At 50.7% G+C, this 655,359-nt stretch carries 556 protein-coding genes, 2 tRNA genes, 2 other RNA genes, 5 pseudogenes, 3 riboswitches and 4 other annotated features (1 of these 572 running past the window's edge); of the genes and pseudogenes, 109 read left to right on the forward strand and 456 right to left on the reverse strand.

Annotated features, from left to right (window positions below; genetic code table 11):
• The 50 genes from I2H39_RS02395 to allE all read right to left on the reverse strand — a co-directional run.
• A protein-coding gene (locus I2H39_RS02395) for a DNA translocase FtsK (RefSeq protein WP_138311131.1) crosses the window boundary here: on the reverse strand, positions 1 to 1,017 show its beginning. It extends 2,037 nt beyond the left edge of the window; 1,017 of the gene's 3,054 nt are visible here — the first part of the coding sequence; the start codon lies at positions 1,015 to 1,017; its stop codon lies off the left edge, out of view.
• 198 nt (positions 1,018 to 1,215) lie between these two features.
• Entirely contained in the window at positions 1,216 to 1,998 is a 783-nt protein-coding gene (locus I2H39_RS02400; RefSeq protein ID WP_138306215.1) for an ATP-dependent Clp protease proteolytic subunit, read from the reverse strand.
• Between the two features lie 195 nt (positions 1,999 to 2,193).
• The gene (locus tag I2H39_RS02405) at positions 2,194 to 3,816 is read right to left on the reverse strand and encodes a C40 family peptidase (RefSeq protein ID WP_171042527.1); all 1,623 of its coding nucleotides are present in this window, start codon (positions 3,814 to 3,816) and stop codon (positions 2,194 to 2,196) included.
• Positions 3,817 to 3,981: 165 nt separating this feature from the next.
• Positions 3,982 to 4,779, reverse strand: a complete 798-nt coding sequence (locus I2H39_RS02410; RefSeq protein ID WP_138306213.1) for an ABC transporter ATP-binding protein — start codon at positions 4,777 to 4,779, stop codon at positions 3,982 to 3,984.
• Positions 4,779 to 5,714 carry an ABC transporter permease gene (locus I2H39_RS02415; protein ID WP_195625722.1) on the reverse strand — a complete coding sequence of 312 codons (936 nt, stop codon included), beginning with the start codon at positions 5,712 to 5,714 and terminating at the stop codon, positions 4,779 to 4,781. Before I2H39_RS02415 ends, I2H39_RS02410 begins: the two co-directional genes overlap by 1 nt.
• Positions 5,715 to 5,941: 227 nt before the next feature.
• Positions 5,942 to 7,003 carry an ABC transporter substrate-binding protein gene (locus tag I2H39_RS02420; RefSeq protein WP_330640947.1) on the reverse strand — a complete coding sequence of 354 codons (1,062 nt, stop codon included), beginning with the start codon at positions 7,001 to 7,003 and terminating at the stop codon, positions 5,942 to 5,944.
• A gap of 153 nt (positions 7,004 to 7,156) precedes the next feature.
• On the reverse strand, positions 7,157 to 8,554 hold the full coding sequence (locus I2H39_RS02425; protein WP_138306211.1) for an ATP-binding protein: 1,398 nt from the start codon (positions 8,552 to 8,554) through the stop codon (positions 7,157 to 7,159).
• Between the two features lie 66 nt (positions 8,555 to 8,620).
• Entirely contained in the window at positions 8,621 to 9,301 is a 681-nt protein-coding gene (locus I2H39_RS02430; RefSeq protein WP_347563776.1) for a response regulator transcription factor, read from the reverse strand.
• A gap of 103 nt (positions 9,302 to 9,404) precedes the next feature.
• Positions 9,405 to 10,400, reverse strand: a complete 996-nt coding sequence (locus I2H39_RS02435) for a dipeptidase (protein WP_138306209.1) — start codon at positions 10,398 to 10,400, stop codon at positions 9,405 to 9,407.
• 110 nt (positions 10,401 to 10,510) lie between these two features.
• Positions 10,511 to 12,175, reverse strand: a complete 1,665-nt coding sequence (locus I2H39_RS02440) for a SulP family inorganic anion transporter (RefSeq protein WP_195625723.1) — start codon at positions 12,173 to 12,175, stop codon at positions 10,511 to 10,513.
• 141 nt (positions 12,176 to 12,316) lie between these two features.
• Entirely contained in the window at positions 12,317 to 13,495 is a 1,179-nt protein-coding gene (locus tag I2H39_RS02445) for an ABC transporter permease (protein ID WP_195625724.1), read from the reverse strand.
• The gene (locus I2H39_RS02450) at positions 13,479 to 14,201 is read right to left on the reverse strand and encodes an ABC transporter ATP-binding protein (protein WP_138306206.1); all 723 of its coding nucleotides are present in this window, start codon (positions 14,199 to 14,201) and stop codon (positions 13,479 to 13,481) included. The genes I2H39_RS02445 and I2H39_RS02450 overlap by 17 nt, the downstream gene beginning before the upstream one ends.
• 92 nt (positions 14,202 to 14,293) lie before the next feature.
• Complete coding sequence (locus tag I2H39_RS02455; protein ID WP_195625725.1) at positions 14,294 to 16,099, reverse strand: HlyD family efflux transporter periplasmic adaptor subunit; 1,806 nt, start codon at positions 16,097 to 16,099, stop codon at positions 14,294 to 14,296.
• A 14-nt stretch (positions 16,100 to 16,113) separates the two neighbouring features.
• Complete coding sequence (locus I2H39_RS02460; RefSeq protein WP_138306204.1) at positions 16,114 to 17,280, reverse strand: S-layer homology domain-containing protein; 1,167 nt, start codon at positions 17,278 to 17,280, stop codon at positions 16,114 to 16,116.
• Positions 17,281 to 17,453: 173 nt separating this feature from the next.
• Positions 17,454 to 19,004, reverse strand: a complete 1,551-nt coding sequence (gene cls, locus I2H39_RS02465; RefSeq protein WP_138306203.1) for a cardiolipin synthase — start codon at positions 19,002 to 19,004, stop codon at positions 17,454 to 17,456.
• Positions 19,005 to 19,177: 173 nt separating this feature from the next.
• Positions 19,178 to 19,615 carry an Rrf2 family transcriptional regulator gene (locus I2H39_RS02470; protein ID WP_138306202.1) on the reverse strand — a complete coding sequence of 146 codons (438 nt, stop codon included), beginning with the start codon at positions 19,613 to 19,615 and terminating at the stop codon, positions 19,178 to 19,180.
• A gap of 147 nt (positions 19,616 to 19,762) precedes the next feature.
• Positions 19,763 to 21,286 (reverse strand): VanW family protein, encoded by a 1,524-nt coding sequence (locus I2H39_RS02475; protein ID WP_195625726.1) that lies wholly within the window; start codon positions 21,284 to 21,286, stop codon positions 19,763 to 19,765.
• Between the two features lie 4 nt (positions 21,287 to 21,290).
• Positions 21,291 to 22,751 (reverse strand): cytochrome c biogenesis protein CcdA, encoded by a 1,461-nt coding sequence (locus I2H39_RS02480; RefSeq protein WP_195625727.1) that lies wholly within the window; start codon positions 22,749 to 22,751, stop codon positions 21,291 to 21,293.
• 64 nt (positions 22,752 to 22,815) lie between these two features.
• On the reverse strand, positions 22,816 to 24,204 hold the full coding sequence (locus I2H39_RS02485; RefSeq protein WP_138306199.1) for an FAD-dependent oxidoreductase: 1,389 nt from the start codon (positions 24,202 to 24,204) through the stop codon (positions 22,816 to 22,818).
• 329 nt (positions 24,205 to 24,533) lie between these two features.
• Positions 24,534 to 25,811 (reverse strand): aminotransferase class I/II-fold pyridoxal phosphate-dependent enzyme, encoded by a 1,278-nt coding sequence (locus I2H39_RS02490; RefSeq protein ID WP_195625728.1) that lies wholly within the window; start codon positions 25,809 to 25,811, stop codon positions 24,534 to 24,536.
• 41 nt (positions 25,812 to 25,852) lie between these two features.
• A complete protein-coding gene (locus tag I2H39_RS02495; RefSeq protein ID WP_138306197.1) occupies positions 25,853 to 26,956 on the reverse strand; it encodes a DUF362 domain-containing protein in 1,104 nt (367 codons plus the stop codon).
• 202 nt (positions 26,957 to 27,158) lie between these two features.
• A complete protein-coding gene (locus tag I2H39_RS02500) occupies positions 27,159 to 27,815 on the reverse strand; it encodes an SdpI family protein (RefSeq protein WP_195625729.1) in 657 nt (218 codons plus the stop codon).
• Complete coding sequence (locus I2H39_RS02505; RefSeq protein WP_138306195.1) at positions 27,802 to 28,083, reverse strand: autorepressor SdpR family transcription factor; 282 nt, start codon at positions 28,081 to 28,083, stop codon at positions 27,802 to 27,804. Before I2H39_RS02505 ends, I2H39_RS02500 begins: the two co-directional genes overlap by 14 nt.
• 259 nt (positions 28,084 to 28,342) lie before the next feature.
• Positions 28,343 to 29,488 carry a YARHG domain-containing protein gene (locus tag I2H39_RS02510; RefSeq protein WP_138306194.1) on the reverse strand — a complete coding sequence of 382 codons (1,146 nt, stop codon included), beginning with the start codon at positions 29,486 to 29,488 and terminating at the stop codon, positions 28,343 to 28,345.
• Positions 29,489 to 29,535: 47 nt separating this feature from the next.
• Entirely contained in the window at positions 29,536 to 31,449 is a 1,914-nt protein-coding gene (locus tag I2H39_RS02515; RefSeq protein ID WP_195625730.1) for a diguanylate cyclase, read from the reverse strand.
• A gap of 203 nt (positions 31,450 to 31,652) precedes the next feature.
• Complete coding sequence (gene nagE / locus I2H39_RS02520; protein WP_138306192.1) at positions 31,653 to 33,107, reverse strand: N-acetylglucosamine-specific PTS transporter subunit IIBC; 1,455 nt, start codon at positions 33,105 to 33,107, stop codon at positions 31,653 to 31,655.
• A 177-nt stretch (positions 33,108 to 33,284) separates the two neighbouring features.
• A complete protein-coding gene (locus I2H39_RS02525) occupies positions 33,285 to 33,542 on the reverse strand; it encodes an HPr family phosphocarrier protein (protein WP_138306191.1) in 258 nt (85 codons plus the stop codon).
• Positions 33,543 to 33,562: 20 nt separating this feature from the next.
• Positions 33,563 to 34,057 (reverse strand): PTS glucose transporter subunit IIA, encoded by a 495-nt coding sequence (locus I2H39_RS02530; RefSeq protein WP_138306190.1) that lies wholly within the window; start codon positions 34,055 to 34,057, stop codon positions 33,563 to 33,565.
• Between the two features lie 46 nt (positions 34,058 to 34,103).
• Positions 34,104 to 34,934 (reverse strand): PRD domain-containing protein, encoded by an 831-nt coding sequence (locus I2H39_RS02535; protein WP_138306189.1) that lies wholly within the window; start codon positions 34,932 to 34,934, stop codon positions 34,104 to 34,106.
• A 262-nt stretch (positions 34,935 to 35,196) separates the two neighbouring features.
• Positions 35,197 to 36,504: an O-antigen polymerase gene (locus tag I2H39_RS02540; RefSeq protein ID WP_195625731.1), complete on the reverse strand. Its 1,308-nt coding sequence runs from the start codon at positions 36,502 to 36,504 to the stop codon at positions 35,197 to 35,199.
• Entirely contained in the window at positions 36,504 to 38,225 is a 1,722-nt protein-coding gene (ptsP, locus tag I2H39_RS02545) for a phosphoenolpyruvate--protein phosphotransferase (protein WP_138306187.1), read from the reverse strand. The genes I2H39_RS02540 and ptsP overlap by 1 nt, the downstream gene beginning before the upstream one ends.
• A 59-nt stretch (positions 38,226 to 38,284) precedes the next feature.
• Positions 38,285 to 38,548 (reverse strand): HPr family phosphocarrier protein, encoded by a 264-nt coding sequence (locus I2H39_RS02550; RefSeq protein WP_002583469.1) that lies wholly within the window; start codon positions 38,546 to 38,548, stop codon positions 38,285 to 38,287.
• Positions 38,549 to 38,571: 23 nt separating this feature from the next.
• Positions 38,572 to 39,915, reverse strand: a complete 1,344-nt coding sequence (locus tag I2H39_RS02555; RefSeq protein ID WP_195625732.1) for a CdaR family protein — start codon at positions 39,913 to 39,915, stop codon at positions 38,572 to 38,574.
• Positions 39,896 to 40,765, reverse strand: coding sequence for a diadenylate cyclase CdaA (gene cdaA, locus I2H39_RS02560; protein ID WP_195625733.1), 870 nt, complete (start codon positions 40,763 to 40,765; stop codon positions 39,896 to 39,898). Before cdaA ends, I2H39_RS02555 begins: the two co-directional genes overlap by 20 nt.
• A gap of 31 nt (positions 40,766 to 40,796) precedes the next feature.
• Entirely contained in the window at positions 40,797 to 41,756 is a 960-nt protein-coding gene (locus I2H39_RS02565; protein ID WP_138306184.1) for an ABC transporter permease, read from the reverse strand.
• Entirely contained in the window at positions 41,753 to 42,187 is a 435-nt protein-coding gene (locus tag I2H39_RS02570; RefSeq protein ID WP_138306183.1) for a hypothetical protein, read from the reverse strand. Before I2H39_RS02570 ends, I2H39_RS02565 begins: the two co-directional genes overlap by 4 nt.
• Before the next feature lie 169 nt (positions 42,188 to 42,356).
• A complete protein-coding gene (locus tag I2H39_RS02575) occupies positions 42,357 to 44,387 on the reverse strand; it encodes an alpha-amylase family glycosyl hydrolase (protein WP_347563775.1) in 2,031 nt (676 codons plus the stop codon).
• A gap of 321 nt (positions 44,388 to 44,708) precedes the next feature.
• Positions 44,709 to 45,236, reverse strand: coding sequence for a nitroreductase family protein (locus I2H39_RS02580; protein WP_195625734.1), 528 nt, complete (start codon positions 45,234 to 45,236; stop codon positions 44,709 to 44,711).
• A gap of 39 nt (positions 45,237 to 45,275) precedes the next feature.
• The gene (locus I2H39_RS02585; RefSeq protein ID WP_195625735.1) at positions 45,276 to 46,259 is read right to left on the reverse strand and encodes an electron transfer flavoprotein subunit alpha/FixB family protein; all 984 of its coding nucleotides are present in this window, start codon (positions 46,257 to 46,259) and stop codon (positions 45,276 to 45,278) included.
• Positions 46,260 to 47,054 (reverse strand): electron transfer flavoprotein subunit beta/FixA family protein, encoded by a 795-nt coding sequence (locus I2H39_RS02590; RefSeq protein ID WP_195625736.1) that lies wholly within the window; start codon positions 47,052 to 47,054, stop codon positions 46,260 to 46,262.
• Between the two features lie 23 nt (positions 47,055 to 47,077).
• Entirely contained in the window at positions 47,078 to 48,238 is a 1,161-nt protein-coding gene (locus I2H39_RS02595) for an FAD-dependent oxidoreductase (protein ID WP_138306178.1), read from the reverse strand.
• Positions 48,239 to 48,285: 47 nt separating this feature from the next.
• Positions 48,286 to 49,521 (reverse strand): Zn-dependent hydrolase, encoded by a 1,236-nt coding sequence (locus I2H39_RS02600; RefSeq protein WP_138306177.1) that lies wholly within the window; start codon positions 49,519 to 49,521, stop codon positions 48,286 to 48,288.
• A 174-nt stretch (positions 49,522 to 49,695) separates the two neighbouring features.
• Positions 49,696 to 51,372, reverse strand: a complete 1,677-nt coding sequence (locus tag I2H39_RS02605; RefSeq protein ID WP_330640948.1) for a PucR family transcriptional regulator ligand-binding domain-containing protein — start codon at positions 51,370 to 51,372, stop codon at positions 49,696 to 49,698.
• 106 nt (positions 51,373 to 51,478) lie between these two features.
• The gene (locus I2H39_RS02610) at positions 51,479 to 52,720 is read right to left on the reverse strand and encodes a M20 family metallo-hydrolase (protein WP_138306175.1); all 1,242 of its coding nucleotides are present in this window, start codon (positions 52,718 to 52,720) and stop codon (positions 51,479 to 51,481) included.
• A 46-nt stretch (positions 52,721 to 52,766) separates the two neighbouring features.
• A complete protein-coding gene (locus I2H39_RS02615) occupies positions 52,767 to 52,979 on the reverse strand; it encodes a hypothetical protein (RefSeq protein ID WP_138306174.1) in 213 nt (70 codons plus the stop codon).
• 36 nt (positions 52,980 to 53,015) lie between these two features.
• A complete protein-coding gene (locus I2H39_RS02620; RefSeq protein ID WP_138306173.1) occupies positions 53,016 to 54,629 on the reverse strand; it encodes an L-lactate permease in 1,614 nt (537 codons plus the stop codon).
• A 14-nt stretch (positions 54,630 to 54,643) separates the two neighbouring features.
• Positions 54,644 to 55,579, reverse strand: coding sequence for a carbamate kinase (arcC, locus tag I2H39_RS02625; protein ID WP_138306172.1), 936 nt, complete (start codon positions 55,577 to 55,579; stop codon positions 54,644 to 54,646).
• Between the two features lie 27 nt (positions 55,580 to 55,606).
• Complete coding sequence (gene fdrA, locus I2H39_RS02630; protein WP_195625737.1) at positions 55,607 to 58,615, reverse strand: DUF1116 domain-containing protein; 3,009 nt, start codon at positions 58,613 to 58,615, stop codon at positions 55,607 to 55,609.
• A gap of 15 nt (positions 58,616 to 58,630) precedes the next feature.
• Positions 58,631 to 59,683, reverse strand: a complete 1,053-nt coding sequence (allD, locus tag I2H39_RS02635; protein WP_195625738.1) for an ureidoglycolate dehydrogenase — start codon at positions 59,681 to 59,683, stop codon at positions 58,631 to 58,633.
• A 29-nt stretch (positions 59,684 to 59,712) separates the two neighbouring features.
• Positions 59,713 to 60,501 (reverse strand): (S)-ureidoglycine aminohydrolase, encoded by a 789-nt coding sequence (gene allE, locus I2H39_RS02640; RefSeq protein WP_195625739.1) that lies wholly within the window; start codon positions 60,499 to 60,501, stop codon positions 59,713 to 59,715.
• Positions 60,502 to 60,728: 227 nt separating this feature from the next.
• On the opposite strand from allE, the gene I2H39_RS02645 reads away from it, so the two are divergent.
• Positions 60,729 to 61,598 (forward strand): alpha/beta hydrolase, encoded by an 870-nt coding sequence (locus I2H39_RS02645; RefSeq protein WP_195625740.1) that lies wholly within the window; start codon positions 60,729 to 60,731, stop codon positions 61,596 to 61,598.
• Here the strand turns inward: I2H39_RS02645 and I2H39_RS02650 are convergent.
• Genes I2H39_RS02650 through allB (I2H39_RS02665) form a run of 4 tightly spaced genes read right to left on the reverse strand, consistent with a single transcriptional unit; the run spans position 61,573 to position 67,166 of the window.
• Positions 61,573 to 62,937, reverse strand: coding sequence for an NCS1 family transporter (locus I2H39_RS02650; RefSeq protein WP_207746746.1), 1,365 nt, complete (start codon positions 62,935 to 62,937; stop codon positions 61,573 to 61,575). The two genes, I2H39_RS02645 and I2H39_RS02650, sit on opposite strands and share 26 nt — an antisense overlap.
• 37 nt (positions 62,938 to 62,974) lie before the next feature.
• Entirely contained in the window at positions 62,975 to 64,348 is a 1,374-nt protein-coding gene (allB, locus tag I2H39_RS02655; protein WP_195625741.1) for an allantoinase AllB, read from the reverse strand.
• 16 nt (positions 64,349 to 64,364) lie between these two features.
• A complete protein-coding gene (locus tag I2H39_RS02660) occupies positions 64,365 to 65,726 on the reverse strand; it encodes an NCS1 family transporter (RefSeq protein WP_195625742.1) in 1,362 nt (453 codons plus the stop codon).
• Positions 65,727 to 65,756: 30 nt separating this feature from the next.
• Positions 65,757 to 67,166 (reverse strand): allantoinase AllB, encoded by a 1,410-nt coding sequence (gene allB / locus I2H39_RS02665; RefSeq protein WP_195625743.1) that lies wholly within the window; start codon positions 67,164 to 67,166, stop codon positions 65,757 to 65,759.
• Positions 67,167 to 67,477: 311 nt separating this feature from the next.
• Between allB (I2H39_RS02665) and I2H39_RS02670 the strand changes: the two genes are divergently transcribed.
• Positions 67,478 to 68,359 (forward strand): DUF2877 domain-containing protein, encoded by an 882-nt coding sequence (locus I2H39_RS02670; protein WP_195625744.1) that lies wholly within the window; start codon positions 67,478 to 67,480, stop codon positions 68,357 to 68,359.
• Between the two features lie 22 nt (positions 68,360 to 68,381).
• Here I2H39_RS02670 and I2H39_RS02675 read toward each other — a convergent pair whose 3' ends face one another.
• From I2H39_RS02675 to I2H39_RS02755, 17 genes are all read right to left on the reverse strand, one after another.
• Complete coding sequence (locus I2H39_RS02675; protein WP_138306163.1) at positions 68,382 to 68,972, reverse strand: ATP-dependent Clp protease proteolytic subunit; 591 nt, start codon at positions 68,970 to 68,972, stop codon at positions 68,382 to 68,384.
• Positions 68,969 to 69,391 carry an AraC family transcriptional regulator gene (locus I2H39_RS02680; RefSeq protein WP_195625745.1) on the reverse strand — a complete coding sequence of 141 codons (423 nt, stop codon included), beginning with the start codon at positions 69,389 to 69,391 and terminating at the stop codon, positions 68,969 to 68,971. The genes I2H39_RS02675 and I2H39_RS02680 overlap by 4 nt, the downstream gene beginning before the upstream one ends.
• Before the next feature lie 154 nt (positions 69,392 to 69,545).
• Complete coding sequence (lysS, locus tag I2H39_RS02685) at positions 69,546 to 71,486, reverse strand: lysine--tRNA ligase (protein ID WP_195625746.1); 1,941 nt, start codon at positions 71,484 to 71,486, stop codon at positions 69,546 to 69,548.
• A gap of 24 nt (positions 71,487 to 71,510) precedes the next feature.
• The gene (greA, locus tag I2H39_RS02690; RefSeq protein WP_002574940.1) at positions 71,511 to 71,993 is read right to left on the reverse strand and encodes a transcription elongation factor GreA; all 483 of its coding nucleotides are present in this window, start codon (positions 71,991 to 71,993) and stop codon (positions 71,511 to 71,513) included.
• Positions 71,994 to 72,098: 105 nt separating this feature from the next.
• Positions 72,099 to 73,064: a tRNA dihydrouridine synthase DusB gene (gene dusB / locus I2H39_RS02695; protein ID WP_138306159.1), complete on the reverse strand. Its 966-nt coding sequence runs from the start codon at positions 73,062 to 73,064 to the stop codon at positions 72,099 to 72,101.
• Complete coding sequence (locus tag I2H39_RS02700; protein ID WP_002587783.1) at positions 73,065 to 73,415, reverse strand: DUF6145 family protein; 351 nt, start codon at positions 73,413 to 73,415, stop codon at positions 73,065 to 73,067. It lies immediately after the preceding gene.
• A gap of 83 nt (positions 73,416 to 73,498) precedes the next feature.
• On the reverse strand, positions 73,499 to 74,473 hold the full coding sequence (gene pfkA / locus I2H39_RS02705) for a 6-phosphofructokinase (RefSeq protein ID WP_138306158.1): 975 nt from the start codon (positions 74,471 to 74,473) through the stop codon (positions 73,499 to 73,501).
• A gap of 94 nt (positions 74,474 to 74,567) precedes the next feature.
• Complete coding sequence (locus I2H39_RS02710; RefSeq protein ID WP_195625747.1) at positions 74,568 to 78,053, reverse strand: DNA polymerase III subunit alpha; 3,486 nt, start codon at positions 78,051 to 78,053, stop codon at positions 74,568 to 74,570.
• A 139-nt stretch (positions 78,054 to 78,192) separates the two neighbouring features.
• A complete protein-coding gene (locus I2H39_RS02715; protein WP_002564619.1) occupies positions 78,193 to 78,447 on the reverse strand; it encodes an HPr family phosphocarrier protein in 255 nt (84 codons plus the stop codon).
• Between the two features lie 121 nt (positions 78,448 to 78,568).
• Positions 78,569 to 79,546: a DNA-binding protein WhiA gene (gene whiA / locus I2H39_RS02720; protein WP_138306156.1), complete on the reverse strand. Its 978-nt coding sequence runs from the start codon at positions 79,544 to 79,546 to the stop codon at positions 78,569 to 78,571.
• 5 nt (positions 79,547 to 79,551) lie between these two features.
• Complete coding sequence (rapZ, locus tag I2H39_RS02725; RefSeq protein ID WP_138306155.1) at positions 79,552 to 80,421, reverse strand: RNase adapter RapZ; 870 nt, start codon at positions 80,419 to 80,421, stop codon at positions 79,552 to 79,554.
• Positions 80,422 to 80,456: 35 nt separating this feature from the next.
• A complete protein-coding gene (gene murB / locus I2H39_RS02730) occupies positions 80,457 to 81,368 on the reverse strand; it encodes a UDP-N-acetylmuramate dehydrogenase (RefSeq protein WP_195625748.1) in 912 nt (303 codons plus the stop codon).
• Positions 81,369 to 81,389: 21 nt separating this feature from the next.
• Positions 81,390 to 82,322, reverse strand: coding sequence for an HPr(Ser) kinase/phosphatase (hprK, locus tag I2H39_RS02735; RefSeq protein ID WP_138306153.1), 933 nt, complete (start codon positions 82,320 to 82,322; stop codon positions 81,390 to 81,392).
• Positions 82,323 to 82,403: 81 nt separating this feature from the next.
• The gene (gene uvrC, locus I2H39_RS02740; RefSeq protein ID WP_195625749.1) at positions 82,404 to 84,386 is read right to left on the reverse strand and encodes an excinuclease ABC subunit UvrC; all 1,983 of its coding nucleotides are present in this window, start codon (positions 84,384 to 84,386) and stop codon (positions 82,404 to 82,406) included.
• A 28-nt stretch (positions 84,387 to 84,414) separates the two neighbouring features.
• Positions 84,415 to 85,773 carry a putative glycoside hydrolase gene (locus I2H39_RS02745; RefSeq protein WP_227146603.1) on the reverse strand — a complete coding sequence of 453 codons (1,359 nt, stop codon included), beginning with the start codon at positions 85,771 to 85,773 and terminating at the stop codon, positions 84,415 to 84,417.
• A 359-nt stretch (positions 85,774 to 86,132) separates the two neighbouring features.
• Positions 86,133 to 87,752, reverse strand: coding sequence for a mannitol dehydrogenase family protein (locus I2H39_RS02750; RefSeq protein WP_195625750.1), 1,620 nt, complete (start codon positions 87,750 to 87,752; stop codon positions 86,133 to 86,135).
• Positions 87,753 to 87,992: 240 nt separating this feature from the next.
• Positions 87,993 to 88,142 (reverse strand): hypothetical protein, encoded by a 150-nt coding sequence (locus I2H39_RS02755; protein WP_171042525.1) that lies wholly within the window; start codon positions 88,140 to 88,142, stop codon positions 87,993 to 87,995.
• 429 nt (positions 88,143 to 88,571) lie between these two features.
• Here I2H39_RS02755 and I2H39_RS02760 point away from each other — a divergent pair, with 429 nt between their 5' ends.
• Positions 88,572 to 88,790, forward strand: coding sequence for a helix-turn-helix transcriptional regulator (locus I2H39_RS02760; RefSeq protein WP_002587772.1), 219 nt, complete (start codon positions 88,572 to 88,574; stop codon positions 88,788 to 88,790).
• Between the two features lie 106 nt (positions 88,791 to 88,896).
• Here the strand turns inward: I2H39_RS02760 and I2H39_RS02765 are convergent, their stop codons facing one another.
• The 13 genes from I2H39_RS02765 to I2H39_RS02825 form a co-directional block, all read right to left on the reverse strand.
• A complete protein-coding gene (locus I2H39_RS02765; RefSeq protein WP_171042524.1) occupies positions 88,897 to 89,181 on the reverse strand; it encodes a putative quinol monooxygenase in 285 nt (94 codons plus the stop codon).
• 25 nt (positions 89,182 to 89,206) lie between these two features.
• Positions 89,207 to 90,157, reverse strand: a complete 951-nt coding sequence (locus I2H39_RS02770; protein ID WP_227146606.1) for an ABC transporter ATP-binding protein — start codon at positions 90,155 to 90,157, stop codon at positions 89,207 to 89,209.
• Complete coding sequence (locus I2H39_RS02775; protein ID WP_138306149.1) at positions 90,154 to 91,155, reverse strand: ABC transporter ATP-binding protein; 1,002 nt, start codon at positions 91,153 to 91,155, stop codon at positions 90,154 to 90,156. Before I2H39_RS02775 ends, I2H39_RS02770 begins: the two co-directional genes overlap by 4 nt.
• Positions 91,156 to 91,169: 14 nt before the next feature.
• Entirely contained in the window at positions 91,170 to 92,054 is an 885-nt protein-coding gene (locus I2H39_RS02780; protein WP_195625751.1) for an ABC transporter permease, read from the reverse strand.
• 13 nt (positions 92,055 to 92,067) lie between these two features.
• On the reverse strand, positions 92,068 to 93,000 hold the full coding sequence (locus I2H39_RS02785) for an ABC transporter permease (RefSeq protein ID WP_195625752.1): 933 nt from the start codon (positions 92,998 to 93,000) through the stop codon (positions 92,068 to 92,070).
• Positions 93,001 to 93,114: 114 nt separating this feature from the next.
• Positions 93,115 to 94,704, reverse strand: coding sequence for an ABC transporter substrate-binding protein (locus tag I2H39_RS02790; RefSeq protein ID WP_171042523.1), 1,590 nt, complete (start codon positions 94,702 to 94,704; stop codon positions 93,115 to 93,117).
• Positions 94,705 to 94,789: 85 nt separating this feature from the next.
• The gene (locus I2H39_RS02795; protein WP_138306145.1) at positions 94,790 to 95,077 is read right to left on the reverse strand and encodes a putative quinol monooxygenase; all 288 of its coding nucleotides are present in this window, start codon (positions 95,075 to 95,077) and stop codon (positions 94,790 to 94,792) included.
• The gene (locus I2H39_RS02800; RefSeq protein WP_138306144.1) at positions 95,074 to 96,066 is read right to left on the reverse strand and encodes a nitronate monooxygenase; all 993 of its coding nucleotides are present in this window, start codon (positions 96,064 to 96,066) and stop codon (positions 95,074 to 95,076) included. The genes I2H39_RS02795 and I2H39_RS02800 overlap by 4 nt, the downstream gene beginning before the upstream one ends.
• Before the next feature lies 1 nt (position 96,067).
• The gene (locus I2H39_RS02805; RefSeq protein ID WP_171042522.1) at positions 96,068 to 96,916 is read right to left on the reverse strand and encodes a phosphoenolpyruvate hydrolase family protein; all 849 of its coding nucleotides are present in this window, start codon (positions 96,914 to 96,916) and stop codon (positions 96,068 to 96,070) included.
• Positions 96,917 to 96,950: 34 nt separating this feature from the next.
• Positions 96,951 to 97,790: a phosphoenolpyruvate hydrolase family protein gene (locus I2H39_RS02810; RefSeq protein WP_195625753.1), complete on the reverse strand. Its 840-nt coding sequence runs from the start codon at positions 97,788 to 97,790 to the stop codon at positions 96,951 to 96,953.
• A gap of 11 nt (positions 97,791 to 97,801) precedes the next feature.
• On the reverse strand, positions 97,802 to 99,145 hold the full coding sequence (locus I2H39_RS02815; RefSeq protein WP_195625754.1) for a Tm-1-like ATP-binding domain-containing protein: 1,344 nt from the start codon (positions 99,143 to 99,145) through the stop codon (positions 97,802 to 97,804).
• Complete coding sequence (locus I2H39_RS02820; protein ID WP_195625755.1) at positions 99,142 to 99,990, reverse strand: phosphoenolpyruvate hydrolase family protein; 849 nt, start codon at positions 99,988 to 99,990, stop codon at positions 99,142 to 99,144. The genes I2H39_RS02815 and I2H39_RS02820 overlap by 4 nt, the downstream gene beginning before the upstream one ends.
• Positions 99,991 to 100,011: 21 nt before the next feature.
• Positions 100,012 to 101,292, reverse strand: a complete 1,281-nt coding sequence (locus tag I2H39_RS02825; RefSeq protein ID WP_227146609.1) for a RuBisCO large subunit C-terminal-like domain-containing protein — start codon at positions 101,290 to 101,292, stop codon at positions 100,012 to 100,014.
• A gap of 367 nt (positions 101,293 to 101,659) precedes the next feature.
• Here I2H39_RS02825 and I2H39_RS02830 point away from each other — a divergent pair, with 367 nt between their 5' ends.
• Positions 101,660 to 102,634 (forward strand): sugar-binding domain-containing protein, encoded by a 975-nt coding sequence (locus I2H39_RS02830; RefSeq protein WP_138306139.1) that lies wholly within the window; start codon positions 101,660 to 101,662, stop codon positions 102,632 to 102,634.
• Between the two features lie 102 nt (positions 102,635 to 102,736).
• Positions 102,737 to 104,158: a Na+/H+ antiporter NhaC family protein gene (locus tag I2H39_RS02835; RefSeq protein ID WP_138306138.1), complete on the forward strand. Its 1,422-nt coding sequence runs from the start codon at positions 102,737 to 102,739 to the stop codon at positions 104,156 to 104,158.
• A gap of 138 nt (positions 104,159 to 104,296) precedes the next feature.
• On the opposite strand, the gene I2H39_RS02840 is transcribed toward I2H39_RS02835, so the two are convergent.
• The 6 genes from I2H39_RS02840 to I2H39_RS02865 form a co-directional block, all read right to left on the reverse strand.
• A complete protein-coding gene (locus I2H39_RS02840) occupies positions 104,297 to 104,965 on the reverse strand; it encodes a hypothetical protein (RefSeq protein ID WP_195625756.1) in 669 nt (222 codons plus the stop codon).
• A gap of 188 nt (positions 104,966 to 105,153) precedes the next feature.
• Positions 105,154 to 106,602, reverse strand: a complete 1,449-nt coding sequence (locus tag I2H39_RS02845; protein WP_195625757.1) for a glycoside hydrolase family 32 protein — start codon at positions 106,600 to 106,602, stop codon at positions 105,154 to 105,156.
• Positions 106,603 to 106,629: 27 nt separating this feature from the next.
• The gene (locus tag I2H39_RS02850) at positions 106,630 to 108,588 is read right to left on the reverse strand and encodes a sucrose-specific PTS transporter subunit IIBC (RefSeq protein WP_195625758.1); all 1,959 of its coding nucleotides are present in this window, start codon (positions 108,586 to 108,588) and stop codon (positions 106,630 to 106,632) included.
• Between the two features lie 200 nt (positions 108,589 to 108,788).
• Complete coding sequence (locus I2H39_RS02855; RefSeq protein ID WP_195625759.1) at positions 108,789 to 109,775, reverse strand: LacI family DNA-binding transcriptional regulator; 987 nt, start codon at positions 109,773 to 109,775, stop codon at positions 108,789 to 108,791.
• Between the two features lie 193 nt (positions 109,776 to 109,968).
• Positions 109,969 to 110,328, reverse strand: coding sequence for a YccF domain-containing protein (locus I2H39_RS02860; RefSeq protein ID WP_138306245.1), 360 nt, complete (start codon positions 110,326 to 110,328; stop codon positions 109,969 to 109,971).
• Positions 110,329 to 110,333: 5 nt separating this feature from the next.
• Positions 110,334 to 110,786, reverse strand: coding sequence for a hypothetical protein (locus I2H39_RS02865; RefSeq protein ID WP_138306133.1), 453 nt, complete (start codon positions 110,784 to 110,786; stop codon positions 110,334 to 110,336).
• A 464-nt stretch (positions 110,787 to 111,250) separates the two neighbouring features.
• Here I2H39_RS02865 and I2H39_RS02870 point away from each other — a divergent pair, with 464 nt between their 5' ends.
• Positions 111,251 to 112,240, forward strand: coding sequence for a hypothetical protein (locus I2H39_RS02870; RefSeq protein ID WP_195625760.1), 990 nt, complete (start codon positions 111,251 to 111,253; stop codon positions 112,238 to 112,240).
• Positions 112,241 to 112,543: 303 nt separating this feature from the next.
• Here the strand turns inward: I2H39_RS02870 and I2H39_RS02875 are convergent, their stop codons facing one another.
• The 10 genes from I2H39_RS02875 to I2H39_RS02920 form a co-directional block, all read right to left on the reverse strand.
• A complete protein-coding gene (locus I2H39_RS02875) occupies positions 112,544 to 113,947 on the reverse strand; it encodes a cytosine permease (RefSeq protein WP_195625761.1) in 1,404 nt (467 codons plus the stop codon).
• Between the two features lie 39 nt (positions 113,948 to 113,986).
• A complete protein-coding gene (hydA, locus tag I2H39_RS02880; RefSeq protein WP_171042521.1) occupies positions 113,987 to 115,363 on the reverse strand; it encodes a dihydropyrimidinase in 1,377 nt (458 codons plus the stop codon).
• Positions 115,364 to 115,566: 203 nt separating this feature from the next.
• On the reverse strand, positions 115,567 to 116,289 hold the full coding sequence (locus tag I2H39_RS02885) for a GntR family transcriptional regulator (RefSeq protein ID WP_138306129.1): 723 nt from the start codon (positions 116,287 to 116,289) through the stop codon (positions 115,567 to 115,569).
• Positions 116,290 to 116,889: 600 nt separating this feature from the next.
• A tRNA-Ala gene (locus I2H39_RS02890) sits at positions 116,890 to 116,962 on the reverse strand.
• 331 nt (positions 116,963 to 117,293) lie between these two features.
• Positions 117,294 to 117,827, reverse strand: coding sequence for a DUF805 domain-containing protein (locus I2H39_RS02895; protein ID WP_138306128.1), 534 nt, complete (start codon positions 117,825 to 117,827; stop codon positions 117,294 to 117,296).
• A gap of 238 nt (positions 117,828 to 118,065) precedes the next feature.
• Positions 118,066 to 118,761, reverse strand: a complete 696-nt coding sequence (locus I2H39_RS02900; RefSeq protein WP_138306127.1) for a cell wall hydrolase — start codon at positions 118,759 to 118,761, stop codon at positions 118,066 to 118,068.
• 157 nt (positions 118,762 to 118,918) lie between these two features.
• Positions 118,919 to 119,713: an HD domain-containing protein gene (locus tag I2H39_RS02905; protein WP_138306126.1), complete on the reverse strand. Its 795-nt coding sequence runs from the start codon at positions 119,711 to 119,713 to the stop codon at positions 118,919 to 118,921.
• Positions 119,703 to 120,731: a nucleotidyltransferase domain-containing protein gene (locus tag I2H39_RS02910; RefSeq protein ID WP_138306125.1), complete on the reverse strand. Its 1,029-nt coding sequence runs from the start codon at positions 120,729 to 120,731 to the stop codon at positions 119,703 to 119,705. Before I2H39_RS02910 ends, I2H39_RS02905 begins: the two co-directional genes overlap by 11 nt.
• A 126-nt stretch (positions 120,732 to 120,857) precedes the next feature.
• Complete coding sequence (locus tag I2H39_RS02915; RefSeq protein WP_195625762.1) at positions 120,858 to 121,082, reverse strand: hypothetical protein; 225 nt, start codon at positions 121,080 to 121,082, stop codon at positions 120,858 to 120,860.
• A 148-nt stretch (positions 121,083 to 121,230) separates the two neighbouring features.
• The gene (locus I2H39_RS02920; protein WP_138306123.1) at positions 121,231 to 121,494 is read right to left on the reverse strand and encodes a hypothetical protein; all 264 of its coding nucleotides are present in this window, start codon (positions 121,492 to 121,494) and stop codon (positions 121,231 to 121,233) included.
• A gap of 215 nt (positions 121,495 to 121,709) precedes the next feature.
• On the opposite strand from I2H39_RS02920, the gene I2H39_RS02925 reads away from it, so the two are divergent.
• A complete protein-coding gene (locus I2H39_RS02925; RefSeq protein ID WP_138306122.1) occupies positions 121,710 to 122,351 on the forward strand; it encodes a DUF3298 and DUF4163 domain-containing protein in 642 nt (213 codons plus the stop codon).
• A 138-nt stretch (positions 122,352 to 122,489) separates the two neighbouring features.
• Positions 122,490 to 122,762 carry a GNAT family N-acetyltransferase gene (locus I2H39_RS02930; protein WP_138306121.1) on the forward strand — a complete coding sequence of 91 codons (273 nt, stop codon included), beginning with the start codon at positions 122,490 to 122,492 and terminating at the stop codon, positions 122,760 to 122,762.
• Between the two features lie 127 nt (positions 122,763 to 122,889).
• Here I2H39_RS02930 and I2H39_RS02935 read toward each other — a convergent pair whose 3' ends face one another.
• The 5 genes from I2H39_RS02935 to I2H39_RS02955 all read right to left on the reverse strand — a co-directional run bounded on the left by I2H39_RS02935 (position 122,890) and on the right by I2H39_RS02955 (position 130,591).
• A complete protein-coding gene (locus I2H39_RS02935; RefSeq protein WP_195625763.1) occupies positions 122,890 to 123,174 on the reverse strand; it encodes a DUF1653 domain-containing protein in 285 nt (94 codons plus the stop codon).
• A 20-nt stretch (positions 123,175 to 123,194) separates the two neighbouring features.
• A complete protein-coding gene (locus I2H39_RS02940; RefSeq protein ID WP_138306119.1) occupies positions 123,195 to 123,539 on the reverse strand; it encodes an MmcQ/YjbR family DNA-binding protein in 345 nt (114 codons plus the stop codon).
• A 148-nt stretch (positions 123,540 to 123,687) separates the two neighbouring features.
• Positions 123,688 to 124,866, reverse strand: a complete 1,179-nt coding sequence (locus I2H39_RS02945) for a cyclopropane-fatty-acyl-phospholipid synthase family protein (RefSeq protein ID WP_195625764.1) — start codon at positions 124,864 to 124,866, stop codon at positions 123,688 to 123,690.
• Positions 124,867 to 124,975: 109 nt separating this feature from the next.
• Complete coding sequence (gene nifJ / locus I2H39_RS02950; protein WP_138306117.1) at positions 124,976 to 128,512, reverse strand: pyruvate:ferredoxin (flavodoxin) oxidoreductase; 3,537 nt, start codon at positions 128,510 to 128,512, stop codon at positions 124,976 to 124,978.
• Between the two features lie 252 nt (positions 128,513 to 128,764).
• Positions 128,765 to 130,591: a VanW family protein gene (locus I2H39_RS02955; protein WP_138306116.1), complete on the reverse strand. Its 1,827-nt coding sequence runs from the start codon at positions 130,589 to 130,591 to the stop codon at positions 128,765 to 128,767.
• A gap of 215 nt (positions 130,592 to 130,806) precedes the next feature.
• On the opposite strand from I2H39_RS02955, the gene I2H39_RS02960 reads away from it, so the two are divergent.
• Positions 130,807 to 131,646 (forward strand): PHP domain-containing protein, encoded by an 840-nt coding sequence (locus tag I2H39_RS02960; RefSeq protein ID WP_195625765.1) that lies wholly within the window; start codon positions 130,807 to 130,809, stop codon positions 131,644 to 131,646.
• Positions 131,647 to 131,772: 126 nt separating this feature from the next.
• Complete coding sequence (locus I2H39_RS02965; protein WP_002587734.1) at positions 131,773 to 132,009, forward strand: hypothetical protein; 237 nt, start codon at positions 131,773 to 131,775, stop codon at positions 132,007 to 132,009.
• 154 nt (positions 132,010 to 132,163) lie between these two features.
• On the opposite strand, the gene I2H39_RS02970 is transcribed toward I2H39_RS02965, so the two are convergent.
• Together I2H39_RS02970 and I2H39_RS02975 are read right to left on the reverse strand one after the other, a co-directional pair.
• A complete protein-coding gene (locus tag I2H39_RS02970) occupies positions 132,164 to 133,357 on the reverse strand; it encodes an AI-2E family transporter (protein ID WP_195625766.1) in 1,194 nt (397 codons plus the stop codon).
• A gap of 11 nt (positions 133,358 to 133,368) precedes the next feature.
• Positions 133,369 to 134,541: a DHHA1 domain-containing protein gene (locus I2H39_RS02975; protein ID WP_195625767.1), complete on the reverse strand. Its 1,173-nt coding sequence runs from the start codon at positions 134,539 to 134,541 to the stop codon at positions 133,369 to 133,371.
• Positions 134,542 to 134,801: 260 nt separating this feature from the next.
• On the opposite strand from I2H39_RS02975, the gene I2H39_RS02980 reads away from it, so the two are divergent.
• The gene (locus tag I2H39_RS02980; protein WP_138306112.1) at positions 134,802 to 135,059 is read left to right on the forward strand and encodes a hypothetical protein; all 258 of its coding nucleotides are present in this window, start codon (positions 134,802 to 134,804) and stop codon (positions 135,057 to 135,059) included.
• Between the two features lie 89 nt (positions 135,060 to 135,148).
• Here I2H39_RS02980 and I2H39_RS02985 read toward each other — a convergent pair whose 3' ends face one another.
• Positions 135,149 to 135,301 (reverse strand): hypothetical protein, encoded by a 153-nt coding sequence (locus I2H39_RS02985; RefSeq protein ID WP_195625768.1) that lies wholly within the window; start codon positions 135,299 to 135,301, stop codon positions 135,149 to 135,151.
• A gap of 136 nt (positions 135,302 to 135,437) precedes the next feature.
• Here I2H39_RS02985 and I2H39_RS02990 point away from each other — a divergent pair, with 136 nt between their 5' ends.
• Positions 135,438 to 135,854 (forward strand): hypothetical protein, encoded by a 417-nt coding sequence (locus I2H39_RS02990; protein ID WP_138306110.1) that lies wholly within the window; start codon positions 135,438 to 135,440, stop codon positions 135,852 to 135,854.
• 44 nt (positions 135,855 to 135,898) lie between these two features.
• On the forward strand, positions 135,899 to 136,180 hold the full coding sequence (locus I2H39_RS02995; RefSeq protein ID WP_138306109.1) for a hypothetical protein: 282 nt from the start codon (positions 135,899 to 135,901) through the stop codon (positions 136,178 to 136,180).
• Positions 136,181 to 136,213: 33 nt separating this feature from the next.
• Here the strand turns inward: I2H39_RS02995 and I2H39_RS03000 are convergent, their stop codons facing one another.
• The 4 genes from I2H39_RS03000 to I2H39_RS03015 form a co-directional block, all read right to left on the reverse strand.
• Positions 136,214 to 137,080 (reverse strand): L,D-transpeptidase family protein, encoded by an 867-nt coding sequence (locus tag I2H39_RS03000; protein WP_195625769.1) that lies wholly within the window; start codon positions 137,078 to 137,080, stop codon positions 136,214 to 136,216.
• Between the two features lie 61 nt (positions 137,081 to 137,141).
• Positions 137,142 to 137,291, reverse strand: coding sequence for a hypothetical protein (locus I2H39_RS03005; protein ID WP_195625770.1), 150 nt, complete (start codon positions 137,289 to 137,291; stop codon positions 137,142 to 137,144).
• 32 nt (positions 137,292 to 137,323) lie between these two features.
• A complete protein-coding gene (gene leuS / locus I2H39_RS03010) occupies positions 137,324 to 139,738 on the reverse strand; it encodes a leucine--tRNA ligase (RefSeq protein WP_195625771.1) in 2,415 nt (804 codons plus the stop codon).
• Positions 139,739 to 139,846: 108 nt separating this feature from the next.
• Positions 139,847 to 140,102: a binding site (T-box leader), on the reverse strand.
• Between the two features lie 35 nt (positions 140,103 to 140,137).
• A complete protein-coding gene (locus I2H39_RS03015; RefSeq protein WP_138306106.1) occupies positions 140,138 to 140,503 on the reverse strand; it encodes a 4-fold beta flower protein in 366 nt (121 codons plus the stop codon).
• Between the two features lie 199 nt (positions 140,504 to 140,702).
• Between I2H39_RS03015 and I2H39_RS03020 the strand changes: the two genes are divergently transcribed.
• The 3 genes from I2H39_RS03020 (at position 140,703) to I2H39_RS03030 (ending at position 146,253) form a co-directional block, all read left to right on the forward strand.
• Positions 140,703 to 142,235 carry a DUF1538 domain-containing protein gene (locus tag I2H39_RS03020; protein WP_138306105.1) on the forward strand — a complete coding sequence of 511 codons (1,533 nt, stop codon included), beginning with the start codon at positions 140,703 to 140,705 and terminating at the stop codon, positions 142,233 to 142,235.
• On the forward strand, positions 142,225 to 142,923 hold the full coding sequence (locus I2H39_RS03025; RefSeq protein ID WP_195625772.1) for a hypothetical protein: 699 nt from the start codon (positions 142,225 to 142,227) through the stop codon (positions 142,921 to 142,923). The genes I2H39_RS03020 and I2H39_RS03025 overlap by 11 nt, the downstream gene beginning before the upstream one ends.
• Before the next feature lie 78 nt (positions 142,924 to 143,001).
• Entirely contained in the window at positions 143,002 to 146,253 is a 3,252-nt protein-coding gene (locus tag I2H39_RS03030; protein WP_195625773.1) for a UvrD-helicase domain-containing protein, read from the forward strand.
• Positions 146,254 to 146,366: 113 nt separating this feature from the next.
• Here the strand turns inward: I2H39_RS03030 and I2H39_RS03035 are convergent, their stop codons facing one another.
• The 3 genes from I2H39_RS03035 to I2H39_RS03045 form a co-directional block, all read right to left on the reverse strand.
• The gene (locus tag I2H39_RS03035) at positions 146,367 to 147,707 is read right to left on the reverse strand and encodes a citrate synthase (protein WP_138306102.1); all 1,341 of its coding nucleotides are present in this window, start codon (positions 147,705 to 147,707) and stop codon (positions 146,367 to 146,369) included.
• 30 nt (positions 147,708 to 147,737) lie between these two features.
• Positions 147,738 to 150,041, reverse strand: coding sequence for a hydratase (locus I2H39_RS03040; protein ID WP_195625774.1), 2,304 nt, complete (start codon positions 150,039 to 150,041; stop codon positions 147,738 to 147,740).
• 220 nt (positions 150,042 to 150,261) lie between these two features.
• A complete protein-coding gene (locus I2H39_RS03045) occupies positions 150,262 to 151,347 on the reverse strand; it encodes a type II CAAX endopeptidase family protein (protein ID WP_195625775.1) in 1,086 nt (361 codons plus the stop codon).
• 172 nt (positions 151,348 to 151,519) lie between these two features.
• On the opposite strand from I2H39_RS03045, the gene I2H39_RS03050 reads away from it, so the two are divergent.
• Positions 151,520 to 152,170 (forward strand): Crp/Fnr family transcriptional regulator, encoded by a 651-nt coding sequence (locus I2H39_RS03050; RefSeq protein ID WP_138306099.1) that lies wholly within the window; start codon positions 151,520 to 151,522, stop codon positions 152,168 to 152,170.
• On the opposite strand, the gene I2H39_RS03055 is transcribed toward I2H39_RS03050, so the two are convergent.
• The 5 genes from I2H39_RS03055 to I2H39_RS03075 form a co-directional block, all read right to left on the reverse strand.
• Complete coding sequence (locus tag I2H39_RS03055; protein ID WP_330640952.1) at positions 152,159 to 154,714, reverse strand: EAL domain-containing protein; 2,556 nt, start codon at positions 154,712 to 154,714, stop codon at positions 152,159 to 152,161. The genes I2H39_RS03050 and I2H39_RS03055 overlap by 12 nt on opposite strands.
• A 133-nt stretch (positions 154,715 to 154,847) precedes the next feature.
• Complete coding sequence (gene rd, locus I2H39_RS03060) at positions 154,848 to 155,012, reverse strand: rubredoxin (RefSeq protein WP_138306098.1); 165 nt, start codon at positions 155,010 to 155,012, stop codon at positions 154,848 to 154,850.
• 211 nt (positions 155,013 to 155,223) lie between these two features.
• Positions 155,224 to 157,320 (reverse strand): elongation factor G, encoded by a 2,097-nt coding sequence (locus I2H39_RS03065; RefSeq protein ID WP_138306097.1) that lies wholly within the window; start codon positions 157,318 to 157,320, stop codon positions 155,224 to 155,226.
• 162 nt (positions 157,321 to 157,482) lie between these two features.
• Complete coding sequence (gene rbr, locus I2H39_RS03070; protein WP_195625776.1) at positions 157,483 to 159,531, reverse strand: rubrerythrin; 2,049 nt, start codon at positions 159,529 to 159,531, stop codon at positions 157,483 to 157,485.
• Between the two features lie 107 nt (positions 159,532 to 159,638).
• A complete protein-coding gene (locus I2H39_RS03075) occupies positions 159,639 to 160,124 on the reverse strand; it encodes an amidase domain-containing protein (protein WP_138306095.1) in 486 nt (161 codons plus the stop codon).
• Between the two features lie 246 nt (positions 160,125 to 160,370).
• On the opposite strand from I2H39_RS03075, the gene aroF reads away from it, so the two are divergent.
• From aroF to aroA, 3 genes are all read left to right on the forward strand, one after another.
• Positions 160,371 to 161,393: a 3-deoxy-7-phosphoheptulonate synthase gene (gene aroF, locus I2H39_RS03080; RefSeq protein WP_138306094.1), complete on the forward strand. Its 1,023-nt coding sequence runs from the start codon at positions 160,371 to 160,373 to the stop codon at positions 161,391 to 161,393.
• A gap of 152 nt (positions 161,394 to 161,545) precedes the next feature.
• Positions 161,546 to 162,664, forward strand: a complete 1,119-nt coding sequence (locus I2H39_RS03085; protein WP_347708568.1) for a prephenate dehydrogenase — start codon at positions 161,546 to 161,548, stop codon at positions 162,662 to 162,664.
• A gap of 28 nt (positions 162,665 to 162,692) precedes the next feature.
• On the forward strand, positions 162,693 to 163,973 hold the full coding sequence (aroA, locus tag I2H39_RS03090; protein WP_195625778.1) for a 3-phosphoshikimate 1-carboxyvinyltransferase: 1,281 nt from the start codon (positions 162,693 to 162,695) through the stop codon (positions 163,971 to 163,973).
• A gap of 57 nt (positions 163,974 to 164,030) precedes the next feature.
• On the opposite strand, the gene I2H39_RS03095 is transcribed toward aroA, so the two are convergent.
• The 4 genes from I2H39_RS03095 to I2H39_RS03110 all read right to left on the reverse strand — a co-directional run bounded on the left by I2H39_RS03095 (position 164,031) and on the right by I2H39_RS03110 (position 166,969).
• Positions 164,031 to 164,555, reverse strand: a complete 525-nt coding sequence (locus I2H39_RS03095) for a hypothetical protein (RefSeq protein ID WP_227146613.1) — start codon at positions 164,553 to 164,555, stop codon at positions 164,031 to 164,033.
• A gap of 430 nt (positions 164,556 to 164,985) precedes the next feature.
• Positions 164,986 to 165,762, reverse strand: a complete 777-nt coding sequence (locus I2H39_RS03100) for a ZIP family metal transporter (RefSeq protein WP_195625779.1) — start codon at positions 165,760 to 165,762, stop codon at positions 164,986 to 164,988.
• A gap of 41 nt (positions 165,763 to 165,803) precedes the next feature.
• Positions 165,804 to 166,439, reverse strand: a complete 636-nt coding sequence (locus tag I2H39_RS03105) for a cytidylate kinase-like family protein (protein ID WP_138306090.1) — start codon at positions 166,437 to 166,439, stop codon at positions 165,804 to 165,806.
• Between the two features lie 17 nt (positions 166,440 to 166,456).
• Complete coding sequence (locus I2H39_RS03110; protein WP_195625780.1) at positions 166,457 to 166,969, reverse strand: isochorismatase family cysteine hydrolase; 513 nt, start codon at positions 166,967 to 166,969, stop codon at positions 166,457 to 166,459.
• 177 nt (positions 166,970 to 167,146) lie between these two features.
• Positions 167,147 to 167,387, forward strand: a binding site (T-box leader).
• Between the two features lie 130 nt (positions 167,388 to 167,517).
• On the opposite strand from I2H39_RS03110, the gene I2H39_RS03115 reads away from it, so the two are divergent.
• From I2H39_RS03115 to I2H39_RS03125, 3 genes are read left to right on the forward strand one after another with little or no spacing between them, the layout of a single operon-like run.
• Positions 167,518 to 168,654: an ABC transporter substrate-binding protein gene (locus tag I2H39_RS03115; protein WP_195625781.1), complete on the forward strand. Its 1,137-nt coding sequence runs from the start codon at positions 167,518 to 167,520 to the stop codon at positions 168,652 to 168,654.
• A 30-nt stretch (positions 168,655 to 168,684) separates the two neighbouring features.
• On the forward strand, positions 168,685 to 169,617 hold the full coding sequence (locus tag I2H39_RS03120) for an ABC transporter permease (RefSeq protein ID WP_138306087.1): 933 nt from the start codon (positions 168,685 to 168,687) through the stop codon (positions 169,615 to 169,617).
• On the forward strand, positions 169,610 to 170,383 hold the full coding sequence (locus I2H39_RS03125) for an ATP-binding cassette domain-containing protein (protein WP_195625782.1): 774 nt from the start codon (positions 169,610 to 169,612) through the stop codon (positions 170,381 to 170,383). The genes I2H39_RS03120 and I2H39_RS03125 overlap by 8 nt, the downstream gene beginning before the upstream one ends.
• A 214-nt stretch (positions 170,384 to 170,597) precedes the next feature.
• Here I2H39_RS03125 and tnpA (I2H39_RS03130) read toward each other — a convergent pair.
• The 4 genes and pseudogenes from tnpA (I2H39_RS03130) to I2H39_RS03145 all read right to left on the reverse strand — a co-directional run.
• Positions 170,598 to 171,044: pseudogene (gene tnpA / locus I2H39_RS03130) on the reverse strand (IS200/IS605 family transposase); the annotation flags it as partial.
• A gap of 564 nt (positions 171,045 to 171,608) precedes the next feature.
• Positions 171,609 to 172,037: a hypothetical protein gene (locus I2H39_RS03135; RefSeq protein ID WP_226870598.1), complete on the reverse strand. Its 429-nt coding sequence runs from the start codon at positions 172,035 to 172,037 to the stop codon at positions 171,609 to 171,611.
• A complete protein-coding gene (locus I2H39_RS03140; RefSeq protein WP_020225660.1) occupies positions 171,968 to 172,768 on the reverse strand; it encodes a helix-turn-helix transcriptional regulator in 801 nt (266 codons plus the stop codon). The genes I2H39_RS03135 and I2H39_RS03140 overlap by 70 nt, the downstream gene beginning before the upstream one ends.
• 34 nt (positions 172,769 to 172,802) lie before the next feature.
• Entirely contained in the window at positions 172,803 to 173,282 is a 480-nt protein-coding gene (locus I2H39_RS03145) for an imm68 putative immunity domain-containing protein (RefSeq protein ID WP_020225661.1), read from the reverse strand.
• Between the two features lie 377 nt (positions 173,283 to 173,659).
• Here I2H39_RS03145 and I2H39_RS03150 point away from each other — a divergent pair, with 377 nt between their 5' ends.
• The 5 genes from I2H39_RS03150 to I2H39_RS03170 all read left to right on the forward strand — a co-directional run bounded on the left by I2H39_RS03150 (position 173,660) and on the right by I2H39_RS03170 (position 177,571).
• Positions 173,660 to 174,073, forward strand: a complete 414-nt coding sequence (locus I2H39_RS03150) for a cysteine-rich VLP domain-containing protein (RefSeq protein ID WP_020225662.1) — start codon at positions 173,660 to 173,662, stop codon at positions 174,071 to 174,073.
• A 110-nt stretch (positions 174,074 to 174,183) separates the two neighbouring features.
• Complete coding sequence (locus tag I2H39_RS03155; protein ID WP_020225663.1) at positions 174,184 to 174,579, forward strand: replication initiator protein A; 396 nt, start codon at positions 174,184 to 174,186, stop codon at positions 174,577 to 174,579.
• Positions 174,580 to 174,762: 183 nt separating this feature from the next.
• The gene (mobV, locus tag I2H39_RS03160; RefSeq protein ID WP_040452192.1) at positions 174,763 to 175,704 is read left to right on the forward strand and encodes a MobV family relaxase; all 942 of its coding nucleotides are present in this window, start codon (positions 174,763 to 174,765) and stop codon (positions 175,702 to 175,704) included.
• Positions 175,705 to 175,773: 69 nt separating this feature from the next.
• A complete protein-coding gene (locus I2H39_RS03165) occupies positions 175,774 to 175,965 on the forward strand; it encodes a hypothetical protein (protein WP_020225665.1) in 192 nt (63 codons plus the stop codon).
• A gap of 94 nt (positions 175,966 to 176,059) precedes the next feature.
• The gene (locus I2H39_RS03170) at positions 176,060 to 177,571 is read left to right on the forward strand and encodes a recombinase family protein (RefSeq protein ID WP_020225666.1); all 1,512 of its coding nucleotides are present in this window, start codon (positions 176,060 to 176,062) and stop codon (positions 177,569 to 177,571) included.
• A gap of 295 nt (positions 177,572 to 177,866) precedes the next feature.
• Here the strand turns inward: I2H39_RS03170 and I2H39_RS03175 are convergent, their stop codons facing one another.
• From I2H39_RS03175 to I2H39_RS03200, 6 genes are all read right to left on the reverse strand, one after another.
• The gene (locus I2H39_RS03175; protein WP_330640953.1) at positions 177,867 to 178,583 is read right to left on the reverse strand and encodes a hypothetical protein; all 717 of its coding nucleotides are present in this window, start codon (positions 178,581 to 178,583) and stop codon (positions 177,867 to 177,869) included.
• 198 nt (positions 178,584 to 178,781) lie between these two features.
• Positions 178,782 to 179,816 (reverse strand): sugar kinase, encoded by a 1,035-nt coding sequence (locus tag I2H39_RS03180; RefSeq protein ID WP_138306085.1) that lies wholly within the window; start codon positions 179,814 to 179,816, stop codon positions 178,782 to 178,784.
• A gap of 110 nt (positions 179,817 to 179,926) precedes the next feature.
• The gene (locus tag I2H39_RS03185) at positions 179,927 to 180,958 is read right to left on the reverse strand and encodes a sugar kinase (RefSeq protein WP_002564686.1); all 1,032 of its coding nucleotides are present in this window, start codon (positions 180,956 to 180,958) and stop codon (positions 179,927 to 179,929) included.
• 72 nt (positions 180,959 to 181,030) lie between these two features.
• The gene (locus I2H39_RS03190) at positions 181,031 to 181,681 is read right to left on the reverse strand and encodes a bifunctional 2-keto-4-hydroxyglutarate aldolase/2-keto-3-deoxy-6-phosphogluconate aldolase (RefSeq protein ID WP_002593416.1); all 651 of its coding nucleotides are present in this window, start codon (positions 181,679 to 181,681) and stop codon (positions 181,031 to 181,033) included.
• A gap of 129 nt (positions 181,682 to 181,810) precedes the next feature.
• Complete coding sequence (locus tag I2H39_RS03195; RefSeq protein ID WP_138306084.1) at positions 181,811 to 182,572, reverse strand: IclR family transcriptional regulator; 762 nt, start codon at positions 182,570 to 182,572, stop codon at positions 181,811 to 181,813.
• Positions 182,573 to 182,720: 148 nt separating this feature from the next.
• The gene (locus I2H39_RS03200) at positions 182,721 to 184,202 is read right to left on the reverse strand and encodes an altronate dehydratase family protein (protein ID WP_330640954.1); all 1,482 of its coding nucleotides are present in this window, start codon (positions 184,200 to 184,202) and stop codon (positions 182,721 to 182,723) included.
• A gap of 212 nt (positions 184,203 to 184,414) precedes the next feature.
• On the opposite strand from I2H39_RS03200, the gene I2H39_RS03205 reads away from it, so the two are divergent.
• Positions 184,415 to 185,416 carry a LacI family DNA-binding transcriptional regulator gene (locus I2H39_RS03205; RefSeq protein WP_138306082.1) on the forward strand — a complete coding sequence of 334 codons (1,002 nt, stop codon included), beginning with the start codon at positions 184,415 to 184,417 and terminating at the stop codon, positions 185,414 to 185,416.
• Between the two features lie 22 nt (positions 185,417 to 185,438).
• A complete protein-coding gene (uxaC, locus tag I2H39_RS03210) occupies positions 185,439 to 186,854 on the forward strand; it encodes a glucuronate isomerase (RefSeq protein ID WP_195625784.1) in 1,416 nt (471 codons plus the stop codon).
• A gap of 77 nt (positions 186,855 to 186,931) precedes the next feature.
• Here the strand turns inward: uxaC (I2H39_RS03210) and I2H39_RS03215 are convergent, their stop codons facing one another.
• The 24 genes from I2H39_RS03215 to pheS form a co-directional block, all read right to left on the reverse strand.
• Positions 186,932 to 187,975: a lysylphosphatidylglycerol synthase transmembrane domain-containing protein gene (locus tag I2H39_RS03215; protein WP_138306080.1), complete on the reverse strand. Its 1,044-nt coding sequence runs from the start codon at positions 187,973 to 187,975 to the stop codon at positions 186,932 to 186,934.
• A 203-nt stretch (positions 187,976 to 188,178) separates the two neighbouring features.
• Positions 188,179 to 188,556, reverse strand: a complete 378-nt coding sequence (locus I2H39_RS03220; RefSeq protein ID WP_138306079.1) for a hypothetical protein — start codon at positions 188,554 to 188,556, stop codon at positions 188,179 to 188,181.
• A 243-nt stretch (positions 188,557 to 188,799) separates the two neighbouring features.
• Positions 188,800 to 189,157: RNase P RNA component class A (gene rnpB, locus I2H39_RS03225), an RNA gene on the reverse strand.
• A 9-nt stretch (positions 189,158 to 189,166) separates the two neighbouring features.
• On the reverse strand, positions 189,167 to 190,693 hold the full coding sequence (locus tag I2H39_RS03230) for a response regulator (RefSeq protein ID WP_138306078.1): 1,527 nt from the start codon (positions 190,691 to 190,693) through the stop codon (positions 189,167 to 189,169).
• Positions 190,674 to 192,536 (reverse strand): sensor histidine kinase, encoded by a 1,863-nt coding sequence (locus I2H39_RS03235; protein WP_195625975.1) that lies wholly within the window; start codon positions 192,534 to 192,536, stop codon positions 190,674 to 190,676. The genes I2H39_RS03230 and I2H39_RS03235 overlap by 20 nt, the downstream gene beginning before the upstream one ends.
• Positions 192,526 to 193,518: an ABC transporter substrate-binding protein gene (locus tag I2H39_RS03240; protein WP_138306077.1), complete on the reverse strand. Its 993-nt coding sequence runs from the start codon at positions 193,516 to 193,518 to the stop codon at positions 192,526 to 192,528. The genes I2H39_RS03235 and I2H39_RS03240 overlap by 11 nt, the downstream gene beginning before the upstream one ends.
• A gap of 155 nt (positions 193,519 to 193,673) precedes the next feature.
• Positions 193,674 to 194,966, reverse strand: coding sequence for a TRAP transporter large permease (locus tag I2H39_RS03245; protein ID WP_330640956.1), 1,293 nt, complete (start codon positions 194,964 to 194,966; stop codon positions 193,674 to 193,676).
• Positions 194,967 to 195,458: a TRAP transporter small permease gene (locus I2H39_RS03250; RefSeq protein WP_195625785.1), complete on the reverse strand. Its 492-nt coding sequence runs from the start codon at positions 195,456 to 195,458 to the stop codon at positions 194,967 to 194,969.
• A gap of 26 nt (positions 195,459 to 195,484) precedes the next feature.
• Positions 195,485 to 196,513, reverse strand: a complete 1,029-nt coding sequence (locus I2H39_RS03255) for a C4-dicarboxylate TRAP transporter substrate-binding protein (RefSeq protein ID WP_195625786.1) — start codon at positions 196,511 to 196,513, stop codon at positions 195,485 to 195,487.
• A 250-nt stretch (positions 196,514 to 196,763) separates the two neighbouring features.
• The gene (locus I2H39_RS03260; protein ID WP_195625787.1) at positions 196,764 to 198,416 is read right to left on the reverse strand and encodes a nucleoside kinase; all 1,653 of its coding nucleotides are present in this window, start codon (positions 198,414 to 198,416) and stop codon (positions 196,764 to 196,766) included.
• Positions 198,417 to 198,456: 40 nt separating this feature from the next.
• On the reverse strand, positions 198,457 to 199,266 hold the full coding sequence (locus tag I2H39_RS03265) for a Nif3-like dinuclear metal center hexameric protein (protein ID WP_195625788.1): 810 nt from the start codon (positions 199,264 to 199,266) through the stop codon (positions 198,457 to 198,459).
• Complete coding sequence (locus I2H39_RS03270; RefSeq protein WP_195625789.1) at positions 199,253 to 200,077, reverse strand: class I SAM-dependent methyltransferase; 825 nt, start codon at positions 200,075 to 200,077, stop codon at positions 199,253 to 199,255. Before I2H39_RS03270 ends, I2H39_RS03265 begins: the two co-directional genes overlap by 14 nt.
• On the reverse strand, positions 200,070 to 201,194 hold the full coding sequence (gene rpoD / locus I2H39_RS03275; RefSeq protein ID WP_138306071.1) for an RNA polymerase sigma factor RpoD: 1,125 nt from the start codon (positions 201,192 to 201,194) through the stop codon (positions 200,070 to 200,072). The genes I2H39_RS03270 and rpoD (I2H39_RS03275) overlap by 8 nt, the downstream gene beginning before the upstream one ends.
• A 30-nt stretch (positions 201,195 to 201,224) precedes the next feature.
• Positions 201,225 to 203,126, reverse strand: coding sequence for a DNA primase (dnaG, locus tag I2H39_RS03280; RefSeq protein WP_195625790.1), 1,902 nt, complete (start codon positions 203,124 to 203,126; stop codon positions 201,225 to 201,227).
• A gap of 98 nt (positions 203,127 to 203,224) precedes the next feature.
• A complete protein-coding gene (locus tag I2H39_RS03285) occupies positions 203,225 to 204,235 on the reverse strand; it encodes a deoxyguanosinetriphosphate triphosphohydrolase (protein ID WP_138306069.1) in 1,011 nt (336 codons plus the stop codon).
• A 177-nt stretch (positions 204,236 to 204,412) separates the two neighbouring features.
• Positions 204,413 to 206,164, reverse strand: a complete 1,752-nt coding sequence (locus tag I2H39_RS03290; protein ID WP_138306068.1) for a S8 family peptidase — start codon at positions 206,162 to 206,164, stop codon at positions 204,413 to 204,415.
• A 33-nt stretch (positions 206,165 to 206,197) separates the two neighbouring features.
• Positions 206,198 to 207,526: a sodium-dependent transporter gene (locus I2H39_RS03295; protein ID WP_138306067.1), complete on the reverse strand. Its 1,329-nt coding sequence runs from the start codon at positions 207,524 to 207,526 to the stop codon at positions 206,198 to 206,200.
• Positions 207,523 to 208,839 carry a Na+/H+ antiporter NhaC family protein gene (locus I2H39_RS03300; protein ID WP_347563773.1) on the reverse strand — a complete coding sequence of 439 codons (1,317 nt, stop codon included), beginning with the start codon at positions 208,837 to 208,839 and terminating at the stop codon, positions 207,523 to 207,525. The genes I2H39_RS03295 and I2H39_RS03300 overlap by 4 nt, the downstream gene beginning before the upstream one ends.
• 103 nt (positions 208,840 to 208,942) lie before the next feature.
• The gene (locus I2H39_RS03305; protein ID WP_138306066.1) at positions 208,943 to 209,863 is read right to left on the reverse strand and encodes a SufD family Fe-S cluster assembly protein; all 921 of its coding nucleotides are present in this window, start codon (positions 209,861 to 209,863) and stop codon (positions 208,943 to 208,945) included.
• A gap of 17 nt (positions 209,864 to 209,880) precedes the next feature.
• Positions 209,881 to 210,618: an ATP-binding cassette domain-containing protein gene (locus I2H39_RS03310; RefSeq protein ID WP_138306065.1), complete on the reverse strand. Its 738-nt coding sequence runs from the start codon at positions 210,616 to 210,618 to the stop codon at positions 209,881 to 209,883.
• A gap of 215 nt (positions 210,619 to 210,833) precedes the next feature.
• Positions 210,834 to 210,917: transfer RNA gene (locus I2H39_RS03315), tRNA-Leu, on the reverse strand.
• A 45-nt stretch (positions 210,918 to 210,962) separates the two neighbouring features.
• Positions 210,963 to 214,940: a diguanylate cyclase gene (locus I2H39_RS03320; protein ID WP_195625791.1), complete on the reverse strand. Its 3,978-nt coding sequence runs from the start codon at positions 214,938 to 214,940 to the stop codon at positions 210,963 to 210,965.
• 187 nt (positions 214,941 to 215,127) lie between these two features.
• On the reverse strand, positions 215,128 to 217,560 hold the full coding sequence (gene pheT, locus I2H39_RS03325; protein ID WP_195625792.1) for a phenylalanine--tRNA ligase subunit beta: 2,433 nt from the start codon (positions 217,558 to 217,560) through the stop codon (positions 215,128 to 215,130).
• Positions 217,561 to 217,608: 48 nt separating this feature from the next.
• Complete coding sequence (gene pheS / locus I2H39_RS03330) at positions 217,609 to 218,628, reverse strand: phenylalanine--tRNA ligase subunit alpha (RefSeq protein ID WP_138306062.1); 1,020 nt, start codon at positions 218,626 to 218,628, stop codon at positions 217,609 to 217,611.
• A 151-nt stretch (positions 218,629 to 218,779) separates the two neighbouring features.
• Positions 218,780 to 219,051: a binding site (T-box leader), on the reverse strand.
• Between the two features lie 165 nt (positions 219,052 to 219,216).
• Here pheS and I2H39_RS03335 point away from each other — a divergent pair.
• On the forward strand, positions 219,217 to 220,128 hold the full coding sequence (locus I2H39_RS03335) for a DNA-3-methyladenine glycosylase 2 (RefSeq protein ID WP_195625793.1): 912 nt from the start codon (positions 219,217 to 219,219) through the stop codon (positions 220,126 to 220,128).
• A gap of 84 nt (positions 220,129 to 220,212) precedes the next feature.
• Here the strand turns inward: I2H39_RS03335 and I2H39_RS03340 are convergent, their stop codons facing one another.
• The 8 genes from I2H39_RS03340 to hrcA all read right to left on the reverse strand — a co-directional run bounded on the left by I2H39_RS03340 (position 220,213) and on the right by hrcA (position 229,024).
• The gene (locus I2H39_RS03340; protein ID WP_138306060.1) at positions 220,213 to 220,824 is read right to left on the reverse strand and encodes a biotin transporter BioY; all 612 of its coding nucleotides are present in this window, start codon (positions 220,822 to 220,824) and stop codon (positions 220,213 to 220,215) included.
• A 45-nt stretch (positions 220,825 to 220,869) separates the two neighbouring features.
• Positions 220,870 to 221,460 (reverse strand): hypothetical protein, encoded by a 591-nt coding sequence (locus I2H39_RS03345; protein ID WP_195625794.1) that lies wholly within the window; start codon positions 221,458 to 221,460, stop codon positions 220,870 to 220,872.
• 23 nt (positions 221,461 to 221,483) lie between these two features.
• Positions 221,484 to 222,377, reverse strand: a complete 894-nt coding sequence (locus I2H39_RS03350) for a sugar nucleotide-binding protein (protein WP_347708561.1) — start codon at positions 222,375 to 222,377, stop codon at positions 221,484 to 221,486.
• A gap of 86 nt (positions 222,378 to 222,463) precedes the next feature.
• Positions 222,464 to 223,948 carry a transglutaminase-like domain-containing protein gene (locus I2H39_RS03355; protein WP_347708562.1) on the reverse strand — a complete coding sequence of 495 codons (1,485 nt, stop codon included), beginning with the start codon at positions 223,946 to 223,948 and terminating at the stop codon, positions 222,464 to 222,466.
• A 163-nt stretch (positions 223,949 to 224,111) separates the two neighbouring features.
• Positions 224,112 to 225,263, reverse strand: a complete 1,152-nt coding sequence (gene dnaJ / locus I2H39_RS03360) for a molecular chaperone DnaJ (protein WP_138306058.1) — start codon at positions 225,261 to 225,263, stop codon at positions 224,112 to 224,114.
• 151 nt (positions 225,264 to 225,414) lie between these two features.
• Entirely contained in the window at positions 225,415 to 227,280 is a 1,866-nt protein-coding gene (gene dnaK / locus I2H39_RS03365; RefSeq protein ID WP_138306057.1) for a molecular chaperone DnaK, read from the reverse strand.
• A 55-nt stretch (positions 227,281 to 227,335) separates the two neighbouring features.
• On the reverse strand, positions 227,336 to 227,965 hold the full coding sequence (gene grpE / locus I2H39_RS03370) for a nucleotide exchange factor GrpE (protein ID WP_347563764.1): 630 nt from the start codon (positions 227,963 to 227,965) through the stop codon (positions 227,336 to 227,338).
• A gap of 6 nt (positions 227,966 to 227,971) precedes the next feature.
• Positions 227,972 to 229,024 (reverse strand): heat-inducible transcriptional repressor HrcA, encoded by a 1,053-nt coding sequence (gene hrcA, locus I2H39_RS03375; protein WP_178331984.1) that lies wholly within the window; start codon positions 229,022 to 229,024, stop codon positions 227,972 to 227,974.
• A 375-nt stretch (positions 229,025 to 229,399) separates the two neighbouring features.
• Here hrcA and I2H39_RS03380 point away from each other — a divergent pair, with 375 nt between their 5' ends.
• Complete coding sequence (locus I2H39_RS03380; RefSeq protein ID WP_138306055.1) at positions 229,400 to 229,978, forward strand: 3D domain-containing protein; 579 nt, start codon at positions 229,400 to 229,402, stop codon at positions 229,976 to 229,978.
• A gap of 271 nt (positions 229,979 to 230,249) precedes the next feature.
• Positions 230,250 to 230,978 (forward strand): 3D domain-containing protein, encoded by a 729-nt coding sequence (locus I2H39_RS03385; RefSeq protein WP_138306054.1) that lies wholly within the window; start codon positions 230,250 to 230,252, stop codon positions 230,976 to 230,978.
• Positions 230,979 to 231,112: 134 nt separating this feature from the next.
• On the opposite strand, the gene I2H39_RS03390 is transcribed toward I2H39_RS03385, so the two are convergent.
• From I2H39_RS03390 to ybaK, 5 genes are all read right to left on the reverse strand, one after another.
• Entirely contained in the window at positions 231,113 to 233,389 is a 2,277-nt protein-coding gene (locus I2H39_RS03390; RefSeq protein WP_138306053.1) for a SpoIID/LytB domain-containing protein, read from the reverse strand.
• Positions 233,390 to 233,448: 59 nt separating this feature from the next.
• Positions 233,449 to 233,625, reverse strand: a non-coding RNA gene (gene ssrS / locus I2H39_RS03395) — 6S RNA.
• 74 nt (positions 233,626 to 233,699) lie between these two features.
• Positions 233,700 to 235,043 (reverse strand): pyrimidine-nucleoside phosphorylase, encoded by a 1,344-nt coding sequence (locus I2H39_RS03400; RefSeq protein ID WP_138306052.1) that lies wholly within the window; start codon positions 235,041 to 235,043, stop codon positions 233,700 to 233,702.
• 1 nt (position 235,044) lies between these two features.
• Positions 235,045 to 235,461, reverse strand: coding sequence for a cytidine deaminase (gene cdd / locus I2H39_RS03405; protein WP_138306051.1), 417 nt, complete (start codon positions 235,459 to 235,461; stop codon positions 235,045 to 235,047).
• A gap of 97 nt (positions 235,462 to 235,558) precedes the next feature.
• Entirely contained in the window at positions 235,559 to 236,026 is a 468-nt protein-coding gene (gene ybaK / locus I2H39_RS03410) for a Cys-tRNA(Pro) deacylase (RefSeq protein ID WP_138306050.1), read from the reverse strand.
• Positions 236,027 to 236,255: 229 nt separating this feature from the next.
• On the opposite strand from ybaK, the gene I2H39_RS03415 reads away from it, so the two are divergent.
• A complete protein-coding gene (locus I2H39_RS03415; RefSeq protein WP_138306049.1) occupies positions 236,256 to 237,350 on the forward strand; it encodes a DUF362 domain-containing protein in 1,095 nt (364 codons plus the stop codon).
• 29 nt (positions 237,351 to 237,379) lie between these two features.
• Here I2H39_RS03415 and I2H39_RS03420 read toward each other — a convergent pair whose 3' ends face one another.
• The 20 genes from I2H39_RS03420 to I2H39_RS03510 all read right to left on the reverse strand — a co-directional run bounded on the left by I2H39_RS03420 (position 237,380) and on the right by I2H39_RS03510 (position 259,321).
• A complete protein-coding gene (locus I2H39_RS03420) occupies positions 237,380 to 238,159 on the reverse strand; it encodes an alpha/beta hydrolase (RefSeq protein WP_138306048.1) in 780 nt (259 codons plus the stop codon).
• 91 nt (positions 238,160 to 238,250) lie between these two features.
• Positions 238,251 to 239,960 carry a DEAD/DEAH box helicase gene (locus I2H39_RS03425; RefSeq protein WP_138306047.1) on the reverse strand — a complete coding sequence of 570 codons (1,710 nt, stop codon included), beginning with the start codon at positions 239,958 to 239,960 and terminating at the stop codon, positions 238,251 to 238,253.
• 363 nt (positions 239,961 to 240,323) lie between these two features.
• Positions 240,324 to 241,190: a patatin-like phospholipase family protein gene (locus I2H39_RS03430; RefSeq protein ID WP_195625795.1), complete on the reverse strand. Its 867-nt coding sequence runs from the start codon at positions 241,188 to 241,190 to the stop codon at positions 240,324 to 240,326.
• Positions 241,191 to 241,297: 107 nt separating this feature from the next.
• Positions 241,298 to 241,753: a YhcH/YjgK/YiaL family protein gene (locus tag I2H39_RS03435; protein ID WP_138306045.1), complete on the reverse strand. Its 456-nt coding sequence runs from the start codon at positions 241,751 to 241,753 to the stop codon at positions 241,298 to 241,300.
• 1 nt (position 241,754) lies between these two features.
• On the reverse strand, positions 241,755 to 242,531 hold the full coding sequence (locus tag I2H39_RS03440) for a hypothetical protein (RefSeq protein ID WP_138306044.1): 777 nt from the start codon (positions 242,529 to 242,531) through the stop codon (positions 241,755 to 241,757).
• 34 nt (positions 242,532 to 242,565) lie between these two features.
• Positions 242,566 to 244,695, reverse strand: coding sequence for a hydantoinase/oxoprolinase family protein (locus I2H39_RS03445; protein ID WP_138306043.1), 2,130 nt, complete (start codon positions 244,693 to 244,695; stop codon positions 242,566 to 242,568).
• Positions 244,696 to 244,711: 16 nt separating this feature from the next.
• Complete coding sequence (locus I2H39_RS03450) at positions 244,712 to 246,055, reverse strand: citrate transporter (protein WP_138306042.1); 1,344 nt, start codon at positions 246,053 to 246,055, stop codon at positions 244,712 to 244,714.
• A 42-nt stretch (positions 246,056 to 246,097) separates the two neighbouring features.
• Positions 246,098 to 247,105, reverse strand: coding sequence for a 3-dehydro-L-gulonate 2-dehydrogenase (yiaK, locus tag I2H39_RS03455; protein ID WP_138306041.1), 1,008 nt, complete (start codon positions 247,103 to 247,105; stop codon positions 246,098 to 246,100).
• A gap of 408 nt (positions 247,106 to 247,513) precedes the next feature.
• The gene (locus I2H39_RS03460) at positions 247,514 to 248,512 is read right to left on the reverse strand and encodes a LacI family DNA-binding transcriptional regulator (protein WP_138306040.1); all 999 of its coding nucleotides are present in this window, start codon (positions 248,510 to 248,512) and stop codon (positions 247,514 to 247,516) included.
• Between the two features lie 275 nt (positions 248,513 to 248,787).
• On the reverse strand, positions 248,788 to 249,744 hold the full coding sequence (locus I2H39_RS03465) for a GTP-binding protein (protein WP_138306039.1): 957 nt from the start codon (positions 249,742 to 249,744) through the stop codon (positions 248,788 to 248,790).
• 20 nt (positions 249,745 to 249,764) lie between these two features.
• Complete coding sequence (locus I2H39_RS03470) at positions 249,765 to 250,973, reverse strand: CobW family GTP-binding protein (RefSeq protein WP_138306038.1); 1,209 nt, start codon at positions 250,971 to 250,973, stop codon at positions 249,765 to 249,767.
• A gap of 238 nt (positions 250,974 to 251,211) precedes the next feature.
• Positions 251,212 to 251,409, reverse strand: coding sequence for a hypothetical protein (locus I2H39_RS28780; protein WP_138306037.1), 198 nt, complete (start codon positions 251,407 to 251,409; stop codon positions 251,212 to 251,214).
• A 34-nt stretch (positions 251,410 to 251,443) separates the two neighbouring features.
• Positions 251,444 to 252,481, reverse strand: coding sequence for a dihydrodipicolinate reductase (locus I2H39_RS03475; protein WP_347563772.1), 1,038 nt, complete (start codon positions 252,479 to 252,481; stop codon positions 251,444 to 251,446).
• Positions 252,482 to 252,565: 84 nt separating this feature from the next.
• Complete coding sequence (locus I2H39_RS03480; RefSeq protein ID WP_138306035.1) at positions 252,566 to 253,408, reverse strand: MerR family transcriptional regulator; 843 nt, start codon at positions 253,406 to 253,408, stop codon at positions 252,566 to 252,568.
• A 281-nt stretch (positions 253,409 to 253,689) separates the two neighbouring features.
• Positions 253,690 to 254,355, reverse strand: coding sequence for a TrkA family potassium uptake protein (locus I2H39_RS03485; RefSeq protein WP_138306034.1), 666 nt, complete (start codon positions 254,353 to 254,355; stop codon positions 253,690 to 253,692).
• Positions 254,356 to 254,370: 15 nt separating this feature from the next.
• Entirely contained in the window at positions 254,371 to 255,744 is a 1,374-nt protein-coding gene (locus I2H39_RS03490; RefSeq protein WP_138306033.1) for a TrkH family potassium uptake protein, read from the reverse strand.
• Positions 255,745 to 255,922: 178 nt separating this feature from the next.
• Positions 255,923 to 256,744, reverse strand: coding sequence for a metal ABC transporter permease (locus I2H39_RS03495; RefSeq protein WP_138306032.1), 822 nt, complete (start codon positions 256,742 to 256,744; stop codon positions 255,923 to 255,925).
• Entirely contained in the window at positions 256,741 to 257,517 is a 777-nt protein-coding gene (locus I2H39_RS03500) for a metal ABC transporter ATP-binding protein (protein WP_138306031.1), read from the reverse strand. The genes I2H39_RS03495 and I2H39_RS03500 overlap by 4 nt, the downstream gene beginning before the upstream one ends.
• Positions 257,518 to 257,571: 54 nt before the next feature.
• Positions 257,572 to 258,645, reverse strand: a complete 1,074-nt coding sequence (locus tag I2H39_RS03505) for a metal ABC transporter substrate-binding protein (protein WP_195625796.1) — start codon at positions 258,643 to 258,645, stop codon at positions 257,572 to 257,574.
• Positions 258,632 to 259,321 (reverse strand): HAD family hydrolase, encoded by a 690-nt coding sequence (locus I2H39_RS03510; RefSeq protein ID WP_330640961.1) that lies wholly within the window; start codon positions 259,319 to 259,321, stop codon positions 258,632 to 258,634. Before I2H39_RS03510 ends, I2H39_RS03505 begins: the two co-directional genes overlap by 14 nt.
• Before the next feature lie 156 nt (positions 259,322 to 259,477).
• On the opposite strand from I2H39_RS03510, the gene I2H39_RS03515 reads away from it, so the two are divergent.
• Positions 259,478 to 260,368, forward strand: coding sequence for a DegV family protein (locus I2H39_RS03515; protein WP_138306028.1), 891 nt, complete (start codon positions 259,478 to 259,480; stop codon positions 260,366 to 260,368).
• A 33-nt stretch (positions 260,369 to 260,401) separates the two neighbouring features.
• Here the strand turns inward: I2H39_RS03515 and I2H39_RS03520 are convergent, their stop codons facing one another.
• Positions 260,402 to 261,220, reverse strand: a complete 819-nt coding sequence (locus tag I2H39_RS03520; protein ID WP_195625798.1) for a DUF368 domain-containing protein — start codon at positions 261,218 to 261,220, stop codon at positions 260,402 to 260,404.
• Positions 261,221 to 261,511: 291 nt separating this feature from the next.
• Complete coding sequence (locus I2H39_RS03525; RefSeq protein ID WP_240305514.1) at positions 261,512 to 261,709, reverse strand: hypothetical protein; 198 nt, start codon at positions 261,707 to 261,709, stop codon at positions 261,512 to 261,514.
• Positions 261,710 to 261,951: 242 nt separating this feature from the next.
• Here I2H39_RS03525 and I2H39_RS03530 point away from each other — a divergent pair, with 242 nt between their 5' ends.
• On the forward strand, positions 261,952 to 263,955 hold the full coding sequence (locus tag I2H39_RS03530) for a diguanylate cyclase (protein ID WP_138306025.1): 2,004 nt from the start codon (positions 261,952 to 261,954) through the stop codon (positions 263,953 to 263,955).
• 25 nt (positions 263,956 to 263,980) lie between these two features.
• On the opposite strand, the gene I2H39_RS03535 is transcribed toward I2H39_RS03530, so the two are convergent.
• The 6 genes from I2H39_RS03535 to ileS all read right to left on the reverse strand — a co-directional run bounded on the left by I2H39_RS03535 (position 263,981) and on the right by ileS (position 274,846).
• Positions 263,981 to 266,428 (reverse strand): homocysteine S-methyltransferase family protein, encoded by a 2,448-nt coding sequence (locus tag I2H39_RS03535; RefSeq protein WP_195625800.1) that lies wholly within the window; start codon positions 266,426 to 266,428, stop codon positions 263,981 to 263,983.
• Positions 266,429 to 266,449: 21 nt separating this feature from the next.
• On the reverse strand, positions 266,450 to 267,484 hold the full coding sequence (locus I2H39_RS03540; protein WP_195625801.1) for an aminotransferase class I/II-fold pyridoxal phosphate-dependent enzyme: 1,035 nt from the start codon (positions 267,482 to 267,484) through the stop codon (positions 266,450 to 266,452).
• Positions 267,485 to 267,506: 22 nt separating this feature from the next.
• The gene (locus tag I2H39_RS03545) at positions 267,507 to 268,178 is read right to left on the reverse strand and encodes a vitamin B12 dependent-methionine synthase activation domain-containing protein (protein WP_195625802.1); all 672 of its coding nucleotides are present in this window, start codon (positions 268,176 to 268,178) and stop codon (positions 267,507 to 267,509) included.
• 28 nt (positions 268,179 to 268,206) lie between these two features.
• On the reverse strand, positions 268,207 to 269,064 hold the full coding sequence (metF, locus tag I2H39_RS03550) for a methylenetetrahydrofolate reductase [NAD(P)H] (protein WP_138306236.1): 858 nt from the start codon (positions 269,062 to 269,064) through the stop codon (positions 268,207 to 268,209).
• Positions 269,065 to 269,141: 77 nt separating this feature from the next.
• Positions 269,142 to 271,595: a glycogen/starch/alpha-glucan phosphorylase gene (locus tag I2H39_RS03555; RefSeq protein ID WP_138306021.1), complete on the reverse strand. Its 2,454-nt coding sequence runs from the start codon at positions 271,593 to 271,595 to the stop codon at positions 269,142 to 269,144.
• Between the two features lie 116 nt (positions 271,596 to 271,711).
• A complete protein-coding gene (gene ileS / locus I2H39_RS03560; protein WP_195625803.1) occupies positions 271,712 to 274,846 on the reverse strand; it encodes an isoleucine--tRNA ligase in 3,135 nt (1,044 codons plus the stop codon).
• 564 nt (positions 274,847 to 275,410) lie between these two features.
• Here ileS and I2H39_RS03565 point away from each other — a divergent pair.
• Entirely contained in the window at positions 275,411 to 276,868 is a 1,458-nt protein-coding gene (locus I2H39_RS03565) for a nicotinate phosphoribosyltransferase (RefSeq protein ID WP_138306019.1), read from the forward strand.
• A 104-nt stretch (positions 276,869 to 276,972) separates the two neighbouring features.
• Here I2H39_RS03565 and I2H39_RS03570 read toward each other — a convergent pair whose 3' ends face one another.
• Together I2H39_RS03570 and I2H39_RS03575 are read right to left on the reverse strand one after the other, a co-directional pair.
• Positions 276,973 to 277,719, reverse strand: coding sequence for a Sir2 family NAD-dependent protein deacetylase (locus I2H39_RS03570; RefSeq protein WP_138306018.1), 747 nt, complete (start codon positions 277,717 to 277,719; stop codon positions 276,973 to 276,975).
• A gap of 169 nt (positions 277,720 to 277,888) precedes the next feature.
• A complete protein-coding gene (locus I2H39_RS03575; protein ID WP_138306017.1) occupies positions 277,889 to 279,181 on the reverse strand; it encodes a galactokinase family protein in 1,293 nt (430 codons plus the stop codon).
• 174 nt (positions 279,182 to 279,355) lie between these two features.
• On the opposite strand from I2H39_RS03575, the gene I2H39_RS03580 reads away from it, so the two are divergent.
• Complete coding sequence (locus I2H39_RS03580; RefSeq protein WP_195625804.1) at positions 279,356 to 280,357, forward strand: TIGR01212 family radical SAM protein; 1,002 nt, start codon at positions 279,356 to 279,358, stop codon at positions 280,355 to 280,357.
• On the opposite strand, the gene I2H39_RS03585 is transcribed toward I2H39_RS03580, so the two are convergent.
• From I2H39_RS03585 to I2H39_RS03680, 20 genes are all read right to left on the reverse strand, one after another.
• The gene (locus I2H39_RS03585) at positions 280,309 to 281,625 is read right to left on the reverse strand and encodes a CapA family protein (protein ID WP_138306015.1); all 1,317 of its coding nucleotides are present in this window, start codon (positions 281,623 to 281,625) and stop codon (positions 280,309 to 280,311) included. The two genes, I2H39_RS03580 and I2H39_RS03585, sit on opposite strands and share 49 nt — an antisense overlap.
• 20 nt (positions 281,626 to 281,645) lie before the next feature.
• Positions 281,646 to 282,506, reverse strand: coding sequence for a DegV family protein (locus tag I2H39_RS03590; protein ID WP_138306014.1), 861 nt, complete (start codon positions 282,504 to 282,506; stop codon positions 281,646 to 281,648).
• 579 nt (positions 282,507 to 283,085) lie between these two features.
• Positions 283,086 to 284,498 carry a hypothetical protein gene (locus I2H39_RS03595; protein ID WP_138306013.1) on the reverse strand — a complete coding sequence of 471 codons (1,413 nt, stop codon included), beginning with the start codon at positions 284,496 to 284,498 and terminating at the stop codon, positions 283,086 to 283,088.
• Between the two features lie 160 nt (positions 284,499 to 284,658).
• Positions 284,659 to 286,668 (reverse strand): molecular chaperone HtpG, encoded by a 2,010-nt coding sequence (gene htpG, locus I2H39_RS03600; protein ID WP_195625805.1) that lies wholly within the window; start codon positions 286,666 to 286,668, stop codon positions 284,659 to 284,661.
• Positions 286,669 to 286,819: 151 nt separating this feature from the next.
• A complete protein-coding gene (locus I2H39_RS03605) occupies positions 286,820 to 288,043 on the reverse strand; it encodes a sigma-70 family RNA polymerase sigma factor (RefSeq protein WP_195625806.1) in 1,224 nt (407 codons plus the stop codon).
• 117 nt (positions 288,044 to 288,160) lie between these two features.
• Positions 288,161 to 288,652, reverse strand: a complete 492-nt coding sequence (locus tag I2H39_RS03610) for a DUF5721 family protein (RefSeq protein WP_195625807.1) — start codon at positions 288,650 to 288,652, stop codon at positions 288,161 to 288,163.
• A gap of 714 nt (positions 288,653 to 289,366) precedes the next feature.
• Entirely contained in the window at positions 289,367 to 290,854 is a 1,488-nt protein-coding gene (locus I2H39_RS03615) for a glutamate synthase subunit beta (RefSeq protein ID WP_138306009.1), read from the reverse strand.
• A gap of 14 nt (positions 290,855 to 290,868) precedes the next feature.
• A complete protein-coding gene (gene gltB / locus I2H39_RS03620; protein WP_195625808.1) occupies positions 290,869 to 295,410 on the reverse strand; it encodes a glutamate synthase large subunit in 4,542 nt (1,513 codons plus the stop codon).
• Positions 295,411 to 295,549: 139 nt separating this feature from the next.
• Positions 295,550 to 295,816, reverse strand: a complete 267-nt coding sequence (locus I2H39_RS03625) for an HPr family phosphocarrier protein (protein ID WP_002564783.1) — start codon at positions 295,814 to 295,816, stop codon at positions 295,550 to 295,552.
• A gap of 137 nt (positions 295,817 to 295,953) precedes the next feature.
• The gene (locus I2H39_RS03630) at positions 295,954 to 296,601 is read right to left on the reverse strand and encodes an epoxyqueuosine reductase QueH (protein WP_195625978.1); all 648 of its coding nucleotides are present in this window, start codon (positions 296,599 to 296,601) and stop codon (positions 295,954 to 295,956) included.
• A gap of 166 nt (positions 296,602 to 296,767) precedes the next feature.
• The gene (gene rpoD, locus I2H39_RS03635; RefSeq protein WP_138306007.1) at positions 296,768 to 297,913 is read right to left on the reverse strand and encodes an RNA polymerase sigma factor RpoD; all 1,146 of its coding nucleotides are present in this window, start codon (positions 297,911 to 297,913) and stop codon (positions 296,768 to 296,770) included.
• A gap of 135 nt (positions 297,914 to 298,048) precedes the next feature.
• On the reverse strand, positions 298,049 to 298,954 hold the full coding sequence (locus I2H39_RS03640; protein ID WP_138306006.1) for a YegS/Rv2252/BmrU family lipid kinase: 906 nt from the start codon (positions 298,952 to 298,954) through the stop codon (positions 298,049 to 298,051).
• 40 nt (positions 298,955 to 298,994) lie between these two features.
• Positions 298,995 to 300,113 carry an A/G-specific adenine glycosylase gene (mutY, locus tag I2H39_RS03645; RefSeq protein WP_195625809.1) on the reverse strand — a complete coding sequence of 373 codons (1,119 nt, stop codon included), beginning with the start codon at positions 300,111 to 300,113 and terminating at the stop codon, positions 298,995 to 298,997.
• Entirely contained in the window at positions 300,100 to 301,080 is a 981-nt protein-coding gene (locus I2H39_RS03650; RefSeq protein WP_138306004.1) for a biotin--[acetyl-CoA-carboxylase] ligase, read from the reverse strand. The genes mutY and I2H39_RS03650 overlap by 14 nt, the downstream gene beginning before the upstream one ends.
• A gap of 11 nt (positions 301,081 to 301,091) precedes the next feature.
• The gene (locus tag I2H39_RS03655) at positions 301,092 to 301,394 is read right to left on the reverse strand and encodes a DUF6637 family protein (protein ID WP_002587606.1); all 303 of its coding nucleotides are present in this window, start codon (positions 301,392 to 301,394) and stop codon (positions 301,092 to 301,094) included.
• Between the two features lie 3 nt (positions 301,395 to 301,397).
• Entirely contained in the window at positions 301,398 to 302,390 is a 993-nt protein-coding gene (gene argF, locus I2H39_RS03660) for an ornithine carbamoyltransferase (RefSeq protein WP_138306003.1), read from the reverse strand.
• A 129-nt stretch (positions 302,391 to 302,519) separates the two neighbouring features.
• Positions 302,520 to 303,809 (reverse strand): patatin-like phospholipase family protein, encoded by a 1,290-nt coding sequence (locus I2H39_RS03665; protein WP_195625810.1) that lies wholly within the window; start codon positions 303,807 to 303,809, stop codon positions 302,520 to 302,522.
• Positions 303,796 to 304,038, reverse strand: a complete 243-nt coding sequence (locus I2H39_RS03670; RefSeq protein WP_138306001.1) for a hypothetical protein — start codon at positions 304,036 to 304,038, stop codon at positions 303,796 to 303,798. The genes I2H39_RS03665 and I2H39_RS03670 overlap by 14 nt, the downstream gene beginning before the upstream one ends.
• A gap of 39 nt (positions 304,039 to 304,077) precedes the next feature.
• The gene (locus I2H39_RS03675; protein WP_195625811.1) at positions 304,078 to 304,872 is read right to left on the reverse strand and encodes an RNA methyltransferase; all 795 of its coding nucleotides are present in this window, start codon (positions 304,870 to 304,872) and stop codon (positions 304,078 to 304,080) included.
• Between the two features lie 24 nt (positions 304,873 to 304,896).
• Positions 304,897 to 306,876, reverse strand: a complete 1,980-nt coding sequence (locus I2H39_RS03680; RefSeq protein WP_195625812.1) for an NAD(+) synthase — start codon at positions 306,874 to 306,876, stop codon at positions 304,897 to 304,899.
• A 197-nt stretch (positions 306,877 to 307,073) separates the two neighbouring features.
• Between I2H39_RS03680 and I2H39_RS03685 the strand changes: the two genes are divergently transcribed.
• The gene (locus I2H39_RS03685; protein WP_138305998.1) at positions 307,074 to 307,814 is read left to right on the forward strand and encodes a tRNA threonylcarbamoyladenosine dehydratase; all 741 of its coding nucleotides are present in this window, start codon (positions 307,074 to 307,076) and stop codon (positions 307,812 to 307,814) included.
• Positions 307,815 to 307,855: 41 nt separating this feature from the next.
• On the opposite strand, the gene I2H39_RS03690 is transcribed toward I2H39_RS03685, so the two are convergent.
• Together I2H39_RS03690 and I2H39_RS03695 are read right to left on the reverse strand one after the other, a co-directional pair.
• Positions 307,856 to 308,755, reverse strand: coding sequence for a YitT family protein (locus I2H39_RS03690; RefSeq protein WP_138305997.1), 900 nt, complete (start codon positions 308,753 to 308,755; stop codon positions 307,856 to 307,858).
• A 30-nt stretch (positions 308,756 to 308,785) separates the two neighbouring features.
• Positions 308,786 to 309,220 carry an RrF2 family transcriptional regulator gene (locus I2H39_RS03695; protein WP_138305996.1) on the reverse strand — a complete coding sequence of 145 codons (435 nt, stop codon included), beginning with the start codon at positions 309,218 to 309,220 and terminating at the stop codon, positions 308,786 to 308,788.
• 221 nt (positions 309,221 to 309,441) lie between these two features.
• On the opposite strand from I2H39_RS03695, the gene I2H39_RS03700 reads away from it, so the two are divergent.
• Together I2H39_RS03700 and I2H39_RS03705 are read left to right on the forward strand one after the other, a co-directional pair.
• A complete protein-coding gene (locus I2H39_RS03700) occupies positions 309,442 to 309,834 on the forward strand; it encodes a desulfoferrodoxin family protein (RefSeq protein ID WP_138305995.1) in 393 nt (130 codons plus the stop codon).
• A 492-nt stretch (positions 309,835 to 310,326) separates the two neighbouring features.
• Positions 310,327 to 311,736 (forward strand): spore germination protein, encoded by a 1,410-nt coding sequence (locus tag I2H39_RS03705; protein ID WP_138305994.1) that lies wholly within the window; start codon positions 310,327 to 310,329, stop codon positions 311,734 to 311,736.
• A 67-nt stretch (positions 311,737 to 311,803) separates the two neighbouring features.
• Here I2H39_RS03705 and I2H39_RS03710 read toward each other — a convergent pair whose 3' ends face one another.
• From I2H39_RS03710 to I2H39_RS03715, 3 genes are all read right to left on the reverse strand, one after another.
• Positions 311,804 to 312,865: an Rpn family recombination-promoting nuclease/putative transposase gene (locus I2H39_RS03710; protein WP_195625813.1), complete on the reverse strand. Its 1,062-nt coding sequence runs from the start codon at positions 312,863 to 312,865 to the stop codon at positions 311,804 to 311,806.
• Positions 312,859 to 313,086 carry a hypothetical protein gene (locus I2H39_RS28785; RefSeq protein WP_207746750.1) on the reverse strand — a complete coding sequence of 76 codons (228 nt, stop codon included), beginning with the start codon at positions 313,084 to 313,086 and terminating at the stop codon, positions 312,859 to 312,861. Before I2H39_RS28785 ends, I2H39_RS03710 begins: the two co-directional genes overlap by 7 nt.
• A 103-nt stretch (positions 313,087 to 313,189) precedes the next feature.
• The gene (locus I2H39_RS03715) at positions 313,190 to 314,854 is read right to left on the reverse strand and encodes a peptide ABC transporter substrate-binding protein (protein ID WP_195625814.1); all 1,665 of its coding nucleotides are present in this window, start codon (positions 314,852 to 314,854) and stop codon (positions 313,190 to 313,192) included.
• A gap of 343 nt (positions 314,855 to 315,197) precedes the next feature.
• Here I2H39_RS03715 and I2H39_RS03720 point away from each other — a divergent pair, with 343 nt between their 5' ends.
• Positions 315,198 to 315,917, forward strand: a complete 720-nt coding sequence (locus I2H39_RS03720; protein WP_195625815.1) for an AzlC family ABC transporter permease — start codon at positions 315,198 to 315,200, stop codon at positions 315,915 to 315,917.
• Positions 315,907 to 316,218 (forward strand): AzlD domain-containing protein, encoded by a 312-nt coding sequence (locus tag I2H39_RS03725; protein ID WP_138305990.1) that lies wholly within the window; start codon positions 315,907 to 315,909, stop codon positions 316,216 to 316,218. Before I2H39_RS03720 ends, I2H39_RS03725 begins: the two co-directional genes overlap by 11 nt.
• A gap of 7 nt (positions 316,219 to 316,225) precedes the next feature.
• Here the strand turns inward: I2H39_RS03725 and I2H39_RS03730 are convergent, their stop codons facing one another.
• The 17 genes from I2H39_RS03730 to I2H39_RS03810 form a co-directional block, all read right to left on the reverse strand.
• Complete coding sequence (locus I2H39_RS03730; protein ID WP_138305989.1) at positions 316,226 to 317,524, reverse strand: DUF1576 domain-containing protein; 1,299 nt, start codon at positions 317,522 to 317,524, stop codon at positions 316,226 to 316,228.
• A 150-nt stretch (positions 317,525 to 317,674) separates the two neighbouring features.
• Positions 317,675 to 318,043: a PqqD family protein gene (locus tag I2H39_RS03735; RefSeq protein ID WP_195625816.1), complete on the reverse strand. Its 369-nt coding sequence runs from the start codon at positions 318,041 to 318,043 to the stop codon at positions 317,675 to 317,677.
• 110 nt (positions 318,044 to 318,153) lie between these two features.
• The gene (locus I2H39_RS03740; protein ID WP_138305987.1) at positions 318,154 to 320,100 is read right to left on the reverse strand and encodes an oligopeptide transporter, OPT family; all 1,947 of its coding nucleotides are present in this window, start codon (positions 320,098 to 320,100) and stop codon (positions 318,154 to 318,156) included.
• 283 nt (positions 320,101 to 320,383) lie between these two features.
• Positions 320,384 to 321,364, reverse strand: a complete 981-nt coding sequence (locus tag I2H39_RS03745; RefSeq protein ID WP_195625817.1) for a Gfo/Idh/MocA family oxidoreductase — start codon at positions 321,362 to 321,364, stop codon at positions 320,384 to 320,386.
• A 64-nt stretch (positions 321,365 to 321,428) separates the two neighbouring features.
• Positions 321,429 to 323,387 carry a diguanylate cyclase gene (locus tag I2H39_RS03750; RefSeq protein WP_195625818.1) on the reverse strand — a complete coding sequence of 653 codons (1,959 nt, stop codon included), beginning with the start codon at positions 323,385 to 323,387 and terminating at the stop codon, positions 321,429 to 321,431.
• Positions 323,365 to 324,804 carry an extracellular solute-binding protein gene (locus tag I2H39_RS03755; protein WP_138305984.1) on the reverse strand — a complete coding sequence of 480 codons (1,440 nt, stop codon included), beginning with the start codon at positions 324,802 to 324,804 and terminating at the stop codon, positions 323,365 to 323,367. The genes I2H39_RS03750 and I2H39_RS03755 overlap by 23 nt, the downstream gene beginning before the upstream one ends.
• A gap of 242 nt (positions 324,805 to 325,046) precedes the next feature.
• The gene (locus I2H39_RS03760) at positions 325,047 to 325,310 is read right to left on the reverse strand and encodes an FMN-binding protein (RefSeq protein ID WP_227146192.1); all 264 of its coding nucleotides are present in this window, start codon (positions 325,308 to 325,310) and stop codon (positions 325,047 to 325,049) included.
• 66 nt (positions 325,311 to 325,376) lie between these two features.
• Positions 325,377 to 325,583, reverse strand: a complete 207-nt coding sequence (locus I2H39_RS03765; protein ID WP_002564818.1) for a DUF378 domain-containing protein — start codon at positions 325,581 to 325,583, stop codon at positions 325,377 to 325,379.
• Positions 325,584 to 325,775: 192 nt separating this feature from the next.
• Complete coding sequence (locus I2H39_RS03770) at positions 325,776 to 328,535, reverse strand: translation factor GTPase family protein (RefSeq protein WP_330640966.1); 2,760 nt, start codon at positions 328,533 to 328,535, stop codon at positions 325,776 to 325,778.
• A 32-nt stretch (positions 328,536 to 328,567) separates the two neighbouring features.
• On the reverse strand, positions 328,568 to 330,580 hold the full coding sequence (locus tag I2H39_RS03775) for a molybdopterin-dependent oxidoreductase (RefSeq protein ID WP_138305981.1): 2,013 nt from the start codon (positions 330,578 to 330,580) through the stop codon (positions 328,568 to 328,570).
• Positions 330,581 to 330,726: 146 nt separating this feature from the next.
• Entirely contained in the window at positions 330,727 to 331,695 is a 969-nt protein-coding gene (locus I2H39_RS03780) for a cation diffusion facilitator family transporter (protein WP_330640967.1), read from the reverse strand.
• A gap of 191 nt (positions 331,696 to 331,886) precedes the next feature.
• Positions 331,887 to 331,978, reverse strand: a riboswitch (NiCo riboswitch).
• A gap of 174 nt (positions 331,979 to 332,152) precedes the next feature.
• Positions 332,153 to 333,139, reverse strand: coding sequence for a diaminopimelate dehydrogenase (locus tag I2H39_RS03785; protein ID WP_138305980.1), 987 nt, complete (start codon positions 333,137 to 333,139; stop codon positions 332,153 to 332,155).
• 115 nt (positions 333,140 to 333,254) lie between these two features.
• Entirely contained in the window at positions 333,255 to 334,874 is a 1,620-nt protein-coding gene (locus tag I2H39_RS03790) for a hypothetical protein (protein ID WP_195625819.1), read from the reverse strand.
• A gap of 33 nt (positions 334,875 to 334,907) precedes the next feature.
• The gene (locus I2H39_RS03795; RefSeq protein WP_138305978.1) at positions 334,908 to 335,684 is read right to left on the reverse strand and encodes an inositol monophosphatase family protein; all 777 of its coding nucleotides are present in this window, start codon (positions 335,682 to 335,684) and stop codon (positions 334,908 to 334,910) included.
• Positions 335,685 to 335,750: 66 nt separating this feature from the next.
• Entirely contained in the window at positions 335,751 to 336,920 is a 1,170-nt protein-coding gene (locus I2H39_RS03800; RefSeq protein ID WP_195625820.1) for a glycosyl hydrolase family 18 protein, read from the reverse strand.
• 52 nt (positions 336,921 to 336,972) lie between these two features.
• The gene (locus I2H39_RS03805) at positions 336,973 to 338,328 is read right to left on the reverse strand and encodes an MATE family efflux transporter (protein WP_138305976.1); all 1,356 of its coding nucleotides are present in this window, start codon (positions 338,326 to 338,328) and stop codon (positions 336,973 to 336,975) included.
• Positions 338,309 to 338,755 (reverse strand): MarR family winged helix-turn-helix transcriptional regulator, encoded by a 447-nt coding sequence (locus tag I2H39_RS03810; RefSeq protein WP_138305975.1) that lies wholly within the window; start codon positions 338,753 to 338,755, stop codon positions 338,309 to 338,311. Before I2H39_RS03810 ends, I2H39_RS03805 begins: the two co-directional genes overlap by 20 nt.
• A gap of 237 nt (positions 338,756 to 338,992) precedes the next feature.
• Here I2H39_RS03810 and I2H39_RS03815 point away from each other — a divergent pair, with 237 nt between their 5' ends.
• The 4 genes from I2H39_RS03815 to I2H39_RS03830 all read left to right on the forward strand — a co-directional run bounded on the left by I2H39_RS03815 (position 338,993) and on the right by I2H39_RS03830 (position 341,954).
• The gene (locus I2H39_RS03815) at positions 338,993 to 339,859 is read left to right on the forward strand and encodes an EcsC family protein (RefSeq protein ID WP_138305974.1); all 867 of its coding nucleotides are present in this window, start codon (positions 338,993 to 338,995) and stop codon (positions 339,857 to 339,859) included.
• A gap of 110 nt (positions 339,860 to 339,969) precedes the next feature.
• Entirely contained in the window at positions 339,970 to 340,329 is a 360-nt protein-coding gene (locus tag I2H39_RS03820; protein WP_195625821.1) for a molecular chaperone Hsp90, read from the forward strand.
• Positions 340,330 to 340,524: 195 nt separating this feature from the next.
• Complete coding sequence (locus tag I2H39_RS03825) at positions 340,525 to 341,103, forward strand: TetR/AcrR family transcriptional regulator (protein WP_195625822.1); 579 nt, start codon at positions 340,525 to 340,527, stop codon at positions 341,101 to 341,103.
• 26 nt (positions 341,104 to 341,129) lie between these two features.
• Entirely contained in the window at positions 341,130 to 341,954 is an 825-nt protein-coding gene (locus I2H39_RS03830; protein WP_195625823.1) for an MBL fold metallo-hydrolase, read from the forward strand.
• Between the two features lie 36 nt (positions 341,955 to 341,990).
• On the opposite strand, the gene iadA is transcribed toward I2H39_RS03830, so the two are convergent.
• The 6 genes from iadA to dctP all read right to left on the reverse strand — a co-directional run bounded on the left by iadA (position 341,991) and on the right by dctP (position 348,641).
• Positions 341,991 to 343,148, reverse strand: coding sequence for a beta-aspartyl-peptidase (gene iadA, locus I2H39_RS03835; RefSeq protein WP_138305970.1), 1,158 nt, complete (start codon positions 343,146 to 343,148; stop codon positions 341,991 to 341,993).
• Positions 343,149 to 343,251: 103 nt separating this feature from the next.
• Positions 343,252 to 344,487, reverse strand: coding sequence for a rhamnogalacturonan acetylesterase (locus I2H39_RS03840; protein ID WP_195625824.1), 1,236 nt, complete (start codon positions 344,485 to 344,487; stop codon positions 343,252 to 343,254).
• A 79-nt stretch (positions 344,488 to 344,566) separates the two neighbouring features.
• Positions 344,567 to 345,631 carry a glycoside hydrolase family 88 protein gene (locus I2H39_RS03845; RefSeq protein ID WP_195625980.1) on the reverse strand — a complete coding sequence of 355 codons (1,065 nt, stop codon included), beginning with the start codon at positions 345,629 to 345,631 and terminating at the stop codon, positions 344,567 to 344,569.
• Positions 345,632 to 345,823: 192 nt separating this feature from the next.
• Positions 345,824 to 347,131, reverse strand: a complete 1,308-nt coding sequence (locus I2H39_RS03850) for a TRAP transporter large permease (RefSeq protein ID WP_195625825.1) — start codon at positions 347,129 to 347,131, stop codon at positions 345,824 to 345,826.
• A 1-nt stretch (position 347,132) separates the two neighbouring features.
• The gene (locus I2H39_RS03855) at positions 347,133 to 347,603 is read right to left on the reverse strand and encodes a TRAP transporter small permease (protein WP_195625826.1); all 471 of its coding nucleotides are present in this window, start codon (positions 347,601 to 347,603) and stop codon (positions 347,133 to 347,135) included.
• Positions 347,604 to 347,618: 15 nt separating this feature from the next.
• Positions 347,619 to 348,641: a TRAP transporter substrate-binding protein DctP gene (gene dctP, locus I2H39_RS03860; protein WP_138305966.1), complete on the reverse strand. Its 1,023-nt coding sequence runs from the start codon at positions 348,639 to 348,641 to the stop codon at positions 347,619 to 347,621.
• Positions 348,642 to 348,889: 248 nt separating this feature from the next.
• Between dctP and I2H39_RS03865 the strand changes: the two genes are divergently transcribed.
• A complete protein-coding gene (locus I2H39_RS03865; protein ID WP_138305965.1) occupies positions 348,890 to 349,813 on the forward strand; it encodes an AraC family transcriptional regulator in 924 nt (307 codons plus the stop codon).
• Positions 349,814 to 350,009: 196 nt separating this feature from the next.
• Here the strand turns inward: I2H39_RS03865 and rhaD are convergent, their stop codons facing one another.
• From rhaD to I2H39_RS03975, 22 genes are all read right to left on the reverse strand, one after another.
• Positions 350,010 to 350,837, reverse strand: a complete 828-nt coding sequence (gene rhaD, locus I2H39_RS03870; protein ID WP_195625827.1) for a rhamnulose-1-phosphate aldolase — start codon at positions 350,835 to 350,837, stop codon at positions 350,010 to 350,012.
• 35 nt (positions 350,838 to 350,872) lie between these two features.
• Positions 350,873 to 352,123 (reverse strand): L-rhamnose isomerase, encoded by a 1,251-nt coding sequence (locus tag I2H39_RS03875; RefSeq protein WP_138305963.1) that lies wholly within the window; start codon positions 352,121 to 352,123, stop codon positions 350,873 to 350,875.
• Positions 352,124 to 352,149: 26 nt separating this feature from the next.
• Positions 352,150 to 352,464: an L-rhamnose mutarotase gene (rhaM, locus tag I2H39_RS03880; RefSeq protein WP_138305962.1), complete on the reverse strand. Its 315-nt coding sequence runs from the start codon at positions 352,462 to 352,464 to the stop codon at positions 352,150 to 352,152.
• Positions 352,465 to 352,494: 30 nt separating this feature from the next.
• Positions 352,495 to 353,910: a rhamnulokinase gene (rhaB, locus tag I2H39_RS03885; RefSeq protein WP_207739814.1), complete on the reverse strand. Its 1,416-nt coding sequence runs from the start codon at positions 353,908 to 353,910 to the stop codon at positions 352,495 to 352,497.
• A 131-nt stretch (positions 353,911 to 354,041) separates the two neighbouring features.
• On the reverse strand, positions 354,042 to 355,034 hold the full coding sequence (locus I2H39_RS03890) for an AraC family transcriptional regulator (protein ID WP_330640970.1): 993 nt from the start codon (positions 355,032 to 355,034) through the stop codon (positions 354,042 to 354,044).
• Positions 355,031 to 355,663, reverse strand: coding sequence for a GntR family transcriptional regulator (locus I2H39_RS03895; protein WP_195625828.1), 633 nt, complete (start codon positions 355,661 to 355,663; stop codon positions 355,031 to 355,033). Before I2H39_RS03895 ends, I2H39_RS03890 begins: the two co-directional genes overlap by 4 nt.
• Positions 355,664 to 355,755: 92 nt before the next feature.
• Complete coding sequence (locus I2H39_RS03900; RefSeq protein WP_195625829.1) at positions 355,756 to 356,820, reverse strand: tartrate dehydrogenase; 1,065 nt, start codon at positions 356,818 to 356,820, stop codon at positions 355,756 to 355,758.
• 138 nt (positions 356,821 to 356,958) lie between these two features.
• Positions 356,959 to 357,462: an AEC family transporter gene (locus I2H39_RS03905; RefSeq protein WP_330640971.1), complete on the reverse strand. Its 504-nt coding sequence runs from the start codon at positions 357,460 to 357,462 to the stop codon at positions 356,959 to 356,961.
• Position 357,463: 1 nt separating this feature from the next.
• Complete coding sequence (gene citF / locus I2H39_RS03910) at positions 357,464 to 358,870, reverse strand: citrate lyase subunit alpha (RefSeq protein WP_195625830.1); 1,407 nt, start codon at positions 358,868 to 358,870, stop codon at positions 357,464 to 357,466.
• Positions 358,863 to 359,741 carry an aldolase/citrate lyase family protein gene (locus I2H39_RS03915; RefSeq protein ID WP_138305956.1) on the reverse strand — a complete coding sequence of 293 codons (879 nt, stop codon included), beginning with the start codon at positions 359,739 to 359,741 and terminating at the stop codon, positions 358,863 to 358,865. Before I2H39_RS03915 ends, citF begins: the two co-directional genes overlap by 8 nt.
• Positions 359,738 to 360,013, reverse strand: a complete 276-nt coding sequence (gene citD / locus I2H39_RS03920) for a citrate lyase acyl carrier protein (RefSeq protein ID WP_138305955.1) — start codon at positions 360,011 to 360,013, stop codon at positions 359,738 to 359,740. The genes I2H39_RS03915 and citD overlap by 4 nt, the downstream gene beginning before the upstream one ends.
• A 70-nt stretch (positions 360,014 to 360,083) precedes the next feature.
• Positions 360,084 to 360,983, reverse strand: coding sequence for a dihydrodipicolinate synthase family protein (locus I2H39_RS03925; RefSeq protein ID WP_138305954.1), 900 nt, complete (start codon positions 360,981 to 360,983; stop codon positions 360,084 to 360,086).
• 19 nt (positions 360,984 to 361,002) lie between these two features.
• Positions 361,003 to 361,614 (reverse strand): L(+)-tartrate dehydratase subunit beta, encoded by a 612-nt coding sequence (ttdB, locus tag I2H39_RS03930; protein WP_138305953.1) that lies wholly within the window; start codon positions 361,612 to 361,614, stop codon positions 361,003 to 361,005.
• Positions 361,614 to 362,516 (reverse strand): L(+)-tartrate dehydratase subunit alpha, encoded by a 903-nt coding sequence (ttdA, locus tag I2H39_RS03935; RefSeq protein ID WP_330640972.1) that lies wholly within the window; start codon positions 362,514 to 362,516, stop codon positions 361,614 to 361,616. The genes ttdB (I2H39_RS03930) and ttdA (I2H39_RS03935) overlap by 1 nt, the downstream gene beginning before the upstream one ends.
• A 14-nt stretch (positions 362,517 to 362,530) precedes the next feature.
• Positions 362,531 to 363,151, reverse strand: a complete 621-nt coding sequence (gene ttdB / locus I2H39_RS03940) for a L(+)-tartrate dehydratase subunit beta (protein WP_138305952.1) — start codon at positions 363,149 to 363,151, stop codon at positions 362,531 to 362,533.
• Positions 363,148 to 364,047 carry a L(+)-tartrate dehydratase subunit alpha gene (gene ttdA, locus I2H39_RS03945; RefSeq protein ID WP_138305951.1) on the reverse strand — a complete coding sequence of 300 codons (900 nt, stop codon included), beginning with the start codon at positions 364,045 to 364,047 and terminating at the stop codon, positions 363,148 to 363,150. The genes ttdB (I2H39_RS03940) and ttdA (I2H39_RS03945) overlap by 4 nt, the downstream gene beginning before the upstream one ends.
• 21 nt (positions 364,048 to 364,068) lie before the next feature.
• Entirely contained in the window at positions 364,069 to 365,346 is a 1,278-nt protein-coding gene (locus I2H39_RS03950; RefSeq protein ID WP_195625831.1) for a TRAP transporter large permease, read from the reverse strand.
• A complete protein-coding gene (locus I2H39_RS03955; RefSeq protein ID WP_138305949.1) occupies positions 365,343 to 365,837 on the reverse strand; it encodes a TRAP transporter small permease in 495 nt (164 codons plus the stop codon). The genes I2H39_RS03950 and I2H39_RS03955 overlap by 4 nt, the downstream gene beginning before the upstream one ends.
• A gap of 15 nt (positions 365,838 to 365,852) precedes the next feature.
• Positions 365,853 to 366,941 carry a TRAP transporter substrate-binding protein gene (locus tag I2H39_RS03960; protein ID WP_138305948.1) on the reverse strand — a complete coding sequence of 363 codons (1,089 nt, stop codon included), beginning with the start codon at positions 366,939 to 366,941 and terminating at the stop codon, positions 365,853 to 365,855.
• Positions 366,942 to 367,109: 168 nt separating this feature from the next.
• Positions 367,110 to 367,754, reverse strand: coding sequence for a GntR family transcriptional regulator (locus I2H39_RS03965; RefSeq protein WP_240305518.1), 645 nt, complete (start codon positions 367,752 to 367,754; stop codon positions 367,110 to 367,112).
• 128 nt (positions 367,755 to 367,882) lie between these two features.
• Positions 367,883 to 369,832: a bifunctional diguanylate cyclase/phosphodiesterase gene (locus I2H39_RS03970; RefSeq protein WP_330640973.1), complete on the reverse strand. Its 1,950-nt coding sequence runs from the start codon at positions 369,830 to 369,832 to the stop codon at positions 367,883 to 367,885.
• Between the two features lie 413 nt (positions 369,833 to 370,245).
• The gene (locus tag I2H39_RS03975) at positions 370,246 to 370,641 is read right to left on the reverse strand and encodes a pyridoxamine 5'-phosphate oxidase family protein (protein ID WP_138305945.1); all 396 of its coding nucleotides are present in this window, start codon (positions 370,639 to 370,641) and stop codon (positions 370,246 to 370,248) included.
• Between the two features lie 236 nt (positions 370,642 to 370,877).
• Between I2H39_RS03975 and I2H39_RS03980 the strand changes: the two genes are divergently transcribed.
• Positions 370,878 to 372,860, forward strand: a complete 1,983-nt coding sequence (locus I2H39_RS03980; RefSeq protein ID WP_195625833.1) for a sodium-translocating pyrophosphatase — start codon at positions 370,878 to 370,880, stop codon at positions 372,858 to 372,860.
• Positions 372,861 to 373,003: 143 nt separating this feature from the next.
• On the opposite strand, the gene thiC is transcribed toward I2H39_RS03980, so the two are convergent.
• The 4 genes from thiC to I2H39_RS04000 all read right to left on the reverse strand — a co-directional run bounded on the left by thiC (position 373,004) and on the right by I2H39_RS04000 (position 377,282).
• A complete protein-coding gene (thiC, locus tag I2H39_RS03985) occupies positions 373,004 to 374,311 on the reverse strand; it encodes a phosphomethylpyrimidine synthase ThiC (RefSeq protein WP_195625834.1) in 1,308 nt (435 codons plus the stop codon).
• A 232-nt stretch (positions 374,312 to 374,543) separates the two neighbouring features.
• Positions 374,544 to 374,653: riboswitch (TPP riboswitch) on the reverse strand.
• A gap of 188 nt (positions 374,654 to 374,841) precedes the next feature.
• On the reverse strand, positions 374,842 to 375,240 hold the full coding sequence (locus tag I2H39_RS03990) for a hypothetical protein (protein ID WP_195625835.1): 399 nt from the start codon (positions 375,238 to 375,240) through the stop codon (positions 374,842 to 374,844).
• On the reverse strand, positions 375,225 to 375,794 hold the full coding sequence (locus I2H39_RS03995) for a UbiX family flavin prenyltransferase (protein WP_195625836.1): 570 nt from the start codon (positions 375,792 to 375,794) through the stop codon (positions 375,225 to 375,227). Before I2H39_RS03995 ends, I2H39_RS03990 begins: the two co-directional genes overlap by 16 nt.
• Before the next feature lie 12 nt (positions 375,795 to 375,806).
• Complete coding sequence (locus I2H39_RS04000) at positions 375,807 to 377,282, reverse strand: UbiD family decarboxylase (protein WP_138305940.1); 1,476 nt, start codon at positions 377,280 to 377,282, stop codon at positions 375,807 to 375,809.
• A gap of 285 nt (positions 377,283 to 377,567) precedes the next feature.
• Between I2H39_RS04000 and I2H39_RS04005 the strand changes: the two genes are divergently transcribed.
• Positions 377,568 to 378,446 carry a LysR family transcriptional regulator gene (locus tag I2H39_RS04005; protein WP_138305939.1) on the forward strand — a complete coding sequence of 293 codons (879 nt, stop codon included), beginning with the start codon at positions 377,568 to 377,570 and terminating at the stop codon, positions 378,444 to 378,446.
• A 75-nt stretch (positions 378,447 to 378,521) separates the two neighbouring features.
• Here I2H39_RS04005 and I2H39_RS04010 read toward each other — a convergent pair whose 3' ends face one another.
• Both I2H39_RS04010 and I2H39_RS04015 read right to left on the reverse strand, forming a co-directional pair.
• Positions 378,522 to 379,274: a cyclase family protein gene (locus I2H39_RS04010; RefSeq protein WP_138305938.1), complete on the reverse strand. Its 753-nt coding sequence runs from the start codon at positions 379,272 to 379,274 to the stop codon at positions 378,522 to 378,524.
• A 125-nt stretch (positions 379,275 to 379,399) separates the two neighbouring features.
• The gene (locus I2H39_RS04015; RefSeq protein ID WP_195625837.1) at positions 379,400 to 380,914 is read right to left on the reverse strand and encodes a hypothetical protein; all 1,515 of its coding nucleotides are present in this window, start codon (positions 380,912 to 380,914) and stop codon (positions 379,400 to 379,402) included.
• 268 nt (positions 380,915 to 381,182) lie between these two features.
• Between I2H39_RS04015 and I2H39_RS04020 the strand changes: the two genes are divergently transcribed.
• Together I2H39_RS04020 and hydA (I2H39_RS04025) are read left to right on the forward strand one after the other, a co-directional pair.
• Positions 381,183 to 381,917 carry an isochorismatase family protein gene (locus tag I2H39_RS04020; RefSeq protein ID WP_138305936.1) on the forward strand — a complete coding sequence of 245 codons (735 nt, stop codon included), beginning with the start codon at positions 381,183 to 381,185 and terminating at the stop codon, positions 381,915 to 381,917.
• A 93-nt stretch (positions 381,918 to 382,010) separates the two neighbouring features.
• On the forward strand, positions 382,011 to 383,396 hold the full coding sequence (gene hydA, locus I2H39_RS04025) for a dihydropyrimidinase (protein ID WP_138305935.1): 1,386 nt from the start codon (positions 382,011 to 382,013) through the stop codon (positions 383,394 to 383,396).
• Between the two features lie 90 nt (positions 383,397 to 383,486).
• Here the strand turns inward: hydA (I2H39_RS04025) and I2H39_RS04030 are convergent, their stop codons facing one another.
• Positions 383,487 to 383,786: a hypothetical protein gene (locus I2H39_RS04030; protein ID WP_227146188.1), complete on the reverse strand. Its 300-nt coding sequence runs from the start codon at positions 383,784 to 383,786 to the stop codon at positions 383,487 to 383,489.
• A gap of 342 nt (positions 383,787 to 384,128) precedes the next feature.
• On the opposite strand from I2H39_RS04030, the gene I2H39_RS04035 reads away from it, so the two are divergent.
• From I2H39_RS04035 to I2H39_RS04045, 3 genes are read left to right on the forward strand one after another with little or no spacing between them, the layout of a single operon-like run.
• Entirely contained in the window at positions 384,129 to 385,154 is a 1,026-nt protein-coding gene (locus I2H39_RS04035; protein ID WP_138305933.1) for a TRAP transporter substrate-binding protein, read from the forward strand.
• A 3-nt stretch (positions 385,155 to 385,157) separates the two neighbouring features.
• A complete protein-coding gene (locus I2H39_RS04040; protein ID WP_138305932.1) occupies positions 385,158 to 385,661 on the forward strand; it encodes a TRAP transporter small permease in 504 nt (167 codons plus the stop codon).
• Positions 385,658 to 386,965: a TRAP transporter large permease gene (locus I2H39_RS04045; RefSeq protein ID WP_138305931.1), complete on the forward strand. Its 1,308-nt coding sequence runs from the start codon at positions 385,658 to 385,660 to the stop codon at positions 386,963 to 386,965. Before I2H39_RS04040 ends, I2H39_RS04045 begins: the two co-directional genes overlap by 4 nt.
• 85 nt (positions 386,966 to 387,050) lie before the next feature.
• Here I2H39_RS04045 and I2H39_RS04050 read toward each other — a convergent pair whose 3' ends face one another.
• Together I2H39_RS04050 and I2H39_RS04055 are read right to left on the reverse strand one after the other, a co-directional pair.
• Positions 387,051 to 388,259 (reverse strand): dicarboxylate/amino acid:cation symporter, encoded by a 1,209-nt coding sequence (locus I2H39_RS04050; RefSeq protein WP_138305930.1) that lies wholly within the window; start codon positions 388,257 to 388,259, stop codon positions 387,051 to 387,053.
• Positions 388,260 to 388,357: 98 nt separating this feature from the next.
• The gene (locus I2H39_RS04055; RefSeq protein WP_138305929.1) at positions 388,358 to 388,642 is read right to left on the reverse strand and encodes a YciI family protein; all 285 of its coding nucleotides are present in this window, start codon (positions 388,640 to 388,642) and stop codon (positions 388,358 to 388,360) included.
• Positions 388,643 to 388,908: 266 nt separating this feature from the next.
• On the opposite strand from I2H39_RS04055, the gene I2H39_RS04060 reads away from it, so the two are divergent.
• Together I2H39_RS04060 and I2H39_RS04065 are read left to right on the forward strand one after the other, a co-directional pair.
• The gene (locus I2H39_RS04060; RefSeq protein WP_138305928.1) at positions 388,909 to 389,184 is read left to right on the forward strand and encodes a CD3324 family protein; all 276 of its coding nucleotides are present in this window, start codon (positions 388,909 to 388,911) and stop codon (positions 389,182 to 389,184) included.
• A 188-nt stretch (positions 389,185 to 389,372) separates the two neighbouring features.
• Entirely contained in the window at positions 389,373 to 389,945 is a 573-nt protein-coding gene (locus tag I2H39_RS04065) for a DUF1062 domain-containing protein (RefSeq protein ID WP_195625838.1), read from the forward strand.
• On the opposite strand, the gene I2H39_RS04070 is transcribed toward I2H39_RS04065, so the two are convergent.
• From I2H39_RS04070 to I2H39_RS04095, 6 genes are all read right to left on the reverse strand, one after another.
• Positions 389,923 to 390,480: an NAD(P)H-dependent oxidoreductase subunit E gene (locus tag I2H39_RS04070; protein WP_330640975.1), complete on the reverse strand. Its 558-nt coding sequence runs from the start codon at positions 390,478 to 390,480 to the stop codon at positions 389,923 to 389,925. The two genes, I2H39_RS04065 and I2H39_RS04070, sit on opposite strands and share 23 nt — an antisense overlap.
• A gap of 85 nt (positions 390,481 to 390,565) precedes the next feature.
• On the reverse strand, positions 390,566 to 392,107 hold the full coding sequence (locus I2H39_RS04075; protein ID WP_227146186.1) for a DUF4454 domain-containing protein: 1,542 nt from the start codon (positions 392,105 to 392,107) through the stop codon (positions 390,566 to 390,568).
• Positions 392,108 to 392,125: 18 nt separating this feature from the next.
• Positions 392,126 to 394,543: an ATP-binding protein gene (locus I2H39_RS04080; RefSeq protein WP_195625839.1), complete on the reverse strand. Its 2,418-nt coding sequence runs from the start codon at positions 394,541 to 394,543 to the stop codon at positions 392,126 to 392,128.
• 20 nt (positions 394,544 to 394,563) lie between these two features.
• On the reverse strand, positions 394,564 to 394,932 hold the full coding sequence (locus tag I2H39_RS04085) for an Hpt domain-containing protein (RefSeq protein ID WP_138305925.1): 369 nt from the start codon (positions 394,930 to 394,932) through the stop codon (positions 394,564 to 394,566).
• A gap of 4 nt (positions 394,933 to 394,936) precedes the next feature.
• Complete coding sequence (locus I2H39_RS04090; protein WP_138305924.1) at positions 394,937 to 398,164, reverse strand: response regulator; 3,228 nt, start codon at positions 398,162 to 398,164, stop codon at positions 394,937 to 394,939.
• Complete coding sequence (locus I2H39_RS04095; protein WP_195625840.1) at positions 398,161 to 400,305, reverse strand: EAL domain-containing protein; 2,145 nt, start codon at positions 400,303 to 400,305, stop codon at positions 398,161 to 398,163. Before I2H39_RS04095 ends, I2H39_RS04090 begins: the two co-directional genes overlap by 4 nt.
• Positions 400,306 to 400,634: 329 nt before the next feature.
• A riboswitch (purine riboswitch) is annotated at positions 400,635 to 400,731 on the forward strand.
• A 67-nt stretch (positions 400,732 to 400,798) separates the two neighbouring features.
• Between I2H39_RS04095 and xdhA the strand changes: the two genes are divergently transcribed.
• The 6 genes from xdhA (at position 400,799) to glgD (ending at position 408,738) form a co-directional block, all read left to right on the forward strand.
• Positions 400,799 to 403,225 carry a xanthine dehydrogenase subunit XdhA gene (gene xdhA, locus I2H39_RS04100; RefSeq protein WP_195625841.1) on the forward strand — a complete coding sequence of 809 codons (2,427 nt, stop codon included), beginning with the start codon at positions 400,799 to 400,801 and terminating at the stop codon, positions 403,223 to 403,225.
• A gap of 10 nt (positions 403,226 to 403,235) precedes the next feature.
• Entirely contained in the window at positions 403,236 to 404,126 is an 891-nt protein-coding gene (gene xdhB / locus I2H39_RS04105; protein ID WP_138305921.1) for a xanthine dehydrogenase subunit XdhB, read from the forward strand.
• Positions 404,119 to 404,619, forward strand: a complete 501-nt coding sequence (gene xdhC, locus I2H39_RS04110) for a xanthine dehydrogenase subunit XdhC (RefSeq protein WP_138305920.1) — start codon at positions 404,119 to 404,121, stop codon at positions 404,617 to 404,619. Before xdhB ends, xdhC begins: the two co-directional genes overlap by 8 nt.
• A gap of 26 nt (positions 404,620 to 404,645) precedes the next feature.
• On the forward strand, positions 404,646 to 405,986 hold the full coding sequence (locus I2H39_RS04115; protein ID WP_138305919.1) for a nucleobase:cation symporter-2 family protein: 1,341 nt from the start codon (positions 404,646 to 404,648) through the stop codon (positions 405,984 to 405,986).
• 404 nt (positions 405,987 to 406,390) lie between these two features.
• A complete protein-coding gene (locus I2H39_RS04120) occupies positions 406,391 to 407,599 on the forward strand; it encodes a glucose-1-phosphate adenylyltransferase (RefSeq protein WP_138305918.1) in 1,209 nt (402 codons plus the stop codon).
• Positions 407,593 to 408,738, forward strand: a complete 1,146-nt coding sequence (gene glgD, locus I2H39_RS04125; RefSeq protein WP_138305917.1) for a glucose-1-phosphate adenylyltransferase subunit GlgD — start codon at positions 407,593 to 407,595, stop codon at positions 408,736 to 408,738. Before I2H39_RS04120 ends, glgD begins: the two co-directional genes overlap by 7 nt.
• A gap of 85 nt (positions 408,739 to 408,823) precedes the next feature.
• Here the strand turns inward: glgD and I2H39_RS29040 are convergent, their stop codons facing one another.
• The 7 genes from I2H39_RS29040 to I2H39_RS04165 all read right to left on the reverse strand — a co-directional run bounded on the left by I2H39_RS29040 (position 408,824) and on the right by I2H39_RS04165 (position 416,335).
• Positions 408,824 to 410,359 carry a Cof-type HAD-IIB family hydrolase gene (locus I2H39_RS29040; protein ID WP_227146183.1) on the reverse strand — a complete coding sequence of 512 codons (1,536 nt, stop codon included), beginning with the start codon at positions 410,357 to 410,359 and terminating at the stop codon, positions 408,824 to 408,826.
• A 44-nt stretch (positions 410,360 to 410,403) separates the two neighbouring features.
• Complete coding sequence (locus I2H39_RS04140) at positions 410,404 to 411,102, reverse strand: metallophosphoesterase (protein WP_138305916.1); 699 nt, start codon at positions 411,100 to 411,102, stop codon at positions 410,404 to 410,406.
• Positions 411,103 to 411,170: 68 nt separating this feature from the next.
• A complete protein-coding gene (locus tag I2H39_RS04145) occupies positions 411,171 to 411,842 on the reverse strand; it encodes a Crp/Fnr family transcriptional regulator (RefSeq protein WP_138305915.1) in 672 nt (223 codons plus the stop codon).
• Positions 411,843 to 411,905: 63 nt separating this feature from the next.
• A complete protein-coding gene (locus I2H39_RS04150; RefSeq protein WP_138305914.1) occupies positions 411,906 to 413,714 on the reverse strand; it encodes an aryl-sulfate sulfotransferase in 1,809 nt (602 codons plus the stop codon).
• A gap of 53 nt (positions 413,715 to 413,767) precedes the next feature.
• Positions 413,768 to 414,940 carry an FAD-dependent oxidoreductase gene (locus tag I2H39_RS04155; RefSeq protein ID WP_195625842.1) on the reverse strand — a complete coding sequence of 391 codons (1,173 nt, stop codon included), beginning with the start codon at positions 414,938 to 414,940 and terminating at the stop codon, positions 413,768 to 413,770.
• 97 nt (positions 414,941 to 415,037) lie between these two features.
• Positions 415,038 to 415,481: a threonine/serine exporter family protein gene (locus tag I2H39_RS04160; RefSeq protein ID WP_138305912.1), complete on the reverse strand. Its 444-nt coding sequence runs from the start codon at positions 415,479 to 415,481 to the stop codon at positions 415,038 to 415,040.
• The gene (locus I2H39_RS04165) at positions 415,478 to 416,335 is read right to left on the reverse strand and encodes a threonine/serine exporter family protein (RefSeq protein WP_195625843.1); all 858 of its coding nucleotides are present in this window, start codon (positions 416,333 to 416,335) and stop codon (positions 415,478 to 415,480) included. The genes I2H39_RS04160 and I2H39_RS04165 overlap by 4 nt, the downstream gene beginning before the upstream one ends.
• A 231-nt stretch (positions 416,336 to 416,566) precedes the next feature.
• Between I2H39_RS04165 and I2H39_RS04170 the strand changes: the two genes are divergently transcribed.
• On the forward strand, positions 416,567 to 416,773 hold the full coding sequence (locus tag I2H39_RS04170; protein ID WP_195625844.1) for a hypothetical protein: 207 nt from the start codon (positions 416,567 to 416,569) through the stop codon (positions 416,771 to 416,773).
• A 37-nt stretch (positions 416,774 to 416,810) separates the two neighbouring features.
• Here the strand turns inward: I2H39_RS04170 and I2H39_RS04175 are convergent, their stop codons facing one another.
• From I2H39_RS04175 to I2H39_RS04185, 3 genes are all read right to left on the reverse strand, one after another.
• Positions 416,811 to 417,209: a DUF2500 domain-containing protein gene (locus tag I2H39_RS04175; protein ID WP_138305909.1), complete on the reverse strand. Its 399-nt coding sequence runs from the start codon at positions 417,207 to 417,209 to the stop codon at positions 416,811 to 416,813.
• A 133-nt stretch (positions 417,210 to 417,342) separates the two neighbouring features.
• Positions 417,343 to 419,937, reverse strand: a complete 2,595-nt coding sequence (locus I2H39_RS04180) for an EAL domain-containing protein (protein WP_195625845.1) — start codon at positions 419,935 to 419,937, stop codon at positions 417,343 to 417,345.
• A 14-nt stretch (positions 419,938 to 419,951) separates the two neighbouring features.
• On the reverse strand, positions 419,952 to 421,535 hold the full coding sequence (locus tag I2H39_RS04185) for a diguanylate cyclase (RefSeq protein ID WP_195625846.1): 1,584 nt from the start codon (positions 421,533 to 421,535) through the stop codon (positions 419,952 to 419,954).
• A gap of 263 nt (positions 421,536 to 421,798) precedes the next feature.
• On the opposite strand from I2H39_RS04185, the gene I2H39_RS04190 reads away from it, so the two are divergent.
• The 3 genes from I2H39_RS04190 (at position 421,799) to I2H39_RS04200 (ending at position 424,712) form a co-directional block, all read left to right on the forward strand.
• A complete protein-coding gene (locus tag I2H39_RS04190; RefSeq protein WP_195625847.1) occupies positions 421,799 to 422,572 on the forward strand; it encodes an acyl-CoA dehydratase activase in 774 nt (257 codons plus the stop codon).
• A gap of 1 nt (position 422,573) precedes the next feature.
• Positions 422,574 to 423,722, forward strand: coding sequence for a double-cubane-cluster-containing anaerobic reductase (locus I2H39_RS04195; RefSeq protein WP_195625848.1), 1,149 nt, complete (start codon positions 422,574 to 422,576; stop codon positions 423,720 to 423,722).
• Positions 423,723 to 423,929: 207 nt separating this feature from the next.
• Positions 423,930 to 424,712, forward strand: a complete 783-nt coding sequence (locus tag I2H39_RS04200; protein WP_195625849.1) for a nitroreductase family protein — start codon at positions 423,930 to 423,932, stop codon at positions 424,710 to 424,712.
• Between the two features lie 15 nt (positions 424,713 to 424,727).
• Here I2H39_RS04200 and I2H39_RS04205 read toward each other — a convergent pair whose 3' ends face one another.
• From I2H39_RS04205 to I2H39_RS04215, 3 genes are all read right to left on the reverse strand, one after another.
• The gene (locus I2H39_RS04205) at positions 424,728 to 425,540 is read right to left on the reverse strand and encodes a sugar phosphate isomerase/epimerase family protein (RefSeq protein ID WP_195625850.1); all 813 of its coding nucleotides are present in this window, start codon (positions 425,538 to 425,540) and stop codon (positions 424,728 to 424,730) included.
• A 147-nt stretch (positions 425,541 to 425,687) separates the two neighbouring features.
• Positions 425,688 to 426,839: a metallophosphoesterase gene (locus I2H39_RS04210; protein ID WP_195625851.1), complete on the reverse strand. Its 1,152-nt coding sequence runs from the start codon at positions 426,837 to 426,839 to the stop codon at positions 425,688 to 425,690.
• 19 nt (positions 426,840 to 426,858) lie between these two features.
• Positions 426,859 to 427,764 carry a LysR family transcriptional regulator gene (locus tag I2H39_RS04215; RefSeq protein WP_195625852.1) on the reverse strand — a complete coding sequence of 302 codons (906 nt, stop codon included), beginning with the start codon at positions 427,762 to 427,764 and terminating at the stop codon, positions 426,859 to 426,861.
• A gap of 121 nt (positions 427,765 to 427,885) precedes the next feature.
• Here I2H39_RS04215 and I2H39_RS04220 point away from each other — a divergent pair, with 121 nt between their 5' ends.
• Positions 427,886 to 428,476, forward strand: coding sequence for a LysE family transporter (locus I2H39_RS04220; RefSeq protein ID WP_195625853.1), 591 nt, complete (start codon positions 427,886 to 427,888; stop codon positions 428,474 to 428,476).
• A gap of 133 nt (positions 428,477 to 428,609) precedes the next feature.
• Here I2H39_RS04220 and I2H39_RS04225 read toward each other — a convergent pair whose 3' ends face one another.
• Complete coding sequence (locus tag I2H39_RS04225) at positions 428,610 to 429,518, reverse strand: AraC family transcriptional regulator (protein ID WP_195625854.1); 909 nt, start codon at positions 429,516 to 429,518, stop codon at positions 428,610 to 428,612.
• Between the two features lie 136 nt (positions 429,519 to 429,654).
• Here I2H39_RS04225 and I2H39_RS04230 point away from each other — a divergent pair, with 136 nt between their 5' ends.
• Positions 429,655 to 430,074, forward strand: coding sequence for a VOC family protein (locus I2H39_RS04230; RefSeq protein ID WP_227146180.1), 420 nt, complete (start codon positions 429,655 to 429,657; stop codon positions 430,072 to 430,074).
• A gap of 125 nt (positions 430,075 to 430,199) precedes the next feature.
• Here I2H39_RS04230 and I2H39_RS29595 read toward each other — a convergent pair whose 3' ends face one another.
• The 22 genes and pseudogenes from I2H39_RS29595 to dapA all read right to left on the reverse strand — a co-directional run bounded on the left by I2H39_RS29595 (position 430,200) and on the right by dapA (position 450,863).
• Positions 430,200 to 430,364: a hypothetical protein gene (locus tag I2H39_RS29595; RefSeq protein ID WP_330640980.1), complete on the reverse strand. Its 165-nt coding sequence runs from the start codon at positions 430,362 to 430,364 to the stop codon at positions 430,200 to 430,202.
• Positions 430,365 to 430,375: 11 nt separating this feature from the next.
• The gene (gene dsdA / locus I2H39_RS04235) at positions 430,376 to 431,251 is read right to left on the reverse strand and encodes a D-serine ammonia-lyase (RefSeq protein WP_330640981.1); all 876 of its coding nucleotides are present in this window, start codon (positions 431,249 to 431,251) and stop codon (positions 430,376 to 430,378) included.
• 52 nt (positions 431,252 to 431,303) lie between these two features.
• Complete coding sequence (locus I2H39_RS04240; protein ID WP_334302989.1) at positions 431,304 to 431,549, reverse strand: alanine:cation symporter family protein; 246 nt, start codon at positions 431,547 to 431,549, stop codon at positions 431,304 to 431,306.
• Between the two features lie 22 nt (positions 431,550 to 431,571).
• Positions 431,572 to 432,129: pseudogene (locus I2H39_RS04245) on the reverse strand (MATE family efflux transporter); the annotation flags it as partial.
• A 62-nt stretch (positions 432,130 to 432,191) separates the two neighbouring features.
• Positions 432,192 to 433,520: a lactate racemase domain-containing protein gene (locus tag I2H39_RS04250; protein ID WP_195625855.1), complete on the reverse strand. Its 1,329-nt coding sequence runs from the start codon at positions 433,518 to 433,520 to the stop codon at positions 432,192 to 432,194.
• Between the two features lie 132 nt (positions 433,521 to 433,652).
• Positions 433,653 to 435,047, reverse strand: a complete 1,395-nt coding sequence (locus I2H39_RS04255; protein ID WP_195625856.1) for an FAD-binding oxidoreductase — start codon at positions 435,045 to 435,047, stop codon at positions 433,653 to 433,655.
• Positions 435,047 to 436,243 (reverse strand): electron transfer flavoprotein subunit alpha/FixB family protein, encoded by a 1,197-nt coding sequence (locus tag I2H39_RS04260; RefSeq protein WP_195625857.1) that lies wholly within the window; start codon positions 436,241 to 436,243, stop codon positions 435,047 to 435,049. Before I2H39_RS04260 ends, I2H39_RS04255 begins: the two co-directional genes overlap by 1 nt.
• A 24-nt stretch (positions 436,244 to 436,267) precedes the next feature.
• Complete coding sequence (locus I2H39_RS04265) at positions 436,268 to 437,056, reverse strand: electron transfer flavoprotein subunit beta/FixA family protein (protein ID WP_138305896.1); 789 nt, start codon at positions 437,054 to 437,056, stop codon at positions 436,268 to 436,270.
• A 9-nt stretch (positions 437,057 to 437,065) separates the two neighbouring features.
• Entirely contained in the window at positions 437,066 to 437,533 is a 468-nt protein-coding gene (locus I2H39_RS04270; RefSeq protein ID WP_138305895.1) for a hypothetical protein, read from the reverse strand.
• Positions 437,534 to 437,546: 13 nt separating this feature from the next.
• Entirely contained in the window at positions 437,547 to 438,269 is a 723-nt protein-coding gene (locus tag I2H39_RS04275) for an FCD domain-containing protein (RefSeq protein ID WP_171042515.1), read from the reverse strand.
• Positions 438,266 to 438,871, reverse strand: a complete 606-nt coding sequence (locus I2H39_RS04280; protein ID WP_227146174.1) for a membrane protein — start codon at positions 438,869 to 438,871, stop codon at positions 438,266 to 438,268. The genes I2H39_RS04275 and I2H39_RS04280 overlap by 4 nt, the downstream gene beginning before the upstream one ends.
• Before the next feature lie 29 nt (positions 438,872 to 438,900).
• On the reverse strand, positions 438,901 to 440,004 hold the full coding sequence (locus I2H39_RS04285) for an iron-containing alcohol dehydrogenase family protein (RefSeq protein ID WP_195625858.1): 1,104 nt from the start codon (positions 440,002 to 440,004) through the stop codon (positions 438,901 to 438,903).
• 18 nt (positions 440,005 to 440,022) lie between these two features.
• Positions 440,023 to 441,624, reverse strand: a complete 1,602-nt coding sequence (locus tag I2H39_RS04290) for an FGGY-family carbohydrate kinase (protein ID WP_195625859.1) — start codon at positions 441,622 to 441,624, stop codon at positions 440,023 to 440,025.
• A gap of 10 nt (positions 441,625 to 441,634) precedes the next feature.
• Positions 441,635 to 443,431, reverse strand: coding sequence for an L-fucose isomerase (locus I2H39_RS04295; protein WP_195625860.1), 1,797 nt, complete (start codon positions 443,429 to 443,431; stop codon positions 441,635 to 441,637).
• 13 nt (positions 443,432 to 443,444) lie between these two features.
• Complete coding sequence (locus tag I2H39_RS04300; RefSeq protein ID WP_195625861.1) at positions 443,445 to 444,395, reverse strand: phosphoglycerate dehydrogenase; 951 nt, start codon at positions 444,393 to 444,395, stop codon at positions 443,445 to 443,447.
• Positions 444,392 to 445,186 carry an SDR family NAD(P)-dependent oxidoreductase gene (locus I2H39_RS04305; protein ID WP_195625862.1) on the reverse strand — a complete coding sequence of 265 codons (795 nt, stop codon included), beginning with the start codon at positions 445,184 to 445,186 and terminating at the stop codon, positions 444,392 to 444,394. The genes I2H39_RS04300 and I2H39_RS04305 overlap by 4 nt, the downstream gene beginning before the upstream one ends.
• 11 nt (positions 445,187 to 445,197) lie before the next feature.
• Complete coding sequence (locus I2H39_RS04310; protein WP_138305887.1) at positions 445,198 to 445,908, reverse strand: ABC transporter ATP-binding protein; 711 nt, start codon at positions 445,906 to 445,908, stop codon at positions 445,198 to 445,200.
• Entirely contained in the window at positions 445,895 to 446,716 is an 822-nt protein-coding gene (locus I2H39_RS04315; RefSeq protein WP_330640983.1) for an ABC transporter ATP-binding protein, read from the reverse strand. Before I2H39_RS04315 ends, I2H39_RS04310 begins: the two co-directional genes overlap by 14 nt.
• Entirely contained in the window at positions 446,717 to 447,694 is a 978-nt protein-coding gene (locus I2H39_RS04320; protein ID WP_195625863.1) for a branched-chain amino acid ABC transporter permease, read from the reverse strand.
• A gap of 11 nt (positions 447,695 to 447,705) precedes the next feature.
• Positions 447,706 to 448,581: a branched-chain amino acid ABC transporter permease gene (locus tag I2H39_RS04325; RefSeq protein ID WP_138305885.1), complete on the reverse strand. Its 876-nt coding sequence runs from the start codon at positions 448,579 to 448,581 to the stop codon at positions 447,706 to 447,708.
• Positions 448,582 to 448,653: 72 nt separating this feature from the next.
• Positions 448,654 to 449,895: an ABC transporter substrate-binding protein gene (locus tag I2H39_RS04330; protein ID WP_138305884.1), complete on the reverse strand. Its 1,242-nt coding sequence runs from the start codon at positions 449,893 to 449,895 to the stop codon at positions 448,654 to 448,656.
• Between the two features lie 32 nt (positions 449,896 to 449,927).
• Positions 449,928 to 450,863, reverse strand: coding sequence for a 4-hydroxy-tetrahydrodipicolinate synthase (gene dapA / locus I2H39_RS04335; RefSeq protein WP_195625864.1), 936 nt, complete (start codon positions 450,861 to 450,863; stop codon positions 449,928 to 449,930).
• Positions 450,864 to 451,158: 295 nt separating this feature from the next.
• Between dapA and I2H39_RS04340 the strand changes: the two genes are divergently transcribed.
• Both I2H39_RS04340 and I2H39_RS04345 read left to right on the forward strand, forming a co-directional pair.
• A complete protein-coding gene (locus I2H39_RS04340; RefSeq protein ID WP_195625865.1) occupies positions 451,159 to 452,058 on the forward strand; it encodes a dihydrodipicolinate synthase family protein in 900 nt (299 codons plus the stop codon).
• Positions 452,059 to 452,171: 113 nt separating this feature from the next.
• Positions 452,172 to 452,885, forward strand: a complete 714-nt coding sequence (locus I2H39_RS04345; RefSeq protein ID WP_138305881.1) for an FCD domain-containing protein — start codon at positions 452,172 to 452,174, stop codon at positions 452,883 to 452,885.
• Positions 452,886 to 453,085: 200 nt separating this feature from the next.
• Here I2H39_RS04345 and I2H39_RS04350 read toward each other — a convergent pair whose 3' ends face one another.
• Positions 453,086 to 453,271, reverse strand: a complete 186-nt coding sequence (locus I2H39_RS04350) for a hypothetical protein (protein WP_138305880.1) — start codon at positions 453,269 to 453,271, stop codon at positions 453,086 to 453,088.
• A gap of 194 nt (positions 453,272 to 453,465) precedes the next feature.
• Between I2H39_RS04350 and I2H39_RS04355 the strand changes: the two genes are divergently transcribed.
• Positions 453,466 to 453,807, forward strand: a complete 342-nt coding sequence (locus I2H39_RS04355) for a sporulation initiation factor Spo0A C-terminal domain-containing protein (protein WP_178332119.1) — start codon at positions 453,466 to 453,468, stop codon at positions 453,805 to 453,807.
• Between the two features lie 36 nt (positions 453,808 to 453,843).
• Here the strand turns inward: I2H39_RS04355 and I2H39_RS04360 are convergent, their stop codons facing one another.
• Positions 453,844 to 454,566: a hypothetical protein gene (locus I2H39_RS04360; RefSeq protein ID WP_240305528.1), complete on the reverse strand. Its 723-nt coding sequence runs from the start codon at positions 454,564 to 454,566 to the stop codon at positions 453,844 to 453,846.
• Between the two features lie 39 nt (positions 454,567 to 454,605).
• Here I2H39_RS04360 and I2H39_RS29045 point away from each other — a divergent pair.
• From I2H39_RS29045 to yedF, 6 genes and pseudogenes are all read left to right on the forward strand, one after another.
• Positions 454,606 to 454,668: pseudogene (locus I2H39_RS29045) on the forward strand (hypothetical protein); the annotation flags it as partial.
• Between the two features lie 60 nt (positions 454,669 to 454,728).
• The gene (locus I2H39_RS04365) at positions 454,729 to 455,415 is read left to right on the forward strand and encodes a GIY-YIG nuclease family protein (protein WP_227146167.1); all 687 of its coding nucleotides are present in this window, start codon (positions 454,729 to 454,731) and stop codon (positions 455,413 to 455,415) included.
• A gap of 262 nt (positions 455,416 to 455,677) precedes the next feature.
• Positions 455,678 to 457,084 carry a tyrosine-type recombinase/integrase gene (locus I2H39_RS29050; protein WP_330640984.1) on the forward strand — a complete coding sequence of 469 codons (1,407 nt, stop codon included), beginning with the start codon at positions 455,678 to 455,680 and terminating at the stop codon, positions 457,082 to 457,084.
• A gap of 422 nt (positions 457,085 to 457,506) precedes the next feature.
• Positions 457,507 to 459,228: a Na/Pi cotransporter family protein gene (locus tag I2H39_RS04380; protein WP_138305876.1), complete on the forward strand. Its 1,722-nt coding sequence runs from the start codon at positions 457,507 to 457,509 to the stop codon at positions 459,226 to 459,228.
• Positions 459,229 to 459,538: 310 nt separating this feature from the next.
• Positions 459,539 to 460,663 (forward strand): LacI family DNA-binding transcriptional regulator, encoded by a 1,125-nt coding sequence (locus I2H39_RS04385; RefSeq protein ID WP_138305875.1) that lies wholly within the window; start codon positions 459,539 to 459,541, stop codon positions 460,661 to 460,663.
• Positions 460,664 to 460,992: 329 nt separating this feature from the next.
• Positions 460,993 to 461,625 carry a sulfurtransferase-like selenium metabolism protein YedF gene (yedF, locus tag I2H39_RS04390; RefSeq protein WP_138305874.1) on the forward strand — a complete coding sequence of 211 codons (633 nt, stop codon included), beginning with the start codon at positions 460,993 to 460,995 and terminating at the stop codon, positions 461,623 to 461,625.
• Between the two features lie 201 nt (positions 461,626 to 461,826).
• On the opposite strand, the gene I2H39_RS04395 is transcribed toward yedF, so the two are convergent.
• The 14 genes and pseudogenes from I2H39_RS04395 to I2H39_RS04460 all read right to left on the reverse strand — a co-directional run bounded on the left by I2H39_RS04395 (position 461,827) and on the right by I2H39_RS04460 (position 476,904).
• Complete coding sequence (locus tag I2H39_RS04395) at positions 461,827 to 462,783, reverse strand: nucleoside hydrolase (protein ID WP_195625866.1); 957 nt, start codon at positions 462,781 to 462,783, stop codon at positions 461,827 to 461,829.
• Positions 462,784 to 462,915: 132 nt separating this feature from the next.
• Positions 462,916 to 463,956: an ABC transporter ATP-binding protein gene (locus I2H39_RS04400; RefSeq protein ID WP_138305872.1), complete on the reverse strand. Its 1,041-nt coding sequence runs from the start codon at positions 463,954 to 463,956 to the stop codon at positions 462,916 to 462,918.
• Positions 463,946 to 464,761, reverse strand: a complete 816-nt coding sequence (locus I2H39_RS04405) for an ABC transporter permease subunit (protein ID WP_330640985.1) — start codon at positions 464,759 to 464,761, stop codon at positions 463,946 to 463,948. Before I2H39_RS04405 ends, I2H39_RS04400 begins: the two co-directional genes overlap by 11 nt.
• 33 nt (positions 464,762 to 464,794) lie before the next feature.
• Positions 464,795 to 465,661, reverse strand: coding sequence for an ABC transporter permease subunit (locus tag I2H39_RS04410; RefSeq protein ID WP_195625868.1), 867 nt, complete (start codon positions 465,659 to 465,661; stop codon positions 464,795 to 464,797).
• A 107-nt stretch (positions 465,662 to 465,768) separates the two neighbouring features.
• Entirely contained in the window at positions 465,769 to 467,031 is a 1,263-nt protein-coding gene (locus I2H39_RS04415) for an ABC transporter substrate-binding protein (RefSeq protein ID WP_195625869.1), read from the reverse strand.
• Between the two features lie 186 nt (positions 467,032 to 467,217).
• Positions 467,218 to 468,129, reverse strand: a complete 912-nt coding sequence (locus I2H39_RS04420) for a rhodanese-like domain-containing protein (RefSeq protein WP_195625870.1) — start codon at positions 468,127 to 468,129, stop codon at positions 467,218 to 467,220.
• Positions 468,126 to 468,371: pseudogene (locus tag I2H39_RS29600) on the reverse strand (VTT domain-containing protein); the annotation flags it as partial. The pseudogene I2H39_RS29600 and the gene I2H39_RS04420, both read right to left, overlap by 4 nt.
• 243 nt (positions 468,372 to 468,614) lie before the next feature.
• Positions 468,615 to 469,625 carry an aminoglycoside phosphotransferase family protein gene (locus I2H39_RS04430; protein ID WP_195625871.1) on the reverse strand — a complete coding sequence of 337 codons (1,011 nt, stop codon included), beginning with the start codon at positions 469,623 to 469,625 and terminating at the stop codon, positions 468,615 to 468,617.
• A 5-nt stretch (positions 469,626 to 469,630) separates the two neighbouring features.
• Positions 469,631 to 470,962: a TIGR04283 family arsenosugar biosynthesis glycosyltransferase gene (locus I2H39_RS04435; RefSeq protein WP_195625872.1), complete on the reverse strand. Its 1,332-nt coding sequence runs from the start codon at positions 470,960 to 470,962 to the stop codon at positions 469,631 to 469,633.
• 47 nt (positions 470,963 to 471,009) lie between these two features.
• Positions 471,010 to 471,993: a (Fe-S)-binding protein gene (locus tag I2H39_RS04440; RefSeq protein WP_195625873.1), complete on the reverse strand. Its 984-nt coding sequence runs from the start codon at positions 471,991 to 471,993 to the stop codon at positions 471,010 to 471,012.
• A gap of 141 nt (positions 471,994 to 472,134) precedes the next feature.
• Positions 472,135 to 472,572: a hypothetical protein gene (locus I2H39_RS04445; RefSeq protein WP_138305863.1), complete on the reverse strand. Its 438-nt coding sequence runs from the start codon at positions 472,570 to 472,572 to the stop codon at positions 472,135 to 472,137.
• Positions 472,573 to 472,642: 70 nt separating this feature from the next.
• The gene (locus tag I2H39_RS04450) at positions 472,643 to 473,809 is read right to left on the reverse strand and encodes a rhodanese-like domain-containing protein (protein ID WP_195625874.1); all 1,167 of its coding nucleotides are present in this window, start codon (positions 473,807 to 473,809) and stop codon (positions 472,643 to 472,645) included.
• 205 nt (positions 473,810 to 474,014) lie between these two features.
• Complete coding sequence (locus tag I2H39_RS04455) at positions 474,015 to 475,409, reverse strand: MATE family efflux transporter (protein ID WP_195625875.1); 1,395 nt, start codon at positions 475,407 to 475,409, stop codon at positions 474,015 to 474,017.
• 109 nt (positions 475,410 to 475,518) lie between these two features.
• Positions 475,519 to 476,904: an FAD-dependent oxidoreductase gene (locus tag I2H39_RS04460; protein ID WP_195625876.1), complete on the reverse strand. Its 1,386-nt coding sequence runs from the start codon at positions 476,902 to 476,904 to the stop codon at positions 475,519 to 475,521.
• 599 nt (positions 476,905 to 477,503) lie between these two features.
• On the opposite strand from I2H39_RS04460, the gene I2H39_RS04465 reads away from it, so the two are divergent.
• The 5 genes from I2H39_RS04465 to I2H39_RS04485 all read left to right on the forward strand — a co-directional run bounded on the left by I2H39_RS04465 (position 477,504) and on the right by I2H39_RS04485 (position 484,201).
• The gene (locus I2H39_RS04465) at positions 477,504 to 478,352 is read left to right on the forward strand and encodes a MerR family transcriptional regulator (RefSeq protein WP_178332118.1); all 849 of its coding nucleotides are present in this window, start codon (positions 477,504 to 477,506) and stop codon (positions 478,350 to 478,352) included.
• Positions 478,353 to 478,558: 206 nt separating this feature from the next.
• Positions 478,559 to 479,707, forward strand: a complete 1,149-nt coding sequence (locus I2H39_RS04470) for an ATP-NAD kinase family protein (RefSeq protein WP_207746751.1) — start codon at positions 478,559 to 478,561, stop codon at positions 479,705 to 479,707.
• Between the two features lie 34 nt (positions 479,708 to 479,741).
• Positions 479,742 to 481,148, forward strand: coding sequence for an aminomethyl-transferring glycine dehydrogenase subunit GcvPA (gene gcvPA, locus I2H39_RS04475; RefSeq protein ID WP_195625877.1), 1,407 nt, complete (start codon positions 479,742 to 479,744; stop codon positions 481,146 to 481,148).
• Between the two features lie 16 nt (positions 481,149 to 481,164).
• Positions 481,165 to 482,757, forward strand: a complete 1,593-nt coding sequence (gene gcvPB, locus I2H39_RS04480; RefSeq protein ID WP_138305857.1) for an aminomethyl-transferring glycine dehydrogenase subunit GcvPB — start codon at positions 481,165 to 481,167, stop codon at positions 482,755 to 482,757.
• A 31-nt stretch (positions 482,758 to 482,788) separates the two neighbouring features.
• A complete protein-coding gene (locus I2H39_RS04485) occupies positions 482,789 to 484,201 on the forward strand; it encodes an MFS transporter (RefSeq protein ID WP_138305856.1) in 1,413 nt (470 codons plus the stop codon).
• An 81-nt stretch (positions 484,202 to 484,282) separates the two neighbouring features.
• Here I2H39_RS04485 and I2H39_RS04490 read toward each other — a convergent pair whose 3' ends face one another.
• Complete coding sequence (locus I2H39_RS04490) at positions 484,283 to 485,479, reverse strand: malic enzyme-like NAD(P)-binding protein (protein ID WP_195625878.1); 1,197 nt, start codon at positions 485,477 to 485,479, stop codon at positions 484,283 to 484,285.
• A gap of 18 nt (positions 485,480 to 485,497) precedes the next feature.
• On the reverse strand, positions 485,498 to 486,940 hold the full coding sequence (locus I2H39_RS04495) for an aspartate ammonia-lyase (protein ID WP_138305854.1): 1,443 nt from the start codon (positions 486,938 to 486,940) through the stop codon (positions 485,498 to 485,500).
• A gap of 144 nt (positions 486,941 to 487,084) precedes the next feature.
• Here I2H39_RS04495 and I2H39_RS04500 point away from each other — a divergent pair, with 144 nt between their 5' ends.
• Positions 487,085 to 488,035, forward strand: coding sequence for a LysR family transcriptional regulator (locus I2H39_RS04500; RefSeq protein ID WP_138305853.1), 951 nt, complete (start codon positions 487,085 to 487,087; stop codon positions 488,033 to 488,035).
• A 32-nt stretch (positions 488,036 to 488,067) separates the two neighbouring features.
• Here I2H39_RS04500 and I2H39_RS04505 read toward each other — a convergent pair whose 3' ends face one another.
• From I2H39_RS04505 to I2H39_RS04525, 5 genes are read right to left on the reverse strand one after another with little or no spacing between them, the layout of a single operon-like run.
• Positions 488,068 to 488,907 (reverse strand): class II fructose-bisphosphate aldolase, encoded by an 840-nt coding sequence (locus tag I2H39_RS04505; RefSeq protein WP_195625879.1) that lies wholly within the window; start codon positions 488,905 to 488,907, stop codon positions 488,068 to 488,070.
• 18 nt (positions 488,908 to 488,925) lie between these two features.
• Positions 488,926 to 489,915 (reverse strand): sugar phosphate isomerase/epimerase family protein, encoded by a 990-nt coding sequence (locus tag I2H39_RS04510; protein ID WP_138305851.1) that lies wholly within the window; start codon positions 489,913 to 489,915, stop codon positions 488,926 to 488,928.
• A 13-nt stretch (positions 489,916 to 489,928) separates the two neighbouring features.
• The gene (locus I2H39_RS04515) at positions 489,929 to 491,077 is read right to left on the reverse strand and encodes a Gfo/Idh/MocA family oxidoreductase (RefSeq protein WP_195625880.1); all 1,149 of its coding nucleotides are present in this window, start codon (positions 491,075 to 491,077) and stop codon (positions 489,929 to 489,931) included.
• A 49-nt stretch (positions 491,078 to 491,126) separates the two neighbouring features.
• Positions 491,127 to 492,296, reverse strand: coding sequence for a carbohydrate kinase family protein (locus I2H39_RS04520; RefSeq protein WP_195625881.1), 1,170 nt, complete (start codon positions 492,294 to 492,296; stop codon positions 491,127 to 491,129).
• A 55-nt stretch (positions 492,297 to 492,351) separates the two neighbouring features.
• Positions 492,352 to 493,386 carry a TIM barrel protein gene (locus tag I2H39_RS04525; protein ID WP_138305848.1) on the reverse strand — a complete coding sequence of 345 codons (1,035 nt, stop codon included), beginning with the start codon at positions 493,384 to 493,386 and terminating at the stop codon, positions 492,352 to 492,354.
• Positions 493,387 to 493,555: 169 nt separating this feature from the next.
• Between I2H39_RS04525 and I2H39_RS04530 the strand changes: the two genes are divergently transcribed.
• Positions 493,556 to 494,497 (forward strand): AraC family transcriptional regulator, encoded by a 942-nt coding sequence (locus I2H39_RS04530; RefSeq protein ID WP_195625882.1) that lies wholly within the window; start codon positions 493,556 to 493,558, stop codon positions 494,495 to 494,497.
• Here the strand turns inward: I2H39_RS04530 and I2H39_RS04535 are convergent.
• Positions 494,472 to 495,476, reverse strand: coding sequence for an immunoglobulin-like domain-containing protein (locus I2H39_RS04535; RefSeq protein ID WP_195625883.1), 1,005 nt, complete (start codon positions 495,474 to 495,476; stop codon positions 494,472 to 494,474). The genes I2H39_RS04530 and I2H39_RS04535 overlap by 26 nt on opposite strands.
• 186 nt (positions 495,477 to 495,662) lie before the next feature.
• On the opposite strand from I2H39_RS04535, the gene I2H39_RS29605 reads away from it, so the two are divergent.
• Together I2H39_RS29605 and I2H39_RS04540 are read left to right on the forward strand one after the other, a co-directional pair.
• Positions 495,663 to 495,800: a hypothetical protein gene (locus I2H39_RS29605; protein ID WP_347563747.1), complete on the forward strand. Its 138-nt coding sequence runs from the start codon at positions 495,663 to 495,665 to the stop codon at positions 495,798 to 495,800.
• Complete coding sequence (locus I2H39_RS04540) at positions 495,754 to 496,098, forward strand: YdeI/OmpD-associated family protein (RefSeq protein WP_330640986.1); 345 nt, start codon at positions 495,754 to 495,756, stop codon at positions 496,096 to 496,098. Before I2H39_RS29605 ends, I2H39_RS04540 begins: the two co-directional genes overlap by 47 nt.
• Positions 496,099 to 496,183: 85 nt before the next feature.
• Here I2H39_RS04540 and tyrS read toward each other — a convergent pair whose 3' ends face one another.
• The 7 genes from tyrS to speB all read right to left on the reverse strand — a co-directional run bounded on the left by tyrS (position 496,184) and on the right by speB (position 506,376).
• Entirely contained in the window at positions 496,184 to 497,413 is a 1,230-nt protein-coding gene (tyrS, locus tag I2H39_RS04545; RefSeq protein WP_138305845.1) for a tyrosine--tRNA ligase, read from the reverse strand.
• Positions 497,414 to 497,458: 45 nt separating this feature from the next.
• Positions 497,459 to 497,729, reverse strand: a binding site (T-box leader).
• 50 nt (positions 497,730 to 497,779) lie between these two features.
• A complete protein-coding gene (locus I2H39_RS04550; RefSeq protein ID WP_227146164.1) occupies positions 497,780 to 498,340 on the reverse strand; it encodes a TetR family transcriptional regulator in 561 nt (186 codons plus the stop codon).
• Positions 498,341 to 498,383: 43 nt separating this feature from the next.
• Positions 498,384 to 500,669 (reverse strand): glycosyltransferase family 2 protein, encoded by a 2,286-nt coding sequence (locus tag I2H39_RS04555; RefSeq protein ID WP_195625884.1) that lies wholly within the window; start codon positions 500,667 to 500,669, stop codon positions 498,384 to 498,386.
• 161 nt (positions 500,670 to 500,830) lie between these two features.
• Positions 500,831 to 502,441: an aldehyde ferredoxin oxidoreductase N-terminal domain-containing protein gene (locus I2H39_RS04560; protein ID WP_195625885.1), complete on the reverse strand. Its 1,611-nt coding sequence runs from the start codon at positions 502,439 to 502,441 to the stop codon at positions 500,831 to 500,833.
• 353 nt (positions 502,442 to 502,794) lie between these two features.
• Positions 502,795 to 504,177, reverse strand: coding sequence for an amidohydrolase (locus I2H39_RS04565; protein WP_195625886.1), 1,383 nt, complete (start codon positions 504,175 to 504,177; stop codon positions 502,795 to 502,797).
• 14 nt (positions 504,178 to 504,191) lie between these two features.
• Positions 504,192 to 505,388 (reverse strand): DUF819 family protein, encoded by a 1,197-nt coding sequence (locus tag I2H39_RS04570; RefSeq protein ID WP_195625887.1) that lies wholly within the window; start codon positions 505,386 to 505,388, stop codon positions 504,192 to 504,194.
• Positions 505,389 to 505,431: 43 nt separating this feature from the next.
• Complete coding sequence (gene speB / locus I2H39_RS04575; protein ID WP_227146146.1) at positions 505,432 to 506,376, reverse strand: agmatinase; 945 nt, start codon at positions 506,374 to 506,376, stop codon at positions 505,432 to 505,434.
• 245 nt (positions 506,377 to 506,621) lie between these two features.
• On the opposite strand from speB, the gene I2H39_RS04580 reads away from it, so the two are divergent.
• From I2H39_RS04580 to I2H39_RS04590, 3 genes are all read left to right on the forward strand, one after another.
• Positions 506,622 to 507,098, forward strand: a complete 477-nt coding sequence (locus I2H39_RS04580) for a hypothetical protein (protein ID WP_195625888.1) — start codon at positions 506,622 to 506,624, stop codon at positions 507,096 to 507,098.
• Complete coding sequence (locus I2H39_RS04585; protein ID WP_195625889.1) at positions 507,058 to 508,596, forward strand: sigma 54-interacting transcriptional regulator; 1,539 nt, start codon at positions 507,058 to 507,060, stop codon at positions 508,594 to 508,596. The genes I2H39_RS04580 and I2H39_RS04585 overlap by 41 nt, the downstream gene beginning before the upstream one ends.
• A gap of 98 nt (positions 508,597 to 508,694) precedes the next feature.
• On the forward strand, positions 508,695 to 509,537 hold the full coding sequence (locus I2H39_RS04590; RefSeq protein ID WP_195625890.1) for a DegV family protein: 843 nt from the start codon (positions 508,695 to 508,697) through the stop codon (positions 509,535 to 509,537).
• A 53-nt stretch (positions 509,538 to 509,590) separates the two neighbouring features.
• On the opposite strand, the gene I2H39_RS04595 is transcribed toward I2H39_RS04590, so the two are convergent.
• The 4 genes from I2H39_RS04595 to I2H39_RS04610 form a co-directional block, all read right to left on the reverse strand.
• Positions 509,591 to 510,706, reverse strand: coding sequence for an aldo/keto reductase (locus I2H39_RS04595; protein WP_195625891.1), 1,116 nt, complete (start codon positions 510,704 to 510,706; stop codon positions 509,591 to 509,593).
• 17 nt (positions 510,707 to 510,723) lie between these two features.
• Positions 510,724 to 511,200 (reverse strand): flavodoxin, encoded by a 477-nt coding sequence (locus tag I2H39_RS04600; protein ID WP_195625892.1) that lies wholly within the window; start codon positions 511,198 to 511,200, stop codon positions 510,724 to 510,726.
• A complete protein-coding gene (locus tag I2H39_RS04605; RefSeq protein WP_138305836.1) occupies positions 511,193 to 511,588 on the reverse strand; it encodes a MerR family transcriptional regulator in 396 nt (131 codons plus the stop codon). Before I2H39_RS04605 ends, I2H39_RS04600 begins: the two co-directional genes overlap by 8 nt.
• 217 nt (positions 511,589 to 511,805) lie before the next feature.
• A complete protein-coding gene (locus I2H39_RS04610; RefSeq protein ID WP_195625893.1) occupies positions 511,806 to 514,241 on the reverse strand; it encodes a response regulator in 2,436 nt (811 codons plus the stop codon).
• A 234-nt stretch (positions 514,242 to 514,475) separates the two neighbouring features.
• Between I2H39_RS04610 and I2H39_RS04615 the strand changes: the two genes are divergently transcribed.
• On the forward strand, positions 514,476 to 515,948 hold the full coding sequence (locus I2H39_RS04615; RefSeq protein ID WP_195625894.1) for a GntR family transcriptional regulator: 1,473 nt from the start codon (positions 514,476 to 514,478) through the stop codon (positions 515,946 to 515,948).
• A 120-nt stretch (positions 515,949 to 516,068) separates the two neighbouring features.
• Here I2H39_RS04615 and I2H39_RS04620 read toward each other — a convergent pair whose 3' ends face one another.
• From I2H39_RS04620 to I2H39_RS04645, 6 genes are all read right to left on the reverse strand, one after another.
• The gene (locus tag I2H39_RS04620) at positions 516,069 to 516,893 is read right to left on the reverse strand and encodes an RNA methyltransferase (RefSeq protein ID WP_195625895.1); all 825 of its coding nucleotides are present in this window, start codon (positions 516,891 to 516,893) and stop codon (positions 516,069 to 516,071) included.
• A gap of 35 nt (positions 516,894 to 516,928) precedes the next feature.
• Positions 516,929 to 517,438: a hypothetical protein gene (locus I2H39_RS04625; protein WP_138305832.1), complete on the reverse strand. Its 510-nt coding sequence runs from the start codon at positions 517,436 to 517,438 to the stop codon at positions 516,929 to 516,931.
• A 12-nt stretch (positions 517,439 to 517,450) separates the two neighbouring features.
• Positions 517,451 to 517,696 carry a hypothetical protein gene (locus I2H39_RS04630; RefSeq protein WP_138305831.1) on the reverse strand — a complete coding sequence of 82 codons (246 nt, stop codon included), beginning with the start codon at positions 517,694 to 517,696 and terminating at the stop codon, positions 517,451 to 517,453.
• Positions 517,697 to 517,963: 267 nt separating this feature from the next.
• Positions 517,964 to 518,878 (reverse strand): tyrosine-type recombinase/integrase, encoded by a 915-nt coding sequence (locus I2H39_RS04635; protein ID WP_138305830.1) that lies wholly within the window; start codon positions 518,876 to 518,878, stop codon positions 517,964 to 517,966.
• A gap of 269 nt (positions 518,879 to 519,147) precedes the next feature.
• A complete protein-coding gene (locus tag I2H39_RS04640; RefSeq protein ID WP_195625896.1) occupies positions 519,148 to 520,419 on the reverse strand; it encodes an alkyl/aryl-sulfatase in 1,272 nt (423 codons plus the stop codon).
• A gap of 331 nt (positions 520,420 to 520,750) precedes the next feature.
• On the reverse strand, positions 520,751 to 521,488 hold the full coding sequence (locus tag I2H39_RS04645; protein ID WP_207746752.1) for a PD40 domain-containing protein: 738 nt from the start codon (positions 521,486 to 521,488) through the stop codon (positions 520,751 to 520,753).
• A 713-nt stretch (positions 521,489 to 522,201) separates the two neighbouring features.
• On the opposite strand from I2H39_RS04645, the gene I2H39_RS04650 reads away from it, so the two are divergent.
• Both I2H39_RS04650 and I2H39_RS04655 read left to right on the forward strand, forming a co-directional pair.
• Positions 522,202 to 522,483: a type II toxin-antitoxin system RelB/DinJ family antitoxin gene (locus I2H39_RS04650; protein WP_195625898.1), complete on the forward strand. Its 282-nt coding sequence runs from the start codon at positions 522,202 to 522,204 to the stop codon at positions 522,481 to 522,483.
• Positions 522,476 to 522,754 (forward strand): type II toxin-antitoxin system YafQ family toxin, encoded by a 279-nt coding sequence (locus tag I2H39_RS04655; protein ID WP_195625899.1) that lies wholly within the window; start codon positions 522,476 to 522,478, stop codon positions 522,752 to 522,754. The genes I2H39_RS04650 and I2H39_RS04655 overlap by 8 nt, the downstream gene beginning before the upstream one ends.
• Before the next feature lie 461 nt (positions 522,755 to 523,215).
• Here I2H39_RS04655 and I2H39_RS28790 read toward each other — a convergent pair whose 3' ends face one another.
• A complete protein-coding gene (locus I2H39_RS28790) occupies positions 523,216 to 523,443 on the reverse strand; it encodes a hypothetical protein (RefSeq protein ID WP_207746753.1) in 228 nt (75 codons plus the stop codon).
• A complete protein-coding gene (locus I2H39_RS04660) occupies positions 523,415 to 524,197 on the reverse strand; it encodes a hypothetical protein (RefSeq protein ID WP_138305819.1) in 783 nt (260 codons plus the stop codon). Before I2H39_RS04660 ends, I2H39_RS28790 begins: the two co-directional genes overlap by 29 nt.
• Before the next feature lie 187 nt (positions 524,198 to 524,384).
• Between I2H39_RS04660 and I2H39_RS04665 the strand changes: the two genes are divergently transcribed.
• Positions 524,385 to 524,765 carry a sporulation initiation factor Spo0A C-terminal domain-containing protein gene (locus I2H39_RS04665; protein WP_138305818.1) on the forward strand — a complete coding sequence of 127 codons (381 nt, stop codon included), beginning with the start codon at positions 524,385 to 524,387 and terminating at the stop codon, positions 524,763 to 524,765.
• Between the two features lie 176 nt (positions 524,766 to 524,941).
• Here the strand turns inward: I2H39_RS04665 and I2H39_RS04670 are convergent, their stop codons facing one another.
• From I2H39_RS04670 to I2H39_RS04725, 12 genes are all read right to left on the reverse strand, one after another.
• Entirely contained in the window at positions 524,942 to 525,703 is a 762-nt protein-coding gene (locus tag I2H39_RS04670) for a YoaP domain-containing protein (protein WP_138305817.1), read from the reverse strand.
• A 110-nt stretch (positions 525,704 to 525,813) separates the two neighbouring features.
• Entirely contained in the window at positions 525,814 to 526,788 is a 975-nt protein-coding gene (locus I2H39_RS04675) for a helix-turn-helix transcriptional regulator (RefSeq protein ID WP_195625900.1), read from the reverse strand.
• A 68-nt stretch (positions 526,789 to 526,856) separates the two neighbouring features.
• Positions 526,857 to 529,103: an excinuclease ABC subunit UvrA gene (locus I2H39_RS04680; RefSeq protein ID WP_138305815.1), complete on the reverse strand. Its 2,247-nt coding sequence runs from the start codon at positions 529,101 to 529,103 to the stop codon at positions 526,857 to 526,859.
• 122 nt (positions 529,104 to 529,225) lie between these two features.
• Positions 529,226 to 529,996 (reverse strand): hypothetical protein, encoded by a 771-nt coding sequence (locus I2H39_RS04685; RefSeq protein WP_195625901.1) that lies wholly within the window; start codon positions 529,994 to 529,996, stop codon positions 529,226 to 529,228.
• 12 nt (positions 529,997 to 530,008) lie between these two features.
• The gene (locus I2H39_RS04690; protein ID WP_138305813.1) at positions 530,009 to 530,665 is read right to left on the reverse strand and encodes a TetR/AcrR family transcriptional regulator; all 657 of its coding nucleotides are present in this window, start codon (positions 530,663 to 530,665) and stop codon (positions 530,009 to 530,011) included.
• Between the two features lie 69 nt (positions 530,666 to 530,734).
• A complete protein-coding gene (locus I2H39_RS04695; protein WP_240305531.1) occupies positions 530,735 to 532,501 on the reverse strand; it encodes an FUSC family protein in 1,767 nt (588 codons plus the stop codon).
• Positions 532,502 to 533,052: 551 nt separating this feature from the next.
• Positions 533,053 to 533,496: an FAD-dependent oxidoreductase gene (locus I2H39_RS04700; RefSeq protein WP_195625903.1), complete on the reverse strand. Its 444-nt coding sequence runs from the start codon at positions 533,494 to 533,496 to the stop codon at positions 533,053 to 533,055.
• Positions 533,497 to 533,590: 94 nt separating this feature from the next.
• Positions 533,591 to 534,982, reverse strand: a complete 1,392-nt coding sequence (locus I2H39_RS04705; RefSeq protein WP_138305810.1) for a GntR family transcriptional regulator — start codon at positions 534,980 to 534,982, stop codon at positions 533,591 to 533,593.
• A 63-nt stretch (positions 534,983 to 535,045) separates the two neighbouring features.
• Positions 535,046 to 537,286 (reverse strand): hybrid sensor histidine kinase/response regulator, encoded by a 2,241-nt coding sequence (locus I2H39_RS04710; RefSeq protein ID WP_195625904.1) that lies wholly within the window; start codon positions 537,284 to 537,286, stop codon positions 535,046 to 535,048.
• Complete coding sequence (locus I2H39_RS04715; protein ID WP_195625905.1) at positions 537,279 to 539,231, reverse strand: extracellular solute-binding protein; 1,953 nt, start codon at positions 539,229 to 539,231, stop codon at positions 537,279 to 537,281. Before I2H39_RS04715 ends, I2H39_RS04710 begins: the two co-directional genes overlap by 8 nt.
• Positions 539,232 to 539,499: 268 nt before the next feature.
• Positions 539,500 to 541,191, reverse strand: a complete 1,692-nt coding sequence (locus tag I2H39_RS04720) for a methyl-accepting chemotaxis protein (RefSeq protein WP_138305806.1) — start codon at positions 541,189 to 541,191, stop codon at positions 539,500 to 539,502.
• A 29-nt stretch (positions 541,192 to 541,220) separates the two neighbouring features.
• Complete coding sequence (locus tag I2H39_RS04725) at positions 541,221 to 543,449, reverse strand: response regulator (protein WP_138305805.1); 2,229 nt, start codon at positions 543,447 to 543,449, stop codon at positions 541,221 to 541,223.
• Between the two features lie 361 nt (positions 543,450 to 543,810).
• On the opposite strand from I2H39_RS04725, the gene I2H39_RS04730 reads away from it, so the two are divergent.
• Positions 543,811 to 544,188: a PH domain-containing protein gene (locus I2H39_RS04730; RefSeq protein ID WP_138305804.1), complete on the forward strand. Its 378-nt coding sequence runs from the start codon at positions 543,811 to 543,813 to the stop codon at positions 544,186 to 544,188.
• Between the two features lie 143 nt (positions 544,189 to 544,331).
• Here I2H39_RS04730 and I2H39_RS04735 read toward each other — a convergent pair whose 3' ends face one another.
• A complete protein-coding gene (locus I2H39_RS04735) occupies positions 544,332 to 545,864 on the reverse strand; it encodes a hypothetical protein (RefSeq protein ID WP_195625906.1) in 1,533 nt (510 codons plus the stop codon).
• Positions 545,865 to 546,233: 369 nt separating this feature from the next.
• Here I2H39_RS04735 and I2H39_RS29055 point away from each other — a divergent pair, with 369 nt between their 5' ends.
• The 3 genes from I2H39_RS29055 to I2H39_RS04745 are packed head-to-tail and all read left to right on the forward strand — an operon-like array spanning position 546,234 to position 547,261.
• Complete coding sequence (locus tag I2H39_RS29055; protein WP_227146139.1) at positions 546,234 to 546,581, forward strand: DUF1905 domain-containing protein; 348 nt, start codon at positions 546,234 to 546,236, stop codon at positions 546,579 to 546,581.
• Positions 546,488 to 546,826 (forward strand): nitroreductase family protein, encoded by a 339-nt coding sequence (locus I2H39_RS29060; protein ID WP_227146136.1) that lies wholly within the window; start codon positions 546,488 to 546,490, stop codon positions 546,824 to 546,826. The genes I2H39_RS29055 and I2H39_RS29060 overlap by 94 nt, the downstream gene beginning before the upstream one ends.
• A 33-nt stretch (positions 546,827 to 546,859) precedes the next feature.
• A complete protein-coding gene (locus I2H39_RS04745) occupies positions 546,860 to 547,261 on the forward strand; it encodes a DUF3788 domain-containing protein (protein ID WP_347708563.1) in 402 nt (133 codons plus the stop codon).
• A gap of 140 nt (positions 547,262 to 547,401) precedes the next feature.
• On the opposite strand, the gene I2H39_RS04750 is transcribed toward I2H39_RS04745, so the two are convergent.
• Together I2H39_RS04750 and I2H39_RS04755 are read right to left on the reverse strand one after the other, a co-directional pair.
• Positions 547,402 to 547,692: a DUF1989 domain-containing protein gene (locus I2H39_RS04750; RefSeq protein WP_138306222.1), complete on the reverse strand. Its 291-nt coding sequence runs from the start codon at positions 547,690 to 547,692 to the stop codon at positions 547,402 to 547,404.
• A complete protein-coding gene (locus I2H39_RS04755) occupies positions 547,668 to 549,146 on the reverse strand; it encodes a GntR family transcriptional regulator (RefSeq protein ID WP_195625907.1) in 1,479 nt (492 codons plus the stop codon). Before I2H39_RS04755 ends, I2H39_RS04750 begins: the two co-directional genes overlap by 25 nt.
• Before the next feature lie 193 nt (positions 549,147 to 549,339).
• Here I2H39_RS04755 and I2H39_RS04760 point away from each other — a divergent pair, with 193 nt between their 5' ends.
• Positions 549,340 to 551,520 (forward strand): ATP-binding protein, encoded by a 2,181-nt coding sequence (locus tag I2H39_RS04760; protein ID WP_330640987.1) that lies wholly within the window; start codon positions 549,340 to 549,342, stop codon positions 551,518 to 551,520.
• A gap of 203 nt (positions 551,521 to 551,723) precedes the next feature.
• Here I2H39_RS04760 and I2H39_RS04765 read toward each other — a convergent pair whose 3' ends face one another.
• The 5 genes from I2H39_RS04765 to I2H39_RS04785 all read right to left on the reverse strand — a co-directional run bounded on the left by I2H39_RS04765 (position 551,724) and on the right by I2H39_RS04785 (position 561,598).
• Complete coding sequence (locus tag I2H39_RS04765) at positions 551,724 to 553,607, reverse strand: extracellular solute-binding protein (protein ID WP_195625908.1); 1,884 nt, start codon at positions 553,605 to 553,607, stop codon at positions 551,724 to 551,726.
• 10 nt (positions 553,608 to 553,617) lie between these two features.
• Positions 553,618 to 555,741, reverse strand: a complete 2,124-nt coding sequence (locus tag I2H39_RS04770) for an ATP-binding protein (protein WP_138305799.1) — start codon at positions 555,739 to 555,741, stop codon at positions 553,618 to 553,620.
• 98 nt (positions 555,742 to 555,839) lie between these two features.
• Positions 555,840 to 559,085 (reverse strand): response regulator, encoded by a 3,246-nt coding sequence (locus I2H39_RS04775; RefSeq protein WP_207746754.1) that lies wholly within the window; start codon positions 559,083 to 559,085, stop codon positions 555,840 to 555,842.
• A complete protein-coding gene (locus I2H39_RS29065) occupies positions 559,082 to 559,627 on the reverse strand; it encodes a GGDEF domain-containing protein (protein WP_243281771.1) in 546 nt (181 codons plus the stop codon). The genes I2H39_RS04775 and I2H39_RS29065 overlap by 4 nt, the downstream gene beginning before the upstream one ends.
• A gap of 732 nt (positions 559,628 to 560,359) precedes the next feature.
• Positions 560,360 to 561,598, reverse strand: coding sequence for a GGDEF domain-containing protein (locus tag I2H39_RS04785; protein WP_240305534.1), 1,239 nt, complete (start codon positions 561,596 to 561,598; stop codon positions 560,360 to 560,362).
• A gap of 240 nt (positions 561,599 to 561,838) precedes the next feature.
• On the opposite strand from I2H39_RS04785, the gene I2H39_RS04790 reads away from it, so the two are divergent.
• Positions 561,839 to 563,254 carry a GntR family transcriptional regulator gene (locus I2H39_RS04790; RefSeq protein ID WP_195625911.1) on the forward strand — a complete coding sequence of 472 codons (1,416 nt, stop codon included), beginning with the start codon at positions 561,839 to 561,841 and terminating at the stop codon, positions 563,252 to 563,254.
• A gap of 154 nt (positions 563,255 to 563,408) precedes the next feature.
• Here I2H39_RS04790 and I2H39_RS04795 read toward each other — a convergent pair whose 3' ends face one another.
• Together I2H39_RS04795 and I2H39_RS04800 are read right to left on the reverse strand one after the other, a co-directional pair.
• Positions 563,409 to 563,921, reverse strand: coding sequence for a hypothetical protein (locus tag I2H39_RS04795; RefSeq protein ID WP_195625912.1), 513 nt, complete (start codon positions 563,919 to 563,921; stop codon positions 563,409 to 563,411).
• 316 nt (positions 563,922 to 564,237) lie between these two features.
• Positions 564,238 to 564,975: a hypothetical protein gene (locus tag I2H39_RS04800; protein ID WP_195625913.1), complete on the reverse strand. Its 738-nt coding sequence runs from the start codon at positions 564,973 to 564,975 to the stop codon at positions 564,238 to 564,240.
• Between the two features lie 797 nt (positions 564,976 to 565,772).
• On the opposite strand from I2H39_RS04800, the gene I2H39_RS04810 reads away from it, so the two are divergent.
• Positions 565,773 to 566,333 (forward strand): TetR/AcrR family transcriptional regulator, encoded by a 561-nt coding sequence (locus tag I2H39_RS04810; RefSeq protein ID WP_138305792.1) that lies wholly within the window; start codon positions 565,773 to 565,775, stop codon positions 566,331 to 566,333.
• Positions 566,320 to 568,398 (forward strand): DHA2 family efflux MFS transporter permease subunit, encoded by a 2,079-nt coding sequence (locus I2H39_RS04815; RefSeq protein WP_138305791.1) that lies wholly within the window; start codon positions 566,320 to 566,322, stop codon positions 568,396 to 568,398. Before I2H39_RS04810 ends, I2H39_RS04815 begins: the two co-directional genes overlap by 14 nt.
• Positions 568,399 to 568,699: 301 nt before the next feature.
• Here I2H39_RS04815 and I2H39_RS28795 read toward each other — a convergent pair whose 3' ends face one another.
• The 8 genes from I2H39_RS28795 to I2H39_RS04850 all read right to left on the reverse strand — a co-directional run bounded on the left by I2H39_RS28795 (position 568,700) and on the right by I2H39_RS04850 (position 574,657).
• Positions 568,700 to 568,918, reverse strand: a complete 219-nt coding sequence (locus I2H39_RS28795; protein ID WP_138305790.1) for a hypothetical protein — start codon at positions 568,916 to 568,918, stop codon at positions 568,700 to 568,702.
• 27 nt (positions 568,919 to 568,945) lie between these two features.
• Positions 568,946 to 569,251: a hypothetical protein gene (locus tag I2H39_RS04820; protein ID WP_195625915.1), complete on the reverse strand. Its 306-nt coding sequence runs from the start codon at positions 569,249 to 569,251 to the stop codon at positions 568,946 to 568,948.
• A gap of 213 nt (positions 569,252 to 569,464) precedes the next feature.
• The gene (purD, locus tag I2H39_RS04825) at positions 569,465 to 570,739 is read right to left on the reverse strand and encodes a phosphoribosylamine--glycine ligase (protein ID WP_195625916.1); all 1,275 of its coding nucleotides are present in this window, start codon (positions 570,737 to 570,739) and stop codon (positions 569,465 to 569,467) included.
• A gap of 65 nt (positions 570,740 to 570,804) precedes the next feature.
• Positions 570,805 to 571,395 (reverse strand): phosphoribosylglycinamide formyltransferase, encoded by a 591-nt coding sequence (purN, locus tag I2H39_RS04830; protein WP_138305787.1) that lies wholly within the window; start codon positions 571,393 to 571,395, stop codon positions 570,805 to 570,807.
• Positions 571,389 to 572,420 (reverse strand): phosphoribosylformylglycinamidine cyclo-ligase, encoded by a 1,032-nt coding sequence (gene purM / locus I2H39_RS04835; RefSeq protein WP_138306219.1) that lies wholly within the window; start codon positions 572,418 to 572,420, stop codon positions 571,389 to 571,391. The genes purN and purM overlap by 7 nt, the downstream gene beginning before the upstream one ends.
• A 45-nt stretch (positions 572,421 to 572,465) precedes the next feature.
• Complete coding sequence (gene purE / locus I2H39_RS04840; RefSeq protein ID WP_195625917.1) at positions 572,466 to 572,981, reverse strand: 5-(carboxyamino)imidazole ribonucleotide mutase; 516 nt, start codon at positions 572,979 to 572,981, stop codon at positions 572,466 to 572,468.
• Between the two features lie 551 nt (positions 572,982 to 573,532).
• Positions 573,533 to 574,417 carry a PepSY domain-containing protein gene (locus I2H39_RS04845; protein WP_195625918.1) on the reverse strand — a complete coding sequence of 295 codons (885 nt, stop codon included), beginning with the start codon at positions 574,415 to 574,417 and terminating at the stop codon, positions 573,533 to 573,535.
• Between the two features lie 102 nt (positions 574,418 to 574,519).
• Entirely contained in the window at positions 574,520 to 574,657 is a 138-nt protein-coding gene (locus I2H39_RS04850) for a hypothetical protein (RefSeq protein WP_195625919.1), read from the reverse strand.
• Between the two features lie 548 nt (positions 574,658 to 575,205).
• Between I2H39_RS04850 and I2H39_RS04855 the strand changes: the two genes are divergently transcribed.
• On the forward strand, positions 575,206 to 576,750 hold the full coding sequence (locus I2H39_RS04855) for an ABC-F family ATP-binding cassette domain-containing protein (RefSeq protein WP_195625920.1): 1,545 nt from the start codon (positions 575,206 to 575,208) through the stop codon (positions 576,748 to 576,750).
• Between the two features lie 194 nt (positions 576,751 to 576,944).
• Here I2H39_RS04855 and I2H39_RS04860 read toward each other — a convergent pair whose 3' ends face one another.
• The 24 genes from I2H39_RS04860 to I2H39_RS04970 form a co-directional block, all read right to left on the reverse strand.
• Entirely contained in the window at positions 576,945 to 578,111 is a 1,167-nt protein-coding gene (locus tag I2H39_RS04860; protein WP_195625921.1) for a hypothetical protein, read from the reverse strand.
• Positions 578,108 to 578,842, reverse strand: a complete 735-nt coding sequence (locus I2H39_RS04865; RefSeq protein WP_195625922.1) for a sigma-70 family RNA polymerase sigma factor — start codon at positions 578,840 to 578,842, stop codon at positions 578,108 to 578,110. Before I2H39_RS04865 ends, I2H39_RS04860 begins: the two co-directional genes overlap by 4 nt.
• A gap of 64 nt (positions 578,843 to 578,906) precedes the next feature.
• Positions 578,907 to 579,035, reverse strand: a complete 129-nt coding sequence (locus I2H39_RS29440) for a hypothetical protein (RefSeq protein WP_279325468.1) — start codon at positions 579,033 to 579,035, stop codon at positions 578,907 to 578,909.
• Positions 579,036 to 579,044: 9 nt separating this feature from the next.
• Entirely contained in the window at positions 579,045 to 581,264 is a 2,220-nt protein-coding gene (locus I2H39_RS04870) for an aminopeptidase (RefSeq protein WP_195625923.1), read from the reverse strand.
• Between the two features lie 16 nt (positions 581,265 to 581,280).
• Entirely contained in the window at positions 581,281 to 581,604 is a 324-nt protein-coding gene (locus I2H39_RS04875; RefSeq protein WP_195625924.1) for a hypothetical protein, read from the reverse strand.
• Positions 581,601 to 582,074, reverse strand: a complete 474-nt coding sequence (locus I2H39_RS04880; RefSeq protein ID WP_138305779.1) for a VanZ family protein — start codon at positions 582,072 to 582,074, stop codon at positions 581,601 to 581,603. Before I2H39_RS04880 ends, I2H39_RS04875 begins: the two co-directional genes overlap by 4 nt.
• A gap of 15 nt (positions 582,075 to 582,089) precedes the next feature.
• Positions 582,090 to 582,245, reverse strand: coding sequence for a hypothetical protein (locus I2H39_RS04885; RefSeq protein WP_166430226.1), 156 nt, complete (start codon positions 582,243 to 582,245; stop codon positions 582,090 to 582,092).
• Between the two features lie 23 nt (positions 582,246 to 582,268).
• Entirely contained in the window at positions 582,269 to 582,946 is a 678-nt protein-coding gene (pyrE, locus tag I2H39_RS04890; protein ID WP_195625925.1) for an orotate phosphoribosyltransferase, read from the reverse strand.
• Positions 582,947 to 583,038: 92 nt separating this feature from the next.
• A complete protein-coding gene (locus I2H39_RS04895) occupies positions 583,039 to 583,941 on the reverse strand; it encodes a dihydroorotate dehydrogenase (protein WP_195625926.1) in 903 nt (300 codons plus the stop codon).
• A 99-nt stretch (positions 583,942 to 584,040) separates the two neighbouring features.
• A complete protein-coding gene (locus I2H39_RS04900) occupies positions 584,041 to 584,835 on the reverse strand; it encodes a dihydroorotate dehydrogenase electron transfer subunit (protein WP_195625927.1) in 795 nt (264 codons plus the stop codon).
• Between the two features lie 19 nt (positions 584,836 to 584,854).
• A complete protein-coding gene (pyrF, locus tag I2H39_RS04905; RefSeq protein WP_138305774.1) occupies positions 584,855 to 585,772 on the reverse strand; it encodes an orotidine-5'-phosphate decarboxylase in 918 nt (305 codons plus the stop codon).
• Positions 585,773 to 586,011: 239 nt separating this feature from the next.
• A complete protein-coding gene (uxaC, locus tag I2H39_RS04910; protein ID WP_195625928.1) occupies positions 586,012 to 587,415 on the reverse strand; it encodes a glucuronate isomerase in 1,404 nt (467 codons plus the stop codon).
• Positions 587,405 to 588,175 (reverse strand): SDR family NAD(P)-dependent oxidoreductase, encoded by a 771-nt coding sequence (locus I2H39_RS04915; protein WP_195625929.1) that lies wholly within the window; start codon positions 588,173 to 588,175, stop codon positions 587,405 to 587,407. Before I2H39_RS04915 ends, uxaC (I2H39_RS04910) begins: the two co-directional genes overlap by 11 nt.
• Positions 588,168 to 589,400, reverse strand: a complete 1,233-nt coding sequence (locus tag I2H39_RS04920; protein ID WP_138305771.1) for a UxaA family hydrolase — start codon at positions 589,398 to 589,400, stop codon at positions 588,168 to 588,170. Before I2H39_RS04920 ends, I2H39_RS04915 begins: the two co-directional genes overlap by 8 nt.
• An 11-nt stretch (positions 589,401 to 589,411) precedes the next feature.
• Positions 589,412 to 589,759 (reverse strand): UxaA family hydrolase, encoded by a 348-nt coding sequence (locus I2H39_RS04925; protein WP_138305770.1) that lies wholly within the window; start codon positions 589,757 to 589,759, stop codon positions 589,412 to 589,414.
• Between the two features lie 20 nt (positions 589,760 to 589,779).
• On the reverse strand, positions 589,780 to 590,445 hold the full coding sequence (locus tag I2H39_RS04930; RefSeq protein WP_195625930.1) for an RraA family protein: 666 nt from the start codon (positions 590,443 to 590,445) through the stop codon (positions 589,780 to 589,782).
• An 83-nt stretch (positions 590,446 to 590,528) separates the two neighbouring features.
• Complete coding sequence (locus tag I2H39_RS04935; protein ID WP_195625931.1) at positions 590,529 to 591,272, reverse strand: SDR family oxidoreductase; 744 nt, start codon at positions 591,270 to 591,272, stop codon at positions 590,529 to 590,531.
• On the reverse strand, positions 591,269 to 592,390 hold the full coding sequence (locus I2H39_RS04940) for an enolase C-terminal domain-like protein (RefSeq protein WP_195625932.1): 1,122 nt from the start codon (positions 592,388 to 592,390) through the stop codon (positions 591,269 to 591,271). Before I2H39_RS04940 ends, I2H39_RS04935 begins: the two co-directional genes overlap by 4 nt.
• Before the next feature lie 10 nt (positions 592,391 to 592,400).
• Positions 592,401 to 593,240 carry a carbohydrate ABC transporter permease gene (locus I2H39_RS04945; protein WP_138305766.1) on the reverse strand — a complete coding sequence of 280 codons (840 nt, stop codon included), beginning with the start codon at positions 593,238 to 593,240 and terminating at the stop codon, positions 592,401 to 592,403.
• A complete protein-coding gene (locus I2H39_RS04950; RefSeq protein ID WP_195625933.1) occupies positions 593,237 to 594,184 on the reverse strand; it encodes a sugar ABC transporter permease in 948 nt (315 codons plus the stop codon). The genes I2H39_RS04945 and I2H39_RS04950 overlap by 4 nt, the downstream gene beginning before the upstream one ends.
• 85 nt (positions 594,185 to 594,269) lie before the next feature.
• Positions 594,270 to 595,598 (reverse strand): extracellular solute-binding protein, encoded by a 1,329-nt coding sequence (locus I2H39_RS04955; protein ID WP_195625934.1) that lies wholly within the window; start codon positions 595,596 to 595,598, stop codon positions 594,270 to 594,272.
• A gap of 334 nt (positions 595,599 to 595,932) precedes the next feature.
• Positions 595,933 to 597,015, reverse strand: a complete 1,083-nt coding sequence (locus I2H39_RS04960; protein ID WP_195625935.1) for a substrate-binding domain-containing protein — start codon at positions 597,013 to 597,015, stop codon at positions 595,933 to 595,935.
• 110 nt (positions 597,016 to 597,125) lie between these two features.
• Entirely contained in the window at positions 597,126 to 598,421 is a 1,296-nt protein-coding gene (locus I2H39_RS04965; protein ID WP_138305762.1) for a serpin family protein, read from the reverse strand.
• 366 nt (positions 598,422 to 598,787) lie between these two features.
• Positions 598,788 to 603,398 carry an N-acetylmuramoyl-L-alanine amidase family protein gene (locus I2H39_RS04970; protein ID WP_195625936.1) on the reverse strand — a complete coding sequence of 1,537 codons (4,611 nt, stop codon included), beginning with the start codon at positions 603,396 to 603,398 and terminating at the stop codon, positions 598,788 to 598,790.
• A gap of 331 nt (positions 603,399 to 603,729) precedes the next feature.
• Between I2H39_RS04970 and I2H39_RS04975 the strand changes: the two genes are divergently transcribed.
• Together I2H39_RS04975 and tnpA (I2H39_RS04980) are read left to right on the forward strand one after the other, a co-directional pair.
• Positions 603,730 to 604,173 (forward strand): Hsp20/alpha crystallin family protein, encoded by a 444-nt coding sequence (locus I2H39_RS04975; protein ID WP_138305760.1) that lies wholly within the window; start codon positions 603,730 to 603,732, stop codon positions 604,171 to 604,173.
• Positions 604,174 to 604,391: 218 nt separating this feature from the next.
• Positions 604,392 to 604,865, forward strand: a pseudogene (tnpA, locus tag I2H39_RS04980) (IS200/IS605 family transposase).
• Positions 604,866 to 605,135: 270 nt separating this feature from the next.
• On the opposite strand, the gene I2H39_RS04985 reads toward tnpA (I2H39_RS04980), so the two are convergent.
• Positions 605,136 to 606,767: an amidohydrolase gene (locus I2H39_RS04985; protein ID WP_195625937.1), complete on the reverse strand. Its 1,632-nt coding sequence runs from the start codon at positions 606,765 to 606,767 to the stop codon at positions 605,136 to 605,138.
• Positions 606,768 to 606,883: 116 nt separating this feature from the next.
• On the opposite strand from I2H39_RS04985, the gene I2H39_RS04990 reads away from it, so the two are divergent.
• Entirely contained in the window at positions 606,884 to 608,566 is a 1,683-nt protein-coding gene (locus I2H39_RS04990; protein WP_195625938.1) for a phospholipase D family protein, read from the forward strand.
• On the opposite strand, the gene I2H39_RS04995 is transcribed toward I2H39_RS04990, so the two are convergent.
• The 4 genes from I2H39_RS04995 to I2H39_RS05010 all read right to left on the reverse strand — a co-directional run bounded on the left by I2H39_RS04995 (position 608,559) and on the right by I2H39_RS05010 (position 612,927).
• Complete coding sequence (locus I2H39_RS04995) at positions 608,559 to 609,950, reverse strand: MATE family efflux transporter (RefSeq protein WP_195625939.1); 1,392 nt, start codon at positions 609,948 to 609,950, stop codon at positions 608,559 to 608,561. The two genes, I2H39_RS04990 and I2H39_RS04995, sit on opposite strands and share 8 nt — an antisense overlap.
• Positions 609,951 to 609,963: 13 nt before the next feature.
• Positions 609,964 to 611,760, reverse strand: a complete 1,797-nt coding sequence (pepF, locus tag I2H39_RS05000) for an oligoendopeptidase F (protein WP_138305756.1) — start codon at positions 611,758 to 611,760, stop codon at positions 609,964 to 609,966.
• Between the two features lie 98 nt (positions 611,761 to 611,858).
• Positions 611,859 to 612,563: an LrgB family protein gene (locus I2H39_RS05005; protein ID WP_138305755.1), complete on the reverse strand. Its 705-nt coding sequence runs from the start codon at positions 612,561 to 612,563 to the stop codon at positions 611,859 to 611,861.
• Position 612,564: 1 nt separating this feature from the next.
• Positions 612,565 to 612,927, reverse strand: coding sequence for a CidA/LrgA family protein (locus I2H39_RS05010; protein ID WP_138305754.1), 363 nt, complete (start codon positions 612,925 to 612,927; stop codon positions 612,565 to 612,567).
• 229 nt (positions 612,928 to 613,156) lie between these two features.
• Here I2H39_RS05010 and I2H39_RS05015 point away from each other — a divergent pair, with 229 nt between their 5' ends.
• Positions 613,157 to 613,990 (forward strand): GNAT family N-acetyltransferase, encoded by an 834-nt coding sequence (locus tag I2H39_RS05015; RefSeq protein ID WP_195625940.1) that lies wholly within the window; start codon positions 613,157 to 613,159, stop codon positions 613,988 to 613,990.
• Between the two features lie 59 nt (positions 613,991 to 614,049).
• On the opposite strand, the gene I2H39_RS05020 is transcribed toward I2H39_RS05015, so the two are convergent.
• From I2H39_RS05020 to I2H39_RS05175, 32 genes are all read right to left on the reverse strand, one after another.
• A complete protein-coding gene (locus I2H39_RS05020) occupies positions 614,050 to 614,763 on the reverse strand; it encodes a GTP pyrophosphokinase family protein (protein ID WP_138305752.1) in 714 nt (237 codons plus the stop codon).
• Positions 614,764 to 614,808: 45 nt separating this feature from the next.
• Entirely contained in the window at positions 614,809 to 615,645 is an 837-nt protein-coding gene (locus I2H39_RS05025) for an Mrp/NBP35 family ATP-binding protein (RefSeq protein ID WP_138305751.1), read from the reverse strand.
• 93 nt (positions 615,646 to 615,738) lie between these two features.
• On the reverse strand, positions 615,739 to 616,920 hold the full coding sequence (gene fliB, locus I2H39_RS05030; protein WP_195625941.1) for a flagellin lysine-N-methylase: 1,182 nt from the start codon (positions 616,918 to 616,920) through the stop codon (positions 615,739 to 615,741).
• Positions 616,921 to 616,930: 10 nt separating this feature from the next.
• Positions 616,931 to 617,353: a hypothetical protein gene (locus I2H39_RS05035; RefSeq protein WP_195625942.1), complete on the reverse strand. Its 423-nt coding sequence runs from the start codon at positions 617,351 to 617,353 to the stop codon at positions 616,931 to 616,933.
• A gap of 278 nt (positions 617,354 to 617,631) precedes the next feature.
• The gene (locus I2H39_RS05040) at positions 617,632 to 619,896 is read right to left on the reverse strand and encodes a molybdopterin cofactor-binding domain-containing protein (protein WP_138305748.1); all 2,265 of its coding nucleotides are present in this window, start codon (positions 619,894 to 619,896) and stop codon (positions 617,632 to 617,634) included.
• A 2-nt stretch (positions 619,897 to 619,898) separates the two neighbouring features.
• Positions 619,899 to 620,378 carry a (2Fe-2S)-binding protein gene (locus tag I2H39_RS05045; RefSeq protein ID WP_195625943.1) on the reverse strand — a complete coding sequence of 160 codons (480 nt, stop codon included), beginning with the start codon at positions 620,376 to 620,378 and terminating at the stop codon, positions 619,899 to 619,901.
• Between the two features lie 30 nt (positions 620,379 to 620,408).
• Positions 620,409 to 621,725, reverse strand: coding sequence for a solute carrier family 23 protein (locus tag I2H39_RS05050; RefSeq protein ID WP_138305746.1), 1,317 nt, complete (start codon positions 621,723 to 621,725; stop codon positions 620,409 to 620,411).
• Positions 621,726 to 621,791: 66 nt separating this feature from the next.
• Positions 621,792 to 622,412, reverse strand: a complete 621-nt coding sequence (locus I2H39_RS05055) for a flavodoxin family protein (RefSeq protein WP_138305745.1) — start codon at positions 622,410 to 622,412, stop codon at positions 621,792 to 621,794.
• 48 nt (positions 622,413 to 622,460) lie between these two features.
• Positions 622,461 to 624,725: a molybdopterin cofactor-binding domain-containing protein gene (locus I2H39_RS05060; RefSeq protein WP_195625944.1), complete on the reverse strand. Its 2,265-nt coding sequence runs from the start codon at positions 624,723 to 624,725 to the stop codon at positions 622,461 to 622,463.
• A complete protein-coding gene (locus tag I2H39_RS05065; RefSeq protein WP_138305743.1) occupies positions 624,715 to 625,197 on the reverse strand; it encodes a (2Fe-2S)-binding protein in 483 nt (160 codons plus the stop codon). Before I2H39_RS05065 ends, I2H39_RS05060 begins: the two co-directional genes overlap by 11 nt.
• A 21-nt stretch (positions 625,198 to 625,218) precedes the next feature.
• The gene (locus I2H39_RS05070) at positions 625,219 to 626,148 is read right to left on the reverse strand and encodes a membrane dipeptidase (protein WP_138305742.1); all 930 of its coding nucleotides are present in this window, start codon (positions 626,146 to 626,148) and stop codon (positions 625,219 to 625,221) included.
• 58 nt (positions 626,149 to 626,206) lie between these two features.
• The gene (locus tag I2H39_RS05075) at positions 626,207 to 626,500 is read right to left on the reverse strand and encodes a DUF6506 family protein (protein ID WP_243281773.1); all 294 of its coding nucleotides are present in this window, start codon (positions 626,498 to 626,500) and stop codon (positions 626,207 to 626,209) included.
• Between the two features lie 250 nt (positions 626,501 to 626,750).
• Complete coding sequence (locus tag I2H39_RS05080; protein WP_195625945.1) at positions 626,751 to 627,941, reverse strand: YgeY family selenium metabolism-linked hydrolase; 1,191 nt, start codon at positions 627,939 to 627,941, stop codon at positions 626,751 to 626,753.
• A gap of 73 nt (positions 627,942 to 628,014) precedes the next feature.
• A complete protein-coding gene (locus I2H39_RS05085; protein WP_195625946.1) occupies positions 628,015 to 629,214 on the reverse strand; it encodes a 4Fe-4S binding protein in 1,200 nt (399 codons plus the stop codon).
• 20 nt (positions 629,215 to 629,234) lie between these two features.
• Complete coding sequence (dpaL, locus tag I2H39_RS05090; RefSeq protein WP_138305738.1) at positions 629,235 to 630,431, reverse strand: diaminopropionate ammonia-lyase; 1,197 nt, start codon at positions 630,429 to 630,431, stop codon at positions 629,235 to 629,237.
• 64 nt (positions 630,432 to 630,495) lie between these two features.
• Complete coding sequence (locus I2H39_RS05095; RefSeq protein WP_207739811.1) at positions 630,496 to 630,978, reverse strand: (2Fe-2S)-binding protein; 483 nt, start codon at positions 630,976 to 630,978, stop codon at positions 630,496 to 630,498.
• Positions 630,979 to 630,989: 11 nt separating this feature from the next.
• A complete protein-coding gene (locus tag I2H39_RS05100; protein WP_138305736.1) occupies positions 630,990 to 631,865 on the reverse strand; it encodes a xanthine dehydrogenase family protein subunit M in 876 nt (291 codons plus the stop codon).
• Between the two features lie 16 nt (positions 631,866 to 631,881).
• On the reverse strand, positions 631,882 to 634,242 hold the full coding sequence (locus tag I2H39_RS05105; RefSeq protein WP_195625947.1) for a xanthine dehydrogenase family protein molybdopterin-binding subunit: 2,361 nt from the start codon (positions 634,240 to 634,242) through the stop codon (positions 631,882 to 631,884).
• Positions 634,233 to 635,579, reverse strand: a complete 1,347-nt coding sequence (locus tag I2H39_RS05110; RefSeq protein WP_195625948.1) for an amidohydrolase family protein — start codon at positions 635,577 to 635,579, stop codon at positions 634,233 to 634,235. Before I2H39_RS05110 ends, I2H39_RS05105 begins: the two co-directional genes overlap by 10 nt.
• A gap of 3 nt (positions 635,580 to 635,582) precedes the next feature.
• Positions 635,583 to 637,007, reverse strand: a complete 1,425-nt coding sequence (locus I2H39_RS05115) for an amidohydrolase (RefSeq protein WP_138305733.1) — start codon at positions 637,005 to 637,007, stop codon at positions 635,583 to 635,585.
• A gap of 33 nt (positions 637,008 to 637,040) precedes the next feature.
• The gene (locus tag I2H39_RS05120; protein ID WP_138305732.1) at positions 637,041 to 638,483 is read right to left on the reverse strand and encodes a solute carrier family 23 protein; all 1,443 of its coding nucleotides are present in this window, start codon (positions 638,481 to 638,483) and stop codon (positions 637,041 to 637,043) included.
• A gap of 166 nt (positions 638,484 to 638,649) precedes the next feature.
• Entirely contained in the window at positions 638,650 to 640,023 is a 1,374-nt protein-coding gene (gene hydA / locus I2H39_RS05125; protein WP_195625949.1) for a dihydropyrimidinase, read from the reverse strand.
• A 557-nt stretch (positions 640,024 to 640,580) separates the two neighbouring features.
• Positions 640,581 to 642,110 carry a rhamnulokinase family protein gene (locus I2H39_RS05130; protein WP_138305730.1) on the reverse strand — a complete coding sequence of 510 codons (1,530 nt, stop codon included), beginning with the start codon at positions 642,108 to 642,110 and terminating at the stop codon, positions 640,581 to 640,583.
• A gap of 15 nt (positions 642,111 to 642,125) precedes the next feature.
• On the reverse strand, positions 642,126 to 642,932 hold the full coding sequence (locus tag I2H39_RS05135; RefSeq protein ID WP_138305729.1) for a class II aldolase/adducin family protein: 807 nt from the start codon (positions 642,930 to 642,932) through the stop codon (positions 642,126 to 642,128).
• Between the two features lie 4 nt (positions 642,933 to 642,936).
• Positions 642,937 to 643,911: an ABC transporter permease gene (locus tag I2H39_RS05140; RefSeq protein WP_240305538.1), complete on the reverse strand. Its 975-nt coding sequence runs from the start codon at positions 643,909 to 643,911 to the stop codon at positions 642,937 to 642,939.
• Between the two features lie 38 nt (positions 643,912 to 643,949).
• On the reverse strand, positions 643,950 to 644,894 hold the full coding sequence (locus I2H39_RS05145; protein ID WP_138305727.1) for an ABC transporter permease: 945 nt from the start codon (positions 644,892 to 644,894) through the stop codon (positions 643,950 to 643,952).
• A 17-nt stretch (positions 644,895 to 644,911) separates the two neighbouring features.
• Positions 644,912 to 646,414 carry a sugar ABC transporter ATP-binding protein gene (locus tag I2H39_RS05150; RefSeq protein ID WP_138305726.1) on the reverse strand — a complete coding sequence of 501 codons (1,503 nt, stop codon included), beginning with the start codon at positions 646,412 to 646,414 and terminating at the stop codon, positions 644,912 to 644,914.
• Positions 646,415 to 646,523: 109 nt separating this feature from the next.
• Positions 646,524 to 647,624 carry an ABC transporter substrate-binding protein gene (locus I2H39_RS05155; RefSeq protein ID WP_138305725.1) on the reverse strand — a complete coding sequence of 367 codons (1,101 nt, stop codon included), beginning with the start codon at positions 647,622 to 647,624 and terminating at the stop codon, positions 646,524 to 646,526.
• 267 nt (positions 647,625 to 647,891) lie between these two features.
• Positions 647,892 to 649,631: a sensor histidine kinase gene (locus tag I2H39_RS05160; protein WP_195625950.1), complete on the reverse strand. Its 1,740-nt coding sequence runs from the start codon at positions 649,629 to 649,631 to the stop codon at positions 647,892 to 647,894.
• Positions 649,628 to 650,848: a response regulator gene (locus tag I2H39_RS05165; protein WP_195625951.1), complete on the reverse strand. Its 1,221-nt coding sequence runs from the start codon at positions 650,846 to 650,848 to the stop codon at positions 649,628 to 649,630. Before I2H39_RS05165 ends, I2H39_RS05160 begins: the two co-directional genes overlap by 4 nt.
• Before the next feature lie 136 nt (positions 650,849 to 650,984).
• Positions 650,985 to 651,530, reverse strand: a complete 546-nt coding sequence (locus tag I2H39_RS05170) for a hypothetical protein (RefSeq protein ID WP_138305722.1) — start codon at positions 651,528 to 651,530, stop codon at positions 650,985 to 650,987.
• Positions 651,527 to 652,462 (reverse strand): hypothetical protein, encoded by a 936-nt coding sequence (locus I2H39_RS05175; protein ID WP_195625952.1) that lies wholly within the window; start codon positions 652,460 to 652,462, stop codon positions 651,527 to 651,529. The genes I2H39_RS05170 and I2H39_RS05175 overlap by 4 nt, the downstream gene beginning before the upstream one ends.
• 258 nt (positions 652,463 to 652,720) lie before the next feature.
• On the opposite strand from I2H39_RS05175, the gene I2H39_RS05180 reads away from it, so the two are divergent.
• Positions 652,721 to 653,758 (forward strand): PfkB family carbohydrate kinase, encoded by a 1,038-nt coding sequence (locus I2H39_RS05180; RefSeq protein ID WP_195625953.1) that lies wholly within the window; start codon positions 652,721 to 652,723, stop codon positions 653,756 to 653,758.
• Positions 653,759 to 653,873: 115 nt separating this feature from the next.
• Entirely contained in the window at positions 653,874 to 655,235 is a 1,362-nt protein-coding gene (locus I2H39_RS05185; protein WP_275892409.1) for an N-acetylmuramoyl-L-alanine amidase family protein, read from the forward strand.
• Positions 655,236 to 655,359: the final 124 nt, after the last annotated feature.

The raw sequence follows: 655,359 nt of genomic DNA on the forward strand, positions 1-655,359 counted from the left end.
GCTGTGTCCCTCTATGGACCTGGCCAGGGCTCCCACATCGTCCGTGTCATAGGAGTCCCCGTCATCCATAGCCGCAGGCTCCAAAGGCGGGTCGAACCTGCCCACAAACTCATCCGGCGGAAGGATATCCTTTGCGCCGGCTGTCTGGGCCGTTCCCCAGTCCTCCTGGTATGTATCGGGCATTTCCGGCATTTTCTCCAAATCCGCGCCGAACTCCCGGTCAAATGCTTCCTCGTCGTAATCCTCTTCCTCAGGCGTCATCAGCCTTGTGGCATTCAGGTTCACGCCCCGCACCCTCTGTTCCTCGCGAATGCGCCTGCGTTCCTCCTCCCGTATGGCATGGAGCTCCCTGCGCCTGTCCATATCCTCCCTGGCATACTGATAGGCTTTGTCCCCTCCCCGCTTCACAGCAGACACAAAGGAGCGCTCCGTGATGCATACCATACAGATGATAAACAGGACCACCAGAATCAGGAATGCCCCCGGCTTTCCCAGTCCGATGGTGAGAAAGGAGGTAAGAACACCCCCAAGCCATCCTCCCCCCGTACCGGTCAGTGTGGACTGTTTGTAGTACTCCATCCACTTTGCGCCGGCAGGCACTGTTCCAAAAGCCAGCTGCAGCAGTCCGCAGACCGTAATCACAGCCCCCACCACGGCCGCCAGCTTCATGGCGGCATGGATGTTGCCCTGGTTGGACAGATGAAAACAGGTCCCCACAAATATCAGGATGGGAAACAGGTATCCCACCATTCCGAACACTCCCAGCTGCACACCGCGGAGCACATCGCCCACCACGCCGCACAGCTTAAAATTGCTGAGAAATAAAAGAATGGCAACAGCAAAAGAGCAGATGATGACCACTTCTGCTCTCATGAATTCCGTATTATCCTGTTCATAGGCCTTTTTCCCGGTTGTCCCACGGCTCTTGGCGGAAGTACTTGTCTTCTTGGACGTACTTCCCTTTGGCCTTCCCGGCTTTCTGTTCCCACTCTGCTGTCGTTTTGTTGTTTCAGCCACTTGATACAGCCTCCCGTCATTCTCTTACAAGTTATCGTACCGTAGCAGCCTCCCATTCCCACAGCAGGCTGTCTTATTTATACAGTTAACTTATATTATGCTATATTTGAGATCAAAATTCAAGTGGATTGTTCCAAAAGCCTCCAAAACCCATAGCGCATGTCTGCGAAAAAGGGCCTGAATACAGATTTTAAACGGTTATTTCTGCTGCCCGCGCTCCCGCCCGTCAATCATGGCATAGAGCTTTCCCAGTGCTTCCTTGATGCCGCCCACCTGGTTGATAAGGCCTGCCTCCACTGCCTGGGAACCAACCAGCACAGTGCCCAGGTCCCTGGTGAGCATCTTTGTATTATGCATCAGCTCCCTCAGCTGGTCATAGGCAATATCGGCATGGTTTGACACAAAGGTCAGGATGCGGTCCTGTATCATTTCGAAATATTCGTAGGTCTGGGAGGTGCCTATGACCATTCCTGTCATCCGCACCGGATGAATCATCATGGTCCCGGAGGGCACGATGAAGGAATAGTCCGTGGACACGGCCAGAGGAACTCCGATGGAATGGCTCCCCCCCAGCACCAGGGATACGGTGGGAAGGCTGAGGGACGCTATCATTTCCGCGATGGCAAGACCTGCGTCCACGTCCCCTCCCGATGTATTGAGCAGAACCAGAAGTCCGTCCACACTGTCATCATCCTCTATTTCGGCCAGCTTCGGCAGTATATGGTCGTATTTCGTGGTTTTGCTGCTGCCGGAGGAATTCTCATGTCCCTCCACCTCCCCAATAATGGTAATGAGATGGATTTTCCTCTGCCTGCGGTTGTCCTCCAGGATAACCTGGCCGTATTCTTCCAGCTTATTGTCTTCCTTTTCCTCTATTTCCTTTTCAAGCTTCTTGGCCTCGTCGTCCTGCTGGCGTACCTGGCCGTTTCCGTCCTCCACCTGATTGTCTCTCTTTTTTCTGTTATTTTTTCCTTGTCCCATAATCAAACCACCCTTTCGTGAACATTCTTCAATTAAGGATAGTCTGCTCCGGGAACCATAAAATATGCGCTGTCTTTCACATAGTTTCAGCGCAAAATAACCGGCCAGCATAGACTGCTGACCGGCTTTTTAAATAAATATAATGTTTTAAGTCCGACTGCCCGTAACATCCCCGGCCTGAAATCCGGTTTCGTCCTAGTCGCCCAGCACATTCCTGATAGCCACCGGCGACCTGTAATTCCAGGTGGAAATCTTGATGCCGCTCTTCCGGCTGGCTGCGTGGACTACCTGGCCGTTGCCGATGTAGATGGCCACATGGTTCACCTGCCCGCCGCTGCCTGCGTAGAATATCAAATCGCCCGGACGCATGTTGCCGGAGGTTACCGCCTTGCCCATCTTGGCCTGGGAGCCGGAATAATGGGGCAGGGATACGCCGAACTGCCTCATGACCTGCATGGTGAATCCGGAACAATCCACGCCCTTTGTCAGGCTGGTTCCGCCCCATACATACGGGTTGCCCACAAACTGAAGGGCATAGTTCACTACCTTGGAACGCCTGGAGGCAGCATTGTTGGCCGCCACTTCGGCAGGTGAGAACTTGATGGCCTCGTTCAGTGCATAGCGCACCTCCACGTTGTTGTCCCTGGTGGAAATAAATGCCTTGTCCACCTTGCTTCCGTCCTCTTCATCCACGGAATCCAAATCAATCTCCACCCAGCCGTCCAGCTGAGCCACAACCGGATAACGTTCATCCTTCACAATCTGGGTCCAAATCTTGGCATCGGTGTTGGGCTCTGTGCGGACGTTCAGCACATCCGTGTTGATAACCGCCTTAAGGGTGGCATTCTGCATGGCTATGTCCTTTGCCTCCTGGCCTGTGGCCGTGTACTGGGGGTCTGCGGAAATATAGCCGATAATGGGTCCTGATTTAATCTTATACCAGCCGTCCAGGGTCTCCAGTATCTCGCCCGCCGCCTTGCTGGTCATCTTACCGATAATCTTGCCGTCTGCCTTCGGCTCCTGGCGCACATTCAGGTAGTTGTTCACCTTGGATATGACCAGGTTGTCATACTGGTTAATAGCCATGGCCTTCATATCCAGCTTGCGTCCTTCGTTCAGGGAATAGGCCACCTCAGCATATTCAGAGGAAATATATCCCTCCTCAATCTGAATCCAGCCGTCCTCCAGTCCCTTGACCACGTAGCGCTCGCCCTTTAGTGCCTGTCCGATGACATTGCCCGGGTCCAGGGCAGGAGCCTGACGTATGTTCAGGTTGTCGGCCGTCACCGTCGCCCGCAGCTTCACAAGCTCCCTGGCCTTTTCCCTGGCTTCATCCCCGGTCAGAAGGTACTGGTTGCTGATATAACCCTCCACTCCGCCGGACGTAATGTGGGACCAGTCCCCCTCCGTGGCCAGAATCTCACAGGCTCCGTCCCCTGACAGCTTTCCTATAATCTTGCCGTCTGTGCTGGGAGCCTCCCTTATGTTCAGATAGCCGGACACCTGCACGATTCCCAGATTGCTGTAGGAATCAATTACATGGTCAATCTCCTGGGCTTCCTTACGGGCAGCTTCCTCCTCAGGAGAAACACTGGCCGGAACAGCCTGGGCCGGGGTGGCGTTTTGCGCCTGTCCCGTGGGGGCCGGTCCCGCTGCTCTGCCGGAAACCGGCTTTTTGACTGCCTTTACTCCGAACACGATGATTCCCACTGCCACAATGGCAGCCAGCAGGAGCACCAGGTATCTGGGGTCCAGCTGTTGATTCCGTTTTTTTCTGGCCTTATTCAGGCTCGATAGATAATCCTTATGTTCAAGCATGATTATAATAGTCTCCAACTCATTTTTCGCCATAAAAGCTCATATAGCGTAAAGTATATCATAAAAACAGACTCGAAAATGTGAAAAATTTCTTAAATTTTGCCGGTCCCCGAAGTATTTACGTGAAATGCCCCGGAAACCGGCAATTTAAGCGGCTTATACGGATTACTTTGAAAGCAGCATGCGGTCGTTGGCAAACTGTCCGCCGCTGGCCTCTGCAAACTTGGCAAGAAGGTCCTCTACGGTCAGATTCTGCTTATCCCTGCCGGACACATCATAGATAATATGGCCGTCATTCATCATGATAAGGCGGTTTCCTATCTGGATGGCATCCTTCATGTTATGGGTTACCATCAGGGCTGTCAGGTTCTGCTCCGTCACCATCTCATTGGTCAGGTCCAGCACCTTTTTGGCTGTCTGCGGGTCCAGAGCAGCCGTGTGCTCATCCAGCAGAAGCAGCTTTGGCTTTTGCAGGGTTGCCATGAGCAGGGTCAGCGCCTGTCTCTGACCGCCTGACAGCAGTCCCACCTTGCTGCTCATGCGGTTCTGAAGGCCCAGGCCCAGCCTGGTTAACAGGTCGTGGTAATAGTCCTTTTCATTGGCCCTGATTCCCCAGCCCAGCCCTCTTCTCTGGCCTCTTCTGAATGCCAGGGCCATGTTTTCCTGTATCTCCATGCCGGCTGCCGTGCCCTTCATGGGGTCCTGGAACACCCGGCCGATGTATTTGGCCCGCTTATATTCCGGCTGCCTGGATATGTTCACGCCGTCAATCTCAATCTTTCCGGAGTCAATGGGATACACGCCGGCTATCATGTTGAGCATGGTGGACTTGCCCGCGCCGTTTCCGCCGATTACCGTCACAAAATCCCCGTCGTTCAGGGTCAGGTCAATGCCGTTCAGCGCCTTTTTCTCATTGATGGTGCCCTTGTTGAACGTTTTTCGCACATTTGTCATTACCAGCATTATGCATTCCCTCCTTCCGAGTATTCTTTGTAGGTCTTCCATTTGTTGGCAGCCACCGGGATACAGAGGGCCAGTGTAACCACCACCGCAGACAAAAGCTTCATATAGTTGGGATTCATGCCCATCTTGATGACAAAGGCACGGATGACAAAATAGATAACGGAACCAATGACTGCCGCCGACAGCTTAAGGGCAAAATTGCGGAACCAGCCAAAGAGCACCTCACCGATAACAATGGCTGCCAGGCCAATGACAATGGCTCCGGTACCCATCTGGATATCCGCATATTTCTGGCCCTGGCATACCAGGGCGCCGGACATGCCCACCAGACCATTGCTGAGCATCAGCGCCAGCAGTTTTGTCCACTTGGTGTTGACGCCCAGGGCACGGACCATGTCCTCATTGTTTCCCGTGGCCCTCAGGGCGCTTCCAATCTCCGTTCCAAAGAACCAGTACATAACCGCCACCATCAGGATGGCTGCCCCGATTCCAATGACCTGGGATGCCTGGGCCTGGTTGAAACCGGTGGCAGATGAAACCATGGTTACCATGGACTTGGACTTGAGAAGGGGGATGTTGCTGCTTCCTCCCATAATCCAGAGGTTGATGGACCACAGGGATATCTGGGTCAGGATTCCCGCCAGAATGGACGGTATCTCAAAGACCGTGTGCAGGATGCCTGTAACAAAGCCGGCCAGCATTCCCGCCAGGGTGGCTATGGCCAGGGCCGCCACCGGGTTCATTCCCCTGTTCACAATCAGGGTGGCACAGACGCAGCCTCCCAGGGCAAAGCTTCCGTCCACAGTCAAATCCGCAATATCCAGAAGCTTGAAGGTGATGTACACCCCCAGCACCATGATTCCCCAGAGCACGCCCTGTCCCACTGCATCCAGCAGATTCGGACCCATGCCCTGCATCAGATTCGCAATATTCATATTTTATATTTACCTCCGTTCCTGTCTCTGTTCCTTTGTGTGATTCGATTTTGTAAATAGCTTGCCCAAACCGCCGTTCCTCCGGGCCTTACAGCTTGAGCAAACCATCTACCTGCCTGCGGGATACCATTTTATCCAATGACCGAAAAGAGGGTGCTGCAGGCCAGAACGGTTTCCGCCGTCTCTGCCCCGCAGCACCGCCTGTATGGTCTGAGCTGCCTGACTGATTATTTTAAGCCGGATACATCAATCCCAAGGGTCTGGGCTGTCTCCTCATTCACTGTCAGCTCGCACTTCTCAACCGGCAGGTACTCGATGGGCATATCGGCCGGTGACGCTCCCTCAGTAAGGATTTTTACTGCCTGCTGGCCGGTCATGTACCCTAGCTGGTAGTAATCAATTCCGTATGTAGCCAGTCCGCCGTTCTGTACCATGCCAGCCTCGCCGCAGATAACAGGCAGGTTGTTGTCTCCTGCCACCATTCCCACGGTAGCCATGCCTGCTGCAATTACATTGTCCGTAGGTGCGTACACTGCATCCACGGCGCCTACCATGGACTGCACCACGGTCTGAATCTCATTGGAGCTGGAAACCGTATATTCTTTGCTCTCCATGCCTGCTGCTGCAATGGCTTCCTTGGCCATGTCAGCCTGAATCTTGGAGTTGGACTCTGCGGAGCAGTAAAGCACGCCAATTGTCCTGGCATCCGGAACCAGCTGCTTAAGCAGGTCAATCTGCTCCTTCACAGGAGTCAGGTCAGAGGTTCCTGTTACATTGGCTCCCGGCTTTTCATTGGTGTCAACCAGGCCGGATTCAGCCGGGTCCGTCACTGCGGTCACCAGGACGGGCGTATCCTCCACAGCGCCCACCATGGCCTGTGCAGCCGGTGTTGCGATGGCCAGAATCAAATCCTTTTTCTCATTTGCAAACTTGGACGCCACTGTCTGGCATGCTGACTGGTCGCCGGAAGCATTCTGCTGGTCAACCTCGTAGGCGATTCCTGCGTCGTCCAGGGCTGCGATAAAGCCCTCGTTGGCAGCGTCCAGGGCTGTGTGCTGTACCAGCTGGAGCACGCCAATCTTATAGGTGGTTCCCTCTGCCTGTGCAGCGGTCCCGTCCTCTGTTCCCGCTGTTGTCTCCTCTGCCTGTGCAGCCGTATCTGCTGCTGTCTCCTGGGCCTGGGTGGCGGCTGCCGTTGTTTCAGCCGTATTGCCTCCGCAGGCAGTCATGGACAGAACCATGGCGCCCGCTATAACCAGGGACATGAGTTTCGATGTCTTTTTCATCATACTATCTCCTCTTTCCGCTTAAGAATTCGTCCCCTGCCGGGACTTTTCCTATCATACTACAAAAAAATTGCCTCGTCAATTTTATTACTTTAAATTTCTGTGATTTTAAAGTAATAAAGTGAAAAACTGCTATTTTTTACAGAAATTACCTTATTATTTTTTCATGTCAAGAGGAATGGCAACGGTAAACTCAGTGCCCTTGTCCAGTTCAGAGGTCACATGGATGGTCCCGTGGTAGAAACCCACAATATGCTTTACAATGGAAAGCCCCAGTCCCGTACCGCCCTGTTTCCGGCTGCGGCCCTTATCCACCCGGTAAAAGCGCTCGAATATGCGGTCCAGGCTCTCCTTGGGAATTCCCACACCATTGTCCTTTACCTTTACCACCATGTCTCCTCCCTGCTCACCCACCGTAATCCACACCTGGCCTCCGGGCCGGTTATACTTGATGGCATTGGTGGCCAGATTGGTAAACAGCTCCTTCATCTGCTGCAGGTTTGCCCGGATACACAGGGGCTTGCAGTCCACATGGAGAAATACCTGGCAGGAGGCGGCCAGGGGCTTTAAGCTGTCCATGATTTCCTGGAGAAGCACGCTGACTCTCACTTCGGAGAACACCACCTCGGCGTCCATGGATTCCAGCCGGGATATCATCAGGATATCGTTGATAAGCCCGGTCATTCCGGCTGCCTCCTTTTTGATTCTCTTTGCAAAATCCAGCTTCATGCCCTCATCCTGTATCATACCGCTCTCCAGCAGTTCCGCATAGCCCTGGATGGAGGTGATGGGAGTCTTGAGCTCATGGGATGCATTGCTGAAAAATTCCTGGCGTATCTGCTTTTCCTTTTCTATCTGGCTTAAATATTCCTTCACGTCCTTTGACATGTTCATAATGGTTTCGGCAATCACGTTGATTTCAGGGTACTGGCAGCTTTCAAACTGAAGCTCCGTGTAATCCCCCTTTACCTTCATCACTGCTTTTGAGATATTGCGCAGAGGCCTGGTGACCGATGACACAAAGCGCCGGGTGGTCACCACGGAGCAGGCCATGGCCATGAGGAAACTTAAAATGGCTGCCGGAAACAGCATGGGAAGGTATTCCTGCATGCCGGAGTAGGGAACGGCCAGCCGGAGTACCATGTCCGAATAATCAGACCGGCAGGCCACATAGAGCATGGTCTTTCTCAGAGTGGTGGAATAGCGCCTGGCATACCCCTCCCCGTGCTCCACGGCTGCCCGCACTTCCTCCCGTCCCAGGTGGTTGTCCAGGTACTCTGCGTCCGCGTCTGAATCCGTTACAACTGTACCGTCTGTCCTTATGAGGGTCACCCTGCTGGAATCCTGGTCCGTAAACGCCTCCAGCCGCTCCATCTGCTCCATCAGGTCCCTGTCATAATCCAGAATGCTGTCCACGGCCTTAATGGTGTAGGTCATATCATTTTTGGAATTTCTCAGCATCATCTCGCTGCTGGCAATATAAAAGATGACGCTGTTAATACACAGCGCCGCCAAAAGTACCAGGATAAATCGTTCCAATAATGCCTTACGCATATCTTCCTCCTTGGTTTCCTGTCATGTTGTCCCACCTTGTTTATTTCACCCGGCTGCCGCAGCCGGTCACTTCACCATACGGTAGCCCACGCCCCGGACTGTCTTGATACAGCCGCCTCCCTCTTCTCCCAGCTTCTGGCGAAGGGTGCGGATGTGCATGTCAAGGGTCCTGGTCTCTCCGTCGTACTCGTATCCCCATATGCGGTTGAGCAGTTCATCCCTGGTCACCACCCTGGACTGGTTTTCCAGCAGGTAGACCAGCAGTTCAAATTCCTTCAGGGTAAGCTCTGTCAGGCGGCCGCCGCTGGACACCTCCCTGGTCTTCCGGTTGACCTGGATGCTCTGGTAGGACAGCACATCCCGGTCTTCCTCCCGCTTCGTCCTGCGCAGCAGGCTGCGGATGCGGGCCGACAATTCCAGCACTCCAAAGGGCTTTACCATGTAATCATCTGCCCCGCAGTCCAGGCCCACCACCTTGTCAAGCTCCTTTTCCTTGGCGGTCAGAAGCATGATGGGCACATACTTAAGCTGCTCCGTATTCCTTACCTCCTTGATGGCCTCTGTCCCGTCCATCCCCGGAAGCATCCAGTCAAAGATTGCCAGGTCCGGCTTTTCCTCCCTCATTCTGGCCAGGCCTTCCTCTGCTGTCTCAAACCCCTCCGCTGCATAGCCAAAGCCCTCCAGGGCAATTTTCAACAGATTCCTGATGTTTTCGTCATCCTCTATAATATAAATCCGTTCCATTATCCAAATACCGCCTTTCCCGGCATACCAGCCTATGTAAACAGCATACCAGACAGAAGTAAAATCCACCTCATGGGAATGTAAAACTTGTGTAAAGCTTTTCCCGCTACAGGACTTCCTTATACACCCGCAGCACATTTTTATAGAACACAGCTTCTATTTCCGAGGCTGTAAAGCCCTCCTTTTCCATGGCATCCGCCAGCATGGGCAGTCTGCCGGCGTCCCTCATCTCCAGCGTTCCGCTGATTCCGTCAAAATCAGAGCCCAGTCCGATACAGCCAATGCCGCCAATATTCCTTATGTGCTTCATGTGCATAACCATGTCGGATATGCGGCTGACCGGTTCTTCCCCCGGTCCGAAATCCCGCAGGAAGGCGGTACAGTAATTGATGCCCATAACGCCTCCCCTCCCGGCCAGAGTACGTATCATGTGGTCTGTCAGATTCCTTGGATGGGAGGCAATGGCCCTGGCATTGGAATGGCTGGCCACAAGGGGCTTTCCGGTATGCCGGAACACATCCCATATGCCCGCGTCATTCAGGTGGGAGATATCAATCACCATCCCCAGGCGCTCCATTTCCTCCACAAAGGCGATTCCGGTATCCGTAAGACCATGCTCTGTATCCGGCGCCATCCTGAAGGTACCGTCCTCCCGGGTTATTCTGGCATTGGGATATGCCAGTTCGTTGGGATAGTTCCAGGTCAGTGTCATCATGCGCACCCCAAGCCGGTAAAAATCCCGCAGAAACGCGGTTTTGCCCTGGCAGGTTCCGCCTTCCTCCACCGTGATGAGGGCTGACATCTTTCCCTGCTCCCAGTTCCTGCGGATATCCTCATAGGACCTGACGATTCCTATGATATCCTCATGGGCCTCCATCTCCAGGTAAAAGGTGTCCAGAAGCTCCATGCAGTATTCAAAGGGCCTTCCCATGGCTTGTTCCAGATTGACATACAGGGCAAAATTCTGCAGCCCGTAATCCCCGGCCTGCATCTTTCTCAAATCCAGCATCAGCTGGTTTTCAAGTATGGATACCCTGCCTCCCTTCTTATGGTCCTTATAAATTTCCGCGATGGTATCGCAGTGCATATCCACAACCTTCATAACCCCTGTCCTCTTTCCTGTTCTTTTGTATTCCCAATTTATTCCCGCGCAGCCGGAAATATTCGGTTCCCCCACACTATGTTCCAGTCTATACTGATTGTCTGCTTCTGTCAATCGGCCGGATTTGCCCCTGAAAGGATTTCCCTTGCGCGGCTGATTGCATCGTCAATGCGGGGCGCTATGTTCTCCCTTCCGATTTCCCTGTCAAATCCCGCCTTCTCCATCACGGACATGGGCTGCTCGTTTACATGGGAGAGAATCATGGCAATGCGGGCCTTGCGGCACCTCTCATTCAGCTTCTTAAGGCTGTTCAGTGCAGTGGCATCCATGGCCGGAACACTCCTCATCCGCAGAATCAGCACCTTCTTGTCCGAATCCAGCGGAATCTGTCCGATTTTGTCCGCAGCGCCAAAGAACATGGGTCCGTTCACCTCAAACACCATGGCCTGTCTGGGCACCGGCTTCAGGTCAATGCGCTCCCCGTCCGTGCTCTCCTCGTAATCCTCTGCATATTTCCATCCGTATATGTCAGATACGTCCGCCATGCGTTTCATGAACAGCAGACAGGCAAGGGCCAGTCCCACGCCAATGGCCATGACCAGGTCAAACACAACGGTGAGGAAAAAGGTCAGCACCAGCACTGCGGTGTCGCTTTTGGGAGCAGTCCGCACCACATCGGCAAAGGAGCGCCACTCACTCATATTATAGGCCACCATAAACAGGATGGCTGCTATGGCAGGCATGGGTATCAGGGCGGCATAAGGCATGAGAAATACCAGAATCAGCATAAGCACAGCCGCATGGACCATGCCGGCCACCGGGCTGCGTCCGCCGTTCTTTATGTTGGCGGCTGTTCTCGCAATGGCGCCTGTGGCCGGAATGCCCCCAAAAAGCGCTGACGCCGCATTGCCCACTCCCTGGGCCACCAGCTCCATATTGGAATTATGCTTTCCGCCTATCATTCCGTCTGCCACCACGCAGGAAAGCAGGGACTCAATGGCTGCCAGCACAGCTATGGTAATGGCGTCCGGCATTACCTTCTGCACCAGACCAAAGCTGACAGCAGGCAGACGGAAGGCGGGCAGTCCGGAGGATATGGTATACAAATCCCCTATGGTGTTGACCTTAAGGTCCAATGCCTTTACAAGCACCGCTGCCGTGGCAACGGCAATCAGGGACGGCGGCACCTTTTTAAAGAACCTGGGCCACAGGATGAGAATCATCAAAGATACGGCTCCCACTGCCAGGGCCTGAGTGTTCAGGGTGCCTATGCAGGTGATGACCTGCATAAGCTTCTCCATGGTCTCCACCGGTGATTCCCGGAAGGTAAGTCCCAGAAAATCCTTAATCTGCCCGATGAAAATAGTCACTGCAATTCCGGTGGTAAATCCGGTGGTAATGGTATACGGAATGAACCGAATCAGGCTGCCCAGACACAGGAAGCCCATGATAATGAGAATGAGGCCTGCCAGGATGGTGGCCACTGCCAGCCCTTCCATTCCGTTCTTTATGACGATACCTGCCACAATGGTGGCAAAGGCCGCTGTGGGTCCTGCTATCTGCACCTTGCTGCCGCCTAAAAACGAGATGACAAACCCGGCTATGATGGCTGTATAAAGCCCCTGTTCCGGTGTGACCCCTGAAGCCAGGGCCAGGGCAATGGACAGGGGAAGTGCAATGATGGCCACAATAACTCCTGATACTGCGTCTTTTGTGAATTGTTCCTTTGTGTACTGTTTCATGGACAGAAACAGCTGGGGTGTAAGCGTCTTCATTTTAACTTTATCCTTTTCGTGTTTATAAAATGTTAATACTTTTTTAATATAGCGAAAGGACGGCCCCATATCAATTGTTTTCCGCCATGTTTCCAATCTAATACAAAAGCAGCTGCCGGATTCAGTCCCGGCAGCTGTTCATCATTCGCTTCTCAGTGCGTCTATTGGGTTCAGATTAGCCGCGCGGCTGGCCGGCATATATCCGAACAGCAGCCCGATTCCAACGGATACGCTGAAGGATATGATAACGGCTGATAAGGTGGGGGTGGCCGGCACTCCCACGGCAGCTCCCACCACGGTGGTGGCAACACAGCCCACCAGGATTCCGATAACGCCTCCCATGGAACTGGTCACCGCCGCCTCAATAACAAACTGCCGCATAATAGTTCCCTTATCCGCCCCCAGGGATTTGCGGATGCCGATTTCCCTTGTCCGTTCCGTCACTGATACCAGCATGATGTTCATGACGCCCACACCAGCCACCAGCAGGGAAATGCCCGCTATACCGCCTAACATGCCGCTCATCATGGCAATCTGCTCATTCAGGGAATCCAGCATCTCACTCATGGCCGTCACACGGTACAGGTCCTCATCCTTAAAGGTTTCGTACAGGAAATTCTTGATAACCGCAGTGCACTGGTCCGCCTTATTGGTGTCAAGAGCCGTGAATGTGTAGTTGTTAATGTTTGCATTTCTGGACATCTTCACAGCCACGCTGTAGGGAATCCACACAAAATCATCGGTTCCCCCGTCCTCCATGTTATCCTCGTCCTGTGCCTCCGCCACACCTATGATTTTAAAGGCGTAGCCGTCTATCTTAAGGGTCTGCCCAATGGCGTTCTGCGCACTGCCGTAAAGCTCATTTGCCACATACGCGCCTATGACGCACACCTTTTGCCGGGAGACAATATCCGAATAGGCGATGTTCCTGCCCGTCTCCAGGTCATAGGACTTGATTTCCAGATACTGTTCACTGCGGCCCGCCACGGATGTGGATGTCATGGATTCATCCCCGTATTTGATGGTGGAGGACAACGTCACATTGGGACTCAGTTCCCCGAACAGGTCTGTATGTTCCTCATAAAATGCATACATCCGGTCCACATCCAGGGAGCGGGAGGCCAGGTTGGTTACATTTACATTAATCTGGTTCACTCCCATACTGGCAAAGCTTTCCACCACGCTGCCCATATATCCGTTGACCAGACTTACCAGTATGATAACCGCGGCCACGCCGATGATGATTCCCAGCATGGTCAGGAATGAACGCATCTTGTTGCCCCAAATGCTTTTCAGGGCCAGCTTAAATGATTGCAGCATAGTCTTTTACATCTCCGTCAAAATTAATCTGCCCATCCTTTATCCTGACCACCCGCCTGGCTTCCATGGCAATGGCATTATCATGGGTAATCATCACAATGGTGTTTCCCTCCTCATTGAGCTGTTTGAGGAATCCCAGCACATCACGGCTGGTCTTGGAATCCAGGGCTCCGGTTGGTTCGTCAGCAAGTATCAGGGAAGGATTTCCGGCCAGGGCCCTGGCAATGGACACTCTCTGCTGCTGGCCGCCGGAGAGCTGGTTGGGCATGTTCTTCCATTTTTCCGTCAGCCCTACTTTTTCCAGGGAAGCCATGGCACGTTCCCTGCGCTCTGCATTCCCCACCCCTGCATACAGAAGAGGAAGCTCCACATTCTCCAGTATGTTAAGCTTGGGCAGCAGGTTGTACTGCTGAAAAATAAAACCAATCATCCTGTTGCGGATGCGCGCCAGCTGTTTGTCATCCATGATTCCCACATCCTCGCCTCCCAGAAGATATTCGCCGTCCGTGGGCACATCCAGGGCTCCTATGATGTTCATGAGGGTGGACTTGCCGCTTCCCGACTTGCCTACAATGGCCACAAACTCGCCCCGGTCTATCTTCAGGTTGATATCGTCGTTGGCCCGCACCTCTTCCCCTCCAAGATAATATATCTTATGGATATGTCTCAGCTCAATGAGAGCCTCTTCCTGACTGGTTTTGTCCATCTGCCACCAATTCCTCTCTGTCCTGTTCACGTCCCATTCAGGCCGGACTTACGTACGTAACGTTTTCTCCGCCTGACGGTTACCTGCCCGGTCTAACGGTTTCCTCCGCGGTTTCCTCCCCCGCCGGACCCGCTGCGGTTTCCGCCGCCCATGTTTCCGCCTCCGCCGGGCGGACCGCCCATGCCGCCGTCCATCATCATCATGACGCTGCTGGTGCTGTTTTTGCTGGATTCAGACACATATACCACGTCGCCTTCCGAAAGGCCGCTTATGATTTCCACATATGTATCGCTTGCCAGACCTGTCTCCACCTTGACGGAACGGAATCCGGCAGGCACAGGTCCCTGCTGTTCAGTCACTGTGTCGTCCTTCACATAGACCTGGTTGCCTCTCATCAGCGCATCCACCGGTATGGCCAGCACGTTATCCGCTTCCTCCAGGGTTATGACCCCGTCCACATTCATACCGGGCAGCAAATCCCCCATGTCATCCAGGGTAACGGTCACCGGATAGGTGCTTACCCCGTTGGAGTAGGTGCTCTCCAGGCTTACATTGGTCACTGTGCCTGAAAATGTCTGACCCTCAAAAGCGTCGGCCGCAACCTCCACCTTCTGGCCCACCTTTACCTTCTTGATATCCAGCTCATCTATGGACATCTCAAATGTCAGGCTGGACAAATCATAAATGGTGGCCAATACTATGGTGCTGGAGCTGTTCTTGGTTATATTGTCACCCACCTTAAAATTCTTTGTAATAACCTGACCGGAGATAGGCGCCTTTATGGTGTAATTATCATAGCTGTCCTGGGTGCTGTCCAACTTGTTCTGGGCCGACTCCACGCTCTCCTCCGCCTTGTCCAGCGCATCCTTGTAATTCTGAATCAGTTTATCCGCTGATTTATCTGTCATCTTAAATACAGGTGTTCCCCTGGTAACATAGTCGCCTACATTTACCAGAAGTGATTCCACCTCCACGCTGGCTGACAGGTCGGCATTCATGGTAGTGTCCACTGATGCCTCAAACACCCCATCCTCACTGCCTGTAAATTCCCCAATCCTGGCCGTGGCTTTCATGGATGTGGTCAAACCTCCGGGGTTCGGAACCAGTATGGTAACCACCCGCACCAGCCGTCCGCCTGTCAGGACGGTTTCCTGGTTTGCCACTGCCTTAACCGTTCCCGCCGCCTGTTCCCCCGTATCCGTCAGGGTGACTGCCGCAGGCATTCCGGCTCCTATAACAGCTGCTTCCCCGGATAAAAAAGGGATTCTTATTTCCATCACGTCATCGCTGTAAACGTCAGCCAGCTTGGTGTTGCCGCTCACCTTATCCCCGGGGCTGATATACAGTTCCTTGATATATCCTGTGTCGGTGGCTTTGTATGTGTTTCCGCTGTAATCACTCAGGGCGTCATTATAATCTTCCAGGGCATCCTCATAGGAGGACTGGGACCTGGCCAGGGAATTAACTGAGCTGGTCAGCTGGGACTCCATGCTGGACTTGTCAATTTCATAGAGCACCTGGTCCTTCTCCACCTGGTCTCCCTCTTCAAAGCCGGCGGACAATACCTCTCCTTCCACCATGGAAGTAATGCTGTATGTGTCTTTGGCCTTAAGGGTTCCCGATGAGGACAGTTCCGAGGTAATATCCCTGCGTTCCACCGCAGCCGTATTATGGGACTGTGCCTGGGCAGTGGCTGCCTTTGCCTTCATGCCTCTTAAGGTCATGGCCCCGGCGGCCCCGGCTCCCAGTATCAGCAGGAACACAACGGGCTTTACCCATTTTTTCTTTCCGTTTCCGCCCTTCCTTACCTGGGCAGCGGCTCCAGGCGCTGTATCTTTCTGAATTTTGCCCGGAGAGGGCTTTAAAAAGCGCAGGATGCCTTTCTTCTTCTCTTCCATACCGCACCTCACCCTTAATATTCTATGGCGTCAACTGCTGTGTAGCTGCTGCCGCTCTTATTGCATACCATGACCACTTCGTCTCCTACCTCTATGCTGCCATAGATGGAAAACAGGTATTGAAGCTCCGAGGAATTCAGGCTGATGGTGAGATATCCGTCCTCGTCAATTCCATCCTCCCCAAAATCACCGTCCGAATTGTCGTCATCAATCTCCAGGCGGATGGATGTGGGGGTCATCACGTCCGTGGACTTATAATAAATGTTCTTAACCTCGCCCTTTAACAGCACATAGGCGTTGTTGCCCTCCAGGTCATCGTCATCCCACCCCCTGGTGGTGTAGGCCCATATGGTCCTGGACTTTACATTGTAGTAGACAACGGCAAAGCCTGCATCCTGCTGGGATGTCTTCACTGCCTCCAGTGTGCTGGCTGTTCCGTTTAAAAACACATTGGCGTTTTCCGAACCGAAGGGCACGGACTGAATTACGCTGAAGCCCTTGCGCACCAGGATGGGTCCCTTGCGCTCATCATCCAGGATGGTAATGGGATTGATTTCCCCGTCAGAGTTAAGCTCGCAGTCCAGAACAGTCCCGTATATCTCGCTGCTGCCCTTTTTCTTAGTCTTCAGCAGGTTGTAGAATATGTTCATGCAGTCTGTCTGGTTCAGCACTTCCTCCGGCTGGCGGTTCACCTCCTCGTTCAGTTCCAGATAGTTGAATCTGGAAATGCGCGAGGATGCCAGGTCTCCGGTGAAATCCTCGTCTGAATAGCCCAGCATGGTCAGCAATGCCTTCACCGCGTCCTTATATGTAATGTATTCCTCCGGCTTAAAGAGCCCTCCCAGGAAACCGGTCATCCAGCCCTGGGACGCCGCTATGCGGATATAGACGGCATCCGGATGGGTGCCCGGCACATCCGCAAATACGGACACGCTGGAGGCAGGAAGGTTTTCCCGGTAGCTGGAGGCATTTACCAGCATCCTGGCAAAATCACCTCGGGTCACCTGTCCCGTGTAGTCCGTCACATTCAGAATGCCGGTCAGGTTCACCACCTGTTTTCTCATATCAAAGTTTGCGGATGATGTATTGGCCATAACGGTCATAGGCAGAGCTGAGGTCACTGCAGTAACAGCTGCCAGGGAACCGCATATGTAACGGCAGGCTGCATATGGTCTTTTCATTGCTTTTGCTCCTCTCAAATCAATGGTGTTATCCTTTATTTTTTAATACTCTATCACAGTAATGTGTTCATTTTGTGATAAGGGAACAAAATCAGCAACTAAAAAATGCCTGTGAACGCACAGATGAATTCCGGCTTTCCACAGACATATTTTCTGGTTTTCGTCATTGACAACTACATTAACGGGGCAATAAGGCGCATAAGACGTCCCAGCTTCTTCCCCATCCAACTGTAATTTTTGCAGTCCTCCATGGTGATAAGACTGCATTTTTTAAGTGTTTCCTCGAAATCCCGCTCCACGTCAAAAACCACCGGATTCCGGTAAATGTAGGCCGCGCATTCAAAATGCAGGTACAGGCTTCTGAAATCCAGATTAATGGTGCCAACCACCGCCTTCTCATCATCGCTGACAAATACCTTTGCATGGACAAATCCCGGGGTGTATTCGTAGATTTTCACGCCGGCCCGCGTCAAATCGGGATAATAGGTCCTGGCCAGCATGTAGGCATACTTCTTATCCGGTATATGGGGCATAATCAGCTTTACGTCAATGCCCCGCTTGGCAGCATAACTCAGGGCATTGACCATCTCATCGTCCAGAATCAGGTAGGGCGTCATAATATGGACATAATTCCTGGCCTGGTTCAGGATATCCAGATAGACCCGCTCTCCCACCTGCTCACGGTCCATGGGACTGTCCCCATAGGGCAGCACAAAGCCGGAATGGTCCGCGGCCAGGGGATGCTCATAGTCTGCGGGAACAGCGTATTTCCCATAATTCTCCGGCTGTTTTTCCGTCACGTTCCACATCTGCAGAAACATCATGGTAAAGCTCTGGACCGCATCTCCCTTCAGCATGATGGCCGTATCCTTCCAGTGGCCGAACCGCACCTTGCGGTTAATGTACTCGTCCGCCAGGTTCACCCCGCCTGTAAAGGCCGTATGTCCGTCTATGACCACAATCTTCCTGTGGTCCCTGTTATTCTGATAGGTAGATAAGGTGGGCTTAATGGGCGAGAACATCTTGCAGCGGATGCCCTTTTTCTCCAGCACCCTGGGATAATGGTACGGCAGGAGCATAAGGCAGCACATGCCGTCATACATGACCCTGACCTCCACTCCCTCCCTAACCTTCTCCTCCAGCACCTCCAGGATACTGTCCCACATGTATCCCCGCTCCACAATAAAATATTCCATGAAAATAAAGTGCCGGGCCCCCTTAAGCTCCCTCATGAGCGCCTCAAACTTATCCTCTCCCAGAGGAAAGTATTCCACATGGGTGTTGCCGTAGGCGGGATACCCTGCATGGTCCTTCATGTAGTCAATGAGGTGGCTGCTTCTCTTGCTGGCCTCCCTGATTCGCTCCTGGACCGCCTCATCCTGCCTGAGATAGGGAGCTGTGTCCCCTATGGTTTTCTTCAGGCGGCGGGCCAGAAGCTTTGTCTGGAACTGCATCTGCACAAAGATGTACAGCAGGACGCCAAACACTGGAATCACCAGAACCGGCACAATCCAGGCCAGCTTAAAGCTGGAGTTAATGGGTTCATTGAAAATATAGATGATGACAGCCGCACTCAGAAGGATGGATATGGCGTATACAATGTGCATGTACTCTTCCAGCCACCGGAAGGCTCCAAACAGAATTCCCACCTGTATGGCCATGAACAGAACCACAAAGGCCGTCCTTCCAAATATAATCCGGAATAATCCCCTTAGTTTCTTCATCCTGTCCCTTTTCTCCTCTCGCGTCGCTTAAAAACCCCTGGCAAAAAACCGGCCTCGGCCGGTGTGACTCACGAAAGCGTGTCAGAAAATTGCGTTCCGCCAGCTGTGCGTCCCACTTTGTGGGAAACGCCGGGAATGAATTTTCAAACACGCTCGGGGGTAATCCTTTGTCTTTATACGGCCGTTTCAGCCCTTTGTGTACCGGTGAAAATCTTACTGTCCAAATCAGCAATGGTCACTTTCTCTAAATATGCCTGACAGCACTGGTTCAGCTCTCCATAGAGCTCATCCATAATTCCTGCCATGCCTGACGATATGAGACAGGCCATGTGAGGATTGCCGCTTTTCCAGGAAGCAGCCACAAAGGGCGTATCCAGGGCCTCAGCCACCATGGACAGATTCACGTCCCTGCTGTCACGGTGGAACAGATAACCGCCGTCCACCCCTTCCTTTGTCTTCACAAGGTCCGCCTTCTTAAGCTTTGCCATGACCTTACGTATCCTGGCAGCATTGGTACAGACATTCTCTGCAAGTCCTTCGCTGGAATACACAGTCCCCTTGTGATTCAAAAAAACCAGCGCATGCACCGCAATGGTAAATTCACTTGTCACTTTTCCGATTCCCCTTTCCTACCTGTAACAGCCTGCTGCTGTCTCACCCTAAATCATACCATTTTTCACAGGAAAATGCACTTGTTTTTTCATATCATACATTATATCACAGCCTGTGCAGCGTCAACTCCCGCTGACCAGACCCAATCATGAGCCAAACGGAATGATTGCCTCCCCGACCGTTCCTTCCGTTGTTCCCGCTGTCTGTCCTTCCTGATTGTTTTCTCCTGCATCTGCCTGGGGCTGGTCCCCTGCAGACGGCAGGGCAGCTGAATTATGCTGTATCTTAGCGGGCTTTGCTTTGTAGGTACTGGTGTAAAGAAAGGTTTCTTCCTCCACCTGACCGTCTTTTGTGAGAATGCGGTATGATTTCCAGACCGAGCCCGGCTGGGCCTGCTCCACTATCTTCTCTTCCCCGTATGCCAGTTCCGGGTTTTCCTCATAAACAGGCTCCGGCGGTTCCAGGTCCCTGACCTTTTCTGAACGCATGGAAATGCGTTCATTCTCTTCCAGCAAGGGCAGACCGACAATGGAAAGCTTCAGCTGTTTTCCGTCAAAGGACGCCCTAAGGCCAATGGCAGTGTCCTGGGTATTGACAAATTTAAGGTCGGGTCCTGCATAGCCGTCAAAACTAACCATGGCATCCTGTCCCCTATCAATATAACTGGGCGCAAAGCTGTGGAAATTCCGCTCCGTTGTCTTGTATCCTGAATTGATGATGGCATGGTACAGCGTGGTGGAAACCTGGCACACGCCGCCGCCCGGTTCCTCTATCAGGACACCATTCCTGTAGGCACCGGCGGGCTGGTAGCCCTTTTCGCTGGTGCGGTTGCCTGTGGCCAGGTTAAAGGAGAATTCCTCCCCGGGCTTTAACACCACACCGTCTATGGCATCTGATGCAAGACGGATGTTCTGGTTCCTGTTCTTATTATCCGTTGTGGTGGTGGTAAAGGTACCAATTACCTTGTACTGGTCCCTGGCCTGGGCAGCCGTCCGTTTGGGCGCTATGGAATCAAAGGCCGCCTGGATTTCCGTCCGGAACTCACCCTTTCTGGCTGCCTCCATCAGTTCCTCCACCAGCTGCTCCTGCTTCAGGCTGCGTCCATACTGTTCCTGGGTATAGCGGTAGGTCTTTGCGTCCTTGTCAAAGGATTCCATCTGGGAATCCGCCGCCCCCCTGTCCCATTTTTGGGCCAGCTCCGCTGCCTGTCCCGCAAATGCCTGTTCCAGACGGTCATAATCCAGCTCATAGCTCTGGGGCTTATCCCTATCCGCGTGTTCTATGGTTTCAAGTATTTTATCCAGCTGGGGACCTGTGAGGTCTTCCAGGGCAATGCTCTCTTCCCCATCCCGGACCTTCATATCCCAGCGGTATGCCTCCCTTATCTTGGATGCAGCCTGTTCCATGGTCAGTCCGTCCAGCTTTATATTTCCAACCGATACGTTTCCCAGACGTCCTGAATCCAAAGCTCCTGTCATTTCCGTGCTGCCCGGTGTTTCTATGCTTACCTGGGCTCCTTTGGCCTCCCGTCCCCTTTCCCTGATTCGTGCTGCTGCTCCGTAGATTATGACAGCCGCAGCCAGAGCTGACAGGAGCCATGCCTTACGGACCGTTACTCTTGTCCTTCTATGGTATTTTCTTCTTATGGCTCTGGCTCTGCTTCTGTTCATCTTTCTATCTCCGTTTTCCTTCCATTGTCTGTTCTATGATATTTTTCATCATGTCCTCGTTCAGCTGTCCGCTGGCGTATCCGAATACGTTTCCGTCCCTGTCAATCATAAACGTGGTGGGATAAGAATAGATGCCGTATGCGCTGAACAGCTCGCCCGTGGTATCCATGAGCACCGGATATGTGTATCCGTTTTCCTCCAGGAATTCTTTGATTCCCTCTTCTGATTTTTCATTGCCATATCCCGGTCCGGCCACCCCCAGTACAATAAGGGCGTCATCCCCTTCCGTATCATAGGTTTCGTATATTTTCTGTATATCCGGCATCTCTGCCCGGCAGGGCGGACACCATGTGGCCCAGAAATTTAAGAATATGGTCTTTCCCTTGTAATCTGACAGGGAATGGGTATTGCCGTACTGGTCCTTAAGCGTAAAATCAACGGCTGGAAGCACATCCTGTTCTCCGGCGCCGGACTGGTCCGTCCCATTTTCTTCCCCTGCATTTCCGTCTGCTGCATTGGCTTTATTTGTATCCGGTGTGTCAGACGGATTCACTGCACCTGCGGTCTTTTCTTCAGCGGTATCTGCTTCTTCTGCCCCATCTGCGGTTTTGGTTTGAGCCTTAATACCTTCTGTTTCAGATTCGCTGTCACCGGATTCGGACTCCGTATCAGCAGCCGCCGGGGTTTTGCCGCCCTTTCCCGGCTCCTGGCTGCCCTGGACCGAAGACTGGGACTGGAACCTGGAAAGGTATCCTGTCACTGCATTCATTCTTCCGGTAAACATCAGAAGGCCCATGAAAATCATCAGGATTCCTCCCACCTTCACCGTGTATTTCACCACATTGCCATGGGTCTTAAAGAATTCCAGCAGAGAAGTGGTGAACAATCCCACTGCAAGGAACGGCAGTACAAATCCCAGTGTATAAACTCCAATCAGGCCAAAGGCCAATGCCTTTGTACTGGCAGATGCCGCCATGAGAAGAACGCTTGCAAGGGCCGGTCCCACACAGGGCGTCCATGCAAAACTGAAGGTAAAGCCCATAACCAGGGCAGTCACCGGCGACATGGCCAGCATATCCAGCTTGAAAGGCAGCCTGTGCTCCTTTCCCATGGCTCCGCTCTTACCAAAAAATCCCAGTTGATAAAATCCAAAGAGCACCACCAGGATTCCTCCCACCCTGGCAAAGAAAAGCTGGTTGCTCTTAAAGAAGGTTCCCAGGGTGGAGAATCCCAGTCCCAGCAGGAAGAAGGCAAAGCTGACGCCGATGACAAAACAGAGCGTGTGAAGCATTACCTTGCTCCGTTCATAATGCATGCGGCCGTCCTCACCGCGCTTCCCGGTACCGCCGGAGAGATACCCGATGTATAAGGGTATGAGGGGCAGGACGCAGGGAGAGAAAAAGCTGACCAGTCCCTGTATGAATACCGTCAGAGCCGGTACGCTGATATCGAATGAAAATCCCATAGGTGTGTCTCCTTTTTATGTGTGATGTTTTGTGTCATATATTCTATCTTTTTTTGTGACATTGTCATACTGCAAATAAATCATTAAAGGCCTCGCTCATGGTCGGATGGGTGTAGATGGTATCCCTCAGCACCTGATATGGCACCTTTGCATCCATGGCAAGCTTAATCAGATTAATCATCTCATAGGATTCCTGGCAGAACAGGTGGGCTCCCAGAATTAGTCCTGTCTCCTCATCTATCACTGCCTTAAGCAGCCCGGCCGGCTGTTCCAGCACCTGGGCCTTTGGAATGGCTGCCGCCGCCAGTCTGGCTATCTTTACCTTATAACCCTTTTCCACTGCCTCTTTTTCACTTAATCCCACTCTGGAGAAAGGCGGAATCAGGAAAACACTGTAAGGCACAGCGCCTCTTTTCTTCAATGTGTAGCTTCCATCTCCCAGAACCTTGGACTTCACGATTCTGAAATCATCCAGGGAAATGTATGTAAACTGCAGTCCGCCCCTCACATCGCCCATGGCATAGATATGAGGCGCTGTGGTGGTCAGGGAATCATCCGTTACAATCCCGCCTCTGGGTCCTACCTGGACACCGGCTGCTTCCAGATTAAGTCCGGCTGTATTTGGCCTGCGCCCTGTGGCTACCAGGACAGCCTCGGCCTCCAGCTTCTGAACTTCCTTTCCTGTATCCACAACCACCAGGGCCCTTCCTTCGGCCTGTTCCAGCGCCTTTACCCTGACCCCGGTCATGACATGGATGCCTCTGGACTCCAGGGACTCCCTGACAGCTCCTGCAATTTCCTCATCCTCCCTAGGAAGGAATACATCTCCATCCTGAAGTATGGTCACTTTTGAGCCAAAACTTGCATATATGGAAGAAAATTCTACGCCTATGTAGCCGCCGCCGATGATAACCAGCCTGGCCGGCAGCCGGGTCAGGTTCAGAAGGCCTTCGCTGGTGTAAACATAGGGATTTCCTTTCAGTCCCTCGATGGGAGGTATGAAAGCGGATGAGCCTGTATTAATAAATATCTGCTCTCCCTCCACCTGGAAGGTCCTTCCGTCTTTCTCCACTTCCACCACATGAGGTGACTGGAAACTGGCGGTTCCATCAATCACTGTAATGTTGGGGCTGCTGTCCAGTTTCTGGTAATTCTTTCCCCGAAGCCGCGCTGTCAGGTCTTCCTTCTGCTCCATGGCTGCTTTATAGGCTGCGGCCTTCTCCTCAAAGGATCCGCCCTTGGCCGCTGCCAGCCCTGCCCTGTACACCAGTGATTTGGTAGGAATACAGCCCACATTAATACAGGTACCGCCATACATTTTTGAAGACCGCTCTATAAGCGCCACCTTTTTCCCGGCCGCCCCAAGAGCTCCTGCCATGGTCTTTCCGCCTTTTCCAAAGCCGATTATAACTGCATCGTATTTTGTCCTGTTCTCCTTCATATTCTCCTTCATCGCTATTCTCCTTATCTATATGTAATATCGTTTGTTACAGTTCATACTGTAACTATACATGATACAGTTATCTTTGTCAAGCATTTTATTTGACTTATTATCGGTTCATGTTACGGCTGATTGTATCCGGCAAAAAGTACTGGCCATCAGTAAACATCAACCTGCCGTTAAGCCATCCTCTTCTTGAAAAATGCAGACACAATATCCCAACTGCCAAAGGAGCTGTCCGCTTACATCGTTACTGCAAGCGGACAGCTCCCTTTCTGTCTGTCACATATGTTAGCCACACAAGGTTTTAAACCCTGACGGACTCTGCTTTCTCAAACCTCTTAATCTTCCAACGCCTGGCGGATATCCTCAATAATATCATCGGCAGACTCCAGTCCAACGCTGAAACGAATCATGGACGGGTCCACGCCCGCCTCCACCAGCTGTTCATCCGTAAGCTGACGGTGGGTATGGCTGGCCGGATGAAGCACAGCTGTCCTGGAATCAGCCACATGGGTTTCAATGGAGCACAGCTTCAGCTTATCCATAAACACGGAAGCCGCCTGACGCCCGCCCTTTAAACCAAAGGAAATAACGCCGCAGGTGCCCTTCGGCATGTATTTTTGGGCCAGCTCATAATACTTATCCCCCGGAAGTCCCGGATATTTCACCCAGGCCACATCCTCCCTGGACTGAAGATAGGAAGCCACCTTAAATGCGCTCTCACAGTGTCTTGGCATCCTTAAATGAAGGGTTTCCAGGCCAATATTGATGAGAAATGCATTCTGCGGGGACTGGATGGAACCCAAATCCCTCATAAGCTGGGCTGTGGCCTTCTGGATATAGGCCAGCCTGCCAAATTTCCGGGTATACACAATGCCGTGATAAGACTCGTCAGGCTCTGTCAGACCTTTGAATTTGTCATGATGGGCCTCCCAGTCAAAGTCGCCGCTGTCCACAATACATCCGCCCACCGTAGCTGCATGGCCGTCGATGTATTTTGTGGTACTGTGCGTGACAATATCCGCCCCCCACTCAAAGGGACGGCAGTTAATGGGGGTTGCAAAGGTATTATCCACAATCAGAGGCACCCCATGACTGTGGGCAAGACGTGCAAACTTTTCAAAATCCAGCACGGTCAGGGCGGGGTTGGCAATGCTCTCCGCAAATACCACCTTAGTGTTTGGCCTGAATGCCTTTGCCAGTTCCTCCTCGTCTGCATCCGGATTCACCAGGGTGCACTCCACTCCCATTTTGGGGAAGGTAACAGTGAACAGATTGGTGGAACCGCCGTATATGGTGGAGGAGCTGATTACATGGTCTCCTGCCTGGCAGATATTAAGGATTGCATAAAATGTGGCTGCCTGACCTGAGGAAGTGAGCATGGCTCCCACGCCGCCCTCCAGCTGGCAGATTTTTGATGCCACTGCGTCATTGGTGGGGTTCGCCAGCCTGGTATAGAAATAACCGTTCTCCTCCAGGTCAAAAAGACGGCCCATCTGCTCGCTGGTTGTATACTTAAAAGTTGTGCTCTGGTAGATAGGAAGCTGTCTGGGCTCGCCGTTCTTCGGCTCCCATCCTCCCTGTAAACAGATTGTGTCTAATGATTGTCTGCTCATATTTCCTGTATCCTCCTTATGGTCAGGTTCTGAATGGTAATTTAGATGGTAATGAGATTGTATTCCTTATTGCCAAGTCCCAGCTTCACAGCGTGGTCAATGCAGGTCTCCCAGTTTGTATCCGGATGTGTATTGATGAAATGGTCATGGCTGTGATGGTCCTGTTCCGCCAGGAAACTTCCGGCAAGCACGGGCTGGCGGTTTACCGCATCCACGCAGGCCATGTCCAGGGCTACCGGGTCAAATGAGGCAAACATACCCACGTTAGGCACAATGGGGGCATCATTTTCCGAATGGCAGTCACAGTTGGGGGATACGTCCACCACCAGGCTCACATGGAAATTAGGGCGTCCCTTCAGCACTGCCAGGGAATATTCGGCAATCTTCCGGTTCAGGATATCATTGGCCTCATCACACATGGAGTCCACTGCGTCTACGGGACAGGCGCCGATGCAGCGTCCGCATCCAACGCACTTGTTTGTGTCAATGGAAGCCTTGCGTTCCCGGACCGTGATGGCGCCGTGGGCGCAGTTTCTCTGACAGGCGCCGCATCCAATACATGTATCCGTATGTACAAACGGCTTGCCGGCATTGTGCATTTCCATCTTACCGGCTCGGGAGCCGCTGCCCATGCCCAGGTTCTTAAGGGTTCCGCCGAACCCGGTGGCCTCATGGCCCTTAAAATGGGTCATGGAAATGACGATATCCGCATCCATGATGGCCCGGCCAATCTTTGCTTCCTTTACATACTCTCCGTCAATGGGAACCAGGGCTTCATCCGTTCCCTTAAGGCCGTCGGCAATGATAATATGACATCCCGTGGTAAAGGGATTATAGCCATTTTCATAAGCAGCGTCCAGGTGGTCCAATGCATTCTTTCTCCGCCCTACGTAGAGGGTATTGCAGTCGGTCAGAAATACCCTGCCCTTCTGGGACCGGATTAAATCCACCAGAACCTTGGAATAGTTGGCACGCAGATAAGCCAGGTTTCCAGGTTCACCAAAGTGAATCTTGATTGCAGTGTATTTGTTGTTAAAGTCAATATCCATCATGCCGGCCTTTTTCACCAGTCTCTCCAGCTTCTGCAGGAGATTTTCCGTAAGTGTGGTCCTCATGTTGGTGTAATATACATTTGATACTGCCATGATGTCCTCCTTCTGATTCATTATCCCGTTTATTATACTTCAAACCCTCCATTTATTCAATCCTGTATGTGACGGCACCATGCCTAAATTTTCCTCAGCCAGCATTTCCTCCCGGTATTACAGATATTCTGCACATTACAAAAGACCCTGCACAAAGCAGGGCCGTTTATATGATTCCATGAATTTTAAATAACGTAACCGTCTAAATCCCTTTCTGCTTCCTGCGGTAAATCAGATAGGAGTACACACTTGGAATCAGGACCATTGCCATGAAAACAAGAAAGAACAGAGACGCCAGATGAAAAAAGCCCATAACCAGCATCAGTATGCCCCCTGCCGTCCATACATACCCTGCCAGGCGGTGGGTTCTGTTCCAGTTATCTTCATCTGCCAGAGTCCATGGAAGCTTGATGCCCATAGTATAATTCTGCCTGCATTTGGGCAAATAATTGCCTGCCGCCACAAACATCAGTGCTATGGGGATGCTTACCAGACTGCCCACGTCAATGTCCATACCGATTCCGGACAGGACAATCACAAACTGGACCATTACGGCCAGCAGAACCACGAACCACCGCGAAATCTGCTTTAATTCCATGGAACGGTTGATATTCTCCCGTTTGGGGTCAATCCGGTAAATTACATTTACCATGGCTGCCATGAGAAGCATAAAGGCAGGTATGCCAAACGCCGCCATGTTGCGGCTGGAATAACCGTTGACCACATTGTCCGAACCCCAGTGGGTGGGAACCTGCTCCGGCAGGCGGTTATAAAACAGCAGGGAAATAAGAAAGGGCACAAAGGCCAGCATCCAGTATAATATATCCCACTTGGATATTTTTCTGTTAATCTTCTTCATGTTTGTCTTCCTCCATTAATGAATGCAGCCAGGAAAGGACTTCCTGGAATACGGTGGTATTCAGCTCATAATAAATATATTTTCCTGATTTCCGGTCCTCTATGAGACCTGCCTGCCTGAGTATGTTCAGGTGGTGGGAAATGGTGGCACCGGTTGTGTCAAAATGCTCCACAATCTGCCCCGCGGTCATGCTTCCCTGCTTTAACAGATTGAGTATCTCCCGGCGGGTGGGGTCGGACAGGGCCTTAAATGTATCACCAAAGGACATGGACGGCATGCCTCCTTTCGCTTTGCCTGATTTTGTACAGGGTAACTTGCTTATACAGAGTAACTTGCGGCACCGGCTCTTTATCTGGTGTATCATCATTTAGATATTTTTCTAAATATCTAAATGTATTATACCAAACCTTCTGATATATGTCAAGAAGGAGGAAAACATAATGCGTTCCGGTTATATATCCCGGGCATATGTTTTCCTCCCACGCTGTCAGCCCCAGCTGATAATCCAATGGATACAGGCTTTTGGGTTACTCTGTCTGGTTTTCCATCTCAACCGCCAGTTTCAGATTGGCTTTCTCATATTCATTAAAAAGGGTTGTATCAAAGGTATCGGCAGGACACTCACCTGAATACCATGTAAATGTACTGAAAAATTCATTCCAGAATTCATTCTTAAAAATATATCCATGACGGGCGTAAATTTCATTGCGGAACACCGGTATCAGCTCCGGCCTCCAGCTTATCTGCTGCATTTCTTCCATGGAATAATATCTGGTGCCGGAATCAAAGACAGGAGAATCATAGTTACCGGGAACTTCTCCCACAGGATATATGCCGGCTCCGCCTTGCTCCACTTCCTTTTTATAGGCCGATATAACATAATGCAGGGCCTCTGGCGTAGGGGCCTTGGCATCCGCCTTGCAGATACCAAGATAATCCCATATGATTTCGTTGGACAGGAACTGGTATCCCGACGATACCTTTTTCAGGGTCACAATGCTTTCCAGATTAAACTGGCTGTATCCGTCTGAAAGGCACCATATTCTGTATTTTCCGCTATCCGTCTCACCTCTGGCGCAAAAGAAGCTTCTCATGTTGGTATCGCCGTGTTCGGCATAATACCGGTCATACCGGGGCAGATAAACCCACTGAAGACCTGTTTTCATACGGTCAAGCGTCAGGCCGGTCTTCTCTGCCAGGAACGCGTCAATCTGTTCTGTTTCCAGCCTCACCATGTCCGTATAGAGCTCTGGCTGTCCAACGGTTTCCAGATACATATCCCGTTCATCCTCTGTAAGCTGGGGCTGTTCCAGGCCGGCGCCTGAATAAAACACTTCATCCAGGTTAATATATTCCGGACTCCGGTAATCAGACAAAAGAAATCCATAGTTGTCAGCCCGGTTCAGATATTCCTCAAAGCCGCGCAGCTCCTCTTGCGTCAGAGGACGCTTTGGCACGTCCGCCGCGGTCTGGTCCGCAGCACTGTCCGGCGGGCGGGAGTCTTCCTGGCTGACAGAGCCGGCCGTATGATTGTTTCCTGATGCTTCTGTATTATCCATGTCCCCGGTTTCTGTGCGGCATGCCGCCAGACCCAGCATGGCGGACAGCACGGTCAGGGCCAGCATACCCCTTAGACACCTGGCTGCCATGCATTTCTTTTTATTATATTTCATGTAAACCTGTCCTCCTCACTGTCTGAATCAGCGTCAGCCTGCCCCTGCTATTCCCTGACCCACGCCGCCTTGCAGGCCCGTTTTGCCTCATACATGGCATCATCCGCCTTCTTTAACAAAATGGCCGTCTCCATGCCGTCCTCCGGATAAAAAACGTATCCGGCTGAAAAACGAACCGGGATATGCTCCTTGTTTCCCAACTCCACCGTACATGTTTCCATGGCTTTTATGAGACTTAATTCGTATTCCATTAATTCCTCTTTTGAGGTGCATCCGTAAAGGAACAGGGCAAACTCATCCCCGCTGAGACGGGCAGCAATGCACTGACGGCTGCCGCAGCTTTTTAACAGGGCTGCTATGGCTGCCAGATACCGGTCTCCGTTTTCATGGCCGTACCTGTCATTGACCTGCTTCAGGTTGTCTGCATCGGCCATTAGCATCATGCCGCGGCCCAGTTTTTCCGGTTCCTCAAACAACTGTTCCATACGGCGGTAAAATGCCCTTCTGTTGTACATGCCTGTTAGAAGGTCAATGTCCCGTTCCCTCTCTATCTTTTTCTTTTCCCTGATGTCATCCGTGACATCCACTATCATGCCCAGCACGCTGTTCTCCCGTTCAAAGGATTCCAGACGGATATAACCCGGGGCAGTGCCCTCCAATTGATATATCCCGTTCTCCCGGTCCAGGGGATGATTCCTGAGTTCGCCCAGCTTCTCCTCAAACAGATGATGGTCTGCCAGAAGTTCTTCTGCTTCCTGCTCCTTTAGCCGGAGGATATCCGCCAGACGGGTAGTTGCCATAACACGCTTCATGTCGCGGTTGTATTCGTATACACCTATGGGTACTTTGGCCATTTCCAGAATGCGGGATATTTTGTTGGTGGTATCCAGCAGACTTTCCACCATTTTGTTTATCTGGAAGCTCAGTTCCCTGAATTCGGGCGTACTGTCCACCTCCACACGGGTGTCCAGGTTTCCTCCGGTTATTTTCCCCAGTTTCTTTTGGATGGAGGATATCCCTGTTAAGATATAATGGTCCATGTCCCTGGATATAAACAGAATCATCAGCAGCGATATGCCCATAAGGTATGCTGCTACCATCAGGGTGCTGCGGTTTACTTCCCGGTACAGGGATGCACTGGTTGACGACAGGCCCAGTATGGCGGAGCTGCTCCGTCCGAAGACGCAGTAGCTGTCTTCGCTGTTTATGACTGCCCTGACTCCCCGGTCGGTAATGGATAGCTGTTCTGGGTGAAGCCCGATTTCCTGGATTTGTTTTCCCACCAGGCTTTCGTCCGTGGACCCCAGGATGACGCTGCTTTCCGGGTCTATGGCGTATATGGTGGAATCCTTTTCTGAGGTCACCAGGGAAAATATGTAGGAAAGCTCGGTCCGCTTCATGGAATCTAAAACCGTTGTGGGCTCTAACCCTACCTGGATAATGCCCTTCCGGTCTTCACGCCAGACCGCTGCATACTGCATCAGCTTTCCTTCTGCCGTGTTGGGGGTTATATCCTGGCACATCTGAAGATGATAGTCCTTCAGCATGGGCAGGAAAAACTGCATCTGCTGGCCGGAGCTGAAATTTAGGCCAAAGTATTTGGGCTCGGAACCAGCGTAGAGATTTCCCTGGGTGTCAAACAGGTGAAACTCGTCTACCTGCAGCAGGCGGGCTATCTTTTGCATCTCCTGCTGGTCTTTTGTAACCTGGGGACGGTCCTGTAGGATGTAGGCAATGGCTTTGGCGCGGATAAAGCATTGCTCTTTTAGGTTTTCTCTTTCTTTTTCCGCCTCGTTTTCGTTTTGGTCCAGGATTTGGCCAACCTGCCAGAACATTTCCCGGGCGCTGGTATACATTTCGTTTCGGGCGTTGTGGATTTCTACATAATAGTTGATAAGGAGAGTGATTAACATGGCTGTCAGGATTACCATACACAGACGCTTGCGGATAATTTGCTTCATTTACCGGCACCCTCCTTTTTCTTTGGGTTGATGGGTACATTATATTATGCCTTAAATTATAGGATAGCATATTTGGGGCGGGGGAACAAGAGGGTGGACAGGGATAATATAGGGATAATAAGCATACGGCAAAAAAAGGCCCCGGGAAAGAGAAAGGTCTCTTCCCCGGGGCTTTTTCGGCCGTATATCTGCCCGGCTCATTGCTATAGCATTTTTTGCATCTCGTCCGCTACGAATTGTACTTTGGTTCCTACTATTACCTGTACAGAGGTCTTGCTTGGCCTCATGACGCCTGCTACGCCTGCGGATTTTATCTTTTTCTCATCTACTAATGTGTAATCTTTTATCTCTAATCTCAGTCTTGTAATGCAGTTATCCAATGATACGATATTTCCCTTGCCGCCTAATCCTTCTAATACAATGGCAGCCACCTTGGTGAAATCGTCGTTTGCCAGTACAGCTGACATTTCCGCATCTAAATCTTCTTTCTCACGTCCCGGTGTCGGAAGGTCGAATTTGGTGATAACAGCGCGGAATACTACGTAGTAAATAACTGCGAATACAACGCCCTGTACCAACAGCATGAATGGCTGGTTGGCCATTGGCAGCCTGCAGCTGAAGATGAAGTCAGTGACGCCTGCGCTGAAGCAGAAGCCTGCAGTCCAGTGGAATGCGGCTGCTACTGCTACGGAGATACCGGTCAGGACAGCGTGTACAAGGTACAGTCCGGGAGCCAGGAACATGAAGGAGAATTCCAGGGGCTCGGTTACGCCGGATACAAAGGATGCAACTGCGCCTGCAATCAGGATACCTGCTGCATACTGCTTCTTCTCCGGCTTTGCTGTCTGGTACATTGCAAATGCTGCAGCAGGAAGACCGAACATCATAACCGGGAAGAAACCTGCCTGGTACATACCGGTTACGCCCTTGATTCCGCCTTCTGCGAAGCCCCAGAACTTGTTGATGTCGGCAATGCCGGCAATATCAAACCAGAATACTGCGTTCAGTGCATGATGCAGTCCGGTGGGAATCAGGAGACGGTTTGCAAATGCATAGATACCAGCGCCTACAGGGCCAAGTCCCATGATGTGCTCGCCAACCCACACAAGGGCATTGAACAGTGCCGGCCATACAAAGTACAGGATGGCGGACTCTGCAACCATTACAAAGGAGGTAACGATGGGCACACAGCGCTTTCCTGAGAAGAAAGCCAGTGCGGTGGGCAGCTTTGCGCTGCTGAACTTATTGTAGCAGACAGATGCCGTGATACCGGAAATAATACCGATAAAAGCATTGTCAATCTTGGAGAAGGCCAGAGGTGCTTCCTCAACTCCCATCATAGTGGCAACAACGCCGCTGTTAAGTACAGTGGTAACGGTCAGGAAGGCAACCAGACCTGCAAGACCTGCTGCACCGTGCTGGTCCTTTGATAAACCGATTGCCACACCAACTGCAAACAGCATGGGCAGCTTGTCGATTACGGCGCTTCCAATCTTCACCAACGCAAAACCAATTACCTGGATAATACCGGTTACGTCACCGCCCTGCATGGTGGAAGGACACATGGCATAGCCGATACCCATCATAATAGCTGCAACCGGCAGAACGGCAACAGGAAGCATGATGGCCTTACCTAGTTTCTGCAAATACTTCATCATAACATAAATCCCCTTTCTTTTTTAGAGCCTCCTTCTATACTTTTCCCGTAGGAGTACTCTGAATTACATTTTGATAAATACTCTATTCAAACCCGTTCCCGGGTTTAAATCACTGTTGTTTGTTTCCCGGACCAGCCTACCGGCTGGTCCGCACCCGCATATCCAACGGACAGGACATCAGGCATCTGCGGACAGGACAGCCTCCACTTCCTTCATGGCGTCCTCTTCGTCCGGTCCTTCTATACGGAAGATGACCTCATCTCCAGCCACTGTATTCATGGCCATGATGCTCATGACATCCTTTCCGTCCGCCCTGCGGTCCCCGCAGATGATTTCCACGGAGGAGCTAACGCGCAGCATCCTGACCATAAGCATGGCGGCCGGTCTTGCGTGAAGCCCCATTTCGTCTTTTAAGATAAAGCTCCGCTCAATCAACTCATACCCACCTTTATTCGTTACAGTTTGATGATGGCGGTCTCCCCTGCCTTTGCTTCCATCCCGGACACACATTCCATCTTCGGGAACTGGGGCGTATTGCAGATGATGACCGGTGTGGTTACATCATAGCCGGCTTCCTTAATTTTATCTATATCAAAGTCCAGAAGAAGGTCGCCCTGCTTTACCTTATCTCCCGCAGCCACATGGGCCTCAAAATACTGTCCCTTAAGCTGTACCGTGTCCAGTCCGATATGGATAATCAGCTCTGCGCCGTTGTCCGTCTGCATGCTGATGGCGTGTTTTGTGTCAAATACCATGGTCACCAGTCCGTCTGCCGGCGCAACCACCCTGCCGTCTGCCGGCACGATTGCTGTTCCCTTGCCCAGAATCTCCTGGCTGAAGGTGGGGTCGGCTACCTGGCTCATGGGAATGGCTGTTCCGTTCACAGGCGCTGCAATTATCTTCTCTTCCTTTTCTTCTCCCCCGAATAACTTCTTAAATGTTCCAAACATCCTTACTGCTCTCCTTTCATGTCCACTCAGGGACCCTGCAAAAAAATTATTTAGTCCTGATACGTTTGATGTGCAGGGCCAGGTAAGCCACTTCCTCCTCTGTCACCTGATGCCCGTACTGCAGCTTGATGAGCGCCTGTATCTTCTGGCTGCAGGCATATTCCTCCGGATAGAGACGGTCGATGACCTCCTGGAATTCCAGGTTATCCAGATTCATATGCTCCCCTGTAAATACCCGCTGTGCCAGAAAGCGCAGATGAGTGATGAACCTCTCATAGCTGAGGGACTGCTCATCCAGCTCTATATTGAAATACTCCCTGACCACCTCCGATACCTGCTGTATCAGATTGGTGATTTTAATTGTATCACCCATGGGCGCATCATACTCTGCATTGACGATGTGCAGGGCAATGGAAGCTGCCTCGTCCACCGGGAGCTTTACTCCCAGGTCCCTTTCAATCATGGCAATGGCATATTCGCCAATCAGGTATTCCGCGTGGTAAAAGCTGCGGACCTCCCTGATTAAGGGATTGGAAAACATCATCTTTTGTTTGTAACGTTCCAGTGCAAAATTTATATGGTCCGTAAGGGTGATATACACATTTGGGTTAATGGGTCTGTTGAGGACCTCTTTGGCATAACTGATGATTTCTGCTGAAATCTGTACATGCTCCATGGGAAGATTCACAAGCAGTTCCTTAAACCTATCCATGGTGTTCTGACTCTCCAGGCGGAATATCTTCTCCACCTTCTCCTCATCAATAGGACTGCCTTCCTTTGCCTTAAAGCCAACGCCTCTTCCCATGACGATAATTTCCCTGCCCTCTTCATCGCAGGTACTCACTACATTATTATTAATTATTTTCGCTATTTTCATAATTGCTCCTGATGAAAACAAAAAAACCAACTTTGTTAAAGAGACCCATCTACGCGTACACGCGGGTACTCATCATCCCCTTAACAAACTTGGTTTTGCCTGCCGAACAGTAACAATCCTTATTAATTATTTAATTGTAACTTCCAAAGATTTACTTCACTAACAGCATCATAGCAAATCTTAAGATAAAAGTCAACAATATTTTATATAATTTTTATATTTACCCCCACTCCCCTTGTCACAATTCCCCACACAACCCTTGTCAGGACTTGACATACATGTAAATAATACCTGTGACAGCCAGATAAAACCAGGTGGCCGGGTTGGAAAACCAGGTGGTGAAAAAAGACAGCATCATATACATGGCAATCTGTGCATAAATCACATGGCCCGCAGGACATGTCATCTTCCGCCTGCGCCTTACCAGCCAATAGCATGCAGCCCCCAAAAGCCCGCCAAAAAGCACCATGCCAAAGACGCCGAAATCATAGTAGGCGTCATAGAACAGGGTAAGGGTGGTCAGCTCCTTTTTGGTCACAAAAAGCGGAAAGCTCACCAGGACCGGAAACAGGAACTTAAGGCCTGTCAGGGCCCAGACCGGAAACAGCATGCGGAGCCCAAAGCTGTGGGAGGCCAGCTGCTCCACCAGACAGTTGAAATTATCGTAGTTATTGGCAATATACATATAGGGCTGTGTAATAAAAATGGGCATGCGGCTGTTCTTCATCTCAAAAATGCCGTTCAGGTATTCCACGCTGTGGCTGCGCATAATGGTCAGCAACAGGTAGGCCGGAATCATGCAGGCCATCAGAACGCCCACATAGACCAGGCTGAAGGTGCCGCTCATGGAAATATAGGTAAACGCAGCCATGCCCACTGCCAGTATCAGCTGGAACCTGGACACGCAGAGCACCGGCACGGCCAGGGACAGCACCACCAGAAGCAGTCCCAGCCAGAAGCCCTGGTCCCTGGTCAGTCCCCTTCCCCTGCGGGATATCATAAGGCTGTAAACCACAAACAGGCTGGGCACCAGCACACAGGACACCGTAAAATAGTGTACTCCGCTGACATGAAAATAGGAATAGGCATGGGGCACACCGTATGAAAACAGCGGCACAAAGCCCAGCTTCCACGCCTCAAAGAAAAAGGCGAGGAAGGACACGGCCACCAGCCCTGCCATGGAATGAAGCAGCCTCTTAGCCTGCAGCGGCGATTCAGCCGAGGCGTAAAAGCGGTAGACAGACTGCATGTCCGCAGCGCTCCAGCCGTCATATATCCGGTGCAGCACCTCAAAGGCAATCCAGAAAGCAGCCACAGCCAGGCCCAGGCAGACCCATGTCATGACGCTCCAATCCGTCTGAAGCCGGCTGAGCTTAAAGCAGGAAATGCCCTGTCCGCCCACAAAAAAGAGGCAGAAAAGCCCCCTCAAATGAATCAGGTTGCCTGTCTCCCTGTAATCCTTGCCATGCAGCCACAAGGCTGCTGTAATTAAAACCAGCCCAGACAGCATATAAAAATGCTGCCGGGCCAATATAAAGCTTATGATATAACAAACCAGATAAACTGCCATTAATCCGTAACCTTCTCCACAAAATCTCTCATGTATTGTTCTATTTCTGCTGCTGTGGCAAAGCTCATGGCCTTGTCAGCCACTGCCTGGAGTTCCTCTGCACTGTACTGTGTAACCATCTTTCTGGCCTTCAGGATGGCGGACGCGCTCATGCTGAACTCGTTAAGTCCGAATGCCAGAAGCAGCGGAATCATCATTGGGTCGCTTGCTGCCTCGCCGCACATGCCTACCATTATGCCGGCCTCACGGCCGCAGGCAATGATATGCCGTATGCTTCTGAGCACTGCCGGGTTAAAGGTGGAATACAGATAGGACACCTTTTTATTGCCCCTGTCAACCGACATGGTGTACTGGGTCAAATCATTGGTGCCGATACTGAAAAAGTCCACTTCCTTTGCAAAGATATCTGCAATCAGGGAAGCTGCTGCTGTCTCCACCATGATGCCCACCTGGATGTCTTTGTTGTATGCAATGCCCTTTTCATCCAGTTCCTTCTTGATTTCCTCCACAAGAGCCTTAGCCTGACGGTACTCCTCAATACAGGTCACTAAGGGAACCATAATCCGGATGTTGCCGAATGCGCTTGCCCTTAAAAGCGCCCTCAGCTGCGGCTTATACACATCCTCCCTGCGATCCAGGCAGAAACGGATGGCCCGGTAGCCCAGGAATGGATTCTCGTCCTTTTCCAGGCCCATGTATGGAATCTCCTTGTCGCCTCCGATATCCAGTGTGCGGATGATGACAGGCTTGCCGTTCATGGCAGCAGCCACCTTCTTATAGGCCTCAAACTGTTCTTCCTCCGTAGGCATGGCACTCCGGTCCATGAACAGGAACTCAGTGCGGAACAGTCCGATACCCTCGCCGTCATACTGCAGTACCTTGTCCACGTCCTCAGGCTTTCCGATGTTAGCCACGATTTCCACCTGCACGCCGTCCTTGGTGACGGACGGTTTGCCGATATACTGCTCCAGCTCCTTCTTTTCCACCAGGAACTGCCTTCTCTTTTCCTCGTAATCAGCCATCACAGTCTGGTCCGGGTTCACATACACCTCACCGGTGCTGCCGTCCAGCACCACCTGGTCCCCGTCCTTCACGCCGTCCAGAAAGCCGGTGACAGCTACCACGGCCGGAATCTCCAGAGCCCTTGCCAGGATTGCGCTGTGGGAGGTCTTGCCGCCCAGCTCCGTGACAATACCGGTCACATTGGCCGGATTAATTCCGGCTGTCATGGACGGAGTCAGGTCCTTCGCAACAATAATACTACCCCCGGGCAGGGATGAGATGTCCACGGACTGGATTCCCATAAGCATCTGCTGCATACGTGTCTTGATGTCGCGCATGTCCGTTGCCCTCTGCTGCATCAGTTCGTCTCCCATGGAGGCAAACATATCCGCATACATATTGCACACATTCTCAATGGCAAACTCGGCGTTCACATTGTCGTTCCTTATGGAGTTCTCAATCTCGCCTGTCAGCATAGGGTCTGCCAGAAGCATCATATGCCCCTGCATGATTTCAGCTTCCTTCTCTCCCACTCTGGTTGCCAGGTCCTCAGCCAGCTTTTCCGTGGCTTTCATGGTTTCATCCAGCGCTCCCTTAAAACGCTGCACTTCCCCTTCCACATCGCTTACGGTCTGTCTGGCAATCACCAGTTCGGCCTCCTCCACAATCACTGCTTTTCCAATCCCGATTCCAGCAGAAGCGCTTGTTCCCTTGTACATACTCTTGTACCTCCTTATTAAAAATTCATTTATACTCACAACCTTTGGTTGCCGTCAATCTACTCTCCTAACCCGGCCTCCACAATACCAACCATGGCCTCCAGTGCTTCCTTCTCATCTGGCCCCTCGCAGACGAATTCAATCTCGTCTCCAGATTTCACGCAAGCTCCAAGGACGCTTAATACACTCTTGGCATTGGCCGTGGTGGTGCGCACCTTGAAGGATATTTTTGATTTATAGCGCAATGCCTCCTTGCAGAGGACTCCCGCCGGCCTCAGATGCAGGCCGGACGGATTCTTGATTACTGTTGTTTTGCTTACCATTATACCTCTCTCCTTGCTTTTTGTTACTGACCGGGTTCTGCCTTGGACGTGCTGGCAGGACCTTCTGATGTCTCACGTTCCGTCTCATCCCGGCTCTCATCCCCGCTGGCCGTGGTACTGTCGGCAGACGGTCCTTTTTCCGTCACCGTCACCTGGATGCGGTCGTAGCTGACCAGTTCATAGGCATCTCCCAGCTGGAAGGTAATCTCCCCGCTGTTCTCTCCCGGAACCATGTCCTCCACATCCATCTCAGCGCCTAATGCGGTAACCGAAAGCTGGTCCAGGTCTTCCTTCAGGCCTCTGATAACCAGGTTCACAGAATCCCTGTCATACTGATATTCATAATCGCTGTGGGCTCCCACCCGCTTAATCTGGCTGGTCCTAAGCTCAAATGTCCTGCTTTCCAGAGCCTCCACCTTGATGACAACCTTCACCTCATTGGATGACTCGTCCGAAAGGGAAACACCCTCCGGCAGGTACTGGCTGATGTCGATGGTAACTTCCTTATCCCCTGTGGCTCCGTCCATATTCAGCTCAGAGCTTGGAATCGTAATGGAATTAATGCTGGCCAGGTCGGATTTCAGTCCGTTGACAGCCACTGAATTGCGGCTGCTCTCAATCCCCGTATACCGGTATCCGTCCGCAACCCTGCCCTCTGTCTCAAAATTCAGGACAAGGCTCTTGCGTTTCAGAATAGGCATTGTATAATCCACACTGGAACGGCTGAATGTGACGCGCTCATCGGTTGGTATCTCATTCCCATTGGCGTCAAAGCACACCACAGGAGCGCTGTCTGCCAGGTTGGAGTCTGCTCCGTCCACATCAATCACGATTCCCACCGCGCTGATTTGGCCCACCACAGACATGGGGCCGCTGACATAGATATAATTGGGTGAAACAGAAGGAATGCCCTTGTCGTATCCCTCGGCCACCTCCCCTACCACCTTTGGCGTGAGTTCAAAGGGCTTGCGCTGCAAATCCTCTGTCTTAACGCGGATAACCCCCGGCTTTGCCACCGGTGTCTCCAAAAGCCGCTTGTTGTTCTTGACCTCTATCTTCACCGGCACTGCGCCTGTGGGCTCATATATATCAGCCAGGTCAATATAGGCCCTGAAGTCAGATGAGCTGATGCCCGCCTTATCCAGTGTCCTTACACGGTAGCTGACCGTAACAGTCTCCTTATCCGTCAAAAGTTCATATGTCTTGCCGTTGGAGGTCAGGATGCCCTCGTTGACAATATCCAGCGGAACTTCCTTTGAATCCGAGTCTTCCGGGTTGTTGATGTTCACCACTGCCAGCCAGACAAAAAATGCCAGGAAGACAGAAAGTACTTTAAGCCCAATATTGTTAGACAGCTTTTTTTCCATTCTTCAGCCTTCCCTTCCATATTTTAAATCGGTTCAATGAAACAGTCTCCTCTTTGACATTGGAAAGTACCTTTTTGAGGCTTTCTGCATCTGGTATCCTGGCCAGCATTCCTCCTTCTGCTACCGATACCCTTCCGGTTTCCTCCGACACCACGATGGTAATGCTGTCCGTGGCCTCGCTTACGCCCACAGCCGCCCTGTGGCGCGTGCCCAGGTCCTTGCTGATGCTCATGTTATCGGTCAGCGGCAGATAGCAGGTGGCAGCCGTGATGCGGTTGCCCCGTATAACCACCGCCCCGTCATGAAGGGGCGTGTTGTGTTCAAAAATATTAATAAGCAGCTGGCTGGTCACCAGCCCGTTAATCTCGATTCCCGTCCTCTCTATCTCCTTCAGGGAAGAACCCCGTTCAATCACCATCAGGGCGCCGGTCTTTACCTTGGCCATCTCAAAGGTGGCCCGGACCAGCTCGTTGATGGTCTTGTCGTTAAAACCCTGGTTATCCTTGCCCTCGTCAAAGGAAAAGAGATAGGACATATAATTGCGGCTTCCCAGCTGTTCCAGGGCCTTTCGCAGCTCAGGCTGGAATATGACCAGAAGGGCTGTCACCGCAATGGTGGTGGTATTCTCCAGAATCCACAATATGGTGGTCAGATGAAGCACGGCGGCAAACAGCACAAACACCAGGATAACCAGAAGTCCCTTTAACAGGTTCCAGGCCCTGGTGTTCTTAATCCACACCAGAAGTTCATAGACCAGAAAGGAAATAATCACGATTTCCAGAATATTTCCCACTGATATCCTTGGCAGCAGCGACAGCCAGGATGTCACCTTTACCAGCAGTTCCGCCATACTCTCACCTCCTTACGTTCACTTTTTTTCATTAATACGAGTTTCTCTCCCTTGTGCCGCGTTTATGGGTACTGATTTTCTGTACCTTCACATCCGGGGTGCTCACGGTCATCTTGGGCACCGCCTTCACATAATAATAATAGTCGTCGTCCTCAAACTGCACATATTCGGTCCTGGTATAATCCACGGACAGGACAAAAAAATTGAATACAGCCGCTATGGCTGCCGATAAAACCAGTCCCAGAATCATCTGTCCCACGGGAACAGATACCCCGAACACAAAATCCCCCACAAAAATGGCCAGAAGCTCCGCCACAGAGCCCGCCACAATGGCAACCACCCATGCATAATCCATGGACAGCCTGCGTATAAGGTACACCACGATGATGCCCACCGCACAGGTGGCAATCATAACCATCATGGTCTGGTTAAAGAGAACAGATTTGAGAATCTGGCTGTACTTCTGAACAATGTCCACAGAGCCGTCGCTGGCAGCCAGGATGCCTGCATTCTGCTTCACATATATGAGCAGGTAGTACAGGAACACGCCGCAGCCAACGGGAATCACGGAAGCCAGGCTTCCCCCCAGTCCCACCAGCAGGGGGACCACATAGGGAATCTTAAACAGGAAGGCAAGGGGCGTTAAAACCATCAGGTAACTGTCCCCGGGCTTGAATCCGTAATAGAGGATGGCAATGGTCAGTATCAGCACAATGGCAATCAGGGCCATCTCCAGCGAAACCGCGTATACATGGGCAATCATCAGACAGCCCGCCAGGAACACAATGGCTCCGTAGGGCAGAAATGCGCTGACCAGACAGACCGGAAGAATAACCAGAGGGCTTTTTAGCTTTGCCATATATCCGATATTCGTATTAAGGCTTATGACGGTGCAGAGCGCAAACAGGAAGCGCACCACCGGCTGTATTCCGTAACTGTAGCGGTTGTAAAATCGTTTCAGATGTTCTTTCCATAGCAGAAGACTTGTCATCGAACCCTTCCTCCTCTGTTGTCCTTGGTCCTGTCGGTCCTGTCTTTGTTGTCATATTTCTTGACCAGGTGTCTCAGTCTGGATGCATACATGGTCTGGGAACGCGACGCATAGTCGTATCTTCTGGAATATACAATCCAGGTCACCAACAGGTAAAATACCAGTCCCCCCACATAAAGGATTCCCCAGTTCCTGCCGCACTCCAGCAATTCTTCTATGCTCATGCCGCCCAGCAGCACGTCCAGTTTGTAGAGTATCCACAGAAGCAGAACCAGCAGATAGCAGAAGGTATAACCGAAAAAGGAGCGGAACATCTGTCCGCCGACATAATCCTTTTTAAAATAACGGTTAATGGGAAATATCTTCCTGCCCTCATTCTTTTCAAATATGGCCAGACCAGTCATATATCTGACCTTTTCTTCGTTCAGCATACAGGTACCTCTTACGCTTTTTCATAACATATCAATTTAGTATACCACAACTTTTTCAGATTTGCGACACTATAAATCAATTTTTATGATTTTGTAAGGAACTGGAATTCAGCTTAAGAAACCAGGGGAACCGGCGCCATCATACGCCCCCTTCCCCTGGGCGGCACTCCTATTTTCCCACCAGCACCATCACGGTCCTGGGACGAATCCTGAATCCTCCGCCCTCCAGGGGACCTGGAGCCGGCAGCTCCTCCCAGGTATCCGCGGCCACCTCCCATGCCATTGCGCCGGGAAGGGCCGGCAGCTCCACGTCCAGGGCCTCCCAGTATGCATTGGAAGCAATGTACACGGTCTGCGGGCCTTTTCCTTCCTCCTGTCCGGCAAACATGACTCCCACATATCGCTCATACTCCGCAAAGGAGCTGCACCAGGGCTTTACCCCGTGAAAGCTCACATCCGGAAAGCCGCAGGCCCCGCCGCTCACATTGGCCCGTACCAGACGGTGGGTCCTGCGGAACCGTATCATATATTGGAAAAACCGGAATATATCCTTATATTGCCCCAGCCTTCCCCAATCCAGCCAGGAAATCTCATTGTCCTGGCAATATGCATTGTTATTGCCGAACTGGGTGTTGCAGAACTCATCTCCTGCCAGGAACATGGGCGTTCCCCGGCTGCACATGAGAAGGGCGCACGCATTGCGCACCATGCGCCGTCTCAGTTTTTCCACCTGAGAATCCTCTGTCTCCCCTTCTGCGCCGCAGTTCCAGCTGTTGTTGTCATTGGCACCGTCCGTATTGTTCCATCCGTTTGGCTCATTGTGCTTTACATTATAGGAGAACAGGTCGTAAAGGGTAAATCCGTCATGGCAGGTAATAAAATTCACGGAAGCGTTCTTCCTGTCACGGTCCGCATAGATATCCCGGGAACCGGCGATGCGCAGGGCGGCTGCCTGGGCCATGCCCCCGTCTCCCTTGATATGGCGGCGCATGTCGTCCCTGTACCTGCCGTTCCACTCCGCCCACCGGTTCCAGGACGGGAAGGTGCCCACCTGGTAAAGTCCGTCTGCATCCCAGGCCTCGGCTATGAGCTTTACATCGCCCAGAATGGGGTCAAAGGCAAGGGCCTCAAGCAGGGGAGGCTTGCTCATGGGAGCGCCGTCCTGGCTGCGTCCCATAATGGAAGCCAGGTCAAAACGGAACCCGTCAATCCGGTAGGCCGTGACCCAGTAGCGCAGGCAGTTGACAATCATCTGCTGTACAATGGGGTGATTGCAGTTCATGGTATTGCCGCAGCCGCTGAAATTGTAGTAATATCCCTCAGGGGTCAGCAGATAATATATATTGTTGTCAAATCCCTTAAATGAGAAGAAAGGCCCGTCCTCATTCCCCTCCGCCGTGTGGTTGAACACCACGTCCAGGTAGACCTCAATCCCGTGCTGGTTGAACACCCGGATTAGTTTCTTAAGTTCATTCCCCTCCCGGTTGTACTCCGTTCCGGCAGTGTAGCTGGTGTTGGGCGAAAAGAAGCTTACTGTGTTGTATCCCCAGTAATTATAAAGCTTCCGGCCGTCCACCTCCCGGTAATCCTGCATCTCGTCGAATTCAAATACAGGCATCAGCTCCACCACGTTCACGCCCAGTTCCAGGAGATAAGGGAGCTTCTCCATCAATCCCTCAAAGGTTCCGGGATGAAGTACGGCCGAGGAGCCATGCATGGTAAATCCCCTGACATGCAGTTCGTAAATAATTAAATCCTCCATCGGGGTCAGGGGCTGTGCCATATCCGCCCAGTCAAAATCATCCCTGACCACCCTGGCCTTATAATGCTGGCAGCCCGGCAGCGGGTCCCCCCACCGGCTCTGTCCTGTCACCGCTTTGGCGTAGGGGTCCAGCAGATATCTGGTCTTGTCAAATATAAGCCCCTTTTCCGGTTCATAGGGGCCGTCCACCCGGTACGCATACTCAAATTCACCGATATCCAGCTGGAATACAATCATGGAATACACATTGCCGATGCGGTAATGCTTTGGAAAGGGAAGGACCGCGTAGGGCTCCTCCTCCGTCCGCCTGAACAGGAGCAGTTCAATGGACGTGGCCCCATGTGAGTACACCGTAAAGTTGACGCCTCCCGGTATGGCGGTAGCGCCGTTTATCTCATAGAACCCGGGCCTGACCGCATATCCTTCCACATAGTCCATGGGCACCAGGTGAACGGTGCGGGGCAGGGCCAGGTGGTCCAGGCAGTCCGGCCTTAAGGCCTTCTTATCCTTTTCCCTGCCCTTATCCTGTGTTTCGGTCTTTATACGGCTGGCCACATTCTTTCCCTTTTCCTCCATACATTCCTCCTATAAGCACCTGCTGTCAGACTGTTTCAGGCATTGTATTAACAATATACAACATCCCCGCCCATATTACAAGACTTGGAAAAGCCGCCGGACCCAATCTGGCCCGGCGGCTTTTCCCCTCCTGTCATTTTCTCCTCTGCGGAGTGCTGCCTCTGACAGTATTCCTTCTTAAATTTAATTCTGATACCTCTCCCATTTTATCTTTTCCATGGGCAGTTCATCCAGTTGATACGCAGGCGCCTCTGCCGCCGGCATTCCAAGGGCCAGGATGGCCTCCAGCCTGTAATGTTCCGGAAATCCCAGGCATTCCCTTACGTATTCCTCCGTGGTCTTTCCGTCCGCGTCCCTCAGCCTTCCCTGGACCCAGCAGCTGCCAATCCCCAGGCTGGATGCCATCAGATGCATGTTTGCCATGGCCACGGAACAATCCTCAATCCACACGTCCTGCTCCTTTTCATCGCCAATGACAACTATGGCGCACTGGGCCTGCCTGAGCATGCTCACGCCTCCTGCCCTGCATCCGGAGAGAGTGTCCAGGGTCTGCCTGCTGCGCACGGCGATAAACTCCCAGGGACGTTTTGCCTTGCCAGACGCAGATAAAAGGCCTGCCTGCAGCACTTTTTTAAGGTCTTCCTCCGGAATCGCCTCATTGCTGTAGTTCCTGATGCTGCGCCTCTTCCTCATAATCTCTAATAAGTCCATGGTCCCTTCCTTTCTGCCGGTGCATACCGCGGCTCCGGCTTACAGCTTCATGTAAGCTTCCAGCACATCCTTCATATCGCAGACCATGCCGTAATCCGCAATATTGAATATCGGCGCGCTTTCATCCTGGTTGATTGCCACAAACAGCTTGGTGTCTTTTATGCCTTCCGTGTGCTGGATGGCTCCGGATACGCCCAGGGAGATGCAGACCTTGGGCCGTATGGTGAATCCGGTCTGTCCAATCTGGTGCTCAAATGGAATGAATCCGGTATCTGCCAGCGGCCTGGTGCCTCCGATTGCAGCTTCCAGCTTTTCGGCAAACTTTTTTAAGAGCGTAAAGTTTTCCTCGCTCTCAGCGCCGCGTCCGCCGACCACCACAACCTCTGCTGCCAGGATGCTGTCCGTATCGCTTAATGCAGGCGCGCTCGACACTACCTGAATCCCGGATTCCGGGAGGGCGATGTCTTTATAATATACAACATCCGCCCTTCTGCCCTCCTCCGCCTCATAGGGAGTGTACACGCCGGGCCTTACTGTCATCATCTGGGGATAGACCCCTTTCTTTGTCACAATGGTGACAAATACATTTTCCCCAAAGGAGGGCTTGTTCTGCTTGATGTAAAAGCTGCCGTCCTCCCTGGTGTCCACGGCTAATTCCGTGCAGTCCGCCGTCATACCGCAGCCCAGACGGGCAGCCACTCTGGAAAAGACGGAGCGGCCTGTGGGAGTGGCCGGAATCAGCACGCTGGAAGGTTCCATGCGTTTCAGCATTTCCGCCATCACCTGGCTAACCGCGTCATCCTGGAACAGGCAGTCCCTGTCTGTCTCCACCACATATATCTCATCAACCCCAAGCTGTTCCAGCTGGGCCACCAGGTTCTTACCGTCCCTGGCCAGGACAGCGGCCTGTATCTTTTCACCGGTGGTTTCCTTGATGCAATGGGCTGCGCGGACCAGTTCTGCCACAACGGGTTCTAAATTCCCATTATAATTTTCTGCAAAAACACAAATTCCGTTCGCCATCTATTCTTTTCCTTTCTCAATCTCAATCAGCTCCTTGAGTCTGGCCGCCAGCTCCTCCGGCGTGCCCGTAAGCATCCGGGCTTTTCTGGTGCTCTCAGGCTGGAATGAATCCGTTACCTCTGTGGGAGAGCCGGGAAGGCCAATCTCCTCCGCCTCCAGCTGAAGCTCTGCATTGGTATATACCTCCAGGGGCTTGTTCTTGGCCGCCCTCTTGGAGCGCAGGGTTGCCAGACGCGGCTCATTGCTTCCGAAGCATATGCTCACCAGGGCAGGCAGGGACGCCTTAATCTTCCACTCCATGCCCTGATACTTTTTCACAGCCGTGATACAGTCCTTGCCGCCCTCATCGTATAAGAGTCCCTGTACCTCAGCCACATGGGGGATGCCCATATATTCCGCCACCATGGCACCCACCTGTCCGGTGGCGCCGTCCGCAGACAGCGCACCGCTTAAGAGCAGGTCAAATGTTCCATATCTCTCAATGCTTTTTGCCAGCACCCTGGCCGTTGCAATGGTATCTCCTCCTGCAAGACACCGGTCCGTGATGAGGCAGCTCTCATCGCATCCCAGAGCCATGGCGTCCCGTAACGCCTTCTCAGCATCAGCCGGTCCCATGGTGAATACGGTCACCTTGCCGCCTGTCTGTTCCTTTAAAACCATGGCAGCCTCAATTGCGTTCAGGTCCGCAGGGTTAATCATGCCCTCTGAACTGGAACGAATCAGGGCATGGGTCACGGGGTCCACGGAAACATCATTGGAAACAGGAACCTGTTTTATAAGAACCGCTATATCCATATTTTCTCCTCTCCGCTGCCTTCTTATTTTAACAGACGCTCAAATGCCCAGTCTTCCAATAGCGGTGTCTTCTCCCCCCGCATAATGAATTTTGCAAGGTCCCTGCTGGCAGCCGGCGCCTCGATAACGCCGTTGCCGCCGTAACCGGTTGCCAGGATATAGCCCTCCACCGGCGTCTCGCCTAAAATGGGAAGGAAGTCCTTTGGCTCTGCACGGTATGACAGCCAGGATGATACCAGTCCGCTGTCCACAATGCCCGGCACCCTGCACTCCAGCTGGTCTAACAGGAAATCAATAAAGTAATCGTCGGTTCCGCCTGTGGCAGGAAGCTTGTCCGGATTCCACTGTCCCGCATGCATGGGATTGTTCAGGTCCATGGAAAGATGGGACTTGCAGATAAAGATATTGTCTCCTGCGCGGAGGGCGTAAAAGGCCGGATATTTCAGCACCGGGAAGGTATATCCTAATTTCTTTCCAGGAGGGCATAAAAAGAATGCTTCTGCCTTTGTATGCCAAATCGGCACGTCCATGCCCACCATCTCGCCGGTAAATTTGCTCCATGGACCGGTACAGTCCACCACATAGTCAAATTCGTATTCCTGGCCGTCGTTTGTCTTAAGGCCTTTAATCTTATTTCCTTCTTTCAGAACCTCCGTCACCTTCACGCCGGTCCTGATAACGCCGCCGTTCTTCTGCATCTTCTTTGCATAGGTATTGGAAATCATGGTTCCGTCAAAGTATCCGTCATCCTGTGTGTAGCCTGCGCCCAGGATATTGTCTGTGGAGATATCAGGAAGGATTTCCTTAATCCTGTCCTTGTCCGTTATGTACTCGCCTGTATAACCGGCTGCCTTTGCCAGCGCAATGCCGGTCTTAATGGTAGCCTCTACCTTCTCGTCGGTTGCAACCACCAGGGTTCCTGTCTTGTCAAACCCGGCAGAGCCCTTTTCCTCTGCTTCCATCTTCAGATATGACTCAAAACCATATAACCTTACGTCCCAGTATCTGTTTCTCAGCGAATCGTCAAAGAGACATACGGTTCCTGCGGACTTGGCCGTGGAAGCCCCGCCAATGGTATCCTTCTCAAATACAATGACCTCAGCATTGTCATAAAGGCTCAGATGATATCCGAGACATGTTCCTGAAATACCTCCGCCAATAATACCAATTCTTTTCTTTTCCATAACATTACCTGCCTTTCACATTTTATTTTTATTGTTTTTTACAGTGCTTATAGATTGTCTGCGCGAAGGACTGTCTCCAGCAGCACCCTGCATCCCAGTCCAATATCCTTTCCCTCTGTAAACTCATGTCTGGAATGGCTGATTCCGCCCACGCTCGGAACAAATATCATTCCTGTGGGGAAAACCGTTGTCATGAGCAGCGAATCATGGAAGGCCCCGCTTGGGACTTTGGCATACGGAATATCCAGTTTCCTGACAGACGCCTCAACGGCATCCCTTACCCATTCCGTCATCGGCGCAGGCTCATGGTAGGAGAACCGGTTGAAGCTGTACTCCTCCCCCATCTCCCGGCAGATTTCATCCAGGCATTCCCTCAGCTTCTGCTCTATGGTCTCCATAATTTTTTCATCCTGGTCACGTATCTCCAGGTGGAAGCCGGCCTCCCCAGGAATTACATTCACGGAGTTGGGCACCACCTTCATGGTTCCCACGGTGGCAACTGTAAACGGATTGCCGTACATGGCCACTATCTCCGGAACCTGGGCCACGAATCTGGCGGCAGCCACCAGCGCATCCTTTCTGTCCTCCATCACCGTGCTTCCCGCATGGTTGGCCTCTCCCGTGACTTTGATTTCAAACCGGCTCACCCCTGCAATGGATGTAACCACGCCCACGGGAATCCGGTTCTTGTAAAGGGAGGCCCCCTGTTCCACATGAAGCTCCAGGAAACAGTGTACTGATTCAGCGGACCTCCTGGCATTTCCCAGGTCCGCCACCTTTAATCCGCAGGCCTTAAGCACATCCTCTCTGGACTGGCCGTACATGTCCTGGTCTTCCCCGCTGACGTGCAGGTCCTGGCCGCACATGGCGCCGCTTCCCAGCATACCGCTTCCGAACCGGAAGCCTTCCTCATCCGTAAATACCACAACCTCCAGGGGATGGCGCAGCTTTCTGCCGCTCTCAAGCAGCGTCTGGCACACCTCCAGTCCGGCCACGCAGCCCAGGGCCCCGTCATACCTTCCGCCGTCCGGCACCGTGTCCAGATGGGAGCCTGTCATAATGGCCGGCAGGTCCGGGTCCTCTCCCTCCAGTCTGGCAATCAGGTTTCCGGCTGCATCCATTCTTGATTCGATTCCCAGTTCCCGGAAATATCCTATAAAAGTCTCCCGTCCTTTCCTGTCCTCCGGCGAATAGGCCATACGGGTGAATGTCCCGTCTTCCTGGGCCCCGCATTGGTACAGTTCTTCCAGCCGGTTAAGAATCCTGTCTAAATTGATATCCATTTAACCCCTCCTTGCTTCCGATTGTTGGCAATCTTGTACACGCCCTATATTTCTTTTCTGTACTTCTTATCTATATTGCACATTATAGATAATATTTTAACGGATTACATCGGAGCAAACAGATAAAAATAGAGAGATAATTTATCTAGTCTGGATAAACTATCTCTCCTGCCTCTATATGAAGTCCTTGTTGTAATTCTCTATCATTTTATACACCACCAGACCAATCCGCACAGCCAGCACCTCGTTGGCATTGTCAAAATCAATTCCGGTTATTTTTTCTATCTTTTCAATGCGGTAGACAGCGGTCTTATAGTGCACGTAAAGGTCCTGGGCTGTCTTGGAAAGGTTCAGGTTCCGGTCCAGGTACGCCCTCAGGGTAATAATCAGGTCATCCCTCTGGGGCTTTTTATAGTTATAAAGCTTCTGAAGTCCCTCCGGCACATACTCCAGCAGCATGGACGGGTCGCTTAACTGGCACAGCAGCTTAAATATACCCAGGTCCGCAAACAGCATAATCTGGGGGCTGCCGTCCTCCGGCGTCTCTCCCGCCACATCCACAAACATAAATGCCTCGTTAGCCTCTTTAAAGCTCTCCGGAAGATTGATGATGCCGTCCACCACTCTCCCTGCCCCTGCCTTAATCTTGAGATACTTGTTATATCTGGCCACATCCCCCTGGACCTGTTCCGCTATCTTTTTAATGTTTTTGCGGTATTCCTCCTGGGTCTGTTCCCGGTCCACCTCCTGTATCACTACAATCTTATCAAGGTCGTTATGTATTTTAGCTTTGGATATACGGCTCCGGATTAAATCGCTCAATACATCGATATCCTTTACCTTTGCCTTAAAGTCCCCTCTGGCCATGCTCTCGTTTGTCATTCCGAATACAATGACCCGGTAGCTGCCGTTGATGTCAACCCCCAGAAGGCTGGTATTCTTCTGAAGCTCTCCCATGGAATGTATTTTTCCGTTCAGAATATTGTGTATAATATCATTCTGGAACTTCTTCTCCAGTTCCGTCACCGCATACTGCCTGGAAAATTCAAACCGCAGGGCCGTGATGGCGCTCTCCGCGGCAATGCAGTCCATGGTCCCAAAGGGCTGGTTTAACTCTGTCACTACCAGGTATATCTTTTCCCGGAAACTCATCTTTACCTGAATCAGACATTGGGAAACCTCCCCTGTCTGTCTCATATAGGTGTAGTTTGAATAAGTGCCCGGCTCAAAAGGCACTGCGTCCCTGCTGACAGCAAATTCCCTGGACGCCTGGTCCGTGGCTGCCAGACAGGACAGGTTCTGGTTGAAAACCGCCACCGGATTGCGAATCAGCTTTGACAGCACATCCAGTATCTCATCCACCCCTTTTCCCGTGGAATCAGGCGCAATGGCCAGGGCGGCGAAATTGTCATGGGTGGTCTTAAAATACTTAAGCCTGGTTACCTCCTCGTTGAACAGCCGTTCCATAATCAGGCTCATGATATCCCTGAAGGAAACCTCAAAAGGAACCTCCAGAACCGGGATGTCATGTTCCTCTGCAAAGGCAAACAGCAGCTCAATCTTGGTGTCTGCATTGTCCACCTCTCTGCCCCGCTTTAACACAAGGGCGCTGACGCTCTTTCTTGTCAGCTCGTTAATATATGTGCGGAATTCTTCTACCGTACAGGACCGGAATGCATACAAACCAGTCAGCAGAACCTCGCCTCCGTCAATAAACTTTACAATGTCCGGCGCCTCGATGATTGTCACGCCTTTGATTTCCCTGTCCAGTCCCCTGCTGCCTCCAAGTACCTTTATTTCCTTCATTTCATCTGTCAAAAGAAGTTCTCTTACCGTTAATCCCATCTTCATCCCCACCGCCTTTATTTGCCCGGTCAACGTTACCATTCATTATAACACGAACAGACACAGACGCATACAAGTATTCTTGCGCCTGTGTCTTTTCTATATTTATATGTTATGCCAAAACCTTTTCTTTCGCCAGCCTTTCCATGACCACCGCTGCCTTGGCCAGGTCGCTGTATCTGGTAAACTCAACCGGACAATGACTCCGTCCGTCCTTGCTCGGAACAAACAGCATGACCGTGGGAAGCACCTGCCCGATTTCCAGGGCATCATGGCCTGCGCCGCTTAACATGCGCCTGCAGCTGTAGCCCCGGCTCCTGCACTCTTCCTCCATCACGTCCAGCATTTCCTTTGAAAGCTCCACCGGTGTAATGGTCAGCTTATTCTCCATGTCAAAGCTGCCGCCGTACTCCTTTACAGCCCGTTCCAGGGCTTTTCTTATCCTGGCTGCAATGTCGTTTATGTTGTCGTTATTCCTGGAACGGATATCCACGGTAAACTCCGCTGTATCCGCCACAATGTTCATTCCCCCCGGTATGGTATTCACATATCCCACGGTGGCAACGGTTCCGTCCGCCTTTTCCCTGGCCCAGTCCGCGATTCTGGAGATAACCTTTGAAGCTGCGTCCACAGGGTCCATCCTCATATCCATGGGAGTGGTTCCCGCATGGTCGGCCCTGCCGTGTACGGTCACCATGTACCGCTGGATGCCCACAATACAGTCTACCAGCCCTATCTCGGTTCCTTCCGTGTCCAGGACCGGTCCCTGCTCAATATGCGCTTCCAGGAAGCAGCCAATCCTGCCCTTCTCCCAGACAGCCTCCCCAATCCGCTCCGGGTCCATCCCGTATTCCTTCATGGCTTCATAGATGGATATGCCGTCCTTATCCCGGAATTTCTTGGTGTATTCCACGTCCCGGTGCCCCAGGATGGCTCCTGAACCAAAGTATCCTGTTCCGAACCGGGTTCCCTCTTCATCGCAGAACCCTGCCACCACAAAATCCCTTTTGGGCCTGATTCCCTCCTCTGTCAGGAGACGGGCCACCTCAATGGCGCATATAACGCCCGCTATTCCGTCGTAATCCCCTCCGTTGTACACAGAGTCATAGTGGGAGCCCATCATGACGCAGGGAGCGTCAGGGTCTTCGCCCTGCAGTACCCCAAACACATTGCCGGCAGCGTCCTCCCGCACCTGCAGCCCGCTCTCTGTCATCAGTTCCTTCAGATACTCCACGGCCTGTCTGGCTTCTTTTGTGAACGGAAGTCTGGTGCAGCCGTTCCCCGGTGTTGCAGTATACTGTTTTAAATGCTCCAAATCCCTGGCAATTCTGCCTGTTATATCCTCAATTACCATTCCTATACCCTCTCTGTTCTTTTTTGGGAACGCCCTTCCATTCCCTCTATTTTATTTCTTTTGACTTCTTTCTGTCTATCACATATACCTTAAACGGCGAGTACAGCATGGCCGCTACCAGCAGGATAAACCCGGACAGGCACGACCCGTCTCCCGGCATCCTAAGCTCTGTCAGAATCAGGGCGAACGCCGCCAGGATGGCTGCAAAGGCCACGGTCAGCCTGCCCCCCTTTGTCTTAAAAAACTTCTCTGTCTCCATACAGTATCCTCTCTTTCCCCCTGTGCTGCCTGCGTGTCATGAGACAGCCACTGTCAGAAACACAATTATACCGATTGCCAGCGTCATAATGGTGGTGAAGGGAATGATTCTCTTCAGCACCTGTCCCTCGCTGCCCAGGATCCCCGCCGTGGTGGTCCCCAGGATGATATTGCTGGGGCTGATGGCGCTTCCGATGGAACCGCCCGCTGTCTGTGCTCCCAGGATTGGCGCCTGGTTCAGATGAAGCAGGCCGGCAGTGGTTACCTGGAATTCCCCGAAGAGAATATTGGATGACATATTGCTTCCGGTCATGAAGGACCCCACCATTCCCACCAGGGGAGCCAATATGACGTAGGTCTTGCCAAGAACCCTTGCAATTCCGTCCGCCAGCACGCTGGTCTGCCCGGTTCCTCCCATGATTTTGGACATGATGACCAGACCGATGATGGCGATTCCCGAAGGCATGGACATGGTTACGGAGCGCACAAACACACGCTTAACCCCTCCCGGCCGAATCCATCCGTGCCTTCCAAAATATACCAGTCCCGCAATAGATGACAGGAACAGGAACATGCTTGCATGGGTGAAGGGCCGCAAAGGCGAAAAAAGTTCCGATGCCTGGTTCACAAATCCATACCCGGTGGATGTCTCCGGAAAGGAAAATCCAATGGACACCTGGTTCAGCAGATGATTCACCGGAGGTACCACCAGCACCACCATGGTGACCGCGGTCAGCAGGATATAGGGCACAAAGGCCTGCACCAGCGTCATGTCGGCCGGCGCCCCGTCCGATGTCCCGGCCGCGTTCCTGCGGTCCATCAGCCGGCTGTCTTCCACGCTCCACTCCTGCCTGTACATCTTCATCCTGCCTATCAGGAACAGGGCCACCAGGGATACGCAGGCCGGAAGAAAGCAGGCAATGGTTGTATTAACCCTGGTCAGAAGCAGTTCTCCCCCGCCCTGAATCAGGGACAGGATGAGAAGGGCTGGAAGCCCTTTCTTTACAGCCTTTCCTTTTCCGTAAAACCAGCAAATCACCAGGCCAATCACCACATTCCACATCCAGATGAACACCCCTGCCCAGAAGGCTGCCGCCAGATAATCCGGTGTTCCGGGCACAAGTCCCGTGGACATGGCAAGGGCATCCCAGGCAGCTGCCAGGGTTCCGAAGGTATTACCCCACGCCTGCCCCAATAAAGGTATGATGACCGCAAATACAGGGACCACGCCGATGCCCATGAGCAGGGGCGCTCCCACTGCCACCGGTACACCGAAGCCTGTGATTCCCTGGAGAAAGCTCTCCAGTATCCATCCCAGGGCCAGAACCATCAGAAGTTCGTTGGGCAGAAGCTTTCTCATCCCGTTGCGGATTACAAGAAAGGCACGGGCCTCATCCGCCACCTGGTACAGAAGAATGGCAGTCCATACAATCAGAAGGATAATCAGCGCGCTCCATATGCCTTTTGCGCTCTCGGCTGCCAGCAGCCTGATATCCGCTTTATAGAATACAATGCCGGTAACAATCGTGATGGCCAGTCCCACGGGGGCTGCTTCCGTAGCCCCCCACTGGAACCGGATCATTAACAGCAGCAGGACAATGATTGGCAGACATGCCATTATCCACATAAACAGATTTGTTGGTATGTTCATAATTTATCTCCCGCCTACTTATGTATTACTGTTCCTGTCCTTCCGGCAATTCCCTCCGCCGCCTTATCAAGCAGGGTTATCAGGGTACGCCTGCCTTCGCCTGACTGGGCAAAGCGGATGGCTGCCTCGATTTTTGGAAGCATGGACCCCTTGGCGAACTGTTCCTGGGCAATGTATTCCATTGCCTGGGCCACCGTAAGGTCGCTGAGCCACTCCTGGTTCTCCCTTCCGAAATTGATGGCCACCTTTTCCACGGCCGTCAGGATGATGAGGTAATCAGCCTCCAGCTCCGCTGCCAGCAGGCTGCTGGCATTGTCCTTGTCAATGACTGCGTTGACGCCTGAGAGCTTTCCGTTGTCATTGACCACCGGAATCCCTCCTCCTCCGCAGGTTATGACAATGTGGCCGGCATCCACCAGCGTCTCTATGGTTTTCAGCTCCCGGATTTTCATGGGCATGGGGGAAGCCACTGCAATGCGGTAGCCCCTTCCCGCGTCTTCCATGCAGGGAATCCCGTTTTCCATGTTCTTCTTTGCCTCTTCCTCAGTCAGGAACCGGCCGATTGGCTTGGTGGGATTGCGGAACGCTTCATCCTCCGGGTCCACCTCCACCTGGGACAGAATGGTGGATACCTTTACATCCATGTTTCTCTTGTACAGCTCGTATTTAATGGCATTCTGCAGGTCAATTCCGATATACCCCTGGCTCATGGCCACGCATGTAGGCAGCGGCGTTTCCTTATAATCCTCATAGCTGCAGGCCAGCCGGTCCATGGCATTCTGAATCATCCCCACCTGGGGACCGTTGCCATGGGTGATAATCAGGTCCATGCCCTGCTGCACCAGGTCCACGATTACCTCAGCCGTCTTTGCCACTGCCTGCTTCTGTTCTTCTATATCCCTGCCCAGGGCGTTGCCGCCCAGAGCAATCACAACCCGTTTTTTATCCATAAGCCCTCTCCCTTATTTAGTCCTGACTCAGTCCAAAGAAAACCCCAATTTCTTTGCATATGCCGCAACAGCCTTTTCAAAGCAGGCCACCGGCGGGTGCACGGTGCCGGCTCCTATCTGGCCGTAGCCGGCCACCTTGTGGGCAATCCCAGTGTTGATAACCGGTGTAATGCCTTTTTCCACCACCAGCCTGGCATCGATTCCAAGGCAGGTCCCCTGGAAATTCCAGTTAGGTATAATGAAGTTGGGATTCCTGTCAATGGTTATCTCCGTCATCTCTGTGCTGGTGCGCAGCGCGTCCTCGTACCCGCCGGCTCCCACAAACCTGGTAACGGCCGGGGCGGCAATCATGGCCATTCCGCCTACGCCGAAGGTTTCCGTGATGGCGCTGTCTCCCATATCAGGACAGGCGTCCTCCCCGTCATACCCGGTAAAGTAAAGTCCCTGGGGCGTGTTGACCGGAGCCGTGAACCACTCATCCCCCATGCCGCTGATACGGATACCGAATTCCACGCCGTTCCTGCACATGGCGGTGACAATGGTGCCGTCCGTAATCTGTCTTGCCGCGTCCATAACAGCCTTGCCTGTGGCCATCATGATATTTAAGAAGAACTGGTCTGTGTCGGCCAGGAATTTTATGACGTCATAGCGGTCCTTCTCATCCATATCCATCCTGGTGATTACCGGGCTCACCTCTTTCAGGAAGGCCAGGGAAGCCGCAATGTTCCTCTGATGGAATTCATCTCCCATGGCAATTGCCTTGGCCACAAGGGGATTCACATTCAATCCTCCCATGGAACGGATGGCCTTTCCAAGGGTTGGTCCCAGCACGTCCCGCATCCACAGCAGACGGTCAACCACTTCTTTGGAATAGGCTCCGAATCTCAGCACCTTTCCTATGCCCTCGTTCATGGTGCAGTAAGCCTCATTGCCGTGGGTCTGGTTCTCAACCACAAACACAGGCATGTTGGCGGAGGTAATACCGCCCATGGGGCCCACGGCCTTTACATGGTGGCAGGGAATAAAGGTCACTTCCCCGGATGCAAGCAGCTTTCTTGCCTCCTCCTCCGTGCCGGCCCATCCCTCAAAGAGGACTGCCCCCACGCAGGAGCCCTGTACCGGGTCCGGCATGTTTTCAAACCGGATGGGCGGCCCTGCATGGAGAATCACCTTGCCGTCATTCAGCTCCCGAATCACTGACCTGGCCGGCACCACATCCTTAATTACCGGCTGGCTGGCCACCACCCTGGCGATAACCGAGCGGTTGGCCTGGTCGATATCCGTCTCAGGACAGCTTCTAAGGAAATTCAGCATTTTTATAAGCTCCACATTGCCGCCTGCCGGAGGCGCCCAGTCATACTGAACCACGTCGCATCCAAAGTGTTCAATGACCTCAGCAAAGCTCTTAAGGCCCACATTGATGACCCTTGGCTTCTGAGACAAAAGCTCCAGCAGTTTCCCGGACGCCTCTGTCTTCTCAATCCCGGCCACTTTCCTGGGACGGACAGCCTTTTCCGGCTCGTCAAAATCCAGGCCAATGGCGCGGACAGCCGTATGTACAGCCAGCTTATTGTTTTCGCACACAATGACGCCCGCTTCCTTCAGCGTATCCACAGCCTTGTCATAGCCCTGGAAGTCCCTTCTTGTTCCGCAGACAGTTGCCACGAAGAACAGCTTCCGTCCTTCTTCCTTTGCCCTATCCCGCAGACGGGTGATTGCCGGAAGAAGGGCTCCCGCCATATCCTCATGGGAACCGTAGCCCAGCATGATATCCAGAAGAATCACGCCTGTGGACGGGTCGTCGATGGCTTCCTGCATGCACTCAATGCGTTTGGCAGGGTCAATCATGGGGTGCGGCTTGCCCTGGGTGTATACATCGTCTCCCAAATCCACCACAATATGTCCGTCCGTCTTCAGCATAAAGCCTTCCGCCTTCTGGGGCGGCACCTTAAGGTTCAGGGCATCCTTAATCAGCATGGCTGCTTCCCCTGCCAGGGTGCCTCCTGAGTAATAGGCCTTGATAGTTTTCTTTTCCTCTGCCTTAAAGAAGCAGGAGCTGTCCGTCTCCACGGTTCCTTCCCCGATTTCCTGTCCCCTCACCAGTCCCACAGCCAGACGGGCCGCTTCATCCAGGGTATAGGCATGGTAGAAGTTTTCCTCATGGTACTCCGGCTTTTCACCCAGGAACAGGGTGACCACCGGCTTCTTAAAGCTGCTCAGGCGGTCGGAAATCCGGTCCCGCACCGCCTTTGCAGGCGGCTTGGATATGATAATCAGCACCTTTACGCTGTCATCCTGCTCCATGGCCTCAATCATATCCATCATGGTGATTCCGCCCACCTCAGTGGACAGGTCCCTTCCTCCGGTGCCAATGGCGTTTTTTACGCCCTCGCCCAGACGGTCTATAATCGTGGTCAGCTCCTGGATGCCGGTTCCCGACGCACCGATGATTCCGATGGGCCCCGGAGCCACATGGTTGGTAAATGCAATGGGAACGCCCTGGATGATGCCTGTGCCGCAGTCCGGCCCCATAACCGCCAGACCTTTTTCATGGGCCTTCTTTTTTAACTGAATCTCATCCTCCAGCGTCACATTGTCGCTGAACATAAACACGTTCATGCCCTCGTCCAATGCCCGGTCCGCCTCCAGCGCAGCGTAAGCGCCTGGTATGGAGATAACCGCAAGATTGGCATCCGCAAGCCTGCCCAGAGCCTTTTCCCAGGACCGCACTGCCTCTGCTCCCTTTTTATCCGACTCTGCAGTGGACTGCTTCTTGAAGAAGGCTTCCACTTCCTCCATGATTCCGTCCAGCAGTCCCTCGTCCTCCACATCGGCAACCACCACCATATCATTGGCTGATGCCTCCTCCAGCTCGCCGGTGCTGAGACCGCTCTGTCTGTATATGTCTTTATTGGCAGGCGTCGCCATCATGATGGAAACCTTCTTTACACCTTCTATGGCGGAAATCTGGTTGGTCAAAAGCATGAGGACAACAGAATCATGGTAACTCCCCTTTTTTACTATGGTTTTTAACATACGCTTCCCTTCTCCTTATTCGGCAAACCTGTTTTTGTGGTCGTACTTGTCAAAGTGTATATCATCGCTCTTCAGATACTCATAAATCTCATCCACAATCTCCACGCCGCCTGTGGCATAGGCTTTATCCCGCCTCATGACAGCGCGTTCTCCCGGATAGTAGACCTTTCCAAAGCCCTGGGCGGCCGGCATTTCTCCCAGCTCGTCAAGGGACTGGGACATGGACGCTTTAAACGCATCCAGGCCCACAAACCTGGACGGGTCCATGACAATGAACATCTGTCCCAGTTCCCTGCCCTTGGACAGGTCATGGTACATGGAGCTTACGTGCTTGCCGAAGGGAACCCCCAGGAGCACGCCGCAGAAGATGTCTACCATCATCATAAGCCCGTATCCCTTGGCGCCCTCAATGGGAACCAGGGCATTCACAAGGTTGGGGTCCGTAACCGGCCGGCCTTTCTCATCCACTGCCCAGGTATCCGGAATGGCTTCATGCCGGGAACGTTTATCCAGTATCTTGCCCCATGCCTGGACCGTGGTTGCCATATCAAAGACAACGGTCCTGTCGTCCGCCGTTGGAGCTGCAAAGGAGATTGGATTGGTTCCGTAATAAGGCTCTGTCCCTCCGTAGGGCACCGCCATTGGGTCTGACTGGCAGAATGCAATGGCCACCATGTTTTTCCTGGCTGCCATCTCCGTATAGTAGCCAATGGAACCGCTGTGGGATATATTGCGGATGCCCACCACGGCAACCCCTGTCTTTCCAGCCATCTCTATGGCTTTTTCCATGGCCAGGACCGATGCCACATACCCGCAGCCATTGTCCCCTTCAAAGACAGCGGAGCACGGCCCGGTCTCCTTCCATTCAAATTTGGGCTCAACCGTAATTCCGCCCTTGGCTATCCTCTCAGCGTAATACTCCACCCGCACGGCGCCGTGGGAGTGATAGCCCCTTTCATCAGACCAGGTAAGAATCTCTGCCGTCTTATCCGCATGGTCTTCCTTAAGCCCTGCCTGCATCAGTTTATTTTTCATTAACCCCTTTAATTCATCATGGGAAAGCTTCATATCTACACCCCGTTTATTTTCATTTTTCTTTACAGCTGTACGTCTCTGTTGCAATCCTTGGAGTAAATGTACGCAAAATCCTCTTCGCGTCCCACTGCGTAGCATGCCTGGGGGCAGTATGCATCTAGGAACATGTAATCTCCTGCTTTTACCGGCACCCAGTCGCTGTCGGCCCTGTACATGCCCTTGCCTGACAGGAAATACATTCCGTGCTCCTGAATATGAGTCTCGATATAGCCGTGGGATGCGCCCAGCTTGAATTTCAGGATGTGCATGTTCATGTCAAACCCGAAGTTGCCTGCTGCGGGAAGGAAATCCTTGATGTGGCAGTTCTCCATGCCCTCATACTCCACCCATGGAAGGTCATTGGCATTTCCCACCACGGTAAATGCACTGTACCCTTCGATTCTCTCGTATCTGCGCTTGTATACATACAGCTTTGCTTCCTTGCCGCTCTTGTTATCAAAGGAAACCTTGTTGCTCTCCGGTGAGTAGATGTAACCGCCCTGGGTGAGGACTGCTTCCTTGTCTTCGTTCTTCACAGTCACTTCGCCGGACAGCACATAGAGGAATGTCTCCAGACCCTCGCCGCCGATTCCTGTGTTTTTTCCATTTTCCTTTACCGTAACCAGGTAATCCGCAAAGGTGGCTCCCATGGCCGGGGAGCCCAGAATGGTGACATCGCAGTTCTCATAACCGGGAATGCTGTTCTTAACCAGCCCGTCCGGCTCCAGCAGCACATAATTTTCCTTCTTGATTACGGAACGTGTTGTCAATAATTCCTCGCGGTATCCTATCTGTTCATTTAAATAACTCATTTCTACTTCCTCGCTTTCATTCTTTTTGGGCCGTTTCGGTCAGCTTTTTTATAATTACATTATTGCAAAACAGCCTCTTTATTTCAATTATCTAATTAGGCAAATCTTCCTATGATTTTTATCCATTTTATACCCTATTGCTAAATTTTTAACGCCCCTCTTTTTTGAGGTTCCGTGCTATAATATCTTTAGTTAAATTCAACTGTTGCCGAAAGGAGAAAACCATTATGCCGGAAAAGAAAGAGATAAGCCTGGACCATCCTTCTTATCCAAAGTATGCAACTATATATTCGGAAAGGGGCACGGAGGCAAAGGCCTCTGTCCTTTATTTCCACGGAGGCGGTCTGCTGTACGGACACCGGGAGGATTTGCCGGACCTCCACATCCGGACCCTGACCCATGCAGGATATATCATTATTTCCTACGATTATCCCCTTGCCCCCGCCGCAAAGCTGGATACCATAATAGGTGATGTATGTTCCTCCATCACCCATTACATCAATAATCCCGAACTGTACTGCGGCCAAAAGCTGCCCTTCTTCCTGTGGGGCCGGTCCGCCGGGGCATATCTCTGCCTTCTGGCCGCTGCCCGGGGAAACCTTCCCCAGGCTCCTGCGGGAATCCTCTCCTATTACGGATACGGATTCCTGTGTGATAACTGGTTTCAGACGCCCAGCGAATATTACAGGTCCCTTCCGGCTGTGGATGCCTCCTGCCTGGAACAGACAGGAGGCGTCCCTCACACCGCCGGAGCCCTGGACACCCACTACAGCATCTATGTATATGCAAGACAGACAGGCGCCTGGCGTTCCCTTCTGTATGAAGGCCGGGAAAAATATTTCTATCTGGACTACACCCTGCGCGCCTGCACTGCACTGCCCTGTCCTCTTTTCTGCGCCCACAGTACGGGGGACACCGATGTGCCTTATGCAGAATTCCTGGAACTGTCAAACCGTTTCCATCCGCGGCAGTTCATTGCCTCCTGCGGCAGCCACGACTTTGACCGGGATGAGGGCAGCCCCTTTACGAAGCAGCTGCTGGATGAGACTCTGGCATTCCTGCATTCGAACATCAGCTCTCCCGGCTCTGGAAAATAGTCCCTGTACAAAAGGGCTTTGCGCTCTTCATGGTCTTCATCAGGAAGTAATATACCAGTCCTGTGGGAAGGAGACTCACATACCAGGACAGCTGGACTATGACCAGAGAGCAGAGGGAGCCGATGATGATGGCAATGATGGCCGCCCAGTTGACTCCCTTAAACACGCCCTGTTTGTCATACATTTGATTGATGTCCAGCTTCTTCCTCCGGAGAATATAGTAATCCACCGCCATCACTGCAAAGATGGGCCCCAGGAACGCGGAGTAAAACTGGGTAAACAGGCTCAAACCTGCGGCGGAATCATCGGTTACCAGCTTCCACGGCATACAGCAGGCGGAAAGTATTCCCACCAGTACAGTGGCGTGGGACCATTTCATGTGGAATGACTCCATCAGCACATAGGATGGGGGAACAATGTTGTTCAGCACGTTGGTGGTAACCTGGGCAAATGCGATAAACAGCAGTGTCACCACAGTGAGGAACTTGCTTCCCATGGTTGTTGAGAACACCACAACCGGGTCGCTGTTGCCGGTTGCCGCTGTCACAAGAAGGCCGATAAGTCCCATGAACAGCGTTACAGGCAGAATGGCTATGGTGTAGATGCTTCCGGTAAAGGCGGGCCCCACTTTTTCCTGCAGGTTGCGGGAATAATCGGATGCATTGATAATCATGGTGGAATAGATTCCCAGGAAGGAGGTGGTGGCTGCCCAGAAAGGCATGCCCCAGGTCCCCTTGATTCCGGAAAATACATCGTCAATCTCAGTTGCAAACTGTGTCCTGACCACATACAGCATGTAGGCCAGAATAGCAATGATAAAGACACAGGAAATATTTTCCAGCCACTTGATGCCTTCAAATCCTTTGATGGCCAGGGCAACCTGCAGCATGGTGAACAGGGCATAGACCAGGGGAAGGTTGCTGAATCCGAACAGGATGCTCAGACAGCTGTTGATGGCTCCTGCTCCCACCCAGCTCTGGAACCCGAACCAGATAATGGCGGGAATGCCTCTCAGCAGTCCGGGCACCTTGACCCCGGTGGTGCCAAAACTGCTTCTGAGCTGTACGGTATAGGGAATGCCGTATTTATGTCCGCAGTTGCCGATAACCACCAGCGCAACCGCAATGACCAGACATCCGATAACCATGGCCAGAATGGCCTGACCCACTGTCAGTGCTCCAATCAGGCCGGCGCCCATGGAAAAGGTGCCGATGGACACGCACCCTCCCATAAAGCTGGCCGCATAGGAAACAGGCCCCATAATACGTTTTTTCGCAGGCTGAAGGTCCGGGTCCACATTCTTAACCAGTTCCGGATTCAGATTCATATTTTCTACCATATTGCTTATACCTCCTCCTTTTCCACATAACAGGAACTCACTGAAGTCTCCTGACCAGGGTTCCCACGCCTTTTTCTGCTGTAATCCTTCCGTCCTCAGCCACAAGATTGCCGCGGATAATGGTGCATACAGGCAGCCCCTTTCCCTTCATCCCCACAAACGCGGAAATCCTGTTTACGTAGAGAAGGGAATCACTTGTAATCTCCCACTCTTTTTCCGGGTCCAGAATCACCAGGTCCGCATCAAATCCAGGGCGTATATCCCCCTTTCTGCCGTATATGCCAAATGCTTTGGCCGGGTTCAGGGCCATGGCCCTTGCAAGCACAGCCGGACTCAGTCCCCGCTTTGCGCAGCCCTCGCTGAAGGCAACCTGGAATCCGCTCTGGATACCGCTGATGCCTCCCCAGACATCAAATACATTCTCAATCTTATTGCCCAGAATCTCCTTGAATTTTTCATCATAGGAGCAGGGCGAGTGGTCGCTGGCTATGCCGCTGAAGGTTCCGTCCTCCACATAGGCCCACAGGCGGTCCACGTCCTCCCTGGAGCGCAGGGGAGGCGCGCATTTAAACAGGGGACCCTTTTCCAGCACATCCCGGTCCGTAAGGCTCAGATAATGGGAGCATGTCTCCGCCGTCACATCATAGCCCTCCTGCTGGGCCTCCTTTATCTTCTGCGCCACATCAGGGCTGCTCACATGGCAGATATGTAATTTGCATCCGGTTGCTTTGGCCAGTTCAATCATATCCACGGTTGCAACCATCTCCGCAATCACCGGCCTGGAATCCAGAAATCCCTGCCAGTCCATGCACCCTTCCCGTTTCATCCTGGCCTCCTGCCATTTAATCATGGAAAAATCTTCGCAGTGAAAGCCGGCGCGGCCTCCGAATTGTTTGATTCGCTCCATGGCTTCATAGGCCTGCCCGTAGCTTAAGGAGCTGTAATCCGGCGACACAGGCCCTATGAATGACTTAAAGGCAACGCAGCCCTTCTCATGGAGTCCTTCCAGTTCGTCAAAATTATCAGGCACCAGACCGCCCCAGAAGCAGTAGTCCGCATACGCATTGCAGTCCACCTTTTCCACCTTCCGGTCAAAAATCTCCGCATTTGTCATGGCCGGCTCATTCTGCAGAGGCATGTCGATAACCGTGGTGTAACCGCCCACCGCAGCAGCGGCAGTGCCGTGTTCGTAATCCTCCCTCCACTCATAGCCCGGGTCGTTGAGATGGGCGTGGGTGTCAATGGCTCCCGGAAATACATAGTTTCCTTTTGCGTCCACTACCCTTGCCGCCTCCGGCTCCTGGTCCGCAGCGAGTATGGCTGCAATCCTGCCGTCCTTTACACCGATATTCCCCTCCTCCACTGTCTCCGGGGTGACAATCCTTCCATTTTTCACTAACAAATCATACATAAGCTTTGCCTCCTGTTTACTTCTCCAAAGAAGTTCCTTTCCTGAAACGGCAGCAGGACGGCATGTGCTTCATGCATAGATAGTACACCAGTCCCGTGGGTATGGTTGCCGTGAAAAAGGAAACATCCACATTGATAAGTCCAATGACCGCGCCCACTGCTGTTGCTATGATGGCAGCCCAGTTAATGCCTGCATGTTCTCCATTGTCAACGTAGAGGTCATCCAGCGCCTCCCCTTCCATCCGGCCCCTGTGCAGGATATAATAATCCGTAATCAGCACAGCGAAAATCGGGCCGAAGAAAGCGGTATAAATTTTAACGAACAAATCCAGCCCTGCCGCGGAACTGTCATTGGTCAGAATCCAGGGACAGGTGCATACGGCCAGGATACCCACCAGGATAACGGCTGTCCTGTGCTTCATCTTAAACGCATCCATAAATGCATAGGCCGGCGGCACCACGTTGCTGGCCAGGTTGGTTGTCATCTGGGCAAACAGGATGAATCCAAGGGTTGCCACCAGCAGGACCTTATTGTGCACCATCTGGGAAAAGGCATTGATGGGATTCGCTATCCCTGTTGCGGTGGAAGCCATTGCGCCGATAAGCCCCAGAAGAACCGTGGTGGGAACCATGGCGATAAAGTAGGCAACGCCGCGTTTCCCCACGGAATAGCCGCCTTTCAGCTCCCTGGAATAGTCTCCCGCATTGAGCATGACCGTGGTGCTGTTGCCGAAGAATGCAATGATGGCAGCTACAAATGGCATTCCCCAGGACCCCTTTCTGCTGACCAGCTTATCGCCAATCACGCCGCCGTACTGGGTCACGCACACAAACAGCATGTAGAGCATGGCGCTGACAATAACCACGCCCCCGATATTCTCCACCCATTTAATTCCATGAAACCCCTTTACGGATAATATTATCTGTATCACCTGGAACAGCAGGAAGTACAGCACCACATTGTCATATCCGAATATGGCAATGGATATCTGGTTGATGGCGGAGCCGCCCAGCCAGGTCTGGAAGCCATACCACACAATAGCCGGAAGCCCACGAATCATCACAGGCACAATGTTTCCCTTTGTACCGTATGCGCTCTTAAGCTGGACCGCATAGGGCGCGCCTGATTTGTAGCTGAAACGGTCATTTGCACAGATGCCGATAACCAGTATGGTGGAACCAATCAGCACTGCCATAAATACCTGCATCAGGTTCAGCCCCTTGTCTAACTGGGCGGAACCCATGGTCAGCGTGCCGATGGAGATACATCCTCCCAGCCACAGCATCAGGTAGGACCCCCACCCCATGATGCGGTCCTTGTCCTGAATCGGCGCCAATGAATCTGATTGCTGTTTTACCTCATTCTTTACATCACTCATAATGTCACCCTTTACTTTCTTCTCCCTTTGTTAACAGCCCTGTACCGGAGTCACGTATTTTCCATAGCCTGAAGCGTCTTCCCTGAAGGTTCCCCCGGCCGCAACCGTCCGGCCGCGGATGATGGTGCACACAGGAGCGCCTTTCCCTTCCAGACCGTCGAAGCAGGACACATGCCCCTTGGTCAGCAGCTCTCTCTGATTGCATTTCCAGGCCTTCTCCGGGTCAACAATAACAATATCCCCGTCAAATCCCAGCTCAAAGGCCCCCTTACGGCCGTAAAGGCCGAATACCCTGGCCGGATTGTAATCCATCACCCTGGCAATCAGGGTGGGGCTTAAGCCCTTCCGGTTCACCACCATGTCAAACATCATGGGCAGGAAAAACTGAATGGAATTAAGGCCGCCCCATGCATGCCAGATATCCTTTGTGGCATTGTCCTTTTCCTCATCCGCAGCCGGCGAGTGGTCGCTGCCCACGCAGGACAGGGTGCCGTCCAGAACATAATCCCACAGCCGCTCCATGTCCTCCTTCCTGCGCATGGGCGGCGTGCACTTGGCCGGAGCGCCCTTCTCAAAGACAAAGTCCTCTGTAAACCCAAGATAGTGGGGACAGGTCTCAGCCGTAATGGGGAGCCCTTCATGGATGGCATCCTTAACCGCCTGCGCCACCATGGGATGGCTCACATGGCAGATATGCACCCTTCCCCCTGTGGCCCTGGCCATATCAATGACATTTTTGGTGGCAACATACTCGGTCCAGACATCATGGGCATCCAGGAAATCCCTGATTTTTTCTTCCCTTGTCCTTCCGGTTCTGGCCTTGGCCTCCTTTTCACGCTCCAGAACCTGGCCGAACTCCTCACAGTGGAAGCCGCACAGGGCTCCGTATGGTTTTAGGATTTCCAGCGCCTTTCTCACATTTCCCATGTTTACAGTGGGGAACAAATCGCCGTTGGGACAGGTAAATCCCTTAAATGCAGCCACGCCGCAGCGATGTAAATCCACCAGGTCGGCCATGTTGTTCTTCACCGAACCGGGCTGGCTGTCATAGTCACCCACAATACCTCCCCACAGGGCAAAATCCACATAGGAGTGCTTGCTGATGCGTCCCATCTTCAGGTCAAATATCTCCTTGTTCATCAAAGACGGTTCATTGTTCAGAGGCATGTCTATCAGGCAGGTGCAGCCCGCTGCTGCCGCTGCCCTGGAGCCGGTTTCAAAATCTTCCCTGTATTCAAATCCCGGTTCATTTAAATGGGCATGACAGTCAATGATTCCCGGGTATACGTAGCATCCCTTTGCATCAACCACTTCCTTTGCCTCCGTCTTTTCCCCCGGTGCAAGAAACGCGGAATAGACTCCGTCTTTCACTGCAATATCAGCTTCATAAATCCTGTCGGGGGTTACCAGCCTTCCGTTTGTTACCACTAAATCGTACATTTTACCCTCCTTACAAACTGTAAACCGTTGACCGTTTCAATACTTACGTTGTATTTTATTTGATACACAGTCATAAAACAATGACGAGAAAACGGGGAAAAATCCTATTTTTTTGTCTACCATGTATAAAAATTTCATATTTTGAAATTTGTTTTTGTGTTTTTTATAATAATCTGGTAAAATCTATTGTTGAGGCATTGTTACAAATGCATTAAACAACAAAAATAGCGTTTCCGCCATGGAGCGGAAACGCCATTATGTTAAAACCATTCTATTTTATTGTATATCTATTTAACACTGGGAGAAACCTGATGAGCCATGCAGTCACAGCCATTACCACATACGTGGAACAGCAATTGAGCCTGTATCCTTCCTGGACCGTCCACTCGGTCTACAAAAAAACAGTAAATATCCGGTCCGGAGAACAGCTTTTGGCTCTCCAGGCAGCCTCTTCGCCCATGTCCCCCATCAGCATGATAACGGACATGGATGCACAATGCTTTGAGGAGCTTCCTGTTCAGCCGGGGCAGCCGGTGTCCTTTAGCGACAGCCGGCTTCTCATATCCTCACCGGAACGCCCTGTAACCTTTCTGTACCGGCCCGGAAAAGTCCTCTGCACCCAATTAACCTCCCCTCCCGGGGAATTTCCCTGCAGAGAGCTTCTCACGCGGGTCCGCCAGGCCGTCGCCGGTTCACAGGCAGGCATATTCCGGCTGCTGTTCAGCGATGTCCGGGACGGCGGCGGGATAAAGGCAGGGGAAGAAGGCCGCCTCATTCTGACTGCGGCCCAAAACCATATCCGCCAATGCAGCATATGCCTGGAACAGGACATGTACCAGGCAGCGGCCCAAAACCTGGCAGGGCTTATAGGACTTGGAATAGGGCTTACGCCAAGCGGAGATGATTTTTTATGCGGAGTCCTGGCGGGACTCATCTATTGCGGAGAGGAAAACCATCCCTTTGCCCTGTGTCTTTGCCAAGAGATAGCAGCCCGCCGGTTTGACACCAATGATATCAGCCGCGCTTTTTTGGACTGCTCCGTACAGCGTCACTTCAGTCCGGCTGTCAGCAGCCTGATTGGCCTTCCTTCTTCCGAAACAATTCTGAACGTATTTTCGGGCATCGGGCATTCCTCCGGTATCGACACCTTATGCGGGATTGCATATGGGCTTTCCATGGGGAACTGCATATAGGCCGCAGCCGCCTGTGCATGTATTACCGCCTTGTAAGGACAGAATCAATCAGGCCGTACTCCAACGCCTCACTGGCGCTCATGAAATTATCCCGTTCCGTATCCCTGGCGATTTCTTCCACGGAACGGCCTGTATTGGCCGCCAGGACCCGGTTCAGGCGCTGCCTGCTTTTCTGCATATAATCCGACATGATTTTGATGTCGCTGGCAGGGCCCTGGATTCCATTTCCATGGATGGCCGGCTGGTGTATCATGATTTCAGAATTAGGAAGGGCCATGCGCTTTCCATGGGTTCCGCCTGCCAGCAAAAAGGCCCCGAAGCTGGCTGCCAGCCCAAGGCAGATGGTTGACACATCGCATTTAATATACTGCATGGTGTCATAAACAGCCCAGCCCGCTGTCACGGAACCTCCCGGACTGTTGATATACAGCTGTATATCCTTGTCCGGGTCAGCGGATTCCAGAAACAGCATCTGGGCTATTATCAGGCTGGCCGACGTGTCATTCACATCCTCCCCCAGAAAAATAATCCGGTCCGACAGAAGCCTGGAATATATGTCATAGCTTCTCTCTCCTCTTCCCGTCTGTTCAATTACATAAGGTATGGTGCTCACGCCGCAATCCTCCCCAATAATTTTCCATACATTCCGGATACAAAAAAACAGGATATATTATGCATCTGTATCCGTTTCTTGGCAGGCACATGGATTCCCCGCTTTCTGTAGGTTCCCGGAGGACACCCATATACCTGCTTAAAAGCAAGGGAAAATGCCTGCTGGGACTGGTATCCCGCATCATAAGAAATCTGTGCAATGTCCATATCCGTATCCACCAGCTTCTCTGCCGCCAGGGTAAGCCTGCGCTCCTGCACATATTTATAAATCGTGCACCCGGTTTCTTCCATGAACATCCGGTTCAGATGGAACCTGGAATAACCTGCATGCTCTGCTATCTGCTCCAGGTTCAGTTCCTCCTTTAGATGTCCCTCAATATAATCAAGAACCTTTCCCACTATATCCTTTTGTTGTTTCATTATGCCACCTCCTGGTCTGGTTCATTTTATTATAGCAGGAGAAATCCGGGTTGTCTTAATAAAAAGTGCGTTTATGCTGCCTTTTTCCGTCAAAAAACCGGGGCAGGATTTTTAACTCCCGCCCCGGTCATTATCTGAAAACCATAGATTCAATTTAATACAGCTTTGCTCCCGCAGGAATCCTGTCATCCACCATCAGAAGATGCAGACGTTCCTGGCCCTCTTCATGATGAACCGCAGAAATCAGCATACCGCAGGAATCAATGCCCATCATTGGACGGGGAGGCAGGTTCGTAATAGCGATGGCTGTCTTTCCCACCAGTTCCTCGGGCTCATAATACTCATGGATTCCGCTTAAAATCACACGGTCCTCACCGCTTCCGTCGTCCAGCACAAACTTGAGAAGCTTCTTGCTCTTTGGCACTGCCGAGCACTCTTTTACCTTCACAGCCCTGTAGTCGGACTTTGCAAAGGTCTCAAAATCCACAAAATCCTTAAACAGTGGCTCTATCTCTACCTTTGAAAAATCAATATCCTTCACCGGCTCCACGGCCTGCGCAGCAGGTGCAGCCGCCTTTCCTTCCTTCTTGGAAGCATCGGAACCGCCCAGCGTCTTCATCGTGGGGAACAGCAGAACGTCCCTGATTGCCGGTGAATCCGTCAGCAGCATGACCATACGGTCAATACCGAATCCGATTCCTCCCGTAGGAGGCATACCTACCTCCAGGGCATTTAAGAAGTCCTCGTCCGTATGGTTGGCTTCCTCGTCCCCCTGGGCCAGAAGCTCTTCCTGGGCTTTGAACCGTTCTCTCTGGTCAATGGGGTCATTGATTTCAGAGTAAGCGTTTGCCATCTCCCAGCCGTTCATAAAGAACTCAAAGCGCTCCACATAATCCGGGTTGCCCGGCTTTTTCTTGGTCAGCGGGGAAATCTCCACCGGATGGTCCAGAACAAAGGTGGGCTGAACCAGGTGCTCCTCTGCAAACTCCTCAAAGAACAGGTTCAGGATATCGCCCTTCTTATGGCGTCCCTCGAACTCCACACCCTTTTCCTTGGCAGCGGCCCTTGCCTCCTCCAGGGTATGAATCTGGTCAAAATCAACTCCGGCATACTTCTTAACCGCATCCACCATGGTGATGCGGGCAAAGGGCTTGCCTAAATCCATCTCCACGCCCTTATAAGTAATGGTGGTGGTACCCAGTACCTCCTGAGCCACAAAACGGTACAGCTTCTCGGTCAGGTCCATCATCCCGTTGTAATCCGTATAAGCCTGATACAGCTCCATCAGGGTGAATTCCGGGTTATGTCTGGTGTCCAGACCTTCGTTGCGGAACACACGCCCAATCTCATATACCCTTTCAAGCCCGCCCACAATCAGCCTCTTCAGATAAAGCTCCAGGGATATGCGGAGCTTTAAATCCTCGTCCAGGGCATTGAAGTGAGTCTCGAACGGCCTGGCGGCAGCGCCGCCTGCATTGGATACCAGCATAGGGGTCTCCACTTCCATAAAGCCCTGGCCGCCCAGATATTTCCGGATGGCTGCCAGAATCCTGGAACGCTTGATAAAGGTATCCTTTACCTCCGCATTCATGATTAAGTCCACGTAGCGCTGGCGGTAACGCATATCCGTATCCGTCAGGCCATGGAACTTCTCAGGAAGCACCTGGAGGCTCTTGGAAAGAAGGGTTACCTCCGTTGCATGAATGGATATCTCGCCTGTCTTGGTGGTAAAAGCAGTTCCCTTTACGCCCACGATATCGCCGATATCCATTTTCTTGAAATCCTTGTAAGGCTCCTCACCCACGCTGTCCCTGGCCACATAGACCTGGATGTTGCCTTTTAAATCCTGTACATTACAGAAAGAAGCCTTGCCCATGACGCGTTTGAACATCATACGGCCTGCAATGGCTGCTTCCTTCCCCTCCCACTGCTCATAGTTATCCTTGATATCCATGCTGTGGGCAGTCACATCATATTTTGTAATCTGGAAAGGGTCCTTTCCAGCTGCCTGAAGCTCCGCCAGCTTATCCCTGCGCGCCTTCAGCACATGATTCAAATCTGTATCTGCCTGATTAACCTTCTGCTGTTCTCCCACGTCCTTAGCTCCTTTGTGTCAGATTTATGAAACCCTCTGGATTTCCAGCACCTTATACTGGATATCCCCTGCCTGGGTTTCCACGTCTACGCAGTCACCCACTACCTTGCCAATCAGGGCGCGGCCTACCGGTGACTCGTTGCTTATCTTATTCTGCAGGCTGTTGGCCTCAGTGGAACCAACGATATAGAACTCCATCTCCTCGTCATACTCCACATCCAGAAGCTTTACCTTACACCCGATATTAATCTTATCCAGGTCGATTTCATCCTCTACCACGACCTCTGCATTCTTAAGAAGCTTCTCCAGTTCCTCGATACGCAGTTCAATGTCCCTCTGCTCATCCTTGGCCGCATCATACTCTGCATTCTCGGACAAATCACCCTGCTCTCTTGCTTCCTTAATTTTCTGCGCAACTTCTTTTCTCTTGACAACTTTCAGATTCTGCAGTTCATCTTCGTACTGTTTGAGTCCGGCATATGTCAAAATATGTTTCTTATCTGCCATCTTACCCGCTTCCTTCCTTACATTCTTAATTTATGTTGATTTCACTTGAGTATCATTCTTAATGTCCACACATTCTGAGTATTATATAGGAAAATGTGTCCATTGTCAAGATTGGATTTTCCTGTCCAGAAGCTCTATGAATCCCTCCAATGTCTCCACCTGGTTGATTTCATTCCTGAGCGTTGCTGAGTGGGGCATTCCTTTTGTATACCAGGCCATATGGCCTCTCATCTCCCGCATGGCAACCCCCTCCCCCTTGAACCGGACCAGCATGCGCCCGTGCCTCAGAATCATGGCCTTTATCTCAGCCATGGACGGACCGGGCAGAACCTGGCCGGTATCCAGATAGTGGTTAATCCGGCCGAACAGCCAGGGATTTCCCTTGGCTCCCCTGGCCACCATGATGCCGTCGCACCCTGTCTCCTTAAGCATCCTTCCGGCGTCCTCCGGCGTAAAGATATCCCCGTTTCCGATAACAGGTATCCTTACAGCCTCCTTTACCCGGCGGATGATGTCCCAGTCCGCCTTTCCGGAGTAGTACTGCTCCCTGGTGCGCCCATGGACAGCCACCGCAGCAACGCCGCAGCTTTCCGCCATTTTCGCAAATTCCACTGCATTGACAGAGAGGTCGTTGAATCCCTTGCGGAACTTCACGGTCACAGGCTTTTTTACGGCCTTCACCATGGCAGTCAGCACCTCCTGGGCGCGCCTGGGATTTTTCATCAGAGCGGAGCCTTCGCCGTTGTTGACGATTTTCGGCACAGGGCACCCCATGTTTACATCAATATAATCATAGGGCCCTTCCTCCAGCCTGGCTGCAATCTCCGCCATAATATCCGGCTCCGACCCAAAGAGCTGCACTGCCGCCGGCCGCTCGGCCGGGTCTATCTGAAGCAGCTCCCTGGTATTCCTGTTGTTGTACAGTATCGCCTTTGCGCTGACCATCTCAGTCACCACGCATCCGGCTCCCTGTTCCCGGCACAGCACCCGGAAGGGCAGGTCCGTGACGCCTGCCATGGGCGCCAGTATTACATTATTCTCAAGAACCGTATTTCCAATCCTCAGTTTCATTTAATCTTCCCCGTCATCCTCTATATCTATGTCCTCGCCCAGGAAAAATGTCCTGTAATACAGTTCCAGCGCTTCCAGCATTTCTTTTTTCTCTTCCTGGTACTGCTTGATTTTAAGGACGCTTCCTATCTCGTCAAAGAGATAATCCGTTTCCTCTGAGGTCACCCTGAATTCCAGGTTTCCCTTTTCGTCAAATTCCATGGTCAGCACGCCGCCCACATCCTCTGTATAGAGCACGCACATGATTTGGAGCTCATCCCTTATGGACTGGGGCAGGGATTTAAAATCCTGGTTAAAATAATATTTCTGTTCATAGGAATTGGCTCCGCAGAGCACTGTCGTATCCTTCATCTCATCTCTCCACAAAAGTCCGCTGCCTGTGACAGGCGGCGGACTTTCCATTCTATCATTGTTTATGTTCTCACATTCCCGGATTAACGAATCAGCATCTTGGCTATCTCGTACTGCTCTTCCGGGATGTCCTTTGTCATGTTCAGGGCTTCCTGGATATCGAAATCCACAAACTCACCGTGCTTATAGGCTACCAGGCGGTTGCTCTTGCCTGCAGCCAGAAGCTCTGCTGCCTTGGCGCCCATGATGGAGGCGTATACCCTGTCCTTGCAGGTAGGCGTTCCGCCGCGCTGCATGTGGCCCAGGATGGTGGCCCTTGTCTCAATGCCCGTGGCAGCCTCAATACGCTTTGCCATGGAGCCGGAATGGCCGATTCCCTCTGCATTGATGATGATGTTATGTTTCTTGCCACGTCTGCGGTTGTCGATAATCCGGTTAATCAGGGCCTGCTCATTGCCGTCGTAGCGCTCCGGCAGAAGGATGTCCTCCGCACCGTTTCCGATGCCGCACCACAGTGCGATGTATCCGGCGTTGCGCCCCATAACCTCCACGATGCTGCACCGCTCATGGGATGTGGATGTATCACGAATCTTATCAATTGCTTCCATGGCCGTGTTGACAGCCGTATCAAAACCAATGGTGTAATCGGTACAGGCAATATCCAGGTCAATGGTTCCCGGAAGGCCGATTGTATTGATGCCCAGGGCGGACAGCTTTCCCGCGCCCCGGAAGGAACCGTCGCCTCCGATGACCACCATTCCGTCAATGCCATGCTTGCGGCAGATATCAGCGCCCTTCTGCTGGCCTTCCGCTGTGGTGAATTCCTTACATCTTGCCGTGTAAAGGATGGTACCGCCGCGGTTGATGATGTCAGACACGCTGGTGGACTCCATGTCCACGATTTCCTCCTCCAGCAGGCCTGCGTATCCACGCATGATGCCCTTTACCTTAAGGCCCTTATTGATAGCAGTCCTTACAACCGCGCGGATTGCCGCGTTCATTCCCGGCGCATCGCCTCCGCTGGTAAGTACTCCAATGGTTTTCACTGCCTTTGCCATAGCAATTTACCTCCTTGTATTAAGCACATGCAAATTCCGCCTGTGCTGACGTTGCTCTCAATCATTCATTCTCTCATCTATACCCAACGCTATTCTAATTCATTTTCCCCAGCTTTTCAAGACCTTTTTCTACGACTTTGACATTTTTTTCACCAAGTCCTTCTCCCAGGTCTTTCAAAAGTCCGGGCGTAACCTGGACATTCCAGTTGGCCGGAAGGACTTTCTTGGCCCTCTCCTTCTGGAGGTAAATGACCACCCGGTCCTTTCCCTCGCTGGACCGCAGGGAGGTAAGCAGACGCTGCTCCCCGGCCTGATACGTCTCCATATCCGGGAACTGGAGCCACAGCTCCTTAGATATGCTCTCAAAGGGAATCACCTGCTCGCACACCAGTTTTCCCACCGGGTCATCGCCAATGGATACCCTTCCTTTGATAAACAGCTTGGAGTCCTCGGTGAACAGTTCCCGGTTGGCCTCATAATCCCTTGGGAACACAATGACTTCCACAGGTCCCAGCAGGTCCTCCAGGGTGATAAATGCCATGAGCTGGTTGGTCCTGGTGGTCTTCACGGTCTTGCCTGCCACCAGCCCTCCTATCACTGCCCTGGATCCGTCCTCCACCCCGGCCTTGTCCGTCTCCTCATCCACAATAAACTGGGCGGAGGTGGCTGTTATATTCCTCCTCCATGTCTCCTCATAGTCGTCCAGAGGATGGCCGCTGATGTAAACTCCCAGTATTTCCTTCTCAAAAGCAAGAAGCTCATCCTTTGAGTATTCCCCCACATCGGGAAATGTAATCTGGAATTCATTCCTGTCTTCCTCACCAACAATGTCAAAAAGACTTAACTGACCCTCGAACATGGACTTTTTCTCCCTGGCCTTAACCTCCAGCATGGTGGGAGCCACGGCCATCTTCTGCCGTCTGGTGCCCGGCAGCGTATCCAGGGCGCCTGACTTGATGAAATTTTCCAGGGTCCTTTTGTTTACCTCCTTCATGCTCATACGCCCCACAAAATCCTCCATGGAACGGAAGGGACCGTTTTTCTCCCGCTCCGCCAGGATTACCTCTGTCACTGGTTTGCCCACGCTCTTGATGGCGGACAGGCCGTAGCGGATGGCGTCACCTGACACGGAGAAACCGCTTTCTCCCTCATTGATATCCGGCGGCAGCACGGGAATGCCCATCATCCGGCGGCAGGTCAGCACATACTCGGAAAATTTACTTACATTGTCCATGACCGATGTCATAAGGGCGGCCATGAATTCCCTGGGATAATAGTATTTCAGATAGGCCGTCTGGTAGGAAACCACTGCATAGGCGGCTGCGTGGGACTTGTTGAAGGCGTACTTTGCAAAGTCAATCATCTCGTCATAGATATGGTTTGCCGTCTGCTCGCTGATTCCATTGTCCACACAGCCCCTGACCCCTTCCTCCCGGTTGCCGTATACAAAGTTCCGGCGTTCCTTTTCCATGACAGACGTCTTTTTCTTGCTCATGGCGCGGCGCACCAGGTCGCTGCGTCCCATGGTGTATCCGGCCAAATCACGCACAATCTGCATAACCTGCTCCTGGTATACAATACAGCCGTAGGTGGGGCTTAATATGGGCTCCAGCTGAGGGCAGTCATAGGTGATGGAAGCCCTGTCGTTCTTTCCCTTCAGGTATTTGGGTATAAAGTCCATGGGGCCGGGACGGTACAGGGAGATGCCTGCTATGATATCCTCCAGGTTCTCCGCCTTAAGCTCCTTCATAAAGCTTTTCATCCCCGCGCTTTCCAGCTGGAACACGCCCTCGGTCCTGCCTGTTCCGATGGATTCAAGTACCTTTTTATCGTCAAAGTCAATGTGGTCAATGTCAATGGATATGCCGTAGTCCTTCTCGGCCAGCCTCACCGCGTTCTGTATGACGGTAAGGGTCCGCAGGCCCAGGAAATCCATTTTCAGAAGTCCCAGCTCCTCGATGGTGGTCATGGTAAACTGGGTGGTGATGGTACCGTCAGAGGCCCTGGAAAGGGGTACAAACTCGTCAATGGACCTGCTGCCAATCACCACCCCGGCCGCATGCATGGAGGTATGCCTGGGCAGTCCCTCCAGACGCCTGGACATGTCGATGAGATAATGGACCTGCTCATCCTCATTGTAGGCCTTCTTAAGGTCCGGGTTCATGGTCAGGGCCTTGTCCAGCGTCATGCCCAGGTCCCCGGGAATCATCTTGGCGATGGTGTCGCACAGGGAATAGGGCAGGTCCAACACACGCCCCACATCCCGGACAACGCCCTTTGCAGCCAGGGTACCAAAGGTTACAATCTGTACCACCTGGTCCTTGCCGTACTTGCGCACCACATAGTCGATTACCTCCTGACGCCGTTCGTAGCAGAAGTCAATGTCGATATCAGGCATGGACACACGCTCCGGGTTCAGGAAACGCTCAAAGAGAAGGTTGTAGCGCACCGGGTCTATGTTGGTGATTCCCAGCGTATAGGACACAATGCTTCCTGCTGCAGAGCCCCGCCCCGGCCCCACGATGATGTCCCGGGAGCGGGCGTAATTGATGAAATCCCACACAATCAGGAAGTAATCCACATATCCCATGGAACGGATAACTTCCAGCTCATAGTCCAGGCGGCTGCTCAGGGTGCCGTCATCATCCGGGTACCGCGTCTGAAAGCCCTCCCTGCACAGATGGTTTAAGTAGGTCCAGGAATCATAGCCCTCCGGAACTTCGTATTTCGGAAGCTTGGTAACCCCGAACTCAATCTCCACATTGCAGCGCTCCGCTATCATATGGGTATTTTCAATGGCCTCAGGCGCATAGGGAAACAGGGTCCGCATCTCGTCCTCTGATTTGCAGTAATACTGGCCTCCCTCATAGCGCATCCTGTCCTCATCCGCCACCTTCTTGCCGGTCTGGATGCACAGAAGGATGTCGTGGGCCTTCTCATCCTCGGCATAGGTGTAGTGGATATCGTTGGTTGCCACCAGCTTAAGGCCCGTATCCCTGCTCATGCGCATAAGGCCCTGGTTTACCAGCTTTTGGTCCGGCAGCCCGTGGTCCTGAAGCTCCAGGAAGAAATTGTCCTTTCCAAATATGTCCACATACCGGCCGGATGCCCTGACCGCCTCCTCATACATTCCCCTGGTCAGGTAGCGCTGCACCTCCCCTGCCAGACAGGCGCTGAGCGCAATGATTCCCTCGTGGTAGGTCCTTAAGACCTCGTAGTCCACCCTGGGTTTATAGTAAAATCCGTCCACAAATCCCTTGGACACAATTTTCATCAGGTTTTCATAGCCCCTGTTGTTCTCCGCCAGCAGCACAAGGTGGTAATACCGGTCCTCGCCGCTTACTGTCTCCCGGTCAAAGCGGGACCCCGGGGCCACATAGACCTCGCATCCCAGAATCGGCTTGATGCCGGCTTCCCTGGCTGCTTTATAAAAATCAATCACGCCATACATCACGCCATGGTCCGTGACAGCCATGCTGTCCATGCCAAGCTCCTTTGCCCTGGCTGTCAGCTCCTTGATTTTACAGGAGCCGTCCAGAAGGCTGTATTCCGTATGGACGTGCAAATGGGTAAATGCCATTCCCTATTCTCTCCTTATCGTTTCGGTATAAATTGCCGTTCGAGTAACAGTTTATCATAAATCCGGATAAAAGAAAAGAGAACCAGGCAAGTCCTGCCTGATTCCCATTATCTATCTCTCCAAACAAACGGACTGGTAGTTACTGGTTTTTCAGATACTTCTCAATTTCAGTTACAGCTGCCTCCTCATCCTTTCCGTCGGCTTCCACCAAGATGGATTCGCCCGCGGTCAGACAGAGAGTCATCATTCCCATGATGCTCTTGGCATTCACACGCTTTGCCTCTGCTTCCAGGTAAATCGCGCTTTCGTACTGACTGGCTACCTGCACCAACATAGCTGCCGGTCTTGCCTCAAGTCCTGATGCCAATTCAACTGTAATCAATTTCTTTACCATAATAATCCTCCTCATTCCTTTGAATGGTTCACAGCCCCTGATACGTTCCAATGGTCATGTTCCAATCTGGCCGCATCCTGACTGCCATTCCGGTGCCCGTACTGATTCGTACTTGATAAAACTATTGCAAACTTGATGTATTACGGTCCGGAAACTGCTGCCGCAGTTCTTCGGCCATAAGGCTTAACTTCCTCAAACGGTGGTTTACGCCTGATTTACCCACAGGCGGTTCCAGGGCCTCCCCCAATTCCTTTAAGGTTGCCTCCGGCCGTTCCAGCCGTATGCGGGCCATCTCCTGAAGGTTCTCAGGAAGACCCGAAAGACCGGCAACAGACTGGATGAAACGGATGTCCTCTATCTGTTTTACCGCAGCTGACACGGTCTTATTGATATTGGCAGTCTCGCAGTTGACCTGGCGGTTCACGCTGCCTCTCATCTCCTTGACAATGCGGATATTCTCCAGCTCCATAAGGGATACCGGGGCCTCCATCACGTTAAGGATGTCCACAATCTGGCTGCCCTCCTTGATATAGACTACATAATACTTCTTTCTCAGCACTATCTTGGCCTCGATATCAAAGGTGGCGATGATGTTCTTAAGCTGCTCCGCCTTAGGTTCAGTGGGACACACGATTTCAAAGTGGTAGAACTTCTCCGGGGCGCTGATGGAGCCGGCCGCCAAAAAGGCGCCACGTATGAAAGCCCGTCTGCAGCAGGCATTCTGAAGCACCACATTCCGAATCAGGGAAAGGTTTTCGCCGATTTCCCCCTGGGAATTGATGAGTTTCACTGCCTGCAGGACCTTGAGGGCTTCCTCATGTTCCCTGACTGCTACGATGTATGTCATGCTCCGCCCGGGGTTCCCCCCTCTGCGAATCGAGACATCAGTTCTTATATTAAATGTTTTTTTCAATAATGTAAAGTACTTTCTTGCAACTGCCACATTTTCCGTATGGATTTCAATCCAAAAATGGTCTGAAGCCGATATCTTTACCCTTCCGCACAGGCTCAGGATTGCTGCTGTCTCTGCTATCTGGCAGTGGCGCGCCCCAGGCATCTGCCTGGACAGCTCGTCTTTTACGTTGGAAGAAAATGACATGTCTGCTACTTCCTTTTATTGTCTTTGTCGATGTCCCTGTGTTCTATTTTAATTCCATATTCAGCCTTGGCAGCCAGATAACCGTAGAGGGCCTTGGCAACCGTCACGGAACGGTGCTTGCCGCCGGTGCAGCCGATTGCCACCACCAGCTGGTTCTTTCCTTCTTTAATATAACCCGGCAGGAGGAAATCCACCATATCATAGAGCTTGTCCAAAAACTGCGCGCAGGCGCCTCCCTGCATCACATAATCCCGGATGACCTGGTCCTCCCCTGTCAGGGGGCGCAGCTCCTCCACATAATAGGGATTGGGCAGAAAACGCACGTCAAAGACCAGGTCCGCATCCTCCGGAATGCCGTACTTAAAGCCAAAGGATAAAACCGTGACAAACATGTTGCTGTACTCCTGGTGTTTCAGGAATATCTTTTCCAGCTCCTGCCGCAGCTCCCTGGTAAGGAGCTTGCTGGTATCAATGATGAAATCCGCGTCCTTCTTAAGGAAGGCCAGCTTGGCCCGTTCCTTTTCAATTCCCTTGTCCAGCCTGCCTGTCCCGGCCAGGGGGTGGCTGCGGCGCGTCTCCTTGTACCGCTTAATCAGGACCCCGTCATTGGCGTCCAGGAACAGTATCCGGTAATCCATCCCCAGTTCCTTCCATCCCCTGAATATAGCATCCAGCTGGTTCAGTTCCTCGCCGCTGCGGATATCTATGCCCAGGGCGGCCTGGCTGATGTCGCTGCCGGCCGCTGCCAGCTGGGCAAATTTATCTACCAGGGATATGGGCAGGTTATCCACACAGTAGAACCCCAAATCCTCCAGCATTTTCAGTGCAATTGTCTTGCCTGCCCCGGACATTCCGGTTACAATTACAAGCTTCATCCATCCACCTCGGTTACGTATAATCGGCCTTGCGGTCAGAACTCGCCCCAGCGCTTGACTTCCATCTCAAGCTCCACGCCGGACTGTTCCATGACTGTTTTCCTGATATGCCCGCACAGGGCCATGACATCGGATGCAGTGGCGTTTCCGCCGTTGATTACAAAGCCGCAGTGCTTCTCCGATACCCTGGCTCCGCCCATGGCGTATCCCCTGAGACCGGCATCCTCTATGAGCTTTCCTGCAAAATATCCGCGGGGACGTTTGAAGGTGCTGCCTGCGCTGGGATATTCCAGGGGCTGTTTCTCCCTGCGCCTGTCTGCCAGTTCCTTCATCCGGGCCTCAATGTCTGCCCGGCTGCCCGGCTTCAGCTGAAAGGACGCCTCCAGCACCGTATATCCCCGGTCGGGAATACAGCTGGTGCGGTACCCCAGTTCCAGTTCATCCAGGGAGAGCTCCAGAACCTGTCCCTGATTCGTCATAACCCTGGCTGATTTGAGGATATCCTTCATCTCAGAGCCATAGGCCCCTGCGTTCATCACCAGGGCGCCGCCTACGCTGCCGGGTATGCCTGCTGCAAATTCCATACCGGTCAGGCAGTGGTCCAGGGCGGCCCGGGCCGCCCGGGCCAGCAGTTCCCCTGCCCCTGCATGGATGACAGTTCCCTCTGTTCTGGCATGGGACCAGTTTCCTTCCATGGCAATGACCACGCCCTTGATTCCCTTATCGCTGACCAGGAGGTTGCTGCCATTTCCCAGCACTCTCCAGGGAATACCATGCTCATTGCAAAGGCAGATGACCTTTCCCAGCTCCTCTTCATTGCCGGGGCATACATAGGCCTCAGCCGGTCCCCCGATGCGGAAGGTGGTGTGACTGCTCATGGGTTCCATGAAGCGGCACACCGCCCCCTCTGATACAAGCACCTCTTTCAACATATGTTCCAGATTCAAAATACATTCCTCGCTTAAGACTTAATTTTCCTGGCCCTTTCCAAGATTGGCCTGTACCCGGTTGTACAGCTCCTGGGCTGCGTTGTAGCCCATCTTCTTCTGGCGGTAGTTGACAGCCGCGGACTCCACGATAATAGCCAGATTACGTCCCGGACGGATGGGAATGGTATGGCAGACCACCTGGTTGCCCAGGAATTCCGTATACTGGTCTTCCAGGCCCAGCCTGTCGTATTCCTTGTCCTTGCTCCAGTCCTCCAGCTTGATAACCATGTCAATGGACTGGGTATCCTTAACACTCTCCACACCGAACAGGGTCTTCACATCAATGATGCCGATGCCCCGCAGTTCAATGAAATGCTTGGTGATGTCAGGCGCGCTTCCAATCAGGGTGTCATCGCTGACCCGGCGTATCTCCACCACATCATCCGTCACCAGACGGTGTCCCCTCTTAATCAGTTCCAGGGCAGCCTCGCTCTTGCCGATGCCGCTTTCGCCCATAATCAGGACGCCCTCGCCGAATACGTCAATCAGCACACCGTGAATGCTGATGCAGGGGGCCAGCTTCACATTGAGCCAGCGGATGATTTCTGCCATCAGGGCAGAGGTGGTCTTATCGGACACAAGGCAGGGAACGCCATAGTAGTTGCAGAATTCCAGCAGGTCCTCATCCGGCTCCTGGTCGCGGCTGAACACCAGACAGGGAATCTGGCTGGATGTGAGCTTATCGTACATCCGGCGCTTCTGTTCCTGGTCCATGGTATTAATATATGCCTGCTCCACGTATCCGATGATTTGAACCCGCTCTCTGTCAAAGTGGTCAAAAAATCCCGTAAGCTGCAGGGCCGGGCGGTTCACGTCCGGATGGGTCAGCACAATCTTGTCCGTGTCAATCTCCGGCGTGGTGTTTTTAAGCTTCATTTTCTCAATTAATTCCGATATGGTTACTCCATGCATGATGATACCCCCTTGACCTGGTTTTACTTCTCGTTTAACTTCTATCATACTATCATAATTTGATGCGGTTGTCATGTGTTTTTATCGCTGTCCTTCCAGATTCTGGAAGTCCGCTTCTGTCCCGTTCTCCGGGCCTGTGCTGGTGCCGGGCCGGTCATTATTCTGTGAAGGGGCCTGCCCGCTGGTCCGGGGGCTGCCCGTCTCCGGGTGGAAGAAGCGGTACACGGACTCAGCCGACCTGCGGTTCATCTGGGGCGTCTGCTCCAGGTCCTCCACGGAGGCGCTTCTCACTGCCTCTATATCCTTAAAATGGCGCATAAGGGCCTTGCGCCTGGCCGGTCCGATGCCGGGAATGTCATCCAGGATGGATTTCACCTGGCCCTTCCCCCTCAGGCTCCTGTGGTATTCAATGGCAAACCGGTGGGCCTCATCCTGGATTCTGGTGATAAGCCTGAATCCTTCGGAGTGACGGTCAATGGGCACCTCCACATTATTATAGTAGAGTCCCCTTGTTCTGTGGTTGTCATCCTTCACCATGCCGCACACAGGAATGGAAAGCCCCAGCTTATCAAGGACCTCCAGGGCTATGTTCACCTGGCCCCTGCCGCCGTCCATCATGATTAAATCCGGGAACCTGGTAAAGCTGCCAAGGCTTACGTCAGCCCCCTTTTCCTTCAGTTCCTCCGTCTCTCTCATGCCGTGGGAGAATCTGCGTGTCAGCACCTCATTCATGGATGCGTAGTCGTTGGGGCCCTGGACGGTCTTGATGCGGAATTTCCTGTAATCGCTGCGCTTGGGCCTGCCGTCCTCATATACCACCATGGAGCCCACGGATTCCACGCCGCTGGTATTGGAGATATCATATGCCTCCATGCGGCGGATTCCGCCAATGCCAATCAGCTCCCCAATCTGGTTCAGGGCTCCGATGGTGCGAAGTTCTTCTTTCTTAATCCGCTCCTTATCCTGGGACAGCACCAGGGCTGCATTCCTGGCCGCCAGCTCCACCAGCCGTTCCTTTTCTCCCTTTTTCGGAACCACCAGCCTGACCTTCTGCCCCCGTTTCGCAGACAGCCACTGGCTGATGACCTCCTCGTCCCCCAGAGGATGCTGGAGCCACAGTTCCCTTGGTATAAAGGGCGTACCCGCATAAAACTGCTTTACAAAGCTGTCCAGAATCTCGCCCTCATTTTCAGCCATGGCAGCCGATATATGGAAATGGTCCCTGCCTATCAGCTTGCCCTCCCGGATAAAGAACACCTGTACCACCGCGTCCTTCTCATCCCTGGCCATGGCTACAATATCCCGGTCCTCCATACCGCTGCTGGTAATCTTCTGTTTCTGCGCCACCTGCTTCACGCTGTTTAGCAGCTCCCTGTACTCAATGGCCCGCTCAAATTCCAGGCTGTCGGAGGCAGTCTGCATCTTTTCCTGAAGGCTCTTTATGAGAGGGTCGTATCTGCCATTCAAAAAGTCCAGGGCCTGGCCGAAATTGGACTGGTATTCCTCCCTGGAAATATATCCCTGGCAGGGGGCGTCGCACTGCTTGATGTGGTAATTGAGGCACGGACGCTCCTTTCCCGTATCCTTTGGCAGGTTCCGGTTGCAGGTCCTGATCCGGTACAGCTTGTGTATTAAATCCAGCGTATCCTTCACGGCCCCCGCGCTGGTATAGGGACCAAAATAACGGCTTCTGCCGTCCTTTTTCATATCCCTGGCAAACAGGAGGCGGGGGAAATCCTCACCCATGGTTGCCTTGATATAGGGGTAGCTTTTATCGTCCTTCAGCATGGTGTTGTACCGCGGCCTGTGCTCCTTAATCAGGTTGCACTCCAGCACCAGGGCTTCCAGCTCGGAATCCGTCAGGATGTATTCAAACCATGCAATGTGGGACACCATCTGTTCAATCTTTGCCGTCTTATTCCTGCTGCTCTGGAAATACTGCCTGACACGGTTTTTCAGGCTGATGGCCTTGCCCACGTATATAATCTCATCCCTGTCATTATGCATAAGATAAACTCCCGGGCTGGCCGGGAGTTTCTTCAGTTCTTCCTCTAAATCAAACAATACCTTTCACCATCCCTTTCATATGGCTTTATGCCCCGCTGTCCTCTGCTTCTGCATTCTCTGTGCCTGCCTGCTCTGCCGCCGCATCCCCGGCGCCTGCATTCTCCGCAGCAGCTCCGGCCTGTTCTGCGGCAGCCCTGGACTGGGCTATGTGCTCATCCTCTTTGGCGGCCGCCTCCGGGGTCAGCAGTCCTCCGTAGTGATAGCTGACCCCTGCGTCCCAGAGAATCCACTCATCGTAGCCTGCATCGTAAACAGCCTGTATCTGCTGTCTCACCTGTTCATCGCCATATTTAATATAATGCTCCAGATAGGAGGCTGTAAAGTCCTGAAGCCACGGCCTTACCACGGCCTGGGGCGCGTCTTCCTTTGCAGATGCAGCCAGAAGCTCCCTGGAACCATTCAGTGCATTTAATATTGTATCATAAGGCTGGGTATCCGGATACTCTATTCCAAAATTTCCCGGCCCGTAATGGGATGGATAAATCATGGGACATATATAATCCAGCTGCTCCGCCATGTCCTCGTATTCCTGGCCCACGGCAGCCGCATCCTCCTCGCTGCGCATGATGGTGCCAAACACATCAGCCGAAACAAAGAGTCCCTCCTTTGCCAGCTCATCATGTGCATAGCTTATGAATTCCGTTATTGCCTGGGTCTTATCACGCCCCTGTGTATCTGCATCGTCAAATACAACATCGTTCATGGTCCTGTCCACTGCAAACCGGATGTAATCGAACTGAATCTCATCAAATCCTGTTTCACCTGCTTTTTTCCCCACCTCGACCAGATAATCCCAGACTTCCCTCTTATAAGGATTTACCCATGCAAGGCCTTTATTATCCCGGTAAATCCTGCCATCCGCCACATGAAGGCTCCACTCCGGCTTCTGCTCCGCCAAATAGGGGTCCCTGAAAGCCACCACCCTGGCTATGGTATAGATTCCATGCTCCTTAAGCTTTGCCATGAGCGCCGGCATGTCCTGGATAAAAACCTGGCACGCCCCAATGTCATCCACGGTTGGGGAATCCATGGCATAGGTAATCCTTCCCTGGTCATCCTTTACATCAATGACCACTGCATTGAGCTCCGTCCTGTCTATCTCCTCTATGATTTTATCCATCATATCGCCGGTGCCGGCCACATAGGCGGACACATAGATGCCCTTTACCTTCACCGGGTTCCTGGGCGGATATGAAGAAATGGTGATGACGTCTGAATCGGCCGCCTCAGCCTCTTTCGTCTCCTGCCCTTCCTGTCCGGCCTGCTGCTGCGCTTCAGACTGGGCGGCCCCGTTCCGTGACCTGGTCATCTCCTTTGCCGGTTCATACCGGGAACATCCTGTCAATGCTAGGATTAATATGCCCGCTGCTATCCACCTTTTCATACGTAACCTCTGTCTTTCTCAATTATCTTATGATTCCTGGAAAATACCATTTCCATTCTTAATCTATATCAAAAAGGCAAATGCCTGTAAGTTCAGTGAATCAGACATAAACATCCGTTCGTTCCCACTATGATACCATATTCTTCCTGTTTTGTATATAAAATATGACTTTTTTGTTACAAATTCATTAATTTCTCCCACTTTTTGTAAATCTGTCCTATTCCTTCAGCCAATGAAAAACGCCCGGACAGCAGCTGTACGCCATTGTCCGGGCGCGCACCGGCCAGCAGCCGGAACGTATTTTACCGTAATCCATGAATCACTTTGCCATGAATCAATTTACCATGAACCAAATATGCCTAGGCCTCTGCCAGGTGTCTCTGAAGAGCAGCCCTTACAGCTCCCTTGCCGGCAATCAGCTCGGCAAAAATGCTCTCCACATATTCGCCCAGTCCTGCCTCGTACAGGTCCACTCCGAATATCCTGGCGTCGCTTAATATAGGCTGCAGCACCTGGTGTATATTGCAGGCTTCTCCTACCTTAACGCCCTGAAGCTTCTTTGCCAGTTCCTCATACATGGGGTCCGGGCTTACAGTAAAGGCATTGCCCTCATCATCCACTCCTAACAGATAACGGCACCATCCGGCCTGAACCATGGGGATGAATTTAAGGGACTTCACATCCAGCTCAGGTCTTGCCATATACTCCTTGATAGTCTCTCCGAAACGGATGGACAGCTTCTGGGAGGTATCGCAGGCAATTCTCTGGGGCGTATCAGGCATGAATGGATTTGGAACACGAATCTGTAAAACTTCGTCAATGAACTTCTCAGGAGAAAGGATGCCCGGATTCGTAACCACAGGAAGTCCTTCCTTATATCCAATGATTTCCACCAGCTTCACCAGGTCCGCGTCCTTCATCTCCTCGCTGATTTTGGTATAGCCCAGAAGGCAGCCATATACAGCCAGGGTGGTGTGAAGCGGATTCAGGCAGGTGCACACCTTCATGCGCTCCACCTTTTCAACCGTATCCCTGGTAGTGAACATAACGCCTGCCTTTTCAAGCTGCGGACGTCCGTTGGGGAACGCATCCTCAATAACCAGGTATTCGGCCTCCTCTGCATTTACAAAAGGAGCCACATATGTGTTCTTGCTGGTGACAATGCTCTCTGTATCCGTGAAGCCGGCCTCCTCCAGCATTTTCTTTACGCTGTCATCCGGACGTGGGGTGATTTTATCAATCATGCTCCATGGGAAGGAAACCTTGGCCGGATTCTCAATGTACTCCAGGAATCCCTTATCAGCCCTGCCGTTCTCCGTCCACGCCTTTGCATAGGCATCCACAGCCGCATACAGCTTATGGCCGTTGTGGGAGCAGTTATCCATGCTTACCAGTGCCAGAGGAGCCGCCCCATGGGTATATCTCCAGTAGCACAGGGCTGCCAGCTTGCCGATATAGCTGTCTGCCAGCTCCGGGCCAGCCTCAAAATCAGCTGCTACGTCCAGGCGGAAGGAGCCGTCTGCCGAAGTAATGCTGTAGCCTTTTTCCGTGATGGTAAAGCTGACCATCTGCAGGGTAGTGCTGGCAAAGATATCCTTCAGCCGGTTCCAGTCAGCCTTATCCTGACGGTCCACGGTCAGGGATTCCGCAAGGCTTCCAATCACGGTCTTCTCAATGGTGCCATTGGCTTTCAGCGTAACCAGGAGGCTTAAATCATCCTGAGGCCTGTATGCCTTCTTAATGATTTCATAGTCATATCCTTCAGCCACAATGATACCGGTTTTTTCCACCCCATCGTTCAGCAGCTTCTGCTGACGCGCTGCCGGAAATGCGCGGAAGATATTGCCTGCACCGAAATGCACCCACTGCGGGCATTCCCTGGTAGCTGCCTTCATGGCTTCCCTGTCAAATTTCGGAAGTTCTATTCCCGCTGCTTCCCACTCTTCCTTATTTCTCAGTTCACTGTCTAATAAATGCATAACCATTCCCTCCTGTGTTCGTTGATTTCATGATTTAATATTACCACCCTGAGGACGAATAATCCATATCCCTTTTTGTTCAATGCATTGCAAAACTTGCTGTCAGCATCGCCTGTTTTGTTAAAAACAATGGAGCCTGCATTTCACAGAGGGTTTCACACATTAAAAAAGACCAGCATCCGTGCCGGTCTCTCCTGATAATAACTGCTGAACTTCAAAAAATACTGCGTCGCTGCTGAATCACCGCTGATACTGTACCACCGCTGAAACATTGGAATTCTCTGTCTGGTCAAACAAATCATCCCCGTTAGCCGCCATTGCATTCACCAAAATCAGCGTCGCCGCAAGCATGGCCCATGCAAAGCCGCCCAGTACCTTCCTGACCTTCATTCTACTCTGCCTCCTGGATTCATAAGCCTGATAAATGAAAATTACATGCTTAGTTTCACTCCGTTATCCCATTATACAAACTTTCATGAAAAAAGCAAGTCCTTTTCCTCTTACACTGTCTTACATTTTCCTTAAAAGCCCTGTATTTCAACGTTCTTTCCTGCCTTAGAATTTTTTTCCAAAAGGGGGAAATAACCGGATTCCAGCGTTTATTAAATAGATTCTAAAGAAAATGAAGGGCAATGGGGCAATGGATTCTGTCCCTCTGATATCCATCCATCCCCTTCTCCCCTTACGGACAAATGGTATTTTTCACCTTTTTTGTAGGCATATTCTGCATATCCGGGAAATGAACCATTTTTTTAGGTAAACTAAAATTACCTTATTTTTCTAGTTACATAATATACACGTAAGAAAAGAGGATACACCGTGATTACATATGAACCCTTTTGGAACACGCTCAAGAATTCTGATGAATCCACCTACACCCTGATTTATAACCATAACCTGTCAAGCTCCACCATAGACAGGCTCCGGAAAAATAAACCTTTAAGCACCACGACGCTCAATGACCTCTGCCGCATCCTGGATTGCGATATCAATGACATCATATCCTATAAACGTTCTGAAAATGACCAGTTTCTTTAGAAGGGCTCCTTTCCCTTTTCTCCTTTTCACTGTGCGAGTCCCTTTTCAGGAAATACTCTGGACGGTATTATGAACCCATAGGAATTTCTGCTCCTGTTTATCACCCTTATTTTATAAACGGCTCCAAACGCTGTACCAGTACAGGTCCGCAAATCAATCCGTCCATTGCCTGCTCCGCTCTTAAAAAATATTCTGCAGACTTGTGACGTTCAAGGTCTTCCTCGCTTTCCCACCGTTCAATCCAGGCCGCAACACCGGATTCTTCCACACCAATCTCATAGCTGAGGCAGCCTGGCGCCCGGCGTGTCTCTTCCATCAATGCCAGAGCAATTTCCCGTAATTCGTTCATCTTACCGGCAGCAATACGGCAGCGGATGTGTAGACAAAACATAATCCTCCCTCCTTTATTCTTAATATTAAATACGGGCACAAGCAACAAAGTGATTCGGCGACACCTCACAAAGCGGAACATCGTATTTCATGCAGTCTTCACAGACATTGGGGCAGCGCGCAGCAAAACGGCATCCGGGCTTTGGATTGATGGGACTGGTCACCTCCCCTTTGATTACCCGTCTGAGTCTGTCCTCCGGCAGGATACTCGGTTTGGGGATAGAGCTTAACAATGCCTTTGTATAGGAATGCATAGGATTATCAAACAGTTCCTTTGACGGCGCCCGTTCCACGCATTGCCCCAGATACATTACCATAATGTCATCGGATATATGCCTGACCACGCTCAGGTCATGGGTAATAAACATATATGTGAAACCTCGTTCCTCTTGTAAATCCATTAATAGATTTAATATCTGAGCCTGAATTGATACATCCAGGGCAGAAACAGGTTCGTCACAAACAATGAATTCCGGATTAACCGCCAAAGCACGGGCTATACCGATGCGCTGTCTGCGGCCGCCGTCCAGCTCATGGGGATATGTATTCACCAGACGCTGCGCCAGCCCCACTACATCCATCAGCTCATGTACTCTGGAATCCCGTTCACTCTTCGTTTCACAGGTTTTACACACAAGAAGGGCTTCCGCAATCAGTTCACTGACCGTCATCCTGGGATTTAAGGAAGCATAGGGGTCCTGGAAAATCAGCTGCATGTTTAACCGCATCGCGTCCATTTTCCGCCTGCTCAGCTTCGTTATATCTGAACCCCCATATATAATCCGTCCGCTGGTAGGTTCCAGCAGACGCAGGACAGCTCTTCCCAATGTTGACTTGCCGCAGCCTGACTCTCCAACCACGCCCAGTGTCTTCCCCCTTTCCACCCGGAAACTTACATTATCAACCGCGTGTACCATTCCCTTAGGACTTTTAAAATACTTTTTCAACTCAATCGCTTCAATTAAAGGTTCAGTCACTGCTTTTCCTCCTTCATCTGGTCAAAATCCGGCGTGTCATACATATGGCACCGAATCATGTGGGAACCAATCCAAACCGGGACCGGGGCCTGTTTCCGGCATTTTTCCATACGCCTCTGACAACGGTCGGCAAATGCACAGCCCCGGTGAATCTGCGTCGGGTCCGGCATCATACCTGGAATTGGACAAAGCCTGGGGCTGTCGCAGTTGAGGTCCGGAATGGAGCCGAACAGGCCGCTGGTATATGGATGATGTGCCTTACCAACAAAAAGATTGGCAGTGGTGCCCATCTCCACAATTTCTCCGGCATAAATGACAGCTACCCTGTCGCATGTCTGAGCTACCACCCCCAAATCATGGGTGATAAGCATCATCGCAGTATTAAGCTTTTCCTTTAAATCACGCATCATCTCCAAAACCTGCGCCTGAATTGTCACATCCAGCGCCGTCGTAGGTTCATCCGCCAGAATCAGCTTAGGCCCGCAGACCAGAGCCATGGCGATGACCACACGCTGCTGCATTCCGCCAGAAAACTGGTGAGGGTATTCATGACGCCGCTCCGGACTGATTCCAACCATCTGAAGAACCTCATCCACCCGCTGATTCCGCTGCTCCTTTGACATTGAATCATCATGGATTTTCAAAACCTCTCCAATCTGCTCCCCAATACGGATCACCGGATTCAGGCTGGTCATCGAATCCTGAAATATCATGGCTATATCTTTTCCTCGTATTTGCCGCATTTCTGTCTGGGAGACTTTAGCCAGGTCTTTGCCCTCAAATAAAATCCTTCCCTGACAGATTTTCCCGATGCGCTCCGGCAGAAGACGCAGGATGCTCAGGGCCGCCGTTGTTTTCCCTGCTCCTGTCTCTCCCACAAGCCCAAACGTTTCGCCCCGGTTTACGCTGATGTCTAATCCCCTGACGGCGTGAACCACGCTCTCATCAGTGAAATAATCAACCGCCAGGTTTTGAATCTCAAGCAATTTGTCTTCCATAATCCCCTCTCCTCTCAGTTCTTTAATTTAGGGTCAAGCGCATCTCTAAGTCCGTCTCCCAGCAGATTGAGGGAGAGCACCGAAACAATAATCGCGCAGCCGGGAACCATAATAAGATAAGGATAATAGAGCATCAAATCCTTTGCCTCTGATAGCATTGCCCCCCATTCCGGTGTGGGAGACGGAACCCCCAATCCCAGATAGCTCAGAAAGGAGATATTTAGAATCGTTTTGGCCAGATTCAGCGTAGCCTGAACCACAATCGGTCCAAGAGCATTAGGAATAATATGTTTGACTATAATGCGCATATCCCTTGTTCCCAATGCCTTGCATGCTTCTATATACAGTGAATCCCGCTGTGTAATAATGGCGGAGCGGACAATTCTCGCAAACTGGGGCGTACTTGAAATCGCCATTGCGATTAAAAGATTCTGCGTCCCTGCCCCCAGAGCAGCCACAATAATCATCGCCATGAGAACGTGCGGTATAGCCAGGAATACATCCATAATCCTCATAATAAAGTTGTCTATTTTACCGCCGTAATAACCGGACACAGACCCCAATAAAATCCCTATTGTTACAGAAATAAAAATAGCCCCAAATCCAAGTGAAAGTGAAATGCGGGCACCATAGATAATCCGCGCGAAAAGGTCGCGTCCAAACTGGTCCGTGCCTAAAAGATGTCCGCTGCCAGGGGACAGCAGGCGCTCGGAGATGTTCTGTTCCAGGGCATCCACCTTATAATCCACCAGCAGAGGGGCGCAGAGTGCAATGAGAATAATAGCCGACAGTAAAAACAAGCCGAGCACAGCTGTTTTATTTTTGCGGAAGCGGTTCCATATCATCTGGATTTGACTTCTTTTTACAATCTGCTGCGCCGCAGTAATTTCGTTTGTCATATCAGTCTTCCTCTCAAGATTTTGCATACTGTGACCGGATTCTCGGGTCAATAAACGCATACAGTATATCTACCAACAAGTTCACAACACTGATTGAGATTGCAGCCAAAACCACAATGGTTACAACCGTCGGTGAATCTTTGCAGCGGACCGACGTAATCAGCAGGGTTCCCAATCCAGGTATTGAGAAAACGGACTCAGTAGCCATAGCTCCGCCCAGCATTCCTCCGAAGTCCAGGCCAATCAGCGTAATTACCGGAAGCAAGGCATTTCTCAGCGCATGGTTCATGATAACAGAGCCTTCACTGGCCCCCTTGGCCCGGGCGGTTCTGATATAATCAGAACGTATTACCTCCAGCATGTTAGAGCGTGTCATGCGCAGCAGAGATGCCGTCATTGCAATAGCCGAGGTAATTGCCGGAAGAATAAAGTGTTTCCATGAGCCGATGCCGATAGATGGAAGCAGGCCCAGTTTAAGAGCAAATACTACCATCAGCATAAGGCCCAGCCAGAAGGTCGGCATGGATGTCATCAGCATGGACAGAACCGTTATCACACGGTCCGGGATACTGTACTGCTTAACTGCGGATATGATGCCAATGGGCACTGCCACGCACACCATAATAATCATTGCCCAAAATGCCAGATTAATCGTAACAGGAATTCTCGGCCCAATCTCCAGCCATAAATCACTTTTCGTGCGGTAGGATATGCCGAAATCGCCTCGTACCGCCCCCTTTATATAACGGAAATACTGAACCAGTATACTGTCATTCAGTCCCAGTTCTTCCCGCAGCTCCGCAATTTCTTCCTGGGTAGCGCTGGCTCCCAGGGAAGCACTGGCCGCATCACCGGGAGTCAAATCCATAATCAAAAAAATCAGAAACGATATGCCAATGATAATCGGAATCATCATCAGAAGTCTTTTTCCAATGAATCTATACATAGGTGCCTCCTCTTTGAAAAATACCCCCTGTCTGTCTATTTCCGAAATATGCCAGCAGGGAGTATCCTTTTTAAATTTCAATGCTGCCGGACTGGATATCCGGTCCCGGGCGGCTTACTCCCAATACCAGTCAATGGAATACATGATGGACATGGAGTTAGCCGTTACCCCCTTTAGGCTGGAATTGGCCACCACGTTGGTGTAATTGGCATATAAAGGAATATAGGGGGCCTCGTCCCGGATAATCCCGGCAAATTCCCTATATGCATTCTCCATTTCCTCTGCGCTGGAGGCATCCCGAGCCGCCTCCAGAAGCCTGTCAACCTCAGGATTATTATATTCTGCATAGTTTGTCTGTGTCTGAATCTGCTCTGAATGACATAACTGAGGCATAAATGTTGCGTTATCCTGGGCCAGCAGGGAGTACATATTTATATTCATTTGATAATCGTGTTTGGTATTAACCGATTCAACCATGGTGGCATAATCCGTCACATTTAAGTCTACCGTGATGCCTGCTTTTGCCAGCTGACCCTGAAGAACCTGGGCAATATTGTAATAAATTGGCCGTTCCTGGGTCGTGTGCAGGCTTATAGTCAGACCATCCGGATATCCGGCCTCATTCAGAAGAGTCTTTGCCTTCTCAATATCGTATGCAGTATCCTGGAAATCAGAGGGGGTACCCTTGGCATTCCAGGCCAGAATGTTGGTGGAAACAGAGCCGTATCCCTGCTCACATGCCGTCAGAAGCTCCTCCTTGTTGATGGCATGGCTGATGGCCTGGCGGACGCGGATATCGGAGAGCACCTCATCAGTTGTATTCAGAGCCAGATAGTAGGTTCCGGCTATCAGCTCGGAATACAGTGACAGTTTGTCATTGGATTCAATGTTCGCACGATGTATCTCATCTACACTGTACACCAAATCAACCTCCCCTGTCTCCAGGGCAATAATAGCCGCATTGCTGTCATTTACGACCTTATACACCAAATCCTTAAAGGCAGGCTTATCGCCCCAGTAATTATCATATCGCTCCAATACTATCTTATCGCCGGTGGTACGGGAAACAAACTTAAACGGCCCCGTGCCAATGGGTGTTTCCAGTAAATCCACATTGGGGTCTTCCGCCGTTGTCTTGTCCAGAATCAGGGAACCCCGCGGACTGAACAGGCATTCAAGCGCCGCGCTGTTCGGCTGGGAATAATGCAGGGCAACTGTGTAATCGTCTATTACCTCCACATCAGTCATATATAAGTAATATTTGGACATCCGTTTATTGGCCGCATACCGGTTCAGAGTATATTCGACATCCTCCGCCGTAAAGGCTTCACCGTTATGGAAGGTCACACCTTCCCGCAGCTTGAAAACAATTGTCAGCTGGTCATCAGAAATCGTATACTCGGTTGCCAGGCAGGGCACATAGTTACCTTCGCTGTCAATCGTCATCAGATTGTCATAGATATTCACAAAAATCTGTTTTCCTGTCAAATCCGTGGATAAATCCGGTACCAGTTCACTGGGTTCCGTAATACCTACAATCACTAAATCGCGTTTTTCTGAAGTTTCTGCAGCAACAGACGGCTCAGAAACGGTATTGGCCGCCGTACTTCCCCCGGAAGCGGCAGCTCCGGTGCCATTCCCCCCGCACCCGGATACCATTCCCAATATCAGGACTATTGTCAATAACTTACTGCTTCTTCTCATATTTTGTTCCTCCTCCCAAACTTTCATATTTTCCGCCGCTCCAATCGGCTGCTTTTAACGGTGGAAACTCCCGGCTTCTCCGGCATCAAAATGGGGGTTCCATTTTAAATACTTCCACAGGACCATCCATCAGTTCACCTGCTGCTCTGTCAAAGGACTGAAAATAGGTCTGCGACTCATGAATATCCACGCTTTCCTGATTTTTCCAGCGCTCAAAAAAGATAAACGTATCCGTCTTTCCAAGCTCTGGTCCCATATCGTAGCTGATATTGCCCTTTTCCAGGCGTGTTTGTTCCACGGAAGTCCTGGCCAGTTCCAGAAATCTATCCCCGCATCCATGTTTTATATGGAACCGGACCAATGTACATATCATTGTTTTTTCTCCTCCCAACCGTAGATTTTCGTGCCTGCCAGCACCTTTTCACACCGCGCCATCATCTCATCAATAATCGCAGCCACCGGCTTGATGGAGTCAATCATCGCAACTCCCTGTCCCGCCAGAATCGCACCCTCATTCTCAATATCACCTCCCACAAAGGCTTTTTTTGAGGAACCACTGGTCATCTGGTCAACCAGCACAGCCGCATCCCTGGGCCTGTACTCCGCCTCAGCCTCCAAAACACGTTTTGCCAGATTGTTGTATATCTGACGGCAGGGTGTGGCTGTGGTGGAACCGGTAATCACCGTATCCATATCCCCGGCAGAGAGCAATGCCTGCTTTGCCTCACTGCTGATATCCGCCTCCTCTGACGCAAGAAAACGCGTACCCATTTCCACTGCCTCCGCTCCCAAGCAAAAGGCAGCCGCCATACCCCGGCCATCTACAATTCCGCCGGAAGCTATAACCGGCGTCTCAGTTGCGGAGACAGCCATGGGAACGAGAATCATGGTGGACTGCGCTGTGTTAATACCACCGCCTTCCCAGCCCTTCACAATAACGGCATCCGCACCGGCCAGGCTCACGGTTTCCACGTCCTGTCTGGTAAATACCTTGGCAATAATCTTTAATCCCAGCTCATGCCATATAGTAAAATATTTTTTGGCAAATTCAAAATCCACATCCTGCAATGCATCCAGATGGATTACCGGCGGCTTCTCCTCACGAATCAGCTGGGTCAGCGCGTCCAGATTCTGGTCCTTTGCCAAAATAGCGTTGAAGCCAAAGGGCCTGTCCGTCATAACTTTTACCATGCGAATCTGCCGGCGGATAAAATCATAATCAGCAAACGCAACACCCAGAACGCCCAGGCCTCCTGCCTTCGACACAGCTCCAACCAGAGGTGCCGTTGCAGCCCACGCCATAGGGCCCTGAATAACCGGCTTTTCAATTCCCAATACTTTGCAAATTCGGTTTTCTCTCATCTCACATATCCTTTCTGCTGTTAACCGTAATCTCTCGATAGCTTTGTGTGATTTCCGTTATAGCTCTTTCCGCCGGCAAACGCTCCCCGCTGGAGCCGGAGGCATACCCCACCGCGTCTGTCCGTTCAATGGACGCACCGGCGGTCGCTGCATTGTAGAACGGGTTTCCATGGCTCAATACCATCACCTGCGGGTTGACAGCATGAGCAGCCTCACAAATCTGCTGGACCTTCTCAACCGCCGCATTCAGTCTTTCCTCCGGAGAGACTCCCTGAAATTCAGGTCCGTCATCCAGAATCATGGCGCCCACAGAGTCCGCTCCGGCATCCGCCATAGCTGCCGCTTCACCGGGTGAAACTGCCCATCCCAGTGTAAACATGCCGCGTCCACGGGCCTTTGCAATCAATGCAAGCTCCCGTGAGAAACCCAAACCCGACTGCTCCAGGCGCTTTGCAAACGCGTCTCCATAGATACCGGCAAATGGTTCATTCATCACACCGCAGCAGTTTACTGACTGCACGGCATCCAGAAGCCGTTCCAAGTCAACTGACGGGTCATGGGCTCCTAACCCTAGAATAATTGGGGTATCGCGTACCAGAGGCGCAATCTGTTCTGCGGCCTCCAGCGTAATCGCATTCGCATCGTAATAGGGCAGGGTAAAAATCATCGAAGGCAATCCTCGCATTCTCAAAACAGCGGTAGAATACACGGCAATCAGGTCCGCCCCTCCCCGCTCTCCGCTGACAGCGCTCAGGCCGCTGCCGCTGCCCAGCATCAAAATACTCTGATTCTGCCTGATGCGCTCCTGCAGCCGCCGAATCACCTGTTCTCGTTTATAATTGATGGACAAACGAATCACCTTTCCTCTGATTGTTTATTTTATTTCAAGGAAGCGGGACTTCCTTTAATGCCTGAACTGCTTGGCGTATTGGTATTTCAATGGGAATCCGCTCTACGCTGGAAGCGCCAAGAAAGCCTACGGATTCCGTGTGATTGTATATATATTGGGTATCCTCAGGGCTGGATATGGGTCCTCCATGGGCAAACACAATCGTATCCGGACTTTTCTCCCGCAACGCGGCAGTCATAGCATTGACACGGTCGGCGGCAGCCTCAAGCGGGAAATCTTCCGCGGAACGGCAGCCGATGCTTCCGCCCTTAGTCAGTCCCAAATGGACAATCATCACATCCAAATCCGCCTCCCCAATCAGACGGGCTGTATCCTCGTCATAGCAATAGGCCAGAGTATAAAGACCTGCCTTCTTTGCCAGAGTCAGGGTTTCAATTTCTTTTTTCACCCCCATTCCGGCAGCCTCCAACTGTCTGCGCACAATGCCATCCAGGCAGCCAGTGCCGTGAAAGTTCATGACAGCAGAAAATCCATAGAATTTCAGCAGTTCCAGAAATGGACGCATCTCACGGGTGGGGTCACTGCCGGATATTCCTGCAATAACAGGGGCCCGTTCAATTCTGGGCATCACCCGGCCGGCCAGCTCCAGCACTGCGTCATTGGCATTGCACAGCGCAATATCGCCGGAAGAGGAGGAATTGCCGTCCATACGCAGCATTCCGGAATTATAAATTCCAATCATATCCGCCCCGCCCAGTTCAGCATAACATCCGGACATCCCGGTGCCCGCCGCTGTAATAAGTACCGGATGACCAGTTGCCAGTACATCGGAAACAAGTGCTTTAACATCTTCTCTGGTATAATATCTGGACATTTTTCATCCCCCTATTCCAATTTAGTTAATGTTTGACTGCGAAGGCTCCGGACATAGGCCAGATTCGTATGACTGCCCTTCTGCCATCTGCCGGCCAGCATCTCGGTCAGCAATTCCGCCATAAGCTGCGAAAATTCCCTGTCATTGATATGACGGTCCACTATAAGGACCTCCAGATTCTGGTTTTCTCTATCCTTCAGCGTATTCTCCAGGCCGCGGCAGAATGAAATGCTTCTGGCCGACACCTCCGGTCTCTTTTCATCCCCAAGCCAGAGCACCCCCGGCTTCCCCTCCCCGTTGTCCTTACAATCGTTGGCGCACCATCCACGCATGGGAATACACAGTACCGTCGGCGCACAGGCCGGATTAATGCGGCGGGCAAATTCACACCCAATCTCGTATGCCTCCTGAGTATTGATTCCATAGTTAACCACGGAAGCGTTATGAATATACTTCCCCCGGGTTCCCGCTTCCTCAATTAAGTGCCGCGGTACAGGTTCGTCATCCTCAAACAGAAAGAAGTCTGCCCCTCCCAGGGATATTACCTGAGGAATTTTACATTCCGCCGCACTGCGCAGCCTGGACGGCCCCGCGGTATCGCGTGTGCCATAGAGGTCGGAAACCACCTCATGTGTGGTAATGTCCAGCACTCCGCAGAGAAGCCCCTCCCGAATCATGTCCTCAAACGACCTTCCTCCGGAGCCGGTGGCATGATGAATGATTACATCGTATCCATTTTTTTCCATGTATTGGGCAGCATTTACCACACAGGGAGTGGTGACGCCGAACATCATGCAGCCCACCAACGGCTTATTTTCCTCTGGGTCCGGTAATGGAGCTCCCGCCATTCCTACAATAGCGCCAGCTGCATTGCTCAGGATTTTGCGGGTAACCCGATTCAGTCCGGCTTCCGCAACAGAGTACATTACACAGATATCTCTAGTTCCGGCATATGAACGCAGCTGGCCGTTGATTGTGCTAAGCATCATTTTAGGAACGCCTATAGGTAATGCCCGCATTGCCGTGGCTGCAATTGTCGCGCCCATAGAGCCCCCGAAAGCTATAATGCCGTCGCACAAGCCTTCCTGATTCAAACGTACTACTGTCCGTGAAGCGGCCTCCGCCAATGCCTGGGCGCGGTGACTGCGGTCCATCTGGTAAAACTGCTCCATTGGAAGGTCCACTGCCTTTAAAACCCGGGATAAACCGATATCAGCCCATCCAACCTCACCCCCCACACTCAATTCCAGAATGGCGGGACTGCCGCCGGCAGCCGCCACACGGCTTGCCAAATACTGTATCTCTCTGCCTTTGGTATCCAGAATTCCCGCTACAATAATATTCGGAGCTGTCATTGTGTTCCTCCGCTGCGAATTGTGGTCATTTTAAATCGCTGTGCAGCTTCCTTAATCGCTTCCTCCACCGGAAGCCGCTCAATGATGGAGCCGCCCAAAACTCCCACTGCCGGCGTTTCCTGGTAAAACCGCTTGGTGGAAGACGCAGATATCACCGGTCCTCCGTGGATAAGCACAAACATGGACTGTTCTTCCGCTTTAGCGGCCTTTGCCAATTCTTTAGTCAGTGTGATGGCCTCGTCTTCCGTATATGCAGATTCAATTCCGATGGTCCCGCCGGAGGTAACGCGGAAATCGCATACCAACACATCTGGTCCTGCCCGGCCAATCAGCCGTGCGCCGGCCGTATCATATGCATAGCCAACTGTAAAAAAGCCCATTTCCTGTGCCATATGCAGGACCTCTGCTTCCCGCATAACCCCCATCCCTGCATCCTCAAAGTCATTTCGTTCACGGTTGATGAAATATCCTGTAGAAGGGGAATTGGCCACCGCAGATACTCCCATCTGATGCAACGATTTCAGCAGGTAATGGGAATCAATTGTGGGGTCGCTTGCACTGATTCCTACACAAACGGGAATATTTTTTACATGAGGCATTATCTTTTTCGCCCTGGCCAGAACCTTCTCATTCGCATTGGCATAAGGCATAATCGCAGCAATAGAGGAAACAGCATCCACCCGAAACAGACCTGCCAAATCAATGCTAATCATATCCGCGCCGCCGGCTTCTGAAAATTTTGCTGTGATTCCCATTCCTACGTCCGCCACTACAATTGGCTGCTTCCGTTTTATACACTGCTCAAGATTCGCCCGGATTTTTGTTCTGCTAAACTGTACCGCCATCTCTTTTCTCCTTTTCTCTCGTTATTTTTCAGGATATCCAAAAGCTTTAAATGCCGCTCTGAGTTCCTGATACTGATTTGCTGCGTCCCCAGGTGACAGTCCGTCTACAACTGCCTGTACCGCCTGCCTCATGGCAGTCGCTCCTGCCGTGGGCCCCATCGGATGACCGTGTATTGCTCCTCCTGCCCCCAATATCATATCCATGCCGTTTTCCTGCACATAACGCCAGACAGTACCCGGATGGACACCGCCGCCAATGACCGGCATGCAGGGCCGTATACTGCGCAGCGGAAGCACCAGTTCATGAATCTGCCGTATATACTTTGAATATTCCAGAGGATATCCACCATAAGGAGTATTAACCACCTGCATATCAATACCGCTAAGACGCGGAAGACGCGCCGCCGCAATGGGACTGCTCATGCCGCTTTCTATTCCCTCATAAAACATTCCCGCACCTGCGCAATGTCCCAGTATAGGCACAGGACACTTTTCCGCAACCTCCTGGACAACGCTGTACCCTACAGCGGCAAAATTAATCATGATTGCCTGAGCCCCCGCATCCAGCACCGCATTCAGGTTATCCAACACTCTGCCGGCCCCATCGGTTATATTTACCGCATAGAGACTCTGTTTTCCGGTTTCCTCAAATGCGGCTTTGGAAGCTTTCTGATATGCTCTCACCCGGTCTGCCGGCCGGCTGAATACCGTGCTGCCCAACAATTCATCGTCTTTAATGATATCCAACCCACCCTTAGCCGCTTTATAGAATATCTCCGCCCCCTGTTTCGGTGTAATACCTGTACATGGCTTAATCATGCTGAGAAGCAGCGGTCTGCCATAAACTCCAGTTATACTTCGAATCCCCTCTATACCGAACTTGGGACCGCAAAAGGAATCCAGCATACGGTCCGTGAATTGCAGGTCAACCAGTTTAGCCTGGCTGGAAGTGGAGGCGTCATTGCCCAATAGCATTGTCAGCAGCCCAGGAAGCCCCTCACCGATGTTTTCACTCGGAAAGGCCAGTTGAATAAAATAACTGATTTCATCTTCCTTTCGCTGTGTGGAAAGCTCGCAGGGAGGGCAGTCCAGAATACGTATCACACGCCCCATATACCGTTCCTGCATCTCGTTCGTGATTCCAGGAATTTTAACCCAGGTACCAACAGTCTGGCCAACGGCAAATTTAGTCGCTTTACCCATCACATCTGTATCCCTTGACAGTTTCATGTAATAGGTTGCCAGAAGAAAATCCCTTAATTGTATTTCCTCCGGCAAACAAAATAACTGCATATCCAACATTAAATACCTCTGCTCCGAAACAATACCACGCTGTCCGGCCAAAGCACCGGCAGGCCGAAGCATGTTTCATCTTTTTTGTATCTGTCAATTTACTCCTTACAATTACAAGTTTACAAAATATCCAAAATATGTACAATATTGAAAAATTTTTCATTCACTTTATCCAAATTATCCATTCAAAATAACTTTTTATTTTATCTGCCATCATTTTTTTATCATCTGTATCCAACACAATTATTGTTATAATCTACCATGTAAAAACAACTGCAAAAAAGTTTCGTCTATGGAATAAAATGGAATTTAGGTATATTGACATATAGTCTAAATAACGACTATAATTTAACCAATAAAGGAAAGGGGTAATGCAATGGCGTCAAACTCATTTGAGCAATCACTGAATTTAATTATAAAAGCAGCTCATCTGCACTATATTCAATCGCTCTCCCAAAGTGAAATCGCAAAGCAATTGGATATCTCGGTTCCCACTGTATCCAGACTCATAAAAAAAGCCAAACAGCACGGTATAATAAAGTTCGTGATACCGGAAGCCTATTCCGAGTGCCTGATACTGGAAGATTTTCTCCGCAGCACACTGGACATTCGGGACGTTATTGTCTGCCCTGCACGGTCGGACACTGAAAACATAAAAAAGGATGTGGCTCTGGAAGGTGCCAGATATCTGCAGCGCCTAATCACAGAAAATGATACACTGGGCATCGCCTGGGGACGCACTATCCGGCTGCTTATCAATTATTTAAATCCATGCCTGAAAAAAAATGTCCCGTTTATTACTCTGCACGGAAGCATCACAGAAAGCGACGCAGAACTGGACCCGGCTGCGCTGTCAAATCGTATCGCCATGTCATTCGGAGGAGGCAGACATATGCTCTATTCAGAAGGACTGTTAAGTGATTGCACGGTTCTGGAAACACGCAAACAGGAGGTCCAGGTCAAAAAAGTCCTTGACTGTTTCAAAAAGTGCACAATCTCAGTCAGCGGGGCAGGCTCTTTTTATCCATTTCTGGATTCCCCAATTCCAAAAATGCTGACACCGGAGCAGATTAGTGAACTTGCATCCCTGGATGTTTACGGTGATTTGATGCTCCATTTCATCAACAAGGATGGAAATGAATGCAACAGTTCCCTGAAAAACAGCCATCTGGGAATTGATTTGGAAACCTACAAAAAAATCCCCACTAAAATCATCGTGGCCGCCGGAGCCTTTAAAGCCCGGACCATCAGAGCCTTTGTCAAAGGCGGATATGTAGATGTGCTGATTATCGACCAGACGCTGGCCCGGGAACTGACCCATCAGATTAAATCCGCAATAGACGCCGATTGAAAAATTTTTCTTTATTGTGTTCTCCCTTTTTTCCTCCTATAATGAGCTTGCATACAGCGCTGTATTACATACAATTTAAAGGATTTTAATGGGAGGTTCAAAATGGAAAACCAGAAACGGATTGTAGATGGTCCCAGCTTCGGTTACTCTCTGTTTGTCATGTCCGCCGTGTTTTTCAGCATTATGTACCCCGCACTGCGTTGGGGGGCAAAAATCAATGCGCTTTTCCTAATCGGCTGGGCTGTGGCCATACTGCTGTGTATCCCTGTGGGGGCTACCTATAGGGAACTGGAGGCCGGTCTGATTGTCAACTGTTCAAAGGCGATTGTACCAGCCATGATTGTGTTGTGTGTGGGTGCGCTGGTAGGAACCTGGAATGCAGCCGGAACCGTGCCTGTCATCATCAGTTTGGGGGTCCGGTCAATCTCACCACAATTTTTTCTTCCCACAGCATTTCTTCTATGCGTTATAACCACGCTAATCACCGGTACCTCCTGGGGAACCTTCGGTACTGCTGGTCTGGCGCTGGCTGGTATCGGTGTAAGTCTGAACATAGACCCGGTTGTTACGGCCGGCGCAGTCTGCGGGGGCTCATTTTTCGGGGATACAATCTCCCCTTTGTCTGACAGTCCAAACATAGCAGCCGCTGTGTCCGGTGTAAACCTTTTTACAGGTATCCGCCATCAGGCGAAGGTTACTATACCATCTGCTCTAATCTGCATGGCATTGTACTTTTTTGCCGGTTTTCAATACAGGGGCGGCGGCACGGACAATTCCCTGATTCGGACTGTTGTCTCCTGTATTGATGAAAATTTCAAAACCGGTATGGCTTCATTTCTTCCCATGCTTTTTGTCATTGTGCTTCTTGTTTTTAAAATGCCTTCCATACCTGCGATTTTAGGCGGCGGTATCTTTGGCGGGGTGGTAGCGTACCTGTATCAAGGCGTCTGCCCGGCAGATATTATCTCCTACTTTTGGAATGGTTATCGGATTGATACCGGTGTTGCATTTGTCGATACATTGCTCAATCGTGGCGGAATAACCAGCATGACCAACACGGCAATCATGTTCTTTTTTGCATTCGGCCTGTTCGGAATTCTGAATGCAGCCGGTATTGTAGATGCTTTTGTGAAACCGATTGTCAACCGCCTGCATTCCAAGCTTAGTCTGGTTGCTGCCACCGTGCTTATGTCTGTCTTAGGCACTCTGGTCGGAGCTTCAATGAATTTCGCCTATGCCTTTGCCGGAAATATCATGGCGCCAGTCTACGAAGCCCGCGGTCTGGAAAAAGAAAATTTGATGAGGGCACTGGGTGTGGGATGTACCGCTATGACAGTACTGATTCCCTGGAGCTTAAGCGCTGTTGTGGCCTCAGAATTTCTGGGTGTCACCACAACTCAGTTAATCCCTTATAATTTTTTTGTTTTTGTTACACCCGCTGTTCTGCTGCTGCGAACATGGTCTGGCAGCGATACAAAATGGACTTCTGAAACAATGGGAATTACACCTCATTCAGATAAATAATGCGGCAATTCCGTTTCCAGCCGTTCAAGCCTCAAAAAAAGCCCTGGAGGAAAATCCTCCAGGGCCGCCCGGCTTCACAGTTCCATAAAAAACCAATACCTCATATTTCCTCAATCAGTTCAATGCACACAGCATAACCTAACGGCTCCTTGACACAATGGCAGAAGCCATGTCCACCACCGCCTCCTTTTTCTCCCTGGCATCATCCTCCCAAAGTTCATAGAACACCCCTTCCTGTTCCCAGGAAATCAGTATACCGTGGATATCGGAATTTTCCACTGTCTTTCGTATCGTCAGTACCACCGGGCCATCCTCTCCTGCCAAAATCTCACGCTGTTCCATCCCCTGCTGGTCCAACACATAATTTTCCGAAGGTCCTCCTGCTGCCTCCAGGGAAGCCCACGCAATGGCATCAGACTGTGTGGTTTCATCATGAAACAGAATCTGTATGGTATTATCATCCTGCTGAATGAAGGATGGGTCACTGCATAACCCCTGGTCTTCCGGCAGTTCCAGGCGCAGAACAGGGCCTTCTGCATCTTTCTGGTTCCGGGCGCTTTCTGATTTAAGTGTATGTTCCGATATGGTCTCATCCTTTGTCCCGCCTTCTCCCGGCATCTCCTGTCCCGGCGCCTTGCTTACATCTGTCCCCTGTATGGATGATTGGACGCTCCCGGTTCCCTGACCTGATGACCGGAGCGCCGCAGTCCCCTGCTCTGCTCCTGTGCCGGATGAACATGCGCTGAGATTAATGCCTGCCGCGGCGGCTATCATTGTAACATACAAAATAAATTTCTTTTTTCTCATATTGCAGCTCCTTGCATCTTTTTATCCCGTTCACCTACAGGATACCATATTTTCGCATTTCATGCTTTACTTTTTTCGCCACAGCGGCAATCTCATTCCCCACTCTTCCGCCCCCGGAATCCCGATATTAAAAAGGCCGCCCGGAACCATTCCGGGCAAGCCCTGACATTCATCATACGAGCGCTGACTTATTCATATATAAAACCATTTAATCCATAGACAATCCCATTTCCGGAACAATCTCCTTCCATCCGCATCCCCGGATGGGAACCATATACCCTTGTGGTAAAGACCTCCCGGCCTTCGTTTACAAATAGTTCCAGTGAAGTGGTGTCTGAAAAAATATGCAAATCCGTAAGCCGCTCCAGCCGCACGCTCCGTCTGGTCCTGCCGCTTCCGCTGCCTCCCATATCCAGGGTCAGCAGGCCATTTTCATAGGATAAAATCACATCCTCTCTGACAGTCAGGCACATGTTATGGCAGGTTACAAAGGATATGCATCCTTCAAACACAAGCCCCGGCTCCACGCCCTTTGCAAGCTCCCCAAAATCGTAATCCCTTCTGTCCCTGCGAAGCTCCCGCATCTCCTCCAGAGGCTGCTGCAAAAGGCGCCCTTCCCTCATACGGAGCTGCCGCGGCATGGTAAGGGCATGCTGCCATCCGGCCTTCACCGTTGGATTGGTGTAATCCGCATCCGGAATCCCCATCCAGCCGATTAGAATGCGCCGCCCCCTTTCATCCAGAAAGGTCTGGGGCGCATAGAAGTCAAATCCCCTGTCCACCATTCCAGGCAGCTGGGATTTCAGTTTGCAGGTATTTTCCCTGAAATCATAGTCCAGGCAGAAGACCGTACACTGATGCACATTCTGGTACTCTGTACCCATCGGCTTCACGCCCTGGGGACAGCAGACCAGACAGAGCTGCCCGTCCAGGGAGAACAAATCCGGACATTCCCACATATAGCCAAAGTCTTCGTCCGTAGTAATTCTATTAAAATACTCCCATTTTTTTAAATCCTTTGACCGGTACAGGAGGACCATTCCCTTGCTGTGCACATCCCTTGCCCCCAGTACCATATAATAAAACTCCCCTTCTTTATACACTTTAGGGTCCCTTATGTGGCAGCTCATGTCAGCCGGGTAATCGTCATGATTCATCACCAGTTCCTTGGCAGAAAAATGATATCCGTCCCGGCTGGTAATATGAATGGTGTTGCTCACCCGGCCGCCCATGATATAATCGTAATCATCCCGGTCAAACAGCTTCACATTGCCTGTGTAAAAATAGTGAATGGTCTTGTCCTCCACATAAGCTGAACCGGAATATACGCCATGGGCGTCCATGTCCTGGTCCGGAAAAAGAACCGGCTCCTCCTGTTTATAATGGATGAAATCCCGGGTGGTATAGTGACCCCAGAGCTTAATCTCCCCTGTAGGCTCAAAGGGTGTATACTGATAATAAATATGGTACAGTCCCTGAAACTGGCAGAGACCATTGGGGTCGTTCAGCCAGCCGGTTTCAGGCATCAGGTGGTAGGCCAGGCGGCGGTCATCCGCCTTGACCCTTTCCCTGTACTCCCTGTTCTTCCGGTACCATGCTTCATAATCCTCCCTGCGGACCTTTTCATATTTTTTCAAGCTTCTTCCTCCTTACCGCTGCCATGTTTATTCTGTCTTCACTGCCTTTACCGCCACATCTCCGGCATCTGCCTGTTCACCCGGATATACGGTCACATCCAGATTCCCGCCCTCAGGCAGAATCATCATAGTCTGGGGATTCATTCCCTTTTCCCGAATCAAATCCAGGTCAGCGGCAATCAGTTTATCGCCTTTCTTAACCTTATCTCCCTGTGAGACAAAAGCCTCAAATCCCTGTCCATCCAGCTGCACTGTATTGATTCCGATATGGATGAGCACCTCCACACCTGTCTCAGATGTGATTCCCACTGCATGCTTTGTGGGAAACAGCAGGCTTACGGTACCATCGCACGGCGCACACACCATACCCTCCGCCGGGTTAATGGCCACGCCATTGCCCAGGGCCTTGGATGCAAAAACCGCATCCGCCGACTGCTCCACATCCAGGACCTGGCCTTTCATTGGAACGTAAAGCTCGGTAATGGTTTCCCGGCCCGCCGCTGCCGTCTGAACCGCTTCTCTTCCCTCAGCTTCTTTCCCTTCCGTTTCTCTTCCTTTTGTTTTACTTCCCGTCTTTTTCTCCGAACCGTCCTGCTGGTCAAGGGCAAACTTTTTCCAGAACACCATGGTAAGGGCAAAGGAAACGCCCATGGACAAAATGATTCCAATAGCAAAATTCATATAGTGGTCAGGCTTCATGGAGATAAACCCCGGAAGTCCTGCCGCGCCCAATGCCTGGGCCAGAGTCTTGGTGGCCGCCAGATAGGCGCTGCCTGCCGCTGAACCGGCCATGGCTGCATAAAATGGATACTTCAATTTCAATGTAACGCCGAACATGGCCGGTTCCGTGATGCCTAACAGGGCAGAAATACCGGAGGCGGAACAGATGGATTTCATCTTATCATTCTTTGTCATGAGCAGCACTGCCAGAACCGCTGCTCCCTGGGCCACATTGTTCATGCTTGCAGTTGAAAAAATGAAGCTGCCGCCCGTATGGGCGCTGTCAGCCAGAAGCTGGGTCTCAATGGCAATAAAGCTGTGGTGCATACCGGTCATGGTAATAGGGGCATACGCAAACCCAAAGAGAGCTCCGCCCACAGGCCCCAGTGTATTGTACAGCCATGTGATGCCGGCCGCCAGCAGATTGCCGGCCTCCCTGAGCACAGGTCCCACGCAGATAAAGGTCAGGAAAGAGGTTATCAGGATGGATAAAAGAGGTGTTGTCAGGTTATCCAGCCAGGATGGCGTCACCTTGTGCAGCCGCTTTTCAATATTGGCAAGTATCCATGAAACAGCCAGAACAGGAAGTACAGTTCCCTGATATCCGATGGCAGCTATCTGAAAGCCGAAGATATCCCATACCGGCGGCTGTGCCAGACCAATCTGGTATGCATTCAGCAAATCCGGGTGGACCATAATCATGCCCATAGCAGCACCCAGGAACGCATTTCCGCCAAACTTCTTAGTGGCGCTGAAGCCAATGAGTACCGGCAGGAACGTAAAGGGAGCGTTTGCAAAGGTATTGATGGCCGAAGCCAGTCCCTGCCACACGGGATACAGCTCAATAATGGACTGCCCGTTTATAAGCGGGGAGGTCAGCAGGTTGTTAAGTCCCATGAGAAGACCGCCTGCCACTATGGCCGGAATGATGGGCACGAAAATATCGCTGAGCATTTTAATAAAACGCTGGACCACATTCCCCTTTGCTTCTTCTTTTTCCTCCGGCTTTTCTTCCAATGCCCCCAGCTGCTTCTGTACTTCATCGCAGACCATATTCACCGTACCGGAACCAAATATAATCTGGAACTGGGATTGTGTGAGAAACACACCTTTTACCCCTTCCAGGTCGCTGATTGCCTCCTCGTCCCGCAGCTCATTGTCCCTGAGCTGGAAACGAAGTCTGGTGGCACAATGGGTAACTGACTTAATGTTGCTTTTTCCGCCTACGTACTGAATGACCAGGCTTGCTGTTTTTGCATAATCCATCCTATTACCTTCCCCTCTTCTCAACTATGTTTTCCTACACGTTTTGGTATCGGTTCCATACTTATATAATAAGACTTTCAGTCCCAAAAGTCAATATTTTGTTGGCACCGGTTCCATTATTCAATGTAAAAAAATAGATTCGAAATTTGTGCACTTTTCACAATTTCTCTTCTATTTCTTCCTATACACTCGAAACCCCTTTATTCTTTCACGCTCCCGCCTTCAATCATCCTGTAATCCACTATCTGTTTTTTTGGCACCGGTTCCTGATGTATCATCTTCAAAATGGTCTCCGCCCCCAGATAGCCCAGACCGTAGGAGTCAAATCGCAGGGTTGTCAGTTCAGGCTTTAACAGGGTACTCTCGTCATATCCCCCGAAGCCTGCCACGGAAACATCCTCAGGAATTCTCAGCCCCCGCTCTCCCAGAACATGGTATGCCCCAAAAGCCAGGCGGTCCGTGGCGCATATGATTGCATCCACCGGGCCCTGGTCCAGGATTTCCTCTGCCATACGGATTCCGCTGGCGTAGCTGTAATCCCCGGTGGCCGTTACCACATCTTCCACGCCGCATCCATTCAGACCGTCCAGCACACCCTGCTTACGGTTGATACCCACAGCCACATCCAGAACGGATACTCCCATGTATCCAACCCGTGCCGGGCCGGCCTTTCCCACACGGATTCCCATGGCTTTTCCCGCCCCGTAATCATCGTGGACAATGCAGATTCCCCCGTCATGGTCCTGGGCCAGCACCACCACAGGCACAGGACTTCCCTGAATCAGTTTTCTGTGCTCCTCTGTGATGGTAATGGCGCTCAGTATGATACCATCCACCTTCAGCGTAATCAGTCTCTGGATGTTCTTAAGTTCCAGGTCCACGCTGTGGTCTGAATCCTTAATCAGGGTTTCATATCCCTGCTCCCTCAGATAACGTCCAATGCTGGTCACCACCCGGCTGGAAACTTTGGAATTAAGGGTAGGAAGAACCACCCCAATCACATTGCTTTCCTTGGCCTTTAATCTGGCAAACGCATTGGGCTCATAGTTATACTCCCTTATGATTTCCTGAATCCGTTCCCTGGTGGATTCCTTTACACTGCCTCCGTTAAAATATCTGGATACCGTACTCTTGGTAACCCCTGCCATATTGGCGATATCATCCATGGTAATGTTTCTTGGTGACATTTCCATCCCTTCTCTTTCATTTGTTGTCAGTCCCGGGAATACGACAGACGCAGTCTCCCAGCATACCCTGTATATCGGGCATTCGGACAGCTGCGTCTGCTTACCTGCTATCTCTTAATTATTAGTATATCAAAATTGAGGCATTCTGTCCTCTGTTATCGCAAAAATACCCCGGTCTTTTTATATCGAACCTTTAAATAACCTGGCTTCCAAAGGGCATTAACGCCAGTTTCGCCAATTTGAACTGCTGAAGGCCAAAGGGTATGCCCACTATGGTAATGCAAAGCAGTACCCCGATAATGGCTGACTCAATGGCCAGCAAAAGACCGGAAACCAGCAGCCAGATAATATTAAGGAGCAGGGATGCCGCTCCCCCGCCGTAGACCACTTCCTTTCCAAAGGGAAAGAAGCTCAGACCTGCAAATTTAAAACACTGAAGCCCTACCGGTATTCCAATAATTGTTATACACCACAGGCAGCCTGTCAGCAGCCAGGATAAGCCGCTAATACATCCGCCGAATATAAACCACAATACATTTCCAAGGCATCCCATATACGTCACCTTCCCTCCTGTTCTGTTTCCAGGGTCTGCTGCATCTCCCGGAGACGTTTCCGTATGCCGCCCACCTGGCGTCTGGCCTCTCTTACCTGGTTCAGTGCATCCCCTATCTTGGACTGTACCATCCAGTCAGCTATGATACCGTCAAAAAAGTAATCGGCAAACGTCAGGAAACTCCCCACATCCATCTTCAAATCCCCGGTCAGGTTCACATCCAGCAGCTCTTTCTTTAGTCTGCGCAGATGTCCCCTTGCCACATTCATAGCTGCCTGGGCATCGTCCATACGGTTATGCTTGAACATGGTGCTAAAGAATCCTCCGCCCAGCATATCCCATATTCCCCAGCTGCTGGCCTTCTGCAGCTGCTCTTCCGCCTTTTGCAGGCTCATGGATGCCATATCCGCCGCCATTAAGGCCTCATTGATTTCTTCTTGTCTGCTTTTTCTCTCCATCCTGTTCTCCTTTCTGTGGTAAACAATACCTTGCATTTGTGCGGGGCAGGTATTACCGCCAGCTTTGCATCAGAGAAAAAAAGACCTTTACAGCGGCTGCCTGCCACAATAAAAGTCTTGCACATTTCATTTTATACGGGTGCCCATGGCACCGAGATGACGATTTAAAATCCACCTTCCGGTGGTTCGCTACTCCCTTTTATTGGGATAAATTATAGCATGCTGTATACTGAATGTCAAATAACATATGCTGAAGAATCTATTACGTTTTTCTTATCTGTATTTTCTTCCAGTCCGGACAGGAAGTCAGCGCCAGCTGGTTTTAATGTCTTGCCGAAACAGAATTCTGATTTTTTTGTGAATCACGGTACAGGAGCAGAATTTTAAGGTTTATTTCAGTTTCAGCTGTTAAGATGCAGGAAAGATGCAGGAACAGGAAATGCATTAAAAAAGGAGGTATGAATATGCATATGCTGAAAGGATTTTCCGCTTTTTTATCAGCCCTGCTGGTTCTGTCAGTGCCCACAACTTCGCTGGCTGCAACAGGAACAAAAATCAGCAATGTATCACTTAAGATTTCTTCTGAAATTGAAGCCGGGGACAGCGGCAGCGATGTGACTGTCACCTCAAGCTCCAGCAAATTCAGCGTGGAGGACGTAGAAGTGACCAATGAACCGGATGATGAATGGGAAGACGGCGACAAGCCCAAAATCAAGATTACACTGGAGGCCGGCGATGATTACTACTTTGCATCCGGCTTTTCCAAAAGCAATGTGTCCACCAGCGGCGACGGCGGCACAGTCACCTCGGTAAGCCGCAGCAGCGGCACTCTGATTGTATATGTGACCCTGGATGCGCTGGAGGACGAAGACAGTGATTACGACCTGGATGTGTATGAACTGGAATGGGATGAAAGCAGCGGCATTGCCAGCTGGGGCGAAAGCGGGGATGCCAATAAATATGAAGTCCGACTTTACAGAGGCAGCAGCTCCGTGACTTCAGTCCTGACCACCTCCAATACCAGCTATGATTTTTCCAGCTACATTACAAAAAGCGGATACTATACCTTCAAAGTACGCGGTGTCTACAATTCCTCCAACAAAGGCAGCTGGGAGGAATCCGGCTCCTGGTATGTATCATCCGATGAAGCCGGTAAAATCAGTTCCGGCAGCTCCGCCGCCAACGGCTCCGGCCCCAGCAGCAGCGGAAACGGAGCCTGGCTCAGGGACGGCACGGGCTGGTGGTACTGTAATGCCGATAAAAGTTATACGGTCAGCAACTGGCAGTATATTGATGATACCTGGTATTACTTCAATGAATACGGATATATGGTCACCGGATGGGTGTATTGGAACAGCCAGTGGTATTACTGCAGCACCAGCGGGGCCATGCTGACCAATGGTACAACTCCGGATGGTTATTATGTGGGCAGCGATGGGGCCTGGATACAGTAAAAAAACTCATTCACATAAGGTAAATGAGTTTATTAATGCCAGATATAAACCGGTATAACAGCCGCCGTGAAAATTTGGACCTGTTGGCAAACGTCTGTTAATTGAACATATTCTAATTAATGAAAGGACGGAAAAGGCTGGTAAAAGAAGGGAGACGTACTACGTTTACCAGCCTGCTCGTTTTTGTATCTTATTCCATTTTACGTTTCCATTTTAGAACGGTAAATATCTCCTTTACCCCATGTACAGTGCAATTGCATGACCCTAATGCAATCTGCAGTGCCCCAAAATCTGGAAATCTCCCTATTCGATATCATCCTGAGGATATTTTTTTAATATCCAGAACTTCATCAATATATAATATGTTATTCCGCCTACGCCAAGTGCAACAAAAAGCGCATAGTCAGAAAAAATCAATCCCAAAATTATTGAAGGGATAAAGACTATTAAAGCCGCCGGATTATAATTTTTGTAATAGGTATATTGTCCGCCCACCTTATATAGCTCTGTAACATTTATTTTTCTCTTCCGTATAAAATAATAATCACAGATTATAATACCGATTATCGGCCCTAACATACACGTTATAACCAAAAGAACTGTGTTGATTTGGTCTGCAAATACCCAGGGGCGGCAAACCAGACCAATTACGCCAGATATGATAACAGCCTTTGCAAATGTAAGTTTATGCGGGAAAATATTAAGCAGCACATAACCCGGAGGCAGGAGATTCTGCCCTGTATTTGATGATATCTGCGCAAACACAACAAATGATAAAAGAACTAATATCATGATAATAGGATTATCTGCGAAAACCGTTGTCATGACATTAATAGGATTCCATTCGCCAGTCGCAATTCCACTAACCATTCCAACAGCAGTAAATCCAACCATTGGAACAATTAATCCAATGAACTGAGACCACATACTGCCACTATTAAGTGACAAAAATGGAGTCTTATTTGTCACAGCGTTACCTACTGCTTTAGGACGTTTCATAAACCGGGTAAAGTCAGAAATATTAACTGCCATCGTAATCTGTACTCCAGCAAATGTCGTGATTGCAAGAAGCAAGCTCATACTGCCATTGCCAGGCTGATTAAAAATGTCCCAAGTAATATTATATTGGGTAATTAAATAATACAGAATATATCCTGTAGTAATAGTAAGTACCGGAGTTGCAACCCAATCAAACTTAGCAATTGCATTAATGCCTAAAGCCGTATTAAGAATTTGAGCTGCTCCAAAAAGGATAATGACGACAGTAAGATTATCAAAACCAAATAAATATTTTAAAATTGCATTGATAGCTGCACTCCCCATCCAAGTCTGGAAGCCAAACCAGTAAATAGCTGGTATTGCTCGCACAATACCTGGAAAGTAAGCGCCACGATATCCGAATGGTGCCCTCATATATACGGAATATGGAATTCCATGTCGAAGTCCAATGTCCCCAGTCAAAACCAAAAAAAGCCATACAACAAGATTACCTACAGTAACACATATTAGAATTGTCAAAGGTGAGAGTGTTGGAAACATTTGTGCACCTGATATGAAAGAAACCAACTGTACATAAAACCCAACACACATCATCAGAAATGTAACTGAAGTAACATCCCTTTTACTATCTGTTGATGGAGCTAGTTCAGGATTATCTAAGTATAAGTTAGCCTCTTGATTAATTGTATCCTCTGTATTAACTTTCATATAAGTTCCCCCTTTCGTCTGACTTAAACCAGCAAATGCTTAATCCAAAATCGGCGCATGCCTTATAATCTCTTTTCCTGCTATCATCCCACTGTATACTCCGTTTTCAATTACAGATTTACCTCCTACAATCACATCAGTAAACTTACCCTTCATTTTCATACCTTCAAAGGGCGTATAATCTGTCATCATATGTAATTCAGATGTCGTCATAACATATTCAACCGAAGGATTAATCAATACAATATCTGCATCTGCACCGGGTGCTATAATTCCCTTATTTGGATATATACCCATTAATTTTGCTGATTTGGAAGAACATAAACGGACAAATTCATTCGCACTTATTCTCCCTTTGGAAACACCTTCTGAAAACATAACAGGACCTCTTGTTTCAATACCGGGGAGTCCATTTGGCATTTTAGGAAAAAAGTCCTTATATACCAGCTTCTGCTCTTTCGTATAAGCACTGTGGTCACTACTCACAATATCAGCCAGGCCATCATTAATCATTCCCCACATTTTCCTCACATCTTCTTTGCTACGTAACGGCGGACTACATACGAAATCCTGTCCATTTTCTCTGGAATAGGCTTCATCTGTTAATGTAAGATAATGAGGGCATAATTCAGTAAACACTGGCAGCCCCCTATTCTTTGCATATTCGATACTATTTCGAACCATAGAAGTTGTCATATGAACAAATAAAGTAGTAGCCCCAGATAATTCAATCATTGGTAATAGATTAGATACCTCCATCGCCTCTGATAATGGCGGCCTGCTCATCATGTGGTCATATGGAGTTGTCTTTCCATGTGAAATTTTCTCATCAATCAGTGCATCAATATATGGTGCACTTTCGGAATGAATCAATGCAATGCCATTATGCTTTTGCACTTCATTCAATACGCGGTGTATACCTATGGAAGGCAGCATAACTGACGATTTATATATGGAGAACATTTTTACTGATGGTATTCCGTCAGACAGCATATCAGATATGTCATGTATGGACTGTTCATTTGCCCTGGTAATTGCAGCATGAAAAGAATAGTTAACAGCACAATGGTCCTTTGCGAGATTCCTGGTATTTTCCATCGCTGTAAGTGGACGTTCATCACCAACTGGTATTGCAAACATTATAATAGATGTGGTACCTCCAAAAGCAGACGCAACAGTGGCATTTTCCATGGTATCTGTTGTTTTGAATTCTCCCATTTCCATATTGATATGTACATGAGAATCAACAAGACCTGGCACTACAAGTTTGCCGGAGGCATCAATGGTCTTTATCGAATCCGCAAAGTAACTGCTGTCACCAATTGCTATGATTTTCCCATCTTTTATAGCGATATCTCCATTAATAGTTGCATCTTCGTTAACAATACTTCCATTTTTAATAATTAAATCAAGCATATATACCCCTCCTGTTATTTTTGTCGACCGTCGACCGTCTACATCTTTAGGGTACATTATATTTCAGGCAAATTCAATATACAAAAACATTAAAGTTTTAACTATTTTTTGTACAATTATACCAAGTCATGATACAAAAATAGAGAATATCCCAAGAACATGGAGTGGTCCTTGGATATTCTCTATTAAACTTCTTAAATCAATTATTCTTGTACCCTATTCTTGTACTGACTTTTATAAAATTCATAATCATGAATGGCATGTTGTCTCATGCATTCTTCAGCTTTATCACCATCATGCTCACACAATGCATTGTAAATTAATGTATGGTCACTTATGTAGCTATCATCTTGGTGATACAAATAAAACTCATTAATCCTTGCAAGCGTAATTAATGCCATATTATTCTCGATATATCGTTGAATATGATGATGCTTGCAGGCATATATAATCAGCGCATGAAATTTGGAATTCAACTCAATAATTTTCTGATAATTCTCTTTTGTATGTTTTCCTTTAAGTTTTTCTGTCTGAACCAAGCAATCCTTCAGATTTTCCAGAGTACTGCCATCAATACGTTCTGCTGCCAATCTTGTCGCAAAAGGGTCCATTACAATCCTGCATTCATATGCCTCAATTGTAGTCTGGTAATCCATTGGATTTACAATAATCCCCCCATTGCTGGGTATAAGCAGTTCATCTGCGCAAAGCATCCTAAGTGCCTCGCGAATAGGACTTCTACTTATATGCATTTCCTTGGCCAACTGACTTTCTATAATTTTAGTACCACATTTAACTTCACCAAATATAATCTTTCTTTTAATATAGTCATATACTTGTTGATGCAATGCCTGGCTTCGAACAATACCCTCATCTCTGAATTCAAACATATTTATTTGGAAATTGGAGAAGTCATATTTCTCCAAAATCTTTCCTCCTACACATAACTATTTCGTTATTATATCGTGCTTACTAATAAAAAGCAAATTTAAATGATATCATTAATAAAGAATACCGAAATTAACATCCCCCACCTATTCTACTGTATATAAATATACCACCTATTGGCATTATAATCAATTATTTAAATTATCTTGCAGATAAGTATTGACGCCGGAATAATCTAAAGCCTTCCGGACTGCTTGGGAATGCCTCAGACAAAAAGACATATATACCAAAAATGCAACAGCTTACGTCATATAGAATGCACCTAATCCTATGAGACATAAAGAGAATACTGCAAGAGGCAATTACCCATGATGCGGGCACACCGCTTGTAAACACCGTGTACCATGTATATATAATCAGTGCCATAGCAAAAATTTGATAGAAACCAGCAGACGCTTAACCATCAACCGTTGTCTATAACAGGGACTTTAAATTATATAAGAAAAAAGCAGCCTATTAGGCTACTTAAAAATCCAAAGCATTTTTATTTAATTATAATCGGGCAACTTTCCGGTAAGTTCTGGACAACTACAGTTAAGCGATATCCGAAAAAACCTTCTTGTTATATACTTAGTCAATGGAGCATACGGGATTCGAACCCGTGACCTCCACACTGCCAGTGTGGCGCGCTCCCAGCTGCGCTAATGCCCCAACACTCGTAAATAATACCATAAATCCAGATGAAAATCAAGTACTATTTTTCCAATTATTCATACTTTTTGAAAACTTCTTGAAAATTGACAACCGCATAATAAAATGTTAAATCTGTCTCTTTTAATCCTTAAGGAACTTTATTCTTAATTTAGTTTCTGCTCAAACTTTAGTCACAATTTCCATGTATACTCTTTTTCATAACAAGGAATTACTCCTTTTGACATAGATTTCTCTCATACTCAGCCGGCATAATTCTATTATGCCGGCCCCTCTCATATTACGGTATATTCTGTACCTCTTTCACCCTATTTTCCTCATCCTATTTTTCTCACCGGCAGTCCCGGACCGCCTTCGCATCAAACGGTATCCATTCTCCGTAAACATTGGTTCCGGGCTGAGAAGGCAGAGATAAAATGACGATATTGTATATACAGACCCCTAATATAATAAAGACATTTACAATCGCCACGATAAAAAGGAGAAAATGGCCTGACGGACCCTGTATCTCATTCAAACCGCCTCCGTTATACACGCTGAGAGCTCTCAGCGCCAATCCATTTAGAAATACAATAGCAACCACTATATTTACCACAGTTGACGCCATTGTTACAAATACTATGGCGGCAACCTGCTTTCCGCTTCTGCCCGTATCATGATATCTTCTTACAGATGCCGAAATAAATGGAATAACGGAAACCAAACCAAATATATCGTAAAATAACCGGTTTGGAATAAAGGCAAGGCACAGGGCAATGATTATATACCCCAGAACCGCCCACCAATATCCGGCTCTTGATAACCGTCCTCTGAACCTTAAACCATTGCGGTACAGATTGATTAATGCCAAAACAATACGTTTCATTTTTATGTATCACATCCTTCTTATTTTTCACAACTCCAAGCCTGGCTTTTCTTTTACCTCGGACTGACTGTTGCTACTTAAAGTATACGCCACCTGAAATTACAACGTCAATCTTTTTATGGCATTTTATGGATACTGTTTCCCGAATCTCCTCCGTGAATCCAATTTACCGGATAAAAAACAGAGCGCCCGCAAGCGCCCTGCATGATTTTATATGGAACATTATTCACAGCTCCAATCAATAACAATAACTGTGATATCGGGTCCTCAGGTATTCTCCCCTGCCCTGTCTGCCTCCTGACTGCCAGACCACGTTCCCCGGCAGGATACTTCCATTTTCCAGAAGCCACTTTGCATTGGCCCAATTGCTTGCCGTGGGTTCACGGTAGTAATTACCATCCCTGGTGCAGGAATACTGCCCCGGTGCAAATACAACTCCTTTGATGGTACCGGGAAACTGGGGATGATTCACCCGGTTCAATACCACGGAGCCCACCAGCAGCTGCTCCTCATCCGGGCAGTTCTGCGACTCTCCGCAGATTACATGAGCCAGTATATAAAGGTCCTCTTCTGAATAAGAAGGACGCCGTATCTCAATTCCTGACAGACATTTTGTTTCAATATATGCATGTCCTGCCTCTGTTGTTATCATTGACCAATCGCCGTATTCCCCCAAAACCTCAAAGGATGTATTCAGTAATGCCTGGTCCAAAACCACTGCCTCTGTGCTGGGTTCCTTATAAATATTGATTCCATCCTGATTAGCAAATTTGATTGTCTTATGGGCCGCATCCCGAAGGGCTGTCTTGAATTCATTCACCACACCCTGTGCGGCGAGTACCATATCTGTCCCCTTTTCTTCTGCCTGCGCTGTCATAGGCACTGCCAGTGATATGGTCAGGGCCATGGCTCCCAATATAACGATTCGTTTCATAATTTACTCCTTAAAATGTTTGAACTGCCCTGAGTCAGATACCCGCCAACTGCCCATGGTATTTATTCTCTATTATATTCTGTCCCAAATTTAGCAATCCAAACATATTTAAGGTAATGATTGGTAAAAAAAGACCGCCACATAGTGACGGCCCAGTTTATTCACGTATCAGCCACCGGCCTGCTTCCCGCAGTAATATATCCCTTTTGTTCTCCGTGACGCCTTCTGCCACCTGGTCTGCCAGCTTAGACAGCGTGTTTCCAATAGAGCTGTCCGGCGCATAACCAATCTGTATCAAATCACTTCCATCAATATCTAAATCCTTAATGTGAAACTGTCCGGCCTGCTCCATTGCCTCATCAAGAAGGGCCTCCAGACGGTTGATTCTGGCCAGCCGTTCAGACAGGCAGGCAGGATTCTGGCCGCTCACGTCACACCGGCGTACTTCAAGCAGCCGCCGGAACTGTTTTTCTCCCAACCGGTCCAGCCATGTCCTGATACTCCTTCGCTTTTCGTGAAGGTCAGCGTCATGGTATTTTACCAGTTCCACTACTGTATCAATGGTCTGCTCATCAAATTTCAGCCGTTTCATCACCAGATTGGTAATCCCGGCACTTACAGGTCCATGTCCGTAAAAATGCCCTCTTCCGTCTTCATCTTCCGTATAGCATTGGGGTTTTCCAATATCGTGAAACAATACGGTCAAGGCCACAATGGTGTCATCTCCTGCCGTTTTAAGCGCCTCTGCCGTATGCTTCCATACATCATATACATGGTAGGGATTATTCTGTTGAAATCCGCACATGGTTCTGAGTTCCGGTACCAGGGTAAACAGGATATCCTCCCAGTTATCCCCATTCAAAGTCTGGGCTTTTGTCAGCTCCCATCCTCTGTGTTCCAGTTCCCTTATGATGCAGGCCGCAGATACCGGCACATCATGATTACAATTCACCTTTTACCACCCTCTCATTTACGCTGGCTGCAAAATCATTGATTTTCCTGATATCCGGTTCTTCCGGCAAGGATGTGTTTTTCCGGGCATAATCCAGGCGCTTTTCATATTCATCCACCATCTCAAAAAACTCCGGCACAGGCTGCCTGTTTTCATCCAGATACCGGCCATTCCTTATATCCATAAGAAGGTCGTGTTCCTTTTCCCGATAAGTCACAATCTGTTCTTTCTCCAGGATATCCAGGCACATCATGTAAAGACGGATGAGATGCATCATATGCTTGCCCAGCTTACCATGGCCGATGGCATTCTGATTCCTCTTTCCCACCTTTGCATAGGATTTTACAATGCTTTGCATCTCTGACCACAGACATTTATAATCCCTCAGGGGATAATGCTTCAGCGTAATGTCCATAAATATCTCACTATCATATTCTTCCTGGACGGCTTTGTCAATATACAGCTTAATACTGTCCTCCGGCATATAAAAATACCGGTTCTTCCAGTCAAAGGAGGCATGCTCTATGGTTTTCAGTATGTGTCTCTCATTGTCCGCCTGTCCCACAAGGCGGGCAGCCTTGTTATCCAGCCTGCGCAGCTGTTGGTTTGCATATCCCCCAAAGGAATAGACCGCCCTTTTGGATAAGAATAAGTGGGCATGGTCCAAAAGCTCCCTGCCCACTGGCGATAGGTATAAATAATGTTCTTCTCTGCTGCCCAGCATTTCTATCGTATTCGGATTACAATTGGTCAGAAGGGGAATCAGCTTATGAAAGGCATAGATAGTGGTATCAGTATCCTGGTCTGTTACCTGCCCGAAATCCTCATGAATCAGGATTTCCCTCTTACTGTTCAGGGCGCACCCGCGAATATCAAGGTCGCTGGTATCTGTGCTGGTCCCGTAGGCATGGCTTCCTCCCAGTGTCAGCAGTATAACATGACGGCCCAGGTGCGCATCCGTTCTTAAAAAATCATATTCTTGGGTCTGCAGCCTCTCTTTTATTTGTCCTAAGGTCATACAATACTCCTTTTTAGTATCATTTATGCCATTATAGCAGGACTGGCGGATGAAAGCAAACCAATTACACCTATGGGACGGATGATATGTACTGACAGCAGCGAAATCACAGGTATCTGCTTGTTGTTAAAAGTGAAACGAGTACCCGCATCTGCACTCAATCTCACCTGTATTATAAATCTCACCCTTTAAGCGCTTTATATGGGCCTTTCTTCCACAGAGAGGACATACAAAATCCGCCTCACCGTATCCGTCTGTGTTCTGTAATGCCTGCAGGGATGCCCTTATGAAACAATATAGGTTTTCAATCGTCACCTCCTGTTCCAGGTTAATCCCGCAACCATTTTCCATTTGTATAAAACCACCTTTCTGTTTTATCATGATGTCAGGTATTCTTTGATACCCATTCTCTTATATAGCGGAAATCAGTCCGCCCTGGAATGGGTTTCTAATAACAGCCTTAAAAATCCTGTCTCTGAAAACTATGTCTGCAAAAAAGCTATGAGAACGCTTGCTGCAAGCCTGCCGGCACCGGCATCCCTTTCTTTGAAAAATCCAGGAAGGACACACTGTAAAATCCAATCTCTTCCTCGTCTGCCTCCCGGGCCTTATACCAGATATCCAGTGCCTTCTGAACCGTTATCTCTATATCATGGTAATAATAGAGGTTAGCACTGGTATGGGTCACAACATCTTCAATCAAAAGCCTGGCATCCTGGTTCTCAAATAACACTTCATTCAGATTGTCTTTTGTGATTTTCATATGGCTACCTCCTGTATTTTATGATTCTGCTTCAGAGATTGACTCCCTAAATTCCGTTTAAGAACATATGTTCTTTTATAATTCAATCATATCACAAACATATGTTCGTGTCAAGATTGAAAACAAAACTTAGGAATGTCCCACCGGAATCATGAATCAATCATACATGGCCAGCCATGCACATATATTGTAAAAACATAACATATGAGGCTTTTATGCAAACCATAACCCAACATATCCTGACAGACCAGATGGATTACCAGGATTCTATTGTGCTTAACTGTCAGATTCGTTACCCGCAATTTGATGCTTCCTGTAATCAGGAAGCCATACAGACCATAAACCAGTATTATGCCACACAGGCAGCCGAAAAAGGCAAATACTGCCGGACCGTATTGTATCCCCAGGCGGCCGAAGAAGCAAATTACAGCCGCGTCCGGAATTTTCCATTCTTTCCATATGAATTTAATGTAAGTTATGTGGTAACTTATAACCAGGACTGTATTTTCAGTCTTTATACAGAGCAGTATACATTTACAGGAGGAGCTCATGGCTCCACACTGCGGACATCTGAGACATGGGATGCTGAGTATGGAAAACAATTAACACTCAGCGACTTTTATCAAGACAATCCCTCCTATATCCAGGATATCCAGAATTGGATTCAGTTTGAGATTTCGGAAAGGCTGAAAGCCAACCCCAGCACCTATTTTGACAATTACCCTGAACTCCTTCGCAATTCCTTTCATCCGGAAAATTTTTATCTGACACCAAGGGGGATTGTCATTTACTACCAGCAGTACGATATTGCCCCCTATTCCAGCGGCATACCGGAATTCCTGCTGCCATTTTCTTAACAGCTTACGGATAATCTCCGGAGAACTTCCGGAAGCCATGGCAATTCCATCTGCCTGTTGCTTAACCAGGTCCCCAGTGCTATAATTACATGACAGCGGGACGTTCAGTCCCAAAATCACTATACAGGAGGACCTGCCATGAATTTCACTTATCATCCAAATCAGATTGCCCTATATGATGAACAGGATAAACTGCTGGCTGAGGTAACATTTCCGGACACTGCTGATGGCGCAGCAGATATCAACCACACCTTTGTGGACGACTCTCTCCGCGGCCAGGGAATCGCCGGCAAACTGATGGAAGCACTGGCAGAGCATCTGCGCTCCCAGGACAAGAAAGCTGTTCTGACCTGTTCCTATGCTGTCAGATGGTTTGAAAAGCATCCGGAATACAAGGATTTAATCAAATAGCCCTTCATCCCTGCTGCCCTCTCCCATAGGGGCACATCAAAATCAAGCAATTAAAAAAACGGCATTGTTTTTTGTCTCTGCCGTTTTTTGATTGCACGTTATTCTTTATCATGTTCAGAAGCCGTCTCTAACTGCTCACCGCCTCAAACCGCATGCGCTGCCTGATTTCCGGATACTTTACCCTGTCCACCTCAGAGAAAAACATTTCTGCCGGTCTGGCTAAGGTTCTGAACTCTCCGTACAGCGCCTGATAGATGACCAGAAGTTCTCCTGTCTCAGTATGGTGGGCCATATCCCTGACAACATAAAGGTAACGGTTGGTTTTCTTTTCCCCGGCAGATAAGGTCTCCCGCTTAAAATGCCTGACAATTGTGCCGGGGCCAATTCCTGTGTGTTCATTCTGCTTATTCATCCCTGTTCTCCTGTCATATATTATTGTTCTTTACTGCGGTCCCTTGTCAAATCATAGCTTTCTCCTATCATCCGCCTGATGTCCTCCTCCGGGACACTGCCATCCAGTATCACTGTATTCCAGTGCTTCTTATTCAAATGATATCCCGGACGCACACCGGAATATGCCTTGCGCCAGAACTCAATCCACTCAGGCGCGCATTTCAGATTAATGCAGACCTGACCCTCCCTTCTGTATATCCAGGCAAATACCCGCTTGTTGGACCGGTGGCGTATAACAGTCCACTCATGGTCCCGGAAGGGGTAGTCTTCATATACGTCTTTATAGGTAAGACAGTATGTAATCAAATCTTTTTTTGTTCTCATTTTCTCCTGCTCCTTAACCAATCATCCAGCCTCTCCCAGCCCTACATTCCTAAATTATATCAGATATAGCTCTATAAAACCATACTCTGAAACACGGAGCGCAGAAATGGCCTCCTTCCTCCATTTCCGCGCACCGCATGTCCCAATCCTAATACCACCGCACCATAGGCAGCTCATTGTTTGCGCCCTTGCTCACCAGTATCTGGTGAAGGTCAATGACTCCATTGTGGAAGGTAGCTGCGCAGGAGCACAGATACAAATCCCACATCCGGACAAATTCCTCATCAAACATGTCCTTTATTTCCGATTCATGTTCCTTGAAATTCTTTTCCCAGCACAGCAATGTCCTGTTGTAATGGTTTCTCAGGTTCTCCACATCCAGGATATGGAAATCATGTTCTGCCATCAGGGAAATAATTTCCCTGAGGCTGGGAATAACCCCGCCCGGAAAGATATATTTCTTAATCCAGGGGTCACCTGCATGTTCCTTCTGGCTGCTGATGAAATGAAGGAGAAATACGCCGCCCGGATTCAGCACCTTGTCCACGCAGTCCATAAACCTGCCGTAGTTTTCCCTGCCCACATGCTCCACCATTCCCACGCTGACCACGCGGTCAAATTTCATGCCGCTTTTCGGCAAATCCCTGTAATCCATGAGCTGCACATTTAGAAGATGCTCCAGTCCTTCCTCTTCTATGCGCTTTTTAAAGCCCTCATACTGCTCCGTACTCAGGGTGATGCCGGTTCCTCTGACTCCGTATTCCTTAGCGGCCCTGATTAGCAGAAATCCCCAGCCGCAGCCCACATCCAGAAGGCTCATGCCCTGTTTCAGCGCCAGCTTCTTCAGAATATAGTCCGTCTTGTTCACCTGGGCCTCATAGAGGGAATCATGTTCCGTCTTAAAATATCCGCAGGAATAATTCATGGTTTCGTCCAGCCACAGCTTATAAAAATCATTGCCGATATCATAGTGGGAAGAAACCTCCATCTGCTGGTTCTTCCTGGAATTAGAGGGATGAAGAAGTTTCCTCAGATGCAGGCTGTTCACGGAAAAACGGTCCATCTGCCCCAGGAAATGGTCCAGGGCCTCATACAGATTCCCCTCCACCTCCAGTTTGCCCTTCATATAGGCTTCTCCCAAGGCCAGGGAGGTGCTGTCCATCAGCTTCTTCACCGGTATGGTTTCCCTGATATCAACGGCAAACATGGGATTGCCGTGGCCTACCCGGTCTTCATGGTCCTTCCATTTTACCAAAAAGGGATAATCTGTAAATCGGTTCAGAAATTGAACCATTGCCTTCTCTTCTAACATACTGGTATCACACATCCTTTCTTCCAGTATTATCCCCTTCTGGAAACAGAATATACAAAACCCCGGGGAGCCTAAGCCCTCCGGGGTCCATATTTATCTATCAAATATTCAATTCTGACTTAGATTAGTCGTTGCCGTACAGTGTAACCAGCTTCTCTAAGTAAGCGTAGCGCTCCTTAGCTTCTGCCTCGTTACGTGCAAACAGCTCAGCTGCTCTCTCAGGATTCTTCATAGCCAGGGACATGTAACGAACCTCGCCCTTTAAGAAGTCCTGATAGGTCTCAAGCTTAGGAGCCTTGGAATCCAGACTGAACTTCTTCTCAGCTGCAGGATTGTAACGGAAGTTGTTCCAGTAACCGCACTCTACAGCCAGCTTCTCCTCTGTCTGAGCCTTGTCCATGCCCTTCTTGATACCATGGTTGATACATGGAGCGTATGCAATAATCAGGGATGGTCCCGGATAAGCCTCTGCCTCGGCAATTGCCTTAACAGTCTGAGCCATATCAGCGCCCATACAAATCTGTGCAACATACACATAACCATAGCTCATTGCAATGCTGGCCAGGTCTTTCTTCTTAACATCCTTGCCGCCTGCAGCGAACTGTGCAACAGCACCTGTCTTGGTAGCCTTGGAAGACTGGCCGCCTGTATTGGAGTAAACCTCAGTATCGTATACCATGATGTTGATGTCCTTACCGGATGCCAGCACGTGGTCTACACCGCCGAAGCCGATATCGTAAGCCCATCCGTCACCGCCGAATACCCACTGGGACTTCTTAGCCAGGAAATCTTTATTCTTAACAATATCTCTGCAGACATCGCAGTCAACGCCGTCCAGAACTGCAACCAGCTTATCGGTAGCAGTGCCGTTGAGAGCGCCGATGCCAAAGGTATCAAGCCATTCCTTGCAGGCAGCCTTCATCTCGTCGGTAGCCTTCTCGTTAGCCATTACGCTCTCAACCTTAGCCTTTAAGCCGTCTCTGATTGCGTTCTGAGCCAGTAACATACCGTAACCGAACTCAGCGTTATCCTCGAACAGGGAGTTGTCCCATGCAGGACCCTGGCCCTTGGCATTAACGGTGTAAGGTGTGGATGGTGAGGAGTTGCCCCAGATAGAGGAGCATCCTGTTGCGTTGGCAATATACATCCTGTCGCCGAACAGCTGGGTAATCAGTTTTGCATAAGGAGTCTCGCCGCATCCTGCGCAAGCGCCGGAGAATTCAAGCAGAGGCTGTCTGAACTGGCTGCCCTTAACGGTGTTCTCTTTGAACTTAGCCAGAACTTCTTCCTTGATAGGCAGGGACTGACCAAAGTCAAAGATAGCCTGCTCGCCAAGGTTAGCTTCAAGGCTTTCCATAACCAGAGCCTTGTTGCCCTTCATGCCTGGGCATACATTTGCACAGGAGCCGCATCCCGTACAATCCAGGGCAGAGATGGTCATGGCAAACTTGTAGCCGGCCATACCTGTCATATCCTTCATCTTCATGTCTGCAGGTGCCTTGGCAGCCTCGTCGGCAGTCATGGCAACCGGACGGATTACAGCGTGAGGACATACATATGCACAGAAGTTACACTGGATACAGTTGTCCGGATTCCATACAGGAACCTTAACAGCAATACCGCGCTTCTCGTATGCGGAGGAACCGGATGGTGTGGAACCGTCTGCGTACTCTGTAAATGCGGATACAGGCAGGGAATTTCCTTCCTGAGCGCTTACCTTTGTCTGAATGTTGTTAACAAAGTCAACTACATCCTTTCTTCCCTGGGTTACAACTGCATAGTCAAGACCCTCGTCTTCGCAGTTCTTCCAGCTGTCCGGAACCTCTACCTTGTGCATGCCCTTAGCGCCTGCATCGATAGCAGCCCAGTTCTTCTGAACAACATCCTCGCCCTTGCGGCCGTAGGTTGCCTTTGCAGCAGCCTTCATCAGCTCATTTGCCTTCTCAGCAGGGATGATGCCGGTCAGCTCGAAGAATGCGGACTGAAGAATGGTGTTGATACGTGTTGGGCCCATGCCGGTCTCAATACCAATCTTAACACCGTCGATGGTGTAGAAGTTGATGTTGTGGTCAGCGATGAACTTCTTAACCTGTCCTGGCAGATGCTTCTCAAGTCCTTCCATATCCCATGGGCAGTTCAACAGGAATGTACCGCCGTCAACCAGCTCCTGAACCATGTTGTACTTGCGTACATATGCAGGATTGTGGCAGGCAACGAAGTTAGCTGTACGGATTAAATAGGTGGACTTGATTGGGCTGTGTCCGAAACGCAGGTGGGACATGGTAACGCCGCCTGACTTCTTGGAGTCATAATCAAAGTATGCCTGTGCGTACATGTCTGTATTGTCACCGATAATCTTGATGGAGTTCTTGTTTGCACCAACCGTACCGTCAGCGCCCAGACCCCAGAACTTACAGTTTGTGGTTCCCTCAGGAGTGGTAACTAAAGGAGCGCCAATCTCTAAGGACAGGTTTGTAACGTCATCCACGATACCAACGGTAAACGGAGACTTGGTTGTGTTCTCGTAAACAGCTACAATCTGAGCAGGTGTGGTATCCTTGGAACCCAAGCCGTAACGTCCGGTCAGAATCTTAACCTGGTCAAACTTGCTTCCCTTAAGAGCAGCAACAACATCCAGGTACAGAGGCTCGCCGATGGCGCCTGGCTCTTTTGTTCTGTCTAATACGGAAATAACCTTAACGGTATCCGGAATAGCGTCAATCAGGGCCTGTACACAGAATGGCCTGTACAGACGAACCTTAACAACACCAACCTTCTGTCCCTGCTTTACCATGTAGTCAATGGTCTCCTCGATGGTGTCATTGACAGAACCCATGGAGATGATGATATGCTCAGCATCAGCAGCGCCGTAGTAGTTGAACAGCTTATAGTCAGTGCCAATCTTGGCATTAACCTTGTCCATATATTCCTGAACAATTGCAGGAAGAGCGTCATAGTATGGGTTGCAGGCTTCTCTTGCCTGGAAGAAGATGTCCGGATTCTGAGCGGAACCTCTCTGGCACGGATGATTTGGATTCAGTGCATGCTTGCGGAAAGCATCTACTGCGTCCATGTCAACCATTTCCTTTAAGTCCTCGTAATCCCAGGTCTCAATCTTCTGAATCTCATGGGATGTACGGAAACCGTCAAAGAAGTTGATGAATGGAACCTTGCCCTTGATGGATGCCATATGCGCAACAACAGTCAGGTCCATAACTTCCTGGACGCTGGACTCGCACAGCATGGCGCATCCGGTCTGGCGGCATGCGTAAACGTCGGAGTGGTCACCGAAAATAGATAATGCATGGCTTGCAAGAGCACGTGCAGATACATTGAATACGCCTGGCAGCTGCTCGCCTGCAATTTTATAAAGATTAGGAATCATCAGCAGAAGACCCTGTGATGCTGTGTAGGTGGTGGTCAGAGCACCTGCTGCCAGAGAACCATGTACAGCGCCTGCTGCACCAGCCTCAGACTGCATCTCTGTAATCTGCACTTCACGACCGAAGATATTGGTTCTTCCGTCAGTTGCCCATTCGTCTGTGGCTTCAGCCATAGGTGAGGATGGGGTAATCGGATAAATAGCCGCTACATCAGTAAATGCATATGACGCATGTGCTGCTGCATGGTTACCATCCATGGTTTTCATTTTTCTTGCCATTTTGATTTCCTCCTACAAATAGTGAATATGTAATGGTATACATGTAAGTCTGCCCCGGACCCTGGCATGTCATAAACACGCTTCGACCCTATGCAGACTGACCTGTCTACTATTATAGCAATTATTTAACAAATTGCAAATGCTTAATCGAAATTACGGCAAAAAATACAATGTCAATTTTCAAAAATATATAAAGTGCAACAAAAAAAGAGAAACCCTTGTTTAAGGTTCCTCTTCTTTTATCTGCTCATTTTATTCCGGTTTCAGCGGTGCAATCACCGGATTATCCCCGCCCGGCCCTGCTGCCGCAGTCTCGGAGGGCTGGGGCGCCTGGGTGGGATTAGGTGCTGCTGCAGGCGCCGTGGTGGGCGCTGCCGGCTGGGTCACTGTGCCTGGTCCGTTCTCCTGGGAACCGCTCCCGGAAGGTATGGCCGCCGTCTCATCTCCCGGAATATAGCCGTCCGGCATTCCGTCAATGATTGGCGTTGTGGTTTCTGTGGAAAGGGTGGTTTCCTCAGGCGCCAGCACCACGCCGGTGGTATTGCGGCGGATAACAGGGGCATGGCCCTTGTATGTGGTCTTATGGTCCTGCTCCCTGGAAATTTCCTTTCCGTCCTTATATACTACCTTGTAAGTAATCCACCTGCTTCCCTTGCTGCCTGCGCTCTTCTGAATCTCAACTCCCGGCTCAAGGGTCTGGTCCTCCTCATAGGTAGGCGCCGGCGGGTCCAACTCCTCCACTTTCTCGGATACCAAATCCAGCTTTGTTCCCTCCTCCAGAATGGGGATTCCGTAGATGGAAACCGTCATTTTCTGGTCAGCGTAGCTGGCCTTGATGCCGATAGAGGTACTGGATGTGTTCCTGAATCGGAAATCAGGCTGTTCCCAGCTCACCGTGGCATCCTGGCCCGGTGTGATATAGTTGGGTTCAAAGGTATGGGAACGCCGGAAGGTAATGCTCTCCTCTCCCAGGCCCGACCGGTAAACAGCATTGTACAGGGTGGTGGATACCTGGCATACGCCTCCGCCGATTTCCTGTACCACTTCCCCGTTGTTATAGGCTGCCGCTCCCTGGTACCCCTTTGCCTCTGTCCTCTGTCCCACTGCGCTGTTAAAGGAGAATTCCTCTCCCGGATGCACCACTGTGCCGTTCAGTGCCTCCGCAGCCAGCCTGATGTTGGTGTTTCGGGCCTTGTTGGCTGTTGTCTTGGTGGTAAAGGTGCTGATGGTTTTATACTTTTCCTTGGCAGCCGCCGCACTGATATCCGGCGCTGTCTCGCTTCCCGCAGCTGTGATGGAGGCATCGAACTTCTTGTCCTGCAGTGCTTTCAGTATGTCTGCCGCCAGCTTTTCCTGGTCAATGGCAAAACCATTCTCTTCCCCTGCAAACACAAAGGCGCCCTTTTCCTTGTCATAGCTGTCAATGGAACCGTTTTTGGCTTTTTTATTCCATTTGGCCGCGCAGCTTTCCGCCTCCTTGGCAGCAGCTTCCTCCAGCCCGTCCATGCTCAGTGTATAACTTTCAGCCGGTTCTCCGCTGTAGATTTCATCCAGCAGCGCATCCACCTTTTCCGCCGCAAGGTTCGTTACCTCGTATGTATCCCCGTCATAAGTAACCGTCATGCTCCATGGGTATTCCTTCAGGATTGCATTTCTGGCCTGGTTCTTGGACATACCGGTGATGGTGATTCCGTCTACCTTGACTTCCTTCATGATTTCCGTCTCAGTCGTTTCTTCCGTGGTATTATCCGGTTCGCTTCCCCCGGCTCCCCTGAACTTCATGGCCAGTGATACGCACGCAATTAAGATAATAAGGATGACGCCGGCTATGGCTATCTTCTTATAATCCGGCCCCTTCTTCCTTCTGTGAGGGCTGTTGCGTCTGGCTGTCTGGGCCGCATTCATCCTGCCGGCCTGTCCGGAACGGTAGGAATAAGAACTCCTTGAACCGCTTCCTGACGAACTGCTTCTGCCTGTGTTTCTGGACGTTCCCCGCCCCGTGCCTTTATCTGAACCCCTGCCCCGGCTTCTGCCTGCTGAGGAACTTCTTCTGCTCTGATTGTTCTCTAACTGATTCATTCTGTTCACCTGTCATCTCTGCCTATGGATTTATTCACAGATTGTAGTATAACATACTTTATGTAAAATGGAACCGTCTTTTTTGTTTTTTTCAGCCCAATTTTACTTATTGTGAATTTCATGTTACTATATATAAAGTAAGTATTATTAAATTATTAAAAATCAATTACAAGCCTTTTCAAGGTTTTTACATCCTATGATTCGGAGGTCACATCATGTCTTTTGTTGATTTACACGTCCACTCAAATGCATCCGACGGCACCCTGCCGCCGGAACAGGTGGCGCGCCTGGCCCATGAGGCCGGACTCTCTGCCATTGCGCTGACGGACCACGACACCACGGCCGGAGTTGCCAAAGCCATGGACGCAGGTAAGGAACTGGGGCTGGAAGTGGTGCCGGGCATCGAGGTGTCCAGCAGCTTTAGGGACCATGAAATCCATATTCTCGGACTTTTCGCGGACACGGCTTCCCCCTCCCTTCAGGCTGCCCTGAAGGACTTCCGCCTGCGCCGGGACCAGCGAAACCGGGAAATGCTGGAACGATTTGACGCCCACGGCATCCGCCTTACCGCCGAAGAACTGTGCGCAGGGAACCCCGACACGGTCATCACCAGGGCTCATGTGGCAAGGGCCCTTCTGGCAAAGGGTCTGGGCCCTGATTTGGACCATATTTTTAAAAAATATCTGAAATACGGAGGCCCCTACTGCCCTCCAAAGGAATTCCTTCCCCCGGAGGCAGTCATGGAAGCCCTGCTGGACAGCCATGCATTTGTGGCCCTTGCCCATCCCTTCCAATACAAACTGGGGGACAGGGCCACAGATGAACTTATCGCCTACCTGGCCGGTCTGGGCATGAAGGGCCTGGAGGTATACCATTCCTCCCACAACCGCCTGGAAAGCGCCAAACTCCAGGTAATGGCCGCACGGCACGGTCTGCTTCCCACAGGCGGTTCCGATTTTCATGGAAGCAATAAACCAGATATTTCCATAGGGACAGGCCGGGGCGGCCTGCGGGTATCCTCCCTGCTGTTAGATGCGATAAAAAACACCCTTTAAACCCTGTATTTTTATGAAAAATCATAATTGCCCTTCCCCCGCCCTTCTGTTATAATCATATATGTTAAAAAATTAACCAGCCTTTTCCATTTCAGGAAAAAGCATACAAACACAGGAGGATATGCCATGAAGATTCAGAATATCACAGACGTAGAAAAGTTTTTCTCTGTCATTGACCAGTGTAAGGGAACTGTGGAGCTTGTATCTCCGGAAGGCGACCGCATCAATCTGAAGTCCAAATTAGCCCAGTATCTGTCTATGGCCACCATCTTCTCCAACGGATATATCAAGGAATTAGACCTGGTTGCTCATGAGAAGGAAGACATCGAGCGTTTAATCAAATATATGTATCAGGGAGAATAAGCCTAAGACAAAAGCCTGGAATGACAGGCAGGCGTTACAGCCAAGAGCAAAGCCCGGAACCGCATGGCGGCAGGTTCCGGGCTGTTTTGTTTTTCTGTATTAATATTGTTTTCTGTGTTAATATTATCATCCGGTCCTCTGACCCTATCCGCTTTTAATCCCGCTTCTCCCGGTCCGCATCCTCCTCACAGGCAGGGCCGCATCCTGACTCACAGGCAGATATTTCCCCGCCCTTCTTACCAAGACGTCCGTTGACCCCGTCCCTCAAAAGGGCATACAGCACGGAGCACAGCGGAATAAATATAAGCATTCCCACAATCCCCATCATACTTCCGCCCACAGTCACGGCTACCAGCACCCATATGGACGGGAGCCCCACTGAATTTCCCACCACATAGGGGTATATCAGGTTTCCCTCAATCTGCTGCAGCACAAAGAAGGTAATGGTGAAAATCAGGGCGTCCATGGGATTTACCATAAGCATCAGAAATACGCCCACTGCCAGTCCCACAAACGCACCGAAAATAGGAATCAGGGCCGTAAAAGCAATGAGTACCCCAATCAGCAGACCATAAGGCAGACGTATGAGGGTCAGCGCCACAAAAAACATGGTTCCCAGTATCACAGCCTCCACACACTGTCCTGTAAGAAAATTGGAAAAGGTGCGCTCTGTAAGGGCCGTGATATCCAGAATCCGCCCCACAACCGGTTCCGGCAGAAATGCCTCCAGCACCTTCTTCATCTGCCTGCTCAGAGTTTCCTTCTGCAAAAGAATATAGATTGCAAAGATAAAACCAATCAGGAAGGAGGATACGCCGCTGACAATGGACACAGCTGCCGAAAAAGTGGTATTCAGCATGGTACCTGCCCCGTTCTTTAAAAATGCAACCATGTTCTGGAACACTTCCTGCCAGTCCACTTCCATCTGGTTCATATATTCCAGTATCTGGGGATTACTGGCAAAGATGCGTTCCGCCTCATCCCGTACCCCTGCAAAGAATACGGGGATGCTGCCCTGGAGATTCAAAAACGTCTTAACCAGCTGAGGCGCCACCACAAAAATGACCAGGAACAGGCCGCCAGTGACCAGTAAAATAGTCACCACCAGGCTGACAGGCCGCCTCAGCCTGCTGCCCTCTCCAAATACAGTCAGATGCCTCTCAATATTGCGCATGGGCACGTTTAAGATGAAGGCTATGGCCGCCCCCAGAATAAAAGGCCAGGCAATGTGCATCAATCCGGCTGCCACATCGAGCAGCCGCCTGTAATTGATACCCGCCACCACAACCACCACGGTAAAGACAATCAGTCCTCTGATTTTTTTAATTGTATCGCGATTTAATTCCATTATACCATCCTTTATATGTCTGTCTCTTCCAGGAACGCCGCCTCAATGGCTGCCCGCTCCGCCCGGAAGGTCCCCTGGGCCATAAGGCTGCTGCCTCCGCCCCTGCCGTTCAGACGGCTGTTCAGGGCTTTGCTGAGCGCCCGCATATCCATCCTGCTGCTGCCAAGGGCATAGTGATATTCCCCCTCCCTGTCGTTTCCGGAACAGACAGCAGCCACTCCCGCCTTGTTCTGTTCGTAGAGAAGGGTGGCATACTGACGGACCTGGACCGGGTTTAAATCCTCCTCAAATACAATCAGGGGGTCTGTGCTCTCCCGGAACTGCGCTGCCTTCAGCGCCATCAGGCTGCTTCCCAGCTTTCCAATCCGGAACTCCTTGTCCTGGCTGTCGTTTTTAAGCTTCTCCACTGCATCCGGCACCTGGACCAGCTTGGCTGACAGCAGGTTGGAAATCCTGATTTCATCCTTCAGCCTGTCCCTGTAATCCAGCAGGGCCCTACGGCCGCAAAGCATGGACAGGCGCACGCCGCCCTTGTAATGAATCATGGTCCTTATCTTAATGATGCCCACTTCTCCGGTGTTTTCTACATGTGTGCCGCAGCAGGCGCACACATCCCCGCCCGGCACCTCCACAATCCGCACCAGACCGGACAGCTCTTTCTTGCTTCTGTACTCCATGGTCCTGAGCTCGTCCCCAGTGGGATAAAGCACCTTTACAGGAACATTGGCATAAACCAGCTCATTGGCCTCGTCTTCCAGACGGTCCAGGTCCTCCGGCTCAAGAATGCCGTTAAAGTCCACTGTCACTTCCTCGGCTCCCATGTGGAAGCCTACATTATCGTAGCCAAAGCGCCTGTGCACCAGCCCGGACAGAATATGCTCCCCTGTGTGCAGCTGCATGTTGTCGTACCGGCGCTGCCAGTCGATTATCCCTTCTGCCAGGGTCCCCTCATCTATGGGCTGCGCCAGTTCATGAATCACCTGGTCCCCCTTTTCATGGACGGACAGAACGGGAATCCCGTTTAAGGTTCCTGTATCATAGGGCTGCCCCCCTCCCTCCGGATAAAAACCAGTCTGGTTCAGAGTCGCAAGCCAGGTTCCCTTCCCGCTTTCCTCACAGTGTTCCACGGTACACATAAACGATTTTACATAGGGTATCTGGTAATATAATCTGCTTTTGTCCATTCTCAAAGCCTCTTTTCATTTTCATCTGCTGTCCCGGCCCGTGTCTTCCTTCCCTTGTCCGGAACCGGCGCACGCAGTATCGCGTCCGCGGCACGGCCCCTGGCCTTATCATGCCTGCGTTGCAGCGCCTGCCGACATTATACTATATATACCATCCTTGTACCAACAAAAATTTTCTAAATTTTATCAAATTGTGGAAACATGAGCAAGCAGGGCCTCATATGATACAGTGTAATTAAACTTTATATGGAGGAACTAACATGAGTGATGTAGCAGCAACAAACTGCGGTTGTGACTGTGGATGTGGATGTGGAACAGGAGGCAGCGGATGCGGATGCAATATCATCTGGCTTATCCTGATTCTGTGCTGCTGTGGAGGCGGCGGTGGCTTCGGACATAGCGACTGCGGCGGCGGTTGTGGCTGTGGATGCAGCTGTGGAGGCGGATGCGGAGACTTTATCTGGCTCATCTTAATCCTGTGCTGCTGCGGCGGCGGTGGCGGCGGCTTCTGCTGCTAATTCCCACCTCTAAGAAATCCTTCACCAAAGAATCAAAGGAACAGGGAGTGCTTCATCACTCCCTGTTTTTTCTTGCAGGGAAGCCGGGCTTATTTGCCGGCCTCGCCTGCCTCCCCGTGTGAAAACGGACTTTTTGTGCCCCGGTTCTTTCCTCCATACCCCTTTCTTCCCTGTCTCTGTTTTAAGCACTCCTCATCTATTTCATATACTGCATTTCCATCTATAATCAAACGGCTGTACATGGATTTCACTCTCCTTCCATACTTATAATATATGCAGTGTCCATGCTTTGGCTCATTGCACCGGAAAATAAGTGGCATGTAACAGGCCCCTTCCGCATAAATTGGAATCAAAGAAAGAAAAGGCTGGTGGAAATACATGAATCCATCTGATGACTATAAACTGACCGACCTGGACTATCTCATAGGCGACCACCATCTGCAGATGATTAAGGCCTCCCTGCCCTACCTGGGTGTACCTGAGCAAAAGGCCATCTCCCTGTTTGTCAAGGCTCAGGAGCTGCGAAAGACAGTGGAACTCTTTGAGACAGAGGAGGTAGCGTCCATGGGCATCTGCTCCCTGGAGCGTCCTCAGGGAAACGGTTCCCTGCGGGACCTGCTGAAGGCCATCCGTCCATATGGAAATCCCATGGAACAGGATATGATTGACATGGCCGAAACCCTGATGGAAGGCCAGACTCCCATGGAACAGCTGCGCAGGTTCCTGACGCCGGAGCAGCAATCCCGTTTTGAAACCATGGAAATGATAGTCACTGCCATGCAGGCCATGGCCTAGTACGGCTCATCACTGAAACCCACTACAGAAAGGACTACATAATTATGGATAACAGCTGGAAACAGGACCCCAGGCTCAAGGCCATGAACAAAGATAAGCTGGCCATGCTCACTGAATTTGCGGAACGGATTGAGCACTCAGACAAAAGCAACATGATGGAGGCATTCATGGCCATCAACATGGAGGCCAGACAAAAAGGCGTACAGTTTAACGACAGGGAAACAGACTTATTAGTCAACATCCTCAGCGCCAGAATGCCTCCCTCTGAGAAAAAGAAAATTGATTTGTTGAAAATGCTTTCCAAAAAAATGGCAGGGCCGCGCTGATGCGCCCCTGCCTCTGCCTTATGGAAATTTCCATTATTTTAACCGTTCCATATCCGGGGCAATAACAATCTTAGTGCGCTCTGTGGCTGACTGTACCAGCTCCTTCGCCCTTTCCTGAGGCAGGCGGATACAGCCTGCGGAGCCGTTGTCCCGGGTCGCGGTAAAGCAATGAAGGAAAATAGCCGACCCCTTCCCTGGCTCGCAAGCTTCATTATAATCCAATGCCAGGGCATAATTATAGTAAGGGGAGGAAGCCGCCATGTTCTCTGCGGAATTCCAGTTCTTTGCAACCTGTGATGTATTGACCAGTTTGTTATAATACGGGCTGGCTGAATCATCCACCCAGTAATCGCCTTTCGTGATTTTATGGTAGGGAAGAGTGCTTCCCGGATTTTCCTTAAGACCAAAGGCCATGGTAAATCCGTATGTACCGGCAGGCGTGCTTCCATCTCCCTCCGCCTTCTGGTCTGTAATGCCGTTCCTGCCTGCGATACCGGCTTCCTTCCAGGCCATCTCCCAGTCTTCCCCTGACTTCTTATAATAATAGACATCTGCGCTGCATCCGCCGGTGCCCACTACCACCACCAGCTGGTCCGCATCCTTTGCCCCTTCCAGGTTCATGGGCTGTATGACTCCGTTCACTACTGCCGCCTTTGCCTCTGCTTCCTTTGTCTCCTCCGGCTCTGCTTCTGAAACAGCCTGTACTCCCGGCCCGCGGTCCGCCGGATTCAAAGCTGCCCCGGCTCCTGTGCCGCCCGCTGCAGCCAGGGCCGTAAGGCTGCCCGCAGCCGCCATAACTCCTGCCAATACCAGCGCTGCCGCAGCCCTGCCTGTCTTTCCGTATATTCCGTTCTTTCTATATTCCCTGCTGTCTCCGCCTATTCCGCTCCTATGTCCCATCACTGCACCTCAATCTCATGTTTTATCCATTTCCTATTATAACCTGCAATAACAGCAAATGTTATTTCTTTTTTCTTACATTTCCCGGAACAGACAGCTGAATGGCCGCTGCCGCTGCCCCCATATATCCCATGCTTAATCCATACACAGCCCATTCATAACCATGTGCAAAAACGCCTGCCCAGCCCATGGTGAATGGCTGTGCAGGCATTCTGTCATCCCCCGGAAATAAGGGAATCCTGTTTATTTACACACAATATTGATAATCTTTCCAGGCACATAGATTTCCTTTACCACATTGCCTGTCAGCTTTTCCTTAACAGCTTCCCTGCCTGCGGCAATGGCCTCTTCCCTGGAGCTGTCCGCACTGATGCTGATGACAGCGCGGGTCTTTCCGTTAATCTGGACAGCCACTTCAATCTCATCGTCCTTCATGGCTTCCTCATCGCATTCCGGCCACTGTGCATGGAACACGCTGTCGGTACCGCCTAACTGCTGCCACAGCTCCTCTCCGATATGGGGAGCAAACGGCGCCAGGAGAATCACGAATGTCTTAAGAGTCTCCCTGTCGATTCCGCCTTCCTTCCTGGCCAGCTCAATCAGCTTATTGTTGTACTCCATGAAACCGGAAATCACGGTGTTGAGACTGAACTGGTTGAAGCGGTATTCAATGTCATATACCAGCTTGTGGCGCAGCTTTATCATTTCCTTGGACGCCTTCACATCCTTGTCCCGGTTGTCCATTACCAGGTTCCAGAAACGGTTCAGAAAACGGGATACGCCCTCAATGCCCCGGTCATCCCACTCTGCATCCAGCTCCGGCGGTCCCACAAACAGCTCATAAAGACGCAGGGAGTCACAGCCGTAGTCTCTCACCAAATCATCGGGAGACACCACGTTGCCCTTGGATTTGCTCATCTTGATGCCGTTCTTTCCTGTAATCATGCCCTGGTTGAACAGCTTCTTGAAAGGCTCGTCAAAATCAATGGCGCCGATATCGCACAGGAACTTGGTGTAGAAACGTGAGTAAAGCAGATGGAGCACCGCGTGCTCCACGCCGCCGATATACATATCCACCGGAAGGTACTTGTCCGCCTTTTCCCTGGATACCAGCTCTTCCTTGTTGTGGCTGTCCACATAGCGCAGGAAGTACCAGGAAGAACCAGCCCACTGAGGCATGGTATTTGTCTCCCTCTTGGCCGGAGCGCCGCAGACCGGACAGGTGGTGTTTACCCATTCGTCAATACCGGCCAGAGGTGATTCGCCGGTTCCCGTAGGCTGATAGCTCTCCACCTCAGGAAGCCTTAAGGGCAGCTGGTCCTCAGGCACAGGCACGCAGCCGCACTTGGGGCAGTGAATGATGGGGATGGGCTCGCCCCAGTAACGCTGCCGTGAGAATACCCAGTCCCTCAGCTTATAATTGACTGTCTTGTGGCCAAATCCCTTTTCCTCTATCATGTGGGGTGCTTCCTTTTTAAGGACAGCTGACTCCATTCCGTTCCAGTCCCCGGAATTAATCATGATGCCGCTGGCCTCGGTATATGCCTCGGTCATGTTCTCGATTTCCCTGCCGTCCTTTGCAATTACCTGTACAATAGGCAGGCCGAACTTTTTGGCAAACTCAAAGTCCCTGTCATCGTGGGCGGGCACGCACATGATGGCGCCCGTACCGTAATCAGCCAGTACGTAATCGGACAGCCAGATAGGCGTCTTTGCACCATTCAGCGGGTTGATGGCATAGCTTCCGGTAAACACGCCGGTCTTATCCTTGGCCTGCATACGGTCCACATTGGAGCGCATGGAAGAATCGAAAATATATTTTTCCACTGCTTCCCTTGTCTCATCGGTTGCCAGACTCCTGGCCAGGGCGTGCTCCGGCGCCAGCACCATGAAGGTGGCACCGTAGAGGGTATCCGGCCTGGTGGTGTATACCGTAATCTTCTCATCACGTCCGTCAATAGGGAAATCCACCTCGGCTCCGTAGGATTTACCAATCCAGTCAGTCTGCATCTTCTTGACCTTCTCAGGCCAGTCCAGCTTATCCAGGTCATTTAACAGGCGCTCAGCGTAAGCAGTAATCTTAAGCATCCACTGGCGCAGGTTCTTCTTGGTAACCGTGGTGCCGCAGCGCTCGCAGCAGCCATTGACCACTTCCTCGTTTGCCAGACCGGTCTTACAGGAGGGACACCAGTTAATGGGGAATTCCTTCTCATAGGCCAGGCCTTTTTTAAACATCTGTACAAAAATCCACTGGGTCCACTTGTAAAAATCCGGGTCCGTGGTGTTCACTTCCATATCCCAGTCATAAATCGCAGCAATCTGCTTAATCTGACGCTTGATATTCTTAATGTTTGCCTCTGTGGACTTAGCCGGATGGACGCCCATCTTGATTGCATAATTCTCAGCAGGAAGGCCGAATGCATCCCATCCCATGGGGTGGATGACATATTTGCCCTTTAACAGCTGATACCGGCTCCAGACATCTGAAATCACATATCCTCTCCAGTGTCCTACGTGAAGGCCGCTGCCTGAAGGGTATGGAAACATATCCAGACAGTAATACTTTTCCTTCCTGCCATCGTTCACATTGATGGGCTTCTCTTCCCAGTTCTCACGCCACTTTTTCTCAATGGCGCTGTGGTTGTACTGTGTTGCCATAATCTCATTCCTCCATTGGTTATCTAAGGGGATGATTCCCCTTTATCCAGACAGCATACCGGCCCCGCATATTTTCCGGATAAAATACAAAAGCCCTGCGCCTCTACTGCTAGAGACGCAAGGCTATATATCCCCGCGCGGTACCACTCTGGTTCATGCTATCTGACGCATGCACTTAATCCTCTTATAACGGTAAGGTCTCCGTCCTGTCCTACTAGTCCCCGGACCCCGGTTTCCGGCGGTCCATCCCCGTTGGGGCAGGCTACTCCAGGGCCAGTTCAACAACCATCCGTCACCGGCTCACACCAGCCGCCGGCTCTCTGCATCCATCCGGTTATCTACTCTTCCCTATCTGCGTATTTGCACTGACTCTTAATTTAACATATTTCCCAGACAGTGTCAACTGTTACCAGACAAAAAATCCCCTGCCGCAATCTCTGACCAGGCGGCCTTATAGGCTGTCTTGGAACGCTTTGTCTCCCTGGAACGTCTGGTTGGCCTGGCTGCCCTGGCCCATTTGGCCGGCGTCTCACGGCGGGAGGGCTTTGCCGGTCCCCCGATTCGGGCCTGGTCCGTAAACATGACGCAGTATCCGTCCAGGTCCCTGACCCATCCCTTTTCAAACCATCCATACTGGGCGCCCTCAAATCCATATACCGCATCCTCGTAAAGATAGGCCGCCGGTCTGCCGTCAAACAGGTAGATATGTTCCCTGTCACTGTCAATATACGCGGCAGGCATCCCGTTTCTGTCATACAATGTCATACTTCCATTCTCCCTATTCATTTTCACTCACTGCACCTGTGTATGCTCACATTGGCTTCATTATACTACCGGGCTGTTTGAGATTCAATGTGTTTCTTAACGGAATTCTAACGGTCCCTTCTCTTGCCATTCCGTTTGTCCTTATGTTAAGCTAAAACATATGTGTTAACATAAATAACGGACAACAGGAGGTAATTTATTGAATCAGAAGCTAAAAGAAAAAATCACAGAATCCTTATCATCTGTGCTGCCCGTTACCTGCATTGTATTAATCCTTGGAATCACCATTGCACCCATTCCCCTGGACCCTCTGATGCTGTTTCTGGCGGGGGCTGCCTTCCTTATTATAGGCATGGGGTTCTTCACCCTTGGGGTGGACATGGCCATGATGCCCATTGGAGAAAAAGTAGGGGCGCAGCTGGCCAAGGCAAAGAAGCTTCCGGTCATCGTCATTGCATGCATCATCATCGGGGCCATGGTAACAGTGGCTGAACCGGACCTGCAGGTCCTGGCCAGACAGACACCGGCCGTGCCGGACATGACGCTCATCCTTGCAGTTGCCGCAGGAGTCGGTTTCTTCCTGGCACTTGCATTCCTTCGCTCCCTCTTCGGCTGGAGCCTTTCCCACATCCTTCTGGTCTGCTACATCATTCTCTTCATCCTGGCCTTCTATATTCCGGGTGATTTTCTGGCTGTAGCCTTTGATTCCGGCGGAGTGACAACAGGTCCCATAACGGTCCCCTTCATCATGGCTTTGGGTGTTGGTCTTTCATCTATCGGCCAGGGGAAAAATGCGGACAGCGACAGCTTTGGACTGGTATCCCTCTGTTCCATTGGTCCCATACTGTCCGTCATGATTCTGGGGCTTTTGTTCCAGTCATCTTCCGGCGCCTATGAGCCCATGACCATTCCTTCCATCAGCAATTCCCAGGACCTGTGGCTGGCCTTCCAGAGCGAACTGCCCGAATATGCAATGGAGGTATTTACGGCCCTGTTCCCCATCCTGGCATTTTTCCTGCTCTTTCAGGTGTTTTTCCTGAAAATGCGCAAACGCCAGGTAGTAAAGATTCTGGTGGGAATGCTGTATTCCTATATCGGGCTGACCCTGTTTCTCACAGGTGTAAACGTGGGCTTCATGCCCGCAGGAAGCTATCTTGGAAAACAGATGGCGTCCCTTCCCTATCGCTGGATACTGGTGCCTGTGGCCATGCTCATCGGTTTTTACATTGTCAAGGCAGAGCCTGCCGTACAGGTACTGAACAAGCAGGTGGCGGATGTAACCGGCGGTAGCATATCCGAGAAGACCATGATGACCGGACTGTCCATCGGCATGGCCCTGTCACTGGGGCTATCCCTGTTCCGGGTCATCACAGGGCTGCCTCTCATGGCCTTCCTTCTTCCCGGCTATGCCCTGGCCCTGGGTCTTTCCTTCGTGGTCCCCCCGGTCTTCACCTCCATTGCCTTTGACTCAGGAGGAGTTGCATCCGGTCCCATGACAGCCACCTTTCTTCTTCCCCTGTGCATGGGCGCCTGCGAAGCCCTGGGCGGCAATATCCTGACCGATGCCTTTGGCATCGTGGCCATGGTAGCCATGACACCTCTCATCATCATCCAGCTCATCGGCCTGTTTTATGAGCTGAAGACCCGCAGGGAAAAAGCTGTTTCCAGACATCCTGTGGTGGATATGAACCAGGAATTTATAAATTTAGAGGAGGAGCCTTATGAGCCATAACAGCATAAAGCTGGCAGCCGCCATCGTAAACCGGGGAGCCGGTAACAGGGCAGCTTCCATATTCCATACATACAACCATGAAATACTGCTGGCAGTCAGGGGACACGGTACAGCCAGCTCGGCCGTCATGGACTGTCTGGGGCTGGATGAGCCTGAAAAGGACCTGGTCCTGGGCCTGTCAACCCAGTCCGGCGCAGACCGTCTGCTCCATGCCCTTGGCAGGGAAATGGAATTCTACAAGCCTGGCCACGGCATCGCGTTCACCCTGTCCCTTACAGGCATCAGTCTCGCCGCCATGGACATCCTGAGCCGGCACAAAGACCAGGATGCCAAAAATAACGATACCGCAGAACACAAGGAGGATATCCCCATGGCAAATGCCCATTCCTATGAATTGATTGCTTCCGTTATCCACACCGACCTGGCCACGCCGGTCATGGAGGCTGCCAGAAAAGCAGGCTGCCAGGGCGGCACCCTGATAAAGGCCAGGGAAATAGGTACCGATGCCAGCAAAAAGCTGTTTGGCCTGACCCTTTCCCAGGAAAAAGCCATACTGCTGATTCTGACTCCCACCGACCTGAGACATCCCATACTAAAGGCCATATGTGAGACCGTGATGAAGGAAACCGGCGAACATGCAGTCGCAATTTCCCTGCCCGTGGATGCAGTGGAGGGACTGTCCAATTAATGATGGCAGAAAAAACCGCTTTCTTTTTAGGATGAATCCTTTATAATAATACTATCAAAGGAAAGCAGGTGCATCGCAATGTACATTGGTGATTTACATATCCACTCCCGCTACTCCAGGGCAACCAGCAAGGAACTTACGCCGGAGCACCTGGACTTATGGGCGGGTAAAAAGGGAATTAACATCCTGGGCACGGGAGACTTCACGCATCCGGCCTGGAGGGCGGAGCTGGCTGAAAAGCTGGAGCCTGCCGAGCCGGGACTTTATATACTTAAAAAGGAATATTCCTTACAGCGCCCGTCCATACCGGGCCAGAGCCGTCCCCGCTTTGTCATCAGCGGGGAAATCAGCTCCATTTACAAGAAAAACGGCCGTGTGCGCAAGGTACACAGCCTTATCCTCCTGCCCAGCCTGGAAGCGGCCGAAGTCCTTTCCAGGCGGCTGGAAGCCATCGGCAACATACATTCGGACGGACGCCCCATCCTTGGGCTGGACTGTCACGACCTTTTGGCCATAACACTGGAGGCATGCCCGGATGCCATCTATGTTCCGGCCCACATCTGGACCCCGCATTTTTCACTGTTCGGGGCATTTTCCGGTTTTGATACCATTGAAGAGTGCTATGAGGAGCTGACGCCCCAGATTCATGCCCTGGAGACAGGACTGTCCTCGGACCCGGCCATGAACTGGAGGCTGTCCGCCCTGGATTCCTTCCAGCTCATCTCCAACTCTGACGCCCACTCCCCTGCCAAGCTGGGCAGGGAGGCCAGCCTTTTTGACATTCCCATGTCCTATGCAGGGCTCTACGGCGCCATACAAAGGGGCGAGGGGCTTAAAGGCACCATTGAATTCTTCCCTGAAGAGGGAAAATATCACTTTGACGGCCACCGCAAATGCCATCTCTGCCTCAGTCCCTCCCAGGCCAGAGCATATAACGGCATATGCCCTGTCTGCGGCAGGAAGCTGACCACGGGAGTGCTGCACCGGATAGAGCAGCTGGCTGACCGGGACGAGGACTTTCTGCTGCCCCAGGGACGTCCCTTTGAGAACCTGGTGCCCCTTGGGGAGGTCATTGCCTCTTCCGTGGGTTCCTCTCCGTCCAGCGTAAAGGTTTCCAGGCAGTATGAGCACCTGCTGGAGGAGCTGGGCAATGAATTTTATATCCTGCGTCAGGCCCCCCTGGAGGACATCCGCCATGTGGCCGGTTCCCTGACAGCAGAGGGCATACGTCATCTCAGGGACGGCAGGGTCCAGTGGAGACCCGGCTATGACGGCGAATACGGGACCATGCGGCTGTTCCAGTCAGCCGAGCTTGACAATGTGGAGGGGCAGCTGTGTATGACCTTTGAGACAGCGGCTCCGGATTTACAGGAAACAGCGGGCCAAATCCAATCCGTTTCACCGGTCCAGAACCAACCCGGCGCAATAATCCGGGATTTGCAGGATGATATAAACGGACTGCCAAATGCAGACACAGCTTCCTCCCGTGAAACAGCCGTCTCAAGCATACTGACTGTTTCCGCGGCCGCCCCTGTGCTGAACCAGGACCAGCAGCAGGCAGTGGAATCCGTATCGCCGGTAACAGCCGTCATAGCCGGTCCCGGAGCCGGCAAGACAAAAACACTGGTATCGCGTATTGAACATCTCATTGGAGAGCGTGGTGTAAAGCCTTCTGAGATTACAGCCGTGACCTTTACCAACAAGGCAGCGCAGGAGCTGACCCAGAGAATCCGCCAGGCACTGCCCGGCAAGCGCAGCCTGAACCAGATGCAGGTGGGCACCTTCCATTCCCTCTGCTACCGGCTGCTGGCCCAGGCCGGGATGGAGCTGTCCCTGGCAGACCAGGGCCAGGCAGAGGAATGCGCAGAGGAAACCATAGCCAGCCTGGAACTGACCTGTACGTCCAGGCAGTTTCTCACAGCCATATCACTGCACAAGGCAGGGCTGTCCCCTGGGGAAGGCTCTGCTGGCATGCCGGAACATACAATACAGGAATCCGCCTTTACTCTGACGCCGGAAGCAGAGGCCAGGTACAAGGAGGCCCTGGACAGCCGGAAGCTTATGGACTTTGACGACCTGCTGCTCAACATGCTGCAGCTCCTTGAGCAGGAGCAGAAAGCAGAATACAGGAAACAGCATTTTTCCTACCTGCTGGTGGATGAATTCCAGGACATAAATCCGGTCCAGTACCGGCTTATCAAGGCGTGGAATAAGGGCGGACGGGAACTTTTTGTCATCGGCGACCCGGACCAGTCCATTTATGGTTTCCGCGGTTCCGACAGCCAGTGCTTTGACCTTCTGGAGCAGGATTTCCCGGGAACCAGCACCATACGGCTTTCCACGGGTTACCGTTCCACGCCGGAGATACTCTCTGCCGCCCTTCCCCTCATTTCCCGCAATCCGGGCGGTGAACGCAGACTTGGGTCTGTCCGCCCCCATGGCTGTCCGGTGCGGCTGGTGACAGCGGAAACCAGCCTGTCGGAGTCCATCTTCATTGCCAAGGAAATCAACCGCATGGTGGGCGGCATCGATATGCTGGACGCCCACAGCCAGACACCCGGCCCGGGGGACACAGCCAGAAGCTTTGCAGACATAGCCATCCTCTACCGCACCAATCATCAGGCCCGCCTGCTGGAACAATGCCTGCAAAAAGAAGGAATCCCTTACGTGGTGGCGGGAAGGGAAGATTATCTGGACAATCCGGCTGTCCAGGGCACCATCTCCTTTTTCAGCGCCCTGCTTAAGCCGTCCGGAATAGATGGCGATACGCTGCGGCTCTGCAGAAAACGCATTTCTCCTTCCGCTGATTACAGAGGTCTGGCAGAAGCTTTCATGCCCAGGCTAAAAAAGGACAGGCCCTGGAAGCTTCTGGAGGACTGGATTTCATGCCTGGGACTGGGCACAGACAAGTCCATGGACACCTTTGTGTGCATGTCCTATTTTCACAAGACCATGGAGGATATGCTTAACACACTGGTCTTCGGACAGGCACACGACCTGAGGCGGAGCGGCCAGGACTCCTGCCCCTCCGATGCAGTGACCCTTATGACCCTGCATGCCTCCAAGGGGCTGGAATTCCCGGTAATCTTCCTCTATGGCTTAAAACAGGGAATCCTTCCCCTGAAAACCGGCAAGGGAACAGTGGACCTGGAGGAGGAACGGCGCCTTATGTATGTGGGCATGACAAGGGCCAGGGACGAATTGCTTCTCACCACCTCCGAGGAACCCTCCCTGTTCCTGGAGGAGCTTCCCAAAGAGGCCTGCCGCAGTGAAAAGGCCCAGGTTCCCGGCAGCGGAATGAAGCAGCTGAGCCTCTTTGATTTCATGTAAGCGCTTCTTTTCCTTTAAGGCAAAAAGACCTGATACACGCCGCATAATGGCTGCATCAGGTCTTTTTACATATTCACATGTATCAGGAAACCGGAATGGCAGTACCGGGCATCCTATCTCTCCGACATAGGCACATAATCCATATTGTCGCCTACATACTTGGTTGCAGGACGCATGATACGGCCGTCATACAACTTGTTCTCTATATTGTGGGCCACCCAGCCCACAACGCGGCTGCACACAAACAAAGGGGTGTACAAATCCCTTGGAATCCGCAGCATGCCGTATGCAAACCCGCTGTAGAAATCCACATTGGTAGGAAGGGCCTTGCCCTTGATTTCTTCCATGACTTCCTTGGCAATACGCTCAAAACGCATGTAGAAATCCAGCTCTTTTGTATGCTTCTGCTCCTTGGCCACCTCCATGCAGCAGGCCCTCAAAACCTCTGCACGCGGGTCGGACACCGTGTAAACCGCATGTCCAAAGCCATATACAAGGCCGGAACGGTCATAGAGCTCCCCGGCCATCAGCTTCTCCACTGCCTGGCGGATTTTCTTGTCGTCTGCATCATAACCGCCGGTTTCCGCAAGCACGGCGTCCATCATCTCCGCCACCTTAATATTGGCGCCGCCGTGGCGCGGACCCTTAAGGGAACCGATACCGCCGCTTACAGTAGAATAAATGTCAGTGCCGGTGGATGCAATCACCACATTGGTAAAGGTGGAGTTGTTGCCGCCGCCGTGGTCCGCATGAAGCATGAGTATGGTATCCAAAAGGTTTGCTTCCTTGGACGTAAATTTCTGGTCCTTTCTCAGCAGGCTTAAGAAGTTCTCGGCTATGGAGTACTCCGGATTTGCGTAATGGATAAACAGGCTTTCCCTGTCATAATAATGTACCTTGCTCTGGTAAGCATAGCAGGCGATGGAAGGAAGTTTAGCCAAAAGATTGACGCCCTTGACCAGGGTCTGGTACACATCAATATTATCCGGGTCGTCGTCATAATTATACAGGGTAAGCACTGCATCCTGAAGCTTATTCATAAGGTTCTTTCCCGGAAGGCGCAGCAGGTTCATTTCCACGAACTCATCCGGAATGGTATAGCAGTGTCTCACCACATTGCAGAATTTCTCCAGTTCAGCCTTCTTTGGCAGATATCCGAACAGCAGAAGGAAACAGGTCTCCTCATATCCGAAATGGCTTTCCCCTTTTCCCTTTACCAGGTCCAGGACATCCACGCCCCGGTAGAGAAGCCGTCCGGGGATAGCCTTGATTCCGCCTTCTGCTTCCTCATATCCCACAACGTCGGCCACCCTGGTAAGGCCTATCCGCACACCGGTTCCGTCCTCATTCCTGAGGCCCTTCTTTACATTGTACTCTTTATACCATTTATTAGGGATATCCGTGTAATTCTGCGACTTCCCATAGAACTGTGCAAGAAAACTTTCCTTAACCATGTGCCTATACTCCTTTCTCAAACATCCCCATCAGTGTCTGCCCCTGTTATAATTAATCAGGCATCCGGCCTTAACGATTTCCCGTTCCTCAGCCGTCATATCCGCAATATATAAATCCAGGGTCCTTATGCTGCCGCCCTCTTTTCCCAGCACATAAGCCTTGATATTCTTTAAATCGCCGTCCAGGGCCTTCCTGATGCCCGGAACATAGATATAATCCCCCACCTCGAAGCAGGGCTCTTCCTCCATCTGGAAGGGAACCATGCCCCAGTTCATCACATTGGAACGGTAACGCTTGGTGGCGTACTCCCTGCAGATATTGGCCAGGCCGCCGATGACTCTCTGGCAGCTGGCTGCCTGCTCCCTGGCCGAGCCGTCGCCGGGCTTCACCGCGTAAATCATGCCGCCCACTTCCGTATCCTGGACCGTCACATTTTCATTTCCCTCAATGCCGTGAATGGCGTCAAACAGTTTTTCCAGAACAGGCTCCAGCTCCAGCTCCTTTGCCGCGCCTTCCTTTGTCCTGGCCTTTTCCAGTTTATCCACCTCCTTGGCCCTTCCCACATACTCCGGGTCCCTTCTGGACAGGGTGAATTCTGCCAGTCCCAGCGGGTTGGAACGGTAGGATGAGGTTTCGCCGGAAGGAATCAGCTCATCCGTGGTGGTCACAGGGTCCATGATTTTGGAACATACCTTCAGGAGGATATTGTCTGCCAGCGGACTCATCTCCGGCCAGTCCTTAATATTCGGTCCATAGACCAGTTCCTTTTCCCCGTCGCCTTTGTTGTATCCCATGTATACACGGTTCTTATAGGAAATGCCGTCGAATTCATACTCAGGCACACTGTCCCAGCCATCCAGCTCCCATGCGGAGGTAAGCTTTCCTCCGTTGGCCGCTGTGGCAGCAATGGAACGCGCATCCATCAGGGCAACAGCAGCCATCTGGCCGTTGCCTGGTTTGGAGCCTTCCCTGTTGGGGAAATTCCTGGTGGTATGGCGGATACTGAGACCGTTGTTGCACGGCGTATCGCCTGCGCCGAAGCAGGGTCCGCAGAAGGCAGTCCGTATGATGGCGCCTGCGTCCATCAGGTCGGACACAGCCCCCTTCTTCACCAGGTCAGCAAAAACAGGCTGTGAAGACGGATATACTGCCAGGGAGAATTCGTCGCAGCCGCAGTTCTTTCCCTTTAATACACGGGCTGCTTCCATCACGTTGGAATAGGTGCCTCCTGCACAGCCTGCAATGACTGCCTGCTGCACCATGAGCTGTCCCCCTTCAATCTTATCCCTCAGAGTAAAGGACGCCTTGCCGCCCGATACCTTGGCTGCTTCTGACTCCACCATGCCCAGTATGTCGTCCAGATTGGCCTTCAGGTCATCAATCTCGTATGTATTGCTGGGGTGGAAGGGAAGGGCTATCATGGGCTTTACCGTGGAAAGGTCCACATATACGCAGCCGTCATAGTAAGCCACATCCGCGGGAGCCAGCTCCTTATAATCGTCCTCCCTGTGGTGTTTGGCCAGATAGGCCCTGGTATCCTGGTCCGTCTTCCATATGGAGGAAAGGCAGGTGGTCTCCGTGGTCATAACATCCACGCCGTTGCGGTAATCCGTTGTCATGGAAGCCACGCCGGGGCCCACGAACTCCATTACCTTATTCTTTACATATCCGTTCTTAAACACAGCTCCAATGATAGCCAGGGCAATATCCTGGGGACCGGTTCCCGGCTGCGGGGCTCCGTCCAGATAAACTGCGATAACGCCCGGATATGCCACGTCATATGTATCCCTCAGAAGCTGCTTTACCAGCTCGCCGCCGCCTTCGCCTATGGCCATGGTTCCCAGGGCTCCGTAACGGGTATGGCTGTCGGAGCCAAGAATCATCCTGCCGCAGCCTGCCATCATCTCCCTCATGTACTGATGAATGACCGCAATATGTGGCGGAACATAGATTCCCCCGTATTTCTTCGCTGCGGACAGGCCGAACATGTGGTCATCCTCGTTGATGGTCCCGCCTACCGCACAAAGGGTGTTGTGGCAATTGGTCAATACATAAGGAATGGGGAACTTCTCCATGCCGGAAGCCTTGGCTGTCTGTACAATACCCACGAAGGTGATGTCGTGGGATGCCATGCTGTCAAACCGCAGCTTCAGATGTTCCATGTCACCGGATGTGTTGTGGGCCTCCAGAATGGAGTAGGCAATGGTCCCTTTCCTGGCAGATGCCTGGTCTGCATCCCTGCCGGTCAGTGCCTTTACCTTTCCGCTCTCTGATTCCGGTACAATTTCAGTGCCGTTAACCAGATAAATACCGCTGTCATACAATGATACCATTTCATTACCTCCTGGTGTCTGATTTTATGAAAAAGGGCTAGGCTGTGGATTTCCGCCTGCCCCCTTACATTCGTTGGTTATTACTATAAAACAAAATATTTGATTTGTCCAGCATTTTTATTGTAGTTGCCACAGCTTTTGTGTTGTGGTCTATGTTGACACTGCCATGTCCGCCGCTGTCACATGCTAATACTTTATCACATCAAAGCATCCGTGTAAATCACCAATTTAATATAAACAGGCCGATGCATATGATAAAATACACAATCATCCCTATATTGAGAAAGGCTGTCTTAAATGCCCTGCCCTTTCCCAGGGGCCATTGTCCCGGATGGAAGGTAATCTGCCGGCGGTACACAATGATAAGGGTGATGGCGGCAATAAGGCAGGCCAGCATAAAAAACAGATATGCAAGTATCAGGATGGAGGAGCCTGCCGTAACCAGCCACCCCATATCAACTCCCAGGATATGTTCTATCTGCCGTATCATCCACGGCCCTCTGGTCAGTCCCTGGGCTCCCTTTGACAGCTCCACCGTGATAACGCCGCCTAACAGGTTAAACAGCATATGGAACCCAATGGTGTATCCCACCTTTCCCGTCTTTGCATACACATAGGCCCATAGAAGCCCTATGCCAAAGGCATAAAAGAACTGTGAAAAATTGCCGTGGGCCATGCCGAACATAAGGCCGGACATGATGACGGCTGCCTTCTGGCCGTATCCCAGCAGACGGTCCATGACCATCTTCCTGAAAAAAAGCTCCTCCACCACAGGGGCCATAATAACCGTTGTCAGCAGATTGACCCATACGTTGGAATTGCGGATCAGCTGGTCCAGCTCTGCGGAATCCGGCCCTGAGGGCTGTAAAATCCCGACCAGCCTGCCCAGAATGTTTCCCGCCAGCCCGATTCCCATTGCAATGACAAAGAAAGCCGCAAATCTGCCGAATCCCCACTGTTCCTTCTGGGGCGAACCGCACTTCGGCACCAGCTGAAGCAGTCCGGCCACCGCCGGAAAGGCCACCAGGTACATGGGCAGGGACGACATAAGCATCCGCCCCGTAAATCCGTAAAAATCAATGAAATCCCCCAGCAGGGAATTAAGCAGCCCCACCAGAAGTATGGCCACCACCTGGGCGGCCAGGGTGAGCAGCATGAAAGCTGCCGCCGCCAGCCCCACATGTGAAAACTGCTTTCTCTGGCGCCGCTCCATAGCTGCTGCCTGCTGGGAATCCGGCCCGTAAGGGTCCTGTATTTGCGGGTCCGGCCCCCAGGCCTTTTCCCGGTTTTCGTTATCGTATATCATAGGCAATATCCAGTCTCCTTTATTGGAACTTATACAGCACTGCTCTGGTTCTGCCGCCATACTGTACTGTGCAGGAACTGCCGGGGACAGTCCTTTTTAGTGTTGCAATTGCAACAAAAAAGTATTATGATATTAAATATCATACCATAAAAGATAGCAGGGTAAAAGAAACATGACAGAATATTTTCAGAAAAACCTATTTAAAGACATTTCCATTGACGAATATAAAAAACTTCTCAGCTGCCTGGATGGAAGGACAAAACAGTTCAAGGCAGGGGAGACCATATGTGATTACGATGAAGGTTTCCATGAAATCGGCATCATAGGGAAGGGCAGCGCCTCGGTGGTCCGCTACGAATACAACGGAGCCAGGACCATTCTGGAACGCCTGGGCCCCCAGGACATCTTCGGCCACCTTCTGTCCTGCGAAGGCAGCGAACATGCAGGTATCAGCGTTGTCTGCGACACCCCCTGTGACATCCTTTTCATCCGCTACGCCACTATCAGCTCTCCCTGCACCAAGTCCTGCTCCCACCACCACCAGCTGACCCAGAATCTGCTGGACCTGATTTCGGAGCGGGCCCTAAACCTGAGCCGCAGGGTGGAAGTCCTGTCCCAGCGCACCATCCGGGAAAAACTCATATGCTACTTTATGCAGCTGGCCGCCCAGACCAAGGCCTCCTCCTTCAGTCTGCCCTTTACCATGGTGGACCTGGCCGATTACCTTTCCATTGACCGCAGTGCCATGACCAGGGAACTGAAACGTATGAAGGAGGAAGGCCTGATTGAGATGGACAAGCGCTGTGTCCGCCTATTCCTTTAATGTTTTTTCAATCTGCCGGGCGCTCATGGGGCGCCCAAAATAAAATCCCTGTATATACTCCATTCCCAGCTCCCTTACAGCCTCATACTCCTCTCTTGTCTCCACTCCCTCCAGACACACCTTCCTGCCCACATCGTGGCACAGGTCTGTGATGGAGCGGATAAATGTGGCATTAAAAAGGTCTGAGGTGATTCCCTTTACAAATCCTTTGTCAATCTTCACCACATCCACCGGGATGTTTTTTAATGAAAACAGGGAAGAATACCCCACTCCGAAATCATCCATGGCAATCTTTACCCCAAGTTCCTTCATCTGAGCAATCATGCGGAGGGTATCCTCCTCCGCCTTAGCCAGGTATGTTTCGGTCAGTTCCATGATAAGCCCGGACGGCGCCAGATTGATTTCCTTCAAAGCTGCGCTGAGGCAGGATATAAAATCCCCCTGGGTAAGCTGGATATAGGACAGATTCACACTGATATGGAAATCCGGCCTCAAACGGCTCCATTCCAGGCACTGGACCATGGCATGGCGCAGTATCCACTGTCCCAGAGGAATAATCAGGCCGCTCTGCTCCATCAATGGGATGAACTCACCCGGAGACACATCCCCGTACTTGGCGCAGTGCCATCTGGCCAGTGCCTCGGCCCCGCGGAGCCTGCCTGTCAGGGTTTCCACCTGGGGTTGATATTGGATGGAAAACCCGGCAAATCCACGCTCCACGCTCTCCCGCAGAAGCTCCATCAGCTCCAGGCGCCGTTCTCTGCTGGCCAGGATATCCCTGGAAAATACGGTCATCCGGTTCTTTCCCATAATCTTGGAATATTCCAGGGAATAGTTGGCGCGTTTAAAGAGTTCCAGATAATTGCTTCCATCCTCCGGATAAGAAGCATATCCGGCCGACAGGGTGCAGAAATACTTCCTTCCGCCATACTCCTGCTGCTTACAGAAATTCTGCTGCAGCTTGTCAAATATCTGCGACGCTGCCTTTGCATCCCCGCCCAGAAGGAGGATGCCGAACTCGTCACCGTCCAGCCGGTAGAGCATGGCATTGTGAGGCAGCATGGACGCCACCTTTTGGGCCGTAATCCGAAGAACCTCGTCCCCAAAAGACCGGTCATACAGGTCATTGATATTCTTAAAGGAATCCATGTCCAGAACCATAAGGCCAATGGTATCCATGCATTTGCGGTCTACCAGGTATTTCTTGATATTTCCCTCAAATTCGTATTTGTTGTAAAGGCCGGTCATATGGTCAATCTGGTTTTTCTTGCCCAGGTTGCTGATCATGCCTGCAAATAACTCCGGCTGCCCGTTCTCATCCCTGAGCATCTTGCCCCTGCACCGCAGCCATACCCATTCCTGCCTCACATTCCTGGCCCGGTACTCTATGTTATGATACTCTTCCCTTCCGTCTGCAATGCTCTGATTGCTCTCTAAAAAATATGCCTCATCGTGGGGATGAATCAGCTGTCCCCAAAAGGCAGCCGCCTCCCTGACCACCTGGCCCGGCAGGCCGAACTCCTCCACCATGGCCTGGGGATACCGGAACACCCCGGTCTTCATATTTCCCACAAAAATATAATCGTCCGTACTGGCGGACAGTGCTTCGCAAAGGCGTCCGCCGTCATATTCAAAGGTTTCATCCTTGTCCCCGGATTCCTCTGCAAGCCTGCGCTTCGCCCGTTTTATGTGGTAGCCCCTCTTTTGTATGTACATCTGCTCATCAGCCCTGGAAATAATATCCTCCACAGAGCCCATATCCCCGGGATAGACTTCCGTGATTCCATAGCTGAAGGAGACATCGTACGCCTGAGTCAGGTGGCTTCGTTCCTGCCTGGCCCTGTTCAGAAACCGCCTCATGCTTTCGTCCGCCGCCTTTATATCACGTCCGTAAAATACCATAACAAACTCGTCGCCGCTGAGACGGTACATAAAGTCCATCCTGCCAAGACACTCTTTGGCAATGGAGGCCACATACCGGAGCAGCCTGTCCCCTTCGCTGTGTCCGTATTTATCATTGACTGATTTCAAATCATTGATATCATACAGCACCACGGTCACTATCTGATTCTCACGGCCGCCCTGATTCAGCGCCTCTATGAGACGTTCGCTTCCTCCCCGCCGGTTTAACATCCGTGTCAGCTCATCGGTGCGGGCTGTCTCTGAAATCAGGTCATATTCCGTCATGTCCACAGAATTCTGGACATGATATACCTTTCCCTTCCACTGAATCAGGCTGTCATAATTCCTGTATTTCCTGCCGGTCAGGGAATTCGTCTCACGCCAGACGCAGACTTTATCATCCTCCATCTGTTCCAGCTGCCTGATTCTGCAGTAAGGGCATCTCTCATCCATGTCCTTTTGAAGTACCCTCCAGCAAATGCAGCCTTCAGGCGCCTTGAGTCCGAAGGTTTCCTTCATGGTCTTATTCATATAAAGGATTTCATCCGTTTCTGCATCCGTTATATAGAAATTGGTGTTCATCTGGTCCAAAACAGCTGCCAGGAATGTATCCTTAAATAAGTTTTGCTGTTCTTCCATCATTAAAAAATCCTCTTTACAGTATTTGAACGCTCTTCCCTTATTGTAAACTCTTTCCAGATGATACACAAGGGGTAAATCAAATAAAAGGCGCCTCTTCCCAGGTTTTATGAGGGAAGAAGCGCCGGCCTGCACCTTATTCTTCTATGACAGAAAACATATCTTTTCCAACTCCGCAGATAGGACAAACCCAGTCATCCGGAATATCCTCAAATGCAGTTCCAGGCTCAATCCCGCCGTCCGGGTCGCCTATCTCCGGGTCATAGATCCATCCGCATGGGTCGCATAAATATTTCTTCATTATCATTTCCTCCTTGAATTAACACATTATTTATCTCGGTTTTGAATCATTTCCTTTGATGTCATTACTATATCATAACTATTCCTGTTTTTCTGTGACATTTGCAACATTTCTAACTATTTTTGATATAATATTTAATTTGCCACATTTTCCAGGAAACATGCATGGAAACAGCTGCCCAAAATAACCCGGGCAGCTGTGATATTTAATTTTATTCGCCGTCCTTAGCCGCGGCCCTGGCTTCTATCTCACGCTTCTGCACATCACCGGGTGCCTGCTCATAGCGGCTGAATTCATAGGAATAATCGCCCAGACCGCCTGTCATGGAACGCAGGTCCGTATTATATCCAAAGAGCTCGGACATAGGGATATCAGCCTCAATGACCTGCTTGCCGTTGTGGTTGGAATTCATGCCCAGCACGCGGCCTCTTCTGCGGTTTAAATCGCCCATGACATCACCGGTAAACTTATCCGGAACAGTGACCTTAAGGGAGGCAATGGGTTCCAGAAGCACTGGATTGGCTTCCATGAAGCCCTGCTTGAAGGCAAGGATGGTAGCCATCTTAAATGCCATCTCCGAGGAATCCACCGGATGATAAGAACCATCTAAAAGTGTAGCCTTTAAGCCTACCACCGGATAACCTGCCACCGGGCCCTTTAAGACGCATTCCTGCAGTCCCTTTTCAACAGCAGGGAAATAGTTCCTGGGTACGGAACCGCCGAATACCTTTTCCTCAAATACATATGGCGTCTCCAAATCGCCGGATGGCTCAAACTCCATAATAACGTCACCATACTGTCCGTGACCGCCGGACTGTTTCTTGTGCTTGCCCTGTACCTTTACTTTCTTGCGCAGGGTCTCGCGGAATGCGAACTTAGGCTGGCTTAAGGTCACATCAACCTTATAGCGGCTCTGCAGCTTGCTGATTACCACATCCAGCTGCTGGTCGCCGATACCGTATAACAGGGCCTGACGGTTCTCAGCGTCATTGACCACCTTAAGAGTCAGGTCTTCTTCCATCATCTTGGCCAGTGCTGTGGATACCTTATCATCCTCGCCCTTGTTCACGGCCTTATATGCCATGTATGTGTATGGAGTGGAGGTCTGGGGCTTATGGTATACGATGGGTGCTGTGCGCACGGCCATGGTATCGCCTGTCTGGGTCACGGTCAGCTTTGCAACGGCACCGATATCGCCTGCCCTCAGCTCCTGAACCTCAATCTGGTCCTTGCCCCGCAGGATGTAGAGCTTGCCAATCTTTTCCTCAGCATCCTTGTTTACATTGTACACAACCGTGTCGCCCTTAAGGGTTCCGGTACAGATTTTCATCAGTGAATACTTGCCGATGAATGGGTCCACAATGGTCTTAAACACTCTTGCGGACAGGGATACATCGTCGTTGTACTTGGCTGTAAAGCGCTCGCCGGTGGAAACATCCACGCCGATACACTCAAAATGATCAGGTGACGGGAAGTATTTGTCAATGGCCTGCAGCAGAACCTTAAAGCCCTGGCAGTTAATGCCGGAACCCATCATGACAGGTACGATGTCCCCCTCAATTACATGGGTTCTAAGCGCTGTGGAAATCTCCTCCTGGGTAAACTCCTCTCCCAGGAAATAACGTTCCATATATTCTTCACTGGTCTCGGCAACAGCCTCGATAAGGGCATCCCTGGCAATAGTCAGGTTCTTCTGGACATAATCCGGAATCTCGCACTCTTCATAATCACTTAAATTAGTGAAACGGCGTCCGCCCATCTTTACCACGTTGACGAAACCTACGAACTTTTCATTCTCACGGATTGGCAGCTGGAACGGAGCAATCTTACGTCCGAACTTAGTTTCCAGCTTAACCACAAGCTCACGATAGCTGGCATGGTCATCGTCCATATTTGTGACGAAAATCAGCCTGGGCAGGTTGTACTTCTCGCACATCTCCCATGCCCTTTCTGTACCAGGTTCAATACCTGCCTTACAGTTGACAACAATAATGGCTGCATCGGCAACACTGATGGCCTCCTCAACCTCTCCTACAAAATCAAAAAATCCCGGCGTATCCAGAAGGTTAATCTTAATTGGCCCGTCCTCTCCCTCATATTCCAGAGGAATCAGGGTTGTGGAGATAGAAAACTGTCTCTTGATTTCTTCCTTGTCATAATCGCTGATGGTGTTTCCGTCCGGCACCTTGCCCATACGTTTTGTAACACCAGTCAGCAGCGCCAATGCTTCCGCAACGGTTGTCTTACCAGCGCCTCCATGTCCAAGTAATACAACGTTGCGGATTTGTTCAGTTCCATATACGTTCATAAACTTCCCTCCTGTTCATTAAATTTAAGCCTATGCGTATATTTTACTAAATTTTTCAGAATTTTTCAAGCATTTTATATGATTTGCACAACATTCTTTTGAGCTTTCCGGAGGAATATCTGCGTTTCCTTTTAAATAAAGGAATTCTGCCTGGTTTCCAAATCAATAATTCTCTTTTCTCAATTCAAAATAGCTCTGGGCGTATTTGCAGACCGGACATACCTCCGGCGCCTTCTTTCCTATTACCAGATGTCCGCAGATACGGCACTCCCACATGGTTTCCTCCGCTTTCTCAAAGACCTGCTGCATCTCCACGTTGTGAAGCAGCCGGCGGTAGCGCTCCTCATGGGACTTCTCAATGGCTCCCACTCTCCTGAAAAGCTCTGCCATCTCAGGAAATCCCTCCTCGTCTGCGTCCTTTGCAAAGCGGTCGTACATGTCAGTCCATTCGTAATTCTCTCCCTCTGCGGCTGCAAGCAGGTTCTGGGCCGTGGTGCCCATATGTCCCAGTGCCTCGAACCAGAGCCTTGCATGCTCCTGCTCATTTCTGGCTGTCTTTAAGAAGATTTCCGACAGCTGGTCATATCCTTCCCTCTGGGCAACCATTGCAAAATATGTATACTTGTTTCTGGCCTGGCTTTCCCCTGCAAATCCTTCCATCAGGTTTTTCTCTGTCTTTGTGCCTGCATATCTGCTGCCCGGATTCTCTGCCTTTTCCTCCAGCTTCTCAAATACGGAAGCCGGCTGACGGCATACGGGGCAGGTAAATCCTTCCGGAAGCTCTCCTTCGTGAATATATCCGCAGATTGTACAGCGGTATTTTACTGAACTGTTCATATTCTTTCCTCCTAAATCCTCACTTCTGTCTTTATATGCGGTGTGCAGCATCTGTTCCGCCAGACTGCTTAATGGTTTCTGGTAAAATTCTTTATAGAGTTCTATGATTTCCCGGTTTTCATGGCTTGTGCGGAGCTCCATCTCCCCATCCTTCCGGTAAAGGCCCTCAGTCCGTTTCCTGCGCAGCTCATCGCCCTTTAACAAGGTACCCTTTGGCTGTCCGCCTCCTCCGATGCATCCTCCGGGACAGGTCATCACTTCGATGAAATGATATTCTTTGTCCCCCTCCTTCATCCTGTCCAGGAACTTTGAGGCTGCCTTAGTGCCGTAGATGACCGCTATGTTTAGTACCAGTCCGTTTATGGTCAGCTGCGCCTCTTTCACATCCTCCATTCCCCGCACCGGTTCCAGCCGGAAAAGGGATGAGGGCGCTTTCTCCCCGGTGATGTATGCATAGGCGGTGCGCAGTGCCGCCTCCATGACACCCCCTGTATTGCCGAAGATAACCCCGGCCCCGCTGGCCTCGCCCATCAGACGGTCAAAGGAAGAATCCTCCAGTGCGGCAAAATCAATGTTTTCCTCCTTTGCCCACTTTGCCAGTTCTCTGGTGGTAATTACATAGTCCATGTCCCGCATGCCTTCAATGCCCAGATACCTGGCAGCTGCATTCATTTCTTCCCGCCGGATTTCAAATTTCTTGGCAGCGCAGGGAGTGACGGCCACATTCACGATACTGGCGGGGTCAATGCCCATCTTTTTGGCAAAATATGTTTTAATGGTAGGTCCCTGCATTCCAATGGGACTTTTGGCAGTGGACAGGTGGGGCGTCATGTCCGGATAGTAGGTCTCCACATACTTAACCCAGGACGGACAGCAGCTTGTAAACTGGGGTAGAGGCCTGTTTTTCTTTGTTATCCGCTCAATCAGCTCGCTGGCCTCCTCCACAATGGTCAAATCCGCTGCGAAATTGGTATCAAGCACATAGGAGGCTCCCAGCCTCCTGAGAAGCGCCACCATCTTTCCCTGGACAAAGCTTCCGTCCTCCATGTCAAATTCTTCTCCCAGTGCAACCCTTACAGAGGGAGAGGTGCTGAAAATCACAATCTTCTCCGGGTCGGAAACCGCTGCCTTTACATCCTGGTACTCATATGTTTCCGTAATGCTGGACACGGGACAGACATTGGCGCACTGGCCGCAGTTGATACAGACTGCCCGGCCTCCTGTCTGCTCCAGCATGTAGGTTTTGTGGACTCCTATATAGTCCGTACAGATATCCCTGCACTGGCCGCATTTAATACAAAGGCTTTCGTCCCTGCATATGGACGGATTGTTTTTCTCAATGGGTACGCGCACATTCATTGGTAAATGATTCATTTGAACCTCCTGAAGTAATAAAGCATAGTTTATTGATAACGATAATAATTACTATTTTTATTTTACCATATATTTCTATTCTGTCAAGAAGTTTTTCTGCCATTGATTTACCAATTGCGTACACCCTGTATATGTAGAAAGCGGACCTTTTCATAAATATAAGAATCCAGAGGCCGCATGTATGCATCGTAACTGTGGGCCGCAACCAGAATCTCATCCCCGGCCACGTCAACAATCACAGGGCTGTGGTAATATCCGTTCTTATTGCCCAGCTGCACAATGTCCCCCGGCTCCACGCCTCCTTTACCGGTCTCCGCCCCATAGGGGCCCACTGATTTATTTCCTGTGAGGAAATTGTAAAGATACCCGACCCCGGTCCAGCTGGGACTCCGGTTGGAACCGCTGCTGTAATACCACCCCATGGTCGGGGTATAGTTCATAACGCCGCTTCCGGCATAAATACACTGGGACGCAAAATTGGTGCAGTCCCCTCCCATATGTTCAAAATCCAAATACCGCGGATTCCTCCCCTTTGCCCACCGCTTTGCATACTGCAGCACGGCTTCGCGGTGATATCCCACTTCTTTTAGCATCTCATGATTCCTGTTCTGACTTTGTATTTGTTATCTATCATATGACAGCACCCGGTGGATTAAGCATCCTTTGTTGTTCAGGAATGATTCATCCGCACTTAAAAGCGTAAAAGTTTAACGTGATAAAGTATTGACATTTCCCACAGAGTCGCTTACACTATTACTGCATATGAATCATTCTGAAGAATTAAAACCATGGTCCATACAATTTTAGTATTTATAAATTCGCATAAGGAGTACTGAATTATGATTATCATCATGAAACCCAATGCTTCTGAGGAAGCAGTCAAAAAGGTAACAAGCCTCATTGAATCCAAGGGACTCACAGCCCATCTCTCCAAAGGTTCCCAGGTAACCATCGTAGGTGTCGTGGGCGACAAGACCAGGCTTTTGGACACCAACATTGAAATCAGCGAAGGCGTTGACAAGGTAGTCGCCGTCACGGAGTCCTATAAACTGGTCAATAAAAAATTCCATCCCGAGGACTCTGTGATTCCCGTGGGCAACACCCATATCGGCCCCGGCACCATGACGGTGATGGCAGGCCCCTGCGCCATTGAATCCCAGGACCAGCTGATGGAAACCGCATACGCCGTGAAAAAGGCAGGAGCCACCTTCCTGCGGGGCGGCGCCTACAAGCCCCGCACATCCCCCTACTCCTTCCAGGGCCTGGAGGAGGAAGGACTCAAATACATGAAGGCTGCCAGGGAAGCCACGGGACTGAATGTAATCTGCGAAGTCACCAGCGCCCATGCCATTGAATCGGCCGTGAACTATGTGGATATGCTCCAGATTGGGGCCAGGAACATGCAGAACTTCGAGCTGTTAAAGGAGGCTGGCAAATCCGGCATTCCCGTATTGTTAAAACGCGGATTGTGTGCTACCATTGACGAGTGGCTCAATGCAGCTGAGTACATTATCTCTGAGGGCAACCCCAACATCGTCCTGTGCGAACGGGGCATCCGCACTTACGAGACTTCCACCAGAAATACCCTGGACATCAGTGCTGTTCCTGTCATCCGCCGGAAGAGCCATCTGCCCATCATTGTGGACCCCAGCCACGCCACAGGCGTCAGGGCTTATGTGGAGCCTCTGGCAAAGGCAGCCATTGCAGTGGGTGCGGACGGCCTTATGATTGAAGTACACCCCTGCCCTGCCAAGGCGCTGTCTGATGGTCCCCAGTCCCTGACCTTTGACGCCTTTGAGCAGCTGATGAGGGATTTGGCTCCATATGCAGAGCTGTCCGGCCGGACCTTTGAGGCACGGTAACCAAACATTGCGGCACTCTCGTTTCAGGGAGTGCTTTTACATATGCCCGGTGCGCATCCCCTGCTTTCACGGCATCCTTTGATGATATATTAAATCCGGCGCATCCGGTCCCCGCATTTACAGGAGGAGATACCATTATGGAAAAAATGACCATGACTGATTCCACCATCGCATTCATCGGACTGGGGCTTATAGGCGGCTCCATTGCCCGGGCCATCAAGAAAACACGGCCGGATATCCGTATCATGGCCTATATGCGCTCCCGTTCCAGGCTGGAACAGGCCCGGGAAGAGGGAATCGTGGATGTGATTCTGGATGGGATTGATGAGAACCTGAGGGAATGTGACCTGATATTCCTCTGCACTCCGGTGGAGTACAATGCCGGCTATCTTTCCGCCATACGGCCTTACCTGAAGCAGGGAGCCCTGATTACGGACGTGGGCAGCACAAAATGCGGCATCCATGAGGAAATCAGGCGGCATGGTCTGGAATACTGCTTTGTGGGCGGTCATCCCATGGCCGGCTCGGAAAAGACCGGCTATGAAAACTCCACGGACCATCTGCTGGAAAATGCCTACTACATCGTCACTCCTCCCGAGGGGACGGACCCTTCCCGCAAGGAGGGACTGAGTCCCAATGCCGGACGTATCGTGGCGGTGGCGGAGACCATCGGAGCCATTCCCCTTGTCCTGGATTACAGGGAACACGACAAGGTGGTGGCCGCCATCAGCCATCTCCCGCATCTGGTGGCTTCCAGCCTTGTGAACCTGATTAAGGACCACGACACTGCTGACGGAACCATGAAGCAGGTGGCTGCAGGCGGTTTTAAGGATATCACCCGGATTGCCTCCTCCTCCCCTGAGATGTGGGAGCAAATCTGTATGACCAATGTTGCCCCCATATCAGACATCCTGGAAGCATACATTGCGTCCCTGAATAAGGTGCTGGAGGAAATCAGGGAACATAAGGGCCAGGATATCTACAGGCTCTTTGAAACCTCACGGGATTACCGCAATTCCATTACAGACAGGGCCAAAGGTTCTGTGGAGCCATCCTATGAATTCACGGTGGATGTAAGCGATGAGGTGGGCGCCATTTCCACCATATCCGTGATTCTGGCTGCCAAGGGCATCAGCATTAAGAATATCGGTATCAACAACAACCGCGAACGCGGCGAGGGCGCATTGAAAATTGCCTTCTATGACGAGGCATCCATGGAAGCCGCATGGCAGAGGCTGGACAAATACAAATACGAGATGTTCCGTATGTAATCCGGATAGAAAGGTTAGGTAACAGATTATGGAATTTAAAAGAGCATCCCATTTAAAGGGCGAAGTCAGGGTTCCGGGAGACAAATCCATCTCCCACCGGGCCGTCATGTTCGGCTCCATTGCGGACGGACTTACGGAGATACACAATTTTCTCCAGGGGGCGGACTGCCTGTCCACCATTGCATGTTTTGAAAAAATGGGCATTGCCATAGAAAATAAAGGCGGCCGGGTACTGGTCCGCGGCCGCGGTATGCACGGACTCAAGGGGCCGCAGGATATCCTGGACTGCGGGAACAGCGGCACCACCACCCGTCTCATATCCGGCATCCTCTGCGCCCAGGACTTTGACGTCACCCTGACTGGGGACGAGTCCATCTGCCGGCGTCCCATGAAGCGTATCATGGACCCTCTTTCCATGATGGGCGCCGACATCACCAGCGTAAGGGGCAATGGATGCGCTCCCCTGCTCATCAGAGGACGTCAGGTCCACGGCATCCGCTATGATTCCAGGGTGGCATCCGCCCAGGTCAAATCCGCCATTTTACTGGCTGGTTTATATGCAGACAGCCCCACCAGCGTAACTGAACCATATGTCTCCAGAAATCACTCAGAACTGATGCTGCGGCTCTTTGGCGCTGAGGTATCCACGGAAGGAACCACGGCTGTCATAAAGCCTGCCCGGGAGCTTCATGGCAATCAGGTCATGGTGCCGGGAGATATTTCCTCCGCTGCCTATTTCATCGCCGGAGGCCTTATGGTGCCCGGCTCGGAGATACTGATACGCAATGTGGGCATCAATCCCACCAGGGACGGAATTCTGCGTGTATGCCGTGATATGGGCGCGGATATTGAGTGTTTGAACGTCAGCAGGGGAACAGGGGAACCAACCGCTGATATCCTTGTACGCCACGGCAGTCTTCACGGAACCGTTATAGGCGGCGCCGTCATACCTGCCCTGATTGATGAACTGCCCGTCATTGCCGCCATGGCCTGCTTTGCAGAGGGAGAGACCGTTATCCGGGATGCAGGGGAGCTGAAGGTCAAGGAATCCAACCGGATTGCGGTCATGGTCCAGGGCCTGTCAGCCATGGGAGCCGATGTAACAGAGACAGAGGACGGTATGATTATCCGGGGCGGCCATCCTCTCCGCGGAGCTGTCATTGACAGCCGAGGGGACCACCGTATTGCCATGACCTTTGCAGTCACCGCACTGTGTGCAGAGGGCATTACAGAGATAAAGGACGCTGACTGTGTCAATATATCCTATCCCGGCTTTTACAGCGATTTAAAAAAGCTGACCCAGGAATAGGCAAAACCGCATCCATCCCGGAATGAAACAGGGATGGATGCGGTTTTTGTTCTTCTGTTACTTTGCCATCTCGCAAAACTTTGTGCTGTGGTCCGCCACCACGATTTTAAGGAGCTTGATGTCGTTCTCCATGGCGGCCTGCTTCTGTTCTGACTCCTGATACCTTTTGGCAGCAGGCACATAGTTCTCAGCCAGAAGCTTAATATTGGGTATGAGCTGGTTTTCAATGATTCCGGCTGTCTGCTCCTGCTTCTCCCTGATATCTGTCACGTCCGCTTCTACACGGTCCATTCTCTCTGTCAGCGAGAGAACCTGTTCCTTCAGTATAGTAAGGTCTGCACTGATTGGCGCCAGTTTTACATCCAGTTTTTCATCCAGTTTCTGGTCCAGTTTTTGCTCCAGCTTTTGCTCCAGCTTTTCTTCCAGCTTAATTTCCAGCTTCTTTTCCAGTTTTTCCAATTTTTCATCCAGTTTCTCATCCAGTTTCTTATTCAGCTTCGTTTCCAGCTTCTCTTCCAGCTTAGTCTCCAGCTTCTCATCCAGCATACAGGATATAGCTGATAATAACTCTTCATGATTCAACGATTTCAACCTCCCTCTTTCTTTTTATTATAATCATTTTCCAGGTCCGGTTCAATATGTATCTCTGTTCGCAGCCCCATTTGCAGCCTCATTGGCTCCGCTGCCATTGGCATCTTCTTATAGGCATCACCTGTCTCTCCTGTGTAATTCTGAACATACGTTTACATGTGATTTCATCAGCCGAAACGGCCGGATAGAATAGTAACTTTGGTCTGCATACCGGAATGCAGCAGATTGCCGGAATATCCGAATATATCCGGCAGAAGTAGACTTACTATAGCAAAAAAGGAAACCCATGTCAAGACAGGATTTCCTCTTCTGCATCTCCTATATGTTCCGTTCTTTCTCTCCCCGGAGTTTCATTTACTGCTGCCCAAAACCAGGCAAACAGTAAAACCCGCACCGGCCGTAAAGCACACTCTGACACGTCCTACCCCAGCGCCACATCCAGTATCATCATCACCACAAATCCAACGGCAAATCCAATGGTTGCCACATTGGAGTGTTCGCCCTCTGCGGACTCCGGAATCAACTCCTCCACTACCACATATATCATGGCGCCTGCTGCAAAGGACAGGAAATACGGAAGAACCGGGCCCAAAAACTCGGCCAGCACCAGCATAAGGACAGCGCCTATGGGCTCCACCACCCCTGACAGCATACCGTAGACAAAGGCCTTTCCTTTCCCGGCAGCCTCCTTAAGGGGCAGGGATATAATGGCTCCCTCCGGGAAATTCTGTATGGCGATACCCACGGACAAGGCCAGGGCCCCTGCCATGGTGATGGTGCCGTTCTGTGACAGAAGACCTGCAAATGCAACGCCCACTGCCATTCCCTCCGGTATATTGTGGAGAGTTACTGCCAGCACCAGCATGGTGCTCTTTTTCCAGCTGCTCGCTGGTCCCTCCGGCTGGTCTGTGTCAATATGCAGATGCGGTATGATTTCATCCAGAAGAAGCAGGAAAGCAATCCCCAGGAGAAAGCCCGCACCGGCCGGTATGAACGCCAGCTTGCCCATATGGCTGCTCATATCCATGGACGGAATCAGCAGGGACCAGACCGAAGCCGCCACCATAACCCCTGATGCAAATCCCAGAAATGCCTTCTGGACACTGGGCCTCAATGCATTTTTCAGAAAAAACACACAGGCCGCCCCTGCCGTTGTCCCGATAAAGGGAATCATGATTCCCGCAAATATACTGCTCATCTCAATACACCTCTGTCATTTCCTGAGTCCGGTCCTCCTTTTTACAGGAAGCCTTTGAGCTTCAGATAGTCTTTTATCAGCTGAATCATCTGGTCATAATCAATCCGGCTGGCATTGATGGGTAGGTCGTAATTCTCCATATCCATCCACTCCCTGCCGGTAAAATAGCGGTGATACTCTGTCCTCTCCTTGTCAATCCGCCTCATCCTGCGGAGGGCTTCCGCCTCATCCACCTTATCCACATCCATGACCCTGCGGATTCTGGTGACCGTATCCGCATACACAAAGATGCGCACCAGATTATCCATCTGGTCCTGGAGCACATAGTTGCCGCAGCGGCCTACGATGATGCAGGTTTCAGAGGCCGCCAGCCTGCGGATGACAGACGACTGGAAACGGAACAGGTTCTCCGGCGATGTGATGTTGGGGCCGGCCTTATCCGGCTCTGTCAGCTCCGGCTTCATACTGGTCACAATGCGGTACAGCAGGTTGTTTCCTGCCTTTTCGTCAGCCAGCCTGAAATACTGTTCGCCTATGGCGCTGGTCTCAGAGGTCATCTTAAGTATCTCTTCATCGTAAAAATGAATGCCCAGTTCCTCGGCCAGGCGTTTGCCTGTCAGCCGGCCGCCGCTGCCGTACTGGCGCTCAATGGTAATTACAAAATGCTTGTCATTCATAATGAATATCCCCCTTACTATACTATGTCTATATGGCACATCCCCATGGCGCTAAGGGCATTGTCGTGACTCCGGGGAGTCACCCCTGCACAGCAGGCCCTGTCCACCTGTATGGAGGTATCGGGAACCGCCGCCTTAATCAGCATGGCATTGGATATGACACAGATATCCGTACACAGGCCGATGAGTTCCACAAAGTCATACTTCCCCCGGGCCACATAATCCGCCAGTTCCCTGCTTCCAAAGGTATGCTTCTCAAAGCGGATGCCCGGTTCATCCTTAAGCCCCGGTACCAGCTCCCAGCCCGGCGAGCCCTTGACACAATGGACAACAGGAAGCTTCTTTCCTTCCATGGTATCCATATAATCTTCAAAATGTGTATCCAGGGTAAATACCACCTCTTCCCCTGCATCCCGGTATGCCCTTACCTTATCCAGCACATGAGGGACAATGGCCTGGGCCTCAGGGCTTCCCAAAGCCCCGTCTACAAAATCCTTCTGCATATCCACCACCACAAGTAACCGGCTCATGGAACGTTCCTCCTTGTTTTTGAATGCAAACCATTCCTTTTCACACCTACAGTCTACCACATTTCATCAATCAATAAAAGTTCTTTTACACTTTTGTGCGACATTACATGACTTTATATGAATTTTCAAAACACTCTTGACAAATCTATTTTATTGTATTAAGATACGGGTTAATAAAATAAACCGCAGAGAAAGAGGAGTAAGCTATCAAAGCGTTAACACAGAGAGCCGCAGGCGGTGGGATTGCGGTATAGGGCTGGCAGCTGAATGGACTTTTGAGGGCGGTCTTGAAGGATTACAGTATCTGTAGGGACCGACGGATTCCGCAACCGTTATACATGCGGCGCATATGTTGGTATGTGTAAAGTGGACTTTTTAGTCAATTTGAGTGGCACCGCGGATTTCATTCGTCTCAATCGTAGCATAAGCTATGATTGGGACTTTTTTTATTCCGTCCTTATTTAAACGGCAGCCCTATCAGGAAGTCCCTTATCCAACGGCTTTTTTATCATCCAAATAGAATGTTGAAAACAGGAGGAAACAAAATTATGAAAAAAACAATTGCAATGCTTTTAGCTGCAGCCTTAAGCGCATCCCTTTTAACAGGCTGTGTCACAACTTCCCAGAATACCACTGAGGCCCGGCCCTCAGAAACTGACGCCCAGGCCGGAACCGAAGGCAAGACCGCCCAGGACACACCGGCTGACGGTTCCTCCGCAGCTCCATCCTCCGCAGACCCATCCTCCGGCAGCACAGTCTCTTCTGACGGCTCCTCCTACACCATTGGCGTGGGACAGTTTGCTGAGCACGGCTCCCTGGACAACTGCCGGGAAGGCTTCATGGCCGGGCTGGCAGAGGAAGGAATCGAGGAGGGCAAAAACCTGATTGTGCTTTATGATAATCCCCAGGCAGACGGCGGTACGGCCAGCCAGATTGCAACAAATTTTGCCGGCAAGGGCGTGGACCTGATGTGCGGCATTGCCACCCCCATGGCACAGGCAGAATACGGCGTGGCCAAAAAATCCGGCATCCCGGTTATTTTCACCGCTGTAACCGACCCGGTGGCCGCAGAGCTGGCCAATGCAGACGGTACTCCGGTAGGCGAGATTACAGGCACCAGTGATAAGCTGCCTGTGGAAGCCCAGCTCAAGATGATTCGGGAGATTCTTCCGGAGGCCAAACATATCGGCATCATGTACACCACCAGCGAAGTGAATTCCGAATCCGCCATTGCAGAGTACAAAGCGCTGGCGCCCCAGTATGGTTTTGAAATCGTGGACACAGGCATCTCCTCTTCCGCCGACATTGCCCTGGCTGCCGATACCCTCATAAGCAAGGTGGACTGTATCACCAACCTGACCGACAACACGGTGGTTGCCTCTCTCCCCGTTATCCTGGATAAGGCAGCTGCCAAGAATATTCCTGTATTCGGCAGTGAGATTGAGCAGGTGAAGATTGGCTGTCTGGCCGCTATGGGACTGGACTACATTGAACTGGGCAAGCAGACAGGCAGGATGGCTGCCCAGGTGCTGCGGGGCGAGAAAAAAGCCAGTGAGATGAACTACGAAACCATCAAGGAAGCCGCCTTCTACGGCAATACGCAGGTAGCCGGGAATCTGGGCATCACTCTGCCGGAAGATTTGACAAAAAATGCAGCCGGGCTGTTCACTGAGATTGCCCAGTAAAGCCCTATCACCATTATCTGGAGGAATATCATGACAACGATTATTTTAGGTATCTTTGAAGAAGGCCTGGTGTACGCCATCATGGCCCTGGGCGTATACATCACCTACCGGATTCTGGATTTTCCGGACCTGTCCGTGGACGGGACCTTCCCTCTGGGAGCCGCCTTTACCGCTACCGGCATAGCAGGTGGTTTTATCCACCCGGCTGCAGCCCTTCCCCTCTCCTTTCTTTTGGGAGCCCTGGCCGGCTGCGTCACCGGACTCATCCATGTCAAGCTGAAGGTCCGCGACCTGCTGTCGGGAATCATTGTCATGACCGCCCTCTACTCCATTAACCTAAGGGTGGCGGGCAAATCCAACCTGCCTATTTTCAGCAAGGACACCATTTTCAGCAATCCCTGGCTGGAGCGCATTATTCCCCAGGCCCTTAAACCCTGCACCGTGACCATCATCCTTCTGGTAATTGTCCTCATCTGCAAGCTGCTCCTGGACGCTTACCTGAAAACCCGGTCCGGCTATCTTCTCCGGGCCGTGGGCGACAATGACCTGCTGGTCACCTCCCTGGCCAAGGACAAGGGCATGGTGAAAATCATCGGCCTGGCCATTGCCAATGGTTTTGCCGCCCTGGCAGGCAGCGTGTACTGCCAGCAGAAGGGATTTTTTGAAATTTCCACCGGCACCGGCACCATTGTCATCGGCCTGGCCAATGTCATCATAGGCACTCAGCTGTTCAAACGCTTCGGCTTTGTGAAGTCCACCACGGCCGTTATCATTGGTTCCATTATCTACAAGGCCTGTGTATCCCTGGCCCTGCTCCTGGGCGATTTAAGGCTTACCTTTGGAAGCATCACAGTGTCCTTCCCGGTGACAGCATCGGACTTAAAGCTGATTACATCCGTCCTGTTCCTTATCATCCTGGTGGCAAGCTCCTCCAGGGGAAAGAAGGTGAAGAGCCATGCTTGAGCTGAAGCATATCAATAAATATTACAATGCCGGTACAGTCAATGAAATGTGCCTGTTTGAGGATTTCAGCCTGACCATAAAGGACCATCAGTTCGTGTCCGTGGTGGGAAGCAACGGCTCCGGCAAGACATCCCTTTTAAACATTATCTGCGGCAGCATCCCCCTGGACGAGGGACGAATCATAATCGGAGGAAAGGATATCACCCGGATTCCTGAATACAAGCGTCAGCGCCGTATAGGACGCGTTTATCAGAATCCGGCCATGGGCACCTGTCCTACCATGACCATACTGGAGAACATGTCCCTGGCTGACAACAAGGGAAAGGCCTTCAACCTGAGACCGGGAACCAACCGGCAAAGGCTGGAATATTACCGCGAATCCCTCCGCTCCCTTGGGCTGGGCCTGGAGGATAAAATGGATGTGAAGGTGGGCGTCCTCTCCGGCGGGCAGCGCCAGGCCATGGCTCTTCTCATGTCCACCATGACTCCCATTGAGTTTCTGATTTTAGACGAGCACACTGCTGCCCTGGACCCCAAGACGGCTGAGACTATCATGGAACTGACCGGAAAGATTGTAAAGGAGAAGAAGCTGACCACCATCATGGTCACCCATAACCTGCGCTACGCCGTGGAGTATGGGGACCGCCTCCTGATGATGCATCAGGGCCGCGCCGTGGTAGACAAAGAAGATAAGGAAAAACAGGCGCTCTGTATTGACGACATTCTGGAAAAGTTCAATGAAATCAGCATTGAATGCGGAAATTAGACCGGAGTCAAGACCACCGGCTTAGCCGGTGGCTTGCTCTGCCCCTATAAGGGGCTGTTACCTGCTTGCGCCCGGAAGGCGCACTGAAAAGTCTGCCTGCTGCACCACATTCTTAGCTGCCCTTAAAAGGGCATGTTCAGTGCTTCCTTACTCCGGCTTTGCCCCAATAGGGGCTTACTGGTTTGCTTTGACTTCCTACTGACTCTTAAGAGTCCTACTTCTTGTTTTTCTTCACCGGCTCGCCCGTAAACGGGTCTATGTACTCTACTAACGACATCTGGTCATATTCCAAGTCCTCTTTTATCTGATTTTGGATGTATGCCTTTATTGCCGCCGTATTCTTTCCTACTGTGTCCACATAATATCCACGGCACCAAAAATGACGGTTTCCGTACTTATACTTTAGATTCGCATGCTTCTCGAATATCATGAGCGAACTTTTTCCCTTGAGATAACCCACCACCTCTGATACTGAATATTTGGGTGGAATGCTTACCAGCATATGAATATGATCTGGCATACATTGTGCCTCGATTATCTCAATCCCTTTTCTTCGACATAATGTCCCAAGGATTTGTCCTACATCTGCCTTGATATCTTTATAGATTACCTGTCTACGATATTTTGGTGCAAAAACCAGATGATACTTGCAATCCCATTTAGGTCAGTTTACAAGGAACTACACGCAGACCACGAAACGGGGGCTGCTGACAACAAATAAAGGCTGAATATCAAGCACCGGGAAAGTGCGAGATATTCAGCCTGTTTTGTTGTCAGGGGTTTCCAAAGGGGTTTGCCCCTTGGCACACGACTTTGCTCGCAAAGTGTAGTGTGTTATACGCTCTGTCGGCGTTGCTGCGAAAATGCGGTTGCCGCCGGGGAGGGCAAGGGCATTTTTACGGCAGGAAAACAGGGCTGTGATTGCGTGGCGTGGAGCCGCAAGCGCAGGACTGGTTTCATCAGCAGACAGGGCGTATATGAATGCCCCCGTCCCTCGTCCTACGCCGAACTATGGGACAAAGTGTCCCAGACGGATAGCCACACTTACGAAAAAGCAGACGGATTTTTCTCTCAAAATTGAAATGGGCGGGAAGCCATTTTAGGGCTTTCCCGCCTTGATTGCCCATTAGCAAAGACGGGCGGGGCTGTCAACGGCGGCGCATGAAATGCGCCGTTCATCTTGACCGTTGACTGGCTCGGCTGGCTTTGCTATCTCCCCAACAAGTTATTGTTTGTTGTTTTCCCAATTATCTAAACGGGCTTGCATAGTTTCTCGCCATTCTTCACTTGGACAAGCAGTAATCAATTTTCGATACTCTTCACTTGATGGCGCTTCTATCAAATAAGACTCTACCAATTTTAGCAAATCCCACTCTACTCCATACATTCCACCTTCGGGGAAAATGTCAATCAATACGCCTACTTCTTCTCTTGTCAATGGCGTTTTTACATTGGAGAGCAATTCGTCATACATGTTGATGGTTTCTTCTGTAGGGTCATCTTTCACTGCGTCTGGCATTTGACCGAGAAGTTTCAATTTTATAATTGCCTCCTGCACCTTTACTCCCTCCAATTTCTCGTTCTCTATTTTCTCCCCCGCTGCGGGTTTGGATTTTTCAGCAAGTCCGACTTCTGTGCAATCTTTTTCAGCCACTTCTTTTCTTCCTCGGACAGCTTTTTCAAATTCAGCTTGAGCCGCTTACAGATAAACGCCAAAGCCGCTTGCTCCGGGTCGCTGTCTGGACTGGCAGTTTCCTCGGCGGTCTGCAAGAAATCTTCCAGCGGATTGTCCTCCGGAACGCTGAAAAAATCGTCCTTATGGGCTTCCCGCAGGTCAAGGGCTATCTTGTTTATGTCTTGCTGTATCACATAGCGGCAAAAGCTGTCATCGTCAATATGGGCGGCGACAAGCTGCCTTAACTGCGGGTCGGACAAGCCGGGATTGTGCTGCTTCATAATGGTTGCGCTCATAATATCCACAATGGCATTTGCGCTCTGTACCTGCTTGACTGCCGTTCCGTTCACATAGATTTCAAGGTCAGCCATCAGCCGGGGGAAATCCGGGTGTACCGCCAGCTCACACAAGAGGGAAGTATCCACCCGCCCACTTTTCAATAGTTCAATCATATCATCACTCAAGCGCAGGTCTGCAAGATCGGCGTTTGGGTGATTTTTTGTTTTAGAGCGTCCCAGCAGGTAATCAACGGTCACGTCGTAAAACTTCGCCAGCTGGATAAGGGCATGGTGGCTGATGTCTTTGAGATTGTCTCCCTCATAACTGCCTAAAGCAGATTTGGAAAGGTGAGTTTCCTCCGCAAGCTGTTCCAGCGTCAGCCCTCGTTCCACACGCAGGTCTTTCAATCGTTCTTGTATGGATAGTTCCATGCACTCCCTCCTTGTCTGCTTGATAATTTGGAAGTTATTCGCACAATTCCTTACGGATATTTTCGCAGTCTTTCGCCATTTCCAGCATATCTTCATCATCTACCATTTCATGAAGATCATATTCGAGCGGAGAAGCACAGAACTCTGCTAAAGCCCGATTCATTGCTTGATCCTCCTCTGGCGTAGTTATGATTTTTACAAACCTATCTCGTTTTTCCCCATCAAACAGATTTTTTATATTGAACCCACCACTTTTCTTACTCTCAAGAATAAGTGCTGCCAAATCAGTTGCCAAATCAATAGCATAATAAAATTCGTGACATTGGCCCTCCGAATCAATGTATTCTAAATTGGGTGAGATATGGAAATTCCAGTTTAGTTTGCTAAGGCCAGTATCATTGAATATCTCACTCAGAGGTATTTCAGTTTTGCCTTTGTCATAGAGGTAGTCCACCAAGGTCAGGCTATCGTCTGTGCCACCGATATAGTTATACCAATATTTTTTAATATACATTTTATCTCCTCCTTATCACTTCCGCTTTGTCGTTCTGTTTTTTTATTATATCACAATTCCGAGAGCGTGGAAATAGGCAGTTTTTTGGGCGGATTTCCTACCTTTCGGATATACGGGACGGGCGATCATTTAGGTGTAGACTTAGGGTAGTTCATCGATGAGCTGCACCTTGAAAAATGAATGACCGTCCGAAAAGGAATACCCCGGCAGGGGAAGCACCGCAAGAAGCCAATTTCTGGACACTTTGTCCAGAGGTCACTTCGGGACAACTTGTCCCGAAGCTGTGGGGAGCGTGCCAACGCCGGAACACGCCGCAGGAATGGGGCAGGAAGCCTTTTCGGAGAGAGCGGCAACGGAAAGCAAAATGGAGGAAACACATGAGAGAGAACCCATATAAACGACTGCCGCCCATAGAGCGCAAGCAAGACGGTTCCCTTTACCGCATGACCCCAGCGCAGCGGAAACAGGCAAACGCCCTGATCCGCCGGGAGTGCTGCTGTTATGAGGACGGGAACTGTATGCCCCTTGACGATGGGGACACCTGCACCTGTCCGCAGACGGTTTCTTTCTCGGTCTGCTGTAAGTGGTTCCGCTGGGCGGTCTTGCCGCTGGACGGGACGCTGGAAGCGGAGATTTTCCGGGATAAGGACTTGAAACGCTGTGCGGTCTGCGGCGGTGTGTTCGTCCCTAAATCCAACCGGGCAAAATACTGCCCCGGCTGTGCCGCCAGAGTTCACAGGCGGCAGAAAACAGAAAGTGAACGGAAAAGGAGGTCTTGTGTGGACAGTTAGGGGCTGAAAAGTCCTTGATTTTCAAGGCTTTGCAAGCACAGAACAGGGGCAGGCAATAGAAACTACCGTCTGCCCCCGGAAACAGGCTTCTAACCGTCCACAAACACGATATGACAAACACCATTTATATCCATCAGCCGGAAAAATCGGTCAGCTTTACCCGGCTGCCCAATTTCCTTTTTGAAGCCCCCACATTCACACCCCTGTCCAATGAAGCGAAGATACTGTACGCCTTTATCCTGCGCCGGACGGAGTTGTCCCGTAAGAACGGCTGGGCGGACGAGTACGGGCGCATTTACCTGTACTATCCAATCTGCGAGGTAGTCGCCCTGCTCCACTGTGGGCGGCAGAAAGCCGTCAATACCCTACGGGAATTGCAGTATGCGGGGCTGGTGGAGATCCAGAAGCAGGGCTGTGGAAAACCCAACCGCATTTACCCAAAATCCTATGAAGCGGTTCCAAACACCGACTTCAAGAAATCCGGTTATGGAACGCCGGAGGACTGAAAACCATACCCATGAAGTATGGAAATCACTCCCCGGAAGTACGGAAACCGGACGGTATATAGAAATATAAAGATAAAAAGATTGATTTATATTCTATCCATTCCTATCCTATCAGAGATAGTTTCGGCGGGATTTTCCCTGTGGAAACCCGCTGGAAAAGAATGGAACGAGGAAAGGAGCAGAATGGCACAACACGCAATTTTGCGGTTTGAGAAACACAAGGGCAACCCGGCAAGGCCGCTGGAAGCCCATCACGAACGGCAGAAAGAGCAATACGCCAGCAACCCCGACATTGACACCAGCCGGAGCAAATACAACTTCCATATCGTCAAGCCGGAGGGCAGGTACTATCATTTTATTCAAAACCGTATCGAACAGGCCGGTTGCCGTACAAGGAAAGACAGCACCCGGTTTGTGGATACGCTCATTACCGCCAGCCCAGAGTTTTTCAAGAAGAAGTCGCCAAAGGAGATACAAGCGTTTTTCCAGAGGGCGGCAGACTTCCTCATCGGGCGGGTAGGCAGGGAAAATATCGTGTCGGCCGTGGTACACATGGACGAGAAAACACCCCACCTGCATTTGGTCTTTGTCCCTCTGACAGAGGACAACCGCTTGTGTGCAAAGGAGATTATCGGGAACAGAGCCAACCTCACAAAATGGCAGGACGATTTTCACGCTTATATGGTGGAGAAATATCCCGACTTGGAGCGTGGGGAAAGCGCCAGCAAGACAGGCAGGAAGCATATCCCCACCCGTCTGTTCAAGCAGGCGGTCAATCTCTCCAAACAGGCAAGAGCCATTGAAGCCACGCTGGGCGATATTACCCCGTTCAACGCCGGAAAGAAAAAAGAGGAAGCCCTCTCCATGCTGAAAAAGTGGTTCCCGCAGATGGAGAATTTCTCCGGGCAACTGAAAAAATACAAGGTCACAATCAATGACCTGTTAGCGGAAAATGAAAAGCTGGAAGCAAGGGCAAAAGCCAGTGAAAAAGGCAAGATGAAAGATACGATGGAACGGGCAAAGCTGAAAAGCGAACTGGACAATTTACAGCGGCTGGTTGACCGTATCCCGCCGGAAGTGCTGGCGGAGTTGAAGCGGCAACAGCGGCACACAAAGGAAAGGTGATTTTATAAGCAGATTTTTACGCCGTCCCTGTGCGGCATTGTACCTTGAAAATTGAATACAGGAGGTTCTATGGAGCATATCAGATACAAAAAAGAAACAGAGGTCGTGACTTTTCAGGGAAAAGAAATCACGCTGGAAAACCTCTCCCCGGTGTTCACGCCGGAACAGGAAGTGGCCAAACGCCGGGAACTGGAGCAGCAGCTTTATGAGGTGTTCCGCAAATATGCCGATAAGCGGCAGAAAGAGGAAGCCGGGGCGTAAGGTTTTCCGAAGCCATCGTTGATTTACGGGGCTGCTGGCGGTATAATAGAACTGTCAGCAGCTCCGTTTCTTTTTTAAGAAAAGGAGCGACAAAATGAATAACAGAATAGACGCAATCTATGCAAGGCAATCGGTAGACAAAAAGGACAGCATTTCCATTGAAAGCCAGATTGAGTTTTGCAAATACGAATTGAAAGGCGGGAACTGTAAGGAATACACAGACAAAGGGTACAGCGGCAAGAACACAGACCGTCCAAAGTTTCAAGAACTGGTGCGGGACATTAAGCGGGGCTTGATAGCAAAGGTCGTGGTTTACAAGCTCGACCGTATCAGCCGTTCCATTCTGGACTTTGCCAACATGATGGAGTTGTTCCAGCAATACAATGTGGAGTTTGTGTCCTCTACGGAAAAGTTTGATACCTCTACTCCGATGGGGCGGGCTATGCTGAATATCTGTATCGTGTTCGCCCAGCTTGAACGGGAAACGATACAGAAGCGGGTGACGGACGCTTATTATTCCCGCAGCCAGCGAGGGTTTAAGATGGGTGGAAAAGCCCCTTATGGCTTCCATACAGAGCCAATCAAGATGGACGGTATCAACACAAAGAAGCTGGTGGTAAACCCAGACGAAGCGGCAAATATCCGGCTGATGTTCGAGATGTACGCCCAGCCCACAACCTCCTACGGGGACATTACCCGGTACTTTGCCGAACAGGGAATTTTATTCAACGGCAAGGAACTAATACGCCCCACGCTGGCGCAGATGTTACGCAATCCTGTCTATGTGCGGGCAGACCTTGATGTGTACGAATTTTTCAAAAGTCAAGGGACAATCATTGTCAATGACGCTGCCGATTTTACCGGCATGAATGGCTGCTATCTGTATCAAGGGCGGGATGTGAAGCCCAGCAAAAAGAACGACTTGAAAGACCAAATGCTGGTGTTGGCTCCCCATGAGGGCATTGTCCCCTCCGACATCTGGCTGACCTGCCGCAAGAAGCTGATGAACAACATGAAAATCCAGTCTGCCCGGAAAGCAACCCATACATGGCTGGCGGGAAAAATCAAGTGCGGAAACTGCGGATATGCCCTTATGAGCATTAACAATCCTGTGGGAAAGCAATATCTCCGCTGCACAAAGCGGCTGGACAATAAAAGCTGTGCCGGGTGTGGGAAAATCATCACTTCGGAGCTGGAAGCGGTGGTTTACCAGCAGATGGTGAAAAAGCTGGAAAAGCACAAGACGCTGACGGGCAGGAAGAAAGCGGCAAAGGCAAACCCGAAAATCGCCGCCCTGCAAGTGGAACTTCTCCATGTGGACAGCGAGATTGAAAAGCTGGTGGACAGTCTGACGGGCGCAAACAATGTGCTGCTCTCCTATGTGAATGTGAAGATAGCGGAACTGGACGGGCGCAAGCAGGAACTTCTGGCGAGGATAGCGGAGTTGACAGTGGAAGCCATCAGCCCGGAACAGGTCAGCCAGATTTCCGGCTACCTCGACACTTGGGAGGATGTATCCTTTGACGACAAGCGGCGTGTGGTGGATTTGATGATTACCACCATAGCCGCCACAAGCGATAGTTTGAATATCACATGGAAAATCTGACGGGCGGAACCCCTCCCGTCAGATACCTACCCTGTGTAGTCCCTTGTAAACTGTACTTTTGTATGCGCTAAACTATTATTGTCCATTTTGGACCTCCTGTGCTTTTTTATTTGTGGTTTGCAGACCTACATCTAGTTTAGCACAGGAGTTGCTTTAATCTGAAGATATTCCCTCCACCTGCAGAGCAGGTGGTTTATTTTTACTGTGACACAATAAAAGGGCTGATGCCCGGCTTGATTCATATGCCGGGCGTCAGCCCTTTTCCTGTCCTGCCGCTGTTCCGGCGGGATTTTAATTATTCTGCAAATAACATAATCTTGGAAGCTGTGTTCTCATCATCTGACCAGACCACGCATTTCCTTCCCTGGGTCAGGTCATCCAGGGTCACGATGTTCCTGGTAAGATAGGGGAAAATGTTGCAGTCGTCCGCCAGGGTGTACTCGGTTCCGTCCGCTGCTGTCAGCACGGATTTGGACGTGGACGCGTCCGTAACCATGGACTTGACCTCCACATAATCAGGCGCCTTGGCATCTGCCGGGAGATTGGTGAAAATCATAGTGGCATTGGTCATGGGCGGAAGGCTCATGGTCATGGCCGGCCCTATGTAGGCGTAAATGGTATCCCCGTCCTTCATATCCTCCAGGGCTGCCGGGAATCCTGTCATGGCATCCAGGATATAGGTCATATCGTCAGCCACGTTGAGAATGATTTCACCGCTGGTGCTCATGCCGGACTGATTGTCAATGGAAAGCCTGCCATCCTCCAGCTTTGTCACTGGTCCGTATATCCGGATGGACTGTGGTATCTCAGGCTGGCTCTCCTCCATGCTCTCAATGGCTCCGGTGACTGATTCCACTACCGTGGTGTCATTCACAGTGGTTTCTTCCTTAGTCTCTTCAGCTGCCACGGAACTGCCGGTGGTTGTCTCGGCGTTGACGCTTGCCGAGCAGCCTGCTGCACCCAGGGCTATGGCTGCACAAATCCCTACTGCATATAAATGATATTTTCTCAATATAATCTTCTCCTTTTCATCGGCCCGCCGGAAGACGCCAGTCCGCCGGAAGGCACTTGTTATGTCTGTATGAGAAGTATATATCATTTACCGTCCATATCCAATAAAGGATTTCTTAATAATTCTGAATTTAGAATGAACCTTATGACGAATATTACAAAATGTTTACACAAATCCTTCTTAATCTTTGCCGGGTCTTTACCGAGCCATTTCACTCTGGGGGCCAGCCTGGTTGTGGGCCCGGATAATGGTTTCTATCTCTTCCAGGTTGGAGGACGGAAGGTCGCCGGGAATGGTATTTTTCACAGCAGCCGTGGCATTGCCGAAGGCTACTGCCCTGGCGCAGTCACCGCCCGAGCTGAGCAGTCCGTAAAGGGCCCCGGATATATAGGCGTCGCCGCTGCCAATCCGGTCCACCACCTCGATATCCCGGTATGGCTCCTCCTCAAAGTATTCATCCTTGGCAGCATCGTATATCAGGGAACCAAAGGTATGGCGCTTGGGACTGTGGACGATTCTCTGGGTGGAAGCCACGATGGAGATGGGGTATTCCTCGGTAAAGCTCTTCATCATCTCCCGGGCTGTTCCTGTCTTTAAGAAGGTAAGCCTGGCCGTGTCCTCGGAACAGAAGAAAATGTCCACATAGGGAAGGATTCGCAGGATACATTCCCTGGCCTGGTCCCCGGTCCACAGATTTCCCCTGAAATTCACGTCAAAGGATACCAGGGTGCCCGCTGCCTTGAACCGCTTAATCATCTCTATGGTAGTCTCGCGGATTTCTTCATTTAAAGCCAGGGTGATGCCTGTGGTATGGAAACATTTGGAAGCCGTGTAAACCTCCTCCGGTATCTCATCAATATCCAGCGAAAAAAAGGAGCTGTGGTTGCGGTCATAAATCACTTTTGGCTTTCTGGGATAAGCACCGTTCTCATAGTAGTAGATGCCAACCCTGGCTGCGGGGGACTGGTCATACATGAAGAAGTCGTCGCTGACCCCGAAGGAACGAATCTTGCCTTTCATAAAGCTGCCTATATCATGGGCCGGAAGTTTGGATATAACGCCTGTGTGAAGTCCCAGAAGGGCAGCCCCCACTGCCACGTTCAGTTCTGCCCCGCCCACCTGCTTGACAAAGGTGTCGCCTCTGGACAGACGCTCGTTATCCGGGGGTGAAAGCCTGAGAAGCACCTGTCCCAGTGTAAGAAGGTCGAAATTCCTGCCGTTTGTCTCTACCATATCATATCTCCTTTTCATATAAGAAACCATATAAGAAACCATATAAGAAACGGCTAATACCTCTGAAAAGGATTAGCCGTCTCTAATTGTCTGATTGTCAATATCCTGGTCTATCTCTGAACACGGCCTGAACCGTCGCCGCCGGCCAGATTCTCAACATCTGCCCTGGTCACCAGGTTGAAGTCTCCGGGAATGGTGTGCTTTAATGCGGATGCAGCTACTGCATACTCCAGGGCTGCCTTCATGTCCTTGCCGTCCACCAGGCCGCAGATTAAACCTGCTGCAAAGGAGTCGCCGCCGCCTACACGGTCAACGATTGGTGTAATGTGGTACTTTCTGGAGTGATAGAACTCACGTGTCTTTCCATCCATGATGCATGCGGACCAGCCGTTGTCGGAAGCGCTGTGGCTCTCGCGCAGGGAGCTGATGATGTACTTAAAGCCGAACTTGTCAGCCATCTGGTTGAAAATGTCAACATATCCGGCCAGCTCCAGCTCTCCGGAGGTAACATCGGTGTTGCCCGGCTTGAAGCCCAGAACCTTCTCTGCATCTTCTTCGTTGCCAATGCATACATCCACGTACTGCATCAGATTGGTCATGACCTTCTGTGCCTTTTCAGAGGACCACAGTTTCTTACGGAAGTTTAAGTCAACAGACACAGTCACATTGTGTGCCTTAGCTGCCTTTAATGCTGCCTCGGTGAGTTCGATGGCTGCATCGCTGACAGCTGGTGTGATTCCGGTAAAGTGGAACCAGTCAGCATCTGCAAAAATTTCATCAAAGTTAAACTGGTCAGCTGTTGCTGTGGAGATGGAGCTGTGGGCACGGTCGTAAACAACGTTGGAAGCCCTCATGGCAGAGCCTGTCTCCAGGAAGTAGATGCCCAGTCTCTCGCCGCTTCTGGCAATGTGCTTTGTACCCACATTATACTTTCTCAGTGCAGCCACTGCGCACTCTCCAATGGGGTTAGCCGGCACTGCGGTGATGAATTCAGCCTCATGGCCGTAGTTTGCAAGAGAAACTGCCACGTTTGCCTCGCCGCCGCCGTAATTGATGTCGAACTCGTCTGCCTGGATGAACTTCTCATTGTTTGGGGTGGATAATCTTAACATGATTTCGCCCATGGTAACAATCTTTGCCATTGTATGATTCTCCTTTAATCTCTAATCTCTTCTTACATGATATATGAAATGATGCTTACGGTACGGTTTAATCTATGCCCTTGCTGCTGCAACTGCTGCAACGAACTCCTGTGCCTTGGCTGTAACGGCTGCAAAGTCACCTGTCTTGGCGCCCTTTGTCAGGCTGCTTCCTGTTCCGACTGCGTAAGCGCCGGCCTTAATCCACTTGTCAACATTGTCAACGTCAACGCCGCCGGACGGCATGAACTCACCCTGAGGAAGGGGTCCCTTGAAGGAGCTGATAGCTGCCGGTCCCACAATGTTGCCTGGGAAAATCTTGATGATGTCACAGCCGGCTTCCATAGCGGTAATGGCCTCGGTTGGGGTCATGACGCCTGGCAGCATGGGAACTCTGTAGCGGTTGCACAGACGGATGGTATCTACGTTAAGGCCCGGGCTTACAATGTAGTTGGCGCCGGCCAGAATGCAGGCTCTTGCTGTCTCAGGATCCAGTACGGTACCTGCGCCGATTACAATCTTGTCATTGCCTTTATACTTCTCAGCCATCAGTTTGATGAAGCCAACCGGGTCTCCGTCATCCATGGTCATGGTAAGCTCGATGAAGTTGATTCCGCCTGCAATGATGGCGTCAACTACCTTCTCACCCTGCTCATAGTTCTTTGCGCGAACAACAGCAACCAGACAGTCTTCTTTCATTCTTGCTAAAACTTGTTCTTTCTTCATCTTCATTCTCCTTCTCTTTAAATTCGCATATGCGAATCAGTTTCATAATTACGATTTGTATACTTAAATTCTAATCGCTGTCTCATGATTTGTCAACAGCAAAACTGGTAAAAATATAAGTTTATTTTCCTATACATGCCTTATATATCCCAACAGCCGTGACAGCTGGGCGCCCTTGTCGCTTACCAGGCGTCCCAGGGCGTCATAATCCTCTGTGGGTTTATACAGACTGGAGACGCTGATGGCTCCCATTACATTACCATCCTGCCCAAATACGGGTGCTCCTACACATTCCATGTGTTCTTCCAGTTCCCTGGCATCAAAGGCGTATCCCTTTTCCCGCACAAACTCCAGCTCTTTCTCAAATGCTTCCCGGGTGCAGATTGTCCTGTCCGTGTGTTTCTTAAAGCTGATGCGGGACAATACACCGTCCCGGTCCTCTTCCTCGGTGTAGGCCATTATGGCCTTGCCCAGGGATGTGCAGTAAATGGGATTCTTGGTTCCCACGGTGGCCGTGGTAATGATGGGGTTCTCCGGTTCAAACTTGCAGATATATACAATGGAATCGTCGGAACGGACTCCAAAGAACACGGTTTTCCCCACCTCCCTGGCAAAGGCCTTGAGCACCGGGTCAATGGTGCTGATGAAATCCAGGTTGTTCGTATAATTGATTCCAATCCGGTAGGCTGTCAGGCCGATGGTATATCTCTGCTTCTGCTCCCTTGCCACATGAATCATGCCGGTCTGTACCAGGGTGGTCACAATATCGTAAGCGCTGGTCTTAGGCATGTCCAGCTTTGCGCATATCTCATCCAGGGTAATGCCGTCCGGTTTTTTTGACACCAGTTTCAGTATCTCCACGGTGCGCAGCGTGGTTCTGTTTAGTTTCATGGACACCTCCTGCTCAATCATTCGCATATACATCTCGTATCCGTATATACGATATCTAATACTCAGTATACCTCAGACCGGCAGGAGATGCAAGAAGAATTTACATGAAAAAAAGTACCATTTAATGGTCACATGCACACTGTTTTTCCTACAGAGTCACACCTTGTTTGAAAATAGCCATATCATGGAATCCGGCCTCCTCTGACTTGACCTTCCTGCCGGACGCAACAGCCAGCACATAGTTAAGCAGCTCCTCTGCCAGCTCTTCCTTGGTCATATCCTCCACCATGCGGCCTGCGTTAAAGTCAATCCAGTTATCCTTATGGCCGGCAAGTCTGGAGTTGCTGGATATCTTGACCGTAGGAACCGGTGATGCAAAGGGGGTTCCCCTTCCGGTTGTAAAGAGCACGATGTGGGCGCCTGACACAGCCAGTGCCGTGGAGGCCACCAGGTCATTGCCAGGGGCGCTTAAAAGGTTCAGACCCTTTACCTTCACCGGCTCGCCGTATTCCAGCACTCCCCTGACAAGGGCGCTTCCCGACTTCTGGGTACACCCCAGGGACTTGTCCTCCAGGGTGGAGATGCCTCCCTTTTTATTGCCTGGGGAAGGGTTTTCATAGATGGTCTGGTTGTGGCTGGTAAAATAATTCTTAAAATTATTAATCAGGTCAACGGTCTTCTCAAACAGCTCCGGAGTGGCGCAGCGGTTCATGAGAAGGGTTTCCGCACCGAACATCTCAGGCACCTCCGTCAGAATGGTGGTTCCGCCCTTGCTTACCAGCAAATCGGAAAACGCGCCTACCACGGGATTGGCCGTGATGCCGGACAGTCCGTCGGAGCCGCCGCACTTCATACCGATGATGAGCTCGCTGGCATCTATCTTTTCCCTGGAAAATGCGCCTGCATAGGCTGCCAGCTCCTTAAGAAGGCCCATGGCAGTCTCCATCTCATCCTCCACATCCTGACACTGAAGGAACTTCACGCGGTCCTCGTCGTACGCTCCGATATAGTCCATGAGCACTGGAATATTGCTGTTCTCGCACCCCAGTCCAAGCACCAGCACGCCGCCGGCGTTGGGATGGTGAATCATGTCCGCCAGCACCTTTCTGGTGTTCTCCTGGTCGTCCCCCATCTGGGAACATCCGTAGGGATGGGGAAATGCAATCACATCCTCCACATTGCCGCCCACCAGCTGTCTGGCCTGGCTCTCAAGAGCCTTGGCAATGGAGTTGACACAGCCTACCGTGGGGATAATCCATATCTCGTTGCGGATGCCTGCCTTTCCGTCCGGCCTGCGGTACCCCTCAAAATATGCGTGTTCCGTAGGAGCCACATCATTTTCCCGGGGATTATAATCATAAGTAAGCACGTCTCCCAGGGCCGTCTTCACATTGTGGACATGGACCCAGGCTCCTGCTTCTATGTCCTCTTTCGCGTAACCGATTCGGAAGCCGTACTTCACCACTTCCTCCCCGGCCTTTATGGGCCTTAAGGCAAACTTGTGTCCCTGGGGTATATCCTCCCGGAGGCAGACCTCTGCACCTGCCTTACCCATTGTCTCACCCTTTGCAAGGGGACGCAGCGCAACCGCCACATTGTCGTTTTCATGAATTTTTACAATATCCTGCATGGCCATTCATTCTCCTATCATCTTTGTTTTCTTTGATTCTGCGTGCCTGTTCTGGTATGCTGTTTCGTGGTTTATTTTTGTAAGTGCTTACAATTATTCTACTCATTTTCCGGTCAGAAGTCAATAAAAAAATAGAAAAGTATTGCATTATCTACGCGGAATATGTATAATGTACTTAGCTTGTAAGCGCTTACAGAATGTGAGGTTAGTTTATGAATATATATGATGTTTCTGAACATGCGGGGGTATCCATCGCCACTGTGTCCAGAGTACTCAATGGAAATCCCAATGTCAGTGAAAAGACCAGAGAAAAGGTCTTGAAAGTTATGGACGAGTTGGGTTATACTCCTAATGTGTTCGCCAGAGGCCTGGGACTGAATACCATGCAGACCATCGGAATCATGTGTTCCGATTCGTCGGACCCATACCTGGCGGGCGCCATTTACTATCTGGAACGCGGACTCCGCTCCCACGGTTACGACGCCATCCTCTGCTGCACCGGCTATGACCTGGACGCCAAGCAGAAGTATTTTGATTTGCTGCGTTCCAAGCGGGTGGATGCCATCATCCTGGCCGGTTCCAAGTTTGTGGAGATGCGGGCCAAGGATAACGCCTATATCATTGAGGCTGCTTCCGACCTTCCCATCATGCTGGTCAACGGCTTTCTGGAAGGTGAGAATATCTACAGCACGGTCTGCGACGACCGCGCGGCCGTGTACGGCGCTGTCAGCCAGCTGCTCTCCTCGGGACGCAGGCGTATCCTGTATGTGTACACCAGCTATTCCTACAGCGGAGTCAATAAACTGGAGGGATACAAGGACGCCCTGAAGGAAAAGGGTATTGCGCCCTGCAGCGAACTCATCCGCCAGTGTCCCAAGGATATAGAGGCCGCCAGGGACCTGCTGCTGTCCCTTCGTAACGAGGGATTGGAATTCGATGCAGTGGTCACCTCCGATGATTCCCTGGCCGTGGGCGCTGTGAAATATGCCCACACAGCCGGCATCTCCATTCCCGATGAGCTGAGCATTATCGGTTATAACAACTCCCTGCTGGCCCGGTGTACGGACCCGGAGATTACATCCATTGACAGCAAGGTGGAAGCACTCTGCACCACCACCATCAACACTCTTATGGGGGTTTTCAGCGGTGTTAATGTGCCCAGCAGGACCACAATCGCCTCTGATTTAATAAAAAGGAAAACCACAAATTTTTAATTCTTAAGGAGGAATATCACACATGAAACAATTTATGGACAAGGATTTCTTATTATCAACGGATATGGCCAGGACACTGTACCATGATTTTGCAGAGAATATGCCGATACTGGACTATCACTGTCACATCAATCCCCAGGAAATCTATGAGGACCGCAAGTTTGACACCATCACCCAGGTATGGCTGGGCGGCGACCATTACAAATGGCGTCAGATGCGTTCCAACGGCGTGGACGAAAAGTATGTAACCGGCGACAGCACGGACAGGGAAAAATTCCAGGCCTGGGCTGAGACCCTGCCAAAGCTCATCGGCAACCCGCTGTACCACTGGAGCCATCTGGAGCTGAGAAAGTATTTCGGATACCAGGGCTACTTAAACGGCGATACTGCGGAGGAGGTATGGAACCTGTGCAACTCCAGGCTGCAGGAGGATTCCATGACCGTCCGCAACCTGATAAAGCAGTCAGGCGTGACCCTGATTTGCACCACGGACGACCCGGTGGACTCCCTGGAATGGCATAAGAAGATTGCAGAGGATGACACCTTCGACGTACAGGTGCTTCCGGCCTGGAGACCTGACAAGGCTATGAACGTTGAGAAGCCAACCTTTGGCGCTTACATGGCGCAGCTCTCCCAGGTCAGCGGCGTCCAGATTACTGATTTTGCGTCCTTAAAGGAAGCCCTTAAGAAGCGCATGGCATTCTTTACATCCATGGGATGCTGCGTATCCGACCATGCTCTGGAGTACGTAATGTACGCGCCTGCCACTGACGCTGAGGTGGACGCCATCCTTGCCAAGGGGTTAAAGGGCGAGGCCGTATCCAAGGAAGAGGAGCTGAAGTTCAAGACAGCCTTTATGCTGTTCGTTGCCCGGGAGTACAATGCCATGGGATGGATTATGCAGATTCACTATGGCTGCAAGAGGGACAACAATGGCTACATGTTCGAGAAGCTGGGAGCTGATACCGGATTTGACTGTATCAACAACTATGCTCCAAGTGCGCAGATGGCTGATTTCTTAAATGCACTGAGCACCAACAACGAGATTCCAAAGACCATCCTGTACTCCCTGAATCCCAACGACAACGCTTCCATCGGAACCATTATCGGCTGCTTCCAGGAGAAATTCCCGGGCAAGATTCAGCAGGGCTCCGCATGGTGGTTCAATGACCACAAGATTGGCATGACCGAGCAGATGACATCCCTGGCCAACTTAGGATGCCTGGGCAACTTCATCGGTATGCTGACAGACTCCAGAAGTTTCCTGTCCTACACCAGGCATGAGTACTTCCGCCGCATCCTCTGCAGCCTGATTGGCGGCTGGGTAGAAAACGGCGAGTATCCCGCTGACATGACGGCCCTGGAGGAAATCATAAAGGGTATCTGCTACAACAACTCCGTGAAATATTTCGGATTTAAGCTGGATGAAGTGAACTAAATATTATCTTTGATAACAGCACAGGGAACTGCCCATGGTATCGGGCAGTCCCCTGTTTTTGATTTCCGCCTGTGTCTTCATACTGCGGAAGCAGCCTTTCCCCTTCTTGCAAACTGCAGAAAGGCAGTCACCAGACCGCTGACGCAGAGCATTGCGTAAAAGCTGATTCCACGGCTTAAGAGCATCACGGAAAAGCTCTGTCCTGCCCCCAAAAGGGTGCGGTACAGCGCAAGGAAACCGCCCTCTGAAGCCCCCACGGAGCCGGGAAGGGGAACTGCTGTTACCGCCAGGCTCAATATGGCCTGGAGAGCCAGGAATTGTTCTGCTGCCGCGGATATGCCCAGGGCCCGGCAGGCACAGTACGGCACCATATAAAGGGCAGTCAGCTGAAGGGCTCCATGTATGAACATCCTGACCACCACCAGGGGATACTGCCGCAGGTAGGCGCCTCCCCTGCTGTACTCGTCAATCAGGCCCTCCACCTTCTGCACCGCCCTCTTCCTGTTCTTAATGATTCCAGTCCTGCACAGCCCTCCCACCATAAACAGCATTGTTTTCTCCGCCAGAAGGCCGTTGAGGATGATTAACAGGATAAGGCCTGAACAGAATCCATTTACCAGCACCCCGAAAATCAGAAGCAGCCTTATGATTCTGCCCTGTCCCATGACAAAGGTCAGATTGGTTCCAATCATGATGCACCCGTAAACCAGCACCGTCATCTGATACGCCGCGGCCGTGGCCAGAAGGGAAAATGAACTGTGGGCAGCTCCAAAGCCGTCCCTCACCATATAGTAAAGCTGCATGGGCTGTCCCCCTGTGGCAGAAGGAGTAATGGCGCTGAAGTAAAAATCCGCAAATGCATAGGACAGGGACCGCCAGTAGGGAACCTTTTTCCGGAAGGTCCTCATTAAAAGCCTGATATTGGCCGCCTCACAATTGACAAAGAGGAACATGCAGGCAAAACCCAGGCATACAAACCGGATATCCGCCCTCATGAATGTACTGCCCAGGGTCTGGACGGAGTGACTGCCCAGCAGCACATGGAAGGTTAACCAGGCCAGGGCAGCCACCAGACAGAGCCCTATGGACATTTCCTTCCAGTTCATCTTTTTCTGCTCCATTCCCTGTTCCTCCTTTCCCATCATTCTCCCGGTATAAGCTGTGTCTATTATACCGTCCAATTCTTAAAAACTTATGATTATTTTCTGAATGTTTTTGTATTTTTTACCGCACTTGCGTATAAAGGACAAAAAGACCGCTGCACAACGGGATTCATCTCCCTCTGTACAACGGTCCTGCTTGCTCTTTCAGCCTGCCTCATCCTCTATTTGAGACGCACCACATGCTGACAGTATATATACATATTTTTGATTTTCTTGGCCTGCTGCCCATCATCTCCCAGTACAATGGGCTGCGTTCCCGTAGGGGTGATATAAAGCTTGAATGCAATGGCATCCTGCCCAATCTTCATGGACCTTACAGGCATGTATTGGAAATTGCCATGTTCGATTCCCAGATATTCATACATGCTGTGCTCCAAATCAGGATTAGCAAACACCCGCACCACATCTGATTCCCCTTTCATGTCGATGATTGCCCTGGCCTCCTCAAATTTAATGTTGGTAAAGCGGTAATCACCATTACCAATGATGTAGGCCAGCGTGCCGTTATCCAGTAACAGTAAAGGATCCGTCTGCGCCATCTAAAAACCCCCTTTTCAAAATGCCTTTTTATTTGTCTTATATTAATCATAATGCCTTATATGGGGAATGTCAATATAATCAGAAAATTATCAATATTGTTTGTCAATTAACTATCAATTAATCGGATTTTCCGAATACTGTTTCTATTCATTCGTTTCCTTTTCATAAAAACATATTCTAAATGCAAAAAAGATTACAGGATTCTCTCCCATAATCTTCTCTTTCCTCATGTCCAAACAATGTATGTGAGCAGGACGATAAGCCGGGTTATGTCATTGGATGGCCATCTATCTAGGACTGCCGTCGCCGGCAGCCTCAAGCAACCTACCCGGAAGCTGACGGGCAGCCATATGCTTCCTGTTCGGTCTTGCTTCGAGTGGGGTTTACATGTGCCCCGCCTGTTACCAGACGGGCGGTAGTCTCTTACACTGCCCTTCCACCCTTACCTTTTAGGCCGAAGCCTGAAAGGCGGTACATTTCTGTTGCACTGTCCCTGGAGTCGCCTCCGCCAGACGTTATCTGGCACCCTGCCCTGTGAAGCCCGGACTTTCCTCTCCCGCGGCCTTGCGGTATCGCGGCAGCGGCCATCTGTCCTACTCACAACGTGTATTAGTCTAACACAGAATCACGGGTTTGTCCAGAGGAACCCTGCTGCTTTTCCCTGTATTCCGACGGCGGGCAGCCTGTGTATTTCTTAAAGGCAGTGCTGAAATAGGGAATGTTGCTGTAACCGGTCATCATGGCAATCTCATAAATCTTGCGGTTGGGGTCCCGCATCAGCTCCTTTGCCTTTTCCATGCGCAGCTTCAGAAGGTAATCCGTAAAGGACACCCCTGTCTCGCTCTTAAAGGAGGTGCTGAACCTGGCGCTGCTCAGACCGGCGGCTGCGGCCGCATCCTCCAGGGACAGGGCGGGACTGCTGTAGCATTCCTCCATATAGCCCAGCGCCTTTACCACCGGCCTGGAATATGCGCCGGATTTCTGGCTGCCCGCATACTCGCAGATACGCCTCAGGTTCTCCCCCAGCACCCGGATGGCCTTTCCAATAGTCTCGCACCCAATCAGTTTCTTATACTCCTCCACCGGATTCTCAAACACCAGCTCCGGGCTTATGCCTGCATTTCCCAGTTCCTTAAGGACCGCGCTGTACAGGCTGCTGACCATGAACTGCATATAGATATAAGAATCCATCCCTGTCTGCATAAGCAGCGCCTCCAGCTCTCCCATGCGCTTTTCCAGCAGTTTCACATTGCCGCTTTTTACCGGGGTGATAAGGTCGATATCCAGTATGGGCGACGGGTCATTCTCCTTTCCCTCCCCTTTGATATCCTGAAAGCGCAGATTCTGGTTATCCCCTCTGATGTATTTTAATTTCAGGGCCTCATGCGCCTCCTGATAACATTGGTCCAGCAGCCGGATACCCCGCAGCACATTGCTCTGGGCACTGGTCAGGCTCAGGCCCTGCTCTGAAAACATCTGCCTGGTACGGCTTAGATAGAGACCTGCCCGCATTTCCACCGTCATCCTGGTGGGGGCAATCACTGCAATTTCACAGCGGTTCTCCCTCTGCATCAGAACATAGGCGCCCTGTTCCCTCATATGGCCTGCCGCTGCTGCCATGAGCCCGCCCTTGTCCTGGGATTCAAAGATAAGGACCATGCAGTGGTCATGCTCCATCTCCATTAACGGACCGCTGTCGCTTACCTCGTACATCAGCAGCTTGCGCAGTAAATCTTCCCTGTCCTCAAAGGAATCCTTTTTAGCCTCGTCATACCGCCTGACGCAGTCTGAGGCAAGATGGGTCAGCTCCTCCATGTTGATGGGCTTGGTGAGATAATCCTGGACTCCCAGCTTAAGGGCCCTTCTGGCATATTCAAAATCATCATAACCGCTGAACACGATTGCCATGAGGCCCGGATTCAGCCTCTTCCCTTCCTCTATGAGCTGCAGTCCGTCCACATGGGGCATTCGGATGTCTGTCATGAGAAGCTCCGGCCGCTGTTCCCTAAGCAGCGCCAGACCTTCCTTTCCGTTACCGGCTGTTCCCACCAGCTCTATGCCCAGGGATGCCCAGTCTATGACGCTGCACAAACCCTTTAATATAATCTCATCGTCATCACAGATAATCGCTCTCATCTGACGCCTCCCCCTTTTTCCCAATCCGCAGGGTCACCACGGTCCCCTCGCCCCTGGCTGACTCTATGGACACCCCATATTTCCTGCCGTATACTATCTTAATCTTGTCGTTCACATTGCGCACCCCATAGCCGGTGCCCTGCTGGTCCGAGGATATGGTATCCAGCTCCTGGTTCAGACGTCTGCAGGCGTCCTCATCCATGCCCAGGCCCGTATCCTGCACCTGTAATATGACATCCCCTTCCTGCGGGAAAATATGGATATAAATATACCCTTTCTCCTCCATGGGCTTGATTCCGTGGTAAATGGCATTCTCCACCACTGGCTGCAATATAAGCTTGGGCGTCCTGCATGACAGCACGGAGGGGTCCACATTGATGTCATAGTCGAATTTCTCCTGATACCGCCGGTGCTGGATGCTCAGATAGCTCTTTATGTGCTTTACCTCTTCCTCCACGGTGATGATGTCACGCCCCTTGCTGAGGCTTATCTTGAAAAAGTCTGTCAGGGCTGTCAGCATCTCAATGCTCTCCTCCACCTGCTGCATCCTCAGGGACCAGATAATGGAATCCAGGGTGTTGTACAGGAAGTGGGGATTAATCTGAGCCTGCAGGGCCTTTAGCTCCTCCCGCCTCAGCTTCTCCTGTTCCCGGTATATGGCGTCAATCAGGTTCTTCATCTCACCGGTCATATGGTTAAAGGAATCATACAGCACCCCGATTTCATCCCTCCGCTCTGTCTCAACCGATGTATCCAGGTTGCCGGAGCACACCTGTTCCATGGCTTTTACCAGCGTAAACAGGGGTCTGGTAACTGAATCAGCCACCCTCTCGGACAGTATCATGGATATGGCCGCTGCCAGGGCCAGAAGCATAATCATGAGCACCTTGATATATTCCACGGACCGGGTAATGGATGCCTTTGGTATGACGCCCACGATTTTCCAGTCCGTCTGGTTCAGGGTCTGGTAGACCACCAGCTGCCTCTTGTCCTTCAGCACATGGGACACGCCGTATTCCGGTATTTCACTTAAATTGTCCTCCACCATCCGGCGCGCCTTCTCAACTCCCTCCCGGTCCTTCCAGGGTCCTTCTCCTGCTGTCAGGTTCATAATCCGGTTCCGTTCATCCATCAGAAACACATCCCCTGTGCCGCTGACCGCCCTGGCTGCAATGTCTGACAGCTTGTCGGAGTCAATATCCGCCAGGACCACCCCCTTGGTCCGTCCCGTGGCCTTGTCAATGAATGGAATTCCCATGGATACATAGGATGTGTATGGCGTGCTGACCACATAGGAATTTTCATGGGGCGGAAACCACTGGGCCTGTCCCGTGGCATGGATGATGCGGTACCAGTCCGTGTCCCTGGGGTCCGACACCAGGAAGGATGATGAATTGCTCTTATAACGTCCCCCATTGTCCCCCAGCACATATACGCCGAAAATGTCCCGGTTATAGGAGGGAAGCACCATCAGTTCCATGCTTCCCTCCAAATCGTAGGAATACATCTCCTTTATGGAACGGAACTGGCGCCGTATAAGCTTCTGCATACTGATATTGTCGTTCATGGCGGAACAGACCTGATAGGTCTGGAGGAACAGTTCATTGATGTCCTGGCAGGCATTGCCCACCATCTGGACCGTGGTGGCCTCTGCCTCCTTAAGGATTCTGGATGAGGTCATGTAGTAGTGAAGGGCGCCGGTAAGAATGACAATGCCTGTGGAGGAAGCAGCAAAAGAAAGTATCATCTTCTCCTTTAACATAAGACGTACTCCCAGGTTCCGGCAGGCCCCAAAGCCTGTCCCTTTATTCAGATATGCCTTTATGGTTTCCCTAATACGCATCTTCAAACAATTCCTCCGCATTATCCACGGTGTATTCCCGGTGCTTTACCATGGTCTGGCGGTCCGGCTTTTCTCCCCTCCGGTGCCTGTTTATGATGTCAAATACCGCATCCCCGTATTCCGGACTGCTTTTTACCGTGGCCAGGTACTCCCGGGCAATAATGGCCTTAAACACATCCTGTATGCCGCCGATAGACACAATGACCACGTCCCTGCCCGGTTCCATGCCCGCCAGCTTAAGGGCCTGAAGGACCCCCAGACCGTCCTCATCGCTCTGGGCAAATACCGCATTAAAATCAATGTCCTGGTCGGCAATGACGGACTCCGTCACCTTCTGAGCCGTGAGCCGGTTGCCGCTGCTCTCCACACGTTTGGAAATATACAGGTTGGAGTGCTCCCTTATGCCGTGCATGAAGCCCATGTACCGTTCCCAATCCATGGCCGAGGTTTTTTCTCCCTGAATAACCATGGTATGGCAAGGCTCAATGCCGAAATGCCGGGCCAGTATATCCGCGCACAGCTCTCCCTCTGCATAGTAATCCGAAGCAACATAGCCCAGAACGTAATCTTCCCGGTCATACTCCGGCTCCATCTCCACGTCCTGCTCTGCCAGTATCACCGGCACTCCCCTCTGCCTGGCCTCCAGAAGCACCTGGTCATAGCCCTTCCTGGCGCTGGGAATCAGGATAAGGTAATCAATGCCCGAATCCAGAAGCCTGTATATATCCTCAATCTGCCACTCCAGGCTCTCCTCCTCCGGCGCATGGTAAATCAGCTGTGCCCCTCTCCGCCTGGCCGCCTCCTTAAAGCTCTTAATCTGAGCTGTCTTCCAGGGAGTAAGGGGCTCTGCCTGGGATAATCCCACCCGCAGGCCCTCATGCTCTGTCTCCTGTACAGCCGGAACAAACCATCTGTCCTTTACCAGCCATAAAAGGCATGCAAGCATCACTGCAAAGCACGCCGCAATCATTTTCTTTCTCATATATCACTGCCCCTGTCTCATTTGAATCCTATTATACCAGAAAAGTGTATGAATAGACAGCGAAGTTAATATGAAAGGCATCCATTCACCCGGATAAGACAAGGCTGCCGGAACATACTCTGTCCGGCAGCCTTCCCTGGATATGTAATCCTGTTTTAATAGAACAGATTCACCAGCCCGGTGGAGAACATTGGCACATAGGCCATCAGCAGCATGCAGATGAACAGCATGACATAGAAGGGAATGGACTCCTTGATGAACTCCTTTATCTTACACCTGGTGATGCCGCAGGTGACGAATATCAGAGCACCCATGGGCGGTGTCACGCCGCCGCAGGCCATTGTGAAGATGTAGACCATGGCAAAATGGATGGGGTCGATGCCGTAAGCCTCGGCCACCGGGGCCAGAAGGGGAACCAGCACAATGAGGGCTGCATTTCCCTCAATGAACATGCCCACCACGATGAGGAACAGGATAATGACAAAGAGGAACAGGTATTTATTGTGGATGGTTCCCAGCACCAGGGCCGTAAACTGCTGGGGAATCTGCTCCCTGGTGAGAATCCAGGCAAAGGCGGAGGCGCCGCCCACAATCAGCATGATGGACGCCGTGGTTGCCACGGTTTCCTTAAGGCCTGTGCGGATATCCTTAAGCTTCAGTTCCTTATACACCATCCCCAGAATCAGGGAATAGACAATGGCCACTGCTCCTGCCTCTGTAGGGGTAAAAATTCCCATACGGATGCCGCCGATGATGATAACAGGAAGGCACAGAGGGAGAAAGGCGCTGGCAATCTCAGGGGCTGCCTGCTTCATGGTCAGACGCTCGGTGCGCATGGGTACATAGCCCCTTTTCCTGGAAATGAAGTGCACCAGAATCATCATTGCAACGCACAGAAGCACGCCGGGACCGATTCCTGCAATAAACAGCTTGCCAATGGAAAGATTGGCAATGGAGCCGTAAAGAATCATGGCAATTCCCGGAGGAATCAAAGGCGTAATCATGGATGACATGGCTGTCACCACGGTTGAGAACTGCCTGGAATAGCCGTGATGCTCCATCTCAGGCACCAGCATCTTTGCCTCCATGGCTGCGTCTGCCAGATTGCTTCCCGACAGGCCGCCCATCAGAGTGGACAGAAGTACATTTACCTGGGCCAGACCGCCGGTCATGCGCCCGGTCATTACATTACAGAATCCCATAACACGCTTGGTCACGCCGGAGTAGTTCATGAACACCCCTGCACAGATAAAAAACGGGATAGCCAGAAGAGGAATACTCTCCACGCCTGCCAGGACCCTCTGGCCCAGTATCTTTGTAAAAGGGCCTCCTGTCAGGTAAAAATAAGCCATGGAACCGGAAAGGATGGAGATAAACACCGGAACCTTCAGAAACAGCAGCACCAGCAGAACTGCAGTCGATATCATGATAATACTTGTCTCCATCATTTACGCTTCCTCCCTTTTTCCGGTTAAGTCCCTGTATGTATTCAGGCATACCTGCACCGCCATGGTAAGGCACCCTATGGGCAGCGGCGCATAGATAAGGCTGTAGGGAATCTTCAGAATGTTGGTCACACGGTCATAGCGGACCATCTGCATAATATAGCGGACTCCCTGATATCCCACATAGCAGAGGATGATGACTGCTGCCGCTGCAATGAACACGCTCAGTATTTTCTGAAGCTTTTCCGGGAACATTTCCACTATCACGTCAATGGCAGCATGGTTCCCGCATACAAAGGCATACCTGCCTCCCAGGAACACCACCCAGATGATAAGGGCCAGCTGCACTTCCTCCTGCCATACAAATGGGTCTCCCAGGCAATAGCGCATTATGACCCCAAAGAAGGTGATTCCCACCAGAAGCACCAGGGCCCCGCAGGCTGCCAGCACATCCGCGTTGCAAAGCAGGTTCTTTATCTTATTATCTGATTTCATATTTACTTACCCCTTTCCCCGTACATTTAATCCTGCCTGCCAATAATGGCCTTCATTTCTTCAATCAGTCCCTCTGACCACATGGCCTTAATCTGCGGGTCCTCATAAAATGACTGGCCTGCTGCCTTAAAATCCTCTGGCGTCAGCTCGCTTACGGTCACACCTGCTGCCTTTAATGCTTCCAGCGCTTCCTCGTCCGCTTTCTCTAACTGTTCACTGTTGAATACTCCGGCCTGGTCGCCGCATTCCATCAGAATCTTCTGCTGTTCCTCTGTCAGCGTATGGAAGAAATCTGCTCCCATAATCCAGCAGGTCATGTCGTATGTGTGGGCATCCAGCACCAGGTTCTTGGCCACCTCCTGATAGGCGCCGTTTAAAATAACCGGAAGGGGATTTTCAGCCCCGTCTATGGTTCCCTGCTGCAGGGCCGTATAGATGTCGCTCATGGCCATGGGCGTGGGCGTTGCTCCCAGCGACTCAAATACCTTTATCAGTATGGTCTGGTTGGGTACGCGGATTTTCCTGCCTTTTAAATCGCTGACCGCGTTCACCGGCTTCTTAGTGATGGTATGGCGGATTCCGTATCTCCATGTGGTCAGTATCTTTAAGCCCACATTCTGCTCCAGCTCCTCTGCCTTGCCCGCAAACCAGCTGCTGTCCACCACCTTTTCCAGGTCCTCCCATCCCTCGAACAGGTAGGGAGCAAAGAGAACTCCAAAATCCTGGATTCCCCTGTCCTGGAAAAAAGGTCCGTTGGCCAGGGTGACCACACAGTCGCCGTTGACGGCCTGGTCAATGATATTGTCCTTGCTTCCCAGCTGGCTGGAAGGATACAGGTCCACCCTCATGGTTCCCCCGCTCCGTTCCTCCACCAGCTCCTTCCACTCATGGCAGGCCAGGTCAATGGGTTCCCCCGGATTGTTCTCATAGCCAATCATGATACGGACCTTTTTGCCGCTGCCGTCTGCCGTCTGGCTGCTGTCCGCCTGGCCGCCGCAGCCTGCCAGGGATAAGGCCAGTGTGCAGCTTACCAGTAATGCCAGTACCTTTTTCATTTCTTCCCCTCCTGATTCTTATCCTGGGTGGCACCGCCACCGGATGTTTGTTTCCTTGTCTTTTATGCCCTTATTATATACTTTGGACCAGTGTGTTGTACATTCACTCTCATTCCCTTTTCTTTTAAAATCTTTCCCTCATGAAATAAAAACAGAAAATACCGCAGAAATCAGCACAAAAAAAAGACCGTTTCCCATGCAGTACTGTAAGGAAACGGTCTGTCTCATCTCAATGCCGCCTGTGCGGCCATCATACGTTCAGACAGCTCCCGCCTATGAACTCCCTGAGGATGGAATTCTTGGGTATGTCCTCGCTGCTGACACCGATAAAATAGTCCAGGAATTTAAGGAGCCGTTTAGCCTCCAGCCATTCCTCACTGTCCTTAGGAATGGCAAAGAGCAGGGGCTGGGCGTACTGCTTCAGCACTGCCAGCTCATAGACCAGGGCGGAATTGAACATGGCGTCCGCCTCCTCCTGGAAGGGAAAGATGTTCTCCTCCTCGCCCTTGCGCACCGAGGGCCACATGCGTATGGTTTCCTGCGCCGAGGAACCTCTTGTCCTGGCGTCCCGCACCATCCGTCTCAGGAGACGTCCGTCGGTGGTGGGTATGCGGTTGTGTTCGTCGATGTTGAGCTGGGTCAGCGCGCTGATGTATATCTTGAATTTACTGTCGGCCGGAAGGGTGTAGGAGAGCCGGTCATTCAGGCAGTGGATTCCCTCTATAACCAGAATATCTCCCTCCCCCAGCTGAAGGAAGTTTCCCTTATACTCCCTGATTCCCTTTTTAAAGTTATAGTAGGGAAGCTCCACCCGCCTTCCTTCCAGCAGACCGGTCATGTCCCGGTTAAACAGCTCCACGTCCAGGCATTCCAGAATCTCATAGTTGTAATTGCCGTGTTCATCCCTTGGACTGTCCACCCGGTTTACAAAATAGTTATCCACTGCAATGGGATGGGGCTTTAGGCCAATGGCCTCCAGCTGGACCGACAGGCGGTGGGAAAATGTGGTTTTGCCGGATGATGAGGGTCCTGCTATCATCACAAAGCGGGCGTTCTTCCTGGCCGATATCTGGGCTGCTATCTCTGCAATCTTCTTCTCCTGAAGCGCTTCCTGTATCAGAATCAGGTGGGACATATCCCCCTTTGCAATCCTGTCGTTCAGGGCGCCCACCGTCTCCAGGTCCATGCGCCTGCCCCATTCAGTGGATTCAGCCAGGGTGGCAAACAGCTTATCGCTGGGCGTAAACCGGTGAAGAATGTCCGGCGTATTCCGGTCAGGCATTACCATCACAAATCCGTAGTGGTAAGGAATCAGGTCAAAATGCTTGATGTAGCCTGTATTCTGGACCATATACCCGTAGTAGTAGTCCTCAAACCCGTCAATGCTGTAGATATTGACCCTGGATACCATGCGGTAATGGAACAGCCTGGCCTTGTCATACATACCCAGCTTCTCAAACAGCTCAATGGCGTCATCTGTGGACACGCTGCGCTTCATGATGGGAATCTTCCGTTCCACATACTCCCTCATCTTGGCCTTTACCGCATCCAGGAATTCCTGGTCCAGAACAAAGTTTCCCCTGGCCTCCACGAAAAATCCCCTGCCGATGGAAAAGTCAATCATCAGCTTTTCCACATTGCCGGCGCCTGCAACGCTGTAGAACGCCTTCAGCATCATAAGGGACGCGCTCCTCTGATAGGCAGACATGCCCGGCTTATCCTTTGCAGTGACAAAGGAAAGCTCACAGTCCTTCACCTGCTTATGCAGCTCCTGGAGCTTTCCGTTTACCCGCACCAGCAGGATATCGTATTCATACTCCTTCTGGTGTTCCCGGGCCGCCTCCAGCCAGGTGGCGCCCTCCGGGTATTCCTTTGTGATGCCGTTTATCTTAACCAGTGCCATTCCATCTACCTCCCTCAATTTACAGAATCTGTTTCTCCGGTCACACAATCATGGCAGGCCATTGGGGCGGCGCCTGCTCCAGTTCCACCTGGTTCCCCAGATTCTTCCTGAGAAACTCTGCCATATAGGGGATAAAAATATGCTCCAGGCCGTAGTGGCCTCCGTCGATAATGGCCATGCCCCTGGCTGCCGCGTCTATCCCCTGGTGGTGGCTGATATCCCCTGTCACAAGGACCTGGGCCCCCCAGGCCAGAGCTCCCTCAATCTCGCTCCCCCCTGCGCCGGGGCATACGGATACACGGGAAATCCGCTGCTCCATTAGGCTTTCCCCGTATACAAGGGCAAAGGGAAGGCCGAACACATCCTTGACACGGGACGCCAGCTCCCTTACAGTCACTTCCTCCCTCAGGAATCCGTTCTTGCCGATGCCGTAAGAAACAGCGCCCTCCGGTCCATCCATTTCCCCCAGGTTCTCTAACGGTATGCAGTCCGTCAGGCCCAGCCGCTCTGCGGCCAAATCAGCCATACAGCCCGGAGCCGCATCAAAGTTGGTATGCATGGCATAACAGGAAATATCTGCCTGTATCAGCTTCACCAGCCTTCTGGTGATGAAGTTCTGGTCATTTACCTTTTTGATGGCCTTAAATATCAGGGGATGATGGGTCAGCAGCATGTCCGCACCCCAAGCCACGGCCTCCTCCACCACCTTGTCCGTTGCGTCCAGGGCAATGTATATCTTCTTTACATCCTTATCGCTCCTGCCCGCCAGAAGACCGGGATTATCCCAGTCACAGGCGCAGTCCTCGGGCGCCAGTTTCCTGCAAACCTCCATGATTTCACTGCATTTCATCTTGTGCCTCCTTAATCCAGGCCAGTTCCTCCTGCCTGCTTTTTCTGGCCCCTGCCCTGGCTTCTGTCTCGGAAATCCCATCTGTCTCCTGCAGGGATTCCAGGATTTTCTCAATCCTGGCCTTCTCCCTGCCCAGGTATTCCCTCAGGGTCCCGTCCTTTTTGCCAATCAGTATCCTGCCGTAAAGGTAATGGGCCTGGCTTTCATACTCCATAAAGCCCCTTTTCACGCTCATCACCGTATAATATTTTCCCTCGTCCTTTACCATGGCTTCGTCCTCAATGGCAAATCCATGGCCTTCCAGATAACGCCTTACCTTATCCAAATCCGACTGGGGCGAGAGAACGTAATGGTTTACGCTGTCCCACACATGGCGCCCCTGGTCCAGGATTTTCATTATCAGTTCCCCTCCCATGCCCGCTATGATAACCGTGTCAGCCTCTCCGGGCTTAAGCTCTTTCAGGCCGTCGCTGAGCCTTGTGCGGATAGGACAGACCGTCCGTGAGCCGCAGTCCTTCCTCTCCTGGTCCGTATTTTCTTTGCTCTTTCCCTGTTTCTGCGCCCAGGCTTCATATTCCCTTATATGGGCCCGGGCTCTCTCCAGGGGACCGGGTCTTACATCCATGGCCAGGGCAGAGGCAATCCGCCCTGTCTGTGCCAGGTACACGGGTATATATCCATGGTCCGTGCCCACATCGGCAATGGAGCTTCCCTGATGCACAAAGCCGGCAACGGTCAAAAGACGGGCCGACAGCTTCACGGTTCCCGCCTGTTCTTTTTTATCTCTTGTCTCTAACTTATCACTATTCATCCAGATAATCCTTTAACTTTTTACTTCTGCTGGGATGGCGCAGTTTGCGCAGGGCCTTTGCCTCTATCTGGCGTATACGCTCCCTGGTGACACTAAACTGCTTTCCCACCTCCTCCAGCGTCCTGGGACGTCCGTCGTCCAGGCCGAACCGAAGGCGCAGCACCTTCTGCTCCCGCTCCGTCAGGGTCAGCAGCACTTCCATCAGCTGTTCGTGAAGAAGGGTAAAGGCTGCCGCATCCTGGGGCACCAGCACATTGTCGTCCTGTATGAAATCTCCCAGATGGCTGTCCTCCTCCTCGCCGATAGGCGTCTCCAGGGACACAGGCTCCTGGGACATCTTCATAATTTCAGATACCCGTTCCACCGGCAGGTCCACTCTGGCTGCTATCTCCTCCGTGGTGGGCTCCCTGCCCAGCTCCTGCAGCAGCTGGCGTGAGGTGCGCACCAGACGGTTGATGGTCTCCACCATGTGGACCGGAATCCGTATGGTCCTGGCCTGGTCCGCAATGGCCCTGGTGATTGCCTGGCGAATCCACCAGGTGGCGTAGGTACTGAACTTATACCCCTTGGTATAGTCAAATTTCTCCACTGCCTTGATGAGCCCAAGGTTTCCTTCCTGAATCAGGTCTAAAAACTGCATTCCCCTGCCCACATACCGCTTGGCAATGCTGACCACCAGGCGCAGGTTGGACTCTGCCAGGCGCTTCCTGGCCTCCGGGTCGCCCAGCTCCATCTTCTTGGCCAGCTCCACCTCATCCTCCATGCCCAGAAGGGGAATCTTACCAATCTCCTTCAGATACATACGCACAGGGTCCTCCAGGCTGACGCCCTCGGGAACCGACAGATCCAGGTGCTCCACATCGATTTCTTCCTCTTCATCCAGCTCCATCTCCTCCTCGATGAAAAGGTCCGGGTCCAGCTCTTCCTCTATCCCCATGCGGATGACATCCACCTTATTCTGGTCCAGGAACTCAAACAGCCTGTCCAACTGCTGTGCTGCCGGCGGTTCCTGACCAAAATAATCCATGACCTCCTGGTATTCCAATACGTTTTTCTTTTTCTTGGCTTCCTCCAGAAGTCCTGCCAGTTTCTCCTCAAACACGTCCGTCCCTTCCATAACTTGGTCCATCCTTCCTATGAAATGCTGTTAATCCAGGGAGATGTGCAGCTGCTTCAGGGCTGCCTGCTGCCTTATAATCTCCTGTAACTGGGTTATATCCTTTGCATTGCGGCTGGCCACATCCAGGCTGTTCTTCCTGACCTTCATCACAGTCTCCGAAAATGCCTTCTTTTGTTCTTCATTGTTCAGGGATTCCTTTAAACTGGCATTAAACAGGGCCGCCACCTCCTTGTACTGGTCCTCATCATTGATAAACCGGCTGAGTATGGCTGCTGGGTTTAAATTTCCCTCCCTGTGTCCGTCAAATACCATCTGTGCCACCTGATGATACAAATCCTCCACAAAATCATCTGCTGTTATGATGCCCTCTATCTTCTCAAACAGGGCCGGTGTCTCTATGAGCCAGGTCAGAAGCAGTCTCTGGGAACGGCGGATTCCATCCTCCTTATCCGGCCGCCTGGGTTTGCGGCTGCCCGAAAGCCCGTTTCCGGAATATCCGCCTCCTGGGTATCCGTTTCCCCCGTCCTCCTGGTGTCCATGGCCGGCAAAACGGCCTGTCTCCTGGCTGTATCCCTCTTCCTCTGCATCCTTTGATACCACGCGGCCGGAATGGCTCAGGCTCTCGCCGGCCTTAAGGCCCATGGACATGCCCATGCGGTTTACCAGGCCTCGCAGCTCATCCGCCGGAATCATCTGCTCCCTGGCCACTGCCTGGAGATAGTTTTCCCTCTCCAGGGCCTCGCCAAACTGAAGCAGCTTCCTTGCCGTCTCCTGATAAAACCTGGTCTTCTGCTCCGGGTCATCCATCTCATATCCCCTCCGCAGCACATCCACCTCAAAGAGGAAGCTGTTCTTAGCCTCCTTAATCCTCTGGCGGAATGCATCCGCCCCCATGTTCTTGATAAACTCGTCCGGGTCCTTATAGGGCTTCATGTTCAGCACCTTGATGGACATCCCCACTTCCTTTAAAATGGGAATGGCTCTCAGCGCCGCCTTCACCCCGGCCCCGTCGCTGTCATAGGTAAGGATTACCTGGTCCGTATACCGTTTCAGCACATTGGCGTGCTGGCTGGTAAAGGCAGTGCCCAGGGACGCCACTGCATTGGTAAAGCCTGCCTGGTGCAGGGATATGACGTCCAGGTAGCCTTCGCAAATCAATAGATAGCCTTCCCTGGAAAGCCTGGCATAATTCAGGCCGTATAGGTTGCGGCTCTTGTCAAACAGCTTTGTCTCCGGGGAATTCAGGTATTTTGGCTCCCCGTCTCCCATGACGCGGCCCCCAAAGCCAATGACACGGTTGTTCACATCCATAATGGGGAACATGACGCGGTTCCAGAACTTGTCCCTTCCTCCCCGCTCCTCCAGCGTCACCAGGCCGGTGTCCTTGAGGAAACTGTCCTCGTAGCCCTTTCCTTTCAGGTAGCGGTACAAATCATCGCTGGTCTTATTGGAATATCCCAGTCCGAAGCGGACCATGGTTTCATCCGCCAAACCTCTTTTGAGGTGGAAATAATCATAGGCCGGCTTGCCCTGGGGCTGTTTCATCTGATAATAGAAATAGTTGGCAGCCAGCTTGTTCACCTCTAAAAGCCTGGCCCTCAGCTCCGCCTGCTCCCGTGCCTCGCGGCTGTACTCCATCTTTGGCAGGTTCACTCCGGACCTGTCCGCCAGGGACTGGAGCGCCTCCTGGAAGGTAAAATTTTCATATTCCATCAGAAAGGTGATGACATTCCCACCTGCCCCGCATCCAAAGCAGTAATACATCTGCTTCCCCGGCGATACGGAAAAGGACGGGGACTTCTCATTGTGGAAGGGGCACAGACCAAAGTAGTTGGCCCCCTTTTTCTGCAGTTTCACGTATCCTGAAATCACGTCCACGATGTCATTCTTCATTCTCACTTCTTCTATGACTTCATCGGGATAGTACATGCAATAATCTCCCTTCTGTATCTTTATAATGTGTATCTTTACGGCACAGGCTGTTTAACCCCAGCCCGCCGCGGCCCGGAACCGGCCGGTCCGGCCCGTCAGTACACGTTCCACCGCTTCGGAACAAATAATTCCTCAAACTGGTCAATGGCATAGATGTCGCTCATACCGGCAATGTAATCGCACACCACCCGGGACTTCTTCTCCCCCTTATTGACCATAAGAAGCACATACTCCACCGGCAGCTTATCCACATGCCCCATATAGTACTCATAGAGCTGGGTAATCATGTTCTGGGCCTTTCCCTCCTCTGCCTTGGGTATATCATTCTTGTACACATTGTCAAACATCCATTTGCGCAGGCCCTGCATGGCCTCCTCCATTCCCTCCGACATGGTGATGGCCGGTTTGTCCATGCTGTTCAGTATGATGTCGTGAATCATGTTGTTGAGCCGTTCCCGGACACTGTGGCCCAGCACATCGGTATACACCCTGGGCAGCTCATGCTCCGTGAACATCCTGGCGCGGATGGCGTCGTCTATGTCGTGGTTGATATAGGCAATCTTATCCGACAGCCGGACAATGGAGCCCTCCAGGGTGGATGGGTGGCCGGAGGTCCTGTGGTTGCGTATGCCGTCCCGTACCTCCCAGGTCAGGTTCAGTCCCTTCCCGTCCTTTTCCAGCACCTCCACAATGCGCACGCTCTGCTCATAGTGGGTAAAGCCGTCCTCGCATATCTGATTCAGTATGTATTCGCCGGAATGGCCAAAGGGCGTATGGCCCAGGTCATGGCCCAGGGCAATGGCCTCTGTCAGGCTTTCGTTGAGCCGCAGGGTCTTGGCAATGGTGCGGGCAATCTGGGACACCTCCAGGGTATGGGTAAGCCTGGTTCTGTAGTGGTCCCCCTCAGGCGCCAGGAACACCTGGGTCTTGTGCTTCAGCCGCCGGAATGCCTTGGAGTGCAGGATGCGGTCCCTGTCCCGCTGGTACTCAGGCCGCATATCGCACAGTTCCTCCGGCTTGTCCCGTCCCCTGGTCCTGCTGCTAAGGGACGCAAAGGGACTCATGTACGATTCTTCCAATGCCTCCAGTGACTCCCTGATATTCATCCATCCACTCCCTATCTCTATTATTATATTGTCGGATTCATGTTTTTACTACAAAAATTTCAAATATTGCGTAAGCAAAAGAGCATCAGGCCTGTAAACAGCTGCCTAATGCTCACATTATATCATAAATTCTAACTATTTCCTAGTGGATGTGTCACAGGTCATAGAAGCAATGCCCTACACCGGCAGACTGTCCCTCACGCACAGGGTGCCGTACCCCAGCCTTTCATTGGGCCACACATCATACCCCGGCAGATGCCTGGCGCCTCTGGTAAAATACGCCTTTACCTTCTCGCCGTAAAGAAAGGGGTCGTTTCCCTGCAGAATGCCCCACTGCATCAGCAGGGCCGCGCTGCCCGTGACAAAGGGGGCCGCAAAGGAGGTCCCTGTCACCGCCTCGTATCCGCCGCCCCTTCTGGCTGTGACAATATCCACTCCCGGAGCTGCCAAATCCGGCTTTACCTGCCCTGTCTGGCGGGTGAAGCCGCGTCCGGAAAAATCCGCATAGGCGCGGTAGGAGTCATCGTAGGCTCCCACGGATATCACATTGGCCGCAGTGGAGGGAATGGTCAGGGTGGTTTCCGGCACCGGCCTTAAGAAACGGGTGGACGGGTTCAGGATTCCCCTGGAAGGCAGCCACATATCGTACTGTCCGGTCACAATCCGCTCCGGCGTCAGGCGGAAGGTCCATATTCCGCTGTCCAGGTAATCCCTGACAGGCAGGAAATCAAAGTATACCTCCTGGGCCCGGCTGAAGGGACTGGGCTTACCATAATAAATCAGTATCTGTGTTCCGCCGTAACGCAGCGTCTGGGGCCCCAGGCGGCTGTCAATGGGCCCTATCATCTCCCCTGAGGGCGTAATCAGACGGATGGAAAACTGGTCCACATAGGACTTCCACAGCTGTACCCCCATCCCTGTCTCATAAGGTGCAATGGACAGCTCCGCATTTTCCTCCTGTCCCATAACCAGCCTGCCTGCCCTGTGCCCTGCCCCGGTTCCCTCATTTCCCGTGCCGGCCACAATGACGTTCCTCCCAATGTTTGACATGTCGTCAATAAATGTTTCCAGCAGACTGGTCCCGTCGTGGGAGCCGTAGGTATTTCCAAAGCTCAGATTTACGGCCAGGGGCCGGTTCATGTCCAGGGCCCGCCGTACCACCAAATCCAGGGCCTTCATCAGCTGGGTGGTCCGCGGAAAGCTGTCCGTCAGGGGCGTTCCCAATTTCACCACCATAATCTCGCTCTCATAGGCAACCCCCCGGTATACGCCGTTCCCCTCCCTGCCGTTGCCGGCCGCTATGGCCGCCACTGCTGTGCCGTGTCCGCTGGGGTCTGTGGAGGGAACCAGGGCCAGGGCAGAGGACCGGCTTCCGGTTTCCAGGGCTGCATTGATTTCCTCCCTGGTGTAAATACGGTCCCTGTCCTGGTCTGCCAGCAGGCCGATGCGGGTGGTCCCGTCCGGGTTCCTGAAATCCGGATGAAAGTAATCAATGCCGGAGTCAATAACCGCCACCAGCACACCCCTTCCCGTAAGGCCGGACTCCAGGCCGCTTATGACGCCTGCTCCCGCCCCGCCGGCCCCTGCCCCGGTGCTGGTCTGAATCGTACTCAGACAGGAGGCTGCCCTTGCCATGTTGCTGGCAAAGAACAGCCTCTTTGGTTTCTCAATGTATACAATTTCTTCCATGCTGCTGACCTGTTCCATAAGACTCTCCGGCACTACCAGGACCGCATATCCCGCCGCCAGTTCATCCACCCGTATGCCTGTGTCCCGGAGGGACGCAAGGGAACCATTGTACCTGACAATAAGCTCCCAGGTTTTCTCCTCAGGGTCATACCCCACATTCAGGTTCACTGATTTCAGCCGTTCCTCCTCCGTGGCATCCAGGGCCAGGTTCAGCAGATTTTCCCGTTTCTGATTCTCCATATGGGCGCACCTCCTCTACCCATATATGTATTCCTATCCGCGCACAATAGAATAAATACTGGCAAATCCAGTCAGGGTGACAACTGCCACCAGAATTGGGGTGAGGAACCGTATACAGAATATCCAAAGCTTTTTAAGCCTGAAGGTGACTCCGTTTTTCTCCACTTCATCCACCAGATACTGGGGATTCCATTTCCATCCAATGAAATAGCACATGGCCAGGCCCCCAAATGGAAGGAGGATGTTGTCCGTAACCATTCCCACAAAATCAAACACACTGTAATTCAGTACGGTCACATCCCCCAGAACACCGAAGGACAGGGCGCTGGGCACCCCTGTCAGGAAAATCAGGACACCCAGGATGACCGTAGCCTTTTTCCTGGTCCACTTAAGGCTGTCCACTGCGAAGGAAACCACCACCTCCAACAGGGCAATGGCGCTGGTCACAGCAGCAAACAGCACCAGTGCAAAAAACAGGATTGCAAAGAACGTCCCCCCTTTAATAGAGGAAAATACTTTGGGAAGCGTGCCGAATATAAGGCCGGGTCCCTGTCCCGGCTCCAGTCCAAAGGAAAACACGGCCGGAAATATGGCTATGCCTGCCATCACCGCAATGATGGTGTCAAGTCCCGCCACGCTGGCGCAGCTTCTGGGTATGTCTTCCTTATCCCCCAGATAGCTTCCGTAGGTAATGGTGATTCCCATACAAAGGCTCAGGGAGTAGAACACCTGCCCCAGGGCCGCGCTGACCGCCTTCATGTTAAAGGCCGCGCTGCTGGGAATGAAGATGAACTTAAGGCCCAGGGCAGCATCCGGCAGGGTTACGCTCCTCACAATAATTACAATCAGCAGCAGGAAAAGCAGGGGCATCATGATTCGGCTGACATTCTCAATGCCGCTGATGCCGTGATAACAGACAGCCGTTGTCATAAACAGGAACAGGAAATGCCAGAACACCGGCTCCACCGGGGCGCTGATAAACGCCGTAAAATCCTCCGGGGCGTGGAAGGTGGTTCCATAACTCACAATATACTTAATAATCCAGCCCCCGATAACGCTGTAATAGGACAGAATCAGAAAGGCTGCCGCCACTCCGAATACCCCGGCTATCCTGGCATTGGGATGGATATCCCCGTATGCCTGCACAGGGTCGTGCCGGGTCTTTCTGCCCAGGGACATCTCCAGCATCATCACCGGCACGCCCAGGATGCAGATGAAAAATAAGTATACCACCAGAAAGGAAGCCCCTCCGTTGCGTCCCATGAGATAGGGGAACTTCCACAGGTTCCCCAGTCCTATGGCAGCCCCGGCGGTTGCCATGATAAATCCAAGTTTACTTGCCCATTGATTTTTTGTCTTCATACCAGTACCTTTCCATGTCTCTTTTTAATGAATATGAATATCAGCCCGCTGACTCCCATGAGGATGGGATAAAAACAATAGGGAATGATTTCAAAGGGCGTCAGCCCTGTGAGGCTGGCTGCCGCCAGAAGCTGCGCGCCGTAAGGAATCAGTCCCTGTCCCATGGAGCTGAACATGTCCAGAAGGGAGGCGGAACGCCGGGGCGTCACGCCGAAATCATCGCTGATTTCCTTTGCTATGGGGCCTGCCATGACAATGGCCACCGTATTGTTGGCCGTGCACATATCCACCAGCAGGGCCAGGGCAGCGATTCCAAGCTCCCCTCCCCTTTCCCCGCTGATTCTCTTCCTGATGAACGAAAGGATAAAGGCAATGCCTCCGTACTCCTTTACCAGGGCAACGATGCAGGCCACAATCACAGATATCACCGTGATGTCATACATGCCTGTCACACCCAGGCCCACATGGGTGAACATTTCCCCCAGTCCAAAGGCTCCCGTGGCCACTCCTGCTATCAGGGACAGCACCGTGCCTGCCATGAGGACCAGAAATACGTTCACCCCTGCCAGCGCGCCAATGAGCACCACCAGATAGGGCACCACCCGGAACAGGTTGTAATCAAGGCTGCCCTGCATCTGAAACGAGGCATCCTTTCCCAGGACCAGGAACAAAAGAACCGTTACAATGGCGGCCGGCAGCACGATGAGGAAATTCTCCCTGAACTTATCCTTCATCTCGCATCCCTGTGTCTTTACCGCTGCTATGGTGGTATCGCTAATCATGGACAGGTTATCCCCGAACATGGCCCCGCCCACCACGGCCCCTGCACAGACAGCCATGGAAAACCCTGTTTTCTGGCTGATTCCCACTGCAATGGGCGCCAGGGCCGTGATGGTGCCAACGGATGTTCCCATGGAAATGGAGATAAAGCACCCAATCAGAAACAGCCCTGCCACTGCCACGTTGGAAGGCAGGATGGAAAGCCCCAGGTTAACCGTGGAATCCACGCCGCCCGCTGCCTTCACAGCTCCCGTAAAGGCGCCTGCCGCCAGGAATATAAGGCACATGGTAATGATATTTTCATCCCCTACCCCCTGGGCGGCCAGCCTTATCTTTTCCGAAAAGCCCAGCTCCCGGTTCTGCGCAAAGGCCGCTAAAAGTGCAATCAAAAAGGCCACAATGGCCGGCATGCTGTAAAAATCCCCGGTGATGAACCCGGAGCCCAAAAAAATCAGCAGAAATACCAGAATAGGCAGAAGGGCAGCAGCCCTTCCCTCACGATTTTCCCCCATGATTTTATCCCCCTGTATCATAATAATGCTGCTGTACCGCCCCATCATCTGCGCCGGTACATACGCAAGCTGCGGCCTGTTGGGCCGCAGCAGCTTCTCTTGCATGTTGGATTGTTCTGTCTGACTATTTCAAGAAGCCATTGACAATCTGGGCTTCCGCCTCTTCCTCCGTAAGGCCCAGGGTCATAAGCTTCACAATCTGCTCCCCTGCAATCTTGCCTATGGCTGCCTCATGAATCAGGGCAGCGTCAATGTTGTTGGCAATCAGTCCGGGAATTGCCAATATCCTGGCATCGTCCATGATGATGGCGTCGCACTCCGTATGTCCGCTGCACTTGGCATTGCCCACGATTTTGGAATTAAAGGTCTGCCTGGAGGTATCCTTTGCAACAGAACGGGACACCACATCCGCGCTGGAATCCTCCCCGTTCAGGTTTACAATGTAAGTACTCTCTGCATTCTGGCTGCCATGGGTCAGGAGACGCTCACGCACAATGAGCTTGGCTCCTGCCGCCAGCTCCGCGGAATTGGTCCTGTTGGTGGAGTCCACACCCTCAATCTGGACCATCTCCATCTCCATGTAGCTGTTTTCCTCCATGTAGACCTCTGTGCCCGGATTCAGGATGCGCCTGCCGTTGCCGTCGCCCTCTCCGTAGTGCTTTTCCACGTATTTGACCCTGGCGTTCTTTCCCACAAAAAAGCGGTGGATTCCGTCATGCTCTGAATCCTGGTCCCCGCAGTTATGGATACCGCAGCCCGCCACGATGACCACATCCGAATCCTCACCGATAAAGAAATCGTTATATACCATTTCCTTTAATCCGCTGGCGCTGACCACCACGGGAATGTGTATGCTCTCGTTCCTGGTGCCTGGTTTGATTCGTATGTCAATGCCCGGCTTATCTGTCTTTGTAACAATGTCTATATTGGCCGTTGTATTACGGCCGGCTGTCTGGCCGTTGGCCCTTATATTATAGGCCCCCTCCGGAACACCGTGAAGGTCGGCCACTTCCATTAATATTCTCTCCTGGATGCTGTCTGCCATATCGCTCACTCCTCCCCTCACTGCGCTGTCTCATAAAATTTACTGCAGGCATCCACCGCGGACGCAGTGCCCATGATTTGCGGCATAATTTCATCCCTGGTCCCCTGGTTCACTACCTTGCCGTCCGCAATCACCACAATCTCATCCGCAATGTTGAGAATCCGCTCCTGGTGGGATATAATCAGGATGGAGCCGTTGGTATTCTGCCTCATGCGCTCAAACACCTGAATCAGATTCTGGAAGCTCCACAAATCAATGCCTGCCTCCGGCTCGTCAAACACGGAAAGCCTGGAAGCCCTGGCAATGACAGTGGCAATCTCGATTCTCTTGAGCTCGCCGCCGGACAGGCTGGCATTGACCTCGCGGCTGATATAGTCCTTGGCGCAGAGCCCCACCTCGGACAGGTATTGACAGGCCTCCGATACCGTCAGCTTCTTCCTGGCTGCCAGGCGGAGCAAATCAATTACCTGCACGCCCTTAAAACGGACCGGCTGCTGGAACGCAAAGCTGATACCCAGGTTGGCCCTGTCCGTAATGCTCATATCTGTTATATCCTGCCCGTCAAAGAGGATGCGTCCTCCTGTGGGGCGTTCAATTCCCATGATTAATTTAGCCGTGGTGGACTTACCGCCGCCGTTGGGGCCTGTTATGACCACAAACTTACCGTCGTCCACTGTAAAGCTTATATCTTTGATGATTCCTATTTCTCCTTTTTCATCATTCACATCAAAGGAGAGATTCTCTAAAGTAAGCATGATGTTCCTTCCTCTCTTCTTTTCTTTCACACACTGTACTGCTTATTTTAAGCCACAACTTACAGTATATACCATTTCCTACTAAATTACTATCAAAACTTTACCTCTTATGGTGGAATTTGTCTGTTGCAAATGCATCATATTCAGTCATACTCCGAAAAGTAACGGAGAACGCAAAAACAGGAAGCCATTCAGCTTCCTGTTCCATGAACCAGTGCAGAAGATGGGAGTCGAACCCACAAGGTATTACTACCACACGGACCTGAACCGTGCGCGTCTGCCAATTCCGCCACTTCTGCGTTACGCTGCTCTCGCAAGCAACGTAGGTTATTATAAAGGATGATTTATGATTTGTCAATCATTTTTCGGCAAAATTTTTCAAAAAAGACATTCATTGGCAAAGGTCTTGAAAAATAATAGCCCTGGCCGGACTCGCAGCCCATTTCCTGCAGCATCTTAAGCTCCTCCTTTGTCTCAATTCCCTCGCACAAAGAAGTGAATCCCATCTTGTTGGTCATCTGGATGAGCTGGCCCAGGAACTCTCTCCCCCTGCCTGTCTTTGTGCAGGACTGGACAAAACCGCAGTCCAGCTTAATCACATCCGTGGGAATGTCAGCCATCATGTTCATGATGGAGTAACCTGACCCAAAGTCATCGATGGAGGTGGTGAATCCCTCATCCTGCAGGGTTTTCATCACATGGAAGGTGCGGGCGGAATCACTGAGAAAGGCTGTCTCCGTCAGTTCAAATTCCAGATATCTGTGGTCCAGGCCGTAAAACCGGGTAATCTCCAGAATCTGGGGTATCAGCTGCTCCGATGCAATGTCCACGCTTGATAGGTTGACGGATATGGGAAGGGGCTCCCCTCCCCCTTCCATCCATCGGCTCAGCTGGCAGCAGACCGTCTTAAATACATAGGTATCCACCTGGGTGATAAAACCATTCTTTTCAAACAAGGGAATGAAATCTCCCGGCGGGAAAATTCTTCCATCCTCATGCTGCCAGCGCACCAGGGCCTCTGCACCGATAAGCCCCAAATCATCCAGTCCCACCTTGGGCTGCAGATAAACCTTGAATTCCCCGTGCTTCAGCGCGTATTCCATGCGGTTGATGATTTCATTTTCCCGGTAGCTGCTGTCAAAGGGACCGTCGTTAAATACCACGGAGGTGGAGCGGATGATGTAGTCCACTGATTTTCTGGCAATGGTGGCCCTGTCCACCGCAGTCTCTATCTCCCGGCAGTCCTTTTCGATAAAATAAATGCCCGAACGAATCATCAGATTGATGTTGGAATAGATTTCATTCTCCATACGGCAGAATTCATTGTTCAGGCTCTGCACCAGTTTCACAAAGTCATTGCGTCCCCTCCTGCACGCGCCAAAGCTCAGGAACTGGTCTGCGCTGACGCGGGTGTAGCAGTTGGTCTCCAGACCGTTCTGGGTCAGCATGTCCCCAAACATGCGCAGGATATTATCGCCCTGGGTATAACCGATGGCCTCGTTGATAAACTTAAAGCCCTTGATATCGCTGGCCACCAGCACATACTCTTCTTTTCCTTCATCCATAAGCAGCTGGCATGACTCCTTGAACCGGTCATACCGCATCAGGCCCGTAAGGGCATCGTGATTCCTGTAATACTCTGCCTCCTGCTTTGCTTCGATTAACATGGATGTGTTCTTGATGCCCGAGGCAACGATGCGGGCCATCTCTGAGACAGCCGTGCACTCAGACTGGCTCCACTCCCTCTCCTTCTCCGTGTTCACCAGAAGTATCATGCCGCTGTACCTGCCCTCTATGAATATGCCTGCCGACAGCATGGTCTGAGCTCCGGCCCTGTCCAGAATCCGCTTCAGGCCCGTGTTGTACGTCCCATATTCCCTGCGCCTCAGGACAGCAATGCCGTTCCCGTCATATAGATGATAACAGATGTAAAATTCTTCCCTGCGGAAGCTGTCCGTAGGGTCATACAGGAATGCGGTCCTGCCGTCCGCCCACTGGTATGCGGATTGTTTCCCATGGGCTCCCTCCCCGTTCATGTACAGGACAATGCGGTTCAGCCGGAACCGGTTGCCCACAAATCCCATGAGTATATGGATGGACTCCTCAAAGGTGGCGGATTTTTCAAACACCTCCAGGGCCACGGCTGTAGTGGTCTTATCCTCCAGACTGCTCTGCTCCCGGCGCTTTGCCTCCCTGGCCTGCTTCAGGTAATCGTAAGAAATGCTGCTTTTCTCTTTGTCCTCCACAGCTTCGTAGAAAAGGATTCCTCCCTTTCCGGACGTCTTGACCTGGTGCAGGGCCTGGTCAGCCTTTACAATGATATCGGAAAAAGTTGTCTCGCCCTCTCCGGCCAGGCGTACGCCAATGCTGCAGCTGATTCGTTCCTGCCCACGGCCGGAATCCGCCAGTATGCTGCCTATTTCCCTTTGCATGGTGCTGCCCACCATGGCTGCATCTTCCCGGTCCGTATTTTTTAAAAGTACAAGGAACTCATCCCCTCCGAAGCGGGCAATCAAATCCCCCTCCCGGCAGGCCCGTTTCAGGCTGTTGGCCACATTCATCAGCACCACATTGCCAAAGAGCTTTCCTTTGTTCTCATTGATTTTCTTGAAATCATCCATGTCCAGGATGAACAGGGCTGTGGAGCCCGGCGCCGGCCCTGTCTCAAAATACTGCTCCGCCTTTTCCTGGAATGCTCCAGCTGTCAGCAGATTGGTCAGGGCGTCAAAGGCTCCCCTGCTGCTGCCCCTTACCTTTCCGGATGTCTCCTCCAGCACATTCTCCAGGGTTGTAAGCCGCTGCTTCAGGATTCTCTGTGCCCTGTCCTTTATGAGGAAAATCCCTATGACCCTGGCAACATAGGTCAGCACCTCAATCTGTTCCCGGCTCCACTGGCGGTTTTCCCTGCACTCGTCAAACCCCACAAAGCCCACCATCCGGCCGGAATCATAGATTCCGCACTGTAAAAGGGAACGGATGCCCTGCGGCTTTAACACCTCCCTCTGATTCCTGGGGAGATGGTCGATATCCATACAAAAGAACACTCCGTCCTCCCCGAAATTCTCCCTGTATCCAAAGGCGCTCCACTCGTAGGACATGTTCTGGAGCTTGTGAATCTGGGGCTCTATGCCCTCGTTGCACCATTCAAAGGTGTTATCCATGGCCAGACCGTCCGGACGGTCCTCAAAGATATAGGCCCTGCTGACATTGAACTGGAGTCCGATGATTCTCAGTATGGTGTTGATGGCCTCCCTCAGGTCTGTGGACTCGTACAATGCCTTGAACACATAGTGAATTACCTTGTTGGCCACAAAGTAGCGGCCGTTTTCAGAATCAATGACAGTGCCGTCCGTAAATCTTCCCTGGCCCTGTTTTCCGCCGTCCGCCGGCCTTAAGGAAGAATCGTAGACCACACAGCGGCCCTTGCCCCAGTTTTTTCCCGCATAAAGAGCCATGTCCGCCTTCATGAACAGCTGTTCGTAGGTGGCGCCGTCCTTTGGATACACAGCTGCCCCGATGCTGCAGCCCAGCCTGATTCCGCTTTTCTTCACAGAGGGGAGACATGCAATGTCCTCTATGAGCTGCCTCCCCCATTTCATGATTCCTTCCCTGCCTGAAAGCTGCTTTGAAAATACCACAAACTCGTCCCCGCCAATCCTGCCCACCGTGTCCTGGCTGTCAACGCTTCCCGCTATGCACCTGGCTGTCTCGGTCAGGATGCTGTCCCCGAAGAGATGCCCTTTTGTGTCGTTAATCTCTTTAAAATTATCCAGGTCAATGACCATCAGGGCTCCGTCCCTGGTTCCGCCCTGTCCCTGCATGTACTGGTTGACGGACTCTACAGCAGCCTCACGGTTGAACAGTCCTGTGAGGGAATCCCGCATGGACTTTTCCCAGTATTCCTGCTTCTGGTTTTGGGCCTCCGTATCATCCACCATCACGGCGTATATCCATGTATTGCCTTTCGCATCCTCCACCATGCGGCCGCGGCAGTCCACCCAGCAGATGCCTCTGTCTCTGGAACGGATCCTGAACTGTACCTTCATGATTTCCTTTTTCAGCAGCAGCTGTTCCAGACACGCCTCCAGAACCCTGTCGTAATCCCTGTCGTCCATCATTCCCCTCAGGGTCCCTCCGGTCAGCTCCTTCAGTTCTTTTGTGTCTGCACAGCCAAAAAGGCACAGAAGCTCATGGTTAACCATATCCACCCTTCTGTCCCCGTCCGCACGGCAGCGGAAAAAACCTGCAGGCATGGAATCCTTCAGCAGGGTCATCTGCTCATCCGTATGTATGTGTTCCATCGTTTGTTCCTCAGTTTTCATAGACCCATGCCTCCGCATCTGCGTGTTAAAATGTGTATGTTTTAATTATACTTCATTTTCCAAAGACTTACAATAAGAAGGACTCCTGGAAAGCCGGGGAAAAGCAGGCAAAAAACAGCTGCCGGCAGTTGCAATCCATCCTGCCGGCAGTTATCTTTCCATATCTTATTCTGTTTGATATGTCCTCTTAAGCCCTGAGTTCAATTCCCAGTCCCTTTAGACCGTTGAGTATCTTGTTCATCACAGCTGTAACTTCCTTTTCCTCCAGGGTGTGGTCCTTGGCCCGGAAGGTAATGGAATATGCCACTGACTTGTGGCCTGCCAGTACCTGGGCTCCCTCGTACACGTCAAAGAGCTTGTAGCTTTCCAGAACCTTTCCGCCTCTCTGCTCAATCACGTCCTCAATCTGTCCCACCAGGATATCCTTTGGCACCACCATGCTTAAGTCCCTGGTCACAGCCGGGAACCTGGCTATGCCGGTATACTTGCGGTCAAAGGTGGTGAAGTCCATGATGGACGGCATATCGATAACCGCAATGTAAGCCCTGTCGCCAATCTTATAGTTATCAGCCACATCCGGGTGCACCTCGCCCAGAAAGCCTACCACAGTGCCGTCATACAGGATATCGGCCTTTCTTCCGGGATGAAGGTAAGGATGTTCTGCATTGGGATTGTAATGGGGCTTTTTGTGCATTCCGGCCTTTTCAAAGAACTCTTCCACCACGCCCTTCATGGTGAAGAAGTCGCCGTCCCCATACATTCCCAGGGTAAACTGCATACGCTCGTCAGGAAGCTCGGTCAGAGGCAGGGACTTGGGACGGTACACATTGGCCAGCTCGTACAGACGCACGTCCTTGTTGCGGCGGTTGTAATTGGTGGACAGGGATGCCAGCATACCGTTTAAGGACGTGGTGCGCATGACGCTGAAATCCTCTCCCAGGGGGTTGGATATCTCCACCGTATTCCTCAGGGCGCTGTCCTCAGGAATCAGCATTTTGTCAAATACCCTGGGACTCTCAAAGGAATAGGTCATACCCTGCGAAAATCCGCAGAAGCTTGCTATCTCCCTGGCAACCTCCTCTATCTGAAGCTTGTAGGAGAGCTTTCCCGTGGTGGCTTCGCCGGACGGCAGTGTGGTGGGAATCTTGTCATAGCCATAGAATCTGGCCACTTCCTCCGCCAAATCAGCCATGCGCTCCAGGTCCTGGCGCCAGGTAGGTGCAATGACCTCCTTTGTCCCGGGGTCATAGCCCAGTTCAATGGTCTTAAAGTAGGAAAGCATGGTTTCCTCCGGGATGTCCGTGCCTAAAAGCCTGTTAATCTTAGCCGCGTCAAAGGGAATGCGCCTGCAGGTCCTCTTCTCAGGATACAGGTCAATGATGCCGCCCACAACCTCTCCTGCCCCCAGCTCCTCGATAAGCTGGCAGGCCCTGTTCACTGCTTCCTCCGCCGTGTTGGGGTCCAGTCCCTTCTCATACTTTCCGGATGCATCCGTGCGCAGCCCCACCTTCTTGGCCGACAGACGGATGTTGGTGCCGTTAAAGCAGGCTGACTCAAATACCATGGTCTGCACATTGTCCGTGATTTTTGAGTTCTCTCCGCCCATGATACCGGCAATGCCCACTTCCTTTTCCCCGTCATTTATCATGAGGATGGTGGAATCCAGCTTTCTCTCCTGGCCGTCCAGTGTCTGGAACACATCCCCGTCCCTGGCGCATTTCACTATGATTTCATGGCCGGCCAGCTGGTCATAGTCAAAGGCATGCATGGGCTGTCCATACTCTTCCATGACATAGTTGGTGATGTCCACAATATTGTTGATGGGCCGGATGCCACTGGCCGCCAGACGGCGCTGCATCCACTGCGGTGAGGGCGCAAGCTTTATATTCTTTACCATCCTGGCGCAGTAACGGGGACACAGCTCGCTGTTCTCCACCCGCACCTTCAGGAAGTCGCGGATGTCCTCGCTGTTGCCGGTGGGAGTGACCACCGGCGCTTTGAACGCTTTTCCAAAGGTGGCGGCAGCCTCCCTGGCTATGCCAATCACACTGTAGCAGTCCACGCGGTTGGAAGTGATTTCATACTCGAACACCACATCCCTGAGTCCCATGATTTCCACTGCGTCCGAGCCCGGTACGCTGTCCTTGGGCAGGATGTAAATTCCGCTCTCAGGGGCATCCGGGTACATATCCCTGCTGGTTCCCAGCTCCTCCACGGAACACATCATGCCGCAGGACTCCACGCCTCTTAACTTGCCCTGCTTAATCCTGATTCCTTCTTCAGGAAGGGCGCCTCCGTCGTGGCCCCCTGCCACGCGTCCGCCGTCCAGAACCACGGGCACCTTTTCACCTACGGATTCCTCCGTGATATTAGGGGCGCCTGTGACAATCTGCACCGGCTCTGCCGCACCCACATTGACCTGGCATACCACCAGTTTATCTGCATCCGGATGGCGCTTAACGTCAAGTATCTCTCCGGCAACGATTTTTTCCAGGTTCTTATCCAGACATGTATAACCTTCTACCTTGGTTCCTGTCAGGGTCATGGCATCCGTGTATTCCTGGGCCGTGACATCCAAATCAGGGACATATGCTTTTATCCATGATAATGCTGTGTTCATGTGTTCTCTCTCCTTCTATGCTTTGAATGTTTATCAGGACACGTGGTCTTAGAACTGCTTCAGGAAACGGATGTCGTTCTCATACAGCAGACGCATGTCGTCAATTTCATACTTAAGCAGGGCAATACGCTCCAGTCCCACGCCGAATGCAAATCCGGAATACTCGTCCGGGTCAATGCCGCACATCTCCAGCACATGGGGATGTACCATACCGCATCCAAGAATCTCTATCCAGCCCGACCCCTTACAGAACCGGCATCCTGAACCGCCGCATTTAAAGCAGGTCACATCCACCTCGGCGCTGGGCTCCGTAAACGGGAAATGATGGGGACGGAACTTTACCTTTGTGTCAGGCCCGAACAGCTCCCTGGCAAATTCCGCCAGAGTACCCTTAAGGTCTGAAAAGGTGATGTTCCTGTCAATCACAAGGCCCTCAATCTGATGGAAAGAAGGAGAGTGGGTGGCATCCACCTCGTCGGAACGGAACACCCGGCCCGGCGCAATCATGCGGATGGGAAGCCTGCCCTTTTCCATGGTACGCACCTGTACCGGGGATGTCTGGCTGCGCAGCAGGATATTTTCATTGATATAGAAGGTATCCTGCTCGTCCCTGGCCGGATGGCCCTTGGGAATGTTCAGCTTCTCAAAGTTGTACCTGTCGTACTCCACCTCAGGGCCTTCCACCACCTCATATCCCATGCCCACGAAAATGCGCTCCACCTCTTCCAGGGCAATGGTGTTGGGATGGCTGTGCCCCACATTGTTCTTCTTGGCCGGAAGGGTGACGTCGATAACCTCCCTTTTCAGCTGTTCCTCCCTGGCTTTCTTAGCCAGGGCAGTCCTGGCCTCCTCCAGTCTTCCCTCGATAAGTCCCCGGACATCATTGACCATCTGGCCCACCTTCGGCCTGTCCTCAGGGGCAACATCCTTCATGCTCTTTAACAGGTTCGTCAGCTCTCCCTTCTTACCCAGATAAGACACGCGGATGTCATTCAGTCTCTCCAGCGCTTCAGAAGATTCAATCTGCTTAAGCGCCTCTTCTTTGATTTTCTCTAACTGCTCTTTCATGGCTTCTCCTTTTCTTTGTAACAAGATAGAATCCTGCTCCCGGGATTGTCCGCCTGCAGCAGGCCCTCTTTCGGGCCGCAATCCCCGGGCAGCATTTTTGTTTCACCGGACCCATGTTCCGGGAAACAAAAAAGCCCCGTCTCTTCATCACTGAAGGGACGAGGCTGTAAACTCGCGGTACCACCCTGCTTCCTGTATCCTCCCAGGCTCTACGCCCGGACCATACAGACACTTGATGCACGTAACGTGTGCCTGCGTCACAGACTACCGGAATCCCTCCACTGATTGGTGAAAACATCCTTTTGCCTGTGCGGCTCCGGTGGGAATTTCAACCGTCTATCTGAACCCGGGCAGGCTTTCAGCCGGTGGCCTCCCCTCTCTGATGGAAAATAAACGTCTACTATGCACCTTCATCGCTTTTCTGATTATCAAATCTAACCTACATTCTAGTCACATTTTCTGAAAATGTCAAGCGGAAAGCCAGAAAATCACATTTGACTTTGAAAAAAAGAAGGGGTAAAGTTATATCAAGGGACCTTTTTACCCCAGGTCCCTCCAAAATCCCTTACAAAAGAAAGGCATACCCATATGATTCACCGTTATGAAACACCCTGCATGGACCTGCAGCAGATTCATCAGTCCGGCCAGTGCTTCCGCATGGTTCCTCTGCCGGAACATACATATCCTTCCGGCGCAGTGAACGGCTACCGGCTCACCAGCGGTCTCCGCGTCCTGCGCGCCTGGCAGGAAGAATCTTACACCTGCCTGGACTGCCCCCATGAGGACCTTTCCTTCTGGCTGTCCTATCTGGACATGGACCGGGACTACCAGGCTGTCATCGCTTCCATTGACAGGGAAAATACCTACCTTCTGGCAGCGGCCATGAGCGGGGCAGGCATCCGCATCCTGCGCCAGGACCCATGGGAAATGATTATCACCTTTGTGATTTCCCAGCAAAAGACAATTCCAAACATACGCCAGCTGGTGGAGGCCCTCAGCAGCCGGTACGGCACCCCTCTGGCGGAGGAAGATGCCCTTGGGACGCTTCTTTCCCCGGCCTTCTCCTTCCCAACTCCCAGTCAGCTCTCCCTTGCTTCCCTGGAGGATTTGATGGGGCTTAAGCTGGGCTACCGGGCAAAGTACATCCACAGGCTCTGCCAGGACGCGGTTTCAGGCAGGCTGGACCTTTCCCATCTGGCATCCCTGGACTATAAGGATGCCATGGAGTATCTCACAGGCTTTTACGGAATCGGCAAAAAGGTGGCCAACTGCGTATGCCTCTTCGGCCTCCACCATATAGATGCCTTTCCCGTGGACACATGGATTGAAAAAATCCTGACGGAACAGTATTTTGACCCCAAAAAATACCGCCGCATCCCCAAAAACCATCTCTGCGAAACAATCGTAAAGGATGTGTTCGGGCGATACAGCGGCTGTGCCGGCATCATGCAGCAGTATATTTTCTATTATGAACGCAGTGTCAGGCAGGGAAGGGAATAATCTGCGGACCTGTGCATTTGACCGGCATCATCCGGCCTGCGTTCCCCCGGCCTGCCTCAGCTGGCCGGCTTCATCCGGCCTGCGTCACTCCATAAGCCGTCCCATGGAAGGCCGCAGGCGTCCCGCCACCGTCACTGCCAGGATACAGAGTATATAGTCCGGAATCATGGTAGGCAGGCAGTAGACCGCAAAAATTGCTCCCCAGCCCACCGTGTTGGGGGTCACCACCACAAAGTGGGTGATGAAGTAAAAGTAAAGAATTCCCATCCCATAGTAAATCACATAGCCCACCGTGGCGGAGAACAGCCAGGCTCCCGGCTTTGAGGCGTGCATCCACTCGCACAGCTTTCCCATCGCATAGGCTGCCAGGGCAAATCCCAGCAGGAACCCAAAAGTGGGCCGTATCAGATAAGAGGGCCCGCCGCCCCGGGCAAAAACAGGGATTCCCACCAGCCCAATCAAAAGATAGGTGGCCACACTGAGGAAGGCCCTTCTGGAGCCCAGAAGCAGACCGGCCAGAAGCACGAAAAACCACTGAAGGGTAAAATTCATGGTATCCGCCCCCACCGGTATCACAATCTTGATAAAGGCCCCCACTGCTGTCAGTGCCGTGAACAGCCCGCAGACCGTCAGATCCCTTGCCATCCCGTGCCGCTGTACCATTGTATGGCTTCCTGTGCCGTTTCCCTGTCTCATGTATTCCACTCCTTCTGTCTTATAAAAATCTTCCTGTCAGGCAAATCACATCATGCCCAGGTCAAATATCTTCCATTTTTCCCGCAGTCCAGACTCCCTGCCCACTGCAAAATCCCTGGTAAATTCGCCGTCCCCCCATTGGGGACCTCTCTCCAGAGCCTTTGGTGACCATCTCTGGGCAAAGGAGACACGGACCACCTTGTACCCCTCATATCCGCAGGATGCCGCCAGCTGGTCATAATGTTCCTTCTGGTCCGCGTATGCCTCCTGAGGCAGTGTCTCAAATCCATGGACAATATATTCCTGTATATAATAACCGTCCTTAAAATCCATGTCCTCCTGGTCAAAATTCAGGGCCTCCAGCTGATTCTGGGGAAACAGCCTTTTACACATATCAAACTGTCCCAGACCCCTATACTTAAAATACCAGGCAGCTGTCATCTGGGGCATGTCCGACGGCATGGACTCAAACTTCACATGTCTTGGAAGTGTCTCATCCTGTACCGTATATTCACTTACCAGCTTTTCTCCGCCCTTTGCCTTGTTGGCCGCAGCCACCCCGAACATGATAACCAGACAGAGCAGGGTCAGACCGCAGATTCTGACAGCCTGGGGCGATATATTCCGTTTACTCATATCATGCGTCCTTTCATAGCCGTTCAGCACCGTGCCTGGGACATTTCCCTGTGTTCCATGCAGCACTTCCTGATTCCCTCTGAGGTATTGAAGAACCGGATACCGTGGGACCTTATCTTGTCCGTATTCATGGTCAGGTTCCTGGGACAGGAGGCAAACCGTTCTTCATTGCGCTTCAGTATGCTGCCGGAATCACTGCCCGCCAGTTCCCTGAGGAACAGTCTGGCCGTGTCAAAGGTGCTGTAACGGTTCTCACTGCCGAAGTTGTACACGCCTCCGGGCAGCTCCATGGCTTCCTCCATATGGCGCACCACTTCCCACACATAGGTGACTCCCCTGTAATCATGGACAGGAAACTCCACCTCCTGCCGTTCCTTCAGAGCATCCATCAGCTTCTGTAAAAGCCCCTGGCCTGCCACCCTTCCCCTGGACGGGGCGTCATACATCCATGTAAGCCTGAGGGCCACTGCATTGGGCAGATACGTAAACATGGAATCCTCCGCCCGCTTCTTGTCCCTTCCATACACATTTCCCGGCTTTCCTTCACTGCCCTCGCGGTTGGGCTCCAGGGAGTGGGATGTATTGTAAATCTGGTCGGAACTGGTAAATATCATCCGGCTGCCGGCATTCCTGCACGCCTTGGCCAGGTTGACGGTTCCCCGTACATTCACTTTTTCTGAGAGGATTGGATTTCTTTCACAGGCGCCTGTGTTGGAAATTGCCGCACAGTGCAGGACATAATCCGGCCGGATGGCCTTTACAAAGGCGGAAACAGCCACAAAATCCTCAATATCCAGCTCCCTGTGTGTCACCCCCACTGCCTCATATCCGTTTCTGCCACTAAAATATTCACAAATCCTGGAACCGAGAAATCCCCCGGCCCCGGTAATCAATAAGCGTCTTTTCATTCTGTCCATATACCTTTCTGCAGATATGATAACATTATAGCCTACTAATTCTTACAATTCTTTACGGATTTCTTAATATTTTATCGGGCTCTTTTTTAATATGGCAGATTCTCCTGGAAAATCATCTCATATTTTGTGTTGTATTCCTCTTCCAGAAGGCTTCTGTCCCCGTATTCCGCCTCCCCCATCTGGTTATCATAGGGGTCGTTCCTCAAATGGACCATGGGCGGTTCAAACTCATGTCCGAACTCCCTGGCTGCCGGAAGGCGGAAGGGGTCCAGATTGCCAAAGTAAAAATCCCACCTCTGCGTCTCCCCCTCCCGGTAAGCCGCCCCGCCGAAGGAACAGTCCGCATAGCGCCAGCCATGGGATTCTGTATAAAACTGCGCCCAGTCGTGGCAGCTGATTTCAAAGGGTGATGTATAAAGACCTGCCTGCCATCTGGCAGGAATACCAACCGCGCGGCACAGGGTGATGAACAGCAGCGCCTGCACTCCGCAGTCTCCCTTCATGGATGATGCAGCATACTGGGGGATGTCAGTCAGGGTAAAATAACTGCGCACATAGGAATACATCACATGGGTGGTAATATAGTCGTATATTCGTCTGGCCTTCCTCAAGGGGTCCTGTTCCTCACCCGCTATCCCGGCTGCCAGTTCCCGGATAAAAGGGGTGAAACGGATATGGGGCTGCTGCTGAACCAGCCAGGCCTCCGGCGTTTCAGCAGAACCATTTTTCCGACAGGACTCTGCGCCCCGTTCTGAGCCAGGTTCCGGCCCGCCATGTTTAAGGCTTTCACAGGAGAAATCCAGATACGTTTCCTGATTCTCAAAGGAAAACTCCACCGAATATTCCTGTCCCTTCCTGTGTTTTGTATGGAAGCAGATGGTACGCTGAAAGGCATCCGCCCGCGCAATGGTATATTCCCAATTTTCAGCTTCCCTTCCCCCGATTCTGACGCTGTGGACGTTCACGTTCTTTATCTGGGCATATTCAATGGGAAGCGGAAGATAGACCTTGATTTCCTCCCCTGCCCGCTCTGCCTCCTCCCGGATTGCAAGGGTCCCGCGTATGCGGAATCTGCATCCCGCGCCTCCCTGCTCTTTCATGGCGGCAATGGTCCTGTTAAGCAGCGCAAAGTTCTCTGCCTTGGAACGGACCAGTTCCCGGTCCAGGGCCCGGTTCTCATATTCCTTTCTGGTCTTTAACACATTTCTCAGGAAACTGCTTCGGAAGCGGACCTCTCCGTCCACGTAAATCCAATCCGCTGCATCCTCCTCCCACAGGGTTTCCAGCTCGCTGTCCTCAAAATCCCTTACATTATCCCGCAGCATGGCCAAAGCCTCACTCCATGTATAGGGGTATTGTTCCGGCATCCGCTTAAGAATCTCTCTTTCAATCATAAGCCGCTTTTTTAAGACCAATGGAATGTCTCTTTTCAGCCTGTTGTCTATAATCCTGGCAGCCCTGTCAAATTCCCCTCTCCACTTAAGCTTTTCTATGTCTTCCGGCAGCGGAACCGCCAGCGTCTCAAAATAACTGTTATCCATCTGATTCTCCCTCTCCTTTTTACCTGTCACGGCCATTTTCCCAGCCTCCCCCATCCTCCCTGCCGCAGCATTTCCCCTGCTGCAGCATCCTGTCTGTCATTACCCTTTTTTGTCCGTTGCACAATACCGGGCATGGACGTAAAAGCCCGGACAGACTCTGGTGCTGCCTGTCCGGGCTCATGGTAATACGTATCTATTTGAAAATACCCTTTTTCTTAGGTTTCTCTTCCTCCTGGGAAGCGACGCCGTTCATTGCGTCGTCAAACCGCCTTAAGGCTTCCTTCTGGGCCTGGGTCATACGCTCCGGAACCTGTACCACCAGGGTAACATAGTGGTCGCCCCTGACATTGCGGCTGCGCAGAGAAGGAACACCCTTGCCCTTTAGCCGCACCTTGGTATCTGTCTGGGTGCCGGGCCTTACATCGTACTCCACCTCGCCGTCCACGGTCTTTATGCGAATCGGGCCTCCCAGCGCTGCCCGCGCAAAGGATATAGGCACTGTGGAATAAATGCTGGTATCCTGGCGCTTGAAAATCGGATGCTGGGAGACAACCGCCTCCACCAGCAAATCCCCCCGCTCGCCGCCGCCTGTACCGGGCTCGCCGCCCCCTGCCAGACGCACGCACTGGCCGTTGTCAATGCCTGCGGGTATGGATACCTTGAATTTCTTGCGCACGGTCTTATATCCCGTACCGTAACAATCAGAACACTTTTCCTTGATGACCTGTCCGGTGCCGTTACAGTCCGGACATGTCTGTACATTCTGCACGGTCCCGAAAAAGGACTGCTGGGTGTACATGATTTTGCCCTTTCCATTACACTTTGCACAGGTCTGGGGGGAGGTTCCTGCCTTTGCGCCTGTGCCGTGACAGCTGGCGCAGGTTTCCTTGAAGTTAATCTCAATCTCTTTATCACAGCCAAATACGGCTTCCTCAAATGTAATCCTGACCGAAGTCTTTATGTTGGCGCCCCGTGAAGGCCCGCTTCTGGCCCTGGAGGACCTGCCGCCGCCGAAAATATCACCAAAGATATCGCCGAAGATATCACCCATATCCCCGCCAAAGTCAAAGCCGCCGAAGCCGCCGCCAAAGCCGCCTGCCCCAGCACCGCCCTGTTCAAATGCAGCATGGCCGAACTGGTCGTACTGCTGACGTTTCTGAGGGTCGCTTAACACGCTGTATGCCTCGGAAGCCTCTTTGAACTTGGCCTCTGCCTCCTTATCGCCTGGGTTGGCATCGGGGTGGTATTTCTTGGCAAGTTTCCTGTATGCTTTTTTCAATGCATCCTCATCTGCATCTTTGGGAACGCCCAGAACTTCATAGTAATCTCTCTTACTCTCTGCCATGTTGTTTACCTCTTAATCTATCTGAACGCCGCAAAACCAGCCCTGGCGGGCAGGTTTCAAAAGCACTCTTTATCAGCCACAAAGGGGGTAGTGGCCGGTTTCCCGGCTCCTAAGCCCCCTGTTTGTTTTATACGGATTTACTTCCTTACGCCTATACTTCCTTGAAATCAGCGTCTACAACGTCGTCTGCGCCTGCTGCACTGTTTCCTGCGCCGCCCATGTCAGGGCCTGCCTGGCCTGCTGCGCCGGATGCCTGAGCCTGCTCATATACCTTTGCAAACAGCTTCTGCGCGCTGTTCATCAGCTTCTCTCTGCCAGCCTTGATATCCTCTACCTGGGCATCAGTCATCTCTTCCAGCGGAGCGCGGTTGATGGCTTCCTTCAGGGCATTTAAGTCTGCTTCCACTTCTGCCTTGTCTCCTGGAGCAATCTTATCCCCAACCTCTTCCAGGGCCTTCTCGGTCTGGAATACCATGGAATCCGCATCGTTCCTTGCATCGATGGATTCCTTGCGCTTCTTATCCTGTGCCTCGTATTCAGCTGCTTCCTTTACTGCCTTATCAATATCGTCGTCTGACATGTTGGAGCCGGACGTGATGGTGATGTGCTGCTCCTTACCTGTTCCCAAATCCTTTGCGGAAACATTCACAATGCCGTTGGCATCAATATCAAAGGTAACCTCAATCTGCGGAATACCTCTTCTTGCAGGCGGGATTCCATCCAGACGGAACTGTCCCAGTGTCTTGTTATCCCTTGCGAACTGGCGCTCGCCCTGTACCACGTGGATATCCACTGCGGTCTGGTTGTCGGCTGCGGTTGAGAAAATCTGGCTCTTCTTGGTAGGAATGGTGGTATTCCTCTCAATCAGCCTGGTAGCCACGCCGCCCATAGTCTCGATGGACAGGGAAAGAGGCGTTACATCCAGAAGAAGGATGTCTCCTGCACCTGCATCGCCGGCCAGCTTGCCGCCCTGGATGGCAGCGCCGATAGCCACGCACTCATCCGGGTTCAGGGATTTGCTTGGTTCCTTGCCTGTCAGCTGTTTTACCTTTTCCTGTGCAGCTATCATACGTGTGGAACCGCCTACCAGCAGTACCTTGCCCAGCTCAGAAGCCGTGATGCCCGCATCCTTAAGTGCGTTCTGCACCGGGATGGCGGTACGCTCTACCAGGTCATGGGTCAGCTCATCAAACTTAGCCCTGGTCAGGTTCATATCCAGATGCTTCGGTCCCTCGGCAGTTGCAGTGATGAAGGGCAGGTTGATATTGGTGGTGGTAGCTGTGGACAGCTCCTTCTTAGCCTTCTCAGCAGCTTCCTTCAGTCTCTGAAGGGCCATCTTGTCGCCCGACAGGTCCACGCCCTCAGCCTTCTTAAACTCGGAAATCATCCAGTTTGTAATTGCATTGTCAAAATCATCGCCGCCCAGACGTGTGTCGCCGTTGGTGGACAGAACCTCGATGACGCCGTCGCCGATTTCAATGATAGAAACATCAAAGGTACCGCCGCCTAAGTCGTATACCATGATTTTCTGCTCTTTTTCATTGTCAAGTCCGTAAGCCAGGGCTGCTGCCGTAGGCTCGTTGATGATACGCTTTACGTCCAGGCCTGCAATCTTGCCTGCATCCTTGGTGGCCTGACGCTGCGCGTCGTTAAAGTATGCCGGAACCGTGATAACTGCCTCTGTCACAGTCTCTCCCAGATAGCTCTCTGCATCTGCTTTCAGCTTCTGCAGAATCATAGCGGAAATCTCCTGTGGTGTGTACTTCTTTCCGTCAATGTCTACCCTGTAGTCCGTGCCCATGTGACGCTTGATGGAAGAGATGGTCTTATCTGCGTTGGTAACAGCCTGACGCTTTGCAGGTTCGCCAATCAGCCTTTCTCCTGTCTTAGTGAATGCCACTACGGATGGTGTTGTCCTTACGCCCTCCGCATTGGCAATAACAGTTGGTTTTCCGCCTTCCATAACAGCCACACAGCTGTTTGTCGTACCTAAGTCAATACCGATAATCTTGCTCATAGTCTTTTCCTCCTGATTATTTTTAGTGGGGTATATTTATAATGATTGGGATATGTCAATTTGCCACTTTTACCATACTGTGTCTTACCACGCTGTCCCTGTACATGTAACCCTTCTGCAATTCCTCCGCCACAATGTTCTCTCCCAGGCTGTCGTCATCCACGTGCATCACTGCATTGTGGAAGTTAGGGTCAAACTCCCGGCCTACTGCTTCAATGGCTTTTACGCCTGCTTCCTCCAGCGTTTTGCTCAACTGCTTATATATCTTCTCCATGCCCTCTGCAAGGGGTGTTCCCTTTGCATCCTCAGGCACAGTTGCCAGGCCTCTCTCAAAATTGTCGATGACGGGAAGGATTCTCTCTATGATGTCCTTTGCCCCCATCTCATACATGGAGGACTTTTCCTTGTCCGTCCTCTTGCGGAAATTCTCAAATTCCGCCATCTGGCGCTTCACCCGGTCGGTGAGCTCTTCTATCTTCTCATCCCTGGGGTCCTTTTTCTTTTTAAAGAATCCCTTTTTTTCTTCCTTTTCACCAGCAGGCGCTTCCTCTGTACCTTCCTCTGTTTCCTCCGGGGTACAGCCTTCTGCCGGCTCTCCGGCATTAGGGGCATCTTCTGTTTCCTGCTCTGTCTTCAGGGCCTCATCTTCCTTTTTTAACTCTTCGTCCTTCATATCTTCACTCACAGCTTATCACCTTTCATCTTTTTTAAATGCTGTATCCAGCTGATTCATCAGATTGCGCAGTGTCCCAAGGACCTTTTCATAGTCCATACGCTTGGGTCCTATGATACCGATGGTTCCTCTCAGGCCTCCTCCCAAATCATAATTGGCAGTGACCACACTGCAGTCCTTCATGGACTGCACCGGGCTCTCATCACCGATATAAACCTGAATGCCCGCTTCTTCCTCTGTGCCGGAATTGACCTCCGCCACAAATTCCTGCAGCACTTCCTTATGTTCCAGTGTGTCAATGAGCTGGCTGGCCTTGCCGCCGTCCGAAAGTTCAGGGTACTTGAAAATGTTGGTGGCTCCGCTGGTATAAATCTGCAGGTCCTCTTCCCCTGCCTTGATGGCCTCCGCCACCTCATTCAGCACCAGGTCCACCACCTGGCTGTGGTTGCCTGCATCGCCCTTCAGCTTGCTGATAACATCCAGATTGATTTCCTCAATGGTCAGTCCGTTGAGGCTGCTGTTCAGCAGGATGTTCAGGTTCAGAAGCTCCTCATCACTCAGTTCGTCCGTGATATCAATCATGGTGTTCTTAATGATGTTGCCTTCCACCACCACGACCACCAGCAGCTTGTGCTTCTCCATTTTGGAAAGCTGGATGAACTTGAGCTTTGTCTTGTGATAACTGGGGCCGCTTATCATGGTGGCATAGTTGGTATTGGCAGCCAGCACCTGGGCCATCTTCTTAAGGACCAGCTCCAGCTTATCAACCTTCTGGACCATCATTTCCTTGAACTCAGTTACCTCGCTCTCCTTATCCAGCATAATCTGGTCCACATAGAACCGGTACCCTTTATCGGAAGGAATCCGCCCTGCCGAGGTATGGGGCTGTACAATATACCCCATCTCTTCCAGGTCTGACATCTCATTGCGGATGGTGGCAGAGCTGAGCTTCAAGTCTGAATACTTGGAAATGGTCCTGGAGCCAACGGGCTCCCCGGTTTCCAGATATGTCTTGATGATGGCCTTCAGTATAGTGACCTTCCTGTCGTCCAGGAGTGCATCCAATGGCATCTGCTCACCTTCCTTTCTGAAATTATTAGCACTCGACGTTTAGGAGTGCTAACATCTACATTCCATAATATATTCCTTCTGGCGCCATTTGTCAAGAGATAAAAGCAAATTCTTTTCATATTATTTGTGTCTTCCATTCTCCCCCCGGCACATCATGTGCCATTTCCTTTTCGTATCAACTAGATAATGGATTTCACCCTCCACTTTTTACATAAATATACCAATTTTGCGGCATATTCTCTCCACATTTTATACTCTTGTAACACTTGCTTAATTATTTTAACTTGACAAGTAACATTTTTGTAATATAATGAAGGTACAACTTTATAAGACATATAAAACCATAACAATGTCATAAGATTGCGAGGTAGTTGTATGCATTACATTAAGAAAACCCTTCTGGCAGCAGCCATGGCTGCATTCAGCCTCACGGTGGCTTTTCCGGCATTTGCCGATGAACCGGTGGGGACGGATGTAACCGTAGTGGATGCCGGTACATCAGATACGCCCGAGGACACAGCCCAGGATGTCCAGGAATCCCAGGAAACCTCCGGTTCACGGGAATCCAAAGGCCACAGGGCCGCTGTTGTGAATGAAGACGAATACATCGCCCAGGGACCGGGCGCCCAAAAGGAAGAGAAGGAAGAGGCTCCGGCTCCCAGTGAGACATCGCTGGGACGTTTCACCATCACTGGATACTGCGGCTGTGAACAGTGTTCCGGCGGTCATAACCTTACCTATTCTGGAGCGGTTCCAACTCCCAATCACACGATTTCTGCTGATTTGAACTATTTTCCTCTTGGCACTAAGCTGAAGATTGACGGCATTGTCTACACAGTGGAGGACAAAGGCTCTTCTGTGAACGGTAATATTCTGGATATTTTTTACGGCTCCCATGAGGAAGCCCTGGCCAAGGGTACATATACTGCAGAGGTATTCCTAGTGCAGGATTGATTCATAATGTGAGAATAATGATACCAGGCAAATGAGCCTGGTATTTTTTTTGCCCTTCTCCTTAAAAACAGATCCGGGCCAGAAATAATTACCAAAATACGGCTATATTTGCAGGAAATGGCCTTATTTCCATATTTTTCCTTGACAAGAGGAAAAAAATATGGTAAAAACTTGTTTATTGCTCATATATTACAAAAGTATTACATATTATTTATTAATGTGTTAAAAATCTTTTTCTAATTATTACTTGAGCAATAGGAGGTATTACACCATGAAATTAAGACACTTACTGACCGGAGCTATCCTTACTGTCAGCCTGCTTGCGGCCACCGCCATCACAGCCCTTGCAGCAGCGCCAAAAGGAAGGTTCGAAACAGTGAACAGCACCACCATCAGCGGCTGGGCTTACAACAGCAGTACCCCTGATGATGCGCTTAACGTACGGATATCCATCAAAGATAAGAATACAGGCGAGGAAGTTTTTTCCCAGAGGATGACGGCCGGGGAATACAGCGACGAGCTTTACGGCAGCGGCAAAGGCAACGGATGCCACGCCTTCAACCTTAACATGGACTGGAGCACCCTGCCCGACGGCGTCTATCTGGTAGAAGGCTATGTGGGAGACAGTGATTTTTCCAATCCCAGGACCTATACCAACGGCAATCCCGAAGCCAGGGAAGCAGCCCCTGCAGCCACAGCTCAGAACCTGGTTCCCCTGGGCGTGTTCAAGACAACAGGCTATTGTCCGTGCAGGGCCTGTTCCGAGGGCTGGGGACGCCATACCTGCACCGGTGCAGTGGCCACGGCAGGCCACACCATTGCAGTGGACCCCAGGGTGATTCCCTACGGCTCCAAGGTTATGATTAACGGCGTCGTCTATACGGCGGAGGACCGGGGCGGAGCTGTCAGAGGCAACCACATTGATATTTTCTTCAATACCCATGCCGAGACACGCCAGCACGGCACACAGAACGCAGAGGTCTATCTGGTGCAGTCATAAGGCATATGTTCCGGATTTTATTTTCCAACGAAGCAAAAAGAACACCCCGGCAAAGCCTTCAGGGCCCAGCCGGGTTGTTCTTTTTTATATTCTCTTTTATATTCTCTTTTCTGTTTCCGCTTAATCCGCCGGAATCACTGGTTTTCCGTGCACTCCCTCAATTCTGTTCCCTGGTAGAAAAAGTCCAGTATCTGTTTGTATCCCTTTCCTGTCTTTGCCATGCCCTGGGCGCCGTTCTGGCTCATGCCGACGCCGTGTCCGAAACCGCCCCCATATATATGGAAAGAAATACTCCCATCCTCCCCTGTTCTCTTTTCAATGGCAATGAATGCACTGGGCAGGGCGGCTGTTCCCGTCATGGTTCCCCCGTCCTTTTTGGTGATGGTCAGGGACGGATTTCCCAGCGCAGAACGGATGGCGGACTGCCCCTTGATGGTTACGGTACCGCCGGTGCCTGTGACGGTCAGCTCATCTGCTATGCCTCCCGGCCCCCGGTCCGTTATGGTCATGTCCTGTACCTGACCGGCTCCGCTAATCTGGGACGAAGCAATGTCAGCCGGAAGGTCTGTCTGCCAGCGGAACATGGGATAAGAAGTATCAAAGGCAATCACGTCCTCCCTCTTGATATAGGATTCAAAGCCCTGGTTGTCTTCCTTACCCAGGCTCCGCCCTCCCTCTTTCACTTCCACTGCCCTCAGGTAGGGATATTTCCCGCTGTCAGTCCCCCATACGCCTGCATCCGCAGTACGGCCGCAGGAGGTGGAAAAGTAGAACGCCTCAATAGGCTTATCCCCGTAGAACAGCATCTTTCCGTATGTCTCCTTCACAGCCTGGGTGGACTTATCGTCAGCCTTGGTATTATTGTAGACCTGGAAATTCGTACTGTCATCCACATGGGCGCCGTACTGGCTGTAGGTGTTGCCCTGTATCTGCCGGTAGGCATAGGTCCTGGCGCACACAGCCTGGGCTTTCAGCGCCTCCTTCTCATAGGACGGCGGCATCTCGCTGGGCACTACCTTTGTCAGATAATCCTCCAGATACAAATCATTGACCAGCACCAGGCCCTCCGGCGTCCCCTTGATTTCCAGACTTCCGCTGTAAACCGGCGTGCCCTGGCTCCGTTCAATGGAACGGATGGTAATGGCCTCCGGCTCATCCGGTGTGATAATCATGCGCCCATACTCCAGGTAAGGGCTGTCAGGGCCCACTGATAGCTGCGTGCCGGCCTCCAGGCGCTCTCCCACCATCTTTCCCTTGGCATTCTCATATTCCAAATCAGCACCGCATCCCAGCACCAAATCAGCAGAGGCATGGAACACACGTTTAAATCCAGTATCCATTAGGAGGACGCGGATGGTCTTGGCATCAAATTCCCGCTCCAGAAGGGCTGCGCACAGCTGTCCGTCCGCCGCCACAAATTCCTGCAGGTTATAGCCAACCAGTATGTCCGAAGCCTTCAGCACCTTAAAATCCCCATATACCTTATATACATGGAAATTGGGAGCCAGAGGAATCTCCCCATAGCCTTCTATCTCAATGGCGCCCTCTGTCACGGACAGGACCTTACCGCTCAGACGGTCCCTTTTCATGGTTATCCTGACCAGCTTGCCGTCCTCCATGTGGAGGTCAGCCAGGTTGCCGGCCATCTCCTCCTCCCCGCCAAGCTTGGCGCTCACCGGGAACTCGCGGTAGGCCGTGCCCAGATACGCCTTAAAATGCCGGCCGTCGCTTTCAGCCAGCCATACATTCTCATAGACCACGTTCCTGGACACCAGGCCCGAGGTAATCATCTCCCCGTTCCTGGCCAGAAACCGTATCTCACAGTCCAGGAACGCGTCCAGTGCAAGTCCCTGGAACCCGAAGTTGCCGGCCGTGGTATAGGCCGTCCAGCTCTCGGCCTGGTCAAGGTTGGACGGGGTGCCGTAGAGCACAGCCTCTATCTCCTCCACCTTTCCCTCCGGGTCCGTCTCCTTCAGGATGGAATCATACAGTTTCCACCAGTCCTCCTCGGGATATGCCTGGCCGCGGTTATTCCTGGTGGAGCCGGCCTGGAGCTTCAGCTTGCCGGACACCTGGCCGGCCATGTATGCAGCCTCTGCGTATGTAAGATATCCCTGGGCCGAGGACAGGGAAGCAGGCGTAAGCTCCGGGTCCAGACAGCCTTCATCATAGAGATAATCCATGTATTTGACAAACCAGTTGTCCTTTTCTTTTGCTGAAAAATGGGAGGTTCCCCGTTCCTTCGCCCTCTTCTCACACTCTTCCTTGTCCGTAAGGGCCAGAGCCATGGCCTTAAACGCCTGGGCCCTTATGATTCCGTCCCTGGGCGGCTCCATCTTCACGATTATCACCATCAGCGTGACCACTACCAGTATCACGCCGCTTACCCATGCAATCATTCTGTTCTTCATATTCGGTCCAACTCCTGTAAACGAAGTAAAGCAGCGGGGTAACCGCTGCTTTTATCATGTGTAACCCCAGAATGCCGTCTCTTACTTATTGACGCCTAGCAATGCTAGGTGGGCAACCTCACTTAAACATCTGCCTTCCACTCGACGGAGGCCTGACATCCGCTTAAAAATATTGGAATCCCTTTTGTCTAATGTAGGTTCAAAATTGGTAAGAGTATCGAACACCCCAGGAAATTACAGTTCCACTTCTTTTATCTGGTGTTATTATACCCCAAATACTTTCGTTTTTCAAGTTGATTTTTCTGAACATTTATGGAATTTTTTCCTCTATGGTCCCTCTTTCCACACCTGTGTCGGAAACCCTTGCAAATATAAGGGGCTCCGGCTCCGGCATCTGGTTTCCCAGGATGCAGGAGGCCAGGAATTTCTCTGCTGCCGGTCCAAAAAGTTCTTCGCGGGAAGCGTAAAGGACAGCCATGGTTTCTCCCGGCTCCACCCTGTCACCGTACTTTTTCCTCAGAAGGATGCCTGCGCTGTAGTCAATGGAATCCTCCTTTTTATTTCTGCCAGCTCCCAGCATCACGGATGCCACCCCGATTCCCTCAGTATCCATATGGGTGATATAACCGGACCCCGAAGCCTTTACCTCCCGGGACAGGGGAGCCTTTTCAAAAAGTCCCGGATTATCCACATACCTGCCATCTCCGCCCTGGCTCTCAACCATGGACCTAAGGCATGCAAGGGCGCTTCCGTCCTCCACGGACTGCCTGGCAAGCTGCCTGCACTGCCCCATATCACCCCTGCCTGCCATGTGAAGCATATTTGCAGCCAGTTCCAGACATACACCGGTCAAATCATCCGGCCCATGGCCCTTCAGGGTCTCAATGGCCTCCTCCATCTCCAGGGAGTTGCCGATGGCATGGCCCAGGGGCACATCCATGTTGGTTATGAGGGCGCAACAGCGCCGGCCGGCCAGGGTCCCGATGGAAACCATCTCCCGTGCCAGGCTGATGGAGTCCTCCAGGGTTTTCATAAAGGCGCCGCTTCCCGTCTTTACATCCAGAACAATGCAGTCGCTGCCGGCCGCCAGCTTCTTGCTCATAATGGACGAGGCAATCAGGGGAATGCTGTCCACAGTGGCGGTCACGTCCCTCAGGGCATAAAGCTTCTTGTCTGCCGGCACCAGATTTCCTGACTGGCCAATAAGGGCCAGTCCGTTTTCGTTGACAATGCGGAAGAACTCCTCCCTTGGTATGGCAGTCTTAAATCCCGGAATGCTCTCCAGCTTATCCACGGTACCGCCTGTGTGCCCCAGGCCGCGGCCGCTCATTTTAGCCACCTTGACGCCGCAGGCAGCCACAATAGGACCCGCCACCAGGGTGGTCTTATCCCCCACGCCGCCGGTGCTGTGCTTATCCGCCTTGATTCCCTCAATGGGCGACAAATCCACCATATCCCCGGAATGGGCCATCTCCAGGGTCAGGTCTGTTATCTCCCGGTCATCCATACCCTTAAAGTAAATAGCCATCAGCATAGCCGACATCTGATAATCGGGAATGTCCCCGGCCACGAATCCCTCCACCATATATGCAATTTCCTCTGCGGAAAGGGAACCGCCCCGTTTCTTTTTTTCTATCAGGTCATACATTCTCATATTATGCACCTCCCAGGTGGTCCGGTCCAAAGCTCTCCGGAAGCAGCTGGGCCAGGGTATATTCCCTGTACTCCTGCACGCTTTTAGCCAGGATGATACGGAATGCATCCGGATGGCAGAACTCACGCATCACCTGCCTGCAAACACCGCAGGGCGGACAGTAATCCTCCGCCTTCCCGCCGGGGCCTCCGCATATGACAATGGCTTCAAATTCCCGTTCCCCCTCGCTCACCGCCTTTGCAAAAGCGCACCGCTCCGCGCAGATGCCGGGGCTGTAGGCTGCATTCTCAATGTTGTTGCCCGTGTACACCTTCCCATCCCTGCACAGCAGGGCTGCCGATACATGGAAATGGGAATAAGGCGCATAGGAGCGCCCAAGACCGTCCAAGGCGGTCTGTATCAATACGTCTCTCTCCATATTACCCCTCCTCCTTCCGCCCGGGCCGGCCCCGGACGCTGCCGCGGTTTGGTCCCTGTACGGATGTTCTTCTTCCATTATAATATAAGCCTGACCCTTAAACAAGGGAAACAAACTGCCCCTCCACATAGCCTCTCAAATCCTCCGGAGACAGGGTGACCTGCACGCCTCTCTGTCCTGCGCTGACCATGATGGTGTCGAAAAGCTGGGCCATTTCTTCTATATAAGTAGGGAAATGCTTTTTCATGCCGATGGGGGAACACCCGCCGCGGATGTAGCCCGTGATTCCCAGCATATCCTTTACATGAATCATCTCCACCTTCTTCTCCCCTGCAGCCCTGGCCGCCTTCTTAAGGTCCAGTTCCTCGTCCACAGGAATACAGCACACCAGGTATCCCCTTTTTTCTCCCTTCAGCACCAGGGTCTTATACATCCGGTCGTGGTCCACCCCCATAAGGTCTGCGGCATGACTGCCGGAAAGGTCGTTCTCATCCACCTCATAGGTACCTGTATCATAAGCTATATTTGCCGCATCCAGAAGGCGCATCACATTTGTCTTAATCATATACAACACTCCTTTTCACCGGCCCGCTGTTTCACCCGGACCATATTCCAGGAATATCATACCCTTTTTTCCATTGTCCGTCAATCCGCCCCGGACAGGCGGCGTCACAGCAAACCTTCCCTCCTCCAAAGAGGAAGCCAAAGAATATATCATGGAGTATTCACAAATCAAAATTATGCGGTTATAATGGGAAATAAATACGCAGAGGACAGGAAAGGAAATCTCATATATGGAAAAGAATGATATCATTATCATACATGGAACCGATTACAAGAACATGGCCAGGCGTGTCCTGGAACAGGCGGACGTGGCGGCGGATATTGGCGATGTAAACAAAAAGGTGGCGTTAAAGCCCAATCTGGTAACTGCAAAGGCGCCCTCCAGCGGAGCCACCACCCACGGGGAGCTGCTGGCCGGCGTCATAGAATATCTCCAGGAGCACGGCTTTCAAAATATCACCATCATGGAGGGCTCCTGGGTGGGCGACCACACGGAGGACGCCTTCCAGGCCGCAGGATACCATCAGGTGTGCAGGCAGTATGGCGTGCCCTTCGTGGACCTGCAGCGGGATACCTGGAAGGAATACGATGCCGGAGGAATGAAAATCAAGCTGTGCGACAAGGCTGCGGCCGTTGATTACATGATTAACATGCCTGTGCTGAAGGGACACTGCCAGACCACGGTGACCTGTGCCCTGAAAAACAATAAGGGCGTGATTCCCAACTCGGAAAAACGCCGTTTCCACACCCTGGGGCTTCACAAACCCATTGCCCATCTCAGCACCATTGCCCGCAATGACTTTATCCTGGTAGACAATATCTGCGGTGACTTGGATTTTGAGGAAGGCGGCAATCCGGTGGTCATGAACCGTGTGCTGGGTTTTAAGGACCCGGTGCTCTGCGATGCCTTTGTATGCGACTGCATGGGGTACTCCGTGGACGATGTGCCTTACATAACCATGGCCAGGGACCTGGGCGTGGGCAGCACGGATACGGCCGGCGCCAACATGATTTACCTGAACAGGGCAACAGAGGCTGACAGCAAATTCCGCATGACAAGACGCGTACAGCACCTGGCTGCCTACACTGCCCCGGAAGATGCGTGCAGCGCATGCTACGGTTCCCTTATATACGCCCTGGACCGTCTGAATGACATGGGACGCCTGAGGAAGGGCCTGCCCCCCGTATGCATCGGCCAGGGCTACAAGGGACAGGAGGGCTCCATCGGCGTGGGACAGTGTACCTCCTGCTTTGCCAAAACCCTGGGCGGCTGCCCGCCAAAGGCAGCGGATATCGTGGACTTTCTGAACAGCCAGTGGAAATAGGAAGGACCTTTTTCCGGCTGTGTCCGGGTCTAAATCCCCCGTTCCCTGAGCCAGGCCATGATATGGGCCCCATATGCCTTTTCCCTCTTGAGAAGGGTAAAATGGTCCGCTCCCTTGACGAACACCACCTTTGAGTCGGGTATCTGCTCCCCCATCCACAGAGAATGGCGGGGACGGATCATATCCCTGCGGCCTGTCAGAATCAGGACAGGCGCCTGGATGCAGGACAGCTTATCCTTGTCCAGCCTGGGCCATCTGGCCATAAGGCCGAACAGCTGGCGGCTTTTCACCGCCTTTTCCCTGACGCCCCGGGGCATGGGTATCTTCTCCAGACCGTGCCACAGGGCGTATTTTAATTTCACCTCCATCAGGGAGGCAGCGCTCATACCTCCCGGCAGGGCATTGCCGCTGACCGCCACCACAGCCGATACACGTCCGGGATAACTGCTGGCTGTCTCCAGGGCCACGTTCGCCCCGTCGCTGAATCCCAGTATCACTGCCCTGGGCACATGGAGGAATTCCATGACCTGGACCACATCTGCGGCCATATCCGGTATGGTCAGCTCTCCTCTTACGGCATCCCCCTTCATCCGGGAGGCCCCATGGCCCCTGCTGTCCATGAGTATCACCCTGTAATACCGGCTCATGAGTTCAGACAGCCTGGAAAATATCTCATGGCTTTCCCCGTTGCCGTGGAGCATAATAAGGGGTACGCCCTGCCCCATTTCCTTATAATAAAGGGAGGCAAAACTGTTGTCCACATATCCTTCCTTCATTGGCTTTGTCTCCTTTCTGTTGACCTTCACCATATCACACCTCCGGTAAAATGTAAATACAGGCACAGCCCGGCAGATAAAAGTCCTGCCGGGCTGTGGTCATGCAGGTCCCTGGGACCTGCTCTTATCTTCTGTTAGTATTCGCTTTTTCCACGTGAATATTCTTTCCTTTAATCTTAGCGTGGGCCATGGCCTTCAGCACATCGTCCGCATAGCGTCCGGGCACATCCACAAAGGTATACCCGTCATACATGTCAATGCTTCCCACCATGCGTCCCGGAATACCGGACTCACCTGCAACTGCTCCCAGAATATCCCCTGGGGTGATTCTCTGGGCCTTGCCGATGTTGATGAACAGTCTTGCCATCTTCTCATCACCCTCGCCCAGCACGTAATCCACGGCAGCGCGGTCTGTGGCTCCCTTGCGGCGGTTTCCGTAGGAGCTGCGCTCACGGCCTCTGCCGCGGCTGCTGCCACGTCCAAAGCTGTCCAGCTCATCCAGGGAACGGGCGGTTTCAAAGCTGTCGATGATGTCTTCGCTCTCATCTCCCATGCTCATCTTGAGAAGGGCAGCAGCCAAATCCATGGAGGTATAATCCTCCTCCATAAGCTTCTTCTCAATGATGTTCACCATCTTGGTCAGGTCTGTGTCATTCAGCACATCCAGCACCTGGTCCAGAATCTTCTCCACCTTGATTTCCGTAATATCGTTTAGAGACGGAATGGCCTGGGGAATGATTTTTGTCTTGCAGTAGCGCTGGATGTCCCTGAGCTTATAAACCTCCTTGCCCATGACAAGGCTGAATGCCTTTCCTTCCCTTCCCGCCCTGCCGGTACGGCCGATGCGGTGCACATAGTACTCGTCGTCCTGGGGAATGTCATAATTAAACACGGCTTCCACATCCCCTACGTCTATACCTCTTGCAGCCACATCCGTGGCCACCAGAATGTCGGTGCGGCCGTTGCGGAAGCTGTCCATGACACGGTCACGCTGGACCTGCTTCAAATCTCCGTGAAGGCCCTCCGCAAAGTAGCCTCTTCCCTGAAGCTCCTGTACCAGGTCATCCACCTGGCGCTTTGTATTGCAGAACACAATGGAAAGCTTGGGCGCATACATATCCAGCAGACGGCTCATGACCTCCACCTTGTTCTTTGGTTTAACCTCATAGTAATACTGGGTTACCTTGGGCACGGTCAGTTCCTTCTTAATGACGCGGACCGTCACCGGGTCCTTCTGGAACTTCCTGGCAATCTCGGCAATGGCCTGGGGCATGGTGGCTGAAAACATCAGGGTCTGGCGCTCCTCTGGCAGCTGGCTTAAAATAGTCTCCATATCCTCCAGGAATCCCATGTTCAGCATCTCATCTGCTTCGTCCAGCACCACGGTGAGGACATGGTCCGCTTTTATGGTCTTTCTTCTCATATGGTCCATGACACGGCCCGGAGTTCCCACGATGACCTGGGTTCCGTCCTTTAAGGAGCGAATCTGCTTTACGATGTCCTGTCCGCCGTATATAGGCAGAACCTTCACTCCGTGCATGAACTTTGCAAAACGGCGCATCTCCTCCGCCACCTGGATGGCCAGCTCCCTGGTAGGAAGCAGGACAATGGCCTGAAGCTTCTTTACCTTCGGGTCCACTTTCTGAAGAAGAGGCAGACCGAAGGCGGCTGTTTTGCCTGTTCCGGTCTGTGCCTGGCCTATCATATCGCGGCCTTCCATGGCTACCGGAATGGCCTGAGCCTGAATCGGTGATGCCTCTTCAAATCCCATCTCTGTGATGGCGCGGATAATCCGCTCGTCTAATTGTAACTCGTCAAACTTAACTGTCTCCATATAATGTTAATATCCTTTCTTCCTCTGCCGTCCCATACAAAAGAGCCCTCGGCAGGCCGCCCTGTGCATATCCCATGCACCGCAATTTATTAGTTTCTTCGTGAAACGAAGTCCTCCACGCGAACAAAAAAACGAGGGGGTAAACAGGCACGTCTCGGGCCTTTCATCCTCTCGCTTCGTACGGTTATTAACTATAACAGATATAAAAGTTGGTGTCAATGGAGGGTGTATAGATTTTTATCCCAATTTCAGGGCTGGTTCCCGTGAAAATGCCGGAATAAAGTTTTTTTCATGGCCCAGTCCTGTTTTTTTCATGAATTTGCCAGATATACCGGGGTTAAAATCATGTATTTTCACACAATTTCACATCTGATTCAGGGCCTTGCGTATCTGAGGAAGCATTTTCCTGGTGTGTTCGTATCCCCGCTCCATGCATCCTCCCATCTGTTCAAAGGTCAGAAGCCCTGCCCCGGAGCTTAAGGGAGGCCTCAGCAAAAGCACCTCCCCGGTGGAGGCGCACTCCTTCAGACGGCTGCTCATAATGGAAAAGGAGTGTGAAGCCACCTCCATGACGGAACGGTCCGAAGGCGCCTCGTAGTCCCCTCCGATGTCCACCGCCAGCACATCCCGGATACCCGCGGCCTGCAGAAGATTCACCGGCAGATTGTCCGTCACGCCTCCGTCCACCAGAAGGTACCGTCCCATTTTCCTTGGAGCGAATATGGCGGGCACGCTGGCTCCGGCCATCATGGCTTCGCACAGATATCCGTCCCACTCCCATGTCACATGCTCCGCCTCCCGCACCTGGTCGCTGTTGGTAAAACAGATGGTATTCCCGCTGACCAGGTCCACTGCCGGTATAACCACTTTAAGCACAGCCTGGTCCATCTGCTTTTGTCCGGTCAGGCTGAAAAAATAATCCAGCAGCTTATCCCCCTTAATGAGGCCTGACAGGCTTACGCCCTTTCCCGCCAGCAGCTGAGGCACAAAACCCAGCAGGCCGCCGAAATCCGGGTCCAGATAATCCCCTCCGTGCTTCTCCAGATGAAGCACGGCCTGCTCCATCCGGGCGACCGGCATCCCGGAGGCAAAAAGACCTGCCACGATTCCGCCTGCGCTGGCGCCGGCCACCGCTTCAGGGCGCAGTCCTGCCTCATCCAGGGCTTTTAGCACCCCCACATGGGCTGCCCCCCTGGTCCCGCCGCCTGCCAGTGCCAATCCGTATCCCACAAAAAATCCCTCCATCCTATCCTGCAAAAACGCCGCGCTGTAATAGGTACATATGCGCCGCCATAACCGGATATGACAGAGGGAAATCACCTGGCCGGAGTCTGTTCTCAGACCCGGACCTTCAATACAATCTTACGCACCTTACAGGGGCTGCCCGCAATGCATCTGGGCTTGTGGGCATCCTCAGGAGCCACCACGGCGCAGTCACCGGCCTTCAGAAGGACGGAACCGCCCTGCTCCGGTTCCTGAAAGAACACGATATCGTCCGCTTCATTGTACGGCGTTTCCTCCTGGAGCCCTGCCCGCTTTGTGTAGCCGAACTGCTCCTGGCCCTCCACCACATACTGTATATCGAAATACAGATTGTGGGACTCGTACCTGCAGGTATCTGCCGGCATAGTGGTATACTCCTGCACCGAGGCAAACACCTCATCCCCGTCAATATCAACACGGCCCAGGGGCAGCGCCTTTAAATCCGTATTTCTCAGGAACTCATAGCCTTTTTTGAATTTTTCCTCCAGGTAATCGTATTTCTGGATTAAATCAATACTTGTAGTCAGCATGTCAACCTTCCTTTCCTTCGCCCTTTCCGGCAAACGCCGCGATTTCTTCGTAGAGGGCCGTGGCCGCCTCTTTGTCATAGCCGTACATCATCAGCACATCCAGGACATAGGGGGTGCAGGTGATTCCTGTCAGGCAGCGGGCAAACTCCATGCCTGCAATCTCTCCCAGGCACAATATCCGGGAACGGTTGGAAAATGGTTTCCTCCACAGCTCCACCTTTTCTGTCTGGGTAAATATGGAATCCTTTTTCCTGTACTCTGTCACATGGAACAGCTCATGGGCCAGCAGCACATCCTCCACTGCAATGTTACCCAAAATCCCTTCCAGCTTTTCTTCCTGAATCAGCTTCTGAGCCCGCCCGGCGCTGTCCATGAATATGGTAATGGAATCCGGTTCCTGATACTGGGCAAATATCACATGTCCGCCTCCCCCCGGCACCCTGGGCGCGGAAACCTTAAGGCCCATTTGCGAGGCAATGTCCCAGACATCTGTTCCTCCGGGAAGCAGCCGTGCCTCGCTGCGCCCGCACTGTGCCGCCCTGAAGCCGTATGCCAGCTTCTGTTCCCTGGAAAATTTCCCCTCCAGGGGGTCCCTGGACCAGGCATAGAGGTACCAGGCTGTCTCATCCAGTGACAACAGGTGTTCCACCATGGAATACAGGGACCGTTCCCTTGAGGGAGCCGCCATCTGCTCCGCCATAGCCCTTTGCTCCCCTGCCATTTCCCTGCTGTTTCCCAAAAATGCCCGAAACAGTTTTCTGCCGTCCTCTCTCTTCATGAAAAAACCTCCTCCGTGCCTGCCCCCTTCTATTCTACAACTGATTCTTCGCTCCGACAATCACAATATCTTCCGAGGGGTCCACCATCTGCATTTCCACGTCCATGAGCATGAGAATCTGCTCCAGCTCGCCGGTGCCGTTAAAGTCCATGACCCTGGCTCCCACACACAGATAATAGTCGGGCCGCAGGATGGCGTCCGCCTTGAAAATGGCCATCTCCTCCCACATCCTGGATACAATGCTCCGGTAGGAGGACGCTTTGGCAAGGACCACCTCCCCGTCCGTCCTCTGTACCTTGATGAAGCCCTTCTTATCCAGGATACGGAGGGGCTTGCGGCCCCTGCTGTCCATGTTATAGACATAGAAGTTAGGCGTCTGTCCCACCAGACTCAGTTTTCCCGGCTCAGCCCTTAAATCCTCTGCCGCCAGGTTCCTGGCCTCCTCCTCCGTGCACTCCTTAAGAAGGTCCGTTGTCTTGACCTCCGTGGAGCCCAGGGCAATGGCAGTGAGCTTGGAGGTCTGCGGGTCAATCTCAATATGGACCTCCACGGAGCCGGGGGCCGCCCCGCTCTCCACCGCCTTGTCAACCGCCTCCCGCTTGATGCTTCTGATATCTTCCGGCGTGGGGTTCGGAACCACCCGTTCCACCACGTCACGGACCATGGCCAGGGCCACTCCGATGGAGGAAATGACTTCTGCATTCTCAGGCACGCTGTATTTAATATTCATTTTGTTGGCGCAGAACCCTATGAGGGATGTAGCGCCGCCGCCCACTCCCACCAGAGATATCTGGTCGTGTTCCAGACGGTACTTGTCTGCCAGTTCCATGATGATGGGTTCTATCTTCTCATAGGCCCTGGTAAGTATCTGGGCAGCCACATCCTCCACCGTGGTGTGCAGGTAATCCGCAATGGGCTGCATGGCTTTCCTGGCTGCATTTACATTGCCGTAGGAAAAGTCCCTGGGCGTCACCAGCCCCAGCACATTGGCCGCGCAGCTGTTGGTGATGGTAACGCGCCTGCCGTTCTTTAAGCGGATAGCCACGTAATCCTCCGGGTCCCCTTCCTTCGGAGAAAAGAATTCCAGCTGTGGCTCCACGATTTCATCCTCATCCGTAAACACAGCGTAATCCAGTCCTGCAATATGGGCGGAACGGGGGCCCACATCGTGGACGCCGCTCTTGTTCACCCGAATCATGCTTCCGCCGGCAACCCCCAGCACCCGCACATCCAGGGAGCTGATGTAAGTCCTGTGTCCGCCCACCACGGAATAGTCAATGGCGGGACGTCCGTTCTTGATGACGCCGATATTGGTGGTGGTGCCTCCCACCTCAAAGTACACGCCATTGGATGCCCTTAAATACATGAGGGAGCCCATGACGCTGGCAGCCGGGCCGGAAAGCATGGTCAGCACCGGGCGCTTCTTCATCTCGTTGATTTCCATAACGCCGCCGTCCCCCCGCATAATCATAAGGGGCACTTCCACACCGGCTCCCCGCACACTCTCCTCCGTGGAGTTGGCTGTATTCAGCATTTTAGGCAGAATACTGGCATTGATGGCCGCTGTCCTGGTCCGCCTGGTCAGCCCGTAAAGCTTGGTGATATCTGAGGCAACAGTAGTCTCCATACCCATTTCATCGTGGGCAATCTCGAACACGAACTGCTCCCCGGCAATATCGTCCACTCCGTAGGCGTCTGACGCCACCAGCACCTGGGCGCCCTCCGCCTTCAGCTCCTCCACTGCCTTTCTGACTGTATTTTCGTCCTCTTCGACGTCGCTCAGATAGCGGTTCTTAATCTTTATGCTCCTGCCGGAGCCCAGGTCGATATCCTTTAGCCGGGTCTGGTGCTTTGCCAGGAAGCCCTCCATTCCCTTAGGCCCCATGCCCAGCACGCCCACGCAGGCCACATCTCCCTCAATCAGGGCGTTGGTGGCCTGGGTGGTGCTGTGGGCCACAAAAATAACGTCCTCAGGGGCAATATCATTTTCCTGTAAGCAGTTCCGGAACGCCTTCACCACGCCGGCCGCCACGCCGTACCTGTCATCATGTGTGGTCTTGACAGAAGATTTTCCTATGATTTCATGTGTGGCGTTGTCAATCGCAACCGCCTTTGTATGGGTTCCTCCAACGTCGATTCCCATTCTCACCAGTCTGTTTCCCATGTTTCTTCTCCTCCCGTTAACCAAACATGATAAATGTAATAACCTGCAGGATGCAGCAGATAATCCATCCGCACACCACGCTCATCTTTAAGAATTCCTTGGTAGATACCTTTGCGTAACTGATGCCCCATACAATCCATGACTGGGTGATGCAGCAGGACACGTTCATGACCGTTGTGGCGGCAATCATCAGAGGCGCCAGGAAAGCCACCTCAAAGCCAACTCCCTTTAAGATACCCAGGGTGGCTGCTCCGCAGCCGTAAAGGGTGAAGGGTCCTCTGAACATGCCAAGAGGCGCCAGCACACAGAAGATAACGGTGATGAACAGGGTGCTGTGAGGGATAATATTTCCCAGCAGCGCATTAAAATACGGGATGCATAGTTCAGCCGCCTTGTTGAACATGGGAACCACCAGCAAAAAGCCTACCAGCGGAGCCGTGTCCACCACGCCGTCAAAGAAGTCCTTGTTAAAGGTCCGGCAGGCGCCCCGGAAGCTTTTCAGCCTTCCGCATACAAACAGCGCATAGAAGCCGCCAATCAGGAAGCCCATGATAATCGGCACCTTGAATGCAATCAGAAGGAACACCGGAATAAAGGGTGTCAGCAGGGACGGCGTGGGAGCAAAGTCCAGTTTCTGGCGCACCGGCCTTCTGGCTGCCCAGGAGTGCACGGATTTCTTCCTCATACAGAACAGAATCAGGACAATGGTGAATACCAGCTGTACCGCCAGTGCAATGCCGCCCCATTTTACATACTGCTCATAGGGGTACAGGACCTTGCCCTCCCCGTCCAGGAAGAATGCAGTGTACTGTCCGAAGAGTACCGGATTCAGGAACATGCCCGCGCCTATGCTCAGCATGAATGATACCACGGACAGCACCTTCGGGATTCCCAGGGACATGAAGATGGGAAGGATGATGACGCCGATGGCTACCACTGCGCCTGCGCCGAACAGGGAGGAAAATATGGCAGCCGTGACAATGCAAAGGAGAATACAGGTAATGGCAGGCTTGTCGCCCCCCAGCTCCGTGGTCTTGCGGATAAGAGTGGCTGCAATGCCAGTCTCCAGCAGCACCCTGCCGAACCAGGCGCCGAATACCACATTCACCAGCACGGAGCCCCAGCCCTCGGGACCGCTCTGGAACACCTTTGAAAATGCCTGTATCCATGTAATCCGGATGCTGTCCCCATTGGCTGCGATAAAATCAGGATTGGACGCCAGAAGGTTGCCGGTCATGGGAAGTATGGTCCAGAGAATGGCCATGACAAGCATTCCCATCATCAGGTTGCCGCCCCTGGCCGCGTAAACGGCCAGGCCAAAGAACGATGCTAAAATCAATATTCCTATGATATATTCCATGAGTTAAATCTCCCCTCTATCTTGCTCTCTTATCTCCGCCCTTTACCGTTCCAGGCTGTTCAGCTTTTCCCACACCTCGTCGATAACCGGGATTCCGTCCCTTGTATTGTTCTCCCTGGTAATGAGCTCCAGTTCTCCCGGGTAATATACTTCCCCGCCTTCCTTAACCGGCTCAGAGGACTTGATGTCTGCCAGGATTTCGTCCACTATGGCGTCCGTTTCCTCCGGCGTGTTGAATCTGGACGGGTCAATGGCTATCATGACCTGGCTCAGCCCCACCTCATCGCCAAAGGTGCCAATCCTGCTTACGGAATTGCCCTTTGTCAGGACCGTTGCTATCAGGTCCAGGGCAATGGAAATGCCGCTGCCCTTCCAGTATCCCATGGGGAGCACCCTCCATGTCTTCTCAATCTCAGCCGGGTCAGTGGTCAGGTTTCCCTGGGTGTCATAGCCGCCGGGAACCGGAAGCTGCTGCCCCTTAAGCTTTGCCTCCTCAATCTTTCCGTAGGAGAACTGGGATACCGCGCAGTCAATGACAGCGTGTTTTCCATTGCTTCTGGGAATGGACATGATAAAGGGATTGTTGCCGATTTTTCTGTCCTTACCGCCCCATGCAGGCATGTTTGGCATGGTGTTGGACCAGCAGATACCGATGCACCCTTTGTCCGCTGCCTGCCATCCATAGCTGCCGCCGCGCATCCAGTGGTTATTATTTCCAAGAGCCACAACTCCCACGCCGTGCTCTCCGGCCAGTTCCACAGCCCGGTCCATGGCCAGCTTTGCATTAAGCGGGCCGAACCCCCTGTGTCCGTTCCAGCGCTCTATGGCGCCCATGGAGGTTTCACAGGTTGCGATGGCGCCGGAATCAATCTCTCCCTTATCCAGATACTCCACCACCCTTGGGAAACGGTTTACACCGTGGGAATATACGCCGTCCAGACTGTTGTTCGCAAATACGGTAGCTGCATCCTCAGCATGCTTTCCCGAAAAACCTCTGCTCTCCAGAATTCCCTGGAACTTTTTTAATAAATCCTCATACTGCACTCTCATGGCTCTCTCTCCTTTTATGTTAGCTTTCTCCTTTTTGAGAAAGCGCTTTCTCATGACATCATTATAGCATTAAAGGGTTTTGTGTCAATATATAAGTGCATAATCTTTTCATTTTTATTTAATATGTACTATTTTTATTTGGTTTTTTGTGCATTTTTCACCTGTTGTTTCCGTGTTTATAAAAGCGTTTTCTTATTTTTGTAAAATAAAAAGAAGCTGGCGCAAACTTTCTTTGTCTTTACCAACTTCTTTTCGCAAAAAGCGCTTTCTTCATCTTGGGACACACGCGGAAATTACTTTCCGTTTTCTGACCCGCAAAATTCTCCTGACCCTGTTTCATATCCCGGAGCGGGTCTGAACATCCATTCCCTGCTTCTGCCCCGGGAAAATCCCCGTGGGCTTCATCCCTCAGAGCAGCGCAGACCCCCGCACCACCAGCTCCGGCTGGATGGCCACGCTTGTGGCTGACTCCTTTCCCTCCATCCTGTCCCGGAGCAGGGAAGCGCACATTCCGCCCAAAAGCTCAGGCTTGTTGTCCAGGGTGGCCAGCTCAGGCTCACATATCCTGGAATCCGGCGAATTATTGCAGCCGGTTACAGCTATATCCTCCGGCACACGGTACCCTCTTTCCTTAAATTCCTTCATAAGTCCTATGGCCGTGATGTCCTCACCACATATCACCCCGTTGACAGGCCTGCCTGTGGAGAGTATCTTTCGGGCGGCGTCCCTGCCCCCTTCCAGGCTGCTCTCCTCCACAATCACCACCCGGTCGTTTCCGTCAGGCACGTCCCGCAGCTTCATGGCCTCCAGAAATCCCTGCCTCTTTGCCCTGCCGCTGTCCGTGGCAATGTCAAAGACATAGAATAAATCCATGCGCCCATGGTCAAACATATAATCCGATGCCATGCGGATGGCCTTGGTATCATCCACCAGAACCGAATAAAAATTAGGCAGCTTCACCTGCCCGTTGGCAATGACCACCGGTGTATCCTTTATCTTTGCCGTAATCTCCGGGTACTTTATCAGTTCATTGAACACAGAGCCAATGAGCACAATACCGTCTGTCTGCTTCTCCGATAGTATCTCAAAATACCGGTCGCACTCCTGTATGGACCCGCCTGTATTGCAAACCGAAACATTGTACCCCAGATTACTGAATTCCTGTTCAATCACATATATCATCCTGGCGTAGTGCGTCACCCGCACATCCACTGTCAGGATGGCAATATTCTTCATGGTCTTGGAAACCATGCCCCTGGCTATGGCGCTGGGCTTATAATCATACTTTTTAAGTACTGCCTCCACCCTGTCCCTTATCTTTGGATTCACATTCCCTTTATTGTTAAGCACCCTTGAAACCGTGGAAATGGATGTCCCTGCCTCGGCTGCAATGTCATAAATGTTCATTCCCTCACCCCTCTTAATCCTCAACACGCCTGTATTTTCACACCCTGCTCTGCTTCCGTTTTTTCGTGAAAGCCCTTTCTCTATATTGTAATGGACTTTTCCGGATTTTGCAAGGTAAAGGTTGTTTAAAAAATTTTCAATGAGACAAGGAACAAAAACAGCGGGCCGCATTTCTCCGTATAGGATTCTGCGTCCCACTGCTGTTTTCCAGTGCCCATAGAGCCTGTCCGAGCATCCAATCCCGTCATCTGACGGCAAACAATTTCAGATACGCCCTAAAACTGCACAACATCCTTTATCTCATCCGCCCGCTCCACATGCTCGGCATAGAGGACCGGACCCTCACCGTGATAATCCTTCTGGTATTCAATGCCTATTTTTGCCCGGACTTTAACCCACTGCTTGGTCTTGTACTCCTCTGCTCCGGGCCATTTGCACATAAACCCCAGAAATGTCATGTCCGCCTCGCAGCATGTCATGGCCATGCGGCCGGGCACAAACTGGCCCTTGGGGAATTTCGGGGATTTAAGGACCATGGCGGTAAATTCCACCACCTTATCCTTGTAGCGCTCCGGCTGGTCCATACAGTCAATGTACCAGATGCCGTAATCCTCCGGCTTAATCTCAATCACATCCGCGCCCAGGTCATAGGGAAGATCCTCTTCCAGGGTGGCCTGCTCGATTTCCCCTTCCTTGTCCTCCAGGACAATCTCGCTTTCCCGGCTCATGGCCCGTATGGTCCTGCGGTAAGCGGTCAGCTTGTCGTCCGGAATCCCGTCGCACCGGTTCATGATAACCAGCTCCGACCCCCGCAGCATTGCCCCCAGAAGAGGCTTCATGTTCTGTACATAGAGCTCAAAGGTAGAGCCGTCAATAATGGTAATCTGCTGATAGATGGTCCAGTCCTCCGGCAGCTTTAAATCGTCCTGGTTCCACATGCCGTTCCACTCCATCAGCACACGTTCCGGCTGATAGACAACCTCCAGTTCATTGAGATACCGGGGCGTCAGCTTTTCCATGTCATCCACAAACACAACTTCCGTCTTATTCTTCTTTAACTTTTTCTCGTCATACTCCGTATCCCCTTCCTCACACACAATGAGAAGGGTCTTGCCCTCTGTTTTAAAATAATCCTGCTGCATGGTAAAATCCAGGAACTGGGTCTTACCGGCCTCCAGGAAGCCATTGATTAAAAACAAGGGCATAATATCGTCTTCTATCTCATATGCCATGTCTGTTTCCCCTTATCCAATCAGCCTCTGCCAAATACGCTGTTCAGCTCTTCCTCTTTCAGGCTGGCGCCAATCACGCACACCTTGCCTGTGTAATCCGGCCTGCCCCCGCGGATTTCATACTGCTCCGGCACCAGGTCAAAATACAGCCACTCGCCGGGATTCTCTGTGGGAAGCATTCCCTTGGCCCTTAACACATCCCCAAACTCCTTGGTGGAAGAAAGGCGTTTCAGCACATCCTCCAGCTGTTCATGGGTCACAGGAACAATGGTTTCAATTCCCCAGCTGGTAAATACTTCGTCTGCATGATGGTGGTGATGGCCGTGGTGGTCATGACCGCAGCCGCAGCCATCATGATGATGGTGGTCGTGGCCTTCACCGTCATGGTCATGGTGGTGCTCATGGCACTCCCCGTCATGGTCATGGTGATAATGCTCATGGCATTCCCCGTCATGGTCATGGTGGTGCTCATGGCATTCCCCGTCATGGTCATGGTGATGCTCATGGCACTCCTCATCATGGTCATGATGGTGGTGCTCATGGCATTCCCCGTCATGGTCATGATGCTCATGGCACTCCTCATCATGGCGGCGGCTCTCCCGCACCTCTGCCAGAAGGTCGTCCAGCATGGTATCCTTCTTCTCAATGATTTCCAGAAGCTGGCTTCCCCCAAGCTGGTCCAGAGGAGTGGTGATGATGACGGCGTTGGCGTTCTTCTCCCGAATCATATCCACATCCTTCTGTATCCTGGAGGCATCGGTAATATCCGTACGGCTCAGTACAATGGTTCCTGCGTTCTCTATCTGGTTATTAAAGAATTCGCCGAAATTCTTCATGTACATCTTACATTTAGCCGCATCCACAATGGTCACAGCGCTGTTCAGCTCCACATCCATGTCGGCCGACACATCAATGACCGCCTTCATTACATCCGACAGCTTGCCCACGCCGGAAGGCTCGATGATGATACGCTCCGGCTTGTACTGCGTCAGTACCTCAGCCAGGGATGCACCGAAATCACCTACCAGGGAGCAGCAGATGCAGCCCGAATTCATCTCGCGGATTTCAATGCCTGAATCCTTCAGAAAACCGCCGTCAATTCCAATCTCACCAAACTCATTCTCAATCAGGACAACCTGTTCCCCGGCAATGGCCTCCTCCAGGAGCTTTTTAATGAATGTAGTCTTGCCTGCTCCCAGGAATCCGGAAATAATATCAATCTTTGTCATTTTATTCTTTCCCTCTTTCTCAATATCCGAAGCCCTGCCGCTGCCAAAAGGCAGGACAGGGCCCTGGTTTAAAAGCCTTTCAATTGAATATTGTTGCACATCCGGGGAATAAAGTCAAGACATATGGCCTCTTTCGCCCTTTCCTTTCTCCTTTTCTTTCCCCATATCCTGCCAAAAGTATTCTGAATAAAACAACCTTGTTTTACAGATACACATGGTTTCCTGTTCAAATCACCGTTTAAAAGCAGGGCGCCTTCCTGGCCCTGACAGCCTGCTCAAAAGCATATGCCGCCTGAATCAGCAGCGGCTCGGTAAAGGGACGTCCCACAAAGGTGATTCCAAAGGGCATGTTGTCATCCCCATAACCGGCCGGTACAATGATTGAGGGATAGCCGGAAATAGGTGAGGAATCTGTAATTCCGGGACATACCAGCAAACAAAGGTAAAGGATACCCTCAAATATTTCCTTTCTAAACCTCCAGATACATATGCATGGGGTAAGAAAGATACTCCACATCCTCCAGCTTCTCCACTGTAATATATCCAGCAGGCGCATTTAAAATGGTAGGAATACGGTTCACGACAGTGGCGCAGGTGTGCTCCACGGTAGCCGGCTTCTGTACAAAGAAGGTGGTATCGGGTTCGCCTATGATTTTCCAGTCGCACAAATCGCCGTCATCCGGACCGTATACCTTGCCGATGCACTGTGTCTCAATCACAGGCCCCTGGAAGGTTTCGGTGGTTACCACTGCGCTCATGCCGATGCAGTTTCCCTTGGGTATGGTCATTCCCATGGTCTGGGAATACAGGTCTGTCGGGTAGAAATAAGGCACACATTTCTGGGACTGGGACTTGATGGTCCAGCCCATCTTATTGCACAGCGCCTCATTGGAATTCCAGACATAACAGGGTTCCAGTGTCTCCGGATGCGCAATCCGGGCCTCGAATTCCTCCGGCGTAAGTCCCACTCCATGGGCCTTTGCAAGGGCCAGGCCGTAATCCTCCACATTATAGCTGGTGGCTCCCTCAATCTTATCAATGCGGTGTACGCCGCCTGCCACGCAGCCAATCATGTTAATCCAGAAAATATCCTGCATGCCGGCACCCACGATGGTACAGCCAGTCTCCTTGGCCAGCTTATCCAGCTTGTTGGTGATGGCCGGGGATGTGGTCCACGGATAGATGGCTTCCTCACAGGTGGTCACCACGTCGATTCCTCTGGACACGCACTTCTCAAAATGGGGATATACGTCCGTCATAAAGCTGAAGAGGGTGACCACTGCAATGTCGGCGTCGCACTCGTCCAGGACAGCATCGGCATCGTCCCGTATCACTACGCCCAGCTTTGTGCCAAGCCCTGCAAAATCACCTACATCCATTCCCACCACAGCCGGATTCACGTCGATTGCCCCGACAATCTCAGCGCCCTTTTCATAAAGGTAACGCAGGATGTACTTTGCCATCTTGCCGCAGCCATACTGTACCACTCGGATTTTTTCGCAATTCATCATGATTCTTAAACCCCTTTCCTGAAAATAAGTAACGTGTTATTAGCTTCTGTTAATAGTATAAAGCTTATACATGGTATCAGGTCAAGGGTTATTTTTTCTGAAAGATACCGGCACCTGCAGGCGCAGGAACATGCCTCTTTCCTGCATATCCATGGGCACCTCCGCCACCACCTCGCAGATGTAGTCGCCTGTCGCCTGATAGTCCTTTGCCTTTATTTCCTCTACCAGGCGGCCCATGTATTCCTTTTCTTTTTCAAAGCCATTGCAGTAAATGCACAGGTATGTGCTGGCCGGTATCTCCGTAATCAGGCTGTCGTTTACAAAGCCCCGGTCCACCAGCACAAATATCTCGGTGGAATAGTACCTTCCCTCCAGCAGATGTTCCCTGCGCATCATGGTGCCTGCATTGTAAAAATAGATGGGGGACAGCTGGTTGGCAATCAGGTTCTCCTTTAAATCCCTCAGTATTTTCTCATACACGTCTATGTCGTAATCGTAGAAATTCACTCCGGAATCCGTCATATAGGTCAGCCTCCGGGGTATGTATTCCAGCACAATGGTTCCGTCCGGAGGCGCATTTTCATACCATTCATAGCTTTCCAGCGTACGCTCTATGGCCCTTCTCTGGTACATCAGCTCCCTGGACCTTAATTCCAGTTCCTCCAGGTTACGGTACAGGATTGTTTTGAACATGTCCAGCTCAAAATGCGTCATCTGTTCCTTGATGTCCTTTAAGGACATGCCCAGGGCCTTCATGTGCTGAATCATGTCCAGCTGGGCGCTCTGGCGGATATCATAATACCGGTATCCGTTTTCCGCATCCCGGTACATGGGTGAGAACAGTCCCGCCCTGTCATACAGCCTTAGCGTCTGTTCTGACAGTCCGTTAAGCCGGGCCATCTGTCCTATTGACAGTTCTTTCACAGCATGCGCCTCCCTTTTGTTATGTATTATCTCCAATTATAGTATGATTTCCAAGACCCATATAGCATAATTATACTAAAAAAACCTTATACCGGCAACAATGTTTCCTCTGTCTTATTGAAAATTCGTCTTACTTTTAACACTCCGAAACAGCCCTTTCCTGCTGCATTCTGCTGCCGTACCATTGTCTCCCATTAAAAAAAGCCGGAGAAACCGGCTGCCTGTCACAGCGCAGGCAGCCATTCCTCCGGCCCAATTATATCCTGGACTCATCATACGGCTTATACATTCTTTGTAAGATGCTTTACAATTTTCTCCGCATCCTCCTGTTTTCCAATGACCATCAGATGGGTGTCCCCCGCTATGACATGGTCTGCACCGGGCATGAACCGCATGTGGCCGTCCGGGTTCTTTACTGCAATAACCGATATGCCGTACAGCCGGCGGATGTCGGATTCTTTTATGCTCTTTCCCACCCACTGGGGAAGGGGCTTGATTTCATAGATGGAAATACCGTCCGCCAGCTCCGTATAATCAAACACATTATTGGCGCTGTAGCGCACCGCCGCCTTTTCAGCCACATCCCTGTCGGGATAGACCACCTCGTCCGCCCCGTTCTTTAACAGCAGCCTGGCGTGAATGTTGCGGTTCGCCTTGCTGACCACATATTTTGCCCCTATCTCCTTAATCAGGCTGGTGACCTCCAGGCTGTTCTGGAAATTATTTCCAATGCAGACGAAACAGATATCGAAATTGCCGATTCCCAGGCTTTTAAGCACAGCCTCATTGGTGCAGTCGCCAATCTTTGCGCTGACCACATAGGGCAGAACAGGCTCCAGCTTTTCCTCCGATATGTCCACTGCCATGATTTGATTGTCATGCTTGGCCAGGTTCTCGCACAGGTGCTGGCCGAACCTTCCGATTCCGATAACAAGAATTGATTTCATCTCTAATACCCCTCTCTATCCTATGGTAATCCGCTCTGCCGGCAGCTGCACATGTGGCTTGCGGTTGGACCTGGTAAAGGCCAGGGCAAAGGACAAGCTTCCGATTCGTCCGCAGTACATCAGCAGTATGATAACAATCCGCGAAAATGAATTCAGGCTTCTGGTGACGCCCGTGCTCATTCCCGAGGTGCCTATGGCTGAACATGTCTCAAAAAACACATCCGACATGGGCAGGTTCTGGGACACCATAATGGCTATGGTGGCTGCCAGCATCAGTCCCAAGTTGATAGTCAGGATACAGGCAGACTGTCTGATGGACTCGTCCTCCAGCCTTCTCCCGAAAATCTCCACCCCGTATGTCTGGCGGATATTGGAGTGGACGTAGAGCAGAAGCACGGCCAGGGTGCTGGTCTTGATTCCGCCGGCCGTGGAGCCCGGGCTTCCTCCGATAAACATGAGAATGGCTGACAGGAACTTGCTGCCGTCTGTAAGGGCCGCCGTGTCCACATTGTTGAATCCCGCTGTTCTGGGAGTGACTGCGCTGAAGAAGCAGGCCAGGAAACGCTCAGAACCATTCATCCCCACCAGAATATGATTGCGCTCCATCAGGTAAAAAAGTATGGTGCTGGTCACCAGAAGGATGGCCGTTGTCACCAGCACGATTTTAGTGTGAAGCATATAATGGCGGAAATCCAGTTTCTTTCTGGACAAATCGTCCCAGACAATGAATCCGATGCCGCCTGTGATTATCAGGAAGGATATGGTTCCAATGACCACCCAGTCTCCCTGGTAATTGCAAAGGGAAACATACTGGCTGGTATGACCCATCAGGTCAAAACCCGCATTGCAGAAGGCGGACACAGAGTGGAATATACCATACCAGGTACCGTGGACCAGGCCGTACTCCGGAATGAACCGGCATGCCAGTATAACGGCCCCGGCTCCCTCAAACACAGCTGTGCCGATGATGATTTTCTTAGCCAGCTTCACCATGCCGCCAATCTGCAGGGTGTTGACGCTTTCCTGCATAAGCCCCCGTTCCTTAAGCCCGATTTTCCTTCTCAGCACAATGGACAAAAAGATGCCGATGCTTATGAATCCCAGACCGCCCAGCTGAATCAGCACCAGCAGCACCATCTGGCCGAACAGGCTCCACTGGGTCCAGGTATCCGCCACCACCAGCCCTGTCACGCAGGAAGCGCTGGTAGCTGTAAAAAGGCAGTTGAGAAAAGGCTCGCTCTGCCCGTCCCTGCTGGCAATGGGAAGCATCAGAAGCAGACTTCCTGTCATAATGATTAAGAAAAACCCATAGGCAATAAACTGGGTCTGTGATATATGTTTTTTTAATCGGTAATGTTTTGGTTTTTTTTCAAACAGCTTCTCATTCATGTTCCCCTCATTTTAATCCCGCACGTTATTTTTATGGTAAATGCATGTTGTTTTTATGGTAAATCCTTCCGCATAAAGAGCATTTTAGCACTTCCGCCCCCAACTGTCTACTGCAAAACAGGAAACAACCGCCTGCAGCAGCTGTAAACGGACGCCGGCAGGAAACCGCCGGAAAATATCATCCTCTCAGGCGGCCCAGGGACTGCCATGCCATGAACAGCAGGAAGGCGCACAGGTTTACCACCACCACACTGGCTCCTGCCGGTATGGAAAACTGGTAGGATGCCACCATACCTGCAAAAAAGCAGGCCAGGGACAGAATACCGGAGGACACCATAACGCCCCCAAAGCTTTTGAATACCCGCATGGAGGAAAGGCAGGGAAATATCACAAGGCTGGAGATAAGCATGGCCCCCATCATCCGCATTCCCAGCACAATGGTCACTGCCGTCAGAACAGCTATGATGATATTGTAACGGCCCACATTAACCCCGGTTGCCTTGGCAAAATTCTCATCAAACGTAACAGCAAATATACGGTTGTAGCATATCACAAACAACCCCAAAACCACCAGGGACAGAACCACGCTGAGCACCACATCCTCCCTGCTCATGGCCAGGATGCTTCCGAACATATAGCTGCTCACATCCGTGGTCATGCCCGTGGTCAGGGAGGTGACGATGATGCCCAGGGCCAGGGCGCTGGCCGATATAAGGGCAATGGCTGCATCGCTTTTAATCCGGCTGTTCTCTGTAATCCGCAGCAGGAAAAAGGCTGCCAGGACCACCACGGGAATGGATATCTTAAGGGGGGACCAGCCCATGGCCAGAGCAATGGAAAGTGCTCCGAAGGACACATGGGACAGCCCGTCTCCAATCATGGAATACCGCCTGAGCACCAGGCTCACCCCCAGCAGGGAGGCGCACAGGGAAACCATCATGCCGCCTGCAAGGGCCCTTACCAAAAACGGATAGGAAAGCATTTCACGTATCAGATTCATGATTTCTCCTCCTTGTGCATGTGCAGCTTCACTGTATGGCATCCGGCTGTGGGCTTGCATCTGCCCTGCTCCTTCTCATGGAAGAAATGGCCGGCTGCCTGGCTGTTCATATAGTCGTGTGCAGGCCCGTAGAACAGTACCCGCTTTTGCAGGTGGAGTATCTTGTTGGCCTCCTCCACTGCATTTCTCAAATCATGGGACACCATGAGAATGGCCACTTTATCCTCCCGGTTCAGCCTCCGCAGCATGGCATAAAACTCCTGGATGGCCGTTGGGTCCAGCCCTGTAATGGGCTCGTCCAGTATCAGAAGGGAGCTGGTGGCGCACAGCGCCCTTGCTATGAGCACCCTCTGCTGCTGCCCGCCGGACAGTTCCCGGTAGCACTGCTTTCTGAGAGGCGTGATGCCCAGCTTCTCCATGTTCCTGTCCGCAATCTCTTTCTCTTTTTTAGAATAAAAAGGAAGCATGCCCCTGCGGTTTAAGCAGCCGCTTAAGACAACCTCCAGGACCGTGGCAGGAAAATCCTTCTGGGCAGCTGTCTGCTGGGGCAGATAGCCGATACCGGTCCGTTTCAGTTCATCTGCCGTTATAAGCCTGCCGCCGGTGGGCTTAATCAAGCCCAGAAGCCCCTTCATCAGGGTACTCTTTCCGGAACCGTTCTCACCCACAATGCACAGATAATCCCCCGGGTCCACTTCCATATTTACATCGATTACAGCATCCTGGTTATCGTATCCGAAATCCACATGCCGGCATTCAATTAAAGGTGACATATTTTTCCTCTTTTACATTGGTTATTCCAGTCCACAGCTCATTCCAATGGCGGTTTAATCCAGCCCCAGCCGCAGGTTCTCCACATTCTGCCTCATAAGCTGGAGATAGGTAACGCCCTCGTCGAACTGCTTTCTGGTAACGTTGTGGCAGGAATGAAGGAGAAGGGGCACTGCCCCTGTTTCCTCCCGGATGATTTCCGCTGTCCTGTGGCTGGAAAGCTCCAGGTAATAGACGGCCGGAATCCGGTCCTGTTTTACCTTGTCAATCAGATAGGCTATGGTCCTGGCGCTGGGCTCCGTGTCCCCGCTGCACCCTGAAAAGGCAGCCCGGTAGGAAAGGCCGTATTCATCCGCGAAATAGCGGAAGGGAAACTTGTCAGCCACCACAATCATACGGAGACGCCCGTCCTTTACAACCTGCCTGAACTGGCTGTCCAGGTCCTTAAGCTCCTTCAGATATGCCTGGGTATTGGCGCTGTAGCGGCTCTCCCCCTGAGGGTCCGCCTCCGCAAGGGCCTGGCTTATGATTTTCACGATGGCCTGGGCATTGACAGGGGATGTCCATATATGCTCATCGTATTCGATGTGCATCTCATGGCCGTCCTCTGTTTCCTCATGGTCATCCTTCTCTCCTATACGGCCGTCCTCCTCATGGCGGTGTTCTTCCTCCTCCATGCCTTCCACATGCTCCTCCTCCACCACATCCACATAGTCCATCATGGTCAGGACCTTCATGTGGCTGGTGTCCAGAGAACCCAGAACCTTCTCCACCCACTGCTCCATCTCGCCGCCGTTGCAGACCAGCACATCCGCCTCCTGCATGGCAATCATGTCAGCGGGCGTGGGTTCAAAGGAATGGCTGTCCATGCCCGCCGGCACCACCAGCTTAAGCTTTACCCGGTCGCCTGCAATCTGCCGTACGAAATCATAATAGGGAAAGATGGTGGTTACCACGCACAGGCGGTCATCCGTTCCCTCCTGGCCGGCTGCCGGCGCTTTTCCCGGTTCAGGCGGCCTCTGTGCGGCAGCGCATCCCCATATACTCATAACCATTGCCGCGGCTCCAAGCACGGCCATGAGCCACGTAATCCCCCTGTATCTTAAGGGTATCCTTTTATTCAATTCCATTCACATCCTTTATATACCGGAGGACCTGGGACGGCTGGTCTGCAATCAGCGCCGGATGGAAGGCCATAAGCTCCTCCCTGGTCCTGAATCCCCAGGTCACGCCCACTGTATCCACCTTTGCATTGTCCCCTGTCTCCATGTCCGTGTTGGTATCTCCCAGATAGAGGATTTCCCCCTTTGCAAGACCCAGTTCCCCAGCTATGGCCCATATGCCGTCAGGGCAGGGTTTCTTTTTGATTCCCTTATCCTCCCTCTCGCCGTAGACCAGGTCAAAATAACCGCTTCCAAACACGCCTTCCACATTGTCCAGCGTCCTGGGATGGGGCTTATTGGACAGTACGGCAATAAAAATACCATGTGACTTTAGGAACTCCAAAAGCTCCCTGATTCCCTGATAGGCCTCCACGCGGTACATGCAGCATTTCCGGAAAACGTCCTGATACCGCTCCACTGCTTCCTCATAATGGGTCAGCTCCGTATCCCCGCAGGCAATGAGGGAGCGCTCCAATAGCTTCTTATAACCGTCCCCCACATAGAGCCGGCTCTCCTCCACGCTGATTTCGCGCATGTTCCAATAACTCAGGGTATCGTTTACAGACTTCTGGATGGCATAGATGGAATTCACCAGGGTGCCGTCCAGGTCGAATATACAGCATTTATACATTATACTTACCATTCCTTTCCAAGGATATACGCAAATCCGTCTTGACACAACCTACATCATAGCACAGTTCCATCTGTTTTTCCACTGCATTTGACACCGCACCCCTGGCATGCTATACTTTTTTCAACACGAAACAGCTTAATTTTCCCACCCTAAAAGGAGCAAACCATGACAAATTCCTATATGATTACCTGCTGTTCCACAGCTGATTTGCCTGAGTCCTATCTGGCAGAGAGAGGCATCCCCTACTCCTGCTTTCATTTCCGGATGAACGGCATGGAATACGACGACGACCTGGGTAAGTCCATTCCCATTGAGGATTTTTACGAGAATATACGCCAGGGCGCCATGCCCACCACATCCCAGGTAAATCCGGAACAATACGAGGCCATGTTTGAACCCATATTAAAAGAAGGAAAGGATATCATCCATATGACCCTCTCCTCCGGCATATCCGGCACCTATAATTCCGCTGTCATTGCCAGAGATGAAATGCTGGAGCGCTATCCGGACCGGCGGATTACCGTCATTGACTCCTGCTGCGCCTCCGCGGGCTACGGACTGCTGGTGGACACGGCCTGGGAGAAGATGCAGGCAGGCGCAGAATACCAGGAACTTGCGTCCTGGATTGAGGAACATAAAAAAAGAGTCCATCATTGGTTCTTCACCTCTGATTTGACCCATTTAAGACGGGGCGGACGCATATCAGCTTCCGCTGCTTTCTTTGGAAATATGCTCAATATATGTCCCCTTATGAATGTAAATGTGGAGGGCAGGCTGATTCCCCGGGACAAGTACAGAGGCAAAAAACGCGTCATCCGGGAAATGGTGGAGCGGATGAAGCTTCACGCGGAGCAGGGCCCTGCCTATGACGGCAAATGCTTTCTGTCCCAGTCCTCCTGCCCCGAGGATGCCAGGGCAGTGGCCGGCCTGGTGGAAGAAACCTTTCCTCATTTAAACGGAAAGGTCTTTATCGTGGATATCGGCACAGTCATCGGTTCCCATACAGGCCCCGGCACCGTATGCCTGGTCTTCTGGGGAGACGCCAGAACCGTCTGAGGCCGGTTTGAAAACCGCTCCGGATTCCTGTTCCTAAGCCTTCTGCTCTTTTACGGACATCACATACAGGGCGGCGAAACCGGCTGCCCCGGCCAGCAGACTGGCTGCCAGGTCCGTTCCCGCGGGGATGCCGGGAAAAAGTTCCGGCAGGGAGCCGAACATAAAGCCCAGGATAATCAGGTAGGTGGGCTGGGGATGGCGCAGCATCAGCCGTTCCAGCACCTTGGTGGTCAGGAAAATGCCTCCCAGCACGCCTGCCCCAAGGGGTATCAGTGGAAGGATGTTAAGAGCGCTGATGTTTCCTATGATGGTTTCATAGATTCCCAGCATGTAGAGCATCTGCGATACGCTGATTCCCGGCAGTACCAGTCCCACCGCTATGATGAATCCCCCGGCCAGCTGAAGAAGCAGGGCCCCCGGCCCGAAACTCCCGTCCGGCGTAAAAAGCCCTGGGGGAATCAGCGCCAGAACCACCACTCCAAGAATGCCTATGACCGGATAGGCAACTGCGCCCAGGTCAAACCTTTTCACGCCTGCTTCCCTGTATATCATGGGAACGCCTCCGGCCACCGCACCCAGGAAGAAAAAACGCAGCGGCACATCGGCTCTGGTGGTGAACAGATAGCTGATGAATCGTGAAAACAGCACCATCCCGATTCCTGCTCCCAGGACGAACTTAAGCAGAAAGGCCATACTCTTTGCCGGTTCCTTAAAAAAGGAGCTGATGGACGAAATCAGCCGGTCATAGAGCCCCATAATCATAGCCATGGAACCTCCGCTTACTCCGGGAACCGTCATGGTTCCCCCAATCCACATTCCTTTTAATATGATGTTCATATTGTCTTTATTCATTGGATATGCTCCTTTTCACCCTCTGTGACCTTACTGCCATTCACCCCTTCCGGGACAGCAGTAACGATATTCTACCCTATACAGCCCAAAAAGTGAATTAATTTTCTGTATATATTTATGACCGGATACAGCCTATTATAGCCCCGGACATGAAAATAATCCCGGAGGACAGGCTCATACGCCGTTCTCCGGGATTTATTTTATGAGGAATATGATTATGTGGCAATGAATGGATATACGGAACCGATGTACTTAATGAATGCATCTAATTAATATACTTCAACAAAGTACTTAGTTGATGCCGCACTGGGAATTTCCAGGCATCATGCTGACGCCCATCTGTGACAGCATGGAATTCAGGTCCTGGCCGCCTCTCTGGTACTGTACTGCCTGGGGACAATTTCCCGTATTGTGAAGTACTGCATTGCAGTCATTTATATTTGCCATATTGGTGCCGCATGCAGAACCCAGCATTGCAGCAAGTGCCATAGATGAAACTGATAACATAGTATGTCCTCGCTTTCTTTCAGATATTACAAATCTGTTTCTTTTTTGTTACAAAACTATACTATCATATTTTGGAGGCTCTGTGTCTGGGAGTTATTGGGAAAAATACGGTTTTTGTCTTTTTTTGCGGATTTTTCATGCTCTTTGGTAATAATTCCTTCATTCCTCTCATATATTATCAGTATTATGTAATTGATACAAATGGAACAGAGGTTGTATATACTATGTTAGAATATGTAAAAAAGAATTTATCCCGCACCTTTCCCCCGCCGGACCGCAGCATGGTTTGCCGGTGTGCAGATGAAATATATGATACAGTGCAGACCATGAACATCAGCCAGACTTTGAATTATTCCATCCTTTTAATTATCATGGAACTGTTCAGCCTGATGACATATCTGGCCATTGACGTTGCAGGAAGGGCTTTCTCCATGCTCACTTTCACTATCCTGCTGTTCCTCCTGTTCATCGCCCTCAACATCCTGTACTGCGAATACCTGTTAAAGCAGGAACGGACCTGTTCCACAAGACGCAGGCTGAAACACCATACATACCTTTTTACCGCCATATTTGCCCTGTACTGCATTGTGGTAAACCATATTAATCTTCAGAGCCGTCTGACTGCGGAGAGCGTGCTCATGTTTTATATTTATATTGCTGCCGGGCCCATTTACTCCCTTCCCGAAGCCCTGGCCGCGGTACTGGCCACTGCCCTGGCCGCCATTCCGGTTTTCCGGGCCCACCACGTACCTCTGCCCCTGTATTCCAACCTGTTCCTTTACAGCTTCATCAGCCTGTTCCTGTCCCAGATGCGCTGCCGCATCATTGTCAGCAACCTGCAGATGGTAAGAAAAGCCAGGGATGAACAAATCTGCCTTCAGGAACGGGCCGACAAGGACCCGCTGACCCGGCTGTTCAACCGGAACGGCTACTCCCTCCGGCTGGAGGAACTGATTCCCTATAACATACGTCTGAAAATACCCGTGGCTGTTATCATGATAGATATCGACTATTTCAAACAGTACAATGACACCTATGGCCACATGCAGGGAGACGAATGCCTGAAGAAGGTGGCCGCTGCCCTGTCCGGCAGCATCCATCAGGAAAATGACCTGATTTGCCGGTTCGGCGGAGAGGAGTTCCAGATACTGCTCTGCGACATCCTTCCCTCTGACGCCATAAAGGTAGGGGACCGTCTGAGGAAATCCGTTTCTGATATGAAGATTCCTGCAGCCAACCGCAGCGCCTCCCCCTTTGTGACCATCAGCGTGGGAATCGTGAGCACGGTCCTCACCTCCATGGATGATTACCATAAGCTGGTGCGGGCAGCGGACGACGAACTTTACTATGCCAAAAGCCATGGAAAGAACATGATTTCATTCTGCGAACTGAATCCTGCCCCCAGCTCTGACTTATCCTTAGAGGACAAGCTGGAGCATGCAAAGCTCATATATGACAGCAGCCCGTTCCCCTTTGCCATCATACAGATTCAGGTAAAGGACCAACAGGCCTGTGATTTTTCATATGTGTATGTAAATGAAGCCTGCGCCCGCCTGGAATGCCGTTCCAGAAACAGCCTGTACCGCAAAAGCTTCCTGAGCCACTACCCGGACGCCGACACCCGCCGCCTTCCCGCCTACTATGCGACAGCCATGAACGGCGGACGCCAGATATTTTACGATTTCAGCCCGGAGCGCAGCAAGTACCTTAAGATAGAATGCTTTCAATTCCACCAGGGCTACTGCGGCTGCCTCATTGAGGATGTGACGGACCAGCACTACTTTGAGCTGTACGGCAACAATGAGCTGGGGCTCCTGAACCAGGTGGTAAACGGCGGCATCCTGCTGACCAGCTATCAGGCCGAATCCCCGGAAGTCATTTACATGAATTCCAGGCTGCTTCATGCCCTTGGCTACTGCAGCCTTTCCGAGTACAAGCTGTTATACGGAGGCTCCCTGTCCTTTCTGGACCAGCTGCATCCGGACGACATCCATACCTTCCAGGAAACCATGACCGTGTTTTCCACGGATGACACGGTACGCAGCTGCATCATACGAATCCGCCAAAAAAACGGCGCCTGGCTGTGGTTCATGCTCAGGGGCAAACTCATTATTGACGAACACAAAAATCCCCTCAACCTGTTCACTGTATACCATATTACCCGGCAGCTGAAACAGCTGGGCAAGATGGTTCCTCAGGTGGATGGGGATTCCCGTGTAAGTCTGTGAAGCCGTCTGTTTCCAGGACTCTGTTCTAAGCGCCCAGGACCTGCTCCGCGAAATTGACAGATGCCATGGCATCCCTGCAATAGGCGTCGGCGCCTATGGTTCTGGCATAATCCTCCGTCAGCACGGCGCCGCCCACCATCACCTTCACGGTTTTGGATGCAGCCCTTAACTGGCGGATGGTCTCCTCCATGCTGGGCACGGTGGTGGTCATCAGGGCGCTTAAGCCCACCAGGGCCACACGGCGCTCCACGGCCTCTTTTACAATGGCCTCCGGCGGCACATCCCTGCCCAGGTCAATGACGTCATAGCTGTAATTCTCCAGCAGCACCTTCACGATGTTCTTGCCAATATCATGAATATCGCCTTTCACCGTTGCCAGGATAATGGTTCCCTTCTTTTCCTGTGCCTGCCCGCTTTTGTCCATGGCTTCCTTGATGACCTCAAAGGCAGCCTTGGCAGCTTCCGCACTCATGAGAAGCTGGGGCAGGAACACAGTCCCCTTCTCAAATCCCTTTCCCACCCGGTCCAGGGCCGGTATCATCTCACTGTTGATGATATCCAGGGGCTCCCGTTCCTTTAACAGGGCGGTCACCGCATTGTGTGCGCCTTCCTTTAATCCTCTCTCAATGGCGGTTGCCAGGGCCGGTCCCTGTCTGCCATCTCCTGTGCCGGAATCAGCAGACAGCTTTGTCCCGTCCTGGCTGCCGCCCCTTCCAATGGTCTGGCCCAGGCCTGCGCTCTGGCCGCTGTACACACTGATATACCGGCCGCACTGGGGGTCCCGGTCCATAAGGGCATTAAAGCTGTAGTAAGCCCGCATCATGGCCTCGGAGTTGGGATTTATGATGGCCGCGCTCAAACCGCATTCCATGGCCATGGTAAAGAATGCAGCATTGATGATTTCCCTCTGGGGCAGTCCGAAGGATATGTTGGATACTCCCAGCACGGTTCCCACCCCCAGCTCATCCCGGATGCGCCTCAGCGTTTCCAGCGTGGTAAGGGCCCCCTTGCTGTCGGAGCTGACCGTCATGCAGAGCCCGTCCAGAATGATATCCTCCGGTCCGATTCCATACTCTGCCGCCCGGTCTATGATTTTCCTTGCCACAGCCAGACGCCCCTCCGCTGTATCAGGAATGCCGGACTCGTCCAGGCACAGGCCCACTGCCACGCCGCCGTATTTTGCCATCAGAGGGAATACGCGGGTCATGGACTCCTCCTTGCCGTTGACCGAGTTAATCAGCGGTTTCCCATTGTATATACGCATGGCCCGTTCCATGGCTTCCATGTCGGAGGTGTCAATCTGCAGGGGCAGGTCGATGATGGCCTGAAGTTCCCTTACAGCCTCCTCCATCATGGAGGGCTCATGGATTTCAGGCAGTCCCACGTTCACATCCAGCACATCCGCACCATTGTCCTGCTGGCTGACACCCTCCTTGAGGATGTATTCCAGGTTGTGGTCCCGCAGGGCCTGCTTGAACCTGGACTTGCCGGTGGGATTGATGCGCTCCCCAATAATGATTGTCTTTTGCCCAACGGTCACTGCCTTTGCATAGGAGGACACCACGGTGCGGTGTTTTTTCTCCGGCCACGCCACAGGTATGTCCCTGCAGCGTTCTGTCATCAGGCGTATATGCTCCGGGGTGGTTCCGCAGCATCCTCCCACGATGACAGCCCCCATGGATACGATTTCCTCCATGACAAGGGCAAATCCCTCTGCATCTATATCATATACCGTCCTGCCGTTCTCGCTTCTGGGTAGTCCTGCATTGGGATTTACCAGCACGGGAAGGGATGAGAGCTTCAGGATTTCTTCCAGGATTCCCTTCATCTGCACTGGTCCCAGTCCGCAGTTAATACCCAGGGCATCCACTCTCAGACCTTCTAGCAGGGCCACGGTGGACTCCACGTTTCCGCCGGTCAGGAGCTTTCCCTTTTCATCAAATATCACGGTGGCGAACACGGGCAGCCGTTCCCCTGTGTCCGGCCTGAATCCGGCCTCCCTGGCTGCCAGAACAGCTGCTTTCAGCTCATAGCTGTCGCTCATGGTCTCAATCAGTACCAGGTCGGCTCCTGCCAGGGCGCCGATGGATACCACCTCTTTATAGAGGTCCACTGCGTTCTCAAATTCCAGGTCTCCCAGGGGCTTTAGCAGGTGTCCGGTGGGGCCCAGGTCCAGGGCCACGTATCCATGGCCGGCCTCTTCCACAGCAGCCCTCGCATTCTCCACTGCAGCTGTCACAATGGCTTCCAGGTTATCCTTGAATTTAAGCCTGTTGGCGCCGAAGGTATTGGTTGTCATGATGTCGGCTCCGGCCTCCAGGTAGGACCGGTGTATGGATGTAAGCACATCCCGGTGGGTCAGGTTCCACAGTTCAGGAAGTTCACCTGGTTTCAGGCCCTGGGCCTGAAGCAGGCTTCCCATTCCGCCGTCACAGAACAGGCGGCGCTCTTTCATCTCTTCTAATATTCTCATCGTCATCCTCTGCAAGCCCTCTTAACTGTTTAGGATATCATGAACCAGGGCATCCACCTGCTCCTGGCTGGTAATCCAGCTGGTGCAGAGGCGGATGGCTGTATGGCTCTCATCCACCCTTCCCTGGTTGGTGTAGCTGTACTTATCCTTCCACGCCTCCAGCAGACTATCCGGCAGGATGGGGAATACCTGGTTAGTGGTGTTTTCCACCAGGAAGGGGTAACCCTTCCCGGCACAGGCGCTGCGAATCTTGTCCGCCAGCCTGTCCGCATGGGCTCCCAGCTTAAAATACAGGCCGTCCCGTAAAAGCTCCCCAAACTGGATGCCCAGAAGACGCCCCTTTGCCAGCATGCCGCCCCGCTGTTTGATGTGATAGCGGAAATCCGCCTTCAGCTCATTGTTCAGTATGACCACAGCCTCCCCGAACAGGGCCCCTACCTTGGTTCCGCCGATATAGAATACGTCGCAGGAAGCTGCCAGGGCCTTAAGGTCCAGGTCGTTTCCCTCTGCAGCCAGACCATAGGCCAGACGGGCGCCGTCCACAAACAGGTACAGGCCGTACTTCCTGCACACCCCATACAGGCTCTCCATCTCAGCCTTGGTATATATGGTGCCCAGCTCCGTGGGATTGGAGACATAGACCATCTTCGGCTGCACTGTGTGTTCAAAGCTCTCGTCCTGAATATGGGACTGGTACAGTTCCTCCACCTGGGCTGCCGTAATCTTACCGTCCTCAGAGGGCAGGGCCAGCACCTTGTGTCCGGTGGCTTCTATGGAGCCTGTCTCATGTACATTGATGTGAGCCGTGACAGCTCCCACCACCCCCTGATGGGAGCGCAGGGCTGATGCAATGACCGTCATATTGGCCTGGGTGCCTCCTACCAGGAAATGGACCGCTGCATCCTCCTGTCCGCAGAGTCTGCGGATGATATCTGCCGCCTCAGTACAGTAATGGTCCTCCCCGTATCCCGGCGTCTGCTCCAGGTTGGTTTCAGCCAGTTTCTTAAGTATGCGCTCATGGGCGCCTTCGCTGTAATCACAGTTAAAACGAATCATAGTGTTATTCCCCTTTTTCTTTTTATATTGATAGTTCCCCGGTCTGCCTCCGGTAGGGGCAGTCCGTCTTTGCGCAGGCTTCGCAGCCTTTTACATCGCAGCGGTATGGTTTCCTGCTGGCTCCCATGACAGCGGACACAGATTTGGAGGGCATCATGAGAAGGCTGTCAGTCAGCTTGATGCCGATGCGTTTTCCTGCCTCCAGGGCGTCCAGAAGCATTCCCTGGCATTCCAGCGGGAAATCGCCGTACCCCGGACTGAACCTTGGCCGCAGATAACGGCCCTTTGCCTCGTATTCCGCCTTCAGGGCAGTGCATATCTGGTCGCAGTACTCCTCAATCATGGCTGCCGCAGCTGCCTGCATAACCACAGCCCGGCTCATCTGGAGGCGGCTGTACTTCTGAATCAGATGGTCTGCCCCGCAGCCAAGGGTGGCCGCAAACACAATAATCTGGTCACAGTCCTTCAGATTCACCCACAGATTCCTGCTTCTGGCCATAAAACATCCCCCGTCAATCCGGTAATCCTCCCCCAGCGCCAGAGGATATTCCCGGTACAGATGCCTGGGCGTGGCTGCTTCCCACAATTGTGTCATGCACTGCTCCACCATGGCCGCAACCGCCCCGTCCGGCTCCTGTCCCCTGTAGCCCAGATAGCGGAGGACCTCTTTCCTGTTTACGTCACGTATATCCATATGCTCTTTCTCCTGCTCTGTATGCGGCCTATAAAATTTCCGACAGGTTGTCCTTTATCTTCATTGCCACATCCGGCTTATTCATGGAATATACATGGATGCCGTTGACTCCGTTGGCAATAAGGTCGATAATCTGGTCCGTTGCATAGGCAATTCCTGCCTGCTTCATGGCAGCCGGATTGTCCCCGAACCGGTCCACAATGGACATGAACCTTGAGGGCAGATAGGTACCCGACATCTGGGTAATACGCCGGATTTGATTTGCATTGGTCACAGGCATGATTCCCGCAATCACCGGCACCTGGATTCCCTTTTCGCGTATTCGGTACAGGTAACTGTAGAGAATGCTGTTGTCAAAGAACATCTGGGTGGTGACAAAGTCACATCCCGCCTCCACCTTCTGCTTCAGGTAATCCATATCTATGGATTTGTTGGCTGATTCCACATGGCCTTCCGGGTAGCACGCTGCTCCTATGCAGAAATCGCCGGCCTTCTTGATTTCCCGTATCAGTTCGGAGGCATAGTGGTACTCCCTGGGCGTGCTGCCGTCCTGTGGGATATCCCCCCGCAGGGCCAGCACATTTTCAATGCCATGGTCCTTTAATTCACCCAGCACATGGTGCACCTTCTCCCTGGTGGATGACACACAGGTAAGATGGGCCAGAGGCGTCACCCCGTATTCCTCCTTGATAGTGGAGGCGATTCCCACCGTATAATCGCTGGTTCCCCCTCCCGCCCCGTATGTAACACTCATGAACGAGGGCTTTAGCTTTGCAATCTTGGCAGCCGCCCTCTCCACGGAATCATATGCATCCTCTGTCTTTGGGGGAAACACCTCAAAGGAGAGGGTGGGCTTTCCTTCTGCCAGTATATCGCGTATTTTCATATCTTCCTTCCCTTCCTCTTCCATCATCCAAAAAAGCTCCGGCACCCCAAAGATTACAGGATTGCCGGAGCAAGCATTTACATTTCTACGGTCACTTTCTTCAGATGCCAGATATCCTTCACATACTCCTCAATGGTACGGTCGGATGTAAACTTTCCGCAGTTGGCCGTGTTAAGGATGGCTGCCCTGGCCCACCATGCCTGGTCCCTGTAAGCCTTATCCACCCTCTGGTGCGCTTCGGCATAGGAGCGGAAGTCCTTGAGTATGAAATAGGTATCGGCCCGGTCGCTGCTCTTGGTATTCAGAAGGGAGTTATAGATATCCCTGAACAGCTCCGGGTTATCCGGTGCATAGTAGCCGTTAATCAGCTGCATGAGTACCCGGCGGATTTCCTGGTCATTGTTAAAGATATCCATGGGGTAATAGCCGCCGTTGTTCTCGTAGTTTATAACCTCGTCAGAGGACATGCCGAAGATGAATGCATTGTCCATGCCCACTTCCTCCACGATTTCCACGTTGGCGCCGTCCATGGTTCCCAGGGTAAGGGCGCCGTTGAGCATGAATTTCATGTTGCTGGTGCCGGACGCCTCCTTGCTGGCCGTGGATATCTGCTCGCTTACATCCGCCGCAGCAAAGATAAGCTCTGCATTGGAAACCCGGTAATCCTCAATGAACACCACTTTAATCTTACCGTTAATGGATTTATCGTTGTTGATGACATCCGCCACGGAGTTAATGAGCTTGATGGTCAGCTTAGCCCGCTTGTAGCCTGCGGCTGCCTTGGCGCCGAAGATAAAGGTCCTGGGAATCATATCCATATCAGGATTATCCTTCAGCTGGTTGTACAGATACATCACATGGAGGATGTTCATCAGCTGGCGCTTATATTCGTGAAGCCTCTTGACCTGCACGTCGAAAATGGAGCGCGGGTCCACGTCAATACCGTTGTACTCTTTGATGTACCTGGCGAGGCGCAGCTTGTTCTGGTACTTGATGTTCATGAACTCAAACTGGCACTTCTCATCCTCTGCAAAGAGCTCCAGCTTCTTGATATGGGGAAGGTCGGTAATCCATTCATCACCTATCTTGGAAGTGACCCAGTCCGCCAGAAGGGGGTTGCCGTGAAGCAGGAACCGTCTCTGGGTTATGCCGTTTGTCTTGTTGTTGAACTTCTCCGGCATCATCTCATAGAAGTCTTTTAACTCCTGGTTCTTGAGGATTTCCGTGTGGAGCCTTGCAACGCCGTTGACGGAAAAACTGGCTGCAATGGCCATATACGCCATCTTAACCTGGCCGTCATAGATAATGGACATCTTGCGCAGCTTTTCCTGGTTGCCGGGATACATGGTCTGAATCTGGTTCTGGAACCTGCGGTTGATTTCCTCCACAATCTGGTAGATTCTGGGCAAAAGCCGTGAGAACAGCTCGATGGGCCACTTCTCCAGAGCCTCTGACATAATGGTGTGGTTTGTATAGGCACAGGTCCTGGTGGTCACCTCCCACGCCTCATCCCATGTAAGCCCCTCCTCATCCAGAAGAATGCGCATCAATTCGGGAATGGTAACCGTCGGGTGGGTATCGTTCAGCTGGAATACTACCTTTTCGTAGAATTTCCTGATGTCATCGTGTTTCTCCTTATACTTCCTGACCGCCCTCTGGACGCTGGCGGAAATAAAGAAATACTGCTGCTTCAGGCGCAGCTCCTTGCCCGCGTAGTGGTTGTCATTGGGGTAAAGGACCTCCACAATGGTCTTGGCCAGGTTCTCCTGCTCCACAGCCTTCTGGTAATCTCCCCTGTCAAAGGAATCCAGGTTGAAGGTGTTAATGGGTTCCGCATCCCAGATGCGAAGGGTATTTACCACATTGTTGCCGTATCCGATAACAGGCAGGTCATAGGGCACTGCGCGGACAGACTGGTATCCGTCCTGTACAAAATGGTTTACTCCGCCCTGGTTTTCTATACGCACATAACCGCCGAATTTGACCTCAGTGGCATACTCCGGCCTGCGGATTTCAAATGGGTTGCCGTCCTTTAACCAGTTGTCAGGCACTTCTACCTGGTAACCGTTCTCAATCTTCTGCTTGAACATGCCGTAACGGTAACGGATGCCGCAGCCATAGGCCGGATATCCCAGGGTTGCCAGCGAATCCAGGAAGCAAGCCGCCAGACGTCCCAGACCGCCGTTTCCAAGGGCTGCATCCGGCTCCTGGTCCTCAATCACGTTCAAATCAAATCCCAGCTCATCCAGGGCTTCCTTAATCTCATCCCTGGCGCAGATATTGATGATGTTATTGCCCAGGGCACGGCCCATGAGGAACTCCATGGACAGGTAGTATACTGTCTTAACGTCCTTTTTCTCATATTCCTTGTGGGTGGCAATCCATTCGTCGATGATGACATCCTTCACAGCATAGGCCACTGCCTGGAATACCTGCTGGGGAGTCGCTTCATCAATGGTCCTTCGGAACATGTTCTTTACGTTGTCCACCACGCTGCGCTTGAACGTTTCCTTATCAAATCCTTTATTCATCGGCCATTATCCTCCTGATTTCACTTCCGTTTTCTATACTGAACTATTGTATGTAAATCATTCCCAAATTATCAGATGGGGCGGGGTTTTATAAGCCCCGCCTCACAATCTTACCATTATTTCATGGTCTTTTCAACACCGAGCATCACATTTTCGCCGTTAATGTTCCACTCTTTGACAAAGCCAGACATGGCGCCGATGTTAATATGGTCCGCCATGACCTCTGTCTTAATCTCGTCCGCATGCGTCTTAATCAGCTCCGCAATCCGGTCATTTCCATCCTGGTACACGCTGATGTGGTCCATTACCTCAAATCCGGCTTCCTTGCGCATGGTCTGAATCTTGCTGATAAGCTCCCTCACAAAGCCTTCCTCAATCAGTTCCGGAGTCAGGTTTGTATCCAGCACAACCGTCACATAGTTGTCCTCCTCTGTCACATAGCCGTCCTTCTGGGAAACATCAATCAGCAGGTCGTCCTTTGTCAGCACCACCTCCTGGCCACCAAAGTCAAAGGTAAGCTGTCCCTTCTCATTCAGGGTGTCCATGGCAGCGCTGCCGTCAATATCGGTCAGGGTCTGGCGAATCTGGTTCAGCAGCTTGCCGTACCTTGGCCCTACTGTCTTTAACTGGGGCTTAAAGGTGTAGGAAGTGAATTCCCTTACATCGTCAGAGAAAATCACCTGCTTCACATTCAGCTCTTCCTCAATAATCTGCACGTAGAATCTTGACAGCTCATGGTCGGCCTTCACATACATCCCGGCAATGGGCTGGCGGTTCTTGATATTGGCCGCATTCCTGGCAGCGCGTCCCATGACAACCACCTTCAGCACCTCGTCCATGTCGGATTCCAGCTCTGCATCAATCCAGGCATCATTCACCTCAGGGAAATCGCACAGGTGTACGCTTTCAGGCGCATCTGCATCCACTTTCCTCACAATGTTCTGATAAATCTGCTCTGTCATGAACGGAATCATGGGTGCTGCTGCCTTTGCAACGGTCACCAGGGCTGTGTACAGGGTCATGAATGCGTTAATCTTATCCTGCTCCATTCCCTTTGCCCAGAAACGCTCACGGCTTCTGCGCACATACCAGTTGCTTAAGTCATCCACAAACTCCTGGAGGGACCTGGCCGCCTCGGGAATCTGGTAATTCATCAGGCTGTTATCCACGGTCTTTACCATGGAGTTCATCTTGGACAGCATCCAGCGGTCCATAACCGGAAGCTTGTCGTATTCCAGGTTATATCTGGTCGGGTCAAAATTGTCAATGTTGGCATACAGCACCCAGAATGCATAGGTATTCCAAAGGGTGCCCATAAACTTGCGCTGTCCCTCGGTCACCGCCTTATCCTGGTAGCGCTTTGGAAGCCAGGGAGCGCTGCAGGTGTAGAAGAACCAGCGGATGGCGTCTGCGCCGTGGGCTGCCAGGGTATCGAAGGGGTCCACCGCATTGCCCTTGGACTTGCTCATCTTCTGTCCGTTCTCATCCAGCACAAGGCCCATGACAACCACATTTTCATAAGGCGCCTTGTTGAACAGCAGTGTGGACTCTGCCAGCAGGGAATAGAACCATCCCCTGGTCTGGTCCACTGCCTCGGAGATAAACTGGGCCGGGAACTGGGACTCGAACAATTCCTTGTTCTCAAACGGATAATGGTGCTGCGCAAAGGGCATTGCACCGGAGTCAAACCAGCAGTCAATAACCTCAGGCACGCGCTTCATGGGCTTGCCGCACTTGGGGCACCTGATGTTCACCGCATCAATGTATGGGCGGTGAAGCTCGATTTCATCCGGACAGTTGTCGGATAAGCTCTTTAATTCCTCAATGCTTCCAATGGAGTGCTGGTGTCCGCACTCACACTCCCAGATATTGAGAGGGGTGCCCCAGTAACGGTTCCTGGAAATGCCCCAGTCCTGGATGTTCTCCAGCCAGTCTCCAAAACGGCCCTTGCCGATGGAATCCGGCACCCAGTTAATGGTGTTGTTGTTGCGGATTAAGTCCTCCTTCACAGCCGTCATCTTGATGAACCAGGACTCTCTTGCATAGTAAATGAGAGGGGTTCCGCAGCGCCAGCAGTGAGGATAGCTGTGCTCAAAGCTGGGAGCTGAAAGAAGCAGTCCCCTGGACTCCAAATCCTTTAATACCATGGGGTCCGCATCCTTCACAAAGGTGCCTGCAAAGGGAGTTTCCGCCGTCATATCGCCCTTGGCGTCCACCAGCTGTACAAAGGGCAGGTCGTACTTGCGGCCCACATTTGCATCGTCCTCACCAAAGGCAGGTGCAATGTGTACGATACCGGTACCGTCTGTCAGTGTTACATAGTCAGCGCATACCATGTAGTATGCTTTTTTGTGCTGCTTCTCGCACAGGGGGACAGAGCAGTCATAGAGAGGCTCATATTCCTTGAACTCCAGGTCCCTGCCCTTGTAGGTTTCCAGCACCTCATAGTCCTCGCCCAGCACAGTATCTGCCAGTGCCTGGGCAATATAGTAGGTATAGCCGTCGCCTGTCTTGACCTTTACATAGTCTTCCTTGGGGTTCACGCACAGGGCCAGGTTGCTGGGAAGGGTCCAGGGGGTGGTGGTCCATGCCAGGATGTAGGCGTCCTCCCCCTTTGCCTTGAAGCGGGCAATGGCAGAGCGCTCCTTTACATCCTTATACCCCTGAGCCACCTCATGGGAGGACAGGGGGGTGCCGCAGCGGGGACAGTAGGGAACCACCTTAAACCCCTTGTACAAAAGGCCCTTGTCCCAAATCTGCTTAAGAGCCCACCACTCGGACTCGATAAAGCTGTTGTCATAGGTTACATAGGGATTGTCCATGTCGGCCCAGAAACCAACGGTGTTGGAGAAATCCTCCCACATGCCCTTGTACTTCCAGACGCTTTCCTTACATTCCTTGATGAACGGCTCCAGACCGTACTGCTCTATCTGCTCCTTGCCGTCCAGCCCCAGCTTTTTCTCAACCTCCAGCTCCACCGGCAGGCCGTGGGTATCCCATCCGGCCTTTCTCGGCACCATATAGCCCTTCATGGCCCTGTATCTGGGAATCATGTCCTTGATGACTCGTGTTTCCACATGGCCGATATGGGGCTTGCCGTTGGCTGTGGGCGGACCGTCATAAAATACATAAGGCTTGCAGCCCTCTCTCATCCTGATGCTTTTTTCAAAGATGTGCTCTGCTTCCCAGAACTTCTCCACTTCTTTTTCCCGTTCCACAAACTTAAGGTCTGTGGGGACTTTGTCATACATAGCGTCTTCCTCCGTTCCTGTCATTCATGATAGTTTTTTATTCTGGTATGTGAAAAAGATTGTATATCCTCCTATGAAGCAAAAAAGCTTCCGTCCCGAACAGGACGAAAGCCATAAGCTGCTTCGTTTAACCACCTATTACTGCATACCATCATATGAGTTCCCTTAACGCGGGAAACGCGTCCCGGCCTATCATGCGCTGCTACTGCATTCTTTCAGCCGGACAGCTCCGGAGTGATTTTCAGTTCTGCATTACTTGCACCGGCTTCCACCTCCCCCGGCTCTCTGTGGCGTTCCTGCAGGCCTACTGTCTCCATCTAAGCCTTTTTCATTTAACTTCTTTATTATAATAACACATGTGTAAAATGTCAACCGTGTATCTGATTTTCGTTTATTTTAGGGCGATTGTCTGTTTTAGCATGATTGTTAATTTTTTGTCATTTCATTTGCCTTTTCCAGAATATGTGTTATACTACTAACCAATATTACTGCACAGCCGTCAAAATCCTGCCGAACCGCATATCCTGCGTACAGCACACCGGCTGCGCCCAGGGAGGAACCTATATGGAGCAGAGAAATCTTACCTTACTCACGGACCTGTATGAATTAACCATGATGCAGGGGTATTTTAAAGAAAAGGACGCCAACGAAACCGTTGTATTCGACATGTTTTACAGGACCAATCCCCATGGCAACGGCTTTGCCATCTGTGCAGGATTACAGCAGGTCATCGAATACATTGAAGACCTGCATTTTGAGGACAGCGACATTGAATACCTGGGAAGCCTGGGCATGTTTGACCAGGACTTCCTGAACTATCTCCGCGAATTCCGTTTTACAGGCGATATATACGCCATCCCTGAGGGAACCGTGGTATTCCCCAGGGAACCTCTTGTGAAGGTCATTGCTCCCATCATGCAGGCCCAGCTCATTGAGACAGCCCTGCTCAATATCATCAATCACCAGAGCCTTATTGCCACCAAGACAGAGCGCATTGTCTATGCGGCCAAGGGCGACGGCGTCATGGAATTCGGACTGCGCAGGGCCCAGGGACCGGATGCCGGCACCTACGGTGCAAGGGCAGCCATGATAGCGGGATGCATCGGCACCTCCAATGTGCTCTGCGGCAAGATGTTTGACGTTCCTGTCAAGGGAACCCATGCCCACAGCTGGATTATGAGTTTTCCGGACGAGCTGACCGCCTTCCGCACCTATGCCAAGCTCTATCCTTCCGCCTGCATCCTGCTGGTGGATACCTACGATACCCTGGGTTCCGGCATTCCCAATGCCATCCAGGTCTTTAAGGAGATGAGGGAGGCCGGCATTCCCCTTACCTTCTACGGAATCCGGCTGGACAGCGGCGATTTGGCCTACCTGTCCAAAAAAGCCAAGAAGATGCTGACCGAGGCAGGTTTCCCGGACGCAGTGATTTCCGCCTCCAACGACCTGGACGAAAACCTGATTAATTCCCTGAAGATGCAGGGTGCCGCCATTAATTCCTGGGGTGTGGGCACCAACCTGATTACCGCCAAGGACTGCCCATCCTTTGGCGGAGTATACAAACTGGCTGCTGTCCTGGACAAGGCCACAGGCCAGTTTGTTCCCAAAATCAAGCTGTCTGAAAATGCCGAGAAAATCACCAATCCCGGCAACAAGACCATACAAAGGATTTACAACAAGGCCACCGGCAAAATAATCGCTGATTTGATTTGCCTGGTGGGCGAGGAATTCAACACCAGCAATTCCCTTCTTCTCTTTGACCCCCTGGAGACATGGAAGAAGACCATGCTGGCGCCGGACAGCTACACCATGCGCGAGCTGATGGTTCCCATTTTCCTGGACGGAACCTGCGTGTACCGGTCGCCAAAGGTAATGGAAATCCAGGCTTACTGCAGAAAGGAGCTGGATACCCTGTGGGATGAATCCAAACGTCTCATCAATCCCCACACAGTCCATGTGGACCTGTCCAATGAACTGTGGCACACAAAAAACCAGCTGCTGGATTCCTTCCACAGAAAATAAGCAGGAAAAAACCTGCAAGCTTCCAACAGGCAGGACTACAAAAGGCCAAAACCGTCTCCCCCTCACAGCGGGGCGCGGTTTTGGCCTTTATGGTTCCGGTACTCTTAAATCCCTCCGTCCACCAAAAGGGGAAGGACATTCTGGGGAAGGTCGTATATAACCATATCAGCCTTCTCATCCAGCGGCCTGGGCACCCGGTGGATGATTACCATCTTCTTTCCCTGGAAATACCGTATGTAGTTGCTGTAAACCTCAGAGCGCAGGCTGGTTCCCAGCACCAGCAGCACTTCGGCTCTGGCTATCTCCTCCGTGGTGCGGCTCATGATGCGGCTGTCCACCATCTCACCGTACAAGGACGTCCCCGGACGTATCATGGCCCCGCAGTTCCTGCAGTGGGGAACATGGCTGGAGTCCCTGATTTCCTCCATGGAATACAGACGGCCGCAATGGGGACACCTGTTCTTATAAATGCTTCCGTGCAGATAAATCACATTTTTGCACCCTACCTGCTCCGGCAAATCAAATATATTGGTGGTGACAATGCAGTGAAGCCTGTCCTCTTCCTCCATCCTGGCCAGCGCCCTTACAGACGGAGTCATGTTGGGAATCTTTTTCAATATCTCCTCACGGTAAAAGTCGTAGAAACGTTCCGGCCTTCTGGACAGACAGGAAATATGAAACAGCTCCTCCGGGGATTCCGAATATTTCTGTTCAATCTCATACGCTCTTCCTTCCTGCTTAAGCCCCAGAATGCCTCCCTCTTCCATCATCCCGGAACCGCAGATGGCAACCGTATAACGGCTGTCTGCCAGTATCTGCTTCAGGAGTTCCAGTGTCTTTTCACCAATCATACCCGCTCAGTCCTCCTCTTGTTCTGATTGCTTCAGCACGCGTTTTTTACCCCCGCGCCCTGGCATCATTATACTGCAAATTCCCCCGCCTTACCACAGGAATCCGCGGAAACTGTAAGCGCTGCACCTTTTAAACGCGGCGTTTTCTGTCGAAACAGGCAGAACTGATTTAAACCAGGTCATTGAAGCAGATGGCTCCGTACGGACGGATGCTCATTTTATAGGCGCTCCCCTCCCCTGTGCACTTCTCGATGTAATGTATGAACTCCTCCACCAGCTCATTGGGCAGCACCGCCATGATGACGCCGGCAAAGCCGCCGCCATGAACCCTGCAGGCTCCTCTCTGCTTCTCTGCTATGAACAGCTCCGTAAGGGCAAGGGTGACCGTGATTCCCTGCTCCTGGTAATTGCTGTTGGTAAAACAGTTCTGGAGCCATTTCCAGGAGGAATTGCCGGATGCCGTTATATTGTTTAAGAAGTCCTGGAAACGGTTCTCCTTAAGGGCAAGCACCTCTGCTTCCACCCGCTTGTTCTCCTCAAAAAAATGCAGGGCGCGCAGCACGGAGCGGTCCCCGGCAAACTGCCGCACCTCTGCCAGGCTGTCAATGACCTGTTTCTCAGACACCTGGGACAATACCTCTTTTCCAAAGTATTGGGCCACCTTCTTCATTTCAGCCGGAACCGAGGAATAGTCTGCACTCAGGTCAGCATGGCCCTTGCCGGTCTGCACGATAATCAGGCTGTGGTCCTGGGAACCAAAGTCAAAGTCTATCTTCTCCACCTTAGGCGTCAGAGGCTCCATAAAATCAATGGTGATAAGTCCGCCCACAGCACAGGCCATCTGGTCCAGCAGGCCGGATGCCTTGTCCCAGTAGTTGTTTTCTGCGAACTTGCCGATATGGGCATAGGCCACAGTGCTCATGCGGCCCTCATTGAAAAATGTGTTCAGCATGGAGCACAGCAGCATCTCAAAGGAAGCGGATGAACTGACACCGGCAGCGCTTATGACGTTGCTGGTAATATATGCGTTGAAACCGCCCACGCTGTAGCCGGAATCCTTAAAGCCCTGGAGAAGGCCCTTAACCAGGTCCACGGTTCCCGCCTTTTTCTCACTGGGTTCCAGATGGTTCAAATCAATGGTAAAATCCTGATTATATGTCTCGCTGACAATATGTACCTGATTGGATGCATTCTTTCCCGCTGCCCCCACACAGTCCAGGTTAATGCTGCCTGCCAAAACCTTGCCGTGGTTATGGTCCGTATGGTTGCCGCTGATTTCCGTTCTGCCCGGTGATGAGAACAGCATCACATCCCCTTCCCGGCCAAACATTTTCCCGTATCCGGCCAGCAAATCCTCATAGCGCTTCACATTGGCTTCTGCCCCGTCTTCCCCGTAGAGCTGCGCCATAAGCGCCCTGGCGCTGTCGCCCTGCAGCAGTTTTACCGTCTCATTTACATTCATGACTTACCTCTCCTATCTTTTCTGAAACTTCTGAATCCAGTTTATCACACATGGGGAGGAAACAACAATACAATATTCTCCTGTCTTCATACGTTTTTTTAAATAGGGATGACATCCGGCTGTTATTGCTGTTATAATCTCTTAATAACATCATTCAGAAAGCAGGTACTCACAATGGAATGGAACGGCAAACCTTATCACTCCCTGGACTATGAACTGAAACAGCAGTTCGGCCGGAAAATCTATAAGCTGTCCCTGGACGGAGGCATGACCTGTCCCAACCGGGACGGCACACTGGGAACAGGAGGATGCATTTTCTGCAGCGAAGGAGGGTCCGGCGATTTTGCAGCGCCCAGGCATACATCTGTCTCACAGCAGATAGAGGAAGCCATGGCACAGGTGAAGCGGAAGATGCCGGACAGTCCGCAGGGCTCCTACATCGCCTATTTCCAGTCCTATACCAACACGTATGCGCCCCTGCCGTATCTGAAGCAATTGTTTGGGGAGGCTGTCTCCCACCCCTCCATAGCTGCCCTGTCCATCGGCACCAGGCCGGACTGCCTGGAGCCTGAAACGGTTGGCCTGTTAAAGGAATTAAACCGTGTGAAACCAGTATGGGTGGAGCTGGGTCTGCAGACCATCCATGATTCCACTGCTGCCTTTATCCGCCGCGGATACGGCCTGCCGGTGTTTGAGGGCGCCCTTGTCCGCCTTAAGGAAGCCGGGCTGACCGTCATTGTCCACGTCATCTTAGGGCTGCCCGGAGAAACCAGGGGCATGATGGCGGGGACCGTGGATTACCTGGCCCAAAGCCCCATAGACGGCATCAAGCTTCAGCTTCTCCACATTTTAAAAGGGACTGACCTGGCAGCGTACTGCCAAACCAATCCCTTTCCCATCTTCACCATGGAGGAATACATTGATTTTGTCATAGACTGTGTGGAACGCCTGCCTCCCGGGCTGACCATCCACCGTCTGACGGGAGACGGACCAAAATCCCTTCTCCTGGCCCCCCTGTGGAGCGGAAACAAACGGATGGTGCTGAACACCCTCCACCGGCGTTTTAAAGAGCGGGACACCTGGCAGGGAAAATATTATGTCCCGGATTCCCCTGACAGGGTCCGCCTTTATTCTCCCGGTATTACAAGTCCATCCTCCCCCACTGTCACGCCGTAGGAAATGGATGTAATATACTGGTAAAAACCATTTTTTTCCCCTTCATCCGCCAGCATCCTGGTATATCCCCCTGAGGATGTGCCGGGAACCAGGCGGAGCGCAGCGTCCGTCCCGTCCCATTCCACCTTCAGAAGGGCTGTCTTCGGAATGCTGCTTCCGAACACAAAATTACCCAGGCTGTACACAATGGGCTTTCCCTTGTAGTACTCCAGCCCCTGAAGTACATGGGGATGACTCCCTATTACCAAATCGGCACCTGCGTCTATATACTGCTGTCCCAGGGTTCTCTGATATTCCTGGGGCCGCTCATCACGTTCAATTCCCCAATGCACATACACCACCAGGTAATCGCACTCCTCCCTGGCTTTTTTAATTTCCTCTAAAAGCAGGGACGGGTCATAGGTGGTCAGCATGCCCGGTCCCTTGGAAGTGGCGTTCCATGAGCCCTCAGGTATGACCCTGGAAGCTCCCAGGAAACCAATCCTGCGTCCCTTGGCCTCCATAAATACCGGCCTTTTGGCCTCCTCCAGGCTGGCTCCTGCCCCCACCCGCGCAATTCCGGCGTCATCCAGGGTGCTGCATGTATCCAGCAGGGCATCCGTGCCGAAATCCAGGGCATGATTGTTGGCCAATGTCACAATGTCTATGCCCAGCTCCTGAAACATGGAGACTTTTTCCGGCGGAAGGCGGAAGGTAAACTGCTTATCCGCAGCAGCCGTTCCCCGGCTGCTGAAGGGAAATTCCTCGTTCACCATGAAAATGTCGCTTTCATCAATCACCTGGCGGAATCCGCTGTCCACCACCCCGCCTATACCGCCTGCCTTCCGGTATGCGTTCAGCACATGGTCCGACAAAAGGATATCACCTGCGAATACCAGCTGCAGGGGAGAGGCATTGTCTGCTGTTCCGGTTCCTGTGCCCTGCCCTTCTTCGCCATTTGGAGCTGCAGATGAACCGCTGTCCGTTGTACCCTGACTGTCCCTGCCCGGGCCGTCTTCCTGATTTGGGACGCTGTCTGTTCCTGCGTCCCCCTGACCGGCTCCGCCTGTTCCCGCATCACTTGTCTTGTTTCCGCCCGTTCCTCTTCCGTCCGGCCCTTCTCCGTCCGGCGTCATCCCTCCGGCCATTCCAACGCCTTCTGAGGCGCCTACCATCTCAGCCCTTACATATTTGTCCTGTCCTGAGTGCCATATGAAATATCCCGTAATACCGGCTAGCAGCAGCCCTAGTAATAAGGCTGCTGCCACAATACATCCTGTTCGCTTCATAAATCCTCTCCTGCCGGACATCAGACTGCCAGCACAATTCCTCCGTCATTGGCATATACAGTTGCCACGCCAGCTGCATTGGTAACCACAATCTTCTTAAATCCTATTCTCTTGGCCAGCTCTTCCTTTACATATTCAGCCCGTTCAGGGTTATTCACATGGCAGACCACCGCAATCTTGCTGGCTGCGTCCGCCACTTCCTTTACCGCAATGTCGCACATTCTCTGAAGGGCCTTATTCATTCCCCTGGCCTGGTCCAGCTTGATGATGGTTCCCGTATCCGCTCCCATCACAGGCTTGATGTTCAGGGCTGTGGCGAAAAACGCCTGCAGGCCTGACAGGCGGCCGTTCTTGCGAAGTGTATCCAGGCTCTCCAGTACAAAATAAGTATTCATGCCGTCCCTGTATGCCAGGGCCTTCTCCACCACCTGGTCAAATTCCAGTCCGGAATCGCACAGATTCTGGATAAACAGGGCAATGTTCAGTTCCCCGGAGGATGCGGACAGGGAGTCAATGACAGCCACCTTCTTGGCCTGCTCCTCCATACCCTTTTCAGCCATCTCCTCCTCGTACAGCTTCTTTGCCACTGCCGCCGAATTATAACTTCCGCTGAGGTGGCTGGACAGGGTGATGACAAACACAGCATCAGCCTCTGCTTCCTCAAATGCCGCCTTAAACGTCTCAGGCGACGGACATGCTGTCTTTGGGCACTCCGGGCATGCCTTCACCATCTCTATAAACCGCTTCTGGTCAAAAGTCTCATCATCCACTACCTGGGCACTGCCTACCTGCAGTGTCAGCGGAATCATCTGAAATCTGGAATCCTTCTTCATATCCTCTGTTAAATCAAGACAACTATCCCCGATAATCTTATAGGTCATAATAATGTCCTCCGGTTTTTCTTATCCATGCAGTTTCACATGTAGTATTCATTACTACTTATTATAACAGTATGGATGGTAAAATGCAATGCTTATGTGTTTCCAGTTTTATGGAGTTTTTTTGTGGGGAGGAGGGACGCGGACAGTATGAGGATATCGCGTTCGTGGGAGAGGACGGGCGGGGGAGGGATGCGCGGGCTGCGGGGTAAGAAGGTCTAAGGCCCTGGGAATCTGCTAAAAGCAAGGCCAAAGCTGCCCAAACTCGCTCCGCTCAAACAGCTGTGCAGCTTTGGCCTTAACACAGATTTCCACGGCCTAAGTCCTTCTAAACCCCTGTAGATGCACATCCCTCCCCCGCCCGTCCTCTCCCACCCGCCAGGTTTTCTCCGTCCGCTGACACTTCCTTCCATAAAATGAGAAATGAGTTGGCTTTGGGATTATTATGATGAAAAAAAGAGGAACAGAGGGCTGAAAATGATGGTTTTCCGGTCCTCTGTTCCTTTTTGCTTTGTATGCTTCATTTTACGTACATTATTTTACGTGCATTATTTTATGTACTTTGCTTTTTCATCCTGCGGCTCAGTGAGCCTGCTCTATGGCTGACAGAATCTGGTCAACGGTGGCCTGGCGTTCGCCGGTGTATTCGATGGAGATTTCCATGAGCTTGCCGTCTATCTGACGGAAGTAGGTGTCCTCATGGTCTGTGGTGCCGTCGCTGTTCTGGCTGGTGGTCTTTATGTATTTGTATTCATAGCCGCCCATGTTTACTGTGCCGGTGCTGTCCACGGCGTAATCGTAGTAGCCGGCGTATTCGGCGAGCCATTCCAGATAACGGTCTAACTGCTGGGTGGAATCAGTGTAGTCTATGGTAAGCAGGTAGCCGCTTCCCTCATCGTACCAGTAGTACATGTTTTCACCTGCCTCCAGGGGATAGCTGTAATAGCTTCCGTCGCCCAGCATCAGCTCTGCTGCCTCAGGAAACTTCATAAGCAGGTTGGCCCAGCGGTTGGTGTAGGTCTTTCCTGATATGGTGCCTGTCTCGTAGGCTGCGGCCGGACGCTGGCTTCCCTCCACCATGTAGCCCTGGGCGTCAAAGGTGTATTGGCTGCCGTCTATGGTCTTGGTCAGGCTGGTCACCATGTGGCCGAATTCATCCACATACTTCCATCTTCCGTTTTCTTCAATCCAGGCTTTATACATGATTTGGCCGCTGCCGTCCAGACGGTATGTAAGGCCGTTCTCATCCAGAGCCCATTCGTTGGTTCCGTATGTGCCGTCTCCGTGGAGATATTGCCATCCGCCGGCTTCCGTATAGCTCCATCCGCCTCCTGCGTATGGCTGCATCTGGCTTAAGAGCAGGGCTGCGGTTCCTGCCTGGTCGCCGGAGTAAATCTGGACCAGCATATAACAGTTTCCGCCAATCTCCCTCATGTAGATGTCCAGGAACATGCTGTTGGCCAGCTCCGCCATGTAGGCGTCATACTCCTGTTTTTCCTCCGGGGTCATGTCATAACCGCCAATCCAGGCAGACATGTACTGGGCCATCAGGGCTCCGTAATTAATCTTGATGGAGTAATAGCCAGCTCCTGCTATGCCTGCCGCTCCTGTGGATACATAGGAGCCGTAGGATACGTCCTGGCCCAGTATCTGCAGCATTTCCTGCATGATGCCCTCCAGGCTCTCTCCTTCCAGGTCCGCCACTATGCCTGCCGTGGCAAGAAAACTCTCCTTTTCTTCGTCAATGGACGCTGCGATGAAATCAATCTTCACCCCGTCCTCTTCCATATAGGACAGATAATCCAGTCCCAGGTTTCCCCCGTATCTCCCCACCTCGTAACCGGCCGGGAATGTGGCCTCAAATCCTGCCATGCTGCTTCTCACTGTGCTGCCCTCAATGGAACTGAGCCCTGTGGGAAGCGCCCAGGCTGTCATCGCGCCTGCGGCAGTCAGCACTGTGCTCAGCAGCACTGCCATGAAACGTTTACCTCTCATACGCCCCTTCTCCCTTCTTCATACTATAAGATATTTCCAGTATAACCGATTTAGAATGCCCGTGCAATGCAAAAAGGGACTGGTTTCAAAAGTTCCCTCCTGAAACCAGCCTCCCTTGTCTTTGTAACGTTTCTTCTGAATGCACCTGTAATCTTCAGGCTTATTCTGCTTTTTCGCCGGCCATAATCATCATGATTTCATTGCTGCGGCTTACAAATGCCGTCATGCGCTCCGGTGCCAGGGGACCGTGGCTTAAGCTTGCCAGGTCATACAGCTGTTCGCAGATTTTAGATGTATTGGCGTCTTCCTTGTGTCCCAGCACATACTGTACCAGAGGATGGTTGGCGTTAAGCACCAGGGTTTCCCCTGTTCCTCCGAACATGCCCATGTCCATGCCTCCCATGCTGTACATTTTCATCATATCCTGCATACGGCGGGTATCCTCGGATACGGTAATCATGGAAGCCACGCCCGCATTCTTCATCTTCTCCACCTTGATGTCCAGCTTGTCATTATTCAGGGCTTTCTTAAATACTTCTGTCAGCTCCTCGGATGTCTTCTTGAACTCCTCGTCGTCTTCCTTTACCTCTTCTTTGAATGCAGCGTTAAGGTCCGTATCAATGCGCAGGAACTTAAGGCCTTCCTTCTTCTGCTCCACATGGGAAATGAATGGGCTGTCAATGGCGGCAGGCATGATGACTGCGTCGATTCCCTCTTCCTTAAACATGTTGATGTACTGGCTCTGTTCCTTTTCATTGGTTACATAGAAAATGGTATTCTCATGTTTTTCCTTGTTTTCATCCAGACAGTCCTGAAGAGTCAGGTATTTGCCTTCCAGGTTCTTGTACAGGATGAAATCGCCCATCTTTTCAGCAAACTTCTCATCCTTGATATAGCCGAACTTGATAAAGGGCGCAATGTCATCCCAGTATTTCTCATAATTTTCCCTGTCTGTCTTACACATGCCGGACAGCTTGTCCGCCACCTTCTTCGTGATGTAATCCGATATCTTCTTTACAAAGCCGTCATTCTGAAGAGCGCTTCTGGACACGTTAAGCGGCAGGTCCGGACAGTCGATAACACCCTTTAAGAGCATCAGGAACTCAGGAATAACTTCTTTGATATTATCTGCAATAAATACCTGGCTGTTGTACAGCTTAATGGTTCCCTCCAGGCTGTCGTACTCCATATTGATTTTCGGGAAGTACAGAATGCCCTTTAAGTTAAATGGATAATCCATGTTCAGGTGAATCCAGAACAGCGGTTCCTTGTAATCCCTGAACACCTTGCGGTAAAAGCTCTTATAATCCTCCTCAGTGCATTCGTTGGGATGCTTGTTCCACAGAGGGTTGGTATCATTCAAAGCCACGGGACGCTTGTTGATTTTATATTTTTCCCTGGAAGGCTCAATTTCCACAATCTCCTTGGTGCCGTCTTCCTTTTCCTTCTCCTCAGTCCTGGCCGGCTCAATGACCGGCTCAACAACCGTGTCCTTGTCCGTCAGCTCGTCCTTCTCAATGGTTTCATACTGAGGCTCTGCTGTCTCATTGTCCAGGAAAATATTCACAGGCATAAATGCGCAGTACTTCTCGATGACTTCTCTTGCCCTGTACTCGTTGCAGAACTCAGTGCTGTCCTCGTTCAGATATAAGGTGATGGTGGTTCCCACCTCAGCCTTATCCCCTTCCTCCATCTCAAAATCAATGCCGCCCTCTGATTCCCAGTGAACCGGCTTTGCATCCTTCTGATAGGACAGGGAGTCGATGGTTACTTTATCGGCAACCATGAACGCAGAGTAAAAGCCCAGTCCGAAATGACCGATAATCTGGTCCTCATTGGCCTTGTCCTTGTACTTCTCCATGAAATCCTGGACACCGGAAAATGCAATCTGGTTGATATACTTGTCAATCTCTTCTTCGGTCATGCCAAGTCCATTGTCTGTAATCTTGATGGTCTTGTCATTGGGATTCACGGACACCTGGATTTTATACTCCAAATCCTCGGGTCTTTCGTACTCTCCCATAAGCTCCAGCTTCTTAAGCTTGGTAATGGCATCGCTGCCGTTACTAATCAGCTCCCTGTAGAAAATGTCATGGTCAGAGTACAGCCATTTCTTGATTACCGGAAAAATGTTCTCACTTGTAATTGATAAACTGCCTTTCTTTGCCATCTTTCATCCGCCTCTTTCTTATATAATAATAGTTCTTCATGTTTTGCAATGTTTACTCACAAACTACATTTTAGTACGAGACGCATGAAATGTCAATAAAAAATTAGCACTCATTTTTGTTGAGTGCTAATAATTTGACTGTTTTACCTCTTTATGGGAGAAAATCCCTGATTTTTTTGCTTTTGGAAGGATTGCGAAGCTTCCTGAGAGCCGCTGTCTCAATCTGGCGGATGCGCTCCCTGGTTACGTTAAACCGTTTCCCCACTTCCTCCAGGGTCAGGGGATGTCCTGTTTCCAGGCCAAAGCGCAGAATAATGACCTCGCGCTCCCTGGGGTTCAGTCCCTGAAGCATACTGTCAATCTCTTCCCGCAGAAGAAAGCTCTCCGCCTTATCCTCTGTGGAGGCATTGGCATCGTCCGCCACAAAATCTCCCAGATTGGAGCCTTCCTCATCACCTACCGGTGTTTCCAGGGATACGGTATCCCCCGAAGCCTGAATCAGCTCAGCCACCCGCTTCTCGGACAGGTTCACTTCCTCAGCCACTTCCTCCATGGACGGCTCACGCCCCAGCTTCACAGACAGGCTGCGCTGTGCCCGGCGGATTTTATTCACCGCCTCCACCATATGGACCGGAAGGCGGATGGTCCTGGACTGGTCTGCCAGGGACCGGGTGATGGACTGCTTCACCCACCAGGTGGCATAGGTACTGAGCCGGTAGCCCTTGGCATAATCAAATTTCTCCACGGCTTTCATTAACCCCAGGTTTCCCTCCTGGACCAGGTCCAGAAAACTCATGCCTCTTCCCGTATACCGTTTGGCAATGCTGACCACCAGACGCAGGTTGGCTTCCACCAGCTTGCGTCCTGCCTCCGCATCGCCTTCCGACTTACGTCTTGCAAGGTCTGATTCCTCCTCCGGAGTGAGCAGTGGTATGGAGCCGATTTCTTTTAAGTATTCACGGATAGGGTCTGCTGTGGACACGCCTTCCAAAAGCCGTTCCTGTCCATATCCGTCGTATTCTTCCTCTTCATCCTCTTCCCCGCCGGCCCCCATGCTGCCGCTGTCCGGCATCTCATCCGGGTCCAGGCGGTCCCTTCCCCAACGGAACTCCTCCTGAACCAGAGACGGCTGTTCCAGCCCTGCATCATCATCTAAAAGGAAGTCCCCTTCCGGCAAATCCTCTTCCGTTTCCTCAGGAGCCTGAATGTGGACGCCTCTGCGCTCCAGCTTCAGGTAGACGTCCTCCATTTCCTCCGGTGTCATCTGCACATCCCGGAAATGGTCCAGTACCTGGGTCATCTCCAGGCGCCCTTCCCTGGAAGCCGCCTCACTGACCAGCTGCTCCAGCCTCTTAGACAATTCCATTTTATCCATTTGTTATCCTCCCCCTTCTCCTGGGACATACTAAATACAGGTACTGTATTGCGTAAATCCCACTTTGGCACAGGGGGGCTTACGCAGCACAGTACCGTTATTGGGTCTGCCGGCACGTTAGGTACATACTATCTCATGGGAACGCATGAACTTGGCCACTGACTTATCCCACTCGTTTTCAAGCGTTTTGTCCATGGTGAAAAAGTTCAGAGAAGTTCCCGTCACACAATATAATGCTCCGTCTTCGTAACGGATATTCAGATAAAGTCCCTGTATCTGGTCACCGCTCATCCCGCTTCCGGATGCGGAAGCGAATTTCTCTGTGTCCGAAGGAGGAAGCAGCAGGACAATATGGAAGCTCCCCGGCAGCTTTTTGCCTTTAATCAGTGAAAAACATATAGGGCGGAGCACCTTCCAGGAAGAAAAGGCTTCAATCCGGTTATCCTTAAGCTCCTCGTCCGTATAATATCCCTGCCTGATGTGTCCGTCGATGGTAAAATTGTTATAGGTGACAATGTTTACTTCCTTAACCAGGAAGCTGTCAAAGTCTTCCTTCAGGAACAGTTTGGATGTAAATGTCTTTACATCCTCTACTTTTAATGCAATCATAACCTTCTCCTGCCCTGGGCTGCACCACAGGTTTCCAAATTCTTACTCAATTATACAGTTTTTGACTATTGACGTCAAATAGAAACTGTGTGGATTTTTCTGATATTATCAGTAAGTGTCTCTGGCGGTTTTACGGCGGGATACGCACTGGCTTGCGGCGGTTTTACGGCGGGATACTGGGGTTTTAGGCGGGTTTTAGGCGGGCTTTAAGCGGCTTTCCGGCTGCTGTTTTCTGCGGAATGCCTTTGGCAGGATTGGTATGCGGTGGGATTGGTATGCGGCGGGAGGTTATGGTCCAAGATACTCTGATATTGTCTGAGATGTTCTGATTGCTCTACTCTAACATATTCTTTCGCTTTTTCATAGTGTCTGGATATCGACTATATCCCGTCCAGCGGACTTCTCGCCAGAACGGCGCTCTATCTCCTCTTTTATAACCTGACTCCGGATAATCCGCTGAAACAGATTATCCGGTTCTCTCTGTTCCTTAGTTTCGGTACTGTTTCTTTGTGTATGGCGGGAGGGGAGGATAAGAGGGATGCCGTTGTCAAATATGCTTTGTCGCTTTCATGAGTCCGCAGTGCTGCCATCTTGAATCCGCTGCACTCCTTCAAGATGGACGGCTGGCGCCGTATGCATAGGGACGCGAAAGGCGGGGAAGGTAAGCGAGCTTGCCTTCCCCGCCTTTCGCGTCCCTATGCGCACTGCTTGTAGCTAGGCCAGGTTTGTATACCCCATCATATCCCTGTCTACGGCTTTGGCGGCTTCCCGGCCTTCTTGTATGGCCCATACCACCAGGGACTGGCCACGGTGCATGTCGCCGGCTGTGAATACCTGGTCTGCGCTGGTGCGGTAGGCTCCTGGTTCTGTGGCTACATTGGTCCTGGCGTCCAGGTCTGCTCCGAAGGCTTCCGCTACATAGGACTGGGCGCCTGTGAAGCCGGCGGCTATGAGTACCAGGTCGGCGGGAAGTTCGCGCTCGCTGCCTTCCACGGCTGCCATAACAGTACGGCCGGTTTCCTCGTCTTTCCTGGGTTCCAGGCTGATGATGACGGCCTTGCACACCCTGCCTTCCCCATCCTTTATGAATTCCTTCACGGTGGTCTGGTACTGCCTGGGGTCTGAACCGAATACGCTTATGGCTTCCTCCTGGCCGTAATCTGTCTTGTGGATTCTGGGCCATTCCGGCCAGGTGTTGTTCTCCGCCCGTTCCGCGGGCGGCTTGGGCATCATCTCCAGCTGGGTGACTGAGGCGCAGCCGTGCCGGATAGATGTGCCTACACAGTCGTTTCCAGTGTCCCCGCCCCCGATTACCAGCACATGCTTATCCTTTGCCGATATAAAGCCTCCATCCTCCAGTCCGGAATCCAACAGGCTTTTGGTGGTTGCCTTCAGAAAATCCACTGCAAAGTAAATGCCTGCGCTGTCCCTGCCCGGCACATCGATATCCCTTGGGTTGGAAGCCCCGCAGGCCAGGATGATGCGGTCAAATTCCTTCCGGATTTTATTGACCCTGTAATTCCTTCCCACATCTGCTCCCGTCACAAAGACAACGCCTTCCCTCTTCATCACATCCGCCTTGCGGTCAATGACCCATTTTTCCAGCTTCATATTGGGGATGCCGTACATTAACAGACCTCCCACACGGTCGCTCCGCTCAAACACGGTGACGCTGTGCCCCCGTTTGTTCAGCTGGTCCGCAGCAGCCAGCCCGGCGGGGCCTGAGCCTATGACAGCCACCCGTTTGCCGGTGCGGATGGAGGGCGGATTGGGAAGGGCATATCCGCTTTCATATGCCTTTTCAATGATGGCCCTCTCGTTTTCCCTGACAGTTACCGCATCCCCGTACAGGCTGCAGGTACAGGCCGCCTCGCAGGGCGCAGGGCATACCCTGGAGGTGAACTCCGGGAAGCTGTTGGTTTTCTTAAGCCTGAAGTATGCCTGTTTCCAGTTTCCGTTATATACCAGGTCATTCCATTCCGGCACCAGGTTATGCAGGGGGCATCCGCTGACCATCCCGCCAATCATCATGCCGGACTGGCAAAAGGGCACGCCGCAGTCCATACACCTGGCTCCCTGGCGCCGCTGCTCCTGTTCGCTTAAGGGTGTATGGAACTCATTCCAGTTTTTTATCCGTTCCTTGGGAGCCGCCCCCCTTCCCGTTTCTCTCTCATATTCTAAAAATCCTGTTGCTTTACCCATGGTGTTCTGCCTCCTTAACCTCTTAGATTGGCGTAAAATGCCTCAATCTGCGCCTGTTCGCTGTTCAGTCCCTTTTCCTCCATCTGCACAATGGCATTCATCATGCGCCGGTAATCATGGGGAACAACCTTCTTGAACCTGGGCAGGTATTGGCTGAAATGGTCCAGAATCCGCCTGCCTTTCAGAGAGTTGGTGCAGGCCACATGTTCTTCAATCAGGCCTTTCAGTTCCAATACATCATACTTGTTAGTCACCTCCTCAAAGGATACCAGCTCCTTGTTGAGACGCTTGTAAAAACTGCGGTCCTCGTCCAGCACATAGGCGATGCCTCCGCTCATGCCGGCTCCGAAGTTCTTGCCCGTGGCGCCCAGCACCACCACGCAGCCGCCTGTCATGTACTCACAGCCGTGGTCCCCCACGCCCTCCGCCACAGCGGTAGCGCCTGAGTTGCGGACGCAGAAGCGTTCACCTGCGATTCCGTTTATGAAAGCCTTTCCGCTGGTGGCTCCATACAGGGCCACATTGCCGATTATGATATTATCCTCGGCTTTAAACGGCACGCCTTTTGGGGGATACACCACCAGTCTGCCGCCGGAAAGTCCCTTGCCGAAATAATCATTGGAATCACCTGCCAGCTCCAGGGTCAGCCCCCTTGGGATAAACGCTCCAAAGCTCTGTCCGCCGCTTCCGCTGCAGCTGACGGTAAATGTATCATCCGGCAGACCTTCCGGGTATTTTCTGGTTATCTCAGAGCCAAATATGGTTCCCAGGGTCCGGTTTACATTGGACACCTCCACCTGCAGACTCTTTTTCTGGCCGCTGGCAAGGGCGCTTTTGAATTTCCGCAAAAACACCTGCTCATCCATGGTGTCCTCCAGCTGGAAATCAAACGCCTGTTTTCCGTTGTAGCCGGCCACCCTCTGGCCTTCATAGGGGTTATCCAGTATTCTGCTTAAATCCACCCCGCCGGCCCGGCCAGAGGGAAGGTCCTCCCGTCTCTTAAGAAGGTCCGTGCGGCCCACCAGCTCATCCAGGGTGCGCACGCCCAGCCTTGCCATGTATTCCCGCAGCTCCTCTGCTATGAATTCCATGAAGTTCACCACATACTCCGGTTTTCCTCTGAAGCGTTTCCTCAGTTCCGGATTCTGGGTGGCAATGCCCATGGGACAGGTGTCCAGATTGCAGACACGCATCATCACACAGCCCAGAGTCACCAGGGGCGCCGTGGCAAATCCGAATTCTTCCGCTCCCAGCATACAGGCCATGGCCACGTCCCTTCCGGTCATAAGCTTTCCGTCTGTCTCCAGTATCACCTTGTCCCGAAGCCCGTTCATAATCAGGGTCTGATGGGCCTCCGCCACTCCCAGCTCCCACGGAAGGCCTGCATTGTAAATGGAATTCCTGGGCGCTGCCCCTGTTCCTCCGTCATAGGCTGAAATCAGGATTACCTGGGCGCCCGCTTTGGCCACGCCCGCAGCCACAGTGCCCACCCCGGCCTCTGATACCAGCTTGACGGATATCCTGGCCCTGGTATTGGAATTTTTTAAATCATATATGAGCTGGGCCAGGTCCTCAATGGAATAGATGTCATGATGGGGCGGCGGCGATATAAGGCTGACGCCTGTGGTGGAATGCCTGGTCTTTGCCACCCACGGATAAACCTTGCCCCCGGGCAGCTGGCCCCCTTCCCCCGGCTTTGCACCCTGGGCCATCTTTATCTGAATCTCCTGGGCGCTTACCAGATAGCGGCTGGTGACTCCGAAGCGGCCGGAAGCCACCTGCTTGATGGCGGAACAGCGGTTGTTCCCCCCGGGTCCCGGAACCAGGCGGTCCAGGCTCTCGCCACCCTCCCCTGTATTGGATTTACCGTGAATCCGGTTCATGGCAATGGCAAGGCATTCATGTGCCTCCTGGGAGATAGAGCCGTAGGACATGGCCCCTGTCTTAAACCTCCTTACAATGGATTCCACGCTTTCCACCTGGTCCAGGGGAATGCCTCCGTCCTCAGGGAAATCAAAATCCATCAGGGAGCGCAGGTGGTACAACTTATCCTCCCGGTCAACCTGGGCCGTATATTGTTTGAAGATGTCATAACTGCCTGTTCTGACCGCCTCCTGGAGAAGGTGGATGGTCAGCGGATTATAAAGGTGGTCCTCCTCGCCGGAGCGTGACTTGTGGCTGCCCACGCTTTCCAGGGTCAAATCCACATCCAGACCCAGAGGGTCAAAGGCAGCGGAGTGAAGCACATCCACGTCATTGGCTATGTCCTTTAAGGTAATGCCGCCCACCCGGCTCACCGTATCCGTAAAATACTTATCCACCACATCCTTTGAGATGCCGATGGCCTCAAAAATCTGGGCTCCCTGGTAGGACTGGATGGTGGAGATGCCCATTTTAGAGGCAATCTTCACAATGCCGTGGAGCACAGCCAGGTTGTAGTCGCAGACAGCCGCGTAATAGTCCTTATCCAGCATACCGGAGGCAATCAGGGAGCGGATGGACTCATGGGCCAGATAGGGATTGACGGCACAGGCCCCGTAACCCAGCAGGGCAGCAAAATGGTGAACCTCCCTTGGCTCGCCGCTCTCCAGTATCAGGGCCACGCCGGTGCGCTTCTTGGTCCTTACCAGGTACTGCTGCAGAGCCGACACAGCCAGCAGGGATGGAATGGGCACATGGTTTTCATCAATATCCCTGTCTGAGAGAATGATGATGTTGGCGCCGTCCTTGTGGGCCCGGTCCACTTCCAGAAACAGACGGTCAATGGCCTTTTCCAGGGATGTATTCTTGTAGTAGGTAATGGGAATTACCTCCACCTTGAAACCAGGCTTTTTCATATTTTTGATTTTAAGCAAATCAGTCTCTGTCAGGATAGGGTTCTCCACTTTCAGGATTTTGCAGTTCTCCGCTGTTTCCTCCAGTATGTTGCCCTCCTCCCCCACATAGACTGTGGTGGAGGTCACGATTTCCTCCCGGATGGCATCAATGGGCGGATTGGTCACCTGGGCAAAGAGCTGCTTAAAGTAGTTGAACAGGGGCTGGTGCTTCTTCGACAGCACAGCCAGGGGACTGTCCACGCCCATGGCGGACACGGCCTCCGCACCGTTCAGGGCCATGGGGAGAATCATGGTCTTATACTGTTCATAGGTGTAGCCATATGTTTTCTGAAGCCTCAGCCGTTCCTCGTCCTTCATGGCAGGGATGCCTTTGTTGGGCACCGGAAGGTCCTTTATATTGAACAGGTTGGAGTCCAGCCATTCCCCGTATGGGTTGCGGGATGCATAGCAGTGCTTAAGCTCATCGTCACCAATAAGCCTTCCCTGCTTTGTGTCCACCAGCAGCATTTTTCCGGGGCGCAGGCGGTCCTTTTTCACCACCTTTTTCTGGTCTATGTCAATGGCCCCCACCTCAGAGGCCAGTATCATATAGCCGTCCTCTGTTATGTAATACCGGGAGGGACGCAGACCGTTCCGGTCCAGCACAGCCCCCACCACGTCACCGTCCGTAAACAGAATGGAGGCCGGTCCGTCCCACGGCTCCATCATGGTGGCGTAATAGCGGTAAAAATCCTTGATTTCACTGTCCATATACTTGTCATTTTCCCAGGGAGCAGGAATGGTGACCATGACAGCCAGGGGCAGTTCCATGCCGCTCATGACCATGAATTCCAGGGCATTGTCCAGCATGGCTGAATCTGAGCCTTCCTGGTTTATGATAGGCAGCACCTTGTGCATGTCGTATCTGAAATACTCTGATTCCATGTTCTCCTCCCGGGCCACCATCTTATCCACATTGCCGCGGATGGTATTGATTTCACCGTTATGGACAATCAAGCGGTAGGGATGGGCCCTCATCCAGCTGGGATTGGTGTTGGTGCTGAATCTGGAATGGACAATGGCAATGGCCGACTGGTAGTCTTCATCCTGAAGGTCCAAAAAAAACATTCTCAGCTCACCCACCAGAAACATCCCCTTATACACAATGGTCCTGCTGCTCAGGGATACCACATAGGTGTCCTCGTTGCTCTGTTCAAATACGCGGCGGGCAATGTAAAGCTTTCTGTCAAAATCCAGACCGGCCTTCATCCCTGCGGGTTTGCCCACAAAACCCTGGGCAATATAGGGCATCACGTCCACAGCCTTCCTGCCGAGAATCCCGGGGGCAGTGGGGACCACCCTCCATCCCAGGAAGGTCATGCCCTCCTTGCGCACAATGATTTCAAACATCTTCATGGCCTGGCTGCGAATCAGTTCATCCTGGGGGAAAAAGAACATGCCCACGCCATACTCCCTCTCCTTTCCTATCTGGAAGCCCAGGGATTCTGTTGCCTTCTTAAAAAATCCGTGGGAAATCTGAAGCATGATTCCCACGCCGTCCCCTGTCTTGCCCTCGGCATCCTTTCCTGCCCTGTGTTCCAGATTCTCAACGATATGAAGGGCCTGGTCCACTGTATGGTGGCTCCTGACGCCTTTTATATTGGCCACGGCGCCAATGCCGCAGTTGTCATGCTCAAAACGCGGTTCATACAGCCCGGGCTGTTTCTGTTTGGATTCCATAAATCTTTCTTCCTTTCTTTGCATAAATGGGGGGATTTTATAAACTAATTCGGAACCAAAAAAGGCGGCACCTGTCTCTAGGTACCGCCTGCGGTCATTCTTAGTGAATTCAATTTAATTATGCTCCTGCAAAGGCAGATTACATCTCGCCTAATCCGCTCTCAATGGCCTCGGTCAGGGTCTTCATAGCCTCTTCCTCGTCCTCGCCGTCACAAATCAGGTTAATCTCAGTGCCGCACTTAATTCCGGCTGCCATCACGTTCAGAACGCTCTTAGCAACAATCTTCTTCTCCCCACATTCAATTGTGATGTCGCTCTTGAACTTCATAGCTGTCTGTGAAAGAACTCCTGCTGGTCTTAAGTGTAATCCGGATGGATTTACAACCGTTAATGTTTTGCTAATCATAATACACTCTCCTTATTCACTATTTTGTACTCTCGGACACTGCCGACGCCCATGTCCCTTATGAAAGATTCTATTACATCTGACTTCTTATGTCAAGTTAATCGGACAAATCCTAAGCAACTTTTTCACAATGTACGTCATGCCTGACCACGTCTTTTTTCCGCCTCTGCCCGGGAGTAGACACAGCCGCAGTAATCCTGCCTGTACAGTCCGTACAAGGCGGAAAGCTCCACGGAGCGCTTATAGCCGCTGCGTTTTTTAAAGTCGGAAACAAGATATGGCACACCGTATTCCAGGGCCAGCCTGTTTCCTATTTCATTGAGCCACGCGGCATTCTTCAACGGGCTGATGGAAAGGGTGGTGGTAAAATAATCATAGCCGCCTGCCCTGGCGGTATCCGCGGCCTGGCGGAGCCGCAGCTCATAACACCGCCGGCACCGTTCTCCTCCCTCCGGGTCCTTCTCATGGCCCCTGGCAGCAGAGAAGAATTCCTCCGGTTCATAGCTGCCCGCCATGAACCTGACCGGCCTTGAAAGCTTCATTTCCTGTATCAGCCGTTCCTGCTCCTTCACCCTGGCCTCATACTCTGCCGGAGGAAATATATTGGGGTTGTAATAATACACCGTTATATCAAAATATTGGCTCAGGTATTCCAGCACATAGCTGCTGCAGGGCGCGCAGCAGCTGTGCAGCAGCAGCCTGGGAATGCGTCTCTCTCCCTGCAGCCCCTCTATAATCCGGTCCAATTCCCTCTGGAAGTTGCGCTTCTGTCCTGGCTGTGTCATTTCCTTACCGTCCTTTCCTGCGCCGGGCCATGCCCGGACGATTCCCATATTTCTGCCTGCCAAAAAGAGAGGCCGCCCGTTTACGGCCTCTCTTCATGACTCGCCCATAATTCCTTCACCATGACACCATGACAGGGACTTTCTGAAAGCCCCTGCACAGCTAGATTTACAGGAAATCCCTGATTCGTTTGCTTCTCACCGGATTGCGCAGCTTTCTGAGAGCCTTGGCTTCAATCTGACGGATGCGCTCCCTGGTTACATTGAATTCCTTGCCCACTTCCTCCAATGTACGGGGATGGCCGTCCTCCAGTCCAAACCGCAGCACAATGACCTGGCGCTCCCTCTCCTTAAGATCTCCCAAAAGAGCGTCAATGTGTTCCCGCAGCATCACGGATTCCACATTGCCTTCCGGAGTCACCACATTGTTGTCCGCCACGAAATCGCCCAGGTTGGAGTCATCCTCCTCGCCAATGGGTGTTTCAAGGGAGGCTGGCTCCCTGGCAATCTGCATGATTTCCATGACCTTATCTTCCGTCATATCAAGAGCCTCTGCCAGTTCTGTTACGGAAGGTTCATAGCCCAGCTCCAGCGTCAGCTTTCTCTGCATCTTGGACATCTTGTTGATGGTCTCTACCATATGCACTGGTACTCGGATTGTCCTCGCCTGGTCCGCCAAAGCCCTTGTAACGGACTGGCGAATCCACCATGTAGCATATGTACTTAGTTTGTAACCCTTTGTATAGTCAAACTTTTCCACGCCCTTAATCAGTCCTAAATTGCCCTCCTGTACCAGGTCCAGGAAACTCATTCCCCTGCCTGTATAGCGCTTTGCAATGCTGACTACAAGACGCAGGTTGGCCTCGATTAACCTCTCTTTTGCAAACTCATCGCCATCAGCCTTACGCTGGGCCAGTTCCAACTCTTCGTCTGCCGTAAGAAGGGGCACGGTGCCAATTTCTTTGAGATACATGCGGACCGGGTCCTCTGTTCCGATTCCCTCTAACAGGTCCACTGCATCCAGGTCGATTTCTTCCTCTTCTGCATCTTTAATGAAGCTGTCATCGTCTAAATCCAGGTCTAAATCAATGTCATCAAGCAGAACAGTGTCCTCGGTAAGCATCGCTTCGTCCAGTACCGGGACCACGTCAATGTTGCGGCCCTCCAGGTAACTGTAAATTTGGTCCATCTGTTCCGGTGACAGATTATCCCCGGTAAAAAAATCATTAATCTCCCCTGCATCCAACGTGTTGTGTTTGGTTTTTGCATGTTCGACCAGCTTTTCCAGCTTCTTTAAAAAATCGTCCTTTTCCACTGATAAACGTCCTTTCGCTTAAAGGTAAATGTGGAAACTCCCACAACTTATCATTATATACCATCGGAAACCTTATTTCAACAATTTTCGACATTATTTTTTATTCCTGTTTTTGAATCATCCCTGTTTCCGCCTTTATTCCTCTTCCGGATGATTCCGCAGCAGAATCTGTATGTTTTCCCTGATATTTCCAATGGTAACCTCTGTCCTGGAGCCGCCGTACTCGCCGTCCAGCACCCAGTCCACTTCCTGTTCCGAAGTAAGGCGTATGGACGAGGTCTTAAACTTATACACGTACTCATTGGGTTCTTCCCTGAGAAACATGTAGGAGATGATATTGCTCAAATCCACCGGCGTTCTTGGCATCCGGATGAGCAGCACCTCGAAAAGACCGTCGTTAAGGGCCACGGACTGGTTCACCAGTCCCTTAAACCCGCCTACGCTGATGGTATTGGTCACCATACCAAAGGCAAAATCCTCCTCCAGCACCTGCCCGTCCCATTCCACTTTCATGTGATAGGGCTTCAGCCCTGCCAGGCTCTTTACTCCCTCCAGCATATATGCCTGGTGTCCCAGCAGATTTTTCCTGTCCTGGGATGTCACATAGGACACCTCCGTGAAAGCCCCAAAGGCCGCAATATACATGAAATTCCTGTCTTCACAAAAGGTTCCCGTGTCAATGGCAAAGGGAGTTCCCTCCACAATATCCCAGGCAGCCAGCGGCATGCGCTTGGGTATTCCTAGACTGGTGGCAAAGTCATTGGTGGAGCCGGCAGGAATATAGCCAAGGAGCGGCATTTTCTTAAGCTTCATCATTCCGGATACGGTTTCATTGAGGGTGCCGTCACCGCCGCTGCACACCACCACATCCACCTTCTTACCCAGTCGGGCCACCACTTCCATGGCATCCCTCTGCTTCTGGGTTACGTGGACACGCAGCTCATACCCGGCCTTGGTGAAAATGTCCAGTATTTCCATCAGCTGTCCCTTAATCTGTTCCTTACCGGAACGGGGATTGAATACAAACAACATTTTTTTCATCCTGCATTCCTCCCTTTCAGTGTAACCATTTTTGTCAATCTTATCCAATCAGCTTTGTATATGCATTAAATGCATTGGGCAAAGCGTAGGTGTGCTCCAGTTCTTCCCTTGAAACCATGAAACAGGATAAGGGTTCCTCTGCCTTTTTAAGAACTACCCTGTACCCGGTCATGTGCCATTCCACATGGGAAAATACATGCTTTGCCTCCGGCAGCGGCTCCACTGACTCCACCTCCATCCCTTCAATTCCCAGCACCTTGGGCACCTCTGCCGCAGATGCCTTTCCCTCTATATTGGGAAGCTCGTAAAGGGAGGCCAGCAGCCCCCTGGGAGGGCGCTTGCGTATAGCCACCTTGTCCTGGTATTCTATGATAAAAACGGTCCGTTCCTCTATCTTCCTCGCCTTATTGGGAGATTTATACGGAATTTCCTTCCACCAGCCATTCTTTCCGGTAAGGCAGACCGAAGCCAGGGGGCACTGGCCGCATCTGGGCTCACCTCCCGGTATGCACACCAGGGCTCCTATTTCAATGAGCCCCTGATTGTAATGGCTGGCCTCATCCTTCGGCATCACATCCTTAAGCTCTGCCTCAATGCCGGCCTTCACAGAAGCTTTCTTTATATCCTCCCTGTCCCCAAGAACCCTGGAAATAACACGGAGCACATTGCCGTCCACGGCCGGCAGCGCAGCTCCATAGGCAATGGAGGCAATGGCTCCTGCTGTGTAGCTTCCGATTCCCGGCAGACGAATCAGTTCATCAAAGGATGCAGGAAGGCAGCCGCCGTATTCTGACATAATCATCCGGGCCGCTGCCTTTAAATTTCTGGCCCGGTTGTAATATCCCAGGCCCTCCCACATCTTCATGAGATAATCGTCCTCTGCCTGCGCCAGATGGGCCACAGTGGGGAACGCTTCCATAAAACGCTCAAAATAGGGTTTGACCGCCTCCACCCTGGTCTGCTGCAGCATGATTTCTGAAATCCACACCCGGTATGGCTTTGGGTCGTCCCTCCATGGAAGGGAACGGGCCCTGGAGGAATACCAGGCCAGCAGGGGACGTTCCATGGCGCAAAGCCGTTCCCTCCGGTCCAGGGGCATCTCCTCCCGCTCCAGTACCTGAAGGCGGTCATACAAATGTCCTGTATCATACATATCCATATATACCTCTTACCGATACCTCTCCTGAAATGACGGCTGATACGTTTCCGTCCTCCTGTCTGACCAGAAGGCTGCCTTCATCATCAATTCCCAGGGCCCTGCCTTTATACTGTCCCCTGGGGTCCAGCACCAGGACTTCCCGGTCCTTATTCACAAGGGCCTTATTATAGTCATCCTTAAGCCCTGACATATTGCTTGTCTTCATAAAGATATCATAATAATATTCAAAACTGTCTGCCACCGCCGCAATGACGGGACTTCGCTTGATATTCCTGCCCGCCTCCAGCTTAAGGGAGGTGGCCTTGTCCCTGATTTCCTCCGGAAAATCGTCTATATTCACATTGATTCCGATTCCGGGAATCACATAGCGGATGCATTCCACTTCCGTGCTCATCTCCGTGAGGATTCCGCATATTTTTTTTCCATTGAGCACTGCATCGTTGGGCCACTTAATCATGGCCTCCAGCCCCGTGCTCTCCTTCACTCCCTTTACCACTGCCAGCCCCGCAATAAGGGTCAGCATGGAGGCGCTCATGGGGGCCATGGACGGCCTGAGCACCATGCTCATCCAGATGCCTGTGCCTGCCGGGGAAACCCAGCTTCTGCCTCTCCGGCCCTTTCCGGCTGTCTGGCGGTCAGCCACCACCAGCGTGCCGTGGGGCGCCCCCTCTTCTGCCAGTTTTCTGGCCCTTATGTTGGTGGAATCCGTTTCATCAAAATATTCCAGCCTGGTCCCAATCCATTGCGTGTGAAGCATGGATGCAAGCTCAGCCTGGGTAATGACGTCAGCACCTTCCACAAGACGGTACCCCCTGTTCCGGACCGCCTCTATGATATATCCCTCTTCCTTCAGTTCACCTACAGCCTTCCAGACAGCAGTGCGGGAAACTCCCAGCATCCCGCACAGCTGCTGTCCGGACAGGTAATCCCCGGTGCTTTTAAGCATCCGCAAAATTTCTGCCTTCATATACCGCTCCTCTATGCCCAGATACTGATGGCGCTTAAGATGCCAAGGACCATAAGTCCTGCCGCCAAAGCCAGCTGCAGGATACTGGCGCCAAACTTCTTCTTGTCCCTTCCCCTGGTCTTAAGCTCAAATATTCCGTTTACCGCGTTTAACAAGGCTGCCAGTAAAAACACCAGAGGGAAAAGCATATGATTTCCCTCCGGATTGATAAATGACAGCACAGCCAGGATTACAATGGCAATCCCAAGTATGAGGTGTACCATGTCCAGGAATACCCCGGAATGGCGCTCACTCCGTCCTCTCTGTCCCTGCATATATTATGATTCTCCTAACGTTGCAAGCATGACTGCTTTGATGGTATGCATCCGGTTCTCAGCCTCGTCGAACACAACTGACTGACCGGACTCGAATACTTCGTCTGTTACTTCCAGCTCGGATACATGGAAACGTTCTCCCATCTCCCTGCCAATCCTGGTCTTAAGGTCATGGAAAGAGGGCAGGCAGTGCAGGAAAATGGCCTTGGGGCCAGCCTGGTCCATGACAGCCTTTGTCACCTTATACGGGGTCAGGTCCTTAATTCTCTCCTCCCATACCTCATCAGGCTCACCCATGGATACCCACACATCCGTATCAATGATATCCGCTCCCCTGACAGCTTCCTCCACATCCTCAGTGAGGGTGACAGAACCGCCGCTGGCCGCCGCATAGGCCTGGCATTCCTCGACCAGCGTTGCATCCGGGAAATACTTAGCCGGAGCGCAGGCCACAAAATGCATGCCCATCTTTGTGCAGGCAATCATCAGGGAGTTACCCATATTATAGCGCGCATCTCCCATATACACAAGCTTTAAGCCCTTTAAACATCCCAAATGCTCGCGGATAGTCAGAAGGTCTGCCAGCATCTGGGTGGGATGGTCCTCATTGGTCAGTCCGTTCCACACAGGTACGCCGGCATACTTTGCCAGCTCCTCCACGATTTCCTGTCCAAAACCGCGGTACTCAATACCCTCGTACATTCTTCCCAAAACCCTTGCCGTATCCGCAATGCTTTCCTTCTTTCCAATCTGTGACCCTGACGGGTCCAGATAGGTGGTGCCCATGCCCAAATCGTGGGCAGCCACCTCAAAGGCGCACCGCGTCCTGGTACTGGTCTTTTCAAAAATAAGGGCCACATTCTTTCCGCGCAGGGAATCCACCAGCACTCCTTTTTTCTTCTTATCCTTCAGGTCCGCCGCCAAATCCAGCAGGTATGTAATCTCCTCCGGTGTATAATCTTTCAGCGTCAAAAAATGTCTTCCTTTTAAATTCATAGCATCCTCCCTATTCCACCACCCATGTCCTGCCATGTCTGCGGCTTGATTTTTTTGCAATAAATAACCATGCATTCATATTTCATAACGCATAGTTATTTATATTTATGCATCTTTATGCATAATATACTACACCTGAGTGCCGCTGTCAAGTACCGGTATCATGGCTTTTAATGCCGCGGTACCCGCTTTTTTGTGTATCAGGCGCAGCAGCTCCTCCACTGTATAAATTTTAAAACGGCTGATACGGTACTGTTTTGCCAAATCCTCCAGTATAGACAGGTACAAATCCTTGTAGTCCCACCCCTCCTTCAGCTTCAGTTCCTTTGCCAGCCGCGGGAATATCTGCTCTGTGAAAATGCGGTACCCGGGGTATGCGGGAATGGATTCCCGGGACAAAACAGCCTGGTCCAAAGGCGCCTGGGTTAAGGGGGCCTGCATGGGTATTTCCCGCCCGTTTTTCGCCTCCCCTTCATCTTTCCTCTCCTGCTCCATATAAGAAAGAAGGGTCTGCATCTCCGACATCATCTTATCAAAATAATATGGCTCACCTTCCGGCGCATCAATATAATAGACACGTCCTGCCAGTCCGTAGAGCATGCGTTTGCCGTCAAAATATCCCAGCAGCATGTTTCTTCTGGCCCTGCGTCTGTCAAACTCCAGAAGGCCTCCCAAATCCCTCCTGGGCGCCACATGGTACAGGGTTACTCCCTCCGGCACTTCCAGTTTCTTTTCCGTATCCACCCCATAGCCATATATCCTCAGGACAATCACGTCCTTATATCCTCTGTCCAGAAGTACATCCACCGGCACATTATTGATTCCTCCGCCATCCATATAATACTTACCGCCCAGCCGTTCCTGGCGGAAGCCAATCAGATAGGCGCTGGCCATGAGCAGGTCAGCCATCCCGCCTTCCGGAGCCTCCTTTACATTGGCAATAAGGGGATGCCGGTCGGAAATGGAGTATGTTACCACATAGAGTTCCCTGTCTGAATTTCGTATCTTTTCCTCATCCACCACATCATCAATCAAAGCCCTGAGCGGAGCGATATCAAATCCGCCGTCTCTCAGAACACGTATGGCTCCGGTTATTAATTCTCCCACATTAAGGGATGCAAGGCTGGAAATATTCTTAAGGCTTAATTTTCTCAGACGGTCCATAAGTTCATCATCCACATCCATAACCCTGGAATAGCTGATATTCTCCCATATGCGCTCTGCCTTTTCAAAGTCATCCATACAAATGAGGGCGCCGTTCAGGGCGCCGACGGAAGTACCCGCCGCGCCTTTTATCCTGATGCCTGCTTCCCGGAGCGCGCGCCAGGCGCCTATCTGATAGGCGCCTTTGGCCCCGCCCCCCTCCAGGACAATTCCATATTCCTTACTCAAATCCAGCTGAAGCTTAATGATGTCCACCTGCCCTTTCCCGTCTGCCCAGTATAAATGCCAGGGGACGTATCAGAATAAGCGTGAGGAATGATACCGCCACAAACACTGCCAGCTGCGCCTCCATGGGCAGCCCTGCCAGAGCTGCCGCAAATCCGCCTATGGCTCCGGCTGCAAACCACAGGGAAGTCAGGCAGCCAAAAGCCAGTTCCAAACCCAGAAAGACTAAAAATGATACAAGCCATCCAACTGATAACATAATCCCTTTCTCCTTTCTGTGGACAGGACGGGCCAGCAGTTACCGCCGGCGGTTTCTCCTCTGCCTGGCAGTCTCAAACATAAGAACAGATGCTGCAATGGCCGCGTTCAGGGACTCCACCTTACCCTCCATGGGTATCTTCACCAGGCAGTCTGCCAGCGAGGTGGTTTCCTCCGTGAGACCGTTGGCCTCATTTCCAATTAAAAAGCCCACATTGTCAGTATAATCTTCCTGGTCATAATTATTCATACCTTTCAGATGAGCCGCAAAAAGGCGTACCCCCCTGTTTTTCATCATTCTGCAGGCTTCCTGCAGGTCATCCACATACACAAACGGCATTCTGAATATAGACCCCATCGTGGAGCGGATGACCTTTGGATTATACAAATCCGCAGTATCATGATTCATGACAATCCCGGTGATTCCCGCGCCCTCTCCGGCACGGATAACGGTTCCCAGATTTCCCGGGTCCTGTATGGTTTCCAGGACCATGATGGCAAGAGGTCTGCCGTCTGCGGGCTTTAAAATGTCCTCCATGGTATAAAGCTTCTGTCTCACCACGGCCAGCACTCCCTGGGGAGTCTGTGTATCCGCCATCACATTCATGACCACATCACTGACTGTCTCCGGACGGAACTTTTCCATCCATTTCCTGTTGTTTCCGTCTCCTGCGAAGCTCTCTGTAACATACAGGGCATCCACATCCTCCGGTTTCAGTTCCCGGCACATCCTGAGACCTTCCACCACATACATATTCTCTTCCCGCCGGGCCTTTGCTTTGCTTCTCAGGCTCACAACACGCTTGACCTGCTTGTTCGATGTACTGTTAATCATCTGTATCCATTCTCCTGACCCTGCTTATTTAATGCCTTCCAGCTCCTCCAGCCACAGCCTGCCTGATGCATCACTGGGCATTCTTAAATCTCCCCTGGGAGAAACCGCCACCGAACCCACCTTCGGTCCGTCCGGAAGGCAGGAACGCTTAAACTGCTGGCTGAAGAAACGTCTGTAAAACACCTTCAGCCACTTAAGTATGGTTTCCCTGTCATACCGGGACTTAAATGCCTGGAGGGCCAGACGGAAAATCTTGGACGGGGCATATCCATACCGGAGTATATAGTAGAGATAAAAATCATGAAGCTCATAGGGCCCCACTAAATCCTCTGTTTTCTGGGAAATCCTGCCATCCTCCGGAGGCAGCAGTTCCGGGCTGACAGGTGTATCCAGCACGTCAAGGAGTACATCGGCCAGTTCCTTTTCATTGCAGGTATCCGCATAGTAGCGGACCAGATGACGGACCAGTGTCTTGGGAACCGACCCATTGACTCCATACATGGACATATGGTCTCCATTGTAGGTAGCCCATCCCAAAGCCAGCTCAGACATGTCGCCGGTCCCGATTACCATGCCTCCCGCCTCATTGGCAATATCCATGAGGACCTGGGTTCTTTCCCTGGCCTGGCTGTTCTCATAGGTCACATCATGCTTGTCCGTATCATGGCCGATATCCTCAAAATGACGGGTCACAGCCTCCCTGATTGGAATCTCCCGAAGCTCTGCACCCACCTTTTTCGCCAGGGTGCAGGCATTGTTGTAAGTCCTGTCCGTGGTCCCGAAACAGGGCATGGTTATACAATGTATGCCGGACCGGGGTATCTTAAGACTGTCAAACGCCCTCACGGTCACCAGCAGGGCCAGCGTGGAATCAAGTCCTCCGGACAGCCCAATCACCGCATCATGGCATCCCGTGTGTTCCAGACGCTTCTTAAGTCCCATGGCCTGAATGGAAAGAATCTCCTCACAGCGCCTGCTGCGCTGCCTCTCATCCCTGGGTACAAAGGGGGCCGGGTCCACAAACCGGAGCACATCCCCGCCTGCCTGGAAAGCCCCATAAGCCAGGACATCCTGACTCTCTGCGCAGTCCTCCAAATCCGCATCAAAGCTGAATTCCACAGTCAGATACCCGCCTTCCTCCCTGGCCGCCGCAGGGTCCGGGAAGGTACTCATGCGCCTGCGCTCACTGTCCAGCCGTTCCAAATCCATATCAGCACAAATGCTCTCGTTGATAAACCGTCTGGACTCCACCAGGCAGGTTCCGTTTTCAGCAATGATATTCTGGCCTCCAAACACCAAATCCTGAGTGGATTCCCCCTCCCCTGCATTGGCATAGATATATCCGCACACCAGCCTGGCTGACTGGCTGCAAATCAGCTCATGGCGGTACATGTCCTTACCTGTTGTCTCATCGCTGGCAGAACAGTTCACTACCACCGTTGCCCCGGCCAGGGCATGTCTGATGCTGGGCGGGCACGGCACCCACACATCCTCGCATATTTCAGCCGCAACCGTAAGCCCCTGCATGGTCTTACACTTAAACAGGAGATTCGTGCCCATGGGGACCCTGGCCCCATTCCAGTCAATCATGACTGCGCGTTCATTGCCCGGGCAAAAATTCCTGGCCTCATAAAACTCCGAATAATTAGGCAGGTTTCTCTTGGGCACCACGCCCAGAAGCCTCCCTTTATGGACAGCCGCAGCCGCATTGTAAAGCTTCCCATCCCGCTCCCAGGGAAGTCCCAGAAACACCAGGATATCCTTACCGTCCGTAAACCGGACAATGCGGTCCAGCTCCTCCCTTGCCTTCCTGAGCAGCGGCCTCTGTCCAAACAGGTCAGCACATGTATAAGCCGTAAGGCAAAGCTCCGGAAACACCATAAGCTTCACACCCCTGCTGTGTCCCTGACCAATCAAATCCATAATCTGCTGTGCATTATATTGCGGGTCAGCCACCCTGACCTTCGGCGTGGCAGCTGCAATCCGTAAAAATCCATCTTTCATGTCTGGCCTCCATCGAAAATAATTGTTTTGATTTAATATACCACAGATTGGAAGAAAAATATAGGGAGGAATTGGGCAGGGATTGAGGACGGGCAAACGGGCTGACACTCCCCCGCCTTCCCAAAACTCCCCATTTACATCCCCCTGATTCTATTATACAATCAATAAAACAAATAAAATGCAGGAGTTGTTTCTATATGATAAATGAATTTTCCAGAACTGAAATGCTCATAGGCGAGGACGGAATAAAGATTCTTAAGGAATCCACTGTGGCTGTTTTCGGGGTGGGCGGGGTTGGGTCCCATGCCGTGGAGGCACTGGCCAGATGCGGGGTGGGACGTCTGGTGCTTGTGGACAACGATACTGTCTCCCTTACAAATATTAACAGGCAGAGCATTGCGCTCCACAGTACCATGGGACAGTTTAAGACCCGGGTCATGAAGGATAAGATTGCAGATATCTGTCCTGATACCCAGGTCATTACCTTTGAGGAATTCGTCCTTCCTGATAATATGGACAACCTTTTTGAACAAATAAAACACCGGATGGGTCCAGCCGGCTCTGTTGATTATATCCTGGATGCCATTGATACGGTGACAGCCAAACTGGCTCTGGCGGATTTTGCGGCCTCACACGGCATCCGAATGATTGCTTCCATGGGGACCGGCAACAAGCTGCATCCAGAACTGTTCCGGATATCCGATATCTTCCAGACCTCTGTGTGTCCTCTCTGCAAGGTAATGCGAAAGGAACTTAAGGCCAGGAATATTTCCTCTCTGAAAGTCTGCTGGTCGCCGGAACAGCCTCTTACGCCGGGCCGGACAGCTGAGGATACCGGGTGCCGCCGCGCCACTCCGGGAAGCATTTCCTTTGTGCCGCCTGTGGCAGGCCTGATAATAGCCGGAGAAATCATAAGGGATATCTGCGCCCTTTCATAGCCTCAGATATCCCTGTGTCCGATTTATGATTGCTTCATTCCCTACTCCATGGGAGCCCGGTAAAACCTGCCCACAAACTGCTGTGTCCTCAGCACATTGATAATGATATGCTCATCCGCTTCCTGCATGATGTGGATGGCATTGTTTACCTCATAAGCGGATATAACCGTGTTTAACAGGTACATTTTCTTTTTGCTGTACCCTCCCATGGCTTCCACACAGGACATTCCATGACGGAAATGGCTGATATAGGCATCCACCACCTCCCGGCCCTTTATGGTGGTGGCCTGGAGGGTGACCAGCTCGTAGCGGTGGTGGAAGGCGGAAATCATGCGGGTTGAGATAAACTGGAAGATAATAGAGTATCCTGCGTGCTTCCAGCCAAAAATAGCTCCATAAAAACAGTACATCACTGCATTTCCGAAAAACACATAGGACCAGATGGAATGCCCTGTGCGGTTGGATACAAACAAGGCGATAAAGTCAGTGCCTCCGGTGGATGCATTCCCCCTGAGTGCAATGACGATTGCGCTTCCAAAAATAACGCCTCCAAATATAACATTCAGCACCTCATCCGTGAAAATAGGGCTGAAATCAAATATCTGCAGGAAAATACTGCTCAGGAATACCTGGACCAGGGAAAAAACGGTAAAACGGATGCTGATTCCCTTACAGCAGAGAAACGCCACCGGAATATTCAGCAAAAGCATGGTGACCTGCATGGGAATATTAAGTCCCTTCAATTCTCCCAGCCGTTCCACAAGCATGGCCATGCCTGTGAATCCGCCGGATATAATACCGGCGGGACGCACAAAAACCTGCAGTGCATAGGACTGAATAAGGGCGGACACAAGCACTGCAGCCACCGTGATGCCAATCCTTACCCGTCTGTCTTTCTTCCATTGATTGATAAAATCAGAGATTCTCAGAATCTGTCCCATAGGGTACTTCGCTCCTGTTTCATATAGTCATCATATCACATAATTATCCTTCATGCTTTTCTGCCATTGAACCAAATCCTCCAATGTATATTTATCCACTACCCCGCTGATGGCCTCATCCAGTTCACGCCACAGCCGAAGGGTCACACAGTCCATCTGTCTGGTACAGGGATTCTCATCGCCGCTTAAACAGTCCACCGGAGCCAGACTGCCTTCCGTGATTCTCAGAATAGAACCCACTGTATAGTCCGAGGACGGCCTGGCCAGGTAATATCCTCCCTGGTTTCCCCTGATGCTGCGCACATAACCCGCCCTGGATAAGATGGAAATAATCTGCTCCAGGTATTTACCGGAGATACCCTGGCGGTTGGCAATATCCTTTATTTTAACAGGCTCGCCGTCTCCGTGAATGGCTAAATCCACCATGGTGCGGAGGGCATAACGGCCTTTTGTCGATACAAGCATGTATGTTCACGTCCTTTATCTTAAATTTTATCCTGTCATGAGTATATCATACTATTCCTGTAGGAAATATGTCAATAGTAAGTTATTGTCCCTGCCAGGTCTGCCTGAAAGCTTTATGAATAGAGTGCACCATTTTCGGGAAAATAATATGGAAACCGAGAAAAATTGCAGGGCTGATTCCATGCAGCCAGCCTGCTGACCACTGAGAACGGAGGATTTTCATGAAGAATGAACCGGTATTCCTGACAGACAAAAACCATAACATTGTGTTGGAGGCCCTTTCACCGGCGCCCAATGCAGCTCTCCCTGATTCCTGCAAACCCTTTGAAATCCTGGAGCCTACAACCTCTGAGGGTGCGGCGGAAAAGCATCTTCCGGTAGTGGAACAGGAAGGACTCCACGTAACGGTCAAGGTAGGAAACATTTTCCATCCCATGGGGCAGGAGCACAGCATTGGATGGGTATGCCTTGTGACAAAAGCCGGCTGCATCATGCGTGTTCCCTTAACCCCTGATTGCGAGCCAGTGGCATGCTTCACCCTGGAAGATGGCGACAGGCCCGCCGCAGCCTATGCTTACTGCAATCTTCACGGACTGTGGAAAACATCGCTCTGATATTCCCGTCTGATACATCCGGGTGTGATGCTCCCCGGTGTGATGCTCCCAACCTGTTCCTGAACTGCTAGCGGGCTGTACCGGGACGAAGAGACTGATAACCTCTGCATCTTCAGAGGCGGATTGCCGGACACATCACGACAAAAATTCTGACAAAAAAATGAGAGCCGCCCTTCCCCCACAGAAGGCAGCTCTCAGTCACGTTCAAAAACCGTCACACTATTAGTTTATCTGGCATCCCCATACCAAACAAAAACCTGTAAGGCACTCCTTTGTGCTTCTTACATGGACACTATACCACTGCTCCCATGATTTGTCAATCATCTTTGTGCATATTAGTGAATTCCCTTCCCCTGTAAACAAGTTTTTATATAAGATTCTTCCATCTGTGCGCGGTTCAAAGACAAATGTCGCCTGTATATTTATCTTTCATCGGTACATACTAACTTAAGCCAGAATTTTTATCTGAAGTCACACAGAAAGGAAGAAACCATGGAATTTTCCCAAAATTTAAAGGACAATATTACTTACCTTCACAAAAAGCTGAATGTACAGACGAATTTTGACGTGGTTTACCGCGTTGTCCATATCGGCGGCCGGGAAGCATGCCTTTATTTCATAGATGGTTTTACAAAGGACGATTCCCTGTTGAAAATACTGCAGGTGTTTTCCACCATCAAACCTGAGGATATGCCTGAGGACGCCCACGGCTTCTCCAAACAGTATGTTCCTTACGGCGAGATTGGACTGCTTGCCAATGACCAGGATATGACGGTCCAGCTGTTATCCGGCGTATCCTGTCTCTTTATTGACGGCTACGATAAATGTATTACCATTGACTGCCGCACCTATCCTTCCCGCGGTGTCAGCGAGCCGGAAAAAGATAAGGTTATGCGGGGCTCCAGGGATGGTTTTGTTGAAACCCTGATTTTTAATACAGCCCTGATCCGCCGCAGAATCCGGGACCCCAGACTCACCATGGAAATCACGTCCGCCGGCGAGAGCTCCCACACCGATATTGCCATCTGTTATATGGAGAACCGGGTGGATAAACAGCTCCTGGATAAAATCAAAAAACGGATTCAGAATCTAAAGGTAGATGCATTGACCATGAATCAGGAAAGCCTGGCGGAATGCCTCTTTCCCTATAAATGGTTCAACCCTTTTCCCAAATTCAAGTTTTCAGAACGTCCGGACACAGCGGCTGCTTCTATTTTAGAAGGAAACATCATTATCCTGGTGGATAACTCTCCGTCTGCCATGATACTTCCTTCCTCTGTTTTTGATATCATCGAAGAGGCAGATGATTACTACTTTCCTCCCATTACAGGCACCTACCTGCGTCTGTCCAGGATGACCATATCCCTGCTGTCCCTGCTCCTGACCCCCACATGGCTTCTGTTCATGCAGAATACGGAGCTTATACCGGACTGGCTGGCTTTTATCCGGCTGTCAGACCCGCTTAACGTGCCTTTAATCTGGCAGCTTCTCATACTGGAATTTGCCATTGACGGCCTGCGGCTGGCTGCTGTCAATACCCCCAATATGCTGACCACTCCCCTCAGTGTTATAGCCGGTATTGTTCTGGGAGAATACGCGGTAAAATCCGGATGGTTCAACAGTGAAACCATGCTGTACATGGCATTTGTAACCATCGCCAATTACTCCCAGGCCAGCTTTGAATTGGGTTACGCCATGAAATTCATGCGTATCATTATTTTGATACTGACAGCCATCCTGAATATTTGGGGATTTGTCATCGGAGTCATTCTGTCTGCCTGCGCTATCATATTCAACCGGACAATTGCCGGCAAGAGTTATATTTATCCGCTGATTCCCTTCAGCCTGTCGGAATTAAAGAAGCGTTTTCTCAGAGGACGGCTGCCCCATACAGAGAAATAGTTGTATTTTTTTCCTGCGGGAAACATGGTGAAGAAACAGAGAACCGGCTTTTGGCCGGTTCTGTTTCCTAACTCATATTAGAATACATATCAAAATAGGCTGCTGCATCTTCTTTCGACAATGAAAAACGTTTCTCCAGCTTGTTTAAAATGATTTCCTTGTCTTTTCCCTCTTCCAGGTTATCTTCTATCATGGCTTTGATGCCCTGTGACAGTCCCTGCTCTAATCCCTGCGATAGTCCCTGCTCTAATCCCTGCGATAGTCCCTGCTCTAATCCCTGCAATAATCCCTGCTCCAGTCCTTGGGACATCCCATTCTGAACCGCCTCCTGCGCCAGTTTCTTATAATAGCTGCGCATCGTAGCCTCATCGCTGGCTGCTTTCAGGCGCTGCAGGTACAGATAACGCAGTTCTTTGTCAGCATTCAGGCGTTCCAGTTCCTCTACTGCTTCCTTCATATAACGGTTTCTCTTTGCCATGTCTTTAAGCACCTCCCAGTCACGGGCGGATATAAGCTTTGCCCAGTGGTATACCTCTGTTTGCTTTTCTTCTTCACTGCAGGAATCTAATTTATTTAAGTATAGCACACGCAGACTGATTTTGTCACTATAGACTCTCCCTGTTCTGTCATCCCTGAGCCGTATAACTGAATAAAAATGTGTTGTGCTGCTCAGCGGAAATCCCAGAATGCTTATATGTACACACTCCTCAAGGGCATCATAATTCTGGCCTTTTAAAAAATCTTCCGCATACATACGGCTGAGGTAGAACAGGCTTCGCTCCTCCCAATATGGATGGGACAGAACCTGAATTTCTATATTGATTTTTTTGGAATGATTCAGATGTACCTTGACATCCAGTATCCCTTCCCGGTCTTGTGCATATTCCCCGTGCAGAAATGTGTCAGGAAATTCCAAACTTATTATTTCCTTTTCAGGAATATCCAGCAGGCTGCTCAAAAGCCCTGTCAGCGCAATTTTATTGCGGAAGGTCTTCTTAAAAGCAAAATCATTGGTCAGACAGATGTCCAGGGGCCTGCCGCTGTCCGCCAGCTGCTTTAGCTGCAAATCCACTTTCTTTTTACCTTCCTTAAAGAACCGTATGATGCGCCCTCTGCGCCATTTTACCATAGGCATAACCCTCCCTGACCTTTTATTTTATGTGACACCATTGGAATTCCCGGCAGATACGCCAGTCCCGGGCAGAAAATAACGGATTTCCCGCCGGGCAAGACTCTTATATAGATTGCTTGGAAACAATCTGATTGGTTCAGTATATCATATAACGGACCAGTTTTCAATAATCCCCGGCCTTTTGACACCTCAGCTTTTGACACCTCTTCTCTTGCCATCTCAGCATATAAAAAACAGCGCCGGCCTCCCTCCATTCTCAAGAAGGGGAATAACCGGCGCTGCCAATCTCTATTTTAATTCATAAGGTTATAAATACAGATATTAAATCTTATCCGCATTCCTGAACAGGGTATGGCCGTTTGCGTTCTTCACCAGACCTGATACATCCGGCTTTGCCAGGACAACGGCGTTCAGATAATACAGAGGTATAATAGGCATCTCATCCATCAGAATGGCCTCTGCCTCCTTAAATATCTCCATACGCCTGCTGTTATCTGCCAGGTTGCGGCATTCCTCTATCATGCTGTCATATTTCATGGCATTGTCCCCGCTCCAGCGGTTCTGGTTGTAGGCCCGGGCCTGGGTAAAACAGTTCAGGTTTGTGTCCGGGTCCAGGTAGTCACCGGTCCATCCGTCAAAGCATACATCAAAGTTTCCGGCCTTCTGCTCATCCCAGTAGACCTTTGACTCAAAGGTAACAATATCTGCCTGTACGCCAAGATTATCCTTCCACATGGACTGGATTACCTGGGCAATGTCCTTGTTCTCTTTTGTGTTGGTGACAATAAAGGTCAGGGTTGGGAATCCCTCTCCGTTGGGATATCCTGCATCTGCCATGAGCTGCTTTGCAGCCTCCACATCCTCTTTAATCAAATCACCAGATACGGTGCGGAAGTCATCAGCGGAACCTTCATAGGGTATCCCATAAGGTACAAATCCGTAGGCTGGTTCCGGTTTGGACGGAACAATGGACTCGCAGATTGTCCTGCGGTCGATTGCCATGGCCAGGGCCCTTCTCACATCCGGATTGGACAGATACTCCCTGGAACAGTTAAAATCATAATATCTTGTTCCAATCTTGTCATATCCTTTCAGTTCTTCCGTGTTCCCATACTGGTCAATGGCCTGGGAGGTCACCAGGTTATCGCCCATGGCATCAATCTCACCTGCATTGTATGCGGATAAGGCTGACTCGGGAGACTGGATGATAACGATTTCCACCCCGTCCAGTTTAACGGAATCGGCAGCATAGTAATTAGGGTTTTTCTTCAGCACATAGCTGCTCTGGGGATTTATCTTTTCCAGGGTAAATGCACCGTTGCACACATAGGTATCCGCGGACTTGGTCCAGGGCTCCTTTCCCTCCACCACATCCTGCTTTACCGGGAAAAAGTTGCTGGACGCGGTCAGATAGAGAAAATACGGCGTGGGTGCCTTCAGGGTCACTTCCAGGGTTTTATCGTCCAGGGCCTTCACCCCAACATCCTGGGCAGAGCCTCCCTGGGTGTTATATTCTTCTCCGCCCTTCAGATAGTGCAGTTCCCATGCTGCGGGGGAAGCCGTATCCGGATTCAGGACGCGTTTCCAGGAATATTCAAAATCCCCTGCCGTCAAATCGCTTCCATCCGACCATTTAAGACCGTCCTTCAATGTAAAGGTATAGGTCAGTCCGTCACCGCTTACCTTGTATGTGTCGCACATGGCATTGCTCAGGCTTCCGTCTGCCTCCAGCTGGAACAGGCCGCAGAACATATTCTGCAGAAAGGTGGATGACGTACTGTAGTTATTCATGGTGGGGTCCAGGGTTTCCGGTTCTTCCATCACTGCATAGGTAAGGATTTTCCCTCCCTTGTCTGAATCAGACCCGGCATCTGCCGAGGCTTCCGTACCGGCATCTGTTCCCGCCGGACTGTTTTGTGTTCCGCCGCAGCCGGACAGGGCGGCGGCCAGGGCCGCACACAGCAACAGGCTTAATTTTTTCTTCATAAATTTCCTCCTTTTTCCAGGATTCCCGTTAAGCAGAATCCAATACAGGAAATTATACCTGTATCCCATACGGAAAGTCAATACATGAGAAACAGTTTGGCGGCCTTCTTCTCCCGGCATCTCTTCCCCTGTCCGCAGTACCAGTCCTCCCGTATACAGCCGGCAGTACATACCGGCATTGGACTGCCGGGATATCAGGGCGCACAAATGTAACAGGACCGGCAGCACACCGGACTGCGCCGGGGATTTCCCCGACTTTCTTAAAAACCGCATTTACAACCTGGATTTTCCTGCTATAATTGGTAGGGGTGTCTTATCCCAATTCACATTCTGAGAGGTTATCATGAAGCACAATTCACATCAATTTCATTGCGGACTGAAAGATGGGGTTCCCATCGGGCTGGGATATCTGGCCGTGTCCTTTACATTCGGAATCATGGCAAGGGGGGCCGGGCTTACCACCCTCCAGTCCGTTATTATGTCCTTTACAAACCTGACAAGCGCAGGACAGTTTGCAGCCCTGGGAATCATACAGGCCGGGGCTCCCTTCATGGAAATGGCAGCGGCCCAGCTCATCATCAATCTGCGCTACTGCCTTATGTCCTGCTCCCTGTCCCAGAAGCTGGACCCGGATGCGCCCTTCTTCCACCGTTTCTTTATGTCCTATGGGGTTACGGACGAGATATTCGGCGTATCCGTATGCCGCCCGGGCTGGCTGAGTCCCTTTTACAGCTATGGGCTTATCTGCGTTGCCGTGCCCGGCTGGACCCTTGGCACACTGCTGGGAGCTGTTTCCGGCGAGCTGCTTCCGGCACGGCTCTTAAGCGCCCTGAACGTGGCACTGTATGGAATGTTCCTGGCCGTGGTGATTCCTCCTGCCAAGACAAGCAGGATTCTCACCGGCGTCATCCTTGCCTCCATGGGCTTAAGTCTTGTGTTTGCCCATGCACCCATTCTGTCCGGCCTGTCCTCGGGTTTTAAAATCATCCTGCTGACCATCCTGATTGCCGGTGCGGCAGCCATCCTGTTCCCTGTAAAGGAGGATAATGAACATGAATCCTAAAGTATACCTGTACATCCTTGTAATGGCAGGCGTGACCTACCTGATTCGTCTCCTTCCGCTGACCCTGATTAAGAAGGAAATCAAGAACGCATATATAAAGTCCTTTCTTTATTACGTACCCTATGTCACCCTGTCCGTCATGACCTTTCCTGCCATACTCCACGCCACTGCATCTGTGTGGTCCGGCGCAGCAGCGCTGGCAGTGGCTGTCCTTTTGGCCTGGAAGGGAAAGAGCCTGTTTAAGGTATCCCTGGCCGCATGCGCCATGGTGTTTCTGCTGGAGTTCGTCCTCCTGCCATGACCATTGCCTACAGCGACAATCCGCCTCTTGCCCTGGCCCGTCTGTCCATTACGGACTGGATGACCGGAACCATAAATATTGCCACGATTCCCCCTGCATAACCGTTATTATACAGGTTCATGCCTCCATACACGATTCCCACGTTAAGGGCCACGGAGGAATGCAGATAACCTGCCACGATTCCGGCCACCACGCCGAATTCCCCTGCCACCGGCGCAAGGGTGGTGGAGAACAAAAGGGCCAGCATGGGGGACGGCTGATAAATATTCCAGGTTTTGGTGAAGCTGGCCAGATATACTCCCATCATCACCGGTGCAATATTGCGAAGATGTTTTCCCGTGGCACCAAAACCGACAATGGTAAAAATGCCGCATATGGTAGGTCCGTTCAGCTGGCCTCCCACTGCCAGCACGAAATAGGTGGCGAACAGCCCGTTGACCCCCATATTGAACACAGTGCTGGCTCCGCCCTCATCTCTCAGATAATCGGTTCCGCCGATGCCGTAGGATTTGATAATTCTCTTGTAGGATTCCCATATGCCCTTTCCCCTCACCGCAACCCCGCATACAATCATGCCTCCAAACAGCACGGACAGCACGATTCCAAATACCTCATTGTTCCCTGTGGACCAGATAAGCCTGGATTCTATCTCCACCCCAAAGGATTTAAGCACCGACACGATGACCGTGGCTATGATGCCGGAGGCAAATCCCACATTGTACAGGGAGTATCCTTTGTGGGCAAAATGCACATGGGTGGAAAGGGGCGGAAGCACAAAGCCTATAATCAGCCCCACGGCCAGGGCAACGGCCATCCGCATCACCACCGGCAGGTTGCCCACCTGCATCATCTGGGTAATGATTGGCGACAGGCTGGTGCCGTACAGGCCAATGTAAATATACCTGCGCATGGATGTCTTGTGGTACCGGGCGTACAGGTACACACCGGCCAGAATGGCCCATATGTTAAGCAGGTTCTTGCCGAACAGCGAGAACCCGAACATCAGGCAGCTGGATGTGATGGTGTGGCCGTCCATGTCCATGCCCATGAAGTAGATAATGCCAATGCTCATAAGTGTCAGGGCGCCGGCATTGATGAGGGCAGCCCCCACGCCGCCCACAACAAAATAATCCGTTATCAGGAAATCCGGTTCTTTTATCAGGCGCACGATTCCCGGGCCGATTTCCTGGATTGGCTGCAAAAACAGCCCAATGACCATAAAATAAACAGGGAGCAGCGACAACAGAAAAAACTTCTGCTTCCTGGTCAGGGATTTCAGTTCATGGAATTGCTCCAAATGTTTCATAAATACCTCCCGATTCACATTCTTTTTCTATCATAACTGATAGACCTCCTGTTGGCAAAGACATTTTTTACTTCTATTGGTAAATTTATTATCAAACACGGCGGACAGCCTTTTCAGAATAAGGCCGTCCGCCGTGCATTTTCTTTTTGTCTATTTACTGAATATCACAAACCGGTTGTCCCTCAACATCTTCACAAATTTAGCCAGCCGTTCATACAGAGGCTCGGCCTGTTCACCGAATTCTTCCCTGACCAGCGCTCCGATGTCAATGATATTCCTGCTCCCGTCCATCTGTTTCCAGACAAAGCTTCCGAACCGGTCCAGCTTCACATGGCTCACTTTGGGCGTGACCCACAGCTTCTGGGCCAGCCTGTCAAAGATTCCCTTGTGCACCATATCCACGGTCACCATACCCTGGTCATCCTCTTTCCATGCAAACTCCGGGTTTCTGACCGGTACCTTTTCCAGATAGTTCTGGTCTTTTCTCTTACTGAAGCCCAATGCAAACCTTCCTTTCATTTTCCTCTTTTACAAACATGCAGAGGGAGCCGGAGCGCGGCAAAAAAAACAATTTTCAGACGCGCTCCGTAATACCCGGCCCCATGCACGGGAAAATAACACCGCACCGCTTATTTCCTGTTATCCTTATGCCAGATGGTAAACTTGCACATGGTAAGCATCAGCAGCGCAAATACAATGAGAGATACAATCTTCGCAGCCGGACTCACAAGGAAAGCACCGAATCCGTTTTCCATAGCGGACAGGTTAACGAAATCACCCAGATTCGCGCCCCTTGTACTTGCAAACGGGATAATGGCAAATACGGCCAGAAGGATTCCTACCAGGCCCTCTCCCGCAATCATGCCTGATGTATAGAGCACCCCCCGGTCAATGGCCTCTTTCTTATCCTCTTCCCTGGTATATTTACGCTTTTCATACCAGTGGCGAATCAGTCCTCCCACCATGATGGCAGCAGTGGTCCTGAGGGGCAGGTATAAACCTACCGCTACCGGCATTACCGGAATCCCAAGGATTTCAATGACAACTGCAATGGCCGCGCCTGCCAGAATCATGTTCCATGGAAGGTTGCCGTCCATAACGCCCTCCACCACGGTCTTCATAATCATGGCCTGGGGAGCCGGAAGCTCTGCCGACCCGTAGCCCCATGCCTGGTTCAGAAGGTAAAGCACGCCTCCGATTGCAATGGCAGAGGAAACCACGCCAATCAGCTCGCCCATCTGCTGGTTCTTAGGCGTGGAGCCTACCAGATAGCCGGTCTTTAAATCCTGGGAGGTATCTCCTGCAATGGCTGCAATGACGCAGATAACACCACCGATGGAGATAACACCCATCATGCTCTCATGGGTAGCGCCGGACACGGCCTTGAGCACCAGTGCAGACACCAGCAGCGTGGCAATGGCCATACCGGAAACCGGATTGTTGGAGGAACCAACCAGTCCCACCAGACGTGAGGACACGGCTGCAAACAGGAAACCGAACACGGCAATCAGCAGCGCACCCACAAAATTCACAGGAACCGCCGGAACCAGCCATATGATTACCACGGCAATGAGTACGCCTATAAGCACCACATTCATGGGGATGTCCTTATCCGTACGCAGGGTGGAAACCTGGCGTCCGCCCTTTAAGTCACGCATGGCATCCCGGAAGGTATTTACAATCATGGGAAGGGACTTAACCAGGCTTATGATGCCTGCCGCCGCAACGGCGCCGGCGCCGATGTAGCGGATATAAGAGCCCCACATAGCCTGGCTGCTCATCTCGCTAACCAGCACGTCAGACGGGGCAAAGGGCGCTGTAAGCCCGCTTCCGAACAGCTTGATAATGGGCATCAGAATCAGCCATGATATGATGCCTCCCGAAAACATATAGGAAGAAATCTTAGAACCGCAGATGTAGCCTACTCCGGCCAGGGCCGGAAGAACGGAAATACCCACGCCTCCGCCATATTTGCGGATATCATAGTCCACATCGCTGGGAAACAGCTTCAGGCCGTCGGCCACAAACTTATACAAGGCTGCAATTCCCATTCCGGCAAATACTACGCCGGCCTTGGAACCGCCCTGCTCTCCTGCAATCAGTACCTCGGCGCATGCCTGGCCCTCCGGATAGGGAAGCACGCCATGCTCCTTGACAATCAGTGCCTGACGCAGCGGAATCATGAACAGGACGCCCAAAACCCCTCCGCACAGCGCAATCAATGCAATCTCCACCAGGGAAGGCGCTCCCTCCCCCCACTCGCTCATCCACATAAACAGGGCGGGCAGGGTAAAGATGGCGCCTGCTGCCACAGACTCACCTGCAGAGCCAATGGTCTGCACCATGTTGTTTTCCAGAATGGAATCCCTTCTGAGGATTACCCGGATAACGCCCATGGAGATAACGGCCGCAGGTATGGATGCGGACACGGTCATACCGACGCGAAGGCCCAGATATGCATTGGCGGCGCCAAAGAGAACGGCCAGCAGGATACCCAGAACCACGGAAACCGCGGTGACCTCCGGAACCACCTTGTGGGCCGGTATAAATGGTTTAAAGCCATTTTCATCTTTCATGTATCTATCGCTCCTTTCGTATTAACCGCATAAAAACCAAATATTTTGGCTCCTACGCGAGATACAAGCCTACCCTGCCGAAACAGGGCGGCTTGTATCTTATCTCCGCAATTATAACATTCTTCAGAAAAAATTTCCACATATTTTGTGTAAATGGTAAGAATTGCATCAATTTTTTTAATTATTCCTTCATTTTCATCAAATAAAACGGCCCCAAAACCTTACAAAACAAAGTATTTTCTCTGTTTTGCAGTTCGGGGCCGGAAATAATTTCCGAAAACCATTATTTTTCACAATCAAACACAAGTCCCCAGGAAGCCCTGATATCATCCATCAGACCAAGGATGTCCAGGGTATCCTCCTTCTTAAGCACATCGCTGGACGACATGCCCAGACGGACGCACCGGTTCACCTCCTGTATCTGATATTCAAATCCATTTACCTCAAAGGGAAAATCCAGGACATATTCCTCCCCTTTCATGGGCCGGATGACCAGCCGTTCAGCCTTCTGGTAATCCGGCAGGTAAATGGAGCCCCCGGAGCCGAACACGGCTGCTTCCCTTGGCATATCCATGCCGATGGAGGCGGTGGCCGCCGCCCTGGCGCCTCCCGGATAGCGCAGAAGAATCGTACTGTAATCATCGGTGCCGAATTCATTCAGATGGTGCTCTGATGTAAAATGTTCCGGCGGCACATCTCCCATGACCATGCGCAGGAATCCCAGGTTATAGATTCCCACATCCAGAAGCGCGCCTCCGCCCAGACCGGAATCAAACTTGCGCGCCTTTCTTGCTCCTCCGGCCACAAAGCCGTAATCGCATCTGGCAAAGCCCACCTGGCCTATGACTCCTTCCCGTATCAGCTCCTGCATCTTTTTCAGGGCCGGAAGATGGCGGATCCAGAACGCTTCCATGATAAACAGCCCCTTTTCCTCTGCTGCGGCAAACAGCCGCTCCCCATCCTTTACATTGGTGGTAAATGGTTTTTCACATAACACATGCTTTCCCGCTTCAAGGCATGCCATACAGTTTTCATAGTGCATGTTGTTGGGAGTAGCCACATAGACCGCATCCACCTCAGGGTCCCTGAGAAGTTCCTCATAGGAACCATATGCCCTGGAAATCCCGTATTTTTTTCCGAATGCCTCTGCCTTTTCCACGGAACGGGACCCGCAGGCCGCCAGGCGGTCCTCACCCTTCATTCCATTTACTGTGTCAGCGAACTTTGCCGCGATGGTACCGGTTGCCAAAATTGCCCAATTCATATGATATGCCTCCAATCGTTTTTTTCCTCTGGTTCTATAATGAAACTGTTCTGATACGCTTCATCTATGGCTTCATCTTACGCTTCTTCCTGTACATGTAAGAATCCGCCCTGGCCAGCGTACTCTCCAGGCTTACATCCTTGCACGAGTCAAAGAAAGCATAGCCTGCCGCAATGCCCGCAGGAAACACATTTCCTGCGCTGTAAGCCTTCACCTCCGCCTCCATGGCCTGGATTCCCCGTGTCACCTGTTCCTGTCCCATACCGTCCAGCTGAACCACAAACTCATCCCCGCCAATACGGAACAGGGGCGCGCCGGGAAATGCTTCCCGTATAATGCCGGCAGACCTGCGGATGTATTCGTCTCCCTTGTCATGACCGAAGCGGTCGTTGACCCCCTTCAGGTCGTTGAGGTCGCACATGAGAAAACCGCTGCCCGGTATCTCCTCCGGATGGCTTCTCTTGTGCTGCAGCATATGTTCATAGGCCAGACGGTTCCCCACGCCTGTAAGTCCGTCCCTGTCGCGCTCCACCTTCAGAGCCTTTGTCTCAAGGATTTCATCCGTCACATCCTCTACCACGCAGCGCACAGAATGGGCGGCTGTCTTACATGTTATCTTAATCCACCGGGAACCTTCCCCGGTATCCATCTTCACCACGCCGGGCCCTCCGTCGCTGTAAGGAACAAGGCCCTTTAGGTACCCTATGAATTCGTCCTTATCCCTGGAAAACAGGCGCTCCTGCTCCTTTGTAAGCCTTAAAAGCCTGGGAATCTGGCTGGTCATAAGCACCTTGGATGACCGGCCTGACAGCTCGAAGGCTCCCACCGGCAGTTCAGACAGCTCAATGAGCTTTGCATGCCTGGCAAACCACTGGCTGGTAAACACGGCTATTATAAGACCTGCCGCCAGGGAAAGGACCAGGGAATACCCCAGTATCTGTCCAATCCTGCGGGGAAACTGCAGAAGCACCGGCTCCTCCATAAGGCCCACCAGATACCACTCTTCTCCTTCAAACGGGGTATTATGGTAGTACATCCCCATCTGGTTCACACAGGCTGCTATCCGCCCGTCCTCCTGCCCGGTTCTTCCGCTGTTCAGCAGGCTATATATGGAATTTTCCTTATCTTTAAGTTCCAGGCCAAGCCTGTCGTTCCGGCCAACCAGCTGTTTCTGGAGAGCGCCATAGGTAACCGCTGCCTCCATATCCTCCTGCCCGGACCGGTATCCCATGACATAACCATAGGAATCCCCTGTCTGGAGTTCAGATGCAGGCAGGAACCGGTACAGGTAACTTACGGATATCTCCACTCCAAAGACAGCCCGCACCCTGCCGTCCTGACCGAACAGAGGCACGGAATAGGTAATTACATCCTCATCCCCCTCATTGACCTGAAAGGGAGGATTCCAGTATCCCAGCCATTTGGAACGGCCGTTTTCCACTGCTGCATCCCAGGGTTTGCGGAAGAAATCACGGTTTTCCTCATTTACCTCCAGCCGGAAATTCCAGTTTGCCGTGGTGGCAATCTTCATCTTCTCAGCTACATTCCACGGGCCAATGAGCATATACAGGTTTTCATTCTGGCTGCTGTTGCGGTCCGGGTTATTATTCCTGAAATATAGGGCAGCCAGGGAACCGTCCGTCTCCCCCTCATCCGGCAGAATCAGGAACGCGCCCGTGGTCTTTGTATCATACAGGGCAGCCAGCACCTCCGGCGCCAGCGCCTCCAGGATACGGTCCGGCTGTCCCTGATACTCCATCCCGTCCGGACTGTCAAAATACCGGCTTATGTTGTCCGTATGATGGCTGAAATTAGTCCAGACATTCTTCATCTGGTTTTCCAGATTATTCCTGCGTCCCTTTACCTTTTCCGCAAATATACGGTATTGGTTGGCCTCTGCCTGTTCCATGACTCCCCCTGCCACCATGAAGGACACCAGAAGGACACTCTGCAGCACCATGGATACCACAAACGCTATCGTCAGCTTGAACGCTATGGATTTACTTCTGAATTTTCTGTCCATCTGTCTTACCAGCCATTTCCTTTAGAAGTGTTTCATACCAACTGTCAAAATGCCCGTCGTCCAGCAGCTCCCGTTCCACAGACTCCCTGCTCTCTCCCTTTTCCATCCGCCGCCTCAGGGTTTCCAAATCCGTGTTTATCCGGTTCTCCAGAGACACAGAAAATATCTGGTCCATATCATAGGAGCCCAGGAAGGTTTCCCGGACATAGACATTGTGGTTTTCCAGCGCTTTAAGGGAGGCCCGGATGCTCTGCTCCACTGCCTGGGCATTGTCCTGGCTTTCCACCTGGGCTACCAGGTCCGATACGGATTCCAGCGCCTTTTTCTGCACAGGCAGATATCCTGTAGCCACGGCAAAACGTATATTCTGCTCCGGCTGCGTGAACCATTTAAGGAACCGGACCGATGCCTGCTGGTGGCTCTCATCCGAAGCAAATACCGCCATATTTGCCCCTCTCTGCCCCATATAAGGCGTACCGCCCTGAAAAACAGGATAGGCATAGCTCCCGCAGGAAATCGGATGGGACTGCTTCTCATCCTCAATCACCACCTGGGGGAAGAAACCGGCGCCAGCCGAGGAACCGATATAAGCCATCAAACGCCCGCTTTTTATGCCGTCCTGGTTATAGGTCCTGCTCTCATACCAGCCCTTTATATGAGGTACATAGTAAGCATCCCATACCCGCCTGGCAGTCTCCCTGGAATAATTGAATTCAGGCCCGTCCTGGGTCCGGCAGATGCCTTCCCCCAGCTGGGCGGCTGACAGCGCGGCAAAATCATTGAACGCATTCATGCCCAGGAACGGACTCCCGCCGGACCATTCATAATACATGCCCGCGGCCTGAGCCAGCCCCTCCCAGGTCTTAAGCATCTCTTTGCCTGCGCCTGTATCCCCGGCAAATGCCTCCCAGTCCGTCTCGTTGAGATAAAGAATTTCCGTGGATTTTGCCACCGGAACCATCCGGTGCATGCCGTCCCCTCCCCAGACGCCTTCCGCCAGGAACTCAGGCCGGTAAGCGTCCAGTTCATCTTCCGAAAAATAGCCGTCCAAACGGACCAGGGGAGCTATCCCGTCCAGCCTGTAGGCGCTGTCCGGGTAGGATGCAAATATATCCGGCAGCGGTTCTGAGCCAATGACATGGCTGGCCGATGCGTACAGCACATCGTCCAGTTCATTGCTGGAGCCGTATCCAACCGGCTCCACTATGATTCCCTGCTCCATGCCAACCGTCTCGTTAAACTCCATAACCAAATCATCAAACGCGCTTTTGGCCACTGCGTTATAGGAATGCCAGAGCACTACCACCGTGGGCTTTCCTGTGTCTTCCTTTTTTCTTTCCCCGGCCCTGCATCCGCTAATCCCCAAAAGGGCGGCCATGACAGCCGCCGATATATATACACATAGTCTGCGATTCATAAAGAAGTTCCTCCCTTGGCAGTCCTCCCTTGGCAGACACAGACGCCGCCACGTTCCAAACATACCTCACCTTAAGTATAACACGCTGGACAGCCTGCTGTCTATTCTGGATGTATGAAAAATGACAGGGCGAAAGCGTCAGGGCCTAAAAACAGAACCTTAAAAACAGGACCTGGTTCTGCGTTGAATCTGCATACAGGTCCTGCTGTTTAAACAGTACTTACAAGTATTCCCTTTTTCTTTTATTCTGCCTGTTTCAATGCATCTGACACAGCCTCCATGATTCCCCTGGAAGAATTGGTTGCCCCGGATACACTGTCTGTCTCTGTTGTCTGTCTGCGTATGATGGACTTGACCACCTTATTCTCAGCCGCTTCATAGATGCCCGCTGTCTCGCTGTGCTCTGTCAGGTCAATGGAGTCCTCGATTCCGTCCGCCTTCTCTGATATGCAAGGACAATATAAGAAAAAAATAGGAAAGCCGGAAAATATAGGGAACCCATACAAGGAAATCAGACAGGCATTAGGCGCACAAAGGAAGAGGCAGGACCAAACAGCCCTGCCTCTTTCTTTTTATGCTTCTCTGCCCGAATGTGAGTAAAATGTAATCAGATACAGACCACACAAACCCACCAGCGCATAGATGATCCTGGTTACCCAGGAAGCTGTTCCGAAAATCCATGAAACCAGGTTGAAATTAAAGAATCCTACCAGCCCCCAGTTCACAGCCCCAATCAGGGCGATTGTAAGAGCGGTATAATCCAATGCCTTATTTCCCATTGCATGCTACCTCCTTGTCATGAGCATTTCGTGCCTGTTCTCCAGCCACTTATGCAGCTTGCTATACGCTGGTAGTATGTCCCGGTTTGTGGAATTCCATACATTTTTTGCTTTTTTATCATAATTTGCTTCTAAAACACGGTTCCTGTTTCCTGCCGGGGATAGCTGCTGCGCCAAAGCGTGTCTTTGAATTCAGTCCTGGCCGTCCTCAGCGGCCGCTTCCCGCATCTGCCGCATTACCTCCTCCGGAAGTATATCATACAGACGGTTCCGCTTCAGCTGCGGCTGTTCCAGATACTCCTCTCTCAGCATGCCGTTTACCCGCTCCAGCTCCTCCTTCAGTTCCCTGGCCGATATAAGACGGCATCCCTGGCCCAGGATAATGACCTGCTCCACTCCATCCGAGGTTGCCACGGACACATCAAACCTGCGGGCATTTTCATGGGCAAACTTTTCAATATACTGGTCTGCTGTCTCGGCCTCCTTTGTGTAGACCACCTGGATATTGTGGTATGCAGAAACCTCCGTGGCATGGCCCGCCACACGGTAGGCGTCAAATACCACCATCAGACAGCATTTGCGTATGGCCTGATAGTTGCACAGCAAATCCATAAGCCGGCCCCTTGCGCCGTCCAGATTGTCCTGGGCCAGCTCCCGCAGCTCCTCCCAGGCAAACATAATATTATAGCCATCCACCAGAAGATATTCCTCCCTGGCTTCCTTTTTCTGGCGGGCCGCTTCCCCAGGGGGTCCGTAGGTACGTGTCACCGGAGCGCTGTAGCCGCCGGCAGGCCTGCTTCCCCGGTTCTTTCCCGGATACCCCCTGCGGGCCGCAGATTTATCCCGGCTGTTGGAATAAAAAGTGCGCTCCAGTATGGCGTCAATCTCATCCGTACCCAGCCAGATTTCCCCGGATTCTCCCTGTCCGGCAGAGGATTTGCCCGGATTCCTGAAGGAAGGAGGATTTCCCTTGCCCTCCATTCCTTCCCCATCCGGGGATTCCATAACCAGACCGCTGTCCACATGCATATACTCCTTCACCTGGTCCCAGCTAACCACAAATCCGGCCCCATGGGCGCAGAACACGGAACCTGTGGGATTGTCTGCATCACGCTCCGGATCATAGGCGGTCTGGTCAATTATCTCCTGGCTGTTATGGCACGGCTCATATCCTTTCAGCGTACATGCCAGTCTACCGTGTCCCCTGGTGTAGGACATCACCTCTGCCTGATACCCCCGCATGGCTGCAACCGGCGCTTTTCCCGCCAGAACAGCCTGTCCCTGTCTGTTTTCCTCGATGGTGCAGGTTCCGCACCGCTTCTCGATATCAATCATGGCCCGTCCGATGGATGCCTCTGGCACCTCCAGCCGGAAGGAATACCACGGTTCCAGCAGGATACAGGACGCCTCCATAAGCCCCTGGCGCAGGGCCCGGTAAGTGGCCTGCCTGAAATCCCCGCCTTCCGTGTGCTTATTATGGGCCCTGCCCGCCACAAGTGTGATTTTCATATCCGTTATTGGCGCCCCGGTCAGGACGCCCCGGTGCACCTTTTCCTCCAGATGGGTAAGCACCAGACGCTGCCAGTTCCTGTCCAGGTCATCCTCGCTGCATCTGGTCTCAAACTGAAGCCCGCTTCCTCTCTCTCCCGGTTCCATCAGAAGGTGGACTTCCGCATAATGGCGCAGAGGCTCAAAATGCCCCACCCCTTCCACCGGGCCTGCAATGGTTTCCTTATACACAATATTCCCTGTGCCGAATTCAACCTGAATGCCGTAGCGCTCTTCAATCAGGCTCTTTAACACTTCTATCTGCACTTCTCCCATAAGCTGCATGGAAATCTCTTTCAGTTCCTCATTCCATACCACCCGCAGCATCGGGTCTTCCTCCTCCAGCTGGCGGAACTTTGGCAGCATCACGGCCCCGTCGCAGCCCTCAGGCAGCTGTACCCGGTAATTCAGCACCGGCTCCAGCACCGGCAGCATGGAGTCCTTCCCTGCCCCCAGTCCCTGCCCCGGATAGGTCCTGGTAAGACCGGAGACAGCACATATGGTTCCTGCCTCTGCCTCAGGCACTGCTTCGTACCGGTCCCCGGAATAGACCCGAATCTGGTTTACCTTTTCCTGCCAGACCTCCGACGGCTTTTCCATATTTCTGTTGGAAATAAGTTCCTTTACCTTAAGGCTTCCTCCTGTAATCTTAAGGTGGGTCAGACGGTTTCCCTGGTCATCCCTGGAAATCTTGTATACCCTGGCTTCAAATTCCTCCGGATATTCCGGTGGGCAGGCCCACCTGCAGATTCCGTTTAACAGCTCCTCCACCCCTGTCAGCTTAAGGGCGGAACCAAAGAAGCACGGGAACAGCCTGCGCTCCCGAATCAGGCGGCGTATGTCCTCTTCCTCCACATCCCCTGTTTCCAGATAATGTTCCAGCAGATTCTCATCGCACATGGCAGCGTGTTCCATGAATTCCTCTGTGCCGGCCCCGGCGAAATCCACACACCCGTCATCCAGACGTTTCTGCAGTTCCTTCATCCGCTGGTCCCGGTCCGTGCCGGGCTGGTCCATTTTATTGACAAAGAGGAATACCGGTATCCTGTATTTAGCCAGCAGCCGCCACAGGGTTATGGTATGGCTCTGTACGCCGTCCGCGCCGCTTATAACCAGAATGGCATAATCCAGCACCTGAAGCGTCCGCTCCATTTCCGCGGAAAAATCCACGTGGCCCGGCGTATCCAACAGCGTAAGGGGCCGGCCCTCCCAGGTCAGGGCCGCCTGCTTTGAGAAAATAGTGATGCCCCTGGCCCTCTCCAGGGCATAGGTATCCAGAAAGGCGTCCTTATTATCCACCCTTCCCATTTTCCGTATGCTTCCCGCCAGATACAAAAGCGCTTCCGATAATGTAGTTTTCCCGGCATCCACATGGGCCAGGATTCCCAGTACCATTGATTTCATGTCCAGTCTCTCTTCCTGATGTCTTATTTCCCTTAACATGGACGTACGTCCACCGTATTGTCATTGAGGGTTGTTGCTGCTCCTATGTCGGACAGCCGCTCATGGTGGAGGGCATTAACCAGAAGTCCGTTCTTTGTAAAGGTCCTGTCGTAAACGCCCTCAGAAACAACTGTTCCTTCCGCCACCAGGGGCGTGATTTTTGCGGTAAACTCCACCTCCGCCAGCTCATTGAAGGCCACAACGGGACTGCCGTCCGCAATTTTCCTTGATGCCGCATCCCTGGGATGGAGCATCAGCGCCATGGGGCCCCTGCCCGACTTCAGGTCCTTCCTGTCCAGAAAAACCGAATTTAACGTATATGCGCTGGGCGCCGCCACCAGCCTGAGGGGATAGGTCCCCCCATGGCTCTTAATATACCTGGGCATTGCCTCTTCCAGCCGTTCATTGACAATCATCATTTTACCGGCAGGCGTCCTGAAGCATCCATGGTCCGCGTAGGCTGTGGATATGACGCCCCCGTCCCTTAATACGCGCCGGTCCTCCTCGGAAATGCAGGACAGACCTTCCATGGGATGGGAAAGCAGTTCCCCGGCCATCTCCTCCTCTGTCCTCTTAAAGTATTCTTCCTCATATCCCATTGCCCGGGCCAGCAGGCAAAACGTATTCCAATTGCTCCTGCACTGCCCGGCCGGTTCGATGATTTTCCCGGCCGTCCCAAAGGTGCAGTATCCGTAGGCCATATACACATCTGTCTGTTCCACAGAAAATGTGGCGGGCAGAATAATATCCGCATACATGGCTGTGTCTGTCATGAACCGCTCATGGACAACCGTAAACAAATCAGGGCGCCTCAGGCCCTCCAGGATACCCTTCTGGCAGCAGACAGAGGCCACCGGATTGCTGCCGTAAACATAGAAGCTGCGTATGGGCCTGCCTCCCCTGATTCCTGTAAGAGCCGATGCAATCTCATTGATATTGACCCTGCGTCCCGGTTCCTTCCTGAAATCCGGCCTGGTGACCAGACGGCTGTCCACATATGGACCTGCCCCCGGATTGCAGCCGCATAAGCCGCCTCCCGGACGTCCCCATGCGCCTGTATACGCGGACAGGATGGTGATAAGCCGCACGGTCATACCCCCGTTGCCATAGCGCGAGGGACCGCTTCCCAGTATGACGGCCGGAGCATGGGCCGAGGCGTATTCCCTGGCAAGGTCGGCAATCACCTCTGCCGGGATTCCTGTTTCCTCCTGCGCCCAGGCAGGCGTACAGGCGCCGAGGGTATTCCTAAAGGCCTCATACCCTTCTGTCCGATGGGTAAGAAAATCCCTGTCCGCCAGGTTTTCTTCCTCCATCACATGCATCATGGCCAGGGCCAGAGCTCCGTCGGTGCCAGGACGAATCAGTATGGTCTGGTCACTGTAGGCTCCCATGTCTGCTGCGCAGGATTCTATGAGCACCACCCTTTTTCCCTGTCTGCGGGCCTGGACCAGCGCCGGCATGGACTGAAGCCTGGTAGCCTTCATATTGCTCCCCCATACCAGATAAAAATCGCTGTCCAAAAGCTCCCTTGGGTCCAGGCAGCCGGTCTGGCCCATAACAGCCTCATAGCCTGCGCCCTTGGCAGAAGAACATAATGTCCTGACCATATCGCAGGCTCCCATCCGGTTGAAAAAGGCATCCCCGCATTTGCGCTGTATGACGCTCATAACCCCCGAATAATACATGGGCAGGATGGCATCTTTGCCGTCTTCCTCCAGAATGCGTCTCCATCTGCCGGCAATCTCCTCAACCGCCTCATCCCAGGTCACGGGTTCAAACCTTCCCTCTCCCTTTTCCCCCACCCGTTTCATAGGGGTGAGGATACGTTCAGGCGAATGGACGGACTGCTCGTAGTGCTGCATTTTTCTGCAGATAAGCCCCTTTGAAGCCGGATGGTCCGGGTCGCCTTTCACACTGAGAATCCGTGTTCCATCCGTTTCCGCCAACAGACCGCAGGATGTGGGGCAGTCGTAGGGGCAGATTGTCTTTTTTATATATAATGCCATCTTATGTCGCTCCCTCTGTCACTGCGCCCGATGCATAGCCATGGTATGACACGGCTTGGTCCTGCCTTAGTCCGGCATATTTCCTCCGTATAGCCGGGCGCTGTTATCTGATATTAAGTATAGCCAGCAAACCCTTTCCCGTCAAACTAATTTTCTGTCCCCTCCAGTCCCCTGCTGCCTTCGGGATTCACCTGTACTGAACAGTGCTTCACCTGTGGAAATCTCTTTTCTATGCTGTCGTGGACCTCCTTTGCAATCGCGAAGGCCTGTTCCAGCATAAGGCTTTTGTCTGCTTCAATCTCCAGGTCCACGTATATCCTGGAGCCGAAAAGCCTGGTCTTCATGGAGACCACACATTCCACGCCCCTGATATCCAGCACCACCCGTTCTATGTCCTTAACCGTCTCTTCATCACACGCCTTATCCACCATCTTATCCATGGAATCCCTGAACACATCCAGGGCTGCCTTGACTATGAAGATACAGATGATGAAACTGGCCAGCGGGTCCATGACCGGCATTCCCATTCTTGCTCCCAGTATACCGATGAAGGCTCCCACTGAAGACAGTGCGTCGCTGCGGTGGTGCCATGCGTCCGCCATCAAGGCTCCTGATTTTAATTTCCTGGCAGCAGCCCTGGTATACCAGAACATCCATTCCTTTACCACTATGGATATGACTGCCGCCCCCAGGGCCAGGACACCCGGAACAGCCCTAATCTTTTCCTGTCCTGAGCCAATGGATTCCACAGCGCTCACCCCAATGGCGATTCCCGTTGCAAACAATACAGCTGACAGCAAAAGGGCCGCCACGCACTCCATCCGTTCATGGCCATAAGGATGTTCCCTGTCTGACTTTCTGGAGGCCATGGTAATTCCGGCCATGACTATGAATGTGCTGAACACATCCGAGGCAGTATGGACCCCGTCCGATATCATGGCTCCGGAGTGGGCCAGGATACCCGCCCCTACCTTGAATACCGAAAGTACCACATTGATGCCGATGCTGACACAGGATACCTGCATGGCCAGTCCGGTACCGGCCATTTGATTTTCATTCTGTGTCTGACCGCCTTTATCCGGGTCCTTTATCTCTGGTTTATTCCTATATTTCATTCTGGTCCAAATTTTAAATTCTGCCCTGCTCCCATTTCCGGCAGAAGTCCTTTTTATGCCCTTCCCCATATATCCGCCTCCCATACCATCCATTCCTTTCATATGTTCTAAAATATATTTGAAAAATCATTGCGCCTGTCATAAAGTCCCATTTCATGAGAAAAAACGCCTGAGGGACAATGTAAGTAAACCACTGTCCCACAGACGTTCCTGTCTGCTGCCGCTGTCTGCGGCCCGGCTCCCAAAGCAGTTTTCTGCTTCCGGCCTGCTCAGTTTGTACTGTCGTTTGGATATGCAGTGCAAAGAGTTTTATTCGGCAGGCCTTAATGAACCTGTTACCAATATGATATGAACCGCTGTATATGTATGTGAACATAAACCCAGAAAAACATACAAAAACGCCTGCATACAGTCCAAAGGGACTGGTGCAGGCGTTTTTTACATAGATAGTTCCGTATTACAGCAAACGCTTCCTAAGCGATGCTCCATCCTCCGCGCTCAGGTAAGCCGGCGCAATGTCAAAGACAGTCTTGCAGCCGGATTGTCCCTCCCTGCCCAGGCGGTATGCAGCCCTGGCATAGGCCACGATAACGGATGCCGTAAATTCCGGGTTGGAATCCAGCTTTAAGCTGTATTCAATTACATGGCTGTTCTCATCATTCCAGCCGGTCCTGCCGGTGCGGATAACAAAACCTCCGTGGGGAATCCCGGCATGGTCCCGTATCAGTTCTTCCTGGCTGATGAAGTGCACCGTGGTGTCATAGTCGGCAAAATAATTTGGCATGGTGACAATGGCTTCCTCAATGGCCTTTAAATCAGCGCCTTCCTCCGCCACCACAAAGCACTCCCTGGTGTGTTTCTGCCTGGTGGTCAGCTCCGGAGCCGCACCGCTTCTCACGGCCGCAAGGGCATCCTCCACCGGAATGGTATACTGCCTTGCATCCTTCACGCCTTTGATTCTGCGGATTGCATCGGAATGGCCCTGGCTCACGCCCTTGCCCCAGAACGTATAGTCGCTGCCTCCCGGCAGGATGGCATTGGCATAGAGCCGGTTAAGGGAAAACATGCCCGGGTCCCAGCCAGCGGATATGATTCCCACATGACCGCTTTCCCGTGCAGCTTTGTCCACTGCCTCAAAATGCCCGGGGATATTGGCGTGGGTGTCAAAGCTGTCTATCACATTGAAGTGAGCTGCCATTTCCGGGGTCTGCTGCGGAAGGTCCGTGGCGCTTCCTCCGCAGAGAATCATCACGTCAATCTCGTCCTTCATGGACAAAACTTCCTCTGCCGGATATACCTTGGCCCCTTCCGTCAATATGCTGAGGCTGTCCGGATTCCTTCTGGTGAACACTGCCTTTAGCTCCATGTCCGGATTGTGCTTAATGGCGCACTCCACACCCTTTCCAAGGTTTCCATAGCCTAAGATTCCAACTCTGATTGCCATACTTTCATTCTCCTTTGTAACGTAAACGTGTGGGTTTTTGGTTTTTGTAAATTATACTACAGCCTTCTTTTATTGGCAAATCATTTTTTTATCACTGCCCCCTGGAGATGTGCGCCTACCTGCGCTTTTTCCTGTGGAGACAAACGGCTCCGCAGCCAATCACCGCAGCAGCCAGGACAGCGCCTGCATACCGCTTTAATCCGGATGTGCCGGAATCCTCCCGGTCCTGTATTTCCTCCTGGGGCGGGTCCTGCTCCCTGTCCATGTCCCCGTTTCCTTCCAGGGACAGACCGGCTGTTTCCGCCTCCGTCACGCCGGCCTCTGTCACATTTACAGACCCACTGCCGTCATCCCTATCCCGCCAGCTGCGGGCCTGCGAAGGCGTGGCCTCCCTGAGCAGGTTCCCATGTGCCTGTCCGTCACCAGCTCCCCTGTCTTTCGTATCCGGGTTGTAATACGGCGTATAGGATTCCCTTCTGCGCCCTCCCCTGCCTCTTACCGGGGCCTCAGGCGCATCGGACTCCTCCTCCGCGCCGGACTGGGTGTGGGAAGAATTTCCTCCGTATGAACTGCCGTATCCCCCATATCCGCCGGAACCGCTGCCGTAGCCTCCTCCGTATCCGCTGCCATAACCATAGCTGTCCCCGCCGTACACAAAGGTAAGGCCCTGTCCGACTGACTCGGGTATGGCTATCTTTACCTTATCCGTCTCATAGCTCCCGCCGGGCCACTCAATCCTGGCCTTCACATAAAAGGAGCTGTCCCCTGACTGGAACCGGTAGATAAGATAGCCGTCCTCCACAATGCCGGTATTCAGCGTGTTTCCGGTTTCCTTCAGGAAATTCTCGTACTCCACTGTCTCCTGTCCGCTTTGCGGCGAAGCGGCCGTTACCTTGTTTTTTTCCTTTGTCCAGGAATGTCCGCTTTCACTGCGCAGTATGTACAGTCCATTGATATCGGAAGGCAGGTTCTTAAATTCCAGCCTGGCAGAGCCGCTGCCGTCTGAACCAATGTTCAAAAGGACCGCCTCTGTCAGCTGGGGCTGTGTGCCTGTGTTTTCCGGGTGGGTCTGGCTCTCATCAGGAGGGACCGGCTCCGGCGGGTCTGTGCGCTCATCCCGGATATCAGTTTGCTTAAGTCCTGTAAATTCCTTGCCTTCCTCCCATATCAGCATTCCCTGGTTCCGCAGGATGACAGCCGGTTCATTAGCAGCCTCCCGCTGCATCTGTCCGCGCTTCAGGGTCAGGCAGCCTTCTCCATCAACCAATATCAGGTTTTTGCTCCCGGTTATACGCAGATTGGGATTGTCGATAACAACACCTGTCTGGGTCAGGTTTTTAGGCGCCAGGATTCTTATGGGGCCCTCAGGTATCCGGATTTCAATGGGACCCGGATTCTGCTGTCCCTCCGGCAGCCCCAGGGTGACAGATTTGGTGACTGCCATGTTCTTGGGCAGGACTCCTATGCTGCTCCCTCCCGTCAAACGGCCCTCGTACCATTGCCTCAGCTCGTCTTCATTGGCAAGATTCACCAGTACCTCTCCTGTCTCCGGGTCAGTATCCGCCCGGGAATCCCGCGTTTCGGCATAGGCTGTAAAGGCGGTCAGCCCCGTCATGTCCAAAACACCTGCCGCATCTGTCATCCCCGGCAGCTCACACATTCCCCACAGCAGCCACACCAGGACAGCCAGCCCTGCAATCCGTGTTCCACGCTTTCCCCCCGTGTCTCTGTTCATTCTCTTCATCCTTCCAGTTCCTTTCACACCGTATCACGCAGGGAGCAGTTCATCCTCCAGCAGAATACCAATCCTTCCGTTGGACGACAGTATGTCCGAAGGCCCGGACACATCCACCGTATTTCCGGCAAAGGTGGTCACCCTTCCCCCAGCCTCTTGAATCAGCAGCATACCGGCCGCAAAATCCCATGGATTCAGATAACGCTCAAAATATGCGTCCAGCCTGCCGCAGGCCACATAGGCCAGGTCCACTGCCGCGGACCCGGTGCGCCTGATATCGGAGCACTTGAGGAATACGCGCTTGAAATCCTCAAAATTCCGGTCCGCCAGATCATGTTTATATGGACTGGTGCCAATGGAAATCAGGCTCTGTCCCAAATCCCGGATAGGACTGACATGGATGGGGGTTCCGTTGAGGTATGCCCCCTTGCCCCGCTTTGCCAGAAACAGTTCATCTGTATAGGGCTGGTATATGATTCCCAGCTCCAGCTGCCCCCTGTCGCAGAGGGCCAGTGAAAGGGCGCTGCACCTGAAATCATGAATCAGGTTGGTGGTCCCGTCCACCGGGTCCAGTATCCAAACTGCCTCTGAAAAGTCAATGTCCCTGTTATCCTTCTCCTCCCCCATGAACTGCACCTGGGGATACATGTCAAAAAGTCCGCTGCGCATCCGTTCCTGGACCTGGAAATCAACCTGGGTCACAAAATCCGCCGCCCCTTTTACCGTTATCCGGGAAGCCCTCTCATGGTCCATAAACAGCGGCTTCACTGATTTAACCAATTCCAGGACCCTGTCTGTCTCTATCTTCATATGTATTTTACCTCCTGCCGCCCCATATACCGGGGCGTATAACACATTATACCACAGATGCAGCCGTTATGACATATCTTCATACTCCATGAGCGGCCAATCCCGTTCAATGTAAAACATATCGTCCATCAGCAGCCAGTTGGCCCTGAAAAACCGCATGAGCTGCCAGTACCCCGCCCCGTACAGGTTGAATTCCTTAATCAGGTCAAACTTTGCCCTGATGCTTCTGACATCCTCATACCACACCTCATGCTGGATGCCATACTGCCAGTACCGGAAGTAGGGCGACATGGCAGTCTCGTCAAACCGTATATCCACTCCAAAGTCCACTGCCAGCTTCACTGCCTCCAGGGTTCCCAGGGACCTGGCCCTGGTAACACCCCGTTCAAAGGGAAGGGGCCAGTCATAGCCGTAGTTAGGTATACCCAGTATGATTTTCTCAGGCGGAATCTCAGTCACTGCATACTCCACCACCTTTCTGACCATATTGATAGGCGCCACAGCCATGGGAGGTCCCTGGCTGTACCCCCACTCATAGGTCATCAGCATAACATGGTTGGCTGCCTCCCCCAGCAGCCGGTAATCAATTCCCTCGTAGAGAAGTCCTCTCTGCTGGGCCGAAGTCTTCGGCGCAAGGGCCACCGTAACCGTATAGCCGAATATATTGAGGACCTGGGTGGTCCTGCGCACAAAATCAGCATACTCCACCCGGTCTTCCGCCAGCACATACTCAAAATCAATGTCCAGCCCTTCGTATCCCTTCTCCTGCATAATGCGTCCCAGCTCCCAGATAAGGCGCTGCTGGTTTTCCTGGCTTCTCACCAGGGCTGACACCAGATTATTGTTAAAACGCCCGTCCTCCCCCAGAGGCGTCAGGGTCAGCATGGGCCGGACCCCCCATTGCAGCGCCCTTTCTATCACCCACGCATCATCCTCCATGGGAAGGACCAGATTCCCGTCCTCCGTAAAACCATAGGAAAATATATTGATGGCGCTCAGATAGGGCAGGGTGTCCTCCAATACCCCGCTGTCTATAAAGGGATATGCATAACCGCTGGAAAACAGGGGCCTCCTCCCCTCCCCTGTCTCCCCGTCGGAAATATAAAGAGCCTGGCCAACGGCCAGGCGGTATGGATATTCTATCTGATTTGCCCAAATAAGGGTTTCTGCTGGAATCCCCTGTGAATCTGCGATGGAGTCAACACTGTCTCCCTGTTTCACTACATATATTTTCATGCACTTTATTCCTGATTATGAATTTATACAATATATGCAGCACTGCTGCTCTTTAATCCACCAGTCTCTTTGCCATCCACTTCCCGCTCCTTACACGCAGGAAGGAAAACAATGCTCCGATGGCCCAGCCTGTGGGTATGGACCACCATATTGCGCTGGCTCCGATAAAATGCGCCAGCAGATAGGCGATGGCCACTCTTGAAAACAGGTTCACAACAGAACTGAGCATGAACGCTCCCATGTCGCCGGCCCCACGCAGCAGTCCGTTGCTGACAAACAGGGCTCCCATCAGTATGTAAAACACGGATACGGTCTTCATATAGCTGAGTCCGTAGCTCATAGCGCTGCCCTCAGCCCCCTGTTTCAGGAAAAGTCCCAGAAGCTGCGGTCCGAACAGGAAAATAATGCTGGTAATGATAAGTGAAAATATCACCACCATAAACATGCTGGCCTTGTATCCCTGTTTCACGCGGTCCATCTTCCTGGCGCCGATGTTCTGGGCCGCATAGCTGGACATTGCATTGGAAAAGTTCATATTGGGCATCATGGCCAGGGTATCAATCTTGGTGGCAGCCGTATAACCGGCCACAAACACCTTTCCGTAGGAATTTACCAGACCCTGCATCAGCATCATGCTGATGGAAACAATGGACTGCTGGAGCATGGACGGCACTCCTACCTTGGCAATGCGCTCAGCTGAGGACATGTCGAAAAAGGTAAATGCTTTTCCTCTGTCCTCCTCCTCATTCTCCATCTTCCTCAGACGGGCAATCAATACAAAAAAGGAAAATACAGCACACATTCCCTGGGCAATAAGGGTTGCCCAGGCCACCCCTGGCACCCCCATGTTAAACCGGATGACAAACAGCAGGTCCAGGACAATGTTGGTCAGTGCGGAAACCATGAGAAACTTTAAAGGTGTCTGGCTGTCGCCCAGTGCATTGTATATACCGTTCAGTGAGTTATACAGAAACAGGAAAACAGCTCCCCCAAAATATATCCTCAGATAGGCAAGGGAATCAGCCATAATATCCGGGTCTGTTCCCAGGAGTTTCAGAAGAGGTCCTGCAATGATTTCCCCGATACCCATGATAATAAGTCCGATAACTCCCAGGGATATAAGGGCAGTGGAGACAGTTATCTTCATTTCACGTATCTTGCCGGCCCCGAAGAACTGGGAAATGACAACCGTACATCCCATGGACAGACCCGCTGCAATGGCCACGGAAAGAAATACCACAGGGAAGGAGGACCCGACGGCTGCCAGCGCATCCTCTCCCACAAACCGTCCCACCACCATGGAGTCCACCATGTTGTAGAGCTGCTGGAACAGATTTCCCACTACCATGGGCATTGCAAAGAAAAACAGCAATTTAAGGGGTTTGCCCTCAGTCAGATTGTTTACCATATATACATTCTCCTACTCTGTGTTTATATTCAATTGCATTTTCAGCAATCCGGCGCAGATAGTCCTGCTGCTGCCTGCGCTCTTCCTCTGTGAAGCCTGCATAACAAATCTCATCCCATCTGCCGGATATGCAGTGTATCTCTTCCAGGACCTGGTTTCCCCTGTCCGTCAGGCTTACAAACTTCTGCCTTTTATTTTTCTCATTGATATGGCGCCGCACCAGTCCCTTGTCTTCCAGTTCAGACAGATTTCTGGCAATCCTGCCCTTATCCAGGTCAAAATGGGCGCCAACCTCCTCCTGGGTGCACTGGTTGTCCTGGAGGAACATGATGATTTTCCCCTCCAGGGGCTGCAGTCCGAACTGCTCCAGTTCTCTTCGGATAAACCAGAGCTCACAGCGCCGGTATATTCCCGTATATTGATTCATTCCGCTCTCCCTACCATATCTATTGTATTATGCAACTGTTGCATCAGTCAACTATTATACACAGCAACTGCGGTTTTGTCAACCGGCTGTATCCTTCCCTCCGGCTGCCCCCTTCCCTCCGGCTGTACGGCCGGCTTTAAACAGTTTTCCTTTTAAGCTGATTGTGGTATGATATATGCATAGTGCCGTCCGGCCCGGTGAAGCACCTGAGCCGCACGCCAGAAAGGACTGAAATTCGTGAAAAGACCGCTGAAAAAAAGCCCGCGCCAGCTGGAATGGAGGGCGCTGGAGAAAAGGGAGGAGCGTTTTATAGCCGCAGCACGGCGCCAAAAGGAACCGGTGCTGAACCAAAAACTGGAACGCTTTGTACCGGAAAAGCTGGAAGCTGCCCTGAACCTGGCATTTTATAAAGCCTTTGAACTGATATTCAACCGCGGGACTTCGGTTATCGAAAAAACATACCGGAAACAGGACATGGAAAATACCTATAAAATCAATGCTTACGCCGCAGAACTAAAGGAAACCAGAAAGGCCATGAAGGCATTTTCCAGGGAAGCAGGCAAAAACAAGGTTAAGAACCTGGCGGCAGCCGGCGCCGGAGGAATCGGCCTGGGCGTCCTGGGCATCGGACTTCCCGATATTCCGCTGTTCACAGGCATGGTCCTGAAAAGCATCTATGAAACAGCCATAAGCTATGGCTTTCCGTATGACACGGAAGAGGAGCAATGTTATATACTAAAGCTGATTTCCACAGCCCTGTCCAGAGGTGACACGGCCCAATCCGGCGGCCGGAGTCTGGATGCCATGGGGCGCTGTATACGCGACGGGGACTCCCTGACCGGAACAACAGCCGGCCAGGAGGACCCCGGGGGCCTGTCCGCAGGACCTGTATTCCCCGATATATCCTCCCTCCGCTGCCATCTGATGCAGCAGGCATCCAATGCCCTGTCCTCTGAGCTTCTGTACATGAAATTCTTACAGGGAATCCCCATTGCGGGAATCATAGGAGGCGTATATGACGCTGTTTACCTCAAACGGATAGCGGATTATGCGGATATAAAATACAGGCGCCGATTTCTGGAAAAGAGAGAACCGCATTTCTGAAAACAGTGAACCATATATCTGAAACCGGCAAACCATATGTTTAATTTGCAAATGCCGGAAATTTATGGTAAAATATAGATAAATTTCAGAAGAAAGCGGGGGTATCAATTATGGATAAGGAAGTTTTAAGTTTCGTCGTTGAAAAAACACACGCATTAATGGATGCAGCATCATGCAACAAAGAGACAAAAGCATCAGCCCAAACCTGGCTGGATACAGTGGGAACTGAAAATGAGGCAGCCGCAACAAAAACATACATTGCGGAACTGGAAGCAGATATCATGCCCATTGACGGCCTGATTGGTTTTGCGGAATCAGATATGGGTGCCCAGGTTTTCGGAGCAGATAAAGCCAAGGACGTGGCTGCCCATGCAAGGGAAATCAAGGCCGCAGGGGCAAAGTACTGTGATTGTCCCGCCTGTGCGGCAGTAGAGGCAATTCTTGAAAAGAAGGATGCTATTCTTAAATAGGAATCATGTTTCAGATATGCTGTTTATTAAACAGGTATCCGTCAGAAATGACGGGTACCTGTTTTTGTTCTGTTATCATTCTCATCTTTTACAGCCAACGGAAGCTTACCGGTTGACATTCCGACACGTGTGTCGTATACTACAAAAAAGACACACATGTCGGAAAATAACCCCCCAAAAAGGAGATACGGTTCTATGGGCAAAAAAGGGGACAAAACAAGGGAAAACATACGGAACGCGGCGCTGCCTTTATTTGTCCGAAAGGGATTTAAGGATGTTACGATGAAAGACATCTGTGAAGCAGCAGGTCTTAGCCGCGGCGGTTTATATATGCACTACGGAAGTACCGGACAGGTGTTTTCCGACATCATAAACAAACTTATGTCTGGCCTTAAAAACCAGGTTGCCGTGAAAATGGAACAGGGTATGTCCGCAACTGTGATATTGGATGAATTGTTAGGGCGTTACCAGTCCGAGATGCTGGACAGAAGCGGTTCGTTGGGACTTGCTTTCTATGAGTATTACAGCAGCATTCCATTGTCAGACGACAACGCCATGCTGAAGCAGTATTATAGTTCAAAAGCAATGCTTTGCAGCCTGATTGACTATGGTATTAACAAAGGCGAGTTTAAGCAGGCCAATGTAAATGCTGTTGCGGATTTGCTGCTGTTCTCTTACCAGGGCGTACGTATGTTGAGCAGTGTCATGCCGCTGGACGATGACAAAATACCCATTGGCATGGTTAGCGAAATCAGGGGGATGTTAGTTAAATGAGAAATTCTGCAGGGAGGTAAATACAGATGAAGCTGAAAATTGCAGGAAGCGGAGGAATGTTTCTAATTCCTAATCCGTTTTGTAAATGCGCTGTCTGCCGGGAAGCCCGGATTAAAAGAGGCCGGTATGAGCGCCTGGGACCGAGCCTTTATATTGAAGATATCCGGATGCTTATTGATACACCGGAGGACATTGCTGTTGCCTGTGACAGGCAGGGCATTTCCAGGATTGAATATCTCTCCATCTCCCATAAAGACCCCGACCATACTAGGGGAATGCGTATTGTGGAGCCCTTGGGTTATGATTGCATTGCTGACAAAGGAACGCCCATACAATTCATTGCCCTGCCCGAGGTTGTAGACGATATCAATGCCTGGAACGGCGACGGCCTGTATTACTATGAAAATATTCTCAACTGTATTTCAATCAACCGGACAAATCATGTCAAAATAGGAACCATAGAATTGCACCTGGTAAATAATAAAACCCATCGTGGCAATATGACATTTTATGTTATAACAGAAGGAGCAAAAAAGGTTATTTACGCCTGCTGCGATGTGAAACCATTTGTCCCCAGCCCGTTATACTTTGACGCGGATATTTTAATCATCGGGCTCGTCTCGGACGACGGCATACTTAAGGACGGTTCAAAGCTTGATTCAGCGCCCTTCAGAGATGATATGTTTACCCTGGATGAGATAATGGAAATCAAGCGCTTATACAGAATAAAGCGCATTATCATCACTCACATTGATGAATACTGGGGCAAATCCTATGCTTATTACCAGAAATTTGAAAAAAGCCTGGACAATATATCCTTTGCCTATGATGGTATGGAGATTGTCCTGTAGGACGGCAGGACGGACCATCGTGTGACAGAGGCGGACTTATTCCTCAAACGTCCCCTTCATGATAACCTCCTTATCCCACACAGCCTTCCTGCCTCCTGCCATGACATGGAGAATATCCATGGAATCGTCGTACACCACAAAATCAGCGTCAGCGCCTTCCGCCACGGTTCCCTTAACCCCGGTCATTCCCAGCATCCTGGCAGGATTCTTTGTCAGGAGATTCAGCACCTTTTCCAGACTGGCTCCCCGCTCGCACACCAGCACCTTCAGCTGCTCATGAAGGCACTTGGGAGATGCATAGGTAAGTCCGATGCACTCCATCTTATCATTGAACCTTGGAGCGCTTCCGTATGCATCGCTGGACATGGTCATGTTAAGGCCCTCCGGGTCCTGTTTGAAATAGTTCATAATCTGGTCAGCCGTCTCCTCCAGCTCCTCCCTTGTAAGTCCTGCCGTCATATCTATGGTTCCGCCCCGCTTCACAAATTCCAGGCCCTGTTCAAACAGCTCCGGAGTGCGCCCCATATGGGTGGGAAGAAATTTCTGAATCGGCACATCGCTGTTGTCAACTGCATAGAACAGCGGGTCCAGCATGGCCTTTCCGCTTCCCATATGGATGGTGACATATCCGCAGCTGCCGGAGAGCATACCGGCCCTCCGTGCCTGGGTGGCCAGGGAAATCAGCTGTTCCCCCGTCAGGTTGGAACTTCTGTGATCGCTCATAGCGATTTTCACGCCCACCATCAGGTCAATGAGGGCTATATCCCGCTCCACGCTTCCTGTGATGGTAGGCGACGGGTATCCGTATGCCCCGGTCAGGATTCGGCAGGTGATTCCCTCCTCATTGAAAGCCCTTGCCTTTGCCAGAAGGTTCTCCAGACTTCTGGTAATCCCGTCCGTTCCCAAAAGTCCCACCACCGTGGTGATGCCGCTTCGGACCAGCACGCTGAGGCTTGCCTCCGGCACCCTGGTGGCCGGTCCGCTCTCACCGCCTCCGCCTGTTATGTGGACATGGATGTCCATGTAACCCGGCGTCAGGATATGCCCCTTCAGGTCTGCCTTTTCCACTTCCTCTATCTGGTCGTATTCATCTATGTGGTCCGCTATTCTGGCAATCCGGTTTCCTTCTATCAAAATATCCTTTCTCCCCAGATGCTCCGGAGCATAAACATCTCCCTGTTTCAGTACTTTCATTGATTCAATTCCTCTCTTTCAGCAAAATCATGACAGCTTTACAGCAGTATACATGTGCCTATTATATTATCAATACGCAAAAAAAGAAAGTGCCTGTTAATGGTTACAGACACTTTTCATGAAATTTGCGAAACCCTGCCCGGGCTTCCTCCACCGCGCGTATCAGGTTGTCCTGGGACTTTTCCAGGGCATCAAACTGTTCTTTTTCTTCATCCGTCATATTTCTGGCATCCCCCTCCTGTTTCAGGGCATCCCACAATCCTGCGGCCGGCTCCATGTTTCTGGTCACGCCGCATGTACAGGCGCCGAACCCCGGAACACACTGTCTCAGCCCGTCCGCAACCACACCTGCAAAAAGTACTGCTCCGTACTCATTGGTGTGGGTCATGTCCCCGGGATGGAAATAACCTTTGCTCTCCTCAAAACCCTTTTCCTGATAGAACCCTGTGGAATACCTGTGCAGGTCAATGACAGGCACTCCCTGTTCCTTTCCAATGGATGCCGTTTCCACGGCATACTCCTCCAGCAGGTCCAGATAACGGCTGCCGCCTTCCAGCCAGGTATTTCTTCCAAGGGGAGTCACCAGCACGGGAACGCCCTGTTTCTCCCTTATCTCATCCAGAAACCGGCACAGATTCTCCCTGTATCCCAGTGAGGGCTGCAGATACCACTGCTTTTGGTCATTGTGGGCAAACTGGAACATGCAGACATCCCCCGGCCTTATTTCCCTGCGGATGATATCCATATGCCCCTCTTTCCGGAAGGTTTCCGTGGAAAGCCCGCAGTGTGCCTGGTTATCCACTGCCCAGGTCCCGCCCACATAGGCGGTCAGGGCCTGGCCCCAGGATGCAAAGCAGGCTCCCGGATGATAGGGGACCTCACTGATTTGGTCTGCCACAGTGGAATCCCCTGCCAGATACACGGTCTTCACCCCGGCCGGGACAGGGCTAACCTTTATGTCCCAGCCTCCCAGGTTCTCCGGATTCCGGCATGCGGCTGTCACAAAGACCTTCCTCATGGCACAGGGGACACTGTGGTATCTGGGAATGATATCGCCTGCATGGACGTATACCCGCACCTTAAGCCGTTCTCCGGCTGACAGGCTTCCATAGTAACACAGGTTCTTTCTGCCTGCGAACAGAAACAGTTCATCCGTTTCCCGGACAGCCTCAAGGTCAATATCCACCTGATAAACTCCCTCCCGGTCCAGGTCCTCATAAAAGCTGGCCAGCCCGTATTCCCGGGTGTAGGAAGGCAGTTCCGGGTCAAAACCGCTTAAAATCTCCGGTATGTTCCTCATTCGTTTGGAGCTGATTTCCCTCCAGTCAAATCTCCTCAAGGTTCACTCCTCCTTTTCGTTTGCAGCAGCAGGTCCGGCGCCCCCTGGTCTGAATAACAGTGCATGCGGTACCTGCTGCCTAATCCAGGTGCAGCAAAGCCTCTGCCAGCGCCAGTATGGTCAGGGACTGTCCATACGCCATGGGCGCAATCAGTATGTTCTTATAGTGGTCAGCGTCATATCCCATTCCGGTGCCTCCGGACACATTGAGCACGGTTCCGTCCCTGTCAATGTTATCCAAAATGGCTTTCACTGCCTTCCATGCACAGGGCAGATAGGAATCATCCAGGATTCCGTAGCGGATTCCCTTAAGGATTCCCGCTGTGATGGCGGCGCTGCCCGAAACCTCCTCATAGCTGTCCCGGTCGGTCAGCACCGTGTGCCACAGCCCGCTTTTGCCCTGAAGCCCCTTCAGAGCCTCTGCCTGAGCCTTATATGCATCCACCACAAACTCCTTTACCCCGGCATTCATGGTCCCCTTAAACATATCAATGTAATCCAGTATCCCCAAGGTAAACCAGCTGTTTCCCCTGCACCAGAAGATGCCGCCGAAATTATTCCTTTCATTGAAGGTCCATCCGTGGTAAAACAGCCCTGTCTCCTTGTCGCACAGATACTTGATGTGCATCAGCACCTGGTGGATGGACTCATCAATCCATGTCTGGTTCCGGTATTTCTGCCCCATTCGGTTGAGAAACAGCACTGTCATGAAAATGGTGTCAATCCACATCTCATTTTCATTGAGCCGCACTCCCTGGCGGTCCCCGTTGGCGCTGGTTACATGCTGGAATCCTCTTTCCCTTGTTCTGGGCAGGCAGTTCATGAGCCAGTCCGCCCATGTAAGGCAGAGCGCTTCAAATTCCTGGTCGTGGTAATACTCGTTAAGCTCCGCCAATGTGAGAAGGGGTGTGGTGGTATTGATGTTTTTGGATGGAAGTCCTTCCTTTATATTGTCCTTAAACCACTGGTACAGGAATTCCTTATAATCCTCATTCTTCCGTGCCTGCATGATTCTCAGCAGCCCGTACAGCCCCACGCCCTGGGGCCAGTCCCATTCCCGGATTCCGAAATCCCGTTTGAAGAAGCCAATGGCCTCCCCTCCTTCAGCCAGTTCCTCCCTGTTCTCAGGTCCGCCCAGGTTCATGAGCTTTTCAATGACCCGGTCCAGCTTTTCCTGGATTAGGCTCTTATCTATGTTCCACACACGGTCTGCCTGCTGTATTTCTTCCCTGCTCTTCACTCCGTCCATACTCCTCATTTCATCCTCGCTCCTCTTTTCATTTTCGCTCCTTCTTTCATCCCCGCTCCTTATTTAATATCCCTGCGCTTCCTGCTCTTATTTCAGCAATCCCAGGACGCCGGGCAGCCACAGACTGAATCCCGGCACAAAGGTAATGAACATCAATGCAGCCACAATAGCTCCAAAGAAGGGGATCAGTTTCTTCATTACGTCCTCCACCTGCAGTCTGGCAACGCTGCATCCCACAAAGAGAACATTTCCAACCGGCGGCGTAATGGTGCCGATGGACAGGTTCATGACAATCATGACTCCGAACTGGATGGGGTCCATTCCCAGGCTCTTTACAATGGGAAGGAAAATAGGCGTGAATATGAGCAGGGCCGGAGCCATGTCCATAAAGGTTCCCACAATCAGCAGTGTTATATTGATAATCAGCAGAATGACAATCCGGTTATCGGAAATCCCCAGCAGCAGCTTACTGATAGCCTGGGGCAATCCTGTAAAGGACAGGACAAAGGACAGCACGGAGGATGCTCCGATAATCAGCATGACGATGGTGGTCATAACCGCTGTGTCCACCAGTATCCTGGGCATATCCTTTATCTTAATGCTCTTATATACGAATACCGATAAAAGGAAGGCATATACAACGGCCACACCCGATGCCTCGGTGGGGGTGAAATAACCGGAAAGAATGCCGCCGATTATGATAACAATAAGGAACAGGCTGGGAATTGCCTCCCATACGGTCTTTACAACGATGGCTGCCGTCATCTTGTCCCGCTTCATCACATATCCGTGCTTTGCGCCGTAGACACAGGCCACTGCCATGCACAGGGCTGCCCACAAAAGTCCCGGCACCCAGCCTGCCATGAGTAATGCTGCAACAGAGACACCTCCGCTGGCAGCGGAATACACGATAAAGGAGGCAGTGGGCGGAATCAGCTGGCCCACAGGCGCGGTGGCAATATTCACGGCCGCTGAAAAACCCTTGTCATATCCCTGCTCCTCCTCCAGGGGCAGCATGACGCCTCCGATGGCGGTTGCCGCTGCAATGCCCGAGCCTGATATGGAACCGAACATGGCGTTGCCCGCTATGTTGGTCATGGCCAGGGAGCCGGGAACCCTGCCCAGAAAAAGCATGGCCAGGTTAATCAGCCGCTTGGCAATACCGCCGCTGCTCATAAGCAGTCCCGCCAGCACAAAGAAGGGCACGGCCAAAAGGGTAAAGCTGTCGATTCCGCTGACAATCTTCTGGGCAGAGACAAACATGCCGAAACCAGGTGTCAGGAACATGATGATGGTCAGCAGTGACGCTGAAATGATGCTGAATGATACCGGTACGCTCATGGCCAGCATGAGAAAGAATACCAGGACCAGAACAATGGCTGCCTGAATTTCCATACTATTTCTCCTCCTTTAAATCTTTTGTAAACACGATGAGACGCTGCACACAGTATAATACCATCAGAACGCCGCTTATGGGCACACATATGTAATATACCTGCATGGGAAGCTGCATGGCCGGAGATATCTGGCCTGCCGAGTTAAGAGTCACCATAAAGCCTCCCGCTATCATCACAAAGATACTGATGAACAGGACCAGGAATTCGATTCCTATCTTTATCCTTGTCAGGTTCTTTGGCTTAAATGTCCTGGTAATCAGGTTGATGGACAGATGGCTATCCCTGCCGTAGGCATAAGGCACCCCCAGCATGGTAAGCCATATGAGCATGTATCTTAAAAGTTCTTCCGTGTATTTGCTGGGATTGTGCAGCAGGAAGCGGGTAATTACCTGCCAGAAGCATCCCGCCACCATAAGCGCCACCAGAATGGCCAGCACGGTTTCCAGAAACCGGTTCAATATTTTCATCATCTTGCTTTCCCCCTTTTACTCTGCGTACTTCTGGATATCGTCATACAGTGCTTTATAACTCCCGCCCTTGGCACAGAATTTATCATGGATGGGCTGTACCGCCTGTATGAACGCAGTCTTGTCTATATCCCTGTAAATGTGCACGCCGTTGGATTCAGCCTCCGCAACGGCCTCATCCATCATGCCGTTATAGAGCTGCTTGAAGTTCTCATTGGTCTGTTCAAATCCTTTTACCAGATAATCCTGCTGTTGTGCTGTCATGCGGTTCCAGGTCTTGGTACTGATGATATAAATATCCGGCGAATACTGGTGCTCCGTATATGTATAGGATTTTACCAAATCCTGATGTCCGTCCACGGTGAGCACCAGCTCCGTATTCTCCGCGCCGTCCACAATGCCCTGCTGAAGGGACGCATAAGTCTCCCCTCCCGCCATGGGCACCGGGGTTCCTCCCATGGCCTCAATCATGTCCATAGAGGTGGTGTTGGGCATGGAGCGTATCTTCTTGCCTTTTAATACAGAAGGTTCAACACAGGGCTTATCCTCCTTCAGATAAAAGTTCCTGGCCCCGTTGGCATAGTAACCAATGGCTATGTAACCCTCGTCCTCCGTGGACATGAACAGCTCCTTTACCTTCTCCGACTTCTGCATGGCGTCGTAATAATGCTGCTGTCCGTTAAAAAGATATGGAACAGCGAAAATGGAGTATTCCTCCTTAAACTGCCCCAGGGTGTTGGAGCTTACCTTGGCCATGTCCAGGATTCCCGCTTTCACCATCTCAATGATGTCCTTCTCGGTCCCCAGGACACCGCTGGGATAAATCTGCACCTCCATATTCATGGAAGCGTCCTCTGCCGCAATATCCGATATCAGGGCAATGGAATCCGCTATCTCAGAGCCCGCCGCCTGGTTGTGAGCCAGCCTGATTACCAGCTTGTCGCTGGCCTTTGCACTTGTCACCTGGAAAAAGGTCACACATATGACGGCCACGCTTAAAACCGCTGCCGCTATACCGATTGTTTTCCTGCAAGATTTCATGTTCTCTCTCCTTTTCATACGCAGTTCACCATCTGCAATAAGTACAGATAATCCCATGGGCTGATGCATATCTTCTGTACTCTTGTTTGACTAGATTGTATCATATACCGAGGGCTGTTTCTTATTCCGTGTTGCAGTCTTTTGACATTTTTCAAACAATATTGCTCTCATCTGTTGACAGGTACAGCCTGATTGATTACAACTATACTATACATGGATGCACAGGAACAGGAGGATAGGCCAGACATATGGAAAAGGTGACATTTTACGGAGAGATTGAGGGGATTTCCCTGGAGCAGATGGTCCGCTACGGCAAGTTCGACATGCGGGTAAAGCATTTCCACAACCAATACGAGATTTTTTACATCATAGAAGGGGAGCGTCTTTTTTTCTTCAACAACAGGGAATACGTGGCCCGCTCCGGGGACCTGATTCTGGTGGACACCAACCTGATTCACATGACAAAATCCGTGACAGCAGAGGACACCGGCCATAACCGCGTCATCCTGTACGTTGCCTATGACCGGATGCAGTCCTTTGACCAGAGGTACCCTTCCCTGCAGTTGGTGCGGTTCTTTCATGAGCACTACGGGGTCTACCACCTGGATAAGGAGCAGCAGGCCCTGTTCCTTAACTTTTACCGCAACCTGCGCATTGCCATGACTGAAAAGGCCCGCAATTACAAGATTGGCATTGAATTGGAAACCCTTACGTGGCTCTTTAAGATAACTTCCTATGTGTCAAAGCAGGAGGGCGCCAGCCCCCATTCCTCCGACCACCCCAAATACCGCACGGCCTACGCCATAGCCGACTATCTTTCCGAAAACTGCGAGCAGAATATTTCCCTGGAGGAGCTGGCCGCCCACTTCTATCTCAGCAAATATTATGTGTGCCGCACCTTTAAGGAGATTACGGGATACACGGTCACGGAGTACACCAACATACACCGCATACGCAGGGCCAAGCGCCTGCTGGAGGAAACAGATATGAGCATCTCCGGGATTGCCCATGAGCTGGGTTATGAAAGCCTGACCTACTTCGAACGGATGTTCAAATCCTTCATGACCATTTCCCCTCTCAAATACCGCAAAACCCTGAACACAGTGACCTATACCAATGAGCTGACCACGGATTTCGAGGAGGACACGGAGCAGCTTTCTTCCAGCCGGTAGAGCTGCCGGCAAATCCGGAGGGTAATCTCCCGCCGGCCATCTCCCGCCGGAAGCCGCACTCTGCAGTCCCATTTTTACCACAACATTGTATGATTGCTGTTGTACACCAAAAGAGGAGGCATTCCCCTTCCCGGGAATGTCCCCTCTTTTTTCCGCCATCTTATTTTCTTTTTATCAGCTTCCTGTTTTTTACCGCCTATTTCTCATACAGGAATTTTTCAGGCAGGTTCACATGGAAATCCACTGCCAGATTCTTAAAATCCCGGGGTGTGATGGTCTGAAGCTTGTCCGGGCGGATGCTTAACACCTTTACCAGGATTTCAGCCGACTTCTCAATGGTATGCATCAGGCCAAAGGTCAAATCAAAGTCCTCCCCTGCACAGAACAGGCCGTGGTGGGCCCATACGGCTGCGTCGTACTCCTCCATCAGTCTGCTGGTGGCCACGGCAATGTCGCGTCCGCCGGGCACCATCCAGCCCACCACGCCCACGCCTGAGGGGAATACCACGGGGCACTCCGTGGCCATTTCCCACAGTTCCCTGGTAAACACCTCATCTGTCAGGGGCAGGACAAAGGTCAGGGCAATGATATTGGCAGGATGGGCATGGTAAATCACCCTGTATCTGCCCTCTGTAGCCTTCATCTTCACCTCATGGTTCATCAGATGGGTGGGCAGCTCGCTGGTGGGCCTTCCGCCCTTAACCAGTCCCCAGCAGATACGGTAGTTCTCCCCTGCCTGGTCCACCTCCAGGATACAGCAGTTGGACTCCGGTTCCAGAATCATGTTGCGCATGAATTTGCCGCTTCCTGACACCATAAAATATTCACCTGCCAGGGCAGGTACGCTGGTGCCGATGGACTGCCACTCCCTGTCATAGGAAAGCTCCTCCTTCACGGACTCCACTTCCTCCGGCTTGATGCGGTAGCTTAAGTTGCCGCCGTTTCTCTCATGCCAGTTCTGGTTAAATCCGTCATCACACACGCGTATGAAGCCTTTTGCAAAAGCTGTGTCTAATACTTTCATCCTCTATTCCTCACAATCATTATTTTTTCAATCTGTCAGCTGCGCTTTAAGAGTACTTCCTTCTCATAGGATTCTGCTTCCCTAAACCACTGTTCCTTCACCGGCACCTGGTTTATCCGGCAGAAATAATCCCACACATCCCCAAATGGATATGTCTTAAGCTCTTCCTGCTCCATCATGAGCTCCGTGAACCTGCGCTCCTCCTGAAGCTTTGCAAGCTTCTCATTCGGCATAAGCAGGGCATATAAAAGGGCTTTCTGCATGTTTCTCATACCCACCACCCATGCGCAGACACGGTTGATGCTGGCGTCAAAAAAGTCCAGGGCCAGAAGCACCCTGCCGGGGTCGTTCCTGACAATCTCCTTAGCAATCTCCCTTGTCTCGTCGTCAAAGAGCACCACATGGTCGCTGTCCCAGCGCACGGGGCGGCTTACGTGAAGGGCAATCTTGTCTGAAAACAACAGCATGGAGGAAATCTTATCGGATATCATTTCCGTGGGATGGAAGTGGCCGCTGTCCAGCAGGCACATGATGCCCCTGGAGGCAGCATAGTTCATGTAAAACTCATGGGAGCCAACGGTACAGCTCTCCATACCAATGCCGAACACCTTGGATTCCACTGCAATAAGCACCTTGCTCTTATCGTAATCCATGGCCAGAATCTGGTCCAGGGAATCCTTCAGCCTGGCCCTTGGACTGGTGCGGTCAGCCGGTACATCCTTGAATCCGTCGGGAATCCAGATGTTCATGGCGCAGGGACTTCCCAGCTCCTGAGCAAAGTACTGGGAAATGCGCACACAGGCCTTGCAGTGGTCAATCCAGAACCTCCTGATTTCAGGGTCCTCGCTGGACAGGGTGGCGTTCTCAGCCTTTGGATGGGAGAACATGGTAGGGTTGAAGTCCAGTCCCAGCCCTCTCTCCTTTGCAAATTCCACCCATTTCGTGAAATGCTTTGGCTCCAGTGCGTCGCGGTCCGCCTTTTCCCCGTTCTGGAAAATGGCATAGCTGGCGTGAAGATTGATTCTGTGCTTTCCCGGAATCAGGCTCAATGCCTTGTCAATATCCGCCATAAGCTCCTGGGGATTTCTGGCCTTTCCAGGATAGTTTCCCGTTGCCTGGATGCCGCCGGACAGACTGTCCGCACCCTCAAATCCCATGACGTCATCCCCCTGCCAGCAGTGCATGGAAATGGGAATGTTCCTGAGCTGCTCCACTGCCGCGTCCGCGTCAACGCCTAATCCGGCGTAGATTTCTTTTGCTGATTCATATCTTTCCTGTATGTCCATGGTATTCTCCTTTTCACCATCAAATTTTAATCCAAATGAAATACCGGTACAAAGTCAACGCATACCGGGCTGTTGTCCGCATGGGTCTCCATGATGTCGGCCATATAGTCCCACCACCTGCGGTTAACGGGCGTATCTGCTGACCGGTCCCAGAGTTCCTCGTCCTCCACTTCCAGGTACCCGTAGAGCACATGGTTCTCCCTGTCCAGAAAAATGCTGTAATTATGTCCGCCGTACTGGTGTATCATTTCTTTCATCTCAGGCCACAGTTCATTGTGCCGCCTCTCATATTCCTCTGCCATTCCCGGATTGAGGAACATCTTAAATCCTTTTCTGACCATACGGTCCCCTCCCCTCACAAAACCATTTCATCAAGGTTCATATGTTTTAATTTCAAATGAGCGGAATATACTGTCCCTGGCATCCTCAAGGTCCCGGTACTCATTCCCCTCTATCATCTGCACTGCCAGGTTCCCAATGGCCGTGGCCTCGGCCGGGCCTGCATATACAGTTTTTCCTGTGGCCTTTGCTGTCAGGCGGTTCAGGTAGTCTGCATTGGCTCCGCCTCCAACAATGTGGATGCAGTCATAGCCCGCACCTGTAAGACTCTCGATTTCCCGGCAGCAGATGCGGTAGCAGTCCGCCAGGCTGTTATAAATCACGGCCGCCATCTCCCACTTGGTCTCAGGCACCTGCTGTCCTGTCTCCTCACAGTATGCCTTTACCGCGCCGCACATGCTCTCAGGAGCCAGGAAACGGCTGTCATTACAGTCCACAATGGAGGAAATGGTTTCGCGGGAAGCCCTCTGGCATATTTCGCCAAAGGAATAATCCTCCCCAGCTTCCTTCCATTCCTTTCTCACGGACTGAATCATCCACAGCCCCATGATATTCTTAAGGAAACGGTACCTGTACTCATATCCGCCCTCGTTGGTAAAGTTGGCCTCCATGCTCACCTTCCGGCAGTCAGCCTCCCTAAGCTCCGTCCCCATTAGGGACCAGGTTCCTGAGCTGATATAGAGCACATGGTCCCGGTTGGAAGGCACGGCCGCCACAGCGGAGCCAGTATCATGGGTGGCCGGAAGCACCACCTGGCAATCCAGGCCCGTCTCCCTCTGTATCTCCCCGCTGAGTCTTCCCACCACGGTTCCCGGCATGGACAATTCACCGAAAAGCTTCCGGGGATATCCCAGTGTCTCAATCAATTCCCTGTCCCAGGTGCGTTGGGAGGGATTTACCAGCTGGGTGGTGGTGGCATTGGTGTACTCCTGCTTCTTTACCCCGGTCAAAAGGTAGTTTAAGTAATCCGGCACCATGAGGAAACTTTCCGCCCCGGAAAGAATTTCCGGCTGTTGTTCCTTCACTGCCATCAGCTGGTAAATGGTGTTGAAAATCTGCTTCTGGATGCCGGTCCTTTGGTACAGCTCCTCCCTGGAAATCCGCTCATATACCTTTAAATCCATTCCCTCGGTACGCCTGTCCCTGTAGCCGGCTGTTTTGCCCAGCACATGTCCCTGTTTGTCCAAAAGGACAAAGTCCACGGCCCAGGTGTCGATGCCCATGCTCACCGGGTTGATTCCCAGTTTTTTACATTCTTTCATTCCGGCCTTGATTTCCTCAAAAAGCCGGCTGAGATTCCAGCACAGGGTTCCGTCCTCCATTTCCATGCCATTGGAAAAACGGTAGATTTCCCGAAGGTTCATCGTTCCGTTCTCCATCCACCCCAGGATGTGCCGCCCGCTGGATGCCCCTATGTCCACTGCAAGATAATAACGGTTCACTGTCATACCTCCTCGTCTGTTATCACCATCATATATCAGAAAGAACAAAAAAATAAGAACGGCATTTATAAAAAAATGCGTCCTTATTTGCACTTAAACACTGTTTTGGACCGGCAGCCTTGTGCAACCCGGACCTTCTATCCGTTCCTTCTGTACTCCCTGGGTGACATTCCGTAATAGGTCCTGAATATACGGTAAAAGTAGCTGGTATTGTCATAGCCCACGGCAAAGCTTACATCCGCCACCGGCATACGCGTGCTGTGCAGGAGAAACGCGGCCTGGTTCAGCCGCTTAATCTGCAGCAATTCCTTGTAATTGCGGCCCAGCAAACGGTTGATGGCCCGGCTGAGCCAGTACACGTCATATCCCATCAGGGCTGCCAGTTCAGTCAGACTGCCCTCCCTGTAATGCTCGTCTATGTAGCGCAGGACCTGGAGGGTGAGCTGCTGCTCAAAGGATTGTTCGCTGTCCCGGTTCACCCGGATTCGCCCTGTATAATGCATGAGATGCTGCAGCAGCAGGCCCATGGTGGTCTGGTTCATGGACTGCATTCCCTCCCGTTCATGCATAAGGGACCACACCAGATTCTCCACCAGGTTCTGGACCGGAAGCACGTCCGCTATCTGGAAGTGAAGGTAACGTCCGTATCTGGTATCATCACAGAGACATCCCACAATAAAGTTCCGCAGCAGGTTCTCCTCCTCCCCCATCATGCGGAAGGCCGTGTCAAAAAATTCCGGAAGAATGATGAAGTTCACCGCTATATCTTCCCGGCCCGCAGGCTGGATTTCCTGGACAGCATGCTGGTTCAGGAACAGCAGTTCCCCTTCCTTTAGCTTCAGTTCCCTGCCGTCCACCACATGAGTCGTCTCCCCGCGGCACATGTAAATCACTTCCACATAGTTGTGTGTGTGCTCCGGAAAATGTACGAAGCGGGTGTGGGGCCGGATGGTAATGAGCCTGCCTGCCTCCAGAAGCTTGTCACTGTCAATGACCATGTCCTCCCGGTCCATGTACAGGGTCCTGTCAATATCCGGACTGCCTTCCAGTATCTTCTTTTCTTCTTCCGTAATGACGCTTAAGCTCTGAATCAGCTCCTGGTTCATAAAAATCCCCTTCCCCTGTATCATACGGTTTCCCGGCTGAGGAGAATGTCAGCCAGATGCTGGAAATACCTCACCAGAACGTCCTTTATGACTGAGCACTCTCTCTTTCGGACAGCATTTCCTAACTGCTGCAGGAGAACCAGCCTTTCGCTTTGTATAAAAGGCAGTTTCAAAAGGACATATGATAAATAGCCCTCCTGAAGCTTTTTGAGCATCTGCTGCAAATATGGGTTTTCAAGCAGTTCACCGACCAGCCAGTGGTATTCCAATTCCAGTTCCCTTCCTCTGTCCTCTCTGCCCTGCTCCAATATCTTTATGGTTTCCTCAATATGATTTACCAGCACCTGAGCCGCCGGTTCATCCAGCATACCAAGCATTTCAGACTCCACCACAGCCATAATTCGAAATGACTCCAACACCTGGGTCCGCTTCATGCGGGACACACAGACATGGCGGTTGCGCATCCTCGTCAGAAATCCTTCCTGGGTAAGGGCCTGTAATGCCTCCCTCACAGGCATTCTGGATACCCCTAATTTTTCTGCCACATCTTCCTGAGTCAATTCTTCTCCCGGCTTCAAATCGCCGGAAAGAATCTGTTCCCGTAAAATCTGGACCACAAGGTCCTTGGTCTGAATATTCTGGATGCTTTTCATTTATTTCCTCACTTCATTTGTAATTGAGATGAATCCCCCTCCATATTTTAGCGCCTCCTTAAGCCTCTGTCAATTGCCATACATCACCGTGGTTACCGTTCCAATATGGCCGCCACTTCATCTCCTACCTGGGAGGTGGTTGAACTTCCTCCCATATCCGGCGTAAGTATCCGGCCCTCACACATGATTGTCTCTACTGCATCCAGGACCTTCTGAGCCCATTCACTGTATCCGAAAAACTCCAGCATCTGGCTGGCAGACCATATGGAAGCAAGAGGATTTGCGATATTTTGGCCTGCGATATCAGGCGCCGACCCATGAATCGGTTCAAACATGGAAGGAAATCTATGTTCAGGATTCAAATTGGCGCCTGCCGCCAGTCCCAGTCCTCCTGCAATTGCTGCGCCAAGGTCTGTGAGTATATCCCCAAACAGATTGGATGTCACCACCACCTCAAAGCGCTTTGGGTCCCTGACCATGAACATACTGGCCGCATCCACCAGATAAGAATAGGTTTTGACATCCGGATACTCAAGTCCCACCTCCTTAAATATCTGGTCCCAGAAAACCATGGAATAATTAAGGGCATTCCCCTTGCTTATGCTTGTCAGCGTCTTACCCTTTTCCCTCGCCAGATTATAGGCATAGCGGATGACCCGTTCACATCCAAAACGTGAGAATACGCTGTCCTGAATCACTACTTCATTAGGTTTCCCCTTATAGAGCCAGCTTCCGCTGCCTGCATATTCACCCTCGCTGTTCTCCCGCACAAATATCATGTCAATATCTTCCCGTTTCGCATCCTTCAGAGGGCAGGGCGCTCCCTTCAGCAGCACCACCGGCCGAAGATTGATATACTGGTCAAAACTTTTACGTATATTCAGAAGCAGGTCCCACAGAGAGATATGGTCCGGTACCCCGGGCGCTCCCACAGCCCCTAAATATATGGCATCAAAATCCTTCAGAATATCAATCCCGTTCTCATCCATCATCCTTCCATGTTCAAGATAATACTCACACCCCCATGGAAATTGTGTGAACTCAAAAGAAAAACCTCCGTCCAGACAGGCTGTCTTTTTAAGAATCTTAATCCCTTCTGCCAACACCTCCGGTCCTATCCCGTCTCCTGGTATGACTGCAATTTTATGTACTTTCATATAATTTATCTGCAACTCCTTCCTCAAATCAGATTCAGGCTTTTTAATACATAAAGCCCGATTGTCAATGTCAGTGCACATCCGCGGGTCGTAATCATCACTGTGTTCGAAGTAAGGTCACCATCATACCCCATATTTTTAGCCATGACAAAAGGACCAAAGGTAGTGGCCGAACCCATTCTTCTTCCTGCCCGGCCTCATCATCTCCGGAATCACCACAGCCATGATATTATATAAGGGAACACAGCCGATTATCATTAATGGGGCCATGCTTGAACTGCCATATATATTGTGCACAAAAGCAATTCCCAGCAAAGCCGCACTGCTGCGGTAGGATGCCTGTATGAATTCACCTCTTATCCCCCTGTCCTTCAGAATCAAGGATACCGGCATGGCAATCAATATACTGGTTATGGTAGCCCCAAAACAAAAGCCAATGAATTTCCCGTCCCAGACCTCCAGAAAATCAGCTCCTGAAAGGTCTCTCCACAGGACTGCAGGCAGGGAGGCATTAAATACAAATTGGTTAATCTTATCTGCAAAATCCCGTGCCAGTACACCAGTCTTCCTGAATGCCATCCCCAGCAGCACAAGTAAAAAAACCGGAACCGTTGCATTTAATGCAAATATAAGATGCTCCATATTACTCTACTTGGAATATTGTATCCATCTGGGTACCGTCACGCCCCATAACCTTTGCCACGGTTCTGGAAGTCTTATGTTCAATGCACCGTGGAATTCCATTCATCTTCTCAGCCAATGCCTTCCATTCATGTATATCCGCCACCGGAATGCCTGCCCCTGCAAAACGTTTCAGCAAATCCGCGCGGCGCGGATTCACGCATACGCCATACTGGGTCACCAGAACGTCCACCGAGGAACCTGGCGTCGATATGCAGTCCACCTTATCCACAACAAGCGGCATCCTGGCACGGCTGAGAGGCGCCACGATAATGGTCATCCTGGCACATTCCGCTACATCTGTATGGCCGCCTGAGCCTCCTATGATATAACCGTTTGAATCCGTATGTACATTGACATTAAACCGGGTATCAATCTGGGTCGCCCCCAGCACCACCACATCCAGGGACGAGGCCGCCGTACTTTTAGCAGTGGGACTTGCATACTGGCTGGCAGTTATCTCCATATGATTTTGGTTATCCCTGATGGATTCCACTGCCCTCAAATCAAAGCACTGTACATCCTGTATTGCCTCAAAGCAGCCTGCCTCCAGCATATCCACTATATATCCTGTAATCCCCCCCAGGCAGTAGCTTCCCTTTATACCCTGTTTCAGCATAATATCCTTCAGGAATCCCGCCACTGCAAGCGAGGCGCCGCCTGCACCTGTCTGGAATGAAAACCCGTTCTTTAATAAACCGGATGCCTCTATGGCCTTTGCCGCGTAATCCGCAATTTTCAGTGCAATGGGGTCCTTGGGCAGTCTGGTGGTTCCTGAAACAATTCCTGCCGGGTCACCAATGGCATCCACCTTCACCACATAGTCCACATATTCCTCTGGGATGGAACGCCTGGTCAGGGGATACGGTACAAGATAATCCGTGATGATGACCACCTTATCAGCATATGCGGCATCCGCAAATGCATATCCCAGCGAACCGCAGGCCGACTTGCCGATTGTACCGGTACAGTTCCCTCTGTCATCCGATGCGGGAGCTCCCAGAAAGGCTATATCAATCCGGGACTCACCCGACTGGATTACACTGGGCCTTGAACCGTGGGTCCGGAATATAACCGGCGTTTCAAGGACTCCCTGTGAGACTGCCTTTCCCACCACAGGTCCTATATAATCAGTCTCCAGTGCAGTGACCACGCCGTGTTCCATATGTTTTATCAGAGGGGCATGGCTGTCATGGATGGAACTGGCATTGATTTTCAGATTCCTGATTCCCATGTCCGCAATCTCTTCCATCACCATATTCAAGATGAAATCCCCTCCCCGGAAATGATGATGAAAGGATATGCACATTCCATCCTTCAGTCCGCACCGTTCAATTGCCTCCCTCAGGCTTGACACTAATTTACTCAAAATAATTCACCCCCTCCAGCTCAGACGCTGCTTCCAGTACAAGCCTTGCCCTCTGTACAATCGGAGCGTCAATCATCTTCCCTCTCAGGGAAATTGCGCCTTTTCCCTGGCGTTTGGCTTCTCCGATGGCTTCAAATACCTCCCTTGCGTAGCGTATCTCCTTCTCCCCCGGGCTGAAGATGCGGTTTACATCCTCCACATGGCGGGGATTGATAACCGCCTTACCTGTATAGCCCAGCCCCTTGGCCAACCTGGCATCTTTTCTGAGCCCCTCCATATCTTCCACATCCGTAAACGGGGTATCATATGCCTCTATGCCGGCAGCCCTGGCTGCACACACCAGACGGCCCCTGGCATACAGGATTTCCTTTCCTTCCTTTGTCCGTTCACATCTTAAATCCGCGGTCAAATCCTCCGCCCCCAGGTAAAGTGCTTCCATCCGCGGTGATGCGGCCGCTATCTCATAGGCATGCTCAATCCCCATGGCTGTTTCCAGCAGCGGTATCAGCTTAATCTTACCCGCATCCATTCCGTTTTTCTCTTCTATTTCAGTGATTTTCCGGTCCAGCTTTCTGATGTAATCCCCATCGCTGACCTTAGTTGGCATGATAACTGCAGGCCTGAGAGGCACCATCTCCTGAAGGTCCTCCTCCCAGTAGGGAGTATCCAGTGCATTGATTCGGACAATGATTTCACATCTGCCGAAATCAAGGGAACCCAGAGCTGACTTCACCAGAATCCTGGCAGCGTCCTTCTGGTCAGGCGCCACCGCATCTTCCAAATCAAATATAATGCTGTCCGCTCCCAAAAGACCGCCGTTCACAATCATATTGGGATTATTTCCCGGTAAGAATAGCATAGTACGTCTCATATAGCCTCCTCCTTTGACGCCCTGCGAAGAGCCGTCTCAACCCTGGCCCGGATTGTGCAGTCCAGTGCGCCGTGGTCATTGGCCTGAATGAAAGCTGCCTCTGCTTCCAGTGACTTAGCCACTTCCCGGATTGTCCTTATGATATCGTCCCCAAACTGCTGGTACACCGAAGATTGAAGTTCAATATGTATGCCGTGCTCAGCCGGCTGGACAACTACCATGATATCGCTGGATTCCAGTGTACCCGCTACGGCATTTTTATTAATTACCATGTCTCTTCCCCTTTTTTCTGTGCTATCTTATATTGGATACAAAATAATAGTTAAAATATAGTTCCATACACTACAACGTATGGAACTCCTTCTTAATCAACCGGATAACCTGGCCCACTTCTTCTCTTGCCTCTTTCCCCAACGGCTGATTTGGCGCAATGGGATTTCCCACGGGGAACCCTTGAAGCTCCAGGCCTGCTTTTACGCAGGCAGCCAGATTATATTTCTGAAAAACACGGTTCACTTCCCACATGGTTCTCTGCAGCCTGAATGCTTCGTCCCAGCGTTTCCGGGCGCATAATTCATACAGCATGACGCTCTCCTTTGGCAGCAGGCAGGCAGGACCGGCCATCCATCCGGCCCCGCCAAGCATCATGACAAATACAGGAACATGGGCGGATGCACTGAATATCTTCAAATCGTTTCCAACTATATTAGACAATTGAAGAAGTCTCCCGGTATTGCCGGATGCATCCTTATAGTAATTAATATTTGATATTTGGGACAGTTTTTTCAGCGTGGGAATCTCAATCTCAAAACCTGTAAACTTAGGGTTATTGTATACGACTACCTGGCAGGACACTGCTCCTGCAATGCCTGCAAAATAGCCGTATATCCCATCCTGCTTTAATGGGAAATACACGTTCAGGATTCCCAGGATTCCATCCACTCCCAGCCGTTCAAATTCAGAGGCCTGAAATGCGGCATCCCTGTTTGTGGAAGCCGCAACCCCGGCAACCACAGGCACCCTGTGGGCCGCGGCTTCCACCACAATTCTGACAATTTCCCTGCGCTGTTCCCAGTCCAGGTAAAAGAACTCCCCGGTGCTTCCCAAAGGGGTAAGTCCATGAACGCCGCATGCAATGAGATGGTCCACCAGATTGCGAAGTACCTGTTCCTTTACGTTCCCGTCCTCGTCCACGGGTGATACAAGATATGGGAATATCCCTTTCCACTGTGTAAATGCCATGATTCTCCCTGCTCTCCCATTATTTTATGAAATGTACTTCCTGGCAGATTCTCCCGTAAACCTTGTCCTTTTTCTCGTTGAACCTTACCTTGTTCTCTTCAAAAAGATTCCGTCCATATGTGTCAATGGATACAATGAGGGGACCAAACTCCCTGACCCTGCATGTCCAAAGAGTCTCCGGCATTCCCAAATCCAGCCACTCAGCCTGCTCGATTTCTTCCACGCTGTCAGCTGCCACCACTGCACAGCCCGCAGGAAATACACAGTGCAGGGCTTTATATTCTTTACACCCTTCCTCTGTTCCCTTACCCATGCCGCCCTTTCCCACTACAAGGCGCACGCCTGTTTCCCGGATGAATTCCTTCTCAAACTTCTCCATGCGCATGCTGGTGGTGGGTCCCACCGAAACCATTTCATACCGGCCTTCCTCCAGGGGGCGTATGATTGGACCGGCATGCAGGATGGCTCCGCCCTCCAGATTCACGGGCAGTTTCCGTCCGCCTTCAATAAGACGCCTGTGGGCAACATCGCGGCAGGTGGTTATATGTCCTGTGAGATATATAATATCACCTATATGAATATCCTCCAAATCTTCCGCCTTTATTGGCGTGGTTAATATTTTTTTAGCCATTACAGAGTCACCCCCTTATGAGAAATGATGGTATACTTCAAATCCTTATCAAAGATAATATGTCCCTTCCTGTGGGACCAGCATCCCACGTTTACTGCCACGCCTATGGTGGATGGATGCCTGGCCGTGTTTTCAATATGTACGCCCATCACGGACATTCTGCCTGATACCCCCTGGGGCCCCAGACCGATTTCATTGATGCCATCCTCCAGAAGTTTTTCCAGCTTAGCCGCCCTCTCATTTGGATTTCTGGTTCCCAGAGGTCTGAACAGCGCCTTTTTTGACAGTAAGGCAGCGGTTTCCACTGAAGTTGCCACACCCACACCCACCAGCAAAGGCGGGCAGGCATTTAATCCGTAACTGGTCATCACATCCAGCACGAATTTCGTGACCCCCTCATATCCCTGACCCGGCATAAGGACCATGGCCTTGCCGGGCAGGGAACAGCCGCCGCCGGCCATATAGGAATAAATCTCGCAGGTATCGCATTCCGGAACAATCTCCCAAAATATGGTAGGGGTCCCCGTTCCAACATTCTTACCCGTATTATATTCGTCAAATGTCTCCACGCTGTTGTGACGCAGGGGTGCGTCAAATGTTGCCCTGACCGTCGCCTCCTTAAGAAGCGTTTCCACGAAATCAATCAGAGGAAACCTGGTGCCGCATTTCACAAGATACTGCAGGACCCCTGTATCCTGACAGCAGGGGCGGTCCAAAAGAACTGCCAATTCCTGGTTTCTGAACATGGTGTCATAGATGGTCTTGGGCAATTCTCCTGTCTCCAGCGCCCTGAGCTCCTTCAGTTTTTCCGTCACATCATCAGGCAGCACCTTTCCGCTGTACCCCACGAATTTCGCCATGATATCTGTCATATATTCCACGGCCTCTGTCTTTGTCATCATTTCCTCCCCTCCTTTCATGCCTGCTCTACCTTCATATAATCTTTGACACTGTCAATAATTGGGGCCATGCATTCTTCCTTGCGGGAAGCATAAAATTTCTTGTTGTCCACAAACATGTTATTTCCCTCTGTGTCAATGGATACAATCAGAGGACCAAACTCCTTGATTTTCATCACCCACAGACATTCCGGCATCCCCAGTTCCCGCCAGTATACATTCTTTATTTCTTCCACATGTGCTGCCGCGGATACGGCGCATCCTCCCGGGTATACGCAATGGATTGCCCCATATTTCTTACATGCCTCAGAGGTTTTTTCACCCATTCCTCCCTTTCCCACCTGGATTTTGACCCCTGTAAGGCGGATAAAATCAGCTGCGTCTGCCTCCATCCGGATGGAAGAGGTAGGGCCGATGGAAATCATGGTGTTCTTTCCCGGTTCTTCCCTGATAATAGGTCCTGCATGCATGATGGCGCCCCCGGTAAAATCATAGGGACAGGCAAGTCCCTCATGAACCACACGGTGATGGACGTCATCACGCCCTGTTACCAGCTCTCCCGACAGATAGATGATGTCTCCTGTTCTCAAATCTTTAATATCCTCGGTAGTAACCGGTGTAGTCAATATCTTTTTCATAGCGTTACCCCCTTATATGTCGGCATCTCATAAGACAAATCATTGTGGAATCGGATTACGCCCCGGCGGTGGGCATAACATGCCACATTCACGCCGATGGCAATGGTGGCTGTATGGCGCGCAGATGATTCTATATGTACCTCCATGGCAGCACAGTTTCCCCTAAGGCCCTGAGCCCCGATTCCCAGCTTGTTAAGTCCTTCCAGCAAATCCGTTTCCAGCTTTGCTCCCTTTGGGTGAGGATGGCTTGTGCCAAGCGGTCTCAGATAAGCTTTCTTGGACAAAAGAGCTGCATTCTCGGCATTATGTCCCAGACCCACGCCCACAATCAGGGGAGGACATGCATTGATGCCCAGGTCGGACACAGCATCAAACACATACCTGATGATGGCTGCGTAACCGTCAGAGGGCTTGAACACCTGGGAACGCCCCGGCAGACAGCAGCCGCCGCCTGCAAAATACGTTATGATTTCCAGGTCATCATTATCCGGTACAATGTCCCAGTTAATCCATGGCATCCTTTCTCCTGTGTTGTCATTGGTGTTCCTCTCCTCAAAATAATTCACTGTGTTCTGACGCAGGGGAGCACTGTACGTTGCATTATGTGTGGCCTTTCTCAGGCTTTCCGCTACCATATCCTGATATGCGAATCCCGTTCCCATCTTAATGTAGAAATGCAGGAGTCCTGTATCCTGACAGCATGGCCGGCTAAGTTTTTCTGCCATATCCAGGTTTTCAAAATACGCATTATAAATCACTTTCTGGATATCATTATCTTCCTTTTCCCCGCACTCCTTCAACTTCGCATACACGTCATCGGGAAGCCGCTTGCTGCTCATTGCAATGAATTTCTCCATGATGTCCGTAAACTTTTGCTTTGCATCTTCGTGTGTCATAGTCCTATACCTCACTCTGTTTTATCCTAATATGTTAACCAGGGTCATGCTGATTGGCTCTATGTATGTGATTGCCAGTAAAGATATAATCAGGGCAATCAAATAGGGCATGATGGCCTTTACCAACGCTTCAAATTTAATGTCCGCTATATTACATGCCACGTACAGACAGTTGCCTACCGGAGGAGTAATCATACCGATTGCCATGTTCACGATAAATACGATACCTACCATATACGGATTCACGCCCACACTTGTAAGCACCGGCAGAAGAATCGGCGTCAGAAGCGCGATTGCTGCGGATGAATTGAGAAAACAGCCCGCAATCAGGACCACGATATTAAACAGGAACAGCAGGACATATTTATTGGTGGTAAAAGACAGAAGGGATGCCGCGATGGCCTGTGGTATCCTGGCCATGGTAAGTACATATCCAAAGGTGGAGACAGTCGCCATAATCAGCATGATGACCGAAGCTGCCATGGCTGAATTACACACCACCTTTGGAATATCACGCCACTTAAGTTCCTTATATACAAATAATCCCACCACCATCCCATATACGGCTGCCACTGCTCCGGCCTCTGTAGGAGTAAAAATGCCGCTGTATATTCCTCCCAGAATAATGACTGGCATAATCAGGGCCCACATACTGTCCAGGCATATATGCAGTACTTCCTTGGGGCTCTTCTTCTCCTTTATTACAGGTACGTTGTTCTTCTTCGCATACAGGTACGCCACCACCATCATTGCCAGTCCCATCAAAAGGCCCGGACCCACACCTGCCAGAAACAGGGTGCTGACTGATGTATTAGCCAGAACACAGTATGTAACCATGGGTATGCTGGGAGGTATTACCTGTCCCACGGTTCCCGCAGCCGCCACCGTTGCGGCCGCAAAGGTTTTCTCATAGCCGCTGTCCTTCATCTCGGGAACCATGATTCCTCCGATGGCTGCCGTAGTAGCCGGACATGAACCGGATATGGCTGCAAAAAACATGGATGCCCCAATGGCCACCATGGCCAGTCCGCCTGTAATTCGGCTGAAGATTAAATTTACAAATGTAACCAGCTTCTTGGAAATTCCCCCTTCACCCATCATGTTTCCTGCCAGGATGAAAAAGGGAATTGCCATAAGCGGGAAGGAGTTGATTCCATTAAACATGGACTGGGCCGTTACAATCAAAGATGAATTCAGACCTGTCAAGATTGCAATCACCGCTGCTAGGCCAAGAGCCACAGCAATGGGAACTCCCAGAAACATGAGTACGAAAAAGCTTCCGAATAACAACCCTGTCATGAGGCGTCCTCCCTCCTCTCTCTCTTCAGTATTTCAAAGATATGTAAGAAATAGCTTACTGCCATTCCAAGACATCCCAGCATCATTCCCAGATAGACAAAGGCCATGGGAAGCTTTAGTGCAGGCGATGTCTGGGCGCTGAGTTTATCCCATTGAGCACAGCAGTAATATAGCACCATGATGAAAAATCCAATGGATATCAAATCACAGAGCACCTTCATCCCCTTCCTTACCGTTTCCGGAAACAGGTTCTGAATCAGTTCAACCCCTATATGCTGGCCCTTTCTTGCTCCCACATAACCAGCAATAAAGGTCATCCAGATGAACAGGAACCTGGCCCCCTCCTCAGACCAGGCCAGAGGGGATTTAAACACGTACCTGGCCAGCACCTGGACAAATATGAAAAGCGTCATGCCGCCCAGTATCAATGCCGAGAACGCCTCCATAATCTTGTCCACCACATGGACTACTCTGCCCACACAATTCCCCATGAAATCACACTCCTCCTATTTAACAGCTGCCTGAATTTCCTCAATCAGGGTTCCATACTGGTCTTTAAATGCCTCGTACACCGGCTGGACAGCTGTCTTGAACGTACTCATGTCATCCACTACGTTCACATTGACGCCTGCATCCTTTATCTGCTGAAGCTCCTGGTCCGCACTGTCTATGGCCAGCTTCCTCTGGTACTCAGCTGCTTCCTGGGCCGCCTCCAGCAGCGCTTTCTGGTCGTCTCCGCTAAAGGAATTGAATTTATCCAGACTCATAATCAGCGGCTCTGCCGTGAAAATATGATGGGTCACGGAATAGTAGTCATTTACTTCGTTATATTTGTTATTGACAAAGATGGCGGATGGATTCTCCTGACCGTCAACCGTCTTTAGCTGCATGGCTGTGAACACCTCAGATACGGCCATTGGTGTGGGAACCGCGCCCAATGTCTCAAATGTTTTCAGGAATACCTGGCTTTCAGGAACACGAATTTTCAGTCCCTTCAAATCCTCCGGTCCGGTTATGGGCTTAACAGAATTGCTGATGTCTCTGAATCCGTTGTACATCCAGCATAATATCTTAAAGCCTTTGGCCTCAGCCGCTGCCCTCAGCTCATCGCCTACGTCTCCATCCAGAACCGTAAACGCCTGGTCCGCATTCTCAAACAGGAACGGAAGATTCAGAACACCTATCTCAGGTACAAAATTCTCGGCAGACATGGTAGACTCCAGGGCAATATCAAGCGTTCCCATCTGTACAAACTCAATTGACTTTGCACCGGAAGCAATCTGGGATGCGGGATAAACCTCCACTGCAATCCTGCCGCCTGTTTTCTCTGAAACCAGTTCTGCGAAACGCTCGGAACCATACTGGTAAGGATGGGTGGTCGCCCCCACATGATTCAGCGATAATGTAACCTCCGCCTTACCGGCTGGTGCTGTTTCCTTCTCCTGTGATTCTGCCGGTGCTGCTTCAGACGCCTGCTTTGTCCCCTCTGTAGCCGCTGCTGTTGACTGCTGTGCTGTCTGTCCCCCGCATGCCGACAGACCTGCTGCCATGGCTGCTGCCAAAATCAGACTTACTAAGTGTTTTCCCTTCTTCATTGCTTTTCCTCCTTTTTATACATTAATAGCCCCAAAAATTGGATACAAACCTGAAATATATGTTATATCAAATAATGTATCCAATATTTATGTATAAATTATATTAGTATTATGCACAAATGTCAATACCTCTCATCACATTTTTACAGCAAATCTCACAATTCCCTGTTATTCCTCATACTTTGACAGTGTATCCCTCAGACTCCGCATCATATGGTCATGCATCTTTTGTCTGGCTTCCTCTTTATTTCTCATCTCAATCGCCTTCACAATTTCCTTGTGCTCCCCAAATGACACTAAAGCATTATCCTTAAGGCTGGTATTTCTGGCCAGAGAATTAGATATGAAAAGCGTCTTCAGGATTCCTTCCATTCTCTCATTATCAGCCAAAATCCAGATTGCTTCATGTAAATCGTAATTTGAATCGGCGTAATCCTGATAGCGCTCCTCTTCAATGACCTGCTCCATTTTTTTTAAATGGCCGCTCAGGGCGGTCATATCCTCTGCCTCACAGGCCATGGCAGCTGCTTCGCTTTCCAGTATTGCACGCGTCACATAATAATCAGTGACATATTTACGGTCAATCCCCACCACAACTGCCTCCTTATGAGGCATCAGCTGCACCAGGCCTTCCCGTTCCAGGCTCTGTAGGGCCTCCCTGATTGGGGTAACGGAAACTCCCAACCGGGCTGACAAATCGCTTAAAACCAGCCTCTCTCCTGCCTTTAACTCGCTTGTAAGTATTGCCTCCCTGAGAGAATTAACCACCTGCTCCCTGGCAGACCACATTTTGATAGGACTTATATTTTTCATATATACTGTATACAGGTCTCCCTGCATACCTCCTTTCAGGTTCTTATATAGATAGGATTATTTTGTATCCATTATTTGATGATTATAACAGTTATACGTGAATAACGCAACCTTCTGCTCCCCTCCCCCTAGGGATGTTCTCCGCTGCAGTGTTTTCCGTTCATCTTCAGAAACTCCTCCATCCCATCCGCCGGCAGGGGCTTCGAATAATAATATCCCTGTATCTGCTCCACCCCAATATCCTCCACCAGCTGTCTCTGGCTTTCCGTCTCCACTCCCTCGGCAATCACGGTCATTCCAAGGTCCCTGAAGGCATGCACCAGATGCTTTATGGTCATGGCTGAAGTGGGGTTGTCTATGGAAGCCCATACCAGACTTTTATCCAGTTTGATGGTGCCGAACGGGATGCGGATGACGGTGGCGATATTGGAATACCCGGTCCCAAAATCATCCAGTCCCATTTCAATCCCGTGCTTCCTCATCTCAAGGGCAAAATCCGTTACCACCTGCGGATTCTCAGCAAGCGTACTTTCCGTGAATTCAATTTTAATGGCAGACATGGGTGTGCCGTTGCGCTGGATGATTTCCAGTACCTTCCGGGCCAAATCCGGCTGTGAAAACTGGATAGCGGAAAAATTCACATGGATGGCCTCCATGGGCAGTCCTTTTTCTATGAGCCGGTTAATGTATTTACAGACCTGGTCAAGAATCACATATGTAAGTTCAATAATAAGACCTGTCTCCTCTGCAATGGGTATAAATTCATTGGGATAGACCGGTCCTATGGACGTGTGGTTCATACGCATCAGAGATTCCGCATACCGGAACTCCCTGGTCCCCACAGAATAGATGGGCTGGTAATACATTTCCACGATGTGATTGGCAAGCTGCCCCTTCAGTATTCTGATGATTTTCTTTCTACGCTCCAGTTTTTCCAGCATATCCTGGTCACAGTAACAAACCTGTCCATATCTGCCCGTCTTTGCCTGTGACACCGCATATTCAATGGAACTGACCGCTGCCTCCAATGTCTTCACATACTCTGAACGGCGGATAACTCCCATGACGGCCGGAAGCTTAAACTGGTAGTCCTGGTTCTGCCACGGCTGTTTCATACGGGCCTCTATGTCATGGACACACTGACGTATACGTTCCCCGCCCTCATTAATGAATAAAAGCGCAAACTCATCACCGCTGTACCGGTAGACATTTTCCTTTGGCCCCACACTGCACAAAAAGGCACATACCTGCCTTAAGAAGGCATCTCCTCCATGCTGGCCGCATACATTGTTAATCTGCCTGAAATCCCGTATGGATACCACCAGCAGCGTAAAGTCTTTATCCGGATACCTTCTCAGAAGGAGGTCCAGCATGTTGAGCAGTTCCTGACGGTTGGGCACATTGGTGAGATAGTCCAGGGATATCTGACGGTTCTGAAGATGCAGGTAGATAATCAGCAATGCGCAGGTGGCAGCAGAACCGGACAATATAATATCCGGATACATCTGCTGAAAAAGAATTACCAGAACAGCCAATACAGGAAATGCAGCCAATATATGATAAATATGGCTGTCTATGGAACGCCGGTTCCTGACGGCAACAACAATGCAGCCAGCGCAATACGCATAAAAAATAAGATAGGTCAAAAAAATCAGGCTGCCCTGTTCATACCCCTGATTCACAGTGATATCGAAGAGACATTTTGTGAAACAATTGGACAGCACCAGCAAGGTATAGATGGCCCCGGGGATTCCGCCCAACAGAAGCATGCGGTAAAGCTGGGGCTTTTCTTCGTATATAATGGAAATCACATAAAGATAATACACCAGTCCCATGAGAGGCGTCAGTATGAAATACACGGTAGTGACTGACCAGGTGACCCAGACCGGCACCGGTATATAGCCGCACAGCATAAAGGTGGACAGAATGTTGCTAAACATGGCTGCAAAGGTAACGGTCAGGCACCCCTGGAACATTCTGTTCTTCAGGCTTGGCAGATGGCTGCCCTTCCTGGAATACACCCATATGATTCCCAGGATAACCAATGATATTGTTTCCGGAGCTATGTTCCACCTCACCCTTATATACCTGCCGTTTCCCACCTTTCCCCCGCTGTATAAAGCTCCTCTTCCATTTCCCTTTTCTCAACGTATACAAGGTGTCATCATTTCTTAATCATATACCATATTCCTGTTTACATCAATAACTTATATGGAAAATATTTCTTTATTCTTCAGCTTTTGGTTTCCGCCTCTGTGTCCGGGTTGCCGGATTTCATACCGGCCTTCCATCATCCGGCCGGGTGCAAAACATATGGATACCGTGGGAAGCCTTCACTTCTTCTCCCATGCCTGACAACGGAAAAAAGTTCCCGTCTGACATTGCTGCCGGGAACTTTTTCATGACTTTATGTACTGTTCTTAACTTACCTATTATTGTCCTGTCTTTGGTTTAATCTTGACGTTTTATTCATCTGTCTTTCATTTTACCTTTAAAATTCGTAAGGCGGATTTCCGGAAAAATCAGCAATCACACCATGGGGATTCTCCAGATAAAATACCACAAAAATCGGATTGTCAGCCGTATTATACTGGCCCTTAACAATTGGATTAGCCATGCAGGCTTCCTTTACCTCCATATTGTTTTCAAAGACAGCCTTACCGTGAAGACGCAGCCACGCATAGGAGGCATCCGAAACAGATATCTCTACTTCCGGGTTGGCCTGCATGTCCTTGTATACTTCCTTCTGATTATTGGTGCAGAACCACAGCTTTCCATCCTTTTCAAAACAGAACATGAACGGACGGCACTTTGCCTTTCCATCCCTTCCCACGGTTCCCAGATACTGCACAGGGTTTGCCTGTAAAAAATCAACTACTTTATTCATGATAAGTTCCACCCTTCCTCTTATTTGTTTATACCTGTATTATAAAATACAGACTGCATGCTCACAAGAACGCACTTTAAAGTGGGATAGGTACCTTACAGTGCCATAGTATAATAAAGATACTGTCATTTTACAATTTTTTTAAGGTATTCTAATACTTTTTGTTGAAAAATCCCAATAACTCTGCTACAATCCCATTAAGAAGAACTTATCTTAACCAAATTTAGGAGGGTATTATGGAACAAATGTTATTCTTAGTCCCGGTAGTGGGGCTGCTGGGACTCCTGTTTGCCATCATTTTAAGGCAGCAGGTCATCAAGGAGGACCCGGGTACGGACAAGATGCGTGAGATTGCCGACGCAATCGCAGAGGGCGCCAACGCGTTTCTGGCATCCGAATACCGTATTCTTGTCATCTTTGTAGCTGTGTTATTCTTTGTTATTGGTCTTGGAACACGGAACTGGATTACAGCCGGATGTTTCCTTGTGGGAAGCGGATTTTCCACCATGGCCGGATATCTGGGCATGAACGCCGCCATCCGTGCCAACAGCCGTACGGCTAACGCCGCCCGCACATCCGGTATGCACCGGGCGCTGGCCCTTGCATTCTCCGGCGGAAGCGTTATGGGAATGGCCGTGGTAGGTTTAGGCCTGCTGGGCGTAGGTGTGCTCTACATACTTACAAGGGACGTATCTGTTTTATCCGGATTCAGCCTGGGTGCTTCTTCCATCGCACTTTTTGCCCGTGTGGGAGGAGGCATTTACACCAAGGCAGCCGATGTTGGCGCTGACCTGGTAGGTAAGGTTGAGGCCGGCATCCCCGAGGACGACCCACGTAACCCTGCTGTTATTGCAGACAACGTAGGCGATAATGTAGGCGATGTGGCCGGCATGGGAGCCGACCTGTTTGAATCCTATGTAGGTTCCCTGATTTCAGCCCTGACACTGGGCCTTGTGTTCTATCAGGAAGCCGGCATTGTTTTCCCGCTGATGCTTTCAGCATGCGGTATTATTGCCGCCATCATAGGCGCTCTGTTAGTCAAGAGCATCGGTAACTCCGACCCGCACAAGGCATTAAAAACCGGCGAGTACAGCGCAACCGCACTGGTAGTGGTCTGCTCCCTTGTCCTCAGCCGTATGTTTTTCGGCAACTTCATGGCAGCCTTTACCATCATTACCGGCTTATTGGTGGGCGTGCTGATTGGTGCCGTCACCGAAGTATATACATCCGGCGACTACCGCTTTGTGAAGAAGATTGCCAAGCAGTCTGAAACCGGCTCCGCCACCACTATTATCAGCGGCCTTGCAGTGGGAATGCAGTCAACAGCCATCCCCATCCTGCTGGTATGCGTAGGTGTTCTGATTTCCAACAAGCTTATGGGACTCTACGGAATTGCCCTGGCAGCCGTAGGCATGCTGTCCACCACAGGAATCACCGTAGCTATTGATGCTTACGGACCCATTGCCGACAATGCAGGCGGAATCGCAGAGATGGCCGGCCTTGACAAGTCTGTCAGGGATATTACCGACAAACTGGACTCTGTGGGCAATACAACTGCTGCTATCGGCAAAGGCTTTGCCATCGGCTCCGCAGCCCTTACAGCACTGGCTCTGTTTGTCTCCTACGCCGAGGCTGTAAAGCTCACTACCATTGACATCCTCAATGCCCATGTCATTGTAGGACTTTTCATTGGCGGTATGCTCACCTTCCTCTTCTCAGCCATGACCATGGAATCCGTATCCAAGGCAGCGCATCAGATGATTGAGGAAGTACGCCGTCAGTTCAGGGAAAAACCCGGCATCCTTAAGGGAACAGACCGCCCTGACTACGCTTCCTGTGTATCCATCTCCACCAAAGCAGCCCTTCGCGAGATGTTCCTGCCGGGTCTGATGGCAGTACTGGCGCCTCTGGCAACCGGCCTTATACTGGGTCCGTCCGCTCTTGGCGGACTTCTGACCGGAGCCCTTGTAACCGGCGTATTGATGGCCATCTTCATGTCCAACTCCGGCGGAGCCTGGGATAACGCAAAGAAATACATCGAAGAAGGAAATCACGGCGGCAAAGGCAGTGATTCACACAAAGCCGCTGTAGTGGGCGATACCGTAGGCGACCCGTTTAAAGATACCTCAGGTCCTTCCATCAATATTCTTATTAAGCTGATGACCATTGTATCTCTGGTGTTTGCTCCTCTGTTCCTGCAGTTTGGAGGATTGATTTAACCAAAAAAATAACCGTTTTACGGCTGTATAAACAGTTAATGGGAAGGAAAATCCATGTTCTGGATTGTCCTTCCCATTGTTTTGCTTATAAAATATTGCTGAAAGGCCGCACCAGGCGAAAACCTCCCCTCAATCCACTCCCATCACTCATCAAAAATACTCACGATTTCCCCATCCAAAATCCGGTTCATGTTCTTTACAGCACAGAAATTACCGCACATGGAACAGGTGTCCTCCTTTTCCGGCTTGGCTGATTCCCGGTATCTCCTGGCTTTTTCCGGGTCAATGGCCAGCTCAAACATGCGCTCCCAATCCAGATTCTTCCGGGCTGTGCTCATTTCGCGGTCCCACTGTGCCGCCCCTCTGATACCCTTTGCAATATCCGCTGCATGGGCAGCAATCTTGGATGCCATGATGCCCTCCCTGACATCGTCCAGGTCCGGCAGCCTCAGATGTTCAGCCGGCGTCACATAACAGAGAAAGGATGCACCGGCAGCAGCAGCCAGAGCACCGCCTATAGCCGCAGTGATATGGTCATATCCCGGCGCAATATCTGTCACCAGAGGACCGAGGACATAAAAGGGAGCACCCTGACAGATGGTCTGCTGTATTTTCATATTGGCCTGAATCTGGTCCAGGGGCATGTGTCCCGGTCCTTCTATAATGACCTGCACATTTTTCTCCCATGCCCTTCTGGTCAGCTCTCCCAGCGTTACCAGTTCCTCAATCTGGGAAATATCCGAGGCATCCTCAATACAACCGGGCCGGCAGGCATCTCCCAGGCTCAGGGTCACGTCATAAGCCTGGCAGATATCCAGTATCTCATCAAAATGCTCATAAAAAGGATTCTCCTCCCCTGTCATTTCCATCCAGGCAAATATAATGGAACCGCCCCTGGAAACAATGTTGGTAAGACGCCGCGCCCTCTTGAAGCGCTCTGATGTCTGCCGGTTGATTCCCACATGGATGGTCATAAAATCCACCCCATCCTCTGCATGCATCTTTACAATGTCCAGCCACTCCCGGGATGTAATCTCCTTCAGCGGCTTGTGGTAATAGACCACTGCATCGTAGATGGGAACCGTGCCGATGATTGCAGGGCACTGGGAAGTCAGCATTCTCCGGAATGTGCGGGTATCCCCCCATGAGCTCAGGTCCATGATGGACTCAGCCCCCATTTTTACTGCGTTGTTTACCTTCTGTAATTCCATGTCCAGGTCTTTGCAGTCCCTTGACGTGCCAAGGTTCACGTTGATTTTTGTCTTAAGCCCGGACCCGATTCCATTTGGCTCCAGACAGGTATGCAGCCGGTTGGCAGGAACAGCCGCCTTGCCCTCTGCCACCAGCTGCATCAGCTCTGCAGGCTCAAACCGTTCTTTTTCCGCCACCTTTTTCAGTTCTTCTGTCAAAATCCCTTTCCTGGCCGCGTCCATCTGCGTGGTATAATCCATCTCTTCCTCCTCTTTGCCCTGGCAGGCAGGCGGATAAAAATAAGGTTCAAACATGTCCCATTAAACATTGATTCGCTTCCCGCTGTATGTCCGGCCCGGTTCCCGTGTGCATGTACATTCCTGCAATGTGCCGCCGGACCGTATATCCCCCGGAGCGTGTACCGCCGGACATGCTTCAGGCTGCAAAAAAGGCCCATACCCGTAAGGAATGGACCAATCATATTATGCAGACTTATGCATACTCCATATTTCCCTACGTTGGCATTATCCAAATCAGGTTTAATAGGTCGAAGTTCGATTACTTCCTCTCAGCCTGCTCCACAAGCTCCCTGTTGTAATATATTGAATACAGCAGCTTCCCTACTCTATCCGAAAGACATTTCTGCCTTACTCTGTAAGTTTATACGGAAAACAACGGCTTGTCAACCATTATTCCCAAATGCATCCGGGAGAGCGCCCATACCGGACAGGAAACTGATGCCGGCAATGACTCCCCTCCCCCAGCCTGCCACAAACCGGTAACGCTACTGCTAACATCCTGCGAATCCCGTCATGCCAAGCCCTGACACAATCTCATCCGCCAGTCCGTCCAGGGCCTTCACCACCTCGTCTATCTGTTCCGGCTTCATGTTGTCAATATGGAACCCTCCGGTACAGACCACCACCCTGCCGGTTGCCCTGCACAGTTTCTCTGCCAGCCTCCGGCACAGGGCCTCATCCTTGTGGCCTGTCAGGTTCAGTATGGATGACGTTGCGCTTATGGTTCCGTCGCCTGTCAGGGACGGCCTTGGCACTGCCTGGACCGTGCATCCGATATGGGGCTTATCCCCGCCCTGGATGCATGCCAGGATATCCTCCCCTAAAAAAGCAGCGCCTGCCTCCATATAAGAACAGGACAATTCCTTTCGTCCCACTATAATCCACTCCATCTGCGGTACTCCTTTCCCTCTATTCCAAACGGCTCCAGCAGCTTGGAGGCAATATGATAAATCATCTGGTCCATATGTTCCGGCCTGTGATAAAAGGTCATCATAGGAGGAATGATTCTCACGCCGGGCATCAAGGAAAGCTCATACATATTCCTTAAATGAATGGGACTTAACGGAGTCTCCCTGGCTGCCAGAACCAGTGTCCTCTGCTCCTTGATGGTTACGTCCGCTGCACGCAGAATCAGGTTCTCCGCATATCCTGCGCGGATTCCGGCAATGGTTTTCATGCTGCACGGCACAACCAGCATTCCTGCTGTGGCAAAGGAACCGCTGGCGGGCCCGGCTCCAATCTGGTCCGGTTGCAGCACATGGTCCGCCAGTGCCTCCACCTGCTCCACGGACAGATTCGTTTCCTGGCCCAGCGTAAGCACAGCACTGTCACTCATAATCAGATAGGACTCATATTCCGGCTGTTCCCCTATAAGCTCCAGGCATTTCACCAGGACGGGCATTCCGCTTGCGCCTGTGGCCCCGACTATAATCCTCTTTCCCATATGCGTCTCCTGTTATCTCCCCGGCTGCTTCACCCATGCAGACGGGTCTAATTCCATAAACCTGGCCCTCACAAATCGGTCCTTCTGGTCAAAGGGGACCGTACAGTCAAAAATGGTCTTGCATGCAATGCCATGATCCCTTATGCTTGGGGAAAACCTGGGGTCATTGGACGGGTCCAGAGGATGGCATCTCACCCCCGGAATGGTGATGGTATCCACATCTCCCTGGAACCGTGTATTCATGGCCCAGAGTACGTCGTTCATATCAAAACAGTCCACATCCTCATCCACCAGGAAAATATGCTTAAGTTCGCTGAAAGCGGAAAACGCCAGAAGAGCTGCCTGCCTCTGTCTGCCTTCATCACTGGCTACAGATTTTTTAAACTGGAGCACTGCCATGTATTTCCCTCCCCCGGCGGAACAGCAGTATACATTCTGAAGCCTTCCCGGCATGGCCTTTTCCACCATACCAAATATGCTGGCCTCCGTTGGTATGCCGGCCATGGACACATGCTCCTCGCTGGGTCCTATACAGGTCTGCATGATGGGGCGCTCCCTGTGGGTGACGGCCTTGACCTTGATAAGCCAGCACTGGTCGCTGGCCGGTCCCGTGTAACCGGGAAACTCCGGCATGGCAAAGCCTGTATGGCTGTTCTGGTCCTCCTTAATTCTCACACCAGGAATGACCTCGCCCTCAATAACATATTCTGCATTGGCTATGGCCATCTCATCCACGGTCAGGCATCTGCACAGTTCCACCGGCTCTCCCCGCAGCGCTCCTGCCACTGACAATTCATCATACCCCAAAGGCGTGGTGGGCGGCTCAAAACAGGAACCAATCTCAATGGCCGGGTCCACGCCAATGCTGATGGAAATAGGCAGCCTGCGTCCCAGCTCCTCCGCTCTCTCCGCCATAGCGCCGATATGCCTGGCGCCCGGTGTAAAGAAAATAGACAGCTCATCCTTTCCCTGGATACAGAGCCTGTGGATGGTAACATCGTGGGCGCCTGTATCCGGGTGGGCTGCATAACACATTCCAAGCGTAATATACGGGCCTGCGTCATAGGGCGTGTTGGTTGGCGCCGGAACCAGCTTATACAGGTCAAACCCAGGTTCATCCGCCCGGTGCACCACCTGCTGGCAGACAGGCTCACTCTGACACATCACAGGCGGAACCGGCTTCTCCACACTGCGGCACAGCATCTTTCCCAAATCCTCCGGCTTGCAGTCCAAAAGGGCTGCCACACGTTTCCTGCTGGCCAGCACACCAATGGCAACGCTGGCATCCGGATGTCCCTTTACATTGTGAAAAATCATGGCAGGGCCTTCCCTGGTAGGCCGTTTTACCGTACCTCCTGCTCCTACATACCGGTACACACCTGATAATTGAGCCATGGGCTCTACTTCCACATCTGTCTCCAGAAGCTGCCCCGGCAGCTCTGCCAATAATTCCAGCGCGCTTCTCAAATCCCTGACTTTCTTTGACATATCAAAATCCCCTCTCCGGCTTATCCTGTCATCCGCCTTTTTTATTTTTTCAGCATTGGCTGGGATATTTCATGCATTGATAATCCATCCATGTCATTCCACCCCTGCGGTTCTGCTGTTACTCTATTTCACATCTTACTTGAAAAAGCCTGGAGAATCAATTCATCTTATGGTATAATTGTTTCCAAAATGGAATGAATCAACAAGCCAGCCGGAACATAAGGGAAACAGGTGCAAACCTTAATATGCCGTCCCCTATGTACCAGAAAGGAACGGACGACAGATATGACCTTTGAACAACTGGATTATTTTATTGCGGCCGCCCAGTGCGGCACCTTTTTAGACGCCGCGGAAACACTGCACATCAGCCAGTCCGCCCTGTCCAAACAAATCATGAAGCTGGAAAAGGAGCTGGATATCCAGCTTTGGGACAGAAGCCGGCGCTCCGCTGTCCTGACAGAGGCAGGGCGCATGTTTTACCAGGAAGCCCTGAACCTGTCAGGGGAATACAAAAAAGCCCTCCTTCGAATCAGTGAATTCAAGGAACAATCAAGTCAGAAGCTGTCCATCGGTACTCTTCCTATCCTGTCCCAGTACCATCTCACAGCCATGCTGAAGGATTTTGCAGACAGTCATCCGCAAATCCATCTCATGCTGGAGGAAGTTGAGGAACATGACCTGCTCAGGGGATTTTCCAACAATGCCTATGACTTCATCATCACCCGCAGCAATATGCTGGACAACAAAAACCATACCTTCCGGACGCTGGCAGAAGACAGGCTGGTTGCAATCCTTCCCGAAAACCACAGACTGGCCGGAAGGCCTGTCATTTCCCTGGATGATATTGCAGGGGAGGGATTCATACTAATGCATACCTACACGTCCATCTATGATTTCTGCATGGACCTGTTCCGTGAAGCAGGAATCCGGCCTCATCTGCTCCGCACGGCACGCATGGAATCCATCATCAGCGCCGTGGCTGTCCGTGAAGGCATCAGCCTGCTGCCGGAAGAAAATTTCAGGCTGTTCCAGTACCGGGACATTGTCTCTGTTCCCATTGATACTCCCCGCACGCTGTCCATCGGCATAGCCGGCAAAAAGCAGGGCCGGATATCATCCGCCATGGCCGAATTCCTCCGTTACGCCGACGGATATATACGATAATCCTGAGCCCTGCCAGTACCCTGCGCATCTGCCCTGCCGGTACCCTGCGCATCTGACCTTCCGCTGTCTATCTGTCTACTCCTGAACTACGGCCCACATGCGGACAGGCAGCCCTGTCGCCCCCTCAATGGGAGGAAATACGGCAAACACAATGGCTCCGGCCGCAGGCACCTGGTCCAGATTGCACATAACCTCCACCTGCAGCTTGCCCTTGTCCAGCAGATAGCGCTCGCAGGCCAGGTCCCCTGACCGGGCTGCCAGCACCGAGGCATCGGTGTCCAGGGTTTCATGCCCATTGGCGGCCGCATTCCGCACCTCATAGATATATCTCAGCGCCTCCATGGACCACCCCGGAAAATGCTCTCCGCCCTCCTGGTCATAATTGGAGATGGCATCCATATCCGGCCAGCGTCCGCTCCATCCGGTATACAGGGCCACAAACGCTCCATCCGGTATATCCCCGTACTCAGCCTCAAATTTCTTGATGTCCTCCACGGACACGGCGTATTCCGCATTTTCCTTCACCTTTTCAGAGATATCAATGACTACCAGCGGGAAAACCATGTCCCTGACGCCGTACTGCTCCGATAGTGCCTTCCCTTTGATAAAATGTCCCGGAAAATCAATGTGTGTACCGAACTGCCCGGGAAATTTGAAGGTCTGAATCAGGCATTCCAGTTCATTTCCCCAGTCATATACGGTTTTTGACAGTTCCACTGCCCCCTCCGGAATCCCTCCCCAGTACGGGCTGTCGTTGTTAAGCGGATGGGACAGCTCGACCCAGCGGTATGTTTTTAGCCTCTTTAAATCTTCCCATAACTGATACATATTCCGGTTCCTCCTGTGGTATTTTGTAATTCCAATGATTTCATTATAACCTGTACCCCGGGCCATTACAAGAAAAACAGGGTTCCGGATTGGAGTATATGATTCCCGCACAGGGTTATGCCAACCTATTGCTCCAATCTCATAATCAGCCGTTCCAGCACGGTTCTGACAGCCGCCGGGTCCTTCCGCCCCGGCGGCACTCTGCGCCATCCCTGTTCCAGGGTGATATAGGCTGCGCCGCAGAGTGTGGGTTCCCGGCACAGTCTGAATCCCTCACAGTCCATCTGGACCATCCAGGATGTGCCTCTGCACCAGCAGTTCATGGCCGGAAGCCGGATGTCATCATCCTCCGCCGCCAGAAACAAGCGGTAAGAGGGAAACGCATCCATACGCAGGGCTAATTCCCTGAGTCCTCTTGCATAATGGGCCGGCGAGACAACCACCTGTTTTTTTCCCAGAAGGGACAGACTGGTGCTGACAAAACATGTATCAGCCCTGTGCTCCATCTCACCCAGCTGCAGAATCTGGATAAATTCTCCCTGTCCGCCTGTCAGCTGGCTCTCCACCAGGTCCCGCAGCAGTCTGTTGATTTCTCTTAACCGGGAAGCCGCCGTGCCCGCTATCCCATTATCCCTCAGTATATCATCAAACAGCTGCTCCCCTGCACTCATGAAGGCCGGCGCCGGAAGATAGGAAAACAGTGTCTCTCCCGCACGTCCCTGCTCCCGCAGCATCCTGGCTGCTTCCGCGCCCAGTCCCATGGAAAGACTGTCAAACATGGGACGGCAGCTGGTAAGGACCATTTCCACCACATTCCTGTGCTGAAGTATGGAATATGCATCTGTATAGACAGTGGCGGAGGTCTGTTCCGGGGACATGGACATGCCTGCAATGCTCATGGCGTGTTCCAAAATAAAGAAGGAAAACCAGTAAATATTCTCATCATAATACTGATGGTAAAACCACCTGGCATTGCGGTGAAATATAAGAGGGCTGCACAGCTGAAAAAACGCCACGAACTTGTCAACCGATATGGAAAAATGCAGGGCCGCCTTGAAAACGAATCCCCGGTCCAGCAGCCGCACCATCCTGCTCACCCATTCCCTGGCATAGGCAGTGTCCTCCAGCAGCCATCCGGTCTGCTCCGAATCCACATAAAACAGCTCTCCCGGCGTCTCCATGGCCTCTGCAATCTCCAGAAGGTCGGAGATGGCCTGGCGCCTGCCCTCCCCGCTGGTGTATATGGCAATCTCCGCTGTGCAGAGTGCTTCGGCGCGGATGGTAAATGCCTTTGGCACGGTAAAATGCCGGTCATTCAGTACGCGGCAAAGCAGTTCTGCTGTTCCGGACGGCGTGCCCTCTTCTGATATGCTCCCCCCTTCCTCCTTCCCGGCTTCTCCCTTTGGCTCCTCCAGAGGCACCAGGGAGCGAAGCGCATCTGCCAGGGCCATGGGGTTCTGCTCCAGCAGCATACCGCACACCTCTTTAAAGTAAACGGATTTGGCGCTGAGCCGTCTGCTTCCGCTGCGCCATTTGCTCACAAGGCTGGCGTCCACGTGAAGCCTTCTGGCCAGGGACGCTGTGGACAGTCCCAGACGGTCCATCAGGTATCCCAGGGTGGATAATTTTCGTTCTGTCATGGAATCCTCCTCTCCGAAAACATCTGTCTGTCCCTCCAAACCGCTGACAGACAGCTGTCATGGTACCAGTACTGACAAAGAGGCCAAACCTCTTTTCAAACAGAAAAACCATTGTTATACTATAGACATATCAGCAAGATGCACAAAAGTCAAGAAATAATTAGAATGTTATTAGTTAAAATAACAATCTTTTTAATAGGTCTGGTCCGGAACAGACCTGGCAATCAGAACAACAAAACTGTATATCAAAGAAAGGGGTACACTATCCATGGCAGAGAATAAGGATTATAAATATGTAGACCACTATGATTTCAATGAGGAACTTCTGAAACAGGCATTTGCCGAGGCCCGCAAGATTTACAAGGAGCGCGGCTTCATGCGCAGGATGGGCTTTGGCAAGGCTCCCGCCATTACCACCGTGGATATGGCCAGGGCCTGGATGAGCGAGGGACATCCGTTCACCTGCGACCACTCCGAAGAGGTCTGCGCCAACGCCTTAAAGGTACTGGAAGCCGGCCGCAAGTCAGGCGTTCCCATCTTCCATACCACCACAGGATACATAGGCAAACAGCAGTGGGACCTTCCCCGCTGGGATGAGAAGATACCCATGAGTGCCCTGGATATCAATTCAGAATGGCTGGAAATCGACCCCAAGCTGAAACCGCGTCCAGAGGAGCCGGTCATCCATAAAAAATATGCTTCCAACTTCTTTGGAACCCATCTGGCCCAGACCCTTAATTTCCTGGGTGTGGACACGGTCATCGTTATGGGCGCCACCTCCTGTGCCTGCGTACGGCATACGGTCATGGACTCCACCGGATACGGCTTTAAGACCATTGTTCCGGAAGGCACTGTGGGCGACCGCGTTCCGGGCGTAATTGAATGGAACCTGTTTGACATGGAAGCCAAGTTCGCTGATGTGCTGCCGGTGGAAGAAGTCGTCAAATATCTGGAAGGAATCGATTCCAGTGTTTACACCAAGCACGAACGTCTGCTGGATTAATATTTAACCTGCCGGGCCAAGTTTTTCTAAATATGATACGCCGGTCCCCATGGTCCGGAATCGGCGTATCATAGGTCCATGAAAGGAGCTTATATGAGCCTTCTAATAAAAAATGGAACCATACTGACCGCCGCCAGTGAATTTACAGGTGATATCTATATCGAAGGGGAAACCATCTGCCAAATCGGGACGAATCTGAATGTAAACGCCAGCCAGACCATTGATGCTTCCGGAAAATACGTGATGCCGGGAGGCGTGGATGAACATGTACACTACGGTTCCTTTGGCGGACGCCTCTTTGAGACAGCCGAAGCAGCGGCGGCAGGCGGCACCACCACCATTGTGGATTTTGCCCCCCAGGAAAAAGACGTGCCTCTTCTGGACGCCATCAGGCGGCAGGCAGCCAAAGCAGAACACACCTCATCTGTGGACTTTGCATTCCATGCAGTCATCATGGACCCAAAGGAATCCGTATTTGAGGAAGTCAGGCATCTGCCGGAAGTGGGCGTGGCCACGCTGAAGCTTTTTATGGCATACAAAGGCACTGCATTTTACTGTGACGACGAAGCCATACTGAGCGCCATGATGAATGCAAAGGAGGCAGGCGTCACCATGATGGTCCACGCTGAAAATGCAGACATCATAACCATTCTGACCCGTTATTACCTCAGCCAGGGCAAAACTGCCCCGGTTTACCACTACTATGCCCGTCCTCCCATTGCAGAGGAGGAAGCCACGGGCAGGGCCATTGCCCTGGCAAAGACAGCGGACTGTCCTCTTTTCGTGGTTCATGTCAGCATACGTGAGGCCATGGAAGCCATCAGGGAAGCCCACAACGCAGGGTGGCCCATTTTCGGGGAAACCTGCACCCATTACCTGACCCTGACCACGGACTGCCTGGATAAACCGGGCTTTGAGGGCGCCAAATACATCTGCTCCCCGCCGCTGCGTCCCCAGGAACACGTGGATGCCCTGTGGCAGGCCGTGCGCGAGGGCTGGCTGACCGCGGTGGGGTCCGACCACTGCGCCCTGGACGGAGGATACGAGGGTGCAAAGAAAAAAGGCACCAATTTTTCCAATGTTCCCAACGGATGTCCCGGTGTGCAGGACCGGCTGGCGCTGCTGTGGACCTACGGCGTCTGCACAGGGAAGATTACCCGACAAAAGTTTGTGGAGCTGTTCGCCACCAATCCCGCCAAAGTGGTGGGTCTGCCCAACAAGGGAGAACTGCGTATAGGCGCTGATGCCGATGTGGTAATCTTTGACCCTGACTGGAAGGGAACCATCACCAACAAAGACAGCCTTCACGGCATTGACTATGAACCATTTGAAGGCTTTGAAATCCAGGGCCGGCCGGAGCAGGTCTTCCTGCGCGGCCGTCTGGCAGCCGAGAACGGCAGATTTGTAGGCCAACCCGGCATGGGGCGCTGGCAGAAATGCAAGCCCTATGGCCTGTGTTACGACTACTATCACAAATAAGCGTCCCCGCATATATCCATATGCATAAAAGGTGCGGCAGTATCACAGAAATTCCATGTGATGCTGCCGCACCCTTTTACGGCTCATTCCTTATTTCTTCTTCGGTTTCCTGTGAAGCTTCAGCTCAATGCCCTGTTCTCCTGCCTTTTCCCGTAAAAATCCCTCTGCCTGTTTTGCCTTTTCCTTTACGGACATCCCCTCCTCCTCTTCCAGCGCCAGAGCCTTCATCACATCCTTTATATCCTGCAGAGACAGCAGATTGACCGCCTGGCAGAAAAGGGTCTTCTTCCGCCCGTCATTATAATTCTCCAGCAATGTCTCCAGCTGCCGGGCCTTTTCCATCTGCTCCATATTATAACGCTCCACGCCCATTGTCTCCGCCCGTTTCATATCCCTAAACCGGTTGCGGTGTGTGATGAGGGAGTCAAATTCATCAATCCCTTCATATTTTTCACACGGAAAATCATGACACTGCCAGCAGTACTCAACTCCCGGATGCTGTAAGCTGCACCTTGCGATTGCACATGGCTGGTTGCCCTGTCCGCCACCTTTCCTGTTAATAATACGTTAAATCCCCGTTAAAATATTGTTAATACAATTATGGTTCAACGACAATAATTTACTCTTAAATATTAAAATTATCCAGTGATTATACACAATTTTGTCGATATAATAAAACCAGTTACATGTTCTGCAGACATTGACATAAGCAAATAAAGAGAGGGATTGGAAATGGTGAGTAATTTACTGAAAAAGCTTGGAATCGCAGCCGTGGCCGGTGCTGTCATGGTTTCGGCTTCCGGATGCAGCTCTGTCTCCTCAGGCAAACGGATTATCCGGGTGTCCCACGCACAGTCGGAAACCCATCCTGAGCACCTGGGGATGCTGGCATTTAAGGAATATGTGGAAGAACGTCTGGGCGACAAGTATGAGGTCCAGATATTTCCCAACGAAATACTGGGTTCTGCCCAGAAGGCAATCGAGCTTACACAAACAGGAGCAATTGACTTTGTAATCGCAGGTACGGCAAATCTGGAGACATTTGCGGATGTCTATGAGATTTTCAGCATGCCCTATCTGTTTGACTCCGAGCAGGTCTACCGGTCCGTAATGGAAGACACGGATTATATGGAGCATATATACAAATCTACGGACGAGGCCGGTTTCAGGGTGGTAACCTGGTACAATGCGGGAACACGAAATTTTTACGCCAAGACACCCATTAATACCCCCGAGGATTTAAAGGGTAAAAAAATACGTGTACAGCAGAGCCCGGCCAGTGTGGATATGGTCAACGCCTTTGGCGCGGCCGCTGCGCCCATGGGCTTTGGCGAGGTATATACAGCCATTCAGCAGGGCGTCATAGACGGAGCTGAGAACAATGAGCTGGCCCTGACCAACAACAAGCACGGTGAAGTAGCCAAGTACTATACATACAACAGACATCAGATGGTCCCTGACATGCTGGTTGCCAACCTTAAATTCCTGAACGGCTTAAGTCCTGAGGAATTCAAGGTATTCAAGGAGGCTGCGGCCCTTTCCACAGAGGTGGAATTAGTGGAATGGGATAAAAGCATAGAGGAGGCAAAGCAGATTGCAGCCAATGATATGGGCGTAACCTTCATCGACACGGATGTGGAGGCCTTCAAGGCAAAGGTACTGCCCCTGCACCAGAAAATGCTGGAAAACAACCCGAAAATCCGGGAATTTTACGAATATATCCAGACAGTCAATGATTCCATGAAAGGAGGCGCCTAAACCATGGACAAAATGCATAAAGTAAGGGCAGCCATCATGAAGATGCTGGGTGTGGTCATAACCCTCCTGTTCATCCTTATGACCCTGGTGGGCACCTATCAGATTGTGACGCGTTATTTCTTCAACCGGCCCAGCACCATATCCGAGGAGCTTCTCACCTACTCCTTTACCTGGATGTCGCTTCTGGCCTCCGCCTATGTATTCGGCAAAAGGGACCACATGAGGATGGGCTTCATGGCGGACAAGCTGACCGGCCCGGCCCGCCGGTATCTGGAGGTTTTCATAGATGCACTCAGCTTCTTTTTTGCAGCCATAGTCATGGTATACGGCGGTATCTCCATCACCAGGCTGACTATGATACAGATTACGGCGTCCCTGCGTATTTCTATGGGATGGATTTACATCATTGTTCCCATTGCAGGCCTGCTGATTATGATATTCAGCGCCATGAATGCAGTGGATATGCTGCACAAAGATTTCAGTGAACCAGGGGAGGCAAAGGTATGAGTATAGCAGTATTTTGTGGTCTTGTGATTTTCGTTCTGCTGGCAGTGATGCTGCTGGCAGGTGTTCCCATCGCCATTGCCCTGGCGGTATCCTCCATCTGCGCCATTCTTCCGGTGCTGAACCTGGGGGCTTCCGTACTCACGGGCGCACAGCGGATTTTCTCAGGCATCTCCGTATTCAGCCTGCTGGCCATTCCCTTTTTTATCCTGGCCGGCAATATCATGAACAAGGGAGGCATTGCCATCCGCCTCATCAATTTTGCCAAGCTGTTTACCGGCAATATTCCCGGAGCCCTGGCCCACACCAACGCAGTGGCCAACATGCTCTTTGGAGCCATCTCCGGTTCCGGTACAGCTGCTGCTTCTGCCATGGGTTCCATTATCGGCCCGATTGAGGAGGAAGAGGGGTATGACAGGGACTTTTCCGCGGCAGCCAACATTGCCACAGCTCCCACCGGTCTTCTGATTCCTCCCAGCAATGTAATGATTACCTTTTCCCTTGTCAGCGGAGGCACCTCCGTGGCAGCCCTTTTCATGGCGGGCTATATTCCGGGCATACTCTGGGGCCTTGCATGCATGGTGGTCATTTACTTCTTTGCCAGAAAGAGAGGATACCGCAGCACCAAACGTTATACCGGCTCTGAGAAGGTAAAAGTATTCTTCCAGGCCATACCGTGCCTGTTCATGATTATCGTGGTCATCGGCGGCATCATTTCCGGTATTTTCACCGCCACCGAGGGAAGCGTGGTAGCCGTGGTATACAGCATGGTCCTGTCCATCTTCTTCTACAAATCCATCAGGTTCAGCGAGCTTCCCAGGATTTTCCTGGACAGCGCCGAGATGACAGGCATCATCATCTTCCTTATCGGCGTATCCAGCATCATGAGCTGGGTCATGGCCTTTACCGGCATTCCCACCGCTGTATCGGAAGCCATGCTGGGAATCAGCACCAACCGCTACGTGATACTGTTCATCATCAACATCCTGCTGCTGATTGTGGGAACCTTTATGGACATGACGCCTGCCTGCCTTATCTTTACCCCTATTTTTCTTCCTATCTGCCAGGCGCTGGGCATGAACACCATCCACTTTGGCATCATGATGATATTCAACCTGTGCATCGGCACCATCACGCCCCCTGTGGGTACTACCCTTTTCGTGGGCGTAAAGGTGGGAAAGACTAAGATAGAACAGGTAATCCGCCCCCTGCTCTACTACTTTGGCGCCATTTTCATCGTGCTGATGCTGGTATCCTATATACCGCAGCTGTCACTGTGGCTGCCAGGGCTTATGGGTTATGTATAAATGCGATTAGATGCATAAAGGAATGGCAGGGCTGTGATACGATACCACAGCCCTGCCATTCTTTTTATCCTGATAAACCTCAGGCTTACACCCTCTTTAACCTTTTATCCTCCAGATGGGATACTATCACTGCACAGGCAGCATCCCCTGTTATATTTACCGTGGTACGTCCCATGTCAAACAGACGGTCAATACCTGCCACAAGGGCAATGCCCTCCACAGGAAGCCCTACGCTCTGAAGCACCATGGCCAGCATAATCATACCTGAGCCAGGTACGCCGGCCGTTCCGATGGAGGCCAGGACAGCGGTCAGTATAATGACAATCTGCTGGGACAGGGTCAGGTTAATGCCGTAGCAGGAGGCAATGAACACAGCGCACACACCCTGGTAAATGGCGGTTCCGTCCATATTGATGGTGGCGCCCAGGGGAAGCACAAAGCTGGCAACCTCCTTTTTAGCCCCTAACTTCTCCGCACACTCCAGATTAAGAGGAAGGGCGCCCACAGAGGATGCGCTGGAAAATGCCATTATCATGGCCGGAGCCATACCCTTGAAAAACGTAAGCGGACCAATGCCTGCCAGGGTTTTCACGGTCAGTGAATATACCAGAGAAGCATGGAGTATGTACCCGATATAAGCCACCAGAAGCACAAAGGCCAGGCTGCCCAGTATCTGAGGTCCGTTGGCAGCCACCACAGGCGTAATCAGGCAGAACACGCCGATGGGACTCAGCTTGATGATAAAGGACATAACCGCGATGGACACTTCATTGGCGCTCTCCACGAAGTTGCCAAACACCTCGCCTTTCTTTCCAGCCACAATGGTTCCAAAGCCAAAGAGCAGGGCCACTACGATTACCTGAAGCATGGATGCCTCGGCCATGGGCTGGATGATGTTGCTTGGAAAAATGCCAATCAGGGTCTGGATGAAACTGGGAGTCTCTGTGGCAGTGTACTCCAGGGAACTGGTGGACAGCACCGGAAACCCCTTCTTGAACAGGTTTGCCACCACCAGTCCCAGGGTAACTGCAAAAAAGGTAGTGCCCATATAATAAATGACGGTCTTGCCTCCAATGCTTCCCACCTTCTTAATATCCTTCATGGAAATAACACCGTTCATGATAGAGAACAAGACAATGGGGACAACGATGAATTTCAGCAGGTTCAGAAACAGGGTTCCAAAGGGCTTAATGTAAATCTCTGCAATGTCCGGCCGGCTCATCAACAGCATACCTGCCACAATACCTAATGCCAATCCGGTGAAAATCCATAGTGCAAGTGGTTTCTTTTTCATACGCACAATTCCCCTTTTTTAGTATTTTTGCATAAATGCAATTCTAATTATAACACATTCTTAGCGCCATTACTACTAAATACCAAAAAAGTAAAAAATTAACAATCCCAGGCGTTGTTTATATAATGAACGTCAAACTCAGCCACCCTGTATTCCTGTATACCATGGACAAAAAGCGGTTCATGGTCCAGGTATGCCTGCAAAGCGTCTGCATCCTCCACCCTCATAATGGATATGCCGCCGCTCATATCTGCCTTCAGACCGGACATGAAGGTCATTCCCCGCTCCATCGCTGCCCGGGTATAGGCCATATGCTCGTTCATGATGCCGTCCGTCATCCTGCCGGCGTCTATTATATTTCCTTCCACTAAAAAATACTTCATACTTTTTGTCTCCTGTTCTGTTTTTAATTGTTCCTTCCTGGCTCAAACTTATTTATAAAAAGAAAATAAGGCATACATTCTTTGACTGATATGTTATACTATAAAAATCAAAGTATCTGAAAAGGAGGGTTGCCGGCTTATGCTTAATCCTATCGTTACCGCTGCATAGCAAAGGCTGCTGCAGCTGTACCATAATCCAGTCATGATGGAACATGGCCTTACATAGCCTTTGCTTTCCCGCTTAAAATAAATCACAGGAGAGCAACATGAGCTATCAAAAAGCGGACCGTATCCTGCCCCGCGAACTGCTGGAGCAAGTACAGGAATACGTGGACGGCGCGCTGATATATATACCGAAGACAGCCGGAAATAAAAAGTGCTGGGGCGAGGGGACATCCACCCGCGAAGAGCTCCGTCTTCGGAATCAACAGATTTACAGTGATTATCTGTCCGGCGCAAGTACGGACGAGCTGTCCTCCCTATACTGTCTGTCAGTTAAAAGCATACAGAGAATCATAGGACAGGAAAAGAAAGGCAAATAGACAGAGCAACCCGGACCGATGCGAATCAATCGTATCGGTCCGGGCTTTTTATATCCCATCTTTCCATTGCATGTCTCAACTTTATTTATCAAAAAAGGATGAGGTTGGTATCAGCCTGCCCGGATGATACACTTGTTACTGCACCGGATATCAGGCGGTATTCCAAAGACACAGGAAAGGATATTTACATGAAAGATATCAAATGGACCATACGGTACGACAGGCCTCCTGCACCGCTAAGGTATTGTAAAAAATGCAATACCAGGCAGGAATTCGTAAGCTCCGGACAATTCCGGGTCAATGCCCAGGGGAAATACCTGGACATCTGGCTGATTTATAAATGTTCCTGCTGCAGCTCCACCTGGAACGCAGCCATCTATTCCCGCATAACCCCCGGAAGCCTTCCTCCCGGACTGCTCTCCCGCTTTCACGAGAACGACCCCTCCCTGGTCTTAAAATACTCCATGGACACTGTTTTTCTCCGTCAAAACGGCGCCTCAATACGGCTTCCCCTATACCACGCAGAAGGTGAGGTCTTCGGTCTGGACGGTCCGGCCGCCGTCACTCTATGGATTGATAACCCGTACCCGCTTCCCATACGGGTCCACACTATCTTAAAAGACAGGCTGCACCTGTCACAGCGCAGCCTGGACCTTCTGGCTGACAGCGGCAGGATTCGGTGTGACGATGGCCGGGAACTGAAAAAAAGCAGGACTGAAAGCCATATAAAGCTTATCATCACCGGTGTTTCAGTTCCCTGAGTATACCTTCTGCATCCAGACCGGAACACATACGGCCGTCCACCATGACATTTGGCGCCTTTCTGCAGTTTTTCAGGCAGTTCCTGGTCCTGAGACAGACGGCACCGTCTTCCGATATACCGCTTTTTCCCACGCCCAGTCTCTTTTTCAGTTCATCCAGGACTGCCAGACTGCCCTTTGCAGCGCAGTTTCTGCCGGTACAGAGTACAATCTCATGGGCATAGGGAGCTGTCTTTAAACTGGGATACCGCTTACATATGGCCTGTATCATGGATTCCCGGACCCCGGCAGCCTCAGCTGCCTGCTCCAGCACAAAAGGGCTGATACAGCCATAAACCTCCTGCAGCTCCCTCAGCAGCTCCACTATAGTCTCCTGTGAGGAGCGCTCCGGCAGCCCCCGGTAATAATCCAGAATCTCCCTCATCCGTTCATCCTGTCCAACGTCTATACTGCCGTCACGGCAATCACCGCCTCTGTGATAACCGCTGTCATGGCAATCAGCGCCACCCCGGGCGTCATTTTCATTTATCTCCATACGCAAAAACCTCGCTTCCAGTATATCATTGGGCTTTTGGGACGGATTTTATTCACAGAAACCAGTTTTTATGCATCTTTCAACTTCAATCCCCCAGATAATAGATAGCGGTAAAGTGTCCTCTTGCATTGTAACAGAGACGGTTGCCCATCAGCTGCCTGCCGATAATCCGACCGGTTTCCTGGTCCCCCGGACCGCTGAAAATATCCCGCTGGTGCTGCGAAGCCCTCAGAAGTTCGGTATCTGCTCCTGCGACAGCCCCCTTAAGGATATAGATATCTCCCCGGTAAACCGGCTTCATCACGGTATCCCGGCTGGTCTGCCACAGGTGGTATTCACCGGTATTGTAATCCAGCCGGATTCCTGTACCGGTCCCCTGTCCTTCTTCCTCCTCCTTACCCCGGAGCAGGAACCCATAAGACGTATCTTCCTGGCTGGGATTCAGCGTCAGTATCTGGCTTCTGCCTGTAAGCTCATCCAGCGTCACCTCCGCCTGGCCGCCCTCCATGACAGTCTGAAGCTGCTCCCTGGTAATGGAGGCCGGAACCAATATTTCCCCCGGCACAACATGGTATGCTCCCATATCCCTGGCAAGGGTCAGGTCAACGCTCAGCCCCGTCTCGTCATACTGTCCCAGGTAAGACAGATAGGGAGCCGGAGGAAGGTCCTCCAACCCATACTGCCTCTGTCCGTCCAGCTTATCCCTGTCCGTGTCATTTTCCATTTTCTGTATCAGGGAAATGTTCCCGGCCTCCACATCCGACAGAGTGGAATCAGAAAAAGCGTCAGGGGCAATGACTCCCCTGTACCATCTTTTTTCAGAAAAATACCGGCTCAGCACGTCGGATTTAAACTGCCTGCCGTTAGCTGCATATATCTCATTCCGAAGAAGCCACAAATCCTCTGTTGGCCACAGGCATAGGTCTGCCCTGGACAAATAGCGGGAAAACACATCCGGAAAAGTCAGACTGTCCTCAAACAGATAATAATCCCCTGCCAGTCCTCCCTCCCCCTTCACCGAAATACGGGGGTCCGAAGAATCATCCAGGGCAAATACAATGGTATAGGTAAGGGCAGGAACCCGCGGTACCTCCTCCATGGTTTCCGGAGTTATCACATATGTCTTTTTTCCCTGCTCCGTCAGGATTTCAGCGCTTCTCAAGCTGTCATAATAGCTGGTGTGCATCTCATCCGGCAGGGTGAACACGCATTGCAGGCGTTCTGATTCCCAGCCATCCTCCGTGATTCCAAAGGACAGGCCGCACCGTATGTCTCCCGCCTTAAAGAAACGGCCGGTTATAAGCTGGTTTCCGGTTTCCAGGTTCTGTACCGCCCTGACAGCGGTTCCCTTTTTTTCCGTTCCTGCCTCATCTTCCGGCCCTGCTTTCCCTGCCGGACCCGCACCGCCTGCGTCCTCCTGCGCACTGTTTCCCCCGTTCCCGGACCCCCGGGGAAATCCCTGTGCCGGTTCCATGTCCTGACGGTGTTCAGAAGAACTGGCAGCCTGTTCCCGGGCGGTTCCAGCGTCCTCCGTATTTGTCTGCCCTGTATCCTTCATCCGGCAGGATGTCAAAACCAGCATGGCCATGGCGGCCCATCCTGCCCTGTATATCTGTTTCCTAATCACGTAAACCCATCCCTTCCATTAATTCGGACCGGATATATCCATCATCTCGTCCCACCGGTTCTGCCTCTTCCAGTCCAGACAGTCGGACAGGGCTCCCCGGAGCAGTTCAATGGAAACCGGTTTTGCCAGATGTCCGTTCATACCGGACAAGCGGGCGCGTTTTACATCCTCAGCAAAGGCGTCTGCTGTCATGGCTATAATGGGAAGCTCCCATATCCGTTCCATTCCGGAACCGCGTATCTCCCTGGTTGCCTCATACCCGTTCATCACAGGCATCTGGACATCCATGAATACCATATCATAATATAGGGCCGGGTGGGAACACACTGCCTCCACTGCCTGGCAGCCATTTTCAGCCATCTCCACCCTGGCTCCCAGAAGTTCCAGCATCTCCGATGCAATCTGCCGGTTCAGTTCATTGTCCTCCACCAGCAGGACCCTCAAGCCCTGGAAGGAAATCTCCGGCCCTGAAGCAGCAGGCTGGGCTGTCTCCTGCGCATCTCCGCACTTATTCAGGCACAGGATAATGGTAAACCGGGACCCCTTCCCGTACTCACTCTCTACCTGGATGTCCCCGTCCATCATGGATACCAGATTCTTTACAATGGTCATGCCCAGTCCGGTTCCTGCCACCTTGCTGGTTCTGCTGTCGTCAGCCCTGCTGAAGGGTTCAAATATATGCTTTATATATTCAGGCTTCATGCCCACTCCCGTATCCTCGATGATGAAACGGTAGGTTCCCACCAGCTGTTCTTCCTTTTTCAGCTCACATACAGAAAAGGTGATTCTTCCCCCTTCACGGGTATATTTTGAAGCATTTTCCAGGATATTCACCAGCACCTGCTTGATGCGCCTGGCATCCCCCATAACCAGCGGCTCAAAGGTTTCGTCTATCTCCACCCGGAATTCCTGATGTCTGCTTTCCATGGATATCCGCACCATCTCCGCTGCATCCCTGGCCAATGCACGCAAATCCAGGGGATTCTCTGCCAGCTCCATGACACCGCTTTCAATCTTGCTTACGTCCAGGATTTCGTTAATCAATCCCAGCAGATGGGAACCCGATGAGGCGATTTTGTTCAGGTAATCCCTCTGTTTTTCCTCATCCCCAATGTGCAGCTGCGCCAGCTCGGTCATGCCTATGATGGCGTTCATGGGTGTGCGGATATCGTGGCTCATGCGGGAAAGGAAATCGCTCTTTGCCTGATTTGCTTTCTCCGCCTTCTTAAGGGCATCTTCCAGCAGCAGCTTTGCCTGCCGTTCCTTTTCCAGGGACTCCTGCTGTATCCTGCGCTCTTCGTCAATGTTCCTGGACAGGGTAATCTCAATCAGGTCGTGTGTATACGGGCTGTCCACCTTCACCACCTGGGTAAAATTCCAGTGGTAGATTCCATCCTCCCCCATGTGGGGAACCTCCATGGACAGAATGCGCTCCCCCCTTCGGAACCGTTCAGTCAGATTCTTCCGGTCAAACTTGCAGGTGAATTCCTCCCGGTAGTCCGGGTGGACCGTTCCCAGTTCAAAGGCAATCAGGTCGTCAAAACAGCCCTGGGCCGCAGGCTCTTTCACCGGAAAACGCTGGTATTCCATCATGTGGTAGGTATTTTGCGTCAGGTTCACTGCAATCAGCATCTGGTAGGCTGCCTTGGCCGCCGTGGCCAGCTGGCTTATCTCCACGTTCCGTTCCTGCTCCAGCAGGTATTCTTCCTGGACATCCCGGAATACCAGGACGCACCAGCACTCATCCTCCTGATTTCCAATTCTGGCCGCTGTAAACTCCACCATTCGGTATGTACCGCTGGTAGTCCTGCGGCGCAGCCTCTTGGAAATCTGTTTTTTCCCCTCTGTAAACATGCGGAGCATGGACTCTCTGGAAAAGTTTTCATTAAAGCAGTCCAGGTCGTCCGGGTGCAGCGCTTTCCGGGCGTACTTGCGGTTCTCCGAGCCAAAATCCCCCTGTTCCGGTATATCGTCCCACACCACATCCTTCTGGCAGCTCACATAGTAATCCCTGGTCAGGTTGGCAATGATGCACTCGTCAAACACAGTCACCAGGCTGCCGGCATACATCTGCCGGATTTTCTGGAACCCCTGCTCCTCCTCAAAGTTCAGACGGTGTGGCGTTGCAGTAATCACCACGGCAGGAAGGCTGCCTTCCCAGTTGATTCGGTTGGCAGTGACATCAACGGTTGATTTAAGGAGAGGGTCATAGCAGACCATATGGTTGGACCCTTTATCCCCCAGCCCATTAAGGGGACATCTGGCGCACAGCTCCGGCCATACTTCATGACACCGGACTCCCAGGGCAGCCCTGCCGCGTCCCGTTCTCCGGCACCGCTCATTAAAATATAACAGCCGGTGGGATTCCTCCTCAATGACATATACGCTGGTTTCTGTCAGTGAATCCAGCAGGTTCATCAGGTTTTCAGCTGTCATGGCACCCCTCCTGTCTCCTATTAATTGCTTACTTCCATCAAATCCGCCCGAAGCTTTTCAGCCCTCTTAAACTGTCCGCGGACATTCTCATACATCTGTCCGTAGTCATCCCTGTCCTCTCCGGTCCGCAGGGGCTCCACAATGCTGCACACGGCATCGTAAAGAGGCTTCAGCCCCATGTTGCCCGTAACCCCTTTCAGGGTATGGGCCGCCTCAAAGGCAGCCGTCATGTCCCCCTGCTCCAGTGCATTTCCCAGTTTACTCAGGTTTTCATCCTGAAACAGCATTCCCAGGAACTTCATATACATTTTCCTGTTGCCCATGAACCGCCCCAGGGTACCCTGGTAATCTGCCCCGTAGGCCTCAAATATTCTTTGAAAATCGTCCATCTTCTTATGCTTCCTTTCCATATATGAAATCGTACAGAGTATGGTACATCCGCTCCGGCTCTATGGGCTTGGCCAGATGGGCATTCATCCCCGCGGCCTTGCTCTTCTCAATATCATCATCAAATGCATTGGCTGTCATAGCTATGATGGGAATGGTGCCCGCATCCGCATTGCTCAGATGGCGGATGTTGGTGGCAGCCGTCAACCCGTCCATCAGGGGCATCCGTATATCCATCAGAATGGCATCGTAGTATCCCTTATCTGATTTGCTGAAAAGCTCCAGGGCGCGCAGCCCGTTTTCAGCCGTATCCACCTTGAATCCCTTGCTCTCCAGAAGCATCATGGCAACCTCTGTGTTAATCTGGTTATCCTCCACCAGCAGCACATGTTTTCCGGTAAAATCATAATCATTTCCCTCCGGCTGCTGCGCCTGCTGCTCCTTCTCGCCCAGGGCCCTTGAAAAGGCCGACACAAGGGAGGACTTGAACATGGGCTTGCTCATCAGCAGATTGACGCCCGCCAGCTTTGCCTCATGCTCAATGGAAATCCAGTCATAGGCAGTCATGATGATGATGGTCACCTCCGGCCCCACAATGCCGCGTATTCGTCTGGCTGTCTCAATCCCATCCATTCCAGGCATTTTCCAGTCAATCAGTATCATGTCAAAATACCGGCCTTCATCCCAGAGCTTCTTTACCCGGTCGATTGCCTTGCGTCCGCTGTCCACCCACTCTGCCTTGATTCCCATTTCGTGAAGAGTCACAACCGCGCTCTCGCACACAGCCACATCATCATCCACCACCAGGGTTTTCAGATGGGAGAAATTATAATCCTGTTTTTTCTGGTTGTGCCTGATTTTCTCTTCCTCTGTGATTCCCAGCTTAACATCCACTGTAAACTCCGTGCCGATTCCTTTGATGGAACGGACCGTAATCTTTCCGTCCATCATATCCACGATATTTTTGGAAATGGCCAGCCCCAGCCCGGTTCCTCCGTACAGGGAGGTGGTTCCTGTGGATTCCTGCGAAAAAGGCTCAAATATATGGGGCAGAAATTCCTCGCTCATGCCCACCCCCGTATCATTTACAATGAATCGCAGCGAGGCATCGTTTTTGGTTTTCCTGCGCTGGGATGCTGAAAAAGTGACCTTGCCTCCCTCCTGGGTGAACTTGATGGCATTGCTCAGTATATTGATGAGCACCTGCTGCAGCTTCATGGCATCGCCTATATAGTAATCATCCAGAACCGGGTCCACGATGCATTCATAATCCACCCCCTTGGCATCCGCCTGGGAGTAACAGATGGAATTTATGCCGTTGATAAACTCCTCCGTTGGAATCTTCTCACTCTTCAGCAGCATCTTGCCGCTCTCAATCCGGCTCATATCCAGGATATCATTAATCAATGATAAGAGGAAACGGGAGGAAATGCCAATCTTGGATATACAGTCCTCCACCTGCTCGTCGTCTCCTATGGACTGGGCTGCAATGGTGCTCATTCCGATGATGGCGTTCATGGGGGTCCTGATTTCATGGCTCATCCGCGAAAGGAAATCGCTTTTGGCTGCATTGGCCTGTTCCGCCGCCACCAGGGCGGCTGCCAGCTCCTCCTTCTGCCGCTGTTCCTTGAGGACCACATCCGTCACATCGGTGCGGGCCACACAAACCCGCTCCAGCTCCCTGCTGATATAAAATACGCGGAACCGCTTAACCCGCGTCTCACCGGTTATATCCCGCATTTCCACGATGAACGTATAGGCATCCCTTTGAGCCAGCTGTGACTTCATGTAATCGTAGTCCAGCTTTTGAAGGTATTCCTTCCTGGCCGCCCCGTCCATATAACGGCTGGAAATGGAGCGTATCTCCGCCTGGAACCGGCTGCGGTCCCGCAGCATGGTATCTATATTAGTCTCATCCACAAGGATGGTCCGGTACGCCATGTCGCGCAGGATGTCCACCTCTGTTATGCTCTCATAATCCAGCTCAGCGATTCGCTTGAGAAGCTGTTCCTGCATCTTTTTCTCTGTCACATCCTGGGTATAAAAGAAAATAATAATATGGCCTGTTTCCGGATTCTGGCAGGAATGCATGTTGGTGCTTTCCCAGAAAGCAATGCCGCTGTTGTTTCTGCGCAGGAACTCAAAGCGGTAATCCACCTTGCCCACTGCATAATCAGACAGCACCCGCTCCCGTTCGAGGCAGCGCCTGATACCGTCTCCATACACCGGGTCCACGGCAGAAGCTGCCAGATTCTCGATGGTGGCCTCGTAGGTATCCCCTACCTTTGCAATGGATGTATCAGCTGTTGACAGGTAGGATTCCAGCCGTCCGGTGGTTACGTTGATGCTTCCCTGTATGCTCCCGTCCGATGAGGACAGTTCCGCAAAATAGGAAAGCTCCTCCTCGTACATCTCCTTAATCCGGTCGCGCATCTGCTTTTCCTCGGTTATGTCCATGCACACCGACATGATGGCGGGACGGTTATCTTCCGACATCATCCGCCTGCCCATGTCGTGGACCCAGATATAGGAACCGTCCTTTTTCCGCATCCGGTATTCCACCACATACTCCTCTGACTGTTCCAGCTGGACTGCCACCAGACGGTCCACCCGGTTCCTGTCATCCGGATGCATACAGTTTGAAATCATTCCTCCAACATCCGATACAAATTCCGCTTCATCCTCATAGCCCAGATAATCCAGCATCCTGCGGTTGATAAAATAAAACGGAAAACCGTCCTCTATGTATCCGCCCATCATTCCCCCGGGCAGGGAGTCATTTAACAGCTCCTGGCGCAGCCTGCTGGTGTGTTCTATGACCAGGGTCTGGGGATAATGCTCTGCGTCCCTCTGGCTGCTGGCCGGCTCTGCCACATGAAAGCTTTTGACCAGCCATGCGCCTCCTGACTCCACCAGGGTAAAAAAAGCCTTCAGATACCAGGTGTATTTGGAATTCCTGAGCGTCAAATCCGCCGATACATTGTATACACCATCAGCAACAGGCTGTTCACAGACAGGGGACAGTACACAGTCAAACGGCTCCGGTATCTCCCGTATATCCTGGGCAAGATAGCCTGCCATCTGCTCTTTTCCATTGGCCAGTTCATCAGCTCCCGTGCCTGCAAACCCCACATCCTCTGTCATGAATGCAAGAGTTCCCTGTGCATCGCGCTGTACAAACCAGGTGCGGCAGAACTCCCGGAGCGTCTCCCCGGGCGTCATCTGTCTCTTCATATATTTTGTCCTCCCCCCAAAGTCAATCTCTGTCCGGGCCAGGATGCCCGTTCCCGCGGCGTCTTTATATGGATAGCCCGCAGTACCCGCCGTCTCAGACTCCTCTGTGAATGGGGCCTTCCTGCAAAATCATCCGCTCCCAGCTCAAGGGCTCTGTCCTCCATAGACTCGTCCTGAGGACCAGTGGCAATGACCGGCACCGCCGGCGCCATTTTTTCCCTCTGCAATACCTCCAGCACGGAAAAGCCGTCTGTCCCCGAAAGGGTCAGGCTGAGAATCACAGCTGCCAGCCTGTTTCCAAAATCAGAGATACAACCAAGGGCAGCCTTGCCGTCTCCTGCCTCCACCACCCGGAAACCGCCTTCAAAGGTTTCCCTTACCAACCTGCGGTAGCCTGCATCTTCATCCGCAACCAGAAGAACCGGAAAGGGCTGAGGCTCCCGGGCGTCTTCCTCACCCATTTTCCCCTGGTCCATGGCCGTATGCCCGTTCCTGAACAGCTCCTCAAATTCAGCCATAGGCATGGGACGGGCAAAGTAGTATCCCTGCACATAGTCGCAGTCCGCCTTTTTAAGACGCTCCAGCTGCTGCCTTGTTTCCACGCCCTCCGCTACCACGCTCAGGTCCATCCACCGCGCCAGCTCCATAATAAAGTGAAGGATTCCGCCGTCTCCCGGACGTTCGGTCTCATCCTGGATGAACTTCATGTCCAGCTTCAGAATGTCCACCGGCATCTTGCCCAGCATATTGAGGGAGGAATACCCGCTTCCGAAATCATCCATCTCAATGACAAAACCCAGTTCCCGCAGATATCCAACTGTCTCGATGACCTGCTCCGGGTTTTCCGTATAAGCGCTTTCCGTTATCTCCAGATGAAGCCGTGACGGCGGCAGTCTGTATTTCTGCACGATTCCCAGCAGCATGTCCGCCAGGTCCCGGTGATAGATATCCGCCCTGGACACATTGACCGAGACAGGGATGGGCGGATATCCTTTGTCGTCCCACTCCCTGAGAACAGATGCGGTCCGTTCCCACACATACTGGTCCAGCTTTGTGATAAAGCCGTTCCGCTCAAACAGGGGGATGAATTCTCCGGGGGACTGGAATCCCCACTCAGGGTGATTCCAACGCACCAGGGCCTCTGCCCCTGAAAGCCTGTGGTCCTTAATCCTGTACTTGGGCTGCAGGTAGACCTCAAACTGTTTCTTTGAAAGGGCCGGCTCCATACTGTCTGTTATGGCCTGCTCCCGCAGAAGACGGTTGCGCAGCTGGTCATCATAGGCTGCAAAATAGGTTCCATACCGTTCCTTGATGCTGCGGGCAGCCAAAAGGGCCCGGTCGCACATCTGCTCAACCGATACACTCCGGTCAGCCACCTGGTAAATCCCCCACTTCATCACCACATTTCTGGCATTGGGAAGGGTATTTACCCGGGCATTGCACCGGATAAACAGCTCGTCCGTGTAATCCCACCGCCGTTCCAGCAGACAGGCAAACTGGTCCGCATGAAAATGGCCGCAGATTCCCTGTTTTCCCGCCACCCTTTTATAAAGCCTGCCAATCTCAATCAGCAGGTTGTCCCCGGCAGGAATTCCGAATATATCATTAATCAGCTTAAAATTCACGATATCGGAGCAGATAATATCATACTCCCTGTCAGGATGCTGCACCAGGGTTTCCCTTACGCGCTGGTAAAAGAACTCCTTGCTGTAGAGCCCGGTAAGGCTGTCATACTGCACCAGGTTAATCATGGCGGCTGTTTCCCTCAGATGGATGATGCTGGCCACCCTGTGGAGAATGACCTGGGCCTTGTAAGGCTTTGCAACAAAATCAGCAGCGCCGTGTGACAGCGCCGCAACCTCATCAGATTCGCTGTCGCTCTGGGTCGTTACGATTACCGGAATGGATGAAAAGGAAGAATCCGCCTTGATATGAGAGAGAAATGTGTACCCGTCCATGACAGGCATGACGATGTCCAGTAAAATAAGAGAAACCATCTCCCCATATTCCTTCAGGACGGACAATGCTTCCAGTCCATTGCCTGCTTCCAGCACCTTGTATCGGGATGACAGGATTTCCCTTAATATCATTCGGTTTATTTCATTATCTTCCACGACTAAAATTTTCTTCTGTGAAATCATGGTTTCATACCCTTGCCCGGCATTCAGCTGCCGATGAAACTGCTAATCCATCCGGCAAAACCAGGCACCCTCTTTATTTCCTTCTATATATATCGTGGATTTACCAAAACAGACATTCTTTTGACAAATTTCCAATGGTTTAAATATAACAAAAACAGGGGGAAATTGCAATAGGACACCATATAAACTGAATCATATGAGCATGCACCTTTAAAATGATTCCGCTGACGCTTTTGTGTATATTGCACAATACAGGGCGCATATTTTTCACAATTATTGCCATAGACTAAAACTTTTTTAGGTACTATAATTCTTTTTAAGATAACAATTTAACATTTCTTTTGCCAATATGTATATCCTGGGGATTGGCCCAGAGTCTCTACCAACTACCGCAAAGAGTTGGCTACATATCTTAATGTAGCCAGCTCTTTTTTTCTGTTTGTGTAAAGATTCGCACCAAAATTGGCAGGAAAAGTAAGGAGGAAATCAAAAAATGAATATTGTTGGGCAGCAAGTAAAACGTGTTGATGCTTACGGGAAGGTGACCGGGGAGGCCAAGTACACCGCGGACCTGGAGCCAAGAGACATCCTGCACGGTAAGGTCGTGCACTCTGCCATCGCCAATGGCCTGGTGAAAAGCTTTGATTTGACAGAGGCCTATCAGGTGCCTGGTGTGGTGAAGATTGTCACGTGCTTCGATGTTCCCGACTGCCAGTTTCCAACGGCAGGCCATCCATGGAGCGTGGAAAAGAAACATCAGGATATCTGCGACAGGAAAATCCTGAACCAGAGGGTCCGCCTGTACGGGGACGACATTGCGGCTGTCATCGCAGAGGATGAAGTGGCTGCGGCCCGGGCAGCCCGCCTGATTAAAGTGGAATATAAGGAATATGCCCCCATTGTAACTGTGGAGGCAGCCATGGCAGAGGACGCCACGCCCCTGCACCCGGACCTCAGGAAGGACAATGTAATCGTGCACTCCCACATGACCATGGGGGACAGCGGTTTTACCTATGAGGACGGATGTAGGAAAGCTGAGTCAGATTACAGCCCGGAGGAAATCATATCCCTGGAAGCAGAATACGATACCCCGAGGATTTCACACTGCCACATTGAGCTGCCTGTCTCATGGGCCTATGTGGACACCAACGGCAAGATAACCGTGGTATCCTCCACCCAGATTCCCCACATCGTCAGGCGCTGTACGGCCCAGGCCCTGGGCGTGCCCATCGGAAGGGTCCGCATCATAAAGCCTTACATCGGCGGCGGCTTCGGCAACAAGCAGGACGTGCTCTATGAACCCCTAAACGCATTCCTGACCATGTCTGTGGGGGGACGGCCTGTCAGGCTGGAAATCAGCCGTGAGGAAACCATCTCCGGTACCCGTACCCGCCATGCCATCAAGGGAAAATGCAGGGGCCTGGTAACAAAGGACGGACGCATCCTGGCCAGGAAGCTGGAGGCCTATGCCAACAACGGTGCCTATGCCTCCCATGGCCACGCCATCTGCGCCAACTGCGGAAATGTGTTCAAGGACCTTTACAGGGATGAACTGGGCACTGAGGTGGACTGCTTCACCGTTTATACCTCCTCTCCCACGGCCGGGGCCATGAGGGCTTACGGCATTCCCCAGGCAGCCTGGTTCGCGGAATGTCTCACCGACGACCTGGCGGATGCCATCGGGATGGATCCCTGTGAGTTCAGATTGAAAAACTGCATGGAGGACGGGTTCGTGGACCCAGCCAACGGCATTACCTTCCATTCCTACGGTCTGAAGAAATGCATCGAGGAAGGACGCAGGCACATCCGCTGGGATGAAAAATGGAGCGCCTACCGTAACCAGACCGGCCCGGTCAGGAAAGGCGTGGGCATGGCTATCTTCTGCTACAAGACAGGCGTACACCCCATCTCCCTGGAGACAGCTTCCGCCCGCATGGTACTCAACCAGGACGGTTCCATGCAGCTGTGCATGGGGGCCACGGAAATCGGTCAGGGAGCCGACACCGTATTCACCCAGATGGCCTCCCAGACAACGGGTATCGCTTTTGATAAGGTTTACATCGTATCCACCCAGGACACGGATGTCACCCCCTTTGACACAGGAGCCTATGCATCCCGCCAGACCTATGTATCCGGCATGGCCTGCAAAAAATGCGGCGAGGAATTCCGACTTAAAATACTGGAATACGCAGCCTACATGCTGAGTCATGATGTCAGCGACCTGTCTAAAACCGTGTATGCCGACCAGGTAAAGGCAGCGGCTGCCCTGCTCCGGGACACGCTGGGGCTTGGGGAAGGGGAACTGGTATCTCCGGATATGCTGGACATAGAGGACAGCAAAATTGTGGTAAGCGGCGGGGCGCCGGTGCTCTTTGACCTGTCCGTGGTTGCTGACACCGCCTTTTATTCCCTGGACCGCTCCGTACATATCACCGCCGAGGTCACCAACCAGTGCAGGGACAACACCTTTTCCTCCGGCTGCTGCTTCGTGGAAATCGAGGTGGACATTCCACTTGGACTGGTGACGGTAAAGGATATCATCAATGTCCATGACTCCGGCGTGCTCATCAATCCCCTGACCGCGCGGGCCCAGGTCCACGGCGGCATGAGCATGGGACTGGGTTACGGACTTTCGGAGGAGCTGCTGGTGGATGAAAAGACAGGCAGGCCCTTAAACAATAACCTGCTGGACTACAAGATTCCCACTGCCATGGATACGCCGGACTTAAATGTGGCATTCATTGAGCTGGAGGACCCGACCGGCCCTTACGGAAACAAATCCCTGGGCGAGCCTCCGGCCATCCCGGTAGCCCCGGCCATTCGAAATGCCATTTTAAACGCCACCGGAGTCCACATGGATGTAACTCCCATGACCGCCCAGCGGCTCATCGAAAAATTCAAAGAAAAAGGTCTGATATAAGGAGAAGGTTATGTTTGACATTAAATCATTTTATGAGGCCAAGGATGTGGCTGACGCCATTAAAGCCCTGGTAAACGATTCTGACGCTGAAATCATAAGCGGCGGCACGGATGTCCTGATTCGTGTCAGGGAAGGAAAGGATGCCGGAAAATCCGTTGTATCCATCCATAATATAGAAGCATTAAAGGGAGTCCGCCTTCTTGAGGACGGCAGCCTGTGGATAGGGGCAGGTACTGCATTTTCCCATATCACCAACGACCCTCTGATACAGAAATACATACCCATGCTGGGGGATGCCGTGGACATGGTGGGCGGACCTCAGATACGCAACACCGGAACCATCGGAGGCAATATCTGCAACGGCGCCACCTCGGCCGACTCCGCTTCCACCATGTGGACCCTGGAGGCAGAGGTCCTGCTGGAGGGACCTGATGGCAGGCGCAGCGTGCCGGTCTGCGAATTCTATACCGGTCCCGGCCGCACGGTCCGTGAACGCACGGAGGTCTGCACCGGTTTCCTGATACCCAGGGACAGCTTTGAGGGCTGGAGCGGCCATTACATCAAGTACGGCAAGAGAAAGGCCATGGAAATTGCCACCCTTGGCTGCGCGGTCCGGGTAAAGCTGAGCCAGGACAAGGAACGGATTGAGGATGTCAGGCTGGGATACGGCGTGGCCGGTCCCACTCCCCTGCGCTGCCGCAAAGCGGAAAATGGTTTAAAGGGACACGCAGTCAATGACAGCGGAGCCATCCTGGCTTTTGGCAAGGCTGCCCTGGAAGAAGTGAACCCGCGTTCCTCATGGAGGGCGTCAAAGGAGTTCCGTCTGCAGCTGATTGAAGAATTATCCAAACGTGCCCTGACAGAGGCAATAAAAAAAGCAGGAGGTGCAGTCAATGCTTAAGATTGTACACATGAAAGTAAATGGTAAAGAAGTGGAACTGGCTGTGGATGAAAGGGAATCCCTGTTGGATACCCTGCGCCAGCGCCTGGGGCTTACATCTGTGAAAAAGGGCTGCGAGGTCGGGGAATGCGGCGCCTGTACCGTACTGGTAAACGGAGAAGCCATAGACAGCTGTATCTATATGACCCTGTGGGCCGAGGGGAAAAGCATCATGACAGTGGAAGGCTTAAAGGGGCCCAACGGGGAATTGTCCCCCATTCAGAAGGCTTTCATCGAGGAAGCCGCCGTACAGTGCGGCTTCTGTACGCCCGGCCTTATCATGAGCGCGGTAGAAATCGTTGGAACCGGAAAAAAATACAACCGGGAAGAGCTTAAGAAGCTGATATCCGGGCATCTGTGCAGATGCACCGGCTATGAGAACATTCTCAACGCCATGGAGCGTATTGTGGAGGAGGTATACCAGGTCAGCCACAAAACCAGCGGAAACGATTAATTATCATTTAATAGGGGGAACCAATCATGAACAGCAATACCAATTGCAGCATCAGCAACATATACAGACTGGAAGGCAGGGTGCCCATTGCTAAGGCCATCCCCTTCGGCCTGCAGCACATCCTGGCCATGTTCGTCTCCAACCTTGCGCCCATTACCATCATAGCAGGGGCTGCCCAGCCTGCCCTGAGCCAGGCCCAGACAGCCGTCCTGCTTCAGAATGCCATGTTCGTGGCAGGAATCGCCACCATGATTCAGCTGTATCCCATCTGGCGGATTGGCTCTAAGCTGCCTGTTGTCATGGGGGTCAGTTTTACCTTTGTCACAGTTCTCAGCACCATTGCCGCCAACTACGGTTATCCGGCCGTGGTGGGAGCCGTGCTCATAGGCGGTATCTTTGAGGGTACCCTGGGACTTCTGGCCAAATACTGGCGCAGAATCATCACGCCGGTGGTGGCTGCCTCCGTGGTTACAGCCATCGGATTTTCCCTTTTCACAGTGGGAGCCAGGTCCTTTGGCGGCGGATATGCAGACGACTTCGGCTCTGCCCAGAACCTGATACTGGGTACCATCACCCTGCTGACCTGCCTTCTGTGGAACATCTTTGCCAAAGGTTATTTAAAACAGCTGTCCGTACTGGCCGGCCTGATTGTAGGGTATGTCATTGCCATCTTCCTAGGGAAAGTGGATTTAAGCCTGATTATGTCCGGCGGAATCATTTCTTTCCCCCACCTACTTCCATTTATGCCTGAGTTCCACGCAGGGGCCATTATCTCCGCCTGCATCATCTTCCTGGTGTCCGCCGCAGAGACCATAGGTGATACCTCGGCCCTGGTTTCAGGCGGCCTGAACCGTGAAATCACGGGCAGGGAAATATCCGGCTCCCTGGCCTGCGACGGCTATGCATCCGCCCTCTCCACCATATTCGGATGTCCTCCCGTCACCTCCTTTTCCCAGAATGTGGGACTGGTAGCCATGACAAAGGTAGTCAATCGGTTCACCATCATGACGGGAGCGGCCTGTATGATTCTGGCCGGACTCCTTCCTCCCGTGGGGAATTTCTTTGCCTCCCTGCCCCAGGCAGTGCTGGGAGGATGCACCATCATGATGTTCGGCACCATCCTTACCTCCGGTGTGCAGATGATTGCAAAATGCGGCTTTTCCCAGAGGAACATTGTCATTGTCTCCCTCTCTCTGGCAGTGGGCATCGGCTTTACCACTGCCAGCGAAATCGGAATCTGGGACATCTTCCCAGAACTGGTCCAGTCCGTATTTTCAGCCAATGTGGTGGCCGTTGTATTTGTTGTCTCTGTATTTTTAAGTCTTGTGCTTCCAAAGGATATGGATATAAAAACCCTGGAAGGGTAACTCTTTCCTTTCCTGCATGGGCTGCTGCTAAGCAAATGAGAAATCATTTACGGAGCAGCAGCTTCTTTTTGCCCTCAACCATGGTAGGGCTGCAGTATTTTCCCCCCTTTTACATGTATGACACATTTCCCCGGCAGCTGCATCAAGCAGCCCCAACATTTTTGTATCCTGTTTTGCCGATATCGTTATTCTTTTTTAAGTATAACGATATTATACAATACTTTATGCAACATGTCACCTACTTTTTTTATATTATCCGGCATTGGCAAATATACTGGGCACTTTTTAGTGTAATTCTATATTTCCCAACATTTTTTTAATTATTTTGCATAAATCCCTGTCATTTCTTTCCAATATATGGTACAATCTGTATAAATATTCAACACCAATCAGGGGGAAATATTATGGCTAAAGAAATGATTGCAATGCTTCTTGCCGGCGGCCAGGGCTCCCGTCTCTATGCTCTGACCCAAAAACTGGCAAAACCCGCGGTTCCTTTCGGCGGTAAATACCGCATCATCGACTTTCCGCTTTCAAACTGTGTGAATTCCGGAATCGATACAGTGGGCATCCTGACCCAGTACCAGCCTCTGGTACTGAACGAGTACATCGGCAATGGACAGCCCTGGGACCTGGACCGTCTTTACGGCGGTGTTCACGTACTCCCGCCTTACCAGAAAGCATCCGGCTCAGACTGGTACAAAGGCACGGCCAATGCCATTTATCAGAATATCTCCTTTATTGAACGGTACGACCCGCAGTACGTAATCATCCTGTCAGGCGACCAGATTTGCAAACAGGACTACAGTGACTTCCTTAAATTCCACAAGGAAAAGGGAGCGGAATTCAGTGTGGCTGTCATGGAAGTGCCCTGGGAGGAGGCATCCCGCTTCGGACTCATGGTGGCTGACAGCGACGACCGTATCACCGAGTTCCAGGAAAAGCCCAAGAATCCAAAGTCCAATCTGGCTTCCATGGGCATCTACATATTCAACTGGGATATTCTCAGACAGTACCTGGTTGAGGACGAGGCTGACCCGGACTCCGAGAATGACTTCGGCAACAACATCATTCCCAACCTGCTGCGCGACGGACGCAGCATGTATGCTTATCATTTCAACGGATACTGGAAGGATGTGGGGACTATCTCTTCCCTCTGGGAAGCCAACATGGAGGTCCTGGACCCGGAACACAGCGGAATCAACCTCTTTGATGAAAACTGGAAGATTTACAGCCGCAACAGCGGTATGACCGGACATAAGATTAGCAGCGACGCCGTGGTGGAGAATTCCATGATTACAGACGGATGCCGTGTAAACGGACAGGTCCGCCACTCCATTCTTTTCTCAGGCGTAAAGGTAGAGGCCGGGGCACAGGTGGAGGATGCGGTTGTCATGGGCGGCACCACCATCCAATCAGGAGCCGTTGTAAAACACTGTATTGTGGCTGAAAACGTGGTGGTTGGAGAAAATGCCGTGGTTGGAGCCATGCCGTCCGGCGATGAAAAGGGCGTGGCCACCATTGGTCCCGGCATTGAAATCGGGTCCGGTGCAAAGATTGGCCCCAGTGCCATGGTTAAGAATAATGTAAAAGGCGGTGAAGAACAATGGTAAATTCCAATGCAAATGCCCTGGGCATCCTTTTCCCTAACAGCTATGATTCCCTGGTTCCCGACCTGGTCAGCGAGCGCCTGATGGCCTCCATCCCCTTTGCCAGCCGTTACCGTCTGGTGGATTTTATCCTTTCCAGCATGGTGAACTGCGGAATTGATAATATTTCCCTGATTGTCCGCAGGAATTACCACTCCCTGATGGACCACCTGGGTTCAGGCCGTGAATGGGACCTGACACGCAAAAACGGCGGACTTAACCTGGTCCCGCCCTTTGCCGAAAAGACAGTGAGCATCTACAACGGACGTGTGGAGGCCCTGGCCAGTATCCTGGATTTCCTAAAAGAACAAAAGGAAAAGTATGTTGTCATGGCCGATACAAATCTGGCCGTCAACTTTGATTTCAATGCATTGATTGAGGCACACATGGAAAGCGGCGCAGATGTCACCGTGGCCTACAGGAAGGAACCCCTTCCCGTTGGCTTCACCGGCCCCCAGGACATCGGAAAAAGCCTCTACTATACTTTGGCCATTGACAACGGCCGTGTAACCAAGATGTACATGAACTCCAAGGAACCAGGGGTACAGAATTTCTCCATGAACATCTATGTCATTGACCGGGAGCGTCTGATTGACCAGGTAAACACTGCCTATGTGCGCGGACAGGTATATTATGAACGGGATATCCTGGCTCCCCAGATAGGAAAGCTGAACGTACATGCATTCCGCTATGACGGGTATGTGGCCCGCATCAGCAGCATGAAGAGCTATTTTGATGAGAACATGAAGATGCTGGACGATGCCAATGTGGACGCTCTCTTCTCCGCCGGCAATCCCATCTACACCAAGATTCGCGACGACAACCCAGCCAGGTACATCAATGGGTCAAAGGCCAGCAACATCATGGCTGCCGACGGATGCATCATTGAGGGCGAAGTGGAGAACAGCATTCTGTTCCGCGGCGTCAGGATAGGCAGGGGCGCCAAGGTGAAAAACTGTGTGCTTATGCAGGATACGGTAGTGGAAGCAGGCGCCAGTGCAGAGTATGTTGTAACGGATAAGAACGTGACCATCACAGAGGGCAAGGAGATGAAGGGCACTGATACGTTCCCGGTATACGTGGCAAAGTATCAGGTTGTATAGGCAGCAGACGCAGGGATTAGATAAGGATAAAAAGGAGGATGTCCGCCCAGAACAGACATCCTCCTTTCAGTTGTTTCTCCGGTGCTTAATCCCCGGCCGTCAGGACTTCCAGCAGCTCCTCCAGGTCCCTGACAATGCATACATGGCCAAAGGGTTCAAACTCCTGCAAAGCCGTTGTCCCGGTCAGTACCCCGGCAAAATCCACACCTGCCCTGGCTGCTGTCTTTGCATCAACCACACTGTCGCCTGTATACAGCACCTCTTCCCGTTCCATGCCCAGCTGTTCCATTGCGTAAAGCAGTCCCTCCGGGCTTGGCTTCTCAGCTTTTACATCCTCTGCCCCCACTATCATATCCACCAGGCCGGCCATCTGGAATTTATCCAGTATCTGGTCTATCCTGTAATGATATTTTGTGGTTACGATTCCAATCCTGCACCCCTGCTCCCGGAGCTTTTCCAGCACTGGCCTGACTGTTTGATAGATTCTTGTATTATCCACCATCACCTGGTCTGACTTCTCCTTAAAATATGTGCAGAACCGTTGCGCCTTCTCCCGGTCCCTGCTGCCCGTAAGGCAGGCAAATGTCTCCTTTAAGGACAGGCCGATGGTCTTTCTGATATCCTCCAGTCCCCTGGCCTCATACCCCAGTTTCTCCAGGCCATGGTTCACACTGGCCGCAATGCCCTCTGTGGAATCTCCCAGTGTATAATCAAAATCAAATATCACTGCCTTGTACTTCACTCTGTTCCTCCTTCCGGCCGTCAGCCCCCTGTTGTATTCCAGTATATAGTCAACTGCCTCCCGCAGGCCGTCCATTCCTACCGGACCTGTCACATAATCGGCTGCTTCCTTCAGCGCATCCTTGCCGTTTCCCATGGCTATGCCCAGCCCTGCCTCCTTTACCATGGACACATCATTGCTTCCATCTCCAATGGCCGCTGCCTCCTCCATGGCAATTCCGAATTCACCAATCATGGCCCGGATTCCCTCTGATTTACTTCCGCCCATGGGAATGATATCCGAAGCATTGCCGTCATGCCAGCGGATGAACTGACAGGATGGCAGCTCCTGCTTCAGCCTGCGCTCCTGTTCCGGACCAATGTATGGAACCATCTGATAGATTGTATGGTTTGCCGCCCGCCCCACATCCATAATCGGAGGAATCCTGGTGCCAATCCCTGCCTGGGCCTCTTTTACCATATCATCCGCCATGTTGATGTACATGTGCTCCGCTTCCATGAACATACAGGGAAATGGGTCCTCCTTCAACATCCTGAGTACTGCCTGCACATCCTGGGAAGGGACAGGACACCCATGGACCAGGCGGCTGCCGCAATAACAGTACTGCCCGTTCAGCGTCACATAGCCGTCAAATTCCAGTCCCTCCAGCAGATTCTCTTCCTCCATCTCCAGCTTATGCCTGCCGGTGGCTATAAACAGCATAATTCCGGCCCTCCTTGCCCTTTCCAGGGCAGACTTTGCGCTGTCCGGTATTCTCTGCGTGTCAAAGTCCCTCAGTGTGCCGTCTATATCAAGAAAAATGGCCCGAATAGGCGCCTTTCTTTCGCAGTTCCTCCCGTTATGCATACCGGGCTCCTTTTCCGTTTCTGTCTTTTTCATCTCTGCCTTTTCCGTTTCTATTTTTATGTTTCTGTATTACCTCATCACTGCAAAATCCGCTCCGGCCTGAATCTGAGATAATCCGACGAAACCAGTTTATACTCAATTCCCTCCACATCGCCCAGGAAGCTGTCCTGATACCTGTCCTCCCCGTGACAGTGGGAATACACCACCTGTTCTGCCCCGTACTCTCTGGCCATCTCAGTAAAACCGCTTTCCATCTCTCCTATGCTGGTGGGAGGATAATGCAGGAACATGATGAACTGGCTGAAGCCGCCAGCGGCCGCCAGCTCAAAAGAGATGCGGAGCCGTTCCAGCTCCCTCTTCACAAGCTTCTCAAAATGTTCCGGGGAATCTTTTCCCTCATAACAGTACCCCTTAGTCCCCACCAGAGCGTACTCCCTGTAGGTATAGTAATTATTCTGGAGAAACGCCAGGCGTCCCTGATACATCTCATTCAGGCGGCAGGTTTTCCCGGCGTCCCAGAACATGTCGTGATTTCCGCGCAGCAGGATTTTCTGTCCCGGAAGGGACTGGATGAATTCCAAATCCGCTTTGGCCTCCTCCAGATTCCGTCCCCATGAATGGTCGCCTGTGATGACCACCGTGTCCTCATCCTGAATCCTTCCCCTCCAGTTTTTCTCTATCTTCCTCACATGATTCTTCCATTCCCTTCCAAATACATCCATGGGTTTATTGGCAGTGAAGGATAAATGTAAATCTCCTATGGCATACAAACTCATATCCGCAGCTCCCGGTTCTTTTATCGTAATACAAATACAGCGGCATCCCCGCCTGAGGCGCAGCCCAATTAAATCAGCTCCTCCAGCATTTTCTTATCCCAGTCCTGCATTTCCCGTTCCCTTATCCGGAAATATCCTTCTTTCTCCATCAGCTTCAGTTCCTGGTTCAGGGAGGACCTGCTGACATGGAGCATATTTGCAAGCATCAGCTGGGAACCAGGCATGCGTATGGTTTCAGCGGGAGCAATGTCGTGCATTCCCACAATCCAGTAAGCAATCCGCTGGCGGATGGTCTGGTAATTGAGACAGTTGAGATAAAGCTGGTTCCTGAGTCCCCGCTGGGATACGTAGAGCAGAAGTGCATAGAGCAGCTGCCTGTCTTTCTCCAGCATTTCCTCCATGACCTGGACCGGCACCCACAACACATCAGACTTTTTTTCAGCCACCAGGGTATAGCTGTACTCCTTTTCTCCGGAAAAATACAGGAATTCCGGAAAAATGTCCCTTGCCTCAAAATAAGTATGGCACATTTCCACGTCTTTGCTGGTATGGTCCACTGCTTTCAGGATTCCATCCTCCACAATACCAAAGCTGGTAATCTTTGTGCCCTGGGGATGAATGCATTGGGAAGCCTCATAGGTCTTTCTTATAAAATAGGTTTTATATTCGCTGTTCCTCCTGCAAAGGTCTGCAAAGGGAACCCTGCAGGACTCAGCGGGAATTGAAAAATGTTCATACATATGCTGCCTCCAGAAATCATGAAAGAGGGGCTGCAAAAAACAGCTCCTCTTTTTTGATACAGTCTATGCCAGCGGCCGGTCCAGTATGTCACACAAATCATCGTAATCCTTTTCACCGTTAAACCGTAGGAGTTCCTCCCCGTTCCGGTATACGGCAACAACCGGTATGCCTCCGATGCGGTACGCCTCCACCAGGTCCTGGCTGGCGTCCACATCCACATAGCGGATTTCATACTGACCTTCATACTCTTCTTTCAGCGCTTCCTCCAAAACCGGATGCAGGGCTTTACAGTGGACGCACCGTTCTGCGCCGAAAAGCACCAGTACCGGTTTATCCTTTACATCCTGCACTTCTTTTCTCCAATTGTCAGAGGTAACAGGGCGGAAGAATTCAGTATCTACCTCAAATATTTTTTCTTTTTTAATGACATCTGCCTCATCGTCCGTGGCCACACAGAGTGCTATATCTTCATAATACGGCAAAGTCCCGGCAACATCAACCACTTTTTTTGCTCCGAAAGCACCGGCTCCCGGCACACGGAAGGTCACATTGTCCAGACGCGCCACCGGCGTCTCCACAGGCACCGGCTCCTGGGGCACATAGCTGTAGGGATACCGGTAGGCCCTGTATATCATATTATTCTTAGGCCCCTTTTCATTATGGGTATAATAGGGGGATATCCACTCCCATACGATTTCATGGTCCGGCGTCACCTCTATCAGCCTTCCGTCCGAGCCCTCTGTTACCAGGGTATTGCCGTTGGGCAGGCGCTGGGCGCTGCTGACATATGGGCTGTAAAACTTGCTGGCATCCACCGGAATCGCGTGTCCCAGCTCCTTGGGCGTCAGTTTCCATACCAGTTCCAGTGTCACCGGATTGAATTCCAGCACGCGGCTGTAATCCCTCAGCGCATTCTTTATGCCAATCGCAGATGAAGGGCCGGGCATTCCATAGCCGCCCCAGCCTCCGTTGTCAAATACCAGCAGGTTTCCTTCCCCCGGAAGTCCTCTGGGTATCATGTGGAAATGGTGCTGGCCGATAATCCACCCCAGCTTTTTAAGCTCCGGCGATGCGTTGAAGTCCGGTCCTATCTTCCACACGATTTTTCCTGTCTCTTTATCCAAAATAGCCAGGATATTGGCCTCCCGGCAGTCAAAGATAATGTTGTCCGGCTTAAAGCGCATGTCTCCCTGGTCATGCCATTTGTTAGGCCCCAGATAGCTCATGCAGTTCACATGGAGATAGTCTCCTACTCCGCCGTCGGCCTGGCGCATATTAGGGTCACGGAACAGCACGTTTTTGGCTGCCTCGTCAAATCCCAATTCATCGAAATGGTCACTGATAGACCATTTCCATAGTATCTTACCTTCCCAGTCCACCTCAATCATCACATCATCCAAAAGCCTTTTGTCGGAGATTTTGGGATTGCGGATGGTTTCATGGACCAGTATCAGGGTATTTCCCTCCAGGGGGCTGGCGTCCATGCCCGGCACATAGTATCCCACCGGGTTCCCCTCCCTCTGGTAGTCGTGATGCTGGCGGGCCATCCACCGGCGGTCCCTGCCCGGGTCGTCAATATACTCAAAGTGGTCAAACTCCCACACCACATTGCCGTCATAGTCAATTTCAATCAGATTGACCCCATCCTGCATACCGTAATCAGGATGCCTGTAACCGGACAGACCCATGACATATCCTCCGGGCAGCAGCTTTGGCGGCATGGCCTGCATGTTCCAGCGCCTGATTTCATTGCCGTTCATGTCAAACAGCAGTACGCCGTCATTAATCAGCGGAACAATGGTATAACCGTTCCAGCATTTTTCAGGGTCGTAAACAGTGACTCCATGAGGGAAAACAAGTGGTTGTCCCATAATCCATATCCTCCTTATCAAACAATAGACATCGTCCGCGCGTCGGATGCATCTCAGAACACATTCTTTACCTCCAGCAGCTTCCCGTTCCTGTAAAATGCTGCTGATACCGTCTGTTCCAGATTCAGGCTCCGGTACAGCAGGTCCTGCCTGGTGATATCCTGACGGTACACCTTCCACTGGCTGTTCAGACTCTGTTCCAGCTCCCCGGCTGTTTTTATATCCTCATTGCGGTAGGGATTATAAAACAGAAATGCCACCTCTCCCGACTCCGGGCTCAGAATGGAGCGAATCTGGTCCAGCTCCTTGATATACCGCTCTGAAGCCACGGCTGCAACCGCCCCGTTGGCAGCAGAGGTTATTACCTGCCTCAAAAATGTCTGGGTACAGTCCCCCACTGCGTAAAGTCCGGGAATTCCTGTCTCCATCTTCTCATTGACACGTATATATCCGGCTTTATCACAGGATACCAAATCCCTGACCATCTCGGTCTGGGGCACCATCCCCACAAAGAGAAAGAGTCCCTGGGCCTTTACCTCCCGTGTTTCGCTGTTTTCCACATTTTTCAGCACCAGAGACTCCACATGGTCCTTTCCTTTTATCTCCTCCACGGTGGAGCTCCATACAAAGCGGATTTTGGGATTTTTATATGCGTGTTCCGCGGCAGCCTCATTGCAGTCCAGATGGCCCTCCTCATGAATCACCACAATGGTGACGCTGGAGGCAAAGCCTGTCAGGTAATCCGCTTCCTCCACAGCCTGGTCGCCGGCTCCCAGCACATAGATATCCTTTCCTTTAAAAAACTCCGCGTCACAGGTGGCGCAGTAGGCTACGCCTCTGCCTGTGAATTCTTTCTCGCCTTTTATGTTCAGCTCCCTTGGCCTGGTTCCCAGGTCCAGAATCACGCTGCCGGCCTTAAAATCCCCGCGGCGCTTTGTCTCCACCACAAATACATCATCCTCTTTGCGGATTCCCGTCACCGTGGTCCGCTTCCAGTCCACCGTGGGAAAGGCGGCCCCATGCTCCCTGAACCGTTCCATAAGGTGCTGGCCGCTGTCTGATATGGTTCCCGGATAATTCCTTATCTCATATGTATCATTGATTCTTCCGCCGTAACTTCCCTTTTCCAAAAGCAGGGTCCTTCGCTCGGCCCGGCCCGCATAGATTGCTGCTGCCAGCCCTCCGGGTCCGCCTCCCACTATAATCAGGTCATAGGTTGAATCCATATTCACCGCTCCCTTCCGTCACACTGTCAAGTGCTGGTTAAAACATACCACTTCCGGAAGGGTTCTAAGTGTTGGAGCGCCAACATTCATGAGAATTTTATGGAATTTTAATGAATGCCTTGGCTATCTGCCGGAATATCCCCTGGGGCAGCTCAAACACAAACACAATGCCCAGCACAATGGCCACCGCTGCCTTCACGGCCTCATATCCTGTATACACAGCCAGCTTCAGCTGTTCTGTCACCAGGTAATAGACGGTCCAGTATATGCCAGCCCCCGGAACCAGGGGAAATATGCCTGATATGAGAAAAATAGTGACCGGACAGCGGTTTATTACCGCCGCTGCCCTGGACAGGAATATAACCACCACCGTGGCGGCAAAGGAAGCGCCTGCCCCGCTGCCATGGCCTGCGGCCAGCACATACACTGCCCATCCGGCGCCTCCGATGAGGCCGCACCGGATATAATATTTTCCAGGCACCCCGAACAGCAGTGAAAATGCAATGGTGCCCACCATGGCCGCACATACCTGTAATATCATAACAATGCACCTCCTGTCATCCACCCAATCAGTGAAAATCCAACGCCCACGCCAATGGCAATGCAGAAAAAAATCAGCAGTGCATCCATCATGCGCACGGAACCGGAAATGTAATCGCTGTCCGCTATTTCCCGGATTGCATTGGTAAACGGAACCCCGGGTATCAGGGGCATGATGGAGCCAATCACCATGTAGTTCAGATGCTGTCCGATTCCGGCCAGATACATGGCGCTGCAGAGGATTGTCACCAGGGCTCCCCCGCTTATATTGCCCACAATCTTTGAAAGATGGGGCGCGCTGACATACAGCACATAGATATACAAAAGAATGCCGGCCATAAGCGCAGCCATGCTGTCCCACATACTGCCTCCGAACAGGCAGCAGAAGGCCGCGCTGCCGCATCCTGACGCCAGCACCTGCATGGCTTTGGGCTTGCCCGGCATATTCCTTATGCCCTCCAGCCTTTCAGCCGCTTCTTTGACCGTGTATCTGCCTGCTTCTATCTCCCTGGACAGCTGGTTCACAGCCGCCACCCGGTCCAGGTGGGTACCGCTCACCGGAATGTGCTCCACCTTGGCAAAATCAGGCTCCTTCCCGCTTCCCACAGTGACAAAAATGCCGTTGGTAAGCACAAAAGCATTGCCGGAACAGACGCCGTAATAACGGCATATCCGCTCTATGGTCTCCTCCACCCGGGATATTTCGGCCCCATTCTCCAGAAGCAGATGCCCTGCCTGGAGGGAAACCTCCATTACTTCCTTTTCCCGGATGGTTTCTTCACAGTTATTCTTTTCCTGTACTGCCTGCTCCTGTACTGCCTGCTCCTGCCTGTTTCTCTTATGTTCAACTCCCATGGTTTCATTTCCTCCTGATACAGAGCCAGTCCATTCTGTTATTTCCAGTTGTTTTTCTCATTTTATCATCCCATGGAAATGCTTACAACATGAAGTTCATATATCATGCCCAATATCATATGGGCTTCTTACCGCAGCAATCACGTACTTCCAATATTTAAATATTTCATTGAGGCGCAGCCGTATCAGGAGTATAATAATACAAAACAGATTCAGGTAAGGAAATCAGTCATGATAAAAGCAGAATTCGGAATCATAGACAAAATAGACATTACAAAAGATTATTCCGGATACGAACCCGAAACATACGGATGTATCTGGATTTCAGATGATGAATATATAGACAGCTGGCAGCCGGCCCTTTCCGTGATGCAGACGTATTTCCACAACCGTGAAGCCATCCGCGGCGGGAACTATATGATTCACTATGGCGTATAGCGGACAGGCCGGACCGTAAAACAAGAAGCGGCCGGACCTAAATCCTCTGCCGCTCAAATCCCAGATAGCGGGTTCCCTGGAAGCTCAGTTTTCCCCGGTCCCCCTCTGCCAGCATTCCATATTCCGTTCCGGTCATGGACAGCTCCATCCGGTCACCGCTCTCCACCTGGAATGTCACGTAATAGCTGGTGGATGTGGTGGAATGGAAACCGTGTGCTCCTGTGGCATCCCCTGCATTGGGATGGCTGTGGCGGCTGACATTGGTCCGCTTGGAGACCACGGAGGCTGTTACCGACAGCCTGGGAGATTGATTATTCTTATTCCACTGGCCCAGGCCCTTCACTGCTGTGACCACAAAGATTCCAATGATGGTTATGAACACCAGGGTAAACATGATTTCAAAACCGCCTCCCCAGAAAAAGGAATCCATGTACATAAACATCCACCTCTCTTTTCTGTTGTATACCCCCATATTACCACATATGCATGACGACAATGTTACATTTTACTTAATATAACCTAAATATTTCCATACGCAGGAAAGGGTTCCGGGTTTAATCGGTGGAAAATCACCATTCCCCTTCTCCCCACAGACAGCATCCGCCTTTTTTTTCTGCCTTGGCGCGATACAGGGCCTGGTCCGCATGCTCCAGTATGACCGGCAGGGGCTCTCTGGTGTCCCATATCACCACACCGGCAGAACAATAGGCCGGAATCTTATCGGCAAAGGGATATTCCCGAATGCTCCTGCATATGTCCTCCCCTTTTCTCACAGCGCTTTTCCCTGATTTCATCTGCTTCATGATAACCACAAATTCATCGCCGCCAAAACGGGATAATATATCGCTTTCCCGTGTCTGGTTCCTCAGAAGCTCAGCAAAGGCTGATATGGTCAGGTCACCTCTCACATGGCCGAATGTATCGTTGATATGCTTTAAATTGTCTAAATCAAAGAGATACACAGCCAACGGCATGTCTTTACCGTCCAGAGCATCCACCGCTGCCTCCAGGCCCCTTCGGTTCAAAAGTCCGGTCAGATAATCCCTGCAGGCATCATTCTTAAGCATACGCTCCCGTTCCCTGGTGGCTGCTGACCGCATGGCCCTCATGGTACGCATTTCCAGTACGGCTCCTGTATGCGGCTTGTGCAGGAATTCATCCACCTCCATCCCCAGAGCCTGTTCCTCCATGCTTCCATCCCATGAAGTGGCAATAACGGGTATGTTCCACACCGCCCGCTCCCTCTGAAGCATCTCCAATATCTGAAATCCATCCGGTCCCGACAGGGTAAGGCTGATAATGGCTGCCCCAATCTTATTCTCATAGCTGGCAATGCAGGCAAGGGCCTTCTCTCCGTCCGCTGCCTCCACAATCTGATACTGGCCGTCAAATATCCTGCGCACTTCCCTGCAATAGGCCTGGTCTTCGTCTGCAACCAAAAGCACCGGCCTCTGTTTTTCAAAAAAGGCAGCTTCCTCCGGGGACGATTCCATGGCCGGCTGCTCCGGCTGTACCTTAATCAGCTTTTCAAACTCCCTGCAGGGCATGGGTTTGGCAAAATAATACCCCTGTACATAGTCGCAGCCGATTTCCCGCAGCTGTTCAAACTGTTCCCTGGTTTCCACGCCCTCCGCAACCACGCTCAGGTCCATCCACCGGGCCAGGCCCATGGTAAACCGCAGGATTCCCTGGCTTGCCTGCTTTTCCGTTTCATTCTGGATAAACTTCATATCCAGCTTCAGGATGTCAATGGGCATCTTATTGAGCATGTTCAGGGAGGAGTAGCCGCTGCCGAAATCATCCATCTCGATGATGAACCCCAGTTCCCGCAGTCTTCCTGCCACCTCAATGATTTGGGACGGATTTTCCGTATATGCGCTTTCCGTTATCTCCAGGTGAAGGCGGGCGGGCGGAAGGCCGTATTTGTGGACTGTCTCCCACAGGATTTCAGGAAGGTCCACGTTATAGATATCCGCCCTGGACACATTGACGGAAACAGGAATCCCAGGATATCCCAGGTCTTCCCACTTTCTCAGGACTGCACATGTCTGGTCCCACACATACTGGTCCAGCTGGGTAATGAAACCATTCTGTTCAAAAAGAGGTATAAACTGCCCCGGAGACTGAAGCCCCCATTCAGGGTGATTCCAGCGTATCAGGGATTCAGCCCCTGAAAGCAGTTCTTCCTTCACACTGTATTTGGGCTGAAGATAAATCTCAAACTGTCCCTCCCTCAGTGCGGACTCCATACACTCCGTTATGGCCTGTTCCCGCAGCAGCCTGCTGCGCAGCCGGTCATCATACATGGCAAAATATTTCCCATACTGCCCCTTTATACCGCAGGCAGCCAGCAGAGCCCTGTCACACATCTGGTCCACAGGAATGGTGCGGTCCTCAATGGAGTAGATTCCCCATTTTACCACCACATTCTTTGCATTGGGAAGAACATTGACCTGGGCCGTGGCCTCCATGAACATCTCATCCGTATACTTCCATCTGCGCTCCAGCAGTACAGCAAACTGGTCCCCGTTGAAATGGCCGCAAATCCCCCTGTCCCCTACCTGGGACTGATAGAATTCAGCCACCTCCCGCAGCAGCCTGTCACCGGCTGGAAGGCCAAATACATCGTTGACCAATTTAAAATTCTCAATATCAGAGCAGATAATATCATATTCCCGTTCCGGATGGCGGGCCAATTCCTCCTTCACCTTCTGGAAGAAAAATTCCTTGCTGTAGAGACCGGTCAGCCGGTCGTACTTTAACTGGTTGACCATGGCTGCATTTTCACGCAGGTTAATGATACTTGCCACTCTGTGCAGTATGATTTGGGGTTTGTAGGGTTTTGCTACAAAATCCGAAGCGCCATGGGAAAGGGCAGCCACCTCATCTGATTCGCTGTCGCTCTGGGTGGTCACAATGACCGGGATGGAAGAAAAAACCGGGTCTTCCTTCATGATGGAAAGAAATGTATATCCATCCATAACAGGCATGGTTATGTCCAGCAGAATCAGCGAAATCACATCCCCATGCTCCTTCAGGACAGAAAGGGCTTCCAGACCGTTTTCAGCCTCCATGACCTGATAGTCCGCAGACAATATTTCTCTCAGCAGCATCCGGTTAATTTCATTGTCTTCCACAATTAAAATTTGTTTTTGTGATATCATGTCCTTATCCCCTTTTATCTGTATACGCAATATCTGGACCTGCCTTCTTTCTTTGCCTGGTAAAGGGCCTGGTCACTGCGCTGGAGAAGCGCGTCTATGTCCATCTGGGAATCGCTGCTCTGGGCTATCCCTACGCTGGCTGACAGGGCAACGGTCTGCTCCGCTGCCTGGAACGCTGTACTCATTTCCTTCAAAAAAGCCTCTGCCTCCTGCTTCAGCTGGTCCATGCAGCATTTTCCCAGGCGGACCACCAGAAACTCATCCCCGCCCAGGCGGGCCACGAAGTCATCTTTAAAAAAATCCCTGAGCACAACCGCTGTGTGTACTAAAACCGCATCCCCCACCTTATGGCCGTATGTATCATTGACTTCCTTGAACCGGTCCAGGTCAATGTACATCAGGCTGACCGTCCTGCTGCCCCGGTTGTTATGGATATACTGGTAGAAGCATCTGCGGTTATAAAGTCCTGTCAGAAAATCTGTATTGGAGCTGTGACGGATTTGTTTCTCCAAATCCCGTTCCACCGTCACATCACGGAAAATACACAGCTTTCCCGCCACATGATTGAACACGTCATAGACAGAGTTTTCATGAATCTCCAGCATCTTACCGGTCCCATCCCCATGGGATGCCCGCGCTTCCACATATCCTTCACTGTTGATGAAGCGCTGTTCCTCAAACGCACCTGCCAGCCACTCATCATAATCCTGTCCTATGACCTCTTCCCTGGGAAGCCTGAAGTATTCCTCAAATTTCCTGTTGGCATTGAGTATTTTCCCGTTATTATCCCACAAAAGAATGGCATAGGGCATGCTCTGCAGGAGAATCTCTATCTCAGCGCTCATGTTGACCAGGTCCGTCACATCATGGCCGATTCCCACTGTGCCCAGAACCGTAACCCCGTCCCTGTCCACGATGGGGGACTTATAGGTGCGCAGCTGGCGCATTCCGTGGGCCCCCTTTACCGATTCTGTAAACTGCAGTGTGCGGCGCGCCTTTATAACCGCATCCTCCGACTCCCTGCACGATGCCTCCCCGTTCTCATAGTCATCCGGCGAAACACCCCATATATAACAGTGCCTCTGTCCGGTCACATCCTCCCTGGTCTTTCCCACCACGGAGCAGAACGCCTTATTGACCTTAACATGAATCCCATCCAGCGTCTTGAACCATAGCATGTCCGGTATGCTGTCAATGGCCGTGTCCAGATAGGTCCGCGTCATATAGTAATCATAACGCAGCTTAATCTGTTCCATTATACGCATCAGACGTACCTTAATATAATCCCTGCCAGGAGGCGTCTCCCAGAACTCATCCGCTGCCTCAAGCTCCTCTGGCGGCAGTGTACCAATCCGCCGGCGGCTGCCGCAGAATATGAATACGGCGTCCTCTCCGCACTGGGAACGCAGCTTTGAGGGAAGCACCGGGTCATCCAGATTCCATATGACCAGCCGTCCCTCCCTCATGATTTCCTGATTTGCCTCAGGCAGCACCGTAATCTCATGTGTAAAATGTTCCAATGGTTCAAGAGAACGGACCAGCTCAGAGAGCATGTCATCCTTACTGAAAATAGCTATCTTCATCCTGCATCGGTACATATGTTTCCCTCCCCCATGGAACATAAGCTCTGCTCAAATGTATATTTAATTAATTGTAGCATAAGCAAAATCTTTAATCAACAAAATTTGCCAAACAGCGGTTTAATGAGCGCCCCATGCAAAGACGGAGATTGGAATACAGCTGCTTTACCTATATATTTTTTCAATCCCAAATCAAGTTCCATTCAGAATATCAATTGGACTATTTTTTCCCGGTTACTTATACTCAAATAGGTATAAAAGCGAAAAATAAGGGAGTTTGTATGTTTAGTCTAGGAATTGATTCAGGCTCAACCATGACCAAGGGGGTCCTGTTCGACGGTAATGATGTGGTCGGGTGCCACATGCTTCCCACCTCCATGCGTCCGGGAGAGATAGTAAGGGACATTTATGACCGGCTTTACACGGAAGACACCGGATTTGTGGTAAGCACCGGGTATGGCCGGGAACTTTTAAAAGAGGCAGATGCAAAAATCACGGAAATCACCTGCCATGGCGCAGGCGCTTCCTATCTGGCTCCCGGCTGCGACACGGTCATTGATATCGGCGGACAGGACTGTAAGGTCATTACACTGGACAGCCACGGCCAGGTAAATGACTTTTTAATGAATGACAAATGTGCGGCCGGCACCGGTCGGTTTATGGAGATGATAATGGCCAGGGTAGGAAGTGATATCTCACATCTGGACGAGTTCGTCCGCGGGTGCCGCCCGGTCCCCATCAACAGTATGTGCGCTGTCTTTGCGGAAAGCGAGATTGTAGGACTGATGGCCCAGGAGACCCCGCCGGGGGATATTGTCCTGGGATGCGTCCACTCCATCTGCCACAGGACCGCCATCTTTGCCCAGCGCCTGACCGGCGGACATCCTGACATCTTTTTCTCAGGAGGTCTGGCGCAGTCCGGGGTCATGCGGTCCGTACTGGGAGAATATATGAAAACCTCCCGCATAACCACTCATCCACTCTCCCAATATACAGGCGCCGTCGGCGCTGCCGTCCTGGGATATGGGAAACTAAAGAAAAGGAGCAGAAGCTAACATGGAACTGAAAAAAGAATTGCCTGAGATATTTGAAGAGTTTGCAGATGCAAGGAAGAACTCATTTCTTGCCATAAAAGAATTAAAGGAGGAGGGCATACCTGTGGTAGGTGTATTCTGTACTTATCTTCCCAGGGAAATTCCCAATGCCATGGGCGCCTCCGTTGTGGGCCTCTGCTCTGTTACAGATGAGACCATACCCGATGCTGAAAAGGACCTGCCCAGAAACCTCTGTCCCCTCATCAAGTCCAGCTATGGCTTTGCCAAGACGGATAAATGTCCCTTCTTTTATTTTTCCGACCTGATTGTAGGCGAGACAACCTGCGACGGCAAAAAGAAGATGTACGAGATGCTGGCTGAGTTCAAGCCCGTCCATGTTATTGAGCTGCCCAACTGCCAGACAGAGGCTGGAATCGGTCTGTACCGCCAGGAACTGATACGGTTCAAGGAGGTGCTGGAAGAGAAATTCGGCACAGTCATTACAGAGAATGCCATCCGCAGCCAGATACATAACCGAAACCAGATTCTCGCGGCCCTGAACCGCCTCCAGTACGTCATGGCCCTGGACCCGGCTCCTGCCCTTGGACTGGATATTGTCAACATTGTCTACGGTACTGGATTTAAGATGAAAATCGACACCCTGGCAGAGGAGGTCAATGCCATTACGGATAAGATTGAGGCCGAATACGCCCAGGGAAAGAATATAGGCAGGAGAGCCAGAATCCTTGTGACCGGTTCCCCGTCCGGCGGCGCTGCCCTTAAGGTGGTGCGCGCCATTGAGGATAACGGCGGCGTGGTGGTCTGCTTTGAGAACTGCTCCGGCATGAAGCCCCTGGACCCCATCGACGAGGACAATCCTGACGTATACGATGCCCTGGCCAGGAAGTACCTGAACATCGGGTGTTCCTGTATGTCCCCCAACCCCAGGCGTATGGAACTGCTGGACAGGCTCATAGACGATTTCCATGTGGATGGAGTGGTCGATTTGGTGCTTCAGGCATGCCACACCTACAACGTGGAAACCTCCCTGGTCCGCAAGCTGGTGAAGGAGAAAAAGGGGCTCCCCTATACCGTTGTGGAGACAGATTATTCCCAGGCCGACGTGGGACAGCTGAATACCAGGATGGCTGCTTTCATAGAGATGCTTTAATTTGATAATAAAGGGACAGGCTCTTTTCCGGAGGCTGTCCCTTTTCCACTGCTGAAAGGCTTTCTGTCCATCGGCCACAGGCAATATTATCCAGGAACCGATATTGCAGTGTGGTTTTCACTGGGTTATAATATTTAGTATATTGTAATGTGGTATGTTTGCATATGGAACATAAAGAAACGCAGAGAACCAAAGGAGGATATTCATATGGTAGAAATAAACAGAGACGCCTGCATCGGCTGCGGGCAGTGTATTGGGGATTGTATTGCAGAAAACCTGCATCTGAAGGAGGGGAAAGCAGAGGTATCCGGAGCCTGCCTTCTCTGCGGCCACTGTGTTGCTGTCTGTCCATGCAGCGCCGTATCCATCCCGGAATATGATATGGAGGATGTGGAAGAACTGAGTCCCGCCCAAACCAGGCTGGATGCGGACCGGCTTCTTAAGGCGATTAAATTCCGCCGCAGCGTGCGTAATTTCAAGCAGACGCCGGTCTGCTCCAGGGACCTGGACATGCTGGTCCAGGCAGGCCGGTACACCGCCACGGCCAAGAACATGCAGGACTGCCGCTTTATCTTTGTCCAGAAGGAACTGGAATACCTAAGGACCCTTATCTGGGATGGAATCGGCCGTATTCTGGACAGCTCCTCCCCGGAAGCAGCCCTGGCCTACCGCGGCTTTTATAATGCCCATATGGCTGATTCAACCCGGGATTATCTCTTTCGCAACGCGCCTGCTGTCCTGTTCATTGCATCTGAATCCAATATAGATGCCGGGCTGGCTGCCCAGAACATGGAGCTCATGGGTGTTTCACTGGGACTTGGTTTTCTGTATAACGGCTATCTCAGAAGAGCAGCTGAAATGAATCCCAGGGTTTTACAATGGCTGGGCGTGGGAGAAAAAAAGATAGAAGCCTGTGCCCTTTTGGGATATCCGGACATCACATATAAAAGGACGGCGCCCAGAAGAACGGCGGATGTGATTCTTCTGTAACCCCACAGTCTGCCTCTACAGCCGCTTCATAAACTCAATATCCTTCCTGGCGGCTGCCGGATTCATTTCCTCCCGGAGCAGATACATATCCGGTCTGTTTTCATGGAGCCATCGGCTGATTTCCTTATACCGCAGGATGCCTTCTCCCAGCTGTTCCGGCTGATATGCACGGTCCTTTCCCAGACTGTAGTCTTTAATATGCATCACATGGATATATGCTCCGATGCCCTCAAGCCACTGGCTCCAGTAAGTATCCTGGTCCGTGGATTCCGGGTATTCCAGCAGGTTGGAGGCGTCGAAAATCAGCCGCAGGTGCTCCGGGTCGTCCACCATCCGGATTACTTCAAGGGTTGTTTCCAGGTCCGTGAGAGGATGCCAGTACACCGGCTCAATAGCCAGTTTCATGTCAATGCGCTGCGCCTCCTCCATGACCCGTTTCAGGCTGTCCATCATGAAGGGACGCCAGGCAGCCCTCTCCCCTTTGTTCAAATGGGCATAAGCTGTCTCAGTTCCCACCACGCCGGCCCCCATTTCCTTTCCGTAATTCAGGCATGTCTTGATTGTCTTCACTGCATACTGCCTTGCTTCATCATCGGGATTCCCCAGGTCCATGTAGCATCCCATCACAGGAATCTCCACCTGATTCTCCTCAAATGCCCTTCTGATACGTTCAATGTGGGACAGCCGGATATCCTGATAGCTGTCAATCTCCTTAAATGCCTTGGGAAGGGCCAGCTGCGCCCCGTCATAGCCTTCCCCATGCAGAAGGCATGCCAGCTCTTCGATACCGCGTTTACCGTAATCATGTGCGCGTACGCCTATTTTCATCTTTATATTCCTCTTTCTGTCTGTATTCAAGAATACCATTATCTATCATCATACAGGAATACCCTCTGAAAACAAGAACGTAATTCGTCAAAGAATAGGTCCTTATTTGTATCTTATTCTATATTTTCCCTGCTCCCGCCTGTATCCTTACGGTCCGGCGGGAAGCATGACCAGGATTTCCGCCACCTCATTATCCGTGGCAACCCGCTGGGGCGGTCCCCAGGTTCCTGCGCCTGAGGTAACGATGACCTGGGGCGAAGCATCCGATGCCCGGTAATATCCGTAATCCACATCAAATACAGCGTTGGTAATCAGATTAAAAGGAAACATTTGTCCCTGGTGTGTATGTCCGCAGAGAATCAAATCCGTCTCTTCCCCATAGTCCCGGATATTTCCCGGCTGATGGTCCATTACAATGACAGGCAGCTCCCCTGCCTTTGCAGGCATCGTGAGATTTTCCCGCTTATCCCCCTGCCCGCCAATGGGAAAGGAATCCCTCCTGCCCGCCAGCACAAAACGGCCGTCTATGACAACCGCCTCATCCTGCAGCACATGAACGCCTGCTTCTGAGAGGAATTCCATCATGCGGCCATAGCTTGGACCTGCATCGTGGTTTCCAAGGCAGGCGTAAACGCCGTAAACTGAATCCATTTTCAGAAACAATGCCTTAAGAGCTTCCGGGTCAGCCGGGACAGCGGCATCGCCGTCAAATATATCTCCGGCCATACAGACAATGTCCGGCTTTGTGGAATTTACCGCGTCAATGACCTTTTCAAGATGGTGTTCTCCTATGACATACCCCAGATGCAGGTCGCTAATCAGGGCAATCCGCAGCGGAGCCTTTTCTGCATTCCGGCCGCCTATCTGAACTTCGTAGGGTTTTATCTGTATTACCGCCCCATGGACAGTCCCATATACGGACAGGGCAGCTGAAAGAAACAGCGGTATGGTTCCCGCTGCAATGCCTGCCCGGAAGGACAGGGGCGGCGGAAGAATACGCATCACTCCTGCCAGGAACACCAGAAATCCCGCCAGATTAACGAACATCACCATGTAGACAATGAATCCAAGGAGATAGTGGTCAGCATAGAAAACAGGCGCAGGTATATGGTTATTTGGAATACGGCTGACAACAAACGCTCCCAAAATCCCGGTAACTGCCAGACCATAGACAATTCCATACCCCAGGGAACCCATGCCCGGAAAAAGCGGTCCAAGCCACTGGTACAATTTCCGCCCTGCATTGGCAAACAATCCAATTATGACCGCAAGCGCGGTAAACAGACTTATCAGTTTCATTCTTTACTCCATTTCAGGCCTAATCCCCTGTCCTTTCATGACAATTCGCTTCTTCACACAAATCCATGAACAGCCGCATCAATGGACTGACCCACTTGTTCTTATGGTATGCGCATACTGCCGAGAGAACCGGACGCTCCAAATCTGTCCTGACTATCTCCAGTTCTCCCCGTTCCAGTTCTTCCCTCACCGTAAATTCAGGCAGAAAGGAAATACCCACATCACTTTTTACCAGATTTTTAATGGTAGGGATGCTCCACAGCTCAATGGTATGGTCAAGGCGGATGGATTTCTCCCGTAAATACGATTCAAATATCTGGCGGAAAATGCAGTTGGGTTCATTGATGATAAATGGAACAGGAATCTCCTGGTCCGGTGTCAGAAAATCCGGATGGGACTGTTTAACCTGGGGCGAGGCAACTAAAACAACAGGATATTCTCCCATGGACCTGGTGCAAAGTCCTGTGCCAAAGCCTCCTACCGTTTCATAAAACACCCCCAAATCCAGAGTTCCCTTCAAAAGCTCATCCCTTATATCATAGCAGTTCATGGAGCGTATGAAAAGACGGGCCTTGGGCGCCTGACGGTGAAATTCCTTTAATATGGACGGAAGCTTGTAACACAGAAGCGTTTCTCCCACTCCCACTAAAAGCTCTCCCCGGCACGCCTCCAAATCCTGCTCAAAACAGTGCAGCTTTTTCACTGAATCCAGCACCTCGTCCACATAGGGAATCAGATGCTCTCCTGCCTTGGTCAGGACCATACGTCTGCCGATTTTTTCAAAGAGGCAGGAGGACAGCTCCTGTTCCAGCTGGCCAATCTGGAACGTAATGGTGGACTGGGTATAATTCAGCTTGTCAGCTGCTTTGGAAAAGCTCCCCTCTTCAATGATTGTCCGGAATGTGTTCAGGTATTTTAAATCCACAATAATTCCTTCTTCCTTGTATCGCTGTATACTTAAATACTTTTGAAGTATTACACTAAAACTTTTGATTTGATTGAATCATTATTTACGTGTATTATAACGAAAAAGGAGGAAATAAGCAATGTATTTTTCAATCATTCTGACCTATCTGCCCTACTCCCTGGTCACTGCCTTTACCCCTGGTCCCAATAACATCGTTGCCCTCTGTGCGGTGAGCCGGAACGGATGGCGCAAAGGCAGACATGTTCTCCTGGGCATTGCAGCCGGTTTTCTGTACGTAATGGTCCTCTGCGCCCTGTTCTGTTATGAACTGGCCAGGTATGTACCGGCCCTGGCCAAAATCCTTAAGTATGTGGGGGCCGCCTACATAGTCTGGCTGGCCATACATGTTGCCCGCAGCACATACGCAGAAACCGAAGACCACGGGATATCGTTCTGGAAAGGCGTTTTTCTGGAGTTTACAAATATCAAAATCATCCTGTACGCCATTACCATCTATACAGGCTATGTGCTTCCGTCCGGTGCGGGATTAGGTTCCCTGTTGTTTCATGCTGTCAGCATGACGTTCATTGGAATGGCAGGAGTCATGACCTGGGCCGGTGCAGGAAGCATTCTGCAGCGGTTCCTGAAACAGTATTGCCGCCCCTTTAATCTGGTTATGGCGCTGGTTTTGGTGTATTGTGCCGTGACCCTGGTATTGTCCGGCGCCTGATTTTTATGTTTGGCGGTGCGGAGGCCTCCGGGCCTGGCTTTTTACCTGGCTGTGCAGAGGCCGCCGGGCCTTCTCCCGCTTCAGCCTGTCCCTTGCGTCAGCAACTGATTCTCCCTCCCTGACCAGGTACCGTTCAATAAACCATTCCACGTTCTCTTTTCCTGTAATAAAGAGGCGTGTCCCCCATATACCTGGAAAATGTGTTGGAAAAATGGCTGCTGCCGGAAAACCCGGCTGCCAATGCAATTTCCAGGATACTCTTGTCCGTATGGGTCAGCAGATACTCTCCCATGCGTACCCGGTAGGAAATAAGATAATCCACAGGGGACTGCCCCAGTATTTCCTTAAAATCCCGGCAGCATTCGCTGGTGCTGACACTGGCTGCCTTTGCAATGTCCTCCAGCCGGATTTTTCCGGCATACTCCTGGTGAATGAATTCCAGGCAGGAACGGACCCGCCTGTACTGGACATCGGAAAAGGCTGGCTGCCGCTTATTTCTTAAATCCAGATTCTCATACAGCGTAAGCCCCATCTTCTGCAGCAGAATCTGCAGGCGCCACAGATATCCCCTGGGCCGCCTGCAGTCACACTGATACATGTCATGGATGCAGGACAATGCCTCCCTATGCCATGGACAGGTATTGTCAAACAGAAAGAAATCCCTCTCTGTTTCTGTAATAAGGGAAACATACTGCGTTTCCACCAGTCCCCCGGAAAGGCCGTGGAGCAGATAAGGGTCAGCCAGCACGGCGCAGTAAACGCTGCCGCGCTGCTGGTGATAGGGCGTGACCATGTGCAGCATATTAGACGGCAGGAGCCCGCCCTGCCCGGCGCAGAGCACATAGGAACAGCCGCCTGTCTGAAACTCAATGTCACCCTTCAGCACATAAACCAGCTCCAATTCCTTATGCCAATGCCAGGGTATGACCCGGTTTGGATACAAATCCAAATCATCCAGGTACACCTCCATTGGAAAAGCAGGCGTGCCATGACAGGTAACTTCCTCCAGGTTACCGTTTACCTCCAGATAGTTTAGCTGCATGTCGAAACCTCCTTTCCCGGCAAGACAGGATTCTGTTATTTTCAGCCGTGATTTTATTACAAATATCTCTATAATTCCATTATAATGAAAAAAAGGACATATGCAAGGTATTTTGTTCAAAGGAGTGATGATGGAAATGAAATTGGCTTATATTACCATTCATACCATGGAACCGGAGATAATGAAAGATTTTTATGTGAAATATTTAGGAGCGGTCGTGGATGATGTACGTCCCTTTGACAGGCCCGTATACAGCCTGTCTTTTGATGGAGGAATAAAAATCAAACTCATACCGGAACAGCACGGCTCATTGGGAGTCCCATCCGCTGTATCGCCCGCCGTTCCATCCGTCATGCCATCCTTTCCGGAAACCCGGCCTTCTTATGCGGTGAGGCTCACCTTCAGGGTAGGAAGCAGGAAACGTGTCAACGAACTCACCGGCCAGCTGATACTGGAAGGCCACGAAGTAATATGTGAGCCTGGGTTTTACGGCATGGATTATTACAGCAGCAGCGTCTTTGACCCGGAAGGAAATGTGATTGAATTGGTGGCATAATACGCCCCCTTCAGATTCATTCCAGGAAAACAGGGGCGGATGACCGCTCGGCCATCCGCCCTGTTTTGTCCATGTCAGCCCCATTAAGCCTGTATCCATGTATTCAGATACTCTTCCACCATGTCCTAGGGAACCATGCTGCCGCCTGTTGCCCAGGCTATATGGGCGGCCTGTCCCATGCAGTCACAGAGTCCCTTTTTCCTGATGTATCCTTCCATCTCATCCGGATGCAGGAATGCTGCAAAGGAGGCGCATGCAGACGGTTCTATGAATATATTCTCGGTTCTCATAAGCGCGCGCATCAGCTCATACAGTTTTCTGTCCTCAAATTCCTGACACTGACCCTGTCATGCTCGCCTGTGGCCATTCCCACCAGCATACAGCATGCCTGGATTTCCTGTTCCTCCAGCTGGCTTTTCAGGCGCTCTCCTGCGACTGCATAGCCCAGAAACAGGTTGACGGAATTCTCATCGTCCACAAAATAGCTCATGGGGTCCTGGCCGGAACGCTTTCTTCCCTCTTCCACGGCCGCGCAGTAGTCGGATTCATACTCCACAACCGTGACTCCCTTGCTTCTCAGCAAATCCTTTTTCCACTGTTTGGCGTCTGCCGACATGTGCACAATTACCTGAAAACCCAGTTTGGCACTCATGATGCCGATGCTGAGCCCCAGGTTGCCGGTAGACCCCACCTGAACCTTATACCGTGCAAAAAACTCCTTCATTTCACAGGAAGCCAGTTTCCGGTAATCCTCCTTTTCCGTGAGAAGCCCTGCCTCGAAAGCCAGGTCCTCCGCATATTTTAACACCTCGTAGATACCTCCCCTGGCTTTTATGGAGCCGGATATGGGAAGGTGGCTGTCCATTTTTAAAAACAGCCTTCCGGAGATTCCCGCTCCCCGCTTCTGGTTCAGTTCCTGTCTCATGGCCCGGATTTCCCGAAGCTCCGATTCTATCATGCCATTCCGGCTGGCAGTCTCAGGGAAAACCTCCGCCAGATAAGGTGCAAAGCGGGCCAGCCTTACTGCCGCGTCTTCAATCTGCTCTCCGGATACTTTCTTTTCTCTCTGTCCGCTCTCCAGGCACTCCCTGTCATTTATCCACAGCACCTCTTTTCCGGCGGCAGCCTCCGCCAATGCCGGTATCCGGCTGATGTACGCCTCTATTTTTGAATCCATGATATCATTTCCTTCCTGTTCGTAAATGTATATAAAGTGTATATGTGCCCCGTTACCTATGATTCTCCCTAAAAAATTCCCTGGTCAGCCTCATGACCACCGGCGACAGCTTAAAAAGGGCCAGCACATTGGGAATGATTAAAAGCCCCAGCATGCAGTCCTGGATGGACCACACGATTCCTGCCGTGCTCAGGCTTCCTGCCAAAATCAATACAGGAAACAGCATGCGGTAAAACCAGTCCCCCTTCAGGCTTTTTATGTACATGAGACTCACATGTCCAAAATACCACTGGCTCATGATTATAGCACAAACCAAAAGCCGGATAAAGAGCCACCTGTGAAATCAAAAGCCTGACTCCATAATCAATGACTGCCGGATTCCCGTTAAACAGCATAATGAGCGGCCTGGCCATAAGTATATAGATTCCTGTCACCAGAACGGTGAGAATCAGGGATGTCCGCAGTGCAAAACGGACTGACTCATGGAACCGTTCTTCCTTATTGGCGCCAAAGGAGTAGGAGGCCACCGGCTGGTATCCCTGCATGAACCCCATAACCACATAGCAGCCAATCAGCACCAGGCGCTGCACCACGCCGTATGCGGCAATAATAAGGTCTGCGTCTGCCATGGGCTTTGCCGCTATATTGGTAAGGGATGTGGCAACCGCAAGACAAATCTGTATGACAGCCGTAGGGATTCCAATGAGTGTGACGGTTTTAACCAGTTCCCACTTCGGCCTGAAGTACTCCCTTTTTATTTTTATGATGGAGCGTCCGCTTATGTAGAACCATTCAAGGATGAAACATGTGACAAACTGTGAAACGGTTGTGGCAAGGGAAGCGCCCTCCACTCCCATCCCCAGCCCCCAGTCAAACATGAAAACAGGGTCCAGCACAACATTAAGGGCTGCCCCGGTCACCACGGCAGCTGACGATATTCTTACGGATATATGAATGATTCCTTGGTACAGCTGCACATTGTATCCTCAAACGTCACTTTCCCCGGTTCTCCTGTCACAGTCAGCCTCTCATCTTTTGCCGCCTCCAACAGCAATGGTTCCGATATCCAAAAACGGCTTAAGTCAGCCGTGTCTCTCAGCCATACAATCCGGCCGTTTTGGGCGGCATCGCGCCTTACGCATGTGTGCAGGCAGAAACGCAGGGCTAAATCATCGGTGGGCATGACAACAGGTGTTTTTGCACCGGCCGTATCACGGCATGTTATGGCATTTACATATACAGGGAACCTGTCTATTTTATCATACAAACGTTTTGTTATTACATCTGCATTTCCCATTCCTGCCGAATTTCCTGCCGACTTTTCTGTGATATCCAAAACAGCTATCTTTTCGGCATGAGGCACATCCGCTGCCAGAGTGCCCGACCTTCCGGTCACATTCGGGTCCATTCCGGCTCCGCTGATTTCCTTTCCCATCCGGCTGACTACCAGCACGTCAATCTTGTCAAACGGAATACGGGCCATCAATGACTTGGCATAGTTCAGCAATTCCGGCTCCCGCTTTAAAATCCGGCCCGCAGGAACAGCCTCAATATAGGCAGTCTCATGGCGGGCATTTTCCACAATGCCAAGTCCCAAAAGGATTGGCGCTTTCCTTAAAATCACCTCTGCAAACCGGATTAGATTCTGTCCCATGCGGTCAAATCCCATTTTATGGCAGATGGATGCCCCCTTTTGTTTTCCCAGCCCAATTACCATCATTTTTACAATTCCGCTCTCCACCGCACCGCGAAAATCCGTATGGGCCTTTATCCGCCCCACCGGTATGATATAATCAGCCTCCATGGCACAGGCATCCAGCCACACATCAAAGCCATCTTCTGTTTTTCCCAGACATACCACCTCCATGGACGAGCGCAATTCTGCTCCTGTGGATTCCTCCGTAATACCATACCCTTCCAATATCGCCTTCTGACCATCCGCATCCGCACCCCCGTGGCTGCCCATTGCCGGTACCAGATAAGGGATAGCGCCTAAACGTTTTATCTCCTCCGAAACAGTGCGTAGGATTTCCACGATATGAGCAATTTCCCGGCTTCCGGCCGTTATCGCCACGGTCTGTCCTGCCTTTATGGTTCCGAATGCCGTGCTCCTCCGAAGCGCGGTCCGCACCGACTCTTCCACCTGTTCCAGAACAGGACACCCAACCCTGTATTCAACTTCTGCAAACCTTGGTATTTCCACCTCCGACAACAGGCGCTCAAAGGCAGCCCTTTCAAAACCCGGCTCAGCTTCTCCATATCTCTTCATATGTACCCCTGCCCTTCGTTTCTCCAGCTTCCAGACCAGTTTCACTCCATCTGCATGTTTCTCTTGCGTAAAAGGCCCGGTACAAGACCCGGACCTTCTCATCAGATTATTTTCATTCACTTCAGATTATATTTATACAATTTTCTCCGGATTCAAAATCCCCTTTGGGTCAAAAACGCCTTTGATTCCTGCCATCAGCTGCAGCTGGTCCTCACCCAGCTGATTCTTCAGGTATTCCCTCTTTGCATAGCCAATTCCGTGCTCCCCGGACACAAGACCGCCATATTCTTCCGATTTTTTGTACATCCGTTCAAAGGCTTTCTGCTTTTTATCCCTCCACGTATCCTGGTCCATCTGGTCCCTGCAAAGATAGACATGGAGATTGCCGTCTCCAGCATGTCCAAAGCTGGGAATGCGCATCTCTAATTCCGCGGCGGTTTGATGGGTAAACTTGATAAAATCTGCCACATGGCTTCTGGGCACCACCACATCGCATTCATCCATCTCCGTGGTAGATGCCTTAATCGCCTCCAGAAAAGCGCCTCTTGCAGACCATACACTCTGTTTTCTCTCATCGGTGTCCACCAGGAACACATCCTTTGCACCGTTATCAAGACACAAATCAGCGGCCCGGCTGTAATTTTGCTCCACCTCTTCCCGGCTGTTTCCGTCAAATGTCAGTAAGATATAAGCGTCACTGGATGTATCGGGAAATTTCTTTCCCAGATAATCCTCTGCAAAAAGAATGGTTGCTTTTTCCATAAATTCAATGGCCACTGCCTGGACCTGGGACTCTATGATTTTAGGTACAATTTCAATTGCATCTGAAATAGAATGAAATGGAATCAGCAGGCTGACTGTTTTTTGCGGAAGCGGAAGAAGTTTTAAAACTGCCTTTGTGATAATTCCCAATGTTCCCTCTGAACCGATAATCAAATTCATCAGACTATAGCCGGAACTGTTTTTAACCACCTTGCCGCCCAGTTCCAGAACATTGCCCTGTGCCGTAACCACGGTTAACCCTCTCACATAATCTCTTGTGACTCCGTACTTTACTGCACGCATTCCGCCTGCATTGGTGCTGATATTGCCGCCGATGGTTGCCGACTTTTCTCCTGGATCCGGCGGATAGAACAGCCCCTGTTCTTCCACATAGGATGCCAGGTCCATTAAAAGGACGCCAGGTTCAACTGTAACAGTCAAATTCTCACGGTCCAGCTCCAATATATGATTCATTCCCGTGGTTTCAATCATGATGCCGCCCTGTGCAGCCACTGCTCCTCCAACCAAACCCGTGCCCGCGCCTCTCACTACCACCGGAATATCATGGCCGGAAGCATATCTCATGATTTTGGATATTTCCTCAGTGCTCATAACTTTTACCAGAATCTCAGGCATTGAAAATACATCCCCCAACTCATCGTGCCCGTAATCCTCGCTGATTTCTTCTCCGGCCAGCACTCTCTCAGGCGGAAACATGGCCTTTATTTCATCTGTATATTCCTGATTTATCCGATTTCTGTCCATCACGCCCCCTCCTTCATCCAATTGACCAGCTCCGGCAGGATTTCATACCAATCGCCAACCAGGCCATAATTGGCTATGTCAAAAATCGGCGCCTTCTTATCCTTATTAATGGCTATGACACAGTCCGCCCCTTTCATCCCTGCGGCGAACTGTACTGCTCCTGAAATACCTATTGTAACAATCAGTTTAGGTTTTACCGTTCTCCCGCTAAGCCCTATCTGTTGTCTGGCGTCAAACCATCCATTTTCAATCAATGGCCTGGTGCCGGCCATCTGAGCCCCTATCCGGTCTGCGAAAACTTTTACAAGCTCCACATCTGCCCTGGATTTAACCCCTCTTCCCACGGCCACGATGATTTCCGCATCTGATATATCTGCCTGCCGCGTTTTTTCTTCATTTGAAAGGACCTGGACCGAGGAATCAAAGAACCTCTCTTTTACCTCCATTTGCTCTATAGAACCGCCGGGGAACCGGTTTCTCTCTGCCTGTGAAAACACCTTATACCTGACGGTGCAGAACTGGGGACGATGCCTGGGCGTCACAATCTGAGCCATGATATTGCCGCCAAAGGCCGGTCTTATCTGTACCAAATCCGAATTATCCTTCATTTCCAGTACAGTACAGTCAGCTGTCAGCCCTGTCCTGAAACGTGCAGCCACCCTTGGCGCCAGTGACCTTCCTTCGCTGGTCGCTCCCACCAAAATGGATGAAGGTCTGACATTCTCTATGAAGTCAGAGAACACATTTGCATATGTCATTATATTAAAATCCGCCAGTCCTGGATGGTCGTACAGGAATACCCGTTCTATCCCATAATACTGCAGTTCCTCTGCCTTTTCTTTTACCCGGCTGCCTATAAGAAGGCAGTAGACCGGAGCCTGAATCACCGATGCCAGCTCTTTTGCTTTTCCAATTAACTCCAGGGTAACCGGATGAATTCTGTTTCCATCCATCTGAACATATACGGCAATTCCCTTCCATTCTTCCTTTTTAACCATTGGTTCTGCCGGCTCTTCTTCAACCCATTCCATCACACCGGCCGGGCCTTTTTTTACACACAGACGGCACATCCTGCATCCGGATGAAACAGATAGCTTTCCATCTTCTTCCGAAATCGCCCCAAATGGACAGAGCTCTTCCAGCTGCTCTGCTGCTTCCTTCGTCACCCTGCCCTGGTTCACTTTTAATTTTGCCATACTCCTCTCCTTCCCGTTCAATGATTACAGAAATTTTTTCTCCTGCAGAATCCCAGCCAAATATTGGGCCAGCTCCGGTCCCTTTCCTTCCATTATTACTTTATCTTCCGTTTTATCCGGCGGGAAAATCCGCTCCACCTGGGTGGGAGAACCATCCAGTCCATAATGTCCGGTGTCCTGGTCATTAAAATCCTTCAGCGACACTGTCTTAAGACATTCCACAGACAGGTCCAGCTTTCTTTTATAAGAAGGGAGTCTGGGCGTGTTGGCATCCTTCTCCACGGTCAGCAGGCATGGCATTGTCATGCGCTGTGTCTGTATTCTGTGCTCCAGGTTCATTCGTACGGTAATTCCGTTACCATCTGTCCCTGTTATAGCAAGTACGTTTGCTCCATGAGGAATCCCCATAAATTCAGCGATTTCCGGTCCCACCTGGGCCGTATCCCCATCCGTGGTCTGCTTTCCGCAAAGAATAACATCAAACGTTCCTGCCTTTTGTATTCCCTGACACAGGGTATAACTGGTCGCACACACATCTGCTCCCGCAAAACACCGGTCTGATACCAGCACCCCTGCCTCTGCGCCCATACAAACAGCCTCTTTCAGCGCGTCCATGGCCTGCATCGGCCCCATGGTAATCACAGTCACATGTCCCTTTTCTTTTTCTGCCAGCTCAAATCCCATTTCCAATGCAAAAAGGTCATATGGATTTAATTTTGATTCCACGCCATCTCTCTTCAGCACGCCTGTAACTGAGTCCACCTCAACATTGGCAGTTCCAGGAACCTGCTTGATACATACAAGAATTTCCATCGGTACACCTCAGCTTTTCAAAATACCATTTACAGATTCAGATACAGACACTCTGGGCGAATCCATTTTAGGAGATACCACCACAATTTTTACCGGCTCCGGCCCTTCAGCCACCGGAACAAAATGCAGTTTTCCGGCGTCTATAATCAATTGGGTCCCCTGCGGTATACGTACAATCTGTATGGATGCCTCATCGACTTTTCCTTCTGAATCAAAGTTTGCAAAAGGCATCAGAGCCGTACCTTGTACAAAGTAAAAAAACTCTTTGTCTTTATGATATTCCAATTCCCGAAATCCGGGGATTGCCGCCTGGCAGGACAGCACTCCTCCGCTGATTTGGGATGACTGGAAGCTTGCAATGAGAGGGGAGGCGGCCCACTGGAAATAGCTCTCCCTGTATGGCTCTGTTTCCTCCCTCAATATTGTCACTCCCTCTATTTCTGTATCCCTGATATCTGTAATTGCTATCTCCATCATAAACCTCTCCCTTTCAGTTTTTTTCCTGTATCAGTTTCATATCTGCCAAAGAATCCGCCAGATGCTCATTAATCTGTTCCTCTGCCGCAGCTTCATCTCCGCTCTCTATGGCCTCTATTATGGCACAGTGGGAACGGTAGGCCCTTTCGATATTTTCGTCCAGCATAAATACCTTATTTCTATAATCGGCAAGGCAGTCTGTAATGGTTTTTTCAATGCATACCAGAAGAGGGTTCTTACTTACCGATGTGATTTTCTGATGAAATTCTTCATCATACAGCGTCATAAGCACACCCCGGTTCTGTCTGGTATGTCCGCCGGACAGAAGTTCCTTTGTCTTGTCAGAAATCACCTTTAGATGTTCAATCCACTTTTTATCGCCCTTCTTCATCGCCATCCGGACTGCCATGAGTTCAACCGCGTTGCGGACTTCCATGTAATTCTCAATATTCTCACTGTTCTCCCTGAACCAATCTGCAATCTCGCTTCTCTCAACCTGCTGCTTTTCCTGCTTTCTGAAAAAGACGCCTTTTCCCCTTACGGACTCAGTTATCTTTAAGGCCTGCATCATCCGGTAAGCTTCCCTGACCGTTGACCTTCCGATTCCGCACATATTGCAGACTTCCTGTTCCGTGGGCATCCGGTCCCCCTCCTTCAGCTGATTTTCTTCAATATATTCTTTCAGCCTGTCAATGGTCTGGTCCACCATGGAAATCTTCTCTATCTTCATATTCATAGGCATTCTCCCTGATTCTCAATTTTGTTTACCGCCTTCAGGATGCATGCATGGAAGCCTCCGATTAACGGTCCCAGGCCAAATGTCAACAGTAATGTCCCGGCCCCTATTTCCCCGCCCAGACAGAACGCCATGGCCGCACATATCACATCCAATCCCAGTTTCACGGTTCCAAGCCCCATCCCTTTCCGGTGAAGCGCCACTACCAGGTCATCGGTGGGGCCGGGAGGAAGCTCTCCTTCCATATAGGCAGCCGCACAGAACGCCACGATTATCATTCCGCCTGCAAACAGCAGATATGGGGGCAATGTTCCAATCCTGCTTTTCAGGCATATCTGCTGCCACAGGTCTGTAACAATCCCTAATAAAAAAGAGGTTATAAAAGTAGTAAACCGCGGCTTTCTTCGCCGGATTCCGGCGGTCAGCAAAATTACGCACACAGATGAAATGTAAATTCCGACGGAAACCGGCTGGCCCAGTACCCCGGCCAAAGCAAAATTCCAGGCATCATACCCGCCCGCCCCCAGACCAGACATGATTGTCATCACCACGCCCATGGGCATGAGCAGGATTCCAATCAGGTACAGGACCAGATTAACCAAACGGCTATGTCTTACTTGGATATCTCCCTTCATATTTCACAAACAGCCCTGATGGAGTCCATCAGCTTTTCCTGATTCTCCTCTGTATCCTCTACAAATGCCGTGCTGCGTAAATACGCAAATATCTTCTGTACATTCTCCTCTGTTTCCGGTATCCCGAGTTCCTTAAGGGTGACAGGCATTTCCATCCTTTTCATGAAATTCCGGAATTCCGGAATTTTCTCCGGTGTTCCATTATAGTACAGCTGAAGTATCAGCGAAGTGCCGACGATTTCTCCATGGAGATAGGACAATGACTCCCTGGTAAAGAACATTCTGGCGCAGTAATACATTTCATGGGCAAGGGCGGTCTGTCCGAATGCTTTTGAAACACCGCTGATAATACTGGTCAGCGCAAAATTAATAAACAGGAAATCATGAACCTCTTTTGTAAGCCGGTGCTCCCGAATATCATCATAAACCTTTAAACACGTCTCCCTAAGAATATCATAGGTATATTTTGATAAATGGTAGGCTGTGTATAATTCAATATTAAAATCATCAAATGGCATGGAGGCATGGCCATGCTGAACCTCAATGAACTTGGCCATGGCATCCAGAATCCCGGATGCAGCATATCTGGGCGGCTGATGAATCATAACTGTCTCGTCAATGATGACTGCCGACACTTCATAATCATGGTAAAAATTACCGCCCACTGTTCCGTAGGCTGCCCCATCCTCCGTATACATGACGCTCATTGGAGTGTAGGCAGCGCATGTGGCTGCCTGGGTCGGAATATTCACCACTGCAAGCTTAGCCATATGGGCAATGCTTTTTGACAGGTCCATAATCTTTCCGCCGCCAACGCCAACCACTACATCAAACCCGTTTTTTTTGCAATACTCAGCATAATGGTTGGCTGCCTCCCTGGTATTATAGCCGGGGTAAACCACAAACTCATGCGTGACACAGGCGTCGCACAGACTTCTCCTCAAAGGCTCCCTGACAATATCAAGGGCCGTAGGTCCGCCAATCACCAATGCATGGCGCCCAAACCTACCAATTTCACCTCCTGCCAGCTGCAGGGCATCCGGCTCCTGTATGTATCTTCCTGCGCCAAATTTAAATGCCACATCTAATTTTGTACCCATTTCTTTTAGCCTCCTTCTCTAAGCCCTTAGATATTTCACTGCGGCCCGTTCAATGCTAAGACCTTCTCTGAATCGTTCCATAAATTGTCCGAATCCCAAACAGCCCTCTTCGTCCGGCACTTCCGTCAATGTCCCTGTCTCCCCAAATACATAGCTGTTCAGATATTCCGTCAGGCAGAGATTATGGTTATCCCTTCCAAAGGATGCCAGGATTGCCATGCCCCATGCTCCGCCCTCTCCTGCTGTCTCCATCACAGTTACCGGAACATTAAGCGCATCTGCCAGTATCTTCTGGCCAACACCTTCTGTTTTAAAAAAACCTCCGTGCCCCAGCAGCCTTGCCAGGCGGATATTCTCCCTTTGAACCAGAATATCCATTCCCATGCGCAGTGTGGCCATGGATGTATACAGCTGCAATCTCATGAAGTCCGAGAGGTGGAGCTCGCTGTCCGGAGTCCTGGTAAACAGCGGCCGTCCCTGGTCCAGTCCGGTAATGTGTTCTCCCGACAGATAGCAATATGACAGCAGGCCTTTGCAGGAGGGCTTACTCTCCATTGCCTTGCGAAAAAGCTTTCCGTATAGCTCACCGGCCGTCATCCTGCATCCGAACAGTTCGGCTGCTTCCCTGAACATATTTACCCATGCATTTAAATCCGACGTGCAGTTATTGCAGTGTACCATGGCTACCGGCTCCCCGTCAGGCGTTGTTACCAAATCCAGTTCCGGATAAACATCTGAAAGCGGATGTTCCAAAACCACCATGGAAAATATGGAGGTGCCTGCTGATACATTTCCGGTTCCCGGTTCAACACTGTTGGTAGCCACCATTCCTGTTCCGGCATCGCCTTCCGGCGGACATACAGGTATTCCTGGCTCCAAATCCCCATCCGGGTCCAAAAAAGCAGCTCCGTCTACTGTCAATGCTCCTGCCGGCCTTCCGGCTGCCAGCACCTCCGGCAGAATCTCCAGGACCTTCCACGGATATTTTTTATCTGCTGTCAGCTGGTCAAAGCACTCTGCCAGGTCCTTTCTGTAATTCTTTTGTTCCGTGTCTATGGGGAACATTCCGGATGCCTGCCCTACCCCAAGCACCTTTTTTCCTGTCAATTTCCAGTGAATATATCCATCTAATGTGGTCAGATAACGTATCCGGCCAACATGTTCTTCTCCGTTTAAGACTGCCTGATACAGATGTGCGATACTCCATCTTTGGGGGATTGGACAATGAAACAGCTCCGTCAGCTTCCGGGAAGCCTCTGCTGTCATGGTATTTCTCCAGGTCCTGAAGGGCACCAGAAGCTCATTGTTTTGGTCAAAGGCCATATAACCATGCATCATAGCGGAAAATCCCATGGAACCTATGGTATGCAGTGTTATATTGTATTTTCTCTTCACATCTTCTTTCAAGGACCGGAAGCAGGATTTAAGTCCTGCCTCCGCATCTTCCAGATGATAAGTCCATATTCCCTGTTCAAACCGGTTTTCCCAGTCATAGCTGCCCTGGGCAATCGGGCGGTTTTTTCCGTCTACCAGCACTGCCTTTATTCTGGTAGAACCGAATTCGATTCCCAGAGCCGTATTTCCCTGTTCTATCTCATTTCTTATCTGTTCCGTATCCATATGCTCCATCCTATCTGTACATTGGGCCGTAAGCCTGGCACGCCCTGTAATCCTGGGATTCCTTGTCCATTCCGAATGCATTCCAACATGCCGGACGGAATATTCTCTCCTCTTCCACGTTGTGCATGCACACCGGTATTCTCAGCATGGAGCAGAGCGTAATGACATCTGCGCCCACATGGCCATAGGTGATGGCCCCATGATTTGCGCCCCAGTGATTCATCACATCGTATGCACTTGTAAATACATCCCTTCCCGTCACCTTAGGTGCAAACCAGGTACAGGGCCATGTATAATCCGTTCTCTTCCAGAGCTGGTCAGATATGTCCTCCGGCAGATGCACACTCCATCCTTCCACCAGCTGGACCACAGGGCCCACGCCCTTTACCAGATTCAAACGTATCATGGTCATGGGCATCTCAGCCTTTGTCTCAAACCGCGAGGAATAGCCTCCGCCGCGGAAATAGCCCAAATCCGCCTCACACCATGTTGTGGCATTCAGACAATTTTCCACATCCGCCTGTGTCATATCCCACCATGGTTTAATGGCTGCTTTTCCTTCCTCATCCCGAGCTTCCCCGCAGGCATCCAGACAGCATGCGCCGGAATTTATCAGATGAATAAAGCCGCCGGCCGCCTCCGCTTTTCCTTCCAGGCAATAACCGGTTACCCGTTTTACCGCCTCCTTCGACCAGCAGGTTCTCACATCTGCAAACATCTGCGAACGATTGGTGAGAAGCTTAAGAAGCAGCATGCTTACGCCATTGAGCGTATCATTCTCCGTAGCCAGGATGTAAGGTTCTCTGGGACCGTTCCAATCAAAGGACGTGTTCAGGATTGCTTCCGGAAAATCCGTGTTCGGATAATGGTCCGTCCATTGTCTCTGTCCCTGGAAACCAGCTGCCAAGGCATTATGGCCCAGCGATTCCTCCTGGTATTCATCCGGAAATGTGTGATTGCCACTCATCAAATCCTTGATGATAAGGGCGCACTTCACTGTAAATTCCCAATTTTTATCTTTCTTTTCCCGGCTGTGTCTGGCAAATTCCGGGTTTTTGTCCAGCCCCTCCCTGCAGTTTGCCTTGGTCCAAAGCAGAGCCTTTTCGTACTCGCTGTGATTATAAATGCCCTTATCAATTCTTCTGAGAATTTCCACCTCGTCTACCGACTCCACCCTCATTCCCAGATATTCTTCAAAGAAATCAGGGTCAATACCGGAACCGGATATGCCCATACACATGGCGCCAATCTGCAGATATGATTTTCCACGCATGGATGCAGCTGCAATGGATGCTCTTGCAAAACGGAGCAGTTTTTCCTTTACATCTTCCGGTATCTCCGGGTCATCCGCTTCCTGAACATGTCTTCCGTATATGCCGAATGCCGGAAGCCCTTTTCTGGCATGGGCTGCCAATACGGAAGCCAGGTATACGGCGCCCGGGCGCTCTGTGGCATTCAGTCCCCACACGCCCTTGATTGTCATGGGGTCCATATCCATGGTCTCAGAACCATAGCACCAGCAGGGAGTCACTGAAAGGGTGATATCAACTCCCAGCTTTTTAAACTTATGTGCGCAGGCCGCTGCTTCAGCAACGCGTCCTATGGTGCTGTCCGCCAGCACTACCTGAACAGGCTGGCCGTTTAGATACCGTACATTCTGCTCATACAGTTTTTTGACTGCCTTTGCCATATTCATGGTCTGTTCCTCCAGGGACCCCCTTACATCCAGCAATCCCTGTCTCGCGTCAATGATGGGTCTGATTCCGATGATTGGATATTCTCCTATGTATCTGTTCGTATACTCCATTATGTACTCCTCCTTATACAATTCTGTTTTCCGGTTCCCGTCCCTCCAGAACATCCATGACTGCCCTTGCCGTAGTCATGGATGTTCTGTCATAATTTTCATAGGATTCCGCTGCCACATGAGGCGTTGCCACATATCCGGGACAATTAAAAAGTTCCTCGCTTCCTGTTACCGGTTCATGCTCGAACACATCTGAGGCAAAACCGCCTATCCTTCCGGAATCCAGCCCTCGCTTTACCGCCATTTCATCCACCACAGACCCTCTGGCTGTATTAATAAGTATGACACCCCTCTTCATCTTCCCAACGGCCGCATCATTGATTAAATGCCATGTGTCAGGAGCAGCCGGAAGATGGATGAGAATTATATCGCTCTCTCTTAAAACCTGGTCCTGCGGTACAATCACAACCCCTGATTTCCCGGCCGCCATCCTGTCAGCCGCCTTGTCACAGGCCATCATGAAACATCCAAAAGCCTTCAATTTCCCAGCCGTATTTTGTGCGATTCTGCCGAATCCCATCATACCAACCTTTAATCCCTTTAGCTCCCGATACATCATTCTCTTCCATCTGCCCCGGCGGATATCCTGGTTCAGCTGGGGTATCTGCCGTAACATACACAGCAGCAGGGCCACCGTGTGTTCCGCAACCGAATTAGAGTTAAGTCCCGGACAGTTTGTAACCATAATCCCCTGTTCCCTGGCTGCTTCCAAATCAATGTTATCCACTCCCACTCCGAATCTGGCAATCACCTTTAGCTTTCCGGCTGTCTCTAACAGGGTTCTTCCCCAGTTTTCCGCTCCGGTTATCACCCCGTCCACGTCCCTTACGAGAGGTATCAGCTCTGCTTCGGTCATTGGCCTGTTATAGGGATTCTCAATGATTTCGTATCCCCCTTTCTCCAGACTCAATTTACCGTTTCTGCAATATTGGGAGTAATTCGTTGCTGTTACCAGTATTTTCATGTCAGCCTTTCCTTTGCATGCCAGGCCTGCCTGGTATTCTGTACGGCAAATTTCCCGCCTGTTACCTCCAAATCAAAACCGGTCATGTACCCTGCCTGGTCAGATGCCAGAAAAACAATGGGACCAGCCAAATCCTCCGCAGTGCCCAGGCGGCCCATAGATACATTCTGAACCAGCCTCTCTCCATTCTCTGCTATGTTGGATTTGCTTATTTCCGTATCAATCATGCCCGGCACCACACCCAAAACACGGATATGATACGGCGCCAGTTCAGCTGCCAGTGTTCTGGTAAGACTGGAAACCCCTGACTTTGCAGCCCCGTATATGGCGCCGCCTGCGCTGGGGATTTTTGCTGCAAAGCTGGATATATTGATAATCACGCCGCTTTCCTGCTTCATCATAATCGGAGCCACCAGGCCGATGCAGTTCCATACCGCCTTGAGGTCTGTATTCATGATGGCATCCCATTCGTCCTCCGTATACTCTAAAAATGGCTTATCTATGGCAATACCGGCATTGTTAATCCACACATCCACGGTGCCGAATCTCCGGCATACGGTTTCCATGAAACAGCGGACCCCCTCTTTGTCTGTTACGTCCAGGGCCTCTCCGTAAACATTATGATACCCCTGTCCCTCCATCTCCCGGCAAAAGCCTTCAACCTTTGCTTTTGTTCTTGCAAAGACAGCAACCGATGCACCTTCCTTTAAGAACTCCCTTGCAGCCTCTTTTCCGATTCCTCCTGCCCCGCCGGTAATTACGACTGTTTTTCCCTTCAGACCTAATCTCATCGCTGCCTCCATCATCCGCCCAGGTATGCCTTCTTGATTTCCGGACTGTCCAGAAGCACCGAGCTTTTTCCGTGGTTGACCACGTGTCCCACTTCCAATACATACGTTCTGTTGGAAATGCCCATGGCCATGAAGGCGTTTTGTTCCGCAATTACAATCGGAGTCTTCTTCATCTCATTGATTTGGATAATGGCCCTGAACATCTCGTCCACAATGACCGGAGCAAGTCCCAGGGAGGGTTCGTCAAACATAAGCAGCTTTGGATTGCTCATCATTCCCCTTCCGATAGCCAGCATCTGCTGCTCACCGCCGCTCATGGTTCCCGCCGCCTGTTTTGACCTTTCCTTCAGCCGTGGAAACAGGTCATACACCTCGGCCACATGGTCCGCCATCTCACCTTTTGAATACCGTTTGCTGAACGCTCCCATCTCCAGATTCTCCAGCACGGTCATCTGAGGAAACACCTCCCGTCCCTCAGGTACATATACAATCCCATCGTAAATGGATTTATGGGGCTTTTGGTTATGGATTGCCTTTCCGTTGTATTCAATGGAGCCCTGTCCGGTGCGGTTAATGCCTACAATGGTTTTCATCAAGGTGGTTTTTCCTGCTCCGTTTGCCCCTATTAGTGACACAATCTCATCATCGCCAACCTCAAAGGAAACGTTGAACAATGCCTCTACTTTTCCGTAATATACGTTTATATTATTAACTTTCAGCATGTGCCAACACCTCCTCCTTAATATGCATAATAGGCTTGTAGCGGTCCCCGAGATATGCCTTGATTACCTCATCATTATTCTGTATTTCATCCGGAGTTCCCTCCGCAATTTTCGCTCCGAAGTTCAGCACCGTAATATTGGTGCAAATATTCATAACCACGTCCATGTTGTGTTCAATCAGGAAAATGTCCACTCCCGAATCAAAGGTTTTGAGTATAATATCCACAAATTCCTTCCGCTCTGTGGGATTCAGGCCCGCGGCCGGCTCATCTAAAATAAGTGTCTCCGGTTTCAGCATCAAAGCCCGTCCAAACTCCGTCATTTTCTGCTTGCCATAAGGAAGATTCTTTACGTTCACATCCCTGATATCCCCAAGACCTATATATTCCAGCACTTCCTCTGCTCTCTCCCTGAGTATGCGCTCCTCTCTTCCAGCTTCCCTGAAACGATAAAGGAACTGCAGGATTCCTAATTTTGTCATCTGATGGCCGCCTACCATCAGATTCTCCATGACTGTCATGGACTGAAATAACTTAAGATTCTGAAAGGTGCGGCTTATGCCTAAGCGTGCTATCTGATACGGCTGCATAAGGGTGGTGCATGTATCTTTATAATATATCTCCCCGTCCGTAGGGGCGTATGTACCGGTAATCTGGTTCACTGTGGTGGTCTTTCCTGAACCGTTTGGTCCAATCAGGGCATGTATAGTTCTTTTTTTCATTTCCAGGGACAAATCATTCACAGCCACAAGGCCGGAGAACCTTTTTGTAATGTGATTCAGCTTTAAAATTGTATCGCCGTTCATCATCTATTCTCCCTCCTTTTTACACAGGCGCTTTACCAGACCAAATTTTCCAAATGGACCTGTATGTGTAAACAGGGAAACAATGCCATTGGGAAGGAAAATAGCAAATAACAGAGCAATCACACTGAACACCAGCCAGTAATAGCTTTCCATGAACCGCAGGAACTCCGGTAAAATCGTAATGACCGCTCCTCCAATTACATTTCCTCCAACCGTACCAATGCCTCCAATCATCATCATGGCAAGATAGTTGGCCGACAAATCCTGGACAAAGGTGGTTGGGTTGATATATCCCATCATATGTGTATACATGGCTCCCCCGAAACATCCCAGAATGGTGGCCAGGGTAAATGCAAGTATCTTCATCTGGGCAATATTGATGCCGCTGGCCTCAACCGCCTCCACATTATCCCGTATTGCCTTGAACACCCGCCCCCATTTGGAGTGCACGATTCGGTATGCCATGATAGTAATGACTATTACAATGGCGAGATAAAAATAGTAGATTCTAAAAGATGTGTTTAGTTCAATTCCAAACAGGCGAATCCATGGTATATTTTGTACGCCCATGGTTCCCCCGGTCAGTCCTACCCAGTTGGTAAGAATAAGGCGGGTAATCTCACTGAAACCAATGGTAGTAAGGGAAAGATATACACCTTTCAGGCGCAGACTCGGATACCCCAGGCCCTTACCAACCAAAATGCCCATCACAATGGCAACAATAAATCCCACCACAATCGGCATGTGGAATTTCGCGCTGCACAGGGCTGCAGAGTACGCTCCCAGCGCCATGATTCCTGCTGTACCCATATTCATCTGTCCGGTCAGACCGGTTATAAAATTTAATCCGGTAACCACCACGATATTGACCAGCGTCTGGCACAGTACGATATGATGGTAGGTATTCTTATCAACAATCGGAATGAGGACCAAAAGGAAGATTCCAAAAAGAATCCCTGTCATTTTTGCGGATTTATTCATGTGCACCTCCATCATTTCTTTCTGTGCCCCAGAAGTCCTGTGGGCCTGATTAGCAGACATGCGATTAAAAGCACAAAAGCAACGCAGTCTTTATACAGTGTGGGAATCACAAGTGTACTCAGGTTCTCCAGAATTCCTATTACCACGCCTCCCAGAATCGCACCCGGCAAATACCCAAAGCCGCCGAACACGCCTGCCGCAAATCCCTTTAACCCTATCATGTTAGCTATGGTTAAATCCACGGTGAATAAAGGAATCACCATGATGCCTATTGCTGCACAGATTGCCGCGCTGAGAGCAATAGTTAAGTTAATATTTCTGGTGACGTTGATTCCCATCAGAGTGGCGGCCGTCTTGTTCTGCTGTACACATCTCATGGCCTTTCCTGTCTTCGTAAAATTAAAAAATAACTGTAAAAGGATTACGATTGCTATGGACACTACAATAACAGTGATGTTTGCCACTGTAATCACAATGTCCCCAAGCTTTACCGTTCCTTTTAAAAAACCAGGCACAGTAAAAGGAGTAGCTCCCCAGATGATTCTGGCCAGTTCATTGAGAATCCTTCCCAAAAACACCGTGCCCATAACGGCAAAAATTGGGGACGTCATATTACGAAGCGGATTGAATATACCGGTCGCCACCAGGACGCCGAATACAAACATGGTAAGAACAGTGGCCAGAACACCCACCACCGGATTTGTTCCCATCCTCATAAGGAATTGGGCTGCAAAGATATACGCGCCTAACATGATGAATTTATCATGGCTGAAATTCAGCAGGCCGGTAGAATTAAAAATCAATGTATACTCAATCGCCACCAGCGCATAAATAAATCCAAGAGCAAGCCCGCTCACAATAAGCTGGATAATAATGCTGTAAGTCATTTGGGACCTCCCATCTCTTAGTTTAAAATGGATGCAAACCATTTCCTGTCTGCATCCATTTTTCAACGACTGCTACTCCACCGTCACATAATCCACCATGCCCGGAATTTTATCTTTAATCTGCGCAATTACGCAGCCATGGACCATATTTCCCCCTTCATCGCAGGAAAACAGACCTTCCGGAAGCTTCATATCCTTTGTTTCCGCCAGAGCATCCCTGACAGCCTGAGGCTCGGTTGACCCGGCTCTTTCAATTGCGTCTGCCAGCACATAAGCCGCGCTATAGTATGTAGATGCATAAAGTTCGGGGGCATATCCATATTTTGCTTTGAAGTCCTCTACAAACTGCTTTACAGTATCGTCGTCATTGGTTGATACAAAGTCAGTGACCGCATACCATCCTTCCACATACTCTGGTTCCAGCAGATTTAACACCTGGTCCATAACAACACCTGCGGAGGCAATTACAGGTACATCCAGCCCCAGTTCATACAGCTGCCTGGCGGTCAGTGCAACCTCAGCGTCGTCTGTCCAGGAGATAATACAGTCAACGCCTGCGCTCTTGAGCTGCATCATCTGCCCTGTCAAATCCTTATCACCTGCGTTATGTCCAACGGCCACATACTCAATGCCATCCGCTTCCAATATGGGAATGATAACATCCCTTCCGCCGGTTCCAAAGTCATTGTTATTGTAGGAAATTCCTATCTTCTTGGCCCCCAGCGTATCAACCGCATATCTTGCCGCCACTTGCCCGTTGATGGTATCAGAAGGTCTTACGCGGAAGAAGTAAGGATTATCCAGCGTCGCTAGTTTAGGGCTGGAACCGCCTGTCATAAACGGAATCCCGGCATTCTTATATAAGTCACTGGTGGCTGCCGCATTTCCGGAGGTATGGGGTCCAATTACCGCACACACATCCTCATTCAATAGCCTGGTTACCACATTTACGGCTGTTGTCTGCGTATTCTGGTCGTCCTCCGCTACATATACCAGTTTTTTACCCAGAACACCCCCATTGGCATTAATCTGTTCCAGAGCCAGGTCAATTCCCTCCTTCGTTCTCTGGCCTGCCAGCGGAAAGTTTCCTGTAATTGCGCAGCTGACGCCGAATTTGATTTCCCCATCCAATTCCTCTGACGCTTCTGTCTTCTCTGCCTCCGTTTTTTCCCCCTCAGTCTTTTCTTCCTGTGACTGTTGTGAAGCAGCGGATGCAGGTGCGCTTGTTCCTCCTGCTGTTCCTCCCCCTGAGCATGCTGTTAACCCCATCATCATGACTGCTGCCAGACCTACTGCTAATCTTTTTTTCATCATGCCGAAATACCCTTCCTTTCATCCTTTGTTGGTTATCCGTTTATTTTAATTCCGATGGACTTCATGGTATCCACCAGAATTTTTTTCTCATCCTCAGTAATCGGCGCCAGCGGACCTCTGCACGGTCCAACAGGAATTCCTGTTACCATTTCAATAGCCGGTCTCATAATAGAATTGGGAAGAATTCTTCCGTTTTGTCCGCATGCCTTGCAGAATCTGTACAGCGGTACGAACAATTCCTTTGCCTTATTATGGTCCCCCTCTGCAAATGCTTTTAAAATAGTCCTGATTTCATGTCCGAAGATATGGGCACCGCCGCTGACCACGCCCATGGCCCCCTGCACTACCGTAGGAAGAAGCATGATATCATCTCCATTGAAGATTACAAATTCCGGGTTAATATCTTCGGTTGCCAATATAAAGTCTGTAATCTGAGTGGGGTTAATACCGGCTTCATCTTTGATTCCAATGATATTCCCGATTTTTGAAAGTTCCCTCACAGTGGAGGCATCCACGTTTACCCCTACAAAAATCGGAATATTGTAGAGGAGGATATTAATATTTACGCTATCGGCAACTGCCTTGTAGTGACGGTAAATACCCTCCTGAGTAGGCTTGTTATAATAAGGAGCAACCACCATACAAAGCTCGATTCCTAAATCCTCGGCTTTTTTTGTAAGGGCAATGGTTTCCTTTGTGGATGCGCATCCAGTGCCTGCTATAACAGGTTTTCTGCCGGCTGAAGCCTTAAGGGCTGTTTCCATCAGCCTGACTCTCTCATCAAATGTAAGCAGGGACGCCTCTCCCGTTGTCCCGGTCACGATTAAGGAATCACAGAGGTCATTTTGTATCAGATATTCGATTAAATCTTCGTAAGCCTTGTAATTCACCTCCTCATTGGCATCATACGGCGTTACCAGGGGGCATAAAATCTGTCCATACTTCTGCGTAAATTCATTTCTTGTCATTTGATGTTCTCCTTTGCTCTTTCAATATTGATTATAAATTTTATTTATTCTGCTGTTATCATGTTGTCTGATAACATGATAACTATTTTTTCAATATATGTCAATAGTTTTTAATATTTAAGTATATTTTTGTGCATATATTATATAATTATGACTGATTTTTAGAGTAAACAGAGATTTCCATGTTCTTCATTTTTTAGTATTGACATGTTGTCAGACAACATGATATGCTATATCCAATATAACTGCTTTCATATTGTCAGTTCAGCTTATTCGGAAAGGATGGTTCATTATAATGCGTCTGTTATATGGTGTAACGGTTCCACTGGTAACTCCTCTTACGAAAGAAAGAACCCTGGATATTTCAAGCCTGGAACATCTGACAGATTTCCTGATTGAAAAGGGTATCCATTGTCTCTATCCAGGCGGAACCACAGGTGAAATGATGCTTATGGGAATGGAGGACAGAAAGGTTCTTGCTGAAACAGTGGTTCGCCAGACCGCCGGACGGGCCGTTGTATATATACAAGCCGGTGCTGTTAACCAGGCTGATACCATAACGTTAGCTAAACATGCTGTTGATATAGGTGCTGATGGCATTGGTGTGGTTACTCCCGTCTTCTATAAACTGTCTGACCGGGAATTGGTCAGCTATTATCAATCCGTCTGCCGGAGTGTTCCTTCCGACTTCCCTGTCTATCTTTATGCCATACCTCAGTGTGCTGTCAATGACATCACCCCTGCTTTGGCAGAAGAGTTAGCTGAAACATGTCCGAATATAGCAGGCATCAAATACAGTTATCCCAATATGTCCCGCATACAGGAATTCATGACCATACGCAGCGGCAGCTTTTCAGTCTTGTGCGGTCCTGATGAACTGTTCTGCGCTACGGTTCTGACCGGAGGCGCCGGTACTGTTTCCGGTAACGCCCAGGTGATTCCCGAACATTATGTTGCAATATGGAATGCCCTGGAACGGGGAGATATTCCAACTGCCGTTTCCCTGCAGCGAAAAACCAACCAATTGAACCAAATTTTAAGCAATGACCATAATATAGCCCGCTATAAAGCTGCCCTCAAATACCGCAAAATACTGTCCGATGCATCTACATATGCTCCGCTGGAGCCGTTATCCGAGGCAGAATCCCGGTCCATGTCAGATATGCTGGAGGAGCTGAAGTTTACAGAAATATAAATATGCCCCTCCATTTCGGCAATTGCACTTGTAAATTCTGATAAACGTTGATAAAATATAAACCAACCGGCAAGGGAATGACTGAAAGAATATAAACAAAGAAGGGGAATCGAATGAATAAACCTCTGAAAAGTATTGCACGGATATCTGTTGTGGACCAGGCAATTCAGAATCTTCAAAATTACATAACAGAAAACAGTCTGCAGCCAGGCGACAAACTGCCTACAGAAAAAGAAGTCTGTGAAATGATGGGAATCGGCCGCTCCACTGCCCGCGAAGCTTACCGAATGTTAAAAGCAATGGATTACGTAACTGCGATTCAGGGTAAGGGCATTTTTTTAAGTGACAAGTACAGAAAAAATGATTCAAACGAAATGGCGCTGGAATGGTTTCGTGAAAATGGCAGAAATATGATTGAATTCATGGAAGTGCGTATGGCCATAGAACCCATGGCAGTACGCCTGGCTATTCCAAGGGCAACTGATTCAGATATTGAGTCATTAGAAAAAACACATTTTCTTTTTCAACAGGCTCTCAAAGACAAAAATACAGTCAAGCTGCTCTCCTTTGATGAACTTTTTCACAATCAAATCATGGAATTTACAGATAACCAGCTGATGATTCGCATTAGCCAGAATATTACCGAATGTTTCCGCAGTTACCGCTCCAAAGCTTTTGCAGTGGATAAAATTATGGGAAACGCAGTTGCGCCGCATGCAAAAATCATAGACGCCTTCCATAAACGGGATACCCAGCTGGGTTATAATCTCATGATTGAACACCTGGAGATTTCTCTGGAAGATATACTGAAGTATTCCACGCCTTGAATATCTTCTCCGAATACTTGATTCGGTAGGATGACGTGTTTGGCCGGTATTAAGGTATTGTTAATATTACGGGGTCAAAAAGTACATTTTTACGTTGTTTTTTTGCATTTTTGTGACTTTACTGTGTCTAATAGAGTAATATATGCAGGTAGAAAATAGCATGAAGTTTGGCGGGTCCGACAATCGGCACCCGCCCATTTCTACTTCTCTTCTTTCTCCTTCTCATCCTGAATCCGTTTCCGGATGGTCTCAAGTTCATCCGGCTTCGGGTCCGGGATGGGTAAGGGGACGGTCATGCGTTTGACTGCTTCAGATTCTTTTAGCAGTTCTTCATCCGAGTACCTTTCTGCCGGTTCTGGCGGTTCATCGTTCCGCTTTCCATCCATCTTTATGCGCCTCCTTCCAAGGCCATTGTATGCCTTTCAAAACGGGGATTGTTCTGGTGAATAATACCATTTATGGTCCGTTTATTCGCATTTTACGACATCTTCTGTTGCTTTTTGTCGTCTATTTTCCACTTGATAATGCCCCTCCTTGCATATACCGTTAAATCAGTATCAAAAACCAAGGAGGAATCAGTATGAAATATGAAAGAGAAACCAGTGACCTGCTCCGGCGCTTAGGTGTAAACAACTCCTATGTGGGATTCGGTTACACAATTCACGGCATCATCAGTACTATCCATGACCCACACCTTCTAACCTACATTTCCAAAGGGCTCTATGTGGAGATAGCCGCTCACTACCAGACATCTATTAAATGTGTGGAACGGAATATCCGTACCATCATCAGTACCATTTGGCTGCACGGAAACAGAGAACTGCTGAATCAGGTCTTCGGCTTCGAGCTGGAACAGAAACCCCGGAATGGAGCCTTCATAGATGCGCTCTCTCATTACGTTGTGAAACACTATTACGATTAAGCAAGTCAGGGCGCTATTGCAGCGCCCTTCCGAAATCTACCACTCAAACACATATCGGCGATTGACCATGTCATACTCTTCGGCAATCCGGAGTACGCCCCTGGCATCCGTAATCATACATTTTCCCTCGTCAGAGCCCTTAACCGGGCAGAGCAGGAAGGCCTCGCCGGCGGGGTCCGTCTGGTAGCCGGTCAGCATGTAGCCCTCGCTGTCAAACAGATACCAACCACAGGTTCCATCCGTGGCCTCCCGGAGCCAGTACCAGCCGTTGGCCGCATAGCTGCTGTCTGCGAACTGATACCACCAGCGCTTTCCGTCTGCCGCCGGCAGGAAACCCTGGGTGTATGTCAGCGGGATTGGAGTATAATCGATGTCGCAGAGCTTCAATACCTTCTGCCAGGGTGTGGCGGTCACTCTGGACTTGATGGTCCCATAATTGATGCCTTTGGCCTCAATGCAGTATCCATCACCTATGTATACCCCGATATGCCCTGGCTTCCAGAGTGCCCAGCCTATCATGGACTCGTCCATATGGTCAATGCCAACCCGTTGTGTGGCTGTGTCATGGTAGTTGTAGCTGCCGCGGATGCACCCGGTGTACCAGCTGATGAGGCCAGAGCAGTCCGTGCAGCGCTGGCCTATGTACCTGGCCACCTTAGCCTTATAAGTTGATGTGTATGTACCTGGGTTCTCCCGGGCCAATCGGTCCAGGATAGCCTGGGTGAGTACAAGAAAGAGATTAATGATAATACAAAGCAAATACTAAGATGCTTTAACTCTGAGTGTGATAATGCCCTATTGAATCTATCTGTCAAAAATATTGATTCTGTACGAAGCAAAATCACAAAATCCTTTGATTCATTAAATAAGATATTTGCAATTGATGGTATACAAATGACCCCAAAGCTTTTGGAGTATAAATTGGAAGAGCTTAATCTCGTACATACCTATGAACAAAAAAAGGAACAGGAACGCGAACAACAAAAAGCAATCAAGGAACAGATGGTTGAGGAAGAAAAAGTCCGGAGAGAAATAGAACGTCAAAAAGCCAAACTTGAAAAAGACCAGGCCCAATGCTCAAATGAAATTAATAAGTTAATAGGCTATATGCAAAAAACACAAAATGATGTTGAGAAGCAGCTTTATATAGATAAAATCAAAGAATTGGAAGATAAGTTAAAGCAATTAGAAGCAGATAAGGCCACTGTTCTTGAAAGAGAGGCTAATGCCCGCGCAGGTTATGTATACATAATCTCTAATATTGGCTCCTTTGGAGAAAATATATATAAAATCGGAATGACAAGAAGGGTGGAACCAATGGATAGGATTAAAGAACTAGGTAGTGCCTCTGTTCCATTTGAATTCGATGTACATGCAATGATTTTTTCTGATGATGCACCTGCATTAGAAACAGCACTTCATCAAACATTTGAAAAACAGAGTGTAAACCGAGTGGATTTGCGCAAGGAATTTTTCAGAGTTTCACTTGATGAAATAGAGGCTGTTGTTAAAGACAACTATAATAATACTGTAGTTTTTACTCGTATACCTGTTGCTAAGGAATATAATGAAACATTGGCAATATTAAATCAAGAACAGTCTGCTTAATAATAGCAAAAAGCCCCAGGACTACGAACTCCCACTCTCCTGGGGCTTACCACCTTGAAAATATAATATATTTACCCGGGCAGCCGGGGGACGTGCTCCCATCCCGTTCTGAGTCTTGGAGAAAGGGATGACGCCTTATGAGTACATACGAAGAATTGCAGTTGATTACATCAGTGGCGTTACTCATTGTTGCAATACTGACTTATACCCATAAAAAATAGCCGTCCTGCCCTAGCAAAGCTGACGACTATTTTTTAGTAAGATGTTCGCCGGAGCAGGTGAGGTGCATTCACCTTCCGGCTGTCTTGTTAAGTATAGTATATCAAATATACCGAATAAGTCAAATGTGAAAAGCGGCCCTGTTACCAGCAGGAACCGCCCTCACATAGTTTTCTCTTACCGGACCGTTCCGGAAGATATAATTAATTACCTTAAGCAAGTAAATTATATCATTCCTGAAGCGTCCTGGCAAGGGGCGTATTTTTTATACCCAAAATCGGTTGCGATATCGCAACAGGAAAGGACTGATATCATGCCAAGACGCAGAAAACACCCCCGGCTCCCCAACGGCTACGGCTCCATCCGCTACCTGGGCAAGAGCCGCAAAAACCCCTATGCCGTCCATCCGCCGGCAGACATTGACGGAAAGCGGCCTCCGGCCCTCTGCTATGTGGATGACTGGATAAAAGGGTTCATTGTCCTCACATCCTACAAGGCCGGTACCTATACTCCTGGTATGGAGGCCACACTGCTGCTCCCGGATGATACCAAGCAGCTCGACGAGCTGACAGGGAAACTCCTGGCAGATTACAACCGCGTCAAAGGAATCGAACCGGATGAGCCGGAAAAGACTTTCTCAGAGGTCTATGAAGCCTTCTATGCCGATAAATTTTCCGAAGGCAATAAATACTCCGCCTCAACCAAATATTCAATCAAGGCCGCGTACAAAAACTGTGTATCCCTCTATGATAAAATATTTAACTCCCTACGCGCAAAAGACCTGCAGGATAATCTGGATGCGTGTAATCTAAAATATGCCAGCCTGGAACTTATTAGGAATCTGTACAGGCAGATGTATAAATACGCTGACAGTCAGGGATGGTGCGACAAGGACTATAGCCGGTATGTTAAAATCAAAAGGGATGACGATGATGAACATGGTGTGCCATTCTCAGATGCAGACCTGAAAATCTTGTGGGATAACAAAACACACGAAACTGCAGAGATGCTTCTCATCATGTGCTATTCCGGATGGCGTATATCAGAATACATTAGCCTTGAGGTAAATATGCAAAAAAAGTATTTTAAGGGCGGAATAAAAACGGAGGCCGGTAAAGGACGTATTGTACCAATTCATTCCGGTATTCTCCCTTTGGTTGAACACCGGATGAGCAAGTATGGAAAGCTTCTCCCGTGCAGCGACAAAGATTTCAGAAACCAAATGGATGAACTGCTAACCCAACTGGGAATCCCAGGTGACCCCAAACATACACCACATGACTGTCGGCACACGTGCTCTATGTTGTGTGAGATGTATGAGGTAAAAGAAAACGACCGAAAACGGATGATGGGGCACTCATTTAAAGAGGACATCACTAACAAGGTTTATGGTCACCGTGAGCTGGAAGACCTGCGCAAAGAGATTGAAAAGATTGAGATTAATTTGTGACTTTATTGTGACCAATAGCCCCCAATAACATGGTAGAACGCGGTAGGAAATGAAATTTTCAAAAACACCGAAAACCCGCATAAAACCTACCATTTTCACCCTATTTCTCATGCAAATCCTACCATTCTGAAAACCGTCTGGCATTAAAGTATTGTTAATATTCCGCCCATCCCGTTGACATTGCTCCCTTATCCTCATATAATTCCAACAGGACAGGATATTTTCATATACACCATTTTACACATACATCGGAAGGGAAATGACATACATATGGACGCCACCGTCTACGACGATGACCAAGTTTTTACCGTAATCATACTTCATATGTTCAAAAAGGCATGACCTGCATTCATACACACGGATGCGGGCAATGCCTTTTTCTTTTGGCATAATACTGCCAAACAAGTAAAGGAGGAATCATTGTGAGTATTCATTCGTTTTTCAGTCTGTTAGGAGGACTGGCATTATTTCTGTATGGCATGCAGATGATGAGCACCAATCTGGAGGCCGCGGCCGGCAGCCGCATGAAGCAGATACTGGAGCGTCTGACTGCCAACCGGTTTTTAGGTGTGTTGGTGGGAGCCGGAATCACTGCAATCATCCAGTCCTCATCCGCCACAACCGTCATGGTGGTGGGCTTTGTAAATTCCCAGCTCATGACACTGAAACAGGCTGTCTGGATTATCATGGGCGCCAATATTGGCACCACTGTAACCGGGCAGCTCATAGCCTTGGACATTGGTGCCATTGCACCGCTCATTGCATTTACAGGTGTTGCCCTGATTCTTTTTGTAAAACAGAAAAAAGTCCAGTTTGCCGGAGGTATTGTGGCTGGCCTGGGTATCCTTTTCCTTGGCATGGGAATGATGAGCGCCGCCATGATACCGCTGCGTGAATCCCCTCATTTTGTCAATCTGATGACAAAATTCTCCAATCCGCTTCTGGGGATACTGGCCGGAGCTGCCTTTACCGCTATCATCCAGTCTTCCTCTGCATCCGTCGGTATTCTCCAGGCCCTGGCTGTAAGCGGGTTAATCGGGCTGGACAGCGCGGTCTTTGTTCTGTTTGGACAAAATATCGGTACCTGTATCACGGCTGTCCTGGCGTCCATCGGAGCCAACCGCGATGCTAAACGGACCACCCTGATTCATTTGATATTTAACATCTTGGGTACAACGGTCTTTACCCTGGTCTGTCTGGCGTCTCCCTTTACCCACTGGATGGCCACCTTTACACCAGATAATCCCGCGGCGCAGATTGCCAATGTTCATACGCTGTTCAACATCGTTACCACTCTGCTTTTACTGCCCTTTGGCACACAGCTTGCCAGAATTTCCGAAAAACTTCTGCCCGACAAACCGCTGGAGACAACAGATGAGGAGCGCTGGTTTGAAGATTTGCTGGCTTCCGAACACGTACTTGGCGTATCTGTCATAGCAAGAAAACAGCTTAACGGGGACATCGCGCAGATGCTTGCACTGGCTGCTGCCAATGTTGAAGCCAGTTTCCTGGCTTTTGAACAAAAGAATGGGGAGGAATTGGAACAGCTTCAGCTGCGCGAAGAAGAAATTGACCTGTACAATGCCCAGTTATCCAGAAAGATTTCCAGGGTCCTTGCTGTGGAAAATTCCCCGTCCGAAGTGAAAGCGCTCAACCGCATGTTCTCCATCATTGGAAATGTGGAGCGCATTGGCGACCATGCAGTCAACATTGCAGGCTACGCACAGACCATGATGGAACGCAGGATGGAGCTGTCTTCCCAGGCATCTCTTGAGCTGACGGATATGAGAACCTCCTGCATGCGCGCCATACACCTGGTCTGCAGTGCCTACCGCATTGATTCAGGCTGCCTGCCGGAATATTCTTCCATGGCGGAACATGACTTCCGTCTGGAACAGCCTTCCATACCGGAACAGCCTTCCATGCCGGAACATGCCTCCCTCCTGGAGCAGGCCCTGCTTCTGGAACAAGACATTGACCGCCGGACTGCCCGATATCGTTCCAACCAAATCGAACGCATGAGAAACGGGCAATGCCATGTGGAAACATCCATCCTGTACTCAGAAATCCTGACCGATTATGAGCGCATCGGCGACCATGCATTCAACATTGCCCAGGCTCTTGACAAACTGGAGAACAACTGACCTGCGCTAAACCATAGAATATAAACCGCTGTCTTCCTATTGACAAATAAATTAAGGCTCTATATACTTAAATCAATCATTGTCACGAAGACACTGTTCTTCTCCAAGAGAAGCCCGCTTAAGAATCTGATACACATTTGAGGATTCGATACAAATACAGTAAAATCAAACTATAATAGATAAAACGCCTTGAAGACGCATGGGACTGTTGAAACAGTCTGTTTCTTCCGGCGTTTTTTATATTCCTGGAGGTTATTATGAATCAACCTGTGTCTTTGCTGGCATTTAGCCGCACCTGGAGGCAGTGTCCATGACGCTTAAGGAAATCGCTGCTGAAGCCGGGGTCTCCGTATCCACGGTTTCCCGCGTAATCAATCAAAACGGAAAGTGCCCCGCAGGCAAGGAGGTCCGGCAACGGATACTAGAAATCGCAAAGAGAACCGGCTATATTCCAAACGCCCATGCCCGGAGCTTAAAAATGCATTCCATCCGGGAGAATCAGACTCCCTGCCATTCCATTGCATGCCTGTTTACCCAGACAGCCGGCATTGGCAGTGAACAGTCCCGCTCTTTACTGATAAGAGGCATGGAGGAGGAATCCCGGTTACATGGTTACAGCCTGAAATACAGTCTGTCTTCCATTGCCGGCCTCTCTGCTTTGACATCCACTGCAGGCCTCCCTCCTTTGGCATCCACTGCCAGCCTCCCTCCCCTGGCATCCACTGCCAGCTGCCCTCCCCTGTTTTCCGACATGACGGCAGATTCCAACATGGACGGAATCGCCATCATTGGCAGCAGCCATACGGACGGGGTCCCAGAAGGGCAATATCTTTGCCGCCTTCCTGATTGGCCTGCCCTCCATTTCATCTACACAGGATTCCAATATCTGGAATCACCCATAGACCAGATTGTCTGCGACGGGCAGAAAGCTGCATCTGATGCAGTTGACAGCCTGGTCAAATCAGGCCATAAACGGATTGCCTACATCGGTGGCAGTGAATACAGCAGCCCTTTTCTTGGATACTGCGCTGCTCTGAAAAAGCATGGCCTTCCCTGTCATGAATCCCGTATCAGACATGTCCCTATTTCCATGGAAGGCGGGTACCTGGGTGCCGGGGAGCTGCTGAAATCCGGACTGGATGCAACGGCATGTTTCTGCTCCAATGATGTTATTGCTATCGGTGTCATGCGGGCAGTCAGGGAATCCGGGCTTTTTATTCCCGGGGATATCTCCGTCATCAGTATGGACGATATCAATGTGGGCAGATATCTGGACCCAATGCTGACCACGGTTCACTTTCCCTTAGCTGAAATGGGACGTATGACTGCAAAAATCCTGATTGACAGAATTGAAGGAGGCCATCACCTTCCCATGAAAATCGTCCTGCCCTGCCATGTGGTGGAACGCGAGAGCTGCGGCACTGCTCCTGCATAATATACGCGCAGATACACAACAGACGTAACGTCTTATCATTTCATCAGACTGTCCTGTCACAATCACACAGGCAGCCGGCTCGTCTATCAGTAGAACCGCAGCCGCATTTAGCCTGTTCAGGGCATCCGCCGCGGACCCCTTGCCTGTATCGATAATAAATATAGCAATGTGCTTATGTATAGAAAAAATAAATGCCAGCTGCCTAAAGGGGTAAAAGCGTTTGCATACCATCACAAACCTGCTATAATTAGAGGCATGTGATGATAATTTCAAAGCACACTTCCGGGGAACAGGAAGAATCAGATACATGCTTAAGGAGGATACGAAACATGAAATTAGATGAACGCGGAAAACAGTGCCCAAAGCCTGTCATTGACACTAAGAAAGCATTGGAATCCTGTAATCCAGGTGAGACAGTTGAGGTATTGGTGGACAACGAGATAGCGGTCCAGAACCTGAGCAAGATGGCAGCAAGCAAGGGCCTTGCAGCTGTTTCCGAGAAAATAAGCGATAATGAATTCGCTGTTAAAATTGTTGTAAGCGAAGGAGCAAACGCTGCTTCCGGCTCAGATGCTGCGGCTGATACCGATGATGAACCGATTGCCTGCCGGCCCGACAGCCGCAGGAAGGGTATGGTAGTGGTTCTTTCCTCCAACCTGATGGGACACGGAGATCCGGAATTGGGAAAGGCCCTGATGAAGGGTTTTGTCTACGCACTTACACAGCAGGATGCCCTGCCGGAAACCGTGCTTCTGTATAACAGCGGCGCCCACCTTTCCTGCGAAGGCTCCGATAACCTGGAGGATTTAAAATCCCTGGAATCCCAGGGAGTGGAGATTCTTACCTGCGGAACCTGCCTTAACTTCTATGGTTTGGGCGAGAAGCTACAGGTGGGAAGCGTCACCAATATGTATGAGATTGTAGAGCGTATGACAGCTGCCAAATGTTTGGTACGTCCTTAATTTCACGTTCATGCCAACTCAGCTAAACTTCGACGTACATTCAGGCAAAGGCCGCATTCAAGACAATGCGGCCCTTCTTATATGCCGGAATCAGTCACCTGCAGCATGCCACTTTTCTTTTTTCAGCGGATATCCACCCCGCCCCACAAAAAACACAGCCCCTGTCCCCCATTCCGGGAATCCCTCCTCTGGCTTTCATCCTTATTTCATACTCTTTCCGGTGCCGGTCAGTATCCCAGTAACACTCAGCCATGTCTCATAGATGTTGTCCTTAAACGCCCTCACATCCCCAATGACCGGCAGATTACAGGTGCATCTTTCTCCTGCCGTCCCTTCTGCCGGCCTGTCTGCCCTCCCTTCTGCCATCCGGTTTGGAACCACATCTGTATCCATCCTCAGATACCCGGTCTCCAAATCCTGCTCTGACAGCCGGAGGTGTTTCACTTCATCTGCAAACAGCTCCGGATGCATGAGATAGACAGCAGCCGTCACATCCCAGTTATAAAATCCCCGGATGCCGTAATCATCTTCATTGTATCCGAACCAGTAATCTGTTTTTTCCATGATATACGCTGCCGCCCTGTTTCCCTTATCCGAGAACCGTTCCCTGTATTCCTGTTTTGTAAATAAAGCTTTCAGACAATTATTGCCTGTCATCACGGAAACATTTATTCCCTTTGTGAGTACGGTCCAAGACGCCGGAGGGTCACAGGAAAAATTAAGCTCATCCATTACCTTTTTTTCAAATACAAGAGGAGCCGTGATTCCGCCCATCAGGACAATCTCTTTTACCTTCTCAAAGAAATGCCGGTCCCTCTCATATGCGCCTCTCAGGTTTGTCAGGGAGCCGGTGGCGAGAACCGATAATTCCCCCGGATAGCGGTCCGCCATTTCCGCCAGGAAATCAGCTGCCTGGCTCTGGTAGTCTCCCCGTTTCTCCCCGCCTCTTTTTACAGGAATATCCTGGCGTCCCAGTTCTCCCAGCATCCGCAGATTCACTGCCTGTACCACATCCAGGCTGTTATTTCCATAGGTGGAAGTGACTCCCAGTAATTGGGCGTCCCTGCTTCCCAGCAAATACATCAGGGCCAGCCCGTCATCCACATCGCAGTCTTTTGTTCCAAAGGTATTGTCACAGTCAAATATGATTTTCTTCATCCTTTTCCTTTCATACATGTTTTTCCGTTACATGTCTCTCCGGGAACAGGTCCCCGGCTACATGTCTCTTCCGGTACCTTCCTCTTCCAGTACATACCTCTCCCGCCGCATACCTCTCCCGCCGCATGCCTTTCATGCCGTACCATGCCTGAACAGTACAACCCCATCTGGTTCCACGCGCAGTCCCGCCTTCATGCCTGCCTGGAATTTTGTCTGCAGTCCAATACCTTCCATCCTCTGGCACAGAATGTTCCCTCCGGGAGCAAATTTCCCGGGAACCCTTACCCGTATCTCTGTCATCTCCCCCATAAAGGTAACCTCCTCCACCTCAAACTCCCCGTCCTCCTGCAGCCGGACTGAATACGGGCGTATCATGGCATCATAGGTCCCGTCAGGCAAATCCGACCTTATCTCAAACAGATTACAGACAAACCTGCCTCCCACCACCTCTCCGGGAACATAATTCACCTTGCCAAAATATTCCGCCACTGTTTTTGTCTCCGGTTGATAAAACATCTGCTCAGGAGTACCGTACTGCAGGACCTTCCCGTGGCTCATCAGCGCAATGCGGTCAGACATGCGGAGGGCCTCTGCCTTGTCATGGGTGACCAGAATGGTGGTGATTTTCCATTCCTCATGCAGTTTCCTTACCAGCCGCGCCATCTCCGTCCGCAGCCTCTCGTCCAGACCTGAAAATGGTTCGTCCAGAAGAAGTACCCTGGGATTTGCTGCCAATGCCCTGGCCAATGCCACTCTCTGCATCTGTCCGCCCGACATCTCCTTCATTTTTCTCTTCTCAAATCCCGCAAGCTGCACTGCTTCCAGGAGTTCACCCACCCGCTCTCTCTGTTCTTTTTTCGGCACCTTTTTCAGTTCCATGGGAAAGGAAATATTTTTCTCCACCGTCATATGTGGAAACAGCCGTAAATCCTGGAACACGATTACCGTTCCCCGCTTCTCCGGCAGACAGTCCGTCACAGAGGTTCCCTGTATCCGTATATCCCCGCTCTCCTGCTCCAAAAGACCGGCAATGCATTTTAACAGGGTAGTCTTTCCGCATCCGGATTCCCCTAAAAGGGATACGAACTCCCCCTCCTTTATTTCCAGGTCAATTCCGTGCAGTATCACCTTTTTCTGAAGTGATACGGTCAGATTTTCTATGTTAAGACTCATAATATCCTCCAACCATCTGTCTTGTCCAATGCCCTGCAATCCGTTCAAATACAGCAAATACCATCAGGGTAATGCCCATGAACAGAATGCTGTAAATGCAGGCAATGTTCCGGCTGCCGCTCTGTAAATAAGGAACCATCACAACCGCAAAGGTCTTTATCCTGCCTCCTCCGAGAAGCAGCGTCAGAAAATACTGGCTGAAGGATACAATATAGGCCATACTGACTGCTGACAGTATCACCGGAACCAGCATTGGCAGGGTAGTCCTCCTAAATGCCTGGAAGGAGCTGGCTCCCAGCACCCTGGCCTGCTCTTCCAGTGCAATGCCGGCTGCCTGGGTGCCGTCCATGATAAGGCGCACAGCATAGGGCAGGGAATAAATCAGGTGTGCCAGGATAACCCCCGTCACAGTATTATTAAGCCCCAACCGGATAAATGTAATCTGTATCCCCATGGCAAACACCGTAGTCGGAACCATCAGTGGAAGGACCACAAAAAAGGAAATCAAATTCCTGCCCCGGAACCGGTACAGGATAAGGGCCCTGGATGTCAATACCCCGGCAAAGGCCGATAAAAGGGCCACTACAGAAGAAATCATGATGCTGGACGTCATGAGGGAGGCCAGTTCTCCCTTTCTTCTGACAATTTCCATGACTGCCCGGTCCGAAAACACCTGCGGAAACAGCCCGGGCCAGGCCCATCGTTCTGTAAATACCCATATCACCAGACTGGCCGCGGGAATCAGGATGGCTGCACACAGCAGGGCCAGTATCATACCTGAAATAAACGCTTTTCTTTTCTTCATAACCTTTTGCTCCATCTCCTTCTGCTTCGCGGTTTACTGTTCCATTAACGCCTTCATGTTCTTCCGCATGATGAAATAATAAATCCAGGCGCTGAGCACGGAAAGTAGGATGATGATTCCATTAAGCGCCATGGCATAAGGCCGGTTTTTCAAATCCGGGTGAATATACTGCTGATATGCCAGCACCGGAAGAGCCCTAGGGGAGGTGGCACCCAGAAGAAAGGGAAGCTCATAGGCTCCCAGGGAAAATACAAATATAATCAGGAATCCGCTGATTACCGCATCCTTACACAGAGGCAGGGTGACCTTACAAAATGCGGTCCAGCGGTCCGCCCCCAGGTTTATGGCTGCTTCCCCCAATTTCTCATTGATATTGGCCATCAGCGCAATGACAAAATAGATGATGAACGGAATCTCCTTCCACAGATATGCCAGTATGACCCCAACTCCCCTTGTATCATAAATAAGCATGGGAAACTGCTGTTGTTCCTGCAATAATCCAAGGGCATAACCAAGTCTGGCCACCACCCCGTTCTGCGAAAAAATATTGACCATAAAAATGGCCACCACCACATGGGGAACAATGATGGGAAGCTGTATCACCCGCATCATTAGACCCTTTGTCTTTTTGTGCATTACACACACAGCGCTTAAGCCCACGCCTGCCGCTGTGGCAATCCCTGCGGACAAAAATGCCACCCTGAGGCTGTACAGCACGGATTTAAGCATCTCCGGCCTGGATAATACTTCCCTGTAATATTTTAGTGTTGGTTCCTTTAGTCCAAAAGCTGGAATCACCCCCAGACTCTGGGTGATTCCAGTTGCCAATCCAATGATAAAAAGCAGGGACAGGATGATTTGGGGAACCAGAAGCAAATACGGTGTTACCATTTTTTTCATTCCATTTCCTCCCAATGTTTTCCTTCCAATCACGCACACGCCCCACCTACCCAAAAAAACCGTCAGTTTCCTTACCGCCAGTTTCCTCCCCGTCAGTTTCCTTCTCATTATTTGCCCACTACATCCTCCGCCCAAATTTCCTCGATGATGGGAACCAGTTGTGCAGGCATCTCAGGAAGGCGTTTTGAGAGGAGTTCATCCTGGGGAATTGTTCCCTTACCCAGGTCCACCTGGTCAAAGGCTTCCTTTTGTTCATCGGAAAGCTTTTCATTGTCCAGTACCGGGATAACCCTCAGCTTCTCATAGCGGTCCGCCTGGATTTCCGGTGACAGCATCTCATTGATTGCCACCATGGCGCCGGCCTTATTGCCGGAATTGGCTGCAATTGCCATAAAATTGGTATTGCCGATGGTGCCCTTGTCAAACTGGAAGGTTTCCGTGGTCTGCGTGTATTTGCCGTCCTCAATATTCAGGGCCACGTCATAGGCGCCGTACGTCATATTCATCACCAGCTCCCCGTCCGCAAACATATTGTCCACAGTAGTGGATGAATCCGGGAAGGTGGTTCCCTGGTTCCAAAGGTATGGATTCAGTTCCCTTAGGTACTCCATGGCCGGAGCCACTGCCGCTCTTACAGTCTCCTTGTCAGCCTCCATGTCCATAAACGGTTCATAGCCGCAGATTTCATAGATAATGTTTCTTACAAATGCGCTGCCTGTAAAATCAGGAAGCGCCGGATAGGTCACCCTGCCCGGATATTTCTGCACGAATTCCTTCAGGGCCTGGGCGCTCTCAGGCACATCCGGAGTCACCGCCCGGTCTGCCACCATGACCATCTGGGCCTTTCCGTAAGGCGCCTCATACCCCTCAATTGGATAAGCAAAGTCCATGGTCACATCTTCGCTGTCTCCATCCACATAATCATTAAAATTAGGAAGCTTGTCTGTAAAGGGTCCGTACAGCATGTTGTTTTCCTTTGCCGACTGGAAATTCTCCCCGTTAATCCAAATCATGTCAATGCTGCCGTCCCTCCCGCCTGCCTGTATCTCGCCTGTAAGCTGGCTTAAAACCTGGTCAATATCCATAGGAACGCGTTCCATTGTAATGTCATACTTTTCCTTCATGCCAGGCGCAAATACATCGTCCAGCCATTGGTTCAGCTTTTCATCTCCGCCCCAGCCGTAGAACGTGACCGTGGTTCCCTTTGCAGCCTCCTTCATCTCATCAAAGGACATGTTTTCAATGACCTGGCTGCCGGCATTCTCTTCATGACTGCTGCCGGCATCCTTTGTCCGGCCGGTGCCCGAACACCCTCCCAGAGTCAGCATCATTACGGCTGCCAATATCGCTGCTGTGATTCTTCTCTTCATATTCTCCTCCCTGCCATGAACACTTAGCGTCTGTTTTTCAGACGCCTGCGTGCGATGCATGTCACTGGCACCTGAAATCCATACTGTTTATAAAAAACAATAACCCTGTCTGGTGATGTTACGATTCCCCCTGCCGTAATTTTATGCAGTACGGCAGGGGGAAATCACATCACCGGAAGGGTTAACCTATTCTGTCACAAATGCAGCCTGGATATCCTTATCCTTTGCGCCATTTTCAATGATGAACAGATTGTCAACATCGAATCCCGCATCCTTCATGACAGAAATGCCGGTTTTTGCACACTTGTTGCCGCTGTAGCAAAGCAGGTATACAGGTTTGGACGGGTCCATCTCCTCTTTTGCCATCTTATACATGGCAGTCTGGGCGTCCGGGTCCTCAATCTCCTTTAATGGGCACTGCAGGGAACCCTTTAAATGGCCTTCTGCATATGTATCATTGTCACGCACATCCAGAATCTGGACATTGTCTCCCCCAACTTCCTTTAATGCATCTGCTGCTGCAACAGTCTTCCAGTCAATGTTCTCGTCTGCGCGGTTGGTCGTAAGGGCGCCTTTCTCAGACCCCAGGGCTTTTGCTCCGCCCTCCACAGTATAAATCAGGGAGCCGTCAATGCCGGCCTCCTTAAGCACTCCGGTTGTCTTCTCAGCACCTTTCTTGCCGCTGTTGCAGATAATATAAATTTTCTGTCCGTCGCTCAAGTTCTCCTTTGCATATGCGCTCATGGCATCTGCCAGCGAATCATCCTCCAGCGGGAAAATAGGGCACCAGATAGAATCAGCCACTCTTCCCTTTACATAGTTATCCCACTCCCTTACATCCAGCACATGGGCGCTCTTATCCTTTGCTGCCGCCACTGCATCTGCGGGGGATACGTACTGATAGCTGCCATCTGACTGTGCAGCCGCTGTTGTCTCAGCACCTGCTGCTTCTGCTGCCGTGGTATCCGCTGCATCAGCCGCCGAAGTCTCTGCCGCTGCCTGGGCTGTTGTTTCATTTGCTGCTTTCTGACCGCATCCGGCCGCCGCTGTCACGGACAGCGCCATCATAATTCCCAATGCTACGATTTTCTTTTTCATTTCTTCCTCCTTGAATTATCTTGTTTTTCTATATATATTTTCCTTATCATGACAATTAAGGCAGATAAGGCAAATAATATCATTAATCCTGTGACAAAAAACCTGGCGCCCCCGGTCAGCATTCCGCCCACATAGGAGTACACAATGGTTGCCGGGAGCTGCCCAATACCCGTGGCTATGAAAAATGACAGAAATGGCATGGATGTCAGTCCTGCCGCATAGCTTACAATATCAAAGGACACCGCAGCAGCATAGCTTCCATAGGAAGCAACAAATTCCCTGACCACGGTAAAGTCCCCGGTTGCAAACATAGTCACAATTCTGTTAATCATGCCTTTCACGGATGGTATGCATATATAGCTCAGGATTGAAGCAGCTATGCATGCAGCCACCACGATTTTCCCCATCCATTTACTTTGTTTTTTCCCATTCAAATTCCTTTCTTTTAACGTAAATCCAATATCCGGCAGGCGCGCTCCAGGCCGTTATGACCGCAGCAGCCTGTCCATTTCTTCCAAAAATCCCATGTCCAGATACTGCCCCAGCTTTTGGAACGTGGACTGGTTAAACAGCAGCTTATCCGGCTGCTGGTACTGCACCCAGGCCATGGCGCACCAGGTAATGCCCCTCAGACAGGTAATGGGAATATAGGCAAAGGTACGCTCCCTCAGCCCCTTTGTGTCAAACCTGCCGTCCACCTTTTGGATGTACTGGTTTATGAAGTCTTCCATCTCCCTCCGGTCCAGAATCACGTCTGTCTTCCAGAATGTGGTGGTAGGCGCAAGAAAATGCCCCAAATCCTGCGCAGGCTCCCCGTAAACAGGCTTCTCCCAGTCCACCAGATAGTTGCCCTTTCCCTCTCCGTTGATTAGGAAATTGGTGGAATTAAGCTCTGTGTTGATGCAGCATTCATAGCCTTTGCAGCCCGCAGCCTCCTGACGGCGCTTCCACCCCAGGTCCAGCATTTCTCTTATCTTCATTTTGGTTCCATGGTTTCCCAAATTTGAATCCATGTAGGTACGGACCATCTCCTCGCATTCTGTCAGTATGGCCTCCAAAGGGTCCGCCGGATGAATCAGATGGCTGTCATCCCCCACCCTGACACTGTGGATATCAGCCAGGCACTCCGCTCCAAAGGGCAGTTCCGTCCTGTAATCCATTCCATGTCCCGGCAGGAATTCCATCACCATGATGCCATGAGGAATTTTTTTCAGGCTTCCATCTGCATAGAAGGGAGCCGGCGTCCTGCCCGCCTGCTGCAGCAGCTTTAAGGTATCATATTCATACTGTATCTGATGGTCCAAATGCATCTGGCTGCCGCAGTTTACACGGAGCACCAGCTTTTTGCCGGTGACAGGGTGGGTGAACAGATAATTTCTGTTGTACTCGCCCTGGGCCAGGAGACTGTATTCCTCCGTCACCTCATCCGGCAGCCCCAGAGCGCTGCGGTACTGCTTACAGGTTACATATTCCCTTAACCCTGCTATCCGTTCCATTCATATCACCTCACATCCCGGTACATCCGGTCAATCTCTTCAATGGGCGCCTGGTCCCGGTACATCTTTCGCAGCCGGTTCATTTTCCACATCAGCTTGAGCTTGGGCAGGGTTCCTTTTGGAAACCGCCTGTCCGATGTGTAAATGCGGCGTCCTGTCATCCCCAGCTTTACCCTCCGTTCCTTAAGCGTCAGCGAAAACTGGTAGTCCTCCATCACAGGAATCTCCGGAAACATGCCTGCATCAAAGAACAGGCTTCGGTCCACAAAGATACCCTGGTCGCCAAACATGACCCTGCGGTCCTTAATCCTGTGGTTTGAAATCACACGGCAGGTGAACATGAAAAAGTTCCGCGAATGAAAGGCAATGCCGAAGCATCCTGCACTGTGGTCCCTCATCACCCTGCGTATCTCAGCCAGCGGACGGGGAGGCAGCTCACTGTCGCAGTGGAGAAAAAACAGGATATCGCCGCGGCTCTTCACCGCTCCCGTATTCATCTGCTTTGCCCGCCCCTTTTCCGAATGTATGACTCTGACCCATGGGCGAAGCAATTCCAATGTTCTGTCTTTGCTTCCGCCGTCCACAAACAGGATTTCGCATTTTCCTCTCAACGGTTCCAGCTGGTCCTGCATACGGCCAATGGTCTTCTCCTCATTGTAGACAGGAATAATGATGGAAATGCGGCTGGTTTTTGCCAGAAACCGGCCTGTGGATGTCTTTTTCAGCCTCTTGTCCCCCCGCATTCTCCGGCGGTATGCCTGAAGGTCCTGGCAGGTATCCATGTCCTGCAGGGTTTCCGTAAATCCAACCGTGCATCCCGCGGTCTTAAGCCGCAACACGGTATCGCGGAGCACGGAGCCATGTCCATATCCCTCCATGTCAAACACCGCCCGCCGGGGTCTCTTCATGCCCACCAGATAATATCCCCCGTCCCTGGTAGGTCCCAGAACCACATCGTGATATTTCAGCAGGTCAAATGCACGTTCCAGATATGCTGCCTTTACCTCAGGCACATCGGTTCCCATGAGTATGCATGAGTCATATCCCCGGCCCAGCACCTCACGGACAGCCTGATACATCCGCTCTCCCAGACCGTTTCCCCTTTGGGGAATATAATGTTCATCCCTGCCGAAAACCGGATATAAAAGCTCCTTGCCATCATCCGGTGTGAAGCAGATAAAAAGCTCCCCTTTTACGTTCCCGCATTCCCTCTTTATGTCCTCTAAAAAACAGGTATGAAGACGGGCGCATTCCTCCGGGCCAAGAACAGGCATCATCCTGGTCTTTGTCTGTCCGGGAGCCGGAACCCTGGTAAAAATAATGATTGCACGATTCATTTATAAGATTCTCTCCCATATCTCTATTTATATCCTTGTCCAAACCATTACCAAAATTTTGTCATCATCCGGTTGACCATTGACTTCCTGATATCCGGCCCCTCGTCACATTCCAGAATCTCAGGCAGCAGATGCATGACCCCCTGGCAGCCGCTGCGTGTGAGGTTCCCTGTGCAGGAGGCGCAGTAAGTAAAAATATGTTCATGTCCCTGGGCGGCCATCCGGCCGGCCATATCTCCGGCCAGGTCCGGCTCCCTGACCCCGGCACAGCCTCCCAGGCCGCAGCACTGCACATCCCGCACTGTTTCCGGCGCATTCTTCAGAAATGGAGACAGCCATTCCACCCACTGTCTTCTCTCCCTGTCAGGACACGGAAGGAACAGGACCCCATTTTCTTCCACCTGCCGTCCGATTCCCAGCCGGGATAATTTCTCATAAATGCTGATGACCCGTACCTCCAGCTTATCCTTGAGGAAATCATAACAGTTGGGGCAAAGCATCACGGCCTCCAAAGCCCCTGCCCTGCGGAGATTTTCATTTATCCTCCGGACAATCTTATCCTCGTCCCTTTGAAGGCCAAGCTCTGCCACCGGTTTGCCGCAGCAGTCAAACAGGACTCCCATGCCCTCCTTTTCCTCCAGCAGGCTGATTAATTTCCTGGTGGTCTTTGGATAGAAGGAGGGAAAATTACAGCCTGGAAACAGGATGCTTCTGCCTGCAAGACGGCGTTTGTTCCGGTAAATATAATTCCGTTTTTCCGCAAGGAGCATGGAATATCCCTTTTCCGGACATTTCCCCTGGTATTCCTCCACCCGTTCCCTCCGCATTTCCAGGATAACAGACCTGCCGTCAATTCCAACCGGACAAACCTGGGTACAGGTCCCGCACAGAAAGCAGTGATAGGCCAGTTTCTTAAGTTCTGACGTATCTCCGATATCAAGGCCGTACTTACTTAAGAAGGAGCAGTTTTTCCGGCAGATGCGGCAGTGTATGCATTTATCGCTGTCCTTCATCCTGAACATTCCGTCCATTCTCACCTATCCTTTCCTCAGTCTCCTGCAGTACATACCTTTTCTTAAAAAACATGCCCAGTCCAATGACAACAGCCGCCAGCACTGCTGTAATGGTAAAATAGAGAACCCGGTTCTATCCTCTGTTCCTTACACTGGGTTTCATCCAATTCCATGCCCGCTGTGCCTGCACACCATCATTCCAATCCATGTCTTCACAATCTGAATCAGGGACACGGCCCCCAGTATGGCACTGATAAAGTAGTAAGACCGAACCTCCTGCGCAGAATTCATCCATGTGAATCCACCATAAGCAGATGTCAGCGCTGTCATACCTGCATTCATAAGCCACGCTGTTTTTGGCAGGTTCCTTCTCTGTCTCAGGAAATAGAGAAGCAGCGCAGCGGCCAGGACCGCCATCAGAAGTGCAGCCCCATTTGCCAGCAGTTCCATGGGATATCTGGCTTCCCAGCCCCGGTTTTTATACACCACGTACCGTGCCATCCCCATTTTTCTGCGGGTAAAATACTGTACGGCCCATGCCCCGGCCAGGCACAGGATTTCCAGGATTGTAACAGAGATATATGCAGCCTTCTTCATAACCGTTTTTCCTTTTACATTGAATAAGCGTTGGACTTAATCAAGACGCAACGCTTATCTACATCATTCTTTATTTCTTTGCCTTGTCCGTGGACAGCTGTCCCACCGTGGTAAACCGGCAGCCGCTTTCTGACGGGTCCCCCACCTGTACCGGGAGGGAATCATCCATCTGCCACTGGTACCAGCCGCCGTCATACATGGTCATATTGGTCATTCCATTTTCATAGCAAATCAGGAAGGGGATGGCAGCTCTCCAGCCCGTGCCGCAGTAAAAGGACAGCTCATTGTCAAGGGAAGCCCCGGATTCCTCCAGATATCCCTTTAATACATCCAGGCCTGCGGCAGTCCCGTCCTCATTATTATAAGAGCCGTCATCCGTATCATGTCCCCAGACAGCGCCCTCAGGTTCGCCTGCCCTGTCAATGTACCCATATCCGCTGGTCCTGCCCAGGAATTCGTCCCTGCTGCGTATGCTGACCAGCTTAAAGTTATCGTCCCCTGCCAGCTTTTCCTTTACCTGGTCAATGGACAGGATGTATTCCGGATGGGCCGGAATTTCCGCGCCGAACTCCCTGTTGGAGGACTGAGGGGTGTTGATGGTTTTCTCAGTTCCGTAACCGCTCTCAAGCCAGGCCTCGTAGCCGCCGTCCAGACATTTTACATTCTCAACTCCGGCCCATAAAAGGGTGAACGCCACCCGGTCATCCGCTGAATTCGCCCCCTTGTCGCTGTAGCAGATAACGGTTGTATCTTTCGTGATTCCGTATTCGGCCATCAGGTCCTTTATTTCTTCCGGAGTCCGGATATTCCAGTACTCATCTGATTCAATATCATCTGTATTCATATGATATGCGCCCTTGATGTGGCCCTCCTTATAAGCGCCGGCATCCTGCAGGGTTCCCCAGGCACATTCCAGAATCATGTAATCCTCTGACTCCTCCTGGTTCCCGTCCAAAACACTCTGTACCCAGTCAGGCGACACATAGACCTTTTTCTTTTCAACCGGGTCCGCCTTTACAGCAGATGGCCCTTCTGTCACTTCACCTGATTCCGCCTTTGCTGCGGCTGTGCCCTTTGACGCATCCCCTGCTGAATCCGCACTTGCATCCGATGTCATGAGGGCTGCCGCGCCGCTGTCTGACCCGGCGGCTGTCTTTGACGCATCTGTATTGGAAGAACACCCTGCTGCCAGTAATGCGGCAGCGCATAAAACAATTCCTAAATATCTGCTCTTCATAATTTTTTCCACTCCCGGTTTTATATTATCCCAGTATAAATAATGTAATGTTACCTTGATTATTATAAAAACACCTGCCTGTTTTGTCCAATCGGTGAAATATATGTGCCTTGCGTTATGTATAGTTTTTTTCTATAACGAAATCCCCTGGTCCGTGCTCTGGCCAGGGGATTTCGTTATCAAACTATATATGACAGAATTATCATCATCTGAACGTCTGCCCGGAATCCGGACCGGACCGGTCATCCCTCTGCATCCGCCTGAAAATACGCGCCAGCATGATGACCGATGCAATGGAAAGCACCAGCTCCGCCGCCATCTGGGCATAAGAAAGACCGTACAGAGGGAATAAACGGTTCAGCAGGTACAGGGCAGGGATTTCCAGCACAATTTTACGCAGTATGGCAAAGCTCAGCGCTGCTTTTCCCATGCCCACTGCCTGGAATACTCCCACTGCCAGGAAGTCCATACACAGAAAGGGAAGCCCCAGGCAGAACCCGCGCAGGAACCTTGTGCCATATGCGACAATGGCTTCATTGTCCATAAACGCCCTTGTCAGCATACCTGCTCCTGCATAATATCCAAGAGAAACCACCACCAGGAAAGGCAGCAGGGTCCTGATGGTGAAATATATGGTTTCCTTCATCCTCCTGTGATTTCCGCTGGCATAGTTGTAGCTGATGAGGGGCATGATTCCCTGGGAAAAGCCCATGGCCACCTGCAGGGGAACCATATTGATTTTCTGGGTAATACCCATGGCTGCAACTGCCTGGGCGCCGTAGGCAGATGTAAAATTGTTCAGTATGGTCATGCCTGTCACATTCAGAAGATTCTGGATTGCCGCCGGTACGCCCACGCCGCACACTCCCAGCACAATGTACCTCTGAAAGGAAAACTTCATCGGATGAATGCATACAAACGTGGTTTTCCTTCTGACCCGCAGCAGCACAAAAAAGTAAACACAGGCAGCACAGTTGGACAGGAACGTGGCAAGGCCGGCTCCTGCCGCCCCCATGTCAAGGCCCCATGGCAGGATAAAGATGGGGTCCAGAATAATATTAAGCAGACAGCCGCTCATGGTTCCGATGCTGGCGTGAAGGGATGAACCCTCGGAGCGCACCAAATACGCCATGACCACATTGAGGATGGCAGGGGCTGCTCCGAAGAGCACGGTCCATTTCAGGTATCCGGCCGTTGCATCCATTGTATTGGCATCCGCCCCCAGGAGAATCAGCAGGGGGTGCAGGCCAATCGTGCACAGAGCAGAAAAAAGAACGCCGAAAAACAGCGCGCAATAAAATCCGAACGCGCTGCTGCGCCGGACCGCCTCATAGTCACGGCGTCCCAGTGCCCGGCTCATCATGCTGGAGCTTCCCACACCGAACAGATTATTCACAGCATTAAAGGCCAGAAGCACAGGCGCTGCCAGTGTCACCGCCGCATTCTGCACCGGATTGTTCATCATTCCTACAAAATATGTATCCGCCAGGTTGTAAATCACCATAACCAGCGAGCTCAGGATTGTGGGCACTGCCAGCTGCATAACAGCCCTTGGCACCGGCGTCTTTTCAAATAAAATGGTTTTTCCGTCATCCATCATATGTACATTGCCTCCTTATCCTGCACAGGTAAACACTGTGCAGGCTTCTTTTGATTCTACCACGGCATGTATTACAATACAAGACATTCACCCTGCCCGGTTCCGCCATCTATCTCTTATCCGCCTTTAAATCAGTCTGGGCAGGATTGTCAATCAGACTGCCGTCTTCGGAAAACCGTGAGCCATGGCATGGACAGTCCCAGCTGTGTTCCTCCCTGTTCCAGGACAGCCTGCAGCCCATATGAGGACATCTGGGAGTCCCGAAGGCAGCAAGGCCGCGGACAGCGTGGTACCCTTCCTTAAAAAAGGAACCCGCAGATGCCCTGAAAGTCCGTCTCTGGGGAGAAAAAACCTGTTCCCACGGGCTCTCTATACCCATGACCAGATTCCTCAAAATCAGTGCCGAGACCATGGAGCCGGTCATTCCCCATTTCTGGAAACCGGATGCGATATACCAGTAGGGCCGCAGACGGGAATATCTTCCGATATAGGGAACAGCATCCAGCGTCATACAGTCCTGTGCCGCCCACTCTGAAACAATCCTCAAATCCGGCCACAGGGTTTTGGCCTGACCTCTCAGGTATTCAAAGGAAGAGCCGTCACACCCTTCTCCTGTGCGGTGTCCCCCGCCTCCCATCAGAATATAGGGGCCTGCCTTTCGAAAGGACAGCCCATCCTCATCAATGCCATAATACATACAGTCCAGATTAACCTCTTTCCCGCCAACAGCCTCCAGCGCCAGCACATAGCTGCGTTCCTGATGCATCCGGGCAAAATAAAATCCGGGCACATTCTGAAATGGATAATGGCAGGCAAAAATAATCTTCTCTGCCTCCATGATTCCCCGGTCCGTAACCAGACGATGCCCCTCCACCCTTTGCACCGCAGTGTGTTCATAGACAGGGATTCCCTCCCTGACAGCCTCAAGAAATTCCAGCGGATGAAACTGCGCCTGATTTTCAAATAAAAGCGCCTCTGCCACCGGAAAAGGAAGGCTGGTGTCAGATGTCAGGACAGCCGGAAGTCCAAGGCTTACAGCTGCCCTGTACTCCTTTTCCAGAAGTATCTTTCCTCTTTCTTCCTTTGTATAGAGACAGGCCGGAAGCCGGACAAAGCTGCATTCAATGTTCCTGGCCCGAATCATCCTCTCATACTCCTCAATAGCGCTTTGGCTGGCCCTCGCATACAGCAAAGCCCTGTCATGCCCCATTGTCCTGATTAATTTGTCATAAATAAGGCCGTGCTGGGATGTGATTTTTGCCGTGGTATTCTTTGTCTGACCATGGCCTGCCACCCTGGCCTCCAGAACCGCCACTTCTGCGCCCTGGTCCGCAAGCATGCGGGCGCAGAGCATTCCCGCCATTCCCGCGCCTATCACAGCCACCTCTGCCCTGGATGGAAGGTCTGTCCTGCTTTTGCGGTCCCTGTCCGCAGGACCCGGCTGCGCCGGATGCTCCGTATTCTCATGTATGTTTTTTAACCAGATAGATTCCATTTCATCACCTCCCATCAATGTGTACTGCTGGTTATTATTCCCCGGATAAGAAAAAATATCAAAGGTATTATGCTTGAAACATCTGTTCACAATAAAATAAGCGCAGGACCCGGCTCTCTCATCCCGGCTCTCACCGGTCCGCGCAAAAAGGCGGGCCCGGCCATTTGCGCCGGTACCCGCCCTCTTTCTTTATCTGTTGCAGGGATGCCAATTCCGTCTCCCGTCTTCAAATCCCACTCTGTATCCTTCGTTAAAGCCGGCGCGGAAAGCCCACCGTCTTTCACCTGCACACGGGTCCCATGCAGGCCACCAGTTATTATCCCAGTTGTTGTCCCAGTTATTCTGGTTGGAGCCCCACCATCTACAGCATCTGCAACACCTACAGCATCTACAGCAGCATCTATTACAACACATATCAAATCCTCCTTTAATAAATATGATTATGGTATATAGTATGGGACAGCTGGACAATGTGTGACTCATTTCCATGTGTTGTCCCCCTAAACTTAAAGTGGAAACATTTACAAACCGATTCCAATGGACTATACTTACCTTGGAACATCATGGGGAATGTTTTATGAAACGGGGGGGAAGGGGTCGTGTACGAAATCAAGGAAAAGTATTCTGTGGGGGAAGCTGCCAGATTGAGTAATGTAAGCACAAAAACACTGCGCTATTACGATGAGATTCAGCTTATCATACCTGATATTGACGAAAACAATAATTACCGTTATTATACAAAAGACCAGATTCAGGATATCATTACCACAAAAAAGTTAAAGAACGCCGGATTAAAATTAAACGAAATCCGGGATTACCTCCAGAAAAACCAGAGGCAGGATAAGGTTAAATTACTCAACTTCAAGATTGAGGAGTGCTCCAGGGAGCTAACGCGCCTCAAAAAAAGCATATTGCGTCTCAGCGACTTCCGTGACTGTCTGTCAGACCAGTTCTATGATAATCTGTCCTCCTATGCCGGACAGGTCCAGCGCGAAATCTATTCTCCAGGACTCATTGCCTTTTCCAATCATTACAGCAGCGCTTATGTGAGCAATCTCTTTCTGGAATACGAAATTGAACTGGTAAACTATATGGAAACACACCACCTGGAAATAGGCGGGAAGCTGACTGCATTCTTTTATGACCATTTCAGCCACCAGTTTTTTGATATTCCCACCCACTTCCAGATTTTCTATCCAATAAAAGAAACCCAGGTCAGGGACAGTCAAATCAAGGTTATGCCTGAGTACCACTGTCTCACCACCATCCACCTTGGCAGCTATAAGGAGATTATGGAGGCCTACCACCGGACCCTGGCCTATGCAAAGGAAAACGGAATTGTATTGACCGGCCAGTCCTTTGAAAGCTATTGCATCGGTCCCAACCTGATTAGAAATGCAGATGAGTTTGTCACAAAAATCCACATGGTCATCTGTCAGAATCCGTAGCGCCTGATTTTTTTCTATTTTCTGTAACCTTCCCCTTAAGAGGAAGGTTTTTCTTTTATCAGTTGATTTTCTCCCAAAATTTATCTTGACAATCCCTTATAGAGCATACCTTATAATGACATTAGTTGATTTTTAGCCATATTGTCAGAATACTATACCCAAAGAAAGGAGAATACTTAAATCATTTCATTAAGTACATAGATAGAATGAAAAAAATAGGATTCATTATAAATCCTGTGGCTGGTATCGGAGGTAAAGTCGGTTTAAAGGGGTCAGACGGAGTCCGGACCCTGCATAAGGCCCTGGAGCTGGGAGCTGTCCCGGAGGCAGGCGCAAAGGCCCTGGGTACCATGAAGCTTTTAGAACCAATGGCGCAGCAATTCAAAATCTATACCTGTCCCGGTGAAATGGGCGGGGACATATGCAAAAAAGCCGGATTGAATTATCAAATCGTCCAAGGGACAATATCCTCCCGGCTGTCCCCTGATTCTTCCCGGGGCACTACCCCGGAAGACACCATAAAAGCAGCCGGAATGCTATGTAAGGAAGGAGTAGACCTGATTCTCTTTGCCGGCGGAGACGGCACTGCCCGCAATATTCTGGACGCAGTGGGAACCTCGGTCCCGGTACTGGGCATACCGGCCGGATGTAAAATACATTCCGCTGTCTACGCCCGCACACCCAAGGCAGCCGGGGAACTGATGGTCCGGTATATGGAAGGCCGGGTTATGGAGTACAGGGAAGCAGAGGTCATGGATATTGACGAGGATTTGTTCCGGCAGGGTATCTGTGACGCCAGACTGTACGGATACCTGAAGGTGCCCAATGAAAAGAAATTTGTTCAGAACCTGAAAAGCGGCAGGGGATACTCAGAGGACGCCTCCATCCAGTCCATGTGCATGTATGTCAGCCAGCAGATTGAGCAGGAACCGGAATATCTCTACATTGTGGGAACCGGTTCTACCACGGCCCGGCTGATGAAATATATGGAAAAGCCAAACACCCTTTTAGGAGTGGACCTTCTCTACCAGGGTCAGGTCATACAGTCAGACTGCACGGAACAGGACATCCTGGCTGCCCTTAAGCAATATCCCAGGGCCAAAATCATTGTCACTGTAATTGGAGGACAGGGATATATATTCGGAAGGGGCAACCAGCAGATTTCCGCCGAAGTCATACGCAGGGTGGGGACTAAAAACATCATGGTCATTGCCTCCAGGGACAAAATCTTTTCCCTGGGCGGAAACCCGCTTCTGATTGACACCGGGGATGAGGAAATAAACCAGCAGCTCACCGGCTATATCCCGGTTACCACCGGGTACAAGGATGTAATCATGGCAAAAGTAATTTATTAATTAACCTATAAAATCATAAATCAGGAGGTAAGAAATGGACCGAAAAAAAACAGTATACCCCTACATCCCCAACTCTGCGCCGGATGTACAGGCTGAGATGATGGCTGAGGTGGGAATCAGCGATGTAATGGAGCTTTACGAAGAAATCCCGGAAGCCATCCGCTACCAGGGTTCCCTGAATCTGCCGGAGGCCATTCCGGATGAGCAGGGAATCAAGCGTCATGTGGAGCGCATCCTGTCCAAAAACAGGAACTGCAATGAGTTTTCAAACTTCATGGGAGCCGGCTGTGCGCAGCACTACGTACCGGCTGTATGCGACGAAATCGCATCCAGGGGAGAACTGCTGACCACATACGGAGCCGAGACATGGGCTGACCATGGAAAATACCAGATATTTTTCGAATACCAGAGCCTGATGGCAGAGCTGTTAGACATGTCCTTCCTGACAGTTCCGTGCCACTGCGGCGGCCAGGCATCCGCTACCGGCCTTCGCATGGCCTGCCGTATCACCGGAAGGAGCAAGGTCCTTCTTCCCCAGACCATGAACCGCCAGAACCTGGCCCTGGTGCAAAATTACCTGAAAATGATAGACCCCAGCCAGGAAATCAAGATTGAGCTTGTGGGCTACCACAGCGACACCGGAATGCTGGACCTGGAAGACCTAAAGTCCAAACTGGACCAGGATACGGCTGCTGTGTATATTGAAAACCCGACCTTCCTGGGAATCATTGAAACCCAGGGCGAGGAAATCGGCAAACTGGCAAAGGCCGCAGGCGCTGAATTCGTTGTGTATGTGGACCCCATCTCCCTGGGCGTGCTGGAAGCCCCTGCCAATTACGGCGCCACCATCTCCGTAGGCGACCTTCACGGGCTGGGCCTTCATCTGAACTTCGGCGGCGGCCAGGCAGGATTTATTGCCAGCCATGACGATATGCGCTATATCACGGAATTCAAAGAGCTGGTGGATGGCATGGTGGAAACCACGGTGCCGGGTGAACAGGGCTATTCCGTTGTACTCATTGAGCGTACCCACTATGCCATGAGAGAAAACGGAAAGGAATTTACAGGAACCCAGAACAATCTGTGGACAGCGCCTGTGGCTGTCTACCTGTCCCTCATGGGTCCCAGGGGCATGGAGGAAATCGGCAGCACCATTATGACCAATGCAAAATATGCAGCAAAAAAACTGGCTGAGATTCCCGGTGTGTCACTCCGGTTCCCATCTGTCTTTTTCAAAGAGTTTGTGGTGAACTTTGACAAAACCGGCAGGACAGTGGAAGAAATCAACAAGCTGCTGCTCTCCCATCAGATTTTTGGCGGCGTGGACCTGTCCCGGGATTATCCTGAGCTTGGTCAGAGCGCTCTGTACTGTGTGACCGAGACCGCAGACAAAGAATCCATAGACCAGCTGGCTGCTGCATTACAGGCTATTTTAAATTAAGGGAGGACACTAGAATATGAAACGAGATTACAGCAAACATTTACGCAGGTTCCATGAAGCAAAATGGGATGAAGAGCTGATTTTTGATTTGTCCGTTCCCGGCCAAAGGGGCGTCAATGTGACAAAACCAAGTCCCCAGGTAATAGAGGAAGTAGGCGATGGGGCTGATGACATTCCTCCCTGTATGAGAAGAAAAACCCCGCCGTTCCTTCCCGAAGTACATCAGGCCAGGGTCAACCGACACTATCTGCGCCTGACCCAGGAAATCCTGGGCAACGACATCACCCCTGACCTGGGTGAAGGCACATGTACCATTAAGTACAGCCCCAAGGTACAGGAGCATATTGCGAATACACATCCAAACATCATAGACGTACACCCGTTGCAGGATGCGTCCACCATCCAGGGTATTCTGGAGATATACAAAAAAACAGAAGAAATGATTTGTGAGATTTCCGGCATGGACGCTGCCTGCTGCCACATGGGGGGCGGCGCTGCTGCCTGCTTTGCAGGCGCCAGTGTGATTCGGGCCTACCATGAAGCAAAGGGCAACACCCAGAAGGATGAAATCATCACCACCATATTTTCCCACCCCTGTGATGCAGGCGCTCCTGCCACTGCGGGTTACAAGGTTATCACCCTGATGAGCGACCCTGAGACAGGCATGCCATCCCTGGAAGCATTCCAGAGCGCGCTGTCTGAGCGCACAGCCGCCATCTTTATCACAAATCCGGAGGATACAGGCATCTTCAATCCCCAGATTAAGGAAATTGTGGATGCTGCCCATGCAGTTGGCGCTCTCTGCTACTATGACCAGGCCAATGTGAACGGCATCATGACCGTTACCCGTGCAAAGGAAATCGGGGCCGACTTAATCCACTACAACCTGCACAAAACCTTCTCCTCCCCTCACGGCGGCATGGGACCCGGAGTAGGAGCTCTCTGTGTCAGGGAACCGCTGAAAGCATTCCTGCCCGTGCCCCGCGTGGAGTATGACGGCAAACAGTATTATATGGATTGCAATTGTCCTGAAAGCATTGGAAAAGTCCGTATGTTTATGGGAAATGCCAATGTAATCCTCCGTGTCTACATGTGGATTCGCCAATTAGGAGCCGACGGACTGCGTGAGGCAGCTGTCTGCGCCGTCCTCAACAATCAGTATATGATGAAGAAGGTGGGACAGATTAAGGGCGTCAAGATATTCTATGCAGAGGGAAAACGCAGAATTGAACAGTGCCGTTACAGCTGGCAGCCCTTAAAGGAAGATACTGGATTTGGAACCGTGGATGTGACAAAACGTCTGGTGGACTTCGGCATGCAGCATTACTGGCAGTCCCACCATCCATGGATTGTGCCTGAGCCATTTACATTGGAGCCCACAGAGTCGTTTTCCAAGGATGACCTGGATGAATTCGCAGCCATCCTGAAAGAGATTTCCAGGGAATGCTACGAAGAACCGGAGACTGTGAAGAGCGCTCCCCATAACGCCCCTATCCACAATACCCTGCTGGATGAAGTAATGGATTTTGATAAAATAGCAGTTACATACAGACAGCTTCGCAAACGCATGGAAGCCGGCACAATCAGTAAGGATATTCTCGGCCAGTAGCAGGAAAAGCAAACAAGAGGAGGAATCAAGAATGGATCACAAAGATAACTATGACCGATTATTGCCCATGCCGGTAAAACTGGGATTTGGTATTGCAAACTTAGGCGACACAGTCATCACTGAGTTTGTAGGAGCATTTTTTATCTTCTTTCTTACAAATGTGGCAGGCGTACGGCCTGCCCTGGCCGGCACCATTGTCTTTCTGGGAGTTATGTGGGACGCCATCAGCGACCCCATCATAGGAACCATGTCAGACCGGTGTACACTGGAAGCCGGGCGCAGACGTCCATTCCTGCTGATATCCACCGTGCCATTGGTCCTGCTGACTACCATGATGTTTACAAAGGTAAACTTTTCAGCCAATTTAAAGTTTGTATATTTTGTTGTTGTGTCTGTATTTTACTGGACAGCTTACACCCTGTTCAATATTCCCTACCTGTCTCTGGGTTCCGAGCTGACAACCAACAACGACGAAAAGACCCGCGCCTCCTCCATCCGCCAGGTATTCGGCACCTGCGGCCTGTTCTTCGCCAATGCCCTGCCCATGATACTGGTCAGCCTGTTTAAAGGCCAGGGAATCAGCGAGGAGCGCGCCTGGACCTTTGCAGCCCTCACACTGGGCGCCATAGCAGGAACAGCCATTTTTATCACATGGCGGGCCACCAGGGGATGGGAAATCAAATATCCGCCCCAGAGCAAGGATGAGCCTATTTTCAAAAGTCTGGGCAAGGTGCTTACATATAAGCCTTACATTTTAGTCATTGTGGCCTCCTTCCTCTTCTATTTTGCATTTAACACCTGCAATGCCAGCGTTATTTACAATACCATCGTGGTCGTGGGCGCTACTGAGGCCGACACCGCCGTTGTATATCTGGCAGGCACCATTGTGGGAGTCATCCTCTCCGTACTCATCGGAAAGCTGGCTGTTGTGTTTGATAAAAAGTGGGTTTTTATCACTTTCATGGCCATTGCAGGATTTGCCCTGGTAATATTCAAGTTCGTTGGTTTCCACAGCATTACGGACCAGGTAATCCAGTTCTGTATGGCGCACTTTGCCATCATAGGCTTCCTGGTACTGAGCTATAACCTGCTCTACGACGTATGCGAGGTCTATGAATTTAAAACAGGCGAGATGCTGACCGGCGTCATGATTTCCTACTTTTCATTCTTTATCAAGCTTGGAAAGGCAACCGCACTCCAGGCAGTTGGAATCCTTCTGGACCTGGGCGGCTACGACGCATCACTTTCCATACAGCCGGACAGCGCCAAGGCAGCTGTTACCAATATGGCTTCCATCATTCCCGGCGGCCTGATGCTGCTGTGCGCACTGGTAGTGTGCTTCTATCCCATCAGCCGAAACCGCTTCCGCGCCATGCAGAACGCCAGAAAGCTCAGGGATGAGGGGAAAGCTTATTCAACCAGCGAGTTTGACAGCATTTTGTAGTACCGGACTTTGCAGAAACAACAGATTATTTCAGAAAAAATACAGTCAAAGGGGGCGGAAACATTCCGCCCCTTCCGTGTCTCATTTTTGGATTAAATCCTGCTCCTCTTCCAGCAGTCCGGCTGTTTCCCCGGCTGCCCTCTTCACCGCCTCTGCCACAGCCCTGGCCACACGCTCGTCAAAGGCCGACGGAATGATATACTCTTCCCCCAGTTCCTCTTCCCTGACTAAATCCGCAATGCCATACGCTGCTGCCAGCTTCATATCATAAGTGATATCCCTGGCCCGGCAGTCCAGGGCGCCCCGGAACAGTCCCGGAAATACCAGCACATTGTTAATCTGGTTTGGACAATCGCTTCGCCCGGTAGCCATGATGCGCGCGCCGGCTTCCTTTGCTTCCTCATACATGATTTCAGGCACAGGGTTTGCCATGGCAAAAACAATGGCGTCCTCCTGCATGGACCTGACCATCTCCTTTGATACCACCCCGGCTGCCGAAACGCCGATGAAAACATCTGCACCGGCAATTACCTCTTTAAGCGTCCCTTTTACCTTGCTGCTGTTGGTCAGCAGGGAAAGCTTTTCTTTATGTGCATCCATCTTCTCACGTCCGGGATACAGAGCGCCGTTCTCATCACAGACAATTAGATGTTTCACCCCGGCATGAAGCAGCATTTTCGTGATGGCCGTGCCGGCGCTTCCCGGCCCGTTTACAATGACTTTAATCCTGTCCATGCATTTTCCTGTCAGCTTCAGGGCATTAATCAGGGCAGCCGTGGCCACAATGGCGGTGCCGTGCTGGTCATCGTGAAAAACAGGGATATTTAACTCCCGCTCCAGCCTCTGTTCAATTTCAAAACAGCGGGGTGCGCTTATATCCTCAAGGTTGATGCCTCCGAATGCAGGGGCAATCCGTTTGACTGTTTCTATGATTTCTTCCGTGTCCTTGGTATCCAGACAGATGGGAACCGCATCCACGCCACCAAATTTCTTAAACAGGATAGCTTTCCCCTCCATGACCGGCATAGCGGCCTCCGGACCGATATCTCCCAGTCCCAGCACCGCGGTTCCGTCCGTCACCACAGCCACCAGATTGCCTTTTGCCGTATAAGTGTATGCCTCCCTCTTGTCCTCCTTGATTTTCAAACAAGGGGCAGCTACACCCGGTGTATATGCAGTACTCAGCTCATCCCTTGTTGTCAAAGGAATCTTGCTTGTTATCTCCAGTTTTCCATGATTGGCCCGGTGCATTTCCAAAGCAGCCTTTGCATAATCCATATCTCCATTCCTCCCCGGCTATTTCTCATCAAGGCTATTTTTCATCAGAAGCTCTTTTCCCGATATTCCAGGCTCCGTCATACGGACCGGGTCCAGGATATGGTCCAGCTCGGTTTCATCCAGTAAGCCCTCCTGAAGTATGATGCTCCTCACAGGCGTACCTGTCTGAAGAGCCTTCTTTGAAATGTCCGCAGCCTTCTCATATCCCACATGAGGAGAAAGGGCAGTAATGATTCCAATGCTGTTTTCCACCAGGGAACGGCACCGGTCCTCATTGGCCGTGATGCCGGATACACAGTTGTCCACAAAGGTTCTGACTGCATAGGCCAGGGTGTCAATGGACTGGAACATGCAGTAGAAAATAATGGGTTCAAAGGCATTCAGTTCCAGCTGGCCGGCCTCCGCCGCCATGGTGATGGTCAGGTCATTTCCAATGATGTTAAATGCAACCTGGTTCACCACTTCCGGAATCACGGGATTGACCTTGCCCGGCATGATGGAAGAACCATTCTGCTTTACAGGCAGGTTGATTTCATTGAAGCCCGCCTTGGGGCCGGAGGACATCAGCCTGAGGTCATTGGCAATCTTGGACAGGGTTACTGCACAGGCCTTGATTGCACCTGACACTGCCACAAAGGGGTCCAGGTTCTGGGTGGCGTCAATCAGGTCAAATGCCTGCACAAACTCCATATTTGACACCTCCGCCAGATTGGGGACAATTCTTCGCAGGTAGGCTTCATCGGCATTGATACCCGTTCCAATAGCAGTTCCGCCCATATTTAAGGTACACATCTCCTCCATGGCCTTATCCATACGGCGGATATCGCGCATGACAGCCACGGAGTAGGCCTTGAATTCCTGCCCCAGACGGATGGGCACCGCGTCCTGCATCTGGGTGCGCCCCATCTTGATTACATGGTCAAATTCCTCCGCCTTATGGTTAAACTCCCTGTGAAGGCGCATAAGCTCTGACTTCAGGTTCTTCAACAGCCGCAGGGAGGTCATCTTCCCGGCAGTGGGAATTACGTCGTTGGTGGACTGTCCGCAGTTCACATGGTCATTGGGGCTGACAATGCAGTAATCACCCTTCTGCCCTCCCAGTATCTCAATGGCACGGTTGGCAATCACCTCGTTGGCATTCATGTTTAAGGACGTGCCCGCTCCTCCCTGAATGGGGTCAACAATAAAATCCTCATGGAACCTGCCCTCCAGTATCTCATCGCACGCCTGCACAATGGCCTCCGCTATTTTCTTATCCAGCAGTCCGATTTCGCAGTTGGTGATTGCAGCTGCCTTTTTTATGTAAGCAAGGCTGTTGATGATTTCCGGATGCATATTCAGTCCGGTAATCTGGAAATTTTCAGCCGCCCGCATGGACTGTACCCCATAGTACACATCCTCCGGCACATCCTTTGCCCCCACTGAATCCATTTCCACCCTGTAATCTTTTCTTCCGTCCATTTTTAATGAAACCTCCCCTATTCAAATGATATAATATCAAGTTGATGTTATTATAAGGCCGCGGTATAATATAATCCAATACATATGGTTCTATATTAATTATAGCTCCAGTAATATACTTTTTGGAAAAATAAGGGGGATGCCATGTTTCAGGGAATGGAATATATCTACACGGTCTATCAGGAGAAAAGCTTTTCCAAAGCTGCCAGGAAACTGTTTATATCACAGCCCTCCTTAAGCGCCACCGTAAAAAGGATTGAAGAACACATAGGCTATCCCATCTTTGACCGGAGCACAAAGCCCCTGACTCTCACGGAATTCGGCAAACGGTATATCAGCTCTGTGGAGCAAATCATTTCCGTGGAGCATGAGTTCAGCAGTTTCATGAATGACTGGGGCGGATTAAAAACAGGGAAGCTGGTCCTGGGAGGCAGCAGCCTTTTTTCATCCTGGGTCCTTCCCCCGCTGATTGGCAGCTTTACCCGGCAGTTTCCCATGGTAAAGGTGGAACTGATTGAAGAAAATACATCCGAGTTAAAATCCCTGCTGCAAAATGGCGGCATTGACCTTATGATTGACAACTGCCAGTTGGATAAGACTGCCTTTGACAGCCGTATTTACCGGAAGGAATACCTGCTTCTGGCTGTACCGAAGGCCCTTGAAGTAAACAGGGAAACGGCCCAATACCAGATTCCGGCGGAAATGATTCATGACGGTTCCTTCCTGGACAGGGACATTGCGCCTGTTCCCCTGGAACCGTTCGGAAAGGAACCCTATATCATGCTCAAACCGGATAATGATACACGAAAACGGGCCATGAAAATCCTGGCCGGCCGTAATATTACCCCGGATATCCGGTTTGAACTGGACCAGCAGCTTACTTCCTATAACATCACCTGTTCCGGAATGGGCATTTCCTTTATCAGCGACACGCTGATTAAGCAGGTACCCATCCACCCCGGCGTGGTGTACTACAAGCTGGATGACGTCCTCTGCCAGCGGAATCTGTATTTTTACTGGAAAAACGGACGGTATTTCAGCCGGGCCATGGAGGAATTTCTTCTTATAGCAGAAGGGGATGCAAAACCCTTGTAACCGGTTCTGCATCCCTCTCTGGTATCTTAACCTTACCTCTCACTCCCCCTGCCCACAGACCCAAACAATCTCATCTTCTCCATCACAGACTGTTTCACCGCTTCTATCTCCGGCAGAATGATATCCGTAAGCCCCGCTCCTTCCCTGCAGCCAAGGGCCGCTGCCCTGGCGCCGGCCTGGTTGATATCCGTGAAAATATTGACCTTGCTGATTCCCCGCCCCACCGCTGTCCTGAAATCCGAATCCGACAGACCGGAGCCCCCGTGAAGGACCAGAGGCGTTGGAATGGTTTCCGCAATCTCAGCAATCCGGTTAAAATCCAGCCTGGGCGGAAGCCTGTAGGCGCCATGAGCCGTTCCCACGGCAATGGCCAGCGCATCTGCTCCGGTTCTCTCAATGAAATCCCGTGCCTGGGCCGAATCCGTATAAAATAAGGATGGGTCCTCTCCTCCGTTATCTCCCACATGACCCAGCTCCGCCTCAATGGACGCACCGCAGGCATGGGCTGTTTCCGCCATTTTTTTTACATGTCCGATATTAGCCTCGTATTCCATGGTGGAACAGTCATACATAATGGAACTGAATCCCAGGTTCAGGGCTTGTCTGCATGTCTCCTCCTTCAGGCCGTGGTCCAGATGCACCACCACAGGGACCGACGCCCGCTCCGCCATGGGAATCAGAAGATTTGCCAGGTCCTCAAGGGGCCCATAGGGCAGCAGTACCTCGGCTGTTCCGATGATAACAGGGGAGTCCAGTTCCTCGGCAGCCTCCATCACACCTCTGGCCAGTTCCAGATTGACCGTGTTAAACAGTCCCACCGCGTACTTTCCCCTCCTGGCGGGAATCAATACGTCATTTAAGTTTACCAGCATTTTTCTTACCTGTCCTTCTTACTTTGTCTTTAATGCATCGTCAAAGGCAATATCTGACGGCGAAAAATTAATCTTCTTCGTAAATGCACATGCCTCTGTTCCCCCGAAAATACGGTCCATGCCGCTGTCCTCCCATTCAATGGAGAGAGGCCCGTCATATCCCTTTACATTCAGTATCCGGATGATTTTGTCAAAATCCACGTCGCCATGGCCCGGCGATACAAAGTTCCAGCCCCGTCTTGGGTCGCCGAAGGTGATGTGAGAGCCCAGGATTCCATTTCTTCCGTTCAGGTTTACGGCCGCATCCTTAATATGTACGTGATACACCCTGTCGGCAAAATCATACAGGAACATGGCCGGATCCATTCCCTGCCAAATCAGGTGGCTGGGGTCAAAATTAATGCCCAGAGTCTCACGGTATTCAAACACCTCCAGCAGTTTCCGGGTGCTGTAATAGTCAAATGCGATTTCTGTTGGATGGACCTCCAGGGCAAACTTTACGCCGCACTGGTCAAACACGTCGAAAATAGGGGTCCACAGCTCCTTAATCTGCTGAAACCCTGCCTCCACCATTTCCTCTGTGGTCTGAGGGAAGGAATACCACATCTTCCAGATGGGGGAACCCATAAAACCAGTCACCACCCCGACTCCCATGGCCTTTGCAGCCATGGCAGCGTACTTTAACTGCTGTATGCCCCATGCCCTGATTTCATCCGGTTTCCCTGCCAGTTCCGCCGGTGCGAACCCGTCCAGACGCGGGTCCCACACATCGCCCACGCACTGGCCCGGCAGATGGGCGCCAATGGCCCAGCATCCAAGTCCGTATTTTTCCAGGGTGGCTTTCAGGTCCCTTACATATTCCGGGTCCTCCGCTGCCTTCTGTAAATCAATCTGGCCCCAGGAGGCAATCTCCAGCCCCTCATATCCCATGTCTTTTGCTGTCCGGCACATTTCCTCCAAACCCAAATCAGCCCATTGTCCTGTAAAAATCGTTACCGGTCTTGCCATAATCATATCCTCCTTATTTACGCTCTAACTCCACCCATGTGTTTCCATTCTTATTGCTTTCCAGGCAGGCCTCCACAAACGCCAGCCCTTCAGCGCCCTGGCTCACCGCAGGATAATCCGCCATTTCCGGCCTGAAGGTTCCTTCCTGTTTGGCGCGGATGCATTCTGCAAAGCTGCGGTAGAGATTGCCCATGGCCTCAAACCAGCCTTCGGGATGTCCGGCCGGAAGCCTTCCGTATTTGCCTGCCCTTTCCCCTATGGCTCCATATCCCCGGTGCACTTCCCGGATGGTGCCGTCTGCATCTATGACCGTAATCTTCTCAGGTGTTTCCTGGAACCACTGGATGGTGCCCTTGCTGCCGTAAATACGGATTCGCAGGCTGTTGTCATGCCCCACCGCCACCTGTGACGTCCAATATATGCCGGTGGCTCCATTGTCATATTCCACCAGAATACTGTCGTTGTCATCCAGCACACGGCCGGGTACAATGACATCCATTTTAGCCAGGAGACGCTTAATCTTAAGGCCGGTCATGGCTGCCACTGCATTCTCCACATGGGTGCCCAAATCTCCCAGGCAGTTCACCCCGCCCGACTGCTGCGGGTCGCAGCGCCACTCTCCCTGCTTTCCTCCGAAATCACCCTCAAATGCAAGCCAGCCCTGGGGATATTCCGCCATGACCGTGCGCACCTTACCGATGGCGCCGGAAGCCACCAGCTCCCTGGCGTATTTTGCGGTCACATGGCCCATATAGGTATAAGTCACCATAAACAAAAGGCCCATTTCCTCTGCCAGGGTTTCCAGTTCCTTTGCCTGTCCGTATGTGGTTGTCACCGGTTTATCGCAGGCCACGTGGATTCCCGCCTCCAAAAAGGCCCGGCAGATTTCATAATGGGACTGGTTGGGCGTGACCACCACCACAAAGTCAATCCCGTCCTCCCGCTCTCCCTCGGCCCTGGCCATTGCCCGGTAATCCTCATAGCACCGTTCCGGGGAAACGCCGAGTTCTTCCGCCATCTGTAAGGATTTCTCCCGGTTTCTTGAAAATACCCCTGCCCCAATGACTGCCGTTCCATCCAGCCCGATTGCCCGGCGGTGGGCATCGCCGATAAATGCATCCGGACCCCCGCCTACCATACCGTATGTCAGTGTCTTTGCCATCTCTCTTCTCCTTTCATGGTTGGTTCTGCCATTTTTCAGCTCTGTCTCATCATGGTCTGTATGCCCCTTTTCTCCATCCCCGCCTGATTCTCTCCTTCATTTCCTCCAGGGACTTTAAGCCGCTGAGGGCGTCGTAAGCAGCCACGCAGCAAGCGCCTGCCGCAGCCGCCATCTCCACGGCCTCTTTAAGGTCCGCTTCCCTCAGGACTGAGGCCAGGAACGCCGCAATGCTGGTATCCCCTGCACCAGTACCGGATACCACTGTATCCGGTTCAAAGCCTGGCTCAAAGCCCTCCTTGTCCTTCCAGGATTCCATGGAAAGATTCAGCTTCCTGCACAGGTCTTCTATCCGGTTTCCGGAGGCCGTGCGGTAATAGATGCCCGGAGCGCCGCATTTAATCAATACAGCCCCGGCCCCCATATCCAGGACCATCTGCCCCAGGGGCTTCACATCCTTGACCTGGATTACCTCTGTGATATCCCTGCCCTCCGCCCGTTTGGTCCATTCCCGGTAGCGTTCCCGGTCCAGCATAAAGCACAGCTCCTCTGCGCTTGGCACAAAGAAATCCACATAGGGCAGCGCCTTTTCCAAAATCCCTTTCCAGTCCGCCCCGGCTGCTTCCGAGGACGGGTCAATGGCTGCCATGTCCAGGGATATGGCGGTTCCCCCCTCTTTTATCCGCCTGAACATCCGGGCCATTTCTTCTCCCTGGTTCTGGTACATATGCCGCATCAGGGTCGGATATCCGAAATGGAACAGGTGCGCCTCTTTGATTGCCTCAAAGTCCAGGTCGCTGCCGGAAAATGTCACATTGGCGCCTGGGTCATGCAGGAAAATACGGTCAATTCCCGGCATGGCCAGCACAACGGAATACGAAGTCTTTTCCTGGTCCGACAGAATCATTCCCTCTGCGGCCCCATGTCCCTCCAGACACTTAAGGATAAGGGTTCCCAGCTCATCCTTTCCTATCTTTCCCATCAGGCGCACATCCACCCCCAGCCGTTTCATGGCCAGGCCGGTATTTGCCACTGCCCCGCCGGGATGGATATCCACCCCATCCATCTGCACCAGACTGCCGGGCGCCAGAATTTTTCCCGCCTCTCCTGTGCTCCCCTTTGGAAACAGGGGAGTAATATCAATACAAATATGTCCTGCTGCCACTGCTCTCTTGTCTGCCACTGCACGCTTTTCTGCCACTGCTCTCTTGTCTGCCACCATTCTTTCCCCTTTTGGCGCTTGTTGCCATTCTTCGTACCTGTCCTTCGCATATTCCTTATGCAAGGCCCATGAGAAGATTCATCACATACATTTCAAGTCCCTCAAAATCCCGGTTTTTCACACATTCCTTCTGGTATTCATAGTCAAACCGGTCCACCTTTTCTTCCAATGCCCTGAATATATTCAGGCTGTTCTCCAGATGCTTATAGCTGTCCTCATCCCTGGTGGTCCTCATGGCCTTTACATCCAGGCCCACGTATTCCCCGTTCTCACCATAGCCATTTTCCTTCAGTACCTTGACCTGGTTAAAGGCAGCCCGCAGGTTTTCCACGCCGAAAGCCTTGTCCTGGTCATACTTGATTCCGTTCTGGTCATTGAGATGCACGGTCATCAGTTTTCCCATTGCCATGGCAAATCCGATTTCATGGGCCGGGTCAAGGCCGGCCAGAATGGCATGGGCGCTCTCCAGGTTTCCGCCCACCCTTCCGGGGTCAATGGTGGCTGCCGACACAGCCAGTACATGGCCCATGGTCCCGCAGATGCTTCTGTCAATGGGCTCGTTTGGCTTTGGCTCAATGCATATCCGGATATCCGAATCATATTCCAGCATTTTGTTGATGGCCTGAATCAGCATCTTTGTGGCCCACACAGGGGATTTGGACTCCGCGCAAAGGGTTCCCTCCCTTGCCAGCCACAGCACCACCATATTGCAGCCCAGCTCCTTTGCAATGTCGATGGAGCGGTAAGCCCTCCACATGGCGTATTCCCTGTCCTCCTGTGAGGTGCTCATAAATCCGCCGTCCGCGGTGCGTCCGTCCATCCAGAGCCTGGGAGCCACAAACTCAGCCGCCAGCCCGTATTTGTCCAGCATTTTTTTTAGTTCCCTGGCCTTTTCCTTTATCTCTTCCTCTGTATAATCATTAATATCCGGCACTGCGTCGTCATCATGGAACTGGATGGCGGAAAAACCCAGCTCCGCGAATTTCCTGATTTTCTCTTCAAAATCAATTTCATTTCTGGTAGCCGGCCCGTAGGAATCCGCTCCTGAATGCACATTCCATGGCCCCACGGAAAACTTGAATTTTGTCATATCCTTACCCTCCTGATTCATTGGTTGTCTGTGTATCATACTCATACTATAGCAAGTTTCCAGCCTGGAATCCCAAACAAATTTACGGTTCAAACCATGACAAGTTTGCTTTTTACTTTACAAGTACAGCCGGAAGGACGTATACTGTGGGAAAGGGGGTAAGGATTCAATGAACCAGGAATTTGAAATCATATCGCACAGCCAAATGAACTTTAAACTGTTTCTCGTCAACATGCTTTACCGCACACCCCATATCCACAAGGATTTTGAGCTCTGCCTTCTGCTGGAGGGCAGTCTGAGCCTTCAGGCCCAGAATGAGAACCGCAGCCTGAAACCAGGGGATTTCTTTATTGTGAACCCATTTCAGAGCCATGAACTGAAGGCCGATTCACCTGCCCTCTTAGTTTCATTGCAGGTACACCCGTCCTTTTTTTCCTCCTATTACCCCCAGATTGCCAATCTGGAATTCACCTCCCTGATTCTCCAAAAGGATGGAATGGATGTCCACAAAAAGCTGTACGACATGATGATAGAGCTTGCCTGCCTTTACCTGAAAAAAACCGACAAATTTGAATTAAAATGCGCTGGGCTCTTGAACCTGCTCTTTGCCGGCCTGCTGGAAGCTCTTCCCAACAGGCTTTTGTCTGATAAGGAAAAAAGCGCCTCCCAGAGCAAGGCTTCCCGCATGCGCAAAATCACCCACTATATTGACGAACATTATTCGGAAAAGCTTCTCCTGTCCGACCTTGCCCTGAAGGAGGATTTAAGTCTTACCTACCTGTCCCACTTTTTTAAAGATTACCTGGGAATCCCCTTTCAGGAATACCTGGCCAAAATCCGGTGCGAAAAAGCCCGCCAGCTTTTACTGCTGACGGACTTCCCATTGCTGGACATATGTATGTCCTGCGGTTTTTCTGATTCCAAATATTTTAACAGCGGCTTCAGGCGGCAGTATGGCTGTTCCCCCAAGGAATACCGCCGGAATTTCCGCCACGACGAGCTGAAACAGCAGCAAAAATCCATGCTCACCACCCAGGAATTCCTGTCCCCTGCCTCCAGCATTGTGCTTTTAGAGCGCTGTGTTCTTATGGTAAACCAACTGGTGGTATGACATGCTCTACCGACAGCTCCTTCATAACCAGGCGGTATTTTCCCGGGGGCAGTTCCCCATACATTTCCAGATGATTGAGCATACTCTGCCCGCCGCCGTCCGGCACATAAAAGCCCACGCAGTTAAAGCCCCAGTTGCCTGGCATGGCCGGAATCTCATACCATGTGCCGTCAATCTGAACCTGTAACTCGTAAAATTCGCCGCAGCTCCATTCCCCGCCGCTCTCATTGGTAATAGTCACCTCCGCCATATCCTTATCCCAGGAATCCAGCGTCATGGAAATGCCATCCGGTGGGTTTAAAGGAGCAGCCGGAACCAGAAACCGGGTATTCCACTTATCTTTTTCCTGGGTGAATATCCGGGCGCACGGAAAATTTGTTAAAGAGGGCAGTTCCCCTGCGCTCTCCCATTCCTTCCTGTGCGCCAGACCTTCAAAATCATAATCGAATTTATATACAGACCCGTCCTGGGCAATCCATCTCCCATTGGTCCACGCAGCAAAAATACTCATTCCATCCTGCCTGCCAATCTCAATTCCGTACACAGGCAGGGATGCGTCCTTTGCGGTCCAGCCATCCACTGGTTCTGCCTTTACAGCGCTCAGAGCATCCAGTATCCCCTGTTCCTTTTTGCTGTCAAACATATAGGACAGCCGCACAGACTTCCCATCGTATATAAACAGGGTCATGGCGCTGGTTTCAGGCGATGCCTGTTCCAGAAGGCCATGGGCTTCTGCTGCCGCAGACCGGGCTTCTCCCTTTAGAATGGGTGCTGACTGCATATTGGGAGCAGCCTGGCTTGATTCGGTCTGTGCTTCCGTTCCGGCCTGGGAGACTGGTTTTGATGATTCATTCTTTTCCTGTTCAGACACCTTTGTGCAGACATTTGCATCATCCCCTGCCGTCCATGCGCAGGCACATACGGACACCACGGCGGAAACCAAAATAGCCGTCAGTGCCGTTACTCTTCTATATTTCATGAAAATCCCCTCCTGAATCAATACCAGAACCATCGGCATTTTTGAATATTATAGCAGACAAACCCATAAAAACATAGTATATAAATCACATGATAGAATCCGCAAACAAATCCTGTCCATTTGCCCTGTCCCATGCTATAATTTTCTCATACAGATAAACCCCGCACACAGAACGGAGAACATAGTATGAGCGAGCCCCTGCATTTTAAGACACGCGGCGAGTTCCGCATCTGGCTGGAGAATCACTGCACGGACAGCGGCGGCGTCTGGCTGCAGTTTGAAAAGTCAAAGCAAGTGGTCCGAAAAGAACAAGACCCTGGCTGAAGGCCTGGAAAAATACGGACTGATGACTGATTTCGGAAGAGAGAAAATCCGGGAGGCCAGACAAAACGGCCAGTGGGACAAGCCTTCCGGCCCCCCGGCTGTCACAGCGGAACAAATCCAGGCAGTGGCCGGTCTTTTAAAAGAACATGAACAGGCATATCTGAATTTTCAGGGAATGTCTCCCTCTGTGCAAAAAACCTATACAAGGGCTTATTATGATGCCAGGACGGACGCAGGGCGCGCCAGGCGCTTTGCCTGGATGGTGGAACGTCTGGAGAAAAACCTGAAACCCATGTAAGAACGCACCCTGCAATGCTTCAAACACCCTCTAAAGGCGCTGCAAAATGAACCTTTCATCCGCAGCGCCCCCAGGCATATATGAACTATTTCTTCATGCCCGCTTTTCTAAACACCTTTTTCCCTTTTTGAAGGATGATTCCATCCTCCAGCATACACCGGCTCACGGCAAAGTCAATGGTCTCCACCCGTTTCTGGCTGACCTGGATTCCTCCCTGTGCAATCAGCCTTCTGGCCTCGCTTTTGGATGCTGCCAGACCGCACAGCACAAGGAGGTCCATGATACCTATGCTGTCCTGTATAAGGTTTTCTTCCCCAACCTCTGTAAACGGCATATTATCATCATCCATGGACCCTGCAAACAGGGAAACGGAGGTTTCCTTTGCCTTGCGGGCCTCCTCCTCCCCGTGCACCAGCGCAGTCAGGTCATAGGCCAGGATTTCTTTTGCCCTGTTTAACTGGGCTCCCTGCCAGCTGTCCATGGCATCAATCTCTTCCACCGGGATGAAGGTAAGCATGCGGATGCATTTCATCACGTCCGCATCTGCAATATTTCTCCAGTACTGGTAGAACTCAAAGGGCGATGTCTTCTGCGGGTCCAGCCACACGGCTCCCCTTGCAGTCTTACCCATCTTATTTCCTTCCGAGTTCATGAGAAGGGTAATGGTCATGGCATAAGCGTCTTTCCCCAGTTTCCTTCGAATCAGCTCTGTTCCGCCCAGCATATTGGACCACTGGTCGTCCCCGCCAAACTGCATGTTGCAGCCAAGCTCCTTGTACAGATGGTAAAAATCATAGGACTGCATAATCATGTAGTTGAATTCCAGGAAGGACAGCCCTTTTTCCATCCTCTGCTTATAACACTCTGCGCGGAGCATATTGTTCACGGAAAAGCAGGCGCCCACATCCCTGAGAAGTTCAATATAGTTCAGATTCAGAAGCCAGTCCGCATTGTTCACGACAATGGCTCCGTTTTCCCCGTCAAAATCAATAAAGCGTTCCATCTGCCGCTTAAAGCATTGGCAGTTATGGCGAATCACATCCGGTCCCATCATGGAGCGCATGTCCGTGCGGCCCGAGGGGTCCCCGATGTATCCTGTTCCTCCTCCCAGCAGGACCACGGGACGGTTTCCCGCCATCTGCAGTCTCTTCATCAGGCACAGGGCCATGAAATGCCCCACATGAAGGGAATCCGCCGTTGGGTCAAAGCCGATATAAAACTTTGCCTTTCCCCCGTTCACCAGCTCCCTAATCTCTGCTTCATCCGTTACCTGGGCAATCAGTCCCCTTGCTTCCAATTCTTCGTAAATTCCCATGTCTTCCTCCTTTTCAGACAAAAAAAGCCCCTGCAGCAGCTTGCTGCAGAGGGCAGGTTATGCGGTACCACCTCTGTACTTGAACATCCTTCACAGAACATTCCTCATCGAGTGTCAGTCAACACTCTCACGCTGTATCGGGCGTTCCCGTCAAACCCTACCTGAGTGCGGCAAACAACAATATTCAGACACACTCTGACCATTTCAGGCTGCTGCTCCGGAGCGTATTCATACAGTGTTTCCTGCGTCCTTCCACCAACCGGACGCTCTCTGTGAGAAAAACCTCTGTACTACTGGTCTCCTTCATGGCATTCTTTATTACATGTGCAGTATAGCAGGAGACATGCCAAAAGGGAAGTCACAGATTTACACATGTGTGACAGGCTGCATCTGGTACTTTTTAATTGCCTCGGGCAGCGTCTCACAAATCAGGCGCGCCATTTTCTCAGCCGGAAGTTCGATATTTCCAAGCATCCACTGAATCACCATGTCGCTTCCGCCCCTCACAGCCATTTCAATGGAAAACCACATGATTTCAGACCGGATATCCGCGCCCCTCTGCTTCAGGAATGTCTCATAAATCCTTCTGGTAATCTGGATATCATGGTTCTTCAGGCCATTGATATCCCGGCTCTCATATGCATGCTTCAGGACATTCCTCTTTTGCCAGTAAATCCGCAGGCACTGGACCAATGCCTCCTCCAGACCGGCTCCCATCACAATGCTGCCGAAGCTTTCTTCATAAAATTCATCGTAATACCAGTTCACCAGCTCGTACTTGTCACAGAAATGGCGGTAAAAGGTCCGCCTTGATATGCCTGCTTTCTCCACGATTTCGCTTACCGGAATATCATCCAGACTCTTTCTGCCCAACAGATATTCGATTGCTTCCGACAATTTTTTCCTGCTGTCTGCTTTCTCATCCACCTTATATCTTACCTCTCTTGTACTGACTGCTGATATTATATCCTTATCTTCCTTCCATGGCAATATCCCTTGAAGCATCCCGGCAGAATAATCCCCCAAATGACTCGCTTGACAGCAGCTCTCTCTGATTCTCAATCCGGTACCGCCCTCTCTCCGGACCGGCAAGCACGCAGCGGACCATCATCCCCTGTTCCGGAGCCACCAGGGTCAGCCTCTCCTTCCCTCCTGTCCCTTCCAGGGTAATGGATTCAAAATCCCAGGCAACCGCCCTGACCCTTCCCATTTCCAGGGTTTCCAGCTCCACATCCAGGCTTATGCCCGGCAGTTTCTGCCCGGATACCGTATTTCCCCTGAATCGTTTCCGGATGTTCAGCCATATATCCCTGTATAATCCCGCTGATTTGTGAATCTGTTCCGCAAGCCCATGGTGGCGGTCATAGAGCATCTGGTAATACTGCTTCTTGTTTTCCCCTTCCAACGACATGATTTGCAGGCCGTAGAGCCATCCATTCCCCACTCTGCGGACATGAACTGCCCTGCACTTTATCCACGCCTCATATTTCCGTGATTTCAGGTGAACCACTGCATGTTCCTTTTCATACGGCACATAGACAGGCTCTTTTGTAATGACGGAAAGCCCTGTTTCTGAAATGTTTTCAGTCACCCCATGACTCTCTCTCCCCAGATATGTAATCTCTGCCGGCATCTGAACATCGAAACGGTCATTGGTCCGCAGATTTTTCCGCCCTGTCATGAAAAATACGGCCATTACAAGGTCCAGGCCATTGGCAGCCAGCCAAACGGCCAGAATGACGCTTCCGAAAAAGCCATTCAGGAATACATGCCTCAGGCACAAAAACAGGGCTGCCAAATCAAACACTAAAAATAACATATGGGGTATGGCCAGTTTCCAGCTGGAATTTCTTCCCCGGACCCGCCTTTTATCCGTCACATGAAATGTTCTCTGTTTAAAGTATAAAGTCTCCAGAACAATGGGAACAATGAGATAGGGAAACATGGTGGTATCTATGATGTTGCTCCAGCGCCGGGACCTTATCCTGCCGGAGACAACCTTTAGCGCCTGATTATAGAGCAGATATGCAGGAAGCCAGATAAAGAGGAAACCCTCCAGGCTGCAGACCACCACGGGAACACCTGACAGAACTGCCAGAATGGGAGCTGAAATATATACAAACCGCCGTAAAAAGGTCCACCAGTACATGAGGCAGGACAGGTAGCTGCATTTTGTATTAAATTTAAATCCTGGGTTCCATAAGATATGCACCCTTCTGAGGGAATGGATGCAGCCCCGTCCCCAGCGGATTCGCTGTCTGACCAGGCTTCCCACATCCGTTGCAGCAAGTCCGTGGGCCAGGATTTTGTCTATGGCGTAACAGGTATATCCCTTTGACTGTATCCGCAGGCCTGTCTCAAAATCCTCTGTAACCGTTCCTGTTGCAAAGCCTCCTGCCTCGTTGAGGGCCTGCCTTGAAAGCAGCGTATTGGAACCGGCATATATGGGGGCATTGGCTTTATTCCGCCCTACATTGACTTCCTTAAAAAAGAAATCCTGCTCATTGGGAATCCTCTTTTCACTGAAAAAGTTAAACTGGAATAAGTCCGGGTTATAAAAACTCTGGGGCGTCTGGATAAAGCCTATCCGGAAGGACCCGTCCATTTCACCGGCTGTCCGTTTTGCCCAGGTTCCGTCCTCAAGCTTCTTCATCACAGGCAGAAACGTGTAGGGAACCACCTCAGTCAGGAAGTTTTGCATGGGAATCATGTCCGCATCCAGGGTTACAACCCATGGGGAATCCGTCATGGACATGGCATTGTTCAGGTTCCCTGCCTTGGCATGCCGGTTTTCCTTCATGGCACAGTAACCTACTCCCATCTCTGCTGCCAGTCTTGCCACCTCCGGACGGCCGCTGTCGTCACACAGATAAATATGTACCTTTGTCTTATCCGGGTAATCCATATGGATACAGCCGTTCACTGTTTTAAACAGCAGCTCCGCATCCTCGTTATGGGTGGCAATCAGCACATCCACCTCCGGATACCATTCCCTGGGAACCTCCGGTTTTTCGGGAATCACCTTTCGCTGGAGCCGTATGAAATGCTCTGTTCCCTCCAGCATGGCAGAACATTCCGCTGCAGCCAGTATAACGCCTAAAACCGCTGCCAGCCAGCCGTATGTCCTGTAATCCGGCAGCGTGAAGAAGACTCTCCAGCTTATGTAAATAATGGTGGTGAGAACGGCTGCCCAGCCCCAGAATATACGTACGCCGGAATGGGAATCTGTCTTGTGTATCCTCCGATTTCTGTTCATGTTTCCTCTTGTTCTTTCGCTGTATGAATCATTTCAATCTTCATTCAATTATACAGCTTATCAGGGGGGTGGCAATATGTAAATTGATTCCAGCGGTTGGACGCGGTCCGGGCAGCCCACCATTTTTCAATGCTGCAGCGCTATTTTCCTGTGCAACAGCGCTATTTTTCAAAATAGCGGTAGAGTACTTTTGTAAAGGGAGGTATATTGGCACTCATATTCCGGATAGAATTATCCTCCTCAAATTTTTTTTCTTTTTCCCGGCAGATTTTGGCATACTCCATAAGCTGAATAAAGTCCGCTTTCACACCTGTCCTGTATGTAAATAACTCAGCCATCAGCTCCATTGCCTCCCTGTTGTTTAACAATGCAAACGAAGTGAAAATACAGAATCCCAGATTTTCCAGAACAAATATCTGGTCGTACAGATACTCTATATCCGGTACCGTCTGGTAGCGTTCATCTATCTTTTCCAAGCGGAGGTCAAACTTAATTTCATCATCAACTGCCTTCCGGTCCAGCAGGGGAATCAGGTCCTCTCTGTCCGGGTACAATCTTAAGATACCTTCTGTTCTGGATGCCACAATCCTTCCGGTCAGTGTTCCCTGGTCAATCTCCTCCAGCAAGTCAAGAATATGCTCTCCGTCCTGCCTTTTCCCCTCTGCACTGAGATACATCTTAGCGGCAGTAACGAACTCTGTACCTGTTATGCCCAGGTCCATGGCTCTTTTCTGTACCTGCTTTGTAAAGGCCATATCATCAATATCAAAGCCTCTTTTTAAAGCCGCCATGACTTCGCTTTGCTCAGGAGAAATATATGCCTCTCCGTCATTGGACATATGCCGGTTTAAACACCCCACCACGCACATGGGGGCACAGCAATAGTTAATCCTTCGGGCTTTTCTCCGCCCCTCCTCCGGCTTCCCTGCCGTTGATTTTCTTACGGAAGGTTCCTGCGTCCTGCCGTAAAGCTTCTGACTGTCCCTTTTCAGGAAATCTGTTCTCTTTTCTTTATCCTTCAGGAGTTCCAGCAGGGTGATAGAGCCGTAGGCCGGCAGGGCCTGGCCGCACACCTCGCTTTCCAGGATAATGCGTGCCAGCTTTTTTCCGGCATCAAAGAAACGGTCCTTATCCCGGCATTCACGCCCAAAATAGCTGTTTCCGGTAATCACTACCGCCCTTAGCCCCTTGCTTCCCGGTATATCTCCAAACCCATTCCGGGGACAGTGGTATTCCGGTTCTCCGTCCGGGTAAGTGCAGAAAAAGGTGCTTAAGGAAAGCTGCATATCCGCCGCTTTCCCGACTCCCAATATGGCCGCGTCTGCTCCAAATCTATCCTTTAATCCTTTTACTATAAGTCCTGTTTCTTTTCCCTCCAATTCCGGTATATGGATTATTTCAGCCGAATCTTCTCTTATATGCAGGACAGCATTTTTCTCAGTGGATTTCCCGTAAATCAACAGTCCTGCAACTGACAGGGATGCCATCTTCTGGGGAAGGTTCCCTGAAACATTACAGACCTGCAGGCCTTCTCCTTTTCCTCTTTTGGAGGCAATGGTTACTCTGCAGCAGCTGGCAACCTTACATCCGGTCAGTATGCCCGGAACCAGGGCAATTGCATTTTCCGGCGAATAGCGCCCTGCATAATAGGGTACGTTGGAAGCCACCAGTTTAAGGGCCAGCCCCCGCCCATAACAGCCCCACGACGTTGGCTCATAGTCCAGGACTTCTATTCTTTCAGTGGTCAAATCCGCTTTTAAAATCTTCTCCATTCCAATCCCTTTCTATATAGCCTTTACCAGGACAAGTTTCTCATTATACTCTAATATCTCTATCTTACCGTATATTAGTGACATCTTCTTCTGCACCTCTCCGGCGCCTGGACCTGTTTTCCTCCTGTCTGTATCATATGTATATTTACCCTATACATTATATCATTTGGAAAAATTACCACAAATAGCTTATATTTATGTTCTTTTATCCGAAATTGTTTTTATCTATATCCATGACTGAAGCATCCGCTGTATCCCTCATGCATATCCTCTGTATTTTTATCGGCATACAAAAACAGGGCCATATGGCAGCAGGTATCCTTCCTGCATCTGTATGGCCCTGTTTTTCTTACTTATTCAGGTATATCCATGCTTTCCGGTAACGGACATTGATATGTCTTTCCCCTGATTCTTTTTTTGAATTCCGCATTTGCCCGTTCCAGTATTTCAGGCTCCGCCAGCAAATCCTGGGCGGCTTTTGCCAGTATTTTTGCTCCGTACAGCATTCCCTTCAGGCCAATGCTGTGGGCGGAACAGGCTGTAATCTGCCAGCTGTGGCCGGGTGCGCCTATGTTGCTGCAGGCCGTTGTGAAAAATGCCGTGGGTACTATATGGGCCACATCCCCAACATCCGATGAGCTGCAGTCCCCTGTTGCAAGCATGGGAAGCACCCCCTCATGGATTTCCATGTTATCCGGCAAATCATGTTGGTCCAAAATAGCTGATTTATTCTTCTCATAGAATCGGTTCAGGGCTGATGCGTACTCTATTTCCTCCTGTGTCCAGGGTTCCTGCGGAATATCCTCCATGGCCTTGTGTACCAAATCCTCCAGCACCTTATTGTTTAAGGTCTCATAACATCCCCCTAAAAACTCTGTCTCAAGCTCTGTACCAGTCATCAGGGCAGCGCCTTTTGCCACATCCACAAGTCTTCTGTAGACATCCTCCGCATCCTCCCTCATGGCAGCCCTCACAAAATACCACACACATGCCTTGTCAGGGACAATATTAGGCACAGTGCCGCTTTCGGTAATCGTATAATGGATTCTGGCGTCAGGCTTTATATGTTCCCTGAGATAATTGGCTCCGATGTCCATAAGTTCAACTGCGTCCAGGGCGGAGCGCCCGTTGTAAGGGTCAGCGGAAGCATGGGCGGTTTTTCCCTTAAAATGGAACTTTGCCATATTGGCCGCCGTCATATTTCCATAGGTTGTCATATTGCATTCCATGGGATGGAAGGCCAGGGCTGCATCCAGTTCATCAAACAGGCCGGCCCTTGCCATAAAAGGCTTTCCCGTAAGGACCTCCTCCGCCGGACAGCCGTAAAATATAATGGTACCGGGAATATGCTCCTGCTCCATCCATGCTTTCAGCGCAATGACAGCGCCTGCATTTGCCCCGCATATGAGATTGTGCCCGCAGCCATGGCCGTATTCCTGGCCGGGGACTGGTTCCGGCTCACTGCTTCCGGTCTGGCTCAGGCCGGGGAGCGCATCGTATTCACCCAGAAAGCCGATAACAAGATGTCCCTTGCCGCAGCGGGCTTTTATGGCGGTCTTAATGCCGCCCGCCCCCAATTCCACCTGAAATCCATGCCTTTCAAGCAATCCTGCCGTCCAGGCGCTTGCCTTAAATTCCCTGTAAGGCCCCTCCGGATTTTCCCATATATCCAGGCTTAACCTTATGATTTCCTTCTTGTGTGTTTCAATCTGCGAGCAGATAAAATCAGCGTTCATATTGTCACCTCATATCACAGGAAAATGTTTCCGGCCAGTATGCCGAGCGCGTTGCCGATAATATATCCGTACACACCAATCAGCACAGCCGGTATCATAAGCCGCTGCCACCCTTTGCTGCCCACATAGGCGCAGGCCGTGGCCGGTCCGCCATAGCTTGAGTTTATGGAAATCAGCGCTTCCTCCAGATTCATCTTGAAAATTTTGGTGATACCCAGGGTGATGGTCATGATAAAGAAAATAATGATGATTTTCGCCACAACAATCATAGGGGCAATCTGGATAATCTCAATGATGCTGGCCCCTGTGCCCATTACGGTCATGAACAGCAGAAGCATGAAGGAACCGATTTCCTGCCCAAACCGCATGGACTCCGCAAACTTTGGAAATGCGGTGACAACCACAAGGGTGAGCACGGAGGTAACCAGGTAAATGTTGCTGAACAGCATGTCAAATACAGTGGGCAGTCCCAGGGAACCCATGAAGCTGCAGACCAGGGTTGATACTCCCAATACCCCGAAGGAGAACGCCAGCAGTTTTGCCAGTCCCAGCACCGTGTATCCAGCTCCCTCTTTGGCTGCCTCAGTCTCAGCCGTCCTGCCGGAATCCGTACCCTGGATTTCAAGCTCGTCCATATAGGGATGCCTGAAATTCTTCTTGAAAAACTTCAGATTAGGTACCATTCCAATAACCACCAGGAAGGTTACCGCCACCAGATTGCTTCCAACCGCGGCAGCTCCCACCACATTTTGGCTTACATGAAAGGTTTTGGCCATTGCAGCCTGGTTTACCGTACCTCCGGTACACACGCCCACCTCCATGGCTACATATCCGGCAATGTCCTTTGCAAAATAGAAATTATTCCTGAACAAAAATCCCACCGCAATGCCGCCGACCACTGCGCCCAGACAGGCGACATTCATCAGAATAAAGGCATGCCCGCTTTCCCTGATGATTCGTTTTATATTTGCCTCAAGAAGCACCATGGGAATGGCAAGAGGCATGATATAATCAAACACAACGTCATATGCGCCGGACGCAGTGGGCAGCACATGGCAGGTAACCAGGGCCACGGCCGTGAAAATACTGACGCCCATGCCGGACAAAATACCGGCCCACCGCCACCTTCTCTCAGCGTACATACCAAATGCCGTGACTCCGATAATAATTGCAAAGATTAACAGTGTATCATTAATTAAGACTCCATCCATACGATTCCTCTGCTTTCATAACAATTAAAGGTCTGCCGGTTCTTTATCTCTCTTTTGATTTTAAAATATATCCCATAAATTCAATCATCATCCTGGCGGCAAAAATGCCCGTATACCCGGACAGGTCATACTGAGGAGCCACCTCTACCAGGTCAAAGCCCACTACCTCTCCTTTTTTGGTAATTCCGTACAGCAGGTCATTGATTTCATAATAGTCCAGTCCGCCCGCAGACGGCGTGCCTGTGCCTGTTACCAGGGAAGGGTCCGTACCATCGATGTCATATGTAATATAGTACCGGTCCGCTTCCGGTATCTGGCTGAGAGCGTACTGGATTCCCTTCTTTTTTACATCCCGGGCCGGGATAATCACGCTGCCGTATGCCCGGGCATCCTCAAAATCGGACTTCATGCTGCTTCCAAGGCCCCGGATTCCCACCTGGGCCATTCCGTTTATATGTTTCATCTCAGAAATCCTGCGCATGGGGCTTCCCTGCCCCAGTCTCTGTCCCGCCCGTTCATCGCACCAATCCAGATGTGCATCAATCTGAACCACACAGACCGGACCAAGGCTGTCCAATGCCCTGACCACCGGAATTGTGATGGAGTGGTCTCCTCCCATCACCACGGGCATGGCTCCCCTTGCCACAATCTTCCGGACAGAGCCTTCAATATTGCGGAAACTTTGTTCCAAATCACCGTGGACAATATCAGCGTCGCCGCAGTCCACAATCCTCCAGCGGCTGTCCAGGAACATTTCGTCCCTGTCAGGGTCATATACGCCGTCATCATTGGTAAATGCCGTTAATTTTGAACCTGCCCTGATGCATTCAGGCCCCTGGTTGGTACCTGAACGGTACTGGATTCCCATATCATAGGGCACCCCCAGAACTGCCACATCCGCATCCAGCTGGTCCAAATCAGCACAAACCTCCTTTTTCATAAAAGAACAGATGCCTGTCATGGGCAGATTTAAACGATTGTCATTCATATCAATACCTCCATAAGAAACATAATTGTATCACTTTGCATCAGGGCCCCTCAGCTTTGTCCTCTATATTAGCCGTATGCCCAGAACCAGTCAACGGTAAAAACGATTCAATTATGAATCATTATCCTGAATTGATTTTCCGGATTCTATGGTATACTGGGAATGGAATACCACAAAGGAACCACTTTGGACGGAATCCGGGAAACATGACAAAAATCTCAGCAAAACAACAAAAGGTGACGCGTATGGATACAAAATATATTGACATTGTTCCAATCTTTCAATTTAACCAGAGTATACGGGATTTGCTCCACTACCTGCTGCAAAACGATGTGAACGCCAGCCACATCATTTTGTGCGATGCCAGGAAAAAGCCCTGCGGAATCATCCATACAGGCAAGCTTTATAAGGAGATTGCCTTTGGCTTGCAGTTTGACCATGTGCTGGAATCCATAAGCGACAGCGATTATGTGACCCTCCCTCAAAACTGCAGCTTCATAAACCCGGAATTGATTGCAGGCAGGACCATCATTGTAACCTCTGACGACGGCTGCTGCATCGGCATTGCCAATAAGACAGCCCTGCTTGTGAACCACATCCAATCCGACGAGACATACAGAAAAAAAGTCAGCAAATCATTTTTTGCCGACCTTAATTTTGGTTTTATTCTTTCTGATATCCATGGCAATATCATTCAAGCAGACCTACCATGCTTCCTATGATGACATCAGCCTGGAAATTCAAGCTTACCCCTATTTTGAGGAGGGGGAGCCTGTTAAAATTGCCCTGTTCCTTTTTAACATGTCGGACCTGTACGCAAGCAAGAAATCACTGGCCGAGGTAAAAGCCAAATACAGGGAGCTGCTGGAAATAGCCAATCATTCCTACGACGAAATCTACGTCACGGACAGCACAGGGCTGTGCGTATTCGTAAACAAAGCCTGCGAGCGCATCTACGGGCTGAAACGAGAGGACATGCTGGGACGGACATCCGCCCAGATGAAGGCCAACGGCTTCATCTCCTCGGACCTCAGCGAAAAGGTCATTCAGATGAAACACCGGCTCCGGGATATCCAGACAACAAAAATCGGCCAGAAAATCCTGGTCATTGCAAGCCCCATATTTGACAAAAACGGCGATGTGCGCAGGGTTGTTATCAACTCCAGGGAGATAGCCGACATGATGGATGTCAGAATCTCGGCCGACAATTTAAGCCGGCAGAATTGCACCAACATCACCGACAAGCTGACGGACCTGACCTTAAAGTCCAATAAGATTGTTGCCGAGTCCGAGAGCATGTGCAAGGTCATACGGCAGGTGACACGGATATCGCAGACCGATGCCCATGTCCTGCTGTTCGGAGAGACCGGCGTTGGCAAGGATGTGATAGCAACGCTTATCCATGAGATAAGCAGCAGACGCAATCACAATCTGGTCCGGCTTAATTGCGGCGCTGTTTCCGGCGATTTGATAGAAGCAGAGCTCTTTGGCTGCGAAAAGGGCCCGGCAGACAGCAGAGAGTCCGGCCGGACAGGCCTGTTTGCCCTGGCGGATAAGAGCACCCTGTTCTTAGACGAAATCGACGAGTTCCCATACCATCTCCAGGGAAAGCTGCTTCACGCCATTGATGACAAGAATTACACTCCCATGGGCAGCAGCCGGCCCGTCAGCAGTGATTTCAGGCTCATCGCAGCCACCAGCAGAAATCTTCCCGAGCTGGTCAGGGAAGGCAGGTTCCGGGAGGACCTGTATTACCGGCTGAACGTAATGTCGGTCACCATCCCCCCATTGAGGGAACGCCGGGACGATATCCCTTTCCTGGTCCAAAATGTGCTGTGCAGCATAAACAAATCAGCGGGAACACAGACAGCCATCAGCCCTGAGGCCATTGAACGCCTGAAACGCCATACCTGGAACGGAAACATACGGGAACTGAAAAACATCCTGGAAAAGCTCTGCATTCTCTCAGACGGAATCCGGATTACAGAAAAGGATTTGCTGCTGCTGCCGGAATTCGCACCTGGAAATGCTTTTCCTGCTGACGATTACAGTTCCCTGATAGGACAGCAGGAACTGCCTGCCATCCTGGACCTGTTTGAAAAGAGGCTGCTTTGCAGTTCCATGCAGCAGTGCGATTCCACTTACAGCCTTGGAAAATTACTGGGAATAAGCCAGGCAACGGCTGTGCGGAAATTGCAGAAATACGGACTGAAATTTTAATAATAGTTCCGGCAGCAGGCAAATTTCATGTTGACACAGGCATTGTGTTATGAGATACTTTTATATATAGTATCGAATACTACATATGGAGGTGTTGTATGAAAACTGCGATTTTAATTGATTCTGGCTGCGACGTATCCCATGAGATAGTCCAGAGATTCCACATGAAGGTGATGCCCCTTCATATCATTTATCCGGAAAGGGATTATATTGACGGGGTGGACATCCTGCCCGAAACCATTTATCAGCGTTTTCCGGGAGAAATTCCCGCCACTTCAACACCCAGTCCCCAGGATGTGAAAGATATGGTTGAAGAAATCAAGGCAGAGGGTTATACCCATGTGCTGGCATTCTGTATTTCCAGCGGCTTAAGCGGTACATATAATACGGTCGGCAGTGTTCTGGGGGATGAAAAGGACCTGACTTCCTTTGTGCTGGACACCAGAAGCATATCCTTCGGGGCCGGTATCCTGGCTGTATGGGCCGGGATGCAGTTGGAAGAGGGAAAAAGCTTTGAAGAACTGAAAGAAATACTTCCGGAAAAAGTCAAGGATTCCAAGGTGTTTTATTACATGGATACGCTGACCTATCTGCGCAAAGGCGGACGGATTGGTCTGGTTACCTCTGTGGTAGGCAGCATTCTGAACATTAAGCCCATCATCTCCTGCAATGACGACGGGGTATATTACACTGCGGCGAAGATACGCGGCGCAAAGCAGGGACTCTCCAGACTGCTGGCCGAGGCCAGTTCCTTTGCTGGCGGCCGTCCCTGCCTGACCGCTTTGCTGAACGGCCAGGGGCAGGAAGCGGCCCATGAACTGAAGCCCCGGCTGATTGCCGGCATACCGGAAGGACGCCTGATTATGGAAAAAGCCATCACAGCTTCCCTGGCTGTGCACACCGGCCCCGGTCTGGTGGGAATCGGCGTGCTCCGTCTGTAGCAGCCATGTACCTGCGGGATATGCCTGCCCGGAAACAGCGGTCCCCCAAACAGTTACAGTGCCTGCGCTGTCCTTGCCAGTTCTTCCCGAATGGCAATATGCTGGGGGCAGACCTGTTCACACTTGCCGCACTTGATACATTCTGAGGCTTTCTTTTTTCCATGCCCTCCCACCAGCCAGTCCTCCTGGTGGGCGGCTGCCGCCTTATCCTTATAAAGGGTCAGATAATTCATGGCTGTAAATGAACCGGATATGCCAATGTTATTGGGACATACCTTTGCGCAGTAATTGCAGGCAGTGCATGGAATCAGAGGTATCCGGTTAATCTCCCTCTGTGCAGCATCCAGTGTTTTCTGCTCCTGCGGGGTCAGGCCCTTAAAATCCTTCATGCTGGAAAGATTATCCTCCATCTGCTCCAGGCTGCTCATGCCGGAGAGCACGGTAATAACGCCTTCCAGACCGGCTGCAAAACGGATGGCCCAGGACGCAGCCGACCGCTCCGGCTCCGCCTCCTTCAAAATGTTCAGGACAGACTCCAGCGGGTTGGCCAGCATACCGCCTTTTACAGGCTCCATGATTACCACCGGTTTTCCGTGTTTTCTGGCCACCTCATAGCATCGTCCGGACTGCACGGCTGGATAATCCCAGTCAGCATAATTGATTTGAAGCTGGACAAATTCCATTTCCGGATGTCTGGTTAACAGTTCATCCAGTTCCTCAGGTGTTGAGTGGAATGAAAATCCCACATGCTTAATCAGCCCCTGGGCCTTTTTCTCCTGTACAAACCCCCACATATCATAATCATCAAAAAAGCGTGTCCGGCTCTCCCCCAGATTATGCAGCAGGTAAAAATCAAAATATCCGGCTCCTGTCTGCTTTAAGGAAGTGTCAAACTGTGCAGCTGCTTCCTCCCTGCTCTTACAGTTAATCCATGCAGCGTTCTTAGTGGCCAGCTGAAACTGGCTGCGGGGATACCGTTCTACCAATGCCTGGCGGATGGCATCCTCACTGCCTGCATAAGCCCATGCCGTATCAAAATAGGTAAATCCCGCCTCCAGAAACAAATCTGTCATCTGTTTCGTCTGTTCTATGTCAATCACGCCGTCTTTTTGCGGCAGCCTCATCAGGCCAAAACCCAGCTTCTTTATTTCCTCACCTAAATATGCCATCTCTGTGCTTCCTCCTATCATCCAAGGCCATCCACCCATGCTTTAAGGTCGGCGGCCTTCACACTGCCGAACCGTCTGCCCGGTTTCCAGCGGGTATCCCGGGAACAGCAGCCCTTTAATATCCGCTCCGTGTCACCCATGCCGCTGCCGCCGGAAGTTGCAAAGGGAACCACTGTCTTTCCTGAGAAGTCATAGCTTTCCAGGAATGTGTTGATAATGGCAGGAGCTACGTACCACCAGATGGGAAAGCCCACAAAGACCGTGTCATACTGCTCTATATCCTCCACCTGATTGCCGATGGCCGGCCGGCAGGACGGGTCCTTCATCTCCACGCTGCTGCGGCTCTTCTTATTTGTCCAGTCCAGGTCAGCGGATGAATAGGGCTCTGCGGGCAGTATTTCGTGCAAATCACCACCCGTTACCTGGGCCAATGTCTCTGCCAGCCTGGCTGTGACGCCGCTGGCGGAAAAATACGCTACTAATGTTTTACTCATCGTGTTGTCCTCCTGATTCATATTCGTTTGTCATCCGGTTCCTGATTTCATTTCTGAGATAATCCATTCGCTCCAGCTGGCGTTCCCGCAGATGAATCTCATCCAGGGTTTTGCTCCGCAGCACATTGAGCATCTGCATTCTCTGCTGTTTGGTAGAATCCCCGGCAATCAGCAGCTTCATATAGGTTTCCACATCCTCCGGCGAAAATCCCATGTCGTGCAGCGCCATAATCATCCCCAGGCGCTCCAGGTCACTGTCGCCGTACTCCCAGTCGTACTGCCAGTCCTCCATGGCAATCCTTACAGCGCCGCACAGCCCCCATTGTGCATATTCCTGCAATATTTTTACCGGAATATGATACTGGCGGCTGACTTCTTCGCCTGTCATATCGTCCCCCCTTTCCATGTCCCGCACACCGGGTCCGGCCGTTTAAAAAATAGGCACAGCAGCATTTAAGCTCCTGTACCTATATTATATCCTCACATATTTTCATTGTAAAATGCTTATAATGAGTACCCGGCCATTCGTTTTCCGTATTTCTCTTTTATGGGACCAACCGGCCCAACTCCGCCCAACTTCCCACGCTTCCATCACAGGGCCTTTCTCAGATGAACTTATCCGCCAGGGTCTGATATAGCAAATCCGGGTCTATGGGCTTTGCCAGATGTCCGTCCATCCCGGATTCAGCCGCCCGCACCACGTCCTCATGGAAAGCATCGGCTGTCATGGCTATAATAGGGATGGAAGCCGCCTTTGGATGACCGGACTGCCGGATAGCCTGGGTAGCCTGGTATCCGTCCATCACAGGCATCTGGACATCCATCAGAATCAGGTCATAGGAATCGCCCTTTGTCAGGAATTTTTCCACTGCTTCCCTTCCGTCCCTTGCATAGTCCGCTGTAACCTCCGTCATATTCAGGAATTCCATTGCAATTTCCCGGTTAATATCATTGTCTTCCACCAAAAGCACGTGATGTCCGGCCAGTTCGGGCCGGTGAAAACTCTCGTGGGAGCCCGTCCGCCGCACCGCTTTTTCAATTCCGGTGGCAGACAGCAGCGCATTATAAAGAGTGGATGCAAAAATAGGTTTTGCCAGGAACGCATTGGCGCCTGCTGCCCTCGCTGTTTTCTCAATAGCCCCCCAGTCATAGGCGGTAACAATGATAATAAGCGTATCCGGCCCCACAATCTCCCTCATACGCCGGGTGGCTTCTATGCCATCCATATCCGGCATCCTCCAGTCCACCAGGCAGACATCGTAGCCCTCGCCTTCCCGGTACATGGCACGCACTTTCTCCACACATTCCCATCCGGTCTGCACCCAGTCCGACTGAATCCCCAGATTTTGCAGAAGAAGGGAGGCGTGGATGCAGCTGTCCCTGTCATCATCGGCCACCAGTACCTTCAATGCCTGTATGGCATGGGGCTTCTGTTCCTGGGTATCTGCATCCTCAGCCTGCAATTCAAAATCAAGTTCAATGGTAAATGTGCTTCCCTGCCCCAGTTTACTTTTCACAGAAATGGTTCCGCCCATCAATGTGACCAGATTCTTGGTAATGGGCATCCCCAGCCCGGTACCGCCATATGACTGGCCGTCAGGCACATGCTCCTGTTCAAATGGTTCAAATAAATGGCTTAAAAATGTCTCGCTCATACCAAGACCGGTGTCACTGACTGTAAAGCTTATGCGGGTCTTTCCTGCCTTCCTCCACATCTGCCGTATTTCCAGCCGGATGGTGCCTCCCTCCGGCGTAAATTTAAGAGAGTTGGACAACAGATTAATCAGTACCTGATTCAGCCTCAGTCCGTCTCCTATGAGAACCGTATTGGTCAGGTTTATCAGAGGCACCTTAAATGCCAGCCCCTTTTCCGCTGCCTGGGGATATATGATGGAGGTTATGGACTCCACCGCGGTTTCCAGGTTAAAGGCCTCATGGGCAATCTTCATTTTACCGGCGTCAATTTTAGACATATCCAGCACATCATTGATAAGCGTCATCAAATGCTTGGAGGAATATCCAATCTTCTCCAGGCAGTCCCCCACCCGCTTGCGGTCCTCAATGTATGCAGCCGCAATGGTGGTCATGCCAATAATGGCATTCATGGGCGTGCGTATTTCGTGGGACATACGCGAAAGGAAGTCGGATTTGGCCCTGTTAGCCTGTTCCGCCACGGACAATGCATCCTTCAGGGCCTCGGTCTGGGCGGTCAGTTTCCTCTGCATCTCCCTTAGTTCCGTCACATCCGTCACATCAATGAAAATCACCAGATATACCGGCCTCCCCTCCTGCCAGTCAACACAGGTGGCGTTGACCTGGAGCCATAAGGTCTGTCCGTTCCGTCCGTTGACATGCATGGTAAAATGCAGCGGCCCGCCGGCCAGTATCCTGGATTTCTGCCCATTGATGATTTCCAGGTTATCCCGGATATTGGCCTTATAAAGAGGAGTTCCTCCCTGTTCATCTGCATTTCCAAAATACTCCAGAAAACGGTCGTTGGCAGACAGCAGGGTCAGCTCCATCTCACTCTTAACATACTCAATCCGATACTTTGCCACAAACCCAGGCAGACTCTCATATGTAACCGACTGCTCTTTCCGCATCTTCATAAGGTCGTCCACATTGGTAAGCGTGGAGTAGGCCACCTGATAACCGTCTATATATTCCTCTGCAAACTGGGTCGAAAACTGTACCCAGACATAGTCTCTGTTTTTCCTGCGGATGCGTGAAAGCAGCCTGTATCCGTCCCTGCCCTCCTCCAATGCCTTCAGAACGGTTTCTGAAAGTTTTTTCCACTCATCCGGGTCTGACTGATAATACAGGTCCGGCCGGTTGTGATAGACTGCCTCGTATTCATCCTTGGGCCATCCAATCAGCTGATAATAAAACTCATTGGCCCAAATCAGGGTAAAATGCTCATCCAGCAGATGCTTGCTCACACTGACCCCCAATAAACGCATCAGCGTATTATACTCATATTCAGCCGGCGTAATACCTGCGGTATTGTCCCCATGGATTTTGTCATGCCTTTGGTCCGTCATATGTTCACTTCCTCCTAACTGCAATTATACGGAAAATAAATGGGCCAATACCTGAAAGTCAATTGCAGTCACGACTAATAGGTTGTGCCGCCTCACGCCTATCCTTGTTCATATAGTTCTGTTTGATTCATAATTATAATCCAAATTTGAAAAAAACACAATCGCTTATGGCAAAACAGTTGGGAAAATGTTAAAATGACAAAGATAAACTATATATACAGAGGAGCATGAAATTTGCAAAGTGAACAGCAGTATTCAAATCTTGTCTACGAATATTTTCTTACCCGGATTCAATTCCGTTATTATAAATGCGGGGACTGTCTCCCCTCCATTGACACCCTGTGCCGCGAACTCTGCGTGTCTGCCCAGACAGTAAAGATGGCCCTGAAGCGCCTGCGTTCGGAAGGATATATCGACATGCACAACGGCCGTTCCACAAAGGTTATATTCCAACAGGACCAGGAAACCTCAAACCAGTGCATCCTGCGCTATTTTTCCTGCAGGATTCACAGCTTCCAGGACCTGTTTCAATCAGTGGGCCTGATTATGCATCCCCTGCTCACGGAGAGCTTTTACCGGGCCGATGAAAGGGACCTGGCCTGCCTTGCCCGCCTGGCAGAGGGGTCATGTACGGATGATGTACTCCATTTTTTCTGTTTTGTCCTTCAAAAAATCGACAATCCCCTGGTCATGAACCTTTACTGGGAGGCGTCCATATACTGGGGCCTGCTATTCTTAAAGCACGATGACGGAAAGGATTTAAGCGATGTGGCCCTGCTGCATGATGAGATAGAGCACTGTGTCCTCCTTGCTGAAAATAAGGAATGGAACCAGCTGGCCCGGCAGCTCCATATATTCCGTCAGGATTCCATCGGCAGGGCTGTGGACCTCCTGACCCAGCGGATTCCACCAGCAGAGAACGTGGAACACATCCCCTTTGTGTGGCGGATATACCGCGAACGGCCTCAGGTATGCTACAGCCTGGCAGCCTGGCTTCTTCATGAAATCTATATGGGCTGCTACCGGGAGGCAGAATTCCTGCCTTCTTATGAGAATATGGCTGCAGCCTACGGTGTCTCGGTCAGCACCATACGCCGCACCGTCAAGGTTCTCAACCAGCTGGGGGCAGTCCGTTCCATCAACGGAAAGGGGACCATGGTCTTTGGAATCGGCGCGCACTGTGATTCCCCTGACTTTACAAGCCCTGTGGTCCGCCGCAATCTGGCCTTCTTCTTCCAGTCCTTTGAGCTGCTGGTTTATTCCTGTGAAACCGTAATGCAGCACTGCCTGTCCTCTGCCTCACGGGAGGAAAAAAGCAGACTTACCAGCCAGCTGGAACAGGACCTGGCCCATGGCCGTCAGGAACTATCCCTTTGGCGCTGCCTGCTCTTCGTCACAAAATGCAGCCCGTTAAAGGGGATACGTGAAATTTACGGCCGTATCTACAGTCTGTTCCTGTGGGGTTATCCGCTGAAAGCATCCCACGATGGCAATCCGGCTTTAGATGAGGCAATCCTCCGCTTCACTGACACAATGATTCAGGGTCTGAAGGGAGATGATATTGCCGGCTGCTGCCAGGCCATAAAAATCCTGGTTACACAGCAGTTTCCGGCAGCGGAACAATATCTTTTAAACCAGGGACTCCAGCCTGAGGATTTGAGGCTGAATCCCTCTATCCGGCTATTGATTTCTGATGAGGACACATAGTATTGCAGCTCACTCCACCGGAACCTTCCACACTTCCACGTCCGCCTTGCCCGTCTGGCCGTCTTCCGGGTCAACACGAATCATGGCAGGGTTCCTGCACCTTTGCTATGTAATCATTATTTACCTGCGGCCCAGCTGCCAAAAAGCAACCGCGCTTGCAGCCGCCACATTCAGGGAATCCACTCCATGGGCCATGGGAATGCGGACCGTGTAATCGCAGTCGGCAATGGTCCCTGCCGCCAGCCCGTCCCCTTCCGTGCCCAGGATAATGGCCAGCTTTTCCTCCGACATCAATCCCGCATCATCAATGGTGACCGAATCATCCTTTAAAGCCATTGCCGCAGTTTTAAATCCCAGCTCATGCAAACGCCCGATTCCCTCCTGAGGCCAGCATAACCCGCTGTCCAGAAAGGTCCAGGGTATCTGGAATACAGTCCCCATGCTCACCCGGATGGCGCGGCGGTACAGCGGATTGCTGCAGGCTGATGTCAGCAGGACTCCATCCATGTTCAGGGCAGCGGCCGAACGGAAGATGGCGCCCACATTGGTGGGATTCATGACATTTTCCAGCACTGCAATCCGCCGCGCGCCTGCACAGATTTCTTCTGTCCCGCGCAGCGGCGGACGGTACATTGCGCACAGCATGCCCCGCGTAAGATGAAATCCGGTGAGCTGTGTCAGCACGTCAAATTCCGCCGTATACACCGGAATATCACCGCATCGGCTGATGATTTCCCTGGCCTGGCTCTCCACATGTTTTCTTTCCATCAGCATGGATATAGGGACACACCCCGCGTCCAGGGCGCGCTCTATAACCTTGGGACTTTCCGCTATGAAAATGCCCTTGTCCGGTTGGTGGCGGTTTAACAGCTGCCCCTCTGTAAGCCGGGCGTAAACATCCAGCTCCGGGGCGGCAAAATCCGTTATCTCAATTATATTTGGCATTGGTATCTCCTGACTACCGTTTTCCCTATATTCTATTATCTGTTGGAGCAAATGTCAAACAGCTCATACATCAGGCGCATAAGCTCCACTCCGCTCCGGAATCTTACATCCCCAAACCCTGTCCGGAATATCCCCTGCATTCCTGCATCCCGACGTCCGGCTACCCGGACCGATACCATGGGACATACCGGGTATTCCCTTAATTCCTCACGGGCAAAATCATAATCCTTTTTTATCCTGCCCTGCAAATCCACGAACGGGACAGTCCTGTTCCCCGGGCACTGTTTCCCGGTCAGACTACGCGGGGCCCTTCCCCTCATGGGGACGCCCACTGCATCCATAATATCCTCCATAATAAAAATCATCTGGTCAAGTCCCTGAAAAAACAATAATTCCTCCACATGGAATGACTTTACATATCCCCTGGCAGCCCTGCCGTCAAATGACTGGATGCCAACCAGAAACGTATATGTATATTCAGGGTAAGGACCGCCGTCGCGGGGAATATCATCCTCCATGATAATATATTTTTCAATTCTTGCCACTGTCTCCTCCCATCAAATCGTATCTGTTTTATTTGCCCAGTGCTGCAGGAGTGTTCTGATTGCCTCGTCCTCAGTCAATACCTTCTGTCCTGTCAGATAGACGCACGCCTCCTTCCATTCATCCCGGGTAAAATCATCCCTGCTTCGCAGTATGAATTCCCTCAGCCACCTTTCATCCACGCGCATGAATCTTAAATCCGACAGATATTCACATTTTGCCTTCAAGGCCAGATACTCTAACAGGGAACAGCTCACCATCTCTATTTCTCCTTTTTCAAACAGCACCAGTCCTGCGGTGCATAAAACTCCGGCGGTTTCATTTGTACTACCTCAGAATAATCATTCTGCGGTATTTTCCGGACATCAAGGCGTATCAGGCAGGATACGATAAGGAATTACACGGATAAAATACAGAAAAATCCAGTACTTGGACACACCAAGAAACCGGCAAGAAGTTTTTTTCCTTCCCGGTCTGTTTGCTTTGAGGAAAAATAATATATGTATATTGACGCGGTCTGTCTTTTATTATAAAATACAAGGAGATTGCATTTCTGATTTACAGAAATGTCTGTATGACACCACAGAATGATTATTCTGTGGTCCTTTTTTGTCTATGGCAATTCTCATGCGGTTCATTACCTTTTCGTATTGTTTCAGGCTGGAGGCCACGTAAATCCGTGTAGTCTCAATGGAAGCATGTCCCAGGATATCCGCCAGATGCGCCAGATTTTTTTCAATGGCATAAAAGCTTTTTGCAAACAGATGACGGAAATTATGGGGAAATACCTTTGACTTTTCCACCCTGGCCTCCTGGCATATTTTCTTCATGGAATGGCATATATTACTTCTGTCCAGACATCTCCCGCCCTTTGTCCTGAAGATACACCCGCTTTTTATATCTGCGTCCCTTGTGTACTCCTTAAGCTGCCTGACCAGATTCCTTGGAAATATGATTACCCTGTATTTTCCCTTCATATATATTTCCGCCTTGCCCTGATGTATGGCCTCCACCGTCACATAGGGCAGTTCGCTGATTCGGATTCCGGTCCCGTACAAAACCAGCATAAGAAAATAAAGCTGCTGCTTCCCCATGCGGAAGGCTGTTTCCAGCAGCCGTCTGTAGTCCTGCTCTGTCAGCTCCCGCTTTTCATCAATGTAGATTCTCTTTTGCACCTTTAGGAATTTAACTTTATGCCCCTCCAATCCCATGCACTTAAGGTATGCATTCACGGCTGAAAGTTTCCCGTTCACGGTACACGCCCTGCATTGGCTGCTGAGATGTCCCCGGTATTGCATCAGCAAATCCTTGCTCAGACCTGCCTGTCCCATAAAATCAAGCATCTCCCCCACATCGTGGAGATATTTGCTTATGGTTGATTCTGATTTTTCCTCAGAGCGCAAATAAGTTTCGAATTTAGCCAGCTGCATTTCCTTTTCCATTGAGTCCTCCGTTTCCAGTCCGGTTAACAAGTTACCATTGATGTCATATTGAATACAAAATATCCTTTTTAGTTTTCTTATTGTAAAGCATATTTATGTATCAAAAAACCGGGGGGTTATTGATTACGGAGGGCTGGTGCACTTACAGACATTTCCGCAGTGAGTCAGCAGCTATCCCGTTCCAGGTAAAAGGGTGGCAGAATCTTCCCGACTCTGCCACCCGATGCCTATTCCTTTATTTTCTTCTACATTAACAATGGTTCAAACAATCAGCACAGGTTTTTCAGTTCCTTCGCACATGCAATATAATAATGCCGTCCATTTGCGCTGGTCTCATATTCCGCAATCTTCTCCAGCGCAGCTGCCTTTAACTGCAGGGCTTCCCTGTCCGCTTCATCTGTAATCAGCAAATCGCACAGTTCCAGGCACCACTGATATTCATGTTCCTGAAGAGCTGTCCGGGCCGCTTCACAGACCTTTGTCCTTCCGCCCATTAAATCAAGCATCTTGCGGGAATGCTGTTTTGGCGCCAGAGGGTGAAGGTTGGTGGGGTTCCCGTCAAACCAGCCTAAATATGCTGAATAAATTTCCCGCACAGTCCATTCCGTACAGCCATAATGTTCCGCCAGATACGGAAGGTCTGCATATTTGTCCGGCAGCCGTATTTCAGAGGCCAGTTCTTCCGCGCTCCTGCCCATGTTCATACCCTCCAATGTTTTGGTGAGAATATAGTCAATCGCGTCTCTGAAATTTCCCAGCACTTGACGGATTGTATCATTTCCGGATATGGCTGCCGTGTGTCCTGGCAGGAGATATTGGGCAGGATAGGACATAATTACATCAAGGCTGTTAATCCACGCAGCCAGGTCGCGGTACTGGCCGCCCCTGATTGCGTATAGGTTGGGGAAACAGCCATAATAGTTGTCACCGCAGCACAGCACTGCCTTTTGGGGGAACCATACCATGACTTGGTCCTCTGCTTCGCCCGGAAGGCGGACTATCTCCATCTCCACCCCGTCAATTTCCCTTACCACCTTATCCTGCCCGTAAACCGTGGTTGGCGGAACAAAAGCATGATGCTCCCCATAGATAATACCCTCCCGCGGTCCAATTCCCTGTGAAAGGGCCTCTTTGTCCGTAAGGGTGTATCCAAACTGCCTGGCTCCCCGGAGATTCTGGATATCTTTCAAGAGCCCTGTTTTTTCCAGCGCAGCGTTTTTAGGGGTAAATGCTATTATCTCCGGTGCGCCTTCCAGAAACGCCCCCGCGCCGCCCCTGTGGTCCGGGTGGCCGTGGGTATAGAGAATCGTCTTTACCTCTTTGCCCGTTTTCTCATGAATAATCTCCAGCAGCCGCTTCCCCCGTTCCATTGAATCCAGCGTATCGATTAAAATGATGCCTGTGGCCCCCTCTATAAAGATTGCATTACTGTGGCCTATTCCCAATACATACCATACGCCTTCCGTCACCCTGGATATAGTTTCCCTGTAATTCCTCTCTGTAAAGTCCTGCAGCATTTGATTTCCATTTTGCATGAGCATATTCTTATTCCTCCATTGTCCTGACGCATTCATTGTGTTCCTTCCATTCTACCACAATTTTCTGGAGGTGGGTACAGGTGTCTGGCTGGCTTTAATGTACAACGTATTTCAATTACACATTTTACAATTTCAGCAGCAATTCTGCATTCTTATATGCAATCTTTTCTTTGTCTTCCTGACTGAGCGGTGCGTCTTCCAGAAAACCTGCCGCCTTTCTTCTTTCTGTTCCGGACAATTCATGTTTTTACAAAGCCGGTTCTCTTTTGGCCTCGTCTTCGTTATCCAACGGCATACCCAGCCAAACGTTCTTTAAAGCATATCATGAAATATATTACCACACCACCGCAGCCTCCGATGCTTTCTTTTTATTATAAATCATCGTTTGATTAAGTGTATCTATTTCTACAATCCAAATTTCATAGCTGTTTAGATAACTTCCATCATCAATCACACATGAAAAAGCTATAAATTTATCATCTGGCGAAAAGCATATGGAATATATGCGTGATTCATATATATCCGGTAATTCTATATTTAAAATCGTATTTGTTTCCATATCATACAGATACAGTTTTCCATTGCATCTTAACATTACCTTCGTTTCGCTGTTGGATAATTTAAAATAGATTTGTTTTTCATGTTTTAATAACACCTCAGAAGTATCTGCTACCAAATTTTTTTTAGCCAGGGCATAATCCCCATCCTCCTGTTTGGAAACATACAATATACTCTTTCCATCAGAAAACCAATCATATGTATCCAGGTTATAATCAGGCTGTTGGCATTGTCCAATTAATAAATGTCTTTCCTGATTCTTTTTATATACATATATTTTACCTTCTTTGATATAACTAATAACATTTTCATTGACATACTTTGGGCTGTCAATATTTTCTCCCAGTTCAACAAAGGATACATCTCCTGTCACCAAATCAACATCTGCAGCCCCTTTCCCGCCTGAGCTTGCAAACATAATACGAGTTCTGTCTTTGCTGAAATATATACCGCCGCCGCTCTTGTTATATGGCACTGTACAAATATATTCCTTTTTTCGTTCTTGAAGCTGCATATCATACAGAACATAATCAAATGCAAACCTATCCTTATTGTCGTTCTTGTCATAATCAAACAATATGATGGGAGGCTGATTGATTAGTTTGGCACTCCATTCATCACTGACATTTAATATTCCTTCATTGCTATTTTCTAATGTGAAATGGTTCTGGTTTTCTGAAAATCATGAAAAATCGCAGAGGTGAAATGTGTGCTGGTTAAAGGTTGGGTGGCTTGATGCTACCCAGCCGGGGGACATCGCCCCGCAAGGCAGGGCGGCTAAAGTTATTGCCTAATACCAATTCTATTGTATTTGATAAATACACGAATCAATAAAAGACGTCTTTTCGATTTGTGAAAGCAAATCTTTTTTCATCTCATCCAATGTACATTTTTTTCTTTCAAAGCCATCATCATACCCTTCTGCCACAAAGATTTCCATTCGAAGAAGATTTAATACTTCTGTTAAGTTTTTCAAACAATCAAATACCCGTGTCTTGAGACATGGGTAATTGACTCTTAGGTCCCTACAGTTATTGCTCTTTTTCATTATAGTATCAAAGTTAGCTATTCTTCCCTTACTTTTTACGTTTAAACCAACACCGATTAAATGTCACTAATAAGTTATTTTATTAATTCATTACCATTTCATTTTTATGCACAAATATATGCAATGTCTTTACAATGCATATATTATATGCTATAATACTATAAAAAGGAGATGATAGTATGTCTGAAAAAAACACAAGTATGAATATCAGAATGAACAAGGACGTAAAACTACAAGCGCAGAAGATTTTTAATGACTTGGGAATAGATTTAACCACCGCTGTAAACGTATTTTTGCGTCAATCCATACGTTACCAGGGTTTCCCCTTCGATGTAACCCTACGCCAAGGCCAGGAACCAAACACAACAACTATGGCTGCTATAGAAAATGCGGATAAAGAGATAGATATGCATGGTCCGTTTGAGTCTGTAGAGGCCCTAATGGAGGACCTTAATGCTTAAGATTGAGTATCAAGGCCAGTTTAAGCGAGATTATAAGTTGGCCTTAAAACGTGGATGTAATCCCGAACTACTTACAGAGGTTATATCTATGCTGGTCAACGAACAAGAACTGCCAGAAAAATACAGGGACCATAACCTTACGAACTCACGGAACTATAAAAATGTGCGTGAGTGCCATATACAGCCCGACTGGTTACTTATCTATCAGATAAATAGAGATATCTTAACCTTAATATTATTGCGGACTGGTTCACATAGTGATTTGTTTTGAGGTTGGAAACAGGTGTGTATCCTCCCCCTTACCCCCGGGTGTGCGCCATTGTACCATGGACATATATCATCCGTCAATTTCAATTTCCTTGCGTTTTTCTTACTGAATCCTTGCTGGAGGTCAGGATTGAAAATAGTATTTAAGACAATCTGTGGGGGACTTGGCGGCACCCGGTTTTTCTGATTTCTGAGGTTTTGCCACCCAAAATGCTTAATTACTGCAAAAAAACGGCATTTGACAGGTGGCCTGAATGAAAATGTATGTTTCTCTTACCCCTGTAACGCACCGTGACCGCCCGTGTGTAGTTTATATGCCACTGCTCGGAAAGATTACTATGAAATGGTTATCCGGGCTTATTGGGCAAATGTGAAAACAAGGAATTTCCCAAAATCAGCCCAAATAATCAGAGTCGAAAAGTGTCCTTCCATGTGCCGTAATACGCTGCGATAAGTAAAAGAGTCTCAAAAAATCTTCCTCCCCCTTATCATTATACCAATGAACCAGTACCTCCTGTAAAGGAGTTTTTGGAAAAAAATGTATACTTTTTCAGTTCTACTAATGCCTGTCAACGGGAAAACATGAGAATTTAAAAAGGAATCAACCACCGGACCTTCATTCCCGGTATTTACTTTCCCCTGCTGACCTCCGCCGTGCGCTCTCTCACGCTTTCCTGCCTGTGCCTTCCCCAAAAGCAGACAGTTGTATATCTCCCAGTTTCCGAATGTCCTCAAACATCTCCTTCCACAGCTCATGTCCCCGTCTGCTGCCGTAAGCAGACACCTGTGTTGCCTGGGGATGATAGAATTCAATGACCGGAACCTGCCTGTCCGGCAAAGGCAGGATAAAATACCGGTATGACCGCCCATTTACCCTGGTCCGGCGGATATTCCCCGGATTCATCCCATATATTTCCATCAGAATGTCCATGTTGCTTTTGTGTCCCCCGGAACCCATTCCGCATGCAATCATCATATCCGGTTCATACAGCCCTATCTGGTCCCTCAGAAGACCGCAGTGGCGGGAATCCTCCGTGATATGGTCCAGTTTGTTCCGGTCTGTATAATTCATGCCGTAATCCTTCATCAGGTTCATGACTGCCAGAGAGCGAAGCAATTCGCTCCGTTTCTGCCTGTCCAGATATTTGACGTCATGGTACTCCGTATCAGGACTCAGCAAAACCTGTCCCCACCTGGCAATATTGTTCCAGGTCTTCCACCCGCTGCCTGTCTCAGCCAGCTCCCGCCTGAAATCATTGTGGTACTTTGCACCGGTTCCCCCGTTTTTATCCCTGAGCACAAACAGGAACCGTTTTCCCTCCGGAAGCCTTTCCCATCCGGCAATATCCACGACACCGTCTGCAACAATTTTCTCCGGCTCCCGGGCCAGCTCTTTCCAATTCTCAAAAAGCCTGTTTTCCTCTTTGCGTATGTCACGTTTATTCATCTTCTCCTGCCATTGGTCCATTTTTTCCGCGCTCTATTCTGCCGGGACACGGCCGGCGGAATTGACAAAAACACGAATTTCGCATTTTTCGACATATTTATATCAATTTTGTCGTCTGTTCTCCCTTGTCAATCCCCTCCTCTGCGTTTAACGTATCATTGGTAACAAAAACCAAGGAGGGATAAATATGAAATACGAAAGAGAAATCAGTAACCTGCTCCGGCGCCTCGGTGTCAACAACTCCTATGTAGGGTTTCGTTACACAATCTACGGCGTCAGCAGAACCGCCCAGGACCCTACATTGCTGGCTTATATTTCCAAGGGTCTGTATGTGGATATCGCTGCCCGCTTTCAGACATCCATCGGATGTGTGGAACGGAATATCCGCACCCTTATCAATACCATCTGGTTCCACGGGGACAGGAGGCTTTTAAACGAAATCTTTAATTTCGAGTTGAGCCAGAAGCCCCGCAACGGGGCGTTTATTGATGCATTGGCTAATTATGTAGCGATGGGAGGTGCCAGTGATGAGATTGCGGATTCTTATTACCAGCAGGAGGCGGAATAATACCGCCCCGCTTTTCCCCCTTTTTACATCGCGGTACACGCCGCAGCCGGATGCAAGGATACGGCCGGCGCACAGAAGCAGCAAGACGGAACACCCGGACAAAGCCTTCCGAGGTCCGCCGCTGCCGCCGTGATACCCTCGGACACCGTCGGTCCTGTCTGCACTGATTACATTGATTACAATCCTCTTTCCGTCAGGATTTTGTCAAATTTCTTTTCAGATAGTATTTCGTGGGTTATAAACCCGCCATTATAAAACAGACTGAAGGTTGTAAATGGTACCGGACAATTTTGAGCCTGTTCCCTTGTGAGAATATGAACGGACCGGAATTCCGCATTTCTCTCTTTTGCCATGCTTTCAAGAATGGGAACATACTTTGCCGTGAAGGGACATTGACTGGTATAGTATATGGTAAAGCCATTCTGCATGCCTCTCTGTTCTGTTTCTTTCACAGAAGATTTAAAGCAGGGTTTTGCTGCATTTTTATCAAACGGCAGGTACATCAGTTCAAAATAAGGACTGGCTGTATCCGCTGTCTCAAACCCTTTGTACCTCATATATTTAGGGTCTGAAAGAAATCCCATTTTCTTTTTGGAGGATAAGATAACAAGTCCTTTTTTTCCTTTGGCTTTGCTGTCCCTGATGCACTCTTCCAACAGAAGATTGGAATACCCGTGTCCTTTAAACTGCCCCGATACCCACAGGCAGTCTATATACATATAACCCTCCGCCTCTATGGGCGCCCACCCATATTCAGCGGGTATATATTCAATAAAGCATTTTCCCCGTACATTGCATTTTAAAAAGACAAGCCCCTCATCCAGTCTCTCTTTTAACCATGCTTTTTTCGAAAGCACCTGGCAGTCCTTATTATTTGCAATGGCACAGCAAATGTGCTCTGTTTCAAGATTTTCATGCGTCAGTTTTATCAGTTCCATACCGGCCCTCCACTTTTTGTCCATCACATTGACATGGACTATATTTATACCATTATAAACCTAAAGTCTCACTTTGTATTGTACAAAATGGTACAACCCTGCATGGCAGACTACGGCTGCACCTTCCGCACAGGTCTGATATACTTAAAATACTGCTCCGGATTATAATAAAAATACATGATTCTGCCGGGTGTGGTATCAAGGCAGCAGCCTGTTTCAGTGTAATCAAATCCTGCCATTGCCTTTTCTATCTTTTCTTCCACAGTGCGGTTTTCCTGTTCATAATCAAAGGGCCCGTGTTCAAATACAATATACTCTGCTTCAGGGATATCAGCCAAAAGCATCTGCTGCGGCACTTCCCCTTTGTAATCATATGGAAGCCGTACCCCCCAGCACTCTGAGCGCAGAAAACCCCAGCCGCAGAGCCGCCCGTCCGGGTCGTTCATATAGGCCATGATTTGGCCGCTTTTACAGTTTGCCTCGCTCCCGCCTTCATCGTCCAGTTTTCCCTTGATGCTGTCCAGCAGGCCGCAGATTGTATCGTAGTCCTGCCCCGGAATGAGATTTTGTTTCTGCCAGAAATCCCAATATCCATTGCTCTCACGGTTTTTGATATACAAAAATTTGTGAGCGGGTATGGTTACAAAATAAATTTTAACGCCGTCTTCTGATTTAATCATGCCGATTTCTCCCAATCCTAAAAAGTAGCGGTCAAAGGCGCTTATTTTTGTACGCAGAACCACAGGCTTAGGGTTCTTCCTGTATTCACTGGGCGTCACACCGTATGTCTCCTTGAAAGCCCTGGTAAACGCTTCATGGGATGAAAAACCATAGTCAAAGGCAATCTCCAAAAGATTCCTCTGACTGTCCCTGACCTCTTTCAGGGCAAAGGCTAACTTCCTGAGCTGCAGATAGTTCCTGAACTGCATACCCGATATCTCCTTAAATTTTCTGGATGTATAAAATTCAGAATATCCCAGGCTGCGCGAAAGGAAACGCAGTGACAGAGCTTCATCGTTATAGTCTTTTATACATTTGTCAATTTCATCTACAATCATCTGAATCTGCTTCTGCCACTCGTACATTTGTGTGTTCACCTCGTTTCAACCGCTCTGTGTCCATTATAAGGCATGCGGAAGAATCATGCTTGATTTTACTTGCTGTCCGCCGCTGAGCGCAGACAATCAGCTGTCAGGGTTTTTGCGCTCTGAATCATCTCCAGGGGCGTTCCTGAAAATACTACTTCCCCGCCGTTTTTCCCTCCGTCGGGACCTATGTCGATAATCCAGTCCGCCTGTTTCATTATGTCAAGATTGTGTTCAATCACCACCAGGGTATTTCCGCGTGACACAATCGTATCAAACAGCTTAAGCAGATTCTGGATATCAGACATATGCAGCCCCGTGGTGGGCTCATCCATCACAATGATGCTTCCCTTTTTTCCCAGGTTCTTTGCCAGCTTGATTCTCTGGCGCTCGCCGCCGGACAGGGTGCTAAGAGGCTGGCCCAGTGTCAGATAGGATAATCCCACCTGCTGCATTACCTTTAAATGTCTCCTGATTTTGGCATCCCCAAATAGTTCCATTGCCTGCGATGCGGTGAGTCCCAGCAGCTCCACAATATTTTTTCCCTTGTAGGTGCAGGCAAGGGCCTCCTCATTATACCGCATACCGCCGCAGGCCTCGCATTCCGTCACAACCGGGTCCATAAATGCAAGCTCGGTCACCGTAACGCCCCTGCCGCCGCACACCGGGCATGCCCCTGTGGAGTTGAAGCTGAACAGGCTTTCCGGCCTGTTGTTTTCCCGTGCCAGCAGCTTCCTGATTTCATCGAAAAATCCCAGATAGGAGGCCGGGGTGGATCGGCTGGTTGCCGTAATAGGCCCCTGGTCTATCATGACAATACTGTTTTCATACTTCCGGGCAAAGACCTGGGCAATCAGCGTGGTTTTTCCCGAACCAGCCACCCCCGTCACCACGGTCATGATTCCCAGCGGAATGTCCGCATCCACATGCTTCAGGTTGTGGAGACTGGCATCCCGGATTGGCAGACTGCCCACCGGCCTGCGGGGCTGCGCTTTTACCGGCAGGGACTGAACCATGGCCCTGCCCGTCAGGGTGCCGGCCCGGAGCAAATCCCGGTAACTTCCCTGAAACACAATTTCCCCGCCCTTCTGTCCTGCCATTGGACCCACGTCAATCACATGGTCTGCAATGGATATAACATCCTTATCATGCTCCACCACCAGTACCGTATTTCCCTTGTCCCGGAGCTGTCTCAGCAGGTTGTTCATGCGGTACACGTCACGCGGATGCATTCCGGCGCTGGGTTCGTCAAATATATAGGTCAGCCCGGTCAGGCTGCTGCCCATATACCGCACCAGTTTCAGCCTCTGTGCCTCACCGCCGGAAAGGGACGGTGTTTCACGGTTCAAATGAAGGTAGGGAAGGCCAATCTCAATCATCCGGTCCAGGCCCTCTATGATTGTCTGCACCAGCACCTCCACTGTCCGGTCCTCAATCTGCCCCAGAACCTCACGCAGCAGTGTCAGCTCCATCTCACACATATCCGCAATGGAATATCCGTTTATTTTACAGGCCAGCGCCGCCTGATTCAGCCGCTTTCCATGGCAGGCAGTACATTCCGTCACGGCTGTTAAGTGCTGTGACTTTTCCCGGGTGTGTATGCTTTTGCCGCTGATGTCCCGGTTCAGAAGGGTCTTGGTGTACTTGTGGAACAGCCCGGTTACTTTGGGATGTTCCGGCTGGCCGGCGCCATCCCGGGATCCGTATAAAAGAAGGTTGTATTCCTCCTTTGAATACTCTTTAACGGGCTTGTCCAGGTCGAACAGGCCTGATTTGGCATACTGCTTCCAGTACCAGGAACCGGGACGGTACAGCGAATCCTTCACACAGCCCTCATTCCAGGATTTATGCGGGTCTAATATTGCTTCTATATCAACGGTTGTGATTTTTCCAAGACCGGAACAGGTTTTGCACATCCCGCTGGGATCATTGAAGGAAAAACAGGAAGCCGTGCCTGCATAGGGCTTTCCAATTCTGGAAAACAACAGCCGCAGGCTGGCGTACAGGCCGCTGATGGTGCCCACGGTGGAACGGGCATTTCCCCCTAAGGGCGACTGGTCCACCACCACGGAGGCCGTTAGATTGTCGATGCGCTCCACTGCCGGCTTCGGGTACTTTGGCAGCCTGGACCGCACAAATGCCGGATAGGTGGCACTCATCTGCCGCTGTGACTCGGCGGCAATGGTATCAAAAACAATGCTGGATTTACCGGAGCCCGATACCCCGGTAAACACCGTGATTTTCTCCTTTGGAATCCTGAATGTGACATGCTTCAAATTATTTTGTGTAAGTCCGTGTACAACAATATCTGCCATCTGTCCGCACCTCGTTTTGTTTTATGTACGACTGTAAGATTACAGTATATCAGAGGGCCGCTGTTCTTTCATGATATTTTTTGCTGTATTTTTTCCTGCTGTTACCAATATCTGCCAAGTTATCAAAACCCGGAATTGCTTACTGATGCCATGTTAGGATTCTCTCCGTCAGCTCTCTTTCTTCGTTCCGTTTCATACAGGCTCAAAAAACCGGCCCTGTCTTTGGCAAAGAGCTTTTCCAGTTCATAAGACAGGATAAAAGGGTCATAGCCGCTGAAAACATTGGGTATGTATTGATACAGCTTATCCGCTATATTCTGGACATGCCTGATATCAACACCCACCATGTTATAAATCTTCTTTTCCGTATATATCTGCAGCTGCACAATAAAGGGACCTCCCTTACGGCCAACCTGGGCGCATATCCAATAAATTTTATCGCGCGGGATTGCAGTTATCTTGGTTCTGTCGCCGCAGAGCAGCAGGTAGGAAGGCGTCAGGACGATTTTCTCCCCATTTGGTTTCTTTCCTTCTCTGATTTCATAAATATACTCCTCCACCTGAATCCGTCCCTCTGACGCCTCCTGGTCAATTATCTTTCCCACGGCCTCCCTGGTTTTTCCCTCAAAGGGCAGAATTAAATTTTCACCGTTCGCAGCCACCCGCCTTGTTTTGAATAAGCCTGCCGCCATGGCAAGAACCACAATCCCGGTACAAAGCTTCAGCAAGAAATATATTTCCCTGCCGGACGGGTCGCTGGCATCCAGAGAGTCCTTTAACAGGAGAATGAGAATCACAATTAAAATTAAAAATACAGTGAACGTCCTGAAAAGTATTTTTCTCGCAGCTGCATTTGCATTTTTTGATTCCTGTGCAAGGTATCCTTGTGTCATGTTGTATCTCTCCTATTCTTTATTCTGTCCGTCCGGCAGAGCAGAAATTATTTTTTCAAATGCTTTTGCCACCTCTTCATTCATGACTGGCAGGCCGATACTGTCAAACATAAGGGAGGCATATCGTAGTTTGGCTTTAAAATCTTCTTTTGTATCCATGAATACAATGGGTGAAATCCACATATTGAGTATGACGGAAAGCAGCTCCGCAATGATGTTCGGTTCTTTCACCCGGATGGTTCCGTCCTCCATCCCCTCTTCTATCAATTCGCAGAACATCTCCACAAGGTCATTTTTTGTAAAATCCATATAGGCTGCAACCAGCTTCGGATTATTAATAAATGATTTGGACAGAGGAAAATAAACATCTGTCTGTTCATCAGCTGTCACTGCATACACAATCATCTGCCTGATTTTTTCCAGGGCCGGCAGCTCTTTATTTTCTTTGATTTCCTGAAAGGGAACTGTTTTTTGAAACATATATCCCATAACCGCATTTACCATTTCCGCCTTATCTTTGAAATGATGGTATATTGCCCCGCGCGTCATTCCAATAGCATCCGCTATATCCTGCAGCGTGGTCTGCTCATACCCCTTTTCAATGAACAGCATCATGGACCGTTCCAGGATGCTGCTTTCCGTGATTTCCGGATACTTATTTCTTCCCATGCTGTCACCTCTCCTTATAAATACATGATGTATGTATTTAATATAGCATAAGTTAGCTCCTGCGTCCAATCATTTCCGTCTGCATACACACCAGTACATCCGGGATAGCTGCTTGGAGTATTGTTCCATTAAAGCCGACAGCTGCGGCTCTCCTTCCATGGTCCGCTTGTAATTCACAAAACCGGACACAGTATGCCCTTCCTCCCCCATGTCCAGCATCCTTTGGATATCATTGAGAATGGACGAGGTAACTATAAGATAGTCTTCCATCTGTTTTTTGTCCAGGGCCTTTGTTCTTCCGGTATGTATCAGGAATATCATCTGCTCTGTTTCTGATATCATGCGCCAGGATATCTGGAGAAGGTTTCTGATAAAAGCTGCTTCCTCATTTCCAAGCTTCTCTATATATTGAAGTATCTGGTTGTGAAACAGATGGTAATGAATCTGGACATCACAGATAATACCATAGTCAACCGTATTTGTTAAGCTGTCCTCCAAAAGCCTGAGATAAACATGGTGCATATGAAACAGCTGGCATAGATTGTAGCGGAACTGTCCCTTTTGGTGGGTGGGAAAAACAAAATAGTTTACCAGCAGCACCAACGCAATCGCCATCCCAACATAGACAATCCGCAATTCTGCAGCCAATGCCTGAGGAAGCGCCAGGGTGGTAAGGGTCAGGGCAAAGCAAGTGGAGAAAATAGCCTGCTGCCAGGTACCTGCTGTTTCCATATAGAGTCCCACAGCCATGATTGAAGCCAATACAAAATGCCATCCTGTCCCATGAAATATGGGAAGAAGAAGCTGCAGTATCACGCAGCCGATGATAGTACCGATAAATCTGGCTTTCATCCGGGAGGCGCTTTCCTCGTACATTGGACGCAGCAGCAAAAATGCGTTCAGCGCCAGCCAGTAACCATGGTTTGCCTGGCTGGCCTGGCTGTAGGAGAACCCAATCGCCAGGACAATGCTGAGGCGCAGCGCGAAACGTGTCTCGAACATATCCAGTCTCATCCCATGAAACAGCTTCCTTAATGGATGGTGGCAGCCGGGCAGTTTCCAGCATTGGGATGCTTCCCTCTGCCTCATCTGCTCCATCTGTTCCAAAATCAAAAGGAACAGGCGCAGGAAATTCTGAACAAACAGGTACGGAATATCATCCCGGGTTTCTGCCTCTGCCATAAGTGCCTCTCCCTTTTCTTTCAGCCGGTTCTGGTCTGTCTGCGCCCACCGGGAACGCATCACACCAAAGCCCCCTCTTCCAATGGACTCTATGTATCCGGCAAAACGCAGCAGCAGTTCATGGCAGCTTTTCTCCCTTAAAGACGGCGCCTGGTATGGATTGGTCAGAAAATAAACCGCTCTCTGGAACAGCAGTGCAAACAGGTATTGTATTTTTCCTCTCGGACTTACCACATAGGTCAGGCCGCGGGACTTATACGCCTCCTGGTACAGACTGTCCAGAATTGAAAATGCATCCTCTGCCGGCTGATTGGATACGCCTTCTGACCCGATTCCTGTATAAACAGCCTTCGCCAAAAGGAGCATTCCCTTTTGGGCCAGGGTAAAATCATTCTTCTTATTATTAAGCAGTGAGCAGATTAACAGGGCCGCAGACAGCATTGCCATATTATAAGTCAGGGCCGCCATTTCCATCCCCAGCATCTCCCACCCAATGGGCCGCAGCTGCAAAAAGACAAAACACATGGCGCTGGCAAAATAACCCTGCTGGTTAAACTGCGTGGTCTTAAGAAAAACCAGCAGGAAGGGCACAGTCAGATTCAGGACAATGCAGGACGGCAGGCCAAGGGATGCCGTAAAACTGAGCAGAGCCATTAAATACTGTGTGCCAATTAAAGATGCCAGCTGTCCGGGTGTCAGACATTTTCTATGGTTTATCTTAAATAAAGTGGCTGATACGGATACAAGAAGCGAATAAGAAATTCCAAACAATACTATGGTTGAATAAAATAGCAGCAAGAAAAAAAGGATGACTGGCAAAGCCCCCTTTAATTTTAATTGGGTCTTTGCCAATCCTGATTTTAAAGTATGTTTCATGTGGTTTCGGTCATCTCCTTCTACTAAAAGAGATTATACAACCATTCGGAAGAGATGTCACCCATGATAACTGTCTGCACCACATTTATAAACCGGCGCAGGGTTTTGTCGTGTAATTTTTGTCCAGGCAAATCTGGCAGGAGCCGCCGTAACAGCCCTCCGTGTATCTGGTCGGCTCAATGGCATGGGGAAGTCCTTCCCGCCTATGGAGCCTTCGTGGTCCGGCAGGCTTTTCACCCACTGGATGTCTCCGGCTATTTAATGTTCATATTGTTTCGCCATCTCATTTTCCCCTCTTTCATAAAAATCCTTTTGTTATCCCTGGAGCATTAAATATTTCTTGCAATTTCATACGCATTCCAGATTGCATACATAATGTTATGTACCTGTGCGGAATCGCCGATATTGTAGACCGGTTTGTTCAAATCCCGAAGGGACTGGTACAGCTTATTTTCGGATTTATAACCGACCGCGGAAAAGACGGTATCTGCCTCCAGAATCATGTTCCTGCCGTCCTTTTCCACCGTAACTTTTTTACCGTCTATGGATTCCACACACGCCCTTGTCATCACCTTGATATGGTGGAATTTCATCAAATCCGTCAGCATGCTCCAGTTCATAAAGGGCATACCGTGAGGCCCTCCCAGAATCTGGTCCAGCATTTCCACAACCATTACTTCTCTCCCCTGTTTTGCAAGCCAAAGGGCTGTCTCGCATCCTACAAGTCCGCTGCCAATGATGATTACCCTGGGACCTGCTTCTTTTCTTCCCATGCGAACATCATCCGCCGCAACAGCGTCCTTAAGGCTCTCCTGTCTATAATCACAGGAACTTTGTCCGGATTTGAACTATGACTCATAAAACATCTTAATGCCTGCAAACATATTGTGCAGCATCTCTCAGCTCATTTTCAGCCAAAGCCTTCCAACTATCCGCAAACTCCTCCCATTTCCCTTCCATTAAATATTGTGCGGCCTCCCCGGTCTTACAGATATAATCCTCTGTTAACCTGTCCCTGCCGTTGTAATAAATTGAAAACGGGTATCCCCAAATCAAAAAATATGCCAGGTTATCATAGCATTCCTTTACCGCAGCCAGAGGACAGAATTCGCAGATGAATTCAAATGCCAGCTGGAAACAGCGCCGGTATTTGTTCTGATTAAACATGCGCATGAACTCATTTACCAGGTAATCACAGTCTTCTTTTCTTACATTTTCTATTACATAAAGAAATACAGGACGCATGGTTATGGTCATAAACTGAAGGCTTTCCCGGTAGTAGCGGAATCCCTCCCTGATTTCCGGCCGGTTAAAATCAATCTCCCTTACCTCCGTGCATATTTCAGAAACCTTTCCCCGATGCAGACGAATCACGCCAAGGCTGTCCAAAATGCTAAGTGTGCGGCGCAGCGTCCGAAATGACACGTTTAATTGGTTTGACATAACCGCCAGAGAAGGCAGGCATCCCCCAATCGGATAGATTCCCTTTATAATATCCAGGATAATTCTGGAAGCCAGCGTATAGCAAATCTGCGGCCTCTGCCAGTATACATTCCAGCGGAATGGGATTTCTGCCCTTCCCTTAAGGTCATATTCTTTTTCCGCCTGGGAACAGAAGGCCATAAGATAGTCAACTCCCTTATCAAAGTCCCCCTCAAATGCTTGCCTCATAAAACCTGTCTCATCCGTTTTTTCATCCATTAGAAACTTGCTGTCTCTTGACTTGTGTGTATCATGGACGGAGAGATAAGGAAAACGCAGATACCGGAGCATTTCCCAATAAAAATTCATAATCAGCCTGTTCTGCAGCGCTGCAAACGCATAGATATGGAGACGGGTTGATACGGACAGACTGATATTCCCTGCCATAGCTATCTTCTGCTTCAACCGGGACCATGTCTCCAAATCCAGCTTTGTCTGCACGTACTCCCATATCGGTTCAATCAGCAGCTTGCCGGACAGGCAGAAATCCAGTATTCCCGCCTGCCTTGGAACAAAATAAAATGCCGCGTTTTCCCTGATATGAGCGTCTGCAGTCTGATATATGACCCTGGCAGGTTTCCTGGGCTCAATCTGTATATATCTGTTCTCCTCCAGCCGTGCCAGCGCAGCCCGCACGGTCCGGGGTGCCATCTGGAAGCTTTCACCAATGCGCGGAATAGACGGAAGATATTCGCCATACCTGCTTGCCCCCATCAGGATTCTCGTCTCATAATAATCATACACCAGATTGTAAATCATTTTTTCACTGTCTGCCAAAATTGTCTCCCTCATCATGTGTCTGTCTGTGAACCGCAATTATTTTTATTATACCATGCCTCCTTATTCAGATGTACTATTTTTTTGCAGAAAACGGCTGATTGTTCTGTACAGTGCCTCCACATCCAGAGGCTTTGCAATATGCGCGTCCATCCCCGCCCGCTCACTCTCCTCTTTATCCTCATCAAATGCATTGGCCGTCATGGCAAAAATCGGAATATGGAGTGCATCCGGACGTTCCAGGCATCGGATTTGTTTTGTAGCCTCGTAACCATCCATAACCGGCATATGTACGTCCATCAGGATTAAATCGTAGTATCCGGGTTCTGACCGTGAAAACAGCTCCAGCGCTTCTTTTCCGTTTTCAGCAGTATCTGTCGCAGCGCCTGTCATCCCAATCAGTTCAACTGCAATCTCCATATTGATTTCATTATCTTCCGCCAGAAGGAAATGTCTGCCGGTGAAATCAAACTTCGCATGACTTTCCGTCTGATTGGAAGCTATACCGGAAAATTCCGTTCCCTGTTCCAGAATACCCCCCAGCCCTTCTTCCCTGTCTATTCCAAAGGGCAGTTCCACCGCAAACGTGCTTCCGCTTCCAACCTGGCTGTCAACCCAAATCCTGCCCCCCATCAGTTCCGTAAAACGTTTGACAATGGCAAGCCCCAGTCCTGTTCCGCCATATTTCTTTGTCACTTCGGAACTTTCCTGTTCAAAGGATTCAAACACCTTTTCCAGATTTTCCTCTGCAATGCCGCAGCCTGTATCTGTAACCTCAAATTTCAGGCGGATTTCACGGCCTGTCTCAAGGACTTCAGATATCCGCAGCCTGACAGTCCCCCCTGCCGGGGTGAACTTCATGGCATTTGACAAAAGATTATTAAGAATCTGATTCAGCCGCAGGGAATCACCAATCAGGCTGCCGCCAATCTCATCTTCCAGGATTGTCTCATAGTTAATACCCCGAATCTCCGCCTGGCCGTAATAGCTGGTACTGATTTGCTCCAGCAGGTCCTTTAGGTAAAATGACTCTCGTTTGATTTCAATCTTACCGCTCTCTATCTTCGACATATCAAGAACATCGTTTATCAGGGACAGGAGATGCTGGGTGGATAACGCCTGCTTTCGCAGACATTCTTCTGCTTTCTCAGGATGATTTATGTTCTGCCTTGCTATGGTATTCATGCCAATAATCCCATTCATGGGCGTCCTGATTTCATGGCTCATACGGCTTAAAAATTCACTTTTGGCACGGCTCGCCTCCTCTGCCTTCCTGCGGGCCTCTTCTGCCGCAACATTTGCCTCCTGCATCCTTTTTTCGTTCCGGCTTATGCTGATATAGTAGAAAACAAAGGCGGCCGACAACAGCGTCAGTATAAATACCATCATCCCAATGGAGTTCCTGTTAAGGATGCCAATTAAATCGCTGATGGTGGAATCCACCACTTCATACGGAATAATGGTCAGCAGATACCAGTCCGTCCCCTGAATGGGGGCATAGTACATATACTGCTTTTCACCATCAACCTCATAGGATGACAGCCCTGAACCGCCGTTTTTCAAATCTTCCCGGACATCCTCCAGAGAATATCCCTGCTCAAACTCTGCATATTTGTGCAGTTTTGAAAAAATATTGGAGCTTTGGGTAAGCCTGCTGTTATAGCTGTTATTGATGATAAACTTCCCTGACCGGTCTATCATGCTGGAATAAGTTTTTGCATCCACTCTTTTCAGGGAGAGCTGGCTGTTGATGGCATTGATATCCAGACCAGCCAATACAGCTATCATTGTGTGTCCCCCGAAGGCAAATGGAGTGACCGAATCCCCAATCAGGATGATATCATCTCCCAGTATTGTCTCATTATAGGAAAGCAGATTCTTCTCTCCCTGAAGCAGCCGGCCGAGAAAGCTAATCTTGGAAGCGCCCGGAAACACGCCGTCTGCACAGTAGTACCTTCCCTCATCATCAACCAGTGCAAAAAAATTAAATTCATTGTGTTTCCGTGCCTGCTCTAAATATGACTTCAGGGATTCCGAATCTTCCAGGTCCTCCTTTTTCATGGATGCCACTGAAGTTCTGAGCTGTGAAAACTGGCTGTTGATACTGGTATGGAAATGCCCGATGGTCTGTGTTGTCAGTTCCCGTAAATAGAGTGTGTCCATCTCCACGCCGGCCTTCTGCGAGGCTTTGGAGGATGCCTGTATCAGCCAGATAAAACAAAGGGTGCAGGCAGCTGTCATTATAATGAAAAATGAAACCACATACCAGTTATTTTTACAGTTTCTTTTTATCGCTTTACTCATTTTCTTCTCCTGCGATGATAATGCGCCCCTCCAAACCTGCCCTGATGGGTTCCTTGTTATGATTCTCAAAGTATTTCCTTAAGGCATCGGCATATGTGGCATCTGTCTCTTTCACGATTTCTACATTCTTTGCCTTTGGTGCAGTATCACTGTATAGATTCAACATGGTATATCCGTCCCCATTATTATCCAGGTATCCATTGCGTCCTGCCATATAATCTGTGATTGCCAGCGTATACCAGGTATCCTCTTCCAGCGCAGAACCATCCGGCAGACTTACAAAAAGAAGCACGGCCGGTTTTTCATCCTCCATTGACCGGTAGGAATAACACAGGCCGGAAACCTGCAGAAAACGTCCGCCAGGCACCCCATCTCTGGCAGTCTGTGAGATGCCATTCTGAAGCATCTCTTCAATCACCCTGCCCTTTGCCCTGACAACAATTAATTGATTGGAATAAGGGCATACCGCATTCAAATCCTCCCCCTGGACATCCCCCTCATATAAACTGGCCCGTATCCCTCCACCGTTGATGACTGCAATATCGGAGCCGCAGTATTCCTTTACAGCATCTGCAACCAGATTGCCGATGGCTGCTTCTTCTCTTCTGGTGTTGTAATTTTCGTAGATAAGGTCTTCCTCCACACTTCCGGCCACGGACTGGTCATAGTCTACCTCTGAGGAACCATTCCTGCAGTAATCATCCACCAAGGCCAGTGCATCCCCTATCTCAGTTTTACAATCCAGAACAAGCGACATGTTTTTCCCAAAAAAACGAATGATATTGGACGGCATCTGTAAATCATAGATGTATCCCTGCTCAACGCAGTCTGCTATTCCTTCCGGCACCACGGCCTGGGAGGATTTATAGTCGGCCAGATATGAATAAAGGGCCGCGGTATCTTCCATCCATGCTTCCTGTCCTTCAGGCGTGGACAATAAATTCAGGATACGGATACATGCATCCAGCCTGCTTTTATCCGTTTCAAGAGCGCGGTTGATTCCGATATACCCGTCAGGTCTTGATATCACCCACGGCGCATTTCCCTCATCACTTAAATAGGGAAGCATGATAAACTCATATTGGCTGTCCGCACTGTTTAACTTTGTAAACATCTGCACATTGCCATAGGACAGCATCAGGGTTCCGCCCAGCATTCTGTCTTCACAGGGCATAGCATTCTTTGTCTTTAATGACAATGTACCTGCTGTCAGATATCCCTCGCCGGCCCACCCTTCTAATAAGCCCAGTTTGTCATCCCATGTACCGGAGAACCCGGCTGTTCCGGCATTAAAATCCGACATCCATTTAATCCCCTCTGCCGTCCCCAGAAAATCCGGCACCTGGGTACCGATGATATAGGTTCCAACTGAATCCGGCGACACCGTGGTAAGGCCAAACATTGCCTTATCCTCCCCAATGCCTTTACCCTGTTCCTTTCCAGCCTTTAAGATATCGCTCAGTTCCTCATTGGTAGCCGGAATCTGCTTACCAAGCTGCTCTGCCAGGGTCTTGTTTAAAATATATCCCTCGTATTGCCCGGGAAGGGGAATGTAGCGTGTCTGCCCTTCAATCATCACCGGACTGCTGACACTGCCCTGATAGACGGTAGCCAGAGTCTCCGCGCTTAAATCCATGACGTAATCTCCCACCTCCCCGGTTGGAAGGGTCGTAACCACAAGGTCCGTGCCATGCCCATTCCGGAGACGCCGTTCGCTGTCACCATTCATGGCAGCGGTTGTTGTCATCTCTATTTTCAAATCAATATCCGGATATTCTGTCTCCACCAGCTGCTCAAAATGCTTCAGATTCATAGGATACATCATTGATATTTCCATTTTCCGGCTCTTGTTTCCTTCTGACGCAGGCGGCTGGGAATGACACCCCATGGCAATAAGAGCCGTATTCAGACAGATTGCTGTTAATAAAAGTCTACTGTATCTCATATTGAATCCTCCCAATTGCAAACAATAATAGCCGAACCTGGTCTGCTTACCTTCTGGTATACATGTGGACATAGTTTACAGAAAATTATACCATAAAAACAGTGCAGGGACAACTGAATGAGACATTTCTTTTCATACTTCTCTGTCTGCAGGACGCAGCTGAGCCGGGGATTTATAAAAACGCCTACGGAAAACAGAACATCCCCTGGCTCAAATACCCGAACCAGGGGATGTTATCTCTATTTTTCACTTCAAACAGCGTTTCCGCTTATTCATACAATTTAAACCTGCTGACCAGCTCTTCCAATACCAGGGCCTGGGAGGACAGTTCCTCACTGGCAGCAGCCAGTTCTTCTGAGGTTGCGGAGTTATTCTGCACTACATCCGATATCTGCCCCACTTCGGTTGTAATATGTGTAATGGACTGACTTTGGTATTTAGCTGCGTCTGCTATCTTATCCACGGTCATCACAACCTGCTTTGTGCTTTCCACAACCTGCGCCAGCGCACCTGCTGTTGCGTAAACCGCATTCTCCCCTGCTTCAACCGCAGCGGCTGATTCTTCAATCAATACCGCTGTATTTTTAGATGCCGCCGATGTTCTGTCCGCCAGACTGCGGATTTCTTTGGCGACTACTGCAAACCCCTTTCCGGCTTCACCCACCCTGGCAGCTTCCACAGAAGCATTTAAAGCCAGAATATTTGTTTGAAATGCTATGTCCTCAATTGTTTTTATAATCTTATAAATCTCTCCGGACTTTTCGCTGATTACTTTCATTGCGTCCATCATTTCCTGCATCTTCTGGCTGCTCACAGTAACCTGTGCGCCGGCCTGGTCTGTCTGGACACGCGCATCACCTGCATTTTCCGCTGATTCGCTTACACGTTCCGATACATCATGCACGGCTGCTGCAAGTTCCTCAACCGAGCCTGCCTGTTCTGCTGCCCCCAGGGCAAGTGCCTGGGCTCCGGCAGATACCTGTTCACTGCCGTCTGCAACCTGCTTTGCAGAATGGCCAATCTGCATAAGAATACGGTTAAGGTTTACGCGGAGCCCTCTCATGGAAACCAAGATACGGTTATACTGGCCCCTGTAGTATTCTTCCGCCTGAGTCCGGACCCTGAAATCCCCTTCCGACATGGAACCAAGAATGCCGCTGATATCCGCAATGATAGTCTTCTGATAGCTGATTAATTCGCGTATGCTGTCCGACATCTTCCCTAACTCGTCTTTTGCTGTATAGGTTACAAGCACCCCGTCCAGCTCTCCCATTGCCAGCTTCCGGGCAGCATGCTCGATTTCATTAACGGGCCTGCGGATGCCGTTGGAAATGTAAAGTCCAAATAATAGTGCTGACACCACACTTAAAACCATGATTATAATTACGACGGCAATGGCAGCGTTCTGTGCGTGCGCCCCCTCCGCCACCATAAACTGCGCATTCTGTCCGGCTGCATCCGCTATCTTCTGAAGGGTATCCGACATCTGGTCCAGAAGCGGGATATAATTGGATTTCATAACCTGGTAGGCTTCCCCGCTTTTTTCCGATTCTATCAGCCCCAGCACCTGGTCGCGGTATACGACAGCCCGTTCTAAAAGTGAATCGACCTGGTCCACCATCCCAATATCTCCCTTGAATGCTTCCCGGATTACAGGGAATGCAGAACGCATATTTCCAAGATGCTTGTGCGCATTTGCCACGGACGCTTTGGTATCATCCATATCCGAATCCAATATGGCATTCAGGATATCCGCCCGGGCAGCCTGCATTTCCCGCTTTGCCATCCACACATTAACTGTAACCGTATAATTGTTATCATAGAAGGAAGTCAGGTTATTACCAATCTTATTCAGCATGAACAGAGCTGCGGTACTTGCCGTCAGGCATATAACGATAATAACAGCATACGATAATAACAGCCTTGCCCTTATTTTCATATTCCGTAAATGTTCCAGCATAATTTCCTCCCGGCGATAATACTATATTGCTATCTTAAGAATTCAGACATGGTTCTATAAAGTACGTCTACATCAATGGGCTTTGCAATATGGCCGTTCATTCCTGCTGCCAGCGCCTCTGCCTCATCTTCATGAAATGCATTGGCCGTCATGGCAAGAATCGGTATTCTGCCGGCATCCTCATGACTGCTCCGGCGTATGGCTCTGGCTGCTTCGTATCCATCCATCACAGGCATTTGAATGTCCATCAATATAAGGTCGTAATAACCCGCTGCACTGGCATTAAAACGGTCAACCGTCTCTTTGCCGTTTTCCGCACAGATAATTTCAGCACCGGTTGCCTTCAGAAGCTCCACTGCAATTTCCCGGTTCAGTTTATTATCCTCCGCCAGGAGAAGGCGCTTTCCTTTAAGTGATTCGGCCAATGCTTTGATTTCCTCCCCTGCGTCTCTGTCCTGGCCAAAAACAGCGGATAGAACATGGCAGAGAGAGGATTCAAACAATGGTTTGGCAATAAATGCATCTGCCCCCGCTGCTTTTGCCTCCTTCTCTATTTCGCTCCAATCATATGCTGAGATAATAATAACCAATGTATCCGGTCCCAGTTCCCGGCGGATACGGCGCGTCACTTCAATACCGTCCATTTCCGGCATCTTCCAGTCCACAAGACATACATCATAGTCACAGGCATCCTCATGAGCCTTTACCACCATCCGGACAGCTATACTGCCCTGCTGGACCCAGTCCGCATCAATCCCCATTCTTTTCAGCAGCATACTTGCATGGGTGCAGGCCACCTCATCATCGTCCACTACCAATACTTTGAGATTGTCCCAGCCGCCGATTTCCGGTTTGTCCGCTTCCTCCGGGACCTCCAGGGGCAGCTCTACCGTAAAAGCGGTTCCCTCCCCCTGTTTACTTTTTACCCGGATTTCACCGCCCAGCAAGCCAACCAGATTCTTCGTAATGGCCATGCCCAAACCAGTGCCCCCATATTTCCTGGATACGGTGCCGTCTTCCTGCTCAAAGGGAGTAAAAAGATGCTCCAGGAATTCTTCACTCATGCCAATACCGCTGTCCTCCACAAGAAAGGTCAGCTTTGTATGTCCATTTTTCACCGGTGCCTGACTGACCACCAAGCGAATGATGCCTCCTGCAGGTGTGAACTTTATGGCATTTGAAAGCAGGTTTAATAAAATCTGGTTCATCCGGAGCGAATCCCCGATTACGGTTTCTGATACCATATTTTTGAAGTTGCATTCAAACACACTGCCTTTGGCGGCTGCCTGCGAGTATATGGCCGGAACAATTGATTCAAACAGCTGCTGCAGTTCAAACTCCTCATGATTGACGGACAATTTTCCTTCTTCTATTTTCGACATATCAAGAACATCATTAATCAGCGCCAGCAGATGCTTCGAACTAAGTACAATTTTAGAGAGGCAGTCCTTTACCCTGTCCTTATCATCCAGATTTGTTCCTGCAATTGTTGTCATACCCACAATGACGTTCATGGGTGTCCGGATTTCATGGGACATACGGGAAAGAAAATCCTTTTTGGCATTGCTGGACTGCTGGGCAAGATACAGGGCATCCCGCAAATCATGTTCCCTGGCAGCCATGGCTTCTATATTGCGCCGCTCCTGTCTGCTTGACAGAATTGTCAGTCCAATGGTTGAAAAGGCAATTATCAGGGAAATGCAGGTTGATACAATCCCGGCTTTTTTAACCTGAACGTTTAAGCTGTATATCTTGGCGTCCGCAAAATCAATGATTGTCTTTAAACACCCGCTGACACTGTCATAATAGGGATATACATTTGCGTCCATATATTCCCTGACCTCATCCTCTGCATGATTATACGCATAACCGACTGCTTTGGTCTGAACTTCAATCAGTTTATCCATTGCCTCCTGCAGGTCATCTACATCCTTAACCGGTCCCAGATACAGCCTGCGGATATTTTCGATTTCCTCATTCTGCATATCATAGCGGGACTGAAAAAAGGAATCTTTATCATCCTTTGACTGAAAGGCATGTGTCATAAGTATGCCGGAAAAACGTTTCATATCCCACAGACGTGAGCGCATTGCCCTGGCGCTGTTTGATACTGCATAGGGATGTTCATACATTTTCTGGGCATTTTGATTCATTCCATATGTAATCAATATGCTGACCCCGGAAAAGAAAAAGGCTGCAATACAGATTAGCAATGATATTTTTGACAGCTTCAATGAGGATTTTCTTTCTTTATTCATTATGATATTTTCCTATCTTATCTTCGGCAATGGCGGCCTGCGTGGTATTCCACAAAGGGAATGTTTTATAAAAGGATACAGCTGAAAAAATATACCCCCAGGCTATAAGTTCCCTCTATTTCCCATAACCTTTCCTTCCGGCATCAACCCTGTTCATGATGGGTACTAATTGATTGTACCATGCTTTACATAAGCATGCAATGCTTATATCTGCATATTTTCAACAAACCTGCTGGGCAGAAAAAGAACACTCCAGGTAGTGAATTCAGGTTTTGAATTGACGTGGAATGGAGTTTATGCTATATTACATACATACAAAATGTATCTATATTGAATATTGCTGTATAAGGAGGAAAAAAATATGAAAGAAACAAAGCTTGATAAGCAGAAAAAGAACCTTGTAGAACTTGGCGTAATGGAAGAATCAGATACGCTGATTGATTTTTTTCAGGCCAGTTACATTGAACGCCTAATTGGAAAATGGGGTCAATGGAAGAAGGGCTGGGCTTATTTTACGGAAAAACGGCTGATTGTGACAACCGGTTTATTGGAAAAAAACATTGTTATTCCCTATGAAAATATCCGGTCACTGGAAAAATGCTCACAGAGCTTTATGCCGATTGGGATTGCCATTACTTATGAGGACAAGGAGAACGGTGAAATCATAACCGATAAAATTTCTATGATGAAGCGGGATAAATGGATGGCTTTTATGGAGGAACGCTGTAAAACAAAATGATATGCTGCAGATTGAGGATGGAGTGCCTTCATGGTTTTAATGTGCTTTTCTTTTAAAAGCCGCAAGCGTCATCTGCATCACAGCCCAGGCCTCCGGATGGGCTGTGATGCAGATGGATTTACAGTAATTCCGCACCCATAACATCATTTTATTTCACCCGTCTGCCCTTTCACCTGCACCGGCAGCCTGAATTTCTCATACCAGTCATACACCGGCTTCTCGAACCGCAACCTGATTTCCTCTTCCCCCTCTTCATAAAATGCATGTATGCCTGCCAGACGGCCGGTCACATAGGAACACTTGCCCCATCTGTCCCGGTATGGGTTCAGTGGGTCCTCCTCCTCCTGGGCCGCCCGGATATAACGAAGGCGCAAAAAACGGTTTCCCTTCAAAGCAACATCTGTCTTCAGCCAAACCGTAGGACGTCTGTCTTCCGCCTCATTCTCTCCAAGGATTCCCGCCGGCCAGGGTTCTTCTTCTTTTTCAACTGACGTAATGCGGATGATACAGTCCTCAAGCTCCGCCTCCAAATCCAGTTTTGTCTGTTCCTGCACAATTGGGATATGCAGCCATCCGGACTGCTCGCTGGTTGCCAGACTAATCTTACTGCACTCCAGGAATATTTCTCCCTGTTTAAACTGCTCCGGTATCTCAAAGCAGTAAGGGGTCCCGGCCCATAGCTCCATCCGGCTGTTAAACTCCGGGGATGCCATGTACAGATTCATATTGTCCTGTGTATATGTACGTATTCCATATCCGGTTTTCCCATCTGCTTCACAGGACAGTCCTGAAATTTCAGGGGAAACACCGCGGGTGGTATATGGAGTCACCTTCAATCCCTCCTCTGTCCACTCCCCCACAGCCATAAGTCCGGCGCCTTCTTTGATAACCATCCCCGGGATGTCCTCCACACAGGGATACACGTCAGCTTTTATATATTCAACCGTAAATCCGTCTGTAAATCCCGGAATTTTAATCTGGTAACTGCCTCTGGGCCCTGAAGTGTCAAACTTTACCTGATTTGAATAATATCCAAACAGGGTGGTCACAAATCCGTTATCCAGATACTCACCGTACTGTCTTTTGCACATAGTCTGATTCGCACGAAAGCTGCCCTGAGGAATGCCAGCCCCGGTTATGGTGTTCGTAAAATGGTCTTTCTGGTATTCTCCTGCCGCACCCTCGGCGCTGCTCCTGTATCCCGCCCTGATTTCAAAGCTGCTGCGCCCGTAAATTCCTTTTTCAGAATCAATGGGGAAAAAATCCAGATGCCGCAGCTCCCTGTCTTCCTTCTCCAAAGCTCCGGTATTTTCTTCCTGCTGCTTTAAAAGCTGCTTCGCCTCTTCCTGCGGAATTTCGGTAATGGAGTAGTCCTCCAGCCTGACCAGATAGCCGAATATTCCATCGTGATACACAGAAGACACCAGCCAGGCTTTAGCTCCTTCGGTTTCAATTGCAGCCGGTTCCTCCTTCATGATGTAAACCGGCAACTGGCCCGCTGAAAAGATTCCGTATCCCTCTGCCAGCTGGATTCCGTTAACGATTTGGTCTGCATCTGATATTTCCCCGCTCTCCTTTGCGCAGGAAACCACGCTGAAAGCCAGAACCACCAGAAGAATCCCAGCCAGAACCTTCCGTTTTAAACCATTCGTACTGCGCTTCTCTCTCATCGTCATCAACAGTACCCTCCTATATGTAAAACACGCACCGCATTATGAGTTTCTTTTGGCATTTTCATAGGCCGCATCTCCCTGCCGAATCATGTTTGTCTGTTCTGTTTTTTCCATTCTACCACAATTCCCAGTGCGTGGAAATCACTTCTTTTTCAGCCGGTTTTCCAACCCTCCGGGTATGTTATTTGTGGTTTGCAAACCTACATTTATACCGGCACAAGAGTTTACCTGTACCTAAGGTTTGGGGGCAAACTCTTTTTGAAACACGATATAAGGATACGAAGAATATCTTGACATAACCAGCGTTTGAATTTAGAGTAAAAGAAAGAAGTGTGTCCGCCTAAGAGATGTATGCAGATGGAGGGAAACGCTATGGAAATATTTGAAGCGCAGATTAAACAGGATGAGGGCGGCAGGCTGACGGTAGCCGATATTCCTTTTGATGCAAAAGACGTTTTCCATCAACAAAAGGGGACCCTATTTGTATATGGAACAATCAATCATATTGCGTACCGCTGCAAGTTGTTATCTCGTGGTAAAGGCAGATTTGTTGTGGTCGTGGATAAGGCGTTGCAAAAAGCCGCTGGTTATAATGGGGAAGCAATGACTGCACAGATTACAATGGATTGCAATGCAGCCGTAAGTGTTCAAACAAACGGACATCTGCTGCCTATCGTATTCGAAAATTTACTTCTGGAGCTGTCAGTAAAGATATCTTAAATACAATTTTAAGTGCCGGTTTATCTGCACCTACGGCTAAAAATAAGCGCCCATACCAATTCTGTGTGATTACGGAAAACACGCTTTTATCTGAATTAGCGTGTACTAAGAAGTTGATAATTGCTAAACTTTTACTGCCTCCTAAGGTAGAACCTATTACCGTAATTGCAATAGGCTGGCCAGACGAAGTAAAGGAATTATGCAAACGATGGGAGCCGGAAAAGATACATTTCAATAAATGGTAATGAAAGAAGGGTTACAGTCAGATGTATGAAAGAATGCTAAATAAGCAGGTCGTTCCAACCGTTGAGGAAATGACAGCATATTGCGGCGAAAATGCAGAATTATTTACTCAGCTAAACAAATGGCTGTCTAACGAATTTTTCACTGAGCAAAAAATCGTGTTTCCATATGGTAATCGTTATGGGTGGGGAATTGCCCATAGAAAAAAACAAAAGCTGCTGTGTAATATTTTTGCAGAGGATAACGCTTTCACAGTAATGGTAAGATTATCCCATGTGCAGTTTGAATCCATATATGGAAATATGCAAAAATACACGCAGGAATACATAGATGATAAATATTCCTGCGGTGACGGGGGATGGATTCATTACCGTGTTACGTGTAAAGAGCATTTGGACGATATTAAAAAAATATTAGCTGTAAAATGCTCCCATTAATCATCAACTTATTTTGCTGTTTCCAATATTGGCAGGCAGGGCGCAGCGGTACACACTGTGCCGCTGTGCCCTGCGAACGCTCCGCAGGCGGAGCGGCTGCCTGCCCCCGTATTTTCCAGCATAGTAAACTGTAAGCTGATTTAGTCAATAACAATTTTAACAGGAGAACACGTTCCACTATTGCACATACTTTCAGAAACACTACAAGCAGCAATGCCTAACCTGATATCCATCAGTGCCTCTAATACAATCTTGTCACCTGATTTAGAAACCGGTTTTTCCACTGAAATACTGCCGTCACTCTTAATTTTCGTGTGCATGAACAAGTTGACTGGTGTAATAATGGTATGATATGCTCCAAGGGCCTTATTTATATTATCCAGGCAGTTGGGATGCCCCTTCCCATTTATTTTTCCTCCATAGTTATCAATTGGGGAACACGAATATTAGCTACATTATGAAACCTGTATTTTTCTACCATATGCTTCTTCATACAAACCAAATTGTAACGGTAACAATCTGCAATACCATCTGCAAAGGAAACATCATTGCCTTCCCTTAACTGCTGAAACGCTAAAATTACTTGCTTATTGAGATGTGAAAGTGTATGTTTCTTGGAGGGATAATAAGCAAAATGGTGCCCCCATTCAAGAAGATGATTGGTTTCAGATAATATAACATATAAAGGTTCTAACGTGGTATGTTTCATTATGGATTCCAAAATATCTGTTAAATAAATAGAGCCGGGAAAAGTAAATCTGTCTGCCAGCTCGTCCAGTTCTGCTTTAGTAAACCGCGGAGCTGCAGCTAAAGCTGCCGGACGAATAATCAAAACCATCAGCTGTAAGGCATGAAGGTAGCGTAACGCCTTTTCTACATACCCGGAATTAAGTGCCAGCTGATGAAGTTTAGTATCATCCGGTTCTATAACTATGGTGCCTTTACCATTTAACGTTTTTACGAAGCCTCTCTGCTCCAGTTCTGCCAATGCCTTTCTGACTGTCGATAAAGAGACATCATACTGGCTAGCCAATTGCCTTTCATATGGAAGATACATTCCAACAGAATATTCCCCAAGGCCTATTTTCAGATTCATGTCATCAACAATTTTAGAGTAATAATAATCCTGACCACGCATAGGATTCCACGAAAACTTCAAACCAGTTTGTTCAGGACATTTTGGCGTTGTCTCTGATAAGTAATCTAAGGTTTTTTCAACGGTATCCGTAAGTTCTTGATACATATTTGATAACTGGCTGTACTTTGTGAGTGAATCACCGCCCTTTAATGTATCTATAATAACACTGGCTACAGATACATCCCTCTGCAAAAAGTGCTTAGAGAAATAAGGACAATCCTCTGCAAAGAATGCAAGCTTACTATAAAGGCCAAATGTAGAATAGAGTTCGCTGAATAGGGAATTACCACCTATTCTTAGTATATCATATCCTAATTTAAAAGGAGAAGACCATCCACCTAAGGCATGTCCTAAACGTAATGCTTTCATGGCCTGTTTATAGTGAGGCATTATCTCCACATCACATCCCTGCAAAGCAAAAACCATAAGTGAAGGTAATATTAGAGAAAACGTCTGATATACCTGTAAAATGCTCTCCCTCTGTTTTAAAATCTCGAAAACAGTATTTGATGAATTACAACTATCTTTTTTTGAAACAACAACTGGTGCAAGACGAGGCTGAATATCAACCAGCCCTTCTGCCCTTAATGCGTCAAAGACACGGTTAATCGTATATCTGCTTACATGAAATTGCTCGCAATACATTCTTGAAGATGGCAAAGCATTTCCAGGCGGTATTTGGCCCTCCAAAATACACTGCTTAATTTCATTATATACAAATGTAAATTTTGTTTCCTGTGGTTTCATCCCCCGCCTCCTCTCTGTCTGAATTATACCATGACAAACCAATTTTGTCAGTATCAATAGGCTCAAACCTATTTGCACACCTTACCAATATGGTTGTTGCCAATATATAAGCAAAGTAGTTATAATAAAACCGTAAAATGACGGCACCAAGAAAGGTATGATGGCAATGTCTATGAGGAGGGAATATATATATATGAATCTAAAAATATCATCTATGAGTATCAATAAAAACAATATTGCAACACGATTTCTTATATATAGCTTCATCGGACTTCTATTCTTTAGTATTGCTGTTTTCAGTCTGCTCGGAATCTATATGAGCCGAAAAAGTAAAAAGACCGTTTATGAAATTGGGAATATATATATGTCTGGAATGAACGAACAAATGTCCAGGCACTTTGAAACTGTGATTAAATTACGTTTTAATCAGGTCAGCGGCATTGTTTCTGTTGTTCCAACAGATAGCAACGATAAAGAGAATCTATATGAAGAACTTATTTACAGGGCCCAGGTCAGGGGGTTTGACTATTTAGCTCTTTGTTCTGCCGAGGGGGATTTTCAGACACTTTATGGACAATCCATACGGCCACTTAACCCAGAACCTTTTGTAGAAGCATTATTACTGGGGGAACAACGAGTGGCTGTAGGCGTTGATTCTGCTGGAAATGAAGTGGTATTGTTTGGCGTTGATGCTGCTTATCCAATGCACAATGATGATAGGAGCACTGGCTTGATTGCGGCCGTTCCTCTGGAATATATTACCGACTTCCTTTCCCTAGAGGATGAAGGGCAGCTGTTGTATTATCATATAATCAGGCCAGACGGTAGTTTTGTAATACAGAATCCCAACTCTGAGTTACGGCTTTTCTTTGAACAACTACAAAGGCAGCTTGATTCTGCAGCAAATGAACTATCTGCGGAAAAACCTATAAAAGAATTTTGTGCTGCTCTAAAAAACCATGAAGAATATGCAACAACATTTGAAGTAAATGGTGAAGAACGGCAAATTTATGGCATATCATTGCCCTATTCTGAATGGTATTTAGTATCGGTAATGCCTTATAGCATATTGGACAATGCCATAAATAATCTGAGCAGCCAGCGTATGCTCATGACATTATTGTCATGTGTATCTGTTTTGATTATTTTAACATTGATTTTTCTTCGGTATTTCTCCATAACCCGTTCTCAGGTGCATGAATTGGAGGAGGCCCGTCAGGTGGCTCTTGAGGCAAGCAGAGCTAAAAGTGAATTTTTAGCTAATATGAGCCATGATATCCGTACACCCATGAATGCAATCGTAGGCATGACCGCGATTGCCGCAGCCCACATAGATGACCGGAAACAGGTGCAGAATTGCCTTAGAAAAATTACATTGTCGAGTAAACATCTATTAGGGCTGATTAATGATGTTTTGGATATGTCTAAAATTGAAAGTGGTAAATTAACTTTAACAATAGAGCAAATTTCATTAAAGGACGTAGTTGAAGGAATCGTTAACATTATGCAGCCGCAGGTTAAGGCTAAAAAGCAAACCTTTGACATACATGTTGAACATATTCTAACAGAGAATGTGTGGTGCGATGGTGTCCGCTTGAATCAGGTCTTGTTAAACCTCTTATCAAATGCAACAAAGTATACACCGGAGGGCGGCTCGATACAATTATCCCTTTCTGAGGAAAAATCTCCAAAAGGAGAAAACTATATCCGAATCCATATCAAAGTCAAGGATAACGGAATAGGTATGTCGCCAGATTTTCTCAAAAAAATATATGAATCCTATAGCCGTGCAGATGGAACCAGAATACATAAAACTGAGGGTGCCGGTTTGGGAATGGCGATAACTAAGTACATTGTGGACGCAATGAAAGGAACCATTGATATAATAAGCGAGCCTGATAAAGGTACCGAATTTCATCTCACGTTTGATTTTGAAAAGGCGGTTTCAGTTGAAATGAAAAACGGCCAGGCATTAAAACAAAATATTAAGCTATCCGGACGCCGTATCCTGCTGGCTGAAGATAATGAGCTTAACTGGGAGGTTGCAAGTGAATTATTGTCTGACTCAGGCATAGAACTGGATTGGGCAGAAGATGGCCAGATATGTCTGGACAAGTTCCAACGTTCACCAGAGGGATATTACGATGCCATTCTTATGGATATACGGATGCCTCATATGACAGGCTATGAGGCTACAAGGGCAATCCGGGGAATAAACCACCCGGATGCCTTATCTATCCCAATCATTGCTATGAGTGCAGATGCGTTTTCTGATGACATACAGCATTGCCTGGAATGCGGAATGAATGCCCATATAGCAAAGCCTATCGATGTTATGGAATTGACCCGCTTATTAAAAAGATTTTTAATATAAATCCGGCCCGACTTTTCCGGCTTCTGCTCTGCCTTCAGCCTCATTCCACGGAATACTCATGGACCAGCAGCTCCTGCCGGAAAAGAATCGGTCGCCAGCTATCGCTTCACTGCATGCTAACGATATACTTATCTTACCTACCTGCTTGTACACTTTTGTAGCCGTTGTGATTTACACATTAAAGCCCCGCTAAGTTCTTCCATTTATTCAGGTCTCACTATATCCCATATCAATTTAACCCTTCCATCCTTTACCGGGCTGATGGAGCCGGATGCCCGTATTGCTTCAGCCATCATTTCATTGTTGGCTCCTGCATCCGGATATTCCTGTACTACCCTGGTAATATAACATTCATCTATACAACCGGCTCTGGCAGCAACTGTGTAGACAGATGTATCGTTAAGCTCCCCACCGTCAGCCAGGGTGATGCTGCGCACATTTTCAGCCTCATCCGCCCATGGCGCATACTCCACCCTCAGCCCGGCAGGGGCGTATAGAATATTCACCTCTGCGCCGTTGATAATGGGATGCTCCATCAGTTCCCGGAGTGCAGCCCCGGTAATCTCATAGGTGGTCAGGTAATCGTTGGCGCCTGTACCCTGTTGTATGAACCGCTGTGGATATACGATGCCGCCCTCGTATATAGCTGCAATGTTGGACCGGTAAAAATAATTATTGGGTACCAGTGCGATATCTGCCCCGGTCAGCTGCTGCATGACATCAGCGATATAGATACTGGTCTCCAGTATGGTAAACGGTTCTCTGGCAGTCCCAATAGGCTCTGTCTCCAACAGCATCAGCTCGTTGATGGGCTCAAAACGGTCAGCAGCTGAAATCATCTCCTCCATGGTCATTTTTCCTGTGGTCCAGTCATAAAACACAGAAACGTAATCATTGGAGCCGAAATAATCTGCAAAGAAAACGCGGCCGGACTGAATGCAAGCCTCGATGTCATCAAAATCAAATACAGCCTCCTGCTGATAGGATGTCAGACTGCTGACGCCGGAAAAGGATTGGAACAGGGCGCTCTGCCCCTCATTTGTACTCAGATAATCCATAATAGCCAGGATGATTTCCTTCTTATCCCGGTTCTCCATTGCCTGCCTGGAGGCCGATAGCTTGGTACCCGATACCATGTGCAGCCATCGTTCTCCCGGCACTTCTGTGGGAAACCCGATAAAGTCAATCTGGCAGTCCGGCTGCTCTGTTTTGTACAGGGATACGATATCCAGGTTTGAGATTATCATGGCGGATGTACCTTCGTACATTCCGTGGCGGATTTCTGTGGCGCTGGATGAGAAATCGTCTTCCGTTATGATTCCTTTTTCGTATAACAGCTTCAGGGTGCCGAACATGGGCTCCAGCAGCCCCCGGCAGGAACCCTCTTGCTGAATAAAGGAATTGTACCGGGTCTGCTTATCCAAATCAGAGAGAACCTTGTCGTAGCTGAGCCCCAGTGCTGTGGATTCAATCGTCGAATAGTATTTCAAGCAGACATTGAAGGGGCGGATTCCCTTTTCGGAGATTGTATCGCACAACGTATAAAACTCTTCTAAAGATTCCGGGGCTGTCCAGCCATATTGTTCAAATACGGTCTTGTTATATGCAATCCCCACCACTGTATTTGCAATGGGTATCTGAAAGAGCTTCCCTCCGATGCTCATAGTGTTGAGGGCTGAGAGGTTATATCGGCTGACAACTCCTTCTGCAGACAAATCATATAAAAAGTCGTTGTCAGGTGCCACACGGGTGACAAACATTAAATCAGGAAGGGAATCGGCCCTGCTCTGCAGCGCCATATATGCGATAGGGTCTGTACCAGCCAGCGATTCTACAAAAATAACGTCCAGCTCCGGAAATCTTTCCTCAATTGCCGCCTCCAATGGCGCCTCATCGAAAGCCTGGTATTTTCCTATGGTAATGACTGTCTTACCGTCCTCGACCGGTTTATAGGTCAATATCTCATTCTCCGCTTTTAAACCTGCAATACTATCCGCTGGGGATACCGGAGCGGATTGGGAGCACCCTGAAAGCAGGATAAGTCCGGTCAGGGCTGCGGCTGCGGCTTTTAAATCTTTCTTTTTCAATTCGGGCACCTCACATTACATATTTTTTTAATATTCGCTTCAACTCGGCTAAGTCTACCGGCTTTGCCAGATGGGCCTGCATTCCTGCGTCTAAGGAGCGTTGGGTGTCATCGTCAAAGGCGTTTGCAGAGAGCGCCACAATGGGTATGGCTCCGCTGTCCGGGTGTTCGGATGCGCGGATTTGCTTTGTTGCTTCCAGCCCATCCATGACCGGCATCTGAATGTCCATCAGTATCAGGGAGTAGTACCCCGGCTCTGACTGCGCGAATTGTTCCGCCGCGTCCCGCCCATGCACAGCCGTATCTACCACAAATCCCATCTCTTTCAGCAGCATGGATATGATTTCACGGTTAATGTCATTATCCTCTGCAACCAGAACCCGCCGATTCCTAATCCGCACGGACAGCTCCTTGTCAGATTCAGCCTCGCCCGTGACGGCTGACATAGGGATAGTGGACAGGGGAATGGTAATTGTAAATATGCTGCCAATTCCCATTTCGCTTTCTACCGTAATATCTCCACCCATCAGGGATACCAAACTGTTCACAATGGAAAGACCAAGCCCGCTCCCTACATAAGCACTGGTAAGAGACGAAAACTCCTGTTCAAATGGCGTAAAGATTCGGCTCAGGAAGTCCTCGCTCATACCAATGCCGGTATCCTGTATGCTAAACCGGATTCTGCTGTGTTTGCTGTCAATAGGCTGCGCGGCATAATCCACAACAATCCTTCCTCCCTCCGGCGTGAACTTTATTGCATTAGAAATTATATTTATCAGACACTGACGTATCCGCACCGAATCGCCGATAAAATCGGTATTGATAGGACTCTCTATGTTTAGTGACAGGGACAGATTCTTTTCCCGGGCAGGAATCTCCTCCATCTGCATCACATGGTCCAATAGCTCCTCCATGCTGAACTGCCGCCTGCTGATGGTCATCTTTCCGCTTTCAATTTTGCTCATATCCAGCACATCATTGATAATGGAGACCAGGTAAGAGCTGGACATCTTAGCCTTTTTCAGACAATCAAGAACCACCTCTTTGTCATCCGGAGAGTTGAGAGCTAATTCATGCATTCCAATGATTGCGTTCAACGGAGTCCGGATGTCGTGGCTCATTTTATCCAGAAAATCATTTTTTGCTCTGGCCTTTGCCTGTTCCAGTTTGACCGCCTGGTTGCGTTTCATCATAAACAGCAGGGTAGACAGCACCAGGGCTGCCAATATAAGAACTACAAGGGCGCTCAGAAGAATAACGCTGCGCATTTGGCCGTAAGTGTCTTTTGCGGTAACAGAGATTGGAACCGCAATCACAATCCCGCGGTCCGCGTCCACACTCACACTTTGAATCAGCCATGTCATACCTCCCAAATCTGTGATGCACTGGTAAGGCGCTTCATTGATAACAGCATTTTGAAGCTGCTCCAATTCCCTCCGGGCAATGCCCGCCTGATTCAGAATGTTGTAAAGATTGTATCCTTTAAATACCTCATTGGCCTCCGCCATCTGGGGGCGCATTACGATGAAACCATGAATATCAATTACATAAGAGGCGCCCATTCCGCTGTACAAGGGTATTGTAGCCACATCAGCGTAGAGCCGGGCATCTACCGGCTTTACAAGGCCCACGTACTCCACGCCGTCCAGAATCACTCCATCCAGGCCTGAAGAAAACAACCAGTAATCCCCCCTGGTCTGAATGGTGGCAAAGGTGGAGACTACATCTGCTCCCTGTACGATATTCATACGCAGGTCGTTATCCTTAATCAGCCAGGTACTCCCATCGGGAGCATGGAATTTTCCGTCCGCAGTCACTAAGAGAAAATCACCGCTGTCGGCAAACATTCTCCTCACTTCTTCCATACTGGCTGCACATGAATTTTCAAGGAGTGTGACCAATTGTCTGGTCTCTCCTAAGTAGGAATCCTTCAGCATGGTTACTTTATCAGAAAGCAGATACCCAATCTGTTGGACCGCTTCCACACGCTCATTCAGGATAGACTGGTTCAGCCTCTGATAAGAACGGACGAACAACAGGATACTGGCAACAGCCGCCACCGCCATGACAGAGATAAGAACCCATTTATGATTATCTGAAGTATGTTTTACTTTATCTGCTTTGCTTTTCTTCATGGCAGGTTCCTTTCTATAGAGAATGCACCTTCTGTACGGCCATCTCTATTGGGTGAGCAGCTGTTTGATTAATGGTTTATGAAGGGTAATGTCATAGTCTAAACCTCCTCCTGTCCCATAATAAAATCATACAAGGTCTGATAAAGCCGCTCCGGGTCAATAGGCTTAGCCAGGTGGGCATTCATTCCCGCGGCCTTGCTTTTCTCAATATCATCATCAAACGCATTGGCCGTCATTGCGATAATTGGAATCGTCCTGGCATCGGCATTGGTCATGTGCCGGATGTTGTTTGCCGCCGTGAGGCCGTCCATCTGCGGCATCCGTATGTCCATGAGGATAGCATCGTAATAGCCGGTCCCGGATTTGCTGAATATCTCAATGGCCCGCAATCCGTTTTCCGCTGTTTCCACAAAAAAGTTTTTATTCTCAAGCAGTGCGGCAGCTACTTCGGTGTTGATTGCATTGTCTTCTACTAAGAGAATCCGCCGTCCTGTAAAGTCATATTCAGCCGTCTGTTTCCGGACTGCCTGCTCATCCTGCTCTCCCAGCACTTTGGTAAACACGGAAACCAGAGAAGACTTAAACATAGGCTTACTCATCAGCAGGTTGACACCAGCCAGCTTCGCTTCATGTTCAATGGCCGCCCAGTCGTAGGCAGTCATGATGATGATGGTGACATCCGGCCCTACAATGGTCCTGATTCTGCGGGCAGTCTCAATCCCATCCATCTCCGGCATTTTCCAGTCAATCAGGACCATATCAAAATGGTCGCCGGTACCCCAAAGCTCCTGTACCCGGTTCACTGCTTTATAACCGCTGTCCACCCACTGGGCGGTGACTCCCATCTCCCGGAGCGTTCCGACCGCACTTTCACAAACAGCCACATCATCGTCCACCACCAGGGTTTTAAGACGGGAAAAATTATAGTTGATTTTCTTCTTGGCATAGCGGAGTTTTGCTTCCTCCGTAACTCCCAGTTTTATATCCACTGTAAACTCTGAACCGATTCCCTTGATTGTCCGCACATTGATTCGGCCGCCCATCATGTCCACGATATTTTTGGAAATCGATAGGCCCAGCCCGGTACCGCCATACAGCGCTGTCGTGCCAATGGACTCCTGGGAAAATGGCTCAAATATGCGGGGCAGAAACTCCTCATCCATTCCAATTCCCGTATCATTTATGATAAAGCGCAGTTTCGCGCCGTCCTTTGTCTTTCTATGCGGAGCAGCAGAAAAGGTAACCTTACCGCCCTCACCGGTAAACTTGATGGCATTGGATAGGATGTTGATAAGAACCTGCTGCAGTTTCATGGCATCGCCGATATAAAAATCATCCAGAGTGGGGTCCACGATGCACTCATACTCAACCCCTTTGGCGGCTGCCTGACCGTAACAGATATCGTTTAGGCCCTTCAGGAACTCCTCAGTGGGGATTTTTTCGTTTTTAAGGAGCATCTTGCCGCTCTCAATCCTGCTCATGTCCAGGATGTCATTGATGAGGGAGAGCAGAAAACGGGAGGAGATACCTATTTTAGAAATACAGTCTGCCACATGTTCATCATCTCCGATGGACTGGGCAGCAATAGCGCTCATGCCAATGATGGCGTTCATAGGTGTGCGGATTTCATGGCTCATGCGGGAAAGGAAATCCGTCTTGGCTGCATTGGCTTGTTTTGCAGCAGCAAGTGCGGCGGCCAGAGACGCTCTTTGCTGCTGCTCCTGACGGATGATGTCGGTGACATCCGTGCGCGCAATACAGACCCGGCCCAGTTCCTCACTGATATAAAAAATCTGGTACCGTTTAACCCGGGGATTCCCGTATTCATCGCGGGTTTCCGCCATAAAATTGTAGCTGCTCTGCCCGGATAACGCCTTCTGCATATATGTAAAATCCAGCTTAGAAAGATACTCCTTCTGAGCCTCCGCCTCCATAGTGTTATTTGCAATATTTCTGGCTTCCTCCTGAAACCGGCCTTTCCCAGGCATCATGCTCTCGGTTCCGGGGTGGAAGGATACCACATGGTAGGTATCATTATAGATGTCGATGTCGGAAATAATCTCATAATCCAATTCGGTCACTTTATTGATAAGCTGCTCCTGCATTTTCTGCTCTGTAACGTCAATGGTATAGAAGAAAGCAATCACATCGCCGCTCTCCGGATTTTGATGGAACCTGTAGTTTGTTTTACTCCAGAAAGCTCCTCCGTCATTGCGCCTGCGGAGAAATTCAAAGTGGATATCCGTCTCTCCGGCAGCAACGCAGTCCAATACCCGGGCCCGCCCCAGGGTCCTGCGGATATGGCTGCCATATTCGGTGTCCACCACGGAAGACGCAAAATTGTGGATAGCCTGCTCATAGGTGTCCCCCAGCCGGGTGATAGCCGAGGCAGCCGTGGCCTGATAACTTTCCACCATATCCTTTGTCACATTGACCTTGCCCTGGATGCTCCCTTCCGCAGAAGCCGTCTGGGCAAAATAGGCCAGTTCCTTTTCATAAAGCTCCCGGACCCGTTCCTGGGACAGCTTTTCTTCTGTTATATCTACAAAAACACCGTAGAAATACTGATTGCCATCATCACCGGACAAGAGCTGAGCCTTCAGTGACACCCATTTAATACTGCGGTCTTTACAGACCAGCCGGTGTTCATCCCGGATGGTTTCCCCGCGTCCCCCACCTGCAATCAGCCTTGCCCGTACAGCTTCTAAGTCTCCCGGATAAATAACCGCAGCCATCTGGTTTCCCAGCGCTCCAAACTCCTCGCGGGTGTACCCCAGGAATTCGTATAGACCGTCATTGGCATCGGCAACGGAAAACCCCTCATCGAACCGGACCCTGAACACCGCACCGGGAACGTTATTGTATAGGTGCATAACCTCGGCCTGGGCCTGCTTCTGCCGGGCTATGTTTTCCATAACCAATGCACGCGGATAGTGTTCTTCACCGCACTGGCTGTTTCCAGGCTCGGCAAACCACAGTGTACGGAATCTCCAATGCTCATGTATCCGGACCAATGTAAAAAACGCCCGCAGCCTCCAGCTGTACTTTGTATTTTTGAGAGTAATCCCTATGGATATATTTCTGGTCCGTTCATCGATTACCTGCTCCTGAAAAAGCATAAGTTCAAACGAAAAGGGCTCCGGAATCTCCTGCACGTCCCGTATTAAATACTCCTTCATTTCCTCGGAGCTATAGGCAAATTCATCCTCACCCGTGCCCACGAAGCAGACCTCATCAGGAGCCAGAAAAAAGTGGGCCTTATCTGCGTTGCGCTCTTCAAACCAAGCACTGCAAAACGCCTGCACAGTTTCCAGCGCTGTCATTTTTGTCGCTATATTACTCATTCTCGTGTTCCTTTCCAGAGCCCTTTATTTCTATCATTCCGTTTCCGCTGCTTTTGTTCATACATTTTTTTGTCCGCCTCCGCAATGAGCTGTGCGGCCCCGGAGAACAGACGACTGTCAGCCACCCCATAGCTGACGGAAATGGGAAGGAGAAATCCTTCACCCTCCTGCCTGGCCAGCCTCTCATTTACATCTGCAAGTCTCCGCTCTACCTCATCCATTGGCAAACCGCGTATGAGACACAGGAACTCATCGCCGCCATAACGGAACAGCATATCCTGATTTCTTCGGAACATGTGGCGGAGCTGGTCCGAAACAGCCCTGAGGTAGCGGTCCCCTTCGGTATGGCCATATACATCATTCATCTGTTTCAGACAATCCAAATCCACAAAGCAGAGAAGAAAGGGAATGCCCTGGTTAAACAGGGATGCCAGCGCTTCCAGTGCATGCTGACGGTTAAAAAGCCCTGTCAGTCCATCATGTACAGCATCCTGATACAGCTGAGGTACAATCTGCTGCCAGGCCGCCAGTTCATGCTCCATTGCCTTATTTTTATGTTGGTAATCCGTCAAAAGGCATATGCGCCAAGTATACCAAATAGCAATATGATATCCGATGATAGCAAACAGACAGGATTTAATACTCCAGCCCTTGAGCAGCAGGTCGTTGTAGGGGGCGGAGTAGAGAATCAGGTTTAGAAAGAGGTAAAAGAATAGGCCTGCCATCATTTCCAAGAGGAATTTCTGATGCTTGGGGTAGCGCAGGATTAGCCTCAGCCGGTGAATATAAGCCGGTCTGGTGAAGACACGGAGAATAATCCCTGTGAATAGAAAGCCTAAAGGCACGGGAATGCCCTTCAGGTTACCCAGATATCTGGTGTGGTTATCAAAATTTTGAAGCGGCAGGCCGGTGAGAATGGAGATTACTGCACGGCAAAGGATATTAATTGCTAAGCCGCAGATGATGCCGGTAAGCGTACTGAACAGAGAACATCGTCTATCCCGGCCGGTATACAGCAGGGTTTCCAGTAAGAGCGCCGCTGCAAAGATGGACCAATTAGCGACCAGATGTAATTCCAGTATACTGCAGACTACAAAAATGATATAGTTGAGGACAAAGCATAATAAGACATAGCGGACACCCAAGCTTTTCATTTGTTTTTGCGCCTTTACAAAGCAAAAATACCTCCAGTTAAAATAAAAATAGGTCACAGCAGCCAAGGCAATTATGACAGTTTCCAATACTTGACGCAAATCCAATGTTCCACCTCCTATCTACCGCCGCTGCTCCTTGTCGCGATACATATCCAAATCTGCGCAACGAATCAGTTCAGCTGCATTATTTTGTGTCCCGGTTATACCTGCCACGCCAAAGCTGAATGAAATAGTGTTTCCGCAGCATTCCTTTCGGGCCAGCCGGAATCGTATTTCCTCCAGCCGGATTCTGGCATCGTTCTCACAGCAGTCAGGAAGCAGGACGGCAAATTCATCTCCGCCTAACCGGGCAAATACATCTTCTGCCCCCAAATATGCACCAAAGGTATGGGCAAACACAATGAGGTACTGGTCGCCCATGGTGTGTCCCAGAGTATCGTTAATCTGCTTGAGGCGGTCCAGGTCTATATAGACCAGGGCACCGCCTTGGCCCCCTCCCTGTGACAGAAAACATTCCATTTGTTCCATAAAATACCGGCGTGAGTATATCCCGGTCAGGGCATCCATGTCACGTTTGCTCTGTAAGGCCGCGGCCTGTTGATTTTGCTGTTCCAGCTCCGCCTCCAGCGCTTTATGCTGGTCTTCAAAATGGTGGGCCCGCATCACGGAATATAGGTGCACCAGGCAGCGCAGGATAAAAAACTGCTTAAACACCATACATATAATGAGCAGCACAGGCAGCATGGTCCACTTAATGCTTGTCTGACAAAGCAGGCTGTCTAAACACATAAAAATACTGCAAAACCACAGAAAGGCCATAAAGGGCTCTTTCTCCGCGGCACCCGTCTGGGTGCGTATTACCTCCAGTGGCAGCCCGCGGTGAGGAAGCAGCAAATCAGTCAGAACGCGGGCAGAGACCGCCACAGAAATCGTAATAATCCGCCAGGAAGGCCGTCCAATCACATCGCCCATTGGGACCTTCAGTGCCAAAGCACACAGTCCGATTAGTGTCATATGGATTGACATGGTGATGATATGTAACAGGTTGATTGCAAACAGCTTCTCCTCCCAGGTGTTCCTTGTATAATGCCAGTGAAGCATGTGGCAAAAGAATGCAATCATATAGACCGGCATCAGTGGAATATTGAAGGAGCACCAGAAGGTAAACAGCAGCCCGCCTGGTATGGCGCCAGTCAGCCAAGTAAAAAAGACATTTTTTTGTGGGTAGCCCAGGGTCTCCATTGTCCTTATGGAAGTAAAACCATAGACCAAAAACAGGCAGATGGGCAACGCCAGCCCCCAGCCTATATAGCTATCAGACAGCATTACACTCACCCCTTCATCCGCAACTCTGCCCATATACGTATTTAGTGTTTTATATTATAACAAAAAACAGCCGCTATGTAAAACATTCCATGCATTTATTTGGAATTTTTTGTTGTTGGAGATTAATGACTTACGGAAATGGGTTGATATTCCCAATATATGACAGAGCTTGTTAGAACGTATTTTTTGTAGTAAACTTATATGGAGTATAAGAATCATTATCTGTTCCATCTGTGAACAGCTGCGAAAATATAAATATTGAGAGGGATAAAAGTGGAAGTTGATAAAGGCCGGTATACTGTTGCCTATGAATGCTATAAGGCCAGGATACTCTACGGGTTTTACGCTTATGGCGACAGCCTGCCAACGATTCTGACAATCTCGAAGTTATTCCGGATTGCACCATCAACGGCACGCGCTGCTCTGGCGCTTTTAGAAGATGAGGGTTATATTAAAATTGAAGGTAAAAAATCGGCCAGTATTGTTTATCAGGCTGATTCTGACCAGTATCGTGAAAATGCTGCCCGGTATTTTGTTCCCCGTGAGGCAGGCATCAGAGATTTGATTGAAGCAGGGCGGTTGATATTTGAACCATTTTGGGATTGGCGGCTGCAAAGTCTGAGCAGCGATGAGTGGGCAGAATTTATAAAAGAACTGAAACATCCCCGGCCCGGCGCAGCTTCTGTGCAGGCCCAGTTATACCTGTATGCCATGAATACGCTGGACAACAGCCTGATTCTAAATCTATATTGGGAAATGATTCGTTACCTCCGTTTTCCCTATTTAATGCGGGAGGGGGCTGACGCCGAATCGCGCAGCGCACTGCTGCACGAGCCGCAGGGGGAGGCTATCAGGCGCTTGAAACAAAAGTATGAAGCTGCAGAACCGCTCCGCCAGGTGTACGGTTTTATCCAAAAGGCCCGCCTGGACGATTGTCTGGATTATACAGAACCCGCTTTCTTTCAATGGCGCCTTGACCGGCCGCACCCACAGCGCCGCTACACTTTGGTTGCACAGCTTATCCACGCAATCGTAAGAGGCCAGTATCCGGCGGGAAGCTACCTTCCCTCCAATCCAACGTTGGCCAGGGAATACCATATGGGTCTGAACACAGTCCGGCGGGCGATTTATACACTGAATGGGTTAGGCATCGCCTCCTCCTTTCAGGGGAAGGGAACCCTCGTCAATACAGTCGCAACTCCTGTGGATTTATCCATGCCGGATGTCAGGGCAGGCGTCCGCTATTTTTTGGAGGGTCTGCAGTTAATGACCCTGATGATTCGCCAGGTACTCCTATGTACCCTGGAAACACTTACCCCAGACAGGTTAAACGCACTGGCCCGGTCATTTGGGAAACTGCGGGAGCAGGGGCGGAGTTACATAGCATTCGGAGCTGTTCTCGTTTTTATAGAAAGGAGCTGTCCATTGCTCACTGTGCGGGAATGCTTCCGCATTTTACATGAACTGCTGGCCTGGGGCCATCCGCTGGCCTTGCAGCACACGGATGCATACGGGCTCCATCTCAAATATGTCCCACTGGTACAGAAGGGCGAGCGATTATTGAGAGATGGTGATATAGCCGGTTTTGCTGAATACTGGGAGGAAATCTATTATCAGGATGAGGAAGATGCCAGACGAATGATTGAAGCGGAAAAGGAGAAATTGGGATTGACGCTGAAAAAGAAATAATGACTTATATTCCGGCCCCACATTATACAGGCATTGCAGCTGTTCCTTAATCTTCTTAAACAGGAAACGCTACAATGCCTGATTTATAGTTAACTCCATTGCTTGGCTAAGTCGCCGCCTGTTCTTCACCACACAATCAAACAGTGTCCATAGCTCATTGCGATTTTACTGAGTTTTGTTTATAATCATTCCATTCGTTTTCAAACTGACACTTATTATACATAATAGTTCTCAGCTTTTTATTACATTTCCATACCTTATAAAAATATAATATCAAAACCCCAAAAAATAAAGAAGTATATTTATCGACTTCTACATTATCAAGAAATCTGCCTGCTAACAATACAATAAATGCCATTGGCGAAAATGCTTTCAATATACCAAGCGTTTCTTTTTGAGCATCTATACCATAATTGCACTTGTTAATCTCTTCCTGAAAAATTATATTGGGATTTCTTAGATATGCCCCACTTTTTATCTTCTCAATCCTTTTTATTCTATTATATAAACTATTGCTGTGTTTTACTTGCAGTGCATGGTATATTAGCCATACAACAATAATCGTTCTCAAATATATTTCAATACTAAACAGTTCATTAAAATTTATATGAAATACTTCTGCTAGAAATAGCTTCAAAAAAAGAACTGAGACAAACTCAATAAACATTTTTTGGGTTTCATATATTATAGAGTGTTAAATATTGCAGACATTTCATCACTAGGACCCTCCTCCCACTGCCACCATCTCACGGCCCCGGATAACTCCTCTTTGGCCTATTGTCCTTCAATCATTTTAAAGGCTACATAATGGGCCTGCGTCAGCGCCCTGAAGGATGACGGTGTCCTCTGCTTCGAATGTCAAATTACAGAAGAAACCGGAATCAACTTCAGGATGGCGCTGGAATATTGTTTTGAAAGTATCAGGCATGTTATTTTGGAGATGGGGCGTTCTCCGGCAGTTCCTGTGAGGGATAATAACAAAACTAATAAACAAAAAATCCGTATCCCATTTTTACATTATAAATCCCATAGCATGACAGTGTGTCCGGCTGATTCCCGTCTTCATCCACAAAATTCCAACCAGGGTACCAATTGAGGAAATCTTCCGGCACTTCCGCAATCTTTGTATCCGGCGTATACAAAAGATACTCCGTGCCGTCCTCCATGCCATATGGTTCAGAATATTTGTTCAGGATACCATCTTCAATCCATTCAACACCGTTTTCTTTTTCTGCTGTGATTTTAGATAATGTCATGGTATATGTATGGCTGTCCATCTGCCTGATATTACCAAACTGTCCTCTGAAATCACAGATATACTGCGTTCCTTTAGGATAGTCGTCTCCGCGGTCTCCCATATCGGAATCAAGGTATGCTCCGTTAAACGAGCCATCCTGATTTAACACAATATCAGTTCTCCACGCGCCGGCCCCGCTGCTGAATACGAATTCCAAGGGAAACACATCTGGAAGTTTTGCTTCTCCGGAAGTGCTTGTTCCTGCCGGAACTTCTTCCGGTATCTTACCGGGAGTAGTACCCTCCTCGTCTTTCGCTGTTCCACTGGGAGCAGTCCTATACCGGCTGTCCGTCCCCTCCTGGGTAACAGCCTCAGCAACGGTTGTCCCTATACTGGCACCCCGGCTTCCTGTGGGCGTCTGTTCTGGCTGACAGGCAGTAAGAAGCAGAACACCAGCCACAATCCATAATTTGCTTAATTTCATAATCTCCACCTTTCCGGCCACAACCGCTTTCAGCTCCAGCCAATTAGAAAACAAGGATTACCAGTATGTTTTCTGTTCTGTCTTAGAATAACATAAAGTTGTTTCAAAGTTGTATCAAAAGGCGTTGATTTTCTTTCGAACATATTAATTTTTCCTAAATTAAACATCAGGCGCCCGCCTATCATTTAACATGAAAGGATTCATCGGATTTCTCTGCAAACCATATCTCCTCTGCTGCCATCTGGAAATTGCCCAGCAGTATATTAGAACACATGCTCCAGCCTGAGGGCAGCTTCGAAACGTGCCTTTTCTTCTTCGGTCCACGCACCGCGCCAGTGTATTGTTTCGTTCCATATGGTCATCCTTAAATGGCATGCAGTCCTCCAGACATCCTGCCAGTGCTTTGATATCTGACCGCACTCCTGCTGCAATTGGAATCATACCGTCTCCCTCCTGATATATATCTGCATCTTTCACCTCCAATTAAAAAAGGACCGCCACTAAAGGCAGTCTGCTGACTGGTAGACACGTTACAATATTTATTTAAAAAGACACCGGATGATGAAATCCCCTGAGATGAGAGTTGCCGTTTCGATTATTCACTACCCCTTTTGAAGAAAAAGAAATCGTCAATACACAAAACAAATTCCAAATCTCCGTTCTTTCTTAACCGGAGGACAGTGCAACTGCCGTCCCAAGCCAGCATGATATCCATAGAATCCAAGAGAGCGGCAGAAAACATTTACACTTGTAAAAGTTTTTTCGCTATGCTATAATTTGTTGGGAGGTGACAAAAAATGATTAACAAAAATACAACAAACCCTGCGGCGCTCCGTTCCAGAACGGCTCTGGCCAGATCTTTGGTTCATTTGCTCCTCAAACGTCCGCTAAAAGATATCACGATTGAAGATATCACAAAAAACGCGGGTCTGTCCAGGCAGACCTTTTACACCAATTTTAACCAGAAAGAAGATATCCTGGAGCACTCCTTAAATGTCCTCTTTTCTCTCTTTACCGGCGGGCTGGAGAATCTTCCGCCGACCATAGAGGAGATGCTGGCCGTCTATTTTCACTTTTGGAGCGAACACAAAAAATTTTTGTCCGTACTCTTCGACAACCAGCTTTCCCATATCTTTGCCATCGACAACATCTATCTCTTCAAAAATGAGTTTTCATTCTATGCAGAACAGGTATCACAATCACAGGAGGAAATCCCATATTTGGAAAGTTATCTGGCCGGCCTGACTTACCAGATGCTCCGCACCTGGCAGCAAAATGCCTGGATGGAAGACACGGAACAGATTGTACAAATTGCCAGCCGGCTTTTGAAAGGGGATTTTTTTATTGAAAACAAATGAAAACTGTCAAATAGACCATGGAAATCGTAAACTTATCATTGGAATTATCATTATCGGAGCTTTCATCAGTTCCCTGAACCAGACTGTAATGACTGCATCACTGCCCAGGATTATGACGGAATTCGGTATTACCGCAGGAATCGGCCAATGGCTTACCACCGGTTATCTGCTGTTTATGGGCGTCATGATTCCGTGTACCGGATATCTGATGGAACATTTTTCTTCTAAAAAATTATACCTGGCCTCCGTATTCCTGTTCTTCGTCGGCTGTGCCGCAGCCGCATTTTCTCCCAATGTCTATCTTCTGCTGCTTTCCCGTGTCATCCAGGCTCTGGGAGCCGGAATTCTTCTTCCCCTTCCCCAGGTAGTGGCATTCCGCCTGTACAGGCCGGAAGAACGCGGCTCCATTATGGGAATTGTAGGACTCACCACCGGATTTGCACCGGCCTTCGGTCCTACCTTTGCCGGCTGGATTGCGGATTCCTTTGGATGGCGTTCCATTTTTTATATTATGTGCTTTCTGGCTGCCTTGGGAATTATCCTGGCTTTCTTCAAGCTTCCGGACGAAAAAAGGCATGCGGAAGGAAAGCTGGATATTCTGTCCGTAATCTTATCGACCATCGGCTTCTGTGGTCTGCTGACCGGTGTATCAAATCAGGGAAATTACGGTTTCGTCTCTGCTGCAACCATCGGCCCTCTGGTTGTAGGAATCATTTGCATCGCCCTGTTTGCCCTCCGGCAGTTTAAGCTTTTTTCTCCCCTCTTGGAATTAAGAATTTTTAAAAACAGAAATTTTACCCTGGGAACCATTCTGCTGATTTTTGCCTATGGCTCCATGCTGTCCGTTTCCACTCTGCTGCCCATCTACATCCAGAATTTAAGACAGTACTCTGCCACCATATCCGGGCTGGTTCTGCTGCCAGGTGCGCTTTTCCTGGCCTTCTTAAATCCTCTTTGCGGCAAAATATTGGACAAAAAAGGCCCTTATCTTCTCTCTTTGGCAGGGCTTGCTTTTCTTGGCGGCGCAACATTTTGCCTCTCCTTTATCGGACCGACAACAGCTCTTATGACTGTAATCATTCTGTATGCGTTCCGCATGCTCGGTGTCGTGGCACTTCTCCAGCCGCTTCAAACCTGGTCCGTGAACTCTGTAGAATCTAAATTTGTCGCCCATGGGACAGCACTTATGAATACCGTTCGACAGGTTGGCGGTTCCATCATCAGCGCTCTTTTGGTATCCGTCATGTCGGCTTCTGCAAAAAGCCACGGCGATATGAAGGGAATCGAAACTTCCTTTTTGGTAACTTCTATTATCGTATTTCTCTCGCTTGCCGTTTGTGCTGTTTTGATGCACCCGAAAAAACGCGGCAAAGGAGAATCCTCAGTGAAAGACCACACGGTTGAAACAGTGCCCTCTTCCAAACCGGAACGTTCTCCTGAACATACGATTATCACGATTGCAAGGGAATACGGCAGCGGCGGCCGGGAGATTGGAGCAAAGGTTGCCAAAGCTCTCGGAATTCCTTTTTACGACAGAGAACTGATTGCCCTGGCCGCCAGAGAAAGCGGATTATCCCATCAATATGTAGCCTCTGCAGAGGAAGGGATCTCTCTGCGGGACGCCGCATGGGACTGGGCCGCCCAAAGCTACGGCAATTTTGAAACCCATCTTTTCAATACCGACAATTTAAATGAGGCAGACCGCCTCTATGAGGCCCAGAAACAGGTAATCCAGCAGATTGCCGAGAGTGGTTCCTGCGTCATCATCGGCCGGTGCGCCGACTACATCCTGAAAGAGGATCCTGGCTGTTTCCGCCTCTTCATCCACTCCACTTCAGAAGAGAAACGGCAGCGTATTCAGCAGGAATATGGGATTGCTCCAGAAAAGACGGAGGCTGCCATGAAGCAAAAAGACGGAGAGCGGGCCTTTCACCATAAACGTTATACCGGCCAGGTCTGGGGCTCTCCCTCCAACTACTATATGATCCTAAACAGCGGGCTTTTGGGAATCGACCGGTGTGCCGAACTCATTGTGGAGGGAAGCCGGCATTTCAAATCCTCATAATTTTTGTTTTTTTCAACAGAAAAAGCCGGTCCATTCTCTCCCGCCGCGGGTATTGAATCCGGGGGTTCCCGCCGACAAGAAGAACTCGATTTTCCTCTGCAGACTATGGTATTCTGGATATGCACCCTTAAATTCCCCTATTTAAAAAACAAGAGCTGCTGCAGAATCGCTGATTTCTCAATTATTCCACAGCAGCTCCAAATACAAAAATCAAATAAATAAAATTGCTTTTAAAGATGATAGCTTATCGGCCAAAAAGTTTTTGTTTCTATACTATATCAGCGCAGATTGTGCATATTTTTCACGGCTTCTCCGGTTCCCGAACCGCTGCATCCAGCCTCCCCATTGGTCCGCCGGGCCGGGTTTCAAAGTGGTATCGTTTCCCGTCAATCTCCTGCCAGTCAGTCATCATTTTTCCTTCGCCATCAAAATGATACCAGCCCGGCATTCCATTCCATATGATTTGGTACCACCTATCAGAAGCATAGCCAATTCCCGGTATATAGCATACCCAGAACACGGTTCCGTCGTCTTATGTCCTCATACTCTAATTTCCGCTGCAAACTCCGCCATTACAGGGAGAAACACTTCCCTCATCAGAATCCTCCGAGCTGGAGTGTGAATTAGAAGTTTCCTTATCCACAGCCTTCCAACTGTAAATCAAACGGAAGCTACCCATCTGGTTCCGTAAAATTTCAGTATTTCCATCTCTCAGCACAACGGAATTTCCAAAAATCTCTTTATCACCGACCTCCACGTTCCAGTACCCCTCCGCAGATGGCCGTTCCTGCGCATAAAAAATAAGTAGTTCGGTTCTGTCCCCGCCCTTGTCGGTAACGATGTCGTATGTCACATAGCAGACTCTGATATGGAACCGGAAACCTTGCTCCCGGTCTCCAGTTCCTCTATAAAATGTTTTGAGAACATCCAGCATGCCAAGGCTGTTTTTAAAAGGTAACAATCCTTATATTACCTTTTCTATAGCAAAACAGCAGACACTCTTTGTTACCGATGTAATCCAATATTACCTTTGTATTTCCAAAGAAAAATCGACATCTTTCGGCATCTATATCTCATCAATCGCCTTCCCAATATCATGCCTCATATACTTATTCCCAAATTCCACCCACTCCGCAGCCTTATAAGCATTTGCCCTGGCTTCCTTCAGGGTGTTACCTTTGGCCGTAACCCCCAGCACTCTTCCGCCGTTGGTCACAATATTGCCGTCCTTATCGAACTTGCTTCCGGCATGGAATACATAGTATCCGTCCTGTCCGTCAAACCGGTCCAGGCCCTCTATTTTATATCCCTTCTCATAATGCTCCGGATATCCATCCGATGCCAGAACCACACATACGGCTGCGTTATCTTCAAACTCCAGCTCTATCTGGTCCAGGGTGCCGTCCACACAGGCTTCGAACACATCCACGATGTCATTTTTCATCCTGGGCAGGACTACCTGGGTTTCCGGGTCACCGAATCTGGCATTGTATTCCAGCACTTTGGGGCCGTCTTTTGTCAGCATCAGCCCAAAGAATATGATTCCCTTAAACTCCCGTCCCTCAGCCTTCATGGCATCTACGGTGGGCTGGTACACATACTTCCGGCAGAACGCATCCACCTCGTCCGTATAGAACGGACTGGGTGAAAAGGTCCCCATGCCTCCTGTATTCAGTCCCTGGTCCCCGTCCTTTGCCCTCTTGTGGTCCTGGGCCGAGGTCATGATTTTAATGGTATTGCCATCCACAAAGGAGAGCACGGATACCTCCCTGCCTGTCATAAATTCTTCAATTACGATTCTGTCACCGGCAGAGCCAAACTGCTTGTCTAACATCAATGTCTTGACGCCTTCCTTAGCCTCTTCTCTGGTATTGCAGATAAGCACGCCTTTTCCCAGTGCCAGGCCGTCCGCCTTCAGAACAATGGGCATAGGGGCTGTCTCCAGATATGTAAGAGCTGCCTCCGGAGAATCAAATGTCTCATAAGCAGCAGAAGGAATATTGTACTTCTTCATCAAATCCTTGGAAAATGCCTTGGAAGCTTCCAGTATGGCGGCGTTTTTTCTGGGTCCGAACACACGGATGCCTGCATTTTCAAATGCATCCACTGCACCGGCTGCCAGCGGGTCATCCGGTCCTACCACCACCAAATCAATGGCCTGTTCCCTGGCAAATGCGACCAGCTTATCAAAGTCCATAACACCGATGTCAACACATTCAGCTACCTTGGCAATGCCTGCATTGCCGGGTGCGCAGTAAAGTTTGTCCACCTTTGGGCTCTGAGCTGCTTTCCATGCGATTGCATGCTCACGTCCGCCGCCGCCTACTATCAATACTTTCATGAAGTTCCTCCTTATTCTGAAAACATGCGCATATTATGTGCGCTACTGTCAAAGGGATGCCGGTACTATTGATGGTTGGCAATCATGTTGATTGCCCTGGGCAGAATGACCCACTCAGCCTGCTCCATAACCCTTCTCTGCAGGACCTCCGGGGTATCTCCTTCTTCCACTTCCACTGCCTTCTGAAGAATAATGGGACCGGTATCCATGCCTCCGTCTACATAATGAACCGTGGCCCCTGTCACCTTCACCCCTCTGGCCAGGGCTGCCTCATGGACCTTAAGCCCATAGTAGCCCACGCCGCAGAAGGAAGGTATAAGGGACGGATGGATATTAATAATACGTCCCTCGTATTTTTCGGTCATGGCCTTAGGAATCATCACCAGGAATCCGGCCAGTACAATCAAATCCAAATGATATTCATCTATTTTCGCGAGAAATGCCTGGTTAAATGCCTCCCTGGACGGAAATTGCCTGGGTGATATGCATACAGCCTCTATCCCGTGCTTCCTGGCCCTTTCAAGCGCGTAAGCACCCGGGTTATTGCTGATAACCACGGATACCTCTGCATTGGTAATCTCACCTTTGTCCATGGCATCCAGGATGGCCTGGAGATTGGTACCCCCGCCGGATACCAGTACACCCACTCTTAGCATAGGGACACACCCTTCTCTCCTTCTTCAACAGAGCCCACTATATAAGGAGCTTCCCCGGCTGCCTTCATGGCTTCCATGGTCTTCTCCACATCAGCAGGGTTAACGGCAACAATCATGCCCAGCCCCATATTATAGGTATTATACATCATCTTCTCTTCAATCTGTCCTTTTTCAGCCAGCAGCTTGAAAATAGGAGGAATGGGATAACTGTCCTTTTTAATAACAGCCTTAACGCCATCTTTTAACATACGCGGAATATTCTCATAAAATCCGCCGCCTGTGATATGGCTGCATGCCTTTATGGTAACTCCTGCTTCCTTCACATTTCTCAGGGCCTTTACATAAATTTTGGTGGGAGCAATCAGTGCCTCGCCCAGGGTGGTGCCCAGCTCGTCATAATATGTGCTCAGGCCTTCCTTTGTGAGTTCCTTCTCAAACACCTTGCGCACCAGTGAAAAACCATTACTGTGTACGCCGGAAGAAGCCATTCCAATCAGGACGTCCCCTGCACACAGGTTCTCTCCTGTAATCAGGTCCTTCTTATCAACAATTCCCACGGAAAATCCCGCCAAATCATACTCATCTTCCGGATAAAAACCTGGCATCTCTGCTGTTTCTCCGCCAATCAGGGCTGAACCGGACTGCCGGCATCCCTCAGCCACTCCCTTTACGATTGTAGCAATCTTCTCAGGAACATTCTTGCCGCAGGCAATATAATCCAGGAAAAACAGAGGCTCTCCGCCTGCACAGGCCACATCGTTAACGCACATTGCCACACAGTCAATTCCAACTGTGTCGTGCTTATCCATCAGAAATGCCAGCTTCAGCTTGGTTCCCACACCATCGGTGCCGGACAGCAGGGTAGGCTCCTCCATACCCTTGAATGCGGACATGGAAAATGCTCCTGAAAATCCGCCCAGACCGCCTAAAACCTCAGGACGCATGGTTCCCTTTACATATTCCTTCATCAATTCCACTGATTTATAGCCAGCCTCAATATCAACTCCGGCCTTCTTGTAATCCATCATGGTTTTTATCCTCTCTTTTTCTGATTTTCCCTTATATACGCGCTATTTCATCTGTGCAAGATATTCTTTATAGCCCACCTGCTCCAGCTTCTCAGCCTTTTTCACCACATCATTCTTCAGGCTTTCGGAGTACTCTTTCAGCTTTGCCAGCAGCTCTGCATCGGAAGTAGCCAGTATCTTTGCCGCCAGGATGCCGGCATTGGCGCCGCCATTGATGGCAACGGTTGCCACCGGGATACCGCTTGGCATCTGCACGATGGAATACAGGGAATCCACACCGCCCAGGTCAGATGTCTTCATAGGAATTCCAATAACCGGCATGGGGAAAATAGCCGCGCACATGCCGGGAAGATGCGCTGCCTTGCCCGCGCCTGCGATGATTACCTTAAATCCCTTTTCCTCTGCTGCTTTTGCCCAGTCAAAGAATACATCAGGCTCCCTGTGCGCGGAAATGATTGTCATCTCATAATCAATGCCCAGCTTGTCCAGAATCTCAGCTGCCTTTGCCATTATAGGCATATCAGAGTCGCTTCCCATTACAATTCCTACTTTTGCCATTATTCGTTCTCCTTTTCTAAAACTCATTATCCTTGTAGATAATTATTATTAGTTTATCTTATAAGTATCTTTATATAGCTTAATTCTACTTATAATCATAATACTAGGAAATGCTTATGCCGTCAATACAAAACTTGAAAAAAGTCTGCTGCATTTTCCATTGTTTTTTGTATGGTATTTGCACAAAAGCACCTGTCCCCCCTTACTTACAATTTATCTCCCAAACTGTACTGCACGAATAAATTCGTTAAAGTACTTGGTGCCTGCTAAAGTATGAATAAAAATATGCAAGGGAGCGCAGATATGGAGCCAGTGTGGTCCACAATGCATTCCCTTGCAAAATCCCTTTTTTTCTTCCGGTATCCTTTTTCTGTTTTTCTTATATCCTTACCTTATTCCTCATATACCCTTCCCCTGATGCCTCATGGCCTGTCAGAGTAATTTCAGACATTGTCTCAATCTTTGAAACCGGATACACGTTAATCCTTTCTGATTCACATTTTTTGTTCCATTAACAGCCGCTTATCTCCTATCTCTGACCATGACTGGCATTAATCATCGTGGTCATTGTCGTCGTGGTCGTCATCATCCCGGTCATTGTCATCCTGGTCATCATCATCCCGGTCGTCATCATCCCGCTCATCATCATCCCGCTCATCGTCATCCCGGTCATCATCATCCCGCTCATCATCATCCCAATCATTGTCATCCCGCTCATCATCCCGGTCATCGTCATCCCAGGCTCCCGCCGCATTGTCCCAGTCCACATCCACAATCTTACCGGTAGAGGCATTTACATCCACCTCAAGCTTCTTTCCCTTTACCAAAAATTCCATTTCATATACACCGTCATCCAAATCACATTCCTTATAGGTCACTTCATTTTCCTTCAGCCCTAATTCCTTTATAGCGATTTGCTTGGCTTCATTCTTACCTATATATACCTGGTCTGACTGTTTACCGTTATCCTTAAGTGTTATGGTAATATCAATACCGCGCCTGTTAACCACATCCCAAGCAGCATCTTCCATCTCCTTCATGAAGTCGGTTCTGGGATAAACAGACCCCTTTTCCGACTCAATAACCAGTTCCTTGTCATTTCTGTCTTGATGGACCCAGCCCTTATCATCCATGCGCTTGACCAGTTTCCGAACCGCTGTGTCGCAGTCCACACCATAAAAATCACCTGCTCCTTCCAATAACCTTCTTCCGTCCTGATTCATTCCCTTTGCCTCCAGGACCTCTCCTTCCCGGTCATAGGAAAGGGAGATTTTGGGACCTGCGCTGAGGAACACGCGTCCCCAGGTTTCTTCCTGAATCCTTGCTTCCTTACCGGAAGGCGCCCCTAATGCCGTGCTGCCTGCACCCGGTAAAGTAAAAGCCATGAAGCCTGCACATGCCAATATAGCTGCCTTTTTAATCCTCTTTGTCGTCATAATTGTTTTCCTCCTGTCTTCTATATGATTTATTTATCTACATTCATAGAATACGAAGGGCTAAACATGAAACCGGGGTAGAACAAAAAATAGTTCGTTTTTTTATTCTGTACTGAATTTCACCCTTACTGCTGTTTTTGCAGCCGTTTTCTCCTGCTGTTCTGCCGCCAGTTTTCCTGCTATTTTCCCCTTCCATTTTCCCATATCAAGTCCTCTGGCAAACCCCAGGTAATCTCCCATACAGAATCCAAACCGCCCATACAGAATCCAGACCGTCCATACAGAATCCAGGCCGCCAATGTTGACAAATATCTTTCTCTGTGATATAGTTGCCGCATTGTAATGAAGGAGAGGCAGTATGGGCTTTTATATATTAAATCAACCTCGGAAGAAAGAGAGCTCTGTACAATTCATACCGATGAAACATTGTACAGAGTACGGCGTATCTTATGCGCTTTTGTGATTTCATCGGGAAGCAGAGTAATAACCGGGAGGCAGAAGTGTAGGCTGCCGCTTGTTTGATTGCTCTTTTTCCCGTGGTTATCCGTGCATAAAAGGCTGTGGACAATGTTTTGTCCATGGCCTTTTGTAATGTGAGGAAATCTTTTTGATTTTTTATGGCAGAAGGCAGATGCATGATTTGCATCCACCTTCTGCCTATTTTTTTGCCCCGGATATCAGATGTACGATTTCCTCCCACGTTTCCTTCCACATTTGCTTTCATACGGCATTTACTGTCCATCCATGCGTTGCAGCACATTATCAAACATAAAAGGAGTATTTCAATTATGAGTTTATTAGACATAACAGGACTTTCCCATACTTATGGTGACAGCTGTCTTTACAGCGATTCTGACCTTTCCCTTAACCACGGGGAACATATGGGAATTGTGGGCCAGAACGGAACCGGCAAGAGTACGCTTATCAAAATTTGTACGGAACAGGTTACTCCTGATTCAGGACGTGTCGTCTGGCAGCCCGGCATTACCATTGGTTATCTGGACCAGTACGCTAATACCCATCATGGCATGACCATGGAGCGGTTTTTAAAAACATCCTTTGCCAGTCTGTATGAGCTTGAAACTAAAATGACAAAGCTTTATGATGAGGCGGCATCAGCCTGCAATATGGATGCGCTGAACCAGGCATCGCTGTATCAGGAGGAACTGGAGCGCAGCGGTTTTTATTCCATAGATACCCGTATTGCCCAGGTGGTTACAGGCCTGGGGCTGACAGCAATCGGTCTGTCCCGTCCGCTGGAAGACATGAGCGGAGGGCAGCGGGCCAAGGTCATCCTGGCCAAACTTCTTTTGGAAAAGCCGGATGTCCTTCTCCTGGATGAACCCACTAATTTTCTTGACAAGGAACATGTGGAATGGCTGGGCTGTTACCTTTCGACCACAGAAAATGCCTTTATGGTCGTTTCACACGACCATGCATTCCTGGAACGGATATGTACACGCATCTGTGATATAGACAACGGAAGGCTGACCAAATATTACGGCACCTATTCGGAATTTCTGAAAAAGAAAGCTTTTCTGCGTGAAAACCATATACGACAGTACAATGCACAGCAAAAACAAATCAGGCAAACAGAAGAATTTATACGAAAAAACATAGCCGGAAGAAAATCCCAGATGGCCCGCGGACGGCAAAAACAGCTGGACCGTATGGAAAAGCTGGAAGCCCTGGACCTAAAAGAAATCAAACCGGAATTTTATTTTCAATGCCTCCCCCTGACCAAATGCCTGCATTTGTCTGTAAAACGCCTGTCTATAGGATATGATTATCCAATCTTGTCCCATCTGGATTTCTCCGTCACAGGCGGACAGAAGGTGGTGGTTACGGGATTTAACGGCATCGGAAAATCCACCCTGCTGAAGACGCTGACAGAAAACCTGGCTCCTTTGTCCGGTATCTTCACGTTTTCACAACAGGTTACAATCGGATATTTTGACCAGGAGCTCGTCTGGGAAAATGATATGCTGACTCCTATACAGATTGTCTCCAACGCTTATCCGGAGCTTATACTCAAGAAGATACGCCGGCATCTTACACGCTGCGGGATTTTAAGCCGACAGGCCATGCAGCCCATGGGCACATTAAGCGGCGGCGAACAGGCAAAGGTCAAACTATGTCTGCTGACTCTTAGTCCCTGCAATTTTCTGATTATGGATGAGCCCACCAACCACCTGGATATTCAGGCGAAAGAAGCGCTGCAGACAGCCCTTAAGAGCTTTCCCGGAACCATACTGCTGGTTTCCCATGAGGAATCATTTTACCGCAGTTGGGCAGACCGTATCATACACATTGGTGACCATACTTCCCCTTAAATGTGCGGCAAACCTTTTTATTAATAATTAAAAGGCGGGGCCGGATGGAATACTAACACACAGTCCATCCGGCTCCGTCCTTCTTTTAGTTGTGCTGTAACCTTTATCTTCATTATATCTTCAAAAAAAATCTTATTAAAACATCTTTATGGAACAGAAGAATACAGGGTCTGTACATGATGTCAGACATGATGTCAGTCGTCATCGTCTTTATCATCATCCTCATCACTATCATCGTCGTCATCGCCATCGGAGTCCTCGTTATCAGAATCATCCTTATCAGAATCTTCGTGATTGGCATCATCCCGTTCCCTGCCATCTGCATCATCCGCATCATTATCCCTGCCGCCATCCGCATCACTGCGTTTTATCACCGTTTTATCATTTCCGGATTTATCCCTGCCCTTTTTTATATCATCCTCTCTGTTATCAGTATCCTCTTTGCCGGCATCGTCTTTATCATCATCTTTGTCTGCATCACCTTTGTCCGCATCATCTTTATCATCATCATCTTTATCATCATCGTCTTTGTCATCATCGTCTTCATCATCATCGCCTTTATCGTCATCATCTTTATCATCATCATCTTTGCCGGCATCGTCTTTATCATCACCTTTATCCGCATCCCTGCCGCCTTTATCCGAACCATCATCCGTGCCGCCCGCATCGCCTCTGCTGCCATCCGTCCCTTCCTTTATTCCCTCCGGAGGTACCCCGATGAATGCAGGCTTATCCCCTCCTGTTCCTCCCGGCATTCCTGCATCATGATGGGGGGAGGCTGCAGGAGTCCCGTCTTTGTTTAGACTCTCAACATGTATCTCCACCTGCATACGGTTCTTTAAAAGGGTATCCAGTCCTGTGCGGATGGCATCCGCCCGCTTTTCCTTCCAGCGTTCGCTGCCGCCCGAGGCAGCCACATACACAGACCCGCCCTCTGACAGATATCCCATTTCCATGGCCCGTTCCACCAGAAGTTCTGTCATGTATTCTGAATTCCTTCCCTTATATGATACCTGGTCAATGAGCTGTTTTCCGTCCTCATTTACACCTTCCAGACCAACCACGCGGTCCATATAGCTGACGGACATCCTTACATCCGGATTGATGCTTACCTCCACGGTGCCATAGGGCACCCTGTATGCGCCGTAGGCACCGCCTCCCAATACTGCCAGGCACAGGCAGGCAGCCGCTGCCAGAGGAACCAGCCGGAGCAGGACAGAAGCCCCCGGCATCTGTGCGGCAATTATCTCTCCTATCACCTGGCCCTCATGGTAACCCAGATTGGCAGCCTTTATCATTCTGCCCTGGTTATCAAGGACAATAACATATGCCGGATGGCATTCCATTACAAGATAGGTCATAGGGCTCCCTCCTTTCCCGGTGATATCTGGCACAGATGTCCGCGGATAATCTCATATCCGTTCGTGTAGGCCAGTAAAATGGCAACCAAATACGTCCGGTGCCGTTCCAGGGTCTTTCTGGATACGCCGGACAGCTCCGACAGTTCTGCGATGGGCAGTTTATGGCTCTGCATCAGGCGTTCCAGCAGCTTGGGATTCCTTTTGGCAGCATCCAGCACTTTATGGCATGCTTTAAGGGTGCGGTCCTGACGGGGGCAGTTATCTGCCACATCAGACAGGGTTATGCTGTATTCGGACAGGTTTCTTCGGAATTCCTCCAGCTCCTCCCTGGTGGATGTCCTCACATTCCACTGCTGGATTCCGTTTTTCTCATCAGGCGTCACTTCCCATAAGGCATGGGATTCCTCCTCCTGGCCTGCCGGAGCGTCAAAGGAAACCAGTCCCTGGTGGCGTCCCTCTTTCCTGATATAATCTATGAGCCGGCGGCGTATGGCCGTGGCGGCATATGGCAAAAATGCGCCTCTGCCCCTCTCGTATCCACGGACCGCTTCATAAAAGGCAAACATGGCCACACTAAGCTGGTCCTCCCTGCCCTGGACCGGCACACCCTGGGTAAAGCGGGCAGTCTCTGCCTGTATGAAATTCATATACTGGTCAATCAGACGGTCGGCAGCTTCCGGATTCTTCTTTGCCTCATAAACCAGATGGACTATCTGGTGCTCTTCCCCCAAGATATCACCTCCATTTAGTATAGAATACGCAGCCCCCTTTTCTGTTCCGGGGTCGCAGGAAGATTCATTGCTTTTTATTTAGTATAACAGAAAAAACCACTTGTTCCATCTGTAAATCGGATAGAACAAGTGATTTTTTCGCAAAAAAGAAGACACCATCCCATCCCGGAACAGTGTCTCCCTCAACTATCATCCAAACATTTTATCTACAGCCAATTCCATCCGGCCGGCTATCCGCCTCATCCAGCGCCTCATTCAGTTCCTCTGTGCCTTTCAGCACAAACCTGCCCTGACAGATAATATCAATCTGGCTCCCGTCGGCCCTTACAGCCTTTATATCCCCCAATTCCGAATAAGGAATCGTGATATCCGTGTGGCAGCTGAAATACGCCCTGGACATATCCGTCCTTCTGAGAAGAGATATCTCATTGTCCCTGGCTATGACCTCCCTGCCGTCCGGATTATACATGGGCGAATCCTCCGCAAAGCTGTAACAGGTATCACCCACCGCGAAATGGGGACCCATCTTCTCAGCTATGAGGATGGGCAGCTTGTCGCCGATGGAAAACCTTCTGGCCATGGCGTAAGCCGTGGTGTTGGTCCCAATTGCAAATTCTCCCAAAGGCAGCCAGTCATGGTTCCGCATAATAACCTGCTTCACCAGCGCCCGGTCCTGTATCAAGGCATCCCCGGCCATTCCGCCGTTCCCGGCGCCCCTGGCATCCCCGTCATCCCTGGCCGTTCCGGCATCCCCGCCAGCCTCAAAATTCCCGCAGGAATACTCCGTTACCCTGCCATCCTTAAACACCATGCGCAGGTTCCTGAACTGATAATCCTCCACATAGACATTCTTTACATGCAGCAAACCCTCTGTCCCCGCCAATACAGGGGACGTAAAAACCTCCCCCAGCGGAATGTTCACATCGGACACGCAGTTTTCAAAGTTGGTTTCCTTGGTCCTGTCCTTCAGCGGATGAAGGGCCACCTTCATGGATGTTTCATTGCCGTCACGGCCTGTTATGAGCACATGGTCGGCCTCATCCAGGGCCAGGATAATGCATTGCTGTATTTTCTGGTATTTCTCATAATCCAGTGTATTGATTCGGATGGTTTCCCTGAAAACCGCCTCAAAATCCGGCCCAATCTCAGGCTTCGGGAAAGCAATGATAGTAAAGCTGGTCTCGTCACCCGGCATATATTGATTCACAATCTGCCTGGACTCATTGGCATAGGCAACGGTCAGCGCCTCCTGATGGGCATTGAGGGCCAGCGCGGTCTTTTTATTCACCGGCGTAAAGCCTTCCTCACCAAATGTCTCCACCAAAGCAGGCCCTGCGCACCAGTCAGCTTCCTTCCTGTATGCTTCATAGGCAGACCGCAGGACAGCCAGTTTTCTCTCCTTAAAGGCATTGCCCATGTAAAGGGCGCTGTCATAACGGTGGTCATAATCATACTGTTTGTTGGGGGATGTACCGTAGTATCCCCTGCGGCCGTTGGCCCTGCGGTTCACAGACTCCACTGCCGCCCGGTAACAGATGGGCTCAAGCCCCATTTCCCGGAAATACTCCATTGCCCTTCGAATCATGCGCTCAAAGCCCAGCTGGAATTCCACCACAACGGTGCGCTTCTTCTTCAGGTCCCTGCCCATGACCTGGAACCCCTTCCTGAATCCTTCCGTATATGTGGATGCCATCCGGTCAATGGTCTCCTGGGGAAGACGGTTCATGAAAGAGGCCAGCTTTATCTCTGTCTCCGAAACGTATTCCCCGTAAGCATAGAGATACCGCAAATCCGTCAGGTCCTGCTTCATCACAATATCCGTTCCAAAGGAAAGGGCCGGGTCCAGTCCTTCCCGAATCCGCCAGTCCACGGTCACCTCCGCATAGTCGCTGACAAACCAGTACAGGGAATCCTTAATCAGCTGCTCCTGGGGCTCCTTCCTCCCTTCCTCCCATGCCTGGGCGAACAGGTTATATACCTCCAGAAACAGCTCGTTCAATATGGTGATATTCATAAGCCGCATTTCAAATGCATATACAATATCCGCCCGGATTTCCGTATAAAGAAAGGATAAAAGCTGGCCGTATCCGTCCCCCAGGACCTCCACCGCGTGGTCCGGATTGGCAAAGCTCTCTCCGTAATTTTCAGGCAGAATATCACGGTACAGGGCATGATTCTCCTTCTGCAGCGACTCCAATGCCGGAACAGCTTCATTCATTCCGCCTTTCCGGCTAAAGCCCGTGCCTTCCACCCGCTCCACCAGCCCTTCTATCTGGCCGATAAAGGCTGAAACCTTCTTAAAATAACAGCCGTAAGGCAGCTGCATCTCCTCTGTGTCCATGGACCGGATACGCTCCATGGACAATTCGTAACGCTCCCTTACGGCATCATTCTCTTCCTGTAATAAGATTCTGTAATCCATTTGCATCTACTCCCATCTATCTTACGATACCGGTTATGATAATCACAGCCCACACAATGACCAGCACAATGCTGATGCTGATTCCTATCTTAGCCAGTATGTAATTGCGGTCCTTTTCCATAAATGAGCGCACCCCGTACCACAGCCCCATAAGGGCTGCAGCAAGGCTGGAAAATCCATAGGCCCCTGTATTCAGACCTCCCTGGCCTGCCATTGCTACCGACAAATACATGCTGGCTGCACCCAACGCCAGTCCCAGCACCGCCAGTACCAGACAGTAATAGCTGTTTCTCGCAAAAGGATTCCTCACATACGATACTTTATCGCCAACCTGTCTCAACGTGAAAGCCTCCTTTTTCTCAATTTGCACCGGGTCCACTGCACCAGGCGGTAACAAAGATAGCCTGCGGCTGCCCCCAGGGTGTTGAGGAACATATCATCCACATCAAAGCTTCCCACCTTGAACACCAGCTGCAGCGTCTCCAGCATCAGGCTGAAAACAAAACCGAACATAACCGTGTTGTACCACTTCTTACTGCGTCTGCTGATAATGGGGAGAAAGAACCCAAAAGGCATAAAGGCCGCCACGTTTCCTATGATATTAATCATGAACAGTGTTGGCCCCAACACATCATAATGCCGGAAATACCGGGTGATTTCCTTAAAGGGCACCAGATTGTACTGGTACCCCCTGTCTGTGTCCGTACGCCCAAAGGACTCCGAAAAAAACATGAAATACGCCAGGAAACAGAGATACAATATAAATAATACCCATCCCAGCTTTTGACGCTTTGTTGTATTTCTTATCATTGTCAGCCCCGCTTACTAAAATTCAATCTCAGATTTTCGTTTCAGCAGCAAAGCTCCGTTTACAATGGAAATGATTCCAACCGTAAGGCCGGTCACTGCTATGATGACTCCCACCGCTATGCAGCCGGCCCCTGTGTTACGCATGGTCTTATACACTCTCTCCATATTCATCGCCTTTCTTCTTGGATACATCATTATGCCTGGGCTCCATACTGCTCGTAATAAGCGTCAATGGCTGCCTTTATCTGATGGTCGATGACTACCTTGCCATTTTTTTCTTTATTGTAGAGGTGCTCCACCACATCTGCCATGGATACAATGGCTGCTGTCGGGAAACCATATAAATCCTTAATCTCATCCAGGGCGCTCTTTGTGCCTTTGCCCCGCTCCATTCTGTTTAACGATACCATAAGTCCCTTGATTTCCACATTTCCCTGGGCCTTAATAATGGGGAAGGTCTCCTCAATGGATTTGCCGGAGGTTGTCACATCCTCGATGATGACTACCTTGTCCCCGTCTTTGATAGGGCTGCCCAAAAGGATGCCTGCATCGCCGTGGTCCTTAACCTCCTTGCGGTTGGAACAATAGCGGATATCCTTTCCGTACAGTTCGCTGATTGCCATGGTGGTTGCCACGCTTAAGGGTATTCCCTTATAAGCCGGCCCAAAGAGCACGTCAAAATCCAGTCCGAAATTGTCGTGTATGGCCTTTGCATAATACTCTCCCAATTTTCTCAGCTGGGTTCCGGTAACATAGCTTCCTGCATTCATGAAAAACGGGGACTTGCGTCCGCTCTTTAATGTGAAATCACCGAATTTGAGCACATTGCTCTCAACCATAAAATCTATGAATTCCTGCTTATAGTTTTCCATCTTCCTTAAACCTCCTGTATTTACGGGTCTTTTAACCTCTTACCTGCTTCTTTTGTTTCTGTCTTACCCGGCCCGGCCTTACCTGGCTGTTCCTACCTCACAGCCCCTATAAGGTCCCGGATATCCTCAATTCCGTACCTCTCCATGTAGGCCCGGATTCCATCCACAGTCTCCACCGTGGCATATGGGTTATGGAAATTGGCCGTGCCAATGGCAACCGCCGTGGCGCCTGCCAGTATGAATTCCAGGGCGTCGTCCGCATTCCTGATTCCTCCCATGCCGATAATAGGAACCTTCACTGCCTGGGCAGCCTGGTATACCATACGGACAGCCACCGGCTTGACAGCCGGACCGGACAGCCCTCCTGTCTTGTTGGCCAGCGCAAACGCCCTCTTATGAATATCAATCTTCATGCCTGTCAGGGTATTGATTAAAGAAATGGCATCTGCCCCGCCTGCCTCAGCCGCCCTGGCCATGACAGTGATGTCTGTCACGTTGGGACTGAGCTTCATGATGATGGGCTGCCTTGCATGGGCCTTTACCTCTCTGGTAATGGCCTCAACTGCCTTTGGGTCCTGGCCGAAAGCGATTCCGCCTTCCTTTACATTGGGACAGGATATATTGATTTCCAGCATGTCTGCCGGCTGGTCCCCCAGGCGCTCCACCACGTCAATATATTCTTCCGTGGTCTTTCCGCAGACATTGACCACGATTTTTGTATCATACTGTTTCAAAAAAGGAATATCCCTCTTTGTGAACACGTCAATGCCCGGATTCTGAAGGCCGATGGCATTGAGCATGCCGCCGTAGACTTCCGCTATCCTGGGAGTGGGATTGCCCGGCCACGGCACACTTGCCACGCCCTTGGTAACCACTGCGCCCAGACGGTTCAAATCCACGAATTCACTGTATTCCATGCCGGAGCCAAATGTGCCCGACGCTTCCATCACCGGATTCTTAAATTCCACACCGGCAATCTTTACACTCATATTCATCTAAACGGTACCTCGCTATCTTTCACCTATACATGCCGTGTCCTGCCGGACCTTCCCGCCTCCGGGCGCATTTCGCCGGACACATCCGGCCGGATGCTCTTACAGCTCAATCTCCTCTGCCCGGAACACCGGACCGTCCTTGCAGATACGTTTATTGTGTACCTGTGAATGGTCGTCCACCTCTTTGGACTGGCACACGCAGGCCAGACAGGCGCCCACGCCGCAGGCCATCTTCTCTTCCAGGGAAAGCCAGCACTCCAGCCCCTTCTCAGCCGCATATGCCTTCAGTGCGCGGAGCATGGGAGTAGGGCCGCAGGCGTAAATGATATCCGCCGTAAGGCCCTGTTCGCGGACAGCATCCAGTACATTGCCCCTGGTGCCGGAGCTGCCGTCCTCTGTGGCAGCATATACCGGACCGTATGCTTCAAATTCATCCTTTAAGAACATCTGGCTGTCCCTGTATCCCAGCACGGACTGGACCAGACCGCCCTCCCCGGCTGCATTCAGCCCATGAAGGGCTTTTGCCAGCTCTAACATAGGGGGAACGCCTATGCCTCCGCCTATCAGAAATGCCTTTTTGCCGGCTTTTAAGGGAAATCCATTGCCCAGGGGTCCCAGGACATCAATGGTATGGCCTGCCTTTAGTTCAGAAAACTCCTTTGTCCCTTCCCCTGCAATGCGGTATACCAGTCTCAGCTCCCCCTTTTCCTTATCAATGCCGCACAGGCTGATGGGGCGCGGAAGAAGCCTTGCCCCGTCTTTGGAATAAAGGGATACAAACTGGCCCGGAACCGCTGTCTCTGCTATCTCAGGCGCTTTTATCCTCATATCGTATATATCGGCAGCCAGCTGTTCCTGGAACGTGATGGCTGCTGTCATTTTTACTTTTGCCATAACATGAATCTCCTGTCTCTTACAGTACGCTGCCGATATCAGCAGCCATATCAATCACTGCCTGTCTGGAAGCCTCTCCGAAATGCTCCGGTCCAAAGTTCTTATACTTATCCTGTTTATAAGCTGCAATGATTCCTCTGGAGGAATTGACAATGGCTCCAAGTCCGTCCTGGTTGAAACAATGCTTAAGGTCAGCGGCAGTTCCTCCCTGGGCTCCGTATCCCGGTACCAGGAAGTAGGTGCGGGGCATGAGCTTTCTCAGAATCTTACTCATCTCAGGATAGGTGGCTCCCACCACAGCTCCCACATTGCTGTATTCACCGTCCATGCAGCCGGCTCCCCACTCTTCCACCTTGGCAGCCACCCACTCATACAGGGGCTTTCCGTCAATAAGGCGGTCCTGGAACTCACCGCTGGATGGGTTGGATGTCTTGACCAGGACAAAGAGTCCCTTGTCCTCGCTCTTGCACACATCCACAAAGGGCTTTACGCCGTCTGTTCCCAGATATGGGTTTACAGTCAGTATATCCACATTGAATCCGCTTAAGGACTTACTCCCCACCTGCACCCTGCCCAGATGGCCAGCTGCATAGGCAGCGGATGTGGAGCCGATATCGCCCCTTTTCGCATCGCCAATGACAATCAGCCCTTTTTCATGACAGTAATCCACGGTCTTCTTATATACCGTCAGTCCTTCAATTCCAAACTGCTCATACATGGCAATCTGCGGCTTTACAGCCGGAATCAGGTCAGATGTATGGTCAATAATTTCCTTATTAAACTGCCAGATGGCATCAGCTGCCCCCTCCAGTGTCTCTCCGTATGCATCCAGGGATTTTTTAACCACATGTTCCGGCACATAGGACAGCATGGGGTCCAGTCCTACGCAGATTGGGGCATTGGTTTTCTTTATTTTTTCAATTAACTGGCTTATCATAATGTTCTCCTTTGTTAAGAGTATTTTGCACCTTGCATAAATTCTTTCCCCATTTTAACATATAAAGCACCTTGTTTCAAGGAATGATATTCCAGTATTACAATTATTTTCGCAGGCCCCGCCTTCCCATAAAATACAAAAACCGCCGCGCAGGAACACATGATACAATATCAGTTCCTGTACGGCGGACATTTGATGCTGCTTCCGCGATGGCCGCCATCCCGGTTACAGCCATGCGCTTACCATCCAAAGTATTCTTTTACATTCCTGTAGCAGATGCCTTCTATCACATCCTTCAGGTATTTTTCACCGGAGAAATATTCCCCCCGTTCCACCAGCTCCCCCAGATAGCTGCAAAGGCAGCGGCGGTACAGCTCATGGCGCGGATAGCTTAAGAAACTTCTGGAGTCCGTAAGCATTCCAACGGACAGGCTCAGGGGATACAGGTTTCCCGCCCCATTAAACTGCCGCATAATGCCCCATGGCTGGTCATTAAACCACCAGGGAGCCCCCAACTGGACCTTTCCCCTTACCGCGCCGCCGCAGAAGCCTGCCGCCAGAATGGCAAATGGCTCCATCTGCGCCGGATTAAGGGGGTACAGAATGGTCTTTGGCAGCTCATCCAGCTCTGTCAGCCGGTCCAGTATATGCCCCACGGATTTTACGGCCGTGGAATCGTCCACGCAGTCAAAGCCGGTGGACGGCCCTATTTCCCTCACCTTTCTGTGATTGGCATCCAGATAGGTTCCGATGTGCAGCTGCATCACAAAGTTGTATTTTTTGTAAAGCTTTGCCATCTCAATGATAAATGCGGATTTATACCTGCTTATTTCTTTCCGTGATAAGTCCTCCCCCATCAATGCTTTCCGGAATACATCCTCCACCTGGTCCGCAGTGTAATCCTCCCACGCAATATCGGCAATGCCGTTGTCGCTGACCGTTGTTCCGAATTCCGCAAAGCAGGCTAGACGCTGTTCCAGGGCTCCCATCAGGGAGGGGAAATCCACGATTTCCTGCCCGGCTGCCCCTGACAGTATTTTTATATAATCCGGAAATGTCTTCCACTCGCAGTAAAATGCCTTGTCAGGGCGGAACGCTGTGAGTATGCGGGTTTTAAAGGCAGCAGCCTCCTTCATTTTCCAGTGGTATTCCAGGCTGTCCGCCGGGTCCTCCGTGGTGCTTAAAAGCTCCACCCCGGACCGTTCCATGCACCACCTGGGCGTCATGTGAAGCTCCCTGATTCTCTGGTTGGTTCGCCGGTAAATCTCCTCTGCATTGTCCGGCCCCAGGGGCTCCTCAATATCAAAATACCGTTTCAGCTCCAGGGCGCACCATATATAGAGGGGGTTGCCCGCAAGACAGGGCATAATCCGGGCAAATTCCATATATTTTTCATAGTAGCTCCTGCTGCCGGTAATATAGTCCTCACCAATTCCAAATGTACGCATAGCCCTCCATTTATAATGGTCATGGGCCAGCCACATTTCCCCCAAATCCTCAAACTCCCTGTTTTCATAGATTTCCCTGGCCACCAGATGGCAGTGGTAATCCACTATGGGCAGCTTCTCCGCATAGCTGTGGTACAGCCTGCTTCCCGTGGGGTTTGTCAAAAGAAGTTCCTCTGAAAAACAATCAGAACCCAATCAGAGCACCCCCATCCACAGGCAGACAGGTGCCTGATATGTATCCGGCCGCATCACTGCACAAAAACACAGCAGCCATGCCTATATCCGTCACGTTTCCCACCTTCTGCATGGGAATCCGTCCCAGGATTTTTCCAAGACGGACCGCGTCCCCGTCCGTGGCCTTGCGGAACATAGGCGTGTCAATCCATCCCGGGGCAATGGCATTGACCCGCACCCCGTAAGGACCCCCTTCTGTTGCCAGGGTGTGCACCAGGCCCAGATAGCCTGCCTTGGCCGTGGCATAACCCGCCACCTGGGGCTGGCCAATGTAGCTGGTCATGCTGGCCTGGAACAGGATGCTTCCCTTCCCCTGCTCCTTCATATGGGGAAATAATGCCTTTGTCAGTGCGAAAGCCCCTACCAGATGTACATTCAGCACATTGACGTAATCCTCCACCGTCATGTCCTCAATGTATTTCTTGCAGTGGTTTCCGGCATTGTTCACCAGGATGGACACAGGTCCCTGTTCCGCTATAATCCTGTCAGCCATCTCCCGGGTGTGGTCCGTGTCCGTGATGTCAAACTGGTAAAACACAGCCTTTCCCCCAAACTCCTTTAGGGCTTCCTGTCCCTGCTCCCGGCTCTCATAGCTGAGCACCGCCACCTTTGCCCCAGCGCCCACCATGCACCTGGTGATTGCAAGCCCCAGTCCGGTGGAGCCTCCTGTCACGATTGCAGTCTGTCCTTCTAACGAAAAATAACTACCTGTATCAAACATTGCCTATGCCTCCTGCGCATTTTTTAACTACGTCCCTGTCCTGATATTTATATGGTATGAAATACTCCTTATGGCCCAGCGCCTCGCTCTTGCTTTTTGTGCCGGAAGCCACCTCTGCCACCAGTCCAAGCAGGGCTTCTGCCATCTCATCCTGGGTGCAAAGCCCTTCCAGCACCGGTCCCGCGTCAAAGTCCATGTCCTCTTCCATGGCCTTATAGGTGGCTGAATTGCCCGTGATTTTAATGCAGGGGGAAACGGCAGAGCCCACCACATTTCCCCGGCCCGTTACCAGAAACACAATATGGCTGTGACAGGCAATCAAATCCATCAGTCCCTCGTTGTCATTGGGATTGGTGATTCCGAACTGCATCCAGTATGGGTCGGGCGTGGAATCTAACAGCCACAGACCGGGGTGGGGCGGCTTCATCCCCACCTTAAGGACTCCCTGTATGGGCCTGCTTCCGCTCTTAACAAGGGCGCCCATGCTCTTTTCCTCAATGGTGGACAGCCCTCCTGCAAAGTTGCCCGGGCTGACCGAATACTGGCGCACGGATTTACAGTATTCCAGGGCCTTATCGTATGTATCCCCTATCTCCTGCCTGGCTTTTTCATCTGCAGCCCGTCCCTCCAGCAGCTCCTTCAGACCGACGGCCTCCACGATTTCCTCAAAAACAGCGGTCCCTCCCATGTCGGTCAGCCGGTCGTACAACCGTCCCACCACCACATTTCCGGCCAGTCCGCTGGTGTAATCAGACCCCCCGCACTCTGCCCCTATGATTAAATCCCTGATTCCCATGGGCCTTCTCTTGGTTTCCTTCAGCTTTTCCCGCATCCGTCCCACGGCGGCCAGCCCCTTTTCAATGGTTTTCCTGGTTCCTCCCTCCTGCTGGATAAACATCCAGGCAGCTTCCTTTCCCTCTTTTCCGGCTATATCCGCCAGCCATTCCGGCTGCACATACTCGCATCCAAGACCTACGGTCAGAACAGCCCCCACATTGGGGTGGCGTATCAGGGCAATCAGAAGGCGCACCGCATATTCGTTATCCGTGCACCCGGAAAAACCAACCACCTCTGTTTCCGGGTCCCCTGCAAGTCTTACGATTTCCCTGGCCACAAAGGAAGCGCACTCCACGGTGTAGATGACCAGCACCTTGTTGCGGATTCCCATTGCGCCGTTATTCCTCACATAGCCCATCCAGCTGTATTCCTTCTTAAGGTTATCCATCCGCCTGCCTCCTACTCATATCTGGTATCCTTAGGCGCTCCGGTCATCACGTCCAGGTGGCTGGAACGCTCATCGTACACGCTGCGGATATTGTGAAGATGGACCCATTCTCCGGCCCTTATGTCCTTTACAGCCCTGGCAATGCGGACCCCGTATTTAATGATATCCTCCCCGGCCGCCATGTCCCGGAGAGCAATTTTATGGCCCTTTGGAATCTTCTGTACAGCCTCTGTCTCCGCCCTGCACACATCGCCCAGAAGCCTTACCGGACCGGGAGGCAGCTCCTCCAGAGCCGTGGCCACATTGTCTATTTCTTCAATCTGAAATGCCCGCTGTCTTATCTCCATTGTTTCATCCATCCGGCTGCTGTCCCCCTCCTCTACAAAATACCGAATTTTGCAAATGCATCCGTAGCGCTCATGCCTTCCTCGATGGCCTTCCTCACGGTCTTTTCCCCGGCAGCCTTTTCCAGGGCTTTCTCCAGTACCTGGTCCGCTGCTTCTTTTGGAATAACCAGGACGCCGTCCACATCTCCGAAAATCAAATCCCCGTCGTGAATCCTCACCTGCCCTATCTCGATATCGCACCGAAAATCCACTACCTGGGTGCGGACGCTGGAATCCTGGGCATAGCAGCCGCAGGAAAACACAGGCCAGTTCTGGGACAGCACCTGGGGCGTATCCCTGTGCCACCCGTTTACAACAGCGCCGGCCGCCTTCCTGGTCCTGGCCGTGGCGGTCAGAAGTTCCCCCCAGTAGGCGCAGCGTTTGGTTCCGCCGGAAGCAATGTATATCTCGTTTTCCTCCAGCTGGTCCAGCGCCTCTGTCAAAAACCCAAAGGGCTTTTTCTGGGGGCCGTACACATCTGTCATCAGCACGGTCATGGCCTTTCCCGCCAGCTTCATATCCTCCCGCAGGGGACGGATATCCTGGGGCAGAAACTGGTGATAATATCCCAGTCCGTCCAGTATGTCGCCTACCACGGGCGTGTAGAGTTTTTCCTTCATCAGGGCAAATTTCTCATGTTCATCATTCCACAGCTTCATTCTATTTCCTCCTATTTAACTGCAGCCGTGCAGCTGCGCACCCACGCCTCCGCGCACTGGCAGCCCTGCGCAGCCTCCCTCTGTCAATAACCGAAACTCAGCGCTCCGCCGTCCACAGCGAAATCCTGGCCCGTTATATACTCCGACTCATCCGACACCAGGAACTTTACCATGGCGCCGATATCCCTGGGATTCCCGAAGCAATGGACCGGCATCCGGGCCAGTATTTTCTGCCTCCGTTCCTCGTCCATGACCCTGCGGCTCATCTCCGACGGAAACCACCCCGGCGCTACCGAGTTTACATTGATATCATCCTGAGCCCATTCCACCGCCAGCCCCCTTGTCATGGACAGCACGGCTCCCTTGCTGGTGCAGTAGGGCACCACCTCCGAGAATCCCAGATGGGCTGCCATGGAAGTGATGTTCACGATTCTGCCCCTGCGAGGCGACTGCCTGAGGTAGGGGTAGCACAGGGTGCAAAGCTTAAATACGCTGCTTACATTTACCCGGAGCACTGTTTCAAAGTCCCCGTCCGACACATCCTGGGCCAGACTCTTCACTGTGATTCCCGCGTTATTTACCAGGAAATCAATGCCGTGTTCACGGCCTATTTCTTCTGTTATCTTCTCCATCGCCTTATAATCGCTTACATCTGCCGCCATATGAATGACCCGTTCATGGCTGGCTCCGCCATCCGCCTTAGGCCTGCCGCTCCGGCTTACGGCGTATACCGCAGCCCCTGCCTCCGCCAGAACATTGGCCGTGGCAAACCCAAGCCCGCTGGAGCCGCCTGTAATGATTCCTGTTTTTCCCGCCAATTCCATCATTCAAATACCTCCGTCCGGTAGGAGACGCAATTCCGTTCAATCAGCTCCCAATCCAGCTCCCCGCCGATTCCCGGCTTATCAGGAACCGTAATCATGCCTTTATCATCAATGGGAAGAAGTCCTTTCATGGGAAACATGAAATCCTCCTCCGGCACAAAGTACTCAAAATATCTGCAGTTGCGTATGGCGCAGGAAACATGGAGGTTGACCAGGTCCATGTAATTCATGGTCGTGGTATGAATCTCGCACTGCATTCCAAAGCTTTCCGCCAGATGGGCGATTTTCAGGGTTCCGGTGACGCCGCATTTCCATGATACGTCCGCCCTTACAATATCCGCCGCCTTCTGGTTAATGACCTGGGCCACGCCCCAGTGGCAGCCTCTGGTTGTCTCCGTGGCGGCAATGGGGATATCCAGGGCAGAGCACAGCTGGGTATATTTATTCAGTTCAAAATCACGGAAAGGCTCTTCCAGCCATTCATATCCCAGCTTTTCCAGATGCCTTCCCACCCGGATTGCCTCTTCCAGGGTATATTCCGCCACAGGGTCGCTCATAAGCTTCATGTCCGGCCCCACTGCCTTGCGTATGTTCTCATGGATTTCCATATCCAGCTCACAGGGACCGGAGGGATGGGCCTTATAGCAGTTGATTCCCCTGGATTTGTAGTAAAGGGCTTCCCGCACATATTCCTCCGGGTCCTCATGGAACAGGCCGCTGGCATACACGGGCAGGGTCTGCCGGTAAGCGCCAATGTATTGATAGAGAGGCAGTCCTGCTGCCTTGGCGCAGATGTCCCACAGGGCCGCATCCACCGGCCCCGGCAGATAGACAGGGAAAAATGTGAGGTGGCGGTCAATGTTCCACAGCTCATGCCATATCCTTTCCCGGTCATAGGGGGATGCGCCCAGAACCACCGGGGCAATGTTATCGTGGAGATAGGTTTCCGTCACCCGTCCCGACCGCGCTGCCAGGGCTGTTGCGATTCCCTCGATTCCGTTATCCGTGGTCAGTTTAAGCACTACCACATCCCAGTCCATGCTGCTCTTGCCCTTGCGCTTTTCATCAAACAGGCATTTGCTGCGTTTTACCCACCAGGTCTCAAATTTAATGATTTTCATGCGCTGTCTCCTATCCTTTCACTGCCCCTGCCATGATTCCCTTGATGAAATATTTCTGCATGGACAAAAAAATTGCCAGCACAGGAATCAGGGACAGGATAATGGTTGCTGTTAATGTACCGTACTGCCAAGAGGCCGCTTCATCCCGCAGAAAGGTAATACCCACTGCAAGGGTCTGGGACTTAGCCGTGGTGCACAGGGTTCTGGCATAGGTAAATTCTCCCCACACCGAAATAAACGTCATGATGATGACCGTGGCAATGCCAGGCTTCACAATGGGAAGCATTACGCGGCTGAAGGTCTGCCACTGGCCCGCCCCGTCTATCCTGGCTGCCTCCATCATCTCATTGGGAACACCGTTAAACTGCCCCCTCATAATGAACACGGACATGGGCAGGTTGGTGGCGATATACGGAAGTATGAGTCCCAGTCTGGTATCAATCAAATCAAAACGCGACTGCATAATATAAATCGGTATCAGATAAATGACATAGGGCAGCGTAATGATTAACAGAACAAAGCCCAGAAACAGGTCCCTGCCCCAATACTGGAACTTGGAAAATGAATATCCCAGTGTGGCTGCAAACAGCACATTGAACAGCACGCTCCAGAAGGACACCACAACGGAATTGGAGAAATACTTAAAGAAATTTCCCAGCTTTGTAAAAATGCCTGTATAGTGCCCTGCATAGGGATTAACAGGAAGAAAAGTAAGGACTGACGAGTATATCTCTTCATCCGGTTTCAGCGAGGTAAGCATCGTCCATATGAAAGGGATGATAAAGATAAAGGATATGATGAGCAGCAGTATGAACACGGTTATATTGCCTGCATTTTTCTTAATATTCATACCCTGTTCCTCCTTTGTCCTGTCTTTTTCCGCTTCACTTCATCCTCATCCTTTGTCCTGTTGATGTAAAGATTGATACATGACAAAATCAGGATAACGGCTCCCATAAAATAACCGATGGCAGACGCATAGCCCATTTCATAATATTTAAACGCGTTCATCCATGTATACTGGTAAAGAACCAGGGTGGATGTGCCCGGTCCTCCGTTTGTCATGACAAATGGCTGTTCAAATACCTTCACGGACTGGATGATGGCCCACAGGCCGCAGATTACATAGCTTTCCTTCAGATTCGGCAGAATAATCCTGAAAATCCTCTGGAATGCGTTGGCTCCGTCTATCTTGGCGGATTCAATGATGTCCGACGGAATGCCTGCAAGACCTGCCATGAAAAAGATTACAAGCATCCCCATATTTTTCCACAAGCTGACTATCACTATGGAAAACATGGCCCACTTTCCCTCTCCCAGCCAGTTATGGGCCCAGGAATCCAGGTGCAGCACCTCCCTGAGCACGCTGTTGAGAAGGCCGTACTGATTATTTAAAATCCACTGGAAAATAATACCGGTCAGGGACAGCGGAACCACCATGGACACGAATACGCAGGTCCGGAATACTCCCGATCCCCTGACGCCCTTATCCAGAAGCATGGCAATTATCAGGGAGATAATCATGATGGACGGGAAAAACAGCAGTGAGAATACCACTGTGTTTTTCAGCGAATCCATAAAGTACGCATCCGTAAACATCTTTGCAAAATTAGAAAGGCCTGCAAATACCGGTTTTTTATCAAACGCAAAATTGTAATTGGTAAAGCTCAGGTAAAGCGAGCGCACCAGGGGATATCCCATGTAAACAGCCACAAATATAACCCCCGGAGCGGCAAATGCATAGCCGGGCAGCATCTTTTTCAGCTGTACGCCCACACTTCTTTTATTCCCCATATTCCACCTCATCCTAATTCATCTGGAACCAGCAGGAAAACCGGCCAATGGTAATGCTGTCATTGGACCGGCCTGCTGACTGATTTTATTTGTTCATTCCTGTACTCAGGTCAATGGTCGTCATGAACTTACTCATATTGGCAGAAAAATCATCTACCGTGGAATCCCCTGAGAGCATCTTCTGAAGCTCTATCTGCATATTGGTATCCAGCTTTGTGTAATCCTTGTACAGCGGAGGGGTGGTTGCTTTTTCCGTAAAATCAAGAACAGTTGGCCAATATGGGTTATCCAGCTCCTCATAGTGGGCCTTCATGGGCGACATTTTGCCGTAGGAGTTCATGGAGTCTGTCTGGAACTGTTCCTGGAGCAGCTTATCCTGAATGAACTTAATGGCCAGCTCCTGATTTTCAGATGCCTTTGGAATCACAGCGCCGTGTATGTAAGAAACAGAACCATTGGCGTCAGTGCCCGGTATGGGCATAACGCCCACATTCTCCGCCCCCAGAAGTTCTCCGGCCTCAATCCACCTGGAAGCCGGAGCAATGTGCATGGCCACTCTTCCCGCTTTAAAGTTTGTCCTGTTGGCGTCAGCGTCCGCAAATACATCTGTGGTGGTGTATCCGTCCCTTACCAAATCCTGCCATACCTGGAGCATGTTCTTCACAGGCCCGGCCGTGAAATTCAGCGTGTTGCCGTCCGCTTCGTACAGACTTGCATTGGTTCCCATGATACATGCGTCGTATGCCTTTACCGCCATGTTATTGCCCCAGTCAATGGCCAGGCCGGTCTGCCCGTCCTTTGTCAGGTTCTTTGCGTATTCATACATCTCATTCCAGTCTGCCGGTGCAATGACAGAGCCGTCCTCCGCTATGTAGCCGGCCTCCTCCATCATGGGAATGTTCACCACGCAGCCCAGGACCTCACCCAGCAGCGGAATCATGTACTGTACCCCGTCTGCATTTCCGCTTTCCAGAAATGAATCAATGAACTTATCCCTGGTATAATCCCCGTTAAAGAAATTTTCGTCCGTAAACTCCACCACGTAATCATTGGCAGCATAAGGAACTGTCTCGGAACGGTCGCCTCCCAAGGCCAAATCGCAGTTTGTCTTTCCCTGGGACCACTCCAGCATGCTGGAGGTCACGTCCACATTGTCCACCTGGTTATAGACTACTTTCACGCCCGGATTCTCTTCCTCAAATTCCTTTGCAATCCTCTCAAAATCATACTTTCCCATCATCCACGCCTGAACCGTTACCCGCAGGGTCTGCTGGCCTCCCGCCTCCTTTGTGCCGCTGTCAGAGGACTTCTCCGCCGCGGTTCCCGAGCCGGATGAGGAAGAACCGCAGCCCCACAGTACGGATGATGCCATGACGGCTGCCAGTGCCAGAGAATATGCTTTCCTTGTTTTCATAGTAAACCTCCTGATACTTTTTAGTGAAACGTTTCCCTTATCGTGTTCTTATCTTACTATATAATTCGAAGGGTGTCAAGATATCAAAGGGGATTATTTTGTCATTATTGCATAATTTAAGAGTAGTTTTTTGCTATTCTATTGTGTTATTAACATGTTTTTAACAGGTCTGTCCGGCGAGGCAGATGCAGCGCATGTCTATTTTGTCGAATCATTTGTCGAAGTAACGTTTCCCTATTTTTGTGAAAATATCATAAACCTCAAACGCAAAAAAACGGCCGCCCCAACCGGGAAGCCGTTCAGCCTTACAGTCAATATGAAATTCGTATGGAACTCAGGTCCGCATGTACTGCATATCCTTTATATTTTCCCAATAATAGTTTACATTGCTCTTAAATATCAGTACTATCTCCACCCTGCGTACCTTTTCCGCCGGCTCTTTGTCCATAAGCAGGTACTCATAAAGCATCTTGATAGCAAGATAAGCCTGTTTATAGGGGTCCTTGAACACAAGGTTGGTGAAGGTGCCCTCCTTTAAGGCCCTCACGGTCTCATCAAACACATCGCTTGCAATGACTGGAATCTTACCTGCCTGCCCGCTTTTCTTAAGTGCCCGGTACAGGACGGCGCTCCCCCTGGAAAACACACAGCAAATCAGGTCCGGAGGACGATTCTCCAGAATATCCTGTACGGTTTTATCCAGATGGTCCAGTTCATAATAGCCGTATAAATCCTCAATGGAGCATTCCTTTTTTTCCTGTCTCATATATTCATGGAACCCTTTTGCCACCAGATAATGGGAATCCTTATAGGGGTCCCCGGTCATCAGGAGAATACGTTTTCCCCCGGCCAATAGATTGCATGCCTGCTCCGCCATCAGCTGTCCAGCCGCGTAATAGTCCCCTACCACGGTTCCCAGATGGCCGCACCGGTCCTGGTCTTCCGTCACAAAGACCACGGGCATTCCTTTCTCCGTGAAATACCGGACCGCGCAGATTCCCTTTTCGTCTCCCGGCGGAACCGTCAGAATGCCATCCAGCTCCTCCCCGTTCTTCACCCTTTCGCACAAATCTTCCAGGGTCCGGGAAAGCGCTCCCTTTTCATAGGCAAGCTCCTGAATCTCCAGGTTATATTCGCTCTGCTCCGCCAGATATCTTCTGTACCCCTGCCAGATATAGCTGTAGAAATATTTGCTGTCCTGGTCCAGCCCGGGCAGGCATACTGCTATTTTCATATGTTTCCGTTTCAGCATGGAAGCCATGGCGTTCAGCCTGTAGCCGTTTTTCTCTGCATAGGATACTATTTTTTTCCTGGTGGCCTCACTCACTCCGGGCTTTCCGTAAATTGCTTTATGGATTGTATTAAGGGACACATTAAAATGCTGTGCCATATCCTTCATGGTTATCTGTGATTTCATGTGGTTTTCCTCGTTTTCTCAACAGGTCAGATTATAGTTAAAACAAACCTTAAGATATATCTTATACAATCCTCCGCTTTTTTTCAAGTCTGGCGGCAGCAAATCTGTTTTTATTCCATCTGCATCAGACATCCCATGAAAAGAGGAAAATTCTGTCTGGTATCTATAATCATATAGAAAAACGGCCTGTCAAGGAAAACCTCCTTTGGTTCCTCCGTCCGTATGGCGCTGCCTTCCGTCATTTCAACGGCTGTCACTGCCCCTGCCTTTGTTCCCTTTTCATCCACATCAATCCTGGTCTTATGAATCACTTTGCTTATATAAATATTTCCATTATCCCAATGGGCCATGGATGAAAAATCTGCATTCCTGCTGTCAAATGCATCCTTCATGCCTGATTCCATCAGGGACTGGTTGAGAACCACACTGTATTCCACCGTAAATCCTGGAATCCTGGCATAGACGGTTTTATTCCGGAATTGTCCCAGAAGGTCTGTCAGCCCGTCTTCCTTTACCTTCTCCAGAAGTTCGTCCATCTCCACCCCCTCATTGGGCAGGATGGCGGCAAAGGCATACGTGCTGTCCCCGTATGGTTTCATGAATCCGGTCCCGTACGCAGTCTCGAGATAGGCTGCCTCCGTGGAATACATGAACTTTGCAGGCTGCAGCTCTCCGTTTTCCCCGCGGAACTTCCCTTGGTGTATCTGGTCCTTTTCATAGATTTTCTGCCATTCCCCGTCAAAGGACAGCGCATTGACCAGATACATAACAGCATCCCGGGGCGGCGCTTCCTCCATCAGCTTCTGAATCATACCGTTGGTTTCCCTCCTGACCCAATTGTTGATGTCATCCTTTGTGCCTGTGTCAAAGGGGGCTTCAAATATGGACGCATGATAGTAATTCCTGCTGGTTTTAAGAAAATCCTGATTTATGGTCAGGCTGCCGCTGTCCCTGAACCATATGGAATTGGCTATATTGACCTTGTGCTTTTCATTGTCAGGCATGGCATCCGTATATGCCTTCAGATAATCATTGAGGACAGCTGCGTCCGTACCCATCATCTGTTCCATTTCCATGCGCGTGTCCCCCTCTGCCCCATTTGCAGTCATCCCCAGGGCTGAAACAATGGAAAGGGGCGAAATCAGGCAATTGTCCTTGGACAGATTTTCCTGCATCAGCTCCAGGGAAAATTCCGTAAGTTCTTTTCTGGGATTTATGGGTTCATAGGATGAATCCATAATATCTGCTGTAACCACTTTTTCCTCCGGCAGGTTCCCTGTAAGCTCCCGGGCGCCCTGATGGAGACGGTTCGAAGCGCATCCGGTTGTGAGTACGGACAGGAAAATGACGGCCCCAAGCCATGCGCCTGCTGAATGATTCTTCTTGGTTTTTCTTGACTGTTTCATGTTTTCCCTCCCAATATAATGGCTGCGTCAGAGATTAGGTCTTTGCATTGCTTCAGAGCCAGAACGGGTATGCAGCATACTGAATTTCCAAGCCCAACGGAAAGCCTACGATAACTTTACCATATCCTGCCACGTTTTACTTTAATCCCTGCTTACGGTTCTATGTTTTTTCGCTGAAGTTCTTAAGGGGTTTCTGTTCGTCCGATTAATCGGCTGAAAATAATTTACGGCATAAAAGGCGCTGCCTATGGTTGCAATGATTGCAGCAATACGGCAGCACCTTCTGGCGTAGTTTGACTTATTTAGGTGGTTTGGCATCCAAAGCCATTCTTCTCATTGCCGGAGCCGTGTCCTTTACTCACGGGACTACTTCCTTTTATAGCCGGCTTCTTCATTTCCGGAGCTGTTTTCTTCACTCCCTGAACCGTTCCCCTCACTTTCCGGACTGTTTCCTCCATTTCCAGAACCGTTCCCTTCATTTTCAGAGCCGCCTCCTTCACTTCCAGAGCCGTTCCCTTCATTTCCTGAACCGTCCCCTTCATTTCCTGAACCGTTCCCTTCACTTCCAGAGCCGTTCCCTTCATTTCCAGAGCCGTTCTCTCCAGTTCCAGAACCGTCCCATTCATTTTCTGAACCGTTCCCTTCACTCCCAGAGCTGTTCCCTTCATTTCCTGAACCGTTCTCTTCATTTCCAGAGCCGTTCTCTTCATTTCCTGAACCATTCTCCTTATTTCCTGAACCGTTCTCTTCATTTCCGGAGCCATTCCCTTCACTTTCTGAACCGTTCTCTCCATTTCCTGAGCCATTCCCTTCACTTCCAGAACCGTTCTCTCCATTTCCGGAACCGTTCCCCGTATCCCCGGAACCGCCATCCTCAGTTCCGGAACCGTTCTCCGCGTCCCCGGAACCGCTGTTTCCGCCATCAGGCTTCACGTTTCCGGTTCCATCCTTTCCATTTTCAGCCTCAGCCTCAGCATTTTCAGGCACAGAATCAATCACTGTGTCTTCTGCCGGTTTCTGTACGGCTACCGGTATTTCTACCGGTGATTTGGCCTTTTCCTTCTCTTCCGCCGTGACAATGAGAAGTTTATCTTCATACCCTTCTGCATGCAGGGTCAGCTCATATATCCCGGCTGCTTTGAATTCACTGTATGTAAATCCTTTTGACCAGAATCCGCTGACTGCCAAATCCCCTGCTTCTATTTCAGTGCTATCGCCCTCATATTCCACTGTCATTCCGGTGAATGCATTCAAATATGTTTCCTCGCCGTAATCCGAAAGAAGAATTTTCACCCTTCCGCCCTCTGTTATGCTGATTTCATCCACAATGCCGTTGCCGTACGCAGTGTCGTCTATTCCCACACAAGGCGGAACCTCTTTTTCAACATCCCCATTTCCGGGCACGGTCACAACCAGGACCTTGTCCTCATATCCTTCTGCATGCAGCGTTAATTCATATGTCCCGCTTTCCTCAAATGAATCCCATATGAAATATTTACCCATAAAACCTTCAATCCCAAGGCTGTCCCTGTGGTATGCCCAATCCTCGTCCCCATGATGCAGTGTCATGCCTGTAAAGGCATTCAGATATGCTTCGTCACTCCAGTCAGACAGATTAATCTGTACCTTCTGACCTGCTTCTATCTCCGCTTGATCCAGAACGCCATGGCCGTATACATTGTTATCAATGCCAACATAAGACGGGGCCTCTTTCTCCGCTAATACAGCATCCCTGATTTCAGTACTCAGAACCTTATCCAGGTACCCCTCTGCCTGAATTGTAATAACATATGTACCTGGCTGCTGAAAATAACTGCCCGGAATCTCGTACTCATTTTTATCCCAGTTAGTAAAATGATTTCCTTCCACAGGAATGCCATTTACCAATACCGCCGTCATCTTCTCTCCGTAAGGCGAGATGGCAGATGTTCCCGCATCCAAGGAAATGGTGACAGGCTCACCAGGCTTGCAGGTCTGGTCTGGAGACAGTTTTACATATTCAGGTGCCGGAGCGCCTGTCTGGTCCAAAATCTCCAGCTGGGATAATCTGAACTGAAGTATATCATCATTAAACCCGCTGGCGGACAGGATTACCGTGTATAAGCCGTCCTGGCTGTCCTGACTGAACAGCTTACTTCTCAGGGTGAGGATATTCTCGGTCAGATGGTAATCTCCGTTCCTGCCGCCCACTTGTGAATCCGTAAACAGGGATGTTCCGTTGAGGGATACACCTGTCAATGCAGACGCATGTTCAGAGGCAAGTCCGGAAATCACCACATTTCCATCCTTATCCCTGACAATCTCATAACTGCCTGTGTTTTCCTTTGTGATTCTCACCTTCACCGATGCAGGTGCATAGCCGTCCCCATATATGGTAAGTGTGTGTTCCCCATTTCCAAGAGGCGCATTTACCTTCACGGTAATGGTATTATCCTCCCGGCTGACTGTAAAATCTTCCGGTGATACAGGTGCATAGCCGTTCGCAGTCATCCCCTGAATCTTATCCGGCCAATCCCTGTTTCTTTCATCCGGCGTATACCTGATTACAATATCCTGACCCTCATATACCAGGTCAGCTGCCAGGGCCGGAGCCGGTATGCCGGTGGCATCCATGAAACGGTATGTCTCTCCCAGCAATCCATCCTCCAGCATGTTTTTCACATCATACGGACGGTTCACATACACCGCACCGGACGGCGGATTGCTGTAAACAGATTGGAATGTGCGGTATCCGCTTCCCTGAATGCCGCAATGGTTCTTAAAGTATGTATAATCAACCAGTTTATCCTGTCCGTCCTTGCAGAAAGCCCCATCCTTACCCAGTGAGTTCCACCAGCTTATGACCTCTGAGGACTCTGGGGTAGGCATTTCCACTGCTGCCAATATCTTTGCGTTGGCCACCAGGTCAAATTCAAATATAATGTTGCCGCGGATAGCAAGTCCAGAGCTGCCGCCGGAACTGCTGCCGGAACCGCCGCTGCCCGTACCCGGATTGATGCTGGCAGAGGACACTGCATCCAGTCCATAATCTGCAGTACTTAAAATCCGTTCATTGGAATATGTCTCCAGCTGGCTTTCATCACCGCCCCATACCGGATTCTGCTGGCCCGGAAGGGCTGTCTCCAGCACAAAGGTCTTGATATAATCTTCAAACCCGTCCGCTTTAATGACCAGTTCATGGCTTCCCGGCGTCAGCCTGGCGTGGCATTCATTTTCCAGGCGCACCATCCCTGACACCACATGGTAATCCACACAACCGCCTTCCAGCAGGGTTCCGTCCAGATACACCGCATAAATGGGGTTGGTTACCGCATAATTGAATTCCTTCAGCTCAAACAGTAAATCCTGTCCGGCCAGATACTGGAAATCGCCGTTCAGCACCAGGTCCCCTGCCTTGCGTATGGTTTCAATGGTAGTGCGCATATCAGGATAACCCTGGGACTTAATGACAAGATCGTGTTTCTGATTCCGTCCGTCAATGGCCCGACTGGTACCCACAATCTCAATGCTTCCGTTTCTGACCCTGAACTCCAAATCAGCTCTTCCCTCCGCAGACATTCCATAATCTTTCTGCACCTTATAAATATGGCTCAGCCACTCCCTGGCATAATCCGTGTCCTCAACTTTAATGGTTATATCCTCTCCTACCAGAGTCCTTTGGGAATACATTCTTACAGATTCCGCAACATCAGCATCCCCATTTCCCCCGCCGGTGGCAAAGGTGGATTTTCCCGGGTTCATCCTTGGGTTGCCGTCCATATCGTAATTTGTCAGGAAATAGTCAAAATAATCTACGGGACCGGAAGCCAGTACGTATTCCGGTGATTCACCTTCAATGACTCCTGTAAATGGATTTGCGCCCTGCCCAATCCGTACGGTCTGCTTCAGTTCCTCATCTGTTCTGGAAACAGCTGTAACCTCTGACAGCTCTGTGGGATTAACCTCGAATTTCACAATAGTCTGCTCATCATTGACAGGGGAGGGGACAAAGCTGTGTCCGTTCAGGGTGAAATCATAATCGTCCCCGTTTCCCTGCTGCAAGGTCAGAACCCCGTAATAGACCTGCTCTATATTCATGACACCGCTCTTGGATATATAGAATATATCCTGTTGCTCCGGTGGATTCTCCTGTCCGTCATCTGTGCCTGAACTGCCTGCGGATGAATTACCGCCTGAAGGTGAACCGTCCCCCGAGGACGAGCCGTCCCCGGAAGACGAGCCGTCCCCGGAAGATGTGCCGCCCCCGGAAGATGAACCGCCCCCGGAGGAAGATGAACCGCCCCCTGAGGATGAACCGCCCCCGGAAGATGAACCGCCCCCTGAGGATAAGCCGCTCCCTGAGGATGAGCCGCTCCCTGAGGACGAGCCGCTCCCTGAGGACGAGCCGCCCGGCATCGGGTCAGCTGTCAGGGGAACGCTGTTTTCATCTACCCAGGCTCCGCTGGCGTCCACCAGGTATCCGTCCGGTGTCAGTCCATCCGACGCCATGTCCCCGGAAGGATTAAAATAATACCATCTGCCGTCTATGGCCTTCCACCCCGTTACCATGGAACCATCTGACAGAAGATAATACCACTTTCCGTTTGCCTGGTCTTTCAGCCAGCCCTTTGCAAGAGCGCCGCCGGCATCAAAATAATACCACTTCTCCCCGTCCGGTCCATTGGCAATTTTTCTCCATCCCGTGGCCATGGAGCCATCTCCCGCCAGATAAAAGGTCCTTCCGTCAGGGCCGTAGAACCATCCTGTCTGCATGTAACCGGCCCCGTCAAAATGATACCATGTTCCATCCTTATCCTTGAACCAGTTATTCCTAACATAATTTCCGCTGTCCCTTTCATAGCGCCATAGCGATTGATTGGCTCCCGCTCTTTTCCATGACCCGGATTCAGGGTTTTCTGCCCCGTAGGGCACCACAGTGGCTGACAGCATGGATAGTACCATTGCCGCTGTCAGCATTTTCAACTTTTTTCTCTGCATCCTTTTACCGCTCCTCTTTTATTTTGCCCTTAAATTGTATCAAAAATCAAAAAATTAACCTACCATATTGTCGAGGTTAATTATCACTAACCATGAATTAATCGAATATTTTTATCAATTTTGAATATTTAACGCAAATTGACCTCATAGCCGGCTTCACAGAATTGCTCTGCAGGCATCTAATTTCACTTCATACTTATTTGTTCATACTTTTCATACTTTTTTTATAATTTTATTAGCACTCACCTCTTGACAGTGCTAACAATCGTGCTATAATACAGACATAAAGCAAATGAAAACAATCAGTTCTATGAGCGAGGAGGATATAACGATGATGTTAATACCAAGAAGAAATTACGGACTTAATTTATTTGATGACTTTTTCAATGACCCATTCTTTACCAGCGCCTCCGAAAAAAACGAGGATGCCAAGAAGCTTCCGGTGATGCGCACCGATATTCTGGAGAAGGATGGAAACTATATTTTGGAGATTGAACTTCCCGGATTTAAGAAGGAGGACATCAGAGCAGAGCTTAAGGACGGATACCTGACTGTCAGCGCAGAGATAACCAAGTCCAGCGAGGACAAGGATGACAAGGGTACCCTGATTCACAAGGAGCGCTATACCAGTTCATGCAAGAGAACCTTCTTTGTGGGCGAGCAGATTCGCCAGGAAGATATCAAGGCTGGGTTTGAGAACGGTATCCTGAGACTGCAGGTGCCGAAGGATGCGCCGAAGGTGGAAGAGACGCCAAAGTATATTGACATTCTGTAATCATCATTGACAGCCCACACTCCTTTTATATATATATTATCCCTAATAGCGGATGCAGCCGGGAATCCCCCCTTCCCGGCTGCATCCTTTTTGTGTCACAGTAAAAATAAACCACCTGCTCTGCAGGTGGAGGGAATATCTTCAGATAAAAGCAAACTCCTGTGCTAAACTAGATGTAGGTCTGCAAACCACAAATAAAAAAGCACAGGAGGTCCAAAATGGACAATAATAGTTTAGCTCATACAAAATGGGATTGCAAGTATCATCTGGTTTTTGCACCAAAATATCGTAGACAGGTAATCTATAAAGATATCAAGGCAGATGTAGGACAAATCCTTGGGACATTATGCCGAAGAAAAGGGATAGAGATAATCGAGGCACAATGCATGCCAGATCATATTCATATGCTGGTAAGCATTCCACCCAAATATTCAGTATCAGAGGTGGTGGGTTATCTCAAGGGAAAAAGTTCACTCATGTTATTCGAGAAGCATGCGAATCTAAAGTACAAGTAGGGAAACCGTCATTTCTGGTGCCGTGGATATTACGTGGACACAGTAGGAAAGAATACGGCAGCAATAAAGGCATACATCCAAAATCAGATAAAAGAGGACTTGGAATATGACCAAATGTCGATAGTAGAGTACATAGACCCGTTTACGGGTGAGCCGGTGAAGAAAAACAAGAAGTAGGACTCTTAAGAGTCAGTAGGAAGTCAAAGCAAACCAGCAAGCCCCTTATGGGGCAAAGCCGGAGTAAGGAAGCACTGAACATGCCCTTTTAAGGGCAGCTGAGAATGTGGTGCAGCAGGCAGACTTTTCAGTGCGCCTTCCGGGCGCAAGCAGGTAACATCCCCTTATAGGGGCAGAACAAGCCACCGGCTTAGCCGGTGGTCTTGACTTACCCCCATCTGCTTGTCCTCTTCTGTTTGTCCCCTCCTGTTTCTTGTATCATTTATTTTTCTATGCTTTCCACAAAAGCCGGTCGTCCTTGATGGTGGCCAGCACCCGGATGTTCCGTATCTCATCTGCCTCTGTTTCCAGGGGATTCTGTTCCAGTATCACAAAATCCGCCTTTTTTCCAGGTGTAACGGTTCCCTTTTCATTTTCCTCAAAATACTGGTATGCCCCATTGACCGTCACTGCCTTAAGCGCATCCCATACCGGAATGCGTTCCTCCGGTCCCAGCACCATGCCTTCCCTGGTGCGCCGGTTCACTGCGCACCACAGTGTCTCCAGCATATCCGGCATGATAACCGGGCTGTCCTGGTGCAGGGTGAAACGGACCCCTTCTTTTAAGGCCGAGGCCGCCGGACTGATGCGGCCGGCCCGTTCCTGGCCAAAGTTGCGGACATGGATATCTCCCCAGTGGTACACATGGGCCAGGAAAAAGGAGGGGATGATTCCCAGCTTTTTTACCCGTGCCAGCTGGTCCGGCCCCAGAAGCTGGGCATGAATCATCACCGGCCGGATATCCCCCCTGTAAAATCCAGGTTTTCTTCTCTTTCCGTCATCCAGCTCCCGGTATGCTGCCTCCATCTGGTCCATATACTGCTCTGCCGCCATATCCCCGTTGCAATGGGCCAGGAGCTGCATGTCTTCCAGCTCTGCTTTCAGGATATCCGCCTTTACCTGGCTGTCCTCCAGGGTATTATAGCCGCAGTAATCTTCTTTTGCCCCGGGCCCTTCCGGCAGATAGGGCGTCCGCATCCAGGCCGTTCTTCCCTGGGGAGAGCCGTCCAGAAACATCTTATACCCCCCAAGCTTTATATGCCCCTTGTAGTCCTTTATATGGTCTGAAAATGTCTCCCGGATGGCATCACTGTCCCGGATATCCATATAAGAAATTAAATCCAGTTTTAAAAGTCCTGATTTCAGAAGCATCTGGTACAGGGGTATCAGCTGTCCGGCCATCAATCCCTCCTGGACCGTGGTGATTCCGCAGGAAGCATAAAGCTCCTGGGCGCGGCCATAGGCCGTCAGGAAATCCTCTGCCGAGGGCATGGGAATACGGCCCTGGTAACCCACGAATGCATTTTCCTCCATATATCCGGTTGGCAGTCCCTCCTCCATCTCTATAACGCCGCCCTGGGGCGCCTGGGTTTGTCCGGTGACGCCCAGCAGGTTGAGGGCCATGGTGTTGAACACTCCCATATGGCTGGACTGGTGTTTCAGTATGAGCGGGTTCTGAGGTGCTGCCTGGTCCAGCACCTTCCTGCCGGGATGGCTGTGCTCCTTCAGACGGTTGTGGTCATAACCGGATGCCGTGACCCATTTTCCCGCCGGAATCTTCTTGTCCGCAATGTATTGCCGGATACATGTTATGATATCCTCAAAGCTGCATGCCCGGCCCAGGTCTGCCTCCATGGTATGGCTGGCGCAGGCCGTAAAGTGGCTGTGGGCGTCTATGAAGCCCGGCATCATCATCCTGCCCTGCAAATCCAGCCTGCGTGCCTTATCCCCTGCCCGTTCCTTTACCTTGTCCCATGTCCCTGTATCCAGGATTCTTCCATCCTCTGTCAGCACGGCCTCCACCCGGGGACACCTGTCCTCCATGGTAAGAATGGTACCGTTATAGTAAAGCGTCTGCGCCATGTCCTGTCCTCCTGTTCTGTGAATTGACTTTCCCTGTTTTTCTTAGTATAGTACCTATATCACGATTCATAATACCAATATTATCACTAAAAGTATGCACATAAAAGGAGTTTCTTATGATACGCAGGTGTATTACATGGATGAAAAAGCACCCTGTCCTCTCACTCTTTTTCCTGATACTTCTGTATCTGGTGATTGGGGCCACGGCGCCTTTCTGTCACTATAAACCTATTTCCCGGGAAACAAACGCTGCGGTGTCTGCCGCCGGCTTCTGCCAGGAGGGAACCAGCGGCGACCGCGCCATGATACTGGAAACCAACCAGAGCGCATGGGATGAACGGATGCGTCTCATGAACCTGGCCAGGGAGCAAATCATACTGTCCACCTTTGACTTCAGGGACGGAGAGAGTCCCAGGGACCTGATGGCCGTCATGCTTCACAAGGCTGACCAGGGAGTCAGGGTGAAGATACTGGTAGACGGTTTCTCCGGCCTGGTGCGCATGGAGCCCAGCAAACTTTTCCGCGCCCTTTCCAGCCATCCAAACATAGAAATCAGGATTTACAACAAGATGAATCCCCTGCTTCCATGGAAGACCCAGGGCAGGATGCATGACAAGTATGTGATTGTGGATGACTATGGGTATATTCTCGGCGGCCGCAACACCTTTGATTATTTCATCGGCTCCTATCCCACGGATTCCAGAAGCCATGACCGTGAAGTCCTGGTCTACAATACAGGCCACGGGACGGATGAGGGAAGGAACAGCTCCCTGTACCAGGTGGAGGATTATTTTGAGAAGGTATGGAATCTGGATGTAACCGTCCTGTTCCATGACGATGAAAGGACGGCAGCCAAAGCTTCGGTACGGAATGCGGCAGCCATGCTGCGGGAACGCTACAAGGTCCTGGCCATGAACTACCCGGAGCTGCTGGATGACGGGGAGGATTCCGCCGGCTGCAGCGCCCTTCCCGGCCAGCCCGGATGTCCGGCCCTGCCCTTGGATTCCAGTATTAACGATGACGGCTATCCGGCGGGGCCAGACAGACCTGGGAACGCAGATAAGGCGGCAGGCACAGATAAGACGGCGGGCACAGATAAGACGGCAGGCATAGATAAAGCAGACGCCGCGCCCCCTTCCCTCCTTCTGACCGCCAACCAGTCCAGGGCCCTGGATTATTACCAAACCAGCACGGTTCCCACAGGAAAAATCACCCTGGTATCCAATCCCACCGGCATCTACGCAAAGGAGCCTGTGGTCTTCCATACCATGTCCGTCCTTATGAAGAATGCAAAAGAGAGTGTGCTGATACACACTCCCTATGCTATATTCAATGATTATATGTATGAAACCATGAAGGAAATCACAGACCGGACACCGGTAACCATGATGATAAACTCCGTTGAAAACGGCGATAATTTCTTTGCCTCCAGCGATTATCCCTTTCACAGGGATGCATTTCTGGACACAGGCATGGAAATTCTGGAGTATGACGGCGGCCTCTCCTACCACGGCAAATCCCTTGTCATAGACCATGAGCTCTGCGCTGTGGGCTCCTACAACTTCGACCTGCGCAGCACCTACATGGACACAGAGCTCATGCTGGTTATCCAGAGTCCGGAGCTGGCTGCCCTGCTGGAGGAATACATGGCCTCCTATCAGGAGGACTGCCGCCGCCTTCTGCCGGACGGAACCTATGAAATACCGGAACACCTGATTATTGCAGATGTCCCGGTGTATAAGAGAATTGCCTGGAAGGCAGTGGGCTTTGTGATGCAGCCCTTCCGATTCCTTATATAACTTTTTTCTCCCTCCATTTTCCTGTAAGGTAACGGCTGAAGGATATGACGTAATTGGCAATCCACCCCATGGGCACCGCGTACCACACGGCTGCCACGCCCCATACGGGCGCAAAATGGAAGGCCGCATAGACACGTATGGTCAAGTTCACCAGATTTGCAATGGTAAATACCAGCACATCCCCGGAACCTCTGAGGACTCCGTCCGTACACGCCTTCATGCCGATAAACACAAAGAAATATGCAATAAAGGACAGGTATCCCGTGCCTGCTGCAAAGGCTTCCCGGCTCATTCCCTCTCCCAGGAAGGAGGTTATGATGGGACCGTTAAACAGGGCCACTATCACAGCAATGATAACAGCGAATCCTGCCACAATGCCGTAGCTGGCCCTGTATCCTTCCTTCACCCGTTCCATCTTCCCGGCGCCGATGTTCTGGGCCGTGAAGGTGGCCACTGCATTACCCGTTGCAATCATGGGCACCACGCAGATGGATTCAATCCTGCTTCCCGCGGAGTAACCGGCCAGGGCAGCGGAACCAAACCCATTAACCACGGACTGGACCAGCAGCATTCCGATGGATACAATGGACTGCTGGAGAATGGACGGCACCGCGATTCTGGTTCCTGCCTTTAACATGCTTCTGTCATAGAGCCTGAAGCCATCCCCCTCCTCCTGTTCATATCCCTTCAACTTTTTCATCAGGATGCTGAAGGATATCAGGGCGGATATTCCCTGGGCCATGACCGTTGCGATGGCCACGCCGTCTACGCCCATCCCCAGCCAGGTAACGGATATGATGTCCAGTAATACGTTCAGTATGGAGGAAAATATGAGCAGATACAGCGGCGTCCTGGAATCCCCCATGGCGTTGAATATGGCGGCCAGAACATTGTACATGAACAGGAACGGCATTCCCAGGAAGTAGATTCCCAGGTAAAGCTTTGCCTGGCCCATGATATTGGCCGGCGTCTTAAGAGATTCCAGTATGAGCCCGTTCAGGTAGAATCCGGCGCTTCCCAGCAGGATACTTACAAAGAGAAAGGTAATCAGGGCCGTGGAAATGGAGGTTTTCATCTTTCCGTGCTGCCTGGCTCCCAGATACTGGGAGGTCAGTACCGACGCGCCGTTTCCTCCTCCTATGGCAATCATAATGAACACATTGGTCAGGGCATAGGAAGCGCCCACGGCTGCCAGCGCATCCTCGCCCACAAAATTGCCCACAATCATGGAATCCGCCATATTGTAGAACTGCTGGAACAGGTTTCCCAGTATCATGGGAAGGGCAAACATGAGAAGACTTCTTCCCGGTTTTCCCTCCGTTAAATCAATCCGCTTTCTGACCTGTTTACCCGGTTCCCGGCTTTTCACTGCACTTTGGTTCATCTTCTTCCCTCAATCATTCATTTGTATGGATACACGTCTTAAACTCCTCCAGCAGCTCTCCAAAGAAGCCAAGGGCTTCATCCACAGGCCGGGTGGTGGACATATCCACGCCGCAGAGCTTCAGAAGGTCTATGGGCTTCATGGAGCAGCCTCCGCTTAAAAACTTCTTATATCCTTCAAGCGCCCCTGGTTCCCCGTTCATGATGCGGCTGCTGATGGCCACTGCTGCTGAAAATCCCGTGGCATACTGATATACGTAAAACGGCGTATAGAAATGGGGGATTCTCTCCCACTCATAATCAATCTGGCGGTCCACTGTCATGGCAGGCCCAAAATAGTCTGTATTCAGCTGGTGATACGCACTGCACAGACTCTCAGCCGTCAGGCTTTCGCCCCTGGCCGCCTTTTTATGGGCCGTATCCTCAAACTCCGCAAACATGGTCTGGCGGAACAGGGTTCCCCGGAAGCTTTCCAGGAAATGGTTAAGCAGATATGCCTTTTCCTCCCTGCTGCCGGCCTTCTTAAGGAGATGGCGTATCAAAAGAGCCTCGTTGCAGGTGGATGCCACCTCTGCCACAAATATCTTATATCCGGCATAGGTAAAGGGCTGGTTCTTGTCGGAATACCAGGTATGGATGGAGTGTCCCATCTCGTGGGCCAGGGTAAACACATCATTAAGGGTTCCATGGAAATTCAGCAGCACATAGGGATGGCTGCCATAGGTTCCCCAGGAATAGGCGCCGCTTCGCTTTCCTTCATTTTCATAGACATCAATCCACCGGTTATCAAATCCCTGCCTTAACAGGGACAGGTACTCTTCTCCCAGGGGAGCCAGGCCCTCCAGCACAATGGCCCTGGCCTCCTCATAGGTATAACGGCGGTCCGCTGCTGCCACCATGGGCACATACAGGTCGTACATGTGAAGCTCATCCACTCCCAGCACATCCTTTCGCACCTGGGTGTAGTCATGCAGCTTTGTGAGATTTTCCCGCACCGCCTTCACCAGATTGTCATAAACCAGCTCCGGCACCTCGTTGTCAGACAGGTAGTATTCCCGGCTGGAGGCATACTTTTTTGCCTTTGCATAGAACACGGCCTGTTTTACATTGGAGGAAAATGCAGCTGCCAGGGTATTTGAAAACTGCTCATACACGCTGTACAGCCCTTCAAATGCATCCCTGCGTATCCTGCGGTCCTGGTTCTCCATCAGGGAAATGTAATTGCCATGGGTAATCCGGATGCCTTCTCCATTTTCCCCTGTGATAACAGGAAATTTCACATCCGCATTATTGAACATGGTAAAAATCTGGCTGGCGCCCTGGGTGGCGTCGTAGGACTGCGCCAGAAGCTCTTCCATCTCGCCGGACAGGGTGTGGTCCCGTTTGGCCAGAATCATTTCCAATGCCCGTTTGAAATGGATGATTCCGTTATCCGCAGCCATATAAGATTCCAAAAGTTCCCGGTCCATGGCCAGAATCTCCGGCACCAGGAAGGAGCTGTTCTCAGCCGCCCTGTAGGACAGGGTCTGCGCCCTGGAAAACATATCCTGGTATTTCTGCACCGTGGTATCCTCATCGGAGCGCATCCTGGCATAGACATACAGCCGTTCTATGTCCTGGGAGAGCCTGTCGTCAAAGGAAAGACAGCCGTACAGGGTATCTGCGGACTCAGCCAGCCTTCCCTTATAGGAGGCATATTCCTTTATTTTCCCGGAGGCCTCCTCAAACATCTGTTCCCACAGACTGTCCTCCGCCACCATATCCTCCAGTTTCCAGGTATCCTTTACATCTGCTTCGCTTCGTTTATTCATGGGGTACACGCTCCTTTCAATGTTATGTTCAATTGGCACTGTTTCAATTGGTGCTATATAAATTGGCGCTATATAAATTGGCGCTATATAAATTGACGCTATATTAGATTCGCTGCCAGCGGCACCACAATAACTGTCATCAGACCTGCCACTGCAATGGACAGGCTGCTCATGGCGCCCTCGATTTCTCCCATCTCCAGCGCCTTGGCCGTGCCCACTGCGTGGGCGCTGGTTCCCATGGCCAGGCCTTTGGCAACCGGATGACGGACCCTTAAGAGCTTCAGCACAGCCTCCCCGGCCATATTGCCCAACACGCCTGTAAGTATGATGCTCATGACTGTCAGGGTTACGATGCCGCCCGCCTCCTCGCTGATACCCATGCCGATGGCCGTGGTTATGGACTTGGGAAGCAGGGTCACGTAGTGGACATGGGCCACCCCCAGCACCTTACACATGAGAAAAATACTCACCGCACTGGTAATTACCCCCGACGTAATGCCCACCGCCACTGCATCCCCATGCTTCTTTAACAGATGCAGCTGCTTATACAATGGGATTGCCAGACAGACCGTTGCTGGCGTAAGAAGCCAGCTGAGATAGGATGCACCCTTATTATATGTTTCATAATCCATTCCTACTCCCAGAATACAGGCAATAATCAGGGCTGCCGACACCAAAAGCGGATTCAGTATGGCCAGTTTTGTCTTGTTCTTAAGCCAGCAGGCAAACAGATAAGCGCCTATGCTGAGCACAAGACCGAAATATTGTGTCTGTTCCAGTATCATTCTTATACCTTCCCTCATATCACTGCTCCTCCCCTTGGTGTTTTCTTCCCATGACCCACTGGGCCATGCATCCGGTCACTGCCATGACCAGAAGGGTGGATACTCCTATGATAATCAGGAAAGGCACCAGCACTGCCTTTACCTCTCCGATGCACTCCACGATTCCCACGGTTGCCGGTATGAACATCATGGTCATGGTGTCCATGAGAAAATTCCCGGTGCCCTCCACGCTCTCCAGCTTTATGGCCCCGCACATAAGGGCCGCCAGCATGATGAACAGGCCGTATACACCTGCCGGTACAGGCAGGGGCACCACATGATTCAATACCTCCCCTGCCAGGGTTATGCCCAGGATGATTCCTATTTGCTTAACATATCTCATATCTTCTGTCTCCTCCTGCTGTGCTGGAGCGTGCCCTGCCAATGCTTTCTGTCATGCTCCGGTTATGTTTAAAATTCGCACGGCATTTATTCTACCACTGCATATTTCCATAATCAACCATAAGACGGATAAATACACAAGAAATACAATCTTGCCATTGCAATGGAAGCATTCCTGCCCTACAATATAGGAAAGTCCAAAGTCAGGAATCCAGGAGGCCGTCACACCCATGAGCATGGCGCATACAGCTATTACTATCCATACAACAACATTATCCCGGAAAGAGCAGGAAGATATACGCAGGATTGCCAGCCTGTGCCGCCGCGCAGACGGCCTGAGCCTTTCCTGTCCTGAGGACGGGGACGAATACTGGCTCCTGGAGGAGGGTAAAATCCCGGCCGCCTTCATGGCTGTCTATAAAACAGAGGAAACCATATGGGAATGCTACGCCTTCACACACCCTGACTTCAGGAGAAAGGGATATTTCTCCGCGCTCCTGGAACAGGTCTTAAGGTACAGTGAGACGCAGGGGGAGCCGGAACTCTGCCTTGTAACCGACAACAGGTGTCCGGCTGCCGCTGCTGCCCTTCAGAAGCTGGAGGCAGAGCTGTGGTATGAAGAATATATGATGGAACTGGATTTGGCGGCAGCCGCAGCTGCTTTTGAGGATAAGATATCCTCCGCTCCTGCATCCCTGCCAAATACGGAATTGGATATAAACGTGGGCACAGCTTCGGACGGTGTTCTTGTCTGTGCCCGCAGGCCGGCTAAAAACGGGAAGCCCGGCGGCGTATCCGGCCCGGATACCCTCTCAGACATCTGTGTCTCCTGCCGCCTTTCCCTGAACGGCACGGATGCATACATGTACAGTCTGGAGACAGTCCCTTCCCTGAGGCGCCGGGGACTGGCCGGCTGTTTTCTCAGACAGCTCATACACATGCTGGGGGATAAGGGAATCCGCCGGCTCCGCCTTCAGGTATCCGGGTCCAACGAACCGGCCCTGAATCTCTATAGAAAAACAGGGTTCCGCATAACGGAAACCCTGTCCTACTATCTCTACTAGAGCCTGTTTAAACGGCTGATTCACAGCCCCTGTCAGTCCGGATAGTCCTGAAAATCCAGTCAGTCCCTGCGCACCGTAACACCCTGGGCCTCGATTTTCTTTCGTATTTCCAGCATCTTCATGTCCGTGCCGGCAATAACCTCGGCACATTGTTTCAGCTCCTCACTGATTTCTCCGTTGTCGTCAATAAAGGACTTTTTATACTTCAGCTGATGGTCCAGGCTGGCCCAGAAATCCATGGCAATGGTACGAATCTGAACCTCCACCCGGATGGGCTTCTTGCTGTCAGAGAAGAACACCGGTATCTCGATAATCATGTGGTAGCTCCGGTATCCGTTGGGCTTGGGATTCTTGATATAATCCTTCACCGCAATCACCTTTACATCATCCTGCCTTATCAGCATGTCTGCCACTTCATAGATATCATCCAGGAAGGAGCAGATAATCCTGATTCCGGCCACATCGTCCAGATTCTTTTCCATGGACTCCAATGAGACCTCGAATCCCCTGCGCTGCAGCTTTTCCACTATGCTCTTGGGCTTCTTCACACGGGACTTTATCATTTCGATGGGATTGCGCTGGTTCTTTACGGACAGCTCGTCGTTCAGCACCTCCAGCTTTGTCTTGACCTCCCTGATTGCACAGGTGTATCTCATCATAGCCTGCTGGAACTGGCGGGCCTGGTCAACCCACATCTCCGGCACCTGGACCATATCCGGTACATTGACGATGGACTGATGAAGCTCGCTGTTGGGATTGATGTTAATGTTCATCGGTTCACCTCATTATCTATGGTTTACTACTGCCGCCGCAGTCTTTTATAATGCCTCAACTGCCTTAACAGCCTCGTCAAACCACGGCATTTCAAGATATTCCACACGGCCTGCATCCACCATCTGGGCAATGGCAGGATCAATGGGTATCTGAGCCAGAACCTTGATGCCGTGCTCTGCTGCGATTTCCTCTACATGGCCCTCGCCGAATACGCTGATGCGCTTGCCGCAGTCCGGACATTCCAGATAGCTCATGTTCTCCACAACTCCCACAATGGGGATATCCATTTTCTTTGCCATGTTCACTGCCTTGGCCACTATCATTCCCACCAGCTCCTGGGGTGAGGTTACGATGATAATACCGTCCACCGGCAGGGACTGGAATACGGTCAGGGGAACGTCGCCCGTACCTGGCGGCATGTCCACGAACATGTAGTCCACATCCTGCCATAAAGTCTCAGACCAGAACTGTTTCACGGCGCCTGCAATCACAGGGCCTCTCCAGATAACCGGGTCCGTGTCCTTATCCAGAAGCAGGTTGGCGGACATGATTTCCACGCCCTCCATGGACTTGGCCGGAAGCATCAGGTTGCCGTCCGGCGAGGTTGCCACGCCCTCATTGCCCACTCCAAAGGCCATGGGGATGGACGGTCCTGTGATGTCTGCATCCAGGACAGCTGTCTTCTTGCCCTTGCGGTTCATGCTCACCGCCAGCATGGAGGTTACTAATGACTTGCCCACGCCGCCTTTACCGCTGACAACGCCAATTACCTTCTTTACGGAGCTGGCCGGATTCAGTGCCTCCAGAAACTCGCTTTTATCTACCTTGCGGCTGTCGCAGTTTGCACTGCATGAGCCGCAATCATGGTTACATTCACTCATGTTTTGTTCTCCTTCCAATATTTCTAAGCGTAACTTTAATTATAAATCTAATTCTCCATATTGTCCATTGTTTTCTGGCTGTTCATTTCCCTGTCAAAGGCTGTCGCTGTTCACTGCTGCCAGCAGGCGTCTGAGTGCAAATTCCGGCCGTTTGACCATGGCTTCTTCCAGTACAGCCTTATTGGAATCCGAGTGCTCCACCTCCCTGGAAAAACGGTGGGCCACATCCGCAAAATCCATGAAGGAAAGCCTTCCTCCCTGTGCGGTCCACAGAGCCTGGGCCAGCTCCTCAATCAGCAGGGTGGCTGCGGCCGCCATCTTCATTTTTCCATAAGGTTTTTCATTGTAAACAGCCCCGCAGAAATAGGTGAACACAAAATACACCATGAGCTGTTCCTTAAGCACGGGCAATTGCATTCCAATCCCGCTGTCCAGAAAAGCCCGGCGCTGCGCCTCATATGGTTTTCTTCCCCTTCCATAAAGAATCTCCTTCATCCCGGAAGCAAAATCCGGCCACTCCCTGCCCAGGACCTCCATTTCGGAAAACAGGGAAAATGCATCTTTCATGACCCCGTATCTGGAAAAAGAGGCCTGTACTGCATTTGCCTGCATCCGGCCGGGACACGGCCCCCAATTCTCAGCCGTCCATGTGCCCGCTGCCCTGCGGTACCGCTCAAAGAGCTGGTCCGCCTCGCAGAGCCGTCCTTTTCTGATACGGGCCTGCAGGTCATGGGCCAGTCCCAGGCACAGGGAGGTTCTGTCCGCCCATGTCCAGGCACGGTTCCTGAGAATATCCAGTGCCAGCTCCCTGGCATCCATCAGCTTGGTGTAGAGAAAGAAGTCAAAATCCTCATAAGATTCCTCCCGCTCATCCTCCCTGGTAATGAACCGCACCGTTTCCCTGCAGCCCAGTATGATTCTGGCTGCCTCGATACAGGAAAGGCAAAGGCTCATCTCCCTGCAGCCCTCAAATTCCTCTGTATGCCTGGGATATGTGCGGCAGGTGCGGCACAGGTATCCCGGACCTGCCTCGCTGTAGATGTCGCATAGATTCTCTTCATTTAAAAACGCACACCTCCCATGGTACTGTTTAAAGGAGCCATCCTTCCAGTGGATGGAATGATGCAGCCGGCTGCCAAAGGCCCCGTCCATGTTCCGGTACTTCTTAAGGGATGCCCTGTCAATCATAATGCCCCACCCGGCGCAGCAGGTGTCCGGGCATTCCGACGCAATGCATTTAAAACCATTGTAATAGTGGGGAACCGTATATATCATATATGCCTCCTTATAAATGCCGGAGCTGTCCCCCGCAGGGCAGCGCTTCGTAGATGGTGCATCCCATCTGCTCCTCAAAATAATCCTTTATCTCCAGTACCTTTTTCCACCTGGGTATGGTATAGGGATGGACCCCGTAACGGATGGTCACGTCCACAAACCTGGTTTCCAGGGGACAAAAACCATCGGGCAGGGCCAGGCTGTCGCAAAGCTGTACCAGACGGTCATAATCATCATAAACTGCCCGGGAAATGAATTCCTTCATGAATTCATAATCAGAGGGCGTCACATCAAACTCCCCTATGGACGTACCGATATCCTGTATCATAAAGGCATGGCTCATACAGATTCTGGCAGCCTCCTCCCATGGACCCGGATTTAATCCCGCAGCCCACTTAAGCTCCTGTTTTGCTCTCTCTCTGTCCGGTATCATTGTCTTCCTCCTGATTCTGTTTGTCCCGCTGCCTTAAACAACAGGGGTTCCTTTGTATTTTAGCTGGACTCCGTTTATTGTACTACCAAATCATAGAGATATCTACCTTATGCCGGAGATTTAGCAGGGGAATCCCTTACAGGACTTAACAGAACAGCTCCGGCGCGGCTAATCCGCAACGGAAATATCCCGCTGCAGCCAATGGTTGGGCTGCAACGGGACACTGCATCAATCTGTTATTCTATTCCGTTTTGGTTTTTAACCCCAGCCCTGTGCCTCTATTTTGCCAGGGCCTCCAGCACGTCCTCCGGACGGATGGGAAGCTTATAGAACTGCCTGCCCACTGCATTGGAAACAGCATTGGCTATGGCCGGCGCTACCGGGACAACGGCGCACTCCCCGATGGATTTGGCTCCGTAAGGACCTGTCTCCTCCTCGGAATCCAGGAAATCCACGGTAAGCTTCGGCATTTCCTTCATGTTAAGAATGTGGTATTTCTTAAAATTGCTGGTCTGGTTTCTGCCTGTGCTGTCCAGCTTCATTTCTTCGCAGAGAGCATAGCCCAGACCCATGGAAATACCGCCTTCCAGCTGTCCGGTTATGCCCATGGGATTCACCACCCGGCCCACGTCATGGACTGCCGCGTATTCCAGAACCTTAATCTCACCAGTAACCGTATCTACTTGCACCTTGGCAAAATGGGCCCCGCTGCTCATGGGTCCTGCCTCTGAGTGGAACATGTAGGAACAGCTTAAGTCCTCCTGATGCTTTTCCCTGGCATGGACCGCAATATCCTTCATGCTCACAAACTTTCTGTGAATATCCACGCACCATACTGCATCGTCGTGGAAATCCAGGTTATCCGTGGTAGTCTCAAGAAGCTCCGCCGCCAGCACGGCTATCTTGCCGCGCATGATTTGGGCTGTCTTTACCGCTGCGTGGCCGCTGGTGTAGGTACCCCTGGACGCATAGGCTCCCAGGTCCGACATGGCTGCGTCCGTATCTGTCTTTATGTAGGCAATATGGTCCAGCGGAATGCCCAAAACCTCGGAAATCAGCATACACTGGGTAGTCACGGAGCCATTTCCCATGTCCGAGGTTCCGGTGGTAAATACAATGGTTCCGTCCTCGTTCATCTTGATGGTGATACCCGTAATATCCGGCATAAATGGGAACATGGATGTTCCGTGGGAGCCGCAGGCCATGCCGACGCCTATGAGATAGCGGCCCTTCTCTTTCCTGGATGCCTCCATCTGCTTCTTGGCTTCGTACCAGTCAATCAGCTCCCGTCCCCGGACCACACAGTCCTTTAAGCGGAAATTGCCAAAGGATTCCCCGTCATTGCAGGCAGCCTCAAAGGGGTCCGCCAGGTTCTTAAGGAACACGTCGGCCGGGTCCAGGCGCAGGTTCCTGGCAATCTCATTTATCATGGATGATACCGGAAAGAACTGCTGCGGCGAGCCGAATCCCCTCATGGCGGAAGCCACCGGCGTATTGGTATAGACCGGTATGCCGCGGCATCTCATATTGCGGGTCTTTAAGAGCTTATAAAACTTGCCTCCCGCCGCCCAGCAGACGGACATGGTGGCGCTGGTGTGGGCCCCTGCATTTAAAATCATGGTTTCATCCGCGGCCGTGATGGTTCCGTCCTTTTTCACTCCCATGGCCAAATCCACCTTGGCTGCATGACGGGTGCGGGTGCAGCAGAACTCCTCGGTCCTGGTGTATACCAGTTTTACGGGATGGCCGGTTTTCATGGCTAAAAGGGCTGTCACCGGCTCTGTCACCAGGTCAATCTTACCTCCGAAGCCGCCGCCCATGACAGGACTGATAACCCGTATCTTACTCATGGGAAGCTCGAAAATGCGCTGAAGGTTAATTCTCTGGCCAAAGGCATCCTGGGTGGGTGTCCACACGGTCAGCTTTCCGCCTGCATCATACTCCGCAATGGATACATGTGTTTCCAGGGAACAATGGTTCACTGCCGGCATCTCGTATCTGTGACGGAATACAAGGTCCGCGTCCCTCAGGGCGCCGTCCACGTCCCCGCCGGAATTATTGGACTCCATGATGATGTTGCCGCCCTGATGAATGGGGTATGCATCCTCCTTCATGGCCTCCTCCGGGTCCAGATAAAAGGGAAGCTCCTCATATTCCACCGTGATAAGGGAAAGCGCCTTTCTTGCAATCTCCTCTGTGTCGGCTGCCACAGCCGCAACCTTATCTCCCACAAAGCGCACTACCTGGTCAAACACCAGCTCGGATGGATTAATGTCCTTATCCTCTCCGTTTCCGTTGTAAATATTTTTAGGAGAGTCCTTGTAGCAGACCACGGCATGAACCCCTTCCATGGCCATGGCTGCCGAAGTGTCTATGGACTTAATCCTGGCGTGGGGAACAGGGGAAAATAAAATCTTGGCATGCAGCATTCCCGGCAGCTTCATATCCGCCACATACCGCATCTGCCCTGTCACCTTCATGGCTGCGTCCCTGACTGGCACGCTTTTTCCTATCATTCCGTTCTTTGGCATCTCACATGACATGGCTATCTTCCCTCCTTTCTCATGGCCTGGGCCGCACGCTTCACGGCCTCCAGTATCATTGCGTATCCGGTGCAGCGGCACAGGTTGCCTTTCATGGCTTCCTTGATTTCCTCCTCGGTTGGGTCCGGATTCTTATCTAAAAGAGCCTTGGCAGCCATAACCATACCCGGCGTACAGAAACCGCACTGTATGGCGCCGCAGTCAATAAATGCCTGCTGTATTGGATGAAGGGTAAACCGGTCAGGGGATACTCCCTCAATCGTCTCAATGGACTTTCCTCCCAGGTCCATTGCCCTTACAGTACAGGAGTTGACAGCCTCCCCGTCAATGATGACCTTGCAGGAACCGCAGTCCCCTGTGCTGCATCCGCATTTGGTGCCGGTCAGGTCCAGGACCTCCCGAAGGGTGTGGAGCAGGGTCCAGTTTTTCTCCACTGCTATGCTATAGGTTCTTCCGTTAACGTTTAATGTTACTAATTCCATCTTGACCTCCCTATCTGATATGTTCTGCCTCTATGCCTCTTCCTTTTTCTCGACAGGAAGAATGATATTCAGTACCAGGGCAGTGATGGCTGTACCGGAAATACCGGTAAACAGCGTGACAACCGTGGATGGAAGGAACGCAAGGGTTCCTGCTGCCTGGGCGAAATTACCGCCGATTCCCACTGCCGCCGCCAGGGCAATGATGGTAAAGTTTCTCTTGTTGTTCTCGTCAAATCCAATGACCTTGATACCGCTGGCAATGATATTTCCGAAGGTAACTAACAGAATACCGCCTAAGACCGGATTGGGAATCAGGGCCAGTATCTGTGAGAACTTCGGGAATATGGCCATTAGGCCGAAGATAACGCCTGCAATGGCTGTGACAAATCTGGATGCCACGCCGGACATAACCTCCACGCCGGAGTTCTGGGCAGCCACACACATGGGCAGTGCATTAAACAGGGTGGAGAATATGCCGCCCAGGGCATCGCCCCGCACGGAAGCTTTTAAGGTCTCCTTGGTGGGAAGGCCCTCGTCCGTGGCAGTGACAACGCCGGTGGTATTGCCGGAGTTCTCCATAATGGTTGCAATATGGATGATAAATACAGTGATTACAGCGCCCAGATTCACTGTCATTCCAAAGCTGAGAGGTCTGGGAACAGCTATCCAGGAAGCGTTTCCTACCTGAGAGAAATCCACCATTCCGGTTGCGGCGCAGAAAACATAGCCTGCCACCATGGCAATGAGCACTGCCAGTGACTGGACAATACCCTTTGCAAAATGGTCGATGATAATGCAGATTGCGGCAATGGCCACACCGATAAGGAACAGCTTCATGGCATCCGGTCCCGTTGGATTGTAATCCACCATGTCGTTCCAGGCATTGAGAATAAGGCACATTCCCACTGCCAGAACCACGGAGCCGGTTACTGCGGGCGTAAAATATTTGTACAGTTTGTCAATAACAATAGGTCCCAGCAGGAACAGCAGCAGCGTGCCAAGGCAGGCAGCGCCAAAAGCTCCCGGAATCCCGATATTCGGGTCATTTGCAAACAGCACCATGGGCGTGATAAGGGTCCAGCTGCCTGCGGACACCAGGGGCAGCCTGGCGCCAATCTGGAACTTACCGATGCGTATTCCCAGCGACTGAATCAGTGTGGTGATGCAGCAGGCAAACAGACCGCATTGAATCAGGAATGCCGTATCTGCCGAGTTCATCCCGGCTCCGCTGGCAAGCATGATGGAACCTGTCATGGAACCTGTAAAAATAGTAAACACGTATTGAAGGGCCCAAGGAACGGCCTTACCGGCAGGAACCTTGTCGTCAAATCCATATTGCATTTTCATAAAATATCCCCTTTATAAGTTTTATCATATATCAGTTGTCAAGTTACGAATTGCCGTGTTGGAGCATCAAAACCTGGCCTCTTTCATGATTCTGGCCATCTTTGCCATCTTCCGTCCCAGGATTTCACAGTTCTTAAAACCCTCCGGGTCGTCTATCTCTGTGGAGCCGTCTCCGGGATTCCACAGCATGGGGCCGGAATACATGCCTGAGCCGCCTGTACAGACCGTCATTCCCTGGGTCAGGAAAAAGTTGGTGATGGAATTCATGGTGGCCTCCTGGCCTCCGTTGCGGGTGCCCCCTACCGTGATTCCCGCCCCCACCTTGTGGGCAAAGAAGTCAGGGTCCTCCACTCCCTTAAGCCATGCGGAGCGGAACCGGTCAAAGAAGGTGCAAAGCTGTGCCGTGATATTCATCTCATAGACAGGTGATGCGATGATTACGCCGTCTGCCTCGTAGAATTTGTCGTACAGCTCTGTCATGTCGTCCTTAAACACGGTGCAGCGGTCGGATTTATCCCGCAGGCACTTGTTGCAGTGGATGCAGAAATTCATCTTTTTGGCGCGCAGCTCCACCAGCTCCACCTCCACGCCTTCCTCTGCATTCTTAGCTGCTTCAAGGGCTGTCTCCAGCGCCTTGTAGCAGGATTTGCGGCGCGGGCTGCCGCAGATTCCCAGTATCTTAACCATATGTTTCTTCCCCTTTCCCGGCGCAGTGAGACTGCACCGTATGAAGTTCTATTTATCTCCCAAGGCTGCCAGAACCCGGTCGGGCCTTGCCGGAAGTTCATTGATTTCCCCGTGGACAGCGTTGCAGATTGCATTCACCACTGCCGGAGCAGCCGGAACCACAGGACACTCGCCCAGGGCCTTTGCCCCGTAAGGGCCATCCGGTTCCCCTTCCACGGTTTCCACAAAGTCCATATAGAGCTTAGGCATCTGCGATGCCCGGAGCACCTTGTATTTTTTCAGTGTCTGTACCTGGGGCTTTCCATTTCCGTCATAGGCCATGTCCTCGCACAGACCATAACCCAGTCCCATCTGGATGGCGCCTGCCAGCTGTCCCTTCAGCATCAGCGGATTGATGGCGCGGCCGATGTCGTGAACCGCCGCATATTCCAGGGGCCTTACCTCCCCGGTCAGGGTGTTGACTTCCACCTTGGCAATATGTACCCCGTAGGAAGTGGCGCCCCGTTTTGCCTCGTAAGTCTCAGCCACCATCAGCTCCCTCATGCTCACGGACTGGCAGTAAACCATCACATCGTGAAGGGAGGCATGTTTCTCCTCATTGGTCCGGCTCCAGGCACTGTCATGGTGAAGCACGATATCATCCGGCTCTGTCTCCAGAAGCTTGGCTGCCTCTGTCTGCAGTTCCCGTTTCATTGCCTCGGCTGTTTTCTTGGCCGCGCTTCCTGCCACGAACACGCCGCGGCTGGAATAGTCCCCGATATGCCAGTGGACCACATCCGTGTCCGCTGCCAGGCAGTCAATCCGGTCCATGCTGATTCCCAGCACCTCTGAGACAATCTGCATCTGCATTCCCAGGGTATCGGTACCCATGTCGTGGGAACCGGTATAGTAAATGCAGGAGCCGTCCTCATTCATCTTAATCATGGGGGTGGTCACATCCCGGTGGGCGCCTACGCAGTTGTTGCCGTGGACTCCCAATGCCAGGCCCACGCCTATACGGATATCCTGATTCCTGGTGGCCTCCTGCTCCTTCAGGCAGGCTTCATAATCTATGAGCTCCAGTGCCCGCTTTAAGCAGTCCTTGGGCCTGGAGTTGCCGTGGGGCTTGTGGAAAATAGGGTCGCAGCTGTCAGGGTCCACCATATTCTTCATCTGCAGGTCAGCCATATCCATGTGGAGGAAATCGGCAATTTTCTGCATCTGTCTCTGCCACCCGAAATAGACCTGGGGCGAGCCGTACCCTCTCATGGCTCCTGCTATCTCGGTATTGGTGTACACGGGCTGGCACTGAAAACGCATGTGGTCAATCTTATATGCCTTAAAGACCTTGTGGGACATGGCGCCGCTTACGTTCAGGGCGCTGGACGCATAGGCTCCCGTATTGGTGTAAACCTTAAAGTCCACTGCCTTTAAGGTGCCGTCCTTCATGAATCCCGTCTTCACATAATTCACAGAGGCATGGCGCACACGGGTGGACAGGATGCTTTCCTTCCGGTTGTACTCCACCTTCACAGGCTTTCCCGTCATCCGGGACAGCACTGCCGCCACCGGCTCCACTGTCACCTCCAGCTTGCCTCCAAAGGCTCCGCCGATGGCCGGGGCCACCATCCGTATCTTGTTATAAGACAGGCCGAAGATACGGGACATAATGACACGGAAGGCAAAGGTATTCTGGCATGGGCTGTATATGGTCAGCTTTCCGGCCGGATTAAAGTCAGCTATGGCTATGTGCGGTTCAATGGCAGCATGGTGGATGGACTGGGTGGTGTAGCGGTCCTCAAATACATAATCGCACTCCTTAAAAGCCTCCTCCACATTGCCTGCCTCTGCCCTGGATACGCCCACGATGTTGCCTCCCTCATGAATCGGGTAGGCTTCGGGCTTTATGGCTTCCTCCACATCGGTAATCACAGGCAGGGCTTCGTACTCCACCTTAATCAGGTTTACTGCCCTTTTGGCAATATCCAGGGACTCTGCTGCCACGGCAGCCACCCGGTCCCCCACAAAACGAACGGTATCGTCAAAGATACGCTCCGTGTCAGGAAGATTGTGCTCAATGAAGCGGACCGCGCTGTTGTAGCGCACCTGGGGCGTATTCTTATAGGTGGCCACTGCCCTCACCCCAGGCAGGGCCTCGGCCGCGGAGGTGTCGATGCTCTTGATTCTGGCATGGGGCACCGTGCTCAGGAGCACCTTTGCGTAGAGCATTCCGGGCAGTTCCATATCACCTACATATATTTTCTGTCCCGTTACCTTCAGGGCAGCGTCGCCTATGGGTCTTGGTTTTCCGATTACACTGTATTCATTCTCCATCCCGTTTTCCTCCCATCCGGCTGGCAGCCAGTAAAATGGCCTTCACGATATTGTCATACCCGGTGCAGCGGCAGAGATTAGGGTCAATGGCCTTTCTGACCTCCTCCTCATCGGGGTCCGGGTTCTGGTCCAGAAGAGCCTTGGCTGACATAATCATACCCGGAATACAGAAGCCGCACTGAACGGCTCCCGCATCCACAAAGGCCTGCTGGATTGGATGCAGATGGATGCCGTCTGAAAGGCCCTCAATGGTTTCAATGGCCTTGCCTTCCAGATTAACAGCCTTTACCAGGCAAGAACGGGTGGCAATTCCGTCTATAATGACCATGCAGGCACCGCAGTCCCCTGTTTCGCAGCCGCATTTGGTTCCTGTTAGCTTCAGGCCGTCCCTCAGCGTCTTTAACAGCGTCCAGTTTTTTCCAACTGCCAGTTCCCGACAGACCCCGTTGATATTCAGGCTAATTGTTTCCATATTGTATTTCCTTTCAGAACATCATTTGACTTGTTGTTTGAAGAACCGGTACGCATTGTCAAAGAAAATCTTTTTCACTGTTTCTTCCCCAATGCCGTGTTCCACCAGATAGTCCGCAAACTGTCCCAGACCGTAAGGCGAGGACAGGTCGGGGTCGCAGGTAATCTCGCCGTCCATGTCCCCGCCCCAGGCTATCACATCCTCTCCGCCCAGCTCCAGCATGTGGTAGATGTGGCGCAGCAGATAATCCTTGCTTCCATTGTCATCGTCATCTATGAACCGGGAGAACAGATTCAGTCCGCACAGGCCTCCCCGGCGCACGATTTCCTTAAACTGCGCGTCCGTAAGGTTTCTGGGGTGGCTGCAGCACGCCCTGACATTGGAGTGGGATGCCACGAAGGGACGTTCTGCAATGTTCAGAAGGTCCTCAAACCCCGCATCGTTGAGATGGGAACAGTCCACAATCATGCCCACCTGCTCCATCCGCTTTACTGCTTCCTTTCCAAAGGCTGTGAGCCCGGTATCATTGGCCGGACCGGACCCCAGCTCATTGGCCCCGTTCCATACCAGCCCCAGCATTTTGAAATTCAGGGCTGCAAAGCGGTCTACGTTGTCCAGGTCACCGTTTAAGGCTGCCCCGCTTTCAATGGAGCGGATAAAGGCCCATTTTCCTGCATCCAGTATCCGGTCCAAATCCGCAATTTTTTCCACCAGTTCAGCCTGGCCTCCGGTTCTTCTGACCTGGTCATCCATGTACTGGTGGTAATCCAGCACAAACTGCACTGCCTCCTGTCCGCGGACATCATCGGGCACAAATACAGCCATGACCTGGACTGCCTTTTCAAATTTATCCCGGTCCCTGAGGGAGAACTGGGTGGTGCAGTTAAGATAATCCTCTCCCCGTTTCTTTAATTCTTCTATGGTGTCGCAGTGTAAATCAAAGAGCCTCATAGTATGTATTCCTTTCTCACTGGATTTGTCTGTGCCGGCCCTCCGGCACAGCCTGCGGTCAGCTCCAGAATGCCAGCGCCTTGTCAAACTGGTCCTGGGGCATGGTCACATAGCCCACCGGAACCCTGCATCCTGTTGCTTCATACATTTTCTTTGCCAGTTCTTCACCGAAAGCCCCGCAGACCTCAATGGCCCCAAAGCCCTCTTCACCCAGACGTTTCGCCAGGGCCACGGCCTCCTCAGGATTCCTCACCGTGAGGATATGCGTCTCAACCTGCTCCAAATCCAGGCGCGCCATGTCTTTTTCCGGGTCATAACCCGGGTTCATAATTACCATAGCCCATTTCTTCATCGCCATAATAAATCCTTTCTCGCTATGAGCACTTAGCGCCTGTCTTTTAGGCGCTTACGTGCGATGCATGTCATCTCCACTTAGTGAGGTCCTCCACGAACTTAGTGGAGTGGCTCGCTATGAGCTAGCGCCTGTCTTTCAGGCGCTTACGTGCTATACGCATCTGACCCCGGCAAACAGGGCAAAGCGTGTGGGTATGGACCTTACACGCTTAAGCCCTGCTTCCCAGGGAACTATCCTTTTTATGCTGCTATTTCAACAGCGCCTTCATAACTCCGTAATAGGATTCCATTACTTTGTTCAGCTGGTCTATCTCAATGTATTCGTTGATGGTGTGGGCCAGTGTCTCAAGGGACGGGCCAACGCCTACGGAACGGATTCCCGCCTCGCCTGCATAGTGGCTGGCATTGGTGCAGAAATCATAGTTGGTGATGGTTGGGTTCAGGCCTATTTCCTTCATTTCCTTATAAATGTTCTGTACCCAGTCCTCGTTCTTGTCGAAGAGCCATCCCGGGAAGAAACGCTCTGCCTCAATTGTTTCTCCGGTCCAGCACTTCTCCTGTCCCACTGCGTAGGAAACCTTTGCCTTTAACTGCGGGTCTTCCTTCATCATACGGTCCAGCAGCTCCTGCAGCGGAGCTATAACGCTCTCCTTTGTCTCTCCGGTCAGAAGACGTCTGTCATAGGTTGCGCGGCAATAATCCGGCACAACGGATGCGCCCGGATATGGGGAGGATTTTACATCCACCAGTTCCAGGATGCCGTCGCCCAGCACATCGTGGTGAGGCGGTGTCAGCTTATTGATTTCCTCAATTACCTTGCACATCTTATAGACAGCATTGACTCCCTTGTCAGGGCTGGCAGAGTGCGCCGGAACACCAAAGGTCTCCACCACGATTTCCGCACGGCCTCTCTGGCCAATCTTCATATTTAACTGGGACGCCTCGCCGATGATAACATAATCCGGCTTTACATAAGCGCTGATTTCCCTTGCAGCCACGCCCTCAAAGCACTCCTCATGGACAACGCCCGCCACATAGATATCCCCCGGGAAGTCATAATCCGCATCCTCTGCATAGTAAAGTGCTGCTGCCAGCATGGCTGACAGGGCGCCCTTCATGTCGGAGGTTCCCCGTCCGTACATCCTGCCGTCCACGATTTCAGCGCCGAATGGGTCGTGATTCCATTTTGTCTTATCCGGTACAGGAACCGTATCCATATGGCCGTCAAACAGAATCTTTGGTCCCGGCCTCATACCCTTGATATGGCAGATGCAGTTGCCGTATCTGTCTACATGGATATCCGTAAACTTGTGCTCGCCACAGAATTTCTTCATTACGTCTACTACCAGGTTCTCCTGTCCGCTGTAGCTGGGAGCCTGAATCATCTTGGTTGTGAGGGCCAGAAGTTCCTCCGCCCTTTTCTCGTTTAACATTGACATTTGTTTTTCTTCCTTTCTATATATGAATGGATTCCCTGACAGTGCCGGATAAAGCAGCGGCCATCAGGGTTAACTACTTCACCAGCTCGTAGAAGTCCTTTGACTTCTGCGCCAGAGCAAGGTCCTTTTCTGTCTGGGGAGCCAGCTCCGCCGTGAGGGCGCCTGTAGGACATACATCCAGGCAGAGTCCGCAGCATCTGCATTTATCCATATCCACTGTCATCTCAGGGAAGGTGAGCTTCCTGGCGCCATAGCAGCAGACTGTCTCGCACTTTTTGCAGCTCACACATTTCTTTGTGGCGCCGTCCTCCTTAAATGGGGTAAAATGGAACTTCAGGCCGGAAATATGCTCTTCACTGGGGAAATTGGGATGGGCTGCCCTGTTTACTTCCTGGATGGAGTTGTATCCCAGCTCAGCCAGACGCCTGGACAGGTCGTAGCACATTTTCTCCACATACTCCACACCCTTAAGGATGCCTGCGGTGCAGACGCCTATGCCCATGGCTCCCGCCATCATGTACTCAATGGCATCATCGGCCTTCATGACTCCGCCGGATGCATACAGGTTCATGAGCTGCGGGTTTTCTTTGGCTATCTGGTAATTGTAGCGCATGGCAATGGGTCTCATGGCAGCTCCTGTCATCCATCCAAAGCCGTCCCCGCTCATCATCTCGGGCGCTGCCTTCTCAATATCAATCTTCAGCGTGGGGCCGATGGAATCAATGGCGCAGATACCGTTTGCACCGTGCTCCAGACATTTTCTGGCAGTTCCCACTGTGTCGGGCCAGTTGCCGGACAGCTTGCAGATAACGGGAATGTCCACATGCGCCTTGGTATAGTCCAGCATGGGAATCAGGGTATCCTCTGTATAGGAAACCAGCTCAATCATATGGGCCCCCGCACGTTCCACATCCTTTACAATGGCCTGGGCCTCCTTCAGGGTGTGGCCCACGGAACCAATGACAACAGCTCCCGCTGCAACGGTTTTGGGTATCTCGTTCTCATACCAGTTAAGACGGTCGGAATCAGCCCATTTCTCACAGTTAATCAGGGAATCCTGGTTCACAGTGCCCATGTGGTGCACCGGGTTGATGGCGGCTCCCAGGCGGATGGTCTTTGTCACCACGGCCCCAGCCCCGGACTCATGGCCCTTAATCATTCCCTCAGCCCCGTAGCATAAGGGGCCGGACGAGAGGATGTAGGGGCTCTGCAGATGGCATCCGCAGAAGTCTATGGAGATATCTGCTCCGGTTAATTTTGATTTATCTAACATAATTTACCTCCAGCTTTTGTTTACTTAAGTCCGCCTTCCCATACAATGGTCTTATAGCGGTCAGGGTCCGTGTCTCCCTCGGTGGAGAACATAAGTACCTTGGAATCCTGGTCCAGTCCAAGCTCTAAACGCAGCTCGCGGTAGGATTCATCCATCATGATGGTGGCCAGGGCGCCGAATGTGGCTGCGCCGGACTCACCGGAAATGACCTGGGGGTCTCCCTTAAAGGGAGCTGCCAGCATACGCATGCCCCTTCTGGCCACATCATCATTCACTGCCAGGAATGCAGTCACATGGTTCTTTAAGATATCCCAAGAAGTGATATTGGGTTCGCCGCAGCACAGTCCGGCCATAATGGTAGGCATCTCGCCGTCCACAATACGGATTTCCCCGTCTGCTGCCTCCGCCCCCTTGTAGAGGCAGGCCGCAGGCTCTGCTTCCACCACTACCATCACCGGAGGATTCTTCTTATACTTGTTGGCAAAGTAGCCCACCACGCCTCCTGCCAGGCTTCCCACGCCGGCCTGGACAAACACATGGGTGGGGCGCTCCTCAAACTGCTCCACTGCCTCGTCCGCCATGGTGGAATAGCCCTGCATAATCCAGGAAGGAATCTCCTCGTAGCCTTCCCATGCAGTGTCCTGGATTACCACGCCGCGCTCCGCGTGTTTTGCCTCCTCGGCTACCATCCTGACACAGTCGTCGTAATTTACCTTCTCAATGGTACACTCAGCGCCCTCGTCCTCAATGTGGCGGCGCCTGTTCTCGGTGGAGCCCACAGGCATGCGGATAACGCATTTCTGCCCCAGCCGGTTGGCTGCCCAGGCAACTCCTCTGCCGTGGTTGCCGTCTGTTGCTGAGAAAAAGGTTGCCTGGCCGAATTCATCGCGAAGCTCTTTGGAGGTGAGCACGCTGTACGGCATCTGGCTGATGTCCCGACCAGTCTCCTTGGCAATGTATTTTGCAATGGCATAGGAACCGCCTAATACCTTGAATGCATTTAAGCCGAACCGGTAGCTCTCATCCTTTACACAGGCCTTGGCCAGGCCCAGATATCCTGCCATGTTCTTAAGGTCTGCCAAAGGCGTTACCTGGTACTGGGGAATGCTCTCATGGAAAGCCCTTGCCTTCTTTACCTCCACCACAGACATGATGGGAAGATTTTTATCTTCGGTCTTAGGCATTTTGTTTAAAGCCCATTTGATTTCACAGCTCATGTTCCAATATCTCCTTGATTTTATATTGAGGGCAGTCATCCGCCGGCCCTGCTTTATTTATCCGCTACAGCCTCTCCATGTGAAGCTTCTTAAGCTCCTCTGCTGCCTGGTAGATGGCGTCGGTCAGCTGTTCGTACCCTGTGCAGCGGCACAGGTTTCCGGATATGGCCCGGCGGATTTCCTCCCGTGTTGCATCCGGGTTCTCGTCTAACAGCGCCTTGGCGCTCATGATAAATCCCGGAGTACAGAATCCGCACTGGAGGGCGTGGTTTTCAAGAACCGCCTCCTGCACCGGGTCCAGCTTTCCGTCACAGCCCACGCCCTCGATGGTAACCACATCACGTCCGTCCACGGCCGGTGCAGGCACCAGGCAGGCTGTAACTGCCTTTCCGTCCAGAATCACGGTACAGGCGCCGCACTCACCGATTCCGCAGCCTTCCTTTGTACCGGTCAGGCGCAGGTCGTCCCTCAGCATATCCAGAAGCCTCTGGTGCGGTTTGACCTCCACCTGGCAGGGCTTTCCATTCAATGTAAAATTTATCTTCATCTTCTCCACTGCTATACCTCCATTCCTGCTGCCTGGCACAGGGCCCGAAGTACGATTTCCTGGACCGCCGGCTCCTTATACTGGGTGGACCAGCGGACGCCGGTACGCTCAATCATAACCTCTGCCACGGCTGCCCCTGCTTTGGCAAACAGCGCTTCGGAGGGTTTCTGTCCAATGAGGACCTGTTCTGCCTTCTCCACCCTGTCAGGCTGTACAAAGATACAACCCGGTGCAATTCTGGCCTCTGTGATGGTTCCCTCAGAGTCCATGGTAAGGGCGGCCGCACAGTTAAGCCTGGATATGGCCAGTGCCTTTCTCCTGCCCAGCTTGGAAAATCCCATTCTGGTTCCCTCAGGCAGTTTCTTCACCACGAATTCACGGATGAATTCTCCCGGCTGAAGCTTAAGGCTTCCCTTTCCCTCATAAAAATCCTTCAGAGGGCTGATGCGTTCCCCATCCTGCCCATACACCCTGATAAGGGCGTCTGCAGCAATCAGGGCAGGCAGCGGGTCAGAGGCAGGGAATGCATTGCCTATGCTTCCGCCCAGGGTGCCGCGGTTGCGTATCTGCGGGGAACCCACAGTTGCGCTGGCCCATCCCAGAAAGGGGATGTGCTCTGCAATAATTTTTGACTGCTCCAAATCCGTGTGTGTGGACAGGGGGCCGATGTAGACATACTCCTCATCCTCGCTGATATAGCGCAGCTCCTTGTCTAAATAGGTGATGTCAAGCAGACACTGGAGGTCCTTCCAGCGTTTATCCTTTTCATGAATCTGCACCATGATATCCGTGCCCCCGGCGACGATACGGGCCTTGCCGCCGTATTCCTGCAGCACCTTCACTACGTCGTCCAGGGAAGCGGCCCTGTGATACTTATACTGAATCATTTGCCGAATCTCCCTTCTACTGTAATTTATGTCCCAGCAATACTGTCTCTAAGTCTGCAGGATTCTCATAGACCCTGTGTCCGGTGGCGTTAAAGATGGCATTGGCAATGGCTGCCCCCACGCCCTCGGTGGCTGGTTCTCCGATGGATTTTGCCCCATAGGTACCTGCCGGGTCCTGGTTTTCATAGATATTAATGTTCATTTTCGGTGCGTCCATGGAGGTGGGAAGAATATAGCTGTCAAAGTTCTTTGTCTTCTGGCCTCTCTTTCCGGTAACCACGTCCTCTGTCACCGCAAAGCCCTGGCCCATGACAATGCCTCCGTAAATCTGTCCCTTTACAAGGGCCGGATTAATGGCTGTACCCACGTCGTGGCTGGCTGTTACCTCCAGCACATCCACATAGCCGGTTTTCATATCCACTTCCACTTCAGCCACAATGCAGCCGTAAGCAAAGGTGGGGAATGCTTTTCCCTGGCCTGTTTCGTGGTCCTGAACCAGCTCCTGGGGCTTAAACCATTCAAAGGCAGCCATCTGCTTGCCGGTCCAGAGACAGGAATTGCAGACACCGGAGAAGGGAACCTTCACATCCGGGTATTTCTTCAAATAAAACTGGCTGTCTAACAGCTCCACCTGGTCCGGGGTTATCCTGCTGTAATCCAGGGTTCCCTTCTTAAGGCCGTATGTCTTCTCGATTTCCTCCAGAGGAAGGCTGTGGAGCTCCAGAGCATTCTGAATCATGACTCCTTTTAACTTCTCTCCTGTCTTCCTGACAGACTGTGCTCCCATAACCGTTCCTCTGGAAGCAACGGTCATGCCGCAGTCCGGTATGGTGTGGGTGTCAGTGCCGAAGAAACGGACCGCGTCATAGCTTACGCCCAGGGCCTCTGCCGCAATCTGGGCATAGGCTGTCTTTAAGCCCTGGCCGTTCTCCGCCAGACCGGAGTTAATCATCACGGAACCGTCCTCGTTGCAAATCATCATACATCCGGATGCATCCGGAGACTCGGCTCCCAGGCCTGAACCCCTGTGGCATACGGCCAGGCCGATGCCCCTGCGCCTGCGGCTTCCCTCAGGCTGGTTTAAGTAGGCTGCGTGTTTCTCCTTATAACCGGTCTGTTCCGCCGTTGCATCCATGATTTCCCGGATGACGCAGTGTTCCACAGGAACGCCGGTGGCTGTCAGTGCCCCGTCGTGGAGAAGGTTCTTGCGGCGGAATTCCAGCTCATCCATGCCGCAGGCCATGGCCAGCTCCTCGATGAACTGCTCCTGCGCCCAAATCAGCTGTGGGGATGAATAGCCTCTCATGGCTCCGGAGTGCACATTGTTTGTGAACACGCCGTATGTATCTGTGCTGATGTTGTCAATCTCATAAGGGCCTGCTGAATGGACATTGGCCCTCCAGTTCATGAACTGGGTCTGGTTATTGTAGGCTCCGCAGTTATCCACCTGCTCGCCCTGCCAGGCCACAATCCGGCCGTCCTTTGTAAGTCCGGCCTTGTAGCGCAGACGGAAGGGATGGCGCTTTGCAGATTCCAGGAAGGAGTCCTCCCTGTTAAACACAAACTTCACAGGCTTTTTCGTCAGGCTGCACAGGTAGGCGCATCTGCCTGCCACCAGCCCTGCTCCCTCTTCCTTGCCTCCGAAGGTGCCGCCTAAGGTTTCCTGCACCATGCGGACCTGGTTCATGGGAACTCCCAGCACATCCGCCACATAGCGTCTTGTAAAGAAGGGGTTCTGGGAAGCGGAATGCACGGTCATAGCTCCGTCGTTGGGGTTCAGGTAGCAGACGCATGCCTCCGGTTCAATGTAAGAGTGCTCAATGTACTGGGTCCTGTATTCCCTTTCCAGAACAATGTCAGCCTTTTCAAATGCTGCATCCGGGTCGCCTTTGCGGATATGGAACATGGATTCCCTGAAAATATTGTCGGGATATTTTTCATGGACAGCACAGGCGCCCTGGCTTAAGGCCTCCTCAATGGTATACACGCCCGGAAGCTCCTCATACTCTGCATGAATCGCCTCCAGAGCCTCATCCACCAGCTCCTTTGACCGGGCCGCAACCATGGCCACACAGTCACCGGAGTAACGGATGGTATCGGTCAGGTACATGTACCCTGCCCAGCTTCTGGTGCGGGGCATATCAAAGCAGGTAACCACTGCCTCCACACCCGGAATCGCTTTTGCTTTTTCAGCATCAATGGACACTACTTTGGCACTGGAATAGGGGCTTCGCAAAACTCCAGCGTAAAGCATTCCTTCCATATAGATGTCCGCTGCGTAGCGCGCCCTTCCTGTTACCTTATCCACCCCGTCAATACGGGGTACGCAGTGGTTAACCACAGAAAAATGTTTTTCGCCTACTTTTGTTAACGACATTCTGAATCTCCTTTCCAGAACCGCTCTGTCTTTTCTTCCATCTCCCTGCGCACAGCCTCCTTGTCAAGGGTAACCAGTTTCCCGTCCCTCTTAAGCCATGTGCCTCCCACCATCACGTTTATCACGTTCTGGGGGTTGGTAAAAAGTACTAATTGGTCATATACGTTATGTTGATTGATAGGGGTGGGTCTGGCCATATCCACGGTAATCAGGTCGGCCAGCATGCCTTCCTTAATGACACCCGCCTCTATGCCCACAGCCCTTGCGCCCAGCTCTGTGGCCATGCAAAATACCTTCTTTGCAGGCATGGCCTGGGGGTCCTTATGGTAGCCCTTGTGTATCAGGAACGCGCCCCGCATCACTTCAAAGAAGTTGTTCACATAGCCGTCTGTGCCCAGGCCAACCGTCATGCCTGCATCCAGCATCTTCTCGATGGGAGCGATTCCGCCTCCCACCTCGCAGTTGGACAGGGGCATGGAAATGGCCTTTACGTCCTTTTCCGCCAGAATGGCTATTTCCTTATCAGTGACCTGCACCAGCTGGGAAGCCAGGACATTTTTGTCCAGGCATCCAAAGCCGTTGTATGCCTCCACAGGCGTGGTTCCCAGATGCTCCCTGGCCCATGCCGGTTCAAGGTCGCTTTCACTCATATGCATGTGAAGCAGGCAGCCGGCTTCATCTGCCATATGCTTTGCCTCACGTATGAAATCCTCGCCGCAGGTAAACAGGGTGTGAATGCTCATGACGCCTTTCACCAGGCCGTCTTCCTGATTGCAGGCCATGGCAAAGTCAAAATTCTCCTTCAGGCCCAGCCTGCCGTTCTCTTCGCTCTTTCTCTCACAGGCTTCAAAGGACAGTCGGCCGCGCAGGCCGGCCCTTTCCACCTCCTCTTTTTCTACCTCAAGGGCGCCGGGAATGGAATTAGGTCCTTCCAGGATATCCACAAAGGATGTGACCCCGGAGTCAATCATCTCCACGCAGGCCCACCTGGTTGTGATTCGCGCCAGGTCATGGTCCACTCTGTCCTCCACGTAGGGCCACCAGAAATCCTCCAGATAATCGGAGAAATCCGTTACCATTGCCTCTGCCGTAATGCCGTGGGAAAGAACGCCGTACATGTGGTTGTGCCCATTTACAAAACCCGGAAGAAGCATCTGTCCCGGAAGGCAGATTGTCTGCGCCTCCCCGCTGCTTCCGTTCCCAAGCGTATCCCATGGACCCACACAGGCAATCCGTCCTTCTTCAATCCGGACGCCCCAGCCCTTTTTCAGGCCCTCAGGCGTCAATACATAGTCTGGTTTTATAATGGCCGCTGCCAGATTTCCATTTTTTGTCATTATTTACTGCCTCTCATATTTTCTATAAGTATCGTTCCACTTATGTCCTTCCAAGCGGTTGGTGATATTGCCTCTCACACAAAGCTCCTCCGCTGCCTTCTGGGCTGCCCGGAGCTCTGTCTTTTCATCCTCCACCGTAAGGATGACGCCCTTTTCCATAACCGCCCTGCCGTCTACATACACATCTGTAATGTTCTTTAAGGATGCGGAGTACACCAGGGTGGAGCATGGATTGTGAAGGGGCACTGCCTTGACGCATTCATATGGGTCAAAGATTACCAGGTCAGCCTTCTTGCCTGCCTGGATGGAGCCAATCTCATCCTCCATGCCAATAGCCCTTGCGCCGTCAATGGTGGCCATCTCCACTACTTTCTCAGCTGACATGGACAGCGGGTCCCTGGTAGCGCATTTCTGCATCAGGGCCGTGTTCTTCATCAGCTCTATCATGTCGTTGGCGTTGTTGGAGGCTGCTCCGTCCACGCCCAGGGAACAGGTGACGCCTGCCTTTAAAAGCTTTGGAATCGGGGCCACGCCTGAGGACAGGTACATGTTGGAACATACGTTGTGGGAAATCTTAAGGTCATATTTTCTTGCCTTCTCGATATCCTCATCCGTCAGATGTACGCAGTGCACCATCAGTACGTTGGGTCCGCAGATTCCCATGTCAATCATGGCGTCTATATCCCACAAGCCGTGAATTCCCTTGGCTGCCTCCCTGTCAAACTCTGTCTCTGAGATATGTACGGTGAAGCCTGACTTATATTCGTTGGTCACCTTCCACAGCATCTGCAGCGTCTCTTTGGTATTGGACCACATGGCTGCCGGAGCCACCCAGATTTTGATGCGGCCGTTGTCGCAGTTGTGGTAACGCTCAAAGATGTCCCTGACACCCTTCTCAATGTCGTCCTTCTGCTGTGTGATGCCCGGATGCACGCCGTACTCAATACCGGTGTCCATACATCCCCTGCCGAAGATGCCGCGGATTCCCAGTTCTCTCATGGCCTTTATAACGCCGTCGTCCAGTCCTTCCCTTGGATGGGGGTACATATAATCCACATTGGTGGTGATGCCGCTGTGGATGCCCTCCATCAGGCCCAGCATGGCGCCGTGGTAGCAGTCATCAGGAGTCAGATTGGTGGCTGCGGGGAAGGTCATGGTTTCCAGCCAGTCCTTTAATACCATATCATCTCCCAGTCCCCTAAGCAGGGTCTGGAACAAATGGTTGTGGGTGCTTACAAAGCCGGGGAACATTACCCTGCCCTCCAGGTCCGTCACCCGTTCACAGTCCGTATACTTGGCCTCCAATGCCTCGGTGGGTCCCACCTCCGCAATCCGGCCGTCCTTCACAGCTACCGCACCGTGAAAAAATATTTCCCTGTCAGGATTTACCGTTACAATGATTCCGTTTTTAAACAAATGGTTAATCATAATCAAAACTCCTTTTCTCTCTGATTCACACAATTAAGCTTTCGCTGTCTCCAGTTCATTGCCGTTTTCAGATGCAGCGCCGTCCTCTTCTGTCTGGCTGATTTCCCTTATATACTCTGCCTCCACTTCCTGGTCCGTCTGGTCCTTTGGAAGAATCAGGTTCAGGACAATGGCAAATCCGGCCACCAGGATAATGGAAGACTCCCCGAAGAACATCTGCACATACTCACCCATGCCTGACAGTGTATCCTTAGCCAGGGAGATGCCCAGTCCCAGTGCAAGGGCAGGTCCGCATATAAGCATGGCCCTGTTGGTGAATCTGGCTCTTGCCACCAGGCTCATGCCGGACATGCATATCATGGAGAATACCACGATTGTGGCTCCGCCGATGACGCAGTTAGGTATGGTGGAAAGCACGCTGGCCAGCTTGGGGCAGAAGGCTGCCGCGGTCAGAGTGATGGCTCCCCATCCCATGACCCACCGGTTACAGACCTTTGTCAGAGCTACGATACCGGAGCACTGGCTGTAGGTTCCTGTGGCAAAGCAGTTGAAGAAAGAGGAAAAGATACATGCAATGCCGTTGGCGATAATGCCGCCTCTCAGCTCCTCGTTCTTGGGCTGCCTGTTCAGACCGCCTGTGGCTGAAACCGTGAAGTCTCCTGACATTTCCACTGCATTGATAAAAAACAGCAGGATAAAGACCAGAACAAAGTTCAGGTGGAACTCCAGTTTTCCAAATGCCATTGGCCTTGGAACAGCAAACCATGCTGCTTCGCTGATAGGCGCGAAGTTTATGTATCCGCAGATGGCTGCTATGACATATCCCACAATCATGCCGCCCAGTACGGCTGCCGCGCTGACCATTCCTTTGCCGTATCCGTTGAGAATCAGGATGGCCAGAATGACTATCAGACCAATGACAAAGTTGTGAAGCTGACCCATGGACGGGTCTCCCTGTCCGCCTGCCAGATTATAGGCAGCAATGGGGAAGCAGGAGATGCCGATGGAAGTGATGATGGTCCCTGTCACAACCGGCGGGAAGAATCTCCTAATTTTTGGAAGAGCGAAACCGATGACAATGGACACCAGACCGCCTACTAACTGCGCCCCAAACAAAACCCCTAACCCATAATTGACAGATACGGAAATGCAGATGGGAAGAAATGTGTATGTCAGTCCCATCATGACAGGCAGCCCTGACCCGAATTGAAGATTGCCGAATCGTATGGGGAATACCTGCAGAAGTGTGGCCACGCCGGCTCCCAGGATGGAGCACTGCAGAAGCAGTGTAGCGTGCGAAGTGTCCATGCCGCATGCATTTGCCACCAGAATCATGGGAACAATGTTTCCCACGAACATGGCTAAAAGCTGCTGGAATCCCAGCGGAAATGCCTGTGCGAATGGAGGGCGTCCATTTAATTCATAAATAGAGCCTGTTTTGATAGTTGAAGTACTTTTGGATGCATTCTTATTCATGTCGTTCTCCTTTAACTGATTAAGAATACGAAAGGGGGCTTCTTCCCTTCGGGTGTTCCTGACTTCGTCGTTACCCACCCTGGTTCCTGCCGGGGTGTGCCTGTGGTATGGTACTTTATCCGTCCAGTGTACAGGCTTGACAGATAGACTAAAGCCGGAGAAAAGCCTATCTGACCAATGGATTCCTGAGTAAATAGTTGCCGGTGGGCACATCTGTCGTAAATGCGCCGTCCTCTATGATTTTTTGCCCTCTCAGGAATACATGCTGGACTTTATGTGAAACTACCATGCCCTGGTAAGGGTTGTAGTCTACATACTGCCTCTGTGTGCCGGAATCGATGACATGACTGCTGTCCGGCCGGATTATCACCAAATCAGCGTCGCTGCCTGGCTGTATCACTCCTTTCCTTGGATATAAACCAAATATTTTTGCTGGATTTTCCGCCGTTATCCTGGCGATGTCGCTGTATGTAAGTCCATGGCTCTCAGCCAGGGAATACATCAGCTCCAGCCGGTTCTCCACACCCGGCAGACCGTTTGGTATGAGCCGGAAGTCCTCCAGGCCCAAATCCTTCTGGCCTTTGTAGTTAAAGGAACAGTGGTCCGTGGAAACCGTATCCACGATGCCCTGCATGATTCCCTTCCACAGGGCTTCCTGGTCTTTGCTGCTTCGCAGCGGCGGGCTGCAGACATATTTGGCCCCCTCAAAACCTGGAAGACGGTACTTTTCCTCTGTCAGGAACAGGTATTGGGGACAAGTCTCGCAGTAAACCCTCACTCCCTCTTCCTTTGCTTCCTCTATCTCCTTCAGCGCCTGTCTGGTGCTGGTGTGGACTATGTATACCGGAGCTGTGAGAAGTCTTGCCATGTCAATCATCCGTGACACGGCCTCATGCTCCACCTCATTGGGCCTGGACAGCGGATGGAGGGATATGTCCGCCGGACCTGCGGCCGCCAGTTCCTCCCGGCGCACATCCAGGATGTCGCCGTTTTCACAGTGTATCATCAAAAGGACACCGTGTTTTTTCATCAGGGCCAGAAGCCGGTACATATCCCGGTCCTCCACTCCCAGGTCTCCTTTGTAAGCCGTGTAAGCCTTAAAAGAAGTGACTCCCTGGCGAATCATGGAACGGATTTCCTCCTCCATGCCCTCATCATACCGGGACAAGGTCATGTGGAAGGAGTAATCAGCAAAGGACCGTCCGTCCGCTTTCTCATGCCACCGGTCCAGGCCGCTCTGGAGGCAGGCTCCGTGTTCGGGTTCCGAGAAATCAATCACTGTGGTGGTTCCCCCTGCCACTGCCGCCCTGGTGCCGCTCTTAAAATCATCCGATGTCATGATGCTGCCGCAGGGCATGTCAAAGTGGGTGTGGGCGTCGATTCCGCCCGGCGCAGCCAGACAGCCGGACACATCCATTACCTCTTCCCCCTCAAGGGGTTTTAGGCCCGGACCAATCTGTACAATCCGTTCCCCGCTGATGCGGATATCCTGCCGCACACATCCCGTCCCGCTGATAACGGTTCCATTTTTTAACAGCATCCTTCTCACCTCTTTGTCCTGTGTTTTATTTCAGGCCCATATTTTTCATGGGTCCCCATCATGCTTTATCCGGCTGAACAGCTTTAAACTCCTGCTTTCGCCGCTATTATTGTTAATTTTTAGACAAATATGAACAAAAAAAACAAGAGCCGCAACGCTTTGTCAAAGGTTGCCAAACTCTTGTTAGGGTTAACAAAAATTTTTCTCTCCTGCTGGAGTTTTTTGATTATGTCTACATTTTACATCTTAATCTCAAAATGTCAATATACTACCAAAAGATTTTCGCCAAACATTGCATTTTCATGTATTACTAACAAATCTACCCTCTGTTCTTTGTGATATTTTCCGATAAATCAGTTATTCTCGTCCAAAAATAACGACAATTCAAATTTGTCTTTTTATGATTTGGAAGGCAGAACCCCCTGCCTGGAATGATATGGGCAGGGGGTGGACCAGTGGGGATGGAACTGTAATTTTGTATATAACATTTCGTGCGGGAAAAGAAAAAAATTTCTTTTTTTTGGGTATTTTAGAAAATGATTGTTATTTTTCTATCATTAAGAATCTTTCCAGAATTTTCTTCCGGAACATACATTCAGTGGCTCATATGCATCTCTCATAAAATCTTCAAACTTTTCTTTCCACGTTTCCCTGTTTTCCGGCCTATAGGTTGTCACAGGGTACGTCCTCTTCAATATATCCTTTACCTCCCTGCGGTTTTTAAGCAAACCTTGGCCATATAACTGACAGAGCAGATTTCCAACAGAAGATGCTTCGGTTACGCCTGTAAGGACAGGGAGTCCCAGTGCATTAGCCGTATACTGATTTAGCAAAGCATTTTTGCTTCCGCCTCCCAATACATAAACCTTCTTAATCTCCTTTTTCGAACAATGAATAAGTTTACGTACAGTCAGGCAATATTTTAAAGCAAGACTTTCAAACACGATTCGTGCAATCATTCCAGGCTGGTTTGGATTTATTTTAATTCCATATCGCTTTTCTATATTGCGGCTGATTGCAAGGGGCATGTCTGAAGGCCGGTAAAAATCAATGTGGTCCGGGTCAATGTAAAGATTATTTTCCTGCACCCTGGACGCCAGACAGACAATATCATCAAAGGTATATGCCTCCCATCGTTTCTGACACATTTGTACAATCCACATTCCCGTAACAATTTTCTTAAACATATTTGTGCGAAGCGGCATGGAGGAATTAGATGCATTGAATTCCCACCCTTCCCTTGAGATGACAGGCGCCTCTGTCTCCATACCAATAAGGGACCATGAACCGCTGGATATAAACATCCAGTCATTTCCATCATCCGGAACTGCAAATGCCGCACATGCCGTGTCATGGGAAGCAGGGGCAATCACCTTCGGACAATATGGAAGACCCATGTCGTCCGCTGTCTCCCGATGAACATATCCCAATGTTTCTGTACATCGGACCACATCGCTTTGAAGGGTAAGCGGTAATCCAAATGCACCAAATATGCTGTCCTCCCATTTATCCGTTTTCTGATTCCATAATCTGCTGTAACTGGCCAGTGAATGTTCAACGCCTCTGTTACCGCATAACAGATAATGAAATATATCAGCCACAAAAAGAATCCGGCATCCTTGTCCCAGGCGGCAGTCACCATTTTCTTTCAAGCGGACCAGCTGATGGAGCGTATCACTCAGCATACACTGATTTCCATTGTATTCATATATGTTCCATGGCTCCATACATCTATCAGCCAACTGATAAATATCATCATCAAATGTAAGTCCCCGGTATGATTTTGGCATCATCAGCAGATTTCCCGCTTTGTCAGTCAGACCAAAATCCGACCCAAATGCATCAACGCCAATACTGACAATCTGAACCTGGTTATTCTTTGCGTACTGTCTGATACCATGAATGATTTCTTCATAATATCGGTATACATCCCGTACACGGTCATGAATCACAAACACATCCTCTGTCACAAAACGATGTATTTCTTCTGTAAATAGCTGTCCGTCATCAATCCATCCTGCAATCAGCCGCCCTGTGGATGCTCCGATATCAATTGCAATATGTACCTGCTTTATTAAACCCTCCATCCGGCATCCTCCCCGTCAAGACTGTTGCGTCAGTCTCTTTGCCACCATATCAGCCAGTTTTTCCATGCAGGCATCGGTCAGTGTCACTGCATCCGCATCAATATCCTGAAGTGATTTTCCCTTCTCCAAATTTACGGTTTCATGGGCCGTTCTCACTTTATTCGGTGCAGATATGGGATGGAATGCCTTCTCCAATATCTCCAGCTGTTCGTTGCTCAAAGGCCGGTAATCCTTGATTATATACTTTAATATCAAAGATGACTTGGCAAATGCCTCCGCTGATTCCAGACAATACCACGCATCCTTGGGCGATGTTCCCCATGAAATTGGTCCGTGATTGGCCAGCATGATTACCTTATGGTCCTTCAAAAACGGAACGATTGATTCAGCCAAATCACTGGTTCCCGGACACGCATATGGGGCAACCGGAATCCTGCCCGTAATCAATGTGGGTTCTGGCGCAGTAGCCATATCCAGTTCGATACCGGCACTGGCAAACGTGCTGAGAAACATGCAATGCGCATGGCAGGTAGACATAGCATCTGCATTATGCTTATAAACCATCAGATGCATAGCTGTCTCGCTGGTTGGAGAATATCCCTCTGCCCTTTCAATGATATTTCCATCCAAATCCATTTTAAACAGCATATCCGGTGTCAGCTCTCCTTTGCTGACACCGGTTGGAGTAATCAAAACAGCATTTTCTCCAATCCGTACGGTAATATTACCATCATTGGCTGCCACCATCTGCTTGTTCCACATCCTGTGGCCTATTTCACAGATTAATTCCCTTGCTTCTTTCTCAGACGGATAATTTTTCATTTTATTATTTTCCTTTCCTCAAGTCGTTTTTATACTTTCTCCCAAAGGCCATTCCGCTTTCACTTGCCGACTGTATCAGTACCACAATCAATACCAATATACCTATAATAACCTTCTCCCAAAATGGATTCAGCAATGACTGCATGTTAAAAATATTTGTCAGCATCCCCATAATCAGCACACCTATGAATGTGCCTGATATGTGACCTTTTCCACCTGTCAATGCAGTTCCGCCGATTACGCAGGCTGCTATGACATCCAGCTCCTTTCCCTCTCCTGCCAGAGGATAAGCGGCTCCCACTCTGGATACGAGAGTGATTCCTGCCAGCGCTGCCATCCCGCCTGTAAATATATGGGAAAACATCAGTGTCTTTTCAACATTCACGCCCATCATTCGCGCTGCCTCTGCATTCCCGCCTACTGCATACATATTTCTTCCCAGCATGGTATGTCTGAGAATATAAGCCCCGGCAACAGCACAGCATATGAACATTACAGATGGAACCGTAACATATGGCGCCAGCAGACCTCTTCCTATATACTGAAATTCCTCAATGGAATTTGATGCAAAGTATGTATTCTCATTTGTCAATACAAGTGTGGTCCCCTTTACAGCCATCATTGTTGCTAATGTTGCAATGAAAGGTGCAATTTTTATTTTATTGATAAGAAATCCGTTTATAGTTCCAACTATAATTCCTGTAAGCAGCGGAACTGCCACTGCCAGTATAAGGTTATAATTGCTGAAATATAATGCAATATAACCGCATAATCCAATCATGGTGCCTACACTCAAATCAATTGAGCCGCATATGATTACCATTGTCATTCCAACGGCAATCATTCCATTCATGCTTGCCTGCCTCAGTACATTGGTCAGATTCTCCAGAGTCAGGAAACTTCTGTTGATACAGGCAGCCAGGATAATCATGAATATCAACCCTAAAATGGCATTATGTCTTTTTAGTAGTGTTTTCATCTGAATTCTTTTCATTTCCTCTACCCCGCTCTCATAGCTTAAGCCTTTTTATCCCTGAAACTCTGCACATATAATGATACAACAATAATGGCTGCCTTAATGATTAGCGAATATGAATATGGAATATTATTCATATTTATCATGATGGTTATAAGCTGTAGGACCAGGGCCCCGCACAGCATTCCGCCAATATTAGGTTTACCGCCTGACATGGGTGTCCCGCCTACCACAACCGCTGCAATCGCATCTGTCTCTTTATTCAGTCCCATGTTTACAGGGTCAGCACACGTAATGCTGCTGGTTTCAATTATGGCTGCCACACAGGCCAGCACATTGCAGAGTACATAACAGATAGTCACCACTGCAACCACATTGATGCCGGATATTCTGGTTGCCAACGGATTATCACCATATGCCTCCACATAATTGCCAAAGTATGTCCTGCGCATCAATATAAATATGGCCAGGGACAGAACAAGAATAACAGCAAATTGAATGGGTATGTAACCGCCTAGTTTCATATATGCAAAATTACTGAATCCTGCATTTTTATAACTTAAACGCGTTCCTCCATTCATTAATTTGGCAATCCCTCTTAAGGCATACATCATAGCTAATGTAGTAATCATCGGCTGTACTTTAAACTTGGTTACTATAATGCCTGTAACTGCTCCTGTTATTGCGGCTACTGCCAGGGATGCAAGCAATCCCATGACAATATGTCCATTCAGGATGAATTTTGCCAAGACCATGGAAGATAAAGCAAGTACAGAACCAACCGATATATTGATTCCTCCTGTTGCAATAACAATCGTCATTCCGAGTCCTAATATCATAACCGTGGTGGCCTGTGTAAACAGATTCCATAGTGTCATGACACTGATGAAATTCTTAGTAGTAAAACAGTTAATAACGACCAATATAATCAATGCAATCAGCGCTCCATACTGCCGCATCAGATTTTGACTGGGATTTTTTTTCATAGTTTTTGGTACCTCCTCTATGCAGGGCTGTTGGCTATCCATTTCATAATGTTTTCTTCAGAAATTTCATCTCTGTTCAGCATTCCCCGGACAGTGCCATCCCTCAAAACAAATATCCTGTCACATCCACGCACCAGTTCCGATAACTCAGAAGAAATCAACAATACACTGATTCCTGTATCCGCAATCTCTTTTATCAAATCTTCCACTTCTTTTTTTGCTCCCACATCAATACCTCTTGTAGGTTCATCCAATATAATCAGCCTGGGCCTGGTAGCTATCCATCTAGCGAGCAGTACCTTCTGCTGATTACCGCCAGACAGATTTTTAAGCTGCTGCTCCATAGACGGTGTCTTTATCTTAAATCTGCGGATATACTCTTCCGCCAAGGCTTCCTGTCTCTTTCGGCTGATAAATCCTCTTCTGCATATCTGGGGAAGGGAAGATATTGAGATATTCTCTCGGACCGTCATATTTGGAATAACGCCTTCCTCACGGCGGTTTTCCGTCACAAAAGCCAGACCGTTTTTCAATCCGTCTTTAGGCGCTTTGAGAACTACCTTTTTTCCGCCAATCATGATATCACCGGAGTCCGGTAAATCATAACCAAATAGTACTTTGGCAGTTTCTGTCCTTCCCGACCCCAGAAGTCCGGTAAGCCCTACAATTTCTCCCTTTTTCACATCAATACTTACGTCTGACAGCTTTGGATGACGTACTATGTCCTTCAACATGACAACAACAGGCTGCCCATCCCCATCATAGACGCGGTCATTGCCTTTTATTTCCCTGACGCTCCTTCCCACCATTTTTTCTATCAATTGAAATTCCGTCAATTCAGCCGGAACATATGTGCCTTCATAGGCCCCATCTTTTAAAATGGTAATACGGTCTGATATTTCATAAACCTCATTGAGACGGTGTGATATAAAGACAATACCAATTCCTTTCTCCTTCAATTGCTGAATGATATCAAAGAGCTTTCTGACCTCTTTTGAATCCAGAGATGAGGTGGGCTCATCCAGAACCACTACTTTACAATTAAGACTTACGGCCCTGACAATGGATACCATCTGCTGAGAAGCGGTTCCGTATTGATTTAGTGGAAGTCTGCTCTCTATATCCAAACCTAAATCATCCAGAAGTTTCTGAGCATTTTTATGGAGGGATTTCCAGTCGATACCTGTCTTTGTTCTGGGATAGCGCCCCAAATATATATTCTCTCCCACACTCAGATATGGAATCATGTTTAATTCCTGATACACCGTACTAATGCCTGTTTTTTGCGCATCCAAGGTATTATGAAAACGTACTTCTTTTCCGTTAAATACGATATTGCCTCCATCCTTTTCGTAAACGCCTGTCAATATCTTGATTAAAGTGGATTTACCAGCCCCATTCTCCCCCATGAGTGTATGTACTTCACCTGGCTTTAAATCAAAATCCACTCCTTTTAAAGCGCGTACCCCGGGAAACTCTTTAACAATCCCATGCATTTCAAGGATATATCCTTCTTCCATCTAAGACTTCACCCCTTTTTCACACTTTACCAACCAGTCACTCTTATAATTTGACTGCCCCTCCTGAGTATTTCTTAGAAGGGGCAGTTAAACCATGGGACATATTTATTTAGAATGCATCCGGCAATTTCTCCTCGGCATTTGCAGTGTCAATAATATACTCCTCATTATTGATAATGTGCTCCAGTTTTTCTCCATTCAGATACTTTTCCATGGTATCGAAAGCAACCGGGCCGAATCTTGGATTACAGGTAGCAATGCAGTTCATTTCCCCTGCTATGATTGCTTCCACGGCCTCGGCCTGTCCATCAATAGCAATTACCTTTACATCTGTTCCCGGATTCATTCCTGCTGCCTTCAAAGCAAGTACAACACCCAATGCCATCTCATCATTATGGCAGTAAACAACATTAAAATCGCCTCCGGTTGATTGAATGATATTTTGCATTACCTTCTGTGCTTCTGTTCTGGACCATTCACCGCTCTGGGTTGCAACGATTTCCATATTTTCATATTTTTTTACGCCGGTTTCAAATCCTGCCTGCCGGTCACGTACATCACTTCCCCCTACTTTACCGGTAATCTGAACTATTTTATAACTATCCGCTCCCCCATTCTCATTTAACCAGTCAGCGCAGGCTTCCCCCTGCCATATATAGTTGGAGAGAATCGTACAGATATAATCCACACCTGGAGTTCCATTGGCCTCCCTGTCCAAGAGAATCGTGGGAACCCCCTTTGCCTTAGCAGCTTCTATGGCAGGCATAATGGCTTCCATATCAATAGGCGCTATAAACAGGAAATCTAAATCCTGTGTGAGTAAATCTTCTACATCTGAAATCTGCTTGGCAGTATCCAGTTCTGCATTGGACATTACAAATTCATACCCTCTGGACTCCGCCTCATTCTGCATACTGTCAACCTGTGCAACCCTCCAGGCCCCATCAATGGCCAGTTCCGAAAATCCCACCTTAAAAATACCGTCTCCGTTAATATCCCCTTTCACCGCTCCTTCCGATGCCTGTTTCGTTGTTTCAGAACCCTCTGTCTCAGATTGGGCTGCTGTTTCGGATGCCGCTGCTGCTGTTTCGGATGCCGCTGCTGCTGTTTCCGCAGGAGTATCTTTTCCATTGTCCTTAGCGCACCCCATAACGCAGCTGCTGATTATCATGATTCCTGCCATTAACATTGCCAAACCTCTTTTTCTCATGCCTTTCTCCTCCTTGATTTTTTTTAATATTTTTCATAAGAACCATTTATTTTTTATGACTATATTATATCCATAATCATGTCCATACTTAATAAAGCATTTTTATATGTTATTTAATATTTTTCATTTTTTCAGCCTGCCATAATACAAATATGTATATAATTAATAATTTTATTGTGCATTAGTTGTAATCATTGCACATATACCAAAAAAACTGCAGTGTACTATGACATCCCATAGCATCTATCCTGCAGTTTTTCTTATACGTCAGCTAATTGGAAAAATCACCTTTACAGATGTGTATGAGCCTTCTTTACTATCTATTGTCACCTGATAGCTGTCTCCATAACAGTAACGTATCCTTTGGCTTACATTAACGATTCCATATCCTCCTATTTCCTTGCTGATTGGCGTTCCTTTTTCCAGTGCCTGCCTCAAAACATCCAAATTTTCCGGTGCAATCCCTATACCATTATCATAAATTTCTATGATTCCTGTCTCCCCGTGTCTCATTAAATGTATTCTTATGAAACCTTTCCTGCCACTGTCCCTCAGGCCATGTGTAATCGCATTTTCAATCAGAGGCTGCAATGTGAATTTAGGTATAATCACTGTTTTTATCAATTGCTCGTCCAGGTCATTCACTATTTCTACAGCAATCTCATCCTTGTATCGAATCATCTGCAAATCCACATAAATTTTTGCATGGTCCAGCTCCTTTTCCAATGTAACCATCTCTTCTTCCATTCTCAAAGATATACGGAAAAATTTCGACAGCGACATCAGGGAATGAATGGCCTTTTCATACTGTTCTACTCGAATCTGCCAGGAAATATGGTCCAGCATATTATATAGAAAATGGGGATTCACCTGAGCCTGAAGGGCAGAAAACTGTACCGTTCTCATGGCTCGCTCTTTCTTCTTTACCTCCTCAAACATTTGATTTACTTTTATGATTAAATCATTTACACCTTCGTTCAGGTCGTCCAACTCATGATATTCGGTTTCTACTGCTATCTGCTCTCCCCTCCAGGCTTCCCGGTTACGGTTCATTCCATCCTGAAGCTGCTTAAGAGGATGGTTAATCGTATCCGCAAACCGCCTTCCAAAATAAATGGAGGCAAAGGTGACCATAATAATGAGGATTAACAGGATTGTAAGGGTATTAAGCAATTCCGTTTTTATTTTATTGAACCAGTTTGTTGTCATACTGACTTTCCATCCGTTGCTTAATCCACGGTGGATTGATTCATCCAGATGCATTCTTAAAACGTTCCCTTCATCTCTTACTTCTCCTAAATCGTACCGCCATACCGGCGTTCCATCCGCCTCTGTAATGGATACATTTAAATCCTGTATTGTAACTGTTTTGGAAAGCATCTCACTAAAGGTATCCAGATTAATTTCCACTAGTATAACGCCCACGATATCACCGTTTCTATAATTGATAATAGGTTCACCAATGGATATATACCCCTCTTTTCCCGGATTTGCAACCACCCTTGAATACTTATAGTAACCATTTCCGTGAATCCCCTGTGTATCTCTTATATCTTTATACCATTGATGCTGGCTGTAATTTTCTTTATTGTAGGGAAACACACTGGATTTAAAACATCTCCCATCATCCAAAAGTATATAAATGCCGTCCAGCGTATTGCCATAATTCTGATTAATCAGCATCATGGTTGTATTAATTGTGGTCCGTTGAATATAATATTCCTCTTTTTCCTCAAATTTGGATACCCTTAAGGCATTTTGAACCGATAAATCATTTTGGACAATATCAATTACTTTAATCCCCTGGCTGATTGCACTGTCTATACTATCAGCATATAAATTCAACACTGTCTGAAGATTTTGTTTTGTGGAATCAATCAGGGAATTAACATAAAAAACAGCCGTTATAATGGTCATGACAATCATGGGAATAATTGCAATTAGCAGGTACATTCTACGCAGGGCCTGTACAATATTTTCTTTTTTCTTTGTCTTTATACGGTTCATTTTCTGGCATTTCTCCTGTATTCGGATGGGGTCAGCCCCGTTTCTCTTTTAAAAACGGTTGAAAAATAGGTGGCATTTTCATACCCCGAGTTTTCTGCAATGTATTCGATTTTATCTTCATCCTTTTCCAGCATCTGTTTTGCATGGTTAATACGTACATGGTTAATGAATGATGTCAGGCCGCAATCACACCTTGCAGAAAAAAGCGAAGACAGGTATCCTGGTGATACCCCCAGATTAACTGCAACTTTGTTCAAACATAGCTCAGTATCCTCAAAATTTTTTTCAATAAACCGCTTTGCTTCCTGTATCAAATCCTTTGTCCCTTGTGTGCCTGGCTCTGTCTCCTTCTTTTCCGATTCAACACCCTCTTTTAGGGAATCCCAGACAAGGCTCCAGTACTGTTCATGCACTGTATCAATGGAACTAAATTCCCTGGCCTTTATAAAAGTTACCTTTGTACTGTTCTGTATATGATTCAGAACCATCACATGTTTTGATACAACCTCCTCTGACCGCAATATCTCTTCTTCTGTCTGGGCATAGAATAGTAGAACGATATTGTCAAATCCCTTTTCAACTATGAAAAACGATTCACTTTTTTGTGCCATTTCTTCAATATTATCCATAAACCGTTTATAGGGATGCCTATTTTCTCCTGCTATCTCAGAAGAAAAACCATGAAACAGCAAAATCCCCATTCTCAGCATCATCTCGGAAAATTGTTGGTACTGCTCCATGTAACAAGCACATTCTTCAGAAGTTAACGTATCGTTTATCATGCCGTTTATATATGTTTCCGGCCTCATGACTTTTTGAATCATTATCCGTTCTTCCCGGGATTTCAAAATTTTATCAGCCGCCTTTTGTACATATGCCACCAGCTCTGTGGGTTCAATCGGTTTCAGCACATATCCCATACATCCGTGCTTCAGAGCCTTTCTTGCATACTCAAACTCTTGAAATCCACTTATTATGATTACTTCGATGTCACTCTTGACCTCTTTCACACGTTCAAGCAATGATATTCCATCCAGTAACGGCATTTTTATATCCGCAACCAGTATATCCGGCCGTTTCTCTTTTACATAATTCAATGCCTCAACACCGTTTTTAGCCGTTGCAACTACCTCAATATCATAATTATTCCAAGGTATGTACTTGGACAGACAGTCTAATATAAATGCCTCATCATCTGCAATTACCATTCTCAGCATACAAATCCCCCTACCAGAAACCATTGTTCCCCTTTTTCTCAGTGCCCTATCCAATAAGCAGATTCATTATATCATCTTCTCACAGCACAATAAAAGATAGGGGGGTATATAATCTTCCTCCCTGTCTGTCTTCCGTTCAACCATCTTCCCTCGCCCCAGGCGCCCATACCGCCAGCTCCTTCACCAGCATGATACGCCCAAGAATAACACACACAGCACCCATGGTATTCCACATACCGCTCCCCACTGCAACCGAGTACTCATAGGATGCCAGACCCGCTGTCATCCATATGAGATAGCCAAAGGCAGAGGGACCCTTCACGCCGCCTTCCCCGGTGGGCTGCATGCGAAGTTCCCTGTAATAATTCAGCGTACTGCACCCGCAGGCCGTCTCCGCCAGCATCAGAACTGCGGCAGCCTGGATAAATATTCCTGTGGGCTGTCTCATGAAGACAGCCAGAATAAGGTCCAGAACGGTAATGCCCAGCCACAGACTGCCTGTCTGTTCCATCTTATGGCTCCAGACATATTCCTTACCGCTGTCCTCTCCTTTCATCAGCCTGAAGCCATGGCGGAATGCAAGGCAGCCCACAATCCCCGGAAATAGGGGGATTCCCATAAAATTAATATGGAATGACAAAAGGAACATTCCCCCTATCATCCATTTCACAGCCTCATTCACGGTTTAATCCCCCTTTCCTTCAGATATTGGTATGTCTGCCTGAAATGGTCGCCGTACATATCGTTCCTGCGGTCCAGGTTCGTGGTAAACCCTGACTTTCCCCCGGTATCATCTGAACATTTCCATTGAATTAAGGCGGTATAGGGCTCAAACCGTTCCCTTACATCCCCTGTTCCGTTCCATGCAGAAACCACCAGAAAGGAATCTCCTTTCTTCAGTTCAACAGGCTCCCACTCCCATAAGTCCCTTCCGTCCACCGTTACCTTAAATTCCCGTTTCACCAATTCCGGGTTCTGTACCTCAAACCCTTCCAGGCGGCAGTCCTTCTGCACAAGGTAACGTGTCATGGAAGTTCCGTCCGAACTGGATGAGCCGCCTGTGACCGCGACATGTTCCATGGGTTCTTCCATGGTAAGTACGATGCTGCCGATAGATACCTCCTCTGTTCCGTCACTGTACCTGACCTTGACTGTATCCAGAGTAATCCCCTGCTTACCAAGGTTTCCGGCCGGCAGCTCCATCTTGATAAACAGCTGTTTAAACTGATACCGGCCGTCCTGCATGGAACCTGAAACATGATGGAACAGGCCGGCCTCCTCCTCCAATCCCGTCATCCAGTATTCCCCCAATCCTTCCATTTGGGGAAAGGTAAGCTCCGTCACCCTGGAGGTATCCTCCCTGTCCTGGATATAATATATGGGAAATTCCTTCCACACATATCTGTCCCCGCCGGCGCTGACTCCCGCATCTTCATCCCCGTTTCCCTCCCGGTACATCTCCAGCTCCAGGTGCATGGGCAGGAATACAGGCCGCTTCAGTGAAAAATAATGCTGCATCAGGCTGCCGGCTGCCACAATCAGGATTCCGGCTGCCATGAATAAATAAAATAATAATCCGGATGAATACTTAAATCGGTCCTTCCGCCTTTGCATACTGCTCTCCTCTCCCCAAACGGCATCGGCCGCTCTCATAAATCTTCCTTAAATGTTCTTCCAAAAACGGTTCCTGAATGTTCCCTCTTTCTATCATTGTATATAATACCGGACGCGGAATCAAATTAATTTCCCTTTCGTTTCCCTTACATTTTATACAGGATTGCATACTCCGGCCAAATGGTTTATCCTTAGTTATAAACACAGGGATTATCCGCATCAGCAATCTCAAAATACAATTCATGGGAGGCAATAAAATTGAAACAGGCATTGATCATCGGTTCCACCGTGGTGGACGTAACCGTCAGACTGCCCCATCTGCCCGTTACCGGCGAGGATGTGATTGTGGAGAACCAATCCATGTCCCTGGGCGGATGCGCCTATAATGTATCGGAAATCCTGCGCCAGTCAGGTGTCCCCTATATTCTGTTTTCCCCGGTTGGAACCGGGATTTACGGGGACTATGTGCGGGAACACATGGAAAAGAAGCAGATACCCGTCCTCATCCCTGCACCGCCTGCTGATAATGGCTGCTGCTACTGTTTTGTTGAACCATCCGGCGAGCGGACCTTTGCAGCCCTGCACGGCGCAGAATACCGTTTTAAAAGGGAATGGTTCAGCCTGGTTGATTCCCGGACCATTGGCAGTGTTTATGTCTGCGGTCTGGAACTGGAGGAGGATACCGGAAGCATCATCCTGGATTATCTGGAGGAACACCCGGAATATACGGTTTATTTTGCGCCGGGTCCCAGAATCAGCTGCATCCGGCAGCGCAATCTGGACCGCATGTTTTCCCTGTCTCCCATCCTCCATCTCAATGGAGACGAGGCTTTGGGGTATACAGGAGTTAAAGGAAACCCAGACCAGGAACATAAACGGCAGAGGACATCCGGCCTGGAAGGGATTCCTGCGGCCTGTCCTGCAAAACCTGCGGCCTGTCCGCCGCCAGTCACAAATTATCTGCCGGAAGCCGCGTCCCGCCTCGCTTCCCTCACCCACAATCATGTTATCATCACCCTGGGGGCCTGCGGTGCTTTCCACATGGATTCCTCAGGGAAATATGAGCTGATTCCCGGTTATCAGGCCCGTCAGACTGATACCACCGGAGCCGGGGACAGCCATATCGGGACTGTGATTGCATGCCGCATGAAGGGTTTTCCCATGGATAAGGCCATCCGCACTGCCAACCGTATATCCGCCGCCGTGGTGGAGCATGCCGGGGCCGGACTGGAGGATGCGGCATTTCCGGGCCTCAATGCCCGGAATGCTTTGGAAGAAAATCGTAATGATATGTAATAGGTTTGAAATTGAACCTGAATCCCTCATGGAATATAATGAAATCAGAATAGGTACACTGCAGGGCCAGACAGCCGCGGTGTGCCGGGGAGAAATGTTTGAGGAGGGAAAGAACATGATGGCAAGAGATGGAAGAACCGGTAATAGGACTACCGGCAGCAGGAGCATCCGCAACACAGCAGACCGGATACAAACGTTTCTGCGCTGCCTGTTCCTTCTCATGATATGCACTGTTTTCATGGGAACTACAGCATTTGCAGCTACAGAAAAAATCAACACAGTTAAGCTGTCATTTACATGTGACCCTGTGCCAAAAGCCGGGGAGGCGCCAGGAACCGTGACTGCCAAAACCAGCAGCAAAGAGTTTACCGTAAAAAGCGCGGAGTACACCAACCATGTGGAGGTATGGAGCCTGGGAGACCGGCCCAGGGTCAAGGCAGTGTTAGAGGCAGCAGACGGATACCGCTTCTCTTACACCACCTCCAGCCATTTTAAACTCAGCGGCCGGGGCGCGGATTTTATCAAAGCCAAAATATCTGACAGCGGCAGTACTTTGAACCTGGAATGCTATCTCAACCAGGCCGACGGAAAACCCGGTACCATACAGGGACTGGACTGGAGCGGTTTCCGCGCCAGATGGGATAAGGCAGATGAGGATGTAAAGCATTATGAAGTCCGCCTGTACCGGAATAAAAATCTGGTCACCACAGTCACTGCTTCCGGCACCTCTTATGACTTCCGCAACGAAATCACCCGCTCCGGTGATTATACCTTCCGGGTGCGTTCCATTGCCAAGTATGCGGACAGGGCCGGCGACTGGTCTGGGTATTCCGATGAGAACACGGTTACGGAACGCCAGGTTTCAAATAATGGCAGCGGGTCTTGGGTCCAGAACCAGTATGGATGGTGGTACAGGTATTATAACGGGGGATACCCCTCTAATACCTGGGAGAAAATCAATAACACCTGGTATTATTTCAACCGTGACGGATATATGTTAACCGGATGGCAGCAAATCAACGGCTCATGGTATTATCTGGGCAGCAGCGGGGCCATGACCAGGGGCTGGCAGGCTGTCAGCGGACGCTGGTACTACATGAACGGGGACGGCGTCATGCTCACCGGATGGCAGTATCTCAGCGGACATTGGTATTACCTGGACGGCAGCGGGGCTATGCTTACCGGTTTTCAGTTTATAAACGGCCGCTGGTACTATCTGAACAGCGACGGCATCATGCTCACCGGGTGGCAGTTCATCAATGGCGCCTGGTACTATCTGGATGGCAGCGGAGCTGTCCTCACCGGATGGCAGTATATCAACGGCCGCTGGTATTATATGAATGACAGCGGCATCATGCTCACCGGGTGGCAGTTCATAAACGGTTCCTGGTACTACCTGGACAGCAGCGGAGCCATGTATGCGAATCAGACAACGCCGGACGGCTATTATGTGGACGGCAGCGGAAGACGCAATTAGCTGCACAGGGGAGTGTATGAAAATTTTTCTGTAAATAGGTATTAGCCAAAGGTCTTCTATGATAAAATAAAAAATCATAGGAGGCCTTTTATTATGGCAAGAGAAAAGAAACCGGTACACCAGG

This window comes from Clostridium sp. 1001283B150225_161107_B6, assembly GCF_015556325.1.
Classification (GTDB): domain Bacteria; phylum Bacillota; class Clostridia; order Lachnospirales; family Lachnospiraceae; genus Enterocloster.

Coding starts and splice junctions, on each gene's coding strand:
- hrcA (WP_178331984.1), bottom strand. CDS start 229,024: ATGCCATTGGATGCACTCCTGGACGACAGGAAGGTCACTATACTGAAG.
- I2H39_RS03150 (WP_020225662.1), top strand. CDS start 173,660: ATGAGAGAGAACCCATATAAACGACTGCCGCCCATAGAGCGCAAGCAA.
- I2H39_RS02535 (WP_138306189.1), bottom strand. CDS start 34,934: ATGAAAATAGCGAAAATAATTAATAATAATGTAGTGAGTACCTGCGAT.
- I2H39_RS02415 (WP_195625722.1), bottom strand. CDS start 5,714: ATGAATATTGCGAATCTGATGCAGGGCATGGGTCCGAATCTGCTGGAT.
- I2H39_RS04345 (WP_138305881.1), top strand. CDS start 452,172: ATGAATAAACCTCTGAAAAGTATTGCACGGATATCTGTTGTGGACCAG.
- I2H39_RS04685 (WP_195625901.1), bottom strand. CDS start 529,996: ATGACACAAGGATACCTTGCACAGGAATCAAAAAATGCAAATGCAGCT.
- I2H39_RS03625 (WP_002564783.1), bottom strand. CDS start 295,816: ATGATTAGCAAAACATTAACGGTTGTAAATCCATCCGGATTACACTTA.
- I2H39_RS04015 (WP_195625837.1), bottom strand. CDS start 380,914: ATGACAGAACGAAAATTATCCACCCTGGGATACCTGATGGACCGTCTG.
- I2H39_RS04505 (WP_195625879.1), bottom strand. CDS start 488,907: ATGCTGGTAAACTTAAATGACGTATTGATTCCCGCCAGGAGGGGAAAG.
- nagE (WP_138306192.1), bottom strand. CDS start 33,107: ATGATGAAGTATTTGCAGAAACTAGGTAAGGCCATCATGCTTCCTGTT.
- I2H39_RS04665 (WP_138305818.1), top strand. CDS start 524,385: ATGAAATACGAAAGAGAAATCAGTAACCTGCTCCGGCGCCTCGGTGTC.
- I2H39_RS02570 (WP_138306183.1), bottom strand. CDS start 42,187: ATGCTGAACGAAGAAAAGGTCAGATATATGACTGGTCTGGCCATATTT.
- I2H39_RS03640 (WP_138306006.1), bottom strand. CDS start 298,954: ATGAAAAAAATGTTGTTTGTATTCAATCCCCGTTCCGGTAAGGAACAG.
- I2H39_RS02660 (WP_195625742.1), bottom strand. CDS start 65,726: ATGAGTGATGTAAAGAATGAGGTAAAACAGCAATCAGATTCATTGGCG.
- allD (WP_195625738.1), bottom strand. CDS start 59,683: ATGAAGCTTTCCCATGATGAATTAAAGGGGTTAATGAAAAATAAACTG.
- I2H39_RS02835 (WP_138306138.1), top strand. CDS start 102,737: ATGGAAAACCAGAAACGGATTGTAGATGGTCCCAGCTTCGGTTACTCT.
- I2H39_RS02440 (WP_195625723.1), bottom strand. CDS start 12,175: ATGAAGACGCTTACACCCCAGCTGTTTCTGTCCATGAAACAGTACACA.
- iadA (WP_138305970.1), bottom strand. CDS start 343,148: ATGAAAGTACTGAAACAGGGAGATGTTTATGCTCCGGAGCATCTGGGG.
- I2H39_RS04720 (WP_138305806.1), bottom strand. CDS start 541,191: ATGCTGGAACATTTACGGAATATGAAAATAAGGGCAAGGCTGTTATTA.
- I2H39_RS04535 (WP_195625883.1), bottom strand. CDS start 495,476: ATGAAATATAGAAGAGTAACGGCACTGACGGCTATTTTGGTTTCCGCC.
- I2H39_RS05080 (WP_195625945.1), bottom strand. CDS start 627,941: ATGTCAATGTTAAACGAGAAAAGGGCGGAGGAACTTCTGGCCCTCACA.
- I2H39_RS03585 (WP_138306015.1), bottom strand. CDS start 281,625: ATGAAGCGAACAGGATGTATTGTGGCAGCAGCCTTATTACTAGGGCTG.
- rpoD (WP_138306071.1), bottom strand. CDS start 201,194: ATGGAAGGGACGGACGTGTTTGAGGAGAAACTGGCAGGACTTCTGGAG.
- I2H39_RS02865 (WP_138306133.1), bottom strand. CDS start 110,786: ATGGAGAGAAAAAGCAGACAAGAAGAAATCAATGAGGCCTTAATGGCG.
- I2H39_RS04795 (WP_195625912.1), bottom strand. CDS start 563,921: ATGTTTATTGAGTTTGTCTCAGTTCTTTTTTTGAAGCTATTTCTAGCA.
- I2H39_RS02495 (WP_138306197.1), bottom strand. CDS start 26,956: ATGGCAGTATCAAATGTATATTACACCAACATGAGGACCACACTTACG.
- I2H39_RS04915 (WP_195625929.1), bottom strand. CDS start 588,175: ATGTTTGATACAGGTAGTTATTTTTCGTTAGAAGGACAGACTGCAATC.
- I2H39_RS03955 (WP_138305949.1), bottom strand. CDS start 365,837: ATGGGGAATTGTGTGGGCAGAGTAGTCCATGTGGTGGACAAGATTATG.
- argF (WP_138306003.1), bottom strand. CDS start 302,390: ATGAATTTAAAAGGAAGACATTTTTTGACGCTGAAAGATTATACACCG.
- I2H39_RS02815 (WP_195625754.1), bottom strand. CDS start 99,145: ATGACAGCTCCGAATATTATTGTAGCGGGAATTCTGGATACCAAAGGC.
- allB (WP_195625741.1), bottom strand. CDS start 64,348: ATGTATGATTTGTTAGTGAAAAATGGAAGGATTGTCACCCCGGAGACA.
- I2H39_RS02990 (WP_138306110.1), top strand. CDS start 135,438: ATGAATCCATCTGATGACTATAAACTGACCGACCTGGACTATCTCATA.
- allE (WP_195625739.1), bottom strand. CDS start 60,501: ATGAGTTATTTAAATGAACAGATAGGATACCGCGAGGAATTATTGACA.
- I2H39_RS02555 (WP_195625732.1), bottom strand. CDS start 39,915: ATGGAAAAAAAGCTGTCTAACAATATTGGGCTTAAAGTACTTTCTGTC.
- I2H39_RS04450 (WP_195625874.1), bottom strand. CDS start 473,809: ATGAAGAGCAGATATTTAGGAATTGTTTTATGCGCTGCCGCATTACTG.
- I2H39_RS04800 (WP_195625913.1), bottom strand. CDS start 564,975: ATGAAATTAAGCAAATTATGGATTGTGGCTGGTGTTCTGCTTCTTACT.
- I2H39_RS04885 (WP_166430226.1), bottom strand. CDS start 582,245: ATGAATATGGAGAGAGTGTATAAGACCATGCGTAACACAGGGGCCGGC.
- I2H39_RS05095 (WP_207739811.1), bottom strand. CDS start 630,978: ATGAAGATAAATTTTACATTGAATGGAAAGCCCTGCCAGGTGGAGGTC.
- I2H39_RS03460 (WP_138306040.1), bottom strand. CDS start 248,512: ATGAACATTTATGACATTGCAGCCGAGGCAGGGACATCCATTTCCACG.
- I2H39_RS02710 (WP_195625747.1), bottom strand. CDS start 78,053: ATGGCATTTACCCATTTGCACGTCCATACGGAATACAGCCTTCTGGAC.
- I2H39_RS05050 (WP_138305746.1), bottom strand. CDS start 621,725: ATGAAAATGCAATATGGATTTGACGACAAGGTTCCTGCCGGTAAGGCC.
- uxaC (WP_195625784.1), top strand. CDS start 185,439: ATGAAACAATTTATGGACAAGGATTTCTTATTATCAACGGATATGGCC.
- I2H39_RS03185 (WP_002564686.1), bottom strand. CDS start 180,958: ATGGCAAAGATTGTTACCATGGGCGAAATCATGTTAAGATTATCCACC.
- I2H39_RS04590 (WP_195625890.1), top strand. CDS start 508,695: ATGAAAACTGCGATTTTAATTGATTCTGGCTGCGACGTATCCCATGAG.
- I2H39_RS03610 (WP_195625807.1), bottom strand. CDS start 288,652: ATGATTGCATTAAAAGTAGAGGATGTAAAGACATTTACATCCAAACTG.
- nifJ (WP_138306117.1), bottom strand. CDS start 128,512: ATGGCAAGAAAAATGAAAACCATGGATGGTAACCATGCAGCAGCACAT.
- I2H39_RS02750 (WP_195625750.1), bottom strand. CDS start 87,752: ATGCATTTATTAGACAGTGAACTGAGAAATAAGGAAGAGTGGGAAGCA.
- I2H39_RS03220 (WP_138306079.1), bottom strand. CDS start 188,556: ATGGCGCAGACGGATCCTTTACTGTTACTGGATAACGGCACGCTGGCC.
- I2H39_RS04965 (WP_138305762.1), bottom strand. CDS start 598,421: ATGAAACAGTCAAGAAAAACCAAGAAGAATCATTCAGCAGGCGCATGG.
- I2H39_RS04455 (WP_195625875.1), bottom strand. CDS start 475,409: ATGATGGATGACGGAAAAACCATTTTATTTGAAAAGACGCCGGTGCCA.
- I2H39_RS04035 (WP_138305933.1), top strand. CDS start 384,129: ATGGTGAGTAATTTACTGAAAAAGCTTGGAATCGCAGCCGTGGCCGGT.
- I2H39_RS03805 (WP_138305976.1), bottom strand. CDS start 338,328: ATGGTAAACAATCTGACTGAGGGCAAACCCCTTAAATTGCTGTTTTTC.
- I2H39_RS02455 (WP_195625725.1), bottom strand. CDS start 16,099: ATGGAAGAGAAGAAGAAAGGCATCCTGCGCTTTTTAAAGCCCTCTCCG.
- whiA (WP_138306156.1), bottom strand. CDS start 79,546: ATGTCATTTTCTTCCAACGTAAAAGACGAGCTGTCCAGGCAGATGCCT.
- I2H39_RS05105 (WP_195625947.1), bottom strand. CDS start 634,242: ATGTCGTTAACAAAAGTAGGCGAAAAACATTTTTCTGTGGTTAACCAC.
- I2H39_RS03485 (WP_138306034.1), bottom strand. CDS start 254,355: ATGAAATCAATTCTTGTTATCGGAATCGGAAGGTTCGGCCAGCACCTG.
- I2H39_RS03730 (WP_138305989.1), bottom strand. CDS start 317,524: ATGAAACATTTGGAGCAATTCCATGAACTGAAATCCCTGACCAGGAAG.
- I2H39_RS02610 (WP_138306175.1), bottom strand. CDS start 52,720: ATGGTAATTGAGGATATAACAGGCAGAATTGCCAGGGATTTGGAGCAT.
- I2H39_RS04580 (WP_195625888.1), top strand. CDS start 506,622: ATGGATACAAAATATATTGACATTGTTCCAATCTTTCAATTTAACCAG.
- I2H39_RS02515 (WP_195625730.1), bottom strand. CDS start 31,449: ATGAAGCAAATTATCCGCAAGCGTCTGTGTATGGTAATCCTGACAGCC.
- I2H39_RS04845 (WP_195625918.1), bottom strand. CDS start 574,417: ATGACGACAAAGAGGATTAAAAAGGCAGCTATATTGGCATGTGCAGGC.
- hydA (WP_171042521.1), bottom strand. CDS start 115,363: ATGCTTGATTTAATTATTAAAAATGGAAGTATTGTTAACGAAGATGCA.
- hydA (WP_195625949.1), bottom strand. CDS start 640,023: ATGCTGTTAAAAAATGGAACCGTTATCAGCGGGACGGGATGTGTGCGG.
- I2H39_RS03495 (WP_138306032.1), bottom strand. CDS start 256,744: ATGAATCTGATACGTGAAATGCTTTCCTATCCGTTTTTGGTAAGGGCC.
- I2H39_RS05055 (WP_138305745.1), bottom strand. CDS start 622,412: ATGGTTAAGATACTGGGAATCTGCGGCAGCCCGCGCCGCAAATCCTGC.
- I2H39_RS04155 (WP_195625842.1), bottom strand. CDS start 414,940: ATGGATTCAACCTATGACCTGATTATAGTGGGAGGCGGACCCGGAGGG.
- I2H39_RS03380 (WP_138306055.1), top strand. CDS start 229,400: ATGCATTACATTAAGAAAACCCTTCTGGCAGCAGCCATGGCTGCATTC.
- I2H39_RS03110 (WP_195625780.1), bottom strand. CDS start 166,969: ATGAGCCGGTTACTTGTGGTGGTGGATATGCAGAAGGATTTTGTAGAC.
- I2H39_RS03025 (WP_195625772.1), top strand. CDS start 142,225: ATGAGCCATAACAGCATAAAGCTGGCAGCCGCCATCGTAAACCGGGGA.
- I2H39_RS03310 (WP_138306065.1), bottom strand. CDS start 210,618: ATGCTTACTTTAGAGAATCTCTCCTTTGATGTGAATGATGAAAAAGGA.
- I2H39_RS04570 (WP_195625887.1), bottom strand. CDS start 505,388: ATGGATGGAGTCTTAATTAATGATACACTGTTAATCTTTGCAATTATT.
- I2H39_RS03755 (WP_138305984.1), bottom strand. CDS start 324,804: ATGAATCGCAGACTATGTGTATATATATCGGCGGCTGTCATGGCCGCC.
- I2H39_RS03170 (WP_020225666.1), top strand. CDS start 176,060: ATGAATAACAGAATAGACGCAATCTATGCAAGGCAATCGGTAGACAAA.
- I2H39_RS04860 (WP_195625921.1), bottom strand. CDS start 578,111: ATGACCTATCTTGTAATGGAATGCCATCCGGCATATGTTATTGTCCTT.
- I2H39_RS04525 (WP_138305848.1), bottom strand. CDS start 493,386: ATGACAAAATTCAAGTTTTCCGTGGGGCCATGGAATGTGCATTCAGGA.
- ttdB (WP_138305953.1), bottom strand. CDS start 361,614: ATGGCTAAAAAAATATTAACCACGCCAATAAAGGCGGAAGATTTGGAG.
- I2H39_RS04935 (WP_195625931.1), bottom strand. CDS start 591,272: ATGATGGAATTGGCGGGAAAAACAGGAATCATTACAGGCGGCTCCAGC.
- gcvPA (WP_195625877.1), top strand. CDS start 479,742: ATGGACCGAAAAAAAACAGTATACCCCTACATCCCCAACTCTGCGCCG.
- I2H39_RS03440 (WP_138306044.1), bottom strand. CDS start 242,531: ATGAAGAGAGAGGACGGCAGAAAACTGTTTCGGGCATTTTTGGGAAAC.
- purE (WP_195625917.1), bottom strand. CDS start 572,981: ATGGCAAAAGTAGGAATTGTAATGGGAAGCGACTCTGATATGCCTATA.
- I2H39_RS05025 (WP_138305751.1), bottom strand. CDS start 615,645: ATGAGTGAATGTAACCATGATTGCGGCTCATGCAGTGCAAACTGCGAC.
- I2H39_RS03900 (WP_195625829.1), bottom strand. CDS start 356,820: ATGAAAGTACATAAAATTGCAGTCATACCAGGAGACGGGATAGGACCG.
- pheT (WP_195625792.1), bottom strand. CDS start 217,560: ATGAACACAGCATTATCATGGATAAAAGCATATGTCCCTGATTTGGAT.
- I2H39_RS04620 (WP_195625895.1), bottom strand. CDS start 516,893: ATGCCAAATATAATTGAGATAACGGATTTTGCCGCCCCGGAGCTGGAT.
- I2H39_RS02970 (WP_195625766.1), bottom strand. CDS start 133,357: ATGGAATTAAATCGCGATACAATTAAAAAAATCAGAGGACTGATTGTC.
- I2H39_RS02460 (WP_138306204.1), bottom strand. CDS start 17,280: ATGAAAAGACCATATGCAGCCTGCCGTTACATATGCGGTTCCCTGGCA.
- glgD (WP_138305917.1), top strand. CDS start 407,593: ATGGTAAATTCCAATGCAAATGCCCTGGGCATCCTTTTCCCTAACAGC.
- I2H39_RS04975 (WP_138305760.1), top strand. CDS start 603,730: ATGATGTTAATACCAAGAAGAAATTACGGACTTAATTTATTTGATGAC.
- I2H39_RS04050 (WP_138305930.1), bottom strand. CDS start 388,259: ATGAAAAAGAAACCACTTGCACTATGGATTTTCACCGGATTGGCATTA.
- rhaD (WP_195625827.1), bottom strand. CDS start 350,837: ATGAAAGTATTAGACACAGCTTTTGCAAAAGGCTTCATACGCGTGTGT.
- leuS (WP_195625771.1), bottom strand. CDS start 139,738: ATGGCAACACAGTACAACCACAGCGCCATTGAGAAAAAGTGGCGTGAG.
- I2H39_RS04150 (WP_138305914.1), bottom strand. CDS start 413,714: ATGGGACAACCACTTGTTTTCCCTCATGGAGTCACTGTTTACGACCCT.
- I2H39_RS04300 (WP_195625861.1), bottom strand. CDS start 444,395: ATGAAAATACTGGTAACAGCAACGAATTACTCCCAATATTGCAGAAAC.
- purD (WP_195625916.1), bottom strand. CDS start 570,739: ATGAAAGTATTGATAGTAGGCGGCGGCGGACGTGAGCATGCAATCGCA.
- I2H39_RS02795 (WP_138306145.1), bottom strand. CDS start 95,077: ATGATATGTACATTGGTCCGGTTCCATATAAAACATGGATGCGGGGAT.
- I2H39_RS03350 (WP_347708561.1), bottom strand. CDS start 222,377: ATGGACAGAATGAAAAGACGCTTATTGATTACCGGGGCCGGGGGATTT.
- I2H39_RS04955 (WP_195625934.1), bottom strand. CDS start 595,598: ATGAAAACAAGGAAAGCATATTCTCTGGCACTGGCAGCCGTCATGGCA.
- mutY (WP_195625809.1), bottom strand. CDS start 300,113: ATGGATATGTATGATACAGGACATTTGTATGACCGCCTTCAGGTACTG.
- I2H39_RS03810 (WP_138305975.1), bottom strand. CDS start 338,755: ATGAATCAATATACGGGAATATACCGGCGCTGTGAGCTCTGGTTTATC.
- I2H39_RS04490 (WP_195625878.1), bottom strand. CDS start 485,479: ATGGATTATGCAAAGGCTGCTTTGGAAATGCACCGGGCCAATCATGGA.
- I2H39_RS04190 (WP_195625847.1), top strand. CDS start 421,799: ATGTTTAGTCTAGGAATTGATTCAGGCTCAACCATGACCAAGGGGGTC.
- I2H39_RS29595 (WP_330640980.1), bottom strand. CDS start 430,364: ATGAGAACCGAGAATATATTCATAGAACCGTCTGCATGCGCCTCCTTT.
- I2H39_RS02755 (WP_171042525.1), bottom strand. CDS start 88,142: ATGAAGGTCAGGAAGGTACTGGGCGGCTTTGCATGGGCCATGCTTGCG.
- I2H39_RS05015 (WP_195625940.1), top strand. CDS start 613,157: ATGAGCATGGCGCATACAGCTATTACTATCCATACAACAACATTATCC.
- I2H39_RS04255 (WP_195625856.1), bottom strand. CDS start 435,047: ATGGACAGAAATCGGATAAATCAGGAATATACAGATGAAATAAAGGCC.
- I2H39_RS03015 (WP_138306106.1), bottom strand. CDS start 140,503: ATGACATTGTATGACAGAAACGGGATGCCTGCCGCGTATATTGACAGT.
- pepF (WP_138305756.1), bottom strand. CDS start 611,760: ATGAATAAACGAAGCGAAGCAGATGTAAAGGATACCTGGAAACTGGAG.
- I2H39_RS04695 (WP_240305531.1), bottom strand. CDS start 532,501: ATGGCTCTGCTCAGTTTTACGGCATCCCTTGGCCTGCCGTCCTGCATT.
- I2H39_RS03165 (WP_020225665.1), top strand. CDS start 175,774: ATGGAGCATATCAGATACAAAAAAGAAACAGAGGTCGTGACTTTTCAG.
- I2H39_RS03250 (WP_195625785.1), bottom strand. CDS start 195,458: ATGAAATCAGATAATAAGATAAAGAACCTGCTTTGCAACGCGGATGTG.
- I2H39_RS04530 (WP_195625882.1), top strand. CDS start 493,556: ATGAACCAGGAATTTGAAATCATATCGCACAGCCAAATGAACTTTAAA.
- I2H39_RS04410 (WP_195625868.1), bottom strand. CDS start 465,661: ATGAAAAAAATGGTAACACCGTATTTGCTTCTGGTTCCCCAAATCATC.
- I2H39_RS04640 (WP_195625896.1), bottom strand. CDS start 520,419: ATGCTCATGCAAAATGGAAATCAAATGCTGCAGGACTTTACAGAGAGG.
- I2H39_RS04565 (WP_195625886.1), bottom strand. CDS start 504,177: ATGAACGCTGATTTTATCTGCTCGCAGATTGAAACACACAAGAAGGAA.
- I2H39_RS02510 (WP_138306194.1), bottom strand. CDS start 29,488: ATGAAATATAATAAAAAGAAATGCATGGCAGCCAGGTGTCTAAGGGGT.
- I2H39_RS03925 (WP_138305954.1), bottom strand. CDS start 360,983: ATGGCATTTACACAGTGGAAAGGGATATTCCCATATCTTGTATCACCC.
- I2H39_RS03155 (WP_020225663.1), top strand. CDS start 174,184: ATGACAAACACCATTTATATCCATCAGCCGGAAAAATCGGTCAGCTTT.
- arcC (WP_138306172.1), bottom strand. CDS start 55,579: ATGGATAAAAAACGGGTTGTGATTGCTCTGGGCGGCAACGCCCTGGGC.
- I2H39_RS02445 (WP_195625724.1), bottom strand. CDS start 13,495: ATGCTGCAATCATTTAAGCTGGCCCTGAAAAGCATTTGGGGCAACAAG.
- I2H39_RS04595 (WP_195625891.1), bottom strand. CDS start 510,706: ATGGCATATTTAGGTGAGGAAATAAAGAAGCTGGGTTTTGGCCTGATG.
- I2H39_RS02485 (WP_138306199.1), bottom strand. CDS start 24,204: ATGAAGGAGAATATGAAGGAGAACAGGACAAAATACGATGCAGTTATA.
- I2H39_RS04560 (WP_195625885.1), bottom strand. CDS start 502,441: ATGGAGAAGATTTTAAAAGCGGATTTGACCACTGAAAGAATAGAAGTC.
- I2H39_RS04010 (WP_138305938.1), bottom strand. CDS start 379,274: ATGTATCAGTTATGGGAAGATTTAAAGAGGCTAAAAACATACCGCTGG.
- I2H39_RS02980 (WP_138306112.1), top strand. CDS start 134,802: ATGAGTGATGTAGCAGCAACAAACTGCGGTTGTGACTGTGGATGTGGA.
- I2H39_RS04745 (WP_347708563.1), top strand. CDS start 546,860: ATGCTAAATAAGCAGGTCGTTCCAACCGTTGAGGAAATGACAGCATAT.
- I2H39_RS05070 (WP_138305742.1), bottom strand. CDS start 626,148: ATGAGGCTCTTTGATTTACACTGCGACACCATAGAAGAATTAAAGAAA.
- I2H39_RS05175 (WP_195625952.1), bottom strand. CDS start 652,462: ATGCAAAGGCGGAAGGACCGATTTAAGTATTCATCCGGATTATTATTT.
- I2H39_RS03335 (WP_195625793.1), top strand. CDS start 219,217: ATGATTCACCGTTATGAAACACCCTGCATGGACCTGCAGCAGATTCAT.
- I2H39_RS04405 (WP_330640985.1), bottom strand. CDS start 464,761: ATGAAGAAAAGAAAAGCGTTTATTTCAGGTATGATACTGGCCCTGCTG.
- I2H39_RS03415 (WP_138306049.1), top strand. CDS start 236,256: ATGGAAAAGAATGATATCATTATCATACATGGAACCGATTACAAGAAC.
- I2H39_RS03085 (WP_347708568.1), top strand. CDS start 161,546: ATGACTGATTCCACCATCGCATTCATCGGACTGGGGCTTATAGGCGGC.
- I2H39_RS03690 (WP_138305997.1), bottom strand. CDS start 308,755: ATGGGACAGATTCTGAGAATCTCTGATTTTATCAATCAATGGAAGAAA.
- I2H39_RS03075 (WP_138306095.1), bottom strand. CDS start 160,124: ATGCTAAAAGAAGTGGGATATCACCGCGAAGCCGTGCTGCAGTATGCA.
- I2H39_RS04445 (WP_138305863.1), bottom strand. CDS start 472,572: ATGAAGAAGGCTGCATATATCTCTGTTACAATCCTGGAAATCCTGTGC.
- I2H39_RS03235 (WP_195625975.1), bottom strand. CDS start 192,536: ATGCGTATTAGGGAAACCATAAAGGCATATCTGAATAAAGGGACAGGC.
- I2H39_RS29440 (WP_279325468.1), bottom strand. CDS start 579,035: ATGATAGTTGAGGGAGACACTGTTCCGGGATGGGATGGTGTCTTCTTT.
- I2H39_RS04610 (WP_195625893.1), bottom strand. CDS start 514,241: ATGACGGACCAAAGGCATGACAAAATCCATGGGGACAATACCGCAGGT.
- I2H39_RS29040 (WP_227146183.1), bottom strand. CDS start 410,359: ATGAAAAAGACAGAAACGGAAAAGGAGCCCGGTATGCATAACGGGAGG.
- I2H39_RS04315 (WP_330640983.1), bottom strand. CDS start 446,716: ATGATGAACGGCGATACAATTTTAAAGCTGAATCACATTACAAAAAGG.
- cdaA (WP_195625733.1), bottom strand. CDS start 40,765: ATGGCGGAACTGCTGGTAAAGGTGACATCCTGGCTGTCGCTGCTGCCA.
- I2H39_RS03980 (WP_195625833.1), top strand. CDS start 370,878: ATGGAACAAATGTTATTCTTAGTCCCGGTAGTGGGGCTGCTGGGACTC.
- I2H39_RS02680 (WP_195625745.1), bottom strand. CDS start 69,391: ATGAAACAACAAAAGGATATAGTGGGAAAGGTTCTTGATTATATTGAG.
- I2H39_RS02490 (WP_195625728.1), bottom strand. CDS start 25,811: ATGAGCAGACAATCATTAGACACAATCTGTTTACAGGGAGGATGGGAG.
- I2H39_RS02955 (WP_138306116.1), bottom strand. CDS start 130,591: ATGAATCAGTTAGAGAACAATCAGAGCAGAAGAAGTTCCTCAGCAGGC.
- I2H39_RS05145 (WP_138305727.1), bottom strand. CDS start 644,894: ATGAAAAAAAATCCCAGTCAAAATCTGATGCGGCAGTATGGAGCGCTG.
- I2H39_RS03700 (WP_138305995.1), top strand. CDS start 309,442: ATGAAGAATGAACCGGTATTCCTGACAGACAAAAACCATAACATTGTG.
- I2H39_RS02965 (WP_002587734.1), top strand. CDS start 131,773: ATGAAGATTCAGAATATCACAGACGTAGAAAAGTTTTTCTCTGTCATT.
- cls (WP_138306203.1), bottom strand. CDS start 19,004: ATGAAGAAACTAAGGGGATTATTCCGGATTATATTTGGAAGGACGGCC.
- I2H39_RS03050 (WP_138306099.1), top strand. CDS start 151,520: ATGACAGAATATTTTCAGAAAAACCTATTTAAAGACATTTCCATTGAC.
- I2H39_RS29065 (WP_243281771.1), bottom strand. CDS start 559,627: ATGGAGCATGAACTGGCGGCCTGGCAGCAGATTGTACCTCAGCTGTAT.
- I2H39_RS03950 (WP_195625831.1), bottom strand. CDS start 365,346: ATGACAGGGTTGTTATTCGGAAGCTTTTTCGTACTCATGTTTCTGGGA.
- I2H39_RS04415 (WP_195625869.1), bottom strand. CDS start 467,031: ATGAAGAGAAGAATCACAGCAGCGATATTGGCAGCCGTAATGATGCTG.
- I2H39_RS02505 (WP_138306195.1), bottom strand. CDS start 28,083: ATGTCCTTTGGTGATACATTTAAGGCCCTGTCCGACCCCACCCGCCGG.
- I2H39_RS05120 (WP_138305732.1), bottom strand. CDS start 638,483: ATGAATAAGAATGCATCCAAAAGTACTTCAACTATCAAAACAGGCTCT.
- I2H39_RS02785 (WP_195625752.1), bottom strand. CDS start 93,000: ATGTATAGATTCATTGGAAAAAGACTTCTGATGATGATTCCGATTATC.
- I2H39_RS04495 (WP_138305854.1), bottom strand. CDS start 486,940: ATGGACGGAAGAAAAGATTACAGGGTGGAAATGGATTCAGTGGGGGCA.
- purN (WP_138305787.1), bottom strand. CDS start 571,395: ATGCTAAGAGTGGGTGTACTGGTATCCGGCGGGGGTACCAATCTCCAG.
- I2H39_RS03200 (WP_330640954.1), bottom strand. CDS start 184,202: ATGCAGGATATTGTAAAAATTCATGAAAACGACAATGTGGCGGTTGCG.
- I2H39_RS04645 (WP_207746752.1), bottom strand. CDS start 521,488: ATGCAGCTTCAAGAACGAAAAAAGGAATATATTTGTACAGTGCCATAT.
- I2H39_RS04320 (WP_195625863.1), bottom strand. CDS start 447,694: ATGAATAAATCCGCAAAAATGACAGGGATTCTTTTTGGAATCTTCCTT.
- tyrS (WP_138305845.1), bottom strand. CDS start 497,413: ATGGGAATTTACGAAGAATTGGAAGCAAGGGGACTGATTGCCCAGGTA.
- I2H39_RS03590 (WP_138306014.1), bottom strand. CDS start 282,506: ATGACCTATAAGATTATCGGGGATAGTTGTCTTGATTTAACAGAGGAT.
- I2H39_RS04160 (WP_138305912.1), bottom strand. CDS start 415,481: ATGATATTACAGGTATGTGCGGCCATGGTGGGCACCATTGCATTTTCA.
- I2H39_RS05115 (WP_138305733.1), bottom strand. CDS start 637,007: ATGATTAACCATTTGTTTAAAAACGGAATCATTGTAACGGTAAATCCT.
- allB (WP_195625743.1), bottom strand. CDS start 67,166: ATGTACGATTTAGTGGTAACAAACGGAAGGCTGGTAACCCCCGACAGG.
- I2H39_RS04515 (WP_195625880.1), bottom strand. CDS start 491,077: ATGGCAAAGACACTGACATACGGTATGGTAGGCGGGGGTCCGGATGCA.
- I2H39_RS04115 (WP_138305919.1), top strand. CDS start 404,646: ATGAACAGCAATACCAATTGCAGCATCAGCAACATATACAGACTGGAA.
- dsdA (WP_330640981.1), bottom strand. CDS start 431,251: ATGGATTCAAAAATAGAGGCGTACATCAGCCGGATACCGGCATTGGCG.
- I2H39_RS03475 (WP_347563772.1), bottom strand. CDS start 252,481: ATGAATTGCGAAAAAATCCGAGTGGTACAGTATGGCTGCGGCAAGATG.
- I2H39_RS03555 (WP_138306021.1), bottom strand. CDS start 271,595: ATGAATAAAGGATTTGATAAGGAAACGTTCAAGCGCAGCGTGGTGGAC.
- I2H39_RS03305 (WP_138306066.1), bottom strand. CDS start 209,863: ATGGCAGACAGCATCCAGGAGAGAATATTAATGGAAGTGGCCGACCTT.
- I2H39_RS04460 (WP_195625876.1), bottom strand. CDS start 476,904: ATGGAATCTATCTGGTTAAAAAACATACATGAGAATACGGAGCATCCG.
- I2H39_RS02775 (WP_138306149.1), bottom strand. CDS start 91,155: ATGGAAGACAAATTGCTTGAGATTCAAAACCTGGCGGTTGATTATTTC.
- I2H39_RS02650 (WP_207746746.1), bottom strand. CDS start 62,937: ATGGTAGAAAATATGAATCTGAATCCGGAACTGGTTAAGAATGTGGAC.
- I2H39_RS03795 (WP_138305978.1), bottom strand. CDS start 335,684: ATGAAGATAGAGACAGACAGGGTCCTGGAATTGGTTAAATCAGTGAAG.
- I2H39_RS03030 (WP_195625773.1), top strand. CDS start 143,002: ATGTACATTGGTGATTTACATATCCACTCCCGCTACTCCAGGGCAACC.
- I2H39_RS03650 (WP_138306004.1), bottom strand. CDS start 301,080: ATGAAGGCAGAAATTTTGCGGATGCTTAAAAGCACCGGGGATTACCTG.
- gcvPB (WP_138305857.1), top strand. CDS start 481,165: ATGAAACGAGATTACAGCAAACATTTACGCAGGTTCCATGAAGCAAAA.
- I2H39_RS04725 (WP_138305805.1), bottom strand. CDS start 543,449: ATGAATAAAGAAAGAAAATCCTCATTGAAGCTGTCAAAAATATCATTG.
- I2H39_RS04270 (WP_138305895.1), bottom strand. CDS start 437,533: ATGATGGAGATAGCAATTACAGATATCAGGGATACAGAAATAGAGGGA.
- I2H39_RS04430 (WP_195625871.1), bottom strand. CDS start 469,625: ATGGAACGGATAGCAGGGTTAAGGGAATATGTAACCTGTAAGCAGTAC.
- I2H39_RS02595 (WP_138306178.1), bottom strand. CDS start 48,238: ATGGAAAAGAAAAGAATTGGTATTATTGGCGGAGGTATTTCAGGAACA.
- thiC (WP_195625834.1), bottom strand. CDS start 374,311: ATGGATTATACCACGCAGATGGACGCGGCCAGGAAAGGGATTTTGACA.
- I2H39_RS04655 (WP_195625899.1), top strand. CDS start 522,476: ATGCTTAAGATTGAGTATCAAGGCCAGTTTAAGCGAGATTATAAGTTG.
- I2H39_RS03890 (WP_330640970.1), bottom strand. CDS start 355,034: ATGATACAGGGGAAGGGGATTTTTATGAACCAGGAGCTGATTCAGAGC.
- I2H39_RS02645 (WP_195625740.1), top strand. CDS start 60,729: ATGCCGGAAAAGAAAGAGATAAGCCTGGACCATCCTTCTTATCCAAAG.
- I2H39_RS03045 (WP_195625775.1), bottom strand. CDS start 151,347: ATGATATACGATAACGAAAACCGGGAAAAGGCCTGGGGGCCGGACCCG.
- I2H39_RS03570 (WP_138306018.1), bottom strand. CDS start 277,719: ATGATTGGTGAAAAGACACTGGAACTCCTGAAGCAGATACTGGCAGAC.
- I2H39_RS02670 (WP_195625744.1), top strand. CDS start 67,478: ATGAGCCATGCAGTCACAGCCATTACCACATACGTGGAACAGCAATTG.
- I2H39_RS02500 (WP_195625729.1), bottom strand. CDS start 27,815: ATGAAGAAGATTAACAGAAAAATATCCAAGTGGGATATATTATACTGG.
- I2H39_RS04630 (WP_138305831.1), bottom strand. CDS start 517,696: ATGGTGAGCTGTTCCCTGTTAGAGTATCTGGCCTTGAAGGCAAAATGT.
- I2H39_RS03720 (WP_195625815.1), top strand. CDS start 315,198: ATGAAGCACAATTCACATCAATTTCATTGCGGACTGAAAGATGGGGTT.
- I2H39_RS03145 (WP_020225661.1), bottom strand. CDS start 173,282: ATGTATATTAAAAAATATTGGTATAACTATATCGGTGGCACAGACGAT.
- I2H39_RS03320 (WP_195625791.1), bottom strand. CDS start 214,940: ATGAAAACTGAGGAACAAACGATGGAACACATACATACGGATGAGCAG.
- I2H39_RS03115 (WP_195625781.1), top strand. CDS start 167,518: ATGAAAAAAACAATTGCAATGCTTTTAGCTGCAGCCTTAAGCGCATCC.
- I2H39_RS05110 (WP_195625948.1), bottom strand. CDS start 635,579: ATGACAAAAAATGGAAATCTGGCAGCGGCCATTATAAAACCAGACTAT.
- I2H39_RS03425 (WP_138306047.1), bottom strand. CDS start 239,960: ATGGAGACAGTTAAGTTTGACGAGTTACAATTAGACGAGCGGATTATC.
- I2H39_RS02400 (WP_138306215.1), bottom strand. CDS start 1,998: ATGGGACAAGGAAAAAATAACAGAAAAAAGAGAGACAATCAGGTGGAG.
- I2H39_RS04065 (WP_195625838.1), top strand. CDS start 389,373: ATGAAAGATATCAAATGGACCATACGGTACGACAGGCCTCCTGCACCG.
- mobV (WP_040452192.1), top strand. CDS start 174,763: ATGGCACAACACGCAATTTTGCGGTTTGAGAAACACAAGGGCAACCCG.
- I2H39_RS05165 (WP_195625951.1), bottom strand. CDS start 650,848: ATGCTGAGAATGGTAATTGCAGATGATGAGGCATTTATATTAGACTGT.
- I2H39_RS04940 (WP_195625932.1), bottom strand. CDS start 592,390: ATGAAAATCATTAAATTTGAGACCTGGTGGGTAAAACGCAGCAAATGC.
- I2H39_RS02420 (WP_330640947.1), bottom strand. CDS start 7,003: ATGATGAAAAAGACATCGAAACTCATGTCCCTGGTTATAGCGGGCGCC.
- I2H39_RS04095 (WP_195625840.1), bottom strand. CDS start 400,305: ATGATTTCACAGAAGAAAATTTTAGTCGTGGAAGATAATGAAATAAAC.
- I2H39_RS29055 (WP_227146139.1), top strand. CDS start 546,234: ATGGAAATATTTGAAGCGCAGATTAAACAGGATGAGGGCGGCAGGCTG.
- I2H39_RS04755 (WP_195625907.1), bottom strand. CDS start 549,146: ATGAAACCACAGGAAACAAAATTTACATTTGTATATAATGAAATTAAG.
- I2H39_RS03205 (WP_138306082.1), top strand. CDS start 184,415: ATGAATATATATGATGTTTCTGAACATGCGGGGGTATCCATCGCCACT.
- I2H39_RS02700 (WP_002587783.1), bottom strand. CDS start 73,415: ATGAAGGATACGACAGTGCTCTGCGGAGCCAATTCCTATGAACAGAAA.
- I2H39_RS04145 (WP_138305915.1), bottom strand. CDS start 411,842: ATGTATGAACATTTTTCAATTCCCGCTGAGTCCTGCAGGGTTCCCTTT.
- I2H39_RS05065 (WP_138305743.1), bottom strand. CDS start 625,197: ATGGAAACAATTAGCCTGAATATCAACGGGGTCTGTCGGGAACTGGCA.
- I2H39_RS02985 (WP_195625768.1), bottom strand. CDS start 135,301: ATGTACAGCCGTTTGATTATAGATGGAAATGCAGTATATGAAATAGAT.
- I2H39_RS03465 (WP_138306039.1), bottom strand. CDS start 249,744: ATGGCATATGAGATAGAAGACGATATTATGCCCTTGTTTTTAATCAAT.
- I2H39_RS03100 (WP_195625779.1), bottom strand. CDS start 165,762: ATGAGCAGTATATTTGCGGGAATCATGATTCCCTTTATCGGGACAACG.
- I2H39_RS03295 (WP_138306067.1), bottom strand. CDS start 207,526: ATGAAGACAAAAAATCAATGGGCAAGTAAACTTGGATTTATCATGGCA.
- I2H39_RS04180 (WP_195625845.1), bottom strand. CDS start 419,937: ATGATATCACAAAAACAAATTTTAATTGTGGAAGACAATGAAATTAAC.
- I2H39_RS04585 (WP_195625889.1), top strand. CDS start 507,058: ATGGCAATATCATTCAAGCAGACCTACCATGCTTCCTATGATGACATC.
- I2H39_RS02925 (WP_138306122.1), top strand. CDS start 121,710: ATGCAAACCATAACCCAACATATCCTGACAGACCAGATGGATTACCAG.
- I2H39_RS02565 (WP_138306184.1), bottom strand. CDS start 41,756: ATGACAAGTCTTCTGCTATGGAAAGAACATCTGAAACGATTTTACAAC.
- I2H39_RS04435 (WP_195625872.1), bottom strand. CDS start 470,962: ATGAATCGTGCAATCATTATTTTTACCAGGGTTCCGGCTCCCGGACAG.
- I2H39_RS02715 (WP_002564619.1), bottom strand. CDS start 78,447: ATGGTAAAGAAATTGATTACAGTTGAATTGGCATCAGGACTTGAGGCA.
- I2H39_RS04070 (WP_330640975.1), bottom strand. CDS start 390,480: ATGGAGATAAATGAAAATGACGCCCGGGGTGGCGCTGATTGCCATGAC.
- I2H39_RS03575 (WP_138306017.1), bottom strand. CDS start 279,181: ATGAATGTAAATGAGACGGTAAAACTGCTGCAGGGCGACAGCGCCAGG.
- I2H39_RS04420 (WP_195625870.1), bottom strand. CDS start 468,129: ATGAAAAAGAAAATCGTAGCATTGGGAATTATGATGGCGCTGTCCGTG.
- I2H39_RS03630 (WP_195625978.1), bottom strand. CDS start 296,601: ATGACACAGCCAGGACAGAAGCGCAACTTCCAGAGGGAATTGGACCGG.
- I2H39_RS04175 (WP_138305909.1), bottom strand. CDS start 417,209: ATGTACATGGATTCCTTTTTCTGGGGAGGCGGTTTTGAAATCATGTTT.
- I2H39_RS04970 (WP_195625936.1), bottom strand. CDS start 603,398: ATGCAGAGAAAAAAGTTGAAAATGCTGACAGCGGCAATGGTACTATCC.
- I2H39_RS04810 (WP_138305792.1), top strand. CDS start 565,773: ATGATTAACAAAAATACAACAAACCCTGCGGCGCTCCGTTCCAGAACG.
- I2H39_RS04220 (WP_195625853.1), top strand. CDS start 427,886: ATGTATTTTTCAATCATTCTGACCTATCTGCCCTACTCCCTGGTCACT.
- I2H39_RS03300 (WP_347563773.1), bottom strand. CDS start 208,839: ATGATACAGGGGGATAAAATCATGGGGGAAAATCGTGAGGGAAGGGCT.
- greA (WP_002574940.1), bottom strand. CDS start 71,993: ATGGCAGATAAGAAACATATTTTGACATATGCCGGACTCAAACAGTAC.
- I2H39_RS03825 (WP_195625822.1), top strand. CDS start 340,525: ATGGGCAAAAAAGGGGACAAAACAAGGGAAAACATACGGAACGCGGCG.
- I2H39_RS03995 (WP_195625836.1), bottom strand. CDS start 375,794: ATGGGAAAGAGGATTATAGTCGGGGCCACAGGCGCAAGCGGAATGCCC.
- dusB (WP_138306159.1), bottom strand. CDS start 73,064: ATGAAACTGAGGATTGGAAATACGGTTCTTGAGAATAATGTAATACTG.
- I2H39_RS02450 (WP_138306206.1), bottom strand. CDS start 14,201: ATGGACAAAACCAGTCAGGAAGAGGCTCTCATTGAGCTGAGACATATC.
- I2H39_RS03500 (WP_138306031.1), bottom strand. CDS start 257,517: ATGTCACCTTTAATTGAATGCCGGCATGTGGATTTCGGATACGATAAC.
- I2H39_RS04485 (WP_138305856.1), top strand. CDS start 482,789: ATGGATCACAAAGATAACTATGACCGATTATTGCCCATGCCGGTAAAA.
- I2H39_RS04185 (WP_195625846.1), bottom strand. CDS start 421,535: ATGTACCGATGCAGGATGAAGATAGCTATTTTCAGTAAGGATGACATG.
- I2H39_RS04080 (WP_195625839.1), bottom strand. CDS start 394,543: ATGACAGCTGAAAACCTGATGAACCTGCTGGATTCACTGACAGAAACC.
- I2H39_RS04395 (WP_195625866.1), bottom strand. CDS start 462,783: ATGAAGAAAATCATATTTGACTGTGACAATACCTTTGGAACAAAAGAC.
- I2H39_RS29605 (WP_347563747.1), top strand. CDS start 495,663: ATGAGCGAGCCCCTGCATTTTAAGACACGCGGCGAGTTCCGCATCTGG.
- dpaL (WP_138305738.1), bottom strand. CDS start 630,431: ATGAGCTGTGAAATCAAATGGGCTTTAAACAAAATGCCTAAGACCGAA.
- I2H39_RS04730 (WP_138305804.1), top strand. CDS start 543,811: ATGAAAGAAACAAAGCTTGATAAGCAGAAAAAGAACCTTGTAGAACTT.
- I2H39_RS03190 (WP_002593416.1), bottom strand. CDS start 181,681: ATGAAGAAAGAACAAGTTTTAGCAAGAATGAAAGAAGACTGTCTGGTT.
- I2H39_RS03230 (WP_138306078.1), bottom strand. CDS start 190,693: ATGAGAGCGATTATCTGTGATGACGATGAGATTATATTAAAGGGTTTG.
- I2H39_RS04920 (WP_138305771.1), bottom strand. CDS start 589,400: ATGGATAACCTTAAGAAGGAATACAGCTGGATGGGCTATGTGAGGAAT.
- I2H39_RS03525 (WP_240305514.1), bottom strand. CDS start 261,709: ATGGCACTTGCTGCAATGCTGGGTTCTGCATGCGGCACCAATATGGCA.
- I2H39_RS04205 (WP_195625850.1), bottom strand. CDS start 425,540: ATGAAAATAGGCGTACGCGCACATGATTACGGTAAACGCGGTATCGAA.
- I2H39_RS03215 (WP_138306080.1), bottom strand. CDS start 187,975: ATGGAGCAGAAAAAGATGAACTGGAAGGAAATGTCCATAGGGCTCTGT.
- I2H39_RS04290 (WP_195625859.1), bottom strand. CDS start 441,624: ATGGATACGGAACAGATAAGAAATGAGATAGAACAGGGAAATACGGCT.
- I2H39_RS03680 (WP_195625812.1), bottom strand. CDS start 306,876: ATGAAAGATGGATTTTTACGGATTGCAGCTGCCACGCCGAAGGTCAGG.
- I2H39_RS02945 (WP_195625764.1), bottom strand. CDS start 124,866: ATGTGTGATACCAGTATGTTAGAAGAGAAGGCAATGGTTCAATTTCTG.
- I2H39_RS02530 (WP_138306190.1), bottom strand. CDS start 34,057: ATGTTTGGAACATTTAAGAAGTTATTCGGGGGAGAAGAAAAGGAAGAG.
- I2H39_RS04200 (WP_195625849.1), top strand. CDS start 423,930: ATGGTAGAAATAAACAGAGACGCCTGCATCGGCTGCGGGCAGTGTATT.
- I2H39_RS03580 (WP_195625804.1), top strand. CDS start 279,356: ATGGAATGGAACGGCAAACCTTATCACTCCCTGGACTATGAACTGAAA.
- ptsP (WP_138306187.1), bottom strand. CDS start 38,225: ATGTACAAGGGAACAAGCGCTTCTGCTGGAATCGGGATTGGAAAAGCA.
- xdhB (WP_138305921.1), top strand. CDS start 403,236: ATGTTTGACATTAAATCATTTTATGAGGCCAAGGATGTGGCTGACGCC.
- I2H39_RS04950 (WP_195625933.1), bottom strand. CDS start 594,184: ATGGGGAATAAAAGAAGTGTGGGCGTACAGCTGAAAAAGATGCTGCCC.
- I2H39_RS03770 (WP_330640966.1), bottom strand. CDS start 328,535: ATGAAATCAATGGTACTGGGAATCCTGGCCCATGTGGATGCCGGGAAA.
- I2H39_RS03735 (WP_195625816.1), bottom strand. CDS start 318,043: ATGAAAGGAAGGTTTGCATTGGGCTTCAGTAAGAGAAAAGACCAGAAC.
- I2H39_RS05020 (WP_138305752.1), bottom strand. CDS start 614,763: ATGAACATTAACATCAATCCCAACAGCGAGCTTCATCAGTCCATCGTC.
- I2H39_RS02580 (WP_195625734.1), bottom strand. CDS start 45,236: ATGGACTTATTAGAGATTATGAGGAAGAGGCGCAGCATCAGGAACTAC.
- I2H39_RS05085 (WP_195625946.1), bottom strand. CDS start 629,214: ATGTTAGATAAATCAAAATTAACCGGAGCAGATATCTCCATAGACTTC.
- I2H39_RS03790 (WP_195625819.1), bottom strand. CDS start 334,874: ATGAACAGAGACACGGGGGGAAAGCGTGGAACACGGATTGCAGGGCTG.
- I2H39_RS04700 (WP_195625903.1), bottom strand. CDS start 533,496: ATGGGAAGAAAAGAAGCAGGTCCCAGGGTAATCATCATTGGCAGCGGA.
- I2H39_RS04195 (WP_195625848.1), top strand. CDS start 422,574: ATGGAACTGAAAAAAGAATTGCCTGAGATATTTGAAGAGTTTGCAGAT.
- rhaB (WP_207739814.1), bottom strand. CDS start 353,910: ATGACAGTGAACCGTTATTATCTTGCAGTGGACATAGGGGCATCCAGC.
- I2H39_RS02780 (WP_195625751.1), bottom strand. CDS start 92,054: ATGACAAACGAAATTACTGCGGCGCAGCAGATTGTAAAAAGAAGTCAA.
- I2H39_RS02830 (WP_138306139.1), top strand. CDS start 101,660: ATGGCGTCAAACTCATTTGAGCAATCACTGAATTTAATTATAAAAGCA.
- I2H39_RS03595 (WP_138306013.1), bottom strand. CDS start 284,498: ATGAGAGGTAAACGTTTCATGGCAGTGCTGCTGAGCACAGTGCTGACT.
- I2H39_RS03605 (WP_195625806.1), bottom strand. CDS start 288,043: ATGGATAAAATGGAATTGTCTAAGAGGCTGGAGCAGCTGGTCAGTGAG.
- ttdA (WP_138305951.1), bottom strand. CDS start 364,047: ATGACACACGAAGATGCAAAGCAAAAGTTTACGGACATCATGGAGAAA.
- I2H39_RS03655 (WP_002587606.1), bottom strand. CDS start 301,394: ATGCAGGGACAGAGAGGACGGAGTGAGCGCCATTCCGGGGTATTCCTG.
- I2H39_RS03125 (WP_195625782.1), top strand. CDS start 169,610: ATGCTTGAGCTGAAGCATATCAATAAATATTACAATGCCGGTACAGTC.
- I2H39_RS04680 (WP_138305815.1), bottom strand. CDS start 529,103: ATGGCAGATATTGTTGTACACGGACTTACACAAAATAATTTGAAGCAT.
- I2H39_RS04850 (WP_195625919.1), bottom strand. CDS start 574,657: ATGGGAGATTACCTGGGGTTTGCCAGAGGACTTGATATGGGAAAATGG.
- I2H39_RS03065 (WP_138306097.1), bottom strand. CDS start 157,320: ATGAACGTATATGGAACTGAACAAATCCGCAACGTTGTATTACTTGGA.
- I2H39_RS03345 (WP_195625794.1), bottom strand. CDS start 221,460: ATGAGTAAACGGAATATATCGCCCCAGGCTGTCAGAATCTGCGGTCTG.
- I2H39_RS05045 (WP_195625943.1), bottom strand. CDS start 620,378: ATGGAATTAGTAACATTAAACGTTAACGGAAGAACCTATAGCATAGCA.
- I2H39_RS02620 (WP_138306173.1), bottom strand. CDS start 54,629: ATGAACATACCAACAAATCTGTTTATGTGGATAATGGCATGTCTGCCA.
- ttdA (WP_330640972.1), bottom strand. CDS start 362,516: ATGATGACAAAGACAGAGGCCGTGGAATATATGACAGATATCATGGCG.
- I2H39_RS03260 (WP_195625787.1), bottom strand. CDS start 198,416: ATGGCACTGGTTAAGATAAACGGCATCACAAAGGAATACCCGGAGGGC.
- gltB (WP_195625808.1), bottom strand. CDS start 295,410: ATGGAATCCAAACAGAAACAGCCCGGGCTGTATGAACCGCGTTTTGAG.
- citD (WP_138305955.1), bottom strand. CDS start 360,013: ATGGTAATTAATAAAAATGCCGTAGCGGGTACACTGGAATCCAGCGAT.
- cdd (WP_138306051.1), bottom strand. CDS start 235,461: ATGGAGAGAGACGTATTGATACAGACCGCCTTGGACGGTCTTGGGCGC.
- ttdB (WP_138305952.1), bottom strand. CDS start 363,151: ATGAAAAAGATATTGACTACACCGGTTACTACCGAGGATATTAAAGAT.
- I2H39_RS02480 (WP_195625727.1), bottom strand. CDS start 22,751: ATGGGATTTTCATTCGATATCAGCGTACCGGCTCTGACGGTATTCATA.
- yiaK (WP_138306041.1), bottom strand. CDS start 247,105: ATGAGAGTGCAGTATGAGGATTTATTAAAAAAGTTCCAGGGAATTCTG.
- I2H39_RS04355 (WP_178332119.1), top strand. CDS start 453,466: ATGAAATATGAAAGAGAAACCAGTGACCTGCTCCGGCGCTTAGGTGTA.
- I2H39_RS03245 (WP_330640956.1), bottom strand. CDS start 194,966: ATGATGGAGACAAGTATTATCATGATATCGACTGCAGTTCTGCTGGTG.
- I2H39_RS03515 (WP_138306028.1), top strand. CDS start 259,478: ATGACAAATTCCTATATGATTACCTGCTGTTCCACAGCTGATTTGCCT.
- I2H39_RS04020 (WP_138305936.1), top strand. CDS start 381,183: ATGGCAGAGAATAAGGATTATAAATATGTAGACCACTATGATTTCAAT.
- I2H39_RS04770 (WP_138305799.1), bottom strand. CDS start 555,741: ATGAAGAAAAGCAAAGCAGATAAAGTAAAACATACTTCAGATAATCAT.
- I2H39_RS04030 (WP_227146188.1), bottom strand. CDS start 383,786: ATGAAACGGGCGGAGACAATGGGCGTGGAGCGTTATAATATGGAGCAG.
- I2H39_RS04085 (WP_138305925.1), bottom strand. CDS start 394,932: ATGGACGATTTTCAAAGAATATTTGAGGCCTACGGGGCAGATTACCAG.
- I2H39_RS03905 (WP_330640971.1), bottom strand. CDS start 357,462: ATGGAGCATCTTATATTTGCATTAAATGCAACGGTTCCGGTTTTTTTA.
- I2H39_RS03290 (WP_138306068.1), bottom strand. CDS start 206,164: ATGGAGAATCAGAAACGGGAAAATCTGCTGAACCTGGCCCTGGATGCC.
- I2H39_RS03540 (WP_195625801.1), bottom strand. CDS start 267,484: ATGATTCGTTTTAACTGTGATTACAGCGAAGGCGCCCATGAGCGCATA.
- I2H39_RS03875 (WP_138305963.1), bottom strand. CDS start 352,123: ATGGACATACAGGAAAGATATGAATCAGCAAAAGAAATCTACGCCGGA.
- dapA (WP_195625864.1), bottom strand. CDS start 450,863: ATGACAAGAAATGAATTTACGCAGAAGTATGGACAGATTTTATGCCCC.
- ybaK (WP_138306050.1), bottom strand. CDS start 236,026: ATGATTAAGACAAATGTGATGCGCCTTCTGGATGCGGCAAATATAGCT.
- I2H39_RS04985 (WP_195625937.1), bottom strand. CDS start 606,767: ATGGCGCAGACGCTTTACTATAACGGTACCATTCTTACCATGGAGGAC.
- I2H39_RS03740 (WP_138305987.1), bottom strand. CDS start 320,100: ATGAAAGATGAAAATGGCTTTAAACCATTTATACCGGCCCACAAGGTG.
- hydA (WP_138305935.1), top strand. CDS start 382,011: ATGAGCCTTCTAATAAAAAATGGAACCATACTGACCGCCGCCAGTGAA.
- speB (WP_227146146.1), bottom strand. CDS start 506,376: ATGAATGACAATCGTTTAAATCTGCCCATGACAGGCATCTGTTCTTTT.
- I2H39_RS02765 (WP_171042524.1), bottom strand. CDS start 89,181: ATGTTTTGTCTACACATCCGCTGCCGTATTGCTGCCGGTAAGATGAAC.
- I2H39_RS04990 (WP_195625938.1), top strand. CDS start 606,884: ATGATACGCAGGTGTATTACATGGATGAAAAAGCACCCTGTCCTCTCA.
- I2H39_RS04140 (WP_138305916.1), bottom strand. CDS start 411,102: ATGAGTTTGTATGCCATAGGAGATTTACATTTATCCTTCACTGCCAAT.
- I2H39_RS02940 (WP_138306119.1), bottom strand. CDS start 123,539: ATGAGAACAAAAAAAGATTTGATTACATACTGTCTTACCTATAAAGAC.
- I2H39_RS05075 (WP_243281773.1), bottom strand. CDS start 626,500: ATGAAGAAATGGGCTATGGTAATTATGAACCCGGGTTATGACCCGGAA.
- dnaK (WP_138306057.1), bottom strand. CDS start 227,280: ATGAGCAAGATTATCGGTATTGACTTAGGTACGACAAACAGCTGTGTG.
- I2H39_RS03565 (WP_138306019.1), top strand. CDS start 275,411: ATGGAGCAGAGAAATCTTACCTTACTCACGGACCTGTATGAATTAACC.
- I2H39_RS03505 (WP_195625796.1), bottom strand. CDS start 258,645: ATGGAATTGAATAAAAGGATACCCTTAAGATACAGGGGGATTACGTGG.
- I2H39_RS03710 (WP_195625813.1), bottom strand. CDS start 312,865: ATGGTAAAATGGCGCAGAGGGCGCATCATACGGTTCTTTAAGGAAGGT.
- metF (WP_138306236.1), bottom strand. CDS start 269,064: ATGAAAATACGCGATATACTGGCAGAAGGAAAGCCCACCCTCTCCTTT.
- I2H39_RS03775 (WP_138305981.1), bottom strand. CDS start 330,580: ATGGCATTATATATAAAAAAGACAATCTGCCCCTACGACTGCCCCACA.
- I2H39_RS03695 (WP_138305996.1), bottom strand. CDS start 309,220: ATGCTTGTATCGACAAAAGGCCGTTATGCCCTCCGCACCATGGTGGAT.
- I2H39_RS02615 (WP_138306174.1), bottom strand. CDS start 52,979: ATGGAGACAGAGAAGTTTTTTAAGACAAAGGGGGGCAGGCTGACCGTG.
- I2H39_RS02840 (WP_195625756.1), bottom strand. CDS start 104,965: ATGAGAAAAAAGAAATTTATTTTGTATGTTACAATGATAGCCGCCGCG.
- I2H39_RS04960 (WP_195625935.1), bottom strand. CDS start 597,015: ATGAAATCACAGATAACCATGAAGGATATGGCACAGCATTTTAATGTG.
- I2H39_RS02900 (WP_138306127.1), bottom strand. CDS start 118,761: ATGAAACGAATCGTTATATTGGGAGCCATGGCCCTGACCATATCACTG.
- I2H39_RS03120 (WP_138306087.1), top strand. CDS start 168,685: ATGACAACGATTATTTTAGGTATCTTTGAAGAAGGCCTGGTGTACGCC.
- I2H39_RS02975 (WP_195625767.1), bottom strand. CDS start 134,541: ATGGACAAAAGCAGATTATATTACCAGATACCCTATGTAAAATCGTTT.
- I2H39_RS03450 (WP_138306042.1), bottom strand. CDS start 246,055: ATGGAATATATCATAGGAATATTGATTTTAGCATCGTTCTTTGGCCTG.
- dnaG (WP_195625790.1), bottom strand. CDS start 203,126: ATGTACTATCCCGATGAAGTCATAGAAGAAGTGAGAATGAAGAATGAC.
- I2H39_RS03850 (WP_195625825.1), bottom strand. CDS start 347,131: ATGGAAATTCAGGCAGCCATTGTTCTGGTCCTGGTATTCTTTCTCATG.
- I2H39_RS29050 (WP_330640984.1), top strand. CDS start 455,678: ATGTTCGCCGGAGCAGGTGAGGTGCATTCACCTTCCGGCTGTCTTGTT.
- fliB (WP_195625941.1), bottom strand. CDS start 616,920: ATGATATATACGGTTCCCCACTATTACAATGGTTTTAAATGCATTGCG.
- I2H39_RS05100 (WP_138305736.1), bottom strand. CDS start 631,865: ATGATTCAGTATAAGTATCACAGGGCCGCTTCCCTGGACGACGTAGTG.
- I2H39_RS03510 (WP_330640961.1), bottom strand. CDS start 259,321: ATGGTAAGTATAATGTATAAATGCTGTATATTCGACCTGGACGGCACC.
- I2H39_RS03270 (WP_195625789.1), bottom strand. CDS start 200,077: ATGAATAGTGATAAGTTAGAGACAAGAGATAAAAAAGAACAGGCGGGA.
- I2H39_RS04230 (WP_227146180.1), top strand. CDS start 429,655: ATGAAATTGGCTTATATTACCATTCATACCATGGAACCGGAGATAATG.
- I2H39_RS03615 (WP_138306009.1), bottom strand. CDS start 290,854: ATGGGTAAAGCAACAGGATTTTTAGAATATGAGAGAGAAACGGGAAGG.
- I2H39_RS02425 (WP_138306211.1), bottom strand. CDS start 8,554: ATGCGTAAGGCATTATTGGAACGATTTATCCTGGTACTTTTGGCGGCG.
- I2H39_RS04675 (WP_195625900.1), bottom strand. CDS start 526,788: ATGTACGAGTGGCAGAAGCAGATTCAGATGATTGTAGATGAAATTGAC.
- I2H39_RS02550 (WP_002583469.1), bottom strand. CDS start 38,548: ATGGTAAGCAAAACAACAGTAATCAAGAATCCGTCCGGCCTGCATCTG.
- I2H39_RS04690 (WP_138305813.1), bottom strand. CDS start 530,665: ATGGGAAGAAATAAGTATCCGGAAATCACGGAAAGCAGCATCCTGGAA.
- I2H39_RS03765 (WP_002564818.1), bottom strand. CDS start 325,583: ATGGGAAATAAGGCATTGGATTATACCGCTCTTACAATCGCCCTGATT.
- I2H39_RS03055 (WP_330640952.1), bottom strand. CDS start 154,714: ATGATGGAAGAACAGCAAAACTTATTTAAGGATACATTCCTGGCAGCT.
- I2H39_RS02790 (WP_171042523.1), bottom strand. CDS start 94,704: ATGAGAAGAAGCAGTAAGTTATTGACAATAGTCCTGATATTGGGAATG.
- I2H39_RS04330 (WP_138305884.1), bottom strand. CDS start 449,895: ATGATGAAAAAAAGATTAGCAGTAGGTCTGGCAGCAGTCATGATGATG.
- I2H39_RS02405 (WP_171042527.1), bottom strand. CDS start 3,816: ATGCTTGAACATAAGGATTATCTATCGAGCCTGAATAAGGCCAGAAAA.
- I2H39_RS05135 (WP_138305729.1), bottom strand. CDS start 642,932: ATGAAAAATTATCCGTCTGAGAAAGAAGCAAGGGAATTAATCTGTGAA.
- I2H39_RS02850 (WP_195625758.1), bottom strand. CDS start 108,588: ATGGATTATGCAAAAACAGCAAGCCTGGTCATTCAGTACGTAGGCGGA.
- I2H39_RS03895 (WP_195625828.1), bottom strand. CDS start 355,663: ATGAAAAGCATCCAGAATATTCAGACCAAGGACCTTGTGGTCCAGATT.
- I2H39_RS02800 (WP_138306144.1), bottom strand. CDS start 96,066: ATGAGAGAAAACCGAATTTGCAAAGTATTGGGAATTGAAAAGCCGGTT.
- I2H39_RS04945 (WP_138305766.1), bottom strand. CDS start 593,240: ATGAATATTAAGAAAAATGCAGGCAATATAACCGTGTTCATACTGCTG.
- I2H39_RS03675 (WP_195625811.1), bottom strand. CDS start 304,872: ATGATTAACAGTACATCGAACAAGCAGGTCAAGCGTGTTGTGAGCCTG.
- htpG (WP_195625805.1), bottom strand. CDS start 286,668: ATGGCAAAGAAAGGCAGTTTATCAATTACAAGTGAGAACATTTTTCCG.
- I2H39_RS03855 (WP_195625826.1), bottom strand. CDS start 347,603: ATGATGAAAATATTGAACCGGTTTCTGGAAACCGTGCTGGCCATTCTG.
- I2H39_RS03105 (WP_138306090.1), bottom strand. CDS start 166,439: ATGAATGACAAGCATTTTGTAATTACCATTGAGCGCCAGTACGGCAGC.
- I2H39_RS03180 (WP_138306085.1), bottom strand. CDS start 179,816: ATGGTAGAGACAAACGGCAGGAATTTCGACCTTCTTACACTGGGACAG.
- I2H39_RS04260 (WP_195625857.1), bottom strand. CDS start 436,243: ATGGCAAAATTAAAAGTGAACCAGGGCAGGGTGACGAAGGAAGCAGCA.
- pyrE (WP_195625925.1), bottom strand. CDS start 582,946: ATGGAAAACTATAAGCAGGAATTCATAGATTTTATGGTTGAGAGCAAT.
- I2H39_RS02820 (WP_195625755.1), bottom strand. CDS start 99,990: ATGGCGGTACAGTTTAGCAGAACAAAAATCCGGGCGAATCTTGAGCAG.
- I2H39_RS04650 (WP_195625898.1), top strand. CDS start 522,202: ATGTCTGAAAAAAACACAAGTATGAATATCAGAATGAACAAGGACGTA.
- I2H39_RS04660 (WP_138305819.1), bottom strand. CDS start 524,197: ATGAATAAACGTGACATACGCAAAGAGGAAAACAGGCTTTTTGAGAAT.
- I2H39_RS04090 (WP_138305924.1), bottom strand. CDS start 398,164: ATGAAGAGACAGATGACGCCCGGGGAGACGCTCCGGGAGTTCTGCCGC.
- I2H39_RS02910 (WP_138306125.1), bottom strand. CDS start 120,731: ATGACCTTAGGACAAATAAAAGAGAGGCTGCAGACCCAAGAATATGAT.
- I2H39_RS02600 (WP_138306177.1), bottom strand. CDS start 49,521: ATGGATATCAATTTAGACAGGATTCTTAACCGGCTGGAAGAACTGTAC.
- I2H39_RS02475 (WP_195625726.1), bottom strand. CDS start 21,286: ATGAACAGAAGCAGAGCCAGAGCCATAAGAAGAAAATACCATAGAAGG.
- I2H39_RS04120 (WP_138305918.1), top strand. CDS start 406,391: ATGGCTAAAGAAATGATTGCAATGCTTCTTGCCGGCGGCCAGGGCTCC.
- I2H39_RS02915 (WP_195625762.1), bottom strand. CDS start 121,082: ATGGAAAATGGTTGCGGGATTAACCTGGAACAGGAGGTGACGATTGAA.
- I2H39_RS02575 (WP_347563775.1), bottom strand. CDS start 44,387: ATGGACTATGTGGAAGGATATGCGGTCAGGCCCGGGTTCTATGAGATA.
- I2H39_RS03705 (WP_138305994.1), top strand. CDS start 310,327: ATGGAATTTTCCCAAAATTTAAAGGACAATATTACTTACCTTCACAAA.
- I2H39_RS05155 (WP_138305725.1), bottom strand. CDS start 647,624: ATGAGAAAAAGAGGTTTGGCAATGTTAATGGCAGGAATCATGATAATC.
- I2H39_RS03785 (WP_138305980.1), bottom strand. CDS start 333,139: ATGGCAATCAGAGTTGGAATCTTAGGCTATGGAAACCTTGGAAAGGGT.
- I2H39_RS04385 (WP_138305875.1), top strand. CDS start 459,539: ATGACGCTTAAGGAAATCGCTGCTGAAGCCGGGGTCTCCGTATCCACG.
- I2H39_RS03530 (WP_138306025.1), top strand. CDS start 261,952: ATGTTAGAATATGTAAAAAAGAATTTATCCCGCACCTTTCCCCCGCCG.
- xdhC (WP_138305920.1), top strand. CDS start 404,119: ATGCTTAAGATTGTACACATGAAAGTAAATGGTAAAGAAGTGGAACTG.
- I2H39_RS04165 (WP_195625843.1), bottom strand. CDS start 416,335: ATGGGAGTTGAACATAAGAGAAACAGGCAGGAGCAGGCAGTACAGGAG.
- I2H39_RS04060 (WP_138305928.1), top strand. CDS start 388,909: ATGAGCTATCAAAAAGCGGACCGTATCCTGCCCCGCGAACTGCTGGAG.
- I2H39_RS04510 (WP_138305851.1), bottom strand. CDS start 489,915: ATGGCAAGACCGGTAACGATTTTTACAGGACAATGGGCTGATTTGGGT.
- I2H39_RS02585 (WP_195625735.1), bottom strand. CDS start 46,259: ATGGCGAACGGAATTTGTGTTTTTGCAGAAAATTATAATGGGAATTTA.
- I2H39_RS04225 (WP_195625854.1), bottom strand. CDS start 429,518: ATGCAGCTAAACTATCTGGAGGTAAACGGTAACCTGGAGGAAGTTACC.
- rapZ (WP_138306155.1), bottom strand. CDS start 80,421: ATGAAGCTTGTAATTGTAACCGGAATGTCCGGGGCAGGCAAGACAATT.
- I2H39_RS05035 (WP_195625942.1), bottom strand. CDS start 617,353: ATGATACCGGACAGAGAGAGAGCAAAACAGGAGCTTAAGTGGGCTGCG.
- I2H39_RS03400 (WP_138306052.1), bottom strand. CDS start 235,043: ATGAGAATGTATGACCTGATAGAAAAAAAGAAACGGGGCGGTTCCCTT.
- I2H39_RS03000 (WP_195625769.1), bottom strand. CDS start 137,080: ATGGGACATAGGAGCGGAATAGGCGGAGACAGCAGGGAATATAGAAAG.
- I2H39_RS02860 (WP_138306245.1), bottom strand. CDS start 110,328: ATGGGATGCCTTGGAAATGTATTGTGGTTTATATTCGGCGGATGTATT.
- I2H39_RS03750 (WP_195625818.1), bottom strand. CDS start 323,387: ATGGACAGAAAATTCAGAAGTAAATCCATAGCGTTCAAGCTGACGATA.
- pheS (WP_138306062.1), bottom strand. CDS start 218,628: ATGAAAGAGCAGTTAGAGAAAATCAAAGAAGAGGCGCTTAAGCAGATT.
- I2H39_RS03865 (WP_138305965.1), top strand. CDS start 348,890: ATGGAAAAGGTGACATTTTACGGAGAGATTGAGGGGATTTCCCTGGAG.
- I2H39_RS04500 (WP_138305853.1), top strand. CDS start 487,085: ATGTTTCAGGGAATGGAATATATCTACACGGTCTATCAGGAGAAAAGC.
- I2H39_RS03745 (WP_195625817.1), bottom strand. CDS start 321,364: ATGAATTGGGCAATTTTGGCAACCGGTACCATCGCGGCAAAGTTCGCT.
- I2H39_RS03830 (WP_195625823.1), top strand. CDS start 341,130: ATGAAGCTGAAAATTGCAGGAAGCGGAGGAATGTTTCTAATTCCTAAT.
- I2H39_RS04000 (WP_138305940.1), bottom strand. CDS start 377,282: ATGTCAAAGAAAGTCAGGGATTTGAGAAGCGCGCTGGAATTATTGGCA.
- I2H39_RS04925 (WP_138305770.1), bottom strand. CDS start 589,759: ATGGATGAAACAATGGAGATAAGACAGCGGGCATTTCAGATTGAAGAA.
- I2H39_RS02870 (WP_195625760.1), top strand. CDS start 111,251: ATGCATATGCTGAAAGGATTTTCCGCTTTTTTATCAGCCCTGCTGGTT.
- I2H39_RS02895 (WP_138306128.1), bottom strand. CDS start 117,827: ATGAAACGTATTGTTTTGGCATTAATCAATCTGTACCGCAATGGTTTA.
- I2H39_RS28785 (WP_207746750.1), bottom strand. CDS start 313,086: ATGGCAAGAGAAGAGGTGTCAAAAGCTGAGGTGTCAAAAGGCCGGGGA.
- I2H39_RS03255 (WP_195625786.1), bottom strand. CDS start 196,513: ATGAAAAAGGTACTGGCATTACTGGTAAGCTGCACACTGGCCTTATCC.
- I2H39_RS04295 (WP_195625860.1), bottom strand. CDS start 443,431: ATGGAGTATACGAACAGATACATAGGAGAATATCCAATCATCGGAATC.
- I2H39_RS02855 (WP_195625759.1), bottom strand. CDS start 109,775: ATGTCACCAAGAAACATTACCATGGATGATATCGCCAATATGGCAGGG.
- I2H39_RS05185 (WP_275892409.1), top strand. CDS start 653,874: ATGATGGCAAGAGATGGAAGAACCGGTAATAGGACTACCGGCAGCAGG.
- I2H39_RS04210 (WP_195625851.1), bottom strand. CDS start 426,839: ATGAAACTGATAAGTCTGTTTACCGCGCTTGCGGTCATAATTGGATTG.
- I2H39_RS03385 (WP_138306054.1), top strand. CDS start 230,250: ATGAAATTAAGACACTTACTGACCGGAGCTATCCTTACTGTCAGCCTG.
- I2H39_RS04880 (WP_138305779.1), bottom strand. CDS start 582,074: ATGATAAGAAATACAACAAAGCGTCAAAAGCTGGGATGGGTATTATTT.
- I2H39_RS03990 (WP_195625835.1), bottom strand. CDS start 375,240: ATGGAGTGGATTATAGTGGGACGAAAGGAATTGTCCTGTTCTTATATG.
- I2H39_RS04470 (WP_207746751.1), top strand. CDS start 478,559: ATGAAAAAAATAGGATTCATTATAAATCCTGTGGCTGGTATCGGAGGT.
- I2H39_RS04895 (WP_195625926.1), bottom strand. CDS start 583,941: ATGAATATGAGTGTAAAGATTGCCGGTGTGGAATTTAAGAATCCGGTG.
- I2H39_RS05005 (WP_138305755.1), bottom strand. CDS start 612,563: ATGAGGGAAGGTATAAGAATGATACTGGAACAGACACAATATTTCGGT.
- I2H39_RS04760 (WP_330640987.1), top strand. CDS start 549,340: ATGAATCTAAAAATATCATCTATGAGTATCAATAAAAACAATATTGCA.
- I2H39_RS05140 (WP_240305538.1), bottom strand. CDS start 643,911: ATGAAAACACTACTAAAAAGACATAATGCCATTTTAGGGTTGATATTC.
- I2H39_RS03140 (WP_020225660.1), bottom strand. CDS start 172,768: ATGGAACTATCCATACAAGAACGATTGAAAGACCTGCGTGTGGAACGA.
- I2H39_RS02875 (WP_195625761.1), bottom strand. CDS start 113,947: ATGAAAGTTAATACAGAGGATACAATTAATCAAGAGGCTAACTTATAC.
- I2H39_RS03960 (WP_138305948.1), bottom strand. CDS start 366,941: ATGAAGAAGGGAAAACACTTAGTAAGTCTGATTTTGGCAGCAGCCATG.
- I2H39_RS02960 (WP_195625765.1), top strand. CDS start 130,807: ATGTCTTTTGTTGATTTACACGTCCACTCAAATGCATCCGACGGCACC.
- I2H39_RS05010 (WP_138305754.1), bottom strand. CDS start 612,927: ATGAGATATGTTAAGCAAATAGGAATCATCCTGGGCATAACCCTGGCA.
- aroA (WP_195625778.1), top strand. CDS start 162,693: ATGGAATTTAAAAGAGCATCCCATTTAAAGGGCGAAGTCAGGGTTCCG.
- I2H39_RS03965 (WP_240305518.1), bottom strand. CDS start 367,754: ATGAAAAATATAAGTCCTATCAAAATGTGGTCTGCCAGGGAGCAGGTG.
- dctP (WP_138305966.1), bottom strand. CDS start 348,641: ATGAAATCTTGCAGGAAAACAATCGGTATAGCGGCAGCGGTTTTAAGC.
- I2H39_RS03915 (WP_138305956.1), bottom strand. CDS start 359,741: ATGAGACGTACTATGCTATTCTTACCGGGAAATAATCCCAATATGATT.
- I2H39_RS03535 (WP_195625800.1), bottom strand. CDS start 266,428: ATGAGAATATTAGAAGAGATGAAAGAGCGCCGCCTGTTCTGTGACGGC.
- I2H39_RS04870 (WP_195625923.1), bottom strand. CDS start 581,264: ATGGATTACAGAATCTTATTACAGGAAGAGAATGATGCCGTAAGGGAG.
- I2H39_RS03035 (WP_138306102.1), bottom strand. CDS start 147,707: ATGGTTAAGGAAAGTTTTCTTGCACAGTTCTATGGGAAGTCGCAGAAT.
- aroF (WP_138306094.1), top strand. CDS start 160,371: ATGATTATCATCATGAAACCCAATGCTTCTGAGGAAGCAGTCAAAAAG.
- I2H39_RS03340 (WP_138306060.1), bottom strand. CDS start 220,824: ATGAGACAGGGAAACGGCACAGGAAGCCATACAATGGTACAGCGGCAC.
- I2H39_RS03390 (WP_138306053.1), bottom strand. CDS start 233,389: ATGAAGAACAGAATGATTGCATGGGTAAGCGGCGTGATACTGGTAGTG.
- I2H39_RS03670 (WP_138306001.1), bottom strand. CDS start 304,038: ATGTTATCAGTTGGATGGCTTGTATCATTTTTAGTCTTTCTGGGTTTG.
- I2H39_RS03845 (WP_195625980.1), bottom strand. CDS start 345,631: ATGAACCTGGGCGGACCTGAGAACAGGGAGGAACTGGCTGAAGGAGGG.
- I2H39_RS03285 (WP_138306069.1), bottom strand. CDS start 204,235: ATGAATATCAGGGAGTCACTGGAGGCATTGGAAGAATCGTACATGAGT.
- I2H39_RS04605 (WP_138305836.1), bottom strand. CDS start 511,588: ATGACAGGCGAAGAAGTCAGCCGCCAGTATCATATTCCGGTAAAAATA.
- I2H39_RS03975 (WP_138305945.1), bottom strand. CDS start 370,641: ATGAATAAAGTAGTTGATTTTTTACAGGCAAACCCTGTGCAGTATCTG.
- I2H39_RS04635 (WP_138305830.1), bottom strand. CDS start 518,878: ATGGAAAAGGAAATGCAGCTGGCTAAATTCGAAACTTATTTGCGCTCT.
- I2H39_RS03265 (WP_195625788.1), bottom strand. CDS start 199,266: ATGAAATGCAGTGAAATCATGGAGGTTTGCAGGAAACTGGCGCCCGAG.
- I2H39_RS05040 (WP_138305748.1), bottom strand. CDS start 619,896: ATGTCATGTGAGATGCCAAAGAACGGAATGATAGGAAAAAGCGTGCCA.
- pfkA (WP_138306158.1), bottom strand. CDS start 74,473: ATGGCAAAGGCAGTGAAAACCATTGGAGTACTTACCAGCGGAGGCGAT.
- I2H39_RS04670 (WP_138305817.1), bottom strand. CDS start 525,703: ATGGAACTGATAAAACTGACGCATGAAAATCTTGAAACAGAGCACATT.
- I2H39_RS04900 (WP_195625927.1), bottom strand. CDS start 584,835: ATGGCAAAAGTAAAAATGACAGCAGCCATCACGTTCCAGGAACAGCTG.
- I2H39_RS04785 (WP_240305534.1), bottom strand. CDS start 561,598: ATGGGCAGAGTTGCGGATGAAGGGGTGAGTGTAATGCTGTCTGATAGC.
- I2H39_RS03545 (WP_195625802.1), bottom strand. CDS start 268,178: ATGGATATACGTGACGTAAACAGGAAAGAGGTCCTCCGCTATCTGGGC.
- I2H39_RS04305 (WP_195625862.1), bottom strand. CDS start 445,186: ATGAGATTAGGTCTGAAGGGAAAAACAGTCGTAATTACCGGCGGGGCA.
- I2H39_RS05060 (WP_195625944.1), bottom strand. CDS start 624,725: ATGGAGAATGAATACAGTGTAATCGGAAAACCAAGACCCATAGGCGAC.
- I2H39_RS04715 (WP_195625905.1), bottom strand. CDS start 539,231: ATGAGATACAGTAGACTTTTATTAACAGCAATCTGTCTGAATACGGCT.
- I2H39_RS02935 (WP_195625763.1), bottom strand. CDS start 123,174: ATGAATAAGCAGAATGAACACACAGGAATTGGCCCCGGCACAATTGTC.
- I2H39_RS03005 (WP_195625770.1), bottom strand. CDS start 137,291: ATGCCTGCACAGCCATTCACCATGGGCTGGGCAGGCGTTTTTGCACAT.
- I2H39_RS03715 (WP_195625814.1), bottom strand. CDS start 314,854: ATGAAGAAAAAATTAAGCCTGTTGCTGTGTGCGGCCCTGGCCGCCGCC.
- I2H39_RS04400 (WP_138305872.1), bottom strand. CDS start 463,956: ATGAGTCTTAACATAGAAAATCTGACCGTATCACTTCAGAAAAAGGTG.
- I2H39_RS04240 (WP_334302989.1), bottom strand. CDS start 431,549: ATGAGCCAGTGGTATTTTGGACATGTGAGTCTCATGTACATAAAAAGC.
- I2H39_RS04600 (WP_195625892.1), bottom strand. CDS start 511,200: ATGAGTAAAACATTAGTAGCGTATTTTTCCGCCAGCGGCGTCACAGCC.
- I2H39_RS04055 (WP_138305929.1), bottom strand. CDS start 388,642: ATGAAGTATTTTTTAGTGGAAGGAAATATAATAGACGCCGGCAGGATG.
- I2H39_RS03780 (WP_330640967.1), bottom strand. CDS start 331,695: ATGAAATATAGGAATAAACCAGAGATAAAGGACCCGGATAAAGGCGGT.
- I2H39_RS04440 (WP_195625873.1), bottom strand. CDS start 471,993: ATGGACGGAATGTTCAGGATGAAGGACAGCGATAAATGCATACACTGC.
- I2H39_RS05160 (WP_195625950.1), bottom strand. CDS start 649,631: ATGAACCGTATAAAGACAAAGAAAAAAGAAAATATTGTACAGGCCCTG.
- ileS (WP_195625803.1), bottom strand. CDS start 274,846: ATGTATGACAAAGTCCCCACAGACCTTAAGTTTGTGGAACGGGAAAAA.
- I2H39_RS02995 (WP_138306109.1), top strand. CDS start 135,899: ATGGATAACAGCTGGAAACAGGACCCCAGGCTCAAGGCCATGAACAAA.
- rbr (WP_195625776.1), bottom strand. CDS start 159,531: ATGAATCATTTACCAATGAATGTGCGCGTACCCATTGAGAAAAACAAT.
- I2H39_RS03445 (WP_138306043.1), bottom strand. CDS start 244,695: ATGGGAAACAGACTGGTGAGAATGGGAATCGACGTTGGAGGAACCCAT.
- I2H39_RS04265 (WP_138305896.1), bottom strand. CDS start 437,056: ATGGAAATTCTTGTATGTATCAAGCAGGTTCCTGGAACTGCCAATGTT.
- I2H39_RS04250 (WP_195625855.1), bottom strand. CDS start 433,520: ATGAAGAGATATGGAGAAGCTGAGCCGGGTTTTGAAAGGGCTGCCTTT.
- rd (WP_138306098.1), bottom strand. CDS start 155,012: ATGAAGAAATATTTATGCGACCCATGCGGATGGATCTATGACCCGGAG.
- I2H39_RS03470 (WP_138306038.1), bottom strand. CDS start 250,973: ATGACAAAGATTGATATTATTTCCGGATTCCTGGGAGCAGGCAAGACT.
- I2H39_RS04735 (WP_195625906.1), bottom strand. CDS start 545,864: ATGACGATGAGAGAGAAGCGCAGTACGAATGGTTTAAAACGGAAGGTT.
- purM (WP_138306219.1), bottom strand. CDS start 572,420: ATGGATTACAAGAAGGCCGGAGTTGATATTGAGGCTGGCTATAAATCA.
- I2H39_RS04930 (WP_195625930.1), bottom strand. CDS start 590,445: ATGAAGCTGTGGAATGATGAACATGAGAAATTTGCCCTGATGAAGGAA.
- I2H39_RS02435 (WP_138306209.1), bottom strand. CDS start 10,400: ATGAAGGTTGTGGATATGCACTGCGATACCATCGCGGAAATTTATAAG.
- I2H39_RS03195 (WP_138306084.1), bottom strand. CDS start 182,572: ATGAAACTAAACAGAACCACGCTGCGCACCGTGGAGATACTGAAACTG.
- I2H39_RS04285 (WP_195625858.1), bottom strand. CDS start 440,004: ATGGGTACAAAATTAGATGTGGCATTTAAATTTGGCGCAGGAAGATAC.
- hprK (WP_138306153.1), bottom strand. CDS start 82,322: ATGCATGGAGTAACCATATCGGAATTAATTGAGAAAATGAAGCTTAAA.
- I2H39_RS02930 (WP_138306121.1), top strand. CDS start 122,490: ATGAATTTCACTTATCATCCAAATCAGATTGCCCTATATGATGAACAG.
- I2H39_RS04040 (WP_138305932.1), top strand. CDS start 385,158: ATGGACAAAATGCATAAAGTAAGGGCAGCCATCATGAAGATGCTGGGT.
- xdhA (WP_195625841.1), top strand. CDS start 400,799: ATGAATATTGTTGGGCAGCAAGTAAAACGTGTTGATGCTTACGGGAAG.
- pyrF (WP_138305774.1), bottom strand. CDS start 585,772: ATGATAAGCCAGTTAATTGAAAAAATAAAGAAAACCAATGCCCCAATC.
- I2H39_RS04340 (WP_195625865.1), top strand. CDS start 451,159: ATGCGTCTGTTATATGGTGTAACGGTTCCACTGGTAACTCCTCTTACG.
- I2H39_RS04275 (WP_171042515.1), bottom strand. CDS start 438,269: ATGAATATGAAGATAGAGAAGATTTCCATGGTGGACCAGACCATTGAC.
- I2H39_RS02810 (WP_195625753.1), bottom strand. CDS start 97,790: ATGTCCAGATATTATACCAGAGAAGATGTTAAAGCACTTGTTTCCGAT.
- fdrA (WP_195625737.1), bottom strand. CDS start 58,615: ATGTTAAAAACCATAGTAAAAAAGGGGAGTTACCATGATTCTGTTGTC.
- I2H39_RS03820 (WP_195625821.1), top strand. CDS start 339,970: ATGGATAAGGAAGTTTTAAGTTTCGTCGTTGAAAAAACACACGCATTA.
- I2H39_RS02590 (WP_195625736.1), bottom strand. CDS start 47,054: ATGGATATAGCGGTTCTTATAAAACAGGTTCCTGTTTCCAATGATGTT.
- I2H39_RS02920 (WP_138306123.1), bottom strand. CDS start 121,494: ATGAAAATCACAAAAGACAATCTGAATGAAGTGTTATTTGAGAACCAG.
- I2H39_RS02745 (WP_227146603.1), bottom strand. CDS start 85,773: ATGAAAAGGTGGATAGCAGCGGGCATATTAATCCTAGCATTGACAGGA.
- I2H39_RS02605 (WP_330640948.1), bottom strand. CDS start 51,372: ATGAAGATGGGATTAACGGTAAGAGAACTTCTTTTGACAGATGAAATG.
- rhaM (WP_138305962.1), bottom strand. CDS start 352,464: ATGGTCAGAAAAGGATTTAAGATGTTCCTCAATCCGGGAATGGCAGAG.
- I2H39_RS04325 (WP_138305885.1), bottom strand. CDS start 448,581: ATGACTTACAGCATTATTATCCAGCTTATTGTGAGCGGGCTTGCTCTT.
- I2H39_RS03520 (WP_195625798.1), bottom strand. CDS start 261,220: ATGAATAAAGACAATATGAACATCATATTAAAAGGAATGTGGATTGGG.
- I2H39_RS04710 (WP_195625904.1), bottom strand. CDS start 537,286: ATGAGTAAAGCGATAAAAAGAAACTGTAAAAATAACTGGTATGTGGTT.
- I2H39_RS03800 (WP_195625820.1), bottom strand. CDS start 336,920: ATGAAAATATATGTAGTGAAACAGGGAGACAGTGTTGACTCCATCGCA.
- I2H39_RS03490 (WP_138306033.1), bottom strand. CDS start 255,744: ATGAATGAGAAGCTGTTTGAAAAAAAACCAAAACATTACCGATTAAAA.
- I2H39_RS04775 (WP_207746754.1), bottom strand. CDS start 559,085: ATGAGTAATATAGCGACAAAAATGACAGCGCTGGAAACTGTGCAGGCG.
- I2H39_RS04170 (WP_195625844.1), top strand. CDS start 416,567: ATGATAAAAGCAGAATTCGGAATCATAGACAAAATAGACATTACAAAA.
- I2H39_RS04555 (WP_195625884.1), bottom strand. CDS start 500,669: ATGAACAGAAATCGGAGGATACACAAGACAGATTCCCATTCCGGCGTA.
- I2H39_RS03040 (WP_195625774.1), bottom strand. CDS start 150,041: ATGGTATCATTGTATGACAGCGGTATTTATCTGGTTAACGGCACTGAA.
- yedF (WP_138305874.1), top strand. CDS start 460,993: ATGAAATTAGATGAACGCGGAAAACAGTGCCCAAAGCCTGTCATTGAC.
- I2H39_RS04045 (WP_138305931.1), top strand. CDS start 385,658: ATGAGTATAGCAGTATTTTGTGGTCTTGTGATTTTCGTTCTGCTGGCA.
- I2H39_RS03240 (WP_138306077.1), bottom strand. CDS start 193,518: ATGAGAAAGAAAATGATTGCGGCGTGCTTTGCAGTGATGCTTGCATGC.
- I2H39_RS05150 (WP_138305726.1), bottom strand. CDS start 646,414: ATGGAAGAAGGATATATCCTTGAAATGCATGGGATTGTTAAAGAGTTT.
- dnaJ (WP_138306058.1), bottom strand. CDS start 225,263: ATGGCAGAGAGTAAGAGAGATTACTATGAAGTTCTGGGCGTTCCCAAA.
- I2H39_RS04005 (WP_138305939.1), top strand. CDS start 377,568: ATGACCTTTGAACAACTGGATTATTTTATTGCGGCCGCCCAGTGCGGC.
- I2H39_RS04350 (WP_138305880.1), bottom strand. CDS start 453,271: ATGGATGGAAAGCGGAACGATGAACCGCCAGAACCGGCAGAAAGGTAC.
- I2H39_RS03435 (WP_138306045.1), bottom strand. CDS start 241,753: ATGCTGACTACAAGTATTGATTTAATCCAGAAATACGATTACCTGGAG.
- I2H39_RS04855 (WP_195625920.1), top strand. CDS start 575,206: ATGAGTTTATTAGACATAACAGGACTTTCCCATACTTATGGTGACAGC.
- I2H39_RS03725 (WP_138305990.1), top strand. CDS start 315,907: ATGAATCCTAAAGTATACCTGTACATCCTTGTAATGGCAGGCGTGACC.
- I2H39_RS03685 (WP_138305998.1), top strand. CDS start 307,074: ATGATAAATGAATTTTCCAGAACTGAAATGCTCATAGGCGAGGACGGA.
- I2H39_RS02410 (WP_138306213.1), bottom strand. CDS start 4,779: ATGCTGGTAATGACAAATGTGCGAAAAACGTTCAACAAGGGCACCATC.
- I2H39_RS03420 (WP_138306048.1), bottom strand. CDS start 238,159: ATGGTGAAGGTCAACAGAAAGGAGACAAAGCCAATGAAGGAAGGATAT.
- I2H39_RS02540 (WP_195625731.1), bottom strand. CDS start 36,504: ATGGCAGTTTATCTGGTTTGTTATATCATAAGCTTTATATTGGCCCGG.
- I2H39_RS04520 (WP_195625881.1), bottom strand. CDS start 492,296: ATGGTGGCAGACAAGAGAGCAGTGGCAGAAAAGCGTGCAGTGGCAGAC.
- I2H39_RS05130 (WP_138305730.1), bottom strand. CDS start 642,110: ATGGAGGGTTTAATAAAGCAGGTACATATTGCAATTGATATCGGAGCA.
- I2H39_RS04995 (WP_195625939.1), bottom strand. CDS start 609,950: ATGAACCAAAGTGCAGTGAAAAGCCGGGAACCGGGTAAACAGGTCAGA.
- I2H39_RS02825 (WP_227146609.1), bottom strand. CDS start 101,292: ATGTTGGATATGCAGTTATTTTGTTTGCCGGAGGAAATACAATTAAGG.
- I2H39_RS04310 (WP_138305887.1), bottom strand. CDS start 445,908: ATGCTGAAAGTTAATAATATAAACGTATATTACGGAAAAGTAGAGGCA.